The organism is Streptomyces sp. BYX5S, assembly GCF_054724165.1.
The window spans coordinates 3,966,005-4,859,694 of record NZ_CM138829.1 but is presented as its reverse complement, the minus strand read 5'-3'; the positions used below and the strand labels follow the sequence as shown (position 1 = coordinate 4,859,694).

824 protein-coding genes and 18 pseudogenes (2 of these 842 running past the window's edge) are annotated in these 893,690 nt (G+C 72.0%); 456 read left to right on the top strand and 386 right to left on the bottom strand.

Going from position 1 to position 893,690, the window contains the following annotated elements; genetic code table 11:
- From ACYBSK_RS22185 to ACYBSK_RS22175, 3 genes are all read right to left on the bottom strand, one after another.
- Positions 1–400: the 5' portion of an amino acid permease gene (locus ACYBSK_RS22185; protein ID WP_460243025.1), read on the bottom strand. It extends 1,007 nt beyond the left edge of the window; only the first 400 of its 1,407 coding nucleotides appear in the window; the start codon lies at positions 398–400; the stop codon falls past the left edge of the window.
- 135 nt (positions 401–535) lie between these two features.
- Positions 536–1,897 (bottom strand): histidinol dehydrogenase, encoded by a 1,362-nt coding sequence (gene hisD / locus ACYBSK_RS22180; protein WP_460243024.1) that lies wholly within the window; start codon positions 1,895–1,897, stop codon positions 536–538.
- Positions 1,898–1,991: 94 nt separating this feature from the next.
- A complete protein-coding gene (locus ACYBSK_RS22175) occupies positions 1,992–2,903 on the bottom strand; it encodes a LysR substrate-binding domain-containing protein (RefSeq protein WP_457478948.1) in 912 nt (303 codons plus the stop codon).
- 129 nt (positions 2,904–3,032) lie between these two features.
- Here ACYBSK_RS22175 and ACYBSK_RS22170 point away from each other — a divergent pair, with 129 nt between their 5' ends.
- Entirely contained in the window at positions 3,033–3,941 is a 909-nt protein-coding gene (locus ACYBSK_RS22170; protein ID WP_460243023.1) for a carbon-nitrogen hydrolase family protein, read from the top strand.
- 1 nt (position 3,942) lies between these two features.
- Here the strand turns inward: ACYBSK_RS22170 and ACYBSK_RS22165 are convergent, their stop codons facing one another.
- Positions 3,943–4,701, bottom strand: coding sequence for a FadR/GntR family transcriptional regulator (locus tag ACYBSK_RS22165; RefSeq protein ID WP_457478946.1), 759 nt, complete (start codon positions 4,699–4,701; stop codon positions 3,943–3,945).
- Between the two features lie 257 nt (positions 4,702–4,958).
- Here ACYBSK_RS22165 and ACYBSK_RS22160 point away from each other — a divergent pair, with 257 nt between their 5' ends.
- The 7 genes from ACYBSK_RS22160 (at position 4,959) to tkt (ending at position 13,288) form a co-directional block, all read left to right on the top strand.
- On the top strand, positions 4,959–6,344 hold the full coding sequence (locus tag ACYBSK_RS22160) for an MFS transporter (RefSeq protein WP_457478945.1): 1,386 nt from the start codon (positions 4,959–4,961) through the stop codon (positions 6,342–6,344).
- The gene (locus tag ACYBSK_RS22155) at positions 6,341–8,047 is read left to right on the top strand and encodes a dihydroxyacetone kinase family protein (RefSeq protein ID WP_460243022.1); all 1,707 of its coding nucleotides are present in this window, start codon (positions 6,341–6,343) and stop codon (positions 8,045–8,047) included. The genes ACYBSK_RS22160 and ACYBSK_RS22155 overlap by 4 nt, the downstream gene beginning before the upstream one ends.
- A gap of 126 nt (positions 8,048–8,173) precedes the next feature.
- Positions 8,174–8,635, top strand: coding sequence for a ribose-5-phosphate isomerase (locus ACYBSK_RS22150; protein ID WP_457478943.1), 462 nt, complete (start codon positions 8,174–8,176; stop codon positions 8,633–8,635).
- Positions 8,635–9,414, top strand: a complete 780-nt coding sequence (locus ACYBSK_RS22145) for a triose-phosphate isomerase (protein ID WP_460243021.1) — start codon at positions 8,635–8,637, stop codon at positions 9,412–9,414. Before ACYBSK_RS22150 ends, ACYBSK_RS22145 begins: the two co-directional genes overlap by 1 nt.
- Before the next feature lies 1 nt (position 9,415).
- A complete protein-coding gene (locus ACYBSK_RS22140; RefSeq protein WP_460243020.1) occupies positions 9,416–10,225 on the top strand; it encodes a sugar phosphate isomerase/epimerase family protein in 810 nt (269 codons plus the stop codon).
- Between the two features lie 2 nt (positions 10,226–10,227).
- Positions 10,228–11,088, top strand: coding sequence for a phosphogluconate dehydrogenase C-terminal domain-containing protein (locus ACYBSK_RS22135; protein ID WP_460243018.1), 861 nt, complete (start codon positions 10,228–10,230; stop codon positions 11,086–11,088).
- A 121-nt stretch (positions 11,089–11,209) separates the two neighbouring features.
- Positions 11,210–13,288 carry a transketolase gene (tkt, locus tag ACYBSK_RS22130; RefSeq protein WP_460243017.1) on the top strand — a complete coding sequence of 693 codons (2,079 nt, stop codon included), beginning with the start codon at positions 11,210–11,212 and terminating at the stop codon, positions 13,286–13,288.
- A gap of 31 nt (positions 13,289–13,319) precedes the next feature.
- Here tkt and ACYBSK_RS22125 read toward each other — a convergent pair whose 3' ends face one another.
- Complete coding sequence (locus ACYBSK_RS22125; RefSeq protein WP_460243016.1) at positions 13,320–14,201, bottom strand: helix-turn-helix transcriptional regulator; 882 nt, start codon at positions 14,199–14,201, stop codon at positions 13,320–13,322.
- Positions 14,202–14,284: 83 nt separating this feature from the next.
- Here ACYBSK_RS22125 and ACYBSK_RS22120 point away from each other — a divergent pair, with 83 nt between their 5' ends.
- The 6 genes from ACYBSK_RS22120 to ACYBSK_RS22095 all read left to right on the top strand — a co-directional run bounded on the left by ACYBSK_RS22120 (position 14,285) and on the right by ACYBSK_RS22095 (position 19,711).
- Positions 14,285–14,911 carry a non-oxidative hydroxyarylic acid decarboxylases subunit B gene (locus ACYBSK_RS22120; RefSeq protein WP_457478937.1) on the top strand — a complete coding sequence of 209 codons (627 nt, stop codon included), beginning with the start codon at positions 14,285–14,287 and terminating at the stop codon, positions 14,909–14,911.
- Positions 14,901–16,328 carry a non-oxidative vanillic acid decarboxylases subunit C gene (gene vdcC, locus ACYBSK_RS22115; RefSeq protein WP_460243015.1) on the top strand — a complete coding sequence of 476 codons (1,428 nt, stop codon included), beginning with the start codon at positions 14,901–14,903 and terminating at the stop codon, positions 16,326–16,328. Before ACYBSK_RS22120 ends, vdcC begins: the two co-directional genes overlap by 11 nt.
- 34 nt (positions 16,329–16,362) lie before the next feature.
- On the top strand, positions 16,363–16,611 hold the full coding sequence (locus ACYBSK_RS22110) for a non-oxidative hydroxyarylic acid decarboxylases subunit D (protein WP_457478935.1): 249 nt from the start codon (positions 16,363–16,365) through the stop codon (positions 16,609–16,611).
- Between the two features lie 94 nt (positions 16,612–16,705).
- Positions 16,706–17,389, top strand: a complete 684-nt coding sequence (locus tag ACYBSK_RS22105) for a HEAT repeat domain-containing protein (RefSeq protein ID WP_460243014.1) — start codon at positions 16,706–16,708, stop codon at positions 17,387–17,389.
- Positions 17,383–18,381: a MerR family transcriptional regulator gene (locus tag ACYBSK_RS22100; protein ID WP_460243013.1), complete on the top strand. Its 999-nt coding sequence runs from the start codon at positions 17,383–17,385 to the stop codon at positions 18,379–18,381. The genes ACYBSK_RS22105 and ACYBSK_RS22100 overlap by 7 nt, the downstream gene beginning before the upstream one ends.
- Before the next feature lie 127 nt (positions 18,382–18,508).
- Entirely contained in the window at positions 18,509–19,711 is a 1,203-nt protein-coding gene (locus ACYBSK_RS22095) for a serine hydrolase domain-containing protein (RefSeq protein ID WP_460243012.1), read from the top strand.
- A 10-nt stretch (positions 19,712–19,721) separates the two neighbouring features.
- On the opposite strand, the gene ACYBSK_RS22090 is transcribed toward ACYBSK_RS22095, so the two are convergent.
- The 3 genes from ACYBSK_RS22090 to ACYBSK_RS22080 are packed head-to-tail and all read right to left on the bottom strand — an operon-like array spanning position 19,722 to position 22,772.
- A complete protein-coding gene (locus tag ACYBSK_RS22090; protein ID WP_460243011.1) occupies positions 19,722–20,642 on the bottom strand; it encodes a glycine betaine ABC transporter substrate-binding protein in 921 nt (306 codons plus the stop codon).
- A 17-nt stretch (positions 20,643–20,659) separates the two neighbouring features.
- Positions 20,660–21,571, bottom strand: coding sequence for an ABC transporter permease (locus tag ACYBSK_RS22085; RefSeq protein WP_457478930.1), 912 nt, complete (start codon positions 21,569–21,571; stop codon positions 20,660–20,662).
- Positions 21,555–22,772 carry a quaternary amine ABC transporter ATP-binding protein gene (locus ACYBSK_RS22080; RefSeq protein ID WP_460243010.1) on the bottom strand — a complete coding sequence of 406 codons (1,218 nt, stop codon included), beginning with the start codon at positions 22,770–22,772 and terminating at the stop codon, positions 21,555–21,557. The genes ACYBSK_RS22085 and ACYBSK_RS22080 overlap by 17 nt, the downstream gene beginning before the upstream one ends.
- 205 nt (positions 22,773–22,977) lie before the next feature.
- Here ACYBSK_RS22080 and ACYBSK_RS22075 point away from each other — a divergent pair, with 205 nt between their 5' ends.
- From ACYBSK_RS22075 to ACYBSK_RS22050, 6 genes are all read left to right on the top strand, one after another.
- Positions 22,978–23,778 carry an IclR family transcriptional regulator gene (locus ACYBSK_RS22075; protein ID WP_460243009.1) on the top strand — a complete coding sequence of 267 codons (801 nt, stop codon included), beginning with the start codon at positions 22,978–22,980 and terminating at the stop codon, positions 23,776–23,778.
- A 128-nt stretch (positions 23,779–23,906) separates the two neighbouring features.
- Positions 23,907–24,689: an IclR family transcriptional regulator gene (locus ACYBSK_RS22070; protein ID WP_460243008.1), complete on the top strand. Its 783-nt coding sequence runs from the start codon at positions 23,907–23,909 to the stop codon at positions 24,687–24,689.
- Between the two features lie 141 nt (positions 24,690–24,830).
- The gene (locus ACYBSK_RS22065; RefSeq protein ID WP_460243007.1) at positions 24,831–26,900 is read left to right on the top strand and encodes an oxidoreductase; all 2,070 of its coding nucleotides are present in this window, start codon (positions 24,831–24,833) and stop codon (positions 26,898–26,900) included.
- 34 nt (positions 26,901–26,934) lie between these two features.
- A complete protein-coding gene (locus ACYBSK_RS22060; protein WP_460243006.1) occupies positions 26,935–28,263 on the top strand; it encodes an aromatic ring-hydroxylating oxygenase subunit alpha in 1,329 nt (442 codons plus the stop codon).
- Entirely contained in the window at positions 28,260–29,285 is a 1,026-nt protein-coding gene (locus tag ACYBSK_RS22055; RefSeq protein WP_460243005.1) for an FAD-binding oxidoreductase, read from the top strand. The genes ACYBSK_RS22060 and ACYBSK_RS22055 overlap by 4 nt, the downstream gene beginning before the upstream one ends.
- 53 nt (positions 29,286–29,338) lie before the next feature.
- Complete coding sequence (locus ACYBSK_RS22050; RefSeq protein ID WP_457478923.1) at positions 29,339–30,130, top strand: SDR family NAD(P)-dependent oxidoreductase; 792 nt, start codon at positions 29,339–29,341, stop codon at positions 30,128–30,130.
- Between the two features lie 62 nt (positions 30,131–30,192).
- On the opposite strand, the gene ACYBSK_RS22045 is transcribed toward ACYBSK_RS22050, so the two are convergent.
- Both ACYBSK_RS22045 and ACYBSK_RS22040 read right to left on the bottom strand, forming a co-directional pair.
- The gene (locus ACYBSK_RS22045) at positions 30,193–31,065 is read right to left on the bottom strand and encodes an isocitrate lyase/PEP mutase family protein (protein ID WP_460243004.1); all 873 of its coding nucleotides are present in this window, start codon (positions 31,063–31,065) and stop codon (positions 30,193–30,195) included.
- 50 nt (positions 31,066–31,115) lie between these two features.
- On the bottom strand, positions 31,116–31,664 hold the full coding sequence (locus ACYBSK_RS22040) for a TetR/AcrR family transcriptional regulator (RefSeq protein WP_460243003.1): 549 nt from the start codon (positions 31,662–31,664) through the stop codon (positions 31,116–31,118).
- A 63-nt stretch (positions 31,665–31,727) separates the two neighbouring features.
- On the opposite strand from ACYBSK_RS22040, the gene ACYBSK_RS22035 reads away from it, so the two are divergent.
- Together ACYBSK_RS22035 and ACYBSK_RS22030 are read left to right on the top strand one after the other, a co-directional pair.
- Complete coding sequence (locus ACYBSK_RS22035) at positions 31,728–32,711, top strand: SDR family NAD(P)-dependent oxidoreductase (protein WP_460243002.1); 984 nt, start codon at positions 31,728–31,730, stop codon at positions 32,709–32,711.
- Between the two features lie 218 nt (positions 32,712–32,929).
- The gene (locus ACYBSK_RS22030; RefSeq protein WP_460243001.1) at positions 32,930–33,634 is read left to right on the top strand and encodes a DUF4232 domain-containing protein; all 705 of its coding nucleotides are present in this window, start codon (positions 32,930–32,932) and stop codon (positions 33,632–33,634) included.
- A 342-nt stretch (positions 33,635–33,976) separates the two neighbouring features.
- Here the strand turns inward: ACYBSK_RS22030 and ACYBSK_RS22025 are convergent, their stop codons facing one another.
- Together ACYBSK_RS22025 and ACYBSK_RS22020 are read right to left on the bottom strand one after the other, a co-directional pair.
- Complete coding sequence (locus ACYBSK_RS22025) at positions 33,977–34,399, bottom strand: Hsp20/alpha crystallin family protein (protein ID WP_457478915.1); 423 nt, start codon at positions 34,397–34,399, stop codon at positions 33,977–33,979.
- 371 nt (positions 34,400–34,770) lie between these two features.
- Positions 34,771–35,118, bottom strand: coding sequence for a MerR family transcriptional regulator (locus tag ACYBSK_RS22020; RefSeq protein WP_457478911.1), 348 nt, complete (start codon positions 35,116–35,118; stop codon positions 34,771–34,773).
- 469 nt (positions 35,119–35,587) lie between these two features.
- Here ACYBSK_RS22020 and ACYBSK_RS22015 point away from each other — a divergent pair, with 469 nt between their 5' ends.
- From ACYBSK_RS22015 to ACYBSK_RS21995, 5 genes are all read left to right on the top strand, one after another.
- Positions 35,588–36,979: an RraA family protein gene (locus ACYBSK_RS22015; protein WP_457478910.1), complete on the top strand. Its 1,392-nt coding sequence runs from the start codon at positions 35,588–35,590 to the stop codon at positions 36,977–36,979.
- Positions 36,976–38,313, top strand: coding sequence for a TRAP transporter large permease subunit (locus tag ACYBSK_RS22010; protein WP_457478909.1), 1,338 nt, complete (start codon positions 36,976–36,978; stop codon positions 38,311–38,313). The genes ACYBSK_RS22015 and ACYBSK_RS22010 overlap by 4 nt, the downstream gene beginning before the upstream one ends.
- 13 nt (positions 38,314–38,326) lie before the next feature.
- Positions 38,327–38,602 carry a hypothetical protein gene (locus ACYBSK_RS22005; RefSeq protein ID WP_457478908.1) on the top strand — a complete coding sequence of 92 codons (276 nt, stop codon included), beginning with the start codon at positions 38,327–38,329 and terminating at the stop codon, positions 38,600–38,602.
- Positions 38,603–38,701: 99 nt separating this feature from the next.
- Complete coding sequence (locus tag ACYBSK_RS22000; RefSeq protein ID WP_457478907.1) at positions 38,702–39,454, top strand: IclR family transcriptional regulator; 753 nt, start codon at positions 38,702–38,704, stop codon at positions 39,452–39,454.
- Between the two features lie 14 nt (positions 39,455–39,468).
- Complete coding sequence (locus ACYBSK_RS21995) at positions 39,469–40,440, top strand: cyclase family protein (protein ID WP_460243000.1); 972 nt, start codon at positions 39,469–39,471, stop codon at positions 40,438–40,440.
- Positions 40,441–40,468: 28 nt separating this feature from the next.
- Here ACYBSK_RS21995 and ACYBSK_RS21990 read toward each other — a convergent pair whose 3' ends face one another.
- The 7 genes from ACYBSK_RS21990 to ACYBSK_RS21960 all read right to left on the bottom strand — a co-directional run bounded on the left by ACYBSK_RS21990 (position 40,469) and on the right by ACYBSK_RS21960 (position 47,440).
- Positions 40,469–41,047 (bottom strand): Dps family protein, encoded by a 579-nt coding sequence (locus ACYBSK_RS21990; protein ID WP_457478905.1) that lies wholly within the window; start codon positions 41,045–41,047, stop codon positions 40,469–40,471.
- A gap of 15 nt (positions 41,048–41,062) precedes the next feature.
- Positions 41,063–41,803 (bottom strand): alpha/beta fold hydrolase, encoded by a 741-nt coding sequence (locus tag ACYBSK_RS21985; RefSeq protein ID WP_460242999.1) that lies wholly within the window; start codon positions 41,801–41,803, stop codon positions 41,063–41,065.
- A 47-nt stretch (positions 41,804–41,850) separates the two neighbouring features.
- Positions 41,851–42,822, bottom strand: a complete 972-nt coding sequence (locus tag ACYBSK_RS21980; RefSeq protein WP_460242998.1) for an alpha/beta hydrolase — start codon at positions 42,820–42,822, stop codon at positions 41,851–41,853.
- Positions 42,823–42,953: 131 nt separating this feature from the next.
- Entirely contained in the window at positions 42,954–43,940 is a 987-nt protein-coding gene (locus ACYBSK_RS21975) for an AraC-like ligand-binding domain-containing protein (RefSeq protein ID WP_460242997.1), read from the bottom strand.
- A gap of 150 nt (positions 43,941–44,090) precedes the next feature.
- Positions 44,091–46,343, bottom strand: a complete 2,253-nt coding sequence (locus tag ACYBSK_RS21970; RefSeq protein WP_460242996.1) for an ATP-binding protein — start codon at positions 46,341–46,343, stop codon at positions 44,091–44,093.
- Positions 46,344–46,468: 125 nt separating this feature from the next.
- The gene (locus ACYBSK_RS21965; RefSeq protein WP_460242995.1) at positions 46,469–47,083 is read right to left on the bottom strand and encodes a sigma-70 family RNA polymerase sigma factor; all 615 of its coding nucleotides are present in this window, start codon (positions 47,081–47,083) and stop codon (positions 46,469–46,471) included.
- Positions 47,084–47,206: 123 nt separating this feature from the next.
- The gene (locus ACYBSK_RS21960; RefSeq protein WP_457478899.1) at positions 47,207–47,440 is read right to left on the bottom strand and encodes a hypothetical protein; all 234 of its coding nucleotides are present in this window, start codon (positions 47,438–47,440) and stop codon (positions 47,207–47,209) included.
- A 171-nt stretch (positions 47,441–47,611) separates the two neighbouring features.
- On the opposite strand from ACYBSK_RS21960, the gene ACYBSK_RS21955 reads away from it, so the two are divergent.
- Positions 47,612–48,685, top strand: a complete 1,074-nt coding sequence (locus tag ACYBSK_RS21955; protein WP_460242994.1) for a MerR family transcriptional regulator — start codon at positions 47,612–47,614, stop codon at positions 48,683–48,685.
- A 101-nt stretch (positions 48,686–48,786) separates the two neighbouring features.
- Positions 48,787–50,058, top strand: coding sequence for an NAD(P)/FAD-dependent oxidoreductase (locus ACYBSK_RS21950; protein WP_460242993.1), 1,272 nt, complete (start codon positions 48,787–48,789; stop codon positions 50,056–50,058).
- 20 nt (positions 50,059–50,078) lie between these two features.
- Here the strand turns inward: ACYBSK_RS21950 and ACYBSK_RS21945 are convergent, their stop codons facing one another.
- A complete protein-coding gene (locus ACYBSK_RS21945; protein WP_460242992.1) occupies positions 50,079–51,572 on the bottom strand; it encodes a cryptochrome/photolyase family protein in 1,494 nt (497 codons plus the stop codon).
- Between the two features lie 219 nt (positions 51,573–51,791).
- Between ACYBSK_RS21945 and ACYBSK_RS21940 the strand changes: the two genes are divergently transcribed.
- Entirely contained in the window at positions 51,792–52,352 is a 561-nt protein-coding gene (locus tag ACYBSK_RS21940) for a DUF4383 domain-containing protein (RefSeq protein WP_460242991.1), read from the top strand.
- 15 nt (positions 52,353–52,367) lie between these two features.
- On the opposite strand, the gene ACYBSK_RS21935 is transcribed toward ACYBSK_RS21940, so the two are convergent.
- Together ACYBSK_RS21935 and ACYBSK_RS21930 are read right to left on the bottom strand one after the other, a co-directional pair.
- Positions 52,368–53,039 carry a response regulator gene (locus tag ACYBSK_RS21935; protein ID WP_460242990.1) on the bottom strand — a complete coding sequence of 224 codons (672 nt, stop codon included), beginning with the start codon at positions 53,037–53,039 and terminating at the stop codon, positions 52,368–52,370.
- A complete protein-coding gene (locus ACYBSK_RS21930) occupies positions 53,036–54,736 on the bottom strand; it encodes a sensor histidine kinase (RefSeq protein WP_460242989.1) in 1,701 nt (566 codons plus the stop codon). Before ACYBSK_RS21930 ends, ACYBSK_RS21935 begins: the two co-directional genes overlap by 4 nt.
- Before the next feature lie 288 nt (positions 54,737–55,024).
- Between ACYBSK_RS21930 and ACYBSK_RS21925 the strand changes: the two genes are divergently transcribed.
- Entirely contained in the window at positions 55,025–56,425 is a 1,401-nt protein-coding gene (locus tag ACYBSK_RS21925) for a GntP family permease (RefSeq protein ID WP_460242988.1), read from the top strand.
- 20 nt (positions 56,426–56,445) lie between these two features.
- Here ACYBSK_RS21925 and ACYBSK_RS21920 read toward each other — a convergent pair whose 3' ends face one another.
- From ACYBSK_RS21920 to ACYBSK_RS21905, 4 genes are all read right to left on the bottom strand, one after another.
- A complete protein-coding gene (locus ACYBSK_RS21920; protein WP_460242987.1) occupies positions 56,446–56,724 on the bottom strand; it encodes a hypothetical protein in 279 nt (92 codons plus the stop codon).
- A 187-nt stretch (positions 56,725–56,911) separates the two neighbouring features.
- On the bottom strand, positions 56,912–57,784 hold the full coding sequence (locus ACYBSK_RS21915) for an arylamine N-acetyltransferase family protein (RefSeq protein WP_460242986.1): 873 nt from the start codon (positions 57,782–57,784) through the stop codon (positions 56,912–56,914).
- 29 nt (positions 57,785–57,813) lie between these two features.
- The gene (locus ACYBSK_RS21910) at positions 57,814–58,887 is read right to left on the bottom strand and encodes a maleylacetate reductase (protein WP_460242985.1); all 1,074 of its coding nucleotides are present in this window, start codon (positions 58,885–58,887) and stop codon (positions 57,814–57,816) included.
- Positions 58,888–58,915: 28 nt separating this feature from the next.
- A complete protein-coding gene (locus ACYBSK_RS21905; protein ID WP_460242984.1) occupies positions 58,916–59,797 on the bottom strand; it encodes a dioxygenase family protein in 882 nt (293 codons plus the stop codon).
- A gap of 115 nt (positions 59,798–59,912) precedes the next feature.
- Between ACYBSK_RS21905 and ACYBSK_RS21900 the strand changes: the two genes are divergently transcribed.
- Complete coding sequence (locus ACYBSK_RS21900; RefSeq protein ID WP_460242983.1) at positions 59,913–61,145, top strand: MFS transporter; 1,233 nt, start codon at positions 59,913–59,915, stop codon at positions 61,143–61,145.
- Positions 61,146–61,180: 35 nt separating this feature from the next.
- Here the strand turns inward: ACYBSK_RS21900 and ACYBSK_RS21895 are convergent, their stop codons facing one another.
- The 5 genes from ACYBSK_RS21895 to ACYBSK_RS21875 all read right to left on the bottom strand — a co-directional run bounded on the left by ACYBSK_RS21895 (position 61,181) and on the right by ACYBSK_RS21875 (position 71,687).
- On the bottom strand, positions 61,181–62,470 hold the full coding sequence (locus ACYBSK_RS21895) for a hypothetical protein (protein WP_460242982.1): 1,290 nt from the start codon (positions 62,468–62,470) through the stop codon (positions 61,181–61,183).
- Positions 62,467–67,584 carry a hypothetical protein gene (locus tag ACYBSK_RS21890; RefSeq protein ID WP_460242981.1) on the bottom strand — a complete coding sequence of 1,706 codons (5,118 nt, stop codon included), beginning with the start codon at positions 67,582–67,584 and terminating at the stop codon, positions 62,467–62,469. The genes ACYBSK_RS21895 and ACYBSK_RS21890 overlap by 4 nt, the downstream gene beginning before the upstream one ends.
- Positions 67,584–69,650: a CHAT domain-containing protein gene (locus ACYBSK_RS21885; RefSeq protein WP_460242980.1), complete on the bottom strand. Its 2,067-nt coding sequence runs from the start codon at positions 69,648–69,650 to the stop codon at positions 67,584–67,586. Before ACYBSK_RS21885 ends, ACYBSK_RS21890 begins: the two co-directional genes overlap by 1 nt.
- Positions 69,651–69,687: 37 nt before the next feature.
- Positions 69,688–70,548 carry a hypothetical protein gene (locus ACYBSK_RS21880; RefSeq protein ID WP_460242979.1) on the bottom strand — a complete coding sequence of 287 codons (861 nt, stop codon included), beginning with the start codon at positions 70,546–70,548 and terminating at the stop codon, positions 69,688–69,690.
- 263 nt (positions 70,549–70,811) lie between these two features.
- Positions 70,812–71,687 carry an EamA family transporter gene (locus ACYBSK_RS21875; protein WP_460242978.1) on the bottom strand — a complete coding sequence of 292 codons (876 nt, stop codon included), beginning with the start codon at positions 71,685–71,687 and terminating at the stop codon, positions 70,812–70,814.
- Positions 71,688–71,825: 138 nt separating this feature from the next.
- Between ACYBSK_RS21875 and ACYBSK_RS21870 the strand changes: the two genes are divergently transcribed.
- The 3 genes from ACYBSK_RS21870 (at position 71,826) to ACYBSK_RS21860 (ending at position 73,509) form a co-directional block, all read left to right on the top strand.
- Positions 71,826–71,888, top strand: a complete 63-nt coding sequence (locus tag ACYBSK_RS21870) for a hypothetical protein (RefSeq protein WP_460247074.1) — start codon at positions 71,826–71,828, stop codon at positions 71,886–71,888.
- Positions 71,889–71,901: 13 nt separating this feature from the next.
- On the top strand, positions 71,902–72,327 hold the full coding sequence (locus ACYBSK_RS21865; RefSeq protein WP_460242977.1) for an NUDIX domain-containing protein: 426 nt from the start codon (positions 71,902–71,904) through the stop codon (positions 72,325–72,327).
- Between the two features lie 114 nt (positions 72,328–72,441).
- Positions 72,442–73,509, top strand: coding sequence for a YncE family protein (locus ACYBSK_RS21860; RefSeq protein WP_460242975.1), 1,068 nt, complete (start codon positions 72,442–72,444; stop codon positions 73,507–73,509).
- 9 nt (positions 73,510–73,518) lie between these two features.
- Here the strand turns inward: ACYBSK_RS21860 and ACYBSK_RS21855 are convergent, their stop codons facing one another.
- The 3 genes from ACYBSK_RS21855 to ACYBSK_RS21845 all read right to left on the bottom strand — a co-directional run bounded on the left by ACYBSK_RS21855 (position 73,519) and on the right by ACYBSK_RS21845 (position 76,797).
- Positions 73,519–74,853 (bottom strand): amidohydrolase family protein, encoded by a 1,335-nt coding sequence (locus tag ACYBSK_RS21855; RefSeq protein ID WP_460242973.1) that lies wholly within the window; start codon positions 74,851–74,853, stop codon positions 73,519–73,521.
- 64 nt (positions 74,854–74,917) lie between these two features.
- Positions 74,918–75,406, bottom strand: coding sequence for a nucleoside deaminase (locus tag ACYBSK_RS21850; RefSeq protein ID WP_460242972.1), 489 nt, complete (start codon positions 75,404–75,406; stop codon positions 74,918–74,920).
- A complete protein-coding gene (locus ACYBSK_RS21845; RefSeq protein WP_460242971.1) occupies positions 75,403–76,797 on the bottom strand; it encodes a purine-cytosine permease family protein in 1,395 nt (464 codons plus the stop codon). Before ACYBSK_RS21845 ends, ACYBSK_RS21850 begins: the two co-directional genes overlap by 4 nt.
- A gap of 225 nt (positions 76,798–77,022) precedes the next feature.
- Between ACYBSK_RS21845 and ACYBSK_RS21840 the strand changes: the two genes are divergently transcribed.
- Positions 77,023–78,546: a PucR family transcriptional regulator gene (locus ACYBSK_RS21840; RefSeq protein WP_457478875.1), complete on the top strand. Its 1,524-nt coding sequence runs from the start codon at positions 77,023–77,025 to the stop codon at positions 78,544–78,546.
- Positions 78,547–78,551: 5 nt separating this feature from the next.
- On the opposite strand, the gene ACYBSK_RS21835 is transcribed toward ACYBSK_RS21840, so the two are convergent.
- On the bottom strand, positions 78,552–80,903 hold the full coding sequence (locus tag ACYBSK_RS21835) for an ATP-binding protein (protein WP_460242970.1): 2,352 nt from the start codon (positions 80,901–80,903) through the stop codon (positions 78,552–78,554).
- 168 nt (positions 80,904–81,071) lie between these two features.
- On the opposite strand from ACYBSK_RS21835, the gene ACYBSK_RS21830 reads away from it, so the two are divergent.
- Positions 81,072–81,491 (top strand): pyrophosphohydrolase domain-containing protein, encoded by a 420-nt coding sequence (locus ACYBSK_RS21830; RefSeq protein ID WP_460242969.1) that lies wholly within the window; start codon positions 81,072–81,074, stop codon positions 81,489–81,491.
- A gap of 9 nt (positions 81,492–81,500) precedes the next feature.
- A complete protein-coding gene (locus tag ACYBSK_RS21825; protein WP_457478872.1) occupies positions 81,501–81,725 on the top strand; it encodes a hypothetical protein in 225 nt (74 codons plus the stop codon).
- A 13-nt stretch (positions 81,726–81,738) separates the two neighbouring features.
- Here the strand turns inward: ACYBSK_RS21825 and thpR are convergent, their stop codons facing one another.
- The 3 genes from thpR to ACYBSK_RS21810 are packed head-to-tail and all read right to left on the bottom strand — an operon-like array spanning position 81,739 to position 85,920.
- Positions 81,739–82,338, bottom strand: a complete 600-nt coding sequence (gene thpR, locus ACYBSK_RS21820; protein WP_460242968.1) for an RNA 2',3'-cyclic phosphodiesterase — start codon at positions 82,336–82,338, stop codon at positions 81,739–81,741.
- 43 nt (positions 82,339–82,381) lie between these two features.
- Positions 82,382–84,985, bottom strand: a complete 2,604-nt coding sequence (gene rph / locus ACYBSK_RS21815) for a rifamycin-inactivating phosphotransferase (protein WP_460242967.1) — start codon at positions 84,983–84,985, stop codon at positions 82,382–82,384.
- A 41-nt stretch (positions 84,986–85,026) separates the two neighbouring features.
- On the bottom strand, positions 85,027–85,920 hold the full coding sequence (locus tag ACYBSK_RS21810) for a LysR family transcriptional regulator (RefSeq protein WP_460242966.1): 894 nt from the start codon (positions 85,918–85,920) through the stop codon (positions 85,027–85,029).
- A 107-nt stretch (positions 85,921–86,027) separates the two neighbouring features.
- Here ACYBSK_RS21810 and ACYBSK_RS21805 point away from each other — a divergent pair, with 107 nt between their 5' ends.
- Both ACYBSK_RS21805 and ACYBSK_RS21800 read left to right on the top strand, forming a co-directional pair.
- On the top strand, positions 86,028–86,789 hold the full coding sequence (locus tag ACYBSK_RS21805) for a sulfite exporter TauE/SafE family protein (RefSeq protein WP_457478868.1): 762 nt from the start codon (positions 86,028–86,030) through the stop codon (positions 86,787–86,789).
- 104 nt (positions 86,790–86,893) lie between these two features.
- On the top strand, positions 86,894–87,790 hold the full coding sequence (locus tag ACYBSK_RS21800; protein ID WP_460242965.1) for an MBL fold metallo-hydrolase: 897 nt from the start codon (positions 86,894–86,896) through the stop codon (positions 87,788–87,790).
- 36 nt (positions 87,791–87,826) lie between these two features.
- Here ACYBSK_RS21800 and ACYBSK_RS21795 read toward each other — a convergent pair whose 3' ends face one another.
- Positions 87,827–89,083 (bottom strand): oxygenase MpaB family protein, encoded by a 1,257-nt coding sequence (locus tag ACYBSK_RS21795; protein WP_460242964.1) that lies wholly within the window; start codon positions 89,081–89,083, stop codon positions 87,827–87,829.
- A 45-nt stretch (positions 89,084–89,128) separates the two neighbouring features.
- Here ACYBSK_RS21795 and ACYBSK_RS21790 point away from each other — a divergent pair, with 45 nt between their 5' ends.
- Positions 89,129–89,728: a TetR/AcrR family transcriptional regulator gene (locus tag ACYBSK_RS21790; RefSeq protein ID WP_460242963.1), complete on the top strand. Its 600-nt coding sequence runs from the start codon at positions 89,129–89,131 to the stop codon at positions 89,726–89,728.
- A 281-nt stretch (positions 89,729–90,009) separates the two neighbouring features.
- Here ACYBSK_RS21790 and ACYBSK_RS21785 read toward each other — a convergent pair whose 3' ends face one another.
- Entirely contained in the window at positions 90,010–90,453 is a 444-nt protein-coding gene (locus tag ACYBSK_RS21785; RefSeq protein WP_457481817.1) for a hypothetical protein, read from the bottom strand.
- 214 nt (positions 90,454–90,667) lie between these two features.
- Between ACYBSK_RS21785 and gdhA the strand changes: the two genes are divergently transcribed.
- The 4 genes from gdhA to ACYBSK_RS21765 all read left to right on the top strand — a co-directional run bounded on the left by gdhA (position 90,668) and on the right by ACYBSK_RS21765 (position 96,596).
- Positions 90,668–92,023, top strand: coding sequence for an NADP-specific glutamate dehydrogenase (gene gdhA, locus ACYBSK_RS21780; protein ID WP_457478864.1), 1,356 nt, complete (start codon positions 90,668–90,670; stop codon positions 92,021–92,023).
- 155 nt (positions 92,024–92,178) lie between these two features.
- Positions 92,179–92,613, top strand: coding sequence for a spore germination protein GerW family protein (locus tag ACYBSK_RS21775; protein ID WP_460242962.1), 435 nt, complete (start codon positions 92,179–92,181; stop codon positions 92,611–92,613).
- An 88-nt stretch (positions 92,614–92,701) separates the two neighbouring features.
- Positions 92,702–94,045 carry a cytochrome P450 gene (locus tag ACYBSK_RS21770; protein WP_460242961.1) on the top strand — a complete coding sequence of 448 codons (1,344 nt, stop codon included), beginning with the start codon at positions 92,702–92,704 and terminating at the stop codon, positions 94,043–94,045.
- Between the two features lie 181 nt (positions 94,046–94,226).
- Positions 94,227–96,596 (top strand): MFS transporter, encoded by a 2,370-nt coding sequence (locus ACYBSK_RS21765; RefSeq protein WP_460242960.1) that lies wholly within the window; start codon positions 94,227–94,229, stop codon positions 96,594–96,596.
- A gap of 22 nt (positions 96,597–96,618) precedes the next feature.
- Here ACYBSK_RS21765 and ACYBSK_RS21760 read toward each other — a convergent pair whose 3' ends face one another.
- Both ACYBSK_RS21760 and ACYBSK_RS21755 read right to left on the bottom strand, forming a co-directional pair.
- Positions 96,619–98,535: an ATP-binding protein gene (locus tag ACYBSK_RS21760; RefSeq protein WP_457478860.1), complete on the bottom strand. Its 1,917-nt coding sequence runs from the start codon at positions 98,533–98,535 to the stop codon at positions 96,619–96,621.
- A gap of 327 nt (positions 98,536–98,862) precedes the next feature.
- Complete coding sequence (locus ACYBSK_RS21755; RefSeq protein ID WP_457478859.1) at positions 98,863–99,507, bottom strand: carbonic anhydrase; 645 nt, start codon at positions 99,505–99,507, stop codon at positions 98,863–98,865.
- Between the two features lie 173 nt (positions 99,508–99,680).
- On the opposite strand from ACYBSK_RS21755, the gene ACYBSK_RS21750 reads away from it, so the two are divergent.
- From ACYBSK_RS21750 to ACYBSK_RS21710, 9 genes are all read left to right on the top strand, one after another.
- Positions 99,681–100,412 (top strand): haloacid dehalogenase type II, encoded by a 732-nt coding sequence (locus ACYBSK_RS21750; protein WP_457478858.1) that lies wholly within the window; start codon positions 99,681–99,683, stop codon positions 100,410–100,412.
- A gap of 275 nt (positions 100,413–100,687) precedes the next feature.
- Entirely contained in the window at positions 100,688–101,752 is a 1,065-nt protein-coding gene (locus ACYBSK_RS21745; RefSeq protein WP_460242959.1) for a LacI family DNA-binding transcriptional regulator, read from the top strand.
- A 175-nt stretch (positions 101,753–101,927) separates the two neighbouring features.
- Positions 101,928–103,616, top strand: coding sequence for an ABC transporter substrate-binding protein (locus tag ACYBSK_RS21740; protein ID WP_460242958.1), 1,689 nt, complete (start codon positions 101,928–101,930; stop codon positions 103,614–103,616).
- A gap of 4 nt (positions 103,617–103,620) precedes the next feature.
- Positions 103,621–104,694 (top strand): ABC transporter permease, encoded by a 1,074-nt coding sequence (locus ACYBSK_RS21735; RefSeq protein ID WP_457478855.1) that lies wholly within the window; start codon positions 103,621–103,623, stop codon positions 104,692–104,694.
- Positions 104,691–105,668, top strand: a complete 978-nt coding sequence (locus tag ACYBSK_RS21730; protein WP_457478854.1) for an ABC transporter permease — start codon at positions 104,691–104,693, stop codon at positions 105,666–105,668. The genes ACYBSK_RS21735 and ACYBSK_RS21730 overlap by 4 nt, the downstream gene beginning before the upstream one ends.
- Complete coding sequence (locus ACYBSK_RS21725) at positions 105,665–106,693, top strand: ABC transporter ATP-binding protein (RefSeq protein ID WP_460242957.1); 1,029 nt, start codon at positions 105,665–105,667, stop codon at positions 106,691–106,693. Before ACYBSK_RS21730 ends, ACYBSK_RS21725 begins: the two co-directional genes overlap by 4 nt.
- Positions 106,680–107,711, top strand: coding sequence for an ABC transporter ATP-binding protein (locus ACYBSK_RS21720; protein ID WP_460242955.1), 1,032 nt, complete (start codon positions 106,680–106,682; stop codon positions 107,709–107,711). The genes ACYBSK_RS21725 and ACYBSK_RS21720 overlap by 14 nt, the downstream gene beginning before the upstream one ends.
- A gap of 31 nt (positions 107,712–107,742) precedes the next feature.
- Positions 107,743–109,008: an alpha-L-fucosidase gene (locus tag ACYBSK_RS21715; RefSeq protein WP_457478851.1), complete on the top strand. Its 1,266-nt coding sequence runs from the start codon at positions 107,743–107,745 to the stop codon at positions 109,006–109,008.
- Between the two features lie 14 nt (positions 109,009–109,022).
- Positions 109,023–111,440: a glycoside hydrolase family 2 protein gene (locus ACYBSK_RS21710; RefSeq protein ID WP_460242954.1), complete on the top strand. Its 2,418-nt coding sequence runs from the start codon at positions 109,023–109,025 to the stop codon at positions 111,438–111,440.
- A 28-nt stretch (positions 111,441–111,468) separates the two neighbouring features.
- On the opposite strand, the gene ACYBSK_RS21705 is transcribed toward ACYBSK_RS21710, so the two are convergent.
- The 5 genes from ACYBSK_RS21705 to ACYBSK_RS21685 all read right to left on the bottom strand — a co-directional run bounded on the left by ACYBSK_RS21705 (position 111,469) and on the right by ACYBSK_RS21685 (position 116,998).
- Complete coding sequence (locus ACYBSK_RS21705) at positions 111,469–112,290, bottom strand: carbohydrate ABC transporter permease (RefSeq protein ID WP_457478849.1); 822 nt, start codon at positions 112,288–112,290, stop codon at positions 111,469–111,471.
- A complete protein-coding gene (locus ACYBSK_RS21700) occupies positions 112,287–113,186 on the bottom strand; it encodes a carbohydrate ABC transporter permease (RefSeq protein ID WP_460242952.1) in 900 nt (299 codons plus the stop codon). The genes ACYBSK_RS21705 and ACYBSK_RS21700 overlap by 4 nt, the downstream gene beginning before the upstream one ends.
- Positions 113,183–114,577 (bottom strand): extracellular solute-binding protein, encoded by a 1,395-nt coding sequence (locus ACYBSK_RS21695; protein ID WP_460242951.1) that lies wholly within the window; start codon positions 114,575–114,577, stop codon positions 113,183–113,185. Before ACYBSK_RS21695 ends, ACYBSK_RS21700 begins: the two co-directional genes overlap by 4 nt.
- An 8-nt stretch (positions 114,578–114,585) precedes the next feature.
- The gene (locus ACYBSK_RS21690; protein ID WP_460242950.1) at positions 114,586–115,683 is read right to left on the bottom strand and encodes a carbohydrate kinase family protein; all 1,098 of its coding nucleotides are present in this window, start codon (positions 115,681–115,683) and stop codon (positions 114,586–114,588) included.
- A 196-nt stretch (positions 115,684–115,879) separates the two neighbouring features.
- On the bottom strand, positions 115,880–116,998 hold the full coding sequence (locus ACYBSK_RS21685; protein WP_460242949.1) for an NADH:flavin oxidoreductase: 1,119 nt from the start codon (positions 116,996–116,998) through the stop codon (positions 115,880–115,882).
- Between the two features lie 282 nt (positions 116,999–117,280).
- On the opposite strand from ACYBSK_RS21685, the gene ACYBSK_RS21680 reads away from it, so the two are divergent.
- From ACYBSK_RS21680 to ACYBSK_RS21660, 5 genes are all read left to right on the top strand, one after another.
- Positions 117,281–117,916, top strand: a complete 636-nt coding sequence (locus tag ACYBSK_RS21680; RefSeq protein ID WP_460242948.1) for a GntR family transcriptional regulator — start codon at positions 117,281–117,283, stop codon at positions 117,914–117,916.
- 147 nt (positions 117,917–118,063) lie between these two features.
- The gene (locus ACYBSK_RS21675; protein ID WP_460242946.1) at positions 118,064–119,443 is read left to right on the top strand and encodes an MFS transporter; all 1,380 of its coding nucleotides are present in this window, start codon (positions 118,064–118,066) and stop codon (positions 119,441–119,443) included.
- Complete coding sequence (locus tag ACYBSK_RS21670; protein ID WP_460242945.1) at positions 119,440–120,321, top strand: transketolase; 882 nt, start codon at positions 119,440–119,442, stop codon at positions 120,319–120,321. The genes ACYBSK_RS21675 and ACYBSK_RS21670 overlap by 4 nt, the downstream gene beginning before the upstream one ends.
- Positions 120,318–121,319 (top strand): transketolase family protein, encoded by a 1,002-nt coding sequence (locus tag ACYBSK_RS21665; RefSeq protein ID WP_457478841.1) that lies wholly within the window; start codon positions 120,318–120,320, stop codon positions 121,317–121,319. Before ACYBSK_RS21670 ends, ACYBSK_RS21665 begins: the two co-directional genes overlap by 4 nt.
- 52 nt (positions 121,320–121,371) lie before the next feature.
- The gene (locus ACYBSK_RS21660; RefSeq protein ID WP_460242944.1) at positions 121,372–122,151 is read left to right on the top strand and encodes an SDR family NAD(P)-dependent oxidoreductase; all 780 of its coding nucleotides are present in this window, start codon (positions 121,372–121,374) and stop codon (positions 122,149–122,151) included.
- A 39-nt stretch (positions 122,152–122,190) separates the two neighbouring features.
- Here ACYBSK_RS21660 and ACYBSK_RS21655 read toward each other — a convergent pair whose 3' ends face one another.
- The 3 genes from ACYBSK_RS21655 to ACYBSK_RS21645 all read right to left on the bottom strand — a co-directional run bounded on the left by ACYBSK_RS21655 (position 122,191) and on the right by ACYBSK_RS21645 (position 124,073).
- On the bottom strand, positions 122,191–122,433 hold the full coding sequence (locus ACYBSK_RS21655) for a hypothetical protein (RefSeq protein WP_460247073.1): 243 nt from the start codon (positions 122,431–122,433) through the stop codon (positions 122,191–122,193).
- A gap of 128 nt (positions 122,434–122,561) precedes the next feature.
- On the bottom strand, positions 122,562–123,125 hold the full coding sequence (locus ACYBSK_RS21650; RefSeq protein ID WP_457478839.1) for a DUF6082 family protein: 564 nt from the start codon (positions 123,123–123,125) through the stop codon (positions 122,562–122,564).
- Positions 123,126–123,278: 153 nt separating this feature from the next.
- Positions 123,279–124,073, bottom strand: coding sequence for a helix-turn-helix domain-containing protein (locus ACYBSK_RS21645; RefSeq protein ID WP_457478838.1), 795 nt, complete (start codon positions 124,071–124,073; stop codon positions 123,279–123,281).
- A gap of 70 nt (positions 124,074–124,143) precedes the next feature.
- Here ACYBSK_RS21645 and ACYBSK_RS21640 point away from each other — a divergent pair, with 70 nt between their 5' ends.
- Together ACYBSK_RS21640 and ACYBSK_RS21635 are read left to right on the top strand one after the other, a co-directional pair.
- Complete coding sequence (locus tag ACYBSK_RS21640) at positions 124,144–124,962, top strand: phytanoyl-CoA dioxygenase family protein (protein ID WP_457478837.1); 819 nt, start codon at positions 124,144–124,146, stop codon at positions 124,960–124,962.
- Positions 124,959–125,228: a hypothetical protein gene (locus ACYBSK_RS21635; protein ID WP_457478836.1), complete on the top strand. Its 270-nt coding sequence runs from the start codon at positions 124,959–124,961 to the stop codon at positions 125,226–125,228. Before ACYBSK_RS21640 ends, ACYBSK_RS21635 begins: the two co-directional genes overlap by 4 nt.
- 45 nt (positions 125,229–125,273) lie before the next feature.
- On the opposite strand, the gene ACYBSK_RS21630 is transcribed toward ACYBSK_RS21635, so the two are convergent.
- Both ACYBSK_RS21630 and ACYBSK_RS21625 read right to left on the bottom strand, forming a co-directional pair.
- A complete protein-coding gene (locus tag ACYBSK_RS21630) occupies positions 125,274–125,513 on the bottom strand; it encodes a twin-arginine translocase TatA/TatE family subunit (protein WP_457478835.1) in 240 nt (79 codons plus the stop codon).
- Between the two features lie 2 nt (positions 125,514–125,515).
- Positions 125,516–126,505, bottom strand: coding sequence for a sporulation protein (locus ACYBSK_RS21625; protein WP_460242943.1), 990 nt, complete (start codon positions 126,503–126,505; stop codon positions 125,516–125,518).
- Between the two features lie 151 nt (positions 126,506–126,656).
- Between ACYBSK_RS21625 and ACYBSK_RS21620 the strand changes: the two genes are divergently transcribed.
- From ACYBSK_RS21620 to ACYBSK_RS21610, 3 genes are all read left to right on the top strand, one after another.
- Positions 126,657–127,997: a hemolysin family protein gene (locus ACYBSK_RS21620; RefSeq protein ID WP_460242942.1), complete on the top strand. Its 1,341-nt coding sequence runs from the start codon at positions 126,657–126,659 to the stop codon at positions 127,995–127,997.
- Positions 127,994–129,010, top strand: a complete 1,017-nt coding sequence (locus ACYBSK_RS21615) for a hemolysin family protein (protein WP_460242941.1) — start codon at positions 127,994–127,996, stop codon at positions 129,008–129,010. The genes ACYBSK_RS21620 and ACYBSK_RS21615 overlap by 4 nt, the downstream gene beginning before the upstream one ends.
- 106 nt (positions 129,011–129,116) lie before the next feature.
- Positions 129,117–129,572 carry a tellurite resistance TerB family protein gene (locus ACYBSK_RS21610; RefSeq protein WP_457478831.1) on the top strand — a complete coding sequence of 152 codons (456 nt, stop codon included), beginning with the start codon at positions 129,117–129,119 and terminating at the stop codon, positions 129,570–129,572.
- A 22-nt stretch (positions 129,573–129,594) separates the two neighbouring features.
- Here the strand turns inward: ACYBSK_RS21610 and ACYBSK_RS21605 are convergent, their stop codons facing one another.
- Both ACYBSK_RS21605 and ACYBSK_RS21600 read right to left on the bottom strand, forming a co-directional pair.
- Positions 129,595–130,533 carry a M56 family metallopeptidase gene (locus ACYBSK_RS21605; protein WP_457478830.1) on the bottom strand — a complete coding sequence of 313 codons (939 nt, stop codon included), beginning with the start codon at positions 130,531–130,533 and terminating at the stop codon, positions 129,595–129,597.
- Between the two features lie 4 nt (positions 130,534–130,537).
- Positions 130,538–130,972, bottom strand: a complete 435-nt coding sequence (locus tag ACYBSK_RS21600) for a BlaI/MecI/CopY family transcriptional regulator (RefSeq protein WP_460242940.1) — start codon at positions 130,970–130,972, stop codon at positions 130,538–130,540.
- 300 nt (positions 130,973–131,272) lie between these two features.
- On the opposite strand from ACYBSK_RS21600, the gene ACYBSK_RS21595 reads away from it, so the two are divergent.
- Positions 131,273–132,673 (top strand): hemolysin family protein, encoded by a 1,401-nt coding sequence (locus ACYBSK_RS21595; protein WP_460242939.1) that lies wholly within the window; start codon positions 131,273–131,275, stop codon positions 132,671–132,673.
- Positions 132,670–133,692, top strand: coding sequence for a hemolysin family protein (locus ACYBSK_RS21590; RefSeq protein WP_460242938.1), 1,023 nt, complete (start codon positions 132,670–132,672; stop codon positions 133,690–133,692). Before ACYBSK_RS21595 ends, ACYBSK_RS21590 begins: the two co-directional genes overlap by 4 nt.
- A 19-nt stretch (positions 133,693–133,711) precedes the next feature.
- On the opposite strand, the gene ACYBSK_RS21585 is transcribed toward ACYBSK_RS21590, so the two are convergent.
- Positions 133,712–135,316 carry a carboxylesterase/lipase family protein gene (locus tag ACYBSK_RS21585; RefSeq protein ID WP_460242937.1) on the bottom strand — a complete coding sequence of 535 codons (1,605 nt, stop codon included), beginning with the start codon at positions 135,314–135,316 and terminating at the stop codon, positions 133,712–133,714.
- Between the two features lie 192 nt (positions 135,317–135,508).
- On the opposite strand from ACYBSK_RS21585, the gene ACYBSK_RS21580 reads away from it, so the two are divergent.
- The 6 genes from ACYBSK_RS21580 to ACYBSK_RS21555 all read left to right on the top strand — a co-directional run bounded on the left by ACYBSK_RS21580 (position 135,509) and on the right by ACYBSK_RS21555 (position 140,423).
- Positions 135,509–135,772, top strand: a complete 264-nt coding sequence (locus ACYBSK_RS21580; protein ID WP_457478825.1) for a GlsB/YeaQ/YmgE family stress response membrane protein — start codon at positions 135,509–135,511, stop codon at positions 135,770–135,772.
- A gap of 61 nt (positions 135,773–135,833) precedes the next feature.
- Positions 135,834–137,027, top strand: a complete 1,194-nt coding sequence (locus tag ACYBSK_RS21575; protein ID WP_460242936.1) for a sensor histidine kinase — start codon at positions 135,834–135,836, stop codon at positions 137,025–137,027.
- Complete coding sequence (locus ACYBSK_RS21570; RefSeq protein ID WP_460242935.1) at positions 137,024–137,692, top strand: response regulator; 669 nt, start codon at positions 137,024–137,026, stop codon at positions 137,690–137,692. The genes ACYBSK_RS21575 and ACYBSK_RS21570 overlap by 4 nt, the downstream gene beginning before the upstream one ends.
- An 84-nt stretch (positions 137,693–137,776) precedes the next feature.
- Entirely contained in the window at positions 137,777–138,703 is a 927-nt protein-coding gene (locus tag ACYBSK_RS21565) for an ATP-binding cassette domain-containing protein (RefSeq protein WP_460242934.1), read from the top strand.
- A complete protein-coding gene (locus ACYBSK_RS21560) occupies positions 138,700–139,497 on the top strand; it encodes an ABC transporter permease subunit (protein WP_460242933.1) in 798 nt (265 codons plus the stop codon). Before ACYBSK_RS21565 ends, ACYBSK_RS21560 begins: the two co-directional genes overlap by 4 nt.
- Positions 139,498–139,598: 101 nt before the next feature.
- A complete protein-coding gene (locus tag ACYBSK_RS21555) occupies positions 139,599–140,423 on the top strand; it encodes a PaaX family transcriptional regulator (RefSeq protein ID WP_460242932.1) in 825 nt (274 codons plus the stop codon).
- A 10-nt stretch (positions 140,424–140,433) separates the two neighbouring features.
- Here ACYBSK_RS21555 and ACYBSK_RS21550 read toward each other — a convergent pair whose 3' ends face one another.
- The 3 genes from ACYBSK_RS21550 to boxC all read right to left on the bottom strand — a co-directional run bounded on the left by ACYBSK_RS21550 (position 140,434) and on the right by boxC (position 144,465).
- On the bottom strand, positions 140,434–141,291 hold the full coding sequence (locus ACYBSK_RS21550) for an amidohydrolase family protein (protein WP_457478820.1): 858 nt from the start codon (positions 141,289–141,291) through the stop codon (positions 140,434–140,436).
- Positions 141,292–141,357: 66 nt separating this feature from the next.
- Complete coding sequence (gene boxB / locus ACYBSK_RS21545) at positions 141,358–142,776, bottom strand: benzoyl-CoA 2,3-epoxidase subunit BoxB (protein ID WP_460242931.1); 1,419 nt, start codon at positions 142,774–142,776, stop codon at positions 141,358–141,360.
- A 3-nt stretch (positions 142,777–142,779) separates the two neighbouring features.
- The gene (boxC, locus tag ACYBSK_RS21540) at positions 142,780–144,465 is read right to left on the bottom strand and encodes a 2,3-epoxybenzoyl-CoA dihydrolase (RefSeq protein ID WP_460242930.1); all 1,686 of its coding nucleotides are present in this window, start codon (positions 144,463–144,465) and stop codon (positions 142,780–142,782) included.
- A 120-nt stretch (positions 144,466–144,585) separates the two neighbouring features.
- Between boxC and ACYBSK_RS21535 the strand changes: the two genes are divergently transcribed.
- Positions 144,586–145,959: an NAD-dependent succinate-semialdehyde dehydrogenase gene (locus ACYBSK_RS21535; RefSeq protein ID WP_460242929.1), complete on the top strand. Its 1,374-nt coding sequence runs from the start codon at positions 144,586–144,588 to the stop codon at positions 145,957–145,959.
- Positions 145,960–145,973: 14 nt separating this feature from the next.
- Here the strand turns inward: ACYBSK_RS21535 and ACYBSK_RS21530 are convergent.
- From ACYBSK_RS21530 to ACYBSK_RS21520, 3 genes and pseudogenes are all read right to left on the bottom strand, one after another.
- A pseudogene (locus ACYBSK_RS21530) lies at positions 145,974–146,051 on the bottom strand (VOC family protein); the annotation flags it as partial.
- 26 nt (positions 146,052–146,077) lie between these two features.
- Positions 146,078–146,206, bottom strand: coding sequence for a hypothetical protein (locus ACYBSK_RS21525; RefSeq protein ID WP_460242928.1), 129 nt, complete (start codon positions 146,204–146,206; stop codon positions 146,078–146,080).
- 58 nt (positions 146,207–146,264) lie between these two features.
- On the bottom strand, positions 146,265–147,236 hold the full coding sequence (locus ACYBSK_RS21520) for a lysylphosphatidylglycerol synthase transmembrane domain-containing protein (RefSeq protein WP_460242927.1): 972 nt from the start codon (positions 147,234–147,236) through the stop codon (positions 146,265–146,267).
- 330 nt (positions 147,237–147,566) lie between these two features.
- Between ACYBSK_RS21520 and crcB (ACYBSK_RS21515) the strand changes: the two genes are divergently transcribed.
- Positions 147,567–148,040 carry a fluoride efflux transporter CrcB gene (crcB, locus tag ACYBSK_RS21515; protein ID WP_457481815.1) on the top strand — a complete coding sequence of 158 codons (474 nt, stop codon included), beginning with the start codon at positions 147,567–147,569 and terminating at the stop codon, positions 148,038–148,040.
- Positions 148,037–148,411: a fluoride efflux transporter CrcB gene (crcB, locus tag ACYBSK_RS21510; RefSeq protein ID WP_457478814.1), complete on the top strand. Its 375-nt coding sequence runs from the start codon at positions 148,037–148,039 to the stop codon at positions 148,409–148,411. Before crcB (ACYBSK_RS21515) ends, crcB (ACYBSK_RS21510) begins: the two co-directional genes overlap by 4 nt.
- Positions 148,412–148,457: 46 nt before the next feature.
- Here the strand turns inward: crcB (ACYBSK_RS21510) and ACYBSK_RS21505 are convergent, their stop codons facing one another.
- On the bottom strand, positions 148,458–148,988 hold the full coding sequence (locus ACYBSK_RS21505; protein WP_460242926.1) for a hypothetical protein: 531 nt from the start codon (positions 148,986–148,988) through the stop codon (positions 148,458–148,460).
- Between the two features lie 121 nt (positions 148,989–149,109).
- Positions 149,110–149,301, bottom strand: a complete 192-nt coding sequence (locus ACYBSK_RS21500; RefSeq protein ID WP_460242925.1) for a DUF5999 family protein — start codon at positions 149,299–149,301, stop codon at positions 149,110–149,112.
- A 217-nt stretch (positions 149,302–149,518) separates the two neighbouring features.
- Here ACYBSK_RS21500 and ACYBSK_RS21495 point away from each other — a divergent pair, with 217 nt between their 5' ends.
- From ACYBSK_RS21495 to ACYBSK_RS21475, 5 genes are read left to right on the top strand one after another with little or no spacing between them, the layout of a single operon-like run.
- Positions 149,519–149,683: a hypothetical protein gene (locus ACYBSK_RS21495; protein ID WP_457478811.1), complete on the top strand. Its 165-nt coding sequence runs from the start codon at positions 149,519–149,521 to the stop codon at positions 149,681–149,683.
- On the top strand, positions 149,680–149,769 hold the full coding sequence (gene kdpF, locus ACYBSK_RS21490) for a K(+)-transporting ATPase subunit F (RefSeq protein ID WP_018533641.1): 90 nt from the start codon (positions 149,680–149,682) through the stop codon (positions 149,767–149,769). The genes ACYBSK_RS21495 and kdpF overlap by 4 nt, the downstream gene beginning before the upstream one ends.
- Positions 149,770–149,777: 8 nt before the next feature.
- A complete protein-coding gene (gene kdpA / locus ACYBSK_RS21485; protein ID WP_460242924.1) occupies positions 149,778–151,439 on the top strand; it encodes a potassium-transporting ATPase subunit KdpA in 1,662 nt (553 codons plus the stop codon).
- A 41-nt stretch (positions 151,440–151,480) separates the two neighbouring features.
- Complete coding sequence (gene kdpB / locus ACYBSK_RS21480; RefSeq protein WP_457478809.1) at positions 151,481–153,574, top strand: potassium-transporting ATPase subunit KdpB; 2,094 nt, start codon at positions 151,481–151,483, stop codon at positions 153,572–153,574.
- A 4-nt stretch (positions 153,575–153,578) separates the two neighbouring features.
- The gene (locus ACYBSK_RS21475; RefSeq protein ID WP_460242923.1) at positions 153,579–154,229 is read left to right on the top strand and encodes a potassium-transporting ATPase subunit C; all 651 of its coding nucleotides are present in this window, start codon (positions 153,579–153,581) and stop codon (positions 154,227–154,229) included.
- 81 nt (positions 154,230–154,310) lie between these two features.
- On the opposite strand, the gene ACYBSK_RS21470 is transcribed toward ACYBSK_RS21475, so the two are convergent.
- On the bottom strand, positions 154,311–155,762 hold the full coding sequence (locus ACYBSK_RS21470) for an SLC13 family permease (RefSeq protein ID WP_460242922.1): 1,452 nt from the start codon (positions 155,760–155,762) through the stop codon (positions 154,311–154,313).
- Positions 155,763–155,908: 146 nt separating this feature from the next.
- Positions 155,909–156,649: an IclR family transcriptional regulator gene (locus tag ACYBSK_RS21465; RefSeq protein ID WP_457478806.1), complete on the bottom strand. Its 741-nt coding sequence runs from the start codon at positions 156,647–156,649 to the stop codon at positions 155,909–155,911.
- A 164-nt stretch (positions 156,650–156,813) separates the two neighbouring features.
- On the opposite strand from ACYBSK_RS21465, the gene ACYBSK_RS21460 reads away from it, so the two are divergent.
- From ACYBSK_RS21460 to ACYBSK_RS21435, 6 genes are all read left to right on the top strand, one after another.
- Entirely contained in the window at positions 156,814–157,980 is a 1,167-nt protein-coding gene (locus ACYBSK_RS21460; RefSeq protein ID WP_460242921.1) for a pyridoxal-phosphate-dependent aminotransferase family protein, read from the top strand.
- Positions 157,977–160,877: an FAD-binding and (Fe-S)-binding domain-containing protein gene (locus ACYBSK_RS21455; RefSeq protein WP_460242920.1), complete on the top strand. Its 2,901-nt coding sequence runs from the start codon at positions 157,977–157,979 to the stop codon at positions 160,875–160,877. The genes ACYBSK_RS21460 and ACYBSK_RS21455 overlap by 4 nt, the downstream gene beginning before the upstream one ends.
- Positions 160,874–162,853: an enoyl-CoA hydratase gene (locus tag ACYBSK_RS21450; RefSeq protein WP_460242919.1), complete on the top strand. Its 1,980-nt coding sequence runs from the start codon at positions 160,874–160,876 to the stop codon at positions 162,851–162,853. Before ACYBSK_RS21455 ends, ACYBSK_RS21450 begins: the two co-directional genes overlap by 4 nt.
- A 164-nt stretch (positions 162,854–163,017) precedes the next feature.
- Positions 163,018–163,425 (top strand): SAV_915 family protein, encoded by a 408-nt coding sequence (locus tag ACYBSK_RS21445; protein WP_460242918.1) that lies wholly within the window; start codon positions 163,018–163,020, stop codon positions 163,423–163,425.
- Between the two features lie 17 nt (positions 163,426–163,442).
- Positions 163,443–164,789 (top strand): diaminopimelate decarboxylase, encoded by a 1,347-nt coding sequence (gene lysA, locus ACYBSK_RS21440; protein ID WP_460242917.1) that lies wholly within the window; start codon positions 163,443–163,445, stop codon positions 164,787–164,789.
- Positions 164,790–164,841: 52 nt separating this feature from the next.
- Entirely contained in the window at positions 164,842–165,735 is an 894-nt protein-coding gene (locus tag ACYBSK_RS21435) for an NmrA family NAD(P)-binding protein (RefSeq protein WP_460242916.1), read from the top strand.
- A gap of 100 nt (positions 165,736–165,835) precedes the next feature.
- Here ACYBSK_RS21435 and ACYBSK_RS21430 read toward each other — a convergent pair whose 3' ends face one another.
- The 3 genes from ACYBSK_RS21430 to ACYBSK_RS21420 form a co-directional block, all read right to left on the bottom strand.
- Positions 165,836–168,196, bottom strand: a complete 2,361-nt coding sequence (locus ACYBSK_RS21430; RefSeq protein WP_460242915.1) for a DHA2 family efflux MFS transporter permease subunit — start codon at positions 168,194–168,196, stop codon at positions 165,836–165,838.
- A gap of 39 nt (positions 168,197–168,235) precedes the next feature.
- Positions 168,236–168,835 carry a TetR/AcrR family transcriptional regulator gene (locus tag ACYBSK_RS21425; protein WP_457478798.1) on the bottom strand — a complete coding sequence of 200 codons (600 nt, stop codon included), beginning with the start codon at positions 168,833–168,835 and terminating at the stop codon, positions 168,236–168,238.
- A gap of 78 nt (positions 168,836–168,913) precedes the next feature.
- The gene (locus ACYBSK_RS21420) at positions 168,914–169,867 is read right to left on the bottom strand and encodes an EamA family transporter (RefSeq protein WP_460242914.1); all 954 of its coding nucleotides are present in this window, start codon (positions 169,865–169,867) and stop codon (positions 168,914–168,916) included.
- A gap of 94 nt (positions 169,868–169,961) precedes the next feature.
- On the opposite strand from ACYBSK_RS21420, the gene ACYBSK_RS21415 reads away from it, so the two are divergent.
- The 8 genes from ACYBSK_RS21415 (at position 169,962) to ACYBSK_RS21380 (ending at position 180,738) form a co-directional block, all read left to right on the top strand.
- Positions 169,962–170,864 carry a LysR family transcriptional regulator gene (locus ACYBSK_RS21415; RefSeq protein ID WP_460242913.1) on the top strand — a complete coding sequence of 301 codons (903 nt, stop codon included), beginning with the start codon at positions 169,962–169,964 and terminating at the stop codon, positions 170,862–170,864.
- Between the two features lie 196 nt (positions 170,865–171,060).
- Positions 171,061–171,987, top strand: a complete 927-nt coding sequence (gene kdgD / locus ACYBSK_RS21410; RefSeq protein WP_457478795.1) for a 5-dehydro-4-deoxyglucarate dehydratase — start codon at positions 171,061–171,063, stop codon at positions 171,985–171,987.
- A 108-nt stretch (positions 171,988–172,095) separates the two neighbouring features.
- Positions 172,096–173,445 carry a glucarate dehydratase gene (gudD, locus tag ACYBSK_RS21405; RefSeq protein ID WP_460242912.1) on the top strand — a complete coding sequence of 450 codons (1,350 nt, stop codon included), beginning with the start codon at positions 172,096–172,098 and terminating at the stop codon, positions 173,443–173,445.
- Positions 173,446–173,571: 126 nt separating this feature from the next.
- The gene (locus ACYBSK_RS21400) at positions 173,572–174,894 is read left to right on the top strand and encodes a gluconate:H+ symporter (RefSeq protein ID WP_457478793.1); all 1,323 of its coding nucleotides are present in this window, start codon (positions 173,572–173,574) and stop codon (positions 174,892–174,894) included.
- A gap of 179 nt (positions 174,895–175,073) precedes the next feature.
- Positions 175,074–176,447 (top strand): sodium/glutamate symporter, encoded by a 1,374-nt coding sequence (locus tag ACYBSK_RS21395; protein WP_460242911.1) that lies wholly within the window; start codon positions 175,074–175,076, stop codon positions 176,445–176,447.
- A 146-nt stretch (positions 176,448–176,593) separates the two neighbouring features.
- Positions 176,594–178,048 carry an Nramp family divalent metal transporter gene (locus ACYBSK_RS21390; protein WP_460242910.1) on the top strand — a complete coding sequence of 485 codons (1,455 nt, stop codon included), beginning with the start codon at positions 176,594–176,596 and terminating at the stop codon, positions 178,046–178,048.
- Between the two features lie 31 nt (positions 178,049–178,079).
- Positions 178,080–179,813, top strand: coding sequence for an IlvD/Edd family dehydratase (locus tag ACYBSK_RS21385; protein ID WP_460242909.1), 1,734 nt, complete (start codon positions 178,080–178,082; stop codon positions 179,811–179,813).
- A gap of 25 nt (positions 179,814–179,838) precedes the next feature.
- Positions 179,839–180,738 (top strand): LLM class F420-dependent oxidoreductase, encoded by a 900-nt coding sequence (locus ACYBSK_RS21380; RefSeq protein ID WP_460242908.1) that lies wholly within the window; start codon positions 179,839–179,841, stop codon positions 180,736–180,738.
- A 131-nt stretch (positions 180,739–180,869) separates the two neighbouring features.
- Here ACYBSK_RS21380 and ACYBSK_RS21375 read toward each other — a convergent pair whose 3' ends face one another.
- Positions 180,870–181,805, bottom strand: coding sequence for a fumarylacetoacetate hydrolase family protein (locus ACYBSK_RS21375; RefSeq protein WP_460242907.1), 936 nt, complete (start codon positions 181,803–181,805; stop codon positions 180,870–180,872).
- Between the two features lie 87 nt (positions 181,806–181,892).
- Between ACYBSK_RS21375 and ACYBSK_RS21370 the strand changes: the two genes are divergently transcribed.
- From ACYBSK_RS21370 to ACYBSK_RS21355, 4 genes are all read left to right on the top strand, one after another.
- Positions 181,893–183,374, top strand: a complete 1,482-nt coding sequence (locus ACYBSK_RS21370; protein ID WP_460242906.1) for an FGGY-family carbohydrate kinase — start codon at positions 181,893–181,895, stop codon at positions 183,372–183,374.
- 155 nt (positions 183,375–183,529) lie between these two features.
- A complete protein-coding gene (locus ACYBSK_RS21365; protein WP_460242905.1) occupies positions 183,530–184,177 on the top strand; it encodes a class I SAM-dependent DNA methyltransferase in 648 nt (215 codons plus the stop codon).
- A gap of 183 nt (positions 184,178–184,360) precedes the next feature.
- Entirely contained in the window at positions 184,361–185,482 is a 1,122-nt protein-coding gene (locus tag ACYBSK_RS21360; protein ID WP_460242904.1) for an FAD-dependent oxidoreductase, read from the top strand.
- A 93-nt stretch (positions 185,483–185,575) separates the two neighbouring features.
- Positions 185,576–186,751, top strand: a complete 1,176-nt coding sequence (locus ACYBSK_RS21355) for a TetR/AcrR family transcriptional regulator (RefSeq protein ID WP_460242903.1) — start codon at positions 185,576–185,578, stop codon at positions 186,749–186,751.
- Positions 186,752–186,785: 34 nt separating this feature from the next.
- On the opposite strand, the gene ACYBSK_RS21350 is transcribed toward ACYBSK_RS21355, so the two are convergent.
- Entirely contained in the window at positions 186,786–187,994 is a 1,209-nt protein-coding gene (locus ACYBSK_RS21350) for an oxygenase MpaB family protein (protein WP_460242902.1), read from the bottom strand.
- A 229-nt stretch (positions 187,995–188,223) separates the two neighbouring features.
- Between ACYBSK_RS21350 and ACYBSK_RS21345 the strand changes: the two genes are divergently transcribed.
- The 3 genes from ACYBSK_RS21345 to ACYBSK_RS21335 are packed head-to-tail and all read left to right on the top strand — an operon-like array spanning position 188,224 to position 191,425.
- Entirely contained in the window at positions 188,224–189,816 is a 1,593-nt protein-coding gene (locus tag ACYBSK_RS21345; protein ID WP_460242901.1) for a succinic semialdehyde dehydrogenase, read from the top strand.
- Positions 189,813–190,376 (top strand): DUF4334 domain-containing protein, encoded by a 564-nt coding sequence (locus ACYBSK_RS21340; RefSeq protein ID WP_460242900.1) that lies wholly within the window; start codon positions 189,813–189,815, stop codon positions 190,374–190,376. The genes ACYBSK_RS21345 and ACYBSK_RS21340 overlap by 4 nt, the downstream gene beginning before the upstream one ends.
- A complete protein-coding gene (locus ACYBSK_RS21335; protein WP_460242899.1) occupies positions 190,373–191,425 on the top strand; it encodes an NAD(P)-dependent alcohol dehydrogenase in 1,053 nt (350 codons plus the stop codon). The genes ACYBSK_RS21340 and ACYBSK_RS21335 overlap by 4 nt, the downstream gene beginning before the upstream one ends.
- A 49-nt stretch (positions 191,426–191,474) precedes the next feature.
- Here the strand turns inward: ACYBSK_RS21335 and ACYBSK_RS21330 are convergent, their stop codons facing one another.
- Entirely contained in the window at positions 191,475–192,356 is an 882-nt protein-coding gene (locus ACYBSK_RS21330; RefSeq protein WP_460247072.1) for an SDR family oxidoreductase, read from the bottom strand.
- A 95-nt stretch (positions 192,357–192,451) separates the two neighbouring features.
- Here ACYBSK_RS21330 and ACYBSK_RS21325 point away from each other — a divergent pair, with 95 nt between their 5' ends.
- Both ACYBSK_RS21325 and ACYBSK_RS21320 read left to right on the top strand, forming a co-directional pair.
- On the top strand, positions 192,452–193,033 hold the full coding sequence (locus ACYBSK_RS21325; RefSeq protein WP_460242898.1) for a TetR/AcrR family transcriptional regulator: 582 nt from the start codon (positions 192,452–192,454) through the stop codon (positions 193,031–193,033).
- Between the two features lie 85 nt (positions 193,034–193,118).
- Complete coding sequence (locus ACYBSK_RS21320) at positions 193,119–193,949, top strand: aldo/keto reductase (protein ID WP_460242897.1); 831 nt, start codon at positions 193,119–193,121, stop codon at positions 193,947–193,949.
- Between the two features lie 31 nt (positions 193,950–193,980).
- On the opposite strand, the gene ACYBSK_RS21315 is transcribed toward ACYBSK_RS21320, so the two are convergent.
- Positions 193,981–194,676 carry a type 1 glutamine amidotransferase domain-containing protein gene (locus ACYBSK_RS21315; RefSeq protein WP_460242896.1) on the bottom strand — a complete coding sequence of 232 codons (696 nt, stop codon included), beginning with the start codon at positions 194,674–194,676 and terminating at the stop codon, positions 193,981–193,983.
- Positions 194,677–194,771: 95 nt separating this feature from the next.
- Here ACYBSK_RS21315 and ACYBSK_RS21310 point away from each other — a divergent pair, with 95 nt between their 5' ends.
- The 3 genes from ACYBSK_RS21310 (at position 194,772) to ACYBSK_RS21300 (ending at position 196,339) form a co-directional block, all read left to right on the top strand.
- The gene (locus tag ACYBSK_RS21310; RefSeq protein ID WP_457478776.1) at positions 194,772–195,518 is read left to right on the top strand and encodes an IclR family transcriptional regulator; all 747 of its coding nucleotides are present in this window, start codon (positions 194,772–194,774) and stop codon (positions 195,516–195,518) included.
- Positions 195,519–195,611: 93 nt separating this feature from the next.
- Complete coding sequence (locus tag ACYBSK_RS21305) at positions 195,612–196,091, top strand: hypothetical protein (RefSeq protein WP_460242895.1); 480 nt, start codon at positions 195,612–195,614, stop codon at positions 196,089–196,091.
- Complete coding sequence (locus ACYBSK_RS21300) at positions 196,088–196,339, top strand: hypothetical protein (RefSeq protein WP_460242894.1); 252 nt, start codon at positions 196,088–196,090, stop codon at positions 196,337–196,339. Before ACYBSK_RS21305 ends, ACYBSK_RS21300 begins: the two co-directional genes overlap by 4 nt.
- 21 nt (positions 196,340–196,360) lie before the next feature.
- Here ACYBSK_RS21300 and ACYBSK_RS21295 read toward each other — a convergent pair whose 3' ends face one another.
- Positions 196,361–196,732 (bottom strand): YybH family protein, encoded by a 372-nt coding sequence (locus ACYBSK_RS21295; RefSeq protein ID WP_460242893.1) that lies wholly within the window; start codon positions 196,730–196,732, stop codon positions 196,361–196,363.
- Positions 196,733–196,859: 127 nt separating this feature from the next.
- Here ACYBSK_RS21295 and ACYBSK_RS21290 point away from each other — a divergent pair, with 127 nt between their 5' ends.
- From ACYBSK_RS21290 to ACYBSK_RS21245, 10 genes and pseudogenes are all read left to right on the top strand, one after another.
- On the top strand, positions 196,860–197,732 hold the full coding sequence (locus ACYBSK_RS21290; protein ID WP_460242892.1) for a LysR family transcriptional regulator: 873 nt from the start codon (positions 196,860–196,862) through the stop codon (positions 197,730–197,732).
- A gap of 443 nt (positions 197,733–198,175) precedes the next feature.
- Entirely contained in the window at positions 198,176–199,306 is a 1,131-nt protein-coding gene (locus tag ACYBSK_RS21285; RefSeq protein ID WP_460242891.1) for an LLM class flavin-dependent oxidoreductase, read from the top strand.
- Positions 199,303–199,686: pseudogene (locus tag ACYBSK_RS21280) on the top strand (GNAT family N-acetyltransferase); the annotation flags it as partial. The gene ACYBSK_RS21285 and the pseudogene ACYBSK_RS21280, both read left to right, overlap by 4 nt.
- Before the next feature lie 96 nt (positions 199,687–199,782).
- On the top strand, positions 199,783–200,748 hold the full coding sequence (locus tag ACYBSK_RS21275) for an amino acid ABC transporter permease (protein WP_460247071.1): 966 nt from the start codon (positions 199,783–199,785) through the stop codon (positions 200,746–200,748).
- The gene (locus ACYBSK_RS21270; RefSeq protein ID WP_460242890.1) at positions 200,745–201,737 is read left to right on the top strand and encodes an ABC transporter substrate-binding protein; all 993 of its coding nucleotides are present in this window, start codon (positions 200,745–200,747) and stop codon (positions 201,735–201,737) included. Before ACYBSK_RS21275 ends, ACYBSK_RS21270 begins: the two co-directional genes overlap by 4 nt.
- Before the next feature lie 47 nt (positions 201,738–201,784).
- Positions 201,785–202,987 carry an LLM class flavin-dependent oxidoreductase gene (locus ACYBSK_RS21265; protein WP_460242889.1) on the top strand — a complete coding sequence of 401 codons (1,203 nt, stop codon included), beginning with the start codon at positions 201,785–201,787 and terminating at the stop codon, positions 202,985–202,987.
- Between the two features lie 20 nt (positions 202,988–203,007).
- Complete coding sequence (locus ACYBSK_RS21260; protein ID WP_460242888.1) at positions 203,008–204,426, top strand: NtaA/DmoA family FMN-dependent monooxygenase; 1,419 nt, start codon at positions 203,008–203,010, stop codon at positions 204,424–204,426.
- Entirely contained in the window at positions 204,419–205,546 is a 1,128-nt protein-coding gene (locus ACYBSK_RS21255; protein WP_460242887.1) for an MsnO8 family LLM class oxidoreductase, read from the top strand. The genes ACYBSK_RS21260 and ACYBSK_RS21255 overlap by 8 nt, the downstream gene beginning before the upstream one ends.
- 60 nt (positions 205,547–205,606) lie before the next feature.
- A complete protein-coding gene (locus tag ACYBSK_RS21250; RefSeq protein WP_457478766.1) occupies positions 205,607–205,768 on the top strand; it encodes a hypothetical protein in 162 nt (53 codons plus the stop codon).
- A 125-nt stretch (positions 205,769–205,893) separates the two neighbouring features.
- Complete coding sequence (locus ACYBSK_RS21245) at positions 205,894–206,610, top strand: glutathione S-transferase C-terminal domain-containing protein (RefSeq protein ID WP_460242886.1); 717 nt, start codon at positions 205,894–205,896, stop codon at positions 206,608–206,610.
- Here ACYBSK_RS21245 and mltG read toward each other — a convergent pair.
- On the bottom strand, positions 206,589–207,395 hold the full coding sequence (gene mltG, locus ACYBSK_RS21240; RefSeq protein WP_457478764.1) for an endolytic transglycosylase MltG: 807 nt from the start codon (positions 207,393–207,395) through the stop codon (positions 206,589–206,591). The genes ACYBSK_RS21245 and mltG overlap by 22 nt on opposite strands.
- Before the next feature lie 71 nt (positions 207,396–207,466).
- Positions 207,467–208,678, bottom strand: coding sequence for a PucR family transcriptional regulator (locus tag ACYBSK_RS21235; protein WP_460242885.1), 1,212 nt, complete (start codon positions 208,676–208,678; stop codon positions 207,467–207,469).
- 124 nt (positions 208,679–208,802) lie between these two features.
- On the opposite strand from ACYBSK_RS21235, the gene ureA reads away from it, so the two are divergent.
- The 4 genes from ureA (at position 208,803) to ACYBSK_RS21215 (ending at position 214,222) form a co-directional block, all read left to right on the top strand.
- Positions 208,803–209,414: an urease subunit gamma gene (gene ureA, locus ACYBSK_RS21230; protein ID WP_460242884.1), complete on the top strand. Its 612-nt coding sequence runs from the start codon at positions 208,803–208,805 to the stop codon at positions 209,412–209,414.
- Positions 209,411–211,096, top strand: a complete 1,686-nt coding sequence (locus tag ACYBSK_RS21225; protein WP_460242883.1) for an urease subunit alpha — start codon at positions 209,411–209,413, stop codon at positions 211,094–211,096. Before ureA ends, ACYBSK_RS21225 begins: the two co-directional genes overlap by 4 nt.
- Before the next feature lie 118 nt (positions 211,097–211,214).
- On the top strand, positions 211,215–212,549 hold the full coding sequence (locus ACYBSK_RS21220) for an MFS transporter (RefSeq protein WP_460242882.1): 1,335 nt from the start codon (positions 211,215–211,217) through the stop codon (positions 212,547–212,549).
- Entirely contained in the window at positions 212,546–214,222 is a 1,677-nt protein-coding gene (locus ACYBSK_RS21215; RefSeq protein ID WP_460242881.1) for a thiamine pyrophosphate-binding protein, read from the top strand. Before ACYBSK_RS21220 ends, ACYBSK_RS21215 begins: the two co-directional genes overlap by 4 nt.
- Positions 214,223–214,241: 19 nt before the next feature.
- Here the strand turns inward: ACYBSK_RS21215 and ACYBSK_RS21210 are convergent, their stop codons facing one another.
- On the bottom strand, positions 214,242–214,766 hold the full coding sequence (locus ACYBSK_RS21210; RefSeq protein ID WP_460242880.1) for a GNAT family N-acetyltransferase: 525 nt from the start codon (positions 214,764–214,766) through the stop codon (positions 214,242–214,244).
- Positions 214,767–214,965: 199 nt separating this feature from the next.
- Here ACYBSK_RS21210 and ACYBSK_RS21205 point away from each other — a divergent pair, with 199 nt between their 5' ends.
- From ACYBSK_RS21205 to ACYBSK_RS21190, 4 genes and pseudogenes are all read left to right on the top strand, one after another.
- Positions 214,966–215,523, top strand: coding sequence for a TetR/AcrR family transcriptional regulator (locus tag ACYBSK_RS21205; protein ID WP_457478757.1), 558 nt, complete (start codon positions 214,966–214,968; stop codon positions 215,521–215,523).
- Positions 215,524–215,631: 108 nt separating this feature from the next.
- Positions 215,632–217,860: pseudogene (locus tag ACYBSK_RS21200) on the top strand (MMPL family transporter); the annotation flags it as partial.
- Positions 217,861–217,863: 3 nt separating this feature from the next.
- Positions 217,864–218,778, top strand: coding sequence for an MSCRAMM family protein (locus ACYBSK_RS21195; protein WP_460247070.1), 915 nt, complete (start codon positions 217,864–217,866; stop codon positions 218,776–218,778).
- 195 nt (positions 218,779–218,973) lie between these two features.
- Positions 218,974–220,203 (top strand): MFS transporter, encoded by a 1,230-nt coding sequence (locus tag ACYBSK_RS21190; protein WP_460242879.1) that lies wholly within the window; start codon positions 218,974–218,976, stop codon positions 220,201–220,203.
- Between the two features lie 41 nt (positions 220,204–220,244).
- Here ACYBSK_RS21190 and ACYBSK_RS21185 read toward each other — a convergent pair whose 3' ends face one another.
- Together ACYBSK_RS21185 and ACYBSK_RS21180 are read right to left on the bottom strand one after the other, a co-directional pair.
- Positions 220,245–221,174, bottom strand: coding sequence for an aldo/keto reductase (locus tag ACYBSK_RS21185; protein WP_460242878.1), 930 nt, complete (start codon positions 221,172–221,174; stop codon positions 220,245–220,247).
- 22 nt (positions 221,175–221,196) lie between these two features.
- Entirely contained in the window at positions 221,197–221,706 is a 510-nt protein-coding gene (locus ACYBSK_RS21180) for a cupin domain-containing protein (protein ID WP_460242877.1), read from the bottom strand.
- Positions 221,707–221,854: 148 nt separating this feature from the next.
- Here ACYBSK_RS21180 and ACYBSK_RS21175 point away from each other — a divergent pair, with 148 nt between their 5' ends.
- From ACYBSK_RS21175 to ACYBSK_RS21125, 11 genes are all read left to right on the top strand, one after another.
- Positions 221,855–222,301, top strand: coding sequence for an RrF2 family transcriptional regulator (locus tag ACYBSK_RS21175; protein WP_457478753.1), 447 nt, complete (start codon positions 221,855–221,857; stop codon positions 222,299–222,301).
- Complete coding sequence (locus tag ACYBSK_RS21170; protein ID WP_460242876.1) at positions 222,298–223,224, top strand: DsbA family oxidoreductase; 927 nt, start codon at positions 222,298–222,300, stop codon at positions 223,222–223,224. Before ACYBSK_RS21175 ends, ACYBSK_RS21170 begins: the two co-directional genes overlap by 4 nt.
- Before the next feature lie 485 nt (positions 223,225–223,709).
- A complete protein-coding gene (locus ACYBSK_RS21165; protein WP_460242875.1) occupies positions 223,710–225,260 on the top strand; it encodes an ABC transporter substrate-binding protein in 1,551 nt (516 codons plus the stop codon).
- A 5-nt stretch (positions 225,261–225,265) separates the two neighbouring features.
- On the top strand, positions 225,266–226,309 hold the full coding sequence (locus ACYBSK_RS21160; RefSeq protein WP_460247069.1) for an ABC transporter permease: 1,044 nt from the start codon (positions 225,266–225,268) through the stop codon (positions 226,307–226,309).
- A gap of 6 nt (positions 226,310–226,315) precedes the next feature.
- Complete coding sequence (locus tag ACYBSK_RS21155) at positions 226,316–227,203, top strand: ABC transporter permease (RefSeq protein ID WP_460242874.1); 888 nt, start codon at positions 226,316–226,318, stop codon at positions 227,201–227,203.
- Complete coding sequence (locus ACYBSK_RS21150; protein WP_460242873.1) at positions 227,200–228,087, top strand: ABC transporter ATP-binding protein; 888 nt, start codon at positions 227,200–227,202, stop codon at positions 228,085–228,087. The genes ACYBSK_RS21155 and ACYBSK_RS21150 overlap by 4 nt, the downstream gene beginning before the upstream one ends.
- On the top strand, positions 228,084–228,932 hold the full coding sequence (locus ACYBSK_RS21145) for an ABC transporter ATP-binding protein (RefSeq protein ID WP_460242872.1): 849 nt from the start codon (positions 228,084–228,086) through the stop codon (positions 228,930–228,932). Before ACYBSK_RS21150 ends, ACYBSK_RS21145 begins: the two co-directional genes overlap by 4 nt.
- Positions 228,933–228,968: 36 nt before the next feature.
- The gene (locus tag ACYBSK_RS21140; protein WP_460242871.1) at positions 228,969–230,303 is read left to right on the top strand and encodes an LLM class flavin-dependent oxidoreductase; all 1,335 of its coding nucleotides are present in this window, start codon (positions 228,969–228,971) and stop codon (positions 230,301–230,303) included.
- Entirely contained in the window at positions 230,300–231,076 is a 777-nt protein-coding gene (locus ACYBSK_RS21135; protein WP_460242870.1) for an alpha/beta hydrolase, read from the top strand. The genes ACYBSK_RS21140 and ACYBSK_RS21135 overlap by 4 nt, the downstream gene beginning before the upstream one ends.
- A gap of 60 nt (positions 231,077–231,136) precedes the next feature.
- Complete coding sequence (ssuE, locus tag ACYBSK_RS21130; RefSeq protein WP_457478745.1) at positions 231,137–231,694, top strand: NADPH-dependent FMN reductase; 558 nt, start codon at positions 231,137–231,139, stop codon at positions 231,692–231,694.
- A gap of 59 nt (positions 231,695–231,753) precedes the next feature.
- Entirely contained in the window at positions 231,754–232,311 is a 558-nt protein-coding gene (locus ACYBSK_RS21125) for a DinB family protein (protein WP_460242869.1), read from the top strand.
- A gap of 33 nt (positions 232,312–232,344) precedes the next feature.
- On the opposite strand, the gene ACYBSK_RS21120 is transcribed toward ACYBSK_RS21125, so the two are convergent.
- Genes ACYBSK_RS21120 through ACYBSK_RS21105 form a run of 4 tightly spaced genes read right to left on the bottom strand, consistent with a single transcriptional unit; the run spans position 232,345 to position 234,966 of the window.
- On the bottom strand, positions 232,345–233,199 hold the full coding sequence (locus ACYBSK_RS21120) for an ABC transporter permease (protein ID WP_460242868.1): 855 nt from the start codon (positions 233,197–233,199) through the stop codon (positions 232,345–232,347).
- On the bottom strand, positions 233,196–234,116 hold the full coding sequence (locus ACYBSK_RS21115; protein WP_460242867.1) for an ABC transporter ATP-binding protein: 921 nt from the start codon (positions 234,114–234,116) through the stop codon (positions 233,196–233,198). The genes ACYBSK_RS21120 and ACYBSK_RS21115 overlap by 4 nt, the downstream gene beginning before the upstream one ends.
- Positions 234,113–234,463 carry a transcriptional regulator gene (locus tag ACYBSK_RS21110; RefSeq protein ID WP_457478741.1) on the bottom strand — a complete coding sequence of 117 codons (351 nt, stop codon included), beginning with the start codon at positions 234,461–234,463 and terminating at the stop codon, positions 234,113–234,115. Before ACYBSK_RS21110 ends, ACYBSK_RS21115 begins: the two co-directional genes overlap by 4 nt.
- Positions 234,460–234,966, bottom strand: a complete 507-nt coding sequence (locus ACYBSK_RS21105) for a hypothetical protein (RefSeq protein WP_460242866.1) — start codon at positions 234,964–234,966, stop codon at positions 234,460–234,462. The genes ACYBSK_RS21110 and ACYBSK_RS21105 overlap by 4 nt, the downstream gene beginning before the upstream one ends.
- 246 nt (positions 234,967–235,212) lie before the next feature.
- On the opposite strand from ACYBSK_RS21105, the gene ACYBSK_RS21100 reads away from it, so the two are divergent.
- Both ACYBSK_RS21100 and ACYBSK_RS21095 read left to right on the top strand, forming a co-directional pair.
- Positions 235,213–236,427, top strand: coding sequence for a beta-ketoacyl-[acyl-carrier-protein] synthase family protein (locus ACYBSK_RS21100; protein ID WP_460242865.1), 1,215 nt, complete (start codon positions 235,213–235,215; stop codon positions 236,425–236,427).
- A gap of 103 nt (positions 236,428–236,530) precedes the next feature.
- Positions 236,531–237,199 carry a maleylpyruvate isomerase family mycothiol-dependent enzyme gene (locus tag ACYBSK_RS21095; RefSeq protein ID WP_460242864.1) on the top strand — a complete coding sequence of 223 codons (669 nt, stop codon included), beginning with the start codon at positions 236,531–236,533 and terminating at the stop codon, positions 237,197–237,199.
- Positions 237,200–237,212: 13 nt separating this feature from the next.
- Here the strand turns inward: ACYBSK_RS21095 and ACYBSK_RS21090 are convergent, their stop codons facing one another.
- The 3 genes from ACYBSK_RS21090 to ACYBSK_RS21080 form a co-directional block, all read right to left on the bottom strand.
- Positions 237,213–238,589 carry a phosphatase PAP2 family protein gene (locus ACYBSK_RS21090; protein ID WP_460242863.1) on the bottom strand — a complete coding sequence of 459 codons (1,377 nt, stop codon included), beginning with the start codon at positions 238,587–238,589 and terminating at the stop codon, positions 237,213–237,215.
- Positions 238,590–238,706: 117 nt separating this feature from the next.
- The gene (locus ACYBSK_RS21085; RefSeq protein WP_460242862.1) at positions 238,707–239,396 is read right to left on the bottom strand and encodes a GntR family transcriptional regulator; all 690 of its coding nucleotides are present in this window, start codon (positions 239,394–239,396) and stop codon (positions 238,707–238,709) included.
- Complete coding sequence (locus ACYBSK_RS21080; RefSeq protein WP_460242861.1) at positions 239,393–240,883, bottom strand: chlorohydrolase family protein; 1,491 nt, start codon at positions 240,881–240,883, stop codon at positions 239,393–239,395. The genes ACYBSK_RS21085 and ACYBSK_RS21080 overlap by 4 nt, the downstream gene beginning before the upstream one ends.
- 275 nt (positions 240,884–241,158) lie before the next feature.
- On the opposite strand from ACYBSK_RS21080, the gene ACYBSK_RS21075 reads away from it, so the two are divergent.
- From ACYBSK_RS21075 to ACYBSK_RS21050, 6 genes are all read left to right on the top strand, one after another.
- On the top strand, positions 241,159–242,196 hold the full coding sequence (locus ACYBSK_RS21075) for an ABC transporter permease (RefSeq protein ID WP_457481811.1): 1,038 nt from the start codon (positions 241,159–241,161) through the stop codon (positions 242,194–242,196).
- A gap of 25 nt (positions 242,197–242,221) precedes the next feature.
- Positions 242,222–243,964 (top strand): ABC transporter substrate-binding protein, encoded by a 1,743-nt coding sequence (locus ACYBSK_RS21070; RefSeq protein WP_460242860.1) that lies wholly within the window; start codon positions 242,222–242,224, stop codon positions 243,962–243,964.
- Positions 243,965–243,970: 6 nt separating this feature from the next.
- Complete coding sequence (locus ACYBSK_RS21065) at positions 243,971–244,972, top strand: ABC transporter permease (protein ID WP_457478733.1); 1,002 nt, start codon at positions 243,971–243,973, stop codon at positions 244,970–244,972.
- Positions 244,972–245,991: an ABC transporter ATP-binding protein gene (locus ACYBSK_RS21060; protein WP_460242859.1), complete on the top strand. Its 1,020-nt coding sequence runs from the start codon at positions 244,972–244,974 to the stop codon at positions 245,989–245,991. The genes ACYBSK_RS21065 and ACYBSK_RS21060 overlap by 1 nt, the downstream gene beginning before the upstream one ends.
- A complete protein-coding gene (locus tag ACYBSK_RS21055; protein ID WP_460242858.1) occupies positions 245,988–246,992 on the top strand; it encodes an ABC transporter ATP-binding protein in 1,005 nt (334 codons plus the stop codon). The genes ACYBSK_RS21060 and ACYBSK_RS21055 overlap by 4 nt, the downstream gene beginning before the upstream one ends.
- A gap of 90 nt (positions 246,993–247,082) precedes the next feature.
- Positions 247,083–248,297, top strand: coding sequence for an amidohydrolase (locus ACYBSK_RS21050; protein ID WP_460242857.1), 1,215 nt, complete (start codon positions 247,083–247,085; stop codon positions 248,295–248,297).
- A 54-nt stretch (positions 248,298–248,351) separates the two neighbouring features.
- On the opposite strand, the gene ACYBSK_RS21045 is transcribed toward ACYBSK_RS21050, so the two are convergent.
- On the bottom strand, positions 248,352–249,590 hold the full coding sequence (locus ACYBSK_RS21045) for a metal-dependent hydrolase family protein (protein ID WP_460242856.1): 1,239 nt from the start codon (positions 249,588–249,590) through the stop codon (positions 248,352–248,354).
- Between the two features lie 7 nt (positions 249,591–249,597).
- The gene (locus tag ACYBSK_RS21040; RefSeq protein WP_460242855.1) at positions 249,598–251,010 is read right to left on the bottom strand and encodes an MFS transporter; all 1,413 of its coding nucleotides are present in this window, start codon (positions 251,008–251,010) and stop codon (positions 249,598–249,600) included.
- A 207-nt stretch (positions 251,011–251,217) separates the two neighbouring features.
- Here ACYBSK_RS21040 and ACYBSK_RS21035 point away from each other — a divergent pair, with 207 nt between their 5' ends.
- Positions 251,218–252,081: a MurR/RpiR family transcriptional regulator gene (locus ACYBSK_RS21035; protein ID WP_457478727.1), complete on the top strand. Its 864-nt coding sequence runs from the start codon at positions 251,218–251,220 to the stop codon at positions 252,079–252,081.
- A gap of 15 nt (positions 252,082–252,096) precedes the next feature.
- Here ACYBSK_RS21035 and ACYBSK_RS21030 read toward each other — a convergent pair whose 3' ends face one another.
- Positions 252,097–252,801, bottom strand: coding sequence for an N-acyl homoserine lactonase family protein (locus ACYBSK_RS21030; protein WP_460242854.1), 705 nt, complete (start codon positions 252,799–252,801; stop codon positions 252,097–252,099).
- A gap of 111 nt (positions 252,802–252,912) precedes the next feature.
- Between ACYBSK_RS21030 and ACYBSK_RS21025 the strand changes: the two genes are divergently transcribed.
- Positions 252,913–253,089 (top strand): hypothetical protein, encoded by a 177-nt coding sequence (locus tag ACYBSK_RS21025; protein ID WP_460242853.1) that lies wholly within the window; start codon positions 252,913–252,915, stop codon positions 253,087–253,089.
- A 42-nt stretch (positions 253,090–253,131) separates the two neighbouring features.
- Here the strand turns inward: ACYBSK_RS21025 and ACYBSK_RS21020 are convergent, their stop codons facing one another.
- The gene (locus ACYBSK_RS21020) at positions 253,132–253,623 is read right to left on the bottom strand and encodes a MarR family winged helix-turn-helix transcriptional regulator (RefSeq protein ID WP_457478724.1); all 492 of its coding nucleotides are present in this window, start codon (positions 253,621–253,623) and stop codon (positions 253,132–253,134) included.
- Between the two features lie 157 nt (positions 253,624–253,780).
- On the opposite strand from ACYBSK_RS21020, the gene ACYBSK_RS21015 reads away from it, so the two are divergent.
- Positions 253,781–254,977, top strand: a complete 1,197-nt coding sequence (locus tag ACYBSK_RS21015) for an FAD-dependent monooxygenase (RefSeq protein ID WP_460242852.1) — start codon at positions 253,781–253,783, stop codon at positions 254,975–254,977.
- A 30-nt stretch (positions 254,978–255,007) separates the two neighbouring features.
- Here the strand turns inward: ACYBSK_RS21015 and ACYBSK_RS21010 are convergent, their stop codons facing one another.
- The 9 genes from ACYBSK_RS21010 to ACYBSK_RS20970 form a co-directional block, all read right to left on the bottom strand.
- Complete coding sequence (locus tag ACYBSK_RS21010; protein ID WP_460242851.1) at positions 255,008–257,977, bottom strand: glycoside hydrolase family 3 C-terminal domain-containing protein; 2,970 nt, start codon at positions 257,975–257,977, stop codon at positions 255,008–255,010.
- A gap of 45 nt (positions 257,978–258,022) precedes the next feature.
- Positions 258,023–258,847: a carbohydrate ABC transporter permease gene (locus ACYBSK_RS21005; RefSeq protein ID WP_460242850.1), complete on the bottom strand. Its 825-nt coding sequence runs from the start codon at positions 258,845–258,847 to the stop codon at positions 258,023–258,025.
- A complete protein-coding gene (locus ACYBSK_RS21000) occupies positions 258,844–259,821 on the bottom strand; it encodes a carbohydrate ABC transporter permease (protein ID WP_460242849.1) in 978 nt (325 codons plus the stop codon). Before ACYBSK_RS21000 ends, ACYBSK_RS21005 begins: the two co-directional genes overlap by 4 nt.
- Complete coding sequence (locus ACYBSK_RS20995; protein ID WP_460242848.1) at positions 259,818–261,122, bottom strand: ABC transporter substrate-binding protein; 1,305 nt, start codon at positions 261,120–261,122, stop codon at positions 259,818–259,820. Before ACYBSK_RS20995 ends, ACYBSK_RS21000 begins: the two co-directional genes overlap by 4 nt.
- 147 nt (positions 261,123–261,269) lie before the next feature.
- Positions 261,270–263,333: a glycoside hydrolase family 31 protein gene (locus ACYBSK_RS20990; protein ID WP_460247068.1), complete on the bottom strand. Its 2,064-nt coding sequence runs from the start codon at positions 263,331–263,333 to the stop codon at positions 261,270–261,272.
- A 52-nt stretch (positions 263,334–263,385) separates the two neighbouring features.
- Positions 263,386–264,213: a carbohydrate ABC transporter permease gene (locus ACYBSK_RS20985; RefSeq protein ID WP_460242847.1), complete on the bottom strand. Its 828-nt coding sequence runs from the start codon at positions 264,211–264,213 to the stop codon at positions 263,386–263,388.
- A gap of 8 nt (positions 264,214–264,221) precedes the next feature.
- A complete protein-coding gene (locus ACYBSK_RS20980; protein ID WP_460242846.1) occupies positions 264,222–265,181 on the bottom strand; it encodes a carbohydrate ABC transporter permease in 960 nt (319 codons plus the stop codon).
- A 20-nt stretch (positions 265,182–265,201) separates the two neighbouring features.
- Positions 265,202–266,428 carry a sugar ABC transporter substrate-binding protein gene (locus tag ACYBSK_RS20975; protein ID WP_460242845.1) on the bottom strand — a complete coding sequence of 409 codons (1,227 nt, stop codon included), beginning with the start codon at positions 266,426–266,428 and terminating at the stop codon, positions 265,202–265,204.
- A 112-nt stretch (positions 266,429–266,540) separates the two neighbouring features.
- Positions 266,541–267,533, bottom strand: coding sequence for a LacI family DNA-binding transcriptional regulator (locus ACYBSK_RS20970; protein WP_460242844.1), 993 nt, complete (start codon positions 267,531–267,533; stop codon positions 266,541–266,543).
- 283 nt (positions 267,534–267,816) lie between these two features.
- Here ACYBSK_RS20970 and ACYBSK_RS20965 point away from each other — a divergent pair, with 283 nt between their 5' ends.
- From ACYBSK_RS20965 to ACYBSK_RS20945, 5 genes are all read left to right on the top strand, one after another.
- The gene (locus tag ACYBSK_RS20965; RefSeq protein ID WP_457478714.1) at positions 267,817–268,632 is read left to right on the top strand and encodes an ArsR/SmtB family transcription factor; all 816 of its coding nucleotides are present in this window, start codon (positions 267,817–267,819) and stop codon (positions 268,630–268,632) included.
- 98 nt (positions 268,633–268,730) lie between these two features.
- On the top strand, positions 268,731–269,096 hold the full coding sequence (locus ACYBSK_RS20960; protein WP_457478713.1) for a hypothetical protein: 366 nt from the start codon (positions 268,731–268,733) through the stop codon (positions 269,094–269,096).
- A gap of 133 nt (positions 269,097–269,229) precedes the next feature.
- Complete coding sequence (locus ACYBSK_RS20955) at positions 269,230–269,526, top strand: WhiB family transcriptional regulator (RefSeq protein WP_460247067.1); 297 nt, start codon at positions 269,230–269,232, stop codon at positions 269,524–269,526.
- Between the two features lie 171 nt (positions 269,527–269,697).
- Positions 269,698–273,573, top strand: coding sequence for a glycoside hydrolase family 2 TIM barrel-domain containing protein (locus tag ACYBSK_RS20950; RefSeq protein ID WP_460242843.1), 3,876 nt, complete (start codon positions 269,698–269,700; stop codon positions 273,571–273,573).
- Positions 273,574–273,700: 127 nt separating this feature from the next.
- Complete coding sequence (locus ACYBSK_RS20945; protein WP_460242842.1) at positions 273,701–276,022, top strand: FdhF/YdeP family oxidoreductase; 2,322 nt, start codon at positions 273,701–273,703, stop codon at positions 276,020–276,022.
- A 33-nt stretch (positions 276,023–276,055) separates the two neighbouring features.
- Here the strand turns inward: ACYBSK_RS20945 and ACYBSK_RS20940 are convergent, their stop codons facing one another.
- Entirely contained in the window at positions 276,056–276,772 is a 717-nt protein-coding gene (locus ACYBSK_RS20940) for a class I SAM-dependent methyltransferase (protein WP_460242841.1), read from the bottom strand.
- Between the two features lie 74 nt (positions 276,773–276,846).
- On the opposite strand from ACYBSK_RS20940, the gene ilvY reads away from it, so the two are divergent.
- Together ilvY and ACYBSK_RS20930 are read left to right on the top strand one after the other, a co-directional pair.
- A complete protein-coding gene (gene ilvY, locus ACYBSK_RS20935; RefSeq protein ID WP_460242840.1) occupies positions 276,847–277,776 on the top strand; it encodes an HTH-type transcriptional activator IlvY in 930 nt (309 codons plus the stop codon).
- 37 nt (positions 277,777–277,813) lie between these two features.
- Positions 277,814–278,479 carry a class I SAM-dependent methyltransferase gene (locus tag ACYBSK_RS20930; RefSeq protein WP_460242839.1) on the top strand — a complete coding sequence of 222 codons (666 nt, stop codon included), beginning with the start codon at positions 277,814–277,816 and terminating at the stop codon, positions 278,477–278,479.
- A 24-nt stretch (positions 278,480–278,503) separates the two neighbouring features.
- On the opposite strand, the gene ACYBSK_RS20925 is transcribed toward ACYBSK_RS20930, so the two are convergent.
- From ACYBSK_RS20925 to ACYBSK_RS20910, 4 genes and pseudogenes are all read right to left on the bottom strand, one after another.
- Positions 278,504–279,109, bottom strand: a complete 606-nt coding sequence (locus ACYBSK_RS20925) for a sarcosine oxidase subunit gamma (protein WP_460242838.1) — start codon at positions 279,107–279,109, stop codon at positions 278,504–278,506.
- A pseudogene (locus ACYBSK_RS20920) lies at positions 279,099–282,214 on the bottom strand (sarcosine oxidase subunit delta family protein). The gene ACYBSK_RS20925 and the pseudogene ACYBSK_RS20920 overlap by 11 nt, the downstream one beginning before the upstream one ends.
- Positions 282,215–282,235: 21 nt before the next feature.
- Positions 282,236–283,477 (bottom strand): sarcosine oxidase subunit beta family protein, encoded by a 1,242-nt coding sequence (locus tag ACYBSK_RS20915; protein ID WP_460242837.1) that lies wholly within the window; start codon positions 283,475–283,477, stop codon positions 282,236–282,238.
- Between the two features lie 154 nt (positions 283,478–283,631).
- Positions 283,632–284,537 carry a LysR family transcriptional regulator gene (locus ACYBSK_RS20910; protein ID WP_460242836.1) on the bottom strand — a complete coding sequence of 302 codons (906 nt, stop codon included), beginning with the start codon at positions 284,535–284,537 and terminating at the stop codon, positions 283,632–283,634.
- Positions 284,538–284,703: 166 nt separating this feature from the next.
- On the opposite strand from ACYBSK_RS20910, the gene ACYBSK_RS20905 reads away from it, so the two are divergent.
- A complete protein-coding gene (locus ACYBSK_RS20905) occupies positions 284,704–287,010 on the top strand; it encodes an FdhF/YdeP family oxidoreductase (protein ID WP_460242835.1) in 2,307 nt (768 codons plus the stop codon).
- Here ACYBSK_RS20905 and ACYBSK_RS20900 read toward each other — a convergent pair.
- Positions 286,998–287,795, bottom strand: coding sequence for an IclR family transcriptional regulator (locus tag ACYBSK_RS20900; RefSeq protein ID WP_457478703.1), 798 nt, complete (start codon positions 287,793–287,795; stop codon positions 286,998–287,000). The two genes, ACYBSK_RS20905 and ACYBSK_RS20900, sit on opposite strands and share 13 nt — an antisense overlap.
- 339 nt (positions 287,796–288,134) lie before the next feature.
- On the opposite strand from ACYBSK_RS20900, the pseudogene ACYBSK_RS20895 reads away from it, so the two are divergent.
- The 6 genes and pseudogenes from ACYBSK_RS20895 to ACYBSK_RS20870 form a co-directional block, all read left to right on the top strand.
- Positions 288,135–288,383 (top strand): annotated as a pseudogene (locus ACYBSK_RS20895) (S-(hydroxymethyl)mycothiol dehydrogenase); the annotation flags it as partial.
- Between the two features lie 186 nt (positions 288,384–288,569).
- Positions 288,570–289,703 carry an aromatic ring-hydroxylating oxygenase subunit alpha gene (locus ACYBSK_RS20890; protein WP_460242834.1) on the top strand — a complete coding sequence of 378 codons (1,134 nt, stop codon included), beginning with the start codon at positions 288,570–288,572 and terminating at the stop codon, positions 289,701–289,703.
- Between the two features lie 28 nt (positions 289,704–289,731).
- Positions 289,732–290,052, top strand: a complete 321-nt coding sequence (locus tag ACYBSK_RS20885) for a bifunctional 3-phenylpropionate/cinnamic acid dioxygenase ferredoxin subunit (RefSeq protein WP_460242833.1) — start codon at positions 289,732–289,734, stop codon at positions 290,050–290,052.
- Positions 290,049–291,242: an NAD(P)/FAD-dependent oxidoreductase gene (locus ACYBSK_RS20880; RefSeq protein WP_460242832.1), complete on the top strand. Its 1,194-nt coding sequence runs from the start codon at positions 290,049–290,051 to the stop codon at positions 291,240–291,242. The genes ACYBSK_RS20885 and ACYBSK_RS20880 overlap by 4 nt, the downstream gene beginning before the upstream one ends.
- A 112-nt stretch (positions 291,243–291,354) precedes the next feature.
- Positions 291,355–292,029: a GntR family transcriptional regulator gene (locus tag ACYBSK_RS20875; protein WP_460242831.1), complete on the top strand. Its 675-nt coding sequence runs from the start codon at positions 291,355–291,357 to the stop codon at positions 292,027–292,029.
- A 95-nt stretch (positions 292,030–292,124) separates the two neighbouring features.
- A complete protein-coding gene (locus ACYBSK_RS20870; protein ID WP_460242830.1) occupies positions 292,125–294,575 on the top strand; it encodes a GcvT family protein in 2,451 nt (816 codons plus the stop codon).
- Between the two features lie 8 nt (positions 294,576–294,583).
- Here ACYBSK_RS20870 and ACYBSK_RS20865 read toward each other — a convergent pair whose 3' ends face one another.
- Positions 294,584–295,237: an alpha/beta hydrolase gene (locus ACYBSK_RS20865; protein ID WP_460242829.1), complete on the bottom strand. Its 654-nt coding sequence runs from the start codon at positions 295,235–295,237 to the stop codon at positions 294,584–294,586.
- A 166-nt stretch (positions 295,238–295,403) separates the two neighbouring features.
- Here ACYBSK_RS20865 and ACYBSK_RS20860 point away from each other — a divergent pair, with 166 nt between their 5' ends.
- Complete coding sequence (locus tag ACYBSK_RS20860; RefSeq protein ID WP_457478696.1) at positions 295,404–295,988, top strand: sigma-70 family RNA polymerase sigma factor; 585 nt, start codon at positions 295,404–295,406, stop codon at positions 295,986–295,988.
- Complete coding sequence (locus tag ACYBSK_RS20855; RefSeq protein WP_457478695.1) at positions 295,985–296,740, top strand: anti-sigma factor; 756 nt, start codon at positions 295,985–295,987, stop codon at positions 296,738–296,740. The genes ACYBSK_RS20860 and ACYBSK_RS20855 overlap by 4 nt, the downstream gene beginning before the upstream one ends.
- Positions 296,741–296,795: 55 nt before the next feature.
- Here the strand turns inward: ACYBSK_RS20855 and ACYBSK_RS20850 are convergent, their stop codons facing one another.
- From ACYBSK_RS20850 to ACYBSK_RS20825, 6 genes are all read right to left on the bottom strand, one after another.
- On the bottom strand, positions 296,796–297,596 hold the full coding sequence (locus ACYBSK_RS20850; protein WP_460242828.1) for a DUF1295 domain-containing protein: 801 nt from the start codon (positions 297,594–297,596) through the stop codon (positions 296,796–296,798).
- On the bottom strand, positions 297,593–298,882 hold the full coding sequence (locus tag ACYBSK_RS20845) for a class I SAM-dependent methyltransferase (RefSeq protein WP_460242827.1): 1,290 nt from the start codon (positions 298,880–298,882) through the stop codon (positions 297,593–297,595). Before ACYBSK_RS20845 ends, ACYBSK_RS20850 begins: the two co-directional genes overlap by 4 nt.
- On the bottom strand, positions 298,879–300,165 hold the full coding sequence (locus tag ACYBSK_RS20840; protein ID WP_460242826.1) for a class I SAM-dependent methyltransferase: 1,287 nt from the start codon (positions 300,163–300,165) through the stop codon (positions 298,879–298,881). The genes ACYBSK_RS20845 and ACYBSK_RS20840 overlap by 4 nt, the downstream gene beginning before the upstream one ends.
- Entirely contained in the window at positions 300,162–300,902 is a 741-nt protein-coding gene (locus tag ACYBSK_RS20835) for a DUF1365 domain-containing protein (protein ID WP_457478691.1), read from the bottom strand. Before ACYBSK_RS20835 ends, ACYBSK_RS20840 begins: the two co-directional genes overlap by 4 nt.
- Positions 300,899–302,200 carry an NAD(P)/FAD-dependent oxidoreductase gene (locus tag ACYBSK_RS20830; RefSeq protein WP_457481808.1) on the bottom strand — a complete coding sequence of 434 codons (1,302 nt, stop codon included), beginning with the start codon at positions 302,198–302,200 and terminating at the stop codon, positions 300,899–300,901. The genes ACYBSK_RS20835 and ACYBSK_RS20830 overlap by 4 nt, the downstream gene beginning before the upstream one ends.
- Positions 302,201–302,309: 109 nt before the next feature.
- The gene (locus tag ACYBSK_RS20825) at positions 302,310–302,954 is read right to left on the bottom strand and encodes a fasciclin domain-containing protein (RefSeq protein ID WP_457478690.1); all 645 of its coding nucleotides are present in this window, start codon (positions 302,952–302,954) and stop codon (positions 302,310–302,312) included.
- Positions 302,955–303,120: 166 nt separating this feature from the next.
- Between ACYBSK_RS20825 and ACYBSK_RS20820 the strand changes: the two genes are divergently transcribed.
- The 3 genes from ACYBSK_RS20820 (at position 303,121) to ACYBSK_RS20810 (ending at position 306,959) form a co-directional block, all read left to right on the top strand.
- Positions 303,121–304,728, top strand: a complete 1,608-nt coding sequence (locus tag ACYBSK_RS20820; RefSeq protein ID WP_460242825.1) for a sulfite oxidase — start codon at positions 303,121–303,123, stop codon at positions 304,726–304,728.
- 287 nt (positions 304,729–305,015) lie between these two features.
- Entirely contained in the window at positions 305,016–306,242 is a 1,227-nt protein-coding gene (locus ACYBSK_RS20815) for an MFS transporter (RefSeq protein ID WP_460242824.1), read from the top strand.
- Positions 306,243–306,323: 81 nt separating this feature from the next.
- The gene (locus tag ACYBSK_RS20810; RefSeq protein ID WP_460242823.1) at positions 306,324–306,959 is read left to right on the top strand and encodes a class I SAM-dependent methyltransferase; all 636 of its coding nucleotides are present in this window, start codon (positions 306,324–306,326) and stop codon (positions 306,957–306,959) included.
- On the opposite strand, the gene ACYBSK_RS20805 is transcribed toward ACYBSK_RS20810, so the two are convergent.
- Complete coding sequence (locus ACYBSK_RS20805; protein ID WP_460242822.1) at positions 306,937–307,683, bottom strand: MerR family transcriptional regulator; 747 nt, start codon at positions 307,681–307,683, stop codon at positions 306,937–306,939. The two genes, ACYBSK_RS20810 and ACYBSK_RS20805, sit on opposite strands and share 23 nt — an antisense overlap.
- A 57-nt stretch (positions 307,684–307,740) precedes the next feature.
- Between ACYBSK_RS20805 and ACYBSK_RS20800 the strand changes: the two genes are divergently transcribed.
- Complete coding sequence (locus ACYBSK_RS20800) at positions 307,741–308,181, top strand: DUF6194 family protein (RefSeq protein ID WP_460247066.1); 441 nt, start codon at positions 307,741–307,743, stop codon at positions 308,179–308,181.
- Positions 308,182–308,204: 23 nt separating this feature from the next.
- Here ACYBSK_RS20800 and ACYBSK_RS20795 read toward each other — a convergent pair whose 3' ends face one another.
- The 4 genes from ACYBSK_RS20795 to ACYBSK_RS20780 all read right to left on the bottom strand — a co-directional run bounded on the left by ACYBSK_RS20795 (position 308,205) and on the right by ACYBSK_RS20780 (position 312,689).
- Positions 308,205–309,347, bottom strand: a complete 1,143-nt coding sequence (locus tag ACYBSK_RS20795; protein ID WP_460242821.1) for an acyl-CoA dehydrogenase family protein — start codon at positions 309,345–309,347, stop codon at positions 308,205–308,207.
- Positions 309,348–309,393: 46 nt separating this feature from the next.
- Positions 309,394–310,020 carry a TetR/AcrR family transcriptional regulator gene (locus tag ACYBSK_RS20790; protein ID WP_460242820.1) on the bottom strand — a complete coding sequence of 209 codons (627 nt, stop codon included), beginning with the start codon at positions 310,018–310,020 and terminating at the stop codon, positions 309,394–309,396.
- A 7-nt stretch (positions 310,021–310,027) separates the two neighbouring features.
- The gene (locus ACYBSK_RS20785) at positions 310,028–311,905 is read right to left on the bottom strand and encodes an AMP-dependent synthetase/ligase (RefSeq protein ID WP_460242819.1); all 1,878 of its coding nucleotides are present in this window, start codon (positions 311,903–311,905) and stop codon (positions 310,028–310,030) included.
- A gap of 136 nt (positions 311,906–312,041) precedes the next feature.
- Positions 312,042–312,689: a TetR/AcrR family transcriptional regulator gene (locus ACYBSK_RS20780; protein WP_460242818.1), complete on the bottom strand. Its 648-nt coding sequence runs from the start codon at positions 312,687–312,689 to the stop codon at positions 312,042–312,044.
- 190 nt (positions 312,690–312,879) lie between these two features.
- Between ACYBSK_RS20780 and ACYBSK_RS20775 the strand changes: the two genes are divergently transcribed.
- The 5 genes from ACYBSK_RS20775 (at position 312,880) to ACYBSK_RS20755 (ending at position 318,716) form a co-directional block, all read left to right on the top strand.
- Positions 312,880–314,091 carry an oxygenase MpaB family protein gene (locus tag ACYBSK_RS20775; RefSeq protein ID WP_460242817.1) on the top strand — a complete coding sequence of 404 codons (1,212 nt, stop codon included), beginning with the start codon at positions 312,880–312,882 and terminating at the stop codon, positions 314,089–314,091.
- A gap of 16 nt (positions 314,092–314,107) precedes the next feature.
- The gene (locus tag ACYBSK_RS20770; protein WP_460242816.1) at positions 314,108–315,349 is read left to right on the top strand and encodes an oxygenase MpaB family protein; all 1,242 of its coding nucleotides are present in this window, start codon (positions 314,108–314,110) and stop codon (positions 315,347–315,349) included.
- Between the two features lie 8 nt (positions 315,350–315,357).
- On the top strand, positions 315,358–317,634 hold the full coding sequence (locus ACYBSK_RS20765; protein ID WP_460242815.1) for a molybdopterin cofactor-binding domain-containing protein: 2,277 nt from the start codon (positions 315,358–315,360) through the stop codon (positions 317,632–317,634).
- Between the two features lie 45 nt (positions 317,635–317,679).
- Complete coding sequence (locus ACYBSK_RS20760) at positions 317,680–318,156, top strand: (2Fe-2S)-binding protein (protein ID WP_457478678.1); 477 nt, start codon at positions 317,680–317,682, stop codon at positions 318,154–318,156.
- 170 nt (positions 318,157–318,326) lie between these two features.
- Complete coding sequence (locus tag ACYBSK_RS20755; RefSeq protein ID WP_460242814.1) at positions 318,327–318,716, top strand: VOC family protein; 390 nt, start codon at positions 318,327–318,329, stop codon at positions 318,714–318,716.
- A 20-nt stretch (positions 318,717–318,736) separates the two neighbouring features.
- Here ACYBSK_RS20755 and ACYBSK_RS20750 read toward each other — a convergent pair whose 3' ends face one another.
- Positions 318,737–320,317, bottom strand: a complete 1,581-nt coding sequence (locus ACYBSK_RS20750) for an AMP-binding protein (RefSeq protein ID WP_460242813.1) — start codon at positions 320,315–320,317, stop codon at positions 318,737–318,739.
- Positions 320,318–320,429: 112 nt separating this feature from the next.
- Positions 320,430–321,407 carry a helix-turn-helix domain-containing protein gene (locus ACYBSK_RS20745; RefSeq protein WP_460242812.1) on the bottom strand — a complete coding sequence of 326 codons (978 nt, stop codon included), beginning with the start codon at positions 321,405–321,407 and terminating at the stop codon, positions 320,430–320,432.
- A 70-nt stretch (positions 321,408–321,477) separates the two neighbouring features.
- Between ACYBSK_RS20745 and ACYBSK_RS20740 the strand changes: the two genes are divergently transcribed.
- Complete coding sequence (locus tag ACYBSK_RS20740; RefSeq protein ID WP_460242811.1) at positions 321,478–322,971, top strand: alpha/beta fold hydrolase; 1,494 nt, start codon at positions 321,478–321,480, stop codon at positions 322,969–322,971.
- A 53-nt stretch (positions 322,972–323,024) separates the two neighbouring features.
- Here the strand turns inward: ACYBSK_RS20740 and ACYBSK_RS20735 are convergent, their stop codons facing one another.
- Positions 323,025–323,900 (bottom strand): LysR family transcriptional regulator, encoded by an 876-nt coding sequence (locus ACYBSK_RS20735; protein WP_457478673.1) that lies wholly within the window; start codon positions 323,898–323,900, stop codon positions 323,025–323,027.
- Between the two features lie 155 nt (positions 323,901–324,055).
- On the opposite strand from ACYBSK_RS20735, the gene ACYBSK_RS20730 reads away from it, so the two are divergent.
- Entirely contained in the window at positions 324,056–324,892 is an 837-nt protein-coding gene (locus tag ACYBSK_RS20730) for an EamA family transporter (RefSeq protein WP_460247065.1), read from the top strand.
- Here the strand turns inward: ACYBSK_RS20730 and ACYBSK_RS20725 are convergent.
- Positions 324,871–326,217 (bottom strand): MFS transporter, encoded by a 1,347-nt coding sequence (locus tag ACYBSK_RS20725; RefSeq protein WP_457478672.1) that lies wholly within the window; start codon positions 326,215–326,217, stop codon positions 324,871–324,873. The genes ACYBSK_RS20730 and ACYBSK_RS20725 overlap by 22 nt on opposite strands.
- A 211-nt stretch (positions 326,218–326,428) precedes the next feature.
- On the opposite strand from ACYBSK_RS20725, the gene ACYBSK_RS20720 reads away from it, so the two are divergent.
- From ACYBSK_RS20720 to ACYBSK_RS20710, 3 genes are read left to right on the top strand one after another with little or no spacing between them, the layout of a single operon-like run.
- Entirely contained in the window at positions 326,429–327,607 is a 1,179-nt protein-coding gene (locus tag ACYBSK_RS20720; protein WP_460242810.1) for a mandelate racemase/muconate lactonizing enzyme family protein, read from the top strand.
- Between the two features lie 3 nt (positions 327,608–327,610).
- Positions 327,611–328,540: a dihydrodipicolinate synthase family protein gene (locus ACYBSK_RS20715; RefSeq protein ID WP_457478670.1), complete on the top strand. Its 930-nt coding sequence runs from the start codon at positions 327,611–327,613 to the stop codon at positions 328,538–328,540.
- Between the two features lie 60 nt (positions 328,541–328,600).
- Positions 328,601–329,383 (top strand): IclR family transcriptional regulator, encoded by a 783-nt coding sequence (locus tag ACYBSK_RS20710; RefSeq protein ID WP_457478669.1) that lies wholly within the window; start codon positions 328,601–328,603, stop codon positions 329,381–329,383.
- Between the two features lie 34 nt (positions 329,384–329,417).
- Here the strand turns inward: ACYBSK_RS20710 and ACYBSK_RS20705 are convergent, their stop codons facing one another.
- Positions 329,418–330,254 (bottom strand): helix-turn-helix transcriptional regulator, encoded by an 837-nt coding sequence (locus ACYBSK_RS20705; protein ID WP_460242809.1) that lies wholly within the window; start codon positions 330,252–330,254, stop codon positions 329,418–329,420.
- A gap of 132 nt (positions 330,255–330,386) precedes the next feature.
- Between ACYBSK_RS20705 and ACYBSK_RS20700 the strand changes: the two genes are divergently transcribed.
- Together ACYBSK_RS20700 and ACYBSK_RS20695 are read left to right on the top strand one after the other, a co-directional pair.
- Positions 330,387–331,355 carry an SDR family oxidoreductase gene (locus ACYBSK_RS20700; RefSeq protein WP_460242808.1) on the top strand — a complete coding sequence of 323 codons (969 nt, stop codon included), beginning with the start codon at positions 330,387–330,389 and terminating at the stop codon, positions 331,353–331,355.
- 67 nt (positions 331,356–331,422) lie between these two features.
- Positions 331,423–332,337, top strand: a complete 915-nt coding sequence (locus tag ACYBSK_RS20695) for a Sir2 family NAD-dependent protein deacetylase (RefSeq protein WP_460242807.1) — start codon at positions 331,423–331,425, stop codon at positions 332,335–332,337.
- Positions 332,338–332,388: 51 nt separating this feature from the next.
- Here ACYBSK_RS20695 and ACYBSK_RS20690 read toward each other — a convergent pair whose 3' ends face one another.
- Complete coding sequence (locus tag ACYBSK_RS20690) at positions 332,389–333,225, bottom strand: phosphotransferase enzyme family protein (RefSeq protein WP_460242806.1); 837 nt, start codon at positions 333,223–333,225, stop codon at positions 332,389–332,391.
- A gap of 2 nt (positions 333,226–333,227) precedes the next feature.
- A complete protein-coding gene (locus tag ACYBSK_RS20685; RefSeq protein WP_460242805.1) occupies positions 333,228–334,013 on the bottom strand; it encodes an SDR family NAD(P)-dependent oxidoreductase in 786 nt (261 codons plus the stop codon).
- Between the two features lie 124 nt (positions 334,014–334,137).
- Here ACYBSK_RS20685 and mftR point away from each other — a divergent pair, with 124 nt between their 5' ends.
- Positions 334,138–334,767 (top strand): mycofactocin system transcriptional regulator, encoded by a 630-nt coding sequence (gene mftR / locus ACYBSK_RS20680; protein WP_460242804.1) that lies wholly within the window; start codon positions 334,138–334,140, stop codon positions 334,765–334,767.
- Positions 334,768–334,773: 6 nt separating this feature from the next.
- Here mftR and ACYBSK_RS20675 read toward each other — a convergent pair whose 3' ends face one another.
- Positions 334,774–336,315, bottom strand: coding sequence for a GMC family oxidoreductase (locus tag ACYBSK_RS20675; RefSeq protein WP_460242803.1), 1,542 nt, complete (start codon positions 336,313–336,315; stop codon positions 334,774–334,776).
- Positions 336,316–336,457: 142 nt separating this feature from the next.
- Here ACYBSK_RS20675 and mftA point away from each other — a divergent pair, with 142 nt between their 5' ends.
- Genes mftA through mftF form a run of 6 tightly spaced genes read left to right on the top strand, consistent with a single transcriptional unit; the run spans position 336,458 to position 341,506 of the window.
- Positions 336,458–336,601: a mycofactocin precursor MftA gene (gene mftA / locus ACYBSK_RS20670; RefSeq protein WP_457478661.1), complete on the top strand. Its 144-nt coding sequence runs from the start codon at positions 336,458–336,460 to the stop codon at positions 336,599–336,601.
- Entirely contained in the window at positions 336,586–336,891 is a 306-nt protein-coding gene (gene mftB / locus ACYBSK_RS20665) for a mycofactocin biosynthesis chaperone MftB (protein ID WP_460242802.1), read from the top strand. The genes mftA and mftB overlap by 16 nt, the downstream gene beginning before the upstream one ends.
- A complete protein-coding gene (gene mftC, locus ACYBSK_RS20660) occupies positions 336,888–338,093 on the top strand; it encodes a mycofactocin radical SAM maturase (protein ID WP_460242801.1) in 1,206 nt (401 codons plus the stop codon). The genes mftB and mftC overlap by 4 nt, the downstream gene beginning before the upstream one ends.
- Positions 338,094–338,110: 17 nt before the next feature.
- Positions 338,111–339,295 (top strand): pre-mycofactocin synthase MftD, encoded by a 1,185-nt coding sequence (mftD, locus tag ACYBSK_RS20655; protein WP_460242800.1) that lies wholly within the window; start codon positions 338,111–338,113, stop codon positions 339,293–339,295.
- Positions 339,288–340,019, top strand: a complete 732-nt coding sequence (gene mftE / locus ACYBSK_RS20650; RefSeq protein ID WP_460242799.1) for a mycofactocin biosynthesis peptidyl-dipeptidase MftE — start codon at positions 339,288–339,290, stop codon at positions 340,017–340,019. The genes mftD and mftE overlap by 8 nt, the downstream gene beginning before the upstream one ends.
- The gene (gene mftF / locus ACYBSK_RS20645) at positions 340,016–341,506 is read left to right on the top strand and encodes a mycofactocin biosynthesis glycosyltransferase MftF (RefSeq protein WP_460242798.1); all 1,491 of its coding nucleotides are present in this window, start codon (positions 340,016–340,018) and stop codon (positions 341,504–341,506) included. The genes mftE and mftF overlap by 4 nt, the downstream gene beginning before the upstream one ends.
- Before the next feature lie 958 nt (positions 341,507–342,464).
- On the opposite strand, the gene ACYBSK_RS20640 is transcribed toward mftF, so the two are convergent.
- A complete protein-coding gene (locus ACYBSK_RS20640; RefSeq protein ID WP_460242797.1) occupies positions 342,465–343,355 on the bottom strand; it encodes an LLM class F420-dependent oxidoreductase in 891 nt (296 codons plus the stop codon).
- Positions 343,356–343,405: 50 nt separating this feature from the next.
- Complete coding sequence (locus ACYBSK_RS20635) at positions 343,406–343,858, bottom strand: MarR family winged helix-turn-helix transcriptional regulator (RefSeq protein ID WP_460242796.1); 453 nt, start codon at positions 343,856–343,858, stop codon at positions 343,406–343,408.
- Between the two features lie 139 nt (positions 343,859–343,997).
- Between ACYBSK_RS20635 and ACYBSK_RS20630 the strand changes: the two genes are divergently transcribed.
- The gene (locus ACYBSK_RS20630) at positions 343,998–345,452 is read left to right on the top strand and encodes an MFS transporter (protein WP_460242795.1); all 1,455 of its coding nucleotides are present in this window, start codon (positions 343,998–344,000) and stop codon (positions 345,450–345,452) included.
- A gap of 182 nt (positions 345,453–345,634) precedes the next feature.
- The gene (locus ACYBSK_RS20625) at positions 345,635–345,985 is read left to right on the top strand and encodes an ANTAR domain-containing protein (RefSeq protein ID WP_457478652.1); all 351 of its coding nucleotides are present in this window, start codon (positions 345,635–345,637) and stop codon (positions 345,983–345,985) included.
- A gap of 169 nt (positions 345,986–346,154) precedes the next feature.
- Here the strand turns inward: ACYBSK_RS20625 and ACYBSK_RS20620 are convergent, their stop codons facing one another.
- Positions 346,155–346,721, bottom strand: a complete 567-nt coding sequence (locus ACYBSK_RS20620; protein WP_457478651.1) for a TetR family transcriptional regulator — start codon at positions 346,719–346,721, stop codon at positions 346,155–346,157.
- A gap of 41 nt (positions 346,722–346,762) precedes the next feature.
- Here ACYBSK_RS20620 and ACYBSK_RS20615 point away from each other — a divergent pair, with 41 nt between their 5' ends.
- On the top strand, positions 346,763–348,127 hold the full coding sequence (locus ACYBSK_RS20615) for a carboxypeptidase regulatory-like domain-containing protein (RefSeq protein ID WP_460242794.1): 1,365 nt from the start codon (positions 346,763–346,765) through the stop codon (positions 348,125–348,127).
- Here the strand turns inward: ACYBSK_RS20615 and ACYBSK_RS20610 are convergent.
- The gene (locus tag ACYBSK_RS20610; RefSeq protein WP_460242793.1) at positions 348,107–349,384 is read right to left on the bottom strand and encodes an MFS transporter; all 1,278 of its coding nucleotides are present in this window, start codon (positions 349,382–349,384) and stop codon (positions 348,107–348,109) included. The two genes, ACYBSK_RS20615 and ACYBSK_RS20610, sit on opposite strands and share 21 nt — an antisense overlap.
- A gap of 127 nt (positions 349,385–349,511) precedes the next feature.
- Between ACYBSK_RS20610 and ACYBSK_RS20605 the strand changes: the two genes are divergently transcribed.
- Positions 349,512–349,871 carry an ArsR/SmtB family transcription factor gene (locus ACYBSK_RS20605; RefSeq protein ID WP_457478648.1) on the top strand — a complete coding sequence of 120 codons (360 nt, stop codon included), beginning with the start codon at positions 349,512–349,514 and terminating at the stop codon, positions 349,869–349,871.
- Between the two features lie 24 nt (positions 349,872–349,895).
- On the opposite strand, the gene ACYBSK_RS20600 is transcribed toward ACYBSK_RS20605, so the two are convergent.
- Positions 349,896–350,543 (bottom strand): class F sortase, encoded by a 648-nt coding sequence (locus ACYBSK_RS20600; protein WP_457478647.1) that lies wholly within the window; start codon positions 350,541–350,543, stop codon positions 349,896–349,898.
- Positions 350,543–351,673 carry a D-alanyl-D-alanine carboxypeptidase family protein gene (locus ACYBSK_RS20595; protein ID WP_460242792.1) on the bottom strand — a complete coding sequence of 377 codons (1,131 nt, stop codon included), beginning with the start codon at positions 351,671–351,673 and terminating at the stop codon, positions 350,543–350,545. The genes ACYBSK_RS20600 and ACYBSK_RS20595 overlap by 1 nt, the downstream gene beginning before the upstream one ends.
- A 191-nt stretch (positions 351,674–351,864) precedes the next feature.
- Here ACYBSK_RS20595 and ACYBSK_RS20590 point away from each other — a divergent pair, with 191 nt between their 5' ends.
- Both ACYBSK_RS20590 and ACYBSK_RS20585 read left to right on the top strand, forming a co-directional pair.
- A complete protein-coding gene (locus tag ACYBSK_RS20590) occupies positions 351,865–352,317 on the top strand; it encodes a cyclic nucleotide-binding domain-containing protein (RefSeq protein WP_457478645.1) in 453 nt (150 codons plus the stop codon).
- Positions 352,318–352,484: 167 nt separating this feature from the next.
- Complete coding sequence (locus tag ACYBSK_RS20585; protein WP_460242791.1) at positions 352,485–353,048, top strand: hypothetical protein; 564 nt, start codon at positions 352,485–352,487, stop codon at positions 353,046–353,048.
- A gap of 33 nt (positions 353,049–353,081) precedes the next feature.
- Here ACYBSK_RS20585 and ACYBSK_RS20580 read toward each other — a convergent pair whose 3' ends face one another.
- Both ACYBSK_RS20580 and ACYBSK_RS20575 read right to left on the bottom strand, forming a co-directional pair.
- Entirely contained in the window at positions 353,082–354,044 is a 963-nt protein-coding gene (locus ACYBSK_RS20580; RefSeq protein WP_460242790.1) for an electron transfer flavoprotein subunit alpha/FixB family protein, read from the bottom strand.
- 42 nt (positions 354,045–354,086) lie between these two features.
- Positions 354,087–354,875: an electron transfer flavoprotein subunit beta/FixA family protein gene (locus ACYBSK_RS20575; protein WP_460242789.1), complete on the bottom strand. Its 789-nt coding sequence runs from the start codon at positions 354,873–354,875 to the stop codon at positions 354,087–354,089.
- A gap of 110 nt (positions 354,876–354,985) precedes the next feature.
- Here ACYBSK_RS20575 and ACYBSK_RS20570 point away from each other — a divergent pair, with 110 nt between their 5' ends.
- Both ACYBSK_RS20570 and ACYBSK_RS20565 read left to right on the top strand, forming a co-directional pair.
- On the top strand, positions 354,986–355,708 hold the full coding sequence (locus ACYBSK_RS20570) for a TetR family transcriptional regulator (protein ID WP_460242788.1): 723 nt from the start codon (positions 354,986–354,988) through the stop codon (positions 355,706–355,708).
- A gap of 125 nt (positions 355,709–355,833) precedes the next feature.
- Complete coding sequence (locus tag ACYBSK_RS20565) at positions 355,834–356,229, top strand: Zn-ribbon domain-containing OB-fold protein (RefSeq protein ID WP_457478641.1); 396 nt, start codon at positions 355,834–355,836, stop codon at positions 356,227–356,229.
- A gap of 17 nt (positions 356,230–356,246) precedes the next feature.
- Here ACYBSK_RS20565 and ACYBSK_RS20560 read toward each other — a convergent pair whose 3' ends face one another.
- From ACYBSK_RS20560 to ACYBSK_RS20550, 3 genes are all read right to left on the bottom strand, one after another.
- Positions 356,247–356,642 carry a nuclear transport factor 2 family protein gene (locus tag ACYBSK_RS20560; protein ID WP_460242787.1) on the bottom strand — a complete coding sequence of 132 codons (396 nt, stop codon included), beginning with the start codon at positions 356,640–356,642 and terminating at the stop codon, positions 356,247–356,249.
- A 61-nt stretch (positions 356,643–356,703) separates the two neighbouring features.
- On the bottom strand, positions 356,704–357,354 hold the full coding sequence (locus tag ACYBSK_RS20555; protein ID WP_457478639.1) for a TetR/AcrR family transcriptional regulator: 651 nt from the start codon (positions 357,352–357,354) through the stop codon (positions 356,704–356,706).
- Positions 357,355–357,435: 81 nt separating this feature from the next.
- A complete protein-coding gene (locus ACYBSK_RS20550; RefSeq protein ID WP_460242786.1) occupies positions 357,436–358,377 on the bottom strand; it encodes an alpha/beta fold hydrolase in 942 nt (313 codons plus the stop codon).
- 197 nt (positions 358,378–358,574) lie between these two features.
- On the opposite strand from ACYBSK_RS20550, the gene ACYBSK_RS20545 reads away from it, so the two are divergent.
- The 9 genes from ACYBSK_RS20545 to ACYBSK_RS20505 all read left to right on the top strand — a co-directional run bounded on the left by ACYBSK_RS20545 (position 358,575) and on the right by ACYBSK_RS20505 (position 365,851).
- Positions 358,575–359,978, top strand: coding sequence for an MFS transporter (locus tag ACYBSK_RS20545; RefSeq protein ID WP_460242785.1), 1,404 nt, complete (start codon positions 358,575–358,577; stop codon positions 359,976–359,978).
- The gene (locus ACYBSK_RS20540) at positions 359,975–360,784 is read left to right on the top strand and encodes an enoyl-CoA hydratase-related protein (protein ID WP_460242784.1); all 810 of its coding nucleotides are present in this window, start codon (positions 359,975–359,977) and stop codon (positions 360,782–360,784) included. The genes ACYBSK_RS20545 and ACYBSK_RS20540 overlap by 4 nt, the downstream gene beginning before the upstream one ends.
- A 173-nt stretch (positions 360,785–360,957) precedes the next feature.
- Entirely contained in the window at positions 360,958–361,773 is an 816-nt protein-coding gene (locus ACYBSK_RS20535) for an SDR family oxidoreductase (RefSeq protein ID WP_460242783.1), read from the top strand.
- Positions 361,770–362,399, top strand: coding sequence for an HAD family hydrolase (locus ACYBSK_RS20530; protein ID WP_460242782.1), 630 nt, complete (start codon positions 361,770–361,772; stop codon positions 362,397–362,399). Before ACYBSK_RS20535 ends, ACYBSK_RS20530 begins: the two co-directional genes overlap by 4 nt.
- 86 nt (positions 362,400–362,485) lie before the next feature.
- Entirely contained in the window at positions 362,486–363,652 is a 1,167-nt protein-coding gene (locus ACYBSK_RS20525; protein WP_460247064.1) for an acyl-CoA dehydrogenase family protein, read from the top strand.
- Positions 363,649–364,410: an SDR family oxidoreductase gene (locus ACYBSK_RS20520; RefSeq protein ID WP_457478632.1), complete on the top strand. Its 762-nt coding sequence runs from the start codon at positions 363,649–363,651 to the stop codon at positions 364,408–364,410. Before ACYBSK_RS20525 ends, ACYBSK_RS20520 begins: the two co-directional genes overlap by 4 nt.
- Before the next feature lie 54 nt (positions 364,411–364,464).
- A complete protein-coding gene (locus ACYBSK_RS20515; RefSeq protein WP_460242781.1) occupies positions 364,465–364,815 on the top strand; it encodes a luciferase domain-containing protein in 351 nt (116 codons plus the stop codon).
- Between the two features lie 42 nt (positions 364,816–364,857).
- Positions 364,858–365,436: a dihydrofolate reductase family protein gene (locus ACYBSK_RS20510; RefSeq protein ID WP_460242780.1), complete on the top strand. Its 579-nt coding sequence runs from the start codon at positions 364,858–364,860 to the stop codon at positions 365,434–365,436.
- Between the two features lie 61 nt (positions 365,437–365,497).
- Positions 365,498–365,851, top strand: coding sequence for a helix-turn-helix domain-containing protein (locus ACYBSK_RS20505; protein ID WP_460242779.1), 354 nt, complete (start codon positions 365,498–365,500; stop codon positions 365,849–365,851).
- 6 nt (positions 365,852–365,857) lie between these two features.
- On the opposite strand, the gene ACYBSK_RS20500 is transcribed toward ACYBSK_RS20505, so the two are convergent.
- Entirely contained in the window at positions 365,858–366,235 is a 378-nt protein-coding gene (locus ACYBSK_RS20500) for a DUF488 domain-containing protein (RefSeq protein ID WP_460242778.1), read from the bottom strand.
- A gap of 94 nt (positions 366,236–366,329) precedes the next feature.
- Here ACYBSK_RS20500 and ACYBSK_RS20495 point away from each other — a divergent pair, with 94 nt between their 5' ends.
- Together ACYBSK_RS20495 and ACYBSK_RS20490 are read left to right on the top strand one after the other, a co-directional pair.
- The gene (locus tag ACYBSK_RS20495) at positions 366,330–368,828 is read left to right on the top strand and encodes an ATP-dependent Clp protease ATP-binding subunit (protein WP_460242777.1); all 2,499 of its coding nucleotides are present in this window, start codon (positions 366,330–366,332) and stop codon (positions 368,826–368,828) included.
- A gap of 60 nt (positions 368,829–368,888) precedes the next feature.
- Entirely contained in the window at positions 368,889–369,515 is a 627-nt protein-coding gene (locus tag ACYBSK_RS20490) for an HdeD family acid-resistance protein (protein WP_457478626.1), read from the top strand.
- A 64-nt stretch (positions 369,516–369,579) separates the two neighbouring features.
- Here the strand turns inward: ACYBSK_RS20490 and ACYBSK_RS20485 are convergent, their stop codons facing one another.
- From ACYBSK_RS20485 to ACYBSK_RS20470, 4 genes are all read right to left on the bottom strand, one after another.
- Positions 369,580–370,647: an ABC-2 transporter permease gene (locus tag ACYBSK_RS20485; RefSeq protein ID WP_460242776.1), complete on the bottom strand. Its 1,068-nt coding sequence runs from the start codon at positions 370,645–370,647 to the stop codon at positions 369,580–369,582.
- Between the two features lie 129 nt (positions 370,648–370,776).
- Positions 370,777–371,274 (bottom strand): response regulator, encoded by a 498-nt coding sequence (locus ACYBSK_RS20480; protein WP_460242775.1) that lies wholly within the window; start codon positions 371,272–371,274, stop codon positions 370,777–370,779.
- 66 nt (positions 371,275–371,340) lie between these two features.
- Positions 371,341–371,499, bottom strand: coding sequence for a hypothetical protein (locus tag ACYBSK_RS20475; RefSeq protein ID WP_457478623.1), 159 nt, complete (start codon positions 371,497–371,499; stop codon positions 371,341–371,343).
- An 86-nt stretch (positions 371,500–371,585) separates the two neighbouring features.
- Positions 371,586–371,987: a VOC family protein gene (locus tag ACYBSK_RS20470; protein ID WP_457478622.1), complete on the bottom strand. Its 402-nt coding sequence runs from the start codon at positions 371,985–371,987 to the stop codon at positions 371,586–371,588.
- 137 nt (positions 371,988–372,124) lie between these two features.
- On the opposite strand from ACYBSK_RS20470, the gene ACYBSK_RS20465 reads away from it, so the two are divergent.
- The 3 genes from ACYBSK_RS20465 to ACYBSK_RS20455 all read left to right on the top strand — a co-directional run bounded on the left by ACYBSK_RS20465 (position 372,125) and on the right by ACYBSK_RS20455 (position 376,835).
- Positions 372,125–373,927: a thiamine pyrophosphate-requiring protein gene (locus ACYBSK_RS20465; RefSeq protein WP_457478621.1), complete on the top strand. Its 1,803-nt coding sequence runs from the start codon at positions 372,125–372,127 to the stop codon at positions 373,925–373,927.
- A 98-nt stretch (positions 373,928–374,025) separates the two neighbouring features.
- Positions 374,026–375,267: an AAA family ATPase gene (locus ACYBSK_RS20460; protein WP_460242774.1), complete on the top strand. Its 1,242-nt coding sequence runs from the start codon at positions 374,026–374,028 to the stop codon at positions 375,265–375,267.
- 62 nt (positions 375,268–375,329) lie between these two features.
- Positions 375,330–376,835, top strand: a complete 1,506-nt coding sequence (locus ACYBSK_RS20455; RefSeq protein WP_460242773.1) for a VWA domain-containing protein — start codon at positions 375,330–375,332, stop codon at positions 376,833–376,835.
- Here ACYBSK_RS20455 and ACYBSK_RS20450 read toward each other — a convergent pair.
- Positions 376,792–377,778, bottom strand: a complete 987-nt coding sequence (locus tag ACYBSK_RS20450) for a cation diffusion facilitator family transporter (RefSeq protein WP_460242772.1) — start codon at positions 377,776–377,778, stop codon at positions 376,792–376,794. The genes ACYBSK_RS20455 and ACYBSK_RS20450 overlap by 44 nt on opposite strands.
- A gap of 309 nt (positions 377,779–378,087) precedes the next feature.
- On the opposite strand from ACYBSK_RS20450, the gene ACYBSK_RS20445 reads away from it, so the two are divergent.
- From ACYBSK_RS20445 to ACYBSK_RS20420, 6 genes are all read left to right on the top strand, one after another.
- On the top strand, positions 378,088–379,056 hold the full coding sequence (locus tag ACYBSK_RS20445; protein WP_460242771.1) for an LLM class F420-dependent oxidoreductase: 969 nt from the start codon (positions 378,088–378,090) through the stop codon (positions 379,054–379,056).
- A 19-nt stretch (positions 379,057–379,075) separates the two neighbouring features.
- Positions 379,076–380,209: an enolase C-terminal domain-like protein gene (locus tag ACYBSK_RS20440; protein WP_457478616.1), complete on the top strand. Its 1,134-nt coding sequence runs from the start codon at positions 379,076–379,078 to the stop codon at positions 380,207–380,209.
- An 88-nt stretch (positions 380,210–380,297) separates the two neighbouring features.
- The gene (locus ACYBSK_RS20435; protein ID WP_460242770.1) at positions 380,298–380,870 is read left to right on the top strand and encodes a hemerythrin domain-containing protein; all 573 of its coding nucleotides are present in this window, start codon (positions 380,298–380,300) and stop codon (positions 380,868–380,870) included.
- A gap of 90 nt (positions 380,871–380,960) precedes the next feature.
- The gene (locus ACYBSK_RS20430) at positions 380,961–382,154 is read left to right on the top strand and encodes a zinc-dependent alcohol dehydrogenase (RefSeq protein WP_457478614.1); all 1,194 of its coding nucleotides are present in this window, start codon (positions 380,961–380,963) and stop codon (positions 382,152–382,154) included.
- Positions 382,151–382,645, top strand: a complete 495-nt coding sequence (locus ACYBSK_RS20425; RefSeq protein WP_457478613.1) for a DUF2243 domain-containing protein — start codon at positions 382,151–382,153, stop codon at positions 382,643–382,645. Before ACYBSK_RS20430 ends, ACYBSK_RS20425 begins: the two co-directional genes overlap by 4 nt.
- On the top strand, positions 382,642–383,436 hold the full coding sequence (locus tag ACYBSK_RS20420) for a cytochrome c oxidase assembly protein (protein WP_460242769.1): 795 nt from the start codon (positions 382,642–382,644) through the stop codon (positions 383,434–383,436). The genes ACYBSK_RS20425 and ACYBSK_RS20420 overlap by 4 nt, the downstream gene beginning before the upstream one ends.
- Here ACYBSK_RS20420 and ACYBSK_RS20415 read toward each other — a convergent pair.
- The gene (locus tag ACYBSK_RS20415; RefSeq protein WP_457478611.1) at positions 383,381–383,713 is read right to left on the bottom strand and encodes a DUF3040 domain-containing protein; all 333 of its coding nucleotides are present in this window, start codon (positions 383,711–383,713) and stop codon (positions 383,381–383,383) included. The two genes, ACYBSK_RS20420 and ACYBSK_RS20415, sit on opposite strands and share 56 nt — an antisense overlap.
- A gap of 216 nt (positions 383,714–383,929) precedes the next feature.
- Here ACYBSK_RS20415 and ACYBSK_RS20410 point away from each other — a divergent pair, with 216 nt between their 5' ends.
- Positions 383,930–384,385, top strand: coding sequence for a ferredoxin (locus ACYBSK_RS20410; protein ID WP_457478610.1), 456 nt, complete (start codon positions 383,930–383,932; stop codon positions 384,383–384,385).
- 110 nt (positions 384,386–384,495) lie between these two features.
- Positions 384,496–385,674 carry an acyl-CoA dehydrogenase family protein gene (locus ACYBSK_RS20405; RefSeq protein WP_460242768.1) on the top strand — a complete coding sequence of 393 codons (1,179 nt, stop codon included), beginning with the start codon at positions 384,496–384,498 and terminating at the stop codon, positions 385,672–385,674.
- Here the strand turns inward: ACYBSK_RS20405 and ACYBSK_RS20400 are convergent.
- Positions 385,631–386,671 (bottom strand): endonuclease/exonuclease/phosphatase family protein, encoded by a 1,041-nt coding sequence (locus tag ACYBSK_RS20400; RefSeq protein WP_460242767.1) that lies wholly within the window; start codon positions 386,669–386,671, stop codon positions 385,631–385,633. The genes ACYBSK_RS20405 and ACYBSK_RS20400 overlap by 44 nt on opposite strands.
- 151 nt (positions 386,672–386,822) lie before the next feature.
- Here ACYBSK_RS20400 and ACYBSK_RS20395 point away from each other — a divergent pair, with 151 nt between their 5' ends.
- Genes ACYBSK_RS20395 through ACYBSK_RS20385 form a run of 3 tightly spaced genes read left to right on the top strand, consistent with a single transcriptional unit; the run spans position 386,823 to position 391,652 of the window.
- Positions 386,823–387,713, top strand: coding sequence for an oxygenase MpaB family protein (locus ACYBSK_RS20395; RefSeq protein ID WP_460242766.1), 891 nt, complete (start codon positions 386,823–386,825; stop codon positions 387,711–387,713).
- 18 nt (positions 387,714–387,731) lie between these two features.
- Positions 387,732–390,044, top strand: a complete 2,313-nt coding sequence (locus tag ACYBSK_RS20390) for a serine/threonine-protein kinase (protein WP_460242765.1) — start codon at positions 387,732–387,734, stop codon at positions 390,042–390,044.
- A gap of 48 nt (positions 390,045–390,092) precedes the next feature.
- Positions 390,093–391,652: a phytoene desaturase family protein gene (locus ACYBSK_RS20385; RefSeq protein ID WP_460242764.1), complete on the top strand. Its 1,560-nt coding sequence runs from the start codon at positions 390,093–390,095 to the stop codon at positions 391,650–391,652.
- 72 nt (positions 391,653–391,724) lie between these two features.
- Here ACYBSK_RS20385 and ACYBSK_RS20380 read toward each other — a convergent pair whose 3' ends face one another.
- Complete coding sequence (locus ACYBSK_RS20380) at positions 391,725–393,530, bottom strand: serine hydrolase domain-containing protein (protein WP_460242763.1); 1,806 nt, start codon at positions 393,528–393,530, stop codon at positions 391,725–391,727.
- A 169-nt stretch (positions 393,531–393,699) separates the two neighbouring features.
- Between ACYBSK_RS20380 and ACYBSK_RS20375 the strand changes: the two genes are divergently transcribed.
- Positions 393,700–394,800, top strand: coding sequence for an NAD(P)H-dependent flavin oxidoreductase (locus tag ACYBSK_RS20375; protein WP_457478603.1), 1,101 nt, complete (start codon positions 393,700–393,702; stop codon positions 394,798–394,800).
- 9 nt (positions 394,801–394,809) lie between these two features.
- Positions 394,810–396,360: an acyl-CoA synthetase gene (locus tag ACYBSK_RS20370; protein WP_460242762.1), complete on the top strand. Its 1,551-nt coding sequence runs from the start codon at positions 394,810–394,812 to the stop codon at positions 396,358–396,360.
- Positions 396,361–396,408: 48 nt separating this feature from the next.
- Here the strand turns inward: ACYBSK_RS20370 and ACYBSK_RS20365 are convergent, their stop codons facing one another.
- The gene (locus ACYBSK_RS20365) at positions 396,409–398,820 is read right to left on the bottom strand and encodes a penicillin acylase family protein (protein WP_460242761.1); all 2,412 of its coding nucleotides are present in this window, start codon (positions 398,818–398,820) and stop codon (positions 396,409–396,411) included.
- A gap of 185 nt (positions 398,821–399,005) precedes the next feature.
- On the opposite strand from ACYBSK_RS20365, the gene ACYBSK_RS20360 reads away from it, so the two are divergent.
- Positions 399,006–400,520, top strand: coding sequence for an acyl-CoA synthetase (locus tag ACYBSK_RS20360; RefSeq protein ID WP_460242760.1), 1,515 nt, complete (start codon positions 399,006–399,008; stop codon positions 400,518–400,520).
- Positions 400,521–400,542: 22 nt separating this feature from the next.
- Here the strand turns inward: ACYBSK_RS20360 and ACYBSK_RS20355 are convergent, their stop codons facing one another.
- From ACYBSK_RS20355 to ACYBSK_RS20345, 3 genes are all read right to left on the bottom strand, one after another.
- Positions 400,543–400,938, bottom strand: a complete 396-nt coding sequence (locus ACYBSK_RS20355; RefSeq protein ID WP_460242759.1) for a group I truncated hemoglobin — start codon at positions 400,936–400,938, stop codon at positions 400,543–400,545.
- Between the two features lie 91 nt (positions 400,939–401,029).
- Positions 401,030–402,331 carry a phenylacetate--CoA ligase PaaK gene (paaK, locus tag ACYBSK_RS20350; RefSeq protein ID WP_460242758.1) on the bottom strand — a complete coding sequence of 434 codons (1,302 nt, stop codon included), beginning with the start codon at positions 402,329–402,331 and terminating at the stop codon, positions 401,030–401,032.
- Between the two features lie 98 nt (positions 402,332–402,429).
- Positions 402,430–403,218, bottom strand: a complete 789-nt coding sequence (locus ACYBSK_RS20345; RefSeq protein WP_460242757.1) for a GNAT family N-acetyltransferase — start codon at positions 403,216–403,218, stop codon at positions 402,430–402,432.
- Positions 403,219–403,299: 81 nt separating this feature from the next.
- Between ACYBSK_RS20345 and ACYBSK_RS20340 the strand changes: the two genes are divergently transcribed.
- The gene (locus tag ACYBSK_RS20340) at positions 403,300–403,689 is read left to right on the top strand and encodes a VOC family protein (RefSeq protein WP_460242756.1); all 390 of its coding nucleotides are present in this window, start codon (positions 403,300–403,302) and stop codon (positions 403,687–403,689) included.
- A gap of 19 nt (positions 403,690–403,708) precedes the next feature.
- On the opposite strand, the gene ACYBSK_RS20335 is transcribed toward ACYBSK_RS20340, so the two are convergent.
- Positions 403,709–405,328, bottom strand: coding sequence for an acyl-CoA synthetase (locus ACYBSK_RS20335; RefSeq protein ID WP_460242755.1), 1,620 nt, complete (start codon positions 405,326–405,328; stop codon positions 403,709–403,711).
- 198 nt (positions 405,329–405,526) lie between these two features.
- Here ACYBSK_RS20335 and ACYBSK_RS20330 point away from each other — a divergent pair, with 198 nt between their 5' ends.
- From ACYBSK_RS20330 to ACYBSK_RS20305, 6 genes are all read left to right on the top strand, one after another.
- The gene (locus ACYBSK_RS20330) at positions 405,527–406,327 is read left to right on the top strand and encodes a crotonase/enoyl-CoA hydratase family protein (RefSeq protein ID WP_460242754.1); all 801 of its coding nucleotides are present in this window, start codon (positions 405,527–405,529) and stop codon (positions 406,325–406,327) included.
- Between the two features lie 45 nt (positions 406,328–406,372).
- Positions 406,373–407,335: a Zn-ribbon domain-containing OB-fold protein gene (locus ACYBSK_RS20325; protein ID WP_460242753.1), complete on the top strand. Its 963-nt coding sequence runs from the start codon at positions 406,373–406,375 to the stop codon at positions 407,333–407,335.
- Positions 407,335–408,396 carry a thiolase domain-containing protein gene (locus ACYBSK_RS20320; RefSeq protein ID WP_460242752.1) on the top strand — a complete coding sequence of 354 codons (1,062 nt, stop codon included), beginning with the start codon at positions 407,335–407,337 and terminating at the stop codon, positions 408,394–408,396. The genes ACYBSK_RS20325 and ACYBSK_RS20320 overlap by 1 nt, the downstream gene beginning before the upstream one ends.
- Positions 408,393–409,571: a thiolase domain-containing protein gene (locus tag ACYBSK_RS20315; RefSeq protein ID WP_460242751.1), complete on the top strand. Its 1,179-nt coding sequence runs from the start codon at positions 408,393–408,395 to the stop codon at positions 409,569–409,571. The genes ACYBSK_RS20320 and ACYBSK_RS20315 overlap by 4 nt, the downstream gene beginning before the upstream one ends.
- 83 nt (positions 409,572–409,654) lie before the next feature.
- A complete protein-coding gene (locus ACYBSK_RS20310; RefSeq protein WP_457478590.1) occupies positions 409,655–409,897 on the top strand; it encodes a DUF397 domain-containing protein in 243 nt (80 codons plus the stop codon).
- A gap of 140 nt (positions 409,898–410,037) precedes the next feature.
- Positions 410,038–410,946, top strand: coding sequence for a universal stress protein (locus ACYBSK_RS20305; protein ID WP_457478589.1), 909 nt, complete (start codon positions 410,038–410,040; stop codon positions 410,944–410,946).
- Positions 410,947–410,959: 13 nt separating this feature from the next.
- Here the strand turns inward: ACYBSK_RS20305 and ACYBSK_RS20300 are convergent, their stop codons facing one another.
- Positions 410,960–411,682, bottom strand: coding sequence for a leucine-rich repeat domain-containing protein (locus ACYBSK_RS20300; protein WP_460242750.1), 723 nt, complete (start codon positions 411,680–411,682; stop codon positions 410,960–410,962).
- Positions 411,683–411,821: 139 nt separating this feature from the next.
- Here ACYBSK_RS20300 and ACYBSK_RS20295 point away from each other — a divergent pair, with 139 nt between their 5' ends.
- Together ACYBSK_RS20295 and ACYBSK_RS20290 are read left to right on the top strand one after the other, a co-directional pair.
- Entirely contained in the window at positions 411,822–414,704 is a 2,883-nt protein-coding gene (locus tag ACYBSK_RS20295; RefSeq protein WP_460242749.1) for an ATP-binding protein, read from the top strand.
- Between the two features lie 99 nt (positions 414,705–414,803).
- Positions 414,804–415,301: a glycosyltransferase family protein gene (locus tag ACYBSK_RS20290; RefSeq protein WP_457478586.1), complete on the top strand. Its 498-nt coding sequence runs from the start codon at positions 414,804–414,806 to the stop codon at positions 415,299–415,301.
- A gap of 14 nt (positions 415,302–415,315) precedes the next feature.
- On the opposite strand, the gene ACYBSK_RS20285 is transcribed toward ACYBSK_RS20290, so the two are convergent.
- Positions 415,316–417,310: an N-acetylmuramoyl-L-alanine amidase gene (locus ACYBSK_RS20285; RefSeq protein ID WP_457478585.1), complete on the bottom strand. Its 1,995-nt coding sequence runs from the start codon at positions 417,308–417,310 to the stop codon at positions 415,316–415,318.
- A 274-nt stretch (positions 417,311–417,584) separates the two neighbouring features.
- Positions 417,585–418,739: an aminoglycoside phosphotransferase family protein gene (locus ACYBSK_RS20280; protein WP_457478584.1), complete on the bottom strand. Its 1,155-nt coding sequence runs from the start codon at positions 418,737–418,739 to the stop codon at positions 417,585–417,587.
- 234 nt (positions 418,740–418,973) lie between these two features.
- Between ACYBSK_RS20280 and ACYBSK_RS20275 the strand changes: the two genes are divergently transcribed.
- Positions 418,974–420,470 (top strand): DNA-binding protein NsdB, encoded by a 1,497-nt coding sequence (locus ACYBSK_RS20275; protein WP_460242748.1) that lies wholly within the window; start codon positions 418,974–418,976, stop codon positions 420,468–420,470.
- Between the two features lie 80 nt (positions 420,471–420,550).
- Here the strand turns inward: ACYBSK_RS20275 and ACYBSK_RS20270 are convergent, their stop codons facing one another.
- The 7 genes from ACYBSK_RS20270 to ACYBSK_RS20240 form a co-directional block, all read right to left on the bottom strand.
- Positions 420,551–421,972, bottom strand: coding sequence for a PP2C family protein-serine/threonine phosphatase (locus ACYBSK_RS20270; RefSeq protein WP_460242747.1), 1,422 nt, complete (start codon positions 421,970–421,972; stop codon positions 420,551–420,553).
- Positions 421,973–422,212: 240 nt separating this feature from the next.
- The gene (locus tag ACYBSK_RS20265; RefSeq protein ID WP_460242746.1) at positions 422,213–423,802 is read right to left on the bottom strand and encodes a glycoside hydrolase family 13 protein; all 1,590 of its coding nucleotides are present in this window, start codon (positions 423,800–423,802) and stop codon (positions 422,213–422,215) included.
- Positions 423,803–423,863: 61 nt separating this feature from the next.
- Positions 423,864–424,739: a carbohydrate ABC transporter permease gene (locus tag ACYBSK_RS20260; RefSeq protein ID WP_460247063.1), complete on the bottom strand. Its 876-nt coding sequence runs from the start codon at positions 424,737–424,739 to the stop codon at positions 423,864–423,866.
- Positions 424,740–424,787: 48 nt separating this feature from the next.
- Complete coding sequence (locus ACYBSK_RS20255; RefSeq protein ID WP_460242745.1) at positions 424,788–425,741, bottom strand: carbohydrate ABC transporter permease; 954 nt, start codon at positions 425,739–425,741, stop codon at positions 424,788–424,790.
- Between the two features lie 37 nt (positions 425,742–425,778).
- Positions 425,779–427,191: an extracellular solute-binding protein gene (locus tag ACYBSK_RS20250; RefSeq protein ID WP_460242744.1), complete on the bottom strand. Its 1,413-nt coding sequence runs from the start codon at positions 427,189–427,191 to the stop codon at positions 425,779–425,781.
- A gap of 184 nt (positions 427,192–427,375) precedes the next feature.
- On the bottom strand, positions 427,376–428,377 hold the full coding sequence (locus tag ACYBSK_RS20245) for a LacI family DNA-binding transcriptional regulator (protein WP_460242742.1): 1,002 nt from the start codon (positions 428,375–428,377) through the stop codon (positions 427,376–427,378).
- Positions 428,378–428,455: 78 nt separating this feature from the next.
- The gene (locus ACYBSK_RS20240) at positions 428,456–429,313 is read right to left on the bottom strand and encodes a universal stress protein (protein WP_457478577.1); all 858 of its coding nucleotides are present in this window, start codon (positions 429,311–429,313) and stop codon (positions 428,456–428,458) included.
- 256 nt (positions 429,314–429,569) lie between these two features.
- Between ACYBSK_RS20240 and ACYBSK_RS20235 the strand changes: the two genes are divergently transcribed.
- The 3 genes from ACYBSK_RS20235 to ACYBSK_RS20225 all read left to right on the top strand — a co-directional run bounded on the left by ACYBSK_RS20235 (position 429,570) and on the right by ACYBSK_RS20225 (position 431,749).
- Entirely contained in the window at positions 429,570–430,157 is a 588-nt protein-coding gene (locus ACYBSK_RS20235) for an Rv1733c family protein (RefSeq protein WP_457478576.1), read from the top strand.
- A gap of 295 nt (positions 430,158–430,452) precedes the next feature.
- On the top strand, positions 430,453–430,911 hold the full coding sequence (locus tag ACYBSK_RS20230) for a Crp/Fnr family transcriptional regulator (RefSeq protein WP_457478575.1): 459 nt from the start codon (positions 430,453–430,455) through the stop codon (positions 430,909–430,911).
- A 127-nt stretch (positions 430,912–431,038) separates the two neighbouring features.
- Positions 431,039–431,749 carry a response regulator gene (locus ACYBSK_RS20225; RefSeq protein WP_460242741.1) on the top strand — a complete coding sequence of 237 codons (711 nt, stop codon included), beginning with the start codon at positions 431,039–431,041 and terminating at the stop codon, positions 431,747–431,749.
- A 48-nt stretch (positions 431,750–431,797) separates the two neighbouring features.
- On the opposite strand, the gene ACYBSK_RS20220 is transcribed toward ACYBSK_RS20225, so the two are convergent.
- Positions 431,798–433,537 (bottom strand): sensor histidine kinase, encoded by a 1,740-nt coding sequence (locus tag ACYBSK_RS20220; RefSeq protein ID WP_460242740.1) that lies wholly within the window; start codon positions 433,535–433,537, stop codon positions 431,798–431,800.
- A gap of 78 nt (positions 433,538–433,615) precedes the next feature.
- Positions 433,616–435,973, bottom strand: coding sequence for a helix-turn-helix transcriptional regulator (locus ACYBSK_RS20215; protein ID WP_460242739.1), 2,358 nt, complete (start codon positions 435,971–435,973; stop codon positions 433,616–433,618).
- A gap of 302 nt (positions 435,974–436,275) precedes the next feature.
- Between ACYBSK_RS20215 and ACYBSK_RS20210 the strand changes: the two genes are divergently transcribed.
- Positions 436,276–436,998: a SpoIIE family protein phosphatase gene (locus ACYBSK_RS20210; protein WP_460242738.1), complete on the top strand. Its 723-nt coding sequence runs from the start codon at positions 436,276–436,278 to the stop codon at positions 436,996–436,998.
- 95 nt (positions 436,999–437,093) lie between these two features.
- Positions 437,094–437,357: a DUF5133 domain-containing protein gene (locus ACYBSK_RS20205; protein WP_457478570.1), complete on the top strand. Its 264-nt coding sequence runs from the start codon at positions 437,094–437,096 to the stop codon at positions 437,355–437,357.
- 13 nt (positions 437,358–437,370) lie between these two features.
- Here the strand turns inward: ACYBSK_RS20205 and ACYBSK_RS20200 are convergent, their stop codons facing one another.
- A complete protein-coding gene (locus ACYBSK_RS20200) occupies positions 437,371–437,925 on the bottom strand; it encodes a DUF4232 domain-containing protein (RefSeq protein ID WP_460242737.1) in 555 nt (184 codons plus the stop codon).
- Between the two features lie 129 nt (positions 437,926–438,054).
- Here ACYBSK_RS20200 and ACYBSK_RS20195 point away from each other — a divergent pair, with 129 nt between their 5' ends.
- Positions 438,055–438,693 (top strand): TetR/AcrR family transcriptional regulator, encoded by a 639-nt coding sequence (locus tag ACYBSK_RS20195; RefSeq protein WP_460242736.1) that lies wholly within the window; start codon positions 438,055–438,057, stop codon positions 438,691–438,693.
- Between the two features lie 187 nt (positions 438,694–438,880).
- Entirely contained in the window at positions 438,881–440,506 is a 1,626-nt protein-coding gene (locus ACYBSK_RS20190; protein WP_460242735.1) for an MDR family MFS transporter, read from the top strand.
- Positions 440,507–440,570: 64 nt separating this feature from the next.
- On the opposite strand, the gene ACYBSK_RS20185 is transcribed toward ACYBSK_RS20190, so the two are convergent.
- Together ACYBSK_RS20185 and ACYBSK_RS20180 are read right to left on the bottom strand one after the other, a co-directional pair.
- The gene (locus ACYBSK_RS20185) at positions 440,571–441,038 is read right to left on the bottom strand and encodes a pyridoxamine 5'-phosphate oxidase family protein (RefSeq protein WP_457478566.1); all 468 of its coding nucleotides are present in this window, start codon (positions 441,036–441,038) and stop codon (positions 440,571–440,573) included.
- Positions 441,035–441,619, bottom strand: a complete 585-nt coding sequence (locus ACYBSK_RS20180; RefSeq protein WP_460242734.1) for a GNAT family N-acetyltransferase — start codon at positions 441,617–441,619, stop codon at positions 441,035–441,037. The genes ACYBSK_RS20185 and ACYBSK_RS20180 overlap by 4 nt, the downstream gene beginning before the upstream one ends.
- 94 nt (positions 441,620–441,713) lie before the next feature.
- Between ACYBSK_RS20180 and ACYBSK_RS20175 the strand changes: the two genes are divergently transcribed.
- The 5 genes from ACYBSK_RS20175 (at position 441,714) to ACYBSK_RS20155 (ending at position 447,106) form a co-directional block, all read left to right on the top strand.
- Positions 441,714–442,370 (top strand): maleylpyruvate isomerase N-terminal domain-containing protein, encoded by a 657-nt coding sequence (locus ACYBSK_RS20175; RefSeq protein ID WP_457478564.1) that lies wholly within the window; start codon positions 441,714–441,716, stop codon positions 442,368–442,370.
- A gap of 141 nt (positions 442,371–442,511) precedes the next feature.
- Positions 442,512–443,828: an ABC transporter substrate-binding protein gene (locus ACYBSK_RS20170; RefSeq protein WP_457478563.1), complete on the top strand. Its 1,317-nt coding sequence runs from the start codon at positions 442,512–442,514 to the stop codon at positions 443,826–443,828.
- A gap of 8 nt (positions 443,829–443,836) precedes the next feature.
- Complete coding sequence (locus tag ACYBSK_RS20165) at positions 443,837–444,838, top strand: carbohydrate ABC transporter permease (protein WP_457478562.1); 1,002 nt, start codon at positions 443,837–443,839, stop codon at positions 444,836–444,838.
- A complete protein-coding gene (locus ACYBSK_RS20160; RefSeq protein ID WP_460242733.1) occupies positions 444,831–445,712 on the top strand; it encodes a carbohydrate ABC transporter permease in 882 nt (293 codons plus the stop codon). Before ACYBSK_RS20165 ends, ACYBSK_RS20160 begins: the two co-directional genes overlap by 8 nt.
- 29 nt (positions 445,713–445,741) lie before the next feature.
- Complete coding sequence (locus tag ACYBSK_RS20155; protein ID WP_460242732.1) at positions 445,742–447,106, top strand: GH1 family beta-glucosidase; 1,365 nt, start codon at positions 445,742–445,744, stop codon at positions 447,104–447,106.
- A 19-nt stretch (positions 447,107–447,125) separates the two neighbouring features.
- Here the strand turns inward: ACYBSK_RS20155 and ACYBSK_RS20150 are convergent, their stop codons facing one another.
- Positions 447,126–448,037, bottom strand: a complete 912-nt coding sequence (locus tag ACYBSK_RS20150; protein WP_460242731.1) for a LysR family transcriptional regulator — start codon at positions 448,035–448,037, stop codon at positions 447,126–447,128.
- A gap of 73 nt (positions 448,038–448,110) precedes the next feature.
- Here ACYBSK_RS20150 and ACYBSK_RS20145 point away from each other — a divergent pair, with 73 nt between their 5' ends.
- On the top strand, positions 448,111–449,046 hold the full coding sequence (locus ACYBSK_RS20145) for a DMT family transporter (protein WP_460242730.1): 936 nt from the start codon (positions 448,111–448,113) through the stop codon (positions 449,044–449,046).
- On the opposite strand, the gene ACYBSK_RS20140 is transcribed toward ACYBSK_RS20145, so the two are convergent.
- From ACYBSK_RS20140 to ACYBSK_RS20130, 3 genes are read right to left on the bottom strand one after another with little or no spacing between them, the layout of a single operon-like run.
- Positions 449,003–449,275 carry a metal-sensitive transcriptional regulator gene (locus ACYBSK_RS20140; protein ID WP_365500216.1) on the bottom strand — a complete coding sequence of 91 codons (273 nt, stop codon included), beginning with the start codon at positions 449,273–449,275 and terminating at the stop codon, positions 449,003–449,005. The genes ACYBSK_RS20145 and ACYBSK_RS20140 overlap by 44 nt on opposite strands.
- Positions 449,272–449,838 (bottom strand): rhodanese-like domain-containing protein, encoded by a 567-nt coding sequence (locus ACYBSK_RS20135; RefSeq protein WP_460242729.1) that lies wholly within the window; start codon positions 449,836–449,838, stop codon positions 449,272–449,274. The genes ACYBSK_RS20140 and ACYBSK_RS20135 overlap by 4 nt, the downstream gene beginning before the upstream one ends.
- A gap of 60 nt (positions 449,839–449,898) precedes the next feature.
- Positions 449,899–451,521 carry an FAD-dependent oxidoreductase gene (locus ACYBSK_RS20130; protein WP_460242728.1) on the bottom strand — a complete coding sequence of 541 codons (1,623 nt, stop codon included), beginning with the start codon at positions 451,519–451,521 and terminating at the stop codon, positions 449,899–449,901.
- A 191-nt stretch (positions 451,522–451,712) separates the two neighbouring features.
- Here ACYBSK_RS20130 and ACYBSK_RS20125 point away from each other — a divergent pair, with 191 nt between their 5' ends.
- The 3 genes from ACYBSK_RS20125 to ACYBSK_RS20115 all read left to right on the top strand — a co-directional run bounded on the left by ACYBSK_RS20125 (position 451,713) and on the right by ACYBSK_RS20115 (position 456,394).
- The gene (locus tag ACYBSK_RS20125) at positions 451,713–452,654 is read left to right on the top strand and encodes an SDR family oxidoreductase (RefSeq protein WP_460242727.1); all 942 of its coding nucleotides are present in this window, start codon (positions 451,713–451,715) and stop codon (positions 452,652–452,654) included.
- A gap of 185 nt (positions 452,655–452,839) precedes the next feature.
- Positions 452,840–454,192, top strand: a complete 1,353-nt coding sequence (locus ACYBSK_RS20120; protein WP_460242726.1) for an LCP family protein — start codon at positions 452,840–452,842, stop codon at positions 454,190–454,192.
- Positions 454,193–454,270: 78 nt separating this feature from the next.
- Positions 454,271–456,394: a hypothetical protein gene (locus tag ACYBSK_RS20115; RefSeq protein WP_460242725.1), complete on the top strand. Its 2,124-nt coding sequence runs from the start codon at positions 454,271–454,273 to the stop codon at positions 456,392–456,394.
- A gap of 48 nt (positions 456,395–456,442) precedes the next feature.
- On the opposite strand, the gene ACYBSK_RS20110 is transcribed toward ACYBSK_RS20115, so the two are convergent.
- Positions 456,443–457,273 (bottom strand): endo alpha-1,4 polygalactosaminidase, encoded by an 831-nt coding sequence (locus ACYBSK_RS20110; RefSeq protein ID WP_460242724.1) that lies wholly within the window; start codon positions 457,271–457,273, stop codon positions 456,443–456,445.
- A gap of 195 nt (positions 457,274–457,468) precedes the next feature.
- Between ACYBSK_RS20110 and ACYBSK_RS20105 the strand changes: the two genes are divergently transcribed.
- Positions 457,469–457,864 (top strand): nitroreductase/quinone reductase family protein, encoded by a 396-nt coding sequence (locus ACYBSK_RS20105; RefSeq protein ID WP_460242723.1) that lies wholly within the window; start codon positions 457,469–457,471, stop codon positions 457,862–457,864.
- A 6-nt stretch (positions 457,865–457,870) separates the two neighbouring features.
- Positions 457,871–458,569, top strand: coding sequence for a ribonuclease H family protein (locus ACYBSK_RS20100; protein ID WP_457478550.1), 699 nt, complete (start codon positions 457,871–457,873; stop codon positions 458,567–458,569).
- A 76-nt stretch (positions 458,570–458,645) separates the two neighbouring features.
- Here the strand turns inward: ACYBSK_RS20100 and ACYBSK_RS20095 are convergent, their stop codons facing one another.
- Positions 458,646–459,506, bottom strand: coding sequence for a glycoside hydrolase family 16 protein (locus tag ACYBSK_RS20095; protein WP_457478549.1), 861 nt, complete (start codon positions 459,504–459,506; stop codon positions 458,646–458,648).
- Between the two features lie 206 nt (positions 459,507–459,712).
- On the opposite strand from ACYBSK_RS20095, the gene ACYBSK_RS20090 reads away from it, so the two are divergent.
- Positions 459,713–460,669, top strand: a complete 957-nt coding sequence (locus ACYBSK_RS20090) for a D-2-hydroxyacid dehydrogenase family protein (protein WP_457481804.1) — start codon at positions 459,713–459,715, stop codon at positions 460,667–460,669.
- A gap of 34 nt (positions 460,670–460,703) precedes the next feature.
- Here ACYBSK_RS20090 and ACYBSK_RS20085 read toward each other — a convergent pair whose 3' ends face one another.
- On the bottom strand, positions 460,704–461,165 hold the full coding sequence (locus ACYBSK_RS20085; RefSeq protein WP_457478548.1) for a cupin domain-containing protein: 462 nt from the start codon (positions 461,163–461,165) through the stop codon (positions 460,704–460,706).
- Positions 461,166–461,366: 201 nt separating this feature from the next.
- Between ACYBSK_RS20085 and ACYBSK_RS20080 the strand changes: the two genes are divergently transcribed.
- Positions 461,367–462,152 carry an SAM-dependent methyltransferase gene (locus ACYBSK_RS20080; protein ID WP_457478547.1) on the top strand — a complete coding sequence of 262 codons (786 nt, stop codon included), beginning with the start codon at positions 461,367–461,369 and terminating at the stop codon, positions 462,150–462,152.
- A 2-nt stretch (positions 462,153–462,154) separates the two neighbouring features.
- On the opposite strand, the gene ACYBSK_RS20075 is transcribed toward ACYBSK_RS20080, so the two are convergent.
- Positions 462,155–462,925, bottom strand: a complete 771-nt coding sequence (locus ACYBSK_RS20075) for an IclR family transcriptional regulator (protein WP_460242722.1) — start codon at positions 462,923–462,925, stop codon at positions 462,155–462,157.
- An 81-nt stretch (positions 462,926–463,006) separates the two neighbouring features.
- Here ACYBSK_RS20075 and asnB (ACYBSK_RS20070) point away from each other — a divergent pair, with 81 nt between their 5' ends.
- The gene (gene asnB, locus ACYBSK_RS20070; protein WP_457478545.1) at positions 463,007–464,548 is read left to right on the top strand and encodes an asparagine synthase (glutamine-hydrolyzing); all 1,542 of its coding nucleotides are present in this window, start codon (positions 463,007–463,009) and stop codon (positions 464,546–464,548) included.
- A gap of 12 nt (positions 464,549–464,560) precedes the next feature.
- Here the strand turns inward: asnB (ACYBSK_RS20070) and ACYBSK_RS20065 are convergent, their stop codons facing one another.
- Positions 464,561–465,412, bottom strand: coding sequence for a fructosamine kinase family protein (locus ACYBSK_RS20065; RefSeq protein WP_460242721.1), 852 nt, complete (start codon positions 465,410–465,412; stop codon positions 464,561–464,563).
- Between the two features lie 231 nt (positions 465,413–465,643).
- The gene (locus tag ACYBSK_RS20060) at positions 465,644–466,879 is read right to left on the bottom strand and encodes a benzoate/H(+) symporter BenE family transporter (protein ID WP_460242720.1); all 1,236 of its coding nucleotides are present in this window, start codon (positions 466,877–466,879) and stop codon (positions 465,644–465,646) included.
- Between the two features lie 205 nt (positions 466,880–467,084).
- Here ACYBSK_RS20060 and ACYBSK_RS20055 point away from each other — a divergent pair, with 205 nt between their 5' ends.
- Positions 467,085–467,621 (top strand): helix-turn-helix domain-containing protein, encoded by a 537-nt coding sequence (locus tag ACYBSK_RS20055; protein WP_460242719.1) that lies wholly within the window; start codon positions 467,085–467,087, stop codon positions 467,619–467,621.
- A 23-nt stretch (positions 467,622–467,644) separates the two neighbouring features.
- Here ACYBSK_RS20055 and ACYBSK_RS20050 read toward each other — a convergent pair whose 3' ends face one another.
- The 5 genes from ACYBSK_RS20050 to ACYBSK_RS20030 form a co-directional block, all read right to left on the bottom strand.
- Complete coding sequence (locus tag ACYBSK_RS20050) at positions 467,645–468,451, bottom strand: hypothetical protein (RefSeq protein WP_460242718.1); 807 nt, start codon at positions 468,449–468,451, stop codon at positions 467,645–467,647.
- Between the two features lie 102 nt (positions 468,452–468,553).
- The gene (locus ACYBSK_RS20045; protein WP_460242717.1) at positions 468,554–470,095 is read right to left on the bottom strand and encodes a substrate-binding domain-containing protein; all 1,542 of its coding nucleotides are present in this window, start codon (positions 470,093–470,095) and stop codon (positions 468,554–468,556) included.
- An 87-nt stretch (positions 470,096–470,182) separates the two neighbouring features.
- The gene (locus ACYBSK_RS20040) at positions 470,183–470,650 is read right to left on the bottom strand and encodes a hypothetical protein (RefSeq protein WP_460242716.1); all 468 of its coding nucleotides are present in this window, start codon (positions 470,648–470,650) and stop codon (positions 470,183–470,185) included.
- A 2-nt stretch (positions 470,651–470,652) separates the two neighbouring features.
- Complete coding sequence (locus ACYBSK_RS20035) at positions 470,653–470,973, bottom strand: hypothetical protein (RefSeq protein ID WP_460242715.1); 321 nt, start codon at positions 470,971–470,973, stop codon at positions 470,653–470,655.
- A 29-nt stretch (positions 470,974–471,002) separates the two neighbouring features.
- Positions 471,003–471,674, bottom strand: coding sequence for a DJ-1/PfpI family protein (locus ACYBSK_RS20030; protein ID WP_460242714.1), 672 nt, complete (start codon positions 471,672–471,674; stop codon positions 471,003–471,005).
- Positions 471,675–471,879: 205 nt separating this feature from the next.
- On the opposite strand from ACYBSK_RS20030, the gene ACYBSK_RS20025 reads away from it, so the two are divergent.
- The 3 genes from ACYBSK_RS20025 to ACYBSK_RS20015 all read left to right on the top strand — a co-directional run bounded on the left by ACYBSK_RS20025 (position 471,880) and on the right by ACYBSK_RS20015 (position 475,908).
- Complete coding sequence (locus ACYBSK_RS20025; protein WP_460242713.1) at positions 471,880–472,818, top strand: GlxA family transcriptional regulator; 939 nt, start codon at positions 471,880–471,882, stop codon at positions 472,816–472,818.
- Positions 472,819–472,940: 122 nt separating this feature from the next.
- The gene (locus ACYBSK_RS20020) at positions 472,941–475,460 is read left to right on the top strand and encodes an ATP-dependent Clp protease ATP-binding subunit (protein ID WP_460242712.1); all 2,520 of its coding nucleotides are present in this window, start codon (positions 472,941–472,943) and stop codon (positions 475,458–475,460) included.
- Between the two features lie 61 nt (positions 475,461–475,521).
- Positions 475,522–475,908, top strand: a complete 387-nt coding sequence (locus tag ACYBSK_RS20015; RefSeq protein ID WP_457478534.1) for a hypothetical protein — start codon at positions 475,522–475,524, stop codon at positions 475,906–475,908.
- Between the two features lie 171 nt (positions 475,909–476,079).
- On the opposite strand, the gene ACYBSK_RS20010 is transcribed toward ACYBSK_RS20015, so the two are convergent.
- The 3 genes from ACYBSK_RS20010 to ACYBSK_RS20000 all read right to left on the bottom strand — a co-directional run bounded on the left by ACYBSK_RS20010 (position 476,080) and on the right by ACYBSK_RS20000 (position 480,933).
- Complete coding sequence (locus ACYBSK_RS20010) at positions 476,080–476,769, bottom strand: DUF6629 family protein (protein ID WP_460242711.1); 690 nt, start codon at positions 476,767–476,769, stop codon at positions 476,080–476,082.
- Between the two features lie 50 nt (positions 476,770–476,819).
- Entirely contained in the window at positions 476,820–478,235 is a 1,416-nt protein-coding gene (locus ACYBSK_RS20005) for an FAD-binding oxidoreductase (RefSeq protein ID WP_460242710.1), read from the bottom strand.
- A 100-nt stretch (positions 478,236–478,335) separates the two neighbouring features.
- Entirely contained in the window at positions 478,336–480,933 is a 2,598-nt protein-coding gene (locus tag ACYBSK_RS20000) for an ATP-binding protein (RefSeq protein ID WP_460242709.1), read from the bottom strand.
- A gap of 238 nt (positions 480,934–481,171) precedes the next feature.
- Here ACYBSK_RS20000 and ACYBSK_RS19995 point away from each other — a divergent pair, with 238 nt between their 5' ends.
- The 4 genes from ACYBSK_RS19995 to ACYBSK_RS19980 all read left to right on the top strand — a co-directional run bounded on the left by ACYBSK_RS19995 (position 481,172) and on the right by ACYBSK_RS19980 (position 486,518).
- Positions 481,172–481,645, top strand: a complete 474-nt coding sequence (locus ACYBSK_RS19995; protein ID WP_457478530.1) for a MarR family winged helix-turn-helix transcriptional regulator — start codon at positions 481,172–481,174, stop codon at positions 481,643–481,645.
- On the top strand, positions 481,642–484,362 hold the full coding sequence (locus ACYBSK_RS19990; RefSeq protein ID WP_460242708.1) for an FUSC family protein: 2,721 nt from the start codon (positions 481,642–481,644) through the stop codon (positions 484,360–484,362). The genes ACYBSK_RS19995 and ACYBSK_RS19990 overlap by 4 nt, the downstream gene beginning before the upstream one ends.
- A 123-nt stretch (positions 484,363–484,485) precedes the next feature.
- Positions 484,486–486,183, top strand: a complete 1,698-nt coding sequence (ctaD, locus tag ACYBSK_RS19985) for an aa3-type cytochrome oxidase subunit I (RefSeq protein ID WP_460242707.1) — start codon at positions 484,486–484,488, stop codon at positions 486,181–486,183.
- Complete coding sequence (locus ACYBSK_RS19980; protein WP_460242706.1) at positions 486,180–486,518, top strand: hypothetical protein; 339 nt, start codon at positions 486,180–486,182, stop codon at positions 486,516–486,518. Before ctaD ends, ACYBSK_RS19980 begins: the two co-directional genes overlap by 4 nt.
- Here ACYBSK_RS19980 and ACYBSK_RS19975 read toward each other — a convergent pair.
- Positions 486,428–486,973, bottom strand: a complete 546-nt coding sequence (locus ACYBSK_RS19975) for a Ser-Thr-rich GPI-anchored membrane family protein (protein ID WP_460242705.1) — start codon at positions 486,971–486,973, stop codon at positions 486,428–486,430. The two genes, ACYBSK_RS19980 and ACYBSK_RS19975, sit on opposite strands and share 91 nt — an antisense overlap.
- Before the next feature lie 273 nt (positions 486,974–487,246).
- Here ACYBSK_RS19975 and ACYBSK_RS19970 point away from each other — a divergent pair, with 273 nt between their 5' ends.
- Entirely contained in the window at positions 487,247–487,753 is a 507-nt protein-coding gene (locus ACYBSK_RS19970) for a DUF5709 domain-containing protein (RefSeq protein WP_457478525.1), read from the top strand.
- Positions 487,754–487,781: 28 nt separating this feature from the next.
- On the opposite strand, the gene ACYBSK_RS19965 is transcribed toward ACYBSK_RS19970, so the two are convergent.
- Entirely contained in the window at positions 487,782–487,952 is a 171-nt protein-coding gene (locus tag ACYBSK_RS19965; protein ID WP_457478524.1) for a hypothetical protein, read from the bottom strand.
- Between the two features lie 142 nt (positions 487,953–488,094).
- On the opposite strand from ACYBSK_RS19965, the gene ACYBSK_RS19960 reads away from it, so the two are divergent.
- Entirely contained in the window at positions 488,095–488,397 is a 303-nt protein-coding gene (locus tag ACYBSK_RS19960; RefSeq protein WP_457478523.1) for a YkvA family protein, read from the top strand.
- A gap of 25 nt (positions 488,398–488,422) precedes the next feature.
- On the opposite strand, the gene ACYBSK_RS19955 is transcribed toward ACYBSK_RS19960, so the two are convergent.
- Positions 488,423–489,781: an MFS transporter gene (locus ACYBSK_RS19955; protein WP_460242704.1), complete on the bottom strand. Its 1,359-nt coding sequence runs from the start codon at positions 489,779–489,781 to the stop codon at positions 488,423–488,425.
- A 151-nt stretch (positions 489,782–489,932) separates the two neighbouring features.
- Entirely contained in the window at positions 489,933–490,598 is a 666-nt protein-coding gene (locus ACYBSK_RS19950; RefSeq protein WP_457478521.1) for a TetR/AcrR family transcriptional regulator, read from the bottom strand.
- 139 nt (positions 490,599–490,737) lie between these two features.
- Here ACYBSK_RS19950 and ACYBSK_RS19945 point away from each other — a divergent pair, with 139 nt between their 5' ends.
- A complete protein-coding gene (locus tag ACYBSK_RS19945; protein ID WP_460242703.1) occupies positions 490,738–491,640 on the top strand; it encodes a shikimate dehydrogenase in 903 nt (300 codons plus the stop codon).
- A 138-nt stretch (positions 491,641–491,778) separates the two neighbouring features.
- On the top strand, positions 491,779–493,587 hold the full coding sequence (locus tag ACYBSK_RS19940) for a TIM barrel protein (protein WP_460242702.1): 1,809 nt from the start codon (positions 491,779–491,781) through the stop codon (positions 493,585–493,587).
- Here the strand turns inward: ACYBSK_RS19940 and ACYBSK_RS19935 are convergent.
- Entirely contained in the window at positions 493,584–494,168 is a 585-nt protein-coding gene (locus tag ACYBSK_RS19935; protein ID WP_457478518.1) for a DinB family protein, read from the bottom strand. The genes ACYBSK_RS19940 and ACYBSK_RS19935 overlap by 4 nt on opposite strands.
- Positions 494,169–494,250: 82 nt before the next feature.
- Here ACYBSK_RS19935 and glsA point away from each other — a divergent pair, with 82 nt between their 5' ends.
- Positions 494,251–496,149 carry a glutaminase A gene (gene glsA / locus ACYBSK_RS19930; RefSeq protein ID WP_460242700.1) on the top strand — a complete coding sequence of 633 codons (1,899 nt, stop codon included), beginning with the start codon at positions 494,251–494,253 and terminating at the stop codon, positions 496,147–496,149.
- A 22-nt stretch (positions 496,150–496,171) separates the two neighbouring features.
- Here glsA and ACYBSK_RS19925 read toward each other — a convergent pair whose 3' ends face one another.
- On the bottom strand, positions 496,172–496,891 hold the full coding sequence (locus ACYBSK_RS19925; RefSeq protein WP_460242699.1) for a GntR family transcriptional regulator: 720 nt from the start codon (positions 496,889–496,891) through the stop codon (positions 496,172–496,174).
- Positions 496,892–497,060: 169 nt separating this feature from the next.
- On the opposite strand from ACYBSK_RS19925, the gene ACYBSK_RS19920 reads away from it, so the two are divergent.
- From ACYBSK_RS19920 to ACYBSK_RS19885, 8 genes are all read left to right on the top strand, one after another.
- Positions 497,061–498,080, top strand: a complete 1,020-nt coding sequence (locus tag ACYBSK_RS19920; RefSeq protein WP_457478515.1) for a BMP family ABC transporter substrate-binding protein — start codon at positions 497,061–497,063, stop codon at positions 498,078–498,080.
- Entirely contained in the window at positions 498,077–499,645 is a 1,569-nt protein-coding gene (locus tag ACYBSK_RS19915; RefSeq protein WP_460242698.1) for an ABC transporter ATP-binding protein, read from the top strand. Before ACYBSK_RS19920 ends, ACYBSK_RS19915 begins: the two co-directional genes overlap by 4 nt.
- A gap of 193 nt (positions 499,646–499,838) precedes the next feature.
- A complete protein-coding gene (locus ACYBSK_RS19910; protein ID WP_460242697.1) occupies positions 499,839–500,981 on the top strand; it encodes an ABC transporter permease in 1,143 nt (380 codons plus the stop codon).
- Positions 500,978–501,901 carry an ABC transporter permease gene (locus ACYBSK_RS19905; RefSeq protein ID WP_457478512.1) on the top strand — a complete coding sequence of 308 codons (924 nt, stop codon included), beginning with the start codon at positions 500,978–500,980 and terminating at the stop codon, positions 501,899–501,901. The genes ACYBSK_RS19910 and ACYBSK_RS19905 overlap by 4 nt, the downstream gene beginning before the upstream one ends.
- A gap of 51 nt (positions 501,902–501,952) precedes the next feature.
- Entirely contained in the window at positions 501,953–502,948 is a 996-nt protein-coding gene (locus tag ACYBSK_RS19900; RefSeq protein ID WP_460242696.1) for an ornithine cyclodeaminase family protein, read from the top strand.
- Between the two features lie 42 nt (positions 502,949–502,990).
- On the top strand, positions 502,991–504,208 hold the full coding sequence (locus tag ACYBSK_RS19895) for a 4-hydroxybenzoate 3-monooxygenase (RefSeq protein ID WP_457478510.1): 1,218 nt from the start codon (positions 502,991–502,993) through the stop codon (positions 504,206–504,208).
- Positions 504,209–504,298: 90 nt separating this feature from the next.
- Positions 504,299–504,544 (top strand): hypothetical protein, encoded by a 246-nt coding sequence (locus ACYBSK_RS19890; RefSeq protein ID WP_457478509.1) that lies wholly within the window; start codon positions 504,299–504,301, stop codon positions 504,542–504,544.
- On the top strand, positions 504,541–506,082 hold the full coding sequence (locus tag ACYBSK_RS19885) for a helix-turn-helix domain-containing protein (protein WP_457478508.1): 1,542 nt from the start codon (positions 504,541–504,543) through the stop codon (positions 506,080–506,082). The genes ACYBSK_RS19890 and ACYBSK_RS19885 overlap by 4 nt, the downstream gene beginning before the upstream one ends.
- A 4-nt stretch (positions 506,083–506,086) precedes the next feature.
- On the opposite strand, the gene ACYBSK_RS19880 is transcribed toward ACYBSK_RS19885, so the two are convergent.
- Both ACYBSK_RS19880 and ACYBSK_RS19875 read right to left on the bottom strand, forming a co-directional pair.
- Entirely contained in the window at positions 506,087–506,836 is a 750-nt protein-coding gene (locus ACYBSK_RS19880; RefSeq protein ID WP_457481803.1) for a dienelactone hydrolase family protein, read from the bottom strand.
- A 90-nt stretch (positions 506,837–506,926) separates the two neighbouring features.
- Positions 506,927–507,442, bottom strand: a complete 516-nt coding sequence (locus ACYBSK_RS19875; RefSeq protein ID WP_457478507.1) for a hypothetical protein — start codon at positions 507,440–507,442, stop codon at positions 506,927–506,929.
- A 299-nt stretch (positions 507,443–507,741) separates the two neighbouring features.
- Between ACYBSK_RS19875 and ACYBSK_RS19870 the strand changes: the two genes are divergently transcribed.
- Positions 507,742–508,416 (top strand): DUF4232 domain-containing protein, encoded by a 675-nt coding sequence (locus tag ACYBSK_RS19870; protein WP_460242695.1) that lies wholly within the window; start codon positions 507,742–507,744, stop codon positions 508,414–508,416.
- A gap of 18 nt (positions 508,417–508,434) precedes the next feature.
- Here the strand turns inward: ACYBSK_RS19870 and ACYBSK_RS19865 are convergent, their stop codons facing one another.
- Positions 508,435–509,685, bottom strand: coding sequence for an MFS transporter (locus ACYBSK_RS19865; RefSeq protein ID WP_460242694.1), 1,251 nt, complete (start codon positions 509,683–509,685; stop codon positions 508,435–508,437).
- Between the two features lie 124 nt (positions 509,686–509,809).
- Between ACYBSK_RS19865 and ACYBSK_RS19860 the strand changes: the two genes are divergently transcribed.
- Positions 509,810–510,697 carry a LysR family transcriptional regulator gene (locus ACYBSK_RS19860; RefSeq protein ID WP_457478504.1) on the top strand — a complete coding sequence of 296 codons (888 nt, stop codon included), beginning with the start codon at positions 509,810–509,812 and terminating at the stop codon, positions 510,695–510,697.
- Positions 510,698–511,133: 436 nt separating this feature from the next.
- On the opposite strand, the gene ACYBSK_RS19855 is transcribed toward ACYBSK_RS19860, so the two are convergent.
- The 8 genes from ACYBSK_RS19855 to ACYBSK_RS19820 form a co-directional block, all read right to left on the bottom strand.
- Positions 511,134–512,786 carry a thiamine pyrophosphate-binding protein gene (locus ACYBSK_RS19855; RefSeq protein ID WP_460242693.1) on the bottom strand — a complete coding sequence of 551 codons (1,653 nt, stop codon included), beginning with the start codon at positions 512,784–512,786 and terminating at the stop codon, positions 511,134–511,136.
- A 2-nt stretch (positions 512,787–512,788) separates the two neighbouring features.
- Positions 512,789–513,592 (bottom strand): cyclase family protein, encoded by an 804-nt coding sequence (locus ACYBSK_RS19850; protein WP_460242692.1) that lies wholly within the window; start codon positions 513,590–513,592, stop codon positions 512,789–512,791.
- A gap of 42 nt (positions 513,593–513,634) precedes the next feature.
- A complete protein-coding gene (locus tag ACYBSK_RS19845; RefSeq protein WP_457478501.1) occupies positions 513,635–514,192 on the bottom strand; it encodes a DinB family protein in 558 nt (185 codons plus the stop codon).
- Positions 514,193–514,288: 96 nt separating this feature from the next.
- Positions 514,289–515,872, bottom strand: a complete 1,584-nt coding sequence (locus tag ACYBSK_RS19840; protein WP_460242691.1) for a PucR family transcriptional regulator — start codon at positions 515,870–515,872, stop codon at positions 514,289–514,291.
- Positions 515,869–516,981, bottom strand: coding sequence for a DUF917 domain-containing protein (locus tag ACYBSK_RS19835; protein WP_460242690.1), 1,113 nt, complete (start codon positions 516,979–516,981; stop codon positions 515,869–515,871). The genes ACYBSK_RS19840 and ACYBSK_RS19835 overlap by 4 nt, the downstream gene beginning before the upstream one ends.
- Positions 516,982–517,049: 68 nt before the next feature.
- Positions 517,050–518,156 carry a DUF917 domain-containing protein gene (locus tag ACYBSK_RS19830; protein WP_460242689.1) on the bottom strand — a complete coding sequence of 369 codons (1,107 nt, stop codon included), beginning with the start codon at positions 518,154–518,156 and terminating at the stop codon, positions 517,050–517,052.
- 36 nt (positions 518,157–518,192) lie between these two features.
- Positions 518,193–519,746, bottom strand: coding sequence for a hydantoinase/oxoprolinase N-terminal domain-containing protein (locus ACYBSK_RS19825; RefSeq protein WP_460242688.1), 1,554 nt, complete (start codon positions 519,744–519,746; stop codon positions 518,193–518,195).
- Positions 519,747–519,758: 12 nt separating this feature from the next.
- Positions 519,759–521,171, bottom strand: coding sequence for a purine-cytosine permease family protein (locus ACYBSK_RS19820; protein ID WP_460242687.1), 1,413 nt, complete (start codon positions 521,169–521,171; stop codon positions 519,759–519,761).
- Positions 521,172–521,356: 185 nt separating this feature from the next.
- Here ACYBSK_RS19820 and ACYBSK_RS19815 point away from each other — a divergent pair, with 185 nt between their 5' ends.
- The gene (locus ACYBSK_RS19815) at positions 521,357–522,166 is read left to right on the top strand and encodes an SAM-dependent methyltransferase (protein ID WP_460242686.1); all 810 of its coding nucleotides are present in this window, start codon (positions 521,357–521,359) and stop codon (positions 522,164–522,166) included.
- A gap of 17 nt (positions 522,167–522,183) precedes the next feature.
- Here the strand turns inward: ACYBSK_RS19815 and ACYBSK_RS19810 are convergent, their stop codons facing one another.
- A complete protein-coding gene (locus tag ACYBSK_RS19810; RefSeq protein ID WP_460242685.1) occupies positions 522,184–522,468 on the bottom strand; it encodes a cupin domain-containing protein in 285 nt (94 codons plus the stop codon).
- Between the two features lie 62 nt (positions 522,469–522,530).
- Positions 522,531–522,968 (bottom strand): VOC family protein, encoded by a 438-nt coding sequence (locus ACYBSK_RS19805; protein WP_460242684.1) that lies wholly within the window; start codon positions 522,966–522,968, stop codon positions 522,531–522,533.
- 159 nt (positions 522,969–523,127) lie between these two features.
- On the opposite strand from ACYBSK_RS19805, the gene ACYBSK_RS19800 reads away from it, so the two are divergent.
- The 5 genes and pseudogenes from ACYBSK_RS19800 to ACYBSK_RS19780 form a co-directional block, all read left to right on the top strand.
- A complete protein-coding gene (locus tag ACYBSK_RS19800) occupies positions 523,128–523,436 on the top strand; it encodes a hypothetical protein (protein WP_460242683.1) in 309 nt (102 codons plus the stop codon).
- 106 nt (positions 523,437–523,542) lie between these two features.
- Positions 523,543–524,988, top strand: a complete 1,446-nt coding sequence (locus ACYBSK_RS19795; RefSeq protein WP_460242682.1) for a CehA/McbA family metallohydrolase — start codon at positions 523,543–523,545, stop codon at positions 524,986–524,988.
- Positions 524,989–525,102: 114 nt separating this feature from the next.
- Positions 525,103–526,269 carry an aminotransferase class V-fold PLP-dependent enzyme gene (locus ACYBSK_RS19790; RefSeq protein ID WP_460242681.1) on the top strand — a complete coding sequence of 389 codons (1,167 nt, stop codon included), beginning with the start codon at positions 525,103–525,105 and terminating at the stop codon, positions 526,267–526,269.
- Between the two features lie 107 nt (positions 526,270–526,376).
- On the top strand, positions 526,377–527,552 hold the full coding sequence (locus ACYBSK_RS19785) for a damage-control phosphatase ARMT1 family protein (RefSeq protein WP_460242680.1): 1,176 nt from the start codon (positions 526,377–526,379) through the stop codon (positions 527,550–527,552).
- Positions 527,482–528,015, top strand: a pseudogene (locus ACYBSK_RS19780) (SUMF1/EgtB/PvdO family nonheme iron enzyme); the annotation flags it as partial. The gene ACYBSK_RS19785 and the pseudogene ACYBSK_RS19780, both read left to right, overlap by 71 nt.
- Here ACYBSK_RS19780 and ACYBSK_RS19775 read toward each other — a convergent pair.
- Positions 528,003–528,704, bottom strand: coding sequence for a B3/B4 domain-containing protein (locus tag ACYBSK_RS19775; RefSeq protein WP_457478488.1), 702 nt, complete (start codon positions 528,702–528,704; stop codon positions 528,003–528,005). The pseudogene ACYBSK_RS19780 and the gene ACYBSK_RS19775 sit on opposite strands and share 13 nt — an antisense overlap.
- 136 nt (positions 528,705–528,840) lie before the next feature.
- Between ACYBSK_RS19775 and ACYBSK_RS19770 the strand changes: the two genes are divergently transcribed.
- The 4 genes from ACYBSK_RS19770 (at position 528,841) to ACYBSK_RS19755 (ending at position 533,191) form a co-directional block, all read left to right on the top strand.
- Positions 528,841–529,413: a helix-turn-helix domain-containing protein gene (locus ACYBSK_RS19770; RefSeq protein WP_457478487.1), complete on the top strand. Its 573-nt coding sequence runs from the start codon at positions 528,841–528,843 to the stop codon at positions 529,411–529,413.
- A 135-nt stretch (positions 529,414–529,548) separates the two neighbouring features.
- The gene (gene dctA, locus ACYBSK_RS19765) at positions 529,549–530,952 is read left to right on the top strand and encodes a C4-dicarboxylate transporter DctA (protein ID WP_460242679.1); all 1,404 of its coding nucleotides are present in this window, start codon (positions 529,549–529,551) and stop codon (positions 530,950–530,952) included.
- Between the two features lie 89 nt (positions 530,953–531,041).
- The gene (locus tag ACYBSK_RS19760; protein ID WP_457478485.1) at positions 531,042–531,947 is read left to right on the top strand and encodes a LysR family transcriptional regulator; all 906 of its coding nucleotides are present in this window, start codon (positions 531,042–531,044) and stop codon (positions 531,945–531,947) included.
- Between the two features lie 149 nt (positions 531,948–532,096).
- Entirely contained in the window at positions 532,097–533,191 is a 1,095-nt protein-coding gene (locus ACYBSK_RS19755) for a tartrate dehydrogenase (RefSeq protein WP_457478484.1), read from the top strand.
- A 115-nt stretch (positions 533,192–533,306) separates the two neighbouring features.
- On the opposite strand, the pseudogene ACYBSK_RS19750 reads toward ACYBSK_RS19755, so the two are convergent.
- Positions 533,307–534,316: pseudogene (locus tag ACYBSK_RS19750) on the bottom strand (endonuclease/exonuclease/phosphatase family protein).
- An 8-nt stretch (positions 534,317–534,324) separates the two neighbouring features.
- Positions 534,325–534,993: a M15 family metallopeptidase gene (locus ACYBSK_RS19745; RefSeq protein WP_460242678.1), complete on the bottom strand. Its 669-nt coding sequence runs from the start codon at positions 534,991–534,993 to the stop codon at positions 534,325–534,327.
- Positions 534,994–535,080: 87 nt separating this feature from the next.
- On the opposite strand from ACYBSK_RS19745, the gene ACYBSK_RS19740 reads away from it, so the two are divergent.
- From ACYBSK_RS19740 to ACYBSK_RS19705, 8 genes are all read left to right on the top strand, one after another.
- Positions 535,081–535,770: a response regulator transcription factor gene (locus tag ACYBSK_RS19740; protein ID WP_460242677.1), complete on the top strand. Its 690-nt coding sequence runs from the start codon at positions 535,081–535,083 to the stop codon at positions 535,768–535,770.
- A 55-nt stretch (positions 535,771–535,825) separates the two neighbouring features.
- The gene (locus ACYBSK_RS19735; RefSeq protein WP_460247062.1) at positions 535,826–536,848 is read left to right on the top strand and encodes a sensor histidine kinase; all 1,023 of its coding nucleotides are present in this window, start codon (positions 535,826–535,828) and stop codon (positions 536,846–536,848) included.
- A 59-nt stretch (positions 536,849–536,907) separates the two neighbouring features.
- Complete coding sequence (locus ACYBSK_RS19730; protein WP_460242676.1) at positions 536,908–538,416, top strand: MFS transporter; 1,509 nt, start codon at positions 536,908–536,910, stop codon at positions 538,414–538,416.
- On the top strand, positions 538,413–538,973 hold the full coding sequence (locus tag ACYBSK_RS19725) for a TetR/AcrR family transcriptional regulator (RefSeq protein WP_460242675.1): 561 nt from the start codon (positions 538,413–538,415) through the stop codon (positions 538,971–538,973). Before ACYBSK_RS19730 ends, ACYBSK_RS19725 begins: the two co-directional genes overlap by 4 nt.
- A 130-nt stretch (positions 538,974–539,103) precedes the next feature.
- Positions 539,104–539,820 (top strand): MIP family channel protein, encoded by a 717-nt coding sequence (locus tag ACYBSK_RS19720; RefSeq protein WP_457478478.1) that lies wholly within the window; start codon positions 539,104–539,106, stop codon positions 539,818–539,820.
- 82 nt (positions 539,821–539,902) lie between these two features.
- Positions 539,903–540,499 carry a DNA polymerase ligase N-terminal domain-containing protein gene (locus ACYBSK_RS19715; RefSeq protein WP_460242674.1) on the top strand — a complete coding sequence of 199 codons (597 nt, stop codon included), beginning with the start codon at positions 539,903–539,905 and terminating at the stop codon, positions 540,497–540,499.
- Complete coding sequence (gene ligD / locus ACYBSK_RS19710) at positions 540,496–541,500, top strand: non-homologous end-joining DNA ligase (protein ID WP_460242673.1); 1,005 nt, start codon at positions 540,496–540,498, stop codon at positions 541,498–541,500. The genes ACYBSK_RS19715 and ligD overlap by 4 nt, the downstream gene beginning before the upstream one ends.
- Positions 541,501–541,502: 2 nt before the next feature.
- Positions 541,503–542,150, top strand: coding sequence for an HhH-GDP family DNA glycosylase (locus tag ACYBSK_RS19705; RefSeq protein WP_460242672.1), 648 nt, complete (start codon positions 541,503–541,505; stop codon positions 542,148–542,150).
- Between the two features lie 59 nt (positions 542,151–542,209).
- On the opposite strand, the gene ACYBSK_RS19700 is transcribed toward ACYBSK_RS19705, so the two are convergent.
- From ACYBSK_RS19700 to ACYBSK_RS19680, 5 genes are all read right to left on the bottom strand, one after another.
- Positions 542,210–543,208 (bottom strand): transketolase family protein, encoded by a 999-nt coding sequence (locus ACYBSK_RS19700; protein WP_460242671.1) that lies wholly within the window; start codon positions 543,206–543,208, stop codon positions 542,210–542,212.
- Positions 543,205–544,140 carry a transketolase gene (locus tag ACYBSK_RS19695; protein ID WP_460242670.1) on the bottom strand — a complete coding sequence of 312 codons (936 nt, stop codon included), beginning with the start codon at positions 544,138–544,140 and terminating at the stop codon, positions 543,205–543,207. Before ACYBSK_RS19695 ends, ACYBSK_RS19700 begins: the two co-directional genes overlap by 4 nt.
- Complete coding sequence (locus ACYBSK_RS19690; RefSeq protein WP_460242669.1) at positions 544,137–545,471, bottom strand: MFS transporter; 1,335 nt, start codon at positions 545,469–545,471, stop codon at positions 544,137–544,139. Before ACYBSK_RS19690 ends, ACYBSK_RS19695 begins: the two co-directional genes overlap by 4 nt.
- 63 nt (positions 545,472–545,534) lie before the next feature.
- Positions 545,535–546,410, bottom strand: coding sequence for an NAD(P)-dependent oxidoreductase (locus ACYBSK_RS19685; RefSeq protein WP_460242668.1), 876 nt, complete (start codon positions 546,408–546,410; stop codon positions 545,535–545,537).
- A gap of 31 nt (positions 546,411–546,441) precedes the next feature.
- On the bottom strand, positions 546,442–547,173 hold the full coding sequence (locus ACYBSK_RS19680; protein WP_460242667.1) for a FadR/GntR family transcriptional regulator: 732 nt from the start codon (positions 547,171–547,173) through the stop codon (positions 546,442–546,444).
- A gap of 178 nt (positions 547,174–547,351) precedes the next feature.
- On the opposite strand from ACYBSK_RS19680, the gene ACYBSK_RS19675 reads away from it, so the two are divergent.
- Entirely contained in the window at positions 547,352–548,002 is a 651-nt protein-coding gene (locus ACYBSK_RS19675) for a GntR family transcriptional regulator (RefSeq protein WP_460242666.1), read from the top strand.
- Positions 548,003–548,045: 43 nt separating this feature from the next.
- Entirely contained in the window at positions 548,046–549,314 is a 1,269-nt protein-coding gene (locus ACYBSK_RS19670; protein WP_460242665.1) for an MFS transporter, read from the top strand.
- Positions 549,315–549,332: 18 nt separating this feature from the next.
- Here ACYBSK_RS19670 and ACYBSK_RS19665 read toward each other — a convergent pair whose 3' ends face one another.
- Both ACYBSK_RS19665 and ACYBSK_RS19660 read right to left on the bottom strand, forming a co-directional pair.
- Positions 549,333–550,292 carry an Lrp/AsnC family transcriptional regulator gene (locus tag ACYBSK_RS19665; RefSeq protein ID WP_460242664.1) on the bottom strand — a complete coding sequence of 320 codons (960 nt, stop codon included), beginning with the start codon at positions 550,290–550,292 and terminating at the stop codon, positions 549,333–549,335.
- Positions 550,293–550,466: 174 nt separating this feature from the next.
- Positions 550,467–552,803: a DHA2 family efflux MFS transporter permease subunit gene (locus ACYBSK_RS19660; protein ID WP_460242663.1), complete on the bottom strand. Its 2,337-nt coding sequence runs from the start codon at positions 552,801–552,803 to the stop codon at positions 550,467–550,469.
- Positions 552,804–553,136: 333 nt separating this feature from the next.
- On the opposite strand from ACYBSK_RS19660, the gene ACYBSK_RS19655 reads away from it, so the two are divergent.
- Positions 553,137–553,883: an SAM-dependent methyltransferase gene (locus ACYBSK_RS19655; RefSeq protein ID WP_460242662.1), complete on the top strand. Its 747-nt coding sequence runs from the start codon at positions 553,137–553,139 to the stop codon at positions 553,881–553,883.
- 78 nt (positions 553,884–553,961) lie between these two features.
- Here ACYBSK_RS19655 and ACYBSK_RS19650 read toward each other — a convergent pair whose 3' ends face one another.
- The 3 genes from ACYBSK_RS19650 to ACYBSK_RS19640 all read right to left on the bottom strand — a co-directional run bounded on the left by ACYBSK_RS19650 (position 553,962) and on the right by ACYBSK_RS19640 (position 556,508).
- Entirely contained in the window at positions 553,962–554,690 is a 729-nt protein-coding gene (locus ACYBSK_RS19650) for a GntR family transcriptional regulator (protein ID WP_457478469.1), read from the bottom strand.
- A gap of 36 nt (positions 554,691–554,726) precedes the next feature.
- Positions 554,727–555,497, bottom strand: coding sequence for a maleate cis-trans isomerase family protein (locus ACYBSK_RS19645; protein WP_460242661.1), 771 nt, complete (start codon positions 555,495–555,497; stop codon positions 554,727–554,729).
- A gap of 111 nt (positions 555,498–555,608) precedes the next feature.
- Positions 555,609–556,508, bottom strand: coding sequence for a maleate cis-trans isomerase family protein (locus tag ACYBSK_RS19640; protein WP_460242660.1), 900 nt, complete (start codon positions 556,506–556,508; stop codon positions 555,609–555,611).
- Between the two features lie 365 nt (positions 556,509–556,873).
- Here ACYBSK_RS19640 and ACYBSK_RS19635 point away from each other — a divergent pair, with 365 nt between their 5' ends.
- Together ACYBSK_RS19635 and ACYBSK_RS19630 are read left to right on the top strand one after the other, a co-directional pair.
- Positions 556,874–557,881, top strand: a complete 1,008-nt coding sequence (locus ACYBSK_RS19635) for a D-2-hydroxyacid dehydrogenase (protein WP_457478466.1) — start codon at positions 556,874–556,876, stop codon at positions 557,879–557,881.
- Positions 557,878–559,341: an amidase gene (locus ACYBSK_RS19630; RefSeq protein ID WP_460242659.1), complete on the top strand. Its 1,464-nt coding sequence runs from the start codon at positions 557,878–557,880 to the stop codon at positions 559,339–559,341. The genes ACYBSK_RS19635 and ACYBSK_RS19630 overlap by 4 nt, the downstream gene beginning before the upstream one ends.
- 338 nt (positions 559,342–559,679) lie before the next feature.
- Here the strand turns inward: ACYBSK_RS19630 and ACYBSK_RS19625 are convergent, their stop codons facing one another.
- Positions 559,680–560,663 carry an alpha/beta hydrolase family protein gene (locus tag ACYBSK_RS19625; protein ID WP_460242658.1) on the bottom strand — a complete coding sequence of 328 codons (984 nt, stop codon included), beginning with the start codon at positions 560,661–560,663 and terminating at the stop codon, positions 559,680–559,682.
- A gap of 70 nt (positions 560,664–560,733) precedes the next feature.
- Between ACYBSK_RS19625 and ACYBSK_RS19620 the strand changes: the two genes are divergently transcribed.
- Both ACYBSK_RS19620 and ACYBSK_RS19615 read left to right on the top strand, forming a co-directional pair.
- On the top strand, positions 560,734–561,111 hold the full coding sequence (locus ACYBSK_RS19620) for a MerR family transcriptional regulator (RefSeq protein WP_457478463.1): 378 nt from the start codon (positions 560,734–560,736) through the stop codon (positions 561,109–561,111).
- A 9-nt stretch (positions 561,112–561,120) separates the two neighbouring features.
- Positions 561,121–561,636: a putative immunity protein gene (locus tag ACYBSK_RS19615; RefSeq protein ID WP_457478462.1), complete on the top strand. Its 516-nt coding sequence runs from the start codon at positions 561,121–561,123 to the stop codon at positions 561,634–561,636.
- Positions 561,637–561,726: 90 nt separating this feature from the next.
- On the opposite strand, the gene ACYBSK_RS19610 is transcribed toward ACYBSK_RS19615, so the two are convergent.
- Together ACYBSK_RS19610 and ACYBSK_RS19605 are read right to left on the bottom strand one after the other, a co-directional pair.
- The gene (locus ACYBSK_RS19610) at positions 561,727–562,248 is read right to left on the bottom strand and encodes a DUF3830 family protein (protein ID WP_457478461.1); all 522 of its coding nucleotides are present in this window, start codon (positions 562,246–562,248) and stop codon (positions 561,727–561,729) included.
- A 68-nt stretch (positions 562,249–562,316) separates the two neighbouring features.
- Positions 562,317–563,801 carry an NAD-dependent succinate-semialdehyde dehydrogenase gene (locus ACYBSK_RS19605; RefSeq protein ID WP_460242657.1) on the bottom strand — a complete coding sequence of 495 codons (1,485 nt, stop codon included), beginning with the start codon at positions 563,799–563,801 and terminating at the stop codon, positions 562,317–562,319.
- Positions 563,802–564,025: 224 nt separating this feature from the next.
- Here ACYBSK_RS19605 and ACYBSK_RS19600 point away from each other — a divergent pair, with 224 nt between their 5' ends.
- Positions 564,026–565,294 (top strand): aspartate aminotransferase family protein, encoded by a 1,269-nt coding sequence (locus tag ACYBSK_RS19600; protein WP_460242656.1) that lies wholly within the window; start codon positions 564,026–564,028, stop codon positions 565,292–565,294.
- Between the two features lie 126 nt (positions 565,295–565,420).
- Positions 565,421–568,369 (top strand): FAD-binding and (Fe-S)-binding domain-containing protein, encoded by a 2,949-nt coding sequence (locus ACYBSK_RS19595; RefSeq protein ID WP_460242655.1) that lies wholly within the window; start codon positions 565,421–565,423, stop codon positions 568,367–568,369.
- 30 nt (positions 568,370–568,399) lie between these two features.
- Here the strand turns inward: ACYBSK_RS19595 and ACYBSK_RS19590 are convergent, their stop codons facing one another.
- On the bottom strand, positions 568,400–568,798 hold the full coding sequence (locus ACYBSK_RS19590) for a PPOX class F420-dependent oxidoreductase (protein ID WP_460242654.1): 399 nt from the start codon (positions 568,796–568,798) through the stop codon (positions 568,400–568,402).
- Between the two features lie 135 nt (positions 568,799–568,933).
- On the opposite strand from ACYBSK_RS19590, the gene ACYBSK_RS19585 reads away from it, so the two are divergent.
- The gene (locus ACYBSK_RS19585; protein ID WP_457478456.1) at positions 568,934–569,506 is read left to right on the top strand and encodes a dihydrofolate reductase family protein; all 573 of its coding nucleotides are present in this window, start codon (positions 568,934–568,936) and stop codon (positions 569,504–569,506) included.
- Positions 569,507–569,558: 52 nt separating this feature from the next.
- Here the strand turns inward: ACYBSK_RS19585 and ACYBSK_RS19580 are convergent, their stop codons facing one another.
- Positions 569,559–570,212 (bottom strand): histidine phosphatase family protein, encoded by a 654-nt coding sequence (locus ACYBSK_RS19580; RefSeq protein ID WP_460242653.1) that lies wholly within the window; start codon positions 570,210–570,212, stop codon positions 569,559–569,561.
- A gap of 82 nt (positions 570,213–570,294) precedes the next feature.
- Positions 570,295–571,128, bottom strand: coding sequence for an oxidoreductase (locus ACYBSK_RS19575; RefSeq protein WP_460242652.1), 834 nt, complete (start codon positions 571,126–571,128; stop codon positions 570,295–570,297).
- 105 nt (positions 571,129–571,233) lie between these two features.
- Between ACYBSK_RS19575 and ACYBSK_RS19570 the strand changes: the two genes are divergently transcribed.
- The 3 genes from ACYBSK_RS19570 to ACYBSK_RS19560 are packed head-to-tail and all read left to right on the top strand — an operon-like array spanning position 571,234 to position 574,409.
- Positions 571,234–572,163, top strand: coding sequence for a LysR family transcriptional regulator (locus ACYBSK_RS19570; RefSeq protein ID WP_460242651.1), 930 nt, complete (start codon positions 571,234–571,236; stop codon positions 572,161–572,163).
- A gap of 55 nt (positions 572,164–572,218) precedes the next feature.
- On the top strand, positions 572,219–572,818 hold the full coding sequence (locus ACYBSK_RS19565; RefSeq protein ID WP_460242650.1) for a putative immunity protein: 600 nt from the start codon (positions 572,219–572,221) through the stop codon (positions 572,816–572,818).
- A gap of 10 nt (positions 572,819–572,828) precedes the next feature.
- Positions 572,829–574,409 (top strand): isocitrate lyase/phosphoenolpyruvate mutase family protein, encoded by a 1,581-nt coding sequence (locus ACYBSK_RS19560; protein ID WP_460242649.1) that lies wholly within the window; start codon positions 572,829–572,831, stop codon positions 574,407–574,409.
- Positions 574,410–574,419: 10 nt separating this feature from the next.
- Here ACYBSK_RS19560 and ACYBSK_RS19555 read toward each other — a convergent pair whose 3' ends face one another.
- Both ACYBSK_RS19555 and ACYBSK_RS19550 read right to left on the bottom strand, forming a co-directional pair.
- Positions 574,420–575,208, bottom strand: a complete 789-nt coding sequence (locus ACYBSK_RS19555) for a thioesterase family protein (RefSeq protein WP_460242648.1) — start codon at positions 575,206–575,208, stop codon at positions 574,420–574,422.
- Positions 575,209–575,292: 84 nt separating this feature from the next.
- The gene (locus ACYBSK_RS19550; protein WP_460242647.1) at positions 575,293–575,934 is read right to left on the bottom strand and encodes a TetR/AcrR family transcriptional regulator; all 642 of its coding nucleotides are present in this window, start codon (positions 575,932–575,934) and stop codon (positions 575,293–575,295) included.
- A 201-nt stretch (positions 575,935–576,135) separates the two neighbouring features.
- Between ACYBSK_RS19550 and ACYBSK_RS19545 the strand changes: the two genes are divergently transcribed.
- Positions 576,136–577,308: an acyl-CoA dehydrogenase family protein gene (locus ACYBSK_RS19545; RefSeq protein ID WP_460242646.1), complete on the top strand. Its 1,173-nt coding sequence runs from the start codon at positions 576,136–576,138 to the stop codon at positions 577,306–577,308.
- Between the two features lie 67 nt (positions 577,309–577,375).
- Positions 577,376–578,707: an MFS transporter gene (locus ACYBSK_RS19540; RefSeq protein ID WP_460242645.1), complete on the top strand. Its 1,332-nt coding sequence runs from the start codon at positions 577,376–577,378 to the stop codon at positions 578,705–578,707.
- Between the two features lie 42 nt (positions 578,708–578,749).
- Here ACYBSK_RS19540 and ACYBSK_RS19535 read toward each other — a convergent pair whose 3' ends face one another.
- The 6 genes from ACYBSK_RS19535 to ACYBSK_RS19510 are packed head-to-tail and all read right to left on the bottom strand — an operon-like array spanning position 578,750 to position 587,513.
- The gene (locus ACYBSK_RS19535) at positions 578,750–581,884 is read right to left on the bottom strand and encodes a discoidin domain-containing protein (protein ID WP_460242644.1); all 3,135 of its coding nucleotides are present in this window, start codon (positions 581,882–581,884) and stop codon (positions 578,750–578,752) included.
- A gap of 27 nt (positions 581,885–581,911) precedes the next feature.
- Positions 581,912–583,708 carry a sugar-binding domain-containing protein gene (locus tag ACYBSK_RS19530; protein WP_460242643.1) on the bottom strand — a complete coding sequence of 599 codons (1,797 nt, stop codon included), beginning with the start codon at positions 583,706–583,708 and terminating at the stop codon, positions 581,912–581,914.
- 48 nt (positions 583,709–583,756) lie between these two features.
- Complete coding sequence (locus tag ACYBSK_RS19525) at positions 583,757–584,368, bottom strand: hypothetical protein (protein WP_460242641.1); 612 nt, start codon at positions 584,366–584,368, stop codon at positions 583,757–583,759.
- A 6-nt stretch (positions 584,369–584,374) separates the two neighbouring features.
- A complete protein-coding gene (locus ACYBSK_RS19520) occupies positions 584,375–585,211 on the bottom strand; it encodes a carbohydrate ABC transporter permease (RefSeq protein ID WP_460242640.1) in 837 nt (278 codons plus the stop codon).
- Positions 585,208–586,179 carry a carbohydrate ABC transporter permease gene (locus tag ACYBSK_RS19515; RefSeq protein ID WP_460242639.1) on the bottom strand — a complete coding sequence of 324 codons (972 nt, stop codon included), beginning with the start codon at positions 586,177–586,179 and terminating at the stop codon, positions 585,208–585,210. The genes ACYBSK_RS19520 and ACYBSK_RS19515 overlap by 4 nt, the downstream gene beginning before the upstream one ends.
- Complete coding sequence (locus ACYBSK_RS19510; RefSeq protein ID WP_460242638.1) at positions 586,176–587,513, bottom strand: ABC transporter substrate-binding protein; 1,338 nt, start codon at positions 587,511–587,513, stop codon at positions 586,176–586,178. Before ACYBSK_RS19510 ends, ACYBSK_RS19515 begins: the two co-directional genes overlap by 4 nt.
- Positions 587,514–587,670: 157 nt before the next feature.
- Between ACYBSK_RS19510 and ACYBSK_RS19505 the strand changes: the two genes are divergently transcribed.
- Positions 587,671–588,714: a LacI family DNA-binding transcriptional regulator gene (locus ACYBSK_RS19505; protein ID WP_460242637.1), complete on the top strand. Its 1,044-nt coding sequence runs from the start codon at positions 587,671–587,673 to the stop codon at positions 588,712–588,714.
- A 14-nt stretch (positions 588,715–588,728) separates the two neighbouring features.
- Here ACYBSK_RS19505 and ACYBSK_RS19500 read toward each other — a convergent pair whose 3' ends face one another.
- The gene (locus tag ACYBSK_RS19500) at positions 588,729–589,406 is read right to left on the bottom strand and encodes a GntR family transcriptional regulator (protein ID WP_460242636.1); all 678 of its coding nucleotides are present in this window, start codon (positions 589,404–589,406) and stop codon (positions 588,729–588,731) included.
- Between the two features lie 257 nt (positions 589,407–589,663).
- Between ACYBSK_RS19500 and ACYBSK_RS19495 the strand changes: the two genes are divergently transcribed.
- The 4 genes from ACYBSK_RS19495 (at position 589,664) to ACYBSK_RS19480 (ending at position 595,746) form a co-directional block, all read left to right on the top strand.
- The gene (locus ACYBSK_RS19495) at positions 589,664–590,914 is read left to right on the top strand and encodes an aminotransferase family protein (protein ID WP_460242635.1); all 1,251 of its coding nucleotides are present in this window, start codon (positions 589,664–589,666) and stop codon (positions 590,912–590,914) included.
- A gap of 4 nt (positions 590,915–590,918) precedes the next feature.
- Positions 590,919–592,406, top strand: coding sequence for a purine-cytosine permease family protein (locus ACYBSK_RS19490; RefSeq protein WP_460242634.1), 1,488 nt, complete (start codon positions 590,919–590,921; stop codon positions 592,404–592,406).
- A 151-nt stretch (positions 592,407–592,557) separates the two neighbouring features.
- Complete coding sequence (locus ACYBSK_RS19485) at positions 592,558–593,907, top strand: cation:dicarboxylate symporter family transporter (RefSeq protein ID WP_460242633.1); 1,350 nt, start codon at positions 592,558–592,560, stop codon at positions 593,905–593,907.
- Positions 593,908–594,135: 228 nt separating this feature from the next.
- Entirely contained in the window at positions 594,136–595,746 is a 1,611-nt protein-coding gene (locus tag ACYBSK_RS19480) for an APC family permease (protein WP_460242632.1), read from the top strand.
- Positions 595,747–596,254: 508 nt separating this feature from the next.
- On the opposite strand, the gene ACYBSK_RS19475 is transcribed toward ACYBSK_RS19480, so the two are convergent.
- The 5 genes from ACYBSK_RS19475 to ACYBSK_RS19455 all read right to left on the bottom strand — a co-directional run bounded on the left by ACYBSK_RS19475 (position 596,255) and on the right by ACYBSK_RS19455 (position 599,737).
- Positions 596,255–596,725 (bottom strand): DUF3291 domain-containing protein, encoded by a 471-nt coding sequence (locus ACYBSK_RS19475; RefSeq protein WP_460242631.1) that lies wholly within the window; start codon positions 596,723–596,725, stop codon positions 596,255–596,257.
- An 87-nt stretch (positions 596,726–596,812) separates the two neighbouring features.
- Entirely contained in the window at positions 596,813–597,448 is a 636-nt protein-coding gene (locus ACYBSK_RS19470) for a helix-turn-helix transcriptional regulator (protein ID WP_460242630.1), read from the bottom strand.
- A 74-nt stretch (positions 597,449–597,522) separates the two neighbouring features.
- Complete coding sequence (locus tag ACYBSK_RS19465; RefSeq protein ID WP_460242629.1) at positions 597,523–598,356, bottom strand: MHYT domain-containing protein; 834 nt, start codon at positions 598,354–598,356, stop codon at positions 597,523–597,525.
- Between the two features lie 452 nt (positions 598,357–598,808).
- Positions 598,809–599,315 carry a GNAT family N-acetyltransferase gene (locus ACYBSK_RS19460; RefSeq protein ID WP_460242628.1) on the bottom strand — a complete coding sequence of 169 codons (507 nt, stop codon included), beginning with the start codon at positions 599,313–599,315 and terminating at the stop codon, positions 598,809–598,811.
- 92 nt (positions 599,316–599,407) lie between these two features.
- On the bottom strand, positions 599,408–599,737 hold the full coding sequence (locus tag ACYBSK_RS19455) for a hypothetical protein (protein ID WP_460242627.1): 330 nt from the start codon (positions 599,735–599,737) through the stop codon (positions 599,408–599,410).
- Positions 599,738–600,481: 744 nt separating this feature from the next.
- Between ACYBSK_RS19455 and ACYBSK_RS19450 the strand changes: the two genes are divergently transcribed.
- Both ACYBSK_RS19450 and ACYBSK_RS19445 read left to right on the top strand, forming a co-directional pair.
- Complete coding sequence (locus ACYBSK_RS19450) at positions 600,482–603,709, top strand: RHS repeat-associated core domain-containing protein (protein WP_460247061.1); 3,228 nt, start codon at positions 600,482–600,484, stop codon at positions 603,707–603,709.
- 78 nt (positions 603,710–603,787) lie between these two features.
- On the top strand, positions 603,788–604,006 hold the full coding sequence (locus ACYBSK_RS19445; protein WP_460242626.1) for a hypothetical protein: 219 nt from the start codon (positions 603,788–603,790) through the stop codon (positions 604,004–604,006).
- Positions 604,007–604,129: 123 nt separating this feature from the next.
- Here ACYBSK_RS19445 and ACYBSK_RS19440 read toward each other — a convergent pair whose 3' ends face one another.
- Together ACYBSK_RS19440 and ACYBSK_RS19435 are read right to left on the bottom strand one after the other, a co-directional pair.
- Entirely contained in the window at positions 604,130–604,579 is a 450-nt protein-coding gene (locus tag ACYBSK_RS19440; RefSeq protein WP_460242625.1) for a hypothetical protein, read from the bottom strand.
- Positions 604,580–605,602: 1,023 nt separating this feature from the next.
- Positions 605,603–606,181 carry a TetR/AcrR family transcriptional regulator gene (locus tag ACYBSK_RS19435; protein WP_460242624.1) on the bottom strand — a complete coding sequence of 193 codons (579 nt, stop codon included), beginning with the start codon at positions 606,179–606,181 and terminating at the stop codon, positions 605,603–605,605.
- An 81-nt stretch (positions 606,182–606,262) separates the two neighbouring features.
- On the opposite strand from ACYBSK_RS19435, the gene ACYBSK_RS19430 reads away from it, so the two are divergent.
- The 3 genes from ACYBSK_RS19430 (at position 606,263) to ACYBSK_RS19420 (ending at position 608,215) form a co-directional block, all read left to right on the top strand.
- Positions 606,263–607,036 (top strand): oxidoreductase, encoded by a 774-nt coding sequence (locus ACYBSK_RS19430; protein ID WP_460242623.1) that lies wholly within the window; start codon positions 606,263–606,265, stop codon positions 607,034–607,036.
- A 31-nt stretch (positions 607,037–607,067) separates the two neighbouring features.
- A complete protein-coding gene (locus ACYBSK_RS19425) occupies positions 607,068–607,436 on the top strand; it encodes a VOC family protein (RefSeq protein ID WP_460242622.1) in 369 nt (122 codons plus the stop codon).
- Positions 607,437–607,621: 185 nt separating this feature from the next.
- A complete protein-coding gene (locus ACYBSK_RS19420; RefSeq protein WP_460242621.1) occupies positions 607,622–608,215 on the top strand; it encodes a hypothetical protein in 594 nt (197 codons plus the stop codon).
- Positions 608,216–608,415: 200 nt separating this feature from the next.
- On the opposite strand, the gene ACYBSK_RS19415 is transcribed toward ACYBSK_RS19420, so the two are convergent.
- Together ACYBSK_RS19415 and ACYBSK_RS19410 are read right to left on the bottom strand one after the other, a co-directional pair.
- Positions 608,416–609,996 (bottom strand): aspartate:alanine exchanger family transporter, encoded by a 1,581-nt coding sequence (locus ACYBSK_RS19415; protein ID WP_457478424.1) that lies wholly within the window; start codon positions 609,994–609,996, stop codon positions 608,416–608,418.
- 347 nt (positions 609,997–610,343) lie between these two features.
- On the bottom strand, positions 610,344–611,228 hold the full coding sequence (locus ACYBSK_RS19410; RefSeq protein ID WP_460242620.1) for a helix-turn-helix transcriptional regulator: 885 nt from the start codon (positions 611,226–611,228) through the stop codon (positions 610,344–610,346).
- 220 nt (positions 611,229–611,448) lie between these two features.
- On the opposite strand from ACYBSK_RS19410, the gene ACYBSK_RS19405 reads away from it, so the two are divergent.
- From ACYBSK_RS19405 to ACYBSK_RS19395, 3 genes are all read left to right on the top strand, one after another.
- Positions 611,449–611,769: a carboxymuconolactone decarboxylase family protein gene (locus tag ACYBSK_RS19405; RefSeq protein ID WP_460242619.1), complete on the top strand. Its 321-nt coding sequence runs from the start codon at positions 611,449–611,451 to the stop codon at positions 611,767–611,769.
- A gap of 68 nt (positions 611,770–611,837) precedes the next feature.
- Positions 611,838–612,272, top strand: a complete 435-nt coding sequence (locus ACYBSK_RS19400; RefSeq protein ID WP_460242618.1) for a cupin domain-containing protein — start codon at positions 611,838–611,840, stop codon at positions 612,270–612,272.
- Complete coding sequence (locus ACYBSK_RS19395; protein WP_460242617.1) at positions 612,269–613,126, top strand: aldo/keto reductase; 858 nt, start codon at positions 612,269–612,271, stop codon at positions 613,124–613,126. The genes ACYBSK_RS19400 and ACYBSK_RS19395 overlap by 4 nt, the downstream gene beginning before the upstream one ends.
- 101 nt (positions 613,127–613,227) lie before the next feature.
- Here ACYBSK_RS19395 and ACYBSK_RS19390 read toward each other — a convergent pair whose 3' ends face one another.
- Positions 613,228–613,809 (bottom strand): helix-turn-helix domain-containing protein, encoded by a 582-nt coding sequence (locus tag ACYBSK_RS19390; RefSeq protein ID WP_460242616.1) that lies wholly within the window; start codon positions 613,807–613,809, stop codon positions 613,228–613,230.
- 35 nt (positions 613,810–613,844) lie between these two features.
- On the opposite strand from ACYBSK_RS19390, the gene ACYBSK_RS19385 reads away from it, so the two are divergent.
- The 5 genes and pseudogenes from ACYBSK_RS19385 to ACYBSK_RS19365 all read left to right on the top strand — a co-directional run.
- Complete coding sequence (locus ACYBSK_RS19385; RefSeq protein ID WP_460242614.1) at positions 613,845–615,107, top strand: alpha/beta hydrolase; 1,263 nt, start codon at positions 613,845–613,847, stop codon at positions 615,105–615,107.
- 16 nt (positions 615,108–615,123) lie between these two features.
- Positions 615,124–615,572, top strand: a pseudogene (locus ACYBSK_RS19380) (transposase); the annotation flags it as partial.
- A gap of 286 nt (positions 615,573–615,858) precedes the next feature.
- Complete coding sequence (locus ACYBSK_RS19375) at positions 615,859–616,662, top strand: MBL fold metallo-hydrolase (RefSeq protein WP_460242613.1); 804 nt, start codon at positions 615,859–615,861, stop codon at positions 616,660–616,662.
- Between the two features lie 605 nt (positions 616,663–617,267).
- Positions 617,268–617,471, top strand: coding sequence for a cold-shock protein (locus ACYBSK_RS19370; RefSeq protein WP_457478412.1), 204 nt, complete (start codon positions 617,268–617,270; stop codon positions 617,469–617,471).
- 260 nt (positions 617,472–617,731) lie between these two features.
- Positions 617,732–617,926 (top strand): annotated as a pseudogene (locus tag ACYBSK_RS19365) (hypothetical protein); the annotation flags it as partial.
- Between the two features lie 40 nt (positions 617,927–617,966).
- On the opposite strand, the gene ACYBSK_RS19360 reads toward ACYBSK_RS19365, so the two are convergent.
- Both ACYBSK_RS19360 and ACYBSK_RS19355 read right to left on the bottom strand, forming a co-directional pair.
- Positions 617,967–618,899 (bottom strand): hypothetical protein, encoded by a 933-nt coding sequence (locus tag ACYBSK_RS19360; protein WP_460242612.1) that lies wholly within the window; start codon positions 618,897–618,899, stop codon positions 617,967–617,969.
- A 235-nt stretch (positions 618,900–619,134) separates the two neighbouring features.
- Positions 619,135–619,890 carry an alpha/beta fold hydrolase gene (locus tag ACYBSK_RS19355; protein WP_460242611.1) on the bottom strand — a complete coding sequence of 252 codons (756 nt, stop codon included), beginning with the start codon at positions 619,888–619,890 and terminating at the stop codon, positions 619,135–619,137.
- 107 nt (positions 619,891–619,997) lie between these two features.
- On the opposite strand from ACYBSK_RS19355, the gene ACYBSK_RS19350 reads away from it, so the two are divergent.
- Positions 619,998–620,546, top strand: a complete 549-nt coding sequence (locus tag ACYBSK_RS19350) for a PadR family transcriptional regulator (RefSeq protein ID WP_460242610.1) — start codon at positions 619,998–620,000, stop codon at positions 620,544–620,546.
- Between the two features lie 154 nt (positions 620,547–620,700).
- Here the strand turns inward: ACYBSK_RS19350 and ACYBSK_RS19345 are convergent, their stop codons facing one another.
- The 3 genes from ACYBSK_RS19345 to ACYBSK_RS19335 all read right to left on the bottom strand — a co-directional run bounded on the left by ACYBSK_RS19345 (position 620,701) and on the right by ACYBSK_RS19335 (position 622,768).
- Positions 620,701–621,138, bottom strand: a complete 438-nt coding sequence (locus ACYBSK_RS19345) for a glutaredoxin domain-containing protein (RefSeq protein ID WP_460242609.1) — start codon at positions 621,136–621,138, stop codon at positions 620,701–620,703.
- 114 nt (positions 621,139–621,252) lie between these two features.
- Complete coding sequence (locus ACYBSK_RS19340; RefSeq protein ID WP_460242608.1) at positions 621,253–621,576, bottom strand: DUF6234 family protein; 324 nt, start codon at positions 621,574–621,576, stop codon at positions 621,253–621,255.
- A gap of 745 nt (positions 621,577–622,321) precedes the next feature.
- Positions 622,322–622,768, bottom strand: coding sequence for a TY-Chap domain-containing protein (locus tag ACYBSK_RS19335; RefSeq protein ID WP_460242607.1), 447 nt, complete (start codon positions 622,766–622,768; stop codon positions 622,322–622,324).
- A gap of 247 nt (positions 622,769–623,015) precedes the next feature.
- Between ACYBSK_RS19335 and ACYBSK_RS19330 the strand changes: the two are divergent.
- Positions 623,016–623,183: pseudogene (locus ACYBSK_RS19330) on the top strand (transposase); the annotation flags it as partial.
- Positions 623,184–623,408: 225 nt separating this feature from the next.
- Here the strand turns inward: ACYBSK_RS19330 and ACYBSK_RS19325 are convergent.
- Entirely contained in the window at positions 623,409–624,089 is a 681-nt protein-coding gene (locus tag ACYBSK_RS19325) for a response regulator (RefSeq protein ID WP_460242606.1), read from the bottom strand.
- Positions 624,090–624,548: 459 nt separating this feature from the next.
- Positions 624,549–625,712, bottom strand: a complete 1,164-nt coding sequence (locus ACYBSK_RS19320; RefSeq protein WP_460242605.1) for a sensor histidine kinase — start codon at positions 625,710–625,712, stop codon at positions 624,549–624,551.
- A gap of 402 nt (positions 625,713–626,114) precedes the next feature.
- Here ACYBSK_RS19320 and ACYBSK_RS19315 point away from each other — a divergent pair, with 402 nt between their 5' ends.
- Both ACYBSK_RS19315 and ACYBSK_RS19310 read left to right on the top strand, forming a co-directional pair.
- A complete protein-coding gene (locus ACYBSK_RS19315) occupies positions 626,115–628,310 on the top strand; it encodes an MMPL family transporter (protein ID WP_460242604.1) in 2,196 nt (731 codons plus the stop codon).
- Positions 628,311–628,388: 78 nt separating this feature from the next.
- Entirely contained in the window at positions 628,389–628,712 is a 324-nt protein-coding gene (locus ACYBSK_RS19310; protein ID WP_460242603.1) for a hypothetical protein, read from the top strand.
- 37 nt (positions 628,713–628,749) lie between these two features.
- On the opposite strand, the gene ACYBSK_RS19305 is transcribed toward ACYBSK_RS19310, so the two are convergent.
- Positions 628,750–630,081 (bottom strand): aspartate aminotransferase family protein, encoded by a 1,332-nt coding sequence (locus ACYBSK_RS19305; protein ID WP_460242602.1) that lies wholly within the window; start codon positions 630,079–630,081, stop codon positions 628,750–628,752.
- A gap of 90 nt (positions 630,082–630,171) precedes the next feature.
- Between ACYBSK_RS19305 and ACYBSK_RS19300 the strand changes: the two genes are divergently transcribed.
- Entirely contained in the window at positions 630,172–631,068 is an 897-nt protein-coding gene (locus tag ACYBSK_RS19300; RefSeq protein ID WP_460242601.1) for a LysR family transcriptional regulator, read from the top strand.
- 79 nt (positions 631,069–631,147) lie between these two features.
- Here the strand turns inward: ACYBSK_RS19300 and ACYBSK_RS19295 are convergent, their stop codons facing one another.
- From ACYBSK_RS19295 to ACYBSK_RS19285, 3 genes are all read right to left on the bottom strand, one after another.
- Complete coding sequence (locus ACYBSK_RS19295) at positions 631,148–633,040, bottom strand: S9 family peptidase (protein WP_460242600.1); 1,893 nt, start codon at positions 633,038–633,040, stop codon at positions 631,148–631,150.
- Positions 633,041–633,186: 146 nt separating this feature from the next.
- Positions 633,187–634,422: a metal-dependent hydrolase family protein gene (locus ACYBSK_RS19290; RefSeq protein WP_460242599.1), complete on the bottom strand. Its 1,236-nt coding sequence runs from the start codon at positions 634,420–634,422 to the stop codon at positions 633,187–633,189.
- A gap of 97 nt (positions 634,423–634,519) precedes the next feature.
- Positions 634,520–635,821, bottom strand: a complete 1,302-nt coding sequence (locus ACYBSK_RS19285; RefSeq protein ID WP_460242598.1) for an MFS transporter — start codon at positions 635,819–635,821, stop codon at positions 634,520–634,522.
- 87 nt (positions 635,822–635,908) lie between these two features.
- On the opposite strand from ACYBSK_RS19285, the gene ACYBSK_RS19280 reads away from it, so the two are divergent.
- Positions 635,909–636,973 carry an Lrp/AsnC family transcriptional regulator gene (locus ACYBSK_RS19280; protein WP_460242597.1) on the top strand — a complete coding sequence of 355 codons (1,065 nt, stop codon included), beginning with the start codon at positions 635,909–635,911 and terminating at the stop codon, positions 636,971–636,973.
- A 178-nt stretch (positions 636,974–637,151) separates the two neighbouring features.
- On the opposite strand, the pseudogene ACYBSK_RS19275 reads toward ACYBSK_RS19280, so the two are convergent.
- Together ACYBSK_RS19275 and ACYBSK_RS19270 are read right to left on the bottom strand one after the other, a co-directional pair.
- Positions 637,152–638,630, bottom strand: a pseudogene (locus ACYBSK_RS19275) (alpha/beta fold hydrolase); the annotation flags it as partial.
- 526 nt (positions 638,631–639,156) lie between these two features.
- Positions 639,157–639,402, bottom strand: a pseudogene (locus ACYBSK_RS19270) (ISKra4 family transposase); the annotation flags it as partial.
- Positions 639,403–639,647: 245 nt separating this feature from the next.
- Between ACYBSK_RS19270 and ACYBSK_RS19265 the strand changes: the two are divergent.
- The 3 genes from ACYBSK_RS19265 (at position 639,648) to ACYBSK_RS19255 (ending at position 642,367) form a co-directional block, all read left to right on the top strand.
- Complete coding sequence (locus ACYBSK_RS19265; RefSeq protein ID WP_460242596.1) at positions 639,648–640,577, top strand: S41 family peptidase; 930 nt, start codon at positions 639,648–639,650, stop codon at positions 640,575–640,577.
- Positions 640,578–640,951: 374 nt separating this feature from the next.
- Positions 640,952–641,371, top strand: coding sequence for a hypothetical protein (locus ACYBSK_RS19260; RefSeq protein WP_457478395.1), 420 nt, complete (start codon positions 640,952–640,954; stop codon positions 641,369–641,371).
- A gap of 300 nt (positions 641,372–641,671) precedes the next feature.
- Positions 641,672–642,367: a hypothetical protein gene (locus ACYBSK_RS19255; RefSeq protein WP_457478394.1), complete on the top strand. Its 696-nt coding sequence runs from the start codon at positions 641,672–641,674 to the stop codon at positions 642,365–642,367.
- A 649-nt stretch (positions 642,368–643,016) separates the two neighbouring features.
- Here ACYBSK_RS19255 and ACYBSK_RS19250 read toward each other — a convergent pair.
- Both ACYBSK_RS19250 and ACYBSK_RS19245 read right to left on the bottom strand, forming a co-directional pair.
- Positions 643,017–643,814 (bottom strand): SDR family NAD(P)-dependent oxidoreductase, encoded by a 798-nt coding sequence (locus ACYBSK_RS19250; protein WP_457478393.1) that lies wholly within the window; start codon positions 643,812–643,814, stop codon positions 643,017–643,019.
- Positions 643,815–643,860: 46 nt separating this feature from the next.
- Positions 643,861–644,895, bottom strand: a complete 1,035-nt coding sequence (locus ACYBSK_RS19245; RefSeq protein ID WP_460247060.1) for an FAD-binding protein — start codon at positions 644,893–644,895, stop codon at positions 643,861–643,863.
- A 497-nt stretch (positions 644,896–645,392) separates the two neighbouring features.
- Between ACYBSK_RS19245 and ACYBSK_RS19240 the strand changes: the two genes are divergently transcribed.
- Both ACYBSK_RS19240 and ACYBSK_RS19235 read left to right on the top strand, forming a co-directional pair.
- The gene (locus ACYBSK_RS19240) at positions 645,393–645,662 is read left to right on the top strand and encodes a hypothetical protein (protein ID WP_460242595.1); all 270 of its coding nucleotides are present in this window, start codon (positions 645,393–645,395) and stop codon (positions 645,660–645,662) included.
- 450 nt (positions 645,663–646,112) lie between these two features.
- Positions 646,113–646,763, top strand: coding sequence for a phosphotransferase (locus ACYBSK_RS19235; protein ID WP_460242594.1), 651 nt, complete (start codon positions 646,113–646,115; stop codon positions 646,761–646,763).
- A gap of 86 nt (positions 646,764–646,849) precedes the next feature.
- On the opposite strand, the gene ACYBSK_RS19230 is transcribed toward ACYBSK_RS19235, so the two are convergent.
- Positions 646,850–647,221: a MerR family transcriptional regulator gene (locus tag ACYBSK_RS19230; protein WP_460242593.1), complete on the bottom strand. Its 372-nt coding sequence runs from the start codon at positions 647,219–647,221 to the stop codon at positions 646,850–646,852.
- Positions 647,222–647,314: 93 nt separating this feature from the next.
- On the opposite strand from ACYBSK_RS19230, the gene ACYBSK_RS19225 reads away from it, so the two are divergent.
- Both ACYBSK_RS19225 and ACYBSK_RS19220 read left to right on the top strand, forming a co-directional pair.
- Entirely contained in the window at positions 647,315–648,124 is an 810-nt protein-coding gene (locus ACYBSK_RS19225) for an alpha/beta fold hydrolase (RefSeq protein ID WP_460242592.1), read from the top strand.
- Positions 648,125–648,657: 533 nt separating this feature from the next.
- Positions 648,658–648,873: a hypothetical protein gene (locus ACYBSK_RS19220; protein ID WP_460242591.1), complete on the top strand. Its 216-nt coding sequence runs from the start codon at positions 648,658–648,660 to the stop codon at positions 648,871–648,873.
- Between the two features lie 246 nt (positions 648,874–649,119).
- On the opposite strand, the gene ACYBSK_RS19215 is transcribed toward ACYBSK_RS19220, so the two are convergent.
- On the bottom strand, positions 649,120–649,566 hold the full coding sequence (locus tag ACYBSK_RS19215; RefSeq protein WP_460242590.1) for a hypothetical protein: 447 nt from the start codon (positions 649,564–649,566) through the stop codon (positions 649,120–649,122).
- Between the two features lie 305 nt (positions 649,567–649,871).
- Between ACYBSK_RS19215 and ACYBSK_RS19210 the strand changes: the two genes are divergently transcribed.
- Complete coding sequence (locus tag ACYBSK_RS19210) at positions 649,872–650,003, top strand: hypothetical protein (protein ID WP_460242589.1); 132 nt, start codon at positions 649,872–649,874, stop codon at positions 650,001–650,003.
- Here ACYBSK_RS19210 and ACYBSK_RS19205 read toward each other — a convergent pair.
- Positions 649,993–650,964, bottom strand: coding sequence for an SDR family NAD(P)-dependent oxidoreductase (locus ACYBSK_RS19205; RefSeq protein ID WP_460242588.1), 972 nt, complete (start codon positions 650,962–650,964; stop codon positions 649,993–649,995). The two genes, ACYBSK_RS19210 and ACYBSK_RS19205, sit on opposite strands and share 11 nt — an antisense overlap.
- Before the next feature lie 55 nt (positions 650,965–651,019).
- On the opposite strand from ACYBSK_RS19205, the gene ACYBSK_RS19200 reads away from it, so the two are divergent.
- On the top strand, positions 651,020–651,442 hold the full coding sequence (locus ACYBSK_RS19200; RefSeq protein WP_460242587.1) for a MerR family transcriptional regulator: 423 nt from the start codon (positions 651,020–651,022) through the stop codon (positions 651,440–651,442).
- Positions 651,443–651,565: 123 nt separating this feature from the next.
- Here ACYBSK_RS19200 and ACYBSK_RS19195 read toward each other — a convergent pair.
- The 8 genes from ACYBSK_RS19195 to ACYBSK_RS19160 form a co-directional block, all read right to left on the bottom strand.
- Positions 651,566–652,410, bottom strand: a protein-coding gene (locus tag ACYBSK_RS19195; protein ID WP_460242586.1) for an IS5 family transposase whose coding sequence is annotated in 2 segments (ribosomal slippage) — positions 651,566–652,080 and positions 652,080–652,410 — 846 coding nt in all. Because the reading frame shifts where the segments join, the coding sequence is not laid out codon by codon here.
- A 35-nt stretch (positions 652,411–652,445) separates the two neighbouring features.
- The gene (locus tag ACYBSK_RS19190; RefSeq protein WP_460242585.1) at positions 652,446–652,769 is read right to left on the bottom strand and encodes a hypothetical protein; all 324 of its coding nucleotides are present in this window, start codon (positions 652,767–652,769) and stop codon (positions 652,446–652,448) included.
- Positions 652,770–652,815: 46 nt separating this feature from the next.
- Positions 652,816–653,663, bottom strand: a protein-coding gene (locus ACYBSK_RS19185; RefSeq protein WP_460243150.1) for an IS5 family transposase whose coding sequence is annotated in 2 segments (ribosomal slippage) — positions 652,816–653,324 and positions 653,324–653,663 — 849 coding nt in all. Because the reading frame shifts where the segments join, the coding sequence is not laid out codon by codon here.
- Between the two features lie 1,287 nt (positions 653,664–654,950).
- On the bottom strand, positions 654,951–655,706 hold the full coding sequence (locus tag ACYBSK_RS19180) for a transposase family protein (protein WP_460242584.1): 756 nt from the start codon (positions 655,704–655,706) through the stop codon (positions 654,951–654,953).
- A 722-nt stretch (positions 655,707–656,428) separates the two neighbouring features.
- Positions 656,429–656,752: a hypothetical protein gene (locus ACYBSK_RS19175; protein ID WP_460242583.1), complete on the bottom strand. Its 324-nt coding sequence runs from the start codon at positions 656,750–656,752 to the stop codon at positions 656,429–656,431.
- A gap of 28 nt (positions 656,753–656,780) precedes the next feature.
- Positions 656,781–657,359 carry a TetR/AcrR family transcriptional regulator gene (locus tag ACYBSK_RS19170; RefSeq protein WP_457478372.1) on the bottom strand — a complete coding sequence of 193 codons (579 nt, stop codon included), beginning with the start codon at positions 657,357–657,359 and terminating at the stop codon, positions 656,781–656,783.
- A gap of 152 nt (positions 657,360–657,511) precedes the next feature.
- On the bottom strand, positions 657,512–658,903 hold the full coding sequence (locus ACYBSK_RS19165; RefSeq protein ID WP_460242582.1) for an amidase: 1,392 nt from the start codon (positions 658,901–658,903) through the stop codon (positions 657,512–657,514).
- Entirely contained in the window at positions 658,890–659,099 is a 210-nt protein-coding gene (locus ACYBSK_RS19160; protein ID WP_460242581.1) for a hypothetical protein, read from the bottom strand. The genes ACYBSK_RS19165 and ACYBSK_RS19160 overlap by 14 nt, the downstream gene beginning before the upstream one ends.
- A gap of 349 nt (positions 659,100–659,448) precedes the next feature.
- On the opposite strand from ACYBSK_RS19160, the gene ACYBSK_RS19155 reads away from it, so the two are divergent.
- Both ACYBSK_RS19155 and ACYBSK_RS19150 read left to right on the top strand, forming a co-directional pair.
- Positions 659,449–659,721, top strand: a complete 273-nt coding sequence (locus ACYBSK_RS19155; RefSeq protein ID WP_460242580.1) for a hypothetical protein — start codon at positions 659,449–659,451, stop codon at positions 659,719–659,721.
- Positions 659,722–659,743: 22 nt separating this feature from the next.
- Positions 659,744–660,646, top strand: coding sequence for an MBL fold metallo-hydrolase (locus ACYBSK_RS19150; RefSeq protein ID WP_460242579.1), 903 nt, complete (start codon positions 659,744–659,746; stop codon positions 660,644–660,646).
- Between the two features lie 153 nt (positions 660,647–660,799).
- Here ACYBSK_RS19150 and ACYBSK_RS19145 read toward each other — a convergent pair whose 3' ends face one another.
- Together ACYBSK_RS19145 and ACYBSK_RS19140 are read right to left on the bottom strand one after the other, a co-directional pair.
- Positions 660,800–661,342 carry an AAA family ATPase gene (locus tag ACYBSK_RS19145; protein WP_460242578.1) on the bottom strand — a complete coding sequence of 181 codons (543 nt, stop codon included), beginning with the start codon at positions 661,340–661,342 and terminating at the stop codon, positions 660,800–660,802.
- A gap of 1,012 nt (positions 661,343–662,354) precedes the next feature.
- Positions 662,355–663,095, bottom strand: a complete 741-nt coding sequence (locus ACYBSK_RS19140) for an alpha/beta hydrolase (protein WP_460247059.1) — start codon at positions 663,093–663,095, stop codon at positions 662,355–662,357.
- A 509-nt stretch (positions 663,096–663,604) separates the two neighbouring features.
- Here ACYBSK_RS19140 and ACYBSK_RS19135 point away from each other — a divergent pair.
- Positions 663,605–663,697: pseudogene (locus tag ACYBSK_RS19135) on the top strand (IS5/IS1182 family transposase); the annotation flags it as partial.
- A gap of 65 nt (positions 663,698–663,762) precedes the next feature.
- On the opposite strand, the gene ACYBSK_RS19130 reads toward ACYBSK_RS19135, so the two are convergent.
- The gene (locus ACYBSK_RS19130) at positions 663,763–664,407 is read right to left on the bottom strand and encodes a response regulator (protein WP_460242577.1); all 645 of its coding nucleotides are present in this window, start codon (positions 664,405–664,407) and stop codon (positions 663,763–663,765) included.
- A pseudogene (locus ACYBSK_RS19125) lies at positions 664,398–664,931 on the bottom strand (sensor histidine kinase); the annotation flags it as partial. The gene ACYBSK_RS19130 and the pseudogene ACYBSK_RS19125, both read right to left, overlap by 10 nt.
- A gap of 256 nt (positions 664,932–665,187) precedes the next feature.
- Here ACYBSK_RS19125 and ACYBSK_RS19120 point away from each other — a divergent pair.
- Positions 665,188–665,393 (top strand): annotated as a pseudogene (locus tag ACYBSK_RS19120) (hypothetical protein).
- Positions 665,394–665,447: 54 nt separating this feature from the next.
- Here ACYBSK_RS19120 and ACYBSK_RS19115 read toward each other — a convergent pair.
- From ACYBSK_RS19115 to ACYBSK_RS19080, 8 genes are all read right to left on the bottom strand, one after another.
- Positions 665,448–665,912, bottom strand: coding sequence for a hypothetical protein (locus tag ACYBSK_RS19115; RefSeq protein WP_460242576.1), 465 nt, complete (start codon positions 665,910–665,912; stop codon positions 665,448–665,450).
- Between the two features lie 57 nt (positions 665,913–665,969).
- Positions 665,970–666,155 carry a hypothetical protein gene (locus ACYBSK_RS19110; protein WP_460242575.1) on the bottom strand — a complete coding sequence of 62 codons (186 nt, stop codon included), beginning with the start codon at positions 666,153–666,155 and terminating at the stop codon, positions 665,970–665,972.
- Positions 666,156–666,682: 527 nt separating this feature from the next.
- Positions 666,683–667,240 (bottom strand): hypothetical protein, encoded by a 558-nt coding sequence (locus ACYBSK_RS19105; protein ID WP_460242574.1) that lies wholly within the window; start codon positions 667,238–667,240, stop codon positions 666,683–666,685.
- 103 nt (positions 667,241–667,343) lie between these two features.
- Positions 667,344–667,625 carry a hypothetical protein gene (locus tag ACYBSK_RS19100; RefSeq protein ID WP_460242573.1) on the bottom strand — a complete coding sequence of 94 codons (282 nt, stop codon included), beginning with the start codon at positions 667,623–667,625 and terminating at the stop codon, positions 667,344–667,346.
- A gap of 207 nt (positions 667,626–667,832) precedes the next feature.
- Positions 667,833–668,189 (bottom strand): hypothetical protein, encoded by a 357-nt coding sequence (locus ACYBSK_RS19095; RefSeq protein WP_460242572.1) that lies wholly within the window; start codon positions 668,187–668,189, stop codon positions 667,833–667,835.
- A gap of 464 nt (positions 668,190–668,653) precedes the next feature.
- Entirely contained in the window at positions 668,654–669,406 is a 753-nt protein-coding gene (locus tag ACYBSK_RS19090; RefSeq protein WP_460242571.1) for a hypothetical protein, read from the bottom strand.
- A 79-nt stretch (positions 669,407–669,485) separates the two neighbouring features.
- Complete coding sequence (locus ACYBSK_RS19085; protein WP_460242570.1) at positions 669,486–670,811, bottom strand: MFS transporter; 1,326 nt, start codon at positions 670,809–670,811, stop codon at positions 669,486–669,488.
- Positions 670,808–671,401, bottom strand: a complete 594-nt coding sequence (locus tag ACYBSK_RS19080; protein ID WP_460242569.1) for a winged helix-turn-helix domain-containing protein — start codon at positions 671,399–671,401, stop codon at positions 670,808–670,810. Before ACYBSK_RS19080 ends, ACYBSK_RS19085 begins: the two co-directional genes overlap by 4 nt.
- Positions 671,402–672,050: 649 nt before the next feature.
- Here ACYBSK_RS19080 and ACYBSK_RS19075 point away from each other — a divergent pair.
- Entirely contained in the window at positions 672,051–674,213 is a 2,163-nt protein-coding gene (locus tag ACYBSK_RS19075) for an ATP-binding protein (protein WP_460242568.1), read from the top strand.
- A 339-nt stretch (positions 674,214–674,552) separates the two neighbouring features.
- Here ACYBSK_RS19075 and ACYBSK_RS19070 read toward each other — a convergent pair whose 3' ends face one another.
- The 3 genes from ACYBSK_RS19070 to ACYBSK_RS19060 form a co-directional block, all read right to left on the bottom strand.
- The gene (locus ACYBSK_RS19070; RefSeq protein ID WP_460242567.1) at positions 674,553–675,662 is read right to left on the bottom strand and encodes a C45 family autoproteolytic acyltransferase/hydolase; all 1,110 of its coding nucleotides are present in this window, start codon (positions 675,660–675,662) and stop codon (positions 674,553–674,555) included.
- Positions 675,663–675,672: 10 nt separating this feature from the next.
- Positions 675,673–677,322: an amidohydrolase gene (locus ACYBSK_RS19065; protein WP_460242566.1), complete on the bottom strand. Its 1,650-nt coding sequence runs from the start codon at positions 677,320–677,322 to the stop codon at positions 675,673–675,675.
- A gap of 68 nt (positions 677,323–677,390) precedes the next feature.
- A complete protein-coding gene (locus ACYBSK_RS19060) occupies positions 677,391–678,866 on the bottom strand; it encodes a purine-cytosine permease family protein (RefSeq protein WP_460242565.1) in 1,476 nt (491 codons plus the stop codon).
- Positions 678,867–678,951: 85 nt separating this feature from the next.
- Here ACYBSK_RS19060 and ACYBSK_RS19055 point away from each other — a divergent pair, with 85 nt between their 5' ends.
- A complete protein-coding gene (locus ACYBSK_RS19055; protein ID WP_460242564.1) occupies positions 678,952–679,662 on the top strand; it encodes a TetR/AcrR family transcriptional regulator in 711 nt (236 codons plus the stop codon).
- Between the two features lie 72 nt (positions 679,663–679,734).
- On the top strand, positions 679,735–679,953 hold the full coding sequence (locus ACYBSK_RS19050; RefSeq protein WP_460242563.1) for a hypothetical protein: 219 nt from the start codon (positions 679,735–679,737) through the stop codon (positions 679,951–679,953).
- 40 nt (positions 679,954–679,993) lie between these two features.
- Here ACYBSK_RS19050 and ACYBSK_RS19045 read toward each other — a convergent pair.
- From ACYBSK_RS19045 to ACYBSK_RS19035, 3 genes are all read right to left on the bottom strand, one after another.
- Positions 679,994–680,784, bottom strand: a protein-coding gene (locus ACYBSK_RS19045; RefSeq protein WP_460246943.1) for an IS5 family transposase whose coding sequence is annotated in 2 segments (ribosomal slippage) — positions 679,994–680,469 and positions 680,469–680,784 — 792 coding nt in all. Because the reading frame shifts where the segments join, the coding sequence is not laid out codon by codon here.
- Positions 680,785–681,537: 753 nt separating this feature from the next.
- Positions 681,538–681,900 carry a hypothetical protein gene (locus ACYBSK_RS19040; protein WP_460242562.1) on the bottom strand — a complete coding sequence of 121 codons (363 nt, stop codon included), beginning with the start codon at positions 681,898–681,900 and terminating at the stop codon, positions 681,538–681,540.
- Positions 681,901–682,335: 435 nt separating this feature from the next.
- Positions 682,336–682,662 (bottom strand): deoxyxylulose-5-phosphate synthase, encoded by a 327-nt coding sequence (locus tag ACYBSK_RS19035; protein WP_457478332.1) that lies wholly within the window; start codon positions 682,660–682,662, stop codon positions 682,336–682,338.
- Between the two features lie 235 nt (positions 682,663–682,897).
- On the opposite strand from ACYBSK_RS19035, the gene ACYBSK_RS19030 reads away from it, so the two are divergent.
- The 3 genes from ACYBSK_RS19030 to ACYBSK_RS19020 all read left to right on the top strand — a co-directional run bounded on the left by ACYBSK_RS19030 (position 682,898) and on the right by ACYBSK_RS19020 (position 685,476).
- A complete protein-coding gene (locus tag ACYBSK_RS19030) occupies positions 682,898–683,677 on the top strand; it encodes a glycosyltransferase family 2 protein (protein ID WP_457478331.1) in 780 nt (259 codons plus the stop codon).
- Positions 683,678–683,713: 36 nt separating this feature from the next.
- Positions 683,714–683,857: a transposase gene (locus ACYBSK_RS19025; RefSeq protein WP_457478330.1), complete on the top strand. Its 144-nt coding sequence runs from the start codon at positions 683,714–683,716 to the stop codon at positions 683,855–683,857.
- A gap of 845 nt (positions 683,858–684,702) precedes the next feature.
- Positions 684,703–685,476, top strand: a complete 774-nt coding sequence (locus ACYBSK_RS19020) for a barstar family protein (protein ID WP_457478329.1) — start codon at positions 684,703–684,705, stop codon at positions 685,474–685,476.
- A gap of 48 nt (positions 685,477–685,524) precedes the next feature.
- Here the strand turns inward: ACYBSK_RS19020 and ACYBSK_RS19015 are convergent.
- Positions 685,525–686,037 (bottom strand): annotated as a pseudogene (locus ACYBSK_RS19015) (transposase); the annotation flags it as partial.
- Positions 686,038–686,054: 17 nt separating this feature from the next.
- On the opposite strand from ACYBSK_RS19015, the pseudogene ACYBSK_RS19010 reads away from it, so the two are divergent.
- Positions 686,055–686,190: pseudogene (locus ACYBSK_RS19010) on the top strand (IS21-like element helper ATPase IstB); the annotation flags it as partial.
- 17 nt (positions 686,191–686,207) lie between these two features.
- On the opposite strand, the gene ACYBSK_RS19005 reads toward ACYBSK_RS19010, so the two are convergent.
- Positions 686,208–686,582, bottom strand: coding sequence for a hypothetical protein (locus ACYBSK_RS19005; protein WP_457478328.1), 375 nt, complete (start codon positions 686,580–686,582; stop codon positions 686,208–686,210).
- A gap of 184 nt (positions 686,583–686,766) precedes the next feature.
- On the opposite strand from ACYBSK_RS19005, the gene ACYBSK_RS19000 reads away from it, so the two are divergent.
- Positions 686,767–687,042 (top strand): DUF6193 family natural product biosynthesis protein, encoded by a 276-nt coding sequence (locus tag ACYBSK_RS19000; RefSeq protein ID WP_460242561.1) that lies wholly within the window; start codon positions 686,767–686,769, stop codon positions 687,040–687,042.
- A gap of 55 nt (positions 687,043–687,097) precedes the next feature.
- Here the strand turns inward: ACYBSK_RS19000 and ACYBSK_RS18995 are convergent, their stop codons facing one another.
- Positions 687,098–687,385 (bottom strand): DUF4190 domain-containing protein, encoded by a 288-nt coding sequence (locus ACYBSK_RS18995; protein ID WP_457478326.1) that lies wholly within the window; start codon positions 687,383–687,385, stop codon positions 687,098–687,100.
- 166 nt (positions 687,386–687,551) lie between these two features.
- Between ACYBSK_RS18995 and ACYBSK_RS18990 the strand changes: the two genes are divergently transcribed.
- A protein-coding gene (locus ACYBSK_RS18990; protein ID WP_460246943.1) for an IS5 family transposase occupies positions 687,552–688,342 on the top strand; the annotation gives its coding sequence in 2 pieces (ribosomal slippage) (positions 687,552–687,867 and positions 687,867–688,342; 792 coding nt in all).
- 391 nt (positions 688,343–688,733) lie between these two features.
- Here ACYBSK_RS18990 and ACYBSK_RS18985 read toward each other — a convergent pair.
- Positions 688,734–690,503 (bottom strand): ATP-binding cassette domain-containing protein, encoded by a 1,770-nt coding sequence (locus ACYBSK_RS18985; protein ID WP_460242560.1) that lies wholly within the window; start codon positions 690,501–690,503, stop codon positions 688,734–688,736.
- 671 nt (positions 690,504–691,174) lie between these two features.
- Between ACYBSK_RS18985 and ACYBSK_RS18980 the strand changes: the two genes are divergently transcribed.
- Entirely contained in the window at positions 691,175–691,528 is a 354-nt protein-coding gene (locus tag ACYBSK_RS18980; protein WP_457478324.1) for a hypothetical protein, read from the top strand.
- 299 nt (positions 691,529–691,827) lie between these two features.
- On the opposite strand, the gene ACYBSK_RS18975 is transcribed toward ACYBSK_RS18980, so the two are convergent.
- The 3 genes from ACYBSK_RS18975 to ACYBSK_RS18965 all read right to left on the bottom strand — a co-directional run bounded on the left by ACYBSK_RS18975 (position 691,828) and on the right by ACYBSK_RS18965 (position 696,801).
- On the bottom strand, positions 691,828–695,244 hold the full coding sequence (locus ACYBSK_RS18975) for a CHAT domain-containing protein (RefSeq protein ID WP_460242559.1): 3,417 nt from the start codon (positions 695,242–695,244) through the stop codon (positions 691,828–691,830).
- Between the two features lie 125 nt (positions 695,245–695,369).
- Positions 695,370–696,395 carry a hypothetical protein gene (locus tag ACYBSK_RS18970; RefSeq protein ID WP_460242558.1) on the bottom strand — a complete coding sequence of 342 codons (1,026 nt, stop codon included), beginning with the start codon at positions 696,393–696,395 and terminating at the stop codon, positions 695,370–695,372.
- Position 696,396: 1 nt separating this feature from the next.
- Entirely contained in the window at positions 696,397–696,801 is a 405-nt protein-coding gene (locus ACYBSK_RS18965; protein WP_460242557.1) for a hypothetical protein, read from the bottom strand.
- 304 nt (positions 696,802–697,105) lie between these two features.
- On the opposite strand from ACYBSK_RS18965, the gene ACYBSK_RS18960 reads away from it, so the two are divergent.
- Positions 697,106–698,041 (top strand): hypothetical protein, encoded by a 936-nt coding sequence (locus ACYBSK_RS18960; protein ID WP_460242556.1) that lies wholly within the window; start codon positions 697,106–697,108, stop codon positions 698,039–698,041.
- A gap of 81 nt (positions 698,042–698,122) precedes the next feature.
- A complete protein-coding gene (locus ACYBSK_RS18955; protein WP_460242555.1) occupies positions 698,123–699,886 on the top strand; it encodes an ABC transporter ATP-binding protein in 1,764 nt (587 codons plus the stop codon).
- A 108-nt stretch (positions 699,887–699,994) separates the two neighbouring features.
- Here the strand turns inward: ACYBSK_RS18955 and ACYBSK_RS18950 are convergent, their stop codons facing one another.
- Positions 699,995–700,522 (bottom strand): hypothetical protein, encoded by a 528-nt coding sequence (locus ACYBSK_RS18950; RefSeq protein WP_460242554.1) that lies wholly within the window; start codon positions 700,520–700,522, stop codon positions 699,995–699,997.
- Between the two features lie 381 nt (positions 700,523–700,903).
- On the opposite strand from ACYBSK_RS18950, the gene ACYBSK_RS18945 reads away from it, so the two are divergent.
- Positions 700,904–701,935, top strand: coding sequence for an LCP family protein (locus ACYBSK_RS18945; RefSeq protein ID WP_460242553.1), 1,032 nt, complete (start codon positions 700,904–700,906; stop codon positions 701,933–701,935).
- A 42-nt stretch (positions 701,936–701,977) separates the two neighbouring features.
- Here ACYBSK_RS18945 and ACYBSK_RS18940 read toward each other — a convergent pair whose 3' ends face one another.
- A complete protein-coding gene (locus ACYBSK_RS18940) occupies positions 701,978–704,110 on the bottom strand; it encodes an ATP-binding protein (RefSeq protein WP_460242552.1) in 2,133 nt (710 codons plus the stop codon).
- Positions 704,111–704,376: 266 nt separating this feature from the next.
- On the opposite strand from ACYBSK_RS18940, the gene ACYBSK_RS18935 reads away from it, so the two are divergent.
- The 5 genes from ACYBSK_RS18935 (at position 704,377) to ACYBSK_RS18915 (ending at position 708,325) form a co-directional block, all read left to right on the top strand.
- Positions 704,377–705,144: an alpha/beta hydrolase family protein gene (locus tag ACYBSK_RS18935; RefSeq protein ID WP_460242551.1), complete on the top strand. Its 768-nt coding sequence runs from the start codon at positions 704,377–704,379 to the stop codon at positions 705,142–705,144.
- A gap of 91 nt (positions 705,145–705,235) precedes the next feature.
- Positions 705,236–705,859, top strand: coding sequence for a TetR/AcrR family transcriptional regulator (locus ACYBSK_RS18930; RefSeq protein ID WP_460242550.1), 624 nt, complete (start codon positions 705,236–705,238; stop codon positions 705,857–705,859).
- A gap of 130 nt (positions 705,860–705,989) precedes the next feature.
- Positions 705,990–706,424, top strand: a complete 435-nt coding sequence (locus ACYBSK_RS18925; RefSeq protein WP_460242549.1) for a nuclear transport factor 2 family protein — start codon at positions 705,990–705,992, stop codon at positions 706,422–706,424.
- A 208-nt stretch (positions 706,425–706,632) separates the two neighbouring features.
- Complete coding sequence (locus ACYBSK_RS18920; protein WP_460242548.1) at positions 706,633–707,433, top strand: SDR family NAD(P)-dependent oxidoreductase; 801 nt, start codon at positions 706,633–706,635, stop codon at positions 707,431–707,433.
- Between the two features lie 91 nt (positions 707,434–707,524).
- Positions 707,525–708,325 (top strand): GNAT family N-acetyltransferase, encoded by an 801-nt coding sequence (locus ACYBSK_RS18915; RefSeq protein WP_460242547.1) that lies wholly within the window; start codon positions 707,525–707,527, stop codon positions 708,323–708,325.
- 48 nt (positions 708,326–708,373) lie between these two features.
- Here the strand turns inward: ACYBSK_RS18915 and ACYBSK_RS18910 are convergent, their stop codons facing one another.
- Positions 708,374–709,393 carry an alpha/beta fold hydrolase gene (locus ACYBSK_RS18910; RefSeq protein ID WP_460242546.1) on the bottom strand — a complete coding sequence of 340 codons (1,020 nt, stop codon included), beginning with the start codon at positions 709,391–709,393 and terminating at the stop codon, positions 708,374–708,376.
- A gap of 228 nt (positions 709,394–709,621) precedes the next feature.
- Between ACYBSK_RS18910 and ACYBSK_RS18905 the strand changes: the two genes are divergently transcribed.
- A complete protein-coding gene (locus ACYBSK_RS18905) occupies positions 709,622–710,161 on the top strand; it encodes a GOLPH3/VPS74 family protein (protein WP_460242545.1) in 540 nt (179 codons plus the stop codon).
- A 129-nt stretch (positions 710,162–710,290) separates the two neighbouring features.
- Complete coding sequence (locus tag ACYBSK_RS18900; RefSeq protein WP_460242544.1) at positions 710,291–711,751, top strand: sensor histidine kinase; 1,461 nt, start codon at positions 710,291–710,293, stop codon at positions 711,749–711,751.
- On the opposite strand, the gene ACYBSK_RS18895 is transcribed toward ACYBSK_RS18900, so the two are convergent.
- Together ACYBSK_RS18895 and ACYBSK_RS18890 are read right to left on the bottom strand one after the other, a co-directional pair.
- Positions 711,734–712,075, bottom strand: coding sequence for a WhiB family transcriptional regulator (locus ACYBSK_RS18895; RefSeq protein WP_460242543.1), 342 nt, complete (start codon positions 712,073–712,075; stop codon positions 711,734–711,736). The genes ACYBSK_RS18900 and ACYBSK_RS18895 overlap by 18 nt on opposite strands.
- 62 nt (positions 712,076–712,137) lie before the next feature.
- Positions 712,138–712,608, bottom strand: a complete 471-nt coding sequence (locus ACYBSK_RS18890) for an SsgA family sporulation/cell division regulator (RefSeq protein ID WP_457478307.1) — start codon at positions 712,606–712,608, stop codon at positions 712,138–712,140.
- Between the two features lie 195 nt (positions 712,609–712,803).
- Here ACYBSK_RS18890 and ACYBSK_RS18885 point away from each other — a divergent pair, with 195 nt between their 5' ends.
- Entirely contained in the window at positions 712,804–713,463 is a 660-nt protein-coding gene (locus tag ACYBSK_RS18885; protein WP_460242542.1) for a response regulator, read from the top strand.
- Between the two features lie 51 nt (positions 713,464–713,514).
- Here the strand turns inward: ACYBSK_RS18885 and ACYBSK_RS18880 are convergent, their stop codons facing one another.
- Complete coding sequence (locus ACYBSK_RS18880) at positions 713,515–713,880, bottom strand: response regulator (RefSeq protein WP_457478305.1); 366 nt, start codon at positions 713,878–713,880, stop codon at positions 713,515–713,517.
- Between the two features lie 111 nt (positions 713,881–713,991).
- On the bottom strand, positions 713,992–714,171 hold the full coding sequence (locus tag ACYBSK_RS18875; RefSeq protein WP_460242541.1) for a hypothetical protein: 180 nt from the start codon (positions 714,169–714,171) through the stop codon (positions 713,992–713,994).
- A 184-nt stretch (positions 714,172–714,355) separates the two neighbouring features.
- Here ACYBSK_RS18875 and ACYBSK_RS18870 point away from each other — a divergent pair, with 184 nt between their 5' ends.
- Together ACYBSK_RS18870 and ACYBSK_RS18865 are read left to right on the top strand one after the other, a co-directional pair.
- Positions 714,356–717,145 carry an AAA family ATPase gene (locus ACYBSK_RS18870; protein ID WP_460242540.1) on the top strand — a complete coding sequence of 930 codons (2,790 nt, stop codon included), beginning with the start codon at positions 714,356–714,358 and terminating at the stop codon, positions 717,143–717,145.
- Positions 717,146–717,262: 117 nt separating this feature from the next.
- Positions 717,263–718,495 carry a cytochrome P450 family protein gene (locus ACYBSK_RS18865; protein ID WP_460242539.1) on the top strand — a complete coding sequence of 411 codons (1,233 nt, stop codon included), beginning with the start codon at positions 717,263–717,265 and terminating at the stop codon, positions 718,493–718,495.
- An 87-nt stretch (positions 718,496–718,582) separates the two neighbouring features.
- Here the strand turns inward: ACYBSK_RS18865 and ACYBSK_RS18860 are convergent, their stop codons facing one another.
- The 4 genes from ACYBSK_RS18860 to ACYBSK_RS18845 all read right to left on the bottom strand — a co-directional run bounded on the left by ACYBSK_RS18860 (position 718,583) and on the right by ACYBSK_RS18845 (position 722,436).
- Positions 718,583–719,182 (bottom strand): DUF308 domain-containing protein, encoded by a 600-nt coding sequence (locus ACYBSK_RS18860; RefSeq protein WP_460242538.1) that lies wholly within the window; start codon positions 719,180–719,182, stop codon positions 718,583–718,585.
- A 43-nt stretch (positions 719,183–719,225) separates the two neighbouring features.
- Positions 719,226–720,854, bottom strand: a complete 1,629-nt coding sequence (locus ACYBSK_RS18855; RefSeq protein WP_460247058.1) for a tannase/feruloyl esterase family alpha/beta hydrolase — start codon at positions 720,852–720,854, stop codon at positions 719,226–719,228.
- Positions 720,855–721,061: 207 nt separating this feature from the next.
- Positions 721,062–721,763 (bottom strand): cytochrome b/b6 domain-containing protein, encoded by a 702-nt coding sequence (locus tag ACYBSK_RS18850; RefSeq protein ID WP_457478300.1) that lies wholly within the window; start codon positions 721,761–721,763, stop codon positions 721,062–721,064.
- Entirely contained in the window at positions 721,711–722,436 is a 726-nt protein-coding gene (locus tag ACYBSK_RS18845) for a molybdopterin-dependent oxidoreductase (protein WP_460242537.1), read from the bottom strand. Before ACYBSK_RS18845 ends, ACYBSK_RS18850 begins: the two co-directional genes overlap by 53 nt.
- A gap of 236 nt (positions 722,437–722,672) precedes the next feature.
- Here ACYBSK_RS18845 and ACYBSK_RS18840 point away from each other — a divergent pair, with 236 nt between their 5' ends.
- A complete protein-coding gene (locus tag ACYBSK_RS18840; protein ID WP_460242536.1) occupies positions 722,673–723,215 on the top strand; it encodes a hypothetical protein in 543 nt (180 codons plus the stop codon).
- A 36-nt stretch (positions 723,216–723,251) separates the two neighbouring features.
- Here ACYBSK_RS18840 and ACYBSK_RS18835 read toward each other — a convergent pair whose 3' ends face one another.
- From ACYBSK_RS18835 to ACYBSK_RS18825, 3 genes are all read right to left on the bottom strand, one after another.
- Complete coding sequence (locus tag ACYBSK_RS18835) at positions 723,252–723,698, bottom strand: VOC family protein (protein ID WP_460247057.1); 447 nt, start codon at positions 723,696–723,698, stop codon at positions 723,252–723,254.
- Between the two features lie 91 nt (positions 723,699–723,789).
- Complete coding sequence (locus ACYBSK_RS18830; protein ID WP_457478297.1) at positions 723,790–723,987, bottom strand: hypothetical protein; 198 nt, start codon at positions 723,985–723,987, stop codon at positions 723,790–723,792.
- 245 nt (positions 723,988–724,232) lie between these two features.
- Positions 724,233–725,675 carry an aldehyde dehydrogenase gene (locus ACYBSK_RS18825; protein WP_460242534.1) on the bottom strand — a complete coding sequence of 481 codons (1,443 nt, stop codon included), beginning with the start codon at positions 725,673–725,675 and terminating at the stop codon, positions 724,233–724,235.
- A 212-nt stretch (positions 725,676–725,887) separates the two neighbouring features.
- Between ACYBSK_RS18825 and ACYBSK_RS18820 the strand changes: the two genes are divergently transcribed.
- From ACYBSK_RS18820 to ACYBSK_RS18810, 3 genes are all read left to right on the top strand, one after another.
- Positions 725,888–726,961: an alpha/beta fold hydrolase gene (locus tag ACYBSK_RS18820; RefSeq protein ID WP_460242533.1), complete on the top strand. Its 1,074-nt coding sequence runs from the start codon at positions 725,888–725,890 to the stop codon at positions 726,959–726,961.
- 38 nt (positions 726,962–726,999) lie between these two features.
- The gene (locus ACYBSK_RS18815) at positions 727,000–727,851 is read left to right on the top strand and encodes an alpha/beta fold hydrolase (RefSeq protein ID WP_457478294.1); all 852 of its coding nucleotides are present in this window, start codon (positions 727,000–727,002) and stop codon (positions 727,849–727,851) included.
- Positions 727,852–727,954: 103 nt separating this feature from the next.
- Positions 727,955–728,827, top strand: a complete 873-nt coding sequence (locus ACYBSK_RS18810; protein ID WP_460246933.1) for a helix-turn-helix domain-containing protein — start codon at positions 727,955–727,957, stop codon at positions 728,825–728,827.
- A gap of 41 nt (positions 728,828–728,868) precedes the next feature.
- On the opposite strand, the gene ACYBSK_RS18805 is transcribed toward ACYBSK_RS18810, so the two are convergent.
- Positions 728,869–730,344, bottom strand: coding sequence for an MDR family MFS transporter (locus ACYBSK_RS18805; RefSeq protein WP_460246932.1), 1,476 nt, complete (start codon positions 730,342–730,344; stop codon positions 728,869–728,871).
- Between the two features lie 329 nt (positions 730,345–730,673).
- Between ACYBSK_RS18805 and ACYBSK_RS18800 the strand changes: the two genes are divergently transcribed.
- A complete protein-coding gene (locus ACYBSK_RS18800) occupies positions 730,674–731,162 on the top strand; it encodes a TetR/AcrR family transcriptional regulator (RefSeq protein WP_457481791.1) in 489 nt (162 codons plus the stop codon).
- Between the two features lie 128 nt (positions 731,163–731,290).
- Positions 731,291–734,044 carry a helix-turn-helix transcriptional regulator gene (locus ACYBSK_RS18795; protein ID WP_460246931.1) on the top strand — a complete coding sequence of 918 codons (2,754 nt, stop codon included), beginning with the start codon at positions 731,291–731,293 and terminating at the stop codon, positions 734,042–734,044.
- A 24-nt stretch (positions 734,045–734,068) separates the two neighbouring features.
- Here the strand turns inward: ACYBSK_RS18795 and ACYBSK_RS18790 are convergent, their stop codons facing one another.
- Positions 734,069–734,866 carry an alpha/beta hydrolase gene (locus ACYBSK_RS18790; RefSeq protein WP_460246930.1) on the bottom strand — a complete coding sequence of 266 codons (798 nt, stop codon included), beginning with the start codon at positions 734,864–734,866 and terminating at the stop codon, positions 734,069–734,071.
- A 244-nt stretch (positions 734,867–735,110) separates the two neighbouring features.
- Between ACYBSK_RS18790 and ACYBSK_RS18785 the strand changes: the two genes are divergently transcribed.
- Positions 735,111–735,584, top strand: coding sequence for an SsgA family sporulation/cell division regulator (locus tag ACYBSK_RS18785; protein WP_457478289.1), 474 nt, complete (start codon positions 735,111–735,113; stop codon positions 735,582–735,584).
- 36 nt (positions 735,585–735,620) lie between these two features.
- On the opposite strand, the gene ACYBSK_RS18780 is transcribed toward ACYBSK_RS18785, so the two are convergent.
- The 5 genes from ACYBSK_RS18780 to ACYBSK_RS18760 form a co-directional block, all read right to left on the bottom strand.
- Positions 735,621–736,169: a CGNR zinc finger domain-containing protein gene (locus ACYBSK_RS18780; RefSeq protein WP_457478288.1), complete on the bottom strand. Its 549-nt coding sequence runs from the start codon at positions 736,167–736,169 to the stop codon at positions 735,621–735,623.
- Positions 736,170–736,253: 84 nt separating this feature from the next.
- Complete coding sequence (locus tag ACYBSK_RS18775) at positions 736,254–737,180, bottom strand: alpha/beta hydrolase (protein WP_460246929.1); 927 nt, start codon at positions 737,178–737,180, stop codon at positions 736,254–736,256.
- A 199-nt stretch (positions 737,181–737,379) separates the two neighbouring features.
- Positions 737,380–737,997, bottom strand: coding sequence for a hypothetical protein (locus tag ACYBSK_RS18770; protein ID WP_460246928.1), 618 nt, complete (start codon positions 737,995–737,997; stop codon positions 737,380–737,382).
- 113 nt (positions 737,998–738,110) lie between these two features.
- Positions 738,111–738,347, bottom strand: a complete 237-nt coding sequence (locus ACYBSK_RS18765) for a hypothetical protein (protein ID WP_457478285.1) — start codon at positions 738,345–738,347, stop codon at positions 738,111–738,113.
- 273 nt (positions 738,348–738,620) lie between these two features.
- The gene (locus ACYBSK_RS18760; RefSeq protein WP_457478284.1) at positions 738,621–738,815 is read right to left on the bottom strand and encodes a hypothetical protein; all 195 of its coding nucleotides are present in this window, start codon (positions 738,813–738,815) and stop codon (positions 738,621–738,623) included.
- Between the two features lie 192 nt (positions 738,816–739,007).
- On the opposite strand from ACYBSK_RS18760, the gene ACYBSK_RS18755 reads away from it, so the two are divergent.
- Positions 739,008–739,853, top strand: coding sequence for a prephenate dehydratase (locus ACYBSK_RS18755; protein WP_460246927.1), 846 nt, complete (start codon positions 739,008–739,010; stop codon positions 739,851–739,853).
- Positions 739,854–739,883: 30 nt separating this feature from the next.
- Here ACYBSK_RS18755 and ACYBSK_RS18750 read toward each other — a convergent pair whose 3' ends face one another.
- Both ACYBSK_RS18750 and ACYBSK_RS18745 read right to left on the bottom strand, forming a co-directional pair.
- On the bottom strand, positions 739,884–740,366 hold the full coding sequence (locus tag ACYBSK_RS18750) for a hypothetical protein (RefSeq protein ID WP_460246926.1): 483 nt from the start codon (positions 740,364–740,366) through the stop codon (positions 739,884–739,886).
- A gap of 319 nt (positions 740,367–740,685) precedes the next feature.
- Complete coding sequence (locus ACYBSK_RS18745) at positions 740,686–741,102, bottom strand: STAS domain-containing protein (protein WP_460246925.1); 417 nt, start codon at positions 741,100–741,102, stop codon at positions 740,686–740,688.
- 192 nt (positions 741,103–741,294) lie between these two features.
- On the opposite strand from ACYBSK_RS18745, the gene ACYBSK_RS18740 reads away from it, so the two are divergent.
- Together ACYBSK_RS18740 and ACYBSK_RS18735 are read left to right on the top strand one after the other, a co-directional pair.
- Positions 741,295–741,441: a hypothetical protein gene (locus ACYBSK_RS18740; protein ID WP_460246924.1), complete on the top strand. Its 147-nt coding sequence runs from the start codon at positions 741,295–741,297 to the stop codon at positions 741,439–741,441.
- Positions 741,442–741,468: 27 nt separating this feature from the next.
- The gene (locus tag ACYBSK_RS18735) at positions 741,469–741,948 is read left to right on the top strand and encodes a nucleoside deaminase (RefSeq protein ID WP_460246923.1); all 480 of its coding nucleotides are present in this window, start codon (positions 741,469–741,471) and stop codon (positions 741,946–741,948) included.
- A 96-nt stretch (positions 741,949–742,044) separates the two neighbouring features.
- On the opposite strand, the gene ACYBSK_RS18730 is transcribed toward ACYBSK_RS18735, so the two are convergent.
- Positions 742,045–743,058: an enoyl-CoA hydratase/isomerase family protein gene (locus ACYBSK_RS18730; protein WP_460246922.1), complete on the bottom strand. Its 1,014-nt coding sequence runs from the start codon at positions 743,056–743,058 to the stop codon at positions 742,045–742,047.
- Between the two features lie 169 nt (positions 743,059–743,227).
- On the opposite strand from ACYBSK_RS18730, the gene ACYBSK_RS18725 reads away from it, so the two are divergent.
- The 5 genes from ACYBSK_RS18725 to ACYBSK_RS18705 are packed head-to-tail and all read left to right on the top strand — an operon-like array spanning position 743,228 to position 749,162.
- Entirely contained in the window at positions 743,228–744,112 is an 885-nt protein-coding gene (locus ACYBSK_RS18725; RefSeq protein WP_460246921.1) for a MurR/RpiR family transcriptional regulator, read from the top strand.
- Positions 744,113–744,143: 31 nt separating this feature from the next.
- Complete coding sequence (locus ACYBSK_RS18720) at positions 744,144–745,013, top strand: NAD(P)-dependent oxidoreductase (protein ID WP_460246920.1); 870 nt, start codon at positions 744,144–744,146, stop codon at positions 745,011–745,013.
- Positions 745,014–745,026: 13 nt separating this feature from the next.
- Positions 745,027–746,583 (top strand): aldehyde dehydrogenase family protein, encoded by a 1,557-nt coding sequence (locus ACYBSK_RS18715; protein WP_460246919.1) that lies wholly within the window; start codon positions 745,027–745,029, stop codon positions 746,581–746,583.
- 10 nt (positions 746,584–746,593) lie between these two features.
- A complete protein-coding gene (locus ACYBSK_RS18710) occupies positions 746,594–747,811 on the top strand; it encodes a M20 family metallopeptidase (protein ID WP_460246918.1) in 1,218 nt (405 codons plus the stop codon).
- A 4-nt stretch (positions 747,812–747,815) separates the two neighbouring features.
- Positions 747,816–749,162: a DUF3100 domain-containing protein gene (locus tag ACYBSK_RS18705; protein ID WP_460246917.1), complete on the top strand. Its 1,347-nt coding sequence runs from the start codon at positions 747,816–747,818 to the stop codon at positions 749,160–749,162.
- Positions 749,163–749,171: 9 nt separating this feature from the next.
- Here the strand turns inward: ACYBSK_RS18705 and ACYBSK_RS18700 are convergent, their stop codons facing one another.
- From ACYBSK_RS18700 to ACYBSK_RS18690, 3 genes are all read right to left on the bottom strand, one after another.
- Positions 749,172–749,483 carry a WhiB family transcriptional regulator gene (locus ACYBSK_RS18700; RefSeq protein ID WP_457478272.1) on the bottom strand — a complete coding sequence of 104 codons (312 nt, stop codon included), beginning with the start codon at positions 749,481–749,483 and terminating at the stop codon, positions 749,172–749,174.
- A 232-nt stretch (positions 749,484–749,715) separates the two neighbouring features.
- A complete protein-coding gene (locus tag ACYBSK_RS18695; protein WP_460246916.1) occupies positions 749,716–751,434 on the bottom strand; it encodes an adenine deaminase C-terminal domain-containing protein in 1,719 nt (572 codons plus the stop codon).
- 50 nt (positions 751,435–751,484) lie between these two features.
- On the bottom strand, positions 751,485–752,846 hold the full coding sequence (locus tag ACYBSK_RS18690) for an NCS2 family permease (RefSeq protein WP_457478270.1): 1,362 nt from the start codon (positions 752,844–752,846) through the stop codon (positions 751,485–751,487).
- 252 nt (positions 752,847–753,098) lie between these two features.
- Between ACYBSK_RS18690 and ACYBSK_RS18685 the strand changes: the two genes are divergently transcribed.
- Positions 753,099–754,076: a LacI family DNA-binding transcriptional regulator gene (locus ACYBSK_RS18685; RefSeq protein ID WP_460246915.1), complete on the top strand. Its 978-nt coding sequence runs from the start codon at positions 753,099–753,101 to the stop codon at positions 754,074–754,076.
- Positions 754,077–754,153: 77 nt separating this feature from the next.
- On the opposite strand, the gene ACYBSK_RS18680 is transcribed toward ACYBSK_RS18685, so the two are convergent.
- Positions 754,154–754,960 carry an MOSC domain-containing protein gene (locus ACYBSK_RS18680; protein WP_460246914.1) on the bottom strand — a complete coding sequence of 269 codons (807 nt, stop codon included), beginning with the start codon at positions 754,958–754,960 and terminating at the stop codon, positions 754,154–754,156.
- A gap of 289 nt (positions 754,961–755,249) precedes the next feature.
- Between ACYBSK_RS18680 and ACYBSK_RS18675 the strand changes: the two genes are divergently transcribed.
- The 4 genes and pseudogenes from ACYBSK_RS18675 (at position 755,250) to ACYBSK_RS18660 (ending at position 756,773) form a co-directional block, all read left to right on the top strand.
- On the top strand, positions 755,250–755,459 hold the full coding sequence (locus ACYBSK_RS18675; RefSeq protein ID WP_457478267.1) for a DUF2180 family protein: 210 nt from the start codon (positions 755,250–755,252) through the stop codon (positions 755,457–755,459).
- On the top strand, positions 755,459–755,887 hold the full coding sequence (locus ACYBSK_RS18670) for a Fur family transcriptional regulator (protein ID WP_460246913.1): 429 nt from the start codon (positions 755,459–755,461) through the stop codon (positions 755,885–755,887). The genes ACYBSK_RS18675 and ACYBSK_RS18670 overlap by 1 nt, the downstream gene beginning before the upstream one ends.
- Positions 755,888–756,010: 123 nt before the next feature.
- Positions 756,011–756,382: pseudogene (locus ACYBSK_RS18665) on the top strand (class I SAM-dependent methyltransferase); the annotation flags it as partial.
- 169 nt (positions 756,383–756,551) lie between these two features.
- Positions 756,552–756,773, top strand: coding sequence for a hypothetical protein (locus ACYBSK_RS18660; RefSeq protein WP_460246912.1), 222 nt, complete (start codon positions 756,552–756,554; stop codon positions 756,771–756,773).
- Between the two features lie 23 nt (positions 756,774–756,796).
- Here ACYBSK_RS18660 and ACYBSK_RS18655 read toward each other — a convergent pair whose 3' ends face one another.
- From ACYBSK_RS18655 to ACYBSK_RS18645, 3 genes are all read right to left on the bottom strand, one after another.
- Positions 756,797–757,813: an MASE1 domain-containing protein gene (locus ACYBSK_RS18655; protein WP_460246911.1), complete on the bottom strand. Its 1,017-nt coding sequence runs from the start codon at positions 757,811–757,813 to the stop codon at positions 756,797–756,799.
- 52 nt (positions 757,814–757,865) lie between these two features.
- The gene (locus tag ACYBSK_RS18650; RefSeq protein WP_457478263.1) at positions 757,866–758,711 is read right to left on the bottom strand and encodes a PP2C family protein-serine/threonine phosphatase; all 846 of its coding nucleotides are present in this window, start codon (positions 758,709–758,711) and stop codon (positions 757,866–757,868) included.
- A gap of 86 nt (positions 758,712–758,797) precedes the next feature.
- Positions 758,798–759,307 (bottom strand): nucleoside deaminase, encoded by a 510-nt coding sequence (locus tag ACYBSK_RS18645; RefSeq protein WP_460246910.1) that lies wholly within the window; start codon positions 759,305–759,307, stop codon positions 758,798–758,800.
- 156 nt (positions 759,308–759,463) lie between these two features.
- Here ACYBSK_RS18645 and cynR point away from each other — a divergent pair, with 156 nt between their 5' ends.
- The 3 genes from cynR (at position 759,464) to ACYBSK_RS18630 (ending at position 761,015) form a co-directional block, all read left to right on the top strand.
- The gene (gene cynR, locus ACYBSK_RS18640) at positions 759,464–760,375 is read left to right on the top strand and encodes a transcriptional regulator CynR (protein WP_460246909.1); all 912 of its coding nucleotides are present in this window, start codon (positions 759,464–759,466) and stop codon (positions 760,373–760,375) included.
- Between the two features lie 104 nt (positions 760,376–760,479).
- On the top strand, positions 760,480–760,557 hold the full coding sequence (locus ACYBSK_RS18635; protein WP_370443954.1) for a 50S ribosomal protein bL37: 78 nt from the start codon (positions 760,480–760,482) through the stop codon (positions 760,555–760,557).
- 137 nt (positions 760,558–760,694) lie between these two features.
- Complete coding sequence (locus ACYBSK_RS18630; RefSeq protein ID WP_457478260.1) at positions 760,695–761,015, top strand: hypothetical protein; 321 nt, start codon at positions 760,695–760,697, stop codon at positions 761,013–761,015.
- Between the two features lie 9 nt (positions 761,016–761,024).
- Here ACYBSK_RS18630 and ACYBSK_RS18625 read toward each other — a convergent pair whose 3' ends face one another.
- On the bottom strand, positions 761,025–761,885 hold the full coding sequence (locus tag ACYBSK_RS18625; protein ID WP_460246908.1) for a phytanoyl-CoA dioxygenase family protein: 861 nt from the start codon (positions 761,883–761,885) through the stop codon (positions 761,025–761,027).
- 98 nt (positions 761,886–761,983) lie between these two features.
- On the opposite strand from ACYBSK_RS18625, the gene ACYBSK_RS18620 reads away from it, so the two are divergent.
- Together ACYBSK_RS18620 and ACYBSK_RS18615 are read left to right on the top strand one after the other, a co-directional pair.
- The gene (locus tag ACYBSK_RS18620) at positions 761,984–762,898 is read left to right on the top strand and encodes a helix-turn-helix domain-containing protein (RefSeq protein ID WP_460246907.1); all 915 of its coding nucleotides are present in this window, start codon (positions 761,984–761,986) and stop codon (positions 762,896–762,898) included.
- Positions 762,899–763,062: 164 nt separating this feature from the next.
- Positions 763,063–764,253 (top strand): chitinase, encoded by a 1,191-nt coding sequence (locus tag ACYBSK_RS18615; RefSeq protein WP_460246906.1) that lies wholly within the window; start codon positions 763,063–763,065, stop codon positions 764,251–764,253.
- 5 nt (positions 764,254–764,258) lie between these two features.
- Here the strand turns inward: ACYBSK_RS18615 and ACYBSK_RS18610 are convergent, their stop codons facing one another.
- From ACYBSK_RS18610 to ACYBSK_RS18595, 4 genes are read right to left on the bottom strand one after another with little or no spacing between them, the layout of a single operon-like run.
- Positions 764,259–765,638: a GH1 family beta-glucosidase gene (locus ACYBSK_RS18610; protein WP_460246905.1), complete on the bottom strand. Its 1,380-nt coding sequence runs from the start codon at positions 765,636–765,638 to the stop codon at positions 764,259–764,261.
- 8 nt (positions 765,639–765,646) lie between these two features.
- Complete coding sequence (locus tag ACYBSK_RS18605) at positions 765,647–766,477, bottom strand: carbohydrate ABC transporter permease (RefSeq protein ID WP_460246904.1); 831 nt, start codon at positions 766,475–766,477, stop codon at positions 765,647–765,649.
- Between the two features lie 5 nt (positions 766,478–766,482).
- Positions 766,483–767,433, bottom strand: a complete 951-nt coding sequence (locus ACYBSK_RS18600) for a carbohydrate ABC transporter permease (RefSeq protein WP_457478254.1) — start codon at positions 767,431–767,433, stop codon at positions 766,483–766,485.
- Positions 767,434–767,447: 14 nt separating this feature from the next.
- Positions 767,448–768,689 (bottom strand): ABC transporter substrate-binding protein, encoded by a 1,242-nt coding sequence (locus ACYBSK_RS18595; protein WP_460247056.1) that lies wholly within the window; start codon positions 768,687–768,689, stop codon positions 767,448–767,450.
- 369 nt (positions 768,690–769,058) lie between these two features.
- Between ACYBSK_RS18595 and yicI the strand changes: the two genes are divergently transcribed.
- Positions 769,059–771,281 carry an alpha-xylosidase gene (gene yicI, locus ACYBSK_RS18590; RefSeq protein ID WP_460246903.1) on the top strand — a complete coding sequence of 741 codons (2,223 nt, stop codon included), beginning with the start codon at positions 769,059–769,061 and terminating at the stop codon, positions 771,279–771,281.
- Between the two features lie 59 nt (positions 771,282–771,340).
- Here the strand turns inward: yicI and ACYBSK_RS18585 are convergent, their stop codons facing one another.
- Both ACYBSK_RS18585 and ACYBSK_RS18580 read right to left on the bottom strand, forming a co-directional pair.
- On the bottom strand, positions 771,341–772,102 hold the full coding sequence (locus tag ACYBSK_RS18585) for a sulfite exporter TauE/SafE family protein (RefSeq protein WP_457478252.1): 762 nt from the start codon (positions 772,100–772,102) through the stop codon (positions 771,341–771,343).
- A 16-nt stretch (positions 772,103–772,118) separates the two neighbouring features.
- Entirely contained in the window at positions 772,119–772,844 is a 726-nt protein-coding gene (locus ACYBSK_RS18580; RefSeq protein WP_457478251.1) for a GntR family transcriptional regulator, read from the bottom strand.
- Positions 772,845–773,211: 367 nt separating this feature from the next.
- On the opposite strand from ACYBSK_RS18580, the gene ACYBSK_RS18575 reads away from it, so the two are divergent.
- A complete protein-coding gene (locus tag ACYBSK_RS18575) occupies positions 773,212–773,919 on the top strand; it encodes a hypothetical protein (RefSeq protein WP_460246902.1) in 708 nt (235 codons plus the stop codon).
- Between the two features lie 27 nt (positions 773,920–773,946).
- On the opposite strand, the gene ACYBSK_RS18570 is transcribed toward ACYBSK_RS18575, so the two are convergent.
- From ACYBSK_RS18570 to ACYBSK_RS18560, 3 genes are read right to left on the bottom strand one after another with little or no spacing between them, the layout of a single operon-like run.
- Entirely contained in the window at positions 773,947–774,777 is an 831-nt protein-coding gene (locus ACYBSK_RS18570; protein WP_460246901.1) for an SDR family oxidoreductase, read from the bottom strand.
- 9 nt (positions 774,778–774,786) lie between these two features.
- Positions 774,787–776,046, bottom strand: coding sequence for an NADH:flavin oxidoreductase (locus tag ACYBSK_RS18565; protein ID WP_460246900.1), 1,260 nt, complete (start codon positions 776,044–776,046; stop codon positions 774,787–774,789).
- Positions 776,047–776,077: 31 nt separating this feature from the next.
- Positions 776,078–776,683: a TetR/AcrR family transcriptional regulator gene (locus ACYBSK_RS18560; RefSeq protein WP_457478247.1), complete on the bottom strand. Its 606-nt coding sequence runs from the start codon at positions 776,681–776,683 to the stop codon at positions 776,078–776,080.
- A 159-nt stretch (positions 776,684–776,842) separates the two neighbouring features.
- Between ACYBSK_RS18560 and ACYBSK_RS18555 the strand changes: the two genes are divergently transcribed.
- The 4 genes from ACYBSK_RS18555 (at position 776,843) to ACYBSK_RS18540 (ending at position 781,377) form a co-directional block, all read left to right on the top strand.
- Complete coding sequence (locus ACYBSK_RS18555; protein ID WP_460246899.1) at positions 776,843–777,811, top strand: LLM class F420-dependent oxidoreductase; 969 nt, start codon at positions 776,843–776,845, stop codon at positions 777,809–777,811.
- A 7-nt stretch (positions 777,812–777,818) separates the two neighbouring features.
- Complete coding sequence (locus tag ACYBSK_RS18550; RefSeq protein ID WP_457478245.1) at positions 777,819–778,394, top strand: cysteine hydrolase family protein; 576 nt, start codon at positions 777,819–777,821, stop codon at positions 778,392–778,394.
- A 199-nt stretch (positions 778,395–778,593) separates the two neighbouring features.
- Positions 778,594–780,207, top strand: a complete 1,614-nt coding sequence (malX, locus tag ACYBSK_RS18545; protein ID WP_460246898.1) for a maltose/glucose-specific PTS transporter subunit IIBC — start codon at positions 778,594–778,596, stop codon at positions 780,205–780,207.
- Positions 780,208–780,210: 3 nt separating this feature from the next.
- The gene (locus ACYBSK_RS18540) at positions 780,211–781,377 is read left to right on the top strand and encodes a MalY/PatB family protein (RefSeq protein ID WP_460246897.1); all 1,167 of its coding nucleotides are present in this window, start codon (positions 780,211–780,213) and stop codon (positions 781,375–781,377) included.
- A 25-nt stretch (positions 781,378–781,402) separates the two neighbouring features.
- Here ACYBSK_RS18540 and ACYBSK_RS18535 read toward each other — a convergent pair whose 3' ends face one another.
- From ACYBSK_RS18535 to msrA, 3 genes are all read right to left on the bottom strand, one after another.
- Complete coding sequence (locus ACYBSK_RS18535) at positions 781,403–781,588, bottom strand: hypothetical protein (RefSeq protein ID WP_460246896.1); 186 nt, start codon at positions 781,586–781,588, stop codon at positions 781,403–781,405.
- Between the two features lie 85 nt (positions 781,589–781,673).
- The gene (locus tag ACYBSK_RS18530; protein WP_460246895.1) at positions 781,674–783,401 is read right to left on the bottom strand and encodes an MFS transporter; all 1,728 of its coding nucleotides are present in this window, start codon (positions 783,399–783,401) and stop codon (positions 781,674–781,676) included.
- Positions 783,402–783,489: 88 nt separating this feature from the next.
- Positions 783,490–783,999 carry a peptide-methionine (S)-S-oxide reductase MsrA gene (msrA, locus tag ACYBSK_RS18525; RefSeq protein WP_460246894.1) on the bottom strand — a complete coding sequence of 170 codons (510 nt, stop codon included), beginning with the start codon at positions 783,997–783,999 and terminating at the stop codon, positions 783,490–783,492.
- A 249-nt stretch (positions 784,000–784,248) separates the two neighbouring features.
- Here msrA and ACYBSK_RS18520 point away from each other — a divergent pair, with 249 nt between their 5' ends.
- Together ACYBSK_RS18520 and ACYBSK_RS18515 are read left to right on the top strand one after the other, a co-directional pair.
- Positions 784,249–785,613: an FAD-dependent oxidoreductase gene (locus ACYBSK_RS18520; protein ID WP_457478239.1), complete on the top strand. Its 1,365-nt coding sequence runs from the start codon at positions 784,249–784,251 to the stop codon at positions 785,611–785,613.
- Between the two features lie 151 nt (positions 785,614–785,764).
- On the top strand, positions 785,765–786,220 hold the full coding sequence (locus ACYBSK_RS18515; protein WP_460246893.1) for a 5-carboxymethyl-2-hydroxymuconate Delta-isomerase: 456 nt from the start codon (positions 785,765–785,767) through the stop codon (positions 786,218–786,220).
- Here the strand turns inward: ACYBSK_RS18515 and ACYBSK_RS18510 are convergent.
- The 4 genes from ACYBSK_RS18510 to ACYBSK_RS18495 all read right to left on the bottom strand — a co-directional run bounded on the left by ACYBSK_RS18510 (position 786,165) and on the right by ACYBSK_RS18495 (position 787,774).
- Complete coding sequence (locus ACYBSK_RS18510) at positions 786,165–786,563, bottom strand: hypothetical protein (protein ID WP_460246892.1); 399 nt, start codon at positions 786,561–786,563, stop codon at positions 786,165–786,167. The two genes, ACYBSK_RS18515 and ACYBSK_RS18510, sit on opposite strands and share 56 nt — an antisense overlap.
- Complete coding sequence (locus tag ACYBSK_RS18505) at positions 786,560–786,775, bottom strand: HPr family phosphocarrier protein (RefSeq protein WP_460246891.1); 216 nt, start codon at positions 786,773–786,775, stop codon at positions 786,560–786,562. The genes ACYBSK_RS18510 and ACYBSK_RS18505 overlap by 4 nt, the downstream gene beginning before the upstream one ends.
- Before the next feature lie 120 nt (positions 786,776–786,895).
- Positions 786,896–787,360 carry an SsgA family sporulation/cell division regulator gene (locus ACYBSK_RS18500; protein ID WP_460246890.1) on the bottom strand — a complete coding sequence of 155 codons (465 nt, stop codon included), beginning with the start codon at positions 787,358–787,360 and terminating at the stop codon, positions 786,896–786,898.
- 207 nt (positions 787,361–787,567) lie between these two features.
- Positions 787,568–787,774: a hypothetical protein gene (locus ACYBSK_RS18495; RefSeq protein WP_306321985.1), complete on the bottom strand. Its 207-nt coding sequence runs from the start codon at positions 787,772–787,774 to the stop codon at positions 787,568–787,570.
- A 117-nt stretch (positions 787,775–787,891) separates the two neighbouring features.
- Between ACYBSK_RS18495 and ACYBSK_RS18490 the strand changes: the two genes are divergently transcribed.
- Positions 787,892–788,365, top strand: coding sequence for a peroxiredoxin (locus ACYBSK_RS18490; RefSeq protein WP_457478233.1), 474 nt, complete (start codon positions 787,892–787,894; stop codon positions 788,363–788,365).
- Positions 788,366–788,377: 12 nt separating this feature from the next.
- Here ACYBSK_RS18490 and ACYBSK_RS18485 read toward each other — a convergent pair whose 3' ends face one another.
- From ACYBSK_RS18485 to ACYBSK_RS18475, 3 genes are read right to left on the bottom strand one after another with little or no spacing between them, the layout of a single operon-like run.
- Entirely contained in the window at positions 788,378–790,459 is a 2,082-nt protein-coding gene (locus ACYBSK_RS18485; RefSeq protein WP_460246889.1) for an iron ABC transporter permease, read from the bottom strand.
- 4 nt (positions 790,460–790,463) lie between these two features.
- On the bottom strand, positions 790,464–791,447 hold the full coding sequence (locus tag ACYBSK_RS18480) for an ABC transporter substrate-binding protein (RefSeq protein WP_460246888.1): 984 nt from the start codon (positions 791,445–791,447) through the stop codon (positions 790,464–790,466).
- On the bottom strand, positions 791,444–792,316 hold the full coding sequence (locus ACYBSK_RS18475) for an ABC transporter ATP-binding protein (protein WP_457478230.1): 873 nt from the start codon (positions 792,314–792,316) through the stop codon (positions 791,444–791,446). The genes ACYBSK_RS18480 and ACYBSK_RS18475 overlap by 4 nt, the downstream gene beginning before the upstream one ends.
- A 174-nt stretch (positions 792,317–792,490) precedes the next feature.
- Here ACYBSK_RS18475 and ACYBSK_RS18470 point away from each other — a divergent pair, with 174 nt between their 5' ends.
- The 5 genes from ACYBSK_RS18470 to ACYBSK_RS18450 all read left to right on the top strand — a co-directional run bounded on the left by ACYBSK_RS18470 (position 792,491) and on the right by ACYBSK_RS18450 (position 797,537).
- On the top strand, positions 792,491–793,048 hold the full coding sequence (locus tag ACYBSK_RS18470; RefSeq protein WP_457478229.1) for a Dps family protein: 558 nt from the start codon (positions 792,491–792,493) through the stop codon (positions 793,046–793,048).
- A 130-nt stretch (positions 793,049–793,178) separates the two neighbouring features.
- Positions 793,179–793,343 (top strand): hypothetical protein, encoded by a 165-nt coding sequence (locus ACYBSK_RS18465; RefSeq protein WP_457478228.1) that lies wholly within the window; start codon positions 793,179–793,181, stop codon positions 793,341–793,343.
- A 139-nt stretch (positions 793,344–793,482) separates the two neighbouring features.
- Positions 793,483–793,971 carry an HPP family protein gene (locus ACYBSK_RS18460; RefSeq protein ID WP_457478227.1) on the top strand — a complete coding sequence of 163 codons (489 nt, stop codon included), beginning with the start codon at positions 793,483–793,485 and terminating at the stop codon, positions 793,969–793,971.
- Between the two features lie 213 nt (positions 793,972–794,184).
- A complete protein-coding gene (gene abc-f, locus ACYBSK_RS18455) occupies positions 794,185–795,819 on the top strand; it encodes a ribosomal protection-like ABC-F family protein (protein WP_460246887.1) in 1,635 nt (544 codons plus the stop codon).
- An 80-nt stretch (positions 795,820–795,899) separates the two neighbouring features.
- The gene (locus ACYBSK_RS18450; protein WP_460246886.1) at positions 795,900–797,537 is read left to right on the top strand and encodes an ABC-F family ATP-binding cassette domain-containing protein; all 1,638 of its coding nucleotides are present in this window, start codon (positions 795,900–795,902) and stop codon (positions 797,535–797,537) included.
- 10 nt (positions 797,538–797,547) lie between these two features.
- Here ACYBSK_RS18450 and ACYBSK_RS18445 read toward each other — a convergent pair whose 3' ends face one another.
- A complete protein-coding gene (locus ACYBSK_RS18445; protein WP_460246885.1) occupies positions 797,548–798,282 on the bottom strand; it encodes a nitroreductase family protein in 735 nt (244 codons plus the stop codon).
- 199 nt (positions 798,283–798,481) lie between these two features.
- On the opposite strand from ACYBSK_RS18445, the gene ACYBSK_RS18440 reads away from it, so the two are divergent.
- The 3 genes from ACYBSK_RS18440 (at position 798,482) to ACYBSK_RS18430 (ending at position 800,963) form a co-directional block, all read left to right on the top strand.
- Entirely contained in the window at positions 798,482–798,811 is a 330-nt protein-coding gene (locus tag ACYBSK_RS18440) for a hypothetical protein (RefSeq protein ID WP_460246884.1), read from the top strand.
- Between the two features lie 74 nt (positions 798,812–798,885).
- Positions 798,886–799,467 (top strand): carbonic anhydrase, encoded by a 582-nt coding sequence (locus ACYBSK_RS18435; protein WP_460246883.1) that lies wholly within the window; start codon positions 798,886–798,888, stop codon positions 799,465–799,467.
- A gap of 8 nt (positions 799,468–799,475) precedes the next feature.
- A complete protein-coding gene (locus ACYBSK_RS18430; protein ID WP_460246882.1) occupies positions 799,476–800,963 on the top strand; it encodes a SulP family inorganic anion transporter in 1,488 nt (495 codons plus the stop codon).
- A gap of 82 nt (positions 800,964–801,045) precedes the next feature.
- On the opposite strand, the gene ACYBSK_RS18425 is transcribed toward ACYBSK_RS18430, so the two are convergent.
- From ACYBSK_RS18425 to ACYBSK_RS18415, 3 genes are all read right to left on the bottom strand, one after another.
- On the bottom strand, positions 801,046–801,501 hold the full coding sequence (locus ACYBSK_RS18425; RefSeq protein WP_457478220.1) for a RidA family protein: 456 nt from the start codon (positions 801,499–801,501) through the stop codon (positions 801,046–801,048).
- Positions 801,502–801,517: 16 nt separating this feature from the next.
- Positions 801,518–802,843, bottom strand: coding sequence for a lipase family protein (locus ACYBSK_RS18420; protein WP_460246881.1), 1,326 nt, complete (start codon positions 802,841–802,843; stop codon positions 801,518–801,520).
- Between the two features lie 222 nt (positions 802,844–803,065).
- Positions 803,066–803,926: a Cof-type HAD-IIB family hydrolase gene (locus ACYBSK_RS18415; protein WP_460247055.1), complete on the bottom strand. Its 861-nt coding sequence runs from the start codon at positions 803,924–803,926 to the stop codon at positions 803,066–803,068.
- A 183-nt stretch (positions 803,927–804,109) separates the two neighbouring features.
- Between ACYBSK_RS18415 and ACYBSK_RS18410 the strand changes: the two genes are divergently transcribed.
- The 5 genes from ACYBSK_RS18410 (at position 804,110) to ACYBSK_RS18390 (ending at position 807,887) form a co-directional block, all read left to right on the top strand.
- A complete protein-coding gene (locus tag ACYBSK_RS18410) occupies positions 804,110–804,922 on the top strand; it encodes an alpha/beta fold hydrolase (RefSeq protein WP_460246880.1) in 813 nt (270 codons plus the stop codon).
- A gap of 7 nt (positions 804,923–804,929) precedes the next feature.
- Complete coding sequence (locus tag ACYBSK_RS18405) at positions 804,930–805,688, top strand: IclR family transcriptional regulator (RefSeq protein ID WP_460246879.1); 759 nt, start codon at positions 804,930–804,932, stop codon at positions 805,686–805,688.
- A gap of 95 nt (positions 805,689–805,783) precedes the next feature.
- A complete protein-coding gene (locus tag ACYBSK_RS18400; RefSeq protein ID WP_460246878.1) occupies positions 805,784–806,797 on the top strand; it encodes an aromatic ring-hydroxylating dioxygenase subunit alpha in 1,014 nt (337 codons plus the stop codon).
- Positions 806,794–806,958, top strand: coding sequence for a hypothetical protein (locus tag ACYBSK_RS18395; protein ID WP_460246877.1), 165 nt, complete (start codon positions 806,794–806,796; stop codon positions 806,956–806,958). The genes ACYBSK_RS18400 and ACYBSK_RS18395 overlap by 4 nt, the downstream gene beginning before the upstream one ends.
- Before the next feature lie 2 nt (positions 806,959–806,960).
- Complete coding sequence (locus ACYBSK_RS18390) at positions 806,961–807,887, top strand: PDR/VanB family oxidoreductase (RefSeq protein WP_460246876.1); 927 nt, start codon at positions 806,961–806,963, stop codon at positions 807,885–807,887.
- On the opposite strand, the gene ACYBSK_RS18385 is transcribed toward ACYBSK_RS18390, so the two are convergent.
- From ACYBSK_RS18385 to mdlC, 5 genes are all read right to left on the bottom strand, one after another.
- Positions 807,871–809,415, bottom strand: a complete 1,545-nt coding sequence (locus ACYBSK_RS18385) for an MFS transporter (protein WP_457478213.1) — start codon at positions 809,413–809,415, stop codon at positions 807,871–807,873. The genes ACYBSK_RS18390 and ACYBSK_RS18385 overlap by 17 nt on opposite strands.
- Before the next feature lie 110 nt (positions 809,416–809,525).
- Positions 809,526–810,011: a GNAT family N-acetyltransferase gene (locus ACYBSK_RS18380; protein ID WP_457478212.1), complete on the bottom strand. Its 486-nt coding sequence runs from the start codon at positions 810,009–810,011 to the stop codon at positions 809,526–809,528.
- Positions 810,012–810,055: 44 nt separating this feature from the next.
- The gene (locus ACYBSK_RS18375) at positions 810,056–811,282 is read right to left on the bottom strand and encodes an MFS transporter (RefSeq protein ID WP_457478211.1); all 1,227 of its coding nucleotides are present in this window, start codon (positions 811,280–811,282) and stop codon (positions 810,056–810,058) included.
- A 91-nt stretch (positions 811,283–811,373) separates the two neighbouring features.
- Positions 811,374–812,831 (bottom strand): aldehyde dehydrogenase family protein, encoded by a 1,458-nt coding sequence (locus tag ACYBSK_RS18370; protein WP_460246875.1) that lies wholly within the window; start codon positions 812,829–812,831, stop codon positions 811,374–811,376.
- A 2-nt stretch (positions 812,832–812,833) separates the two neighbouring features.
- Entirely contained in the window at positions 812,834–814,417 is a 1,584-nt protein-coding gene (gene mdlC / locus ACYBSK_RS18365; protein WP_460246874.1) for a benzoylformate decarboxylase, read from the bottom strand.
- 103 nt (positions 814,418–814,520) lie between these two features.
- On the opposite strand from mdlC, the gene ACYBSK_RS18360 reads away from it, so the two are divergent.
- The 3 genes from ACYBSK_RS18360 (at position 814,521) to ACYBSK_RS18350 (ending at position 817,717) form a co-directional block, all read left to right on the top strand.
- The gene (locus ACYBSK_RS18360) at positions 814,521–815,426 is read left to right on the top strand and encodes a LysR substrate-binding domain-containing protein (RefSeq protein ID WP_460246873.1); all 906 of its coding nucleotides are present in this window, start codon (positions 814,521–814,523) and stop codon (positions 815,424–815,426) included.
- Between the two features lie 76 nt (positions 815,427–815,502).
- A complete protein-coding gene (locus ACYBSK_RS18355; RefSeq protein ID WP_460246872.1) occupies positions 815,503–815,979 on the top strand; it encodes a MarR family winged helix-turn-helix transcriptional regulator in 477 nt (158 codons plus the stop codon).
- Positions 815,980–816,124: 145 nt separating this feature from the next.
- Positions 816,125–817,717 carry a DHA2 family efflux MFS transporter permease subunit gene (locus ACYBSK_RS18350; RefSeq protein WP_460246871.1) on the top strand — a complete coding sequence of 531 codons (1,593 nt, stop codon included), beginning with the start codon at positions 816,125–816,127 and terminating at the stop codon, positions 817,715–817,717.
- A 60-nt stretch (positions 817,718–817,777) separates the two neighbouring features.
- Here the strand turns inward: ACYBSK_RS18350 and ACYBSK_RS18345 are convergent, their stop codons facing one another.
- The 4 genes from ACYBSK_RS18345 to ACYBSK_RS18330 form a co-directional block, all read right to left on the bottom strand.
- The gene (locus tag ACYBSK_RS18345; protein ID WP_460246870.1) at positions 817,778–820,066 is read right to left on the bottom strand and encodes an FtsX-like permease family protein; all 2,289 of its coding nucleotides are present in this window, start codon (positions 820,064–820,066) and stop codon (positions 817,778–817,780) included.
- Positions 820,063–820,764, bottom strand: coding sequence for an ABC transporter ATP-binding protein (locus tag ACYBSK_RS18340; RefSeq protein ID WP_457478204.1), 702 nt, complete (start codon positions 820,762–820,764; stop codon positions 820,063–820,065). The genes ACYBSK_RS18345 and ACYBSK_RS18340 overlap by 4 nt, the downstream gene beginning before the upstream one ends.
- On the bottom strand, positions 820,761–821,285 hold the full coding sequence (locus ACYBSK_RS18335) for a PadR family transcriptional regulator (protein WP_460246869.1): 525 nt from the start codon (positions 821,283–821,285) through the stop codon (positions 820,761–820,763). Before ACYBSK_RS18335 ends, ACYBSK_RS18340 begins: the two co-directional genes overlap by 4 nt.
- Positions 821,286–821,369: 84 nt before the next feature.
- Positions 821,370–821,978 (bottom strand): TetR/AcrR family transcriptional regulator, encoded by a 609-nt coding sequence (locus ACYBSK_RS18330; protein WP_460246868.1) that lies wholly within the window; start codon positions 821,976–821,978, stop codon positions 821,370–821,372.
- 131 nt (positions 821,979–822,109) lie between these two features.
- Between ACYBSK_RS18330 and ACYBSK_RS18325 the strand changes: the two genes are divergently transcribed.
- Together ACYBSK_RS18325 and ACYBSK_RS18320 are read left to right on the top strand one after the other, a co-directional pair.
- Positions 822,110–822,895, top strand: a complete 786-nt coding sequence (locus ACYBSK_RS18325) for a glucose 1-dehydrogenase (protein ID WP_457478201.1) — start codon at positions 822,110–822,112, stop codon at positions 822,893–822,895.
- A 195-nt stretch (positions 822,896–823,090) separates the two neighbouring features.
- A complete protein-coding gene (locus tag ACYBSK_RS18320; RefSeq protein ID WP_460246867.1) occupies positions 823,091–823,489 on the top strand; it encodes a hypothetical protein in 399 nt (132 codons plus the stop codon).
- Positions 823,490–823,532: 43 nt separating this feature from the next.
- Here the strand turns inward: ACYBSK_RS18320 and ACYBSK_RS18315 are convergent, their stop codons facing one another.
- Complete coding sequence (locus ACYBSK_RS18315; RefSeq protein ID WP_460246866.1) at positions 823,533–825,926, bottom strand: ATP-binding cassette domain-containing protein; 2,394 nt, start codon at positions 825,924–825,926, stop codon at positions 823,533–823,535.
- A gap of 343 nt (positions 825,927–826,269) precedes the next feature.
- On the opposite strand from ACYBSK_RS18315, the gene ACYBSK_RS18310 reads away from it, so the two are divergent.
- The gene (locus ACYBSK_RS18310; RefSeq protein WP_457478198.1) at positions 826,270–827,148 is read left to right on the top strand and encodes an SGNH/GDSL hydrolase family protein; all 879 of its coding nucleotides are present in this window, start codon (positions 826,270–826,272) and stop codon (positions 827,146–827,148) included.
- Positions 827,149–827,185: 37 nt separating this feature from the next.
- Here ACYBSK_RS18310 and ACYBSK_RS18305 read toward each other — a convergent pair whose 3' ends face one another.
- A complete protein-coding gene (locus tag ACYBSK_RS18305) occupies positions 827,186–827,758 on the bottom strand; it encodes a transcriptional regulator (protein WP_460247054.1) in 573 nt (190 codons plus the stop codon).
- A gap of 121 nt (positions 827,759–827,879) precedes the next feature.
- Positions 827,880–829,151, bottom strand: a complete 1,272-nt coding sequence (locus ACYBSK_RS18300) for an alpha/beta hydrolase family protein (protein ID WP_460246865.1) — start codon at positions 829,149–829,151, stop codon at positions 827,880–827,882.
- Positions 829,152–829,416: 265 nt separating this feature from the next.
- On the opposite strand from ACYBSK_RS18300, the gene ACYBSK_RS18295 reads away from it, so the two are divergent.
- From ACYBSK_RS18295 to ACYBSK_RS18270, 6 genes are all read left to right on the top strand, one after another.
- The gene (locus tag ACYBSK_RS18295) at positions 829,417–831,615 is read left to right on the top strand and encodes an FUSC family protein (RefSeq protein WP_457481787.1); all 2,199 of its coding nucleotides are present in this window, start codon (positions 829,417–829,419) and stop codon (positions 831,613–831,615) included.
- A 38-nt stretch (positions 831,616–831,653) separates the two neighbouring features.
- Positions 831,654–832,501, top strand: a protein-coding gene (locus ACYBSK_RS18290) for an IS5 family transposase (RefSeq protein WP_460243152.1) whose coding sequence is annotated in 2 segments (ribosomal slippage) — positions 831,654–831,993 and positions 831,993–832,501 — 849 coding nt in all. Because the reading frame shifts where the segments join, the coding sequence is not laid out codon by codon here.
- Positions 832,502–832,621: 120 nt separating this feature from the next.
- Positions 832,622–833,389 carry a nucleoside phosphorylase gene (locus tag ACYBSK_RS18285; protein WP_460246864.1) on the top strand — a complete coding sequence of 256 codons (768 nt, stop codon included), beginning with the start codon at positions 832,622–832,624 and terminating at the stop codon, positions 833,387–833,389.
- The gene (locus ACYBSK_RS18280; RefSeq protein WP_460246863.1) at positions 833,386–834,678 is read left to right on the top strand and encodes an amidohydrolase; all 1,293 of its coding nucleotides are present in this window, start codon (positions 833,386–833,388) and stop codon (positions 834,676–834,678) included. Before ACYBSK_RS18285 ends, ACYBSK_RS18280 begins: the two co-directional genes overlap by 4 nt.
- Positions 834,675–835,286 (top strand): sulfite oxidase-like oxidoreductase, encoded by a 612-nt coding sequence (locus tag ACYBSK_RS18275; RefSeq protein WP_457478194.1) that lies wholly within the window; start codon positions 834,675–834,677, stop codon positions 835,284–835,286. The genes ACYBSK_RS18280 and ACYBSK_RS18275 overlap by 4 nt, the downstream gene beginning before the upstream one ends.
- Entirely contained in the window at positions 835,279–836,034 is a 756-nt protein-coding gene (locus ACYBSK_RS18270; RefSeq protein ID WP_460246862.1) for a ferredoxin reductase, read from the top strand. Before ACYBSK_RS18275 ends, ACYBSK_RS18270 begins: the two co-directional genes overlap by 8 nt.
- Positions 836,035–836,037: 3 nt before the next feature.
- Here the strand turns inward: ACYBSK_RS18270 and ACYBSK_RS18265 are convergent, their stop codons facing one another.
- Entirely contained in the window at positions 836,038–837,360 is a 1,323-nt protein-coding gene (locus tag ACYBSK_RS18265; protein ID WP_460246861.1) for a S28 family serine protease, read from the bottom strand.
- 150 nt (positions 837,361–837,510) lie between these two features.
- On the bottom strand, positions 837,511–838,002 hold the full coding sequence (locus ACYBSK_RS18260; protein ID WP_457478191.1) for a peptidylprolyl isomerase: 492 nt from the start codon (positions 838,000–838,002) through the stop codon (positions 837,511–837,513).
- Between the two features lie 243 nt (positions 838,003–838,245).
- On the opposite strand from ACYBSK_RS18260, the gene ACYBSK_RS18255 reads away from it, so the two are divergent.
- A complete protein-coding gene (locus ACYBSK_RS18255; RefSeq protein WP_460246860.1) occupies positions 838,246–838,533 on the top strand; it encodes a zinc-ribbon domain-containing protein in 288 nt (95 codons plus the stop codon).
- Between the two features lie 178 nt (positions 838,534–838,711).
- Here the strand turns inward: ACYBSK_RS18255 and trpS are convergent, their stop codons facing one another.
- The 3 genes from trpS to ACYBSK_RS18240 form a co-directional block, all read right to left on the bottom strand.
- Positions 838,712–839,791: a tryptophan--tRNA ligase gene (gene trpS, locus ACYBSK_RS18250; RefSeq protein WP_460246859.1), complete on the bottom strand. Its 1,080-nt coding sequence runs from the start codon at positions 839,789–839,791 to the stop codon at positions 838,712–838,714.
- Positions 839,792–839,984: 193 nt separating this feature from the next.
- A complete protein-coding gene (locus ACYBSK_RS18245; RefSeq protein ID WP_457478188.1) occupies positions 839,985–841,211 on the bottom strand; it encodes a cytochrome P450 in 1,227 nt (408 codons plus the stop codon).
- A gap of 87 nt (positions 841,212–841,298) precedes the next feature.
- Positions 841,299–842,339, bottom strand: coding sequence for an NAD(P)-dependent alcohol dehydrogenase (locus ACYBSK_RS18240; RefSeq protein WP_460246858.1), 1,041 nt, complete (start codon positions 842,337–842,339; stop codon positions 841,299–841,301).
- Between the two features lie 331 nt (positions 842,340–842,670).
- Between ACYBSK_RS18240 and ACYBSK_RS18235 the strand changes: the two genes are divergently transcribed.
- Both ACYBSK_RS18235 and ACYBSK_RS18230 read left to right on the top strand, forming a co-directional pair.
- On the top strand, positions 842,671–843,684 hold the full coding sequence (locus ACYBSK_RS18235; RefSeq protein ID WP_460246857.1) for a Dyp-type peroxidase: 1,014 nt from the start codon (positions 842,671–842,673) through the stop codon (positions 843,682–843,684).
- 5 nt (positions 843,685–843,689) lie between these two features.
- A complete protein-coding gene (locus tag ACYBSK_RS18230) occupies positions 843,690–844,517 on the top strand; it encodes a family 1 encapsulin nanocompartment shell protein (RefSeq protein WP_457478185.1) in 828 nt (275 codons plus the stop codon).
- A gap of 15 nt (positions 844,518–844,532) precedes the next feature.
- On the opposite strand, the gene ACYBSK_RS18225 is transcribed toward ACYBSK_RS18230, so the two are convergent.
- From ACYBSK_RS18225 to ACYBSK_RS18205, 5 genes are all read right to left on the bottom strand, one after another.
- Positions 844,533–845,033 carry an FBP domain-containing protein gene (locus ACYBSK_RS18225; protein ID WP_460246856.1) on the bottom strand — a complete coding sequence of 167 codons (501 nt, stop codon included), beginning with the start codon at positions 845,031–845,033 and terminating at the stop codon, positions 844,533–844,535.
- 41 nt (positions 845,034–845,074) lie between these two features.
- The gene (locus ACYBSK_RS18220) at positions 845,075–845,965 is read right to left on the bottom strand and encodes a universal stress protein (RefSeq protein ID WP_460246855.1); all 891 of its coding nucleotides are present in this window, start codon (positions 845,963–845,965) and stop codon (positions 845,075–845,077) included.
- Between the two features lie 61 nt (positions 845,966–846,026).
- The gene (locus ACYBSK_RS18215) at positions 846,027–847,358 is read right to left on the bottom strand and encodes a polysaccharide deacetylase family protein (protein WP_460246854.1); all 1,332 of its coding nucleotides are present in this window, start codon (positions 847,356–847,358) and stop codon (positions 846,027–846,029) included.
- A gap of 158 nt (positions 847,359–847,516) precedes the next feature.
- The gene (locus tag ACYBSK_RS18210; protein ID WP_460246853.1) at positions 847,517–848,902 is read right to left on the bottom strand and encodes an FAD-binding oxidoreductase; all 1,386 of its coding nucleotides are present in this window, start codon (positions 848,900–848,902) and stop codon (positions 847,517–847,519) included.
- 162 nt (positions 848,903–849,064) lie between these two features.
- Complete coding sequence (locus ACYBSK_RS18205; RefSeq protein ID WP_460246852.1) at positions 849,065–849,514, bottom strand: ATP-binding protein; 450 nt, start codon at positions 849,512–849,514, stop codon at positions 849,065–849,067.
- Positions 849,515–849,681: 167 nt separating this feature from the next.
- Here ACYBSK_RS18205 and ACYBSK_RS18200 point away from each other — a divergent pair, with 167 nt between their 5' ends.
- The 3 genes from ACYBSK_RS18200 to ACYBSK_RS18190 all read left to right on the top strand — a co-directional run bounded on the left by ACYBSK_RS18200 (position 849,682) and on the right by ACYBSK_RS18190 (position 854,683).
- Positions 849,682–851,643 carry a hypothetical protein gene (locus ACYBSK_RS18200; protein WP_460246851.1) on the top strand — a complete coding sequence of 654 codons (1,962 nt, stop codon included), beginning with the start codon at positions 849,682–849,684 and terminating at the stop codon, positions 851,641–851,643.
- A gap of 89 nt (positions 851,644–851,732) precedes the next feature.
- Positions 851,733–853,244 carry an SDR family oxidoreductase gene (locus ACYBSK_RS18195; RefSeq protein WP_457478178.1) on the top strand — a complete coding sequence of 504 codons (1,512 nt, stop codon included), beginning with the start codon at positions 851,733–851,735 and terminating at the stop codon, positions 853,242–853,244.
- Positions 853,245–853,318: 74 nt separating this feature from the next.
- On the top strand, positions 853,319–854,683 hold the full coding sequence (locus tag ACYBSK_RS18190; RefSeq protein WP_460246850.1) for a cryptochrome/photolyase family protein: 1,365 nt from the start codon (positions 853,319–853,321) through the stop codon (positions 854,681–854,683).
- Here ACYBSK_RS18190 and ACYBSK_RS18185 read toward each other — a convergent pair.
- A complete protein-coding gene (locus ACYBSK_RS18185) occupies positions 854,658–855,659 on the bottom strand; it encodes a MerR family transcriptional regulator (protein WP_457478176.1) in 1,002 nt (333 codons plus the stop codon). The genes ACYBSK_RS18190 and ACYBSK_RS18185 overlap by 26 nt on opposite strands.
- Positions 855,660–855,886: 227 nt before the next feature.
- On the opposite strand from ACYBSK_RS18185, the gene ACYBSK_RS18180 reads away from it, so the two are divergent.
- Positions 855,887–856,444, top strand: coding sequence for an RNA polymerase sigma factor (locus ACYBSK_RS18180; RefSeq protein WP_460246849.1), 558 nt, complete (start codon positions 855,887–855,889; stop codon positions 856,442–856,444).
- A gap of 503 nt (positions 856,445–856,947) precedes the next feature.
- On the opposite strand, the gene ACYBSK_RS18175 is transcribed toward ACYBSK_RS18180, so the two are convergent.
- The 4 genes from ACYBSK_RS18175 to ACYBSK_RS18160 form a co-directional block, all read right to left on the bottom strand.
- Entirely contained in the window at positions 856,948–857,316 is a 369-nt protein-coding gene (locus ACYBSK_RS18175) for a peptidase inhibitor family I36 protein (protein WP_457478174.1), read from the bottom strand.
- A gap of 23 nt (positions 857,317–857,339) precedes the next feature.
- Positions 857,340–857,858 (bottom strand): hypothetical protein, encoded by a 519-nt coding sequence (locus tag ACYBSK_RS18170; protein WP_460246848.1) that lies wholly within the window; start codon positions 857,856–857,858, stop codon positions 857,340–857,342.
- Between the two features lie 7 nt (positions 857,859–857,865).
- Complete coding sequence (locus tag ACYBSK_RS18165; RefSeq protein WP_460246847.1) at positions 857,866–858,243, bottom strand: hypothetical protein; 378 nt, start codon at positions 858,241–858,243, stop codon at positions 857,866–857,868.
- 95 nt (positions 858,244–858,338) lie between these two features.
- Positions 858,339–858,773 (bottom strand): hypothetical protein, encoded by a 435-nt coding sequence (locus tag ACYBSK_RS18160; protein ID WP_457478171.1) that lies wholly within the window; start codon positions 858,771–858,773, stop codon positions 858,339–858,341.
- A 264-nt stretch (positions 858,774–859,037) separates the two neighbouring features.
- On the opposite strand from ACYBSK_RS18160, the gene ACYBSK_RS18155 reads away from it, so the two are divergent.
- Positions 859,038–859,538: a mycothiol transferase gene (locus ACYBSK_RS18155; protein WP_460246846.1), complete on the top strand. Its 501-nt coding sequence runs from the start codon at positions 859,038–859,040 to the stop codon at positions 859,536–859,538.
- Between the two features lie 167 nt (positions 859,539–859,705).
- A complete protein-coding gene (locus ACYBSK_RS18150) occupies positions 859,706–861,400 on the top strand; it encodes a chitinase (protein ID WP_460246845.1) in 1,695 nt (564 codons plus the stop codon).
- A gap of 47 nt (positions 861,401–861,447) precedes the next feature.
- Here ACYBSK_RS18150 and ACYBSK_RS18145 read toward each other — a convergent pair whose 3' ends face one another.
- Entirely contained in the window at positions 861,448–861,888 is a 441-nt protein-coding gene (locus ACYBSK_RS18145) for an OsmC family protein (RefSeq protein ID WP_457478168.1), read from the bottom strand.
- A 311-nt stretch (positions 861,889–862,199) separates the two neighbouring features.
- On the bottom strand, positions 862,200–862,694 hold the full coding sequence (locus ACYBSK_RS18140; protein WP_460246844.1) for a cupin domain-containing protein: 495 nt from the start codon (positions 862,692–862,694) through the stop codon (positions 862,200–862,202).
- Between the two features lie 192 nt (positions 862,695–862,886).
- Between ACYBSK_RS18140 and ACYBSK_RS18135 the strand changes: the two genes are divergently transcribed.
- The 3 genes from ACYBSK_RS18135 to pgm all read left to right on the top strand — a co-directional run bounded on the left by ACYBSK_RS18135 (position 862,887) and on the right by pgm (position 866,450).
- Positions 862,887–863,921 (top strand): aldo/keto reductase, encoded by a 1,035-nt coding sequence (locus ACYBSK_RS18135; RefSeq protein WP_460246843.1) that lies wholly within the window; start codon positions 862,887–862,889, stop codon positions 863,919–863,921.
- 72 nt (positions 863,922–863,993) lie between these two features.
- Positions 863,994–864,737, top strand: a complete 744-nt coding sequence (locus tag ACYBSK_RS18130; RefSeq protein WP_457478165.1) for a Clp protease N-terminal domain-containing protein — start codon at positions 863,994–863,996, stop codon at positions 864,735–864,737.
- An 87-nt stretch (positions 864,738–864,824) separates the two neighbouring features.
- The gene (gene pgm / locus ACYBSK_RS18125) at positions 864,825–866,450 is read left to right on the top strand and encodes a phosphoglucomutase (alpha-D-glucose-1,6-bisphosphate-dependent) (RefSeq protein WP_460246842.1); all 1,626 of its coding nucleotides are present in this window, start codon (positions 864,825–864,827) and stop codon (positions 866,448–866,450) included.
- Here the strand turns inward: pgm and ACYBSK_RS18120 are convergent.
- Together ACYBSK_RS18120 and ACYBSK_RS18115 are read right to left on the bottom strand one after the other, a co-directional pair.
- Entirely contained in the window at positions 866,443–867,132 is a 690-nt protein-coding gene (locus tag ACYBSK_RS18120; protein ID WP_460246841.1) for a phosphonatase-like hydrolase, read from the bottom strand. The two genes, pgm and ACYBSK_RS18120, sit on opposite strands and share 8 nt — an antisense overlap.
- A complete protein-coding gene (locus tag ACYBSK_RS18115; protein WP_460246840.1) occupies positions 867,129–867,920 on the bottom strand; it encodes a GntR family transcriptional regulator in 792 nt (263 codons plus the stop codon). Before ACYBSK_RS18115 ends, ACYBSK_RS18120 begins: the two co-directional genes overlap by 4 nt.
- Before the next feature lie 127 nt (positions 867,921–868,047).
- Between ACYBSK_RS18115 and ACYBSK_RS18110 the strand changes: the two genes are divergently transcribed.
- The 3 genes from ACYBSK_RS18110 to ACYBSK_RS18100 all read left to right on the top strand — a co-directional run bounded on the left by ACYBSK_RS18110 (position 868,048) and on the right by ACYBSK_RS18100 (position 871,872).
- Complete coding sequence (locus ACYBSK_RS18110) at positions 868,048–869,232, top strand: TIGR03364 family FAD-dependent oxidoreductase (protein ID WP_460246839.1); 1,185 nt, start codon at positions 868,048–868,050, stop codon at positions 869,230–869,232.
- Between the two features lie 262 nt (positions 869,233–869,494).
- Positions 869,495–871,336, top strand: coding sequence for an asparagine synthase (glutamine-hydrolyzing) (gene asnB, locus ACYBSK_RS18105; RefSeq protein WP_460246838.1), 1,842 nt, complete (start codon positions 869,495–869,497; stop codon positions 871,334–871,336).
- Between the two features lie 146 nt (positions 871,337–871,482).
- Positions 871,483–871,872, top strand: a complete 390-nt coding sequence (locus ACYBSK_RS18100) for a VOC family protein (RefSeq protein ID WP_457478159.1) — start codon at positions 871,483–871,485, stop codon at positions 871,870–871,872.
- Between the two features lie 63 nt (positions 871,873–871,935).
- Here the strand turns inward: ACYBSK_RS18100 and ACYBSK_RS18095 are convergent, their stop codons facing one another.
- From ACYBSK_RS18095 to ACYBSK_RS18085, 3 genes are all read right to left on the bottom strand, one after another.
- Entirely contained in the window at positions 871,936–872,280 is a 345-nt protein-coding gene (locus tag ACYBSK_RS18095) for a VOC family protein (RefSeq protein ID WP_460246837.1), read from the bottom strand.
- Between the two features lie 41 nt (positions 872,281–872,321).
- Positions 872,322–872,558 (bottom strand): hypothetical protein, encoded by a 237-nt coding sequence (locus ACYBSK_RS18090; RefSeq protein WP_457478157.1) that lies wholly within the window; start codon positions 872,556–872,558, stop codon positions 872,322–872,324.
- A 95-nt stretch (positions 872,559–872,653) separates the two neighbouring features.
- Positions 872,654–873,190, bottom strand: coding sequence for an SRPBCC domain-containing protein (locus ACYBSK_RS18085; RefSeq protein ID WP_457478156.1), 537 nt, complete (start codon positions 873,188–873,190; stop codon positions 872,654–872,656).
- Between the two features lie 151 nt (positions 873,191–873,341).
- Between ACYBSK_RS18085 and ACYBSK_RS18080 the strand changes: the two genes are divergently transcribed.
- Together ACYBSK_RS18080 and ACYBSK_RS18075 are read left to right on the top strand one after the other, a co-directional pair.
- A complete protein-coding gene (locus ACYBSK_RS18080; protein ID WP_460246836.1) occupies positions 873,342–874,313 on the top strand; it encodes a glutathione S-transferase family protein in 972 nt (323 codons plus the stop codon).
- Positions 874,314–874,350: 37 nt separating this feature from the next.
- Positions 874,351–875,499: a dihydrofolate reductase family protein gene (locus tag ACYBSK_RS18075; protein ID WP_460246835.1), complete on the top strand. Its 1,149-nt coding sequence runs from the start codon at positions 874,351–874,353 to the stop codon at positions 875,497–875,499.
- On the opposite strand, the gene ACYBSK_RS18070 is transcribed toward ACYBSK_RS18075, so the two are convergent.
- Positions 875,413–876,375 (bottom strand): DMT family transporter, encoded by a 963-nt coding sequence (locus ACYBSK_RS18070; RefSeq protein WP_460246834.1) that lies wholly within the window; start codon positions 876,373–876,375, stop codon positions 875,413–875,415. The genes ACYBSK_RS18075 and ACYBSK_RS18070 overlap by 87 nt on opposite strands.
- Before the next feature lie 96 nt (positions 876,376–876,471).
- Here ACYBSK_RS18070 and ACYBSK_RS18065 point away from each other — a divergent pair, with 96 nt between their 5' ends.
- The 3 genes from ACYBSK_RS18065 to ACYBSK_RS18055 are packed head-to-tail and all read left to right on the top strand — an operon-like array spanning position 876,472 to position 878,245.
- Entirely contained in the window at positions 876,472–877,092 is a 621-nt protein-coding gene (locus ACYBSK_RS18065; RefSeq protein WP_460246833.1) for a TetR/AcrR family transcriptional regulator, read from the top strand.
- Positions 877,089–877,517, top strand: a complete 429-nt coding sequence (locus ACYBSK_RS18060) for a protein-tyrosine phosphatase family protein (protein WP_460246832.1) — start codon at positions 877,089–877,091, stop codon at positions 877,515–877,517. Before ACYBSK_RS18065 ends, ACYBSK_RS18060 begins: the two co-directional genes overlap by 4 nt.
- A 59-nt stretch (positions 877,518–877,576) precedes the next feature.
- Complete coding sequence (locus ACYBSK_RS18055; RefSeq protein ID WP_457478150.1) at positions 877,577–878,245, top strand: DUF4230 domain-containing protein; 669 nt, start codon at positions 877,577–877,579, stop codon at positions 878,243–878,245.
- Positions 878,246–878,311: 66 nt separating this feature from the next.
- Here the strand turns inward: ACYBSK_RS18055 and ACYBSK_RS18050 are convergent, their stop codons facing one another.
- From ACYBSK_RS18050 to ACYBSK_RS18030, 5 genes are all read right to left on the bottom strand, one after another.
- Positions 878,312–878,683 (bottom strand): hypothetical protein, encoded by a 372-nt coding sequence (locus tag ACYBSK_RS18050; protein WP_460246831.1) that lies wholly within the window; start codon positions 878,681–878,683, stop codon positions 878,312–878,314.
- Positions 878,684–878,785: 102 nt separating this feature from the next.
- Complete coding sequence (locus ACYBSK_RS18045; protein WP_460246830.1) at positions 878,786–879,589, bottom strand: putative protein N(5)-glutamine methyltransferase; 804 nt, start codon at positions 879,587–879,589, stop codon at positions 878,786–878,788.
- Positions 879,590–879,802: 213 nt separating this feature from the next.
- On the bottom strand, positions 879,803–881,080 hold the full coding sequence (locus ACYBSK_RS18040) for an MFS transporter (protein ID WP_460247053.1): 1,278 nt from the start codon (positions 881,078–881,080) through the stop codon (positions 879,803–879,805).
- Between the two features lie 128 nt (positions 881,081–881,208).
- Positions 881,209–881,673 (bottom strand): MarR family winged helix-turn-helix transcriptional regulator, encoded by a 465-nt coding sequence (locus tag ACYBSK_RS18035; RefSeq protein ID WP_460246829.1) that lies wholly within the window; start codon positions 881,671–881,673, stop codon positions 881,209–881,211.
- Between the two features lie 67 nt (positions 881,674–881,740).
- A complete protein-coding gene (locus tag ACYBSK_RS18030; protein WP_457478146.1) occupies positions 881,741–882,370 on the bottom strand; it encodes a TetR/AcrR family transcriptional regulator in 630 nt (209 codons plus the stop codon).
- A gap of 141 nt (positions 882,371–882,511) precedes the next feature.
- Here ACYBSK_RS18030 and ACYBSK_RS18025 point away from each other — a divergent pair, with 141 nt between their 5' ends.
- From ACYBSK_RS18025 to ACYBSK_RS18015, 3 genes are all read left to right on the top strand, one after another.
- Positions 882,512–883,954 carry a cytochrome P450 gene (locus ACYBSK_RS18025; RefSeq protein WP_460246828.1) on the top strand — a complete coding sequence of 481 codons (1,443 nt, stop codon included), beginning with the start codon at positions 882,512–882,514 and terminating at the stop codon, positions 883,952–883,954.
- Positions 883,955–883,992: 38 nt separating this feature from the next.
- On the top strand, positions 883,993–885,723 hold the full coding sequence (locus tag ACYBSK_RS18020) for an ABC transporter transmembrane domain-containing protein (protein ID WP_460246827.1): 1,731 nt from the start codon (positions 883,993–883,995) through the stop codon (positions 885,721–885,723).
- An 80-nt stretch (positions 885,724–885,803) separates the two neighbouring features.
- On the top strand, positions 885,804–887,585 hold the full coding sequence (locus tag ACYBSK_RS18015; RefSeq protein ID WP_460247052.1) for an ABC transporter ATP-binding protein: 1,782 nt from the start codon (positions 885,804–885,806) through the stop codon (positions 887,583–887,585).
- An 18-nt stretch (positions 887,586–887,603) separates the two neighbouring features.
- Here the strand turns inward: ACYBSK_RS18015 and ACYBSK_RS18010 are convergent, their stop codons facing one another.
- Positions 887,604–888,347 carry an MgtC/SapB family protein gene (locus ACYBSK_RS18010; protein ID WP_460246826.1) on the bottom strand — a complete coding sequence of 248 codons (744 nt, stop codon included), beginning with the start codon at positions 888,345–888,347 and terminating at the stop codon, positions 887,604–887,606.
- A gap of 93 nt (positions 888,348–888,440) precedes the next feature.
- Between ACYBSK_RS18010 and ACYBSK_RS18005 the strand changes: the two genes are divergently transcribed.
- The 6 genes from ACYBSK_RS18005 to ACYBSK_RS17980 all read left to right on the top strand — a co-directional run.
- Positions 888,441–888,689 carry a hypothetical protein gene (locus ACYBSK_RS18005; protein WP_460246825.1) on the top strand — a complete coding sequence of 83 codons (249 nt, stop codon included), beginning with the start codon at positions 888,441–888,443 and terminating at the stop codon, positions 888,687–888,689.
- Between the two features lie 76 nt (positions 888,690–888,765).
- A complete protein-coding gene (locus ACYBSK_RS18000) occupies positions 888,766–889,578 on the top strand; it encodes an arylamine N-acetyltransferase family protein (protein ID WP_460246824.1) in 813 nt (270 codons plus the stop codon).
- A 95-nt stretch (positions 889,579–889,673) separates the two neighbouring features.
- The gene (locus tag ACYBSK_RS17995) at positions 889,674–890,849 is read left to right on the top strand and encodes a substrate-binding domain-containing protein (RefSeq protein ID WP_460246823.1); all 1,176 of its coding nucleotides are present in this window, start codon (positions 889,674–889,676) and stop codon (positions 890,847–890,849) included.
- Positions 890,850–890,952: 103 nt separating this feature from the next.
- Positions 890,953–892,299 (top strand): ABC transporter substrate-binding protein, encoded by a 1,347-nt coding sequence (locus tag ACYBSK_RS17990; RefSeq protein ID WP_460246822.1) that lies wholly within the window; start codon positions 890,953–890,955, stop codon positions 892,297–892,299.
- A 34-nt stretch (positions 892,300–892,333) separates the two neighbouring features.
- Positions 892,334–893,317 (top strand): carbohydrate ABC transporter permease, encoded by a 984-nt coding sequence (locus tag ACYBSK_RS17985; protein WP_460246821.1) that lies wholly within the window; start codon positions 892,334–892,336, stop codon positions 893,315–893,317.
- Positions 893,314–893,690, top strand: partial view of a carbohydrate ABC transporter permease gene (locus ACYBSK_RS17980; RefSeq protein ID WP_460246820.1) — the 5' portion only. It continues 484 nt past the right edge of the window; only the first 377 of its 861 coding nucleotides appear in the window; its start codon is at positions 893,314–893,316; its stop codon lies off the right edge, out of view. Before ACYBSK_RS17985 ends, ACYBSK_RS17980 begins: the two co-directional genes overlap by 4 nt.

Below are 893,690 nucleotides of genomic sequence, written 5' to 3'. Positions count from 1 at the left end.
GGATCCAGCTCGGTATCGAGGTCAGCCCCGCGACGACCTCGCCCGCGGCGATGGCCTCGATGGGGATGACGAGAATGTAGAACCACCAGTACAGGTACCCGATCGAGAACCCGGCCCAGCGGCCGAGCGCCCGGTCCGCGTACGTGGAGAACGAGCCCGTGTCGGGGTTCGCGACGGCCATCTCGCCGAGCATCTGCATGACGAGCACCACCAGGGCGGCGGCCAGCAGGAACGAGACGATGACGGCCGGACCCGCGGTCGCCACGGCGGCCGAGGAGCCGACGAAGAGCCCGGCGCCGATGACACCACCGATGGAGATCATCGTGATCTGACGGCCCTTGAGGCCCTGGGTGAGCGTCGCGCCGGAGGCGGGGGGAGAAGCTGGGGAGGGGAGGGACATGGGAGGTTCCTTGGCTCGCGTACGAGAGGGGAGCCGCGTCGCACAGGTCCGGTGCGCAGGGTCCCGCACGAAGGGGTGGGCCGGGGACGGCCGCCGCCGTCGACGTCGTCCCCGGCCCGGCTGCGAACGGCGCGGTCAGAGCTGTTCGCGCAGCGCCTCGGGCACGGAGTCGAAGGCGCCGGAGGTCCGGCCGATCCGGTCGATGCGCAGGGTGGCGGTGGCGCCGTGGGCGGCGAGGCCCTCGAAGGCGGAGATCCGCTCGACGGCCGGGGCGAGCGCCGCCGTGCCCGCCTTCGCCGCGCGCTGGTAGGTCAGCGGCTTCAGGAAGCGGGAGACGGAGAGGCCGGCGTTGTAGCGCGCGGTCTTGCCCGTCGGCAGCACGTGATTGGTGCCGGCGATGCCCTTGTCGGAGTACGCGACGGTGGACCACGGGCCGATGAACAGCGATCCGTAGTTGGTGAGGTTCTCCAGGTAGAAGTCGTCGTCCTCGGTGTGCACCTCCAGGTGCTCCGGGGCGATGACATCGGCCACGGCGACCGCCGCGTCCCGGTCCTCGACCACGATGACCGAGCCGAAGTCCCGCCAGGCCGGTCCCGCGATGTCACGGGTGGCGAGGGTGGCGAGCTGGCGCTCCATCTCCGCCACGACGGCCCGCCCCATCTTCTCGGACGTGGTGACCAGCGCGGCGGGGGAGTTGGGGCCGTGCTCCGCCTGACCCAGCAGGTCGGCCGCCACCCACTCCGGGTCGGCGGTGTTGTCCGCGATGACCGCGACCTCCGAGGGCCCGGCGAGCAGGTCGATGCCGACCTGGCCGAACAGCTGCCGCTTGGCCTCGGTGACGAACGCGTTGCCCGCGCCGACCAGCATGTCCACCGGCGCCTCGCCCAGCAGACCGAAGGCCATCGCGCCGAGCGCCTGCACACCGCCGAGCGCGAACACCCGGTCGGCGCGGGACAGGTAGGCGCCGTACAGCACCGCCGGGTGCGCGCCGTGCTCGCCGGACGGCGGGGTGCACGCCACGACCGTCGGCACGCCCGCCGTCTTCGCGACGTTGACCGTCATGAAGGCGCTGGCGAGCAGCGGGAACCGGCCGGCCGGGAGGTAGGCGCCGACACGGGAGACCGGCACGTACCGCTGGCCGCCCCGCACGCCGGGGGCGAGTTCGATCTCGAAGTCGGTCAGGTGCTCGCGCTGCGCGGCGGCGAACCGGTGGGTGCGCTCGTAGCCCATCTCCAGGGCGGTGCGGACGTCGGCGGGCAGCGCGTCGCCCGACTTCTTCAACTCGTGGGCCGGGATCTCCAGGTCGCCGGACCAGCCGTCCAGCTCCTGGGCGTAGGCGCGGACCGCGTCCATGCCCTTGTGCTCGATCTCCTTGAGCATCTCGGAGACGCGCTCGACCACCTTCGGGTCGCGCTGGGCGGGCGGGCCGTCGACGGACGGCTTCTTGAGCCACGTGAGGGGAGGGAGGGCCTGGGCTTCGTCGTGCGTGATCTGCATGGCGAGGACGCTAGACGGAGCGCTGCCACAGGACCAGAGGGGCGAGTCCTGTCGTATCCACAGGGTTTCCCTGTGTGTCATGTGCGGGCGATGCTCACAGGCTCAGCTCGGCGCGGATCTCGCGCAGGGTGTCCTCGGCGATGCGCACGAGCTCGCGGGTGGCTCGGGACAGGGGGTGGCCCCGGCGGCGTACCAGCGCGATGGTGTCGTGGAGCGGCTCCGCGAAGGAGACGGTGTGCAGTCCCGCGGGGAAGGCGGGGCTGGCGACGACCGCGCGGCTGACGATGGTGTCCCCGACCCCGGCGGCCACCAACTTCAGTGCTGCTTCCACGTGTTCGAGCTCGATCAGCGGGTCGATGCGCACCCCGGCGAACTGGGCGCGCTCCGCGAGCTGCCGCCGCGTCGGGTCCTGCCAGCCGTAGTGGGCGTCGTACAGGACGAGAGGTGCTCGGGCGAACTCCTCGATGGTGACCGGCTCCCGGGTGCGTTCCTCGCTGGCGCTGACGTAGTACACCTCGTCGCGCAGCAGCGGTGTCACCTGGAGTTCCTCGTCGTCGATCGGCAGGACGACGAGACCCGCCTCGATGCGTCCGGCCGCCACCGCGGCCGCGGTCTCCGCCGAGTTCTGGCCCACGAGCCGGACCCGCACCGACGGGTAGCGGGCGTGGAACAGCTGGACCAGGTTGGACAGCAGGTAGTAGTCGGCGTTGCGCAGCACCCCGAACGTGGCGGTGCCACCGCCGAGCGAACCGAGGGAGTGCACCGCCCGCGTCCCGCTGTCGGCCGCGGCCACGGACTGCTGGGCGTACGGCAGGAGTTCCTGGCCCGCCGAGGTGAGGGACAGGGTGCGGCTGCCGCGCACGAACAGCTCGGCGTCCAGCTCGGCCTCGAGGCGGCGGACCAGTTCGGAGGCGGAGGCCTGGGCCATCTCCATGGCCTGCGCGGCGGCGGTGAACGACCCGAGCCGTTCCGCTTCGACGAAGGCCCTCAGTTGGGTGAGCGTCATGCGGCCACAGGGTAGCCCTGTGCTTGTCGCAGGACATGAGGGGGTTGTCCCCCGGAAGGTCCGCTGCTTGGCTCGGACGGACACCGCGCACCACCAGCCCCGACCCCGCGAGGAAGGCCCTTCCCGGCGATGACCAGCAGCCCTTTGCCGATCTGTCTCGTCCAGTCGGCCGCGTACCACCACGCCGACGGCGGCGCGCTCGACGCGTTCGCGGCGGACGTGCGCCGCGTCACCCGCGCCCACCCCGGCGCCCGGCTGCTGGTCCACCCGGAGCTGCACCTGTGCGGCCACCGGCCCGACGAGGACCCCGAAACGGTCATGACGGCGGCCGCCGAACCACTCGACGGCCCCCGCGGCACCCGCCTCGCCGCCCTCGCGCGCGAGACGGGTGTGTGGCTCGTGCCCGGCACCGTCTACGAGCGCGGCGACGACGGCCGGATCTACAACACGGCCCCGGTGTACTCGCCGCGCGGCGAGCAGATCGCCGCGTACCGCAAGGTCTTCCCGTGGCGGCCCTACGAGACCACGGCGTCCGGCACGGAGTTCGTCGTGTTCGACATGCCCGGGTACGGGCGGGTGGGCCTGTCCATCTGCTACGACGCCTGGTTCCCCGAGGTCACCCGGCACCTCGCCTGGCAGGGCGCCGACCTGGTCCTCAACCTCGTACGCACCCCCACCGTCGACCGCGCGCAGGAACTGGTCCTGGCGCGGGCCAACGCGATCGTGAACCAGGTGACCATGGTCAGCGTCAACGCCGCGCAGCCGAACGGGATCGGCCGCAGCGTCGTGGTCGACCCCGAGGGGCGGGTGCGGGCGGAGGCCGGGTCCGCCACGGAGCAACTCGTCACGGACGTCCTCGACCTCGGCGCGGCCCGCCGGGTGCGCACCCATGGGACGGCGGGCCTGACCCGCGTCTGGGACCCGTTCGCCGCGGGCCAGGAACCGCTCGAACTGCCCCTGTACGCGGGCCGGATGGACCCGCAGCGGTGGCGAGAAGGGCTCCCGGCGGAAGGGCGCCACGGCGCCGCCGCCCGCTGAACTACACCGTGCGCTGAAGGCGTTCGTTCGCGTTGTGCATGTGGTCCGCCATCGCGCGGTCCGCGCCGTCGGGGTCGTGGGAGCGGATGGCCTCGACGACCGCGGCGTGTTCGCAGAGGGTGCCGCTCACGGTGCCCTCCAGGTCGTTGACGCGCTCCATCCAGACCTGGAGCAGGGCGCGGATGGAGTGGAGTATGTCGCTGAGCACGCTGTTGCCGGCGATCCGGGCGATCTCCAGGTGGAAGGCGATGTCCGCCTCGACGAACGCCTCCGTGCCGCCGTCCTCCCCGGCGCGGCGCAGCGCCGCGTGCAGTTCGTCGAGGCGCTCGATGTCCTCGGGGCCGGAGCGCTCGGCGGCGAGCCGGGCCGACACACCCTCCATGTAGCGCCGCACCTCTACCAGGTCCTGGGTGCGGCGCTGCCCCAGCATCAGGCCCCAGTTGATCGCCTGCGGGAGGAAGTCGGACGTGCCCTCCCTGACGTAGGACCCGGAGCCGGGCCGGATCTCGATGATGCCGAGTACGTCCAGGGCCGAGAGGGCGCCGCGCACGCTGGAGCGCGCGACGTTGAGGGCCTCGGCGAGGTTGCGCTCCGCGGGCAGCCGGGTGCCGGGCTTGATGTTGCCCGCGGCGAGGTGGTCGAGCAGCCGCTTGGCGACCTCGGTCACGGTCGACTCGCGCACCACGGGGCGCAGGAGTCGGGACAGGTCGGCGGGGTCGCCCTCGAGGGCGGCGGCGGGTGGCTCGGGCGTACTGGTCACCGCGTAAGTACATCAAACGTGACGGTGGCGCGCGCAAGTACCCGTCCGGACGGGGCGGCGTATGACATCACCTGCGAAAGCGCAGGTCAAGAGGTTGCTGAAGGGCGGGAAGTGTGAGCCTCGACACGGCGGTAAATTGGTTACCAATTAACCAATGAGGGCTAACGTGAGTCGCACGAAAGGTCTTGAGGCCCACGGGAACGGGGCTGAAGGACCCCGGGCCGGACAGAGCAGTCCGGCACGAGTGAGGAGTCGCCATGGGTGCCCTGCCTTCCCTGGAGGCCGGCCAGTCAGCCGTCGAGAAGTCGGCGATCAGGAAATTCACCATCCGGATCGTGCCCTTCGTGGCGCTGATGTTCTTCGTGAACTATCTCGACCGCACCGCGGTCTCGTTCGCGGAGTCGAACGGTATGAGTCAGGATCTCGGGCTCACCGCCGCGCAGTACGGATTCGCCTCGGGCGTCTTCTTCATCGGCTACATCATTCTGGAAGTCCCCAGCAATATGGCGCTGCACCGCTTCGGCGCGCGCCGCTGGCTCGCCAGGATCATGGTGACCTGGGGCATCGTCTCGCTCCTGTTCACCTGGGTGGAGTCGACGCAGCAGCTGTACTGGCTGCGCTTCCTGCTCGGGGTGGCGGAGGCCGGATTCTTCCCCGGCGCGATCCTCTTCCTCTCCCAGTGGGTCCCCCAGCGGCACCGCACCAAGGTGCTCGGCCTCTTCTACCTGGCCCAGCCGCTCACCACCGTCTTCGGCGCCCCCCTCGCCGGCTGGCTGATCAGCCACCACGGCCTCTTCGGCCTCGAGGGCTGGCGCGTGATGTTCCTGTTCGTCTCGCTGCCCGCGATCGTCCTCGGCCTGGTCGCCTGGTTCTACCTCAAGGACAAGCCCGCCGACGCCGGCTGGCTCACCCGCGAGGAGGCCGACTGGCTGACGCGCGAACTGGAGGCCGAGAACGCCGAGAAGACCGGCCACGGCGACGCCCAGGGCACGAAGGGCGGACACGGCAAGGCCGATCTGATCGCCGCCTTCACCAACGGCCGCGTCTGGGTGCTGTCCTTCGTCTACTTCGGCTTCGTCTACGGCCTGTACGCGCTGGCCTTCTTCCTGCCGACCATCATCAGCGGCTTCGAGGAGCAGTTCGGCACCTCGTTCTCGGTGATGGACAAGGCGTGGATCACCGCCATCCCGTACCTGCCGGCCGCGATCGTCCTCTACTTCTGGTCCCGCAACGCCACCCGGCACGGCACCAAGACCTGGCACGTCGCCGCCCCGGCGATCGTCGGCGGCATCTCCATCCCCGTCGCGCTCTACATGAACTCGCCGTCGGCCACCGTCGCCGTGATCACCGTGACCGCCTGCGCGATCTTCGCCGCGCTTCCGGTGTTCTGGTCGGTGCCCTCCCGGTTCCTGACCGGCGCCGCCGCCGCGGCCGGCATCGCCCTGATCAACACGATGGGCAACGTCGCCGGGTTCGCGGCCAGCTACGTCACCGGCTGGCTGCACGACTGGACCGGCGCCTACTACGTACCCCTGTTCCTGGTCGGCGCGCTGATGCTGATGTCGGCCGCCCTGATGATCGCGCTCGCCTCCCGTGGCCGCCGCACCGGCACGGACACCGAGCTCGCGGAGGTCTCCAAGTGACCCGCATAGCCAACGACCCGGCCGAGTTCGCCCGGGAGGCGCTCGACGGTTTCGCCCTGGCCCACCGCCGCTGGGTCCGCTCCGTGCCCGGCGGAGTCGTCCGCGCCGGTGGCACCGCCCCCGGTCAGGTCGCCCTCGTCATCGGCGGCGGCTCCGGTCACTACCCGGCCTTCTCCGGACTCGTCGGCCAGGGACTCGCGCACGGCGCCGCCGTCGGCAACGTGTTCGCCTCGCCCTCCGCACGCCAGATCGCCGACGTGGCCGCCGAGGCCGACAACGGCGCCGGTGTCCTCCTCGCCTTCGGCAACTACGCGGGCGACGTGCTGCACTTCGGGCAGGCCGCCGAGCGCCTCGCGGCGGACGGCATCCCCGCCCGCACCCTCGGCGTCACCGACGACATCTCCTCCGCCTCCGCCGACGAGGCGCACAAGCGTCGCGGCATCGCAGGCGACCTCCCCGTCTTCAAGATCGCCGCCGCGGCCGCCGAGCGCGGCGCCACCCTCGACGAGGTGCACGCCACGGCCGTCCGCGCCAACGAGCGCACCCGCTCCTTCGGCGTCGCCTTCACCGGCTGCACGCTGCCCGGCGCCGACCAGCCGCTGTTCACCGTCCCCGAGGGCCGGATGGCCGTCGGACTCGGCATCCACGGCGAGCCCGGCATCGGCGAGCAGGACATCCCCGACGCCAGGACCCTCGCCGCGCTCCTCGTCGACAAGCTCCTCGACGAACTGCCGCAGGTCCGCGACAGCCGCGCCGCCGTGATCCTCAACGGCCTCGGCTCCGTCAAGTACGAGGAGCTGTTCGTCCTGTACGGGGAGGTCCACCGGCTCCTCGAAGACGCCGGTGTGGAAGCCGTCGACCCCGAGGTCGGCGAGCTGTGCACCAGCTTCGACATGGCCGGCGTCTCCCTCACCCTGACCCGGCTCGACGACGAGCTCGCCGAGCTGTGGCAGGCCCCCGCCGACGCCCCGGCCTTCCGCAAGGGCGCCGTCACCCCCACCCCGGTCCACGAGAAGTCCACCGCCCGGCAGCCGGTGACCGCGGACACCCCGCCGCCCGCCGACGCGGACTCCCGCACCGCCGCCACCCGCGTCCTCGCGGCGCTCGCCGCGACCCGCGCCACCGTCGACACCCACGTCGAGGAACTCGGCCGCATCGACGCCGTCGCCGGGGACGGCGACCACGGCATCGGCATGCGGCGCGGCTCCCGCGCCGCCCACGCCGAGGCCGAGCGCGCCGTCGCCGCGGGCGCCGGAGCCGGCACCACGCTGCGGCTCGCCGGGGACGCGTGGGCCGACGAGGCCGGCGGCACCTCCGGCGCGCTGTGGGGCGCCATGCTCCACGCCCTCGGCCGCACCCTCGGTGACACCGGGCGGCCCACCCCCGCCCGGGTCGCCGAAGGCGTCGCCGCCGCCGACCGCGCCGTACGCGAACTCGGCGGCGCGCAGGTCGGCGACAAGACCATGGTCGACGCGCTCGTCCCGTTCGCCGCCGCCCTCACGGAGGCCGCCGCCACCGGCCGCCTCGCCCCGGCCTGGGCCACCGCCGCCGCGGCCGCCGACGCCGCCGCCCGCGCCACGGCCGACCTGCTGCCCCGCATGGGCCGCGCCCGGCCCCACGCGGAGAAGGCACTCGGCACCCCGGACGCGGGCGCCCACTCCTTCGCCCTGATCACCGGGGCCGTCGCGGACGTCCTGACATGAGCCCCCGGCTATGGAGCCCCTGCGGCGATTGAGCAGCGGGGTCCGGGGCAGCGCCCCGAAGGGCCCACCCCGTACGACCGCACCCCACACACACCCGAACACCCGCCACCGTCAAGGAAGTTGGTCATGACCGACAAGCTCCGCATCGTCATCGGCTGCGACGACGCCGGCTACCAGTACAAGGAGGCCCTCAAGAAGGACCTCCAGGCCAGCGACCTGGTCGACACCGTCGTCGACGTCGGCGTGGACGCCGACGGGCACACCGCTTACCCGACCATCGCCATCGAGGCCGCCGAGCGCGTCGCCCGCGGCGAGGCCGACCGGGCGCTGCTGATCTGCGGCACCGGCCTCGGTGTCGCCATCGCCGCCAACAAGGTCAAGGGCATCCGCGCCGTCACCGCCCACGACTCCTTCTCCGTCGAGCGCGCGGTCCTCTCCAACAACGCCCAGGTCCTCACCTTCGGCCAGCGCGTCGTCGGCCTCGAACTGGCCCGCCGCCTCGCCGCCGAATGGCTCACCTACCGCTTCGACGAGCAGTCCGCGTCCGCAGCGAAGGTCCAGCTGATGTGCGACTACGAGGCCGCCTGATGAACGCCCCCGTCCTGCTCGGGGTGAGCCTGAAGATGTACTTCGGCCACCACGAGACCCTCAACTGGTCCCGCCGCATCGTGCGTCTCGCCGACCGGCACCCGGCCGTCACCAGCGGCAAGGCGCGCCTGTTCGTGCTGCCGTCGTTCCCGGCGATCGTGCCGGTGGCCGGGATCCTCGCGCGCAGCGGTGTCGACGTCGGCGCGCAGGACCTCGCCACCGAGGACGCGGGCGCCTACACGGGCGAGGTGTCGGGACCGCTCCTCAAGGAGATCGGCTGCCGCTACGCCGAGGTCGGCCACGCCGAGCGCCGCCGCCTGTACGGGGAGGGCGACACGGTCGTCGCCGCGAAGACCGCGGCCGCGCTGCGCAGTGGCCTCACCCCGGTGCTGTGCGTCGGCGAACTCGACCCGGTGGACCCGCAGGAGGCCGCGCGCCGCACCGTCGCCGAGGCCGCCCGCCTGCTGTACGGCATGCGCGGCACCGTCGTCCTCGCGTACGAGCCGCAGTGGGCCATCGGCGCGCCCGAGCCGGCCTCGCCGGAGCACATCACCACGGTGTGCGCCGCGCTGAAAGAGTGGCTGGACGCCCGCCCCCAGCACGCCGGTTCCACCGTGATCTACGGCGGCAGCGCGGGCCCCGGCCTGCTCACCCGCCTCGGCGGCGCCGTCGGCGGCCTCTTCCTGGGCCGCTTCGCACACGACCCGGAGGCCGTCGGCCGCATCCTCGACGAGATCGAGCCCGCGGACTCCGCCGACTCCCGCACGGAGGGGGCCTGACATGGCGTACGGCATCAGCACCTACGCGTACTTCTGGCGCATCTCCTCGCGCGCCCCGCAGCCGATGACCGCCCTGGACATGCTCCAGGACATCCACCGGCTCGGCGGCCAGGTCTTCCAGATCTGCGACTACGCGCCCATCGAGTCCTACGACGACGCGCGGCTGGCCGAGCTGAAGGCGGCCGCCGCCGACCTCGGGGTCGTCCTCGAACTCGGCACCCGCGGCATCGCCCCGGACCACCTGGAGCGCTACCTCCGCATCGCGGAGAAGCTCGGTGTCACCTTCGTGCGCTCCATGCTGCACACCGCCGACCACAAGCCCGGCGTCGACGAGTCGGTCGCCCTGCTGAAGCAGGCCGTCGGCCGGTACGAGGAGCAGGGCGTCACGCTCGGCCTGGAGACCTACGAGCAGGTGGCCACCGCCGACCTCGTCGAGGTCGTCCGCGCCGTCGCCAGCCCCCGCCTCGGCATCGTCGTCGACCCCGGCAACTGCGTGGCCCGTCTCGAACACCCCTCCCAGGTCGTCGAGTTGACCGCACCCTACGTGGTCAACGTGCACGTCAAGGACTTCGCGTTCAGCCGCAGGGACGGCTGGGTGGGCTTCACCTACGCGGGCGCCCCGCTCGGCACCGGCCTCCTGGACCACGCGTCCATGATCGCCGCCGTACGGGAGCACGCCCCGGACCCCGCGTCCGTCAACCAGATCGTGGAGCACTGGCTCCCGTGGCAGGACGGTGGCTACGACGTCACCGCCGCGCTCGAACACCAGTGGACCCAGCACAGCATCAGCACTCTCCTGAAGGGCGAATGAACATGGCCGCCGAGAACAACAAGACCGTTGCCGTCATCGGGGCCGCCGGCAAGATGGGCCAGCGCGTCTCCAACAACCTGGTCAAGAGCGACTTCACCGTCCTCTTCTCCGAGAACTCGCCCAAGGGCCAGGAGCTGATCCGCTCGCTCGGCCGTGAGCTGACCGAGTCCGAGGCCGCCGCCCAGCAGGCCGACGTGCTCATCCTGGCCGTGCCGGACATCGTCCTCGGCAAGGTCTCCGAGCAGCTCGTCCCGCTCCTGAAGCCGGGCGCCGTCGTCCTCACCCTCGACCCGGCGGCCGCGTACGCGGGCCTGCTGTTCGACCGTGCCGACGTGCACTACGTGTGCGCCCACCCCTGCCACCCGTCCGTCTTCCTCCAGCGCAAGACGCAGGCCGAGCTCGACGACACCTTCGGTGGCATCGCGGCCCCGCAGGAGGTCGTCGCCGCGTACGAGGGCGGCGACGCGGAGAAGCAGGCGCTCGCCGAGTCCGTCATCCGCGTCATGTACGCGCCGGTCGTCGACGTCCACTGGGTCACCGTCAAGCAGCTCGCCGTCCTGGAGCCGACGCTCGTCGAGACCATCGCGTGCATGGTCGGCGCCCTGCTGAACGAGGCGCTGCACGAGACCGTGCACACCGTCGGCGTCCCGGAGAAGGCCGCCCGCGCCATGCTCCTCGGCCACACGCAGGTCGCCCTCGCCAACACCCTCAAGGGCGACAACCCGTTCTCCGACGCGTGCCTCATCGCCATGGACTACGGCCGTTCGTCGATCGTCAAGGACGACTGGAAGAAGGTCTTCGACGACGCCGAGCTCGACAAGGTCATCACCAAGATGCTGAAGATCAAGGAGATCCGCCGCTGACGCGGTGACACTCCGGTGCCGCACGGCCCGCCGACGGGGGAGGCGGGCCACCCGGCCCGGCCTCCCGCCGCCGTACGCCCCCACTCCACCCCTCCACCCCCAGAAGGAGCCCTGAGCCAGGGTGAGCACCTCCCAGACCCCCGCAGACTTCGAGTGGACCGATGTGGACCAGCGGGCCGTGGACACCGCGCGCCTGCTGGCGGCGGACGCCGTGCAGAAGGTCGGCAACGGCCACCCGGGGACGGCGATGAGCCTGGCCCCGGCCGCGTACACCCTCTTCCAGAAGGTGCTGCGGCACGACCCGGCGGACGCCGACTGGGTCGGGCGGGACCGTTTCGTGCTGTCCGCGGGCCACTCCTCCCTGACGCTCTACATCCAGCTGTACCTGGCCGGGTTCGGCCTGGAGCTGGACGACCTCAAGGCGTTCCGCACGGCCGGGTCGAGGACGCCGGGGCACCCGGAGTACGGGCACACGGTGGGCGTGGAGACCACGACGGGCCCGCTGGGGCAGGGCATCGCGAACGCGGTGGGCATGGCGATGGCCGCCCGCTACGAGCGCGGCCTGTTCGATCCGGAGGCGCCGGCCGGTGCGTCGCCGTTCGACCACCACATCTACGCGATCGCCGGAGACGGCTGCCTCCAGGAGGGCATCGCGGCCGAGGCCTCCTCCCTGGCCGGGCACCAGAAGCTGGGCAACCTGGTCCTGCTCTGGGACGACAACCACATCTCGATCGAGGGCGACACCGAGACCGCGGTCTCGGAGGACGTGCTGAAGCGGTACGAGGCGTACGGCTGGCACGTGCAGCGCGTGGCCCCGAAGCCGGACGGCGACCTCGACCCGGCGGCGATCTTCCGCGCCGTCGAGGCCGCGAAGGCGGTGACGGACAAGCCGTCGTTCATCGCGCTGCGCTCGATCATCGCCTGGCCGGCCCCGAACGCGCGGAACACCGAGGCGTCGCACGGTTCGGCGCTGGGCGAGGACGAGGTGGCCGCCACCAAGCGCGTCCTCGGCTTCGACCCGGAGAAGTCCTTCGAGGTCACGGACGAGGTCATCGCGCACACGCGAAGGGCCCTCGACCGGGGTGCCGAGGCGCACACCGCGTGGGACAAGCGGTTCGCCGCGTGGCGGGGCGAACACCCTCAGCGGGCGGCGGAGTTCGACCGCATCCGGGAGGGCGAACTGCCTTCGGGCTGGGAGTCCGCGCTCCCGGTCTTCGAACCGGGGACGAAGGTCGCCACGCGCGCGGCCTCCGGCAAGACCCTCCAGGCCCTCGGCGGCATCGTCCCCGAACTGTGGGGCGGCTCGGCCGACTTGGCGGGCTCCAACAACACGACGATCGACGCGAACTCGTCGTTCCTCCCGTCCGGCAACCCGCTCCCGGAGGCGGACCCGTACGGCCGCACGATCCACTTCGGCATCCGTGAGCACGCGATGGCCGCGGAGATGAACGGTATCGCGCTGCACGGCAACACCCGCGTCTACGGCGGCACGTTCCTCGTGTTCTCCGACTACATGCGCAACGCGGTCCGCATGTCGGCGCTCATGTGCCTGCCGGTCACCTACGTGTGGACCCACGACTCCATCGGCCTCGGCGAGGACGGCCCGACCCACCAGCCGGTGGAGCACCTGGCCTCCTTGCGCGCCATCCCCGGCCTCAACGTGATCCGCCCGGCCGACGCCAACGAGACCGCCCTCGCCTGGCGCGAGATCCTCCGCCGCGCCACCGACCACCCGGCCCCGCACGGCCTGGCGCTCAGCCGCCAGGGCCTGCCGACGTACGAGCCCAACTCCGATGCGGCGAAGGGCGGTTACGTCCTGGCCGACTCCTCGAAGCCCACGCCGGACGTGATCCTGATCGCCACCGGCTCGGAGGTCCACCTCGCCGTCGCGGCCCGCGAGCGCCTGGAGTCGGAGGGCATCGCCGCCCGCGTCGTCTCGATGCCGTGCGTCGAATGGTTCGAGGAGCAGGACCAGTCCTACAAGGACACCGTCCTGCCCCCGTCGGTCAAGGCCCGCGTCGCGGTCGAGGCCGGCATCGCCCTGACCTGGCACCGCTACGTCGGCGACACCGGCCGCACCGTCTCCCTGGAACACTTCGGCGCCTCCGCCGACGGCGCCGCCCTCTTCGAGGAGTACGGCTTCACTGCCGACAACATCACCGCCAAGGCCCGCGAGTCGCTGGCCGCCGCCCGGCGCTGACGGGGCGGGGCGTGGGGCCGCGAGAGCCGCCTCACGCCCCCGTCCGGAACACCCCCGGTGTCACCCCCGTGCGCAGGCGGAAGAACTTCGTGAAGTCGCTCGGGTCGTCGAAGCCCAGGCGGGTGGCCACCTCCTTGGCGGGGAGGCCGCTGTGCCACAGGAGGCGTTTGGCTTGCAGGAGGACGCGGTCGTCGACGTACTGCTTGGCCGTGCGGCCCGTCGCGGTGAGGGTGGCGCGGGTCAGGGTGCGGGGGCTGTAGCCGAGGGCCGCCGCGTAGTCCTCGACGCGGCGGGTCACCGCGTGGTCGCGCTCCACGGCCGCGTGGAAGCGGTGGAACGTGCCGGACGCCGCCGCGGGGCCCGGCTCCGGGGCCCGTACCTTCGCGAGGCGCAGTACCAGTACCGACAGCAGCGATCGCAGCACCTCGACGTGTGAGCCGAGGGGCAGCGATGCCATCGCTCCGTACTCGTACGACAGGTGCGCCAGTGCCCGCCGTACCGCCTCCGCGTCCTCGCCGCGCGGCGTCAGCGGGCGCTGTTCGTACGGCGGGTCCATGTGCGCGGCCGAGACGATCGCCGGGGGCAGCAGGCCCGGCTTGAAGACGACGTCCACGCCGTCCGCCCTGCGCAGGTCCGGGCCGAAGCGCTGCACCTGGCCCGGCCGGATCCACAGCCACGAACCGGGCCGCAGCTCGTACTCGACGAAGTCCACCGCCACCCGGAGCGGACGCTCGCGCGCGCCGATCAGCTGGTGGAAGGCGGGCCGCAGCGGCGCGTACGGATCGTTGCCGTGCCGCAGCGAGCGGTCGTGGAGGTCGGCCAGCTCCTCGATCTCCACCCCGGTCGGCGCTCCGACGTTCGGCGTGTACTCGAGGTCCCTGACATCGGGGCGTTCCTGTCTGATTTTCCCCATCGTGAGTCCCGAGGGTACCGCCCCCGCCCCACTCCCGCCTCATAGCGTGAAAGCACAGGTCAGCGACGTGTGAGGAGAGTCCTGTGCGATTGGTCGTGGGAATGACCGGGGCGACGGGCGCTCCGTTCGGTGTCCGGCTCCTGGAGTGTCTGCGGGAGCTGCCGGACGTCGAGACACATCTCGTGCTGTCCCGCTGGGCGCGCACCACCATCGAGCTGGAGACCGGGCTCTCGGTCGCTCAGGTGTCCGCGCTCGCCGATGTCACCCACCACCCCGACGACCAGGGCGCCACCATCTCCTCCGGCTCGTTCCGCACCGACGGCATGGTCGTCGTGCCGTGCTCGATGAAGACCCTCGCGGGCATCAGCGCCGGATACGCCGACGGCCTCGTCGCACGCGCCGCCGATGTCGTCCTCAAGGAGCGGCGCAAGCTCGTCCTCGTCCCGCGCGAGACACCGCTCAGCGAGATCCACCTGCGCAACATGCTCGAACTCGCCCGCATGGGCGTGCAGTTGGTGCCGCCCATGCCCGCCTTCTACAACCACCCGCGCACCGTCGACGACATCGTCGACCACATCGTCGCCCGGGTCCTCGACCAGTTCGACCTGCCCGCCCCGGCCGCCGAACGCTGGGCCGGCATGCGCGCCGCCCGCGCCGCGGCCCGCGCAACCCCCGTACAGCAGCAAGGAGTTCACCACCATGCCCTATGACGATCTGCGCAGCTTCCTCGGCACCCTGGAGAAGGAGGGGCAGCTGCTCCGGATCTCCGACGAGGTGCTGCCCGAGCCCGACCTCGCGGCCGCCGCCAACGCCACCGGCCGCATCGGCGAGAACGCGCCCGCCCTGCACTTCGACAACGTCAAGGGCTTCACCGACGCCCGCATCGCCCTCAACGTGCACGGCTCCTGGGCCAACCACGCCCTCGCCCTCGGACTGCCGAAGAACACGCCGGTCAAGGAGCAGGTCGAGGAGTTCGCCCGGCGCTGGGACGCCTTCCCCGTCGCCCCCGAACGCCGCGAGGACGCACCCTGGCGCGAGAACACCCAGGAGGGCGAGGACGTCGACCTCTTCTCGGTGCTCCCGCTCTTCCGTCTCAACGACGGCGACGGCGGCTTCTACCTCGACAAGGCCGCCGTCGTCTCCCGCGACCCCGAGGACCCGGAGAACTTCGGCAAGCAGAACGTCGGCACGTACCGCATCGAGGTCATCGGCGCCAACCGCCTCGCCTTCCAGCCCGTCCCCATGCACGACGTCGCCCAGCACCTGCGCAAGGCCGAGGAGGTCGGCGAGGACCTGCCCATCGCCATCACCCTCGGCAACGACCCGGTGATGGCGATCGTCGCCGGGATGCCGATGGCGTACGACCAGAGCGAGTACGAGATGGCCGGGGCGCTGCGCGGCGCGCCCGCCCCGATCGCCACCGCGCCGCTCACCGGCTTCGACGTGCCGTGGGGCAGCGAGGTCGTCATCGAGGGTGTCATCGAGTCCCGCAAGCGGCAGATCGAGGGCCCCTTCGGCGAGTTCACCGGCCATTACTCGGGCGGCCGCCGGATGCCCGTCATCCGCGTCGACCGTGTCTCGTACCGCACGAACCCCGTCTTCGAGTCCCTCTACCTCGGCATGCCGTGGACCGAGTGCGACTACCTCGTCGGCCCCAACACGTGTGTCCCGCTGCTGAAGCAGCTGCGCTCGGAGTTCCCCGAGGTGCAGGCCGTCAACGCCATGTACACCCACGGCCTGATGGTGATCATCTCGACGAAGAAGCGGTACGGCGGCTTCGCCAAGGCCGTCGGCATGCGCGCCATGACGACCCCCCACGGGCTCGGGTACGTCGCCCAGGTCATCGTCGTCGACGAGGACGTGGACCCGTTCAACCTGCCGCAGGTCATGTGGGCGATGTCGGCGAAGGTCAACCCGAAGGACGACGTCGTCGTCATCCCGAACCTGTCGGTCCTCGAACTCGCGCCCGCCGCCCAGCCCGCCGGCATCACCAGCAAGATGATCATCGACGCGACGACCCCGGTCGCCCCCGACGTCCGCGGCAACTTCTCCACGCCCGCGAAGGACCTGCCCGAGACCGCCGAATGGGCGCAGCGCCTCCAGAACATGATCGCCGCCCGCCACTGACCCCCGCCGTACCCCTCCAGAAAGGTCAACGCCCATGAACGACAAGCTGGTTGACGGCGCCGAATGCCCCCGCTGCCCCGCCGACACCATCACCCGCCTCGCCACGTCCCCCGTTCCCGGGGTGTGGGACGTGCTCCAGTGCACCCACTGCCTCTACACCTGGCGCACCACGGAGCCCGCCCGCCGCACCCGCCGCGACGCCTACCCCGAGGCCTTCAAGCTGACGGAGGCCGACATCGAGAACGCCATCGAGGTACCGGCGGTGCCGCCGCTGCGCGTCTGACCCCGACACGTCCGGCCCTGACACGTCCGACCCCGACACGGTTGACCTTGACACGGTGACAAGGTCTTCACTGCCTGTCGAGGAGGTGGTCGCGATGATCACACGGCAGGTTACGGAGACGGACGTGGCGCGGGCGCTGCGCGGACTTGAAGACGAGCGGTCGTCGGTGCGGCTGCGGGCCGCCCTGGCGGTCGGCTCGGCGCCCGACCCGCGGTACGTGGGCAAGCTCGTCGAGCGGTGCGCGGTCGAGCCGGAGTTCTTCGTCCGCGACATGCTGACCTGGGCGCTCACCCGGCACCCGGTGTCCGGCACCCTGCCCGCGCTGCTGCGCGAGCTGGACGCGGAGTCGGCACAGGCGCGCAGCCAGGCGCTGCACACGCTCTCCAAGCTCGGCGACCGGCGGGCCTGGCCCGCGATCACGCGGGAGCTGCTGACGGACGCCGACGACGAGGTCGCCCGCAGCGCCTGGCGGACCGCCGTCGTCCTCGCCCCCGAGGCCGGACAGGGGCCGCTGGCCGACGTGCTCGTCACACAGCTCGGACGCGGCGACCGGGAGACACGGCTCAGCCTGAGCCGCGCCCTGGCCGACCTCGGCGACGCGGCGCTGTCCGCCCTGGACACCGCCGCGACGGCCGCCGACCCCGACGTACGGGCGCACGCGCTCGCCACGCAGCGCATCGTGCGCGACCCCGACACCGGTTTCGAGTTCGCCGTCGAGGAGGCCAAGCGCGTCGTGGCCCTCGACGGCGCTCCGAAGGTGGATCATCAAGTGTGCTGATCGGTGAAGTAGCGCGACGGTCCGGAGTGAGTGCCCGCATGCTCCGGCACTACGAGTCGCTGGGCCTGGTGCGGCCCTCGCAGCGGACGGGCTCCGGATACCGGGAGTACGCGGCCGAGGACATCCGGCGGATCTTCCACATCGAGAGCCTCCGCTCGCTCGGCCTGTCGCTGCGGGAGATCGGCCGGGCGCTCGACGAACCGGGCTTCGCGCCCGCGGACCTCGTCGGCGACCTGATCCGGCAGACCCGCGAACGCATCGCGGCCGAGACCGAGTTGCTGACGCGGCTCAGCCGCATCGACGCCGCGGACCCGGCCGACTGGGAGGACGTGCTCGACGTCGTCGGCCTGTTGCAGGCGTTGGGCTCCCAGAGCGCCGACGCACGGCAGCGCGCCGTCCTCGCGTCGGCGGACCGGGGCGCCCTGCCCGTGGCGGCCCTGGTCGAGGCCGTGCTCCACGAGAGCGACACGAACGTCGCCGGGGCCCTGCGCTGGGCGCTGGCACGCTCCGGCGGCGCCGACTCCCTGCCCCTGCTCGCCGACGCGCTCGACTCGCCGCTGCCCGCCGTACGGGAACGCGCCGCGCAGTGCCTCGCCGACCTGCCCGGCGCCGAGGCCGCCGGGCACCTGCGCGCGGCCCTCGCGGGCCCCGACGCCGCGGTGCGGGCGCGCGCCGCCGTGGCGCTCGGCAACCGCGGCGAGGCCGACGCGGTCCCCGAACTCCTCGACATGATCGTGGCGGGCCGCGGCGACACCGACGCGGCGGACGCCCTGAGCGTGCTCGCGGCCGACCCCGCGGCGGCGGAGCGCATCACGTCCTGCCTCGTCGACCGGCTCGACACCGAGGCCCCGGCCCGCGGCCGGCTGACCCAGGCGCTGGCCGGCCTCCCCGGCCCGGCGGCCACGCGCGCCCTCGTCGACCTCACCCACGACGAGGACCGCGCGGTGGCACTCACGGCGACGTACCTGCTGCGGCTGCGCGACGGCAGCTGACGGGCCACGCTCCACCACCGACCCGCGCCCCGCTTCCTGACGGGCCGCTTCCCGCCGAGTTGATCTGTCGGTAGGTTCCCTTCTGCGATTCCGACCAGTCGGTACGTAGTGGAGAGCCGGAGGTTCCATGGCAGAGCACGCAGCACACACCGGACAGGGCGGCGACCCGCGCGTCGACGGGTACTGCGACCCCCGCTTCGAGGGCGTCCGCGCCGCCTTCGAGGAGAACTTCCGCGAGCGGGGCGAACTGGGCGCCGCCGTCACCGTGCTGCTCGACGGCGAGCCGGTCGTCGACCTGTGGGGCGGCTGGGCCGACGCCGCGCGCAGCCGCCCGTGGCAGCGGGACACCCTCGTCAACGTGTGGTCGACGACCAAGGGCGCCACGGCACTGTGCGCGCACCTGCTGGCCGACCGGGGGCTGCTCGACCTGGACGCGCCGGTCGCCGACCACTGGCCGGAGTTCGCGGCGGCGGGCAAGGAGCGCGTCCTCGTACGGCATCTGCTGTCGCACCGCGCGGGCCTCGCCGGGCTGCGCGAACCGCACACGCTGGCCGAGCTGTACGACTGGGAGCTGACCACCGCGCGCCTCGCGGCCACCGAACCCTGGTGGGAGCCCGGTACCCGCTCCGGGTACCACGCCCTCACCTACGGCTTCCTCGTCGGCGAGGTCGTCCGCCGCATCACCGGACAGCTGCCCTCCGCGTACCTGCGGCAGGAGGTCACCGGCCCGCTCGGCATCGACTTCGCCATCCGCCTGCCGGAGAGCGAGGCGCACCGCGCCGCCGAACTGGTGCACCCGCCCGCAGCGGCGAGCAGTGAACAGGCCGCCGCCTTCCGCCAGTTGACGCCGCTCGCGCTCGCGGCCCTGGCCAATCCGCTGGCGGGCGCCGCCGAGGCGAACACCGCCGCGTGGCGGGCCGCCGAGATACCCGCCGCGGGCGGCCACGGGACCGCCCGCGGGGTCGCCGAGCTGTACGGCCTCTTCACCGGCCGCGAACGCCCCAAGGGCCACCGGGTGCTGTCGGCGCGGGCCGCCGAGCGCGTGCGCGAGGGCCAGGGCAGCTGCCGCGACCTGGTGCTCGGCGCCGGGTTCGAGCACGACACCGAGACCGGCCTCGGACTGTGGCTGAGCGGGCGCAACGGCTCGTACGGGCCCAACCCGCGGGCCTGCGGCCACGACGGCTTCGGCGGCTCCTTCGGCCTCGCCGACCCGGAGGCGGGCATCAGCGTCGGCTACGTCATGAACCACATGGGCGCGCACATCGCCGACGACCCGCGGAAGATGGCCCTCGTGGACGCCGTGTACCAGGCGCACGTGCCGCCCTCCTAGGCGGACGACGTCACTTCAGCCAGCCGTCCACCAACTCCTTGTTGTCCGCGATCCACTCCTTCGCCGCGGCCTGCTCGTTGCCCGTGCCCTTCTCCTGGAGGAGGAGTTCGAGGCTGCCGAGCTGGCTGCTGGTGAGGCGGAAGTTCTTCAGCCAGCCCGCGACCTCCGGGTTGGCCTTCGAGTAGCCCTTGGACGCGACGATCTGCACCTTGTCGGGCTTGCCGTAGGACTTCTTGGTGTCCTTGAGGACCTTCAGCGGCATCTTGGTGTACGCCCAGTGCGGCCGCCAGAGCGTGACGAGGACGGGCTTCTTGTTGTTGATCGACTTCTGGAGGGCCGAGAGCATCGCGGAGGTGCTGGACTCGGTGAGCTCGTACTCGTTCTTGAGGCCGTAGTCCGGCAGCACGTTGGAGCGGGTCAGCCGCATCAGGCCCGAGCCCGCCTCGATGCCGACGATCTTGCCGCCGAACATGTCGGCCTTCCCCTTGAGGTCGTCGATGGTGTTGACGTCCTTGACGTACTTGGGGACGGTCAGGTTCAGGTCGGCGGGCTCGTACCAGGTGGAGACCTTCTCCATCTTGGGCCCGAGCTTCTTCCAGTAGTTCTCGTGGGTGACCGGAAGCCAGGCGTCGAGGTAGAGGTCGACCTGCTTGTTGGCGACGCCCGTGTAGGTGCTCGCGACGTCGAGGTCGCGGGTCTCGACCTCGTACCCCTTGTCCTCCAGGATCTGCTTCCACAGGAAGGTCGCGGAGACCCCTTCGTCCCACCCGGCGACGTAGGCCAGCTTCACCGTCTTCGAGCCGCTGCTGTCGTCGTCGGAGCCGCCCTCGACCTTCGAGGTGTTGCCGCTGCACGCGGTGGCGAACAGGGCGAGCGAGGCGGCGGTGCAGCCGAAGAGATACGGGGTGCGCAGAAGTCGGTTGCGGGTCATGGCTGGTTCTCCTGTCTTCACGCGGAAACGGCGGCGGGTGCGGAGGTCTTGTCCGTGTCGGCCGCCGGGGCCGTCGCGGGGCGCCTGCGCCCCGGGCGGCGCAGGACGCGGGGGGTGGCGAGGGCACTGGTGAGGCGATCCAGGAAGATCGCGAGGAAGACGACGGCGAGGCCGCCCTGGAAACCGATCCCGATGTCCAGCTGGCTGATGCCGCGCACCACCACGGTGCCGAGACCGGCGGCGCCCACCATGCCGGCGATGACGACCATGGAGAGCGCCAGCATGATGACCTGGTTGATCCCGGCCATGATCGAGGGCAGCGCCAGGGGGAGCTGGACGCCGCGCAGGATCTGCCCGTGCCGGGCGCCGAAGGCGTGCGCCGCCTCCACGACCTCCGGGTCGACCTGCCGGATGCCGAGTTCGGTGAGGCGTACGGCGGGCGCGATGGCGAAGGCGATGGTGGCGACGACGCCGGGGACGAGCCCGATGCCGAAGAAGAACACGGCGGGGATGAGATAGACGAAGACCGGCAGTGTCTGGAGGAAGTCGAGGACCGGCCGCACCAGCGTGCTCACCAGCGGGCTGCGCGCCGCCCAGATCCCGATCGGGACCCCGATGACCACGGCGAAGACCGACGCGACCACGACGACGGCGAGCGTCTGCATCGCCGCCGTCCACAGGCCCATGCCCTGGATCAGCAGGAAGGCGCCCAGCGTGAAGGCGGCGAAGGCCCAACCGCGCGCGAAGTACGCGAGGGCGGTGAACACCACGATGATGACGACCATGTGAGGGGCCGTCAGTACGTACAGCACCGCGTTCACGAGCGACGTCATCACGGAGGTGACGGCGTCGAAGAGGCCGCCGAGGTTCTCGGTCAGCCAGTCGACGGCCTCACTGACCGGCGTGCCGAGGTCAACGCTGAACAGCATCGGCTGCCACCTCCTCCTGCTTACTGCCGGCGGATGCCGAACCGGCGCTGTCCTGCGGGGTGTTGGGGTCGGCGGGCGCCTCGGGCCCGGCGAGCGCGGTGAGCAGCGCCGCGCGCGGGACGACGCCGAGCAGCCGCCCGTCGTCGTCGGTCACCGCCAGCGGCACGGAATGCTTCCCGGCCGTCGCGAACAGGTCCACCAGCAGCGTGTCGGGGCCCGCCCGCCCGTACGCGTCGCTCAGACAGTCCGGGGCGTCCCGCAAGGAGGCGTGCCCCGCGTCGGCCGCCCGCGCGACGCCGTCGGCGTGCGCCACCCCCGCGACGCGTCCGGCGGCGTCGAGGACGTACACGGCGGTGGCCTCGGCGTCCGCGAGGGCGCGCAGGACGTCGCGCGGGCTGTCGTCCGGGCCGGCCGTCGTGAGCGGCGGGCGGAGCACGGAGCCCGCGGTGAGGACGCGGGAGCGGTCGACGTCGGAGACGAAGTCGCGAACGTAGGCGTCGGCGGGGGAGTCGAGGATGTCGGTCGCGGTGCCGAGCTGGACGACGCCCCCGTCGCGCATCACCATGATCCGGTCGCCGAGCCGCATCGCCTCGTTGAGGTCGTGGGTGACGAAGACGATGGTGCGGCGCAGGTCGCGTTGGAGCCCGAGCAGCAGATCCTGCATGTCCCGGCGGATCAGCGGGTCGAGGGCGCTGAACGGCTCGTCCATGAGCATGATCTCGGCGTCGGTCGCCAACGCCCGTGCCAGGCCCACGCGTTGCCGCATACCGCCGGACAGCTCGCTGGGGTACGCGTCGGCCCAGTCCGCGAGGCCGACCGTGCGCAGCGCCCAGTCGGAGCGCTCCTCCCGCTCGGCGGCGGTGGCGCCGCGCAGCCGCATCCCGTACGCGGCGTTCTCGCGGACCGTGCGGTGCGGGAAGAGCGCGAAGTGCTGGAAGATCATGTTGACCTTGCGGTTGCGCAGCTCGCGCAGTTCCGCGTGGTCCATGGCCAGCAAGTCCCGCCCGTCGACGTGGAGTTCGCCCGAGGTCGGGTCGACGAGACGGTTGAGCATCCGGAGCAGGGTGGACTTGCCGGACCCGGACAGGCCCATGACGACGAAGAGTTCGCCGGGTGCCACGGTGAAGGACACGTCGCGTACCGCGTGCACCGCGTTGTCCGCGGTCTCGAAGACCTTGTTGAGCCGTGCTGCTTCTATCACCGTGCCCCACCTCCGGGGAACCGCGCGAGGCGGTTGGAACGCATGTCCGAGCTGGTGTTTCGCATTGCGCAACAACTGTGCAGTACGGTGTGACGATGCCGTTGATCGTGACGGCGCGTCAAGGCTCTTGCGTACGGGCAACCGCGAATTAACGTCTACGGGCGATGAGTTGGGCCGTCGCCGACCGGGGCGGGAGGGTGCTGTGGTGACGACCGGCAGCCAGGGGCGGGCGCGCGATCGTGCGGTGCAGTCCGTCGACCGTGCGGTGTCCGTCCTGCAGATCCTGGCCGTGCGCGGCACGTGCGGCGTCACGGAGATCGCCGGCGAACTCGGCATCCACAAGACGACCGTCTTCCGGCTGCTCGCCACCCTGGAGGCGCGCGGTCTGGTCGAGCAGGGGGCGGGCCGCGGCCGCTACCGCATCGGCCACCCGCTCACCGAACTCGCCGCGGCGGCCGCGAAGTCCACCGACCTGTTCCTCGTCGGCCGCCCCGTCTGCCAGGAGCTGGCGCAGGCCGCCGGGGACACCGTGAGCGTGTCCGTCCGCGAGGGCCGGGACGTGGTGACGGTCGGTCAGGTGGCGGGGGAGTCGTCCATCGCCAGCGCCGACTGGGTCGGCAGGCGCACGCCGCTGCACGCCACCGCCGCGGGCAAGATATTCCTCGCCCACCCCGCCCCCGACCGGCACGGCCGCCTCCCCGCCGAGCTGCGCGGCAAACGCCTGGAGCGGTACACCCCGCACACCCTCACCCGCCGGGACCGGCTCGCCGCGGACCTCGCCGCCGTCCGCGAACGGGGCTACGCCGTCTCCTACGAGGAGCACGAGATCGGCCTGGTGTCCCTGGCGGCCCCGGTCCGCGCCCTGGACGACACGGTCGTCGCCGCCGTCACCCTCTCGGGCCCCGCCTTCCGGCTGCACCCGGACAGGCTGCCCGCGCTGGCGGGACAGGTGGTGGCGGCGGCCCGGAAGATCTCGTGGCGGCGCGGTCACGTCAAGCGGGGCTGAGCCCGGCCGGGGCGGGCGGTGGCGGTGGTCCGCCGGGTGTTGCCGCTCCTGTCCCCGGCGCACCTGGCGCGCCGCCGGCCGTTGCCCGTCACCGGTGTGCTCAGACGCTTCCTGGATAGGCTCCCCGTATGAGCAGCAAAGGTCGGGCGCGGGACACGTCGGTGCAGTCGGTGGACCGGGCGGTGTCGATCCTCCAAGTGCTGGCCGTCCAGGGGCCGTCCGGCGTCACGGAGATCGCCGACGCCCTGGGCATCCACAAGTCGACCGTGTACCGGCTGCTCGCCACGCTGGAGTCGCGGGGCCTCGTCGAGCAGGACAGCGAGCGCGGCAGCTACCGCATCGGCTACACCGTCGTCGAACTCGCGGGCGGCGCGACCAAGGGCAACGACCTGTCGCTGCTCAGCCGCCCGGTGTGCCAGGAACTCGCCGCGGCCGTCGGTGAGACGGTGAACGTGGCGATCTACGACGGCGAATCCGTCATCAGCATCGACCAGGTGCTCGGCAACGCCGCGATCACCAGCATCGACTGGGTCGGCAAGCGTACGCCCCTGCACGCCACGTCCGCGGGCAAGGTCTTCCTCGCGCACATGCCGCAGCCGGAGGCGGCCGAGATCCTGGAACAGCCGCTGGAGGAGTTCACGCCGCACACCATCACGGACTCCGCGCTCCTGAAGGAGCAGTTGCAGACCGTCCGTGAGCTGGGCTACGGGGTCATCAGCGAGGAGCTGGAGATCGGACTCGCCTCGCTGTCCGCCCCCATCAGGTCGCTGAACGGCGAGGTCATCGCCACCGTGACCGTCTCCGGTCCGACCTTCCGGATCAACGACCACACGATCTCCGGACTCGCGGAGCAGCTCGTGGCGGCCGGCGAGAAGATCTCCTGGCGCAAGGGCTCCATCCGGCGCGGCTGATTACGCAGCGGTAGGGGTTGACGACGGAACCACGCGCGCCGCACATTTGTCTCGCATCGCGTTGCTGTTTCGTATAGCGAAACAGGCCGACGTCGTTGCTCCGCGCATCCGTCACGCACACCCGCGTCCCTTGGAGCCGTCGTGCGCGCATCGACCACGAACCTGGACCCCCTGCTCCAGCCCTTCCAGCTCAAGCACCTGACCCTGCGCAACCGCGTGGTCAGCACCTCCCACGAACCCGCGTACGGCGAGGACGGTCTGCCCAAGGACCGTTACCGCGCCTACCACCTGGAGAAGGCCCGCGGCGGCGTGGGCCTGACGATGATCGGCGGCTCGGCCGTCGTCTCCCCGGACAGCCCGCCCGCCTTCGGCAACCTGCTGCTGTACCGCGACGAGATCGTGCCGTGGCTGCGCCGCCTCACCGACGACGTCCACGCGGCGGGCGCGGCCGTCATGTGCCAGGTCACCCACCTGGGCCGCCGCACCAGCAACTGCACCGGCGACTGGCTGCCCGTCGTGGCCGCCTCCCCGCTGCGCGAACCCGCGCACCGCGCGTTCCCCAAGGCCGCCGAGGAGTGGGACCTGGACCGCATCGTCGCCGACTACGCGGCAGCGGCGGCGCGCTGTCGGGAGGGCGGCCTGGACGGCATCGAGGTGCAGTCCTACGGCCACTTCTTCGACAGCTTCCTCTCCCCGGCGACCAACCACCGCGACGACGCGTACGGCGGCGACCTGGAACACCGCATGACCTTCCCGCGCCGGGTGATCCGCGCGATCCGCGAGGCCGTCGGACCGGACTTCGTCGTCGGCATCAGGATGGCCCTGGACGAGGACCTGCCGGGCGGCCTCACCTTCGCCGAAGGGCTGGCCGCGGCCGAGCGGTTCGGCGCCGACGGCATCGACTTCGTCAGCGCGATCCGCGGCACCATCGACAGCGACGCGACGCTGTCCCGGACGATCCCGTCGATGGGCACCCCGCTCGGCCCGTTCCTCGACTTCACCGGCGAGATACGACGCCGGCTCGACCTCCCCGTCATGCACGCCGCCCGCATCGCCGACCCCGCCACCGCCCGGCACGCCCTGCGCGAGGGACTCCTCGACCTGGTCGGCATGACCCGCGCGCAGATCGCCGACCCGCACCTCGTCGCGAAGATCCGCTCCGGCGCCGAGGACCGCATCCGGCCCTGCGTCGGCGCGAGTTACTGCCTCGACGCGATCTACGACTCCGGCGACAGCAAGTGCGTCCACAACCCGGCCACCGGCCGGGAACTCCAGATCCCGCATACGATCCCCGCCTCAACAGGGCCGCGCCGCAGTGCCGTTGTGGTCGGCGGCGGACCCGCGGGCCTCGAAGCGGCCCGCGTCCTCGCCGAACGCGGCCACGACGTCGTGCTGTTCGAGGCGAACGACCAGCCCGGCGGCCAGATCCGGCTCGCCGCGCAGAACCCGCGCCGCCAGGACCTGCTGGGCATCGTCGACTGGCGGGTCGCGGAGTGCAAACACCTCGGCGTGGACCTGCGCTGCGGCGCCTACGCGGAACCGGCCGACGTGCTCGCCGCCCACCCCGACCTCGTCCTCGTGGCCACCGGCGGCCTGCCCGACCGCTCCTTCCTCACCGAGGGCGCGCACCTGGTCTACGACACCTGGGACGTACTGTCCGGCTCCCTCAAGCCACGCCGGGGCAGCACGGTCCTGGTCTACGACGACCACGGCGGCCACCCGGCCATGGACGCCGCGGAACTCCTCGTCACGCACGGCTCCGACCTGGCCGGCCTGGAGTACGTGACACCGGAACGCACCCTCGCGCCCGACGTCGGCAGCATGAACTCCCCGGCCTACCTGCGGGCGTTCACCGCCCACGACGTGACCGTCACCCTCGCCCGCCGCCTGCGCTCGGTACGGCGCAACGCCGACGGCCGGCTCACCGCCACCCTCCACAGCGACTACACCGGCACCGACACCGAACGCGTCGTCGACCACGTCGTCGTCGAGCACGGCACCCTCCCCAACGACGAGCTCTACACCGGCCTGCTGCCCGGCTCCCGCAACCACGGCGAGGTCGACCACCGCGCGCTCCTCGCCCACCGCGCACAGACGGTCGTCCGCAACGAGGCGGGCCGCTACCAGCTGTTCCGCATCGGGGACGCCGTCACCAGCCGCAACATCCACGCCGCCGTGTACGACGCCCTGCGCCTGTGCCTCCCGATCTGACGCGAGCCACCGCGAGCCACTGGAGAGAACGCACATGAACGCACCACTGTCCGCCTCGGCACCGGTGTCGCCTCCCGCGCCGGCCCGAGCCCGCGCCGACGCCGACACCCCCGCCGACCTGTTCGCCCGCCGCGCCGCCGGGTACAGCCTCGAAGCCCCCTTCTACATCAGCGACGCCTTCTTCGCCCTCGACGTCGCCGCCGTCTTCGCCCGCAGCTGGATCTTCGTGGCGGCGGAGGCCGAACTCCCCGAACCCGGCGACTACGTCACGGTCACCCTCGGCCCCTACTCCGTCATCGTCGTCCGCGACGACGACGAGCGGGTCCGCGCCTTCCACAACGTGTGCCGCCACCGCGGCGCCCGCATCCTCAACGACGAACGCGGCTCGGTCGGCAACATCGTCTGCGGCTACCACCACTGGACGTACGGCGTCGACGGACGGCTGCTGCACGCCGAGTCGCAGCCCGCCGACTTCGACCGCTCGTGCTTCGGCCTCGCGTCCGTGCACGTCCGCACCCTCGCCGGGCTCGTCTTCCTGTCCCTGGCCGCCGAACCACCCGCCGACTTCGACGCGTTCGCCTCCCGCGTCGAGCCCTACCTCGCCCCGCACGGCCTCGCGCGCGCCAAGGTGGCCCGGCAGACCGACCTCGTCGAGCACGGCAACTGGAAGCTCACCATGGAGAACAACCGCGAGTGCTACCACTGCGCGGGCCACCTAGAGCTCCAGCGCTGCTACTTCCCCCTCTACAACTTCACCGAGGACGAGGTGCCGCCCGGCATGCGGGCCACCTACGAGCGCTTCCGGGCGGCGGACGCCGAGGCACGTGCCACCTACGAGTCCCTGGGCCTGCCGCACACCACCCTCGAGGAACTGGACACCCGCCCCACCGGATTCCGCATCGAACGCGAGCCCCTCGACCTCGCCGGGGAGTCCTTCACCCCCGACGGCAAGGCCGCCGTGCGCCGGCTGCTCGCCGACTTCCCCACCGCCCGGCTCGGCCACCTCGGCCTCCATGTGCAGCCCAACGCCTGGTTCCACTTCTGCGCCGACCACGCCGTACTCTTCTCGGTCCTCCCGCTCGCCGCCGACCGCACCCTGGTGCGCACCACATGGCTCGTGCACGCGGAGGCCGAGGAGGGCGTCGACTACGACCTCGACACCCTGACCGGGGTGTGGACCGCCACGAACGAGCAGGACGCCGTCTTCGTCGCCCGCGCCCACCGCGGCATCGCCAGCCCCGCGTACGCCCCCGGCCCGTACAGCCCGACGGAGTCGCAGGTCGAGTCCTTCGTGAACTGGTACGTGACCCGGCTGACAGCACATCTGGACGGACACCTCGACGCGCACCAGGAGGGACCATGACGACAGTGACGCCGACGGCCGCGGGCATCCCGGCGGCCTGGGCCGACGGACAGCTGGTGTGCAAGCAGGTCCACGACGTGACGGCCGACGTACGCACCTTCGTCCTCGCGCCCACCGAACCCCGGCTCTTCCGGCACGCCCCCGGCCAGTTCCTCACCCTCCACCTCGACATCGACGGCGCCCCCGTCGAGCGCTGCTACACCATCTCCTCCGCCCCCACCCGGCCCGACCTGGCCACCATCACCGTGAAACGCGTCCCCGGCGGCCTGGTGTCGAACTGGCTCCACGACCACCTGACACCCGGTGGCACGGTCTGGGCGCGGGGGCCGCTCGGCCGGTTCACCATCAACCACCACCCGTCGCCCAAGTACCTGTTCCTCTCGGCGGGCAGCGGCGTGACACCCCTGATGTCGATGACGCGCACGCTGTACGACCTCGCCCACCCCGTCGACGTCGTCTTCGTCCACAGCGCCCGGACCTTCGACGACATCGTCTTCCGCCGGGAACTCGACCTCATCGCCGCCACGTCCCCCCACTTCCGCGTCCGGCACGTCCTCGACGACCACGGCGAGCAGCTGGACGCACGCCTGCTCCGCCGGACCGCTCCCGATCTCGCGGAACGCGAGGTGTTCAGCTGCGGCCCCGCGGGCTACATGCGAGCCGTCCGCGACGCCCTCGTCTCCGAGGGCTTCGACATGTCCCACCACCACGAGGAGGCCTTCACGATCGAACCACCGGCATCCGCATCCGCACCCGGCACCGGCTTCAAGGTCGAACTCGCCCGCAGCGGCCGCACCGTCGCCTGCGACGCCGACACCCCCGTCCTGGCCGCCGCAGCCCGCGAGGGCATCACCCTCCCCGCGTCCTGCGCCCAGGGCATCTGCGGCACCTGCAAGGCCATCCTCCTGTCCGGCTCGGTCGACATGCGCCACGCGGGCGGCATCCGCCCCCGCGAAATCGCCGCCCACAAGATCCTCCTGTGCTGCTCGGCCCCTCGGGAGGACCTGGTGATCGACGCGTAGCCGTTCGCCCGAAAACGGCATGCCAGGACGCGTGTTCGGGTTTACTCGGTGCCATGAATGAGTCGATACGTCCAGAGCCGGGGGCGGGCCTGCTGAGGGGCAGGACCGTGATGATCACCGGCGCGTCGAGCGGGATCGGTGAGGCGGCGGCGCGGCTGTTCGCCTCGGAAGGGGCGGCCGTCGTCCTCCTGGCGCGTCGTGAGGAACGGCTCGCCCACCTCGTCGGCGAGATCGAGAAGTCCGGCGGGCGGGCGGCGTTCAGCGTCGGTGACGTCACGCGCGCCGAGGACGTGGAACGGGCCGTCGCCACCGCCGTGGAGCGCTTCGGCGGGCTCGACGGTGCCTTCAACAACGCCGGTTACGCCGGATCCGTCTTCGGCCGGACCCATGAGCTGCCGGAGGAGGACTTCGACCGGATCATGGACGTCAACGTGCGGGGGACGTGGAACTGCCTGCGCCGCCAGATCCCGGTCATGCTCGCCGCGGGCGGCGGCTCCGTCGTCAACACCGCGAGCTCGGCGGGCCTCATCGCCACCGGCGCGCCGTCCCCGTACGTCGCGGCGAAGCACGCCGTGCTGGGCCTGACCAAGGCCGCGGCCGCCGAGTACGGGGCCCAGGGCGTCCGCGTCAACTCCCTTGTCGTGGGCACCACGCGGACCGAAATGATCATGTCGGCGGTGGAGGGCAACCCCGCGCTGGAGGAGGCGTTCGTGGCGCGCCAGGTCCAGAAGCGGATGGCCGAGCCGCAGGAGGTGGCGGAGGCGGCCCTGTGGCTGCTCAGCGACCGCTCCTCGTTCGCCACCGGCAGCCACGTGGCGGTGGACGGCGGCATCCTCGCCATCTGACGGGCGCCCCGTGGACCCGCGCCGGGCCGGCCGCCGCCGACCGGCCCGCGCGCATGCCCCGGTCAGTTCCGGTCCGTGCCCTCCTTGTCGTACCGGGCCCGCAGGTCCTCCCAGAAACCGAGGCCGACGGATTCGAACAAGGCCCGCACCGGCTCCTGTCCTGCGCTGTCCAGGTCGCCCTCGGCCACGCGGGCCAGAGCGGCGCGCATCGCCGTCGCCGCGCTGCCGATGTTCACGAGCGGCGCGATGACCAGCGCGTACCCGGCCTCGCGCAACACGTCCAGGCCCACCTCGGGCGTCTTGCCGCCCGGTACGACGTTGAACAGCGCGGGCGCGCCGACCTCGGACGGCACCCGGCGCACCTCCTCGACCGACCGCGGGGCCTCGAAGAACACCAGGTCGGCGCCCGCCTCCACATACCGGTTGAGCCGCCGCACCGCCTCGTCGAAGCCGTGCGTGGCACGGGCGTCGGTGCGGGCGACGAGGACCGTGTCCGGGTCCCGCCGCGCCTCCGCCGCCGCCTCGATCTTCGCGGCGAACTCCTCGGCGTCCACCACACGCTTCTCGTCGAGGTGCCCGCAGCGCTTCGGGAACTCCTGGTCCTCCAGCTGAATCGCCGCGACCCCGGCGTCCTCGTACAGCCGCACCGTCCGGTACGTGTGCGTGAGGTCACCGAAGCCGGTGTCCGCGTCCGCGATCAGCGGGATGTCCAACAGGCCGGACAGCAGCCCGGCGTGACGGACCATGTCGGACTGCGTGGCGAGCCCGATGTCCGGCAGCCCGTTCGCGGCGGCCACGGCGGCGCCCGACATGTACGCGGCCCGGAACCCGGCCCCGGCCGTCAGCGACGCCGACAACCCGTCGTACACCCCCGGCGCGAGCACCGCCGACCGCTCCCGCAGGATCTCCCGAAGCCGACGCCGCGTGTCCGTCATGAGGTTCCCTTCGCACAGTCGATGTTGCGTACACCGTGTCACCGCATGCCTCAGCGCACCAACAGCGCGATGGCGACCCTCAGCCGGTCGAGATAGAACTCCCGTGACTCCGTTTGATGCTTGAGGCCGATGGATGTGCTGATCAGCGTCCGGGCGACGGCCACGGCGGTCTCCTCGCCCAGCCGCGCGGCGACGGCATCGGTGACCAGTCGCTCGAAGCGGCCCGGCACGGTCTCGACGAGGTCTCCGAGGAGACCGGGGTTGTCCTCGACGACCGCGCCGACGTCGTGCGCGAGCGGGCCGACGTAGCGCCCGGCCCACAGGTCGAAGGCCTCCACGAGACGCTCCCCGAGAGGACGGCCGGAGTCGGCCAGGGACTGCTCCACCGCCGTGATGTCCCGGTCGAGGGACTGGGTGACAGCGGCCCGGAACAACGTCTCCTTCGAGGAGAACAGGAAGTAGAGACCGGGGCGGGAGATGCGTGCCGCGCGCGCCACCTCCTCCATCGAGGTCTTGCGGTATCCGAAGCGCGCGAACGTCGTCATCGCCGAGTCCAGTACCTGGGAACGACGGCTTTCGGATGCGGGGCTGCTGGTCATGGTCCGAGCGTACGAGGACTGTTCCAGCTGTACAAGTTCCGTCCAGTTCGTATAGTCGCGGGCATGGACACCCATGCTTCCCGGCCGCTCATCACCACTGCCTTCACCGCTTCCAGCACCGCGGACGACGTCGTGCGCGGCGTGGACCTCACCGGGGTTCGCGCCGTCGTCACGGGCGCGTCCTCCGGGCTCGGCGCGGAGACCGCGCGGGCGCTGACCGCGGCTGGGGCGAACGTGACGCTCGCCGTGCGGAACACGGCCGCCGGTGCGGCCGTCGCCGGGCGCATCGCGCAGGAGACCGGAAGGGCCCGGCCCCGGGTCGCGCCGCTCGACCTCGCCGACAGGCGGTCCATCGCGCGCTTCGTCGAAGCGTGGGGCGGCCGCCCCTGCCATCTGCTCGTCAACAACGCGGGGTTGGTGACCGGCGGCCTCGAACGGACGCCTGAGGGCTGGGAGTTGCAGTTCGCGACGAACCACCTCGGCCACTTCGCGCTCGCCACCGGACTGCGGCGTGCCCTGGCGCGGGGAGCGGAAGAGCGCGGCGGGTCGCGGATCGTCGCCATCAGCTCCACGGCGCACATGCGGGCCGCCGTCGACTTCGACGACCTCCACTTCGAGCGGCGCCCCTACGACCCGCAGATCGCCTACGCCCGGTCCAAGACGGCGAACTCCCTCTTCGCCGTCGAGGCGAGCCGCCGCTGGGAGGGCGACGGCATCGTCGTCAACGCGGTGAACCCCGGCGGCGTCGCGACCGGGCTGCAACGCAACTTCACACGCGAGCAGCGGGACTCCCTCGACGCGGCCGAAGCCGCCGGGGTCTTCACGTACAAGACGGTCGGGCAGGGCGCCGCCACCGGCCTCGTGGCGGCCGTCGCCCCACAGTTCGCCCGCACCGGGGGCCACTACCTCGACGACGGCCGCGAGGCGTACACCGTGCCGAACGACGCCGAACTCGCGCGGCACCCGCACGGTGTCAAGGAGTGGGCGCTCGATTCCGCAGCCGCCCGACGGCTGTGGGCCCTGTCGACGGAACTGGTGGAGGGCTGAACGCGCCGGGTGCGAGGAAAGGCGTAAGAAAATGCCGTTTCCCCGCCGTCCCCCGGCGGAACGCGGAACGGCCAGTCATGGACCGGCGGTGTTACACAATCCGGACAGGTCCATGATCGGCCGAAGATGGCCTCACCCCTAAGGTCGTGGCACACGGACTTGACCGGTCCATGAAGCCGATGGGGGCCACGGGCCCCGTTCACAGGGGGAATCTCTTCATGTCCGCACGTTTCGCGAACCGCTCCGGCCGCCTCGTCCTCACCGCCGTCGCCGCGGTGTCCCTGTCGCTGGCCGCCACCGCCTGCTCGTCCGGTACGGGCAGCAGCGGAAAGCACTCCACCTCCACCGGGTCGAGGTCGGACGCGAAGAGCGGCGCGAAGACCGACAGCGACACCGACACCCAGGACGGCGCCGACGCCCAGGCCGCGTCGAAGACCGACGCCACCGGCGGTTCGGGCAGCGGCTCCGGGTCCGCCGGAAAGAGCGGACAGTCCGGAAAGTCCGCGGACAAGGGCATCGGCCAGTCCTGCGGCACCAACGACCTCGACTTCACCGTCAGCGCGCAGTCGCAGGCCGGCGGCTACTACCTGCTCACCGCGAAGGCCAAGCCGGGCATCACCTGCTACCTGGAGGGCACGACCGCCGACGTGGCCTTCGGCTCCGCGGCCGACACCCACGTGTCGCCCGCCGACCAGGCCGTCACCGACTCCATCAAGCTCTCCGGCTCGGTCAAGGCCTACGCGGGCGTCAACCCGAAGTCCGTGAACGAGAACGGCGGCAAGGAGTTCGGGCAGCTCATCGTCTCCGTCGGCGACACCGGCATCGACCCCGTCTCGCTGAAGCTCCCCGACACCGCCGAGGTCAACCGCCCCACCGCCACCAACTGGCACGCCGACCCGGCCGACGCCGTCCCCGCTGCCTGAGCGGACACCGGGCGGGGGGCCCTCACGTCGTCGTCCGGGTGTCCGTACGCGGCCGGGCCGTGCGCGGCGCCCGCACCGTCCGGCCCACCTCCGCGCGCAGCGCGACGAAATGCGGCAGCCCGCGCGTCGCGATCTGGTCTTTGCACGGTCGACGGGTCCTGGTGCGCGAGCTTCGAGGCGGCCTCGACGGCGTGTACCGCGTTGACCTGCCCAACGGCAGTGCGGCTACGGTGACCTGTTCGTCGCAGGTACATGACGGTGATCGCCACGGAGTCGGGCGAGGTCGGCCGGAGGGTGCTCCCCGCGGCCGGAAGACGCCGCGGGGAGCACGGGCGGAGTGGGTCACGTGTCGAGCTGCCTGCGGTCGGTGCCGCCCGAGATCGGGATGCGGCGGGGCTTGGCCTGCTCGGCGACGGGGATGCGCAGGGTCAGCACCCCGGCCTCGTACGAGGCGTCGATGCGGTCCGTGTCGAGTGTCTCGCCGAGGAACAGCTGGCGGCTGTACGTGCCGGCGGGACGTTCGGCGACGATCATCTCCGCACCCTCGGGGGCCGGATTGCTGCGCTCTGCGCGGACGTTGAGGACGTTGCGCTCCACGTCGAGGTCGATCGACTCGGGATCGATGCCGGGCAGATCGAAGTGGACGATGAAGTCGTCCCCTGCGCGGTAGGCGTCCATGGCCATGGCGGCGGGACGCGAGCTGGAGGCGAAGACCTGCTGGGCGAGTCGGTCGAACTCGCGGAACGGGTCGGTACGCATGAGCATCACTGGTCACTCCTCTCTTCAGGTGCTGTAGTGCGATGCCCTACGCCGACTTTGTGTAGCCCAAAGAAGGAGACCTGACAAGCCCCCCAGGGCTGGGGTGTCCGACGGGTGCGCGCCGACTGCTCCGTCATCCGCAGGGCGATACGCGACGCCGTCGTCGTCGGTGTCCCGTCCTCGGTGTCCAGGCGCTCGGCTCGGCGCCGCGCAAGAGCGGCAAGGAGGACAAGGGCGAACTGGACGTGCCGGTGACCTTCCGCGGAGTGAGACGTGCGGGGCGCGCTTCATGCGGCAGGTCCGAACCGGCGCAGGCGCTGGTGCGTCAAGGGGGTGGGCCCCACCGGTACGCCGGTGGGGCCCACCCCCTTCAGGCATCAGCCCTTCTCGACCGCGGTCGCGGAGCCCTCCGCTTCGGCGGCGCGGCGGTACTCCGCGTTGATCCGCTGGGCTTCCTCGAGCTGGTCCTCCAGGACGATGATGCGGCAGGCGGCCTCGATGGGCGTTCCTTGGTCGACGAGTTCCCGGGCGCGCGCGGCGATGCGCAACTGATAGCGCGAGAAGCGGCGATGGCCGCCTTCCGAGCGCAGCGGGGTGATGAGGCGGGCCTCGCCGATGGCGCGGAGGAAGCCCTGCGTGGTGCCGAGCATCTCGGCGGCCCGGCCCATGGTGTAGGCGGGGTAGTCGTCGTCGTCAAGACGCCCGAACGAGTCGTCTGCTGTCACTTGCACCTCTCTGTGAACACGCTCGAGGGGCCCTGGTGCCGAACGGCACCAGGGCCCCGAAGGAACTACTACACCATCTGCCGGTCCTGATACTTCGCCGGCCTTCTGTTTCCGCCTGCCCTGACGTACTGCTGCCGGGGCCGCGGGGATCGCGGTTGCTTGACCGGAGACCACCTCACTATCGATGTCCTGCGGTACCCGGACTCTGCTTTCCCGTCCGGGCGATCCTGATGGCGCTTGCTCCTCCGTTCAGCTTGTCTCTGTGGCTACGGCAGAAAGAATAGCCGGGCCGTATCGCAATGTCTACTGCGGCCGACATAGATTTTCGCGCACCTCGGAGTGAGGTGAGTCCCGGGCCGCGCCCCTTCTTTGATCGATCATTCGTCAGCTCTTGACGCGCTCGTCACGTGCAAGCAACATCCTCCTGCGCCTAGTGATAGGCATTATCACTCTATGAGAAGAGGTTCAGGTGAGGGCAGGCATCATCGGTCTGGGCGAGGCGGGAGCGCTCTACGCGGCCGGGTTCGTGGCGCAGGGCTGGCAGGTCCACGGCTTCGACCCGGTCGACGTGCCCACGCCGGAAGGCGTCGAGCGGGCCGCGACCCTGGAGGACGCCGTGCGCGGCAGCGACCTCGTGCTCGGTCTCACCGGGGCGAAGGCCGCACTCGCCGTGGCACGGGAGGCTGCCGGACATCTGTCGGCGACCGCCGTGTACGCGGACATGAACGCCGCGGCGCCGGAGCTGAAGCGGCAGATCGCCGACGTCGTCGGCGCGAGCGCGAACGCCGTGTTCGCCGATGTGTCGGTGATCGGATCCGTGCCGAAGTACCGGCACCGCACCGCCCTGATGGCCAGCGGCCCCGGCGCGCGGGCCGTCGTCGAGTACTTCGGCGCGCTGGGCGCTCCCGTCGAGGACCTCGGCGGCGACCCCGGCGCCGCCTCGGCCCGCAAACTGCTGCGCAGCCTGTTCATGAAGGGCCTCGGCGCCGTCATCGTCGAGGCCGTCGACGCGGGCCGCGCCGCCGGCGACGAACAGTGGGTGCGCCGGCAGGTCGCCGGGGAACTGGCCGACGGCGACGCGACACTGGAGCGCCTCTACCAGGGAACCGTCAAGCACGGCGAGCGACGGGCCCGCGAAGCGGCCGCCGCCGCGGACCTCGTCGGCGAACTCGGCCTCGACACGAGCCTCGCCAAGGCCATCGGCCACGTGCACACCCTCGCCGCCCGCCCCGAAGGGCTGCGGGACACCACCCGGGTCACCGCCGAACTCCTCGCCGGCTACGAAGGGCTGGCGACGGCGAACATCGGCGACGCGACCGAACGCCTCGGCCTCCTCGACTCCGGCATCAGCGCCCTGTGGCCCGGCGCGCGGGCCGTCGGCCGGGCCCTCACCGTGTGGACCCGCGCCGGTGACAACCAGGCGCTGCACCAGGCCATCAAGATCGCCCAGCCCGGTGACATCATGGTCGTCAACGGGGAGGGAGACGTCTCCCGAGCCCTGGTCGGAGAGCTGATCGCCGAGCGCGCCCGAGCCCGCGGCGTGATCGGCATGGTCCTCGACGGCGCCGCGCGCGACGTCGAGGTGCTCGCCGAGATGGGCTTCCCCGTCTGGGCGCGCGCGGTCACTCCGGCCGGTCCCTACAAGTTCGGTCCCGGCCACGTCGGGGTCCCGGTCGCCGTGGGCGGAGTCGTCTGCGCGCCCGGCGACCTCGTCGCGGCCGACGGCGACGGCGTGGCCGTCGTCCCCGCCGAGCGCGCCCAGGCCGTCCTGGCCGCGGCCCGCGAGGTGGAGGCCGAAGAGGCGCGACGGCGCACCGACATCCGGGCCGCGGCCGCGGCCACGCCGGGAGGAACATCATGATCGCCGTCTGGGCGCTGGGCTGCTACATCGCGGCCATCATCGTGTGGAACGCCGTCCTCAAGAGGAACATCGGCGAGGCACTCATCGTCGGCTTCCTCGTCACCGGCCTCTTCGCCGGTGGTGACATCGCGCATGTCATGTGGTCGGGGCTGGTCGAGGCGATGCAGGAGGAAGTCACCTTCGCCGCACTCGCCTTCGTCCTCATGAGCTACCTGCTCGCCCGCACCCCCGTCCTCGACCACCTCCTCGGCATCCTCAACTCGGTCCTCGGCAGGCTGCGCGGCGGCCCGGTCTACACCTCGACCGTCGCGGCCGGTCTGTTCGGAGCCATCGCGCACGTCGGGGCGGCGGTGACCGCCGCGGTCGGATCGGTCACCATCCCGTGGATGAAGCGGTCCAACGTGAGCGGCGAACTCGCGGCCACCGTCGCCGCGGGCGGCGCCGGCATGGGCGTCACCTTCCCGTTCAGCTCCACCATGTTCATCCTCATGGGCTCCGCGGGCGTCGCCTCCCTGGCCACCACCGACGACATCGTGCTGCCGCTGGCCATCGGTGGCCTGTGGTGTCTCGGCTACCGGCTCGTCGCCGCCTTCGTCATGGTGCGCCGCCACAAGGTGCAGCCCATCGACCGCGCCGACCTGTTGCCCCTGCGGGCCAGCCTGGGCGCCGGCTGGACCAGCCTGTTCCTGTTCGTTGCCATCGCCGTGCCGCTCGTCCTGACCAAGGGGCCCGTCGGGGCCGCCCTCGACGACCGCGTCGGCCTCGAACTGTCCGACGCGATCAGCCTCATCACCTGGATCCCCGTCCTGCTGATCGCCACCGTGCTGATCCTCGGGCGGCGCCACCTGCCCCGCTCCGGCGGCGAGTGGTGGAAGGTGCTCGGCGGCGCGGCCCCGCACTTCGGTGTCATCGGTGTCACCATCGTCGCCGCGTTCTCCGCCTCCAACGTGCTGGGCGAGCTCGGGCTGCCGCAGCAGCTGACCGATCTGCTGGCCGGGGTCGACGCGCCGAAGTGGGTGATGGCCCTGATCGTGGGTGTCCTCGTCGTCGGCGTGGCCATTCCCCTCACCGCCTCCGCGACGATGGCCGCCATCGGACCGGTCGCCGTCACCTCCCTCGTCGGGGCGGGCGTGCCCCCGGCGACCGCGTGCGTCGCGGTCCTCATCTTCGCGTCCACCGAAGGAGCCTCACCCCCGTCCGGCGCGCCCATCTACGTCGCCAGCGGCATCGCCGGCATCGACCCGGCGCGCACCTTCCTGCCCCTGGCCACGTACTACTGCGTTCCCATCCTGCTCGTGGGCGCCGCCGTCGCCACCGGCGTCCTCCCCGTCTGAACCGGAGACCCTCATGACCCGACGACTCCTGCACGTGCTCTTCCGGCTGAGCATCGTCGCCTTCCTCATCGGCGGTACCGTGACCGTCCTCGGCCAGGCCCTCGGCATCGTCCTGGGCGACGCCGCCTGGGTGGAGACCGTGGCCGCGGACGCCGGACCGGCCACCTGCGTCGCGGCGAGCATCTGCGGCATGCTCTCGTTCGTCCTCTCGTACGGGAAGCAGGACGGCGCCGACGAGACGGCCGAGGCCCACGCGCCCCGGCCGGTGGCCTCGGCCGCCACCCACTGACCGCGGTCCGCCGGAGGTCCTGACGCACGGTCCGCACGCGCGGACTGATAAGTCTTATCGAGTCCTCGAGTGCCGACCGACGATCCAGGAGCCATCCCCATGCCCGCTGAGTCCGCCTCCACCATGCGCTCCCTCGACCGGGCCTTCGACGTCCTGGGCGTACTGGAGGACAGCCGCCAGCCCCTGCGGCTGAGCGAGGTGGCCCGCCGCGCCGGACTGCACGTCGCCACCGCGCAGCGGATCCTCAACGTGCTCGTCGACCGCGGCTACGCGGCCAAGGAGGACACCGGCTACACCGCCGGAGCGGCGGCTCTCGCCACCGCCCACGCGTTCCTGGTCACCAACCGGCTCAGCCAGGTCGCCCTCCCCGTCCTCCAGGAACTCGCCGCCACCACCCACCTGGCGGCCAGCCTGTACGTACGTGTCGGCTCGGCGCGCGTGCTGATCGCACGCGTCGAGGGACGCAACCCGCTGCGCTACCAACTCCCCATCGGCGAAAAGCTCCCGCTCCACCTCGGCGCGGGAAAGGCGCTGGCCGCGTGGCTCCCGGAGCCGGAGCTCGACACCTTCGTCAAAGAGGTCACCCCGTTCACCCGGGTCGCGGGAGAGCAGGTCACCGCGGACGGACTCGCCGCGGAACTGCGCGGCGTCCGGGAAGACGGCTACGCCCTCTCGCTGAACGAACGAGCCCTGGGAGTCGCGGCCGTCAGCGCCCCCATCCGCACCCCCGAACAACTGCTGGGCGCGCTCAGCGTCACCGGATCCAGCACCGAACTCGCCCCCGAAGACCACCCCCGCCTCATCGGCGAGGTACGCCGGGCAGCCGACGCCATCGCCGCCCGCTGCCCCTGACAGAAAGCCCGGCCGTGCCACTGCCCACGTACCAGGAACTCTCCGAACGCACCGACGCCCCCGCCGGCTCCAGCTGGCACCTGTTCCCCACGACGCCGGAACGCGGCATGGCCAACTTCGCGGGCCCGCACCAGATCCGCCGCGCGAGCGACTGCGTCACCCGCGGCAGTGCCTTCAACCTCGACCACGCCCTGAACGCCTTCGACCCGCCCATGTCGAAGGCCCGCGGCGTGCCGCGCCACCGCATCACCGCCAAGCACGACCAGGCGCGCGACGACTCCCTCGACGGCTTCCACCTCCAGGCCACCACCCAGATCGACGGCCTGCGCCACCGCCGGGCATCCGGCCACGGCTTCTACAACGGGGTGCCGGACGCCGACATCGCGGTCGGAACACCGGCCCTGGGCGTGCAGGCGTGGGCCGAGCACCCCCTGGTCGGACGGGGCCTCGTCATCGACGTCGAGGGACTGCTGCGCGACCGCGGCACACCGCTGGACCACCGTGAGGGCCCGGCCCTGTCCACCGCCCTGCTCGACGAGGCACTGGCGGCGCAGGGCTGCGCGGTCGAACCCGGCGACCTGGTCCTCGTCCACACCGGCTGGGCCGAGTGGTACCTGACCACGGACCCCGATCAGCGCGCCGCCACGCGCGAGAACCGCCGCGCCACCGGCTTCGCGCAGCGCCGCGACTTCGCCGCGTGGTGCTGGGATCATCGCGTCGCTCTCCTGGCCACCGACACCTTCGCGGTCGAGGTCCTCCCGGTCACGGCCGACAGCGACTTCCACGCGAGCGCACCCGAGGACGCCGGGATGATGCACCAGGAGCTCATCGCCAAGCTCGGCCTGCCCCTCGGTGAACTGTGGAACCTCACCGCCCTGACGCACGACAGCCGCCAACACGGGCAGTGGGACTGCCTGTTGACGGTCAAGCCGCTGAACCTCACGGGCGGTGTGGGGTCGCCTGCCAACGCGACCGCGCTGCGATAGCGGACGCGGTGGCGGGCGACCCCCGCCCTCAGACGCGCACCAGCGGTGTGTCCACCAGGTGCTCCGCCACGAACCACGCCTGGAGCTCACCGGTCCTGATCACCTGCGACACGAGCAGGTCGTTGGTGCCGTCGTCGCCGAGTCCAGCGGCGCGGACCGACGCCTCGTGGGCGGCGACGAGCACCGACTCGTGCGCCTCCAGGAGGCGCGACAGCATCGCCGGGACCTGCTCCACGCCGTCCGGCGGCCGCGGGATCGAGGTGATCTCCGCGACGTGCCGGGGGTCGCCGACCGCGACCCCGCCGAGCGTCTGGACCCGCTCGGCGAGCGTGTCCACCAGTTCCAGCTGTTCCCCCGCGTGCTTGTCGAGCACGAGATGCAGCTGGTAGAAGGTGGCGCCGCGCATCAGCCAGTGGTGCTTCTTGTAGAGGCCGTACAGGATCTGCGTGTCGGCCAGGATCCGGTTCAGGTCCTGGCACGAGGACATCCGTGTCTCGTACGAGAGGCCCAGCGGGAACTGCTTGACGGTCCCGAACTCCTGGATCACCTCGCCCTTTTGGTGCAGCCACGGCTGACTGCCGCTGTTGCCCGGGGAAGCGGTGCTCATCGTTCCCATCCCCGTTCAGCTCGTCGCGCGCACGGCGTCGAGGATCAGCTGGGCGACCTCCTTGGGTCGCGACACCGCGACCGCGTGCGAGGCGCCCGCCAGCTCCACGACCGTCGCCCCGGCGCGCTCGGCACCGAACCGCTGCACGTCCGGGTTGATGGCCCGGTCCGCGTCCGCCACCAGCGCCCACGACGGCTTCGAGTGCCAGGCGGCGACCGCCGCCCGCTCCTCGAACACGGCCGCCGCCAGCGGGCGTTGGGCCGCGGCGAGCACCTTGGTGACATCGGCGGGGACGTCGGCGGCGAAGATGCCGGGGAAGGCGTCCGCGGCGATGGTGACCTCGACGGCCGGCTCGCCGCCCGGCGCCGGGTAGGTCGCCTCCTTGAGGTTGCTCACCAGCGGCGACAGCGGGTAGCGGCCCTGGAGTTCACCCAGGCTCTCACCCTCCTCGGGAACGTACGCGGCGACATAGACGAGCCCGACGACGTTCTCCTCGGCACCCGCCACGGTGATCAGCGCGCCGCCGTACGAGTGACCGACCAGGATCACCGGGCCCTCGACCTGGGCCGCGACCGAGGCGACGTACGCGGCGTCGGAGGCCACCGAACGCAGCGGGTTGGACACCGCCACGACCGGGACGTCGTGAGCCTGGAGTTCGGCGATGACACCGGACCAGCTCCCGCCGTCGGCGAAGGCGCCGTGCACCAGGAGGACGGTCGGCGTGCTGCCGGTCGGTTCGGAGGTGGGTGTGGACATGGGGATACTCCTCAAGAAGGTTTGGGGCAGGCGGGCGTGACGCGCCGTCAGGCGTTGTGCAGCGCCGAGCGCAGCGTGCTCACGGCCAGGCCGATGGCGGCCTCCGCGGCGTGCGTCTCGCGCAGGGCGTTGAGCATCACGAAGTCGTGGATGACACCCTGGAACCGGACCGCGGTGACCGCGACACCGGCCGCACGCAGCTTGTTGGCGTACGCCTCGCCCTCGTCGCGCAGCACGTCCGCCTCACCGGTGATCACCAGCGCCGGCGGCAGTCCCGTGAGCTGCTCGGTGCTCGCGCGCAGCGGCGACGCGGTGATCTGCGCGCGCTCGTCCTCGTCGGTCGTGTACTGGTCCCAGAACCACTGCATCCCGTCGCGGCGCAGGAAGTAACCGGTGGCGAACTGGTGGTACGACGGGGTGTCGAAGCTCGCGTCGGTGACCGGGTAGAACAGCACCTGGTGCAGCGGCGTCACATCGCCGCGCTCCTTGGCCATCAGGGTCAGCGCCGCCGTCATGTTGCCGCCGACCGAGTCACCGGCCACCGCGAGCCGCGCGCCGTCGAGCCCGTGCCCCGCGCCCTCGGCGACGACCCACCGGGCCACCGCGTAGTTCTGCTCGATGGCGACGGGGTAGCGGGCCTCGGGGGAGAGGTCGTACTCGGGGAAGACGACCGCCGCGCCGGCGCCGACGGCCAGCTCGCGGACCAGCCGGTCGTGCGTGTGGGCGTTGCCGAAGACCCAGCCGGCGCCGTGGATGTAGAGGACGACCGGCAGGGTGCCCTCGACGCCCGCGGGGCGCACGATCCGCGCCCGGACCGAACCGGTGGGGCCGCCCTCGACGGTCACCCACTCCTCGTCCACGGCGGGCAGCTCGACGTCGCCCGACTGCACCTCGTCCACGGCCTTGCGGCCCTCGGCGGGGGCGAGGTCGAACAGGAACGGCGGGGTGGCCGTGGCCTCGGCGAACGCGGCGGCCGCGGGTTCGAGGACCGGGCGGACGGGCTCAAGACCGTCGGACATGGTGAACTCCTGATGTGTTTCCGGGCGTTCCGGTCGGTCCGGTACGCACACCCCGAAACTAGGCGCGAGCGGACGAGGGAAATGCTCCGAGAGCGCACGGGTTCCGTTCCGTCTGCGCACGGACGCGCAGGTCACGCCGTCGCCGCGCGGGCCCGCCACTCGCGCGGAGACACCCCGTACGCCGCCCGGAACACCCGGCTGAAGTGGGCCGGGTTGACGAAGCCCCAGCGCTGCGCCACCGCCGCCACCGTGGGGGCCGCCCGGCCGGGGCGGCCCAGCTCGTGGGCGCAGCGCTCCAGGCGGCGGCGCTGGACGAGGCGGTTGACCGTGATGCCCTCGTCCTGGAACAGCCGGTGCAGGTAGCGCACCGAGATGTGATGGGCGCGCGCGACGCTCTCCGGGGACAGGCCCGGGTCCGCGAGCTCCCGCTCGATGTGCTCGCGGATCCGCGCGACGAGCGGGGCCCGCTTGTCCTCGGCCGCCGCGCCGGGCCTGCCGCCCGCCTCGGTCAGCAGCGCCGCGAACAGGTCGACGACCCCCGCGGCGAGCCGGTTCGCGACGGCCGGCGAGCAGGCCCGCGCCGAATCGACCAGGTTCGACACGAACCCCGCGAGCACGGCGCCGAACCCCTCCGCGCCGTCGATCGCACCGCCCGTCGCCCGCTCCACCTCGTCGTCCGCGAGACCGAGAACATGCCGGGGGACGTGCACGACGCGGGTGGCGGCACGGTCCGCGAAGGACAGCGAGTACGGGCGCGCCGTGTCGTACACCAGCAGATCGCCCCGCCCCGCGACGGTCCGCCGGCCGCCCTGTTCCAGGGTCGCCGTGCCCGCCAGCTGCACGCTGACCCCGACGAACTCCTCGGCCGCGCCCGAGATGTGCCGCGCGGTGCGCTCCGCCCGGTGCGCGTCGGCCTCCACCGCGGCGACCCGCAGCCGCCCCACCCGCCCGGCCTCGACGCGCCCCGCGAAGGGAGCCGCGCCCCGCGCTCCCGCGCGCGCCGGGCCGGACGCGACCGGACCGACGCGGACGGGCACCAGGGCCCGCCCCAGCGCCTCGCTCCAATAAGCGAGTCGGTCCCCGTCGGTGACCGTGTCCGTCGAGAGCACCAGGCTCATCGGTACGTCCCCCCTCGTTCTCCGCGGGCGGGTGCGTACGGCGCATGCCCGGCGTCCTGGGGCAAGCCAACCAGTGCGCCTGCGACGGCTCCAGGCAGGAAGCAGGCAGAAACGGCAGGAACGGGATGCCGCCCGCCGCCTGCCCGGACCTCACGCGTCGAGCCGCGCCAGCCGCTCCCGGGCCTCGGCGACCTGCCGCGGATCGGCGTCGGCGCCCAGCGCCACCAGGCGCGCGAACGTCTCGCGCGCCTGTGCAGGGTGCCCCGCCGACAACAGGGCGTCGCCCAGCGGAACGAGATAGATGCTCTCCAGGGACTCGTTGTCGTCGGCCCGGCACATCGTGACCGCCGTACGCAGGTGCCGGACGGCCTGGTCCCACTCGCGGACGGACGCGTGCACCTTGCCCATCGTGGAGTGCAGGCCGATCCGGGTGACCATGGCGATGTGCGGCTCGACGTGGTCGGCGACCCGGGCGAGGAAGGCCAGGGCGTCGACGCAGGCGGCCAGCGCCTCGCGCGGCTGGTCCTGGAGGGCCAGCAGCGGGCCCATGGTGTGCCGGGCCTGGAGGCTGCCGTGCACCTCACCCGCTTCCTCGAACAGGGCGGCGGCCTGCCGGGTGTGGACCATCCCCTCCCGCCAGTCGCCGGTGTTGCGCAGCGCCCACGACTGGTAGTAGTGCGCCCAGCCCTGCTGCGCCGTGTCGCCCGCGCGCTCGGCGGCCTCGAGGGCGCGCGCCGAATACTTCAGGCTGTCCTCGATCCGGCCCTCGCACATCAACAGCGCCCACGCGTGGTAGTTGAGGTGCGTCGCCTCCAGCAGCGGATCGCCCAGGGCCTGCGCCGCCTCCGCCGCCAGGCCGAACACCTCGGGCCAGTGCCCCCAGAAGATCCACAGGTCGGAGAACCAGTGCAGGGCCTCCGCCACCTCCACGACCCGGCCGTGCTCACCCGCCGCGGCGGCCGCGCGCAGGGCGGCCAGCCAGTTGGCGGCCTCGGCCTGGAGCCACTGCCGGGCCCGCTCGTCCGACGACAGGTCGACCGTGCCCGTCCACGACGCGGGCGGCGCCCCGTGGCCCGGCTCGTACCAACGGCCCGCCACCACCGTCGTGTCGAGCAGCCACGTGTCCAGCGCACGCCGTACCCGCCGTGCCGCCTCGGCGTCCTCCTCGTCCGCCAGCCGTCCGCGCGCGTACAGGCGCAGCAGATCGTGCAGCCGGTAGCGGTCGCCCTGCGAACCCAGCAGACCCGCCTCGACCAGCTCCTCCAGCGTGTCCTCGGCGTCGAACACCGGCTGCCCGGTGAGCGCCGCGGCCCCGGCGGCGGCGACGTCGGGGCCCGGCACCAGCGAGAGCCGCCGCAGCAGCCGGGCCGCCGGGGGAGTGAGCTGCTGGTACGACAGGTCGAAGGCCGCGGACACCCGGACGTCGCCCGCGCTCAGTGCGTCAAGACGCCGCTCATCGCGGGCGAGCCGCTCGGCGAGCCGGGCCACCGGCCAACCGGTCCGCGTGGCCAGCAGGTTGCCCGCCACCCGTAGCGCCAGCGGCAGGTGTCCGCAGCGGCGGGCGACCTCCGCGAGGGCCTCCGGCTCGGCCGCCGTGCGCTCGGCGCCGACCAGCGAGCCGAGCAGCGCCGTCGCCTCCGCGGGACTCAGCTCGCCCAGCGGCAGCCGCTCCACACTGTCCAGACCGGTCAGCATCCGGCGGCTGGTCACCAGCACCAGCGCCGCACCCGACCCCGGCAGCAGGGGGCGCACCTGCGCCTCGTCGCGCGCGTTGTCGAGGACCAGCAGGCAGCGCCGTTCGGCGAGCAGGTGCCGGTACAGCTCCGCGTGCCCGTCCGCCCCGGCCTTCGACAGCTCGCGGTCGGCGACCCGGAGTGCCTTGAGCACACCGAGCATCAATTCGCCGGGCGCGGGCGGCTCCTCGTCCATCCCGCGCAGGTCGACCATCAACTGCCCGTCCGGGAAGCGGTCGGCCAGCTCGCGCGCGGTGTGCAGCGCCAGCGTCGTCTTGCCCGCGCCCGGCGGCCCGGACACCGCGACCACCACCGGCTGCCGCCCCTCGGACACCTCCGCGAGCGCCGCCAGGCGCTCCAACTCGGGCCGTCTGCCCACGAAGTCGTCCACCCCGCGCGGAAACGCCCGGACGCCGACCGGGCTGTAGTCGACGTCGCGTCCGGCGCGCGCCGTGGTCAGCAGCCGCTCCCGGTCGTCCTCGCCGAGCCCGAGCCCGTCCGCGAGCGCGGCGACGGTGCGCCGCTGCGGCGCGGCCCGCCGCCCGCGCTCCAGATCCCCGATGCCGCGCACGCTGACGCCGGACGCCTCGGCCAGACCTTCGATGGTGAGCGACGCCGCCCGGCGCAACTCCCGCAGCACGACCCCGAAGGCCGCCTCTTCCCCGGACACTGTCCCCCTCCGGCCGGCGTGTGCCGGCGCAAACCCCTCACTCATGATCAATTCAGATTCTAGAGGGGGAGAAAGGGCCTATCTGTTAAAGAAAGAGGAAAGTCCGAAACGATGCGCGCCCGCTCTCACACCCCTTCGGTGCGCACGAGCTGGTCCCGCAGCCGCAGCATTCCGCGCCGCGCGTGGCTTTTCACCGTGCCGAGCGGCCAACCCGTGAGCTCCGCGATCTGGGTCTGGGTCAGGTCGTCGTAGAACGTCAACTCCAGGACCCGGCGCTGCGCCGCGGGCAGCTGCTCCAGTTCGTGGGTGACCACGACCTGGTCGAGCACCCGCTGGGCGTCGTGTTCCTGCACGTGCTGATGGACCGCCAGCTCGGCCCCCGCGGCGCCCAGCAGCTCCGTGCGGCGGGTGCGCGCGCTCAGGGCGTCGGCCACCTTGCGGCGGGTGATGCCGACGAGCCAGCCGGCCAGCCGGCCGCGCTGGGGGTCGAAGTTCCGCCGCCCGCGCCACGCCGCGAGGAAGACCTGCTGGGTCACGTCCTCCGCCTCGCGTGCGTCGCCCAGTGAGCGGTACGCCAGCGTGTGCACCAGCGTCGCCCAGCGGCGGTAGACGCCTTCGAGTCCTGCCTCGTTGCCGCGCAGGAGCTCCGCGGCGAGTTCGTCGTCGGAAAGCTCCACGGATCGCTCTCCGGATGCCGCGCCCGGCGCTGCGGCTTCCGTCGTGGTCAGTAGGACAGACATGGCCCGGTCCTTTCGCCGTCGGCTGCCGGACTCACTGTCCAGGCAAAAGAGGCCGGGTTCGACTTGCACCGTAGTTGCATCGATATGGCCGCCCGACGCCTCGGCCGAGACGCCGGACAAGCCCTACAACCTGCGACGAATCGCCTGCCAGGTCGACGGCGGGGGTTCGGTCGGTGCGGCGGGCCCCGATCTCGCGGCGCGCGCCACGCGCGCCAGCAGGCCGAGCGTCGACAGGCAGGTGCGGCACCCGAGCACGTGCTCGGTGTCGAGGGGCCCCGCATCCTGGTTCAGCGCCACCAGCGCGAGTTCCTCGACCGGTGGATGCCGGTCACAGGGCGGCGTGGACGTGGTAGGCATGGCGCACCTCGCGCTTTCGTCGGGCGTGGGGTCCGGGGCGGGCGGCGCTGTCCCGCAACTCTCACTCCTAGTTCCGTGCGAAACGCGTGGTTGGATGCGTGCATGCGCGGGCAAAGGAGCCGCCAGGTGGAGAGCGATGGCGCATTGCTCTTGCAACGATAAGGTGCATGTATGGACCAGCAGGCGTACGGCGAGCGGGTGGACACCGTCGACGGCGCGGCCGACGAGACGGTCGGTGGCGCGGTGGTCGACGCCTCGTTCGACGCGGCGACGGAAGGTTTGCCCGACGGCGCCGGGCTCACCTCCGGAACCGTCGCCCGGCGCCTCGGCGTGTCGCCCACCACCCTTCGCTCCTGGGACCGGCGCTACGGTCTGGGGCCCGCCCGCAGGAGCGAGGGCCGGCACCGCCGGTGGTCCCCGGAGGACGTCGCCATGCTGGAGGCGATGTGCCGGCTGACCTCGCAAGGGGTGCCTCCCGGTGAGGCCGCGCGCCTCGCCAAGAGCGGGACGCATTCCGCCGCGGCGTCCCCCTTCGACGAGGCCGCGCCCGGCCACGGCACGGAGGGCGGCGGCAGCGCGGCGGGCGCCGACCACGCCGGTCTCGCCCTCGGGATGGTGCGCCCCGAGTGCCGCGGACTGGCCCGCGCCGCCGTGCGCCTCGACGCCGACACCGTCGAGGACCGTCTGCACGCGTTCCTGCGCGCCCACGGCGTCGTCGCCGCCTGGGAGGAACTCATGATGCCGACGCTGCACGCCGTCGGCCGCAAGTGGGAGACCGCCGGAGACCGCTACGTGGAGGTGGAGCACTTCCTGTCCTGGCACGTGTCCACGGCCCTGCGCTGCGCGCCCTTCCTCGACCGCCGCCCGGTCCGCCGCGAGGGCCCGCCCGTCCTCCTCGCCTGCACCCCCGGCGAGCAGCACACCCTCCCGCTGGAAGCGATGCACGCGGCCCTCGCCGTGGAAGGCCGCCCGGTACGGATGCTCGGCGCCGCCGTCCCCGCCGACGCCCTCGCCGAGGCCGTGCAGCGCACCGGCCCCACGGCCGTGATGCTCTGGGCCCAGACACGCTCCTCCGCCGGCTCGCCGCTCGCCGAGCACCTCATGCGCGTGGGCTGGGGACTCAAGGGCGCGCGCCAGAAGCCCGTCATCCAGCTCGCGGGCCCCGGCTGGCGGGGCACGACCGTCCCCGGCGCCTCGTATCCGTCCACCCTCGGCGACGCGCTGGCAGCCCTGCGGGGACGGTGACACGGGGCCGTCCGAGTGCGGGCGCATCCGTCGGCGGACCTCGCGCGGAACCTTCTGGGACGGCCGGAACAGCCGCGCCGACGGACGGAAGAGGTGCTCGCATGTCCGCTCCCGGCACACCCGGAGGCCGCGCGTCCGCAGCCCAGGACCGTGCGGACGTGCTCGTCATCGGGGCCGGCGTCGCCGGACTCGCCTGCGCGCGGGACCTGGCGGCGGCCGGTGTCGACGTGCAGGTCCTCGAAGCGGGCGACGACGTGGGCGGCAGGATGCGCTCGGACGAGGTCGACGGATTCGTGATCGACCGCGGCTTCCAGGTCTGCAACACGTCCTACCCGCAGCTCCGGCGCAGACTGCCCCTGCGCAGCCTGCGCCTGCGGCCCTTCACCCCCGGCGTCCTCGTCCACGGGCCCGCCGGACGGCTCCGGTTCAGCGACCCCACCCGCCGCCCGCGCAGCCTGCCCGACCTGCTGCCGGGCCGCTTCGCCGGGCCCCGCGACCTCGCCGCGCTCGGTGCGCTGTCCGCCCGCGACATGCTGGCGCCTCCCCGGCGCCTGAAGCGGTCCACCGACACCACCACGCGGACCGCGCTGGCGGACGCCGGGATCTCGGACGAACTCGTCGAGCGGTTCTTCCGGCCGTTCCTGTCCGGGGTCTTCCTGGAGGACGAGCTGGAGACGTCCTCCCGGTTCTTCCACCTGGTGTGGCGGAGCATGCTGCGCGGCACGCTGTGTCTGCCCACCGGGGGCGTCGGCGCGCTCCCGCGGGCCCTCGCGGCCGCCCTGCCCCCGTACGTCGTACGGCTGGAGTCACCCGTCGCCGGGCTCACCGACGCCGGAGTGCTGACCGCCGAGGGCGACGAGATCCCCGCGCGGGCCGTCGTCGTGGCCACCGGACCGGGCGCCGTCGCCGGGCTGCTGCCCGACGTCGCCACGCCGGAGACCCGCGTGGTGACGACGTACTACCACGTCGCCCCGCGGTCCCCGCTCGGCGAGCCGACCCTGCTCGTCGACAGTCGGCGCCGCTTCCTCAACACATGTGTGCTCAGCGACGTCGTGCCCGAGTACGCGCCGCCCGGCCTCGCCCTCGTCGCCACCTCGGTGCTCGGCCGGAACACGGCGGGCCGGGAGCGCGCGGTCCGGGCCGCGGCGGGGGAGGCGTACGGCACCGGCACCGACGGCTGGGACCTGCTCACCCACCGCACCGTCGAGGACGCGCTGCCCGCCATGACACCCCCGCAGCCGCTGACCCGCACCACGCGCGTGACACCGGGCCGGTACGTGTGCGGCGACCACCGGGCCACCGGCTCGGTCCAGGGCGCGCTGGCCTCCGGCGCCCGCGCCGCCCGCGAGGTGCTGCACGACCTGCGGCACTGAGCCGCAGGCCGTGCAGCGGGTCACGGAGCCGCGTCGCCGCGCTCCCGCTCGTCGCGCAGCAGCTCGTCCAGGTCGGCCAGCCGGTCAAGCCCGCGGACCGGCTGCGCCATCCTCGGATTGTGCTCAAGACGGGCCCGGTGGCGGTGCAGGAACGCCCAGTACCCGGCGGTGAACGGGCAGGCCCGGTCGCCCGTGCGGTCACCGGGCCGGTACGTGCACCCCTTGCACAGATCGCTCATCCGGTTCACGTAGGCGCCGCCCGACGTGTACGGCTTCGTCGTCATGCGGCCGCCGTCGGCGTACTGGGACATGCCGACGACATTGGGCACCATCACCCAGTCGTAGCCGTCGACGAAGCAGCGGTGGAACCAGTCCGTGACCGCCTCCGGGTCCCAGCCCCGCTGGAGCGCGTGGCTGCCCAGCAGCATCAGGCGCGGGATGTGGTGGGTCCAGCCGGTGTCCCGGACCTGCGCGAGCGTCGTGGCCAGACAGCGTGCCCGTACGGCGTCGGCGTCCAGCTCCAGGAACCACTCGGGCAGCGGTTCGTGGTGCCGCAGCGCGTTGCGGTGGCGGTAGTCCTCGCCGAAGTGCCAGTACAGCTGCCACACGTACTCGCGCCAGCCCGCGACCTGCCGCACGAAGCCCTCGACGCTGTTGATGGGGGCGTCGCCCGCCCGCCAGGCCTCCTCCGCGCGCTCCACGCACTCCGCCGGGTCGAGCAGGCCGAGGTTGAGCGAGGACGACAGGAGGCTGTGGCTCAGCACCGGATCCTCGGCCAGCATCGCGTCCTCGTGCGGCCCGAACCCGGAGAGCCGGTGCTCCACGAACCGGCGCAGCGCGGACAGCGCCTCACGCCGCGAGGCGGGGAACCGGCGCGGCCCGTCCCGGCCGACGAACTTCACGTCACCGTCGCGCTCCCACCGGTCGAGGTCCCGGCGCACCTCCTCGTCGATCTCGTCCTCGCGCGGCCGGTACGGCGCGGGGGCGCCCAGGGTGCGGGCCCCCTTCGGCGGGGGCTCGCGGTTGTCGTGGTCGTGGTTCCAGCGCCCGCCGGCCGGCTGGTCGCCGTCCATCAGCAGCTCGTGCGAGCGCCGCACCCACCGGTAGAAGTCCTCCTGCCGCAGCTGGCGTCCGCCGTGACCGTCCGCCCACGCGCGGAATTCGTCGTGCGGCACGAGGAAGCCCCGCGCGGGCAGCACCCGCACCGATTCCAGCGACTTCACCAGCCGCAGCGCCGCGTACGAGGTCGGATGGCTCACGGTCACCGGACCGCCGTCCGGCACCGCCTCCCGCAACCCCTCCGCGTACGTCTCGGCCCGCACGTACCGGACCCGGTCGCCGAGCTCCGCGGCGCGGTGCCGCATCGCGGACAGCACCAGGTGTGCCTTGGCCCGGTGGAAGCGGCGACGGCGGAACACCGAACGCGCCTCGATCATCACCACGGGCACATCGCCCAGGCCGCTGAGGTGGTGCGGCCCCAGCTGGTCGCCGAAGAGCCAGTGGGGGTCCGTCATGCGGGTGTCTCCTCGCTCGCCGGTCCCGGGGTGTGTTCCGCCGGGATGCCACCCATGTTTCGCGACGGCGCCGGGCGCCGGATGCGGTGACACGGCCGGTCAAGCCATTTGGATCTCGGTGCAACCGTTCGGCCGCCGTCCCCGGAAGAGGTGTCACCAGCGGACGGAGTACGCACTTCGTCGCGGGAGGGGCGCTTCCGGCACGGCTAAGGACACGTCATGAAGCTCAGCGAGGAACTTCCCGTCGATCACACGCTCGCCCGCGTCTACCGCTACGGCGCCGGGTTGTGCGGAGTCATCCTGCTCGTCTTCGGCTGCCTCGGGTTCGCCGATCAGCTCAGCCCCTTCAACACGGACGGCACCCAGATCGCCGGGATGTCCACCAACGGCGTGCTCAGCCTGATCTCGGTCGTCGTGGGCCTCGTCCTCATCGGTGGCGCCGTCGTCGGCGGCAACGTCGCATCGACGCTCAACATGGTGGTCGGCGGCCTGTTCGTCCTGAGCGGCTTCTACCACCTCTTCGTCCTGGACCGCCCCGCCAACTTCCTGGGCTTCGGCATGTCGAACGTCGTGTTCAGCTTCGTCATGGGCCTGCTGGTGGCCTGCTTCGGCATGTACGGCCGGGTGTCGGCCGGCCTCCCGCACGACAACCCGTACTGGCGCCGCCGCCACCCCCGTCAGGCCGCCCGCGAGTCCCTGGCCCGCCGCCACGGCCCGACCCCGGGCGCGCTGGCCCGCGCCGGTTCCTCGGCCCGCGCGGTCACGTCCACCGAACGCTGAGGCGCCGGGCGCGGTTCAGCCGGCCGGGCGGTACTCCTGCTCCGGCCGGCCCGTCGCCCCGTACCGCAGCCGCATCCGCAGCAGCCCCTCCGTGCACAGCCCCGCGAGGTGGCGCTGCGCCGTGGCGCGGGAGATGCCGATGGCGAGGCCGACCTCCGCCGCGGACCGGGCCTCCCCGGCCTCCCGCACGGTGGCCAGGACCAGGTGACGCGTCGCGGCGTGCGCGCCCGTGGGGCGGTCGCGGCGCGGTGGCGGGGCCGAGAGCGCGGCCACCGCGTCGTCGATCGCGTCCTGGTCGACGTGCGGGGACTCCAGCGCCCGGCGGAACCGGGCGTAGCCGCGCAGCCGGTCGATCAGGCGCTGCGGGGGAAACGGCTTGGCGAGGTACGCCAGCGCGCCCGCCGACAGCGCCGCACGCACCGTCCGCCCCTCCGTCGCCGCGCTCAACACGAAGCTGTCGCACGGCAGTTCACGCACCAGGTCCACCCCGGACCCGTCCGGCAGATACACGTCCACCAGTGCCAGATCGACGTGCCGCTCCCGCACGATGTCGCGGGCCCGCCCGGCCGACTGCGCGGTGGCCACCACTCTGAAGCCGGTGGCCTGGGCCGCGTGGGAGGCGTGCAGGTCCGCCACGTGGAAGTCGTCGTCCACCACCAGCACCGACAACGTGGATCGTTCGCTCACCGTGCCTCCTCCAGTACGTCCGGCAGCCTCGCCACGAACACGGCTCCGCACGGGTCGTCGCCCGGTGCCACCAGCTCGACCTCGCCGCCCCGGCCGCGCGCGATCTGCCGCACCAGCGCCAGGCCGACACCCCGGCCGCCGGGCACCGGGCCGTCCTCCTTGGTGGAGAAGCCCTCCTCGAAGACGGCCTCGGCGCGGTCCGCGGGCACCCCGTCGCCGCTGTCCGCCACGGTGATCACCAGCGTCGTGTCCTGGGCCATCAGCTCCACCTCGACCTGACGTGCCGAGCGCCCGCCCTCGCCCGCGGCGTGCACCGCGTTGTCCAGCAGATTGCCGAGGACCGTGGTGACATCCACGGGCTCGGTGACGGGGGAGTCGACCCAGGTGCCCTCGCCGAGCACCAGCTCCACGCCCTTCTCCCGCGCCTGCGCGGCCTTCGCGCGCAGGAAGGTGCGCAGGTAGGCGTCGTCCACCGCGTCCAGGCCCGGCAGGGACACCGACGCCGAGCCCGCGCCGGTCAGCTCCTCCAGGTAGCGCGCCGCCTGCGTCAGGTGTCCACCGTGCACCAGGCCCGCCACCACGTGCAGCCGGTTGCTGAACTCGTGGCGCTGGGCGCGCAGCGCCGAACTCATCGCCTGCACCGCGTCCAGCTGCCGGGTCAGCGACTCGACGTCCGTACGGTCCTGGACAGTGACGAGCGTGCCCAGGTCGCGGTCGGCCCTGCGCACCCGCCGCGCCGTCACCACGAGCAGCCGGTCACCCGCCGCGGTCACCACCGGCTCGCCGCCTCCGCCGTCCGCCCGCGCGGCGCGGGCCACCGCCAACACCCGTGGGTTCAGGCCCCAGCCGGACACCGGGGCGCCGAGCTGGCCGTCCACCCCGAGCAGCCGCCGCGCCTCGTCGTTGACGACCGTCACCCGCTCCCGCGCGTCCAGGGCGAGCACACCCTCGCCGATCCCGTGCAGTACCGCTTCCTGCTCCTGCACCAGACCCACCAGCTCCTCCGGTTCCAGGCCGAGCGTGAGCCGCCGCCACCGCCGGGCGAGACCGGCGGACGCCAGCACCCCCACGAGCAGCGCCACCGCCAGGCAGGCCAGACCGCCGAGCAGGACCCGGACCACCTGGTCGTGCACATGGCTCGCCGCGACACCGGCATTGGCCTCGCCCACCACGCGACGGCTGCCCGGGGCGTAGACCGGGACCTTCGCCACGATCTCCTCGCCGAGGTGCGCGTGGTCGTGGTCCAGCACCTCGTGCCCGGACAGCGCGCGGGACGGGTCGGTGCTCACCATGCGGCCGATCTCGCTCTTCTGCGGGTGTGCGAGCCGGACGCCGCGGTCGTCCGTCACGACGACGAACAGCGAGTCCGTACGTGCTCGGGCGGCCTGCGCCAGCGCCTGCACCGGTCCCGCGGCGAGGGCGTCGACGTCGTCCTCCGCGCGGGCCGCCCGGCGCCCGTCGGGTGACACCGAGTAGCGGGCCGCCTGGGCACGCACCACCGGATTCGCGGCGACGGTGCGGGCCACGCCCAGCGCGCGCAACTGGTACTCGCGCTCCACGTGCCGGTCGTTGACGTATGCGAACGCTCCGAAAGCGGCGGTGAGGGCCAGCGCGACGACCGCGCTCTGCATCAGCAGCACCTGGGTGCGCAGCCGCAGGCGCCGCTCGCGCCACCGCACCGACCTGGAGAACTTCACGCCGCGACGTTATCCGCCGCCCCCGACGGTGCCGTCGGGGGCCCCGTCCTCGCGTGCGCTCAATGAGCAGAACCCGCACAAGGCGGGTTTCGCGGCTTGCGCACGCAACCTGTTCGGCGCGGATCGGCGCGGGATACGTTCGCCCGGCCCGTACGCCGGGCCCTCCCTCGGCCCCTCGCGTGGCCGTCCTGCCAGAGCCGCATCCGTATCGACCAGGAGTTCCACCATGACGCCATCGACCGCCGAGGCCCGGGACGGCCTGCGCGACCGCACGCGGGGAGGACGCCGGTGACCGCGCACACCTGGGGCCTGCTGGCCATCCTCGTGCTGTCCATCGTCGCGCTGATCGCACTGATCAACTCGCGGCTGCGGCTGCACCCCTTCCTCGCCCTCACCCTGGTCTCGCTCGCCGCGGCCGTCGCCGCCGGTGAGCCCGCGCAGAAGATCGCCGAATCGCTGGAGACGGGCGCCGGGTCCATCCTCGGCGACGTCGGTGTCACCCTCGCCTTCGGCGCGATGCTGGGCCGGCTGCTGTCCGACTCCGGCGCCACCGACCGCATCGCCCGCCTCATCGTCGAACGGGCCGGACGCCGGTCGCTGCCCTGGTGCATGGCCGGCGCCGCGTTCGTCATCGGCATCCCGATGTTCTTCGAGGTCGGCCTGATCGTCCTGCTGCCGCTGATCTTCAGCGTGGCCCAGCGGCTGCGCGACGACCACGGCATCAAGGGCTCCCCCTACGTGCACCTCGCGGCCCCGGCCATCGCCGCCCTGTGCACCCTGCACGGCATGGTGCCCCCGCACCCCGGACCGCTGATCGGGGTGAACGGACTGCACGCCAACCTCGGCCTGACCATCGGCGTCGGCCTGGTGTGCGCGATCCCCACGGTGATCCTGGCGGGACCGGTCTACGGCCGGTGGATCGCGCCGCGCCTGGACGTCCCGCCCGACCGTGCGCTCGTCGCCCAGTTCACCGGCGCGCGATCCGACGACGACACCGCCACGGAGACCGACCGGCCGCGCCGGAGCGTGCCCACCGGGTGGGCGGTCGCCGCGGTCCTCGTACCCGTCGTGCTGATGCTGCTGAACACCATCGCCGACCTCGTGCCCGCACTGCCCGCCGGGCTGCGGCACGCCCTCGCCCTGACCGGTTCGCCGGTCGTCGCGATGTTCTTCGGGCTGCTCTTCGCGCTGTTCGTCGTGGCGCTGCCCAGCGGAGTCGGCGGCGAGGCGATCCGGGACTCGCTCGGCGAGAGCCTGCGCTCCGTGGCCGGCATCCTGCTGATCATCGCGGGCGGCGGCGCCTTCAACCAGGTCCTGGAGGACTCCGGCATCGGCAAGGCGGTGGAGTCGGCCGCCTCCGGAGCCCACCTCAACGTACTCGTCCTGGGCTGGCTGCTGGCGCTGCTGCTGTCGTTCTCGACGGGCTCGGCGACGGTCGGCATCGTCGCGGCCACCGGAGTCCTCGCCCCGCTGGCCGCCACGGAGTCACCCCTGGCCACCTCGCTGCTCGTGGTCGCCATCGGCGCCGGGTCCGTGGGCCTCAACTACGTGAACCACGCGGGGTTCTGGCTGGTCAAGGAGTCCTTCGGCATGACACTCGGCCAGGCCACCAAGTCCCACACCGTCATCCAGACGCTGGTGAGTGTCTGCGGACTGGTGATGACGCTGCTGCTGTCGACACTGGCCTGACCGTGCGGGCGCAAGCGCCGTCAGACGTCGGACACCGGGGCCGCCGGGGGAGTCGCCCGGCGCGCGCCGCGCCGCAGATGCGTCAGCAGGCCCAGGAATCCCGCGAGGAAACCGCTGATCAGCCCGGACACGGCGTGGTTGACGGCGTTGGCCGCCGCGCTCGCGGGGACGCCGACGATCAGGTAGTTGGCGAGGGCGCTCATCACCGCGCCGATGAGGGCCCCGATGACTCCGCTGACGACGGACATGCGGACTGCCGAAGGCTCGGTGCGGTTCCGGGTGACTCTGGAAGCAGCCATGGCGGGGTCCTCTCCGAAGGGTGACATGCCGGTCCGTGGCTGAGGCACGCGGCCCGCCGACGTACCCGCAACTGTGCTGATGGCGCGCCCGGTTGGGAATCCTCCGGGTCATCGCGACCGCTGATGCCGCCGATCCACGGCGTGGATGCCCCGGCGGCGGCCGCGTGCCGTCAGTGGTTGCCCACGGTCACGCGCCCGCTCGCCGCCGCGCCTCCAGCTCCGCCAGCCGGGTCACCAGGAGGTCCGCCTCCTGAGGGTCCACGCGGATGTCGAAGACGTCGTCGAGGAGCCCCGGTACCTCGTGCGGGCGGACGGACTCCTCCACGGGGGCGGCCCCGCCCGGCCGCTGTGTCGTCCAGACCAGCGCGTCGAGCGTGTCGTACCGGTCCGTGCGGAGCCGCTGGACGTACGGGCGGGTGACGAACGGGGAGCGTTCCTGCGTGGCCACGAAGTGGTTGCCGACCGCGTAGTCGACGGCGTACTGCGGGGTCTCGGTGAAGACCTGCCGCACCGTCCAGCCGTCCGGCCCCTCCGGCCCGTCGCCGAGCTGATGCACCGCCCAGCCCGGCGCACCGTGGGTGATGACCTGCCTGCGCAGCAGGTACGGCCACGGCCCGCCGTCGCTGCGCGCGCCGTCGACGAGCTCGATGGGCTCCAGCGGACTCGCCCCGAACCCGACGTCGGTCAGCAGGCGCCTGTCGTCCACATCCACGATCAGCATCGCGTGGGTCGCGGGGCGCGGCGTGGTGGAGTCCGCACCGAGCTGTACCCGCCCCGACACGGCCGTGAAACGGAAACCCAGCTTCTCCAGCACGGCGGCGAACAGCGCCGTGTGCTCGTAGCAGTACCCGCCCCGGCCCCTGCGGACCAGCTTGTCCTGGACCGACGGCAGATCGATCCGCACCTCCCGGTACAGAAAACTGTCGAGCGTGTCCCACCGCAGCCCCAGCACATGCGCACGCTGCAACGCCCGCAACGTCTCCGGCGTCGGGGCGCGATCGCCCTCGTACCCCACGCGGGCGAGGTAGGCATCCAGATCGAGTCGCTCACTGCTCCACATACGAGGGGCAACCCCCGGGCAGCCTGTGGCTATTCCGGACCGATGTCGCCCGGATCCGCGCCCTCCCACGCCGCCCGCAGCAACCGTCGCATCGCGGATTCGGTGACCTTGCGCGGGTTGGTCGGCGGGGCGGTGGCCGCGATGGCCGTCGCGGCGGTGTCGATGGCGTGGGTGCCGTCGAGGCCCAGGGCGCGCAGGGAGGTCGGTGCGGCCACCGTGCGGTGCAGGTGTTGCAGGCCGGCCAGGGCGGAGTCCGTGCCGAAGGCCGACGCGAGACGGTGTGCGGCCGACGGGGCGGCCGGGGCGTTGAAGGCGAGGACGTACGGCAGGACCACCGCGTGGGTCTCGGCGTGCGGCAATCCGAACGAGCCGCCCAGCACATGGCAGATCTTGTGGTGCAGGCCGGACCCGGCGGAGGAGAACGCCACCGCCGACAGGTGTGCCCCGTACAGCGTCCGCTCGCGTCCGTCGAGACCGGCCGGGTCGGCCGCGACCTTCGGCAGTCCGTCGGCGAGCGCGCGGACGCCCTCGCTCGCGAGCGCCTGGTCGATCGGGTCCGTGCGCGGCGCCCACATCGAGTCGACGCAGTGGGCGAGCGCGTTGAGGCCGGAGGCGACGCTCGTGGCGACGGGGAGGGAGCGCGTCAGTTCGGCGTCGTACACGACCGCGCGCGGGAGTACCCGCGGATCGACGCCGGTCGTCTTGCGCGCCCCCTCCGTCAGACCCCAGGTGCTCGTGGCCTCCGACCCCGCGTACGTCGTGGGGACGGCGACGATCGGCACCCCGGAGGTCAGCGCGATCGCCTTGGCGAGGCCCGTGGCGGAGCCGCCGCCGACGGTGACCACCAGGTCCACGCCGTGGGCCGCCGCCACCACCCGCGCCCGCTCCGCCGCCTCGACCGGCACGTGCATCACGACCTCGTCGTGGCGCACGGCCACCGGGACGTCCCCGGTGAGGGCCGCGGCGCGCTCGGACTCGCGCGGCGACGCGATCACCATCACGTGCGAGCCGCCGCACCGTTCCACCTCCGCGCGCACGACCGCCCGCGCCTCACCCGTGGCGAAGTGGACGCGCTGCGCGAGGGTCTCGTGTACGAACCGCATGGCGGGGGTGCTCCTGTGACTCGGTGGGTCAGGCGTGGGAGAGGACGATGTCGAAGCGCACCCGCGACCAGGCGCGGCCGTCCAGGTCCCGGCCGCCGGGGGCCGGCGTGCCCGCCGCCTGCCGGGCGAACTTCTTGACGAGCGACTCCTTCACCCCGAACACGGCGTCGGAGCCGAGCAGTTCGTCGCCCTCGACGAAGATGTGCGTGGTCAGCGTACGCAGACCGGGTGCCGTCACCATGAAGTGCAGATGGGAGGCGCGCAGCGGCGTCCGCCCGGTCCGCTGGAGCAACCGCCCGACGGGGCCGTCGTGCGGGACCGGATACGGCGTCGGGGTGAGCCCCCAGAAGGCGTACGCGCCGTGCTCGTCGGTGAACAGATGCCCGCGCGCCGCGGTGCGCTCCTCCGCGTACTGCACGTCGTACAGTCCGTCGTCGTCCGCCTCCCAGACGTCAAGTCGCGCGCCCGCCACGGGATGTCCGTCCGTGTCGGTGACCGTCCCCTCCACCCAGCAGGGCTCCCCGGGCGCCGCCCCCGCCAGGTCCCCGCCGAGCGGGATCTCGGGGGACCCCGCCACGAAGAACGGCCCCAGCACGGTGGCCTCGGTCGCACCCGCGGAGGCCTCGTGGTTGACGTTGATGATCTGCATCGAGGCGCCCAGCACGTCGGACAGCAGCACGAACTCCTGGCGTTTGTCGCTGGTGATGTGCCCGGCGGCGGTGAGAAAGTCGACGGCGTGCCGCCATTCGTCCTCCGTCGGCCGGACCTCCCGGATGAACCCGTGCAGGTGCCGGACCAGCGACCGCATCACGTCCCGCAGGCGCGGATCGGCGGTGTCCTGGAACGAGGCCAGCACCGTGCGCACGAGCTCGTCCTCGACGGTGGAATCCTGCGTCGTCTTCTCGGTCACGGGACGGTGCCTCCTCGCTCGCGTGGGTCGGCGTCGGCGGCCACGTCGCTTCCGTACCGAGAGCCGCGGGCCGACACAGTGAACGGTAGAACGGACAACGGGAGCGGGTGAACGTGTGAGGCGCTTCGAACGTCATGTCGCGGGTTCGGAACGCCGGATGGCGCCCGGACTCGCCCTGGCCGTCGTCGCGGCCGGCACCTTGCTGTCCATGAGCGTGTGGTTCTCGGCCTCGTTCGTGCTGCCGCAACTGCGCCGGGAGTGGGGCCTCGACGCGGGGTCCGGGGCGCTGCTGACCGTCGCGGTGCAGATCGGGTTCGTCGTGGGGGCCGTCGCCTCGGCTCTGTCGGGGCTCGCCGACCGCGTCGCGAACCGGTTCCTGATGTGCGGGGGCGCGCTCGGCGCGGCCGCGGCCAACCTCGGCGTGCTGGCCGCCGACGGGCTCGGGGCCGCCGTCGTCCTGCGGCTCGTCACCGGCTTCTTCCTCGCCGCCGTGTACCCGCCCGCGCTCAAGGAGACGGCCACCTGGTTCCGCGCGGGGCGGGGCAAGGCGCTGGGCGTGATGATCGGGGCGCTCACCGTCGGGTCCGCGCTGCCGCACGCCGTCAACGCCGCCGGGGGCGTTGACTGGCGCCTCGTCATCGCGGTGACCTCGCTCATGGGGGCCTGCGGCGGCCTGCTCGCCCTGACGTTGAGAACGCCCGGACTGTTCCCGTTCCCGCGCCGCCGGGTGACGGTCGGCGGAGCCCTGCGCTCCCTGCGCAACCGCGACGTCGTGCTGGCCGATCTCGGATACGTGGGCCACATGTGGGAGCTGTACGCGATGTGGGGCACGGTGGCGGCGCTGCTCGCGAGCGTCCCGGCGGTCGAGGACGCCGATCGTACGGACGTGGTGGCCTCGGCGATCGCCTTCGTGTGCATCGGCGTCGGGGCGGTGGGGTGTCTCGTCGGGGGCGTGCTCAGCGACCGGTGGGGGCGGGCCCCGGCCGCGCGGATGTGTCTGCTGTGCTCCGGGAGCGCCGCGCTCGTTCTCGCCCTGGGCCTCGACGTCCTGCCGTCGTCGGTGATCGTCGCGCTATGCGTCTTCTGGGGGTTCTGGGTGGTCGCCGACTCCGCGCAGTTCTCGGCGCTGGTCAGTGAGCGGGCCGACCCCGAGTACGTGGGCGGCGCCCTGTCGTTGCAGCTCGCGCTCGGGTACACGACCACCGTGCTCACGCTGTGGGGCGTGCCCGTGCTCGTCGAGCGGACGTCGTGGCGGGTGGCGCTGCTGATGCTCGTGCTGGGGCCGGTGGTGGGCGTGATCGCGATGAGCCGCTCGATCGTCAGGGACCGGCACCGGCCCTCGCCCTGAGCCCCGGCGCCGCCCCCCCTTGCGAGCCGTGTGCGTCAGCCGCCGCGCAACGCCCGCAGCAGCTCCGCCCCCGCCTCGCCGTCCCGCGCACGGCCCGTCCCGCCGCCCTCGGGAGCGCCGCGCGGGCCCTGCGGGCGCAGCGCCAGCGCCTCCGCGACGGCGCGGTCGCCCACCCGCCGGGACCGGTACTCCGCCGGGTCCGTGAGGAACGCGAGGGCCGCGGCCGCCAGGACACCGGGGACCCGGGACAGTCCCGACGGCATCCCGGCCAGGAGGCGCTCCGCGTGCAGCGGGGTGACGGGCGTCGCGGGAAGCAGGTCCGCGAGGCGCCGCCCGGCCAGCCGCGGATAGCCGGCGTCCAGGAGGGCTGCCGCCACCCCGGCCACGTCCGGGGAAGGGCCGTCCGCCAGCGCCTGGGCGATCGGCGCCGGCCACGTCCTCGGCCGCACCCGGTCGGCCGCGTCGAGGGCCGCCAGACACACCCGTAGCCGCGTGGCCGGTGGCGGGTGCGGGCTCAATTCCGGTGCCGTGTCGTCCGGTTCGGCGGTCAGCGTCGCCAGGACGTCCGCCAGCACCGCCGGGTACGCCACCCCGCAGGCCAGACTCGCGCACACATCGGCGAACACCTCCCCGGCCCACGCCGTCGGCAACGCGGTGGGCGCGAGACGCGCGTGGATCTCCGGCGTCAGACCGAAGTCGTCCTCGATGTGGTGGCCGACCTCGTGCGCGACGGTGAGGACGGCCGGGAGATGGGAGCCGTAGTACCAGGGCACGTCGATCACGGGGAACGGCAGGCTGCGCACCAGCCGGACGCCCGCGCGCGTATGGACGCCGCCGCGCGGCAGCAGGTCGCGGTACTGGCCGCCGCGCCGGTGCGCGCGCGGCGCCGGGTCCCGGCTGAAGGAGACCAGCGGCGGCTCCTTCGTGCGGGCGGCGCCGGACTCCAGGGCCGCCGCCAGCGGGGGTTCGTAGCAGGCCCACGCCAGTTCGTCCGCGGCGTCGAGGTAGCCGCGGTACTCCTCCAGCCTGCGCAGCGCGAACTTCGAGCGGAAGTAGTCCCAGACGTGGTGCAGGTCCAGGACCGTCACCGGCAGGGCCGTCGCGTCGTCACCGGCCGCGAGGTGGGCGCGCGCCGCGACCAGGCCGTCCGTCAGCAGCGTCTCCACGGCCGCGAGTTGACTGCGGTGCTTCTCCAGCGGGGCGCGCTCGCCGTACGCGAGCCCGCGCCACGCCGCGAGTTCGTCGGTCAGCCCGTCGATCAGCTGCTCAAGGCCCGCCGTCCTGCGCGCCGGACCGGACGGCGACGGGGCGGCCGACGACGTCACGACTGCCCCATCGGGCGGCGCAGCAGCGCGGAGGACGCCGCGTACAGCGCCGTCGCCCGCAACGCGTCCTCGTCGTTCTCGAAGGTCGTGCCCCTGTCCTCGCCCCCGGGGCCGCGCCCCCGCAGCCGCCGCACGGCGTGCGCCAGCGGATCCTGTTCGGACAAAGCCTGGTAGAAGGTGATCACGTGTTCCAGGCCGCCCTCGGGGAACAGGCCCGTGCACACGACCGCCGGACAGAAACCGATCCGGAACAGGTGCGCCGCGAAGAGATTGCGCAGGGCCAGCTGGACATGGATGTCCACCTCCGAACCCGGGCACGGCGGATCCAGCACGACCAGCGGCGTGGTCCCCGGCTCGAACTCGGCCAGCCAGCGCGAGAGTTGACCCGGGAAGAGATCGGAGCCGCGCGCCTTGCTCTCCAGGCGGCGGGCGTGACCGGGCGGTGAGAAGTCCAGGTACGGCATGCCGTCGCGCTGACGCAGCGGCGCCGCGATGTGCAGCACGTCGGCGCCCTCCGGGGCGGCGGAAAGCCGCCCGCCGATGTCGGTGACCGAGTCCACGACGACCAGCCGGACCGGGAACTCCCGCCGCTTGGGCAGCCGCCCGCGCTGCCAGTACGACAGCGGCACCAGCCGCTCGTCCTGCTTCGTGCCGAACACCAGCACCTTGCGCGGACCCGGCTGCCGCGCCTCGAGGCGTTGCAGCGTGCGCCGGGTGTCCGGCGTGACGATCGGCCACCCCGCGGTGGTGTCCCCGGGCTGGACGCGGCTCAGCGCCGCGCGCGTGTCGGGGCCCAGCAGGCCGTCGAGGTCGAGATGCTCGTCCAACTGCCGGTTCAGGGACAGTTGCAGCCAGCGGACGTCGATGTGCCGGGCCGCCGTCGGCAGCGCCCGGTACATGACCGGCTGCTCGTCGCAGCCCGCCGCGTCCAGGGTGTGCTGGAGCGTCATCTCCCACGGCAGCGCGTGCGCCGTGGCGTCGTCCGATTCGAGGCGCGCGTACCGGAGCCGGCGCAGCGTCGGCTTGCTGAGGGCGGCCCGCAGCAGCCACTCGTCGGCGTGCCAGGCCGCGAGCTTCGCCGGATGCGGCGAGGCCTCGTCGTCGACCGGATCGATGTCCGGGTGCCGGCGCAGCGCCAGCGCCCGCTCCCCGGGCCAGTCCTGGAACAGCCGCAGATCCTCCTGGACGTCCGCGTCGCGCAGCACCGGCCAGCTCAGGCTGCGCAGCAGTTCGTCGATCCGCTGCGGCACCCCGTCGACCTGGACGCGGCGCGCGCACTCGGTCAGCGTCACCAGAAGGCTCGGCTGCACCAGGCCGGTGTGCGAGGCCAGCGCCACGGCCCGGTTGAACGCCACCACCGCCTCCTCGTGGTCCGGCTCGATCCCGGCGAGCAGCAGCAGCGCGGCGAGCGCGAGCCGGGCGTGCGGAACGCGCGGCGCGCCGTTCGGCACGGGGCGGGGCCGCTCCCACGGCACCCGGCGCAGCAGCTCGACGGCGAGGTCGCGGTGGCCGAGCCGGGCGGCGATGCGACCGCACCGCCACACGATGAGCCGGTTGTCCCCGGCGCCCTCGACGAGGCTGTCGACCGCGCGCCGCAGCCGGACCGCGTCGCCGTTGCCGCCGACCTGCGCGATCAGCAGCCGGGCCAGCGCCCGGTCGGGGTTGTCGCAGTCCTCCGTCATCTCGTAGAAGGGGCGCAGCAGCGGCCACGGTACACGGTGTTCGAGGGCCGGGTTGTCCACGAGGTCGCGCAGTGTCGCCAGCCGCGCCTGGGCGGGGCGTACCTCGTCGAGCGCCCGCGTGAGGTGTGTCAGCTGCTCGTCGGCCGACTGGTCCTCGGTGAGCCCGGCGATCCGGCACAGCACCTGCAAGGGGCGGACGAGCGCGGGCAGTTCCCCGTACGGCACGGGCATGCCCTCGACGGACGTCACGCCGTGCGTGCGTTTCGCCCACTCGCGGGCGAGGAGGTGCAGCCGCAGCGCGAACTCCGGTTCCTGGCCCGGGGATTCCTTCGGTTCGAGGAGGCGGTGGGCGGAGGTGAAGTCCATGCTGTCGCGCAGCAGGAACCGGGCGAACAGGTAGTGGCACTCGGGTTCGCCCGTCAGATAGCCGAGTTCGGACCACAGGCCGGTCGCGCTGATGAAGCAGTCGTTGGCGTCCGGGATCTCCTGGAGCTCACCGAGGGCGACGCCCCGCAGCTGGGCGTTCTGCGCCAAGTGCCGGTAGCGCTCGGCTCCTTGGAGCTGTCCGGCGGCCGTGTCGGCGCGGCGGATCGCGGTGAGCGCCGGTTCCTCCCGGCCGAGCAGCAACTGCGCCTTGGCCTGCAACCGCGCCCGGTCCGCGTGCTCCGCCGGGGTGTCGACCCGTACCCCTTCGAGTACGTCCAGGGCCTGCTGCGGGCGGCGGCACCGCAGCAGCAGCCCGGCCTGCTGGGCGACGGCCGGGAACGTGGGCCGCCCGGCCCGCTCGCACACCTCGGCGGCCTGCGCGTACAGCTCGATGGCCCGGCCCACGTCACCCATCAGCCGCCGCTGCGCGGCCTCGGCCGCCGCGGCGCTCGCGGCGACCCCCAGCTCGCCGATGTCGTGCGCGAAGACGAGGACCTCGTGGTACGCGGCGGCGGTGTCCTGGGAGCGCAGCAGTCGCAGCTGCGCGGCGCGGATGCTCAAGCCCCACAGCCGTTCCAGGACGGGCAGCTCCGCACGGGACAGGACGTGCGCGTCCAGCAGCCGCACCGCGTCCCCGGCGTTCCCGCCCAGGCCCAGCATCGCGGCCCGCACGACGTCCTCACGCACCGAGTGCGGCCGCTCCTCGGGGCCGACGCCGCCCCGCTCGAACAGCTCCTGCGCGCGCGTCAGATGGAGTTCGACCTCGGCCCACACATGGTCGTGGACCTCGGAGGGCGTGCCCTCCGTCATGGCCTCGCGGAACTGGGCGTAGGCGATGTTCAGATGTGCCTCGGCCATCAGCGAGAACGTGATGACGGTGCCGTCGCGGACCTGGCGCGGGGCCTCCCGGTCCACGTACTCGTCGCCGAGTATCTCCTCGGCGAGGCCCCGGAGCTGGTCGGTGTTGCCGTCCGCCCAGGCGCGCTCCATCGCGTCGCGCCAGCGTTGCGGCGCCTGCGGATCACGCATCTGGAAGCGGTGGTACAGGGCCTCGCGCAGATACCAGGCCCAGCTCTCCGCGTCGGACCCGGCGGCCGCCTCGGCCCTCTCCTCGAAGCGCACGGCGAAGTCGCGGTGCAGCTCGGTGAAGACACTCTTGTCGGAGATCAGGTCGCGCATCGGGCCGAGGACCACGCTGTGGAAGACGACGGACTCCTCGTCCCCCGCGACCTCGCTGATCCACGAGGATCCCCCGGCGTACTGGAGCAGCTTCTCCCAGGCGTCGTCGAGACGCTCCCGGTCCGGCGGCGGCACCGGTGGGAACACCTCCTTCTTGTCGTGCAGGTGGTGCGCGTCGGTCAGCGGGTCGTCCACCACCGCGCCGGCGGTCATCCGCTTCTCCAGGTGCGGCCGCAGGATGTCGTGGACGTGCTCGCGGCGCAGCCTGCGCGGGATCACCCCGTAGCGCACCAGCCACAGCACGACCGGGTCCTCTATGCGGCGCAGGACCCGCTTGACGAGGTAGCGGATCAGCGGGTCGCGCAGGCTCGCCAGCTCCTGCGCGGTGATGTCCGGGTTCTTGTCGGTGACGTCGGCGAACAGCGCGAGGTGGAAGGGCATCCCGGCGCTGCGGCTCACGATGATCTCCCGCAGCTCCGGGTGCCGGACGTCGCGTATCTCGCGCAGATAGCGGTCCGCCTCGGCCGCGGAGAACTGCCGTACCTGGACGTTCTCGTAGTCGCCGAGCGAGGCGAGGGCCTGGCCGTGGCGGATGCTCAGATCGGGGCGGCCGGAGAGGATGAGGCGCAGCGCGGGACAGGCGCGCACCGTCTCGCCGAGCAGCCGCAGCAGGCCGTCCGTGCGCGACGCGCTGCGCAGGACGACCTCCTCCAGCGTGTCCACCACGAGCAGGACCGGCTGGGGCCGCTCCGCGCCGAAGCTCTTGTTGAACCGGGACGTGAACGCCTCGACGACCTCGCGGCCGATCCGGCTCTCGTCCTGCGAACGGATGCCGCGGGCGGCCTCGGCGGCCGAGCGCGAGGTGGGGCGGCGCAGCAGCGAACGGTACGCCGCGTACTTGTCGAGACCGGTGAACACCCTTTGCGGCAGCCGCTGTTCGAGCTGCTCGGCCGCCTCCAACAGCAGCAGCCACGGCCAGTGCGCCGCGTTGAGCGGGTCGACGACGTCGAAGTCGATGCGGGCGCAGTTGATGTCCGGGTCGGCGGTGACCGCCCGCCGCGACACCAGCCAGCGCAGCTGCATGGTCTTGCCGGTGCCGCCCGTGCCGTGCATCTGCCACACCCGCGGCCCCTGTGGGGAAAGGAGCCGCTTGGCCCGCTCCCACAGCCCGTCGGGTTCGAGGAACTGCGCGCACCGGGCGTAGTCCGCCGCCCAGTACGTGCGGGCCCGCAGGTATCCGGCCCGGTCCTCGGCCAGTTTGAGCAGCGGGCGCGGGGCGATCGTGGCCCGGTCGGGGTCCGCCAGGACGTCGACGAGGTCCTGGCACCGGGTGAAGTCGCGCTTCGCGTCGCTGGCCAGGAACAGTTCGGTGAAGAGCGCGGCGGCGGCCTGCGGGTCGGCGAGCATCAGGTGCCGCAGCCTCTCGTTCGGCCTGCCCCGCGCCCCCCAGTGCTCGCTCAGGCGCCGCTCCAGCTCCGGGAGCCGGGCGGGGTCCGGGGGAGCGCTGTTCTCCTCCAGCCACGGCAGCAGATACGCGGGCCGGTGGGTGTCCGGGACCTGGTAGCTCAGCCGCTGTCCGGCGACCTCCTCCACGGCGCCGCGCTGGAGCAGCGCGGTGAGGCTGGGCCGTGTCACGCCCAGGAAGGGCTGGATGACCTCGCGGTACGTCTCCTCGTCGAAGAACCGGGCGACCGCTGCGGCCTGGAGGACTTCCGTCCACTCCCCGGGCAGCAGGGCGCGCCGGATGTCGTCCAGGGCCTCGCCCTGGCCGAGCCGGTCCACGAGTTCGGCGAAGGCGGCTTCGAGACGGTCGTCGGATTCGGACATCAGCCCGCCTCCTTCAGTGCGCCGAGGCCGCTGAGCTTCAGCCAGGTGTCCAGGGCCTCCTGGTAGTCCCAGACGTGGAAGGTCTGCTGGTTGCCCTTGAGCCGGTCCAGTATTTCCTCGAAGCGCGCGAAGCTCTGCCGCCGCAGCACCTGGTTCTCGTGCACGTTGCGCTCCCAGAACTCCCTGGCCAGACGCTTGTAGTCGTGCAGCTGGAAGTCGGTCAGGACGACGGGGGCGCCCGGCATGAACTCCTGGAGGTGCTTGAACCCGGGCCAGCTCTGCGGCGCCACGGCCAGGATGCGCAGCGGGAAGTCGCCTTCGGCCTCCTGCACGGGCCCGAGCAGCAGCGGCAGCAGCGCGGTGCGGAACTCGGACTCCATGATGCGCTGGGCGCTGTCGATGGCCAGCAGATGCGGGCGGCGCCGGGCCACCGCCCGCCTGCGCAGGGTGTCCCGGAACTCCTGGAAGATCTCGGCCCGGCGCGCCTCCGCGTGCCGGTCGGCGTCCACCGCGAACGAGTGCCCGAGGTCCACCTCCGACGACGGCATCCGCTCCGCCCACTGCCGGCCGCCCTGCGCGGCGAGGTTGAGGACCTGGTTGAACCGGTTGAAGTCCGCGGCGTTCATGGAGTCGGGCTGCCGCTTGTCCGTGCACGCCTCGCGCAGCGCCCGCAGCACGGCGAGCCAGTCCAGCGTCACCGGTTCGTCGCCGTCGCCCCGGCCCGTGTAGTCGGCGAGGTCGATGTACGTGACGTCCTCGCCGCGCAGCATGCAGGTCAGCAGGCACCACTTGGCGAGCCACGTCTTGCCGGACCTCTGCTGCGCGGAGGTGATGGCGAGCAGCCGGTCGGGCGGGGCGGCGCCCTCGCACTGTTCCCACCAGCCCGTACGGCGTTCCCTGTCCCGCCCGAGGAACATCGCCAGCTCGGCAAACGGCCAACTGCGGTTCAGCCGCGTCAGCTCGGGCTCCACATGACCGAACTCCACGCGCACCACGTCGCCGGGGTCCTTCACCCCGCACTGGAGGACGGGCAGCGCCCACGAGGCGCCGTTCGGCTCGTCGATGTGCAGATGCTTGCGGGCCGCGGTGATGGCGGCGTCGATCGAGCGGGCGCGGGCCAGGTCCTGGTACAGCGCGTAGGAGAACTGGGCGGCGGCCGGTGACTCGATGTCGGCCTGCATGGCGACGACGGCGGCCGAGCCCCGCTCCAGACACGTGTCGATCAGGTCGGCGAACTCGGCCGCCGGGGCGTGTGCCTGCCGGCAGGCGTTGAGTACGACGAGCCGCGGCGTCCACGAGTCGTAGAGGTGGTCCATCTGTTCCGGGCCGAGCGTCCAGGTCTCCTCCGCCGTCGGCCACCGCGGGTCGGGGGAGCCGGTCTCGGGCTGCGCGGCGTTGAAGTGCAGCCCGCCCGCGTCACCGGCGACGGCGCGCATGCCGTGCCCGATGAAGTGCAGGACGTGCGGGCGCACATGGGCGACTTCGGCGATGAGCTCCCGCAGGCTCGGGCCGTCGACCACCTCGGTGTGCACCCGGCCGGGCAGCTGGGTGAGGGCGGCGCCGATCATCGCCAGCTCCTGGTCGGCCAGGAGGTGACGGTCGCGCGGATTGCACACCACCAGCAGCACCCGCAGCGGGCCGCGGGTGATCTCGTGCGGGCTCTTCACCGAGGTGACGACCCGTCCACGGCGCATCAGCAGCCTGCCGTTGCGCCACCACGCCTGGCGCTTGTCGCGCATCAGCTCCCAGGGCAACCGGCTCAGCTCCCGGCACTCGATGTCGACCCGGACCCGCAGCGGCTCCCGCTCGGACGCCTCGTTCAGGAGCCCCGGCCACAGCCCGGCGGGCGCCGCGTCGAACACGCCCTGGCACAGCCGCAGTCCGACGTCGGCCCGTTGCTGCGGTGTCGCACCGAACTCCAGTGCCCCGGTGAACTCCAGGGCCTTGGTGCCCGAAGGGTCGCGCGCGACCTGCACCAGCTCGTCGCCCAGTGCCCATGCGGACTCGCCGGTGTTCGTATGCAGTCGGACCAGGTCTTCCGTGATGCGAAGAACTACGTCGGTCATTGCCGGACCCCCGAGGAACTAGTGCTGTGCTGTGCGCTCACGCGCCGCCGGTCGCCTCCGGCGCGTGATCCTTCTGCTCGACCTGCTCGACCTGCTCGATGTGATCGGCCTGCGCCACGTGCTCGATCACGGACCGCGCTGCCTCGTGGGCCTCGTCCAGCAGGACCGGGGGCACGGGGCCCGCGGCGAGACCACGACCGGGCTGCGGGGTGCCGTACTCCTCCTTGACGCGCCTCCACCAGGTCCGCCGCACCCGGACGACCCGGTAGCAGGGGGTGAGGCCGGTGCCCGTCCAGGTCAGGCCGACCCGGCTCGTCGCGCTGAAGGCGGCCCGGCCCGCGAGGTCGACGAGTTGCAACGGGGCGGACCCGACCGCCCCGCTCAGCTTCAACTCGGCGCTGGCGCCCGCCTGTTCGGCGATGAGTACGGTACCCGCGCGGGCGCTGACGACATCGGTCACGACGAGCAGGGCCGGGTCCCAGTCGCCGCGCCACAGCCGCCGTACCAAGGTGTCGGCCAGCCGCGCCAGATCCGCGAGGCCCGACTGTTCGAGGCCCGTGTACACGATGAGGGCGCTGTGCTCGTCCCGGAACTCCACCAGCGCGCCGGCGTCGGCCGCCGCCACCGAGGAGAAGCCCTGCGCGGCGGCCCCCGCCGCCTTGAAGCGGACGGCGACGGTGCCTCCGGCGTCGTAGGTGAGGTCACCCGGAGCGCCCGCGGGGCCCGGCTCGGCCTCGATGCCGCGCTCCGCGAGGGTGCCCGCGGTGGCCGAACCGCCACGGTGCAGTGCCCGCACATCCCCGACGCGCACCGTCTGGGTCAGCGGCCAGGTGAACCACCAGCCGCGGTAGACGTCGCTGAGCGCTTTCCGGTATGCCTCGAACGAACCATTGGACATAGCCGCTCCTCCTCTGCCCCCGTGAGAACGCGGCACCTTTTTGGAGGCTAGCAGCGCTTCGGCCCCTCGGAGCCGGGCCGGACGGTACCTGCTGCGAGCCGTTCGGACCCCCTGTGACCAGGGCACTCCCGTTCCGAACACGCAGTCGCATCAGGAGTGCCACCGGGTCGCACGTGTCCCGCGGATCGAACCTCTTACGAAGACGGTGGTAGGGGACGGGGACGAAAACGCGTACACCCCTCGGTGGCCGTCACCACCCCGCGTCAGTCCGGTGATGCGGCCGACGCGCTCCGCACCGACCACACACCCGCGAGCACGATCAGCGCCCCGGCCGCGAGCTGCCGCCATGTCAACTGCTCGCCCAGCACGGCGAATCCGACCCCGGCGGCCACGGCGGGACTGAGCGCCAGCAGCACGCCGAAGGTGCGCGCGTCGACGCGCCGCAGCACGGTCATGTCCAGCGAGTACGGGATCAGGGAGGACAGCAGCGCCACGAGGAGGCCGACGACAAGGACGGCGGGGTGGTCCGCCACCCGGCCGCCGTCGGTCACGGCGGTCACCGGCGTCAGCACACAGGCGCCGACGGCCAGCGCGAGCGTCAGCCCCGTCCAGTCGGGGAACAGTCGCCCGACCCGCTGGCTCAGCACCACGTACGCGGCGCGGCACACCGCGGCGCCGCCGCCCAGCAGCAGCCCGGTGGTGGCGAGTTCGGCGCCCGGCGCCGCGAGGAGCAGCACCCCGGCGAGGGCCAGCAGCGCCACCAGGAAGTGCGCGAGCCGGCGGGACAGCGCGATCGACAGGGCGAGCGGCCCGAGCAGTTCCACGGTGGCCGCCACCCCGATCGGCAGGTGGCCGATGGCCTGGAAGTACGCCACGTTCATGCCCGCGAGGACCAGGCCGAGCGCCACGGCCGCCCGCCACCGGACGGCGCCGACACCCCGCAGCCGGGGCCGGACCAGCAGCCAGAGGATCGCGGCGGAGAAGAACAGCCGCATCCCGGCGAGCGCCGTGGGGCTCACGGACCCGTACGCCTCCTTGGCGACCGCCGCACCCACTTGCAGGCTCGCGATCTGCGTCAGCATCAGCGCCGGGGCGGCGACGCGAGGGCTCTTCGGGGCCGTTCCTGCTGCCGTGCGCATGCGATTCCTCCGGGTGGTCGCCGCGTCCGCCCGCGTTCCGGAGCGGCTTCGGTGCCCACGGTGCTGTAATGGCCTTGTGCACTTCAACCATTACGGGGGAGAGGCCGCTCCCGGGGCGGCCGCCGGACGTACTGCTCGGTGCGGTGCGCGAACAACGACGCGGTGGCGCGCCATCGCGAGCGGCACAGACCGACACCGTGAAGGGGACGACACCATGAAGGACACCTCGGGCGCGCGACCCGCCCGCGTGCGCACCGCCGCCTACGTCACCCGTGACGCTCCCGGCGGCCGGGAACTGCTCGTGTTCGACCACCGGGACCAGCCCGACGCCGGCACCCAGGTACCGGCGGGCGGCGTCGGGCCCGGTGAACCGCTCACCGAGGCCGCGCTCAGGGAGATCACGGAGGAGACCGGCGCCGCCGTCACCCTGGGCGCCGCCCTGGCCGTGCAGCAGCGCCCGCACCCGCACACCGGGGAACCTCGCGTCACGGTGTTCTTCCACGCCCGCACCACCGACAGCCGCGACGCCTGGACGCACACCGTCACGGGAGGCGAGGGGGACGCCGACCGAGGCATGGTGTTCCGCTGCTTCTTCGTCCCGCTCCTTGAGCGGTCGGGGGCCACGGTCACGCCTTCCTGACCGGCCCCGCCCGCGAAGCGGGGTGGCGGGCCGACGGTTGCCCGACACATTGCGAGCGCATTAGGTTAGCCTTACCTAATATTTACCGATGGATCGGCAGAGAGACCGCACCCCATGCCTTCGCTCCACAGACGTGTCCACCGCGCCGCGGCAAGCGCCGTCGCCCTCGTGGCCTGCACCGCGTTCACGCTGACGCAACCGGCGCTCGCGGCCGCCGGCGCCGCCCCGGCCGGCTCGACGCTCACGTCCGCGCCGCTGGCCCCCGGCCTGTACCAGTCCGCGTACTCCGAGCGGAACGACACGCTCTGGGCGACCAGTTCGGTGGGGCAGCCGCCCGCGCCGGTCACGAGCTCACGGCTGGTGCGGCTGGACCCGGACACACTTGAGGTGGAGGCGACGTACCCGACACCCCGCGACGACACCGACGGCACCATCGAGGCCGCCTACGGCATCGACGTGGACGACGAGCACAACACGGTGTGGGTCACCAACACCCGCAACGACAGCCTCGCCGTGTACAGCCAGCGGACCGGCCGCCACCTCGCGACCGTGCGCGGCGTCGCGCACGCCCGCGAGATCGTCGTCGACGAGAAGCGCGACACCGTGTGGGCCACCGCCTTCGGCACCGGCGACGTCGTCGCCTTCAACACCCGTACGTACAAGGAGACTCGGCGCGTCACCGTCGAGGGTGCGGGCCCGACAGGGCTCGCGGTGGACGAGCGGACCGGGACCGTGCTCGCCGCCGACTTCACCCACGACCGCATCATCCGGATCGTCCCGGGCTCCGACACACCGCGCCTCGTCCCGACCGGGGACGGCCCCCTGTCCATCGCCCTGTCCGCGAACGGCCGCACCGCCTACACCGCCGACCAGGGCGCAGGCGGGGTCTCCGTCGTGGACCTGCGCACGGGTGAGGTCGTCCGGTCCGTCCCCACCGGCGAGGGTGCCAAGTCCCTTGCCACCGTGGGACGTTCGGCGCGCGTACTGGTCGTCAACCGGCTCGCCGACAGCGTGTCCCTCGTCGACACCCGCACCGGGACCGTCGAGGAGGCCATCGACACCCGCGCCCTCCCCAACCACGTCCACCTGGCCGACACCGACACCGCCTACGTACTGGACAAGTCGGCCACCGGCCCGAACGGCGAGGACCACGTCACCCGCATCGACGTGGCCACCCGCTGACCCCGGCCGTCACCCCTGCGCCAGCGCGGCCCGGCGCCGGAACAGCTCCTCCGCCGCGGCCTGCGCCCGCAGCCGCACCGTCTCCGTGTCCACGCTCAGCACCTTCCCTCCGGACACCTTCAGCTCGCCGTCGACCCACACATGGTCGACGTCGGCGGCCGACGCGGAGAACACCAGGTGCGGGACGGCGTTGAAGTCCTCGCCGTGCAGGAGCGGCGTGGTGTGCAGGCGGCGCAGGTCCACGGTCACCACGTCGGCGCGCCTGCCCGGCACCAGCGAGCCCGTGACATCGTCCAGGCCGAGGGCGCGAGCACCGTCGCGGGTGGCCATGTCGAGGATGTCCCACGGGTCGCCCGTCGTCGGATCGAGCGACGTCACCTTCTGGAGGAGCGAGGCGAACTTCATCTCCTCCAGAAGGTCCAGGTTGTTGTTCTCCTTCTCGCCGTCGCTGCCGAGCCCGACGGCGATGCCGCGACGGCGCATGTCGGCGACGCGGGCCGGACCCGACGACAGCTTCATGTTGGAGCACGGGCAGTGGGCGACGCTCGTCCCGGTCTCCGCGAGCAGGTCCAGCTCCCGGTCGTCGAGCCACACACAGTGGGCCACGACGGTACGTGGCCCGAGGATCCCGCGGTGGTGGAACTCCTCGACGGGGCGCCGCCCGAACCGCCGCACGGACTCCTCCACCTCCCACGTCGTCTCCGAGGAGTGGGTGTGCAGCCCGGTGTCGTACTCCTCGGCCAGCTCCGCCGCCGCCCGGAACGCGTCCTCGCTGCAGTAGAAGAGGTGCTCCAGGCCCACCCACGAACGCACCCGGCCGCCCGCGTACGTGCGGTAGTCCTTCAGCAGCCGCCGGTTGGTCTCCAGCGTCTCGAAGTAGTCGTAACCCGGCAGGTCCGCGACGTACGGGACGAGCGTCGCGCGGATGCCGACCCGCTCCGCCGCGTGCGCCGAGCCCTCCATGTGGCGCCACATGTCCATCACGGACGTGGTGCCCGCGCGCAGCGACTCCGTGTAGCACAGCAGCGACGCGGCCTCGGCGATCTCGGGGGTGAGCGCCTTGTGGGCCGGGTCCACGTAGTCGCGCAGCCAGTCCCACAGCGACTTGGACTCGGCGGTGCCGCGCAACAGGCCCGAGTGCAGGTGGGTGTTGTGCAGGCCGGGCAGGACGGCGTGCCCGGAGGCGTCGATCACCTCGGCGTCCGTGGTGGCGAAGGCCTCGGGGCGGTCCACGGCGACGATACGGTCGCCCTCCAGGAGGACGGAACCGGGGTCCAGGACGGCGCGCGTGCCGTCGCAGGGGATGACGATGCCGCGGTGGATCAGGGTGCGACGGGATGACATGGTGTGCTCCTCGAACAGGGGGCCGGGGCACGGGAAGTGCCGCCGGCCCGGGTACGGGTACGGCTCAGTTCCAGAAGCCCGCGTGGACGGCCGCCGCCTCCTCGCGCAGGCACGGCCCGACCACCCGCACCGTGCGCTGCCCGCGGTCCAGCACCTCCCGGCAGGGCAGCGCCATCGTCGGGTTCTCCGGGTTCGCCCCGGTCAGCGCGAGGAGTTCGTCCTCGCCGAGGGCGTACGCGATCCGTCCGATGCCGCTCCAGTAGACGGCGCCCGTGCACATCGCGCACGGCTCCGTGGAGGTGTAGAGCGTCGCGCGGGCCAGCGTCGCGGCGTCGTACGCGCGCGTGGCGAGACGGACGAGATTGGTCTCCGCGTGGCCGGTGGCGTCCCGCTCGGTGACGACGGTGTTCCCGGCCTCCAGGACCTGCTGCCCGTCCAGGACGAGCAGCGCCCCGAAGGGATGGTTGCCGCCCGCGCGGGACTTCGCCGCGACGGCGACGGCCGTGCGCAGGAACGCCTCGTCCTGGGCGGTGGGCGCGGTGGTGATGGTCATGCGTCACTCCTCGACTTCTCGTACGGTGCGGGTGTTCCGGTCGGTTGGGGCGTGCGGGGGCGTGGGCACAGCACGGAGTACGCGGCCCCCGCCACCGCGAACCCGACGAACAGGCCGAGCGAGCCGAGCACCGGATGCGCCTCGGCCAACGGCCCCGTGTACAGGGACTGGTTCATGAACGGCAGCTCCGCCGCGACCGCGAGCAGCACGCAGGGCAGACCCCACCCGAAGCGGTGCCCCGGGTCGTACGGATCGGCGAGCACGTGCCGCCCCCGACCCCAGTACGCGACGATCATCACCGCGCCCCACGGCGCCAGCCAGTACCCCGTCATCAGCAGGAAGTCGTTCAGCTGCGCCGCGAAGTCACCGTGCCCCGCGTACCAGGACAGCGCCGTGCCGAGGCCGCCGACGACGAGCACCGACACCCAGCGCGGGATGCGGAACCCGGCGACCAGCGCCGCCATCGCGCCCGAGTACAGGTCGATGACCGTGGAGGCCAGCGTCGACAGCAGCAGACACAGCAGCACCACCGCGGCGAGCGCGTCCGGCAGCAGACCACTGACCATCCCGCTCGGATCGTCGAGCGCGCCGACCGTGCCGAGCGCCGCGCCCAGCGAACCGATCCACACCCCGGCGACCGCGCTCCCGCCGCCCGCCGCGAGGAACACCCGGCCCGGCCGGCTCTGCCGCGGCAGATAGCGGCTGTAGTCGGAGGCGTACGCGGACCAGCCGAGCACCCGGGCCGCGGTGACGGCGACGACCAGCAGGAACGCCGCCACCGAACCGTCGACCGGAGGGACGGGCGCGCCCGCGCGGGCCTCCCCGAACCCGTACACCGACATCACCGCGAACACGGCGACGAGCACCACTGCCAGCACCCGCTCCACCGTGTGGATCAGGCGGTAGCCGACGACCGCGATGCCCAGCTGCGCCAGCGCCATCAGGGCGAGCGCCGGGGCGAAGCCCATACCCGTCAGATCACGCAGGATGAAGATGCCGAGCAGCGAGTCGACCACACACCAGCCGACCCCGTTGACGACGGTGAACGCGGCGGACGGCAGATTCCCGAGCCGCCCGAACGGGCCCCGCGACTGGATGAGTTGCAGCACCCCGGTCAGCGGCCCGCGCGTCGAGAACAGGCCGACCAGCGCCGAGCTGAGCAGCGTCCCCACGACGATCGCCGCCACCGCGGGCAGCAGATCGAGACCGAACACCGACGTCGACAAAGCGCCCACGCTGAGCGTCGCGAACTGCACGTTCGCGCCGAACCACAGCGTGAACAGCGACCAGGGACGGCCGTGCCGACGCGTAAGCGGCACGGGCTCGGCGCCCAACCGCTCGATGGAGGCCGGCCGTTCGGCGGCGGAGGGACGTTCGGGATCGGCGCGCATGGCGGGGCTCCTCACGACGAGAGGACAAGGGGTGGACATGCGGCTCGTTGCGTCCCTCAGTGAACCCGCGGCGCGGCCCGCCCGGGATTGAGCGTCTCTCCAGACGAGCGGCCCTTTTCGCGCGATGCGCCCGTACTATGCTCCAAACCCCGTGCACGCCGGTGTGCATCGCCTGTAACACGAGCCACCCGCCCACCCCGTGGACGGCGCCCAGGAGGCCGACCGGTGCAGCTCACCGAACTTCTCGCCATGCCCCGCCTGGGACTGCGCCCCGTCGTCGGCCCCGCCCCCGACGCCCCGCGCATCCGTGGCGTCTACACCACCGACCTGTCCGACCCCGGCCGCTACCTCGACGGCGGCGAACTCGTCCTGACCAGCACCACCTGGTACCACGAGCCCGCCGACGCCGAGGTGTTCGTCGCCGCGCTGTCCGGGGCCGGGGCCACCGCCCTCGTCGCCGGGACCGCCGACGTCGGCGCGCTGCCCGAGCCGCTGGCCGAGGCCTGCGCTCGGCACGGGCTGACGCTGCTCACCGTCGACGACGACGTGTCGTTCGCCGCGCTCACCGAGACCGTGCTCGCCGCGCTCGGCGGCGCCCACCGGCGCGCCCCCTCCGTCAACCTGCACCGCGGCCTGGTCGCCAGCATGGCCGCGGGGGAGGGCGCCGAAGGACTCGTCGACGTGTTCGCGCGGGCCACCGGCGTCTGGTGCGCCGTGCTCTCCGCGACCGGGGCGCCGCGCGCCGGAGGAGTGCCCTCGGTCAGCGAGCGGCAACTCGCCCGCGCCCACCACGACGCGCTCGGCGCGGGCGGCTTCCCCGCCGTCCGTACCGTCCCCGGCTGCGGCGAACTCACCCTGTTCCCCGTCCAGTCACCCGCCGCGCGCCGCCCGCCCGCCGGGTACCTCGCCGCCTCCGGCGACTACCGGACGTGGGCGCCGGGCGTCGCCGACGCCGCGTGGGAGGTGTGCGCGCTGCTCGCGCTCGACGGCGCCGCCGTCCAGGAACGCCGCCGTATCGAGGCACGCTTCCTGCGCGAGGCCGTCGACCTGCTCACGGGCGGCCACGAGGAGGAGGCCGCGGCCCGCCTCGCCAGCCTCGGCCTGCCCCTCGACACCCCCCTGAGCGCCGTGTACGTACGCACCACCGGCACCCCGTACGGGACCGAACTCGCCGCCACCGTCCTGGAGGACGTCGCCGACCGCCGCCCCGGCTGCTCGGTGCCGATCCCCGCCGAGGGCGGCGCCCACCTCATGCTCGTACCGGACCGCGACCACGAGACGCCCGCCGCCGCCGAACGGCTCGCCCCGCTCCTCGCGGACGGCCACGCGGCCATCGGCACGGGCGGACCCGCCACCGGCGCGGCCGGGCTGCGCCGCGCCCTGGAGGAGGCCCGCAACGCGCTCCGCGTCGCCGCCCTCGGCACGGGCACCGTCCGCACGGCCGACAGCGGCGCCCTGTCCTCGTACCAACTCCTGCTCGCCGCCGTCCCCGACGACGTGCGCCGCTTCTACCGCGACCGCCTCATCGGTGTCGTCGAGCGCTACGACGCCGAGCACGGCAGCGAACTCGTGCCGACCCTCACCGCGTTCCTCGACGCGTCCGGCTCCTGGCAGCGCTGCGCCGACCAACTCCACGTCCACGTCAACACATTGCGCTACCGGCTCCAGCGCGTGGAGCAGCTCACCGGCCACAGCCTCGCCACCCTGCGCGACCGCGTCGACTTCTGCCTTGCCCTGAGCATCACCTGAACCGGCTACGCGCCGTACTCGCCGCGCCCCGCCGTCGCCAGCTTCACCGCGATCCGGTTGCGGGAGGCGATGCCGAGCTTGGACAGGATCCGCTCCATGTGCGCGTCGACGGTGCGCCGGGAGATGAACAGCCGCTCGGCGATCTCCCGGTTCGACAGGCCACCCGCGGCCAGGCGCGCCACCTCGTGCTCGCGGCGGGTGAGCGACTCGCCGCGGCCCGTGCGGCGCTGGCGCGGCACCTCCGGCTGGTCGAGGACCAGATCGGCGGCGCCGCTCAGCGCCGCGGCGAACAGGGCCTCGCGGGGTGCGGTCGCGCCCAGCTGCCACAACTGCTCGTAGAGGTCCCCGCCCAGCTCCGAACGCGTCGCCTCCGCCGCCGACCGGTGGTTCTCCACGGAGACCGGAGCCCCGCTCAGCAGCTCGCCGCCGGTCGACTGCCACAGCGCGTCCGAGCCGCCGAACAGCCAGGCCGCACGCCGGTGCCGGCCGTCGCGCGCCGCCGTCCACGCCATGATCTCCACCGCGTACCCGCAGCCGATGACGTCGCCCAGCGCCGCCTTGAGCGGCAGCGCCTCCTTCAGCGCCGCCTCGCTCGCGCCCGGGTCCCCCTTCGCGTAGTGGCTGAGCCCCGCGACGGTGTGCACGAAGCCGCGCAGCCAGCACTCCCCGGAACCCGCGCCGAGCCGGGCGAGCCCCTGCCCGGCTCGCTCCAGAGCGAGGTCGTCGTGCCCCGACAAGTGGTACTGGTACCCGGCCTGCACATCGAGGGAGACCAGGCCGATCAGGTCGCCGAGCGCCGCCAGCCGCTCCTGGGCGGCCACCCCCGCCCGCTCGGCCCGCTCGAAGTCGCAGGCGAACGTGTACGCGCAGTGCAGATACAGCCAGCCGCGCGCCCGGATCAGGGACTCGCCCAGCCGGTCGGCGATCTCGATGCCTTCGTTGATCTGCGCCACGGCGCCCGCCGGGTCGCCCTGGAACGTCCGGATGTATCCGCCGACGATCAGCGCCCAGGCCCGCTCGGGCGTCGCCCCGGGGAACGCCGCGGCGGCCTTCTGCTGCCAGTACCGGCCCTCCGTCAGCAGCCCCGTGATCTGCCAGTACCCCCACAGCGCCCCGGCGAGCCCGGCCCCCTTGCGCTTCCGGTCGCCGCGCACCAGCGCGTACTCCAACGCGAGCCGGATGTCCGGGTGTTCACGGCGCAGCGCCTGGCAGCGGGGCAACTGGTCGTCGTCGATGAAGTGCCGGTCGAACTCGTCGGCCGCCTTGACGTAGCGGGCCAGATGCCGGTCGCGGGCGGCGGTCTCCTCGCCCGACGCGGCGAGCTTCTCCGCCCCGTACTCGCGCAGCGTGTCGAGCATCCGGTAGCGCGTCGCCCCGTCGGCGCCGGAGCCGGGGCCGAACTCGTCCACCCGCTGCACCACCGACTTGTCGACGAGGTCGATGAGCACCTCCATCACCTCGTCCGAGCCCAACTCGCCGAAGCCGCACACCTCTTCGGCCGCCGCGAGGTCGAAGACGTCCCCGAAGACCGACAGCCGCGCCCACAGCCGCCGCTCGCGCGCGTCGCACAGGTCGTGGCTCCAGTCGATGGTCGTCCGCAGCGTCTGGTGGCGCGGCAGCGAGGTCCTGCGGCCGCCCGTAAGGAGACGGAAACGATCCTCCAGACGGTCGAGCAGCTGGTTCAGCGGCACCGCCCGCAGCCGCACCGTGGCCAGTTCGATGGCGAGCGGCATGCCGTCGAGGCGACGGCACAGCCGCACCACGGCCTCCCGGCTCGCGTCGGTCACCTCGAACCCGGGGACGACCGCCGCGGCCCGCTGCTCGAACAGGGCGACCGCCTCCCCGCCGCCGTCCGACACACCGAGCGGCGACAGCGGGAAGGTGTGCTCGCCAGGGACGTCGAGCGGCTGCCGACTGGTGGCCAGCACGCGTACGCCGTCGGTCTCGCGCAGCAGCACGTCCACCAGCTCGGCGCAGGCGTCCACCAGGTGCTCGCAGGTGTCGAGGACGATCAGCGCCGGATGCTCCCGCAAGTGTTCCAGCACCACGTCGAGCTGCGGCCGCCCGGACTGCTCGGGCAGGTCGAGGCAGGCGGCCAGGGTGTGCGGCAGCAGGCTCGGATCGTGCAGCGCCGACAGCTCCACCAGACACACCGGCACCTCCGTACCGCCGGTCCGCCCCGCCAGCGCGCGCAGCGCCAGCCGCGTCTTGCCGACACCACCGGGACCCACCACGGTGACACAGCGCTGCGTCCCCAACGCGGCGTCCAACTGCGTCAGTTCCGGGGCCCGGCCGATGAAACCGGTGAGTTCACGGGGGAGTTCGCCGGGGCGGCGACGCACAATGCCGAACGTCATGCAGCGGATTGTGCCCGCCGTCGCCCGAGCGGGACGCGAGCTGCGCCAACCTCCACACGACAGAGTGACCCACCTTGTAGAATCCGCGGATCCGCGAACAATGTCCCGTTCGAACGCCATGGGACGCGGCGCGGCGTTCCCGATCCCGCTGACGCGTAGGGTCACCGCATGGACCACGAACCGATGCGCCGCGTCGCCGAGTTCCGCGAGTCGTTCGACGGACCGGCCGGCGCGGCACGCCCCGAACTGGCCGAGCACCGGCGGACCTTGCTGACCGAGGAGGCCGGAGAGGCCGCGGAAGCGCTCGCCGATCTCGCGGAGGCGCTGCGGGCCGGGGGCGATCCGGTCGCCGCGTACCGGGCGGTGGCCAAGGAGCTGGCCGACGTCCTCTACGTCACGTACGGGGCCGCCGACGCGCTCGGGATCGACCTGCCGGCGGTGTTCACGGAGGTCCACCGGTCCAACATGAGCAAGGTCGCCGCGGACGGGCGCGTGCTGCGCAGGGACGACGGCAAGGTGCTCAAGGGGCCCCACTACCGGCCGCCGCGTCTCGACGAGATCGTCGTGCGGCCCGGGGCCCCCTCCTAGACTGGCCGGGTGACGGACAAGAACTGCACCCACTGCGGCACCGGCGGCCTGGAAGACGGATTCATCGAGGACGCGGGCGAGCACTCGCGCGGCTATGCGCGCTGGGTCGAAGGCGCCCTGGAACGCGGCATCTTCGGCGGCGCCAAGCGCCTCGGCCGCCCCCGCCGCCGCATCCAGGCGCTGCGCTGCCCGAAGTGCGGCCACCTCGAACTCTTCGCCGTCGAGCAGGCCTGACCCGGGCGACGGGTCACGCCCCGCGCGGCCCCGGTTCCCCCGCCAGGGTCCACGCGGCGATGTCCTGGTAGCGCCTCGGGGCGGGCCCGTTGCCGAGGGTGCTGCCCACCAGGTGCAGGCGGTGCGGATGCCAGCGGCGGCCCGCGAAGCCGGTGAGCGTGGTGGCCGCCTCAGGGACGGACGTGGTGTCGTGGCGGCGAGCGCGGGCCAGGGTCAGATGCGGGCGGAAGCGGCGTTCGGGCAGCTCGACCCCGTCGGCCCTGACCTGCCCCTGGACCGCCTCCGCCAGCCGGTGCAGGCCCGCCAGGTCGCCCTCCAGGCCGCTCCACAGCACCCGTTCGTCGAAGTGCCCCGCGCCGCGCAGCGCCAGCTCGGGGGAGGGGTGGACGGCCGCGAGGGCGGCGAGCGCCGGACGGAGCCGGTGCACCGCGCACAGCGACATCTCGCCCAGGAACGCCAGCGTGATGTGCCAGTCCTCGATCCGGTTCCAGCGCAGCCCGGCGTGAGCGGCGTACGCCGGGCGGAGCGCGTCCTTAAGTTCCTGCTTCGCCGCGTCGGGCGGCGCGAGCGCGACGAACGCACGCAGGGTGGCGGGCTTGGGGAGGTCGGTCACGGGTGCCTTCGCGTCGTGGGTGGCGGTGGGTCGGGGCAGTCGGTCAGTCCAGGATCTCGACGTGGCCGTCCGTCCCGTGCACCCGGACGCGTTGGCCGTCGCGGATCAGCCGGGTGGCCCGGTCCACGCCGACGACGGCCGGCAGACCGTACTCGCGGGCGATCACCGCGCCGTGCGTCATGAGACCGCCGACCTCCGTGACCAGCCCCGCGATCCCGACGAACAGCGGCGACCAACTGGGATCCGTGTACGCCGTGACGAGGATGTCACCCGCCTCCAGATCGGCGTCCGCCATGTCCAGGACGACACGGGCCCGGCCCTCCACGGTCCCGGCGGACACCGCGAGACCGACCAGGGCGCCCGCCGGCACGCCCGCTCGGCGTGCGTACGACCCGCTGACCGCCTCGCCGTCGGAGGTCAGGACACGGGGCGGGGTGAGCGCTTCGTACGTACGGAAGTCCTCCCTGCGGCGCCGCAACAGCCCGGGGTCCGGGGCCCGGTTCGTGCGGGACACCTCGTGGAACTCTTCGAACGTGAGGTGGAAGACGTCCTCCGCGGCGGCGAGCACACCCGCCCGCGCGAGGCGCTCGGCCTCCCGCAGCAGCGCCTGCTTGTACAGGAAGTAGCGGCTGATGAGGGCGTACTTGGGGTACTCCCGGTAGCCGATGAAGGTGCGGACCCGCTCGATCATGCGCCGGGTCTCCTCGGCCCTGGCGTCCCCGTCCTCCGGCAGCGCCCGCAGGCGCGCCAGCACGTCCGCCTCCTTCTCCCGCGCTGTGCGCGCACCCTCCTCGAACCGCCGCGCCGCGGCACCCGGTTCGAAGTTGCGCACGTTGTCGAGGATCACCGGCACGAGGGTGGTCGGGCGCTCGCGCCAGCGGGGCCTGGTGATGTCGATCTCGCCGACGCAGCGCATGCCGTACCGGTCCAGGTACTCCTCAAAAGCCGCGCGGGCCTCGGTCCCGCCGGGACGCTTCGCCAGCTCGTCCAGGAAGTCCGCGTCCGACACCCGCCCGATGTTCCGCAGGAATTCCACCACCTCGGGATGCGGCCGGATCGCGTCCGCGACGTCGAGGAGCGCGAGGCCCATCTCCGAGGTGACGTTGCCCGGCGCGGACAGGGTGAGGGTGTCGGCGGCGTTCTTCTCGCCCAGCCACTCCTGGAGGTTGTCGTTGAGCCACCACGTGGCCTGCATCCCGGCCATGACCGCCTGCATGCTGAGCGGATCGGCGAGTGCCTTCTTGTGCTCCACGAAGGCCTCGTCGAGGAGGAAGTCGAAGAGCGCGGGGCCGGTCTTCGTCACGATCGCGCGCTCCAGCGCGGCGACGGACTCCCGGCTCCGCTCGATCAGACCGGTGACGACGGCGGGATCCGTCTCGACGGGTGTGTCCCGCGGCCCGCCCGCCGGAGGGCCGCTCGGGGCCGGGTCCGGGTCCGGGAGAGTCGGTACGAAGTCCCCGCGGTCGAGGACGGTTTCGAGGGCGTCCCTGATGAGCGGATCGCCCCGGCCGACGATGTCCAGGAGGGCCGCGCGGCTGGTGGGAGCGGCCAGCCGCCGGGTGGCGTCGACGAACAGCCGCCCGCCGGCCGTGAGCATCGGCGCCATGGCCGTCAGCTGCCACACCGAGATGCCCAGCGGCTTCATCGCGTCGGTCATCATCTGCTGATGGCCCACGGACAGGTAGACGTGAGGGTCATCGTCGCCGGTCTCGGGGACGGGGAACAGGGTCGTGATCGGGCGGCTCTGCACGATGTGGAACGCGTCGCCGGCCAGACACCACTCGATGTCCTGCGGCCGTCCGAAGCCCGCTTCGATGCGGCGGCCGAGCCGCACGAGGCGCTGGACCTGCTCGTCGGTCAGCGACGGCCGCTCCCGCCCCCGCTCGTCGACCGACACGATCGACCGGTCGACGACCTCGCCGCCCCGCACCCGGAACACATCCGGGTTCACCAGACCGGAGACCAGCTTCTCGCCGAGGCCGAACACGGAGTCGACGGTGGCGGCCTTCCGGTCGCCCGTGACCGGGTCGGCCGTGAACAGCACACCGGCCGCGTCGGGGTGCACCATGCGCTGCACGACCACGGCCATGTCGACCGTCCGGTGGTCGATGCCGGCGCGCTGCCGGTAGGCCACCGCCCGCTCGGAGAACAGCGACGCCCAGCACCGGCCGATGTGCCGGAGCACCGCCTGCGGACCCACGACGTCCAGGTACGTGTCCTGCTGTCCGGCGAAGGAGGCCGTCGGCAGGTCCTCGGCCGTGGCGCTGGAACGGACGGCGTACGCGGCCCCGTGGTCGCCGAGCCGGGAGCCGGTAAGCCGGGGGTCGGCGAGCGCGCCGGTGACCGCCGTCGTGAGCTCCGTCGGCACGGCGGCGTTCTCCACGGCCGCGCGGATCTCCGCGGCGAGCGCCCGGATCGCCTCCCGGTCGTCCGGGTCCGTGCGCGCCAGCCGGTCGAGGCGGTCGCCGAGCGCGGGCGCGGCCCCGGCCATGACCTGCCGGAACGCGTCCGTCGTCACGCAGAAGCCCGGCGGCACCCGGACCCCCTCGATCCGCGTCAGGGCGCCGAGGTGCGCGCCCTTGCCGCCGACGAGTCCGGCCCGGGTCTCGTCGACCTCGTGCAGACCCACCACGTACTGCTTGCTCACTGAGTCTCCTCGTCGCCGGATGTCGTTCGACTGTCGGTGGTTCACGACTCCAGGGCCGCCCGTCGCAGATGTTCGGCGAGCGCCGCGGTCGCCGTCGATGCCCCGTCGTCCGTGACGCCCCAGGCCAGCAGATGACGGCGGTGCGCCCACGCGTCCGTCAACGCGCAGACGTCCAGCGCCTGTTGGGAGTGGAGCGAGCGTCGCGGCACCACGGCGAGACCGGCGCCCGCGGCGGCCAGGGAGACGACGGCGTTCAGATCGGCGACCGTCGTGCGGTGGCGCACCACCGGGGCGTGCGGCCCGAGCCGCTGCTCGATCCAGCGGCGCAGCGAGGAGTCGGCGTCGAGCCCGACGAGAGGGTGCTCGGCCACCTCGCTGTACGTCAGCGAGGCCCGGCCGTCGAGGACCCCGCCCGCCTGACCGACCACGACGAGCGAGTCGTCGCCGAGCGGTTCCATGCGCAGCCCGCTGTCGGCGGCCTCGTCCTCGATGACGACACCCAGGTCCGCCTCGCCGTCGGCGAGCCTGCGCACCGTCAGCGGCGTGCGGCACTCGGACACGGTCACATCGGTGTCCGGATACGCGCGCAGGAACGGGATCAGGGCCTGCGGTACCAGCCTGTGCATCGCGGATCCGCCGCCCAGCAGGGTCAGCCGGGCGGTCGGGGACCGGGTGTAGCTCGCGACGGCGCTCTCCAAGCGGGCGGTCCGGTCGAGCACGTCCCGTGCGTGCCGGGCGAGCGTCGTCCCGGCCGGAGTGGGCCGCACGCCCCGGCGGCCGCGGATCAACAGCGGCACCCCCGCGTGGTGTTCCAGGGCGCGCACCCGGGCGCTGGCCGAGGGAAGACTGAGGTGCATGCGCCGGGCGCCCGCCGTGATGGAGCCCTCCGTCACGATGTGGAGGTAGAGACGGAGATCGTCCAGGTCGTAGCGCACCGAAACAGCCTAGGCCACGACCCGCGCCCGAGCCTTAGGCGGAGCCGAAGTCTGGGAACGTCGATTCCGCATTGTGGAGTCGTTCATCCGCGGGCGAAGCTCGGCGGATGAAGGAGATGCTGCTCGTCCTGCCGGCCGGAGTCGCCGCCGGAGCCCTGAACGCCATCGGCGGCGGAGGCACCTTCGTGGCGCTGCCCGCACTGGTGGCCGTCGGCCTGCCGCCCGTCGTGGCGAACGCGGTGTCACGGGTCGCCCTCGTCCCCGGCGCGGTCACCAGCGCGTGGGTGTACCGCCGCGAACTCGCCCCCGTGGGAACCGCGTCGACGAAGGCGCTGACCGCGGCCAGTGTGCTGGGCGGGCTCGTCGGCGCGGCGCTGCTGCTGGTGCTGCCCGCGTCGTCCTTCGAGGCCGCCGCGCCCTGGCTGCTCGCCTTCGCCACGGTGGTGCTCGCCTTCGGCCGCCACGTCTCCTCGGCGCTGACCAGGGCGCTGGGCCGCCCGGTCGGCATGAGTGCGCGCGCCGTCCTGATCGGTCAGTTCCTCCTCGCCGTGTACGGCGGATACTTCGGCGGGGCCGTAGGCATCCTGATGCTGGCGCTGTGGAGCATCGGCCTCGGCCTCGACGCCGCCGCGGGCAACCCGATGCGCGTCACCCAGCTCGCCGCCGTCTTCCTCAGCGCGACCGTGCTGTTCCTCTTCGCCTCCGACGCGCTGCGCGCCCCGCTGATCCTCGTCACCATGCTGGTCGGCGCCGTGCTCGGCGGCTTCGCGGGAGCCCACCTGGGCCGTCGGCTGCCCGCCCGGCTGCTGCGGGCCGTCCTGCTGACGACCGCCGTGGTCACCACCGCCCTGTACTTCCTGCGCGGCTGACCGCGCCACGCCCCGGCGCCGTTCGTGGTCAACTCCTGTGTACCCAACGGGATGTGGAAGCCGGGCCGAACGGGCCCGGCCGGAGGAACGAGAAACGGAAAGCCATGGAACCCCGCACCACCGGATACACCCCCGTCCGCTTCGGCGCGGTCGACGTGCTCGTCGGCGACGGCAAGGGCGCCTACCCGTACGGCAATTCACTGCTCGTGCGCGGCACGGACGCCACGCTGGTCGTCGACCCGTCGCTCTCCCTCGTCGGTGACGCGCCGCCCGCGGACCTGGTCCTCGTGAGCCACGGCCACGAGGACCACATCGCCGGCCTCGGCGGCTACGACGTGCCGGTGCACGTCCACCACGGCGACCTGGACGCGCTGCGCTCGCGCGCGTCGCTGGTCGCCGCGCTCGACCTGCCGCCCGGGGACGTCGCCGCGGTCGACCGGGCGATGCGCGAGGAGTTCCACGTCGAAGGGCGCCCGGACGCGCAAGGGTTCGAGGACGGCGCGGTGTTCGACCTCGGGGGCCGCACCGTCACCGTGGTCCATCTGCCGGGCCACACCGCGGGCCACTGCGGATTCCTGATCGAGCCCGACGGCTTCCTGTTCGTCGCGGACATCGACCTCACCTCCTTCGGCCCGTACTACGGCGACGTGGGCAGCGACCTCGACGCCTTCGAGGCGTCGATGCGGCGCTGCGCGGGCATCGAGGCGCGCTGGTACGGCACCGCCCACCAGAAGGGCGTGATCGAGGGCGCGGCCGAGTTCCGCCGCCGCCTCGACGCCTACGCCGCCGTGGTGGAGAAGCGGGACGCGGAACTGCTCGCCTTCCTGAACGCCCCGCACACGCTCGACGAGATCGCCGACCACCGCCTGGTGTACCGGCCGCACGTGCAAGGCGCGCACGTCCGGCCCGTGGAACTGCGCACCGCACGGCGGCACTTGGGCCGGTTGGTGGCTCAGGGGCGAGTCGTCGACCTGGGGGAGGGCCGCTACCGCGCCGCGTAGGTGGAATAGGGCGCGGGCCTCACGTGGCTCGGGTGCTCAGCCGTCGGCCCCCGGCAGCCGGCCCACCGCCGCGGTCCCCTCCGGGAACATCGACGCCAGCATCCGGTCCTGCACCCGCGCCCCGTACGCCTCCAGCCGACGCCGACCGCCGGGCAGGACGCCCAGCACGCGGTACCGGACGGTGTTGACCGCGAGCGAGAGCACCAGTGCCCAGGGCAGCCGACGGCGCAGCCCCAGGTCCCGCATGCCGTCCCTGCCCATGAACACACCGAGCAGACTCGTCTGGCGGGCCCGCTCGTAGCGTCCGTGCAGCCGCTCGACGAGCGGGTTGCGGTGTCCGAAGCGGCGCTCGGCCTGCGCGTCCAGGGCGTGGCGGGCCAGGTCCCGCCCGGCCTGCGTCTGCCCGGCGGAGGCCAGCAGGATGTGGTGGTTCCAGTGGTGCCGTACGTTCTCGTCGTCGGTCAGCCACTGCGGCGCCACGCCCATCAACCACCCGACGTAAGCCCACATGTGCATCATGTCGGCGCGCTGGTCCCTCGTGAGCCGCACACCGAGCGCGAGGCTGCCGACGATCACCGTCGAGTCGAAGAGCCCGAGCGTGCCCGCCTGGTCGGCCTGGTTCACCGGGAGCCCCCAGCGCGCGGTGTCCCAGCGCGGCTCGAAGCGGGCGTTGACCAGCGCGTGCATGGCGCGCACATGCACCGTCAGACGCCAGCCCTCGGCGCCCGGCCGCAGTCCGCCCGCACGGGTCACGGCGTTCGCCCACTTCGTCGTCTCGCCCAGCCGCCGCAGCGTCGTCCCGCCGGTCAGCCCGCCCGTCAGGACGAGGAGATCGGGCGGGCCGCCGAAGCGGTATCCGCCGATGAGCGACAGGAGGGTGAGTACGTCGCCGGAGTTGCGGCCCAGGTAGCGGTGCGCGGCGGCGCCCCGCTCCACCCGCTCCCAGTCCACCCACTCGGGCACGGTCCGCGCGTGGTCGAGCAGGGCCCGCAGCGCGGGCGGCGCGTCCGCGGGCAGATCGGCGGGCGCCGCGGACAGCGCGCGGCCGAGTTGCGCGTGGGTCACCCGGTCCGGGTCCCCGGCGGGAAGCCGCGTCGCGTCGGCGAGGCGGGCGCCCAGTTCGTCGCGTTCGAGGAGCGCGTCGCCCACCCGCTCCATCAGCGTCTCGTCGATGTCCTTGTCGATGTCGGCGAAGAGGAAGATCCCGCGGGCGATCCTGCGCCCGCGCTCCTCGGCCTCCCGGTAGCGGCTCGGGAAGCGGGTGGTGCCACGGACCTCGCTGATCTGTGTCATGCGTTCCGTTGTAACGCGAATATTTATTCGCATACAATTCGCGTTATGCGCAAGGAGCCCCGACAGGAGCGTTCCCGCCGGATGGTGGAGCGGATCGTCGCGGCAGGGCGCGCGGTGCTCGCGCGCGACGGCTACGCGCGCTTCGTGACGACGCGGGTCGCGGACGAGGCGGGCGTCAGCCCCGGCTCGCTCTACCAGTACTTCCGCGACAAGGACGAGTTGCTGACGGTCCTCATGGAGCGCTTCTGGGCGGAGACCGGCGACCGGGTCACGGCCTCGCTCGCCGACCGGCTGACCGACCCGCCGCAGCGGCTGATCCCCAACGCGGTCGAGGCGCTGCTGTCCGCGCTCGAACACGACTCGCAACTGCTTCGCGTTGTGACCGAGGAGGTCCCGCCCCGCTACAGCGAGGTCCATCTGCACGCCCTGCGCCGCCGCATCCAGGACCTCGGCTCCGCGTACCTCGCGGGCCGGGCGCCGGGGGAGCGCAGCGGGGCGACGCGCTCGTGGGTGATCGTGGCCGCGATGGAGGCGCTGAGTGTCCGCTGGGTCCTGGAGCGGCCCGCGATCGGCCGCGAGGAAATGGTCGAGGAACTGACGGTGCTCGTGACCAACTACATGGGCGGCACCGCCACGGCGCGCTGAGCGCGGATGACGTCGCCGCATCCGACGTGCCCGTCCCGTGAAGGCGACCAGAAAATTGGGTGCACGTCGTCAATCCGCCGCCGCGTGGCGGAACATGGCGGTTCGCGGCTCGTTGCATCCACCGAGACCGGCTGCGGTTCCTGTCGCGCGATGAGCGTACGGGGGAGTGCACACCCCGCAGCCGGCCTCATCCCCTCGCGCCGGCCCCGCTTCCTCGAATCAGCGGGGCCGGCGCCATGGCGTTCCGGGGGCGGGCGCGGCCGGTGCGCCGGTTCCGCGCGTCAGGTCGTATACGGTTCGTCGCCCAGCGCGCTTCGGGGCGCGGGCGCCGCGTACACGGTGCGGTAGGCGGCGCGGGCGTGGGTGACGCGGGCGATCATCGTGCCGAAGAGGGCCGCGGCCAGGAGGCAGGTCAGCCAGAGGGGGTCGCGGTGGGCGATCCAGTCCCAGGTGCCCGCGGGCGGTATCGCGAAGCCGTTGAGGAACAGCCAGCACAGCAGCGCGGTGCCGGGGGCCGCGGTGAAGCGGGCCCAGAAGCCCAGGGCCGTGGCCAGCAGGGCCAGCGCGGTGAGGGCGAGCCAGGGTCGGCCCGGCCCCAGGAGGACGTTGACGAGCGCCGCGAGGAGCAGCGCCGTGGTGCCCGCCGCCGCCCACACGAGCGGCGTGGCCACGGGCCGGGGGACGGGACGAGGACCGGTGCTCCGCAGGGACACCCACTTGATCACGCTCACGATTCCCTCCGGATTCCGGCACCAGTGCGGCATTGTCCCACCGCACCTCCACCCCGCGGTCGCGAACCCCCCTGGCCAAGACGTTTACCTGCGCGTAACACTTACCTGGTCCCGCGCACGGCAACGGCGCCGCGCGCTCATCGAACGACCGGACCCGAGCGAGCCGCACCCGCAACGGCACGGCGCTGCCGAGCCCGAAAGGCTTTCTGTGACGACGCGAACCAACACGCAGGACATCCTCGGCGACCTCCTTGCCGAGATCGAACAGCGCAACCCCGCCCAGCCCGAGTTCCACCAGGCCGTGCACGAGGTCCTCGAAACCCTCGCCCCGGTGCTGAAGGCCCGCCCCGAGTACGCCGAGGCCGGGCTCGTCGAGCGGCTGTGCGAGCCCGAACGGCAGATCATGTTCCGGGTGCCGTGGCAGGACGACCGCGGCCGGGTGCACGTCAACCGCGGCTTCCGCGTCGAGTTCAACAGCGCGCTCGGCCCGTACAAGGGCGGTCTGCGCTTCCACTCCTCGGTCAACCTCGGAGTCATCAAGTTCCTCGGCTTCGAGCAGATCTTCAAGAACGCGCTGACCGGCCTCGGCATCGGCGGCGGCAAGGGCGGCAGCGACTTCGACCCGCACGGGCGCAGCGACGCCGAGGTCATGCGGTTCTGCCAGTCGTTCATGACCGAGCTGCACCGGCACATCGGCGAGCACACCGACGTACCGGCCGGGGACATCGGCGTCGGCGGCCGCGAGATCGGCTACCTCTTCGGCCAGTACCGCCGCATCACCAACCGCTGGGAGTCCGTCCTCACCGGAAAGGGCCAGGGCTGGGGCGGCTCCCTCGTCCGCCCGGAGGCCACCGGCTACGGAAACGTGCTGTTCGCCGAGGCCATGCTGCGCGAGCGCGGCGAGGACCTGGAGGGGCAGACGGCCGTGGTCTCCGGCTCCGGCAACGTCGCGATCTACACCATCGAGAAGCTGCACGCCCTCGGCGCGAACCCGGTGACCTGCTCGGACTCCTCCGGCTACGTCGTGGACGACAAGGGCATCGACCTCGAACTGCTCAAGCAGATCAAGGAGGTCGAGCGGGGCCGCGTCGGCTCCTACGCCGAACGCCGCGGCGCCTCCGCCCGGTTCGTGCCCGGCGGCCGCGTCTGGGAGGTGCCCGGCGACGTCGCGCTGCCGTCCGCCACCCAGAACGAACTGACCGCGAGCGACGCCTCGGCCCTGATCCAGGGCGGCGTCAAGGCGGTCTCCGAGGGCGCGAACATGCCCACGACCCCCGAGGCCGTGGACCTGTTCCAGAAGGCGGGCGTCGCCTTCGGACCCGGCAAGGCGGCGAACGCGGGCGGCGTCGCCGTCAGCGCGCTGGAGATGGCCCAGAACCACTCCCGCACGTCGTGGTCGGCGCAGCGGGTCGAGGACGAACTCGCGCACATCATGAAGGACATCCACGACACCTGCCACGAGACCGCCGAACGGTACGGCGCTCCCGGCGACTACGTGGCGGGCGCGAACATCGCGGGCTTCGAGCGGGTCGCGGACGCGATGCTGGCGCAGGGCGTCATCTAGGGAACCGGTACGGACAGCGGGAGGCGCCCGGCTCCGGGTGCCTCCCGCAACCGCGTTTCCGGTCAAGGGAGTTGGGCGCACCCGACGGTGGCGGAGGCCCCACCTCCGGCCTAGCGTGAGGTGCCCTGCCACGAAGGCACCTCAGGGAGGCACCCATGACCCGCACCGACGGACCCGCCGCCCCCGGCGCGCCGGCCGAACTCACCGCCGCCAACGCGTCCGCCGCCCTCCTGGAGCGGCTGGCCGAGAAGCTCGGCGGACGCGCCTCCGTCGCCGCGGTCTTCGGCGACCCGGTCTTCCGGGAGGGCATCACCGTCGTCCCCGTAGCCCGCGTCGGCTTCGGATTCGGCGGCGGCGCCGGGCGCGAGGCGGCCGGGGACAAGGACGGGGAGGGCGGCGGCGGAGGCGGCGGCGCGGGCGCCAAGCCCCTCGGCTTCATCGAGATCAAGGACGGGAACGCCACGTACAAACCGATCCGAGACCCGTGGGTGGACGTCGTCCTGCCGATCGCGACGCTCCTCATCGGCGTCCTCAGCACCCGGGTGCTGAAGGCGCTGATGAAGAACTCCCCTTCCACGTCGCCCCGTTGACTTGTCACGCCCCCTGACCCACCTTGTGCGTAGCCAAAGCGCAGCCAGAAGCACAGCCGACGCCAGCGCACTGTGAGGTGAGGATCGCATGACGGCCGAGGGGCTCGAGGTGCGGGCCGTTCCGGCCCAGCGACGCGACGACCGGGGGCTGCCCTGGATAGGGCAGCTCTTCGAGTACGCGAAGGATCCGGTGGCCCTGTACCGGCGCGGCTATGAACGGTACGGCCCGGTCGCCCCCTTCCACGTGCTGGGCAAGACCTCGGTGATGCTGCTGGGGCCCGACGCCTGCGGCGAGGCACTGCTGAACAAGGACAAGGCGTTCGCCAACGAGCCCGCGTGGGCCCGGCTCGTCGGCCCCTTCTTCCACCGGGGGCTCATGCTCATCGACTTCGACGAGCACAAGGCGCACCGCCGGATCATGCAACAGGCCTTCACACGCGAGCGGTTGGCCGCCTACACCCGCGGCATGCACCCGGCCATCGAGCAGGGCATGGCGGGCTGGACGGAGGACGCCGCCTTCCCCTCGTACTGGAAGCTGAAGCAGCTCACCCTCGACATCGCCGCGGACCTCTTCATGGGCGGCGCGAAGGACACCGGCCAGGCGGAGATGGACCGGGTCAACCAGGCGTTCATCGCCTGCGTCCAGGCCGCCGCCGGAGTGGTCCGCGCCGATGTGCCGTTCACCCGGTGGGGACGCGCGTACCGGGGGCGCAGGGTGCTGGAGGAGTTCCTGCGGCACTACCTCCCGGCGAAGCGCGCCGAACAGACCGACGACATCTTCTCGGTTCTCTGCCACATCGAGACGGAGGACGGCGAGCGGTTCACCGACGAGGACGTCGTCAACCACATGATCTTCCTCATGATGGCGGCGCACGACACCTCCACCATCACCACCGCCACGATCCTCGAGCACCTCGGCCGGCATCCGCAGTGGCAGGATCGCTGCCGCGCCGAGGCCCTCGCGCTCGGCCCCGAGCCGACGATGGCCGAACTGGAGGGGCTGGAGTCGATCGACCTGGTGATGCGCGAGGCGCTGCGGCTGCGGGCTCCGGTGCCGACCCTGGTCCGGTACGCGGTCAAGGACACCCAGGTCCAGGGCGTCCGCATCCCCGCCGGCACGGACGTCCTGGTCGGCGTCCAGTTCACCCACTTCATGGAGGAGTACTGGACGAACCCGACGGCGTTCGACCCCGACCGGTTCGGCCCCGAGCGCCGCGAGGACCGCTCGCACCGGTACGCGTGGGAGCCGTTCGGCGGCGGTGTGCACAAGTGCATCGGCCTGTACTTCGCCGGGCTCGAGATCAAGGCGATCATGCACCGCCTGCTGCGCACCCACGAGTGGACCGTCGCCCCCGGCTACACCCCGCCGATGGACTACCACTCGCTCCCGTTCCCGAAGGACGGACTGCCGATCTCCCTGCGCAGGCGCTGAGGCGCTGAGGCGTTGAGGCGCTGGGGTGCTGAAGCGCTGACCTGGGACCCCTTCCGATTACATCCGTGATGTCTGTAAAGTTCCTTTAGGGACTTTCGGTCCTTACGTCGGTCATATGTGATCCGCGACGCTTGTCCCTGGAGGACTGTGCGGAAGGGGGGTCCACCAGGGAGGTCAGTACATGCTCGGCACCGGTGTGTCCGGCGGCGGCGCCACAGCCGTCGCCGCGTACCCGGCGGACGACGGACGGGGATCGACGCGTGTGGTCGGGCTGCTGCTCGCCGCCGTCGCCGCCCTCTACGTGGTGGCTCCCGCCGTGAACTCGGCGGCCGTCCCTCTCGTCCACGCCGAACTCGGCCTGGGGGTGGGCCACGAAGTGGTCGCCCGGGTCGTCGGCTCCTCGCTGGCCCTGTTCACGCTGGTCGTCGCCGGACGGGCCGGTGATCTGCGGGGGCGGCGCTCCGTGCTGCTCGTCTCCCTGGGCGGCCTCGCCGCCGGGTGCGCGCTGCTCGGCGTCGCGTTCGACGGCTGGTCCTACGTGCTCGGGCGGATCGTCGTCGCGGTGGCCCTCGCCGCCGTCTTCGTCAGCTGCCTCGCCTTCCTGCCGACCGTGTTCCTGCCCGGCCGGCTCCGCAAGGTCATGGGCGGCTGGCTGGCCGCCATGTCCCTGGGCTTCGTGATCGCCGTGAACGTGGCGCCGCGGGCCGCGTCCATCAGCGGATGGCGGCTCGCGATGGTCGCCATGACCCTCGCGGCCCTGGCCGCGCTGTTACTGGTCCACCGCTACGTCCCCGAACCCGCCGCCACGACCCGGCTCCCGCTGCCGGACCGCACCCGCGCGGGCAGCCTCATCGTCTTCGGCGTCCTCGCCCCCGCAGCGCTCCAGCTCGCCCCCGTGTGGGGCTGGTCGGACCCGCGCGTGGGCCTGCTGCTGCTCACCGCCACGGTCGCGCTGGTCCTCGCGCGGCTGCGCTGCCGGGGCCTGTCGATGGCCTCGCGGGGCCGCCCCGCGCTGCTGCCGGAATCGGTGCGGGCCGGTGCTCTCGTCGCGGGCCTCGCCCTCGGCTTCACCCAGGTCGTCCTCGCGATGGGGCTCCCGGCGCTCGCCGCGGAGAAGGGCAGCGGCCCCGAGTCCGCCGGTTTCGTCCTGTCGGCCTTCGGCGTCGGCGGCGCCGCGAGCTGCCTGCTGGTGCGCCGCCGCCCCGTCGCGCCGGTGACGGGTTCCTCGCTCGGACTGCCGCTGGCCGCGCTCGGCCTGGTCCTGCTGCACGCCGGGCTCGGCGAGCACGCCTACCCGGTCGCCGCCGACTACGCCGTCGTGGCGCTCATCGGGTTCGGCATCATGCTGGCCGCCGCCCCGCAGATGGCGCGCTACCTCGCCGCGATCCCGCGCACTCACCTCGGCACCAGCGCGGCCCTGCTGCCCGGCTCCATCCTGCTGGGCACCGCCGCCGCGCAGTCCCTGCCCTACACCTCCGCCGTCGACAGCGTCCCCCTGCCCGCCGAGGCGCGGCAGCTGCTGCGCCTCGGCACGATCGTGCTCGCCGTGGCCGCGCTGCTGCTCGGCCGGGTCGCCGTGTCCGTGGCGGTGGCCTGCGCCGCCGGGCTCCAGTACCTGCTGTCCCGCACCGGCATCGGTGACTCCGGCACCCTGATCGTCGCGCTCGGCTTCGGGGCGGCGGCCGGAGCCGTCGTCTGGTCGCGGCGGGAGCAGTCCGACCGGCTGGCCCGGATGAGCCAGACCGCGAGCACCCTCCAGCACGCCGTCCTGCACCCCATACCCAGGCGCCTGGGCCGTCTGCGCCTCGCGAGTCTGTACCGGCCCGCCACCGCCGACACCGGCATCGGCGGCGACTTCATCGAGGCCCTGCACACCCCGTACGGCACCCGCATCCTCATCGGCGACGTGCGCGGCAAGGGGCTCCAGGCGGTGCAGACCGTCACCGACCTCCTGGGGTGCTTCCGCAGCCAGGCCCACGAGACGGAGGAGCTCGGGGAGCTCGCCGCGCGCCTGGACCGGCAGGTGATGCGCGCCGCCGCCACGCGCGGGGACGACGAGCTGTTCGCGACGGCCCTGCTGGTGCAGCACGACGGCCCGGCGCAGGACCCGCGGGACCTGAACCTCGTCAACTGCGGCCATCTGACCCCACTGGAGGTCACCTCGGCCGGGGTCACGGAGATCGACGTCCCGACGCTGCTCCCGCTGGGCTTCGGCACACTCGGCTCCGGGGCCGCGCCCACCCCGCACACCGTGCGCCTCGACCCCGCCGCGACGCTCGTGGCGCACACCGACGGCCTGAGCGAGGCCCGCAACTCGACCGGCGAGTTCTACCCCCTCACCGAACGCCTGACCCGCGCCCCGTACGGCACCCCCGACCACCTCGTCGGCCACCTCGACGACGGCGTACGCGACTGGACCCACCACCTGGCCGACGACATCGCCATCATCGCCCTGTGCCCCGCCGAGCCCTCGCTGACCACGGCGGAAGTGCACGCCCCGCGCGACGGCGCGGTGCGACAGTCCGAGACCCGGTTCGACGGGGCGGTGTGAGACGCCGCGGCGCGCCCGCACGTCACCCGGAGAGTCCCGGGACGAGCGGGTCCGGAGGCGACTGCGGGGCCGACCGGCCGCCGCGCGGCCCGGACAGCAGGGCCTGGAGGGCGGCGTGGGCCTGGGGAGCGCAGGTGGCGGAGTCCGCGTCGGTCACGGCCCGGTGGGCGCCGCTCCAGGACCGGGAGGGGCGTCCGTTGCGCTGGTCGACGACGGCCAGCGCGTAGCGGGCCCGCATGCGGGACCAGACGTCCTCGCGCAGTCCGGGCTGGGCGAGGGCGGCGACGGCCGCGCGGTGGGCGGCGCGGGGCTCGGTGTCGCGGCGGGCGAAGGCGAGGGCGGCCAGGTAGACGGCGCGGCCGGGGCCGCCGGTGGCGTGGTCGGGGGTGAGGACGCAGGCCTGCTCGAAGTGGCCGGCGGCCTGCACCGGGTCGCCGACCGCGAGGGCGAGGAGGCCGTGCACATGGGCGATGCGGGCCAGCAGGACGTCGTCGCCGTCGAGGACGGCCCCCGGCCAGATCCGGTCGAGCAGGGTTCGGGCCGTGCCGGGGTCGGTGCGCGCCGCGAGCCAGGCCGCGAGCCAGGTCGCGGCCGCCACCGACGGGTGGTCCTCGGGGCAGCGGGCGAGGAGCTGGAGCAGGAACCGCAGCCCGATCGCGGAGTGCCCCGTGACCCACCAGAACCACAGCCGGGTCGCGGTCTCCAGGGCGGTGCCCGCGGCCTTTGGGTCCGGGTCGCTCAGCGCATGGCGCAGCAGGGCGTGCAGGTTGTACTGCTCGTCGGCCAGCAGCCGTACCGCCCGGGTCTGGTGCCCGTGGTCCCACAGGTGCTCCGCGAGCCGGGCGATCGTGAGGCAGTGCGCGGACCGGCGCTCCACGGCGATGCCGAGTTCCCCCGCCTCCGCGAGCCGGCACTCGCCGTACTCGCGCACGGCGGCGGGCATGCGGTAGCGCGGTTCGGCGGGGCCCTGCGGGTCGTTCTCGTGCTGGAGCAGGCCGAGCGCGGCCAGCCGCGTCAGCAGTCCCGGCACCTGCCGCGCGCCGACCTCGCCGCCCGCGCACAGCACGACGGCCGCACTCTCGCCGAACGTTCCGGCCAGCACGCTGGCGCGGCTCCACACCATCCGCATCCACGGGCTGCACAGGGCGTGCACGGCGCCGATCGCCTCCTCGACGGAGCGGTGCCGCCGATGGCGCTGACGCGGGTCAGCGAGCCAGGACTGCCCGTGCTCCACGAGTTCGGCCAGGTCGTGCGGAGAGTACGAGGACAGTTGTGCGGCGGCGAGCTCGATCGCCAGCGGCAGCCCGTCGAGCGCCCGGCAGAGGGACTCGACGTGTTCGAGGGTGGGCGCGTCCCGGCGCCGCAGCGCGTCACCGGCCCGGTCCAGGAAGAGCCGTACGGCGGGGGAGGGGCCGCCGTCGGCGCCGGGTTCCGTGGCCAGTGGTCCGAGCCGCAGCACGGCCTCGTCCCCGAGGCCCAGGGGGTGGCGCGCGGTGACCAGGATCCGCAGCGAGGGGTGTGCGAGCAGCTGGCGCTGGACCACTCCGACGCACTCGGCGTGGACGGGGTCGACGTCGTCCAGGAACAGCAGCACGCGCGGGGCCGACCGTCGGGGGCGGCCCGAGGCGTCGCCGCGGGCGCGGAGCGGGGCGGGCAGCGCCTGCCCCACGGCCTCCCGGAAGGCCCCCGGCCGGCCGGCCGCCTCGGGCCACGACACCCGTACCAGTTCCTGCCGACCGGCCCGCGCGTCCCGCACGGTGACGTCGCACAGCAGGCTCTTGCCGACGCCGACCGGCCCGGTGACGGTGACGAGTCGTCGGCTGTCCAACAGGCCGCGCAGCGCGTCACGTTGCTCCTCACGGCCCACGAGCGCGTCGTGCGCCCTGCTGTCCGCCACCAGCCGGAGAAGCGTGCCGACCTCGTCGACTTCCTCGTGCACCTTGTGTCCTTTGCCGCCTGAGCGAATGGAAGCGAGTGGGGTCGGCGGCAGCCGCGCAGAATCGTTACTGTCGCCCATTCCCGGCATCTTCAACGTCGGCGGTACGCGCCGGTAGTGCACCGGGGCGCAGCGGTACCCGTGGGGCCGGTCTTTCGGATGCACCCGATGACGGACTTCGCGGAAAATCCCCGGATCGGGCGTATCTGCTTCACATCGACCATCCGTGCTTCACACGGAGGTGCGCCGTGCGCGACGGGTGGGTGTCGCGTGCGGCGAGCGCGGCACCACGCTCCCGGCGCCCGGGGCCGTGGTGCCGCGCAGGCGTGGTCAGCCGGTGGGGGCGACCGTCTCGCTCAGGCCGCGGGAGGCCACCAGGCGGGCGGTGCCGTCGGCCAGCTGGTAGGCCATGCCGACCACGGCCGTACGCCCGGACGCCACGCCCTCGGCGATCGCCTGGGAGCGGTCGACGAGCAGGTCCACGGTGTACCGGATGTGCTCGTGCAGGATCTCGTCGGCGCTGGTGCGGCCGGCGGCGCGCGCGGAGAGGACGCTCGGGGTGACCCGCTCCACGACGTCACGGACGAAGCCCGTGGGCGCCGCCCCCTCCTCCACCGCGGCGCGCGCGGCGGCGACTGCCCCGCAGGAGTCGTGGCCGAGGACCACGACGAGCGGGGCGCCGAGCACGCTCACGCCGTACTCGATGCTGCCCAGCACCTCGTTGCCGAGGACGTGGCCCGCGGTGCGCACGACGAACAGGTCGCCGAGCCCCCGGTCGAAGATGATCTCGGCGGCGAGGCGGGAGTCGGCGCAGCCGAACATCACGGCGAAGGGGCTCTGCGACGGGGCCGTCTCGGCGCGGCGCGCGGCGTCCTGGTTGGGGTGGTCGGGGGTTCCCGTCACGAAGCGCTGGTTGCCGGTCACCAGCATGCGGAAGGCTTCGTCGGGGCTGGGGTGTACGAGGGCATCGGTCATGGCGGAAAGCCTACGATCCGCGTTCCGGCGCGCAACACTCGGATGGCACTCAGTGCCACGAAGGTGGGGTCCGCATCCTCCGTCCGCCGGGAATCGCGGTCGCCGCCGGCCGCGTTGCACCAGGCGTCAGCAGTCCCCGCCGTGCCCCCCGCCACGCCCAGGAGACCGATCCCATGCCGGAGCAACGGCCCAAGACGCAGCCGCAGCCCGAGATCGACGCCCTCGTGTTCGACGTCCTCGGCACGCTCGTCGACGAACCCTCCGGCATCCGCGCCGGAATCCGCCGACTCGCCCCCGCGCTCGACGAGACGGCGACCGAACGGCTCCTGTCGCTGTGGCAGCGGCACATCGAGCGCGCACAGCAGCGTGTCGTCGACGGCCTGCGCCCCTACGCCGACAGCGGCACCCTCGACCTGGAGGCCGCCCTCCTCGTGGCCGAGGACGCCGGGGTCGACGACGCGACCGCCGTGGCCGAGCTGGCCCGCGCGGGCCGGGGGCTGCCGCCGTGGCCCGACACCGTCGCGGGGCTCGCCCGGCTCGCCGAACGGTTTCCGTTGCTCGGGCTCTCCAACGCGAGCCGGACGGCGCTGCTCGATCTCAACGCGCACGCCGGGCTGCGCTGGCACCAGGCCCTCTCCGCCGAGGACGCCCGCACGTACAAGCCGGATCCGGCGGTGTACCGGCTGGCGGTGGAGGTCTCCGGGCGGCCTCCGGAGCGGCTCCTGATGGTGGCCACGCACGCCTGGGACCTGCGCGCGGCGCGGGCCGCCGGCCTGCGCACCGCCTACGTCGCCCGCCCCGTCGGCGACCCTCCCACCGCCTCGGACGCCTTCGACCTGTACGCCCGCGATCTGACGGACCTGGCCGGGCAGCTCGACCGCGCGCCCGCTGGTCACGGGCGGTAGCGGCCTCCCCGCCGCTCGATTCTCGCTGTTCATTCTTCGGCATGGGATGGCAGGGCATTGCGGCCCTCGTCGCTCCAAATCGTCCTTCGTGGGCGCCACTTCATGTTTCGCGCACCTCAAATGCGTGTCACCGGACGTCAATTGCTGCGCAACCTGTTGCTCCAGGAGCTCAAGCGCTTTAGCGTTCTCGCACTCAACCGCTTGAGTTCAGGGCAGTTGGGGCTCGGGCCGTCCCGTTCGGGGTGGCTTGCCGGCATGCGCGGCAGGAGAAGTCCATGCGCCGTACTCCCACCAGACGCTCCACTCTGAAAGACATCGCCCAAGAGGCGCGCGTGTCCGAGTCCGCCGTGTCCCTCGCGCTCAACGGGCGGCCCGGTGTCTCCCCGTCCACCCGGCAGCGCGTACGGGAGGTCGCCGACCGCCTCGGGTGGCAACCGAGCGCCGCGGCGCGGGCGTTGAGCGGGGAGAGCACCGCCACGGTGGGGCTCGTGCTGGCCCGTCCGGCGCACGCGCTGGGCGCCGAGTTCTTCTTCCTGCAACTGGTGTCGGGCATCCAGCAGGCGTTCGCCGAGCGGAGCATCGGACTGCTGTTCCTGGTGGTCCCCGACCTGGATGCCGAGTGCGCGGCCTACCGCCGCTGGTGGGCCGAGCGCCGCGTCGACGGCGTGCTGGTCGTCGACCCCCGGGACGGCGACGGGGACCCGCGCCCGGCGCTGCTCGACGAACTCGGCCTGCCCGCCGTGTTCGTCGGCGCGGTGCCCGGAGCCGAGGGCGGTCCGGCGCACCCGGGCATCTCCAGCGTGTGGGCCTCGGACTCCCGGGCCATGGCGGGCATCGTTCAGCATCTGCACGGCCTCGGGCACCGCCGCATCGTGCACGTCGCGGGGCTGCCCCACCTCGCCCACACCCAGAAACGGATCCGTTCCCTGCGGGCCGAGGCGGAGCGGCTCGGCCTCGACCCCGCCGACGTGCGCAGCGTCCCCACCGACTACTCGCGGCAGCAGGGCGTCGACGCCACCCGGCAGGCGCTCGAAGGCGACGCGCCGCGGCCCACCGCGATCGTCTACGACACCGATGTGCTGGCCGTGGCGGGCCTGGGCGTCGCGGCCTCGCTCGGCATCGCGGTGCCGGGGGAGCTGACGCTCGTGGCCTGGGACGAGTCCGTGCTCACCGGCTCCACCCACCCCCCGCTGTCCGCCCTCGTCCGGGACACCCCGGCCTTCGGGCGGCGCACCGCCGAGGAACTGCTCGCGCTGCTCGACGGCGGACCCGCCCGCACCGTCGAGGACGCGACCCCGCGGCTCGTCCCCCGCGGCAGCAGCGGCCCCGCCCCCGGCTGACCTCTCCATCCCGCCCCCGAAGACGCGTGGTCGGAAATCCCGCACCGACGCGCTATGACAACGATGTCCAACCGCTGCCGACCCGATGCGCCGTTCTCGCCATCCACCCGCCAGTGACCTGCCACCCCCCACGCGCGATGTCCCCCGTCCCCAACACCCCTCGGGAGAGCCCCCGATGAACCCGAAGCACCGCGTGAACCCGCAGTCCCGCCCCGCCGCCCTCCGCACCGGCGCCCGCGTCGCCGCGGTCGGCGCCGTCGTCCTCTCGTTCGTCCTGTCCGGCTGTTCGGCCGCGCCCACCCCGGCGGGCGGTTCCGCCGGTGACGGCGCGCTCACCGCCAACCTCGGCTTCGCGGGCACCACCATCAACCGCAACTTCAACCCGTTCGCCCTCAAGGCCACGCAGGGTACGTTCGGCTTCCAGTACGAGGCGCTCTTCGACTTCAACATCCTGGAGGGCGGCAAGTTCACGCCCTGGCTGGCGACGAAGTACGAGTGGGCCGACGGCGGCAAGAAGATCACCGTCCACCTCGACGAGCGGGCCAACTGGAGCGACGGCTCGAAGCTCACCGCCGACGACGTGGTGTTCACCCTGAACTACGTGAAGAAGAACGAACTGCCGCCCACCTGGGCGTTCGACTTCTCCAAGGCCTCCGCGCCGGACGAGCACACCGTCGAGATCATCTTCGACGCACCCGCCTACTCCAAGATCGACAGCATCGGCGGGGTCACCCCGGTGCCGGAGAAGATCTGGAAGAAGAAGGACGGCGCGAAGGACACCAACCCGAACCCGGTCGGCTCGGGTCCGTACAAGCTCAAGCAGTTCACCCCGCAGCAGCTCACGTTCGAGGCCCGCGACGACTACTGGAAGCAGAAGAACGTCCCGGTCAAGATCGTCAAGGCGCCCATCGTCACACAGGCCTCCGAGGTGCCCAAGCTGCTCAGCGGGGAGCTCGACTGGAGCGGCGCGGTCGTGCCGGACGTCAAGAAGCAGTACATCGACAAGGACCCGAAGAACCACCACGCCTGGTACCCCACCTACGGCGGGCAGTTCATGTTCTTCAACCACACCAGGAAGCCGTTCGACGACGTCCACGTCCGCAAGGCGCTCTCGCTGGCCGTCGACCGCAGCCAGCTCCTGAACGTCACCAACCCGGGCATGTTCAACACCCTCAACCTCACCGGCCTCGACTCCAGGACCCAGGGCAAGTGGATCGCCGACGAGTACCGGGACGCCGAGCAGCCGAACGCCGAACTGGCCAAGGCGATGGCCGAGTTCAAGAAGGCCGGGTACACGAAGAAGAACGGCAGGCTGGTCGACGACAGCGGCAAGCCGCTCAGCTTCTCCATCATGGAGGTGCAGGAGTGGGGCGACGCCGTCCAGTTCGACAAGGTCGTCGCCTCTCAGCTGAAGAAGGCGGGCGTCGACGTCGACGTGAAGCCCATCGCCGCCGCGCAGATCGACGCCAAGCGCAAGTCCGGTGACTTCGACGTCACGATCGGCGGCGGGATCTACTACTCGACCCCCTACAACTTCTTCAAGGACATGCTCTACAGCCGCAACGGCGGCATCTGGACCAACTACGGCCACTACGAGAGCAAGAAGGCCGACGACCTGCTCAAGGAGATGGCGAGCGCGCACGACGCGGCGAGCGTCAAGAAGTACTCCGCCAAGTTCCAGAAGATCATGGTCGACGAGGTTCCGGCCGCCCCGCTCATCACCATCGGTGTCTCCTCCGAGTACAACAGCAAGAACTGGACCGGCTGGCCGGACGAGAAGAAGCCCTACGCCCAGCCCGCCCCGTGGGCCGGCGGCGTCGACGCCATGAGCATCCTGCTCAACCTGCGCCCGGCGAAGGGCTGATCCCATGACCGCCCCCGTCCTCACCCCCGCCGTCCCCGAGACCACGCCACCCGTGGCGCGGCGCTCGGTGGCCGCACGGTTCGGCGCCGCCCGCTACTTCCTGCGCCGCCTGGGCTTCTACCTCGGCGCCGCCGCCGTCGCCATCACCCTCAACTTCCTGATCCCGCGCCTGATGCCGGGCGACCCCGCCTCCGCGCTCATCTCCCAGATGCAGCAGAAGCAGAACCTGTCCGCCGACCAGGTCACCAGCATCTACCGGCTGTTCGGCGCGCCCGGCGCACCCCTGTGGGACCAGTACGTCACCTACCTCGGCCAGATCGCCCACTTCGACTTCGGCGCGTCGGTCGCCTACTACCCGACGCCCGTGTGGGAGGTCATCCGCTCCGGTCTGCCCTGGACCATCGGGCTGGTCGGCCTGACCGCCGTGCTCGCCTTCGTCATCGGCACCTCGATGGGCGTCCTCGCGGGCTCCCGCGTCGGCTCGCGCTTCGACTCCTTCATCACGCCCGCCTCCATGTTCCTCGGCGCGCTGCCGTTCTTCTGGGTCGCGCTGCTGCTCGTCATGGCGTTCGGCGTGCAGCTCAACTGGCTTCCGATCAGCGGCGCGTACGACGGTGACATGGCGGTCGCGTTCAACGGGCCGTTCCTGGCGAGCGTCCTGGAGCACGGCATCCTGCCCGCCGTCACCATGGTCGTCGCCTCGTTCGGCGGCTGGCTCGTCGGCATGCGCAACATGATGGTGACGACCGTCTCCGAGGACTACGTGCTCCTCGCCCGCGCCAAGGGCCTGTCCAAGGCCCGCGTGATGTTCCAGTACGCGGCGCGCAACGCGGTCCTGCCGAGCGTCGCCGGGTTCGCCCTCACCATCGGCTCCGCCGTCAGCGGCCAGATCCTCGTGGAGATCGTCTTCTCGTACCCCGGGGTCGGCTACCTGCTCTACCAGGCCGTCTCCAGCGTCGACTACCCGCTGATGCAGGCCCTGTTCCTCATCGTCTCGCTCACCGTGCTCGCCGCGAACTTCGTCGCGGACTCGGTGTACGGACTGATCGACCCGCGCGCGAGGGAGACCCGCTCATGACCGAACCGGTACGCGCCCGGCGGCGGCGCACAGCGCTCCGGCCGCCGGCCAACCTCAAGGTCCGCGCGGGCATCGTCATCATCGCCTTCTTCGCGCTGCTCGCCCTCTTCGGCCCGTTCGTCGTCGAGAACCTGATGGGGCTCTCGCCGACCGACGTCGACACCAGCGCCTCCATGCAGCCGCCCTCCGGAGCCCATCCGCTCGGCACCACGGCCAACGGCGAGGACGTCTTCGCGCAGCTCGTCGTCGGCAGCCGCGTCTCCCTGCTCGTCGGGCTCGTCGCGGGCGTCGTCACCACCGTGCTGTCGGTCCTCGTCGGCGTCGCGGGCGGCTACCTCGGCGGGCGCGCGGACTCGCTCCTGACCGTCGCCACCAACATCTTCCTCGTCATCCCCGGCATGCCACTGCTCATCATCGTGGCGAGCTACGTGCAGGGGCGCGGCGGCTGGCTCACCGTGGCCCTCGTCATCGGCCTCACGGCGTGGCCGTGGGCGGCGCGGCAGAAGCGGGCGCAGACCCTGTCGCTGCGCCACCGCGACTTCGTGGCGGCGGCCGAGATGACCGGCGAGAGCCGCTGGGGCGTCATCACCCGCGAACTCGTCCCGTCGCTCGCGCCGCTGATCTCCGTCAGCTTCCTCGGCGCGGTCGTCGGCTCGATGTTCGCGGACGCGGGCCTGTCCTTCATGGGCCTCGGCAACATCAACACCACCAGCTGGGGCTCGATGCTCTACTGGGCGCAGAACGGGTCCGCGCTGACCCGCGGCGCCTGGTGGTGGTTCGTCCCGCCGGGCGCCTGCATCGCCCTGGTCGGCGTCGCCGCCGGACTCATCAACTTCGGCATCGACGAGGTGTCCAATCCGCGGCTGCGCAAGCCCTCCAAGCAGGTACGCCTGCGGGCCCGCGCCGCCCGCCTCGGCGCGGCCGAGGCCGCGGCCCCCGTCCAGCCCGCGTCCGTGAAGGAGGCCACCTCATGAGCACGCCGTTGCTCACCGTCCGCGATCTGCACGTCGACTACTTCGACCAGGAGGACCCGGTGCACGCCGTCCGCGGCGTCGACCTGACGCTGCGCCGCGGCGAGACCCTCGGCATCGTCGGCGAGAGCGGCTGCGGAAAGTCCACCCTCGTCACCGCCATGACCCGGCTGGAGCGGCCCCCGGCCGTGACCACGGCGGGCTCCGTCGTCCTGCACGGCCGGGACGGCGCCGGGAACGTCGACATCCTGCGCCTGACCGAGCGTCAACTCGCTGCGCTGCGCTGGGAGAAGATGGCGATCGTTTTCCAGAGCGCGATGAACGCCCTCAACCCGGTGCTGCGCCTCGGCACCCAGTTCGCCGACGTCCTGCGCAGGCACCGCGGCCTGTCGAAGAAGGCGGCCTGGGAGCGGGCGGGCGAACTGCTCGGCATGGTGGGCATCCCCGCCGACCGGCTGCGCTCCTACGCCCACGAACTGTCCGGCGGCATGCGCCAGCGCGCCACCATCGCCCTCGCGCTCGCCTGCGAACCCGACCTCGTCGTCATGGACGAGCCGACCACCGCCGTCGACGTCGTCATGCAGCGCCAGATCCTGCGCCAAGTGGCACGGCTGAAGCGCGAGTTGGGCTTCTCGGTCGTCTTCATCACCCACGACCTGTCGCTGCTCATCGAGATCGCCGACCGCATCGCCGTGATGTACGCGGGCAGGATCGTCGAGACGGGACCGCCGCGCCGCCTCTACGAGGACCCGCGCCACCCCTACACGACGGCCCTGCGCGGCGCCTTCCCCCCGCTGCACGGCGAACGCCGCGAGATCACCGGCATCCCCGGCTCCCCGCCCGGCCTGCGCACCCCGCCGCCCGGCTGCTCCTTCCACCCGCGCTGCGCCCAGCGGCTCGACGCCTGCGACCGCGAGGAACCGGCCCTGCTCCAGCTCGGCGGCGCGGCCGGAGACGTCGCCTGCCATCTCCATCGGAGCCCCGCCACGACGACCCCGGAAGCCGAGGACCGCCATGCCCGTACCTGACACCACCCTCCCCGCCCCGGTCCTGGAGGCCCGCGAGGTCGTCAAGCGTTTCCCGGTGCAGGGGCCCGGCGGCCACGGCAAGGAGGTCAAGGCCGTCGAGCCGACCTCGCTCGCCCTCCACAAGGGCCGCATCACCGCGCTCGTCGGCGAGTCCGGCAGCGGGAAGTCCACGCTCGCCCGGATGCTCGCCCTCGCCTACCCGCCCACCGAGGGCGAGATCCTGCTCGACGGCGACGTCGTCCGGAAGGCCCGCACGGCGAAGGCGAAGCGCGCGTACTACCGCCAGGTCCAGATGATCTTCCAGGACCCGTTCTCGTCCCTCAGCCCGGTCCACAGGATCCGCTACATCCTCAGCCGCCCCCTGAAACTGCACGGCCTCGCGTCCGGCGCCGAGGACACGGAACGCCAGATCCTCCAGCTCCTCGAACGCGTCAACCTCACCCCGGCCGACCAGTTCATCGACAAGTTCCCCTACGAGCTGTCCGGCGGCCAGCGCCAGCGCATCGCCATCGCCCGCGCGCTCGCCGCCCGCCCGAAGGTGCTTCTCGGCGACGAACCGATCTCCATGCTGGACGTCTCCATCCGCCTGGACATCCTCAACCTGCTCGGCAGACTCCGCGACGACGAGGGCCTGGCGATCCTCTACATCACCCACGACATCGCCAGCGCCCGCTACTTCGCCGACGAGATCAAGGTCCTGTACGCGGGACAACTCGTGGAGTCCGGCCCCGGCGACGCCCTCGTCGCCAACCCCCAACACCCCTACACAAGACTGCTGTTGGAATCCGCGCCGGACCCCGACCGCGGCGGCTTCCTCGACGAACGGGACGGTGATTCCGTCGAGGACGAGGAGACCCTCGGCGAACCCCCGAGCCTGGTCGACCCGCCCTCCGGCTGCCGCTTCCGCACCCGCTGCCCGCTCGCCCGGCCCGTCTGCGCCACCGCCTTCCCCGCCCGCACCCAGGTCGCCGACGACCACTGGGTGCACTGCTGGGCGCAGGACGAGCAGCCCGCCTGAGCCCTTCCCGTACCACCCGAGAGGACACGCGTTGCGATCCGACGCCCCCATCGCCCCCACACCCCACCAACTCGCCTGGCAGCGCAGCGGCATCGGCGCCTTCTTCCACTTCGGCATCAACACCTTCCACGGCCAGGAGTGGAGCGACGGCACCCTCCCGGCGTCGTCGTTCGACCCGGACGGCCTCGACGCCGAGCAGTGGGTCGCCACAGCCGTCGCGGCCGGCGCCCGCTACGCGATCATCACCGCGAAACACCACGACGGCTTCTGCCTGTGGCCGACGAGGACCACCGACTACTCCGTCGCCTCCTCGCCCTGGAAGGACGGACACGGCGACGTCGTCGGGGAGTTGGCGCGAGCCTGCCGGGCGGCCGGCATCGGCCTCGGCGTCTACCTCTCGCCGTGGGACCGCCACGCGCCCGAGTACGCCGACCCGGCCGCGTACACGAAGCTCTACGCCGAGCAGCTGCGCGAGCTGTGCACCTGGTACGGGCCGCTCACGGAGCTGTGGTTCGACGGCGCCGGATCGGAAGGGTACGCGTACGACTGGACCGCCATCATGGCGGTCGCCCGGCTGCACCAGCCGGACGCCATGGTGTTCAACATGGGCGATCCGACGATCCGCTGGGTGGGCAACGAGGACGGGCTCGCGGCCGACCCCGTCGAGTACGTCGTCGACCACACGCAGATGAGTCAGTACACCGTCGTGACCGCCGAGTTCGCCGAGGCGCTGTACCTGCCGCCGGAGTGCGACGTGTCGATCCGGCGCGGCTGGTTCTGGCACCCGGACGACGAGGCCAAGTCCCTGGAGCACCTGCTCGCCATCTACTACCGCTCCGTCGGCCTCGGCGCGAACCTCCTGCTCAACCTGCCGCCCGACACCCGCGGCCGGATCCCGGACGCCGACGCCGCGCGCGTCACGGAGTTCGGTGCGGAGGTCGCCCGGCGCTTCGGCGCTCCCGCGGCGACGGCCCGGCTCGGCCGCGGGGACGTGTGGACCGCCTCGTTCGAGAGGCCGGTCACCTTCGACCACGTGCGGCTGCGCGAGGACCTCAGCGGCGGGCAGCGCGTCGGGCGGCACGTGGTGCGGGCCGGTGAACGCGTCCTGGCCGAGGGGCTGACCGTGGGCGCCGGACGCGTCCACCTCACCGCACCCGTGACGGCGAGCGAGCTGACCATCGAAGTCGAAGGCGCGGAAGCCGAGTTGGAGTCGGTCGAGGTCTTCGAGACCGGTGTGCGGGAGCTGCCGCGGATCCCCGACGGATACCGCGCGCCGACCGACCGGCCGGACGCATGAGAGGGCACGGACACGTGGAACTGACAGGGGAGAACTGGACGCTGCGGTCCGTCGACGGCACCGGAGCGCGCGGCGACATCGAGGTGCCCGCGGTGGTGCCGGGGTGCGCGCACACCGACCTGATGCGGGCCGGGGTGATCCCGGACCCGTTCCTCGGCACGAACGAGGCCGACGTGCAGTGGGTCGGGCTGGCCGACTGGGAGTACAGCAGACGCTTCGACCTCGCGGCCCGGCCCGACGGCGCCCGCGTCCACCTCGTCCTCGACGGACTCCAGACGGTCGCGACGGTCCTCGTGAACGGCACCGAGGTCGGCAACACCCGCAACATGCACCGCCGTTACCGCTTCGACGTGACCGATGCCGTACGGCCCGGAGCCAACGACCTGACCGTGCGCTTCGCGTCGTCGGCGCGGGCCATGCTGGAGGCGGCAGGCGACGACCCGCTCCCGTACGACTGGTCGTACCCCTACAACGAGCTGCGCACCATGGCCTGCGAGGGCGGCTGGGACTGGGGGCCGACGCTGGTCACGGCCGGGATCTGGCGGGACGTACGCCTTGAGGTGTGGCGGACGGCCCGCGCCGACGTCGACGTGACCACGACCCTCGACGAGGACCTGCGGCGCGGCACGCTCCGGGTCCGGCTCGACGTGGCGGGCGGCCCGTGCACGGCCGTGGTCGACGTCGCGGGACGCACCGAACGGTTCACCCTCGCCACAACAGGGCCGCACGAGCTGACAGTTGATGTGGCCGACCCCGAGCCCTGGTGGCCGCGGGGCTACGGCGAACCCGCACTCCACGACACCACCGTCCGCCTCCTCGACGCGACGGGCACGGTGCTCCAGGAGACCCACCACCGCGTCGGCTTCCGGCACATCGCCGTGGACACGGCGCCGGACGAGCACGGTCGCGCGTTCACCCTGCGCGTCAACGGCCGCCCGGTGTTCTGCAAGGGCGCCAACTGGATCCCCGACGACCTGTTCGTCTCCCGTATCACCCCCACCCGCTACGCGACCCGCGTCGACCAGGCGTGCGCCGCGAACATGAACACCCTGCGGGTGTGGGGCGGCGGCATCTACGAGGACGAGTCCTTCTACGCGGCGTGCGACGAACGCGGCGTCCTGATCTGGCAGGACTTCGCCTTCGCCTGCGCCGCCTACCCCGAGGAGGAACCGCTGCGCTCGGAGGTCGTCGCGGAGGCCGACGACGTCGTACGCCGCCTCGCCGCCCACCCCAGTGTCGTGGTGTGGAACGGCGCCAACGAATGCCTGCTCGGCCACGAGGACTGGGGCTGGCGCGCCACCATCCGGGACCGGACCTGGGGCGAGGGCTACTACCGCCAGCTGCTCCCGGCCGCCGTCGAGACCCACGCGCCCGGCGCCGTGTACGTCGTGAACAGCCCCACGGCGAGCGAACCCGGAGTCCACCCACAGGTCCCGGGCGACGGCCCGACGCACCTGTGGGACACCTGGAACCTGTTCGACTACGCGCACTACCGCGACCAGATCCCCCGCTTCGCCGCCGAGTTCGGCTGGCAGGCCCCGGCGACCCGGGCCACACTCACCGAGGCCCTCGGCGCCCTGCCGGACAGCCCCGACGACCCCGCCGTCCTCGCGCGGCAGAAGCAGCCCGGTGGCGAACGCCACCTGGTGGACCGCCTCAAGGGCCGCTTTCCCGACCCGCAGCGCATCGCCACGGACACCGGCCGCTGGCACCTGGCCACGAGCCTCAACCAGGCACACGCCCTGCGCACCGCCGTCGAACACTTCCGGTCGTGGTGGCCTCGGACGGCGGGCGCCCTGATCTGGCAGCTCAACGACGTCTGGCCGGCCCTGTCCTGGTCCCTGATCGACCACGGCGGCCGCCCCAAGCCCGCCTGGTACGCGGTGCGCCGCGCCTTCGCCGACCGCCTCGTCACGCTCCAGCCGAGGGAAGCGAGCCTCAGCGCCGTCCTCGTCAACGACACCGACGCACCGTGGACGGGTCACCTCTCGGTGCGCCGCGTCCACGTCACGGACGGCGAAGCAGCATGCGTGCAAAGGGAGTTCACCGTCCCGGCCCGATCGGTGCTCACCCTCCCCACCGGCCCGGAGATCACCCAAGCGGGCCGCCGCCGCGAGGAACTGGTGGTCGCCGAGGCCCCGGGAGCCGACCGCGCCGTGCACACCTTCGTACGCGACGACGGCGTCCGCTGGCCCGCACCCGACGTCAAGTACGCCGTCGAGCGCCGAGAGGACCACGCGCTCGTCCACCTCACCGCGACAGCCGCGCACGGCGACCTGACCGTCGAGGCACCGGGTCTGCGCGCGGACACAGCACTCCTCACGCTGCTGCCGGGCGAGAGCACGACCGTCGTGCTGCGCCCGGAGCGTACCGACGACCCACTGCCCGACGCGATCGAAGTCTCGGTGCGCACCCGCAACGAGCTCTTCTGAGCAGACGGCGACGGCGTCCGGCTCCCTCCTACTCCTTCACCGCCCCGCTCAACATCCCCTCGATGAACTTCCGCTGCAAGGCCACGTACACGACCACCACCGGGAGCGCGATCAGCACGGACGCCGCCGCCAGCAGCGTCGTGTCCGCGCTCTGCTGGCCCTGGAAGAAGGCCAGGCCGAGCGGGACCGTGCGCAGGGACTCGTCGCTGATCATCACGAGGGCCATCAGGAACTCGTTCCACGTCCACATGAACGTGATCACGATCAGCGTGGTGATGGCGGGGCGGCCCATCGGGACGAGGATCCGCCACAGCGTGGTCCACGTGCTCGCGCCATCGACGCGGGCCGCCTCGATGACCGAGCGGGTGCTGTTCCTGAAGTACGTGCGCATCCAGAACACGCCGAACGCGAGGGACTGCGCGGTCTGCGGCAGGATCAACGCCCAGTAGGTGTCGGTGAGTTCGAAGTACCGCAGGTCGAAGTAGAGCGGCACGACCAGGGCCTCCTGGGGGAGGGTGAGGCCCAGGACGAACAGGTAGAACAGCAGTGTCGAGCCGGGGAAGCGCATCGTGCCGAAGGCGTACGCGGCCAGCACGGACAGCACCGTCGACGCCGTCACCACGGCCACCGTCACCAGCGCCGAGTTCCCGAGATACGTGCCGAAACGGCCGCGCTGCCAGGCCTGTTGGAAGTTGGACCAGTGGAGCGTGTCCGGGAGCGCGAAGCCGCCGCCCACCGCCTCGGGGGAGGAGAAGGCCGACGACAGGATGCCGATGACCGGGGTCAGCGCAAGCACCGCGAAGAGCGCCAGGATCGCGTACGTCGCGGTGCGTTCGATGCGGGAGGTCATGCGTGGCGCCCTTCGACGAGACGGGAGACCGTGACGGTCAGGGCGAAGATGAGGAGCGTGAGGGCCACGCCGATGGCGGCCGCCGAGCCGACCTCGTTCAGTTCGAAGGCCCGGTGGTAGACCTCGTAGGCCGGTACGGAGGTAGCGTTGCCGGGGCCGCCGCCGGTGGTGATGTAGATCAGGTCGAAGTTGCGCAGCCCCGCGATGATCGTGAGGGTCAGCGCCACCGAGACCTCGCCCCGCAGGGCGGGCAGGGTCACCGCGAAGAACTCCCGGACCGCGCCCGCTCCGTCGAGCCGCGCCGCCTCGTACAGTTCGCGCGGGACGCGCTGGGCTCCGGCGAGGAAGAGGACCATGCACAGGCCCGTCATCACCCACGTGCCGACGACGCCCACGGCGGGCAGCGCCCACGCGTCGTCGCCCAGCCACGGGCGGGCCAGGCCGTCGAGGCCGACGCCGCGCAGCACGTCGTTGAGCAGGCCGTCCGGGGCCAGGATCGAACGCCAGGCGACACCCACGACCACCATGGCCAGCACCTGCGGCAGGAACAGGACCGTACGGAAGAAGGTCATGCCCCGGATCCGGATGCGGGACATCGCCGCCGCGAGCAGCAGCCCGATGGCCACCGGCAGCGCCGCGTAGAAGACCAGCAGCACCAGCGCGTGGCCGAACGGGGCGCGCAGGCTCGGGTCCGTGAACAGAGCCGTGTAGTTGTCCAGGCCGGCCGACGTGGCACGGGTCAGGCCGTCCCAGTGCAGGAACGACAGGCCCACCGCCTGCCCGAACGGGTAGAGCAGGAACAGGCCGTAGACCACGAGCGCGGGCAGCACGTAGAGGTAGCCGATGGAGCGGGGTTCGCCGGGTGCCCGGCCCGTCGCCCGCAAGCGCTTGGTCACGAGCCCGACGCTCCCCGCTGCTTCTTCAGGAACGCGCCGTAGTCGCTCTGGAGCGTGCGGGCGAACGCCGACGGCCGTGTCTTGCCCGCGATGAGCTCCTGGAGGGCCGCGGAGGTCGTGTCGTAGAAGGTGGGCGTGGCGTAGTCCAGGTACGGGACGAGGCCGTCGGCCGCCGTCAACTCCCGCCAGGCCGCGATCATCCGGCCGTCGGGGGAGCGGGGATCGAGCGCGGCGGCCGCCTTGCCGGGGACGGCCGGAAGCACGCCGTTCTCCGTCATGACGTCGGCCGCGTGCGCGCTGGTGAGGAAGTCGAGGTAGGCGGCGGCCACGTCGGGGTGCGCGGAGCGCGAGGTGACCGACCAGGCGAGGCCCTGGCCGCCGGTCGTGGTGGGTTTGCCGCCTGCCGTGGCCGGGGGCGGCGGCATGACGCCGAGGTCGTCACCGAGCCGTTTCTGGAAGTCGGCCTGCATCCAGGTGCCGGTGATCGTGTACGCGCCCTGCCCGGCCATGAACTTCTTGTTGGCGTCGTCGTAGCCCAGCCCGTTGGTGTCCTTCGGCAGATAGCCGCGGTCCATCCACTCGGTGAGGACGGTCGCCGCCCGCGTCGTGCGGGAGGTGCCGAAGCCGTCGCCGCGGCCGAGGACGGTGTCCCGGGCGGGCTCGGTGCCCTGCTGGTCCTGGAGCACGCCGAAGGTGTGGATCGCGGGCCACTTGTCGAGGTTGCCGAACTGGATCGGCAGCTCTCCCGCCTTCTTGAGCGTGGCGAGGCTGTCGGTGAACTCCGCCCAGGTGCGCGGCGGTTGGAGCCCGGCCTTCTTCAGTACGGCCTTGTTGTAGTAGAGCCCCACGAACTCGCCGGTCTGCGAGATCCCGTAGAGGCGGCCGGTACCGAAGCGGCGGGACGTGCCCGCCTTCTTCACCGACACCCGGTTGAGGTTGAGGAGCGTCGCCGGGTAGCGGGTGTTCCACTCGTAGATGCCCGCGTAGGTGTCCAGCGGGGTCAGCAGGCCCGCCTCGACGAACGCGACCATGTCCGGGTAGCCCTGGTTGGCCTGCACGACGTCCGGCGGATTGTTGCCCGACAGGGCCAGCTTGAGCGTCGTCTTGAGGTCGTCGAAGCTCCGGGACACCCGCCGGATCGTGACGTTCGGGTACTTCTCCTGGAACTCCTTGTTGAGCTGCTCGATCTCGGCGTTCGTGCCGCCGCGCGTCTCCTGGTCCCAGACGCGCAGCGTCACGTTCCCGGCCTTCGCCGGGTCCGGTACGCCGTTCCCCGCGGGGGCGGCGTCGCCGGTCACGGCGCCGGAGCCGTCGGTGCCCGGGGTGCAGCCCGCGGCGCCGACGGCGAGCGCCGCGGCGAGGACCGATCTCCGGGTGAGGGCTGAGGTCATGGTGGCTCCTACGCGGCCCGGAAGCCGAGGGTCGGTGTGGCCCGGTGGCGGGCCACCTCGTGCAAGCGGGCGGGGACGAGGTCGTGCAGGAAGCCGTAGCGCCGCGCCAGCTCCTCACAGGCGGCGTCGCCCGACGCGGCGCGCGCGGTCAACTCGCCCCACCAGGAAGCAACTTCGACCCAGCCCGGCGCCGACAGGGACCCGCCGAAGTGCTGCACGGACAGCGCCGCCGTCAGATTGGCGAAGGCGAGCCGGTCGGCGAGCGGCCACCCGGCGAGCGTGCCGGTCACGAACCCGGCCATGAACACGTCCCCCGCCCCGGTCGGATCGAGCGCCTCCACCCGCAGTCCGGGTACGTCGGCGTGCTCCCCGGTGAGCGAGTCGACGGCGACCGCGCCCTGCGGCCCCTTCGTGACCACGGCGATGGGCACCAGCTCCGCCAGCGCGGCCACCGCGTCCCGCGGGGTGTCGGTGCGCGTGTAGTGCAGCGCCTCCGTGGCGTTGGGCAGGAAGGCGTGCGCGTATGGGAGCCCGGTCAGCGTCGCGGTGTCCCAGCGCCCCGACTCGTCCCAGCCGACGTCGGCGAAGATCCGGGTGCCCTGCTCGTGCGCCTGCCGCAGCCAGGCGTCCTCGCGGCCGGGCTCCAGGGAAGCCACGCCCGCACGGGCGCGCGGCACCGTGTACTCCAGCGGGGGAGCGGCGTGCTCGTGCGTCACCATGGTGCGCTCGCCCTCGTACGCCATGGAGACGGTCACCGGCGAGTGCCAGCCGGGCAGCCGCTTCGAATGGGTGAGGTCGACGCGTTCCACGTCGGCGAGGGACTCCCAGCAGTAGTCGCCGTACAGGTCGGTGCCGAAGCCGGCCGCGAGCGTGGTGCGCAGGCCGAGGCGGGCGAGCGCGGTCGCCATGTTGGCGATGCCGCCGGGGCTCGACCCCATGCCGCGGGCCCAGTTCTCGGTGCCGAGCCGCGGCGCGCCGTCGAGCCCGGTGAAGACCAGGTCCATGAAGACGGTCCCCGTGAGGAACACGTCGTGTTCGGGGTCGCCCTGGGCGCGCACCGCCGCCAGCGGATCGATGCAGTCGCACACGGCCCTGCTCGGACTCACCGTCGTACCCTCCCTGTTCGCGGACGTCGGCCGATTCAGCGCAACGATGATCGATACCATGCACTTCCGGCCAGACAGTTGCAAGAAGTTGCTTGCCTTTGTGCGAGTACCCCCGCTGCGTACGACGAAGGGGCGTCCGCCCTCCGGCCGTGTGGCGGGAGGACGAACGCCCCTTCGTCGGGCGTCGCGCGTCGGTCTAGCTCAGCGTGCGCAGCGCCGCCGCGTCGTACGGCTTCAGCTCGTCGAAGCGACCGGCGAGCACCTTCTGTGCCCACTGCGGGTCCTGGAGCAGGGCGCGGCCGACCGCGATCATGTCGAACTCGTCGCGCTCCAGGCTGTCGAGAAGGTCGTCGATGCCCTTGACGGGGGAGCCCTCGCCCGCGAAGCCGCGGATGAAGTCGCCGTCGAGACCGACGGAGCCGACGGTGATGGTGGGCTTGCCGGTGAGCTTCTTGGTCCAGCCCGCCAGGTTCAGGTCCGAGCCGTCGAACTCCGGACGCCAGTAGCGGCGGGTGGAGGCGTGGAAGACATCGACGCCGGCCGCCGAGAGCGGAGCGAGGATCGACTCCAGCTCCTCCGGGGTCTCCGCGAGCCGCGCCTTGTACGCCTCCTGCTTCCACTGCGAGTACCGGAAGATGACCGGGAACTCGGCGGAGACGCGCTCGCGGATCGCGGCCACGACCTCGGCGGCGAACTTCGTACGGGCCACCGCGTCGCCGCCGTAGGCGTCGCTGCGGCGGTTGGTCCCCGACCACAGGAACTGGTCCAGCAGATAGCCGTGCGCGCCGTGCACCTCGACACCGTCGAAGCCGATGCGCTCGGCGTCCGCCGCGGCCTGCGCGAACGCGCCGATGACGTCGTCCAGGTCGGCCCGCGTCATCGCCCGGCCCGCACCCTCGGTGCCGTCCACGCGGACACCGGAGGGGCCGACCGGCTGGGCGTCGGCGAACGGCGGCTGACCCGCCTTGCGCACCATGCCGATGTGCCACAGCTGCGGAACGATCGTGCCGCCCGCCGCGTGCACGTCCTCGGCCACCCGCGCCCACCCGGCCAGCTGCTCCTCGCCGTGGAAGCGCGGCACCCGGTCGCTGTCACCGGCCGAGTCGTGGCCCACGTAGGTGCCCTCGGTGACGATCAGCCCGACACCCGCGCCCGCGCGCCGCGCGTAGTACGAGCGCACGTCCTCACCGGGAACACCGTCCGGCGAGAACATACGGGTCATGGGCGCCATCGCGATGCGGTTCGGCACGGTCAGGCCGTTCAGCGTGACGGGGCGGGAGAGTATCTCGGCGGCGCGGGACGTGGGGTCGGCCACGGGTGCTCCTCAGAAGTACGGGCATACGGGACATCGGTACCGGTCGGCCGTGCGCCGCCGCACAGCGGCGATCTTCACGGCGATCTCCTGAGGCAACCGCTCCGCCTTGTGCGCGCATTCCGTGAGCTGCCCGCGCCGCGCTGTGATCCCGGCCACGGCCCGGGGTGCGCGGGCCGGCCGTGCGCGGCGCGATCCGTCGCCGCACGGGTGTTGACAGTCGCCAGTTAGGATGTCGACACCCCGGAGGGAGTTGTTGTCTTGTCTATTGAGCCCTTGCCCGTAATGGACCGGAGCACGCTGCGGGAGCGGGTGCTTCAGGCGTTGCGCTCCGCCATCACGGCGGGAGCGTACCGGCCCGGTGACCACCTGGGAGAGGTGGAACTGGCCGGCCGGCTCGGCGTGAGCCGGGGGACGGTCCGTGAGGCGCTGCGCCATCTCCAGCAGGAAGGGCTCGTGCGCGCCGGAGCGCGCGGCATGCTGCGGGTCAACTCGCTGTCCGCGGAGGAGATCCGCGGCATGTTCCGGGTCCGCGCGGCGCTCGAAGGGCTCGCCGTCACCGAGATCATCGCCCGCTCCGACCGGGCGGAGGCCGTCGCGGCGCTGCGGGGCGCGGCGGGTGAACTGGACGCCGCGGGCGCGGACTTCGCCGCCCGCGTCGAGGCCGACCTCGGCTTCCACGTGCGGCTGTGCCAGCTGTCCGGCAACTCGATGCTGGTCGAGTCCTGGCGCCACCTGGAGGGCCGGATCCGCGTGACCATCATGTCGCGCGACCAGGACGAGGCACCCGCGATGATGACCCGTGACCGGCACGCCGCCATCATCGACGCCATCGAGGCGGGCGATGTCGCCGGGGCGGTCGCGGTGGTCGAGGAACACATGGCGGTGGCCGCCGAGCACTTCGCCGTGGTCGACGGCTGAGCGATTTTCTGCTGAACGGGCATTGACACCCGGGCGACTGGCCTGGATGGTTTCTTCATGCCTGCCGAGTGTTAACAGTCAACACTCGACTGTCGGGCACATGGCTTCCCCGAAGCCGCACCGACGTTGGATCAATGGAGATCACCCATGTCCGCACACCAACTGGCCGCCGTGAAAGGCACACCCGCGCGGCGCCGCGTCGCCATCGGCTCATCGATCGGGGCGACGATCGAGACGTACGACTTCATCGGGTTCGGCACCGCCGCGGCCCTGTACTTCAACGACGTGTTCTTCCCGTCCGAAGACCCCCTGTCCGGCACCCTGCTCTCCTTCGCCACGCTGGGCGTCGGCTTCGCGGTCCGCCCGATCGGCGGGATCATCGGCGGCCACCTCGGCGACCGCATCGGCCGCAAGCCCGTCCTGGTGGGATCGCTGCTGCTGATGGGCGTCTGCACGGTGCTGATCGGCGTACTGCCGACCTACCAGATGGTGGGCGCGTGGGCCGGCGTCATGCTGGTACTGGTCCGGGTGGTCCAGGGCCTCGCCTTCGGGGCCGAGTGGGGCGGCGCCATCCTGATGACCTTCGAGCACGCGCCCTGGCGCAAACGAGGGCTCTACACCGGCATCACACAGGCCGGCTTCCCCGTCGGGCTGCTCCTGGCCAACGCCGCGTTCCTGCTCAGCGTGCCGCTCGGGGAGCAGTGGGCGTGGCGCGTCCCGTTCCTGTGCAGCGCCGTGCTGATCGTCGTCGGCATCCTCATCCGCCTCAAGGTCGAGGAGTCCCCGGAGTTCGAGGCGCTGAAGTCCGAGGGCGAGGTCGCCGCCAACCCGCTCATGGAGGTGCTGCGCACCGACTGGCGGAGCGTCCTGCGGGCGTTCTGCCTGCGCAGCACGGAGACCGCCGGCTACGCCGTGTCCGTCACCTTCGTCATGTCCTACCTGGAGAGCGAGGAACTCGCCGACCGCTCCACCACCCTCTTCGGGCTGATGCTCGCCTCCGCGCTCGGCATCGCCGCCACCGTGCTGTGGGGCGCGCTCACCGACCGCGTCGGCCGACGCCCGGTCTACCTCTTCGGCACGGCGTTCACGCTGGCCTGGGGAGTGCCGCTGTTCCTGCTCCTCAACACCGGTACCGCGGCCGCCGTCGTGCTCGCGTTCGTCGTGAGCTACGCCGTGTGCCAGAACGGTCTGGCCGGGGTGCAGGGCGCGTGGTTCTCCGAGCTCTTCCAGGCCCGGACCCGCACCAGTGGCGCCTCGCTCGCCTACCAACTCTCCGCCGTGGTCTCCGGGTTCACCCCGCTCATCGCCACCGCCCTGTTCTCCGCCACCGGTTGGGCCGGCCCGGCCGTGCTGTTCAGCGCCTACGGCCTGCTGGGGCTCGTCGCCACGCTGCTGACCCGGGAGACGTGGGGGCCCGCCGAGCGGGCCGAGGTCGCCGCGCTGGAGCGCGCGCACCCGTCCGCCACGGAGACCGCGGAGCCCGACCACCCCCACATCCCCGTACGACAAGGAGGTACGCACCGATGACATCGGTGACGACACACCAGGCCCCGGCTCCGGCGACGGAGCGGGACCGCAGGATCGCCCGCCTGCGGGAGGCCGCCACCCGCATCCGCTGTCACGCCCTGACCATGGGCGAGGTCCAGGGGCAGGGATACATCGGGCAGGCGCTCGGCGTCGCCGACGTCCTGGCCATGTTCTACGCCCGCGAGGACGGCGAGCTGCGGCTGCGCCCCGAGGACCCGCAGTGGCCGGGCCGGGACCGGTTCCTGCTGTCCATCGGCCACTACGCCATCGCCTTCTACGCCGCGCTGGCCGAGGCCGGCACGATCCCCGTCGCCGAACTGGACACGTACGGCACGGACGGCTCCCGTCTGCCGATGTCCGGCATGGCGAGCTACACGCCCGGCATGGAGATCTCCGGCGGCTCCCTCGGCCACGGACTCGGCGTCGCCTGCGGCATGGCGCTCGGACTGCGTCAACTCGGCAACGACGCGCGGGTGTTCAACCTCCTGTCCGACGGCGAGCTCGACGAGGGCTCGACGTGGGAGGCCGCGATGGCCTGCGCCCACCACGGACTGGACAACGTCGTCGCCGTCGTCGACGTCAACGGGCTCCAGGCCGACGGCCCCACCCCCGGCGTGCTGCGCACCGAACCCGTCACCGAGAAGTGGCAGGCCTTCGGCTGGAACGCCGTACGCGTCGACGGCAACGACATCCCCGCCCTGCTCACCGCGCTCGACGGCATCCGGGAGCACACCGGCAGCCCGTCCGTACTGATTTGCGACACCCGCACCGGCCGTGGTGTGCCGTTCCTGGAGACGCGGGAGAAGGCCCACTTCATGCCCGTCGCCGACCACGAGTGGCAGGCCGCCCGCGACCACCTCGAAGGAGCCGACAAGTGAGCACTGCCGCGCAACAGGCCCCCCGCAAGCGCCTCACCACCTCGGCGATGATCGCGTCGTTCGCCGACCCCGGGCAGCGCACCGCGCCCGCCCCGTTCGGCCACGCGCTCAACCGGCTCGCCGAGGAACGCCCCGAGATCGTCGGCCTCTCCGCCGACCTCGCCAAGTACACCGACATGCACGTCTTCCGCGACGCGAACCCGGACCGCTTCTACCAGATGGGCATGGCGGAACAGGTCATGCTCGGCGCCGCGGCCGGCCTCGCGGAGGTGGGCCTGGTCCCGTTCGCCTCGACGTACTCCGTGTTCGCGACCCGCCGCGCCTACGACTTCCTCTGCCTCGACATCGCCGAGCCCGGCCTCAACGTCAACGTGGTCGGCGCGCTGCCCGGCCTCACCACCGGCTACGGGCCGAGCCACCAGGCCACCGAGGACCTCGCGATCCTGCGGGCCTGCCCCAACCTGACCATCGTCGACCCCTGCGACTCGGTCGACATCGAGCAGGCCGTGCCCGCGCTCGCCGCGCACCCGGGACCCACGTACATGCGCCTGCTGCGCGGGAAGGTCCCCACCGTCCTCGACGAGTACGGCTACCGCTTCGAACTCGGCAAGGCGGCCGAACTGCGCGGCGGACGCGACGTGTTGTTCATCTCGACCGGCCTGATGACGATGCGCGCGCTGCAAGCGGCCCAGCGTCTGGAGGCGGACCACGTTGACGCGGCGGTCCTGCACGTGCCGACCATCAAGCCCCTCGACACCGAGACGATCCTGCGCCAACTCCAGGGCGACCGGCTGGTGATCACCTGCGAGAACCACACGGTGGTCGGCGGCCTGTCCGAGGCCGTCGCGGCGACCGCCGGATACGCGGGCACCTCCGCCCGGATCCTCCCGGCGGCGCTCCCCGACGAATTCCTGGCGGCGGGCGCCCTGCCCACCCTCCACGACCGCTACGGCCTGTCGACGGACGCGCTGTGCGCACGCGTCAAGTCGGCGCTCTAGCACGGCATTTCACACCACACGCCCAATGAACCACCAAGGAGCAGCCCTCCCCATGAACACGCACACGCACACGAACGTCAACGACCTGACCGCGATCGTCACCGGCGCCGCCTCGTTCCGCGGCATCGGCCGGGCCACCGCCCACGCGCTCGCCGCGGCGGGCTGGAACATCGCCGTCCTCGACCTCGACGAGGCCGCCGCGAAGGAGGCCGCCGACGAGATCGCCGAGCGGCACGGTGTCCGAGCCGTGGGCCTGGCCTGCGACGTCACCGACGAGAACGCCGTGGCCGGCGCCGTCGACGCCCTCGCCGCGGACGCGCCCCCGATCGGCGCCCTCGTCAACAACGCGGGCATCACCTCTCCCACGCCGTTCCTCGACGTCGAGGGCGGCGAATGGGACCGCATCTTCGCCGTCAACGTCCGCGGCGCCTTCAACATCACCCGCGCCGTCGCCCCCGGCATGGCCGAACGCGGCTTCGGCCGCGTCGTGTTCCTCTCCTCGGTATCCGCCGAACGCGGCGGCGGCGTCTTCGGCGGCGTCGCCTACTCCGCCGCCAAGGCCGCCCAACTCGGCTTCGCCCGCGCCCTGGCCCGCGAGCTCGGCCCCCGCGGTGTGACCGTCAACAGCGTCGCCCCCGGCCTCATCGACACCGACATCACCGGAGGCGCCCTCGAAGGCGACCGCAAAACCGCCCTCATCTCCGGCATCCCGGTCGGCCGCAACGGCCGCGTCGAGGACGTCGCCGACCTGATCACCTACCTGTGCCGGGCGGAGTCGGGCTACATCAGCGGGGCCACGTACGACGTGAATGGCGGGTCGCACATTCACTGACACACGTGCGGGCCCCGCTCCCTCCCGCCTTGGTCCGCGTCAGCCCTCCAACGCCAGAATGTCCGTCCGCGCACGCAGCAGTGTCTCGCGGGTGATGACGACGATGCGTTCGTGGTCCGCGCGGGCAGCGTCGGTCGGGAGGTGGTCGTCGAGCTGGTCGGTGCGGTCCGTTCCGATGATCGCGAAGCTGCCGTCGGCCAGCTCGAAGATGTCGGGGCACGCCTGGCCCCCGACGCTTCCGCGCTCGGCGGGGGACACGCCGATTCGGCGGACAATGTGCAGGTCAGAACGGTCATCACCGTGAAGGGAGTTCGCCACGGCGGACAACCTAGCGTGCGTACGTCGCGGGGCACCAATCTCCTTGAGTGGTCCCTGGAGTGCGTTGGGGCGCGGTCGAACTCCCGTTCCTGCTAAGGGGGCGGCTCCGGGGGCCGGCCGACGACCCACCAGTCCTCCTCGTCGTTGTCGTCGAGGTCCGTGACGAGCGCGTCCACCATGCGGCCCAGGCGGGCCTCGTCGGACCGGTGGGGGAGGCTGGCGCGGTGGTGGCGGGTCGCCTGCCAGTAGTCGCGCATGGAGCGGCTCTGGAAGATGTACCGCAGGTGACCGTGGAGCTCGGTGAGGGTCAGGATGCCGACGTGGTAGCCGTGCAGGGCGTGCTGGTACAGCTCGTTGGCGTAGAGGTGGCGCCTTTGCAGGTCGTCCGGCAGCTCCTCTTCGTAGGCGTCGAGCACGGGGAGCAGGGAGGGGTCCGCCGTGGCGCGGGCGACGAGCCGCTGGTGGTCCCGCCGGTACTCCGTGAGGGCCTTGCGGTGCTGCTCCTGTGCCGCCGCGGCTTCGAGCCGGCGCAGGGCGACATGGATCCGGTAGACGGCGATCAGGACTCCCGCGGCGTGCACGCCGGCCGCGACGTACTTCACCTGAATGGAGCGGTGGTCCCTGCCGTCTGTGCCCCCTGTTTTGACTGTGATCATGAGATTCCCCGCCTCGGTGTCGTCGACCCGCGCGAACGACGGGGGCGGACGACACAATTCGGTGTCCACATTGTCGTGTTGATCGGACCACCCGGAAGCGCGGACCAGCGGCTCACGACGGCATCGCCCGTACGGTGCCCGCGCCCGCCGTGCCTACCGTGAGCCCCTCGTGCGCCCCCGCACCTGCCGCGGCGACGCCCCCAGCTCCCGGCGGCACGTCTTGTTGAAGGCCTGAAGGTCCGGGATGCCGACCGTGGCGGCGATCGCCGTGATCGGGAGGGTGGAGGAGCGCAGGAGGTGGCGGGCGCGCTCCATGCGACGGCGGCGGATCCAGGCCACCACGGTGTCTCCCGTGGCCGCGCGGAAGAGCCGGGTCAGATGGCCGGGGGAGACACCCGCGGCGGCGGCGATCACCGGGACCGTCAGCGGGGCCGCGAGGTGCCGCTCGATGTGTTCGGTGGCCGTGGCCAGGGCGGGGTGCGCACTGCCGTGCCGTTCCGTACGGGAGCCGAGGTGTGTCGCGTGCCAGAGCACCGTCCACACCTCCGCCGCCGCCCGCGCCCGCGCCGTCGGCATCGCGGCCACCGCGTTCCCGAGGAGCGTGCCCAGCAGCGCCGCCTCCGCCCCCGCGTCCTGCATCACCGGCACCCGGCGCAGCCCCCGTGGGTCCCGCCCCGGCAGCCGGAAGTGCGCGTACAGGTGCTCGCTGCGCCGTGACACGTACCGGAAGTGGGCCTCGGTGTCCGGGCGGATCAGGCTGAGGTGGCCGGGCCGGATGGGGTGGCGGTGCCCGTCGACCGTCAGCTCGCCCGCGTAGGCGTAGAGGTGCAGCTGCCACAGGTCGGGCAGCCGGAACGACTCGCTCAACGCCTGCCCGCCGTGCACACCGACACCCGCGCTCACCACCTCCGGTGGCTGGTCCAGCTGCACCACCGCGCCGTCGGCCATGCCGGAAAACTACCAGCACAGGCCCGATAGAGCCCACGACGAACGGGCCCCGAGTGCCTACGTTTGCCCCATGCCAACCAGTGAGCAACTGCTGAGCTCCGTACAGCTGGCGCGCTTCGTCGCCCACGGATCGCTCCGCCTCGACGCAGTCGTCCCACCGGAGATGAACGAGCAGGCCGTCGCCGTGTTCGAGGCCGGAATCCCCGCCGCGCCGTACGGCACGCCCGTCCCCCAGGCCTACCCCGAAGGGTCCTTCGCCCGCCGGCTCCTCGAACTGCCCGCTGTCGCGGGCGCGTTGCGGAGCCTGGTCGGGCCGGACCCGACCGTCGACCACCACGCCGTCCATGTGCGCGAGGCCCGCGAAGGCACCGCGCAACCCCTGCACGGCGACGCCATCATCGACGTACGCCCCGACGCCTTCGACGTCCAACTCATGTACTACCCGCAGGACGTGACGCTGGAGATGGGCGGCACCCTCAGCGTCCCCGGCAGTCACCTGCGGCGCACCAACGAGACCGACACCGGCCGCTACCAGAACCTGCGCGGCCAGAGCCGCCTGACCTGCCCGGCGGGCACGGTGCTGTTCATGCACCACGGCATCTGGCACGGCGGCCGCCGCAACGACAGCGACATCCGGCGCTACATGTTCAAGGTCCGCTTCAACCCGACCGTGCCGCAGGTGCGCCTGTGGGACACCTCCGACCTCGGCGACCCGGCGGTCCTCGACGAACTCCGCCAGGTCTTCCCGTGGTACGAACCCGCCACCGGGCGCCTGGAGTTCTACAACCGGGTCCGCCTGTGGCGGTCACTCACCGGCGACGACACCTTCGACCTGGACCACTGGGTGACCCGGGTCTCCAACCGTCCCACCCTCGGGAGCCACGCATGAGGCAGCAGGTACTCGTCCTCTACCTGGCCAACTCGGCCCTGGACGCGAAAGTGGTCGGCTGGTCCCGGTACGACGGCACCGCAACCACCGACCACACCACCGGCGACAGCGACGAACCCCCCTACGAGACGGGGCTCGAAGCGCTCCGTGACGGCTGGCGCCTGTTCCAGGCGGCGCAGCTCCTCCCGCCGTACCCGGGGCACGAGTACGACACCTCGTACCTGAAGCACGAGTTCTTCTTCGAGAAGCTGCAACCCACCCCGTAGCCACAACCCGCCCCGTAGCCTCAACCCGCCCCGCAGGGAGGGCCGTTACTGCTTCGGTGGCTCCTGCTCCGGCGTCCGCGGCGGCGGAGTCACCGTCTCGCCCTGGATGACGTGCGGCTCGCGCCGCGCGTCGTCCGGCTGATCCTGCTCCTTCAAGGCGCGGGCCTCCGCCTTGAGGATGCGCGCCGACTTGCCCGCGCTGCGCGTCAGCTCCGGCAGCTTCTTGATGCCGACCACGACGGCTATGACGATCAGGACGATCGCCAGCTCACTGAGTCCGAACATGGTCAGTCCTCGCCGCCCTCGTCCTCGTCGTCACCCTCGAAGAAGTCCCCGACCTCGTCGACGACCTCGGCCGCGACCATGCCGCCGACCACCCCGACCGCGAGGCCCGCCGCGCCCGCCGCCACCGCCGTGCCCACGCCGGGACCGGAGCGGTGCCCGCCGCCGAAGCCGTGCTCGTGCCCCTCGCCGTGACCGTAGGAGGCGTGGCTGCCGTACGCGGAGCGGTGCTCGACCAGCTCCCGCACCCAGCCCTCCACCACCGCGTTCCAGTCCTGCCGGCCGGCGTCCTCGTGGGCCACGCCGAAGCGGGTGAGCGCGTCGTGCCCGCCGGAGAGGAGGCCGCCGCGCTTGTCGGCCTCCAGGATCACCTCGACGCCGCCCGGCGCCGCGAGGAACGTCAGCTCGATCTCGTTCACCGCGTGCGCGTACTGCGGGGACGGCGTCAGCTCGATCTCCTGGTAGAAGGGCAGCTGCTGGCCGGTGCCGCCGATGTGCCCGTACTCCAGGTCCGCCGACCTGAACCCGAAGCCCAGCTGCCCGAACGCCTCCAGGACCGCCTCCTGCACGGGCATCGGCCCGACGGCGAGCTGATCGAGGTCGCCCTTGTCCTTGGCGCCGGCGACGGCGAGTTCGGTGCGGACGCCGAGGACGATGCCGAGCTGCTGCCCGTACAGCTCGGTGATCGGCGTCTCCCACGGCAGCGTCACCGTGAACGGCACGCTGTGCTCGGCGCCCGCGACGAGGCGGAAACCGCCGCCGACCACGAAGCGGTCGAAGGCCACGGTGCCGTGGCTCTCCCCGTCCTCGTGCTCGGCCTCGACGCGGGCGACGAGTTCGAGGGTGATGTGCTCGATCTCGAAGTCGCCGCTGCCGCCCTTGAGATGGACCTGGCCGGACACGGTGCCGCCGGGCGCACTCGCCCCCGGGACGAGGACGGTGTCGACGGTGGGGCCGCCCACGCCGAGCGAACCGAGCAGTCGTTTGAACACCATCGAGGCGTTCACTCCCTTACGTGCGGAGAGGATGAGGGGGTATGCGGGCACCGGGAACATCAGGGGCGGCGACCGCGTTCTACAGGCGTGTAGAAGTATAGGGGGCGCTGTCGTCCTCCGAGTCCCGTCCGAGAAGGAGTCACAACCCGCGATGACCGAGGTGCTGTTGCTGGCGCTCGCACTGCTGCTCACGCTGGCCTGCGCCGTGTTCGTGGCCGCCGAGTTCTCCCTGACCACGGTGGAGCGCGCCGATCTGGAGCGGGCCGCGGAGGCGGGGGAGCGCGGCGCGTCCGGCGCGCTCAAGGCCGTCCGCCGCCTGACCTTCCAGCTGTCCGGCGCCCAACTGGGCATCACCGTCACCTCCCTGGTGATCGGCATGCTCGCCGAACCGTCGCTCGCGGCCCTGCTGCGGGGACCGCTGGAGGCGGCCGGGCTCGGCGGGGCGGCCTCGTCGGTCGCCTCCGTGCTCGGCGTGGCCCTGTCCACGGTCGTCCTCATGGTGGTCGGCGAACTCGTGCCGAAGAACTGGGCGATCTCCCGGCCGGTCACGGTGGCGAAGGTGGTGGCCGGTCCGCAACGCGGATTCACCGCCGCCTTCGGGCCGTTCATCCGGCATCTCAACAACACGGCGAACCGGGCCGTGCGGCGCTTCGGCCTGGAACCCGCCGAGGAACTGGCCTCCGCCCGCAGCCCGGAGGAGCTGGTCGCGCTCGCCCGGCACTCCGCCGCCGAAGGCGCACTGGAGCCCGACTCGGCCGAACTGTTCGTGCGCACGCTGCACTTGAGCGAACTGACCGCCGAGAACGTCATGACGCCCCGCGTCGACGTACAGGCCCTGGAGACGCACGCGACGGCCGCCGACGCCGCCCACCTGACCCACGCCACCGGCCTGTCCCGCTTCCCGGTCTACCGCGACAGCCTCGACGAGGTCGTCGGCACGCTCCACATCCGTGACGTCCTCGCCCTGCCACCTCAGAAGCGCCCCTCGACGCCCGTCACCGAGCTGGCCACCGCGCCGCTCCTCGTCCCCGACAGCCTGCCCGCCGACCGGCTCCTGGAGCGGCTGCGGGAGACCCGCACGATGGCCGTCGTCATCGACGAGTACGGCGGCACGGCCGGCGTGGCGACCGTCGAGGACATCGTCGAGGAGGTCGTCGGCGAGGTGCGCGACGAGCACGACCCCGTCGAGACGCCCGACCTCCAGCCCGTCTCCGAGGGCCCGGGGGAGAACCGGGTCTGGGAGGCCGACGGCGGCGTCCGCGTCGACCAGCTCGCCTCGATCGGGCTCGGCGTCCCCGAGGGGCCGTACGAGACCGTGGCCGGGCTCGTCGCGACCCGGCTCGCCCGGATCCCCGTCCAGGGCGACGTCGTCGGCCTCGACGGCTGGGAGGTCGCCGTGCTCGACGTCGAGCACCACCGGGCCGACCGGGTCCGGATCACGGTCACCGAACCGGACGCCGCGGGCGCCGCGTTGATGGAGGATGTCCGATGACCGCGCTGCAACTCGCCATCGGGGTACTCACCCTGCTCACCAACGCGTTCTTCGTCGGCGCGGAGTTCTCGCTGATCTCCGTGCGGCGCAGCCAGATCGAGCCCCGGGCCGAGGAGGGCAGCAAGCGGGCCCGCTCCACGCTGTGGGCGCTGGAGCACATCTCCGCGATGCTGGCCACGGCGCAACTGGGCATCACCGTCTCGTCGTTGGTGCTCGGCGCCGTCGCCGAACCGGCCATCGCCCACCTCCTGGAGCCGGCCTTCGAGGCCGTGCACGTGCCGCACGCGCTCGTGCACCCCGTCTCGTTCGTCATCGCGCTGACCGCGGCGACCTACGCCCACATGCTGTTCGGCGAGATGGTGCCGAAGAACATCGCGCTCGCCGCGCCGGTCCGCACCGCCCTGCTGCTCGGCCCGGCCCTGGTGGGGCTGACGAAGGCGGTCAAGCCGATCGTGTTCGGCATCAACGCCTTCGCCAACGCGCTGCTGCGGCTGCTGAAGGTCGAGCCGAAGGACGAGGTCGAGTCCGTCTTCACCGACGACCAGCTCGCCCGCATGGTCCTCGACTCCAGCGAGGCCGGGCTGCTGTCGGCGCAGGACGGCGAACGGCTGCGCGACGCCCTGGAGCTGGGCACGCGCCCGGTCGGCGAGATCGTGGTGCCCGCGCAGCAGATGCGTACGGTGCCGGACACGACGACGCCCGCCGAACTGGAACGGGCCGCGGCCGGTGCCGGGTTCTCCCGCTTCCCGGTGACCGCGGCGAACGGCACGGCGCTGCTCGGCTATCTGCACATCAAGGACACGCTCGGGATCGCCGAGCGCGACCGGCCCTTCCCGCGCGCCACCGTGCACCCGCTGACCCGGGTGCGTATCGACACCCCGCTCGACGACACGCTCACCGCGCTGCGGGCGCAGGGCAGCCACCTCGCGGCCGTCACCGGCGACAAGGGCACGGTCATCGGGTTCGTGACGATGGAGGACGTACTGACCGAGCTGGTCGGTCCCGCCGCGTGACGGAACTTTCGCCGATCCCCGTTAGTTTCTACAGAGCTGTAGAACAATGATCCGGCAAGACATCTCAGCCCAAGGCTGAGCCCCGAGCACAACCCGAGGAGTACCCGTGGCCCTGTGGGACCGCATCAAGGAATCCGCGTCGACCATGCAGACGCAGCTGGTGGCGAAGAAGAACGACCTGAAGTCCGGGGCGTTCCGCGACGCCTCCATGGCGATGTGCGCCCTGGTGGCCGCGGCCGACGGCACCATCGACGCCTCGGAGCGGCGCCGCGTCGCGCAGCTCATCATGAGCAACGAGGTGTTGCAGAACTTCGACGCCACCGACCTCCAGAAGCGCTTCGAGGCCAACCTCGACAAGCTGACGGCCGACTTCGACTTCGGCAAGGTCAGCGTGTTGCAGGAGGTCTCCAAGGCGAAGAAGAAGGAGGCCGAGGCGCGCGCCGTGATCCAGATCGGCATCGTCATCGGCGGCGCCGACGGCGACTTCGACAAGACGGAGCAGGGCGTCGTGCGGGAGGCCTGCCAGATGCTCGGCCTGCCGCCGCACGAGTTCGACCTGTAGGAGAGCGGGAGAGGCGGCCTTGTCAGAGGGGCGTCGCGGCGTGCAGCGTGGCCGCCAGCGTGAACGCGGAGTTGGCGGACGACATCGCGGAGGCCGCCGCGCCGAACCCGGCGGTCCACGTCGCGAGCCCCACCGTCGTGAACACCGTGACCCGGCCCGGCGCGCCCGGCGGCGGCGCGAGCAGCGCGGCCACGCGGCGCGGCACCGGGCCGGGCGCGGCGAGCGCCGCGAACACCGGCTCGCCCGCCCCGCCCGACGACAGGGCCGCCTTGCCGATGGCCCGCGCGACCACCGTGCGGTCGCCCACCCGGGCGGCCGCCGCCTCGTCGGCCCACCGCTCCGCCGTGTACGCCACGGCCGAACTCAGCGGGCGCAGGAACGGATTGGCGCGGGCCGCGAGGCGCACGGTCAGCAGGTGGCGGTGGTGCCGGGCCGTCAGATGCGTGCGCTCATGGGCGAACAGGGCCCGCCGCTCCGCGGCCGTGAGCCGGTCGAGCAGCGCCGTGCTGACGACGATCCGGCCGTCGCCGCCCCCGCCGCCGGGCAGCGCGTACGCGTACGGCTGGGCGTCCGGCAACACCGCGACCTGCGTGGCGGGCAGCCCGGCGAGCGCCGCGTGGGCACGACGGCGCAGCGCGAAGTGCCGCCACACCGTGCGCGCGCACACGGCGACGACGGCGATCAGCGCCGGGATGGCGGCCTTGCCCGCGATCTCGTCCTGCGGCACGGCGGCCCGCACCTCGGGGTCCGACCAGCCGTCGGGGAGCGGATTGCCCGGCAGCTGGGCGGTGCCGACCACCATCAGCAGTCCGAGGCACACCGTGCTGCACACCGCCATCACGGCGGCGACGCAGGTCAGCAGGCGGGTCGCGGTGCGCGGATGCAGCCGCTGCGCCGCCAGCCGGGCGACCGGCCAGGCCGTCAGCGGCAGCACCAGCGGCAGAAAGACGAAAATCCCCACGCGCTCAGCCTGCGCCTTCCTCGGCACCGACCCCGGCCCCGCCCGGCCCGTTGTCCCCGTCGCCCGCCTCCGCCCTGCGCAGCAGATCCCGCAGCAGCCGCTCGTCGCCCTCGGGCAGGGAGGTCACGAAGCTGGCGAGGACCGCTTCCCGGTCCGGCTCGGCGTCGAGGACCTTGCGCATCTTGAACGCCGCGAGCCCCGCCTCGTCCGCCACCGGCGTCCACACGAAGGAGCGTCCTTCACGGCGCCGGGTGACCGCGTCCTTGGCCTGCAACCGCGCCAGGATCGTCACCACCGTGGTGTACGCGAGATCGCCGCCCACCTGGTCGCGCACCCACCCGGCGCTCACGGGGGCGTCGGCCGTGCGCAGCGCGGCCAGGACCTGCGCCTCCAGCTCGCCCTGGGCGCGTCGTGGGGTCCTGTGGCGTGACTTCGTCACCGGCTCCTCCTGGTGGCTCGGTTCGTGGCGCCCGGTCGGCGGCCCGACGCGCGGCCCGCCCATCATCCCTGTTCGTACCCTCAGGCCGTGCGGGAGGCGCGGTGGCGCGGTGGACACCACCGAAGGAAAGTGGTCGGGAACAACGGTGACACCCCGACCGTTGTCGGGATGAAGGCAAAGAGAAAGTAAAGCGCGAAGGAGCAGCCGGTTGTCCGCCAGACCGACGGACCCTCCGGGGCACAGTCCCCGACCACCCCGCCCCTTGAACGGTGAGCACGGCACGCGGCGAGGTGGTGGAGCATGCTGAGTGCCGTGCTCGGTCTCCTCGCGGTCCTCGTCCTGACCGCGGGAACCGGCTACTTCGTCGCCCAGGAATTCGCCTACGTCGCCGCGGACCGGCTGGCGCTCGCCCGCGAGGCGGAGGCCGGGGACAAGAAGGCCGCCAAGGCCCTCAAGGTCCTGGAGCGGCTGTCCTTCATGCTGTCGGGTGCCCAGCTCGGCATCACCGTCACCGGCCTCGTCGTCGGCTTCCTCGCCGAACCCTCCGTCTCGGCGCTGCTGCGCCCCGCCCTGGAGGGCATCGGCATCCCGGCCGCCGCGGTCACCGGTATCTCGGTGGTCCTGGCGTTCGTGCTGGCCACGGTCGTGCAGATGGTGCTGGGCGAGCTGGCGCCGAAGAACCTCGCGCTCGCCGTCCCGGAGCGCCTGGCCAAGGCCCTCGCCCCGTCCACGCTCGTGTACCTGAAGGTCGTCGGCCCCGTCGTGCACCTCTTCGACAGCGCCGCGAACAAGCTGCTGCGCAAGGTCGGCATCGAACCGGTCGAGGAGCTGCACCACGGCGCCACCCTGGAGGAGCTCAGCCATCTGATCGGCGAGTCCCACCAGCAGGGCGAGCTGCCCCAGGAGACCGCCACCCTCCTCGACCACGCCCTGGAGTTCAACGAGCGGACCCTGGACCAGGTGATGGTGCCGCGCGCGGACGCCGTCTTCGCCCGCAAGGAGGCCACGGCCGCCGACGCCGTCGAGCTCATCGCCAAGTACGGCCACTCCACCTATCCGGTCATGGGCGACCACCCCGACGACGTCACGGGCGTCGTCGGCGTCCGTGAACTGATGCGGCTGCCGCAGTCCGCGTACGCCGGCGCGACGGCCGGGTCCCTGGCCCGCCGCCCCCTGCTGCTGCCGGACACCCTCCAGCTGCCCGTCGCCGTCGACCGGATGCGGGAGGCCGACGACGAGTTCGCGGTGGTCCTCGACGAGCACGGCGGCGTCGCCGGCATCGTCACCTACGAGGACATCGCCGAGGAACTCGTCGGTGACATCGCCGACGAGACCGACCGCGAGACCCAGCTGGCGGTCCCCGACCCGGGCGGCACCGGCTGGCAGATCGACGCGGGCCGCCGCCTCGACGAGATCGCCGAGGCCACCGGCATCGAGCTGCCGCAGGACGAGGGCTACGACACCGTGGCCGGGCTGATCGTGGACCGCCTCGGCCGCTTCCCCGCGGTCCGCGACGAGGTCACGATCGACCTGGACGACGAGGGCACGCGGGCCGTGCTCGACGTCCGCACGCTCGACCGGCACGTGGCCGAGCTGGTCGGCCTGACCCTGCGCGCCCCCGACACCGCCCGCACCACCGACACCACCGACACCACCGACACCTCCGACACCTCCGGCACCGAGGAGGGGCCCCGCTCATGAGCTTCCCCATGGCCGTCTTCAGCACGGTCCTCCTGCTCATCGGCAGCGGCTTCTTCGTGGCCGCCGAGTTCGCCCTCGTCGCCGCCAAGCGGCACCGCATGGAACAGGCCGTCGCGTCCGGCGCACGCGGCGCCAAGGCCGCCCTCGCGGGGATGCGGGAGCTGTCCCTGATGCTCGCCGGCGCCCAGCTCGGCATCACGATCTGCACCCTGGGGCTCGGCTCGATCTCCAAGCCGGCCATCTCCCACGAGCTGGACCCGCTGCTGCACGGCTGGGGCCTGCCCAGCGGTCTCAGCTACGGCGTCTCCTTCGCCTTCGCGATGATCGTCGTGGTCTTCCTGCACATGGTCGTCGGTGAGATGGCGCCCAAGTCCTGGGCGATCGCGCACCCCGAGCGCTCGGCGATGCTGCTCGCCCCGCCGTTCCGCGCGGTGGTCAAGGTCGTCCGCCCGCTGATCTGGGTCCTCAACAGGGTCAGCAACGCGCTGGTGCGGATGTGCCGGGTCACCCCGCGCGACGAACTGGCCGAGGTGCACAACCGGGAGCAGCTCACCCACCTCGTCGTGGAGTCCGAGCGGCTCGGCCTGATCAGCAAGGACGACTCGGAGCTGATCACCAGCTCGCTCGTCGAACCCCTCACGCCGGTCGGCGAGCTCCAGACCCCCGCCGCACGGATCACTTCCGTACCGGCGGACGCGGACCTCGACGCGGTCCTCGCCACGGCCGCGGCCCGCGACCGCAGCCGCCTGCTGGTGCGCGAGGGCGACCGGTTCATCGGCTCCGTGCACGCCCGTGACGCCCTGATCGCCCGCAGCCGGGGCCGCGCCACCACCGCGGGTGAGCTGGCCCGCCCGGTCCCGGAGCTGCTCGCGGGCGACACGGTCGGCCAGGCCATCGAGCGGCTCCGCCAGCGCCGCGCCTCGCTCGCCGTGGTCCGTGACGACACGGGCCGCCTGACCGGCCTCGTCGCCCTCGACGACCTGCTGGCCCGGCTCACCCACCCGCAGGCGGCGGCCTGAGCGGACCCGCGCGGCCCGCTCAGCCCAGGGACTTCCAGAAGGTGTCGTGGTGCGCCTTGGCGAAGTCGACGGGCCGGATGCCGCCCGGCCCCGAGGCCAGCGCCTGGGCGTTGAGGACGGCGGGCGTGCCGGTCTGCCACGGGGCCTTGCCGGTGCGGGCGAAGCCGGCCCAGATGTCGATCATCGCGTCGGACAGGCCCCGCTGTCGCTCGTCGAGCGGCTGATATGCGGAAATCTCGAAGAGGTAGGGCAGTTCGAAGGTGTGCATGGCCCCGGCCGGGAAGGACGGCTCGGGGTAGGCGGGGTCGGCGTACCAGGGCGTGTCCTCCTCGGCGAACTCGTAGGTGTACGTGGGGACGTGGCGGGACAGCGCCTGCCCGGTCGCCACGGTGGCGCGCCCGTGGTCGCCGTCGGTGAGCGCCGCCCCGAGGGCGAGCGCCACGGATCCGTCGTGGTCCTCGGCGGGGTACTCGGCGGCGACCGCCGGAGCCTTCGCCGCCCCGAAGGCGGCTTCCAGCTGGGTGCGGTAGTCGCTCTCGTCGAGGGTGGCCTCCGGGTCGCCGGTGGCCTGCCGCTTCATCAGCTCCATGCTGTAGACCATGCCGAGGTTCTCGTCGCGGGTGATTCCCTGGAGCACGGGCACCTTCGCGAACGTCCCCGAGGCGAAGGCCTGTTGGGGTGTGCGCGGCAGCAGCTTCCCGCCGTAGACGGGCCCGTAGTGCGGACCGGCGCCGAAGGGGTGCACGAGCTGCGCGGGCGCCGCCTCCCGCCAGTCGTCCACCCCGTTCGCCTCGATGTCCTTCGCGGCCTTCTCGCCCTGCCGCAGCGCCTCGGCACGGTCCGTCGTCGCGTCGGACCGGGTGCACGCGCCGCTCTGGAGGATCACCCGGTCGAACAGCCCCGCCGAGCCGGGCGCGACGAGGTGGGCGCAGGCGCTGGTGGCTCCCGCGGACTGCCCGAAGAGGGTCACGTTGCCGGGATCACCGCCGAACGCGGCTGCGTTGCGCCGCACCCAGCGCAGGGCGGCCCGCTGGTCGAGGAACCCGTAGTTGCCCGACTCGACGCCCTTCTTCTCCAGGTCCGGGTGGGCGAGGTAACCGAGCGCCCCCAGACGGTAGTTGACCGTCACCACCACGACATCGCCCCGGGCGGCGAGCCGCGCCGCACCGTTCATGGCGCCCGCCCCGTCGGTGTGGTCGCCGCCGTGCAGATGGACCATGACGGGGCGCGGCTTCGCCGAACCGGCCGCGGGGGCGGTCACGTTGACGGTCAGGCAGTCCTCGGAGTCGGAGAAGGGGCCCACCGGCGGCAGGAGCCCGGTCTGCGGACAGGCCGGGCCGGGCCGGGTGGCGTCCCGGACGCCGCGCCATGGTTGCGCGGGCGCGGTCGGCGCCCATCTGAGCGCGCCCACCGGCGGCGCCGCGTACGGGACGCCCTCGAAAGTACGCACCGCACCGTCGACCGCGCCGCGCACGACTCCCTTGTCGGTCCGCACGGTGGTGGGGGCGGCCGTGCCCGAGGTGGTGCCGGAGAGGGGTGTGGCGCCGGAGGCCGTTCCGGCGACCGCGAGGGCGCCCGAGGCGAGGGAGACGACGAGGGCCGCGTGTGCTGTCCGCTTCAACATGGCCATGAACGTACGGAGTCGAGGGTGCCCCCAGTAGCCGGACAGCCCCCGCCGCCCTGCGGGGGGCAACCCCCGCATCGAGACTCAACCGGTGTCGGTGGGACTGCGTCCCCCAAGCCGGGGAACACGTAAATCGACATTCGACAGCCGTGTCGAAACGTCGAAGTCTCGGATCAAGGAGAGGCAATTGGCATGGAGATCTCAGGCATCTTCACCGCGATCGTCATCGGCATAGTGATCGGCATACTGGGCCGCCTGGCCATCCCCGGCCGTCAGCGCATCGGCATCGTGTGGACGCTCCTGGTCGGTATCGCCGCCGCGCTCATCGGCACGGCCCTCGCGGGCGCCTTCGACGTCGCCGAGACCGACGGCATCGACTGGATCGAGCTGGCCATGCAGATCGGCCTCGCCGCGCTCGGCGTGGTGGGCGTGGAGCGCCTCAAGGGGCGCCGCTGAAGCAGCGGGGCTACTCCCACGGGCGTATGCGCGGCCGAGGGGCGGCGCCTAACGTGAGAACGTGACGACCTTCGACCAGCTGTCGGCCCGGGTGCGGGTGCTTCCGCCCCGGTGGCCCGATCTGCTGGTCGTGGCCGTCGTGGGCGGGCTCACCGCGGCCGACCTGGCGGTCAGCGAACCGGGCTACCGGCAGGGGGACCGGTTCTCGTGGGCGCTGTACGCACTGTCCCTGGGCGCGCTGACGCTGCGCGCGAGGTGGCCGGTCGCCGTGGCCGCGGTGACCGGCGCCGTGTGCGCGGCCTGGGCGCTGTACGGACACATCGGCGAGCTGCTGAACCTGCCGGTGATCGTGGCGCTCTACACCGTCGCGGTCCGGGGCGGCCGCCGCCGCACCGCCTGGGCGGCGGTGATCGCCGCCGGGGCGTCGGGGGCGGTCGCCCTGCTCGTAGGCAAGGACGTGGTCAACCCGCAGGGGCTGCCGGTCCTGGAGATGGTGTGGCCGCTGATCCCGCTGCTGCTGGGCGAAGTGGTGCGTACGCGCCGGGAGTTGCTGGCCGCCTACGCGGCGCGGGCCGAGCGCGCGGAGGCCGACCGGGAGCGCGAGGCGGCGCGCCGCGTGCACGAGGAGCGGACCCGGATCGCCCGCGAACTCCACGACGTGGTGGCGCACACCGTGGCCGCCATGACCGTGCAGGCGGGCGTCGCCCTGGACGCCCTCGACCGCAGACCCGACGTCGCGCGCGACGCGATGCGCACGGTGCGCGCAGCGGGCAAGGAGGCCGTACGGGAACTGCGGGCCACCGTCACCGTGCTGCGCGCACCGGACGGCGCGAGCACCGCGCCCGCGCCGGGGCTCGACCGGCTCCCCGAGCTGGTGACCACGTACACGGGCGGCGCCCTCGACGTCACCCTGCGCCAGGACGTCCCGGACCCGGACGCGGCCTCGCGCATGGTCCACCTCGCCGCCTACCGCATCGTGCAGGAAGCCCTCACCAACGTGGTCAAGCACGCCGACGCCCGGCACGCGGCCGTGGCCGTCGGCGTCGAGCGGCGACACCTGTCCGTCGAGGTCGTCGACGACGGCAGGGGCCCCGGCGACGCCGCCCGCGAGCCGGGCTTCGGCCTGATCGGCATGCGCGAGCGGGCCTGCGCGGTCGGCGGCGGCATCGAGCACGGGCCGCTGCCCGGCGGCGGCTTCCGGGTGCGGGCATGGCTGCCCCTCGACGCGGCACCCGGCGAGGGGGAGCGACCATGACCGTGCGCGTGGTGCTCGCGGACGACCAGACCGTCGTACGGGCCGGCTTCCGCGCCCTGCTCGACCTGACCGACGACCTGGTCGTGGTCGCCGAGGCGGCGGACGGCGAGCAGGCCGTCGCAGCGGTCCGCACCACCCGCCCCGACGTGGTCCTCATGGACATCCGCATGCCCGGCGTCGACGGCATCGAGGCCACCCGCAGGATCGCCGCCGACCCCACCCTCGACGACGTCCGCGTCGTCATGCTCACCACGTACCGCGTCGACGCGTACGTCTTCGAGGCGCTGCGGCACGGTGCGGCGGGCTTCCTGCTGAAGGACCTGGAGCCGGACGAACTGCGCGCGGCGATCCGTACGGTCGCCGCCGGGCAGAGCCTGCTGGCACCTGCGGTGACCCGCTCCGTGGTCGAGGAGTTCGCCCGCCTCCAGGCTCCCGCGGCGGCCGGGGCCGAGCGGCTCGCGCCCCTCACGGACCGGGAGCGCGAGGTCATGGCACTGGTCGCGGCCGGGCTCACCAACGACGAGATCGGCAAGGAGCTGATCATGAGCCCGCTGACCGCGAAGACGCACGTCAGCCGCGCGATGACCAAGCTCGCCGCCCGCGACCGCGCCCAACTGGTCGTCCTGGCCTACGAGACCGGCCTGGTGCGCCCCGGAGAGCGCTAGGGCCTGCTCACTGCTCCCACGGGAGTACCCGCCGACTCCGTGCGGCGGATGTCCCGAACGGCCGTCGTTCGTAGCGTCGCAGACATGATCGAAGCAACGGAACTGACCAAGCGGTACGGCGCGCGGACCGCCGTCGACACGCTGTCCTTCACCGTCCGCCCCGGCCGTGTGACCGGCTTCCTCGGCCCCAACGGCGCGGGCAAGTCCACCACCATGCGGCTCGTCCTCGGCCTGGACACCCCGACCCGCGGCCGCGTCACCGTCGCCGGCCGCCCGTACGGGGAACTGCGCGCGCCCCTGCGCACCGTCGGCTCCCTGCTGGACGCGAAGGGTGTGCACGGCGGCCGCACCGCCCACCAGCATCTGGCGGGGCTCGCCGCGAGCAACGGGCTGCCGCGGCGCCGTGTCGACGAGGTCCTGGAACTCGTCGGCCTGCCACCGGCCGCCGCGCGCAAACGCACCAAGGGGTTCTCGCTCGGCATGGGGCAACGCCTCGGCATCGCCGCCGCGTTGCTCGGCGACCCGGAGATCCTCCTCCTCGACGAACCGGTCAACGGCCTCGACACCGAGGGCATCCGCTGGATCCGCGACCTGATGAAGTCCCTGGCCGCGCAGGGCCGCACGGTGTTCCTCTCCAGCCACCTGATGAGCGAGATGGAACTCACCGCCGACCACCTCGTCGTCATCGGCAGGGGGCGCCTCCTCGCGGACACCACCGTCCACGACTTCATCGCCACCCACTCCCGCGCCCACACCTACGTACGTGCCCCCGAGGCCGAGAGGCTGCGGGCGCTGCTGGAGGCCAAGGGCGCCGTCGTACGGCTCGATCCGCGCGGTGGCTGGCGAGTCGAGGGACCGGACGCGACCACCATCGGCGACCTGGCCCGCGACCACGGGATCGCCGTGCACGAACTCGCGCCCGCGCGCTCCTCGTTGGAGGACGTCTACACCGAACTCGCCCGCACCGCGGCCGAGTACACCACCCCGGCGACCGAGGAGGTCCCGCGATGAGCGCTCCCACCGACGACCTCTTCCTCGAAGCCGCGCCCCGCACCCCGCGCGCCGCCCTGCCGGAACAGATCGCGTACGAGTGGATCAAGTTCCGCAGCGTGCGCTCCACGGTGTGGACGACGGTGGCCACCGCCCTGGTGCCCGTCCTGGGCGCCGTGTTCGTGGCCGCGAGCGGCAGCCTCCAGGCCGACGACACCGTGCTCGGCGGCAGCCTCACCCTCACCGTCGTCGCGCAGATGCTGGCGGCCGTGACCGGCGCCCTCGTGATCACCGGCGAGTACAGCAGCGGCACGGTCCGCACCACACTGGCCGCGAACCCCCGGCGCGGCACCGTGCTCGCCGCCAAGGGAGCGGTCCTCACGCTCCTCACGTACGGGCTCGCCCTGCTGTCCTGCACCCTCGCCCACGCCCTCGGCGGCGCGCTGCTCCCCAGCGGCAAGTACGCGCAGGGCGAGCCCTGGCCCGCGCTGTTCGGCATCGCCGCGTCCCTCTCGGTGGCGGCGCTGCTCGGACTCGCGATCGGCACGCTGGTGCGGCACTCGGCGGGCGCCGTCACCACCGTGATCGGCGTCCTGCTGCTGCCCTCCCTCGTCGGCCCGCTGTTCGGCGACGCCCAGCGGTGGATCGCCGGGCTCTCCCCGACCGCCGCGCTGGAGAAGCTCACCCAGACCTCGGACGCGAGCGCGGACGCCGTCGGCAGCCTCGCCCCCTGGCCCTCGCTCGCCCTGGTCACCGGGTACACCGCGGCCTTGCTGCTGCTCGCCGCCGCGGCGTTCCGGCGGCGCGACGCGTGACACCGAGGACGGCCCGAAGGTCTACGCGAGCCGTACGCGACGACGGCTCTCCGTAGTGCGACTCGGCTACCCTGGCACAACGTCCAGCGAAGGAGCCCGGATTGACCACCCCGCCCCGCCCGCCCGGACCGGGCAGCGCGCGCTCGCTGCTGCTCACGGTGCTGGGGGAGTACGTCCTGCCGAGCGGCGCCCCGGTGTGGACCTCGACGCTGCTGCGGGTGCTGGCGGGGCTCGGCGTCGAGGAGAAGGCGGCCCGGCAGGCGTTGAACCGGCTCGCGGCGAGCGGACTCGTCAGCGCCGAGCGGTCCGGGCGGCGGGTGCGCTGGGCGCTGACCGAGCGGGGCCGGACGCTGCTCACCGAGGGCGCCGAGCGCATCTACTCGTTCGGCCGGGCGCGGCCGGGCTGGGACGGCCGCTGGCTGGTGCTCCTGGTCAGCGTCCCGGAGACGCGGCGCGAACTGCGCCATCGGCTGCGGACCCGGCTCACCTGGGCCGGCCTCGGCAGCCCCGCGCCCGGCATGTGGGTGTCGCCCCACGCCTCCCGGGAGGCGGAGGCCAAGCAGGTGGTGGAAGGGCTGGGGCTCGGGTCCGAGGTGTCGTCGTTCTGCGGCCCGTTCGCCGGGATCGGCTCCGAGCGGGACATGGTGCAACAGGCATGGCGGCTCGGTGATCTGGCGGCGGCGTACGAGGAGTTCCTCGCCCGGTTCGCAGGGGCGCGGACCGATCCCGGTACGCAGACGCTGCTCGCCCAGATCCAACTCGTCGACGCGTGGCGGCGCTTCCCGGCCCTCGACCCGCAACTGCCGCCGGAGCTGCTGCCACCGCACTGGATCGGCGCCCGCGCCGCGCGCGTGTTCACCGAGCTCCACGAGCGCCGGCACCCCGCCGCCCAGCAGGAGTGGAACCGGCTGACCGCCGACGGCTGACCGCCCCCGCTCACCCGGCCGGCTTCAGCCGGTACACCTGCGCCGCGTTGCCCGCGAGGACGAGCCCCGTCGTCGTCTCGTCCGGGCACAGCGCCGCCACGGCGCGCGCGTTCCGCGCGATGCCCGGCACGCCCGGCCAGTCCGTACCGAAGATCATGCGGCGGGTGAGCCGGGACCAGTCGTGCCTTCCGTAGTAGGTGCGCAGCCGCGACGGCGGCAGGCCCGACAGCTCGATCCACACCCGCTCGTTGGACAGCGCCATGAACGCCGCCGCGTCGTACCACCAGCCCCGCCCGCCGTGCGCGAGCGCCACGTCGAGGCGCCGGAAGTCGCGCAGCACGTCGTCCAGGAACAGCGGATCCGCGTACTTGTTGAGCGCTCCGGGGAAGGTGCTCGTGCCGCAGTGCACGACGAGCGGGATGCCGGCCGACTGGCACAGCTCGTACGCGGGATACAGGCGCCGGTCGTTGGCGGCGACGCCCGCGTGCACCGGGTGCAGCTTGCAGGCGACCGCGCCGAGGTCGAGCTGGCGCTGGAGCTCGTCCTCGATGGGGTAGTGGAGGTGCGGGTTGACGTTGGCGATCGCCTTGGCCCTCGACGGCTCGTAGGCGGTGAGCGGCAGCAGGTCCTCCACCGGCTGGATGCCGGTCGACCGCGGGCTGTACTCCGACAGCAGCAGCGCGACGTCCACGCCCTCGGAGACGAGATAGCGGTGGAACGCCTCCGGGTCGACCGTGTCGCCGTCGTAGATCCGGGCGAGCAGATCGTGGTCGGCGATGCCCTGTGTCCACTCCTCGTAGGTGGGTTTCAGGGTCGACAGGCGCGCCGGGTGGAGATGGACGTCGATCAGGGGGTGGCCGTCCAGCATCAGGTCGTCTCCTGGGTAGGGGCCGGGTCGGCGCTCGCGCGCGCCCGGGGCTCCACGGATGGCTCGTCAGGCCAGGTGCACGTACGCGTAGTCGAACGGTTTGCCGTTGATGCCCTGGCTCGGCGGGGCGATCCAGGAGGCGATCCGGCCCGGCTCGCGCACGGGGCGCATCAGGGAGCGTATGTACGTCCGGTCCACCTCGGTCGGCAGCCAGACGGCCTTCCCTTCGGCCCACGCGTCGGCGCCGCGGACCGTCCCGTCCGGTGCCGCCTCGATCCCGGCGAAGGCGCCGACCCGCCGGTTGAACGCGACGTGCGGCAGATACAGCCGCCGGTCGATCCCGGCCTCCTCCAGGAGCCGGTTCCAGCGGCCCAGACCGGTGTGGCAGTCGCGGATGTACGCGCGCCGCAGATCGGTGTTGAGCCCGACGAGCGCCGCCACCTCGCGCTGCCCGAACTCCCCGTCGACCAGCGCGTCCACGAGGTACGCGTCGTCGGTGAGGGTGTGGTCGTCGGTGCGGCGCTCCTCGCCCCAGCGGCCCTTCAGACCGGAGGTGTAGTAGGTGGCGACGTTCGTGGACGTCTCCGAGCCGAAGAGGTCGAGCGAGACCGAGTAGTGGAAGTTGATGTACTTCTGGATCACGTCCAGCGGGATGCCGCCGCAGCCGGTGAGGTCGTCCGTGTCGTGCTCGCGCATCAGCTCGGCCGTGCGCCGCACCACCCGGTCGATGCCGGTGGTGCCGACGAACATGTGGTGCGCCTCCTCCTTCAGCATGAACTCGGCTGTGCGCGACAGCGGGTCGAAGCCCGACTCCTTGAGCGTGCCCAACTGGTACTTGCCGTCGCGGTCGGTGAAGTACGTGAACATGAAGAAGGACAGCCAGTCCGGCGTCTCCTCGTTGAACGCGCCCAGGATGCGCGGCGACTCCTCGCTCCCGGAGTTGCGCCGCAGCAGCTCGTCCGCCTCCTCGCGTCCCTCCCGGCCGAAGTGGGCGTGCAGCAGATAGACCATCGCCCACAGGTGCCGCCCCTCCTCCACGTTCACCTGGAACAGATTGCGCAGGTCGTAGAGGCTGGGCGCGGTCGCCCCCAGGTTGCGCTGCTGCTCTACGCTGGCCGCTTCGGTGTCGCCCTGGATCACGATGAGGCGCTGGAGGTCCGCCCGGTACTCGCCGGGCACCCGCTGCCAGGCCGGTTCGCCGCGGTGCGCGCCGAAGGCGATCCGGCGGTCGGGCTTCGGTTCGGCGAGGAAGACACCCCACCGGTAGTCCCGCATCGCGACGTGCCCGAAGCGCGCCCAGCCGTCGCGCCCGACGTCGACCGCGGTCCGCAGGTACACGTCGTCGGTGGGCAGGGCGGGGCCCATGGAGTCCCACCAGGAGAGGAAGTCGGGCTGCCAGGACTCCAGGGCGCGCCGCAGGCGGCGGTCCTCGTGCAGGTCCACGTTGTTGGGGATCTTGTCGGTGTAGTCGGCGGTGAGCGCCATCGGTCACACCCGCTTCCGGTCGAATTCCGGGCGCTGTCCGGTGCCGTACCTGCGCAGGGCGCCGTCGGGGCCGGACGCGTTGGGACGGTTGAAGATCCAGTTCTGCCAGGCGGTGAGGCGGCCGAAGACCTTCGTCTCCAGGGTCTCGGGCCCCACGAAGCGCAGATTCGCCTCCAGGCCCGTGAGGGCGTCCGGGCTGAACCCGGACCGCTCCTCCAGACAGATCCGCACCTCCTCGTCCCAGTCGATGTCGTCGGGGGCGAAGGTGACCAGGCCGAGCCGCTCGGCGTCCGCCGCGTCGAGGGCCCGGCCCCGGGCGGCGCGGGCGGCCGTCAGGGACTCCTCGTCGCGGCAGAACCGGGTCGCCAGCCGGCTCAGCCCGTTGCTCATCGGCAGGGCACCGAGGTTCATCGGGCCGACGGTGACCGTGGCCGGTGCGGCGTCCGGGTCCACCTCCTCGAAGACACCCGAGAGGTGGAAGGAGCGGTCGGCGGCGAGCACGACCTCCAGGAGCGTCCCGGCGAAGCAACTGCCGGGCTCGATCAGGGCGATGAGGCTGCGGCTGCTCAGGTCGAGCCGCTTCAGCGTCCGCTTGAGGTACAGGGTGATCTCGCGGGCGAGGCAGTCGTCGCCGTGGTCCAGGAGCAGGGAGTCGTGGGCGAGGACGCGGTCGGCGTCGCCCCGGCTGCGCAGCACCCAGGTGCCCAACTCCGTTTCGTTGGTGCGCAGATCGAGGACGAGGTCGTCCAGTTCGCGGGCGAGCGCGAGCGGCCAGGAGGCGTCCCCCTGCCGGTGCAGCCCGGCGAGTCCGGCCGGGGCGTCGGACGTCGGCCCGTCGAGCGTGATCTCCACGACGCGCCGGTCCCGGTCGAGGGCCGCGCGCACGTACCGGTACGCGACGCCCTCCTCGGTTCGCGTCTTCTCCAGCGGCGTCAGCCGGATCCCGGCCCGACCTTCCGCCGGACCTCCCGCCGGGCCGCCCGTCGGCCGGTCGGAGCGCGCGGCGGCCTCGGCCGCACGCGCGGCGACCGTACGCTCCCACGCGCCGCGCGGCACCGCCTCGTCCACCAGCCGCCACCGGACGGCCCGAGCGCCGCCCACGCCCTCCGGCCGCGTGGCGAAGTGGTCGGCGAGGTCCCGGCGCACGCCCCGCTTGTCGACGAGCCGGGTGAGGCCGCCGGTGCCCGGCAGCACCCCGAGCAGCGGCAGCTCCGGCAGCGACACCGTCGACGAGCGGTCGTCGACCAGCAGGATCCGCTCGCAGGCCAGCGCCAGCTCGTACCCGCCGCCCGACGCCGTGCCGTTGACCGCGGCGAGGTAGGTCTGGCCGGAGTGCGCGGAGGCGTCCTCGATGCCGGCGCGGGTCTCGTTGGTGAACTTGCAGAAGGAGACCTTCCACGCGTGACTCGACGCCGCCAGCATCCGGATGTTCGCGCCCGCGCTGAACACCTTGTCCCTGCCGCTGGTCACCACGACCGCCCGCACCTCGGGGTGCTCGAAGCGCAGCCGTTGCACGGCGTCGTACAGCTCGATGTCGACGCCCAGGTCGTAGGAGTTGAGTTTCAGCGCGTAGCCGGGGACGAGCCCGCCCTGTTCGGACACGTCCAGGGTGAGCGTGGCGACGGGTCCTTCGGTCTTCAGCGACCAGTGGCGGTAGTGCGTCGGGGCGGTCCGGAACTCGACGCGCATGGCGCTCCCCTTGTCCTCGGATCCCTCAACACTCCACGCCCGACCGCAGGAGCGTCAATATCCCGTAGCACGTTTGTGTGCCATCGCGACGGTCCGGACACGAAAGGTATGGTCGCGGGCATGACGGCCTACAAAACGGTGAACCCCGCGACCGGCGAGACCCTCAAGGAATTCCCCGAGGCGACCGCGAAGCAGATCGAGACCGCACTGGCCGACTCCCACGCCGCGTACCAGAGTTGGCGCACCTCGGACGTCGAGACCCGCTCGGCGGTGCTGCGCCGCGTCGGGGAGATCTACCAGGAGCGCAAGGACGAGCTCGCCCGCATCATCAGCCTGGAGATGGGCAAGCCCCTCGCCCAGGCCAAGGGCGAGATCGACATCGTCACGAGCATCTACGAGTACTACGCCACCGAGGGCCCCGGCTTCCTCGCCGACGAGGAGCTCTCGGTCAGCGGCGGCGGCACCGCCACCGTGCGCACCGCGCCCCTCGGGTCCTTGCTCGGGATCATGCCGTGGAACTACCCGTACTACCAGGTCGCCCGGTTCGCCGCGCCGAACCTGATGCTCGGCAACACGATCCTGCTCAAGCACGCCCCGAGCTGCCCGCAGGCGGCGCTCGCGATGGAGCAGATCTTCACGGACGCCGGGCTGCCGGCCGGCGCCTACCTCAACGTCTTCGCCACCAACGACCAGGTCGCCGACATCATCGCCGACCCGCGCAACCAGGGTGTCTCGCTCACCGGCAGCGAGCGGGCCGGGTCGGCCGTCGCCGAGATCGCCGGCCGCAACCTGAAGAAGTGCGTCCTGGAGCTGGGCGGCTCCGACGCGTTCATCCTCCTCGACACCGACGACGTGGCGAAGACCGCCCGCAAGGCGGCGGGCGGCCGGCTCGGCAACGCCGGACAGGCCTGCAACTCGCCCAAGCGCTTCCTCGTCCAGGAGGGCCTGTACGAGGACTTCGTGCGCGAGCTGACCGCGAACGTCGGCGCCGTGGAGGCGGGCGACCCGCTGGAGCCCGGCACGAAGTTCGGCCCGCTGTCCTCGCGCGCCGCCGCCGACCAGCTGCTGGAGCAGATCAAGGACGCCGTCGACAAGGGCGCCACGCTGCACACCGGCGGCGGCCGCGGCGAGGGCCCCGGCGCGTACGTCCAGCCGACCGTGCTGACCGGCATCACGCCGGAGATGCGCGCCTACACCGAGGAGCTGTTCGGCCCCGTCGCCGTCGTCTACTCGGTGTCCGACGAGGACGCCGCCGTGGAGCTGGCCAACAGCTCGCCGTACGGCCTCGGCGGCGCCGTGTGGAGCGGTGACGTGGAGCGCGCCAAGCGTGTCGCCGACCGCCTCGACACCGGCATGGTGTGGATCAACGGCTTCGCCGGCACCCAGGCCGACCTGCCCTTCGGCGGCGTGAAGCGCTCGGGCATCGGCCGTGAGCTGGGCAAGTACGGCATGGCGGAGTTCGCGAACAAGAAGCTGATCCGCGTCCAGGGCTGACCGCCGACGCGACGGGCCCCGCGCCCGCCGAACAGGTCGTTCACCCGGCCGGGTTCGGTGTGCGCGGGGCCCCCGCAGTACGTCACCCCGAGCCTTGGTCCGCCTCGGCGGGCGAAAGCTATTTGCGGCGGCGGAAGAACAGCCACAGGCGGGCGGCCATGAGGCCGAGGACCACCACGCCGGCCGCGATCTGCAACCAGCGCGGGACCGCGCCCAGCTCGGGCAGGAACACGGCGAGCGGTGTCACGGGACCACGCCTCCTCAAGTGCGGCAGAGCGGCTCTCCGAACGCGAACCTACCAAGCGTCAGATCACCTTGCGCCGCACCAGCGTGGCCAGCACCAGCGCGCCCGGCAGCAGCGGCAGCCACACCGTGAGCAAGCGGAAGCCGATGACCGCCGAGGTCGCCTCGACGACCGGCGTGCCCGCGCCCACCAGCGCGATGCCCAGCGCCGCCTCCACGGAACCGATCCCGCCCGGCGTCGGAACGACCCCCGCCACGGCCGTGGCCGCCAGATACGCGAGCGCGATGTCGAGCGCCGGCACCGGCACGTCCAGGGCCCGCGTCACCGCGACCATCACGGTGGCCTGCAACGCCGGGAAGCCGATCGCCCCGCACCACAGGGCCAGCACCCGGGCGGGCCGCGCGTGCAGGGCGCGCACGTCGCTGAGCGCCGTGCCCAGGAAGTTCCGGACGGCCCCGCGCAGCGGCCGCACCGACCACAGCGCCGCGGCGACGGCCGCGGCCGCCGCGACCAGCAGCAGCACCGCGAGGCCGCCGCGCTCGACCGGCAGCAGACCGCCGAGCGGCAGCGTGTCCGGGGACGCCGCCATCAGGGTGAGCAACAGGGCGTACTTGCCGACGGGCTGGGCCAGCGAGTACAGCGCGAGCGCCGCGCAGGCCCGATGCGTCTCGATCCCGCACGAGCGCATGAACCGCAGCGTCACGACGTGCGCGCCGAGCCCGGCGGGCAGCAGATGGTTGGCGGAGCCCGCCGCGACCTGCGAGGCGAACAGCCGCCGCGCGGGCAGCGGTTCGAGCACCGCGCCCTGCCGCAGCAGACACACCGGCAGCCAGCACGCGACGGTGGCCGTCGCGGCGGCCAGCAGCCAGCCGGGGTCGGCGCCCCGCAGCCGGACCAGCCCGGAGACGAACACCGGCCAGTTCCAGGCCACCCACCCGGCGACCAGGACGAGCGGAACCAGCGCGATCCACTTCCGGGCTCTCTTGCGTACGGGCAGGCGGCGGCGCAGGACAGGGGGAGACGATGTGGCCACGCTTGAGCCGTCCTTTCAGGGCGCGCACAGCGCAGGGCAGGGGGCGGGGAGCGGGGGAGGACCACTACGGTTCTGCCCGCTTTCGGGGCCGCCGTAGTGTCGTGCGTGCGTCAATCTGCGGAACGGTCCCGGCCAACGGCCCCGGGCGGTGCGCCGACGCGCCCGGAGGTACGCTCTTCGCGGCGGTGCAGGCGATCACCCCGCGGCGGTGGGGCCCGCCGTACTCCAACTGCGGCAAGGACGCCGCCAACGGTCCCTACTTGCGACGACGCGCACCCGTACCCTGTGCCCGGCGAGTAGGAGATCCACGTGGGAGAGGCCCGCACCCCGATGCTGAACGAATCCGTCGACCCGGAAGCGGACCCGCACGTACCGGTCCGGCGCACGCCCCCGTGGCGGGGACAGGGGCCCGTGATCGCCGCGGTCTCGCTCGGCGGCGCCGTCGGCGCCTCCGCCCGCTACGGTGCGTCGCTGCTGTGGCCCACGGCCTCCGGCGCCTTCCCCTGGACGACGCTCGTCGTCAACGCGGTCGGCTGCGCGCTCATGGGCGTCCTCATGGTCGTGATCACGCACGTGTGGACCGCCCAGCGCCTGGTCAAGCCGTTCCTCGGCACCGGTGTCCTCGGCGGTTTCACGACCTTCTCCACGTACGCCGTCGACATCCGCGTCCTGGCCGACGGCGGCCATCCGCGCACCGCCCTCGCCTATCTGGCGCTGACGGTGTGCGTGGCGCTCGCGGCCGTGTGGACGGCGGCGCACCTGACCCGCCGCGTCATCGCGCGGCCCGAAGGGGGCACGGCATGAACTGGCTGCTGGTGATCGCGGGCGCGATGGTCGGCGCCCCGCTGCGCTACCTCACCGACCGCGCCGTCCAGTCCCGGCACGACACGGTGTTCCCGTGGGGCACCTTCGCCGTCAACGTCCTCGGCTCCTTCGTCCTCGGCCTGGTCACCGGCGCCGTCGTGGCGGGCGGCGCCTCCACCCAGGTGCAGTTGCTGGTCGGCACCGGACTGTGCGGGGCGCTGACGACGTACTCCACGTTCTCGTACGAGACGCTGCGGCTCGCCGAGCACGGGGCAGGCTTCCACGCCGCGGCCAACGTCGTCGGCAGCGTCGTCGCGGGACTCGGCTCCGCCTTCACCGGCGCCGCGCTCGCCGCCGCCGTCTGGGGGTGAGCGGCCGGGGGCGGGGACCGGCCACCGGCCTCGCGGGCCCGGCGCCTCAGCGCAGCCCCGACACCTGGAACACCGTCCGCGCCAGCTCCTCGTCCACCCGCTGCGCCAGCGCGCGCAGCGCCGTCCCGCCGCACAGCAGCAGTCCGCGCCGCTGCGACACCCGGGCGGCGTCGTCGAGCAGCCGCCACAGCGGGGGATTGGCGACGAGGACCCGCGGATCGATCTCGACCCGGCCGCCCGCCTCGTCCCGCAGCACCAACCGCCCGGCGACACCGTTCACGCAGCGCACCGACACCAGCCGGTCGGTCCGCACGGTGTGCTCGCGCCACAGCCCGCGCGTGCTCAGCCGGTCCGCCGTGGCGGTCACCCGGACGGGCAGCAGGATCACCGTCAGCGCGACGCTCAGGCCGCACCACAACACGCAGCGCCCGGGCGCGAGGTGGCCCGCCATGACGTCGATCGCGAGCAGCAGCGCGCACAGCGTCGTACCGCACCCCACGGCGCCGCGCGCCTGGCCGTCCCACCGCTCGTCCCGTGCGCTCGCGCCGTCCGCCGCTGCCCTGAAGGTGTCTGCCATGGCGCCGACGGTAGGGACCTCGGCCCCGCCCTGTCCGCGTCCTTGACGCCGTCCGTACGGATCTCGACACACCGTCTTGACGCGCGCGCCCGGCTTCTCCGGGGTGGCGGCCCGGGTGTGCTCAGGCCGCGACGGCCAGCCGGTCGGGCGTGACCGGGTAGGAGCGGTGCGGGGCGACGACGGCGCCGTCGGGGTGGAGCTCGCCCGTGTCGTCGAAGACGATCGTGCCGTCGCACCGCAGGCTCCAGCCCTGCTCGGGGTGGGCCGCGACGACGTGCTCGGGGTTCGGGCACGCGGGGTGGTGGAAACACATGGCGAACCTCCGGGGGCCGTCGGTGGGGGCGGTCCGGGAGGGCCGTCCTCGTACTTCGACGATGCGCCCGCCCGCCCCCGCGGGCCAGAGCCGGACGCCGAATGTGACAGCTCCCGGACACTCCCGGAACCGTTCCACGACGGCGTGGGCCGGGAGCGGTCCGGCGCCGCGTAAGAGAGCCGTCAAGGGCGTGCGCCGTGGCGTAAGGGAGGTGTCAATGAGACTCGAATCGGCCCCTGACCGGGGGTTTCCTCTGATTGTCAGTTCCGATCCAAGACATTCACTCAGGGAGCTCACGATGGCCGACGTGGCCTTCGTCGTCACCACGGTCGCGGTCTTCGCGCTGGTGGCACTCGTCGCCAAGGGGGTGACCAAGCTGTGACCGCCGAGAACATCGTCGGCCTCGTCGTGGCCGTCGCCCTCCTGGGCTATCTCGTCCTCGCCCTCATCTATCCGGAGAGGTTCTGAGCACAGATATGAGCCCCGTACTCGCCGGAGTGCTCCAGCTGCTGGCGCTCATCGCCGCGCTGGCACTGGCCTACCGGCCCCTCGGCGACCACATGGCCCGGGTCTACTCCTCCACCAGGCACCTCAGGGTGGAGAAGTGGATCTACAAGGGCATCGGCGCCAACCCCGACACCGAGATGCGCTGGACCGCGTACCTGCGCGGAGTCCTCGCGTTCTCGGCCGTGAGCGTCCTCTTCCTGTACCTGATGCAGCGCGTCCAGGGCAGCCTGCCGGGCTCGCTGGGCTTCTCGTCGATCGACCCGGACCAGGCGTTCAACACGGCCGCGTCCTTCGTCGCCAACACCAACTGGCAGTCGTACTACGGCGAGCAGGCCATGGGCCACGTCGTGCAGACGGCCGGACTCGCCGTGCAGAACTTCGTCTCGGCGGCCGTCGGCATCGCCGTGGCCGTCGCCCTGGTGCGCGGCTTCGCCCGCTCCCGCACCGGCGAACTCGGCAACTTCTGGTCCGACCTGGTGCGCGGCGTCGTCCGGATCCTGATCCCGATCTCGGTCGTCGGCGCGCTCGTCCTCGTCGCCTGTGGCGTCATCCAGAACTTCTCCGGCATCCACTCCGTCGGCCAGTTCATGGGCGGCAGCCAGCAGTGGAACGGCGGCGCGGTCGCCTCCCAGGAGGTCATCAAGGAGCTGGGCACCAACGGCGGCGGCTACTTCAACGCCAACTCCGCCCACCCCTTCGAGAACCCCAGCGGCTTCTCGAACCTCTTCGAGGTCTTCCTGATCCTGGTCATCCCGTTCGCGCTGACCCGCACGTTCGGCAGAATGGTCGGCTCCCTCAAGCAGGGCTACGCGATCCTCGCCACGATGGCCACCATCTGGATCGGCTTCGTCGCCCTGATGATGTGGACCGAGTTCGCCCACCACGGACCGGCGTTCGACGCCGCGGGCGGTGCGATGGAGGGCAAGGAGACCCGCTTCGGCATCGCCGCCTCGGCGATCTTCTCGGTCTCCACGACGCTCACCTCCACCGGCGCCGTGAACTCCTTCCACTCCTCCAACACCGGCCTCGGCGGCGGCCTCGACCTGCTCGGCATGCAGCTCGGCGAGATCGCCCCCGGCGGTACCGGCTCCGGCCTCTACGGCATGCTGATCATGGCGATCATCGCCGTGTTCATCGCCGGACTGATGGTCGGGCGCACGCCCGAGTACCTCGGCAAGAAGATCGGCACCCGCGAGATCAAGTTCGCGGCCCTCTACATCCTCATCACGCCGGCCCTCGTGCTGATCTTCACCGCCGCCTCCCTCGCCCTGCCGACCCCGCCGAACTCCATGCTCAACCCCGGCGCGCACGGCTTCTCCGAGATCCTGTACGCGTACACGTCCGGCGCCAACAACAACGGCTCCGCCTTCGCGGGCCTGTCCGCCGACACCCAGTGGTTCAACACCACGATCGGCCTCGCGATGCTGCTCGGCCGCTTCCTGCCGATGGTGTTCGTGCTGGCGCTCGCCGGTTCGCTGGCCGAGCAGACGCCGGTCCCGGCCACCGCGGGCACCCTGCGCACCAACAAGCCCCTGTTCACCGGCCTGCTGGTCGGCACCCTGCTCATCGTCACGGGGCTCACGTACTTCCCGGCGCTCGCCCTCGGCCCGCTCGCGGAAGGGCTCGCGTGATGACCGTACGCACCGAACGTTCAGAGAATTCCGAGGACGCGATGTTGTCCACCGCCACAGATGTCCCACCCGCCGTACCCACCGGGCACGAGCCCCGCGGCGGCAAGGTCGGCGGGGGCCTGTTCGACCCCCGGCAGCTGCTGAAGTCGCTGCCGGACGCCTGCCGCAAGCTCGACCCGCGCGTCATGGTCAAGTCGCCGGTGATGTTCGTGGTCCTCATCGGGTCCGTCCTGACGACGGTGTTCTCCTTCTCGGACCCGACCGACTGGTTCGGCTGGGCGATCAGCGCCTGGCTGTGGCTGACGGTGATCTTCGCGAACCTGGCGGAGGCCGTCGCCGAGGGCCGGGGCAAGGCGCAGGCCGACACGCTGCGCAAGGCGAAGACCGACACCGTGGCGCGGCGGCTGACGGGCGAACGCGAGGAGGCGGTCGCCGGTACCGAGCTGCGGGTGGGCGACCTCGTCGTCTGCGAGGCCGGCGACATCATCCCCGGCGACGGTGACGTCGTCGAGGGTGTCGCGTCCGTCGACGAATCCGCCATCACCGGCGAATCCGCCCCGGTCATCCGGGAGTCCGGCGGCGACCGGTGCGCGGTCACCGGAGGCACCAAGGTGCTCTCCGACCGCATCGTCGTCAGGATCACCACGAAGCCCGGCGAGACCTTCATCGACCGCATGATCAACCTGGTCGAGGGCGCCGCCCGGCAGAAGACGCCGAACGAGATCGCGCTGAACATCCTGCTCGCCTCGCTCACCGTCGTCTTCCTGCTCGCGGTCGCCACGCTGCCGCCGTTCGCCGACTACGCGGGCAAGCACCTGTCCATGGTCGTGCTCGTGGCCCTGCTGGTCTGCCTGATACCCACCACCATCGGCGCGCTGCTCTCCGCGATCGGCATCGCGGGCATGGACCGGCTCGTGCAGCGCAACGTCCTGGCCATGTCCGGCAGGGCCGTCGAGGCCGCGGGCGACGTCTCCACCCTGCTGCTCGACAAGACGGGCACCATCACCCTCGGCAACCGTCAGGCCGCCGAGTTCGTGCCGGTGCGCGGCACCACCGAGGCCGAGGTCGCCGACGCGGCGCAGCTCTCCTCGCTGGCCGACGAGACCCCGGAGGGCCGCTCCGTCGTCGTCCTCGCCAAGGAGAAGTACGGGCTGCGCGAGCGGCACCAGGGCGAGCTGACCGGGGCGACCTGGATCGAGTTCACCGCCCAGACCAGGATGTCCGGTGTCGACGTGGCCGGGCGCAAGATCCGCAAGGGCGCGGCCGGTTCGGTCGTCGCCTGGGTCGAGGAGCAGGGCGGCCGCGTCGCCGAGGACGCCGACTCCGTCGTGAAGCGGATCTCCGAGGCCGGTGGTACGCCGCTGCTCGTGGCGGTCGAGGACGCTGACGGTGCCCGCGTCCTGGGCGTCGTCCACCTCAAGGACGTCGTGAAGGACGGCATGCGCGAGCGGTTCGTCGAACTGCGCCGCATGGGCATCAAGACCGTCATGATCACGGGCGACAACCCGCTGACGGCCAAGGCGATCGCCGAGGAGGCGGGCGTCGACGACTTCCTCGCGGAGGCCACCCCCGAGGACAAGATGGCCCTCATCAAGCGGGAGCAGGCGGGCGGCAAGCTCGTCGCGATGACCGGCGACGGCACCAACGACGCCCCGGCCCTCGCCCAGGCGGACGTCGGTGTCGCGATGAACACCGGTACGTCTGCCGCGAAGGAGGCCGGCAACATGGTCGACCTCGACTCGAACCCGACCAAGCTCATCGAGATCGTCGAGATCGGCAAGCAACTCCTCATCACCCGGGGCGCGTTGACGACCTTCTCGATCGCCAACGACGTCGCGAAGTACTTCGCGATCATCCCGGCGCTGTTCGCGGCGGTCTACCCCGGCCTGGACAAGCTCAACATCATGCGGCTGTCCAGCCCGGACTCCGCGATCCTCTCCGCGGTGATCTTCAACGCGATCATCATCATCGCGCTGGTGCCGCTCGCCCTGAAGGGAGTCCAGTACCGGCCGGTGAGCGCCGACAAGCTGCTCCGCCGCAACCTCGGGATCTACGGCCTGGGCGGTCTGGTCGCGCCCTTCATCGGCATCAAGCTCATCGACCTCCTCCTCTCCCTCATCCCCGGAATCGGTTAAGGCCATGAACAACTCCGTAGCGAACACAGGCCGGTTGCTGTGGGCCGGGCTGCGCGCCCTGATCGTCCTGACCGTGGTGTGCGGCGTGCTCTACCCGCTCGCGGTCACCGGTGTCGCGCAGGTCGCCTTCCATGATCGGGCCAATGGATCCGAGATCGAGTCCGAGGGCAAGGTCGTCGGCTCCTCCCTCATCGGGCAGACGTACCTCACGAAGGACGGCGAGCCCGACCTGAACTGGTTCCAGCCGCGCCCGTCGAACGGGCTCGGCGAGAACAGTGTCAACACCCAGTACCAACTGATCCTCTCCGGTGCCACCAACCTCGCCGGTGACAACAAGGAACTGGTCAAGCAGGTCGAGAAGGCCAAGGCCGCCGTCGTCGCGGACAACTCCACGGCGACGTACCGGGTGAAGCCCTCCGACGTCCCGGCCGACGCGGTCACCTCCTCCGGCTCCGGCCTGGACCCGGCGATCTCGCCCGAGTACGCCGACCTCCAGGTGCACCGGATCGCCGAGCGCCACCACCTCTCCGTCGACCGGGTCAAGAAGCTCGTCGACGCGCACACGGACGGGCGGCAGCTCGGGTTCATGGGTGAGCCGACGGTCAACGTCCTCGAACTCAACGTCGCGCTCCAGGAGTTGACCGCGAAGGGCTGACCCGGACCGAAGCCCGAAGCCTGAGGGCCGAGGCCCGTCGACCGCAGCCGTGCAGGCGCGGACGGCGGGCCTCGCCGGATGTCAGAGCTGGCCCGGAATGATGAAGATCAGCCAGGTCGCGAGCGGGGCGATGACCGTCATGCTCAGACCCCATGTCATCAAGCGCCGGAAGACGGTGTCCCGCATGTCCTCCGGCGCGCCCGCCACGGTCAGGGCGCCACTGGTGGAGAACGGCGACGAGTCCACCACCGACGACGAGATCGCCAGCGCGCTGATCATGCCGATCGCGCCGATCTCGCCGCCCGCCAGGAACGGCACGGCCAGCGGGATGAGGGCGCCGAGGATCCCGGTCGTGGAGGCGAACGCGGACACCACGCCGCCGATCACGCAGATCAGCAGCGCGGACACCTGGGGCGTGCCGAGGTCGCTGACGCTCTCCCCGGCCCACTTGATGGTGCCCATCTCGTCCATGAGGCTGACGTACATCACGATGCCGCAGACCAGCAGCACCGTCGGCCAGGCGCAGCGCTCGACGGCTCCCTTCGCGGAGGCGGGGGAGACCAGGCACAGGACGGTCGAGACCACGAAGGCCATCAGGCCCACGTCGAGGTCGAAGGCGAGCGAGCCCACGGCGAGGCTGATGACGCCGAGAACGGTGAGGGAGCGGGCGAGGTCGAGGCGGACGACCTCCTCCTCGGGTTCACGCTCTTCGGGTGCACTTTCCACGGGGGCGGGTGCGGGTTGCGGTGGCACGGCCGGGACGGGGGCCGGTGTGTCGGGGGCCGTGGCCCGACCGCCCGCGGGGGCCGGAACACGCGTCCCGGCGGGGGCGGGGGCTACGCCACCAGGTGACGCTTCGGCGGCGGTCGGCGCCGGGGTCGGCGCACCGCCGCCGGCCGGCTTTCCGGTCACGGTATCCGCCCGTCGGCCCAGCAGCTTGCGGCCGCCGAACAGGAAGAAGACGACGACGCTGAGCGCCAGGTTGAAGAGGAAGGAGCTGAGGAAGAGCATCCCTTCGCTGCCCGGGAGGTCCTCCCTCTGCACCACACCGTTGGTGATGGTGCCGAAGATGCTGATCGGCGAGAAGCCGCCGGCGCTGGCGCCGTTGATGATGAGCAGGCCCATCAGGACCGGGTTGATGCGGTGGCGGACGGCGAAGCCCATGCCGATGGGCGCCATGATGCCCACCGCGCCGGGCACCACCGCACCGGAGGCCGTCAGCGCCCCCGTGATGAGGAACATGACCCACGGGATGAGCGCGATCCGGCCGCGCACGGCACGGGTCGAGGCCTGCACGAGCCAGTCCACGGTGCCGTTGTTCTTGGCGATCGCGAACAGCAGTGTGACGCCGACGAGCACCACGAAGAGATCGCCGGGGAACCCGGCGAAAATCTCGTCCGCCGTCTCACCTGCGACGGCTGTACCGACGATGAACGCGGCGACAACGGCGATGACGCCCATGTGCACTTTGGTGAAGGTTGCGATCACGAACACGAGCACCAAGCCGATGATGGAGATGACTTGATCTGACACGAGGCTTCCTCGCCTTCGGTCGGTGGTCACCACACATTCAGGACATTCCGGGATCCGGAATCTGCGTTTCGGGTTGGGGCGAGAGTATGGAAGGGGTCTGATGGCGCGTCAAGACATGTCACGCGTCGGGAGCGTGTCAGGGAGCCTCAGGAGATGCGGGCGCTGATCGTCCGGGCGGCCTTGCGGACCAGTTCCCCGAAGGCCGCCGTCGCCTCCGGTGTCATCCGGCTCGTCGGAACATTGACACTGACGCTGGCCACCGGAAGTCCCTCCGCCCCGAGCACCGCGGAGGCCACCGCCGAGACGTCCGTGCGCCACTCGCCGCCGTTCGTCGCGTAGCCGCACGCCCGGATCTCCCGTACCTCCGCGAGGAGTTGCTCCCGGTCGGTGACGGTCGTGTCGGTGTAGCGCGGCAGTCCCTCGTCGAGGTAGCGCCGCACCGCGTCGTCCGGGTCGGCGGCGAGCACGGCCTTGCCGTTCGCCGAGGCGTGCATCGGCAGGTCCTGGCCGAGCGGAAGGATGATGCGCACGGCCTTCGTCGTCTGGAGCCGCTCGACCAGCAGCACCTTCGCGCCCTCGCGCACCGCCAGGTGCACCGTCTCGTCGGTCTGCCGGCGCAGCTCCTCCATCACCGGCAGCGCGGCGTCGCGCAGCCCCAGCTCGTCGGTGGCGTGCCGACCGACGTGCAGCGCCTTCGCGGTGACCACCCAGCGGGTGGGGGTGCCTCCGGCGGGACGGATCCAGCCCGTGGCGTGCAGCGTGACGAGCGAGCGCTGCACGGAACTCTTCGGCAGCTCCAGCGCCCTGGCAAGGTCGGCGACGCCGACCGGCTGGAGTTCGGCCACCTGCTCCAGCGCCCGCAGGGTGTTGGCCACGTTCTGCATCATCGCGAGTCCTCACGCGTTCGGTGATCGCATCCACGGGGTCCGGCGCAACCGCCTTTCACCGCATGGCCGTTGACGCGTCGGCGAGACGAAGCCTACGCTCCACGTGCCGCTCAACGGTACGGCGTGCCACCTCACGGCACAACACCCTTGAGGAGTCGAACCGCATGACGCTCCGCACCGGCCGCCACTTCCTCCAGATCCCCGGCCCCACCAACGTCCCCGACCGGGTGCTGCGCGCCATGTCGGCGCCCACCATCGACCACCGCGGACCCGAGTTCGCCGAGCTGACACGGCGTCTGCTCGCCGCGCTGGGCCCGGTGTTCGGCACGACGGGACCCGTCGTCGTCTACCCGGCCTCCGGCACCGGCGCCTGGGAGGCCGCGCTGGTCAACACGCTCAGCCCCGGCGACCGGGTGCTGTCCTTCGAGACCGGGCACTTCGCGGTGCTGTGGCGCGAGATGGCCCGAACACTCGGCCTGGACGCCGACACCGACGCCCTCCCCGGCGACTGGCGGCACGGCGCCGACCCGGACGCCCTCGCCGAGCGGCTCGCCGCGGACACCGAGCACCGCATCAAGGCGGTGTGCGTGGTCCACAACGAGACCTCGACCGGTGTCACCAGCCGCGTCCCCGAGCTGCGCGCGGCCATCGACGCCGCCGGGCACCCGGCGCTGCTGTTCGTCGACACCATCTCCTCGCTCGGCTCCATCGACTACCGGCACGACGAGTGGGGCGTCGACGTCACCGTCGCCGGTTCCCAGAAGGGGCTGATGCTGCCGCCGGGCCTCAGCTTCAACGCCGTCAGCGACAAGGCCCTCGCCGCGTCCCGGACCGCCCGGCTGCCCAAGTCCTTCTGGAGCTGGGGCCCCGTCATCGACGCCAACGTCAAGGGCGCCTTCCCGTACACCCCCGCCACGAACCTCCTCTACGGCCTGGACGAGGCGCTGCGGATGCTCGCCGAGGAGGGGCTGCCGAACGTGTTCGCCCGGCACGCCCGGCACGCCGCCGCCACCCGGGCCGCCGTGCGCGGCTGGGGCCTTGAGGTGCTGTGCGCCGACGAGCGCGAGCACTCCGGGTCGCTCACCGCCGTGCTGATGCCCGAGGGGCACGACGCCGACGCGTTCCGCAAGGTCGTCCTGGAGCGCTTCGACATGTCCCTCGGCTCCGGCCTCGGCAGGCTCGCCGGGCGGGTCTTCCGCATCGGGCACCTCGGCCACTTCAACGACCTGACCCTCGCGGGCACCCTCTCCGGCGTCCAGATGGGCCTGGAGCTGGCCGGTGTGCCAATCCAACGCGGCGGTGTCCAGGAGGCGTTGGACGTGCTGCGATGACGGCCCCCGGCGAGGCCCGCGCCGCCGCCCGCGACCTGGAGGCCGCCCTGAGCCGCGACCTCGACGGCGAGGTCGCCTTCGACGACTACACCCGGCACCTGTTCTCCCGCGACGCCAGCATGTACGCCATCGAACCGCGGGGCGTCGTCTTCCCGCGCCACGCCGACGACATCCGGGCCGCCGTCGCCGCGGCCGCCGAGCACGGGGTGCCGGTGGTGCCCCGCGGCGCCGGCACCAGCCTGGCCGGGCAGACCGTGGGCCCCGGCCTCGTCCTCGACCTGTCCCGGCACCTGCACCGCATCGTCGAGCTCGACCCCGAGGCCCGCACCGCGCTCGTCGAACCCGGCGTCGTCCAGGACCAGTTGAACCGTGCCGCCGCCCCGCACGGCCTGATGTTCGGCCCCGACACCTCCACCAGCAACCGGGCCACCATCGGCGGCATGGCGGGCAACAACTCCGCGGGCAGCGGCTCGCTCCGCTACGGCATGACCATCGACCACGTACGGGAACTCGACGTCGTCCTCTCCGACGCGTCCACCGCCCGCCTCGCCCCCGTCGACGAGGCCGAGCGGGCCCGCCGCGCCGGAGCCGGCACCCTGGAGGGGCGGCTGTACCGGGAGCTGCCGCGGATCCTCAAGGAGCACTCCGCGTCCATCGCGACGGACTTCCCCGCGTACTGGCGGCGCTCCGGCGGCTACCGCCTCGACCGGCTCGCCGACCCCGAAACCCCCTTCGACCTCGCGAAGTTCGTCGTCGGCTCGGAAGGCACCCTCGTCCTCGCCACCCGCGCCCTCGTCGACCTCGTCCCCAAGCCCGCCCGCACGGTGATCGCCGTCGGCCACTTCACCTCCGTCGCCGGCGCGATCGAGGCGACCGAGGACGCCCTCGGCCTCGACCCGGCGGCCGTCGAGATGATGGACCGCACGATCCTCGACCTGTCCCGGCAGAAGATCGAGTACGCCTCGCTCGGCAGCATCCTCGAAGGCGACCCGGAAGCCCTCCTCTTCGTCAGCTTCACCGGCGACGACGAGGCCGAACTCATCGGCAGGCTCCAGACGTTGACCGCCCTGTGGAAGCGGCACGGGCACGGCTACCACACCCTCGAAGCCGTCACCCCCGCCCAGCAGTCCGGCCTGCTCAAGGTCCGCAAGTCCAGCCTCGGCCTGCTCATGGCCGCCAGCGAGGGCACCCGCCGCCCGCTGGCGTTCATCGAGGACACCGCCGTCGACCCCCGGCACCTCGCCGCGTACACCCGCCGCTTCCGGCAGATCCTCGACCGGCACGGACTCAACGCCGGTTTCTACGGCCACTGTTCGGTCGGCTGCCTGCACATCCGGCCCTTCGTCGACGTCGCCGACCCCGCCCAGGTGCGCACGATGCGCGCCGTCGCCGAGGAGATCAAGGAGCTGGTACGCGAGTACGGCGGCGTCAACTCCAGCGAGCACGGCGACGGCCTGGCCCGCAGCGAGTTCAACCGCGCGCTCTACGGAGACGACCTCTACGAGGCGATGCGCGAGGTCAAGGGCCTCTTCGACCCGGAGAACCGGCTCAACCCCGGCAAGATCGTCGACGCCCCGGCCATGACCGAGCACCTCCGCGACGCCGCCCTGCCGCCCGCGCCGCCCCTGCGCACCCACCTCGACTTCGAGGTCCTCGGACAGGGCGGCGGCATGCGCGGCGCCGCCGACCGCTGCATGAACATCGGGCTGTGCCGCAAGAGCGAAGCGGGCGCCATGTGCCCCTCGTACATGGTCACCAAGCACGAGCCCGACTCCACCCGCGGCCGGGCGAACGCACTGGTCAAGGCGCTCTCCGAACCCGACCCCAAGGCGGCGCTCGGCGACGAGGGGCTGCACGAGGTGCTCGACCTGTGCCTCATGTGCAAGGCCTGCAAGAGCGAATGCCCGCTCGGCGTCGACATGGCCACCCTCAAGGCCGAGACCCTCGCCCACCACCACGAACAGCACGGCACACCGCTGCGCTCCCGCGTGTTCGGCGCCATCCGGCGCCTCAACCGGCTGGGCTCGGCGACCGCCCCGCTCTCCAACCTGCCGCTGCCGAGGCGGCTGTTGGAGCGCGGCCTCGGTATCGCCCGTGCCCGGCCGCTGCCGGTGTTCGCCCGCCGCAACCTCGTGTCGTGGTTCCGCCGCAGGCCGGGCACGGTGGCCGGAGCGCAGGGCACCGTCACCCTCCTCGCCGACTCCTTCACCACGTACACCGACCCAGCGGTGGGACGGGCCGCCGTCGAGCTCCTCGAACGGGCGGGCTGGAACGTTCAGTTGGAGAGCGGTGGCTGCTGCGGTCGCGCCGCCTTCTCCAAGGGCCTGCTCGACCAGGCCAAGGACCAGGCGCGCGGACTCGTGCACCGGCTCGCAAAGACCGGGGACGGCCCCATCGTCGGCTGCGAACCCTCCTGCCTGCTCACCCTGCGCGACGAACACCGCGCCCTGCTCCCCGGCGACCCGGCGGTCGCCGACGTCTCCGGCCGGGTGAAACAGCTGGAGGAACTGCTCACCGAAGCCATCGACGACGGCCGGCTCCGGCTGCGCGAGGACGCCTGGCCCGCGGGCCGCCGCATCCTCTTCCACGGCCACTGCCACCAGAAGGCCGAGGTCGGCACCGCGGCCACCGTCGCGCTCCTGAACCGGATCCCCGGCGCCGACGTCGTCGAACTCGACGCGGGCTGCTGCGGAATGGCCGGCTCGTTCGGTTTCGAGGCCGAGCACTACGACACGTCGATGGCCGTCGGCGAGGACCGCCTCTTCCCCGCGGTGCGCGCCGAACCCGACGACACCGTGGTCGCCGCCACCGGTGTCTCCTGCCGCCAGCAGATCCACCACGGCACCGGCCGCGGCGCGCTCCACCCGCTCCAGCTCGTACGGGAGGCCCTGCGATGACACCCTCCGACGCGCGGGGCGCCCTCACCGGTGTCCGCGTCCTCGACCTCACCCAGGTGATGGCGGGCCCGTACTGCACGATGCTCCTCGCCGACCTCGGCGCCGATGTCATCAAGGTCGAGCAGCCGAACGGCGGCGACCAGACCCGGCACTCCATGGGCACACCCGGACCCGGCGGCGACACCCCCGCCTTCCACGCCCTCAACCGCAACAAGCGCAGTGTCACCCTCGACCTGCGCACCGACGCCGACCGCGCCGAGTTCCTGCGGCTCGCCGCCGACGCGGACGTCGTCGTGGAGAACTTCCGGCCCGGCGTCGCCGACCGCCTCGGCGTCGGCTACGAGGCGGTCCGCGCCGTGCGCCCCGACGTGGTCTACGCGTCGATCTCCGGCTTCGGCCAGTACGGCCCGTACGCCGACCGGCCCGGCTACGACCTCATCGCCCAGGGCATGGCGGGCGCGGTCAGTGTCACCGGCGACCCCGACGGCCCGCCCGTCAAGTGCGGACTGCCGGTCGGCGACCTCGGCGCGGGCATGCTGTGCGCGCTGAGCATCGCCGCCGCACACGTCCACCGGCTGCGCACGGGGGAGGGGCAGTACCTCGAAACCTCCCTCTACGAAGCCGTGCTGGCGATGTCGGTGTGGGAGTCGGTCGAGTACTTCTCCGGCGGCGCACCACCCGAGCGGCTCGGCTCGGCCCACCGCATGTCCGCGCCCTACCAGGTCGTGCGCACCAAGGACGGCCACGCCACCGTCGCCGCCAACAACCAGCGCCTGTGGCTGCGGCTGTGCGAGGCGCTGGACCTCCAGCACCTCGCGGACGACGAACGCTTCGCCACCAACACCGAACGGATGCGCCACCGCGCCGAGTTGATCGCCCTCCTCGAAGGACGGCTCGCGGCGAGCAGCACCGAGGAGTGCGTGGCGCGGCTCCTGGACGCGGGCGTCCCCGCGGGCCCGATCCTCGACTACGGGCAGATCCTCGACCACGACCCGCACGCCCGCGCCCGCGGCATGGTCGAGGAGTACGACCACCCGGTCGACGGCCGCGGCCGCGTCGTCGGCTTCCCGGTGAAACTCGCCCGCACCCCCGCGCGGCTGCGCCGCCACCCACCGGCACTCGGCGAGCACAACGACGAACTCCTGCGCAAGGAGCCACAGGTGACACCTGCCGACGACGACGGCGCGGGCTCCGTCACCTGGACCCGCCGCCCCGTTCCCGGAACCACCGTCCACGCCGCCCACCTCACCCTCGCCAACCCGGACCGCCGCAACGCCCTGACCCTGCGCATGTACGACCAGCTGGAACGGGCCTGCCAGGAGATCGACGCCGACCCCGGCATCCGGCTGACGGTCCTGCGCGGAGCGGGCGGCCGGGCGTTCGCCGCCGGTACGGACATCCGCGAGTTCCGCGACTTCAGCGGCGGCGGGGACGGCGTCGCGTACGAGTCGCGGGTGGCGCGCGCCGTCGACCGCCTCGCCGCCCTGCGGATGCCGGTCGTCGCCGCGGTGGAGGGCCCGGCGGTCGGCGCGGGCAGCGCGCTCGCGAGCGTGTGCGACATCGTGCTGTGCACCCCCGACGCGGTGTTCGGCGCCCCCATCGGCCGCACCCTCGGCAACTGCCTTTCCCCCGCCGTGATCTCCCGCCTCTACGCGGGCCTCGGCCGCGCCCGCACCCTGCGCGCCGTCCTCACCGCCCGCCTCGTCACCGCGGCGGAGGCCTACGAGGCGGGGTTCGTGGCGGAGATCGTCGAACCGGCCGACCTGGACACCCGCCTCACGGACCTCGCGGCGGACATCGCCCGCTGCGCCCCGCTCACCCTCGCCGCCCTCAAGGAGGCGGACCGCCGTGTCCTGGCCGCCGCGGACCCGGGCCACGCCGAGGACCTGTACACCCAGGTCTACGGCAGCCGGGACTTCGCGGAGGGCGTGACGGCCTTCCTGGAGAAGCGGAAGCCGGTCTGGCGGGGCCGCTGACCTCGGCCCCGCGGCGCGGGCCTGCGTCGTGCGGTGTCCGTCACCAGCGCGTCAGCATCACGGCGAACGGCGTCAGCGTCGCGTCAGGACGGTGCCCGGGGCAGGGGAGGGCGGCATAGCGTCCCTGGTGATCCCACACCCCCGGATCCTCCAGGAGGCACCCCATGGCAGAAACGCTGAGCGCCGAAGACCCCGAACCCTCCGAACGGTTCCCGGCCGGACCCCTGTACGTACCGGTCCGGCCGGGCCCGTTCGGGCACGCCGCCCGCCTGTTCCGCACCCCGCTCGGCGACCGCACCGCGGTCGGCTTCACCTCCGCGCGGGCCCTGACCACCACGCTCGGCCCGGACCAGCCGTGGATCCGGCTGGCCGAGCCCGCGCTGCGCGCCATGACCGCCCCGCTCGGCGCCGCCCCGGTCACCGTCGACCCGCAACTGTGCGCCCCCGCAACGGGGTTGGGTAGAAGTACAGGACGACCGCGGCGCGGCGGCCGCATCCCGGAGACGGCCGGCGCCCGCCGGGTCACCGCGGCCGCCGTCCTCGTGACGGCGCTGTCGTACTGGATCGGCTGAGGAAGGGCGACGACACGATGACCACGTTGCACGAACCCGCCGCCCCGGCCACGGACGCCTGCGCACCCGAGCACCGCTCCGTGTGGCCCGCCTCCACCGCCGAGCCGCACCCCGGCCACCCCGCCGTCGGCGGTGTGTCGCTCGCGGAGGTCGCGGGCCGCTACGGCACCCCGGTGTACGTCCTCGACGAGGGCGAGGTCCGCCGCCGCTGCCGCACCTACCGGGACACCTTCCCGGAGGCCGAGGTCCACTACGCGGCCAAGGCGTTCCTGTGCCGCGCCATGGCGAACTGGGTGGCCGACGAGGGCCTCGGCCTCGACGTCTGCTCCGCCGGAGAGCTGGAACTCGCGGTCGCCGCGGGCTTCCCCGCGGACCGGATCGTCCTCCACGGCAACGCCAAGACACCCCACGACCTCAAGCGCGCGCTCTGGTACGGCGTCGGACGCATCGTCATCGACAGCCCTTCCGAGATCGCCCGGATCGCCGCCGCGGTCGGCCCCGGCGGCCACCAGAAGGTGATGGTCCGCGTCGTCCCCGGGATCAGCGCGGGCGGCCACGACAAGATCCGTACCGGCACCGACGACCAGAAGTTCGGCATGTCCATCGGCGACGGCTACGCCCAGCACGCCATCACCCGCATCCTCGACCAGCCGCAGCTCGAACTCACGGGCCTGCACTGTCACTTGGGCTCGCAGATCACCGACGTCAAACCGTATCTGTCGGCGGTGCGCCGCATGGTGGGACTGATGGCCCGCCTGCACCATCAACACGGCCTCGTGCTGCCCGAGTTGGACCTCGGCGGCGGGCACGGCATCGCCTACCGCCCCGGCGAGCCGGCCATGGACCTCACCCGGCTCGCCAGCAAGGTCCGCGCCGAGCTGACGGAGGCGTGCGCGGTGGCCGGACTCGCCGTGCCACGCCTGATCATCGAGCCCGGCCGGGCCGTCGTGGGCCCCGCCGGAGTCGCCCTGTACCGCGTCGTGTCGGTCAAGCGCACCGCGGGCCGCACCTTCGTCGCCGTCGACGGCGGCATGAGCGACAACCCGCGCCCCGCCCTGTACGGGGTGCGCTACGAGCCCCGGCTGGTCGGCCGCGCGGGCAGCGACGACCTCGCCCCGGTCACCGTCGTCGGCCGGCACTGCGAGGCCGGTGACGTGCTCGCCGCCGACGCCCGGCTCCCCGCCGACGTGCGGGCGGGCGACCTGATCGCCGTACCGGTGGCGGGCGCGTACCAGGTGTCGATGGCCTCCGGCTACAACGCGGTCGGCCGCCCACCCGTGGTCGCCGTGCGGGACGGCCGCGCCCGACTCCTCGTCCGACGCGAGTCGTGGGACGACATCCGCAGCCGGGACGTGGGCCTGTAGGCGCCCTAAAGAGTAAAAAACGTAACTCGGTTACGTTATTGTGGTCTTCGTGATGAGCGAAGCGCGACAGGCGCACAACGGACAAGACGACTCGCGACCCGTCCTCGTGACGGGAGCGACCGGCCGTATCGGGCGCGCGGTGGTCGGTGAACTCCTGGCCGCCGGTGTGCCCGTGCGGGCGCTCACACGCGACCCCGGGGCCGCCGGACTCCCGGACGGGGTCGAGGTGGTGGCGGGCGACTTCACCGACCCCGCCTCCCTCGACCCCGCCCTGTGCGGCGTGCGCTCGGTGTTCCTCCTGTGGACCGCGCCGCCCGCCACGGTCGAGGCGGTCGTCGAACGGATCGCGGCGCACACGCGGCGGGTCGTGTTCCTGTCCTCGCCGCACCGCACACCGCACCCGTTCTTCCAGCAGCCCAACCCGATGGCCGGCCTGCACGCCGGGATCGAGCGCCGCATCGACGCCGCCGGACTCGACCGGACGTTCCTCAGGCCCGGCATGTTCGCCTCGAACGCCCGGCTGTGGTGGGAGCCCGCGATCAGCGCGGGCGAGCCCGTGCGATGGCCGTACGCCGACGTGGCGACGGCACCGGTCGACGAACGCGACCTCGCCGCCGTCGCCGCCCGCACGCTGTACGAGAGCGGGCGGCACAGCGGCGGCGACTACGTGCTGACCGGGCCCGAAGCGCTCGGTCACGCCGACCAGGTGCGCGTGATCGGCGAGGTGATCGGCCGGTCGATCCCCTTCGAGGAACTCTCACCCGACGCGTTCCGGCGCGCGACCGAAGGTGTCTGGCCGCGGCCGGTCGTCGAGATGCTGCTCGACGCGTGGGGCGCGAGCGCCGGGCACCCGGCGTACGTGACGACGACGGTGGCCGATGTTCTCGGCGTACCGGCGCGCACGTTCCGCGACTGGGTCACCGATCACTGGAGGACGCCGCGGTAGGCGCGGCGCGGGCGGGCTCCCGCAACCGCCACGGGCGGGGCAGACACGGTCTGCCCCGCCCGTGGCGGTGGTGTTCGGCGTACGGCCGCCGGAAAGAGCGTCAGTCGCCGTGGCTCAGGGACACGTCGAGGTCGCTCGGGTCACCGGCGCCGGCCACGGTGACCGCCTTCGACGCCGGCGGGTAGCCGCTGGCGATGACGGTGTACGAGGCGCCGGCCAGGCCGGCGAACGCGTAGGCGCCGTCGGAACCGGTGGTGTGGACCGCGACCACGTTGCCCGCCTGGTCGAGGAGGGTGACGCGGGCGTCGTTCACCGGGGTGCCGTCGGAGCCCCGCACCGTGCCGGTCAGCATCGCCGCGGAACGCAGCACGGCGTCCTGGCGGGTGGCCGTGCCACCGGCGACCTGGGCCAGACCCGCGTACGGCTGGAAGCCCTCCGCGCTGGCGGTGAATGTGTAGGCGCCGGGCGTCAGTTGCGGCAGCGAGTAGCCGCCGTCCGTGTCGGTGAGCGCCGAGCCCACGGTCTCGCCGCGCTCGTCCGTGGTGATGACGAGCGCGCCCGCGACCGGGGCCTGGTCGGCCTCGGCCCGCACGGTGCCGTAGAGGCCGCCGTCGCCGCTGAGGACCAGGTCGAAGGAGACCGGGCCGTCCGCGCGCAGCGCCAGCGTGGCGACGCGCGGGTCCCGGCCGGGCGCCGAGCCGACGAGGACGTAGCCCTCGCCCTCGGCGGACGGCGCCGACACCGCGTACGTGCCGTCGACGGCGGCGGCGCCGCGGCCGATCTGCGCTCCGGCGCGGTCGATCAGGGTGACGACGGCGCCGGACAGGGGCGCGCCCTGTCCGTCGAGGATCCGGCCCCGGACGCCGGGCCCCTCCACCGCGGACGCGGTGACGGGAGCGGTGACGGCCGTGGTCGCGGGAGCCGCCTCGGCGGTCGCCCCGGCCTCGGACGCCTCGGTGACCTTCGCCTGCGGCTGCGCGTGCGGACGGCCCGCGCGGTACAGCAGGAGCGAGACGACCAGACCGGCGACGAAGAACCCGGCGGCCCACCAGTACGCGGTCGCGTAGCTGTGCACGGCGGCCTCGGCCTGGCTGGCCTTGGAGACACCGTGGTCGGCGATGTAGTTCGAGGCGGCCGTCGCGGCCATGGTGCTGAACAGCGCCGTACCGATCGAACCACCGACCTGCTGCATGGTGTTCACGGTCGCCGCGGCGACACCCTGGTCCTTCGGGTCGACCCCGAGGGTGGCCAGGCTCATCGCGGGCGGCATCACGAGACCGATACCGACACCGATCATGATCAGCGGCGGCAGCACGTGCGCGGCGTAGGTGCTGTTCACGTCGAGCGCCGTGAGCCAGGCCAGACCGCCCGCGGTGAGACCCATGCCGACCGGGACGACCGGCTTGGGGCCGAGCTTCGGGATGAACCACATGGTGGCGAGCTGCGCCGTCACCATCAGCGACAGGATCATCGGCAGGAACGCGACGCCCGTCTCCATGGGGCTCTTGCCGAGGATCGTCTGGAGGTAGTACGTCAGGAACAGGAAGATCCCGAACATGCCGGCGCCGGTGATGAACACGCTCACGTAGGACGCGGCACGGTTGCGGTCGGCCAGGACGCGCAGCGGCAGCAGCGGGTGCTTCGCCCGCGTCTGCCACACGATGAACAGCGCGAGCAGGACGACGCCCGCGGCGAGGAACACCCAGCACATCCAGTTGCCCCAGCTGTGCGTCTCGGCGTTGGAGAAGCCGAAGACGACGCTGAAGAGACCGGCCGCGACCAGCAGGGTGCCCAGCAGGTCGAGCTTGGGGCGCGCGGTGGGCGCGGGCTTACGGATGAAGACGAGCGCGCCGACCACCGCGAACGCGGCGATGACCAGGTTGACGTAGAGCGTCCAGCGCCAGTCGAGGTGCTCGGTGAGGAAGCCGCCGAGCAGCATGCCGATGGCACCACCGGAACCGGCGATCGCACCGAAGATGCCGAAGGCGCGAGCGCGCTCCTTGGGTTCGGTGAAGGTCGTCGTGAGCAGCGCCATCGCGGTCGGCGCGAGGATCGCGCCGAACACACCTTGCAGGGCGCGGCCCGCGACGAGCATCGAGAAGCCGGTGGCGGCACCGGCGAGGGCGGACGAGCCCGCGAACCCTATGAGGCCGATGAGCAGCGTCGCCTTGCGTCCGAAGAGGTCGGACAGCTTGCCGCCGAGCAGCAGCAGGCTGCCGAAGGCGAGGGAGTAGGCGGTGACGACCCACTGGCGGCCGTCGTCGGAGAAGCCGAGGTCCGCCTGGGCGGACGGCAGGGCGATGTTCACGATGGTGGCGTCGAGCACCACCATCAGCTGGGCGAGGCCGATCACGGCCAGCACCCACCAGCGGTGCGGCACGTGGTGCGCGGCCGGGGCGCCCGGCGGCTGTGCGGCGGAGGCCGCGGCCGGACGCTCGCGCGCGTCGAGCGGGGAGGGCATTGCGTGGTCCTTCGAGGTGTGTGGGGGGCCGGACGTCGGTCAGGCGTTCAGCAGCAGAGGGAGGACGACGGTGTCCACATAACGCTGGAGGTAGTCGGTGTCGGCCGCCCGCCGCTCGAGGAGCGGGCGGGAGAAGACGGAGCCGACGAACATGTGCGGAAGGAAGTCGCAGGCGGGCGCGGTCCGATCGATCTCGCCGCGGTCCGCGGCGCGCGACAGCATCGCCTCGAACAGGTCGAGCTCGGGCTGGACGAGCGCCTCGTGCACGGCGTCCGCGAGCTCCGCGTCCTTACGGATGGCCAGCGAGATGCCCCGTACGAGGTCGATGTCCTTGTGCGCCTCGCCGACCCGCCGCGCGAGGGCGTGCAGGTCGTCCCGCAACGACCCGGTGTCCAGGTCGTCGAGGGAGAAGGGCCGCAGTTCGCGCAGGGCCTCGGACACCAGCCGGGGCTTGCTGCCCCACTGCCGGTAGAGCGTGGCCTTGCTGCACCGCGACTGCGCGGCGACGGCGTCGAGCGTCATCGTCTCGTAGCCGACGTCGCGAACGAGGTCGAGGGTGCGGCTGTACAGCTCGCGCTCCCGCTCGGGGGTGAGGCGGGTGCGCCGCTTTCTGCGCGTGAGGGGTTCGGGCAGCCCCATGGATTCCTTGCCTGACGGTGGTACGCGGATCCGCTCGTGGTGTCGTGCGGATAAGCGAACCGAAACGGTTTCGTACCGCTAAAAGGTACGCCCTTCACTCATCGAAACGCAAACGTTTCGCTCGGGCGGGGCCTGCTCCGGGACCGGGCGGGCGCCCGCGCGGGTGGCACCGATCCCGGCGGCCACCACGAAGGCCACGCCGATCGCGGGCGCCAGTCCGGGGGTCTGGCCCAGCACCAGCAGGCCGGCGAGGAGCGCGATGGCCGGCTCCAGGCTCATCAGCGTGCCGAACGCGGAGGTCGTCAGGCGGCGCAGCGCCAGGAACTCCAGGGCGAACGGCAGAACGGCGCTCAGGGCCGCCAGGCCCAGCATGGCCGCGAGCAGCCCCCAGGTGACGTGCGCCAGATCGGAGGGCGCCGCCACCAGCAGGCCGATGACACCGGCGACGGGCATGGACACGGCCAGCCCGCCGAGCCCCGTCACCGAGTCACCCACCCGCTGCGTCAGCAGGATGTACGCCGCCCAGCACGCCGCGGCGGTCAGGGCGAAACCCGCGCCGAGCAGGTCGATGCCCCCGTGCCAGGGCTCGGTCAGCGCCACGACACCGACGGCGGCCAGGACGGTCCAGCGGACGCGGCCGCGACCCGGCCCGCACAGGGACACCGCCAGCGGGCCGAGGAATTCCAGCGCGCTCGCCGTGCCGAGCGGCAGCCGTGTCACGGCGAGCATGAAGAACACCATCATTCCCGCGCTGACGGCGCCGAGCGCGACGCACGCCCGCAGGTCCCGCCCGGTGAAGTCGCGCAGCCGCGGCCGCACCAGAAGCAGCAGAAGCACCCCGGCCCATGCCAGCCGCAGCCCCGTCGTGCCCAGCGCGCCGAGCCGGTCGACCAGCGGGACCGACAGCGCGAGACCGAGCTGCACGGTCGACATCGAGGCCACCGCCATCAGGGCTCCGGTGGCGGACGCGGGCAGACGGCTCAGGTGCGCGAAGGGCGGGCGCGGGCCCGTGCGCTGGTTCGGCAGGCTCATGGACCCGAGTAGACGTCCCACGGACCGTTCGTGTCCACGTGCCGATCATCAACGATCCGTTCATGAAACCTGGACGATGACCGACAATGGGCGGATGGAGACACGACGACTGCGGATGCTGCTCGAACTGTCCCGGCTGGGATCCATGCGCGCGGTGGCCGACATGCTGGGCACCACCACCTCGACGGTCTCCCAGCAGATCACCGCCCTCGCCGACGACATGGGCACCGCCCTGACCGAACCGCACGGACGGCGGGTCCGGCTGACCCCCGCGGGCCGCCGCCTCGCCGAGCACGCGGTCACGATCCTGTCCGCCGTCGAGACGGCACGCCACGACCTCGCGCCCGGCAGCGAGCCGAACGGCACCCTGCGCATCGCGGGCTTCGCCACCGCCATCCGCCACCTGCTGCCCCTCGTCACCGACCTCGCCGCGAGCCACCCCCGCCTCCGCGTCCTGGTCCGCGAGCACGAACCCGCCGAGGCGCTCCAGCTGCTGGCCGAGGACGCGACGGACCTCGCCCTGACCTACGACTACAACCTGGCGCCCGCCCCCGCCGACCCCGTGGTGCACACCACCGCCCTGTGGACCGCGCGCTGGGGCCTCGGCGTCCCCGCGCACGCCGGCCGCCACGAGGGGACGACGCTGGAGGTGTTCGCCGGGCTCGCCGGAGCGGACTGGATCGTCAACTCCCGCAACACGGCCGACGAGACGGTCATCCGCACCCTCGCCTCCATGGCGGGCTTCACCCCGCGGATCACCCACCAGGCCGACAGCCTCGACCTCGTCCAGGGCATGATCACCGCCGGGCTCGGCGTGGGCCTGCTGCCCGTCGGCACGGACACCCTCCCCGGCGTGCGCCTCGCGCAGCTCGACGGCCCCCACGTCGAGCTGCGCGCCTACGCCGTCGCCCGGCACGGCCGCCTGGACTGGCCCGCCCTGGCCCTCGTCACCGACCGCCTCGTCCAGAGGTCCGCGACCCGCCCCCGAAGCCGGTAGCGCCGCGACCCCTAGCAGATTCCGACCCCGGCATACCCCGGTCATGCTCAACGAGCATCGCAAGATGCGAAATCGGTGTTGGACGTGCATCAGCGGCAGCTCATAGCGTCACGCCAGACCAGTGACGCGGGCCACGCGGGAGACGGCCCGCCTCCGGTCCGTCTGTTGCACACCTCAGTTCGGGAGCACCACCGCTATGACCGCCTACACCCCTGCCGACCTCGGTCGACGGCTCGGCTCGGGCCTGCTGTCCTTCCCCGTGACACACTTCCGCGGCGAGGACGACGGCTACTCCTTCGACGAGGAGTCCTACCGGGAGCACATCACCCGGCTCGGCGCGTACGAAGTCGCCGGACTGTTCGCGGCCGGCGGCACCGGCGAGTTCTTCTCGCTGACCGTCCCCGAGGTCGAGCGCATCGTCGCCGTCGCCGCGGACGCCGCCCCCGAGGGCACCCCGATCCTCGCCCCGGTCGGCTACGGCACCGCCACCGCCGTCGAGATGGCCAGGGCCGCCGAGCGCGCGGGCGCCGACGGCATCCTGCTCTTCCCGCCCTACCTCACCGAGGCGCCGCAGGACGGACTCGCCGCACACGTCGAGGCGGTGTGCCGCGCGACGAACCTCGGTGTCATCGTCTACAGCCGCGCCAACGCCGTGTACGGCGCCGACGCCGTGGCCCGGATCGCGGAGTCCTGCCCCAACCTCATCGGCTTCAAGGACGGCGTCGGCGACATCGATGCCATGACCCGCCTCTACGCGAAGCTCGGCGACCGCCTCACCTACATCGGCGGACTGCCGACCGCCGAGACCTTCGCCCTGCCGTACCTCGAACTCGGTGTCTCCACCTACTCCTCGGCCATCTTCAACTTCGTCCCCGAGTTCGCGCTCTCCTTCTACGCGGACGTCCGCGCCCGCCGCCACGACGAAGTGCTGCGCAAGCTCGCCGAGTTCGTCCTGCCGTACACCGAGATCCGCAACCGCAAGAACGGCTACGCCGTCAGCATCGTCAAGGCCGGCCTCACCGCCACCGGCCACCACGCGGGCCCGGTCCGGCCGCCCCTCACCGATCTCCAGCCGGCCGAACTCGACGCGCTCACCGCACTGATCAAAGGCATCACCCTCTGAAGCGCTGAGCCGTCCCGCCCCCAGGTGTTTCGCGCACGACCCCTCATGTTCCGCCCTCCCGTAGGCCCCTGAGCCGCCTGCGAGCCGCACGTGAAAGGCCCAACGTCCATGAGCACCAAGGCCGTTCCCCCCACCCCGACCCCCGTCGTCGCCTCGATGCGGGTCGTCCCGGTCGCAGGCCAGGACAGCATGCTGCTGAACCTGAGCGGCGCCCACGCCCCGTACTTCACCCGCAACCTGGTGATCCTGACCGACTCCGACGGCCGTACGGGCGTGGGCGAGGTGCCCGGCGGCGAGGGCATCCGCCGCACCCTCGACGAGGCCGTCGATCTCGTCGTTGGGCAGCCGGTCGGCGACCCGCAGGCCGTGCTGCGCGCGATACGCGAACGGTTCGGCGACCGGGACTCCGGCGGGCGCGGCGCGCAGACCTTCGACCTGCGGATCACCGTGCACGCGGTCACCGCCGTCGAGGCGGCGCTGCTCGACCTCCTCGGCCAGTACCTGAACGTGCCGGTCGCCGCGCTGCTGGGGGAGGGCGTCCAGCGCACCTCCGTCCCCGTCCTCGGCTACCTCTTCTACGTCGGTGACCGCCGCCGCACCGACCTCGCGTACCGCGACGAGTCCGACGCCAAGGACGCCTGGGAGCGGCTGCGCAACGAGGAGGCCCTCACCCCCGAGGCGGTCGTCGCGCTCGCCGAGGCGGCCCAGGAGCGGTACGGGTTCCAGGACTTCAAGCTCAAGGGCGGCGTCCTCGACGGCCGCGCCGAGGCCGAGGCCGTCACCGCGCTCGCCGAACGGTTCCCCGAGGCCCGCATCACCCTCGACCCCAACGGCGGCTGGCTGCTCGACGACGCCATCGAGATCGGCCGCTCGCTGCGGGACGTCCTCGCGTACGCCGAGGACCCGTGCGGCGCCGAGGGCGGCTACTCGGGCCGTGAGGTGATGGCCGAGTTCCGGCGCGCCACCGGTCTGCGGACCGCCACGAACATGATCGCCACGGACTGGCGGCAGATGGGCCACGCGATCAAGGCCGACGCCGTCGACATCCCGCTCGCCGACCCGCACTTCTGGACCATGAACGGTTCGGTGCGCGTCGCGCAGCTCTGCGACGCCTGGGGCCTGACCTGGGGCTCGCACTCCAACAACCACTTCGACGTGTCGCTCGCCATGTTCACCCACGTCGCGGCCGCCGCGCCCGGTGACATCACCGCCATCGACACGCACTGGATCTGGCAGGACGGCCAGCGGCTGACCCATGAGCCGCTGCCCATCGAGGGCGGCGCCATCGCGCTGCCCGAGCGCCCCGGCCTGGGCGTCGAGCTGGACATGGAGCAGGTCGAGGCCGCCCACCAGCTCTATCTTTCCCTCGGCCTCGGCGGCCGGGACGACGCCGCCGGCATGCAGTACCTCGTGCCCGGCTGGACCTTCGACGCCAAGCGCCCCGCGCTGGTGCGCTGACCCCCTCTTCACCCCTTTTTCGACCGCCGTTGCGGCGTCGTGTCCCGCTCGGACGACGCCGCACCGAGCCCTCGCATGCCCTGACAACCGAACGTGCACCTCCGTCACTTCGAAGGAGAAGTGATCATGCCAATGCTCGTCGTGGCGCTCAGTGTTGTGGCGCTGTTGTTCCTGATGACCAAGGTGAAGCTCAACGGCTTCATCGCCCTGCTCCTCGTCGCGGTCGTCGTCGCGATGGTCCAGGGGATCAGCCTGCCGGAGATCTCCGACGTCCTGGAAACCGGTATCGGCGACCAGCTCTCCGGCACGCTGCCGGTGATCGGACTCGGCGCGATGGTCGGCCGGGTGATGGGCGACGCCGGCGCCGCCCAGCGCATCGCCACCAAACTGACCAAGGCCTTCGGTGACCGCTGGGTGCAGGTGGCGATGGTCGTCACCGCGATGCTCATCGGCGTCACCATGTTCTACGAGGTCGCCTTCGTCATCATCGTCCCGGTGGCCTTCACCCTGGTCCGCGTCACCCGGCAGAACCTGCTGTGGATCGGCCTGCCGATGTCCATCGCGCTGTCCACGATGCACAGCTTCCTGCCGCCGCACCCCGGCCCCACCGCCGTCGCCGAGATGTTCGACGCCTCCGTCGGCAAGACCCTCTTCGTCGGCCTGTTCATCGCCGTCCCGGCCGGCGCCCTGATCGCCCTCGCCTGGCCCCGGCTGCCGTTCGTGCGCCGGATGAACCCGTCGATCCCCAAGGGCCTGGTCACCGAGCGCGTCTTCGACGAGGACGAGATGCCCGCCCTCGGCTGGTCGCTCGCGGTCGCGCTGCTCCCCGTCGTCCTCATCGCGGGCGCCGCCATCGCCGAGATGACCCTCGACGACCACGCGCCCGGCATGGGTGTCATCAAGTTCATCGGTTCCCCCGAGTTCGCGCTGCTCCTGACCCTGCTGCTCGCCATGTACGTGTTCGGCCCGCGCATCGGCCGCTCGCTGAAGGACCTGGCGACCTCCTGCGGGGACGCCGCCAAGTCCATGGCCATGATCATGCTGGTGATCGCGGCCGGCGGCGCGTACAAGAACGTCCTCGTCGAGGGCGGCATCTCGGACTACATCAAGGACACCACCGAGCACTGGTCGATCTCCCCGCTGATCCTCGCCTGGCTGATCGCGGCGATCCTGCGCATCGCCCTCGGCTCGGCCACCGTCGCCGTCTCCACGGCGGCGGGCATCGTGGCCCCGATGGTGGCGGGCAGCGGGACGTCCGCCGAGCTGATGGTCCTCGCGGTCTCCTGCGGCTCCATCGCGTTCTCGCACGTCAACGACCCGGGCTTCTGGATGTTCAAGGAGTACTTCAACCTGTCGGTCCTCGACGCGATCAAGGCCCGGACGACCTATACGACGGTGCTGGCGGTGCTGGGCCTCGGCGGGGTGCTCGCGCTGAACGCCGTGATGTAGCGCGGAGGTTGACAGCTGCGGGCGGTGCCACGGGAGGTCGGGGGCACCGCCCGCCGGCGTTCCGGGGCTGCGGTGGCACCCCGCACGGGTTTCCCTTTGCTGTTTCTTTACTGATAGAAAACTCCGGATCACCCGCACGTCCCGCACTGACAGAGGTGCCTGCCCCACCCGGAGTCTCTGTGTCCTACTCACCGTGGTCGCTGCTCAGCGACGCCGGTCTCATAGCCGCGCTGCTGCTCGTCGGTACGCTGCTGCGGGCCCGCGTCCGGCTGTTCCAGCGGCTGATGCTGCCGTCCAGCGTCATGGCCGGTTTCCTCGGGCTCGCGCTCGGTCCCGAAGGGGTGGGCCTGCTGCCGTTCTCCGATCAGCTCGGCACGTACGCGTCCGTACTGATCGTCGTCGTCTTCGCCTGCCTCGCCCTCACCGACGGCCTCGGCCTGAAGGGCTTCGGCAAGGCGGCCGGCTCCTTCGGCTCGTACGGGGTCGCCGCCTACGCCCTCCAGGTGGGCCTCGGCGTCGTCCTCGGCCTGGTGCTGCTCCAGCCGGTGTGGGACGTGCCCGACGCGTTCGGGGCGCTGCTCTTCGCGGGCTGGGCCGGCGGCTTCGGCACGGCCGCCGCGCTCGGCACCGCCTTCGAGGCGAACGGCTGGGAGGGCGCCAGCTCGCTCGGCTTCACCTCGGCCACCGTCGGCATGCTCGTCGGTGTCGTCGGCGGCATCATCCTGTGCAACTGGGGCGCGCGGCGCGGCCACACCAGCAGCGTCGGCCGCTTCGAGACGCTCCCCGAGGAGCTGCGCACCGGCCTCGTGCGCGACGAGGAGGAGCGCCACCCGACCGGCCGGGCCACCACCTCGCCCGCCTCGATCGAGCCGCTCGGTTTCCAGGTCGCCGTCGTCGCCGCGCTCGCCGCCGCCGCGTACGGGGTCTCCGAGTGGATCACCGGGATGTTCCCCTCGCTGATGCTCCCGGTCTTCGCGCTCGCCTTCATCCTCGGCCTGGTCCTGCGCGCCGTCGTCGCCCGCACCAAGGCCTGGGACTACGTCGACGGGGACTCGCTGAAGTCGCTCTCGGGCACCGCCACCGACGTGCTCATCACCTGCGGCATCGCCGCGATCGTGCCCAGCTTCGTCGCCGACTACTGGCTGCCGCTGGCGCTCATGTTCGTCCTCGGGCTCGCGCTCGTCCTCTTCCTGTTCCTCTTCGTCGCGCCCCGCCTCTTCGAGGGCAACTGGTTCGAGAAGGCCCTCGTGACCTGGGGCTGGACGACCGGCGCGGCCGCCACGGCGATCGCCCTGCTGCGCATGGTCGACCCGAAGCTCAAGAGCGGCACGCTGGAGGAGTTCGGCGTCGCCTACATCCCCGTCGCCCCCATCGAGACCGCGACCGTGACCTTCGTACCGGTCCTGCTGTCGGCCGGAGCCGCCTGGGCGATCGGCGGCGCGTGGGCGGCGGTCGGCGTGCTCGCGCTCGTCCTGCCGTGGCTCGCCGGATGGGCGCCGCGCCGCGCAACGAAGGAGTCGGCCGCGCCGGTGAAGGAGAGCGCCGGACTCTGACACCGCGCACCCTCCGCGACGCCCCGGGCCACCCGCCCGGGGCGTTCTCGTGCGCACCTCTGGACGGGCGCCGGGGAATCATCCGATGATTGCTGGGCATCGCAAGCGCTCCACATCCGCCCCAACGGCCCCCGGAGACGCCCCGGATGACCGACATCGGAAGAGCCGCGAACTCCCCCTCCCCGCCGCCCGCCCCCTTCCCCCTGCGCACCAGGATCCTGCCGCCGCCCGCCGTCCGGGAACTGCCCGCGCCACCCGCGAAGACGTGGCGGATCATCGGCCCCGGCATCGTCGCCGCGGGCGTCGGGGTGTCCTCCGGCGAGTTCATCCTGTGGCCCTACATCGCCACACAGGCCGGACTGGTCTTCCTGTGGGGCGCCGTGGTGGGTGTCGTCACGCAGTGGTTCCTCAACATGGAGATCGAGCGCTACACCCTCGCCACCGGCGAGACCGCCGTGACCGGGTTCAACCGCTACTGGCGGCACTGGGGCCTGGTCATGGTCGTGTTCACGTACGCGGCCAACCTCTGGCCCGGCTGGGCCACCAGCTCGGCGACCATGCTCAGCTACGTCTTCGGCGGGAGACCCGCCTACATCGGCATCGGACTCCTCGTCCTCATCGGCCTGATCCTCACCCTGGCGCCCGTCGTCTACAACGCGCTGGAGAAGCTGCTCGGCGTCAAGATCCTCGTCATCGGCGGCTTCTTCGTCCTCGCCCTGATCCTCGCCGTCACCGCCACCACCGTGGGCGACCTGCCGACCGCCGTCACCGACGCCACGTTCCCCTCCGAGCTGGGCGTCGCCGTCCTCATGGGCGCCCTCGCCTACGCGGGCGCGGGCGGCGGGCAGAACCTGGTGCAGAGCAACTGGATCCGCGACAAGGGCTTCGGCATGGGCCACTACGTGCCCCGGCTGGTCAGCCCCGTCACCGGCAAGGAGGAGGCCGCGGGACCCGTCGTCGGCTACGTCTTCGAGCTCAACGAGACGAACATGGCCCGCTGGCGCCGCTGGTGGCGCTTCGCCAACGCCGAGCAGGCCCTCACCTTCGTGCTGGTCACCGTCGTCACCATCGTCATGTCGTCGCTCCTCGCGCACTCGACGCTCCACGGCACCGGCGGGCTGGAGAACAACGTCGCCTTCATCGAGAAGGAGGGCCAGGTCCTCCAGGACCGGGTCGGCGACTGGTTCGGCGTGTTCTTCTGGCTGGTCGGGGCGTTCTCGCTGTTCAGCGCCGCCACCGGGATCATCGACTACACCAGCCGGATGGCCGCCGACGTCCTCAAGTCCACGTATCTGCGCGGGAGCCGGACCAGCGAGTCGCGGATGTACGCGCGCCTGGTGTGGGGCGTCGTCGCGGTCGGCGCGATCGTGCTGCTCTCCGGGCTCGACCAGCCGCTCGTGCTGCTCGTCATCTCGGCCTGCGTGTCCGGGCTGATGATGTTCGTCTACTCGATCCTCCTCCTCGTCATGAACCGCACCGCCCTGCCGGGGCCCCTCAAGGTGCGCGGCTATCGGGTGGCCGCGCTGGTGTGGGCGGTGCTGCTCTTCGGTGTGCTGTCCGTGCTGACGGCCCGCCAGCAGCTCATGGACCTGTTCGGCTGAACACCCCCACACACGTACAGGAGTGGCACACATGACGGATGGTCACGCGGCCCGTCGCAGCCAGGCATGGTTCGGCGCCGCCGGACGCGGCGGCATGCTGTACCGGTCGTGGATGCGCAACCAGGGCTTCGGGCCCGAGGTGTTCGACGGCCGGCCGGTGATCGGCATCGCCGTCTCCGCCTCCGAACTCGCGCCCTGCAACGCCCACTTGACGCGCGTCGCCGAGGCGGTGAAGCGCGGCGTGTGGCAGGCGGGCGGCTTCCCGCTGGAATTCCCCACCATGGCGACCGGCGAGACCCTGATGCGGCCCACGGCCATGCTGTACCGCAACCTCATGGCCATGGAGGTCGAGGAGCTGATCCGCGCCAACCCACTGGACGGCGTGGTCCTCCTGTCGGGCTGCGACAAGACGACCCCGGCCATGCTCATGGGCGCGGCCAGCGTCGACCTGCCCGCCGTGATGGTGACCGGCGGCCCCATGCTCAACGGCAAGTTCCAGGGCCGCGACGTCGGCTCGGGCACGGCGGTGTGGCAGATGGAGGCCGAGGTCAAGGCCGGAAGGATGACCGAGGAGGAGTGCTTCTTCGCGGAGGGCTGCATGGCCCGATCCAACGGCCACTGCATGACGATGGGCACCGCCTCCACCATGGCCTGCATGGCGGAGACCCTCGGCATGCAGCTGCCGGGCTCCGCCACCTGGCCCGCCGTCGACATGCGCCGCTACGAGACCGGGCAGGCGGCCGGGCGCCGCATCGTGGACATGGTGGAGGAGGACCTGCGCCCCTCCCGCATCCTCACCCGCGAGGCCTTCGAGAACGCGATCCGCACCAACGCCGCGATCGGCGGCTCCACCAACGCCATCATCCATCTGACCGCGCTCGCCGGCCGGGTCGGCGTCCGCCTCGACACCGAGGACTTCGACCAACTGGCCCGCGACGTCCCGACGTTGCTTAACCTGATGCCCTCAGGCCGCTACCTCATGGAGGACTTCTGCTACGCGGGCGGGCTCCCGGCCGTCCACCACGAGCTGGTGCGTGCCGGACTCCTGGACGGCGAACAGCTCACCGTCACCGGACGCAGCATCGCCGAGAACGTGGCCGACGCGGAACGCGTCGGCGACGAGGTGATCACCCCAGTGGTGGCCCCGTTCCAGCCCGCGGGCACGGGCACGGCCGTCCTGCGCGGCAACCTCTGCCCCGACGGCGCGGTCATCAAGCAGTCCGCGGCCTCGCCCCACCTCCTCACGCACACCGGTGTCGCCCGCGTCTTCGACTCCCCGGAGGCCTACCACGCGGTGTGCGACGACCCGGACCTGGACGTCGACGAGAACACGGTGCTCGTCATCCGCGGCGCGGGTCCCAAGGGCTACCCCGGCATGCCCGAGGTCTCGAACGTGCCGCTGCCCACCAAGCTGCTGAAGGCGGGCGTCACCGACATCGTGCGCGTCTGCGACGGCCGCATGAGCGGCACCGGATACGGCACCGTCGTCCTGCACGTGGCACCGGAAGCGGCGGTCGGCGGCCCGCTGGCCCTCGTACGCGACGGGGACACCATCACGCTGGACGTCCCGAAACGGTCGCTGCAACTGGACGTGGGGGAGGAGGAGTTGGCGCGCCGTCGCGCGGCCTGGCGGGCGCCCGAGCCACGCCACACCAGTGGCTACGCGTGGCTGTACACGCAGCACGTCGAGGGCGCCGACCGGGGCGCGGACTTCGACTTCCTGCGCGGCTGTCGCGGCAGCGCCGTGCCGCGCGACTCGCACTGAGGCGGGTGTGGGTAGCCTCGGGGGCATGGCCAACATCAATTTCAGTTCTCGTGTCGGCGTCTGGTGGACCAGTGACCGGTGGCCGATCAACGACGTCGTCGCCCGAGCCCGTGAGATCGAGAACCTCGGCTATGCGTCGCTGTTCTACGGCGAGGCCGGAGGCAAGGAGACCTTCACGCAGGCCGCCGCCCTGCTCGGCGGCACCGAACGCCTGGTGGTCGGCACCGGCATCGCCAACATCCACGCCCGCAGCGCCCCGGCGAGCGAAGCGGGCGCCCGGACGCTCGGCGCGCTGCACCCGGGCCGGTTCGTGCTCGGCCTCGGCGTCAGCCACGCCCCGCTGGTGGAGCACAGCTACGCCGGTTCCTACAGCAAGCCGCTGGCCACCATGCGGGAGTACCTGCGGACCATGGACGCGGTCCCGGACGCGGTCGAGCCCGACGGTCAGCGCCCGGCGCGGCTCCTCGCCGCCCTGGGCCCGAAGATGATCGAGCTGTCCGGCAAGGCGGCCGACGGGGCGCACCCGTACCTGGTGACGCCGGAGCAGACCGCGTCCACCCGTGAGCAGCTGGGACCGGACAAGTGGGTGGTCAGCGAGCAGGGCGTCGCGCTCACCACGGACCGCGAGACCGGCCTGCGGCGCGCGCACCAGCATCTGCACATGTACTCGCAGCTCCCCAACTACCGCAATTCCTGGCTGCGTCAGGGCTTCGACGAGTCCGACGTGGTCGTCGGAGGCTCGGACAAGCTGGCCGAGGCCATGGTGGCCATGGGTGACGCGGAGGCGGTCGCCGCGCGCGTACAGGCGCACCTGGACGCGGGCGCCGACCAGGTCGTCGTGCAGATCCTCGGCGACGACCCCTCCGCCGACCCGCTTCCCGCCCTGCGCGAGCTCGCCCCGGCCCTCGGTCTGCCCAGCGCCTGAGCGGCGGGTCGGTCCCGGTGCGCCGTGGTCGCGAGCCGGACGAACGAGCGGGCCGACGGCTCGGTTCGCCCTCGTTCCGGGCCGCGACCACGCGGCTCGGGGGAATGTCGGTCAGGGGCGGAAGCGACACCTCAGGCGCGCCCGGCCCCGGGCCGGCGGACGGTGCGGCGGATGAGCGGGTGGTCCAACGCCTCGACCAGCCAGTCGAGTTCGGACCGGCCGAAACGCACAGGGTTGGTGAGTGTGCCCACCCCGTCGATCGCCGTCTCGACCAGGTCGCCCGCGTGCAGGGTGAAGTCGATCTCCGGCACGATACCGGTCCCGGTGGACAGGACCGCGCCGTCCGGGAACGGTTGGCACCGCCACAGGTACTCCGCCAGCTCCTCGGGCGAGCGGTGGAACGCGGCCGTCGAGACCTCTCCTTGGAAGGCGGCGGCTCCCTCACGCCACACGGTCATCGAGATCTTCAGCGCCTGCGGGGCGTCCACCTCCCACACCGGAACGATCCCGCAGGACACGGCGGCGCTGCCCGCGTAGATCTTCGCCTGCGGCAGGTACAGCGGGTTCTCGCCCTCGATGGAGCGTGAGCTGACGTCGTCCACGACCACGTAACCGGCCGTGTGTCCAGCGCTGTTGAGGACGACTCCCAGTTCCGGTTCCGGCACGTTCAGCGCGGAGTCGTCCCGTACCGCGATCGGCTCGCCGTCGGTGACCAGCCGCCACGGCAAAGCCTTGAAGAACAGCTCCGGCCGGTCGGCGTCGTAGACCCGCTCGTACACCGACTGCTCCGTGCTCTCCTCGACACGGGCCTCGCGCGAGCGCTCGTACGTGACACCGGCGGCCCACAGCTCCATCAGCCCGTCCAGGGGTGGCAGCAGCAGGACATCGGCCGGATCGGCCGGGTGCGCGGCGGTCGCCTCGACCAGTTCCCGCAGCGCGTCGACCGACAGCCGCAGCAGGTCGGCGACGCGCGGCGCTCCCTCGAAGGGCCGGACCGCGCCGGAGTCGTCGGCGATCCCTGTCCGTACGGTCCCGGTGGCGTCGGCGAAACGGACGATGCGCGTCATACGGGGTCCTTCCCTCGGGCTTCGGGCGGTGTGCGAATCCTGATGTCCCGAGTATGGGGCGCCGGTCGACGGGGAAGGGCGCCCCGTATGCCTCAATCAGCAGTCATCGGCGTGGACATCGGCACCTCCAGCAGCAAGGGCGTCCTGGTCGCCCTCGACGGCACCGTCCTGCACACGGCCGTCCGCGACCACACCGTCGACCGGCCCGCCCCCGGCCACGTGGAGATGCCGGGGCACGTGTGGTGGGACGAGTTCGTCTCCCTCGCCCGCGAGCTGACCTCGGCGCACGACACGCGGGTCGTCGCCGTCGGCGTCAGCGGCATGGGCCCCTGCGTGCTGCTCACCGACGCCGACGACACCCCGCTGCGGCCCGCGATCCTGTACGGCGTCGACACCCGCTCCGTCGCCCAGATCGCGCGCCTGGAGCGGGAGTTGGGCGCCGACGAGATCGTCCGCCGGTGCGGCTCACGGCTCACGTCGCAGGCGGCGGGCGCCAAGGTGGCGTGGGTCGCCGACGAGGAACCGGAGGTCCTCGCCCGCGCCCGCCGCCTCTACATGCCCAGTTCATGGCTGGCCCGCAGGCTCACCGGCGCCTACGTCCTCGACCACCACTCGGCCAGCCAGTGCACCCCGCTCTACGACACCCTGGCCCGCTACTGGTACCCGCCGTGGGCCGAGCGGATCGCCCCCGGCGTCGAACTCCCGCCGCTGCGCTGGTCCGGCGAGGCGGCGGGCACCGTCACCGCCGACGCGGCCCGCGCCACCGGCCTGCCCCAGGGGATCCCGGTCACCACCGGCACCGTCGACGCCTGGGCCGAGGCGCTGAGCGTCGGCGCGCACGGCGTCGGCGACCTGATGCTCATGTACGGCACCACCATGTTCCTGGTGCACACCGTGCCCGAGCTGCTGCGCGACCCCGCGCTGTGGAGCACGGTCGGCGCCCTGCCCGACACCCGCAACCTCGCGGGCGGCATGGCCACGTCCGGCGCCGTCACCGGCTGGCTGCGCGACCTGTTCGGCGACACCGACTACCCCGAACTCCTGCGTCTCGCCGAGAAGTCGGGCCCCGGCGCGAACGGCCTGCTGATGCTGCCGTACTTCGCCGGGGAGCGCACCCCCGTCGACGACCCGCGCGCCCGAGGTGTCATCGCCGGACTGACCCTCGGCCACACCCGCGGCGACCTGTACCGGGCCGCGCTGGAGGCCACCGCGTTCGGCGTGCGGCACAACATCGAGGCGCTGGAGGCGGCCGGGGGCGACATCCGCCGCGTCGTCGCCGTCGGCGGCGGCACGCAGGGGCGGCTGTGGACGCAGCTCGTCTCCGACGTCACCGGCCGGGCGCAGGAGGTCCGCACGACCTCCGTCGGAGCGTGTTACGGCGGTGCGCTGCTCGCCGCGGGACTCGTCACCGGCGGAGCCCGCATCGACGACTGGAACCCCGTCGCCGAACGGATCGCGCCCCGCCCCGGGACCACGGCCCGCTACGACGAGCTGTACGCGCTGTACCGCGACCTCTACCCGGCGTCGGCGGACGTCGTGCACGCCCTCGCCGACCGCCAGACCCGCTGAGCCGCGCCCGCCCCCCACTGGCCGTAACCCGTCGGCCGACACGCCGCGCATGTTCGATTCCGCGCTTTCCGGGTAGCGGCGTCCCCGTCGCCCCCGGCAGGGACGCTATGGGCCCTTCCGGGGGCGACGACTGTCCGACAACAAGGGAGACTTGGGTGTCAGAGAGCCAGGATCGGATCAAGCGGGCACACCACCTCGAAGGAAAACCCGACCGTCTCGACTCGTACTACGGCGACTGGGCCGCCTCGTACGACGAGGATCTGCGCATCACCGACTACCGGGGCCCGGACGAGCTCGGCGCACTGTTCGACACCATGGCGGACGACCACCCGGCGGCCATCGGAACCGGGTCCGTGGTCCTCGACGCGGGCTGCGGAACCGGTCTCGTCGGCGCCGTGCTGAAGCGGCGCGGCGTCAGCGTCATCGACGGCTTCGACCTCAGCGAAGGCATGGTGGCCGAGGCCCGCAAGACCGGCATCTACCGCGCGCTCACCGCGGGCGTGGACATGAACCGGGGCCTTAAGGAGTTCGCGGACGACACCTACGACGTCACCGTGTGCTGCGGCGTCTTCACCCTGGGGCACGTGCCTCCGACCGGGGTGCGGGGGCTGCTGCGGGTCACCAAGCCCGGCGGACTCGTCCTGATGAGCACCTTCTCGAAGTACCTCCAGGGCACCGACTTCACCGAGTACGTGCAGCGGCAGGCGGACGACGGCGCCCTCAAGGTCGTCGAGCGGCGCCGTGACGTGCCCTACACGGCCGAGGGCCCGGCCGACTACTGGGCGTTCGAAGTACTGCGCTGACGCGGTGGCCGGGCGGGGCCCGGCCGGTGGGACCGCTGTCGCCGGGCTGTAGGCGGCTGTCGGCGCCCTGTCGACGACCTGTCGTCGGCCGCGGGGAGATTGACCCGGTCGGCGCCGCACCACGGCGGCGCCGACCGCGGGCGGTACGCCCCGCGGCCACGCACGATCAGGAGGGCCCCACCCATGGCCACGCACGACAAGCACGTCACGATCATCGGCGCCGGTCTCGGCGGCCTCACCCTCGCCCGCGTCCTGCACCTCCACGGCATACCGGCCACCGTGTACGAGGCGGAGACCTCGCCGAGCGCACGCGCCCAGGGCGGACTGCTCGACATCCACGACGACAGCGGCCAACTCGCCGTCGAGGCGGCGGGTCTGACGGACGCCTTCCGCGGGCTCGTCCTGGCGGGGCACGAGGCCGTGCGGGTGCTCGCCCCGGACGGCACCCTGCTGTTCGAGAAGGACGACGACGGCACGGGCGGCCGCCCCGAGGTCTACCGCGGCGAGCTGCGGCAGATCCTCCTCGACTCCCTCCCGGCCGGCGCCGTCCGGTGGGGGCACAAGGTCACCGGCGTCCGCGCCGTCGGCGGGGGCCGCCACGAGGTGATGTTCGCGCACGGCCGCCACGTCGTCGCGGACCTGCTGGTCGGCGCGGACGGCGCCTGGTCCCGGGTCCGCCCGCTGCTCTCCCCGGCCGTGCCCGAGTACACCGGCACGTCGGTCGTCGAGACCTACCTGTACGACGCCGACCAGCGGCACCCGGCCACGGCGAAGGCGGTCGGCGCCGGAATGATGATCTCGCTCAAGCCGGGCCGGGAACTCTTCGCCCACCGCGAGCGGGGTGGCACCCTGCACGCCTACGTGAATCTCGACGAGCCGCAGGAGTGGTTCGACGCCGTCGACTTCACCGACGCAGCCAGGGCCACCGCTCGGATCGCCCACGAGTACCGGGACTGGGCGCCGGAGCTGACCGCGCTGATCGGCGAGGCCGACGGCACGCCGACCCTGCGCCGCCTGCACACACTGCCGGCCGACCACCGCTGGGACCGTGTCCCGGGGGTCACCCTGCTGGGCGACGCCGCCCACCTCGCGCCGCCGAACGGCGAGGGCGCCAACCTCGCGATGCTCGACGGCGCCGAACTCGGCAGGGTCCTGGCCGAGCACCCCGACGACACCGAGGCCGCGCTGAGCGTGTTCGAGCAGGCCATGTTCGCCCGCACCTCCCGGGCCCAGGGCGCCGACGCCGACGGCCACGACCTCCACGAGCTCTACGAGGAGCTGGCCCGTCAGCAGCAGGCGGGCTGAGCCGGACAACGCGGAAGCCCGCGGCGGGGCTTGTGATTGACTGGGCCGCATGGCCCCGTCCGCGTCCGTGTCCCCGCTCCCGTCGGCCCGTTCATGACCACGGAGCCGATGGCGGCCACCCGCCCCCGCAACCGCAGGCAGCTCATCGTCGAGGCCGCGGGCCGGCTGTTCAGTGAGCGCGGCTACCACGCGGCGTCCATGGAGGACATCGCCGCGGCCGTCGGCATCACCGCGGCGGCCCTGTACCGGCACTTCCCCAACAAGTACGCGCTGTTCTCCGAGTGCGCGCACGCCATGGTGGACGGGCTCGTCGCCCTCCTCGACGAACTGCCGCCCGAGGCGGACACGGCCGAGGTGCTCTCCGCCCTCGTCCGGATCACCGTCAAGCGGCGCGCGGAGGGCGGCGTGTACCGGTGGGAGGCCCGCTACCTCAACCGGGAGGACCGGGGACTGCTGCGCGGCAAGTTCGCGCGCGTCGTCGGCCGGGTGACGGAGTCGGTCCGCCGCGAACACCCGGCCGGTGGTGAGGAGTTGCGGGTCGTGGCGGCGCTCGGCGCGATCGGCTCCATCACGATGCACCGCACGTCCATCGCCCAACGCCGCGTCGAGGAGCTGCTGTTGACGTGCGCGCTGCGCGTCATCGCGGACGGCCCGGACAGGGCCGCACCGAACGCCGGAGGAAGCGGGCGCCCCGTCGAGCTCCCCGCGCTCCCGGTGGCGCGCTCGCGGCGCGCGGAGATCCTCGCGGCCGCCGTCCCGCTGTTCGCCCGCGACGGCTTCGCCAACGTCACGAACGGCCAGATCGCCGAGGCCGTGGGGCTCGCCCCGTCCGCGCTCTACCGGCACTACCCGGGCAAGGTCGACATCCTCGCCGCGGCCTGTCTCCAGGCGGCGGGACTGCTGGCACAGGCCGTCGACCAGAACCTGCGCGAGGTCACCGACCCGCACGAGGCGGTGGCGGCGCTCGCCGCCACGTACGTCGCGTACAGCTTCGAGCACACCGAGCTCACGAGCGTCGCCGAGGCCGAGTTCGTGGGCCTGCCGGCCGAGTTGCAGCGCCCGCTGGTGCTGGCGCAGCGCGAGCACATCGCCGTATGGGAACAGCAGTTGAGGCTGGCCCGCCCCGAGCTGGACCCGCGGCAGGCGCGTGTCCTCGTGCACGCCGGGTTCGGTGTCGTCGTCGAGGCCGGGCGGAGCATGCGGTGGCGGGACGGCGCCGAGCAGCGCGCCACCGTGGCCGGTCTGGTGGTGACGGCGCTGGGGCTCTGAGCGGTGAGCCCCAGCGCCTTCTCACCGTGGTGTGTCAGTCCTGCCGGTTGTGCGTCGGGATCACGATCGGCGTGGTCTGCCCCGAGGCGCCCTTGTTCAGGAACGCCATCGCCAGCGCGCGGATGAACTGGTCGAACATGTAGAAGGAGCCGGGCGCGACCGGGTTCAGGCCCTCACGGAACAGGATGAAGGCCGGCCACACGGTGCGGATCAGGGCGGCCGCCGCGTAGTCGCGCTTGAGCCCCAGCCAGTCGCCGATCTCGTTGCTGAGGACGTAGCGCACGAATTCGTTGAGGAACCCGCGCGTGACACCGAGGTCGATCTGTGCGGTCAGCCCGAGGAGGTCCTCGGCCAGCGCGATGCCCTCGGTGGTGGGGGAGAGGATCGGCGTGAGCACCTGCGCGGACTGCTTGTCCGCCTCGTCCCACGTCTTGGGGATGTACTCGTCGTGCACGCCGAGCAGGTGCAGGGCGACCTGCCAGCTGTGCAGGAAGGCGTCCTGGTCCTGCGCCGAGAACGGGACCTTCCAGTCGAGCAGCTTCCTGCGCACGAACGTGCCGAGGCTGTGGAAGGTGACGAGGATGTCGGCGTTGCTGATCGGGATCTTCTGGTCCGACACCGCCGACCAGTGCGGGGACTGCGGCAGCATGTGCCGCACCGCGGCGTGCACCATGCGGGTCTTGTTGGCCGTGACGATGAACTGGCCCTCGGGCTCGAAGCCCTTGAGCTGCGCCAGGTCGTAGCCGAACGTAAAGGTCTTCGCCGCGCGGTCCTGCATGTCGGCGCCGCCCGCCGACCAGTAGACGCTCTTCGCCTCCCGCGGGATCACGGTGCTCATGATCCCGCTGCCGAGGCCGTAGAGCATGAAGAGGTAGGTGTCCTTGCGCCGGTTGAAGTCGGCGGCACGGGCCAGCTTGGTCATGTCCGCCCAGTCGGGCAGCTTGTTGACCCCGCGCAGGTACGTGGCGACCTCGGTCGGCATGCCGCTCGGCAGCGGGTCGTTGTTGTTCACCCACGACTCGAACGCCTTGTTGACCGCCGGGACCTGGCCGCTGGTGATGACCTTCGCCATCAGCGGGTCGATCGCGTCGTCCCACACGTACTCCGGGTCGGTGCCCGCGCCGGCGCCGGCGACCGAGCCGGTGGGCGACCACGCCCACGCGCTGGTCGCCGTGCCCGTCGAGCCCACGAGTCCCAGCGCGGCGCCGAGCGACAGGACGTTTCTGCGGCTCAGATTAGTCATTGACTTACTCGCTTTCCTGGTAGTCCTGGCGGTTCAACAAGCCCGGAAGTGCAAGGTGTTGGGGTTGCAGCCGCGCTTCAAATCTTGTTCCAGGATGTGATTTCCGATTAACATAGCGAGGCGCGCAGTCATCGACAAGAGAGTCGACGAGAGTGTCGTCACGGTGTCGATGTGACCGATGCGAACCGGCCGCGGACGCGGTCCGGTCCCGTACGAGCGAGGAGCCCGCATGACCACGGAGCAGGCCCGACCGGCGTGGGTGACACAGGAGTTGACCGCGCGCTGGTGCGGGTGGGTGCGCCGGGACGCGAAACGCGCCGAGGGCGAGTCGCCCGCGCCGCTGTCCGCGGTGGCCCCCTTCGACCTGTCGCCGACCGCGACCGTGCCGACGTGCACGCCGGACGACGTGGCGGAGGCGGTTTCCGGAGCCCGTGCCGCCCAGGCGCAGTGGGCGGGGACGCCGCTGAAGCGCCGCGGCGACGTCCTCCTCGCCTTCCACGACCTGCTGCTGGCACGGCAGAGCGAGGCGCTCGACCTCATCCAGTGGGAGACCGGCAAGGCCCGCTATCACGCCTGGATGGAGGTGGCGCAGGTCGCGACGATCGCCCGCCACTACGCGCGCCGCTCCCGGCACTACCTCGCCCCGCACCGCGCACGCGGCATGGTGCCGGGCGCGACGAGGGTCAGGGAGGTGCGGGTGCCGAAGGGCGTGATCGGCATCATCTCCCCCTGGAACTACCCCCTCTACCTCGGCGTCGGCGATGTCCTGCCCGCCCTCATGGCGGGCAACGCCGTGGTGTCCAAGGCGGATTCGCAGACCGCGCTGACCCTGCTGTGGACGCGCGCCCTCATGGCGGAGGCCGGGCTGCCGACCGACCTGTGGCAGATCGTGACCGGCCCCGGCTCCGTGGTCGGTACCGCCCTCATCGACGCCGTCGACTACATCGGCTTCACCGGTTCCACCGCCACCGGCCGCGCCGTCGGGGAACGCGCAGCCCGCCGCCTCATCGGCGCCTCCCTCGAACTCGGCGGCAAGAACCCGCTGATCGTGCGCGCGGACGCCGACATCGCCGCCGCGGCGGCCGGGACGGTGACGGCGGCCTTCGCCAATACCGGACAGATGTGCATCCACATCGAGCGCGTCTACGTCCACGAGAACGTCTACGCCGCCTTCCGCGACGAACTGGTCCGCGCCACCGCGGCGTTGCGCCTCGGCCGGCCCTACGACTACACCGCCGACATCGGTTCCCTCACGTCCGAGGCCCAGCTGGCGGCGGTGGGCGCCCACGTCGACGACGCGGTGGCCAAGGGGGCGACCGTCCTCGCGGGCGGCAGGGCGCGCCCCGACATCGGCCCGCTCTTCTACGAGCCCACGGTCCTCGAAGGCGTCACCCGGGAGATGCCGGTGTGCGCCGAGGAGACCTTCGGCCCGGTCGTCTCGCTCTACCCGTACGCGTCGGACGACGAGGCGGTGGCCCTCGCCAACGAGGGCGGCTACGGCCTCTCGGCGTCGATCTGGTCCAAGGACACCCGCACCGCCGCCCGCCTCGCGAGCCGCGTCCGCGCCGGCTCGGTCAACATCAACGACGGCGCCGCGGCCGCCGCGGGCAGCATGGAGGCCGGGATGGGCGGCATGGGCGAGAGCGGACTCGGCAGGCGGCACGGCGCCGAGGGCATCCGCAAGTACACCGAGAGCCAGACGCAGGCCACGCAGCGCTTCCTGCCGCTCGGCCCGACGAAGCTGGAGGAGAACGCGGTGAAGACCTTCATCCGCCGTACGAACGGCCAACTGGCCCTGATGCGCAAGCTGGGAGTGCGATGAGCAGCGAGGTGAGCGGAGAGGTGAGCGGCGCGGTGAACGAGGTGCGTGAACGCTGGGCGGAGCTGCGCGCGGCGCAGGGCCCGCTGGACCCGGCCGCACTCGACGCCCTGTGGGCGGAACTGGAGCCCGTCGACGCGGCGTCGCTCCTCGGCTCCTGGAGCGGTTTCGCCTTCCTCACCGGCCACCCCATCGAGAAGGTGCTGGCCGCCAGCAGCTGGCACGGCAAGCGGTTCGACGCCCTCGACGACGCCAAGCCACTGATCTGCCGCGCCGAGGACGGCGGCCTCTACTCCGACACCACGGCGGGGCGCGGCGAGGCCAGCCTCTGGAACGTCGAGTTCCGGGGCGAGGTGACCGCCACGATGGTCTACGACGGGATGCCGGTGTTCGACCACTTCAAGCGGGTCGACGAGAACACGCTCATGGGCGTGATGAACGGCAAGCCGGACGTGGTGCTCGCGCAGGGGCGGCACTTCTACTTCGGCCTGGAACGCGAGGCGCCGGACGCCGAGACACCGGACGCCGAGGCCGCGGATCGCCGGGCTCCGGGGCGCCGATGAAGGCCTCGGTGCTGCTCTCCCGGGGCTCCGGGCCCGTCGACCTGGTCGAGGCCGAGCTGGACGATCCGCGGCCGCACGAGGTGGCGGTGCGGATCGAGGCGGTCGGCGTGTGCCACACGGACCTCGTCACGCGCAGGGCGCTCGGCGACCGCCCGGCGGTGCTCGGCCACGAGGGCTGCGGCGTCGTCGAGCGGCTCGGACCGGAGGTCGACACCCTCGCCGTGGGGGACCGGGTCGTGATCTCCTTCGCGTCCTGCGGCCGCTGCGGCCAGTGCCGCTCCGGCCACCCGGCGTACTGCGCCCTGGCGACACCGCTGAACAACGCGGGCCGCCGCCCCGACGGGACGCCGACGATCCGGGTCGGCGGGACCCCGGTGTTCGGCGCCTTCTTCGGGCAGTCCTCGTTCGCCACGACCGCGCTGGCCGACGCCCGCTCCTGCGTCCCGGTCGGCGACGCGCCGCCCGCGGTGGCCGCCCCGCTGGGCTGCGGATTCCTCACCGGGGCGGGCGCCGTCCTCAACGTCCTGCGACCGGGCCCCGGCGACCGGCTCCTCGTGATCGGCGGCGGCGCGGTCGGCAGCGCGGCCATGCTGACGGCGCTGTCCGAAGGCGTCGACGTGGTCGTGGCGGAACCGGTCGCCGCGCGCCGCGCCCTGGCGATCCGCTTCGGCGCGCACGCGGTCCCCTCGCTCGACGACCCGATGCCCACGGTGACCCACGCCCTGGACACCACGGGCCGCCCGGACCTGCTGACCCGGGCCCTCGCCCTGCTCGAACCGCGCGGCACGCTCGCGGTGGTGGGCCTCGGTCCCGCCACGGCCGGCATCGACGTCCGCGACCTGATGCTGCGCGGCCTGAACCTGCGGGGCTGCGTCGAGGGCGACGCGCAACCCGCCCTCCTGATCCCCGAACTGCTGACCCGCCACGAGAAGGGCGTCCTGCCCCTCGACGCGCTGGTGGCGACGTACCCCCTGGCCGACTTCGACCGCGCGGTCGCGGAGCAACGGGCGGGGGAGGTGGTGAAACCGGTACTGATACCCGGGCGTTGAGGGGCGGGTGGGGAGCGGGAGACTCAACGGGGCTGTCGGCGCGGACGCCTCACGGCTGAACCCTCTCCAGGTCCTCCAGCAGACTCGGACGGGTCGGCTGCCAGCCGAGCGTGGCGCGGGTGTGGGCGCTGCTCGACGGCTGGTCCGTCGCGAAGACCGGGCCGAGCGGGCCGAAGTCCTCCTCCGGTACGGATGAGGTGGGGAGGCCGAGACGGCGGCCGATGACCGCGGCGATGTCCCGAACGGCGTCGCCCTCGTCGGCGACGGCGTGCCAGGCCGTCCCGGCGGGCGCCTTCTCCAGGGCGAGACGGAACAGGACGGCGGCGTCCAGGGCGTGGACGGCGGGCCAGCGCTGGGCGCCGTCGCCGGGGAAGCCGGAGACGCCCGTGCGGCGGGCGATGTCGGTGAGGAGTCCGGCGAAGCCGCCGGTGCCCTCGTTGTGGACGGTGCGGGGCAGGCGGACGGCCGAGGCGCGTACGCCGCGCGAGGCGAGTTCCAGGGCGCGGTTCACGGTCACGCCGCGCCCGCCGACCGGCCCGTCCGTGGGCAGCGGGTCCTCCTCGGTGGAGGCCCGTCCCGGCACCCAGGGCGTGCCCGAGACGGTGACGAGCGGCCGGTCCGTGCCGACGAGGACCTCGCCGAGCGCGCTCAGTGCCGCCCCCTCCTCGGCGATCCCGCGCGCGAGCGCTTCGGGGGAGCTGAAGTCGTTGCTGAAGGCGAGATGGACGACGCCGTCCGACGCGCGGGCGGCGTCGCGCAGCACGTCGAGGTCGGCGAGACCACCGCGGACCACGTCCGCGCCGGCGGCTGTGGCGCTCTGCGCGGAGGCGTCGGAGCGGGCGAGGGCGGTGACCGAGTGGCCCGCGGAGAGTAGTTCGGCGACGACGGCCGAGCCGACCAGGCCGGTGCCGCCGGTGACGAAGACGCGCATGGCGAACTCCAGGGTGTGAGTGAAGTGATGCGACAGCTGTCGCATCACCGTACACCCCCTGATGCGACAGGTGTCGCATCACTTAGGATGGGCGTATGCCGAGATGGAAGCCGGATGCCCGGCAGCGCCTGGTCGTGGAGGCGCTGCGGCTGTTCGCGGAGCAGGGGTACGACAACACGACGGTCGCCCAGATCGCCGAGCGCGCCGGGCTGACGCGCAGCACGTTCCACCGGCACTTCGCCGACAAGCGGGAGATCCTCACGGCGGGGCAGAAGACCCTCAGCCGGCTCCTCGCCGAGGGCATCGAGAGCGCTCCCGCCGACGCGAGCCCGGTGGCGGCCGTCGCGGCAGGTCTGGAGCGGGCGTCGGGCGAGATGACCTCGTTCAACCGCGAGCTCAGCCCGCTGCTGCACGCCGCGATCGAGGCCAACCAGGAACTCCAGGAACGCAACGCCCTCAAGAGCGTCGGCCTCGCCGCGGCGATGGTCGACGCGCTCCGGCGACGCGACGTCCCACCGGCCACGGCCCAGGTGGCCGCGGAACTCGGCGTTCTCGCCTTCAAGCTCGGCTTCGCCACCTGGGCCGCCCCCGACCGCGACGCCGACCCCGGCGAACTGGCCCCCCTCGTCCTGACCGCCCTCGACGAACTGCGCGAAGCGGCGGCCGGGTTGCGCTAGTCCGCCCGGGGTGGTGGCGCCCGGCGCACCCCGTAGGTTTGGACGTGACACACGTCTTGACGCACCACGTAAGGACACACGAGTCATGAGCACCACCCCCGAGGTCACCCTCAACAACGGCGTCACCATGCCGCAGCTCGGTTTCGGCGTCTTCCAGGTACCCGACGACGAGGCGCACGCCGCGGTCACGGCCGCCCTGGAGAGCGGCTACCGCAGCATCGACACCGCCGCCCTGTACGAGAACGAGAAGGGCACCGGCCGGGCCGTCGCCGACTCGGGGCTGGCCCGCGAGGACGTCTTCGTCACCACCAAGCTGTGGAACACCGAGCAGGGCCGGGACGCCGCGCTGCGCGCCTTCGACGCGTCCCTGGACCGGCTCGGCATGGACTACGTGGACCTCTACCTCATCCACTGGCCCGTACCGGCCCTCGACAAGTACGTCGAGACGTGGCGGGCCCTGGAGGAGATCCTCGCCGACGGCCGGGCCCGCGCCATCGGAGTCTCCAACTTCCTCCCCGAGCACCTGGACCGGCTCGCCGCCGAGACCTCCACGGTCCCCGCGCTCAACCAGATCGAGCTGCACCCGCGTCTTTCGCAGGACACCCTGCGCGCGTACGGCGCCGAGCACGGCATCGCGACCGAGGCCTGGTCACCGCTGGGCCGCGGCAACGGCGTCCTCGACGACGCGACCGTCACCGGCCTCGCCCGCAAGCACGACCGCAGCCCCGCGCAGATCGTGCTGCGCTGGCACCTCCAGCTCGGCAACGTCGTCATCCCGAAGTCGGTGACCCCGGCCCGGATCCGCGAGAACATCGCCGTCTTCGACTTCGAGCTGGACGCCGACGACATGGCCGCGCTCGCCGGCCTGGAGACCGGCGAGCGCGTGGGCCCCGACCCGGCGGTGTTCGGGAGCTGAGTCCTGAGCCCGCGGTCCGGTCCGACAGGCCCTAGCCGAGCCGTTCGAGGAGCCGCTCGGCGAGCGGACCGGACGAGGCCGGGTTCTGGCCGGTCACCAGGTTGCGGTCGACGACCACGTGCGGCGCCCACGGCGCACCGACCCGCACGTTGATCCCGGCCTCGGTGAGCCGGTCCTGGAGCAGCCACCGCGCCTTGTCGGCGAAACCGGCCTGCGCCTCCTCGTCGTTGGTGAACGCGGCGACCTCGTACCCCGCGAAGGCGTTGCCACCGTCGGGCTTCGTGGCGGCCAGCATCGCGGCCGGGCCGTGGCAGACGACGCCGAGCGGCTTGCCGGACTCCAGGGCGCGGGTGAGGAGCCTGCCGGAGTCGGCGTTGACGGCGAGGTCCTCCATCGGGCCGTGACCGCCGGGGTAGAAGACGGCGGCGTAGTCGTCCAGGTCCACCTCCTCCAGCTTGATCGGGGAGTGCAGCTCCGCGTTCTCGGCCACGGCGGCGGCCATCCGGTCGGCGTTCTCCTGGCCGTCGTTGAACTCGGGCGCCAGACTGCCCTGGTCGACGGTGGGGACGACACCGCCCGGCGTCGCCACGACGATCTCGTGGCCCGCCCCCTTGAGGACGTCGTAGGGGGCGATGGCCTCCTCCGCCCAGAACCCGGTGGGGTGCCGGGTCCCGTCGGCCAGAGTCCAGTGGTCGGAGCCGGTCAGTACGAAAAGGATCTTCGACATGGGGCGCTCATCTCCGCGGTGGGGGTCGGTGAAACCTCGTTCTCGACGGTAGGCCCGGGGAGCCGGACGGACCAACGGTGGGCTACCGTGCCCGCGTGGCAGAGCGGATCCAGTCGGTGGAGCGGGCGGCGCTGGTCCTCCGGCTGCTCGCGTCCGGGACCGGCCAGTTCGGGACGGTCGAGCTGGCCCGCGCGATGGGGCTGTCCGAGGGAGCCCTGCACGGGATCCTCGACACGCTGGTCGCGGCGGGCCTGGTGGCCCGCGACCCGGACACCGGCAAGTACCGCATCGGCGCGTCCCTGCTCCACCTGAGCAACCGCGACCTCGACGGCAACGAGCTGCGCGCCCGCTCGCTGCACAGCGCCGACACCCTCGCGGCCCGCAGCGGGGAATCGGTGTGGATCGCCACGCCGCACGAGGGCCGCGCCCTCGTCGTCCACCACGTCTTCCGCCCCGACGACAGCACGCAGGTCCTGCGCCTGGGCGAGCACCTGCCGCTGCACGCCTCGGCCGTGGGCAAGACGCTGCTCGCCTTCGACCGTGACCTCGACGTCCCCGGGAAACTGCCGCCCTTCACCGACCGCACGCTCACCGAACGCGCCGCGCTGGCGGCCGAGTTGTACGAGATCCGCCGGCGCGGCTGGGCGGCGTCCGTCGACGAGCACGTCACGGACCGGACCGCCATCGGCGCCCCGCTCCGCGACGGTTCGGGGCGCACGGTCGGCGCCATCAGCGTCGCGGGACGCACCCACCGCCTGACCGCGGCGGGGCAGGCGCGCGCGGATCTCGCGGCGCACGTCACGGACGCCGCGCGGGAGATCAGCGACGCACTGGCCCGCTGAACCGGTCGTACAACCTTTGAACGATCTTGCTGGTCATGTGTGCGACAACTCCGTGCCGCGAACGGCGCGGAGGCCCGCACCGAGAGAGGCACCATGCGTTCCACCGCTGCCCGCCGTACCGTCCTGGCCGTGTCCGCCGCCACCTGCTCGCTCGCCCTCACCGCCTGCGGTGCGGGCCAGGACGGCGGTGACGGGGCGGACGCGAAGGCCGCTGCCTCGCCGTCGGCGCCGGTGAAGGCGCTGACCGCCGCCCAGTTGGGCAAGGCGGCGCTCGCCGAGGGCGATGTGAAGGGGCAGAAGATCACCGAGCCGGGCAAGAAGGACGTCATCGGAGCCGGCACCGTCTCCGTCGACAAGGCGGCCTGCGACCCCGTCGGCCAGGTCCTGTCGGGGCTGCCCTCGGTCGACCCCGAGACGAGCGTGCAGCGCCTCGTCGTGCACGAGTCCGCCAAGGCCAAGAAGGGCATGCCCTCGATGGACGAACTCGCGGACATGACCGAGAAGGAGGCCGAGGAGGCGACGATCGACTCGCTCGACATCACCAGGACGACGGCCTCCCTCTGGTCTCCATGACGGTCGAGGGCGACAAGCAGCAGGTCACCGCGGTCAAGAGCGAGAAGCTCGCGGTCGGCGACGACGCGGTCGCCTGGACCGTCGGGACGAAGCAGGACGGTACGCCCGCCGACACCAAGGTCGTCGTCGTACGCGTCGGCGGCACGCTCGCCGGGTTCTCGTCGTTCAACATCGCGGCCGTCACCCGCGGCGAGGCGTACGAGCAGCCGACCGCCGTCATCGAGAAGCAGACGGCCAAGCTGGGCTGACCCCGACGCTGCACCCCGTCTCTACGGGGCGGGCGGCGCGAACTCGGGCTGGTCCAGGATGCGCAGCCAGCTCCCGTCGGGCTGGCGGCGCACGACCTGGGCGCGGGCCCCGGTGCCGTCCTTCGGCGGGGTCGAGGTGAGGGCGATGTCGCCGTTGACCAGGGTCGGCAGCGGCTGCTCCGGCTCGAAGCGGGGGCGGCCCGCCAGCACCTTTTCCCACAGCACGCGGATCGCCTCCCGCCCCACGGTCACCTGGCCGGGCGGGTAGGCGAGGACCGCGTCCTCGGCGTAGAGCGCGGCGACTCCCGCCGCGTCGCCCGCGTTCGAGCGCTCGACGAAGAGTCGGGTGATGTCCTCGGGGCGCATGGCCTTCTCGTGCGCCTGCTCCTGCATGGGTTCCTCCCGTGGGTGTGCTCTGTAGCCGTACTCCTGCGCTTCGTTTTCCAGCCTCGGCCCGGCCTCTCCAGAAGTCCAACAGATGGTTCTGCTGGAAACTAGAATCTGGAGTCATGGAGGCGTCATGGAGATGAGGCAGCTCGAGTACTTCGTCGCGGTGGCCGAGGAGCGCAACTTCACGCGGGCCGCCGAGCGGGTGCACATCAGCCAGTCCGGTGTCAGCGCGCAGATCCGCGGGCTGGAGCGGGAACTCGGGGCCGAGCTGTTCGACCGCTCGGCCCGCACCATCACGCTCACGGTCGCGGGCAAGGCCGCCCTGGAACACGCCCGCGCCGCGCTCGCCGCGGCCGCGGCCATCGGGCCGGCCGTGGCCGAGGTGACCGAGCTGATCCGGGGGCGGCTCACCGTCGGCATGGTCATCGGCTGCACCATCACCCCGCTGTTCGACGCCCTCGCCGCGTTCCACGAGGCACATCCCGGCGTCGAGCTTGCGCTGCTGGAGGACGGCTCGGACCGGCTCGTCGAGGGAGTGCGCGCGGGCGACATCGACCTCGCCCTCATCGGCGCCGCGCACTCCACCCCCGACGGCCTCGACGCACTGACGCTCATCGACGAACGCCTCGTCGTGGCGGTACGGCCCGATCACCCCCTGGCGCGGCAACGGAGCGTCGAGCTGCGGGATGTGATGGCCCACCAGGTCATCTGCATGCCACCCGGCACCGGCCTGCGCGCCGTCTTCGACCGGGCGTGCGCAGCGCAGGGCCTGCGCCCCACCATCGCGCTGGAGGCAAGCGCCGCCGACTCGATCGCCGCCCTCGCCGACCGCGGGCTCGGCGTGGCCATCCTCAGCGAGTCGATGGCCGCGGCCTACCGCGACCGGCTCACCGCCCGCACCCTCGACGACGTCGACACACCGGCACTGCTCGCCCTCGTCTGGAAGCGGGCCCACAACCCGGCACTGCGCGAACTGCTCGCGCACGCCAGGGGAGCGTTCTGACGTTCCCCTGCGCTCCGGCAGGACCGGCCCTGCCAGGACAGGAGCGGCAAGTCCGCGTACCGGCACGCCCGGTGAAGGTCCGGTATGCGGTCGTCACTTGACGAACACCCGCATGAACTGGTCAATTGGTCCCATGACTGCCCAGCCGCACTTGGTCTCGCGCGACCACATCGACTTCGGTCGGGTGTGGTCGGCGGCGTGTTGCGCCTGAATCGGCAGCGGGCCCTCTGACCGGCCCTTTTCTCTCTCGGTGACCCGTTCGTGGGCCGAGCTCTGATGTCTCCCGCGCGCTGCCGCCGCATCGCATTCCCCTCTCCTGACGCCGCCCGTCGTCGTCGCCCACGTATCGGCCCGACCGCCTGACGGGCCGTCATCCACGCCTGCGTGCACGGCAGTTCCGGCCTGCCTCCGTGCGCGCGGCGCCGCCTCCGAAAGGCCACCTCATGCCCGTGGAATTCCTCGGCATCGCCGCCACCAACGACGGCTCCGAAACCACCGCCCGCTCCGGCGCCTCCTTCGACAAGGACTACACGCTCCGGCTCGCCCGCGCCCACGAGGAGCACGGCTGGGACCGGGTGCTGTTCGCCTACGGCTCCGGCTCGCCGGACCCCGCACCGGCCGCCGCCTACCTCGCGAGCCACCTGGAGCGGCTGAAGATCCTGCTCGCCCACCGCCCCAACGTGTCGTACCCGACCTTCGCCGCCAAGACGTTCGCCACCCTCGACCAAATCAGCGACGGCCGGCTGACCGTCCACTTCATCACCGGCGGCAACGACCACGAGCAGGGCCGCGAGGGCGACACCCTCACGAAGGACGAGCGCTACGCCCGCACCCGCGAGTACATCCGCGTCGTCAAGAAGATCTGGACCACCCGCGAGCCCTTCGACCACGAGGGCGAGCACTACCGCTTCCACGACTTCGTCAGCGATGTCTTCCCCGTCCAACAGCCGCGCCCCGCCGTCTCGTTCGGCGGCTCGTCGCCCGCCGCGTACGCCGCCGGCGGTGCCGAGGCCGACATCTACTGCCTCTGGGGCGAACCCCTCGCGAAGACCGCCGAACAGATCGAGACGGTGAAGACCGCGGCCAGGGCGGCGGGCCGCACCGACGTGCCCCGCATCCAGGTCGCCTTCCGGCCCATCATCGCCCCGACCGAGGAACTGGCCTGGGAGAAGGCCCACCGCACGGTCGGCGCCATCCGCGAGCGCCGCGAGGCCGGACTCGTACGGCACCACCGCGGCGGCGCCCCGCAGAACACCGGATCGCAGCGCCTCCTCGCCATCGCCGAGGCGGGCGAGCGCTACGACCGCGCCCTGTGGACCCCGACCGCCGCCGCCACCGGCGGCGCGGGCAACTCCAACGCCCTCGTCGGCACGCCCGAAACCGTCGCCCAGGCCCTCCTCGACTACTGCGACCTCGGTGTCGACATCCTCTCCGCGCGCGGCTACGACCTGCTGGACGACGCCATCGACTTCGGCCGGTACGTGATCCCGATCGTGCGCGAAGAGGTCGCCAAGCGCGACGCCGAGCGCGCCGGACGCCACAGCGGCGAAGCACCCGCGGTGGTGGGCGCATGACGTCCGTCGCCCCTCAACCAGGCGCCGATGTACACGACCTGACGGTTGTTCACGTCCCCGTCTCCGACCCCCGCGTCCAGCCGCTGCTGCGTGAACTCGGCCACGAGTACGCGACCCGCTACGGAAAGGACGCGCACGCCGAGATCGCCCGCTACCCGGACGAGGAGTTCACCCCCGACCACGGAGGGCTGCTGCTCCTGATCCTCGAAGACGGCGAACCCGTCGCGGGCGGCGCCTTCCGCCGCCACGACGCGACGACCGCCGAGCTGAAGCGCATCTGGACGCACTCGGCGCACCGGCGGCGCGGGCTCGCCCGCCGCGTCGTCGCCGAACTGGAGCGGGAGGCGGGCCGGCGCGGCTACCGGCGCGTGTACCTCACCACCGGACCGCGTCAGCCCGAGGCCCGCGGCCTCTACCTGGCGACCGGATACACGCCGCTCTTCGACACCTCGGCCGACCCCGAGACGATCGGCCCGCTGCCCTTCGAAAAACACCTTCCCGCCCAGACGCGGGCCGTCGGGGGAGTGGCCCCGGACGGCCTCAAGGTCGTCCCCGTCCGTCACTACGCCCGCTGGGTGGCGGCCACCGCCGTCCTCGTGCTCGTCGCCCAGTTCGCGCACGGCCTGCTCACCAACCCCGTGTGGGAATGGCACGTCTTCCGTGACTACGTCCTGTCCGAGACGATCGTGCGGGCCGTCTGGGTGACCCTCCAACTCACCGCCTACGCGACGGTGCTGGGGTTCCTCCTCGGAACCGTCATCGCGTTCATGCGGATGTCCCGCAGCCCGGTGCTCCAGACCGTCGCCTGGACGTACATCTGGGTCTTCCGCTCCATCCCGATGATCGTCCAGCTGGTCTTCTGGTTCAATCTCAGCGCCCTCTACCAGGAGTTGGGCGTCGGCATCCCCTTCGGCCCGGTCCTCTGGTCCGTCGACAGCAACAGCCTCATCGGCACCATCGGCGCCGCGATCATCGGCCTGACCCTGCACCAGGCCGCGTACGCCGCCGAGATCGTCCGCGGCGGCGTGCTCTCCGTCGACCCGGGACAGTCGCAGGCCGCGGCCGCGCTCGGCATCCCGCGCCTGCGGCAGATCCGCCGCATCGTGCTGCCGCAGGCCATGCGCGCCATCCTGCCCACCGCGGGCAACGAGATCATCGGCCTGCTCAAGGGCACCTCGGTCGTCTACGTGATGTCCATCGGCGAGCTCTTCTACCAGGCGCAGGTCATCTACGGCCGCAACGGCCGGGTCATCCCGCTGCTGCTCGTCGCCACCGCCTGGTACGTCGTGCTGACCTCGCTGCTCTCCATCGCCCAGTACTACGTCGAACGCCGCTACGCCCGGGGCACCGACCGCACCTCGCCGCCCACCCCGCTCCAGCGCCTGCGCCGCCTCGCCCGCACCCCGCTCCGAGCGCCCCGCACCCAAGGAGAACGACCGTGACCGCCACCTTCCTCCTGCGCCGCCGCACCACCGCGACCGCCGCGCTCGGACTCGCCTCCGCCCTGCTCCTCGCCGCGTGCGGCAACCCCTCCGACGGCGGCACGACCGAGGTCGCGGACGGATCCGGGGCCAAGGCGAAGATCAACCTCAGCCCCGACCAGGACCGCGTCACCACCGGCAAGGTCGACGCGATAGCCGCCGAGGTGCCCGAGCGGATCCGCGACAGAGGCACCCTTGAGGTCATCGGCTCCTCCGGCTCCGCCGCGCCGCTCGGCTTCCACGCCACCGACAACAAGACCGTCATCGGCGTCGAGCCCGACCTCGCCCACCTCGTGGCCGACGTCCTCGGCCTCAAGGTGCACCGCACCAGCGCCTCCTGGGAGAACATCTTCGTCGGCCTCGACAGCGGCAAGTACGACGTGGGCCTGAGCAACATCACGGTCACCGAGGAACGCAAGGAGAAGTACGACTTCGCCACCTACCGGGAGGACAACCTGGGGTTCGAGGCGAAGAAGGGCAGCGGCCTGAAGGTCACCGGACCCGAGGACGTGGCCGGGAAGACCGTCGCCGTCAGCAGCGGAACCAACCAGGAGAAGCTGCTCATCGAGTGGAGCGAGGACAACGTGAAGGCCGGCCGGAAGCCGGTCGACATCAAGTACTACCAGAACGACAGCGACACCTACCTCGCCCTCCAGTCCGGCCGCATCGACCTCTACCTCGGCCCCAACCCCACCGCCGCCTACCACGCGGCCAGCACCGGCAGGACCGAGGTCGTCGGCACCTACTCCGGTGCGGGCGCCCGGCTCCAGGGGCTCATCGCCGCCACCACCAAGAAGGACAACGGCCTGGTCAAGGCGCTCGCCGACGCCCTCAACCACGTGATCGACGACGGGAGTTACGCGAAGGTCCTGAAGCGCTGGGGACTGTCCGACGAGGCCGTGAAGACGTCGCGGATCAACCCGCCGGGCCTGCCCCGGAACGCCACGTGACCGACCGGCCGCCCCGCCCCGCACCCACCTCCAGGAAGGCACCCGTCGTGACATCCCCTCCTCCGCTCCACCTCGCCGTCGCCCTCGACGGCACCGGCTGGCACCCCGCCTCGTGGCGCGAGCCGGCCGCCCGCCCGCACGACCTGTTCACCGCCGCGTACTGGGCGGACCTCGTCGCCGAGGCCGAGCGCGGACTGCTCGACTTCGTCACCATCGAGGACGGCCTCGGCCCCCAGTCCTCGCACTTCCTCGACCCGGACGAGCGCACCGACCAGGTGCGCGGCCGCCTCGACGCCGTCCTGATCGCCTCCCGCGTCGCCCCGCTGACCCGGCGCATCGGCCTCGTCCCGACCGCCGTGGTCACCCACACCGAACCGTTCCACCTCTCCAAGGCCATCGCCACCCTCGACTACGTCAGCTCCGGCCGCGCCGGGGTGCGCGTGCAGATCACCGCCCGGCCGAACGAGGCCGCCCACTTCGGCCGCCGCACCGTCCCCCGCATCGACGCCTACGACAGCCCGGACGCCGCCGAGTCGGTGACCGAACTCTTCGACGAGGCCGCCGACTACGTGGAGGTCCTGCGGCGGCTGTGGGACAGCTGGGAGGACGACGCCGAGATCCGGGACGCCGCCACGGGCCGCTTCATCGACCGCGACAAGCTGCACTACATCGACTTCCAGGGGCCGCGCTTCCGCGTCCGCGGCCCCTCCATCACACCCCGCCCGCCCCAGGGCCAGCCACCCGTCACCGCCCTCGCCCACGACACGATCCCGTACGGGCTCGTGGGCCGCGCCGCCGACATCGGGTACGTCACCCCGCACGACGCCGAACAGGCCCGCGACATCGTCGGCCGGATCCGCGCCGCGCAGGACACGGCGGGACGGGCGGAGCAGCCCCTGCACGTCTTCGGCGACCTGGTGGTCTTCCTCGACGAGGAGCCCGGCGCCGCCCTCGCCCGCAGGGACCGGCTCGACGCGCTCGCGGGAGAGCCCTGGACGAGCGACGCCCGGATCTTCGCCGGGACACCCGCACAACTCGCAGACCTGCTAGTGGAGTTGGGGGCCGCGGGGCTCACCGGGTTCCGGCTGCGGCCCGCCGTCGTGGGCCACGACCTCCCGGCGATCACCCGGGGCCTCGTCCCCGAACTCCAGCGCCGCGACGCCTTCCGCCGCGCCTACGAGGCCGACACCCTGCGCGGCCACCTGGGCCTCGCCCGCCCCGCCAACCGCTACGCGACCGCGACCGCCTGAGCGGGAGAGGAGACACCACCGTGCCCCAGCAGCCAGACAAGACCCCGAACGACACCACGGGCAAGCCACTGAAGCAGATCCACCTCGCCGCCCACTTCCCCGGCGTCAACAACACCACCGTGTGGAGCGACCCGCAGGCCGGCAGCCACATAGAGTTCAGCTCCTTCGCGCACTTCGCGCGCACCGCCGAACGCGCCAAGTTCGACTTCCTGTTCCTCGCCGAAGGACTGCGCCTGCGCGAACAGGGCGGCCACCTCTACGACCTGGACGTCGTCGGCCGCCCCGACACCTTCACCGTCCTCGCCGCGCTCGCCGCCGTCACCGACCGCCTCGGACTGACCGGCACCATCAACTCCACGTTCAACGAGCCCTACGAGGTGGCCCGCCAGTTCGCGAGCCTCGACCACCTCTCCGGCGGCCGCTCCGCCTGGAACGTCGTCACGTCCTGGGACGCCTTCACCGGCGAGAACTTCCGGCGCGGCGGCTTCCTCCCGCAGCGCGAACGCTACTCGCGCGCACGGGAGTTCCTCGCCACCACCAACGAACTCCTCGACTCCTGGCACGGCGACGAGATCCTCGCCGACCAGGAGACCGGCGCCTTCCTGCGCGACGCCAAGGCCGGCTCCTTCGTGCACACCGGCCAACACTTCGACATCCACGGCCAGTTCAACGTCCCCCGCTCCCCGCAGGGCCGCCCCGTCGTCTTCCAGGCCGGCGACTCCGAGGAGGGCCGCGAGTTCGCCGCCGCCGAGGCCGACGCCATCTTCAGCCGGCACGGCACCCTCGACGCGGGCCGCGCCTTCTACGCGGACGTCAAGGCGCGCCTCGCCCCGTACGGCCGCCGCCACGACCAGCTGCTCATCCTGCCCGCCGCCACCTTCGCCCTCGCCGACACCGACGCGGAGGCCGAGGAACTCGCCCGCGAGGTGCGCCGCCGCCAGGTCAGCGGCGCCACCGCCCTCAAGCACCTGGAGTTCGTCTGGAACCGGGACCTGTCCGCCTACGACCCGGACGGGCCGCTGCCCGACATCGACCCGGACGTCGGTGACACCCACATCGCCGAGGGCCGCGCCCAGGTCCGCATGTACCGGGACCCGCTCGCCACCGCCCGCGCATGGCGGGAACTCGCCGCCGCCAACCAGTGGTCCATCCGCGACCTCGTCATCCACACCGGCAACCGGCAGAACTTCGTCGGCTCCCCGGCCACCATCGCCCGGACGATCAACGCGTACGTCCAGGCCGACGCCGCCGACGGCTTCATCCTCGTCCCGCACCTCACCCCCGGCGGCCTCGACGGCTTCGCCGATCGCGTGGTGCCGCTCCTCCAAGAACAGGGCGTCTTCCGTACGGAGTACGAGGGCACCACCCTGCGCGACCACCTCGGCCTCGCCCACCCCGACGACGTCCCCCTGCCGACCCAGGAGCCCACCCATGTCTGACATCCCCCTCGCCGTACTGGACCTCGTCCCGATCCCCAGCGGCGCGACGGCGGCCGACGCGCTGCGCAACTCCATCGACCTCGCCCAGCACGCCGAGCGCCTCGGCTACGCCCGCCACTGGTTCGCCGAACACCACCTCAACCCCGGCGTCGCGGGCACCTCGCCCGCCGTCGTCCTCGCCCTGACCGCGGCCGCCACCGAGACCATCCGGCTCGGCTCCGGCGCCGTCCAGCTCGGGCACCGCACCGCCCTGTCCACGGTGGAGGAGTTCGGGCTGCTCGACGCCCTGCACCCGGGCCGGATCGACCTGGGCCTCGGCCGCTCCGGCGGCCGCCCGCCCGCACAGCCGTCGGCCCCCGTGGCGACGGCGACACCTGTCGTCGACGGCGCGGCCCCCAACGGGCTGGTGATCCCGCCGCGCTTCTCCTTCGAACACCTCCTCGGCTCGCCCCGCGTCGCACTGCAACGCAGGCTGCTTCAGCAGCCCGGCGCGCAGGCGCAGGACTACGCCGAGCAGATCGACGACATCCTCGCCCTGCTCGCCGGTGACTACCGCTCGCCGGAGGGCGTCGAGGCACACGTCGTCCCGGGGGAGGGCGCCGACGTCGAGGTGTGGATCCTCGGCAGCAGCGGCGGCGAGAGCGCCGAGGCCGCGGGCGCGCGCGGGCTGCCGTTCGCCGCGAACTACCACGTCAGCCCCGCCACGGTCCTGGAGGCGGTGGAGGGCTACCGGTCCTTCTTCCGGCCCTCCGACACCCTCGACAAGCCGTACGTCAGCGTCTCCGCCGACGTCGTCGTCGCCGAGGACGACGCCACCGCCCGCGAACTCGCCACCGGCTACGGCCTGTGGGTGCGCAGCATCCGCACCGCCGAGGGCGCCATCGACTTCCCCACGCCGGAGGAGGCACGAAAGCACGCGTGGACCGAGGCCGACCGGGCTCTCGTGCAGGACCGGCTCGACACGCAGTTCGTCGGCTCGCCGACCACGGTGGTCCGCCGCCTCCAGCAGCTCCAGGAGGCCACCGGCGCCGACGAACTGCTCATCACGACCATCACCCACGACCACGCCGACCGGGTCCGCTCCTACGAGCTGCTGGCCGAGGAGTGGAACCGCTCTTGACGCGGCGTCGGCCCGGCCACACACTCCTCTATGGGAATCCTAGTGAAACGGTAGGGAATCATGGGCGGTGTGGCGCGCGACCTCGGCCGAGCGGCCGTCCGTGCCGCCGTCGGGGCACTGCCCCGGCTCACGTCCCGCCGGCACATCGACCTCGCGCGGGTGTGCAGCGCGGCGAGTTCCCCGCGCACGCCACGCGTCGGCCGGCTCGCCGCGCCCGCCTGACACCCCCGCGCCCCCACCCCGTCCCGGCCGTGCCGAAGCCGCCGCGTGCCGTCGTCCCCGTATGCCTGAACGTGTGTCCGTACGCATGCCCCCATGCCCGTGATCGAGCACCCCCAGGGAGACGCATGTCCGCCACCGCCCCCTCCGCCGCGCCGTCGTCCATCCGGAGCCGGATCGGCTGCGACGCGCGCAGCGGCTACTACGCCGCGCCGCACCGCTACCGCCTCCACCTGTCACCCGCCTGTCCGTGCTGCCTCCAGATCGCCGTCACCCACAGCCTGCTCGGTCTCGACGACACCCTCCCGGTCACCCTGCTGCCCGCCGCCCCCGACGCACCCGGCGGCGGGCACCGGTCGCTGGTACCGCTGTACGAGGCCACCTCCCACCAGCACCCCGGCCCGGCCCTCGCGCCGGTGCTCAGCGACGACTGGTCCGGGCGGATCGTCAGCACCCACGCCGGTGACATCCTGCGCGACCTGGCACGCCATTTCGGCGGCGAGGGCGGCACCGCACTCCTCCCGCGCGGCGGGGAGGCGGAGGTCGAGGCGGTGGGCCGGCTGTGCGAGCGGGGCATCACCGGGCCCGCTCGGCGGGGCGACGACACCGGCACCGCCACCGTGTCGCGCGCCCTGGGCGTCCTCGAACGGCGCCTCGCGGGCCGCGAGTACATCCTGTTCGACCGGCTCACCCTCGCCGACGTGCGGCTGTGGTCGGCGCTGGTCCGCCCCGACGTCGCGCACCGGACGACGGTCCACCCGCGCCTGTCCGCCTACGTACGCCGGCTGTCCGAGCACCCCGCCTTCGCGCCGCACCTCGCGCGCTACTCCTTGGCGCTCGCCTGACGCGAGTTGAACTCCTCGACGTTCTTCTTCTGTTCCTCGTAGTCGTCCGTGAACCGGGTGTCGCCCGGCGCGACCGTCACGAAGTACAGCCAGTCGCCCTCGGGCGGATCGATGGCCGCGTCGAGGGCGTCCTGCCCCGGATTGCCGATGGGCGTCGGCGGCAGCCCCTTGTGCCGGTACGTGTTGTACGGGCTGTCGGTTCTCGTGTCGTCGTGGGTGGTGTCGAGGGTCGAGCGGTCCAGGGCGTAGTTGATGGTGGAGTCCATCTGGAGCGGCATGCCGCGGTCGAGCCGGTTGTAGACGACGCGGGCCACCTTGCCCATGTCGTCGTGGGTGTCGGCCTCCGCCTGCACGATGCTGGCGATGATCACCGTCTCGTAGACCGTGACGGCGTTGGCGTCCGCGCCCCGCGTGACCCGGTCCGCCTTCAGCCGCTGGTCGGCGGTGTTGGTCATGTACGACAGCAGGGACGCGGAGGTGGTGTCCTTGTCGACCGGATAGGTGGCCGGGAAGAGGTACCCCTCCGGGTTGCCACCCGCGTCGCGCGGCAGATTGAGGTCCGCCTTCGCGACGGCCTTCTGCGTGGTCCCGCCGTCGACGTCGAGCGCCTTGTCCACGGCCTCGTACACCTGACTCGCACGATAGCCCTCCGGGATCACGACCTTCTCGGCCCGCGAGGGACCCTCCTGACGGAGCATCACGACCAGCCCCACCACCACGAGAGCGGCAACCACCACCCCCACGACGCCGACCACGACCCACGTGCGCTTCTTGTCACCAACCACACGCAAACGCTAACCAATACGGACGCCGACGACGATTCGGCCCCTCAAGCCCCGCCGGCGGCCCGCCCACCTCACCGCACACGCAACGCCACCGCCAACAACGCCGCGTCGTCCGGCCTCCGCACATCCCGCCCCGTCAGCTCGTGGAACCGGTTGAACCGGTACTGCACGGTGTTCCGATGGCAGTACAACGCCTCGGCCGTGTCCGCGATCGACCCCGACCCCGCCAAATGGGTCCGCACGGTCTCCAGCAACCGCTCCGCCTCCGCCGCCGGGACCCCCGGCCCCCACAACGCCCCCAGCACATCCGCCGCCAGCTCACGCCCGAAGTCCCCGGCCCGGTGCGCGAGCACGTCCAGCCAGCTGTCCTCCAGCAGCCGCGGCGCGCACGCCTGCGCGGGCAGCACCTGCGCCGTCGCGATCGCCAGCTTCGTGGCGCGCGGCACCGCGGCGAGCCCGGCGGCCGGCGTGGCTATCCCGCAGGGCGACCCCTGGAGCAGCTCCAGTACGTGCGACCGCGTGGTGCGCCCGCTGAGCCGTACGACGAGCACCGCGTCGCCGCCCACCATCTGCTGCTGCACCGCCGCCCCCGCGGCCCGCAGCGCGGCGGCCGCCCGCCGCAGCCCCGGCCCGTCCGCCGCCGACGACGCCGCGCACAGGAACCGCCCGTCGTCGGCGAACCCGAGCGCGAGCCCCGCGTCGCGCACCACGGTCGGATTGCGCCCCTCGCTCTCCAGCAGCCGCGCGAACCACATCCGCCGCTCGTCCTCCTCGCGGCGCCCCATCTCCAGGACCGTGCGCTGGTACGCGGTCATGATCCCAGTGACGTGCCGCTCCACGGCCTCCCACACGTGGTACGCCGAGCCCGCCAGGTCGGCCATGTCCTCCGGCTCGGCCCGGTTCACGAGCGCCTGCCACACCACCCGGAAGTCCAGGCGCGCCGCCTCCAGGAGCGCGTCCAGCGGCACCCCCTGCCGGGCCCGCTCCTCGCCCACCCGCTGCGACACCCCCGCGACCTGCGGCGGCACCGGCAGATGCGCGACCGTGCGCAGCAGCAGCTCGAAGGCCTGCCAGGCCGAGTCACGGAACTGCGCGTCCGGCACCTGCGTCGCGTACGAGGTGCGCACCGGTTCGACCATCTCCAGCCAGTCGCCGATCAGGTCGTCGACCGTGTCGAGGCACTGCCCGGCGAGCTCCGCGATCCGCGGCGACGCCGGCGGGAGCGGCTGGAGCGGCGTCCGGGGCTGCGGCAGACCGGCGCCCCGGTCCTGGGAATTGTGCATGTGACCAATTCTCCGTGGCGCGGCGGCGATGTTTCAACGTTGGTTTCGTGCGCGCTGCCAAGGATCCTGGTGCGATCCCTGGACGCAGTGTCCGGGGCCCGCCGACCAGGAGGGCCGTTCGACCGTGCACCTGACCCCTCGCGAACAGGAACGGCTCCAGCTGTTCACCGTCGCCGAACTCGCCCGCAGACGCCGTGCCCGCGGCCGCCGCCTCAACGCCCCCGAGGCGATCGCCCTGATCTGCGACGAGATCCTGGAGGCCGCCTGGGACGGTCTGGGCCTCGACGAGGTGATCGAGGTGGCGGAGCGGGTGCTCACCGTGGACGACGTGCTGGACGGTGTCGCCGACATGGTGACGACCGTGCAGGTGGAGGCGCTGTTCCCGAGCGGTACGTCGCTGGTCGCGGTGGACCGGCCGATCGGTCCCGCCAGTGCCGAGGGGCCGGGAGCCGTCCGCACCGCCGACGCGCCACCCGTCGAGATCAACGTGGGCCGCCCGCGCTCCGCCCTCACCATCCACAACACCGGCGACCGCGTCGTCTACCTCTCCTCGCACTACCCGCTGCACGAGGCGAACCAGGCGCTCGAACTCGACCGGGAGACGGCGCGCGGCCTGCGCCTCGACATCCCCGCGGGCACCGCCCTCGCCTTCGAACCCGGTGAACGGCGCGAGGTCGTCGTCATCCCCGCCAGCCACCGAGACCGTACGCCCCGTTCGCCCGAGGAGCGCGCATGACCAGCGTCGACCGCCGCACGTACCACGCCCTGTACGGGCCCACGACCGGCGACCGGATCCGGCTCGGCGACACCTGCCTGTGGGTGGAGGTCGAGGCCGACGACGGCACCCCGGGCGACGAACTCCTCGGCGGCTGCGGCAAGACGGTCCGCGACGGGCTCCTCGCCTCACCGCGCTCCGACCGGGAGTCGGCGCTCGACATGGTGGTCGCCGGGGTCGTCCTCATGGACCCGGTGCTCGGCGTGCGCAAGACCGACATCGGCATCAAGGACGGCCGGATCGTCTCCGTCGGCGGCGTCGGCAACCCGGACGTGATGGACGTCGAGTACGCCATCGACTCGCACACCTCCGTGGTGCCGGGGGAGGGGCTCATCGCCACGCCCGGCGTCGTCGACAGCCACGTCCACCTGTCCTCGCCGGAGGTCGCGCCCGCCGCGCTGTCCGCCGGAGTCACCACGCTCGTCGGCATGGGCCTCGGCGGCGTGTGGGAGATCGGCTGCAACCCGACGCACAACCTGCACACGCTGATGAGCGCCTGGCAGGGCACCCCCCTCAACATCGCCTTTCTGGCCCGCGGTTCGTCCAGTTCACGGGCCCTGCTCGACGAGATCACCCTCGCCGGAGCCGGCGGCTTCAAGATCCACGAGGACTTCGGGGCGACGCCGCGCATCATCGACACCTGCCTCGACACCGCGGAACAGGCCGACCTGCCGGTCGCGCTGCACACCGACTCCATGAACGAGTCCGGATATCTGAGGGACACCCTCGGCGCCACCCGCGGCCGCACCGTGCACGCCTACCACGTGGAGGGCGGCGGCGGTCACCCCGACCTCCTGGAGATCCTCTCCGAGCCGAACATCCTGCCCTCGTCGACGACGCCCACCGTCCCGTACACCCCGAACACGGTCGGCGAGCTGTTCCCGATGACGATGACCGTGCACCGGCAGAACCACGCCTCCGCGAGCGACGTCGCGATCTCGAAGGGGCGGATCCGTGAGCACGCCATCGCCGCCGAGAACGCCCTGCACGACCTCGGCGCGATCTCCATCGTCAACTCCGACTCCATGGGCATGGGCCGGATCGCGGAGACCGTCCGCAGGACCTGGCAGCTCGCCCATGTGCAGGCGCTCGCGAACGGCGGCGGGGGAGTGGAACGCCCCGACAACGCGCGGGTGCTGCGCTACCTCGCGAAGATCACCCTCAACCCGGCGCTCGCGCACGGGCTCGCCCACGAGGTCGGCACCGTGCAGGCCGGGCGGATGGCCGACCTGGTGCTGTGGGACCCCAAGTGGTTCGGCGCCAAGCCCGAGCTGGTCATCAAGTCCGGCTTCGTCGCCTGGGGCAACACGGGCTCCGGCTCCGGTTCGACGCGGCTCACCCAACCCCGCGTCTACAAGCCGTACTTCGGTGCGCTGGGCGCCGCCCCCGCCCGGCTCGCCAAGGTCTTCGTCGCCGAGGCCGCGCTCACCGACCGGGCCGCGCGGGCGGCCCTGCCGAGCGGACTCACGTACGCGCCGATCCGCGACAGCCGCGGGCTGACCCGCGCCGACATGCTGCACAACACGGCGACGCCCCGCGTGGTGGTGCCGCGCGAGCCCGCCCCCGTCCTCGTCGACGGCGTCGAGACGGGCACGCCGGCCGCGAGGGAGGTGCCGCTCGCGCAACTGCACCACTTCGCCTGATCCCCGAGGGGTACGGGGCCGGGCGGTCCACGCTCGCCCCCGTACCCGCACCCGCACCCGCACGCTCCGGTCCCCCTTCCGCTCCGGCCGTCCAGGCCGCCCCTCCCCAGGAGACCCCGTGAGCACGACATCCCAGCCGCACCTCAAGGACGTCAGAAGGCTGTTGTTCGCCGCGTTCAGCGGCACCGCCCTGGAGTGGTACGACTACTTCCTCTACGGCACCGCCGCCGCGCTCGTCTTCAACAAGCTGTTCTTCACCGACCTGAACGCGACCGCGGGCACCCTCGCCTCCTTCGGCACGTTCGCCGTCGGCTTCGTGGCCCGCCCCATCGGCGCCGCGCTCTTCGGCCACATCGGCGACCGCTACGGACGCAAGGTCTCGCTCATCATCACCGTCGTCATGATGGGCGCCACCACCGGCTGCATCGGCCTGCTGCCCGGTTACGACGCCATCGGCATCTGGGCGCCCGCTCTGCTCACCGCGCTGCGCTTCCTCCAGGGCATCTCCGTGGGCGGCGAGTGGTCGGGCGCGATGCTGCTCACCCTGGAACACACGCCGAAGGAGAAGCACGGCAGCTACTCGTCCGTGCCTCAACTCGGCTCCCCGGTCGGCACGTTGATGTCCAGCGGCGCCTTCGCGCTCGTCGGGATGCTGCCCGACGACGCCTTCTACTCCTGGGGCTGGCGGCTGCCGTTCCTCGCCGCGTTCCCGCTGCTCGGCTTCGCGCTCTACTTCCGCGTACGCATCGAGGAGTCCCCGGTCTTCCGTGCCATGCAGGAGGACGCCGAGCGCGACGGACCGCCGCCCGCGCCGCTCGTCGAGGCGTTCCGGCGTACCTGGGGCCGCATGATCGTCGGTGTCGGTGCCGCGCTCCTCGGCGTCGGCGGCTTCTTCCTGATGACCACCTTCGTCATCAGCTACGGCACCGGCGAACTCGGCATCGACAAACAGACGATGCTCAACGCCACCGTGGTCGGCGCCGTCGTCGAGGTCGTCGTCATCGTCCTCGGCGGGCGCCTCGCCGACCGCATCGGCGCGTGGAAGGTGTGCGCCATCGGCGCCGCCGTCACCATGCTGGCCGCGTTCCCCGCCTTCTGGCTCGTCGACACCCGGCAGACCCCGCTGGTGTACCTCGGCGTCGCGCTCGGCATCGGCGCGCTCTCCATCCCGTACGGCCCGATCGGCGCGGTCGTCGCCTCCCTCTTCCCCGACGAGTTCCGCTACAGCGCCGTCGCCATGTCCTACAACCTCGCCGGTGTCGTCGGCGGCTTCATCCCGCTGATCGCGGCGTCGGTCACCGGCGCCGCGGGCGGCGCCTCGTGGGGAGCCGCGCTGCTCCTCGTCGGCGTGGCCGCCTGCACGGTCGCCGGCTCCGTCGCGGCCGGTACCGTGCTGCGCCGTCACGGTTCCCTGCCCACCAGCGCCACCCTGAACGCAAAGGTTCCCGCATGACCGAGCAGCACCCCGCCCGCACCGGCGGCCAGGTCCTCGTCGACCAGCTCCGGGCCCACGGCATCGACACCGTCTACGGCGTGCCCGGCGAGAGCTACCTCGCCGTCCTCGACGCCCTGTACGACTCACCGGTCCGCATGGTGGTGTGCCGCCACGAGGGCGGCGCCGGATACATGGCGGAGGCGTACGGAAAGCTCACCGGACGCCCCGGCGTGTGCCTCACGACGCGCGGGCCCGGCGCCACCAACGCGCTGGTCGCCCTGGGCACCGCCCACCAGGACGCCACCCCGCTGGTCCTCTTCGTCGGCCTCGTCCCGCGCGACCACACCGACCGGCACGCCTTCCAGGAGCTGGACCTCAAGGGCACGTTCGGCACCCACGCCAAGCTCGTCGAGACCGTCCAGGACGCGGCCCGCATCCCCGAGTACGTGGCCCGTGCCTTCGCCGTCGCGAGCAGCGGGCGCCCGGGACCGGTGGTCGTCGGACTCCCCGAGGACATGCTCACGGACGTCGTCGAGGTCGTGGACGCGACGCCGCTGCCGGTCCCCGCGGGCGGCGTCAGCGCCGAGGAACTCGCCGCGCTGGAAGCCATGTTGCACACCGCAGAGCGCCCGCTGCTCCTCCTCGGCGGCAGCCGCTGGACGGACCGGGCGCGCGCGGACGTACGGGCCTGGGCGGAGTCCTGGTCACTGCCCGTGGCGGTCGACTTCCGCTGCCAGGACCTGCTGGACAACGAGGCCGAGGTCTACGTCGGCAACCTCGGCTACGGGCGCGCCACGTCGCTCGCCGCTCGGGTGCGGGAGGCGGACCTGCTGATCAGCGTCGGCGGGGCGCCGGGCGACGTGGCGAGCGACGGATACCGGCTGCTGCCGACCGTCGGAAGCGACGGGGCGGGCCCGCGCGTGGTCCAGGTGCTCCCCGAGGCCCAGCCGCCGGGCGTGGTGCACCGGGCCGAACTCACCCTGGTCGCCGCCCCCGAGGCCTTCGGCGCGGCGATAGGCGCCCTGCGGCCCGCCGGGCCGGTGCCGTGGACGGAGCGCACCAAGGGGGACCGGGCGGCCTACCTCGCCTGGCACACCCCGGAACCGGAGGACGACGCGCTCGACCTCGGAGCGGTCTTCACCACGCTCGACGCACGGCTGCCCGCCGACGCCATCGTCACCTTCGGCGCGGGCAACCACGCCATCTGGGCGCAGCGCTTCCTCACGTACCGCGAGGGCATGCGCCAACTCGGCCCGCGCAACGGGTCGATGGGCTACGGCGTGCCCGCCGCGGTGTCCGCCGCCCTCCTGCACCCGGACCGGCGCGTGGTCTCCGTCGCGGGCGACGGCTGCTTCCTGATGAACGGTCAGGAACTGGCGACCGCCGTGGCCGAGGGCGCGACCCCGCTGATCCTCGTCCTCGACAACGCCCAGTACGGCACGATCCGCGTGCACCAGGAGCGCGAGTATCCCGGCCGGGTCAGTGGCACGGCCCTCGGCAACCCCGACTTCGCCCTGTACGCCCAGGCGTTCGGTGCCCACGGCGAAACCGTCACCACCACCGAGGAGTTCGCCCCGGCGCTGGACCGTGCCCTGGCCAGTGGCCGCGCCGCGATCATCCGACTCAAGGTGACCGAGGGGCGGCTGGCTCCCGGCGTGACCGTCTCCTCGCTGCGCGGCGACCGCGTCTGACGGCGCCCCGCCGGGCGGCTCACAGGCGTTTGCGGTACCAACGCTCCGCGTACGCCGCCCGGTTGTGGGGCGCGGCGCGCGCGTAGCCGCTGCGCTCGTACAGCGACCACGCCTCCGTGAGGTCGCCGCGGGTGTCCAGCAGCACGACGGCGGCGCCGAGCTCGCGCGCCGCGTCCTCGGCGGCGGCCAGGAGGGCCGGGCCGCCGCCGGTGCCGCGTACGTCCTTGCGCACGAAGACACGGGTGAGCTCGGCGGCCGGGCCGTCGGCGTCGGCGTGGCCTTCGAGGAGCCGCACCCCGGCGGTGCCGGCGGGCTCACCCGCGTACCGGCCGAGCAGGAACACCCCGAGCGGCGGGGTCAAGGTGGCGCGGTCGTCCGCCGCGCCGACCTCGCGCTCCAGTTCCTCGGCCGGGGTGTCACGTCCCTCGTGCAGCTGGAACCAGCGGTCGCTCACCTCGGTGTAGTACGCGCGCCACAGGGCGAGCGCGGCGGGGGAGTCGGCGGGCTCGGGCGAGACGGTCCAGGCACGGGTCATGCCGGTCATTGTCGGACAGCGTCCACCGGTACCCTGATCCGCCCTCCCCATGGCGTGACTCGGGCCACGTACGAAACGGTTTCGTTTCATCCGGGCGAGGGGATAGTCTGCCGCCGTACGAAACCGTTTCGTTCGGCAAAGAAGCCGGGCGCGCGAGATGTGGACGTGATGCCGCTTGTCCGAGGCCGGCGCCGGACGGCGCAGACGCATGACAGCGGAGCGCGAGGCCGAGCTGTACGAGGCCGTGCTCGCGTTGCTGCGTGAAGTCGGCTACGACGCGCTGACCATGGACGCCGTGGCGGCACGCACCCGTTCCAGCAAGGCGACGCTCTACCGCCAGTGGGGCGGGAAGGCCGCGCTCGTCGTCAAGGCGATGCGGCACCACAAGCCCGTGGACATCGCCGAGATCGACACCGGCACTCTGCGCGGCGACCTCCACACGCTGGCCCGTCGCCACGACGACGGCGCCGTGGAGGACTCGACCGCGCTGATGCGGGGACTCGCGAGGGCGATGCACAGCGATCCCCATCTGCTGCACGCGTTCCGCGAGTTGCTGATCGACCCCGAACTGGAGGAACTCGACCATGTCCTTCAGCGCGCCGTCGCCCGCGGCGAGATCCGCCGGGACAACCCGGCGATGGACTACACGCTGCACCTCATGGTCGCGGCGATGGCGACCCGCGACATGATCGACGAACAGCCCCCCACCCAGGAGTACCTCATCTCATACATCGACGCAGTGGTTCTCCCCGCCCTCTGCGCCTGATCCCCCCACCACCGACAACCCCCACGCACCTGACGCCTCCGCTCACCGTCGTCGGGCCGAAGTCCCCTGCCCAGCACCACCTCACGACCTGACCGGGAGTACGCCCTCGTGGCTCGATTCCTCTACACCATGGGCCGATTCGCCTTCCGGCGACGGTACGTCGTCGCCCTGTTCTGGGTGGCGGTCCTCGCCGCCGTCGGAGTCGGCGCCTCGCAGGCGCCCACGGCCGCATCCTCCTCCTTCTCGATTCCTGGCACCGAAGCCCAGAAGGCCTTCGACCTGCTGGAACAGCGGTTCCCCGGCGCCAGCGCCGACGGCGCCACCGCCCGCGTCGTGTTCAAGGCACCGGACGGCGAGAAGATCACCTCCGCCGCCCACCGCGACGCCGTGCGCGACACCGTCAAGGAACTCGGCGGCGGCTCCGAAGTGCAGAGCGCCACCGACCCCTATCGGACCAAGTCCGTCAGCCGCGACGGCACCATCGCCTACACGCAGGTGTCGTACAAGGTCTCCGGCATGGAGCTGGAGGAGTCCTCGCGCGACGCGCTGGAGGACGCCGCACAGGAGGCCCGCGACACCGGCCTGACCGTCGAGGTCGGCGGTGACGCGCTCCAGACCGTGCCCGAGACCGGCTCGACCGAGGTCATCGGTGTCGTGGTCGCCGCCGTCGTCCTCGTCATCACCCTCGGCTCGCTGATCGCGGCCGGACTCCCGCTGGTGTCCGCCCTGTTCGGCGTCGGCATCGGCGTCTCCGCCATCACCGTGCTCGCCAAGCCCCTCGACCTGGACTCCACCACGTCGACCCTCGCCATGATGATCGGCCTCGCCGTCGGCATCGACTACGCGCTGTTCATCGTGTCCCGGTACCGGGCCGAACTCGCCGAGGGCCGCGAACGCGAGGAGGCCGCCGGGCGCGCCGCGGGCACCGCCGGTTCGGCCGTCGTCTTCGCCGGGCTCACCGTCGTCATCGCCCTCGTCGGCCTCGCCGTCGTGAACATCCCGATGCTGACGAAGATGGGCTTCGCCGCCGCCGGCACCGTCGTCGTCGCCGTCCTCGTCGCGCTCACCCTCATCCCCGCGCTGCTCGGCATCGCCCGGCGCCGGGTGCGCCCCGCCGGAGCCAAGAGCGCCCGCAAGGAGCGCAAGGCCGAGAGCGCGGGGCGGGAAGCGGGCCACGCGCACGGCGAGCACGCCGAACCCAAGCCCGCCCTCGGCACCCGCTGGGCGCGCCTCGTCGTGAAGCACCCGGTCGCCGTGCTGCTGGTCGGCGTCGTCGCCCTGGGCGCGGCCGCCGTGCCCGCCATGGACCTCGAACTCGGCCTGCCCGACGACGGTTCGCAGCCCACCGACACCACCCAGCGCAAGGCCTACGACCTGCTGTCGGACGGCTTCGGGCCCGGTTTCAACGGGCCGCTGATGGTCGTCGTCGACGCCAAGGACAGTCAGGCGCCGAAGTCGGCCGTCGGCGAGGTCACCAAGACCGTCAAGGGACTCGACGACGTCGCCGTGGTGACCCCGGCCAGCTTCAACAAGTCCGGCGACACCGCCATGCTCAGCGTCGTCCCGAAGTCGAAGCCGACCTCGACGGACACCGAGGACCTGGTGCAGAACATCCGCGACGCGGGGGACGGCATCAAGGCCGACACCGGCGCCGAACTGATGGTCACCGGCACCACCGCCATGAACATCGACGTCTCGGAGAAGCTCAACGACGCGCTCCTGCCGTACCTCGCGCTCGTCGTCGGCCTCGCCTTCCTGCTCCTGATCGTCGTCTTCCGCTCGATCCTGGTGCCGCTGAAGGCCGCGCTCGGCTTCCTGCTGTCCGTCCTCGCCGCGCTCGGCGCCGTCGTCGCCGTCTTCCAGTGGGGCTGGCTCGCCGACCTCATGGGCGTCGAGGAGACCGGGCCCGTGATGTCGATGATGCCGATCTTCATGGTGGGTGTCGTCTTCGGTCTCGCCATGGACTACGAGGTCTTCCTCGTGACGCGGATGCGCGAGGCCTACGTCCACGGGGAGACGGCCAAGGAGGCGATCGTCACCGGGTTCCGGTACAGCGCCCGCGTGGTCACGGCGGCTGCGGTCATCATGATGGCCGTGTTCGCGGGCTTCATCGGCTCCACCGAATCCATGATCAAGATGATCGGCTTCGGACTCGCCGTCGCCGTCTTCTTCGACGCGTTCGTCGTCCGTATGGCGATCGTGCCCGCGGTGCTCGCGCTCATCGGGCGCGGCGCCTGGTGGCTGCCGAAGTGGCTCGACCGCGCGCTGCCGAACGTCGACGTCGAGGGCGAGGGCCTGCGCGACCTGGACGCGACCGGCGCGGCGCGGCCCGCCGACGCGGTGCCGGGCGGCGCCGTCCCGCACCCCGCCGAGCCGGAGCGCGAACTCGTCACGGCCTCGGTCGGAGCCGGGGGCGCCGCGCAGCCGCACCAGCACCTCGCGACCGCGTCCGCCGCGGAGACCGGCGGAGCGGCCCGGTCGTTCACCCCGACCGGCGACGGCGTCCTCGGCACCGTCCGCACGGGCGGCGGCGACGCCGTGGCCCGCGCCGCGATCACTCTGATCTCGACCGGCGGCCGGCAGATCAGCCGCAGCGTCACCGACGCGGGCGGCGCCTACAGCCTCGACGTGCCCGGCGCGGGAACCTACGTGCTGATCGTCGCGGCCGACGGCCACCAGCCGCAGGCCTCCACGGTCACCGTCGACGGCGAACTGCTGTCGCACGACATCCTGCTGACCGGAACCGGCGGCCTCGCCGGTCTGGTGCGCGAGCCCGGCGGCCGGCCGGTGCCCGAGGCGATGGTCGTGGTCACCGACGTCCGCGGCGAGGTCGTGGCCACCGCCCGCACCGGCCTGCGCGGCGACTTCGCCTGCGGCGGACTGGTCAACGGGCTCTTCACCCTCGCCGTCAACGCGCCCGGCTTCCGGCCCACGGCGCAGCAGGTCGAGACGGGCGCGCAGGGCGTCACCCGGGTCGAGATCGTGCTCGCGGCGGGGCAGCGCCTCCAGGGCGTGGTGCGCGCGGGCGCGGACGACGGCCCGCTGGCCGACGCCCGGGTCACGCTGGTCGACGCGGCGGGCAACGTCATCGCCACCTCGACGACCGGCCCGGACGGCGTCTACGCCTTCACCGACCTCGACGCGGGCGACTACTCGGTCATCGCGACGGGGTACCCGCCGGCGGCGCGGACCCTGCGCGTCGGTGACGCCGAGCCGGACGACCTCGACATCCGGCTGCGGCACCCGGAGGAGTGACCGACCGCGTCACGCAGTCGTAGGGGCGGCGCCCGCCGGGACCGGTGGGCGCCGCCCCTACTGACGCGCGGTACAGGAGTACCGGCCCGCCCGCTGCCCGGATGTGAAAGCGTGGCGATGATCCTTTTCCCGATCTCCCCGCGTTCCTGACCTCCCCGCATTCCCGATCTCCCCGCACGAGAGAGTACGTTGGCGATGGACCTGGCTACCCGCCGTAGACGGACGGCGCTCTTCCTCTTCTTCCTGATACCCGGCCTGTCGATGTCGTCCTGGGTGACGCGCACCCCCGACGTGCGCGACCAACTCGGCGCCTCGACCGCGCAGATGGGGCTCGTCCTCTTCGGCCTCTCGGTCGGCTCGATGACCGGCATCCTGTGCTCCGGCACCCTCGTCACCCGGTACGGCACCCGGCCGGTCATGGCCGTGGGCACCCTGCTGATCACGTTCAGCATGGCGGTCGTCGCCGTCGGCGCGATGCTGTCCTCCGCACCCGTCGTCACCGCAGGACTCGTGCTCTTCGGTGCGGGGATGGGCGGCGGCGAGGTCGCCATCAACATCGACGGCGCGGAGGTGGAACGGATCACCGCGCGTACGGTCCTCCCCACGCTGCACGGCTTCTTCAGCCTCGGGACGGTCGTGGGAGCGGCGATCGGCATCCTGTGCACGGCGGCCGGATTCCCGGTGCTGTGGCACCTGCTCGTCGTCGCCGTCGTCACCACCGCCATGTTCGGGTACGCGATCCGGGCGATCCCCGCGGGCGTGGGCAGGGCGCCCGCCGGGTCCACCCCCGCCGAGTCCACGCAGGCGGCGTCGAAGGCGAAGGTGTGGCGGGACCGCCAACTGCTGCTCCTCGGCGGCATCATCCTCGCGATGGCTCTCGCGGAGGGCGCCGCGAACGACTGGCTGCCGCTCCTCATGGTCGACGGCCACGCCATGGATCCCGCGCTCGGCTCGGCCGTCTACACCGGCTTCGCCGCCGCCATGACCATCGGCCGGTTCGCCGGCGGATTCTTCATCGCCCGGCTCGGCCGCAAGCCGGTGGTGCGGGCGAGCGCGGTCTCGGCGACGCTCGGCATCGCCCTCGTCGTCTTCTCGGACTCCGCCGCCCTCGCCAGCGCGGCCGTCCTGTTCTGGGGACTCGGCGCCTCGCTCGGCTTCCCCGTCGCGCTGTCCGCGGCCGGCGACTCGGGCGAGAACCCTGCGGCGCGGGTCAGCCTCGTGGCGATGATCGGCTACGTGGCGTTCCTCGTCGGACCGCCGTGCCTCGGTTTCCTCGGCGACCACTACGGGCTGCGGACGGCCATGGTGGTCGTGCTCGCGTTCACCACCGTGGCCGTCTTCCTGGCCCCGGCCGTCGGGGCGCGCTCCTCGGCGACGGTGGCCGCACGGCCGGACGGGGAGCGCTCGCCGCAGCGCTGCGAGTGACCCCGGGTGGGCCCCACCGTGGTGGTGGGGCCCCAGGCGCCTTACGGCAGGGTGTGACCGGCCGCGCGGAACAGGCGGTACCACTCCTCGCGGGTCAGCGGGATCTCGGAGCCCGCCGCCGACTCGGCTACCCGCCCCGGGTTGGTGGTGCCGAGCACGACCTGCATGTCGGCCGGGTGCCGGGTGATCCAGGCGACCGCGATGCCGGTCGGTGTCACCTCGTACTTGGCGGCCAACTCGTCGAGGGCCGTGTTCAGTTCGGCGTAGTTCTCCCTGTCGCCGATGAAGACGCCGTCGAAGAAGCCCTTCTGGAACGGCGACCACGCCTGCAAGGTCATCCCGTGCAGCCGCGAGTAGTCAAGGAGTCCGTTGTCCCGGCTCAGCGACTGGTCGAGGCCCGCCATGTTCGCGGCGACCCCCTGGGCGATCAACGGGGCGTGCGTGATGCTCAGTTGGACCTGGTTGGCGACCAGCGGCTGGTTCACCGCCCTCTTCAGCAGCTCCACCTGGCCGGGCGTGTGGTTGGAGACACCGAAGTTCACGACCTTGCCCGCGGCGTGCAGCTCGTCGAAGGCCGCCGCGACCTCCTCCGGCTCCACGAGGGTGTCGGGGCGGTGCAGCAGGAGCACGTCGAGGTAGTCGGTGCGCAGGGCCGCGAGGGACTCGTCGACGGTGCGCAGGATGTGCTCACGCGAGAAGTCGAAGAAACCGGACCGGATGCCGACCTTGCTCTGGATGACGATCGACGCGCGCTCCGCCGCGCTCAGCGTGACCGCCTGCCCGAAGCGCTCCTCGCACGCGTGCCGGGTCGGCCCGTAGATGTCGGCGTGGTCGAACGTGTTGACCCCGGCCTCGCGGGCGCTGTCGTAGAGGGTGCGGACATCGTTGTCGCCGAGCTCGGCGATGCGCATCAGGCCCAGGACGACGTTGGAGGACGGCGTCCTGGCACCGGGGAAGGAGATCGATTTCATGGGGCCATCCTCGCAGAGCCGGTCAGGACGCGTCGGGATCCGAGAGCGCGTACAGCTTCGGCAGGTTGACCACGATGGCCTCCTGCGTGCTGCGGGCGATGACGACCACGGCCTCGTCGGCCGGGTCCGGGTTCTCCTCGCGGTGCGGCACGTACGGCGGTACGAAGATGTAGTCGCCGGGGGAGGTGCGCAGCCTGACCTCCTCCTCGCCGGTGCCCGAGTCGTCGAGGAACACGAACTCGGGGTGTCCGCTCACCACGTAGATCGCGGTCTCGGACTCGCCGTGGTGATGGTCGGAGGACGCGGTCGACGGGGCCACGTGCGTCTGGCCCATCCACAGCTTCTCCGACCCCACCGTGTTCCCGCTGACGGCCGCGAAGCGGCGCATGCCACCGCTCTGCGCGGTGTCCCCGTCGAGGGCGTCCGCACGGATGTGGTGCAGCCGTGAACGCAGGGGAGCGGACGAGGAGTTCGGGGCGTCGTGGAGATGGGGGTGGAAGCCCTCACCGGGCGTGGTCAACGGCTCGCTCATGAGGGGACGCTAGAGCGGCGCCGGAAAAGATGTCAAGAGGTGTCCATTGCCTCTCACCTGCGGCAATGTTCCCGCAATGTTCGCGCCCGGCAGGTCGGCGGGGCGGCGCGGACCTTGCCGCGAGGTGGGCGTCGGGCATCATGTGGGCATGCATATCTCCGCGAAGGCGGACTACGCCACGCGCGCGCTCCTGGAGCTTGCCCGCGCCCCCGAACAACCGCTCACCTGCGAGGCCATCGCCGACGCCCAGGGGATTCCGTTCCGGTTCCTCAAATCGGTGGTGGGCGAGCTGCGCAGAGCCGGACTCGTCCGCAGCCAGCGCGGCTGCGTGGGCGGGTACTGGCTCGGTGTGCCGGCCGACGCCATCACGCTGCTCGATGTCACCCGCGCCGTCGACGGTGAACTGATCACCCTGCGCGGCGAGCCCTTGTCCGGGCTCGGCTACGCGGGCGCGGCCCGCGGGCTGCCGGAGGTGTGGCGGCGGATCGAGGCGGACGCCGCCGCGGTCCTGGGCGGGGTCACCGTGGCGGCGCTCCTCGCGGAGGCCGAGGCGGGGGACGGGGCGCGGCCGGTTCCCGCCCGAGGTGTCGCGTGAGCGGCGACCCGACGGACCCGCGGCTCGAAGTCGTCGAGTACACCGACCCGTTGTGCCCCTGGGCCTGGGGATCCGAGCCGACGTTCCGCAGGCTGCGGCAGGCGCTGGAGGGTCGGGCCCGCTGGCGCCGCGTGTACTGCGTCCTCTTCGACGACGACGATGACCCGGCGCCCGACCCCGCCGCCGAGACCGCCTGGTACGCCCGTTACGTCGAGCGGATCAGCGCCCACACGGGCGCCCCGCGCGCCGCCCGCCTGAGCCGCGTCGCGGCCAGCTCCTGGCCGGCGTCCCTGGTGGCGAAGGCGGCGGAGGTCCAGGGCGCGGAGGTGGCCGAGCGGGTGCTGCGCAGGCTGCGCGAGACGGTCTTCGTCCTGGGCGAGCCCGCCGACACCCTCGACCTCGCCCTGGCCGCCGCGCGGGGTGTCCCCGGCCTCGACGCGGCGCGCCTGCGCTCCGATGCCGCATCAGAAACCGTGCGCGACAAGGTGCGTGCCGACCGTGCGGAGGCCCGGCGGCCCGTGGCGGACGTGGTGACGCTCCCACCGTGCGACTCCCCGCACCCCGGCGCCGCCAAGGAGACCGACGACGGCGAAGGGCTCCGGTACGCCCTGCCCACGGTGCTGGTGCGCGGCGCCGCGGGACATCGGGCGGTGCCGGGCTGGCGGCCGTACGGCGCGTACCTGGCGGCCGTGGAGGAGTTGAGCCCCGGGCTGGTGGCGCGGGACGCCCGAGCGCTGCCCGCCGACGAGGCGCTGCGCCGTCACCGCACCCTCACCGGACCCGAGCGGAGGGCGCTGACGCGCGGGCCGTGGCCGCCCCCGGAAGCGGTGCGCGTCGACACCGCGAACGGCCCGCTGTGGCTCTGCGCGGACGAGGCGGAAGCGCACCCGGCGACCCGCGGCGCGCCAACGTCCACCCCCTGAAAGGGCGTTGACCAGCGACGTCGATCCGTCCCGCTCCATGAGACACCAATTGGTGTCCATTGACAGGCGCGGACGGCGCGGGTCAGGATGTGCAGCATGCTGACGACGCACCCCAGCGTGGTGTGCCGCTACGTGGACCTGCGGCGCACCTGTAGCGCACTCTGTCGCTGACAGCCCTCACCTCCACGTATCCTGCGCGTGCCTGAACCGTCCTGACGGTCCCGTCCGGGACATCGGAGCCCTCTGAGACATCAGAGCTCTCCAGGACATCCGGGTTCTCCACAGCGTCCCGGTCCTCCGGGACACCCGGATCCCGCAGGCACTCTCTCTCCTTCCCTGACGGTCGGGTTCCTTGGACCCGCGCACCGTCATGCCTCCCTCACCGCCTTCCGCCCGTGCGGCCGGGTGTGCCCGCACGCACTCCGCCCCGCCGCGCGGCGCGGACCCGTGCCGGTGCCCCCTCCTTCCCTCGCAGAGAGACACACATGTCCGGACGCCTCATGCCCCGATCGCGCCGACGAGCCCAGAACACAGCCGCCCCGGCCGCCGCAGTCACCCTCCTCCTCGTCCCCACCCTCAGCGGCTGCGGCGGCGGCGATGCCTCGGCGGCGGGCGGCACGGACACGCTGAAGTGGACCTCCACCTACTTCCCGACCCACTGGGACCCGGTGGTCGGCGGCAGCGGCGCCCAGTTCCGTGAACTGTCCATGGTGTACGCCTCGTTGACCCGCACCGACGAGAAAGGCGACGCGGTCCCCGACCTCGCCGAGAGCTGGGACTACAACAAGCGCGGCGACGAGATCACCTTCCACCTGCGGCCCGGCCAGAAGTTCAGCGACGGCGAACCCGTCGACGGCGCCGCCGTCAAGGCGGCCGTCGAGCGGGCCAAGAAGCAGAAGAACTCCGCACTGTTCGGCGACCTCACCTCCATCGAATCGGTACGCGCCAAGGGCCTCGACGCCATCGTCGAACTGAACCAAGTCGACTACCAGATACCCCAGTTGCTCGGCCAGCGCGTCCTCCAGATCGCCAGCCCCAAGGCCGCCGAGTCACCCGCGAAGCTCGACCAGAACCCCGTCGGCGCGGGCCCCTTCACCGTCACCCAGCTCATCCCCGGCACCAAGGCCGTCCTCAAGAAGAACCCGGACTACTGGGACGCCGACAACATCCACATCGACCGCGTCGAACTCACCTCCGCGCCCGACGCCTCCACCGTCGTCTCCGGCCTCCAGACCGGCGTCTACAACTTCGCCGACATAGAACCCAGCCAGGCCGACGCCGCCAAGAAGGCCGGCCTCGACGTCTTCGTCCAGCCCGGCTTCAACGCCTCCAACATCAGCCTGAACATCAACAAGAAACCGTTCGACAACGACAAGGTCGTGGACGCCGTCCGGCACGCGATAGACCGTCAGGAGTTCGTCGACAAGCTGACGTTCGGATACGGCGAGACCACCGACCAGCCGTTCCCCAAGGGCTACGTCGCCTACGACCCGGAGTCGGAGAACGCCTATCCGTACGACCCCGCGAAGTCGAAGAAGCTGCTCGCCGAGGCCGGGTACCGGGTCGGAGACATCACGCTCGACCTCGTCATCCCGGAGGAACAGCCCGAGGCCGAGATCGTGCAGTCGCAGCTCGCCAAGGTCGGCATCAAGGTCACCATCAAGATCGACAAGAACTGGGCGACACCGTTCTTCGCCAAGGACCTGACGTTCTCCCTGTACGCGACGACCGGACGCGACTCCGCCGCCCAGACCCTCACCGCGCACTTCGGCCCCGACGGCCCCCTCAACCTCAGCACCCCGTACCAGCCCAAGGGGTTCAAGGACGCCATCGCCAAGGTCCGCGAGACCCGCATCGACGACCCCGACTACCCAAAGGTCCTCCAGGCGGCGACCCGGGCGGGCCTGAAGAGCAGGGCGCTGGTCTTCACCTACTCGCAGCCGAACGTCATGGCGAAGAGCAAGACGGTCTCCGGCCTCCCGAAGAACCCGGCCCACATCGACTGGACCGGCGTCACCATCAAGCCCGGGGCGTGAGCGGCATGCCCCTCACCCGCCTCGCGCGCACCGAGCCGGTCGCCGACACCGCGCACACCGCAGGCACCTCGCGCAACAGGACCGCCCACGTGCTCGGCCGGATCCTGGCCGTCGTCGGCCGCTCCGTGGCCCTCTTCGTCCCCGTCTTCGTCGTGGCGACGTTCGTGACGTTCGCGCTGCGCTCCCTGAGCGGACTCAGCCCCGCCCGCATCCAGCTGGGCGAGGAGGCGACGCCGGAGGCCATCGCCCGCGTCGAGGCACAGTGGGGCCTCGACCGGCCCTTCCTCGCCCAGTACGGCGACTGGTTCAACGGCATCCTGCACGGGCAGCTCGGCACCAGCTGGACCAACGGCTCCGACATCGCCACCCTCATCGGCACCGGCCTCGGCGTGAGCCTGTCCGTGGCGAGCGCCGCCCTCGTCATCGGCGTGGTCGTGGGCTTCGTCCTCGGCACCGTCGCGGCGCTGCGCCGCACCACCTGGATCGACCGGGCCGTCACCGGCTTCGTCACCGTGATCTCCGTGATGCCCGCGTTCGTCGTCGGCATCGTCCTGGTCACCGTGTTCGCCGTCGGCCTCGGCTGGTTCCCGTCCGCCGGATACGTACCGCTGACGCAGGGGTTCTGGCCGTGGTCCCTGCACATCCTGCTGCCCGCCCTGGCCCTCAGCTGCGACGTCGTCGCCGACGTCGCACGCCAGCTGCGGGCCGGCCTCATCGCCGCCTCCCGCGAGAACTACGTCACCGGGGCCGTGGTCCGCGGCCTCGGCCCGCGCCGCGTCTTCCTCGGCCATGTGCTGCGCAACGCCCTCGGACCGACGCTCGCGACGCTCGGCCTCAAGTTCCCCGCCCTCGTGGGCGCCTCCGTCGTCACGGAGTGGATCTTCGGTCTCCAGGGCTTCGGCCGGTTCGCCAACGACGCCGCCCAGGCCGGCGACGTACCCGCCGTCCAGGGAGTCCTCGTGGTGTCCATCGTCCTCGTCGTCGGCTTCAACCTCGTCGTCAACCTGCTGCTGGCCCGCGTCACGCCGGCCGCCCAGCGAGGGGTGTGAGCGCCCATGATCCGTCGCGTACTCGCCCTCACCACCGGCCGCATCGCCGTCGTCGTCCTCACCGTCGTCGCGCTGCTCGCCCTGCTCGGACCCCTGCTCGCCCCCGACGACCCGCTCGCCACCAGCGCCGACACCCTCGCGGCCGCCTCCGGCGACCACTGGCTCGGCACCGACTACCTCGGCCGCGACGTCCTCAGCCGGCTCCTGGACGGCTCCCGCGTCAGCGTCCTCGGCGCGCTCGAAGTCGCCCTGACCGCACTGGTCGTGGGATCCGTCCCCGGCATCCTGTCGGTGTACCTCGGCCGGGTCTTCGAATGGCTGACGCTGCGCCTCGCCGACACCCTCGTCGCCCTGCCGTTCCTGCTGTTCGCCGTCGCGGTGATCGCGCTGCTCGGCAACGGCATCACCCAGGCCATGCTCGTCACCGGAGTGCTGGTGTCACCGCTGTTCTACCGGGTGTCCCGCGCCGCCACCCTGTCCGTGGCCCGGTCACCGTACGTGGAGGCCGCGTTGATCTCCGGTGCCTCCATCGGCTGGATCGTGCGGCGCCATGTGTGGACCAAGGTGCTGCCGCCGCTCGCGGTCGCCCTCGCGCAGACCATCGGCACCGGCTTCGTGATCGTCTCCAGCCTGACCTTCCTCGGCATCGGCGTCCAGCCACCCGAACCCACCTGGGGCGGACTGCTCGCCTCCGACCTCGGCTACCTCGGCCAGCAGCCCTGGGCGCCGCTCCCGCCCGCCCTCCTGATCATGGCCACCGTCTGGGCCGCGAACCTGCTCGCCGACGCCATCCGCGACGTGTCCGGCGCTCCGTCGCACCGGGCCCCGACCGACGGCGGACAGCGCCGCGAGCCCCGCACCGACCAGGCCGCACCCGCCGGAGGAACCCCATGACCACGTCCCCCGACCTCGCCCCCGCCCGGAAGAAGCACGACGACGCGCCCGCCGCCCCCGTGCTGTCGCTGCGCGGCGTACGCATCACGGACACCGCCGCCGACCGGGAGATCGTGCACGGCGTCGGCTTCGACCTCGCCCCCGGCACCACCGTCGGCATCGTCGGCGAGTCCGGCAGCGGCAAGACCCTCACCTGCCGCGCCGCGCTCGGCATCCTGCCACCGCACTTCGACGTCACCGGCGGACACATCGCACTCGACGGCACGGACACCGCCACCCTCACCACCCAGCAGTGGACCGCGCTGCGCGGCACCACCATCGCCGCCGTGTTCCAGGACCCCGCCTCCTACCTCAACCCCTCGATCCGCGTGGGCAAGCAGCTCGCCGAGGTGCTCCGCGTGAAGAAGGGCCTGCGCAGGCGCGAAGCGCGCGAGCAGGCCGTCGAGCTGCTGCGCACCGTGCACCTGCGCGACCCGGAACTCAGCTACGGCCAGTACCCGCACGAACTCTCCGGCGGCATGCTGCAACGCGTCCTCATCGCCACCGCGATCGCCGCGGAACCGCGCGTCCTCATCGCCGACGAGGCCACGACCGCCCTCGACGTCACCGTCCAGGCGGAGATCCTCGACCTCCTCGCGGACCTGCGCGACCGCCGCGGCCTGGCCCTCGTCGTCGTCTCCCACGACCTGGCCGTGGTGGCCCAGCTCTGCGACGAGGTACTGGTCATGCGCCAGGGCACCGTCGTCGAACAGGGCCCCACGCGCGACGTGCTGCACGCGCCCCGGCACGCGTACACGCGGCTGCTCATCGCCGAACACGAACAGTACGGCCTGGAACGGTTCCGCACGGCCCCGTCGGCCGCCCCGTCGAAGGAGTCCGCGTGAGCGACAACACCCCGCAGGAGACCGGAAGTCCGGTGCTGGAGATCGCCGGTCTCGACGTCCACTACGGACCACGCAGACGCCGCCGCAAGGCTCTGCACGGCGTCTCCCTCAGCGTCGCCCCCGGCGAGACACTCGGGCTGATCGGCGAGACCGGCTCCGGCAAGTCCACGCTCGCCCGCGCCGTCCTCGGCCTCGTCCCCACCACATCCGGCACCATCACCCTCGGGGGAGCGGACGTCACCGCGTACGGCCGCCGCCAATGGCGCGCCCTGCGCCGCCGGGGCGTCGTCCAGTACGTCTTCCAGGACCCGCTGCGCAGCCTCGACCCGGACCTGACCGTCGAGGAATCCCTGAGTGAGCCCCTGCGCGTCGGCGCGGTGGCACGCGCGGAGGCGGACCGGCGCGTCCGCGCGTACCTGGAGCGGGTCCGCCTCAGCGAGGAACTGCTGCACCGCCTGCCCGGCGAACTCTCCGGCGGGCAGCGTCAACGCGTCGCCGTGGCACGGGCGTTGGTGACCCGGCCGCGCCTCGTCATCCTCGACGAACCCGTCAGCGCCCTCGACTCCGCCAACCGCGTCCAGATCCTGGAGATCCTCAAGGAACTGCGCGCCGACGGCACCGCCCTCGTCTTCATCTCCCACGACCTCGGCTCCGTCGCCGGCGTCGCCGACCGCACCGCCGTCCTCCACCGGGGCGAACTGGTCGAGGTCGACGCCACGCACACCGTCGTCAACGAGCCGCGCCACCCCTACACCCGGCTGCTGCTCGGCTCCGCACCCACCCTGCACGGCGCCCCGGCCGACCGGGCCGAACGCGCCGCGCTGCGCGCCCTGCTGCCCGCCTGAGCCACCCGTCGCCCGCTCCCACAGAGAGGCAATCCCATGCCCCGCAAGAAGCTCCACCTCGCGCTGCATCCCTACGGCGTCGGCGGCCCCGGCCAGCACGGCCTGTGGAAGGACCCGCGCGTCGCCAGCAACGCCAGCATCGACATCAACTACTACATACGGCAGGCGCAGGCCGCCGAACACGCCCTGTTCGACGCCCTGTTCGTCGTCGACAGCCAGTTCATCAACGCCACCTACCCCTCCCACTACCTCAACCGCCTCGAACCGCTCACCCTGCTGTCCGCCGTGGCCACGCACACCCGGCGCATCGGACTCGTCGGCACGGCCAGCTCGACGTACAACTCCCCGTTCAACCTGGCCCGCCGGTTCGCCTCCCTCGACCACATCAGCGGCGGCCGGGCCGGGTGGAACGTCGTCACCAGCTTCGACACCGGCACCTCCCGCAACTACGGGCTCGACGAACACCTCGACTACGCGACCCGCTACGGCAGGGCCCTGGAGTTCGTCGAGGTCGCCCGCGGCCTGTGGGACTCCTACGAGGACGACGCGTTCCCCGCCGACGTCGAGCGGGGGGTCTTCCTCGACCCGGCGAAACTGCACGCACTCAACCACGAGGGCCAGCACTTCAAGGTCGCGGGCCCGCTCAACCTCTCCCGCTCCCCGCAGGGCCAGCCCGTCATCTTCCAGGCCGGGGTCTCCGAGGAGGGCCGCGACCTCGCCGCCCGCGTCGCCGAGGGCATCTACGCGCCCGGCGGCTCCCTGAAGCAGGCCCAGGAGTACTACGCGGACATCAAGCGCCGCACCGCCGCCCACGGCCGCGACCCCGAACACATCAAGGTCTTCATCCACGGCGGCCCGGTCGTCGCCGCCACCGACGAGGCCGCGCACCGCCGCGAGCGCGAGATCTTCGAGGAGGACAACGACTTCGACCGCCACCTCGCCCTGCTCGGCCGCTCCTTCGGTGCCTACGACTTCAGCGTCCACGACCTCGACGCCCCCTTCCCGGACGTCGCCCACCTCGCCGAGAAGGGCGGCAGGACCGGCGCCGCGAAGATCGTCGAACGGGCCCGGACCGAGAAGCTGACGCTCCGCCAAGTCGCGCAGTCAATTGCCGAGTTCCGGCGCTCGCCGTTCGTCGGAGCGCCCGAGACCGTGGCCGACCGCATCGAGGAGTGGTTCGACGCCGGCACCTTCGACGGCATCAACCTCGCCTTCCGCACCGAGGAGGAACTCGGCCTGTTCGTCGACGGCGTCGTCCCCATCCTCCAGAAGCGTGACCTGTTCCGCACCGCGTACGAGGCCGACACCCTGCGCGGCAACCTCGGCCTGCCGATCCCGGCCAACCGACACACCACGGGAGTTCCGCGATGACCCGCACGTACGCCGACCACTTCGCGCCCGAGGGCGTCCTGACCCGCGGCACCGTCCTCGTGGTGCCGGGACGCGGCGAGACGCCGGGCGTGTACGAGCGCTTCGGCAGGCGGCTGGCCGCCGACGCCTACCGCGTACGGGTCGTGGAGAGCCCGGAGCTGGGCGGCGACGACCTCGACGCGATTCTCGACGCGCTCGTCGACCGGCTCGCCGACGCGGCCTCGGACACGGCGCCCGAACCCGGCGGCGCGCCTGTCTCCCCGCTGGTCCTGGTGGGTGCCGACAGCGGCGCCGCGGCCGTCGCCGCCCTGGTCGCCGACCCGGCGCGCGGCCGACGGCTGGGTGCGGACGCCGTGGTCCTCGCGGGCCTGCCGGGCCGGGCGGCCGCCACCGCCGAGGCGTGGGACGACGAACTCGACGTCCGCACCGCCTGCCCCACCCACCGCGGCGTGCTCACCGACGACACGGACCTCGGTCGCGGGGCCCTCAACACACCTGTTCCGGTGCCGGTGTTGGAGCTCGCCCACGGCAGCGCGGCCGACCTTGCGCACCTGCTCCTCGTGGGCGACGCCGACCCGCTGGCGGACCGCGACGCCCTCGCCCTCACCGCGCGGAAGCTGCCCTCGGCGCGCCTGGCCGTCGTGCACGGCGCCCACCACGACGTGCTCAACGACAAGCAGCACCGCTCGGTGTCCGCGGAGGTCGTCACGTTCCTCGAAGCGCTGCGCGAGGGGCTGACCCCGGCCGTCACGGTCGAGTCGAGCGCATGGTGACGGTCGCCCCTGTCCGGTGACCGCCCGATCCTCCTTCCCGCCCTCACGAAAGGTCCCACCATGGCCGCCATCCTCTCCGTCTCCGGTAGCCCCTCCGCCACGTCCCGCACCGCACGGCTCCTGGAACATCTCGACGACCGGCTGCGCGGGCAGGGGCACGAGGTGACCTCGCTCCAGGTGCGGTCCCTGCCCGCCGACGCGCTGCTCGGCGCCGACTTCGGGCACCCGGCCGTCGTCGAAGCCGTCGCCCGGTTCGAGCGGGCCGACGGCATCGTCATCGGCACCCCCGTCTACAAGGCCGCCTACTCCGGGCTGCTGAAGTCGCTCCTCGACCTGCTGCCGCAGTACGCGCTCGCCGGGAAGACCGTGCTGCCGCTGGCCACGGGCGGATCCACGGCACACGTCCTGGCCCTCGACTACGCCCTGCGCCCCGTCCTCAACTCGATGGGCCCGCACCACATCCTGCCCGGCTGGTTCACCCTCGACCGGGACCTCACGGTCGGCGAGAACGGTGAGCTGTCCGTCGCCGCCCCGGCCGCCGAGGCGCTCACCGAGGTCACCGACCGGTTCTCCGCCGCCCTGGGCGGCCGGACGGTGACGCTGGCCCGGACGGGGTGACCGGCACCCGGCCCAATATCGGTGGCGGACCCGGCCCGCCACCGACCACCATGCATCCCATGACCGACGAACCCGCGCGCTGGACCAAGGCCACCGTCTACCCCGACATGTGGACCGACCCCGACGACGACCCGCGCGACAACGACGACCTCGTCGAAGGCGAACTCGCCACCCTTCAGGACTTCCTGACGAACTATCGGCACACCCTCCGCATGAAGTGCGAGGGCCTCACACCCGAGCAGCTCGCCCGCCGGTCCGTCCCGCCGTCGACGATGTCCCTGCTCGGCCTCGTCCGGCACCTCGCCGAGGTGGAGCGCGACTGGCACAACTGGATCACCGAGGGCGAACCGCTGCCCCGGCTGTACGGGAAGAAGGACACGGACTTCGAGGGCGCCGTCGCCGACCGGGCCGTGGTGGACGCCGCGTACGCGGACCTGGAACGCGAGCAGGCCTCGACCGACGCCGCGCTGGCCGAGCACGCGGATCTCGGCGCACGGATCGGCCGCGAGCGGATCGCCGTACGGGAGCTGATGGTGCACCGCATCGACGAGTACGCCCGCCACTGCGGCCACGCCGACCTGCTGCGGGAGTGCGTCGACGGGCGGGTGGGGCAGTAGCGGGGCGGCCGGCGCCGTCGGGTCCGGGCTCGGTCAGCGCGTCGCGGCCGCCTTGCGGTGGCGTTCCGTGAGCCGGGAGCCGGACTCGCGGCGGGCGGCACGGCGCAGCAGCGGGACCGCCAGTGCGAAACCGAGGACGGCCCACGCGGTCAGGACCAGCGCGACCGTGGGCAGTTCCCAGGCGCCGGCCGGCTCCGCGGCCCGCGCCGAGTCCGGCAGCAGGGCCGAACGCAGGCCCTGCGCCATCCACTTGAGCGGGAAGACGGACGCCACCTGCTGCACCGGCACGGGCAGCACGGTCAGCGGGAACACCGCCCCGGAGGTGAGCAGCAGCCCCATCACCGGCAGCATGATCAGGGCCAGCGCCTCCCGGGGATTGGGCAGGACCGCGCCGATGGCCGCGCCCAGCGGCACCACGGCGAGCAGCCCGAGCGCGGTCACCCACAGCAGCGTCACCCAGCCGCCGGGCCCCTGCGGCACCGGACCGTCGGCCAGCAGCGCGGCGGCCGCCAGCAGCAGCGCCAGGGTGACGGCCGAGACCACCACGATCAGCAGGCACTTGGCGACCAGGTACGCCGGGATGCCGCCGGGTGTCGCCCGCAGCCGCAGCAGGGCGCCCTCCTCCCGCTCGGTCACGAGGATCTGCGGGAGCGTGACCAGGCCGATCTGGAACAGCAGATACGCGGCGAAGCCCGCCACCACCAAGTGCGCCATCGGGGTACTGGTGCCCGGTACGTCGCTGCTGATCCAACCGGCGACGAGGAGCGCGACGACGACATTGGTGACGTGCCCGGACAACTCCTTGCCGTTGCGGAGCAGATGCCGCAGCTCGATGCCGCCGCGCTGCACGCCGGCCCGCCAACTGACGCTCAGGGAAGTCCCGTTCACGCGACGCGCACCTCCTCGTTCTCGTCCTCGTCGCGGCCCGGTGCGGCGCCGTCGGCCTCCCGCACCATGTGCAGATACGTGTCCTCGAGCGTGGGTCTGCGCACCTCCAGGCCGGGGATCGGCCCGGTCGCCTGCCGGTGCAGGTCCCACACGAGCCGCGAGGGGTCCGACGTGCGTGCGCGGCGGGGTGTTCCGTCGTCGTCGGTCCAGCGGACCTCGGCGCGGGCGGCGGCCCGGCGGGCCAGTTCCGCGGGTGTGCCGTGGGCCCGGATCCGGCCGCCGACCAGCATGGCGATCCGGTCGGCGAGCCGCTCGGCCTCCACGAGGTCGTGCGTGGTGAGCAGGATGGTGACTCCCTCGTCGCGGGCCAGCCGCTCGACCAGGGCATGGAACTCGTACCGCGCCTCGGGGTCGAAACCGGTCGTCGGCTCGTCCAGGAACAGCAGCCGGGGGCGGCCCACGATGCCGAGCGCGACGTCGAGGCGCCGCCGCTGCCCGCCGGACAGCCGCGCCACCTGCCGGTCCGCCTGACCGGTGAGGCCCACGAGGGCCAGCAGCTCGGCCGGGTCGCGCGGATCGGGGTAGTACATGGCGAAGTGCGTCAGCAGCTCGGCGACCCGCCACCGGCCGTGGTCCCGCCAGGACTGGAGGACGAGCCCGATCCGGGCCCGCCACGCGTCGTCGCCCCGCTCCGGATCCGTACCGAGCACCCTCACCTCGCCCGCGGAGCGCCGCCGGAAGCCCTCCAGGATCTCGACGGTGGTCGTCTTGCCCGCCCCGTTGGGGCCGAGCAGCGCGAACACCTCGCCGCGGTGGATGTCGAGGTCGACGCCGTGCAGGACATCGACGTCCCCGTACGTCATCGTCACGTCGCGGGCGTGGACGACGGGCGCGTCGGAGCCGGGCCGCGGCGTCATCGCCCCGCCTCCGAGTGCTGTCGCTCGCTCTCTGCCGCGACCGGTGGCGCGGTTGCGGCGCCCTCGACGATCGCCCGGAGCGCCGCGACGTGCCCCGCGAAGGCGGTGCGTCCCCGGTCCGTCAGCCGCACCCGGGTGCGCCGCTTGCGACCGGCGCCCTCCTTGCGGAGCTCCAGATACCCGGCCTCCTCAAGGGTGTGCAACTGCTTGGAGAGCGCGGAGTCGCTGAGGGAGAGGCTGTCGCGGACGAAGGAGAACTCCGCCCACTCCGTCGCGGCGAGCAGGGACACCACCGACAGCCGGGTGGCGGGATGGATCAGCTCGTCGAAACCGGCGGGAACACTCATCGTCCGGCCTCCGCGCCCTGGGCACGGACCGCACGGTCCCGCGCGGACCGGGCCGCCCACCGGCTCGTCGGCCCCACGAACAGGACGAACACCGCCGCCGAGACCGTGGCCTGGATCAGGGCGCCGGTCAGCGGCTCCAGCGGGTCGACCAGGCGACCGGACAGCAGAACCGTCGCACCGGTCACCACGGCCCCCGCCACGAAGGTGCCGAACATCCTCGGCGTGCAGCGCGTGTGGTGCAGGACCACCCGGCTGCGGCGCTGATGCCGCACGGCGAGGCCGCCCAGCAGCGCGACGTACGCGGCCATGGCCACGGCCACACCCCAGCCGGGCAGGTCGAGGCCGACGCCGACGAGGAACAGCCACATGAGGACCGCCGTGCCCCACGGGCTCGCCGAGCCGGTCGCGGCGGACCGCTCGACCTCGTCGTACACGCGCTCCTGGGGTACGCGGATGCGTTGCAGATCTCTCCATGCCTGTTCGGCGTCGACGGGTGTGCTCATGCCTCTGGCTCCTGTCCCCGATTACTTTCCCATCGGGAAAGTTACCTTTGACTTTCCTTCTGGGCAAGTGAAGCGTCAGGGTGAGGCCCTCGCCGAGGGTGGGGCACGCCACCTTGTGGAGTGTCCACAAGGTGGCGTGCCCGAATCGGTCGGCTCCTGTCCTGATCGAAGCAGAGATCGCTGACATGATCGCCGGGGGAGCAGGTAACCCGCTCTGTAGCATCTGAACAACACAGGGAGGCTCGCATGGCCGGGAACGGTCGGGTACTGGTGACAGGCGTCGGCGCGATGACACCGCTGGGGGCCGACGCTCCGTCGTCGTGGAAGGGGCTGTTGGACGGCATGTCCGGGGTGCGGTTCCTGGAGGAGGAGTGGGCGGCGCGGCTGCCCGTGCACGTCGCGGCGGGGCTCACCGTGGACCCCGCCTCGCTGCTGCCGCGGCCCGAGGCGCGCAAGTTGGACCGCGGCGAGCAGATGGCACTGCTGAGCGCGCGCGAGGCCTGGCAGGACGCCGGTGCCCCGCAGGTCGAGCCGGAGCGCGTCGCCGTCGTCATCGGCACCGGCACCGGGGGTGTCCTCACCACGCTGGGGCAGGACGACGTCTTCGAACGCGACGGCGTCCGACGGCTGTCCCCGTTCGCCGTCCCGATGCTGATGCCGAACGGGCCCGCGGCCTGGGTGAGCATGGACCTCGGGGCGAAGGGCGGCGCCAGGACCCCGGTCAGCGCGTGCGCCTCCGGGGCCGAGGCGCTCGCCCTCGGGCAGGACCTGATCCGCAGCGGGCGCGTCGACGTGGTCGTGGCGGGCGGCGTGGAGGCGTGCCTGCACCCCTTCACCCTCGCGGCGTTCGCCCAGATGAAGGCGTTGTCGACGCGGTCCGAGGACCCGGAGGCCGTCTCCCGCCCCTTCGACGTCGACCGGTCCGGGTTCGTCATGGGCGAGGGCGTGGGCATCATGGTGCTCGAACGCCCCGAGTTCGCCGAGGCCCGCGGCGCCCGCGCCCACGGGACGCTGGCCGGCAGCTCCGTGACGTCGAGCGCCGACCACATCACGGCCTCCGACGCCGACGGCCAGACCTTCGCCATGGAACTGGCCCTGCGCGACGCCGACGTGGCCCCGGCCGACATCGGCGTCGTGCACGCCCACGCCACGTCCACGGAGTCCGGTGACGTCGCGGAGGCCGAGGCGATCGGCCGGGCCGTCGGCCGGCACGCGGCGGTGACCGCCACGAAGTCGATGACCGGTCACATGCTGGGCGCGTCCGGAACCGTGGGTGCCCTGGCCACCCTGCTCGCGCTCAGGGACGGGACGCTGCCGCCCACCCGCAACCTCGACGCACTCGACCCGCGCGTGGACCTGGACGTGGTGCACGGCGACCGGCGCCGCGGACGGTGGTCCGCCGGGCTCGCCAACTCGTTCGGGTTCGGCGGGCACAACGTCAGCCTCGTCTTCACCGCCTGACCTCCAAGAAGCGGCGCGCGCCGCGAACGGCGTCCGGAAAGCGATGACTTCGCCGAGGTGGGGGAGTCAACCCCGCACCCACCGGAGTCAGGAGACACCCCCGATGACCAGTTCGCGACGGACGACCCGCCCCGGCCCGAAGGCCGGCCTCTGGCCGCTCGTGCACGCCGAGCGCGCCGCGCTCGCGGCCGACCTCGAAGGCCTGACGGACGCGCGATGGGCGACGCCGTCGCTGTGCGCCGGGCTCACGGTGCGCGACGTGCTGGCACACATCACCGCGGGCGCGAGCCTCAACGCCGTGCGGTGGCTGGCGGGTGTGATCCGCTGCCGCTTCGACTTCGACCGGCAGGTGGGCGTCCGGCTCGCCGAGCAACTGGGCGCGAGCACGGCGGAGACCCTGGAACGGTTCCGCGGCGTCGTCACGAGCCGGACGAAGCCGCCGCTGCCGGTCGTCGCGATGCTCGGCGAGACGATCGTGCACGGCGAGGACATCCGGCGCCCGCTGGGCATCCGCCGCGCCCACCCGGTCGAGGCGGTGACACGCGTCGCCGAGTACTACGCGGGCACCGACCAGGTCGTCGTCGGCAAGGGGCGCATCGGCGGCCTGCGCCTCGTCGCCGACGACGGCCCCTTCGCGACCGGCTCCGGGGCCCTGGTCACCGGCAGCACGCTGGCGCTGGTGATGGCGATGACCGGGCGCGCCGCCCCCTGCGACGACCTGACCGGCGACGGCGTCGCGACGCTGCGCGGCCGCTGCGGGCCGACGCCGTGAACCGCCCCGGGCGTCACGCCGGTTCGGGCTGGGGGTCCGGGGAGCCCTGCTTCGGCGTCCTGGGGCGCGGCGGCGTCGGCCTCGGGTCCCACTGCCTGACGGTCCGTACGTAGAGCAGGACCACGGAACCCGCGAGGAGCAGGAGCAGCGGGCCGAACGCCCAGGGGTGCGCCGCCATGTGGCTCGGCAGGTAGCGGTACGACACCAGCAGCGCGGTGAGGACCGCCGACCCGTACCCCACCATCAGCGTGGCCGAGCGGTCCCAGCCGCGGGCGAAGGCGCGCATCGCCGTCTCGATGGACAGCGCGAACACCGCCCCGGCGAGCAGGTCCACGCCGTAGTGGTAGCCGAACCCGAGCGTCGCCGTGAGCGTGCCGACCAGCCAGAACGTGCCCGCCCAGCGCATCGCGCGGGAGCCCTCACGGGTGTGGATGAAGAGGCTGATCGCCCATGCGGTGTGCAGGCTCGGCATGCAGTTGCGCGGGGTGATCCCGTCGAACGGGATCGGGTGCGGGGCGGCGATCGACGGCAGGGTGTCCGGCCAGATGTTGGCCACCGCCCACTGGCCGCCGTCGGCCCCGTAGGCGTACAGCGGGCCGACGACCGGGAAGATCATGTAGATGGCCGGGCCGAGCAGACCGATGGCCAGGAAGGTGCGCACCAGGTGGTGCGCCGGGAAGCGCCGCTCGGCCGCGACGTGCCGGAGCTGGTACAGGCCCACGAGGGCGGCGGCGAGCGGGAGTTGGCCGTAGACCGCGCCGAGGACCGCGCCGCTGACCGGCGACGTCGCCTCGACGAGCTGGCCGACCAGCCACGACGGGTTGGCGAGCGCGTGGTCGGCGGCGGCCACGTACGGATCGAGCACCGTCGGCCGGGTCTTGGACGTGATCAGCAGCCACGTGTCGCCCGTCTTGTGGCCGAAGACCAGCAACAGGCCGAGCCCCGAACCCTTCAGAAAGAGCGCCCGCTCCCGGCCGGTGCGGCGCACGAGGCCGAGGACCGCGACGCCGAGGATCACCCACAGCGCGCCGTTGCCGAAGTTCATGTCGGCGCCGACGATCAGCCGTACCAGCCAGAAGGCGACGTCGATGCCGACCGCCGCGCACGCCGCGATCAACCTCTGCCGCCAGGTGAGCACCACCATCGTCAGCGCCAGACCGCCGTACAGCAGCGGGCCCGAATGCGGTGCGAAGACGATCTCTTGGGCCTCGACGGTGATCGGCCCCGGCTGCCCGTAGCGGCGCGCCACGAACTCCAGGGCGATGTGGAATCCGAGGATCGCCAGGCCGGCCGCGATCCACAGAAGGGTGCGCGGCTGCCGCCAGGCGGGCGGCCGGGGCTCGGCGCCCCGCTGGCCGGGCAGGGAAAGGGAAGGTGGTGTGGTCTTCAATTGTCCGACTTGGTGGTTTCGTTCCGGCTGCGGGTGCACTGACCACGATCTGGGTGATCGTTCCAGTTCGAACATGCTAACGGCGGGCCGGTTCCGTAGGTAGGGGCACGTCAGGGGCTACTCGCGGGGCAGCACCTCGGCCAGCGTCCGCAGCACCGGCTCCCGTCTGATCTCGATGTGCGCGTACGTGAGCGCCTCGGCGAGGCCGGGGCGGCCCTCGCCGATCGCCCGGCAGATCCGCTCGTGCTCCGCGCGGTGGAGCTCCGCGCCGTCCTCGGTGGCGGTCAGCCGGAACAGCCAGTGCATCAGGCCCAGCGAGCGCTGGAACGAGGAGTGGAGCAGCCGGTTGCCCGTCATGGTGATCAGCTCGGCGTGGAAGGCCGTGTTCGCCGCCGCGATCCCGGCCGCGTCCGCGCTCCGCGTCGCCGCCTCCGCCTCGTCCATCACCCGCCGCAGCGGCTCGTGACCGCCGCCGCCCGCGACGATCTCGGCGGCCCGGCGCGCCGCGAACACCTCCAGGCTGAGCCGCAGATCGAAGAGTTCCTCCACGTCGCGCAGCGTGAGACGGCGCACGCGCGCCCCCCGGCGCGGCTCCAGCTCGACGAGCCCCTCGGCCGCCAGCCGCATCAGCGCCTCGCGCACCGGCACCCGCGAGACCCCGAGCGCCTCCGCCAACTCCCGCTCCCGCAGCCGGGAACCGGGCTGGTGGGCCCCGGCGTGGATACCGGCCCGGACCAGCTCCACCGTGCGCTCCACCTGGGAGGCGGCGCCCGCGGGGACGCCCGTGTGTTCCGTCGTGAGGGTCACGCGCGCCGCTCTTCCCCGGCCGCGCGGAACGCGGGGAACGTCGGCGGGAACAGTGCGGCGGTGTCGCGGCGTTCGGTGTCGCGTTCGCTGTACGCCGCGCGCATCTTTTCGAACAGCGCCTGGGCCTCCCGTGCCAGGCGCGGCAGGTCGACGCCGGGCAGCGCGCCGTCCACCAGCACCGGCCGGCCCGCCACCACGGAGTGGGTGGCCTGCCGTGCGGTGCCGTTGAGCAGGAACGTACGCACCGGGTCGTCGAGCACCCCGTCGCGGACGTCGTCGAGGGAGAAGGCCACCAGGTCGGCCTGCGCGCCGACCGCGATGCGCCCGAGGTCCTCGCGGCCGAGGGCGCGGGCGCCGCCCAGCGTGGCCGCCTCGACGTAGTGCTCGGCGGGCGCCGCGTCCGAGCGGCCCGAGGCGATCTTCGCCAGGTGGACGCCGACGTCCATGCCGCGGACCAGGTCCGGGGGGAACGAGTCGGTGCCCAGGCACAGGTTGACCCCGGCCTCCCGGTAGGCGCGGAACGAGTGCAGCATCTCGCCGTAGCGCAGCGAGGTCTGCGGGCAGTGGACGACCGAGACGCCGCTGCGGGCCAGCAGCGCCAGATCGCCGCGGTCCTCGCCGTGCACGGCAGGGTGGCGGTCGAGCAGCACCGTGTGCGGGATGAGCAGGTTCGGTCCCAACAGGCCGTGTTTGTCGAGCAGTTCGAGGGGCGTCAGGCCGACGTGCCGCCGCCGCACGATCTCGCGCTCGGCCAGCCCTTGCAGCGCGTGCAGCCGGATCAGGACGCCGCGCTCGCGCCCGATCCGGGCCGTCTCGCCGAGCAGTTCCTCGGTGAGCGTCTCGATGCGGCAGGGGAGGAGCACGCCGGTGAGCAGCGGGTCGGCGAGCGCGTCGAGGTGGTCGAGGAAGCGGACCGCGTCGCGCAGGCCCGCCCGGCCCTCCTCCTCGTCGAACGCCACGTCCCGGGTGCCGTCCGGGCGGACGACGTTGACGCCGGAGCGGTAGGCCGGGCCGAGGTAGCCGCGCAGGCCGATGCGGCGGGCGATCGCCGCCATGTCGACCAGCTCCTCGTACGGCTCCGCCCAGCGGCTGTGCACCTCGGACGCGATCGGCATGAAGGTGGTGATGCCGTGCAGGGCGAGCTGGGCGAGCGCGTACTCGCGGACGGTGGCCCGCTCCCGCGGCGTGAACACGTCGTGGCGGCGGTGCGCGAAGTAGTCCAGCGACCACTGGAGCCCCTTGCCCCGCTCGGGACCGGCCCACGAGTCCAGGACGAGGTGGTCGACGTCGGTGAGCGCGTCGAGGTCGATCAGGCCCGGCATCAGCAGGGACTCGCCCAGGTCGCGCTCCTCGTCGACCCCGCCCTCGTAGCGCGGTCCGACGTACACCACGGTGTCGTCCTCCCACACCACCTCGCCGTCCCGCAGCAGCGCGTGGCCGCCGTCCTGGTGGGCGAGGACGTGTCGGGCACGCCAGCGGGTGCGCATAGGGGCCTCCTGGGGGGTGGGCTGTCGCGGACGACGCCGATCGTACGGCTTGGTATACCGGATGGGGAAGGTGGTCCTCGCGGGTGAGGCCATCCGGTGTGTGAGTGGTGGCGGCGTGTACCGATATGACGTCCAATACGGCTTAGTTGGCGATGCTGGTATACCGAAATCCGGCCACCCCTATCGCTGCCCGCCAGAGTTGGTATACCGTCCCGCCAATCTTCCCCGCTTCCCTCCTTGCGCCGAATGGATCACGCGACGTGACGGATTCCCCAGTGCTGCCCGCTCGGCCGCCCTCCGACGCCGAAGGCGCCGCCGCGCCCAACTCCCCGCCAGGCGCGCCGACTTCGGCCCCGCCCGCGGTCGCCGCCCGCTCTCTCGTCGGCACCGCCTGGCTGCGCATCCGCCGCAGCCGGATCGCCCTCGCCGCGCTCGCCGTCGTGGTGCTCATGATCCTTTTCGCGGTGCTCGCCCCGCTGCTCACCGCGATCGAGGGCCAGGACGCGTACACCACCCGCACCAGCCCCGACGTCCTCGACGACTACGGCACCCCCGGGCTCCCGCTGCCCTACTACCGCTACCCGTCGGGCGAGCACTGGCTCGGCCTCGAACCGGGCCTGGGCCGCGACATCTTCGCGCGCATGGCCCACGGCGCCCAGGTGTCGCTGGTCATCGCGCTGCTCGCGACCGCGGTCTCCGTCGTCCTCGGCACCGTCCTCGGCGCCGCCGCCGGCTACTTCGGCGGCAAGGTCGACATGGTGATCAGCCGGATCATGGACCTCTTCCTGGCCTTCCCGCACCTGCTGCTCGTGCTGTCGCTGACACCGATCCTGCAATCCCGGCTCGGCGACACGGCACTCGGCGACGGGAGCCTGCTGCCGATCGCCTCACTCGTGATCATCCTCGGCTTCTTCGGTTGGGCCTATCTCGCCCGCGTCGTGCGCGGACAGGTCCTGTCCCTGCGCGAGCAGGAGTTCGTCGAGGCCGCCCGCTCCTACGGGGCCTCGCACCGCTCGATCATCCTCAAGCAGATCGTGCCCAACGTGATGGGCGTCGTCCTCGTCTACGCCACGATGATGATCCCCACCAACATCACCGCCGAGGCCGCGCTGTCGTTCCTCGGCGTCGGCGTCAAGGACCCCACCCCGTCCTGGGGCCAGATGCTCAACGCCGCGCAGGCCGGCAACTGGTATCTGACCGATCCCTGGTTCCTCGCCGTACCCGCGGGCGCCCTCGTCATCACGGTGCTCGCCTTCAACCTGCTCGGCGACGCCGTCCGCGACGCCCTCGACCCCAAGTCCTCCCGTGGCTGACCGCAGCGCGACAACAGGAGCAGCAGTGAATCGACGCACCACCGCGGTGCTCGCCCTGATGGCGGCGGCCGCACTGACCCTCACCGCCTGCGGCGGCGCCAAGCCCCCGCCCGGCTCGGGCTCCCGCGCCCCCGCCGACGCCTTCGACCCGGTGAAGGTCGGCGACGGCGACACCAGCAGGGGCGGCAACGTCAACGTCCTGATGTCCACCGACTTCCAGACCCTCGACCCCGGCAACAGCAACTACGTCCAGACCGCCAACGTCGGACAGCTCTACTACCGCACCCTCACCATGGCGAAGGAGGAGGCCGGCAAGCCGCCGACCATCGTCCCCGACCTCGCCACCGACCTCGGCAAGGTCTCCAAGGACGGCCTCACCTGGACGTACACCCTGAAGGCCGGGCTGAAGTTCGAGGACGGCACCCCCGTCACGGCGAAGGACGTCAAGTACGGCGTCGAGCGCACCTACGCCCGCGACGTCTACACCCAGGCCCCGCAGGAACTCAACGCCGCGCTCTCCGACGACGGCTACAAGGGCCCGTACGCCAAGGGCGCGGCCGGCGACTTCAAGGGCATCGAGACCCCCGACGACCGCACCGTCGTCTTCAAGCTCAAGCAGCCCTTCGCCGAGTTCCCCGCCCTGGTCTCCCGCTCCAACACCGCGCCGGTGCCGCGCGCCAAGGACACCAAGCTCGACTACACCAACCACCCGGTGTCCACGGGCCCGTACAAGATCGAGTCGTACCAGCGCGGGCGCGCCATGAAGCTTGTCCGCAACAAGCACTGGGACCCGGCCACCGACCCCCACCGCAGCGCCCTGCCGGACACCTTCAGCTTCAGCCTGTCCACCGCGCAGGCCACCATCAGTCAGCAGCTCATCGCCGACTCCGACCCCACCGCCCTCACCCTCGACAGCGCGGGCGGACTCCAGGCCTCGGACGCCGCCAAGCTCGACCGGCCCGGCGTCGCCCGGCGCACCGCCTCCGGCATCATCGGCTGCACCGACGTCCTCGACTTCAACACCGAGACCATCAAGGACCCCGTCGTCCGCAAGGCCCTCGCGCTCGCCATCGACCGCAAGGCCATCCACCTCCAGTACGGCGGCGCCCGCTTCGGCAAACTCACCCAGTCATACATCAACCCCCAGCAGCGGGGCTACGTCGAGCAGCACACCGACCTCGACCCGACCGGCCAGCCCCAACTGGACGAGGCGAAGCGGCTGCTCAAGGGCCGCGACTACCCGAAGAAGCTGGTCTACGGCTACGCCGACGCCACACCCCGCTTCAAGAACATGGGCACCTCGCTCCAGGAGAACCTCCGCCACCTCGGCATCGACCTCGAACTGCGCCCCATCCCCGCCGCGAACTACTTCACGACCCTCGCCGGTGAGAACATGCCCGACCTCGCCCGCAGCGGCTGGTGCGGCGGCGCCGACAGCGGCTCGGTACGCACCACCATCGACCCCAACCTGGGCCCCAGCGTCGACGGCAAGACGTTCGGCTTCTCCAACATCCCCCGCTACCACGACCCGGAGATCGCAACGGCCATGTACGCGCTGCGCGGTGAGAACGGCACGAGCGAGGAACTGGGCCGCAAGTGGTCGCGGCTCTTCGACCGCGCCATGCAGGACTACCCGCTCGTCCCGCTGATCAGGAACGTCACGCGCAGCGTCGTCGGCTCCGACATCCGGGGCGCGCAGATCGGCTACTTCTTCGGCGGCATCGACCTGTCGACGGTCTCCGTCGCCACCGGCCAGAGGAAGGGGTGATCCGACATGCTCGCCTTTCTGACCCGGCGTCTCGCCGCCACCGTCGTCCTGCTCGTCGTCATCAGCTTCGTCACCTTCACCCTCTTCCAGTTCGGGCCCGCCGACCCGGCGGCCGCCGCCTGCGGCCAGGAGTGCACCCCCGCACGCGTCGCCGAGGCACGGGTCGCGCTCGGCATGGACAAGCCGTTCCTCACCCAGTACCTGAACTACATGTCGGGCCTGTTCCACAGCCGGCCCATCGGCGCGCCCGGCGCCGAGACGATCTGCCAGTGGCCCTGCCTCGGCAAGTCCTTCCAGACCAACGAGGACGTCGCCGCCGTCCTGGAACGCGCCCTGCCCTACACCGTGTCGGTCGGCGTCGGCGCCGTCGTGCTGTGGACCGTCGCCGGAGTCACCCTCGGCACGCTCGCCGCGCTGCGCAGGAACAAGTTCACCGACAAGCTCATCGTGGGCGCCGCGTCCGTCGGTGTGTCGCTGCCGATCCCGGTCACCGGACTGCTCCTGCTGCTCGTCTTCGTCTCCACCTTCGACGTGCTGCCGTTCACCACGAACGCCATCACCTCACCCTTCGGCCCCGCCGGGTTCGACGGCTGGTTCCTCAACTACCTGCTGCCGTGGGTCGCGCTCGCGGTGCTGTTCAGCGCCCAGTACATCCGCGTCACCCGCAGCTCCATGCTGGAGACCTTCGGCGAGGACTTCATGCGCACCGCCCGCTCCAAGGGCCTGTCCAAGGCCACCATGGTCGTCCGGCACGGCGCCCGCGCCGGACTCACCCCCGTCGTCACCATGCTCGGCCTGGACATCGGCCTGCTGCTCGGCGGTGCCGTCCTCACCGAGCAGATCTTCTCCGTGCCCGGCATCGGCTTCACCGCCGTCCGCGCCGCACAGTCCGGCGACCTGCCGGTGACCATGGCGATCACCCTGCTCGCCGCCTTCTTCATCATCATCGCCAACGTCGTCGTCGACGCCGTCTACGCCGTCATCGACCCGCGAGTGAGGGCCGCCTGATGACCGATACGTTCGAGGAACCGCTGCTGCGGATCCGGGACCTGCACGTCGCGTTCCCCACCGACGACGGGCTCGTGCACGCCGTCAACGGCATGGACCTCACGCTGAACCGGGGCGAGACCGTCGGCCTCGTCGGCGAGTCCGGCTCCGGCAAGACGGTCACCAGCCAGGCCCTCATGGGCCTGCTCAAGGAGACCCGCGCCCAGGTCACCGGCGAGATCCTGCTCGACGGCACCGACCTCAACACCCTCACCGAGGACCGGATGCGGGCCTGGCGCGGCAAGAAGATCGCCATGATCTTCCAGGACCCGCTCTCCGCGATGCACCCCTTCCACACCGTCGGCGACCAGATCGCCGAGGCCTACCGGGTGCACAACAAGGTGTCGAGGAAGGCCGCGCTCGCGGTCGCCGTCGACATGCTCGGCCGCGTCGGCATCCCCGACCCGAAGCGCCGGGCCCGCGCCCACCCGCACGAGTTCTCCGGCGGCATGCGCCAGCGCGCCATGATCGCCATGGCCCTGGTGTGCGAGCCCGAACTCCTCATCGCCGACGAACCGACCACCGCCCTCGACGTCACCGTCCAGGCGCAGATCCTCGACCTGCTCGGCGAACTCCAGCAGGAGACCGGCACCGCCGTCGTCATGGTCACCCACGACCTCGGCGTCGTCGCCGAGGTCTGCCACCACGTCGCCGTCATGTACGGCGGCCAGTGCGTGGAGCGGGGGAGTGTGCGCGAGCTGTTCCGGGACCCCCGGCACCCGTACACGCAGGGCCTGCTCGCCTCCATGCCGACGCTCGGCGACGACGGCGAACGGCTCCGCCCCATCCCCGGATTCCCGCCCTCGCTCACCGCGCTGCCCACCGGCTGCCTGTTCGCGGACCGCTGCCCGCAGACCCACCGCGTACCCGACGGCCTGTGCCACCGCGAGCGTCCCGCGTTCCTCGCGAGCACCGGCGCCGACCACCCCTCCCGGTGCCACCAGGAGAATCTCGCCACCGCCGAGGAGGCCGCACGATGACATCGACCCCCTTGCTGGAAGCCGAAGGGCTGACCAAGCACTTCCCGGGACGCGGCGGCCTCTTCGGCCGGGGCGGCGCGCCCGTCAAGGCCGTCGACGGCGTCAGCTTCTCCGTCGGCGCCGGGCAAACGCTCGGCCTGGTCGGCGAGTCCGGCTGCGGCAAATCCACCACCGGCCGCCTCCTGATGCGGCTGCTCGACCCCACGGCCGGAACGATCCGGCTCGACGGCCAGGACCTCGGCGCCATGAACCGGTCCGAGGCGCAGGCCTACCGCCGCCAGGTCCAGATGGTCTTCCAGAACCCGTCCTCCTCCCTCAACCCCCGCCAGTCCGTGGGCTCCGCCATCGCCGCCCCGCTGCACGCCCAGGGCATCGAACCGCCCGGCGGCGTCAAGAACCGGGTGCGCGAGCTGATGGACCGCGTCGGCCTGCGCCCCGACCACTACAACCGGTTCCCGCACGAGTTCTCCGGCGGCCAGAAGCAGCGCGTCGGCATCGCCCGCGCGCTCGCCCTCGAACCCCGCCTCATCATCTGCGACGAACCCGTCTCGGCGCTCGACGTCTCCGTGCAGGCGCAGGTGGTCAACCTGCTCCAGGACATCCAGACCGACACCGGGGTGTCGTACGTCTTCATCGCCCACGACCTGTCCGTCATGCGCCACTTCGCCGAGCGGGTCGCCGTGATGTACTTGGGCCGGATCATGGAGAGCGGAACCACGCGCGAGGTCTTCGACGACCCCCGCCACCCGTACACGCGGGCCCTGCTCTCCGCCGTGCCGCAGCCGGACCCCGACGCGGACCGCGGACGCCGGATCCGGCTCAGCGGCGACCTGCCCACACCCGCGAACCCGCCCTCGGGATGCGTGTTCCGCACGAGGTGCCCGCTGCGGCCGACGCTCGACGAGGCCGAACGGGCGCGCTGCGCGGACGTGTTGCCGCCGGTCGCGGGCGCGGAGGGCCCCGCGTGCCACTTCGCGGACAGGGCCCTCGCGGCACACTGACCCACCGACACACCAACAAGCCACCGCACACCAACACCCCTCTCGCACACCAACACCCCCCACACATCAACACGAAGGAAGTCGCACCACATGCTCATCCGTGACGTCCGCCCCTGGGGCGGCGAGCGCAGTGACGTACAGCTCGACGGCGCCCGCATCGCCGCGATCCGCCCGCACGACCCGCAGAGCGAACCCGTCGGGGACGTCGTCGAGGGCCGCGGCCGGCTCCTCCTCCCCTCCTTCAGCGACGTCCACGTCCACCTGGACTCCACCCGCATCGGCCTGCCGTTCCGCCCGCACACCGGCGGGCCCGGCGTGTGGACGATGATGATGAACGACCGCGAGAACTGGCGCGACGCCGAGGTGCCGCTGCCGGAGCGGGTCGCCGGAACGCTGGAGCGCATGATCGCGCGCGGCACGACGCGCGTGCGCACCTACGCGCAGGTCGACGTGGACTGCAAGCTGGAGAAGTTCGAGGCGGTCGTCGCCGCCAAGGAGAAGCACGGGCACCGCGCCGACGTCCAGATCATGACGTTCCCGCAGGCCGGCATCCTGCGCGAGCCGGGGACCGAGCAGTACCTGGAGGCCTCCCTCAAGGCGGGCGCCGACGTCATGGGCGGCATCGACCCGTGCACCCTGGACCGCGACCCCAAGGGCCACCTCGACGTCGTCTTCGGGCTCGCCGAGAAGTACCAGGTCGAGGTCGACATCCATCTGCACGAGCCGGGCGAGCTCGGTGTCTTCTCGACCGACCTCGTCCTGGAGCGGGTCCGCGCCCTCGGCATGCAGGGCAAGGTGACCATGTCGCACGCGTACGAACTCGGCTCCGTGAACGAGTCCACCAGCCGCCGCCTCATCGAGGAGTTCGCCGAGCTGGACATCGCCATGGCGACCGTCGCCCCCGCCGCCCGCAACCAGCTCTCCCTCGTCGAACTCACCGAGGCCGGCGTGCGCGTCGGCCTCGGCGAGGACGGCCAGCGCGACTACTGGAGCCCGTACGGCAACTGCGATCTGCTCGACCGCACCTGGCAGTTGGCGTTCACCAACAACTTCCGCCGCGACGACCACATCGAGATGTCCCTCGCCGTGGCCACCATGGGCGGCGCCTCCATCATGAGCCACGAGGTGCCGCGCCTCGCCGGTGTCACCGACCGCCCCGGTCTCGCCGTGGGCGACCGCGCGGACCTGGTCCTGGTCGACGGCGAGACCCCGGCCAGCGCGGTCATGGACCGGGGCAGGGACCGCACCGTGCTGCACGACGGGCGGGTCGTGGCGGAGGGCCTGGAGCTGGTCGCCGGGGTGTGACCGCAGGCGGTGGCGCGGGGGCTGCTCCAGGTGGCGGCCCCCGCACCGCACGTCTCAGTGACGCACCACGCACCCGCCCTGCACGACCGCCACCTGGTGCCGCGCGGGCTCGGCCAGCGCCGCGATGTCGGCCAGCGGGTCGCTGTCGAGGACCAGCAGGTCGGCGCGCGCCCCGGCGGCGAGCGTCCCGATCTCCCCGCTCATCCCGAGGAGTTCGGCCGCCACCGACGTTGCGGAACGGATCACGTCGAGCGGCTTCTGCACCTCGGAGCGGATCCTGAACTCCTCGTTCTGATGCCGGTGCATCCCGCCGAGCAGATCGGAGCCGTACGCGATCCGGGCCGCTCCCCGCGCCGCGCGTTCGACGGCGCCGAGGCCCGCGCCGAGCACCTCGTCCACCTTGCGCCAGCTGTCCTCGGAGAGCCCGAACTCCCGGCCCTCCTTCTTGAGCGCCCAGTACGTGACCAGCGTCGGCACGAGGAACGCGCCGCGCTCCACGAGGAGTTCGACGCTGCGGTCGTCGATCAGGTTGCCGTGCTCGACCGACCGGACGCCCGCCTCCAGGGCCCGGTTGACCGCGCGCGCGGTGTAGGCGTGCGCGGCGACGTACCGGTTCGCGGCCTCGGCCTCCTCGACGGCGGCGCGCAGTTCGGCGGGGGAGTACTGGGTGGAGTCGATGCGGTCGGTCGGTGACGCGACGCCGCCGGAGGCCATCACCTTGATGTGGTGGGCGCCCTTGCGCAGCTCGTCGCGGGCGGCGAGCCGCACCGCGTCGGTGCCGTCCGCGATCCGGCCGACGGCGGCGCAGCACGGGTGGTCGTCGTGGAGCAGCGTGCCCGCGCCCCGGTTGTCGCCGTGCCCGCCGGTCTGGCTCAGCGCCTTCCCGCCGAACGCCAGCCGGGGCCCGCGCACCAGCCCCTCCTCCTGGGCGCGGGCCAGCCCGAAGTCGGCGCCCGCCATGTCGCGGACCGTGGTGAAGCCCCGGTCGAGCATCGCGCCCATGATGCGGGCCGCCTGCGCGGTGACGTACGACGGCGGGGTGTCGCCCAGGGCGCCGAGCCCGGCGGTGAACGCGGTGACGTGGACGTGCGCGTCGATCAGGCCCGGCAGCACGAACCCGCCCCGCACGTCGAGGACCCGCGCGTCGGCGGGGCGGTCGGACCCGTCCTCGGCGATGCGGCCGTCCACGCACACGAGGTCGCCCTCGCGCCAGGTTCCGGCTTCCTGGTCGAGGAGGTGGGCGTTGCGCAGGACGAGGACGGAACCGTTGGGCGGTGCGGCGCTGGTGGTCATGGAGAGGTCACTCCTTGGTCGCGGTGGTGGGCAGGGGAGAGGGGGCCGGGGAGACGACGGGGGCGCCGATGTCCTCCAGCGAACGGTTGGCCGTGGACAGGCCGAAGGCGAGCGTGACCACGACACCGACCGCGAGCACGGCCGTCGTCATGCCGAAGACACCGGCGAACCCCGCCCCGGCGGCCATCAGGCCGATCACGGTGGGCGCGATGATCGAGCCGATCCGGCCGAACGCGCTGGCCAGGCCGCTGCCGGTGGCGCGGATCCACGTCGGGAACACCTCGGGCGTATAGGCGTACAGACCGGCGTACGTACCGTTCAGGAAGAACGACAGCACCGCGCCCGACACCGTGATGGCCACCGGTGTCGAGGTCTGGCTCAGCCAGTACGCGGCGACGGCGGAGCCCGTGAGGTAGAGCGCGATGGTGTGCTTGCGGTCGAGGCGTTCGCTCAGCCACGCGGCGGAGAAGTAACCGGGCACCTGGGCCGCGTAGATGATGATCGAGAACGAGAAGCTCTGCGTGACGGTGATGCCGCGCTGCACGAGCAGCGTCGGGATCCACGAGAAGAACCCGTAGTACGAGAACGTGATGACGAACCACATCACCCAGGTGACGGCCGTACGCCGGGCCATCCGGCGCGACCAGAGGAAACGCAGACCGGTCCGGACGCTGGGCGGCGCGGTCTCCTTGGGTGCGGCGGCGGGTCCTGCCGCGTCGTGCGGAACCGGCGGCAGTGGCTCTCCGGTGGATTTCTCGACGCGGCGCTCCAGTTCCGCGACGACCTGCTCGGCCTCCGCGTACCGGCCGCGTTCCAGCAGGTAGCGCGGCGATTCCGGCAGGGCGCGGCGCCACCACAGCAGCATCACGATGGGGACGGCCGTGACGACCTGGGCCCAGCGCCAGCCGTCCGCGCCGAGCGGCACCACGAACCGGCCGATCAGCGCGGCGGCCAGGAAACCGAAGGAGAAGAACCCGGCGAGCGCCCCCACGAACCAGCCGCGCCGCTTGGACGGCACGAACTCCGACAGGAACGGCGCGATGATCGCGCTCTCCGCGCCGGTGCCCGCCCCCGCGAGGACGCGGGCGCCGAGGAAGACGGGGAAGTTCGGGGCCACGGCGGCGACCAGGGTGAAGACCACGTAGAACGCGAGGGCGTACATCATCACGCGCTTGCGGCCGATGCGGTCGCCGAGGATGCCGGCGATCGCGGCACCGAAGAGATAACCGAACGGCGAGGCCGAACCGATCAGGCCGAGCGCGCCGTTGTCCAGGCTCCACAGATCCTGGACGCTCGGCAGCAGGAACGCGACCACGGCCGCGTCCATACCGTCGAAGGTGTAGCCGAGCCCGCCGATCAGCAGCAGGACGTGATGGGGTCTGGACAGGGGGAGTCTGTCCAGGCGAGCGGGAAGAGACATGGGGCGGATCCTCGAGACGGTCGGGGACGCGGGGAGGCGGGAACGGAGGAACGGGGTGCGTGGAAGCGCGGTGACGTTCGCCGCACACGCAACGTAGATTGCGTCCCGCCGAATGCGCAACGATCATTGCGTTACATTCTGGGAACGTAGAGTCTGGTGGGGCGCCCCGCTCGAAGGCGCCGACGGTCCCCTACCGCGGAGTTGTGTGTGCACGGCGAACTGGCAACCTGGCTGCGCGATGCCGCGCCCGCCCGCGGACTGCGGCCGAAGGCCGCCGCGATCGTGGACTTCCTCGCCTCCCAGCCGCAGCAGGCGGCCTACGCCTCCGTGGCCGACGTGGCGCGCCGCGTCGGCGCCAACCCCGCGACCGTGACCCGCACCGCCCAGACGCTCGGCTACGACGGATGGCCCGATCTGCAAAGGGAGTTGCGGGCGCGCTACCTCTCCCACCTCAGCGCCGCGCAGGTGAACGCCGCGCACCGGGAGGAGGGCGGCACCTCGTGGGCCGGTTCCCTCAGCCGCGACCAGGAGAACCTCGCCCAACTCGCGGCGTACGCCGACGACGCGGCGGTCGCGCGCATCGCCGAGGCCATCGCCGGGGCCCGCCGCACCCTCGTGGTCGCCGCGGGCAGCTACGCCTCCGCGGGCACCGCCCTCGCCCACAACGCACGCCTCGCCGGATACGACGTGCGGCTGGAGGCCACGGGCGGCGCGGACCTGGTCAACTCCGTCGCGGCGCTGGGCCCGGAGGACCTGCTCGTCGCCATCTCCTTCTGGCGGCTCTACCAGAGCACGGTGACGGCGGCGGAGGACGCGAGCGAGCGCGGCACGCGGGTCTTCGTCATCACCGACGCGGCGAGCCCGCCGCTGGCCGCCGCCGCGGAGGACGTGCTGCTGGCACCCGCCGAAGGCACGTCCTTCTTCCCGTCCCTGACGGCGGGCCTGGCCCTGTGCCAGTCCATCGTCGCCCAACTCGCCGCCCTCGACCCGGACCGGACGGCCGCGTCGGTCGCGGCGGCGGAGGAGCGCTGGGTGCGGTACGGGGTGCTGCACCGCGCGGCGGACCTCTAGGGCCTGTCGTTTGGATCAGGCGGCCGGCGGCTCCCACGCCGCGCTGTCGTGGGCGAACACCACCCTGCGCGGATCAAATTCGAGAAGCCGTCCCAGCCATGGCCGAGGCGTGGGGCGAGGCGGTTCGAGTCCGTCGAGCTCGGCGCGCCGGGCGGCGTGGTCCGAGGCGAAGTGCCAGGCGAAATCGTGCGCTTGGCCCGCCAGGATCACGGTGCCGTCGGGCTGCTGGACCACCAGTGACTGATGGCCGTCCGTGTGGCCCGGGGTGGGCACGACCCGGACGCCGGGCCAGAGTTCGGCCTCGCCGGAGATCTCCAGGTAGTCGGCGCCGGGGAAGTCGACCAGTTCGTCGATGGTGTAATCGCCCCGCCTGGCGGTGGCCAGCTCCGCTGCCTGCACCACGATGGGCCGGTCGCGGAACAGCGGGTTGCCGCCGCAGTGGTCGAAGTGCAGATGGCAGTTGACCACCAGGGTGATCTCCGCGGCGCTCACCCCCGCGGAGGCCAGTGCCGCCTCTAGGGGCCTGCGCCGCGGGCGGTAGTGCGACTCCGTGCCGGCGTCGGCGGCTCCGATGCCCGTGTCGAAGAGGACGAGGCCCCGCTCGTGCCGCGCCAGATAGGCGAACACCGGCTCCACGCGCGGCTGGTCGGTGCCCGTTTCCGTGGCCGGGCGGACGATGTGGCCGAGGTCGAGGCGCCGTACCTCCGTGTGCTGCGTCATCGGCTCATCGTGGCAGCGGAGGCGGTTGCACGTGCGGAGTGTGTCGTATGGCACGTCCGACCGGGCGGAAATGGTGTGCTCGATGTCAGTGGCGGGCACTAGTCTCTTCACATGATCCCCACACCCAAGCATGGTTCCGCACGGTCTGCCGACGAACTCAACGAGCAGATCCGCGCCCTCATGCTGTGTTCCGGTGGGAGGTTGAGCGCCGAGCAGCGCCGCGAGTACCAGGTGCTGGTCGCGGCGTGGGCGGAAGCCGTCAGTGACGCAATGGTGAAGGCGGCGTGAGCGCGGTCGGCCGGTAGGCGTCGGCGCCGTGCGGGCGGCGAGTCACCCGTGGGTCGTCGGTTCCGTGCCGTCCGCCGCGTAGGTGGTCATGACGGTGCGGATCTCGCCGAGGAAGCGGGTGAAGGCGGTCAGCACCTCGGGCGGGTAGGTGTCCGCGACGGCTGACAGGCGGTCGGCCAGAGGATTGAAGAACGCGTGGACCAGGTCTTCCACGCCGTCCGTGGCGTGGAGGGTCACCAGGCGGCGGTCTGCGCTGTTGCGCATGCGCCGGATGTGCCCCGCTCCCTCCAGGCGGTTGAGGAGCGAGGAGGTCGCCGGGGTCGACAGGCCGATGCGCCGGCCGAGTTGCGACTGGGTCAGCGGCCGACCGCTGTCCTGCGCCTCCAGGATCTCCACCAGGGCCTTCGCGTCGGTGACGTGGAGCCCCGTGTGCGCGCCGAAGCGGCGCCCGAGTTCGCCGAACGCCATGCCGTGCGCGCGCAGCCCCTCCAGGAGTTGGTGGTGACGCGGGTGCTCATCGGTCGGGGTGTCCACGGTGTCCTTCCTGCATGTGCTCGACGTGCTGATGCTATGCCCGGCGAACAGTTCCGCGAAGGAACCATTGCGTCCTCTTGTAGTTTCACGGTGATACTGTTCCATCATGGAAGCACATGAACGGGCAGTCATGCGCCCGCAACGTCCGGAGCACCCCTTGCGCACCCCCAGCATCCTCATCTCCGGCAGCAGCGTCGCCGGCCCCACCCTGGCCCACTGGCTCAACGCCGCCGGCTGGCACACCACCGTCGTCGAACGCTTCGCCCAACTGCGCGACTCCGGCCAGAACATCGACATCCGCGGGGCGGCCCGCGACGTCGTACGCCGGATGGGCATCGACGACACCCTCCGCCGCCACACCACCGGCGAGGAAGGCACCCAGTTCCTCGACCGCACCGGACGCGTCGTCGGCGCCTGGCCGCGCAGCGAAACGGGCGCCGACGGGGCCACCGCGGAACTGGAGATCCTGCGCGGCGAACTCTCCCGCATCATCCACGCCACCACCGAACCGCACACGGAGTACCTCTTCGACGACCAGATCACCGGCCTCGACGACACCGGTGACCGCGTGGACGTCACGTTCCGCCGCGCACCGGCGCGCTCCTTCGACCTCGTCGTCATCGCGGAAGGCCTGACCTCCCGCACCCGCCGGATGGTCTTCCCCGACGCCCGCATCACCGACCTGGGCCTCTACACGGCCTACCTGACCATCCCCCGCACCGGCGAGGACAACGACTGGTGGCGCTGGTACCACGCCGACCGGCAACGGCAGATCACGCTGCGCCCCGACAACCTCGGCACCATCCGCGCCGTGCTCTCCTTCATGACCGACGTCCGCGGACTGGACCAACTCGACCGCCCCGCACAGACATCCGTCCTGCGCCGCACCTTCGCCGGATCGGGCCCGGCCGCCGCACGCGTCCTCGACCAACTCGACTCCGCGCCCTACTACTTCGACGCCGTCGGCCAGATCCGCCTGCCCTCCTGGCACCGCGGCCGCATCGCCCTCGTCGGGGACGCCGCCTACTGCGCCTCGCCACTGAGCGGCATGGGCACCAGCCTCGCCCTCGTCGGTGCGTACGTACTCGCCACCGAACTCGCCCGGTCCTGCGACCACGAGACCGCCTACCAGCGGTACGAAACCCGCATGAGGCCCTACGTCACCAAGGCCCAGAAACTCCCGCCGGGTGTGCCCCGCCTCGCCTTCCCCAGGACACGAACCGGCGTCCGCGCCCTGCACACAGCCATCGGACTGGCCACCACCCCTCTGCTCCAACGCCTCTCCCGGACCAGCCGCTTCACCTCACCTCCCGCCGACAACATCACCCTCCCCGACTTCCCCGCGCCCACCTAGGGGTGAGCCCGGGGCCGGAGACCTCAGGCGTCAGTCGCGACGCAGCGTGAAAGTCGACAGGCGCAGGCCCTTGGACAGGCACAGGTACAGCGCGGCGCGGCCCCCGGGAAGGTCGCGCAAGCGTGTCGTGACCGAGGCGTAGTCGTAGACCGAGTCCGTTCCGGCGAACGGGACCGAGCCGAGGACGCGGCCCTTCGGGCTGCCGACGCGGATCCGTACCCGCCCCGCCGCGCCCGACAGGCGGGCCGTGAACGTGGCGGTTCCGCTGGGCAGGCGCGCATCCGCGTACGACACCCACGCGTCGTCGGACGTCGCCGACACCACCGTCCCGCGGGCCTTCGACTCGTCCGCGAGGCGGATCGCGGTGTAGTCGTCGAAGTTCTCGGCGCGTGTGGTGCGCGCGAGGTCGCGCGGCGGGATGGTCTCGCCCGACACCTTCCACGTCGTCCGGGCGCGGATGTCCGTGGAGGAGGCGCCGACCAGGATGTCGTACGTGGCGGACTCCACGACCCACTGGTCGCGGGTGACGTCCCAGTGCGCCAGATCGCGCCTGGTCAGCGGAAGGCGCACCGTCTTCGTCTCGCCCGGCTGCAACGACACCCGGGCGAAGGACCGCAGCCGAAGCAGCGGCTGGGCGTCCCGCGAGGTGCGCTGGTGGACGTACAGCTGGACCACCTCGTCCCCGGCGCGCCGCCCCGTGTTCGTGACGGTGACCGCGCACCCGCCGTCGAAGCGCTTCACTTCCCCGTACGCGAACGACGTGTACGACAGGCCGTGTCCGAAGGGGTAGAGCGGCTTGCCCCGGAAGTACCAGTAGGTGCGCTCGTGCTTGATGATGTCGTATTCGAGGATGGACGGCAGGTCGTCCTCGGAGCGGTACCAGGTCTGGGTGAGGCGCCCCGCCGGGTTCGCGTCGCCGAAGAGGAGCGCGGCGAGCGCGTTGCCGGTCTCCTGGCCCGCGTGCGAGGTCCACAGCAACGCCGGTACCTTCGCGGCGAGTTCACCCAGCGCCGTCGGGTAGCTGTTCTCCACGACCACCACCGTGCGGGGATTGGCGGCAGCCACCGCCGCCACCAGTGCCGCCTGCGCCGGGGCGATGTCCAGGCTCGTGCGGTCGTGGTTCTCGCGCCCGTTGATCGCGGGCATCGAACCGATGACGACGATCGCGGCGTCCTTCCCGGTGGCCGCCGCCACGGCCTCCTCGGCGCCGGAGCGCACCACCTCGCGCGCGTACCGGGCCGCCGACGCCTTCTCCACCAGGCCCAGCTTCCCGTCCGCGCCCGTCGGGCCGAGATACACCGGCGAGGTCCACCAGGAGTCCGCCGTCTCGTACCCCGCGTACTTCAACAGGTACGTGTCACCGTCCGGCTGCTCCTCCAGCGTGAACTGCTGCTGCACGTACCAACCGTTCGGCTGCGCCTGGTCGTTGACGAACCCGGCATCGCCGCGCCCCACGTACAGTCCGTTCGCCACGGCCCGCAGCGTGACGATCCCCGCGCCCCAGTCGAAGACGTCGAAGTGGGCCGTCGCGTCCGACGCGGCGGCGTCGCTCTCCCGCAACGGCGCCCCCGCCGCCCCCGCACCGGCCGTGACCCGCAGCCCCGTCGAGGCATTGCGCAGCGCGATCCGGTCCACGCCCTCGCTGCTCTCCACCGCCGCCTCGCCCAGCTTCGCCGCGACACCGTCCCGAGGTGTCACCGCGTACGGGAGCGTGCCCGCGTACCAGTCCGTGTAGAGGGTGTCGGCGAGCGGACCGACGACGGCGACGCGCGCGGTGCGGTCCGCGTCGAGGGGGAGTGTGCCGCCCTTGTTCTTCAACAGGACGACCGCCTTCGTCGCGGCCTGGCGGGCGAGCGCCCGGTGCGCCGGGGAGTCGATCACGTCCTTGCCGATCGCCCCGTACCGGCCGCCGTCCGGATCGAACTCGCCGAGCCGCACACGGATCGCGAGGACATGACCGGCCGCCCGGTCGATGTCCGACTCCTCCAACAGGCCGTCCGCCAGCGCCTTCTTGAGGGCTGTCGTCGTCGGCGCGGAATTGGTGTCGTCCGTCGTGTAGCTGTCGATGCCCGCCTTGAGCGCCGCCGCGTCCGCCTCCGCGAGCGTCGGGTAGTAGTCCTGCACACCCACGCCTGACACCAGGTTGTTCGGCGCCCACGCGTCGGTGACGTTCAGCAGAGCGCGGTCGGTCCACGACCGCACGGCGTCGTCGAGGTCCGGATTCACCGTGCAGGGGCGGCCGTTGACCAGGTTGTACGCCGCCATCACCCCGGTCACCGCGTCCGCCTCGACCGCCGGGCGGAACGCCGCCTCGTCGTACTCGTGCAGCACCCGCGGCCGCAGATCGCTCGACGTCGCCGCGCGGTCCACCTCGTTGTTGTTGGCGAGGTAGTGCTTGATGGTCGGCGCCGTCTTCAGATGGTCCGGATCGCCGCCGGTGAGCCCCTTGCCGTACGCCGTCGAGAGCGCACCGGACAGGTACGGGTCCTCCGAGTAGCCCTCCTCGTTGCGGCCCCAGCGTGGATCGCGCAGCAGGTTCACCACCGGCGCCCACAGGTTGAGGCCCCATCCGGCGGGTCGCTCCTGCTGGAAGCCGCGCGCCTCGTCGCCGACCGCCGCCCCGACCCGTTCGAGGAGTGCGGTGTCCCACGTCGAGGCCAGCCCGATGGCCTGCGGGAACACGGTCGCTTTTCCGAGCCACGCCACCCCGTGGAGGGCTTCGGTGCCGGTGCGGAAGGAGCGGATGCCGAGCCGGTCGATCGCCGGCTGGTACTGGTGCAGCAGCGAGACCTTCTCGTCCAGCGTCAGCCGGCCGAGGAGGTCCTTCACCCGCGCCCCGACCGAGTGCGACGGATCGCGGAACGGGTACGTGGCGGAGGCCACCGAGGGCGCCGCGGCGGCGATCGTCGCGCCGGGCACGGCCAGCGCCGCGGTCGCGGCGGCGAGGAGCGTACGTCTGCTGATGCCGGATCCGGCGGGTCTTGCGCGGTCGTCGTGCACGGCTGACTCCTTACGCTGGGAGACGCAACAACGGTGCGTGTGCGGTTACTTGACGGCCCCGACCGCGATGCCGCGGGTCAGTGTCCGCTGGAAGACGAGGAAGAACACGATCGCCGGCAGCACACCGAGCAGCGCCGCCGCGTTGGTCATCGTCGCGTCCATCAGCCGCTGCCCCTGAAGCACGCCGAGGGCCACCGACACCGTCTGGTTGGCGTTGGACAGCAGCATGACGAGCGGCAGCAGGAACTCGTTCCACGTCCAGATGAAGAAGAAGACGAGCAGCACCCCGATCGTCGGCCGGTTCATCGGTACGACGATCCGCCACAGGATCTGCCACTTCCCGGCCCCGTCGATCCGCGCCGCCTCCACCACCTCGCGCGGAAACCGCCCGAGCACGGAGGCCAGCAGATAGGTGCCGAACGCTGACTGGATCACCGTGAACACGATGATCACGCTGAGCCGGGTGTCGTACAGGTCGACCTTCTTCGCCAGGAAGTAGATCGGGTACACCAGGGACTCCTGCGGCAGCATGTTCGCGAGGACGAAGAACGCAAGCACCCAGGTGCGGCCCTTCACCCGGCCGATCCCGATGGCGTACGCGGTGAGGATCGACAGCAGCACGGCGAGGACCGCCACGGACCCGCTGATCAGCACCGAGTTCCACAGCTTCTCGCCGAAGTCGACCCGCTCCCAAAAATTGGTGATGCCGTCCGTGTACAGCCCCTCCGGGAGGGCCAGTGGCCCGTTGCTGGAGTACTCCTCGGGCGACTTGAAGGCGTTGAGGACGACGATGCCGAACGGCGCGACCATGAACAGGGCCGCGATGACGAGCGCGACGAGCACCGGATGGCGACGCACGGCGGCGTTCACGCGGAACCCCCTTCCTCGGCGTCCTCGGACCGGGTCTGAAGGCGCAGCCCGACGAGCGCGAGGACCAGGATGATGACGGTCAGGACGGTGGAGATCGCCGCTCCGTAGCCGACCTGGGTCTGCTCGAAGAACGTCGTGTACGAGAAGTAGGACGGCACGTTCGTCGCGCCGCCCGGCCCGCCCTTCGTCAGGACGTAGATCGCCCCGAACACCTTCAGTGCGGCGATCGTGCACCACAGCAGCACGACGTAGATCTCGGCCCGGATCTGCGGCAGTGTCACGTGCCACAGTCGGCGCCACCATCCGGCCCCGTCCAGCTCCGCGGCCTCGTACAGCTGCGGGTCGACGTGCTGGAGTCCGGCCATGAAGACGACGAGCGGGAAGCCGATCTGCACCCACACCATCACGCCCATGACGGACCACAGCGCGAGGTCCGGGTCGCCGAGCCAGTCCTGCTGCCACGACCCGAGCCCGACGGCCTTCAGCGCGGCGTTCAGCGCCCCGTCGTCCGGCGCGAGCACCCAGCTCCACACGATGCCCGCGACCGCGATCGGCAGCACCTGCGGCAGATAGAAGCAGGCGCGCAGCACGGCGGCGAGGCGGCTGCCGTAGTGCTTGCCGACGAAGTCGAAGAGCGCGGCGGCGAGGACGAGACCGACGACGGTCGGCACGAGCGACATCGAAAGCACCATGAACAGGCTGTGCCGGAAGGACGCCCAGAACTCCGAATCCGCCAGCAGTTCACGGTAGTTGGCGAGCCCCGACCATGCGATCGGGCCCGACCCCTGCCAGTCGGCGAAGCTCCACGCGGTGTTCATCACGAACGGGGCGACGATCACGGCGAGGAACGCGAGCGCCCCCGGCAGCAGGAACAGGGCGTACGAGTCACGGCGCCGACGGCCGCGCGGCGGAAGAGCGGTCCCGCCGCGCCGGTCGTGGTCCGCCTTCTCCTTGCGAGGGGCGGTCAGGCTCATCCCTTGGACGCGCCCTTGTCGTAGGCCGCCTGGAGCGCGTCGAGGTACTCATCGGGTGAAGCGCTTCCGGTCATGAGCTTCTGCGTCTGCGAGACGAGCGTCTCGTAGAAGCCGGCCACCGGCCAGTCCGAGTAGTAGGCGAGGCCGTTCTTCTCCGAGAGCGTGTTGAAGTCCTTGATGAGCGCCTGCGACTTCGGGTCCTTGGCCGCCGAGGCGTCCGCGGCCACCGGCACGCCGCCCTTGTCGCCGAGCAGGTTCTGGATCTTCTTCGACATGGTGATGTCGATGAAGTCGTAGGCGAGTTCCTTGTTCTTGGACTTGGCGGGCACGACCCACAGATTGCCGCCGGAACCGGGCGTCAGCTGCGCGCCCGGGAAGATCCCGGAGGACCACTCGAACTTCGCCTCGTCCGCGAAGCGGCCGAACCACCAGGTGCCCGAGAAGATGATCGGCGTCTTCTGCTGGAGCCAGGAGACACCCGCCTTCTCCGCGGTGGCGCTGGTGGTGTTCTTGGCGATGTACCCCTTCTTCACCCAGTCGGAGAAGGTCTCGGCCGCGTACGTCCACGCCTCGTCGTGGAAGTCCGCCTTGCCGTTCAGCTCGTAGTCGTCGACCCAGGCGCGGTCGGCCTTGGTCAGGGCGAGCTGGTACACGTACTGGTGGGCCAGGTACTCGGCGCCGGAGTTGGCGAGCGGTGTGACGCCGCGCTTCTTGAACTCGGCCAGCGCGTCGGTGAGTTCGTCGAAGGTCGTCGGCACCTTCACGTCGTACTTCTTGAAAAGGTCCGTGTTGTAGTACGCCTGGAGGAACTCGCCGTAGTTCGGCACGCCGTACCACTTGCCCGAGCCCATCTCACCGGCGGGCGAGTAGCGGCTCGTGGTGGTCACGGACGGCGAGAGCGATTTGTCCCAGCCGCGCTTCTTCACCTCGGCGGACAGGTCGGTGAGCAGTCCCTGCTTGGACAGCAGTCCCGCCGTCGCATTCCCCTTGTTGTACTCCATGAGGTCCGGGCCGTCGTCCGAACCGAGCACCATGGACGCCGTCTTCTGGATCTGGTCGAAGCTCTTCTCCTCGAACTTGACCTTCACGCCCGGGTGTTGGGCCTCGAATTCCTTGATCGCCGCGTTCCAGGCGACACCCATCGCGCTGTTCTGCGCCTCGTAGTGCCACAGCCGCAGCGTCTTTCCGTCACCGCCACCGCTGTCGTCGTCGCCGCTCCCGCACGAGGTGAGTGCGAGCACGCAGGTCAGGGCGGCACCGGCGGCGCCGAGGGCGCGACGGTGCCGCCTCGGCCCGCGCATGCTGTTCCGTCTCGTCAACATCGTCACCATCCGCAGGCTCCCTCAGAGCTCGGCACGGGTATGTCGAAGCGCTTCGACGCGTGACGGTATGGGGCGCGGAGCGGGTGGTCAATGGGTTGAACGCATCGACTGCGCGCCGGGCGCGCGTCAGGCGCCCGTCCGCCCCGCCACCGGCAGCACCGCCTCGTCCCGCAGCAGCAGCGGGATCCGGTCCAGCGGCGCGTCCAGGGTGTGGTGCGACCCGCCCTCGTACGCGGCGCCCGTCCAGGCGCAGCGCCAGCGGGCGCCGGCCGGCAGATAGACCTCGCGGCTGGTGGCACCCGCCTCGGTGACCGGGGCGACCAGCAGGTCCGGGCCGAGGAGGAACTGGTCGGCGACGGTCCACGCCGCGGGGTCGTCGGGGAATTCGAGGAACAGCGGCCGCATCGGCGGCAGGCCCTCGCGCGCGGCCGTGGCCATCTGCTCGGCCACGTACGGACGCAGCCGCTCGCGCAGCTCCAGATACCCGCGCATGATCGCGTACGCCTCCTCGCCGTACGACCAGACCTCGTTGGGCCCGCCCGTCATCTCGCCGCCGAGGGGGAGCCACGGCAGCCGGAAGCCGTGCAGACGGAAGATCGGGCACAGCGCGCCGAACTGGAACCAGCGGACCAGCACCTCCCGGTACGCCGGATCGTCCGGGTCGCCGCCGTGGAAGCCGCCGATATCGGTCGTCCACCAGGGGATGCCCGACAGGCCGATGTTGAGGCCCGCCGCGATCTGCGCGCGCAGCGCGGGGAAGTCGGTGCCGATGTCGCCGGACCACACCGCCGTGCCGAAGCGCTGGCTGCCCGCCCAGGCGGAGCGGGAGAAGGACATGCCGTCGGTGTTCCCGGAGTCGGCCATGCCCTCGTGGAAGATGCGGGCGTTCTCGCGCGGGTACAGATTGGCGACCTCGGAGCCGTGGCCCGCGTGATAGCGCAGGTTGGCGGGGTGGCCCGGCTTCATCTCGGGCTCGCAGGCGTCCAGCCACCACAGGTTGATGCCGAGCGACTGGTAGTTCTCCCGCACCTTCGACCACACGTAGTCACGGGTCTCGGGGTTGGTGGGGTCCCAGAAGGACACCATCACGCGGTGGTCGGCGCCCTTGTCGATCCACGTGGCGTGCGCGGCCGTCCCGTACTCCGTCGCGGCGAGCAGACCGCGGCGCTCCATCTCGTCGTAGTTCTCGGAGGACCGGTTCACCGACGGCCACACCGACACCATCAACTTGACGCCCAGTTCGTCGAGTTCACGGACCATCGCGGCCGGGTCGGGCCACTCCTCGGGGTCGAACCGCCAGTCGCCGAGCCGTGTCCAGTGGAAGAAGTCCGCGACGACCACCGACATGGGCAGCCCGCGCCGCTTGTGCTCGCGGACCACACCGAGCAGTTCGGCCTGCGTCCGGTAGCGCAGCTTGCACTGCCAGAAGCCGGTGGCCCAGTCGGGGAACGCCGGCGCGTGTCCGGTGGCGTCCGCGTACGCGCGCAGGATGTCGGCGGGCCGCTCGCCCGCGGTGATCCAGTAGTCGATCTGGCGGGCGCTGTCGGCGACCCACCGGGTGTGCGTGCCGACGAACTCCGAACGCCCGACGGCCGGGCTGTTCCACAGGAAGCCGTAGCCCCGGCTGGACAGGGCGAACGGGATGGTGATCTCCGTGTTGCGCTGCACCAGGTCCAGGACGGTGCCCTTCTGGTCGAGCAGCCCGTGCTGGCGCTGCCCGAGCCCGTACACCCGCTCGTCCTCGTAGGCCTCGAACCGCTGCTCAAGGCGGTGGTAGCCGTGCCCGAGCGGGGTGTACGCGCGGCTGCCCGGCCACCAGAAGTGCGCGGGGCGCTCCGCCAGCAGTTCACGGCCGTCGGCGGTGCGGACGAAGCGCAGCAGTCCGTCGACGGTGAGCTCGACGGTGATCCGGCCGTTCACCAGGCGGGCCGGCGGCACCGGGTCGGTGGGGGAGCCCAGGCCGTTCTTGAAGACCGTCAGACCGGTCAGATCGGGGATCGTGATCTCGGCCCCGGTGGCGGGGCGGTCGAGGAGCGCGCCGGGGATGTCGTCGCGCGGCGGCATGAGCGCGGCGCGCACCCGAACGGAGTGCTCGCCCCAGGGCTCGACGCGCAGCGTCTCGTGCCCGCCGTGCCACTCCAGGCCGCCGTCGTGTTCCCGGAAGGTGTTCAACGTGCTTCTCCAGTAGATGAGTTGAGGATGTCTGGGGCGCGGCGAGGCTCTCGTGCCGCGTGCGTACGGGTCAGTCCTTGACCGAGCCGCCGGTCACGCCGACGGCGATGTACCGCTGCGCGACGATCAGCAGGACCGCCGCCGGGATCGAGGCGAGCACGGCGGAGGCCATCAGCGCGTTCCAGTCGGTGGCGTTGGCCCCCATGAACCGGTAGATGCCGACCGTGACCGGCGTGACCGCCTCCCGGGACGTGAGGGTGATCGCGAAGAGGAAGTCGGCCCAGGAGAACAGGAACGCGAACAGCCCCGCGGTGATCAGCCCGTTGCGGCTCATCGGCAGTACGACCCGCAGGAACGTGCGCCAGTGCCCCGCCCCGTCCAGCGCCGCCGCCTCGACGACCTCGCCGGGGATGTCCCGCAGCTGCGCCCGCAGCAGCACCGCGGCGAACGGCACGGACAGGGTGGACTGGGCGAGCATCAGCCCGATCGTGTTGTTCAGCAGCCCGAGCTGGCTGTAGAGCGTGAAGAACGAGTTGGCCTTCACGATGCCCGGCACCATCTGCACGATCAGCAGCGCGAACAGCATCAGCGCGGCCCAGCGCAGCCGGAACTTCGCGAGCGCCCAGGCGAGCGGCGCCGCGAGCGCCAGCGTGAGGACGACGTTGCCGCACGCCACGAAGAGGCTGATGACCAGATGACGGCCCTGAGTGTCGAAGGCGGCCCGGTAGCCGTCCCAGGTGGGGTCCGTGGGGAACCACTTGGGCGGAATGCTCAGCAGGGCCTGCCCCGGCTGGAGCGAGGCGTTGACCATCCAGTACAGCGGGAACAGGAAGGCGCAGACGAGCACCAGGGCGAAGACGGTGTGCGCCCAGCGGCGCACGGCGGTGGTGGTGGGCATCTCGGTCCTCACCTTTCGGACTGCTCGGCGCGCACGGCCCGCAGGTACACGAGGGCGAAGACCATGGCGATGACGATGAGGACGTTGCTGACGGCGGCTCCCTGACCGAACTCCAGGTTGGTGAAGGAGAGCTGGTACGACCACGTGGACAGCAGCTGCGTCGCGTCGGCCGGTCCGCCCTGCGTCAGCACCATGACGACGTCGAAGGCCTTCACGGTGTAGATGAGTCCGAGCATCAGCACGACCGCCGTGACCGGGCGCAGCAGCGGCCAGGTGACGTGCCGGAACTTGTGCCAGGCCCCGGCGCCGTCCAGCGACGCGGCCTCGTACAGCTGCGGCGGGATGGACTGGAGTCCGCCGTACAGGATCACCATGTTGAAGGGGATGCCGATCCAGACGTTGGCGATGACGACGGCCGCCATCGCGTGGTCGGGGCTGACCAGCCACGGCACCGGATCGCTGACCACGCCGAGACCCATCAGCACCTGGTTGACGACCCCGTAGTCCTGGTCGAGCAGCCAGCGGAACACGGTCCCCGACACCAGCAGCGGCAGCAGCCACGGCAGCAGGAGCAGGGCGCGCAGCACCGACCCGAGCGGGAAACGGCGGCGGAAGTACAGGGCGAGCGCCAGACCGATCGCGAACTGGGCGGCGAGCGAGGCGACCGTGAAGACGGCCGTGTGCCACAGCGACGCGCTGAACAGCTGGTCGGTGAGGATCGCCGTGTAGTTGTCGAGCCCGTTGAAGGGGGCGCCGCCGTCGTAGAACGACGTGACCGTGTAGTCCTGGAAGGACATGACGACGTTCGCGGCGATCGGGTAGCCGAAGAAGAGCAGCAGATAGAGGACGGACGGAACGTAGAAACTCATCCGGGCCAGGCGTGTGCGGCGGGCGGCCGCGCGGGCGTCCGGGGACGGCGGTGTCGGGCGCGCGGCCAATGCGGCGGGCCGTTCGGCAACGGTGGTCATGAGTGCGGCACCTCGCCTGGTCAGTGGTCGTAGACGGCCGCGCGGGCGTCGCGCTGCGCGGCCTTCAGGGCGCGGGCAGGGTCGAGCGTTCCCGTCACGGAGTGGTGGAGCGCGGTGCGCAGCGCCTCGGACACAGCCGGGTAGGCGGTGCCGAGTTCGGTGGTGCGCGCCCGCGCGGAGGGCACGCCCGCGACGAACGGCGCGAGGTCCGGTTGGCGCTTCACCAGGCGTTTCGCCACGTCGGGGCGGGCGGGTACGTCGGCGCGCAGCCGCGCCCAGTCGTCCATGTTGTCCGGCCGCAGCACACAGTCGAGCACCTCGGTGGCCTTGTCCTGCCGCTCACCCTTGGGCACGGCCCACACCTCGCCGCCGAGCGGGGTGACGGGGGCGTCGCCGCGCTCCGGCACCGGCAGCGGCACGACGCCGTAGTCCAGGCCCTTCTGCGCGTCGAGCGCGGCCAACTGCCACGACCCGTTGACCATCATCGCCGCGTGCCCGCCGATGAACTGCTCGGCGACGTCGGACTGTTGCCAGTTGAGCGCCGACTTCGACACCGATCCGTCGCGGAACAGCCCCGACCAGTACGTCAGCGTGTCGACGGAAGCCGTCGAATCGAGCCTGTCCAGGTCGGCGCCGCCGCTCCACAGGAACGGCTCGTACTGCCAGCTGGCTTCTTCCGTGCCGACGGCGGACAGGGCGAGCCCGTAGCGGTTGCCCCGCGTCAACTCGGCGGCGCTGTCCTTCAGTTCCTTCCACGTGGTCGGCGGCTCCAGACCGGCCTTCTCGAAGACGGCCTTGTCGTAGAAGAGCGCCAGCCCGTTGACGCCGGGCGCGACACCGTAGAGCTCACCGTCGTACGTGCCCGCTTCGAGGACGCTCCGGTAGAAGCCCGAGGTGTCCGTGCGCCCTTCGAGCGGCAGCAGCGCGCCGGTCGAGGCGAGCTTCGGCAGGTCCGGATTGTCACTGAGGACGAGGTCGGGGAGGGTGCGGGCGGCGCCGTCCCGGAGCAGCTTGGGCACCAGCTGGGCGCGCGGCATCACCTCGCGGACCACGTTCACCCCGGTCGCGCGGCCGCACGTCTCCAGGATCTCGGTGAGCGCGGTGTTGCCCGGCTCGGCGGTGTAGTAGTCCGCGACGGTGAGCGTGTTCGGCGGGGTGTCTGCGGTGATCAGACCACAGCCGCCGAGCGTCGCACTGAGCGCGAACGCGGCGCAGGCGGCGGTGGCTGCGCGGATACGGGTGGACACGAAGGTTCCTTCTGGAGGTCGGGGGAGAGAGGGGGGACGGTCCGGGGGTTCGGGGCGCACGGAGCCGGGGCATGCCGCACCGGAGGCATGCCGATGGGACGTGCGGGCGGGGTCAGCGAGGAGGTGGCGGGGGAGCGGTGCTCGCGCGGACGGTGAGCCGCGGCTCCAGGAGTACGGGGACCGGTTCGGCGGCGCCGCTCAGGCGGTCGATGCGCGCGATGAGCAACTCCACGGCACGCTCTGCGAGTTGGGCGGCCGGGACGGCGATGGAGGTGAGGGCGGGCGCGCCGGCGGTGGCCACCGCGTCCGAGCCGAGCACCACGAGCGACATGTCCTCGGGCACGGCCCGTCCGAGGCTGCGCAGCAGCGGCGCGAGGTGCGGGGTCGCCGCCTCGTTCTGGACGATCAGCGCGGTGGCGTCCGGACGTTCCTGGAGCGCACGGGTGAGCGTGCCCGCCGTGCTGTCCCAGTCGCCGTCGACCGCGCGGTGGGTGAGCCTCAGGCCGCGGGCCCCGGCGCGCTCGATGGCGCCCGCGACGGTGCGCACGGCGAAACCGGCGCGCCGCCGGTAGGCCGCCTCCGGCGCCCCCAGGAAGACCGCCTCGCGGTGCCCGAGGTCGGCGAGGTGGTCCACGCACGCCGTCCCCGCCGCGTGGAAGTCGAGGTCGACGCAGGCGAGCCCGGCCGGATCGCGCGGCAGCCCGATGAGCACGGCGGGCACATCCAGCTCGCGCACCGTCTCCAGGCGCGGATCGTGGATGCCGATGTCCATGAGGACGAGCCCGTCCAGCAGCGCCGCGTCCAGCACACCGTGCTCGGCGTGGTCGGTCAGCAGCAGGACGTTGCAGTTCCGGCCGCGCGCCGCCACGCTCGCCGCCAGCATGAACTCGGCGAGCAGCGGCCGGTGCGCCCCGTCGTTGACCCGCACGGCGAGCCCGATGGTGCGGGACCGCGCGGCGGCCGGGGGCCGGTACCCGAGCGCCGTCATGGCGTCGAGGACGCGGCGCCGGGTCGGCGCCGAGATCGGCCGCTTCCCACTGATCACGTACGAGACCGTGCTGGCGGCGACGCCCGCCTGCCTGGCCACGTCCGTGATGCCGACCATGGTGTGCCGCCCCTCGTGTGCGTCTGTGTCCGGTGGCTCGCGTCGAATGCTTTCGACGAGGGCGCGGCGCGCCGTGATCGCGGCGCCTGCCCGAATGGAACGACCGTGACACTAGGTCGGCGGTGCGGGGGCGTCCATAGCCGGGCGGTCGCTTCGACGGTTTTCGACGATGCGAGGTCGGCCGCAGGCGGCGGCCCCACGATTGACATGCAGTCGAACGGCTGCCTATCGTCGAAAGTGCAGCCGATCGGCTGCATGTCGAGCGGAGAAAGGTCCCACGCCGGTGGACGCGATATTCAAGGCGCTGGCCGACCCCGGGCGCCGGCGGCTGCTCGACCGCCTCAACGAGCGCGGCGGGCAGAGCCTCGGCGAACTCTGCGGCGAGCTGGACATGGCCCGGCAGTCGGTCAGCAAACACCTCGCCGTGCTGGAGGCCGCGGGCCTGGTCACGACCGTGCGGCGGGGCCGCGAAAAGCTGCACTACCTCGACGCCGCACCCCTCAACGCCGTCGCCGACCGCTGGCTCAGCCGCTACGACCGGCACCGCGCCGCCGCACTCGACGACCTGCGTACCGCACTGGAAGAGGAGACCCTCATGAGCAACGCCACCCCCGCCGCCGTGGGGCCCTTCGTGCACACCAGCTACGTCCGCACCACGCCCGAGCGGCTGTGGGAGGCGCTCACGTCTCCCGCGTTCACCCGCCGCTACTGGGGTGTGACCTTCGAGACCGACTGGAAGCCCGGCTCGCCCATGGTGTGGGTGGAGGGCGAGAACCGCACCGAGGACCCCGAACAGGTCGTCCTGGAAGCCGACCCGCCCCGCCGCCTCGCCTACACCTGGCACACCTTCACGCCCGCGTGGGCACGCGCCGTCGGCGTCGACGAGGAACTCCGGCAGCGCATCGCGCGCGAGAAGCGGTCCAAGGTGACCTTCGACCTGGAGGCGACGGGCGAGACCGTCAAACTCACCGTCGTCCACGACGGGTTCGAGCCCGACAGCACCGTCCGGGGCATGATCGGCGACGGCTGGCCCGCGCTGCTCTCCAGCCTCAAGACGCTTCTGGAGACCGGGGAGCCGCTGCCGGAGCCGCAGAGCTGAGCCGCGGGTGGCGCGTGCCCGCCGGGAGGGCGCACCGCCACGGCGGGGCGCCTATCCTGGAGGCCACCGCGTGGTGTTCCGGGGGGAAGGGGCGGTAGATGAACTGGATTTGGGCGATCCTCATCCTGTTCTGGACGGGAGCGTTCGCCTGGGCGGCGGACACCGGCCGCACCGCACTGCGCAACCGGCACGAGCGCAGAATGGAACGCATCGAGGCCGCGAAACAGGCCCGGCTCGCGGTCGAGGCGGCGAACAAACCGCCGGAGCCGATCTGCGGCTGCACCCACCACCTCGCCAAGCACGACAAGACGGGCCGCTGCCACGAGCGCGTCGAGGTCCCCACCGCCTGGGACGAGAACAAGAAGCCGGTCCACTACGAGGCGGGGCGGTGCAACTGCCAGCAGTACGTGGGCCCGCAACCGCTGTCGCAGGTCTACGCGGAAGAACTGACGGACCGGATCTAGCCCCGGCGGGCGCCGGTCACTCCCCGTCCAACTCCTGGTCATGGGCTGCTTGTTGAGAATCGATGGCGTACGGTCGCCATTCGCACCTGAGACGACCGAATGTGCCAGGAGCAAGGAGCGAAAAGTGTCGGACATCTTCAACTCGTGGTGGGACAAGGCGGCCTGCCGGGCCACCGACCCGGAGGAACTGTTCGTGGAGGGCGCGGCGCAGTCCCACGCCAAGCGGTTCTGCGACACGTGCGAAGTGCGGACCGAGTGCCTGGCGCACGCCCTGGACGAGCGCATCGAGTACGGCGTGTGGGGCGGCGCCACCGAACGCGAACGGCGTGCCCTGCTGCGCCGCCGCCCCACCGTCACGTCCTGGCGCCGCCTCCTGGAGGCCGCCCGCGACGAACACTGGCAGGAGACGGCCGGGCGCGCCGCGGGCTGAGGGCGGCGGTGGCCGGGCGTTCCATGGCGGCGCCCGGGGCGTTCTCAAGAACCAACAAAGTCCTACGCCCTCATTGTATTGGTTGTGTTGCCTTCTTAGGGTGGTGCCGGCTCAACAGGCGTTCCGCGCCACACGCGTTGCACGTGTCCCCACCCGCAGAAGGGCACAGCCATGCCGTATCCGCACGCCCGCCCGCTCAGCCGACGCCGCCTCCTCCAGGCGGGCGCGGCCGTCGCCGGGGCGCTCAGCCTCCCCCTCGCCCTGCCCGCCGCGCGGGCCGGCGCCGCCGACGGCGACGAGTGGAACGGGCGCATCGACCTGTTCCGCCTCGGCACCGAACCGCCGCACACCACCCTCATGCCGTACGCGGACCTGACGGAGGCCCTGGCCGGCGACCGCACCCGCTCCCCGTACCGCCAAAGCCTCGACGGGGAGTGGAAGTTCGCCTACGTCGACCGGCCCTCGGAGCGCGACGAGGACTTCCACCGCACCGACCTCGACGACAGCGACTGGGGCACCCTCCCGGTGCCCGCCGTCTGGCAGCTGCACGGCCACGACTTCCCGATCTACACCAACATCACCTACCCGTGGTGGGGCGCCAACGGCCTCGGCGAGAACGCCCAGCCGCCCGCGTCGCCGACCCGCTACAACCCCGTCGGCCAGTACAGACGCACCTTCACCGTGCCCAGGGGGTGGTCCGGCAGGCGGGTCTTCCTGCACTTCGAAGGCGTGAAGTCGGCGCACTACGTGTGGGTGAACGGCACGCTCGTCGGCTATCACGAGGACTCCTTCACCCCCGCCGAGTACGACATCACACCCCACCTCACCGAAGGCACCAACCAACTCGCCGTCGAGGTCTACCGCTTCTCCGACGGGGACTGGCTGGAAGACCAGGACATGATCCGGCTGAGCGGCATCTTCCGCTCGGTGTACCTGTACTCGACGCCCGGCGCGCACCTGCGCGACTTCAAGCTCGACACCCCGCTCGGCGGCGGGTACACCACCGCCGAACTGGCCGTCACCGCCACCGTGCGGGACTACACCGGTGACTCCGCGGGCGCGTACACCGTCGAGACGCAGCTCTACGACTCCGGCGGGCACCCCGTGTGGGCGCGCCCCCTCACCCAGAAGGCCGCCCTCACCGACTCCGAGGTGACGGTGAAGGCCGCCAAGTCCGTTCCCTCGCCGCGCCTTTGGTCTGCCGAAAGCCCGTACCTCTACACCGCCGTACTCCGCCTGCGCGACCCCGCGGGCAAGGTGATCGAGACACTCTCGCACCGTGTCGGACTGCGCGAGTTCGCCCTGAAGGACGGACTGATGCGCATCAACGGCCGCCCGGTGTCCTTCCGCGGCACCAACCGGCACGAGATGCACCCCGACCGCGGCACCGCGCTCACCCGCGCCGACATGGTCGAGGACATCGAAATCATCAAGCGGATGAACATCAACACGGTCCGCACCTCGCACTACCCCAACAACCCGATCTGGTACGAACTCGCCGACGAGTACGGCCTCTACCTCGTCGACGAGACCAACCTGGAGACCCACGGGGTCCGCGACGAATTCCCCGCGAGCAAGGCCGACTGGACGAAGGCCTGCGTCGCCCGCGCCCAGAACATGGTCCACCGCGACAAGAACCACGCCAGCGTCGTCATCTGGTCGCTCGGCAACGAGGCGGGCGCGGGCAGCACCTTCACCGCCATGCACGACTGGATCCGCTCCTACGACACCACCCGCGTCATCCAGTACGAGGGCGACGACAGCCCCGGCGTCAGCGACATCCGCTCCGAGATGTACCCGTCGACGAGCCACGTCGAGGCGAAGGCCAAGGACACCGCCGACACCCGCCCGTACGTGCTCATCGAGTACTGCCACGCCATGGGCAACTCCAACGGCAACTTCAAGGAGTACTGGGACCTGATCCGCCGCTACGACGTCCTCCAGGGCGGCTGGATCTGGGACTTCGTCGACCAGTCGCTGCGCTGGCCGACCCCGACGCGAACCCTGTTCACCGAGACCGGACCCGTCGGCCTGAAGGGCGAACTCCTCAACCCTGCGGGCGCGTTCAGCAGGAGCAAGGGACTGAGCGGCGCCACCGTCTTCGGCCGCGACGACCGCCTCGACCTCACCGGCTCGCTCACCCTCGAAGCCTGGGTGACCCCGCACGTCACCGGCTACCACCAGCCGATCGTCGCCAAGGGCGACACCCACTACGCCCTCAAGCAGAGCGACAGGACCCTGGAGTTCTTCATCTACTCCGGCGGCCAGTGGATCACCGCGAGCTGGACCACCCCGGCCGACGGCTGGACCGGCAGCGAACACCACATCGCCGGTGTCTTCGACGAAACCGCCGGCACCCTCACCCTGTACGTCGACGGCACGGCGAAGGCCACCAAGGCGACGACCCGCAAGCCGACCGCCAACACCGCGCCGCTCGCCCTCGGCGTGGACGTCGACAACATGACCCGCGAGTTCAGCGGCACCATCCGCCGCGCCCGCGTGTACGCCCGCGCCCTGAGCGCCACCGAACTCGCCGACGACGGGCGCGGCCCCGGCGACGACGGCGTGCGCTTCTGGTTCGACGCCAAGACGGTCAGGGTCGAGGAGAAGCGGCCGCGCGACAAGACGTTCTTCGCGTACGGCGGCGACTGGGGCGACAACCCCAACGACGGCAACTTCGTTGCCGACGGCATCATCACCGCCGACCGCGGGCACACCGGCAAGGCCGCCGAGGTCAAGCGCGTCTACCAGGCGGTCCAGGTGGTGCCCAAGGAGGGCGGGGGAGCGGGCGACGTCACCGTCACCAACGAATTCCTGTTCACCAACCTCCGCGCGTACGAGGGGCGTTGGGAGCTGTCCCGGGATGGCGAGGTGATCCAGAAGGGCAGCCTGAGCCGCGCCCAGCTCGACGTTCCCCCGCTCTCCCGAAAGGACATCACCGTCCCGCTGAAACTGCCCGGCACGCCCGCGCCCGGCACCGAGTACTTCCTCCACCTGTCGTTCCGGCTCAAGGACGACACGGTGTGGGCCGACGCCGGTTTCGAGGTGGCGCGCGCCCAGCTCCCCCTCGACGCGGGCAGTCCGAAGGTGACACCCGTACCCCTCAAGAACGTCCTCGCACTGCGCCACGAGAACGGTGACGCGACCGTCTCGGTCACCGGCGACGGCTTCACCCTCGCCGTCGACAAGGCCACCGGCGTCATCACCTCCTACGAGGCCGGCGGCGTCCGGCTCGTCGAGGCGGGCCCCGTCCCGAACTTCTGGCGCGCCCCCACCGACAACGACCACGGCAACGGCCAGCACACCCGCAACCAGACCTGGCGGGACGCGGGCGCGCGCCGGAAGGTGACCGGGGTCGATGTCGCCGACCTCGACGGCCGCGCGGTACGCATCGAGGTCAAGGGCACCCTGCCGACCACCACCGAGTCCACGTACACCACCACGTACACGGTCTTCGGCAACGGCGCCGTCAAGGTCGACCACACCCTGCACCCCGGCGCCGCCACCCTCCCCTACCTCCCGGAGGTCGGCACGATCCTGCGCCTGCCCGCGGCGCTCGAACGGCTGCACTACTACGGCCGCGGCCCCGAGGAGAACCACTGGGACCGCCACGACGGCACCGACGTGGGGCGCTGGTCCTCCACCGTGACCGAGCAGTGGACCCCGTACATCCGGCCGCAGGAGAACGGCAACAGGACCGACGTGCGGTGGGCGGCCCTCACCGACCGGCGCGGGCGCGGTCTGCTGGTGGCGGGGGACCCGATCGCCGAGCACCCGTTCCTCGAACTGACCGCCTCCCACCTGACCCCGGAGGACCTGTCCGTCGGCGTCCGCCACGACTACCAGCTCGACCCCCGCGACGAGGTCGTCCTGCGCGTCAACCACCGCCAGATGGGTGTCGGCGGCGACGACAGCTGGGGCGCCCACACCCATGCCCCGTACAAACTGCTCGCCGACCGGGACTACGCCTACACGTACTGGCTGCGGCCCCTCACGGACGTCCGGGAGGCGACGGCGCTGGCCCGGCGGCCGGTGGCGGCGGAGTAGGCCCCGGCGCGACCCCGCATCCGGTGCGCCCCGGACCGCTCGCCGAGCGGGCCGGGGCGCACCCGCGTACGTTCGAAACGTAGCCATGCCGGAGGGGGAGGGCGAGGAGCGAAGGGTTCGTACGACGATGACCTCCCAAGCTGACACGGACGGCGGCACGCCCGCGGGCGGCTACGGACCCACCCGCGGCGAACCCGAGCGCAGCCCCTACCACCACCCCACGGCCGGCTGGGGCGCCGCGAAATCCGTCGGCAAGGTGCTCGCCAGGGCGAAGGAGCCGGTCAACGGCGTCCGGCTGATGGCCGTCATGAACCACGAGGACGGCGGCTACGACTGCCCCGGCTGCGCCTGGCCCGACGACCTGCACGGACTCAAGCTCGACCTGTGCGAGAACGGCATCAAGCACGCCACCTGGGAGATGACACCCAAGCGCGCCGGCAAGGAGTTCTTCGCCGCGCACACGGTCACCGAACTGTCCACCTGGCCGGACTACGACCTGGAGGACCAGGGACGCCTCGTCGGACCGCTCTCCTACGACCCGGACAGCGACCGCTACGTGCCCGTGTCCTGGGAGGACGCCTTCACCCTCGTCGGCGACACCCTGCGCGGACTCGACTCCCCGGACCAGGCGCTCTTCTACACGTCGGGCAGGCTCAGCAACGAGGCCACCTTCCTGTACCAGCTCCTCGCCCGCGAGTACGGCACGAACAACCTGCCCGACTGCTCCAACATGTGCCACGAGGCCAGCGGCCGGGCGCTGACCGCCGCGCTCGGCACCGGCAAGGGCACCGTCGACCTCAATGACATCGACCAGGCCGACGCCCTCTTCGTCATGGGGGTGAACGCCGCGTCGAACGTCCCCCGCATGATCACCGCCCTCGCCGACGCCTACCGCCGCGGCGCGCGGATCGTGCACGTCAACCCGCTGGTGGAGGCGGCGGCCGGGCGCACCATCGTGCCCCACGAGTTCACCGCGATGGCCACCTTCAGGTCCACCCGCACCGGCACCATGAACCTCCAGCCCCGCATCGGCGGCGACCTGGCCCTGCTGCGCGGCATCGCCAAGCACGTCCTGGAGGCGGCCGAGAAGGACCCGAAGGCGATCGACGAGGAGTTCCTCGACCGGCACACCGAAGGCTTCGAGGCCTACCGCGACCTGTGCGCCGCGACCCCCTGGGAGGACCTCGTCGCGGCGAGCGGACTGACCGAACGGGAGATCCGCGCGGCGGGCGACGTGTACCTCGACTCGGCGCGTACGGTCATCAGTTGGTGCCTCGGCATCACACAGCAGGAGCACGGCGTCGACACCGTCCGCGAGATCGTCAACGTCCTGCTGCTACGCGGCAACCTCGGCCGCGAGGGCGCGGGTCCCTGCCCCATCCGCGGCCACAGCAACGTCCAGGGCAACCGCACCTGCGGCATCGACCACCGCCCCAAGCCCGCGTTCCTCGACCGGCTCGCGCAGGCCTGCGGCATCGACCCGCCCCGCGAACCCGGCCTCGACACCGTGCGCGGCATCGCGGCGATGGCGAACGGCGAGGCCAAGGTCTTCGTCGGCATGGGCGGCAACTTCGTCCGCGCCGCGCCCGACACCGAATACACCGAACAGGCGCTGCGAAACTGTGAGTTGACGGTGCAGGTGTCGACGAAGCTGAACCGCTCGCACCTCGTCCACGGCCGCCGCGCCCTCATCCTCCCGTGCCTCGGCCGCACCGAGAAGGACGTGCAGAAGGGTGGCCCGCAGGCGGTGTCCGTCGAGGACTCGATGAGCATGGTGCACCTCTCGCGCGGCATGAAACGCCCCGCCTCTCGGCACCTGCTCTCCGAACCCGCGATCATCGCCGGGATGGCCCGCGCCACCCTCCCCGACTCCGCGACTCCCTGGGAGGCGTACGTCGAGGACTACGACCGCATCCGCGACACCATGGAGCACGCCCTGGAGGGCTTCGACAACTTCAACCGCCGCGTCCGCGGCCCGCACGGCTTCCGGCTGCGCCAGCCGGCCCGCGAACGGGTCTTCCTGACCCCTTCCGAGCGCGCCGAGTTCGGCTTCGCGGCGCTCCCCGACCCCAACCCCGGCGCGGGCCTGCTCACCCTCGCCACGGTCCGCTCCCACGACCAGTGGAACACCACGATCTACTCCTCCGACGACCGCTACCGCGGCGTACGCAACCTGCGCACCCTCGTCTTCCTCAACGCCGCCGACATGCGCGAGCGCGGCCTGTCCGACATGGACCGGGTCGACATCACGAGCATCGCCAAGGACGGCACACGCCGCTCGGTCCACGGCTACCGGGCGCTCACGTACGACGTGCCGCCCGGCTGCGCCATCGGCTACATGCCGGAACTCAACTCGCTGTGCGCACTCGGGGACTTCAGCCCCCAGAGCGACCAGCCCCTGATGAAGCACCTGACGGTGGAGGTCGCCCCGTCGGGGACGGCGCGGTAGCGGCCGGTCGGATCCGGTCCGGGCGGCGGCGTGCTATCGGCGCAGGCAGTGGAAGGCCGCGTGGGTGGGCCGGGGAGTGGTGCTGGAGACGATGTCGAATCCTGCTCTGTCCAGCATGCCTTCCATGATCCATGTGTAGGTGGAGAACTCCTCGCGGACATGAGCCTCGAAGTCCGCGCGCGTGAAGCCTTCCCCCGCGGGGCGTCCGGCGGTGTCGATCCATCGCTGCACGTGTGCAGGGGCAGTGGCGGGCTCGAAGCTGAAGACGACGTCCCAGAGGTAGAAGGTGCCGCCGCGACGCAGCATGCCGGCGGCGTTGAGGAGCGCCTGCTGCTTGAAGAAGTCGGGGAGCTGGTGCAGGGCCGCCTTGCTGGTGACCACGTCGGCGGGCTCGGCGCGGTGGTCGTAGTCCAGGAAGCCGGCACGGTGCCACTGCGGCGTGACACCGAAGCCTTCGGCGCGGGTCCGGGCAAAGGCCAGCATCTCCTCGGAGACATCGACGCCGTGCGCCTGTGCGCCGCGTCGCGCCGCCTGGACGATCAGCGAACCGGTTCCGCAGGCCAGATCCACCAGCCGGGTTCCCCGGCCCACCTCGAGGCGGTCCAGGAGAGCGTCGTCGGCGTCGGGGTCGGTGCCCTGATTGCGGTCGTAGGCGGCGACCGCTGCCTTGCTGCCCAAGTCGATGCCGACCGGTGTGTACTCGGGAAACAACCAGGCGGGCCGGGGCCTCGTGCTGTGGCTCGGTGACATGCCATGTTTGTAGGCTCCCGGAGCGATGTGCGGCAACAGCAACTTGCGTACTGCGGCGTTACGGAAGGTGAAACATGCAGGACCACGACCGGTATCGGCTCTTCCTCCACCTCGCACGGACCCTGAGCTTCACCCGTACCGCCGCCGACTGCCACGTCAGCACGGCCACCTTGTCCCGCACGGTGCAGCGGCTGGAAAGCGAGGCCGGGCACCGGCTGCTGGACCGGGGCCCGCACGGCGTGGCCCTGACCGGACACGGCCGCCGGTTCCTTCGTTATGCCGCCCAAGCCCTGGAGCTGTGGGACCGCTACCACGGCCAGGACGGCGCAGACGACGAACTCAGCGGGCATCTGCGGGTGTTCGCGTCCGTCACCGCCTGCCAGAGTCTGCTGCCCGACCTGCTCTCCCCGATCCGCAGCGCGCATCCCCGCGTGCGCATCTCCGTGCGGACCGGCGACGCCGCCTCCGCCCTCGCCCTCCTCGACGACGGCGAAGCCGAACTCGCGGTGGCCGCCCTCCCCGCCCGTATCCCCTCCACCCTGCTGACCCGACAGATCGCACGCACCCCGCTCGTTCTTGTCCAGAACGACGCCGCCCCACCACCTGGCCAACTGCCCGGCCCCGAACAGCCCTTCGTCCTTCCACGGCAGGGCCCCGTCCGCGCGGCTGCTGACCGCTGGTTCAGAAAACTTGGCCACACCCCCCGCATCGCCGCTGAACCCGACGGCCACGAAGCCCTGCTCACTCTGGTCGCGCTGGGGTACGGCGTCGGCATCATTCCCGGGCTCGTGCTCCAGCACAGCAGCATTCGCTCCCGGCTCCGCCAATTGCCCAGTCCCTCAGCCCCCGGCGACCTCTCCATCGGCGTGTGCGTCCGCCGCACGGCCCTGCACCGTCCTCTGGTCGCCGCCGCCTGGGCCGCAGCGCACCCACCACGCTCACCGCACAGCGACGACGGGCTCTGTTGCCCTCCTGCGGATCGGCGTACCTTGTCGGATCATTGACCGTTGCCTGGGCAGCACCGTCAGGGGGACAACCGCCGTGCCGAACCCGGACCGTCAGATTCCCTACTGGAACGCCGCCGCGACCACGAAGACGTTCACGCACCCGCTCCACCTGCCCTGGCTGGACGGGATCGACAGGGGTGCGGCCGTTCTCGACTACGGCTGCGGTTACGGTCGCACCCTGCACGATCTCGCCGGGCAGGGCTTCGGCGACCTCACCGGCGTGGACACGGCGCCAGGAATGATCGAACGGGCGCGTGTGCTGAACCCCGCCCTGCGTTTCACCGTCCTGGACGAGCCACCGCTGTCGCCCTTCCCGGACGCGACGTTCGACATGGCCGTGCTCTTCGCCGTGCTGACCTGCGTCCCCGACGAAGAAGCTCAGCGCGGGCTGATCACCGAGCTGTACCGGGTCCTCGCACCCGGCGGGACCCTGTACGTCAGCGACTATCCGTTGCAGGACGACGCACGCAACCGCGGCCGCTACGAGCGCTGCGCCGACCGGTACGACCACTACGGAGTGTTCGACACCGCCGACGGCGCGACCTTCCGCCACCACCCCCGCTCGTGGTTTCCCGCCCTGCTCTCGGACTTCGAGGTCGTCGACTCCCGTGACATCGCCGTCCGCACCATGAGCGGACACGAGTCGACGGGGATCCAGTTCCTCGTCCGCAAGCCGCTCGCACGGTCGCAGGGGAGCTGAACGGGTCGACGACGATGATGGCCGTCACGCGCTCCCGGCGTGCGCGGGACCTCCGGTGTACTCCGTGCAGGCATCGTCGAGCCACGCCGCCAGGTAACCGGCGAAGGACGAGCGGACGAGCAGCCACGCCGCGTGCGGGCCCGCCTCGCGCACCACGAGCGTGACCCCGGCCTGCGCGAGCAGCGTGGTGTGACAGGTGCCCGCGGTGGCCCGGCCCGGCGCGAGGTCCAGGGCGCAGCCCTGCGACAGGATCTCCGGGAGCAGCGGACCCGCGAGGGCGAGGACGGTGCGCTGCGCGGAGGTGTCGGTGACGGTGGCGAACTCCTCGCCGATGGCCGCCCGCAACCCGGCCGCCAGCTGCTCGGCCCGGCCGTCGGGCGCCACCAGGAGCCATTCGTCGGGGCCCAGCCACAACGCCTCGACCTCCGCGCCGAGTCGGGCGGAGCAGGCGCCCGGCAGGGCGTACCCGAGGAAGCGCTCGACGGCGTCCGCCGCCGCGCTGCCCGGTGTCACCCGCAGCGTGAGCTGGGTCAGGAACGGCACTTCGCGGGCGTCGAGCCCGGACGGGAGCCGCGGGTGCCAGTCGGCGAGCGGACTGATCCGTACGGGGGCGGGGGTGTCAGCCGTCACGGCGGGCTCCCTCCTTGTCGAAGAGGACGGGTTCGGCGACGGTCACCGGCACGGTGGAGCCGTCGAGCGGAACGTAGAGGGTCTCGCCGACGCGCTCGGCGCCGGAACGGACGAGCGCGAGGGCGAAGGTGCGTCGCAGGGCGTCGCTGCGGTAGCTGGAGGTGACATGGCCGAGCATCGGCACGGGCGGCTCGGGGACCGTCCCGGTGGCGATGATCTGCGCGCCCTCCGGGAGCAGGGTGTGCTCGTCGGCGGGCACCAGCGCGACCAGCTGTTTGCGGTCGGGGCGCCGGTTCTCCGGCCGGGCGAAGGACCGCTTGCCGACGAAGTCCGGCTTCTTCTTGGAGATCACCCACTGCATACCGAGGTCCTGCGGGGTGACCGTGCCGTCGGTGTCCTGCCCGATGATCGGGTACGCCTTCTCGGCGCGCAGCACATGCATGGTCTCGGTGCCGTACGGGGTGAGGCCGAGCGGCTGCCCGGCGTCGTACAGCGCCTGCCAGACGTGCGTCCCGTACCAGGACGGCACGTTGACCTCGTAGGCCAGCTCGCCGGAGAAGCTGATCCGGCACACCCGCGCCGCGACACCTGCCACGACGGTGTCGCGCCAACTCATGAACGGGAAGCCCTCGTTGGAGACGTCCAGATCACGGGTGACGGCGTCCAGCACCTCGCGCGAGCGCGGTCCGACGAGCGGGATCGTGGCCCAGTGCTCGGTCACCGACGTGAGGTGGACGCGCAGCTCGGACCACTCGGTCTGGAGCCACTCCTCCATCCACTCCAGGACCTTGGCGGCGTTGCCGGTGGTGGTCGTCACGAGGAACTCGTCGTCCGACACACGGATGACCGTGCCGTCGTCGATCACCATGCCGTCGACACCGCACAGCACGCCGTAACGGACGCGGCCCGGCTTCAGGTTGCCCATCATGTTCGTGTAGAGCCGGTCGAGCAGTTCGCCCGCGTCGGGGCCCCGGACACTGATCTTGCCGAGCGTCGAGCCGTCCATCATGGCCACGCCGCCCCGCGCCGCCCGGCACTCCCGCCGCACCGCGTCGTCCATGGTCTCGCCGGGCAGTGGGTAGTACCAGGGCCGCTTCCACTGGCCGACGTCCTCGAACAGCGCGCCGTGCCGCTCGTGCCAGCCGTGCAGCGCGGTCACCCGCACCGGGTCGAACAGCTCACCCCGGTTGCGCCCGGCGAACGCCGCGAAGGCGACGGGCTGCACGGGCGGCCGGAAACTCGTCGTGCCGAGGTCAGCGATGTCCGTACCGAGCGCCTCCGCGACGATGCCCGAGGTGAGGACCCCGGAGGTGCGGCCCTGGTCGTGGGCGGTGCCGATGGTCGTGTACCGCTTCACGTGCTCGACCGAGCGCAGCCCGGCGCGGACCGCCCGGAACACGTCGCTCGCGAGCGCGTCCCGTTGCAGGTCGACGAATTGCGCCGACCCGTCCGTGCCCTCCTGCGGACTCGGTACGCGCCACAACGCCGTTGCGGGGGAGGGCAGTTCGGTGGCGGCCGCCGGAACACCGACCGGCGGCGGCGTCAGCCCCAGGGCCTCCAGCGCCGCGGCGCTCGCGGCGACGCCCGCGCCCAGGCACTCGCCGAGCGTCCGCAGGCCGTCCGCCGCACCCGCCGTCCGCACAGTCCCAGGCGCCCCCGCGGGGACGAAGGCGGCGAGTTCCGCGTCGTAGCGCAGGGCTCCGCGCGCCTGGCTGAACAGCGCCACGGCCGGGTTCCAGCCACCGGAGACCAGCAGCACGTCGCAGTCGACCCCGTGACGCCGCGCCCCGCCCTTCGACCGCTCGGCGATGTGCACCCGCGACAGGTGCTCGACGCCGCTGGTCCCCGTGACGACATGGCCGACGCGCAGGGGGATGCCCCGGTCGGCGAGCGCCCCGCGAAGCCGCTCCGGGACGCCCGGCCGGGCGTCGACCACGGCCGCGAACTCCAGCCCTGCGTCGGCGAGTTCGAGCACGGCGTCGTACGCCGAGTCGTTCGTCGTGAAGACGGCGGCGCGGCGGCCGACGAGGACGCCGTACCGGTTGAGGTACGTACGGGCCGCCGAGGCCAGCATGGTGCCGGGGCGGTCGTTGTCGTCGAAGGCGATCGGCCGCTCCGTGGCGCCGGTCGCGTGCACGACCTGCTTCGCCCGGATGCGCCACACCCGCTGGCGGGACACATGACCCGGGGCGGCGGCGCCGAGATGGTCGGTGCGCTTCTCCAGGGCGAGGACGAGGTTGTCGTCGTAGTGCCCGAAGGCGGTGGTGCGGGTCAGGACGGTCACGTGCTCCGACGCGGCGAGCCGCCGCGTCGCCGTGTCCACCCACTCCTGCGCGGGCCGGCCGTCGATCGTCTCGCGGGTGCCGAGCAGGCTCCCGCCGAGCTTCGGCGCGCTGTCGACGAGGACGACCCGGACGCCCGCCCCGGACGCGGCGAGCGCGGCGGCCAGACCGGCCGGGCCCGCGCCGACGACCAGCAGTTCGGCGTGCAGGTGCCGGGCGTCGTAGCGGGCCGGGTCCGGTGCGGAGGCGAGCTGCCCCTGTCCGCCCAGTCCGCGTGCCACCAGACCGTCGTACAGCTCGACGGTCGTCGCGGTCAGCATCGGCTCCGGGAACGGCGCCTCGATCTGCACCAGCGCGTTCGGCTCCTCGACTCCGGCGGCCAGGATGCCGCGCGGCCGGCCGTACGTGATGCTCGTGGCGACGCGGTGCACACCGTTCGCGAGGAGCGCCGAGGCGAGGGTGTCACCGGTGTGCCCGGTGTAGTCCGTGCCGTCGAACGTGAAGTTCAGCGTGGTGGCGCGGTCGACGCGGCCGTACGCGTCCGAGGTGGTGCGGAAGTCGGTGGTCATCAGGTCGCCTCCACGGACAGGAACTCGTAACTCACCGTGTCGCGCACGGCGTTGAACCAGCGGCGGCAGCCCGCCGTGTGCGCCCACCGCTCGGCGAAGGGCCCCTTGGGGTTGTCGCGGAAGAAGACGTACTGGGCCCACTGCTCGTCGTCGAGCGCGTGCGGGTCCTCGGGGTGCGCGATGTGGGCCTGGCCGCCGTAGTGGAACTCGGTCTCCTCGCGCGGTCCGCACCAGGGGCAGGGGATGAGCTGCATGGATCTCTCCTGGGAAGGGGCTCAGTGGGCGACGGCCGCGGCGCCGTGCTCGTCGACGAGGGCGCCGGTCGTGAACCGTTCGAGGGTGAAAGGGGCGTTGGTGTCGTGCGGTGCGCCGGTCGCGATGGTGTGCGCGTACGCCCAGCCGACTCCGGGCGTCGCCTTGAACCCGCCGGTGCCCCAGCCGCAGTTGAGGTACAGCTCCTCGACCGGGGTGACCCCGACGATGGGGGAGGCGTCCGGGGTGGTGTCGACGATGCCTCCCCAGGTGCGCAGCATGTGGGCGCGCGCGAACACCGGGAAGAGTTCCAGGGCCGCCGCCATCTGCCGCTCGATGATGTGGAAGGCACCGCGCTGCCCGTACCCGTTGTAGCTGTCGATGCCCGCGCCCATGACGAGTTCGCCCTTGTGGGCCTGCGAGACGTACACGTGCACCGCGTTGGACATCACGACGGTCGGGTGCACGGGTTCGAGCAGCTCCGACACGAGCGCCTGCAACGGGTGGCTCTGGAGCGGTAGCCGCAGGCCGACCATCGCCGCGAGCACGGAGGTGTGTCCGGCGGCGGCGAGCGCCACCTTCCCGGCGCCGATCCGGCCCCGCGTGGTCCGCACCCCGGTGACCCGCCCCCCGCTCACCTCGATCCCGGTGACCTCGCAGTTCTGGACGAGGTCGATGCCGTACGCGTCGCAGCGACGGGCGAAGCCCCACGCCACGTAGTCGTGCTTGGCGATGCCCGCGCGCGGCTGGTAGGTGGCGCCGTGCACCGGGTAGCGCACATCGGGGCTGGTGTTGACGATCGGGCACACCTTGGCGACCTCGTCGGGCTCCAGCCACTCGGCGTCGATGCCATTGAGCCGGTTCGCGTACACGCGGCGCTTGCTGTCGCGGACGTCCTGGAGGTTGTGCGCGAGATTGAGGACACCGCGCTGGCTGAACAGGATCGGGTAGTCGAGGTCCTGCTCCAGCGTCTCCCACAGCTTGAGAGAGCTCTCGTAGATGCCGGAGCTCTCGTCCCACAGGTAGTTGGAGCGGATGATGGTGGTGTTCCGGGCCATGTTCCCGCCCGCCAGCCATCCCTTCTCCAGGACCGCGATGTTCGTGATGCCGTGGTTCTTCGCGAGGTAGTACGCGGTCGCGAGCCCGTGCCCGCCGCCGCCCACGATCACGACGTCGTAGGACTTCTTCGGTTCCGTGTTCCGCCACAGGAAGTCGGGGTGGTCGGGCAGGGGCGCGGTGGGGGCGGCCGGGTGTTCGCTCGTCATGCGGACTCCTTGGAAACCGGCTGATGGCGCTCTGATATATCAGCGGTGGGCGGTCGTCACCGTAGCCAGCCGCCGGGGCGCGCGTCAATGGTGTCCGCGTCAGCGTCCGCGGGAGACAGAGCGGCGGCAACCGGCGCCCGTGGGCGCCCAGTTGTCAGCCCGGCAGCACGTCCAGAACGGTCTGCATCCGCGAGGCCCTGGCCAGGTCGGCGAGCGCCTGCTCCATCACCGACAGCGGATCGCGCGGCGGCAGCAGCAGCCCGATCCGCGCACTGCGCCGCGGGCCGTGCAGCGGCACCGCCTCCATCTGGGCGGGGATGCCGAAGACGTGCAGCCAGGTGTGCGGAATGATGCTCGACCACTGGCCCGTGCGCACATGCGCGATCAGCGAGGCGATGGAGTCGGTCTCCACGCGCGGCGCCACCGACAGGGACAGCTCGGCGAACACGTCGTCCAGGACCCGGCGCCCCAGCATCCGCGGATGCAACAGACACAGCGGCAGCGCCGCCGCCTCGGCCCAGCTGATCTCCCGCGCCCGCCGGTCCGGATCCTCCTGGGTGAGCACCACGTAGCGCTCCCGGTACAGCGGCACGAACGGCAGATCCAGGCTCCGGGAGTGGTACGACACCGCGCCGTGCAGCTCGAAGGCGCGCAGCCGGCGCACGATGTCGTCGCCCTGGAGGTCCGCCTGCACGTTCACCGTGGTGTGCGGATTCGCCGCCACGAACGGCTGGGTGAGCAGGGCGACCGCGCCGACCGCCGTGGGCACGGCGCCGAGCCGCAGCTCCCCGCTCAGCCCCTCGCGCAGCGCCGCGAGCCCCGCCCGCATGGCGTCGCGGTCCGCGAGCATCCGCCGCGCCCACAGCACGACCTGCTCGCCCTCCGCCGTCAGCCCCTCGAAGCGCCTGCCGCGGCGCACCAGCGGCACACCGAGCTCCGTCTCCAGCTTCCGGATGCCCTCGGAGAGCGTGGGCTGGGACACGAAGCACTGCTCGGCGGCCTTCGCGAAGTGACCGGTGCCGGTGAGGGCCACGAGATATTCGAGCTGGCGCAGGAGCACGCTCCACCCCTTTCCCGGCCGACGTCGGCGGACCACGCGCACCCGTGATCGTAGCTGCCTATCAACGATCGGACTTTCCGCTTTGACCGCGGGCCGCGCGCCGACGAATGCTGGGCGGCGGGGGCGTGTCGGCTCCCGGGACACGACAGACGCAGAGGTGATGGGCGTGCGCGCCATCGAAGAGCCCGATGAGGAACTCTCCCTGAGCAAGCCCAAGACCTGGGCCACCGGAGCGCCCGCCGTGGCCCACGCCCTCCAGTACGCCCTGAGCCAGACCTCCCCGAAGCGCACCGCCCTCACCCTGCTCAACATCAACCAGGACGGCGGCATCGACTGCCCCGGCTGCGCCTGGCCCGAGGGCGCGCCCGACAAGCGGCACCGCAACGAGTACTGCGAGAACGGCGCCAAGCACATCGCCGACGAGGCCACCACGCGCCGCGTCACCCGCGACTTCTTCGCCGAGCACCCGGTGAGCGAGCTGGCACAGCGGTCCGACTACTGGCTCAACCAGCAGGGCCGGCTCACCGAGCCCATGGTCAAGTACCCGGGCAGCGACCACTACGAGCCGATCGGCTGGGACGGCGCGCTCGGACTGCTCGCCGACGAGCTCAACGGCCTCGACGATCCCGACGAGGCGCTCTTCTACACCTCGGGGCGGCTCGCCAATGAGCCCGCGTTCCTGCTCCAGCTGTTCGCGCGCGCCTTCGGCACCAACAACCTGCCCGACTGCTCCAACCTGTGCCACGAGTCCAGCGGATCCGCGCTGAACGAGACACTCGGCATCGGCAAGGGCAGCGTGAGCCTCGACGACCTGCACAACAGCGACCTGGTCTTCGTCGTCGGCCAGAACCCCGGCACCAACCACCCCCGCATGCTGACCGCCCTGGAGGAGACCAAGCGGCGCGGCGGGCGGATCGTCGCCGTCAACCCGCTGCCCGAGGCGGGGCTGCTGCGCTTCAAGCACCCGCAGAAGGCGCGCGGTGTCATCGGCCGCGGCACCGAGATCGCCGACCAGTTCCTCCAGATCCGCCCCGGCGGCGACCTCGCCCTCTTCCAGGCGCTGAACCTGCTGCTCCTGGAGGCCGAGGACCGGGCACCCGGCACCGTCCTCGACCGCGAGTTCATCGACGCCCACACCTGCGGCTACGAAGTCTTCACCGACAACATCCGCGGACTCGACTGGGCGGAGGTCCGCCGGGCCACGGGCCTCACCCGCCAGGAGATCGAGGAGGTCCACCGCAAGGTCCTCGCCTCCAAGAGCGTCATCGTGTGCTGGGCCATGGGCCTCACCCAGCACAAGCACGGCGTCCCCACCATCCGCGAAGTCGTCAATTTCCTTCTGCTGCGCGGAAACATCGGCCGCCCCGGCGCCGGTGTCTGCCCGGTGCGCGGCCACAGCAATGTGCAGGGCGACCGCACCATGGGCGTGTGGGAGCGCATGCCCCAGTCGTTCCTCGACGCCCTGGAGAAGGAATTCGGCTTCGCCCCGCCCACCCGGCACGGCGTCGACGCCGTCGACGCGATCCGGGCCATGCGCGACGGCCGGGGCAAGGTGTTCGTCGGCGTCGCCGGCAATTTCGTCCGGGCCACCCCCGACAGCGACGTCACCGAACAGGCCCTGCGCAATTGCCGGTTGACGGCGCACATCTCCACCAAGCTGAATCGCTCGCACACCGTCTGCGGCGACACCGCGCTGATCCTGCCCACCCTCGGGCGCAGCGACCGGGACGTCCAGGCCGGCGGCGAGCAGTTCATGACGGTCGAGGACTCCATGAGCGATGTGCACGCCACCCGGGGCCGCCTCACGCCCGCCTCACCGGCGCTGCTCAGCGAGGTGTCCATCATCAGCCGCCTCGCCCGCAGGACCCTCGGCGACCGGTACGGCATCCCCTGGCGGGAGTTCGAGGACGACTACGACACCGTGCGCGAGCGCATCGCCCGCGTCGTGCCGGGCTTCGACGACTTCAACCGGCGGGTGCGCGCACCGGGCGGCTTCAACCTGCCCAACCCCGTCAACAAGCGCGTCTTCCAGACCGCGAGCGGCACCGCCGTCTTCACCGCCAACACCTTCACCGGCCTCACCGCGCCGCCCGGCCACCTGATCCTCCAGACCCTGCGCTCGCACGACCAGTGGAACACCGTTCCGTACGCGATGGACGACCGGTACCGGGGCGTCAAGGGCGCGCGGCGCGTCGTCCTGGCCAACGCGGACGACCTCGACGAACTCGGTATCGCGGACGGCAGCCTGGTCGACCTCGTCGGCGTCTGGACCGACGGCACCGAACGCCGGGCGCCCGCGTTCCGCGTCGTGGGCTATCCGACGCCGCGCGGCTCGGCCGCCGCCTACTACCCGGAGACGAACGTCCTCGTCCCGCTGGACAGCGTCGCCGACCAGAGCAACACCCCCACGTCCAAGGCGGTCGTCGTACGGCTGGAACCGGCCGGAGCCGCGGGCGCCGGTCAGTCCAGGTAGCCCATCTTCCGGCTGATGTCCTGCGCGCTCCTCAGGAGCGTGGGGGACAGCTCGTGCATCCGCTCCTCGGTGAACCGGTAGGCGGGACCCGAGGCGCTGATCGCGGCGATCACCTCGCCCTGCGCGTTCCTGATGGGCGCCGCCATTCCGTGCAGCCCGAGTTCCAATTCCTCCAGTGTCACCGCATATCCGCGCTCGCGCGACAGCGCCAGATCCTTTTCCAGTTTGGTTCTGGCCGTCAGGGTGTGCGGTGTCATTCTTTTCATGTGGGAGGCCGCGAGCATTTCCGCGCGCTCTTCCTCCGGAACATGGGCGAGAAGTATCTTTCCGCTCGATGTGGCATGCATCGGGGTGAGTTGACCGACCCAATTGTGCGTGCTGACCGCCATCGGTCCGCGGACCTGGAGGACATTCACCGCGTAATGTTCCTGGAGGATCGCGATGTTGACGGCCTCGCCGAACTCCTCGGCCAACTGCTCGCAGAACGGGCGGGCCTGCTGCGTCACGTCGATGTTGTCGGTGACGGAGCTGGCCAGGCGCACGATGCCGAACCCGATGCGGTACTTGCCCCGGTCGCCCGACTGCACGACGAGGTCGCGTGCCTCCAGCGCGCCCAGCAGACGGAAGGCCGTCGACTTGTGCACGTCGATTTCCGCGGCGATCTCACTGACGCCCGCTTCCCCGCGCCGGGCGAGAATCTCCAGAACGCTCACCGCGCGGTCGACGGACTGCACTCCGGTACCCGACGATCCCGTTCCCTCACTGTCCGCGTCACGCTTTCTCATGGCGCCGACTATAGGTGCTGGCCGTCGGCGGACGGCAGGGCGATGCGGAAGCGCTTCTTCGGCTCCGTGCGCATGGTCGTCCTCATCACGTGACGCCTCCTGAATTCGGGCCCACACCACCCGTATTGCCACTCCCGTACCCCGGGGGCACGGGCTGCTGCTACCCGGGGTCACGGGAGTCATGCGCCCACGGGCCGGTTCTCGCCGTCGGCGTCCCGGAACCCCCTTGACAGTCGCCGTCGGCGAAGCCCACAGTTTGGGCGTTGCGCAGAACGCGTCAAGGTTCTTCATGCGCAACAGAGTTCGGCTCGCTCGAACGACTCCTCAAGGAGCTCAACCGTGACTCACGAGGTACGCGCAGTGGTCGCCCCCAAGCGGGGCGCCCCCGTCGCCGTGGAGACGACCCTGGTCCCGGAGCCCGCCCCCGGGGAGGCGCTGGTACGGGTGCGGGCCTGCGGGGTCTGCCACGGTTGCCGGGCCTGCCGGCGCGGCCGCCCCTGGTACTGCTCCGACACCCGCAACGCCGCGCGGCCCATGACCCTCCTCGACGGCACCGTGCTCTCGCCCGCGCTCGGCATCGGCGCCTTCGTCACCGCGGAGATCGGCCTCGACGAGGTGGAATCCGCCTTCAAGGCCATGCGCCGCGGGGACGTCCCGCGCTCAGTGGTGACGCTCTGAGCCCGGGGGCCCCGCGCGTCCCCTCCCGCACCGCACCTCTCGCATCGCTTCGGCACCTGCCGCATGTCCGCACGACATCCACCGAGGTGACATCTGATGAGTATCACGCGCCTGCCCCCGAGCCTGATCTCCACGCTGCCCGGCGACTACTACACCGACCCGCGGATCTTCGCGCGGGAGCAGGAGCACGTCTTCGAGACCATGTGGTTCTGCGTGACCCGGTCGGCGGACCTCGCGAAGCCCGGCAGCTTCCGCACCCATCAGGTGGGCCGGGAGAGCGTCCTCGTCTCCCGCTCGCGCGACGGCTCCGTGCGCGCCTTCCTCAACATCTGCCGGCACCGCGGCGCCACGCTCTGCACCCAGGAGTCCGGCGAGGTCAGGCGCACCTTCCAGTGCCCGTACCACGCCTGGACCTACGGGCTCGACGGCAAGCTGGTCGCCGCCCCCAACCTGACCTCGATGCCGGACATCGACCGCACCGAGTACGGCCTCGTCACGGTGCACGTGCGCGAATGGCTCGGCTACGTGTGGGTGTGCCTCGCCGAGAACCCGGCGCCCTTCGAGGACGAGGTGATCGGCGCGGTCACCGATCGGCTCGGCGCCGCCGAGGCCATCGGCAACTACACCATCGACGACCTCCACCTCGGCCGGCGCATCAGGTACGACGTGCGGGCCAACTGGAAACTCATCATCGAGAACTTCATGGAGTGCTATCACTGCGCCACCATCCACCCCGAACTCACAGAGGTCCTGCCCGAGTTCAAGGACGGCCTGGCGGCCCAGTACTTCGTCGGGCACGGCGCCGAGTTCGCGGAGGAGGCCAGGGGCTTCACCGTCGACGGCTCCGAGGGCCTCGACCGCATCCCCTCGGTCGGCGCTGACCAGGACCGCCGCTACTACGCGATCACCGTCCGCCCCCAGGTGTTCATCAACCTGGTCCCGGACCACGTGATCCTGCACCGCATGTACCCCCTCGCCCACGACCGCACCGTCGTCGAGTGCGACTGGCTGTACCTGCCGCACGTCGTCGACGCCGGAGCCGACGTCGAGCGCTCGGTCGAACTGTTCCACCGCGTCAACCAGCAGGACTTCGACGCCTGCGAACGCACCCAGCCCGCCATGGGCTCGCGCGCCTACTCCAAGGGCGGCGTCCTCGTCCCCAGCGAACACCACATCGGAGAGTTCCACGCCTGGCTCCAGGCGCGGCTCGGCACACAGCACGACCACTGACCACCCCTCGTTCCAGCGGAGGTTCCCCATGATCCCGGTGTGCCGCATCGAAGACCTGCCCCCCGGCGAGTCCGTCCGCGTGACCCGGGGCGTACCCGTCCCCGTCTCGCTGTTCAACGCCGACGGCATCGTGTACGCCATCGACGACACCTGCACCCACCAGGACGCCTCGCTCGCCGACGGCTTCCTGGAGGGTTGCTACGTCGAATGCCCGTTGCACGAGGCGTGGTTCGACCTGCGCGACGGCCGGCCCACCTGCCCGCCCGCGAAGACGCCCGTCCGTACCCACCGGGTCACCGTCGAGGACGGCCAGATCCTGCTGCACGTCACCGTAGGGGAGCCCGCATGAAGCACATCACCGTCGTCGGAGCCTCGCTCGCCGGCCTCAGCGCCGTCCGGTCACTGCGCGCCGAAGGATACGAGGGCGGCATCACCGTCGTGGGGGAGGAGCCGCACCGGCCCTACGACCGCCCGCCGCTGTCCAAGGCCTACCTCAAGGGCGACGTCACGGCCGAGGACCTCGCGCTCGGTGACGCCGACGAGTACGAAAGCCTGGGCGTGCAGTGGGAGTTGGGGGAGCGCGCCGTGCACCTCGACTGCTCCGCGACCTCGGTCGTCCTCGGAGGCGGCCGCCGCATCGACACCGACGGCGTCGTGGTCGCCACCGGCTCCACCGCCCGCCGCCTGCCCGGCACGGACGGCATCGCCGGGGTGCACACGCTGCGCACACTCGACGATGCCCGCGCCCTGCGCGCCGAGCTGGTCAGCGGTCTGTCCCGGATGGTCGTCATCGGCGCCGGGTTCATCGGCGCCGAAGTCGCCTCCACCGCCCACCACTTGGGCCTCGACGTCACCGTGGTCGAGGCGCTCGCCACGCCGCTTGAGCGGCAGCTGGGCGCCGAGATGGGCCGGCTGTGCGCCGCCCTGCACACCGACCACGGCGTCCGGCTGCTGTGCGGGACCGGGGTGGCGGGCCTGGAGAGCGGCGGCGGCCGGGTCACCGGGGTGCGGCTCACGGACGGGCGGCTGCTGCCCGCGGACCTCGTGCTCGTCGGGGTGGGGGCGCGGCCGGTCGACGACTGGCTCGCCGCCTCCGGCGTGTGGGTGGACAACGGTGTGGTGTGCGACGCGGGCGGTGCCTCCAGCGTCCCGAACGTCGTGGCCGTCGGCGACGTCGCCCGCCGCCCGCACCCCTTCACCGGTCGGCACGCCCGCATCGAGCACTGGTCCCACGCCGCGGAGTCCGCCGCCACCGCGGCCCGCACCCTCCTCACCGGCGCGTCCGCCGTGCCCCGCGCCACCCCGCCTTCCTTCTGGTCCGACCAGTACGACGTCCGGATCCAACTCGCGGGCAGCGTGAGCCCGGACGCCGTGGTCGAACTCGTCGACGGCTCCTACGAGGACCGGTCCTTCGCCGCCCTCTACCGGGAGGGCGGGGCGCCGGTCGCGGTCCTCGCCATGAACCGGGCGAAGACCTTCAACCGCCTGCGCCGGACGCTGGTCCCGGCCGTCGACAGGGTCGCGCCCGCCGCCGTATGACGCCCTTGCCCGGCGACGCCGCCCTGCCCCCACCGTGCCGCACCCCTGATATATCAATGAGCGAGTGCGGTACGGTGAGGCCCCATCGCGGACACGTCAAGGGAGGGGCGAGATGGCCGCTGTGCCTGCCGCCGGAGGCCCGTCGCAGGGAGCGACCCTGGCCGACCAGGCGTACCAGGAGATCACGGACCGGCTCGTCACCCTCCAGATCCGCCCCGGCGAACCCGTGCACGACGCACGTCTCGCCGCCGAACTCGGCCTCGGTCGCACCCCCGTCCGCGAGGCCCTCAAGCGCCTGGAGACCGAGCGGCTCATCGTCGCCTACCCCCGGCGCGGCACCTTCGCCACCGAAGTGCAGATCGCCGACCTGGGACACATCTCCGAGGTGCGCCAGGAACTCGAACCCCTCGCCGCCGCGCGCGCCAGCAAGCGGTCCACCGCGGCGGACCGGGAACGGCTGCACGCGCTGCTCACGCGCGTGGAGGAGGAGTCGAGGACGGCCTCGGCGCACGGCGAGATCGCTCTGCTCCGCCTCGACATGGCGGTGCACCGCGCCGTCTACGCGGTCACGTACAACCCCTACCTCGAAGCCACCCTCGTCACCTACGACAACCTCGCCACCCGTATCTGGTGCCTGTTCATCGAGCGTCTGGCCGGGCTGGAGCAACACGTCCACGAACACGGCCAGTTGCTGCGGGCCGTCATCGAGGGCGACGACGCCAAGGCGGCGGCGGTGGCCGCGGAGCACGTGGAGAACTTCGAGCGCGCGATCCGCTCGATCATCTGACCCCGCGGACGGCCTCCTCCTCCCCGCTCCGGCGCGCGCCCCCCGGTCCGCTCTCCCGGCACCTTCGCGCACCCTTGAACTCCCGGAGGAATCCCATGACTTCGCAGCCCAAGGTGGTCATCATCGGAGCCGGTATCGTCGGCTGCTCCCTCAGCGACGAACTGACCGCGCTCGGTTGGCGGGACGTCACCGTCCTCGAACAGGGCCCCCTCTTCGCGACCGGCGGCTCCAGCTCGCACGCCCCCGGCCTGGTCTTCCAGACCAGCCCCTCGAAGACCATGACCGAGTTCGCGCGCTACACCGTCGAGAAGGCCGGCGCCCTCGATCTCGACGGCGAGTGGTGCTACCGGCAGGTCGGCGGACTGGAGATCGCCACCACCCCCGAGCGGCTGGCCGAACTGGAGCGCCGCCACGGCTGGCTCACCTCGTGGGGCGTGGAGAGCCACCTGCTGACCGCCGAGGAATCCGCGAAACTCCACCCGCTGCTCGACCCCGACGCCATCCTCGGCGGCTACCACATACCCAGCGACGGCCTCGCCAAGGCGCTGCGCATCGGCGAGGCCCAGGCCCGCCGCGCCGCCGCCCGCGGCGCCACCTTCCTCGGCCACCACACCGTCACCGGCATCGAGACGTCCGGCGGCGCCGTCAGCGCCGTCGTCACCGACCACGGCACCTTCCCCGCCGACCTCGTGGTGTCCTGCGCCGGATTCTGGGGCCCCCGCATCGGCCGCATGGTGGGCCAGGACGTCCCGCTCGTCCCGATGGGCCACCAGTACGCGACCACCACACCGCTCACCGAACTCAAGGGCCGCAACAGCGTGTCGGCCGAGGCCAACCTGCCCATCCTGCGCCACCAGGACGCGGGCCTCTACTACCGCGAGCTCGTCGACCGCATCGGCATCGGCAGTTACGCCCACCGCCCCATGCCGCTCTCGCCCGACGACGTCGTGCACCCCGCCGACAGCCCGGACCAGCCCTCCAAACTGGACTTCACGCAGGCCGACTTCGAGGGCGCGTGGGCCGACACCCGCAGGCTGCTGCCCGCCCTGAGGGACGCGGAGATCGCCGACGGTTTCAACGGCCTGTTCTCCTTCACGGTCGACGGGATGCCGCTGATCGGCGAGTCCCCGACGGTGTCCGGCTTCTGGCTCGCCGAGGCGGTCTGGGTGACGCACTCGGCGGGCGTCGCGCGGGCCGTCGCGCGGTGGATGGTCGAGGGCCGGCCCGGCATCGACGTGCACGGCTGCGACATCAACCGCTTCGAGGACGTCCAGCTCGCCCCCGCCTACGTACAGGAGCGCAGCTGTCAGAGCTTCTCCGAGGTCTACGACATCATCCACCCGCTCCAGCCGCCGAACCGTCCCCGCCCGCTGCGGGTGAGCCCCTTCCACGTCCGCCAGCGCGAACTCGGCGCCGTGTTCCTGGAGAGCGGCGGCTGGGAGCGCCCGCACTGGTACGAGGCGAACGCGGACCTGCCCGAGGTGGCACGGATCGCCCCGCGCGGCGACTGGGCCTCCCGCTTCTGGTCACCCGTCGCGGGCGCCGAGGCACTCGTCACACGCGAACGGGTCGCGCTGTACGACATGACCCCGCTCAAGCGCCTGGAGGTCACGGGACCGAACGCCCTCGCGTACCTCCAGGGCCTCACGACGAACCAGCTCGACAAGCCCGTCGGCGCGGTGACGTACACCCTCCTGCTCGACGAGGCGGGCGGCGTGCTCAGCGACCTCACCGTCGCCCGGCTCGCCGAGGACCGCTTCCAGGTCGGCGCCAACAGCAACCTCGACCTCGTGCGGCTGCGCCGCCACCTGCCCGCCGACGGTACCGTGCAGGTCCGCGACATCACCTCGGGCACCGCGTGCGTCGGCGTGTGGGGGCCGCGCGCCCGCGACCTCGTCCAGCCGCTGACCGACGCCGACTTCTCGCACGAGGGCTTCGGCTACTTCAAGGCCAAGCACGCCTTCGTCGGGGACGTTCCGGTGACCGCGATGCGGCTGTCGTACGTCGGTGAACTCGGCTGGGAGCTCTACACCACCGCCGATCTCGGCCTGCGCCTGTGGGACGTGCTGTGGCAGGCGGGGCAGGAGCACGGAGTGATCGCGGCGGGCCGCAGCGCCTTCAACTCCCTGCGCCTGGAGAAGGGGTACCGCGCCTGGGGCCACGACATGACCAGCGAGCACAACCCCTACGAGGCCGGTGTCGGCTTCGCCGTCCGCAAGAAGAAGGGCGACTTCACCGGCCGCGGGGCCATCCTCGACGTCACCAAGGACACCGTCACCCGCCGCCTCACCGCCCTCCTCGTCGAGGACGACCACGCGGTGGTCATGGGCCACGAACCGGTCTTCGTCTCCGGCCGCCCCCGCGGCTACGTGACCAGCGCCGCGTACGGCTACACCCTCGGCCGCTCCCTCGCCTACGCCTGGCTCCCCGCCGAGCACGCCGAGCCCGGCACCCGCGTGGAGATCGGCTACTTCGGCGAGCGCGTGGCCGCGGTCACGGCCGCCGAGCCGCTGTTCGACCCGGGGATGACGCGCATCCGGCGATGACCCGAGCCTCACGGGCGCAGGAGATCCACCACCGCGGAGGCGGCCGCCCGGTGCCAGCGCGCGCTGTCGCGCAGCATCGCGTGGTCGCCGCCCGGGACGAGCGACACCCCGGCCCGCGCCCCGACCCCGACCGCCCGCCGGACCAACGCCACCGACGCCTGCGGATCGGTGACGCGGTCCCGGTCGCCGTGGAGCACGACGACGTCCTTGCCGCGCAACTGCTCGACGGGTTCGTCCTCGGGACACCAGGGCGCCAGCGCCACCACGCCCCGGACCTGCGGGGACCGCGCGGCCCGCAGCGCCGCGCGACCGCCCATGGAGTGACCCACGAGCACCACCGGTACGTCGCCGACGAGCCGCGGCAGCTCGCCCAGCGCCCGCTCGGCGTCGCGCAGGGCGTCGGCGTCCGCCCCGTTCCAGCCCCGCACCCGGTAGCGCACCTCCGCCAGCGCCACCGGGTCCTCGCCCAGGGCCGACGCGACCGCCCGCACGAACGGCCGCATGCGCAGCGCCGCCAGATGCCAGCGCTTCGACGCGGACCGGCTGTCCGCACGGCCGCCGTGCAGGAACACCACCGCTGCCCGCGCCCCGGGCGGCGTACGTCGCGGAATCAGCGCCCCGCCCTCGCCCACGACCGCTGCTCGTCGCTCAGAACTGGTCACTCGGTCCCCTCACTTCTTCACTCCACACGCGTGAAACGCCCCGCAATGATCATTCGATACCCGGCCCGCCGTGGTTTGGTCTACTGGATCATTTGCCGACCCGACCAATCCACGGCCTTGCGGGGTCCGGATTACGACTGGACATTCCCCGACCACGGAGGGCCCCGTGAAAGAAGCCGTGCACATCGGCAGAAACCCGTCAGCCGAACCGGACCTGGAGACGCTGGTGGGACGCGTCGCCCTCGGCGACGAGGCTGCGTTCGCCTCGGTGTACGACATGGTGATGGGCTCTGTCCTCGGCACCGTACGCGCCGTCCTGCGTGATCTCGCGCAGTCGGAGGAGGTCGCGCAGGAGATCCTCGTGGAGGTCTGGCGCACCGCTCCCCGCTACCGCAGCGACCGGGGCACGGCGATCAACTGGATCCTCACCCTCGCGCACCGCCGCGCGATCGACCGGGTGCGCTCCGTCGAGGCCGCCACGGCCCGCGACCGCAAGGCCGCGCTCCTCGACCACATGCCCGAGTTCGACCATGTGACCGAGCAGGTGGAGGCCCGCCTGGAGCGCGAGCAGGTGCGGCGCTGTCTGCGCACCCTCACCGAGATCCAGCGCCAGGCCGTCACCCTCGCCTACTATCGCGGCCTGACCTACCGTCAGGTGGCCGAGGCGCTCACCGTTCCACTGGGCACCGTGAAGACCCGGCTGCGCGACGGGCTCATCCGACTCCGCGACTGCCTGGGGGTGACCGCGTGACCACCGCCGACCTGCACACCCTGACCGGTGCCTACGCGCTGCACGCGCTCTCCGACGAGGAACGCGCCGACTTCGAGCGACACCTCGCCGACTGCGAGGCCTGCACCCAGGAAGCCGCCGAACTGACCGCGACCGCCACCCGGCTGGGCCTGGCCGCCACCGTCACACCCCGCCCCGAGATGCGCGACCAGGTGCTGCGCCGCATCACCACGGTCCGCCAGGAATCGCCCCGCGACCCGGGCCTGACCCGCGCCGGACGGACGGCCGCCACCCGGCGCCGGGCGCTGTCGCGGTGGGCGCTCGCCGCCTGCTTCGCCGCCGCCGCGGCGCTCGGCGGCACCACGGTGTGGCAGCACCAGCGCGCGCAGGACGCCCAGGAACAGGCCCGACAGGCCGAGCAGGGCAACGACCGGATCGCCGCCGTGCTCGCGGCGCCGGACGCCAAGACCGGTTCGGCGGACCTCGGTGACGGCGCCAGCGGCACCGTGGTCGTCTCCAAGAGCCAGGACCGCGCCGTGTTCATCGCCGCGGGGATGGAGCATCCGCCGCAGGGCAAGGTCTACCAACTGTGGTTCAACGACGCGGGAACCATGCGCTCGGCCGGAGTCATGGACGCCGACCGCAGCGACCAGGCCGTGCTGCTGGCCGGCGGCATCGACGGCGCGTCCGGCATGGGCGTCACCGTCGAACCCACCGGGGGCTCGGAGCATCCGACGTCCGACCCCGTGGCACTGATGCCGTTCCCCGCCTGAGCGGACCTGTTGAGCGCGGAAGGGCCCGCCGTACGGCGGGCCCTTCCGCGCTCTCTCAGCGACGCGGCGGCAGCGGGAAGAAGCCGCTGGTGCGGGCCGCGTACTCGGCGTAACCGGGACGCTCGGCCATGTGGTTCTCCAGCAGCCGCTTCCCGCTGCCCTTGGTGAGCAGCAGGCTCATCACCAGCGGCGAGACCACGGAGACGGCCGCGGCGGGCAGCGAGTCGCACGTGATCAGGAACAACCCCCACCAGACACAGAAGTCCCCGAAGTAGTTCGGGTGCCGGGTGTAGCGCCACAGCCCCTGGTCCATGATCCGGCCCTTGTGCGCCGGGTCCGCCTTGAACCGGGCGAGTTGCGCGTCGCCCACCGCCTCGAAGCCCACACCGACCGCCCACAGCGCGGTGCCGATCCAGGCCACGGCGGACATCGGCCCGGTCACGTACTGCGCGGCCTGCACCGGCAGCGACACCAGCCAGACGAGCGCGCCCTGGAGGAGGTACACCATGCGCAGGGCGTACAGGTTCCGGCTGCCGGGCGCCTTGGCCAGCATCCGTTCGTAGCGCGGATCCTCGCCGTGGCCCCGGCCGCGCCGCGCGATGTGCACGGCGAGCCGCAGCCCCCACACCGCCGTCAGCACGCTCACCAGCACGCGCCGCGCCGGATCCCCGATCCCCGCCGACGCCACGAGGCTCGCGACGGCGACGGCCGTGAAACCGAGCCCCCACGCCACGTCGACGATCCGGTGCACCCCCTTGCGCACCGCCACGGCGAACGTACCGAGCAGCACGGCGAACGCCGCGACGGCCGACCAGCCGAGACCCGCGCCGAACCCGCCCCAGTCGAAGCCGCTCACAGCCGCTCCAGCCCGAGGTACCAGTCGCGCGACGTCGCCGGCATCCCGCTCCGTCCCGACCTCGTCGGCCGCACGGAGAGGAACTGGTCGACGCCCATCCGCCCTTCCTCGAAGGCGAGCGCGCCGCCGACCAGGTACAGCCGCCACACCCGCGCGGTCTCCTCGCCGACGAGCGCCACGAACTCGGACCAGCGGTCCTCCAGCGTGCGGTGCCATGCGGCCACCGTGCGCACGTAGTGCTCCCGCATCGATTCCACCGACCGCACCTCCAGACCGGCCGACTCCAGCAGGCCGACCGTCTCGCCCGCCGGGCGCATGTGCATGTCCGGCGCGATGTACGCCTCGATGAACGCACCGCCGCCCGGCGCCGTGCCGCCCCGCGACATCTGCTGCACCAGCACCCGGCCGCCCGGCCGGACCATGCGGTGCAGCGCGGCCGCGAACGCCGGGTACTCGGCGTCGCCGACGTGCTCGCCCATCTCGACCGTGGCCACCGCGTCGAAGTCCGCGCCGCTGATGTCCCGGTAGTCCTGGCACACCACGTCCACCCGGTCGTCGAGGCCCCGCTCGCGCACCTGCTCGCGCACGTACGCCGCCTGCTCCCGCGCCAGTGTCACCGCCGTGACCCGCGCCTTGTGGTGCTCGGCCGCGTACAGCGTCAGCGATCCCCAGCCGCAGCCGATGTCGAGCAGCCGGTCGCCGGGCGTCAGGCCGAGCTTGCGGCAGATCAGCTCCAGCTTGGCGCGCTGCGCGTCGGCCGCGGTGAACTCGGGCCCGTCGCCCGCCCAGTAGCCGCACGAGTACGCCATCGTGTCGTCGAGGAGCAGCCGGTAGAAGGCGTTGGACAGGTCGTAGTGGTGGCTGATGGCGGCGCGGTCGCGGGACCTGCTGTGCAGCGCCCCGCGCAACCGGGCCTGCGAAGCGGGCGGCGCCGGAGGCGGACCCACGACGCCCAGCCGCGCGGCGGCGCCCGCCGCGCGGGCCCGGTCGGCGACGGAGAGCCGCGGCGCGTGCAGACCTCCCTCCCGGGCCGACGACCACATGGCGCGCAGCCCGGCTGCCAGGTCTCCCTCCACGTCCAGCTCCCCGGTCACGTACGCCTGCGCGAGCCCCAACTCGCCCGGCTGCCACAGCAGTCGGCGCAGGGCACGGCGGGACCGCACGACGACGACGGGGCCTTCGGCCGGACCCGCTTCCGCGCCGTCCCAGGTGCGCAGGCGGACCGGGAGGGGTCCGCCGAGCGCTGTCTCTGCGAGGGCGGCCAGACGGTGGGCGGCACCGGTCATCGGGTGATCTCCTCCTTGGTGAACAGGTACTGCTGTACGTCGAGATAGCCGGAGCGGAAACCGGCCTCCGAATAGGCGAGGTAGAACGTCCACATGCGGCGGAACGTCTCGTCGAACTCCAGCCCCGCGACCGCGTCGGCCCGCTCGGTGAACCGCTCCCGCCACAGCCGCAGCGTCTCCGCGTAGTGCGCGCCGTAGCCGTCGCGGCGGGCGATGGTGAGGCCCGTGTGCTCGCGCACGGTCTCGGCGACCGCCTCCACGGAGGGCAGCAGCCCGCCGGGGAAGATGTACTTCTGGATCCACGTGTACGTGGAGCGGCTGGCGAGCATCCGGTCGTGCGGCATCGTGATGGCCTGCAACGCGGCCCGGCCGCCCGGTGCCAGGCGGGCGTCGAGGGTGCGGAAGTAGACGGGCCAGAACTCGGCGCCGACCGCCTCGATCATCTCGACGCTCACGACGGCGTCGTAACTGCCGCGCGCCTCGCGGTAGTCGCACAGTTCGACGCCGACCCGGTCGTGCAGACCGGCCGCGGCGACGCGTTCGAGGGCCAGCTCGCGCTGTTCGCGGGAGAGCGTGAGCGAGGTGACCCGCGCGCCGCGCGCGGCGGCTCGGATCGCCAACTCGCCCCAGCCGGTGCCGATTTCGAGCACCCGGCTGCCCTCCCGCACCTCGGCGAGGTCGAGCAACCGGTCGATCTTGCGGCGCTGGGCGTCCGCCAGCAGGTCCCATGTCGCGGGGAAGCCGCGGAAGACGGCCGACGAATAGCTGAGGGTCTCGTCGAGGAAGAGCGCGAACAGGTCGTTGGACAGGTCGTAGTGGTGGCTGATGTTCGCCCGCGAACCCGTCGGGGTGTTGCGCCGCGCCGACGGCTGCCGCAGCGCCCACAGCCCGCGCAGCCTCTGCAAGGGGGCGGGCACCAGTTCCGAGGCGTGGGCCGCGAGGACCGTGAGGGCGGCCACCAGGTCGGGGGCGTCCCACTCGCCCGCCATGTACGACTCACCGAAACCGATGAGGCCGTGGCGGCCTATCCGGGCGTGGAAGGCGTCGGGTCGCCTGATGTCGAGGACGGGGCCGCCCTTGCCCAGCTCGGTGCCGTCGGCGAACCGTACGCGCAGGGGCAGTTGCCGCAGGGCGCGGCGGACGACGGCCGCGGCGACGGCGGTCCGGGGCGGGAACGCGGCCGGGACGGCGGCGACGTCGGGCCAGCGCTCCGGGTCCACGGGGAAGGTGACCGCCGGGGTGGCGGCGGAGGCCGCAAGGCAGTCGGGGTCGCCGGTTCTCATGAAACGTTCTCCGGGGTCGGGTGCTCGGATCGGTCGGGACGGGGCTGGACGGGAAGGCCGCGCAGGTACAGCCGGACGCCGTGCAGGCGGATGGCCAGGGACACGGCGAGCGTGGACCAAGGGCGACGCAGGGCGAGTCCGAGCAGGGTCCGCGCACGTGCTTCGCGCCGGACGCCCCGCACGGTTGCGGTGAAGGGCCTGCCGCCCTCCCGCTCCAGGTGCACGGTGAGGTCGAGCCGGTCACCGGGTTCGGGCAGCCGCATGCGGTAGCGGCCGTCGACGGGGAAGAACGGCGAGACGTAGAACTCCTTGCCGGTCACCGCCCGCCCCGAGGCATCGGTGCGCAGCAGATAACTGTGGCGCCCGCCGTACGTGTTGTGCACCTCGGCGACGACACACCGCGGCGTGCCGTCGGGGTCGTGACACCAGTACACGGTGAGCGGGTTGAACACGTATCCGAGGACGCGGGCGTGGGTGAGCATCACCACCGGCCCGCCCTTCAGGTCCACTCCGTGTTCGGCGAGGAAGGCGTCGAGCCCCGCGCGGATCGACGGCCGGTCGCCGCCGAAGTGGTCACGGGTGTCGAAACGCGCCAACGGGCGTATGGGAAGCGGGAGTTCAGGGGGATGGTCCGGGTCCACGAGCCACATGTACGTGCGGTGCCGCAGCGCGTACCGCCACGGCGCGGTCCGCACGTGGGCGACCGTGACGCGGTACAGGCCCGGGGCGGCGCTCACCAGCGCACCCCCAGGGCCGCGGCGGCCGCGACGCCGGAGCGGCAGCCGTCCTCGTGGAAACCCCAGCCGTGGTACGCGCCGGCGAACGCCGTTGTGGCGGTGGCCAGTTCGGGCAGCCGGCGCTGGGCCGCGACCGACTCCGGGGTGTACATCGGGTGCTCGTACACCATCCGGGCCCGCACCCGCGCCGGATCGACGCGGTCCTCGCCGCCCAGGGTGACGACGTACGTCTCCGGCGCGTCGAAGCGCTGGAGCCGGTTCATGTCGTAGCTGACCCGCACCCGGTCGGCGCCCGCACCGCACGACGGCATCAGGTAGTTCCACGACGCGCGGGCGCCGCGGGCCGTCGGCAGCACACCGGTGTCGGTGTGCAGCAGCGTGGTGTTGCGCGAGTACCGGAACGCGCCGAGCACCTCCTTCTCCGAAGGCGTGGCGTCGGCCAGCAGCTTCAGGGCCTGGTCCGGGTGCGTGGCGACGACCACGGCGTCGTACGCGTGCGTGGAGCCGTCGGCGAGGGTCAGGTCCGCGCCGTCCGGGTGCCGCCGCACGGCGCGGACCGGGGCCCCGAGCCGCACCTCGTCCAGGCCCTCCGCGACCCGGTCGACATAGCTGCGCGAGCCGCCCGTCACGGTGCGCCACGTCGGCGAGCCACCCACCGACAGCATCCGGTGGTGCTCCAGGAACCGGAACAGGTACGCGGCCGGATAGCGCAGCGCCGTGGCCGCGTCGCAGGACCACACCGCGGACACGACGGGTGTCATGAAGTGCGTACGGAAGTACGGGGTGAAGCCCTCACGGTCGAGGAACTCGCCCAGCGTGAGCTCGCTCTCGGCGTCCCGGGCGAGCAGTCGCCGCGCGGCCCGGTGGAAGGCCGGTACCTGCGCGAGCAGCCGCAGGTACCGCGGACGCAGGGCGTTGCGGGGGCGGGCGAAGAGCCCCGCGGGACCTCGCGCGCCCGCGTACTCCAGACCGCACCCCTCGCACCGTACCGACATGCTCATCTCCGACTCCTGCGTGGCGACGCCGAGTTCGGAGAACAGCCGCAGCAGGTTCGGGTACGTGTGACGGTTGTGCACGATGAAGCCCGAGTCGACGCGGTGACTCGACCCGTCCGACGCGGCCAGCTCGTGGGTGTGCGCGTGCCCACCGAGCCGGTCGTCCGCTTCGTACAGGGTGACGTGGTGGGCGCGGGCGAGGACGTGCGCGGCGGTGAGCCCGGCGACGCCGCTGCCGATCACGGCGGTGCGCCGCCGCCCCACCTCCCGCGCGTTCTGTCCGCAGCCGCCCCCGGGCGTCATCGGCATCGCCTCTCCTCTCACCCGCGTGAATACGCTGTCTCACGAGTAATCCGGAGCCGATCAAGGAACGGATTGGGGGAGAGGAGAACGGGCGGCGCCGACCTCAGGTTCAGCTCTTGGGCATCAGGACGCTGTCGATGATGTAGACGTTGGCGTTGGCCGTCTTGACGTTGCCGCACACCACGTTGGCGGTGTCGTTGACCTTGTACTTCTCGCCGGAGCCCGAGGTCGTCAGCTTCGACTTCTCCAGCGTCTCGAACGAACCCTTCTCCAGGTCCTGCGGCGTGAGCTTCTGGCCGACCACGTGGTACGTGAGGATCTTGGTGAGCTGCTCCTTGTCGCTGAGGACCTTGTTCAGGTCCGCCTTCGGGATCTTGGCGAAGGCGTCGTTGGTCGGGGCGAACACCGTGATGTCCTTGGCGTTGTTCAGCGTGTCCACCAGGCCCGCCTTCTTCACCGCGGTCACCAGGGTGGACAGGGCCGGGTTGTTCGACGCGGCGGTGGCGACCGGGTCCTTCGCCATCCCGTCGAAGGAGCCCGCGCCGTCCTTGGGCACCGACGAACAGGCCGAGCCGAACGGCTCGGTCATGGATCCGGTGTCCGCGGAGGACTCGGCCTTGCCGGTCTCCTTCGACGTGGAGGCGCTGTCGGACGCCGTGTCCTTGCTGTCGCTGTCGGAGCAGGCCGTCAGTGCCAGCGGAAGCATGGCGGCAGCGGCGACGACGACGGCGGTGCGGCGGATTCGAGTCTGCATGACAATCCCTCATCGGTCGGATCCGTGGAAGCCCTTTGCGCTCCCATCACCCGTAATCCGGGGTGGACGGCGGGACGGATTGGTCGATTCCTCAAACGAGTGAATGTCGGTACTCGGATGACGGCAGCGACCAATCCGTCGCGCGCGCGAGCACGTATTCCGGGACATGGATGACGACGTGACACACCACGGGCCCCAGGGCATCAAGCGGCTCTCCCTCGGCGCGCTGAGCGGTCTGCTCGCCGGATACGCGGCGATCGCGACCGCGGAACTGGTCTCCGCCGCGGTGCGCCCCGAGGCGGGCCCCGTCGTCGCGGTCGGCGGAGCGGCCGTCGACCGGACCCCGGCCTCCGTGAAGGACTGGGCGATCCGCCAGTTCGGCACCAACGACAAACTGGTGCTGCAACTCGGCATCCTCGCCGTTCTGACGGTTCTCGCGCTGGCCCTGGGCATGCTCGCGACCCGGCTGCGGCTCGCCGGTTCGCTCGGTGTGCTGGCCTTCGGTGTCATCGGCGCCGTCGCGGCGACCGGGCGCCCCGACTCGACGAGCGCGGCCGACGCGCTGCCGTCCGTGGTGGGCGCGGTGACCGGGGCCGCCCTGCTGTACTGGCTGGCCGGACGGCTCGGACGCCCTGGCGCGCCCACGCGGGCGGCGGACACGCAGGACACGGCGGACGAGCCCGGCTGGGACCGGCGCGGGTTCGTCCTCGCCGCCACCGCGGCGGCGGCCGCCTCGACGGGCGTGGGTCTCGCGGGCCGGGCGCTGAACGGCTCGCAGGGACAGAACGCCGTCGCCTCCCGTCGGAAGGTGACACTCCCCGCGCCCGCCTCGAAGGCCGCCCCCACCCCGCGCGGCGCCGCCCTGCGCATCCCCGGCATCACCCCGTACGTGACACCCAACGCCGACTTCTACCGCGTCGACACCGCGCTCGTCGTCCCCAAGGTCGACGCCACGACCTGGCGACTGCGCATCCACGGCACGGGAGTGCGACGCGAACTCACCCTGTCCTACGACGACTTGCTGGCCATGCCGCTCATCGAACGGACCATCACCCTGACCTGCGTGTCCAACGAGGTCGGCGGCCCCTACGCGGGCAACGCCCGCTGGATCGGCGTCCGCCTCGCCGACCTGCTGCGACGCTGCGGAGTGAAGCCGCCGTCCCAGGGCGGCCCCGCCGACCAGCTGGTGGCGCGGTCCGTCGACGGCATGACCATCGGCAGCCCCGTCGAGGACGTCATGGACGGCCGCGACGCGATGCTCGCCATCGGCATGAACGGCGAACCGCTGCCCTTCGACCACGGCTTCCCGGTCCGCATGCTGGTGCCCGGCCTGTACGGCTACGTGTCCGCCTGCAAATGGATCCGCGACATCGAACTGACGACGTTCGACGCCTACGACCCGTACTGGGTGCGGCGGGACTGGGCCCGCCGCGCGCCCATCAAGACGCAGTCCCGCATCGACACCCCGAAGCCCTTCGCCCGCCCCGCGGCCGGCACCGTCATGGTCGCCGGGGTCGCCTGGGCCCAGCACCGGGGCATCGAAAAGGTCGAGGTCCGCGTCGACGACGGCCCGTGGCGAGAGGCCCGCCTCGCCGCGGAGGACACCCGGGACACCTGGCGCCAGTGGTCCTACGAGTGGCGGGCCACCAAGGGCAGCCACACCCTGACCGTCCGCGCCACGGACCGTACCGGCGACACCCAGACCGAGAAGCGCACCCCGACCATCCCCGACGGCGCGTCCGGGTGGCACTCCGTGGTCGTCACCGTGGACTGAGACCGGGCACGCCGGGCAGGGCGAGGGCCGGGCACGAGCACAAACACACGTGTGAAAGACTTTCACCCTGCCGGTGCGAGCACGGCCTCGTCGAAGGCCGTCGACGCCACCGTCCCTCTTTTCCCGTTCTCCGGACGCCGCGACCGCTCACCCGGTCCCACCGTGTCCGGACGCACGTATGAGCGGACGGGGCAGGACGCCCGCCTCGGCGCCTGCCCAGCCCACCTCGCGCGACGGAACGACGAAAAACCTTGCCCAAGACACAACTGGATGCGCCGGCAGCGGCCGTGGCATCGGCGGACAGCGGCGACGACAAGCCCAGCCGCTACGCGAAGAAGGCCGTGTTCGCCTCGTCCCTCGGCTACGCGATGGACGGCTTCGACCTGCTGATCCTGAGCTTCGCCCTGTCGGCCATCTCGGTCGACCTCGGCCTGGACAAGACGCAGAGCGGTTCGCTCGCCACCGTCACGCTCATCGGCGCGGTGGTCGGCGGACTCGGTTTCGGGATGCTCGCCGACCGCATCGGGCGCGTGAAGGTCCTCACCTACTCGGTGATCTTCTTCGCCGTCTTCACCGGCCTCTCGGCGCTCGCCACGTCCTACGGCGAGCTGTCCGCGTTCCGGTTCCTCGCCGGAGTGGGCATCGGCGGCGAGTTCGGCATCGGCATGACGCTGGCCGCGGAGGCGTGGCCCAGCACGAAGCGGGCGCGCGCCACGTCCCTGGTCGCGCTCGGCTTCCAGGCGGGCGTCCTGGCGGCGGCCCTGATCTCGGCGCCGGTGCTGTCGATGTGGGGTTGGCAGGGGCTGTTCGTCATCGGCGCCGTGCCCGCCGTCGTCGCCATCGCGCTGCGCTCGCGGCTGCACGAGCCCGAACAGTTCACCCGCACCCGCGGCGAGGGCACCGGCCCGTCCACGCTCGCCTCCCTGAGACTGCTGGTCAAGGACGGCCCCACGGCCCGCGCCAGCGTCGGCGTCCTGGTCCTGACCTCGGTCCAGAACTTCGGCTACTACGGCATCATGACGTGGTTGCCGACCTACCTGAGCGAACGGTTCGGCTACAGCCTCACGAAGTCCTCGGGCTGGACCGCCGTCACCGTCGTCGGCATGGCGCTCGGCATCGTGCTGTTCGGTGAGCTCGCCGACCGCCTCGGCCGCCGCAAGGCGTTCTGGTTCTTCCAGGTGGGCGCCGCCCTGTCGGTCCTCGCGTACAGCCAGCTCGTCTCGCCGTGGGCGCTGCTCGTCGGCGGCGCCGTGATGGGCCTCTTCGCCAACGGCATGACCGGCGGCTACGGCGCGCTGATGGCCGAGCTGTACCCGACGCGGGTGCGTGCCACCGCGCAGAACACCCTGTTCAACATCGGCCGCGCGGTCGGCGGCTTCGCGCCCGTCGTCGTGGCCCTGTGCGCCGACCGCTGGGGCTTCGCCGTCGCCATCGGCCTGCTGTCCGCGATCTACGTCGCCGACATCCTCGCCATGTTCGTCATCCCGGAACGCAAGGGCGAGCGGCTGGACTGAACCCGGTCCCACCGGGTGCTCGCCTTCGGCGCGGCACGGTCGCATGCTGGGAACAGCGCCCGCGCCGAAGGGGAGGCCGCCGTGACCGCACACGATCAGGACCAGCGAACCCGTCGGATCTGGGCCCGCGACGCGCCCCACTACGACGCCTGGATGCGCTGCTTCGACCGCTCCATGCTGCGCGACGGCCGGGCCTGGCTGGGCGGCCGGGCACGCGGCCGGGTCCTGGAGGTCGCCGTCGGCACCGGCCTGAACCTGCCGCACTATCCCAAGGGCACCGACCTCACCGGCGTCGACCTCTCCCCGGACATGCTGGCCCGCGCCCGCGAACGCGTCGCCGACCTCGGCATCGACGTCACCCTCAGCGAGGCGTCCGCCACCCGCCTGCCGTTCCCCGACGCCTCCTTCGACACGGTCGTCTGCGGACTCGCCCTGTGCTGCATCCCGGACGACCGCGCCGCCGTCGCCGAGATGCGCCGCGTCCTCGTACCGGGCGGCACGCTGCTCCTGATCGACCACGTCGCCAGCCACCGGTTCGCCGTACGGACCGTGCAGCGCGTCATCCAGCCGCTGATGACGAGGCTCGCCGACGACCACCAGCTGCGGCGCCCGCTGCACCTCGTGCGCGAGGCCGGCTTCACCGTCGTCGAGCGCGAGCGCTACAGCCTCGGCGTGATCGAACGGCTCGCGGCTCTCAAGCCGGAGGCGGGGGAGTGACGGCCTCGACGACGGCGGCGAGATCCGCTCCCGCGCGCAGCAGCGCCACGGAGCGCGCGGCGATCTGTTCGAGGCGCTGATCCAGCAGGCGCCGGGCCCGCTCGGGACCGCCGTCCCCGCGCAGGGAGTGCAGCGAGTCGACGATGTCGCGCACCGCCGGGATGCCGTGGCCGCCGCCGCGCAGCGCCGTCACGATCCGGGCCGCCCCGATCGCGGCCGGCCCGTAGCGGCGCGCCCGCCGCGAGGTCACGCGTTCCGGCGTGATGAGGCCCTCCCGCTCCCAGAACCGCAGGGTCGAGGTGCGCACGCCGAGCGCGGCGGCCAGTTCGGTGACGGTCATGGTGTCGGCGCCGTCCACGCCGTCGTGACGCTGCTCGGACTCGATCGCCCACAACGCCTCCTGCGCGCGCAGCGCCTCGTCCCGCTCGCGCGCGAGACCCACGTGCACGGCGTTCACCGCGGCGGCCGCCTCCGCGACCGTCCCCGTCCACAGGCCCGCCATCAGCTCCCGGGCGGCCACGGCCCCGACGGCTCCGGCGAGCCCCCGATAGGCGCGCAGGGCCCGCACGTGCACGGGGGAGTAGGCCCGGTAGCCGTTGCTCGCCCGCGCGGCGGCGGGCACCACCCCGAGCCGCTCCAGGTCGCGCACCTGCTGCACGGAGTACCCCGACTCCCGCGCCACGTCGACAGTCCGCAGCACGGCAGCCGCGCCCGCCTGTTCCATCTCAACCCCACACAAGCACTTCAAGGTGATGCTTGAACCATGACCAGCACCTTGAGTATGGAACAGATCCTCACGACCGTGCGCGGCTGGGACGGCGCCCTCGTGCTCGCCCCGCAGCCGGGAGGCGACTTCCCGGAGATCGCGTGGGGTGACGCGTTCTTCTACTACGCCCCGGACGGGGCGGTCCCGGGCGCCTCGCAGCCGTACGCGACGGTCGTCACCAAGAACCAGCCCGGCGACACGCTCTCCGGCCTGGACGCCCCCGACCGCCTGCGGGTGAACGTCCAGGTGGCCCGGGACACCTTCCAGGACCTCACCGGAGAGGGCCCGCACGACCCCGCGCGCACCGACACGGTGCTGCCCCATCCCGTGTACGGCGCCCAGCACTGGATCTGCGTCGTCAACCCTGGCGAACGCACCCGCGACACGGTCCTGCGTCTCCTGCGCGACGCCCACGACGCGGCACGCGCGCGCCACGAGCGCCGCCGGGAGGTGTGACCGGCGAGCCGTCCGCCGGCCGGCTACAGGCCGTACGTCTTGCCGATGATGTCCCGTTGGATCTCGCTGGTGCCGCCGTACACCGTCGACACCACCGTCGCCCGCAGCAGCGCCTCCATGCCGTACTCGGTGGCGTAGCCGTAGCCGCCCAGCATCTGCATGCCCTCCAGGGTGACGTGCTTGGCCAGCTCCGTGCACTTGAGCTTCGCCATCGACGCCTCCCGCGCGAGGACCTTGCCGGGCTCGGCGTCGATCGCCGCGGCCACGTCGTCGAGGAGGAGCTGGGCGCACTCCAGCTCCGTCGCCATGTCCGCGATGCGGTGCTTGAGCGCCTGGAAGGAGCCGATGGGACGGCCGAACTGCTCGCGCTGGCGGACGTAGGCCAAGGTGTCGTCGAAGGCCCGGCGCGCCACGCCCATCATCATCGCGGCGAGGATCATCCGCTCCAGGTTGAGGCCCGCCATCAGCTGCCGCCAGGCGTGCCCCGGCGTGCCCACCACCGCGGAGTCCGGCACGAAACAGTCCGTGAAGTAGAGGTCGTTGACCTCCTTGCCGCCCATCGTGTCGATGCCGCGGATGGTCAGCCCCTCGGCGTTCGTCGGCACCATGAACTGGGTGAGGCCCTCGTGCTTCGACGAGCCCTGTTCCGTACGGGCGATCAGCAGGATGTGGTCGGCGAAATGGGCGTTGGAGCACCACGTCTTCTGCCCGTTGACCAGGTAACCGCCCGTGGTGCGCTCCGCCTTGCAGGCCAGCGCGCCGACGTCCGAACCGGCCCCCGGCTCGGACATCGAGACCGACTCGACCCGGCCGTTGACCACGCCTTCGAGCACGGTCCGCTTCTGCTCCTCGGAGCCGAACTTCTCGTACGCGGCGGCCGTGATGATCGTCGTGCCGAAGCCGCTGATGGGGGCCCGGCCGTAGGACGTCTCCTGGAGGAAGAGGGAGAGATCCACCATGCCGCGGCCCGCGCCGCCGTACTCCTCGGGGACGGCGATGCCGAGCCAGCCGAGCTTCGCCATCTTCTCGTACAGCTGCTGGTTGTGGTGTTCCAGACCGTTGGACGTCAGCTTGTCGCGCTGCTCCTTCGTGCCGCACTCGCGGTTGCAGAAGTCGGCGATGGCCTTGACCAGGTCACGGCGTTCGTCGGAGAGGACTCGGGGCATGGTGTGTCTCCTCGCGTGTCTGAAGAGGAAGAAGGGAGAGGTGTCTTTAGTCGGTGCGCACCGCGGGGAACACCGTCTGCAACAGGTGGACCACGGTGCGCGTGAGGATCACCTGGAGGTCCTCGCGCGTGAGCGTGCCGCGCTCCAGCCACTCGCGGGACGCGGACTTGAGCATGGCGCTGTGGGCGCGGATCATCGCGCGGAGTTTCTCGCGGCCCGCGTCCTCGGTGACGTCCGTCATCATGGCCGCTTCGAGGATCCGGTCGGTGGCGATCTCGTCGCCCTCCAGCATGATCCGGTCGACCTCCGGGTCGCCGAGCGAGTCCATGCTGATGGCGGCGAGCCACATGTCCCGGTTCCGCTCGACCACTTCGAGCCAGCGGTCGACGCACACCGCGAGGCGTTCCTCGGCCGTGGTCCGCGGCAGCCGTTCGGACACCGAGGCGGGGATGACCATCATCTGCCGTACGACTTCCAGGTACAGCTGCCGCTTGTCGCCGAAGTAATGGTTGACCAGGGCGCGCGCCACGCCCGCCTCCGCCGCGATGTCCGAGACGGACACCGAGGCGTAGGCGGTGGTACCGAACCGTCGGCGGGCGACGGCGAGGATCTCGGCGCGGCGCGCGTCCGGTTCCATGCGGCGGCGCCGGGTGGCCTGGTGCTGGGCTCCCATGAACGCCTTACTCCTCCTCGGCCTTGACGGCCCGGTCGGTGTCGGCGGGCCTGCCGGCGCCGACCGGCTCCGCGTACAGCGACTCGATGGTCTCCGCGTGCAGATCGTCGATGGCGCGGCGGCGCAGGCTCAGCTTCGGCGTCAGCTCGCCCGTCTCCGCCGTCCACGGACCCGCGACGACCCGGTACCGCTTGACCTGCTCGACGCGCGACAGCACCGCGTTGGTCTCCTCGACCGCGCCGTCCATCGCCGCCAACACCTCGGGGTGGACGGCGAGTTTGTCGAGGTCGGTCGTGGTGATGCCGTGGGCGCGCGCCCAGTGCGGCGCCGCCTCCTCGTCGAGGACCAGCAGCGCCGTGATGTAGCGGCGCCCGTCGCCGATCGCGACGGCCTGGCCGATCAGCGGGTGGGCGCGCAGCAGGGACTCGATCCTCGTCGGGGCGATGTTCTTGCCGCCGGTGGTGATGATGAGTTCCTTCTTGCGGTCCGTGACCTTGACGATGCCGCGCGAGTCGACCGTGCCCACGTCACCGGTGGGCAGCCAGCCCTCGGCGTCCGTGCCGGAGGCCACACTGCCGTCCGCCTGGAGGTACCCGGCGAAGACGACCGGGCCCCGGACGAACAGCTCACCGTCCGCCGCCTCCTTGACCTCGATGCCGGGCCCCGGGCGGCCGACCGAACCGAGTGCGAACACATCGGGCGTGCTGACCGTGGCCGCGCCCGTGGACTCGCTCAGGCCCCACACCTCGTACACCGGCAGGCCGACGCTCGCCAGGAACTCCAGTACGGCGGTGGGGATCGGGGCGGCGCCGCTGAACGCCCGCAGGCAGTCGTCGAAGCCGATCGCGGCGCGCAGCGGACGCAGCGCCGCCTCGTCCAACGTGGCGAACTGCGCCGCGAGTTCGGCCGGTACCTCTTTGTCGTCCGAGCGCAGCCGGAACACTTCGAGGGCCGTCTTCTGGGCCTGCGCCAACGCCGTCGCCTGCTGTTCGGGGAGCGCCGCGAGCTGGGCGCGCAGCCCCGTCGCCAGCTTCTCCCACACCCGGGGCACCCCGAAGAAGCCGTGCGGGCGCACCTGTTGGAGCGCGGGCAGGAGCTTGTCGGGGGAGGGGCAGATGGTGACGTGGCCCGCGCTGCAGATCGGCATGTAGATGCCGAGGACCCGCTCCGCGATGTGCGCCATCGGCAGGTACGCGACCGAGCGCGGGTGCGTCGGCAGCGGCACCAACTGCTCCTGCATCACGGACTCGTGGATGACGTTGCGGTGCGAGAGCACCACGCCCTTCGGGTCGCCGGTGGTGCCCGAGGTGTAGACGAGGGCCAGCGGCTGGTCCGTCGTCACGGCGTCGGTGAGCGCCTCGAAGGCGGCCTCGTCCGGCGGCAGCGCGCCCCGCACGGCCGGATAGCTGACGAAGCGCGGGTCGTCGGCCGGCGCGGCCGACCAGTCGAGCACGACGACGGCACGCAGGTGCGGCAGGTCGTCGAGGACGGGTGCCCAGCGCCGCACCTGCTCCTCGCCCTCAAGGACGATCACGGTGGCGGCGCTGTGCCGCGCGATCACGCCGATCTGCTCGGTGCTGAGCGTGTCGTACGTGCTGCACGGCAGCGCCCCGATGTGGGCCGCCGCCAGGTCGGTGACCCAGTGCTCGGCCCGTTTCGACATCGCGATGAGGAGCCGGTCGCCCCGCTCGAGGCCGAGCTGGGCGAGGCCGCGGGTGAGTGCGGCGACCTCGGCGCGCAGTTGGTTCCAGGTCAGGGTGCCCGCGTCCGGCCCGATTCCGGTGGTGAGCGCGGGGCGGTCCCCGTGCTCCTGGGCGTTGCGGCGCAAGAGTGTGGTGATCGTCAGCCCGTCAACTGACTGGTGCAACGGCTCTGTTGGCGTCACGGCGGCTCCCGAGAACGTACGACGTTGAACGTGCGGGGTGTGCGGTCTGTGCGTGAGCGATGCCTACCGTGGACCGTTGTTGGCGCTGTGTCAATAAGTCGCGTCGCAGGTGATGGGAAGCGGGTGCGGACAGGCGTCACGCCGGCGGGCCCAGCATCGGCACCAGGAACTGCCGGGCCACCTGGCGCATGCGCTCGTCGTCGTCCAGGTCGATGACATGGCTCGGCACCACGAGGAACGACGTGCACACCCGCACCATCATTTCGGCCACCACGTCCACGTCGACCTCCTCGGCCACATGTCCCGCCCGCTGCTCCTGGCGCAGCCGCGCGGCGACGAACTGCTGCACCACGTACTGCGTGCGGCCCCCGTCGGCGGTCAGCGACGGCACCACCGTGTCCGGCTCGACCTCCATCAGGCCGCCGATGAGCCGGTTGTGGCGGATGGCGCGCAGCGAGCCGACGAAGCCCACCACGACCCGCTCGGCGACCGTGTCCGCGCCCCGGATCTCGGCCGTGAACTGATCGAAGTAGCGCCGGAATTCACGCCGGACGACCTGCTCGACCAGCGCCTCCTTGGTGGCGAACCGGCGGTAGACGGTGATCCGGGAGACCCCGGCGATCCGCGCCACGTCCGCCATCGTCGAGCGCTTGATGCCCATGCGGCAGAACTGCTCGTAGGCGGCGTCCAGCAGACGGACCGTCACCTCGTCGTCGGGGGTGGTGCCGGAGTCGGTTCCGGTGGCGGAGTCGCTGAAGGCCAGCTCGAGCACGTTGGGTTCCACAGGTGCCTCCCTGATTCCGTGAAGCCTCTGGCGTTCACGCCGCGTCTGTGCTCCCCTGTGGTACAGGGATGCTCAACGTGTTTCATCGTACCAAGGCAACCGCCGGGCGGGCAGGGCCTGTTGGCGGTCGTACGCGTTCACGGAACTCAAGGAGGAGTTCGGAGCAATGGATGGCTTGAGCAGGCGGAACATGTTGCTCGCCGGAGGAGCCCTCGGTGCGCTGGGCGCGCTGGGCGCGGCCTCCCCGGCGAACGCCCGGTCCCTGTGGACCTGGTCGCCGGGCGACTCGGTCGCCGGGACCGGCGCGGGGGTGGACCCCGAGTGGGTCTGGGACGACGAGGTGGACCGGCTCGTCGCCTCGGTCATCGACCGCGGTGACGTGCCGAAGGTGAACGAACAGCTGCGCCTGTGGAAGCGCAACGACCAGGCGCCGCCCGCCGGACTCCCCAAGGATGTACGGGAGTTCATGGACAAGGCGCGGCAACTGCCCTCGTGGGCCGACCGGGGCATGCTGGAGACCGCGGCCGAGTTCAACAAGACGCGCGGCTTCTACCTCGATGTGCTCAACGGGGTCGGCGGCGGCATGCTCAGCACCGCCATCCCCAGGGAGGCGCGCTCGGTGTACTACTCCAAAGGCGGCGCCGACATGGAGGACCGCGTCGCCAAGACCAGCATGCTGGGCTTCGCCGTCGGCGACCTCAACGCCTACCGCGCCGACGGCGACTGCATCGTGCAGGCCGTCAAGACACGGATGGTGCACGCGGCGGTGCGGCATCTGCTGCCGCGGTCCCCGGCGTGGAACCAGGTCAACGGCGGCCAGAAGATCCCCATCAGCCAGGCCGACATCCTCGTCACCTGGCACAGCCTCGCCACGTACGCGATGGGCAAGCTGCTGGAGTGGAAGGTGCCGGTCAGCCCGGCCGAATCGGCGGCCTATCTGCACGTGTGGCAGGTGACCGTGCACATGCTCGGCGTCCAGGACCAGTACATCCCCAAGACGTGGGACGCCGCCAACGCCCAGTCCAAGCAGGTCCTCGACCCGATCCTCGCCTCCACGAAGGAGGGGATCGAGCTGACCGACATCCTGCTCGGCCAGCTCGCGGAGCAGACCAGCCCCGGCGGCCTGGACCGGCCGCTGTGCAACGCGCTCGCGCGCTACCTCGTGGGCGACCGGGTGGCGGACATGGACCGGATCCCGGAGGAGCCGTTCTGGGAGAAGACCATCGCGGCGGTGTGGCCGAAGCTCGTCGCCTTCCGGGAAGGGCTGCTGCCACTGCCGCTGGTGCCGCCGCTCGCCTGGACGGTCGACGAGGCGGCACGCCAGTACATCCTCGCCTTCCTCACCAAGGGGAAGGGCACAGCCATCGAGATTCCCGACACCAACCGGCCCAGCGGCAGTTGAGGAGGCGAGCACCACGATGCACGGACACGACGGAAAGAACGGGCTCAGCAGGCGGAACATGCTGCTGGCGGGCGGCGCGTTAGGCGCCTTCGGGGCGATCGGCCTGGCGTCACCGGCGAGCGCCCGGTCCCTGTGGACCTGGTCGCCGACCACCTCGATCGCCGGTTCCGGCGCCGGCGTCGACCCCGAGTGGGTCTGGGACGAGCAGGCCGACCCCGTGATCGCGGGCGTCCTCCAGTGCGGCGAGGTCGCCAAGGTCAACGAGCTGCTCGCGCAGTGGAAGCGCAACGACCAGCCGCTGCCCGACGGACTGCCGGAGGATCTGCGGGAGTTCATGGAGGAGGCCCGCAGACTGCCGTCCTGGGCGGACAAGGCGCAGCTCGACCGGGGCTCCAAGTTCAGCAGGACCAAGGGCATCTACGTGGGCGCGCTGTACGGACTCGGCAGCGGCATGCTGAGCACCGCCATCCCCCGTGAGTCCCGCGCCGTGTACTACTCCAAGGGCGGCGCGGACATGAAGGACCGCATCGCCAAGACCGCCAAACTCGGCTACGACATCGGCGATCTGGACGCGTACAAGCCCGAGGGCTCCATGATCGTCACCGCGGTCAAGACGCGGATGGTGCACGCGGCGGTGCGGCATCTGCTGCCGCAGTCCCCGGCGTGGAATCAGGTCAGCGGCGGCCAGAAGATCCCGATCAGCCAGGCCGACATCCTCGTGACGTGGCACAGCCTCGCCACGTTTGTCATGCGCAAGCTGAAAGAGTGGGGGGTGCGGGTCAGCGACGCCGACGCCTCGGCGTATCTGCATGTGTGGCAGGTGAGCGCGGCCATGCTGGGCGTCCAGGACGAGTACATCCCCGCCACGTGGGACGCCGCGAACGCGCAGTCGAAGCAGGTCCTCGACCCGATCCTCGCGCACACCGACGAGGGCGAGGCCCTGGCCGACGTCCTCCTCGGCATCGTCGCCGAACTCGACCTCGGCCTGACCCGCCCCCTGATCAGCGCGTTCACCCGGTACACCCTCGGCGACCGGGTCGGCGACATGATCGGCCTGTCCAAGGAACCCGTCCTCAAGCCGCTGATCGCGGGCGCCTGGCCATTGCTTGTCGCCTTCCGTGAAGGGATCATTCCGATCCCCGGAGTGCCGGCGGTCATGTGGACGCTGGAGGAGGCGATCAGACAGTTCGTGCTCCTCTTCCTGTCCGAGGCACGGCCCATCGCCATCAACCTGCCGGACATGAACCGGCCGGAGTGAGAGGAAGCATGCGCAGACGACAGTTCCTCGGCTACGTACTGGCCGCACCGACGCTGGTGACCGCGGCCGAACTCGCACCCGCGCGGGCCGCCTCGGCCCAGGAGGCAGCCGGCGCCCCCGTCCCGTCCCTGGACATCACGGAGGTCGTCGACCTCAACGACGCCCTGACCCTGGCGGCGGCGCCCACCTCCGCGCTCATCACCGTCCAGGTCCATCAGGACGGCACGGTGTCGTTCGCACTGCCGCGCGCGGAGGTCGGCCAGGGCATCACCACATCGACGGCCATGCTGATCGCCGAGGAGCTGGACGTCCCGCTCGACCGGGTGCGCGTCACGCTCGCCGACGCCCGCCCGGAGCTCCTGTTCAACCAGCTCACCGGCGCCTCCAACACGACGATCGCCACCTACACCCCGGTGCGGGTGGCGGCCGCCATCGCGCGCGGCCGGCTCCTGGACGCGGCAGCGCTCGAACTGGGCGCCCTCGTCACCGAGCTGAAGGTCAAGGCGGGTGTCGTCCTGGGGCCCGCCGGTCAGGCCATCGGCTTCGGTGAACTCGCGGAGAAGGCCGCGGCGGCGACGACGGAGCGGGCGACGGCTCGGCTCAAGTCCGCCGAGCAGTTCACCGTCATCGGCACCGCGCAGAGCCGCCTCGACGCCCGCGCCGCCGTCACCGGCCGCAAGAAGTTCGCCATGGACCTCGACGTCCCGGGCGCCCTGCCCACGATGGTGTGCCGCCCGCCCACCATCAACGGCAAGGTCGGCTCGGTGGCCAACCTCGACACGGTGCGCACCATGCCGGGCGTCACCGACGTCGAAACCGTCTCCACCGGCGTCGCCGTACGGGCCCGTACCTTCGGCCAGTGCATCGACGCGGTCCGCGCCCTGGAGGTGACATGGCGGGGCGGCACGGCGGAGGGCAAGTCCGACGACAGTGTCCTCAAGGAACTGAAGCGCGCCGAAATCCCCCTCGGACTGCCGCCGTTGACCCCCACCGTCGAAGCCGCCTTCACCTTCCACTTCCGGGGCAACAGCGCCCTGGAGCCCAACTGCGCCATCGCCGACGTACGGCCGGGCCGCGCGGAGATCTGGTCGGGCCTCAAGTCCCCCATCGTCGCCAAGCAGACCATCGCGGCCAGGCTCGGCCTCCCGGTCGGCGCCGTCACCGTGCATGTCACGGAGAGCGGTGGCTCCTTCGGCCGCAAGCTGTTCTTCGACGCGGCCCTCGAAGCCGCGGAGGTCTCCCAGAAGATGGGCAAGCCCGTCCGCCTCATGTGGCACCGCGCCGACGACGCCCGCCAGGGCCGCGCCCACCCCATGGCGACCTCCCGGGTCCGCGTCGCCCACGCGGGCGACAAGGTGCTCAGCTACAAGCAGCGCCACACCAGCATCGCCACCGACCTCAGCATGGGCTTCGGCGAGGCACTCACGGCCGTGGCCGCGAAGCTCCCGGTCGCCGACCTCGCCTTCTCCGAGACCTTCTTCCAGCTGTCCCAGTCCATGCCCTACGACGTCGGCGTCCAGAGCCGGCTCCTCAACGAGACCGACAAGGGCTTCAACACCGGCAGCATGCGCAACGTCTACTCGCCCGACGTGACCTGCGCCCGCGAGCTCGTCATCGACCGCCTCGCCGAGAAGCTGGGCAAGGACCCCCTCGCGCTCCGCCGCGACCTCCTGCGCGACGAGCGGGCCCGCGCGGTCCTCGACAAGGTCGCGGAGGCCGGCCGGTGGGGCAGGGAGCTGCCGGACGGCGTCGCGCAGGGCATCGCCGTGCACACCGAGTACCACGCCGCCAACGCCGTCCTCGTCGAGATCGACTGCCGCCCGGAAACGGTGAACCGGCCGGTCCGCGACGGTGTCACGGGCCCCCGGGTCACCAAGGCGGTGTGCGCGGTCGACGTGGGCCTCGCCGTCAATCCGCGCGGTCTGGAGGCCCAGATGATGGGCTGCCTCATGGACGGCATCGCGCAGACCCTCACCTCCAGCCTGCACCTCAAGGACGGCCACTTCCTGGAGGCGAGCTGGGACAACTACTTCTACACACGCCAGTGGAACACCCCGCCCGAACTCGACATCATCATCATGCCGAACACGAGCGAGAAGCCCGGTGGCGCGGGCGAGTTGGGGGTCGCCGCGTCGATGGCCGCCGTCGCCTGCGCCTACGGACGGGCCACCGGCACCATGCCGACCACCTTCCCGATCAACCACGCCACCCTCTCCTTCACCCCCAAGCCCACCGTCCCGCCCGTCCCGCAGTCGCCGACCGACGGCCGCAGCCACGCCATCTGACCCACGCCATCCGACCCACCGCACAACCAGGGAGACGAGAACCCCGTGCCCGAGCACACTTTCCGCGTCAACGGCGAGCAGGTGACGGTCCAGGTCGAGGACGACGTACGCCTGCTGTGGGTGCTGCGCGACATCCTGGGCGTCACAGGACCGAAGTACGGCTGCGGCATCAACGTCTGCAAGGCCTGCACCAGCCACCTCAACGGCAAGGCCGTCAACCCGTGCGCCATCCCCGTCAAGGAGCTGAAGCCCGACGACGAGGTGACGACCATCGAGGGCCTCGCCGACACCGTCGACGCGGACCTCCACCCCATGCAGCAGGCCTGGCTCGACCAGGACGTCGCCCAGTGCGGCTACTGCCAGCCCGGCCAGATCATGGCCGCGGTCGCGGTGGTCCGCCGCGCCAAGGAGGAGGGCCGCGCCCTCACCGACGCCGACCTCGACGGCATCCGGAACGTGTGCCGGTGCGGCACGTACTTCCGGATCCGCGAGGCCATCCGGGACGGAGCGGCGAAGATGTGACGCCGCCGCGCCGCCGCGCCGCCGAACCGGACCCGCACCCGGAGCGGGACACGCTCGCTGGGCGTTCGGTGGGGGCCCTCGCGGTGGCGCGGACGGTACGTTCGGTGCGGGCCGTCGCGACAGGCGCCACCGACAGCCGCCGTTTTCCACGTCCCCCTGGAGGTCACCCCATGGCCGGAGCATCCGTGCGGATCACCGCCCTCGTCGTCGACGCCGAGGACCCCGAGCGGCTGGCCGCGTTCTGGTCGGAGCTGCTGGACCGGCCCATCGACAGCCGTACGGGCCCGTACATCTGGCTGCGCCGCACCGACGGCCTCGTGTTCGGATTCCAGCGCAACCCGCGCCCCACGCCCGGCAAGGACCGGATGCACATCGACGTGACCTCGCCCGACCTGGCGGCCGAGCAGCGGCGCGTCGAGGCGCTCGGCGGACGGCGGCTGGAGGAGTACGACAAGGGCGGGTTCCTGGTGATGGCGGACCCGGAGGGCAACGAGTTCTGCATCCTGCCCGAGGGCTCCGTCGGTCTCGACGACGAGGGGCGCGCCCACTATCTCGACTGAACCCGCCCCGGGGGAGCCGGTCAATTGATGCGCCGCGCCGCACCCGCCCACGCCTTGTCCCGCAGCACGTACTTCTGGATCTTCCCGGTGGACGTCTTCGGCAGCTCGCCGAACGTCACCGTCTTCGGCGCCTTGAAGCGCGCGAGACGGCCCCGCACGTGCTCGATGATCTCCGCACCGGTCGCCGCCGCGCCCTCCCGCAGGGTGATGTACGCGGCCGGGACCTCGCCCCAGCGCTCGTCGGGCACCGCGATCACCGCCGCCTCCAGGACCGCCGGGTGATCCATGATGGCCTGCTCGACCTCGACCGACGCGATGTTCTCGCCGCCGGAGACGATGACGTCCTTGGAACGGTCCCGCAGCTCGACGTAGCCGTCGGGGTGCACGACGCCGATGTCGCCGGTGCGGAACCAGCCGTCGGGGGCGGCCGCCGCCGTGGCCTGCGGGTCGTCGAGATAGCCGAGCATGACGTTGTTGCCGCGCAGAGCGATCTGGCCGGTGGTCGTGCCGTCCGGCGGGACGTCGGTGCCGTCGTCGGCGATCACGCGGGCGGTGCAGGAGATCATGTTGCCGACGCCCTGGCGGGCCTTCAGGCGGGCCTGCGCGTCGCCGTCCAGCGAGTCCCACTCGGGGCGCCAGTCGCACAGCATCGCCGGACCGTACGTCTCCGTCAGCCCGTACAGGTGCGTGACGTCGAAGCCCAGCTCGCCCATGCGGCGCAGGATCGCCGGGGAGGGCGGGGCGCCTCCGGTGGCCATACGGAGGGTGCGCCCCTCGGGCAGCGGGGCCGCTTCGCGCGCGTACGCGATCATCGACAGGACCGTCGGCGCGCCGTTCAAGTGCGTCACGCCCTCCTCGCGGATCAGCCGCCACACCTCGGCCGGGTCGAGTTTCGGCAGGCACACGTGGGTGGCCGCCGCCGCGGTCACCGCCCAGGGGAAGCACCAGCCGTTGCAGTGGAACATCGGCAGCGTCCACAGGTGCACGGCCGACGGCGTCAGACCGGTGTGCGCGGCCATCGCCACCGCTTGCAGATAGGCGCCGCGGTGGTGGTACATCACCCCCTTGGGGCGGCCCGTCGTGCCGGACGTGTAGTTGACCGCCAGGAGGGACCGCTCGTCGGTGGGCGTGCGGTGCAGCGGCCGTGCACCCGACAGCAGCGACTCGTACTCCGCGCCCGCCCGGATCCTGCACGGCGGCGCGGCGAGACGGGCCAGCGCGTCGTCGACCAGGACGTCGAACGCCGGGTCGTGGATCAGCACGGCGGCCTTCGAGTGCTCCAGGATGTACGCCACTTCGGCCGCCGCGAGCCGCGTGTTCACCGCCACGAGCGGCACGCCCGCCCACGGCACCCCGAAGTGCGCCTCCAGCAGGACGTGCGTATTGGGCGCGAGCACCGCCACCGGCCGCCCGTCGGCCAGCGGCGCCAGGACGCCCGCGAGGCGCACGCAGCGCTCCCGCAACTCGGCGTACGTCCACCGCCGTTCACCGTCGACGACCCCGATCCGGTCGCCGTGGGCGGCGGCCGCGCGGTCCAGGTACGCGGTGGGGGTCAGCGGCTCGTACGACAGTCCGTCGAGGGCGGCGACGGTTTCCGGCATGGCGTCCTCCTGGGGGAGAAGCGGGGTCCCGAAGCCGCTCTACCCCACCCGGCTCCGGCCGAGTCGTGCGACGGCGGATGCCGTGCGTTCCCGTCCGCCGCGGGACCGTCGGTCAGCCCGCCTTGCCCGCCACCTCGCCTTCCAGCGCCGCGAGCAGCCAGTCGTGGGCCGCGCCCGGCGTCGGCTCCGGCGGCGTGTCGCCCGCCGCGGTCAGCTCCGCCACCAGGTCCCAGTAGTGGTCGAGCCGCGGATCCGCCGCCAGTCGACCGGCGAGGCCGCGGCGGAAGTCCGGGGTGTCGCGGTGGCCGGCCACGTTCGCGTAGGTCGTGACGAAACAGTCGAGGGCCTCGCCCGGAGCAGGGGCGGCGCCCACCCGCATGCGGCGTGCCGCCAGGTCGTAGGACTCGGCCAACCCCGCGTACAGCACGGCGGATTCACGCCCGCCCGCCGCCCGGTGTGCGGCCGGCTGCGTGGGCTCTCCCGTGGGCGGGCAGGGCCGGGACACGAGCGCGCACAGCCGGGCGAAGGCCAAAACCTGCGCCGGGGTCGGTTCCCGCGGAGGGTCCGGAACAGCCGCGTCCAGGAACGCCGTTCGGGACGCCGCCGGCATCCGCGGCGGCAGCCAGGCCCGCCAGAACCTGGCCAGCGGCGCCGTGCTCGGCGGCGCGTCCAGCGATCCCACCAGCCGCAGCCGGTCCGCCCGCTCGCCCGGCGGGCACTCCTGGACCAGGCGCAGCGCCGCCTCCTGCCAGCGCAGCGCGCTCATCCGGGAGCCCAGCGTCCGCAGCCGGCCCGCGACCGCGTCCTCCAACGCCCCCGCCGCGCCCGCCCGTTCGTCCACGACGCGGCGCACCTCGGGGACCGGCAGGCCGAGGCCGCGCAGCGAGCGGATCAACCGGAGCCGGTCCAGGGCGTCGGAGCCGTACCGGCGGTGTCCGCCCGTGCTGCGCGAGCGCTCCGGCAGCAGGCCGTTGTCGGAGTAGAAGCGGACGGTCTTGACCGTGGTGCCCGCGCGCTCGGCGAGCTCACCGATGCTCCACGGCCCGTCGGACGCTTCGGTCGGGTCGGTCGGGTCGGTCGACAGTGACACTTGAACCTCCCTCAGGGGGAGTTCCTAACGTACCCGCCAGGACGGACAACCCCCTGAGGAGGATGCGGAGATGACGGAGTTCGTACTGGTGCCCGGCCTGTTCACGGGCGCGGACGCATGGCGGGAGACGACCCGGGAACTGACGGCCGGGGGCGCGCGGGTGCACGTGGCGGACCTCGGCGCCGCCACCGACCTGGAGGCGCACATCGCGCGCGTGGTCGAGATCGTCGACACGATCGGGCCGGGCGACGAGGTCGTCCTCGTGGGGCACGACTACGGTGCCTGCGCGGCGGTGGGCGCGGCAGACCGGCGGGCGGACCGGATCGCCCGCATCGTGTACCTCGACACCGGGCCGGTGCAGGACGGCGCCGTGGGCCTCGCGACGGTCCTCGACCAGCAACTGCGCGAGCGGATCGCCGAAACCGGGGACGCCGAGGGGACGCTCGCCGTACCGCAGCCACAGGAGTGGCGGCGGTACGGCAGCACGGCGGGCCTGTCCGACGCCGCGCTGGACCGGCTCACCGCGCACGCCGCGCCGCAGCCGCTCGGCACGCTGCTGCGACCGCTGCGCCTGACCGGTGCGGCGGCGCGGCTTCCGTCCACCGGGGTGCTGTGCGCGGAGAGCGGCGCGACCATCGACACCGTACGGATGCTGCTGAGCTTCGGCGACCCGGTGATCCAGGCACTCGTCCGCCCGGACGTGACCTTCTTCGAACTGCCCACCGGGCACTGGCCGATGCTGTCGAGCCCGGAGCGGCTCGCCGACGTGCTGCTGCGCGCGGCGGCCGGCGAAGGCACCCGCCTGGAACCGGGAACGCAGAAGGAGACGGCCGACTCCGGATACCTCCGGCCGTTCCTCCTGGACGTACCGGAGATCCCCCGCGAACGGCACGGCGCCATCGACCTGTACGTCCCCGAGGGCGCGGATCCGGCGCGGCCCCGGCCCGCGGTCGTGTTCGTGCACGGCGGCCCCGTGCCCGCGCAGGCGCGACCGACGCCGCGGGACTGGCCCGCCCTGATCGGCTACGCCCGCCTCGCCGCGTCCTGCGGCGCCGTCGGCGTCACCTTCGACCACCGGCTGCACGCGGTCACGGCGTACCCGGAGGCGGCCGAGGACGTGGTGGCCGCGGTGGCGAAGGTGCGGGCCGATCCACGGGTCGACGAGGACCGGATCGCGCTGTGGTTCCTGTCCGGCGCCGGACCGCTCACGGCGCCCTGGCTGAGCGAGGCACCGCCGTGGCTGCGGTGCCTGGCGGCGAACTACCCGATCATGGCGCCGCTGCCCGGCTGGGGCGTGAACGATCCCCGGTTCCGGCCCGCCGACGTGGTGGCCAAGGGCGGGACGCCGCCGTTCGTCCTGGTCCGGGTGGGGCGCGAGGCCCCCGCGGTCGCGGCGACGGTGGCCGAGTTCGTCGAGGCCGCCGAAGCCGGCGGCGCCCCGGTCGAGGTCATCGACGTCCCCGGCGCGCCCCACGCCTTCGAGGGCCTCGACCACACCGACGTGGCGAAGGACGCGGTGCGCGAGGCGATGGGGCGGGTGCTGGGGCGGCTCGGGCTGGGCTGACGGACCGGGCTGACGGACCGGGCTGACGGACCGGGCTGACGGGCCGGGCGCTCTCAGGGGCCGTACAGCTCGCAGAGCAGCGCGATGGCCGCGTGCGTACTGGGGTGCGGGTCCCGCTCGTCCCAGACGACCCGCACCGGCACGGGATCGGCGCCCGACACCGGGCGGTAGACGACACCCTCGCGCCGGTACTGGGCGAGGGTGGCCTGCGGGGTGACGCCGACGCAGCGGCCGGAAGCGATGGCGGCGAGCCAGTCGTCGACGTCGGCCGTGTACTCGATGGAGCCGTGCGGGTCGCCGGGCCACAGGTCGGCGGTGGTGGTGCCGGTGCGCCGGTCCACCGCCACCGTGCGCTCACGGATGTCCGCGAGGGGGATGCGGCGCCGCCGCGCCCAGGGGTCGTCGGCGGCCATGACGACGTAGCGGGGTTCGTGGCCGACGACCGCGGAGCCGTAGCGGCGGCGCAGATCCGTGCGGTGGCGTACGACGGCCAGGTCGCAGACCGCCTCGGCGAGTCCACCGGTCGGGCTGTTGTGTCGGACCAGCAGCAGTTCGACGTCGGGGTGGCTCTGGTGCCAGCGGCGCTGGAACTCGGTGGTGTGCCGCCCGAACGCGCCCCAGGCGTGCCCGATCCGCAACCGCGCGTGCCCCGTCGTCGCCTCCCGCACCAGGTTCTCGGCCTCGGCGAGCAATTGCCGCGCGCGGTGCACGACGCGGACACCCGTCGTGGTGGGGGTCACGGCGCGGCTGGTGCGGTGCAGGAGCCGGACGCCGAGCACCGTCTCCAGCCCGTGCAGGGTGCGGGACACCGAGGCTTGGGAGACGCCCAGTTGGATCGCGGCGTCGGTGAAGGTGCCCGTGTCGACGATCGCGACCAGACACCGCAGATGCCGCAGTTCCAGACCGGCGAGCCCGCTTCCCTCATCCATACGCTCAGCGTATGCGAGAAGCGTGGCATGCATTTTGCGTATGCGGCGCGCGGGTCGAACCTCCCACCATGGCGAGCACAACCCCTTCCCCGCATCAGCCCCTCACGGCCACGGCTCCCCGACGTACGCCCTCGCGCGCGAGCGGTGTCGCGTTGATGCTCGGCAGCGGCCTGTCGAACCAGGTCGGCGCGTCACTGGGCGCCCTGGCCTTCCCCGTACTCGGCCCCGTGGGCGTCGTGTCCGTACGCCAATGGGTCGCGGCCGCCGCCCTGCTGACGGTGGGCCGGCCGCGGGTACGGGCCTTCACCGCGGCGCAGTGGCGGCTTGTCCTGGCCCTGGCCGTGGTGTTCGGCACGATGAACCTCACGCTGTACCTGGCCATCGACCGGATCGGCCTGGGCCTCGCGGTGACCCTCGAATTCCTCGGGCCGCTCACCGTCGCCCTCGCCGTAACGCGCCGCCGCCTCGACCTGCTGTGCGCGCTCGCCGCGGCGGCGGCCGTCGTCGTGCTCACCCGGCCCCGGCCGAGCACGGACTACCTGGGCATCGCGCTCGCCGTGGTCGCCGCGGTGTGCTGGGGCTGCTACATCCTGCTCAACCGGGCGATCGGCCACCGGCTGCCAGGACTTGAGGGCTCGGCGGCGGCCGCCGCAGCCTCCGGCCTCCTCTACCTGCCGGTCGGCCTCACGGTCCTGTGGCTGAACCCGCCGACCCCCGCCGCGCTGCTGGGCGCGCTGGCGGCGGGGGTGCTCTCCTCGGCGGTGCCGCTGCTGTCCGACCTCCTGGCGCTGCGCCGGGTCCCGGCCCGTTTCTTCGGCGTCTTCATGAGCGTCAACCCGGTGTTCGCCGCACTCGTCGGCCTCCTCGTCCTCGACCAGCACCTCGACCACCTGGCCTGGACCGCCGTCGCGGTCATCGTCGCGGCCAACGCCGTCGCGGTGGGCACCGCCGGTTCTCGTACGAAGGTGCCTCAGCGCTCGACCGACTGCTGAACGCGCGGGCCGGCCGTCTCGCGTACGCCCAGGACGACCGTGACGAGCGTGATGAGGCCGGCGAGCATCAAGTAGAAGGAGGGCGCCAGGTCGTAGCCCGTGGAGCTGACCAGCCAGGTGGCGATGTAGGGCGCCGTGCCGCCGAACAGGCTGACGGAGATGTTGTACGGGATGGCGATGGCGCCGGTGCGGATCCGGGCCGGGAACAGTTCGGCCATGCTGGCGTTGGCCGCGCCGTCGTACGCGGCGATCGGCAGGCCGAGGACCACCATCGCGACGACCGCGAGCGCCGCGTTCTCGTACGACATCAGCAGCAGGCAGGGCCAGGCGAGCAGGATCAGGCCGAGGGCACCGGCGATGAGCAGCGGCTTGCGGCCGACGCGGTCGGAGAGCAGTCCGGCGCAGGGGATGAGGACGGCGACGGCACCCATGCAGATCGTCGAGGCGGCGAAGGACTGGGCCTGGCTGAAGTGCATGGTGTCCGTGAGGTAGCTGACCATGAAGGTCTGCAGGGTCCAGTGGGCGACGCCCTTCAGGACGATGACCCCGGCGAGGATCAGCATCGGCCGACGGCTGGTGCGGAACGTCTCCTTGATGGGCGAGTCCGCGACCTCACCGCTCTCCTCCAGACGCCGGAACTCCGGGGTGTCGTCCAGCTTGAGCCGCAGGTACAGGCCCGCGACGCCCAGCGGCAGCGCCAGCAGGAACGGGATGCGCCAGGCGTAGGACGACATCTGGTCGTCTCCGAACACGAGGGAGAGGACGAGCGCCATCCCGGCTCCGCACACGAAGGCGACGAAGCCGAGGGCGGCGCCGTAACTCGTGTAGTAGCCGCGGCGATTGCGCGGCGCGTACTCGAACAGCAGGCTCACCGCGCTGGACGTCTCGCCGCCGGCGGCGAATCCCTGCACCAGGCGGGCCAGCACCAGCAGCAGGGGAGCGGCGACGCCGATGCTCGCGTACGTGGGCAGGACTCCGATGGCGAACGTCGACAGGGACGTGACGAGCACGGTGACGGCGAGGACCCGGTTGCGTCCGACACGGTCCGCCAGGGGGCCGAAGTAGAGCGCGCCGATCGGCCTGATGGCGAAGCCCACGGCGAAGATGGCGAACGTCGACAGGAGCGCCGACGTCCGGTCGCCGTGCGCGAAGAAGTTGCCCGCGATGACGGACGACAGCGTGCCGTAGATGCCGATGTCGAACCACTCGACGAAGTTACCGATGCTTCCGGCGACGAGGACCCGCTTCGAGGGCGTCGGGTCGGCGGGCGGCGCACCGGCGGGCTCGGTGCCGGGGCCACAGGGCGCGGCGGTCTGCTCGGGCATGGGGACCTCGCATACGGATGAGTGCACAGACGCGTCGGGCACGGATGAGCCGACACGGGTGGGCCGGACACAGGTGAGTCCGGCGACGCGGCAGCCGGGCGTATTGCCTCAGCATTGAGCGTTCATGGCCACGATGTTAACCATGCTTGCTCTATTTACAACAGCTATGCAGAATGTGGATTGCTCACGCAAGGCGATGGAGGGAAGTCGCATGGCCCGTATCACCGAGGTGCTCACCCACGTGCTGAAGCTGGAGGGACCACGGGCCTACCTGGGGCGTCTGGACGACGGGCAGGAGCTCACCGCGGACCGCGGCTACGTCGTGCGCGCGCCCTGGCGCAGCCTGTACTCGGGACGCTTCGAGACCCTCCTCGTGGAGATCCGCACCGACGAGGGCGCCACCGGCTGGGGCGAGGCGCTCGCGCCGGTCGGCCCCGAGATCCCGGCCGCCGTCGTGGACCGCCTCCTGGCCGGCAGCCTCGTCGGCCAGGACCCCGCGCGGGTGCGCCCGCTGTGGCACCGCATGCGCGAACTGATGCGGGAGCGCGGCCACTTGACCGGGCACCAGGCCGACGCCATGGCCGCCGTGGACATCGCGCTGTGGGACCTGCATGGCAGGCTGACCGGTCTCCCGGTCGCCGAACTGCTCGGCGGCGCCCACCGCGACCGCGTCCCCGCCTACGTCTCCGGGCTGCCCGAGCCGACCGACGAGGAGCGCGCCGCGCTGGCCGCCTCGTACGCGAAGCAGGGCGCCACCATGATCAAGCTGGCGCTCGGCAAGGGCGTCGAGACGGACCTGGCCACCTACGACGCCGTGGCCGCCGCGGCCCCCGGCGTCCGGCTCGCGGTGGACGCCCACTGGGCGTACTCGATCGGTGAGGCGCTGGCCCTCGGCCGGGAGCTCGACCGGCGCGGCGCGCTGTTCCTGGAGGCACCGCTGGCGCCGGAGGACGTCGAGGGGCACCGGGAGCTGGCGGGCCGCATCACCACTCCGGTCGCCGTCGGAGAGGCGATGCGCAACCGGTACGAGTTCGCCGACTGGATCGGCCGGCGCGCGCTGCGCCTGGCCCAGCCCGACGTCGCCCGCACCGGTATCACCGAGGCGCAGTCCATCGCCGAACTCGCCGCGGCCGCGCACCTGCCCGTGGCCTGCCACCACTCGGTCGGGCTGGGAGTCGCCCTGGCCGCCGGGATCCAGCTGAGCGCGGCCGTCGAGAACTCCCCGTACTTCGAGTTCCAGGCCGACTCCCTGTCCGTCGCGCAGAGCATCCTGCGCACCCCGATCGACGCCCGTCCCGACGGGTACGCCCTGCCCGCGGGGCCGGGCCTCGGTGTCGAGGTCGACGCCGAGAAGGTCCGTGAACTCGCCGAACTCGCCAAGGAGAGCTGAACCGTGCCCGCACTGCCCCGAGGCCTGATGCCGATCCTCGCCACCCCCTTCACCGACAGCGGCGAGCTGGACATACCCTCGCTGCGCTCGCTCGTCGAGTTCCAGCTCGCCTGCGGCGTCGACGGACTCGCCGTCTTCGGCATGGCCAGCGAGGGCTTCGCCCTCACGGAGGCCGAACGCGCCACGATCCTGCGCGAGGTCCGCGCGGTCGCCGGGCCGGAGCTGCCGCTGGTCGCCGGCGTCAACGGAACGAGCACCGTCACCTCCCGCGAACTGGCGCTGCGGGCGGTCGAGGGCGGCGCCGACCACCTGATGGTCCTGCCGCCGTTCCTCACCAAGCCGTCCCCGCCGCAGGTCCTCGAATTCTTCGCCGAGGTGGCCGCCGCCACCGAGGCCTCCGTCATGATCCAGGACGCGCCGGGCGTCACCGGGGTGTCGATGGGCGTCGAGCAGATCGTCGCCCTCGCGGCCGAGCCGGGCATCACGTCGGTGAAGGTGGAGGTGCCCTCGCCGCCCGCCAAGGTGGCCGCCGTCGCGGCCGCGACCGGCGCCGACTTCGCCGTACTCGGCGGCCAGAACGCCCAGTTCCTCCTCGACGAGCACGCGAACGGGGCGATCGGCACCATGCCGGCCTGCGAGTTCTCCGACGTGCTGCGCGGCGTCCTCGACGCCCTCGACCAGGGGGACCGGCCGCGGGCGCGGGCCCTGTTCGCGCACGTGCGTCCCCTCGTCCACCTCGGGGTGCGCGCGGGGCAGGCCTGGGCGGTCCACAAGGAGGTCCTGGTACGGCGCGGGGTGATCGCGTCCGCCAGGGTGCGGCTGCCCGCCGCGCCCCTGGACGCCGTCACGCGCGGGGCGCTCGACGAGGTCCTGGAGGACATGGTGTGGCCGCACCGGGACGCCCGCGTGCCGGCCGCCTCCGTCGTGCGCTGAAGGGCCTCAGCCGCGGGATGTCCGGGGTGGCCCGGCGCGCGAGGATGTAGCATCCACGATATGGATGCTACATCTCGTGCCGCCGGGATCGGGACCCAGAGCGTGGAACGCGCCCTCTCGCTCCTCACCTACTTCACCGAGGAGCAGCCCGAGCGCCGGATCGCGGAACTCGTCGAACTCTCCGGACTCGGCCAGTCGACGGTCTCCCGCCTCGTCGGCGCGCTCGAATCGCTCGGCTATCTGGCCCGCGACGAACGCACCGGCCTGCACCGGCTCGGCCCCCGCCTCGTCGGCCTCGCCGGGATCGCCCTCAACCAGTCCCCGGTGTTCCGGGCGTCACGGCAGGTCGCGCAGAACTTCGCCCACGAGACCGGTCTCGGCGCCAATGTCGCGGAGCGGCAGGGCGACCAGATGTTCTACCTCTGCCACTTCGAGGGCCCGCGCACCCAGCGCTCCTTCACCCTCACCGGCCGACTGGCACCCCTGCACTCCACCGCCATGGGCAAGGTCCTCCTGTCCGGCCTCAAGGGCGACGAGGTCGAGGCGCTGATCGGCGCCGCGTACCCCGCGTACACCCCGCACACGCTCACCGCCCTGAAGCCCCTCCTCAAGGACCTCGACGAGGTCCGCGCCCGCGGCTACGCCACGGAGGTGGAGGAACTCGCCCTCGGCCGCGCCTGCCTCGCGGTCCCGGTCCGCGACCGCTCCGGCGACGTGGTGGCCGCTCTCTCGGTCTCGGGCTCCCTCTCCGCCCTCGACCTGTCGACCCGCGAACGCGAACTCGCGGCACGCGCCATCGAATACGCGGACCAGATCTCCTCGGCCCTCGGCTACCTGCACTGAAGCCTGCCCCGTGCCCCGCGCGTCCCCGGCCGGCTCACCGCAAGGACTGCGTCCCTATCACCGACAGCAGGCGCAGCTTCTCGTGGCTGTCCGTGCCGGGAGCGGCCGTGTAGACGAGGAGCAGGTGTGACTGGGTGGGGTCGAGGAGGGTCTGGCAGGTCAGTTCCAGGGGGCCGACCTCGGGGTGGACGAAGCGCTTCACCTCGTGCGGGCGGATGCCGACCTCGTGGTCGTGCCACACCTGGCGGAACTCCTCGCTCTCGGCGAGCAGCAGGTCGGCGTAGTGGGCGGCGCGGGATCCGGGGCCCCTCAGCGTCGCCACCCCGCGCAGGCCCGACACGAACATCCGGGTGAGGAAGGCGTGGTCCTCGGGAGCGTAGAACTGCCGCGTCGCGGGGTCGGTGAACCAGCGGTAACCGATGCTGCGGGCCGGGCCCGTGTGGACCGTCTGGTCGCCGGTGAGGGCGACGCCGAGCGGGGTCTGGCGCAATGTCTCGCCCAGTTCCGTGACGATCTCCGCGGGTGTGTCGTGGAGGCGGTCGAGGACGCGCAGCAGGCCGGGCGCGATGTGCTCGCTGTCCGCGCCGCGCGGCGGCGGGGTGTGTCCGCAGAGCCGGAACAAGTGGTCGCGCTCGTCGAGGGAGAGGTGCAGGCCCTGCGCGATGGAGGCGGCCATCTGCTCCGACGGGTGCGGCCCCCGCTCGCGCTCAAGACGCGCGTAGTAGTCCGCCGACATGTGGCACAGCAGGGCCACCTCCTCGCGGCGCAGACCGCTGGTCCTGCGCCGCCGACCGCGCGGCAGACCCACGTCCTCGGGCTGCAACGACTCCCGGCGGCGCCGCAGGAACTCCGCCAGTCCCGTCCGGTCCATCACCCGTGCCTCCGTCGCCGTACGTGTCTCGTCCGATGCCCCTTTCTACCGTCCGCGCACCGCGGCAACCACGGACTGACGATCCCCCCTTCACCGGTTGCCGCCGCCGCGGCGCCGTTCGAAGCTCTGGTCATGCCACGCACACCCATCGACATCACCGTCCCCGACCTGACCGGCACCCGCGCCGTCGTCACCGGCGCCAGCGACGGCATCGGGCTCGGCATCGCCGGACGGCTCGCCGCGGCCGGCGCCGAGGTGCTCCTGCCCGTCCGCAACCCGAGCAAGGGCGAGGCCGCGCTCACCACGATCCGCCGCGCGACCCCGCGGGCCGACGTGTCCCTGCGCGCCCTCGACCTGTCCTCGCTCGACTCCGTCGCGGCCCTCGGCGAGACCCTCCGGCAGGAGGACCGCCCGATCCACCTCCTCGTCAACAACGCGGGCGTCATGACCCCGCCCGACCGGCAGACCACCGCCGACGGACACGAGCTGCAATTCGGCACCAACCACCTCGGCCACGTCGCCCTCGTGGCCCACCTGCTGCCCCTGCTGCGCGCCGGACAGGCACGGGTCACCTCGCAGATCAGCGTCGCGGCGAACCAGAACGCCATCAACTGGGACGACCTGAACTGGGAACGCTCGTACGACGGCATGAAGGCCTACAGCCAGTCGAAGATCGCGTTCGGTCTCTTCGGCCTCGAACTCGACCGCCGCAGCCGCGCGCACGGCTGGGGCATCACCAGCAACCTCTCCCATCCCGGCGTCGCCCCCACGAACCTGCTCGCCGCCCGTCCCGAGGTCGGCCGCGCCAAGGACACCCTGGGCGTACGCGTCATCCGGGCGCTGTCCGCCCGCGGCATCGTCGTCGGCACGGTCCACACCGCCCAGCTTCCCGCGCTCTACGCGGCGACCTCCCCGGCCGCCGAGCCCGGCCGCCTCTACGGGCCGCGCGGCCTCGGGCACATGGGCGGCCCGCCCGCGCAGCAGAAGCTCTACTCGCGCCTGACCAGCGAGGAGGAGGCGCGGCGGGTGTGGGAGGTCTCCGAGGAACTCGCCGCGGTGCGTTTCCCGAGCGGGCCGCACGCACCGAGCTCCCACCCGTGAGCCCACGCGTGAGCGCACCCACCCGTTCCGGACGTGCGGACGACGCCGGGTGCGTAAGCTGGCCGATATGCGTACCCGACCCACCCTGACCTGGGAACCCTCCGGGGACCTGCCGCCCGCCACCACCGACCTGCGGCCCGTCGTCGAGGCCGTGCGCGCCGGAGGCGTCGTCGTGCTCAGCGGGGCCGGTCTGTCGACGGAGTCGGGGATTCCGGACTACCGCGGGGAGCACGGTTCGCTGCGGCGCCGGCACATCCCGATGACGTACCAGGAGTTCACCGGGGGTCAGGAGGCCCGGCAGCGGTACTGGGCGCGCAGTCAGCTCGGGTGGCGGGCGATGCTCCGGGCCCGGCCCAACGCCGGGCACCTGGCCGTGGCCGAGCTCGCGGACGCCGGGCTGGTCAGCGGTGTGATCACGCAGAACGTCGACGGGTTGCAGCAGGCCGCGGGCGTCGCGGACGTCGTCGAGCTGCACGGCAGCCTCAGCCGGGTGGTGTGTCTGAGCTGCGGCGCGTTCACCACCCGCGCGGAGGTCGACCGGCGGCTGCGCGAGGCCAACCCGTGGTTCGAGGCCGAGGCCGAGCGGCACCGCAGCGCGCGGGTCAACCCGGACGGCGACGTGGAACTCCCCGAGGAGGCCGTACGCGAGTTCGTCACGGTGCCGTGTGCCGTCTGCGGCACCGGCGTGCTCAAGCCGGACGTCGTGTTCTTCGGCGAGAACGTGCCGCCCGAGCGGGTCGCCGCCTGCCGCCGCCTCGTCGCCGACGCGGACACGCTCCTGGTGCTGGGTTCCTCCCTCACCGTGATGTCCGGGCTGCGCTTCGTGCGCCAGGCCTCGGACGCCGGTGTCCCGGTCCTGATCGTCAACAACCAGCCCACCCGCGGCGACCGCTGGGCCACCCGCATCGAGCTGCCGTTGGGCGACGCGCTGGAGGAGGTCGTGACGCGGGTACGGGCGTCCGAACCGCCGCGAACCCCGTAGGCGTCACCACAAGTACCGCTCGGGCGCGGCCCGTTGATTGCGGAGCCGTACTCAGCCGGTCGTCGCGGTCCGCAGCCGGCCCAGCCACTCACGCCCCATCTCGCGACCGCGCGGGTACCGGTCGTCGCGGTCCCAGCGCCACGTCGTGACGACGGCCAGGACGAGGATCCGGCACGCCCGCAGCAGATCCTGGTCGACGCCCGGGTACTGCGCGGCGACGTCCTCGGGGACATGGGCGAGGTCGAACTCGACGGGGCCGCGGCAGCAGGTCTCGAGGTCGACGAACAGCAGCGCGTCGTGGTGTGTGCTGAGCACGTTCCCGGGATGCGGCTCCCCGTGCAGCAACTGCTCGGCGCCGCCGCCCCGTTCACCGATCGCGCGGGTGGTCCCGTGCAGCGTGTCGAGGAGCAACGCCCGGTCGGAGTCGCCGAGTTCGGGAGTGCGCCCACGGTCGGCCAGCAGCCGCCGCGCGTGGGCGACGCGCTCCGTGAAGTGCGGCACCGGCATGTCGACCGTGCGCATACCGGCATGCAGACGTCCGAGCGCGTGGGCGTACCGCGCCGGTGCGATGCGCTCGGGCGCCACGGACTCGTAGTAGGTCCACAGCGTGATCACGAACCCGTCCCGCTCGTACGCGCGCGGCGCCACCCGCGGGTCGAGCGCGGCCACGGGGCACCCCGTCGCACCGAGCCGCCGCGCCAGCTCCACCTCGAACTCCGCGACCTGGTCGTCGACCGGCGCCACCCGGGCCAGCACGTCGCACGGCAGCAGCCGCAGCGTCAGCTTGTTGGAGTCGTGCAGCACGGTCGCCCGGTCGGCGGCCAGCCCGAGCGACTCCGCGAGGGCCCTGGTCACGGCCACCGCGCGGGAGCCCTCCGTGTTCCGCATCGTCACACGGTATAGCCGCCGTCGACCGACAGGTGCTGCCCGGTGATGAACCCGGCCCGGTCCGACGCCAGGAACGCCACGGCCTCCGCGATGTCCTGCGCGCTGCCGAAGCGGCGCAGCGGGATGTTGCGGCGGGTGACCCGGAGCGCGGCGTCGTCGAGTTCGCCGTCCGCGATGAGGCGGGCGGCGATGCCGTCGGTGAGCATGCCGGGGCCCACGCAGTTGAGGCGCACGCCGTAGCGGCCCTCCTCGGCAGCGAGCGCCCGCACCACCGCCTCCACGGCGCCCTTCGTCCCGGAGGAGAGGCCGTCGCGGACCGGGTAGCGGCGGGTGGCCGCGGTGGTGACCGCCACCACGTTGCCGCAGCTCTCGCGGAGGGGTTCGATGGCCGGGTGGACCAGGTTGTAGAAGGCCTGGGCGTCGGTGTCGAGCTGGCGGCGGTACTGGGACGGCGGGACCCGGCTCAGGTGCACCATCGGCACGTGCGGGCCCGCCGCGTACACGAGCGTGTGCAGCGCGCCGAACCGGTCCACCGCCGCGCGGATCGCGGACGCCGCCTCGTCCTCGTCCGACAAGTCCGACCGTACGGACTCCACCTGGGCGCCCTCGGCGTGGAGTTCGGTGGTGAGTGTCTCGGCGGCCTTCTCGCTGGAGCGGTACGTGAACAGGACCGCGCTGCCGCGCCGGGCCAGCGTGCGCACGACGGCGGCGCCGATGCCGCCGGTGCCGCCCGCCACCAGAGCGGCACCCCCGCGCCCGCCGAAGTCGTCGTTGCCGGTGTCCGTCACGTCGTCCACTCCCTGCGCGGCCGGGCCATCGGGTCCGCGCCTGTATAGCCGCAACCGCCGAAGAGTTGAAGAGCCTCGTTCGCGTGAGGCGGCGGTATCTTGGCCACCGGACGAAGGAGCGGATGTGGAGTCGCCGACGAGGAGCGTGGCCGGACCGGCCGTCCGTTCGCCCAAGGGCGGCCGCCCGCGCGCCACCACCCGGCCCGAGCTCGAACGGATCGGCTTCGAACTCTTCGCGCGGCAGGGCTTCGACGCCACGACCGTCGACGACATCGCGGGCGCCGCCGGTATCGCCCGGCGGACCTTCTTCCGTTACTTCGCGTCGAAGAACGACCTCGTGTGGGGCGACTTCGAGCAACAACTCGCGGGATTCCGGACCCTGTTGAATGGCACCGATCCGAGCGTGGCGACCATGACGGCGCTGCGCGCGGCCGTCGTCGACTTCAACCGGTTCGACGCCACCGTCGTCCCCTGGCACCGCCAGCGCATGCGGCTCATCCTGAGCGTCCCCACGCTCCAGGCCGACGCCACCCTGCGCTACGCGTCGTGGCGCGCCATCGTCACGGACTTCGCCGCGCGGCGCCTCGGCCTCGCCCCGACCGACGCGCTGCCGCGCCTCTTCGGCCACACCGTGCTCGCCGCGGCCGTCACGGCGTACGAGCACTGGCTCACAGTACCGGAGGCGGAGCTGAGCGAGCTGCTGGACACGGCGATCCGGCGCCTGGAGGACGGGCTCGGCGACACGCCCCACTGACGGCCCTCAGGGCAGCTCGCGCCGCATCGCGTCGGCGACCAGCTCACCGATCAGCACGGCGGTCGCCGCCGGGCCCCGGTGCGGGGTGTCCGGCAGCACGGACGTGTCCGCCACCCGCAGCCCGCGTACCCCGTGCACCCGTCCGAACTGGTCGACGGCCGGGCCCAACGGCACGGTTCCGCACGTGTGTTGAGCCGTGCCGAGGTGGTCGCGAACCCACGCGTCGAGCGCCCGGTCGTCGTCGAGGACCTCGCGCCCCGGGTCGAGCAGGCCGCCGGAGAGCTTGGCGAACGCGGCTGTCGCCAGCAGCTCGGCGGTGACCCGGACGGCCGCGCGCAGCCGACGCGGCACCTCGCTGTCGCGCAGGTAGTCGTAGTCGACGGACGGTGGCACCTCCGGGTCCCCGGAGCGCAGTCGCAGCCTCCCCGTGGGGTGAGGTGTCTGCACGGAGGCGAGGAACGCCAGCGGCGCACCGGGCACCCCTACCGTCCCGGAGGCCAGCCCGGCCATCGGCGTCAGCGACTGGAGAATCTCGATGTCGCCGGGGCGATCCTGCGCACCGGCGCGGGAGTTCAGGTGCAGGCAGCCGCCGAGCCAGCTCGTCGGCGGCGGTGCGAGGTCCTCGCGCGGCCGCCAGTCCAGCACGAGTTGCGGATGATCGGAGAGGCGGGCGCCGACCGCGGGCGCGTCCCGGACCACCGGCACCGCGGCCCGCTCCAGATCCGCACGCGGACCGATGCCGGAGAGCAGCAGCAGATGCGGCGTGACGAGCGCCCCCGCGCTCAGCACCACGCACCCGGCGCCGAACGTCTCCCGCACCCCGCCCCGCTCGACCTCGACGCCCGTGGCCCGACCCCGCTCGACGACCACCCGGCGCACCGGACAGCCGCCCAGCACCGTGAGGTTGGGCCGCCGGCGCACCGAAGGGGGGAGGTAGGCGAGCCCTGTGTTCCGCCGCACCCCGTCGACGGCGTTCGAGGGCACCGGGCCGAAACCCGGCGGGCCCAGGCCGTTCTTGTCGGCCTCCGCCGGAAACCCCAACTCCCGTGCGGCGTCACGGAACGCCGCGGCTGCGGGATGCGTGAGGGGGCCGCGTGCGACACGCATCGGCCCGTCGCCGCCGTGCACCTCCCCGGGGCCGAAGTCGAGGTCGTTCTCCATCCGGCGCAACAGCGGCAGCACCCGCTCGGGCGCCCAGGCCGGATGCCCCGCCCCGGCCCACCGGTCGAAGTCCTCCCGCGGGGCCCGCACGAAGTAGCCGCCGTTGACCGTGGTGGACCCGCCGAGGACGCGGCCGCGCGGTACGGCCCACGGGCGTCGCGGCGTGAGGCGTACGGCGTGGGAGACGACGGCGGGGTGTCCCGGCCGGGCTCCCGGCACGAGCCGGGCGTCCAGCAGTTCCGGATCGAGGGCCGCGGCCACCGGACCGGCCTCCAGCAGCAGCACGTTCCGGTCGGCGTCCTCGCTCAGTCGCGCCGCCAGCACGGCACCGGACCCGCCCGCGCCGACGACCAGCACATCGGGGCGCACGCGTGCGGTCGGGACCATGCGACCGGATCCAACCGTGCCGCGCCGACGCCGCGCAAGCCCCCGGCGCCGTCCGCCCCCTTCCTTTTTGGCATCGCATGCCAATACTCTCGATTCCGTTCGCGCACACCCTCAACCACCCACAGGTATCAGGGAGTTCCGCATGAACGAACAGCTGGAAGCGGCCACCGGCCCCGCCCCCGAGGCGACCACCGCACCCGCGATCCCCGCCGCCGACGAACCTCTCGTCGAGGCCGACGACCTGGTCGAGGAAGTCTCCATCGACGGCATGTGCGGCGTGTACTGACCGTGGCCGCCCCCGCGCTCGACCTGGACCGCGCCTGGGACGTGCACCCCCAGGTGTCGGTCCGGCCCGAACCCTTCGGCGCGCTGCTGTACCACTTCGGCACGCGCAAACTGTCCTTCCTCAAGGACCGGGGACTGCTCGCCGTCGTCCAGGCGCTGCCGACGTCCCCCACCGCACGCGCGGCCTGCGCGAGCGCGGGCGCGGACGACGCGGACACCGCCCGCTACGCGCGCGCCCTCGCCGTCCTGGCCCGCTCGTCGATGCTGGTCGAAAGGAGCCCGACACCGTGACCTCACCTCCCATGGCCGCCAAGCCCGGTGAACGTTTGGTGGACCTCTTCGAGTACGGTCTCGACGCGCCGATCTGCCTCACCTGGGAACTCACCTACGCCTGCAACCTGTCCTGCGCCCACTGCCTGTCCAGCTCGGGCCGCCGCGATCCGCGCGAGCTGACCACGGCCGAGGCCAAGGCCGTCATCGACGAACTCGAGGCGATGCAGGTCTTCTACGTCAACATCGGCGGCGGCGAGCCGACCGTCCGCCCCGACTTCTTCGAACTCCTCGACTACGCCACCGCCCACCACGTCGGCGTCAAGTTCTCCACCAACGGCGTGCGCATCACCCCGGACGTGGCCCGCGGGCTCGCCGCCAACGACTACGTCGACGTACAGATCTCCCTCGACGGCGCCACCGCCGACGTCAACGACGCCGTGCGCGGCCCCGGTTCGTACGACACCGCGCTGCGCGCGATGCGCCATCTGTCGGACGCGGGCATGAAGAACTTCAAGCTGTCCGTCGTCTGCACCCGGCACAACATCGGGCAGATGGACGACTTCAAGGCGCTCGCCGACCGGTACGGCGCCCAGTTGCGGCTGACGCGGCTGCGTCCCTCCGGGCGCGGCGCCGACGTGTGGGACGAGCTGCATCCGCTGCCCGCGCAGCAACGGCAGCTGTACGACTGGCTGGTGGCGCACGACGGCGAGGTCCTGACCGGTGACTCGTTCTTCCACCTGTCCGCCTACGGGCAGGCGCTGTCCGGCCTGAACCTGTGCGGAGCGGGCCGCGTGGTGTGTCTCATCGACCCCGTCGGCGACGTGTACGCCTGCCCGTTCGCCATCCACGACGAGTTCCTCGCGGGCAGTGTGCGGGACGAGGGCGGCTTCGCGGGGGTGTGGCGGCAGTCGGAGCTGTTCCGGCGGCTGCGCGAGCCGCAGCACGGCGGAGCCTGCGCGTCCTGCGCCTTCTACGACACCTGCAAGGGCGGCTGCATGGCCGCGAAGTTCTTCACCGGGTTGCCGCTCGACGGACCCGACCCGGAGTGCGTCCAGGGCCACGGGGAGCAGCTCCTCGCCGCGCGCGACGGCAGCACCGTGCCGAAGCCGTCCGGCGACCACTCCCACCGCACGGGCCCGGTCACCGTGCCCCTCCTGCGGCGGCCACCCGTGTCCGACTGCGACGAGAACCCCGTGGCCGGACTCGGTGCCACGACCTGACGAGGAGACAGCCGCCGATGGCGAGAAACCCCTGGTTCGAAACGGTCGCCGAGGCCCAGCGGCGCGCCAAGAAGTACCTTCCCAGCAGCGTCTACGGCGCGCTCGTCGCCGGTTCCGAACGCGGCCGCACCCTCAGTGACAACACCGGGGCGTTCGCCGAACTCGGCTTCGCCCCACGGGTGGTGGGCCACCACGCCCAGCGGAACCTGGCGACGACCGTGCTCGGCGTGGAGTCCGCGTTCCCGGTGCTGATCTCGCCCACCGGTGTGCAGGCCGTCCACCCCGAGGGCGAGGTGGCCGTCGCCCGCGCCGCCGCCAACCGGGGCGTCATCATGGGGCTCAGCTCGTTCGCGAGCCGTCCCGTGGAGGAGGTCGCCGAAGCCAATCCGAACACCTTCTACCAGATGTACTGGATGGGCAGCCGCGACTCCATGGTGCGGCGCATGGAGCGCGCCAGGGCCGCCGGGGCGAAGGCGCTCATCGCCACCCTGGACTGGTCGTTCTCAGGCGGCCGCGACTGGGGCAGCCCGGCGATCCCCGAACGCATCGACCTGCGCACGGCCGTGAGATTCGCGCCCGACGTGCTGCCCCACCCGCGCTGGCTCCTCGCCTTCGCCAGGTCCCGCCGCATCCCCGACCTCACCGCACCCAACCTCCAGGACCCCGGCGGCCCGGCACCCACCTTCTTCGGCGCGTACGGCGAGTGGATGCAGACGACCCCGCCGACCTGGGAGGACGTGGAGTGGATGCGCAAGGAGTGGGGCGGCCCGTTCCTGCTGAAGGGCGTCAGCCGCGTCGACGACGCCAAGCGGGCCGTCGACGCGGGCGTCGCCGGCATCTCCGTCTCCAACCACGGCGGCAACAACCTCGACACCACGCCCGCCACCATCCGGCTCCTGCCGGCCATCGCCGAAGCCGTCGGCGACGACATCGAGGTGCTGCTCGACGGCGGAGTGCGGCGCGGCGGCGACGTCGCCAAGGCCCTCGCGCTCGGCGCCCGCGCCGTCCTCATCGGCCGCGCCTACCTGTGGGGCCTCGCAGCGAACGGGCAGGCGGGCGTGGAGAACGTCCTCGACATCCTGCGCGGCGGCCTCGACTCCGCCGTCCTCGGCCTCGGCCACGCGAGCGTCGACGAACTGGGCCCCGACGACCTGGTGATCCCGGACGGCTTCACCCGCACCCTCGGGGTCCCGCGTGCCTGAACCCGTGGAGCTGGCGCGCGCGACCTGGCCCACGGTGCCGGATGGCGCCCTGGTCCTCGTCCCCGTCGGCTCCACCGAACAGCACGGCCCGCACCTGCCGTTCCACACCGACAGCGTGATCGCCCAGGCGGTCGCCCGCGCAACGGCCCACCGACTCCCTTACGAGAACGTGGTCCTCGCGCCCACCCTCATGTACGGCGCGAGCGGCGAGCACGCCGGATTCCCCGGCACCCTCTCCATCGGGCACGAGGCCCTGCGCGCCGTCCTCGTCGAAACGGTGCGCTCCCTGTCCCTGTGGGCAGGCCGCGCCGTTTTCGTCAACGGCCACGGCGGCAACGTCACCACCCTCGACGCCGCCTGCGCCCAGCTGCGCCACGAGCGGCACGACGTGGCATGGCTCGGCTGCGTCCCGCCCGGCGCCGACGCCCACGCGGGCCGCGCCGAGACCTCCGTGATGCTCCACCTCGCCCCGCACGACGTACGCCTGGCGGAAGCGGCCCCCGGCGACACCCGCCCCCTGCCCGAGCTCCTGCCGCGCCTCATGGCCCACGGCGTCCGCGACGTCTCCCCGAACGGTGTCCTCGGTGACCCGGCCGGAGCGAGCGCGCGGGAAGGGCGGGCGCTGGTCGAGGCGATGGTGTCGACCGCCGTACGCCTCGTCACCGAGGGCCACGCGGACCCGCGCGGCCGCCTGACGACGGCCGCACCCCAAGGAGTCGCATGACCCTGCCGCACGGATTCGTCGTCGCCCTCGACCGGCACACCCGCGTCCTCGACGGCGGGCGCGCGCTGCTCGGCGGCCACCCGACGCGGTTGCTGCGGCTGACACCACGCGCCCGCGGACTGCTCACCGGCCGCACCCTGCGCGTGTCCGACCGGGCGGGCGCGCTGCTCGCCGACCGGCTCCTCGCCACGGGCCTCGCCCACCCGGTGGTCGACGCGCTCCCGGCCGCCCGAGCGCGCGATGTCACCTACGTCGTTCCCGTACGCGACCGCGCCGACCGGCTCGACCGCCTCCTGGGCAGCATCCGCGCCACCACTGACGCCCCGGTGATCGTCGTCGACGACGCCTCCCACGCACCGGCCCCCGTCGCCGAGGTCGCCGCCCGCCACCAGGCGCGCCTGCTCCCGCTCACCGTCAACGTCGGCCCTGGTGGCGCCCGCAACGCCGGACTGCGCCACGTCGGCACGCCGTACGTGGTGTTCGTGGACTCGGACATCCTCCTCGCGCCGGACACCATCGGCACACTGCTGCGGCACTTCGCCGACCCGGCCGTCGTCATGGCCGTGCCCCGCATCAGCGCCCTGCCCGGTGCCGACGCCGAGCGCTGGCTGGGCCGCTACGAAGGCGCTCGCTCCTCCCTCGACCTGGGCCGCCACCCGGCCGCCGTACGCACCGGCACCCCCGTCTCCTGGGTCCCCAGCGCCTGCATGCTCGCACGCGTCGACGCGCTCACGAAGGCAGGCGGCTTCGACGCGGCGATGCGGGTGGGGGAGGACGTCGACCTGTGCTGGCGGCTGACCGCGGACGGCGGCCGCATCCGCTACGAACCCGCCGTCCTGGCCGCGCACGAACACCGGGTCGACCTCGCCGACTGGTTCCGCCGCAAGGCCGTCTACGGCACCGGCGCCCACCCCCTCGCCCGGCGCCACCCCGACAACATCGCCCCCGCGGTCCTCGCCCCGTGGAGCGCCGCGATGCTCCTCGCCCTGCTCGCGCAGCGGCGCTGGTCGCTGCCCGCGGCGGGCGCCCTCGCGGCCGTCGCCACCGTCCGCAACGCCGGGAAACTGCGCGGCGTCGAGCGGCCGTTGGGGCACGCCGCCCGCCTCACCGCGCTCGGCTCGGCCGCGGCGTTCATGCAGGGCACGGCGCTGCTCACCCGCCACTGGTGGCCGCTCACCGCGGCCGGCTGTCTGGTCTCGCGCCGCGTGCGCCGGGCCACGGCCGTCGCGGCGGTCACCGACGTCGCCCTCGAAACCCTCGGGCGCAACGCCTCGCCGACCGGCCTCGACCCCGTCCGCTACGCCGTCGCCCGCCGCCTCGACGACCTCGCGTACGGCACCGGGGTGTGGCTGTCCGCGCTCAGGGGCCGCTCGACGGCCGCGCTGCGTCCCCGGATCGTGCGGACGCACCGGAGCCGCTCTCCGCTTCCTCACGAGCCCGCAGGTCCCGGTGCAGCCGCGCGACCCCGCCGCACACCAGCGGCATGACCAGCGGCGGCAACGCGAGCAGCGCCAGCCCGGTGGGCAGGACCTTCATCAGCACGCCGGTCATCCACACGTTGTCGTCGCTCACCCACAGCATGCCGAGCCCGGCGTAGTGGTTCAGCGGACCGGCCGCGTACAGGACCACGGTGAAGGCGGCCACGGCCGCCGCGCAGCACAGCAGGCCCAGGCCGAACGCGCGCAGGCGTGCGCGGCGCGTCAGCACCCAGGACCGGTACACCGCCACGAACGGGTTCCGGCGCTCCAGCACCGTCTCCGCGGTCGCCCCCGACAGCCGGAACCAGAGCACCGGGCCGAGCGCCCAGATGGCGATCGGCAGCACCCAACCCACCAGTGTGTACTGCCAGGACGCGGTCTCGCCGAGGGGCGTGGGCTCGACGCCGGGGACCTTGTGCGTGTCGACCATGGCGAACAGGTACAGGCCCGCGAACACCACCACGGCCACGAAGAGGCCGGTCAGGAAATTGGTGACGACGGCGGCGAACAGCCGCGGCCGGACGCGCCGCCACACCTCGCCGACGGACAGCGGCCCGCCGTCGCGCCGGGCGTGCGCGCTGCCGACCGCGTACCCGCTGTGGAGCACGGAGACGACGATCAGGGCCAGGACGAGGAACAGCGGCGCCACGACGGCGCCCACGGACCGCAACGGATCCAGGCCGCCGTCCGCGTACGCGTAATAGGAGTCCTCGTTGGCTATGTTGCGGTCCGCGTACTCCCTGACGTTCTCGAAACCGTCCCACGCCGCCGCGAAGGCCCCGGCGAGCAGAGCGAGACCGGCCACGGCGGTCACCACGGACACGCAGAGGGTGAACCGGTACAGCGTGCCCCTGTAGGGCCTGACGTCGTGTGCCATGGGCGTGCTCCGCTCCTCCGTGCGCCGTGCGGGGTGACGAGGATCAGGACGTCACGCACGCCACAGGAGGTTCCGCCGCTCGCGCCCCGGTCAGCCCGCGTACGTCGTGCCGAACTCCTCCAGGAACTCCAGGGTGGCAGCCGCCGAGCGGTGGGGACAGGACACGGCCACCCAGGTCACCCCGGCCTTCTCCAGCGCGGCGAACGCCTCCGCGTCCCGGCCCGGCTCCGCGAGCCCGTCCTCGCGGTACGAGTGCAGTACGTCGACGTGGGCGCCGCGCCCGGCCGCCACCGAGGCCTCGCGCAACTCCTCGATCGCGCCCGCCAGTTCGGACAGCGGGCCGAGCGTCGGCGTGCGGGCCGTCGTGGCCAGCTCCGGCCCCCCGGACATCGGCATCCAGCCCTGCGCCCGCTCGGCGGCCCGGCGCCTGCTCAGCCGCGAGTTGCCGCCGATCCACACGGGTATCGGCCGCTGGGCCGGCCGCGGCAGGGCCCGTGCGTCGCGGACACCGAAGTGCCGGCCCGCGTAGCTGAACGGCTCGCCGCTCCAGTGCAGCGGCAGGACGTCGAGCACCTCGTCGAAGAGCGCGTTGCGTTCCTCGAAGTCGACGCCCAGAGCGTGGAATTCGCCCTTCAGGTACCCGGCGCCCAGGCCGAGGATCAGCCGTCCCCCGGAGAGCCGGTCGAGGGTCGCCGCCTGCTTGGCCAGCAGCAGCGGGTTGCGGTACGGGGCGACCGCCAGATACGTCAGCAGTCGCAGCCGGGTCGTCACCGCCGCCGCGTGGGAGAGCGCGATGAACGGGTCGAGCGTCTGGTGCCCGCCGTGGTCGAGCCAGCGTGCCCCGGGCGCGGGGTGTTCGCTGAAGGAGAGCCCGGAGAACCCGAACTCCTCGGCCGCGCGGGCCACGTCCGGCACGGGCCCGGCGTCGAGCAGGTCGCCGTCCGGTCCGTGCGCCTCCGGGTAGTGGAACAGGAATCGCATCGTCAGCCGTCCTCCGGTGTCGCGGGCAACCGGATTATTCTGACGGTGTTTCAGGAACGGGGCCAGGGCTGGCCGCTGAGCCGTTCGATGCTCGTGTTGAAGCGCTGCAAGTACTGGGCGAAGGTCTCGACGTCGTCCGCCGACCAGTCCTCGAAGACCTTGTCCAGTTCCTGGATGTGCGTCGCCCGCTCGTGGTCGAGGCGCTGCTCGCCCTCCTCGGTGAGCCGGAACTTGCGGGCCATGCCGCCGTCCGGGTCGGGGATCCGCTCCAGGAGGCCGGCCCGCACAGCGCTGGCCGTCTGCCGGTTGAGTGTGGAGGCGTCGAGCATCAACGCCTCGCTGAGCTGCCCGATCGACATCGGTCCCTGGACCCGGATCCGGCTCAGCAGAATGTACGCGCTGCGCTCCATGCGCTCTGCCTCACGGCGGCGCTTCTCACTGCCGAGCTGATGGCGGCCGAGCACCATGTGCTCGAACTCGACCAGGTGCGATGGCTTGTCCATGTACGTGCGTCCTCCCGGGTCGACCGTATCGCAGAGCGTTATATGCATCACGCACTCGATATGCACGATACATATTCTGTGTATGATGCACAGCGCTGCACATGCTGCTGCACACGCTGAACAGATTGAGGAGTCCTTCATGGATGCGCCCCAGTCGAGCGGTCGGTCGGGCGCCATCGTCGCCACCCTCGCGCTCGCCGGTACCGTCGCCGCGATCATGCAGACGCTGGTGACACCGCTCATCGCGGAACTGCCGCGAATCCTGGACACGTCGTCCTCGAACGCGGCATGGGTGATCACGGTGACCCTGCTCGTGTCCGGTGTGTGCGTGCCCGTGTCGGGCCGCCTCGGTGACCTCATCGGCAAGCGCCGCATGATGCTGATCTGCGCCGTGCCGCTGATCATCGGCTCCGTCGTGTGCGCCCTGTCCTCGTCCGTCGTCCCGATGATCGTCGGCCGCGGGCTCCAGGGCATGGGCATGGGCATGGTGCCGCTCGGCATCGCACTGCTGCGCGACGTCGTCCCGGCCGAGAAGCTCAGCGGATCCATCGCGCTCGTCAGCGCGTCCATGGGCATCGGCGGCGCCATCGGCCTGCCGATCGCCGCGGCCGTCGCGCAGTACGCGAACTGGCGCGTGCTGTTCTGGGGCTCCGCCGTCCTCGCGCTCGCCATCGGCGCGATGATCTACGCGATCGTCCCCGATGTCCCGGCCGCCGCGAAGGGCCAGCGCTTCGACGCCCCCGGCGCCGTCGGCCTCGCCATCGGACTCGTGTCGCTGCTGCTCGCCATCTCCAAGGGCGCCGACTGGGGCTGGAGCTCGGGCACCACCCTCGGCCTGTTCGCCGTCGCCGTCGTCGCGCTCCTGGTGTGGGGCCGCTACGAACTGCGCACCCGCGACCCGCTGGTCGATCTGCGCACCACCGCCCGGCCCCGGGTGCTGTTCACCAACGCCGCCTCGATCCTCATCGGCGTCGGCATGTACTCCTTCATGCTGATCGCGCCGCAGCTCCTCCAGTTCCCCGAGGCCACCGGCTTCGGGCTCGGCCAGTCGATGCTCGCGGCCGGTCTGTGGATCGCGCCCGGCGGCGTCATGATGATGCTGATCTCGCCGCTCGGCGGAAAGCTGATCAACGCCCGCGGCCCGAAGACCGCGCTGATCTGCGGCGCCCTCGTGATCGCCCTCGGATACGGCGCCGCGCTCCCGCTGATGGGGACGGCCTGGGGCATCATGCTCGCGGGCATCATCATCAACAGCGGTGTCGCCCTCGCCTACGGCTCCATGCCCGCGCTGATCATGAGCTCGGTGCCGCTGGCCGAGACGGCCGCGGCCAACGGGTTCAACACCCTGATGCGCTCGCTCGGCACCACGATCGGCTCCGCCGTGATCGGTGTCGTCCTCGCCCAGATGACCGTCTCCCTGGGCGGCTTCTCGATCCCGTCCGAGGGCGGGTTCCGCACCGGCCTGTTGATCGGCTGCGGCGTGGCTCTGCTGTCCGCCGCCGTCGCGACCCTCATCCCCGCGCTGAAGCAGGGCGAGGACGAGGCGGCCGGAGCGGAGAAGGCCCCGGCCGACGAGACCCCGGCGCGCGCCTGACCACGCACGCCCCGCGCGGCGCCCCCCGGCCGGAACCCGGCCGGGGGGCGCCGCGCACGTATGCCGGCCAGCGACCGTTCCCCTACGCTCAGTTGGAGGGTTGTCGCACGGGACCCCGGGCAGGAGTGGTAGAAGCTCCCTCGGGTTCCTTTTCAAGGTACGGCACTTGGAGGTGCACCGTGATGCTCCCGGCTCGCCGACGCGCAGCGGACGCTGCCCGTGACGGGGCGGTACGAGTCGCCGAACTCGAACTGCGCGTAGAGCAGTTGGAGGAGGCCGTGACCTCGCACGCCGAGGTCGATCAGGCCATCGGTGTCGTGATCACGGTGGGCGGCCTGCCGCCCGCCGAGGCGTGGGACGTGCTGAGGGAGATCTCGATGCGGAGCAACACCAAGCTCCGCGTGGTCGCCCGGCAGCTCGTCGACTGGCCGCGCACCCAGGCACTCGATCCGGTGATCCGCGCCGAGCTGGAGCGTCAGCTCGGCCTGCGGCGCGCGGAGGCCGAGAGAGACGTCTCGCCTGAGCCACAGTGAAGACCCGCTTCCCGGCGCACGCGCCGGGAAGCGGGGGCGGGCTCACTGCCGAACCCGCCACCCTCAGCATCGACGGCTCCAGCTCTTGGAGTAACACGAGGGCGCGCACCCTAACGCAAACGTGCCCGGAATCTTCACGCCGACAGCAGTGCGTCGTCACCCGGGACCGCTAACCGGCTCCCACGGCCGCGTCGACGAGCCGGTGCGCCGCCGCGTCCGTGCGGGCCGCGTCACCGGTCACGAGCCGGTCCTGACACAGCCCGCGCAGCCCCGACACGAGCAGCGTCGCGCGCTCGCGAGCGGCGGGGCCTTCGTGACCGAGCCGGACGTACGCGTCCGCGATCGGGTCGACCATGAACGCGACGGTCTCCCGGGCGAGCGCGCCGTACTGCTCCGGATCGGTCGCTGCCAGGCTGAGCAGCTGGAGCAGCATCCGGATCGGTCCGGCCTGCTCGCCGACCGTGATCGCCCGCCACAGCGCGTGGGCCGAGCGCCGCAGCGCCTCGACGTCGTCGACCGGGTCGAACAGCGCGTGGGCGTCGGGGCGGCTCGCGGCGATGGCGCGGGCGATCAGCCGCTCGCGACTGCCGAAGTAGTAGAGCAGCATCCGCTTCGTCGTGCCGATCTCCTCGGCGAGCGGGGCCAGCGACAACTGGGCGAGCCCGTGGCGCTGCACGTAGTCGACCACCTGGGCGAGCAGTTCGGCGCGCTTCTCGGTGTTCACGGTTCGGGACACCCTTGGAACGTACCGGACGGTACATGTATCGTCCATTCATCATGGATTCCTGTTCCGACCGGTACAAGAACAAGCGGCCTCTGCGCGCGGCGGCCATCGCGCTCGCCGAAGCCGCCTGGTTCCCCGCCGTCCTCTTCCTCGGCGTGCTCTGCTTCTTCGCTCCGGCCCTGCACGCGCCGAAACCGCACCACGTCGAGGTGGCCGTGGCGGGCTCGGCCGACCGCGTGGCGGACGAACTGGACGAGCGCTATCCCGACGGCTTCGACGTCGTCGCCGTCGACTCCGCCCGCGCGGCTCGCCAGGCGGTCCTCGACCGCGACGCCTGGGCCGGATACGCCACGGGGGCCCGCCCCGCGCTGTACGTCGCCAAGGGCAACGGCGCCTCCCTGGAACAGGCCCTGACCAGCGCCTTCGGTGCTCTCACCACGAGCCCGCCGACCGTGCACGAAGTGGCGCCGACGACCGGCAAGGACGCGCTCGGCTCGACGGTCCTCTACTTCGGCATCGCCTGGAACATCCCCGCCTACATCCTCGCCACGACCCTCCTGCGCGCCGTCACCCTGGACCGTCGCCGCAAGGTCCTCGCCATCGCCCTGGTCGCCGCCGTCTTCAGCGCCGTCGGATACGGGGTGGGGGCCGGGCTCGGCTACTTCGACGCCCACCCCGGCGTGCTGGGCGTCGCCTTCCTGCTCACCACGGCGGTCGCCACCGTGGCCTCCGGACTCGCGCCGTTCACCCGGCAGTTCCTGCCCGCGGTCGGCATGACCCTGTTCATCGTGATGTCGATCCCGACCAGCGGGGGAGCGGTGCCCGCCCCGCTGCTGCCCGAGTTCTACCAGCACGTGCACGCCGTGATGCCGCTCGCGAACGCCGTCGACGCGCTGCGCGGCGTCCTCTACTTCGGCGGGGCGGGCGTGCTGAAGCCGCTCCTTGTACTGTGCGGCTGGATCACAGCGGGCCTCGCGCTGCTCGGCCTCGACTGGCTGCGGCACCGCGACACCACGGAGCCCGGGGCGCCGCCGCTCGACGACCCGGCCGCCGAGACCCCCGTCCCCACGGCACTGTCCACGCAAGCCCACCACTTCGGCGAACCGGAACCCGCCCTCACCGGCACGGTCACGGGCGAGGGGCCGAAGCCGCTGCGCGGCGCGGCCGTCGTCGTCCTCGACGGCCGCGGACGCCAACTCCTCTCCACGTTCACCGACGACCAGGGCCGCTACGCGGTCGCGGGCCTGCCGGAGGGCCACCTCAGCCTCGTGGCCTCGGCCCCCGGCAGGCACCCCGACGCGCAGCGCATCCTCGTACGCCCCGGGGCCCCGGCCGTCGCCGACTTCAGCCTGCGCGCCCGCGAGGACGCCGTGCTCATGCCGCGAGCGTCGGCCAGATCAAGCCCCTCCGGCGATTGAGGAGCGGGGTCCGGGGCGGAGCCCCGTGGCGTCGCTCACGGACCGCCGCACCGACCCACCCGGCCAAAGCCTCGCGCCGGCGCCCCCCGCCCCCACCGCGACCATTCCCAACCCACCCACCGCCGCCCCGAGCCCACCCCACACCCCCAGCCACCCCGCCAGCGGATACGCCACCAGCCAACACGCATGCGACAGCGAGAACTGCGCCGCGAACGCGGCCCCCCGCATCCCCGCCGGCACCCCCCACCGCACCACCCGCCCCACCGGCGTGAGCACCATCGAGCACGCCCCACCGAACGCCACCCACACCACGAGCAGCGCCGGGACCCGCCAACTCCCGCTCCCCACCGCCGTGATGAGCCCCAGCCCGGCGAACACCCCACCGAGCGACAGCGCCCCGCGCACCATCACCGCCCGCTCACCCACCCGCTCCACCACCCGCGGCACGACGAGCGCCACCACCATCGACCCGGCCCCGTACGCCCCCAGCGCCACCGGCACCGCCCCCGCCGCCAGCCCGAGGAAGTCCCGTACGTACACAACGGAGTTGACCGTCACCATCGCGCTCGCCGCCGCCACCGCGAGGTTCAACGCCAGCAACCCCCGCAGCGACGGCACCGCCAAGAACAACCGCATCCCCGCCGTGGCCTTCGCGAACACCCCGCCCACCCGCGCGGGTGCCGCCGGACGCTCCGGCAGCGCCGTCGAGGCGACGAGCCCGGCCGAGGCGAGAAAGCCGACGACCGTCCCCGTGAACAGGTGGTGGTACGACACCACGGACAGCAGCGCCGCGGCGAGCGCCGGGCTGAACAGGCTCTCCAGGTCGTACGCGAGCCGGGCCAGCGACAACGCACGCGTGTAGTCGCGCTCGTCCGGCAGCACATCGGGAATCAGCGCCTGGAACGTGGGCGTGAAGAGCGCCGACGCGGACTGGAGCGCGAACACCAGGACGTAGACCTGCCACACCTGCGTCACGAACGGCAGCGCCAGCGCGACGGCGGCCCGCAGCAGATCGGAGCCCACCATGAGCGCGCGCCGCGGCAGCCGCTCGGTGAACGCGCCGACGACCGGCGCGACCAGCACGTACGCCGTCATCTTGATCGCGAGCGCCGTACCGAGCACCGCCCCCGCCTCCGCGCCCGCCACGTCGTACGCCAGCAGCCCGAGCGCGACCGTCGCCAGACCGGTTCCGACGAGGGCGACGACCTGCGCGCCGAACAGCCGGCGATAGGCGCGGTGGCGCAGAACCGTGAGCATGCGGCCCCTCCCGAAGACGCGCCTCGCGGCGACTCGTCATGTGCGCACCTGCGCACATGACGAGTATGTTGCCGCCGATCGCGCCCTGCGCACAAGGGCTCCCGCGCAGGGGCTCTAGGCTGGGCGCATGCCCGCAAGCGATCCGACCCCGACCAGGGCCGCCGCCCACCCGCGCGAACCCGACGCCGCCCGACTCGCCGAGGCGACCCGGGTGTTCGCCCTGCTGTCGGACGCGACCCGGCTGCACGTGCTGTGGCTGCTGGCGCTGGAGGAGTCGGACGTGGGCTCGCTGGCCGACCGGGTCGCGGCCTCCCGCACGGCCGTCAGCCAGCACCTGGCGAAGCTCCGTCTCGCGGGCCTGGTCGAGGCCCGCCGCGAGGGCCGGCACATGCACTACCGCCTCACCGACGGACACCTGCGCCGCCTGGTGACCGAGGCGCTCAGCCACGCGGACCACCGGGTGACCGGCGAGGCCCCGCACGACTGAGCCGACCCGTGGACCGGCCCGGTGTCACGTCCGGTCGCGCACCGAGGTCAGCAGGCCGTAGAGGACGACGTTGCCCGCGTAGCCGGTCTTCTTGCTGTACGTGCCGCCGCAGGTGATGACCCGGAGTTCGGGCAGTCCCGTCCCGCCGTAGACGCGGCGGGACGGGAAGCGCTTCTTCTCGACGACGTCGATGCCGTGGATCTCGAACACGGCGGTCGTGCCGTCCGCCCGGTCGACCTCGATGTGCTCGCCCTTGTCGAGCGACCCGAGCCCGTAGAAGACGGCGCGGCCCTCGGCGTTGTCGACGTGCCCGTCGATCACCGCCGTGCCGCGCTCGCCCGGTGTCACCGCGCCCGTGTACCAGCCCGCCAGATTCGCCTTCTCCGGCGGCGGCGCGTCCAGCCAGCCCTCCGCGTCCCGTCCGACCCGGGTCAGCGGCGCGTCCACGCCGATCTCCGGGATCCGGATGCGCTCGGGCACGGCCGCCGGCAACGGGTCGGCGGGCGGCGTGTTCGTGCCCAGCTCGGCGGCGCCCGCCTCGGGCTGCGGCGGACCGTCCCCGGACACCCCGTGGTGCACGAGCAGCACCCCAGCGAGCAGCGTCGCCGCGAGCAACGACCACGTGGGGCGGCGCCGCGGCACCGGAGGCGCGGCCTCGGCTATCGCAGGCATCAGCGGCTCCCTTGACGCCGACGCCGGGTACGCAGCCGCTTGCCCACCAGCAGCGGTACGCATGCCAGCGCGAACAGACCCGCCGCCGCGCCGAGGTGCCGGGACAGCCCGCCCGACGACTCGGCCACCTCGGCCCGCGCGGGCAACTGGGGCGCCGCCGCCTGCGGCGCGGCGGCCGCCAGCCGCTGCGGAGCCGACGGGCCCCGCGACGCCGCGACCCGCCGGTCGTGCAACGGCGCCGCGACCGCGCCCCAGTCGAGCAGCGCGCGGCTCTCCTCGTACACCGCGTTGAAGTCCTCGGCCCGCGGGTTCATGACGGTCACGAGGAGGGTGCGCCCGTTGTGCGTCGCGGCGGAGACGAGGGTGCAGCCCGCCTTGGACGTGTAGCCGTTCTTGACGCCGATCAGGCCGGGATACGCCTCGACGCCGTGCGAGCCCACGAGGAGCCGGTTGGTGTTCTCGATGCCGAACGCCCCCGGCCCGCCGGACGCGGGGAAGCGGGCCCACTTCGTGCTCATGTAGCGCCGGAAGTCGGGATTCTTCAGGCCCTCACGGGCGATCAGCGCCAGATCGTGCGCCGACGAGTACTGGCCACGCGCGTCGTAGCCGTCGGGGGAGCGGACCTGGGTGTCGCGCGCGCCGATCCGGCGGGCCGTCGCCTGCATCTGCGCCACGGTGCGGGAGACGCCGCCGTTCATGTGGGCGAGGGTGTGCACGGCGTCGTTGCCCGAGCTGAGGAAGACGCCGCGCCACAGGTCGGCGACGGTGTACCGGTTCCCCTGGTCGACGCCGACGAGGCTGCTGCCCTCGGCGACGTCCGCCAGGTCCCGGTACGTCGCCCGGTGCACCTCGTCCTGGTCCAGCTTCGGCAGCACGGTCAGCGCGAACAGGGTCTTGAGCGTGCTCGCGGGCGGCAGCCTGCGGTGCGGCGCCTTCGCCGCGAGGACATCGCCCGAGCGCGCGTCCATCACCTCCCACGACAGCGCCGAGACGGACGGCGGGGCGGGCGGGTCCGGCGTGGGCGGGTCGGCACTGGCGGAGCCGGCGGCGGTGCCCGCGGTCACGAGCGCGCACACGCACGGCACGGCTGCCCTGCGCAGGGCAGGGCGGAAGCGAAGGAAAGGCGCCATGCCGGAAACGTAGATCCGGCTCCGCCCGGCCGCGCTCCACGTACGCCATACGGCCTCCGCACACGGGGCACGACCGCTCCGGGTGCGGTGCATATCGCCGCGAATTAGGCTGTTCGAGCGACAGGCCCCCTGCGGGGACGCCGCCGTGACGTACGTACGCTGGAATGACACGACGGTGGAGGTGGTCCGCCATGACGGCCCAGACGCGACTGTTGAACCGGCTCTCGCACGCGGACCGGGACCGGCTGATGCCGCTGGCCCGCGAGGTCTCGTTCCCGCAGGACAGCAGAATCTTCGAGGAGGGGGACCGGGCGGACCGGTTCTGGATCATCCGGACCGGGATGGTCACCCTCGACGTCCGTGTCTCCGACCGCGCCGTCCTGCCCATCGACCCGCTCGGCCCCGGCGACCTGCTGGGCTGGTCGTGGCTGTTCCAGCCGTACGAATGGGACTTCGGCGCGGAGGCGTTCAGCCCGGTGCGGGCCTACGAGTTCGACGGCGCGGACGTCCGCGCGCTGTGCGAGCAGGAGCCGAGGCTGGGCATGGCGGTGCTGCACGCGGTGGCCGAGGTGATGGCGCACCGGCTGGAGGCGGCGCGGATGAAGCTGGCCGAGGCGCACCGGATGCACCACGGTCACATCTGAGACTGCGGCACACGGCTGCTTCTCAGCTCCTCCGATCAGCTCCTCCGAGCCGCCGGGGTCACCCGACTCGACGCCTCGACAGGCGCTCGGCGCGCCCACGCGGTGGGATCGGTGGCGGAACACCCGCACACCGGGGCCCGGCAACCGGGCCCGCCGAGAGGATCCGCATGGGCCGCACCGCCTCGACCGCCGCCGTCGCCGCGGCGACCCTCGCCCTCGGGGGCCTGCTGTGCCCCGCGGCGCGGGCCGCGGACGACGTGCCCGCCTGGGACACCGACACCGCGTGGACCGACAGCCCGCCGGCGAGCGACGCGACCGGACGGCTGGAACTGGTGCCCGCCGACCCGCGGCCCGGCGTGAACGTCACGGCGAGCACCACCGCCTGCGAGGACGACCTGGTCGCCACGGGGGACGCGGAGAGCCTCGGCGCGGGCGAGTTCCCCCTGGAGACCGCGACCCAACACGGCTCCGTCACCGGCCAGTTCAAGGTGCCGTCCGGAGCCAGGACCGGCACCTTCCCCATCACCGTGATCTGCGAGAACGGCACCGAGGTACGCCGGACCATCACCGTGTCCGGGCAGGGCGGCACCCAACTGGGCGGCGTCAAGGCCGGGGACGGCGGCTCGCTCGGCACGCTCAGCGTCACCCAACTCGCCCTGGGCGGCGCCCTCATCGCCGGGGCACTCGTCGCGGCGGGCCACTACGCACGCCGCCGCGCCCAGGAGGCGTGAGGATCCTGGACGCGGCGGCAGCTTCGAACTCCCTTAGCCCTTGCGGTTCTTGACCTCTTCGGTCAGGGCGGGGACGACGTCGAAGAGGTCGCCGACGACGCCGTAGTCGACGAGGTCGAAGATGGGCGCCTCGGCGTCCTTGTTGATCGCGACGATCGTCTTCGAGGTCTGCATGCCCGCCCGGTGCTGGATCGCACCGGAGATGCCGGAGGCGATGTACAGCTGCGGCGACACGCTCTTGCCGGTCTGGCCGACCTGGTTGGAGTGCGGGTACCAGCCCGCGTCCACCGCGGCACGCGAGGCGCCGACGGCCGCACCCAGGGAGTCGGCGAGCGCCTCGATGACCGAGAAGTTCTCGGCCCCGTTCACGCCGCGGCCACCGGAGACCACGATCGCGGCCTCGGTCAGGTCCGGACGGCCCGTCGACTCGCGCGGCGTCCGGCTGGTGACCTTGGTGCCGGTGGCGGCGTCCGAGAAGGACACGGTCAGCGCCTCGACCGTGCCGGCGGCCGGGGCGGCCTCCACGGCGGCGGAGTTGGGCTTGACGGTGATCACCGGGGTGCCGGTCGTCACGGTGGACTTGGTGGTGTAGGACGCGGCGAACACCGACTGGGTGGCCACCGGGGCGCCGTCGCCGGCCTCCAGGTCCACGGCGTCGGTGATGATGCCCGACGTGATGCGCAGCGCCAGGCGCGCGGCGATCTCCTTGCCCTCGGCGGAGGACGGCACCAGCACCGCGGCCGGCGACACGGCCTCGTAGGCGGCCTGGAGGGCGTCCACCTTCGGCACGACCAGGTAGTCGGCGTACTCGGCGGCCTCGTGGGTGAGCACCTTCACCGCGCCGTGCTCGGCCAGCGCCGCGGCGGTGTCGGCGGCACCGTTGCCCAGCGCGACCGCGACCGGGTCGCCGATGCGGCGGGCCAGCGTCAGCAGTTCCAGGGTGGGCTTGCGGACGGCGCCGTCCACGTGGTCGACAAAGACCAGAACTTCAGCCATGACTGTTCCTCAACTTCCGATGTCTCAGACGCATTTCTGGTCTCAGATGAACTTCTGGCCCGCGAGGAACTCGGCGAGCTGCTTGCCGCCCTCGCCCTCGTCCTTGACGATCGTGCCCGCGGTGCGCGCCGGACGCTCGTCCGCGGAGGCGACCTTCGTCCAGGCACCCTCCAGACCCACCTGCTCGGCCTCCAGGTCCAGGTCCTCCAGGTCCCACGCCTCGACCGGCTTCTTCTTCGCCGCCATGATCCCCTTGAACGAGGGGTAACGCGCCTCACCGGACTGGTCGGTCACCGACACCACCGCCGGAAGCGCCGCCTCCAGCTGCTCGGAGGCGGTGTCCCCGTCACGACGGCCCGTGACCTTGCCACCTTCGACCGCAACCTCGGACAGCAGCGTCACCTGCGGCACCCCCAGCCGCTCGGCCACCAGCGCCGGCACGATGCCCGCGGTGCCGTCCGTGGAGGCCATACCGGAGACGACCAGGTCGTAGCCGGCCTTCTCGATCGCCTTCGCCAGCACCAGCGAGGTGCCGATCGCGTCGGTGCCGTGCAGGTCGTCGTCCTCCACGTGGATCGCCTTGTCCGCGCCCATCGACAGCGCCTTGCGCAGCGCGTCCTTGGCGTCCTCCGGACCCACCGTCAACACGGTGATCTCCACGTCGTCGTCCGAGTTCTCGGAAATCTGGAGCGCCTGCTCCACCGCGTACTCGTCCAGCTCCGACAGCAGACCGTCGACATCGTCACGGTCCACGGTCAGGTCATCGGCGAAACCCCGGTCGCCCGTGGCGTCCGGCGCGTACTTCACGGTGACAACGATCCTCAAGCTCACGCCGACTCCCTACTGCAATCGTCCACTACTGCCCGCCAACCTATGGCGCTCAGTTCCCTCTGTAAAGGTACGTAGTGCCAAGGGTGGCCGCTCGGTGTTACGTTCCCGGCATGAGCGAGGCGCGCGAGGGCACCGGGTCGGCCGGGGCACAGAAGAAGGCACCCATGCGTGAGGTGCTGGCCGAGGCCGCGTTCCAGCTGTTCCTGGAGCGTGGCTACGAGCGGACGACGGTGGACGACATCGTGGCGCGGGCCGGCGTCGGCCGCCGGTCCTTCTTCCGGTACTTCCCGTCCAAGGAGGACGCGGTCTTCCCGGACCACGAGAGCTGCTTCGCCGAGATGGCGGCGTTCCTGGCCGCCGCGAGCGACGAGAGCGACGCCGTGGACGTGGTGTGCGACGCCACCTGTCTGGTGCTGCGCATCTACTCCATGAACCCCGAATTCTCCGTGCAGCGCTACAAGTTGACCCGAGAGGTGCCGGGGTTGCGGACCTACGAGCTGTCGGTCGTGCGGCGCTACGAGCGCATGCTCGCCGGGTATCTGCGCCGGCGCTGGGCGGACGCGGCGGACGGCGCGCTGCGGGCCGAGGTGGTGGCCGCCTCCGTGGTCGCCGCGCACAACAACGGCCTGCGCTCCTGGCTGCGTTCGGGCGGCGAGGGGGACGCCGAGGAGAAGGTGCACCACGCCCTCGGACTCGTCCGCCGCACCTGGGGAGAGGGTGCCGACGGCGCGGCCGTGCCCCAACAGGAGGACGTGGTCGTGATGGTGGCGACCAAGGGCGCCCCGATGTGGCGGGTGATCCAGCGCGTGGAGTCGGCACTGCGGGACGGCTGAGAACGACGCCTCAAGCAACTTTATGGTACTCAGTGTCTTTACCGGCTGGCACTCAGTGTCATACGCTGACAGGGCGTCGAGGCACTGCCGCCCGGCGCGCGCCGGCGAGTGCGGGAGGCCGAAGGATGTCAGTGATCTCAGTGCCGAAGGGCACCGAACACCCCGTGGACACCGACGCGGGCTTCGCCTACCAGCGCTGTCGCTGGTGCCGCACCCCGTCGTTCCGGCGGCTGTTGTGCCCGGTCTGCGCGTCGAGCGAGCTCACGACCGAGTACAGCGCGGGCCCCGGCGTCGTCGTCCAGTCCCGCGTCGTGCACCGCGGCACCGGAGTCGCGCGCAACGAGGCGCTGGTCCGCTTCCCCGAGGACTTCATCGTGCCCTGCCGCATCGTGGGCACGGCGCCGCACATGGTGTGGCTCGGCGCCACCGTGCGGCCGGTGGCCAACGCGGCCGCGAACTCCGGTGAAGTCCTCTTCGAGCTCGAAGAGGACTTCACCGTCGACTACGACCACCTGCGCTGACCTCGGCAGCGCGGGCCTCAGTCGGCCTGCGCCGCCTCTTCGGCGATCCGGTCGAACTGCTCGCCCATCGCGGCGGCCAGTGCCTGCGCGCCGGACAGCGGACGCACCATCACCATGAAGTCGTCGATGAGGCCCGCCTCGTCGAAGTGCAGGAAGTCGCAGCCGGTTATCTTCCGGTCGCCGACCCGCGCCTCGAAGACGAGCAAGTGGTCCCTTCCGCCGGGTTCGCCGATCTCCCGCACGTAGTGGAAGTCCTCGAAGACACGGGTGACACCGCGCAGGATCGCCGCGGTGATCGCCTTGCCCGGATAGGGCTTGAAGACGACCGGACTCCTGAAGACCACGTCGTCGGCCAGCATGGCCTCGACGGCCGCGAGATCACCCTTCTCCACGGCGGTGCGGAACGGATGCATGGGGATGCCACCTCGGTTCTCGTAGATGCGTGCCGGGTCGACCGAGGGTTTCCCGCTCGGCTCAGGCCCCGGGTTCCTTGAGCTGAAGCCCGTTCTCCCAGATCTTGTTGAGAGTCGTCACGAGCTTCTCGTACGGGATGCGCTGACCCAGCACGAACACCATGTACGCCATGCGGCTCACCATCACCGACAGGGCGTGCGCGGTGACCAGGGGGTCCAGGGCCGGATCGGCGAGGCCGTCGTCCTGGAGGGAGCGGATCAGCTTCGCGTTGCGCCGCGCGAACGCGTTGCCCCGCTCGATCCGCAGTTGCTTGAAGGTCTCGTCCACCTGCGCGACCTGCTCGAAGAGGGCCATCAGGCGGGCGTTCTTCTTGTAGGCGCGCAAGTACTCGCGGTTCGACGCGTCGATCATCTCGCGCGGATCCGTGATGCCGGTGCGCTCGCGCAGGTGCGGGTGGAGCATCTCCTCCTGCACCTGCGCGACCAGCGCCTGGAAGATCTCTTCCTTGCTGTTGAAGTAGGTGTAGAAGGAGCCAGAGGCGACATGTGCGGCCTTGGAGATGTCCGTGATCCGCGCGTCGAGGTACCCGTCGCGCTCGAACACCTCGCGCGCGGCGGCGACCAGCGCGTTGCGCGTGCGGACGCCGCGGGCGCTGCGGGGTGTGATGGGTTGCTTCTGGCCGCCGTCTGCGGCTGGCGCCTGGGCAGCCAACGCGGGTCCCTTCGTTCGTGTTTCCCCCGGTGGACGCGCGTACCCGGGAGGGTGTGCGCGCACCGGTGGCTGCGGATGTTATCAGCCGACCGTCCCGAGGAATTCGAGGAGAGCGGCGCTGACCTCGTCGGCCCGCTCCTGCTGGATCCAGTGCCCCGCCCCGTCGAGCACGACGCGTCCGCGCAGATCGGTCAGCACCTCCTCCAGCCGGTCGTCGGGCATGAACCGGCCCACGGGGTCCTTGGATCCGGTCACGAACAGCGAGGGACAGTCGATGGTGCGCCCCACGAGATGCGCGGTCAGCTCCCAGGTGCGGTCCATGTTGCGGTAGTAGTTCAGGCCGCCGGTGAAGCCCGTGCGCTCGAACTCCCCCACGTAATAGGCGAGTTCCTCCTCGCTGAGCCAGGGCGGCGGCGGGAACGCCTCGTCCGGGCGCTCGGCCCACGCCGCCGACCAGATCTCCCGCGTCACCAGCGTCCTGCGCACGTTGTGCGCGAGCGCGCGGTCGGCGACCCCCGGCTCCTGGAACCAGACCATGTAGAAGTCCTCACCGAGCCGCCGACGCTGCACCGGCAGCGGGGCCACGGGGGAGCGCGGCGCCACCGGGACACTCATCCCGACCACGCCCCGCACCCGCTCCGGATGCTCCCACGCCATGGTCCACACGACCTGCGAACCCCAGTCGTGCCCCACGAACACCGCGTCGTCGGCCCCCACGGCGTCCAGCAGACCGACGAGGTCCGCGCAGACGGTGAGCGTGTCGTACGCCTCAGGGGCCGCGGGCCGGGAGCTGCCGCCGAAGCCGCGCAGGTCCGGGGCGAGCACCCGATACCCCGCCGCGCCGAGCGCGAGCACCTGGTGGCGCCACGAGAACGCCAGCTCGGGAAAGCCGTGGCAGAGCACCACCAGCGGCTTGTCGGAGTCCGCCGGGCCGTGCTCGAAGACACGCAGCGAGATCCCGTTCGTCTCGACCTGGCGCGACGACACGCGCTTCCACTCGGCCACGCTGGCGGGGGCAGTCATCGGGGCAGCTCCTCGGTCTCGGTGTACAGGGGCCTCGGTGTACGGGGTCTCGGCGTACTGGGGAGGGTGTCACCTCGAACAGGCGCAGTTCAAGGGCGTGTTCAAGGTATTGAAGTTGACGTTGGGTTCAAATATACAGGGGGCGGCCGCAGGGCCCAGCGGTCGTGACATGTCCGGACGACGGAGGAGCCCCGCACGTGAATCCGCCCACCGCACACCCCCGTAAAGGCGCCGGGCAGGCCGCCGTCGGCGCGCCTCGCGCCTCCGGCAAACTCCTCGCCGCGGGTCTCATCGGCAGTTCCATCGAGTGGTACGACTTCTTCCTCTACGGGACGGCCGCCGCGCTGGTCTTCCCCCAGGTCTTCTTCCCCGAGTCCTCGGCACTGACCGGCACCCTGCTGTCGTTCAGCACCTTCTGGGCGGGCTTCCTTGCCCGCCCCATCGGCGGCGTCGTCGCAGGTCATCTCGGTGACCGGCACGGCCGCAAGGCCATGGTCGTGATCTCCATGGCGCTCATGGGCGTCTGCACGTTCCTCATCGGGTGCCTGCCGGGCGCCGGAGTCCTGGGCGCGGCCGCGCCGCTGCTCCTGGTGCTGCTGCGCTTCGTGCAGGGACTCGCCTGCGGCGCGCAGTGGGGCGGCATCGCGCTGCTGCTCACCGAGTCCGCGTCCCCGAAACGCAAGGGGTACGCGGGCACCTTCGGGCAGATGGGTGTCTCGCTCGGTGTCTTCCTCGGCAACGGGGCCTTCCTCCTCGCGAGCGCGGTCACCTCCGACGAGGCGTTCATGAGCTGGGGCTGGCGCGTCCCGTTCCTGGCGAGCGCCGTGCTGCTGCCCGTCGTGATGTACGTACAGAACAAGGTCGAGGACTCGCCGGAGTTCCGGCGGCTGTCCGAGGAGGCGGCCGCCAAGAGTGAGCGGGAGAAGGTGGCGCGGGCGCCGATCGTCGAGGTGATCCGCACCAAGTGGCGGACCGTGCTCCTCGCGGCCGGACTGCTCGCCGGCACCAACTGCCTCTTCTACATCAGTATCGCGGGCGTCGTCAGCTACGCCGCGGAACACCTCGGCCTCGACAAGGACGCCATCCTGCTGGTCGCGTTGCCGACGACGGCGGTCGGCGCACTGTTCGTCCTGTGGGCGGGACAGCTCTCCGACCGGGTCGGGCGGCGCCCGACCGTGCTCGTGGGCGCGGCGCTCATTGTGCTGTGGGCGTTCCCGTACTTCTGGCTCGTCAACACCGGCTCGCTGCTGTGGCTCGGCGTCGCCGTACTGATCGGCGGGTTCGGCCAGTCGCTCACGTACGGGCCGCTCGCCGCCTACATCGGTGAACTGTTCGAGCCGCGCGTGCGCTACTCCGGTGCCTCGCTCGCGTACCAGATCGCCGCGCTCACCATCAGTGGCGGCACCCCGCTCATCATGACCGCGATCATCGGCGGCACCGGCGGCACCACGTGGGTGTCGGTGTTCGTCGCGGTGATGGGGCTGCTCACCTTCGGCAGCGCGTGGGTGCTGCGCGAGACCAACCCGCGCGAGGTGCGCGAGGACCCGACAGCGGTGCCGGGCGCTCCGGCCGCCGCGGAAGCGCAAGGAGTGCGCACGTGACGACGGACGACAAGGATCTGGCGTACGCGGAGCGGCGGGGCGCCGTGACCGTGGTGACGCTCAACCGGCCCGACCGGCTCAATGCCTGGACCAACGAGCTGGAGGACCGCTACTTCGCGCTCCTCGACGAGGCCGAGGCGGACCCCGAGGTCCGGGCGATCGTGGTGACCGGCGCGGGGCGGGGGTTCTGCGCGGGCGCCGACATGGCGGAGTTGCAACGGATCGGCTCCGCGGACGCGTCCCGTGAGGAGCGGCCGAAGCGGGAGCGGCCCCGGTGGTTCCCGCTGAGTCTGCGCAAGCCGCTGATCGGGGCGATCAACGGGGCGGCGGCCGGGCTCGGGTTCGTGGAGGCGCTCTACTTCGACGTGCGGTTCAGCACGCCCGAGGCCAAGTTCACGACGTCCTTCGCGCGGCGTGGGCTGATCGCGGAGTACGGGGTGGCGTGGCTGCTGCCGCGGATCGTCGGCCCCGGGAGGGCGGCGGACCTGCTGCTGTCGGGGCGGGTCGTGCGGGGGACCGAGGCGTACGCGATGGGGTTGGTGAACCGGGTCGTCGAGCGGGAGTCGTTGCTGGACGAGGCCGTCGCGTACGCGCAGGAGCTGGCCACGTGGTGCTCGCCGACGTCGATGAGCGTGATGAAGGGGCAGCTCGCGGCGGCGTTCGACGTGGACTTCGAGACGGCGGCGCGGGAGGCGGAGGGGTTGATGGAGGAGTCGTTCGGGCGGGCCGATGCGGGGGAGGGGGTGGCGAGTTATCTGGAGGGGCGGGAGCCGGAGTTCCGGGCGTTGGGGCGGGGGTCGTCCTGACCGGGGTGCGGTTACCCGGCGCGCGGTCGCGGGGCGCTGCCCCGGGCCCCGCTCCTCAATCGCCGGAGGGGCTCGATGGGGTCGAGTGCCTCTCTAGAACTTGACGTCGGATTCAAGTACGGTGTGTCTCGCGCACTCGGCCGGACGGTGGAAGCGAAGGAGCGGACAGCGGGATGTTGATCAACGACAGGGTCGCGATCGTGACCGGAGCCGCGGGAGGGATCGGCGCCGCCGTGGCCCAGCGCCTCCTGGAGGCCGACGCCCGTGGCGTGCTCCTCACCGACCTCGACGCCACCCGGCTCGACGCGACCGTGAAGCGGCTCGGCGACACCCATGGAGAGCGTGTCGCCGGGCGGGCCGGGGACGCGGGGGCCAGTGACCACCTGCGTGCGCTGATCGCGACGGCCGAGGAGCGGTTCGGGCGGGGCGTGGACCTGTACTTCGCCAACGCCGGGATCAGCGGCGCCGCGGGACTCGACGCGAGCGAGGAGGAGTGGGGGCGGGCGCTCGACATCAACGTCATGGCGCACGTGCGCGCGGCCAAGCTGCTCGTGCCGGGCTGGGTGGAGCGGGGCGAGGGGTACTTCTTCTCCACCGCGTCCGCCGCCGGCCTGCTCACGCAGATCGGGTCCGCCACCTACGCCGTGAGCAAGCACGCCGCCGTCGCCTTCTCCGAATGGCTCTCGGTCACGTACGGGAACCAGGGGGTGCGCGTCAGCTGCCTGTGCCCGCAGGGCGTCGAGACCGAGCTGCTGATGGCGGGCACCCGCTCCGCCGACCCGACCGAACAGGCCGCCGCCCGCGCCGTGCTGGACGCCGGGAACCTGCTCCAGCCGCTCGACGTCGCCGACGAAGTGGTCGCGGCCGTCGGCGACGAGCGGTTCCTGGTGCTGCCGCACCCGCAGGTGCTCGACTTCTACCGCCACAAGGGCAGCGACTACGACCGCTGGCTGCGCGGCATGCGGCGCTACCAGGACTCCGTGCGATGACGTCACGCAGCGCCGTCCTGTTCGACTTCGGCGGGGTGCTCACCACCAGCCTCGTCGAGGCCTTCGAGGAACTGGGGCGCCAACTCACGGGCGAGCCGGGCCTGTTGCTGCGCCTGCTCACGCACGACGAGGAGAGCAGCGCGCTGCTCGTCGCGCACGAGAAGGGCCTCATCGGCCAGGCCGAGTTCGAGGAGGGCTTCGCCGCCCGGCTGCGTGCCCACGGCGCCGACGTCGAGGCCGCCGGACTCGTCACCCGCATGCAGGCCGACCTGCGGCCCGACCCGGACACCGTCGCCCTCGTCGCGAAGCTGCGCGCCGACGGACACCGCGTCGGACTGCTCTCCAACTCCCTCGGCGACGACTGCTACGCGGGATTCGACCTGCCCGCCCTCTTCGACGCCGTCACCATCTCCGGCGAGATCGGCGTCCGCAAACCCTCGCGGCGCGCCTACGCCATCGCCTGCGAACGCCTCGGCGTCGCGCCCGAACAGACCGTCATGGTCGACGACCTCGAACAGAACATCACGTCCGCGGCCCGCATCGGCATCGCCGGGGTCGTGCACCGCGACGCCGCCACGACCGCCGCCGAACTCGACCGCCTGCTGGGCTCGTCGGGCCGCGTGTGACACCGTACGAACAGACTTGGGAGGAACCACCCGTGTACGAACAGACCGCCAGGGGCAAGGAATACCAGGAGAAGCTGCTCGCCTTCATGGACGAGCACATCTACCCCGCCGAGGCCGTCTACGCGGCGCAGATGGCCGAGTCCGGCGACCCGCACTTCCACCCGCCGGTCATCGAGGAGCTGAAGACCGAGGCGAAGAAGCGCGGCCTGTGGAACCTCTTCCACCCGCACCCCGAGTGGGGCCCCGGACTCACCAACCTCGAGTACGCGCCGCTCGCCGAGATCATGGGCCGCAGCGCCGGTCTCGCCCCCGAGGCCACGAACTGCAACGCGCCGGACACCGGCAACATGGAGGTCCTCACCCTCTTCGGGACCGAGGAGCACAAGGAAAAGTGGCTCAAGCCGCTGCTCAACGGTGAGATCGCCTCCGCCTTCGCCATGACCGAGCCCGCCGTGGCCAGTTCGGACGCCAGCAACATCCAGATGCGGATGGAGCGCGACGGCGACGACTACGTCCTCAACGGCCGCAAGTGGTGGACCTCCAACGCCCTGCACCCGAACTGCAAGGTCCTCATCGTCATGGGCAAGACGGACCCCGAAGGGCCCGCCTTCCGCCAGCAGTCGATGATGGTCGTGCCGATCGACGCCCCCGGCGTCACCATCGTGCGCGGTCTGCCCGTCTTCGGCTACCAGGACCGCGAGGGCCACGCCGAGGTCCTCTTCGAGAACGTACGGGTCCCGGCCACCGACCTGCTCTCCGGCGAGGGCGACGGCTTCATGATCAGCCAGGCCCGCCTCGGCCCCGGCCGCATCCACCACTGCATGCGCTCCATCGGCATGGCCGAGCGCGCCCTCGACCTGATGATCGACCGCGCCCAGTCCCGGACGACCTTCGGCTCCCCGGTCGCCGACCGCGGCAACATCCAGGACTGGATCGCCGAGGCCCGTATCGAGATCGACATGGCGCGCCTGCTCACGCTCAAGGCCGCGTACCTGATGGACACCGTCGGCAACAAGGAGGCGCGCACCGAGATCGCCGCGATCAAGGTGGCCGCGCCGAACGTCGCGCTGAAGGTCGTCGACCGCGCCATCCAGGTGCACGGCGGCGGCGGTGTCTCCGACGACTTCCCGCTCGCCAGCATGTACGCGCACCTGCGCACCCTGCGCCTGGCCGACGGGCCCGACGAGGTGCACAAGCGGACGATCGCCCGGCGAGAACTGCGCCGCAGGGACAAGGCACGGGGTGAGAAGTGACCTCTTCGGAGGCCGCTCTGGACGGGCGGGTCGCGCTCGTCACCGGCGCGTCGCGGGGCATCGGCCTCGCGGCCGCCGGCGCCCTGCGCGCCCGCGGCGCCCGCGTCGTGGTGACCTCCCGCGACGCGGACCGCGCGCAGGAGGCGGCGCGGGGACTCGGTGACGGAGTCGAGGGGTACGGCGCGCACGCCACCGACGAGGACGCCGCCCGCGCCTGCGTCGAGCACGTCGTCGCGACGTACGGACGCCTCGACATCCTCGTCAACAACGCCGGTACGAACCCGGCGTACGGTCCGATCGTCGACCAGGACCACGCGCGCTTCGCCAAGACCATGGACGTCAACCTGTGGGCGCCGATCCTGTGGACGTCGCTCGCGGTCAAGGCCTGGATGGGCGAGCACGGCGGCGCGGTCGTCAACACCGCCTCCATCGGCGGACTTTCGGTCGCCAAGGACGTCGGGATCTACCACGTCTCCAAGGCCGCGCTCATCCACCTCACCAAGCACCTCGCCCTCGAACTCGCCCCGAAGGTACGGGTCAACGCCCTCGCGCCCGGCGTCGTGCGCACCCGCCTCGCCGAAGCCCTCTGGCAGGACAACGAGGCCGCGGTCGCGGGCGCGACCCCGCTCGGGCGGATCGGTGAACCCGAGGACATCGGCGAGGCGGTCGCCTTCCTCGCCGGCGACGGCGCCCGGTGGATCACCGGAGAGACGCTCGTCGTCGACGGCGGACAGCTCGTCGGCCCCGGCCCGCTGTGACGCGGTGGTGGAGGGGGGTGGTCCTCCAGGTGAAGCGTGAGCGAGGATGGAGGCATGACCGCGGCCCAGCGCGCCATGACCGAACTCGGAACATGGCCGAACCTGGTAAGTGGCCCGCCCCAGTGCTCGGTTGGGCACGCCTTCCGCGCGGCGGGCCACGACCTCGTGCACTTCCACGCAGACGACTGCGCCGATCTGTACCTCACCTCGTCGGCCGTGCAGCGGCTGCTGCCCCAGCTCCGCCACAACAGCGCCATCCGGGTGCAGCCGGGAGCCTCCTGGATCACCGTGCTCCTCGAATGCGACACGGATGTGCAGTTGTTGCTGAGCCTCGTGAGCGTCGCCCTCAAAGAACACGACGCACACGCCTCCCCATCGCCCCCTTGTGACTGGGAGCGCGGCTAGGGTCTCCTTTCTACGGATCCCGGCGGCGAGAGGCGAACCTCAATGCGCAAGATCGTTTTCATGATGGGCATCTCCCTCGACGGCTACATGGAGGGCCCGGCCCGCGACATCGGCTGGCACCGCGTCGACGAGGAACTGCACCAGCACATGAACGAGGTGTGCCGCACCTTCGGCGGCTTCCTCAGCGGACGCGTCACCCACGAGCTCATGACCGACTACTGGCCCACGGCCGACCAGGATCCCGAGGCCTCGCCCGCCACCGCCGACTTCGCGCGGCTGTGGCGCGAGATGCCGAAGATCGTGTTCTCCCGGACGCTGAAGCCGGGGCCGGCCGAGTGGCACACCACCGTCATGTCCGAGGTGGTGCCGGAGGCGATCCGCGCGCTGAAGGAGCAGCCCGGCGGCGACCTGGTCATCGACGGCGCGAACATGGCGACGACGTTCCTGGAGCACGACCTCGTGGACGAGTTCCGCACCTACGTCCACCCGGTCCTGATCGGCACGGGCACCCCGATGTTCCACCCCGCCAAGGCCTTCGGCGAGCGGCCGCTGCGCCTCGCGGAGACCCACACGTTCGGCAACGGCGTCGTCCTGCTGCGGCACGAGCGGGACCGGGGCTGAGCGATATCGCCCTGGGCGAAGTGCCGGACGGGCCCGCCGTTCACGGCCGTACGGTGGACCGATGAGCATCCAGGAGAGCCGCCGCCCTCGCCCCGCTCCGGCCCAGGAGCCCCTGTGGCGCCACGTCGTGGGTGACGTGCTGCGGCGGCGCAGGCGGGCGCAGGGGCGGACGCTGCGGGACGTGGCGGACGTCGCCGGGATCTCGATGCCCTACCTGTCGGAGGTCGAGCGCGGCCGCAAGGAGGCCTCCTCGGAGATGCTGGCCGCCGTGGCGGGCGCGCTCGGCCTCGGGCTCGTCGATGTACTGGCGCTGGCGCAGCGGGAGTTGGGGCGGGAGCGGCCGGTCGTCCGCACCGTCTCCGTCACCACGTCCGCCGCGCGGGGCTCGCGCGGAACGGTCTGCCTCGCGGCCTGAGCCGACTCAGCCCGCTTCGAGGTGGCGCACGAGGACCGGGACGTGGCTGTGCTCGATGTCCTTCACCGACGTCACCAGCGTCACCCGCCCCTGCTCCGCCAGCGCGCGGACCCGGTCCACGAGCGCGGCGCGGGCCGGTTCGGCCAGCTCCGCCGCGTAGGACTCGGCGAACGCGTCGTACCGGCCCGCCTTGTCCTCGTGGTACCAGGAACGCAGCTCCTTCGACGGCGCGATGTCCTTCAGCCACTCGTCGACGTCGGCGCGCTCCTTGGAGACGCCGCGCGGCCAGAGCCGGTCGACGAGCAGGCGGGTGCCGTCGGCGGGGGCGGGCGGGTCGTACACGCGGCGGACGGCGAAGGGGCCGGAGCCCGGATTTGCGCTCATGCACCCATTGTGCTGCTTTCCCCCGCTTTGCGTAATGCGAGAGGTGTTGCTTCAGTGAGGGGTGTTGCCGTGACGTCCACCGGGAGTCCCCGCCATGTCGATGTCCTTCGGATCCCCCTTCGGCTCGCCCGACCCCTTCGGAGAGCTCCTCAACCGATTCTTCGGCATGTCGCCGGGGTCCGCGCCGCCCCAGGTGCAGCGGGTGCCGATCGGACGGCTGCTGACCGACTCGGCGCGCGAACTCATCGGCCGGGCCACCAACAAGGCCGCGCAGGACGGCAGTTCGGACCTCGACACCGAGCATCTGCTGTGGGCGGCGACCCAGGTCGACCCGGCCCGCACCCTGCTCGCGCAGGCCGGCGCCGACCCCGACGCGCTCGCCGCCGCCCTCGACAAGGTCCTGCCGGGGGAGAGCGGCGAACCCTCGTCCCAGCCCGGACTCACCCCGGCCGCCAAGCGCACCCTCACCGCCGCCCACGCCCGCTCCCAGGCGACGGGGGTCTCGTACATCGGGCCCGAGCACATCCTGGGCGCCCTCCTCGACGACCCGGACGCGGGCGCCGCGCGGTTGCTGCGCGCCCAGGGCACGGACGTCGACGGGCTGCGCGGCGCCGCGGACGGCGCGGCGCGGGCGGACGGGGTGCCGGCCGCGTCCGGCGGGACGGGTGGCGCCGGCGGCACGACGACGCTCGACGAGTTCGGCCGGGACCTCACCGAGGAGGCCAGGGCGGGCAGGCTGGATCCGGTCGTGGGCCGCGCCGAGGAGATCGAGCAGACCGTGGAGATCCTCTCGCGGCGCTCCAAGAACAACCCCGTGCTCATCGGCGAGCCCGGCGTCGGCAAGACGGCCATCGTCGAGGGCCTCGCCCAGCGCGTCGTGGCGGGCGAGGTGCCCGACACCCTCAAGGGCAAGCGGGTCGTCGCGCTCGACCTGTCCGGGATGGTGGCGGGGGCGCAGTACCGCGGCCAGTTCGAGGAGCGCCTGAAGAAGGTCATCGAGGACGTCCAGAACGCGGGCGGCGACATCATCCTCTTCATCGACGAGCTGCACACCGTCGTCGGCGCGGGCGCCACCGGCGAGGGCGCCATGGACGCCGGCAACATGCTCAAACCGGCGCTGGCACGCGGCGAGCTGCACGTCGTGGGCGCCACCACCATCGACGAGTACCGCACGTACGTGGAGAAGGACCCGGCCCTGGAACGCCGCTTCCAGCCGGTGACGATCCCCGAGCCGAGCGTCGAGGAGACCGTGCAGATCCTGGAGGGGCTGCGCGACGCCTACGAGGCCCACCACCAGGTCCGCTTCGGGGACGGCGCGCTGGCGGCCGCCGCCGAACTCTCCGACCGCTACATCAGCGACCGGTTCCTGCCCGACAAGGCCATCGACGTGATGGACCAGGCCGGGGCGCGGGTCCGGCTGCGCAGCACCGGGCGCTCCACCGAGGTCGTCAGCCGCGAGGACAGCATCGCGAAACTGCGGCGGGAGAAGGACCAGGCCGTCGCCGCCGAGGACTTCGACAAGGCGTCCGAGCTGAAGCGGCGGATCGGCGAGGTGGAGGGCGAACTCGCCGGGATCGAGGAGCGCCGCGAGGGCGTCGTCGAGGTGACGGCCGCCGACATCGCCGACGTCGTATCGCGCCGCACCGGCATCCCCGTCTCGCAGCTCACCGCCACCGAGAAGGAGAAGCTCCTCAAGCTGGAGGACGCCCTGCACGACCGGGTCGTCGGCCAGGACGAGGCCGTCACCGCCGTCTCTGAGGCCGTGCGCCGCAACCGCGCGGGCATGGGCGACCCGAACCGGCCCGTCGGCTCCTTCCTCTTCCTCGGCCCGACCGGCGTCGGCAAGACCGAACTCGCCAAGGCGCTCGCGGAGCTGCTCTTCGGCGACGAGGGGAGCATGGTCCGCTTCGACATGAGCGAGTTCCAGGAGAAGCACACCGTGTCCCGGCTCGTCGGGGCGCCGCCCGGATACGTCGGCCACGAGGAGGCCGGGCAACTCACCGAGAAGGTCCGTCGCCGCCCCTACAGCGTGCTGCTCTTCGACGAGGTCGAGAAGGCCCACCCCGACGTCTTCAACACGCTGCTCCAGGTCCTCGACGACGGCCGTCTCACCGACTCCCGGGGCCGCACCGTCGACTTCCGCAACTGCGTCGTCATCATGACGTCCAACATCGGGGCGCAGCGGATCCTCGCGCACCAGGGGGACGTGTCGGAGATCAAGGACGACCTGATGGAGGATCTGCGGGGACGCTTCCTGCCCGAGTTCCTCAACCGCATCGACGACATCATCCTGTTCCACGGCCTCACCCAGGACGACCTCGGCGAGATCGTCGACCACCTCCTCGACCGGAGCAAACGCCGGGTGCACGCCCAGGGCCTCACCCTGGAGGTCACCGACGCGGCGAAGAAGCTGCTCGTCGCGCACGGCCACCAGCCCGAGTTCGGGGCGCGCCCGCTGCGCCGCACCATCCAGGCCGAACTCGACAACCGGCTCGCCTCGCTCATGCTGAGCGGCGAGGCCGACAAGGGCGACACGATCGTCGCCGACGTGCAGGGCGACGCGCTCGTGTGCTCGGTACGCTCCGCCGCCTGACGTCACCCGTTCGGCGCACCCCGGCTGGCCGCCGGGGCGCCGCGATGCGAACAGTCGAGCATGACCCAAGCACCGTACGACCCCCAGACCCCCCACCGGACCTCCGGCGACGGCCCCGCGCAGGATCAGGGACCGCTCGGCAGACTCGCGCAATCCGCCTGGCAGGCCGTGCTGCTCATGGGCGTCGCCTCGGTGATCCTCGGCGCGCTCGTGCTGATCTGGCCGGGTGTCTCGCTCCGCGTGGCCGGCATCCTGTTCGGCGTGTACCTGCTGGTGAGCGGCGTCTTCCAGCTCGTCGCCGCGTTCGGCGCGCACGCCACGGCCGGGATGCGCGTCATCGGCTTCATCAGCGGCGCCCTGTCGGTGCTGCTCGGCCTGTTCTGCTTCCGCGGGGCGATGGAGTCGACACTGCTCCTCGCGCTGTGGATCGGCATCGGCTGGCTTTTCCGGGGCATCACCCAGACCGTCGCCGCGGCCTCCGACCCGGCGATGCCCGCCCGCGGCTGGCAGGGCTTCCTCGGCGTCGTCACCGCGCTCGCCGGTGTCGTCCTGATCGTGTCGCCGTTCGGCACGCTGGCGGTGCTCGCGCTCGTCACCGGTATCTGGCTGATCGTGGTCGGTGTCGTCGAGGTCGTCACGGCGTTCGCGGTCCGCAAGCACGCGAAGGGCATCCCTGCCGGGGTGTGACCGGCGCCGATACGCGCACAGGAGCGGGCCCCACCGCATCGGTGGGGCCCGCTCCTTTGCCGGGTCAAACGCCCACGGCCTCCTCCAGCTCCTCCTCCAGCTCCTGGTCGTGCACCGCGCCCCGCTTGTGCTTGTGCGCGGCGGGCGGCTCCGGGGAGGCGGTGGCGGCGGCGCGGCGGCGTTCGTAGAGGCCCGCGACCGTGACCATGGCGGCGCCGACGAGCAGCCACGCCACCAGCGTCCAGATGTTCCGCGCCAGGTCGTGCTGTCCGAAGTACAGCAGGCTGCGGGCGCCCTCGACGTATCCGGCGCCGTTCCAGAAGGCGTGCAGGCCGCCGAAGAAACCGTTCTGGAGCTCGGGCCGGAAGATCCCGCCGGAGCTGGTGAAGTTCAGCATCACGAACAGCACCATCACGCCGAGCGTCGTCCACTTCTTCAGGAACGTGTGCAGCCCCACGCCGATCAGCAGCACACCCGCCGAGTACAGCCACGTCATGCCCCACAGGCCCCACAGGTGGCTGTGCGCGAGGTGGAAGACGGGGCCCGCGAAAGCCGCGCCGATCAGGCTGACCACACCGGACGCGCCCACCACGAGCAGCGCGCGGGTGCGCATCCGCAGCGCGCCGCCCGCCCCGCCGATCACCGCGACCGAGGCGTAGGAGCCGATGCTGACCGCCACGAGCAGGAAGAACAGGCCCTGGCCGGTGGGGTCGTCGGACACCAGGGGCGCCACGTCGGTCACCTTCAGCGGCGCGCCCTGCTCGGCGGCGACCGGCGTGAAGATCTTCTGGACGACGGAGACGGTGGTGTCGGACCCCGCCGAGGCCACGACGAGCTCCGGCTCGTCGCCCAGCACGTAGGCGCCGTCGATGTCCCGCGTCCGGAGCTGGTCGACCGCGGTGGAGCGGGATGCGAGCGTCCGTACGTCGAGTGCGTCGCCCGCCTTGTCCTTCATCGTCTGCGCGAAGACCTTCGCCTGTGGACCCGAGCCGACGACGGCGACCGGCAGATGGTGCGGCTCGGGCGAGGCGAAGGCGCCGAGATAGGCGAGCCCCATGCCGACGCACATCAGGAGCGGGGTGAGCAGATGCGTCAGGACGTGGCGCAGCGCGGGTTCGCGCGTGCCGCTCATGGGCAGGACCTCCACGGTTCGAGTCGGTTGGCTTATACAACTCTTGGTGCAGTTGTACTCTACAACCGTGTGGGGGTCATTCGTCCCGCGGCGGATGTGACCATGGCCACCCGCGCGTGAAGGCGCAGGTCAGGCAGGGCGGGGGAGCGGGTGCCCGGAGGCGGCGTGCGCCGGTGGCGCGGGGTTGCCGTCGCCTCCGTTCTCGTACGCACGAAGTCGGTCGCGCAGAGCCTGGATGCGTAGGCTCGTCTCGTACAGATAGCGGACCTTCGTCCGCATCATCCATGGCTCGATCGGCTTGACCACGTAGTCGGCGACGCCGAGTTCGAAGGCCTTGGACGCGAGTGCGGGGTCCTGGCCGGCGCCGGTGATCATCATGATCGGTATGTCCTGCGTCTGCTCCAGGCGCCGCATGTAGTGCGCGACCTCGAAGCCGCTGACGTCGGGCATCAGCACGTCGAGCAGGACCAGTCCGACGCCGCCGCGCAGAACGGTCTTCAGGGCGTCGTCGCCGGTGGCGGCGCGGACGACCGGGTAGCCCAGCGGGGCCAGCGCGCTCTCCATGGCGAAAAGCGTGTCGTCACGGTCGTCGACAACGAGGATCTTCGGATGTGTACCTAGGGACATCGCCCAACGCCTCCCCTCGTCGGCACCGCCAGCATATGCCGGAATCAACGGGAGGGAAGAGGCGTGTCAGTCCTCTCCGCGCACCAGATTCCAGTCACTGTCCCGGTCGCTGTCGAGGCCGGAGGGCTCGCGTCCGTCCGGCAGGGCCGGGCGGCACGTCCGGATCCTGCCCTTGACCTCGCGCTTGGTCTCGGCGGGGTGGGGGGCGCGCTCCTTTGTGTTCATGATCGGGTCCTTCTCCGACCGGATTCCGAAGGAAATCGGTCGGGCTCGGTAGTAGACGGATTTGTAGACGCTTCTGTGACGGACGCTCAGCCGGTCTTCGGCGCCGGCTGCTTCGCGCAGTGCGTCGCGAACGGGTGGCCGGCCGGGTCGGCGTACAGCCGTGTCTCGTTCGGGCCGCGCGCGCCACGGGTCTCCAGCGGACGGGCGCCCAGGCCGATCAGACGGCGCTCGACCTCGTCCAGGTCCTCCTGGTCGACGAGGAAGTCGAGGTGGGCCTGCTGGGAGTCGTCGGGACGCGGCCAGCTGGACGGGGTGATGTTCAGATCGCGGCGGAAGGCCATCCGCATGCCCTGCGGGCCGACCAGTTCGATGCGGTTGCTCCCCGGCGACGCCTGGATCTCACCGTCCAGCAACGCCCGGTAGAACTCGGCCAGTTCCTCGGGCTCCGCGCAGTCCAGGACGAGCACCCCCGCCTGCACCAGACTCATGGTTTCCCTCCTCCGTCACACCCCACGGCGCTCATCGCCCGGCGAGTACCCCGCGGGAGCGGAGCCAACCGGGTTTCCCCGGCCACCCGCTGGTCACCCGGCCTCTGCCAACGTTCCCCGAACCGAAAGGTCCCGGCATGAGCACCAAGGTCGCCGATCACATCCTCGACCGGCTGCGCGCCTGGGGCGTGGAGCAGGTCTTCGGCTACCCGGGCGACGGCATCAACGGCCTCCTCGCCGCCTGGGGACGCGCCGACAACCAGCCCGAGTTCGTCCAGGCACGGCACGAGGAGATGGCCGCCTTCGAAGCGGTCGGCTACGCCAAGTTCAGCGGCCGCGTCGGCGTGTGCGTCGCCACGTCGGGCCCCGGCGCCATCCACCTGCTCAACGGCCTGTACGACGCCAAGCTCGACCACGTCCCCGTCGTCGCCCTCGTCGGCCAGACCGCCCGCAGCGCCATGGGCGGCTCCTACCAGCAGGAGGTCGACCTGCACACGCTGTACAAGGACGTCGCTTCCGCGTTCGTGGAGACCGTCACCGTCCCCGAACAGCTGCCCAACGTCCTCGACCGCGCCATCCGCACCGCCACCGCGCGCCGCGCCCCCACCGCCGTGATCATCCCCGGCGACGTGCAGGAACTCGACTACAACCCGCCCCCGCACGCCTTCAAGATGGTGCCCTCCAGCCTCGACCGCAGCTCGTGGACCGCCGAACCCGCGCAGGAGGCGGTCGAGCGGGCCGCCGAGGTGCTCAACGCGGGAGACAAGGTGGCCGTCCTCGTCGGCCAGGGCGCGGCCGGCGCCAAGGACGAGGTGTGCGAGGTCGCCGAACTCCTCGGCGCCGGCGTCGCCAAGGCGCTGCTCGGCAAGGACGTCCTGTCCGACGAACTCCCGTACGTGACGGGCGCGACCGGCCTGCTCGGCACCCGCCCCTCCTACGAACTGATGCGGGACTGCGACACCCTGCTCACCATCGGCTCCAGCTTCCCGTACTCGCAGTTCCTGCCCGACTACGGCACGGCGCGCGGCGTGCAGATCGACATCGACCCGCACATGATCGGCATGCGCTATCCGTACGAGGTGAACCTCGTCGGCGACGCCCGCGCCACGCTGCGCAAACTGCTGCCGCTGCTGCGCCGCAACGAAGGACGCGACTGGTTCGACGAGACCTGCGCGAGCGTCCGGCGCTGGCACGAGGTCATGGACCGGCGCGCCGAGCTGAGCGCCGACCCGATCAACCCGGAACACGTCACCCGCGCCCTCGACCCGCTGCTCCCGGACGACGTGATCCTCACCTCGGACTCCGGCTCCGCCGCCAACTGGTACGCCCGGCACATCACCATGCGCGGCACGATGCGCGGCTCCCTGTCCGGCACGCTCGCCACCATGGGCTGCGGCGTCCCGTACGCGATCGGCGCCAAGTACGCGCACCCCGACCGGCCCGTCGTGGCGCTCGTCGGGGACGGCGCGATGCAGATGAACGGGCTCACCGAACTCATCACCGCCGCCAAGTACCGGCACCGCTGGAGCGACCAGCGGCTCGTCGTCGGCGTCTTCAACAACAGGGACCTCAACCAGGTGACCTGGGAGCTGCGCGCCATGGGCGGCTCGCCGTCCTTCGTGCCCTCGCAGGAGCTGCCCGACGTCGACTACGCGGCGTTCGCACGGCAGTTGGGGCTGGGCGGCATCCGCGTGGAGAAGCCCGGCGACGTCTCCGAGGCCTGGCGCGCGGCGCTCGCCGCGGACGTGCCCACCGTCGTCGACTTCCGTACCGACCCGTCCGTGCCGCCGATCCCGCCGCACGCGACGTGGGAGCAGATGGAGTCCACCGCCGAGGCGATCCTCAAGGGCGACCCGCAGAGCACCGACATGGTCAAGCAGGGCTTCAAGGCGAAGGTGCAGGAGTTCATGCCCGGCGTCGGGCGGCGCGGCAGCCACTGACACACCGCGGCCGCCACTGACGTAGTTTGGGCCCCTGCGTGACACGAGTCGCGTGACACGAGTGTGATCGGCGAGGCCTTGCGGCAGGGGGAACGGGCGTGGACGCGCGGGACGCGTTGGGGGAGCGGGACGGCGAACGGGACGACGAGCGACAGGGCGACACGGCCGCGCGCTTGCGCGCGATCCGCGACGAGCTGTCCGAGCGTTTCTACGAACGCGCCGACGTCGTACGGACGTTGATGACGGCGCTGCTCGCCGGGCAGCACTCGCTGGTCCTCGGGCCGCCCGGCACCGCGAAGTCCGAGCTGGCCCGCGAGCTCACCGGCCGGGTCGAGGGGGCGGCGTACTGGGAGATCCTGCTCTCCAAGTTCACCGCCCCCACCCGCATGTTCGGCCCCATCGACGTCGCCGCGCTCGCCCGCGGCGAGTACCGGCAGGTGTACGACGGGCGCGCCACGACCGCGCACATCGCGTTCATCGACGAGATCTTCAAGTGCTCCACCGCGGCGCTCAACGAGACGCTCGGCTACCTCAACGAGCGGCTCTACCACCCCGAGAACGGCGGCGCCCCGATCCACTGCCCGCTGATCGGCGCCATCACGGCCAGCAACGAACTCCCCGAGGGCGAGGACTCCGCCGCCATCTACGACCGGCTCCTGGTACGGATCGAGGTCGGCTACCTGGAGGACCCAGCCAACTTCGCCGCCCTCGTCCGCTCCGCCGTCACCGGCCGCGCCGCACGACCGGCCCGCACCACGGTCCAACTGGCCGATCTGCAACGGGCCGTGGCCGAGGAGGTCCCGGCCGTGGCGGTGCCCGACACGATCGTCGACGCGGTGTGCACGCTCAGGGCCGCGCTGCGCCGCAAGGAACTCGTCGCCTCCGACCGGCGCTGGCGGCAGGCGGTCGGCCTGCTCCAGGCCTCCGCGTACCTCGACGGACGGCCCGAGGTCACCGACACCGACCTCTCCGTCCTCACCCACGTCCTGTGGGACTCGCCCGCCCAGCGGCCGACCGTCGAGCGCGAGGTGCTGCACCTCGTCAACCCCGACGCCAAGGAGGCGCTCGACCTCGCCGACACCATCGAGGAACTGGAGGTCCAGCTCGACGCCATGGCCGGGCAGTCCCGCGAGGCGCTGAGCGACTGGGTCATCAAGAAGGCCCACAACCAGCTCGCCCTCGCCGGGCAGCGCCTCGACAAGCTGCGCGAGGAGGCGGCGAGCGCGGGCCGCTCCACCGCCGCCATCGACCGGGTCACCGGCCGCCAGCGCGCCGTGCGCGCCCGCGTCCTCACCGAGGCGCTCGGCGTGGACGCGAGCATGGTCCGGACGCAGCCCTGAACGCCGGGACAGGGCGGAACGGGCCCGCCCGCGCGGCCGTGGTCGCGGACCGCTTCGACCGCATGACATGGCGCGACACGTACGAACAGGCCGCCGGACTGCGGGAGTTGGCGGCGGCTCTGACCGCGCGCCATCCGGCGGCCGAGGACCTCCTCACCGATGTGTTCCTGGCCGCGTTCAAGGTGCGGGTGCAGGTGCGCGAGCGCGCGGAGATGGCTCCGGCGCGGCGCCTCAACCGTGACTTCGTCGCGGAGCTGGTCGAGTCGCCCGACTTCGCGGACATCCGCCGCGACACCGCGGGCGACCCCTACGCCGCCGCCCTCGCGCTCCTCGCGCAGGGGCCCGCACTCCGCGGCCTGCTGGAACGGGACCGGGCGGCACGGGAGCGGGGGACCGGGGACGGCGGGGCAGGGCAGGACCCCGCCGAGCGGCCTGCCGCGACGGACCCGAGCCCGCATGCCCCGTCAGGGGAGGATCCGGCCACCTCGGACGCCCACCCGCAGCTCTCCGGCGCCCCGGACGCCGCCGATCCGGACGCCGCCGTGCCGGGGCCCGCACCCCGAGACCACGCCGCCGCCGCGGCGGCCTCCGCCTCCGCGGCGCCCGGTGCCCCCGGGGTCCGGGCCGCCGCGCGCGGCGCCGCCGCGAAAGCCGCCGACGCCGTGCGGCGGGAGGCCTCGCTGATGCGGGCCTGGGGCGTGGGGGCCGGGGAACTGGAGCGGATGTCGTACCAGCGGCGGGCGCTGCTCGCCGAGCGGCTGCGTGGCGGGCGGCTCGCCGAATGGGCCGAACTCATCGGCCGGTTCCGGCAGATGGCCGCCGGGGAACGCGCCCGCAAGGTGGAGCACGCCGGCGGGGAACTCGTCGGTGTCACGATGGGCGACGACCTGTCACGCCTCGTGCCCTCCGAACTCGCCGGGCTCGGCGTGCCCGCCCTGCGCGCGGTGTTCGCCGCCCGCTACGCCGCCGGTGAGCTGATGCTCTACGACAGCCGGGGCGAGCAGACGACCGGGCGCGGCGCCGTCATCGCGTGCGTGGACACCTCGCACTCCATGTACGAGGCGGGCCCCGGCGGGGTCACGCGGGAGGCCTGGGCGAAAGCGTGCGCGCTCGCGCTGCTCGACCAGGCCCGCGCGGGCGGCCGCGACTTCGTCGGGATCCTGTTCTCCGCCGCCGACAAGGTGCGCGTCCACCGGTTCCCCGCCGACCGGTCGCCCGGCCTCGACGCGACCCTGGAGTTCGCGGAGGCGTTCCTCGGCGGCGGCACCAGCTACCAGGCACCGCTCGACGCCGCCCGCGACATCCTGGAGCGGGAGTACGACGACACCGGCCGCGCCCGCGGCGACATCGTGCTGCTCACCGACGACGACTGCGGGGTCACCGAGGAGTGGATGCGCGGCTGGAACGCGGCCAAGCGGCGGCTGGACTTCCGGGTCTTCGGCGTGGCCGTCGGCGCCCCGCGCGCCGCCGCGGCCGACTCCGTGCTGGACGCCCTGTGCGACAACCTGCGCTGCGTGGAGGACTTCACCGACGCGCACACGGCTGCCGACCTGTTCCGCGTGATCTGAGCACGCTCACCCCCTCGCGTACCGCCTTCGGCGCGTCCACCACGTCCAGGAACACCTGGTCCGCCTCCGGCCAGCGCTCCCGAACGGTCCGCTTGATGCGTTCGAGGACCAGCTCCAGGCGTTCGCTCTCGATGCCGGGCGCCAGGTCGACGCGCGCCGCGACGAGCGTCGAGTCGAGGCCCAGCCGCATCGTGTGCAGCGCCGCCACGTAGTCGATCTCGGGCTGCGCGGCGAGGAGTTCGCTGATGCCGCGGTGCAGATCCGGGTCGCCCGCCTCGCCGATCAACTGGTCACGGGCGTCCCTGCCGAGCCGGTACGCCACGTACACGAGCAGCAGGCCGATGCACAGCGACGCGGCGCCCTCCCACTCGATGCGGCCCGTCACCATGTGCAGCACCATTCCGCCCGCCGCGATGAGCACGCCGACCACCGCCGTGCCGTCCTCCGCGAGGACCGTGCGCAGCGCCGGGTCGGAGCCGATGCCGTCGCCGGGCTGCTTGCGGACCTGGTGCACGGCGCGGGCCAGCGAACTGCCCTCGGCCACGAATGCCACGCCGAGGACGACGAGCCCGGCGACGTATCCGCTGTGCGACTCCTGCTGGCCCTCGGAGGTGAACGCCTCGAACGCCTGGAAGAAGGAGAAGCAGCCGCCCATCACGAAGATCCCGACGGCGGCCAGCAGCGACCAGAAGAACCGCTCCTTGCCGTAGCCGAACGGATGGCGGTGGTCGGCCGGCCGGCGGCTGCGGTGCAGCGCGGCCAGCAGGAACACCTCGTTGAGGCTGTCCGCCACCGAGTGCGCCGCCTCCGACAGCAGCGCCGGTGAGGCGGAGATCAGCCCGCCCACCGCCTTCGCCAGGGCGATCACCAGATTGGCGACGAGGGCCACCAGCACGGTGATCCGGGTCTTGCGGTCCTCGTCCTTGGAATCCTTCGCTGTCACATCAACTCTCTATGGGTGAGTACGGGCACATCTCTCGGGAACCACTGTTTCTTTTCGGCGCTGGATTCGCCGTGAAACTTCTGTGGGCGGGCCATTGCCGTACTCGTGGTGCGGCCGCTCGGATGCGTGATGCGTGGGACGAGTGCGACGGGAACGAGGAGCCGCCGGTACCCGTGGTGGGTAACCCGGCCCGTTGTCGATAAACCCGCACGCGAAACCGGCGAGTCGCGGTCTGACCGGGGGGTTTCCGGAAAGGGGGCCGGGATACCCGGAGGGCCCCCGCACGACCCGCAAATCCAGGAGGACGGCATGGCCGAGTACGGCTATTCTCTGGCGTCGGAGGCATCGGGTCCGCGTGAGCTCGTGGAGCAGGCCCGGATGGCAGAACAGGCGGGGTTCGACTGCCTGTGGATCTCCGACCACTACCACCCGTGGAACGACGCCCAGGGCCAGAGCCCCTTCGTGTGGAACGTCATCGGCGCCCTCGCCGAGGCCGTGTCGCTGCCCGTCGAGACCGCGGTCACCTGCCCCACCGTCCGGATCCACCCCGCTGTCCTCGCCCAGGCCGTCGCGACCAGCGCGGTGCAGCTCGAAGGCCGCTTCCGGTTCGGCGTCGGCACCGGTGAAGCGCTCAACGAGCACATCCTCGGCGGCCCCTGGCCCTCCGCGCCCGTGCGCATGGAGATGCTCGAGGAGGCCGTCGCGATCATCCGCAAGCTCCTCGACGGCGGTGAGGTCACCCACCGCGGCGAGCACTACACGGTCGAGAACGCGCGCGTCTACACGCTGCCCGAGAACCCGGTGCCCATCGACATCTCCGGCTTCGGACCGCAGGCCACCGCGCTCGCCGCCCGCGTCGGCGACGGCTACATCACGATGAGCCCCGACGAGGAGCTGGTCACCCAGTTCCGCAAGGGCGGAGGCGGCGCCAAGCCCGTCGCCGGCGGCCTCAAGGTCTGCTACGGACCCGACCGCGAGGCGGCCGTACGCCGCGTGCACGGCCTGTGGGCCAACCAGCTGCTGCCCGGCGAACTCGGCCAAGTACTGCCCACGCCCCGCCACTTCGAGCAGGCCGAGACCCTCGTCACCGAGCAGATGGTCGACGACGCGATGCCCTGCGGCCCCGACGTCGACGAACACCTCAGGGCCCTGTCGGCCTTCGCCGACGTCGGCTTCGACCGCGTCTACGTCAACCAGATCGGCCCGGACCAGCAGGAGTTCTTCGACTTCTACCGGACCAAGGTGCTGCCGCAGCTCAGGAACGGCTCGGCAGGGTGAGGCGCGGCGGCCGACCGTCATGACGGACATCCTGAAGCCCCCGGCCACCACCGTCTGCCTCCCCGTGGAACGCCTCGACGTCAGCGCCTACACGGTCCCCACCGACGCGCCCGAGGCCGACGCCACCCTCGCCTGGGACGCGACGACCATCGTCTTCGTCGAGGCCCGGTCCAGCGGGGTCACCGGCACCGGCTGGACCTACGCGCCCCCGGCCGCCGCCGACGTCGTCCGCCACCAACTCGCCCCGCTCGTCGAGGGACGCGACGCCTTCGACGTCCCCGCCGCGCACGTCGCCCAGTGCCAGGGCATCCGCAACGCGGGCCGCCCCGGCATCGCGTCCTGCGCGATCTCCGCCGTCGACCTCGCCCTGTGGGACCTCAAGGCCCGCCTCATGGACCTCCCCCTCCTCAGACTCCTCGGCGCGGCCCGGGACACCGTCCCCGTCTACGGCAGCGGCGGCTTCACCACGTACCACGACAGCCACCTGGCGGCCCAGCTCAGCGGCTGGGTGCACGGCCAGCACATCCCGCAGGTGAAGATCAGGATCGGGGAGGCCTGCGGCCGGGCCGTCCCGCGCGACCTGCAACGCGTCCGGCGGGCCCGCCAGGTCGTCGGCGAGGACGCCGAGCTGTACGTCGACGCGGGCGGCGGCTACAACCGCAAACAGGCCGTCCGTGTCGGCGACGCGCTCGGCACCCTCGGCGTCGGCTGGTTCGAGGAACCGGTCTCCTCCGACGACCTCACCGGCCTGCGCCTCGTCCGCGACGCCGTGCCGTGCGACGTGACGGCCGGCGAGTACGGCTACGACCTCCCGTACTTCGCCCGCATGATCGCCGCGGGCGCCGTCGACTGCCTCCAGGTCGACGTCACCCGCTGCGGCGGCATCACGGAGTTCCTGCGCGCCGCCGCCCTCGCCCAGGCCCACGGTCTGGAGGTCTCGGCCCACGGCGCCCCGCACGCCCACGCCGACGTCGCGGCCGCCGTACCGAACCTGCGCCACGTCGAGTGGTTCCACGACCACGTCCGCCTGGAGTCCATGTTCTTCGCGGGAGTCCTGGACCCGTCCGGCGGCGCGGTCCACCCGGGGCGGAACGGACCGGGCAACGGGCTGGTCCTCAGGAGCGAGGAAGTCGAGGAGTACAGGGTGGCCTGAAGTGGCTCGAACCGGTCACGCGTAGCGGTCGGCCGCCCGGGTACCCGGCACGCTCCGCACCCGAGACCAAGGACTCGAAGGACACGACATGCCCCAGATCAAGGGCACGAAGGACCCCAACGACGTGGTGCAGCTGTTGCTCCAGCAGCACGTCAGGATCCGCACCCTGTTCGAGGAGGTGGCCAACAGCAAGGGAGAAGAGCGCAAGGAGTACTTCCACGAGCTGGTGAGGCTGCTCGCGGTGCACGAGACCGCCGAGGAGGAGGTGGTGCACCCCTTCGCGAGCAAGAACATCGACGGCGGCGAACAGGTCGTCAAGGACCGGATCGACGAGGAGGAGAAGGCCAAGAAGGTCCTCTCCAAGCTCGACGAGATGGATCCGGACTCGCCGCAGTTCCTCGACAGGTTCACCGCTCTGCGCGAGGACGTCCTCGCGCACGCGGACGCCGAGGAACGCTACGAGTTCGCCCACTTCAACGAGGTCGCCGACCGCTCGAAGCTCCAGCAGCTCGGCCGCGCCGTGAAGGCCGCCGAGGCGGTCGCGCCCACGCGCCCGCACCCCGGCACGGACACCGCGGCCAAGAACCTCGCGGCGGGCCCCGTCGCCGCGGTCGTCGACCGCACCCGGGACGCCATCCGCAAGGTGACCGGCAGCACCTGACCGATCGCGTACGAGGAGGGGTGCGGGGCGGGACCCAAGACGCCCCGCACCCCTTTCGTCCGCACGCACGACACGTACAGGGAGAACGCGATGAAGGCAGTGACCTGGCAGGGCCGGCGCGATGTGCGGGTGGACACCGTTCCCGACCCACGGATCGAGCAGCCCACCGACGCGATCATCCGCATCACCTCCAGCGGCCTGTGCGGCTCGGACCTGCACCTGTACGAGGTGCTCACCCCGTTCATGAACCCCGGTGACATCCTCGGCCACGAGCCCATGGGCATCGTCGAGGAGGTCGGCGACGCGGTGCCCGACCTGCGCCCCGGCGAACGGGTCGTCGTACCGTTCCAGATCGCCTGCGGGCACTGCTGGATGTGCGACGCGGGCCTGCCCACCCAGTGCGAGACGACGCAGGTCACCGAGCAGGGCACCGGCGCCGCGCTGTTCGGCTACACCTCGCTCTACGGGGCGGTGCCGGGCGCGCAGGCAGAGTACCTGCGCGTGCCGCAGGCCCAGTTCGGGCCCATCAAGGTGCCGCACGGCCCGCCCGACGACCGCTACGTCTACCTCTCCGACGTGCTGCCCACCGCCTGGCAGGCCGTCCGCTACGCCGACGTCCCGAAGGGCGGCACCGTCGCCGTGCTCGGCCTCGGCCCCATCGGCGACATGGCCTGCCGCGTCGCCCTGCACGAGGGCGCCGGCCGGGTCTTCGGCGTCGACCTGGTGACCGAGCGGCTGGACCGGGCGCGGGCCAGGGGAGTGGAGACGTACGACCTGCGCGACCACGACAAGGCGGAGGACCTCGTCGAGGCGATCAAGGACAGGACGAAGGGCCGCGGCCCGGACGCCGTGATCGACGCGGTCGGCACCGAGGCGCACGGCAGCCCGCTGGGCCGCACCGCGCAGACCGCCGCGGGACTGCTCCCGCACTCCTGGTCCGCGAAGCTCGCCGAACGCACCGGAGGCGCCGACCGGCTGGCGGCGCTGCGGCTCGCCATCCAGCTCGTCCGGCGCGGCGGCACCGTCTCGCTCAGCGGCGTCTACGGCGGCATGGCCTCGCCGCTGCCGCTGATGACGATGTTCGACAAGCAGCTCCAGCTCCGCATGGGCCAGGCCAATGTGCGCCGCTGGTCCGGGGAGATCCTGCCGCTGCTCACCGAGGACGACCCGCTCGGCGTCGACGACTTCGCCACCCACCACGTCCCGCTCGGCGAGGCCCCGCACGCGTACGAGATGTTCCAGAAGAAGCAGGAGGGCGCGGTCAAGGTGCTGATGCGTCCGTGAGGGACATCAAGGAACCCGGAACGCGGTGGCGGGTGCGCGGCTCGGCGGCGTCCGGGCCGGCCGCGCACCTGTGGTCCGGCTCCGTGACGGGCGGCGTCCTGACCGGAGTCGGCATCGCCGCGTTCGTCGACGAGACCGTCTTCCACCAACTCCTGCACTGGCACCACTTCTACGACCGCTCCACCACCGGCGCCGGTCTCGTCTCCGACGGCCTCTTCCACGCCTTCGGCTGGTTCGCGATCGTGGCGGGCCTCTTCGTGTACGCGGGGCTGCGCCGCAGGTCGGGTCCGCTGCGCCCGGCGTGGTGGGGCGGCGCCTGCGCGGGGCTCGGGGCGTTCCAGCTCTACGACGGCACGGTCCAGCACAAGCTGATGGGCCTGCACCAGATCCGCTACCACGTCGACACCGCGCCCTACGACTGGACGTGGAACGTGATCGCGGTGCTGTTCCTCGTGGCCGCCGCCCTGCTGCTCGTCCGGTCGCGCCGGTGACCGCGGCCGTCGTCGCGGCGGCCCTGAGCGCGGCGTGGCTGTACGCGGCGGCGGCCCGGACGCTGCGCGGGCGCGGCGACCGGTGGCCGGTGCGCCGCGACGCCCTGTTCTGCCTCGGCGCGGCGGGGCTGTGCGCGGCCGTCGCCCAGCCGTGGCCGGGCGGCCCGTTCACCGTGCACATGGCCGGGCACCTGGTCACCGGGATGGTGGCGCCACTGCTGATCGCATGCGCCCGCCCGGTGACCCTGGCGCTGCGAGCCCTGCCGACGCCGCCGCGCCGGGCCCTGAAGTCCTGCGTGCGCACCCGCCTCGCGCGGGCCGCGACCTGGCCGCCGCTCGCCGCGGTCCTCGACGTCGGCGGCCTGTGGCTGCTCTACCGCACCCCGCTGTTCGCGGCGGCACACCACCGGCCCTGGCTCGACGCCCTCGTGCACGTCCATGTCTTCGCGGCGGGCCTGCTGTTCAGCGTGAGCGTCCTCGCGCTCGACCCCGTGCACGGGGCGGGCCGCCGCGTCTGCCTGCGCGCCGCCACGCTGGTGCTCGCCTCCGCCGCGCACAACATCCTCGCCAAGTCGCTCTATGCGCACGGGGTTTCAGGCGAGACCGTGTTCGCCGCGCACGACGTGCGGGCCGGGTCGCTGCTCATGTACTACGGCGGCGACGCGGTCGAGATCGCCCTCGCGCTCGTCGTCGGCCTCCAGTGGCTGCGGGCGACCGGCCGCGCCCACGCACGCCTCACGGCTCCTCCGCCGACCACCGGCACACCAGTCGGAACGCCAGGTACGCGGTGAGCGGCCAGGTCACGGCGAACGCCCGGATCACGGCGGGCTGTTGAGTCCTCGCGCCCACCAGGAGCAGTGCGATCGACACGCCGCCGAGCGCGGCCACCACCACGGGGTGCGGCGCCCGCACCGCCTCGGGCACGACGGCGGCCACCCGCGCGCGCACCCGCTCACGCAGGGTCGGGCGCAGCAGGCGCCGCAGCTCGCGGTCGGCGCTCAGCCCTGTCTCGATCTCGCCGAGCAGCCTGCGCTCGTACGCCGAGAGCCGGAAGTCGTCCACAGTCACCACCTCTCCCCCCGAATGCCCGGTGCGGGCGTTCCGTAACGGCCCGCGGCCGCCGACAGGTCGGGGCTCGCGGGCACCGGGGCGGTTTGGTGGCCGCCGATGCGGCTACTCGCACCACAGTCGTACCTCCCCTGGAAAGGAGCCGGGCCGGTGACCTCCCTGGCGAAGCAATCGCAACTCCACGCCGAGGATTCCACGGGCGCCGACCGTGCCCTGATGACCGAACCACCCAAGGACGACCTCGTCCGCTTCCTCGAGGACCGATTCGCCTGCGCGCAGTCCTGCACCGAATGCGCCCGCGCCTGCGCGCTGTTGGTGAGCTCCACCGACATGGGCCCCGTCGCCCAGCAGGTGCACGGTCCCGCGCGCGCGGTGCCGCCCGAGGGCTCCGCGCAACCCGACGGCCCTCAGGGCGACGACAAGGCCGACGCGCCGCAGGACCTGCGGCGCGCGCTGCTGCTCAGTGTCGAGGTGTGCGACGCGACCTGCCGGCTGCTGTCGGAGGAGGCGCACCAGGACGAGTACGGGCTGCGGCTCCAGGTCGAGTGGTGCAGGGCCGTCACCCTGGAGGCCGCGCACGCCTGCGACCGCGCGCGCGACGCGGCCGACTGCGCCGAGCTGTGCCGGGCCTGCGCGCGGGCCTGCACGGACTTCCTCGCCACCCTCGGCTGACACCGCGTCAGGTCCCACGGTCCCGGGCATTCCCTATTTCTGGAACGGGTTCTACTGTGTGCGCCGTCAAGTCCGCGCCGGAACCACGCAGTGGAACGCCAGGAGGGGCCGTGCACCTCGAATACACGCCCGAGCAGCAGCAGTTGCGCACCGAGCTGCGCGCCTACTTCGCCGAACTCGTGCCCGAGAACGCGTACGCGCGCTACGAGGACCCGGCCGCGCAGAAGCGCTTCTACCGCGAGACGGTCCGCCGGCTCGGCGGCGACGGCTGGCTCGGCGTGGGCTGGCCGAAGGAGTACGGCGGCCGGGGGCTCACCCCCATGGAACAGTTCATCTTCTTCGACGAGGCCGCGCAGGCGGGCGTGCCGCTGCCACTGATGGCGCTGAACACGGTCGGCCCGACCATCATGCAGTTCGGCACCGACGAACAGAAGGAGTACTTCCTCCCGAGGATCCTCTCCGGCGAGCTCGACTTCGCCATCGGCTACAGCGAACCCGACGCGGGCACCGACCTCGCGGCGCTGAAGACACGCGCGGTGCGCGAGGGCGACGAGTACCTCGTGAACGGCCAGAAGATCTGGACGACCAACGGCGACACGGCCGACTGGGTCTGGCTCGCCGTCCGCACGGACCCGGACGCGCCCGCGCACAAGGGCATCACGATGCTGCTCGTGCCGACGTCCGACCCCGGCTACTCCTGCACCCTCATCAACACCCTCGCCTCACACGACACCACGGCGAGCTACTACGAGAACATCCGCGTCCCCGTCTCCCGCCGCGTCGGCGACGAGAACAAGGGCTGGCGCCTCATCACCAACCAGCTCAACCACGAACGCGTCACCCTCGCCGCCCACGGCACCATGGCGATCCGTGCCCTGCACGACGTGCAGCGCTGGGCCATGGACACCAAGCTCGCCGACGGCCGCCGCGTCATCGACCTCGGCTGGGTCAGGAAGCGCCTCGCCCAGACCCACACCCGACTCGACGCGATGAAGCTCCTCAACTGGCAGATGGTGAACGCCGTCCAGCACGGCACCCTCCTCCCGCAGGACGCCTCCGCCGTCAAGGTCTACGGCTCCGAGGCCCGCCGCGACGCGTACGCCTGGCTCATGGAAGTGGTCGGCGCGGCCGGCGCCCTGAAGGAGGGCAGTGCCGGGACGGTCCTCCACGGCGAACTGGAACGCGGCTACCGCTCGGCCGTCATCTTCACGTTCGGCGGCGGCAACAACGAGATCCAGCGCGAGATCATCTCGTGGATCGGGCTCGGGATGCCGAGGGTGCGGCGCTGACCGGATCGTCCAGCGTGATCCGCGCGAGCACCGGAAGGTGGTCGCTGTCGGTGGCGGCGAGGGTGCGGATGCCGACCACGCGTGCCGAGCGGGCCAGGACCTGGTCGATGCGGGCCACCGGGAACGCGGTGGGGTAGCTGAAGGCGACGCCGCGTTCGGGGGTGTTCAGGTGCCCGGTCAGTGGGTCGAGGCCGCGGTCGTCGACGGTGGCGTTGAGGTCGCCGAGGACGAGCACGGCCGGCGTCCGCTCGGCGGCGACCTCCGCCCCGAGCCGCCGGGCGCTCTCGTCCCGCCACTGGGAGGCGAAACCGCTCGCGCCGAGCCGGATCGACGGCAGGTGGGCGACGTACACCGCGACCTCGCCCCACGGCGTCCCCGCCACCGCCCGCAGGCCCCGGTTCCACGGCTCGGTGATCCCGGCGGGCTTGATGTCCGCCGCGCGGACGCCGGTGAGCGGATGCTTCGACCAGAGCCCGACCGTGCCGACCACCGCGTGGTGCGGATAACCCGCTTTGAGCGCGCGTTCGTACGCGGGGCGGGCCTTCGGCAGCAGCTCCTCCAGGGCGATGAGATCCGGCTCGTTCAGGGCGAGGGCGCGCGCCGTGCCGCTCGGGTCCGGGTTCTCGTCGCTGACGTTGTGCTGCGCCACGACCAGGTGGTGCGGGCCGGGGGCGGGCAGCAACGGTCCGCCGAACTGGTACGTCCACGCCGCGACCGGAAGCACCAGGGCCAGCAGCGCGAGCCGGGAGCGGCGCACCAGCCCCAGTACCAGCAGGGCCGCCACCGAGACCATGCCGAACCACGGCAGGAACGACTCCAGCAGGCTCCCCAGCCGCCCCGGCGTGTTCGGCACCTGCCGGTGGAAGAGCAGGACGAGCGCGGACAGGACGGCGAGCGCCGTGAGCACCCGGCCACGCCGCCGGGGCGAGCGGGCACGGACCTCCGCGGTGTCCGCGCTGCCCGCCGTGGCCGTCCCGTCGCTCGTCCGCTCGCTCATGCCGCCCTGTCCGCCCGCCCCGTGTCCTTGACCATCAGGACGATCGGCGTGGTGATCGGGTTCCGTGCCCTCCGCCTCCGCTTCTGCCTTTGCCTCCGGAGCCGTCCGCCGAGCGCGCACGGGTGCGTACCCTGCGACCAGGAGGTGCGACATGAGCGAGGCGGACCCCGGACTGTTCGGCCCGGACTCGGTGACCTGGCAGCTGCACGCCGACCCCATGATGTGGATCGCGGGCGTGCGCGCCCTGTACTTCCAGGCCCTGCACCCGCGGGCCGTGCGCGGCGTCATGCAGAACTCCGACTTCCGGCGCGACGCGTGGGGGCGCCTCATGCGCACCGCGGGCTTCGTCGGCACCACCACGTACGGGACCACTGAGGCCGCCGAGAAGGCGGGTGCGCGGGTGCGGGGCATCCACCGGCGGCTGTCCGCCGTCGACCCGGACACGGGGGAGCGGTACGGCGTCGACGAGCCCGGACTGCTGCTGTGGGTGCACTGCGCCGAGATCGACTCCTATCTGCACGTCGCACGCCGCTCCGGGTTCCGGCTCACCGAGGCGCAGGCCGACCGGTACGTCGCCGAGCACCGCACCAGCGCCCGGCTCGTCGGGCTCGCCGCCGCGGACGTACCGCGCAGCCAGGCCGAGTTGGCGGAGTACTTCGCGCGGGTGCGGCCCGAGCTGGCCGCCGGGCCCGAAGCCCGCGACGTCGACGACTTCCTGCAACGGCCGCCCGCCCACCCGCTGTTGATCCCGGCGCGCGAGGCGCTCTGGCGGCGCGTCGCCAACCTGGCGTACGCCGCCCTGCCGCCGTACGCCCACGAGCTGTACGGCAGACGGGCCCCCGAACCGGCGGTCGTGACACGCCGGTTGCGTGCCACGGGTACCGCGCTGCGCCTGATCCCGGACCGCGTGCGCTGGCAACTGCCGCCGAAGCACATCCTGCGGGCGATGGGGAGACTCGGTGCCGACACCCGTCCCGCCCCGTACAAAGTCGACAGATGGGAAGCCATACTTGAACGGTCCGGGGAGGGCGGAGCGAGCTGACGGGGGCGACGTCGGAAGATGCCAGAGGCGGGGGAGACGCGGGACGTCAGGCTGATCCACGGGCGGTACCGGCTGCTCGACCTGATCGGTCGCGGCGGCATGGGCGAGGTCTGGCGGGCGCGCGACGAGTCGCTCGGGCGGCACGTCGCCGTGAAGTGCCTCAAGCCGCTCGGGCCGCAGCGCGACCAGTCCTTCACCCGCATCCTGCGGGAGCGCTTCCGCAGGGAGGCGCGGGTCGCCGCCGCGCTCCAGCACCGCGGCATCACCGTCGTCCACGACTTCGGCGAGTACGAGGGCATCCTGTACCTGGTGATGGAGCTGCTGGAGGGCAAGAACCTCAGCCAGCTCCTCGACGACAACCGGCACGACCCGCTGCCCGTCGACGAGATCGTCGACCTGGCCGAGCAGGTCTCCGCCGCCCTCGCCTACACCCACGAACAGGGCGTCGTGCACCGCGACCTGAAGCCCGCCAACATCATGCGGCTCGGCGACGGAACCGCGAAGATCTGCGACTTCGGCATCGCCCGCCTCGGCCACGACATCGGCTTCACCGCCCGGCTCACCGGCACCGGCATCGCCATGGGCACGCCGCACTACATGTCGCCCGAGCAGATCGGCGGCGACCACGTCGACGAGCGCAGCGACCTCTACTCGCTGGGCTGCGTGCTGTACGAAGTGGCCACCGGGGCACCGCCGTTCGACCTCGCGGACGCGTGGGCCGTTCTCGTCGGCCACCGCGACACCGTGCCCGAGGCGCCACGCGACCGCCGCCCCGACCTGCCCGGTTACCTCGACCGGATCATCCGGGACCTGCTCGCCAAGGACCCCGACGACCGCCCGCGCGACGCCCGCGAACTGGGGCGGAGAATCACGCAGGGCGCCCGCGCGGGCCGGGGGACGTACGTGCCGACGGTGCGGACCCTGCCGGTCCTGCCGCGTGCCGAGTCCCCGGTGCGCGAGCGGCAGGCGCCCGAGCGGTCCGCGCACGGGTCGTCCGCGCCCGAGCCCCGCGAGCCGCGACTGCCGTCCTGGACCCGCGGCATGACCACCGGCCACAAGGCCACCGGCAGCCCCGGCCCGCGCGTCACGCCCCCGGACTCCGCGGCGGGGCTCGCTGGCGAGTGGATCCCGCGCGACACCGACCCCACCGCCACCCCGCAGGAGACCGAACAACGCCCGGCCCCCGCACCGGAGTTGCTCGCAGCCCTCGTCTCCCGGCACAACGCGGGTCTCAGTCTCGGCCGGCTCGGACGCTGGGCCGAGGCGGGCGAGGTGCACCGCGGCGTCGCCGCCGAGCGGGAGCACGCCCTCGGCCCCGACCACCCCGACACCCTCGCCAGCCGCTACGAGGTCGCCTTCACGCTCAGCCGCACGGGCCGCGCCGCGGACGCGCTGCGCGAGTACCGCGGCGTCGTCGAAGGACGCGAGCGGATCCTCGGACCCGACCACCCCGACACGCTCGGCGCACGCCAGGAAGTCGCCTACGTGCTGGGGAAGTTGGGGCGGCACTTCGAGGCGCACCAGGCGTACACCGCGGTGCTGGCCGCCCGCGAGCGCGCCATGGGGCCCGAGCACCCGGACACGCTGCGCTGCCGCCACAACCTCGCCTTCAATCTCAGCCGCCTCGGCCGCCTGGAGGACTCCTACCGGATGGCGAGCGAGGTCGCCGACGCCCGCGCCCGCGTCCTCGGCGACGACCACCCCGACACGCTCGTCACCCGCTGCGAAGTCGGCTACACGCTCGGCCAGTTGGGGCGGTGGACCGAGGCCCTGCGCACCTATCAGGAGGTCGCCCGCTCGCGGACCCGCGCCCTCGGCCCCGACCACCCGGACACCCTCGCCGTCCGCTACGAGATGGGCATCAGCCTCGGCCGCCTCGGCCGCAGCGCGGACGCCCTGACCCTGTACCGCGGCCTGATCGACGACCGTACGCGGGTCAGCGGGCCCGACCACCCCGAGACGCTGCGCGCCCGGCACGGGCTCGGGGTGAACCTCGGCCGGATGGCCCGCTGGGAGGAGGCCCTCGCGGAGGCCCGCGACGTGTGCGCGATCCGGCAGCGGATCCTCGGCGCCGACCACCCGGACACGCTGGTCAGCCGCCGCGAGGTCGCGGTCGGCCTCGGCTGGCTGGGGCGCTGGCGGGACGCCCTCGCCGAGTACCGCGCGGTGGCCGCCGCCCGCGAGCGCGTCCTCGGCGCGTCCCACCCCAGCACCCTCGCCAGCCGCAACGACGAGGCGCACTGCCTGGAGCAGCTCGGCCGCACGGCCGACGCGGTGGCCCTGTACCGCCGGGTAGCGGCGCTGCGCCAGCAGAGCGCGCACCACGGCTGACCGGCCCGACCTCTGGTCCGTCGCCCGGAGCGCGTGCTACCAAGGGCCATGACCGCACACGATCTCCGCGACCGCTACGACACGGTCGTCGTCGGCGGCGGCCACAACGGCCTGGTGGCCGCCGCCTACCTCGCCCGCGCCGGACGGTCCGTCGCCGTCCTCGAACGGCTCGGCACCACCGGCGGCGCCGCCGTCTCCACCCGCCCGTTCCCCGGCGTCGACGCCCGGCTGTCCCGGTACTCGTACCTCGTCAGCCTGCTGCCGAAGAAGATCGTGGCCGATCTGGGGCTCGACTTCGCCGTACGCAAGCGCGACGTGTCCTCCTACACCCCGACCGTCCGCGACGGCCGGCCGGCCGGGCTGCTCGTCGGCGGCGGGGAGGCGCGCACCCGCGACGCGTTCCGCCGCCTCACGGGCGGCGAGCGGGAGTACGCGTCCTGGTCCCGCTTCTACGACACGACCCGCCGCGTCGCCGAACGCGTCTTCCCGACGCTCACCGAGCCGCTTCCGACACGCGAGGCGTTGCGGTCCCGCGTGGCCGACGAGGACGCCTGGCGGCTGCTGTTCGAGGACCCCATCGGCGTCGGCATCGAGCGGTACTTCACCGACGACCTGGTGCGCGGCGTCGTCCTCACGGACGCCCTGATCGGCACGTTCGCCGACGCCCACGACGCCTCCCTCGCCCAGAACCGCTGCTTCCTCTACCACGTGATCGGGGGCGGCACGGGTGACTGGGACGTCCCCGTCGGCGGCATGGGAGCCCTCACCGACGCGCTCGCCGCCGCGGCGCGCTCGGCCGGCGCCGACCTGGTCACCGGGCACGAGGTGACCCGTATCGCGTCGGACGGCGCGCACGCCGAGGTCACGTACCGGACCGCCGACACCGAGGGCACGGTCGCCGCGCGGCACGTCCTCGTCAACGCCTCGCCGCAGGAACTCGCCCGGCTGACCGGTGACGCCCCGCCGGCTCCCGCGGAGGGCGCCCAGCTCAAGGTCAACATGCTCCTGAAGCGGCTGCCGAGGCTGAAGGACACCGCCGTCGATCCCCGGGAGGCGTTCGCCGGGACGTTCCATGTGGCCGAAGGGTACGGCCAGTTGGCGGCCGCGTACGCCGAGGCGGCCTCCGGCGCCCTGCCGAGCGCGCCGCCCTCGGAGATCTACTGCCACTCGCTGACCGACCCCACGATCCTCGCCCCGGAGCTGGTCGAACGCGGCTATCAGACGCTCACGCTGTTCGGGCTGCACACGCCCGCGCGGCTCTTCGAGGAGGACAACGAGCGGGTGCGCGACGAACTGCTCGCGTCGACGCTCGCCCAGCTCGACGCGTGTCTCGACGAGCCGATCGAGGAGTGTCTCGCCCAGGACGCGGAGGGACGGCCGTGCATCGAGGCGAAGACACCGCTCGATCTGGAGCGGGAGCTGCGGTTGCCCGGCGGGAACATCTTCCACCGAGAGCTGTCGTTTCCGTACGGGGCCGAGGACGGCGGACGGTGGGGTGTGGAGACCGGGTACGCGAACGTGTGGGTGTGCGGGGCGGGGGCCGTGCGGGGCGGCGGGGTCAGCGGGGTTCCGGGGCACAACGCCGCGATGGCCGTGCTCGGCCGCTGACCGGCCGCGGGGCTCCGCCCCGGACCCCGCTCCTCAATCGCGGAAGGGGCTTGAATTGGGCCGGGCCCCGCTTCAGTCCCGTGACGCCGTCCAGCCCTTCGCCTCGATGCGGGACGAGTCCGCCGGGCGCGCATCGTCGAAGACCACCGTGGCGCCGTCGAGGACGCGGATGCCGTCGACGTAGGCGCCCCGGCCCACGTACAGCTGATCCGTCGCGTAGCGCCAGCGCAGGCGGAGCGGCGCGGAGGCGTAGGGGGCGAGGTCGGCGGTGAGGCGGTGCCAGGTGCGGTCGGCGTAGCCGTCGACCGCGCCGGAGGGGTGGGCGCCGGAGCGGTCCGTGGTGAACGGCAGCGGCTGCCACGCCGAGCCCCCGTCCGTGGACGCCTCCAGGAACAGGAAGTCGGAGTGCGGCTCGGTGTCCCACCACAGGTCGCAGGAGAGCCGCGCCCGAGGGGACGCCAGGCGCAGGTCCGGCAGGGTCAGCGTCGCCGACGTGGCGCTGGCCATGCCCGAGAACCAGGCGGTGCGCCCCGCCCGCGGCCGCACGGCGACCGCGCGCGCCATGTTGGTGCCCGCGGCGACCCGGGGAGCGGAACCGGATCGCCATGTGCGCACGGGGTGCACGGAGTTGCCGAGGACGATGAGGAAGGAGTCGGTCGTGGGGTCGAGGACGAGCGAGGTGCCGGTGAACCCGGTGTGGCCCGCCGAGCGCGGCGTCGCCATCGCGCCCATGTACCAGTGCTGGTAGAGCTCGAAGCCGAGACCGTGCTCGTCGCCGGGGAAGTCGGTGTTGAAGTTGGTGAACATCAGGTCCACCGACTTCCGCGACAGGATCCGGGCCTTGCCGTAGACGCCGCCGTTGAGGAGCGCCCGGCCGAGCACCGCCATGTCCCACGCGCAGGAGAACACGCCCGCGTGCCCCGCGACGCCCCCGAACGCGTACGCGTTCTCGTCGTGCACCTCGCCCCACACCAGACCCCGGTCGAGCCCCGACCACGGCGCGCGGGCGTCCTCGGTCGCCGCGACCTTCGGCTTCCAGGAGGCGGGCGGGTTGTAGCGGGTGCGGGTCATGCCGAGCGGCCGCGTGATCCGCTCGGCCAGCAGCACGTCCAGGGTCTTCCCGGTGAGCTTCTCGACGACCAGTTGCAGCGTGATCAGGTTGAGGTCCGAGTAGAGGTACGTGGTGCCCGCCGGATTGAGCAGCGCCTCCTTCCACAGCAGGGCGAGACGCGCGTCCTGTCCAGGCTCCTTGTAGAACGCGATGAAGGGCCGGAACCCGGAGGTGTGGGTGAGGAGTTGGCGGACCGTGACGTCCTGCTTGCCGCCGCCGGTGAACTCCGGCAGGTACGAGACGACCTTCGCCTCCAGCTCCAGCGTCCCGCGCTCGATCTCCTGGACGGCGAGGATCGATGTGAACAGCTTGGAGATCGAGGCCAGGTCGAAGACCGTGTCGTCGGCCATGTCGATCTGTTGCTCGGCCGGGAACTCGATGCCCGTGTCCGTCGTGTCGTCGTAGTGCGAGTACCGGACCGCCTTGCCGATCGGCTGGTGCAGCGCGACCGTGCCGCCGCGGCCCGCGAGCAGCACCGCGCCCGCGTACCAGGGGTGCTTGGGGCCGCCGGGGAAGGTGCCGAGGTACTTCTCCGCGTCGGCGACGAGCTGGCGCAGATGGCCCGCGAGCAGACCGGCGCGCTCGGGGGAGCCGCGCCGCAGGGTGGGGCGGGCCGGAGCGGCCGCCGCCGCGGGGCCCGCGGGGAAGGGGGCGAGGGCCAGGGCGCCGCCCAACGCGAGGCCCGCCGCGCCCACTTGGCGCCGGGTGGGGCCGGACACCGCCGCGCCCGCGTCCGGTCTGTCCGCTGCTTCGCGTGCTCCGCTCATGGACGAGGCCCTCCTGAAAAATTCTTTCGGGATCTACCGAGTCGGATGAAACTTCTCTGTCAGCGGTGCCTCGTGTCAACACCCGTGCGGCATGACCGCGCCGTGAAGAATCTGACGCTGCATCAGAAAACCCCTTCCGTCGTCCGGCGCGCTGCGGCATCCTGCGCGCATGCAGACGGAGCTGAGCAAGAAACTGGGGATCGAGCACGCCGTCTTCGGCTTCACGCCGTTCCCTGCGGTGGCCGCGGCCATCAGCAGGGCCGGAGGCTTCGGCGTGCTCGGCGCGGTCCGCTACACGGCACCCGACGAACTCAAACGCGACCTCGACTGGCTGCACGCGCACGCCGACGGCAGGCCCTACGGTCTCGACGTCGTAATGCCCGCCAAGAAGGTCGAAGGCGTCACCGAGGCCGACATCGAGGCGATGATCCCGGAGAGCCACCGGCAGTTCGTCCGGGACACCCTCGCCAAGTACGGCGTCCCGGAACTCGCCGAGGGTGAGGCGTCCGGCTGGCGCATCACCGGCTGGATGGAACAGGTCGCCCGCAGCCAGCTCGACGTCGCCTTCGACTACCCGATCAGACTGCTCGCCAACGCGCTCGGTTCGCCGCCCGCCGACGTCATCGCACGCGCCCACGAGCACGACGTCCTCGTCGCCGCGCTCGCGGGCAGCGCCCGGCACGCCCGCAAGCACGCCGACGCGGGCATCGACATCGTCGTCGCGCAGGGCTACGAGGCTGGCGGCCACACCGGCGAGATCGCCTCCATGGTGCTCACCCCGGAGGCCGTCGAGGCCGTCGACCCGCTGCCGGTCCTCGCCGCGGGCGGCATCGGCAGCGGCCAGCAGATCGCGGCCGCGCTCGCACTCGGCGCGCAGGGCGTGTGGCTGGGCTCGGTGTGGCTGACGACGACCGAGGCCGACATGCACTCGCCCGCGGTCACCCGCAAGCTGCTCGCGGCCGGCTCCGGCGACACGGTGCGCTCGCGCGCGCTGACCGGGAAGCCCGCGCGTCAGCTGCGTACCGAGTGGACCGACGCCTGGGACGACCCGGCGGGCCCCGGACCGCTGCCGATGCCGTTGCAGGGCCTCCTCGTCGCCGAGGCCGTGTCCCGGATCCAGAAGTACGAGGTGGAGCCGCTGCTCGGCACGCCCGTGGGACAGATCGTGGGGCGGATGAACGAGGAGCGCAGCGTCCAGGCGGTCTTCGACGACCTGACGCGCGGCTTCGAGAAGGCGATCGACCGCATCAACAAGATCGCAGGACGGTGAGTGACGACCATGAGCACACCCCCCAACGGTTTCTGGGCGCAGGCCGCCGCCGACCCCGACCGCACGGTCCTGACCGCCCCTGACGGCGAGCCGTGGACGGCTGGTCGCCTGCACGCAAGCGCCAACAGGATGGTCCACGGCCTGCGCGCCGCGGGTCTGGAGCGGGGCGACGCCTTCGCCGTCGTCCTCCCCAACGGCGTCGAGTTCTTCACCGCCTACCTCGCCGCCTCGCAGGCCGGCTTCTACCTCGTCCCGGTCAACCACCACCTCGTGGGCCCCGAGATCGCCTGGATCGTCTCCGACTCCGGCGCCAAGGTGCTGATCGCGCACGAGCGGTTCGCCGACGCGGCCCGCTCCGCCGCCGACGAGGCGGGCCTGCCCGACAGCCACCGGTACGCGGTCGGCGACGTCGCGAGCTTCCGCCCGTACGCCGAACTCCTCGACGGCCAGGACGAGTCAGCGCCCGCGGACCGCACCCTCGGCTGGGTCATGAACTACACGTCGGGCACCACGGGCCGCCCCCGCGGCATCCGCCGCCCGCTCCAGGGCAAACTCCCCGAAGAGGCCTACCTCGGCGGCTTCCTCGGCATCTTCGGCATCAAGCCGTTCGACGGCAACGTGGCCCTCGTGTGCTCACCGCTGTACCACACGGCGGTCCTTCAGTTCGCGGGCGCGGCCCTGAACATCGGGCACCCCGTCGTCCTGATGGACAAGTGGACACCCGAGGAGATGCTGCGCCTCATCGACACCCACCAGTGCACCCACACGCACATGGTGCCCACCCAGTTCCACCGCCTGCTCGCGCTCCCGCAGGAGGTCAAGGACCGCTACGACGTCACCTCAATGCGGCACGCGATCCACGGCGCCGCCCCCTGCCCCGACCATGTGAAACGCGGAATGATCGACTGGTGGGGGACCTGCGTCGAGGAGTACTACGCGGCGAGCGAGGGCGGCGGCGCGTTCGCCACCGCCGAGGACTGGCTGAAGAAGCCGGGCACGGTCGGCAAGGCCTGGCCCATCAGCGAGCTGGCGATCTACGACGACGACGGCAACCCGCTGCCCGCCGGCGAACTCGGCACCGTGTACATGAAGATGAAGACGGGCGGATTCTCGTACCACAAGGACGAGGGCAAGACGAAGAAGAACCGCATCGGGGACTTCTTCACCGTCGGCGACCTGGGCCTCCTCGACGAGGACGGCTATCTGTTCCTGCGCGACCGCAAGATCGACATGATCATCTCGGGCGGCGTCAACATCTACCCCGCCGAGATCGAGTCCGCGCTCCTCACCCACCCCGCCGTCGCCGACGCCGCCGCGTTCGGCATCCCGCACGACGACTGGGGCGAGGAGGTCAAGGCGGTCGTCGAGGTCGCGGAGGGCCGCGAGGCGGGCGACGCGCTCGCCGCCGAGATCCTCGCCCACTGCGAGACCCAACTCGCGGGCTACAAGCGGCCGAAGAGCGTCGACTTCATCGAGACGATGCCCCGCGACCCCAACGGCAAGCTCTACAAGCGGCGCCTTCGCGACCCGTACTGGGAGGGCCGGACCAGGGCGGTCTGAGGCCGGGCCGGGGCGCCCCGGGATCGGGACCGCCCCGGCCCGCGCGGGTCAGCTGCGCACCCGCACCACCTTCAGCGAGGGCGACGCGAGGATGTCGCTCTCGCAGAAGCGCTCCTTGACCCACTTCTTCTGCGAGTAGAGCCGGGTCTGGTCGCTGAAGTGCGCGGAATTCGGGTTCGAGGACTGGGAGTACGTCAGGAGGGTGTGCGCCACCGGGCAGCGCCCGCCGTCCCAGCCGACCGCCTGGATGTAGCTCGACCCGGTCGTGACGTCGGTGTAGCCGCCGCCCGCCGCGTTCCACACCGGCTCCACCTTGTTCCACACGCCGAGCGACTCCGTGCCGCCGTGCACCGGGATGCGCTCGCCGCCGCGCGTCACGAACTGGTGGTCGCCGAGCTTCGCGTCCAACGGGATGTTCGCGGCGCGCAGTTCGGCCACCGTGTCGGCGAGCGCCGTCGCGAAGCCGGGCGCCTGCGTGTTCAGCGTGTTCGGCGTGCGCACCGGGTCGGCCGCCGAGAACGGCACCTTCCACAGCTGCGCCACGGGCACGGCCGCCGTCAGCTTCCGCCAGAACCGGTCGAAGAGCAGGGCGCCCCGGCTGTCGGTGTCCATGGTGCGGTCCCACGCGCCGATCACGCCGCAGGCCTTCGACACGTCAACGGCCCGGCCGTCGCTGCCCGTTGCGGTACCGCCCGGCAGCGCGGCGCACGCCTTCGCGGTGTCCGCCGCCGTCAGGTCACCGGCCGGCGCGCGGTTCGCGAACTGCTGCTTCTGAAGGTCCGCGACCGTCAGACGGCCCTTGTCCGCCATCGCGGCGACGTCCTCGAGTGCGCCGCGCGTACGCATCGAACGCTGCGTGCCGATGGTCCCGAAGACCCGCTCGTAGCCGGTGAGCGGCCGGTCCGCGTTGGCGAGCCAGGCGCTGTCGTTGGAGTTCTCCGCGTACGGCGCGTCCTTGAGCACCGGCATCCGCGACGGCCCGAAGATGCCCGCCTGCACGGCGTCCTTGTCCCTGCCGAGCGCGCAGTCACCCCGCGCACCGTCGAGGACCGCCACGCCCGACGACGGGTACGTCACCTTGCCGAGCGGCGTCGAGCAGCGCGCCGCGAGGTCGTCGGTGATGCGGGGCAGCACCTGCGACTGCGTGAACAGCGAGTGACCCCGCGAGTCCGCGGCGATCGTGTTCACCCACGGCAGGCCCTGCGTGCGGCGCAGCGCCGCGAGGACGCCGTCCGTCGACCGCGCCTTGCTGAAGCCCAGTGCCGTGTCGGCGGCGCGCAGGTTGACCGCGTTCGGGTCGCCGAGGGCGTACGCCGTGGTGGCGGTCCAGGGCAGGGGCAGCTGCGCCCCGAGGTTCGTCACGACCGGGCCGTAGCGGGTCCACCACTGGCTGCGGGTGACGTCGGGGCCGCCCTTGACGGGAACGGTCACGGACCGCTCGGTCATCCTCTCCTTCTTCCCGTCGACGAGGTACGTCGTCGGGTCGGAGGGGTCGAGGGTCAGCTGGTGCAGATTGAGCGTGACACCCGTCGCGACCGTGTGGCTCCACGCGATGTGCGCGTTGTGGCCGATGGAGATGCCGGTGGTGCCGAGCAACGAGCCTCCCATGACGTTCAGTTCACCGGGGATCGTCTGCTGCGACTGCCAGAACCGGCGGCCTCCCTGCCACGGATAGTGCGGATTGCCGAGCAGCAGCCCTCGCTTGTTCGCCGTCACCGCGCCGCTGAACGCCACCGCGTTCGACCCCATGTCGGAGGAGTCCTGGGCGAACAACTCGCGTGCGGCGTCGGCCGTGTCAGCCTTGTCGGGCTGCTTCTGCGCCGTTCCCGGGGCGGGCGGCTGCGCGGCCGCGATGCCCTCGATGCCGCGTCCCTGCCCGCCGAGCACCGCGAGCGCGAACCCGCGCGTCGCCACGTCCAGCTCCGTCACGGGCCTCACCCAGTCGGCGCCCTTGCACGCCGGGTCGGTGATCCGGTTCTGCTTCAGCCACGCGTTGTACCCGGCGGCCCAGCCGCGCATCGCGTCCTTCGACGCCCGGCTCGGACCCGCGGGCGCGGCGACGGTGAGCAGCTTCTCCACGGTGCGCGCCTCGCGGACACCCCGGAAGTACTGGTCGCTCGACAGGTTCTTGGTGGCCGACGACAACGAGCCGTCCGGCGCCGCGTCGGGACCGAAGAACCGCGACCGGTCCCCGCGCAGGGTCACGAACCCGTCGGCGAGCGCGCACACCTGATCGGCGGCCTGCGCCCACCCCGTGCCGAAGCCGAGGTTCGTGTAGTCCTTGGCGACGATGTGCGGGATCCCGTACTCGGTGTACCGAATGGTGGCGGACAGCCCGCCGCCGCGCGGATGCTCCCCGCGCTCGGCCGCGGCGGACGACACCGAGGCCGTCCCGGTGAGCGCGGTCAACAGGGCGACCCCGAGGGCCGCGAGGCGTCTGTGTCCCGGACGTGTGCGCATCGTGCTCCCAACTGCGGTGCGGGCAGAGTCGGTTGAGCGGGAAGAGGCGCCGTTGAGCGTATCAACAGCAGTGGGGCGAGGCAGGCGCTGTCCCGCGCCCCGCCTCCGGCGCGGAGCACGGCACACCACGGAACACCCCGCACCACCACCTTGACCCCGCGCCCGCCACCGCACAGGATCACGCCATGACGAGGTCACCGGCCGCCCATGCCGCCAGCAGCACCGTCGACGGAGTCCTGCGCCGCAGCGCCCGCCGCACCCCGGCACGCGTCGCCCTGCGGTACGGGGCGCGCTCGTGGACGTACGAGGAACTCGACGACGCCGTGTCCCGCGCGGCCGGGGTGCTGCGCGCCGAAGGGCTCGCGGCCGGTGACCGCGTAGGGGCCTACGGGCACAACTCGGACGCGTATCTGATCGGGTTCCTCGCCTGCGCCCGCGCGGGCCTCGTGCACGTCCCCGTCAACCAGAACCTCACCGGGGACGACCTCGCGTACATCGTGCGGCAGTCCGGCGCCGCCCTCGTTCTCGCCGACCCGGACCTCGCGGACCGGCTCCCGGGCGACGTGCGCGTCATGGCGCTGCGCGACGCCGACGACTCGCTGCTCGCGCGGCTCCCGGCCGGTGCGCCCCACGACGGGGAGGTGCCGGGCGCCGACGACCTCGCGCAGCTGCTCTACACCTCCGGAACCACGGCGCTGCCCAAAGGCGCCCGGATGACGCACCGCGCGCTCGTCCACGAGTACGTGAGCGCCATCCACGCGCTCGACCTCAAGGAGACGGACCGCCCGGTGCACGCGCTGCCGCTGTACCACTCGGCGCAGATGCACGTCTTCCTGCTGCCGTACCTGGCGGTGGGCGCCACGAACACGATCCTCGACGCGCCGGCCGCCGACCCGGTGTTCGACCTGGTGGAGGCGGGGGAGGCCGACAGCCTGTTCGCTCCGCCCACGGTGTGGATCGGGCTCTCCCAGCACCCCGCCTTCGCCGCCCGCGACCTGAGCGGACTGCGCAAGGCGTACTACGGCGCGTCGATCATGCCGGTCCCGGTCCTCCAACGGTTGCGCGACCGGCTGCCCGGTCTCGCCTTCTACAACTGCTTCGGACAGAGCGAGATCGGACCGCTCGCCACCGTCCTCGGCCCCGACGAGCACGAGGGGCGGATGGACTCGTGCGGGCGGCCCGTGCTGTTCGTCGAGGCGAAGATCGTCGACGACGAGGGCAAGGACGTGCCCGACGGCACGCCCGGCGAGGTCGTCTACCGCTCGCCGCAGCTCTGCGACGGCTACTGGGACAAGCCGGAGGAGACCGCACAGGCCTTCCGCGACGGCTGGTTCCGCTCCGGCGACCTCGCGGTGCGGGACGCCGAGGGCTACTTCACGGTCGTCGACCGGGTGAAGGACGTCATCAACTCCGGTGGCGTGCTCGTCGCCTCGCGCCAGGTGGAGGACGCCCTCTACACCCACCCGGCCGTCGCCGAGACGGCCGTGGTCGGGCTGCCCGACGAGCGGTGGATCGAGGCGGTCACGGCGTTCGTGGTGCGGGGCGCGGACACCAGCGCCACCGAGGACGAACTCCTCGCCCACGCACGCGAGAAGCTCGCCCACTTCAAGGCGCCGAAGCGCATCGTGTTCGTGGACGAGCTCCCGCGCAACGCCTCCGGCAAGATCCTCAAACGGGAGCTGCGCGACCGCTTCGCCTGATCCCCTCCCGCGCGAGCGGGGATCAGGCGGTGACGATGTCCTTGCGTAAGGGACCCAGCGCTCCGGCGATCGTGCCGATCGTCTCCTCGTCGACCCCGGCGTCGGAGAGTGCGGCCCCGAGGTGCTCGACGACCCGGTCGAAGGCGTCGTCCGTGACGCCCAGATGGGCATGGGCCTGGGCCAGGGCGCGGCCCGTGTACGGCTCGGCGGAGCCCAACGCCTGTCCGATGAAGAGGCGCTGATGGTCCTTCAGGCCCTCGATGCCGATGTCCGTGAAGTAGTGCGACAGCCGGGGGTCGGCGAGGACCTTGTCGTAGAACAGGTCCACGACCACTCTGACCGCCTTGGCGCCGCCGATCTGCTCGAAAAGGCTCGAACCGCCTTCGTTCATGGGCGAGTTGGATGAAGGTTCAGTCATGTTGCTGAGCGTAAGTGGCCGTGGCCACCGGGTCACCGGATACGTACGAACATCCGTGTGAACCTTCATACGGCGTGTGGTGTAGGCCGGATCAACGCTTCCGCTCGTCCACGATCCGCTTGATCTTGCCCACCGACCGCTCCAGCGATTCCGGTTCGACGATCTCGACGGCCACCGAGACCCCCACGCCGTCCTTCATCCCGGCCGCGATCGCCCGCGCCGCCGCGTCCCGCTCCCGCGGCGTCGCGTCCGGCCGGGCCTCGGCCCGCACGGTGAGCGCGTCCATCCGGCCCTCGCGGGTGAGGCGAAGCTGGAAGTGCGGGGCGACGCCCGGCGTGCGCAGCACGATCTCCTCCACTTGCGTGGGGAACAGGTTCACGCCCCGCAGGATCACCATGTCGTCGCTGCGCCCGGTGATCTTCTCCATGCGCCGGAAGGCGGGCCGCGCCGTCCCCGGCAGCAGCCGCGTCAGGTCCCGCGTGCGGTAGCGGACGATCGGCAGCGCCTGCTTCGTCAGCGACGTGAACACCAGCTCGCCGTGCTCGCCCTCCGGCAGCACCTCGCCCGTGACCGGGTCGACGACCTCCGGGTAGAAGTGGTCCTCCCAGATGTGCAGCCCGTCCTTGGTCTCCACGCACTCCTGGGCCACGCCCGGCCCCATCACCTCGGACAGGCCGTAGATGTCGACCGCGTCGATCCCGGCCCGCTCCTCGATCTCGCGCCGCATCTCCTCGGTCCACGGCTCCGCGCCGAAGATGCCGACCTTCAGGGAGGTGGCGCGCGAATCGACACCCTGCCGCTCGAACTCGTCGAGCAGGGTCAGCATGTACGAGGGCGTCACCATGATGATCTCGGGTTCGAGGTCCACGATCAGCCGGACCTGCCGCGACGTCATGCCGCCGGACGCCGGAATGACCGTGCAGCCGAGCCGCTCCGCCCCGTAGTGCGCGCCGAGCCCGCCGGTGAACAGGCCGTACCCGTACGCCACATGGACCTTGTGCCCCGGCCGTCCGCCCGCCGCGCGGATCGCCCGCGCCACCATGTCCGACCACATCGACAGATCGGCCTCGGTGTACCCGACGACGGTGGGTGTGCCCGTCGTCCCGCTCGACGCGTGCAGCCGGCGCACCTCGGACTGCTCCACGGCGAACATCCCGAAGGGGTAGGTGTCCCGCAGGTCCGCCTTGGTCGTGAACGGGAAGCGCGCCAGGTCCGCCAGGCTCCCGCAGTCCTCGGGCCGGACGCCCGCCTTGTCGAACGCCTCGCGGTAGAACGGCACCCGCTCGTAGACCCGGTGGAGCGTCCGGCGCAGCCGATCCCGTTGCAGCGCGCGCAGCTCCTTTGCGCCCAGCCGCTCGCCCTCGTCCCGCCAGTCCGTCGCCATCGACGCCATCGCACGCACTCCCGACCGATCATTCGGTTGCCCTGCTGGTGATCAGTAATTCAAGGAGGGCCCGCACTCGTCAAGACGTACGACGCGACGGCCCGGCGTCAGCGGACCACAGGGGGTGCCCAGACGTACGGCGTGGTGGTGCCGAGCGCCGTGAACCCCAGCCGTTCCAGGATCGGCCGGCTGTACGGCGAGGCGTCCGTCTGTACGTACGGGAAGCCGCGCTCTGCGGCGATGCGGACGCGGAAGGCGACGAGTGAGCGGTAGATGCCCCGGCCCCGCCACTCGGGCACCGTGCCGCCGCCCCACAGGCTCGCGAACGCCGTCCCCGGATGCAGCTCCATCCGGGCCGCGCTCACCGGTTCGTCGCCGTGCAGCGCCACGACGGCGGGCACGGTGGCCGGGTCCTGGGCCAGCTGGGCGCGCACCTGGTGGCCGATGACCGAGCGGCCGCCGTCGAAGGCCCGCTCGTGCACCCGCTCGACCAGCTCCACATGCGCCTCGTCGGTGACGGGCAGCAGCCGGACGCCCTCCGGGGGCGCTGCGTCGACGGGCAGCGCGGCGGTCTCCGCGACGAGCAGGGTCTCCGGCTCCTCCGCCTCGAACCCGGCCGCCTTCAGCCGGTCGGGCAGGTCGGCGGGCCGGTCGTGCCCGTACGTCTTCCACTCGAAGGCCCGGCCCAGCCCGCCGAAGAACCGCACCTGCCCGGCGATCGCCGCGTCGGCCGTCCCCTCGTCGAGGTCCGACCACAGCACCCCGTTCCAGCCCTCCGCCGGTCCGATGTGCCGCAGGACGGCGCCGTCCCGCTCCACCCGCGCCCCGGGCTCGTCGGGGCCGGCCTCGCGCCGCATCTGCCGGTCGAACAGGTCTCGTACCGCCGTGATGTCCATCCGGGCACTTCAGCAGCGCGGCGGTCCCCGGGCAACCGAAATTCCGGCGACGCGCCGGAACTCCCTTGCTAGGGTGCGCCGATGACAACGATCAAGAAGGTCCAGATCACCTTCGACTGCGCGGAGCCCGTGCGGGTCGCGCGCTTCTGGTGCGAGGTGCTCGGCTACGTCATGCCGCCCGGGGCCGACGAGGACGAGTCCTGGTCCGCCGCCGCCGACCCCAAGGGCGAGGGGCCCCGCCTGTACTTCCAGCGCGTCCCCGAGGGGAAGGTCGCCAAAAACCGGGTGCACGTCGACGTGCGGGCCGGGATCGGGCTCGTCGGCGACGAGCGGCTCGCGGTGCTCGAAGCCGAGGCCGCGCGCCTGGTCGCCCTCGGCGCGACCCACGACAAGACGCTGTACGCCGACGAGGAGAACGAGTCGTGCATCAACATGCGCGACGTCGAGGGCAACGAGTTCTGCCTCGACTGAGCAGGCCGGGGAAGGTGGCTCAGCCCTTCCCCGCCGCGGCCACCTGTCGCGCCCACCGGTAGTCCGCCTTGCCGCTGGGCGAGCGCTGGATCCGGTCGGTCACCACCAGCTGCCGGGGGATCTTGTACCCGGCGAGGTGGGTACGGCAGTGGGACTGCACGGCAGCCAGGTCCAGTTCGGGCGCGCCCTCGGCGAGTTGCACGACCGCCGCCACGTGGTTGCCCCACTTCTCGTCGGGCACCCCGGCCACCAGCGCGTCGTAGATGCCCGGGTGCGACTTGAGGGCCTGCTCGACCTCCTCCGGGTACACCTTCTCGCCACCCGTGTTGATGCACTGCGAGCCGCGCCCCAGGACGGTGACGATGCCGTCGGCGTCGACCGTCGCCATGTCACCGAGCAGCACCCACCGCTCGTCGCCCTTCCGGAAGAAGGTCTCGGCCGTCTTCCGCGCGTCGTTGTAGTAGCCGAGCGGGACGTGCCCGCGCTGCGCGATCCGCCCGATCTCGCCGACCTCCACAGGCTCGAACGTCGCCGGATCCACCACCTGCGTACGGGAGTTGACCTGGATGTGGAAGCCGGAGCCCGCCCCGGAGTCGGCGGTCGCGGTGCCGTTGAAGCCGGACTCGGACGAGCCGAAGTTGTTGAGCAGCATGGTGTTCGGCACCAGCTCCTGGAACTGCGCGCGCACCGTGTCCGACATGATCGCGCCGGACGACGAGACGCTGAACAGCGACGAGCAGTCCGTGCCCTTCAACGGTCCCTTGAGTGCGTCGATGAGCGGGCGCAGCATGGCGTCACCCACCAGGGAGACGCTGGTCACCTGCTCCTTCTCGATGGTGCGCAGCACCTCCTCCGGCGCGAACTTGCGGTGGATGACGACGCGTTGGCCGAAGTTGAAGCCGATGAACGCCGTCAGTGTCGATGTGCCGTGCATCAGCGGGGGAGTGGGGAAGAACGTGATGCCGTCGCCGCCCGCGGCCACCCGCTCGGCGAGCTCCTCGGGCCGTGACACCGGCTCGCCGGTCGGCGCGCCGCCGCCGAGACCCGCGAAGAACAGGTCCTCCTGACGCCACATCACGCCCTTGGGCATGCCCGTCGTGCCACCGGTGTAGATGATGAACTGGTCGTCCGCGGACCGCTGCGCGAACCCGCGCTCCGGCGAGGACTGCGCGGTCGCCTCCTCGAAGTCCACCGCCTTCAGCGGCGGCGCGTCCGCCTCCGGGGTGCCCACTCGCACCAGGTGCCGCAGCTTCTCCACGCGCGGCAGCGCCGCCGTCACGCGTGGCGTGAACTCCGCGTCGAAGGCCAGCGCCACGAGGTCGGCGTCCTGGTAGAGGTAGGTCAACTCCTCCTCGACGTAACGGTAGTTGACGTTCACGGGGACGACGCGGGCCTTCAGGCAGCCGAGCGCCGTCTGGAGGTACTCGATGCCGTTGTAGAGGTGCAGCCCCAGGTGTTCGCCGGGGCGTATCCCCGCGTCGATCAGATGGTGTGCGACGCGGTTCGCCGCCGCGTCGAGCTCCGCGTACGTGAGCCGGCGCTCCGCGCCCGTACCCGGGTGGTCCACGTAGACGAGCGCCTCGCGGTCCGGGACCACGTCGACGACCGACTCGAACAGGTCGGCAAGGTTGTACTCCACCGCGCTCCTCCTGATCCAGGGTGTTCCGGGCCGGATGTCTCCCGCGTGTCTCGTGGCGTCATCAGAACAGAACGGGGAGTAAGGGGGAAGGGTCCTCGCACAACAAAACTGACTGAGTGTCAGAAAACTCTTGAACTGGCACGTGCCCTCCTGCAACCTGTTCCAGGTCCGAGGCCCCGGCTGACTGGAGGACCCGTCATGGGTGGCACCGAACATCTCGACGTGCGCCGTGAGGGCGCCACGCTCGTACTGACGCTCAACCGGCCCGAGGCCAAGAACGCGCTGTCCCTGCCGATGCTCGTCGGCCTCCACGACGGATGGCTGGAGGCCGACGCGGACGACTCGATCCGTTCCGTCGTGCTCACCGGGGCCGGTGGGGTGTTCTGTGCCGGGATGGACCTCAAGGCCCTCGCGGGCAAGGGCATGGAGGGCGAGCAGTACCGGGACCGGCTCAAGGCCGACCCCGACCTGCACTGGAAGGCGATGCTGCGCCACCACCGCCCGCGCAAGCCCGTCATCGCCGCCGTCGAGGGGCACTGCGTCGCGGGCGGCACCGAGATCCTCCAGGGCACGGACATCCGGGTGGCGGGGGAGTCGGCGACGTTCGGGCTCTTCGAGGTCAAGCGCGGACTGTTCCCCATCGGCGGCTCGACCGTCCGGCTGCCGCGCCAGGTGGCGCGCACCCATGCTCTGGAGATGCTGCTGACCGGACGCCCCTACCCGGCGCCGGAGGCGGCCGCGATCGGGCTCGTCGGACGGGTCGTGCCCGACGGCGCCGCGCTCGACACGGCGCTGGAGATCGCCGAACAGATCAACGCCTGCGGCCCGCTGGCCGTCGAGGCGGTCAAGGCCTCCGTCTACGAGACCGCCGAGATGACCGAAACCGACGGTCTCGCCTCGGAGTTGAAGCGCGGCTGGCCCATCTTCGACACCGCCGACGCGAAGGAAGGCGCCCGCGCGTTCGCCGAGAAGCGGCCCCCGGAGTTCCGTCGCGCGTGAGCGACCGCACGCCCAGTCCGTCCGACCGCACACCCTGGAGGCCTCATGACATCCACCGCCCAACCGGAGGTACTGCGCGCGCCGTTGGTCGTGGAGTTCCCCTTCACCCGCTCCCTCGGCCCCGTTCAGTCCGCCTTCCTCAGCGGCCTGCGCGACCGCGTCGTCCTCGGGGTGCGGACCGGCGACGGCCGGGTCATGGTCCCGCCCGTCGAGTACGACCCCGTGACCGCCGAGGAGATCCGCGACCTCGTCGAGGTCTCGGCCACCGGAACCGTCACCACCTGGGCCTGGAACCCCGAGCCCCGGCGCGGCCAGCCCCTCGACACCCCGTTCGCCTGGGTCCTCGTCCGGCTGGACGGCGCCGACACCGCCCTCCTGCACGCCCTCGATACGACAGGTCCCGACGCCGTGCACACCGGACAGCGCGTCCGGATCCGCTGGGCCGCGGAACGCGAGGGGGCCATCACGGACATCGCGTGCTTCGAACCGGACGAGGCGGGTGAGGCCGGCGCTCAAGTGCGCCCGCACAACGGAGAGTTCGAGAATCCCGTGACCGGCATCGTCGCCGAGGCCCGCCTCGACTACACCTACAGCCCCGGCGGCGCCCAGACCCGCTACATCAACGCCCTCGCCGAGCGCCGCACCGTCGGCGAACGCTGCCCCTCCTGCCGCAAGGTCTACATCCCGCCCCGCGGCGCCTGCCCCACCTGCGGCGTCGCCACCACGGACCAGGTCGAGGTCGGACCCGCCGGCACCGTCACCACGTACTGCATCGTCAACATCAAGGCGAAGAACCTCGACATCGAAGTCCCGTACGTCTACGCCCACATCGCCCTCGACGGCGCCGACCTCGCCCTGCACGGCCGCATCGCCGGCATCCCGTACGACCAGGTGCGCATGGGGCTGCGCGTCGAACCCGTGTGGACCGAAGGCGGGCGCTACCCGGACCACTACCGGCCCACCGGTGAACCCGACGCCGATTACGAGACGTACAAGGAGCTGATCTGATGCGGCCGCCGATCCGGGACATCGCCGTCGTCGCCTTCGGGCAGACCGACCACACGCGTACCTCCGACGAACAGTCGGAGGTCGAGATGCTGATGCCCGTCCTGCACCAGGTCCTCGCCAGCACCGGCCTGAAGACCAGCGACATCGGGTTCACCTGCTCGGGATCGAGCGACTACCTCGCGGGACGCGCCTTCTCCTTCACCATGGCGCTCGACGGCGTCGGCGCCTGGCCGCCGATCTCCGAGTCGCACGTCGAGATGGACGGCGCGTGGGCGCTGTACGAGGCGTGGACGAAGCTGCTGACCGGCGAGGCCGACACCGCGCTCGTCTACTCCTACGGCAAGTCCTCACCCGGCTCCGTGCGCGACGTGCTGACCCGCCAGCTCGACCCGTACTACGTCGCCCCGCTGTGGCCCGACTCCGTCGCCCTCGCCGCCCTCCAGGCACAGGCGCTCATCGACGCGGGGCACACCGACGAACCCGCGCTCGCCGGGGTCGCCGCCCGCAGCCGCGCGTCCGCCACGGGCAATCCGCACGCCCAGCTGCGCGGCAGCGTCCCGCACGGCGATTACGTCGTAAATCCGCTGCGCGCCGGCGACTGCCCGCCCATCGGCGACGGCGTCGCCGCCGTGATCCTCGCCGCGGGCGACCGCGCGCGGGACCTGTGCGAGCGGCCCGCGTGGATCCGCGGCATCGACCACCGCATCGAGGCGCACAGCCTCGGCGTGCGCGACCTCACCGACTCGCCCTCCGCCCGGCTCGCCGCCCGGAACGCCGGAGCCTTCGAACGGCCCGTGGACACCGCCGAGTTGCACGCCCCGTTCACCTCGCAGGAGATCGTCCTGCGCCGCGCCCTGGAACTCGGCGACGAGGTCGACGTCAACCCGTCCGGTGGCGCGCTCGCCGCGAACCCGGTGATGGCCGCAGGGCTCATCCGTATCGGCGAGGCCGCCGCCCGCATCCACGCGGGACAGTCCCGGCGCGCCCTCGCCCACGCCACCTCCGGGCCCTGCCTCCAGCAGAACCTGGTCGCCGTACTCGAAGGGGAGGACCAGCGATGAGCAACGCCTCAGCCAAGGAGCCGGTGGCGGTCGTCGGCATCGGCCAGACCAAGCACGTCGCCGCCCGCCGCGACGTGTCGATCGCGGGCCTCGTCCGTGAAGCCGCCCAACAGGCCCTTCAAGATGCCGAGTTGACCTGGGCCGACATCGACGCCGTCGTCATCGGCAAGGCGCCCGACTTCTTCGAGGGCGTCATGATGCCGGAGCTCTACCTCGCCGACGCGCTCGGCGCGGTCGGCAAGCCGATGCTGCGCGTGCACACCGCGGGCTCGGTGGGCGGCTCGACGGCGCTCGTTGCCGCCAACCTCGTCGCGGCCCGCGTCCACGGCACCGTCCTCACTCTCGCCTTCGAAAAACAGTCCGAGTCGAACGCCATGTGGGGCCTGTCCCTGCCCATCCCCTTCCAGCAGCCGCTGCTCGCCGGGGCCGGCGGCTTCTTCGCCCCGCACGTGCGCGCCTACATGCGCCGCACCGGCGCCCCCGAAGCCGTCGGCTCCCTCGTCGCCTACAAGGACCGCCGCAACGCGCTCAAGAACCCGTACGCGCACCTCCACGAGCACGACATCACCCTGGAGAAGGTCCAGGCCTCGCCCATGCTCTGGGACCCCATCCGCTACTCCGAGACCTGCCCCTCCTCCGACGGCGCCTGCGCGATGATCCTCACCGACCGGGCGGGCGCGGAGCGCTCGCCGAAGCCGGCGGCCTGGATGCACGGCGGGGCCATGCGCAGCGAGCCGACCCTGTTCGCGGGCAAGGACTTCGTGTCCCCGCAGGCCGGCAAGGACTGCGCCGCCGACGTCTACCGCCAGGCCGGGATCGCCGACCCGCGCCGCGAGATCGACGCCGTCGAGATGTACGTGCCGTTCTCCTGGTACGAGCCGATGTGGCTGGAGAACCTCGGGTTCGCCGACGAGGGCGAGGGCTGGAAACTCACCGAATCGGGCGTCACGGAACTCGACGGGGACCTCCCCGTCAACATGTCGGGTGGCGTCCTGTCCACCAATCCCATCGGCGCCTCCGGCATGATCCGCTTCGCGGAGGCCGCCCTCCAGGTGCGGGGCCAGGCCGGAGAACACCAGGTGGACGGCGCGCGCAAGGTCCTCGGGCACGCCTACGGAGGCGGCTCGCAGTTCTTCGCCATGTGGCTCGTCGGCAGCGAGCCGCCCACGCGGTGACCTTCGTCCCCGTCGCGGCCTGTGCGCGGCACGGGCCGATCGCTAGGCTGGCGCACGGACGACGAACCGGGAGGAGCACGGACGTGGCCGAGAGCACCATCGACCAGCACCCGCTCATGGGGTGGGAGAAGCCGGACCTGGACCTCAGCAAGGCCGACTGGCGGTCCAGCAGCAGGGGCCTGGGCGACGTCCAGATCGCCTTCGTCGAGGGCTTCATCGCGATGCGCAACGGCGGAAGCCCCCAGAGCCCCTCCCTGATCTTCACTCCGGCCGAGTGGGGCGCGTTCGTGAGCGGGGCGCGCGAGGGCGAGTTCGACCTGACGTAGCGCCCCGCCGGACCACCGCCCGACATCCGACACGGGACCAACGGCCCTGTCCTGTGGCCTCCGCTTTTGCGAGCCTGGTCACAGGAACAGCCGCTCAATGAAGGCGCGGCGACGCGCCCAGTGTCGGAGGCGAACAGATCATGTCCAGCCCGCACCACCTGCCCGTCCTCGCCGCGGTCGACGGATCCGACGACAGCCTCCGCGCCCTGGAATGGGCGCTCGCCGAGGCGACCCGGCGCGGCGCCGAGCTGCGCGTCGTGCACGTGCGGCAGTACGCCCCGTACGTGCGGGCCGAGATCCTCGCGGCGGGCCTGGTGGAGGAGCCCGAGAACGACACCGTCCTCGCCCAGCTGCGCAAGGACCTGGAGGGGCGCGACGGGCTGCCGCCACTGGAGTTCATCAGCCGCACCGGCCTGCCGGCCGTGGTCCTGCCCGAGATGACGGGCGACGCGCAGCTCCTCGTGCTCGGCTCCCGCGGCCGCGGCGGCTTCGCCAGCCTGCTGCTCGGCTCGAACGGTGTGGCGGCCGCGCGCGACGCGGTCTGCCCGGTCGTCGTGGTGCCGAGGCCGGACCGCGAGGTGGACGGCGACGTGCCCGTGCCCGAGGGGCCGCGCGTCGTGGTCGGCCTCCAGCCGGAGGACCCGGACCGGGCCACGCTCGACTTCGCCTTCGCGCACGCGGAGCGCACGGGAGCCCGGGTGCACGTCGTCGCCGCGTACCCGTGGCCGGTCCTGGCCTGGACGGCGTACGGGGACTTCACGCCGACGGCCGTCGACCAGGAGGCGGCCGAGCACGACACGCTTCGAGTGGCCGATGAGACTCTCGCCGGACTCCGCGAGTCTCACCCTAAAGTCGAGGTTGAGGTTTCGGTGCTGCCGGGCGACGCCGCGGGCCACCTCGTCCAGCGTTCGCGCGAGGCCGACCTGGTCGTCGTCGGCCGCCACCGCCGCCGCTTCACCCGCCCCGCACCGATGCTCGGCTCGGTGACCCACGCGGTCCTGCTGCACGCCGCGAGCCCCGTCGCCGTGGTGCCGCCGGGGACCGACTGAGGCGGCGCCCGGCTCAGCGCAGCACGACGCACCCGCGCCCGGTCAGCTCGTCGAGCAGGCCGGGCGCGAGGCGCACGTCGTTCCAGCGCAGGTCGAGCTTCTCCAGGCCGGGCAGCTCCGCGACCCACCCCGGCACCTCCCGCAGCCGATTGCTCCGCAGGTCGATCCGGCGCAGCCGGGGCAGCCCGCGCAACGCCCCGGGCAGCGTCTCGAACCCGTTGTCCCGCAGCTCCACCTCCCGCAGCTCCGACAGCTCCCGCACGGATCCGGGCAGCGCGGTCAGCCGATTGCCCCGCAACCACAGCTCCCGCAGCGCCGACAGCCCGCCGATGCTCTCCGGCAGCGCTTCGAGCCGGTTGCGCTGGGCCCGCAGCTCCACCAGACCGGCCATCGAGCCGAGAGTGGAGTGCAGCGCCGCCAGCCGGTTCTCGCCCACGTTCAGATACGCGAGCCGCCCGAGGCGGCCGAGCGACTCCGGCAGCTCGGTGAGCCGGTTGTCGTGCAGATACAGGAAACGGGTCAGGCCGGCGAGGTCACCGAGCTCCCAGGGAACAGTGGTGAGCCGGTTGTGGCCGAGGTCGAGCGTGTGCAGACGGGACAGCGTGCCGATGTGCGCCGGGACGTGCGTGAGCCGGTTGTCGGGAAGCAGCAGCACCTCGAGGCCGGGGTGGCCCCAGACGTCCTCCGGTACGACGTCCAGACCGTCCCGCCAGTAGTTGAGCACCGTCCCTGTCACGGGCCCGTACCCTATCCGCCCGCCCCGGCACCGGAATTCGTACCGAGAACTCCGCATCACGCTCCGGCCGGGGCGCCCCGGCGTACGCTGAGGTCCCTGGAACCGCGGTGCACGACCGCGCCGTGGGTGGGGGTGTGCCATGGTGCGGAGCGAGGGCCGGGGCCGGCGGACGCTGTTCGAGCGCGACAGTGAACTCGCAGCCGTGGACGCGGTGTTGAACGAGCTGGCCGGGCTGCCGCAGAGCGGTGCGGAGCCCCCGGACCGGCCGCACGGCGCGCTGCTCGCCGTCGCCGCCCCCGCCGGACTCGGCAAGACCACCCTCCTCGCCGAAGTACGCCGCAGGGCCGCCGCCAAGGGCTGCACCGTCCTGTACGCACGCGGCGGCGACCAGGAGCAGGGCGTCGCCTTCCACGTCGCCCGCCAGCTCCTCCAGCCCCGCCTCGCGGGCGCCTCCGCCGCCGAGCTCCACGCCTCCCTGGGCAGTTGGTACGCCATCGTCGGTCCCGCCCTCGGCCTGTGCGCCCCCACCGAAGGCGCGCCGCCCGACCCGCAGGGCCTGCGCGACGGCCTCGACTGGGTCCTCACCCACCTCGCCGTGCAACAGGCCCCCATGGTGGTCGTCCTCGACGACGCGCACTGGGCCGACCCCGAATCCCTCGGCTGGCTCGCCGCGTTCGCCCCGCGCGCCGAGGAACTGCCCCTCCTGCTCGTCGTCGCCTACCGCCCCGAGGAACTCCCCGACCACGCCGAGGCGCTGCGCGGACTCCCCGGCCGCTCGGGCCGCCGCGCCCTCGGACTCGAACCGCTCAGCGCCCCCGCCATCGCCGGACTCGTCCGCGAATCCCTCGGCGGCCACGCCGACGACGCGTTCTGCCGCGAGTGCTGGGCCGTCACCGCCGGCAACCCCTTCGAAGCCGTCGAACTCACCGCGAAGGTCCGCGACCGCGGCCTGCACCCCACCGAGAACGGCGCCCACCTCCTGCGCGACCTCGCCGCGACCGCCAAGGGCAGCGGCCTCGTCGCCCGCATCGAACGGCTCGGCGCCGCCACCGTCCGCTTCGCCTGGGCCTGCGCCGTCCTCGGCACCGAGATCGCCCCCGAACTCGCTGCCAACGTCGCCGGGCTCGGCCCCGAGGACGCCGCCGACGCCGTCGACCGACTGCGCATGGCCCGCGTCCTCAAGGGCGTGGACCCGCTCGAATTCGTCCACCCGCTCATCGCCACCGCCGTCTACCGCGCCATCCCCGGCGCCGTCCGCGTCGGCCTGCACGGACAGGCCGCCTGGACCGTCCTCGACGCGGGCCTCGGCCCGTGCGCCGCCGCCCGGCACCTCCTGGAGACCCACCCCGAGGGCGACCCGTGGGTCGTACGGCAACTGCGCGCCGCCGCCGCCGAGACCGTCCGCGCCGGAGCCCCCGACGCCGCCCGCCGCTACCTCGCCCGCGCCCTGCGCGAACCCCCGGCCTTCGACGACCGGGCCGCCGTCCTCTACGAACTCGGCAGCGCCTCACTGCTCACCGAACCCGCCACCACCGTCAACCACCTGCGCGCCGCCCTCGAAGAGCCCATCCAGGACCCCGCCCTGCGGCACGGCATCGTCTACCGCCTCTCCCAAGTCCTCGCCCACAGCGACCGCCTCGCCGAGGCCTCCGAACTCCTCGCCCGCGAGATCCGCGTCACCGACGACCCCCGCGTCCGCCTGCGCATGCAGGCCGAACAGTTCATGTGGGACGCCTTCCGCGCCGACGAACCCGACTCCCCGGCCCGCTCCCGCCGCCTCGCCAGACTCGCCGACCGGCTCACCGGCCGCGACCTCACCGAGCGCTACCTCATCGGCCTGCGCACCTGGGACGCCACCCTGCGCGGCGAACCCGCCGACGACGTGATCCGGCACGCCGAACGCGCCCTCGCAGGCGGCCTGCGCTGGGCCGCCGACGAGGACCGCGGCTTCGAGGTCCCCGTCCTCGTCGCCATGGCCTTCCTCTACGCCGACCGGCCGGGCCGCACCGAGGAACTCTTCGTCGAGGGCATCGCCGACTTCGAGCACGCGGGCTGGCGCGGCGGCCACCTCTCCTTCGCGTACACCCTCCTCGGCTACGTCCGCTACCGGCGCGGCCGGCTCGCCGAGGCCGAGGACTTCGTCCGCGCGGGCCTGCGCCTCGCCGAGCGCGTCGGCCCCGGCACGCCCGCCCACTGGTACGCCGTCGGCAGCCTCGTCGAGGTGCTGCTCGCGCGCGGCCGGGTCGCCGAGGCCAAGGAGATCGCCGACGCGCACTCCTTCGGACAGCCGTTCCCCGCCGCTGTCGTCTTCCCCGACGCGCAGACCGTGTACGGCGAACTCCTCCTCGCGCTCGGCCGCACCGAGGAGGCCGCCGAGGAACTGGCCGCCGCCGGCCGCCGCCTCGACCCGCGCGGCATGCGCAACCCCGCCTGGTGCCCCTGGCAGCTGCACCTCGCCCGCGCCGAGGCCCCCGACGCCCCGGAGCGGGCGCGGGCCCTCGCCGAGGAGGCCGTCGAGCGGGCCCGGCACTTCGGGGCGCCGTCCGCCGTGGGCCAGGCGCTGCGCACCGCGGCCGAGGTCGCCCCCGGTACCGAGCGCGCCAAGCTCCTGGAGGAGTCCGTCGCCCACCTCGAACGGTCACCCGCGGGCTACGAGCTGGCCTGCTCGCTCGTCGCCCTCGGCGCGGAGCTGCGCCGAAAGGGGCGCGCCAGGGAGGCCGCCGAGCACCTCTACCGGGGGCTCGACGCGGCGGTCGGCTGCGGGGCGGACGGGCTGGTGCAGCACGCCCGCGAGGAGCTGGCCGCCGCGGGACTGCGACCGCGCCCCCTGCACGGCCCGGTCACGGACACGCTCACCGCGCGTGAGCGGGCGGCGGCGGAGTCCGCGGTACGGGGCCTGTGCGCCGCGGAGACCGCCCGTGAGCTGCACCTGGACGAGCCGACGACGATCCGGCTGCTCTCCTCGGCGTACCGGAAACTGGGCACGGACGCGAAGGGCCTCGCGGCGGCACTGGGCGAGTAGACCCGGCCGGCGGCACCGGGGTGGCGTGGGGGCCGACCGCGGCGATCGAGCAAAACCCCGGCGCGGGTCGACGCCCTCAGCCGACGTACTATGGGCCGCATGTCCTTCCTCCGCCGCCGCGCAGCGACCCCCGCGGGTCCCGAGTTCGACGTCCTGGCCATGGACCCGGGTGACTGGCCCGGCAACCTCGGTGCCGGCCTGCTGCCCGCCCCCGACGGAACCTGCCAGGGTGTCTTCCTGCGCTACGACCTCTTCGGCGGCCGCGGCCCCGCGATGGTCATCGGCAACCTCCCCGAGGGCTCCCCGGCCCGCGAGGTCGGCGACGGCGAGATCCCCTTCGAGGTCGCCCAGCTCCTGGTGGCGCTCGAGAACGACGAGGAAGTCACCGTCACCGACGTGGAGGACGTCCCGGTGATGCAGGGCGACAACCTCCTCGTGGTGCGCCGCCTGAAGCTGTCCGAGACGCGGATCTCCTGCGTGCAGTTCGACCGCAGCGACAACGTCCTGGTGACCATCGCGTCCTGGGACCGTCCGATCACGGACGACCTGTACGCGCTGCTCAAGCCGCTGCCGGCGGAGCTGTTCCAGCAGGGCTGAGCAGCGCGGGGGCCCTACGAGACCGGCGAAGGCAGCACCTGTACGTCCGCCGCGCGCACATACGCGACGCGGTGCCCGAACTGGATCTCGTAGTACACGTCCTTGCCCTTGACCACCTGGTGCGTCGAGGTGTCGAACGTGGGGGAGTAGAAGTACTCACCCGTGGTCGTCCCGCCCGTCACATAGCGCTGGCCCGACAGCAGCTTGTACGGCAGCGGTGAGACCGCCTGCGGTGTGATGCCCGACGGGTAGGCCTCCTTCTCCGGGTAGGCCCGCCCGTACACCGGCACCTCGCTCGCGCCCGGCTTCGGTGTCACCACACGTCCCGTGGCGCCCACGGCGGTCGGCTGCTTCGACGGGTTCTTGAACCACGCCTTCTGGCCCAGGTACCAGATGGCCGTCCAGTCGCCCGAGCGCTCCGCCACCGCGTACTTCTGGCCCGCCGAGACCCGCGACCCCATGTCGTTGACGTCGATCGTCGAGGGATCACCGTTCGGGCGCAGCCCGATGTCCTTGATCAGCGCGGCGTCCTCGCTGGGCTCCGCGTACAGCCGCACCGCGCTCGACCCGTGCGGCGCGCACGGCTCGCCCGCCTTCTCGCAGCCCGTGAACTCCGGCCGGTTCTCGGCGAATTCGGGGGCGATGGTGACGACACCGCTGTTCGGCCCGGCCGTGCGGTGGAACGGCTTGCCCATCAGCGCGAAGTAGTGCGACCAGTCCCAGTACGGGCCCGGGTCCGTGTGCATCGACTTGATGTTCGCCGTCGTGGGGCCCGGCACCGTGTCGTGCCCGAGGATGTGCTGCCGGTCCAGCGGGATGTCGTACTTCTTGGCGAGGTACTTCACCAGGCGCGACGACGACCGGTACATCTCCTCCGTGTACCAGGCGTCCGGCTGCGCGAGGAAACCCTCGTGCTCCAGGCCGATCGACTTCGCGTTGACGTACCAGTTGCCCGCGTGCCAGCCGACGTCCTTGTTCTTGATGGACTGCACGATGTGCCCGTCCGTCGAGCGCAGCGAATAGTGCCACGCCAGATACGTCTTGTCCTGCACCAGCTTCAGCGTCTGCTCCCACGTCGCCTCCGTGTCGTGGACGACGATGTAGTCGATGCTCTGGTCCTTCGGCCGGTCCGCGAGATCGTGGTTGCCGTAGTCGCCGTCGCCGAACTCCTCGTACGGCGCCGGGATCCACTCGCACGACACCGTCCGCGGACACTCGGTCCCGCTCGCGTCCGCCCTGCGCAGGCCCATCGCCTCGATCTGCGCGGCCCGCGGTTCGGCGTCCGGCCGGGCGCGGAGGGTGACCTCCTGGCCGGCGTCCGTGGTGCGCCGCTCGCCGTCACGGATCACCGCGAACACGTCGTTGGCGTACGTGCCCGCCGTCGCGGCGTCGTCCGCTCCGGAGAACGCGGCGACCGCCCCGTACCAGTCGGAGGGCCGGTCGCTGAGCTCCTTGCCGAGCTTCTTCTGGGCCGCCGCGAGCAGCGCCGCGCCACCCCGCACGTTCGCCGCCGGATCGGTGCGCAGCTCCTCGGCCGACAGCCCGGTGAGCTGCGCCGCCCGCGGCAACGTGCGCAGCCGCGCCGGGAGTTGGCCGCTCGGCGGGACGGCCTCCGAAGCCTTCAACGGGGCCCGCGAGTCGTCGCCGCGCGCGTCACCCTCGGCGTGATCGTGGGCCACCACCTCGGCCAGCGCGGCGCGGGCGTCCGTCAGATGCATGGGGCCGTAGCCACCGGTGACACTCGGCGCGCCACCGTGCGCGTCCCACCGCGACTGAAGGTACGACACACCCAGCAGCACGCTCCCCGGCACCTGGTACTCGGCCGCCGCCGCGGCGAACGCCTCCTGCAACCGGGCCGAGGGCTTGACGGCCGAAGCGCCGGGCGGGGCCGCACCGAGCAGCGGCAGCAACAGCGCGGCGACACCGACCGTGCCGACCGCCGCCCGAGCGCCCGCGCGGGAACGTCTGTCGGCACGACGGCCATTGAGGGAACGGGTTGACCGATGCACGGGACCTCCTGGGAAAGGCGGGACAGGGATGCTGCGCGGTGCCCGCGGGCCGATGGTGGCTCAGTGTTATCGGCTCGCCGACGATCCGTCAATCATGCGCCGCACAGGGGTGATTCCCCCGGATTTCCCAAGTCAGCGGGCGTGTGCGGGACTTTCGCGAGCGGTGGTGGAACCGCCTGCGACGCGTCAGTGGTGTGAACCAATGAGCCCCGGACACACAAAGATCCGCGGGACGCCCTGAACGTACCGGGCGTCCCGCGGATCCCCGTCCCCGTCAGCGAGTGCCGACTGCCGCTCGCACCGCCTTGCGGGCCATATTGCAGTCGTCGTGCAGGCGGCGCAGCAACAGCCGCTGCTCCTCACCGGACGGCGCAGCACCGGGATGGGCCTGAACCGCCGGTGCCGCCGGGGTCTCCTCGCGCAGGGAACGCTGCACGGCCGTCTCGTACGTACGGATCTCCCGTGTCAGTACGAGCATCAGGTTGACGAGGAACGCGTCGCGGGAGGCCGGGCCGCCGGACTGCGCGAGCTGACTGATCTGACGGCGCGCCACCGGCGCGTCACCGAGCACGGACCAGAGCGTCGCCAGGTCGTAGCCCGGCAGGTACCAGCCCGCCTGTTCCCAGTCCACGAGCACGGGGCCGGTCGGCGCCAGCAGCACGTTGGACAGCAGGGCGTCTCCGTGGCAGAACTGGCCCATGCCGCCGCGGCCCGAGGTGTGCGCGATCCCGTGCAACAGCTTCTGGAGGTCGCCCATGTCCCGGTCGGTGAGCAGACCCAGCTCGTGGAAGCGGTTGATCCGGGCCGCGTAGTCCAGGGGCGCGTCGAAGGTGCCCGCCGGGGGCCGCCACTGGTTCAGGCGGCAGATCGCGCCGAGCGCGGCGCGGACGTCCGCCCGCGGCGGTGCCTCGGCCGGGTGGCGCTGCAGGGCCGCCACCCGGCCGGGCATCCGCTCGATCACCAGCGTGCCGTTGTCGGGGTCCGCGGCGATGAGCCGGGGCACCCGCACCGGAGGCCGGTGCCGGACGAATGAGCGGTATGCGGCTATCTCGTGCCGGATGCGCGCGGTGAAGACGGGCGCGTGGTCCAGTAAACACTTCGCGACGGCGGTGCTGCGTCCTGTCGTGCCGACGAGGAGCACGGAGCGCGGGGAACGGCGCAGCACCTGCACCGGATGGAACTCCGGACAGATCCGGTGCACCGACGCGATCGCCGTGCGCAGCTGGGCGCCCTGAGGGCCGGACAAGTCGAGTCTCCCGCTGAGCGGTTGCGTACCGATCCCCGGGGCGCGACGCGGACGGGCGATGCCGTTCAGCGTGCCGGCCGCGGGCCGCGCGGGGTCGAGGTACGGGCCGCTCCCGCCGACCGCCGGACGGGCGGGGCGCAGCGGCCGGGGCGGGGCGGACACGGAGGACGATGCTGCGTACATGGGCGAAACAGATCCCTTCGTGTGCCAGTGAGTTGCCTGCGCCGGCCCGGCCCGGCCGATTCGGTACACCCTGGGGAATGCCCTGTGGCGACCGGGTCGGGGTGGCGCACTTCTACCTGACACCAGGTGTCGATGAGCACAACAGCTGGCGCACCCTGGCGAACCCTGGCGAATAGTCGCCCTGCAACTGACAGGGGGCTACTGTCAATTTCAGCCGAGAACCTGGGGGCTCACGTGAACGGACAACCCAACACCCGCCTCAACGACCTGTTCGGCCTGGCCGGCTGGTCCAAGGGCGAGCTCGCGAGGCTGGTCAACCGGCAGGCGGCGGCCATGGGCCACGCGCAGCTGGCGACCGACACCTCGCGGGTGCGGCGTTGGATCGACATGGGAGAGATCCCGCGCGATCCGGTGCCGCGGGTGCTGGCGGCGCTGTTCACCGAGCGACTCGGCCGTGTCGTGACCATCGAGGACCTCGGTCTCGTCCGACACGGGCGCGTAGGGAAACGGCAGGGCGGCGGCCTGGAGGAACAGGGCCCCGATGGCGTGCCGTGGGCGCCCGAGCGGACAGCTGCGGTCCTCACCGAATTCACGGGAATGGACCTCATGCTCAACCGACGCGGCTTGGTGGGCGCGGGTGCCGCGCTCGCCGCAGGCTCCGCACTCAGCAGCGCCATGCACGACTGGCTGCACACCGACCCGGCCCTCGTGGCCGACGCACCCAGGACCGACGATCCGCTGTCGTCGGCGGGCGCCGACCAGGCCGGGTTCGACCGTTACGAGGCCGCCCCCATCGGATCACAGGAGATCGAGGAGCTGGAGCGCTCGGTCGAGGTGTTCCGGGCCTGGGACGCCTCCCGCGGCGGCGGGTTGCAGCGCAAGGCGGTCGTGGGCCAGCTCAACGAAGTCGGCGGGATGCTCTCCTACCGCCACCCCGACCATCTGCAGCGGCGCCTGTGGGGCGTCGCCGCCAACCTCGCGGTCCTCGCGGGCTGGATGTCGCACGACGTCGGCCTGGAGCCCACGGCGCAGAAGTACTTCGTCATCGCCGCGCACGCCGCGCGCGAGGGCGGGGACCGGCCGCGGGCCGGGGAGGCGCTGTCGCGGGCCGCCCGGCAGAAGATCCATCTGGGCGCGCCCGACGAGGCGCTGGACCTGATGAAGCTCGCCAAGTCCGGCTCCGGCGACCAGGTGCTGCCGCGGACGAAGGCCATGCTGCACACCATCGAGGCCTGGGCCCAGGCGTCCATGGGCAAGGGCCAGGCGATGCGCCGCACGCTCGGCCTCGCCGAGGACCTGTTCGTCTCCGACAAGGGCGATGTGCCGCCCCCGAGCTGGATGCAGATGTTCGACGAGGCGGACCTGCACGGTATGCAGGCCCTCGCCTACCGCACCCTCGCCGAGCACGAGCCGTCCGCCGCCGTCATCGCACAGCGGCACGCCCAGGAGGCCCTGGCGCTGCGCGCCGGCGGCCGGGACCGCTCGAAGATCTTCGACCATCTCTCCATGGCCTCGGCCTGCTTCATCGCCGACGACCCCGAACAGGCGGACCGGTACGCGCGGTTGGCGCTCTCCTCGATGGGCTCCAACTCCTCGCACCGCACCTGGGACCGGCTGCGCGAGATGTACCGGCTCACCGGTCAGTACGCGGACTACCCGAAGATCGACGACCTGCGTCAGGAGATCAAGCTGGCGCTGCCGCGAGCGTCGGGGAAGCGGGCTCAGGCGTGAGCGCGTGGGCTCTGCCCACGCGCTGACCTACGGGTGACCCACGGGGGTCTTCACGTACACCGTCAGGAACCGATACGCCGTCAGGAACCGATCCTGGCGACGAGAACACAGGCGTCGTCCTCACGCTCGCCCCGGCCGAACTCCTCCCGGAGCACGCGCACGCAGTCCTGCGCGTCCCTGGCGTCGGACAGTGGCCCGGCCAGCGCGAGCAGCCGGCCCGTGGACGCGGTCGAGCCGCGCCGTGGCACCAGCCCGTCCGTGTGCAGGAGCAGCAGGTCTCCGGCGCGCAGCGGCTCTTCGGCCTGCTCGTAGGCCGCGCCGGAGGTGGCGCCGAGGAGGACGCCTTCGGGTGGCGTGAGCGCACGCCCCGTCCCGTCCCGGAACAGCAGCGGGGCGGGGTGTCCCGCCTGCGCCCACGCCAGTGTGCGGGCCGCCGGGTCGTACCGGCAGCACAGCGCGCTGCCCAGCGCGGGTTGTGCGGAGGAGTCGAGGAGGTGGTTGAGCGAGCCGAGCAGTTCGCCGGGGGCCGAGCCGCACATCGCCATGCCGCGGATCGCGCCGAGCAGCATCGCCATGCCGGAGGTGACGGCCACGCCGTGCCCGGTGAGGTCGCCGACGGTCAACAGGGTCTGCCCGCCCGGCAGTTCGAGCGCGTCGTACCAGTTGCCGCCGATCGGGCTGCCCGCGGAGGAGGGGAAGTAGTGGGCGGTGAGATCGAGGCCCCCTGGACCGCTGTGCGGGAGCCGCAGGGAGCCACGCCACGGCGGTAGCACGGCTTCCTGCAGCTCGACCGCGAGCCGGTGCTCGGTCTGCGCGATGTGCCGCTGGCGCTGGAGCGAGTCACGGGTCTCGCTCACCGTGCGCTGGCTGCGGCGCAGTTCACTGACGTCACGTACGACCGCCCACATCGAGGCGGTGGCACCGCCGGCGTCGAGCACGGGCTCGCCCATCATGTGCACCGTGCGCACGGAGCCGTCCGTGCGCACGACGCGGAACTCCCCGTCGATCGGCTTGCCGTCGATCAGGCAGTCGGTGACCATCGAGGTGAGCTTCGGCTGGTCGTCGGCGTGCACCAGGGCGGGCAGCTCGTCGAGGGTGAGGGCCGGGGCCTCGGGGTCCCTGCCGAGGATCTGGAAGAGCTCCTCGGACCACGTCGCCTCATCGGTCAGCAGGTTCCACTCCGCGCTGCCGACCCGGCTCAGCAGGGAGCCCGGCCCCGGCTCGGGGGCGGACGGCCGCTGGGACGGCAGGCCCGGCAGCCGGTCCGGACCCTCCCGCAGCTGCGCCAAGTGCCGGTCGAGGTCGCTGAGTTGATGCACCGCCAGCTCGTACAGGGCGCGCTGCCAGCGGGACTCGGCGTCTGCCTCGTCCGTCATCGCCGACTCGCGGCGTACCGCGTCGACGTCGCCGAGCAGACGGCGCGTCTGCGAGATCAGCGCGTCGACCGTGCCACGCTCCGGCGGTGGGCCGGCGGGGCGGTCCGCGAAGGCATGGGGCGGCATGAAGACTCCGATGCAGGCAGGTGCTGCCATGGCTGACGGAAGGACCGCTAACGACTCTGGCACAGGCCGCCGTGCCCCGTAAGGGATTTGGCCATACACGATGCGGTGGTGCTTATGGCATATGCCGCTGTCCTCCAAGCGGACCCGTTCGTGACCGACCGTCGAACGGATGGGCGGGTACGGCGTATGCCGCGTTCATACGTACGGCGACAACTGCCCGGTCGAACGGCGTAGCGAAACCTACGTACGCAGCCACACCGCCGTGTCGGACGGCAGCCGTCCCTCGCCGTCCAGGGGTGAGCTGCTGAGCAGCACCGTGCGGTGGGGCGGCAGCGGGGCCGGCTCCGCCCCGAGGTTCACGGCGCACACGAGGCCCTGACCGCGGGCGAACGCGAATACCCCCTCCGGCGCGGGCAGCCAGGTCAACCCGTCGCTCCGAAAGCCCGGTTGGTGTGCGCGCAGGTGCAGCGCGTCCCGGTAGAGCGCGAGCATCGAGCCCGGGTCGTCCTCCTGGCGTTCGGCGGCGTAACGCCCCCAGTCCGGCGGCTGCGGCAGCCATGCCTCGACGGCGCCCGGGTCCCCGAAGCCGTACGTCGGCCCGCTCGCGGTCCACGGCAGGGGGACGCGGCAGCCGTCGCGCCCCGGGTCGATGCCGCCCGAGCGTGCGTGCATCGGGTCCTGGATGTGCGCGCGGTCCACCTCCACCTCGGGCAGCCCCAGCTCCTCGCCCTGGTACAGGTAGACGGAGCCGGGCAGGGCGAGCGAGAGCAGCGCCGCCGCGCGGGCCCGGCGCAGCCCGAGTCGGAGGTCGGTGGGGGTGCCGAACCGTTTGGCGGCGAAGTCGAAGCGGGTGTCGGCGCGGCCGTAGCGGGTGACGGTGCGGGTCACGTCGTGGTTGCACAGCACCCAGGTCGCGGGCGCGCCCGCGGGGGCGTGGTGGGCGAGCGTGTCGTCGATGGAGGCGCGCAGTTCGGCGGCGTCCCAGGGGCGGGCAAGGAAGTCGAAGTTGAAGGCGGTGTGCAGTTCGTCGGGGCGCAGGTAGCGGGCGAAGCGCTCGGGGTCCGGGACCCACAGCTCGCCGATGAGGACGCCGCCGTAGGCGTCGGCGACGGCCCGCCAGGAGCGGTACACGTCGTGCAGTTCGTCGCGGTCGACGTAGCCGCTGGTGTCGTCGCCGATCGCGTCGGCGAGCGCCGGGTCCTTGGCCAGCAGCGCCGCCGAGTCCACGCGCACGCCCGCGGCGCCCCGCTCGAACCAGAAGCGCAGCACGTCCTCGTGCTCCTGGCGCACCACCGGATGTGCCCAGTTGAGGTCCGGCTGCTCGGGGGTGAACAGGTGCAGGTACCACTCCCCGTCCGGCACCCGGGTCCAGGTGTCGCCCGCGAACTGTGACGGCCAGTTGTTCGGCGGCAGTTCACCGCGCGCGCCGCGCCCCGGCCGGAAGTGGAAGAGGGCGCGCTCCGGACTGCCGGGGCCCGCCGTCAACGCGGCCCGGAACCAGGGGTGTTGGTCGGACACGTGGTTCGGCACGATGTCGACGATCACGCGGATGCCGAGGTCCCGCGCCTCCGCGATCAGCTTCTCGGCCTCGGCGAGGGTGCCGAACGCCGGGTCGATGGCCCGGTAGTCGGCGACGTCGTAGCCGCCGTCCGCGAGCGGGGAGCGGTACCAGGGCGTGAACCAGATGGCGTCGATGCCGAGCCGGGCCAGATACGGCAGCCGGGCCCGGACACCGGCGAGGTCGCCCGTGCCGTCGCCGTCGCCGTCGGCGAAGCTGCGGACGTACACCTGGTAGATGGCAGCACTGCGCCACCAGTCGTCGGCCACCACGAAGGGTTCCTTTCGCGCGGGGGTCACAAGGATTCGTCTCGAGAAGGGGCGAGCGGGCGGGTCAGCCCTTGAGGCCGCCGGCGGTCAGGCCGCTCATGATGTTCCGCTGGAAGAGCAGGAACAGGATCAGCGTCGGTACGGACGCGATGGTGAGCGCGGCGATCAGCTGGTTCTGCGGGACACCGTTGGACAGTGAGTAGATGCCGACGTTCAGCGTCTGCTTCGCCGGGTCGGGCAGCGTCAGCATCGGCCAGAGGAAGTCCTTCCACACGCCGACCACCGCGAAGATGGAGACGACGCCGAGGATCGGCCGGGAGATCGGCAGCACCACGGAGCGCAGCGTGCGCAGCGCGGAGGCGCCGTCGATGGACGCCGCGTCGAGCAGTTCCTGCGGGATCGAGTCGAAGAACCGCTTGAGCAGGAAGATGTTGAAGGCGTTCGTGACCGACGGCAGCCAGATCGCCCACGGGCTGTTGAGCAGGTTCCGCTCGAAGATCGGCACGTCGAGGACCGTCAGGTACTGCGGGACCACGAGTACCGTCGCCGGGATCATCAGCGTCGCCAGCATCATGCCGAGGATCACGTTGCCGAACAGGGGGCGGAGCTTGGACAGCGAGTACGCGGCGGCGACATCGAGGACCAGTTGGAAGGCGAGCGCGCCGAAGGCGTAGTAGAGGGTGTTGAACAGGAGCCTGGCGAGGTCCATGACCTCCCAGGCGGACCGGTAGTTGTCGGGGTGCACGCTGTCGGGCACCAGGGTGGGCGGGGACTGGACGATCTCCGCCGTGGTCTTGAGGCCGCCGGTCACCATCCAGTACAGCGGGCCGAGGAAGACCAGTGTGAACAGGGTCATGGTGAGGCCGAAGACCGTCCAGTACAGGATTCGTCCGCGGCGCCGGCCGAGCTGGGCGGGGGAGATCAGGGTGCGGGGGCGCATCGTTTCGGTGGCCATGAGAGCCGACTCCCTTTGTTCGCGTGGTGTGCGTCAGTCGTCCTGGGAGCGGCTGAGTCGTACGTACACCGCGGAGAAGGCGGCGAGCAGGACGAGCAGGACGAGGCCCAGGGCTGCCGCGCCGCCGTAGTTGTTGAAGTTGAAGGCGTACTGGTAGATCAGGTAGACGACGGTGGTGGTCGAGCCCTCGGGGCCCGCGCCGTTGGTCAGCAGGAACGGCTCGGTGAAGACCTGCATCGTCGCGATGATCTGCATCAGGAACATCAGCGACAGGATCAGCCGCGTCTGCGGGATCGTCACGTGCCAGATCTTGCGCCACAGCCCGGCGCCGTCCAGCTCCGCGGCCTCGTACAGCTCGCCGGGGATGCCCTGGAGCGACGCCAGGTAGATGAGGGTCGCCCCGCCCATGTTCATCCACGTCGCCGCGATGACGACGGACAGCATCGCGGTGTCGGTGGACTGGAGCCACTGCTGTTCCGGTATGCCGAAGACGCCGAGGACCCGGTTGAACAGGCCGTAGCCGGGGTCGTAGAAGTACTTGAACAGGAGCACGGAGGCCACCGGCGGCAGCATCACCGGGAGGTAGACCAGCATCCTCAAGTAGCCCTGGCCGTGCCGGAACTCGTTGAGCAGGACCGCCACGAGGAACGGCACGGCGAAGCCGAGGAGCAGGGCCAGGGCGGTGAACAGGAGGGTGTTGCGCCAGGCCTGCCAGAAGGCCGGGTCGTTGAAGACGTAGGTGAGATTGGACCAGCCGGCCCAGGTGGTGCGGCCGTCCTTCGTCTTCTGGAAGGCCAGGAGGAACTCCCGGACCATCGGATACCAGGAGAAGAAGGAGAAGCAGAGCACCGCGCCGATCAGGAAGCCGTGGGCGGAGAGGTTGCGCTTCACGCCGCGTGCCAACGAACCCTCGGAGCGTGCGAGTTGGTGCTTGCGTGCGGGCGGTGCGGATGGCCGGGGCTTCGCGGGCAGCGTCGGGGCCGACATGGTCACTCCTCGGTTCACAGGCGGCGGCGGGGGCGGCTCACTGGTTGGCCAGCACCTGGTTGACCTGCTGCTCGGCGGTGGACAGCAGCTTGTCGACGTCGGCGTCCTTGTTGGTCAGGACGCCCGACATGACGTTGTCGAGGACCTTGTAGACCTCCTGTGCCTTGGGCGGCTCGGCCTTGCCGCGCACGGGGTTCGCCATGAACGGTTCGAAGTTGGCCACGGGCATGGTGGCGTTGTCCGTCCGGGACTTGAGGTCCTTCGCCTTCACTGTGCCCGTGAAGAAGTTGGGCTGCGGCAGGCCGACCGGGAGCTTGTCGCCCTTGGTCCTGGCCCAGTCGAACTGGCCCTTGCCCGGGGTGAGCGTCTTGAAGTTCAGCCAGGCGATCGCGGCCTTGATCTGGTCGGGCGACGAGCCCTTCTTGATCATGTAGTCGTTGCCGCCGAACAGTGTCGCCTTGCCGCCGGGGATCGGCCCCATCCCGAAGTTGTCGTAGTCGGCGCCGAGTTGCTGCACCATGTACGTGACGTCGTCGGGCGCGGCCAGGAACATGCCGAGCTTGTCGGAGGCGATCTGCTTCTGGAGGTCGCCCCACTTCAGCAGCTGCGTCCTGCCCATGCTGTTGTCCTTCCAGCGCATGTCGTGCAGCTGCCGGGTGATCCGCTTGCCGGTGGCGTTGTTGAACGCGGCCTTCTTGCCGTCCGGGGAGACGACGTCGCCGCCGAGCCCGTACATCGCCGCCGTGAAGTGCCAGCCGCCGGTGTTCTCCGCGCTGTACTCGCCGTAGCCCGAGATGCCGCCGCCGAGACCGGCGATCCTCTTCGCGGCCGCGCGGACCCCGGCCCACGTCGTCGGCGGCTCGTCCGGGTCGAGGCCGGCCTTCTTGAACAGCTTGCGGTTGATGAGCAGGCCCATCGTGTAGTTGCTGGTGGGCAGGCCGTAGAGCTTGTTGTCCTTCTTCAGCGCGCCCAGCACGTTCGGGTCGATCGAGTCGAGCGCGGGGACCGTCTTCTTGGTGACGTACGCCGTGATGTCCTCGGCGCCGTCGTGGTCGAGCACCTGCTGAAGGTCGGTGAAGTACGTGTAGAAGACGTCGGGTTGGGACTTCGCCTTGAGCGCGGCGGTGAACCGGGCGGGCTCCTCGCACTGGCCCGCGGTCGACTTCCCGTTGATCGTGACGTTCGGATACTTCTCGTTGAACGTCCTGACGTCCTCGATCCACTGCCGCCGCTCGGCCGCCTTCGCCTTCGGCGGCATGCAGTCGATGGTCAGCGAGACCTTCGTCTTCGGGTCGAGCGGGGCGCCGACATCGGCCTTCGACCCGGCGTTCGCCCGGCCGTCGTCGTCGGAGCTGCTGGTGCCGCAGGCCGCGAGCGAGCCCAGGGCCAGGGCCGTGGCGATCGCCGCGGCGGACGTACGGAGGGCAGGGCGCGGCCAGGTGCTTCTCATCGGTGGGTCCCCTTCGGGCCTGAGCCTGTGCAGGCAGGAACGTGGTGGCCCGCGGCGCCGCGGTCGGCGAGACCGGGGTGCCGGGGCGAGCCACACTCAAGCACCGCCACCAAGGGGGCGCAAGATGTCGCGCGTATTCCGCAAAAAATGAACAGGGTGGCGGCGTGGGGGAGCCGAGGCGTCGTTACGCGGCCGGGGCCGGCGGTGCCGTCGAGCCGCGCACCACCAGCTCGGGCTCGAACAGCAGCTCACCCGGCGGCACCGAACCGCCCTGGATCTGCGCCACGAGCATCTCGACGGCGGCCCGCCCCATCGCCTCGATCGGCTGGCGCACCGTGGTCAGCGGCGGCTCCGTGCAGTTCATGAACGCCGAGTCGTCGTAGCCGACCACCGAGACGTCGCCCGGCACGGAGAGCCCCGCGCGGCGCGCGGCCCGCACCGCGCCGAGGGCGAGGGGGTCGCTCGCGCAGATGACGCCGGTGATGCCCCGGCCGATGAGCCGCGCCGCCGCGGCATGCCCGCCCTCCAGGGAGAACATCGCCCGCTCGACCGCCGAGCCCGGGAGCCTGCCCTCCAGGGCGCGCGCCGCGGCGAGTTTGCGCTGCGAAGGAATGTGGTCGTCGGGGCCGAGCACCAGACCGATGCGCTCATGGCCCAGCGACGACAGGTGCCGCCATGCCTGCTCGACGGCGACCGCGTCGTCGCACGCCACGCACGGGAAGCCGAGCCGCTCGATGGCCGCGTTCACCAGCACCACCGGCACCTGGCGTTCGGCGAGCCGCTGGTAGTGGCCGTGCTCGGCGTCCCCCTGCGCGAACAGTCCGCCCGCGAACACCACGCCCGACACCTGCTGTTGCAGCAGCAGCTCCACGTAGTCGGCCTCCGACACGCCGCCCTTGGTCTGGGTGCACAGCACCGGGGTGAGGCCCTGCTGGGCGAGAGCGCCACCGATCACTTCCGCGAACGCGGGGAAGATCGGGTTCTGCAGTTCGGGCAGGACCAGGCCGACGAGCCGGGCCCGCTCGCCGCGCAGTTGGGTCGGCCGCTCGTAGCCCAACACGTCGAGTGCGGTCAGCACCGACTGGCGCGTCGCCTCCGACACCCCGGGCTTGTTGTTGAGCACCCGGCTGACCGTGGCCTCGCTGACCCCGACCTTCTTCGCCACCTGAGCAAGTCTGCGCGTCATGGAGCGCAAGATTAGCGCAAAAACTTGCGTTCCGTTTGCGTGATGGCGACATTCGACGGGGTCGAGGACGGCACCCGGTCAGCAGTGCGGGACGACCGCGACCGGGCTGGTCACGTGGTGCACGACCGAGTGCGCGGTGCAGCCCAGATGGGACGCGTCGGTGCGCCGCCCCACGACCGTCAGGCTCGCGTTCGTGGCCGCCTTGAGGAGATGGTGGCCCGCCTGCCCGTACAGCAGCCGCTCCTCGACCCGTACCTCCGGATACTTCGTCCGCCACGTCCCCACGGCCTCCGCGAGCGACCTGCGCAGCCGCCCCTCCCGGCGCGCCGCGTCGCCCGGCAGCGCGCCACCGTGCTGCTCGGTGCGCAGCGGCGGCAGCGTCCAGGCGTGCAGCACGTGCAGCGGGGCGTCGCGCAGGGCCGCCGCCTCGAACGCGTAACTGAGGACCTCGTCGGAGGGCTCCGTGACGTCGATCCCCACGACGACCGGCCGGTAGTCGGCCCCCTCGCGCTCGTCCTCCGGCAGCCCACCGGCCCGTACGAGGATCACCGGACGCAGCGAGCGCGCCGTGACCGCCAGGGCGACCGAGCCGACCAGGAACCCGGAGTAGCCGGTGAAGCCCCGGGAACCGAGCACCAGCGTCTCCGACTCCGCGGCCGCCTCCAGCAGCGCGGTCACCGGTTGCTGCGGGCGGCGCCGCGCGATGATCTCGAGCGCGGGATGCGCGTACGACAGCCGCAGCGCGACCAGATCGAGCACGCCGCGGTCCGGCAGGTCGACGTCCGGCAGCCGCGGCGCGGGCCGCTCGGTGTCCGCGGCCTGCACCAGCCGCAGCGGCAGACCGCGGCGCAGTGCCTCGCGGGCCGCCCAGTCCGCTGCGTGCACGCTCTCGCGGGAGGCGTCCGTCCCGACGCTCAGGACGCGGGTACTGGTCATGGCGGGAACCTCTCCATGGCGGTGACGCGGAAGATGTCTTCGTCCGGCGCGGGTTCCACGCACGGCGGTGGTCACTCGTGTGGAGCACCGAAGGATCGGGCGCTCTCGGGCGGCCCTGCTCTGGTGTCCCGGGACCGTCTCACCGTCCCGACCTGCGCAGGGAGAGGCGAACCGGCCCTCGGCGAGGGGCCGTTCGGCCCCTGTGCCGAACCGGGTGCGGGCGCGAGCGTGGCCTTACGCTGGCAGGGAGGTGACGATGACGACCTGCAAGAAGCTCAGGCAAGCCAAGGGCAACCCCCTGCGGCGCAGGTCGGACGCGGTCGAGGGGTGGGCGGCGCTGCTGCTCGGACTGCTCGCCTTCCTGGTGGCGCCCGCCGCGGGAGCCGCGGCCGGCTGGGCCGCCCACGCCGACGCCGCCGAGCACGCCCGCGCCCAGGTGGCGCAGCGCCAGCGGGTACGGGCGGAGCTCGTCGAGGACGCCCCCGACTACGTGCCGTCGTCCAGCGGGGTGCAGAACACGGTGACGTACCCGGTCAAGGTCCGCTGGACCGACGACGGCCGGCGCACCGTCGTGGCGACCGCGCCCGTCTCCGCCGGGCTCGACCGGGGCGATCCGGCCACCGTCTGGCTCGACGCGCGCGGCCGGGTCACCACCGCGCCCTGGGGCTCCGACGCCGTCTGGGCCCGCGCCCTCACCACCGCGTTCCTGGTCACCGCGACCACCGCGACCCTCGCCCTGCTGACCCGCTGCGCCCTCCGCCGCGCCCTGGACCGCCGCAGGCTCGCGGCCTGGGAACGCGAGTGGAACCGCGTCGGCCCCGAGTGGAGTCGGCGCCCCGCTTAGGGCGCACGCCCGCGCACGGGCCCGAGTGGCCCCCTCGCCCGCCGCGCGGAGGGCCAAGCGCCTGCTCAGGGGGCCGACGGGCCCCGTGGCAGAGCCGACAGGGCCCGGCGCCGGAGCCGTTCGGCCCCTGGGCGGGTCGCGGCCCGACCGGCATGGTCGAGGTATCGCAAGGACGGCGGACCACCCGACGCGACGACGCCGCCGGAGCCCCGCTCCGCCGACAGCCGGGCCCCGGCGGCGCCCCACAGGGAACGCGCCCGCGGCCGCCGTCCGAGCCACCCGAAGGAGGCCGCCCATGACCACCACCGCACCGCGCATCACGCAGACCCTGCCCGAGGAGTACCGCGGCCGGCTGATGCGCTTCGCGCGCGACGTGACCTTCCTGGAAGGCGCCCGGCTGTTCGACGAGGGCTCGCGCGCCGACCGCTTCTGGATCGTGCGCAGCGGCAGTGTCTCCCTCGACATGCGGGTGCCGGGACGGCGCGCCCCCGTCGTCGAGTACCTCGGCCACGGGGACCTCATCGGCTGGTCGTGGCTGTTCCCGCCCTACGTGTGGCAGCTCGGCGCGCAGGCCGAGACCCGGGTCAAGGCCCACGAGTTCGACGCCTTCACCGTCCGTCTGTTGTGCGCCTCCGACCCCGGGCTCGGCTCGTTCGTGGCCCAGTGGGTGGGCGGCGTGCTCGCCCACCGGCTCAGCGTCACCCGCACCCGGCTGCTCGACCTGTACGCGCCGTACGGAACGGACGCGGCGTAGCGCGGAACACGGACCGGCAGGGTCCGTGAACGGTACCGTTCGGCCCTGGCGGATCAGTCCGTCCGGCCCCAGGATCTAGACGGGTTCGCATCCACCCGTCTGGGAACACCACAGCCGAGGGGGCCGTATGTCACAGCCACGTACTTTCTCAGCGGACCGGCCCATACGCATCCTGCTGCTCGACGACCACGAAGTGGTGCGCCGCGGCCTGCGCGACCTCCTCGGGGCCGAACCCGACATGACCGTCGTCGGGGAGGCCGCCACCGCGGCGCAGGCCATCGCCAGGGGACCCGCGCTCCGCCCCGACGTGGCCGTGCTCGACGTACGGCTCCCGGACGGCGACGGCATCACGATCTGCCGTGAACTGCGTGTGCTCATCCCGGACTTGAGCTGCCTCATGCTCACCTCCTTCGACGACGACGACGCGCTGCTCGACGCCATCATGGCCGGCGCCGGCGGTTACGTCCTCAAACAGATCAAGGGCTCCGACCTGGTCTCCGCCGTACGCACCGTCGCCGCCGGGCAGTCGATGCTCGACCCGGCCACGACGGCCCGGCTGATGCGCAGCCTGCGCGGACCCGAGCAGGGCGAGCAGCCCGTCCCGGACGCCGCGGGGGCGCCGACGGCCGAGGGCGTCGAACTCACCGACCGGGAGCGGGACATCCTCGCGCTGGTGGGGGAGGGGCTCACCAACCGGCAGATCGGCCGTCGCCTGTTCCTCTCGGAGAAGACGGTGAAGAACAACATCTCCCGGCTGCTCGCCAAGCTGGGCGTGGAACGCCGGATCCAGGCCGCGGTGATCGCGACGAAATTGCCGCAGGACAGGAACCGCCCCTGAGAGCCCCTGGCCCGGCCCTGCGGCCGAGTCCCGGCGGCCGAGACCGTGTCAGTCGTCGTGCGAATCCGGCTCGATCGGCACCGTCCACTCCAGGAGGGTGCCGCCCCCGGCGCGCGCCGTGGTGTTCAGCTCGCCGCCGCGGCCCACCGCGCGGGCCGTCAGGTTGGCGAGCCCGCTGCGGTGCGCGTCGGACACCGAGGCGATCCCCACACCGTCGTCCGCCACGATCAGCGTCAGGGAGCCGCCGCGCACCACCAGGGCGACGTCGGCGGACGAGGCGCGGGCGTGCCGGGCCACGTTCGTCAACGCCTCGCCGAGCACGGCCAGCGTGTCGTCGGCGACCGGCCCCGGCACCTCCGCGTCGATCAGGCCCTCCATGCGCAACGACGGGGTGAAGCCGAGGACCTGGGCCGCGTCCTCCACCGCCCGTACGATCCGCACCCGGAGGCCGGAGCCGGTCGGCGGGGCGTCGCGCTCGCGCAGCCCGAAGATCGTCGACCGAATGATCTTGATGGTGGTGTCCAGGTCGTCCACGGCCCGCAGCAGCCGCTCCGCCGCCTCCGGATGCTGCACGAACCGCTGCGCGCTCTGCAACGTCATCCCGGTCGCGAACAGCCGCTGGATCGCCAGGTCGTGGAGGTCGCGGGCGATCCGGTCGCGGTCCTCCAGCAGGCTCATCTGCTCCGCGTCCCGCCGCCGGTCCGCGAGTTCGAGAGCGAGCGCCGCCTGCCCCGCGAAACCGCTGAGCGGGATCAACTCGGCCGCGGAGAAGGGGGAGTGGTCGGCGCGGCGCGCCAGCATCAGCACCCCTCGGACCCCCTCGGACGTGCCGATCGGGACCGCCACCGCGGGCCCGAGGCCCTCCCAGCGGTCCGGCTGGTAGGTGATCCGCGGGTCCTTGCGGATGTCGTCCGAGGTGACCAGCGCCTTCGAGGAGAGGGCCGCCCCGGCGAAGGTGCCCTCGCGCGGCAGCGTCACGTCGCTGTGCGCCTGCGCCCGCTCGCCGAGTGCCAGCTTCTCGTGCAGCAGGTTGTCGCCGGGCCCGATCAGCGCCACCACACCGAGGTCCGCCGCGGTGATCTCCCGCGCCCGGTCCACCATGAGGCGCAGCACCTGGTCCTCGTCGGCGCCGGACAGCAGGCTGCCGGTGAAGTCGGCGCTCAACTGGAGCCAGCGCTCCCGCAGTCGGACCTCCTCGTACAGGCGCGCGTTCTCGATCGCGACGCCCGCCGCGGCGCCCAGCGTCTGGAGCACCGCCACGTCCTCGTCGTCGAACTCGCCGCCGCCGCGCTTCTGCGTCAGATACAGATTCCCGAACACGTCGTCGCGCACCCGGATCGGCGTGCCGACGAACGAGTGCATCGGCGGATGGTGCGGCGGGAAGCCCGCGGAGGCGTGGTGGTCGGCGAGCTCCGAGAGCCGCAGCGGCGCCGGGTGCCGGATCAGCTCGCCCAGCAGCCCGTGCCCCGAGGGCAGCTCCCCGATCTCGGCGCGCAGGTCGTCGCTGATGCCGACCGGCAGGAACTGCGACAGCTTGCGGCGGTCCTCACCGATCACCCCCAGCGCCCCGTACTCGGCGTCCACCAGGACCACGGCGGCCTCCACGATCCGGCGCAGCACTTGGGAGAGGTTCAGCTCCTGGCCCACCGACAGGACCGCCTCGAGGAGTCCCTGAAGGCGGTCGCGGGTACGGCGGACCGTGCCGATGCGTACCTGGAGTTCTTCGAGCAGTTCGTCGAGCCGCAACCTCGGCAGAGGGCCCGATCCCCGTGCACCGTCCTCGGCCATCCGGCCTCCGTGGGGCCTCGGTGAGGTGTTCTTTCCCTCTCACGGTAGCGGCTGTCGGCGCCGCGATGACCTGCTTCGTCACACCTCGGAGGGTGGAACCACGGACTCCGCCGAGCCGTCCGCGTGCAGGGCCGCGACCTGGGAACGGGAGGTGAAACCGAGCTTGGTGAGAATGTGCTCCACGTGGGAGTCGATCGTCCGCTTCGACACCACGAGCTTCGCCGCGATCTCCCGGTTGGTGTGCCCCTCGCCGACCAGTGCGGCCACCTGACGCTCCCGTGGCGTGAGCCCGTCCGTGGGTCCCGAGCGCTGCGGCGGCACGTCGGGCGACGGCACCGAGTCGTCGGTCAGCGCCAGGTCGACGACGGCGTCGAGCGGCATCGCCGTGCCCTCCTCGAACGAGTGGTGGTACCCGTCGGCGCCGAGCACCGTCCGCGCCGAGTCCGCCGCCTGCGTGTGCAGTTCGTGCAGCACCGGGATGCCGAACCGGGCCTCCTTCGCGGCCCTGCGCCACAGCGCGTCGGCCGCGCCTTGCAACACCGCGACCCGCTCGAAGCGCCGCAACTGCGCCGCGTGCCAGGCGAGCCCCTCCATGAAGTGGGCCAGCCCCATCAGATCATGCAGCGCCGCCTTGGTGCGCATGCCCTCACGGGCGCACTCCACCGACGCCTCGTGCTCGCCCTTGAGCCACAGGCCGACGCTCTTGACCCACAGCGCCCAGCCGCGCGCCCACTGCTCGCCCGGATGCGCGGCGCCCCGCGCCAGCGAGTCGTCGCACCAGGCGATGCCCTTCCCGGGATCGCCGGCGAGGATCAGCATGAACCCGGCGTAGAAGCCCAGCATGAGCAGGCCCGTGTCGTCACCGAGCGCCGTCATCCGGGCGCGGGCCTCGTCGAAGTCGTCGGCGCAGCCGTCCATCTGGCCGAGGAAGTACCGGCGGTGCGCCTGGAAGGCGAGCGTCCAAGCGGCCCCCACCTGGTCGTTGATCCGGGCGGCGATCTGCTCGGCCTCCTTCAACAGCGCCTCGTTCTTGCCCCGTTCGCCCTGGAGGTCCATGTACCAGCTCATCAGCCACAGCGCCTTGACGCGCTGCGGCGTCTCGTCCCGGCAGCCGTCCAGCGCGCGCCGCAGCCAGTAACGGCCCTCGGTGAGCAGCCCGGTGGCGTGCCAGTAGCCCCACAGCGCCGTCGCCATCTCCAGGCCACGGCAGTTCAGTTCCCGCACGGCGACGCAAGTCTCCAGGGCCACCCGCACGTTGGCCTGGTCGCGCACCAGGGCCCGCAGCAGGGGCACTTGCGCGTCGCCCGTCCACTCCTCGTCGAAGGCGCGGGCCGCGTCGAGGAAGTACATGAGGTGGCGGTGCCGGGTGCGCTCGTCGCCGCCGAGCGAGACGAGCTGCTCCAGGCCGAACTCGCGAATGGTGTCGAGCATGCGGTACCGCGTGCCCTCCGGCGTCTCCACCCGCACCACGACCGACTTCTCCACGAGGCCGATCAGCGAGGTCAGCACGTCGTCGACGGGCAGCACCTCGTCGTCGGAGCACACCGACTCGGCCGCCTGGAGGCTCAATTCGCCCGCGAACACGGACAGCCGGGCCCACAGCAGCCGCTCCGCCGCCGTCGACAGCTCGTGGCTCCAGCCGATCGCCGTACGCAGCGTCTGATGGCGCGGCACCGACGTGCGACGCCCGCCGGTGAGGAGCCGGAACCGGTCGTCGAGGCGGGCCAGCATCTCGTCGAGGGACAGCACCCGCAGCCGGGACACCGCGAGTTCGATGGCGAGCGGGATCCCGTCGAGCCGGCGGCACAGGGCGAGCACGTCGGCGCGGTTGTCCTCGCCCACCGTGAACCCCGGCACCGCCGCCGACGCCCGGTCGGCGAACAGCGCCAGCGCGTCGTCGCACTCCCGCCCCGCGGTGTGGTCCGCCGGATCCGGCATGCGCAGCGGCCCGATCGCCAGGACGTGCTCCCCGGGCACGTCGAGCGGCTGCCGGCTGGTCGCGACGATCCGCAACCCGGGTGCGGCGCGCAGCAGTTCGTCGCAGAGCATCGCGCACGCGTCGACCAGGTGCTCGCAGGTGTCGAGCAGCAGCAGGAGCCCGCGGTCCTCCAGGTGATCGGCGATCACCTCCAGCGCCGGCCGTGCCGTCTGCTCCGGCAGGTCGAGGGCGGCCGCCACGGCGTTCGCGAGCAGCGCCGGGTCGCGCAGCGCGGACAGCTCCACGAGCCGCACCCCGTCGGTGAACGTGCCCCGCAGGTCGCGGGCCGCCCGCACCGCCGTGCGGGTCTTGCCGACGCCGCCGGGCCCGGTCAGCGTCACCAGCCGCGCCCGCGACAGCACCTCCGTGATCTGGCCCAACTCCCTCCGCCTGCCGACGAAAATGGTGGTCTCGGCGGGGAGTTCTCCCGGCGTGCGCCGGGCTGGGCTCGGGTTCATGCGGGGGCTCACCTCGTGCGGTACGGATGGTGGCGACTGCCGCCGCCAGGCTAGGCCGAAACGGGGACGGGCGAACCCTCTTCACACCGTGACCACTCGAACGGGAAGTCCTCGGAAAGAAGGTCCCCCGGGGAACAGTTCGCACAGGATCCGGGGATTCCGGGCGCACTTCAGGGAAACCGTCACACGGCGCGCCCGGTTGACTACACTTCCGGGAACGCCGCGGCTGCCGCGCCGAACCTGCCGCGTGCCGTCGTCACGGCCGGATCCGATGCGTCCGGTGCCCCCTGCGGAAGGCCTTCATGACCACCCGTTCGTCATCGATCACCTCTCTGCCCGAGACGTTCGGCACGCTCGGCGTCAGCGCCCGTCGACTGACAGCGGGCACGGCGCCGAAGAGGCCGGGCAGCGATCTCCACGGAGTCGTGGACACGCCGTACGGGACCCGGCTGCTCATCGGGCACGTCTCGGCCGAGGGCTCCGCACCGGCCGAGGCCGCCGACGACCTGCTGCGGACCTGGCGGCGGCTCGCCCGCGTGCAGCGGACGCTGGAGGTGCTCGCGGTGCGCCTGCACTCGACGGTCGCGCACTCCGACGAGGCCGGCCGGTCCGTCGCCGCCACACTGGTCACGGTCGCCCCCGACGGCTCCGCCGAGTACGTCTGCTGCGGGCATCCGGCGCCGCTGCTGATCCGCGACAGGTCCGCGGTACCGGCCGCCGTGCCCGCCCCGGCGCCGCCGCTCGGCCGGCTCGACCTCGCGCACGGCTGGTGCGGAGCCCAGCAGATATCCGCGAGCGCCTGGGACCGCATGCTGCTGCACACCGAGGGAGCCGCCGAGGTCCGCGACGCGGACGGCGGCCCCTACCCCCTCGCCGACCGCGCCGCCGAGCTGAGCGCCCTGCCGCTCGCCCCGTTCACGGCCGCGCTCTCGGCCGACCTGCTCCACCACGCCGGAGGCCGCCTGGACGCGGACGCCTCGCTGCTCGCGGTGGAGGCGACCTCCCCGGGCCGCGCCCCGGACTGAAATCCATGGCCCGAGCCTGTTTTCGTCCGGCTGTGACAGGACAACCGGGAGTCGAGTCCCGTGACAGCTGATGACCATGGAAGGAGGGGCAGCCCATGCTCCTCGCCCACCCCGCCCTGCTGAACGACCTCGTCCGCGAGTACGAGACGCTCAGCGCGCTCGACGCCGACGAGGGAGGCCCCGCCGCGCGACGGCGGCTCGACGACATCGGCTACAGCCTCTGCGTGGCCACCGGGACGAGCGATGTGGACGCCGCGCTGGTCGCGGCCCGGCACCGGCTCCCGGGCGCCCGCGTCCACGACGACTCGGTGATCACCGCGCGCCGGCACCGGAGGTCGACGGCGCAGCGCATGGGCTGAGGAGCGGGGCGGCTCAGACCGCGAGCGTGCCGCGGCCCGTGGTCTGTTCCTCCAGCACCCGCTCGGCCCCCGCGGACGTCGACTGCCACAGGGTGGTGACCGGCTCCCACACCCGTACCCCCGTCGGTGAGCCGAGGGTCAGTGCCTGGAAGGTGCGGCCCTCCTGGTCGGGCAGCGCCGTGACCGTCACGTACATGACGGCGGGCGCCCGGTCCTCGGCGTCGTCGGAGTCGGAGACCGACAGCACCGCCGCGTACGCCGTGTCGTGCGCGGCGAGGGTGCGTCCGGAGTGCGGCACGGCGGGCAGCGGGAGCGCCGCGCCGTCCAGGTCCCCGTACGTGACCGTCGGGACGCGGTCGACGAGGCAGGCCTTCGAGGAGTCGTTGCGCACGCTCAGCTTGAGGATGTCGGCGCTGTCGTCGGAGGGCTCGGCGCGCACCGTCAGATCGTTCTCGCCGCAGCGCGCGAGCACGGCGGGCGCGGAGAGCGCGGGCGGCGCGGCGAGCGCGGTCAGAGCGAGGGCGGCGGTGACGGCGGCCGCTGCCGCCGTGGCGTGACGAGCGCTCATCGGGAGTCCTCAGTCCATATCCGGCAAATGCAGACATACGACATTAGCGCGAAAGTGTGACGCGGGGCACTCCCTGCGGGTGGGGGTGCAGCGCGCGCAAGGTTTGCACGGTGTGCAAGAATCTCGGCCGTGACCGTCACCGAGCCGCAGCCGAGCGCCCCCGCCGAGGGGCTCCGCGCGCGCAGGCGCCGCGAGACGCGCACCGAGCTGCACGCGGCGACCGTCCGGCTCGCCCGCGAGCACGGATTCGGCCAGGTCACGGTCGAGATGATCAGCAAGGAGGCCGGCGTCTCACCGCGGACCTTCTTCAACTACTTCCCCAGCAAGGAAGCCGCCCTCTTCGCCTTTCCCGGCGCCGTGCCACCCGCGCTCGCGGACCGGTTCGCCGAAGGGGAGGGGCGGGACACCGACGCGGTGCTGCGCGACCTCGGCGACGTGCTCGCCGACCACCTCCAGGAAGCGGCGCCCGAGCCGCGGGAGCTGGAGGACTCGCTGCGCATCGCGGAAGGCGTGCCCTCGGTCCTGGCCGCGTTCCTCGCCCAGTGCGAGGCGGTCGAACGGGACCTCGCCGGCCTCATCGCCCGGCGCACCGGCACCCCTCCCGACGGCGAGAGCGCCGAACTGCTCGCGGGTGTCGCCATGTCGACCGTACGCAGCGGCATGAAGCGGTGGTCGCAGTCGAACGACCACAGCGAAGGGCCCGCCGAGCGCGTACGGGAGTCCTTCGCGGCGCTGCGCGCGCTGCTCGGGCCGGCCGCCGTGAAGTAGGCACCCCACCCGGGTGACCGACTCCCCCTCGCGGTCACCCACGCATCCGGCACCGAGGACCCGGGGCGCTGCCCCGGACCCCGCTCCCCGGGCGCCGGAGGAATCCGGAACGCGGCAGCCGCTCCCACGCCGCGGATCCCACCCCGAACCCCTTCCACTCGCACACACCACATCGGAGAACACCGCAATGACGCACGCCCCCGCACCCGAGGGCATCGACTCCGGCCCCGACCCGGTGGCCGACGTAGCCGCAGGGGCCGCCGAGAGCATCGCCAAGCCGCACAACTTCGGCCTGATCTTCGCCGCGCTGATGCTGACCATGCTGCTCGGCGCGCTCGACCAGACCATCGTCTCGACCGCCCTGCCGACCATCGTCGGCGAGCTCAACGGCATCGAGCACATGGCCTGGATCACCACGGCGTACATCCTCGCCGCCACCATCGGCATGCCGGTCTACGGCAAGCTCGGTGACCTCATGGGCCGCAAGAACATCTTCCTCGCGGGCATAGCCCTGTTCCTGGTGGGCTCGGTGGTCTGCGGACTCGCCCAGAACATGGGCACGTTGATCGCCGGACGCGCCCTCCAGGGCCTCGGCGGCGGTGGCCTCATGATCACCTCGCAGGCGATCATCGCCGACCTGGTGCCGCCGCGTGAACGTGCCAAGTACATGGCCCCGATGGGCGCCGTCTTCGGCCTGTCGTCCGTCGTCGGCCCGCTGCTCGGCGGCTGGTTCACCGACGCGCACTCCTGGCGCTGGGCGTTCTGGGGCAACCTGCCGCTCGGCATCCTCGCGTTCGTCGTCGCCGCCGTCGCGATCAAGCTGCCGCGCAAGACCGTCCAGGTCACCCTCGACTACCTCGGCACCGCGCTGATGGCCGCGGCCGTCACCTGCACCGTGCTCTTCGCGAGCTGGGGCGGCACCCAGTACGAGTGGTCCGACCCGCTGGTCATCGGCCTGGGCATCGGCGCCGTCGTCGCCTGGGTGCTGTTCTTCGTCGCGGAGAAGCACGCCAAGGAACCGGTCATCCCGCTGCACCTGTTCCGCTCGCCGATCTTCAACGTGGCGACCCTGCTCGGCATGATCGTCATCGGCCTCGGCATGTTCGCGATCGTCGGCTACATGCCCACCTACCTCCAGATGGTGTACGGCAAGACGGCCACCGAGTCCGGACTGCTGCTCATCCCCATGGTCGTCGGCATCATGGGCACCGCCCTGCCGTCCGGCGCGATCATGTCCAAGACCGGCAAGTACAAGATCTATCCGATCGCCGGCACGCTCATCATCATGCTCACCGCCTACCTGATGTCGACGCTCGACGTGTCCGACCCGGTCTGGCTGGTCTGCGTGTACGTCGGCCTCGCGGGCGCGGGCGTCGGCCTGATGATGCAGACCCTCGTGCTCGCCGTGCAGAACGACTTCCCGGGCTCGGAGGTCGGCACCGCCACCTCCGCGAACAACTTCTTCCGGGAGATCGGCGCGACGCTCGGCGTGGCCGTCGTCGGCGCCGTGTTCGCCAGCCGCCTCACCGACCAGCTGGCCACTCGCATCCCGGCCGAGGCCGCGGCCAAGATCGGTGACAGCGACTCGCTGACGCCCGCGCTGGTCCGCGCGCTGCCGGCCGATCTGCGGGACGCGGTCGTCGGCTCGTACCAGGAGGCGCTCGTCCCGATCTTCCTGTACCTGCTGCCCGTCTTCGCCGTCGGCCTGGTCCTCGCCTTCGTCCTGAAGGAGAAGCCGCTCGCCGACAACGCCGACTGGCACGCGCAGAACGCGGGTCCGGCGGCGGACAAGGAGCCGGAGCCGGTGGCCTGAACCCTCGCACGGGACAGGTCCGGTGCCCCCGTCGCGCTCTCGGCGCGGCGGGGGCACCGCCGTGTCAGTCGACGTCCAGCCACACCCCGTCCCGCATCAGGTCACGGCCCGCCAGCTCGTTCGCCTCCCGCCAGGCCTGAACGCGCACGGGCCGGATCCGGACGTACACGTACGGGCCGTCGGCGGCCCGCGGATCGAACCCGGCGCTCGCCGCGAACGCGTCCGCGAACTCCTCGGTGACCTCGGCCGCGGGCACCGCCTCGCAGGTCCCGGCGATGTGCACGACATCGCGCGTCGGCCCGATCGCCAGGTGCACCAGCCCCGTCGCCAGCAGATTGCGGGCCACCGGATTGGTGGCCCGCGTCGACACGTACAGGCACGCGTCCCGCCACAGGAACGACAGCGGCATCATGTACGGCGCACCGCGCTCGGGGTCGGCCGTCGCGACCCACGCGTCCACCTCCCGCTCCAGCCGGTCGAGGGTGTCCTGCTTGCGCTGCTTCGCGGAACGGGCGGGTGCGGGCTCGGTCATGCGGTTCTCCTCGGAAGCGGCCGGGGGCGACGGCGCGGTCCCGGCGCGCCGCCGTCACCGGGCGGGGCGTCGGACGCGTCGGGTGCCGCATAGCATCGTACGGTCACCAACCGGCCGTTCCCCCAGACCTGTTGGGCCCGCGCGAGGAACGTCCAGCCGAGCCGTTCGTAGAGGGCGATCGCGGCGGCGTCCGTGTCGACCACGTCCAGCACGGCCCGCATCCCGTGCTCGGCGGCCGAGGCCACGGCCCGGTCGAGCAGGGCGGCGCCGAGCCCGTGGCCGCGCGCCGCCGGGGCCACGAAGAGGCGGGCCACGACGCCGACCGCCGAACCCGCCGGTACGAGGCCGGGCGCCACGTCGCCCCCGTCGGGCCGCGCCAGCAGCACGTGCCCCACGACCCGGCCGTCCAGCACCGCCACCCACGCGCCGAGGGGATCGACGCCGCGGATCCAACCGGGGGCGTCCTCGGGCCAGGTGACCGGATAGCCGTCCGCGTGGTGCACGGCGCGCAGCGCCTCGGCGCAGGCCGTCAGGTCCGGGTCCCGGCGCGGCCTGACCCACGCGTCATCGTTGCCGTACACCCGTCACCTCTTTGTCGCCCGAACCGTCCGTGGCATCGAATCACACGCCCGGAACGCGCTTGTCCGGTCCTGCGGTCCGGATTAGCGTGCCGACGTGGATCTCTTCTCGCGGTCATGGTCCGCGCTGCGCGCGGCGGTCGCCGATCTGCCCGAGCAGGCGTACGGGCAGCCCTCCGGCTGCACCGGCTGGCTGGTGCGCGACCTGGTGTGCCACCTGGTCATCGACGCGCAGGACGTGCTGATCACGCTCGTCACCCCGGTGGCCGGGGAGCCGACCGTCGACGCGGCGACGTACTGGCACGTGGCGCACGAGCCGCCGACCGGCGAGGACCCGCTCGACGCGCTGACCGTCCGGCTCGCCGCCGCCTACCAGGACCCGGCGCTGCTCGCGTTCCACCTCGACGACGTCGGCTCCGCGGCGGGCCGCGCCGCCGAACTCGCCGACCCCCGCGCCCGTGTGAGCACGCAGGAGCAGATCCTCACGGTGGCCGACTACCTCACCGCGTACGTCCTGGAGTGGACCCTGCACCACCTCGATCTGACCGCCCGTCTCCCGGACGTGCCGGGGCCGCCGGGGGAGGGCCTCGCCCGCTCGCGCGCTCTGCTGGAGCGGATCGCGGGCGCCTGTTTCCCCGCCGACTGGTCCGACACAGACGCCCTGCTCGTCGGGACGGGCCGAAGGGCGGCGACGCCGACGGAACGTGCCCAACTCGGCGACCTGGTACGGAAGGTGCCGCTCGTCATCGGCTGAGCGGACCCGGCGCACCGCCTTGCGTCCAAGCTCTTGACGCGCACACTCGGCCCCGCTTAACTCACGTCCTAAATTAAGGTCTGACCGCATTCAAGTCCTGAACGCGTCGGACCATCCTCCGGACAAGGGACGCCTGGAGCCATGAGCAGAATCCGCGCCGCCTGTGCCTGTGCCGTCACCCTCTCGTTTGCCTTCGCGGCCACCGCCTGCGGTGGTGGTTCGCCGACCGGCGGCGGGTCGGACGACTCCCCGAAGACGTTGACGTACTGGGCCTCCAACCAGGGCGCCAGCGTCGAGGTCGACAAGAAGGTCCTCCAGCCGGAGCTCGACAAGTTCGAGAAGCAGACCGGCATCAAGGTCAAGCTGGAGGTCGTGCCCTGGTCCAGCCTGCTCGACCGGATCCTCACCGCGACCACCTCCGGCCAGGGCCCGGACGTCCTCAACATCGGCAACACCTGGAGCGCCTCGTTGCAGGCGAGCGGCGCCCTGCTGCCGTGGGACGCGAAGAACTTCGCGAAGATCGGCGGCAAGGACCGGTTCGTGGCGTCCGCGCTCGGCTCGGCGGGCGCCGAGGGCAAGGACCCGGCCGCCGTGCCGCTGTACTCGATGGCGTACGCGCTCTACTACAACAAGCAGATGTTCAAGGACGCCGGGATAGCGAAGCCCCCGGCCACCTGGGACGAGGTCGTCGCCGCCGGGAAGAAGATCTCCAAGGGCGGCAAGTGGGGCATCGGCGCCGAGGGCTCGAACCTCTCCAACAACATCCACCAGGTCTTCGTCCTCGCCAAACAGTACGGCGCCGACTGGTTCACGGCCGACGGCAAACCCGACTTCACCTCGGACGGCGCCGTCGCGGGCGTCAAGCAGTACGTCGACCTGATGGCCAAGGACAAGATCATCGCGCCGGGCAACGCCGAGTACGCGCAGAACCAGTCCCTGAGCGACTTCTCGAAGAACAAGACGGCGATGGTGCTGTGGCAGACCGCCTCCGCCACCTTCAAGACGCAGGGCATGGACGAGGACGAGTGGGGCGTCGTGCCCGCCCCCGTGCAGTCGGGCGCGCCGGGCCAGGGCCGGAACGTCAACTCGATGGTCGCCGGCATCAACATGGCCGTCTTCAAGGACACCGACAACCTCGGCGGCGCCACGAAATTCGTGAAGTTCATGACCAGCGACGCCGAGCAGAAGATCCTCAACAAGGCCTACGGATCGATCCCGCCGGTCAAGTCCGCCCAGGAGGACCCGGCGTTCAACGTACCGGCCGTCGCCACGCTCAAGGAGACCATCGCCAAGAGCGCCGCCCCGCTGCCCCAGGTCGCCGACGAGTCGCAGTTCGAGACCGCCGTCGGCACGGCCGTGAAGGAACTCTTCGCGGACGCCGCAGCGGGCCGCCCCGTCACCACCGCCACCGTCAAGGCCAAGCTCGCCAAGGCCCAGCAGCAGATGCCCACCAAGTGAGCGTACGGATGACGACGACCACCACCGCCGAGCGGCCCGCCGAGACGGTCGCCGGCACCAAGACCCCCGGGGCGGCGGACGGTCAGGGCCGCCGCCCCGGGCGGCTCCGCCGGATCGGCCTGCCGTACCTGCTGCTCCTGCCCGCGCTGATCCTCGAACTCCTCGTCCACCTCGTGCCCATGGCCATGGGCATCCTGATGAGCTTCAAACAGCTCACCCGCCTCTTCCTGCGCGACTGGACCGCCGCCCCCTGGAGCGGCCTCGACAACTTCAAGGTCGCCGTCGACTTCGACGGCGCCATCGGCGGGGCGCTCCTGTCGTCCTTCGTCACGACCTGCCTGTTCACCGTCGCCTCGGTCGCGCTGTGCTGGGCGATCGGCACGGCGGCCGCGGTCTTCATGCAGGAGACGTTCAAGGGGCGCGGCATCCTGCGCGCCCTGTTCCTGGTCCCGTACGCGCTGCCCGTGTACGCCGCCGTCATCACCTGGGTGTTCATGTTCCAGCACGACAACGGCCTGGTGAACCACGTGCTGCACGACCAGCTCGGCCTCACCGACAAGCCGTCGTTCTGGCTCATCGGCGACAACAGCTTCGTCGCGCTGCTCACCGTCTCCGTGTGGAAGGGCTGGCCGTTCGCCTTCCTCATCGTGATGGCCGGCCTCCAGAACATCCCGAAGGACCTCTACGAGGCCGCCGCCCTCGACGGCGCCGGACTGTGGCAGCAGCTGCGCCGCATCACGCTGCCGTCCCTGCGCCCCGTCAACCAGGTGCTCGTCCTCGTCCTGTTCCTGTGGACGTTCAACGACTTCAACACGCCCTACGTGATGTTCGGCAAGGCGGCGCCCGAGGCCGCGGACCTGATCTCGGTCCACATCTACCAGGCCTCGTTCGTCACCTGGGACTTCGGCACCGGCTCCGCGATGTCCGTCCTGCTGCTGCTGTTCCTGCTCGTCGTGACGGGCGTGTACCTGGCGCTCACGTCCAGGGGGAGGAAGACCGCCGATGTCTGACACGCCGATGCCGCGCGCCCGCTTCAGGTCGCCGACCGCGCCCCCGCCGTCGTTCCTGTGGGCCCGCCGGATCTTTCTCACCCTGCTCACCGGCTTCGTGCTGCTGCCCGTCTACGTGATGGTGTCCAGCTCGCTCAAGCCGCTCCAGGACGTCCAGGGCGCGTTCCGCTGGATCCCCAGCGGACTGACGCTGCGCCCCTACATCGACATCTGGTCGACCGTCCCGCTCGCCCGCTACTTCGTGAACTCGCTCGTCGTGGCGGGCGCGGCGACGGTCTGCTCGGTGATCGTCGCCGTCTTCGCGGCCTACGCCGTCAGCCGCTACCGCTTCCGCGGCAAGCGGGTCTTCACGGTGACGGTCCTGTCGACGCAGATGTTCCCCGGCATCCTCTTCCTGCTGCCGCTGTTCCTGATCTACGTCAACATCGGCAACGCCACCGGCATCGCCCTGTTCGGCTCGCGCGGCGGGCTGATCCTCACGTACATGACGTTCACGCTCCCGTTCTCGATCTGGATGCTCATCGGGTACTTCGAGTCGGTGCCGCGCGACCTCGACGAGGCCGCCCTCGTCGACGGCTGCGGTCCGATCGGCGCGCTCTTCCGGATCATCGTGCCCGCCGCGATCCCCGGCATCGTCGCCGTCGCCGTGTACGCCTTCATGACCGCGTGGGGCGAGGTCCTCTTCGCCTCGGTGATGACCAACGACACCACCCGCACGCTCTCCGTCGGCCTCGGCGCCTACGCCAACCTCAACGACGTGTACTGGAACCAGATCATGGCCGCCTCGCTCGTGGTGAGCGTGCCCGTCGTCGCCGGCTTCCTGCTGCTCCAGCGCTATCTCGTGACCGGACTGACCGCGGGCGCCGTCAAGTGACCCGAACTGATCGAACTGAAGGGAACTTCGTGTCCGACCCCCTCGACCTCGCCGCCTTCCCGCACGACTTCCTGTGGGGCACGGCCACCTCCGCGTACCAGATCGAGGGAGCCGTCGCCGCGGACGGCCGCTCGCCCTCGATCTGGGACACGTTCTCGCACACCCCCGGGAAGGTCGACAACGGCGATCACGGCGACGAGGCCTGCGACCACTACCACCGGTGGCGCGAGGACATCGAGCTGATGCGGCGACTCGGCACCAACGCCTACCGGTTGTCCGTGGCCTGGCCGCGCGTCGTGCCGGGCGGCGACGGGCCGGTGAACCCCAAGGGCCTCGCGTTCTACGACGAGTTGACCGACGCGCTGCTCGACGCGGGCATCACCCCGTCGGTCACCCTCTACCACTGGGACCTGCCGCAGGCGCTCCAGGACCGCGGCGGCTGGCCGGAGCGGGATACGGCCGAGCACTTCGCCGCGTACGCCGCCGTGGTCGCGGAGCGGCTCGGGGACCGGGTGAAGCACTGGACACCGCTGAACGAACCGCTGTGCTCGGCGTGGATCGGCCACCTGGAGGGGCGAATGGCCCCGGGCCTGACCGATCTGACCGCCGCCGTGCGCGCCTCGTACCACCTGCTCCTCGGTCACGGCCTCGCCACGCGGGCGATCCGCGCCGCCGTGCCGGGCGCGGAGATCGGCGTCGTCAACAACCTCGCCCACGTCGTACCCGCCACCGACCGCCCCGAGGACGTCGCCGCCGCCCGCCGCATGGACGGCCACGCCAACCGCTGGTGGCTCGACCCCGTGCACGGGCGCGGCTTCCCGGCCGACATGCGGGAGGTGTACGGAGTCGAACTGCCCGAGCGTGCGGGCGACTTGGCGGCCATCGCCGAACCCCTCGACTGGCTCGGCCTGAACTACTACTTCTCCTCCGCCGTCGCCGACGACCCCACGGGCCCCGCCCCGGGCGCCGTCGCCGTGGACCGCCCCGGCCTCCCGCGCACCGGCATGGACTGGGAGATCGACGCCCACGGCATCGAGGCACTGCTGCTCCGCCTCACCGACGACTACGGCGCCCGCAAGCTGTACGTCACCGAGAACGGCTCCGCGTACCCCGACGTCGTCCGTCCCGACGGAACCGTCGACGACCCCGAACGCGAGGCGTACCTCGTGGAACACCTCGCCGCCTGCGCCCGCGCGACCCGCCGGGGCGCCCCGCTCGCCGGGTACTTCGCCTGGTCGCTGCTCGACAACTTCGAGTGGGCGTACGGCTACGACAAGCGCTTCGGCCTCGTCCACGTCGACTACGCGACACAGAAACGCACCATCAAGGGCAGCGGCCACCGCTACGCGGACCTCGTCCGCCGCCACGGCACGCTGGCGCGCCGGGCCGCCTGACGCCCACCGGCTCACCGGCTCAGCGGGCCAGCCCGGAAGCGGCCTCGCTGAGCCGGTCCAGCACGTACGCGACATCGGGGTGCCCTCCCGTGCCCGCCCGGTACACGGCCCGGACCGTGCGCAGCACGGGGGAGCGCAGCGGGTGCAGGGAGACGCCCTCCAGGTGTGCGGGCAGGGCGAGCCGAGGGACCAGGGCCACCCCCGCGTCGCGGGCCACCAGCGCCATCAGGACCCCGAAGTCGCCCGCCCGTGCCACCGCGTCCGGCACGAACCCGGCGGCCCCGCAGGCCCGTTGGGTCATCTCGTGGCAGGCGGTGTCGGTACCGGGCAGCAGCCACGCCTCCCGCGCGAACGCGGCCAGGTCCGCCTCGTCGCCCGGCGCGAGGCCGTACCGGGCCGCCCTCCCGGGATGCAGCGCCAGCTCCACCGGCTCGTCGAAGAGCAGCCGCTGCTCGCAGCCCGGCGGCAGCGGCCGGGGGAGCAGGCTGTACGTGTGGGTGACCGCGACGTCGACCGTCCGCTGCCGCAGCGCCTCGTCCGCGGCGTCCGGCTCGTGCTCGACGAGGTGCAGCCGGGGCGCCTGCGTGCCGGGCTCCGGCCACACCGCGGGCAGCAGCACCCGCGCCGCCGACGGGAACGCGGCGATGCGCACCGCGCCCGGACGGCCCTGCCGCAGCGCCGCCACATCGGCCTCGGCCGCCGCCAGGCCGGAGAGCACCACCTGCGCGTGCTCCACGAGCAGCCGCCCCGCGCCGGTGAGCCGCAGTGCCCGGCCGTGCTTCTCCAGGAGCGTGAGACCTGTCTCCTTCTCCAGCGCCGCCAACTGCTGCGAGACCGCCGGCCCCGTCAGATGCAGGGCCTCGGCGGTCGCCGCCACCGTGCCGTGCGTGGCGAACTCCGCGAGCAGCCGTAGCCGCCGCACCTCCAACACTAAAGCTCACCTTCTCAATGAGGAAAGAAAGAGTAACTGGACCTTTCCAATTCTACGGAGCAGGGTCGGGAGGGTGAAGTCCTTGAAACTCGACAAGACGTTCCTCGCCCTCGCGGCCACCGTGCTGCTGTGGGCCTCCGCGTTCCCGGCCATCCGCGTGGCCCTCGACGGGTACGGGCCCGCCGGGCTCTCGTTCGTGCGGCTCGCCTCCGCGTCGCTCGTGCTGCTCGCCGTGGCGCCGTTCCTGGGTGTGCGCAGGCCGCGCAGGGCCGACCTGCCGCGCATCCTCGTCGTCGGGGCGTGCGGCATGAGCGCGTACCAGCTCTTGCTCAACTGGGGCGAGACGCGGGTGCCCGCCGGAACCGCGAGCCTGATCGTCGCGTCGGTGCCCGCCATCAGCGCGCTGCTCGCCGTCGCGTTCCTCGGGGAGCGGCTGACCTGGCGCACCGTCGCGGGGTCCGGCACGGCGCTCGCCGGCTGCGCGCTGATCGCCCTCGCGGGCGGGGAGAACGGTTACACGGCCGCCGCCTGGGCCGTCCTGGGCGCGGCCGTCGTGCAGGCCGTCTACCACTTCGCCATCAAGCCGCTGCTGCGGCACTGCACCGGTCTCGAGGTCGCCTGCTACGCGATGTGGGCGGGCACGGTGCTGCTGCTTCCGCTCGCTCCGGGCGCGCTCGGGGAGCTGGTGCGGGCGCCGGCCGACGCGACCGTCGCGGCGCTCTACCTCGGCCTGCTGCCGTCCGCCGCCGGATTCGTGGTGTGGGGGTACGCGGTGGCCCGGCTGACGGTGACGGCGGCGACCTCCGCGCTGTACCTGGTGCCGGCGGTGGCCCTGGTGGTCGCGTACCTGTGGCTGGGGGAGACACCGACGCTCGTCGAGGTGATCGGCGGACTCGTGACGCTCGCGGGCGTCGTGCTGCTCGGGCGCGCCGCACCGAAGAAGCGCGGCGCGCCCGAGGCTCCCGTCACGCCAGCGACAGGAACAGCTTCTCCAGCTCGTCCTCGCTGAGCGGCGGCTGCTCGCCGTCCGCCGCGTTCATGCAGTCCCGCATGCCGGAGGCGATGATCTTGAATCCGGCCCGGTCCAACGCCCGCGACACGGCGGCCAGTTGGGTGACCACGTCCTTGCAGTCGCGGCCCGCCTCGATCATCGCGATGACACCCGCCAGCTGCCCCTGCGCCCGGCGCAGCCGCTTCAGGACGGCGTCCATCGCCTCCGGGTTCCCGGTGCCGCTCATGAGCGCAGCGCCGCGCGGGCCGTGTCGAGGGCGCCCGGCTCGGGACGGTTGAACGGCAGCTTGCCGAGCATCGCCGCCATGCCGCACGTGTTGCTCACGCCCGAGTAGACGAGGCCGGAGGCGACGCCCGCGGCGAGCAGCCGGGCCTTCGGGGCGCGGCGGCCCAGCGCGAGGCCCAGCAGGACCAGCGAACCGGCGGCGAAGCGCACCTGGCGGTCCATGGCCCAGGCGCTGCGCTCGGGGCGGGCCGCGGTGTCGACGGGAAGCCCCTCCGCGGTCCAGGCACGGGTCCCGCCCGCGAGGCCGACGGCCTCGACACCGGCGTCTTCGAGCTTCGCGCAGGCGGCGGCGGAGCGCTGCCCGGCCGCGCACACGACGACGATCCGGCGCCGCTCGGCCGCGTCCCGCAGCTCGGGCAGCAGCTCGTCGATGAGGTCCGCGGGCACGTTCAGCGCGCCGGGCACGTGTCCCGACGCGTACTCGGCGGGGGCGCGCACATCGAGGACGAGGGTGCCGTCGGCGGGCCGCTCGCGCAGCTCGGCGGGGGCGAGGGTGGTGCTCATGTTTCTCCTGTTCCAGTGTTCGTGCGGGGGTGGGTGGGGGGTTTCAGGTGCGGGGCCGGGTCATGCGGCCTGTCCCGCGGCCCACGTGGCGTAGCCGCCGTCCAGGTTGGCGGCGTCGCGGCCGAGCCCCTTGAGGAGCCGCAGTGCCGTGTGCCCGCGCAGGCCGACCTGGCAGTGCACGACGAGCCGGCCGTCCGGCAGCTCGGCGGACCGCTCGCGCAGCTCGTCGAGCGGAATGTTGACCGCGCCGGGGATCGCGCCCCGCGCGTGCTCGGCCGCCGAGCGTACGTCGACGAGGCTCGCGCCCGCGGCCCGCGCGTCCGCCAGCTCGTGCCACTGCACCGTGCGGTCCGTGCCGGTGACCAGGTTCTCGGCGATCATTCCCGCCATGTTCACCGGGTCCTTCGCGGAGCCGTACGGCGGCGCGTAGGCCAGCTCCAGGTCCGCGAGCTCGGGTGCGGTCAGGCCGCCCGCCATCGCGGTGGCGACGACGTCGATCCGCTTGTCGACGCCGTCCGCGCCGACGGCCTGCGCGCCCAGGATCCGCAGGTCCGCCGGGTCGAACAGGACCTTCAGCGCGATCGGCGAGGCGCCCGGGTAGTAGCCGGCGTGCGAACCGGGGTGCAGGTGGACGGCCTGGTAGGTGCGGCCCGCGGCGCGCAGCCGCTTCTCGTTCCACCCGGTCGCCGCCGCCGTCAGGCCGAAGACCTGGACGACCGCGGTGCCGGTCGCCGCCCGCGCCGACACCGGGCGCCCGGCGATCGCGTCGGCGACCAGCCTGCCGTGCCGATTCGCCAGGTTCGCCAGCGGTACGAGGGTGCTCTCGCCGGTCAGCCGGTCGCGCTTCTCCGCCGCGTCGCCCACCGCGTACACGGCGGGATCGCTGGTGCGCCCCGCCTCGTCGACCGCGATGCCGCCGCGCTCGCCGATCGTGAGCCCGGCGGCGCGGGCCAGCTCGACATCGGGCCGGACACCGATGGCCATCAGGACGAGGTCGGCGGGGACGGTCCGGCCGTCGTCGAGGAGGACCTCGCGCTCGCGCACCTCCTTGAGCTGTGTGCCGAGCGCCAGGCGCACGCCGCCCGCGCGCAGTTCGTCGGCGAGCGGCGCCGCCATCTCCGGGTCGAGCGGGGGCAGCACCTGGTCCGCGAGCTCGACGAGCGTCACGTCGAGTCCCCGGTGCCGCAGGTTCTCCGCCGCCTCAACGCCGATGAACCCGGCGCCGACGACCACCGCCGAGCGGGCCCCGGAGTCGAGGGCGGCCGCGATCCGGTCGGTGTCCGTGACGTCCCGCAGCGTGTGCGCCCGCTCCACGCCCGGCAGCGGCGGGACGAACGGCCGGGCACCCGGACTGAGCACCAGCCGGTCGTACGACTCCACGTACTCGGCCCCGCTCGTCAGGTCCCGCACCCGGACCGTGCGCCCGGCCGCGTCGACGGACACCGCCTCGGTGCGGACCCGGACGTCGAGCCGGAACCGGGCGTGCAGCGCCTCGGGCGTCTGCACCAGCAGCGCGTCGCGCTCCTCGATGACACCGCCGAGGAAGTACGGCAGTCCGCAGTTGGCGTAGCTGACGTGGGCGCCGCGTTCGAGGACGACGATCTCCGCCCGCTCTTCGAGCCGCCGCAGCCGCGTGGCGGCGGACATGCCGCCCGCTACGCCTCCGATGATGACGACCTTCACGGGAACCTCCTGGTGACACAGACGACTCTATACCCCCTAGGGTATCAGCTATACCCAGGGGGGTATCCGGACGGCGGGTCGGTCGAAGTCGGCCCGAAAGCAGGACAGAGGGTGTCGGGATTGCGGGTCATGCTCCTGAGAGCGAGACCTGAGAGCGAGACCTTCACACAGGAAGCGACGGGAGAGCCCCCATGCCCGACCACCCCAGCAGCACGCCGCACGCACAGCCCCTGCACGGCAAGGTCGCCCTCGTGGCGGGCGCCACCCGCGGCGCGGGCCGCGGCATCGCCGTCGAACTCGGCGCGGCCGGCGCCACCGTCTACGTCACCGGCCGCAGCACCCGCGCCCGCCGCTGCGAGTACGACCGCCCCGAGGTGATCGAGGACACCGCGGACCTCGTCACCGCCGCGGGCGGCCACGGCATCGCCGTCCCCACGGACCACCTCGAACAGGACCAGGTGCGCGCCCTCGTCGAACGCGTCGACCGCGAACAGGGCCGACTGGACGTGCTGGTGAACGACATCTGGGGCGGCGAGAAGCTCTTCGCATGGGACGCGCCGGTCTGGGAGCACGACCTCGACAAAGGGCTCAGGCTGCACCGCCTGGCCGTCGAAACGCACGCCATCACCAGCCACTTCGCGCTGCCGCTCCTGCTGCGCCGGCCGGGCGGCCTCGTCGTCGAGATGACGGACGGCACCGCCGAGTACAACAGTGCGAACTACCGCGTCTCCTTCTTCTACGACCTCGCCAAGAGCGCCGTCCTGCGCATGGCCTTCTCCCTCGGCCACGAACTCGGTCCCCGTGGCGCCACGGCCCTGGCGCTGACGCCGGGCTGGATGCGCTCGGAGATCATGCTCGACACGTTCGGTGTCACCGAGGAGACCTGGCGCGACGCGCTCGACGCGCAGCCGCACTTCGCGATCTCCGAGACGCCCCGCTACACGGGCCGCGCCGTCGCCGCGCTCGCCGCCGACCCCGACGTCGCCCGGTTCAACGGCACGTCCCAGTCCAGCGGCGGCCTCGCCAAGGTCTACGGCTTCACCGACCTCGACGGCAGCAGCCCCGACGCCTGGCGCTACCTCGTGGAGGTCCAGGACACGGGCAAGCCCGCCGACGTCACCGGCTACCGCTGACGCCGGGCGCGCGACCGCCCTTGGTGCCCATGGGGGGTGTACGGGTGCATGACGGTGAATCGGGCGCGGCGATGCGGACGAACGCGATGAAACGGGGTAAAGGGGGTTGAGTCGCACTCGCCCGGACGGTCACGGCCTTCCGGCGGGACGTCCGCCCCGACCGTCCGCTCGACGGAGGTACCTGCATGGCCGCGCCCGACCCCCGTTCCCGTCCGCGCCCCCGCTTCCGTCGACGGCACGCCGTGGCCGCCGCCGCGCTGCTCATCACCACGCTCGCGGGGGCCGGTCCCGTCCCGGCGGCCTCCGCGAAGGACCCGGCCGACCCCGCGAAGAACAAGGCCAAGGGGACCAACCTGCTCGTCGCCGGGCTCGACCGGCGCAGCGGCATGTCCCGCGAGGAGATCCAGCGACTGCACGTCGGCGGCCAGGAGTGCGGCTGCACCGACGTCCTGATGCTCGTGCACCTCACCGCCGACGGCCGCCGCCTCAGTGTCGTCTCGCTGCCCCGCGACTCGTTCGTCCCGTTCGCCCGGCACCGGCACCCCGACCACAGCGGAAAGATCAACGGGGCGTACGCGCACGGCGGCCGGGGTCTGACCGTCCGTACCGTCGAACGTGCCACCGGGCTGGACATCGACCACTACCTGGAGGCCGACTTCCGCGGGTTCGTGGCGGCCGTCGACGACCTGGGCGGCGCCGAGGTGTGCACCGACAAGCCGCTCCGGGACGAGAACTCGGGGCTGCGGCTCGCCCCCGGCACCCACGACATCGACGGCACGCACGCGCTGCGGTACGTCCGCGCCCGCCACGTCGACCCGCCCGGCGACCTCGGGCGGGTGCGGCGCCAGCAGAAGCTCCTGCTGGGAATGCTGGCGCGGCTCTCCGACGCGAAGGTCTTCCAGGACCCGAAAGCCACGGCCCGTACGGCCCGCGCCCTGCTGAAGCACGTCCGCACCGACGACGGAACCGACCTGCGCACGCTCCTCTCGCTGGCGTGGCGGATGCGTGAACTCACCCCGCGACAGACGGAGTTCGCCACCGTGCCCATCAAGAACTTCGACTACCGCGACCCCCAGTGGGGCTCGTCACTGCTGTGGGACGACAAGCGGGCCAAGAGCATGTTCGAGGCGCTGCGCGCGGACAAGCCGCTGGCGTCCGGCCGCAAGTCCGCCGGGCCGGTCCCGGTCGGCATGCCGCCGAAGGACACCAAGGTCGAGGTGGACGATCCGCTCGTCGCCAAGGAACTGCGGGCGAGCGGCTTCGACGTGACCCTGGCCCCGGGCCCCGACCGTCGGCCCAGCGGCCCCACCGTCGTCACGTACGACCCCGAACGCGCCCGCTACGCCCCCTCCTTGGCGGCCGCCCTGCCCGGCGCGGAACTGCGGCCCGTGGCCGGATTCGGTCCCGTCTTCCGGGTCGCCGTCGGCGCGGAGGACCGGGGTGTGACGCAAGTGACGTACGACCGCAGCATGGTGGAGGGGGCGCCCGTGACCGGGGACCGGCTCCGCTGTGCGCATCCTTCGGGTAAAAAGGGCTGAAAACCTACCGGCTCGGGGCCACTTGGGGATCCGTGACGGCAGCAGGACGCTCCGTGTTGCGGTTACCGTTCTGCTGTGGTGATCAACGCGCAAGGCAACAACGAGGCACACATCCCCGAGTCGGGCACGGCGCTGCTGCTCGCGGCCGCCCCCGCCGGCAAGGGGTGCCTCATCGACGCGGCTTCCGTGCTGCCCACGCTCGCGGCGGTGCCGCCGAGTGTGCTCACCGGCACGGCGGCGGCGACCGTGGTCGAACTCGCCGACCCGCTCGACCCGCAGGCCGTCCTCACCCGGCTGCGCACGATCGCCGCGCAGCCGGGACCGCTCCACGTGTACGTCGCCGGGCAGCTCCACCTCGACCAGCGCCAGCGGCTGCTGCACCTCGCGCTCGCGCGCACCACCCCGTCGACGCTGCGGTACACGGCGCTGCCCTGGCACTGGCTCACCGGTGAACTCACGCGGCGGCGCCAGCACACCACGACCGTCGTGGTGGACCTCGTCGCCGACGCGGAGGCCTGGCGGCACGTCAGCGCGGGCGGCCTCGGCCTCGGCCACGGCACGGCCCTCTTCGGCCGCGTCGCCCCGGCCCCGCCCCGCCGCGCCGTCCACACCCCCACCTACCTGCGCGCCTACGCCGACATCTGGCGCACCGGCTCCCGCCCCACCCCACCCCAACTCCACGACCTGGCCGCCAGCCACGCGGGCCCCCCACAAGCGCTCTTCGTCTCCTTGCCCTCGGGCCACACCCCACCACCGTCTGCGGGCACGCCTTCCGGCGAGGCGGCATCCGACGGTGGGCCGTCGCCGTCGCCGTCGCCGTCGCCGTCGCCGTCGCCGGGGCCGGTGTCGGCCGCGGGGCCGGACTGGGTGGTTTCCGGTCCGGTGCCGGGGGAGGGGGCGGGCCCGGTTGCTGAGACGACGGCGGGACCGGTGCCGAGTTCGTCCCCAGGGCCGGTGTCGAGTTCTGGGTCGGTGTCGGGTTCGGCCGCGAGTCCGGTGTCGGGTTCGGTGTCCGGTTCGGTTCCGTCTCCGGCCTCGTCTCCGGTTCTGACCAAGGGGCCGGCTGCGGTTCCGGCCGTGGGGGCGAGCCCAGCCCCGGCTCCGGTTGCGGGCACGACCCCGGTCTCCGGCCCAGCCGTGGGTTCGGCCTCGGCTCCGGCTCCGGGCGTGGGCTCGATCCCGGCCCCTCCTCCGGGCGTGGGCTCCACGTCCGCCGTTGCCTCCGTGGCCGCGCCGATATCGGTGGCGTACCCGGCCCCGGCGTCGGACCCGGCAGCAGGGGAGAGGCCGGCGCCCACCGCCGACTCGGACCGGGAGGCGAACCGCCCAGCACCCCTGCCCCGAGCCGCCACCCCGGTCACCGCTGTCCGTCACGCGGAGCCGACAGCGCCCACCGAACTCCCCACCCCGACGCGGCCCGCCGCCGAACCCGGAACGCCCCCTGCTCCCGCCCAGCCCGCCGCACCCGCACTCGCCCCGTCGAGCACCGCCTCCGCCGCCCCTTCCGCCCCGGCGAACTCGCCCGCCACCACGCCCGCACCACCCGCCGCACCGTCTGCCCCGGCTAAGCCTGCCCCCGAACCTGTGGCGCCCGCCGCAGCGCCTCCGGTTGCCGCCGGCCAGGTGCCGCCCACGGAACCGACCGCTCACGAGAACCGCACGGCCACCGTGCCCGCACCCCCCGCCGCGCCCCCGGCCCCACCGCACCCCGCCCCGGCACGCCGAGCCGAAGCCGCGATCCCCGCACGCCCCACCACACCCCCGGGCGGAGCCGATCCGCATGCGGTGATCCTGGCGGCCGTGCGGGAGGGGAGGCACGGCGAGGCCGCCGATCTCGCGGCCACCTGGGAGAGCCAGGCGTTGCGGGCCCACGGAATGCGGTCGGCGGAGGTCGTGCACTGGATGGAGGTGCGCGCCGACCTCGCCCGGCTCGCCGACGAGCCGGGCCGCAGCTGCGAGTTGTGGATCGGCGTGGCGCACGCGCGGATCGCGCGCGGCGAGTCCCCGTCGGACGAGGACGTGGAAGCTGCGGTCGACCGCGCCCACCACCAGTGGGAGCAGGTCGACGACCCGGCCCGAGCCCGCGGGCACGCCGCCGCGCTGGTCGCCCTGCGTGAACAGGTACCGGGCCGCCGCCCCGGCGCCCTCGACGCGATCAAGCGCCGCCTCGACGCGTTGAGCGCCACCCCGCCGAGGCGCTGACGCCCACCGGACCTCGCCCGCTGGGCGGGGCCGCGCGCCGACGCCCCCTCAGCAGACCCGCCGGACGTACCCTTCCGTACCAGCAGGCCGCACGTCCATGTCGCGCAGCACGATCGACAGACGCTCGCCCCAGGCCCGGCAAGCCCGCTCGAAGTCGGCCTTGCGGTATTCGACGGCGAAGACCCGGTCGTCGTACGCCGAGGCGTACCCCCGGCACTCGTCGTACGCCTGGCACTCCTCCGCCACGGCGAAGTCGAAGCCGATGGAGCGGCGCTCGGGCAGCAGTTCCGCGGTGTTCTTCTGGCCGATGGCGAGCCCCGCGTCATGCGCCCGCTCCGTGAGGAGACGGGCGAACGCGACCGCGTCCTTGGTGTCGAGAAGGTCGTCGGAGCGCTCGAAGGAGTCGAGGTTGTCCGGTTCGACGGCCTCGTAGCCGTCGTCCGCGCACCCGTCGATCCAGTCGCCGACGATCGAGGCGAGACGGGAGCGCTTCGACGGCGTCGAGATGTCGAAGAGGGCCTCGTCCCACTCCTCGTCGATCACCAACTGCCCCGCGTCGTCCCGCAGCAGCAGGTCCGCGTGCCGACGCTGCCACCAGTCGAGCGCGTCCGGCTGCGCCTGGAACGCGTTGACGTAACAGACGTTGTACAGGCCGCGCGCCGGCGCGTCGCCACGATCCCGTGAGACCGCCCGCACCCCGGAGGGCGGCTTGTACGCGCCCCCGAGCTGGTAGTCGAAGTCCACGCCGGGGGAGGGGAGTTCGACCTTGGGGGTGTCCGTTCCGGATCCCTCCGACGTGCAACCGGAGAGGGTGAGCGCCGTCAGCAGCGCGACGCAGACAGCCGCCGTCCGGCGACGGGAGGGAACCGTGGTGATCATCGTGGCAGCTTATGTGTCCGTCGCCCCCTCGGGGTACCGCCGCTCGGCCCGCCCACTCCGCCACCTTCCGTGACACACCTCACTTTCCGACGGGAACCACCTCATCTCCCCGCGCGTTGACCCCACCGTGAAGACCCCGGCCGTGGTCCCCCGTCGCGGCCGGGATCTTCCGTGCCGGGCGGCTAGAGTGCCGGCATGACGCGCGCCCACGACCGCAAGCACCGGCTCGTCACCACCTTTCAGCGGTACGTCGCGAACCCCGTGACGCGCCGCCTCCCGGGCCAGGTGCTCCTGGAGACGACGGGGCGCACGTCGGGGCTCGCGCGCCGCACCCCGGTCGGCGGGCGCCGGATCGGCGGGGCCTTCTGGCTGGTGTCCGAATTCGGGTACGCGTCGCAGTACGTGCGCAACATCCAGGCCGATCCCACGGTCCGCGTCCGGCTGCGCGGCCGCTGGCACACCGGCACCGCGCACCTGCTGCCGGAGGACGATCCCCGCGCCCGCCTCAAGGCGTTGCCGCGCCTCAACAGCGCCGCCGTCCGCGGCTTCGGCGTCGGCCTGCTGACCGTACGCGTCGATCTCGACGACTGACCTGGCATGATCGGGGGCATGGCAGAACGTGTGATCGCCGCGTGTGACGGCGCGTCGAAAGGTAACCCCGGACCCGCGGCCTGGGCGTGGGTCGTCGCCGACGGCGACGAGAAGCCCGTGCGGTGGGAGGCCGGCGCGCTCGGCACGGCGACGAACAACGTCGCCGAACTCACCGCCCTGGAGCGGCTGTTGAGCACGGTCGACGCGAACGTGCCGCTCGAGGTGCGGATGGACTCGCAGTACGCGATGAAGGCGGTCACGACGTGGCTGCCCGGCTGGAAGCGCAAGGGCTGGAAGACGGCGGCCGGCAAGCCCGTCGCCAACCAGGAACTGGTGCAGCGGATCGACGCGCTCCTGGAGGGCCGCGCCGTCGAGTTCAAGTACGTGCCCGCCCACCAGGTCGACGGCGACCCGCTCAACGACTTCGCGGACCGCGCCGCCAGCCAGGCCGCCGTGGCCCAGCAGGACGCGGGCAGCGCGCTCGGCTCGCCGGAGCCGCCGCCGTCCAGCCCGTCCTCCGCGAAGCCCCCGCGCGCGAAGGCGGCGCCCCGCAAGCGCACCGCCTCCGGCTCGTCCTCGCGCACCCTGAAGGCGAAGTTCCCCGGCCGCTGCCGCTGCGGCCGCTCCTACGCCGCCGGTGAGGACATCGCCAAGAACCCCGACGGCTGGGGCCACCCGGACTGTCGCACCACCGCCGACGCGTAGGCGACGCAAGAGCAGAGACGCGGGAGGGGCCGGGCACGCTTCGGGCGCGCCCGGCCCCTCGCGCTTCATCGTCCGCTCACGTGCTGACGCGCACGTAGTCCACGACCAGCTGCTGGGGGAACTGTGTGCTGGAGTCCGGATCGCCCGGCCAGTACCCGCCCACGGCGAGGTTGAGGATCAGGAAGAACGGCTTCTCGAACACCCACTGGTTGCCGCCGACATCGGCGGGGGTGCGGGTCTGGTAGACGGTGCCGTCCACCGACCAGGTGATCTTGTTCGGCGTCCAGTCCACCGCGAACGTGTGGAAGTCGTCCGCGAAGGCCGCGCCGCCCGGCAGCGAGTAGCCCGCGCCGATCCCGCCCGAGCCGGAGTAGCCGGGGCCGTGGATCGTGCCGTGGACCGTCGACGGTTCGAAGCCGACGTTCTCCATGATGTCGATCTCGCCGCAGTTCGGCCAGCCGGCCGAGCCGATGTCGCTGCCCAGCATCCAGAACGCGGGCCAGATGCCCTGGCCGCGCGGGATCTTCATCCGGGCCTCGACGTGACCGTGCGTCGTCTCGAACTTGCCCGCCGTGTTGAGGCGCGCCGAGGTGTACTCGCACGTCCCGTACCAGCACTGGTAGTTGGCCGGGTTCTCGCGTTTCGCGGTGATGACCAGGTTGCCCTGGCCGTCGAGCGCGGCGTTGTTCGTGCCCGCCGTGTAGTACTGCCGCTCGTGGTTGCTGACGTTGTCTCCCGTCTCGGTCTGCCACTTCGAGCCGTCGACCGCCGCGCCCGCGGGCCCGTCGAAGTCGTCGGAGAAGGTGACCGCCGCGGTGCTCGCGTCGCCGCCGGTCTCCGCGGCGTTCGCCGTGGGGACGAACGCCGCCGCGACGCACAGCAGGGCTGCCGCGCCCAGCGGAAGTCTGCGGCTCAGCGGACGGAGTGAACTGCGCATGGGGCATCACATCACTTCGGGTAGGGGGGCCGTGCCGTCCCGCGGCACGCCAGAAAGTGAAGGCAAGCAAGGTGCGCTTGATGTGTTCCGTTCAAGAGTTGATTTAAGGGGTGGGGTGAAAGGGCGTCAAGGGACTGGACGAAAGTCCGTACCAACGGACCCGGTTAAGGTTTTCGGACGATCATCGAACCGGGAGTGATGTGAGCATGCTGCGGTGCGCCGTACTCGACGACTACCAGGGCGTCGCCCCTCGACTGGCCGACTGGGACCGCCTCTCGGACCGTGTCGACGTCAGGTTCCTGAATCGGTATGTCGATACGCACGATGAACTCGTCGCGCTGCTCGGCGACTGCGAGATCGTCGTCGTGATGCGCGAACGCACCCCGTTCCCGGCCGAGTTGATCGCCCGGCTGCCGAAGCTGCGGCTGCTCGTCACCTCCGGCATGCGCAACGCGTCCATCGACCTCGCCGCGGCCGCCGAGCGCGGCGTCACCGTCTGCGGCACCGCGAGCAACCCCGAACCGCCGGTCGAACTCACCTGGGCCCTCATCCTCGGCCTCGCCCGCGGCGTCCTCACCGAAGGCGGCAACCTGCGCGACGGCGGCCCCTGGCAGACCACCCTCGGCGCCGACCTGCACGGCCGTCGGCTCGGCCTGCTCGGGCTCGGCAAGATCGGCGCGCGGGTCGCCCGGGTCGGCGCGGCCTTCGGCATGGACGTCACGGCATGGAGCGCGAACCTCACCGCCGAGCGGGCCGCCGAGGCGGGCGCCACCCTCGCCGCGTCCAAGGAGGAACTCCTCGACACCAGCGACTTCGTCTCCGTGCACCTGGTCCTGAGCGAGCGCACCCGCGGCCTGCTCGGCGCCGACGAACTGCGCCGCATGCGCCGCACCGCCTACCTGGTCAACACCTCGCGCGCCGCGATCGTCGACCAGGAGGCGCTGCTGCGGGCGCTGCGCGAGGGCTGGATCGCCGGGGCGGGCAGCGACGTCTTCGACACCGAACCGCTCCCCGCCGACCACCCCCTGCGCACGGCCCCGAACTTCCTCGGCCTGCCGCACCTCGGCTATGTCACCCGCCGCAACTACGAGGGCTTCTACGAAGGCGCCGTGGAGGACATCGAGGCGTACCTCGCGGACGCGCCCGTGCGGACACTCGGCTGACGAGCCCGCGCGCGGCGAGGCCGGCCGCGCCGCGTCAGCGCACGAACTCCCGCAGCTCGTCGGCGAGATGAGGGAACTCCTCCAGTACGGCGCCGGTCGCGAACTCGTGGTCCGCGTAGTCGAACCCCGGGGTGACGACCTCCGCCACCAGGCCGTGGCGGGCATCGCCGGTCAGCCGGGACGCCTTCCACCAGCCGCCCGGCACCAGCAGGAACCGCTCGTCGTCCGGGCCGAGGACCGTGCGCCGCAGCGTCCCGTCCGGGTTCACGGTCACGTACTCCAGGGGGCCGCCGTCGAGCAGGAAGTGCAGGATGTCGCTGCGGTTGCGGTGCAGCAGGCCGCTCGGGCTGCGCTCGTCGAGCAGGTAGTGGATCGACGTGGCCGAGGGGCGCGGCCCGTGGGGTGTGTCGAGGGTGTGCGGGCTCGTGTAGAGGCGGCGGAAGTGGCCGCCCTCGCCGTGCGGCTCCAGGTCGAGCTCCGACTGCCAGTCACGCACGGCGGCTCCTCCGGGTGGATCATGTATGGGTGACCCAGGGTAGGGCGTGAGCGCGGGCGCGGCCGGTCGGCGAGTACCGTGCGCTGTTGCCCGCGCACCCGCCGTGACCTGCAACTCCGTGATGATGGACGGGAGTTGGCATGAAAGACTGCGGGCAGGTCGTACACCTCGTTCCGCCCCTCTGCGACGTTGGAGAGTCACATGACGGCACCCGCACCCCGGCCCCGCATCGACACCAGCCAGGCACACCCCGCGCGGGTCTACGACTGGCTGCTCGGCGGGAAGGACAACTACCCCGTCGACGAGGCCGTCGGTGAGCAGTTGCCGCCCGAGGCGCGGGACGCGGCCCGGCAGAACCGCGAGTTCATGCAGCGGGCCGCCGCCTGGCTCGCGGGGCAGGGCGTCGACCAGTACCTCGACATCGGCACCGGCATCCCCACCGCGCCGAACCTCCACCAGATCGTGCAGCGCGTGGTGCCCGCGGCCAAGGTCGTCTACACGGACAACGACCCGATCGTGCTGCGGCATGCCCAGGCGCTGCTCGTGAGCAGCCCCGAGGGGGTCACCGACTACATCGAGGGCGACGTCCGCCAGCCGGCCGCGATCCTCGAACACGCCCGCACCATCCTGGACTTCGACCGGCCGATCGCCCTGTCGCTGATCGCGCTGATGCACTTCATCCCGGACGACGAGGAGGCGTACGGCATCGTCTCCCGGCTCGTGTCCGAGCTGCCGTCCGGCAGCCACCTCGTCCTGTCCAATGCCTCGTCCGACCTCTTCCCCGAACTGTCCGAGCAGGTCACGCGGCAGTACGCGAAGGCCGGTATGCGGCTCGGCTTCCGCACCCGCGAGGGTGTCGCCCGGTTCTTCGACGGGCTGGAGACCGTGGAGCCCGGTCTGGTCACCGCCACGGAGTGGTTCCGCGACGAGGCCGCCCCCGAGTCCGAGGACTGCGGCATCTACGCGGCGGTGGCCCGCATTCCCTGAGGTCACGCGGGCGGCGGCGCCCCGTTGAGCCGGGCCGACAGCTGGTGCGCCGCCGCGACCACCGCCTCCGCCACCTGGGGCAGTGCCTCGGCCGGCAGCCGGAACACCGGGGCCGACACGTTGACCGCCGCCACCACGTCGCCCCGGTGGTCGTGCACCGGGGCGGCGACCGCGGTCAGGCCCGGCTCCATCTCCTCCACGGCGACCGCGCAGCCCCGCGTCCGCTCCGCCCGCAGCCGCTCCAGGACCGCCGCGACATCGCGCGGCGCCGCGTCCGTGCCCGGCAGCGACGCGCCCTCCTCCGTCGTCAGGAGCGCCGCGACCTGGTCGTCGGGCAGCGCGAACAGCAGGGCGCGCCCCGCGGACGTGCAGTTCAGCGGCGAGGTGCGGCCGATCCACTCGTGCGCCTGAAGCCCGCGCGAGGTGCGCTCGGTCAGCACGGTCACCGCGCCGTGCCCCGACAGCACCGTCAGATACGCCGGTTCCCCGAGCCGGTGCACCAGCTCCCGCAGCACCGGCGGCGCCTCCCCGTACAGCCGTTCCTCGCCCGCCGACGAGGCCAGCGCGAGCAGCTGCCAGCCGATGCGGTAGCGCAGCGTGCGCGGATCCCGCTCCAGGAAGCCCTCCTGTGCGAGCACCTTCAGCGTCCGTGACACCTGCGTCTTCTCCCGGCCCACCGCCAGGGCCACTTCCTGTACGCCCATCGGGCCCCGCGCGAGTGCGCGCAGCACGTCGAGGGCGCGATGCACGCTGCTCAGGTTCTCCGCTGCCATGGGACAAGCCTGCCACAGCGGCGTGCGTATACAGCAACTCGCATTGTTCCCTTCGCACGGACCGCTCTAGGGTCGATCGACATGTGCGGAATCGCAGCCATCCACAGCCATCACGGACGTCCCGACACCGAGTGCGCCGACGCGGGCGCGGAGGCCATGCTCGACCGGCTCGCCCACCGCGGCCCCGACGACAGCGGGTCCAGAGCGGTCGGCGGCCACACCTGGCTCGGCCATCGCCGCCTGTCCATCGTCGACCTCGACGGCGGACACCAGCCCCTCGGCGGCGCCCACGGTGACAGCGACTGGTCGCTCGTGTGCAACGGCGAGATCTACAACCACGAAGCCCTGCGCGCAGGACTGCCCGCCGAGGCGTTCGGCTCCTCCTCCGACTCGGCGGCGGCGCTCGCCGTGCTGCGCACCGAAGGCCCCGAGGGGCTCGGCCGTCTGCGGGGCATGTGGGCGCTGTGCGCGGCCACCCCGGGCGGCCGGTTCGTCGCCGCCCGTGACGCCCTCGGCATCAAGCCCCTGTACTGGGCGCGCACCGGCTCTGCCGTGCACTTCGCCTCCGAACTACGCGCGTTCCACCCCGACGTCCAGCCCGCCGCGGAGATCTTCCCGCCCGGTTGCTGGTGGACGCCGCGGGACGGGCTGCGGCGGTTCGCGGAGCCGGTGCCGGAGGCGGCCGATTCCTGGGACGGGGTGCCGGAGCAGGTGGTCGAGAAGGCGACCTTCGAGGCCGTGTCCGATTCGATCCGGCGGCATCTGATGGCCGACGTCGAGGTCGGCGTGTTCCTCTCCGGCGGGCTCGACTCCAGCCTCGTCGCGGCTGTCGCCGCCGACGCGTACGCCCGGCAGGGGCGCCGCCTCAAGACCTTCGCCGTCGGCACGGAGGACTCCCCGGACCTGCTCGCCGCGCGGGACGCCGCCGCGTTCCTGGGCACCGAGCACCACGAGGCGGTGCTCGACGCCGGGGCCGCGGCGCGGGCGCTCGACGAGGTGGTCGGGTGCGTGGAGTCCTTCGACGCCAGCCTCATCCGCAGCGCCGTCCCCAACTGGTTCCTGTCCGAACTCGCCTCCCGGCACGTCAAGGCGGTCCTCACCGGAGAGGGCGCCGACGAACTCTTCGCCGGATACGGCTACTACCACGAACAGCACGCCGCGCCGGACGCCCTGGACGCCGAACTGCGCCGCACGGTCGGCCAGTTGCACGGCCTCAACCTCCAGCGCTGCGACCGCGTCACCATGGCCCACGGCCTGGAGGCACGTGTCCCGTTCCTCGACCGGGACGTCATCGCGCACGCCATGTCACTGCCCGCGCACCTCAAGGCCCTTGAGGCCGACGGCATGGAGAAGGGGCACCTGCGCCGCGCCTTCGCCGGATGGCTCCCGGAACGTCTGCTGTGGCGCCGCAAGGAGCAGTTCGGCACGGGCAGCGGCGCCGAGGGCGTCCTGAGCCCGCTGTGGGACACCCGCATCACGGACGCGGAGTACGCGGCGGCGGCCGCCGAGCCCGGCGCGCCCGAGCTGCGCAGCAAGGAGGAGCTGGGCTACTACCGCACGTTCCGGGCCGCGCTGCCGGGCGTACGCCCACAGGCGGTGCTCACACGGTTCGCGACGGCGTAAGTCCCATCCGGATCAACCCAGTTGGGAGCGCGCCGCGGCGAGGGCCTGCTCGGCGTAGCCGCGGCCGAAGAGCACCGCGTGCACCAGGAGCGGGAACAGCTGGTGCAGGGCGATCCGGTCGCGCCAGCCGTCGGCGAGCGGAGCCACTTCCTCGTACCCGACGAGGATCCGGTCCAGGTGCGGCGCGCCGAAGAGGTGCAGCATCGCCAGATCGGTCTCGCGGTGCCCGCCGTGCGCGGCCGGGTCGATGAGATGGGCCGCGCCGTCGGCGCCCCACAACAGGTTGCCGTTCCACAGGTCGCCGTGGAGACGGGCGGGCGGCTCGGCGGGGCCCGCGAGGTCCGGCAGCCGCTCGCAGACCCGCTCGACGGGTTGCGCCTCGGCGGGGGAGAGGGTGCCTTCGTCGACGGCGCGGCGCAGGTACGGCAGCACGCGGTGGTCGGCGTACCAGCGCGGCCAGTCGTCGCCCGGCACATTGCGCATGGGCGCGAGCCCGATGTACGCCTCCGTCGGCCCGCCGGGCGGCGCCGCGCCGAACGCGCCGGCGCCCGCGCCGTGCAGCCGGGCGAGACCCCGGCCGAACTCCGCCGCGCCGTCCGCCGTCGGCGGCCCCTCCGCGACCCGGTCGACGACCAGGCACCGCTCGTCGTACCCGTGCACGGTGGGAACCGCCACCGCGCCGGCATCCGCCAGCCACGTCAGCCCGGCCGCCTCCGCCCGCACCGCCGCCGGCTCGTCGGCGCCCTTCACCATGACCACCCGTCCGTCGTCGAGCGTCGCCTCCCCAAGGTGCGCCGACAGCCGCCGCTCGGCGGTGACGGCTCGGCCGGTGAGACGGGCGACGGCCCTTGCGAGATCGGACATGCCTTCACCCTAGGACGACAAAGCGCCGCTCGACGCGCCCCACCCAGAGCAAGCCGCCCCGCGGAGCGGCGGCGCAGCCGCCTGCGTCAGGGGCGCGGGGAACTGCGCGCGCAACGTGCACGGAGGTGACACCCGCGCGAGGCCTCACGGTCAGGGGCGCGGGGAACTGCGCGCGCAACGCCCACTGACGTGACACCCGCGCGAGGCACGCTCACGGCTCCCCGGGGACCGTCACGCGGAGGCCCGCTCACGCACCGACGCCTCCGCCCGCCCAGGCGCGCTCGTGGACCCGCGCCGCGCCACCGTCGTGACGACACTCGTGAGCACACCCGCGAGCAGCCCCCAGAACGCCGACCCGATGCCCAGCAGCGTCACACCGGAGGCCGTGGCGAGGAAGGTGACGACGGCCGCCTCCCTCGACCGGGGCTCCGACAACGCCCCGGCCAGCGCGGACTCGATCGTGGCGAGCATGCCCACCCCGGCGACCGCCAGGACGAGCGCGTGCGGCATCGCGGTGAGCAGCGACGCGACGGTCGCGCCGAGCAGCCCCACGCAGAGGTAGAACACCCCCGCCCACACGGCCGCGAGGTAGCGCCGCTCACGGTCGGGGTGCGCCTCCTCGCCGGTGCAGATCGCGGCGGTCAGCGCGGCGAGGTTGAGGCCGAAGGCGCCGAACGGCGCGAGGACCGCCTGCGCGACACCGGTCCACGTCAGCACGGGCGAGATCGGCACCTCGTACCCGGACGTGCGCAGCACCGCGACACCCGGCAGGTTCTGCGAGGCCATGGTGACCACGAACAGTGGCACGCCGACGCTGACGAGCACCTTCCAGTCGAGCTCCGGAGCGGTGAACACCGGCTGCGCGAGGGACAGTTGGACGCGCTCCAGGTGCCAGCCGCCGGTGAGGACGGAGGCCACGACACCTCCGGCGAGCGCGACCACCACGGCGTAGCGCGGCAGCAGCCGACGGGCGAGGAGGTACAGAGCGAACACCGGGAACGCGATCCCGAAGTGCCCGCCCATCTGCGCGAAGAGGCCCGTTCCGAAGTGCAGGAGCACCCCGGCGAGCAGCGCGGAGACGAGCGGCACCGGGATCCGGTCCATGAGCCGCGCGAACCACCCCGTCAGACCGCTCACCACGGTGAGCGCGGCGCTGAACAGGAACGCGCCCACCGCTTTTTCCATCGACACCCCGCTCAGACTCGTCGCGAGGAGCGCGGCCCCCGGCGTCGACCAGGAGGTCAGTACGGGCGCCTTGTTGCGCAGCGACAGGCCCACCGTGGTCACGGCGATCCCGACGCCCAGCGCCAGCATCCACGACGACACCTCACGCGCGTCCGCCCCGGCCGTCCGCGCCGCGGTGAACACGATGGCCGCGGCGCTTGTGACACCGACGACCGTGGCGATGAGCCCCGCCGCCACGGCCGAGGGCGGTGCGAGGGCGCGTATGCGGGCGAGCGAGGACATGCGGGCGTCACTTCCGAACGTACGGGGAGAAGGGCAGGCGGACAGGTACAGGACCGGAGCGGCAGCGACCGAGCGGAGCCGTCCACCTCGAACGGAATCAGCAGATCCGGGCGTTCCATGAACGGAACGTTCTGTTTGTGGAACACTAAGGACGCGGGTGGCGACACGTCAACACGCGCCGACGGACGGGAGAGGGGACCGGGCGATGGGCCTTGGCGACGAGGTGGGGCGCAGGCTGAAACGGCTGCGCGAGGACGACGGCCTGTCCCTGTCCGAGCTGGCGCGCCGCTCGGGCGTCGGCAAGGGCACGCTCTCCGAACTGGAGACAGGCCGCCGCAATCCCACCCTCGAAACCCTCTACGCCCTGACCACCGCGCTCGGCCGCCCCCTCAGTGCGGTCCTCGACGCCCCGCCGGGCGGAGGCGCGGGCGCGGAAGGTGTCTCGGGCAGCGCGGTCACCGCCGTGCTCGTCGAACGGTACGAGGACGCGGACGCGGCCACCGACGTCTTCCGTGTCACCATCGCGGAGGGTGCGACGCAGGAGTCGTCGGCCCACGTGCCGCGCACCACCGAGAGCCTGATGGTGCTCTCCGGGACGGCCGTGGTCGGCCCTCCCGACGCGCCGCTGACGGCGGGGCCCGGCGGCTACGCCCACTGGAGGGCCGACCGCCCGCACCTCTACAGCGCGCCCGACGGCGAGGTGCAGGGCGTCCTCTTCGTGCGCTACCCGAAGGGCGGCTGACCTGGGCAGCCGCCCATGGCGGCTCAGGCGTTCGGCGTCTGCGTCGGGCCGGTGCCCAGCAGCTCCGAGATGTCGACCGACTCGTCCGCCGACGGCGTGCTGTCCGGTACGGGCTCGTCGTAGTCGGTGAACGTCATCGACAGGGACGCGTCCGGGCCCTTCTCCGTCGCGCGCACCAGCCGGTGCGGCTCGTCCACGGTGACGTAGAGGGTGGTGCGCTCCTTGCCGTCGCGGGCGGTGAGCGGCACGACCTCGGTGTCCGCGACCTTCTTCGGGTCGCCCTTGGTGAGCTCGTCCTTCGTGGCCCGGTCCGAACCGTCCTTCAGGCGCTCGCGGAGGGAGTCGAGGTCGCAGACGCCGGCGAGCCCGTCGAGCATCGGGTCGTCGGTCGTGCCGTGCACGTACTTGCCGCCGAACAGCTCGGCGGCCAACTCGCCTTTGTTGCCCGGTACTTGCGTCTTCCAGAAGGTCGCGTCCGGCTTCATCCACACCTCGTCGCCGCGCTTGGCGAGTTCGACGCCGCCGCCCTTCGCGCCGCCGGTTCCCATACGGAGCTTGCCCGTGCAGTTGCCGTCCTCGTCGAGCCGGAGGTCGAAGGCGGCCGGGGCGCGGGTGTCCCGGTCGTCCGCGCTGTTGCGCAGGGTCAGATGCAGGGACTTCGCGTCGAGGATCTCCTTCTTCGCCGCGTCGGCCAGCTGCCGCGCGCTCATGTCCGCCGCGTCGTCGTCGGCCACGGCGGGCCCCGCCGCGAACAGGCCCGCACACACCAGCGCCGCGGCGGCGGACGTGCGCGCGGCCCGGTGCGGCGCGGTCGAGGTCGCTCCGCTCATGACGTCACCTCGTCTCCCCGGACGCGCCGAGCGCCCGAAATGCACATAAATTGTACGTTCCGTGGGGTGCGGGCGTCGTGCGGGCAGGGGAGCCGCTCGACCTCAGTCGTCCTTGCCGCACACGCGCAGGCCCACCGGTGTCCCGCACGGCAGGTGACCGTGGGTGGCGACGACCCCCTTGCCGGTGCCGTTGTCGATGGCGTACGCGAGGAAACTGGAGGCCAGCGAGTCCGCGGGGGGACGTCCGTAGGTGTACGCGTACTCGATCTCGCGGTACGGGTAGCCGCCCGCGTCGAGACGGTCGGGATCCGGGGCGCGGCCGTCGAGGGTCAGCCGGTGCAGTCCCTTGGGGGCGTCCGGCGGGGACGCGGCGCGCAGCTCGCTGTAGCCGAGGGCGCCCGGCGTACGGGCCACGGTGTCCAGGACCTGCCCGGTGGAGTCCAGCTCGCAGCGCAGTACGCGGTCGGACGCGCGGGCCGTGCGGTTGACGCAGTCGTCGGAGGTGGCCGGCGGTTCGTCGGCGCCCGCGAGCACCCGCGCGGTCAGCGCGGACCGGGTGCCCGAACCGGAGGTGCGGCTGACGAGGACGACCGGCAGCTCGGGCCCGCCCAGCTGCGACCAGTCGCGGATCTCGCCCCGGTACAGGCGCCGGACCTCGGCCACCGACAGATCCGCGAGCCGGACACTGTCGTGCGCGACCAGCGTGAACAGGGACACCGCGATCCGGCTCTCGCTGAGCCGCGTGTAGCTCGCGGGGCGGGGCCCGTCGGAGAACGCGATGACCCGCGCCGCACTCCCCGACTCCGCGCCGGACAGGGCGAGTTCACGCACACCCGTGCGGCTGCCCCGGGCGGCGACCGTGATCCGCGGCCCGCCCCCGCAGTGCTCGCGGTACTTCGCCGCCAGCTCCTCCATGACGGGGGCGAACGCCGTGGACCCGGTCAGCCGGAGCCGGCCCGACTCGCAGTCGTCCGGCAGCGGAGACGGCGTGAACAGCGGAAGCGTCGCCGCCGCGATCAGCGCCACGCCGAGCGTCACCGTCGTCCAGCGGGCCCGGCCGCTGAACACCGGGGGTTTCTCGTCCGGCGTCAGGCTGTGGTTCTCGTGCAGCTTGCCGTCCTTGATGTCACCGGTGACGACGACCTTGTCACCCTCGCTGCCGCCCGTGAGCAGCACCAGGATCTTGTAGTACGCGCCCGGCTTCAGCGGCACCCTCGGAATGCGCAGGGTGCCGGGAGCGGAGATGAACGAGTCCGGAAAACGCTCGAAGTAGCTGAGCAGAGCGCTGTGTTCGTCGGGGACGGTGACATCCATCGCCTTGACGACACGACCCGGGAACTCGGCGGTGAGCCCGTGGGCCGACGCGCCGAGGTAGTCCTCCTGGTCGACGTGGCGCGAGCCGTCGTTCTCGACGCGCAGCAGCACGAGGGTGGCGTCACGCATCGCGGGCAGCCCGTTGAAGAGACCGAACCGCGGATCGCCCGCGCCGGGCGAGCCGTTGTGCCCTATGGCGATGTCCATCTGCTTGCGAAAGCCCACGCGTTTGCTGCGCCGCGCCCTGCGGTCGGCGGCGAACGGCGTGACGATCGACACCACGCCGATCAGCAGCCCCACGGCGGTGAAGGCGATCTCGAGCCATCCCATGCGCGCGACGGTACGGACCCGCCGCGCCGGGCGGCAGGCCCGGTGACCCGGCTTCGCCAAGTGTTCGTCGTGCGTTCAACGTCCGCGTCAGGCACCCGTCGTGGAACCCGGCCGGACGATCATCAGCACGGTCACGGTGGCCCACAGCAGATTGAACATGCCCGTCACCATGGCCAGTTGGGCGGGATCCCGGTGCGGCGTCGCGCCCTCCGGCTGCGCGACCGCGTCGAGCGCCGTCTCCTGTCCCGGCAGGACGAGCACGACCAGGACCGCGGCGGCCGCCACCGTCAGCACGATCGAGGCGATCAGCCACGCGTTGCCGAGGACGCCCATGCTGCTCGCGGTCGCGAACCCGAAGAGCGGCACGGCGATGCCGACGCCCGCGTAGACCCGGCAGATACGGTGCAGCGTGCGCAGTGTCGTCAGCGACTCGGCGCTGCCCGGTGAACCGGCCGCCGCCCGCAGGGTTCTGGGAAACATACTGGCGGCGACGGTCACCGGCCCGACGGTCAGTACGGCGGCCAGGACGTGCAGGGTGAGCAGGAACTTCGACATGGTCAGCGGCCCTCGCCCGCCCGCTCGTTTCGCCGCGTCCCGACCACCTTCGACGCGGGGAGCCGCCCGGCGCGGGAGGTACCGGCGAGGGTGTCGCCGTCGACCGTGACGGCGAAGTCCAGGTTCAGGCGCATCGGCCTGGTGACGGCCTGCTTCCAGGTGACGCGGTCGCCGGACACCGTCAGCTCCCGCAGGGGGACCTCCTCGCCCGCCCCCTGCGCGACCCCGGTCAGGGCCTCGCCCTCCTCGCGGAGCACGACCACGGCAGCGATTGTGCCGAGGGGTGTGGAGATGGACAGGTCCCAGGTTCCTTCGACGGGCATGGGGTGGTGCTTCCTTTCGTGCGGGTGGTTCAGAAGGGGACGGGCTCCGGGCCCCGCGCCCGCCAGACCGTGCCGCGACGCTCGTACGCGAACAACTCCTCGACGGCGTGCGCGATTCGGGGCCCGGCCTCCCGCTCCAGCAGGTGCAGGGCCAGATCGAGTCCCGAGGTGACTCCGGCGCCGGTGACGAGATCGCCGTCGTCCACGACGCGCGCCCGCACGGCCCGCGCCCCGGTGGCGTCGAGGAGATCGAGACCGAGGTGGTGACCGGTGGCGGGACGCCCTTCGAGGAGTCCGGCGAGCGCCAGAACGAGCGAGCCGCCGCAGACCGTGGCGACCGTCGTCCGCGGGTCGGCCATCGCGGTGGCGAGGAGGCCGGGCAGTCCCGTGGCGAGGGTACGGCCGATCAGTACGGGGATCGTCGGCTCCGCCGCGTCCTCGTCCGGCGGGGCGCCGGGATCGCCGATCGGCCCGGAGGCACCGGGCACCACCACGATGTCCGCCCGCGCCGGATCGAGCGCCGCCGTGGCCCGCAGGGCGAGCCCGCCGGTCCCGCCGACCACCTCGCGCGGTCCTTCCGCGGAGACCAGCTCCACGTCGAGTGCTCCGCCGGAGGCGACGGCCCCGGCGTGCAGCACCTCGAACGGGGCGACGACGTCGAGCGGATCGAAGCCGTCGAAGAGGACGATCTGGATGAGCATGGGGCGCGGTCCTTCGCGTGCGGGGCAAGCGGGAAGCCCGGTCCGGCCGGGATCTCGTCGACGCTAATCACCGCCGGTCCGCTCTCCCAGTGGCAGGAACGACAACTGTCAACGGGATGCCGCCAGGCCCTGGAACCCGACCGACACTCGGCAGGTACCTGTGGAGCAGGGTGGCGCGAACCAGGTGATGAGCTACATTCACGCCATGCACACCGTCGCCGTCCTCGCTCTCGACCAGGTGATCCCCTTCGACCTGGCGACACCCATCGAGGTGTTCAGCCGCACCCGGCTCCCCGACGGCCGCCCCGGCTACCAGGTCCGGGTATGCGGCGAGGGGGAGGACGTCGACGCGGGTACGTTCACGATCCGCGCGCCCCGCGGCCTCGACGGGCTGAAGGGCGCCGACACGGTCGTCGTACCCGGCACCGCCGACCCCACCGCCCCCCTCGCGCCCGCGGTCCGCGACGCGCTGCGGGCCGCCGCCGCGGACGGCACCCGTATCGCCTCGATCTGTTCGGGCACCTTCCCGCTCGCCGCCACCGGACTCCTCGACGGACTGCGCGCCACCACCCACTGGCTCGCCGCCGACCTGCTCGCCGCCACCCATCCGGCGATCGAGGTCGACCCCGACGTGCTCTACGTCGACAACGGGCAGATCCTCACCTCGGCCGGTGCCGCCGCCGGACTCGACCTGTGCCTGCACATGGTCCGCCGCGACTACGGCTCGGCGGTCGCCGCGGACGCGGCCCGGCTCTCCGTCATGCCGCTCGAACGGGAAGGAGGGCAGGCGCAGTTCATCGTCCACGACCACGTGCCGACACCGCAGGGCTCGGCCTTCGAACCCCTCCTGACCTGGCTGCGGGAGAACCTGGAGCGCGACCTCAGCCTCGCCGACATCGCCGCGCACGCCGGTGTCAGCACCCGCACACTGATGCGCCGCTTCCGCGAACAGACCGGCAGCACCCCGTTGCAGTGGCTGCACCGCGCCCGCATCCGACAGGCCCAGCACCTCCTGGAGACCACGCCCCATCCCGTGGAGCGGATCGCCGCGCAGGTCGGCTTCGGATCGCCCACCGCGTTCCGCGACCGCTTCAAGCGCACCACGGGCGTGAGCCCCCAGACGTACCGCCGCACCTTCGCCTGACCCACGAGTCCCCTCGGGTCCGTCACGTTTATCCACGCCGCAGTGGGCTACGCGCCCCGCAGACGGAAGTCGACGAGGCAGCGCGGTCGGACACCGGCGGTGGCTGCCGGAACGGATGGGGCATGACCAGCGGATTCACCGGGTCCGACGGCTTCGGACAGGACCCTCTCGGCGACTTCTTCGCGGAGTTCCTCGGCGGCGGCAGGCGGCAGATCGACATCGGGCGGCTGATGAGCGGTCCCGCCCGGCACCTCGTCGCCACCGCCGCGAACTACGCCGGCGAACACGGCCGCGGCGACCTCGACACCGGCCACCTCCTGTGGGCGGCGCTCTCCCTCGAACCCACCCGCACGCTCGTGACCCGGGCCGGCGCCGATCCCGACCGGCTCGCCGAGGAGATCGACCGGCACGCGGGCAGCGGCGAGCCGAACCGCACCCCGCAGTCCCTCGCGGTGACACCCGCGGTCAAGCGGGCCCTGCTGGACGCGCACGCGATAGCGCGGGAGTCGGGCGTCGCCTACATCGGCCCCGACCACATCGTCCTGGCGCTCGCCGCCAACCCCGACTCGGCGGCCGGACACCTCCTCAACCAGGCCCGCTTCACCCCCGGCCCGGCCCCGCAGCCACCGCCCCAGGGGCCCGCCGAGCCCCGGCCCGGCCAGTCGGCGAAGGCCACGACACCCACCCCGAACCTGGACCGCTTCGGCGAGGACCTCACCGACCGCGCCCGCCAGGGCCGCCTCGACCCGGTCATCGGCCGCGACGAGGAGATCGAGCAGACCGTCGAGGTCCTGTCCCGCCGGGGCAAGAACAACCCCGTGCTCATCGGCGACGCGGGCGTCGGCAAGACCGCGATCGTCGAGGGCCTCGCGCAGCGCATCGCCGACGGCGACGTGCCCGAGACGCTGTGCGGGCGCCGCCTCGTCTCGCTCGACCTGTCGGGCGTCGTCGCGGGCACCCGCTACCGGGGCGACTTCGAGGAACGCCTCAACGGCATCATCGACGAGGTGCGCGCCCACGCCGACGAACTCCTCGTCTTCATCGACGAGTTGCACACCGTCGTCGGCGCCGGCGGGGGCGGCGGCTCCGAAGGCGGCTCCATGGACGCCGGCAACATGCTCAAACCCGCCCTGGCGCGCGGCGAGTTGCACGTCATCGGCGCCACCACCCTGGAGGAGTACCGGCGGCACATCGAGAAGGACGCCGCGCTCGCCCGCCGCTTCCAGCCGATCCTGGTGCCCGAGCCCACGACGGCGGACGCCGTGGAGATCCTGCGCGGCCTGCGCGACCGCTACGAGGCCCACCACCAGATCCGCTACGCCGACGAGGCGTTGCTCGCCGCCGTCGACCTCTCCGACCGCTACCTCACCGACCGTTTCCTGCCCGACAAGGCCATCGACCTGATGGACCAGGCGGGCGCCCGCGTCCGCCTGCGCGACCGCACCAAGACCACCGACGTACGCGCCCTGGAACGCGAGGTCGACGACCTCGGCCGCGACAAGGACGCGGCGGTCGCCGCTGAACAGTACGAACGTGCCACCGAACTGCGCGACCGTATCGCCGAGTTGACCCGCCGGATCGACGGCGCCCGCGAGCCCGACCCCGGCGACGGACACATCGTCGAGGTGACAGCCGAGGACATCGCCGACATCGTGTCCCGGCAGACCGGCATCCCCGTCAGCAGCCTCACCCAGGAGGAGAAGGAGCGCCTGCTCCGCCTCGAACAGCACCTGCACGAGCGCGTCATCGGCCAGGACGAGGCCGTCACCGCCGTCTCCGAGGCCGTGCTGCGCTCCCGCGCCGGGCTCGCCAGCCCCGACCGGCCCATCGGCAGCTTCCTCTTCCTCGGCCCCACCGGCGTCGGCAAGACGGAACTGGCCCGCGCCCTCGCCGAGGCGCTCTTCGGCAGCCAGGAACGTATGGTGCGGCTCGACATGAGCGAGTTCCAGGAGAAGCACACCGTCTCCCGGCTGGTCGGCGCGCCGCCCGGCTACGTCGGCCACGAGGAGGCCGGACAGCTCACCGAGGCCGTGCGCCGCCACCCGTACTCGCTGATCCTGCTCGACGAGGTGGAGAAGGCCCACCCCGACGTCTTCCACACACTGCTCCAGGTCCTCGACGACGGCCGCCTCACCGACGCCCAGGGCCGCACGGTGAACTTCACCAACACCGTCATCGTCATGACCAGCAACCTCGGCTCCGAGGCCATCGCGGGACGCGGCGCCGCGCTCGGCTTCCGCACCGACGACTCCACCGACGAGACCGCACGCCGCGAACAGGTGCTGCGTCCTTTGCGCGAACACTTCCGCCCGGAGTTCCTCAACCGCGTCGACGAGATCGTCATCTTCCGGCGGCTCAGCACCGAGCAACTGGCCCGCATCACCGACCTCCTCCTCGACGAGACCCGGCGCCGCCTGCGCGCCCAGGACATCGACGTCGAGTTCACCCCGGACGCCGTGGACTGGCTGGCCCGGCGCGGCCACCAGCCCGAGTACGGGGCGCGCCCGCTGCGCCGCACCATTCAGCGCGAGCTCGACAACCGGCTCTCGCGGATGCTCCTCGACGGCGAGATCGCGGCGGGCGGCGCGCTCCTCGTCGACGTCGCCGACGGGGACCTCACCGTCCGGGCCAAGCGCACGTAACCCCTGGTCCCGTACGGCGTTGATCCGCGCGCCAGGTCGTACGAGAGCACAGGGAGCACCCATGCGCGCCACCTACCAGAAGATCGTCTCCTCCGCCGCCGCGGCCGTCGCCGCCCTCGGCTGCGTCATCGCCGCGGGGCAGCCGGCCGCGGCCGACGGCAAGTGGTGCAACAACTCCGTGTGCATCGAGACGTACGACACCGGGACGTACCTGGGGCGGGTCGAGGTGTCCGTCGTCAACACGAACCAACCGAACCGGATCCGGGCGCGGGTGTGGACGACGGACGGGTGGTCGGCCAACACGAAGGTGGAGGACGTCGCCGCGTTCCGCACCTACCGGGACCAGGCCTACCCCCAGCGCCACTTCGCGCCCGGGACGCGGCTGTGCGCGGAGGGCTTCCGCGGCGACACCAGCGTCGGCCTCCCCTGCGTCACCATCACCGACTGACCCCCGGCCAGCCCTCTCCGGCTCCGCGCGCCCCCTCCTCAGCTCTCCGTCGCTGGACGCGCCCATTCCAGCCCCTCCGGCGTTTGAGGAGCGGGGGCCGGGGCGGAGCCCCGAGGCCGTGCCCACGCCTCCCGCCACCCGCTCCTGGGGCTCTGCCCCAGACCCCGCTCCTCAATCGCCGGAGGGGCTGGATGTCGTGCCGGAGGGGCTGGATGTCGTGCCGGAGGGGCTGGAAACGGAGGGGCCGGATGGGGCCGGGCGGAGCCAGGCGTAGAGGACCAAAGAGCACAGCGCAGCGGCCGCGCACCACGTCGAGATGAACTCCCACCGCCACAACCCCGCACACACCCCCGCCGCCCCCGCCACGAGCCCGCCGAGCAGCACCAGCCCCCGCTCGCCGGACAGCAGCAGCGCGCCGATCGTCGCCAGAAGGTATCCCGCCAGGAGCCACCCGGCGCCCGGGAGGCCGATCGAGTAGCCCATGGTGTGCCCGCGCACATCGGCGGTGACCGTACGCGTCGCCAGCACGTACCCGAGCACCCCCGCCGTCCCCACGCCCGCCACGAGCGGCACCACCAGCCGACGGCGGGCCCGCGGCGCCACCGCGCACCACACACCCACCGGCACCCACAACGGCAGCAGCGGCAGGGCGATCACCGCCCACGCGTCGACGGCGGCCCCGGTGCCACCCCCGTCGTTCCAGATCACCGCCTCGATGATCTGGTGCGCCCCGAGGAGCAGCGGCAGCGCCGCGATCAGCACCGCCCGCGGCCGGGTCCGCGCCGCCCGCGCCACGCACCCCACGCCCACGGCGGCGATCGCGCCACCCGCCACCAGATCGGCCGTCGCACTCCAGCACATGCGACCACGCTACGGTTCCGGGGGCCGGGCGGCGCGTCGTGGGCCGGTTCCTACGGCCGGACGTTGTCGCGGGCGGACGGGTCCGGTTCGATGTTCTGGTTGTTGCGGAACACGTTGTCCGGGTCGAGGGCCGCCTTCACGCGGGCCAGGCGCGCGTAGTTGCCGCGGTAGCTCGCCCGCACCCGCTCCTGCCCCTCGTCCATCATCATGTTCACGTACGCGCCGCCCGCCGAGTACGGGTGGAGGGCCTCGAAGTAGTCGACCGTCCAGCGGCGCAGCAGATCGGCGGCGCCGGGGTCCGGGTCCACGCCCGCGAACACGCTGGCCCAGCGCGCGTCCCGGTAGCTGAACGCGGTGTCGGACGGCCCGACGTCGTGGGCGGCGCCGTCGATCGGGTACAGGTGCATCGTCGACTGCATGGACGGTGTCTGCGGCCCGAACTTGGCGTGCAACCGCACCGCGTCGTCCGGGATCTCGCGGACGAAGTCGGCCCGCCAGTACCACTGGTGGCCCGGCGGGTACAGGCCGTCGAACATGGACTGCATCACCGGGTGCGGCATCGGTGCCACCGCGTGCAGCAGCGGCGCGGGCAGCTCGCCGAGGAGCGGCGCCATGGCCCGCTCCGCCGCCTCCGCGTCGCCGGAGGTGTGACACCACACGACGCCGCACACCTTGCGCAGATGCAGTTCTTCGGGGAACGGCGGCGCGGGCGGCACGGCCCCGTACAGGAAGAAGCCGTTGACGTCGCGGGGTACGGACGGCAGGAACTCCCGGTAGGCGGCGAGGACTTCGGCGCCCTGCTCGGCCGCCCAGAACGTCGGCCCGGCCACCACGGTGCTCACGTCGTGCAGTCGGAACGTGAAGTCGGTGACGACGCCGAAGTTGCCGCCGCCGCCCCTGATCGCCCAGTAGAGGTCCGTGTTGGTGTCGGCGTCCGCGCGGACGAGGCTGCCGTCCGCGAGGACCACCTCCGCCGCGACGATGTTGTCGACGGTCAGTCCGCAGCGCCGGGTGAGGTGGCCGAGGCCGCCGCCGAGTGCCAGGCCGCCGACGCCGGTGGTGGAGATGATGCCGCTGGGCGTGGCCATGCCGTGCTCGTGCGTCGCCGCGTCGACCAGGCCCCAGGTGGCGCCGCCGCCGACCCGCACGGTGCGGGCCGCCGCGTCGACCTGCACGGCGTTCATGGCCGACAGGTCGGCGACCACGCCGCCCTCGCAGGTGCCGAGGCCCGCGCCGTGGTGGCCGCCGCCGCGCACCGCGAGCGGCAGTGCCTGACGGCGGGCGAAGGCGATCACCTTCGCCACGTCGGCGGCGTCGGCGCAGCGGGCCACGAGCGCGGGACGCCGGTCGATCATGGCGTTGTAGACGGCGCGCGCCTCCTCGTAGCCGGAGTCCGCGGGGCCGGTCAAGGACCCCTGGAATCCGGTCAGTTCACGGCGTGCGGCCTGTGCGGGTGTGGTGCTCATGCGATCCCCCGAGTCGAGTGGATGTCGTCCGCCCCGTTCTACGGGCGTCGCGCGCGGCCGGGCATGCGTGGCCGTCACCCACCTCGGGCCGGTCGGGTACCTACGTTTCGCCGGCCGCCGTGAGCCCGATCTCCACCGCCCGCTGCACCGCGCGCCGCCGGCTCGGCGCGTCCAGCTTCTCCAGGACGGCGCGCACATGGTTGTCGACGGTCCGCACGGAGACGACGAGGCGCCCGGCGATCTCCGCGTTGGTCAGACCCTCCATCAGGAGCCGCAGCACCTGGAGTTGACGGTTAGTCAGGCCCGCCGGGTTGCCGCGCGCCGCCGCGTACGGGCCGCGGGGCACGCGTCGCACCCCGAGTTCACGGAGCTCTGCGCGGACCAGACGGGCCAGTGGCGCGGCGCCCAGCGCGTCCAGGGTGGTGAGCGCGGTCAGCTTCACGGCCGGGTCGGGACTCTGCGCGAGCGCCGCCGCCTCCTCGTACGGGCAGCCCGCCGCGCGCCACAGCTCCGCGGCCTTGTCCCACTGGCCGCAGGCCTGGAGCGCGTAAGGGTGGGTCGCGCCGTCCGCCGGGACGGACCGGCCCGCCCGCGCCAGCCAGTAGCCGAGCTCGTAGCGCTGCGGCGCGGCGAGCCGGCGGGCCCGCTCGTGCACCCGCTCGGCGGCCGCGAGCACCCCCGCCCGGTCGCCGCGCAGCCACGCCGCCTCCGCGCGGGCCGCCGCGACCGGGCCCAAGCGTTGCAGCTCGCGGGTCCCGACGGCGATCCGCCAGGCGCGGTCGAGGAGGTCGTCGCCGCCGGGGGTGCCGCGCCGTACCCGGACGCGGGCCAGGACGGTGAGGGCGGGGCAGCGCGCGGGCGGGAAGACGTCGGCGCCGAGCCGCGCGTACCGCTCCGCCTCCGTCCAGTCGCCCGCCGCGAACCTCCGCAGCGCCAGCTCCACTTGGAGGTAGGTCAGGAAGCCGACGTGCTCGGCGCGGTCCGCGAGGTCGATCGCGGGGGAGAGGTGCCGGTCCGCCTCCGTGAACCGCAGGTCGTCCAGGAGCGACCAGACGATGTTGGCGTAGGCGCGGCACGCGTGCTCCACCTCGCCGGAGTCGAGCGCCACCGCGAGGCTCTCCTCCAACTGCCGCTGCCCGAGCGGGTCCCCGTCCCGCCAGCGCGCCGAGCCGACGTTGTTCAGCGCGTGCGCGAGGATCGCCGGGTCGCCCGCCCTGCGGGCCAGCGCGATGGCCCGCTCGCCGTACTCGACGGCCTGCGTGTAGGAGTCCGACAGCATCCGCAGCTGCGCCGTGTTGCTCAGCGCGAGCGCCAACAGTTGGTCGTCACCGGCTCGTTCGAGCACGGCGAGCGCCTCGCGCGCCGCGGTCTCCGCGGCCTCCGCGTCCCCCGCCCACCAGTGGATCCGCGACAGCCAGCGCAGATCGGCGCCGAGCGCCCGCGGCTCGCCGAGCCCGCGCCGCAGCTCCACGGCGTCGCGCTGCGCGGCGACGGCGGCGTCCGAGTCCCCGATGGTGTAGCTCTCGACCGCGAACTGCTCCAGAAGGTGGGCCAGGTCGGCGGGGCCGTAGCGCTCGCGTCGGCGCAGGACCAGGCGCAGATGCGCGGCGGCCTCCCGGTGCGCGCCCGCCCGCGCCGCGTCCCGGGCGGCCCGCGGCCCGTACCGGGCCACGGCGTCGAGGTCACCGGCCGCCGCCGCGTGGTGCACGATCCGGGACCGGTCGGCGTCCGGGCTCGCCACCAGCGCGGCCAGCACCGCCCGGTCCAGCGCGATGCGGCGCGCCGCGGGCAGCGAGTCGGCGACCGCGCGGCGGATGATCTCGTGCCGGAACGCCACCCGCTCCGGCGCCACCGTCAGCAGCCCCACCTGCTCGGCCGCCGCGAGCGCCCCGCAGCCGCCCGGCACGAGCGCGTCCACCAGCGGCCGCTCCACGGCCGAGGGCACCACGGCCAGCTGCTCCAGCGCGTCCCGCGCCGCGTCGTCGAGGCCCCGCAGCCGGGCCAGGACCGCGTCCACCACGGTCGGCGGGACCACGCCGGTGCCGCCCGCCGCCAGCACCTCCGCCACGAAGAACGGGTTGCCCGATGTCACCCCGTACACCTGAGCCGGATCGAGCGCCGCCGCCGCGCAGAGCCGGCCCACGGCGCGGCGCGACAGCGGGGCGAGCGGCAGCCGGTGCACGCGGGCCGCGCCGGAGACCTGGCCGAGCAGCTGGCGCAGCGGGTGGCCGCGGCCCAGCTCGTCGTCGCGGTAGGTGAGCACGAGCACGGCGGGCAGCCGCTCGATGCGGCGCACCAAATAGCGCAGCGCGTCCAGGGACGCCTCGTCCGCCCAGTGCACGTCCTCCACGACCAGCACCGCGGGATGCGGTGCGCCGGACAGCTCGGCGCTCAGCGCCTCGTAGATGCGGTGGCGGTCGCCGGCGTCCCGGACGGCGCGGGCCAGGTCGGCGCCGACGCTGCCGACGAGGTCGCGCAGCGGTCCGAGGGGGCGGCCCGTGGCCAGGTCGTCGCAGTGACCGACGAGGAGGCGGGCGGTGGCCGGCAGGACGGAGGGCAGAGCGCGGACCAGGCTCGATTTGCCGATGCCGGCCTCGCCGAGGACGAGCGCGACGCAGCCGGCCCCGCGCGCGGCGCTCCGCGCGGCGTCGGCCAGTCGTGCCAGTTCGAGGTCCCGTTCGAGGATCCCCCCGTCCACGCCCTGAGTTTTTCACCGGGTGGGGGTGGGCGGGAGTGGGGCGCGGGCCGGATACGTCTATCGCCGGAGGGTGGGGTGCGGCCTTGCGGGGGCGCGGTCTCGGGGCGCTGGCCCGGAGCCCGCTGCTCAATCGCCGCAGGGGCACTCATGGCGCACCCGTCGCCGAGAGCGATGCGCCGGGCGTCCGGCCGGCTGACCCGCGCGCAGCTCATGTATGTGCCATGTATATTCTTTCCATATGCATCTATCTCCGGGGTCCGTCGACGTCGCCGAGGCCCGGCGCATCGAAGGTGCCGCCCGCGGCCTGTTGCGGGGGATCGCGCAGCTCGGTCAAACCCTGTTCAGGGAAGGCGAGTTCGGGCTCACGCGGAGCCAGGTGGCGTTGCTCGACGCACTGGAGGGCGGGCCGTGCCGGGTCACCGGGCTCGCCGCCCGGACCGGGATGGCGCAGCCGCGCGTCACCGTGCTCCTGCAGAAGCTGGGGGACGCCGGGCTCGTCGAGCGGCGGCGCTGCGAGGACGACCGGCGCGCCGTCGAGACCTCGCTCACACCCGCCGGGCACGCCCTGCTGGAAGCGGGGCGGCAGCGCATGGCCGCCGCCCTGCTCACCGCCCTCGAAGGCGGCGCCGTCGACGACCCGGAGCGCGCGGTGTCCACCGCGCGGGACGCGCTGAACACCCTGTTGAACGCCATGGAATCGGAGGCCAGTTGACCACCCCGGGCACCCTGCCGGACCAGCACACCGCCGCGAGCGACGCCCCACCAGGAGCGGACCTCGCACCCCACCGCGTCGCCGGACCCCGCAGATGGTGGGACTGGGTCCTCGCGGCCGACCCCGGACTCGGTCAGCTCCAGACCGGCTGGCGCACCCTCGTCGCCATGGTGACCGCGCTCGTCGTCGGCTACGCGATGGCCGAGGCGCTCGGCATCCCCGACATGATCGGCATGATGGTCGCCGGGATGATGGGCCTGATGAGCGCCTTCGCGGTCGCCGAGAACACCTGGGACCGCCTCGCCCGCGCCATCCTGTGGATGCCGTTCCCGTACACCGCCGCGCTGTGGCTGTGCGCGAACCTCAACGGCGAGCGCGTACCGCAGATTGTGCTCATGGTCGTGGCTCTCGCCGGCACCTTCCTGCTCGCCAGGTTCGGGGCGATCCCGCTGGTCACCGGGATGATGCTCTTCAACGGCATGATGGTCGGCATGCTCGCGGGCATCCCCGTCGCGCTCGTCGGCAAGGCGTTCGCGGTCGCCCTGGTGTCCGCCGCCGCCGTCCTCGTGACGCGGCTGCTGCTCTGCTACCCGATGCCCCGCGAGGACCTGCTGCGCACCCAGCGCGCCTTCGTGGTCGAGGCCCGCCGCGTCGCCGACGCCGCCGTGGACGCCGTCGACCCCGACGCCGACCAGGAGCGGGCCGTGCGCCGCATGAGCCGCTCCCTGCGCCGCCTCAACATCACCACCGTCACCATCGACGCCCGCCTCGCCCAGCCCGAGGTCGCCGCCGACCCCGACGCCGCCGAACTCCTCCACCGGCACCTCTTCGACGCCGAACTCGCGCTGCGCGGCATCGGCCAGGCCGTCCAGGAGCTGACCCGGCTCCCGGTCCCCGGGCAGCTGCGCGAGGCGCTCGCCGTCGGGCTCGTGCTCGCCCGCGACACGCCGATACGGGAGGCCGAGGGCCTCCAGCCCGCCGCCGCCCACATCCAGGAGCGCGCCGAGGCGGTCCTCGCCGACCCGGCCGCCCCCGCCGACGACGTCGAGGCCGCGGTGCTCGCCCGCCGCGTCGGCCACCTCCTCGACTCCCTCGCCCGCGCCCTGCACAACTGGCTCGCGCTCGGCCGGGGCGTGGCCGCCGCCAAGGCCGAGGTGCCGTTCAAGCCGACCGTCGCGCTGGAGAACAACCGGCTGCCCGGCTCGGCGGGCCCCACCCGGCGCGCGCTCGCGGGCGCCACCGAGTCCGGCTGGCGCCGCGCCATCCCGTACATCCGGGTCCCCGCGCACGCGGCCGTGGCCGCGGCCATCGTCGTGCCGATCTCCGACGCCATCGACCCGCACCGCTTCTACTGGGGCCTGGTCGGCGTGATGATCACGCTGTTCGGCACCAACACCACCCACGAGCGGCTGCGCAAGTTCGGGCACCGCATGGTCGGCACCGTGATCGGCGCCGTCCTCGGCATCGTCCTCGTCCACCTCATCGGCCGCGACCACGTTTACTGGACGCTCGCCGTCATCGTCGCCGGACTCACCTTCGGCGCCTGGGGCATGGCCCGCGCCTACGCCTGCTGGGTCGTCGGCCTCGTCGTCGCCCTGTGCCAGCTGTACGCGCTGACCACGCCCGAGAGCGGCATGGACCACCTGCTGGGGGAGCGGCTCCTGGACAACGGCATCGGCGTCCTCGTCGCCACCGCCTGCGCCGCCCTGATCTTCCCGCTCGCCCGCCGCACCGTCGTCCAGGAGGCCGAGCGCGGCTACGTCGACGTCCTCGCGCAGGTCGTCGCCCAGGTCGAGCAGCGCTGGACGCGGCCCGACACCCCGGTGCGGCTGCGCGGCGCCGCCCGCGCCGTGGACGCCGCGCTGCTCCAGGTGCAGAGCGTCGCCAAGCCGCTGGTGCGGATGCCGGTCGGCGTGAGCGGTCCCGCCGCCGAGCACCGCGTCGCCCTGCTGGCCTCCGCCACCGGCCACGCCCGCGCCCTGGCCTCGGCCGCCGACATGGACGTGGACCTCGCGCCCCGCCTCGCCGAACGCGCCCGCCTCATCACCACCACGCTCACCGCGTCCCTCAAGGAACTCGACCGGTTCTTCGCGACCGGCGAGCCCGAGGGCACGTACCGCAGGGTGAGCCCGCTCGTCCGCGAACTGCGCGCCGAACTCGCCCCGGCCGGATCCGGGCCACGCGCCCAGCGCCTGCACACGGCCCTGCGCGAACTCGACGCCCTCGACGAGACCCTGGCCGCGTACGCCGAACAGGCGGGCCTGCCTGTCGCCACCGGCGGCCGCACGGCGCAGCAGCCCGCCTCGCCGATGCAGCGCCGCACCCGCGCCGTGATGGCCGCCTGGAGCGAGCCGCAGCCGCAGGAGCGGGCGGTGGAGCGGCCCGCCGCCGCGCCGCAGCCGCAGGAGCGGGCCCCGCAGCAGCGCCGCGACACCACCCGCCGCGACCCGGCCCCCGTGGGCCGCGCCCGCGTCACCGGCCGGGTGGAGTGCGCCGAGCACCCCGAGGGCTGCCCCGCGTGGATCACCGTGATCAGCGCCCGCGGCAAGCGCCTCGCCAAGGCCGCGGTGAGCCAGGGGAGTTACACCGTGGAGGGGCTGCCGGCCGGCACCCACACCCTGGTCGTCTCCGCGTCGCAGCACACCCCGCGCGCCGAACTGGTCGGCGTGGAGGACGCGTTGGGCGTCGTACGGCACGACATCCGGTTGGCGCGCTGACGGCCCGCTGCTGCATTCGAGGGAACCGGGGACGCGCGGGTGCGCGTGTCCCCGCATCCCGCCCCGGCGTCCGCTAGTCGTGGTCGTGTCCTGTATTGCAACGGCCAAGGAAGCGACTACCTGATGACGTCCACGCAGAGCGCGGCGGCGAGCGCCGAGGCACCGGATTCGGAAGCCGCGCACGCGCGGCGGCCCGGTGCGGTGGTGGTGAAGTGGCTCACCACCACCGACCACAAGACGATCGGCTCGCTGTATCTGATCACCTCGTTCGCGTTCTTCTGCGTCGGCGGCATCATGGCGCTCTTCATGCGCGCCGAACTGGCCCGCCCCGGCTCGCAGATCCTGTCGAACGAGCAGTTCAACCAGGCCTTCACCATGCACGGCCTGATCATGCTCCTGATGTTCGCGACCCCGTTGTTCTCCGGCTTCGCGAACTGGATCATGCCGCTCCAGATCGGCGCCCCCGACGTCGCGTTCCCGCGACTGAACATGTTCGCCTACTGGCTGTACCTGCTCGGCTCGCTGATCGCGGCGGGCGCGCTGCTCACCCCGCAGGGCGGGCCCGACTTCGGCTGGTTCATGTACGCGCCGCTGTCGGACGCGATCCACACCCCCGGCATCGGCGCCGACATGGGCATCATGGGCCTGGCCTTCTCCGGCTTCGGCACCATCCTCGGCTCGGTCAACTTCATCACGACCATCATCTGCATGCGCATGCCGGGCATGACGATGTTCCGCATGCCGATCTTCACGTGGAACGTGCTGCTGACCGGTGTCCTGGTGCTGCTGGCCTTCCCGGTGCTGGCCGCCGCGCTGTTCGCCCTGGAGGCGGACCGCAAGTTCGGCGCCCACGTCTTCGACGCCGCCAACGGGGGCGCGCTGCTGTGGCAGCACCTCTTCTGGTTCTTCGGCCACCCGGAGGTGTACATCATCGCGCTGCCGTTCTTCGGCATCGTCTCCGAGGTCATCCCGGTCTTCTCCCGCAAGCCGATCTTCGGCTACTCCGGCCTCGTCGGCGCCACCATCGCCATCGCCGGCCTCTCCATCACGGTGTGGGCGCACCACATGTACGTGACCGGCGGTGTGCTGCTGCCGTTCTTCTCCTTCATGACGTTCCTCATCGCCGTACCGACCGGTGTGAAGTTCTTCAACTGGATCGGCACGATGTGGAAGGGCTCGCTGTCCTTCGAGACACCGATGCTGTGGTCCATCGGCTTCCTCGTGACCTTCCTCTTCGGTGGTCTCACCGGTGTGATCCTGGCGGCGCCGCCGCTGGACTTCCACATCTCCGACTCGTACTTCGTGGTGGCGCACTTCCACTACGTGGTGTTCGGCACCGTCGTCTTCGCGATGTTCGCCGGATTCCACTTCTGGTGGCCCAAGTTCACCGGGAAGATGCTCGACGAGCGGCTCGGGAAGATCACCTTCTGGACGCTGTTCGTCGGCTTCCACGGCACGTTCCTGGTGCAGCACTGGCTGGGCGTCGAGGGCATGCCGCGGCGCTACGCGGACTACCTCGCGGCCGACGGCTTCACCGCGCTGAACACCATCTCGACGATCTCCGCGTTCCTGCTCGGCATGTCGCTGCTGCCGTTCTTCTACAACATCTGGAAGACCGCCAAGTACGGCAAGAAGATCGAGGTCGACGACCCGTGGGGCTACGGCCGCTCCCTGGAGTGGGCCACCTCCTGCCCGCCGCCGCGCCACAACTTCGTCACGCTGCCGCGGGTCCGTTCCGAGTCCCCGGCGTTCGACCTGCACCACCCGGGCGTCGCGGCCCTCGACCATGCGGAGAACTCGCACGAGGGCGCGTCCGCATGAGCAGCACCGAGCAGGACGTGAACGCGGGGATCCAGCAGATGGAGGGCTATCTGCTGTGGAACTCGAAGGTCACCGAGGCCCACGCGCAGGCCGAGGCGTTCACCGATCGGCTCGACTGGCTCACCGGAGCGCAGCGCGAGGAGGTGCAGCGCGTCTTCGTCGAGGAACGCCTCGTCTTCCACAAGGCCGCGCTCGGCCAGATCGTGGCGCGTGCCGCGCAACTGCGCGGCGAGTACGAGGAGCGCTACGAGCGGCTCAAGGCGCGCTGCGTGGGGCTCTGCGGGGCCGTCCTCGTGGGGCTCATGGGCCTCGCGTCACTGATCGCCCTGAAGTGACGCACGTCTTCAGGTGACGTACACCGAGCCCGGTCCGCCGCACCCGGCGGGCCGGGCTCGCTGCTTGCGCGCTGGGCCGCTCCGCCGGCGGGCTTCGCGGTGGGTCCGACGGAGAACGAGGGGCTGTAGCCGCGGGCGTCGCCGTCGCGGCTCACCAGCTCGATCGAGTAGCCCGTGCCGTCGGGCACGTTCGGCAGCACGGTGGACGTCTCGCTGCGCGCAGCCGACGTCAGTCGGGACGCGAGCTGTGCCACGCGGGCCGAGCCGTCGCGCACGAGCCACATGTCCAGCTTCTTGCCGCTGGGGTTCTGCCAGGTCACGAACATGCTGCTGCCCGAGGCGTGCACGGAGCCCGCGACGGGCTCGGTGACGGTCAGTGCCTGGTCGGGCCCGGCCGTGGGGGCGAAGGCCAGGAGCGGGGCGGCGGCGAGGGAGAGGAATCCGGTGCGGCGCATGCGACGACCTCGTTCCGTTCGGTGGATGGACCGGGGGTGTGTGAAAGGACAGGGGTTCCCTTCCCGCGGAAGGGGCCCGACCCGTGGGTTTCGGGCCCGGCCCCACCCCACGGGGGACGCTTCTGTCCCCTCACCGGTGGTGTCGGCAAGACGTACCCGGGCACCCCGGCGCACCATCGCGCACGCGCGCGTGGACCCCCTTGAGCGGCCGGGCGGCGGGTACTGGTGCAGGCTGGACAGGAGACACGTAACTCGGATGCGAGGTGACGCGGGATGACCGAGCGCGGCGACGATTCGGCCATGGGCGACGAGGTGTATCAGCCCTCGGGCCCCGAGGTGGGGGACGACGAGGGCATCCTCGACCCCGAGGACACCCTGAACGACCGGGGTGTCGACCCCTACGACGAGGGGTGGTCGCCCCCGGAGCGCCCCCTGGGCGTCGAGCACACCGGCAACACGGCCGCGGAGCAGCAGGCGGGCGAGACGCTCGACGAGCGCCTCGCGGAGGAGCGGCCCGACCCGGTCATCGAGGCCTACGAGGAGCTGGAGTCCGGCGAGGAGGACGAGGACGGCGACGGCGTCGGCGACCTGCGCGACGGTGACGGCGAGCCGCTGGACGCGGAGGTCGGCGAGTGGCGCGCGGGCCGGCTGATCGCGCCGGACGAGGGCGCCCACGAGGACGCCGAGAAGGACATGCTGGCCATGGACGCCGGTTACGCCGGGGGAGCGGCGTCGGCGGAGGAGGCCGCCGTGCACGTGGTGGACGACGAAGAGCCCTGAGGGCACCCGGACGGGCCGGGGCCCCGGGTCACTGACCCAGGGCCATCGCCGTCAGCAGCAGCGCGGCGGACGCGAACGCCGTGGCCAGGGCGAGGAGCGGCGGGCCGAGCGCCACGTCGCCGGTCACCATCCGCCGCGCCGTGATGCCGATGCACACCACACCGATCCCACCGAGGACCATGGCCACGAAGATCAACACCGCTTGCCCCTCCGCCTCATGACGACCGCTTGCGTGTTCGGACCTCATCCTCGCCCGACGGGCCGCACGCCGCACGCGGGGGAAATCCCGTCCGCACCGTCTAGCCTGGGACGTCTCGTACGTACGCCTCAGGGGGACCGGGATGGACAGCACCGCGTGGATCGTTCTCGCCGGGATCGCGGCAGTCGTCATGCTGGTGGTGGCGGCCGTGCTCCTGGTCCGGGTGTTCAAGGCGCGCAAGCTGCTCGTCGACGCCGGCATCCCGCTGCACAACAAGGCGCTGTTCTGGGCAGCGGTCGCCTACACGATCTCGCCGGTCGACCTGCTGCCCGACCCGATCTACCTCGACGACATCGGGGTGCTGCTGGTGGCCCTCAAGATGCTGCACGGGGCGGCGCACAAGGCGGGCATCGGCACGGGCGAGCGCCGGACCCCCGCTCCGTGAGGTCCGGCGCTCGGCGTGCGCGGAGTCAGACCGCCGCGCCCGGCGCCTCCTTCACCACCGCGGAGTTCCGGCCGTGCTCGCCGAGCTGCGCGGTCGGCACCTTGGCCGTCTCGCGGGCCGTCAGCCCCGCGATCACCGGAGGCACGCACAGCGCCGCCGTGAAGATGGCCACCGCGATCCAGTTGTCGCCGTCCGGGCCCGCGATCTGCGCCGCGAACGTCACCGCGAAACCGGAGATCGCGAAGCCGATCTGGGTACCGATGGCCAGCCCCGACAGCCTTACGCGGGTGGGGAACATCTCGCCGTAGAAGGCGGGCCACACCGCGTTGGCCGCGCTGTAGACGACACCGAACGCCAGGATGCCGAGCACGAACGTCAGGGCGTACGAGCCCGTGGAGATCGCCCACAGGTAGCCGAACATCAGCAGCGCGCTGCCCGCGGCGCCCGTGAGGAAGACGGGGCGGCGGCCGATGCGGTCGGCGAGGCTCGCCCACAGCGGGATCGTGCCGAGCGCCACGAGGTTGGCGAGTGCGCCCACCCACAGCATGGCCGAGCGATCCATGCCGACCGCGTCGCTCGTCGCGTACGACAGCGCCCACACGGTGAAGATCGTGCTGACGGAGGCGACCAGCGCGCCGCCGATCACGCGCAGCACGTCCACCCAGTGGTCGCGCAGCAGCACCGCGAGCGGCAGCTTCGCCACGTCGCCGGACTCGGCCTTGGCCGCGAACTCGGGGGTCTCGTCCAGGGAACGGCGGATCACGTAGCCGACCACGGCGACGCCGAGGCTCAGCCAGAACGGGATGCGCCAGCCCCAGGAGAGGAGCTGCTCCTCGGGCATGGCCGCGATCGGCAGGAAGACGACGGTGGCGAGGAGCTGGCCCGCCTGGGTGCCGTTGAGGGTGAAACTGGTGAAGTACGCGCGCCGGTGTTCCGGCGCGTGTTCCAAGGTCATCGAACCGGCGCTGGACTGCTCGCCCGCCGCCGAGATGCCCTGCATGATCCGGCACAGCACGAGCAGCAGCGGCGCGAGTCCGCCGACCTGTTCGCGTGTGGGCAGACAGCCGATCAGGAACGTCGACAGGCCCATCAGCATCACGGTGAACACCATGATCTTGCGGCGCCCGAGACGGTCGCCGATGTGGCCGAGGAAGAACGCGCCGACGGGCCGCGCGGCGTACGCGACACCGAACGTGGCGAGCGAGAGCAGGGTGGCGTCGGCCGGGTCGGACTCGTCGAAGAAGACCTTCGGGAAGACGAGCGCGGCGGCGCTGCCGTAGATGAAGAAGTCGTAGTACTCGAGGGCGCTGCCGCTCCAGGCGGCGATGGCCGCCTTGCGGGGCTGGCCCTGTGGTGCGCGCGGAGGTTCTGCGGGGACGGACACGCGGGCTCCTTGAGGGCTGGGCTGAGGTACCCGGCGGACCCTCGGTCGGCCGGGTTAATTAACCCACTGGGTAGTTAGTAGCGGATGGCCAGCGATGTTGCGCCCGTGTTACCCGCCTGTCAAGGGGTCTCGACGAGGACGTTTCCGTCGGCTAGCGTTCGCCGCCGGCTGTCGTGAGGTACGCGATCACCATGTCGCCCAGCATCGTCCGGTAGTGCTCGCGGCGGTCCCGCGCCGTCAGATCGCGGCCGAACAGGGCGCCGAACGTGTGCCGGTTGGAGACGCGGAAGAAGCAGAACGAACTGATCATCGCGTGCAGGTCGACCGCGTCCACGTCCGCCGTGAACACGCCGTCGGCGCGGCCCGCCTCCAGGATCCGGCGGATCACGTCGATCGCGGGCGAGTTGAGCGAGCCGATCGTCTCGGACGCGGTGATGTGCTCGGCGTCGTGGATGTTCTCGATGCTCACGAGCCGGATGAAGTCCGGGTGCTGCTCGTGGTGGTCGAAGGTCAGCTCGGCGAGCCGGCGGATCGCGGCGACCGGGTCGAGATGCTCGACGTCCAGGTCGCGCTCGGCGTGCCGGATCACGGCGTAGGCGCTCTCCAGGACGGCCGTGAACAGCTGCTCCTTGCCGCCGAAGTAGTAGTAGATCATCCGCTTCGTGGTGCGGGTGCGGGCCGCGATCTCGTCCACCCGGGCGCCCGTGTACCCGGCACGCGCGAACTCCTCCGTGGCGACCTTGAGGATCTCGGCCTTGGTGCGGGCCGCGTCGCGGATGCGTCCCGCGCGGCGCGCCGGCTCTTCGACAGTGGTCATCTGGATCCTTCGGGCAAGGCGGGAAGGGGCGAGTGCTGCCTGCGATTGTAGGAGCCAGGGGTTCCCAGGGGAGCGTCCGGCTTGATATGAGTAACGAACCAGTTCGTACATTAGGTTTGCGCTCGGCCAGGAGGACCCCGTGCCCCAGGACTCTTATCTCGTCGGTCTGATCGGCGAGGGCATCGGGCCCTCGCTCTCCCCGGCCCTGCACGAGCGGGAGGCCGACCGGCAGGGGCTGCGGTACCTGTACCGGCGCCTGGACATCGCCGAACTCGGCGTACCGGCCGAGAACGTCGGGGAGTTGCTGCGGGCCGCCCGCACCGTCGGCTTCGACGGGCTGAACATCACGCACCCCTGCAAACAGCTCGTCATCGAGCACCTCGACGAGCTGTCGCCGCAGGCCGCCGCCCTCGGCGCGGTCAACACCGTGGTGTTCCGCGACGGCCGGACCACCGGGCACAACACCGACGTCACCGGGTTCGCCGCCTCCTTCGCGCGCGGGCTGCCCGAGGCCCGTATGGAGCGCGTCGTCCAGCTCGGCGCCGGGGGAGCGGGCGCCGCCGTCGCGCACGCCGTGCTCACGCTCGGGGCGGGCCGGATCGTCCTCGTCGACGCGCTGCCCGAGCGCGCCGCCGACCTCGCGGCCTCCCTCAACCGGCACTTCGGCGCGGACCGCGCCCTGCCCGCGGGCCCCGAACAGCTCGCCGCGCACCTGGCCGGAGCCGACGGTATCGTGCACGCCACCCCCACCGGCATGGCCGCCCACCCCGGCCTCCCGTTCCCCGCCGAGCTGCTGCACCCCGGCCTGTGGGTCGCCGAGGTCGTCTACCGGCCGCTGGAGACCGAACTCGTGCGCACCGCCCGCGACCTGGGCTGCGCCGTCCTCGACGGCGGCGGCATGGCCGTCTTCCAGGCCGTCGACGCGTTCCGCCTCTTCACCGGGCGCGAGCCGGACGCCACCCGGATGCTCGCCCACTTCGCCGAACTGGCGGGCGCGGAGGAGGCGCTTCGAGCAGCAACATCGAGCCCCGGCACCGATTGAACAGATCAAGCCCCTGCGGCGATTGAGCAGCCGTATGAAGCCCCTGCGGCGATTGAGCAGCGGGGTACGGGGCAGAGCCCCGATCCTTTCAACCCCCGCCGCCGGCCCCGCCAACCCGCCCCCTCCGGAAGGAGCACCGTGCGCACCTCCATCGCCACCGTCTCGCTCAGTGGATCACTCACCGAGAAGCTCACCGCCGCCGCCCGCGCGGGCTTCGACGGCGTCGAGATCTTCGAGAACGACCTCCTCGCCAGCCCCCTGAGCCCCGAGGAGATCCGCGACCGCTGCGCCGACCTCGGCCTGAGCATCGACCTGTACCAGCCGATGCGCGACATGGAAGCCGTCCTCGAGGACGTCTTCGCCCAGAACCTGCGGCGCGCCGAGCACAAGTTCCGGCTGATGCGCCGCCTCGGCACCGACACCGTGCTCGTCTGCTCCAGCGTCTCGCCGCTCTCCGTCGGCGACGACGCCCTCGCCGCCGACCAGCTGCGCCGACTCGCCGAGCGGGCGGACGACTTCGGGGTCCGCGTCGCCTACGAGGCGCTGGCCTGGGGGCGGCACGTCAACACCTACGACCACGCCTGGCGCCTCGTCGAGGCCGCCGACCACCCGGCGCTCGGCACCTGCCTCGACAGCTTCCACATCCTCGCCCGGGGCACCGAGGGCAAGGACCTCGAAGGCATCGAGGACATTCCCGGCGACAAGATCTTCTTCCTCCAGCTCGCCGACGCCCCGCTCCTCGACATGGACGTCCTGCGGTGGAGCCGCCACTACCGGTGCTTCCCCGGCCAGGGCGACCTCGACGTCGCCGGTCTGCTGCGGCACGTCCTGCGCGCCGGATACCGGGGACCGCTCTCCCTGGAGATCTTCAACGACGTGTTCCGGCAGGCCGAGGCCGGCCCCGCCGCCGTCGACGCGCTGCGTTCACTGCTCGCCCTCCAGGAGACGGTCGGCCTGAAGGACGTGGCGGCCGACGGCGGACTGCCCGCCCCCGTCGTCCCCACGGGCGTCGCCTTCACCGAACTCGTCACCCCCGACGTCGCCCCGGCCGCCGCCCTCCTCGCCGCACTCGGCTTCACCCGCACCGGCCGCCACCGCGGAAAGCCCGTCGACCTGTGGGAACAGGGCGAGGCCCGCGTGCTGCTCAACACCGGACCCGCCGCCCGCCGCGACGGCACCGTCCTCGCCGCCGTCGGCCTGGAGTCCCCCGGCCCGGCCGCCGCCGCCCGCCGCGCCGAGGCGCTGCTCGCCCCCGTCCTGCCGCGCCGCCGCGGCACCGGCGACGTCCTCCTGGACGCGGTCGCCGCGCCCGACGGCACGGAACTCTTCTTCTGCGCCACCGACCGCCCCGAACTCCCCAGCTGGATCCGGGACTTCGAGCCGACGGGGGAGCGGCCCGCCGAGACCGACGTCCGGGGCGTGGACCACCTCCAGCTCACCCAGCCCTGGCACCAGTTCGACGAGGCCGCCCTGTTCCACCGCAGCGTCCTCGGCCTCCAGCCGCAGGCCAGCATCGACGTCGCCGACCCGTACGGCCTGCTGCGCAGCCGCGCCGTCTCCACCGCCGACGGCGCCGTACGCATCGCGCTCGGCGCGGGCCCCGGCCCCGGCGAGGACCAGGACAGGGCCCAGCACATCGCCCTCGCCACCGACGACGTCGTCGCGGCCGCGCGCCGCTTCCGCGCGGCGGGCGGCGAACTGCTGCCGATGCCGGGCAACTACTACGACGATCTCGCCGCGCGCTTCGCGTTCGAACCCGGCGAGCTGGAGACGTACCAGGAACTCGGCATCCTCTACGACCGCGACGCCCACGGCACCTTCCGCCACTGCTACACCCGCACCGTGGGCCGCGTCTTCTTCGAACTCGCCCAGCGCGAGAACGGCTACCAGGGGTACGGGGCGCAGAACGCGCCGGTGCGACTGGCCGCGCAGCACGCCCCGAGCTAGGGCCGGTCCCTGGTCCCGAGGGCGATCTCCTCCAGACGGGCGTGGTGCCGCTCCCACTGAAGGTCCGGCAGGCTGTCGTTGTCCTGCCGGTAGCCCACCAGGCCGTCCAGGCCCTCGCGCAGGATGTCGGCCTGGCCCGCGTGCCGCTGCGTGTCCGACAGGACGCGTACGAGGACGTGGTGGAGGGTGACCTCGGCCCGCTCCTCGGGCCACCACGGCACCCTGCCGACCGTGTCCAGGGACAGCTCCCGCACCGACGCGTCGGTCAGCGCCCACGCCCGGCGGTAGCGCTCGACGATCTCCTCGCGGGACTCGTCGGCGGCCGCGTACATGTCGGCGTTCTCGTCCTCGCCGTCCTTGAAGTCGGGCAGCGGCTCCCCGTGCTCCCGCCCGAAGGTGTCGCAGAGATAGCCCAGCTCCACACCCGCCAGGTGCTTGAGCAGACCCAGCAGATTGGTTCCCGTAGGTGTGAGCGGGCGCCGCGCGTCGTACTCGGAGAGTCCGTCGAGCTTCCACAGCAGGGCGTCTCGGGCGTCCTGGAGGTATCGCAGGAGATCGTTCTTGTGATCGGTTTCGGTCATGCGGTCACTCTGCTGCCTCGGAAGGGCGCGGACCAGAGGTTTCGACGAGCAGCCACCTGACCGATGGGTTTCGATGGACACGATGAGCGACATGGACGAGACGGCGCACAGGCCGGGCGCGCGCGGCGGGCCGGACCTGTGGTTCGCGCAGGAAGCGCGCGACTTCGGGGAAGCGCGGGAGGACGGGGCCGCCCCGAGACCCGGGGCGGATCCGCTGACCGCGCTCCTCGACGGGGTACGGCTGCGGCTGCGCGACCTCACCGACGGGGAGCCCGCCTCCTACATCCCCGAACTCGGACGCGTCGACCCGAGGCTGTTCGGGCTCAGCCTGTGCACCCTCGACGGGCAGGTGTACGGCAGCGGGGACACGGCCGTGCCGTTCACCGCGCAGTCCGTGTCCAAGCCGTTCGTGTTCGCGCTCGCGCTCGCCGACCACGGCCTGGAGAACGTCCTGGCGCGGGTCGGCGCCGAGCCGAGCGGGGAGGCGTTCAACTCCATCCGCCTGGACCCCGGCACGGGCCGCCCGCCCAACCCCATGGTCAACGCCGGTGCCATCGTGACCAGTTCACTCGTCGCGGGCGACACCCCGCAGGACCGCTTCGGGCGCATCCTCGACGGGCTCGGCGCGTTCGCCGGCCGCCGGCTCGACGTCGACGAGGCCGTGTACGCCTCCGAGTGCGCCACCGGCGACCGCAACCGCGCCCTCGCCTACCTCATGCACAACGCGGGCTCCCTCACCGGCGACGTCGAAGCCGAACTCGCCGTCTACTTCCGCCAGTGCTCCGTCCTCGTCACCTGCGACGACCTCGCCGTGATGCACGCGACCCTCGCGGGCGGCGGCATCAACCCCGTCACCGGGGAACGCGTCGTCGCCACCCGGCACGCCCAGCACGTCCTCGCCGTCATGGCCACCTGCGGCATGTACGACGCGTCGGGGCAGTGGATGCTGCGGGTCGGGATGCCCGCCAAGAGCGGGGTGTCCGGCGCGATCGGCGTCGCCCTGCCGGGCCAGTTCGGCATCGGCGTGTTCAGCCCGCCGCTGGAGGAGAAGGGCAACAGCGTGCGCGGTATCGCCGCCTGCCACCTGATCTCCGACCAGTTCGGCCTGCACCTGATGCGCGCCACGTCCCCCGAGCGCCGCCCGCTGCCGCCCCGCTCCCTGCACTCCACCCCGCTGCGCTCCCTGCGGCACCGCACCCGCGCCCAGCGGGCCGCCCTCGACGAGCGCCAGGAGCGGATCCGCGTGCACGTCCTCCAGGGCGACCTCGACTTCGCGACCGCCGAGCAGACCCTGCGCGCCGCGCTCGAACTCCCGGACGCCGTCGGCTGGTTCGTGCTCGACCTCACCCGCGTCGGCCGCATCGAACCCGTCGCCGCCGACCTGTTGCGCGGCCTCGCCGACGAACTGCGCTCGCGCGACCTGCGGATGGTGCTCGCCGACCCGGACGAACGCCAGGCGATGACCCGCGCCACCGACGAGTTCCCCGACCTCGGCCGCGCCCTGGAGGCCTGCGAGGACGAACTCCTCACCGGCCTCGGCCTCGACCCGGAGCGCCCCGTGCCGCTCGCCGACTGCGACCTGTTCGGCACCGCCGACCCCGGGCTGCGCGCCGCCCTCTCCGACGCCTTCGACACCCTCGACCTCGCGGCCGGCGAGTCCGTGGAGCCGCCGCGCGCCCGCCCCCTCGACCGCATCGTCCTGTGGTACGTGGAGTCGGGCCGCCTCGCCGTGTGCGCCGACGCCGCCGACACGGTGACGACGAGCCGTACCTGGTCGGCGGGGCCCGGCGCGGCCCTCACGCCCGCCGACTTCCCGCCCCGCCGCACGCGCAAGGTCCTCGCCGAACGCGACACCCGCTGCCGCACCCTCACCGCCGCCGGCCTCCGCCGCCTGCGCCACCGCGTCCCCGAAGCGGTGGCCTTCCTGGAGCGGGCGCCCCTGGAGGGCGCGGAGACGGTGGACCGCGGGGACGCCGGCTAGAACTTATGCGGGGCAGCGGACGTTACGAACCGCGGCGCCGCCTGCGCGCCGCGACCGCCTGGGGGTCGATCTCCGGGTGGGACCAGCGTTCGGCGAGGGCGAGGGACTCGGCGCGGCCGTCGGAGACGTGATCGAGCGCCAGGGCCGCCGCACGGTCCGCGTCGCCGGACGCGATCGCCGCGTACAGCTCCTCGTGCTCGGCGCACTGCCGCGCCGGATCGCGCTGCGCGGTGAGCCGGAACAGCCAGTGCGTGCGCGCCTCCAAGGGCCGCATCATGCTGGTGAGGAGCGGGTTCGCCGCCAACTCCACGATGTCCGTGTGGAATCCGGCGTTCGCCGCGGCGATCGACGCCCGGTCCCGCTCCCGCGTCGCGGCCCGCGCGGCGTCCAGGCGCGCCCGCAACCGCGCCAGCCCGGCCGCGTCCGACCGCTCGGCCGCGAGCCGCGCCGCCAGTGACTCCAGGGATTCCCGTACGTCGAACAGATCGCGTACGTCGGCCGGGGTGAACGGCGCCACCAGCGCGCCCCGGTGCGGCACGAGCAGCACCAGGCCGTCCGCCTCCAGACGGCGCAGCGCCTCGCGCAGGGGGATGCGGGAGACGTCCAGCTCCGCCGCGAGGTCGCGCTCCACCAGCCGCTGGCCGGGCTGGAGTTCGGCCTCCAGGATCCGCCGCCGCAACGTGTCGTACGCACGCTCGCGCAGCGAACCGCGTCCCGCGCCCGCCGGCTGTGCCGCTGTCACCAAGGGTTTCCTCCGCTCCGATGCCGCTCTCACAGTAAGCGGAGGCGCGGCGCGCGTGCTTACTGCTAACCGGGCGCTAACACGCGGGCAACACACGGCTCCCAGACTGAGGGCGCGTAACGGTATACCACTAACGGGCTCGCGGGCCCCTCCCTCTGGAGGCATCTCAGTGGCACTCACCCACCCACGTCGTACGGGCGCCGTCGCCGCCGGTCTCGGTCTCGTCCTGCTCACCGGCTGCGGCGGTGCCTCGTCCGCGCAAGGCGGCGGCGCGGGCTCCGGTTCCGGCTCGGGCGACCTGAAGGTCGGCGTCCTGTTCCCGGGCTCGCTGTCCGACGACGGGTTCATGGAGTCCGCGTACCGCGGCTATCAGCGCGCCGCGAAGCAGCACAAGGGAAAGGTGGCGTTCAGCAAGGTCGAGCAGGTGCAGGCCGCCGACTACGAGCAGGCGCTGGTCCGCTTCGCCACCACCTCCGACCTCGTCATCTCGCTCGGCGGCCAGACCGACGCCGACGTGCGCAAGGTCGCCGCCCGCTTCCCGAAGGTGAAGTTCGCCGAGATCGGCGGCCCCGCCGACGGCAAGCCCACGGCGAACCTCGCCCTGTACGACCCGCAGCAGGCGGAGGCGGCCTACCTGTCCGGCGCCGCCGCCGCGCTGCTGTCGAAGAAGCAGAAGGTCGGCTTCGTCGGCGGCGCCGAACTGCCCGCCATCGTCAACGCGGCCAAGGAGTTCGAGAATGGCGCCAAGGCCGCCGACCCCGACGTGAAGATCCTCGCGCCGCAGTACGTCGGCGACTTCAACGACGCCGCCAAGGCCAAGCAGACCGCCCTCGCGAACTACGGCGCGGGCGCCGACGTCCTCGGCCAGGTCCTCAACCTCGGCCACAAGGGCCTCGCCCAGGCCGCGAAGAGCCGCGGCACCACCCTCATCGGCGGCCCCGTCGCCCACGAGTGCGGCGCCGACACGGCGTACGCCGGATACGTCGAGACCGACATCGGCGCCGAGATAGAGTACGCCACCGACCAGTTGGTGGCGGGGAGTTGGAAGGCGAAAGCCGTCCACTTCGGCCTCACCTTCGACGAGCCGCACAACGACATCGTGCTGTGCGGCGACACCGACCCGGCCGTCACGAAGAAGCTCGACGACCTGAAGTCGAAGATCACGTCCGGAAAGATCACCACCCGATGACCGCGGCACCCGCACTGGAGATCACCGGCCTCACCAAGTCCTACGGCGGCATGCGGGCACTGGACGACGTCGACCTCGTCGTCGAGGCCGGAACCGTGCACTGCGTCCTCGGCGAGAACGGCGCCGGCAAGTCCACCCTGTGCCACGCCGTCGGCGGCTCACTCACCCCCGACACCGGCCTGATCCGCCTGTACGGGCAGGAGTACGCGCCGCGCCGCCCCGCCGACGCCCTCGCCGCCGGCGTCGCGATGGTGCACCAGCACTTCAGCCTCGTGGCGACCCTCACCGTCGGGGAGAACCTGCGGCTGCTGCGGCTGCCCGACCTCGACCGGCGCCTCGCCCGGGTCCGGGACGAGTACGGACTCCACCTCGAACTCGACGCGGTGGTCGCGGAGCTGCCCGTGGGCGTGCGCCAGCGCGTCGAGATCGTGAAGGCGCTGCTGCGCGAGCCCCGGCTGCTCGTCCTCGACGAACCGACCGGCGTCCTCGGCCCCGCCGAGACCGACGCGCTGCTCGCCACGTGCCGCCGCATCGCCGACGCCGGACACGCCGTCGTCCTCGTCACGCACAAACTCGGCGAGGCCGCACGGGCGGGCGACGCCGCGACGGTGCTGCGCGGCGGCCGCGTCGCGGGCGGCGGGCGCCTCGCCGAACTCCCGGCCGAACGCCTCGTCCCGCTGATGATCGGCCGCGCCGCCGAAACCCTCGACGCGTCGCTCGCGGGCGCCGTCGGCCTCGGCGCCCCGACCCCCGGCACCCCGGACGAGCGCGCCACGGCACCGGCCGGCTCGGCCCTGCGCCTGCGCGACGTCACGGTGCGCCGCCCCGACGGCACCCACGCCCTCGACGGCGTCGACCTCGACATCGGGCTCGGCGAGATCGTCGGCATCGCCGGGGTCGAGGGCAACGGACAGAGCGAACTCATGGCCGTCCTCGGCGGCTCGCGCACTCCGGAACGGGGCCGCGTGGAGATCGGCGGCCGTGACCTCACCGGGGCCGGGCCCGCGCCCCGTACCCGCGCCGGACTCGGCGTCGTCCCGGAGGACCGGCACCACGAGGGCTGCGTCCCGCGGCTGTCCGTCGCGGAGAACCTGCACCTCGGACGCCTGCACCGATTCCGCAAGTACCGCGTCCTCCTGGACCGGCAGGCCCTGGCCCGGGACACGGCCGCCACCCTCGCCGAGCACTCCGTGCGCGCCGACGGACCGCACGCGCCGATGGCGTCCCTGTCCGGCGGAAACCAGCAAAAGGTCGTCCTCGCCCGGGAGTTGGCGCTCGACCCGCTCGTCTGCCTCGCCGCGGCGCAGCCCACGCGCGGCCTCGACATCGGCGCCGTCGACGCCGTGCACACCCGCATCCGCGCCGCTGCCACGCGCGGCGCCGGAGTCCTCGTCGTCTCCGCCGAACTCGACGAACTCCTCGCCCTGTGCGACCGCGTCCTCGTCGCCTACCGGGGCCGTCTGCTCGGCCCCGTCGACCCGCGCGAGCCCGCGGCCAGGGAGCGGATCGGCGAGCTGATGGTGGGTGCGGACGCGAGGAGCGTGGGCGTGGGCGCGGGGGCCTGACACCGCCGCGCGCCGTCCCGGGGGTCGCCGGGCCTCGCCCGGCCGGACGTGATCCCCGTACCGCCTCCGGCGTGCCGCCGTCGCGGTCTCCCGACGGCCCGCGCGTCCCGCACCGCCAGACCCGCACCGCCCCCTTACAGCGCCACACCCGCACCCTCCACCCCTCCGGACCCCGACCCGCACAAGGACCGCCATGCCCGTGCCCCTCACCACCACCTCCCCGCCCCCGGCGGCCCCGCCGCCCTCCGCCGTCCAAGCCCGGCCCGACCGCCCGGCGGCCCGGTTGCGGGCCCTGACCCGGCACCCCGTCTCCGTCGCCGCGCTCGCCGGACTCCTCGCGCTCGGCGTGGGTCTGCTGCTCGTCGTGGGCGCGGGCGCCGACCCGGCCGTCGCCTGGTCCGCCCTCCAGGAAGGCATGTTCGGCTCGTCGTACGCCATCGGCAGCTCCCTCAACTCCGCCGCCGTGCTCGCGCTCATCGCCACCGGGTTCACCGTCGCCCACCGCGCGGGACTCGTGAACGTCGGCGGGGAGGGGCAGTTGTGCGCGGGCGGGGCCGCGGCCGCCGCCACCGGGCTCGCCCTCCCGGCGGGGACACCGGGCGCCCTCGGTGTGCCGCTGGTCCTCGTCGCCGGGTTCCTCGGCGGCGCCGCCTGGGCGGGCATCGCCGCCTGGCTCAAGGTGCGGCGCGGCACCAGCGAGGTGATCACCACACTGCTGCTGAACTTCGTCGGCATCGGCCTGGTCTCCGTCGCCGTCCACGAGGAGGCCCTGCTGCGCCAGCCCGTCACCTCGTCGGAGACGCTGCCCCAGTCCGCTCCGCTGCCCGCGGGCGCCCAACTGCCCCTGATCGGCGGGACCGAGTCACCCGCCACGGCCGTCGTGATCGTCGCCGCCGTCCTCGCCGTGGCCACGGCCGTCGTGCTGCGGCACACGGCGGTGGGCCTGCGCCTCACCGCCGTGGGACACTCGCCCGCCGCGTCGGCCCGCCTCGGCCTGCCCGTGGGCCGCCTCGAAGGCGGCGGACTCGCCTACGCCGGAGGGCTCGCGGGCGTCGCCGGCGCCTGTCTCGTCGCCACCGCCCCGTACGTCCTCGCCGAACACTTCTCCTCCGGCTACGGGTTCTCGGGGCTCGTCGTCGGCCTCCTCGCCCGCGGCTCCTTCGTCGCCGTCGCCGCCGCGAGCCTCCTCTTCGGCTTCCTCACCAGCGGCGGCATCAACCTCCAACTCGCTGCGCAGGTACCGGCGTCGACCGTGCAGATCGTGCAGAGCGTGCTCGTCCTGTTCACCGCCGCCGCCATGCTCGTCACCCACCGCCGCACCAGGAGCACCTCATGAGCGCCGTCGTCGACGAACTCGCCTCCGGTGGCGTCCGGATGGCGCTGCCGCTGCTGCTCGCCTCCGCCGGAGAACTCCTCAGCGAACGCGCCGGCGTCCTGAACCTCTCCGTCGAAGGCATGATGCTCACCGGAGCCTTCGCGGGCGCCGCCGGAGCGTACGCCTCCGGCAGCGCGGGCGTCGGCGTGCTGACCGCGCTCGTCGCGGGCCTGCTCTTCGCCGCGCTCCAGGCCCTGCTCAGCGTCACCCTGCGCGCCGACCAGATCGTCACCGGCATCACCGCCAACGCGCTCGCCCTCGGCGCCACCACGTACGGCGCCCGGCTGCTGTTCGGCGACGGACGGCAGGGCGCCCTGCCCGGCTTCGAGCCGCTGCCCGTCCCCGGCCTGCACGCCATCCCCGTCCTCGGCCCCGCCCTCTTCGAACAGACGCTCCTCGGCTACGCGGCCCTCGCCGTCACCGCCGTCCTCGCCGTCGCCCTCAGTCGCCGCACGACGTGGGGGCTCGCCGTCGACGCGGTGGGGGAGGACGCCGCGACCGCGGACCGCTGCGGGCTGCCCGTCCGCACGATCCGGTACGCGACCGTGCTGCTCACCGGCGTCACCTCCGGTCTCGCCGGTGCCCACCTGGCCCTCGCCGAGGTGCACGCCTTCAGCGACAACATCACCGGAGGCATCGGCTATCTCGCGGTCGTCGCCGTGATCGCCGGACGCTGGCGGGCCTGGCCGACGCTGCTCGCCTGCCTCGCCTTCGGCCTCGCCCAGTCCCTCCAGTTCGCGGCCCCCGCCCTCGGCCTGCACTTGTCCGCGCCGCTGCTCACCACCCTTCCGTACGTGTTCGCGCTCCTCGCGGTGAGCGGACTCGTGGGCCGCAGCCGCGCCCCCTCGGGCCTCACCACCCCGTTCGTACGCGGCGCTTGACCGCCCGGCACCCGCATCCGTGCCCGCACCCCACCCAGGAGAACCCGCACCATGACCCTGATTCTCACCCGCTCCACCATCCGCACCCTGCTGGCCGACCGGGTCGACGCGGTGGAGACGGCCGTGGCGCGCGCCCACAGCGACCTCGCGCTGCGCCGCGCCGCACTGCCCGCGCCGCCCGCCATGCGACTGCCCGGCGGCGAGGGGGCGTTCGTGGCGATGGCGGCCCTCTCCGCGACGGACCGGCTCGCCACCGTGAAACTCCTCGCCGACCTCCCCGGCAACCGCGCCGCCGGCCTGCCCGTGCAGCGCTCGGCCGTCCTCGCCGTCGACGCGGACACCGGCGCCTGCGCGGCCCTCCTCGACGGCGCCGAACTCACCCGCGTCCGCACCGCCGCCGCCACCGCCGTCGCCACCCGCGCCCTGGCCCGGGACGACGTGCGCACCCTCGGTCTCATCGGCACCGGCCCCCTCGCCCGCGCGCACGCCCGCGCCCTGCTGCCCGGACGCCCCTACGAGCACGTCGCCTTGTGGGGGCGCACCCCCGAGCGCGCCCACGCCCTCGCCGCCTGGATCACCGCCGAACTCGACGTCCCCGCAAAGGTGTTGGACGACCCGCGCGCCGTGACGGAGGCCGCCGACGTGCTGTGCACCCTCACCCCGTCCCGCGAACCCGTGGTCCGCGGTGCCTGGCTGCGGCCGGGCCAGCACATCAACGCCGTCGGCGCCCCGCCCCGGCCCGACCACCGCGAACTCGACACCGAGGCCGTCGTCCGCAGCCGTGTCGTCGTCGACGCCTACGACACGGCCCGCGCCAAGTCGGGCGAGGTCCTCCTCCCGCTCGCCGAAGGCGCCCTGGGCGAGGACGACTTCCGCACCGAACTGGGCGACGTCCTCACCGGCCGGGCCCCGGGCCGCACCGCCGACACCGACCTGACCCTGTTCAACTCCGTGGGCGTGGGCCTCCAGGACCTGGCCGTCGCGCGCATGCTCATCGACCTGGCGACACAGCGGGGGCTGGGCGTCCCGGTCGACCTCGGCGCCTGACCCGTCGCGGCCCGCGCCGTCCCGCGCGCCATAATGAGCCGCATGACGGAGATGCCGCCTCTCAACACCCTTGCGCAGCAACGGACTTCGGTGGTGATCGTCGGTGCGGGCCCCGCCGGTCTCACCGTCGCCACCGTCCTGCGGGACGCCGGGGTCGACTGCGTGGTCCTGGAGTGCGAGACCCGCACCTTCATCGAGCGGCGACCGCGCGCCGGGGTCATCGAGGAGTGGGCGGTGCGCGCCCTGGACCGGCGCGGACTCGCCGCCAACCTGCTGGGGCGTGCGGAGCGGCACACGGCGTGCGAGTTCCGCTTCGAGGGCGAGCGGCACCGCTTCCGCTACACCGAGCTGACCGGGCACCACCACTTCGTCTACCCGCAGCCGCTGCTCGTCACCGACCTGGTGCGCGAGTACGCGGACGTACGCGGCGGCGACATCCGCTTCGCCGTCGAGGACGTACGCCTCCACGACCTGGAGACCGAGTCCCCCTCGGTCTCGTACACCTGTGGGGAGACCGGTCAGCGGCACGTGCTGCGCTGCGCGTTCGTCGCCGGGTGCGACGGGGCCCGCGGGGTGACGCGGGACGCGCTGCCGGCCGACCGGGTCCGGGTCGCTCGGCACGACTACGGCATCGGCTGGCTGGCCCTGCTCGCCGAGGCCCCGCCGTCCGCGGACTGCGTGCTGTTCGGCATGCATGCGGAGGGGTTCGCCGGGCAGATGCCCCGCAGCCCCGACGTCACCCGCTACTACCTCCAGTGCCCGCCCGGCGACGACCCGGAGGCCTGGTCGCACGAGCGCGTGTGGACACAGCTGCGCCGCCGTCTCGGCGCGGCGGGCGCCGCACCGCTCGTCGAGGGCGAGCTGATCGAGAAGCGCGTCCTCGACATGCACGACTACGTCACCGAACCCATGACCTACGGCCGCCTCTTCCTCGCCGGGGACGCCGCCCATCTCGTCGCGCCCATCGCGGCCAAAGGGCTCAACCTCGCGCTGCACGACGCGTTCCTCCTCGCGGACGCGCTCGTGAAGGGGCAGGCGGGCGACCGGCGGGGGCTGGAGGAGTACGGGGCGGCGTGCCTGCGGCGCGTGTGGGACTACCAGGAGTTCTCGCAGTGGCTGTCGGAGGTGTACCACGGCGCGTCGTTCGGCGATCCCTTCCGTACGGGCACGACCCTCGCCCGGCTGCGCCGCCTGTTCACGTCGGGGGCGGCGGCGACCGCGTTCGCGGAGCAGTACCTCGGGGCCGCCGAGCGGTACTGAACGGCGGCCCGTAAGCAGAACGCGCGACACGCCGGATTCGGTGACGGTCACGGAATCCGTGCCCGGTGCCGAACATGGCACAATCGCGGGGTGTCGGATCAGGATGTCGAGCGTGAACTCGCCGAAGCGGTGGCCGCTCTGCGAACCGCGGAGGAGCGCGTCGTGGCGGCGTTGCGTGTGTATCTGAGCCGGGACCCGGTCACCGGCCGACCCGTGCACGGCCGCATCGGTCGGGCGGCCCGGCTCACCGGATGGGGCGAGCAGCGGGTCAAGGAGGCCGCCGTCCCGGCCCTCGCCGAGCGGCGCCGCGCCAAGCGGAAGGCGAACGGCGCATGAGCGACTTCGACGCCATCGACTCCCTGCTGGCCTCCGTCACCCCCGAGGCCGAACTCCCCGCCCCGGACGTCCGGCGCGAGCTGCGCGAGTCGGCCCGCCTGACGAAGACGCAGGTGGCACGGGCGCTCGGGGTGAACCCGTCGACGCTCGCCGGCTGGGAGGCCGGGCGCGACCCGGCGGGGGAGACCCGCGCCAAGTACGCGTACTTCCTCGACGGCCTCGCCGCCAGACTCGCGGAGCACGAGGACGCGGAGCGGCAGGACGCGGCCGCCGCTCCCGAGACCGGCACGGAGCCCGACGCCACGCCGGACACCGCCGCCCCGCAGGGCGAGGACGACGTGGAGGCGCTCGCCGCGCCCGAGCCGTGCGTGCTGTGCGGCGAACCCGCCCGCCAGCGCGTCGCGGGCTTCGCCCAGCACCTCGACCCGACGGAGTGCGGCGCGGCGCCCCCCGCACCGCAACCGGCGTCCGCACCGGAGCCCGCGCCCGTACGGGAGTCGACCCCGGCGCCGCCGCCCCGCGCCGCCGCATCCGAACGTTCCCGCCCCCAGCGCCGCACCACCCCCACCCGCCGCGCCTTCCAGTCGGCGAGCGAGCCGTCCGACACCATCGGCCGGACGGTGCGCGCCGTGCTCGCCGAGCACGAGGGCGACGTGGACGCGGCGACCGCAGCGCTGATCAAGCGCGCCATCCCGGACGCCATGGCGCTCCTCGACGAGACCCGCAAGGGCGCCCGCTACGACGTCGTCGCCTACCCGTGGATGCCGGACATCCTGAAGAAGCGGACCGCCCGCGGCGCGGACGAGATCTGGGAGGCCCGCCCGAAGTGGACGCGGTCCGAACTGCCGCCCGGTGAGCACGAGGTGACCGCGCTCGACATCAACGGCGCCTACCTGTCGGCCCTCAAGACGCATCTGCCGATCGGACAGCTGGAGCACTCCACGGGCTTCGGCCACGACCGGCGCCGCGCCGGCGTCCACCTGATCACGCCGCCGCACTGGGACCACGGGGCGGACCTGCCGAACCCCATCGGACAGCGCGACGAACCGGGCCCGCTGTGGGTGACCGAGCCGACACTGCGGCTGCTGCAACGCCTGTCGGGCCCCAAGTACGGACTGTGCGAGCCGCCCGAGATCCACGAGTCGTACACCTCGGGCGCGACGGAGAACCTTCTGGAGAAGTTCCGCACGGCGCTCAAGGACGCACGGGACGCGGCCATCGCCGACGAGGACGAGGTGACCCTGGAGTACGTGAAGGCCATGTACTCCAAGTTCGTCGCCACCATGGGGGAGTCGAACTACAACCGGGACCTGTACCGCCCCGACTGGATGCACCTCATTCGCTCGCAGGCCTTCGCCAACCTGTGGATGAAGGCGCTCAAGGCCCACGAGGAGGGCCTCACGGTCGTCCGCGCGATGGGCACGGACGAGCTCCACGTCATCGGGGACTGGCGGCGGGTCTTCCCCGAGGGGCGCGGCGTCACCGAGGTCAAGGTCAAGGACGTCTACTCGGCGGGCGCCGCGCCGGACGGGGAGTAGCGGCTCAGCCGGCCCGCAGGGCGGCGTCGAGGAGCGGCAGCAGCCGGTCCCAGTGCCGCTTCAGGCCCTCCGCGTCGAAGGCGCTGGTGTCGGCCATGGTGAAACCGTGGACCGTACCGGCGTACAGCTCGATGTCGTGCTCGACGCCCGCCGACGCGAAGGACGCGTTCAGTTCGGCGACGGCCTCCGGCGTCAGGTCGCCCTCGGCGAGACCGAGGTGGACGCGGGCGGCGACCCGGCCTGCGCTGCGGTGCGCGCTGTCGGGGGCGTCGGTCACCAGCATGCCGGGGTGGAATCCGGCGACGGCCGCGACCTTGTCGGGGTGGGCGGCGGCGGTGCGCAGCGCCAGCGCGGCGCCCATGCAGTAGCCGGTCACCCCGATGGGGCCGTCGGCGACCTCGGGCTGGGCGGTGAGGAAGTCGACGTAGGCGGCGGCGTCGCGCAGGGCCCGCTCGGAGGTGTGCTCCTCGAGCAGCGGCATCAGCCTGGCGAAGATCTCCGGCCGGTTCTCGGCGCCGATGTGCTCGGGGAGTTCGACGACGGGTGTGGCGCCGCGCCGGTAGTAGACGTTGGGGACGAGCACGTAGTAGCCGTGCCCGGCCAGTTCCCGGGCCAGCTCCTCGATCACGGGGCGCACACCGAAGGCGTCCATGTAGAGGAGTACGCCGGGATGCCGGTCGCCGTCGTCGGGAAACGCGGCGAAGGCGTCCGCCCGGCCGTCCGGGGTGGGAATGTGCACGGTCTTGCTGGCGATGACGGATCACCCTTCCTGGGCCGACTGATACTGGTGCACAGTACAGTTACCGGCCGTCGCGGTCGCCGTCGCGGTCGCCTGTGCGGGCCTTCAGTTGCTGTGCCGCTTGCTCGCCCAGAAGACGGCGCGGGCCGCTCTTATCCGCTCGGCCTGGCGGGCGGGGTCGAGAGCCGACCGCAGGGCGGCGCGCAGGAGTTCGGGATCGGCGAGCCTGCCGCTGCCGTCCGGCGGTGTGCGCCACAGGAACGAGTGGTGGCGCACACCCGTGATGGCGTCGGCGTCCGGGGAGGGCATGGCCAGGTCCTCGCCGGCGGTGAGCATCCGGACGTCCTCGGTCTCCGGCCAGGCCGGTGCGGGCGCCACCGCGTCGGCGCGGGCCAGGATGTAGAAGACCGGGCGCGGCTTGGCGTGCTCCTCCAGCACCGGCACGGCCGCCGCCTCCTCGCCCAGCTCCCACAGCACCGTCAGACCGAGCGGCTGTTGCACGCGCAACGCGTCCCAGGTGCGGCCGGCGGGAAGCCTCGCCAGGAACGGCGACTGCTCCCACGCGGCATATGCCTCGCTCGGCTGTCGATGGCAGGAGGCCAACCACTGCGCTCCGTCCATTGGGCGACCATACGTCAACTCGCGTGTCTGGTCAGCGGATTCGTCAATCCTGGGTGACTCGCCGGTAGAGGTTCGGTCGAGACCGCCGTGACGGGCCCGGACTTTCCGCCTGGCACATGCCGGGGTGTGCCCCCGGGAACATCCGCGTTCGCAGGGGGCCGACGGAAGGAGGGCGCCGGGCAACGGGCAAGTGATGAAGGGGTGTTGAGGGGAACGGGATCTGTGTTTCGGGCATCCCAGTGAGGAACGAGCGACCGGATCAGTGAGCAACCGGATCAGTGAGTGATCGGAGAGGTCTCATGCGCGTTCGGAAACTGTCCTTCATCGCCGTCGCTCTGTCCGCGGGGCTTTCGCTGACCGCCTGTCAGGGTGCTGCCGGACCGGACGGCACCGCGGGCGACGCGGCGCCTTCAAAGGAGCGGAGCTCCGCGCCCGCGAGCCCGGACCGGGAGACGTCCGCGGCCGCCGCGAGCTCCGACCCCGCCCCCGACCCCGGAGCCGACGGCGACGGCGCGACCGCATCCGCCGAGCCCGCCGCCACACGGCCGACCGGCGGTCCCGTCAGCGCCAAGGGCGGCGGCACCGCCACCTGTACGACCGCCTGGCTCGGCATCAGCAGCTCGCACGGCATGGGCGAAGGCGTCCTCAACGTGAACCTCAAGAACAACGGGTCCGAGCCCTGCGCCCTCAAGGGCTTCGCGGGCGTCGACCTGACGGGCGCGGACGGCACCGTCAGCGCCGACCGCAAACCGATCGCCCCGCGACTGGTGACCGTACAGCAGGGCGAGGAGACGCACTTCGCGCTGTACTACCCGTTCAAGGGTTCGGGCGGCAGCGGTGTGACGTACACGACGATGGTCGTCACGCCGCCCAACGAGACGCACTCCAAGAGGCTGTCGGTGGTCGTCGACGTCCCGGTCACCGACGGGTCGGGGCCGGGTGTCCGGATCGACCCCGTCGGCTACGGGAAGTGATCCCGGCGCCCCGCATGGTCAACGCCCGCCGTGCGAGCGGCGATTGAGGACGGCGACGGCGCCCAGCAGGGCGAGCAGGGCCACGGCGAACCAGGTCATCGCCGTGGTCGCCGGGAGGAAGAGCGTGGCGACGCCGAGGGCGACGGCCGGGCCGCTCAGCCCCAGATAGGCGATCAGGAACAGGCCCGCGAGCGCCTCGCCGCGCCGCGCGGGCGCCGCCATGGCGACCACCGCGCCGACCGCCGACTTGAACAGCAGCCCCGCCCCGACGCCTGCCACCGCGCCGCCCACCAGGAACGTGGCGAGGTCGGCGGTGTGCATCCCGATGACGAGCGTGCCGAAACCGACGGCCTCCGCGAGCAGCCCCAGCGTCGACTTCGTCCGCGGCGCGAGCCGGTTGGTGAGGATCTGCGCGAGCGCCGCGCCCCCGAACACCAGGAACGAGATCGCCCCGGCCAGCAGGTGCGACGGGTGGTGCAGGGTGTGCGCGACGAACCCGGCGGCGATCGACGAGAACAGCCCGAACACCGCGAAGGAGGCGAACCCGGCCGCCGCGGCGGCCAGGTACCCGGCCCTGTCGCCGTGGTCGGCGCTCACCCGCTGCGGCCGGTAGCGCGGCCGCACCGGCAGCTCCCGCACCGTCTCCGGCACGAAGGCGAGGGCCGCCGCGACGCCCGCGAGGAGCACCGCGAACACCAGGTACGGCAGCCGCAGCGGGGCCGTCACGTACTGCGCGAGGAAACCGGAGACCAGCGGGCCGAGCCCGAGGCCCCCGATGTTGGCGGCCGTCGAGATCGTCTCGAAGCGCTGCGACGAGGCCGCGGGACGGTGCGCGCCGTGCAGTTCGGCCAGATGCGCGGTTGCCGTGGCGCTGAGCATGCCGATGCCGAGACCGCTGACGAACCGGGCGACGAGCAGCACCGGCAACGCGGGGCTCGACAGGAACAGCAGGGCCGCGACAAACTCCAGGGCGAGTGCCGCAGCGAGGATCTTCTTGCGCCCCACCCAGTCGGACACGTGCCCCGCCAGCAGCAGGCTGACCACGACCCCCACCGCGTACACCGCGAACACCACGGTGACCATGAAGGTCGAGAAGCCGTCGCGCTGCGAGTACAGCGGATACAGCGGGGTGGGCACCGTCGAGAACGCCATCGACGTGAGGAAGGCGAGCGCCACGATCCAGAAGCCGACGCCGTGCCGGCGCGAACCGGCGGCCGGCGGGGCGAGGGTGCGCGCAGGGGTGGGGAGAACGCGGGTGGGCGTGGCCATGGCAGGTTCCGTTCCGTACCGGGAGTGGGCACGTCCCACTCTCCGTCCGTCCAGCCATCACGTCCAACGAATCTTCTCGCTGGCAACGATCGCGAATCGCGATGATTGCTGGGATAGTCGACGAGTGGAGCTACGCCATCTCGAGTACTTCGTCGCCGTCGCGGAAGAGCAGAACTTCACCCGCGCGGCGGCCCGTCTGCACATCGTGCAGTCCGCCGTCTCCGCCGCCGTGAAAACGCTGGAGCGGGAACTGGACGCGCGGCTTCTGGACCGCAACTCCAAGCGGGTGCTGCTGACCGACGCGGGCAGCGCGCTGCTGCCGCGCGCCCGGATCGTCCTCGACGCCGCGCGGGACGCCGCCGACGCCGTCGCCGAGGTGCGCGGCGCGCTGCGGGGGACGCTGCGGCTCGGCACCCTCACCTCGATCCGGCTGATCGACCTGCCGCGCCTGCTGGGCGAGTTCCACCGCAGGCACCCGGGCGTCCAGGTGCGGATCACCGTCGCCCCCACCGGCTCCCAGGGGCATCTCACGGCGCTCGCCGAACGCCGCCTCGACCTGGCCCTCGTCTCCCTGCCGGGGGCGCGGCCCGCCGAGTTCGAGCTCACGCCCCTGGCCAGTTCGACCCTCGACCTGGTGGTGCCCGGTGACCATCCGCTCGCCGGGCGCGACAGTGTGCGGCTGAGCGAACTGGCCGGGCTGCCGTTCATCGACTGCCCGGTCGGCTACGGCAACCGGGCGGTCGCCGACCGGGCCTTCGCCGCGGCCGGGATGCCGCGCCAGGTCACCATCGAGATCACCGACATCGCGACCAGCGCCGACTACGTCAGGGCGGGCCTGGGCGTCGCGCTGATCCCGCGTTTCCTCGCCGACACCGCCCACGGACTGGCGGTCCTGCCCGTCACGGACGCGGATCTGGACTGGCCGCTCTATCTCGCGGGCCCCGCCGACCGTCCGCCGAGCGCGGCGGCCCGCGCGCTCACGGCGCTGCTGCGGGACGCCGCCGCGTCGTGAGGTACGTGTGTCCATGAATCGGACATGCGTCCGGAACCTGTGCGGTCGTACACGGCTGCCCCAACAGAAATATGCACGTGCCGTTGGCCCATGCGAATTCGGTCGGTCCCGGCGCAAACGGGACCTTGAGCCGCCACTGGCATGTGCCATAAGTTTGGAGGCGCGAAAGAGGGTTACCCTCTTCAACGCCCCTGGACCCCGGGCAACTTGGCTGTAGACGCCACAGTCGCATCGCCGACAACGCGACTGTGGTCTCCGTCCGAGGTGCACCGACAGGGGCTTCCTCCCGCGGCCCCGCGGTGACACCGGACGGAACCGACGAGGAAGCGCGCGAAGGGGAGCCGTGCTTCCTCGTGGGCGGCCCCCGCCGATGTTCGGAAGCGATTTCCGGCGGGGGCCGCCACCGGTCCCGGCGCCGACGGTCCGCACGCGGCCGTCAGTGGCCGAACGCCTCCTGGAGCCACCAGGAACCCTCGTCGCGCGTCGTCTTCGCGTCGATCACCAGAGGGCCGTCCGGCGTGGCGAGCCAGTCGGCGAGCGGCGCCAGGTCCTCCGGCGCGGTCACCGTCAGCGCCGCGCAGCCGTGGCCGCGGGCGAGGGCGGCGATGTCCGTCTCGGGGAAGACGACCGTCGACAGGTCGGTTCCCCCACCCGGATCGCCGAAGTGGTGGACCTCCGCGCCGTACATGGCGTCGTTGTAGACCACCACCAGGAGCGGCAGGCCGAGGCGCACGGCCGTCTCCAACTCCGATACGCCCATGAGGAATCCGCCGTCCCCGCAGGCCGCCACCGGCAGCCGGTCGGGACGGGCGAGCGCCGCGCCGATCCCCGTCGACAGGCCCAGGCCGATCGACTGGAAGGCCTGCGTGAAGCACAGCCCGTACTGGTCGGGCACGTCGAGGTACATGCTCGGACAGCCCATGAAGTTGCCCGAGTCGACGGCGACCGTGCGCGCGGCCGGGAGCATCCGGTTCAGGGCGATGGTCAGCGTCCGCGGGTCGATCCGGCCGTCACCCGTGCCGTCCTCGTAGGGAACCTGGGGCCAACTGCCCTCCACCGAGAGGCGCTTGGCGACGTCCGGCGTGCGGTAGCCGGTCGGGCGCGGCGCCGCCGGAAGCAGCGCCAGGACCTCGTTCGCCGTCTCCGTGACGCCGCCCCACAGGCCCAGGTCGATGTCGCGCGTGCGGCCCAGGGCGTCACGGTCGACGTCCACCTGGACCACCGCGGCGGTGTCGGCGATGAGCCGCCCGTGCCGCATGGTCCACATGTTGAGGGAGCAGCCCCAGCCCACGATCAGGTCGGCGCCCGTGATCAGTTCCGCCGCCAGCGGCGTGGCGAAACCGCCCGCCACGTCCACGCACCACTCCGCGCCCGGCCGCCCGTTGAACAAACCGCGGGCCACCGCCGACGTGGCGAGCAGCGCCCCGGTGCGGGAGGCGAGCGCGGCGATCGCCTCGCCCGCCTCCGCCGAGCGGGCGCCGCGCCCCGCGACGAACACCGGGCGCTGCGCGCGCCGCAGCAGCTCCGCGAACGCCTCGGCGTCCGCCGCCGCCGGGCGCGGCAGGCCGGGAGCGGGGCGGCGCCGAGGCGCCACCGCGTCGTCGGGCAGCGGCTCGTCCTGTACGTCGAGGGGGACGTTGAGGACCACCGTGCGGCGCTCCTCGGCGCACAGCCGGAACGCGCGCGTCACGTCGTCCAGCGCGGTACGGGCCGAGCGGACCCGCGCCGACACGGCTCCGACGGCCTCGGCGAGGGCCGGCTGGTCGACGTGGAAGTTCGAGGTGCGCTCGGTCGCCTCCGCCGTCACGACGAGCAGCGGCGTCCGGCTCTTCGCCGCCTCGGTCACCCCCGTGAGCGCGTTGGTGTAGCCGCAGCCCTGGTGCACCGAGAGGACAGTGACCTCCCCGCTGGTCCGGGCGTGGGCGTCGGCCATGACCGCGGCGCCGCCCTCGTGCCGCGCCGCGACGAAGCGGGCGCCCGCCGCCACGAGCGCGTTCGTGACGTGGAAGTTGCCGCTGCCCACCACACCGAACGCGGTGCGCACGCCCAGCCGATGCAGCTCCCGGCCGATGGCTTCGCGCACGCGCATGCTCACGTGCCCTCCGTGACGGGGGCCAGCGCGAGGACGCGCGCGGGGCTGCCGGAGCCGCCGACGATGCGCAGCGGCGCGACCACGAGGACCGCCCCGACGGGCGGCAGTTCGCCGACGTTGCGCAGCTGCGTCACGCCGTACTTGCCGTTGCCGAGCATGAAGTGGTGGACGGGGAAGGGCGGTTCGAAGCGGAAGGCCTGCCCGGCGTCCGTGCCGACCGTCTCCACGCCGATGCCGGCGACGCCCGTCTCCTCGGCCAGATAACGGGCGCACTCCGCGGTGAGACCCGGGGTGTGCGGGCCGCTGTCGTCGGCGTTGAGGAACTGGGCCTCGTCGTCCGAGCGGGTGTCCCAGCCGGTGCGGTACAGCAGCCAGCCGCCCTCCGGCAGCGCGCCGTGCTCCCGCTCCCACGCCTTCAACTCGTCCAGACTCAACAGATGGTCGGGGTCCTTGGCGCACTCCGCGGACGTGTCGACGACCACGGCGGGACCCACCAGCCGCGCCGCCGGCACACTGCCCACGTCCTCCAGGTCACGACCGGAGGACCAGTGCACCGGGGCGTCGAAGTGGGTGCCCACGTGCTCGCCGGTGTGGATGTGGTTCTGGAAGGAGATCTCGCCGGGATCGTCCCAGTCCGCGATCCGCTCCAGCTCGAACCGCGGTATCGGGCGCATCGGTTCGGGCAGCGGAAGGACCGGTGTCCCCGAGGACAGCGGGGCGGTGAGGTCCACGACCCGCACGCCCCCGTCGGCGAGAGAGGCGATCAGGTCCGCGGTGACCAGGCTGTTCGCACGTGATGTCATGGCCGACATCATCAGTCCTCGGGACGCCGGTGGGCCAGGGTCCTAGCCCATGCTCTTGGCGCCGTCCAGGGACTCGCGGATGATGTCGGCGTGCCCCGCGTGCTGCGCCGTCTCCGCCACGAGGTGCATCAGCACCCTGCGCACCGACCACGCGGCGCCGGGCTCGTTCCACGGCGCCTCCGGCAGCGGCCATGTACGGTCCAGGTCCGGCACCGACACCACCAGCTCGTCCGTGGCCCGCGCGGCCTTCGCGTAGTCGGCCAGCACGCCGGCCAGTGTCTCGTGGGGCAGCAGCCGGAAGGTGTCCGCGCGGGCGGCGAAGTCGTCCGGCGTCATCGCCTTGAAGTCCGGCATGGCGGACGGGCCTTCGAGGATGAAGGCCGCCCAGCCGCGCTCCACATCCGTGACGTGCTTGACGAGACCACCGAGACACAGCTCGCTCGCCGTGGTGCGCTGCCGCGCCTGGTCGTCCGTCAGATCACGGGTGGGGAAGGTCAGGAAGTGCCGCTGCTTGGCCAGCGACTCCAGAATGTCGGCCCGTTCGCCCGTGACGGCGGGGGTGCCGGTCTGCTCGGGGGTGGTCTGCCCGCTGGTGGTCATCGTGTGCGCCTCTCGCGTCGGTGTGCCCGCTTGGTGCTCGGTACGGACACGTTAGAGAGCAAGTAGGTCGGATCCTGTCCTACTTGCCGCCTGCCCTCACACGTCGGGCCCGGCACTCGCTCCGAATCCTCCTCCGTCCACGGCCGTCCGGCACGCCAAGTGCAGCGCCAGACGTTCGTCCGGATCCGCCAGGTCCACGCTGAGCAGCTGCTGTACGCGGGCGATGCGCGCCGCGACCGTGTTGCGGTGCACGCCGAGCACCGCCGCGGTCTCTGCCGTCGAGGACTCCGCGTCGAGGTACGCCGTGAGGGTGCGCACCAGGTCGCCGGGCTCGCCGGACAGCGGTTTCAGCAGGGAACGCGCCGCGGGCTGGAAGGTGTCCGTGCGCGTCCACGCCAGCAGCAACTGGGCGAGACCGAGGCGGTCCACGTGGAAGAAGCGGCCGCTCGCCTCCCGGCCCTGCGCGAGCCGCGCCGCGTCCGCCGCCTCGCCGAGGCTGCGGGCGATGCCGGTGGGACCCGGGTGCGCGCGGCCCACCCCCACGTACGCGTGCAGCACCTCCGGCAGGCGGCGCTGGACGCGGCGGACGGCGGCGGCGTGCCGTTCGATGTCGCTGGTCGACGGCTCCTGGTCGGTGCTGGTCCACGCGGACCAGCCGTCGCCCTGCTCGACGACGTGCGCGGGCAGCCGCTCGGCCGCGAACGCGTCGGTGACCTCGGCGCGCAGGCCCGCCACGTCGACGTCGGGCCCGGTGCCGATGCGGACGCCGGTGTGCCAGCCGTCGAGCCGCCAGCCGAACTCGACCGCGTGCCGACGCACCGCGTCCGGGATCTCGCCGCCCGCCGGGCGCAGCAACTCGCCCAGCAGGGAGGTACGGTGACGGGCGCTGCGCTCCAGGTCGAGGCGGCGCAGCGCGAGCCGCTCGTGCACGGCGCCGGACGCGACCTCCAGCGCCGCCGCCACCGCGTCGCCCTCCGGGGCGAGCCGGGCCGGCAGGCGGACGGCGAGGCACGGGCGGGCGCGCTCGCTGCCGACGGGGTGGGTGAGGAGGCGGACGCCACCGGGGAGGTCGATCGGGCGGGGGAGCGGCGGACCCGTCAACTGCCGTGCCACCGTGTCCTGTTCGGCCGCCGCCACGGTCGCCGGGTCGCCCGCCAGGTGCCGCGCGTCCGCGGTGAGCAGGGCGACCGGCCGGTGCAGCAGCGCACCCAGGTCGGCGAGGAGCGCGTCCACGGACTCGTCGGCGGACGCGCACACCCGCGCCGTGCGCACCGCCGACTCGGCGCGCAACAGGGCCGGTTCGGCGGTCATCCGTTCCAGGGCGAGGTACGCGGCGAGCGGGTCGGGGGAGCCGAGGACGGGCAGCCGCAGCCGATTGGCCAGGAGCACCGACGACGTGCGCAACCCCGACACCCCCGGCACCAGCAGCGCGGCGACACCGGCGCCGTGGGCGCGGCGCAGCAGGGCGTCGAGCCGCCAGTCGCCGCGCTCCGCGCCACCCAGGAGGACGAGGAGCCGGCCGTCCGGCTCCGCGGGCAGCGGATGCGCCAAGTCCTGTGCCGCCACGGGGGCGTTGACGGTACGGGTGTCCTCGGGGCCGGCGAGGAGGGTGACGTCGTGCCACGTGGGATGCGCGAGCATCGCGGCGAGCGGGACACCACCGGAGGCCTCGCGGGTCACGGCGCGACCGTCGCGTCCACATCGTGCGCGACGGTGCGCGCGGCCTCCTCGAAGCCGACGACCTCCGCGTCCAGGCCGAAGGCGCGGGGCGACACGTACGGCTCGGTGTCCGGCTGCCGCCAGAACTCCGGGCCCGGCAGGGTCGCCGCGACGACCTCCTGGCCGGGGCGGATCCGGTCGATGGCCACCGGATGCGCCGTGCGCCGGTCCAGGAGGCAGATGACGTCCGGGGCGGTCGCGGCGACCTCGCCGTCGCGCAGGGCCAGCACGATCTCGTTCTCCGTCTCCAGGCGGACCACGGCGCCGGACGCCGCGTCCGTCACCGTGACGCTGCCCCGGCCGAAGCCCGGCCCTTCGCTCCGTGCCACCTCCTGGATCCGGCCCGCCGCGAGCACCCGGCAGCCGAGGGCCGCCTCCACGTCGTCCCTCGCCGGACGGTGCGGGAGGGCGGCGTGCGCGCGGCCGAGGGCGAGGGAGCGGGTGAGGGAGCCGTGCACGCAGGCGTCGCGCACCGCGCTCAGCCGGACGGGCGCCAGGGCGAGCGCCGCCCAGCCGCCCGCCGCCGTGAGGAAACCGCGCACCGTGCGCTCCAGGCCGTGGGCGTCCGTGCGGTCCACGACGAGGATCTGGCCGCCCGGTTCGGCCAGCGCGCACGGGGTGACCGGGAGGCCGCGCACCGCCCAGCTGAGCTGGTCCAGGCGGGGCAGGGCGCGGCCCATCAGGTCGACGTCGACCACCGGCAGGTGGAGGTCCAGCGCGGCGAGCAGCACCGTGAGGGCGTTCGGGCCACCGGCCTCCACCGCCATCAGGGCGTCGGGGGCGGGGGTGTCGGTCCAGCGGGTGATCGCGGTCAGGGCGTCCCGGAACTCCTGACCGTTCGGGAGCTTCTCGCTGAGGACGTTGACCGCGCCGACGACGCCGACGGGGACGACCACCGGGTCGAGGGCGGGGTCGGTGTCGGCGTCGTGCCAGGAGACCGTGCCGGGGCCGGTGAGGGCGTGGCGGAGCATCGACGCGAAGGCGGAGGCGTCGCCGCCTCCGCCGCAGCCCAGAATGTTCACGCCTGTGACCAGGGCGGGGACGTCCGCGGCGGTGATCGTGTGGTCCACGCTGCCGATTCTCGCAGCGTGAGCCGCGCCCGGCGCCCCGGGGCTCCGCTGCTCAAGCGCCGCAGGGGCTACCCAAGCAGCGGCAGGCGGTCCTCCACCGGGACGAAGGGGTACGGCAGGCCGAAGCAGGACGGGCCGAAGACGTCCAGGGCCTCCGGAGTGCGCATGATCTCGGGGGCCGCGATGCCGATCACCGTGACGCGCTGGCCGTAGCGGAGCGCCTCCGTGGTGATGGGTTCGCCCGTGTCCGCCTCCAGGACGCACACCAGGTCCGGGACCACACAGATCGGCTCGCCGTCGCGCAGGGCCGCCAAGTGCTCGTTCTGGAAGCGCAGTTCGAGGGACGAGTCGCCCTCGAAGGCCGCGAACGCGGCGCGGCCGCGCGCGAAGCCGCCCTCGGTGCGGCGCTCCACGTCGGTCACCTTGCCGCGGAAGAGGACCCGCAGGTGGCCGTAGATCGTGCCGCCGACCGCCTCGCCGAGCGCCTCCACCGGGTCGCGGTGCGCCTCGCGCGCCTCCCGGACCGCCCGGCCGAGGGAGAGCGCGAGGGAGAGGGTCCGCGGCACCGCGGTGCGCTTGAGCTGCTCGCCGGTCATCGAGTACTCGGCGATCGCCGCGCCGCCCCCGAGACCGACCGTGACGCGGCGCGCCAGGTCCTCCAGGCGCTTGGTGTCCTTGCCGGTGTCGAAGACACAGGTCTCGCCGTGCTCGCCGGCCATCGCCAGCGGCGACGCCGGGACGCCGTACACGTGGAAGGTCTCCATCTGGAGCTCGGGGAAGGCACGCCCCATGCCGTCCGCGTCGACGACGGGGAGGCCGGTGCGGGCGGCGACGATCAGCGGGATCATCGAGTTGCCGCCGCCGCACTCTATGGGCATCGTCGCGTCCGCCGTGCGGCCCGTGAACGTCTCCAGGGCACGCAGCGCGGCCACCGGCTCGTCGGCGCCGGGCAGCTTCTCCACCATCACGGTGGGCGCGCCCATGTTCGCGACCGGGATGACGAACGCGTCGTCGGCCACCTCGTCCGGGTCGAGGACGGTCACCGGACCGTGCTCGCGCATCGCCTCCCGCACCAGCAGCCGGCCGATCGTGGGATCGCCGCCGCCTCCGGTGCCGAGGATCGCGGCGCCGCGCGCCAGGTCGTCCAGCTGCTCGGGGCCCAGGGTCCAGCTCATGTGCTCGTGCTCTCCTTACGGGGGTGGGGGCGGGGCTCAGTCGACCTGTTGCAGGTCGCCCACGGCCTTGCAGCGGATGCGGGTGGCGTTGCCCGGCAGGTACGGGACGGGGACCTCGTCGAACTCGACGATGCGCACCCCCGACGGGTTGGCCCCGGCGGCGACGGCCCGGTCGACCGCCTCCTGCCGCGCCTCGTCGAGCACGGACTCGCGGCGCCCCGCGTCGATCGCGTAGACCCGGTCGACCTCGCCGCCGACCTGCGCGATGGCCGCGCCGATGGCGTTGGCGACCGCGAAGTGGTCGGGGCGGTGCACCACGCCGGAGCCCGGCAGGGTGTCGGGCAGGAGGACCGAACCGCCGCCCACCGCGACCACCGGCAGCGGTTCCGGCGACGTCCGCATCGACTCGACCGCGCGCGCCACGTCGGCGGCGATCGTGTCGAGCGCCTCCTTGACCAGCCCCGCGTCGAGGTGGGCGACGGCCGAGCGGTCACCGATGTCGGTGAGCCCCGCCGCGACCGCGACATCGGTGGCGGTCAGCGTCGAGCCGCCGAACACCAGGGCGTCCTCCGTGAGCCGGTAGCCGACCGACCGCGGGCCGACCGCGACCCGTTCGCCGCCGGCGACGACCAGCGAGCCGCCGCCGATGCCGATGCTGTGCACGTCCGGCATCCGGAAGTTGGTGCGCACCCCGGCCACGTCCACGGCCGTGCCCGCCTCGCGCGGAAAGCCCTGCGTGAGGACGCCGACGTCGCTGGTCGTGCCGCCGACGTCGACGACCGCACAGGTCTCCAGGCCGGACAGCACGGCCGCGCCGCGCATCGAGTTGGTGGGACCGGAGGCGAACGTGGCGACCGGGTAGCGGCGCGCGTACTCCAGGTCCATCAGCGTGCCGTCGTTCTGGCTCAGGTACAGCGGCGCCGTGATGCCGAACCCGGCGACCGCACCGGCGAGCCCGTCGACGATGCCGGCGGCCAGCTCCCGCAGCGCCGCGTTCACGGCCGTCGCGTTCTCCCGCTCCAGCAGGCCGATGCGGCCGATCTCGTGGGACAGCGAGAGGGCCACGTCCGGGCCCAGCTCGGCGCGCAGGACCTCCGCCGCGCGCACCTCGAACTCGTCGCTGACCGGCGAGAACACGGACGAGATCGCGACCGACCTGATGCCGTGCGCGGCCATGTCGGCGGCGTGCCGGCGCAGCTCGTCCTCGTCGAGGTCGGCGATCTTCCGGCCGTCGAACTCGTGCCCGCCGTGCGCCAGGTACGGCCGCCCGGCCACGGCCTTCGTCAGCCGCTCCGGCCAGTCCACGAACGGAGGCAGCGCCGACGTCGCGGGCAGGCCGAGGCGCAGCGCCGCCGTCGGGGCGAGATTGCGCGCCTCGACGAGCGCGTTGAGGAAGTGGGTGGTGCCGATCATCACGGCGCCGACCGCCGCCGGGTCGAAGGGGTGCTGCGCACGCAGCGCCTCCAGGGCCGACACGATGCCGGACGTGACGTCCTGGCTCGTCGCGGACTTGGTGGTGGCGAGCACCCGCGGTCCTTCGAGCAGGACCGCGTCGGTGTTGGTGCCGCCGACATCGATTCCGATACGCACGGAACTGGCTCCTTAGCGGGAGGCGCCGCTGGGAGCGGCGGGAACGTGAGGGGTCGGGGAGGCGGGGGAGTCGCCGTCGGTGACGGTGCCGGTCCCATCGGACACCGCGGCACCGGCTCCCATGTCGCGGGACACACCGACGCCGCGCACCAGGCCGAGCCTGCCCAGGACGACGTACGCGACGAACGCGAAGACGACCGAGTTGATGCTGGGCAGCCCCCAGTCGACGAACTCGCCGACGCAGAAGGCGAGCACCCACACGACGATGGTCGCCGGAACCCAGGTCGGCGCCGTCGCGGGCAGGGTGTTCGAGGCACGCGAGGACTCCAGCTCGCCGCGCCACCGCTTGACCACGAAGTACTCGGCGATCATCACGCCGGCGATCGGCGGGAAGGCGACACCGAGCAGCGTCAGGAAGTCGGCGAACCGGTCGAGGATGCCGACCGCCGCGAGCAGACTGCCCGCGACACCGAGGACGACGGTGACGGTGGCGCGGCCCACCTTGCGGCCGAAGACCGACTCGATGAAGTTCACGACGCCGAGGCCGGAGCTGTACAGATTCCAGTCGTTGATCTTCAGCGCGCCCATGATGACGACGAGGGTGCCGACCCAGCCGACCGAGGACACGGCGATCGCGGTCACGTCGGCGGACCGGGTGGCGTGCGCGAGCAGCACCCCCGCGAGCCCGACGACGTACTCACCGAGCGAGATGCCCACCACGGTCTGCTTGACGACGTCGGCGGTGGTGCGGTTGAAGCGCGTCATGTCGGGCGTGATGATCGCGCCCGCGATGGCGCCGCCCGCCACGAGCGTCGTGCCCTGCACGAGGGACAGGCTCGGCCCCGGCGGCGCGGAGGCGACGAGGTGCCCGATGTCGTAGCGCATCAGCTCGTGCACCGTGGACCAGCCCACGAGCAGCAGGAAGGCGGGCACCGTGACGTACGCGGCCCAGTTCATGGAGCCGAAGCCCCACAGCACGACCGCCGTCACGCCGAGCCCGAACAGGACCGACCACACGGGAGCGGGGAACACCCCGATCAGCCCGGCGAGCGCGTCGGCCGAGATCGCGGACTGGATGCCGAACCAGCCGATGAGGCTGAGCGCGATGGCGAGCCCGATCAGCGAGGACCCGATCCGGCCGAAGCCCGTCCAGCGCGCGAGCACCGACGTCGGAAGCCCCTCGCGGACGCCGATGATCCCCACGAAGATCGAGAGCACCTCGACGATCACGGAGCCGAGGGTGAGCGCCCAGAACGCCGTCCAGAAGTCCATGCCGAAGCCGAGCGTCGCGCCGAGCACGAACTGGCTGAGCCCGGAGATCTGCCCGAAACGCTGAAGGGCTACGGACCACCAGCTGTACCGTGCGGTGGTGGGCACTCTGGTCAGGGCGTGATCGTCCACCCCGACGGCGCGTGCGGCTGCCATCGAACCTCCAAGCGACTGCGGTTGCCCGCACGCTACGGCGGCCCGGAACGGGGCGGGACGGGCACAGTGCCCGGTGGGACCGAGGTGACTGTGCAGTGTGCACGGTGGAGGTTCGGGGTGTGCCCGAGGCGGGTGCCTTTCCCACTCGCCGGATTTTCGGCACCCCCGTGTGTGAAGCTGTGACCATGGCTGACACGCACGGTGATATCCGGGACAGGTTGCAGACCGATCGCCCGCACTCCGCCCGGGTGTGGAACTACCTGCTGGGCGGCAAGGACAACTACCCCGTCGACAGCGAGGTCGGTGAAGCCATCCTCGCCACGTTCCCCGAGTTCGCCACCGTGGCGCGGCTGCAACGGCAGTTCCTCGTGCGCGCGGTGCGCTTCCTGGCCGCGGACGCCGGCATCCGGCAGTTCCTCGACATCGGCACCGGGCTGCCCACGGCCGACAACACGCACGAGGTCGCCCAGCGCATCGCCCCGGACAGCCGGATCGTGTACGTCGACAACGACCCGCTGGTGCTCACCCACGCGCGGGCCCTGCTCACCAGCACCCCCGAGGGCGCCTGCGCCTATCTGGACGCCGACGTACGGGACCCGGAGCGGATCCTGGCGCAGGCGCGCGACACCCTCGACTTCGACCGGCCGATCGGGCTGACGCTGCTCAGCATCATGGGCCAGCTCTCCGACGAGGACCGTCCCGGGGAGGTGGTGGCCACGCTGCTCGACGCGCTTCCGCCCGGCAGCTACCTGGCCCTCACCGACGGCACGGACAACAACGACGCGCTGAACAGGGCGGTCGCCGGGTACAACGAGCAGTCCGTGCACACCTACCACCTGCGGCCGCCGGAGCGCATCGCCGCCTTCTTCGACGGTCTCGACCTCGTCGAACCGGGTGTCGTCCCCACCTCGGCGTGGCGCCCGGACCCCGACGCCCCGCGGCCCGAGGCGTCGGCGGTCGAGGCGGCGGTGTGCGGGGTGGGACGCAAGGCGTGACCGCGCGGCGGCGGAAGCTACTTCCGCTCGACCTCGACGAAGGAGAGCGGCGCCGAGCCCGCGTTGACGACCTCGTGCTCCTGCCCCGCCGAACGCGCATAGGAGCGGCCCGCACGGAGTTCGTTGCGCGTGACGGCGCCGTCAGGGGTGATGACGTCCGTCTCGCCGTCGGTGACCGGGACGACGACGTAGTCGTACGCGTGCACGTGCCGGCCGGTGCTCTGCCCCGGCTCGAAGTCCCAGCGGGTGACCCGGGTCCGGTCGTCCTCGTGCTGCACGGTGGCGCGGGCGGTGGTGGTCATGTTCGCGTTCGCTCTCCTCGGCTGTCACGGCGGGGATCGCCGCAGGCCGCAGGGTACGTGGCTCAGACCGCGAAGAGCTGGTCGAGGTCGGCGAAGGCCTTGAACTCCAGGGCGTTGCCCGCCGGATCGAGGAAGAACATGGTCCACTGCTCGCCCGGTTCGCCCTGGAAGCGGACGTAGGGCTCGATCACGAAGTCCGTACCGGCGGACGTGAGGCGCTCGGCGAGACGTTGGAACTCGGGCACCGGCAGCACCAGCCCGAAGTGCGGCACCGGGACCTCGTGACCGTCGACCGGATTCGTGACCGCCACGGCCTCCCGCCCGGCGCGCGGCGCGCCGTCGCCGACCTGGTGGGTGACCACCTGGTGACCGCCGAAGTTCCAGTCGATCCACCGGTCGTCCGAACGGCCCTCGGCGAAACCGAGCACCTTGCCGTAGAAGTCCCGGGCGGCCGCGAGGTCGTCGACGGGGATCGCGAGGTGGAACGGAGCGAGGGACATCGTGAACTCCTTGCGCACTCGGCGAATCGGGAACCCTCCCATCCCTGTCCCGGCCGGGCCGCCGGTATGCGCGCCGGGGCTTGACCTCAAGTCCGGTTGACCTTCTACGTTCGGGTGCGATGAGAACGACGAGCGCGAGACGCACGCGAGGAGAACACCATGAGGACGCTGGTGCTGGGAAGGACGCCCGCCCGGGTGACGGAGGTACTGGGCACGCTGCACGCGGACGGCTTCGACGCGGCGGGGGTGAGCACGGACGAGGAGGCCCGGAGCCTGCTGGAAACAGGGGAGTTCGCGGTCCTGATCATCGGCGGTGGCGTGGAGCCCGACTCCAGGACCGCGATGAAGGACCTCGCGGCGGCGCACGGGGTGCGGCGGATGATCGACGGGGCGCTGACGGCTCCCTTCGACGCGTATGTGCGCCGCGAGTTCGAGCCGCGGATCCGGGAGGTCGCGGAGCGCCCGTAGCCGGTGGATGGCGAGCGGGCCAACGCGCTCGCTGGCGCCCCGCGGCGCCCCGTGCTCAACTGGGCGCCTGTCCTTGCAACTTGGCGAACGAGTCCGAGGAGTCCGGGTGGCCGGTCGTCGCGTCCTGCGGGAGAACCGCACCATCGACCCCGCGTCCACCACGGAGCACTACCTGGACCGCACCCTCACCCTCCCCGAGGAGGTCGGCGCGCTCCGCGTGGAGCTGGACTTCGACAAGGTCACCGACCGCTTCCAGCTCTACGCGGCGGCCCTCGACCCCGACGGCTTCCTCCGCGGCCACGTGCAGTGCCCCGGCGACCCCGGCCCCAGGCGGCTGACGTTCGAGGTGGGGGAGGGGTACGCCGGTCCCGGATGCCACGCGGGACCGCTGCCCGGCGGCGAGTGGACCATCCGCATCGACCTCGACCGGTTCACCCAGGGCGGCACGTACGAGCTGCGCGTGTACGTGGACGACGCGCGGCCCGCCCCCGCGCCACCGGCCCACCGCACGCGGGCCGAGCCCGCCGCCGCGGTCGGATCGGCGCCCCCGGCCTGGCTGCGCGGCGAGCTCCACTCGCACTCGCTGCACAGCGACGGCTCCGCCGATCTGCCCACCCTGCTCGACGCCGCGCGCACCGCCGGACTCGACTTCCTCGCGGTCAGCGACCACTACACGTCGAGCCACTGGGCGGAACTCGACCGCCTGGAGGAGCGGGGCGCCGCCGACGGCCTCGTCCTCCTCCGCTCCATCGAGCTGACCTCCCACTTCGGTCACGCGAACCTGCACGGCCTGTCCCGGTGGCCGGGCACCTACGTCGACGCGGCGGGCTGGGACTTCGCCGACGCCGCCCGCGACGTCCACGGCCAAGGCGGACTCGTGGGCGTCAACCACCCCTTCAGCGGCCGCCAGGCCTGGCGCAGGGACGACCACACCTGGGACGACGTCGACCTCCTGGAGATCGACAACTTCGGGCAGGGCGCCAACAACGACGCCGCGATCGGCCTGTGGGACCGGCTGCTCGGCGCGGGACACCGCATCACGGCGGTGGCCGGCACCGACTGCCACCACCCCCAGAAACCCGAGCACCGGCTCGGCCAGGTCACCACCGTCGTCCGCGCCGAACGCAGCCGCCACGGGATCCTCGCCGCACTCCGGGCGGGCGAGGCGTACGTGTCGCGCGGCGCCGCGCTCCGGCTGTCCGCGCGCACCGACGGCGGCGGGCACTGCGGGATGGGCGGCAGCGTGCCGCTCGCCGGGGCCCTCCACCTCGACGTGGAGATCGACACCCCGCGGCCCGCCGTGCTGTTCGTGCTGCGGGGCGGCCTGCTGTGGCACATGGAACCCGTGGACACCGAGGGCCCGGCGCGCGTCCGCGTCACGGACCCGCGCCCCCTGCCCGGCCCCTACCGCGCCGAACTGCACGCCGCCAGCGACGACCCCTTCTTCTGGGCCTCGTGCAACCGCTCGTACGCCTCCTCGCTCGCCGTCTCCAACCCGGTGTGGACCACCCCGGCCGCGGCGCCGCCCCGCGAGCAGCCGCGCCCCTCGTAGCAGCGCCCTGCGCCGCCGCTCCCCGGGGCCCCCTGTTCCTCGCGCGGCTCACCGCTTACGGTCCTGCGGGAACCACCCCATCGGACACCGTCATCGGACGACTCGCGGAGCGACATGTCTACCCACCCCCTCGACGCCTGGGCCCTCGACCCCGCCGTACGCCACCTCAACCACGGCTCCTTCGGCGCCGTGCCCCGCGTCACCCTCGACGAACTGCGCGCGCTGCGCACCGAGATGGAGGCCAACCCCTGTCGATGGTTCCGTGAACTCAACGGGCGCGTGGCGAAGGCCCGCACCGAGATCGCGCGGTACCTGCGCGTCGCCCCCGACGACCTCGCGCTCGTCCCCAACGCCAGTTCCGGAGTCAGTACCGTCCTGGGCGCCCTCGAACTCCCCGAAGGCAGCGAGGTGCTGCTGACGGACCACTCCTACGGCGCCGTCACCATGGCCGTGGAACGGGTGGCCCGGCGGGCGGGCGTGCGCGTACGGACCCTGCACCTCCCGCTGGATGCGAGCCCCGAGGACATCACCGACCGCTTCGCCGACGCCCTCGGCGGCGGCGGGGCGCCGGTCTCCCTCGTGGTCGTCGACCAGATCACGTCGGCGACGGCCCGCCTCTTCCCCGTCGCCGACATCGTGGCGCACGCGCACGCGGCGGGCGCCCTCGTGCTCGTCGACGGGGCGCACGCGCCGGGGCAGCTCGCCGACCCGCTCGGGGACGCGGGCGAGGCCGACTTCTGGGTGGGCAACCTGCACAAGTGGCCCTGCGCGCCGCGCGGCACGGCGGCCCTCGTGGCACGCGGCGAGCACGCGCAGCGGCTGTACCCACTGACGGACTCCTGGGGCGCGCCCGACCCGTTCCCGTACCGCTTCGACCAGCAGGGCACGGTGGACCTCGCGCCCTGGCTCGCGGCGCCGCGCTCCCTCGACTTCGTCGAGGAACGGTTCGGGTGGGACGCCGCGCGCCGCCGCATGTCCGAACTGGCCGGCCAGGCGCAGAAGGTGCTCGCCGACGCACTGGCCGTGGACACCGCGGGGGTCGACGGCAGCCCGGCCCCCGCCATGCGCCTCGTCCCGCTCCCCGACGGGACGGCGAAGGACCAGAACGCCGCGCACGCGCTGCAACACCACCTCGCGAGCACCCTCGGCTGCGAGACCGCCGTGACCACATGGAACGGCCGCGGCTTCCTGCGCCTGTCGGCACACCTCTACAACGACCTGGAGGACTACACCCACCTCGCCGACCGCCTGCCCTCGGCACTGGCCACGAGCGGCGTGTAGCAGGGGGCCCGCGCGGCGAACTCGGACACCTCCTCCCGCGCCGCGCGCCCGTCCCGCACCCTTGCGGCTAGGGTCGATATCCGCCCCACCCCAAAGGACCCGCACCCATGCCCGACACCCCGACCGCCCCCGTCGTCACCGGCGCCGTCCCGGGCTCCTTCGCCCGGGGCGTCCTCGCCGAGCGGCACCCCGCGCTCATCGAGAAGGTGCGCGCCGCCTTCCCGTACGGACCCGCGCAGCACCGCGCCCTGGACGCCCTGCTGCGCGACACCGCCGACGGCCCGATGGAGCCGCTCGACGACACGGCGCACGACCGGGGGCGCTGGGAGGCGTGGGGCGGCGAATGGCTCGGGCGGCCATGGTCCGACGCGCCGTTCCTGTGGGCGGAGAGCTACTTCTACCGCCGTCTCCTCGACGCCGTGGGGTACTTCGGCGAAGGGCCCTGGCAGGGCATCGACCCCTTCCGGCCGTTCAAGCTCGCCGAACTCGACACCCCCGAGACCGACGCCGAGCTGGCCGCGGTCGACCGGCTGGCCGCCCTCCCCGCCGCCGATCGCGAGCGCGGGCTGCTCCTCGGCGCGCTCTGGGGCAACCGCGCCGACCTCGGCTTCCGCGTCACCGCCGACAGCGCCGAACCGGGCGCGGACACCCGCCTCGTCGCCGACGACTCGGACGCGTTCTGGGCCGCGCTGCCGCCCGGCGGCGGGGCCACGGTCAGCTTCGTCGCGGACAACGCGGGGCGCGAACTCCTCGCCGACCTCCTGCTCGTCGACCACCTGCTGACCCACGGACGGGCCTCCCGCGTGGAGTTGCAGGTCAAGCCGTACCCGTACTACGTCTCCGACGCCATGACCGCCGACGTCGTCGACTGCGTCCGCCGGCTCAGGCGCGCGGCAGGCGCGGCCGCGGGGGCCGGGGAGCGGTTGTGGGCGGCGCTCGGGGACGGGCGGATCACGGTACGCGCCCATCCCTTCTCCTGCGCGCCGCTGCCGTACGCCGACATGCCGGACGACCTGCGCGCCGAGTTCGCCGCGACGACCCTCACCGTGCTCAAGGGCGACCTCAACTACCGCCGCCTGGTGGGCGATCGGTACTGGGAGCCCACCACGCCGTTCGCCGCGCGCACCGCGTACTGGCCGACGGCCGTGGTCGCGCTGCGCACCCTGAAGTGCGACGTGATCACGGGCCTCGCGCCGGACGTCCTGAACGCGCTGGACGCCGCCGAACCGGACGGGAAGTGGCGGGTCAGCGGCGCCCACGCACTCGTACAGGCCAGGCTCTGAAGACTCCGGACGGTCCGCCCGGACCACCGCCCGCTTCGCCGCGTTCGTCGAGGCGACCGGACACCGCACCGAGGCCGAATGGGAGTACGCGGCGCGCGGCGGCCTCGACGGGGCCCGTTACCCCTGGGGTGACGAACTGACCCCCGACGGCGCCCACATGTGCAACATCTGGCAGGGCGCCTTCCCCACGAAGAACACCGCCGAGGACGGCTACGCGGGCACCGCCCCGGTGCACGCCTTCCGCCCCAACGGCTACGGCCTGTACAACGTCGCCGGCAACGTGTGGGAGTGGAACACCGACCCGTGGCTGCCGGGCGGGGACCCGGACACCCGTGTCATGCGCGGCGGCTCGTACCTGTGCCACCACTCGTACTGCAACCGCTACCGCGTCGCCGCCCGCACGTCCAACACGGCGGACAGCACCTCGGGCAACACCGGGTTCCGGGTGGCCTACTCGGCCTGAGCCCCGGCGACGTACTCCACGGTGACCTGCTCGGCGTGCGGCGCGAGCAGGTCGCGCAGTTCCTCGGCCGCCGACTTCAGCAGATGCCCGTCGCGGTCGGCGCGCACGGTCTCCATGAGGAACGCGACACGGGTCGAGTCCTCGGTGACACACGTGCGGTGGGCGTCGCGGTGGTTCCAGTGCCGGGTCAGCACGCCCGTGGAGTCGACGTAGACGATCTCGCCGGGCTTCGGGTGCTCGACGGTGTCCGGCTCGCCGAGCGGGGTGAACTCCTCGCTGCCGTCCGCGTGCCGGATCTCGACGACGTCGCCCGTGACCCGGTCGAGGTCGAAGGCCCCGGCGGGCAGGGCGTTGCGCACGGAGACGACGTTGTACGAGTCGACCGCCGGGTTGATGCGCGGCAGCGAGCCCTTCTTGGCCATGCGGCGGCCGAGCGCGTCGACGCTGGGGCGGATGCGGCGCGGATTGGTGCCGAAGGCGCGGTACGCGGTGTGCCACGCCTCGATGCGGGGATCGGTCTCGTCGGCGGGCGCCCAGGACCCGTCGGCGAGGCGCCGCTCCAGGTCGTCGAGGGCCGCGACGGTGTCCGGCCAGTCCTCGTGACCGCGCAGTCCGGTGGCCGTGACGACGGCGACGAGCGTGTCGGGGAAGGCGTCCGCGACGGCGGGTGCGAGCTGGAAGGTGGGCATCGGGTGGCTCCGCTCCGTCGGCGACAGTTCAATGGAATGACTGCACCGTACAGTGGAACGACCAGGGGAAGCCAATCGATCGACCGGACGGTACATTCCACTGATCGGCCGGGTGGGGAACACGGAAGGTGGTCAGGTGACCGAGACAGAGGCAGCCCTGCGCACGCTCGCGCACAACGTCCGGGCGGCCCGCACCCGCGCGGGCCTCTCCCTGGAAGAACTCGGCCGCCGGGCCAAGGTCAGCAAGGGCGCGCTGGTCGGCCTGGAGAAGGCGCAGGGGAACCCGAACTTCGGCACGCTCGTCCGGCTCGCCGACACCCTCGGCGTCTCCGTGTCCGCCCTGCTCGAAGGGTCCGCCGAAGGCCGCGTCCGCGTCGTCTCGGCGGACGAGGTCGCGCCGCTGTGGACGGGGGAGAAGGGCGGCGAGGCCCGCCTCGTGCTGACCACCGCCGGACCCTCCCCGGTCGAGGTGTGGCGCTGGCGGCTCGAACCCGGCGAGGAGTACCCGAGCCACCCCCACCAGGCCGGAGTGGTGGAGACCGTGAACGTGATCGCGGGCCGGATGACGCTCGTCGTCAACGGCACCGAACACTCCGTGGCCGCCGGTCAGACCGCGACCTTCGACGGCGACGCCGCGCACACCTACCGGGGCGCGGGCGACGCGACCTGCGAACTGATCATGACCGTGCAGGTGCCGTCGGGGTCATAGGCACGGCCTATCCGGGGCATCGATTTTTGGTCGTGGACCTCCCCGCACGCAAACCGCTTCACTGACGCGGTAGTTGGGGCGGCGCCGGACGGGCCCGGGGCCGCGCACCCCAGCCGTGCCCGGATGGAGGTTGCAATGACGCATGCCCCGGACGCCGCCGCAGGCGCCACCCATGTGGTGAAGGCCAAGCCGTGGTACCGGCAGCTGTACGTACAGGTGCTGGCGGCGATCGTCGTCGGCATCGTGCTCGGCTGGCGGTGGCCCGACCTCGGCACGGCGATGGAACCGGTCGGCACCACCTTCGTCACGGCGATGAAGATGCTCATCGGCCCGATCGTCTTCCTCACCATCATCGCGGGCATCGCGGGCGTCGCCGACCTCAAGAAGGTGGGTCGCACCGGCGTCAAGGCGCTCGTCTACTTCCAGGTCGGCACGGTCGTCGCACTCGGCTTCGGCCTCCTCGCCATCAACCTGTTCCCCCTCGGCGAGGGGGTGCACGCGGACGTCGGCGGCCTCGAGACGTCGGGCGAGGCGAGCGAGTACGTCAAGCAGGGCGAACACCAGCACTGGTGGGAGTTCATCACCCACCTCGTCCCGGACAGCTTCTTCGGCGCGTTCGTCGAAGGAGACATCCTGCAAGTCATCTTCCTCGCGGTGATCTTCGGCATCGCCCTGAAAATGGTCGGCCCGGTCGGCGAACCGATCATCGCCTCCGTCAACCGCCTCACCGAGGTCGTGTTCAAGGTCCTGTCCTTCGTGATGAAGGCGGCCCCGCTGGGCGCCTTCGGCGCGATGGCCTTCGCGATCGGCAAGTTCGGCCTGTCCACACTGACCAGCCTCGGCTCCCTGATCCTGCTCTTCTACGCCACGTCCCTCGTGTTCGTCGTCGTGGTCCTCGGCGCCGTCCTCTCCCTGTACGTGAAGCTCAACCTCTTCCACCTGCTGCGCCACTTCAAGGAAGAGCTGCTCCTCGTCCTCGGCACCTCGACCGCCGAGCCCGCGCTGCCCGGCCTCATGCGCAAGCTGCAGTTCATGGGCGTCGACCGCCCGACGGTCGGCCTCGTGGTGCCGACCGGCTACAGCTTCAACCTCGACGGCGCCGCGATCTACCTCTCGCTCGCCTCGCTCTACATCGCCCAGGCCACCGACACCACCCTCTCCCTCGGCCAGCAACTCGGCCTGCTCGCCGTCATGCTGCTGACCTCCAAGGGAGCGGCCGGAGTCGCGGGCGGGGGCTTCATCGCGCTCACCGCGACCCTCTCGACGGTCGGCCACGTGCCCGCCGCCGGCATCATGCTGATCTTCGGCATCGACAAGTTCATGTCCGAGTGCCGGGCGCTGGTGAACTTCTGCGGCAACGCCGTCGCCACCCTCGTCGTCGCCCGCTGGGAGAACGCCCTGGACCTGGACCGGGCCCGCCGCGTCCTCGCCGGCAAGGAGGCCGAGGCCGCCCCCGCCCTCGACGGTGCTGCCGAGCCCGTGGCCCACGTACCGGAGCCCCGGCAGCAGCCCGCACCGGAAGCCGCGCGGCCCGCCTGACGCCGGGCGCCCGCACTCCGCCTCCCCGCCGGGGCGACCTGTCGACCTGTCGATAGGTTGCCCTTGTGGCAGCAGGTGGAGGAGGCAGGATGGACGCGCGGCAACTGCAGTACTTTCTCGCCATCGTGGAGCACGGCGGCTTCAGCAGGGCCGCCGCCGCGCTCCACGTGGCGCAGCCCTCGTTGTCCCAGGCCATGGCCAACCTGGAGGCCGACCTCGGGGTCTCGCTCTTCCACCGGATGGGCCGCGGCGTCGTCCTGAGCGAGGCAGGCGCCGAACTCCTCGAACCGAGCCGCCGCGTGCTGCGCGACCTCGCCGCCGTACGCGAGCGGGCCGCGGCCCTCGCCGGACTCGGCAGCGGCACCGTGGAGGTGGCCGCCATGCCGTCGCCCGGCATCGAACCCATGACCACGCTGATCCACCGGTTCGCCGAGCTCCACCCGGATGTCACGATCACCACTCGCGCCGCCTTCACCCCCGAGGAGACCGTCGAACTCGTCCGCAGCGGCGCCTGCGAGCTGGGGCTGCTCGGCGCCGACAAACCGGTGACCGCACCCGGCATCGACGTCCTGCCGGTCGAGGAGCAGCCGTTCGTCGTCGTGGGCGCCGCCGACGGGCCCTTCGCCGACGCCGCCGTGCTGCACCCGCAGGACCTCGCGGGCCACAAGCTGATCGCGTCCCGGCCCGGCAGCCTCATGCGCAGCATCGTCGACGACATCACCGCCCGCGGCGGGGACACCGAGATCGTCGCCGTCGTCGACCACCGCACGTCCATCCTGCCGCTCGTCCTCACAGGCGTCGGCGTCGCCGTGCTGCCCGCCGCATGGACCCGCCTCGCCCGCCGCTGCGGCCTCGCGGTCGCCTCGCTCGTCCCCACCGCGCACCTGCATGTCGCGATGATCAGCCTGCCCGCCCATCTGACGCCCGGCGCGCACGCCTTCCTCGAACTGACCCGGTCCCTCGCCGAGCGCAGGGCCCGCACCGCGACGGCGTGAGGCGGGTGCCGCCGGACCCATCGGCCGTTCCTATGTGTCGCATCGGAAGCATGTCTTGGACGCTCCGCGCACCGGCCTGTTGACTCGGGATCACATCAACCACCGCCCGGCCGCGCCGCGTTGAGCACGGGCGTTTTCCGCATCCCGCAATGGAGGCCCTCGTGTCCGAGCCCCGCACCTTCCGCATCGCCGCCATCCCCGCCGACGGTGTCGGCACCGAGGTCGTCGCGGCGGGGCGCGCCGTCCTCGACGCCCTCGCGGAGTCCTGCGACGGGGCGTTCGCCTTCGACTGGCAGGAGTTCGACTGGGGGTGTGAGTACTACGCCCGCACCGGCAAGATGATGGCCGACGACGGTCTGGAGCAGCTCAAGGACTTCGACGCCATCTACTTCGGCGCAGTCGGCTGGCCCACCGTCCCTGACGACGTCAGCCTGTGGGGCCTGCGCCTGAAGATCTGCCAGAACTTCGACCAGTGGGCCAACGTCCGCCCCGTGCACTTCCTGCCCGGCGTGGTCAGTCCGCTGCGCAAGGCCGACGACACCGAACTCGACTGGGTCGTCGTCCGCGAGAACAGCGAGGGCGAGTACGCGGGTCTCGGCGGCCGCAACCTGTCCGGGCGCGGCCCCGGCGGTGAAGTGGCCGTCCAGTCCTCGCTGTTCACCGAGGTGGGCTGCGAGCGCATCATCCGCTTCGCCTTCGACCTGGCCCGCACCCGCACCCGCCGCAAGGTCTCCTCGGTCACCAAGTCCAACGCCCAGCAGTACGGGATGGTGCTGTGGGACGACGTGTTCAAGCGGGTGGCCGCCGAGTACCCGGACGTGGAGACGGAGAGCGTGCTCGTCGACGCCATGTCGGCGAAGTTCGTGCTCAAGCCGGAGGACCTGTCGGTCGTCGTCGCCTCCAACCTCAACGCCGACATCCTCTCCGACCTCGGCAGCGCCCTCGCGGGCAGCCTCGGCCTGGCCGCCAGCGCCAACCTCAACCCCGAGCGGCGCTTCCCGAGCATGTTCGAGCCGGTGCACGGCTCCGCGCCCGACATCGCGGGGCAGGGCCTCGCCAACCCGATCGGCGCGGTCGGCAGCGCCGCGCTGATGCTGGACCACTTCGGCCTGCCCGACCAGGCGGCCCGCCTCAACAAGGCCATCGAGACCGTCACCGGTGCGGGGATCCTGACCCGCGACGTCGGCGGGACCGCCACCACCGAGGACGTCACCAAGGCGCTGGTCGACGCGCTGACCGACTGACCGCACCGCCCCCGCGCTCCCGGCCGGGACCCGATGTCGCGCCGACCGGCCGGGCCCGCCGCTCCGAAGCGGCCGACCGGGTGCCGGGCCCACCCCGCGTGGGCCCGGCACCCGGTCACCAGCTCAGCCCGGCAGCCACCGGACGGTGGTCGCTGCCCGTGGCGGGCAGGACCCACGAGCTGTCCGCCGTGACACCCCGGAGGAGGATCTGGTCGATCCGCACCACCGGGAAGTCCGCCGGATAACTGAACCCGAAGCCGTCGCCCGCCTCCTCCTGCGCCGACGTCAACTGCGCGCCGAGACCCGCGAACGCGCGGTCGTCCATCGTGCCGTTGAGGTCGCCGAGCAGCACCACCCGGCGGCTGCCCTCGGCGGCGATCGCCTCGGCGAGGGCCCGCGCGTTGCGGTCCCGGCCGTCCGTCCAGAAGCCGGTCCTGGGCATCACGCGCACGGAACCCAGGTGCGCCACGTACACCGCCACCGGGCCCCGGTCCGTGGTGACCGTGGCGCGCAGCGCCCGGTTGGACGGCAGTTTCTCGGCGGCCGACTTGGTGTCACCGAGCGGCCCCACGTCCTGCTGCACGTCGACCGTGCGGGTGTCCGACAGCGGCAGCCTGCTCCACAGCCCGACCGTGCCCCGCACCGCGTGGTGCGGGTACGCCTCGGCCAGCTCCTTCTCGTACTGCCGCGGGCCTGCGCCGTGATCTCCTCCAGGGCGAGGACGTCCGCCCCGGTGGCCGCCAGCGTGCGGGCCGTGCCCGCCGGATCGCGATTCGCGGCGCCTACGTTGTGACTGACGACGGTGAGGTCGCTGTCGGCGGCCTCGGCCTTGTCGCCGAGCATCCCGCCGAACAGGCCCGTCCACGCCACGGCCGGCAGCAGCAGCGCCGCCACCGCGGAGGCCGAGCGGCGCCACAGCGCGGCGGCCAGCAGCACCGGAACGAGCAGCCCGAGCCACGGCAGGAACGACTCGACGAGGCTGCCGACCCCGCCCCGGTCCGTGATCGACGCGTGCAGCAGCAGGACCAGACCGAGTCCCAGCGCGAGCGCCGTGAGCACCCGGCCCCGCCTCCAGGGCTCCGGCCGGGACAGGGCGCGCACCGCCGCCACTGTGTGTCGTCGCATTCCGTTCATCACTTCCGCATCCTCGGGTCCTCGGTGGGATCGGCGTACGGCGCCGGACAGCCGTGACCGACGGCTTCCGGGCGCAGTTCGTAGTGCCAGGGTTCGTTGCCGTAGATCCGGCACAGCCCGTACGCGGCGCCGTGCTCGGACAGCCACGCCGTCGCGTCGGAGCGCCCGATGTCGACGGCGTCGCCGGACACGTGCGGGGACGTGTCGGCGGTGGCCACCCACCGCGCCGCCTTCTCCTCGGAGCCGTACTTCGCGACCGCCTCGGCGAGCAGCTGGTCCTGGTAGGCGGCGGAGCGCCAGCCGCTGTTGACGTAGAGCGTGACGCCGTCGTCCGAGGCGTCCTCCGCCGCCCGGCGCAGCATCCCCAGCAGCTCCGCGTCGAGTTCGGTGACGGCCGGGGTCGTGTCGTCCAGGACGGTCACCCCGTCGGGCACGACACCGTCGGCCTCGCCGAGCACCTGCCGCCGCTCGCGGGGGCGCGAGTCCATGAGGGAGGGGGCGGACGAGACCGAGGGGAACGGCGAAGCCTTCGCCGGCGGCGAGGCCGACGTCGGTTCGGGTGATCGCAGACCGACGTACGCGGCGATCACCGCGGCGAGGGCGAGGGCGAGCAGGGCGCACAGCAGGATCAGCCGGTGCTTCCGGTGGGCCGCAGGGTTTCGCGTCATGCCGCCAGTCAAGGCAGCGCGATGTTGCCACAACGTCTGCGCTTTTCGATATGCCGACGATATGCGCCGCCTCGTAGCGTGAGGGGCATGCGTGTGCTGATTGTCGAGGACGAGCGGTATCTGGCGGAGGCCGTGCGCGACGGGCTGCGCCTGGAGGCGATCGCCGCCGATATCGCGGGGGACGGGGACACCGCCTGGGAGCTGCTGAGCGTCAACCGTTACGACATCGCCGTCCTCGACCGCGACATCCCCGGGCCCTCCGGCGACGAGATCGCGAAACGCATCGTGGCCTCCGGCAGCGGCATGCCGATCCTCATGCTGACGGCGGCCGACCGCATCGACGACAAGACCTCCGGCTTCGAACTCGGCGCCGACGACTACCTCACGAAACCGTTCGAGCTCCAGGAACTCGTGCTCCGGCTCCGGGCCCTGGACCGCAGACGCGCCCACAGCCGCCCGCCGGTGCGGGAGATCGCGGGCCTGCGCCTCGACCCGTTCCGCAGGGAGGTCTACCGCGACGGCCGCTACGTCGCCCTGACCAGGAAGCAGTTCGCCGTGCTCGACGTGCTCGTGGCCGCCGAGGGCGGCGTCGTCAGCGCGGAGGAACTCCTGGAACGGGCCTGGGACGCGCACGCCAACCCGTTCACCAACGCCGTCCGCATCACCGTCTCCGCGCTGCGCAAGCGGCTCGGCGAACCCTGGATCATCGCCACGGTGTCGGGCGTCGGCTACCGCATCGAGGTGCGGCCGGAGGATCAGGACCAGGGTCGTGCCTAGGGAGCGCGGGCCGAGCGTCCGCCTCAGGCTCGCCCTGAGCTACGCCGGATTCCTCATGGTCGCCGGTGGCCTGCTGCTCGCCGCCGTGGGGTTCTTCCTCTTCCAGCAGGGGTGGTTGCTGACCAATGAGGCGGGGGCGTGGCGGGCCACTCCGGGCACCACCTTCGTGCGCGGGTTCGCCCCGCTGGCGGCCGGGGTCATGGTGTTCCTGCTGGTGTTCGGCCTCCTCGGCGGCTGGCTCCTCGCCGGCCGGATGCTCGCACCCCTCGACCGCATCACCCACGCCACCCGCGCCGCCGCGAACGGATCGCTGTCCCACCGGATCCGGCTGCCGGGCCACGAGGACGAGTTCCGCGAACTCGCCGACGCCTTCGACACGATGCTCGCGCGACTCGAAGCGCACGTGGCGGAGCAGCGGCGCTTCGCCGCCAACGCCTCCCACGAACTGCGCACGCCGCTCGCCGTCTCCAAGTCGCTCCTCGACGTCGCCCGCGCCGACCCCGACCGCGACATCGCCGAGGTCCTCGACCGGCTCAGCACCGTCAACACCCGCGCGATCGACCTCACCGAGGCGCTGCTCCTGCTCAGCCGCGCCGAGCAGCGCGCCTTCACCCACGAGGACGTCGACCTCTCCCTCCTGGCGGAGGAGGCCACCGAGACCCTGCTCCCGCTCGCGGAGCGGCGCGGCGTCACCGTCGAGACCGACGGCGTCATCGCCCGCACCTCCGGCTCGGGCGCCCTGCTGCTGCAACTCACCACGAACCTCGTGCACAACGCGATCGTCCACAACCTCCCCGAGCACGGCACGGTACGCGTCACCACCGGCGTCACCCCCGGCCGTGCGGCGACGCTCACCGTGGAGAACACCGGCGAGGTCGTGGCGCCGGACCTGCTCGCCACCCTCACCGAACCGTTCCAGCGGGGCACCGAACGCATCCGCGCGGACCACGCCGGCGTCGGCCTGGGCCTCGCTATCGTCCAGTCCATCACCCGCGCCCACGACGGCACCCTCGCCCTCGACGCCCGCCCCGGCGGCGGCCTGCGCATCACCGTGGAACTCCCCGCCACCGCCGTGTGAGGTCGACCACCGAAAGCCTCCCAAGGAGCAGGAACCCCAGGTCACCGTGTCATCATGCGATGACATCGCTTGATGACATGAACGGGAAGACCTTGCAGCCCTCCATACCGACGCCCGCGCCCGCCCCTGCCCCGCTCCGCCACCCCCGCGCGCTCGTGCCGGTCCTGGTCAGCCTGGGCATGCTCGTCGCCGTCGTCAGCAGCCTCGGCGCGCCGCTCATCCCGACCATCGCCGCCGTGGACCACGTCGCCGTCTCCACCGCGCAGTGGGCGCTGACGGTCACCATGCTGGTCGGCGCCATCGCCACCCCCGTCATGGGACGGCTCGGCGACGGGCCGCACCGCAAGCGCGTCATCCTCGGCGGGCTCGCCGCCGTCCTCGTCGGCAGCCTCCTCGCGGCCCTGCCCGCCGGTTTCGCCTGCCTCCTCGTGGGCCGGGCGCTCCAGGGCGTCGGCATGGGGCTCGTCCCGCTCGCCATCGCCACCGCACGCGACGCGCTGCCGCCCGAGAAGGCGCGGAGCGCGGTGACGACGCTGTCGCTCACCACCGCGGCGGGCATCGGCCTCGGCTACCCCCTCACCGGACTGTTCGCGGAGTACCTCGGCATGTACGCCGGGTTCTGGTTCGCGCTCGCCACGGCCGCCGCCGCGTTCGTCGCCACCCTGATCGTGGTGCCCGAGCCGCCGCACCGGCCCAGCACCCCGATGGACGTGCCCGGCGCGCTGCTGCTCGCCGGCGGCATGTCGGCGCTGCTCCTCGCGCTCGCCGAGGGGGAGCGGTGGGGCTGGGGCTCCGCGCGCCTGCTGGCGCTCGCCGTCGTGGCGGTCGTCCTCCTCGGCGGCTGGATCGCGCACTCCGCGCGCTCCACCCACCCCCTCGTACGCGTCCGCCTCGTCAAGGACCGCGGCGTACTCGTCGCCAACCTCACCACCATGGTCGGCGGCGTCGGCACCTACCTGCTCATCTCCCTCGTGACGCGCTACGTCCAGAGCCCCGAGTCCGGCGGCTACGGCTTCGGCGCGTCCATCGTCGTCACCGGGCTGCTGCTCGTGCCGTTCTCCGCGGCCAGCCTCGTCACCGGGCGCCTGGTGCGGGCCATGGGCCGGGCCGCGACACCCGGGCGGATGCTGCCGCTCGGCTGCCTGCTCTCCCTCGGCTCGCTCGTCTGCTTCCTGCTGGCCCGCTCCAGCATGTGGGGCATCGGCGCGATGATGGCGCTCGCCGGGCTCGGCGTCGGCGTCACCTTCGCCGTCACCCCCGGCCTCATCGTCGGCGGGGTGCCCGCGGCGGAGACGGGCAGCGCGATGAGTTTCAATCAGGTCGTGAAGTACATCGGATACTCGACCGGCAGCGCGCTCAGCGCCGTCGTCCTCCAGGCCTCCACCGCCCCCGGCGCGACGCTGCCCACCGACGACGGCTACCGCGACGCGGGCCTCGTCGGCTGCGCCGCGTTCCTCGCCACCTGCGTCATCGCCGTCGTACTCACCCGCACGGGCACCCGCCCGCGCCCCTCCCTCGTCGCGGCGGGCGCCACCGCCGAGGCCCGCACCGAACCGAGCCGCACATGACCGCCGGGCCCGCCCCCGACCGGCGCCGCAACAGCGCCCGCAGCCGCGAGGCCCTGCTGCGGGCCGCCACCGAACTGTTCTCCGAGCGCGGCTACGACCGGACCACCATCCGCGAGATCGGCGAACGCGCCGGCGTCGACGCCGCCCTCATCTCCCGCTACTTCGGCAGCAAGGCCCTGCTCTACGTCGAGGTGCTGCGCGCCGAACACGGCGACACCGTCCCCGAGGACCTGCTCACCGAACCCCGGCTGCGCGAGGTCGCCCGGCGCGCGGAGCGCCGCGGCCCCGTACCGCTGCTGCGGGTCGCCGTGCAGCCCGAGCACGACCGCGCGGCGCAGGACGCCGCCCGCGCCGCCCTCCAGGACCGGCTGGTCGCGCCACTGCGCGCCCGGTTCACCCGCGACGGCCGGGACCGGCCGGGACTGCGCGCCGACGTCCTGGTCGCCTCGGTCGCAGGAGTGCTGCTCGCCCGCCACTCCGGAGCCTTCGACGACCTGGCCGCCGCCGACCTCGACGACGTCGTCGACGTCCTCCTGGAGGCGTGGGCGCAGGACTGATCGACCCGCGCTCCGAGGAATCCGGGAAACCTGTCACTCGAACGGCGGTATCCAAACCCCCTCGCTCTGCGCAGCCGCGCCGGGAGCGTGAGCCTCGCAAGTACCTGACCATACGTTCGAGGTGGTGGAGATGCAGACGAGAGCTCTGATTTCGGAATTTCTCGGCACGTTGCTGCTGGTGTTCTTCGCTGTCGGATCAGCGGTCCTGGGCGCCCAGTTCATCGGCACCCTCGGCATCGCCCTCGCGTTCGGCTTCACGCTGCTCGCCCTGGCCTACGCCCTCGGCCCGATCTCCGGCTGCCACGTCAACCCGGCCGTCACCCTCGGCATGCTCTGCGCCCGCCGTATCGACATCCAGACCGCCGTCCGCTACTGGATCGCCCAGTTCGTCGGCGGCATCGTCGGCGCCGCCCTGCTGTTCCTCCTCGCCAAGCAGATCCCGGGCCTCCAGACGAAGGGGGCCTTCGGCTCCAACGGCTACGGCGACCGCTCCGACGTGCACATCAACGTGGGCGGCGCCTTCCTCGCCGAGGTCGTCCTGACGTTCCTGCTCGTCTTCGTGGTCCTCGCCGTCACCCACCGCGTCGCCGTGGTCGGCTTCGACGGCCTGCCCATCGGCATCGCCCTCGCCGTCATCCACCTCGTCGGCATCCCCCTCACCGGTACGTCGGTCAACCCCGCGCGCAGCCTCGGCCCGGCCCTGTTCGCCGGGGGAGACGCCCTGTCCCAGGTGTGGCTGTTCATCGTGGCGCCGCTGGTCGGCGGCGTCATCGCGGCCCTCGTCCACCAGCTCACCCACCCCTCCGGCGAGGAGCGCACCATCGCCGACGAGGCCTCGGCCGCCTGACCGGTCACGTCCGGCGTGTGCCCGTGACGATCACGGGTACCCGCCGTCGGCGAAACAGCGGCCCCGACCGAAGGGAGCTGTCGTGAGCGGAAAGGACAAGCTGCGCGCCTACCGCGGCAAGCGGCACTTCGACGCCACCGCCGAACCGTCCGGCGACGCCACCGCGGCGCACGGCGGCGAGGAGCCCGTGTTCGTGGTGCAGATCCACGACGCGAGCACCCTGCACTTCGACTTCCGCCTGGAGGTCGACGGCGTACTGAAGTCCTGGTCCGTCCCCAAGGGGCCCTCCACCGACCCGGGCGACAAGCGGCTCGCCGTCCCCACCGAGGACCACCCCCTCGACTACCGCGACTTCGAGGGCGTGATCCCCGAGGCCGAGTACGGCGGCGGCACCGTCATCGTCTGGGACCGGGGCACGTACGAGCCCGAGGGCGAGGACTTCGCGAAGGCCCTCGAAGACGGCCACGCCACCTTCGACCTGCACGGTGAGAAACTGCGCGGCCGGTACGCGCTCACCCGCTTCAAGGCCAGCGAAGCGAAACCCCAGTGGCTGCTGGTGCGTACCGGACACGGCAACGCCAAGGGCGGCACCCCCGACCCCCGGCGCGCCCGCTCGGCGCTCAGCGGCCGCACCCTGCACCAGGTCGAGGGAGAGTCCGAGGGCGGTGACCGCGCGTGACAGGGCTCCTCGACACCCTCCCGCCGGACCTGGAAAAGCGCGTCCGCGACGCACCGTCCGGCATCGAACTCGCCGCGTCCCCGATGCTGGCCACGCTGAGCGACCGCCGCGACTTCCCGCAGGGCTGGATCTTCGAGCGGAAGCTCGACGGCATCCGCGTCCTCGCCGTCCGCGAGAACGGACGCACCACGATCCGCTCCCGCTCCGGACGCCGCCTCGACGCCACGTACCCCGAGATCGTCGAGGCGCTCGACGCCCAGGAGGGTGCGGACTTCACCGTCGACGGCGAGATCGTCGCGTACGCGCACGGCCGCACCGACTTCGCCCGCCTCCAGCAGCGCATGGGACTGACCAGGCCCCGCGACGTCGCGGCGAGCGACGTCGCCGTGAAGTACTACGTCTTCGACCTGCTGCGCGTCGACGGCGCGGACGTCCGCCGGCTGCCGCTGCGCACCCGCAAGTCCCTGCTGCGCAGAACCCTCACCTTCGCCGACCCCCTGCGCTTGAGCACCCACCGCAACGAAGGCGGCGCCGACCTCCTCGCCGACGCCTGCCGGCGCGGCTGGGAGGGCCTCATCGCCAAGCGCGCCGACAGCACGTACCAGCCGCGCCGCTCCGGCGACTGGCTGAAGCTGAAGTGCGCCCACGGCCAGGAGTTCGTGGTCGGCGGCTTCACCGAACCCACCGGCAGCAGGGAGGGCATCGGCGCGCTGCTGCTCGGCTACTACGAGGACGACCGGCTGCGCTACGCGGGCAAGGTCGGCACCGGATTCGACCGCCGCACCCTGCGCGCCCTGCGCGCACGGCTCGACGAACTGCACGCGCCCCGCTCGCCGTTCACCGACCGCGTCGCCGAACGCGCCGCGCACTGGGCGCGGCCGGAGCTCGTCGCGCAGATCGAGTTCTCCGAATGGACCCGCGACGGCATGCTGCGCCACCCGAGATTCCAGGGCCTGCGGGACGACAAGGAACCGACCGACGTCGTCAGGGAGCACACCTGACCATGACCGACGACAAGAAGCTGATGCGAGCACTCCTCGACCGTGAGGGGACGACCTACGCCGCCGAAGCCGGCATCCGCCTGAAGAACACCCCGCAACCCCTCTACCGCACCCTCGTCCTCGCGAGCCTCCTCAGCGCCCGCATCCGCGCCTCCATCGCGGTGACCACCAGCCGCGCCCTGTACGACGCGGGCCTGCGCACCCCGCGCGCCATGGCCGACGCGACCTGGCAGCAGCGCGTGGACGCGCTCGGTGAGGGCGGCTACCGCCGCTACGACGAGCGCACCGCCACCCAACTCGGCGACGGCGCAAGGCTGTTGCTCGACACCTGGGGCGGCGACCTGCGCCGGATGCGCGAGCGTGCCGACGGCGACGTCGGCACGCTGCGCTCCCTGCTCCGCGAGGCCCCCGGCCTCGGCCCGACCGGAGCCGACATCTTCCTGCGCGAGGTCCAGGACGTCTGGCCGGAGTACGCCCCCTTCCTCGACACCAAAACCCTCCAGGGCGCGAAACGCCTCGGCCTCCCCCAGAACCCCGCCACCCTGACCCGCCTCGCCGGAGACACCCCCCGAGCGGAACTGTCGGCGGCCCTGGTGCGGGCGGCGCTCGACAAGCGTGTGGTGGAGGAGTGTTTGGAGCGGGCCGCCTGAGACGACCGTGGGGTGCCCGGCCTGTGCCGGGCACCCCACGGACGCGCACGTGTGACGGGTCAGAGCGCGGCGAGCACCTTCTCCACCACGCGGTCGGCGGCGAGGCCGTACCGGTCGTGCAGGGTCGGCAGCGCGCCCGCGTCGATGAACTCGTCCGGCAGCGCGATCGGCAGCACCTGCTTGCCGAGCCCCGTCCGCACCGCGGCCGAAGCCACCGTCTCGAAGAGACCGCCGACGACGGTGTGGTTCTCCAGCGTCACGGCGAGCCGGTCACCGGCCAGCTCACGCAGCACCGTCCCCTCGTCGAACGGCTTGAGCGTGGGGGAGTGCACGACCGCCACGTCGACGTTGTGCGCGGCCAGCTTCTCCGCCGCCTGGAGCGCCCGCATCGTCATCAGACCGCTGGAGACGAACACGACGTCGCGCCCGTCCCGCACGACCTTCGCCTTGCCCAGCTCGAAGGTGTAGTCGTACTCGTCGAGCACCATCGGCACCTTGCCGCGCAGCAGCCGCAGATACGTCGGGCCCTTGTGCGCGGCGAGCTGGGGGACGGCCTGCTCGATGTCGAGGGTGTCGCAGGGGTCGACGATCGTGAGGTTCGGCATCCCGCGGAAGATCGCCACGTCCTCGGTCGCCTGGTGACTCGGGCCGTAGCCGGTGGTCAGGCCGGGCAGCCCGCCGACCACGTTGACGTTCAGGTTCGGCTCGGCGATGTCCAGGCAGATGAAGTCGTACGCGCGCCGCGCCGCGAACACCGAGTACGTCGAGGCGAACGGCACCAGACCCGTCTCGGCCATCCCGGCCGCGGCGCCGAACAGCAGCTGCTCGGCCATGCCCATCTGGAAGAACCGCTCCGGGTGCGCCTGCGCGAACACATGCATGTCGGTGTACTTGCCGAGGTCCGCGGTCAGACCCACGATGCGCCGGTCCTGCTCCGCGGCTGCGGCCAGCGCCTTGCCGAACGGGGCGGGCGACGTGCGCTGACCGGGGTCCGCGAAGGACGCGATCATCGCCGATGTGGTGAGGCGCTTCGCCGGGGTGGGGGTGGTCGTGCTCATCGTGCCGCTTCCGTTTCCTTGTCGTCGCCCGCCGCGGAGTCCGCCGGGGCGCCCGCCTGGTGTCCCGCCGTCAACTGCTCGCGGCACACCGCCCATTCGTGCTCGTCGATCCGCATGAAGTGCGCCTTCTCGCGCGTCTCCAGGAGCGGCACACCGCGCCCGATACGGGTGTCGCACAGGATCACCGACGGCTTGCCCTCGGCGGCCGAGGCCGCACCGGCCGCGTCGAAGGCCCGCAGCAGCGCCTCGATGTCGTTGCCGTCCACGCGCTGCGTGAACCAGCCGCAGGCCTGCCACTTCTCCTCGGCGGGCTCGATGGAGAGCACCGAGTCGGTGGCGCCGTCGGCCTGGAGGGCGTTCATGTCGACGAGCGCGGTGATGTTGCCGAGGCGGTGGTGGTGCGCGCCCATCGCGGCCTCCCACGTGGAGCCCTCGTCGAGCTCACCGTCGGAGAGGAAGTTGAAGACTCGGGCGTTGTTGCCCTGGAGGCGCAGGCCGAGCGCCATCCCGACGGCGACGGTCAGACCGTGGCCCAGCGAGCCGCCGGAGATCTCCATGCCGGGCGTGTACGAGGCCATCCCGGACATCGGCAGGCGCGAGCCGTCGGTGCCGTACGTGGACAGCTCCTCGACGGGGACGGTTCCGGCCTCCGCGAGCGCGGCGTACAGGCCGATCGCGTAGTGGCCAGTGGAGAGCAGGAACCGGTCGCGGTCCGCCCACTCCGGCTCGTCGGCGCGCAGCCGCAGCTGGTCGACGTACACGGCGGCGAGCATCTCGGCGACGCCGAGAGCCTGGCCCACGTAGCCCTGTCCCTGGCCCTCGCCCATGGTCAGGACGTGGTGGCGCATGCGGTACGCGGCCTCGTGGACGCGGGCGACGCGCTCGGGGAATGCGGCCCGCGCGGGGGCCTCGGTCACGGATATCGCTGTCATGAGACTTTCTCGGTGGTGTGGGGTGCGGAAGAGGTGGCGGCGGCGTCCCGGGTCCTGGCCGGGGCGGTCTCCGGGGTGACCAGCGCGGCGGCCACGGAGACGACACCCAGCAGACAGAACAGGACGGCGGGCCCGACCCAGCCGATCCAGCCGTACAGGGCGGTCGCCGCGAACGGCAGCAGACCGGCGACGAGGGACGCCAGGTTGTAGCCGAGCGAGATGCCGGAGGAACGGACCTCGCGGGGGAACTGCTCGGAGAACCAGGAGGACTCCACGGCGAAGATCGGATCGTGGCTCAGCACGAGCCCGAGCACGACGGCGATCACGATGAACGCGGTCACCCCGGTGTTGACCAGCAGGAACATCGGGAAGCCGAACGCGATGGTGAACACGGCGCCGATGAGGAACACCGGCTTGCGGCCGATCCGGTCGGACAGCGCCCCGAAGAACAGATGGCTGCCCAGGCCGATCACCGAACCGACGATGGTGCCGACCAGGACGTCGTTGCTGGTGCCCAGGTCGGCGAGGCCCACGTACGACAGGACGAAGCTGGTCGTGACGTAGTAGCCGCCGGTCTCCGCGAGCCGCAGCATCGTGATCTTGAGAATGACGCGCCAGTCGCGGCGCAGCACGTCCAGGGCGGGCGCCTTGCGGATCTCGCCCTTCTCCTTCATCTGCGTGAACTCGGGCGACTCCTTGATCCGCAACCGGATGAAGAGGCCGACGGCGACCATCACGATCGAGAAGAGGAACGGTGCCCGCCACACCCAGGTGCCGGTGAACAGGTGCTCGCTGACGAGGAACGTGCCGTTGGCGAGAAGCAGTCCGGCGGGGATGCCGATCTGCGGTACGGCCCCGTACCGGCCCCGCCGGTGCGGCGGAGCGTGCTCGACGGACATCAGGACGGCGCCGCCCCACTCCGCCCCGAACCCGATGCCCTGAAGGACACGCAGCAGGATCAGCAGCAACGGGGCGACGACGCCGACCTGTTGGAAGGTGGGCAGCGCGCCGACCAGGACGGTCGCGATGCCCATCAGCATCAGCGAGGCGTTCAGGACGGTCTTGCGTCCGATGCGGTCACCGAAGTGGCCCGCGAGATAGCCGCCGAGGGGGCGGAAGAGGAAGCCGACGGCAAGGGTGGCGAAGGAGGCGAGGACGCCGACGAGCTGGTTGTCGGTGTGAAAGAACTCGGCTCCGAAGTAGGCGGCGGAAGCGGTGCCGTAGATGAAGAAGTCGTAGCTCTCCACCGCGGATCCCACCATGGAGGCCACGGAGACCTTGGCGGCGTTGTCGCGGCGGGGCGCGTCGGCGGCTCTGCTGACGGCGCTCATGGGGCGGCTCCTTGTTCGGCCGTGCGGAGGGGCGGGATCGGCGCCGCGCCCCTCCGCACGGGGTCAGGGGGTCTGGTACGTCTCGATGACGCGGGAGTCGTCGCGCGCCGCGAGACCGCGGTCGGCGGCGGCCAGATAGCGGTCGCGGGCGAGATCGAGCAGGGGAGTGGGGGCCTCGGCGGAGCGCGCCGCGTCGGCGACCAGACCGCTGTCCTTGACGAAGATGGAGACGGCGCTGGTGACCTCGACGTCGGTGCCGCCGAGCATGCGCGGCCCGCGGTCGGAGAGCATGAACGACCCGGCGGCGCCGGTCTCGACCAGGCCGAGGACCTGCTCGGCGTCGAGGCCGAGCGAGGTGGCCAGGTTCAGCGCCTCGGCCGCGGCCACGATGTGTACCGAGCAGAGGTGTTGGTTGACCACCTTGATGGCCTGCCCGTCGCCCGCCCCCTCGCCCACCGTGCGGACCGTGCCGCAGGCGCTCAGGAGGGGGGTCACGGCCGCCACGTCGGCGGCGGCGCCGGCCGCGAAGATCGTCAACTCGCCGGTGAGCGCACGTGCCACGCCACCGGTCACCGGTGCGTCGACCACCCGGGCGCCCGCCGCGGCGAGCCGCTCGCCCTGGGAGCGCACGGCCTCCGGGCCGACCGTGCTCATGACGACCCAGCGCCGGCCGCTCTGGTCGGGGCGGGCCGCGAGCGCGTCGTCCACGAGCGCGGCGAGCTGGTCGGGCGTGGCCACCATGACGAGTGTCGTGGTGGCGTCGTCGGGCGCCTCACCGATCGCGGTGACGGCGGCGGCGAGCCCGGCCTCCTGCGCGCGCTCGGCGGCGGTGGGCGCCGGGTCGACGCCGGTGACGGTGTGTCCCGCGGCGGCGATGCGCGCGGCCATCGGCAGACCGATGGCGCCGATGCCGACGAAGACGAGGGGGGAGGAATTCATGTGCTCTGGTTCCTTGATGCTGTTCGGTGGATCAGCGGTCGAGCGGAGCGGCGTCGCTGTCGTGGTGGGCCGAGGCGTCGGTGAACGAGGACCACACCTCGAAGTGGCGGCGCATCGCCGCGCGGGCGCCTTCGCCGTCCCGCCCGTCGATGGCCTCGACGATGCCGTAGTGCACGGTGTCGATGACCAGACTGCGACCGGGCGGCAGCGGCACTTCGGTGGCGAGCTCGCGCCGCTCCACCAGTTCGCTGCGCAGTGTGTGGCTGAGCGCGTCGTGCATGAGGTCGAACACCGGGTTGCCGACGATCTGGCACAACCGCCGGTGGAAGTCGAGGTCCGCCTCCAGGGCGACGGCCGACTCGCCCGCCGCGGTGGCGCGCACCATCTCGTCGACCAGGGAGCGCAGTTCGTCGACGTCGTCGGCGGTGGCGCGGCGCGCGGCGGCTTCCGCGAGCGCGGTCTCCAGGATCTCGCGCGCCGAGCGGAACTGCGGCTGCGTCAGGTGCCCGAGCTGCCCCGCCATGTCGAAGTAGAGCTGGAGGAAGCCCGCGTCGGGGGCGGTGAGGAAGGAGCCGCGGCCCTGCGTGCGGTCGAGGAACCCGAGGTGCTCCAGGATCGACAACTGCTCGCGCAGCGCCCCCCTGCTGATCTCGAGCCGGGACACCAGCTCCCGCTCGGTGGGCAGCCGCAGCCGCCCGCCCTCGGTGTCCGGCACGCTCAGCTCGGAGAGCGCGCGGACCAACTGCGGCAGGTCAAGCGCCACGGCGGCCTCCTGGAATGACGTCTCGTACGACGGTCGACCAACTTTGGTTCGACCAATGTGGCGAGACTAGAACGGCCAGAATAAGCAGGTCAATGCTTTGATCGGACCAATGTTGAGACCTTTCCTGAGACGAGGGGCATAGATACAAGCTTGTATCCATGCCTGCTACGCTCCCGTCATGCCTCAGCCCCAGCAGTCGAAGCCCGCATCCGCGGCCACCACGGTCTACGCCGTCACCAAGGAACTGATCCTCACCGGCGAGCTCCCCGGCGGCAGCCTCATCAGCGAAGGTGAGATCGCCGAGCGCGTGCAGGTGAGCCGGACGCCCGTACGGGAGGCGTTCCTGCGGCTGGAGTCCGAGGAACTGCTGACGCTGCACCCCAAGCGCGGCGCCGTCGTCGTGCCCGTGCCGCCCGGGGAGGCGGCGGACGTGCTGGAGATGCGGCAGGCCGTGGAGCAGTCCGCGGCCGAACGCATCGCCCGCGAGGGCCTCGCTCCCGAGCACGAGGAGCGGCTGCGTGAACTCATCGCTCGCCAGCGGGAGCTGGCGCGAGCGGCGGACGTGCGCGCCTTCGCCGTCGCCGACGAGGCGTTCCACCGGGGCGTCGTGGAAGCCTCCGGCAACGCCATCGCCGCCCGCTTCTACGCGACCCTCGGCGACCGCCAACGCCGCATGAGCGTCTCCGCGCTCGGCCACCGCCCCGAGCGGCTGCCCGGCCTCGCCGACGAGCACGAGACGCTGCTCGGCCACCTCGGCGCCCGGGACGGCGCCGCGTTCGCCGAGACCCTGCGCACCCACCTCGCCGCGACACACGGCCACCAGCACTGAACACACCCCCGCACCCCACCCCCGAAAGAGCCCTGCCCTCACGATGCTCGACACGCACACCACCCACCGGCCCGCCGAACCGGCGGCCGGTCCCGTCCGCCCCGGTCAGTGGCGCACCGTCGCCGCCGCGATGTTCGTCTGCGGCTGGGGCGGCAACCAGTTCACACCGCTGCTGCTCATGTACCGCGAGCTGGGCGGCTACTCGACCCTCAGCGTCGACGCGTTCCTCGGCGCCTACGTCGTCGGTCTCGTCCCCGGACTGCTCCTCGCCGGACCCGTGTCGGACCAGCGGGGACGCCGCCCCGTGATGATCGCCGGAGCCGTCGGCTCCATCCTCGCCAGCCTCGTCCTGTGCTTCGGCGAACACAGCGCCTGGCCCATCTACGTGGGCCGCCTCATGACCGGCGTCGCCGTCGGCATCGCCATGGCCGTGGGCAGCAGCTGGGTCAAGGAACTGTCGACCGGGGCGGACAGCGGCGCCGCCGCGCGCCGCGCCTCCCTGTGCCAGACCGCCGGCTTCGGTCTCGGCGCGGGCGTCGCGGGCGCCCTGGCCCAGTGGGGCCCGTGGCCGATGGTGACGCCGTACGTGGTCCACATCGTGCTCACCGCCGCCGTCCCGGTCCTGCTGTTGCGCGTCCCCGAGACCCGTACCGCCGTCCGCTCCTCGGGCGGGCTGCTGCGTGACATCGCCGCCGACCTGCGCATCCCCGCAGCCGCCCGGCGCCGCTTCCGCTGGGTCGTGCTGCCGATGGCGCCGTGGGTGTTCGGCGCGGCCGGGCTCGCGTACGCCGTCATGCCGCAGCTCGTCGACAACCGGGTCGGGCACTGGGGTCTCGCCTACGCGACCGCGCTCACGGTGCTGACCCTGGGCACCGGCGCCGCCGTGCAGCCCCTCGCCAAGAAGCTCGACGGCGGCACCGGGTCCCGCGGCGGGCGGGCGCCGGTCGCGGCCATGTCGGTGATGCTGCTCGGCACCGTGCTGTGCGCCGTCAACGCCGCCGTCCTGTCGCCGTGGCTGGCCGCCGCGGCCGCCGTCGCGCTCGGCGCCGGCTACGGCATCGCCGTCGTCTCCGGGCTCCTGGAGATCCAGCGGATGGCGGGCCCCGACGACCTCGCCGGGCTGACCGGGATCTACTACACGCTCGCCTACGCCGGATTCCTGCTGCCCACCGTCCTGGCCACCCTGTCCACGTGGCTGCCGTACTCGGTGATGCTGGGCGCGATCGCCGTGGTCGCCCTCGCCTGCCTCGTCCTCGTCACCGTCGGCGGACGGGTGCGCGTGGCCGCCGCGCAGGCCGCGGAGAGCAACTGACGCTCGCGGAAGGGCGGTTCAGCGGCCGGGCTCGTACATCAGCTGCTTGACCTGCCGCACGAACAGGGCGCTCTCGACGGACCGGACACCGTCGAGGGCGCCGATCCCGTCGCTCAGATACTGGTACAGCTCCCGGGTGTCACGGTGCACGGTCGCCGCGAACACTCCGGCCACCCCGGTCACCGCCGCCGCGAACCGGACCTCCGGATGGCGCGCGAGGGACTCGCCCACCGAGGCGAGCGCGGAGGGGGAGACCGTCAGCCACAGCGCGGCCATCACCGAACGGCCCAGCTGTTCATGGGTGTGCTGCACGTCGAAGTACAGGACCCCACTGGACCGCAGCCGGTCCAGGCGGCGCCGCACGACCGACTCCGACTGGCCGGTGGCCGCCTGGAGTTCGGTGAGCGCGACCCGGCCGTCCCGGCGCAGCAGCGCGAGCAGCGTGTCGTCCACGTCGTCGAGGACCGGGGGAGCGGCCGACGGTTCGGCCGTCGGCACCCGCAGCGCCGCCTCCTGCTCCGCGTCCAGCGCGTTGATCTTGTTGAGCCAGCCGACCGGGCCGCCGTAGAACGCGTGCAGGAAGCAGTGCGCGGTCGCCGAAGTGACCAGGGGCGTGCGCTGGAGCCGGGCGAGCAGCGGCTCCTCCTCGGCACCGCCACGGGGCTTGATCGAGCACAGCACTTCGGTGCCGCCCGAGAGCAGCCCCACGTACGACGTGTCGGGGCGCCGCGCGAGGGCGCCCGCCAACTGCTCCGCGCCGTCCGGCGCGCAGCGCAGCCGGACCAGCCAGCTGTTGCGCCCGAGCAGCGACTCGTCGGTGACGCCGAGCACCCGCAGGCCCACGCTGCCGCGCAGCCTGCGGAAACGGCGCGCGACGGTCTGGTCGGAGACGCCGAGCACGGCCGCGATCCGGCTGAACGGCGCGCGCCCGTCGAGCTGCAGGGCCTGCAACACCTGCAGGTCGAGTGCGTCGAGCACGGGCGCTCCGGTGGGCGTGGTTCCGACTTCTGGGTCTCAGCGTGATCGTAAAGGAGCCGGGCCGGTCACCAGGCGGCGGTGTCCGCACGGCCGCGCCGGTCCGCGCGCCGCGAGAGCGCGGAAACGGCGGAGCCCGGGGCCGCCGGACGCGGTCCCGGGCTCGTCGGCGTGGTGTCAGCCGTGCGGGTGCGCCAGGTCGAGGTCGAGACCCTCCACCGCGCGTCCGTCCACGGACACCGACCGGGCCGACGCCGGATAGCCGCCGGCCACCAGCGCGTACTCGCCCGCGTCCAGATCACCGAAGGCGTACGCCCCGTCCGCACCGGTGGTCGACGTGCCCACCACGTTCCCCGCGGCGTCCAGCAGCGTCACGCGCGCGTCGGACAGCGGCCGCAGCCCCGTCTTCGTCCGCACCTGCCCCTGAACGCGGACGCCGGGCCGGAGCGTGATGTCCGGCCGCACCGTCGCGGAACTGGCCGCCGTCGCGGCGACGGCGGTGGGCCGGAACCCCTCGGCGGTCACCGAGATCGTGATGTCGCCCTCCGCCACGTCACCGAACGCGTAGCCGCCCGAGGCGTCCGTGGCGCCGCTCGCCAGCACGTCGCCGCGCGGGTCCGTCACCATGACGACCGCGTGGGCGACGGGCAGGCCGTCGCCGTCGACGACCCGGCCGGTGAGGCTGCCCGCACCGGACAGGACGACGTCGTGCGTGCTCGGCCCGTCGCCGAGGACGAGGTTCGACGCGTGCGGGTGGTAGCCGTCCGCCGTCGTGATCAGCACGTGCGCGCCGGGCCCCGGAACGGTGACGCGGTAGTGGCCCTCGGCGTCGGCGACGGCCCGGTCGAGCTGATGGCCCGCCGGGGAGATGAGGGTGAGCACGGCCCCGGCGAGACCTGTACCCGACGCGTCGGCCACGGTCCCCGTCAGCGCGGGGCCGGCCGCCGCGGCCCGCTCGGGTTCGCTCGCGGGCTCCGGGCGCGGCGCCGGCTTCGGACGGCGCAGCAGCACCGCCCCGACGAGCGCCGCGAGCACGGCGAGGCACCCGGCCACGACGAGGCACAGCCGCATCCCGTCGAGGAACGACTCCGACAGCGCGCCGAGCGCCCGGCCCCGGTCCGCCCCGAGGTCCAGCTGGGCGACCGCCCCGAGCCCCTGCGCCCGCGCGGCATCCACGATCCGCTCCGCCGCGGAGCCGGTGACCCCGGCATCGGCCAGGTGCCCGGCCAGGTTCCCCGTGGACCGCGACGTGAGCAGCGCTCCGAGTATCGCGGGACCGAGCGCACCACCCACCTGCCGCAGCGCGTTGTTCCCCGCCGCCGCCATGCCCGCCAGGTGGTGCGGCACCGAGGACACGGCCGTCGCCGTCATCGGGGTGACGACCAGCCCCATACCGAGCCCGAGCAGCGCGAGCCGCCAGGCCATCGGGCCGAACGAGGTGTCGGCGGACAGCGACGTCAGCGAGAACATCGAGCCCGCCGCGCACAGCAGACCGACGGTGATCAGCAGCCGCGGCGAGATCCGGTGCATCACGCGCCCCGCGAGCGGACCGACGAAAAAGCACACCCCGGTCACCATCAGCAGCCGGTACCCGGCCTCCAGCGTGCCGAGCTGCTGCACCATGCCGAAGTAGAGGCTGAGCACGAAGAAGAACCCGATGAGCCCCATGAACGTGATCATCGCGATCAGCGTCGTCGCGCTGAACCCGGCGCTGCGGAACAGCTTCAGATCGAGCATCGGACTGGCGCTGCGCCGCTCGAAGACGACGAAGGACACCAGACCCGCCACGGCGAGCGCCAGCGCCACGAGCACCCGCGTGTCCGAGAACGACCCGGCGCCGCCCTCGATCACCCCGTACACGAGCGCCGTGACGGCGACCGTGGCGGTGATCTGCCCCGGCCAGTCGAGGGCGCGGGCGTGCGGGGCACGCGACTCCTTCACCAGCACGGCGGCGACCACCATGGCCAGCAGCGCCACGGGCACCGACGGCAGATAGATCCACCGCCATCCCGCGTGCTCCAGGATGACGCCCGAGATCAGCGGACCCACCGCCAGCGCCGCCATCAGCGACGACGCCCACAGGCCGACGAACTTGCCGCGCTCCCGCGGATCCGGCACCGCCTGGCTGATCATCGCCAGCGTCGTCGGCAGCAGCGCCGCAGCCCCGATCCCGGCCAACGCCTGACCGGCCCACACCACCTCGACCGACCGCGCGCACAGCGCCGTCGCCGCGCCGACCGCGGTGAACGCCAGGCCCGCCTGGAACACCTTCTTGCGCCCGTGCACATCACCGAAGACACCCGCCGTCAGGATGAGCGCCGCCATCGGCAGGACGAACGCGTCCGACACCCAGGACAGCTCCGAGGTGGACGCGCCCAGCGCGCGCTGGATCGCCGGAAGACTCACCGACACGGAGGTCACCGGCAGATAGGCGACGAACACCCCGACACAGGCCATGACGAGGGTGACGGCCCGCCGCTCCTGTGTTCCGTTCGCCGTTGTCGCCACGTTCACGAAAACTCTCTCCTGCGGCGCCCCGCGCCGCGCTCGACTCATCGACCTGGAGAACCCTCCTTCCTCGGGAGCCGTCGAGGCCAGCCAGGACCGTCGAAGCACGGAAAACCGATGCCGCGGCGCCCCGATTCCCGGATTTCCGACAGCGGGGAGAAATACAGCGGGGAGAAATTCGGTGGAGCCACCGACGGGAAAGGTCTACGTTGGCGGAGTTGAAGATCCGCACACTCCTTCACGAGGTATGCCTGATGACGGTCCGCGCAACGGTTGTCGACTTCGGTCGGCCGCCGTCCCAGAACTCCCTGACCTCATCGAACGCAAGGAACACCCCTCGTGGATCTGCCACGCATCTTCACCATTCGCGAAAGTAGCCACCGCATCCACAACCCGTTCACCCCAGGCAAGTTCGCCGCCCTGGGCGCGGCGTTGCGCATGCCGCCCGGCGCCCGTGTGCTCGACCTCGCCAGCGGCTCGGGCGAAATGCTGTGCACCTGGGCCCGCGACCACCGCATCACCGGGACCGGCGTGGACATCAGCACGATGTTCACCGAGCAGGCCCGCGCCCGCGCCGCCGAACTCGGCGTCGCCGACCGCGTCACCTTCGTGCACGACGACGCGGCCGGACACGTCGCCGACGAGCCGGTCGACGTCGCCGCCTGCGTCGGCGCCACCTGGATCGGCAACGGCGTGGCCGGAACCGTCGAGCTGCTGGCCAAGAGCCTGCGCCCCGGCGGCCTGATGCTGATCGGCGAGCCGTTCTGGCGCCAGGACGTACCGGACGACGAGACCGCGCGGGCCTGCGGCGCCGGCGGGAAGGACGACTTCTTGTCGCTGCCGGGACTCGTCGGGCAGTTCGGCGACCTCGGGTACGACGTCGTCGAGATGATGCTCGCCGACCAGGACAGCTGGGACCGCTACCAGGCGGCGCAGTGGCTCACCATGCGCCGCTGGCTCGACGCCCACCCGGACGACGAGATGGCCGCGGAGGTACGAGCCGAGCTCACCGCCGAACCCGTGCGCTACACGCGCTACCAGCGCGAGTACCTCGGCTGGGGAGTCTTCGCCCTGATGCGGCGCTGACATCCCGCAACCACGAGCGCGGGCCCGGACAGCACGACGCTGTCCGGGCCCGCGCCCTCGTTGGTCCCCGGCCCCCGATCAGCCGGCCGCCGCGTTCGGCTCCACCACCACGGGCGCGACCGACGGCCCGGCCGCCTGATCCGACGCGCCGTCGCCGGTCAGCCGCTGCACCGCGTCCTGCATGTGCGCGTCGAGGAGCGTGAGCAGCCGCTCCTCGTCCTCGTCGCGCATCGCCTCGATCAGCTCCGCGTGCTCCTCGACCAGCGCGTCCGGGTCGGGGTGGTCGTCGGTGAGGACCGACAGACACATCCGCGTCTCCACGAAAAGCGTCTGCGCAATGCGCTGGAGGCGCGGACTGCCGGACTCCTCGACGAGCACCTGGTGGAACTCCATGTCGGCGGCGCTCAGCGCCGCGTCGTTGCCGCGCCGCGCCGCCGACTCCATCCGGCGCAGCGGCTTCTCCAGGTGGTTCGCCGTGCGCTGCGGGTCCTGCTCCAGCACCAGGCGGCAGGCCGCGGACTCCATGGCCGTGCGCGCCAGGTAGATGTCGCGCACGTCGTCCTCGTCGAGGCGGGTCACGAAGACGCCGCGATGCGGTGCGCTGACGGCGATGCCCTGCTGCACGAGACGTTGCAGCGCCTCCCGCAGCGGACCCCGGCTCACGCCGAGCTGGCCCGCCAGCTCGGCCTCGCCCAGCTGGGTGCCGGGAGCCAGGGTGCCGTCCATGATCGCTTCGGTGAGCCGGGCGGCGATGACGGTCGCCGCGGGTTCACGCTTGACCGGTCGCAGCGTTTTCGCAGTGGCCATATTCAGTTCGTTCCTCTGATCGGCGCGGCCGGCGCTTCAGACGGCCGCGGGGGCGGGGGAATGGGGAGTTCTGGTGAGGCGGAACAGCGAGCCGAGCCCGTCGCGCGGCGCCTCGTCGCCTGCGAGCCGCAGGCCTTCCCAGGCGGTGACCTGATTGGCGGTCAGCACGGGCTTGCCGACGGCCTCCTCCAGGTCGTCGAGCCAGGCGGCGCTGTGCAGCGCGGTGTCGGGCAGCAGGATCGCCTCGGCGTCCGGGTGGTCGTTGTTCCGCGCCAGTTCGAGCACCTGCTCGCGGCCCAGCGTGCCGACCTCGGCGGCGGTGATGATGCCCTGCCCGGAGACGGAGACGACCTCCGCGCCGTGGTGCTCCAGGAACCGTACGAAGTAGCCCGCGACGTCGTCCGGGTATGTCGCGGCGATCGCCAGGCGGCGCACCCCGAGCGCCCGCACCGCGTGCGCGAAGGCGAACGACGTGGAGGAGGTCCGCTCGACCGGGAGGCCCGCGGCGTCGGCGAGCTCGGCGACCTGCTGGCGGGCGCCCTCGGGGCCGAAGATGAAGCTGGCGCTCGTGCACGCCCAGACGACCACGTCCTGCGGCTCGGCGAGCAGCTCGCCGAGCGCCGCCTTGAGACGGTGCGTGGAGCCCATCTCCAGGAGGTCGTCCACCCGGTGCGCGTCCACGCCGATGTCCGTGTGGACGAGCGTCAGCCGGGCGCCGCCGCCGAGCATCCGCTCAAGGCGCGGATAGTCGTCCTCGGCGGAGTACCCGGGGTAGAGGAACCCGACGCGGGTGGTCTTCTCGCTCATGCTTCGATCGTCCTTTCGTGCAGGCAGTGTACCGGGGATCCGGTCAAATGTAGATTGTTGACAGTCGGAAGAACGGCAGCGCCACAGGTGTGGCGCCGCCCGCCGGCGGGTTCAGCCGAGGTCGAAGTCCGCGGTCGGCTCGTCCGGGGGAGCCGCAGCCGAGGAGTCGGGCGCGCCGAGCTGTTCCCACTCGGCGGCCTCCGCCGCGACGGCCGCCGCGGCCACGGGCGGCGGGGCGATGCCGCGACCCTGCTGGGGCGCGAGCGCGGCCCGCGCCGCCGGATCGATCAGCGACTGGTAGTCACCCGCCGCCTTGGCGCCCGCGTGGCGCAGCGCCGACCACATCGTGACCTGGTTCGCCGAGATCACCGGGATCCGCAGCTCTGCCTCCAACTGCGGGATCACGTCGTACGTGGCCAGGTTCGTGCAGCTGATGAACAGGCAGTCCGCGTGCGTCAGGTCGGCGGAGCGGGCCAGCTCGACCACGTTGCGGTACCCGACCTTCCAGATCTCCCCGGTCAGGCCCATGTACTGGCGGCTGACGACCTCCACGCCCGCCTCGCCCATGTAGTCGGCCAGCGCGTCCGTGAGCGAGGCCGTGTACGGCGTGATCACGCTGACCCGCCGCGCACCCAGCTCCGCGACGGCCTCCAACAGCGCGCCCGACGTGGTCACGGACGGCACGTCGCGGCCCGCGCCGCTCATGGACGCGCACATCGCCCGCTCGTGCGCCGTACCGCCGACGAAACTGCCGGACGTGCACGCGTAGGCGAACGACACGGGGCGTACGGCGTCGAGCGCCATCACCGCGTTGTGCAGGGTCTCGTGCTCGCTGATCAGGCGAGCCATGTCCACGCTGACCTCCACGGGGACGTACGGGGTGCGCGTCAGATGGAGGGAGATCTCCTCGGGGGTCCAGCGCCACAGTTCACGATCGAGCGCGAAGTCGAACGGGGCGACTACGCCGATGCCGAGCTGCGGTACGGGTCCGCCGAAGGTCGTGATGTCCAATGCAGGGCCCCTTCATGGCTGCATGCGCGCGGTTTGCCGGTCCGTGCGCCTGAGGTGGACGTGAAGAAAGGTGGTGCGGAGGGGTGTTTTGCCGGGCGGGCTCTGGGTAACAGAGAGTGTCCGCGGGTCGCATGTAGATTGTTGACAACGTAAAGATCGGCTGCTTAGCGTGTCAATCCCCTACAAGGGGCGGCTCGTTCGTCGCGATGAAAGCCTCGGTAAAGAGCCGGGGAACGCATGCCAGGGGAAGCTGCTTCCCTGGCCCTCCCGGGGCTTCGTCCCTCCATGGTCAACCCTCGTCCCGCACCTCGCATACCGTCCGCACCAACCGTCGCCGCGCCCGTCGCGCGACCCTAAGGACCGCCGTGCCGAAGACCGAGAAATCCCGCGTTCTGGTGCTCGCCGACCACCGGCCGAACGGCCTGGAGGAGGTGGCCGACCACGCCGAACTCGTCTGCATCCCCGAGGATCGGCTGGCCGCCGAACTTCCCGACGCCGATGCGCTGTTGGTGTGGGAGTTCGGCACCGAGGCGCTGCCCGCCGCCTGGCCCGAGCGGGGCGGCCCGCGCTGGGTGCACACCGCGAGCGCCGGTGTGGACCGGCTGATGTTCCCCGCCCTGCGCGAATCCGACGCGATCCTCACGAACTCCCGAGGCGTCTTCGAACAGCCGATCGCCGAGTACGTCGCGGGGCAGATCATCGCCCTCGCCAAGGACTTCGCCGGCACCTACGACCGCCAGCGCCAGAAGGTCTGGCAGCACCGCGTCACCCAGCGCGTCTGGGGCACCCGCGCCGTCGTGCTCGGCGGCGGCCCCATCGGCCGGGCCGTCGTGCGCACCCTGCGCGCGCTCGGCATCGACACCGAGCTGGTCGGCCGCACCCGCAGGGACGACGACCCCGAGATCGGCACCGTGCACGCCTTCGACGCGCTCGACGAGCTGCTCGCGCGCGCCGACTGGGTGGTCTGCGCGGCGCCACTGACCGAACAGACACAGGATTTGTTCGACGCCACCACATTCGGCCGAATGAAGCGCGGCGCGCGTTTCGTCAACGTCGGCCGCGGCCCGATGGTCGTCGAGAAGGACCTGCTCTCCGCCCTGGAGGAGGGCCAGTTGGGTGGCGCCGCGCTCGACGTGTTCCGGCAGGAGCCGCTGCCCGCCGACCACCCGCTGTGGGACGCGCCGAACCTGCTCGTCTCCCCGCACATGTCGGCCGACACCGACACCTGGCTCGACGACCTCGCCGAGGTCTTCGCCGACAACTTCGCGCGCTGGCGCGCGGGCCGTCCACTGCGCAATGTCGTGGACAAGGAACTGGGTTACGTACCGGTCGCGGACGCCTCGCGGGCCGCGGGCAAGGAGGGCTCCCGATGACCAGCACCACCACCAGCGTCCCCACCACACCCAGCGCCCCGCGCGAACCGTACGCGCTGACCGCCACCGAACTCCTCGCCGTGTACGACAGCGGCGAGCTGTCGCCGGTCGAGGCGACGACCTCCGTGCTCGACCGCATCGAGGCGGCGGACGGCAGGTTCAACGCGTTCTGCCTCGTCGACCGGGACGGGGCGCTCGCCCAGGCGCGCGCGAGCGAGGAGCGCCGTCGGCGCGGCGAGAGCCTCGGTCTCCTCGACGGCGTGCCGACGTCGATCAAGGACCTGATGCTCACCAAGGGACACCCCACCCTGCGCGGTTCCCTCAGCGTTTCCCCCGACCGCGACTGGGACGAGGACGCGCCCTGCGTCGCCCGCATGCGGCAGCAGGGCGCCGTGTTCGTCGGCAAGACGACGACGCCGGAGTTCGGCTGGAAGGGCGTCACCGACAACCCGCTGACCGGCATCACCCGCAACCCTTGGGACCCCTCGACCACGGCGGGCGGCTCCTCGGGCGGCAGCTCCGCGGCCGTCGCCGCGGGGATGGCCCCGCTGTCCGTGGGCACCGACGGCGGCGGCTCGGTCCGTATCCCGGCCGCGTTCTGCGGCATCTTCGGCATGAAGCCCACGTACGGGCGGATCCCGCTCTACCCGGCCAGCCCGTTCGGCACTCTCGCGCACGCGGGCCCGATGACCCGCACCGTCGAGGACGCGGCCCTTCTCATGGACGTCCTGACCGGCTTCGACAGCCGCGACTGGTCGGCCCTCGACGCGCCGCGCGGCAGCTACCGCGGCGCCGTCGCCGAGGCCGTCGCCGAGGGCTCGCTGCGCGGCCTGCGCATCGCCTACGCGCCGACCCTCGCGGGCGCCCCCGTGGACCCGCAGGTCGCGGAGCGCGTCGCCGCCGTCGCCCGGCTCCTCGCCAACCTCGGCGCGGACGTCGAGGAGGCGGACCCCGGCTTCAGCGACCCCGTGGAGGCGTACCACACGCTGTGGTTCTCCGGCGCCGCGAAGGTCGTCGAGCACCTGAGCGCCGAGCAGTTCGCGCGGCTGGACCCCGGGCTCCAGGAGGTGTGCCGCGAGGGCGCCGCGAAGAGCGCCCTCGACTACCTGGGCGCCGTCGACACGCGCATGGCGCTGGGCGTGCGCATGGGGCGCTTCCACGAGACGTACGACCTGCTGCTCACGCCCGCCGTACCGATCACCGCGTTCGAGGCGGGCGCCGAGGTGCCGGCCGGGAGCGGCCACCGGCGCTGGACGGGCTGGACCCCGTTCACCTACCCCTTCAACCTCACCCAGCAGCCCGCCTCCACCGTCCCCTGCGGCCTGACCGACGCGGGCCTCCCGGTGGGCGCCCAACTCGTCGCCGCCCGCCACGCCGACGAACTGGTACTCCGCGCCTCAGCCCTCCTCCACGCGGCCCTGCGCGCCTCGGGGGCGGCCACCACGACCCCGGTCGGCTGACCCGCCCGAGCCCCGGCGCCGGCCGAGCCATTCCGTCTCCGGCGGCGATGGAGCCGATCCAGTCCCGGCGCCGGCCGAGCCATTCCGGCCCCGACGGCGGTGGGGCCGATTCAATCCCGCGGTGTCCGACCGGATCCAGTCCCGGCGCCGGTCCAGCCAATCCGGCCCCGGCGCCGGTTGAACCAATCCAGCCCTGGCGCCGGTCCAGCCATTTAAGCCCCTGCGGCGATTGAGCAGCGGGGTCCGGGGCAGAGCCCCGAGACGTCCACCCGGGCGCACGGGCTGGGTGCCCCACACCGTGCTCACCAGGCGCGGCCCCGCCTGACCTCAACCACCGGTCACCACCGGCCCCGGGCCGCGCCTTTGGACTCGATCCGGCCCAACGGGTTCTCGCCGCCCGCGAGTTCGTCCCGTACCACCTCCCAGTCGACGCCACCGAGCCCCAGCGCACGCCGCAGATACGCCGTGGTGACCCGCTGCACGAGCGCGACGTGCGCCGGATACTCGTCGGTCGTCTCCGCGACTTCGTAGCCCGAGATCCCACCGAGGAAGTGCTCGGCTCCGAAGAGCGTGAGCAGACTCTTGTCGCCGGGGCTGAGCTCGTACGGATCCCTCGTCCAGTCCGCACCCCGCACGGTCAGCGGCAGCACGTCCTTGTCCCCGGAGACGACCAGCGCAGGCGCGGTCATCCCCGAGAAGTCGGGATCCCGCAGCCAGGGCAGGTTCTCGGCGGCGTACGGGGTCAGGGAGTCGCCGCCCGCGCCGGCCGTGGCCAGCAGCACGCCGGCCGTGGCCAGCAGCACGCCGGCCGTGACCCGCGGATCGGACAGGTCCGGCGCCGCCCCCGTCTCCGGATCGCGCACCCGCAACCCCAGCAGCACCCCGGCCGTCTGGCCGCCGAACGAGTGCCCGGCGGCGGCGATCCGGCCGCGGTCCGTACGGCCCGGCAGCCCGGGAACGGCCGCTTCGAGCGCGTCGAGGTGGTCGAGGACCACCCTCATGTCCTCGACCCGGTACCGCCACAGCGCGGGCCTGCGCGGATCGTCCTCGGCGAGACCGAGCGTCCGGGAGTCGAGATGCGTCGGCTGCACGACGACGAACCCGTGCGCCGCCCAGTGGTCGGCCAGCGGCCCGTACCCCTCCAACGAGGAACCGAAGCCGTGCGCGAGGAGCACGATCGGCAGCCCGTGCCCGCTCACGGGCGCCGTCACGCGCACCCGCAGGCCTCCGTCGTGATGGGGCGCGGGCAGCACGACCGGCTTGACCGAGACGATGGGAGCGGGGGACGGCACAGAGACCGATGCGGTGTTCAGCGTGTTCATGCGCGCTACGCTAAAACCTGACGTCGACGTCAGAGGCAAGGGGCGCGGCCCGACCGGCAAGGAGGCGCACGTGCGCATCGGTGAACTCGCCGCCAGGACGGGCGTCAGCGTCCGGGCGCTGCGCTACTACGAACAGCACGACCTGCTGGCCGCGGACCGCAGCCCCAGCGGCCAGCGCCTCTACCCGGACCAGGCCGTCGACCGGGTCCTGCTGATCCAACAGCTCTACGCCGCCGGGCTGTCGAGCCGCACCATCGTCGAACTCCTGCCGTGCGTCGTGGACGGCGACGCCACCCCCGAACTGCTGGAGCGGCTGGCCGCGGAGCGGGACCGCATCGACCTCAAGATCGCCGACCTTGCCGAAACGCGGGGCCGGCTCGACGCCGTCATCGCGGGCGCCACGACGAACCTGCGCACCGGCCGCTCCTGCCGCGCCCCCGCGCCGTAGGGTGGCCCGGTGATTCTGCCCGCGATCCGCGACCCCCGCTTCATCACGCTGCGCCGCGGCGGCACGCTCACCGACGACCACCACCACCTGCTGGCGCTGTGGGCGGCCACGTGCGCCGAACACGTCCTTCCGCTCTTCGAGTCGGTCCGGCCCGACGACATCCGCCCCCGCACGGCCATCGAGCAGGTGCGCGCGTGGACGCGCGGCGAGATCCGGATGTCCGACTCCCGCGCCGCGGGCGGCCACGCCATGGCCGCGGCCCGCGTGCTCGACGGCGCGGCGCGCCACGCGGCCTTCGCGGCGGGGCAGGCGGCGGTGGTCGCGCATGTCGCCGCCCACGAACTGGGCGCCGCGGCGTACGCGATCAAGGCCGTCCGCGCGGCGGCCCCGAAGGCCGAGGCCGAGCGTGCGGGCCGGGCCGAGTGCGCCTGGCAGCGCGCCCAACTCCCGGACGCCGTCCGGGCCCTGGTGCTGGACGACCAGCGCCTGCGCAACGACATCTGCTGGTCCGTCTTCGACTGCTGACAGCCGGCCCGGAACTCGCCGTGGCGGAGGGGGCGGCGCCCGAAGGGGCGGGCCGGTCGCCCGGCCCGCCCCGCGCACACCCCTACGCGCTCACTCCGCGCGCTGGAACCTCAGCGACTCGCCGATCGCGCCCGCCCGCCACAGGTCCTGGCACGCCTCGGCGAGCCGGTCCAGGCCCTCGACGACCGAGCCCCAGACGATGCCGGGCACCCAGCCCTGGTCGCCGTTGATCAGCAGGTTGTTGCGCTCGTAGAACAGCGCGAGGTCGACGACGATGTCGCGCTCCGCGTGCGCGGCCTGGTTGCCCTGCTGCTCGGCCGCGGCCTCGTACCCGTACGAGGCCGTGCTCATCTGGGTGTTGGAGAACGTGAAGTAGCACAGATCCCCGGGGATCGGCGTGATCGTCGGGTTCTCCAGCGGGGGCTCCTGCGGGGCGAAGGCCGGGACGAGGGTGTAGATCTCGTTGCGCGCGTACTTGGCGTGGTAGACGTCGCTGCCCAGCGGCAGGGCGTTCCAGATCGCCTCGCAGGTGATCGGGGCACGGTCGTCGAGCAGCTTCGCGGTGGCGGTGACGCCGCGCTTGGGCAGGGAGACCTCGATGAAACGGTCCATGGATGCAGTCGCTCCGGTCTGGTCGATGATCAACGTACGGGGAAGGTAGGCCGGTTGACGCCCGGCTGTCAGCCGAGCGGCATCGCCAGGTAGCGCGTCTCCAGGAATTCGTCGATGCCGACGCGGCCGCCCTCACGGCCGAGCCCGGAGGCCTTCACGCCGCCGAACGGGGCCGCCGGGTTCGACACGACACCCTTGTTGAGGCCGACCATGCCGGTCTCCAGCCGCTCGGAGAGCCGGAACGCACGCTCCAGGTTCTCCGTGAACAGGTACGAGACCAGCCCGTACTCGGTGTCGTTGGCCGCCGCGACGACCTCGTCCTCGTCGGTGAACGTGAGGATAGGGGCCACGGGGCCGAAGATCTCCTGGCTCATCAGGGCGGACTCGGGGGAGACGTCGGTGAGGACGGTCGGCGTGTAGAAGTAGCCGTCGCCCTCCGCGCGTTCGCCTCCCGTGAGGATCTTGGCGCCGCGCTCGACGGCGTCGGCGACCAGTTCCTCGACCTTGCCGCGGCCCGCCTCGTCGATCAGCGGGCCGACCGTCACGCCGTCCTCGGTGCCGCGGCCCACGCCGAGCGCCGCCATCCGCGCGGCGAGCCGCTCCGCGAACTCGCCCGCCACCGACTCGTGGACGTACATCCGGTTCGCGGCCGTGCACGCCTCGCCGATGTTGCGCATCTTGGCGGCCATCGCGCCCTCGACGGCCTTGTCCAGGTCGGCGTCCTCGCACACGATGAACGGCGCGTTGCCCCCCAGCTCCAGCGAGACCCGCAGTACCTGCTCCGCGCTCTGCTCGATGAGCAGCCGGCCCACCGCGGTGGAACCGGTGAAGGACAGCTTGCGCACGACCCCGCCGCGCAGCAAGGGCTCGACGACCTCACCGGGACGCGACGTCGTCAGTACGTTCAGGACACCCGCGGGGACGCCCGCCTCGGTCATGATCTCGGCGAGCTTCAGCATCGTCAGCGGCGTCTGCTCCGCGGGCTTCACGATCATCGTGCAGCCCGCCGCGATCGCCGGACCGATCTTCCGGGTGCCCATCGCGAGCGGGAAGTTCCACGGCGTGATCAGCAGCACCGGGCCCACCGGGCGCTTCATCACGACGAAGCGGTCCTTGCCGTCGGGGGAGGCCTGGTAGCCGCCCTCGATACGCACGGCCTCCTCGGCGAACCAGCGGAAGAACTCGGCGGCGTACGCCACTTCACCGCGCGCCTCCGCCAGCGGCTTGCCCATCTCCAGCGTCATCAGGAGCGCCAGCTCGTCCTGGCGCTCCATCAGGAGTTCGTAGCCGCGGCGCAGGATCTCGCTGCGCTCGCGCGGCGCCGTGGCCGCCCAGGACTCCTGCGCGGCGCCCGCCGCCTCGGCCGCAGCGTGCGCGTCCTCGACGCCCGCGTCGGCCACCGTGCGCAGCTCACGGGCGACCGAGGGGTCCTCGACGCCGAAGGTCGCGCCGGAGGCCGCGGGGCGCCAGCTACCGCCGATGAACAGTCCGTCGGGCACGGAGGCGACGACGGCCCGCTCGCGCTGTGTCTGCTGTTCGGTCACTGCACTCACTTCGACTCCCGTGGTTTTGGAACTCCCGGCCCGGCTCACTCGTGGACAGCCGCCGAATTGCATGCTTGCATGAGTGTAGGTTGTTGACAATCCTACGACGCGGCCCGATGTTGATCTCGGTAGCAGGTCAGCGCAAGGGCAGCAGAGCAAGTCCGTAGAAGGTCCGTGCAGATCCGTGCAGATCCGTCCGTGAAACACCGCGGTCACCGAGCGAGGAGCCGTCCATGAGTGCCTTGTCCCCCGTCCTCAAGCAGGCCACCCCCGTCCTGGCCGAACGCGGCGAGGGTGTTTACCTCTACGACGAGTCCGGCCGCGCCCACCTGGACTTCACCGCCGGCATCGGCGTCACGTCCACGGGGCACTGCCACCCGAAGGTGGTCGCCGCGGCGCAGGAGCAGGTCGGCAAGCTCATCCACGGCCAGTACACGACCGTGATGCACAAGCCGCTGCGCACCCTCAGCGAGCGCCTGGGAGAGGTACTTCCCAGCGGTCTCGACTCACTCTTCTTCGTGAATTCCGGATCGGAGGCCGTCGAGGCCGCGATGCGGCTCGCGAAGCAGGCCACCGGCCGCCCCAACATCGTCGCCTTCCAGGGCGGCTTCCACGGCCGCACACTCGCCGCCGCGTCGATGACCACGTCGGCCACCAAGTTCCGCTCCGGGTACGGGCCGCTGATGTCGGGCGTCGCGCTCGCGCCGTTCCCCGCCGCGTTCTACTACGGCTGGGACGAGGAGACCGCGACGAAGTTCGCGCTGCGCGAGCTGGACCAGCTGCTCGCCACCGTCACCGCGCCCGCCGACACCGCCGCGTTCATCGTCGAACCGGTCCTCGGCGAGGGCGGCTACGTGCCCGCCAACACGGCCTTCCTGCGCGGCCTGCGCGAGCGCGCGGACCGGCACGGCATCCTGCTGATCATCGACGAGGTGCAGACCGGGTTCGGCCGCACCGGCAAGTTCTGGGGCCACGACCACTTCGACGGCAAGCCCGACATCATCGTCACCGCCAAGGGCCTCGCCAGCGGCTTCCCGCTGTCCGCCATCGCGGCGCCCAAGGAACTCATGGCGCGTGCCTGGCCGGGCTCGCAGGGCGGCACGTACGGGGGCAACGCGGTGGCGTGCGCCGCCGCCATCGCCACGCTCGACGTCGTCCAGGAGGAGAAGCTCGTCGAGAACGCCCGCGAGCGCGGCGAGCAGCTCTTCGCCGGCCTGCGCGAGGTCGCCGAGTCCTACCCGGTCGGCGACAAGGGCGGCATCGGCGACGTCCGCGGCCTCGGCCTGATGGCGGGCACCGAGTTCGTCACCGCCGACGGCGAGCCGGACGGGGCCACCGCCGCCCGCGTCCACGCGGCCGCCGCCGAGCGAGGGCTTCTCCTGCTCACCTGCGGGACGCAGGGCCAGGTCGTCCGGATGATCCCGCCGCTCGTCGTCAACGGCGAACAGATCGACGAGGGCCTGCGCCTGTGGCGCGAGTCCGTGACGTCGGTCCTCGGCTGACGCCACGGCCGAACCCGTCGCCCTGCGAGTGATCGGGCCGCCCCTCTCCGGGGCGGCCCCGGTGCGGGCGGCGGTTCCGCACCACCCGTGCCCACCCGTCCCCGACACCACGCCCGAAGGAGCCCCATGTCCGCCCCCGCCGCCCCCTCCGCAACCGCCGCGCCGCGCCCCGACGCCCCCGACCCGGCGACGCTGCGCAGGCTGGAGGAGGCGCTGCGGGCGGCCGTCCCGCGGGGCGAGGTCGCCTTCGGTACGCGCCGGCGCGCCGAGTACGCGCAGGACGCCTCCGTCTACCGGCAGGTGCCCGCGGCCGTCGTCCTGCCCGCCGACACCGACGAGTTGGCCGCCGCGCTCGCCGCCTGCCACAGCCTCGATGTGGCGGTCACCCTGCGCGGCGCCGGCACCTCCATCGCGGGCCAGGCCGTCGGCGACGGCGTCGTCATCGACACCTCCCGCTCACTGAACCGCATCCTCCACATCGACGCCGAGGCCCGCACCGCACGCGTCGAACCCGGCGTCGTCCTCGACCGCCTCCAGGACGCCTGCAAGCCGCACGGCCTGCGCTTCGGCCCCGACCCCTCCACCCACGCCCGCTGCACCATCGGCGGCATGATCGGCAACAACGCCTGCGGCACCCACTCCGTCGCCTGGGGCCGCACCGCCGACAACATCGTCGAACTCGACGTCCTCACCTACGACGGCGAACGCATCCGCCTGCGCTCCCTCGACGCCGACGCACTCCAGCAGGTCATAGAAGCAGGCGGGCGCACCGGCGAGATCCACGCCCGCCTGCGGGACCTGCGCGACCGGCATCTGGCCATGCTGCGCACCGAGTTCGGCCGCTTCCGCCGCCAGGTCTCCGGCTACAGCCTCGAACACCTCCTGCCCGAGAAGGGCTTCGACCTCGCCGCGGCGATGGTCGGCACCGAGGGCACCTGCGCGGTCGTCGTCTCGGCCACCGTCAAGCTCGTCGACCTCCCCGCCCGCCGCACCCTCGTGGCCCTCGGCTTCGCCGACCTCCCGGCCGCCGGGGACGCCGCCCGCCACGTCCTGCGCCACGACCCCATCGCCTGCGAGGGCCTCGGCGGCGACCAGGTCGCGGCGCTGCGCCGCAACGTGCCCGACGCCCGCCCCGAGGAGATGCTCCCCGAAGGCGCGGGCTGGCTGCTGTGCGAGTTCGGCCACGCGGACGCGACCCCCGACCCGGACGCCGAACAGGCCCGCGCGGACGCCCTGGTGAAGGACACCGGCGCCGTCGACGTCCGCCTCGTACAGGACCCCCGGGATCAGGCCGCCCTGTGGCGCATCCGTGAGGACAGCTCCGGCCTCGCCACCCGCGCCCCCGACGGCTCCGAGGCCTGGCCCGGCTGGGAGGACTCCGCCGTCCCCGTCGAACACCTCGGCGACTACCTGCGCGACCTGGCGGACCTCCTGGACAGCCACGGCCTCCAGGGCACCCCCTACGGTCACTTCGGCGAAGGCTGCGTACACATCCGCATCGACTTCGACCACGGCACCGCCGAGGGCGTACGCGTCTTCCGGGCGTTCATGAAGGACGCCGCCGAACTCGTCGCCGAGCACGGCGGCACGCTCTCCGGCGAGCACGGCGACGGCCAGGCCCGCGCCGAGTTCCTGCCGCTCGTCTACAGCGAGCAGGCCATCACCGCGTTCGGCGAGTTCAAGGCGGTCTGGGACCCGGATAACCGGCTCAACCCCGGCATCCTCGTCCACCCCCGCCCCGCCGACGAACGCCTGCGCATCACCGCGGGCCACCGCCCCACCCTCGCCCTCACCACCACGCTCGCCCTCGCCGAGGACGACGGCGACCTCACGAAGGCGCTGCGCCGCTGCGTCGGCGTCGCCAAGTGCCGCACCGCGTCCGGCGGCGTGATGTGCCCCAGCTACCGGGCCACCGGCGACGAGAAGGACTCCACGCGCGGGCGCGCACGCGTGCTCTACGAAATGGTGCAGGGCGACGTCATCACCGACGGCTGGCAGTCCGAGGAGGCCGCGGAGGCCCTCGACCTGTGCCTGTCCTGCAAGGGCTGCAAGAGCGACTGCCCCGTCGGCGTCGACATGGCGTCCTACAAGGCGGAGTTCCTGCACCACCACTACCAGGGAAAGCGCCGCCCCGCCTCCCACTACGCCCTCGGCTGGCTGCCGCTGTGGTCCCACCTCGCGGGCCTCGCGCCGGGCCTCGTCAACACGCTGACGGGCAACAAGAAGGCGGCCTCACTCCTCAAGAAGGCGGGCGGCATCGCCCCGGAGCGCCCCGTCCCGCCGTTCGCCGCGCGCCGCTTCCGTACGAGCTTCAAGAAGCGCCCCAGCACGCCCGCGCCCGGCAGCCGCGGCAAGGTCCTCCTCTGGCCCGACACCTTCACGGAGTTCATGTCGCCCGAGGTCGGCCGCGCCGCCGTCCTGGTCCTCGAACACGCGGGCTTCGAGGTGGTCCTCCCGCCCGACCGCCTGTGCTGCGGCCTGACCTGGCACACGACGGGCCAACTCGACATGGCGAAGCGGGTGCTGGAACGCACCCTGAAGGCCGTTGACCCCTACCTCCGGGAAGGCATGCCGCTCATCGGTCTGGAGCCCAGCTGCACATCGCTGTTCCGCACCGACGCCACGGAACTGTTCCCCGGCGACCCGCGCGCGGAGCGCCTCGCCGCGCAGACCATGACGCTCGCCGAACTCCTCGACCAGCGCGCCCCCGACGTCGACTTCGGCCGCCTTGACGACGTCACCACCCTCACGCAGACCCACTGCCACCAGCACGCCACACTCGGCAGCAAGGCCGACGACCGGGTCCTCGCCCGCGTCGGCGTCGACAGCGGCCGCCTCGACTCCGGCTGCTGCGGCCTCGCCGGCAACTTCGGCTTCGAGGACGGCCATTACGACGTGTCGGTCGCCGTCGGCGAACAAGCGCTGCTGCCCGCCCTGCGCGAGGCCCCCGACGACACCGTGGTCCTCGCTGACGGCTACAGCTGCCGCACCCAGATCACCCAGCTCTCCGAACGGCGCCCGCGCCACCTCGCGGAACTGCTGAGGCAGGCGCTGACGTCGCGGCGCGGCGACTGACCGGGGCGGCGGGGCCGGGCGCCCGGACGGTCAGAAAGTGATCTCCAGGCCGATGACGGGGTGCCTGCGGTGGCGTCCGGTCGCCGCCGAGTACCAGTCACCGATCCGGGCCATCACGTACTTCTTGCGCAACAGGGCGCCCGCCTTCTTCGTCCCCTCCTCGTCCAGCACCCGCCCCTGCCCCTCGGCACGGGCGGCGCCGGGCGCGACGCGGCCGCGCAGATCGCAGACGACGACCTCGGCCCGCGGGTCGCGGCGCAGCCGCTTCACCTTCCAGGCCGCGGCCGCACTGCGCACATACAGCCGGTCCCCGTCCACCGCGTGCCAGACCGGGGTGGCCACCGGGGTGCCGTTCTTGCGGTACGTGATGAGGCTGACGTAACGGGCGCGGCGCAGCGCCGCCAGTGTGTCGGGATCGAGTGAGGTCACGAGGCGGACGCTACACGCCGCCCCGCGTGCGTGCCCCGCCGTATTTCGATGAGTTCTGCCGCGCCCGCCGGTCCATGAGTGTGAGATGGGTGCAGAGCCGACCACCGAACGGTGCAGATTCAGGGGAGTCCCGCCATGCGTACGTTGATCAGCACAGCCTTCGTGTCCCTCGACGGTGTCATGGAAGCGCCGGGCGGCGAGCCCGGATACCGCAATTCCGGATGGACCTTCAAGGGCATCGACTTCCTCCCGGAGGCCTTCGAGATCAAGGGCCGGGAGCAGACCGAGGCCACCGCGATGCTCCTCGGCCGCGTCAGCTACGAGGCGTTCAGCCCGGTGTGGCCTGGCATGGAGGAGTTCGCCGAGTACAAGACGATGCCCAAGTACGTGGTGTCCACCACCCTCAAGTCCGGTGACCTGGTCTCCGACTGGGGCGAGACCACGATCCTGCGCTCCCTCGACGAGGTGGCGGCCCTGAAGGAGACCGAGGGCGGCCCGATCATCGTGCACGGCAGCGCCACCCTCAACCAGAACCTCTCCGACGCCGGCCTCATCGACCGCTACCACCTGCTGGTCTTCCCGCTGCTCCTCGGTGCGGGCAAGCGCCTGTTCAGCGCCACCGACAAGGACAGCCAGCACCTGAGGCTCGTCGAGCACGAGGCGTACGCGAACGGCCTTCAGAAGAACGTGTTCGACGTCGTACGGTGACGGCGCCGCGCCGGTGATTCCCGGCGCGGCACCCGCCCGCCGCGCCGGCCGCTCAGACGGCCGCGCCGGTCGGGTCCTCCGGGCCGGGGGTCGTCGGAACGGGGCCCAGCGAGCTGCCCTCCCACACCAGCACCCGCCAGCCCTCGTCGGGGGAGCCCGACAGGACGACGATGCCGGTGTTGGCCAGGGGGTGCCGCGCGATGAAGTCCGCGTCGATGTTGTCGGCCCGCGCCGCCGACCACATACGGATGGCCGCGCCGTGGCTGACCATCGCCACCGTCGCGGCCCCCGTGCCCGCCGCCTCGGCGACGACGGAGTCGAAGCGGCTCAGCGCCTGCGCCCCGGTCTCACCGCCGGGCATGGAACGCTCGACGTCGCCCGAGGCCCAGGCCAGCGCCGTGTTCAGATACGTCGCGACCGCCTCGTCGTCGCCGCGCATCTCCAGGTCACCGGCCTTCAGCTCACGGATGCCGTCCCGCACCCGGACCTCCAGGCCGCGCGCGGCGGCCAGCGGCGCCGCCGTCAGCTGCGTGCGCACCAGCGTCGAGGCGTAGAGCGCGTCGATCGGCTCGGAGGCGAGGGCGTCGGGCAGCGCCGCGGCCTGCTCCTCGCCGAGGGCGGTGAGACCCGGGCCCGGCTCGTCCGTGTCCAGGAGGTGCTTGAGGTTGGACGGGGTCTGACCGTGCCGAACGAGCAGCAGACGCATGCGGGGAGAACCTCCACGAGATCGACGAGTGGACCTCCACTGTGCCACCCGCCCCACAGGTCCAGGTCAGCGGCGCGGGATCTCAGTCGTCGAAGTCGGTGGAGCGGGCGAGCTTCTCCCAGGCGGCGAGCTCCGCGCGGGAACGCTCCAGGTGGTCGCCGATCGCGTCGACGGCGTCGTTGCCGAGCGGCAGCCGCAGCGGCGGCTCGTCGGCGTCCACGGCGGTGAGGAGCGCGGCCGCGGCCTTCGCCGGGTCACCGGGCTCCCGGCCGCTGCCGCCCGGCAGCCCGGACAGCACGGGCCCCACCGTCTCCCGGTAGGCATCCACGCCAGTGCCGGGCGGCAGCGCGGCGGCGCCCGCGAAGCCCGTACGGAACGCGCCCGGCTCGACGATCAGCACGCGGATGCCGAGCGGCGCCACCTCGGCGGCCAGCGCCTCGGAGAGCCCCTCCAGGGCGAACTTGGAGGCGCAGTACGCACCGACCCCCGCGAAGGCGAACCGGCCGCCCATGCTGGTGAGTTGGACGATGGTGCCCGAGCCCCGGCCGCGCATGTGCGGCAGCACGGCCCGGGTCAGCGCGGCCGGACCGAAGAAGTGCAGGTCCATCAGGTCCCGCAACTCCGCGTCCGAGGCCTCCTCCACCGCGCCCACACTGCCCCGCCCCGCATTGTTGACCAGCACGTCGATCCGGCCGTGCCGGGCCACCACACCGTCGACCGCCGCCCGCACGTCCCCGACGGCGGTCACGTCCAGCGTCAGCGCCTCGACCTGGTCCGGGTGCGCGGCGACCAGATCGTCGAGCGGAGCGGTACGGCGCGCGGCGGCCACCACGACATCGCCCGCGGCCACCGCCGCCTCGGTGATCGCCCGGCCGAACCCGCTGCTCGCGCCGGTGACCAGCCAAACCCTGTTCATGGTGTGCTCCTCGACCTGGGAGGGGGCCGCCGCTCTCGGCGGCCCGTCTGTGAAACACCTTGCGGTGCAAGGCAGTTGCCCGTCCAAGACCTGCCGTGATAGCCGATGGTCATGGACGTTCACGGACGGGACCTGAGGTACTTCGCCGCAGTGGCCGAGGAACTGCACTTCACGCGTGCCGCCGAGCGGCTGTACGTCTCCCAGCCCGGCTTGAGCAAGCAGATCAGGATGCTGGAGAAGCAGCTGGGGGTCGCGCTGTTCGAACGGGACCGCCGCGACGTGCGGCTCACCGAGGTCGGCGCCGCCCTGCTGCCGCATGCCCAGCGCGTCGTCGCCGAGTGGGAGGCGGCGCAGAAGACGGTCGCCAGGCTGGTCGCGGACCGGGCCGCCGCACTGGTGGTGGGGATGAGCACCAGCCCCGGGCGCGGCGGCGTGCTCCCCGCGATCCGTTCCCGCTTCACGGCCGCCCACCCCGAGGCGCGACTCAGGGTCCGCCAGGTCACCTGGGACGATCCGACCGCGGGCCTCGCGGACGGCACCAGCGACGTCGCGTTCGTCTGGCTGCCGCTGCCCGAACAGGAGCGCTACCGGTGGGTGCCGGTCGCCGAGGAACCCCGTCTCGTCGCCCTGGCCGAGACACACCCCCTCGCCGCCCACGAGACCGTCGACTTCGCCGACCTCCTCGACGAGCCGTTCCTCGCCCTGCCCGAGAGCGCCGGCCCCCTGCGCGACTACTGGCTCGCCACCGAAGCGCGCCGCGGGCGCCCCGCGGTGGTCGGCGCGGAGGTCGCCAGCACCGAGGAGACGTACGAAGCGCTCGTCGCGGAACTCGGCGTCGTCCTGCTGGCGGTCGGCAACGCGCCCCTCGTCACCCTCGGCGGTGTGGTCACCCGCCCCGTCCACGGCATCGCGCCGAGCCGCTTCGTCCTGGCCCGACGCGCCGACGACCGCCGCCTCCTGGTGCACGCGTACGTCCGCGCCTGCGAGGAGGCGACGGGAACGGGCGGGGCGGCCGAGGCCGTGGGCGCGCCCTGAGACCAGCCGAGCGCGAGCCAGGCGCGGCGCTCCGGGCCGGTGCGAGAATCGCGGCATGGCGACGACCACCGTGACCGGCGACTTCGACCTGACCATGGACGAGCTGCGGGCCGTCGCCCGGTACGCCGCGCGGAGCGCCGAGCTCGTCCTCCCCGTGTTCGAGGCGGCCGTCCCCGACGACCCGAGGCCCCGCGCGGCCGTCGACGCAGCGTGGGAGTTCGTGCGCGGCGCGAAGCGGTCCCGGCTCCAGCGCGACACCGCGCTCGACGCGCACCGGTCCGCCAAGGAGGCCGACTCCGAAGCCGTACGCCTCGCCGCGCGGGCCGCGGGCGACGCCGCCTCCGCCGCGTACCTGCACCCCCTCGCCAAGGCCACCCAGGTCGGCCACATCCTGCGCGCCGCCGCCTGCGCGGCACGGGTGGCGGAGCTGGCCGAGGGCGGCGACCCGGACGCGGGGGAGCGGGCCGTGGCCGAGGCCCGCCGCCGCGCCACGCCGCTCGTCGTCGAGGTACTGCGCCGGTATCCGGCCGCGCCGCGGGGGAAGGGCCGGGTGGCACATCTGATGAGCGCGCTCGATGCGTCCTTGCGCGGCGGCGCGGCCTCAGCGGCCGGTGGCGGCGACGGTTCGGCCGGTGCCGAAGGATCGCGCGCATAACGTCGACCGCATGAACCGAACCGTGCACGAGGTGCACCGTGACGAGGACGCGCGCGCGGCGCTCGCCGACCCGGACCTGGTGCCCGAGCTGCCGCCCGCCGCCGAGGGCCGGACGGGCGCGTCGATGGCCTGGCTGCGGGCGACCGTTCCCCGGTTCGCCTCCGGCGGGCCCCACGCCCGCCGCCGGGCGCTGGTCGAGGCCGAGCTGGCCCGCGTGGACGTGTCGCAGCTGCGCAGCGCCGCTTCCCGTCGGCCCGGAGCGACCGCCCACGACGTGGCCCACCTCCTCGCCGAAGCACTGGGCTGCCCCCGGCCGGACGCCGTGGCGGAGGCGGTCACGACCGTGGCGGGCGCCTACTTCGGTGGCGAGGATCCGGAGGCCGACGTGGCGGTGGCACGGCTGGTGGAGCTGCTGACGCCGACCGGCAGCGGGCAACGCCCCGACGGCGCGTACGACGGGGAGACGGTCGCCGCCCGGATCTGCCTCCTCGTCCAGGCCTGCGACGCCACCGCCGGCCTCGTGCGCAACGCCCGCGGCGCGGCCGGCACCCGGGCTGCTCCGCCCGGCCGGGACGTCCGGGAACTGCTCCTCGCGACCTTGCGCGACGACCCGCCCGTCCGCATTTTGCGCCGCGTCGCCGCCCGCGACACCACCGTGGCGGGAACGCGGATCGCGGCCGGGGACCTGGTCCTCCTGGACACCACCGCCACGGCCACCGAGGGCGCGCACGCCGAGGAACCCCTCGCCTTCGGCGCACCCCCACGCCTCTGCCCCGGACGCCACCACGCCCTCGCCCTCGCCGAAGGAGCCCTCATGAACCGCCACCCCCTCACCACTCCCTTCGCCCGCCTGCACCGTGGCCCCGCGCCGCTGCTGCTGCCGAACGCCTGGGACGCCGCCTCGGCCGCCGCGCTCGCCGCCGAAGGATTCGAGGCCATCGGCACCACCAGCCTCGGTGTGGCCGCCGCGGCCGGGCTGCCCGACGGCGCGGGCGTCACCGCCGACGCCACCCTCGCTCTGGCCCGCCAACTGGGCCGCGGCACCGCCCTGTTCACCGTCGACATGGAGGGCGGCTTCAGCGACGACCCGAAGGAAGTGGCGGCACTCGCGCGGGAGTTGAGCCAGGCCGGAGCCGCCGGGATCAACCTGGAGGACGGGCGCGCCGACGGCAGCCTCACCCCGGCCGAGCGGCACGCCGAGAAGATCGCCGCGGTCAAGGCCGCCGTCCCCGACCTCTTCGTCAACGCCCGCACGGACACGTACTGGCTGGGAGTCGACCACGACGCGACCGAGCAACGCCTGACCGCCTATCAGGAGGCGGGCGCCGACGGGTTGTTCGTGCCGGGTCTCGGCGAACCCGAGCGGATTCGCGCCGTGGCGTCGCGCTTCGACCTGCCGCTCAACGTCCTGTACGCACCGACGGGGCCCACCCTCGACGAACTGGCCGCACTCGGTGTCCGCCGGGTCAGTCTCGGCTCGCTGCTCTACCGAAGGGCGCTCGGTGAGGCCGTGGCCACCGCGCGCGCCGTCCGCGACGGACGACGGCCCGCCGGTGACACGCTCTCGTACCAGGACGTACAGGATCTCTGACCGACTGGCCTCAGCGGTCCGGTGCCCGGTTCGCGAGCGCCGTCGTGGCGCAGTAGCCGATCGGGCCCGCCGCGTCGTACAGGGTGCAGTGGCCGACCGCGATGCCGTCCTCCGCCGTGTGCCCGGTGGCCTCCAGGCCGATCTCGGCGCTGAGCGGGAGCCGGCTGAGGACCAGGGTGTAGTCGGAGTTGATGTAGCGCAGGCCGTCGTCGCCCGCGTGGGCGAGCGGGCTGGCGGTGTCGGCGGCCAGTGCGGCGCGCACCAGCGGGGAGAGCGCCTCACCGCCGACCAGCGGGCGGGCGTCGCGCATCCACGCCCTGCGCCGTTGTTCGCCGCGCCATTCGCGCACCGGCCGGAGGTCCTCGTCGAAGCGCAGGAACTGGGTGCGCCCGTTCGGCTTCAGCATGTCGTCCGGCGCGGGCGCGTCCCACGGCCCGGCGGACGGGATGTGGCCGGGCGGGGGAGCGCTGGTGCGCAGCAGCACCGCGCTCGCCCGCGCCAGTGGCTGCCCGTCGCTGTGCACGATCGCGTCGGCCACCCGGATCCGCCGGCCGTCGCGGACCCGCTCCGTGGTGACACCGACCGGGGCGAAGGGCGCGCTGCGGAACAGGTCGACGGTGAGCCGGGCGAAGTGCAGCCCTTCCTCGGCGTGTTCACGCTCCAGCGCCCGCGCGGCGAGCCCGCCCAGGAGCCGGCCGTGCACCGTGCCGGGCGCCCACCAGCCGCGGGCGTGCGACTCGGGTACGAACGTGTCGCCGCGCAGCGTGAAGTAGGGCGCCTCTTCTTCGGTCTGTGCCACCTGTGTTCCCTTCGGTTCGTGCGGTCGTACGGGTCGTGCGTGCGTGCACCCGAAACAGTGCGCGCGGTCAGGCGGTGCGCGCGGTCAGGGTGAGCGCAGGGGATCGATGCTCAGCGGATCCAGCCGGCGGATGAGCGCGACCGTGGCGTGACAGATCGCGTCCGCGTCCCGCTTGCGCGCACACGTGCCGATCTCCCGGCCCGCCTCGCCGATCACCGAGGTCAGCACCCCGACCACGAGCCGGTCCACGGGCTCGCCGCCGGCCTCCAGCAGCACCGAGTTCTGCCGGATCCACTCCCGGCCGCGCGCCCGGCGCATCACCTCGAAACCGGGCGGGGCGTCCCCGTCCATCCACAGCCTGACGAGGTCCCGCTGCCGCCAGCACCCCTCCAGGAAGCTGCGCGTGCCGACGAGGAACAGCTCCAGCGGATCCGACTCGCCCGCCGCCCGTGCCGCGGCGACCGCCTGGGCGGCCTCGCGTTCACGGGCGTTCTCGTAGTCCTCCCACAGTGCGACGAACAGCTCCGTCTTGCCGCCGAAGTGGTGGTACAGACTGCCGACGCTGGAGCCCGCCCGGCGCACCACCGCGACGATCGCCGTGTCCGTGAAGCCCTGCTCGCAGAAGACCTCGCGGGCGGCATCCAGGAGGGTGCGCCGGGTCTGCTCCGTGCGGCTCCACTGCCAGGCGTTGTCCCTGACCGCGGTCCGCGCCGCCTTGCGTGTCATCCGGCCGTCACCCCCCGGGCCCCGGTTGTCGTACCGAACCGAATTTTAGAATCAGCCAATTCCGTGCGCCAGAAGCCCGGTTGAAGTCTTTGCCGACCTCTTGACCCGCCGCCCGGCCGCGGGCAACTTGAATGCGTTCCTAGATTCCCGTTCCAGGATTCCCGGGCCGTGCCGCCTTCCGGGAGTAAGGGGAGCTCTGCCATGGTCGACTTCTCGCTGTCCACCGAGGAACGCCAGATCCGGGACACGGTGCGCGCGTTCATCACCAAGGAAGTGATGCCGCTGGAGCAGGACGTGCTCCGCAACGAGCGGGCCGGGCAGCCCGGCGTCGACGCCTCGGTCATCACCGAACTGCGGGCCAAGGCGCGCACCGCCGGCTTCTGGGGCGTGAACACCCCGGAGGAGTACGGCGGGATGAACCTCGGCGCCGTGATGTCCGCGATCATCGCGATGGAGACCGGCCGGACCTTCGTCCCCTTCTCCTTCGGCGGCGGCGCCGACAACATCCTCTACGCCTGCGACGAGGAGCAGAAGCGGCAGTACCTGCTGCCGACCATCGAGGGGGAGCGCCGCTCCTGCTTCGCCATCACCGAACCCGGCGCGGGCTCCGACGCCCGCAACATCCGCAGCCGCGCCGTGCGCGACGGCGACGACTGGCTGATCACCGGCGAGAAGACGTTCATCACGGGCGGCAACGAGGCCGACTTCGTGATGGTGTTCGCGGTCACCGACCCCGACAAGGGCGCCGACGGCGGTGTCACCTGCTTCCTCGTCGACCGCGACATGGGCTGGAAGTCCGAGCCGATCGAGACGATGGGCCAGTGGGGCCCCGCCTCCCTCGTCTTCGACGAGGTCCGCGTCCCCGCACGCAATGTCCTCGGCGAGGTCGGCAAGGGCTTCCAGCTCGCCATGGAGTGGATCGGCCAGGGCCGCTACCTCATCCCGGCACGCGCCATCGGCTCCGCCGAGCGCATGCTCCAGATGGGCGTCGACTACGCCCGCCAGCGGCACTCCATGGGCCGCCCCATCGCCGACTACCAGGCCATCCAGTGGCACATCGCCGACTCGCAGGTGGAGATCGAGTCCGCGAAGTGGCTCACCCTGTACGCCGCCTGGCGCGCCCAGCAGGGCATGGACGCCCGGCACGCCTCGTCCATCGCGAAGCTCAACGGCGCGGTGATGGCCAACCAGGTCGTCGACCGGATCCTCCAGATCCACGGCGGCATGGGCTACACCAAGGAACTCCCCATCGAACGCTGGTACCGGGAGCTGCGCCTGCTGCGCATCTTCGAGGGCACCGACGAGATCCAGAAGCGCACCATCGCCCGCAACCTCATCAAGGGACACGTACGGCTCGGCGGCATCGGCGAGTGACGGGGGCGAGGCCCCCGGGAACTCTCCGCGCCCGGAACCCTCCCCACGACCGAAGGCGGGTGGAGCAATGAGGCTCTTCCACGTGCGCGAACTCGACCACTACCCGAGCGCCCGGCAGCGGATGCGCATCCTGTCGATGGCGGTCCTCGCCGTCCTCATCGCCTCCTACGAGGGGCAGATCGCGCCGGTCGTGCCGCTGCTCCTCGACGACCTCGACATGTCGCTGACGACGTACGGGGCCGTCTCCGCCACCGCGCTCGTCGCCGGAGCGATCGCGTCGATGGTCGGCGGGCGCCTCACCGACACCGTCGGCCGGGTGCGGCTCATCGTGCCGCTGCTGATGCTGACGGCGGGCTGCTGCTTCCTCATGACGACCGTCCACTCGGCCGGTCAACTCCTCGCCGTCAGGGCGGTGCTGTCGGTCGTCGACGGCATGGCGATGGCGGGCACCGCGCCGCTCGTGCGGGACTTCTCGCCGCGCATGGGACGGGCGCAGGCCTTCGGGTTCTGGACGTGGGGCCCGGTCGGGGCGAGCTTCCTGGCCGCCACGGTCGCCAGCCTCACGCTGCCGCTGTTCGACGACTCGTGGCGCTCGCAGTTCGTCATCATGGGGTCGGTGTCCCTCGTCCTGTCCGTGGTGATCGCCTTCAACATCGCGGATCTGTCACCCGAACTGCGCGCCCGGATCGTGCAGTCCGAACGGGAGACCCTCGCGCGCGCCGACCACACCAAGCCGCCCCGCGTCCTCGACCTGTTCCGCCACCGCGCCGTCTGGGCACACGTCACGGGCATCGCGTGCTGGCTGGTGCTGTACCTGACGCTCAACGTATACGGGCAGACGATGCTCGCCGAGAGCTTCGACCTGACGGCCGCGCGGGCCTCGCAGATCATGGCGGCGTTCTGGACCCTGAACATCCTCACCCTGGTCCTGTCCGGCCGGCTCTCCGACCGCCTGCAACTGCGCAAGCCGTTCTGCGTGGCCGGCACCGTGGCCGGGGTCGTCCTCACCGTGTACCTGGCGTCCCTCGTCGGCCGCGACGACGTGTCGCACCTGCACGTCGCCCTCACCGGCGCGCTCCTCGGCGGCGTCCTGGGCTGCGCCTACGGCCCGTGGATGGCGAACTTCTCGGAGAACGCCGAGGACGTCGATCCGCGCCTGCAGGGCACCGCCTGGGGTGTGTTCACGTTCCTGACCAAGGCGATGGCCGTGGTGGTCCTCATCGCCGTGCCGCGCGTGGTCGAGTCCGGCGGCTGGCGCCCCTGGCTGATCGTCTCGGCCTGCTGCATGGCCGTGTTCGTCCCGGCCTCCCTGCTCTTCCGCGGCCCGTGGCGCCGCCCGAGCACGGCACCGGTCACCCCCTCCCAGGACACCCCCACCACCGCCCCCGCGGGCGACTGACCGGCTCGGAGCCGGCCACCCGCGGGGTTGGCGGTACGCGGGTCAGCGCACGGACAGCCGGACCAGCCGCGCGTCCGGGGCCCGCTCGCCGGTCACCCTGACGGCGACGTAACGAGCGCGGGTGCCGGCGGGGCCGAGCCCGAGCGTCCGCTCGGGCCCCTTCCCGTCGAGGCGCCCCGCGCCCCGGTACTCGATGCCGTCCACACTCAGCTCGACCTCCGCGGCGGGCGCGCCACCCACCGTCCACGCGACCTGCACGGTGCGGACGGCCGTCGGCGCGCCGAGGTCGACGACCATGCGCCCGCCGGGCCCGGGACGCCACGAGGTCGCCCGGTCCCCGTCCACCGCGGCGGCCGGGTCGGACATGCCCTCGGGCAGCGGACTCGTCGGGAAGACGGTCCGGCCGAGCGCGAGGTCGTCCACCGGGAAGGCGGTCGCACCGTGGAGGTGCAGCGTCGTCTCCCGCGCCCGCGTTACCGTCGCCACCGCGCCGCGGCCCTGCGCCGCCACCCGGACCCGGCAGGCCGCACCGGACAGGCGAAGGGTGGCACCGTCCACGACCCGTACCCGCAGCCCGCTCGGCAGCCGGTCGCCGGAGAGCGGCGTCAGTGTGAACCGTGGCGGGAGCAACAGCGCCTGCGCGGCGCCGAGTTCGGCGCGGTACGCGAGGCCGTCGTCGGTGACGGTCTGGTCGCCTTCGAAGACGGGACGGCTCGCGCCGGACAGTGGCACGTCCACCGTGGTGGCGACCTGTTCGCCCGACAGGTTGAAGAGGGCCACGTGGCCATCGGTGAGCGCCACGCGGATGCTGTCCGACGCGGCGGTCGGCGCGGGCTTCCGGGCGAGGGCGCGCAGGGCGGCCGCCGAGGTGTCCGCGTAACCCTCCACCAGGACCGGCGCCGCCGGGCCGTCCGCTGCCACGACCGTGTCGCCGTACACCGCGATCGGATGCCCGCCGCCCCGCACGACGAGCCCGGCCCGCCCGTCGATGTCGAGCCAGCCGCCCCGGCTGCTCACGTCCGGCTTCGGCCAGACGGCCAGGTCCTCCCACCGCTCGCCGTCGGCCGAGCCCTGCACGCGGTAGGCGCGCCCGGCGGCTGCCTCCCAGCGCAGCGTCACCCGGTCGATGTCGTGCGCGGCACCGAGGTCGACCGCCAGCCAGGAGTCGGCGCGCGTCCGTTCGGCGCGGGACACCGCCCACCGTGTGCCCGGGTCGCCGTCCACGGCGAGACCGGCTCCCTTGCCCGTGTCGCTGGACGACGCGGTCGCCGTCCCACCGCGCGCCAGATCCGCCCCGTCGGCGCCGTCCCGCACCTCCAGGGCGTACAGCGAATACCCGTACGTGGGATCGGGGCGCACCCCGAGCATCCGGATGTGCCGCACCGAGGTACGTGGCACGTCGACTTGGTCGACGCGCGCCCCCGGCTCGGGGGCGTCGTCCCGCGCGGGCACGGAGACGCTGTCCTCCTCGAACCGGTAGGTGCGGGCTCCGTCGAGCCCCGCCATGCCCGGCATCGTGAGGTTGTGCACCTCCAGGTGGCCCTCGCCCGCGCCGGTTCCGGTGCTCGCGTAGACGACCGAACCCGTCGGCAGCGTCGCGAACCCCGCGTAGCCGCCGCCGAGTCGGAACACGCTCGCGCTGCCGTCGAAGCCGTCGCGCACGGAGGCGTACACCCGCACCGAGCGCGCCTCGACCGTGCCCGCGGAGGAGGGCAGGAACATCGGCGTCGGGCCGCTCAGCCGGAACAGCCAGTCGTCGTGCCCCGGCTGCCAGGCGAACTTCACGAATCCGGGCTTGCTGACGGCGCCCGCCCACGCGGCCCGCGTCTGGTGCGACACGAGCCCCGGCCCGGCACCGAAGTCCGTGACACCAGCGGCGCGCGCGAACACCTCCTGGCGCGTGTACGGGTGCACCCGCTCCTCGCCCCGCTCGGCCGCCCACTCGTGCAGCAGATAGCTGATGGCCAGCTCGGCGCGGGCCTCCGGCTCGTACTTGGGCTCGCCCGAGAACTTCGCGAGGCGGTACTGCGGCGGATACGACTGATACGCCTCCAGCCGCTCGGCCAGGGCCCGTTCGGCCCATGCCGCCGACCGGTCGCCCGTCACCTGCGCCAGGAACGCGAGCGGGACGACATCACGGCCGTACAGGTGCTCGCGGTCGGCGACCATCGGCATCAGCGGTTCACCGGCGTCGCTCATGACACCGAGGAGGGTGCGCCACAACGGCGCGGCGTTCGGCTGCCGTGTCAGCACCTCGGGCAGCGGCCGCCCGGCCGCCAGGAAGTGTGCCGCGTTCCGCCCGGAGGTGCGCCACAGCTCCTCCTGGTAGTGCGGGCCGAAGGAGCCGTGGTTCTCGACGATGAACGTGTCGTACAGGTTCCGCGCGGTGTTGCGGGAGACACGGACGCCGTCCACGAGCGCCGGGTTGGCCAGGTCGGCGGGCGGCAGCCCGGCCTCGTTGCGCGACCAGGTGCCGTAGCCGGCCTCCCAGTCGGGGCGGCGCGGGTCGTCGGGGGCCCAGGCGAGAGCGGGCGCCAGGGTCTGCGCGTACAGCCCCATCTCCTCCAGCTTGGTGTCACCGACATGACCGCCCTTGAGGCCGTTCGGCGTCCAGTCGCCGGAGTCCGGGTCGTCACCCGTCCCCAACGACGTGGTGTACGCGGCCTGTTCACGGGTGATGGTGTCGACGCGGTCGCGCGTCGCCGCGTCGAGGTCGTCCCACAGGAGCCGCGCGGCCAGCACGAAGTACGACTGGAAGGTGGTGTCGAAGAACAGCTTGCGGCCCCACTCGGTGCCGCCCGTGAGCCGGTTCGACGCCGCGAAGTGCCGGATGGTGGCGAGCGTGCGCGCCTTGAGGGTGTCCCGGTCCACCCCGGCCCGCTCACTGTCGTACGTACCGCGCGTCAGCAGCACCGCGTGGCCGAGGACGACGGCGAAACCGAAGTCCTTGGCGGTGTAGTGACCGGCCGAGCCGTCCCATTGGGTCTCCGACCAGCGGGTGTGGTGCAGCAGGACCCGGTGGTACGTGGCCGCCGTGTCGTCCGGGGGAGTGTCCGAACCGGCCGCCGCGCGGGCAGCGTCGGCTCCGGTGACGGCGGGCAAGGCGCTCGTCGCGGCGGTCAGGGCGGCGGCTTGCAGGAATCTGCGGCGGCGGAGCGCCGGAAGGTGGTGCGGCATGTGCGGGGCCTCTTTCGGTCGCGGGTTTCAGTCGCGGGTGCGCGTGAGGATCGCGCGGAGCTCGGGTACGGGCAGCTTGGGTTCGCGGTCCGCGGTCAGCAGACCATTGACCTCCTGCTCGGTGTCGGTGAACTGCGTGTAGCAGAATCCGGCGAGCCCCGAGTCGACGGCCGCCCCCACCAGCGAGTCGAGCCGCTCGGCGAACTCCCGCACCGTGGCCACGGTGTCGTAGCCGAACCACTCGGCGCCCTCGGCCGGTTCGAAGGTGGCGCCGCCGAACTCGCTGAGCACGACCGGCTGCCCCGTGTGGCGCACCCCGTCGAGGGTGAGGCGCCGCACACCGGGCCACTGCTCGGTGAACTCGTCGCGGCGCAGCGCCGGTTGACCGTAGCGCTCGCGCAGCACGTCCGCGGACTGCGTGTAATCGTGCACGCCCCACAGGTCACCCGCGGAGACCTCCCAGCCGTCGTTGGAGACGGCGGGACGCGACGGGTCGAGGGCCTTGGTGAGGTGGTACAGGGCGTCCATGAAGTGGCGCTGCTCCGGGACCAGCGCCGGATTCGGCACACCCCAGGACTCGTTGAGGGGGATCCAGGCGACGATGCTGGGGTGGCTCAGGTCCCGTGAGACGGCCGCCGTCCACTCGGCGGTGATCCGCTCGACGGTGGTCGTACCGAACGCGTACGCGGACGGCATCTCCTCCCACAGCACCAGACCCAGCCGGTCGGCCCAGTACAGGAACCTCGGGTCCTCGATCTTCTGGTGGATGCGCAGCCCGTTGAGGCCGATCTCCTTGGCGAGCTCCGCCTCCCTGCGCAGCTCGTGCGCCGACGCGGCGAGGTGCGAGCCCGGCCAGTAGCCCTGCTGGAGCGCCAGCCGCAGGAAGTACGGCTTGTGGTTGAGGAGGAACAGGCCGTCGTCCCAGCCGATGTCACGCAGGCCGAGGTACGACGCGACACGGTCGACGGGTGTGCCGTCCGCCGCGTCCGTCACCTCGACCGACGCGTCCACGAGGTGCGGGTGCTCCGGCGTCCACAGCAGGTCCTCCAGGTCCTGGGCGTGCCGCAGCGCCGGGACGGCGATGTCGAAGGTCGTGTCTTGCCCGTCGGCGAGGCTGCGCTGGTCGGCGAGGACCCGACCGCCCAGGGTGAGCCGGACCGACACGTGCACGGGCGCCTGCGGCCACCGGCTGAGCCGGATCCGGCAGCGTACGCGGGCGCCCGCGACGTCGGGCGTCCAGTGCAGCGTCGTCACGTGCTGCTCGGGGACCTCTTCCAGCCACACGGGCTGCCAGATCCCCGACGTGCGGTGGTACCAGATGACGTGCGGGTCGCGCCGCCAGTCCTGCTTGCCGCGCGGCTGCGTCACGTCGAGCGGCTGGTCTTCCGCGCGCACCACGACGACCTGCTCGCCGTCCCCGTCGACCGCCTCGGTGATGTCACAGGTGAACCCGGTGTGGCCGCCCTCGTGGCGGCCGACCGGGCGCCCGTTGACCCAGACCTCCGCCCGGTGGTCGACGGCGCCGAAGTGCAGCAGCAGGCGGCGGCCCGCGGCGGGCCGGGCGGCGTCGACGGTGCGGCGGTACCAGAGCACCGGGTGGAAGCCCGTGTCGTGCACCCCGGACGCAGCGGACTCCGGCGGGTAGGGCACGGTCACGTCGCCGGTGAACGGCGCGGTGACGTCCGGATCCATCCAGCGCTCCGTACGGCCGCGGTCGGCGTCGTCGTGGGTGAACCGCCACGTCCCGCCGAGGTCGCGCCAGGCGGGGTCCCGGACGAGCTGCGGCCGGGGGTGGCCCTCGACGTCGAGATGGGTGTGAGACAAGGAGAACTCCGTTGGTGTGGTGCGCCGTTGAGGGCGGGAAGCGGGGTGTCAGGGAGCGGGGGAGCGCAGGTCGACGGCCGTGGCGGCGAACGCAAGCGGTCCGGGCAGCAGCGGGACCAGGACCGGCATCGCCCACGCGAGCAGCGCCGCGAGGAGCACGGCGCCCGCCAGCAGCAGGCTGCCGCGCGGATCGGCGAGCGAGCGCTCGAGGCCCGCGCGCGCCGTTAGCCGCCGCGGACCGTCGAGCGCCGTGGCCCGCAGCCCGGCGACGGCGGCGCCCAGTACGAGCAGGAACAGGGCGGGCGTCAGCACCGCGGCTCCCGGCAGCCCGGATCCGAGCAGGGCGGTGTCGAGCAGGACGACGAGCGCGAGCACCGGCGGCACCAGCCCGCCCAGCAGCGCCCGCCCGGTCACCCGTGCCCGCAACTCACCGGCGTACGTGCGGAGTCCGACGTGCCCGCCGCCGCGCAGTGTGCCGCGCAGGACCGCCGACGCCGCCGCGAAGGCGGCCGGTGCCGTGACCACCGGGAGACAGGCGACGGCAGTCAGCAGGCCGACGAGCAGCACGTCGGCGAACAGGGTGAAGCCGCCGCCGAACACCTCGCCGGGCTCACGGCGCTCGGCCCGCGCGGGGCGGGGTGCGGTGGGTGTGTGGGTCATGGCGGCTCAGCCCTTCAGCCCGGACGTGGCCATTCCCTGCACGAGGTAGCGCTGGAAGACGAAGAAGAACAGCACGATCGGCAGGACCGAGATCACCGACATCGCGAACATCGGCCCGTACGCGGACGTGCTGCCCTGGTCGACGAAGCTGCGCAGGGCGAGCGTGATGGTGAACTTCTCCGGCGCGAACAGATAGATCATCTGCGTGAAGAAGTCGTTCCACGTCCAGATGAACGTGAAGATGGCCGTCGTGATCAGCGCCGGACGGCTCAACGGCAGCGTGATCGCCCAGTACGTGCGGAACGGTCCGCAGCCGTCGATCCGCGCCGACTCCTCCAGCTCCCTCGGCAGCCCGCGCATGAACTGCACGATCAGGAACACGAAGAACGCCTCGGTGGCCAGGAACTTCGGCAGGATCAGCGGCCAGAACGTGTCCACCAGGCCGAGCCGGTTGAAGATGATGTACTGCGGGATCAGCACGACGTGGTGCGGCAGCATCAGCGTCGCCACCATGAAGCCGAACATCGGCCCGCGCATCCGGAACCGCAGCCGCGCGAAGGCGTACGCGGCCAGCGAGCACGACAGCACGTTGCCGACGACGGCGCCCCCGGAGATCAGCAGCGTGTTGCCGAGCAGCCGGCTCACCGGTACACCCGACACCCCGTCCAGCGCCGTCGTGTAGTTCGACCACTCCAGCCGGCTCGGCCACAGGTGCAGGCTGGCGATGACCTCGTCGGCGGGCTTCAGCGACGTCGCGAGCAGCCAGGCCAGCGGATACAGCAGGACCAGCAGACCCACGGCGGCGATCGTGTGCGGTATCCACCGCTTCGCGGCGAGGTTCATCGGGCTGCCCCTTCAGTGTCGTCCGCGTAGAAGACCCAGGACCGGGACGTGCGGAACAGGATCAGGGTGATCACGCCGACCGCGATCAGCAGCAGCCAGGCCATCGCGGAGGCGTAGCCCATGTGGGAGGCGGTGAAGCCGCGTTCGTACAGGTACAGCGTGTAGAACAGCGTGGAGTCGGCGGGACCGCCCTCGCCGCCGCTGACGGCGTAGGCCGGGGTGAACACCTGGAAGGAGTTGATGACTTCCAGGACCAGGTTGAAGAAGACGACCGGGGACAGCATCGGCACGGTCACCGACACGAACTGCCGCCAGCGGCCCGCCCCGTCGAGCGCCGCCGCCTCGTACAGGTCCGGCGAGATCTGTTGCAGTCCCGCCAGGAAGATCACCATGGGCGCGCCGAACTGCCACACCGTCAGCAGCACGATCACGAACACCGCGAGATCCGCGTTGCCGACCCAGCCGCCCGTGTGGATGCCGATGGAGCCGAGGGCTCCGGCGACGGTGCCGCCGTCGTTGAACAGCGCCCGCCACACCAGCGCGATGGACATGCTCGCGCCGAGCAGTGACGGCGCGTAGAAGGCGGAACGGTAGAAGGCCCGGCCCCGGCCGAGGTTCTTCAGCAGCATCGCCGCGCCCAGCGCGAGCCCCAGCTTCAGCGGCACCGCCACGACGACGTACAGCATCGTCGTCCCCACCGACCGCCAGTAACGCGGGTCGTCGGTGAGCATGTCGACGTAATTGCGCAGCCCGATCCACTTCGGCGGGTCGAACAGGTTGTAGTCCGTGAAGGACAGGTACAGCGACACCGCCATCGGTACGAGGGTCAGCACGACCGCGCCGATCATCCACGGCGACAGGAACACGTAGGCGGGCCATTGCTGTTCGCGCGGGCGGCGGCGCCGGTCCGGCGGCGGCTCGGCGGGACGGCTCGCGGGAGCGGGCGCCCTGGTGGTGACTGCGCTCATGACCTCAGCTCCTTGTTCGCCTCGCCGATGAGTTCCCGGGCCGCCTGCCGGGGCGTCGCCCTGCCGTACATCACGCGCTGGTACACACGGTTGAAGGCGGGCTGGATCGCCAGGTCACCGGGTGGCGGAGCGGTCGGCGGCGCGTCGAGGCCGTACTCCTCCATCGTCCGCGCGTACCGGAAGATCTCCAGCTCGGCGCCTTCGAGCGTGCCGCCGACGCGGGCGGCGATCGTCCGGTTGGGCGGCGTGGAGCGGGAGAACCCGAGGATGTCGCCCGCCCTGGGGTCGTTGAGCAGGAAGTCCACCAACTGGGCGGCCTCCTTGGGGTGCGCGGAGTGCGCGCCGATGCCGATGAGCATGCTCGGCTTGAAGTACGCGCCCCGCCTGCCGTCGGTCGTGGGCACGGGCGCGTAGTGGACGTGGTCGCCCAGCAGGTCGACATAGCCGGGGAACGGCGCGTCCCAAGTGAAGTCGGAGGCCGCGAGACGACGGCCCATGGGGGACATCTCGGTGTTGGTGGCCTGCACGCTGTCCTTGGGCTCGGCGACGGCTCCGGCTCTGCGCAGGCGGTCGCAGAACGTCCAGAACTCGGTCAGGTCGTCCTCGGTGAAGGCGAGTTCCCTCTGGCTGCGGTACAGCCTGCCGCCGCGGCCGCGCAGCCAGTCCTCGAAGATGTCCTCGTTTCCGCCGCCGTCGTTGGCGCCGCGCACCGGACGGCCGTCGGGGGACCTGAGGCCGAGTTCGGTGATGCGTCTGTTGTCCCGCGCCCACTCCTCCCAGGTCCGGTCCGGGCGGGGCGCCCGGAGCCCGGCCTTGTCGAACATCGCGGAGTCGTAGGCGTAACCGGTGATGCCCCGCCCCATCGGCAGGGCGTACTGGCCGCCCCGGTACGTGCCGGTGCGCAGGAAGTCGTGGTCCATGTCGGAGGTGTCGATGGTGCCGCGCCCGATGGCGGCGTCCAGCGGCATCAGCGCGTGTCCACCGGCGTACTGGGACACCTGCCGGTAGTCCAGCTGGACCACGTCGGGGATGCCGCCACCGGCGGCCTGCGTCGCCAACTTCTGCAAATACGCGCCGAATTCGCCGTTCGACGTGCGGACGGTGACGCCGGGGTGCTCCTTCTCGAAGAGGCGCACCGCCTTCTCCGTGCGCGCGGCACGGTCGTCGTTGCCCCACCAGGAGAACCTGAGGGTGACACCGCGCGATGTGCCGCCGCTCGCGGTGGAACAGCCGGACAGCGTGCCGGCCAGCGCGGCGCCGGTACCGGCGGCCGCCGTGGTCAGGACGGCCCGGCGGCTGGGGCGGCGCCGCGGACCGCTTCGGGGTTCGGGCATGGGAGCCTTCCGTGGAGGGGTGGGGTTCCAACGTTGTAACCAGTGGGTGTCATCAAGGTCAACCCTCCGGTCGCAATCACCGAAACCGGCTCCCGGTGCTGTCAACAGCCGCTGGCACGTGCATAATCGGGGCAGGCAATGCGAGGGGAGCCGGTCAGTGGCAGCAGTGACACTCAAGGACGTCGCCGAACGCGCGGGGGTGTCGATCAAAACGGTGTCCAACGTTGTACGCGACGCGCCCAAGGTCTCCGAGGCCACACGGACGCGCGTCATGAGCGCCGTGCGCGAACTGGGCTACCGGCCGAACCCCTCCGCTCGGAGACTGCGCACGGGACGCAGCGGGCTGATCGCCCTCGCCGTCCCCGACCTCGCGACGCCCTACTTCGCGGAACTGGCCCACCATGTGCGCCGGGAGGCCGCCGCCCTCGGGTTCACCGTCCTCATCGAGGAGACCCTCGGCGACACCAAAGAGGAGCTGCGCCTCGCGACCGGCGTCGGCGCCTCGCTCCTCGACGGTGTCATCCTCTCCCCGCTGCGCGTCTCCCCGGACGAACTCGCGCCTGTCACCGACCAGTTCCCCCTCGTCCTCCTCGGCGAACGCAGCTACGAGGGCGACCGCGTGGTCGCCGACCACGTCCTCATCGACAACGTGGCCGCCGCCCGCGAGGCGACCGCCCACCTCGCGGGCCTCGGCCGCACCCGCATCGCCGCCATCGGCGTCGACAAGGCGGGCTCCGCTACCAGCCGCCAGCGCCTGGAAGGTTTCCAACAGGCCCTCCACGAAGCCGGGTTGACGTACGACCCCCGCCTGGCACCCCAGATCACGGACTTCGACCGCCGCAACGGCCTCCAGGCCATGCGCGCGCTCGTCGAACTCCCCGAGGACCGGCGCCCCGACGCCGTCTTCTGCTTCAGTGACCTCCTCGCCGTCGGCGCCCGCCGCGCCCTGCACGAGGCGGACCTCACGATCCCCGGCGACGTGGCCCTCGTCGGCGTCGACGGCTCGGAGGAGGCCCGCTACGCGACACCGTCCCTGACCTCGGTCGTCCCCGACAAGGCCGCCATCGCCTCCCTGGCCGTGAAGTGCCTGGCCGACCGGATCCGCGCCGAGGAGCCCCCGCCGTTCGAGCTGCACATGGCCCCGCACTGGCTGGAGGTACGGGAGTCCACGGGCGGGGAGCGGGGGCGGCTGACGCCGTAAGGGGGCGGGGTGTCTCACCCGTCGCCGCGGGCCGCCAGGATCTCCTGCACCCGCGCCGCGTTCGACGCGACGTGATGCCGGGCCTCCCGCTGCGCCCGCGCGGCGTCCCCCGCACGGATCGCGGCCATCAGCGGTTCGTGCTCGCCCACGAGCCTGCGCGGGTTCTCGTTCTCGCGCTCGTGGGCGGACAATGCCATGAGATAGAACCGCAGTTCACGCGTGAGCCCCGCGTAGAACACGTCGATGCGCGCGTTGCCCAGCGTCCCCACGACGGCGCCGTGGAACGCGAGGTCCGCCGCCACGATGTCGGAGCGGCTGCGTGACTGCGTCACCGCGACCAGATGCGCGTACGCCGCCTCGACCACCGCCAGTCGGTCCGTGTCGAGGGGCGCCGCGAGCGCCGCCGCCTCCAAGTGCTCGCGCGCGGCGTACAACTCGGCCACGCTCTCCGGCGTGGGGGAGATGACCACGGCGCCGCGGTTGGCCTGGAAGCGGATCAGCCCGCCGTGCTCCAGCAGCCGCACCGCCTCCCGAACCGTGTTGCGGGCAATGCCCAGTTCGGCCGCGATGGCGCTCTCGCGCAGCCGCTCGCCCGGACGGAAGGCCCCGCCGAGAATCCGCTCCGACAGACCGTCGGCGATCTGCTGCGCGGTCGTGGTCCGCTGGGCCACCAGGCCTTCGAGTGCCGTCATGGCGTCATCGTAGCCACCCGGGAACCTCTGGTGCCGAACAGTAGAACTGCTCTACAGTTGCGCACTGCATCGACCGCTCCCGGCCCGTCGTCCCCCCCCACGTGACTCCCTGTCCGATGCGCCCCGCACTCGCGGGCACCTCCACGCCCGGATGATCACCCTGGGCGCCACCCGCACCCTCGTACGGTCCCGGCGCACGATCCCACCCCCGCTCCCCGCAAACGGAGATCCTCATGCCCCAGGAGAATTCGCCCGTCTTGACCGGACCCGCCCTGTGGAGCGCGCAGGCCCACCTCCCGTCCGTCCTCGGACGGCAGCTGACCATCGAACGCGCCGAAGGCTGCTACCTGTTCAGCACCGACGGCCGCCGCCTCTTCGACGGCACGGCCGGACTGTGGCACGCCAACGTCGGGCACGCCCGCCCCGAACTCGCCGACGCCGCGCACGACCAGATGCGTCGCCTGGAGACGTACCACGTCTTCGGCCGCTACCTGAACGACCGCGCGGTCGCCCTCGGTGAACGCCTCGCCGCCATGTCACCCGTCGACGACCCCAAGGTCATCCTCAACAGCGGTGGCAGCGACGCCATCGACGTCGCCTGCAAGCTCGCGCGCAGGCACTGGCAGCGCGCGGGCCGCACGAGCAAGACAGTGATCCTCAGTCGCGAGTTCGCCTACCACGGCCTGCACGCCTACGGCACGAGCATCGCGGGTCTCGACTTCAACCGCGCCGGCTACGGCACCGACTCCCTCGTCCCGGAGACGGCGCGGGTGTCCACGGACGACATCGACGCCGTCGACCGCACCGTCCGGGAGATCGGCCCGGAGCACATCGCAGCCCTCGTCGCCGAACCCGTCCAGGGCACCGGCGGTGTCATCCCGCCCGCTCCCGGCTACCTCGAAGGCCTGCAACGCATCTGCCGCGAGAACGACATCCTGCTGGTCGTCGACGAGGTCATCACCGGCTTCGGCCGCACGGGCCACATGTTCGCGACCCAGCGCTACGGCCTGGACCCCGACCTCGTCACCTTCGCCAAGGGAGTCACCTCCGGCTACGCACCGCTCGGCGGCGTCCTCGTGGCACCGCACATCTGGCAGCCGTTCTACCGCGACGCCGACGACACCCCGATGTTCCGGCACGGAGCCACCTACTCGGGGCACGCCACGGCGTGCGCCGTCGCCCTGCGCAATCTCGACATCCTCGACGAGGAGAAGCTGGTGCCGCGCGTCGCCGAGCTCGAACGCGTCCTCGTCGACGCGCTGCGAAACCTGGAGGGGCGGGAGTCCGTCGTCGAGACCCGGGTCGCCGGGCTGCTCGGCGGCGTCGCCCTCGTCGACGAGCTCAGCGCGGAGGCGGTCACGGACGACCTCGTGGACCTCGGCTTCGTCACCCGCCCGCTGCGCGGCAACACGGTGCAGATCAGCCCGCCGTTCATCACCACCGACGACGAACTGCGCCGACTCGTCGGCGCGATCGGCACGGTGCTCGCGACGCACGAGGGCAGGTGACCCGATGACGATTGAGCAGCAACACACAGCGGGGGAGCGGCCCGGCGGCCTCGTCGAGTCCCGCTCCATCGACGTCGTGCCGGACGCGGAGCGGCACGGCACCGCGTTCAGCCAGTTCACGCTGTGGGTGGGCGCGAACCTCCAGATCACGGCCGTGGTCACCGGGGCGCTCGCGGTGGTCCTCGGCGCCACCGCGTTCTGGGCGGTCGTCGGACTCCTCGTCGGGAACCTGCTCGGCGGCGCGGTGATGGCCCTGCACTCGGCGCAGGGCCCCCGGCTGGGCCTGCCGCAGATGATCTCCTCGCGTGCCCAGTTCGGGGTCCGGGGCGCGGTGGTGCCGCTCGTCCTCGCGGTCTTCATGTTCATCGGCTGCACCGCGAGCGGCACCGTCCTCGCGGGTGAGGCCGTCGGCGAACTCACCCACCTGGGGCCCGTGGCGGGCATCCTCCTCTTCACGGCGGTCACCGCGGTGGCCGCCGCCGTCGGCTACCGCCTGATCCACTTCCTGGGCCGGCTCGCCGGGGTGGTGTGCGGCGTGGCGTTCGTCTACCTCGGCGTCCGCCTCCTCCAGCACGACGACATCGGGGCCGTCCTCGCCGACCGCGCCTTCGCCCTGCCGGCGTTCCTGCTCGCGGTGTCCCTCTCGGCGTCCTGGCAACTCTCCTTCGGCCCGTACGTGGCCGACTACTCGCGCTACCTCCCGCGTTCCACGTCGGCGCGGGCGACGTTCGGCTGGACGCTGGCCGGTACCGCGCTCGGCGCCCAGTGGTCGATGGCCTTCGGGGCGCTGTCCGCGGCGGCCGCGGGCGAGGCGTTCGTCGGCCACGAGGTGAGCTACGTCGTCTCGCTCGGCGGGACGGGCCTGATGGCGGCCGCGCTCTACTTCGTCATCGCACTCGGCAAGCTGACCGTCACGGTCCTCAACACGTACGGCGCGTTCATGTCGTCCGTGACGAGTGTGACGGGGATGCGGCGGCGCGGCGCCGTGCCCCACCGGCTGTCGCCGCGCGGGCGGATCGGGTACATCGCCGCGATCATCGTGGTGGGCGCCGGGCTCGCGCTGGCGGGCCGCGGCGACTTCCTCACCACGTTCTCGACGTTCCTCCTCATCGTCCTGGCCTTCTTCACGCCGTGGAGCGCGGTCAACCTCGCCGACTACTACCTGGTCGCGAAGGAGCGCTACGACATCCCGGCCCTCAACGACCCCGACGGCCGCTACGGTTCCTGGCGGATGCCCGCGCTGGTGTCGTACGGGGTGGGGCTGGTGGTCCAACTCCCGTTTATGGCAACGGATCTGTTCACCGGACCGTTCGTCCACGCCCTCGGCGGCGCCGACATCTCGTGGATCGTCGGTCTCACACTGCCGGGGCTCCTGTACTGGCTCCTCGCCCGGCGCGAACGCCACCGGATCCCGGACCGGATGATCTATCCGCAGGACCTCACACCGGATTCCGCTCCCGAGCGGGAACAAGCCGTGCGTCACCCTGCGTGAGCGTGGCCGAGGTGTCGTCTGGAGCAATCTCCAAGATCTCATGTGGAGTTGCTACGGGGTCTTCCGTGGCGGATGAGTGTCAACGATAGTGATGCATCGCGGAATTGATCTTCCGTAATGCAGAAAGTATCCGCCCATGTAGGAGTGCCCCATGGCGCACGCCAACGGAAACATCGCACGCCGCGCAGGCCGTCTCCTGCGCACCAGTCTCTTCGCCCAATTACTGCTCGCCCTGCTCCTCGGCGCCCTCGTCGGACGCCTGTGGCCCGACGCGGGATCGGCCCTGCAACCCCTCGGCGACGGCTTCGTCCGGCTCATCAAGGCGATGATCGCGCCCTTGGTGTTCTGCGTCGTCGTCGCGGGCATCACCAAGGCCGGCGACCTGAAGGCCTTCGGCCGGATCGGCGTCAAGGCCCTGATCTGGTTCGAGGTAGCCACCACCGTCGCCCTGGTCATCGGACTGCTCGCGGGCAACGTCCTGGCGCCCGGCGCCGGCATGAACGTCGACCCCGCCACCCTCGACAAGGACGCCGTCGACGAGCAGACCGGCGGCGGCCACCTGCCGTCCACCGCCCAGTTCATCCTGGAGTCGCTGCCGGACAGCGCCGTCGGCGCCTTCGCCGAGAACTCCCTGCTCCAAGTCCTCGTCCTGGCCTGCCTCGTGGGCGCCGCGCTGCTCCACCTCGGCCAGCGCAAGGTGCCCCAGATCCTGCCGTTCATCGAGCAGGCCCAGGACGTCGTGTTCACCATCGTCGGCTACATCATGAAGCTCGCCCCGCTCGCGGTCTTCGGAGCCACCGCCCACCTCGTCGGCGAATACGGCGTGGGCGCGATGTCGACGTACGGAAAGCTGATCGCCGTCTGTTACGGCGTCGCCCTGCTCTTCCTCGCGCTGCTCGCCCTCGCCCTCAAGGCCGTCACCGGGCTCAGCCTGTGGAAGTTCGTCCGCTACACCCGCGAGGAACTGCTGCTCGCGCTCGGCACCGGATCCAGCGAGACCGTGATGCCGCGCATGATGCAGAAGCTGCGCGCGGCGGGCTGCCGGGACGACGCGGTCGGGCTCGTCCTGCCGACCGGGTACTCGTTCAACCTCGACGGCGCCTCCATCTACCTCTCCATCGGCACCCTCTTCATCGCCCAGGCCGTCGGCGTCGACCTCACCCTCGGACAGCAGGTCACGGTCGTCCTCGTGCTCATGCTGACCAGCAAGGGCATGGCGGGCGTACCGGGTTCGGCATTCCTCGCGCTGTCCGCGACCGCCTCCGCCCTCGGCGTCATCCCGGCCGCCGCGGTCGCGCTGCTGCTCGGCGTCGACCGGATCATGGACTCGATGCGCGTCGCCACCAACCTCCTCGGCAACTGCGTGGCGGTGTTCGCCGTGTCCCGCTGGGAGGGCGCCCTCGACCGGGTCACCGCCAAGCGCGTCATGAACGGCGAGGAACCGGCGGCCGCACCCGCACCCCAGACGCAGGAAGTCACTACCACCACCAAGGAAGGCTGACGCCCCGGCCATCACCGCATCCGCCAACGCCCGCGGCACGTACATGATTTGGCAAAACAAGATTCATACTGCATGGATCTTCGTGCCTCGGGCAGACGGCCGCCCAGAACAGATCAAGCGAGCGACCTCGAAAGAGTGGGCCGCAGATCAGGGACGGATGTGGTGATGGCCACGCTTACTGAGTCTTCGGGGCAGGCCCCGGAGCAACGCACAGCACTACGCAGAGACATGGGTCGCATCAGCCTGCTCTTCGCCGGCGTGGGATCCATCATCGGGTCCGGCTGGCTCTTCGGCGCGCTGAACGCCGCGAAGATCGCCGGACCCGCGTCCATCTTCTCCTGGGCGATCGCCGCCGTGATGATCCTCCTCATCGGACTGTGCTTCGCCGAACTGGGCACCATGTTCCCGGTGTCCGGGGGAGTGGTGCGCTTCCCGCACCTCTCCTTCGGCTCCTTCGCCAGCTACACCATGGGCTGGATCACCTGGATCGCCGCCGCGACGGTGGCCCCCATCGAGGTCGAGGGCGCCCTCCAGTACGCCACCAAGTGGGCGCACTTCACCGACTTCCACGCGGCGAACGGCGCCTACACCCTGACCACGCTCGGCTATGCGGTCGCGGTCGTCGCCATGGCCTTCTTCGTGCTCCTCAACTACTACGGCATCCGCTGGTTCGCCCGCGTCAACAACGTCCTGGTGTGGTGGAAACTGCTGGCCATCGCCCTGGTCATCGTGGCGTTCCTCGTCACCGCCTTCCACGGGCACAACCTCGGAGCCAGTGAGTACGGAGGGTTCGCCCCCGGCGGCACCAAGGGTGTCTTCACGGCCATCTCCACCGCCGGCATCACCTTCTCCTTCCTCGGCTTCCGCCAAGGAGTGGAACTCGCGGGCGAGACCGACAACCCGCGGCGCAACGTCCCGTTCGCCGTCATCGGCTCCGTCCTGCTCACCGGCCTGATCTACGTACTCCTCGAAGTGGCCTTCCTCGGCGCGGTACCGAAGAGCGACCTCCAGCACTCGCACGGCTGGCTCAACCTCGCCTTCGCCAACGACTTCGGCCCGCTCGCCGCCATCTCCAGCGCCATCGGCCTGGGCTGGCTGGCGTACGTCCTCTACGTGGACGCGGTCATCTCACCGGCCGACACCGGCCTGATCTACACCACGGTCACGGCCCGCATCTCCTACGCGATGGCCCGCAACCGCAACGCACCCGCGGCCCTGGCCAAGACCACACCCAAGGGCGCGCCACTGGTCAGCCTCGTGGTCACCTTCGTGCTCGGGCTCATCGTCTTCCTGCCCTTCCCCAGCTGGCAGGAGCTGGTCGGGTTCATCACCTCGGCCACCGTCCTGTCCTTCGGCTCGGGGCCACTCGTCCTCGCGGTAATGCGCCGTCAGATCCCGGACCACGAACGGCCCTACCGCATCCCTGGGGGAGACATCATCCCGTTCCTCGGGCTCTACTCGGCGAACCTCATCGTGTACTGGGCCGGCTGGAACACCAACTTCAAACTCTTCCTCACCATCCTCATCGGCTTCGTCCTCCTCGCCGTCTTCCAGGCCCTCGACAAGGGCGACGCCCCGACGATGGACTGGCGGTCCGGCGCGAGCTGGGTGCTGCCGTGGCTGATCGGCCTCGCCGTCATCAGCTGGGCCGGCGACTACGACGGCGGCCGCGGCTGGATCGGCCTCGGCTGGGGTTTCGTCGCCAACCTCGTCCTCACCGCGGTCGTCTACCTGCTGGCACTGCGCGTCCGACTGCCGCGCGAACGGGTGCTGCAGGGCATCGAGGACGCGCGCGAGGAGTCCCGCATGGAGGGTGCGGAACTCGGCGGAGCGCACTGACGCTCCATCAGTTCACGTGGTCCGCCTGCCAGTCGGGCGGGCGGGCCGCGCGGGTCGGTGTCCGGTGTCGCGCCGTGCTCGTACCTGTAGGTGCCTGTACGTGCCTGTACGTGAAATCGGCACGGATCGCGATATCAACGGCAATCCGCAGCGTTACGGAATCATCACATCATCACGGCCATGGAGGTCCTCGCGCAGGGCAGGCGAAAAGTGAGAAGTCGAGGACAGGGAGCCATCGATGGTGATCGTGGCGCTTTTGCTCCTGCCGACCATGGGACTGCTCTTGCTCGGCATGGACCGTATAGAGGACCGAATGCTCGGAGAGCCGCGCTCGACCGGCGGCCGCCATCGATCGCGCCACCTCAGACTGATCCACGGCGAAGGACCCGGCGGCGCGCACCGACACACCACCACTAGGTCGGAGCGCGAGGCTGCCTGACACGCTGTGGCGACGGCCCCGCTCTCTGCCCCCCTTCCGCGCCCGACCTGCTGGCTCATCTTCACCTCCCTATCCGTTGACCGTCGCGGCGGGTGCGGCATGAGGGGTACGGAAATCGAACGCATGCGGGCCGGGGCCGTGCGCACGGATGTGGGCGACGCGCTCCATGGCCTCGGCGATGGTGGGGCGATGGCCTATGGGGACCCACCACATTGCTTGGTGCGCTTCGCTGAGACGGTGGAACCATTCGCGCCGCCGCCCCAGAAGCCGCAGGTGGTCAGTGCGGTAGGTGAAGTCCCGCAGGGCGTCGACCGACTCCCAGACGGAGCAGTTGATGATCAGCAGGTCGTCGTGGTCGTCGGGCCGGAACCCGGTGGCGTCCGCGCCGCCGTCGTCGACCATGCGCCAGACGAACCCCGGGCTGTCGTCGGCCAGGGCGTTGATCTCGGGTAACTGTGCGACGAAGTCGGCGAGTTCGGGCTCGGTGAGCGGTGTGACGGTGCGTCCGATGTTGACCTGTGCCAGGTGAAAGCCAGTCATGGGGTCAGCATGGCCAACCCCATTTCTAAAGTCAACGGTCATTATTTTTAGAACGCTCGCCGATCCGGTACTCGCGACGAAGAAACGTCAGTGAGCAGCGCGCTTCAGGGCCACGCAACACCCATCGGGGCACGGATCCATGGCGGGCGACCAGGCGTCGGGAGTCAATCCCTCCAGCAGAGCGAGGTTCATGCCGCAGATGAGCGCGGGGAAATCCTCGGCCAACGCATGGAAGGGGCAGTTGCCGAGGCGCAGCGTGTCCTCGTCCCAGTAGGGCTCGTAGCCGCGCTCGCGCAGCACCGCCACGAGATCGTCGGCGCGGGCGTCGCGGTCGGCGGCACCCGCGGCGCGCGCCGCCTTCTGCAACTCACGGTCCAGGCCCGCGTCCTCCGCGAGCCCGGCGAGGAGGTGGCCGGCGGTGTCGTAGGCGCGGGGCGGCAAGGACACGGAGTGCTCGTCGCGGACCCTGCGATAGACCTTCGCCGGACGCCCGGCGCCGGGCCCGGTGCGCCCGGACAGCCGCTTGGAGGAAGCCTGAAGCAGCCCGGCCTCGACGAGCTTGTCCAGGTGGAAGGCGGCGAGCGACCGGGAGATCCCGACGGCCTCGGCGGCGGCGTCGCGCCCGATGTCGTCGTGCTGGGCGGCCACGTGTTGGTAGAGGCGACGGCGGACGGGGTCGGCGAGGGCGCCGAGCGCGGTGAAGGTGGAGTCGTCACTGGTCACATGCCGAGTCTATGACCAACGGAAACGTTCGATAGAGAGCTGCGCCGCGCCCGGTCCCGTGCAAGAGCTCCCGATCAGGGAGACGCGTGCTCCGCTCCGCCGTGCTCGAAGGTGGCCGGTTCGGACCGCTGGTGGGTCACGTTGGCCGCCCGAGCCGCGGGCTGCCGGCCGTCGCCGAGGATCAGGATCGGATCGAACATGACGATGACGGCTGCCAGCACGAAGAAGATCACGGGACCGATGAGCACGGGCAGGAGCAGCGACACCGCGGTGTGCCCGGCAGTCGTCTGACCGCCGCCACTGTGCAGATGGACGCTGATGGCCGCCATGCCCGTGTAATGCATCCCCGAGACGGCGACACCCATGATGAGGCTGGCACCCAGGGACACGAGAAACCCGCGAATGCTGACGGCGGCCCACAGCGCGGCGGTCGCGGCGACGACAGCGATCACCACGGACAGCGCCACGAGAGTCGTGTCGTAATGCAGTTCGCCGTCCATGTGCATCGCCGCCATGCCGATGTAGTGCATGGCGGCGACGCCGAGACCGGTCAGTACGCCCGCGGTGACGAGGACCCCGGGCGTCGCGCCCCGGTAACCCACGAAGAACACGCCCGCACTGACCACGACGATGGCGACGAGCAGGCTCAACAGGGTCAGGGGAAGGTTGTACGTGATGGGGACCTGGGCCACGCGGAATCCCATCATGGCCACGAAGTGCATCGTCCAGATCCCGACGCCGAGACACGCGGCACCGAGCGCGAGCCACGGTGCCTTGCGGCCCGCCGCTCCGTGGAAAACGGTCCGGGCCGTGCACCGCAACCCCAACGCCGAACCAAGACAAGCCATCACGTAGGCCGCCACGGGCGTCAGTAACCCGTAGCTGAAACCGTCCACCGTGCCTCTCATGCGCTGCGTCCCCCTGGTCGCTTTTCCGGCGCTGTGCGCGCTGTGGGCTGAAACGTTATATCGAGGACTCCCTTCCGTGTGGACGCGTCAGCTCCACACAGTTGAACGTTGCGTGATTGTTGTGCGTTTTCCGTTGGGTGGGCGAGGGGCGGTTGCGGAGCGAGTCAACTCACTTGTGAGGAAAGGGTTTTGATCAAGAGAAGGGGAGGCCGCAGCGAGCCTCCGGCGGCCAGGACCGGCGTCTGCGGCGCTGCGTCACCGCCTGTCCGGCGCATTGTGTGAAGACGTGCTTCCGGTTGGGTCTTCTGGTCGGCCCGTTGCCGAGGGCGTACCGGCTGCGTTTGTCGATCACCGCGCGATCGACCTGAAGCCCAACTGCGCCGAAGGCGCGAGGCGTGCGTACCGCACCGTGTCGCGGGTGCCCTACGACGCCGGGGGCTTGAGGCGGCACGTCAGGAGGGGGTGCGGCGGTACAGCTGTCTCGAGCCGCCTTCCGGGCCCGGCGCCGCCATTTCTGCGGGTGTGAACCCCAGACGTGCGTAGAAGATGCGGGCGCCGCTCAGGGCGGACCCGGGGTGGTCGGCGCCGAAGGTGATGACTTCGACCGTCACAGGTTCCGGGGCGAAGCGCTGGGTCGCGGCCGACATGAGTGCGCGGCCCACTCCGCCGACGCGTGCTTCTTGCGAGACAACCAGCCAGTCCACGTGGTGGACCGGACCGTGGTTGTCGTAGAGCAGCCCTCCCAGCAGAGGGCCGCTTTCTGGTCCGCCGCTGGTGAGCGGTGTCGACGGATCACGCTCGGCGGGGCGGGCCACCAATGCGGTGCCACGCCGCAGGTGCGTACGGAGGGCCTCGTGGAATCCCTCCTCCTCGACCATGGGCCCGAACCATTCCTCCACCTGGCCCGCGAGCTGAAGCAGGCCGCTGAAGTCGGTGTCGACCGCCACCTTGATGATCATCACGTCAGTCTGCCACGTCCGGTGCCTTCGCCACCGGCTCGGTCGCGCAATAACCTTGGGAGTGGGGGCAGTTGATGCGGGCACGTGCGGTGTCAGGCAGCGGTGTTGTAGTCCTCCGTGCCGGGGCAGGGCACGTCCTGGTCCGGGGTTTGCCGGGCGAGTTGCTGCCGGCGTTTCTCGTGATGGCGGGCCACGGCCCAGGCAACGGCGGTGATGGGACTCGCCAGCCAAAGGGTGGCCCACACGCTGGACCACCACGTGGGCAAGTGCGCGGCCGCGATGGCGTCGAGTGCGGTGGTGGTCATGGCGGCGGCGACGCTCCAGCACAGGAGTCGGCCGGCGACGCGGGCGGCACGGGCGGCGGGGGTGGCGCTGTGATCGCCGGCGTTGTCGTGTCCGCCCGCGGTGTGATGGGTGTGCATGCGTGCTCCGGTTTGTTCGGCGCGGCTGGGGAGTTGATACGTCTGGCGGGTGGGGCACGCGCAGCCGGAACCTGCGTGGGGGCAGGGGAGTACTGGTGACGCAGCGAGGTGCGAGGTGAGCGAGGCCAGTGTGTGGGGCCGGTGGGGCTTCGCCCAGGGCCGGTACCCGGCGGACCGGATCCGCTCGCCAATTTTTCCCACTACCCACACAGCGTCAAAAAGCGACAAAACATGCGACTATCTCGGGCTTATGACGCGTTCGATCGGTCTATACCTGGCCTGATCTCGACGCCGAGGCGGCCCGTCCGGCGTCCCCATCGCCTCGATCGAACATTTTCAGCCACGTTTTAGCACTCAAATACGCATGCGACGCCTGCTATTTGTTGCCCTGGGGCAACAAACGCGCGGCTCGGGCAGCCGAAGTGCCCCTGTCGCAGGGAGGCTTGTTACCGCCCGTATGGTGCGCGTGTTCGAGGGCAGCGCGGCGGGCTTGTGTGGTTTGTGTGACAGGTTGTGGGCGCCTCGTGACCACTGGGGTCGGTGAGGTCTGTCTTCCTGTGGGGGGAAGCCTTGAAGCAACGCACCCATGGTGCGCGACTCTCGCGTGCCCGGAAGAAGCTGAGATCGGCCACGCTCGCGGTGCTGGCCTCCAGCGCGGTGACCCTGTCACTGCTGCCGGCGTCCGGCGCGGCCGCGGCGGACGATCCGACATCCGCGTGGGGCAAGGACGCCCCGTCGTTCTCGATGCCCGAGGTGAAGGTCGGTACGAACAAGCCGACCGTGTCGCGCGCCGAGCGCGCCCCGGGCAAGGACGTTGCCGATTGGCGCGCATCGCAGAAGAAGCGTGCACAGCAGGGCGCGAGCGCGGCTGCGGCCCGCACGTCCGATGCCCGCACGTCCGATGTCGGGACGACGACCTACGTGCCCGAGGGGCAGGGCAAGGTGCCCTGGCACCGGTACAGCGACTTCGCCATCACCGACGCCCTGTCCGCGCACGTCGACTACTCGACCGGCAATCTCATGCTGACGGCGACGGACTTCTCGATCGCCGGCGTCGGCCGGAAGCTCACCCTGGCGCGCACCTACAACTCGCTCGACGCGCCCTGGGGCAAGGTGTCCCAGCGGTGGTGGCAGCAGTACGAGCGCTACGTGAACGTCTTCGACAGCGAGATCGTTCTCTACGATGCCTCCGGCGACACCGTCCGCTTCACCAAGAACAGCGACGGAACGTTCACGACGCCGTCGGGCTATTCGAAGGACCTGAAGAAGAACGCGGACGGCACGTTCACCGTCACCGACTGGAAGTCGGGCGCGAAGGACACCTACGACGCGAACGGCACCCTGACCAAGGTCACCGACCGCAACAAGGGCACCATCACCGTCACCCAGCACGACGAGGGCAGCGAGCACAAGGGCTTCAAGCTCACCGAGACCCGCTCCGGGCGCTGGATCGACCTTCTCAAGACGGACGCCTCGCAGTGGCAGGCCAAGGACCACACCGGCCGTTCCGCGGTCTTCGACCTCGATGGCGAGGGCAACCTGGCCCGCACCACGGACCCCGAGGGCAAGACCACGACGTTCGGCTACGACTCCTCCCGCCGCCTCACGAAGATCACGACGGCGGAGGGCCGGGTCACCGTCTTCACCTACGACGACGCCAACCGCGTCACGTCGATGCTGCGGGCCACGGATTTCAACGGCTCCGGCCACACCGGGCCGACCTGGACGTACGCGTACAGCGCGTCGAGCCCGACAGCGGCAGGGACGACGAAGGTCACCGACCCCGAGCAGCACGCGACGACGTACAAGCACGACGGCGACGGACAGGTCACCGACGTGACCGACGCGCTGGGCCGCAACCGCTCGACGAAGTTCGACGCGAACCACAACATCGACACCTCCACCGACGCCATGGGCACCGGCACGGACGGCACCGGCGGCAACGTCATGGACTACGGGTTCAACACCCGCAACAACCTCGCCACTGTCAAGTCCCCCACCGGCGGCCAGTCGGTGACGAACTGGCAGACCATCGCCGGCGGCGACGTCCCCAAGGACACGACGAACGCCGACGGCGAGAAGACGACCTACGGCTACGACACGGCGGGCAACACCATGTCGGTCGCCCAGACCGGCACCGGCGGCGGCAACGTCGCCCTGACCCGCAACAAGACCACCCCCACCTGCGGCGGCTTCGAGGGCCAGGTCTGCGCGCAGGAGACGAAGATGTCGTCGTCGAAGACGGTGACGACCTCCTTCACCTACGACGACAAGGGCAACCTCAAGACGGCCAAGCCCCCGGCCCCGCTGGGAGAAGTCACCTACACCTACGACAGCCTGGGCCGTACCGAGACGCTGACGGACGGCCGTGGCATCAAGAAGGTGTTCGCCTACGACAACCTGGACCGCATCAAGACGGTCTCCACCACGAACGACACGGTCCGTTACTACTACGACGGTGACGGGAACCTGCGCCAGCGCGACGACTCCACCGGCACGGTGAAGTACCAGTTCGACCCGCTGCAGCGCGAGACGGTCCGCACGCTCCAGGACGGCTCCCAGACCCTGCTGGCCTACACCCCGGCGGGCAACGTCGACTTCTACCAGGACCCGGCCGGGAAGATCGACTACACCTGGAACGAGGTCAACACCCTCTCCAGCCTCAAGGAACCGCAGGGCCGCACGACGACGTTCGAGTACAACCGCAACGACAAGCGCACGGTCACCAAGTACCCCGGCGGCACCACCCAGACGTTCGGCCTGGACAAGTCGATGCGCCCGGAGACGGTCAGGACGACGAGCCCGAAGGGCACGCTGGTCGACCTGACCTACACCTACGGCTACGGCACCGACGCCGGCACCGACGGCGACAAGATCCGCACGAGGACCGACAAGGTAGCGGGCACGAAGACGACCTACACCTACGACGGTGCGGGCCGCTTCTCCTACGCCGCGGAGAACAAGGGCACCACCCTGAACGAGGCCTGGCAGTACTGCTACGACCTCGCCGGCAACCTCACCAGCCAGGGCGTCACCGAAGGCTGCCCGCGCGGCACCACCTACACGATCAACGACGCCCAGCAGATCACCGCGAAGAACGGCTCGTCGACGAACTGGTCCTACGACAAGGCGGGCAACGAAACAGCCGGCGCCTCCACCCCCGACGGCACCCGAACCGCAGAGAAGTGGACCGACCACAGCCAGCTGATCTCCCTGACCACCGGCGGCAAGACCTACACCGGCCAGTACGGCTCCACCGACCAGAGCGAACGCATCCGCCTGGGGGACACCTACTTCCACAACGGCCCCATCGGCCTCGCGGGCGCTTCGACCGGCGGCGTCGATACGGGATTCGTCCGCGAACCCGGGGGCACAGTCAACTCCATGACCCGCAGCGGCAAGGCGTACTACTACCTCACCGACGCCATCGGCTCCGTCATCGGCGTCACCGACGAGTCCGGCACGAAGGTCAACACGTACGCCTACAGCCCCCGCGGCGTCATCCGGGCGGCGAGCACCGAGACCGTCGCCCAGCCCTACGGCTTCGCCGGCGGCTACGCGGACACCACCGGCCTGATCCACTATCAGGCCCGCTACTACGACCCCAACATCGGCCGCTTCACCCAGCCCGACCCCTCCGGCCAGGAACAGAACCCCTACCTCTACGCCGAAGGCGACCCGGTCAACCGTATCGACCCGGACGGAACCCTGAGTTTGAGCGGGATCGCTGACGCCCTCGGGCCGGCGGGCGACCTCGTAACAGGTGGCATACACCTGGCTCAAGGAGACACCGAAGCGCTCTGGGGTGACGTCGCGGGTGTCGTAGCCGGTGGTCTCGCCGGAGGGGGCTGCCTGGCGGTTGCGGCAGCACTCGCACCGGAAACGGCGGGGGTGTCGCTCGGCGGCTCGTTGAAGTGCGCGGCCATCGGCTGGAGCGCTGGGCAGATAGCTTCCAACGCAGTCGGGGGATAGGGGGGAGCAGGTCTGACCGGATCGTCCTTCAGCCCTGAATGCGGCAGTTCGAGAGTGAGAGAGAAAGAAGGAGAAAACGTGCCACGCGTAGGCTGGAGTCTCGAGCAGCGTGCGGTAGTGAAGCGCTACATGGCCTTCGCCACGGTCTTTGCCGTCGTGGGTGTCCTGCTCGGTGTGTTTCTCATCGTTTCCGGCAACTCCGGCGGCTGGACCTTCCTGGGCCTCATCGTAGTGATCTACGCAGGCGTCGCGATCTTCCTGAACAACATGAGGAAGAAGCAGCCAGGAAAACAATGAGTGCTGCTGTCGACAGTGCGTGATCGGGGCGGCCGCGCGGCCGCCCCGATCACGTCCTCCACGGGCCCCAGCTGGGGACGGGCGGTCTCGTACGGCGTGACCGCCCGCCTCGGCGTCACTGGTTCAGGACCGCGAAGAGTCGAGCAGGTGCTCAGTCTTCGAGCCCTCGGCCGTTGCCGCTTGCGAGCCATCCGTGCGACGCGGGGCGAACGCCAGGCACGCCGCGGCGGCCACGACGAGAATGACCCCCACGACGGCCATGGCGTCGGTGAAGCCGGTCATGAACGCCTGGCGTACTTCGTTGGCAAGCCGGAGTCCGTCGGCCCCCATACGGGTGGCGACCTCCAGGCCGCCGGCGGCCGAGTGGCGCACTGATTCCGCGGCCTCAGCCGGGAGTTGACCGAGACTGTCCGGGAGCGCGGAGCGGTACTGGCCGGCGAAGACCGAACCCATCAGGGCGATGCCGATGGCGGAGCCGACCTCGCGGGTGGTGTCGTTCATCGCCGAGGCCACTCCCTGGCTGTCGGGCCCCAGGGAGTCGACGATGGCGCTGGTCCCGGTCGAGCTGCTCAACCCCATGCCGATGCCGGCGAGAACCAGGCCGCCGACGAAAGGCAGATATCCGCTGTCGGTGTCGAGTTGGCTCGTCCCGTACCCGGGAGGGCGTGGTGGCGCAGAACGAATGACTGCGCGAACTGCTGCCGGCCGGGCCTTTGTGTCACGGCGACGGCGTTGCCCGCTGAGTATCACGCCGGGCCCGGCCAATCTGCTTGCCCGCGAACGCCCCGGCCGCGACTGTTCCGAGGAGAGGAAGAACCGGAATCAGCATCCACGTACCCCACGCAACGAAGCCCGTTCCCACAGGCTCGTAGCTGCCCCACGGCTTCCGCGCAGCTCGAACGACTTCCCCCTGGTGGCCTTCGTACCGGAGTTTCACGGTGTGCGTCTTGGAGTCCATCCGAGGGCCACTGCACACCGAGTGGCTCCCTGCGCGCCCACCGCCCTCTTGATGGCACTCTGCGATCCGAACCTGAACAGAATCGCCCAGCAACCCCAGCCGAGCGAGGCCTGTCATCACAGTCCATGCCGTGACCGCGGCACAGACAAGGGTGAGCACGCTGTAGCCGCCGATCGCGCGCCGCCGCCCCCTAGCCATGGGCACAGGATGCCGGAAGCGTGATCCACGCGGTAGCCATGTGCGGCACTCGGCGACAGGTCAAACGAGGAACGCCCGGACCGTCCTGATCCGGAGGCGTTCCCTTCGTGTGGTTGCGGAAGTCTGCCCGTACTCGTCGCCGCCCTTGCCGCTAAGCCAGGACGAATAGCCGAAACAGCCCCCGCACGACGCACGCCCAGCCGGTCAGTTGGACTGTCTCCGCCAGGAGCGGATGCAAGCCCAACGCGACGAAGACCCAACCGGTCAGCCGGACAGGTCCGCCGTACCGTAGCTCCGCTGCTGCAGAAGGTGGCCCTGCCAGCCCCACGCAGGGGATAGCGAGGGTGAGGGAGATGAGCCAGTCCACGTTCGCACGATAGGCGCGAGTCGATCGATGGATCCAGAGGGGCGTGCCCCCAACCGGCCGCGCGGTCCCCGACTCAAAGTGCCTCCGCGGCACCGTGCCGCAGGCCGTCGAAGAGGAGGGCGGTGATCTGCCGGGCCTCCACCAGCCACCCCTCCGTGGCGCGCATCCCGCAGATTCCGCCCAGGGCACGCAACAGAGTTGAGCCCGTGACGTCGTCGCGGACGGTGCCCGCCGCGCTGCCGGCTTCGAGGAGCAGGGAGAGGGCGTCGGCCATGCGGGTGCGTGCGTCGTCGAAGACCGGCGAGTCCGTCGCCATGATGCTCTCCAGCACGCTGGACATCCCCTTGCCCACCGCCGCGTGGTCCACGAGGAGCAGCAGGAACCGCCGCAGCGCCTCCTCGGGGGCATTTTGGCCCAGCAGGGCGCCGGGCGCGGCGCACAGGTCGTCCACCTCTTTCCGGTAGACCTCCTCGATCAGCGCTTCGCGCGTTTCGAAGTGGCGGTACAGCGTTCCGACGGCGACACCGGCGCTGCGGGCGATGTCCTCGACGTGAGCGTCGGTGTCGCCGCCGAGGAACGCCTGGCGGGCCGCGGACAGCAGTGCCTCGCGGTTGCGTCGCGCGTCGGCGCGCAGCGGGCGTGATGCCGGCAAGAGAACCTCCGTAAGGTGAGTCTGGTTCCGTTTACGTGTACCGTTTCCGGAGTCGGGTTCATCTTACGGAGGGGAGACCCCATGGCCATCATCGACAACAGCCTCGACGGCCTGCGCGTACTGGTCACCGGCGGCAGCCGAGGCCTGGGCGCGGCGACCGTGCGCCGCTTCGTCGCGGCGGGCGCGACCGTGCTGACGGCCTCGCGCAGCCGACCCGAGAAGGACAGCGGTGCCACCTTCCTCGCGGCGGACCTCTCCACGCACCAGGGTGTGGCCGAACTCGGCCGCCGGGTCGTCGACCAGGTGGGCGGTGTGGACGTGCTCGTGAACAACGCGGGCGCGGCGAGCGCCCCGGCGCCGACCCTGAGCCGGTCGGACGCATCCTGGCAGGCGGATCTGGAGATGAACCTCCTCAGCGCCGTGCGCCTGGACCGGGCCCTGGTGCCGGGAATGGTTGAGCGGGGCTCCGGCGTCGTCGTGCACGTCTCCTCGATCGCCAGCCAACTGCCTCAGCGCACCGAGGCGTCCTACGCCGCCGCCAAGGCCGCGCTCAACACCTACAGCCGTGAACTGGCCACTGAGGTCGGCGAGCACGGCGTGCGCGTGGTCTGCGTCCTCCCCGGCTTCGTCGTCACCGACGGCGCCACCACCCACCTGAAGCACATGGCCGAGAAGCAGGGCATGACCACCGAAGAGGTCACCCAGCGGATCGTTGACCACCTGAACGTCCCCATGGGCCGCCCCGGAGACCCCGAGGATGTCGCGGAGATGATCGCCTTCCTCGCCTCCGGCCGCGCGAAATGGCTCACCGGGGCGCAGTTCCGCGTCGACGGCGGCATCATCCCGACCGTCTGAGCAACCACCGACCGTACGAACAGGACACCCCATGCCCCTCACCCTGAGCTCCGTGATCATCGACGCCGCCGACATCGAGAAGGAAAGCTCCTTCTGGCACCGGCTGCTCGGCGGCTCCCTCACCCCCACACCGACCCACCACTTCATCCAGGCCCCCGGCCTCCCGGTGATCGTCGTCCAGTCCGCCCCCGGGCACACCACCCCGAACTGGCCGGACGGCACCTCCCAGCAGATGCACCTCGACTTCGGCGTCGACGACCTCGCCACCGCCGACCGCACGGCCACCGACGCCGGCGCCACCCGACTGCGCCCCACCGACAAGACCACCCCGGAAACCCGCACCGGTAGCCGCGTCTACGCCAGCCCGGCCGGACACCCTTTCTGCCTGCGTACGGCCTGAGAACCAGCGGCCAACCGAATTGGTGCGAGCCGAGCTGGATGGTGACACCTGGGCTGAGACCGAGCGGCGCATGATTCGAGTGCCCGGACGGGGGGCATGAGCTGCGGTCGTGGGCGCGATCTGCTCAACTGAGGCCATCGTGCAACTCCTGCCACCGCCAGGAGACCGTGGTCCAGAATCAACGCATGGACGTCCCCGGGCTACTGGAAGCCGCCTCCCTCCTGGTCCCCGCAGCGATCGCCACGGAGAACGACATCACGATCGACGACGTCTGGAACCACCTCGCCCACGATGAGTGGGAAGTGGCCCTCGGAGTCCTGGAGGAACTCGGCGACGGCCACCCGCTTCCACGCGACTTCTGGGAAAGCCTCGCCACGGCCGCCGAGCAGATGCGGATGGAGCGAAGCGCGGCCTGGTGCCATTGGCGCTGCTACGAGGCCCGCAACGGGATGATCCGCGCCGACCTCACGCTTCGGCCGGCCAGCGAGAACCGACGGCAGACACACTTCTCCGGAGCCGGTGTCCTGCGGCCGATGTGGAACATCGGACATCACACTCCAACCGGTGAGGAGGAGCTCAACATCGCACGCCTGTGGGTCGAGTTCACCCCCACACTGGGGCCCGGCGAGCGTTCCTCGGTGCGACTTGCACCCCTTGACCCCTCGCAATGGCGGCACCTCCAGCCCGGCCAAACGATCACGATGCACGAGGACCGAACCATCGGAGGTACGGCCGTCATCCTGGAAGTCCAGGGGCCCACGGCCGAGTTCGCCCCATAGGACCTGTCGCCCCTGGCGTCTGCCTTTGGTGCGGAGAAGGGCAATTGGCCCGCTCTCTGCACGACTCGCCTGTCGACGGGCAGGCAGAGGCCGTACGTTCCACCCGCCGCTTCGCCTGATCGTCGCCCAGTCCGGGCCGCCGTCGCACGCGAGAGGTACCCCCGTGCCGGCATGGCGACGGGGCGGCGGGCCGGCGCGGCTCAAAGACCGACGATGAGCTGGATACAGACGATCTTCACGAGGATGGCGAGGGCGAAGAGGGTGGAGTAGCCGGCGTTGATGCGGCTGTCGGTGGCCCGACCGTTTGCGTAGGCGAGGATCGCGGGGTTGCCCACGTAACCGGCGAGGAGCCCCATGGTGCGCTCGCGGCTCTGCCCGAGGAGACGAGCGATCAGGACCATCAGCGCGTAGCTGACGACGGCGCCGATGACGAGGACCACGAGGAGCTTGAGCCCGAAGACGGAGAACGCGTTCTGCCGGAACGAGTAGCCGGAGGTGAGGCCGACGACGGCGAGGAAGAGCAGGAGGCCGATCTGGCGGAGGGTGAGGTTGGCGCGGGTGGGAAGCGTCCACACAAGGGGGCCGGTGCGCCGCCGCCAGCCGAGGAACATGCCCATCACCAGCGGGCCTGCACCCGTTCCCAGGGCCAGGGTGGTGCTGCCGAGGGTCAGCGAGGGGATACCGATGAGGAAACCCAGGGCGAGGCCCAGACCGAGGCTGACTGCGCTGACCTCACTGACCTTGGTCTCGGTGTCGCCGAGGTAGGTGCTGACCGCCGTGGTCTGCTCGCGGGGCATGACGATCCTGAGCCGGTCGTCGAGCTGAAGGACGAGATCGTCGTGGGCCAGCATGTCGAAGTCCCCCCGCCGCACACGGCTGACGAGGGCACCGTAGCGCTCATTGAGACCCAGTTCGGCGACGGTGTGGCCCGCGAGGGCCGGATTGGTGAGCAGGATACGGCGGTAGTCCACCGTGTGCCGGTCCTCCAGGAGGTCCTGGGAGGCGGGCACCCCGAGACAGTCGAGAGCGGCCTGGAGGTCCCGCTCGCCGCCGACGAGGACCACCCGGTCCCCGGGAGCCAACCGATCGAGCGTGTGCGCGACAACAGGCACACCGCCTGCCGGGCGGAACTCGCTGGCCATCACCCGCCGCTCGGCCACGCCCGGCACATCGGCCCAGCGAACCGAGCGGGTCACCTCCACGGTCCGGGCCACCAGCTTCGACGGGAGACCGGAGTCGGGATCACGGCGCGCCGTCCACGTGTGGCGGGCCGCGATCACCGCGATGAACACAATGGTGATGACCACGGCAAGCGGATAGCCGATGGCGTAGCCGACCGCCGGCTGGGCGGGATCATCGGAGGCGGCCTGGGCGGCGGCGAGACCAGGAGTGGTGGTCCCGATTCCGGCGTAACCGCCGGCGAGGAAGGGGCCGCTGATCCCGAACCACCGGTGCCCGACGAGCCCGACCGCCACCGCGGTCAGGGCAAGCGCCACCATCGCGCCGGCCATCACCGGAAGCTGACCGCGCAGTTCCCGGAAGAACGCCGGACCTGACTCGAGCCCGACCGTGTAGACGTACAGCGCGAGCCCGAGAGCGGAGACACCGGCAGGGACGGCCGGCCCGATGTCCGCGTCGAGCGCGCCCACGAACAGCCCCACGAACAGGACCCCCGCCGCTCCCAGCTTCACCGGCCCGAACCGCACCATGCCCAGCAGCGCGCCTGCCGTGATCACGACGAAGACGGTGACCCACGGATTGTCCGCGAAGAACTGCCACACGGCCGAGCCCTTCCCCTGCTGTCAGGTACGACTGCCTGATGCTGTCAAGTACGACTGCCTGACCGTCATGATCTTCCAGGGCGGCAGGGCCCGCCATCCGGGCGTGCGGCGCGCCAGCGGCCGGTGCCCCCGTGCGGGGTGCGGACGATGCGTGCGCCGAGCCCGTCTGCGGCTACCGCAGATGCCCCCCCCACCACACGATGTTCCTCGCGCAGAGGCGCGCCACCGTCAGGGTGGGCACGAGCCCGATCATCACTTCCAGCTGTCCGAGGTCGCTGCGTCGCCGTCGCAGTGCGATGGAGCAGGACGTCGGAGCTTGGCAGGACGTCGGCGCTTGACGGGTCTGCTCAGGGGCGGGATGCGTCGTGGCGGGCTTGGTCGGAGCTGGTTGCGGCCCAGGACGCAAGCAGTATGAGGGCGTCGTGTTCGGGGGTGCCGGGTTCGGCGCTGTAGGCGGTGAGGGTCAGGCCCGCGTCGCCCGGCAGCTGCATGGCGTCGAAGTCGAGGGTGATCTCGCCGATGGCCGGGTGGCGGAAGTGCTTGCGGCCGGTGTGGTGCAGGCGCACGTTGTGCTTGGCCCAGGCGGTGCGGAATTCGTCGCTGCGGGTGACGAGTTCGCCGATGAGGCCGGTGAGTTCGGTATCGCCCGGGGCTCGGCCGGCTTCGGTGCGCAGCAGGGAGACGGTGGTGTTGACGGAGGCGTCCCAGTCGGGGAAGAAGCTGCGGCTGGTCGGGTCGAGGAACTGGAAGCGGGCGATGTTGACCGGGCGGGCCGCTGCGGTGAACAGGGGTGCGTACAGGGCGCGGCCGAGTTCGTTGACGGCGAGGATGTCGAGGCGGCCGTTGCGGATGAAGGCCGGTGAGCCGGTCATGGACTCCAGGACCCGCTTGAGGCTGGCGGGAACGGGGTCCTTGGTCCGGCGAGCGGCGCGGCGGGCCGGGCGCCGGCGCTGGGCGGCGGCCAGGTCGTGCAGGTGGGCGCGTTCGGCGTCATCGAGCTGGAGGGCGCGGCAGAGCGCGTCGAGGACTTCCTCGGAGGCACCGGCGAGCTGGCCGCGTTCCAGGCGGACGTAGTAGTCGATGCTGACACCGGCGAGCAGGGCGACTTCCTCGCGGCGCAAGCCGGGAACCCTGCGCTTGCCGTTCCCGAAGGCGGGCAGGCCGGCCTGCTCCGGGGTGATCTTGGCGCGGCGGGTGGCGAGGAACTCTCGGATCTCGCGGCTGGTGTCCATGTTGTCCAGGTTAGGAGGCGTGGGGGGCGGCTGGGAGGTTCTGCCAATACCTGGAACGGCAGAGCCTTCCGGACGCCTGTGAGCTGCGGTTTCCTCGATGGTGTCAGCGAATGCGGCCCCGCCCGAAAGGCGGGCCCCCTTACGGGATGCCTGCCGACCCGGGGCGGCCGACAGTGGCAGTGCCGCATCCTCCCGTCCGACCATTACAAGGAGTCACGTCATGGCGAAGCAGCCCGCGCCCCAGGAGCTCGCCGGCATCGCGCCGAAGCTGGTCGAGGTCACCAACGAGGTCCTGTTCCAGGACGTGTGGGAGCGCCCCGGGCTCTCCCCTCGGGACCGCAGCCTGGTCACGGTCAGCGTGCTGGCCGCCCTCTACCGCAGCGAGCAGCTGCCGTACCACCTGGGTGTGGCGCTGGACAACGGGCTCACGGTCGAGGAGCTGTCCGAGGCGATCACGCACCTGGCGTTCTACGCCGGATGGCCCAACGCCATGACCGCGATCACCCTGCTGAAGAAGCTCGCGGACGAACGCTCCGCCTGACCCCCGGCGCGAGCAACAAACCCGCCCCGCACCTTCAGCGGGGCACAGCGAACCGGAAGAGGAACAAGATGGACGGCAACGGATTCGACCAGATCTTCCCGCTCGGCGAGAAGAACGACGCCTACGCGCAATACTTCACCGGCCAGAGCTACCTGGCTCCACTCGCCTCCGGCACCGTCCCGGTCAGCAACGTCTCCTTCGAGCCGAGCTGCCGCAACAACTGGCACATCCACCACGGGACGAACGGCGGCGGAGACCAGATCCTGCTGTGCACGGCCGGCAGCGGCTGGTACCAGGCTGAGGGCGAGGAGCCCGTCAGCATGGAGCCGGGCACCGTGATCCGCGTCCCGGCCGGCACCAAGCACTGGCATGGCGCGAAGGCCGACGCGTGGTTCTCCCACCTCGCCTTCATCACCCCGGGTGAAGACGTCAGCAACGAATGGCTCGAGCCCGTCACCGACGAGGTGTACGGCAAGCTGCCCAAGAACGGAGCGAACGCATGACCATCCTCAACGAGACCTACACGCTGTCCAACGGCGTCGAGATCCCCAAGCTCGGGCTCGGCACCTGGTTCATCGACGACGACAAGGTGGCCGAGGCGGTCCGCGCGGCCGTGAAGATCGGCTACCGCAACATCGACACCGCCCAGGCCTACGGCAACGAACGCGGCGTCGGCGAGGGCGTCCGCGGTGCCGGCGTACCTCGCGAGAACCTGTTCGTCTCGACGAAACTCGCAGCGGAGATCAAGGACTACGACGGCGCGGTCGACGCGATCGACGGATCGCTGGACAAGCTCGGCATCGAGTACATCGACCTGATGCTCATCCACAGCCCGCAGCCGTGGAACGACTTCCGCGGCGGCGACTACGCTCAGGGCAACCGCGAAGCATGGCGCGCGCTCGAAGAGACCCACCAGGCCGGGAAGATCCGGGCCATCGGCGTCTCCAACTTCCAGCAGCACGACCTGGAGAATATCCTCCAGAGCGCGAACGTCGTCCCGCACGTGAACCAGCTGCTCGTCCACGCCGGAAACACCCCCGCCGAGCTCATGGCCTACTGCGCGAGCAAGCAGATCCTCGTCGAGGCGTACTCACCGATCGCCCACGGCGCGATCCTGAAGAACGCCGAAGTCCAGGCGATGGCCGAGAAGTACGGTGTGTCCGTCCCCCAGCTCTGCATCCGCTACACCCTCCAGATGGGCGCGGTGTCACTGCCCAAGACGGCGAACCCCGAGCACATGCGCTCCAACGCCGAGGTCGACTTCGAGATCTCCGACGCGGACATGGACGCTCTGCGGGGCCTGCGCGATGTGGACTACGGCGACCACAGCGCCTTCCCCGTCTACAGCGGCAAGTGACGCCGGACGAGGGCCGACCCGCGCTGGCACGGATCGGCCACGACGCACCGAGCCCGACGGCCCATCGAGGTAAGTGAAACGGCTAGGGGCTGTCTGGCCGATCATGTTTCTGTCTCCTGCTCGGCTTCTGTCGTGGGCCGCTCGGGTTCCGCCTGAGGAGCTTCTATCGGGAAGTGGATGGGACTGAGCAGGTATTGCGCTCGTTCGGGACTCGGCTGGTTGGCAAGTTTCGGAGCGATGGCCGCGCGCAGATCGACGATCAGTTCCTCCAGTTCCGCCGGGCTGAGCCAGAGTGCATGCTGCCGGTAACCCACCCGATCGGCCACAGGATCAGCTCTGTCGCGGTCGAGATAGGCGGTGAACTCGGCCAGCAGGGCGGTCATTGCGGTGGCGAAAGCCTGCCGATGGTCCTCGGCGGTGAGTGTGCGGACCGCCTCGGAGCTGATCACAGCCCGGTCCTGTCGCAGCCGGTAGTGCCGTTCCACCGCGCCGCGCACCCTGTGCTCCTCGGCCACCTCCAGGACCCCGCCGACCACCAGCAGATCGATGTGCCGGTAGACGGTGGCTTTGGAGGCTTCTGGGATGCGTGCACAGAGCTGTGCGGTGGTCAGCAGCCTTCCACCGCCCATCGCATGCACGATCCGTAGCCGGATGGGGTGGGCGAGCAGATCCAGGGAGTTCATGCCCAACTTTCTCACGACTGCTACCTTTCTCAAATATGAGAATGGACGAGGGTGGGGTGCTGGAGGCAGCGCGAGGCGTCGCCGCGCTGCTGCGGGCGGAGCGGTTCGGCGAACTCGTGGGGCTGTTCGCGCCCCCGCTGAGGGCCGCGGTCTCCGCCGAGGCGCTGCGGCTTGCATGGACGGCCGAGGCTGCCGGACTGGGCGGGGTCAAAGTGATTGAGGAGCCGGTGACCGAGGTGGGCGAGGCCGGCCTGGTGCGCGTACGCATCCCGGTGAGCTGCGCCGATGGCAGCTTCACCGTGGTCATGTCGGTCGGCGACGACGGTCTGCTGCACGGGTTGAGACTCGATCCGCACGGTGGCGCCGAGTGGCAGCCGCCGCACTACGCGGATACGGACCGGTTCACCGAGCGGGACGTCCTGCTCGGTACCGGGCCGCTCGCGGTCCCCGGCACGCTCAGCCTGCCCACCGGCTCCGGACCGTGGCCCGCCGTGGTGCTGCTCAGCGGTGGTGGCGCGTTCGACCGGGACGAAAGCAGCGGCCCGAACAAGCCGCTGAAGGACCTCGCCTGGGGGCTCGCCTCCCGACAGGTGGCCGTGCTGCGCTTCGACAAGGTGACCTTCGCGCACCCGGACCGTCTGCCACCGGACTTCACCATGGCCGACGAGTACCTGCCCCACGCTCTCGCTGCCGTCCGGCTGCTCCGGCAGCAGCCCGAGGTGGCACCGGAGCGGATCCACCTGCTCGGGCACAGCATGGGCGGCAAGGTGGCGCCCCGGATCGCCGCCGCCGACGCATCGATCGCGGGCCTGGTGCTGCTCGCCGCGGACACGCAGCCGATGCACGAGGCGGCCGTCCGGGTCGCCCGCTACCTCGCGGAGCTCGCCCCCGGCCCGAGCACGGAGGAGGCGGTGTCGGCACTGGTCCAGCAGGCCGCGTCGGTGGCGGACCCGGCGCTAACGCCTGACACGCCGTCAAGCCTGCTGCCGCTCGGCCTCTCCGCCGCCTACTGGCTCGACCTGCGCGCCTACGACCCGGTGGCAACGGCAGCCGAACTGGACTGTCCGATGCTGATCCTTCAGGGCGGGCGGGACTACCAAGTGACCGTCGCCGACGACCTGACAGGCTGGCAGCGTGCCCTGGCGCACCGGCCCGAGGTGACCATCAGGATCCACGAGGAGGCCAACCACCTCTTCTTTCCCGGCAGCGGCCGACCCACGCCGGCCGAGTACGCGCAACCAGGACATGTCGATCCTGCGGTTGTGGACGAGGTAGCGACCTGGCTTGCGCGACGGTAAGGCGAGCGCACGCCCTATGGGCCGGCGCGATCGCGGCGATCTCACGGATGTCGAGTGGGAGAACACCGCAGGCCGCACCTGCCGGTGAGCAACAGGCGGTGCGGGCGCTGGCGAGATCATCGACAGGTGATCGACGCGATCCTTCACCGGGTGCGGACCGGGGTGCCATGACGTGATCTGCCCGAGCGGTACGGACCGTGGAAGACGATCTGTGAGCGGCACCGGTTATGGTCCGCGGACGGCACCGGGGAACGCTTGCTGCAGCACGTGCAGGCCATGGCCGATGCGGTGGGCGAGATCGACTGGGACGTATCGGTGGACTCCACGACCGTGCGCGCCCACCAGCACGCGCCTGACAGCGTCGCGGCGGACAAGGCTTACAGCAACGGCCTCTGCCGCCAGTACCTGCGACAACGAAGCATCCGGCACACGATCCCGGAGAAGACCGACAGCAAGGCCGCTCGCCTGCCCGCCCCGGCTACTACGACACTTCAGAGGAAGACACCCCAGAGGAAGCGGCGGCGCGCCCCCTCCGCGCCGTCCTGAGCCACGGCAGCGGATAGAGACCGCTCCGGTGACGGCCACCTGTAACCAGCGCCTCTCCGCGGGCCCAGATGATCTATGAGTCCGAGGGGCGTCCCGCTGGAGGGCAGGACCGGTGTGGTCGATGCCTGTGTGTCGAGCCCTTCGACGACGGCCAGGACACGAGAATTCCTCAAACTCTGCGGATCGCGTGTCCTAGGATCCCGGGATGGTTGATGACCGTCCACGCTTTACAGTTCTGGGATCCGCGACGCCGTATCCGAGCGTGGACAATCCGTGCTCGGGGTATCTGGTGTCGAGAGGCGACACCCGGATCTGGGTGGACGCGGGGAGCGGGACGCTCGGCCCGCTGCAGCAGCACGTGCGGCTGGACGAACTCGACGCGATCTGGATCTCCCACCTGCACGCCGATCACAGTGCGGACCTGCTCACCGCGTACTACGCCGCCCTGTACGCGGACATCCGCCTGGCAGCGCCGATACCTCTCTTCGGGCCTCCGGGGATCGCCGACCGGCTGGCCGGATTCCTCACCAACACATCGACCCGGAGTCCGATCGAATCCGCCTTCTCCGTCACCGAGTTGCACGACGGGCACCGGGTGGCCATCGGCTCGCTACGTCTGACCAGCCGGGCGGTGACGCACGACATCCCGGCGTTCGCGCTGCGCATCGAGGCGGCCGGCAGGTCGCTGGTGTACTCCGGGGACACGGCGCCGTGCCCGAGCCTCACACAGCTGGCCGAGGGGTGCGACGTGCTGCTGTGCGAGGCCGAGAGCGCACAGGCCCCGGACCACGGCGACCAGGTGCACCACACCCCCGAAGACGCCGGCGACACCGCCCGCTCGGCCCGTGCGGACCGGCTGATCGTCACGCATGTCGGCCGCTTCCTCACTCCCCAGCAGGCGGTGGCCCGCGCCTCGGCCCGCTTCGGCGGTCCTGTCGACTACGCCGCCCCCGGTGCCACCTTCACTGTCGGCCAGGCCACGACTGGCGCAGTGCGCTCGACGAGCTGACCGCGGTCGAAGCGGCCCGCGTGGACGAGGGCGACGAGGTCTCAGTGTTCGCTGCGTGACGCCTGGTGGTGCGGAGGCAGCTGCGTACCCGCTCCGTTTCGCGTACGGGCTCGCTGGTCGCCCCTGGCAGTCGGTGTCATCGGGGACGGTGGCGACCACCGGTCTGTGGCTCGCTTCGGGTGGGGCCGGTACCGGCCGCGTGGTCGATCCACAGTGCCAAAGCGATGCGCAAGCTGACGCCCGCGGCACCAACATCCGTACGCGCGGCTGGCGCCGCCGGTGCATGGGTCCGCACGGTGGCGGCGACCTGTTGACCGTGCCCCCGTTCGGCTGCTGTCACGTTGTCCTCGGCCGCAGCGGCGTGGACGGCTGGTGGATAGGCCCCGACACGGCCGCCGGTAGCTCGACGGACTCAAGCGGCAACACGAGGAACATGCCGGCAGACGGGGACGGGGGCCCACTACGTGAGCTGCTTCCTTTCCCGCACGGGACTGATCAGAAGCGGCGGGTGTGGGGCAGGATGTGCGTGAGGCAGCCCGCGGTGGGCTGCTCGTGGACGCCGGGCCCGCGCTGTCGCGGGCTCGGGTGATGTGAAGGACTGTCGTATGGCCAGCGGTACCGTGAAGTGGTTCAACAGTGAGAAGGGCTTCGGCTTCATCCAGCAGGACGGGGGAGGCCCCGACGTCTTCGCCCACTACTCCAACATCGCCGGCAACGGCTACCGGGAGCTCGTCGAGGGGGAGCCCGTCACCTTCGACGTGGCCCAGGGCCAGAAGGGCCCGCAGGCGGAGAACATCGTCCGCGGCTGACCCCTCGCCTTCGCCCCGGCCGCCGAGTTGCCCCGGACCACGCCCGGGGTAGCGCCGTTTCCGCGTCGTCGCAGGCCTGGTCAGCGGTTGGTGGGGCATTGATGGGTGTACCCGGGCGGGCCTGGTCCTCGAACTCCAGGGCCGCCCGGCGCTGCAGATCACCGGGGCAAGGTGGTGGTGGGGGCTGGGTGGCGCTGACGCCGTCCTCGAGCTCCGGGCGGTGAAGGACAGCATTGACCTCGGCGCCTCCGTCGCCTTCCCAGTCGCTTTCCAGCGGCCAACTCACCCAGGAGGACAGGAGGACAGAACTACAGGAGTACGGCTTCACCGGCCTGGACGGCTCACGCCCCGGCTGCTGGCGCCACCTGGTCGAGGTCGACGACGCCGACAATCCGGCGGACGCAACTGCATACCGGTGGGGGCATCGCGCATCGCGCGCGGGGCTCTTCCGGTGACTGTCCGACGTGCCCGCCGCCCCTCCTACGGAGTCGTACGTCAGCCCACCCGCTCATAGGTGAGGACGGTCTTCGGGTGGTTGCCGATCGTGCGCAGGCGCAGCGGGCCGTCCGAGGACTTCACGTCGAAGTCGTACTTGAGCTCCGCCGGCGGGCAGTTGACGGTCCTGGTGCCCTGATCGAGCTTGAAGTTGCTCATGGACAGGTCGTACTGGTTGATGCCGGAGACAATGGCGCTGCCCTTGCATCGCGGGCCGGTGCGGGACTCGATGACCATGCGTGCCCATTTGCCAGGCTCGACCTGATTGATGGTCAGCTGCTGGCTGCCGTCCGTGGCTCGCCACCGGCCCACGAACCAGCGGTGGATGGGCTTGTACGCCGTGGCCACCTTGGCGAATCCGGAGCCTTTGCGCCAGGTCAGCGTGGTGGTGAACAGCATGCTGGGATGGACGAAGTCCACTCGGGCGCCACCGTCGCTGATGCGGGCCTTCGGCCAGGGGATGGTGTTCTTGGTCGGGTCGGTGGTCCAGGAGGAGAGGTCCCCGGTGGCGACGGCCGCGATCACTTCCTGCGGTTCGTCGCCGTCTCTGCAGTACTGGCCGAAGCCCGCCGCGAGCCACACGGTGTCCCGGTACGCCTTTGCCCTGATGCCGCCGCACGGTCTGGTGCCGGTCTCATAGACCGTTTTCCGGGCGGACCAGGCGTCGTCAGAGGCGTCGCGATGCTGTGCCTCCAGGCCGCGGCGAGTGAAGCGGAGGGATACCTGCCGGCCGTCGGACAGTTCGAGGACGGTGTGGTCGTCGTCGTGCTCGACGACCCGTGCATCAGGCTTGTTCTCGGGTTCGCGGTGGGACTTCGTCTGCTTCGCGCTGCTGCCGGACTGTTCCTGGTCCGATTGCTCGGCGCAGCCGCCGGCGGCTGCGCCGAGCAACAGCATCGCTACCACCCACGCCGCTGCGCTCTTCGTTCTCATGCCGTGTCAGCTCCCCTGGACGCCGCGCCGCGATGCCCGGGCCGGTGGGTGGCACGAACTCGGCGATGATAGTCGGTGGGCGGCCCACCCCGCCCCGCCCCGCTCGGCCACCGGCACGGTGCGGCCCCGGCGACGAGTACACCCGGCCCAGGCCGCCGCCTCCGGCGCGCCCCTCCGCCCCCCGTCGGCGTCGTGCGCCGGCGCTGCCCCTGACATCCAGTGGCGGTCGGTTCTTCTACACCTGTTCCACAGCCCGTACGAACGCATCTGGGTTGTCGAACATGATGTTGTGGCCTGCCGACGGGACCGTCCTGACCTCAACACCTGCGGCCTCCAGGCGTGTTCGCCCGGGGAGGTCGCCGCTGCGTTCGCCCTGGAGGTAGAGGCGCTCCATCGGTGCGTCCTCAAGCATCTCGCGCATGACCGGGACGGTGCCGCGGACCAGGTGGGTAGCGGAGCGGTGCAGGGCAAGGGGGTCGGTGAGGCGCATCGTGGCCGCCCAGTCCGGACCCGCGTGTTCCAGTACGCGGGCGAAGCCACCGCCTCGTACGAACTCTTCCTCCGTGTACGAGGCGATAGCGCTGCTGCCCGCCGTTGGTCCCGGGTGCGGGTCGAGGTTCCCTTCGGTGACGATCAGCCGTGTCACCAGATCGGGGCGGCGGTGTGCCAGCACGATGGCGACCGAGCCGCCCATGCTGTGGCCCGCGACCACGGCATGGCGCACACCGGCTTCGTCGAGCGCGGCGGCGAGCGCCTCCGCGTGATCCTCTAGGGTGTAGGCGAAGTCGTCGGGCCTGTCGCTGATGCCATGCCCCGGCAGGTCGACGAAGAGAACTCTGCGGGCCGCGAGTTCGGGCCGCGCCGCGATATGGGCGTGGTAGACGGTCGAAGCGGCGCCGAGCCCGTGCACGAACACCGTCGCCGGTCCGTCGCCGGGCGCCTCCACCCAACGGATCTTGCTGCCGCGCGCGTCGAATGATGCCTGTCGCATGTCCTCGGTTCCCCCAGCTTCCCTCGTCCTCGGTGCGCGCGGCACGATACTACGTCAGCGTAGTATCACGTCAACGATGTATCACGGTGCGGAGGGAGCATGCGCGCATGCTGGAGCTATCGATCCTCGGTTTCCTGTACGAGGCCCCGCTGCACGGCTACGCGCTGCGCAAACGCATCACCGCGCTCACCGGCCACGTACGCCCGGTCGGCGAATCCACGCTCTACCCGGCGATCAAACGGCTGGAAAGGGCCGGACTGCTCGTGCGTACAACCGAGCAGGGAACATCGGCGGCACCACGCCACACGCTCAGTCTCACCGCGTCCGGCCGAGCGGAACTCCTGCGCCGGCTCGCCGAGGCCGAAGGACCGGATGTCACCGACGAGAACCGATGGTTCACGCTGCTCACCTTCCTGCGTCACCTCGACGACCCGGGCGCCCAGATGACGGTGCTTCTTCGCAGGCTGACCTTCCTGGAGGAGCCGGCCAGCTTCTACTACGACGCTGAACGACCATTGCGCGTGGAAGAGTTGGACGATCCCTTCCGGCGCGGAGTGCTGACGGTGGCCCGCGCCACCACCGCAGCCGAGCTGGCCTGGCTTCGAACAACGCTGGAGGAGTTGCGGAGCCGCCGCTCGGCATCGACCCGCACGTGAACGGTTCTTGGCGGGGCGCCTTCGGCTCGCAGCGCGGCAGGCACCACCGGCGTCGGCCCGTCCCGTGAAGTGCTGGCATGCCCGTTCAACGGCTGGTTCCTGCCTGCTGCCTGCTGGACGTTCCGGGGTCTGTTGGGTGGAGGGTGGTTGCTGATCAGGCGGAAGGGGAGGACTGTGCGCGTACCCATGCGGGATCGGGGTTGGTGTGCGGCAGGCCCGCCACGAGGACGGTCGGCACGGTCTCATTGCCGTCGTTGGCTGCTCGCACCGCGGCGGCTCCTGCCGGGTCGTGCCAGATGTTGACCCAGTGCACCTGACGCGCGCTGCGGCCCAGTCGGATGCGCAGTCGTATGCAGTACGTGCAGCCCGGCCGCCAGAAGACAACCGGTCGGCCGTCGACCGCGCTGCGGTGTTGTGCCTCCCGCGCGCCGATCGACCTCGGGAAGATCATCGGTGAGTTCACGCCGGCGAGTACCAGGAACGCCAGCAGGAGTGCCGCGGCGATGCCGGGGCTTCCCGTGCGCATCACCCCTGCCGCGAGGGCTGAGCCGCTGAGCACAAGCAGTACCGGCAGGTTCCAGGTGCGCATCATGGTGACGCAGGCTATCCATCATTCGATGGCTCACGCACCGGCGCCCGGTGGCCGGTTCACGGCGTCGGCATGCCTGACCCACCTCCGCGCAGCCCCGACCGCATCGGCGGGCGCTCACGGTCCACGGACAGCCACATAGGCAAGCAGCCCTGCTCCGACTCCCAGGACAACCAGTTGGATGACGCCAGGGACACGCCATCCCAGAACGAGGAGACCACCGCCGGTGACGACTGCGCCGCCCAGCAGGAACCCCATTCCCCGCAACGCCTCCCGGGGCGCATCAGGCGGATTGAGGCTGTCATAGGCATCAGCCCAGCCCGTCATCCCGTAGCGGAGAAACAGCAGATAGGCGATGACCATCAGATCGATGACGAGAAGCGCCACGCTGACCCCGACCTGCTCGCCGGTCGACGGCTCACCCCCAGGTCTCGGACTCATCACCCTCCGATCGCTGGCGGCGTCCCGTCAATCGCATACCGTCCAGCATGCTGATCCAGCAGGCACTGCACATGAGCACAGCTACTCAGTTGGGTCGACGGACCCGAGCTGCACAGAGGTGAGGGCGGGCAGGTCACTCCATGCCGGAGCCTTCGCGGCACTCGGTCACCAGGCGATCAAAGGGGCGTTCATCCGGCTGGGTATGGTCACCGTTGCCGGGACCGGCTCCGGCCCCGCCCCCTCTCGAACCGAGCTCGCCTCGTCACTCGGCGCGTGACGATCGGAGCTCCGGCCCCGCCCCCTCTCGAACCGAGCTCGCCTCGTCACTCGGCGCGTGACGATCGGCTCAGGGGCCGCCAGGCCGAGGTCCAGGCCGCGTCCCGGGTGACCGGACCGGTCACCCCAGCAGCACCACAGCGAGCAGCGGACAGAGCGCCCCAATGGATCTGGGCCCACCATTCGCGCGACCGATGTGGCCAGGCGTGTTCAAGCGTCACTCCCTGAGATGACGTGACGTTCCGGCACTCGACGGCGGCGAGGATACCGGCGGTAGTGACGGACAGCCCACCCCAACCCCGTCGACGGCCCGTCCCCGATGGCCTGACAATCGGGTATACGCAGGCCGCCCTGCCGAAGGCGTCGCCACAGTTCACCGCGCCAAGGGGGTCTTCTCGAGCGGCACAGGTGATCCTCTCTTCTGGTCAGCGATGCGGTCCAGAAGGAACTCCCCACTCGCTCCGGCCGTTCACACCGGCGGGTCCTTCCGCCAGGTCCACTGCCCGTCGGGCGGCTCCTCGCCCAGTACGCGCAGCGCGTCGGTGGAGATCTGGGCGAGGCGGTCGACCTCGTCGAGGCCGAACCACATCTCGTGGTTCTCCGAGCGCCCGCTACGCGGTTTGTGGGTGTCCGGATCGGACCAGCCGAGCGCCAGGAGCCGCTGCTTCTGTGTCTCGGTGGTCTTCCGGTACGCCGACGAGACGCATTCGGCGCCGAATCCGTCGTCCCACCTCATGAACTGAACGTAACGCCCGGTCTCCCGCCGGGGCTTGGGGCGCCGTTGCCACCAGTGCCGGCCCGAGGAGTCGGGTTCCGGCATGGGGTCGGGCTCGGAGACCACCAGGGTGTCCCTCTCGCGCATACTGGCCACCTCCTCCCGCAGCCGGTCACGGAACTCGCTCCACGCCTGGTCCATCAGGCCAACATACCGGCAATGACCGGGGCGACGGCCCACCAGCACACACCGGCTGGAGCCCCCGCGGCGTACCCGGTGGGAGTGCGGCAGCTCTCCAACGGGGGCCCTGCGGCTTTGGGGGAGCGGCCCAACCTTTGGTCCCGTACCGGAGTTGGACGTGCCCGAGCGACTACGGCGGACAGGTGGGTGCTTCCGAATGGGCGTCGCGGAACACCAGGCGTACGGCACGAGGGCGGCGGTCGCGCTGTCGGCCTGCCTGCTGGACTCCCAGACCATCAAGACCTCCGCCAACGTGTACCGCGCCGACCAGGGCGCCGACGCCGGTGAACGGATCACCGGCCGCAAACGGCACCTGGGCTGTGACACCCTCGGCCTGCTGCTGACCGTGCTGGTCACCGCCGCCAGCGTCTCCGACACCGGGCGATCTGGAGCAGGAGGACCGTCTCGCCGGTGGACGGTAGCTGGTAATGGGCCAGTGCGTGGTGGCTGATCTCCCACATCTCTTCGATGCGGTCGGCCGGGCGGCTTCGGTCTCATCGGACTGAACAAGCGCGTCGAGGCCGCCCTCGCCAGAGCATTCAGGACCGGCTCTACAGGCGACGGCCGGTGGGAGGTCCACGTCGGCCCCCGCGCACCGCGGCTATCCCCGCCCGCCCCGAGAGCAGACCACTCCGTTCTCCCACGCCCAGGCCGCGATCTCGACCCGGTTGCGGACGCCGGTCTTGGCCTGGATCCGGCCCAGATACGTCTTGACCGACGACAGTGACAAGAACAGCGCATCGGCGACCTCCTGATTGGTCCGGCCCACGGCCACCAGCCGCATGATCTCCGTCTCCCGACTGCTCAGCCCGGCAGCCTCCCGCTGCCCCGCATCCGCCGGGCCACCCTGCAAGGTGCGCAGGAGCCGTACGGTCACCGAAGGCGAGACCAGCGCGTCCCCGCGCGCCGCCGCCCGCACCGCCTCCACCAGCAGCGCCGGCGGCGCGTCCTTGAGCAGAAAGCCGCAGGCGCCGTACCGCACGGCATCGCGCACATAGTCGTCCTGATCGAACGTGGTGATCACGACGACGTTCGGCGCATGCCCGGAACCCCCCTCCCGCACGAGAACGCGCGTCACCTCCAAGCCGTCCATCCTGGGCATACGAATGTCGGCCAGCACCACCTGGGGTTCGAGCCGCCGGGCCAGTTCGACACACTCCACGCCGTCCCGCGCCACACCCACCACCCGGATCCCCGGTTCGGCCTCCAGGATCATCTGGAAACCCGTCCGCACCAACTCCTGATCGTCCGCGATCACCACGTCGATCGGTTCCTCGGCCACCTTCGCTCTTCCTTCCGGCCGGATGAGACATCTCCCGCGTTCAGGGACGCACACGGCGGCCCCGCAGCCTGAGCCCCGGCGGCACAGACCTCCCGACTGCACCCCAATGGCACCACCAGGGCTTCACATCGAACAGCCAGCAAGCTGGCTGCATGCGGGACTGCACGCCGAGCAGCGCTGCGCTCCCTATCACCCCAAGCGCGAGAACGAGGCAGCGGCCCCCCTCCGGTCTCCCGTGGCAAGGTGTCGGCTCTGGTCCACCTCCTCCTGAGGGGGACCGTCCATGCGCACGCGGGTCGTACTGCGGGGCAGCGGGGAGGGAGCGTCCCAGCGCTCTCGTGCGTTGCGTCCACCGGGTTGCTCACCTCATTCTCGCGGGCGCCGAGGCAGTGTCCGGCGGATCTTGGGGCTGTAGGGCCTGACTGCGACGCACTGGCGCGGGCGTGGGAGAACGGGTGGTCACTTCGCGGGGCGGGCCGCAGTAGCGGTGGTGCGCGGGAGGTCGGCGGAGACTTCCCACCTGCCATCGCCTGTGGGGCCGACCCTGAACGTTCCGTCGAGGGCCTCGACACGTTCCTTCAGGCCGATGAGGCCGAAGCCGCTCCGGCCGCCTGCGGGAGAGCCCGCGCGGCGCGGTCCGAGGCCGTTGGTGACCGTGACGTACAGCCATTGCGGGTCCGCGTCGAGGCGAACGGTCACGCGCTCGCCAGGGGCGTGCCGGTGCACATTGGTGAGTGCCTCTTGCACCACCCGGTGCACGGAGGTTTCGACCTCCGGGCTGTACCGGCTGGTGCGGGCAGCCGCCGTGGCCTCGAAGCGGGCCGCCGGGGCGTGCGGCTGCTGTCGTGAGAACGCGGCGAGGAGTTCGGCGATCTCGGCGAGCAGGTCGCCAGGGCGCAGGACCTGGTGATCTTCTTCGCGCAGGACGCGTACCAGGCGGCGCATCGACTCCAGGGTCTCGGTGCCGGCGCGGGCGATGGCCTCCAGGGCGGGTTCCACCTTCTGCGGTGCCGTCGTGTGGACGGCTCGTGCCGCATTGGCCTGCACGATGATGCCGGTCATGTGGTGGGCGATCAGGTCGTGCAGATCCCGCGCCAGCGCGAGCCGCTCCGCCTGGCGCACGTCGTGCACGGCACGCTGCCGTCGGCTCTCGAGCGCGCGGATGGCGCAGCCGGTCGCGATGCCCAGGGAGAAGATGGTGGTCAGCAGGTAGCTGCCTGAGACGAAGGTGTCCAGGGTCCGGCTGCGCAGGGGCATCATCAGCGCGGCGGCGGTCAGGAGGGCGCACGATGGTGCGGCGGTGCGGGCGGCCTGTGTCTGGGCGAGAACGCGCACGACCAGGAACAGCAGCGCGAACGCCTCCAGGAAGCCGAAGTCCGTGCCTGTCTGCGGGACGGCAAGGCAGACACAGGTCAAGGCGATGGAGATGCCGGCCGCAGTCATGGCACGTACCGGCAGCGCCGGCGAGAAGCGGGTGCTGGGGAGCGCGGTCGTCAGCAGCGGGCCGGTGACGAACACGGGCAGCCAGTCCGTGACGGCCCGGGGCGCAGGAAGCGTACGCAGCACGGTGATGTCGGCCAGCCACATCAGGCTCAGGGTCATCACCACGGCGATGATGACCATGCGTCGCACCGCCGAGGAAAGCGGAAGGTTCCAATCCACGAGGTCAGCCTAGGAACCCGACCGGCTGTTGCGCTGTCAGCCGGATGACCGACACGCCACGTCCCGGCCCGTACCCAGGGCTGACGCGACAGTCGCAGGTCCTCGCCCAGCATGGAGTCGGGGCACGGGCGACCTCCCACCGGCGCCGGTGCCCCGCACAGTGCGGGGTGCGGCGGGGATGTGGTTCCGGCCTGTGCCGGCCGCACGTCCTGTCCGACCACGGCACGCGGAGCTCGATCAGCTACTGCTCGTCATCCGTGGTGCCGCAAGCCGCGGTGCGTCGGACACCGACGCCCGACGTCGCGCGGGCGCCGCGCCGCTGCTCCTTGTCCACGTCATTCACTTACGGAGTCTGTCTTTCTCATGGCTACTTTCCTGCACCGGGTCGGTCGCGGCGCGTTCCATCGCCGCTGGCTGACCTTGCTGCTCTGGGCGATCGTGCTGGGTGTCGCGGGCGCCGCCGCGGCGGTCGGCAGCGGCAGCGCGAACTCCAGCATCACCCTGCCGGGCATCGAGGCGCAGAAGGCCTACGACGTGCTCGGTCAGAAGTTCCCCGCCGCCAATGCCGACGGGGCGAGCGCCCGTGTCGTGGTACGGGCGCCGCAGGGCCACGTCTTGAGCGAGCGTGGCCCGCGGTCCGACGTCACCGCGCTGCTGGAGAAGGTGAAGACGTCCTCGCCGCGCATCGCCTCGGTCACCGACCCGTTCCAGGGCAGGACCATCAGCGCCGACGGCACCACCGGCTACGCCCAGGTCACCTATCGCGCCAAGCCCGCCGACCTGACGGACGCCGATCACCGGCATCTCGAGGAGGCCCTCGACGAGGGGCGCGACGACGATCTGAAGGTCGAGGCGTCCGGCACCGCGCTGGCTCCCGCCGAGGCTGCCGCCTCCTCGGAGGCCATCGGGTTCCTGCTCGCGGCGGTGATCCTCGTCCTGACCTTCGGTTCGCTGACCGCGGCCGGAATGCCCCTGCTGACCGCGCTGGCCGGGATCGGCGTGACGGCGAGCGCGATCACGGCGCTCACGGCAGCCTTCGACCTCAACAGCAGTACGCCCGCCCTCGCCACCATGCTGGGCATCGCGGTGGGGATCGACTACGCCCTGTTCATCGTCTCGCGCTACCGCGCCGAACGAGCGGCGGGACACGACGCCCGCGAGGCCGCGGGGCGCGCCAACGGCACCGCGGGATCCGCTGTGGTCTTCGCCGGTCTGACCGTGGTCATCGCGCTGGCCGGCCTGGCCGTGGTGAACCTGCCGATCCTCACCGCGATGGGCATGGCCGCCGCCGGAGCCGTGGTGGTCGCCGTGCTGGTCGCCATCACCCTGGTCCCGGCGCTCCTGAGCTTCGCCCCCGAACGCGTCCTGGGCCGCACGGCACGCAAGCAGGATGCGCGCGGCAGGACGCCGCTGGCGGAACGCTGGGCCCGTTTCATCCTGCGCCGCCCGTGGAAGGTCCTGCTCTTCGCCGTCGCGGCTCTCGGCTTGATCGCGCTGCCCGCGGCCAAGCTGCAACTGGGCCTGCCGGACGACTCCTCCAAGCCGACCTCGGCCACCGAGCGCAGGGCCTACGACATGCTGGCCGCGTCCTTCGGCCCCGGCTTCAACGGCCCGCTCACCCTCGTCGTCACCGACACCGACCCGTCGGCGACTCGGACGGCCGCCGATCGACTCAAAGGTCATGTCGAGTCGCTGCGGGACGTCGCGGCCGTCGCCCCGGCCACCTACAACCCGGCCGGCGACACCGCGATGATCACTGTCGTGCCCAGGAGCGCGCCCGCGAGCGAAGCGACCGAGCACCTCGTCCACGACATCCGTGACCAGGCCAAGGGCGTGAGCGCCGCCACCGGGACCGAGGCGTTGGTGAGCGGCACCACCGCTTTGAACATCGACGTCGCCGCCAAGTTCTCCAGCGCGATCGCCCCCTACCTGGCGGTCGTCGTCGGTCTGGCCTTCTTGGTCCTCATCCTTGTCTTCCGCTCGATCCTGGTGCCGCTGAAGGCCGCCCTCGGCTTCCTGCTGTCCATCCTGGCCTCCTTCGGCGCGGTGGTCGCGGTCTTCCAGTGGGGCTGGCTCATGGAACTGCTCGGCCTGGAGACCACCGGTCCGATCATGAGCCTCATGCCGATCCTTCTGGTCGGCATCGTGTTCGGCCTCGCCATGGACTATCAGGTCTTCCTCGTGACCCGGATCCGTGAGGCGTACGTGCACGGCGCCGATCCCCGCCAGGCGATCGTCGAAGGCTTCCGCCACAGCGGCCAGGTCGTGATCGCGGCAGCGCTCATCATGACGGGCGTCTTCGGCGGTTTCATCGGCGGCGACGATCCCATGATCAAGGCACTCGGCTTCGGTCTGGCCGCCGCGGTCCTCTTCGACGCGTTCGTGGTCCGCATGACCATCGTCCCCGCCGTCCTGGCGCTCCTCGGCCGCCGAGCCTGGTCACTGCCCCACTGGCTGGACCGCAGGCTGCCGCACGTCGACATCGAAGGAGAGAAGCTGGCGGCCCCTCCCGCCGGTGACGCCGTCACCCGACCAGTCGATCTCAGCAGCACCCGCTGACCTCGGTGATGCGCCCGCGCAGCTGCGCGGGCGCATCACCGCTCGTCCACACCGACCGCGACTTACCCTGGGACACGCATGCGAAAAGGCCCCACCGTCCTCGCCCTCGCAGCCATCGTCGCCCTGCTCGCCCTCTCCCAGCACGGTCGTCAACAGACAGCTCGACTCCCCGACTTGCGCGGTATGACACTGGCCGGAGCCCAACAAGCCGCTCGCGCAGCCGGATTCAACCGATTGGCAGGTCAGGACGCCCTCCCGGACCATCGCATGACGCTGCGCGGCAGCAACTGGACGGTGTGCACCCAGCAACCTCCGCCCGGACGCCATGCCGTCACCACGGCTGTCACGGTGCGCGCCGTGAAGGAGGGCGAGCACTGCCCGGGCCCATCGGCCGAGCGCTGAAGTGGCCGCGACCGCCGCGGGGGCGGTCGCCGAGCCGTCAGACCAGCTCTCCCAAGGCACTGTCCAGAATCGACAACCCGAGCGCCAGCTCCTCCTCGGTCGCCGTGAGCGGGGGCGCGATGCGGAAGACGCCGCCCATGCCGGGAAGCTGGACGATGTTCATGTGCAGGCCGAGTTCGAGGCAGCGGCGCGTGACCTGGGCGCCCATCTCGTCCGAGCTCTGCTTCGAGTCGCGGTGGGTGACGAGTTCCAGGCCCATCAGCAGTCCGCGTCCGCGGATGTCGCCGATGACGTCGTGGCGGACGGCCAGATCCTTGAGACCGGCGCGCAGGAATGCGCCGAGTGCGTGCGCTCGCTCGTCGAGACGGTCCTCGCTCAGGACGTCCAGGACGGTGTTGCCGACGGCGGCCACCAGCGGGTCGGAGACATGGGTGGTGAAGAAGAGAAAGCCCCGCTCGTACGCCGTCTGCTCGATCTCTGCGCTGGTGACGACGGCCGCCAGCGGCAGTCCGGCACCGAGGGTCTTGGAGAGGGTGAGGATGTCGGGGACCACGCCGTCGCGTTCGAAGGCGTACCAGGTTCCGGTGCGGCACAGGCCTGTCTGGGCCTCGTCGAGGATGAGGAGCATGCCGCGCTCGCGGCACTTGTGCTGAAGGGCCGCGAAGTAGCCGGGCGGTGGTTCGATGATGCCGCCGGAGCTGAGGATCGGCTCTACGAGGCAGGCGGCGAGGCTGCCGGTGGACTGCGCGTCGATCAGGTCGAAGGCGAAGTCGAGTTGGCGGCGCCAGTCGAGGTCTCCGTCGGGCGTGGTGAAGTCGGGGCGGTAGACGTTGGGCACCGGGATGGCGAAGTTGCCGGGGGCGGACGGACCGTACCCTTTGCGGCCCGCGCTGTAGGTGGCGGAGGCGGCAGCCTGGGTCATGCCGTGCCAGGACCGGGCGAACGACACGATCTCGTGCTTGCCGGTGACCAGCTTGGCCATTCTGATCGCGGCCTCGTTCGACTCGGCGCCCGTGGTCAGGAGCAGCGCCTTCTCCAGGGGCGCCGGCAGTGTCTCGGCGAGGCGCCGGGCCAGCTCGACGACCGGGCGGCTGAGCATGCCGCTGTACAGGTGGTCCAGGCGGGCGACCTGGCGCTGGACGGTCTCCACGATGGCCGGGTGCGCGTGCCCGAGGATCGCGCTCATCTGACCGGATGTGAAGTCGAGGATCTTCCTGCCGTCCGCCGTGTACACGAAGCTTCCGGCGGCTCGCTCGATGATCTCTCGGGTGAAGCCTCCGCCGTAGCGGACGAGGTGCCGGTCCGCATCGGCCCAGAACGTGGACTCGGAGGCCGCGAGGGGAGAGGACGGAGCAGGCGCAGTAGTCATGTCCTCGACGGTAGGGCGGCGTTGAGCGTCGCGTCCATCACACAGTTCCGCTCTTGCTGTTCGGGAAAACCGCACAACAATGGAACGGTGATGAACCCCCTGAGGCTGAGGCTGCTGACCCAGTTGGAGGCCCTGGGCACCGTCCGGGCGGTCGCCGCGGCGGCCCATCTCAGCCCGTCGAGCGTGTCCCAACAGCTCGCGGTGCTGGAGAAGGAGACAGGCACTCACCTGATCGAACGCACGGGGCGGCGGATACGCCTGACGTCCGCGGGGCTGATCCTGGCGCAGCGTGCACGCATGATCCTCGACCACATGAATGCCGTGGAGGCGGAGCTGCGAGGGCTCGGCGAGGAGCCCTCGGGCCTGGTGCGGCTCGGAGCGTTCCAGAGCGTGGTGCACACCATGGCCGTACCGGCGATGACGCGTCTGGCCCGCACGTACCCCCATCTCTCCATCGAACTGCTGGAGTTGGAGCCGCACCACAGCGTGCCCGCGCTCCGGGCGGGCGAGGCCGACATCGTGATCACGACCACCGACTTCGGCGAGCAGCAGCTCGGCCCCGACCTCGACCTCGTGCCCCTGGCGGCGGACCCGATCCTGTTGGTGCTGCCGCCCGATCACCCGGCTGCCGGGCGGGGGCCCGCGGACCTGGCCGCCTTCGCCGAGGAGTCCTGGGCCCTCGACATCCCTCAGTCGTACATGGCGAATCTCGCGCTACGACTGTGCAGGCAGGCGCAGTTCGAGCCTCGGGTGGTGGGCCGGTTCAGCAACTACATGCTGGCACTGGAACTCGTCGAGGCCGGGCATGCAGTCACGCTCCTGCCGGGCCTCGCCGTGCAAGCCGGGCGCTATCGCGTCGCCACCCGAGAACTGGCCGGCCCCATGACGCGGACGATCACCGCGGCGACCCGCAGAGGTATGCCGCCTCGCGCATCGGTGCGTGTGGTGCTCGACACTCTGAGACTGAGGGCCGCAGGCGAGGGGTGACCGGCCCGCCGGGCCCAGGCGTCCGAGGTGACGGGCGCCCTGCCCGGCGCCTGATGCGACCGGTGGGCGCTGCCCGCGGCTACTTCCCGGCTTGGCGGCCGCCCAGGTGGCGGGCGAGGAAGCCTTCCATCCTGTGGTGGATCTCGATGAGGTTCTCCGGGTTCTGAAAGCGGTGTCCCTCGTCCGCCTGCACCAGATAGTCGACCTCCACCCCGCGAACGCGCAGCGCCTCCACCATGAGGTCGGACTCCTCCTGCACGACCCGCACGTCATTGGCCCCCTGAATGACCAGCAGCGGGGTTCTGATCCGGTCCACGCGCGTGATCGGCGAGCGGGCCAGCATGTCGGCCTCCTGCTCGGGGACGTCCGGGTCACCCACGTACGTCAGGAAGTTGTTGCCGATCAGGCTCCGCGCGAAGTCGGGCAGAGTGCGGATGAAGTTCGCCAGGTTGGAGATTCCGCAGAGGTCCACCGCGGCGGCGAAGACGTCCGGGGTGAAGGCGGTGCCGACGAGCGCCGAGTAACCGCCGTAGGAGCTGCCGCAGACGGCGACGCGGTCCGGATCGGCGTACCCCCGTTCCACGGCCCAGTCGACGGCATCGATGAGGTCGTCGTGCATCCGGCCGGCGAACTCTCCGATGGCCGCCCGGGTGAAGGCCTTGCCGTAGCCGGACGAGCCGCGCATGTTGATTTGGAGCACGGCGTACCCGCGGTTGGCGAGCAGTTGGACGCGCGGCTCGTACCCGTAGCTGTCGCGGAACCACGGGCCGCCGTGCACATGCAGCACCAGCGGAAGTGGCGTCGGGTCGGCGCCCACTGGCAGGGTCAGATAGCCGTGCACCGTCAGCCCGTCGCGTGTGGGGACGGCGACGGGCAGCTTCTCGGCGAGCGTCGCCGGGACGAGGTGCGGGTACGGGCGGAAGAGTTCACGGCTCTCGCCCGTTGCGTGGTCGTAGTAGTACGTGACTCCGGGCTCGGTGTCGTGTGTGAAGCTCACCACCCAGCGGCGCTCGTTCCGGTCGCAGGTGACGGTGGCGAGATCGCCGTCGGACAGCCTGGACAGTCGCTCGTGCACCTCTGTGAAGTGCGCGTCGAGCAGGTGAAGGACCTGTCGCTCTCCCAGATAGCGGACGGCGAGGATCTCGCCGGTGCGCGGACTGAGGATGAGCGGTCCCGGATGGGCCGGGTTGACGCCGCTGCGCGTGTCGAGTTCGTGGTCGGGGTGGCTGTCGATGACGCTCTCTCGGCCGGTGGCGACGTCGAGCCGGGCCAGGCGGAGGAGGTCGCCCTCGCCGTGGGAACCGATCCAGATACCGGTGCCGTCGGGGGTGACGGTGGTCGGTGTGAGGCCCATGGGCAGATCGGCCCCGTCGTAGGCGGTGATCAGCCGCATGGTCGCGCTGCCGGTGTCCCAGGCATGCAGCTCGTGGCCACCGGTGGGCGGGATCACCGTGGCGAACAACTCGCCCCGGGGGCCGCACAGCCACTCGCTGACGTGGCCGGGGTTCTGCGCCACCAAGGTGATCCGCCCCGTGGCGATGTCGATGTGGTGGACGTCGAACTGGTCGAGGCGGCGCTGATTGAGCACCGCGACTACGATGCCGGGCAGACCGGCGGGTTGCCAGAAGTCCGCCAGCCTCACGCCGGGGAACGGGGTGAGATCGACCGACGGGACGTCCGGCCGGTCGAGGTCGACACGAAAGAGGTGCCAGTTCTCGTCGCCATCGCCGTCCTGCGTATAGAGCAGCCAGCGGGGGTCGTCGGTCCAGTGACAGCTGTGCACGTTGCGTCGGCGGTCGTGCGTCACGCACACGGAGTCGTCCGTGTCGACGTCCCGGAGCCAGACGTTCAGCCGTCCCTGCTCGGGTGCCAGATACGCGATCCTCGTTCCGTCCGGGGAGATCGATCCGGCAGTGGCGACCGGGCTTGTGAAGAAGTCCTCAAGGGGAATGAGAGGGGCGGCCGATGTCATGAAGGTTCCTTTGTGCGGTCGGGTCGGGTCGGGTCGGTGGCGTGGCGGAGAGACCGGCTGCCCGCGCGCAGGCAACCGGGGCGTGGGGTGAATGTCCCGCCGTCCGTCCACGGGACACGGGACGGGCGGGACCCTCGGCGCGTGCCCTACGGCAGGTCGCTGAGGACGACTTCTCCGCCACGCATCACGAGGTCGATCCCCGCTCCGTCGTCAGCCAGGAGGGACAAGTCGTGCAGCGGATCGCCGGACACGAGAAGGAGATCCGCGAGGGCGCCGGGAGCGATCCGGCCCAACTCGTGCGCGTGGCCGAGGAGTTCGGCGTTCACGATGGTGGCCGACCGCAGGACGTCGAGCGGGGACTGGATCTCCGCCCTGAGCAGGAATTCACGGCTCTGCGCCGGGTGCGACTCGCCGAGCAGGTCGGTGCCGAAGCCCACCCGCACCCCGGCGTCCAGCGCGACCGAGATCGCCTCGGCTCCCGAGGTCAGCACGGCCCGGACCTTGTCCAGGCTCTCCGCCGGGTATCCCCAGCGTCGGCCGACGTCGGCCAGTTGCTCCACGACCACCAAAGTGGGCACGAGGAAGGCACCGTGCTCGGCCATGACCTGTGCGGACGCGGCGTCCAGCAGCAGGCCGTGCTCGATCGACCTCACTCCGGCGGTGACGGCCTGCACGATCGCGTCCGGCGCGAAGGCGTGGGCCATGACGTAACTGCCGCGCGCCGCGGCCTCGGTCGTCGCGGCCCGTATCTCCTCAGGCGTGTACTGGACCATGTCGACGGGGTCGGTCGGCGAGGACAGCCCGCCACTCGCCATGATCTTGATCTGATGGGCGCCGCCCTTGAGCTCCTCGCGGACGGCGCGGCGCACGGCGTCGGATCCGTCGGCGACATGGGCGAACCAGGTGCTGCTGATGTGGCAGGCGCACAGGTGCGGATCGTTGGACGCGGGGTCGAAGTCTCCGTGACCGCCGGTCTGACTGATGACACGGCCCGAGCGGAACACCCTCGGTCCATTGAACAGCCCGGCGTCCAGGGCGTCCGTGACGCCCCGGTCGAGCCCACCGGCGTCACGGACGGTCGTGAACCCCCGCCGGAGCATGGCCTCGAGCAGTCCAGCGGCCTGGATGCCGATGTGGGTGGCCGGTCGTCGCGCCATGACCGGCATGTCGAGGGTGGAGACGGCCGCGTGCACATGGGCGTCGATCAGCCCCGGCATCAAGGTACGGCCACCCGCGTCGAGGACCGGCGCGTCACCGGTGAGACGGCGTCCCGGCGCCACCTCCACGATCCGCTCGCCCGACACACGGACCGACGACGCGGGCTGCGACTCGCCCGACTCCATGTCGAGCAGGACGGCGTTGCGGACGATCAGCTCGCTCATGCGGCACCGCCCAGAAGCGCGGCAGGGCGGACGGAAGCGAGTGCCGCAGCGCGCCGGTCCCGGCGGAGTCCGCAGAGCACGGGGTGATCGGTGCGCGTCATGACGGTTCCCTTTCAGTCGTGAGGGAGGCCGGGCCGGAGGAGAGCCGGGTGGCGGCGCTGATGCGGTCGTCTGCCGTGGCGAGGAAGGCATCGGTGTCCTGGGGGGTGAGGCACGCCCCGGCCGCGGCGATCAGCGCCCCGAGCGCGAGGAAGGCGAAGGCCGCGTGGAAGGAGAAGGCGTCGGCGAGCACGCCCATCACGGCGGGCGCGGCCACGCCCGCGAGTTGGCCGCCGAAGACCATGATTCCGCTGGCCACACCGATGTGCTGGGCGGACAGGCTGCGGATCGGCACGGCCATGATCGGCATGTAGCACAGGGCCGCCGAGAAGACCGCCACCGTACCGAGCACGATGAACAGGGCGACGCTGGACGCGTACGCCATGACCGGCAGGGTCACGGCGGCCACCGCCATCGCGGGCACGACGATCCGCCGGTGCCGACCGCCCGTCCTGTCCACCATCCGGCCGCCGACAACCGTCGCCAGCGCCGCGACGAGTGCCGGGATCGCCATCAGCGCGCCTGCCGCACCGAGGTCGACTCCGCGCTCGTCCTTCAAATACGTCGGGACCCAGGTGCTCAGCCCCCAGATGATCACGCTGTAGCCGAACATCATCGCGGCGAAACGCCACAGCACCCCCCACTTCAGCAGCGTCGTCGTGTCGCCGCCTGCGGTGTCCGACGGCAGGCTCCGCGCGTCGGCGAACGGGGCCGGCAGACGCCGTCGCATCGCGGTGTGGACGAAGACCCCGAGGGCCGCGATGGAGATGTAGGCCGAACGCCAGCCGAAGGCCGCGACCACAGGCGCCATGACCAGCGGCGTGATGACCGCCGCGAGCGAATTGGAGCTCAGGATCAGGCCGTTCGCCCGCATCCGCTCCTCGGGCCGCGACCGCTCGACGAGGATCTTCGTGGCGGCGGGCGGGAAAACGCCCTGGGCAAGGCCGAACAGCGCCCGCATCACGAGGAGCGCGGCGAACGACCAGGCCAGACCGGTGAGCGCGGTGAACAACGTCCACACGGCAAGTGCCCACAGAGCCATGCGGCGGCCGCCGATCCGGTCGGCGAGCACCCCGCCGGGTATCTGGCACACGGCGTACGCCAGGAAGAACACGGAAACGACGAGGCCCTGTTGGCTGTGGCTCAGCTGGAAGTCGTCGCCGATGGACGGCAGGACGAAATTGATCACGAGTCGGTCGGCGTAGTCGATGAACCAGGCCGCGAACAGCAGGATCACCGTGGTGCGGGTGGGCCCGCTCAGCGGTACGGATCCTGTGGTGCGAGAAAGCGGAGGGGCCATCTGGCACTCCTTACCTGCAGTGGCCGATACTCGACCATGGCGGGGAACGCCCATATCGTCCGACTCCTATGCGCAAGGACCGCGAACTTGCAGGAAAGCAGCAGCAGTCACGCCCCCGTACTGGATGACAGCGTGGGCTTCTCCGAGGTGGATCTGGCACTGGTCGATGCCCTGCAGTCCGCACCGCGCGCCACGTGGACGCAGCTGGGTCGGGCCCTGGACATCGACGCCACGACGGCTGCCCGGCACTGGGACAGGCTCCGCTCGGGGGGTCTTGCGTGGGTCACCGCGCACGAGACGCCCCGCACGGCCACCATCGCCTTCGTCGAAGTCCGTTGCGGGCCACGGCGGTTCGACGCGGTCAGCAGCGCGCTCACGCGGCTCCCGTGGGTGATCAGCGTTGAGGAGATGACAGGCGACTTCGATCTGTTCCTGACGGTCACCGCCGCCGACCTGCACTCGCTGGGACGGGCCGTGCACGGCACCATCGGCGGTTTGCGAGGCGTCCGGTCCACGCGCACCAGCCTCGGCCTGACCGTCTTCGGGGAGGGCGGTGACTGGCGCACCCGGGCCATCCCTCCGACGAGCCGCGCCCTCCTGCCGGAGGGCGCGGCCAGGGGCCGTGATTCCTACAGCGCCCGGACCCGTACCAGGGACGCGCCGCACGACGACGCTCTGCGCACCGCGCTCGGCCGGGACGGCCGCATGGGATACAAGGAACTGGGCGCGATGATCGGTGTCAGCGAGTTCACCGCCCGTCGGCGCCTGCTGCGCATGCTCCGCGACCAGGAGATCACTCTGCGCTGCGATCTGGCCCACCCGCTGGCCGGGTACCGCGCCGTCGCCCTCTATCGCGCCGGTGTTCCCCATCAGCTCCTCGAGCACACCGGCGCGGCCCTGGCGCGCATGGAACAGGTCCGGCTGTCCGTGTCCGTCAGCGGCTCCCACAACCTTCTGGTCATGGTCTGGCTCCGCGACCTCAGCGGCATCGGCCCGTTCGAATCCCTCCTCGCCGAGCGGCTTCCCCAGCTCGACGTGGCGGACCGCACGATAGCCCTGCACACGCCCAAACGCATGGGCTGGCTTCTGGACTCCCATGGGCGCGCCACACAGTACGTTCCGCTCGCTCTGCCGGCCGACGGCCGTTCATGAGCCCTCCAGGTCGTCTACGACCTGGCCATGTGCCCGCGACGGTCACCGTCAGCGTCGTGGCCGCGGTGGGACTGGAGGCGAACGGCTGCGTATCGGGGCGACAGCCGGCACCGTCCGCCACCTCGACATCGATCAGATACCGCGCTGCCAGCCGGTCCATGCACCTGCTCTGCAGGAGAGTGCCCCCGTGCCCCCAGCCTTCGAGGGTCACCACGCGCCCGTCGGGGAACCTATCGGCGAACGGCCGGGTGAACCGGTAGGGGGTCGCCGGGTCGTAGCGGGTGCCGACCACCATGACCGGCACGGTGGCCTTCTGCTGCCAACTCCCGAAGTACGCGTCGTGATCCTCGTTGCCGATCTTCGTGCAGGACAATCCCTGCCAGGTCCGGTAGCGGCCGAAGTGCGGGGCCTTCGCCTCCTCCTCCGCCGCGAGGGCCGGGAAGTCTCTCGGCCTGAGCGTGTTGAGCGTGTCGTCGCACAGGTTCGCCAGAGTCCCTCCGATCGACGCGTAGTCCTCACCCTGCAAGGTCCGCTGAGTCAGCAGATACGCAGCGACTTCGGGCGAAGGCCGCTCCAGGTCCGCGTTGCCCGCGGCAGCCACCGCCGCGAAGGTCTGAGCGAGAGTGGTCCAGTTCCGTGGCGAGTACAGGCCGTTGAAGAGGGTCTCGACCGCGAAGGGGTAGGTGACCTCGACGGGAGTTCCGTGCCCAGGGTCGATGGTCACCGGTCGTGTCTTTAGGCGCGCGAGTGTGCGCTCGACGACCTCGCGCGGGTCGCCCAGCCCGGCCAGTGCGCACCGGGCGGGGCCGGCCGCACCGCACAGCCGCAGGAACTCGTCCAGAGCGCGGCTGGCCGCCGGCCCCTGACCGGTGCGCACGGTCACCGGACGCGAATCGCCGTTCCGCCCTGTGTAGTTGTCCGGCTCGACGGTACCGTCAAGCATCAGGGCGCGAACGTTGCGGGGGAACAGTTTGGCGTACGTGGCTCCCAGGAAGGTGCCGTACGAGTACCCCGCGTAGGTGAGCTTCGCGTCGCCGACCGCTTGGCGAAGCAGGTCCATGTCCCGGGCCACGTTGGCCGTCGAGGCGTGCTCGATGCGCTCGCGCGAGCGCCGCAGGCACCCTTCGGCGACCCTCGGCGCCTCGCGGAGGTACGAGCGCTCCTCCTCCGGCGTGACCGGGAACACGGGGAGGGCGGCCATCGCGGCCCCCTCTTCCTCTGCGTCGGCGAAACAGGTGACCGGATCCGAACCGGCCACGCCCCGCGGATCGAACCCGATGATGTCGAAGCGCGCACGCACGCTCGGGTCGTACGCGATCGGGCCGGCGGTCTGCACGAACTGGACTCCGGAGCCGCCGGGCCCGCCGGGGTTGGTGAACAGGGAGCCGATGCGGCGGGCGGGGTCGGTCGCGGGGAGTCTGGTCAGTGCGATGGTGGTGGTGGCGCCCCGCGGGTCGTCGTAGTCGGTCGGGACTTCTGCGGTCGCGCACTGGAACGCGGCCAACTCCGGCTTGCCGCACGATGTCCAGTCGATGTGCGGGATCGGATTCGTGCCTGGGGCGGCAATCGTGGTGCTCGCGAGCCCGACCACGGCGGCGAAACTCAGAGCGAGCGTGGTGGTGTGTCGTCCCACGGCTAGGACAGGTATCCGGACCATGATGTGCGCCTTCCTTGATGAGTGCACGTACGCGGAAGCGCCGCTGAGCGGCCTTGCTGCATACCTGCGATGCGGCGAATGCGCCGGACCCTCAGTGCGCTCTCGACTCCTCGCAGGGAAGTCCATATCGTCCGGCTCGCATGTCGCAGAGCCCGGAATCCGCAGGAAAGCAGCACCGCCAGCGACCCACGCCGTGCCGACTGGAAAAGCAGGTGGGCCGAACGGCGCAGGACGTGTTCCGCGTCGCGGATGGGCGGCGCGAGGACGAACGCCGTTAGGAGCCGGCCGAGTTCGTCCGGGCAAGGCGTCCGCCGCCGAGCAGGTGCCGGGGCCCACCCGACGGTTCGGCGCTGCGGCGCCGTAGCCGTTGTTGGGTGGCGCCACACGCGGTCGGTGTCGGCGTCGTGGCGAAGCGCGATGCGTGCGGATCCTTTGAAGTGGCGGAAGTGAACAGGTCGACACCGTTGCTGGTGTGCAGGTCCCAGTCACGAAGAAGCAGGACGGCCTCGGCTCCTTCGAGTCCTCAGTGGTTTCCGGTGATGTCAAGTCGGTCAGCGACCAGGTGAAGGCCGGCACCTTCGACGACACCGGTAGCGATCGGCCAGCCCGCCGCGAGGGCGGCGTCGTAATGGAGTTGGTCGAGGTGGACGGTGAGGCAGCGGGCGCAGATGGCGACGGCGTCGCGGCGGGCCGAGGACAGCCGTTCCGCGTACGCCTGCGCGGTCATCTCGGCAGCGGCTCGGGCAGCGTGACCGGCGAGGATCGCAGTGAGGCACGATCTGTCTGGCCTGCAAAGGGGCCTGGTGCATCGGCGATGACCTCCATGATGTCCCGGTACACATCCGGCAGTACCGCTGTGCCCAGTCCCTGGCGCCATGGCCGCACCACCAGCACCTCGCCACGGTAGAAGCACAACGGCGCCGTTGAAGGCACGGTTGATGCTGCCAGTGGTGCTCCGGTGCCGGAGGTATATGAATCCTGCGACGCTTGGGCGAGGGTGGTGTTGTACTTCCTGCCATGACGACTTCGACGGAACTTGCGGCGGCCTCTGTCATCGACGGGACGGTCCGGCTGCTGATCGAGCACTACGTGTTTCCCGAGGTGGCCGAGCAACTTGGCGGGCTGTTGCGACGGCGCCTTGCCGAGGGGGCCTACGACGTCGACGACGCCGGCGAACTCGCCCGTCTGGTCACTGCCGACCTGCAGTCCGTCAACGGCGACCGGCACCTGAGGCTGAAGCACCACGGCGAGCCGGTCCCCGCGGAGCAGGGGGAGGCGACGTTGCACGCCATGCGCCGGGACTTCGACACCTCGCTGGGTGGCGCGCCCAGGGTGCAGCTGCTCGATGGAGGCGTTGCTGTGGTGGAGCTGGCACCGATGCTGTTTCCGCTGGACTGGTCGGCCGAACCGCTGGGTGCGGTGCTGTCGTTGGCCTCTCGTGCTCGGGCGCTGATCGTGGACCTGCGCGGCAACCGGGGCGGTGACCCGGACGCGGTGGCCTTCGTGTGCAGCTATCTGCTCGACGAGCGTACCCACCTCAACACCATGTACTGGCGCGAGGGGGAGCGCCATGAGCAGTCCTGGAGCCTGCCGTACGTGCCCGGTTCGCGGTTCGGCGGCAGCAAGCCGCTGTACGTGCTGTGCAGCGGCAACACCTTCTCCGCCGCTGAGGAGCTGGCCTACAACCTCCAGCAGCTCGGCCGGGCCGTGGTCGTCGGCGAGTCCACCCGTGGCGGTGCGCACCCGTGCAACGGCTGGACGGTGCACCCGCACCTGGAGGCCACGGTCCCTGTCGGCCGTGCCATCAATCCCGTCTCCGGCACGAACTGGGAGGGCACCGGTGTGCGGCCGGACCTCCCCTGTGCCGCTGCCGACGCCCTCGACCGCGCTCACGCGCAGGCCCTTGCCCGGCTGGAGAGATCAGAGTCTGAGGCTCAGCTTCCCTGAGTCACTTGCGGATCACTGGCGTGGGACGGGTACGTGGGTGCGGCTCGGGCTGAGGGAGATCGTCATCACGCTCCGAGTCGGCGGGCCCGCTGCTCGGCGTGGGGACAGAGACGTTTTCTCCCCTGGACGGTGTGTCAGGTCCAGCACTCCGGAAGGTTTCCGTTGGCGTCGACGGCGCGGAGAGGAAGGACGCTTTCGGCGCGGGGGACGCTCCATCTGCTGCTCGAGCTTGTTCACGTCCCGTTCGTCCCCGTGCCCTTCCGTGAGGTTGGGGAACCTGGTCGCTTACTTTTTGAGCGTGTTCAAATTATGCTGTCGTGTGGTGGATCTGCTGCTGGATCGCACCGAAGGGGCTGGATGCATGGGGGAGCACCGTGAGGATCACAGGCACACGCAAGGGCCGGTTCTGCGTGCTCGGCGCCGCCGTGGCGGTGTTCGCATCCGGGTGTGTGGCGATCGGTGCGGTCGAGGTCGACCCCGCAGGTGTGCCCGGGATCTACCGCAGCGAGGAGACGGGCGGAGAGATCCGTCTGCACGACAGTGGCCGCTTTTCCGTCGCGGGCATCTCGGGCAGCGATCTGTGGTGGAACGGGACCGCCGAGTCGGTTTCCTTCAGCGGCAGTTGGACTGCCGGCTCAGATGCGAACTTCGTGTATCTGGAGGCAGATGACACCAGCGGCGGCCGGGACGTGGGAGACATCCAGCTCTACACGGCAAGTACGAGCGAGGTGTTCTTGCAGCCGGACCCGGATGGACCGGTAACCCTGAAGCTGGACAAGGCCGCCAGTTCCTGACCCGCAGGGGACGGCCTTTCTATCCGCTTGCTTCGCCGCCTTCACTGCCGGTGAACACTTCGACAGCCAGCTGGCCCCGCCCAGCGTCAGGACGGTGGAGCTCCGTGCAGGCCAGGACGGGCCTGGCCGTGAAGGCTGCGTGCGCTGCCGTAGGTGAACCGATCTGACGACCCACCACCGCTGTGCGGAGGTCGGCGTCGTCCCCGTCTGCGGACCGCGCCGCGGGCATTGCCGGATGCTTCGGCCGGGTGCAGCATGCGCGTACGACGGGACCGCTGGTGGATGACCGGGAGGGCCGCTGTGGAATCCGATACCGAGTTGGGGATGCGCCGCTTCAAACTGGACCAGCGCGTCGCCGCCGCCGGGGGCACCCGGCTCCCCGGCGACCTGCACGCCGAGTCGCACTTCTCCGCACTGCTCGACGAGTGCACGGCGTTGCTCGGCCACATCGAGTTCGTCGAGATGCACGACGGGCTGACGGCCGCCGCCACGGTCGGCAAGAATTCCCGGGTCACCTACGACCCGGCGTTCTGTGCAGGCCGGCCGTACACGGACGACGGCCCGTGGCGCACCGCCTCGCTTCTGCACGAGATCATGCACGTCAGCACGTACGAGCAGTATGTGAAGCCCACTGATCCGCAGGTGCTGCATGACTGGCTGCAGGCCACCTTCGACTATTCGGACCAGGCTGGCTGCCAGCCGAAGGACCAACTGACGGCGGTCGAGGCCAATCTGACGTCGCTGCACAACCGCGCCCTCGCCGACAAGGAACTGGACGACGCCCTGCGCGCGCACGTGACCTGGCGCTTCGAGTACGCCATGGTCTCGTCGCTGGTGCACTACGACGCTGTCCTGCTCGACCTACTGGTCTATCTGCGGCTGAAGGGGCACACCCGGAAGAAGAACCCGTTCTACGCCTACGTGACGAGGCTGTCGGAGGAGGCCCGTGAGCGTCGCATCAACCCGGGCAACAAGGCCGTCGAGATCATTTCCTGAGCTTCGAGGCTGTGCCTCGACCTGGCCGGAGTCGATGACGTCACTGGGGCAACCACAACGACGCCCCCGGCCCCAGGATGGCACTGGCAGACCGGGATTCCTCACGCGCTTCCCTGCTCCTCGCCCGCCAGGCCGTCTTCATCGTTGAGGCCGTACAGCACGCATAGATCTGTAACTCTCCGAACGTCCCCATGACGGTCACCTCTGGGCCATGAACCACATCGCCGGACTCGCCAACCCTGCGATCGCCGGACTCGAACGACACGGAGGCACCCGCTTGTACGTCTCCCGGCGGCCCGGCTGCGTGGGGTCTGCCCACCCGGGTCGGGGCTCCACCAGGCGTGGCGAGCGCCGGGAACGGTGGGTGAGCGGGCAGCAGTCGGCCTGCCGGATCGGCGATGACCTACGACGCCGAGCCGGGCTCGTCGGGCGTGACGGTGCCGACCGGTTGGGAGCTGCGGGGGAGTCGCGCGCCGACCGGTGAGCGGTCGGCGCGGTTCGGTCTGCCGGTTCGCGGCTTCGTGAGAGGTGATCCGGTTCGTGCGGCCGACCGCGGGGCCCACCGTGTTGCGCACCGAGAGGCCCGGGGCACCAGGGGCGAGCAACACCTGATCCTTCGTGCCGGAGAAGGCGCGACGACTCGGCAGGGTCAGGCGGTGTTGCGTCCGCCGCTGAGGTCGAGGTGCTGGCCGGTCATGTAGGTGGCTTCGGGGGAGAGGAGCCAGGTGGAGAGCGCGGCGAATTCGGAGGGTTCTCCGATGCGGCCGATGGGGACGCGGGCGAGGAGTCGCGCGTTGCGCTCTGGGCTGAGGGCGTTGATGAGCGGGGTACGCATCATGGAGGGTCCGATGCAGTTGATGGTGACTCCGTCGCGGGCGGCTTCCTTCCCGGCCGTCTTGACGAGGGCCACGAGGGCGGCTTTCGAGGCGGAGTAGGCGGCCTGGTGGGGGTTGCCCTCGCGGGCGGAGATGGAGGAGAGGACGGCGACCCGTCCATAGCCTTGTGCCTGGAGCCTGGGCAGCAGGGCTGCCAGTCCGTGGAAGCAGCCGTCGAGGTTGACGGCCATGGTGGTGGCCCACCCGTCGTAGGGCATGTCCGGGATGGACGTTTCGGGCCCCTGGATGCCGTGGGAGAAGAGCGCGCCGTCGATACGGCCGTGGGTGGTGATGGTGTGGTCGATGATGCGGTCCCATTGGCCGCGTTCGGTGACGTCGAAGGCGAGGCAGTCGTCGGGGCTGGAACCGTCCGCGGCGCCACCGGAGCGGATGTCGGTGCACATGACGTGTGCGCCTTCTCGGGTGAGGCGCCGTGCGGTGGCGGATCCGAGGCCGCCGGCGGCCCCGGTCACCAGGAAGACCTGTCCGGTGAAGCGGTTGGGCCAGAACGCTTCGGTGGGCAGCACGGGGTGCGTGCCGAGGGTGTCAGGTGTCATGGTCGGGTCGGGCATGGTGCGGGTACTCACTTTCCGTGGGGAACATGCGTCGCGTACGTCGTCATCCGTGCACCGACTCCTTGGGATCGCTGACGTCGGCGAGGTGTTCGCCGGCTATCCACCCGAAGGTCATGGCCGGTCCCAGGTTGATGCCGCCGGCGGGGTAGTGGCCGGCCATCACGCTCGCCTGGTCGTTGCCGACGGCGTAGAGACCCTGGATCGGCTCGTTCTCGTCGTCCAGGACCCGGGCGTGCGCGTCGGTGGCCAGCCCGGCGAAGGTTCCGAAGCTGCCGGGCACGATGCGTACGGCGTAGAACGGGCCCTTCTCCACGGGAGCGAGCGACGGGTTCGGCGTCACGGTGGCGTCGCCTCCGTAGCGGTTGAAGGGTGTTGACCCTCGGTGGAAGGCGGGGTCCTCGCCGTGGCGCGCCGAAGCGTTGAACTCCCGGACGGTCGCGGCCAGTTGGGTCGGGTCGATTCCGCACGCGCGGGCGAGTTCCTCGATGGTGCGGCCGCGACGCAGGTAGCCGCTGCGAAGGTAGGGGAGCAGGGGGACGGGGCGGGGTTTGGCCATCCCGAGCGGGTAGCGGCGCACGAAGCGGGCGTCGGCGATCTGCCAGGCCTCGACCGGCTCGCCGTCCGGGGTCGCCGCGATCATCGCCGCGACGTAGTCGTAGTAGCCGTTGGCCTCGTTGACGAACCGTCGTCCGTCGCGCAGTACGCCGATGCTGCCCGGCTTGGCGCGGTCCATGATGTGCGGGAAGACGCCGGTGCGGCCGTTGCGATAGGGCACCAGGGAGACCGGGCACCAGGCGGCGGGGGAGGCCATGTCGGTGCGCAGGCGGCCGCCGACCGACTCGCCCAGGGTGGCGCCCGCGCCGTCGGCCTCCTGCGGGGCGAGCGACCAGTGCCGTTCGCCACCAGCACCGACCGGCGGCCCTCGGCCGCACCGAGTGCGGCGAGCACTTCTGCGGTGAGTTCCAGAGGCGCGGGACCCCTCACCAGTCCGCGGCCCGCGGCGATGTGGTGGTAGCGCCCAGCGATCTCCTTGACCACGTGGATGTCGCCATAGGCGTCCAGACGCCGCCCGTCCCAGCGCACGGACTGTTCACGCCGCCACCGGCGCGGTCGTTCACGCTGCTCACCAGGAAGGTCCCGACAGCGCCCAGGGCAACGCCCACCAGCGGAAGTATCTGTCCCGAAAGACTCACACATGCTCAGATCTCGTCGTCAAGCGGTTCCCCATTCTCCCGACCAGGCCCGGCAAAGTCGGGGATACCGCAGCCCACAGTCACGAGTGGTTCGTCAGGCACGCACGTGGTTCGGCGGTTCTGCGGCCGTCGTTGCGTTGGCGGCGATCCGGGGCCCTGATCGTGTGGGCTTGCTGTGTGGTTCAGAATGCGGGTGTGGGCGGCCAGGGTGGGGACTCGGTGGGTGTGGCGAGTGGGTGGGACGGCTCGCGTTGCGGGCTGTGTGATCCCGACTGTTGTGTGTGCCAAAGCGGTCTGCGGTTGGGTGGGGTGGGTTTCCACTCCGGGTGGGGAGGCGGCGCGGTCGGCCGGCCTGTGGTCGGGGCTGGCTGTCGGTGTCGCGTTGTTCTTCTGGTGGGTGATCCTCAGGGTCCGGCTGGAAGTCGGCCCTGCCGGAATCGTGGCGGTCAACCCGTGGGGGACCCAACGCCTGGCGCTGGCGGAGGCGGTTTCGGTGCGGCTGGGCGCGTGGGGCGCGGAGTTCCATCACCAGGACGGCTTCAAGACCACGGCCTATGCGCTGAGCGAACTGGCCGCGGGAACCTCACAGGACCGACGCTTCGCGGAGCTACTGGCCAATCTGACGATGGACGCCCATTCCTCGTCACGGTGACTTCCGGAAAGGGGCGGCCGCCACGGTGAGCCGCTCCTCGGTTGCCCTCGGCGTCTCGGGGCGCGCTCACCATTCCTCCCGCGAGCAACGGACGATCAGTTCCGGTACGTCGATCTCGCGCCGGGGCATCTGTCCGGAGAGCGCTGCGAGGCAACCGTGATTGTCGCCGTGTACGGAAGGGTGGCGTACAAGGACATGCCGCTGTGGGGCTGGATCGTGGTCTTCGTGGCGTTTGCCGTGATGTTTGTCGCGATGACCCGGCGGCACTGAGCCGGCACACCGGGCGGCGCTCAGACCTTTACGACGGATGGGATGCGCGGCATCCGTCGGCGTGAGCATCCCGTGGCAGTGGTGGTCGAGCGCGGGCCACCGCAGTTCGAACGGTGGCGCCGATTGTGTTAGGCGAACGAGGTAGTGGCCAAGGGACTGGCGCTGGCAGACTCCGCTGCCATGGAGCTGATCGGGCGGGGGCGTGAGGCGGATGTGTACGCGCTGGACGAGACCTGTGTGCTGCGCCGGTTCCGGAACGGCAGACCGGCGAAGGACGAGGCGGCGCTCATGCGGTGGCTGGCCGCGCGGGGCTATCCGGTACCCGTCGTGCACGAAGCAGACGGCTCGGACATGGTTCTGGAGCGGCTGCACGGTCCGACGATGAGCGAGGCGCTGCGCCGCCGCCCCTGGCGAGCCCCGGCGTACGGCGCGATGCTGGGGCGACTGCACCGGCAGTTGCACGGACTGCCTGATCCTGGCTGGCTGCCCCGCCTCCCGGGCCGCAACGGTGAAGCCCGGGTGCTGCACCTGGATCTGCATCCGGAAAACATCATGATCAGGGACGGCGGTCCGAGGGTGATTGACTGGGGCAACGCTCGCGTCGGTGCACCCGAGGTCGATGTCGCCATGACGGTCGTCATCCTCCGCGGCATTGTGCTCCGGCCGCACGAGCGGCTGTTGGTGCGTGGCTTCCTGCGCGCCATGGACCTCACCTGCGGAACCGACCGACGGGCCGGCATGCCCGCCGCTACCGAGCGACGGCTGGCGGACCCCAACCTCACGGACGCCGAAGCCGGTCTGGTCCGACGCCTGCAACGCCGTACCGGCTGATCCGCTGGCTTCTGCGGTGAAATGTGAGCAACTTGAGCAGACGTTCCCCTTCAGCTTGCTCCGGCAGTTGTGCTCGTAGCGATGGGCTACGGTGTGCCGGCGCCTGCTGTCGGTGCAGCGGTGATGATGGTGTCGAGGATCGCTCGTGATGCCTGAAGGTCCTCGATGGCACGTGTGATGCGTTCGCCCTCCTGGCGAAGTTGGCCGAGCAGGTCCGGGCACGTGGGCACGAGGCGCTCGTCCTCGGCTCGGATGCACGGCAGGACCTGGGCGATCAGAGCGGTCGGAAGGCCTGCCGCCAGCAGACAGCGGATGCGGCGTACCGTCTCGACATCCGACTCGCCGTAGACGCGGTAGCCGCTGGGCAGCCGGGCGGGGCTCAGGAGCCCTTGCTGTTCGTAGTAGCGCAGCAACCGCTCGTGGACTCCGGTACGACGCACCATCTCCTTCATGCGCATGCCGTTCGCCGCTCCCCTTCTCGCTCCCGCCCCAGCCCGGCCGCACGCGACGACTTGACTCTGACACTGATGTCGGAGTTTAGCGTCGGCTCCATGATCACTGATCGCGCAACTCCCAGCTCGCACCTCGACGTTGTCGTGCAGGGTGGCGGTCCAGCGCTGCTGCTCGCGCACGGTGCGGGCGGCGGCATCACGGAGAATTTCGGCCTCGTCCGTGATGACCTCGCCCGCGACCACACCCTCGTCGGCCCGCACTACCCCGGAGCAGGTGGCTCTCCCGTGGCCATCGAGCCCTTGGACTTGGACGACCTCGCCGATCGGCTGGTCGCGGCCGCCGTTGAGGCCGGCCAGGATTCGTTCGCCGTTCTCGGGGAGTCCCTCGGCAGCGCCGTGGCAGTCCGGATCGCCACGCGGCATCCCGAGCGCGTCCGGGCCCTCGTCCTCACCGCCGGCTTCGCTGTCGCCGACCCTGTCCTGGCGCTCGCCGCCCAGCTGATCAAGTCCCTTGCAGCCGCGGGCCAGTGGCAGGACGTGGCGCGGCTCGCCCTGCTGTCCTGCATGTCCCCGGCGGACCTGGCGGACCTCGAACCGGCCGACCTCGACGAACCCGTCGCCCAGACCCTGGCCGGCATGCCGCCGGGCATGCTGGACCACTTCGACCTCGTGTCCCGCGTGGACGTCCGGGCCGACCTGGCGAAGGTGTCCGCCCCGACCCTGGTGGTCGTGCCCACCGGCGACCGGCTCGTGCTGCCCGCAAGCTCGCACCGCCTCGCAGACGGCATCCCCGGAGCCCAACTGGTCGAACTGCCCGGCGCCGCCGACATTCTGAGCCCGTCCGACCGGGAGACCTGGCTGGGCCACGTGCGCGACTTCCTCGCCACGCTCCCTACGCTGTCGGCATGAGCGCCAAGCGTGCGCCCAACGAGGAAGTGCCATGCGTGCAGGACCTGACCCGGGACCCGCGCGCACTCGCCGCCGTACACGAGTGGACCCCAGCGGCCGACGGGGCCACAGCCACCGCCGCCGGGATCCACTGCACCCATTTCCTCGGCAGCCTTCTCGACGACGACGCACCCCTCGCCCCTGCCTGGCCGAGTTCACCTTCCTCACCCCGCTCAGGAGCCTGGAGGCGACCGAAGGCCGTGTCGGGGCGGGGCGCGGTCAGACCCGGTAGATCCGTCCCGTCCGCAGTCCCTCCACCGATGGGCTGCTGGGCGAGGATCCCGGTGATCACTGTGAAGGAGCCGCGCTCGCAGACGTATGCGAGGCCCTGGCGGACGAGTTCGACCTGGGAGAGGACCGTGCCGGTGAATGCGTACTGCTACGCGTGGGGGCCGAGTTCGGGCAGCCGCGTGTGCGGGACGTTGCCTGCCGCGTTGACGACGGCGTGTCGAGTGGGCCGATCGTGCCGGCGGCCTCGTACAGGGAGGTGATCTGTGCCGGGTGTCTGGGCCCCGGACCCGATCCTGCGCGAGGCCCTGGACGTCGACGTCGCCTGGTACGCCAGCATGCGTACCTCCCTCGACACGATCACGTCGACGCCGACCAAGCAGGTCGCCGTCCTCGGCTTCCCGGCCTTCGGGCGCACTCACCGTGCCGCGCGCACTTCGGTGCGGTGTACGTCCTTGCGCGAGGCGGAGCACCGCTCATAGGCCTCGCCAAGCAGTCCGCGAGGACGCCGACCGCAAGGTCGGCGACGGCCCGGGGGGTGCGGAGCAGTCCTTCGTAGTTGGCCGTGGCCCTGCAAGGCGTGGTCAAGGCTGCGTCGGCCTCGGACTCGGAGCTACCACCCCGGCGACTGTAATGCCGGGATGGTGGCGTCTCCTCCGCAACTTAGGCAACGCCGTCCGCTCTCGATAATCCGACTGCGCGAAGGGCACGGGATCTGGGTCGGATCATTACTTCTTCATCTGTCCAGGCCGCTCGAAATAGAAGCCCCTTGGACCCTGCGGTTCGCTGTTCTCTTCGGGCGGCGATGCAGCTGCAACCTCCTCGACCAGCGAGCTGCCGTTGAGGACGCGCTTGCCGTCGAACCGGTGGCCGGTGAAGCCGAACAGGTGGGTTCCCCGGCCCAGGCGCTGCAGCCCCAACGTGATCTGCGTCGCCGAGACCAGCGTGCCGCCAGATGCCAGCGGGATGGACAGGAAGAGGTTCTTTTTCTCGCGCGCTGCGGGACCGGTCCACAGCGCAACAGTCACTCGTGGTTCTTCCAGATCCGGGATGCACCCGCGCACGTAGTACGGCCTTGTGACGGGGGTGCTGGTGTAGTGCCACAGCGCGGCTGCGATGGCGCACTGGGTACGGCACAGCACAACTGAGGGGATGGCCGCTAGTTGTTGACCCATGACGGGCACTCCTGCACCCCTCTGCAATAGGCGGTGATCACACCGGTCCTCCCCTTCGTGCCGGGGGCGGTGTGGCGGCCGTCGTCGGTCTTCTTGGCATAGCACACCTTGACCACGAAGTCGACCTGACGCCCATTATGAATGGCCGAGCCCCCAGTACTCGAGGTTGCGCTGCCGGTCGGACTTCATGTCCGGTTTGCCGTTGAGAGCAGCCTTGATGAGCTTGCACGACGTGATGTTGTGCGGCCGGGAGAAATGGACCCACCCCAGCCCGGAGTTGCCATGGTCTCAACACCGTGTTCGTCGTGGCTCCCACCGCATCCGACGCCCGCCTGGCCACGATCTGCGCGCAGGGCAGCGGCATGATCTACGCCACCGCCACCGCCACCGCCGCGGCACGCAGCGCAACATGTGCAGAGCGCGGGTTCATCGGGTGATCGGCGTGGCGCCGGTCACGGCGACGGACAGGTCCCAGAGCCGGGCGGCCTCCTCAGGATCGATGGCGTAGGCGCGGACGCCGCCGTCATCCATGGGGGTGCCGGGAGCGGAAACGCGGGCGACATCGCAGTCCTCCAGGTAGAGCCCGCCGCGGCCTTCGAGGAGCGGGGCCGTAGCCGCCCACAGGCCGGTGGCTGCCCCCTGAGAGGGGGTCTTGAAGTCCGCGCCCACCACATTGCCGTGCTCATCCACCCACCCGCGGTCGATCTGCTCCTGGAGCGTCATCTCCCGCTGGAGACCAGTGATGATCTTGCCGGGGTGGAGGCTGAACGCCCGGACCCCGTCGCCTTGCCCGAGGGCATCGAGGCGCACGGCGAACAGGGCGTTGGCCGTCTTGGCCTGGCCGTAGGCCAGCCACTGGTCGTAGCCGGTGCGGAAGTGCGGATCGTGCCAGCGGATGCCGGTCAGCGTGTGCCCGGCGGAGCTGTTGACCACGACGCGCGCGCCGCCCGCGGCGGCCAGGGCCGGGTAGAGTTCACAGGCGAGGGCGAAGTGGCCGAAGTGGTTGGCGGTGAGCTGGCCTTCCCAGCCGGGCCCGACGCGCCGCTCCGGGGTAGCCATGACGCCGGCGACGGCCATCAGGAGGTCGAGCCGGTCGACACGGCCGCTGATGTGCGCAGCAGCTGAGTGGACGCTGTCGAGGTCGGCCAGGTCCATGGGGATGACCTCGCTGCCCGTCACCCCCTTCAAAGCAGCACGGGCGACGTCAGGGCGGCGTGCCGGAACGATGACCCGGGCCCCGGCGGCCGTCAGAGCCCGGGTGGTTTCCAGGCCGAGCCCGGAGTAGCCCCCGGTCACCACAGCGGTCATGCCGGAAAGGTCATGGCCGGCCACGATGTCCTCGGCGGTGGTGGCAGCGGAGAAGGGCGAGCCGAGCGGCTGTTGGTCAGTAACGGTCATGCCGCGGACGCTACGATCTAGAGCGAGGTCTAGATCAAGTCCAGGAGTGAGCCGCATGCCCCCCACCGAAGCTGCCACGCAGTCGCTGAGCATCGGCGAGGTGGCCGAACGGACCAGACTGAGCGTGCACGCCCTGCGCTTCTACGAACGCGAGGGCCTGCTCGTCGGCCCGGTCCAGCGCACATCGGGCGGCCGACGGCGCTACACCTCCTTCGATGTCGACTGGCTGCTGATCTGCGTCAAGCTCCGCGAATCCGGTATGCCGCTCGCCGACCTCAAGCACTTCGCCGAACTGGTGCGCCACGGACCGGGCAACGAGGAAGAACGACTGCGTCTGCTCGACGCTCATCGACAGCGCGTTGACGCACAGATCCAGGCGCTTGAGGAGTGCCGATCCGTCATCGCTTGGAAGGTCGGCGTCTACGCCGAACACCTCGCCAGGGGCGAAGCCGGCGGGCTCTGGGACCCGACAGCCTGAGGCAAGCGCGGACAGCCGCGTCGTGGCTCCTGCTCCAGCAACGGCTCCGCGACCTCAAGCGTCTGCCTTGCCGAAACCGTCAACAACGTCCTGCCCCGCAACACCTAGGCGGTTTCGTTTGGATCACCTGGCTGACCAGAGGAAGATGCTCGCAACGAGGAGTCCGGCCAGGTAGATGGCTGCTGCCTTCTCGTAGCGGGTGGCGATGCCTCGCCACTGTTTCAAGCGGTTGATGCAGCGTTCGACCGTGTTGCGCTGCCTGTAGGTCTCGCGGTCGAAGGCGGGTGGTCGGCCGCCCCGGCTGCCGCGTCTCAGGCGGTGGCCGCGTTGATCAGCCGGCACGGGTATAACCGCCCGGATGCCGCGCCGTCTGAGGTGTTCACGGATGGCGCGTGACGAATACGCCTTGTCTGCGAGGACTGCCTCTGGCCGGGTTCGGGGCCGTCCACGTCGCCGGGGAACACGCAGCCGGGCCATCACGTCAGCGAAGGCGGGCGCGTCACCGGCCTGTCCGGCGGTGAGATGGAAGGCCAGGGGCCGGCAGTTGCCATCGGCTGCGAGATGGATCTTCGTGGTTAGTCCGCCGCGAGACCGGCCGATGGCGTGGTCGTCCGGCTCGCCGGCCGGGGCCCCTTTCTGCGGGCTCCGGCCGCGTGCTGGTGGGCTCGCACGATCGTAGAGTCCACCGAGACGACCCAGTTCAGCTCCCCGTCGGCGTCGGCCTGTGCCACAAGCGCGGTGAACACCCGCTCCCATGTGCCGTCGGCGGACCACATCCGCAGCCGGTTGTAGACGCCCCGCCAGTTTCCGTACTTCTCCGGCAGTTGCACCCACTGTGCCCCGGTCTGAAACTTCCAGGCGATGGCGTCGATCACCTCTCGGTGGTCCCGCCATCGGCCACCCCGCTTCGGTGTCCGGTCCGGCAGTAACGGCTCGATCCGCGCCCACTGCGCGTCAGTCAACGACACACCCGGACAACGAGCAGACGATCCGGAGGGAGCGACTACACGCAGCCGGTGCCATCGGTCTCGACGGCAACTGTCCACCAGGAGGTCACTTTGGCAGCCATCTCTTCCGGCTCTGACGGAAGAGGGGTGAGACCGAAGTGATCTACCAGCTCATGCCGCAGGAACTCGCCGATCTCCGCTTGGTCGGCGCCACGCCGGAGCCGCCGCAGGAGAGGGACGAGCATGCAGTCGTACTCGTCTTGCACCTCGTCAGCGACGCCGATCGGGTCCCACTCATTGAGCAGATGCCGCAGGCCGTTCTCGGTGACGTCGGTTCCGGGTCGCATCGCTCCAGAATGCCGCTCCGGAACCGCCGTCATCGCTCACCCCCACCTTGATCCAAACGAAACCGCCTAGGTCGTGTCTTCAAAGTGGTCGGAGCCAGAGCAGTGTGGCGGCGAGGGTGATGACGGCTTCGAATGAGGTAGCGGTCTTGTCGTAGCGGGTGGCGATGGCGCGGTAGTGCTTGAGCCGGTTGAAGCAGCGTTCGACGACGTTGCGGCGCCGGTAGTGGGCTTTGTCGAAGCCGCAGGGACGTTCGCCGCGCCTGATCCGTCCGTTGAGCTGGTCGATGCGCTCGGGAATGGTGTGCTTGATACCGCGTCTGCGCAGGTAGGCGCGGATCGAGCGGGAGGAGTAGCCCTTGTCGGCGACCACACGCGCGGGGCGGGTGCGTGGCCGTCCCGGGCCGGGGCCTGCGACGCGGATGCGGGCCATGACCTGCTCGAACTGCGTGCAGTCATTGCGGTTGCCGCCGGTCAGGACGAACGCGAGGGGACGGCCTCGGCCGTCGCAGGCCAGGTGGAGCTTGGTGGTTAATCCTCCGCGGGATCGACCGAGGGCGTGATCTGCCGGTTCGTCCCCCGCCCGGCCCCCTTTTTCGCGCCGGCGGCATGCTGGTGGGCACGGACGAGTGTCGAGTCGACCGCGACGAGCCAGTCCACGTCCGCCCTCGCCTGCCGGTCAGCCTGAACCGCGGCGAGCATCCGGGTGAAGGTGCCGTCCAGGGCCCATCTGCGAAAGCGGGTATAGAGCGACTGCCAGGCCCCGTACCGGGCCGGCACGTCCCGCCAGGCGGCACCGGCCCGAATCTTCCACACGATTCCGTTCAGCACCGTTCGGTCATCCGCACGCGGGCGACCGAACGACCCGGCCGGAAGGAGCGGGCACAACAACTCCCACTCCTCATCCGTCAGTTCATAGCGACGACTCACCGACCCATGGTCTCGCAAACCCACTTTGAAGACACGACCTAGGGCCTCAAGGCCCCGGGCGCACACCTCGTCGACGAATGCGCCCTCGTCCAGGCCATGCTGAGCAGCTGCGCTCCTCATGTCCTGGCGGGTCAGCGACTCAAGCGACATCAACGCCACCTGGCCTGCTTCCGGCCACAGCTCGCGCAGTCCGCTCTCCAGCCTTTCGGGCCAGCGAGTGGTGCGACAGGTGATCCTCAGGCGCAGCCCCTCGCGCTGTGCCTGCGACAGCGCCCGCAGCTGCTTCACGAGGACGTTGTCGAGACCGGGGATGTCGCTCAGGCCTTCGTCGAGCCCGTCCAACAGCACATGCCGTGGTCCGCCTCCGGCTTGGTGCAGGTGGTGTTGCAGGGTGCTGGCGGCCGAGGCCGTGTCGGTGACGTCTCGGCCGAGGTGCACTAGGGCCGTCGTCTGTCCCTGTTTCGCAAGAAGGGCGTACTCCTGCTCGAGCGCCACGGACTTGCCCGCACCCCGCTCCCCCAGCAGCACGAGGACCGGAACGTCACGCGTTCCGTCCAGCGTGACCGGACGGCCCGCAGCCCTACCGCTGTCTGGCGAACCACGCCCGCCGCTGGCATCGGCTGTCAGAGGACGCAACGACCTTTGCCACGCGTATTGCATCAGCCCATTCTCACCGCCTGCGTCGGCGGCGCCAGCAAGTCCTGTGCTCTCAGGCAACGGAGCCGGTATGCACGACGTACTCGTGGGCGCCGGATGGGGGTAACTCGGCCGGCAGGAGAACATTGCCTTCGCCTCTGCACTGCCCGTCCCACCTGTGAAGCCACGTCCTCCAGCTCTCCCGCCTTATATGGCGGGAGCCCGTCGGCGAACGTCGCCGGCATCACCCACGCCCCGTGCACACGCACCGCTTCCATCACGAAACTCTCTACGCGCAAGTCCTGCCCACGCTCAACACACGGCTGAACCACATCCTCATCCAGCAGGGCGTCACCATAGAACTGGCAGGACCGTGCAGAACGCGCGCGGAAGCGAGGAGCCGGACTGTCAGTGCTGCGCGACAGACTGCGCGCGTCATGACGTCAACTCCCCTTCGCCTCAGGACGGCAGGCCAGCAGACCTCCTACCTGCGAGCGGCTGAGCGATCCGAAGACTGCGCATCCGGTGCCGGGCTGCCCTTGGATGCCCCGATCCTCACGCCACCGGCTGGAGGCCCAACGGCGACATCGCCATCGGTGATGCGTTGATCGACCCCCGCGGCGGCCAGTCCAGAGTGAGCTCTTTCCAACCTCACGTTGACGCGTGGTGAAGGGCGAGGACGGCCTTCACGATGTTGGTGATGCGGTTGGTGCTGCAGCGAAGTTTCCGCAGAAGCCGCCAGCCCTTGAGGGTGGCCATGGCCTGTTCACCGACACAGCGGATGTTGGCGTGGGTGGTGTTGTGGCGGCGCTTCCATCGCTTGAGGTGGCGGCCCCGGAACGGGACGCGGACGGGTCTGCCGGCTCCTTGATACGCCTTGTCCGCCGAGCATTTGAGGCCCGCTGCGGCGAGGGCGTCGATGATCCCGTGCTGCCGAGCGGCGGTGAGGTCGTGGGTCGAGCCGGGCAGAGCCGGTGACGCCCAGAGCAGCCGTCCGAACGGATCAGTGAGGACCTGAACGTTCATGCCGTGGCGTTTGTGTTTCCCGGAGTAGTACGGGGTGTCGGCGGCGATGCGGTCGATGGGCAGCAGGGTGCCGTCGAGGATGACGAACGCCTTCGTCCGGATGGTCTCCATTGCCTCGGTCAGGGTCGGGGCGATGGCGGCCAGGACCTCGATGGCCTCGCGGACGTAGCGGTAGACGGTGGCGATCCCGATGCCGAACCCGGCGGCGAGCCTGGCGTAGGTGTCACCGCACCGCAGGTGGGCCAGGACGAGCAGGGCCTGACGTGCCACGGGAAGCCTTCGCCACCGCGTCCCGATGTCCCGACGCCGGGCCGTCAGTTGTCCAGCCAGGAACCGCAGAGTGCGGGTGGACAAGTCGATCGAGGACGGGTAGACAAGCACGCGAAGCTCCTGGCGGACACGGGTGATCTTGGTCGAGAACCCGTCTACCAGGAGCTTCGTCGTTGCGCAGGACTGTCCAACTCGCGGTCAACACCGCCAGCTTGGAAGAGGCTCAGTGGTGGCCGGAATACGCGAAACCCTGCGCACTGCACATCGACAGGACAAGAATGGGAAAGCTGCCCGCCGTGCGGATGCCAGCCCGGCTCCCTCTGGCGCGCACGCGCGCTGGCCTCAGCTTCACAGCACCGCACAAGCGACTCCAGCGGCACGCATTTCGAGAGCGGCGCAACCCGCCCCGGCCACCTCGCGATGATCGACCTCCTGCCCCACCACATCACTGGCGAAGTCGTCGGCGCCACTGCGGCTGATAAGCCACACCTCATGATCATGGGACATGCAGGTCGAACAAATTGCCCGTCGGAGCGAGTTCCTCTCGGTCGACAGCAAGAAGACAGAACTCCCTGGCCGTTCAGAGATTACGAGCCGAACCGACCAGTACCAAGAGGCCGCCCCGTTCCCATACGCGCCGCCACCCTCGATCACCCAACCTAGACTCCTGTTCGACGCACATCCCTCAAGATCGGAACAACAACAGCTTCTAACCGGGCCTCTCGCACGTCTCCATAAGTGTCTGTTTGGCTACCTCCGGGGCGGACGAGTCCGGTCCCGGGAACGGCCTCGGGGCACATCGGTACAGCGGTTGGCGCTGAGAACGATCATGGTCAGGGTGTGAGCGCGCTGATCCGGTTCTCGTACTCGCGACGAGCCTTGCGCTGTGCCGGGACGGCGGAGAGACCCTGGCCGCCGTCGAGCGGCTGGCACCGGGCGAGGAGCTGGTGGTGCATCGCGGGTACGGCGCTGACGCGCAGGGTGTAGCCCTGGCCGCGCCGTACGGTCGTCCCCTGGTCGAGCGCGGCCTGCTCGGCGGGCTCCAGCTCGGTGGTGCGGAGGTAGTCGGCGGCCTTGCCCGGCATGTCGCTCCGCAGGGTCTCGCAGAACTCGCACAGATGACCATTTGTGAGAATGGCGGCCGTCGACGCCGGCATGTACCCGGCTTCCTCGTGCTACGCGGGATCATGGGAGGGGGTGTTCTTCGCCCGCGTCGAGGAGCTCGGTCACGAGCCGACGGGCGTACGCGGCGTCGAGTCCGGCCGGGCGGAAGAGGATGCGGTACATCATGGGGGCGACCACGCGATCCATCGCCGTCTCGACGTCGGGAGTTTTCTCCTCGCGGCCGATCGCGCGGGCGAGCATGACGTCGACCTGTTCGGCCGCGTAGGCCGAGCACTGACCGGCGTTGCTGCCGTCCCGGTCGCCGAGCAGAGCGTCACGGATGTAGGCGCGGCCGGAGGGGGACGACATCTCGTCGAGGAACTGTTCGGCCCAGGCCGTCAGGTCGGACAGCAGGTCGCCGTGGTTCTCCGGCACTGTGTCTGGCCGCAGGCGCTCCACCGCGACGTCCGACAGCAGCCCCTGAAGGTCGCCCCAGCGGCGATAGATCGTCGAGGGGGTGACTCCGGCGCGCTGGGCGACCAGCGGGACAGTCACCGCGTCGCGGCCCTGCTCCGACAGGATTTCGCGGACAGCGGTGTGCACCGAAGCCTGGACCCGTGCACTGCGCCCGCCGGGGCGCGCCGTCGGCTTACTACTCATGACTCCACCTTAAAGCGCGGATATTGCGTTTAGGAGGAGCATGCCCGGCTCGACGGCGGCGCCAGGGCCCTCTTGCCGGTCTCCTCGCTGCGGGCATCCGGTCCTGATCCCAACCGGAGCCGGACGGTTCCGGCCCGGCCCATATACCGTTCTCAGGCGGTCGGCGCGAGCGGTCGGGCGGACTGCGTCCGCTCGTAGGCGTGGCCCACCCGCAGCAGCTGCCGCTCGCCGAAGGGCCGTCCGAGCAGCTGCATGCCGATCGGCATGCCCGCCGTGTCGTGCGCCACCGGGACGGACAGAGCGGGCACTCCGGTGATGTTGGCCGGAGAGGATAGACGCACGTAGGCGTCGGAAACGGCCTCGGTCGATCCGTCGGACCAGGTGACACTCTCCTGACCGGCCTTCACCGCGGTCATCGGGACCGCCGGGGCGGCGATCACGTCGACCTTCTCCAGAATGCGGCCCCATTCCTCCTGTATGAGCGTCCGGGAGCGCTGGGCACGCAGATAGTCGCCCGCGCCCATCAGCTCACCGGCCTCCAGGAGGAGGCGGACGTCCGCCTGGTACAGCTCTGGGACCGTACGCAGCGTGCCCTCGTGGTAGGCGGTGGCCTCCGGTACCATCAGCCCCCACTGGGTGGCCTGGATGTACCGGGTCATCGGGATGTCGATCTCGACGAGATGGGCGCCGAGCGTCTCCAGCTGCGCGATGCCCTGGCGGACGGTGGTCTCCACCTCCGCGTCGACATGGTCGAAGTAGTAATTGCGAGGCACCCCGACGCGTACGCCCGCCAGGTCCGGCTCCCGTCCCGGCCGGTAGTCGACGGCGGGGGTGTCCAGCGAGGCGGGGTCGCGCGGGTCGTGCCCGGCGAGGACGGCCAGGACCAGGGCTGCGTCCTCGACGGTGCGGGTGACCGGGCCGACGTGGTCCAGTGACCAGGACAGCGATGTTACGCCGTGGCGTGGCACCAGTCCGTAGGTCGGCTTGAAGCCGACGACCCCGTTCAGCGCGGCGGGAACCCGGATCGACCCGCCGGTGTCGGTGCCGAGGGCGAAGGTCGCCGCCCCGGCCGCCACCGCGACGGCGGACCCGCCGCTGGAGCCTCCCGCGACCCGGTCGCGGTCCCAGGCGTTGCCGGTCTGCGGGGTGGTCAGGCCGTAGGCGAACTCGTGGGTGTGGGTCTTGCCGACCAGGACGGAGCCTGCGGCCCGCAGCCGGGCGACGACCGTGCTGTCGGCGGCGGCGCGGTGGCCGGCCCGGACCCGGGAACTGGCGCTGGTGGCCGAACCGGCTACGTCGATCAGGTCCTTGAGCCCGACCGGGACGCCGTGGAGCGGCCCCCGGAACACACCGCGGGCCGCTTCCTGCTCGGCCTGCCGCGCCGCGCCGCGGGCCTGCTCAGCGGTGACCGCGACGTACGCCTCGACGTGCGGGTCCACCTGGTCGATGCGGTCGAGGACCGAGTCCACCAGCTCGACGGGGGACAGCCGACGGGCCCGGATCTGCTGCGCGGCGTCGGCCAGGGTCAGCTCATACGGCTGCATCGTGCTTCTCCTTTCCCGCGCGGTAGGCGCTGGCGGGCGGGGTGCCCCCGAAGTCCAGCTCACGCAGGACCGCGACGACGGAGTGGATGTGGTTGGCGGTGGCGGCGACCGCGGCGTGGCGGTCATCGGGCAGGGGAAGTCCGGCACGGGCGGCCCAGCGGGCAGCCTCGGGCGGCGTGAGTTCAGCGGAGGGCACGTGGTTTCTCCTGATCAGGGGGCGCGGCAACGAAGCACCCGCACTAAAAGCCAACGGTTTGCTTTAGTTCGACCGTAGGGCCTACGGTCGAACTAAAGCAAACTCTTAGCGTTTACGGAAGGAGTCCCATGTCCGGCGTCAAATCCGGCGCGCCCGCGATCTCCGACGCAGCCGCGCACGTCGCTCACCAGGCCACCCGCACCCGTACGAAAAGGCGCACGCGCACGGCTTCTTTCGCCCTCAACGTGTCGATACTCGCGGCCCTCCTGGCCGCGTCCAGCTCGTCTCCACCCTGCTCGTCCGTATCGCCCCCGCCCCCACCGTCACCGTCTACGTACTGCTGGCGGCGTTGCTCCTCGCCCAAGCGACCGCGGCCACCTTCACCACGGAGACGGCCCAGCGCCAGGCGGGAGCGCTGCGGTCGCTGCGCCCGCGGGTCAGCGTCCCGCCCCCGGCCCGCTGGACCCTGCTGGCCGCAGGCGCCGCTACCCAGCAATACGGGCTGGGGACCACCTCACACGCCTACGCCATCACCGCCGCTCTCCTCGCCCTGGCGGCCCTGGCGGCGCTCACCGCGTCACGACGCGGGGCGGCCCGCCCCGAAGCCGACCGCTCCCACTGAAGAGAACAAAGGAAACGACACAATGCACACCTCCCCCGCCGCCACCCCCATTCCCTCCTGGACCGTGAGCGGCGTCACCGTCCACCGCGTCGACGAAGTCGCCCTGCCGCCCGCGACCGGACCCTGGCTGCTGCCCGACGCCACCCCTGCGGTGGTGACCGCCCAGAACTGGCTGCACCCCCACTTCGCCGACCGGGACGGGATTCTGCACATCAACAGCCACAGCTTCGCGTTCGTCGTGAACGGGCTGCGCGTTCTCGTCGACACCGGCATCGGCAACGGCAAGGAGCGGGCCAACCCGGCCTGGCACAACCTGCGGACCGACTTCCTGGAGCGCCTCACCGCTGCCGGTTTCCCCCCGGACTCCGTCGACCTGGTGATCCTCACTCACCTGCACGCCGATCACGTCGGCTGGAACACACGGCAGGTGAACGGCGAATGGGTCCCCACCTTCCCCAACGCCCGCTACCTCACCTCCCGCGCCGAGCGGGAGTTCTGGGCCACGTACGACATGGAGGAAGCACGCGAACAGATGTTCCGCGACTCGGTGATCCCGGTCGAACAGGCGGGCCTGCTGAGCACGGTCGACGTCCCGCGCAAGGGGGCCGAGATCACCCCCGGCCTGCGCTTGATCCCGACACCCGGCCACACCCCCGGCCACGTCGCGGTGGAAGTGACCAGCCAGGGGGAGACGGCGCTGATCTCCGGCGACTGCGTCCATCACCCCGTCCAGCTCGCCCACCCCGCCATCGGTGCCTGCGTCGACATCGACCCGCGGCAGTCCGAGGCCACCCGCCGCAAGCTGCTCGGCTCCCTCGTCGGCACGGACACCCTCCTCCTCGGCACCCACTTCGCACAGCCCACCGCCGGCCGCGTGGTCGCCCATGAGGACGCCTACCGGCTGGAGCCCGTCCCCGCTTCCTGATGCCGTTGCCACGTTGTCTCGGTCACCGCAGGCATGGCCCAGCCCCTCAGACCCCACCAGGGCCGCTCCTCTCGAACACAAGCTCGCCCGCGCTCGCCCTCGGTCTCCGCGAAGCCCTCCATCAGCCTGCTCCCCTCCTGCTGTGACGGTCTCTTAGCGGTCGATCGGGAGTACCCGGCTCAGGCCGCTCTCGATCAGAATCTGGTGGACCGTGTCGTCCAGGGTGCTGGATGCGTCGATGACGGTCTCCAGTTCGTCGGGCAGCAGGTCCTTGTCCCGGTACCAGTCGCGCAGGTGGGCCTCGTTGACCTGCGCCAGATATTCGGCATCGGGCTTCGAGGCGTGCCGGAGCAGGGTCTCCTCGAGGGGAACGTGGAGGTAGTAGCACCGGGTGACGCCCCGGTGGGCGCGCACCAGGTCCTGCAGCATCGCGCCGTAGCGGTCGGCGTACAGGATGCCTTCGACGATGACGTGGAAGCCGTTGTCCAGGGCGTAGCGGGCGGTGAGGTCGATCAGGCCGATGTTCGCGCCGCCGGGCCGGTCGCGTTCGCGCAGGACGATCCGGCGGAGGTTGTCCTGGGCGACGATCGCGAGGTTGCGGCCGAATGTCGCGCGTAGGCCGGCGGCGACGGAGGACTTGCCGCTGGCGCTGTTGCCACGGATCACGATCAGGCGCGTTTCTTCGGTTCCCACCACGCCCGCACCCTACTGGCGGGCACTGACACGCTGCCGTGGGATCGCGTCGGCACCGGGACCGTACGCCCGGCGAGGACGGCGATACTCTCGTGGTCGCCGTCCTCGATGGCCCGGAGGCCAGCCCTGCTGCTCGGCGGTGAGCACCTCCCCCGGCTTCACGGGGATGCTCCGTACGTTCGTGCAGCTCGCGGCCACCAGCTCCGTCTTGCGCTGCTCGGCGCACTTCTCGCTGTACGCGCACGCCGATGCGTGGGCCTTCCCGTCAGGATCGGTCCACTTCAGTGCGAAGTTCTCCGTGGTGATCGTTATGGAGAACATCATCACCGGGACCCCTGACAACGGAGCTCACGGACCGCCGCCTGATCGGCTCCACCGCGCCGACCTGGCGGTTCGAGGTCACTGGCGGCGGAGCAAGCCCAGGGCGAGCGTCAACGCGGATACGGCGGCCGCGGAGGCCGCCGGGACCTGAGCCACGAGAACCAGCTCCGCGTACACCGCCGTCGCACCCAGGGCCGCCACGAACTGGCTGCACCCCCCTTGACGTTGTTGTGCTCGGGGCTCGGCCGTCGGGCGGCTGCCCACCTTCACGAGGCGGGGCGGCCACCGGGTTCACGGTGCCCGCCCCTGCGCCGTGCTGGCCGCTAGTTGTTGCGGGTCAGTACGTTGGTGACGGCGCATAGTGGCAGGCGAGGTCCGTGGCGAGGCCGCCGAGGTGAGCTCTGGCTTCGGCGGGGCCGTGAACAGTGATGGTGCTCCCGAAGGGCAACAGCGTTCGCACGTCCTGCACGATGCCGGCTGCCTCCACAGGAAATGCGCCAGAGCCCGAGAACCGCTTCGCCTGGGGGTTCGGGTCCGCCGGGTCGATCAGGTGGGCTTGCGGCAGCGTGGGCCCCTGCCGAGAGTTCAGCAGGGGCCCACGTCGTAAACGGTTGGGCAGGGCCGGGACCTGTCCTCGATGAGCAACAGGCCGCCGGCATCAGCTACCTTCTGCTGCCGGTCTAACGGCCCGGCCTCATTTCAGGTGCCGTGTGAAGAACTGGGCAGCGGCGTCTCCCTCGAACTGCGGCACGCCGGTGTGACCGCCCATATTGGCGTGCAGGGACTTCTCCTTGGAGCCGAAGGCGTCGAACAGGTCCAGGGACGCCTGCCGGTCGTTACCTTCGTCGTCCCACTGCAGCAGGACATGCAGCGGAATAGTGACCTGCCGGGCTTCCTCGAACATGGCGCGAGGTACAAGACTTCCCGCGAACAGACCGGCGGCCACGATGCGCGGCTCGACCACCGCCAGCCGGATGCCGATAGAGATCACTCCCCCCGAGTACCCGACCGGACCGCCGATCTCGGGCAGTGACAGGAAGGCGTCCAGCGCGGCCTGCCATTCCGGGACCGCCTTGTCGACCAGCGGAAGGATGAGGGCGTCGACGATCCCGTCGCTGACTGGCTCGCCAGCCTGCATCGCCCGGAGCAGGCCGGCGCGGGCCTGGTCGAGGGCGGGCCAACTGGGCCGGTCGCCGCTTCCGGGGAGCTCGATGGTGGCCGTGGCGAAGCCCTCCGCCGCGGAGTGCCGGGCCCGGGCCACCAGTCGGGGGTACATCTTGCGCAACCCGAGCGCCGGGTGGCCGAGCAGGATCAAAGGCACCGGTGCGGAAGCGGATGCGGCTGCGGGCGTCCACAGGATGCCGGGGATCTCACCGAAGGTGAATTCGCGTTCGAGGACGCCGTCGTCGAGGCGTTGCTCGGAAGTGAAATGCATGGTCATGCCTTTCGGGAGTGCACTACAACGGCGCTCCCGGACGACCTGCCTAACGCCCGACCGTGACCCCTGAGGGGAGCACCCATGTCAATACTGGTTCACGGGTACCACCTCCTCGCTCTCTCGCACGGCCTCCGGAAATGTAGCGGTGGTCGGCCCTCGTCCGTCAAACGGTTTTTGCGGAGGCTCCATGGCCTGGCTTCACGGAGACGTTGCGCAGAGCTGCTGGGGTCTCGTCGCGGGTTTCCCGAGTGGTGGCTACGCGACGGCGGGGTGCATTGGTGCTGTCGTTCCTCACGAACATCGAACACGTCGCACCCCGACGCCTCCCCAACTCGTGTACAGGTGCTGTTCGTTCTCGGGCGCTGGCCCATTTCCTGTGGAACCAGCCGTCATCGTGGCTCGCGCGGTAGCCGCAACCCGGATGAGGTGCAGGTCGGTGGCCACTGCTGGAACGGCGCAGACGCGCTTCGGCCTTGCTCCAAGAATTGGACCAGAGCCGGTTCTTCTTGACAGACCCCCTCGGCCGACTGCCGTGGGCCTCACCCGCGCCGCCCGGCGCGGTGCACGACATCCGGGCGGCCCGGACCCACGGCCTCCTGGCCGTCGGGCCAGTGACGACGACGTGCCGGGCGACGGGGCGACCCGAAGCCCGGCACGTCGCGCGTCAGGACTCCAGGTACCGCAGCACGGCCAGGATCCGGCGGTTGTAGCCGGTGGCGTGCGCGAGTTCGAGCTTGTCGAAGATCATGTTGAGGTTCTTCTCGACGGTGCTCATGGAGATGTGCAGCTTCTCCGAGATCGCCGCGTTGGTGTGCCCCTGCGCCAGCGTCTCCAGGACACTGCGCTCGCGGGGGGTCAGCCGGGCCAGCGGGTCGCTGTGCGTCGTGCGGATCACCAGTTGCCGTACGACCTCCGGGTCGATGGCGGCGCCGCCCGCCTGGATCCGTTCCAGCGCGTCGAGGAACTCCTCCACCTGGGCGACCCGGTCCTTGAGCAGGTAGCCGACCCGCTCCGCGTTCGACGTGAGCAGCTGCGCCGCGTAGTTGCGCTCTAAGTGCTGGGACAGGACAAGCACCCCGACGCCGGGCCACCGCTTGCGGATCTCCAGCGCCGCCCGCAGTCCCTCGTCCGTGTGGGTGGGAGGCATCCGGATGTCCACGACGACCATGTCCGGCCGCAGCTGCTCGATCTCCCTCAAGAGGGCGACGGCGTCGCCCACCGCGGCCAGGACCTCGTGCCCTTCCTCGCTGAGGAGGCGGACCAACCCCTCCCGCAGCAGGGTCGAGTCCTCGGCCAGCATTACGCGCATGGCAGCTCCGCGGTGATCGTGGTGGGCCCCCCTGCGGGGCTGTGGATGTGCAGCCGGCCGTCCAGAGCGCCAACCCGGCTGTGCAGCCCGGTCAGCCCGCTGCCCTCCGGCCTGGCACCGCCGACGCCGTCGTCCTCGACCTGGATGACGAGGACCGGTCCGTACTTGCGGACGCTCACCTGGATCTCGCTGGCGGCCGAGTGCTTGGCGGCGTTGGTCACCGACTCCGACACGACGAAGTACGCGGCGGTCTCCACCGAGGCCGGCAGCGGCTCGGCGAGCGCGAAGTCGGTCCGGATGGGGATGCTGCAGCGCTCCGACACCCCGGCGAGCGCCTCTTGCAACCCCAGGTTGTCCAGCGCTGTCGGGTACACCCGCCAGGCCACTTCCCGCAGTTCCGTCAGGACTTCCTGGGATTCCTTGTGGGCCTGCTCCAGCAGGTTGCGTGCCTGCTCGGGCGTGCGGCCGCCGCGCCGGGCCCGCCCCAGGAGCATGGCCAGCGCGACCAGACGCTGCTGCACGCCCGAGGCGGTCGGCCACGTACGGCTCCATCGCGGCGTAGGCCCGCTCGTACTCGGCCTTGGTGAGGATGCGCAGGTGGTCGGGGAGCTGCGGCAGGATCGTAATTGGTTGTCCTCGGGGCGGTGGTGACGGCAGGTTGGTTCCCGGCCAGCTTGTAGGGATGGTATGGCCAGCCCAACACCGCACACCATAACGGCGAGCACTGACAGCGGGACGCGCGCAGTCGCCGGGCCCGGCAGGGAGGCGCACCCTGGAGGCATGGGCAGCGCACCGGTAGTCGTCCACCCGCCGCTCGGCACTGGCGGCCGGCGGCGCGCGGGCAGATCCTCGGCCTCGCGCACTCGGATGCGGACGTGATCGAGTTCCTGCGCCGGGCCGGGCTGGAGGACGCGGAGCGCCTCCTCGATGACCCGGCGTGGGTGAAATGGCGGGGCGGACGCGCGCACCACTACGAGGCAGCGTGACCCTGTCGGCCATGTACTGGGGGCGACCAGGGCGCTACGCAGGCCGCGCGAGCATTACGGTCTGTACGTAACCCCCAGGTCGGCCCGAGCCTGCTCGTGGTACCGGTTCATGAATTCGATGAGCTGTTGCCCTTGAGCCGGGGCTGAGTCTGCGGCACGGGCCGCCATCAACTCCTGCCACAGGACCGCATTCACCTCGTGTGCCGCCGCGACCGCCCCGGACGACGCCAGCAGAACAAGCGTCTCGAACAGCACGCTCCGCCTCAGCTCGGCCGCCTCCATCGCTGTGATGAACTCCCGCTGTTCATCCGTTCCTTCGGCTGCCAGACGGGCACGCTTGGCCGTGCTGGCTATCTCCTTCACGCACGCCGCGTACTCGATGTACGTGTCCAGCTTGCGCTCGTCCCAGCGTGTCGCCATAGCCCGTTGATACCGGGTGCGCTCGGCCATAGTCGTCGCGAGGAATGAGGTCAGGGCACCGACGAGGACGCCGATGAGCGTCACTATCTGAGCGATCATGAAGTCAGACTTTGGCCCTCGTGGTGCTGCTGCGGCAAGAGCACGTGTTACCAGTTACTAGCGTGATGGCACCCGGCTGGCGATGTTCCCGAGCAGGTGGTGCGCGACTGCGGCGTTCGGCTCGTTCCCGTCGCGCACGTCCGCCAGGAGCCCCATCAGTTCGTGCACGTCGTCGAGGTTGAGCACGGGGAGCAGCGAGGCGGGCGGCGGGGGCACGTAGGTCACGTCGTCGTCGATGTCCACGGCCCGGTAACGCGGACAGGGACCGCAACATCACGCGAGAGCCCGTCGCCGCGGCGCGGCGACGGGTCCGCTGCGTCAGGCGGCGCGCGCTCGCAGCCCGGCGACAAGCGCTTCACGGCTCAGGGCGAAGACGTGCCGACAGGCGCCGAAGGTGAGCCGGTCCCCGTCGGCCGTCAACGTGATCGCGCGTGAGCGCCGCGCGCAGGAGGGACAGATGGGCAGCAGCGCCCCCGGGGCGCTCTGCTGTGCGTCGATCACAGCGAACAGGGACGCGGTGCGTGCAGGAGTGAGAGTGAACATCGCGACGGCCTTTCAAGTAGAGAGCACAGGAGTGCTCAGCAGCCGGCGCAGGCGAGGCGCACAGTACTCGCATGGCGCCCGGGTGTCTACGATCTCCAGTTCGGTCCGCGCAGTGCGGGCGGGATGCTGCTCGCCGGCTTCGCTTCCTGACTACGGCAAGATCACGTTGAGGTGGACGGGCAGCGGGATGTGGCGACCGGTTCGTGCCGCTTCGCGGGGTCGAATTGCTAGACGTCGAAGTAGTTCGGGTCGTATCCGAGCTTCTCCCAGGAGTATTTGATATTGCGGCGAACGAACTCGATCTGGTGGCTATCTTCCACTCTGGGGAGCCCCAGGTCCTCGCGCGCTGAGTTCAATAAGTCGAATTCGAGCAGAAACATGCCCAGCGCCCAAGGGCCACCCAGTACGTACCGTTCGCCGTTTCGCCTGATGGATAATGTTGTCCCCTGTACGGCTCGGCAGCGGTCGAGGATCCGCACGGTTCGTGGGCCAGCCAACAGCGTGATCGTCCGGTACGCCTCATTGAGCGCGCGTTTCTCATCGCTGGGCCAGTCCGTACGGGCGTGATACTCGCTGTCCCATGCTTGAACTTGCCCGATGAAAGCTGTCGAAGTGCGCGAGAACTCTTGGATGGCTTCGGCCATCATTTTCCAACGCTCGGGACTCGTCTCGCTAGACCCATGGGAATCGTTGATGGTGAGGTGCCCCACGCTTCCCGCCTGCACCAGGGATCCGTGGATCTCATTTGATCGAGCAGCGTTCTGGATGTTCTCGAAATCCCCCATTATTCGAGATTAGGTCTGTGGCCGCATTGAGGGAAGTGGAGCCAGGGCGTATTCGACATGGTCGGGCCAGGCGTGCGTAGCGAGGTTGTCCCGGACGCATCGGTCAGAGGGCGGGCTGCTCCTGCACGTCGAGCGCCTGGATCGTCGAGCACGGCGCCAGGACGCTCGCTTCGCCGAGGTTCGAGCAGTGCGCGCACACTCCATCCTCGTCGACGTGCAGGGCCCGTACTCGCGCGACGGCGGCTTCGGCCCGCGCGACCCTGCGCGCAAGGCCGATCACGGTCTCGTTCTGCTCGCCGACGGCCTCCTCGTAGCGGTCGAGATCGTCGAACAGGGCGTCGAGTTGGTCGCGGGTCAGCTGGTCCAGCGGGATCCGGTCCGTCATGGGGCGCGCCTGTGGGGGCATTGGGAAGGGCATCGAGCTGTCGAGCTGGAAGGGGTGACGATGTTGTTCGCACTGGTCGAGGCACAGCGTGATCGTCCGGAGCTGCCGGTATGGGGTGAGGTGATCCTCGTCATCGTGTGGGCGATCGCTGGTGCGTGGATCATCTGGAAGCTCCGGCAGCGGAGGCGGCGCGGATAACGGCGGCTGTCATGCGGCGTTGCTCCTCGTCGTGCGGGTCGGACATGTCGGCTCGTGCCGGGTGCCGCGGGTGACGAACGCTTCGGGGCAGCATGCGGTGTACAGCTCGGCGACGGGGTCGGGCGGTCGGGTGCAGTCGGTGCCGTGGACGTAGCCGCGTGAGTGGTAGTCGAGGCGGCAGTACGGCGCGTTGTCGGGCTGCTTGCCGACCGCGGCCTGTCGGCCGTGCTCGCACTCGTCGACGACCGCACGATGCGCGGCGTACGAGTACCGGGCGCACCAGAGGAGGACTGCGGCGAGGGCCAGGTCGGGCAGCGACAGCCAGGGGGATTCGGTGGCGACGACGTAGACGGCGCCGGCGGCCATGGCGGCCGCGGTGAGGAGGCAGCCGCGGGCGGTGCGGAGGGCGGGGGGCCACAGGAGGTCCCTCTCAGCGGGATGTCGGTGATGTGGGCGTCGGGCGGGATGCCTTGGCCACGGAGGTCGTTGGGGAGGCCGGGGTCGGTGTCGTATTCGTTGTCGTTCCAGTGGGGTTGGCAGTCGAGGGCGAGCTGCTCGGTGGTCATGACGGGTCCTGTCGACGGTGATCACCGAGCGGGCGTGCCGGGGTCCAGTCATCGCGCGGGTGCTGGCGGCGTGGGCGTAGCAGTGGAGGCAGAGCCAGCGCCGCCACCATTGTGGTGTCCAGGTGTGGGGGCCGGTCAGGGTCTCGCTGGTGGGCACGGGTTGCTCCTTGCTGGAGAGGAGGGCGCGCCCTGCCCACCGGATGGTGAGCAGGAGCGCGGAGGCGACAGGCCACACGAGCAGCGCGACGCCGAGGGGGTTGCTGGTCACGCGGTCTCGTCGTGCTCGGCCTCGTTGGCATGTTGGGTGTTGGTCCGCATGCCGGTTGCGGCGCTGGTGATGAGGGCGACGGCGAGGACGAACACGAGGGCGGAGAGGCTGGCTTGGAGGCTGACGGCGAGGACTGCGCGGTCGATGACGGTGGTGCCGAGGCCGGCGAGGTCGTGGATCACGTGGGCTGCTCCTCGGCTGGCGTGGCTGTCCGTCTGCCCGGATGGAGGGAGGGAGTTGGGGTTCTGCTTGGTGGTCTTCTTGCGGTTGGTCTTCTTATGCGGCGGGTCTGCCTGCGCTGGGCAGGCCTGCACAGGGAAACCCGACTTAGGTTCTGACCAGGTGCTTTGATCCGGCTCGGCCTGAGGCGGGTTTTCCGGTTCAGGTTCCGACCTGCGCGAATGTGCGCCTGCCGCCGGAGGGCCGGACGTGCCCCACGGGGCCTGCGCGATGATCTCTGCTCCCTGCGGCATGTCGGTCAGGTAGTAGCGGGTCTCCTCCAGCCGGCCCCTCGCGTCCCGCTGGCGCTCGCGGTGCAGGTAGCCGTGCGTCTCCAGTTCGCGCGGGGCGCTCAGCGCGTCTTTCCCCTCGGTGCCGGCCTTGACGAGCATGGCCAGTGAGATGCCGTAGCCATCGCGGTGGCCGAGCAGCTCCACCAGCAGGCCGCGGGCCCGGCGCGACAGTTGTCGGTCGCGCTCCGCCTGGTTGAAGACGGTGGTGTAGTGGGCGCCGAGCACATCGGCGGCCATGGGGCCGCGCTCGATCAGCCCCCCGCAACGGGTCGGCATCTGCCTGTCCCCGTGGCCCTCCTGGAGGTGCGCGGCGCGCTCAACGGCCTTCGTCGCGCGGTGGTGTGCGGGTGGTGGCGGCGATGCCGCTCTCCCCTGCCGCCGCGGTCCGGCCGTCGCTCCTGAACGCGGCCGCCCGGGACGTACGGGTGCCGGGCAGCAGGTTCATCGCGAGGAAGCCCGCCGCCAGGATCAGGGCGACCTGGACGTTCAGGGCGGCGAGGGTCCCGATCACGCCGCTGAGCAGACCGGCCGCGAGCATGCCGAGGGCCTGCAGGCCCTCGGAGAGGCCGAGTACGGAGGCCATGACCCGGCCGCGGACGGCCAGGGGCGCGGACTCCTGGATGAGGGAGAGCCAGGCCGCGGCGAGCCACACCGCCGGGACACCCGCGGCGGTGAACAGCGCCACGTAGACGCCGAGTCCGAGCGAGGTCACCGACAGGTTCCAGGTGAGGGCGCTGACCGCGCCGAACACGAGGACGCCGACGCTGAGCAGACGGGGTGCGCCGAGGCGCCGGGTCAGCAGTCCGGCGGTCGCGGTCCCGGCGAAGCCGCCCACCGCCTGCACGCCTCGCAGCAGGCCGGCCTGCGCGTCGCCGCCGCCGATCAGATCGGTGACGAAGAGAAGGAAGAGCACCACGAACATGCCCTGGGCCACGGCCAGGAGCGCGATACACACAAACGTCCCCCGCAAGGTGGGCACGTCGCGCAGGGTGCGCAGCCCCTCGCCGATGCCGCGCCAGAAGAGGGTGCCCGTACCGCTCGTGCGGCGCACGGTGTCGCTCGACGGGATCGTCGAGGCCAGGGCGGCGGCGACGAGGAAGGCGCCCGAGCCGAAGGCGAGGACGTAGGGCAGCCCCGCCGTGCTGAGCAGCAGGCCGCCGAGAGGACTGCCGATCAGCCGGCCGAGCGACACGTTGAGACCGATCGCGGCGTTGGCGCTGACCAGCTGCTCCTCGGCCACGATGGTCGACAGGGCCACGTTCTTCACCGACTCGAAGGCGACGGTGAGGGCCGCCTCGGCCCCGGTGACCAGGTACACCAGCCACAGGTCGCCGCGGTTGTCGATCAGCAGCAACAACGGCAGCAGGGCGGCCTGCGCCAAGCCCACCAGGACCAGGAAGCGGCGCTGGTCCCAGCGGTCGACGAGTGCGCCGACCACCGGAGCGACGACCAGGCTCGGCAGCAGCCCCAGCATGGCGACGACCGACGTGATCAGGGCCGAACGCGTCAGTTGCAGCACGTAGAGCGGCAGTGCCAGCTGAAGCACCCACTTGCCGGTCTCGGTCAGCAGACCGGAGACCCACAGCCGGGCGAACGCCGGGTCCCGTAACGGGTGCCGCGCAGCCGTCCCCCGGCCGGTCACTTGCTTCGCCCCGCCGCGTCCAGCCGCGGGAAGAGCCGCACTCCCGTGTAGGTCAGCGCGGCTTCCTCCGGAGGATCCTCCCGCACAGTCGCCAGGTAGGGCCTAAGCAGGTCGTCGATCTTTCCGGCCAGCTCCCGGGCCTCCTGCGGGGTGGCCCTCAGGACGTAGTTGTCCAGCCGGGCCGCGGCGAGCCACTCGGGGTCGAGCGTGTCGCGCCGGGCCAGGAAACGCCGGGTGAGCTGGTCCTCCTCCGCGAGCCCCGCGGCTATCAGGGCGTCCTGTTCAGCCATGGTCGCGGGGTCCGCGCTCATCTCACCGAAGTCGAGGCCGACCTGGGCCGCCCGCCAGGGGCGCTCACGCTGATCGGTGGCCTCCACCGGCTCCACCAGGCCGTACTGGGCGAGATGCCGCAGATGCCAGCTGATGTTCGAGGCGCTCGACACGACCTCGGCCGCGCACTCACTCGCCGTGCGCGGCCCGACGGCCATCAGGTACTGCAGCAACGCCAGCCGGAGCGGGTGTGCCAGGGCCCGCAGCTGCCGGGAGTCCTTTATCCGCCGCCGCGGCGGTGGCGCCTGTCCGTCAGCCATCTGAAAGACTCCTTTCGAAAGAGTCATTTCATTGTTGCGCACGGGACCCCACGTGTCCATCACTGCGAGCGCGGCCCGCGAGCGAGGGCAGCCACTTGCGCATATATGCAGCGCCCTGTCGCGGGTGTGAGCTGGTACGCGGACAGCGACGCCGAACGTGGCCTGCTTGCCCCGCCCCTCCCCCAAGGCGACCACCGTGGCAATGGGCTGCCCCGCCACCTCGCCGACGGCGCCCCAGGTCAGCTCCAGGGCATTCTTCTCCTGCCTGCCGAACCGGTTCAACCACCACTACGACTGCGTCGACGGCCCGGCACGGCGGAGCGGCCCGTAAAGGGGCGGCGCTTGAGACTGCGCCGTCCGCCTGTCCGAAGCGGTGAGCAGTTCGCGAGCGCTCCCGGCGGTTCCAGGGCCTTTGCGGGTGCCGTGCCGGACGGCACGGCACCGAGTCCGTCCTGCGTCAACGCGCCTGCACGGCACACGGATCCGGCGGTGCGGCCGCGGTGGCGGGAACGCGGCCGCACCGAGCCCTGCCCATTCCCCCGTGTCGTCCGTTCGGGTGACAGGGGGTGGCCGGGTGTGGAACGCTCCGTGTCTGGAAAACGGTGGACCAGTACAGCCTCCGGTGTCCCGCCGGGAGGGGGGATCTCGCGTGATAGCCGCGCACAGCGACAGGCCGCAGCACGGCAATCTGCCCGTCGATACCACCCGGTTCATCGGCAGGGCACGGCAGTTGGGTGACGTGCTCGACGCGCTCGACAGTTCACGGCTGGTCACCCTGACCGGGCCCGGCGGCATCGGCAAGACCCGCATCGCCCTGCGGGCCGCCGCTCACGCCGCTGACCGTTTCGGCCACGGCGTCTGGTTCGTCGAACTGTCCCCCGTCCTCTCCCCCGACCTCCTCGAGCACGCGCTCGCGGGCGTCCTGGGCGTCGCCGACCAGACGAATCAGCCGCTGATCGACGTCCTCACGGAGTATCTGCGCGAGCGCGAACTGCTGCTCGTCCTGGACACCTGCGAGCACCTGGTCGAGGCGTGCGCCCGGCTCGCCAGGACGCTGCTCGCCCAGGCGCCCGGTCTGCGGATCCTGGCCACCAGCAGGCAGGCCCTCGACATCCCGTACGAGCATCGTGTCGACGTCGGCCCCATGGACACCGGGCCCGAGGGCGAGGCGCTCGAACTGCTGCGTGCCCGCGCCTGGCCCGACGAGGAGCCACCCGAGCAGGTGACCGCGGAGGAACTCGCGCGGCTGTGCGGCCTGTTGGACGGGGTGCCGCTCGCCATCGAGCTCGCCTCGGGACTGCTGCGCGCCACGTCCGTCGACTATCTCGCGCAACGCCTGGGTCAGCGGATGGCCGTCCTGTCGTCGAACGCGGGGACCGAACCGCCGGATACGGCGGCCGAGTTCGGCGCCGCGGACGGGATACCGGGCGCCACACCTCCACGGCGCCCCACGCGGCACAGCGCGCTGCGCACCACCATCGGCTGGAGCCACGAGTGGTGCACTCCCAAGGAGCGGCTGCTGTGGGCCCGGCTCTCCGTCTTCCCGGGCAGCTTCGACCGTCGGGCCGTCGACTTCGTGTGCGGCACGGGACCCCTCGCCGACCCCGATCTCACCGAGGTACTGGACGGGCTGCTCGCCAAGTCCGTCGTCCTGGCCGAGGAAGCCGAGGACAGCGCCGCGGAGCCCCGCTACCGGCTGCTCGACACCGTGCGCGAGTACGGCGCCGAATGGCTCGAACGGCTCGGTGAGTCGGACCGGGTGCGGCTGCGCCACCGCGACCACTACCGCGACTTCGCCCAACGCGGCGATAAGGAGTGGATCGGGCCCGACCAGGCGCGCTGGCAGACTGACACCCGCACCGAACTGCCCAATCTGCGCGCCGCCCTCGACACCTGTCTGCGCACGGACCGGGATGCCGCCCTGGAGATGGCGAGCGACCTGCTCTACTTCTGGTTCTGCTGCGGTCATCTGCGCGAGGGACGGCACTACACCGAAGCGGCCCTCGCCCTCGCCCCCGACCGCCCGCGCGCCGCGGCGCGGGCCCTGTGGTCGTGCGGCTACGTCGCCCTCGGCCAGGGCGATCTGGACACCACGGCCCGCCGGGCGGCGGAGGCCCGCATCCTCGCCGAGAAGTACGACGACCAGCTCGCCCTGGCCGGGGCGATGCTGATCCAGGCCGCCGCGATGACCCTGCAGGGCTCGCCCGCCGAGTCCCTGCCGCTGTACGCGGACGCACACGAACTGGCCGCCCGCACCGGCCCGCCCATGGTCGAGCTGTCCGCCCTGCCCACCTGGGGCTACGCGCACATGATGCTCGGCGACGCGGACGGGGTACGGGACCGCGTGAACCGGCTGCGGGAACTGACCGACCCCCTCGGCGAGATCTGGATCCGCTCCTACGCCGACTACGTCTGGGGCAACCACTGCATCGCCCAGGGCAATCCAGCCGAGGCGATCCCCTCCCTCCTGTCGTCGCTCAAGGCCAAGTGGCACCTGGACGACCTCTACGGGATGGCCATCACTCTCGACTCGCTGGCCGTCGCGGCCACCGCCGATCAGCGCCCCGATCTGACGGCGCGCCTCTTCGGCCTCGTCGACCGGGCCTGGGACATCCTCGGCACCCCGCACCTGGGTTCCCCCGAGATGACCGAGCACCGGCGCACCTGCGAGACCGCGGTCCGCGCCGCCCTCGGCCCGGACGGATACCACGAGCAGTACGCGAGCGGGGCGGACGTGTCCTCGGTCCAGGCGGGGGTGCTGGAGGTCCTGCGCAGCGTCTCCCCTGAGTCAGAGCAACCGGAGTCCGGCTGAACTTCCCGGGCCGGTCCGGCCCCATGCAAACCGGAAACCGCACCCGCGCAGGCCGCCCTGGCCAGGGCGTATCCGTCCGGCATCCGGCATGATCACGGCTTCATGGTCACTACTCACCCATTTCCGCCCCGTCGCCAACGCGGCATCGATCCTGAGAAGCACGCGGACCACGCAGCGGTGCTGCCCTCGCCTGGATGCGGCACCACCGAGGCGGCCCGCACCGGGGGCGACGGAACTCGGGGCCCTGGTGGTGCTAGGTGGTGCTGGGTGGTGCTGTTCGTCGTGATGCGGGCCCTGGCCAGCTGAGCCGCCCAGGGCCCGGGGCTCACACGCCGGGGTTCACGATCCGGCGGTCAGGGTCCGCCACGGCGTCGTGTCCATGTCGGCGGGGGTGCCGTCCAGGACGCTGGCGGTGCGGGTGGCCGGGTCCAGGGTGACCGTGGCGAGGCTGGCCCAGCGCTGGCCCAGCGACCTGGCCGGGTCGGGGACGCAGGTGACGGCGGGCTCGTTCGCGCCGGTGACCAGCAGGCGGGCCAAGTCGGCCGTGTTGGTGGGGAGTTCGTGGGCCTGGGCGAGGCGGGCGGTCATGAAGTCGCGGCGCTGGGAGGAGTCGGGCTGGTAGAGCCAGGACTTCTCCTCGGCGCTCAGCGCCGGGGTCAGGAAGTGGTTCGTGCGCAGCAGCGTGCCGCGCGCGTCCGGCCGGATCTCGTGGATGCCGGCCGGGCTGATGTCCAGGAGCACTGCGTCGCCCGCCGCGTCGAACAGCGCGAACGAGCCGGACGAGGCGATGGGTGCCGAGCGGACCAGCTCCACCGCCTCCGCGACACCGCCCGCCTCGCCGAGCACGATCGCGGCGAGGACGTGCATCGGGACGCCGCCGACACCGTCGCGCAGATGCCCGAGGATGTTGAAGTGCAGGGCCATGCCTGCGCTGTTGAGCCCGATCTTGCCCAGGATGCCGTGCTCGGTCAGGCCGACGACGGTGTGCCGGGTGCCGCGCGACTGAAGCGTGTGCCAGTACGCGGACAGTTCGACGTGCCAGTCCCAGGTCTGCACGCCGATACCGTTGGCGACGACGGTGGTGCACTCGCCGGGCGGCACCGCGGTGGAGCGGGCCAGGATCTCCGTACGAGCGTTGAGGACACCGGCCTGCCACTCCTCGACCCCGGCGCCCCGCGCGATGCCGGCGATCTCTGCGCGGGCCTCGGGGCGGAAGCCGCCGATGACGTCGAGCGCGTGGGCCGCCTCGTCGCGGGCGCCGTCCAGGGAGATGCCGCCGAGCGCGAAGAGGCGGGCGTAGACGTCGAGGGCGGCCGGGATACCCTCGCGCAATTGCTCGCCCCGCGCGACGCCGCGCGCGTACGGGTCGGGGCAGTCGACCGTGACGTGCGGGCGATGGGCGGGGCGGGGGATGGGGGTGCCGGGGGTGGGCTCGGTGATCTTGGTCATCGCAACGGCCTTACGCAGTACGGGTGTTCGGGGTGTGGAGTTGGACGTCGCCGGCGACGACGGTGGCGAGGACCGGGTTGGCGGCCTGCTCCTCGGGGGTGAGTGCGAGCGGGTCGGCGGCGAGGACGGTCAGGTCGGCCAGGTAGCCGGGGGCTATCCGGCCCTGCTCGTGCTCCGTGCCCGCGGTTCGCGCGGCGGCCCAGGTCATGCCGGTGTACGCCTCGCGCGCGGTGAGCGCCTGGCTCGGCTGGACCGGCGCGGTGTCCGGCGCCTCGACGGGGCGGCGCAGCTGGCAGTCGGCGAGGGCGGTGCGCGGGTCGCCGGGGCCGATCGGCCAGTCCGAGCCGAGTGCGACGACGGCGCCGTGGTCGAGCAGGTCGCGGGTGCGCCAGCCGCGCGCGGCCCGGTCGGGGCCGATCCGCCGCGACCAGTTGTCGGTGCCGTCGGCGCGGGTGTGCCGGGTGCCGTGCACGGGCTGGAGGCTGGCGACGACGCCGAGCTTCGCGAACCGGTCGAGGAGGTCGTCCGGCAGCGACTCGATGTGCTCGATGCGGTGCGGGGCGCGGCCCGCGGGCCCGGCCTCCGCCAGGACGTCCAGGGCGTGCCGCACGGCCCGGTCGCCGATGGCGTGGGTGGCGGTGGGGATGCCGCGGGCGGTGAAGAAGCGGACGGCGGCGCGGTAGGCGTCCAGGTCGCGCCAGAGCGGCTCGCGGTTCTCGCCGTGGCAGTCGGGGTCGTCGAACCAGGCGGTGCCGTTGTCGGCGGTGCCGTCGAGCATGAACTTGGCGCCCTCGACATGCCAGCGGCGCCCCCCGATGCCCTGCTGGTCGGCGATCTCCTGCCACACCTCGGGCGCCGAGTCGGCCGGTACCAGCGGGGAGCAGCGGATGCGCAGCGGCAGTTCGCCGTGTGCCTCGATGTGCCGGTAGACGTCCTCGGACGGGTCGGTGAAGTCCAGGGCGTGCAGTCCGGTGAGCCCGCCGGCGGCGAGGATCTCCAGTTGCGTGCGGACGTACGCGGCGGCCTGGGCCACCGGCAGCTGCGGATAGTGCGCGAAGATCAGGTCCATCGCCTGGAGTTCGAGGATGTAGCCGGTGGGGCAGCCGTCCGGGCCGGTGACGACCGAGGAGGCGTCGGTGAACGTCTCGCGGCCGGTGAGTCCGGCCAGCTCGACGGCGCGCGGGCTGATGACGAGGGCGTGCGCGTCCTGCGTCATGAGGGAGACCGGGCGGCCGGGGAGGTGATCGCCGAACACGGCGCCGCACGGCTCGCCGCCGCGCTGCGTGAACACGTTCACGTCCAGGTCGTAGCCGGTGATCCAGGCGTCGGCCGGGGACCCGGCGGACGCCTCGGTGAGCCGGGCCAGGACCGTGTCGAGGGTCTTCGCGGCGGACAGGTCGACGCCGCGGCCGATCTCGATCGAGCCCCACACCGGGTGGGCGTGGACGTCGACGAGGCCGGGCAGCACGGTCGCGCCGGGGAAGTCGTGGACGACGGTGGCGGGGCCGCGCAGGGCGGCGATCTCCGCGGCGGGCCCGACCGCGGCGAGCCGGGCGCCGGTGAGGGCGAGGGCGACGTCGCCGTCGGCGGCGGGCCGGTCCTCGGGGACGGGACCGAGGGCCGCGACGCGGGCGGCCGTCACGATGACGTCGGCGTGCACAGGGGCACCTTTCGTAGTGGGGGTGGCGTCGGGGAGAGCGGCGGGGTCCGGGTCCGCGGGGGCGCGGGTCATGGGGTGCCGCCGCCCGTCTCGTGACCCTGCGCGGCGAGGGGGCGCGCCGGGTGGTGGGGCTCGGGCAGGGGCTGCGGCACCGGCCCGAGGGTGCCCAGGGCGCGGGCGAGTCCCCCGTACACGAGCGCGGCGACGATCATGCCCGCCGGGATCGAGAGGTCGATGCCGCCGATCGCGGTCGCGGCCGGGCCGGTCCAGAACGTGGTGCCGACGAACAGCAGGCCCGCGAGCCCACCCCCGAGGATCGCGGCGATGCCGGGCCAGTGGACGCCGCCGCGATACCAGAACGGGCCGCCGCGCTCCTGCCGCAGCAACTCCTCGCCGTGGTAGCGGTTGCGCCGCAGGACCAGGTCGGTGACGGCGACCGCCATCGCCGGGCCGGTGATCACGACGACCAGTTGGAGCATCATGTTCACGCTGGTCAGGAAGTCGAAAACGAGGATCGCGTAGAGCGTCATCGCGGTGCCGAGGGCGCCGATCACGAGCACCGCCGGGATGCGGGCGAGCCGGACACCGACGGACTGGATGGACAGGCTCGCGCTGTACGCGGTCATGCCGTTGTTGGCGACCGTGTTGAGGACGACGGCGATCACGAAGACCGGCACGAACCAGCCGGGCAGCACTCTCTCCAGGGCCGCCTGCGGGTCGGCCATGTCGAGGGTGGTGGCGGCCAGCGCGCCGACCGTGGTGAAGACGACGCTGGGCAGGAACGCGCCGAAGGCCGTCCAGCCTGCGATGGCTTTCACCGAGCTGGAGCGCGGCAGATAGCGGGCGAGGTCGGGGCTGTTGCTGTACGACAGGGCCGTCGAGCCGATGATCGTGAACCCGGCGCCGAGCGCGGCCGCCAGCGCGGCGCCGTGCAGGGGCGTGGCCGGGGTGTACGACCAGTCGACGGATCCGAGCACGTACCCGGTCACGACGACGAAGACGACGGTGAGCAGGACGCTGAGCGCCGAGTACAGGCGCACGATCGTCGCGTATCCGTAGATCGCGACGAGCAGAGTGACGGCCGCGATCAGACAGATGACCGCCGCGTCCACGGCGGTCGAGCCGGGCAGCCCCCACTGCTGGGCCAGGCCGATACCGGCGACGGAGGCGGCCGACCAGTTCAGGGCCAGATAGGCGGAGGCGATGAGCCAGCCGGTGACGATCAGGACGGCCTTGTTGCCTACCACCCCGTAGAACGCCCGGGAGATCACCGAGCCGCTGGTGCCGGCCGCCGGACCGCTCGCGGCGACGACGCCGGTGCAGATCCACAGCAGGTTCCCGGCCAGGATCACGCCGATGGCCTGCGGCAGCGAGAGCCCCATCAGGATCAGCGAGGCGCCGACCGCGAAGCTCAGATAGCTCACGTTCGGGGCGGCCCAGACGGCGAAGAGCTGGCGGGGACGGCCGATGCGCTCCTCGTCGGATACCAGGTCGATGCCTCTGGTTTCCGGCTGACCGGCGCGTTCTGTTGCGGGTGTGGTCATCGTTGACCTCTCGGGTGGCTGCGGATCCATATTATTGGTCGCGCGTCCAATAGTTGTTGGACGCTCATCCAATAGACTTCGCGGTATGACGTCAAGACCTCCGCAGGGGCCATCGCAGGCGACGACGGAGCCACCGCAACGGCAGAAGCGGACCCGGAAGGCACCGGAGGAGCGTCGCGCGGAGATCATCCGCACCGCTGCGCGGATCGCGCTCGAGCACGGGCTCGAACCGGTCACGCTGCGCCGCGTCGCGGACGAGCTGGGGGTGCGGCCCGGACTGATCGGCCACTACTTCCCGGCCTCCGACGACCTCGTCGCCGAGGCGTTCGGCTACGCCGCGACCCAGGAACGCAACTCGCTGCTACCCGCGGCCGAGACGGACCTGCCGCCGGCCGACCGGCTCGCGCTCTTCCTCGTACGGATCACCGGCGGCGCCTACGCGGACCTGAGCCGCCTGTGGCTGAACGCCCGCCACCTCAGCCGCTTCAAGGAGTCGCTGCGCCGGGCGGTCGACGCCCAGGAGGCCGTCACCCGGGGCGAGTTCGTCGAGCTGATCGAGGCGGGCGAGCGGGACGGGTCCCTCACCCCCCGGGGCGGTGCACTCCGGGCGGCGCTGCACATCCTGATCGCCGTCGACGGTATGGGCGCGTACGCCAACGCCCACACCGAAGGCGCCGACCCGCTCCCCGAAGGGCTCGGCCTGGACCACCTCGTCATCGAGACGGCCGAGACCCAACTGGGGCTGCCGGCCGGGGCGTTGCGGAAGCGGGCGCGGGACGCCGGGGCGACGGACTGAAGCCGTGGCGCCCGAGCCGGTCGGGGCGCCCGGGACGGGCCGTCAGTTTGGCGTCGGGGCAGCACTTACCCGATGCCACGGTGCACCCGCGACGAAATCCGCGAGGCGTCCGACGCGGCCCGGAAGATCCACGACGACATCCGCTGCGGCCGAGTCCTCATCCATGCCCCCGACGGCCACACCAGCACCACCGTCGTCGGCACCTACCTCGACCACCACCGCCCGCCCATCCAGACCACCATCCCCTGGCGCAAACCAGCAAAACAGAACCAACCGCGTACTCAGGGATAAAACAACGGAGGAAAACGACCCCTTAGAGCTCGTAACGCGATCATGCTCCGGCCTTCTTGAGGCGGCGCCAGCAGATCAGGCCGCAGGCCAACGAGATGAAGGCGTCGTGGAGATCGAGGCGTCGTTCCCAACGGACGGCGAGGCGTTTGAACTGATGGAGCAGGGCGAAGGTCTGCTCGACGACGTAGCGGAGCTTGCCCAGACCCTTGATATTCGGGGCGCCCTTGCGGGAGATGACGGGCATGATCCGGCGTTTGCGCAGTTCACGGCGGACGGCTTTCGAGTCGTACGCCTTGTCGCCGAGCAGAGCCTCGGGGCGTCGGCGGGGACGGCCGGGCCGTCCCGCGACCGGTGGGATGCCGTCGATCAGGTTGAGGGTCTGGGTGATGTCGTTGACGTTCGCCGCGGTGGTGAGGGCATGGAGTGGGGTGCCCTTCCCGTCGCAGATCAGGTGGTGCTTGCTGCCCGTTTTCCGGCGGTCGACCGGCGACGGACCGGTCGCGGCTCCCCCCTTTTTGCGCGGACGTGGGAGCCGTCCACGCACGCGCGAGTCCAGTCGAGTTCGCCGGCCGCGTTCAGCTTCGCGAGCAGGATCTTGTGCAGCTGCTCGAAGACCCCCGCCTGCTGCCAGCGGTCCAGGCGCCGCCAGCAGGTCTGCCCGGAGCCGAACCCCAGCTCCAGAGGCAGGAGTTGCCAGGCGATGTCCTGGTGCAGGACGTACAGGATGCCCTGCAGGCACAGCCGGTCCGGCACCGGTTTCGGGCCCGGCGACCGCTTCGGCCAGGGCGGCAGCAGCGGCGCGATCAGCGCCCACAAGTCGTCGTCCACGATCCACGGCCGAGTCGTCACACCCACCCGAACGGTCGGATCGTCACATCAGTCACGCCCGACCAGGGCACTACAGCAAGATCCTGTTATGAGCTCTTAGGGCTACCCGCCAGGTTTCCCGTTCACTCCATAACTTCGCCACGAAAAAAATCCGCAAGAGAATTACGATGCCGACAACGAGGACGCAGGGAAGGTTGTCCACGCGAGGACTGCCGTCTGTCCGGAGCTGCTGTAGAGACCCGATCGCACGTTTACGTACCAATCGTTACTTCGCCAAAGGCGAGTGCGATCCGCCGTCAGCCTCGCTACCGGAACCGTGGCGCTCCGAGCCGCTTATCCCGCGCCCTCCGCGGCACGCGCGTACGCCAGGGTGGGCGAAAAGGCGCGATTTCAGAAGTGGAGGACAGCATCATCCAGATCTAACGAACGATTCATCGCCGCCGGCGCTTGCGCGACCCGTCACCATAACTGGTCGACCTAACCCACCATTTGATTACCAAACACAATGTCACGGCGACGGCTAGGGCTACAACCAGGAAGGTGTTCACTGAATCCTCATTCCGTCTCGTACGCGCCTTATGTGCAATGCGATATTCGCGACTCACGGGAGAGGTGCGGCTAGAGCACCAGAAGAACCAAGTAAGGGAACCGCGGTCTGCAGCCAAAGCCACCAAGATCCTGACGGGGCGATCCCTCGAAGGTCCCGAGCGGGTTTCGGTCGATGTCTCAGACGGCTGTGCGCGGCACCGGGCGGTGTCACCTCTGAGTGGCTTCCTGGTGGCAGGAGCACACGCATCGGGCGTCGCAGAACTTGCAGCGGCCAGGTCGCTTCTCGCCCTGGTATCCGGTCATGGACTGACAGTAATGGTGCTGGTTGTGCAGGCACCCCGTCGACAGATACTCATGACCGGTCCTGCCACCGCTCACCCCAGAACTGAGCGCACGCACCTGTAGGTAGGTCAGCAGCGCCGCGACGCCGAGAGTGCTGAGCGCCATGAAGAACCACACGAGACGCATCAGCTGATCGTCCCGCTGCCACACGACGGGGATGAGACCAACGGCCAGCAGGCCGACCAGCCACAGAACTGCCAGCGGCGCGTAGTGTCTGATCTTTCCCACAGGTGCACCTCCACAACGCGCCCCGTCACTGGTGCGCATCGTCTAAGCCTGCTCAGTTTCCCGCTGCCTCATGTGCGAACGGTCCAGATCGGCGACCGCCGGTCGGCTCACTCAACTCGCGGGCATTGTCAGGGGGTTGGCGCGCACACTTCCTTCGCCGCGCGGCACGCGCGAGAGCGGGGGCTCACCCTCCGTCGATGGTGATCCGACGGCGTCGTCCGTCGACCATCGGATGCGATCCTTTCGCTGCTGAATCGTCTGTGTGTCCATCGACTGCAAGCGGCGGAGCAGAGGCCTGCCGCGGCCGGTCGCCGCTCATCGGCAGAGGCGCATCGGGGCAGTTTTGCTTCTGGTTGGTCGGCTCACTGTGACCCACCGTGCGGAGCTGACAAGTCAGGTGCTCGGACAGGTATCGGTGTGCCGCGCCGCCGGCTATTACAGCTCGCGGCGCACCAACGCTTGCGCGAACGGCTCACCGGTCCTTCGCGCATACGCCATCCGCTCGCGCACCTCGCTGAGCGTGCGCGGACGGTAGCCCGGACCCCCACAGCAACTCTTGTGAAAGCGGACACCGGCGCGCAAAAGCACCGTCAGGGTTCGCCAGGCAGCAGTGTCGCGCCGCCGCGGCGGCGCGAAGGCGGAACCCGCATGGATCAACGGCTCGGCGCAGCGCGGGCAGAGCCGCTCGTGGTCGCCAAGGTAGGGCTGCTTGTAAGAGGCCCGGCAGGGCAGACAGACATAGGAAGTCTTCGCGTGGGCCATGCAGACCAGACTACGACCCGCCCTCAACCAAGTTCGAGCCGATTTCCGTTAGAAGCAGCGTGTTTCACGGCGGTTGCCTGACGCTCAATGCACGTTGATCCGCGGAGAGCAGGCTTCGAATCGTCCCGCATCGCCTCGGAGGTCGCGAGCCGCGGCCCATGGGGGCAGTAGCAGAAGCCGGGCGGATCGCTGCTTGAATGTGTTGTCGTCCCGCCAGCCCATCGAGGAGAAGTGCGTGCCTCTTGTTTCCGTCGTGATGCCCGTCTACAACGCGGCGGCCACGCTCGGTGCGTCGGTCAGGTCGGTTCTCACACAAACCCACAGCGACCTGGAATTGCTGGTCACTGACGACCAGTCCACAGACGGCTCCATGGACTTGCTGCGCGAACTGGCCCAGCAGGACAATCGCGTGTTGCCAGAAGCGGCACCCACTCAGGGCGGCGCCGGCCGGGCCCGCAACCTGGCGATGACGCGCGCCCGGGGCGACTACATCGCCTTCCTCGACAGCGACGACCTGTGGTTGCCGCAGAAGGTCGAGAAGCAGCTCGCGTTCGCGGCCCAAGACGGTGCGCGGGCACCGTTGACGTTCACGTCGTACTTCAAGGTGGACGCCGGTTTCACGGGCGAGAGCGTGAATTTCGCGCCGAACGGTCGGATCGTCCGCGCTCGCGAGCGGGTGGACTACCAGGCGATGCTGGTTCGCGACTACATCGGGGCGCTCACCGCGATGTACGACCGCAGGGTGCTGGGCACGCGGCTGATGCCCGAGATGCGTAAGCGGCAGGACTACGCCCTGTGGCTGAGCATCCTGCGAGACGGCTTCCAAGCGCGGGGACTGGCCGAGCCGTTGGCACTGTACCGAGCCCACCAGGCGGGCTCGCTGTCCTCCAACAAGCTGGGCCTGGTCCGCTACAACTGGTCCCTGTACCGCCAGCACGAGCAGTTGTCGGTGGCGCGGTCGACGCGGGCGCTGGCCGGCGCCGTGTACCAGTCGCTGCGCAACTCGCGGATCTAGGGGGTTCGTTCAGCTCATCCGATCGGTCGTCCGGGTGTGTCGTCGACTGATGTGCAGTGGGCGCGGATCGAGCCGTTGCTCCCGAAGCGGGCACCGAAGCGGGACGGCCGGTGGCGAGACCATCGCGAGGTGATCGACGCTATCGCCTTCGAGTTCCAGACCCGCACCCCGTGGATGTGACTGTCGGAGCGATACGGCAACTGGCGAGGTGTCTACAACCGGCTGCGGATGGGGGCCGTCGATGGCACACGGTAAAAGGCACGTGGGAACGAGTCTTCACCGCACTGATGCCGCAGGCCGACGCCGACGAGGACCTCAACCGGGCCGTCTCTGCGGACTCCACGATCATGCGGGCCCACCAGCACGGGCCCGGTGCGGACCGGTGGGCGCCGTCCGGTGCTCCTGCTCCGTCCTGCGCCATGGGGAACACTGCGCATCGGTGCGAGGCCTCCCTTTCCGCTTGCGCGAATGAACATGCCTCACCCGAAACGAAAGAGCCGATCGCGCGATTGCGTGAACACGTCGCAGCTCACCTGCTGTTGCGGGTCGAAGAGCACAACGTCATGGCCGACCGACGCTCGTCCGCCGTGCGTGCGCCCGCAGCGGCCGACGGCCCTCGCCGAAGCGCCGACGGACTGGAGCCCGTGAGGGGGCCACGCTACGCCGTCGGCCACGGCCCGAAGAACCGAACCCTCCCTGCGGCGGCCGACCACTCGGCACGCACCCGCCCGAGGCGGCTTTCCCCCTACACGCGGCCGAGCCGCTCGACACCAGCCCCCAGCCCGACGGCCATAGGGGGGCCGCACGCACCCATCGCGCGCCGCTGGCCACAACACCGACGGCCCTCCGCGGACCCGTCTTTCCTCCCGTCAACCGCCTGTCACGGTGGCACGTTCACGTGATCATGTTCGTAGGCCGGACTACCTCTCACACAGCCGCCCGTCGGTGACACCGTCCGTGGGATCCTCCGCGCAGGAGGTGTCGTGGAATCAGTGGGTGGGGCTGACAAAGGGTGGAAGTACGCCTTGCACAGCGACGAGGACGAAGATGAGTTCTGGGGGTTTGTGCAGGATGCCAGAGGGCTGTTCGATCCTCAGGAAGACGGCCTTCGGCGGGTTGAACTGCTGGGGTGCTCGCCGCAGGGAAAGTTTCTGACCGGTCTCAACCATCTGAGGAGTCGGCGAGCGACGGTAGGTGGGGCCCATCTGGCGTTTCTCGATGCTGAAGGCATGGAAATGGGTTCCTACTTTGTCAGTGGGTTGACCGCGATGGCCGCGAGGCCGTCCGTGCACGGTGATGGCCTGTTCGATGTCGAAGTGCGGCTGTGGTGTGACGAACTGCTCCCGGCGGCCGCAGACATCTGGGACCTGCTCCGGAGAAGGAATATCGACCGCAAGGGCATATGGCAGGACCTCGACGCGGCAGGCCGGAAGGCATGGTTGTCCATCGCGCTCTGGTCTCGTGAGTACCAGCCTCGCGGACACTCCGAAGATGCCGCACCGGGGCAGGTGTTCATCATGGACGGCCGGCAGGTCACCGATATCAACAGCATCTACTGCGCGCTGGGAGAGGCCATCAATGGTCCGGGCGGATACTTCGGGTGGAATCTCGCTGCCGTGGACGACTGTCTGCGCGGAGGCTTTGGCGCCAAGCCCCCATTCACGGTGGAATGGCTGCACTCGAGCACCGTGGGATCAGACCTGATCGACCATCCTGTGGCGGGCCGCGAATCCGCGGCCGACCTCCAGGTTCTCCTTGAGATTTTCGCCGACCGCGGCGTCACCGTCCTCATGCGGTGAACAGGACAACGCCATCTCGTGCCGCGACCGGCACTCACCTGTCAAACGGCTTGCAGTGGAATTTGTGGGCGGGGCACGGCCGCGTCCGGCTGAGGGCGCGGGCCGGCCGAGCCGGCAGGTCATGCGTGTGATCGCGGAAATGGTGAGCATCGCCTCGGCGTGCTCGGGCAGCGCCTCGTAGTCGCGGACGTCGCGGCAGGCATGGAGCCACAACGCCAGGCTGCGCTCCACCACCCAGCGGACAGCAAGATGCAGCCCCTGGCGGACTTGGGGCGGCTCACTGTCCTGATCATGAGGCCGCGGAACGACTTGGCCCAGCGACGAGGGCGCCCGCGTAGATCGGGTCGGCCCAGACCGCCGTGATCAGCGATGCATGAGGCGCAGGCGCAGGGAAACTTCGCGGGCGGCGACGCTGTCGTGAACGTTGCCGGGCGTCACCATCACGAACAGCAGCAGGCCTCGCGTGCCGACCACGATGTGCGGCAGGGCCCTGAACTTGCAGCCGGTGTCGACGACGTGGCGGATCGCGTCGACGATGTCGCGGCGCGGCCGCTTCTCCGGGATGATGACCGCCGGTTGAGACCCTCACCGACCCCAGGCTTTGCGCCGCCATCGTCGACCGCCTCATCCTCGGCGGCAACCTGATCGACCGGCATCGACTCCTACCGCCTCGCCTCCACCCCAGCACGCGCCGCACAACAGCCGGTGAGCTGAGCGAGGCCGGCGAGCACTCACTCACCGAACAGCACCGCAGACCCGAAGACGCGAGCGACCCAGCGGCCCATCAGGGTCTCGAAGTCCGCCGCTGAGGCGATGCCCGAAGCCGGGAGGGAACCCGCGTCGCCGAGGTCAGCAATGAAGTCCACGTCGGCCCAGCCACCCCGGAACAGCACAACCGACAGTTCGGCATCGCCCGGCCCGCAGAGGGTCACGCCAACCGAGTCAGGGTCATGAACCCGGGCCCTGTCGGTCTCCAGAGGCTGGGGCCACGGCGCCTCGGCATCCCTCCAGGTCACCTGGCCCACTTCGAGGCCTGCCGATCTCCAGCCCACCGTGCGGCCGGCCAGAACCGCAGCCGCCTCATCAAGATCAACCACCCTGTCCATGAAGTGATCATCCCTCCTGGACGAATCCGCCAGGCATCATGGGGCCGTGCACTGGAATACATCGGGCGAGGCCGTCGTGGAAGCGGGCTGGCAGGCCGTAAGGGACGACGGGCGCGTACCCACCGAGCTCCTCGAAGCGGCCTACGCGTAGCCGCGCCTGCCGCAGTTGTTCCCCTGGACGGGAATGGGCGAGCTGCACTTCAGCCGTTGTACCGAGAAGCGATGGACCTGGGACATTCCCTATGTCCAGCCCGCCGCCGAAGGCGCCTACCGGGTTTTGGGCCCCGCACGTAACGAGTCCGTGGGCCCGGCGGCCACAGCGCAGGAGGCCATCGCCATGGTGGTCGAACGCCTGCCGGCGCCCTGTGGCCCCGCATTCCTCGGTACGCCAGAGGAACTCGCCGCTCACGAAACCGCAGCCCGGAAGCCGTGGGCGAGCCGAAATCAAATACCAAGCTGAGAGATGGAAAAGGGCTCTCCGCACGTAGCTGCGGAGAGCCCTTTTCGGGCTGGTGTCAGCCGCCTACGTACCAGCTGAAGCCGCCATTGGAGGCAGCCACGATCATCAGCACCACGAAGAGCAGCACGTCGAGGATTCCGAGTGCGAGAGCGGCCTTCGCCATGCCCGCGCCGCCCTTGACCCCGGACTGTCGAATCGCGACGGCGCCGAAGATGATGGCCAGCGGGCCGAGCACGATGTTCAGGATGAAGATGCCGACGATGCCGCATACGAGGCCGGCGATGGCGAGGCCGTTGGTACGGGATCCTTTGGCGGCGGTCGCGCGGTTACTGAAGTCTGTCATCGCTGTCTCCCAGGTTCGGCTTCCTGTGCTGTGTGCTCCCGCATGCCCTGGGTTTCCGTAAACAGACAACTATGAGCTCATAACAGGATCTTGCTGTAGTGCCCTGGTCGGGCGTGACTGATGTGACGATCCGACCGTTCGGGTGGGTGTGACGACTCGGCCGTGGATCGTGGACGACGACTTGTGGGCGCTGATCGCGCCGCTGCTGCCGCCCTGGCCGAAGCGGTCGCCGGGCCCGAAACCGGTGCCGGACCGGCTGTGCCTGCAGGGCATCCTGTACGTCCTGCACCAGGACATCGCCTGGCAACTCCTGCCTCTGGAGCTGGGGTTCGGCTCCGGGCAGACCTGCTGGCGGCGCCTGGACCGCTGGCAGCAGGCGGGGGTCTTCGAGCAGCTGCACAAGATCCTGCTCGCGAAGCTGAACGCGGCCGGCGAACTCGACTGGACTCGCGCGTGCGTGGACGGCTCCCACGTCCGCGCAAAAAGGGGGGAGCCGCGACCGGTCCGTCGCCGGTCGACCGCCGGAAAACGGGCAGCAAGCACCACCTGATCTGCGACGGGAAGGGCACCCCACTCCATGCCCTCACCACCGCGGCGAACGTCAACGACATCACCCAGACCCTCAACCTGATCGACGGCATCCCACCGGTCGCGGGACGGCCCGGCCGTCCCCGCCGACGCCCCGAGGCTCTGCTCGGCGACAAGGCGTACGACTCGAAAGCCGTCCGCCGTGAACTGCGCAAACGCCGGATCATGCCCGTCATCTCCCGCAAGGGCGCCCCGAATATCAAGGGTCTGGGCAAGCTCCGCTACGTCGTCGAGCAGACCTTCGCCCTGCTCCATCAGTTCAAACGCCTCGCCGTCCGTTGGGAACGACGCCTCGATCTCCACGACGCCTTCATCTCGTTGGCCTGCGGCCTGATCTGCTGGCGCCGCCTCAAGAAGGCCGGAGCATGATCGCGTTACGAGCTCTATGCGCCCAGTGAACTTAGTTGAGAGATTCAATTCCGTTTTGTACGGGTGAAAGCTCGAGGAACTCGAACACCGCGCCGATCTTCAACTTGTCTTCTCACCTCGGCGTGAGACGAGGCGGGCGAGTGAGTGAGTGAGTGAGCGCCCGATGGGCGCCGTCGAGGATGCCGTCGCAGCCGATCAGGGGCGGAGGGGCAGGGGGCGGATGGCGTCGTCGAGGTCCGCCCCCTGTCCGTACCTGTCGCCGGGCAGCGCGGCCCCGGGCGACACCGCCGCGTCCCGCTGCCGGTGCACGTGGTCGTTGTTGCCGGGATCGCGTTGCTGCTGCTGGTTCCGTGGTGCCGATGTCGCGGTCGCCCGGAGTGACGGCCCGCGGTCAGCGGTCCTGTGCGAGGGCGACGAGGTCGGCGAAGCGGCCGCCGGCGTGGACGAGGTCTTCGTACGTTCCGTGTTCGACGACGCGGCCCTGGTCCATGACGAGCACGCGGTCGGCGAGCCGGGTGTTCTCGAGCTGGTGGGTGACCACGATCGTCATGCGCTCGGCCGCCAGGCGTTTGATCTGCATGAAGATGGCGTGTTCGCCGCGGGCGTCCATCTGGGAGGTCGGTTCGTCCAGCACGATGAGTGGGGTGCGCCGGTACAGGGCGCGGGCGCACACGAGGCGTTGCCATTGCCCGCCGGACAGTTCGGCGCCGCCCCACAGTTCCCGGGCGAGGAGGGTGTCGAGACGGGCGGGGAGCTTGTCGATCGCCTCGCGCATGCCGACGGCGTCCACGACGTCCCACACGGGGCCGTCGTCGAGGGTGCGGGGCTGGCCGAGCGTGATGTTCTCCCGGACCCGCAGGGGCCAGCACGCGAACTGCTGGGGCACCAGCGCGGTGCGGCTCCAGACGGAGTCGGGGGCCGCCTGGGCGAGGTCGATGCCGTCCCACAGCACGCGTCCCTTGTCCGCGAGCAGGATGCCGGTGATGGCTTTGACCAGGGTGGATTTGCCTGAGCCGTTCTCGCCGACGACGGCGAGGATCTCGCCGCGCCGCAGGGTGAGCGACACGCGGTCGATGGCGGGTTCGGCTTTGCCGGGGTACTGGTAGACGACTTCGTCCAGGCGGATCTCATCGACGCGTTCGGGGATGGTCTGCTCGCCGCGCCGCGGGCTGCGTTCGGCGGCCATGTCGAGGAAGGAGCGCATGTCGGCCAGGTAGAGCGAGGTGTGGAAGAGGGCGGCGCCGTGGATGACGAACTGCGACAAGGCGGCGAGTGTGGTCTGCACGGCGACCACGGCGGTGGCGGCGACCGGGAGGGGCATGCGGCCGGTGGTGGCGAGCCAGGCGAGGGTGGCCCAGGTGTCGAGCAGGAAGACCCCGCCCAGGGCGCTGGTGGACAAGGTGATGCGCAGCATTCGGGGTGCGGCGGTGAGGGTGCGCTGGTCGATGCGTTCGGACAGGGCGCGGTACCAGTAGGTGAGGTAGCCGGTCATGCCGTTGGCGCGTACTTCGTCGCCGTAGCGGGAGTAGGTCGCCACCCAGCGCATCATCGAACGGACGTTGCGGTCGCCGACGTTCAGGTAGTGCGTCTCGTAGTCCACCCGTGCGGACAGCACGGCTCCGGCGCCGGCGGGGACGACGGCGAGCAGGAGCAGTGGCAGCAGCAGCGGGTGCAGTGCGGTGATGACGCTGCTGGCGGCGATCATGCGGACGAGGGCGGACATGAACCGCTGGGCGTCCTGCACCATGAGCCGGGTTCGGGTGACGCCGACCTCCGCGGCTTCCTGCCGGTCGGCGAAGCCGTCCTCGGCGTACACGGACGACTCCACCCGGCAGACGGCTTCGACCAGGGCGGCGTCGGCCTCGGTCAGCAGGACCGGTGTGATCCGTGCGTCCGCGTAGGAGGCCAGGGCGCCGCTGACCCGGCCGGTGATCGCGGCAGCGGTCACGACGGCCAGCGCGGGCAGGGCGCCGTGCAGGCGTTCGCTGACGTCGCCGGCTCCGAGGATGTGGGTCATCGCCCTGGCGGTGGACGTCAGCAGCACGGCGGCCGCGACCCCGGTGAGCAGCTGGCAGGCCAGGAGCAGGGCGACGCCGGTTCTGTCGACGGCCCAGGCCATGCGGGCGCTCTGGGCGAGGACAGTGGGCAGGCGCCGGCACATGGACCCGAAACTGGCATCGGCCAGGGGGTTCTTGCCGTGCTTGCCCTCGAAGGTGATGGGGGCGGGTGGTGGAGGGTGCGGTGTTTGGGGGGTTGGTGCGGTGGCGTCGGGTGCTGTCACGCGCGTTTCTCCTCGGCTCGGTTCCGGCCCTGGACGGCTCGGCGGTGCTGGGCATAACGACGGCTCGCCGGAATCGAACGCGCACGATTCCGGACTTGGTTGGTGCCGTGTGCCGGCGGGGGCCGGGGGTGGGCAGCCTGCGGGGAGGCGGTGCGTACGGCGCGCAGATTGGCCGAATCGCCGGTTCCAGAACTTGCGACAGAACTTGGGGCAGCCAGGCCGCTTTCGCCCTGGCATCCGGTCATGGACCGACAGCAGCAGGCGTGCTGATTGTGCAGGCACCCGTCGAAAGGGCGGCGTCTTGGATGCCCGCGCGGGCCGGGGTGGCCGACACGTCGGGCCGGACGTTTTCGGCGACAGCGACAGAGTGCGCCGCGGCCCACCGCCGCCCTCCAGGACGCCCGGAAGCACGTCCTCGAATTCTGAAAGCGCCCCCTCCCGCTTGCCGAATCCTTTCGCTGACGGACAGTGAAGCCGGGCGTAGTTTTGGGCTGGTTTGGGGGCGGCAGAGTGAGGCAAAGAAGTCGTCCGATCTCACAGAAAGAAACACGTTGAAGAACAGCAAGAAGGCCGGCGTCGCCAGGCGCGCCGCCCTCGCCGTGTCCGCAGCATTCGCCCTCGCTCTGTCCGTCGCGGCGCCCGCCGCAATGGCCGCCCCCGCCGCGGACCCGCACGGACTCTCGTGCGAAAAGGGCAAGCACAACATCGACGACTACACCGGCTGGGCGCTGTGCACCAACGTCGGGGACGAACCCATCACCTTCTGGGTCCACCTGATCTGCGGCTGGTCGCCCGACGCGGACGGTGAACAGATCCGCCTCGAACCGGGCGACTCCGGCCAGTCGACCGCGCACTGCTCAAGCCTTGGCTCGGGGATCGGCGAGATCCAGATTTACTCATCCTGACAGCAGGCGCCAAAGAAGGCGTTTCCCCGGGCTGCTCCCCGGGGGAACGCCTTCTGGCGCTGCGCGTGGTGGCCGACGCCGACGGGCACCGTGCGGTCGACCGGTGTGCGGTGGAAGGCGTGCAGGGCGCCGCCGTGGACGACGCACTGCGAAGCGCTGGAACACCGCCACGCGGCGACCACCCGGCCCCAGCGGCGCACGTTCAACGTGCCGACAGCCCAGCCCTGTTACAGCCCAGCCCTGTTGACGGGGGACGCTCGACCTCGGACTGGTTCAGGGGTGGAACTCCCCCCGGTTCGTCACGCCCCGGAGTGGACATAGCCGGCCCACAACGTGGGAGTCCTCGGATACGCGGAGCGTTCCTGCCGGACCGCGTGGTTGAGGGCCCGCGACGAGAGCGACGTGTCCAGTCCACGCGGCGTCGTCCGCAGCGCCGCGAAGAACGCCTCACCGACCGCGCCGGTGTGGTGGTCGTCGACCGGCCACAGCGTCGCGACGACGTGTCGGAAACCGGCGTGCTGCATCGCGCCGGAAAGATGGACCGACTCGTCCGGGACGCGCAGGCCGCTGATGTGGCTGGTGCGGCACGCCGAGAGGAACGCCAGCTCCGCTTCCGGCATGTGGTGGGCCGTCAGGTGCCGCACCGTGAGGGAGTCCGGATCGCCGCCGAGAAGGAGACGGCTTCTCCACGGGTTAGCGGGATCGCTCACGGCGTGGCAGGCGAAGTGGACCACGGCGCTGCGTACGAGCTCCGTGACCACCTCCGGGACATGGAGTCGCGGGGTGTCGGGGGTGGTCACCAGGATGTTCGCGTCCTCGAAGAGCCGTGCCAGCCGTTCGGTTTGCTCGGCTGCGCGCGGCAGCGGTGCGGCGCCCGCCGTGTACGGCATGGCTACGCCCAGGAACCGCTGGGGCTTCCCGTCGACCGGGCGGCTCCGGGCCGCGATCAGCGCCTGAGCCGACGGCGTGTACGAGGAGACGACCTTGTCCATGGCGGCCTCGCCCTCGGCGTGGGAGTGCTGTCCGCTCCGGCGTCCGGCGGCATGCAACGGCAGCAGTCCGAGCAGACTGCCCGGTGACCACCAAAGGTGGCCGCCCTTTTCGGGCGACGTCGACGACACAAGCCCCAGAGTGTCGAGGACCGGTCCGACGCCGACGTCCCACAGCCATTCGAGCACCTCGGAGACACACCTCTCGGCCTCCAGCCGGGCCGAACGGTCGAGCGTCACGTCGCGGCTCGCATCGGCGGCGGCGTGCAATCGAGCGGCCTGCGCGGTGACCGCTGTGTCGGTCAGCGCGGGCAGACGGCGATGCAGGACACCGTTGGTGGTGGCGATCAGGGCGTGGCCCGTGTCGGAGGCCGCGGCCAGTGTCACGACGGGGCCCGACTCGGCGGCACGGGTGAGCAGTTCGCGGTGTGGCGGGCGCAGGAAGGACTCGAATCCCGGCAGGGAACGCACGGTGGCGACGGCGGTCTCCAGGCGGTGGACGACGGCGCGGCGCTGTTCGATGTCGAGCCGCGCGTCGTACGGAAGCGGTGCTGTGGGCGTTGTCGGCCGTCCGGGTGCGGCTCCGGTCGGAGCAACCAGGCGGCGGTGCAGGTCCAGCAGTTCGCCGGCCAGCTGGGGATGCCCCTGGCGGAGCGCAGAGAGGTCGGTGCGCAGGTTCAGTGCCTGACGCATCAGCACTTCGCGGCCCGTCTCCAGGAGTCGTAACGCCTCGGTGGGCGCCCCGGGCGACGGGCTGCCTCCGGTCGTCGGTTCGGCGGACCCGAGGACGTGGGCGGCGGCCTCGGTGGCCAGGCCGGCGAAGCGGGAGAGTGTCTTGAGGCGGTCGCTCCCGGCAAGCCAGAGCGGCGCCGCTGCGGCGAGCCGTTCCACGGCCTCTGTCAGGAGGCGACCGGCCAACTCGCGGTCGTCCGGCCCTGCGAGACGCGCGGCCGTACGGGCGGCTTCGATGCGGTCGGCCGGAGGAGACGCCACGCAGGCGTACGCCTCCAGGAGGGCGGCGAGGGCGTCGGAGCGCGCGGCGTCAGGGCTCTCCAGCAGGATCTGGCCGAGTGTCTGGAGGCAGTTCGCCCGGATCGGAGAGCCGACAGGGAGACTGTCGACGGCTTGGTGCGCGTATCGGCGCGCTTCGGCCATCAGCTGCGGCGAGCGGGTGGCACGGTAGGTGTGCAGCAGGGCCACGGCCAGTTCGGAGCAGGCCCAGACGTGGTCGTTGTGCTGTGGATCGGCGTGGCGCAGCGCCGCCCGGCAGATCTCCACGGCGTCCCGTAGATCGCGAGCGGCGGGGTCCGGGGCGGGGCGGCTCGAATGACGTTGGATCAGCGCGCGGCTCAGCGCCGCGCTGCGGCCGGTGTGCTGCTCATGACTCGTGGGGGTGAGCTCGACAGCCCGGTGCAGGACCAGTACGGCCTCGTCGAGGTCGCGCACGTCCGCGGGGTCCATCGTGCGTCCGCTGGGTCCCGGAACGTCCGAGGCACCCATGAGCAGGGCCCGGCCCAGCAGCGTCAGCATCATCGCGTGTTCGTCGTGTGTGGACGGCGTCAGGGCGACACACACCCGGAGGGCCTCGACTGCCTCGTGCAGATCACCCAGGCTGCCCGTCATCTCGGCGCGCGCGGACAGTGCCCCGCTGAGGTTTGCCAACGGCAGCGTGAGCACGGCGCTGCCTTCGGGAACGCTCTGGACCGTGGCCCGCAGGATGTCGACGGCCTCGTGCAGGTCCGCCTCCGAGAACGTGCGCTGACCGCGTACCAACAGTGAGTGCGCCCAGTTGGTGCGCGCGGGCACGAGGCCTGGATGACCGGGTGGAGTCAACTCGGCGGCTCGACGGGCGAGTTCGATCTGCTGTCTCTCGTCCTCGACGACGGAGAACCGCTCCGCGCGCATGCGCAGTGCATTGCTGAGCACCGTCAGCCGCCCCGGCAGGGCGGGGTCCGAGGCGGTGGTCGCGTCCACGCACTCCTGCGCGGCGTCGACGGCCCGGTCCAGTTCCGCGCGGTCGCCGGTGCTCTCGAACCGCGCGAGGAGCAGCGCCGTCAAGTTGTTGTTGTACAGAGCGCGCGCCGGTCCGCGAGGGACCAGAGCGAGGGCCGCCGTCATGCGTCGCACGGCTTCGTCCCGATCGGCGGGCGATCCGGTGAGCCGGTGGCGCAGGTAGAGCACGGATCCGAGACCGTTCAGAACGGCTGCCCGATCCGTCGCCGCTGGGGCGGGCGCATCTGCGGAATCCTGCGACGACAGGGCGACGGCCTCACGGAACGCTGTCACCGCCCCGTCGAGATCCCGCGCGTCGCGTCGGTTCTCATAGCGGGACATCAACGCGTTGCCCATGGCCGAGAGGACCGTGAAGCGGCCCGGATGTCCCGGCGGCAGCAGATGCGACGCACGACGGGCCTGCTCGACGGCTTCGTGGAGGTCGTCCATGCGGCCGGTCCGGTCGCCGCGCATGCGCAGCGCCACGCTGAGTTCCACGCGGAAGGGCACCTGGTCCATGTGGTTCGGAGCCAGGCGCTCCACGGCTTCGGCGGCGGCAGCGACCGCGTCGTGGAAGTGGCGCATCTCCCCGGACTCCTCGGCGAGACGCAGCAGCGCCTGCGCGGTACGGAAGGCGAGCAGGGGGGTCGTTGGATCGTCTGCGGACACCCGACCGCGCAGGTCCTGGAAGGTCGTCACGATCTCTTGGAGTTCCTCGGGAGAGGACACGGCCATCGCGCGCTCCCCCAGCGTGTCCACCGTCGCCCGCAGGGGCGGTACGGGGGACGCGGCACGGCCGCCTCGCACCGCACGGCCCAGCGCGTCAGTGAACCTGCGCAAGGAAGCCCGGTGGTCGCTCATCAGGTGGAGTCCTGTGGCGTCGGGGTGGTCAAGGGCCTTGTTCCGGTGTCGGGTTGAGGCTCCGTCAGCTTCAGCAGGTGGCTCCTGCCCTGGAGTCGACAAGTGAGGTCCCAGCCCAACTCGGCGTCGAGCGGGCCCTGGTGGTCGATGCCGAGCTGCCGGGCGACATCGATGGTGTAGAGCCGGACCGCGGCCTCCACGAACTGGGCGTACGCGTCGGTGGCCGCTCTCCCACGCCGCCGCGCGGTGTTCCCCAGCACAAGTCCTACGACGCCGGCCGGCCACCAGAGCGCCGCCACCGCGACGTACAGCAGCGCCCAACCGCCCAGCACAGCAGCCCGGTTGAGGGCCGCGCGGGCGTCACCCAGATCGGAGCGGGCCGAATCGGGAAGCGTCAGCCACAGGGCGGGCCACAGCGTGGGCAGGTCGAGCAGGTACTCGGACTCGGTGCGCTGCCCGACGGCCGCGACGCGGTCCCCGATCCAGGTGGGCCGGTCCGGCATTTCCGCTGAGATGCGCAGGAGTTGCACTTCGGTCAGGCTCAACCGGTCGCGAGCCCTGGCCTCCACGGTGTCGGTCTGCGGACCGGACGCCCTGGTGGCACGCCCGACGATCTGCTGCACCTGATGTGTGGCTTCGGCATGGGCCGCCTCGGCGCGTGCCCAGCGTCGGCGCCGCGCCTCGACCCGGCGGTGTGCGGCCCTGCGCAGCGGCGCCGGCCACGCACGCCAGTCCTCTGCCAGCCACAGCCGTTCCACTACGGCGCCCGTGCTCTGCGCGGCGATGCCCGCCACCACCGCGCCGAACAGCAGCGCGGCGACGGCGACGACGACGTCGGCCACGGACGTACGCGGCGACGCCCAGCCCTGAAGACGCTCCATCAGCCTGTCGGGGCTCAGCGCGTGCTCCTGCCCGAGCACGCGGGCCGTCACCGTCACCGCCACGTACAACAGGCCGGGCAGGGCGAGTGCCGAGATCCACCGTTCAGCGAGCCGCTTCCCGATCTCATTCAGGAGTCCGCCCACGTCACACCCGTCTCCACTGCAGCGCCGTTCCGTGGTCCTCGCACACCCGTGGGACGGTGTTGTCCGCGCCGGGGGTCCAGATACGGTCGCAGCTCTCCTCGGGGCAGAAGATCACGATGATGGCACGTCGCACGGAGCCGAACCCGCTGCCGTTCAACGGCCGCTGCTGCTCGGCGCGGTTGTCGCCGAACAGCCCCACACTGTCGCCGGCCTCCTGGAGCGCCCGGTGCAGCGCGAGCACGGCCTCGTTGACGCCGTGTCCCGCGTCCACGGCCTCCAAGAGGCGGTCCACCGCCGCCCGCCCGTCGGGAGTGCCCTCCCTCGCCAGGAAGGCGCGGATCCCGTCGATGTCATCGAGCGCCCGCTCGAGTGCGACGGCTTCCGATGACCTCTCGCGATCCGTCACCGGCCACCCCCATGATGTTGCTGCCGTGCGAGGCCGCTCGCCTGTCGAACCATGATGCAGGCGGTCATCACAGCGGTGAAGTTGAAGGTTCACGTCACCGCGCATCGGACGACGAGGGCCTACAGCCGCTGTACGAGATTCCGGGCCCGTCGGCTACGGCAGGTCACCGCAGCGAGCGGTCGGGGGACCATCCCCGTCTAGTGTGTGGACCCGCTCCCCCGGGCCTCAGGGACATACGGGAGTCGAGTCCCAGCGGGGAGTCCCCAGCACACAGATGTGACCTGCACGCGCGGGAGGCACGCCAGTGACGCTCGAACAGTTCCTGCAGCTCTACGAATCGGCGGAGCACGAAGGCTCGTGGTGGGTGTCCGAGTCCGACACGAACACCTTGCTGCGGCGTATCCATTCCCAGCTGGACCCTGCCGAGGACGTCGTCCACCTCATCCGCTTCGAGATGGAGGACGGGCTGGCGATCAGCCTCCACCCGCACAAGAATTACACCCCCGCCATACTGGTCATCACGTCCCGGCGGCTGCTCCTGTTCGCCCGCACCCAACTCCTCCAGAGGGCCGTGGCGAAAATCAAGGCCGCCACGTCCGGAGGCGGGCCGCAGGAGGCCTTCCATCTCTCGGAAGTGTTCCTGAGCGATCTCGCGGGAACCTCCGGAATCCGCAACCCCACGTCGTTCGGCCTGACCCGGAACGTGGTCCTGCACCAGGCCGACGGACGCATGGTGAAGATCGCAGGCATGAGCGCGAAGGCCAGCGAACGAACGGAGGCCGCTCTGCGGTCGGCCCTGGAGTCCACGCCGACCCGGGGCCAGGGTGCGCGAGCGGCCATCGAGGCGTGTGTGCGCCGTGGCAACACCGAACTGGCAGGAGGGTCGCAGGGCACACCGGTCGACGAGGTCCTGGACCTCCTGGTCGACCACCTGGACGGCGAGGCGCCCGTTCACGTGGCGGCCTTCCAGGACGCGGGGCGCCAACGCCACCCCTGGTCGGTACTGACGCTCTCGCCCACACGCCTCATCTACCAACTGCGTGTCGGCGACGAGGAACTCGTCGACATCGTGCACCTGGGCGCAGTCTCGAACCCGCGGTGGGGCAAGCGGCGCTTCATGCCCGCGTACCTCAAACTCCAGCACCACGAACGGGGTGAGGTCACCTTCTACTCGTTTCAGAAGCAGGTGGTGGCGGACTTGGGGACCGCGATACAGGGACGACTCACTGAGCTCGCCTGAGGGCGCAGAGGCCACGCTCACCTTCACCGCTCTTTTCGGAAAGCGCTTTCCCTCCGGCTCGGGATGCGATGGGATCACTCCATGCAGCAACCCGTCCCCGACCACCTGGACCACCGCTACAGCGGTGAACACCCGATCCGTACCCTCGGCCACGTCTTCCGCCCCGACCGGCACCGTCTCGTGCTGGCCGCCCTCGTCTTCGTCGTCAAGCACAGCCCGATCTGGCTGCTGCCCCTGATCACCGCCACCGTGCTGGACGTGGTCGTCCAGCACGGTCCGCAGGCACGGTTGTGGCAGGCCACGGGCCTGCTCCTGTTCATCCTCGTCATCAACTACCCCCTGCACCAGTGGTACGTACGCCTGCTCGGCGGCAGCATCCGCCGCATGGGCACCACCCTGCGCTCGGCCCTGTGCCGCCGGATGCAGCAGCTGTCGATCGGCTATCACGCCCGGGTCAGCTCCAGCGTCCTGCAGGCGAAGGTCGTCCGGGACGTGGAGGCCGTCGAGCAGATGGTGCAGCAGAGCTCCGACATGGGGCTGGGCGCCGTCGTCACACTCGTCGGCGGTCTGGTCGTCATCGGTGTGCGCACCCCCGAGTTCCTGCCCGTCTTCCTCCTCGTGGTACCCGCCGCCGGGTACCTGGTGATGCGGCTGCGCCGCCGACTGCGCCACCACAACGAGGACTTCAGGCGCGAGGTCGAGCACCTGTCGTCCCGGGTCGGCGAGATGACCACCCTCATCCCGATCACCCGCGCCCACGGCCTGGAGCGCACCGCACTGGGCCGCGTCGACGGGTCACTGCGCCAGGTGTTCGCCGCCGGGCTGCGCCTGGACACGATGAACGGCCGGTTCAACTCGGCTGCCTGGGTGCTGCTCAACCTCCTCGGCGTGCTCTGTCTGACCGGTTCGGCCCTGGTCGCCTATCACGGCTGGCTGCCCATCACACCCGGCGACGTCGTCATGCTCAGCGCCTTCTTCACCGTCCTGACCACCTCGACGACGACCCTGCTCGGCCTGGCCCCCGTGATCGCCAAGGGACTGGAGTCGGTCCGCTCGGCCGGCGAGGTACTGCAAGCGCCCGACCTGGAGAACAACGCCGGCAAACGGCCCGTGCAGCAGGTTCGCGGCCTCATCGACTTCGACCGCGTCACCTTCGCCTACGACAACGGGGACACGGCCGTCGAGGACTTCACCCTCTCGGCACGGCCCGGCGAAACGATCGCCCTGGTCGGCGCGTCCGGCGCGGGCAAGTCCACGGTCCTGAACCTCCTGATCGGCTTCATCCGCCCCACTGCCGGCCGGATCCTGCTCGACGGCACCGACATGGCCGACCTCGACCTGCGCAGCTACCGCCGCTTCGTGTCGGTCGTACCCCAGGAATCGATCCTGTTCGAGGGCACCATCCGCGACAACGTCACCTACGGCCTCGCCGGCACCAGCGAGGACACACTGCTGCGCGCCCTGCGCGACTCCAACGCCCTGCAATTCGTCGAGCAACTGCCCGACGGCCTGGACACCATGGTCGGCGAACGCGGCGCACGCCTGTCGGGCGGGCAGAAGCAACGCCTCGCCATCGCCCGCGCACTCATCCGCGACCCCCGCGTACTCATCCTCGACGAGGCGACCTCCGCCCTCGACAACCACTCCGAAGCCCTCGTCCAGCAGGCCCTCGCCCGGCTCGTCAACGGCCGCACCGTGTTCGTCGTCGCCCACCGCCTCACCACCATCCGCAACGCCGACCGCATCGTGGTGATGGACCACGGCCGCATCCTGGAGTCCGGCACCCACACCGAACTCCTCGCACGGGGCCGGGCCTACGCCGGCCTGCAACCCACACACCCCTGACCACACACCTGCGCCAGCCGCGGCCGGCGGCCGACAGCTCGTTCGCCGTCGGCCGCCACGCACCACCCGCACACCCAGCGACCACGGCACGCCCTGTCCGGGTGCGGACTACTTGATGTGGTCGTAGCGATACGGCAGATAGGCGTTGTTGTGGCCGTAGTAGGGATACGGGAGCGTGTGCCGCTGCACACTCGGGGGCGTCTGCTCATAGGCGACGTAACGTGTCCTCTGCTGGTCTGCCCACCCCGCGAACACCACGACGTGCTCCTCCGGGTTGAGCAGTACGTCGCCCGGCCTGAGCTCGTCCTTGGTGATGCGGTGGCTGACCGAGGGCAGGCTGTGGGTGGTCAGGCTCTGCGGCAGCCGCCAGACCATCGACGCGTAACCGCTGGAATCAGTGCGGTACCGCACACCTTGCGGATCCGCGCTGGAACGCGCCTGGCTGTACGGCACGGCTCTGTCGAACCAGAAGTCCGCTCGCTGGAGAACCTCAGCGCGAGCGAGGCCGGCCGCCCCGGCCCTCTGCGCGGTGGACTGCTCGACAGTAGGCGCCGTCGCTTCGGCGGACGACAGAGGCAGCACCGCTGTCGCCGCGAACGCCAGGGCGGCCAGGACGGTGGAGTGACGGGAGAACAAGAGGGGGGCCTTTCACGACAGCAACAGGACCCGGGCCGCCAGCGCCGCCCGAGCGGACAAGGTCGTTCCTACCGGATTGCACCGCATTGACCACCGAGACACACGAATCGCGATGACGCCCGTCGAAGTCATCCCACCGGACAGTCGGTCCGGCCGACGAGCGCGAACCGCCGACACACGCCGGATCCGGCCGTGAGTGCCGCCACGGAGCCGTACGAGCGTCGTCGGCGCGTTGAAAGGGTGGCTCTGCCCTCCCGTCGCGCGCGCCTTGCGGCATGAAGAGCTGATCTTCCTACTCTGCGTGCACCTGCCCCTCTGCACTGGAGAGTCTCGATGAGGAATGTCTTTGGTCGTGCCGCACGAAGAGGGGTGACTCTCGGGGTGCTGGCTGCCGGGCTCGTGGCGGTCTCCGGCACCGTGATCGGGCAGGCGGTCCCCACGGCGGCGCAACAGGCCGATGTTCTCCCGGGAGTTCACGGGCGACCTCAGGACGGCAACGGCACCAACATCCTCCTGCTGGGCACCGACGGCCGCGACACCATCACCCCCGCGGAGAAGAAGAAGTTCTACGCCGGTGGCACCGCCTGCAACTGCAGCGACTCCATGATGCTGATCCACCTCTCGCAGCGCCGCGACCGGCTCAGCGTCGTGGGCCTGCCCCGGGACTCCTACGCGCAGATCCCCGAACTCGCCGAGGACGGGACCGTACGGAACACACACCCCGCGAAGATCAACGCCGCGTACGCTCAGGGCGGCCCGGCCCTCGCGGTGCGTACGGTCGAGTCCGCGACCGGGGTGCGCATCGACCACTTCCTGCAGATCGACTTCCGCCGCTTCATCGACAGCGTCAACGCCGTCGACGGAGTGACGGTGTGCACCGAGCGCAGTCTCTCGGACCGCACCACGAAGCTGAACCTGGCCCCCGGACAGCACCGCCTCAAGGGCGGAGGCGCCCTGCAATACGTACGCTCCCGCCACCTCGACGCCAGCGCCGACCTCGGACGGATCCAGCGTCAGCAGCGCTTCCTGGTCAACGCCCTGCGCGGCACCGGCACGCGGGACCTCCTCTCCCAACCGCTCAAAGCAGCGGGCCTGGCACGCACCGTGCTCGGACCCGACACGGTCGAGCAAGGGATCGGCGTGAAGGACCTCGTGTCCCTCGCACACGACCTCCGGGGCATTCCCCTGAAGCAGACCGAGTTCACCACCGTGCCGGCCAGCGGATTCAACCCCCTCATCCCCGACGTCGGCTCCACACTGCGCTGGGACCAGGACAAAACCGAGGAACTCTTCACCCGCCTCCGCCAGGACCAGCCCCTGACCCGTCCCGGAACCAACACCGCGCTCATGGACCCGCCGAAGATGAGCGCCCCGACGGTCGTCCCCGGCAGCAAACTGGCCTGCTCCCCCTGACACCCAGCCGCCTCATTCGACCCGAACACGAAGTGTTCGCGCTCATCCGGTCCCGTGTCGGCCCAGCACCGCATCCAGCAGCGCCTCCGGCTCCAAGGAGACGGCGCGGCTCAGCCGCGCCTCGTACTCCTCGGTCCCGAGGCGCTGCCGGGTCCGGACACGGGTCCGTTCGCACAGGGGCAGCACCTCGGGTGTCCCCCGGCGCAGGAGGCCGACCGCGTGCCAGAAGCGGTTGCCTGCCGCGATCGCCGCGACGGTGCCGTCGGGGTCGTCCTGGGCCGACAGGCTCGCGGCCAGCAGATCGAGACCCATCGCGATGCCGAACTGGTCGCCGATGCGCCGCTTCGCGTCCAGCATGTCGCGTGCGTGCGAGGCCGCCTGCTCGGGGCGGTCCTCGCACAGAGCGATCAAGGTGAGCTGATAGTCGAGATAGGAGCGGGTCCAGTACTCCCCCAGCCGCACACACACGTCGCGGTGTGCCTCCGCCTCCTGCCGAGCCTCCTTCAAGCGCCCGGCACCGGTCAGTGCGAACACGCGCACCAGCCGGAGCAGGCTCTCCCCCGCCGTGCCCCGCTCCGGAGGCATGGCGTCCGGTACGTCGCCGACGCCTGACGCCGGCACGCCGCCGATCCCTCGCCCGTCCAGGGCCTCCTCAGCCCGGCGCAGCGCCACTGCCGGTTCCCCGTCCAGCAGCGCGACCAAACCCAGCAGGTAGGCCGCCAGGCGCATGCCTTCGACATCGCCGGCAGCGGCGGCCGCGCGCAGGCTCTGGGCCGCGAGGCCGCGTCCCTGCGCGTGTTCGCCTTGAAGGATCCGCGCCAGAGCGAACGACCACAGTCCCCGGACCCGCCGCGGGTCCGGGTCCGGTGTCCCGACCAGGGCGAGCTGCGCGAAATGCGCGACATCGTGCAGGTGACCGGAGCAGACCCAGAAGAAGGCCACGTTTCCCAGGAGTTCGAGCGCGGTCCCGTGGCGCGAGCGCAGCAGGAACTCCATCGCGGCGCACACATCGTGGTGCAGATCCCGCATCCGCGCGTACCAGTGCTGCTGTTCCGGGCCGAGCCACTCCTCCCTCGCACGGCCGGTGACCTGGAGCATCACCACCGCATGGGCCTCGGCCAGAGCCGTCTCCTCGTCGAGTTCCCGCAGCCACATCCGGCCGTAGTCCCGCACCGAATCCAGCATGCGATAGCCCCCGTTCGCGGGAGTGACCACCGATTTGCGGACGAGTCCGGCCAGCGCAGCCCGTAGCTCGCGCGCGGTCAGCGGGCCACCGGAACACACCTGAGCCGCCAGCTCGGCGTCGAACACCCCCGGGAACACCGACAATCGCGCCCACAGCAAACGCTCGACCGGTCGGCACAACTCATGGCTCCACCCCACCGCCGTACGCAGTCCTCCATGCCGCACCGGACACACCCCCGCCCCGTCCGGCCCCACCCCCAACCAGTCCGAGGACGCCCGCAACGGGCCGGCGGACCTACCCAATCCGCCCGGCAGATCCATCCTCCGCTCAGCCAGCTCCCAGATCTCCCCGACCGTCCGGCGTCGCAACAGCCCCGCCGCCAGCTCCAGCGCCAGCGGAACCCCCTCCAGGTGATCGCACAGGCGCTCCGCCACCATGCGATCCGTCGGGTCGTCCAGAGGTCGGCCCGCGGCGGCGGCGCGAGCCCCGAACAGCGCCACCCCCTCCGCCGCCGGATCCAACGGGCGCAGGCCCAGCACCCGCTCACCCGGCACGCCCAGAACCTCCCTGCTCGTGACGAGCACCGTCAGAAAAGGGCAGACCGCCACGAGGTCGGTGACCAGGTCCGCGGCCGACTCCACGAGATGCTCGCAGGAGTCAAAAGCCAGCAGGACCCGCCGGTCGCCGATCCACTCGCGCAGCACCTCGGTGAGGGAGCGCGCCGTATGGTCCGACAGGTGCAGCGCGTCCGCCACGGAAGCCGCCAGCAACTCACCCCCGCGCAGCGGCGACAGATCCGTCCAGCACACGGCGCTGAAACCCGTCCACTCCCGGTCCCGAACCGCCCGCAGTGCCAGACGCGACTTGCCCACGCCCGCACCGCCGGTCACCGTCACCACACCAGGCGCGTCGAGCATCGCGGCGAGTTCGGCGAGCTCGGTGGCTCGCCCGACAAAACACGTGGACTCGTCCGGCAGGTTCGTCAGCACAGAGGGAGTCTTCAGCAACGCTCGGCCACCCGTGGGCACATCAGCCGATATTCACCCCCAGCGCATCAGGCCGCCGTGCCGGTCCCCGGCCCGCACGGCGTCCCGCCGGGGTCGGCGGCCTCGGCCCGTCGAAAACGGCGTCCCGCTCATGACATGCTGCTCGTCGGCTCGCGACGACATCCGCCCGGCGCCCGTGCGATGGACGGCGGACGGTGTCGCGCGCGTGCCGCGTCCCCGATCGGTCCCTGCCTAGGTGAGCACCACAGATGAAAGAACGCGTCAGATTCCCCAGCACCGTCGGCCCCGAACTGGCCGGGGTGATCGACCTGCCGGAAGGCGAGGTCCGCGGGTGGGCGCTCTTCGCCCACGGCTTCACCCTTGGCAAGGACTCGCCGGCCGCCTCCCGCGTCAGCAAGCAGCTGGCCCGCGAAGGCATCGGCACGCTGCGTTTCGACAACCTCGGCATCGGCGACTCCGACGGCGACTGGGGTGACGGTTCCTTCACCGTCAAGACTCAGGACACGATCCGCGCCGCCGCGTTCATGGCCGAACGCGGCACGCCCGTCGACCTTCTCGTCGGGCACTCCTGGGGAGGCGCCGCGGCCCTCGCCGCCGCCCGACACATTGCCGGGCTGCGGGCCCTCGCGACCATCGCCGCGCCCGTCGATCCGAGCCACGTCGAGCGGCAGTACGACTCCGTGCTGGACCGTGTGCTCAGCGACGGTTCCCATCAGTGGTTCGTCGGCGGGCGCACTCTCGTCCTCAAGCGTGCCTTCGTCGAGGACGTCCGCAAGGCGCACCTGCGCGAGACCATCGGGGAGCTCAACCTTCCGCTCCTCGTCGCGCACTCCCCCACCGACTCGACCGTCGACATCGACAACGCCGCGGAGATCTTCCAAGAAGCCCGCCACCCCCGCAGCTTCATCTCCCTGGAGGGCGCCGATCATCTGCTGACCGCGCGCGGGCAGGCCCAACGTGCCGCGCACATCATCAGTGCCTGGGCCGACCAGTACCTCGACGAGCCCCGCCCCTGAATCCCGGGCCCGCGCCGGCCTGACGGGACCCGGCCGCGCGCCCCGTATCGCCGAACCGGCCCTGGTGGCACGCCGCCGTATGATCGTCCTCATGAGTGCCGCATCTCCCGCCCGCAAGCGCGACGGCGCGGCGACACGCGAGGCCATCCTGAACGCTGCGGTCGTCGAGTTCACCGAGGTCGGGTACGCGCGGGCCGGGGTGCGGCAGATCGCCGAGCGCGCGGGCGTCACGGCGATGATGATCAACCGTTACTTCGGCTCGAAGGAACGGCTGTTCGCCCAGGCCGTGGACCGCGCGTTCGCTCCGTCGACGGTCATCGGCGACGAACTCCCCGGCGCGGCGCACTCCATCGCGCGTGCGCTCGCCGAGCGCACGGCGCCCGATGCCGAACAGCTCGACCCGTTCCTGCTGTTGCTCCGCTCGGCGTCGGATCCGGCGGCGGCGGACATCATCCGGCAGGGCGTCGAGAACCACGTGGGCGCCCGGCTGGCCGGGCTGCTCGACGGGCCCGACGCGGACGTGCGCGCTCAGCTCGGGCTCGCGCTGGTCGCCGGTACGTGGCTGCTGCGCAGCGTCGTCGGCACCACGGCCCTCGCCACGGCCGACAACGAACGCCTCGCCGATCTCCTTGCCGAGATGCTCCGCCCTGTCACCGGTGATGCGGGTTCGGCGCCCGCGCCCGACGGCGGCCAGGCCCGTACCGACGGCAGCTAGCAGGCTGTCAGCGGTCGCCGGTGCCGGGCGGTGCCGGCCCGGTGGCCTTGGGGACCGGCTCGATCGTCGACCGCACCGCGTACAGCAATGTGACCCGAGGAAATCCGACCTGAGGAAGGGGCCGCTCGCCATGGACGCAGCCGTCGCCGTTCGCGCCGTCGAGAACCTGATCGCCACGTATGCCGAGCTGGTCGACACCGGGGATCTCGCCGGTGCGGGCCGGCTCTTCACCGAAGGGGTCTTCGTCGGGAGCGACGGAACCGAATTCGTGGGGAGCGAGGCCGTCGAGGGGATGCTCCGGGACCGCGTGATCGTCTACGGCGACGGCACACCGCGCACCCATCATGTGACCACCAACATCAACGTCGAGGTCGACGAGCGGGACCGCGTGGCCGCCGCGCGGTCCTACGTCACCATCTTCCAGGCCGTTCCTGGGCTGCCTCTTCAGCCCATCGCGGCGGGCCGATACCGGGACCGCTTCGTCGAGCGGGACGGCGAGTGGCGGTTCGCGGAGCGCCGGATCGGCATTCACCTGGTGGGCGACATCAGCTTTCACATGCGCTGAGGCACGCCCTCGCGCGCGATTCGCCGGCCAGACGATGTCTGGCCCAGCTCCTCGGCATCTCGACGTTCTTGACATGAACATGACCTTCTCGTCCTGGGGTGGACGCCTCTCGGCGCGCCGAGACGTCTACAGCTGTATACTTGTCGGTGATGACACACTTCCGCGGCCGTGAGAACCCCCGGGGAACCCGAGAGAGGGACGCAGGGACATGAACCTGAATCTGAACGGAAAGCGTGCGCTCGTCACCGGTTCGAGCTCCGGGCTCGGTGAGGCCACCGCGAAGCTGCTGGCCGCCGAGGGGGCCGCCGTCGTGGTGCACGGCAGAAACCAGGAGCGTGCGGACAAGGTCGCGCGGGAGATCCGCGAGGCGGGCGGCAGCGCCACCACGGCAGTGGGCGATCTCGCCGACGACGCGGCCGCCGCCGACGTCGCACGGGCGGCGAGCGCGGACGGCCCCGTCGACATCCTCGTCAACAACGCCGGCTTCTACCGGCACCTGTCGTGGACCGAGGCGAGCCCCGAGGAGTGGCGGGACACCTACAACGTCAACGTGGTCTCGGGCGTCCGGATGATCCAGCACCTGGTCCCGGCCATGCGGGAGCGCGGCTGGGGGCGGGTCGTCACCATCGGTGGAGGCCTCGCCTCCCAGCCGATGAACACCCACCCGCAGTACAACGCCACCCTGGCGGCCCGGCACAACCTCGCCGTGTCGCTGGCCCGTGAGCTGAAGGGCACCGGCGTCACCTCCAACGTCGTCTCCCCCGGAGCCGTCCTCGTCGAGGCCACCAAGGAACTCGTCACCGGGATCGGGCCCGCTCGCGGCTGGGGAACCACGTGGGAGGAGATCCGGCCCAACGCCGTCGAGGCGCTCATCCCCAACGATCAGGAGCGTTTCGGTGAGCCGGACGAGATCGCGGCGGCGGTCGCGTACCTGTGCAGCGGCTACGCCCAGTACGTCAGCGGAGCCACCCTGCGCGTCGACGGCGGGCTCATCCGCTCCGCCTTCTGAACCCGGGCCACACCTGGTGAACCTTCACACGTCCGGCGTCGTTCACAGGGAGCGGGAGCCTCCCGCACACCCGACGACCTGAGGGGTTCTGGTGCACGATCTCGCGGACTCGACCGAATCGATGGAGCAGCTCGCCGTGGCCTGGCGGGCCATGGTGCTCGACCGGGACCCGGACGCGGACGTCCGCGATCTGCCGGGGATCGCCGTCCGCTGGGCGGACTGCCGCTTCGCCTTCTGGAACTGCCTGACGCTGACGGAGACCGGTGTGGATTCCGCTCTCGCGCGACAGCGTCTCGGCGAGGCGGCCGGCATCATGCGGTCGAAGAAGCACCCCGGGTTCCTGTGGGTCTTCGACGGTCTGCTCGCCGAGGACGCCCGCGCCGAGCTCGACGCGGAAGCCGCGCGAGCGGGCCTCGAACTCGCCTTCCCCGGCACGGGCATGGCGGGCGACTTCCTGCCCGTCCCCGAACCGGCCCACCCCGAGCTGACCTTCGTACGGGTGACGACCGAGGCACATCTGCTGGCGTACGCGGACATCAACGCACGTGCCTACGGGTTCCCCGTCGAGGACGGCCGGGACGGGCTCGAAGGCTCCGTGATGTGGCGGGACCGGGTGCACGCCTATCTGGGGTTGCGGGACGGTGTGCCGGTGACCTGCGCCGGGGCGGTCGAGGCCGACGGGCGGCTGTTCGTCGTGCTGGTGGCCACGGATCCGGGCTGGGAGCGCCGCGGCTACGGCGAGGCGGTCACCCGCAAGGCGCTGTACGAGGGGGCGCGCGCCACCGGGCTGACGCGGGCGACGCTGCACGCGACCGCCGCCGGGGCGCCGGTGTACCCGCGGATCGGGTTCGAGCCGAACTCGCCGATCCGCTTCTACGCGCTGAAGGACTGACGCCGGGCGGTCGGCGTCGGGAGGATCGCCCCGTCGCCGTCGGCGTCATCAGCGCAGTTCGTGGGCTTCCTGGACCGCGGAGACGAAGGCTTCCGGGCGCTCCTGGGGGAGGTTGTGGCCCGCGCCGGGGATCACGTGGTGCACCCAGCGGCCGGGGTAGTGCGGCGCGTAGGCGCTGCCGTCCGTCCACGGCGTGACGCCGTCGGCGTCTCCGTCGAGTGTGACGGTGGGCGCGGTGATCGTCGGCTGGTCCAGGAGCTTGCGCTCCAGTTGCGCGTAGCGGGGTGCGCCGGGGGTGGCGCCGAGTCGGTGGCGGTAGCTGTGCAGTACGACCTCGACGTAGTCGGGGTTGGTCCACAACCGGGCGGCCTGCGCGAACTCCGCCTCGGTGAACTGCCATGCCGGCGAGTTGCGGTGCCAGACGACGCGGGCCAGGCCTTCCCTGTCGCGCTCCAGGCCCTTCGCTCCGCGGTCGGTGAGGAAGTAGAAGAAGTACCAGAGCCCCGATTCGACGGAGGGCGCCAGTGGCTCGTCGGTGACCGCGAGGTTCTGGATGAGGTAGCCGTTCACGGACACCAGGCCCGCGCAGCGGTGGGGCCACAGGGCCGCGGCCACGTTGGCGGCGCGCCCGCCCCAGTCGTATCCGGCGTAGAGGGCGCGCCGGATGCCGAGCGCGTCCATGAAGTCGATCAGGTCCGCGCCCAGCGCGGCCTGTTGGCCGGAGCGGAAGGTCCCGGCGCGGCGGAAGGTGGTCCCGCCGTGGCCGCGCAGGTAGGGGACGTAGCAGCGGAAGCCGCGCGCGGCGAGGGCGGGCGCCACCTCGCCGTAGGAGCCGGCCGGACTGAAGGGCCAGCCGTGCAGCAGGATCACGGGTACGCCGTCGGCGGGGCCCACGTCGTGGTAGGCGATGTCCAGGACGTCGGTGCGCACGTGGCGCAACGGCCCGAGTCCTCGGTAGGCCCGCGAGGTGGCTTCCTTCGGGGTCGCGGAAGCCCGGCCCGCCCCGGAGAGACCGGCGGCGCCCGCCGCCACCGCCTTGGTCCGCGCCACTCCGCGTCTGCTGATCACGTCGTTCCTCTCGTCCGCTGGACGGCACACGCGCAACACATACATGCACACGCATCACCGCATTGAATGGTGATTACCTTCCTCCTCCTCAGTCATACGTGTCAAGGAGGGAAAGTCCGCGACGCAGGACACTTTCGTGGTCCGAGGGGAATTGCGCGGCGTTCCGGCCGTTCGGTTGTCACAATCATGTGGGTTCACCGCTCACACCCGACCGACAGGGAGTCACCCATGAACACCGCACGCGAGCTCGCGACCCTCGCTCTGTACACCAAGGACCGCCCGGTGGAGCAAGGGGAGATGTCGCTGGCGCTCGCCGGCGCCGAACTCCTCGACCTCGTCGCGGCTCGGGCCCTCACGGTGGAGGACGACCGCATCGTGCCGGGTGAGCCGCCCGCCACCGGTGACCGCCTGCTGGACGAGTCCGCCGCTCAGCTCCAGCGGCAGGAGCCGTACGAGTCGGTCGAGGACTGGTTGTGGCGTCGGGGCAACGGCCTCTTCGCTCGCTACACCGACGAGGTGGAGCGGACCGGGCGGGCCGGACATCTGCCGGGCACAGGACAGGCGTCGGACGGAACGGCGGCCCTGACGGCCCTGGCCACACTCTCCGGGATCCAGGGGGACCCGGACAGTGGCATCGCGGACCCCGGCGACGACGTGACGGCGACGGTGCTGGTCGCCGTCGGGAACGCGGTGTCGGAACTGGGGGCCGTGCGCCGGAAGCGGTCGATCGAGAACGCCGCGTTCGACAACATCTGGCGCGCCCCCTGACAGCTGGCCACTTGGCCGCCGCGCGGAGTTGAACGCCGTGGGACATGTTCTTGTCGGTTTCTCCTCTGCTCGCGACCGACACATTGCACACTCTTACCTGTCTCGATCCTTTTCATCGGCAGGCGGAGTATGCGCGCACCACAGGAGTACAGCGGCCGACGGCCGGGGCTGACGAGTCTCACGATCGCGGCGAGCGGCCTGCTGGCGCTGCTCATAGGTGTGGCGTTCGCCGTCCTGCTGTGGGCGATATCGGACGCGAACAACTCCGTTTCCGCCAGGCGGGCTTCGCGGACGGCCCTGGTCGAAGCGGGCAGCATGCAGCAGCTGCTCCTCGATCTGGAGACCGGGCAGCGCGGCTTCGTCATCACGGAGCGGGAGGAGTTCCTGGAGCCGTGGCAGGAGGCGAGCGACGAGCTCGCCGCCACGTCGCGGCGGTTCACCCGGAGCGCCACCTCGGCGGCGCAGCGCCAGGCCGCCGAACGGATCGCCAAGGATGTCAGGGCGTTCCTGAACGACTACTCGGTTCCGCTGGTCACGATGGTCCGGCTGGACGATCCCGCCGCGTCCGGACCGGAGATGGCCCGCGACGGCAAGAAGCGTGTCGACGCGTTGCGGGCCGAGTTCCGCGCGTACATGGGGGACGAGCGCGCCCAGTTGGCGGAGCGTACGGACGCCGCCGGGGCCAACAGTCACCAGGCGGTCCTGGCCGCGGCGACGGGGCTCGCGGCGTCGACCGCCCTCGTGTTCGTGTTCACGGTGCTCCAGCACCGCGCCGTCGTACGGCCGGTGCGCGGGGCGGCGGCCGCGGCGCAGCAGCTCGCGGGCGGTGACCTGAGCGTACGGGTGGCGCCGAGCAGGGTGCCGGAGATCGGGGCGCTGGGCACCTCGTTCAACACCATGGCGGCCTCGCTGCAGGACACCCGTCGGCGCATCATGGAGAGCACCGAGGCCGTGCACCGGCGTACGGCGCGCGACCTGCACGACGGGGCGCAGCAGCGGCTGGTGAGCCTGATGATCGGGCTGCGGCTGGCGCGGGAGCTGGTCCCCGACACGGAGAGCGCCGCGATCGATCTGCTGGACCAGTCCGCGGACAACGCGCAGACGGCGATCAACGAGCTGCGGGAGCTGGCGTCGGGGATCTACCCGCTCGTGCTGACCGTGAAGGGGCTGGTGGCGGCCGTGAAGGACCTGGCGGCCCGTTGCCCCGTGCCCGTGGTCGTCGAGAGCGTGGACGAGCGGCGGATCTCGCCGACCGTCGAGTCGAACGCGTACTTCGTCGTGGCCGAGGCCGTGACGAACGCGGTCAAGCACGCCCGCGCGTCCCGGATCGATGTCTCGCTCGTCTTCGGGGACATGCTGCGGATCACGGTCGTCGACGACGGTGTCGGCGGCATGGACAAGGCCACCGCGGGGAGTGGGATGACCGGGCTCGCGGACCGGGTCGCGGCCTTCGACGGAAAGCTGGCGATCGAGTCGCCGCCCGGCGAGGGCACCACCCTCCTGATCCAGATCCCGGCCGAACCGGTGGAGACGTCCGATCCCCGGACCCTGCCCGGTCAATCACGAGGCGTGTCAACGGGCCGCTTCTGAGGGCTTCTTCGTTCCCGCGCCCACCGGCGCTCCGGACCGCTTCGCCGTCTTTCGCCCGGCCCCTGCCCGTATTCCGTCCCGGCGTTCGTCGCCCGTCAGCCCGCCCCAGACGCCGTAGGTCTCCCCGTGGGCCAGGGCCGTGGCCGCGCAGGTGTCGGCGACTTCGCAGTGCCCGCAGATGCGGCGGGCGCTTTCCTCGCGTTCGCGGCGGGCCCGGCCGCGTTCCCCCGACGGGGAGAAGAAGGTGGCACTGTTCATGCCGCGGCAGGCGGCGCGCTGCTGCCACTCCCAGTCGCTGAGCAGGGGGCGCGGTTCGTTTCCCATGGGGGTCCTTCCTGTTCTCTCTTCCCGCTTCCCGTTTCCCTCTTTCGCTCGCGCACTCCTGCTCATTCGACCGGCTGGAGCAGCTCGTCCCAGTCCACGTCGTCGAGTTCGCTCCCGCGTGGCACCAACGCGTAGGTCTGGGCAAGCCAGTTGGCGACCGGCTCGGCGTCGAACTCGATGAGCGCGGTGTGGGCGCTTCCCAGCTGGACGCAGAACGAGGTGAGAGCGCCCTCGTGGTCGTGGACCGGCCAGAGCCGTACGTCCCCCTCCCCCACGCCCTCCACCGTGCCGTCGGCCAGCCCCTCGGCCAGCAGGTCACGGGAGAAGGACCAGCGCACCGACTTCCCACCGCCGGTCGCGAAGACCAGGGTGACGGCCAGCGGGTCGGCGCTGTCGTACGACACCTCGCAGGGGCGCGGCAGCGCGAGGTCCGCGAACACCCAGTGGGTGATCCGCAGGGAGAGGTGGCACTTCTTCATGGTGACCTCCTGGAGGTTCGGCCGGTGGGTCGACATCAGAACGTGGTGGTGCACCGCGGCACGTCCTCGTCGCGTCCGGTCCGGGCCCGGATTCATGTGCCCAGTCTGCGAGTTGGGCGCTTCCGGGTCTGTCGTGTGCCCCCTCGCTCGCCCTGGGGGTTCCCCCGGGCGGTTGTGGGGTCTGCCCCACTGTCGCGGGCGTCGCTTCTCGGCATATGTGTGCGCCCCGGCCTCCCGTAGGATGCCGCCATGAGTCAACCACTGCGGGCGGTGCTCGGCGAGGATCAGCCGATCGTGCGCGAAGGAATCGCCACCATCCTGCGCAGGGCCGGCATCGACGTGGTCGCGGCGGTCGACGACGCGGTGGACCTGGTCGCCGCGGCGGAGGCGCACCGGCCCGATGTGGTGATCACCGACATCCGGATGCCGCCGGACCTGGCGGACGACGGGCTGCGCGCCGGGCAGAAGATCCGGGCGTCGCACCCGCGGACCGCTGTCATCGTCCTGTCCCAGTACCTCGACGCGTCGTACGCGCTGGACCTGGTCGGGGACGATCCGAGCGGTGTCGGCTATCTGTTGAAGGAGAAGGTGGCCAGCCCGCAGATCCTCATCGACGCCGTCGAGCGGGTCGTGGCCCGTGACTCCGCGCTGGACCCGGATGTCATCGCGGCGCTGCTCGGCCGCAAGCGTCCGGAGGATCCGCTGGCGGCGCTGACGCCGAAGGAGCGGGAGGTCCTGGCGCTGATGGCCGAGGGCCACTCCAACAAGGGCATCTCCGAGAAGCTGTTCGTGAGCGTCGCAGCCGTGGAGCGGCATGTGACGGGCATCTTCCTGAAGTTGGGGCTCAGTCAGACGGCCACGGGGCAGCACCGGCGCGTGCTGGCGGTGCTGCGCTACCTCGGGCAGTAGGGCGTCAGCGGCCCGGCCGGTCCCCTGCGGGCCGGGGTCTGCGGGCCGTCCTCACGGCGTGGCGGGGCCGAACAGGCCGCGCAGGTCCGCGTCGAACAGTTTGTCCTTGGCGACGAAGGACTCGATGCCGGCTCTCTCCAGTTCCTCGTGCGACCAGAACGACTTGTCGGTGGACGTCAGCACGATGCGCGGCGGGTTGTCCTCCTCCGTGACCTGGCGGGCCACGGTCAGTCCGTCCGTGTCCGGCAGATGGAGATCGAGCAGCAGCCCGTCGGGGCGGTGCGTGCGCACCGCGGCCAGGGCCGACGCGCCGTCCCGGGACTCCGCCACGACACGCAGGCCCCGTGCCGTGAGCAGCGTCGTGGCCATGCGGCGGAACCCGGGGTCGTCGTCGACGACGACGATGTTGATGCACATGCTCTCAGCATGCACAACGCTCCGGCGAGGGGACCATAGGGGGAGCCCTACGGTTTGTGTATGACTCACGCAGCCTCGGAGTCCGCTCCCGGGCCGCGCGGGACGGCGGCCCTACAGCACGGCACTGAGGAACGTGACGGCCGTCAACCGGCGGACGCTTTGCGCGTATTCCTCCGCCTCCCGGTTCGGCTCCCGCCGGTCGTTGCAGTTGATCCGGCTGAGGAGTTCCGCCATGGCCCGCTGTTCCTTGCTGGGGCGGCCGGGCGGGAGGGAGGGCTGGTTGCTGTGCATGGTGTGCTCCTGTCGACGGCGCGTACATGTGGGCCGCGCTCCTGTTTGCAGTGTGCACCCAAAACGCGTCACCTATCAAGACGGTGATGTATGTTGGTTCCCGTCCTCCCCGCGCCGGCCGGGCGCCGGTGCCCGCGGCGGAGGGGATCGCCCGCGGACCGGGCTCGAGCGAAGGTGGTGGGTCGTGGTTCCGGCCGATTCCCAACAGAGCCGCACCGGGGACCGGTTGGTCGGGCGCGAGCGGGACCTGGACCGCGTGTTCGGGGTGTCCGGACCGCGCGGGGGCGACGCGCTCCTGCTGACCGGGGACCCCGGTGTCGGCAAGTCCGCGGTCCTCGACGCCGTCGCCGCGGCCGCCGAGGGAGGCGGGGTCCGGGTGCTGCGCGCGGCCGGTGCCGAGTTCGAGGCGGACGTCGGCTACGCGGCGTTGAACCAGATCCTGCTGCCGCTGCACGGTGACCTCGACCGGCTGGACACCCCCGTACGGGAGGCCATGACGGTCGCGCTGGGGTTCGGCGCGGGCCCTGCTCCGGAGCGTCTGGTGGTCTGCAACGCCACGCTGACGCTGTTGCGGTCGGTGGCCGAGGAAAGGCCCGTGCTGCTGATCGTGGACGACCTGCCCTGGGTAGACCGGGCGAGCGCCGCCGTCCTCGGCTTCCTCGCCCGGCGGTTGTCCGGCGGGCGGATCCGGTTCCTTGCGGCCTCCCGTACCGGCGTGGACAGCTTCTTCGACGGCGGTGGCCTGCCCGCGTACGAACTGCCCGCCCTGGACGAGGCGTCCGCCGCACGCCTCGTCGACCTGCGCTTCCCCGACCTGGCGCCCCCGGTGCGGCGGCGGCTCCTGGCTGCCGCGCAGGGCAATCCGCTGGCGCTGCTCGAACTGCCCGACGCGCTGCGCGCCGACCAGCGCCGCGCCCGTGAAGTGCTGCCCGCCGTCCTGCCGTTGGGCGAACGGCTTCAGTCCCTGTTCACCTCCCGCGTGCGTACGCTGCCCGCCGCGACCCGCGATCTGCTGCTGCTCGCCACCCTCGACGGCACGGGTGACCTGGGGGTGCTGGCGGCGGCGGCGCGGGAGACGGGCGCGCCCGCGGACCTGCGGGGCCTCGACGCCGCCGAGCGGGACGGGCTCGTACGGGTGGAGGAGTCACCGCGGCGGCTGGTGTTCCGGCATCCGCTGATCATGTCCGCCGCGGTCGCCGCGGCCACCAGCAGTGCCCGCCGCGCGGCACACCGGGCGCTGGCGCGGGTACTCACCGACAAGCCGGAGCAGCGCGCCTGGCACCTGGGCGAGGCGACGCTCCAGCCCGACGAGGAGGTCGCCCTCCTGCTGGAGCGCACGGCGCGGCGCATCCTGGACCGCGGCGACGCCGTGGCCGCGATCGCCGCACTCACCCGGGCGGCCGACCTCAGCCCACGGGGCGGCGACCGCGCACGACGGCTGTCGGAGGCCGCGTACGTGGGGGCCGAGGCGATCGGGGCGCTGAGCAGCGCGTCGGCGCTCCTCGAGGACGCGCGGCGGGCGGATCCCGGGCACGGCGCGTCCCTGACGTCCGCCCACGCGGCGGTGCAGCTCGTGCTGAACAGCGACGGAGACCTCGACACCGCCCACCGCCTGCTGGTCGGCGCCATCGAGGAGGGCGATCACGGCTACGACGCCGAGGACCCGGCCCTCATCGACGCGCTGCACTTCCTGGCACTGCTGTGCAACTACGGGGCCCGCGAGGAGTTGTGGGCGCCGTACTGGTCGGCCGTCGCCCGGCTGCGGCCCGCTCCCCCGCCGCTGCTGCTCGTCGCCGCGCGGGTGTGGGGCGACCCGGCCCACGCCGACGCGGCGACGCTGCGCGAGCTGGACGAGATCATCGACGGCGCGCTGCGGGAGACCGACCCGGCCCGGATCGTGCGGGTGGGGACCGCCGCGCTCTACCCGGACCGCCTGTCGGCGGTGCGGGAGGCGGCCTGGCGGCTCGTGCGCCACGGCCGCGAGGGCGGTCCGGTGCGCCGGCACATCGGCGCACTGCTGCACCTGTGCCTGGACGACTACCACCGGGGCGAGTGGAACGAGGTCCTGGAGCTCTCCCAGGAGGGGCTGACACTCTGCGAGGAGTCCGGGTACGCCGTCTGCACCTGGTTCTCGCAGTACACCAAGGGTCTCGTGACCGCCTCCCGGGGCGACACCGCGACCGCGCACGCGCTCGCCGACGCGATGGTCAACTGGGCCTCGCCGCGCGGCATCCGCGAGGCCGTGCACTGCGCGCTGCACGTCCACGCCCTCGCGGACATCGCCGACGGCGACTTCGACGCGGCGTTCGGCCGCGTCACCTCCATCGGCCCGGCGGGCAGCTTCCCCCCGTACGTCGCGCACGCCTCGTGGGTGTTCTACGAGCTCGTCGAGTCCGCGGTGCGCACCGGACGGCGCGCGCAGGCGGTGGCGCATGTACGGGCGCTGCGGGAGACGAACGTCGCCGGGCTCTCGTCACGGCTCGCGCTGCTGGCCGGCGGCGCCGAGGCCCTCGTCGCGGACGACGACACCGACGCGGCCCGCCTGTTCGAAAAGGCGCTCGCCGTACCGGACGCGGAGCGGTGGCCCTTCGAGCTGGCGCGCGTCCGGCTGGCGTACGGGGAACGGCTGCGCCGGTCGCGGGCGTTGACCGAGGCGAAGGGGCCGCTGGCGGCAGCGCTGAGCACGTTCGAGCGGCTGGAGTCCACGGCCTGGGCGGAGCGTGCGCGCAAGGAGTTGCGGGCCGCGGGGCGGAGTGTGCCGCTCCCGGGCGGTCCGGCCGGTGCGGCCCTGACCGCGCAGGAGCGCGAGATCGCGGAGCTCGCCGCGTCCGGGCTCACCAACAAGCAGATCGCCGAGCGTCTGTTCATCTCGCACCGCACCGTCGGCGCGCACCTCTACCAGATCTACCCGAAGCTCGGGATCGCCTCCCGGGTGGCGCTGCGGGACGCACTGGGTCCGCGCGAGCGGCACTGACGGTACGGCAGGCCGCTGCGGCCACCGGATCCGTACGCGGGCCGCGCGCCGAACCCGCGTCGGGTCCGGCGCGTTGTCACGGCGTCGGCCGAACCCCACGAAGGGAAGACACCTGTCATGAGCCTCCATCAGGAATGCCCCTACCAGGACGGCCGGGTGGTCATCGATCCCGCTTTCAAGGCCGACGCCCCCGCCCGGTACGCCCGGCTGCGCAGGCTCGGCCCCATCCACCCGGCCGAGTTCCACCTCGGTCTCAAGGGCTGGGTGGTGGTCGGCTACGACCTGGCGCGGGAGGCGCTGGCCCATCCCGCGCTGCTCAAGGACGCGACGCCCGCGGCCGACGCGCTGGCCGCGGCCGGCTACGTCCTGCACAAGCCCTCCGTCGGGCTCGGCGCACAGATGATGGAGGCGGACCCTCCCGAGCACACCCGGCTGCGCTGCCTCGCGTCAGCCGCCTTCACACCGCGCCGCACGGCCGGACTGGCGCCGCGCATCGAGGAGATCGCCCACGGTCTCCTCGACGCGCTGCCGCGCGCGGGCGAGGTCGACCTCGTCGAGGCGTTCAACGCGCCGCTGCCCGCCACGGTCATCGCGGAACTCCTCGGCATTCCGCGGGAGCACCATCTGGACTTCCGCCGCTGGTCGGCGCTGGCGCTCCAGGTGGCGTCGCCGGACCACCGCGCGGCGCTGGCCGGGCTGCACGGCCTCCTGGCGGGCCTGATCGCGGACAAGCGGCGCGCTCCGCAGGACGACCTGCTGTCCGCGCTGGTCGCCGTGCGCGACGAGGAGGACGGCCGGCTCAGCGAGGAGGAACTGGTGGGCACGGCGATGATGCTGGTCGTCGCCGGCCACGAGAGCAGCGTGAATCTGCTGGGCAACGCCGTGCTGTCGCTGCTGCGCCACCCCGAGCAGCTGCGGCTGCTGCGCGAGCGGCCCGAGCTGATGCCCGGCGCGGTGGAGGAGTTCCTGCGCCACGACACCTCGGTCGAGCGTTCCACCAACCGTTACGCCGCCGAGGACATCGAGTTGGGCGGGGTGTCGATCCCGCGGGGCGGCATGGTCGTCGTCGCGCTCGGTGCGGCCGGCCGTGACGCGCCGCAGGCCGACGGCGGCGTCCCGGACGCGCTCGACGTGGCCAGGCCGGGCGCCCGCCATCTGGCCTTCGGGCACGGCATCCACTACTGCCTGGGCGCGCCGCTGGCCCGTCTGGAGACCACCGTCGCGCTGCGGACCCTGCTCGCGCGGATCCCCGAACTCGAACTCGCCGTACCCGTCGGTTCGTTGGAGTGGATCGGCTCCGGCATCATCCGCGGGGTGCTGTCCCTGCCGGTGCGCTACCGCGTCGGCTGACCCTCCGCACGACGTGCGCGTACGCCGCGGCCCGCGCCTTTTCGAGGCGCGGGCCGCGGCGTTCCGGACGGCTGATGGGTACGGCCGTCAGTCGGCGGTACGGGTGCGGAGTTGGCGGGACTTCCAGCCAAGGAGCAGTGCCTGAAGGATGAACCAGACCCCGCCGCCGGTGGCGTACACCGAGAGCACGTCGAGCGAGGGGTGGTCGCCGGCGGCCTGGATGTTGTAGGTGATGCCGACGAGGAAGGACAGTCCGCCGGAGATCAGTGTCGGCCACTGCCCGCCCAGTTCGGGACCGCGCCGCCGCACTCCGACGAGCACCTGGGCGGCGCCGGAGACGAGGGCCCAGACGCCGAACACGTGGAGCACCGGTGCCGCGCCGCCGACACCGGCGACACCGAGGGCGACGGCGGCCAGCGTGCTGAGCGCTCCGTTGAACGCGATGACCCGGCGCTCGGCGTCGTTGAGGGTGGCGCGGTGGTCGAGCAGTGAGGACACCGCGTCGATCAGCGGGTACGCGACCAGCAGCGCGACCGTCACCGCGTCGACGTTCTCGTGGGCTTGGGCGAACACCAGGGCCCACGCCATGGCGAGGATGCCTCGGGTCAGGTACAGCCTCAGCAGGGAGGCACGTTCGTCCGTGGCGGCCCGGCCGGTCGGTGTCGGGGTCGCGGTCTGGGTGCTCATGGTGGGTCGGCCTCTCTCGGGTCGGAAGGGGTGGGCGGCCCGGTCAGTGCCGGGAGGGGGCGACGCAGCGGAAGCCGGCGGCGCTGGACGTTTCGTCGTGGCCCTGGTAGCGGGACACCTTGGGGTAGGCGCACAGGTCGCGGGTGACCTTCTCGCCGTCGGCGTTGATCAGGGTGGCGGGCAGCGTCTTCGGCGCCTTGCCGTGCTCGACCCAGGAGGACAGGGCCGCGAGGCCGTCGGTCGAGCCGTCGGAGCCGTTGAGGCCGCAGTGGTCGGTGCCCGGGGCGAGGAAGAGACGGTAGAAGTCGTCGACCCGCTTCGAGCCGCCCAGCTGCCGCTCGACCTGCTTGCGGTACTCCACGGTGCCCTGCGTGGGGATGTACTGGTCGGCGGCGCCGTGCCAGGTCAGCAGCTTGCCGCCGGACTTGCGGAACTCCGACAGGTCCGGGTCGTCGGTGCCGATGACGTGGTCGTACTCGGCCTGGGACTGCTGGAACAGGCGGGTGAACTCGCTGTAGGTGATGGTCGTGAGGTCGAAGTCCGGGTTCTTCTTCAAAAAGAGCTGAACCCAGAGGGCGGGCACCTGGAAGGGGTCGCCCTTGACGGTGCCGTCGGCGTCGGTCACGGAGTGCGCGAGGCCGTTGAGGTCGGCGCCGACCGGGACACCGGACCACAGCTTCTTGCCGGAGGGGGTGCGGGGGCCGTCCCAGATCTTGCGGACCACGGCCGCGTCGGCGGCCGTGATGGTCAGTTCCTCGCCCTTGCAGTCGACCTTGGTGCCGATCAGCCGGCGCGGGTCGAAGTCGCAGCGGGACGGGTCGTTGACCAGGCCGTCCCGGGCACCGTCGAGCTTGTCGCAGGCCTTGACGGCGGCGGCGGTGAAGGCGTTCAGCTCACAGTCGCTCGGGAAGGTCTTCTCGTTGTTCATGACGACCTGGGGCCACAGGGTGGCGACCTCGTACTCGTCCCAGTTGATGGCGGGCGCGTCCGCGAGGATGCCGTCGTAGTCGTCGGGGTACGCCTGCGCCTCCATGTAGCCCTGGCGTCCGCCGGTGGAGCAGCCGGTGAAGTAGGAGTAGGCGGCGCGCTGTCCGTAGACGCCGCCCACGACCGCCTTGCCGACGTTCGCGGCCTCGTGCTGGGAGCGGGAGGCGAAGTTCTTCAGCGCCGTACGGTTGACCTTGCCCTGGGCGTCGAGGACCCAGCTGGTGTCGAGGACATCGCCGACTCCGGCGTCCGTCGTGGTCACCGCGTAGCCGTTCTTGACCGCGGCGCCGAGGCCGACACCGTTGTCACCGGCGCTGAAGGCGCTGCCGCCGATGGCCTGGAAGCGGCCGTTCCAGTTCTCCAGGGGCAGCCAGGTCCGTACCGTGGCGTGGTCGTCCTCTCCCGGGTGGGTGAGCGTGACCGTCACCTCGCAGAAGGCCGGGACTCCGGAGATCTCGCCGCCGAGGATTCCGGTGCCGTGGATGGTGCCTCCGGCCCGGCGGTCCGCGGTCACGGACTCGACTGCGGTGCCGGCCGGGGCCCGCACGGTCGGCGCCGCGCAGGTGGCGGGGGTCGAGGTGGCGGTGGCGGTGTTCCGGGTCTCGTCCGCCGAGGCGGGCGGCAGGTACACGGCCGCCGCGACGAGCGGCACGCCTGCCGCGAGTACCGTCAGAGCCTTCTTCATTGCTGTCCCGTCCAAGTGTGAGGAGTGTGTGTGTAAGCAGGTGTGTGTGCCCGTCCATGACGGCACATGTACGTGTCGCACGCAGGGCGCGCTGGGAACCGATCCGTCGGTGGGGCCCGTGTCGCGGCCCTGGGTCAACTCTGTCCCGCGAACGCTCGGTGGGGCGACAGTCAATCGACGGTGCGTGCACAGGAGTTGAGGCCTACGTCATTCGACGGTGCTGTGCTCACCGTCGCGCGTCGCGGTCTCAGCGGGCGCCTCTCGTAGCCAGTTCGCGTGGTGACGCCGCGCCCAGGCCCGGCTGACGTATCCGGTACGCATGCCGAGGAGGGCCTCCGGGTCCTGGCGGGCCTTGCGCATGTGTGCGAGGACGGCGAGGGTGATCGCCCAGGCCATGAGGTCGTGGACGAAGATGGCGCTGGTGCGTGAGATGAAGGGCAACAGCCCCATGAACCACATCAGCAGGCCCGTGAACATCATCACCAGGACGGCGCCGGCGATCCACCCCGCGTACAGCTTCTGCCCCGCGTTGAACTTGCCGGCCGGGCGGGCCGCGGGCGAGGTGAGGCGCCTGCGGGCGGCGCGCAGCCACTGCCGGTCGTACGCCGCGAAGCGGTTGAGCCTGCGCAGGTCGGCGCGGAATGCACGGGAGAGGAGACCCACCAGGAACGGCAGCGGCAGGCTGATGCCGGACCATTCGTGGAGGGTGACCATCAGGTGGCGTCGGCCGACGAGTTGGGCCAGCGGTGCGACGTACAGGCAGGCCGCGGTGAGCAGGCACACCAGCATCAGGGAGCCGGTCGTGCGGTGGATCCAGCGTTCGGCGGTGCTGAACCGGCGGATCCTGTCGTGCGGTTCAGGCCGCGTCGCTGTGCCGGTCGGCGCCGTCGAGCCAGCCGTCGACCGCATATCCGCGTTCCTCCCAGTAGCCGGGGACGACCGTGTCGGTGACCGAGATCCCGGACAGCCACTTGGCCGATTTGTAGAAGTACATGGGGGCCACGTAGAGGCGGACGGGGCCGCCGTGCTCGTGGGTGAGGGGCTTGTCCTGCATGGTCAGCGCGATCAGGACGTCGGAGCGGCGGGCCTGTTCCAGGGTGAGGCTCTCGCTGTAGGCGCCGTCGAAGCAGGTGAAGCGGATCGCCGCGCCGCCGGAGCGCACCCCGGCGTCGTCGAGGAGGTCCGCGAGTCTCACCCCACCGAACGGTGTCTTCTCCACGCGCCAGCCGTCGGTGCACACGACGTCGTGGACGACTCTGGTCTGCGGCAGCGCGCGCAGCTGGTCCAGGGTGTAACTCGCCGGCCGGTCGACGAGTCCGGTGACCCGCAGCCGGTAGTTGGTCTCATCCTTGTGCGGTACCGAGCCGACGATGCTGTAGTAGCGGAATCCGCCGGGGTTGGGCAGCAGTCCGGTCGCTCCGGTGGGGTCCAGTTGGGAGGCCGCACCGAGGAATCCCTCCCAGCCGCGCTGAAGATGGGGTGCGGCGGCGAGACCCGCGGCCCCGGCGGCCAGTACGCCCAGCATCGCGCGCCGCCCGACGGGAGTGCCCTCGGCGCCCTCCCGTTTCGGCTTTCCTGTCATGAAGAGTGCTCCTTGAAGGCGTTTCGGCGGTCACACGTGACGCGTGCTGCCGCTGCGTCGTGGACGCACATGTTGGTCGAGGAAGTGTCGGTCTTCGCCGCGTGCACCGGCACATGAGCGCTTATCGTGAGGAGCACACATGCCTGGCGAGGCGTCCGGCGTCGACACTTGTCTGCGTGGGGCCCCTGACGTGGGTAGCATGCGCAGCGTCATCCATATCGAGGGAGTGAACGGTTGTGACCAGCCAGTCGGCCGACGCGCTCCGATCGCGGTACGTCGAGCAAGCCGCATCGGACCTGGCGGAGAACCGCCGCCTGCAGCAGGAGCTGAAGGAGAGGATCTCGATGCTGAAGCAGGAGGAGTCCCTCCTGAGCGACATCATCAGCCTCGCCGAGCGGTACGAGGGCTTCGCCGACGCGTCCCGCCTTCCCGAGCAGTCGCAGGACGAGCCCGCCGCCGCGAAACCGAAGCGGGGCGCGGCCGGGGCCACTTCGCGGCGTTCGGCACCGGCGAAGTCCGCGTCGGCGCCCGCTCCCACGAAGACCCGCGCGCAGGGGAAGCCGCGTCAGGCCCTGCTGGGGGACCTGCTGATGAAGCTCCTCGGCAAGTACGACGAGCCGCGCCTGGCGAAGGAGCTGCGGGACGAGCTCCTGAAGAAGTACCCGGATCGCAACCCCACACCTCAGGTGGTGCGGAACACCTTGGAGTCACTGGTCGCCAAGGGGCGTATCCAGCGGCACAAGCAGCAGCGTTCCGTCATGTACACCCTCGTGAAGTAGGGCGGACGATCCCGCCGGCTCCGCCGGGGGCGGGTCTCAGCGGCCGGGGGCCCGCTCGGAGACCTCCTGGAGGAACCACTCGTTGCCGTCGGGGTCCGCGAAGGCCGCGAAGGTGCCGTAGCTGGCCCGCTCGGGGTGCGGTCCGGGGATCCGGTGGGCGTCACCGGCGTGGTGGAAGGCGCCGGTCGCGTCGCGGAACGGGCCGGAGACCGCAACTCCGCGGGAGGCCAGTTCCTCCTGGGCCTTGAGGATGTCCGTGACGGTCAGCTGCAGCCCGTGGAGCGTGCCCGCCTCTTGCTGGGTGAGGCCCTCGCCGAAGATGATCGAGCACTCCGATCCGGGCGGGGTGACCTGCACGATCCGGTAGCCGTCGTTGATGGGGAAGTCGGCGTCCAGGCGCCAGCCGAGGCGGTCCGCGTAGAACTCCTTGGCGCGGTCCACGTCGGAGACGGGCAGGATGACGACTTCGAGCTTCATGTCCATGGTCGTGGTCTCGCTTTCGATGGTCCCGTGAGGGGACAAGTCTTGGGTGTGCATGCCGACTTCCCCGGTTCGGGCAGTCGCCGAAGAGCGGTCACAGGAAGTCGGCAGCCGTCGGGCCGTATCCGAACAGCACCGCGCCCTGCGTCCAGTTCCACAGCTGAACGTCCGTCGGCCGGGCGTGGTCCGTGGGCCTCGCCGCGCTCCGCGGCTGCGGCTGGACCGGGGCGTCTTCCGCAGCGGGGCGGCGGCGCCGGGCGATCCGTATGTGTGCGTACGCGTGAGAGGCCATGTTCTGCGCTCGCTCCCCGTCCAGGTCAACAAGTCTTCGGTCGCCTCATCGAGGGGCGCTTTTCGCATCACCGTTTGAAGCGGTGTCGCCATCATGTCGCCGTCTCGCGTCACCTGTCAAGACGGTTACGCGCTTCAGTGGTGGCCGCAGCGGGGCCCTGAGAACCGCCGATGGCAGCAGACGGTCGGGCCGTCTGCCGCCATCGGCGGTTGTCCTGCGTTCGGGTTCCGTCACGCACGCCGGGGTCAGACGGTGACGGTCTTGTACTCGGTGTACGTACCGAGGCCCACCGCGCCGTACTCGCGGCCGATGCCGCTGGCCTTGAAGCCGCCGAACGGGCCGTCGAAGGCGACGGGGGCGCCGTTGACCGTGACGGTGCCGGTGCGGATGCGGCGGGCGACCGCCAGCGCGTGCTCCTCGTCGGCGGACCAGACTCCGCCGGACAGGCCGTACTCGGAGTCGTTGGCGATACGGACGGCGTCGTCCTCGTCGTCGTAGGCGATGACGACCAGGACCGGGCCGAAGATCTCCTCCTGTGCGATGCGCATGGAGTTGTCGACGTCGGCGAAGACGGTGGGCGTGACGTAGTTGCCCTTCTCCAGGCCCTCGGGGACGTGCGGGCCGCCGACGACCAGGCGGGCGCCCTCCTCGATGCCGAGCTGGATGTAGTCGCGCACCCGCTGCTGCTGGTCGGGGCGGATCATCGGGCCGATGAAGGTGTCGGGGTCGGCCGGGTCGCCGACCTTGAGCGAGCCGACCAGGTCCTTCAGGGCCGCGACGACCTCTTCGTACGTCTCGCGCGGGGCCAGGATGCGGGTCTGGGCGATGCAGGACTCGCCGTTGTTGAGCAGGGAGGCGAACTTCAGGCCCGCGACGGCCTTCTCGATGTCGGCGTCGGGGAGGATGACGGCGGCCGACTTGCCGCCGAGCTCCAGGCTGACGCGCTTGAGCTGCTCGCCCGCGAGGGAGGCGATGCGGCGGCCGGCCCGTGTCGAGCCGGTGAAGGCGATCTTGTCGACGTCCGGGTGCGACACCAGGTACTCACTGGTCTCGCGGTCGGCCGAGAGGACGCTGACGACGCCCTCGGGCAGGCCCGACCGCTCCAGCAGTTCGGCGAGGAAGCCCATGCTCAGCGAGTTCTCCGGAGACACCTTGAGGACCACGGAGTTGCCCGCCAGCAGAGCGGGGATGATCTTCGAAGTGGCCGAGGAGAACGGCGAGTTCCACGGGATCACCGCGGCCACGACGCCGACCGCTTCACGCCGCACCACACTGCGCACCGGGGACGACGGGTCCGAGGGCGCGAGGGTCTCCTCCCAGCCGAACTCCTCGGCCGCCTTCAGGTAGGCGTTCGCCTGCCGGGTCAGGCCGGGCTGTCCGGCGCGGGTGAACCAGCCGGCCGAGCCGTTCTCCAGGGAGATCAGGTCGGCGGCCCGCTCCGCGTTCTCCTCGCGCAGCGCGTTGAAGCGGCGCAGCAGCGCGATCCGCTCCGCCGGCGGGGTCAGCCGCCACTCGCCCGCGTCGAACGACGCGCGGGCCGCGGCCACCGCCCGGTCGATGTCCGCGGGGCGCGCCTGGGCCGCACGGCCGATCAGCGACTGGTCGTGCGGCGAGGCGATGTCGAGCAGTTCGGGTTCGCTCGGCTCGGTCCAGGAGCCGCCGATGAAAAGCCGGTCGTAGGTGATCATGCGTTTTCTCTCTTCCCGTGCCCATCGATTTCTAACTGTCACTGCAATGTAGCAGTTCTGATGACTAGTTGCACACACTAGTGGCCGCACACGCCTGATGGCATCCACTCGCCGCGAGATACGTATTCCCTCAGTCGGATGACTGAGGTGTGCCGTTTCGCGACCGGGAAGAGTACGTGCCGGCTCACCGTCACCGCACGAAAGGGTTTGACATGATCAACAGGCGCACCTTCAGCAAGGCCGTCGGACTGGGCACCGGCGCGGCCGCGGTCGCACTGACCGGTCTGCAAGGCACCTCGTCCGCCGCGTCCGCCGCGGCCGGGCACGACGGGGGCGGCCTGGCCGCCCCCGTCGTGCCGACCGTCACCCCCGGCACCCACACCGGATTCGAGACGCTCAAGCACGTCAAGGCGGGTGTCCTGGACGTCGGTTACGCCGAGACCGGTCCCGCCCACGGCCCGGTCGTCCTGCTGCTGCACGGCTGGCCGTACGACATCCACAGCTACGTCGACGTCGCCCCGCTCCTGGCCGAACAGGGCTACCGGGTGCTCGTTCCCTACCTGCGCGGCCACGGAAGCACCCGCTTCCTGTCCGGCCGCACCCCGCGCACCGCCGAACAGTCGGCCGTCGCGCTCGACATCATCGCGTTCATGGACGCCCTGAAGATCCCGAAGGCGACGCTCGCGGGCTTCGACTGGGGCTCGCGCACGGCGGACATCATCGCCGCGCTGTGGCCCGAGCGGGTCACGTCCCTGGTGTCCACCAGCGGTTACCTGATCACCAACGTCAAGGCGCAGCTGGAGCCCGCCGCCCCGGCCGTCGAGCACAACTGGTGGTACCAGTGGTACTTCGCCAGTGAGCGCGGCAAGAAGGCGATGGAGAACGAGGACGAGCGCATCGCGCTGTGCCGCTACGTATGGACGCTGGTCTCCCCGAACTGGAACTTCTCGGACGCCGTCTACCAACGCACCGCCGAGGCCTTCAAGAACCCCGACTACGCCGCCGTCGTGCTCTTCAACTACCGCTGGCGCATCGGCCTCGTCGAGACCGAACCGCGCTACGCCCGCTACGAGAAGCAGCTCGCGGCCCAGCCCTCGATCCACGTGCCGACGGTGACCCTGGACGCCGCCCTCGACCCCTTCACCGCGCCGGGCGACGGGTCCGCCTACCGGGATCACTTCACCGGCCCCTACCTGCACCGCACGATCGCGGACATCGGGCACAACCTGCCGCAGGAGGCGCCCACCGTGTTCGCCCAGGCCGTCGTCGACGCCGACCACCTGTGATGCACGAGACCGACACCACCATCTGCGAGGGAGCTGACATGAAGAGCATCAAGGGTGGCCGCAAGCGGCCGACCACCACCGTGATCGCGGCGGCGACGGCGGGACTCGCGCTCGGCGCGTTCGCCCTCGGCGGCACCGCCAGCGGCGCACCCCACACCGCCGACTCCGGCCGGCACACCAGGCCGACCGTCGTCCTGGAGCACGGCGCCTTCGCGGACGCCTCCAGCTGGAACGGTGTCATCGCCGACCTGCGCGCGGACGGCTACCCGGTCGTCGCCGCCGCCAACCCGCTGCGCGGTCCGTCCTCCGACGCGGCCGCCCTGAAGACCGTGCTCGACCACGTCAAGGGCCCGAAGATCCTCGTCGGCCACTCCTACGGCGGCAACGTCATCAGCCAGGCCGCCACCGGTGACCCCGACGTGAAGGCCCTGGTCTACGTCGCCGCCTTCCTGCCCGCCCCCGGCGAGAGCGCTCTGGAGCTCACCAACAAGTACCCGGGCTCCACGCTCCCCGACGCCCTCGACCCGGTCACGTACCAGCAGGCCGACGGCTCCACCGCCACCGACCTGTACATCCAACAAGCAGCTTTCAGGCACCAGTTCGCCGCCGACGTGCCCGCGAAGCAGGCCGCCCTGATGGCCGCGGGCCAGCGGCCGATCGCGCAGGCGGCTCTGGAGGAGAAGGCCACCACGGCGGCCTGGAAGACCAAGCCCAGCTGGGCCGTCGTCACCAAGGACGACCTGAACATCCCCGTCGCCGTCCAGCGGTTCATGACCGAACGCGCCCACGCGCACACCACGGAGGTCGCCGCTTCCCACTCGGTCGCCGTCTCCCACCCCCGTCTGGTGGCCGACGTGATCGAGCGGGCCGCGCGCGCCACCGTCCGCTGACCCCGGAGGGCGGCGGGGCATGAGGTCCCGCCGCCCTCGGTCGGCACCGCCCCCATCACCCGGCACACCTCAAGGGTGTGCGGACCACGGGAGAACGAACGCCATGAACGCACACTCCGACACCCGCACGCTCGGCGCGTTCCTCAAGGCCCGCCGCGCCGAACTCGACCCGCGCGCGTGCGGCCTGCCCGTCACGGACTCCGCGCGCCGGGTCGCCGGGCTGCGCCGCGAGGAGGTCGCCTCGCTCGCCGCGATCAGCGTGGATTACTACACCCGGCTCGAACAGGGCCGCGTCCGCGCCTCCGCGGCCGTCCTCGACACCCTGTCCCGCGCCCTGCGCCTCGACGAGGACCAGCAGAGCTATCTGTACGAGGTGGCCGGGCGCACGGACGACCGGCCGCGCCCCGCACGCCGCCCCGCCCAGCAGGTTCGGCCCGCCATGCGGCGGCTGCTGGCCCAGCTCACCGAGACACCCGCGCTTGTCCTCGGCCGGCGCCTGGACGTCCTGGCGTGGAACCGTTCCGCCGTCGCGCTGTACACCGACTTCGCCGCGATCCCGGCGGAGCGCCGCAACTACCTGCGGCTGATGTTCACCGACCCGGTGATCCGCGGTCTGCACCGGGAGTGGGAACACGACGCCCGCGACGCGGTCGCCGCGCTGCGCATGGAGGCCGGGGCCGACCCCGACGACCCCGAACTCGCGCGGCTGGTCGGCGATCTGACGCTCCAGGACGCCGACTTCAGCACCTGGTGGGCCGAACACCGCGTCACCAGCGCGACGTACGGCACCAAGCAGTACCGCCACCCCCTGGTCGGCGACCTCACCCTGGACTGCGACACCTGGTCCGGGTCCGACGCCTCCGGTCAGCGTCTGATGGTGCTGACCGCCGAGACCGGCAGTCCTTCGCACGACGCTCTGCGCATCCTCACGGCCTGGACCGCGGACCGGGCGGGTGCGGCGGAGCAGGTGACGTAGCGGACGGGTCGGTTTCCACGCAGGCCGCGAGGCCCGGAGCGTCAGGCGGCCGGTACCGCTTTCCTGGCGTCGTCGGCCGTACCGCTCACCTCGTCGGTCTTGCGGACCGGCTTGAGGAAGAGGGCGAGGACGAGCCCGGCGGCGAGGGTGGGGGCGATCCAGAGGTACCCCGTGGCCGTGGCGTGCGCGAAGGCGTCCAGTGCCGTGTCGCGCAGAGCGGCCGGCAGGTGGCCGATGGTGTCGGGGCGGGCTGCGTCGAAGCCCGTGGCGGTCGGCAACTGACGGGTGCGGTCGGCGAAACCGGCGTTGAGCAGGGCGCCGAAGACGGCGACTCCGAAGGCCGCGCCGATGGAGCGCGCGAAGGTGACGACGGCGCTCGCGGCGCCCAGATCGGCGGCGGGCACGCTGTTCTGCACGGTGGTCAGTACGACCATGGGGACCATGCCGATGCCGACACCGGTGATCAGGAAGTAGACGCTCAGCACCAGGGTGTTGGTCGCGGCGCCGATGGTGCCCAGCAGGAGCAGCCCGGCGAGGTTGGCGGCGAGGCCCGCGAGCAGGATCGTCCGCAGCCGCTCGACGTGTGCGGCCCAGCGACCGGCCAGTGACTGGCTGAGGACCAGCCCGGCGACCAGCGGCAGCATGAACACGCCGGACAGGGTGGCCGACACTCCGTGGACGACCTGGAGGTAGGTCGGCAGGTAGACCAGGACGGCGAACATCGCGGCGTTGGCGAAGAAGCCGATCAGCGAGGAGAGGACGACCGTCCGGGAGCCGAGCATGGCCGGCGGCAGGACCGGGGCGGCGGCGCGCCGCTCGACCGGGACCAGCAGGGCGCCGAGGCCGACCGTGGCGACGATCAGGCCGACGATGGCCGGCGAGCCCCAGCCCCAGCGCTCCCCGAAGGATGTGATCAGGACCAGTCCGGTGGCGAGCGCGGCCAGGACGGTCGCGCCGAGGACGTCGATACGGGCCGTGGCACCGCGGGCGGCGGCGGGCAGCGCACGGGCGGCGATGGCCAGGGCGACGACGCCGACGGGCAGGTTGATCAGGAAGGCCCACCGCCAGGACAGCTGGTCGGTGAAGACGCCGCCCAGCAGGGGGCCGACGATGCTGGCGACTCCGTAGACCGAGCCGAACATGCCCTGGTAGCGGCCGCGTTCGCTGGGCGCGACGATGTCGCCGACGAGGGCGAAGGTCAGCACGATCATGCCGCCGCCGCCCACGCCCTGGAGGACGCGGGCGCCGATCAGCTCGGGCAGGTTCTGCGCCAGGCCGCAGGCCACCGAGGCGGCCAGGAAGATCGAGGTGGCCGTCAGGTAGAGCGGCTTGCGGCCGAACATGTCGCCGAGCTTGCCCCACAGCGGGGTGACCGCCGTGGAGGCGAGGAGGTAGGCGGCGCTGACCCAGGCGATGTCGTCGAACCCGTTCAGGTCCTGCGCTATCCGGGGCAGCGCGGTGGAGACGATCGTCTGGTCCAGGGCGGCCAGGAGGACCGCGAGGATCAGCGCGCTCATGGCCGCGGCCGCACCACCTGCCCCGGACGCTGTGGATGCTACGGGTGCCGCTGTCTGCTGTGCCTTCGACATCAGGACGTGCCTTTCAGGAAGTGGTGCACGTGGGCGGAGTGGTGCGGGGCGGTGGCCTGCCGACCGCACCCCGCGACGAGACCCGTTGAGCTGACACTAAATAGCTCAACTGTCACTTTAATGTAGCACTTACGGTCGATGGAGCTACCCGTGAGAGGCGCTAAGGGTGCTAGGCTTCACATTCCGCCGCTAGACTCGGTGCGGTGAGAGCCGACGCAGCACGTAACCTTGAAGCCGTTCTGACGACCGGGGCGCGCATGCTCGCCGCCGATCCCGGCGCCAGCATCGCGAGCATCGCCACCGAGGCGGGAGTGGACCGGCGCACCGTCTACCGGCGCTTCGCCTCCCGCGAGGAGCTCCTCGCCGCCATCCACACATCACGCCTGGACGCCATCGAGCAGGCCATCACCGACGCCCGGCTGCGCGAGGCCCCCGTCGCCGTCGCCCTGCACCGCTACGTCGAGAACATCATCACCGTCAACCGCACCTGGCCCGTCGACCTCACGCGCATGCTCGCCGACGACGCCGTCCGCCGACGCCGCGACGCCTGCGTCGCCGAGGTCGACACCTTCCTCACCCGCGCCACCGACGAGGGCCTGCTGCGCCCCGGTCTGCCGGAAGGGTGGGCCGGAGCCCTGCTCCCGCAGCTGATGCATCTCGTGGCCCGGGAACGGCCCGAGCTGAGTGCCGCGCAGGCTGCGGACATCGTCGTCGACACCCTGCTGCACGGCCTCGGCACGTCCTGACGGGCCGAGCCCCGACGCACACCTGTCCGTTCGACATGACGAAATTTCCGTGGAGACCTATTCTGCTGCTTGCAGCGGGGCGGGCTGGACACCGGTCAGTACGGTGACGGGAAGGATGTGGGGGGAACGTGGAGTCGATCGTGGGGGCACTGGTCGGCAGGGAGAGCGAGCAGGCGGTGCTGTCGGCGTTCCTGGCAGACAGCGGTGGCCGGTCCCTCGTGCTGCGCGGCGACACGGGGGTGGGCAAGAGCGCGCTGCTGGAACACGTGGCGGAGGCCGCTGCTGCCCACACGTATGAAGTCGTCCGGGCAGCCGGGGTCGAGGCGGAATCGGAGCTGCCGTTCGCCGGTCTGCACCAGTTCCTGTATCCGCTGTTGTCCTTCATCGACCGGCTGGACGACGTGCACCGCAAGGTCTTCGACGTCGTCTTCGGCCGGAGCGAGGGGGCTCCGCCGTCGGTGATGACGCTCGGCATCGCCGTGCTCGATCTCCTCTCCCTCGCGGCGTCCCAGAAGCCCCTGCTGCTCGTGCTCGACGACGGCCAGTGGCTGGACACCGCCAGTACCGAGGTGTGCGGGTTCGTGGGGCGTCGGCTGACCGGCAGTTCGGTCAAACTCGTCGTCGTCCTGCGCTCCGAACTGTCCTCGGGCTTCGACACCGCCGCGCTGCCGGAGCTGCCGGTGACAACGCTGTCGGAGAAGGCGTCCGAGGAACTGCTCGACCTGCGGCACCCGGGGCTGGCCCCGCGCATCCGCCGGCTGGTGCTCGACGAGGCCCAGGGCAACCCGCTGGCGCTGCTCGAACTGCCGCCGTACGTACGGCGGGCGGGCCGCACCCCCGAGGAACTGCTCGGCTACACCGGCCTCCCGCTGCCCGTGCGGTTGCAGCACGTGTACGGCGACCGGATCGAGGCCCTCGACGACGGTGTACGTGCGGAACTGCTGCGCGGCGCTCTGGACGGCGCGGGCGCCACCGCCGGCAGCCCGCGCGGCATGCGCTACCGCATGACCGGGGCCGAACAGGCCGCGGACTGCGGCCTGTTGGACATCGACCCGCTCACCGGCGACTTCGTCTTCCGCCACCCCTTGGTGCGCTCGACCGTCGTGCAGAAGGCGACGCCCAACGAACGCCGGGCGGCCCACGCCCTGCTCGCGCAGGTGCACCGCGACGACCTGGAACGCCGCGCCACCCACCTGGCGGCCTCGACGGTCGACCCGGACGAGGAGGTCGCGGCCGTGCTGGAGGCGGCCGCCGACTCCGCGACGGTGCGGGGCGGTGCGCTGGCCGCCGTGGCCTGGCTGACCCGGGCCGCGGAGCTGAGCGAGAGCCACGGGGAGCGGTCCAGGCGGCTGGGCAGCGCGGCGTACATCGCCGGGCACTCGGGGCAGTTGGACCAGGCCCGGCAGCTGATCCGCTCCGGCACGGGAGTCGGCCACGGCGAATCACCGAGCTCGGTGCTGACGTCGGGCTACGTCGCGCTCTTCGAGGACGGCGACGTGCGGTCCTCGCACCGGCAGGTCCTCGCGGCGATCGAGGGTCTGCGCGACGCGGGGGTACGGGAGCCGGACGAGAACCTCACCCGCCTCGTCGACCTGCTGCTGGCCATCAGCCAGTACGCGAGCGACGCGGCCGCCTGGGAGCGCACGCACGAACTGCTCGACTCGATGGGCGACGTGGTGTCCGCGCAGTCCCGCATCTACCAGGACGCGTGGGGCGATGTGGTGCGGCGCGGTGCCGGGGTGCGCGAGCGCGTGGAGCGCGCCTTCGTCGGCCTCACCGACCGGGAGCCGTGGGACGTCACCCGGCTGGGAGTCGCCGCGTACCACGTGGACGCCCTCGGCCCGTACCGGCCGCATTTGCAGCGGATCGTGGACCGCGAGACGGAGACGGGGGCGCTGGCCACCGCCATGACCATGCTGCATCTGATCATGCTCGACCAGATGGCGGTCGGCGAGTGGGCCGAGGCCGAGCGCACCGGGGAGCGCTGTCTGGAGCTGACGACGGCGCACCAGCACGAGCTGTTCACCCATCACACGCAGGCCTACCTGGGGCAGTTGGCCGCGCTGCGGGGCGACGGCGACCGCGCCCGCGCGTTGCAGGCCATGGTCGACACGTGGGCCCGACCGCGCGGCATCGGTTTCCTCACCCAGATCACGGACGCCATCGGCACGACCACCGCGCTCACCGAAGGTGACTACGAGGCCGCCTACCTGCACGCCATCGGCATCACACCTTCCGGTTCCTTCCACCCCTACGCCCATCAGGCGGCCCGCACCCTCCTCGACCTCGTCGAAGCGGCTCTGCACACCGGCCGCGCCGAGCAGGCCCGCACGCACGCCCTCGCCGCCCAGCGGGCGGGCCTGCCCGACATCTCCCACCGTCTCGCCCTCACCACGTACGGCGCGCTCGCGATGACCGCCACGGACCCCGCCGAAGCCGAGGACCTCTACCGCCGCGCCGAGACCCACCCGCACGGCGCCCACCATCCCTTCGAGCTCGCGCGGATCCGCCTCGCCCACGGCATCCGTCTGCGCCACACCCAGGGGCGCAAGGCCGCACGTCCTCCGCTCACCCTCGCCGCGGAGACCTTCGAACGGCTCGGCACGCCCGCGTGGACCGAGCGCGCCCGCGCGGAACTCCGCGCCACCGGTGCCTCCGCGCTCGCCCCCGACGCCCATCTCGGGGCGCTCACCTGGCAGGAGCGCCGGATCGCGGACCTGGCGGCGAGCGGGCTCACCAACAAGGAGATCGGCCAGCGCATGCACCTGTCGCCGCGCACCGTCAGCTCCCACCTGTACCGGGTCTTCCCCAAGCTCGGCATCACGTCCCGCGCGGCGCTCCGCGACGCCCTGGCCAAGGTCCCGGACGACCGGAACGTGTGACCGCCGCGCTCAACCCTCCCCCGCCTACGCCCTGATGCCCTGGTCGTCGAGCCAGCCGAGCACATGGTCGGCGACGGCGCGCCATCCGTGGTCCACGACGAGGCAGTGGGCGCGGTCCGCGAACTGCTTGAGGTCCGTCACGGCCGTGGAGTCGCCGTAGGCCTTGTACGCGGCGCGGGTCGCGGAGTCCGGGACGACCAAGTCCTCCTGACCGGAGATCAGCAGCAGCGGGCCCCGGCCGGTGTTGCCGGTGTCCGCCCCGGCGTACGGACTGCGGGCCGCGCCCGTCCGGTCCAGGTCGGCGAGGAGGCGGCGCGGGGCGGGCACGACGTAGCGTTCGAGGAGTCGCTGGGCCTCCCCCGCGTCGAGGGTGTTCGCGAAGACCTCCCGGAACCGCCCCGGGGACAGCGTCACCAGGGGGTCGGTACCGTCCCGGTCCGGGTGCCACAGGGCGGGCGGGGCGCCGGACACCTGGACGCCGGTGATCGGGGCGGGCGCGATGGCCACCGCGGCCCGGCCCGCGTCGACGCCGATGAGGTGCTGGGCGATGAGCCCGCCGACCGCGTGGCCGACGATGACCGGCGGCGTGTCGAAGGAGCGCACGAGGCGCGCGTAGTGGTCCGTCAGGGCGTCCAGGCCGAGGTCACCGAAGCGTTCGGGGGCCTGACGTGTCTCCCGTACGGTCGGTGCCTCTCCCGGCCAGCCGGGTGTGAGGGCGAGGAACCCCCGGACGGCGAAGCGCTCGGCCCACGCCTCCCAGGAGAGCGCGTGCAGCCACTCACCGTGGATGAAGACGACGGGGGTGCGGTTCTCGGTTGGCACGGTGGGCTCCTCCGGGCATGACGACCAGCATTCGGCTCCGGCGCGCGGGCGACCGTGTCAGGATCGTGCAGGCGCGGGCCGGGGGCGACAGTCGAATGACTGAATGTCGGCGGTCCGGGGGCCGGACGGGAGGTGCCGTGTCGAAGTCGGCGCGGATGGACGGTCAAGTTACCTATGTACGACGGTTCCTCGACGGTGAGAGTGGGTCGGGTCGGCTTCCGCCCCAGAGAAGGGTCTCCTCGTCATGTGCGGCAACCATCCCGGTGTACGGACTCGAGGGACGGCGCCGCGCGACAGCCCCGGTCTGGTCCTTGACGTCGAGCGGATCCTGGACGTCTCGGCGCGGCAGGCCGTCAGGGCGGAGTTCCGGTTCGAGCCGGCGTCCCCGCTGGTCGTGCGCGTGGAGTTCCTCGTGGAGGGCGGCCCCCGCGTGGTGTGGCGGATCGGCCGCGATCTGCTCCGGGAGGGGCTGTACGCGGTGAGCGGTCCCGGTGACGTCCGGGTCCGGCCGGCGTACTCGGCGGCAGGCGGGGCCGTCGTCCGGCTGCAACTGGCCTCCGGCGACGTGGCCGCGCTGTTCGACCTGCCCGCGGAGCCGCTGGCGCGGTGGCTGGAGCACACGTACGGACTCGTGCCCGCCGGGCAGGAACTCGCGGGTGTGGACTGGGACGTGGCGACGGCCGATCTGCTCCGGGATCCCGCGGCGCCGACGGATTGAGGTCACGCGCGGCGGTGGTGGTTCGGCGTCGGGTTCTCAGGCGCCCGCGGTGCTCTTGCGGGCGCGGTACGCCGCGGCCTTGACCCGGTTTCCGCAGGTGCGCATGGCACACCACTCGCGGCGGTGGCCGCGCGAGCGGTCGAGGTAGACCTGGGTGCACTCGGGGCGGGCGCACTCGCGCAGCAGTGCCGCCTCGTCGCCGCCGAGGATCTCGACCGTCGCGCGGGCGAGGGTCGCCAGACCCTGGGAGACGGAACCGGTGTGCCGCACTCCGTCGGGGCCGAGCTGCACCTTCACGGGCAGCCCGGCGGCGCACCGGTTCACCTCGGCGACGTCGGCGGCGGGCAGGGCCTCGCCCGCGAGGCGCGCCGCCACCAGCTGGTAGATCGCTTCGCGCAGGTCGATCGCGGTCTCCAGATCGACCTCGTCCGCGTGGGGCGGCCCGTCGAGCATCTCCGACTCGACGAACCAGTCGTCGAGCAGTTCGGGCGTCGCGAGCTTCTCGGTCGGCTCCTCGTTGCGCCGCGCGCGCAGAGTGCCGACGAAGTCGAGTGGGAGCGTCCCGCAGGGAAAGGCATGGTTCACGTCACCATGTTGACAGGTGACTGGTGAATGTGCAATGCCTCGTCCGGGCGCCCCGCCCCACCCCCGGCGCCCGTGCCGAGCGGGTCACACCTGCGTGCCGAGGTGCGTGGTGAAGAACGCGGCGAGCTTGTCGACGGCCGGGTCGACGGCTTCCTTCTTGTCGTAGAGGTCGACGTGGCTGGCGCCGTCGATCCAGTGGAGTTGCTTCGGGCCGGTGGCCCGCTGGTGGACGTCCACGGCCATCCAGGAGGTGACGGCGCGGGTGCCGACGATCTGGAGCAGAGGGCGCGGGCCGATCAGCGGGACGGCGTGGAAGGCGTCGAAGAAGGCGAGCTTGTCGAGGCTCTCCCAGGCGAGGAACTTCGCCGAGCGTTCGTGCTCGCCGCGCGGGGTGCAGTAGTACTCGTAGCCCTCCACCCCGTGCTCGCCGCCGAGTTCGCCCGCCTGTCGCGCGGTCTCGGGGAACATGGTCAGCACTCCGGCGTCCGCGCCGCGCGCCGCGGCGGTGCGGGCCCGAGCGGCGGCGTCCAGCAGCCCCTGGAAGACAGCCGGGTCCTGTGTGCCGTCGGCGCCGAGCCGGAACTGGCGGGCGACATCGACACCGCTGACGGTGGCGACGGCCCGGACACGGTGGTCGCCGCCGGTGGCGGACAGCGCATAGCCGCCCGACGCGCAGATGCCCAGCAGGCCGATGCGGTCGGCGTCGACGTCGTCGCGGGTGGTCAGGTAGGAGACGGCGGCCTTGAAGTCCTCCACGCGCTGCGCGGGGTCCTCCAGGCCGCGGGGCAGTCCCCCGGACTCGCCCTGGTGGGCGGCGTCGAAGGCGAGGGCGACGAATCCGCGCTCCGCCATCCGCCGCGCGTAGGTGCCGGACGTCTGCTCCTTGACGCCGGTGCCGGGGTGGCCGACGACGAGGGCCGGGCGGGGGCCGCCTGCCGGGGTGTCGGGGGTGTACAGGTGCGCGGCGATCCGGATGCCGGCGCTGTCGAAGCTGACGCTGGTCTGGGACATGGAGGTCTCCTCGGAGGGTCCGTGGGGTGTGGAGCGTTCTGGGGAACGGCTCCACGATCGCCCCGGATCCGACGAGCGAAAAGAGACAGGTTTCTGCCGGGGAAGGAACCTTCCCCCTCACACGTGTCCCGGCCGAGAACGCAGAAGGAGGGGCCGGCCCTCGACGGGCCGGCCCCTCACCTCGCGTCGCTCCGGGCGCCTACAGCGACGGCAGCGTCTCCGCCGGGGACACGCCCGGCAGCGCCGGCAGCTTGGGCAGCCCCTCCAGGTCCGGGGCCGGCAGGTCACCGCCGAGGACGATCGCGACGACCACGTTGACCGTGCCCGTGAGCGTCGCCTGGAGCGCGGCGGCGGTGGCCTTCGCGTCACCCGCGGAGGAGGCCTTGATCAGGGCGTCCACCTTGGTCTGGAGGTCCGCCGCCGCCTTCGCGACGAGCTCGGGGCCGGGGGCCTGCACGTCGCTGCCGGACGTACCGGCGGCCTTGTCGGTCGTGGCCTTCGCGTCCGCCGTGAGGCCGTCGAGGGCCTCCTTGACGTCGGCCGCGTGCTCGGTGGCGTCCTCCTGGGGCAGCTTCCCGTCCGGCGCCTTGAGGACATCGGCGACAAGGTCGGTCACCGGCTCCAGGACGTCACCCGCTCCCGCGAGCGCGTCGTTCTGCTTCGTGAGCGCGTCCGCGCCCGGGACCGGGGCGGCGGCGGATGCGCTGTGGGCCGGCGAGTCCGTCACCGAGGAGAAGGCCGGGCCCGCCGTGCCGAGTGCGAGGGCTCCGCACAGGGTGGTGGAGGCGAGGAGGCCGGCTTTCCGGGAAATACGCATGATCTACCTTTTCGCGGTTGTCGAGTGGTGCTCTCCGCAACCCTGCGAGCAGCACACACCACGCGCAACCGGAGCAATACGCACAGTGACAACCGGCCCCGGTCCGGCCTCGATCAGGCGTGGCTCTCGGCGGCTTCCTCCTGGGCCCGCAGCATCTGCGCCATGGCCTCCAGGCTCTGCGCCGCGGCGGCGCCACCGCCGCACGTCAGCGAAGCGATGAGGCCGCCGAGCAGGCCGGACCGGTCGGCGACGATCCGGACCTGGCCGACCTCGACGACGAGGCCCAGGAGGTCGAGGCGCAGTCCCTGCGGAATGTCGAGGACGACACAGTCCGGTGCAGGTGTTGTCATGTCAGGTGCCCCCTCTGGAAGGTTCGTTGGAAAGAGCTGGCTCTTCCCGGTACCCCTGACATGCGGGCCGTACCTGTCGGCCGCGCGGCACCTGCGCCGGATCACGGCCCCCTGCGCCCGCCCTCTGGGACCCTTCACCGCGTCGCGGCGGAATGCGCCGGTCAGCGCGGTGAGGGCCGAACGGGTGACCGGCCGGGGTGGGCCCGCGACCGCAGGCCCGCGTCCCGCGCCTGCGGGAGGCGGGCTACGCGGAGCGGCAGACGGCGCCCCTGTTCACAGACCGAGGTCCAGGGCCAGGCACGAGTACTGGTTCCAGGCCCCTTCCGGGTTGAACGCGTGGTGGGTCCGGGTGTCGGGGGCGGACTCCACCTCCGTGGTCATGTCCTCGAAACGGATCCGCTCGGGGAGCGTGCCGTAGTGCGCGTGCCGGGCCTGAGCCGCGGCGTCCGGCGTGGCTTCGTCGTACATGGTCCGCCTCCACATCCACTTCAGGGCTTGGTCGAGCCTGGTGCGGCTGGACGACTCCCAGCCTGACCCCTGGGGAGTAACCTGTCAAGACGGTGACGCGGTCACATGTGGGCGTGCACGGGACCTCATGAGACGATGCCGGGCGTGCCGGGCGCCCGCCCTCAGCAGCTCCGTTCAGCAGGAAGGCAAGCAGTGACGACCGCCGCATATCAGGGTGAACCCGGGTCCAACTCGGCGGCCGCCACCCAGCGCCTCTACCCCGGCAGCGCGGAGGTGCCCTGCACCAGCTTCGAGCAGGCGCTGGACGCGGTGACCCTCGGCACCGCCGACCTGGCGGTCATCCCGGTCGACAACTCGGCGGCCGGACGCGTCGCCGACGTGCACCACCTGCTGCCGGAATCCGGGCTGTTCGTGATCGGCGAGTACTTCCACGCCATCCACTTCGACCTGATGGGCGTTCCCGGCGCGACACTCGACGACGTCGAGTGCGTCCGCAGCCATGTGCACGCACTCGGGCAGTGCCGCAAGCTGCTGCGCGAGGGCGGCTGGCGTACGCGCGTCAGCGACGACACGGCGGGCGCGGCCCGCGAGGTGGCCGAGCTGGGCGACGTACGGCACGCGGCGCTCGCACCGCCCGCCGCGGCCGGGCACTACGGTCTCGAGGTGCTGCGGGCGGGCGTGGAGGACGACCCGGACAACACCACGCGGTTCGTCGTCCTGTCCCGGGACGCGGTGATCGGTCCCGTCACGGACGAGCCGACGATGACGAGCCTGTTCTTCGCCGTGCGGAACATCCCCAGCGCCCTGTACAAGGCGCTCGGCGGCTTCGCCAGCAACGCCGTGAACCTCACCAAGATCGAGAGCTATCAGCTGGGCGCCGGTGTGCACCCCAGCTGCTTCTACGTCGAGATCGAGGGGCACCCCGACCAGCCCCATGTCGACCTGGCCCTCCAGGAGTTGCGCTTCTTCTCCTCCGAGGTGCGCCTGCTCGGCGTCTACCCCGCGCACCCCCACCGCCTGGGGCAGCGCAACGGCTGACCCGGCTCCCTGACCGGAACCTTTCCCCCGTCAACGGCTCGTGCGGGCGGGCCGTTCCGCCTCCAGTGCCAGCCGGGACACCACGGCGGCCGCCACGGTCGCGGCCGCGTCCTCGCCCAGCCGCGCCTGCCGTACCCGTTCCCGCACCCGCTCGCCCACGACGTCGAGTTGTTCCGCGCACAGGGGCGGAACGTACGCCGGTGGGCGGGGCGGGCGGCGGAACGGGGCGAGCAGCCGCACGAACGGGGCCGGCCGCCTCGCGCGCCGAGGGGACGCAGGGCCCGCGCTGCCGACCGCCTCGGTCACCGCCGTCCACACCACCGGCGTGAGCGGTCCCGTCACATCGACGTCTCCCGGTCGCCGCGGCCCGCCGTCACCGCCGTCGGCCCGCCGCGCGAAAAGGCGCGTCACCTGCGTCTCGTCCAGGGCCGCCAGCCGGTCGAGCGGCAGCACCTCGTCCGGCGCCACGTCGACGATGACGTCCCGCACCACGTCCCGAACCCTGGCGCTCACGACAACCCTCCCCTGCGCGTCACCGGTCCACGGTGCACCGCGCCGTCCGGCCGCGTCAGCGTCAGATCACGCCGTTTCACCGCGCGCCGGGGCACGTCGACCACGCCTGTCCGGCCTGAGCCAAACGGCAGGCTCTAGGGCCCTTCTGACGGATCTTGCTGGAGTCGCGGGCCCTGGCACGCACATCTGCTGCGTTGTCGTCGGTTGCCAACGCTCCGCGTTGTCGCCCTCCTCCGCCTTGCAGCTGCACGCACCAGACCCCGCTCGCGGAGCCGAACGATGCGGCCTCCCGGGCCCAGCCTGATCCGTCAGAAGGGCCCTAGCGCAGAGCGGAACCCGAGCCCGCGTCGGCGCCGCTGTCCCCGAATCCGTCCCGCGCCCAGCGCGACACCACGTCGACGGCGGCGGCCGCGTCCTCGTGGACGCCGAGCGGCAGCCGGTCCGACCCCGCGGAGAGCAGCACCGCCCGCACGGTCGCGTCCGCCGCGACCGCGAGCGCGCCGCCGCGCGCCGTCATGTCCACGCCCGCCCCGACGAACGTCCGCGCCCCGTCGGCCGCGCAGTCCTCGACGTCGTGGAAGTCGACCACGAGGCCGGACTCGCCGGTGGCGTCCAAGCGGCCCATCAGTCCGGCCAGCTCCGTCGCGGCCTCGGCGTCGAACCGGCCCACGACCTGGACGACCAGGACGCCCCCGTCCTCCCAGCGCACCGGGAACCGCACCCGAGACTGCCCCATGTCCGTCCCTTCAGCCAACGGCGCGCATTTCACGTCCAGCGCCCCGGGCGCGCGCCTACCCCCTCCGCACCACTCCACTCCTGCCGATCGTCCCTCGCGGTGATCCACCAGCGCCGCCGGACGCGCTGACCAGCGCGCTACCTTTCGGGGCAGAACTTTCACGCCGTCAAGAAGTCGCTGGTGTCGGCGTGCGTGGCACTGCTGTTCACGAATCTGCCGGGGCAGTTCGTCGGGCCGCTCGGCGGGGTCGCGGGCGGCACGGACGTCTCGCTCCCGGTCGGCCTCGCGCTCGCCGCGGTGATGTACCTCGCTGGCGCTGACAGGATGGCCGGGAGTTGATTTCCGTACGGAGAGTGGGAGAGGTCGTTGGTGGAGGAACGGGAGCTGGAGCATCTGCGCCGGTGCGTAGAGCTGGCGGAGGAGGCGCTGGACGCGGGGGACGAGCCGTTCGGCTCCGTGCTGGTGGACGCGGCGGGGAAGGTGCGCGCGGAGGACCGCAATCGCGTCGCCGGTGGGGACCGGACACGGCATCCCGAGTTCGAGCTCGCGCGGTGGGCGGCAGAGCGGCTGACGCCCGAGGAGCGGGCGGGAGCCACGGTCTACACGTCCGGTGAGCACTGTCCGATGTGTGCGGCGGCGCACGCGTGGGTGGGGCTCGGGCGGATCGTCTACGTGGCGTCGTCGGCGCAGTTGGTCGGGTGGCTGGCCGAGTGGGGGCGGCCGGGGGCGCCGGTGGCGGCGCTGCCCGTGGCGGAGGTGGCGCCCTCCGTGCGGGTGGAGGGGCCGGTGGACGCGCTCGTCCCCGCGGTGCGGGAGCTGCACCGGCGCCTGGCGCAGGGTTCCTGACACACCTTCCCAGGGGCTCCGCCCCCCGGACCCCCGCTCCTCAATCGCCGGAGGGGCTCCATTTGGAGCCCCTCCGGCGATTGAGGAGACCCGAGGTCAGAAGTAGCGGGCCACGTCCTGCGGGGTGACCTCGGGGAGGGTCCGTGGGGACCAGTGGGGGGTGCGGTCCTTGTCGATGATCTGGGCGCGGATGCCCTCGGGCAGGTCGTGGGTGTGCAGCGCCGCACAGATCACGCGGTACTCCTGCTCCAGCGCCTGCTCCAACGTGTCGAGCCGCGCCGCCCGCCGCAACGTCTCCAGCGTGGCCTTCACCGCCATGGGCGACCGCGACAGAATCGTCTCCGCGGCCTCCTTCGCCGCGGTCTCCCCCGTCGCGAAGAGCCGCTCGACGATCTCCTCGGCCGTGTCGGCGGCGTAGCACGTGTCGATCCAGGAGCGCTGCTCGGCGAGCACGCCGGGCGGGGCCTGTGCCGTGTGCCGCGCGGCGGCCTCCTCCGGCGCCGACTCGGCCAGCTCGTCGAGGAGTTGGGGCAGCGCGTCCGACGGGACAAAGTGGTCGGCGAGGCCGCACAGGACGGCGTCGGCGGCGCCGACGGCCACGCCCGTGAGTGCGAGATGGGTGCCGAGGTGACCGGGCGCGCGGGTGAACAGGTAGGTGCCGCCGACGTCGGGGACCAGACCGATGCCGACCTCGGGCATCGCGACCTTCGAGCGCTCGGTGACGACACGGATGCCGCCGTGCGCGGAGAGGCCGACACCGCCGCCCATGACGATGCCGTCCATGACGGCGACGTACGGCTTCGGGTAGTGCGCGATCCGGGAGTTGAGCCGGTACTCGTCGCGCAGGAACGCCTGCGAGGCATGGTGGTCACCGCTGCGCGCGTCGTCGTGGAAGAGCCGGATGTCGGCGCCCGCGCACAGGCCCCGCTCCCCCGCGCCGCGCAGGACGACGGTGTGGACGTCGGGGTCGTCCTCCCAGGTGTCGAGCGCCTGCGCGACGGACCGCAGCATCGCGTGGGTGAGGGAGTTCAGGGCCCGGGGCCGGTTCAGGGTGAGGTACGCGGCGCGTCCCTCACGGGACAGCAGGACGGGGGCTGCGTCGGAGCTCAACGGGGATCCCTTCCGGTGAAGATCACGGCTGGACCATCTCTATCACTTGCGCCGTGATCCGCCCTCCAGGTGTCTCACCTGCAAAGAAGGGGTTCACGCAATTCAAATTGCGAGGTACGGTTCTGCAATCGCACTTGCAGATTGCTCGTTCTCCCAGGAAGCAACGCCCGTGCCCACACCTCGCGACACCCCCCAGTCCCAGGACCCGTCCCCCGACCGGCACTGGCTGGGCGACGCCCTGCCCGACGTGCCCCTGTCCAAGGCGCAGACCCGCGTCGCCGACGTCATCGTGCGCAACCCGCAGCTCGCCTCGTACGCCGAGATCGCGCAGATCGCGGAGCGCGCCGACGTGAACAGCTCCACGGTCGTCCGGACCGCGCAGTCCCTGGGCTATCAGGGCTGGCCCGACCTGCAACGGGAGCTGCGGGCACGCTACCTCGTGCACATCTCCACCGAGGACACCCTCGTCGAGCACGGGGAGCACCGCAGCCCGCTGCACGACGCGCTCACCCGCGATCTCGACAACTTGCGCCAGACCCTGGAGAGCAACTCCGCGACCGAGGCCGAGGCCACGATCGCGGCGCTCGCCGAGGCCCGCTCGATCCTCGTGATCGGTCTCGGGTCGTTCGCCGGTCCCGCCGCGGTGATGGCCCACCTCGGTTCCACGATGGGCTACCCGATCACGCTGGAGAACCGGGCGGGCGTGCACCTGGCCTCGGCCGTGAACAGCGTCGGCCCCGGCGATGTCCTCGTCGTCGTCAACATGTGGCGCTCGACGAAGCACATCATCGCCGCCGCGGAGGCCGCCCACGAGGCCGGAGCCACCGTCGTCGCGATCACCGACATGCGGCGCGGCCGGCTCGCCACCTCGATCGCCGACCACCTGCTGATCGTGCCGTCCGAAGGCATCTCGTTCTTCCAGTCCGTCACCGCCACCACCTCGGTCGTCTACGGGCTGCTCGCCGGGATGCAGGAGGCGCGGCCGGAGCGCAGCCGTGCGGCGATCCGCCGCACCCAGCAGCTCTGGCGCGACCTCGACATCTATCTCGACTGAGACCTGGACCGAGCCCCCTCAAGGAGCACAGATGAGTAAGCAGATCGCCGTCGTCGGCCTCGGGTCGATGGGTGGCGCCATGGCCACGGCGCTGGTGACGGCCGGCTGGCGGGTCCGCGGGTTCGATCCCTCCGCCGAGGCGCGGGCCGCCGCCCTGGAGGCGGGGGTGGACGCCGTCGACTCGCTGGAGGAGGTGGCCGGGACGCCGTACGTGGTGCTGTCGCTGCCGTCGGCGAAGGTCGTGGAGGCGAGCCTGCCCGTGCTGCTGGGCAAGCCCGGCACGGTGGCCGTGGTCGACACCACGACGTCGGAGCCCGACACCTCCGCGGCGTGCGCCGCCCTCGCCGCGCGGCAGGGTGTGTCGTTCGTCGACGCGCCCGTGTCCGGTGGCCGCACCGGCGCCGTGGCCGGTCGCCTCACCGCGTTCGTCGGCGCCGAGGCGGACGCCCTGGACGCGGCGCGGCCCGTCCTCGACGCCCTCACCGGCGGCCAGTACCGGCACCTCGGCGGGCCGGGCTCGGGCAACGTGGTGAAGCTGCTCAACAACATGCTGGCCGCGGTCAACCTCGTCGCGGTCGGCGAGGCCCTCGCCGTCGCCAAGGCCTTCGGCGTCGACCCGGCCGCCTCCGCCGCGGGCATCAGCGGCGCGTCCGGCGCCAGCAGGGCCTCCGCCGCGATGTACCCGGACTGGGTGCTCAGCGGCACCTACGACTCGGGGTTCTCGCTCGGCCTGATGGCGCGCGACGCCGCCCTCGCGGTCGAGACCGCCGAGCAGCGCGGCGAGTCGCCCCGGCTGCTGGCCGCCGCGAGCGAGCGGTGGCAGGAGGCGCTGGCCGACCTGGGGCCGGCCGCCGACTTCTCCGAGATCGCCCGTACCGTCGCACCGTCCCTCACGGCTTAAGGACCGACGCACCATGAACAGCACGACCTTCTCGATCGCCTCGGCCACGTCCGGTGCCGCCACGGCCCGCGCGGCCCTCGACGCCCACTTCCCGCGGGGCCTCGGTTCGTTCGTCGACGGCCAGGTCCTCCCGGGCCGCGGCGAGGCCGTCCGCCTCACGTCCGCCGCCACGTCGGAGTGGGTGGTCGACTACGCCGACGCCGGCACGGAGGGCGCCGAGGCCGTCCTCGCGAGCGCGGTGCGCGGCGCCGAGGTGTGGGCCGCCACGGATCCCTTCGAGCGGGCGGCGATCCTGCGCGAGGTGTCCCGCACGGTCGCCCAGCACGTCGAGGAGCTGGCGGCGCTGGAGTCCGCCACCACGGGCAAGCCGATCCGTGACACGCGCGTCGAGGCGGCGAAGGTCGCCGAGATGTTCGGCTACTACGCGGGCTGGGCGGACAAGCTGCTCGGGCACACCATCCCGGTGCCGGGCAACTGGCACACGTACACCGAGCGGGTCCCGTGGGGTGTCGTCGTGGCGATCACGCCGTGGAACGCGCCGCTGTTCACCGGGGGCTGGAACTCGGCGGCGCCGCTCGCCGCGGGCAACGCGGTGATCGTCAAGCCCAGCGAGTTCACGCCCGCCTCCACGCTGCGCCTCGCGGAGCTGGCGCACCGGGCGGGGCTGCCGGACGGTGTGTTCAACGTCGCCACGGGGCTCGGCTCCACCGTCGGCGCGACGCTCACCACCGACAAGCGCGTGGGCAAGGTGTCGTTCATCGGCTCGGTCGGCACGGGGCGGCGGGTCGCCGTCGCGGCGGCGGGCGCGGGCATTCCGACCGTGCTCGAACTCGGCGGCAAGAGCGCCAACATCGTGTTCGCCGACGCGGACCTGGACCGGGCCGCGGACGGCGCGGTGTCCGCGATCTTCTCGGGCGCCGGGCAGTCGTGCGTGGCGGGTTCGCGGCTGCTGGTGGAGCGGTCGGTGCACGCCGAGTTCGTGGCGCGCGTCGCCGAGCGGGCGGCCCGGCTGCGGGTCGGCGACCCCCTCGACCCGGGCACCGAGGTCGGCCCCATCATCACAGAGGCGCAGTTCGCCACCGTCAACCGGCTCGTCGAAGCGGGCATCGAGGACGGAGCGCGGCGCGCCACGGGGACGAGCCTGCCGGACGGGGTCGCCAACTCGGCGCTCGCGGACGGGCGTTGGGTGCTGCCGACGGTGCTGGACGGGGTGAGCCCGGCCAACGTCCTGGAGACGACCGAGGTGTTCGGCCCGGTGGTCGGCGCCGACACCTTCTTCACCGAGGCCGAGGCCATCGCCCGCGCCAACGCCACCGACTTCGGCCTGGCGGGCGCGGTGTGGACGCAGGACGTGGCGCGCGCCCACCACGTGGCCCGCGCCGTGAAGGCCGGCACCTTCTGGATCAACTCGTACAAGACCATTCACGTCGCCGTGCCCTTCGGCGGGTTCGGCGACTCGGGGCACGGGCGCTCCTCGGGGCCCGGCGTGCTGGACGAGTACACGCAGACCAAGGCCGTGTGGACCCCTACGCGGGCCGCCGGTTCCCCGTTCCCGTCGCTGAGCTACTGAGGAGTCCCCGATGAGCCAGAGCACCGTCGCCGTGGAAGGCGACCGACTCAAGAAGGACACCTCCGAGGGTGTCTCCCGGTGGGAGGGGCAGGTGCTGGCGCTGGCGCGCGGCCTGCACGCCCGCCCCGAACTCTCCTTCGCGGAGACCGAGTCCGCTGCCGCGGTCACCGCGCTGCTCGCCAAGGGCGGGTTCACCGTCGAGCACGGCACGGGCGGTCTGCCCACCGCGTTCACGGCGAGCGTGGGCAGCGGCGACCTGACCGTGGCGCTGTGCGTCGAGTACGACGCGCTGCCCGACGTGGGCCACGCCTGCGGGCACAATCTGATCGCGGGCGCGTCGGTGGCGGCGGCGCTCGCCCTGGCGCCGCACGTCGACGAACTGGGCATCACGCTGAAGGCGATCGGCACGCCCGCCGAGGAGCACGGCGGCGGCAAGTCGCTGCTGCTGGAGGCGGGCGCGTTCGACGGCGTGGGTCTCGCGCTGATGGTGCACCCGGTGCAGGACGGTGTCTCGTACAACCCGGCGGGCACGACGGCGCAGGCGGTCGGCCGCTACCGGGCCGTGTTCTCCGGGCATGCCGCGCATGCGGCGGCCGCGCCGCACCAGGGCGTCAACGCCGCCGACGGCGCGACGCTCGCCCAGGTCGCCGTCGGGCTGCTGCGCCAGCAGATCCCCGGTGACCACCGGGTGGCGCTGTTCGTGTCCGAGGGCGGCGTGGCCACCAACATCATCCCGGAGCGGGCGGTCGTCGACTTCGAGTGCCGGGCGTTCACGCTGCCCGAGTACGAGGCGCTCCTCGCCCGGGTGCGGCGCTGCTTCGAGGGCGCCGCCCTCGCGAGCGGCACCGAGGTGGTCATCGAGGCGACCGAGCCGCTGTACGAGCCGCTCGTGCAGGACGACGCGCTGGCCGGGTACTGGACGGCGGCGATGGAGTCGTTCGGCCGGGACACCTCCTCCAGCGGCCGGCTCGGCGGCGGGTCGACGGACATGGGCAACGTCAGCCAGGTCATCCCGAGCCTGCATCCCTGGCTGAGCATCCCGGGGGCCGAGGTACCGATCCACTCCCACGGGTTCGCGGCCGTCGCCGACACCGACGCGGCGTACGAACTGATGCTGGAGGCGGCGCGTGCGCTCGCCTGGACCGTCGTCGACGCGGCGGGCGATCCGGAGCAGCGTGCCCGGTTCGTCGACGCCGCCTACCACCGTGACATCAGAAGGGCCGGGTGACGGCATGACCACCCTCCTCAAGCGGAGCGACCGCGACAGCAGGACGCGGCAGACTCTCCCCATCGCCGGACTCGCCCTGGTCATCGCGCTGGTCGTGCAGTTCATCGGGGAACTCGACATCGACCTGGGCATCGGCTCGATCATCATCTTCCCGATGGTGTGGGGCCTGCTGCTGGGCCTGCTGGTGTCGATCCAGAAGTTCCGGCCGCTCGGCATCGACCTCCAGAAGGTGGCGTCGGCGCTCGTCGGCGTGGCCGTGATGATCCTGGTCGCCCGGCTGGCGTTCAACATCGGGCCGAGCCTGCCGACGCTCGCCGACGCCGGTCCGGCGCTGCTGCTCCAGGAGATCGGGCATCTGCTCGGCACGGTCGCCATCGCGCTGCCGCTCGCCGTGCTGCTGCGCATGGGCAAGGCGACGGTGGGTGCCACGTTCTCGCTGGACCGGGAGCCGTCGTTCGCGATGGTGTCGGAGAAGTACGGGCCGGACTCGGACCAGTACCGCGGCGTCCTCGCCATGTACGTGTTCGGCACGATGTTCGGCGCCGTGTTCATCACGCTGCTGACGTCGCTGGTGTCGAACTGGAACATCTTCGACCCGCTGGCTCTCGCGATGGGCGCCGGTGTCGGCTCCGGGTCGATGATGGCGGCGTCCTCGGCGAGCATCGTGGCCGCCTACCCCGGTGACGAGCAGGCGATCCTCGGCATGGCCGCGGTGTCCAACCTGATCACGACGATCCTCGGCGTGTACGTCGGCATCTATGTGGCGCTGCCGCTGGCCGACCGGTTCTACCGGTTCCTGACGCGGCGTTGGCGCGCGGACGCCGCCGATGCCTGCGAGGAGGAGGCGGTCGTGGACGAGCGCAGCGCGGCGGAGAACCGGGCGTTCCGTGAGCAGGTGGCGTCGGCGGCCGGTGAGATCAAGCTGCCGCTGTGGCTCTCGCTCGGTGTGCTGACGGTGCTGGGCATCGGCACCGCGTCCGTCGCGGCCGGGCACCTGAGCCTCGACATCATCGGCGGTTACGCGGTGCTGCTGGCGCTGGTCGTGGTCGGTCTCGTGCTGGCCAGGGTCAGCCGGAAGATCTCGGCGATCGTGTGGATCACCACCGTCGGCGCGTACGTCTCCAGTCCGTGGTTCTTCGCCTCGGACACGCTGAACCGGCTGGTGTCGTCGGTGGACTTCCTGTCCATCGCCACGATCATGCTGACGCTCGCCGGGCTCTCGCTCGGCAAGGATCTTCCGCTGCTGCGCCGCATCGGCTGGAAGATCGTCCCCGTCGGGCTCGTCGCCATCAGCGCGTCGTTCCTGCTGTCGGTGGTCATCGCCGAGTTCACGCTGGGGGCGTGGGGCTGAGCGGCCCCCTCACGACACCCGTGCGTGTTCCCTGCCGAGAGGCCGCTCGTGCTCCGCGCGGGCGGCCTCCAGCAGTCGCCGCCACGAGGTGACGGTCGGCCGGCGGCGCAGCAGCGCGCGGCGCTCGCGCTCGGTCATGCCGCCCCACACCCCGTGCTGGATCCGCTGGTCCAGCGCGTGGGCCAGGCACTCGGTCTTGATCACGCAGCCCGCGCAGATGCGCTTGGCGCTGCTCTGCGCGGCACCCTCGACGAACAACTCGTCGGGGTCCGTCGTGCGGCATTCCGCCCGTTCCCACCAGGAAACCTGCTCGTCGCGCACTTCTCCCGCCCCCTTTTCCCGTGTCGCCTCTCAGCGTAGTCGAGTCGTCACTTTAGGCCATACGTGCAGCTCGCGCACCCCACCCCTCTTGAACACACGGTCAATTGCGGCTTGGAAACGGACAAAAGCCGTGCGGTTGCGGGCGGTTGCCCGCGGTTGCACAACGAAAAAGCGCCGTGACGGCCTCCTTGAGGTCGTCACGGCGCTTGCGCGCGAACCGTGGTGGAGCAGGTCAGTTCGCCGCCGTCGCCCCCACCGGTTCGCGGCGTACGACGTCGATCAGGGACCGGTCGGTGATCTTGAGGGCGGGTGACACGGCGAGGGTCAGGGTCGACACGCTCATGAACGGGTTGAGGTGGCGCCAGCCCCAGTCCTCCAACGCCGCCCGTACGGCGGCCGCCTGGTCGGCGACGTCACCGGCCGGGAGGGCGGAGAGCACGCCGCCCACGGGCAGCGGCATGCGGGCCGCGACCGTGCCGCCCGCCGCGCCGCGTACCACCGCCACGCCTCCCCCGTCCGCGACGACCGTGCTCGCGGCGGCGGCCATGGCGGCGCGGGAGGTGCCGATGGTCAGGAGGTTGTGGCTGTCGTGGGCGTACGTCGAGGCGACGGCGCCCTCGGCCAGGTCGCGGCCGAGCAGGGGCGCGAAGACCGCCCCGTCGCGCCCGTAGCGGTTGCGGACGCGGACGACGGTGGCGCGGCCCTCCCAGCAGACCTCGCCGCCCTGGACCGGGAGTTGGATCTCCGCCGCTTCGGTGTAGGTGTCCCGTTCGTTGACCCGCATGGCGCGGAAGGTGTGCGCGCCGTCGGGCAGGTCGACGTGCCAGCGGAAGGTGTCGGCGTCCTGGGGCTCGACGTCGACGTGGCTGTCGAGGGGGACGAGGGCCGTGGCGTCGGGTGTCGTCGCCGAGCGGGCGGGCGCCCCGTTCTCGCCGACCACGCGGCCGCCGGAGAGCACCAGCGCCGGGTCGAACGCGGCGAGTTCGCCGCGCAGCAGCACCAGGTCGGCGCGCTTGCCCGGCGAGACGACGCCCCGGTCGTGCAGGCGCAGCCGCTGGGCCGGGGTCCAGGTCAGCGCCTTGAGGACGACGTGCGGCGGGAATCCGGCGGCGACGGCCACGCGGGCGATGTGGTCGAGGTGGCCCCGGTCGACGATGTGGTCGGCGGCGAGGTCGTCGGTCACCAGGCACAGCGGCGGGAGCTGGGGCAGGGCGAGGAGCGCCGCGGCGACCTCCTCGTTCAGGCACTTCTCCTGGAGCATCATCGTCATGCCGAGGCGGGCCTTCTCCAGGACCACTTCGGTGCGGTTCTTGGTGTGGTCGGAGTCGACGCCGGTGGCGAGGTAGGCGCTGAGTTCGGCGCCGGTGAGGTTCGGGCAGTGGCCGTCCAGGACGACGTCCTGCGCGCGGGCCGCGGCTGTGATCTCGTGCATGCGGCGGTCGCCCGCGACGACGGCCCGGTAGTCCATGACCTCGCCGAGCGCGACGACCCCGGGCCAGCGCAGCATCTCCGCGATGTCGTCGGCGGACAGCGCGGCGCCCGCGTGCTCCAGGCCCTCCAGGGCGGGCACGCAGGAGGGCACGCCCCACAGTTGGGTCTGGGCGGTCTCCCGGCCGGCGTCGATCATCCAGCGCATGGCGTCCCGCCCGGCGACGTTGACGATCTCGTGCGGGTCGGCGAGGACGGTCGTGGTGCCGCGCGCCAGGGTGACGGCGGCGAACTCCTGCGGCGTCAGGAACGCGCTCTCGATGTGCATGTGCGCGTCGACGAAGCCGGGGACGACCAGCATGCCGGTCGCGTCGATCTCCTCGCGGGCGTCGGCCGGGGTGCCCGGGGGCAGCACGGCGCTGATCGTGTCGCCGCGCACGAGGACGTCCGCGGCGAACTCCTCGCCGGTGAAGGTGGACACCACGCGCCCGCCGCTGATCCGGAGGTCGTGCTGCTCACTCATGGGGTCGTGCTCCTTCAGGAAGGGGGTCGTCACAGAGGGCGCGGCGGCCGTCACGGGACGAGGGTGTAGAAGTAGTAGCCCAGCGGGATCATGACGATCCACAGCGGCCAGGGCACCTCGCGGACGCGGCCGCTGACGGTCTTGACGAGGACGTGGGCGGCGAGACCGGTCGCGATGCCGGTGCCGAAGTTGCCGAAGAACAAAGTGGTGGCGACCGTCAGCGCGGCGGGGATCGCGTTGGTCGGGTCCTTGAAGTCGACGTTCTTCAGGGCGCCCAGCATGTTCAGACCGATGTAGATCAGCACGGGCGCGGTGGCGGCGGAGGGGATCAGCGTCGCGAACGGCGTGACGAGCAGCAGCAGCGCGAAGCCGCACGCCGCCCACACCGACGCGAGACCGGTCTTGCCGCCCGCGTCGGCGCCCGCCGAGGACTCCAGGTACGCCGTCATCGAGGGCGCTCCGACGGCCGAGCCGCCCATCACCGACACCGAGTCGACGAGGAAGGGGCGGCGGGAGCCGGGGATGTTGCCGTCCTTGTCGAGCAGCCCGGCGCGGCCGGAGACGGCGAGGAGGGTGCCGGTCATGGAGAAGAACTCGGAGACGAAGAACGCGAAGATGTACGGGAAGTACTCCGGCTTGAGCGCGCCGATGATGTCGATGTCGAACAGCAGCGGGCCGGGCGAGTCGGGTGCGGAGAACAGGCTGTCGGGGACGTCCGTGACACCGAGGGGGATGCCGACGACCGTGACCGCCGCGATGGTGATGAGGAACGCGCCGGGCACCTTGCGCGAGGCCAGCGCGGTGAGCAGCAGCAGGCCGCCGAGGGCGAGCAGTCCGGCGGGCTTCGACAGGTCGCCGACGGCGAGGGCGGCCTTGTCGGCGTTGCCGACGACGAGGTCGGCGTCGCGGAAGCCGATGAGGGCGATGTAGAGGCCGAGGCCGCCGCTGATGGCGTACTTGAGGTTCATCGGCATCAGGCGGGTGACGAGGTCACGGATGCCGAGCAGGGTCAGGACGAGGAAGGCGACGCCGGACCAGAACACCATCCCGAGGGCGGTGTCCCAGGGGACGTGGTCCTGGCCGACGATGGTGAAGGCGACCAGCGCGACGCCGCCGAGGCCGGGGGCGACGACGAACGGCAGGTTGGCGACGACGCCCATGGCCAGCGTCGCCAGGGCGATGGCGATGATGACGGCGGTGGTCGCGGCGCCGTGCGGCACTCCGGCGTTCGCGAGCTGGCCGGGGACCACGACGACGGCGTAGGCGGCGGCCATGAACATGGAGGCGCCGGCGACGAGTTCGGTGCGGTGGTTGCTGCCGCGGCCGCGGACGCGGAAGAGCCGTTCGACGAGCGACGCGGGCGCGGGGGTGGCGTCGGTCTGCTCGCCGGACGGCGGAGCGGTGGTGGACATCGGGACCTCGGCGGGATGAGGGGTGGGCAGGACGGACCGCGGCGACGTCGGCGCGAAAGAGGGCGCGGGGCGTGCGGGGCTCCCGCCTGGGTACGGTCTCTGCAACCGAGTTTTGCAACCGGTTGCAGAGACCGGTTGCAGGTATCATGACACGGCATAAAGCGAAAGTGAACAGTGGCCCGGACGGTTCCTCGCGACAGCGGGTGTCCCGGGCTCTGCGACAGGCGTGGGACCGGCGGGCAGGGGGCAGCAGTGGCGACGCTCATGGACGTGGCGCGGGCGGCGGGGGTGTCGAAGGCCACCGCCTCGCGGGCGTTGCAGCGGCCGGACATGGTCGCGGAGGGCACCCGGTCGCGGGTGCGGGAGGCGGCGGACCGGCTCGGCTTCCAGCCCAACGCGGCGGCCCGCGCGCTGACCACGGGGCGCACGGGGCTCGTCGGCCTGATCGTGCCGACGCTGTCGAATCCGTTCTTCGCGCCGCTGGTCATCGGGGCGCAGCAGGCGGCGGAGGACACCGAGAGCCATCTGCTCATCGCCGTGTCCGAGTACGACGCGGAGCGCGAGGCCGCGCTCGCGGACCGGCTCTCCGAGCAGGCGGACGGGCTGATCATGGTGACGCCGGTGGGCTCGGACGCGGCGCTGCGCGAGCGGTTCCGGCGCCGCCCGCTGGTGCTGGTCGACCGTCAGGTGGGGCGGCTGCCCGCGGTGGTGGCCGACACCGCGGCGGGCCTCGCCGAGCTGCTGGAGCACCTGCTGGAGCTGGGGCACCGGGAGATCGCCTACGTCTCCGGTCCGGCCGGTTCCTGGGCGGACGAGCAGCGCCGCACGGCGCTCACCGCGCAGGCCGCGCGGGCCGGTGCCCGGATCGATGTGCTGGGTCCGCTGCCGCCCACGTTCGACGCCGGCATCGAGGCCTCGCGGGAGCTGCCGGACGGCGCCACGGCCGTCCTCGCGTACAACAGCTACCTGGCGCTGGGCCTGCTGCACGGGCTCGGGGTGGCCGGACGGCGCGTCCCCGACGACATCAGCCTGGCGGCGGCGGACGACCTGAGCACACTCGGCGCGACGACCCCTCCGGTGACCGCGCTCGACGTCCCCCTGCGCCAGGTCGGCACCCTCGCCGTCACCCGCCTCCACGAGCTGGTCGACGGGCAGCGGCGCACGGTGACGTCACGGGTGCCGGCGGCGCCGGTGCTCAGGGCGTCGACGGCGCCGCCGCGCCAGGGGTGAAGCGGGCGGCCGTATACGGGTGTCAGCGTGCACGGGTGTGCTCACACCCGTGCACGTACCTGCGCCGGTACCGGCCCTCACACCGTCACCGTCGCCTCCACCGGCGTCAGCGCGTCGCCGAGGCGGATGCGGCCCGGGGTGAGGACGTCGGCGTAGACGCCGAACAGGACGCCGCGGCCGAGGTCGCTGTCGCCGAGGCCCCGATAGCGCTTGATGAGGGACAGGGCCCGTACTCCCCCGGAGCCGTCGACCGGGTCGCGGTTGACGGCGCCGCAGCGTTTCACCGGGCCCTCGACGCGCAGGACCGCCTCGCCGACGCGCAGGGTCCGGCCCTCCCAGGTGTCCTCGGCGTGCGGTTCGGCGCCCGAGAAGCCGAGCGTCATGCGGAAGCGGCGCGCGTCCACGGCGTCGAGGCCGGATCGCCGGGCCAGTTCGGCGACGGAGGCGTCGCCGAGGAGGGTGACGGGGCGCAGGTCCACGCCGCCGTTGTCGGCGTCGGGCCGCATCAGGCGCACCGGTTGCCCCAGGCGGTCCGAGAAGACCCGCGCCCACGGTCCTTCGACCAGCCGCCCCGGCACCTTGTGGTGGCGGAAGAAGTCGACCTCCAGCGCGTCACCGAGGCGTACCTCGTCGGTGACCGTTGTGCCGTCCGGGCAGGTCACCGCGAGGACGCCCGACTCCGCCTCGTAGTGCGCGGTGAACCCGGCCCAGGCACCCGTGCGGGTCATGGAGATCAGGTTGCCCTCGGCGTCGACCATGAGGAACGCCCGGTCCCCCGCCACGCCCGTACGCGTCAGCTCGACTTCGTCGCGGCGCACCACCCCGAGTCCCTTGACCGCGGTGGTCGTGAGCGAGGTGACATGGGCTGCGGGAAAGGGTGTCATGGGCCTACGCTCCCCCGATCCGGGTCCGGCATGCCTGCGGGCGGCCCGGGGCCCCGCCGTGACGGGGACTACTTCGCGTACGCCTTCCGCCAGGAGTCGACCTCGCCGCTCTTGTGCGGCGCCGCTAGATTGGACTCGTTCAAAACTACGGCGTACCGTGGGAGGCACCGAGGCCACCACCAGCGCAGTCAGTGACGCCTGCCACCTCGGGCGGTCGCTCCCCCACCCGCGGAAGCGGCCGGCACGTCCCACGGCGCACCCCGCCGTCCTTTCCCACACGAGGCACCACATGACTTGCTACGACTGCGCCCAGGAGAACCGCCCCGAGGCGACCGGCATCGGCATCTGCACCCGCTGCGGCCTGGCCACCTGCCACGACCACTCCCGCGTGCTCGCCACGCACGTGCAGCGGGCCAACGGCATGAACCGCTCGACCAGCCGCCTCGCCGGTCGGCGCGTCGTCTGCCACACCTGCCACGCCGCGGAGGCCGCGTACTGATGGACGAGAACGCGGGCGACCTGCTCCGGCGCAAGGGACTGCGCAGCACGGCCCAGCGGCGGGCCGTGCTCGCCGCGCTCCAGGGGCGGCCGCACTCGACCGCCGCCGAGCTGGAGGAGCGCATCGAGGACGGCCGCCTGTCCCGGCAGGGGCTCTACAACGTTCTCGACGACCTCACGCGGGCGCGTCTGATCCGCTGCGTCGAGCCCGCCGGCTCCCCCGCCCGCTTCGAGCTGCGCGTCGGGGACAACCACCACCACCTGGTCTGCCGCGTCTGCGGGCGGATCGAGGACGTGGACTGCGCGGTCGGCGCGGCCCCCTGCCTCGACCCGATCGCGGACCGCGGCTTCACCGTCGACGAGGCCGAGGTCACCTGGTGGGGCCGGTGCGCCGACTGCCGGAGCGCCGCGGTGGACCGCGACGCCTGACCCGCGGGGCTCGTACGCGCGGCCCAGTCCGCGCCCGGATCTTTGTGGCTCCTGCCAGTCGGCCCCGGCGGCGGCGCGCGAGAAGCTGCTCCCGGACATCACCGAACCCTTGCGGGAGGCAGCGTGAGCACCAGCGCGGAGCAGCAGTACGACCGGATCGGCGAGGCGTTCGAGGGCTTCAAGGCCCTCACCCTGGCCCGTTACGTCGAGGTACCGAGCTTCCTGGAGTCCGTCGGCGACGTGACGGGCAGATCCGTCGTCGACCTGGCGTGCGGCACCGGCTTCTACACCCGCCTGTTCAAGCGGCGCGGCGCCACCGACGTGTTCGGGGTCGACGTGTCCGGCGAGATGGTCGACGTCGCCCGCCGCATCGAGAAGGCCGAGCCGCTCGGTGTGCGCTACGCCGTCGGCGACGTCGCCACCACGGACGCGCTCGGCGGGCGGCGCTACGCCATCGCGACCGCCGCGAACCTGCTCAACTACGCCGACACGGTCGACACCATGACCGCGATGTGCCGCACCATCCACGCGGCGCTGGAGCCCGACGGCCGCTTCCACGCCCTCAACCAGAGCCCCGACTACGACTTCGACGGGCCCAGTCCCCGCCCGTACGGCTTCCACAGCGAGCTGGAGGGCAGCCACGTCGAGGTAGGTGGGCCCGCGGGTGCGGATCACGGCGTTCCTGGAGCCGGAGCCGGTCTCGTTCGTCGCCAACCTGCCGCGCCGCGAGGTCTACGCCCAGGCCCTCGCCCGCGCCGGATTCACCGACGTCACCTGGTCCCCGCTGGCGGTGTCGGCCGAGGGCCGCGCGGCGCACCCGGAGGACTTCTGGGACGACTACGCGGCCAACCCGCCCTTCGAGTTGCTGAGCGCCCGGCGTGCCTGACCGCGCTGCCCGTTTCCGGCCCGTCAGCGTTCGTCGGGGCGGCGGTCCGGCGGTTCTCCCTGGTTCTCGCCCGCCGCGAGGTGTTCGAGCAGTTCGGCGAGTTCGTTGCAGGCGCGGCGCACCGAGCGGCGGGTGGCGCGCTGCTCGGTGACGAGCGCGGACAGCAGCAGGGCGGTGAGCGCGGCGGCCCCGTTGAAGGCCTGCAACTTGACCAGCGCGTCGATGTTGGAGAGGTCGTAGAACGAGCCCCGCTCGCCGTGCGCCACGTACGTGGTGAGCACCGAGGCGAACAGCGCGCACAGCATGCTCCCCGCCAGCTCGAACCGGAGCGCGGCCCAGATCAGCAGCGGGAAGACGAGGAACAGCATGCTCGGCGAGCTGAACACGGCGTACGGGACGACCAGGGCGGCGGCGAGCGCCAGGCACGCGGCCTCGACCCAGCGTTCGACGGGGACGCGGGCCACCGTCCCCCGGCGGATCGCGCGGGCGCCGCGTCGCAGGACGAGGAGGGACGGGGTGACGAGGAGGACGCCCATGGTGTCGCCGACCCACCAGGCCAGCCACACCGCCCAGAACTCCCCCGTGTCCAGATCACCGGTCCACAGCTGCGGCGCGACGCCCGTCGTCGCGCTGATCAGCATGGCGCCGAACCCGCCGAGGAAGACCAGGCTGGTGCCGTCGCGCAGCCGCGAGATGTCCGTACGGAATCCGGCCCAGCGCAGCAGCAGGCAGGCGCACAGCGGGCCCACGGTGTTGCCCGTCACCGTGATCAGCGAGGTGAGGGTGGGGGTGGTGAGGGAGGTGATGACGAGCAGGGAGCCGAGGGCGATGCCCGGCAGGACCCACGCGCCGAACACCAGCAGGGCGGCGACGGCGAGGCCGGTCGGCGGCCAGATGGGGGTCACCACCACGCCCTCGACGCCGACCTGCCCGAGCAGGCCGAGGCGGCCTGCTCCGTAGTAGCAGGCGGCCACGACGAGGACCTTCAGGACCATTTCCATGGCCGACCGGAACCGCCGAGAGACCACCACAGCAGCCATGAGACACCGGATGGATCTTCTCGGCCATACGAGGGCCCCCGCCCGCGCCTGTTCAGCCGCGCGGCGGGCGCCGCTCCACGGTGCCGACGTCGTGGCCGACGACGAGCACCGCCGCGTCGTCCTCGTGGCCCACCGAGTCGGCCAGCTTCATCACGCCACTGGCGAGGGTGTCCACGCCCAGACCCGCCCCCGCGGTGATCTCGGCGAGCCGCCGTACCTGGCGCAGCCCGTCGTCGAGGTCGAGGGAGGGCCCTTCGACGACGCCGTCGGTCGGCAGGACGAAGACGCCGCCCGTGGCGAGCCGGTGGCGTGCGACGGGGAAGACGGCGCCTTCGAGGACACCGAGCGGCGGGCCGCCCTCCTCGTCGTCGACGCCGGAGCGGCCGTCGGCGGTGGCCCAGATGTGCGGGATGTGGCCGGCGCGCGCGCACTCCAGGGTGCCGGTGGCCGGGTCGAGCCGCAGGAACGTGCAGGTGGCGAAGAGGTCCGTGTCCAGGGAGATCAGGAGGTCGTTGGTGCGGCCGAGCAGTTCCCCGGGGTCGGCGGTGACGGAGGCGAGCGCGCGCAGCACCACGCGGACCTGGCCCATGAAGGCGGCGGCCTGGATGTTGTGGCCCTGGACGTCGCCGATGGACAGACCGATGCGGCCGTCGGCCATGGTGAACGCGTCGTACCAGTCGCCGCCGACGTTGAGGCCGTGGTTGGCGGGCATGTAGCCGACGGCGAGGCGGACGCCCTCCGGGTGCGGGAGGTCGCGGGGCAGCATGCCGCGCTGGAGCGCCACCGCCAGCTCGACGCGCGAGCGCTGCATCTGCGCCAGCTCCTGCGCGCGGGCGGTCAGCGCGCCGAGCTTGGCCAGCAGTTCCTGCCCGTCCTCGGCGGACTCGCTGCGGAACATCGTTCGCCCCGTTCCGAGAGATTTCCTCCTTACTCTGCCCGCGGAGCGTGCCGGTCGCACGTGGGCGGGCCGGTCACCGGTGGGTGTCAGGCGGTGGTGGGGGCACCGGGGACGCGGCGCTCGCCGCCGTTGCGCCGCTGCCACTCGCGGTAGACGTCGACGGCGCCGGGGTGCGGCTCGTAGGTCATCGGCAGCCTGCGCTCGTCCCAGTCCTTGGCGAACTCGCCGTAGAACGTGTCGAGCTCGAAGTACTTGCGGTCGTCGGCGTAGTGCGGGGCGTACTCCTCGCGGGTGGTGACGAAGACGACCTCGGCGGGGCTGCAGTAGTAGACCGCGGCCAGGCACATCGGGCAGGGGTGGGCGAGGACGTAGATCGTGGCGTCGGTGAGGTGCTCGGTGCCCAGCTTGGTGCAGGCGTCCCGGATGGCGAGGATCTCGGCGTGCGCGGTGGGGTCGTTGGTCTGGGCGACCCGGTTGGGGCTCTCCGCGATGATCTCGCCGCCTTGGACGATGACGGTGGCGAAGGGGCGGCCGCCCTCCTCGACGTTGGTGCGGGCGATGTCGATCGTGCGCCGGGCGAAGTCCTGGTCGGCCATGGCGAGCTCCTTTTCGTGCGGTGTCGCGGGGTCGGCCGTCGCTACGGCGGCGGCCGTCCGATGGATTCACCGTGCATCAACTGGATCTATAGCGTCAAAGACTCGATGGGCATGAGTGGTATTGGTGTTCTCTATACCTGCCTCTACGCTGCTGGTATGTCCGTCGAACTGCGTCAGGTGCGCTATTTCATGGCCGTGGTCGAGCACGCCGGTTTCACGCGGGCCGCGGAGGCGCTGCGGATCTCGCAGCCGACGCTGTCGCAGCAGGTGCGGCAGCTGGAGCGGAACCTGGGCGCCCAGCTACTCGACCGCGGCGGGCGCACCGTGCGGCCCACCGACGCGGGGCGCGCGTACCTGGAGCACGCGCGGCGCGCCCTGCGGGACCTGGCGGCCGGGGAGCGCGCGATCCACGACGTGACGGATCTGTCGCGCGGGCATCTGCGCCTGGGAGTGACGCCGACGTTCACGGCCTACCTGGTCGGACCGTTGGTGGCGGCGCTGCGCGAGAGCAGGCCGGGCATCACGGTCGCGGTGCGGGAGCTGACGCAGGACCGGCTGGAGGCGGAGCTGCTGGCGGACGAGTGCGACCTGGGCATCGCGTTCCGGGGCGAGCAGGCGCCGGGGATCGCCGTGGAGCCCCTGTTCACGGAGAGCCTGAGCCTCGTCGTGGGAGACGGGCGGGAGACCGCTCGGCCGTGGCCGGCCGGGGACCTCGGGCGGCTCCATCTCGCCCTGCTGAGCCGGGACTTCGCCACGCGCGGCCGGATCGACGCCTACTTCGCCGAGCACGGGGTCCATCCCCGGATCGCGCTGGAGGCCGATTCCTTGCAGACCCTCGTCGACATCGTGCGGCGCACGGACCTGGCGACGGTGCTCCCGGACCCCGTCACCCACGGCCACCCGCACCTGACGCCGCTCCCCGTCGACCCTCCCCTGCCCACGCGTACGGCCGCGCTCCTCAGCCGCGCGGACGGGTACCGGAGCGCGGCGGCCGAGGCTTTCGCCCGGATCGTCCGGGAGTACGTGGCGGATCGCCCGCTCCTGCCACCGGAACACACGTACGCGTGACGGGGCTCACACCATAGGCGCGCATGATCCCGGGTATGAGCACGCACGCTGCCTGGACAGATCCAGGGAGAACGACAGGAAACACCACACCCTGGGAGGTATCGATGTCCTCGAAGCGACGCCGTAAGAAGAAGGCACGCCGCAAGAACGGCGCCAACCACGGCAGCCGTCCGCAGTCCTGAGGACTGACGGCAGCGCAACGGACGGGGCGGCAGAGCACTTCTGCCGCCCCGTTCGCGTGAACGCGACCCCAGCGCCGTACGTATCCCCCGGCGACGCGGGACCACGCTGTGTGGCGTCGCGAGGGAGGAGTGCGCAGATGTCGGAATCCGGCCCATCACCGTTGCACGCGTTGCCGGACGGGGAGGCGGAACTCGCCGTCGTCCTACGGCTGACGTGGGAGGACGTCGCGACCCTCGGCCAGGAGGCGAGTCGGCTCGCCGCGCGGGCGCAGCGGACCGTGACGCTCGACGAGGCGGTCAGCCACCGGCTGCGCTCGCGTCCGCCCGCCTCGCACGCCAAGCCGCCGCAGGCCGTCGTGGCCGCTCCCGTCCCGGCCTCCAATGGCCGTTCCACGGGCGAGCAGGCCCGTCAGGCTCTTGAGAAGAGCGCCGGACGGCCGAGCCCGGAGTCCGGCTGAGGGCGGCGGTCAGTGCGGGGCGGGGGCGAACTCGTTGCCGCACGGGCCGCCGCCGGTGCTCTCCGCCACCTCGACCGCCTGCCCGTCCATCGTCCACAGGTCGTAGTAACGGGCGATGCGTTCGGCGGAGCGGCCGACGTAGTGGCAGATGAACGAGCGGCGGAAGCGGTCCGCCGTGCGGTTCGGTCCGGAGCCGTGGACGAGGGTGCCGTTGAAGAACAGCACGTCGCCGGGGTCCATGTCGACGGGCTCGGCAGCGAGGCCCTCCGGCGGCGGCACGTACTCGCGCGCGAACGACAGGCTCGCGTCCGCCTCCTCCGGGCAGAACAGGTCCATGAGGTGGGTGCCGGGGACCACTTCGAGGCCGCCGTTCTCGCGGTCGATGCGGTCGAGGGCGACCCACGCCGCGACGCAGGTGCCCGGTTCGACGCGCAGATAGAAGTTGTCCTGGTGCAGGGCCTGGCCGCGCGCGCCGGGCGGCTTGAAATAGAACATGCTCTGCGCGGCGAGTGGTTCCTCACCGAGGAGGGCCGTCAGGACGCGCGCGAACCGGGGGTCCAGGAGGCGGCGCCGCGCCAGGTCGTTGAAGCGGTGCGGGTGCATCACGCGGGGGTACGCGAGGAGGGGGTCGGGCGGCCCGTCGGCCGGCTGTGGCGCGGGCTCGAAGTGCCCCGGCACCGGGCCCGCGGCCCGCAACCGCATGAACTCGTCCGTCAGTTCACTGGTTTCGGCCGGGTCGAGGAGGCCGCGGGCGAGCGCGTAGCCGCGGGTGCGGAACTGTTCCTGGAGGTCGAGCGGGGCGGGCGTCCCGCAGGCTGGGGTCTCGAACTCGTCGGTCTGCACCGGGTGTTCCTCTCGGCCGTCGGACATCTGTTGAGCACGCGGACCGTGTGCTGGACTGCTGCGCGCACGCGGGTCCGCTCGCGGGCGGACTGATCCGAACCTACGGCCGGGGCGGCGGACACCGAATGACGAGCACGCGCGCGCACCTGCCGGAAACTGCTGCCGACACCCCGTCGCCGCCACCGCAGTTGCTCATCTCCGCGCGGTTCTCGGAGCCCGCCGACTACCAGGTGACGCGGGCCGCGGGCGCCGCCAACTGGCTGCTGCTGTGGACCGCCGAGGGGCGCGGGCAGGTGCGCGGGGACGGCCCCTGGGTCGTGCAGCGTCCCGGCGATCTCGCGGTGCTGCCGGCCCATCACCAGCACGCGTACCGCACCGACCCCGCCGTGCGGTCCTGGGGCGGCTGGTGGGTGCACTTCCAGCCGCGCGCGGCGTGGCCGGCCTGGCTGCGCGACCACGGGCGGGACGGCGGTGTGCACTGTGTCGCCGGGGTGCCGGGCGCCGCGCACGGCCGGATCGACGCGGCGTTCCGGCGGCTGCACGCCGACGCGCGCTGGACCGACGGCGAGGCCCCGCCCGGCCAGGACCCGACGGGCATCGCCGTCGCCTCCGCGGGGCCCGGCCGCGAACTGGCGCTCGGCGCGATCGAGGAGGTGCTGCTCCTGACCACCGGGTCCCTCGCCGCCGCGGGGCGTGCGGCGGCGGCCCGGCGCGATCCGCGGCTGATCCGGGCGGACGCGCTCGTCGCCGCGGACCCCGGCGCCCCGCACACGGTCCGCTCACTGGCCCGGCACGTCGCCCTGTCCCCGTCCCGGTTCGCGCACCTCTACGCCGAACAGAGCGGCCGTACGCCGATGCAGGCCGTCCGCGCGGCGCGCCTGAGCCATGCGCAACAACTGCTGGACGCCACGGACCTGGACATCGGCCAGATCGCCCGCGCGTCGGGGTTCGCGAGCCCGTTCCACTTCAGCCGGGCGTTCCGGGAGCGCTTCGGGGTGCCGCCGAGTGTGTACCGGGCGGGGGCGTCCGAGGGTCCGTAGGAATCCGCCCGCACACCCGGAAATGCCGACACATCACCCATGCCGACCAGCAAATTCCCGGTGCCGCGGGCCGAGTTGTGCCCGCCGGGCACCGGGCGGACACACAGCGCGCACAGGGCCTACGATGTGCGGCCGTGCCCCGCACCCGATCGTGAAGGACCCGCATGGCGCCCCCGTCCCGACCCCCCTCCGGAAAGCGGCGCAGGCCGCGCACCCCACTGGCCGTTCCGGCCGGGCGGGGGCCGCGCGCGCTCCTGGCGGGCGGTGCCGTCGTGGTGGCGGCCGCGGTCGGCGGGACGCTGCTGGCCTCGGGCGGCGAGGACCCGGCCGGGCACACCGGCGCGCACGCCTCGCCGTCACCGAAGCCGTCCCGCTCCACGCCCGGGACGCACACCTCGAAGCCGGAGCCGACACGGAAGCCGACGCGCGCCCCGGCCCCGGCCCCGCCCCGCCCGGTCGCGTTCGCCCCGTACGTCGACACCTCGCTCTCCCCCGCCTTCGACCTGGCCGGGGCCGCCCGCGACACCGGGGTGAAGACCTACACGCTCGCCTTCGTGAAGCCGAAGGGCGACTGCACGCCGCAGTGGGGCAGGTCGACGCTCGACAGCAACCCGGTCGCCGCGCAGATCGGCGCGCTGCGCTCCGCGGGCGGCGACGTACGGATCTCGTTCGGCGGGCAGAGCGGCAACGAACTCGCCCGCACCTGCACGTCGACGTCCCGGCTCACGTCCGCGTACGAAAGGGTCATCGACCGCTACCGGCTCACCAAGGTCGACTTCGACATCGAGGGCGACGCCCTGACCGACCGGGCGAGCGTGGACCGGCGCAGCCGCGTCGTCGCCGCGCTCCAGAAGCGGCATCCCGGCCTGGATGTGTCGTTCACGCTGCCCGCGCTGCCCCGCGGCCTCACCGCGGACGGGCTGGCACTGCTGCGGAGCGCAAAGAAGCACGGCGTCGACATCGGTTCCGTGAACGCCATGGCCATGAACTTCGGCTCCTCCCCCGCGCCCCGCCCCAAGGGCCGCATGGGCGAGTACGCCATCGACACCGCCGAGGCCACCCACGCCCAGCTCAAGGGCATCGTCGGCGGCTCGGACCGGTCGGTGTGGAACCGGGTCGCCGTGACGCCGATGATCGGCGTCAACGACATCGAGGAGGAGGTCTTCACCCTCTCCGACGCCGCCGAACTCGGCGCGTTCGCCAAGGCCAGGGGCATGGCCTGGGTGTCCCTGTGGTCGGCGACCCGCGACCGGGCCTGCCCCGGCGGTCGGGGCGGCCCGGCGGCGGCGACGTGCAGCGGTGTGGACCAGTCGGCCGACGCCTTCATGAAGACGTTCCTGTCACACACGCGCTGAGGACATCACCCGCGGTGCGCCGCGATCAGCTTCCGGTACCAGTGGTAGCTGTCCTTGGGCGTGCGCTCCAGGGTGTCGTAGTCGACGCGGACGACGCCGAACCGCTTCGCGTAGCCGAGGGCCCACTCGAAGTTGTCGAGCAGGGACCACACGTAGTAGCCGCGCACGTCGACGCCCGCGTCCATCGCCGCGCGCAGCGCCGTGAGGTGGTCGTGCAGGTAGGTGACGCGGTCGGTGTCGTGGACGGCGCCGTCGGCGGCGACCTCGTCGTACTCCGCGGTGCCGTTCTCCGTGATGTGGATCGGGGGCAGCGCGTCGCCGTAGCGCTCCTTGAGACCGGTGAGGAGTTGAGTGAACGTCTCGGGGACGACCGGCCAGTTCATGGAGTTGCGGCGCACGTCGGGCCAGGGGCGCTCCGCGTACCGGTTGTCGGTGGCCACACGGAGCGCGGGGTCGGGCTCCCGGTGCGGGGCGTCCGCGACGAGGGTGGGCCGGTAGTAGTTGACGCCGAGGAAGTCCAGCGGCTGCCCGATGAGGTCCAGGTCGCCCTCGCGGCGGAAGTCCTGGCGGGTGATCAGCTCACCCCAGGTGTCCTCCTCCGACGCGGGGTAGTGGCCCGCGAGGATCGGGTCGGTCCACACCAGGTTGTGCTGGGTGTCGGCGCGCAGCGCGGCGGCGCGGTCGGCGGCCGTGTCGGTGGCGGGGACGTTGAAGTCGGGGTTCAGGGTGATGCCGACCTCGCGCACCCCGGCCGCGCGCAGCGCCTTGACGGCGAGGCCGTGGCCGACGAGGAGGTGGTGGGCGGCGGCGAGGGCGGGCGTGCCTTCCTGCGCGCCGGGCGCGTGGCGGCCCACCGAGTAGCCGAGGAAGGCGCTGCACCACGGCTCGTTGAGGGTGATCCAGCGCGGGACGCGGTCGGCGAGGTGCTCAGCGACGATCGCCGTGTACTCGCCGAAGCGTTCCGCGGTCTCGCGCACCCGCCAGCCGCCGCGGTCCTCCAGGGCCTGCGGGAGGTCCCAGTGGTAGAGGGTGGCGGCCGGTTCGATGCCCGCTCCGAGGAGTGCGTCGACGAGCCGCGAGTAGAAGTCGAGGCCCTTGGTGTTGGCCGGGCCGGACCCGGTGGGCTGGATGCGCGGCCAGGCGATCGAGAAGCGGTACGAGTCGACGCCGAGGTCGCGCAGCAGTGCCACGTCCTCGGGGTAGCGGCGGTAGTGGTCGCAGGCCACGTCGCCGGTGTCGCCCTCGTGGGTGCGGCCGGGGGTGTGGCTGTAGGTGTCCCAGATGGAGGGGCCGCGGCCGTCCTCGGTGACGGCTCCCTCGATCTGGTACGAGGCGGTGGCGGCGCCGAAGACGAAGCCCTGGGGGAAGGTGGGCGACTCGGTCATGGAGAACCTCACTTGATGGATCCGCCGGTGATGCCGGCGGCGATGTACTTCTGGGCGAGGACGAGCAGCACGGCCGCCGGGATCGCCGACAGCACGGACGCGGCCATGACCGATCCCCAGTCACCGACGTGGGCGCCGATGTACTGGTAGATGCCGAGCGTGACCGGCTTGACGTCGTCGGTGGTGTTGAGCGTGAGGGCGAACATGAAGTCGCTCCACGCGTACAGGAAGGAGAAGAGCCCCGCCGTGATGAGGGAGTTGCGGCTCATCGGGAGCACGACCTGGAGGAAGGTGCGCAGCTTGCCCGCGCCGTCGGCCTCGGCCGCCTCGATGACCTCCTTGGGGATCGCCACCATGAACGAGCGCATCAGCACGATGGCGAACGGGATGCCGAGCGAGGCGTCGGCGAGCATCAGGCCGAAGTAGGAGTTGACCAGGCCCAGATCGACGTACGCGCTGTAGAGGGCGTTGGCGATGACGATGCCCGGCACCATCTGTGTGATGAGGGTGCCGAAGACGATGGTGCGGCTGCCGGGCAGCCGGAACTGGGCGAGGCCGTAGGCGGCGGGCGCGGCGATCGCGAGGCAGATGGCGACGGCGCCGAGCGCGACGGCGAGCGAGGTCAGCAGGTTGCCGCCCTGCTCGCTGATCGCGGAGGTGAAGCCGGACAGGTCCAGGGAGCCGGGCACCGGCGCGACTTCCAGGAGGCCCGACTCGGGCTGGAGCGCCGTGTTGACCATCCAGTACAGCGGGAACAGCATCACGCCGAGGACGAGCACCCCGGCCACGGTGGCGCCCCAGCGGCGCCCGGACTTGGCGGTGGCGGTGGTGGTGGCCATGCCGGTCACTTCCCCTCGGAGCGGTTGGCCCGCAGGTAGAACACCGCGAAGACGGCGGAGATCAGGATGAGGACGTTGCCGACGACGGCGCCCGCGCCGAAGTCGAGCTGGACGAAGGAGTTCTGGTACGTGAGGGTGCCGAGGGTCTGCGTGGAGTCGGCGGGGCCGCCGTCGGTGAGGGCGAGGATCAGGTCGAGGATCTTGACCGTCGACATGAAGCCGAGGACGAGGACGACCGTGACGACGGGCTTGAGCAGCGGCAGCGTGATCGAGCGGAAGGTGCGCCAGGCGGACGCGCCGTCCAGCGAAGAGGCCTCGTACAGCTCCTTCGGGATCTCCTGGAGTCCGCCGTAGAGGATCACCATGTTGAACGGGATGCCGATCCAGATGTTCACCATGATCACGGAGAAGAGCGCCATGCCGGGGCTGGTCAGCCAGGGGGTGTGGCCGCCGAGGCCGATGAGTTCGGCGAAGGAGTTGAGGACGCCGGTGTCCTGGTCGAGGATGCGGCGCCACACGATGCCGGAGACGACCATCGGGACGAGCCACGGCAGCAGGATCAGCGACCGCAGGAAGCCGTTGAGCGGGAACTTCTTGGTGAAGAAGACGGCGAGGGCGAGACCGATGCCGAACTGGCCGAGCAGGGAGCCGACGGTGAAGACGATGGTGTGCCACAGCGCCTTGCCGAAGAGGTCGTCGTGGAAGACCTTGCTCCAGTTGTCGGTGCCGTTGAAGGGGGACTTGCCGTCGAAGAACGTGGACGGCGAGAAGTCCTGGAAGCTCATCACGACGTTGCGGACGAGCGGGTAGCCGAAGAACAGCAGCATGAAGACGACGGCGGGGGCGATGAACCCCCACTGGGAGAGTCTGCGGCGGCGCCGGACGCGCCCCGGATCGATCGTCTTCGCGGGAGCGGCGGGCGTGCGCGCGGGCGCCGAAGCGGTGGTGGTCGACATGTCCGTGTGTCCCCTCAGTTCCCGCTCGTGGCGCGGGCCTGCGCCTTCTTCAGCGCGGCCGCGCTGTCCTGACCGGTGAGCGCGGACTGGAACGCGCTCTGGAGGGCCAGCGACACGGACGACCAGCCGGCTCCGACCTTCGCGGTGCGGGAGCGGGCGGTGGCCACCTGGTCGGCGAGGGCGTCGAGTTCGGGCACCTCCTTGCGCCAGGTCTCGGCGGCCTTCGCGTTGGCCGGGACCATCCAGCTGTTGCGCGCGTAGGTGATCTGCTCCTGCTCGGAGGACATGCACTCGATGATCTTCGCGGCGGTCTTCTCGCGGGCCGTGTCACCGGTGTTGGGGACGGTGAGGATGGCGCCGCCGAGCGGGCCGACCGACTTGTCGCCGGTCTTCGGGACGGGGATCTGGGCGATGCCCCAGTCCAGGTTCTTCTTGGTGTTGAGCGTCTCCACCTGCCACGGACCGTTGATCATCATGGCGGCGTTGCCGGCCATGAACTGGTCGTTGACGTCGGCCTGCGTCCAGTTGACGGTCGACTTGGACAGGGAGCCGTCCTTGATGAGGCCCTTCCAGTAGTCGAGCGCCCCGGCGACGTTCTTGGTGTCCAGCTGCGTCTCGTCACCGCCGTTGGACCACATGAACGGCGTGAACTGGAAGACGCCGTCCTCGGCGCCGCCCGCGCTCAGCGCGATGCCGTACTGGCCGCCCCGCGTCAGCTTCTTCGCGGTGTCGCGCATCTCGTCCCAGGTGGTGGGGACGTCGAGCCCGGCCTTCTTCAGGATGTCCTTGTTGTAGAAGAGGGCGAGGGTGTTCACCGTGCGCGCGGCCCCGTAGTACGTGCCCTTGTACGAGCCGAAGTCGACGATGCCCTCGGGGACGTCCTGGGTGGACAGGCCCAGGGAGCGCAGGTCCACCAGGCCGCCCGCCTCGGCGAACGTCGGCATCTCGGAGGCGTCGAACTGGATGACGTCCGGGAGCGACTTCGACGAGGCCATGCGCAGCGACTTCTGCATGACCTGCGCGGCGGGGACGCTCTGCTGCTCGATGGTGAGGCCGAGCTTCTTGCTGCACCTCTTGAGCGTGGCGGCGTCCCAGCCGTGGTACGAGGCGTCGGTCGAGGAGTTGAGGACGGTGAAGACCGAGGGGTCGCTCTGCTGCGCGCACCCCGTCAGCGCCGCCCCTGCGACGAGTGCGGAGCAGACGGAGAGTGCCGCGGTGGTGCTTCGGCCGCGGTGGCCGCGCCGACGGCGCGGCACGCCCGGTGGAAGTGCTGCTGTCACGGTGGATGCCCAAGCCTTGAAGGGGTGGCCGGACCCGGCGGAACTCCCGTGTCCCGGCGGGTTGCTCGCGTGGCGCGCTACGGCTCCGGCCTGCGCCGCATGCGCAGAGCGAGTTTGTTTCCCGCCATGACTAATACGTCACGAAGCGCTTCGACACCAGACCCCTGCGATCTTTTTCTTCATCACGTATACGTCCAGCTACGGGACGTGGTGACGCCATCGAAGCGCTTCGATGATTCTTCGTCGAACCCTCTTGATCTTTCGATTCGCATGAGCTCAAATGCGGTCTACAGGCATACGGCACCCGCACGCCTCCCCCGCACGTTGCCCACCCCGAGGAAGATGATGAAGTTCACCGACGGCTTCTGGATGATGCGCGACGGGGTCGAGGCCTCGTACGCCACCGAGGTGCGAGACCTCCGCGTCGACGCGGACCGTTTCACCGCGTTCGCCTCGGTCAAGCGGGTCGAGCGGCGCGGCGACACCCTCAACTCCCCGCTGCTGACCGTCGACTGCTTCGCGCCCGCCGAGGGCGTCATCGGCGTCCGCGTCACCCACCTCGCGGGCAAGCGGCACACGGGTCCCGACTTCGGGCTGCCGGGTGCCGACTCGGGAGCCGGCGCGGTGCGCCGCGAGGGCACGCGCGTCGAACTGTCGAGCGGTCCGCTCTCCGTGTGCCTCGACGAGGCGGAGCCCTGGCAGCTGTCGTTCCGGGACCACCAGGGCCGCGAGGTCACCTCTGCGGGCCGCAAGGGCACCGCGTTCTTCCGGACCGGCGACGGCGCGCACCACATGGCGGCGCAGCTGTCCCTCGGCGTCGGCGAGCAGGTCTACGGGCTCGGCGAGCGCTTCACTCCGTTCGTCAAGAACGGCCAGGTCGTCGACATGTGGCAGGCCGACGGCGGCACGAGCAGCGAACAGGCGTACAAGAACGTGCCGTTCAGCCTGCACGTCTCCCCCGCGGGCGCGTACGGCGTGTTCGTCGCGCACCCCGGCCGGGTGAGCTACGAGATCGGCTCGGAGTCGGTCGGCGCGATGCAGTTCAGCGTCGAGGACCAGTCCCTCGAGTACTACGTGGTCGCGGGCCCCACCCCGAAGGACGTGCTGCGCCGCTACACCGCGCTCTCCGGGCGCCCGGCGCTGCCGCCGGCGTGGTCCTTCGGCCTGTGGCTGACGACGTCGTTCACCACGCGGTACGACGAGGAGACGGTCACCTCGTTCGTCGACGGGATGGCGGAGCGCGACATCCCGCTGAGCGTCTTCCACTTCGACTGCTTCTGGATGCGCGAGTACCAGTGGTCGGACTTCCAGTGGGACCCGGAGGTCTTCCCCGACCCGGAGGGGATGCTGGCCCGCCTCAAGGAGCGCGGCCTGCGCATCTCCGTGTGGATCAACCCGTACATCGCGCAGAAGTCCTCGCTGTTCGACGAGGCCGCCGCGCACGGCTACCTGGTGAAGCGCGCGAACGGCGACATCTGGCAGTGGGACCTGTGGCAGGCGGGCATGGCGCTCGTCGACTTCACGAACCCCGAGGCCTGCGCCTGGTTCCAGGCCAAGCTCAAGGTACTGCTCGACCAGGGGGTCGACTGCTTCAAGACGGACTTCGGCGAGCGCATCCCCACGGACGTCGTGTGGCACGACGGCTCCGACCCGGAGCGCATGCACAACTACTACACGCACCTGTACAACCAGGTCGTCTTCGACCTCCTGGAGAAGGAGCGGGGCCGCGGCGAGTCGGTGCTCTTCGCCCGTTCGGCGACGGCCGGCGGACAGCAGTTCCCGGTGCACTGGGGCGGTGACTGCTGGTCCTCGTTCGGCGCGATGGCGGAGTCGCTGCGCGGTGGACTGTCCCTGTCGCTGTCGGGGTTCGGCTTCTGGTCGCACGACATCGGCGGCTTCGAGGGCACCCCGGACGCCGATGTCTTCAAGCGCTGGCTCGCCTTCGGCCTGCTGTCCTCGCACAGCCGCCTGCACGGCTCGTCCTCGTACCGGGTGCCGTGGGAGTTCGGCGACGAGGCGGTCGACGTGGCACGGCGGTTCACCCGGCTCAAGCACCGCCTGATGCCGTACCTGTACGGCGCGGCGGTCGAGGCGCACACGACGGGCGTGCCCCTGATGCGCCCGATGCTGCTCGACTTCCCCGACGACCCCACGGCGCGCGCCCTGGACCGCCAGTACATGCTCGGCCCCGACCTGCTGGTGGCGCCGGTGTTCTCCGCGGACGGCGACGTCGAGTACTACCTGCCCGAGGGCACGTGGACGCATCTGCTCACCGGTGAGCGGGTGGAGGGCCCGGTGTGGCGTCACGAGCGCCACGGCTTCGACAGCCTGCCGCTGTACGTGCGTCCGGGCGCGGTCCTGCCGATGAGCGCGGACGAGTCCCGCCCGGACGGCGACTGGCTCGACGGCCTCACGCTGCTCGTCGCCCCGGAGGCCGAGGACGTCACGGTGACGGTGCCGGACCCGCACGGGTCCGTCGCGGCGACGTGCCGGGTGGTGCGGGACGCGGCGAGCGGAGCGGTGGCGGTCGAGGAGAACGCCACGGGCGTCACCCTCCGGGAACTCTGACCCCCACCTTCCGCGGAGGGCGGCCTCGGCTCCCCAGGGCCTGATCCGAACGACAGACGCTAGTGCAGCGCCAGGAACGGCGCCGAGGCCAGCAGTACCGCCACCATCGCGTACTTCAGGCGGTGGGTCGGCAGGGCGTGGGCGATGCGCCAGCCCACGAGGACGCCGATCAGTTCCGGGACACCCACCACGGCGGCGAGCGCCCAGTCGACGTCGCCGTGGAGCACGTACGCCACCGTGCCGACGCCCGCGATCACGATCGACTGGGCCTGCGCCGCGGCGAGCGCGGACAGCACCGGCAGCCCGGCCACGACGAGCAGCGGCACGCTCAGCATGGGTCCGCCGAGGCCGAAGAGGCCCGCCACCAGCGCCACCACGGCACCGATGAGGAGGGTCCGGGCGAGGGGAAGGCCGGTGCGCTCGGGGGCGTCAGCCGCACGGTGGTCGCGCACCCACACCAGGATGCCCGTGACGGCGACGGCGCAGGCCAGCAGGGCGCCGAACCCGCCGCCCGCGACAAGCGTGTTGCAGAGCACGCCCAGTGGCGCACCCACCAGGGCCGCGCCCGCGAGGGCCGTCGCGCAGCGCCGGGTGCCGGGAGCGCGGAGCTGGCCGGAGCGCACGTACGCCGCCGTGCCGAGCAGGCCCGTGGCGACGTGGGTGACGATCGCGGTGCCGGCGACGCCCGACGGTGTCAGGCCGGAGAAGAGGAACAGGCCGATGGTGGGGAGCACTCCGCCGGGGCCGAGCGCGGTAATGCCGATGCCGCCGAGCAGTCCGGCCACCGCCAGCAGCACGAGGTGGGGCGTGTCGAGGGTCATGTCGGGTGTCGTCTCCTCAGTCCCTCGGCAGGACGGCGCGCAGGGCGAAGCGGTCCGCGCGCACCCGCAGTGACTCGGCGTCGACGGGCCGGCCGTCCGCGAGCCGGGTCAGCCGGTCGATGGTGAAGAGCGCGGCGCCCTCCGCCACGCCCAGCAGGCGGGCGGTGTCCCGGTCGGCGGTGACGGCGTGCACGGTCACCTCCGCGCTGCCGAGCCGGATGCCGGCACTCTCCTCGATGAGCGCGAACAGGTCGCGCCCGGCCAGGTGCAGGTCGAGCAGTGGCAGGCCGATGTCGGGGGCGAGCCAGGTGGAGTCGAGCGAGAGCGGCGTGTCGTCGAGGTGTCGCAGGCGCTCGATGTGGACGGCCTCGGAACGCTCCGGCAGGTCGAGCCGGTCCGTGATGGCGGGTGGGGCGTGCGGGACGACACGTGCCTCGCGCACCTCATTGGTGATGGTGCCGTAGGCGGTCAACTCCTCGGCGAGGCCGACCAGTCGGCCGAGTCCGTGCCGCGCCTTGTGGCCGGTCACGAGCGTACCGATGCCGCGCCGTCGTGTCACCACGCCCTCGTCCCGCAGGCGGTTCAGCGCCTCGCGCACGGCGTTGCGGGTGGCGCCGAGGGAACGGCCGAGGGCACGTTCGTCCGGCAGCACTCCCCCGTACGCACCGTCGACGATCCGCTGCCGCAGCACGTCGGCGACGCGCCGGGCGCGGTCGGCCCGCGTTCCCTCGCCGTGTTCCATTCCGGTCCCCTCTCGGTGTGACGGCAGACCGTACGCCCTCCCGTGTTTCGCGGGAGTTACGCCACCCCGCCCGACCTGCGCAAACGCCTGACCTGCGCGGCGGCGCCCGGTGCCGGTGGCAACGCCGGGCGCCCGGTCACCCACCCACCGGTCCAGCGGCGAACTCAACGGCCCCGCACGCCGCTTCGGTGGCACCGGCCAAGGGATTCGCGGGCGTCAACTTGCCAACTGCCCTACCGTAAAAGGAGACCGATCTGTGCTGACGGGCCACCAAACCGGCGACCGTGTGAGTACCATCCGGCCCTACAGCACATGTGCGCACTCGCACACACCGACAGCTCACTCCTTGCCACGAAAGCGAGACATCATGTCGGACACCACGCCGCAGACCGAGCTCAAGGCCCGCTACGCCGACCGCATCTCGGACGACCTCGCGCACAACGAGAGCGAGTTGAAGCGGATCAGCGAGGAAATCACGACGCTGCAGGACCAGTTGGGCACGCTGGAGGAGAACCGCACGCTCCTGGAGAACATGTTGCAGTCGCTGGGCCGGGGCGAGCTGCCCCCGTCGCCCGCGCCCGCCGCCGAGAAAGCGGTCGGCAAGGCGGCGGGCAAGGTGCCCCGCCAGCAGACCCGGGAGAAGGCGGCGCCCAAGCCCCCGCAGCAGAAGAAGGCCCGCGAGACCCCGGCGGCGCCCGCCAAGGCAGCGAAGGCCGCCAAGTCCCCCGCGCCCGCCACCGCCGCGAAGAAGCCCAAGCCGCAGGGCGGCACGCTGGTCGAGCTCATCGTGTCCCAGCTGGGCGCCGAGACCAGCCCGCGTTCGGCCGCCGAGATCACCTCGACGCTCCAGAAGAAGCACCCCAAGCGCGAGTTCAACATCAAGGTCGTCCGCAACACGCTGGAGGCCCTGGTCGCCAAGGCCCGCGCCGAGCGCACCCGGCAGAAGCGTTCGGTGTTCTACGTCGCCTCGTCCGGCGCCGCCGCCCCCGCGAAGGAGGCCGCGGCCACCAAGGCGGGCGAGGACAAGGCCGCACAGGACAAGGCGTCGGACGCCAAGGCCGCGCAGAAGGCCTGACACCCCGCTCGTCGCCCCGGCGTCGGGTCACGCACGGTGTGACGGTTCGGTTCCGCCCTCCGGCAGCCACACGCGGGGCCAGTCACCGCCCCGCAGGTGCGCGTCGAGGCCGCCGTCGCAGTACATCAACGTCCCCACGCAGTACGAGGACCGGGGCGACAGCAGGAACAGGACGAGTTCCGTCACCTCCTCCGGGCGGCCCGCGCGGCCGGCCGGGACGGAGGCGAGGAACGCCTCGATGCCCGCGGCGATCCCGGGGTCGGTGCGGCCCGCCCGGGTCATGGGGGTGTCGATGAAGCCGGGTGCGACGGCGTTGAGACGGATGCCGTCACGCACATGGTCGGCGGCCCGGGTGCGGGCGTAGTGGGCGAGGGCCGCCTTGGTGGCCGGGTAGGTGAGCACGGCGCCCGGGTCGCCGAGGGAGTCGGCGAGAGCGCGCGCCGCCTCCTCGTCGCCCGCGAGGCACGCCTCGGCCAGCTTCGGCGACCAACCCGGCTGGGTCGTCGTGGAGTTGGAGGAGGCGAGCACCACGGACGCGTTCCCGGACGCGGCCAGCAGGGGACGCAACCCCTCCAACAGGCCGATCGATCCGTAGTAGTTGACGGCGACGAGCAGGCTCGGGGCCCGGCCCGCCCCCGGGGAGAGTCCGGCGAAGGGGACGAGGCCGTCGAGGCGGCCCCCGGACAGCCGGGTGATCGCCGCCACCGCCGCCGCCCGCCCTTCGGGGGTGCCCAGGTCCGCCGTCACTTCGGCGTCGTGCAGGTCGACACCGATGACGCGGTGTCCCTCCTCGACGAGGCGGTCGGCGAGGCACTTGCCGATCCCGGAGGCGGCTCCGGTGACGGCGATGGTTCCCATGATTGCTCCTCAGCGGCTGCGGGGGTGGAAGGGGTCCGGTTCGACGAGGACGCAGCGCGTCCCGGTGTAGATGGTGGGCATGCAGCGGTTGCAGTGGATGCACAGCGAGTGGGTGGCGCGGCCCGCGGCCCGGTCCGCGGCGAAGCGGTTGATCAGGTCGGGTTCGCGCAGCAGCGCCCGGCCCATCGCGACGAACTCGAAGCCCTCGCCCATGGCGGCTTCGGCGGTCGCGCGGTCGGCGATGCCGCCGAGCAGGATCAGCGGGAGTTTCAGCGCGGCACGGAACTGGCGCGCCGCGGGCAGCAGGAAGGCCTCTTCGTAGGGGTACGCGCGGATGAACCGCTTGCCGACGCGTTCGATGCCGAAGCGCTGGGGCTGCGGGAACGTCGCGGCGAACTGCCGCACGGGGGCGGCGCCGCGGAACAGGTACATGGGGTTCAGCAGGGAACTGCCCGCGGTCAGTTCGAGGGCGTCGACGCTGCCGTCGGCCTCCAGCCACGCGGCGGTGCGCAGGCTCTCGTCGAGCCAGATGCCGCCGGACACACCGTCCTCCATGTTGAGTTTGGCGGTGACGGCGATCGCGTCGCCGACCTCGTCGCGCACCGCGCGGGCCACGCCGCGGGCGACCTTGGCCCGGTTGGCGAGGGTGCCGCCGTACTCGTCCTTGCGCTTGTTGAGTCTCGGGCTGAGGAACGAGCTGGCGAAGTAGTTGTGCCCGAGGTGGATCTCGACCGCGTCGAAGCCCGCCTCGACGGCCGTGCGGGCGGCGCGGGCGTGGGCGCGGGTGACACGGGCGATGTCGTCGCGGGTGGCGGGGCGGGCGAAGCGGAAGGACTGGAGGTTCAGAAAGCGGCTGGGCGCGAGCGCGGGCAGCCCGTTGGAGACCGGGTCGGCGACGGGTCCGGCGTGGCCGATCTGCGCCGAGACCGCGGCGCCCTGCGCGTGCACGGCATCGGTGAGGCGGCGCAGTCCCGGCACCGCTTCGGGCCGCATGTGGATCTGGTCGCGTTCGGTACGTCCCTCGGGGGCGACGGCGCAGTACGCGACGGTCGTCATGCCGACGCCGCCGGCCGCGGGTCGCCGGTGGTACTCGATGAGCTCGTCGCTGACCAGGGCGCCGGGCGTGACACCTTCGAAGGTGGCGGCCTTGATGACCCGGTTGCGCAGGGTGAGCGGGCCGAGGCGGGCGGGGGCGAGGAGGTCGGGAGCGCTTCGCTCGCCGGGGGTCGTGCCGGTGGTGCCGTGATCGGTGGAGTCGGCTGTGCTCATGGCGGTGCAACTCCTCAACTGTCGGGTCACGTCAACTGTGCGGTGCAGCAGGGGCGTTGAGTCCCGCCGCTACGAAAGCGATCACCGTGTCCACCGGCGGGCGGGGGGTGCCGCCGAGCTCCGCGGTGGCCGACTGCGGCTCCCCGTACAGCTGGAGCAGCAGGTCGAAGGTCATGCGCAGGCGGTACGCGGCCTCGGCGCCGGTGAGGTCGGGGCGCGCGGCGCGCAGCAGTTCGCGCCACGAGTGGTACGCGAACCACCGCTCGTCGAAGGGGAGTTCACGGCGGCGCAGCACGACACGGGCGAGCAGGTGCAGCAGCAGCCGTCCGTGCGGCGTGCCGGTGAGCTCGTCGAGGGGCCGCACAAGGACGGCGACGAACTCCTCGACGCGCGGGGCGCTCCCCTCGGCCGCCCGCCGTTCCACCTCCGCGAGCGGTGCGGCCCACAGCGGACCGAGGCGGCTCTGGAGCAGGGCGGCGACCAGGTCCTCCTTGGTGCCGAAGTGGTAGTGGACGGCTGCCGGATTCATGCCCGCCGCCGCGTTCACCGCGCGGACCGAGACCTGCTCGTACCCCCTCGTCAGGAAGAGGTGTTCGGCGGCGTCGAGCAGGGCCGCGCGGGTGGCGTCGGTGGGCATGCGGACAGGACAGCACGGCGCGGCACACTTTTCAATCAGTGATGGAAAACTCGCGCGGAAGCTTCCGAAGACACCGGCACGGAGCGTTTCCGGCGGTCGGCAATGCCGTACACCTCGCCGGAGCTGTTAGACCTCGCGAAGATCGGGGACGCGTCTTTCATGGACATCGGATACACGTTGATGACCGAGCAGGCAGGCCCCCGCGAGCTGGTGGGGCACGCGGTCGGGGCCGAGGAGACGGGCTTCGACTTCTCGGTGACCAGCGACCACTACTTCCCCTGGCTGCGCTCCCAGGGCCACTCCCCGTACGCCTGGAGCGTGCTCGGCGCGGTCGCGCAGGCGACGTCGCGGCTGCCGCTGATGACGTACGTGACCTGCCCGACCTTCCGCTACCACCCGGCCGTGGTGGCGCAGAAGGCCGCCACCCTGCAACTGCTGTCCGAAGGCCGCTTCCGGCTCGGGCTCGGTTCCGGCGAGAACCTCAACGAGCACGTGGTGGGTAGCGGCTGGCCGGCGGTGGATGTGCGGCACGAGATGTTCGAGGAGGCCGTGACCATCATCCGGGCCCTGTTCGAGGGCGGGCACGTCACGCACCACGGCAAGCACTACGACGTCGACTCGGCCCGGCTGTGGGACCTGCCGGAGACGGCCCCGCCGATCGGCGTCGCCGTGTCCGGGGAGCAGTCCTGCGAGCTCGCGGGGCGCCTCGCCGACCTGGTGATCGCCACCGAGCCGAAGGCGGAGCTGCTGTCGGCCTTCGACCGGCACGGCGGCGCGGGCAAACCGCGCATCGGGCAGCTGCCCGTCGCCTACGACCCCGACCGTGGGGCCGCCGTCGCCCGCGCGCACGACCAGTTCCGCTGGTTCGCGGGCGGCTGGAAGGTCAACGCCGAGCTTCCGCACCCGGACTCGTTCGCGGCCGCCACCCAGTTCGTGCGGCCCGAGGACGTCGCGGAGTCGATCCCCTGCGGCGACGACGTGGACGCGTTCGTGGAGGCGGCGCGGCCCTTCGCGGACGCCGGGTTCACGGGGCTCGCCCTGGTGCAGATCGGCGGCGACCACCAGGACGAGTTCCTCCAGTGGTCCGGCAAGACGCTGCTGCCCGCCCTGCGCGACGCCTTCGGGTGAGGCGGCGATGACGGAGCGGACGCCCGCGGCCTCGTCGGCGAGCACGGCGCTCGTCGTGATCGACATGATCAACACGTACGACCACGACGACGCGGAGCTGCTCCTGCCCGCGTCCCGCGAGATCGTCCCGGTGGTGGTCGGCCTGCTGGACCGGGCGCGGAAGGCCGGGGTCCCGGTGATCTACGTCAACGACAACTTCGGCGAATGGCGCTCGCACCACGGCGAACTGGTGGACACGGCGCTGTCGGGCCCGCACGCCGAACTCGTGGAGCCGCTGCGGCCGGACGAGAACTCCCTGTTCGTCGTCAAGGCCCGGCATTCGATCTTCTACGAGACGCCCCTCACGTATCTGCTGTGGGAACTGGGCGTCGACCGTGTGGTGCTGTGCGGGCAGGTCACCGAGCAGTGCGTGCTCTATTCGGCTCTCGACGCGCACATCCGTCATCTGCGGACCACGGTGCCGCACGACGCGGTGGCCGCCATCCATCCGGAGCTGGCGCACGCCGCTTTGGAGATGATGCGGCGGAACATGGGCGCGGAGGTCGTGGCGGCGTCGGAGGTGACGTTCGAGGACGTCGGCTGAGCGGCTTCGCGGTTACCCGTGGACACGGCCCGACCTGCTGTGATCTCATCCGTTGCGGCGGATCGGACACCCTCGACGCCGCTCGACGGGCGATCCCTGTGCGCGGCGCGTGACCGGGCCGCCCCGGTCGGCTCGTGACCTGAGTGTGGCCGGCCCTCGCACGCCGCCCGTTTCAGGTCCGAAGGACGACACACCCCCCATGCAGAAGACCAAGGCCGCGCTCTGGGAGTTCCTCCAGAGCCTCGGCAAGACATTCATGCTCCCCGTGGCGCTGCTCGCGTTCTGCGGCATCATGCTCGGCATCGGCTCCTCGCTGTCCAGCGACGCCGTCACCGGCAATCTGACCTTCCTTCAGGGCCAGGGCTTCCACCTGGTCTTCACGTGGATGGCCAACACCGGACAGGTCGCCTTCGCGTTCCTGCCCGTGCTGTTCGCGATGGCCATTCCGCTCGGGCTCGCCCGTGAGGACAAGGGCGTCGCCGCGTTCTCCGGTTTCGTGGGCTTCGCCGCGATGAACCTCGCCGTGAACTTCTTCCTCACCGCCAAGGGCGTGGACTTCGAGGACGAGAAGGCGATCGCCCACTACGGCATCGCGGAGGTCATCGGCATCCAGTCCATCGATACGGGACTCCTCGGCGCCGTCGCCGTTGGCATCGTTGTCAGCCTGCTTCACCAGCGGTTTCGTACTCAGCGGATGCCGGATGCGCTGGCCTTCTTCGGTGGTCTGCGCTTCGTTCCGATCGTCTCGGCGCTGACCCTGAGCGTGCTCGGTCTGCTCATCCCGCTGGTGTGGCCGACGTTCAACGGCTGGATCACGGACCTGGGCCGCGCGATAGGTCACGCGGGCGTCTTCGGACCGTTCTTCTTCGGGATGGGCGAGGTGCTGCTGCGCCCGGTGGGCCTGCACCACATCCTCGTCGCCATGTTCCGCTTCACCGACGTCGGCGGCTCCGGGGCGGTGTGCGGGGACCATGTCTCCGGCGCCCTGAACATGTTCTACGCCCAGCTCAACTGCTCCCGGCCGCCCACGGCCGCCGTCACCGACGCCACCCACTTCCTCTCCCAGGGCAAGATGGCGGCCTACCTCGGCGGGCTGCCGGGCGCGGCGCTCGCGATCTACCACTGCGCCCGCAGGAACATGCGCCCCGAGATCAAGGCGCTCCTTGTGTCCGGTGTCGTGGCGTGCGTCGTCGGTGGCATCACGGAGCCGCTGGAGTTCCTGTTCCTGTTCATCGCGCCGTGGCTGTACTTCCTCCACGCCGTCCTCGTCGGCCTGGGCTTCCTGGCTGCCGCCGTGCTCGGCGTGTTCATCGGCAACACCGACGGCAATGTCATCGACTGGCTCGTCTTCGGTGTCCTCCAGGGCACGACCACCAAGTGGTACCTGGTGCCGGTGATCGCCGCGGTGTGGTTCGCGGTCTACTACTTCCTGTTCCGCTGGGCCATCGTGCGCTTCGACCTCAAGACGCCGGGCCGCGAGGATCCCGCGGCCGAGGAGGAGCCCGAGGCGGCGGAGGAGTCCGGGGCGGCGGATGCCCGGGACGAGGCTCCGCGTGAGCTGGTCGCCGGGAAGTACGACGCCGTGGCGATTCTCGCGGCGATCGGCGGCGCGGAGAACATCACCTCGCTCGACAACTGCATCACCCGGCTGCGGCTGACGGTCGAGGACGCGGAGCGCGTGGACGAGCCGCGTCTGAAGAAGCTGGGCGCCGTCGGAGTCGTGAAGCTGGACGCGCACACCGTGCAGGTGGTCATCGGCCCGCAGGTGCAGTCCGTGAAGGACGCCATCAGCACGATGATCCCGGTGGGCTGAACCGTGCGACACCCCTCCCCCGCTTACGACTTCGACACCACGGTCGACCGGCACGGCACCTGGTGCACGCAGTGGGACTACGTCGAGGACCGCTTCGGTGTGCCGGACCTGCTGCCGTTCACGATCTCCGACATGGACTTCGAGACGGCGCCTCAGGTCCTCGCCGCGCTGCGTTCCCGGCTCGACCACGGCGTGCTCGGCTACTCGCGCTGGCGCCACGACGACTTCCTGTCCGCGATCGTCGACTGGTACGGCGCCCGGCACGGCACCCCCGTGGATCCGCGGTCGATCGTCTACGGCCCTTCGGTCGTGTACCAGATCGGGCAGTTGCTGCGTCTGTGGTCGCGTCCGGGCGACGGCGTGGTGACGCACACGCCGGCCTACGACGCGTTCCCGAAGACGGTCACCGCGCACGAACGGCGGCTGCTCACCTGCCCGTTGGGCGACTGGAGCGAGCTGGAACGGCTGCTGGCGCTGCCGGACACGTCGGTGCTGCTGCTGTGCTCGCCGCACAATCCGACCGGGCACGCGTGGAGCGCGGCGGAGCTCGACCGGATGGCCGCGCTGTGCGCGCGGCACGGCGTGGCGGTCATCAGCGACGAGATCCACTCGGACCTCGCGCACCCGCCGGCCGTGCACCGGCCGTGGGCCCTGCACGCGGGTCGCGGCACCCGCTGGGCGGTCGTCACCTCCGCGTCGAAGTCGTTCAACATCCCGGCGCTGACGGGGAGTTACGGCATCGTCGGCGATCCGGAGTCCCGCGACGCGTATCTGCGCCGCCTGAAGGAGGCCGACGGCCTGTCGTCCCCGGCGGTGCTCTCGCTGGTCGCCCACATCGCGGCGTACCGGGAGGGCGGCGGCTGGCTGGACGCGCTGGGCGGCTACCTGCGCGGCAACCTCGCCTACGTGGCGGAGCGCCTCGCCCAGGCCTTCCCGGAGCTCGACTGGACGCCGCCGGAGGCCGGTTACCTCGCCTGGATCGACCTGCGCCCCCTCGGCGTGGACGAGGAGGAGCTCCAGCGGGAACTGGTCGAGCGGCAGCGGGTGGCCATCATGCCCGGCACGGCGTACGGGGCGGCCGGGCATGTGCGGCTGAACGTGGGCTGTCCTCGCACGAAGGTCGAGCGCGGGGTCTCGGCGCTCGTCGAAGGCGTCCGGGCCGTGCGCTGACGTCCGGACGAGCCGGGGGCCGGGTTCAGCGCAGGAGCGGGTACCCGAGCCACGCGAGGAGGAACAGCACCACGAACCCTGTCATGATCGCGGTGCCGTTCCCCGGCTCCGTCGAGCGTTCCCGCTCGAACTCCTTCTCCTTGAGGAAGGCCTTCGCGTCGGCGTCGGTGCGGGTGCGCACCCAGTGGCCGTTCTGGCCGGGATTCAGCATCCCCGGGCACCTCCCTGTCGTCGCCTGACCCCCTCCTAACCGATCGGGGCCCGGACAAACGTGCGCCCACCGCGAGGCGTTGGGGTCAGGCCCCCGCGCCGCGCAGTTCGGCGAGTGCCGCCGCGGTCAGCCGGCGCGGCGCGGCGTCCTCGGAGGTGTCCACGAGGACGACCGCGCAGGCGCAGGCATGGGTGAGCGCCGTCGTGAAGCTGCCGTCGGCGAACTGGGCGAGCGGGCCGCGCGGCGAGTGCCCGACGGCCACGACGCGGGCGCCGACGTCCGCGGCGTGCCGGGCGAGCGCGCGGCCCGCGGCGGCGTGGTCCCCGACGCTGCCGAGGACCTGCCCGGTGGCGCTGACGCCCTGCCCGGCGAGCCGGTCGAGGTGGGCGGTGACGGCGGCGCGGGCCTGGGCCAAGTCCTCGGTTTCGGCGGCCTGTTCGTCGACCACGGCGGTCCGCTGGACGTGCACGACCTCCAGCGGGCTGCCGGTGTCGCGGGCGAGGCGGGCGGCGGCGTCGACGATGGCGGGTGCCCGGTCGTGGTCGCCGACGGCCACGACGACGCGCGGTGCGGCGCTCCGGGGTGCGGCGCCGACCCGGGTGAACGACGGCCGCACCGGCTCCTCCTGGCCGGTGCCCGCCTCGGCCCGGCGCAGCAGCCGGTGTCCGCCGGCCAGGACCGGGATGGCGAGGAGGAAGGTGGCGGCGCCGAGGTAGAAGGGCACGCCGAGGTCGGTGGCGTCGGCCAGCCTGCCCGCCACGTACGGCGCGAGGCCGCCGCCGATGAACCGCAGGAACCCGTACGCGGAGGAGGCGACGGGGCGTTCCACCGGCGAGACCAGCATGACGGCCTGTGTGGTGAGCGTGTTGTTGATGCCGATGAAGGCGCCGCTGACGACGACCGCGACGATCACCACGGTCGGCGTCGAGACACCGGCGGCGATGACCGCCATCACGACGCCGAGGCAGAACAGGTTCGCGTACAGGACGGCCGCGGTGCCGAAGCGGGCCTGGAGGCGAGGGGCGAAGAACACGCTGAACAGGGCGACGAGGAGGCCCCAGCCGGTGAAGACGAGGCCGAGTTCGTGGGCGTCGAGCTCCATGGGGTACGGGGCGTAGCCGAGCATGGTGAAGAAGCCCCAGTTGTACAGCAGCGCCATGATGCCCATGGTCAGCAGGCCGCGGTGGCGCAGCGCCCTGAGCGGCGCCAGCGGTGACGTGACCTTCCTGGGGCTGGGCAGATCGGGGACGAAGACGATCGTGGCGACGAGCGCGATCGCCATCAGGGCGGCGACGCCGAAGAACGGCCCGCGCCAGCTGATCGCCCCCAACTCGCCGCCCAGCAGCGGCCCGACGGCGATGCCGAGGCCGAGCGCGGTCTCGTACAGGATGATCGCGCCGCCGAATCCGCCGCTGGCCGAGGCGACGATGACGGCGAGGGAGGTGGCGATGAAGAGTGCGTTGCCCAGTCCCCAGCCGGCCCGGAAGCCGACGATGCCGTTGATGGAGTCGGTGGCCCCGGCGAGCGCCGAGAAGACGACGATGACGGACAGGCCGGTGACGAGGGTGCGCTTGGCGCCGAAGCGGCTGGAGAACCAGCCGACGACGAGCATGGCGACCGCCGTCACGATGAGGTAGCTGCTGAACAGCAGGGACACCTGGCTGGGCGTGGCGTGCAGGCTGTCGGCGAGGGCGGGCAGGATCGGGTCGACGAGACCGATGCCCATGAAGGAGATGACGCAGGCGAACGCGACGGCCCAGACGGCCCTGGGCTGCTTGAAGGGGCTCGTGGTCTTCGAATCCCGCTGATGCATGCAGCCATCATGTATTTACGTGTACACGGAAACAAGATGCCTGCGGGCGCCACTCCTTGCGAGGAGTGGCGCCCGCACGGCGTCGCCTTTAGGCGGCCCGCTTCGGCAGTTTCCAGTTCGGCCGCGGGAAGTGGCAGGTGTAGCCGTCCGGGTAGCGCTCCAGGTAGTCCTGGTGCTCCGGCTCCGCCTCCCAGAAGTCGCCCACCGGCTCGACCTCGGTCACGACCTTGCCGGGCCACAGCCCGCTCGCGTCGACGTCCGCGATGGTGTCGAGCGCGACCTGGCGCTGCGCGTCGTCCGCGTAGTAGATCGCGGAGCGGTAGCTGCGCCCCAGGTCGTTGCCCTGGCGGTCCTTCGTGGTCGGGTCGTGGACCTGGAAGAAGAACTCCAGCAGATCCCGGTAGCCGATCACCGAGGGGTCGTACACGATCTCGATGGCCTCGGCGTGGTCGCCGTGGTTGCGGTACGTCGCGTTCGGCGTGTCACCACCGGAGTAGCCCACGCGCGTCGACAGCACGCCCGGCAGCTTGCGGATCAGGTCCTGCATGCCCCAGAAACAGCCACCCGCCAGCACGGCCTTCTCGGTTACCTCCGACATACGTCACTCCCTGCGCTACATGACACGACGAGCAGTTCCACCGGGTACAACACACCGGGGCCCATGGATCTTCCAGCTTAGGCCGATCCCTGCAAGCGAAGCTGTGGACCCCCATAAGGCAGCCTTATGTGCCCATAGAACGGACCCGCCTACTTTCTAAGGCTTGCCTTACTTTAGGCTTCCCTTCAAGCACTCGTGGCCCAACCTGCAGTGACGGACCACGGGAACCACTCGAAGGGAACCTGAACCATGCCTCGCCCCCTGAGGGTCGCCATCGTCGGGGCCGGCCCCGCCGGTATCTACGCCGCCGACGCCTTGCTGAAGTCCGAAGCGGCCTCCGAGCCGGGGGTGTCGATCGACCTCTTCGAGCGCATGCCGGCCCCGTTCGGCCTGATCCGGTACGGCGTCGCGCCGGACCACCCGCGCATCAAGGGCATCGTGAAGGCCCTTCACCAGGTTCTCGACAAGCCGCAGATCCGCCTCTTCGGCAACGTCGACTACCCGGGCGACATCGACCTCGACGACCTGCACGCCTTCTACGACGCCGTGGTCTTCTCCACCGGCGCCACGGCGGACCGGGCGCTCGACATCCCGGGCATCGAGCTGGAGGGCTCCTACGGCGCCGCCGACTTCGTCTCCTGGTACGACGGCCACCCCGACGTTCCGCGCACCTGGCCGCTGGAGGCCGAGAAGGTCGCGGTGCTCGGCGTCGGCAACGTGGCGCTCGACGTCGCGCGCGTGCTGGCGAAGACCGCGGACGAGCTGCTGCCGACGGAGATCCCGGCCAATGTCTACGAGGGCCTGAAGGCGAACAAGGCACTCGAGGTCCACGTCTTCGGCCGCCGCGGCCCCGCGCAGGCCAAGTTCAGCCCCATGGAGCTGCGCGAGCTCGACCACTCGCCGTCCATCGAGGTCATCGTCAACCCCGAGGACATCGACTACGACGAGGGCTCGATCGCCGCCCGCCGCAGCGAGAAGCAGACCGACATGGTCGCCAAGACGCTGGAGAACTGGGCGATCCGCGACCAGGGCGACCGCCCGCACAAGCTGTTCCTGCACTTCTTCGAGTCGCCGACCGAGATCCTCGGCGAGGACGGCCGCGTCGTCGGCCTGCGCACCGAGCGCACCGAGCTGGACGGCACCGGCAACGTCAAGGGCACCGGACAGTTCACGGACTGGGACCTCGGCGCGGTCTACCGCGCGGTGGGCTACCTCTCCGACGAGCTGCCCAAGCTGCCCTGGGACGTCAAGTCCGGCACCGTCCCGGACGAGGGCGGCCGGGTCATCCAGGAGAGCGGCGAGCACCTTCAGTCCACGTACGTCACCGGGTGGATCCGGCGCGGTCCGGTGGGCCTCATCGGGCACACCAAGGGCGACGCCAACGAGACGGTCTCGAACCTGCTCGCCGACCACGCCGAGGGCCGTCTGCACACGCCGGTGCAGCCCGCGCCGGAGGCCGTCGAGGAGTTCCTCGTCGAGCGCGGCGTCCGGTTCACGACGTGGGACGGCTGGTACAAGCTCGACGCCGCCGAGAAGGCGCTGGGCGAGCCGCACGGCCGTGAGCGCGTCAAGATCGTCGAGCGCGACGCGATGCTCGACGCCAGCGAGGCGTGATCCGGCGGGGCGACCGGCCTGAGGCGCGGCCGGCCGCCCCGCTCCGCCTCCGCGAGGTGTCTGCCCGCGCGTACGGGGCGGCGCCGCGCAGGGGATAAAGTGGCGGCAGGTAGATGTAAACCCCACTCACCTTGCCCGCAGCGGAGACGCCTTGCCCCAGATCACCGTCGACTACTCGCCCCGGCTCGGCGACACCCTGGACCGGGCCGCCCTCGCCACCGCGCTGCACGCCCTCGTGGTGGAGGGCTCCGGGTCGCACGGCACCTGCAAGACGTTCTTCCGCGCCGCCACCGAGACGTACGTCGTGGGCGGCGAGCACGAGGACGTGCCGGTCGTGCACGTCGAGGTGGCGCTGCTGCCGGGGCGCAGCGAGCGCACCATGCACCGGCTCTCGCAGCGCATCCTGGCGCTGCTGATCGAGCGGGTGGGCGACGACGGGGTGGTGTGCTCGGTCGAGGTGCGGCCCCTGGCGGCGTACAGCCTGCATCCGACGCGGCGCGCGTGCGCCGCGACGACGGGGTCCTGCGGCCGGCCCGCGGCGCCGTCCTCGCTCAGCCGGTCCGCTCCTTCAGGCGGGCCACGTTGGCGCGTACGTCACCGCGGGTGAGGTCGCTGCCGATACTGACGGAGAACGCCCCCGCGGCGAGCCACGCGTCGGCGTCGTCCACGCTCACGCCGCCGGTCGCCATGATGCGCGCGCCGGGCAGCACCGAGAGCACCGACTTCAGGTAGGCGATACCGCCGACGTGGGCGGGGAACAGCTTCGCCACGCCCCCCCGGCCGCGGAACTCGAAGGCGGTGAGACCGCAGTCCACGAGGGTGCGGGCGACGGCGTCGGCGGTGTCCGCGTCGGCCTCGCGGACGGTCGGGGTGACGCGCGCGGCGCGCAGCGCGTCGATGACGTCGGCGTACAGGGTGGGCTCCGGTGGGGTGGTGGCGGTGTCGGTCATGCGGGGGCCGCGATCTCGGCGAGGGCGTCCAGGGTCGACTCGGCGTCGGCTCCGCTGGCGCGCAGCACGATGGCGTCGCCGCAGCGGATGTTGAGCGTCATGAGGGACAGGACGCTGCGGGCGGGGACCTCGTGGCCGTCGTCGCGGGAGACGGTCACCTCGGCGCTGCTGCGGGCGGCGGTCTGGGCGAAGGCGGCGGGGCGGGTGTGCATGCCGGCCTCCTTGATGGCGTACGCCGTTGTGTCGAAGGCAGAGAGGCACGCGGGGCGGCGACCGGTTGCGGCCGGGGACGGGGACCACACGAAGGGCGCAGTCCTCGGACGGTCACGCCCTCACGCCGCCCTCCCCGAGCCGGGTTCCCCCTTCAGCATCAGCTCCAACTCCCGGTCCATCGCGCCCTGATCGGCCTCCGCGCCGAACGGCACGAGGGCGTGGCTGCGCTCCAGATAGGTGAGCAGCGCCCGGTGTCCCATCACGAAGCGGGCCGACTCGCCCGCCCGCGCGCCGCGCACCTCTATCTCCACGGCGAGCGGCTCGCCCACCTGCGCCACGGGCCGCACGGTGACATCACCGATGCCCGCCGCCCCGGACAGCCCCGCGGAGAGCAGGTCCCGGGACAGTGCCCAACTCCCGCCGCGCGCACCGGACTCGGCCACCCGGAAATGGACGACCAGCGGGTCGTCCGCGGTGTAGCGCAACCGGATCTCGCACAGGAAACTCACGCCGTCCGGGTAGGCGAGGACTCCCGTCGCGAGCGCCTCCAGGCTCCCGTACCCGTGTCTTTCGTCAGGGCCCACCCCGACCCACCCCATCACTGCTGCCGTCGGACCGTGCTGTCGTGTCACCTTCGAACAAAGGCGACATGACCACCTTAGGCAATGGGGCATACATCATCTGGCATATGCGCGCACAGCACGACAGCCTTCACCGTCAGTTCGAAACGGTTCGAAACGGGCCCCCGGCACCGAAGAGACGTTCGAACCAGCGCGCTCCCCCGACGCCGGTCAGACGTCGTCCTCCGCACCGGGCAGGTGGGTGTCACCGTCCGACCAGTGGTTGATCCAGCCGCAGGCACCGCACGCGTAGCGGCCGTTGATTCCCGCCACCACGGTTCCGCAGCCACCGCACTGCTTCTCGGTGACCTGCTGTCCGGAGAGGAAGGCGGCGGCGGCCACCGCCGTCTCCACGTTCTGGTCATGCGACACGTCCATGAGGGCGCCCCTACCCAGCCGCCGCCGACTCAACATCCCTGGGGCACTTTCTGTTCGAGCGTGCGTCGTTCGATATACCTGAGCAGCACACACATGCAGCACTCCTGGAGGCCAGCCATGTCCGCGTCCGCCCGCATCCAAGTCGGCTCCGTCGTCGAGGACTTCACCCTGCCCGACGAGACGGGGACGCCCACGGCGCTGTCCGCGCTGCTCTCCGAGGGCCCGGTGGTGCTCTTCTTCTACCCGGCCGCGCTGACCCCCGGCTGCACCGCCGAGGCCTGCCACTTCCGGGACCTGGCGGCGGAGTTCGCCGAGGTCGGCGCGCGCCCGGTGGGGATCAGCTCCGACGCCGTGGAGCGGCAGCGGGAGTTCACGCAGCGGCACACGCTCGGGTTCACGCTGCTGTCGGACCCGGAGGGCGAGGTGCGCGGCCGGTTCGGGGTGGCGCGCGGATTCGGCCCGCTGCCGACCAAGCGCGCCACGTTCGTGATCGGCACCGACCGGCGCGTACTCGAAGTGGTCCGCAGCGAGTTCAGGATGAGCGCGCACGCGGACAAGGCGCTGGAGGCGCTGCGCTCGGCCGCGGGCTGAGCGCAGCGCCCCTCACCGCCGTCCGCGCACCAGCAGGTACACGAAGTACGGCGTGCCGACGACGGCCGTCATCAGTCCCGCGCCCAGCTGGGCCGGGGCGATCACCGTGCGGCCCAACAGGTCCGCGACGCAGACGAGGGCCGCGCCGAGCAGCATCGCGACGGGGACGACGCGCACGTGCTTGCGCCCCACCAGGGCGCGGGCCGCGTGCGGCGCCACCAGTCCGACGAAGCCGATCGTGCCCGCGGCGGCGACGGCCGTGGCGCTGAGCAGCACGCTCAGCACCAGGAAGCCGAGGCGGCCGCGCGCGAGGTCCATGCCGAGCAGCCGGGGCGTGTCCGCGTCGAGGGAGACGAGGTCGAGCTCCTTGCGCCGGACGATCGCGACGACCGTGCCGATCACCAGGACGGCGGCGACGGGCAGCGCGTCGGTGAACGAGCGCCCGTACGTCGAACCCGACAGCCAGATCAGCGCCTTGGTGGCGCTGAACCGGTCCGTGAGCACGATCAGGAGGCTGATCAGAGCCGCCGTTCCCGACGCCGTGCCGATGCCGACGAGGACGAGGCGGCTCTGCTGGAACCCGCCCTTGGCGGAGAGCCCGAACACGACGGCGGCGGTGACGCCCGCGCCCGCGAAGGCCGCCGCGGCGATGGTCCACGACCCCGCGCCGGGCACCGTGGTGACCAGCAGGACGGCGCCGAGCGCCGCGCCACCGGACACGCCGAGGACGCCGGGTTCGGCGAGCGGGTTGCGGGTCACGGACTGCACGAGGGTGCCGGACAGGGCGAGCGCCGCGCCCGCGCACAACGCCGCGACGACGCGCGGCACGCGGGTGTCGAGGACGAAGGTGATGGCCTGACCGGCCTGTCCGCCGGCCCAGTTGACGACGTCGCCGAGCAGCAGCGCGCTGTCGCCGAGCAGGACGCCCGCGATGGTCACGCCGACCAGCACGGCCGCCAGCACCGCGACGGTGACCGCGAAGACCTTGCGGCTCGGGATGCGCATCCGGTCCGGTGGCGCGGCGGCGTCCCCGTCGCGCATCCGCAGCGCCATCACCACGAGGAACACCGCGCCGACGACGCTGGTGATCACGCCGGTGGGCACGGTCGCCGCGACCTGCGCGGAGGTGACGGCCCGCAGCAGCACGTCGGAGCCGAGCACGAGCGCGGCGCCGACGAGACCGGCGGCGGGGATCCGCACCCGGTGCCGTACGAGGGAGCGCACCCGGCGGGCGAGCGGCCTGATCAGCGCCGGGGCGCACAGTCCGACGAAGCCGATCGGTCCGGCCAGGGTGACCGCGGCCGCCGAGAGCAGCGCCGCGAGCACGACCGCGGTGACCCGTGTGCCGCGCACCGGGATGCCGAGGCCGCGCGCCGCGTCGTCGCCGAGGGCGAGCGCGTCGACGCGGCGGGCGAGCAGCACCAGACCGGCGAGCGCGGCGAGCACGAACGGCGCCATGCGGACGACGCCCGCGAACCCGTTCTGGCCGATGCTGCCCTGGCCCCACTGGTAGAGGCCGTCGGTCTGTTCGGGGAAGAGGAGCAGCAGCGCCTCGGTGAGGGCGTTGAGGCCGAGGGCGAGGGCGCTGCCCGCGAGGACCAGGCGGACCGTGGTGGCGGCGCCTCCGGCGACGGCGAGCACGACGGCGGCCGCCGCGAGTCCGCCGACGAACGCGACCGCGGAGGACGCGAACACCGACGTCGCCGCGCCGCTGGCCGTGAACACGCCGAGCGCGAGGTAGGAACCGGCGTTGACGGCGAGGGTGTCGGGCGAGGCGAGCACATTGCGGCTGACCGCCTGGAGCACGGCGCCCGCGGCGCCGAGCGCGACGCCGACGAGCAGTCCGGCCACCATGCGGGGCAGCCGGGAGGCGACGACCACGGAGGCGTCGCCCGGTTCGGCCTGCCCGGTGAGGGCCTGCCACACCTGGCGGGCGCCGACGTCCGCGGTGCCGTAGGTGATGTCGACGACCGCGAGCACGGCGACGAGCAGCACGAGTCCGGCCGTCACCGCCACGGCCCCCGACGGGGACGCGGCGGTGGGCCGCGGCGCGGGCCCGGCGGTGCGGGGCGGCGGAGGGGCGGTGACGGCCACGGACCTACTTCTTCGTCAGGGCGGCGACGACGCCGTCGATGTACTGCTCCATGGACTTCGGGCCGCCGAACAGCCAGGTTCCGTCGGGCAGTCGATGCACGTCACCGGCCTTCACGAAGGGCAGCGACTTCCACACGGAGTTGTCGGCGAGGTCCTTGGCGAAGACGTCGGAGCCGCCCGCCTTCTTGTTGCCGATGTACGCGAACTGCGTGTCGTCGTCGAGCTTGGTGAGGCCCTCGACGTCGGTGGTGGCCAGGCCGTAGTCCTTGTCGCCCTTGACCGTCCAGGCGTTCTTCAGACCGAGTTCCTCGTTGACCGCGCCGAGCAGCGAGTTGCTGGTGTAGGCGCGCACGGAGACCTGGTTGGAGGCCGCGTAGCCGTCGGCCATCGCGAACCGCGTGCCGTCGGCGCCGGCGTCCTTGAGCGCCTTCTTGCCCTCGGTGACCTTGGCCTCGTACGCCTTCTTGGCGGCCTTGGCCTCGTCCTCCTTGCCGGTGGCCTTGGCGATGGTGTCGAGGGTTTCGAACATCGTGCCGATCTGGTCGGCGCCGTCGGCCGACTCGACCTGGAGGACCGGGGCGATCTTCTTCATCTGCTTGACCGCGGAGGCCGAGAGGTCGGTCGTCGCGACGATCAGGTCGGGGGTGATGCCCGCGATGCTGTCCATGCTGGGCTCGCCCCGGGTGCCGATGTCCTTGGGCGAGTTGGTGAGCGGCGCGGCGGTGTCCCAGGCCTTGTAGCCCTTCACGTCGGCGACGCCCGCCGGGTCGACGCCGAGCGTGACGAGGGACTCGACGACGTTCCACTCGGTGCCGACGACCTTGGTGGCCGGGCCGTCCAGGGTGACCTTCGAGCCGTTCGCCCCGGTGAGGGTGATCTTCTCGGACGTGGTGTCGGAGCCGGCCTTGGCGGGCTCCGAGGAGCCGCAGGCGGACAGGACGAGGGCCGCGGCGGCAGCGCTCGCCGCGATGATCAGGGGGCGTCTCATGAGGTGCTCTGGAGCCTTTCGCTTCTGCTGTGGTGACGGCCTATCGCGCGGGTGCGCAGCCGCCCGGTGAAGGGGTCGGTGTCGACGTCGACACGGATGCCGTACGTCTCGGTGAGGCGCTCGGAGCGCAGTACGTCCTCGGGGGCGCCGTCGGCGATGACGCGGCCCGCGCTGAGCAGCGCGATCCGGTCGGCGACGGCCGCCGCCTGGTCGAGGTCGTGCAGGACGACGCCGACGGCGATGCCGCCGTCGTCCGCGAGGTCCCGCATGAGGTCGAGGAGTTCGATCTGGTAGCGCAGGTCGAGGTAGGTGGTCGGCTCGTCGAGGAGCAGCACACCGGTCTGCTGGGCGAGGCAGCTCGCGAGCCACACGCGCTGCAACTGGCCGCCGGAGAGCTGGTCGACGCCCCGGTCCGCGAGCGACTCCACGCCGGTCTGCGCCAGGACCCGGTCGACGACCTCGGGGCCTTCGGCGTCCGCCTGCCCCCACCGGCCCCGGTACGGGTAGCGGCCGAACTCGACGACGTCACGCACCGTCAGGCCGCCCGGCGTCGGCCGGCTCTGCGTCAGCAGGGCGACGCGGCGGGCGAACTGACGGGCGGTGAGGTCGAAGCCGTCGGCGGCGTCGGACGTTCCCGCGTCGAGGGTCAGGGTGCCGTGCCGGGGGCTCTGCAGCCGGGCGAGGGTCCGCAGCAGCGTGGACTTGCCGCTGCCGTTCGGACCGACGAGCGCGGTCACCCGGCCGGGTTCGAGGACGAGGGCCGCGTCGTGCACGACGTCGACGCCGTCATAGGACACGGTTACGTGCTCGGCCGACAGTTCGTGACCGCGCGGACGTGGGGCGCTACCTGCGCGTTCACCAGATCTCACGAGCCGAAGGTTAGCCTAACCTTATCTTCCGGGGAACCCCGGGGGTTGATCATCTCGACCCCTCGATCAGGAATGGATCCGGCGCACCGGGTTAACCGTCAGTGCAGCTCGTCCTGTACGACGACCGGCCCGACATCCGATGCGACGCCGGATCCGACCGAAGGGAGAAACCCCATGGCTCTGCGCAGCAACCCCAAGTACACCGTTCCCGGCCTCAAGGTCGACGAGGCGGGCGAACTGATCGAGATCCTGCAGATGCGGCTGCACGCCCTCAACGATCTGCACCTCACGCTGAAGCACATCCACTGGAACGTGGTCGGCCCCCATTTCATCGCCGTGCACGAGATGATCGACCCGCAGGTCGACAAGGTCCGCGCGATGGCGGACGACGTCGCGGAGCGCGCGGCGGCCCTCGGCGGCGTCAGCTGCGGCACCCCCGGCGAGCTGGTCGCCGCGCGGTCGTGGGAGGACTACAGCGTCGGCCGGGCCGACGCGATCGCCCACCTCGGCGCCCTCGACGTCGTCTACACCGGCGTCATCGAGGACGTCCGCAAGGCGGTCGACCGGACCGGCGAGATCGACCTGGCCACCCAGGACCTGCTCATCGGGCAGCTGCGCGAGCTGGAGCAGTTCCAGTGGTTCGTCCGCGCCCACCTGGAGACGGCGGGCGGCTCGCTGCGCACCGGCGACGCCGACACCGAGACGGAGGCGGCGCAGCAGGCCGTTCGGTGACGCCCGCGGGCCCGAACGTGTGACTGCGCCCCGCCGGTCCCCCACCGGCGCCGCGCTCCGGACCTACCGTGGGGGTTCGTCAACCGTGAGTCGAGGTGACACGACGTCACGTCGACCGTGAGGAGCTCTCATGTCCGACGAAGAGCCGCAGCGCACGAAGAAGTTGGGCGTCGAGATGCGGCGGGTGTCGCTGGACGACGGCAGCGTGATGACGATCGTGTGCGACGCGGGCCTGTCCGAGCAGGACGTGCGCTCGCGGGCGACGCGCATCGCGGAGCAGAACCGGCGACAGTAGACCCGCCGCCGCACCCGCCGGCCCCACGTGACCCCTGTCACGTGGGGCTTTGCCCGTGAGGCAAGCGATATGCCTCGACTTCAACAATCTGTTTATGATCACCGGGCCCCGCCACCCCCTGCCCGGAGTTCCCTTTCGCATGACCACGCCCCCGTCCGCCGCTTCCCGACCGCACCCGCTGCACGTCCTGCGCGCCACGTCCTTCGCGATCGGTGCCCTGCTCGTACTCGTCGGCGTCGGCGTGCTGCTGAAGCAGCCGCTTCTGATCCCCCCGCTCGCGGCGAGCGCCGCCCTGGTGCACGGGGCGCCGGGACTCCCGATCTCCCAGCCGCGCAATCTCGTCGGCGGTCAGCTGCTCTCCGCCGTCGTCGGGTTCGGGACGCTCGCGGTGACGGGGAGCAACGGCTGGGGCGCCGCGGTCGCCGCCGGGCTCTCGCTCGGGGCCATGATGCTCACCCACCTCTCGCACTCCCCCGCCGCCGCGACGGCCGCGATCGTCGTGCTCCAGGCCCCGCACCCGCTGCCCTTCCTGCCCCTCCTCGCGCTCGCCGCCGTGCTGCTGGTCGCGGTCGGGCTGCTGCCGGGGCGGATCGGCGGACACCCGGTCCGCTACCCGTTGAACTGGTGACCGAGGCGCGTAACCTGTTAGTGTTCTTGGACCTTTCGTAGATCGAGGAGAACGAACATGGCGGTGGACGACGACATCTCCGGGTGATACCCGGCTCCGTCAGGCCAGCGGCCGGTGCGTGGAAGCACCGCCTCGGTGGCCTCTCAGTCGTCCCCTTTTCCTGTTCCGGGCAGCCGCACCGGTCTGCCCGTCTCTCACGTGAGGTCCCCTTCCGTGTCCGACGCCTTCGTCGTCTGCTCGAACCTGTCCTTCTCCTGGCCCGACGACACCCCGGTGTTCGACGGCCTGTCCTTCTCCGTGCCGTCCGGCCGCACCGGGCTCGTCGCCCCGAACGGCGCGGGCAAGAGCACGCTGCTCAAGCTCGTCGCCGGTGACCTGAAGCCCACCGGCGGCTCCGTGACCGTGCAGGGCGTGCTCGGCCACCTCCCCCAGAACCTGCCGCTGGCGGGCTCGCTCACCGTGGCCGAGGTGCTCGGCGTCGCCGACGTCATCAAGGCCCTGGACGCCGTCGAGTCCGGCGACGTGAGCGAGGAGCACTTCACCGTCATCGGCGACGACTGGGACATCGAGGAGCGCACCCGCGCCCAGCTCGACGGTCTCGGTCTCGGCTCCCTCGACCTCGACCGGCGCCTCGACACACTCAGCGGTGGCCAGATCGTCTCGCTCGGCCTCGCCGCCCAGCTGCTGCGCCGCCCCGACGTGCTGCTCCTCGACGAGCCCACCAACAATCTCGACCTCGACGCCCGGCGCCACCTCTACGACGTGCTGGAACGGTGGAACGGCTGCCTGCTGCTGGTCAGCCACGACCGTGCGCTGCTCGACCGCATGGAGCGGATCGCCGAGCTGCACCACGGGGAGCTGCGCTGGTACGGCGGCAACTTCACCGCCTACGAGGAGGCGGTGAAGGCCGAGCAGGAGGTCGCCGAGAAGAACGTCCGCAACGCCGAGCAGGAAGTGAAGCGCGAGAAGCGGGAGATGCAGCAGGCCCGCGAGCGCGCCGAGCGCCGCGCGAGCAACGCCGCGCGCAACCTGAAGAGCGCCGGCCTGCCGAAGATCTTCGCCGGGAACATGAAGCGGGGCGCCCAGGAGTCCGCCGGCCGTGCCGGTCAGACGCACGCCGCGCGGGTCGGCGAGGCGAAGGCGCGCCTGGACGAGGCGGAGCGCGCCGTGCGCGACGATCCGCGCCTCGTCCTGGATCTGCCCGACACCAAGGTGCCCGCGGGGCGCACCCTCGTCACCGCCGAGCACGCGCAGGTCCGCCGCGGCGAGCGGGACCTCTTCGCCGCCGAGGGCATCGACTTCACGGTGCGCGGACCCGAGCGGATCGCACTGACCGGCCCCAACGGGGCGGGGAAGACCACCCTGATGCGGCTCGTGAGCGGTGACCTCCAGCCGAGCGGCGGCAGCGTCAAGCGGGGCGACGGCCGGGTCGCCTATCTGTCGCAGCGCCTCGACCTGCTCGACCCCGAGCGCACCGTCGCCGAGAACTTCGCCGCGTTCGCGCCGGGACGCCCCGAGGCGGAGCGGATGAATCTGCTGGCCCGGTTCCTGTTCCGCGGCCCGCGCGCACACCTTCCGGTCGGGGTGCTGTCGGGCGGGGAGCTGCTGCGGGCCACGCTGGCGTGCGTGCTGTGCGCCGAACCGGCGCCGCAGCTGCTGCTCCTCGACGAGCCGACGAACAACCTGGACCTGGTCGGCGTCGGTCAGCTGGAGAGCGCGCTCGGCTCGTACCAGGGCGCGTTCATCGTGGTCAGCCACGACGAGCGGTTCCTGGCAAGGATCGGGGTGGAGCGCCAACTGCGGCTCGCAGACGGCGTGTTGACCGACGTGGGGGCGCCCGAGATGTGACCCGCGGGCGTGACGACCCGGCCCGCCCCGAGGCACCCGCCCGGCGGGCCACCGACCTCACGTCGAACGGAACACCTCTCATGGCTGAACCCGCCCTTGTCGCCCACGATCTGATCCGCACCCTCGGCGACCGCCGCGTCCTGGACGGGGTGTCGCTCACCGCCTCCCCCGGCCGCCGCATCGGCCTGATCGGGGAGAACGGAGTCGGCAAGTCCACTCTGCTGCGGCTGCTCGCCGGCGCCGACACCCCCGACTCCGGCAGCGTCGTGCGACCGCCCGACCTCGGTTTCCTCCAGCAGGAGGCGCCCTACGACGCCTCCGCCACCCTCGCGGACGTGCTGGACGACGCGCTGCGCGAGACCCGCGCCCAACTCGCCGAGCTGGACCGGCTCGGCGAGGAACTCGCCCGCGCCCCCGAAGGCACCCCCGCGTACGACGAACTGCTCAGCACCTACGGGCAGTTGCTGGAGAGCGCGCGGGAGCGCGAGGCGTGGGACGCGGACCGGCGCGCCGCCCTCACCCTCGCCGGTGTCGGTCTCGGCGGGTTCGCGCCCACCCGCACCCTGGGCTCGCTCTCCGGAGGGCAGCGCGGCCGGCTCGCGCTGGCCGCGCTGCTGGTGCGCCGCCCCACGGCGCTCCTGCTGGACGAGCCGACGAACCATCTCGACGACGACGCCGCGCTGTTCGTGGAGGAGCAGGTGCGGGCGCTGCCGGGCGCGGTCGTCCTCGCCAGTCACGACCGCGCGTTCCTCGACGCCGTCTGCACCGATCTCGTCGACCTCGATCCGGCGGTGGACGGGCCGGTGCGGTTCGGCGGCAACTACACCGCGTACCGCGCGCAGAAGCGGGCCGACCGGGAGCGCTGGGAGCGACGTTTCACCGAGGAGCAGGAGGAGTTGGCGGCGCTGCGGCAGTCGGCCGGTGTCACGGCGCGCCGCGTCGCCCCCGACCGCGGGCCGCGCGACAACGAGAAGATGGGCTACGGCGTCCGCGCGAACCGGGTGCAGAGCCAGATCGCACGCCGGGTCCGCAACGCCACACGGCGTCTGGAGGACCTGGAGCGCACCCAGGTCGCCGCGCCTCCGCCGCCGCTGCGCTTCCACCCCCGGCACCTGGCGGGAACGGACCCCGACGCGGCCGACGAGCCGCTCGTGTCGCTGCGCGCGGTCCGTGTCCCCGGGCGGCTGTCGCTGGACCGCCTCGACGTGACACCCACGGACCGGCTGCTCGTCACGGGCGCCAACGGCACCGGGAAATCAACGCTGTTGGCGGTGCTCGCCGGGCACCTCGCGGCGCGGGGCGAGACGCTGCGCCGCGAGGGTCTGACGGTGGGACTGCTGGCCCAGGACACGGTGTTCGCGCGACCGGAGCGCACCGCACGGGAGGTGTACGTACGGGAGTTGGGGTTCCGGCGGGCCGAGGCGGTGCCGCTCGGTGACCTCGGGCTGCTGCGCCCCGCCGACCTCGGCAAGCCCGTCGGCCGGTTGTCGGTGGGGCAGCGCCGCCGGCTCGCCCTGGCCCTGCTGGTGGCGGACCCGCCCGAGCTGCTGCTGCTCGACGAGCCGACGAACCATCTGTCCCCGACGCTGTGCGACGAGTTGGAGGACGCGATGGGCGCCGGGCCGGGGGCGATCGTCGTCGCGACCCACGACCGCTGGCTGCGCGTCCGCTGGCAGGGCCGTGAACTGAGGCTCGGGCAGGGCGCGGACGGCGCCTGACGGCCGCGGGCTACCAGCGGTCGCGGTGCACCACGTCCGCGACCGGCCTGCGGCGCACCGGGCCGAACCGGCCGAGCGGCCAGCCGACCGGGACGGCGGCGAACGTCCGCATGTCGTCGGGAATGCCGAGCGCGGCCTTCCACTCGTCCTCCAGCATCAGGTGCCAGATGGTGATGTTGGCGGCGAGTCCGAGGCCGCGCGCGGCGAGCAGCAGGTTCTGTACGCCGGGGTAGACGCAGGAGCCCTCCGCGAGCGCGGCGAAGCGCTCCTGCGTGCTCGCCATGGTGGCGGTCGCGGCGGGTCCGAGCGCGGCGACCGAGGCCAGCAACCCCTCTTCGTCCAGGCGTGGTTGAGGGAACTGGTAGCAGGGAATGACGAGGGCCGGTGTGTCGGCGAAGTGGTCGCGCTGGTACTCGATGGCGGCGACCATCCGCCCGTACGCCGCGTCGTCCATGCCCTCGGGCGCGTACTTGCCGGTGGTCGCCAAGTAGGCGTCCACACAACGCCTCCACAACGGTTCCAGTTCCGCCATGACACCGCGATCGGTGACCACGACGTACTCATAGCGCTGCATGTTGCCCCCGCTGGGACCCCACACAGCGGCCTGTATCAGCCGTTCCAGCAGCTCGTCGGGGACGGGATCGGGACGCAGTCGGCGCATGGCGCGCATCGTGGCCATGGTGTCGAACAGGCTTGGTTCGTCGGCGACTTGAGGTGTCTCGGCGGGCGTGAACGCTTCAGTCATGATCGCGAGTGTAGGGGGCTTTCACGCCAAACCACCCTCCGCTTTCACCCATCCTTCGAGCCGAAACGCCGAGTTAACCCACGGGCCACCTTTGCACAGTTAACCTGTCTCTTGACCTTCAGTTGACCGTACGTTGACGAGTTCTTGGCCAGAGAGGCGTGGGAAAAACATGTCCCGAGGTGGGCGGAAGCGCTCGGCGATGGCATATGTCATCGCCCTGCTGCTCGCGCTCCCGCTGCTCGCGTCCGCACATTCGTTCGCGCCCGCACACACCTCGATCGCCGCTCCGGCCGATGCGAACGCCTGCCACGGCGAGGCCTCGGCACCCCAGGGACCGGCGGAAGCGGTACGTACGCGCGACCGCCGGCAGGCGGCGCCGGGCGCGTCCCGGCTCCCCGGCCCCTGCGACCGGACACCCGCGCCGCACCACGCCGTCGCGCCGGCCACCTTGCCCGACGCCTCGCACGTCCGTCCGGACAGATGCGTCGACGAACGGTCGGCGGCGTCACTGCAGGTCTTCCGCTGCTGATCCAAGACAGCTGACCCCACCCTGTCCTGCCCGTCCGACGCGCCTCGAAGGCGCGCCAGGAGGAATCACCACACATGCAGCCCCTCATCGACAACGCCCGCACCTTCGGCTCGCGCCCTGAGGAGTTCGCCAGTCACGCCGACGGCCAGTCCCCACAGGTCCTCTTCATCACCTGCTCCGACTCTCGCGTCGTGCCGGCCCTGATCACGGGCGCCCGCCCCGGTGAGCTGTTCGAGCTCCGCACCGCGGGCAACATCGTGCCCCCGTACGCCGGAGGCACCCCCACCGGGGAGACCGCCACCATCGAGTACGCCGTGGAGGTCCTCGGCGTCAAGGACATCGTCGTGTGCGGACACTCGCACTGCGGGGCGATCGGCGCGCTGGTGCGCGGCGACGACCTCGCCGGTGTGCCCGCCGTGCGGGACTGGCTCGCGCACGCCGCGGACGAGCCCGGCACGTGCGACCCGGCCGATGTCACGGTCGCCCCTGCCGTTCAACAGCACGTCCTCGCCCAGTTGCTCAGGCTGCGCTCCTACCCGTGTGTGGAGAGTCGGCTCGCCGACGGCCGCATCACGCTGCGCGGCTGGTACTACGAGGTCCACACCGGCTGCGTGCGCGAGCACCGCGTCGACACCGACGCGTTCGAGACTCTGTGAGCGTCACCATGACCGACACCACCCCCCACACCTCTCCCCCCACCTCCAAGTTCCCGCATCTCAAGGCGGACTTCACCGCGTCGCTCGTGGTGTTCCTGGTCGCGCTGCCGCTGTGCGTCGGCGTGGCCGTCGCCTCCGGCGTACCCGCCGAGATCGGCCTCATCACCGGCATCGTCGGCGGCATCGTCACCGGCCTGATGCGGGGCAGCAGCCTCCAAGTGTCCGGCCCCGCGGCCGGGTTGACCGTTCTCGTGTACGAGGCGGTGCAGGAGTTCGGGCTGCCCGTGCTCGGCGTCATCGTGCTGGTGACGGGTCTGCTCCAGATCGCCATGGGCGCGCTGAAGGTGGGCCGCTACTTCCGGGCCATCTCGGTCTCCGTGGTCGAGGGCATGCTCGCCGGCATCGGCCTGGTCCTGATCGCGGGCCAGCTGTACTCGGTGCTCGACGCCAAGGCCCCCGAATCGGGGCTCGGCAAGATAGCGGGGCTTCCGGGGGCGTTCGTCGACGCGCTCGGCAGCACCCGGGCGCTGACATCGCTCGCCCTGGGCGCCGGGACCGTCGCGGTCCTGGTGCTGTGGAAGTACATGCCCAGGAAGGCCCGCGTCGTTCCGGGTCCGCTCGCCGCGGTGGGTCTCGCGATGCTGGTCGCGTTCCTGTTCGACGCGCCGGTCGCCATGGTCGAGGTCAACGGCCTGATCGGCTCGATCCAGCCGCCGCCCCTCGACGCGTTCGGTGAACTCGCCACCGTCGGACTGCTCGGCACGATCGTGGCGTTCACGCTCATCGCGTCCGCCGAGTCCCTGTTCAGCGCGGCGGCCGTGGACCGGATGCACGACGGTCCGCGCACCGAGTACAACAAGGAACTCCTCGCGCAGGGCGCGGGCAACGCGGTGTGCGGTGTGCTCGGCGCTCTGCCGATGACCGCGGTGATCGTGCGCAGCTCGGCCAATGTGCAGGCCGGGGCCAGGACGACGGCCTCCCGGGTCATGCACGGTGTGTGGCTGCTGCTGTTCGCCGCGCTGCTGCCTGCACTGCTCGCGTACATCCCGATCCCGGCCCTCGCGGGTGTGCTGGTGCACGCCGGGGCGAAGCTGGTGCCCGTGCGGGCGCTGGCGAAGCTCTGGCGCGAGCACCGCGGCGAAGCGGTGATCCTGGTCGTGACCGCGGTGTCGATCGTGGCGATCAGCATGTTCGAGGGCGTGCTCATCGGTCTGGCCCTGTCGGTCGTGAAGACCGCCTGGGACTCCTCGCACGTCAAGCTGGAGGTCATAGACAAGGGCGCGGGTCCGGTGCAGGCGCACCTGTCCGGCAACGCGACGTTCCTGCGGCTTCCGAAAATCCTCGACAGCCTGGAGGCGCTTCCGCAGAATCGTCCCGTCGAGCTGAACCTGTCGGGTCTCCACCACCTGGACCATGCGTGCCGCACGGCCCTGGAGAGCTGGGCCGAGCGGCACAGTTCGGCGGAGACGGAACCGGTCAAGGTGACGTCCGGCTGACGGTCGCTTCCCCCGAAGGCCCCGGTTCCCGTGCGCGGCACGGGAACCGGGGCCTTCGGGCGTGTGTCGATACGGGCGTGTGTCAGTCGACGACGGCCGCGACGGCCTCCACCTCGACGAGCTGGTCGGCGTAGCCGAGCACGGTGACACCCATCAAGGTGCTGGGCACGTCGTGGTCCCCGAAGGTGTCGCGTACCACCTCCCAGGCCGTGACCAGGTCCTCCTGCCGTGTGGAGGCCACGAGGACGCGCGTGTTGATGACGTCCTCCAGGGTGGCTCCGGCCGCGTCGAGGGCGAGGCGCAGGTTCGCGAGGCACTGCGCGGCCTGACCCGCGTAGTCGCCGACGGCGACGGTGGAGCCGTCCTTCGCCAGCGGACAGGAACCGGCGAGGAAGACGAGCCGTGCCTCGGCCGGGGCCGTGGCCGCGTAGGCGTACTGGGCGATGTCGGAGAGGTTGTCGGATCGGATCAGGGTGACGGCGCGGGCCACGGGGTTCCCTTCGGGCGGATGCGGTGGGACGTCATCGTGCCACGGCATCCGCCCGCCCGGACCGTCAGCGCCGCGCGGGCAGTTCGGCGCACGTGGAGGCCGCCGGCTTGCCCGAGAGGCGGTCGGAGAGCCAGTCGATCGCGGGGCCCTGGTCGGTGAGCAGCGGCGCGAAGTGGTTGATCAGCGCGCGGCCGACGTCGGGGAGGTCGACCCCCTTGTACGTGACCTGGGCGCCGCGCCCGCACCAGTCGACGGCGAGCTGACGCGCCTGGCCGTGCGGGACGAGGTTGTCGCTGATGCCGGTGGCGACGCGGACCGGGCTCTGCGGTTCGATGGTGCCGATCCGCTGCTGGGCGAGGAACTCCTGGAGGCGCGGTTCGGCCTTGATGATCTCTTCGAGGGTCTTGCCGTCCTTGGTCCAGGCCGAGCTCTTCTTCGACGAGTAGCCGAGGATCGCGTCGCCGACGCACGCCGTGGACAGGTCCTTCAGGGCGGCCCGGCCCTTGTCGTTGAGGTACTTGTCGGCGATCTGCCGCAACTCCGGTTCGGACTGCAGGAATCCGTTGAGCGACCAGCCGAGCGCGCCGACGAGGTCGGTGCCGTCGATGGCCGCGGTCGTCGCGGTCAGATCGGCGGGCGGCGCCCCTGCGTACGTGCCGGAGAGCGTGACGTCGGGCGCATAGGTCGGCTGGAGTTCGGCGGCGGCCGCGGTGGCGCCGCCGCCCTGGCTGTAGCCGAAGAGGCCGACGCGCGAGTCGGTGGTGACGGTCGCGTTCTTCAGGGCGCGGGCGGCGCGCACGGCGTCGAGCACGGCGTGCGCCTCGTCGACCCGGTTCACGTAGGTGTGCAGCCGGTCGGTGGCGCCGAGGCCGATGTAGTCGGTGACGACGACGGCGACGCCCTTGGCGAGGAGGCGGTAGATCGCCAGGTCCTCGTAACCGGCCACCAGCGTCTGGCCGTTGAACACGATCGGGTGCTCCAGGCCCATCGACGCTGCGCACTGGTCGCCCTGCCCCTGGGTGCCGGGCGCGAGGGCGACGAGCGGGCGGGGTCCGGAGCCGCGCCACTTGGCGGTGGGCTCGATGTACGCGCCCGTGGCCGCCGCGGGCCGCCCGTTCGAGTCGGTGGTCCGGTACATGATGCGGGTCGCCTTGCCGGGCAGCGGGCCGTTCAGGCCGGGCAGGGTGAGGGCGAGCGGGAGCGGCTCGTCGCGGATCAACGTGCCGTTGGCGCCCGGCAGTTCGGCGGGCGGGTTGTAGAACGCGGGGATCGTGACACCGCGCGAGACCTCGTTCTCCGAACCGGTGGCGGCTGCGGCGGGTACCGCCTGGGCGCCGACGCATGCGGCCACGGTGACGGCGGCGGCCAGCAGACGGGTGGGTGCGGGCATGGCGAACCTCCGGTGTACGGGCGGGGGCCCAGCCCCCGACGGGCGGCAGTCGGCCGGAAATCCGGGCAGGCCGACGACGCGTCGCGGCCGGTCGTCCCACCGTCCTCACGCGCCTTGCGGGACGCTATCCACACAGGCGTTACCGCGGGTAGCACCGGGAAGGTTACGGTTCAGTAATGCAGGTTCGCGGCAGCTGCCGCACGCGTCACCGGGCGGCCGCGCTCACGCCTGCTCGGCGTCGAGCCCGAGGACGTCGCGGACGGTGCGGACGACACCGTTGTCGGTGTTCGCGGGGGCACGCAGGCGGGCACGGGCCAGGACGTCGGGGTGCGCGTTGGCCATGGCGTAGGACCAGTCGGCGGCGTCCAGCATCTCCAGGTCGTTGCGGTAGTCGCCGAAGACCATGGTCTGGGCCGGGGTGACGCCCAGGGCGTCCTGGAGCCTGCGGACGGCGACGCCCTTGTTGGCGGCCGGGTTCATCACGTCGATCCAGTGCCGGCTGGAGACGACGACCTGGTGGGTGTCGCGCAGGGGCGCGAGGACCGGGGCGGTGGTCTCCTGCGCCTCGCCGAAGTCGAAGAGCGCGACCTTGACGAACTCGTCCTCCACGGCGGTGGCGTCCGTGACGATCTCGTGGGCGGCGTAGTACGTGCGGACCTGCTCCATGAACGCCTCGTCGGAGCGCTCGACGTACGCGGACCGCTTGCCGCAGACGACGACGCCCGCGTCGGCCCCGCCTTCGTCGACGAGTTGGCGCACCGACTTCACGATCCACTCGACGACACCGGGCTCCAGGGTGTCGGAGCTGACCTCGGCGCCGTCGCGCAGGACGTACGCGCCGTTCTCCGCGACGTAGACCATGCCGCCGTCGTCGACGGCCGCGAACTGCGCGGCGAGCGTGGCGTACTGGCGGCCGCTGGCGGGGCAGAAGGCGATGCCGCGCTCGTTCAGTTCCGTCAGGAGCGGCCAGAGGGACGCGGGTATGTTCCCGTCGCCGTCGAGGAGCGTGCCGTCCATGTCGGTGACGATCAGACGGATGTCGGCGGGGGTGACGGCGGACGGCCGGTGGTGCTCGATGCTCACGAAGAGGTCCTGGTTCGGTGGTGCGGTGTGCCTGGCCACGGGCGTGCGCGCGGCTCCTTCAGTCTAGATCCGGTCCCGCTCCGGCCGGGCCGGGCTCTTGATCATGCCCACGTGTGCGCCGTACGGTTCCGGCACCCGCCCCGCCGCATCCCCGCGTACGACCGAGCCACCCAGGAGCGCGTCATGCCCCGATTCATACTGGACGGCACCGTTCTGCGGTACGACGACCTCGGTCCGGCCGAGGGCGTCGCGGTCGTGCTGATCCACGGACACCCCTTCAACCGGACCCTGTGGGCCGCGCAGGCCGAGGCGCTGGCGGCCGCCGGGTACCGGGTGCTCCTGCCCGATCTGCGCGGGTACGGCGAGAGCGGGGTGACGCCGGGGCAGGTGCTGCTGTCGCGGTTCGCGGACGACGTCGCCGCGCTTTTGGACGAGGTGGGCCTCCAGGCAGCCGTGGTGGGCGGGGTCTCCATGGGCGGTCAGATCTCGATGGAGTTCCAGCTGCGCCACCCCGACCGCGTCCGCGCCCTCGTCCTGTCGGACACCTCCGCGCCCGCCGAGACGCCCGAGGGCAAGGAGCGCCGGAACCGGCTCGCGGTGCGGCTGCTCGCCGAGGGCATGGGGGCGTACGCGGACGAAGTGATCGACAAGATGCTCGCGCGGTACAACGTGGCGGCGCTGCCGGAGGTCGCCGCGCACGTCCTCGGCATGATGCAGGTCACCGATCCGCGCGGGGCCGCGGCGGCGCTGCGCGGGCGGGCCGAGCGCCCCGACTACCGGGAGACGCTCGCCGCGGCGAAGGTGCCGGCGTTGGTGGTCGTCGGCGCGGACGACGTGTACACGCCGGTCGCGGACTCCGAGGAGATCGTGGAGCTGATGCCGGACGCGGCGCTGCGGGTGATCGACGGGGCCGGGCATTTGCCGGGCGTCGAGCAGCCCGAGCTGTTCAACGCGGTGCTCCTGGACTTCCTCCGCGACCGCTGCCCGACTGGCTAGCCGGGCCGTGACCCGTTCCGCGAGCGACCGGTTGCTCGACGCGCTCGGCGCCTTCGACCAGGACCACCCGTCCCTCACGCTGACCCGAATCGCTGAGCGCGCCGATCTGCCGCTGCCCACGGCGCACCGGCTCGTCGGCGCCCTCTCCCGCTGGGGCGCCCTGGAGCGCGACGAGGCGGGCCACTACCACGTGGGGCTGCGGCTGTGGGAGATCGCGGCGCTGGCCCCGCGCGGGCTCGGCCTGCGGCAAGCGGCGCTGCCGTTCCTGGAGGACCTGTACGAGGCGACGCACGAGAACGTGCACCTCGCCGTGCGGGACGGTGAGGAGGTCGTCTACATCGAGCGCCTGTCCGGCCGTTCGGCGGTGGGCGTGCACTCGCGGGTCGGCGCGCGCTGGCCGCTGCACGCGACGGGCGTGGGCCTGGTGCTGCTCGCGCACGGCGGCCCCGACCTCCAGGACCGTTGTGCGCGCGGCGAGTTGCGGGCGTTCACCCCGTACACCGTGACCGACCCGGGGCGGCTGCGCCGGATGCTGGCCGACGTGCGACGCGCCGGCGTGGCGGTGAGTGACCGTCAGATCACCGACGACGCGCTGTCGGTGGCGGCGCCGGTGCGCGGTCCGCGCGGGGACGTGGTCGCCGCGGTCTCCGTCGTCGTACCGGTCGACGGCGCGCGGACACCCGCGCTGATTCCGGCGGTGCAGCTGGCCGGGCGGGGCATCTCGCGCGCCCTGGGCTGGCAACCCGCACCCGCGGCTTCCGTCTGACGGAAGTGCCGTTGTGGGCGCCTGGCGCGGGTCACCAGGGTGGGCGGTGACGCGCGGCGACGGTGCCGCGCGCGGTGACCGGAGGGACGCCCGTCATGACCGCCTGCTCGGCCTTCGCCCGCAACCAGTGGTACGTCGCCGCCTGGTCCCACGAGGTGGGCCGGGAGCTGCTCGGCCGCACCGTCCTCGGTGAGCCGATCGCCTTCTACCGCACCGGGGCCGGGGAGCCGGTCGCGCTCGCGGACCGCTGTGTGCACCGCCGCTACCCGCTGTCGGCGAGCGGGCTCGACGGGGACCGGGTGGTGTGCGGGTACCACGGGTTCACCTACGACACGACGGGGACCTGCGTGTTCGTGCCGGGGCAGAAGCGGGTGCCACGGACGGCACGGGTCGGCTCGTACCCGGTGGCCGAGGTCGACGGCATGGTGTGGGTGTGGATCGGCGATCCGGAGCGGGCGGACCCGACGACGATCCCGCGCGCCCTGCACCTGGTCGCGGACGGCTTCGTGACGGTGGAGGGCATGGAGCCGATCGACGCGGACTACATGCTCCTCGTCGACAACCTCATGGACCTCTCCCACGAGACGTATCTGCACGGCGGCTACATCGGCACCCCGGAGGTCGCCGAGACACCCATCACGACCGAGGTCGACGAGGAATCCGGCGTCGTGCGGGTGTCCCGGCACATGAAGGACGCCGAGTGCCCGCCGTTCTACGCCCGTTCGACCGGCATCGAGGGCCGCATCGACCGCCGCCAGGACATCGAGTACCACGCGCCGTGCCTGTATCTGCTGCACAGCACCATCACCCCGTCGGGGCAGGACTCCCCCGTGTTCCGTACGGAGATCACGTACGCGATCACGCCGTCCTCGCCCGGCACGGTGTACGACTTCTGGGCGGTGTCGCGGAATTTCGCGACCGAGGACGACGACGTGACCGCGTTCCTGCGGGACTTCAACCACACGGTCGTGATGCAGGACGTCGACGCGCTCAATCTGCTCCAGCGCACCCTGGACACCGAGCCGGAGGGCTACCAGGAGCTCAGTATCAACATCGACACGGGCGGTCTGGCCGCGCGCCGCATCCTCGCCAAGCAGGCCGCCGGATGACCCGGCCCGTCTTCCGCATCGACTGGCTGCCGGGAACCGACCTCCTCGACGGCCACTGCTTCTGCGGGGCGCGGCACACGAGCCAGGACCCGGTCGCCATGTGGGAGTGGATGCTCGCCCACCCCGACCACCCCACCACCGCCGAGGACAAGGACCGTTGAACGTGAGTGACACGCTCGACCTCGTCGTCGCCGGACGCCGCCGCGAGGCCGCCGACGTCGTCTCCCTGCTGCTGCGCCGCCCCGACGGCGCGCCCCTGCCCGCGTGGGAGGCGGGCGCCCACATCGACCTGCTGCTCGACGGCGCGGAGGGTCGCGAACGGCAGTACTCGCTGTGCGGCGGGGACGACCGCTCCTGGCGGATCGCCGTGCTGCGCGAGCCGAACGGGCGGGGCGGCTCGGCGCGGGTGCACGACGCGCTGCCGGAAGGCGCGGCGGTACGTGTCCGGGGGCCGCGCAACCACTTCCGGCTCGAACCGGCGCCCGCCTACCGGTTCGTCGCGGGCGGCATCGGGATCACGCCGATCCTGCCGATGCTGGCCGCGGCGGCCGGCCGGGGCGCCGAATGGGCCCTGTTCTACGGGGGCCGCTCGCGCGACACCATGGCGTTCGCGGACGAGCTGACCACGGGGCATCCCGGCGGGCGGATCGAACTCGTCGAGGGGCTGCTCGACCTGCGGGCCGCGCTCGCCGGTCTCCGCCCCGGGGAACTCGTCTACGCCTGCGGCCCCGAGCCCCTGCTCGCGGCCGTGGAGGACGTGGTGCCGGCCGGGGCGCTGCGCACGGAGCGCTTCACCCCGGTGGCGGCCGACACGAGCGGCGACACGGCCTTCGAGGTCGAACTCGCCGCGCGCGGAGGGTCGGTGCGGGTTCCGGCGGACCGCACGGTCCTCGACGCGTTGCAAGAGGCCGGGGTCGAGGTCCTCTACTCCTGCACCGAGGGCACCTGCGGCACCTGCGAGACGGAGGTGCTCGCCGGGGAGGTCGACCACCGTGACAGCGTGCTCACGGCCGCCGAACGGGACGCGAACGAGACGATGATGGTGTGCGTGTCACGGGCGAAGGGGGCTCGGCTCACGCTGGATCTGTGACCGCCCGGCCCTCGACCGACTCCGGTCGTGCCGCGTGCTCCGCGCGGCGCAGCAGCACGGCCGCCACCAGGCCGCCCGTCAGCACGGCGGCCGCGCCGACGAGTTGGCCGGTCTCCAGGGCCGAGCTGAACGAGCGCGTCACCGCGTCGCGTTCGGCGCCCGATCCGGCCGCGGCGAGGGCGGCCGGGAGGGAGGCCGCGGTCACCGGGACGAGAGCGGAGAAGCGGGCGCTGAGCACGGCGCCGAGGACGGCGACACCGAGGCCGCTGCCGAACTCGGTGACCGTGCCGTTGATTCCGGCGCCCGCGCCCGCCTTCTCGCGCGGGATGGCGCTCATCACGGCGACGGCCATCGCCGGGTTGGCGAACGCACAGCCGACGCCCATGAGGACGAGGCCGACGAGCAGGCCCCCGTAGCCGTCCACGACCCGCCCCGCGAGCGCGACGGCGGCGAGCCCGCAGGCGAGGAGTGTCATGCCGACGGCCACGGAGCCCGGGATGCCGAGGCGCTTGCTCAGCCGGGCGGACAGGCCGCTGAAGTTGAGCAGGACCACCGTGAGCGCGAACGGCGCCGTGCGCAGCCCCGCCTCCAACGGGCCGTAGCCCAGGACGAACTGGAGCTGCTGCGTGAGCAGGAACAGCGCGCCGCCGCTGCCGAAGGTGATCAGCACGGCGCCGATGACGGCGCCCGTGAAGGTGCGGTTGCGGAAGAAGCTGACGTCGAGCATCGGGGCGGGGACGCGCCGCTCCCACAGGACGAAGGCGGTGAGCGCGCACACGCCGAGCCCGGCACCCGCGAGCACGTACGGCGAGGTCCAGCCGTGGTCGGGCCCGGAGACGACGGCGTAGACCAGCGAGGTCATGGCGACCGTGGACAGGAGCGCGCCGAGGAGGTCCGGCCGGTGGCTCTGCTCGACCTTGCTCTCCGGCACGAGGACGCTGACGGCGCACAGGCCGAGCAGGACCACGGGGAGATTGACGAGGAAGAGGGAGCCCCACCAGAAGTGGTCGAGGAGGAGGCCGCCCACGAGCGGCCCGGCGGCGAAGCCGAGGGCGTTGACGGCGGCCCAGATGCCGATGGCGCGCACGCGTTCGTCGTCGTCGAAGATCTGCATGGCGACGGCGAGGGTGGTCGTCAGCAGCAGGGCGCCGCCGACGCCCATGCCGGCGCGCGCGGCGATCAACTGGCCGGTGCTCTGGGCGATTCCGGCGGCGAGGGAGCCCGCGCCGAACAGGACGAGGCCGCTCAGGAGCAGCTTCTTGCGGCCGTAGCGGTCGGCGGCGGCCCCGGCCGCGAGCAGCAGACCCGCCTGCACCAGCACGTACGCGTTGATGACCCACTGGACGTCGGCGGTGTTCGCGCCGAGTTCGGCGGTGAGGGTGGGGACGGCGACGTTGAGGATCGTGTTGTCGATGATGACGACGAGTTGCGCGAGGCAGATCACGCCGAGGATGAGCCAGCGGCGCGGGTCCCTCGGCCGGTCCGGCGCGGGGGCGGTGGGCTGCTCGGCGGCGGGCGTCGCCGTCATGCGGGCTCCTTGTGGGCAGGCTGGGCAGGCGGAGAACACGGGGACCACCCCGCTGGTTAGGCAACCCTAACTCAATGGGGTGGCCGCGTCCGCCCCGCCTCCCGGAGCCCTCAGAGCACCCGGTGCATGACGTGCAGTCCGACACGGCCGTGCCGCGGGTGGTCGAACGCCTCGGGCACGGTGCCGAGGATCGTGAAACCGAGCGAACTCCACAGCCGTACGGCCGGGTTGGTCTCGACGACGGCGTTGAAGACCATGGCGCGGTAGCCGTCCGCCTTCGCCGTCTCCAGGACGTGCTCGGCGAGCGCGCGGCCGTGGCCGTGGCCGCCGTGGTCGGGGTCGACCATGAATCCGGCGTTGGCGATGTCCCGCGCCGGGCCGCTGTAGTTGGGCTTCACGTACGCGGTGGCGACGACGTCGCCCGCGTCGTTCTCCAGCACGAGGACGCGCTTGCCCGCGCCCTCGGTCCACAGGGCGCGGGCCACGGGCTCGCTGGTGTCGGTGTCCCAGGCGTAGGTCTCGCCCGCGCGCACGATCCGCTGCCAGAACGGCCAGATCCGCTCCCAGTCGCCTTCCCGCATGTCTCTGATCTTCATGGGGGCGAGTCTGGCACGGGGGCGGGCCGCCCCGTCGTGGGTGCTCAGCTGGTGAACGCCGCGCTCGGGGCCCGGGTCCGGTCGGCCGTCGGCGGGGCCAGCAGCAGCATCGCGCCGAGCCCGAGCGCCGCGACCCCCGCGAAGAACCAGAAGCCCCACGGGTGGGCGATGCCCGCCGTGACCAGGGCGCCGGTGACGAAGGGGCCGGTGATGGAGCCGAGCCGGCCCACCGCGGAGGCGAGACCGAGCGCGGTGCCGCGGGTACGGGCCGGGAAGACGTGGGCCACGTACCCGTAGATGAGGACCTGCGCGGAGAACACGAAGACGCCGGTGAGCAGGACCAGCGCGTTGAGCAGCAGGCTGCTCTCGATCCGCAGGCTCAGCACGGCGAGCAGCACGGCGCCCGCCGCGAACCAGATGCGGGCCACGCGCCGGATGCCGTACCTGTCGGCGACGAGCCCCGCGACGACGAGGCCGATGACCGCGCCGATGTTCAGGACCAGCAGCAGCGCGATGGAGCGGGAGATGGGGTAGCCCGCGCTGCGCATGAGCTGGGGCAGCCAGGTGTTGAGCCCGTAGACGAGCAGCAGGCCCATGAAGGAGCCGCCCCAGACGGCGAGGGTGGTGCGGCGCACGCGCGGGCCGAGCAGGTCGCGCATGCCGATGCGGTCGGCCTCCGGCTGCTGTTTGGCGGCGAGGTACGCGGCGGACTCCGGCAGCTTCCACCACATCAGCGGGACGACGAGCAGGCCCGCGACTCCCCCGCCGTAGAACAGCCAGTGCCAGTCGTCGGCGACGGCGAGCGCGAGGACGGAGGTGAGTACGGCGCCCACGTGGTAGCCGGTCATGGTGAAGGTGCTGGCGCTGGCGCGGCGGCGTTCGGGGAGGTTCTCCGACATGACGGTCAGGGCGACCGGCATGCACGCGCCGAGGCCGAGACCGGCGAGGAAGCGCAGCGCGCCGAACACGGCGACGTTCGGAGCGAGGGGTGTCACCAGCGTGAACGCCGAGAACAGCAGCACCGAGCCGATGAGCATGCCGCGCCGCCCGAACCGGTCGGTGAGCGGGCCGAGCCCCGCGGCGCCGACCGCGACCCCGACGAGGGACACGGTGGCGACGGCGGTGGCGTCGGCGGCGGTGAATCCGAGGTGGTGCGTCTTGAGCAGGGTGGGGATGGTGGCACCGAGCGCCACCAGGTCGTATCCCTCCAGCAGGACGGTCAGCCAGCACAGCACCGCTGTGGTGGCCGACCGCGTGGGAGACGTCGTCATTGCCGTACTCCTTGCCGAGCGAGCGGACGGGGACGGGGGTACGCGCTGTTCCTCGGGGACGGGGGAAGGGGGACGGGGGCGTGGCGCGGGATCAGAAGGGGTACGGCGCGATCTGCGGGCGCACGGTCACCCACTGCGTCTCGGTGAACGCCTCGATGTTGGCCTGCGCGCCGCCGAACCGGGAGCCGTTGCCGGAGTCGCCGACGCCGCCGAAGGGCGCGCCGGGCTCGTCCATGACGGTCTGCTCGTTGATGTGCACCTTCCCGGAGTGGATGCGGTCGGCGAGCGTCATCGCGGTGCCGACGTCGCCGAGGATGCCGACGGACAGGCCGTACGGGGAGGCGTTCACGATGCGGGCGGCCTCGTCGAGGTCGCGGTAGGTGCGCACGGGCGCGACGGGTCCGAAGATCTCCTCGCGCCAGGCCGGGGTGTCGTCGTCGAGGCCGGTGAGGACGGTCGCCGGGTAGTACGGGGCGTCGGCCTCGCCACCGGCGGCGACCTGCGCGCCCGCCGCGACGCTGTCCGCCACCACCCGTTCGATGTGGGCGAGTTGGCGTCCGTCGATGATGGGGCCGAGCGCGACGTCGCCCGCGGCCGGGTCGCCGACGGGCAGCGCCTTCGCCTTCTCGGCGAGCAGCGCCACGTACTCCTCGGCCTGCGACTCGTGGACGAGGTGGCGTCCGGTCGCCATGCAGATCTGGCCCTGGTGGAGGTACGAGCCGAACGCGCCGGCGGAGGCGGCGGCCGGGAGGTCGGCGCCGGGCAGGACGACGAGCGCGTTGTTGCCGCCGAGTTCGAGGTGGACCTTCTTGAGGTTCCGGGCGGCGGCCTCACCGACCTTGCGCCCCGCGGCGGTCGAGCCGGTGAAGGAGACGACGGAGACCTCGGGTGCCTCGACGACGGCGGCGCCGACGCTCGCGTCGCCGGGCAGCAGGTGGAGCAGCCCCTCCGGCAGCCCCGCCTCCTCGAAGACGCGGACGATGGTGACACCGCCGCACACCGCGGTGCGCGGGTCCGGCTTGAGGAGTACGGCGTTGCCGAGGGCGAGCGCGGGCGCGACGGAGCGGATGGCGAGGATCAGCGGGAAGTTGAACGGGGCGATCACGGAGACGACGCCCGCGGGGACGCGGCGCGCGAAGGACCAGCGGGGCTCGCCGCTGCTGAGCACGTCGCCGAGCGGGTGCGCGGGCAGGGCCGCGTCCTCGTAACACTCGGCGGCGGCGAAGTCGGTCTCGACGGCTGCCTTGGGACGGGTGGATCCGGCCTCGCGGACGATCCAGTCCTTGATCTCCTCGGCGTGCTCGGCGAACAGGTCGCCGGCCCGGCGCAGTACGGCGGCCCGTTCGGCGGGCGGGGTGCGGGCCCACTCCCGCTGCGCCTCGGCTGCGCGGGCGGCCGCGCGGGTGACGTCGTCGGCGGTGGCGCTGCCGATGGCGCCGAGCCGCTGCCCGGTGGCGGGTTCGACGACGGGAGTGGTTCCGCCGCCGCCCGCGGTCCAGCCGTCGAGGTGGATGCGCTCGTGCCATACGGGGTTGTCGAGGAGAGCCATGTTCACTCCGGTGTGGTGGGGTGGGTGTCGACCTGGATGAGCCGGGGCCCGTCGGTCGCGGGTGTCTTCAACCGCTCGCGCAGTTCCGCGGGTTCGGTGACGGTGGTGGCGGGCACCCCGTATCCCGCGGCGAGCGCGGTGAAGTCGATGCCGGGGATCTCGGTGCCCGGCACGTCCGGGGTGTCGAGCAGCGTCCCGAACCAGCGCAGCGCGCCGTACGTGCCGTTGCGCAGGATCAGGAAGGTGACCGGTACCCGGTAGTGGGCGGCGCTCCACAGCGCCGTGATGCCGTAGTTGGCGGAGCCGTCGCCGACGACCGCGACGACCGGGCGGTGCGGGTCGCCCATCGCGGCGCCGACGGCTGCGGGGAGTCCGAAGCCGAGTCCGCCGGACGCCGGGAAGAAGTAGGAGCCGGGGCGGCGCAGGTCCATCTGGCGCCACCAGGCGGAGTTGGTGGAGGTGGACTCGACGACGTAGCGGGTGTCGGGCGGTTGGGTGTCGCGGAGGGCGGCGAAGACCTCCTCGGGGTGGAGTGCGGGCCCGGGGGCGGTGGCGGGCTCGGGCGGGACCGTGAACTCCCGTGGTCCGGAGGGGCGTTGCGGCAGCCGGGTGAGCAGGGCCGTGAGGACGGGGCCGGGGTCGGCGACCAGCGCCTCCCCCATCGGGGCGCGGGCCGCGGCGCCCGGGTCGTCGGTGACCTGGATCAGGCGGGCGCCTTCGGGCAGGTACGGGCCGGGCACGTGCTGGTGGTAGCGGAAGACGGGCGCGCCGAGGACGAGCACGAGGTCGTGACCGGCCAGCGCGGACGACACCGAGCCGATTCCGGCGGGCAGCACGCCGCGCAGGAGGGGGTGCCGGTTCGGGAACGGCAGGCGGTGCAGCGAGGGCGCCACCCACACCGGCACGTCGAGGTGTTCGGCGCAGGCCACGGCCCGGTCGAAGAGCCCGTCGGCGTCGATGTCACCGCCGAGTATCAGCACGGGGTTGCGGGCGCGTCCCATCTCCCGTACGAGCGCGTCGAGTTGCTCCTCGTCCGGGGCGAGTCCGCGCCGGACCCGCCGCTCCAGGACACCGCAGGCGTGGTCGTCGACGTCCGCGTCCCAGTCGTCGTAGGGCACGGAGAGGTAGCTGGGCCTGCGCTGGAGTTTGGCCTCGAAGACGGTCTGGGCGAGGGAGCGGGGGACGTCGGCGGCGCAGGCGGGTTCGGCGGAGAAGCCGACGAGGGGACGCATCAGGTGCGGGGCGTCGACGTTGGCGAGCATCGCCTCCAGGCCGACGGCGGAGCGCACCTGCTGGCCGGCCGTGAGCACCAGCGGCGAGCGCGCGTACACGGCGTTGGTGAGCGCGCCCATGGCGTTGCCGGATCCGGCGGCGGCGTGCAGGTTCACCAGTGCGGGGCGGCCGGTGACCTGGGAGTATCCGTCGGCCATGCCGACGACGACGCCTTCGTGCAGACCGAGGACGTAGCGGAAGGTGTCGGGGAGCCCCGCCAGGAAGGGCAGTTCGTTCGAGCCCGGGTTCCCGAAGATCGTCGTCAGGCCCTGGCGCTCGAGGAAGGCGTGGGCGACACGGCGTGCGGTCGGCATGCGCGGAGTCCTCCTTGACCGGCGGTGATGTGGTTGAGCCTAGAAATAAAGCCGACCGTGCTCCAATCAATGTTGCCTACCCGCTTCATAGACAGGATCGATAATGCGGGACTTCGACCTCAACCTCGTCCGGACCTTCGTGCTGCTCTACGAGACCCGCAGCGTGACGGCGACCGCCGAGGCCCTGCACGTCACCCAGCCGACCGTGAGCTACGGGTTGCAGAAGCTGCGCCGCCGTTTCGACGACGAGCTGTTCCGGCGCACGGGCGCGGGGCTCGCCCCGACGACCACGGCCCGCGCCCTCTACGAACCGCTGCGCGGCGCCCTCTCGGAGATCGAGAAGTCGGTCAGCGGCGCCCACTCCTTCGACCCGGCCACGGCGCGCGCCGCGTTCACGGTCTGCCTGTCGGACCTCGGCGAGGTCGCGCTGCTGCCGCGGCTCATGGCCGAACTGCCGCGCCAGGCACCGGGCACCACGCTCACGGTGCGTCCGCTCGACATCAGCGGCGCCGCCGACCAGTTGGGCCGCGGGGAGATCGACGCGTTCATCGCCTCGACACCGCTCGGCTCGCCGCGGGTGGAGCGGGTCCCGCTGTTCTCCGAGGGGTACGTCGCGGTGGTGGCCCGCGACCATCCGCGGCTGCGCGGCCGCTCCGTGGACCTGGCCGCGCTCGGCGCCGAACAGCATGTGACGGTGTCGGGGCCCGCCGGGCACGAGGGGCCGCGCCGCGCCCTGGAGGCGCACGGCCTGCTGCACCGCGTGGTGCTCGACGTGACCCGGTTCGCGGGGCTGCCGTACCTCATCCAGGACAGCGAACTGGTGGCGGTGGCGCCCCGGCTCGTGGCCCGCATGTTCGCCGCCGACCACCGGGTGCGGATGCTGGAACTGCCGATCGACATCGAACCGGCGCAGGTCGCGGTCTACGCCCGGCACGCGCACGCCCGCACTCCGGCGCAGCACTGGCTGGTGGACTTCATGCGGGACACCCTGACGACCAGCCTGCCGTGACACCCCCCTGTGTGACGCGCCACCCCTCGGCATACCTTTTTTGACATACCTATTCCGGCAGACTTATTTTCTCCTCATGCCCGATTCCCTCAGCCCTGAGCAGGACGTCGAGCGAGTGGCCACCGCCCTCGCCGCGTCCCTGCCCGCGCTGAGCCGGGCGCTCGACCGGCGGGTCGGGCAGGACTTCGCACGGCCGAAGCCGACGGAGGGCCAGATCGCGCTGCTGCGGTACGTCACGCAGCAGGAGGGCGCCACCGTGCGCGAGGCCGCGGACGCGCTGCTGATGCGGCCGAACAATGTGAGTGCGATCGTCTCGCAACTCACCCACCAGGGACTCCTGGAGCGCAGGCAGGACCGCACCGACAAGCGGATCGCGCACCTGTACCCGACGGCCCGCGCCCGGCGTGAAGTCGCCGAGGTGCGCGGCCTCGAGGGCAGGCACCTCGCGCAGGCCCTCGAATCGCTCAACGACGGCGAGCTGGACGCGCTCGGCTCGGCGCTCGGCGCGCTGGAGTCCCTGACGCGGGCTCTGCGCCCGTCGCCGCAGGTCTAGCACCCACCCGCCGCTTCCCGCAGAGCCCTTTCCACTCCCCCGTGCCGGCCGTCGCGCCGCCGGGGGCGGCTTCTGTTGTCACCCCATTCCGTCTGTCACCTCATTCCGTCCTTTCCGTCTTCGCACCAGACAAGGCAGTCCCTTCATGTCATCCACCGACGTGGGTCGCTCACGCATGCCCTCGCACGCCGCCCCGGCCACCAAGGCCGCTCCCGGCGGCCGGCGTGCCAACCCCTGGCTCACGCTCATCGCCGTCGCGTTCGGGCTCTTCATGGTCCAGCTCGACGCCTCCGTCGTGGCGATCGCCAACCCGGAGATCGGCCGCGCCCTGGGCGCGTCCACCGCCGATCTGCAATGGGTCACCAACGCCTACCTCCTCGCCCTCGCGGCCTCCCTGATCCTCGGCGGAAAGCTCGGCGACCGGTTCGGGCGGCGCACCTTCTACCTGGTGGGTGTCACCGGGTTCGTCCTCGCCTCCGTCGCCATCGGCCTGTCCGGGTCGATCACCGGCGTCATCGTGTTCCGCGCCGTGCAGGGCTTCTTCGGCGGTCTGCTGATGCCGAACACCCTCGGCCTGCTGCGCGCGACGTTCCCGCCGCGCAAGTTCGGCATGGCCGTGGGGATCTGGGCGATGGTCTCCGCCGTGTCCACGGCGCTCGGCCCCATCGTGGGCGGCCTGCTCGTCGAGCACGTCACCTGGGAGTCCGTCTTCTACATCAACGCCCCCATCGGCGTCGTCGCGCTGATCGTGAGCGCGGCCGTCCTGCCCCGGAGCAAGGCGTCGGCGGCCGAGCAGCGCTTCGACGTGCTCGGGGTCGTGCTGCTCGCGTTCGGCCTGCTGTGCGTCGTGTTCGGTGTCGTCAAGGGCGAGACGTGGGGCTGGGCCTCCGCGGGCACGCTCGGCTCGATCGCCGTCGGTGTGCTGGTCCTCGTGGCCTTCGGACTCCACGAGAACCGGCTCGCGCACCCGCTGCTGCCGATGCGGCTGTTCCGCAGCCGCGCCCTGACCATCGGTACGGTCATCACCGCGCTCAACTTCTTCGTGATGCTCGGCGTGATCTTCTTCGTGATGCTGTACCTCCAGAACGTGCGCGGCTTCACGCCCGTCGAGGCGGGTGTGCGCACGCTGCCGCTGAGCCTCGCCTCGCTGGTGGCGTCGCCGCTCGGCGCGGCGCTGACGCAGAAGTACGGGGCGCGCCTCACGATGCCGCTCGGCATGCTGCTCCAGGCCGCCGCCACATTCGGGATGCTGACATGGGACACGGGTTCGTCGTACGTGACGATGTGGCCGCCGTTCATCGCGCTCGGCCTCGGTGTCGGCATGGTGCTGGCCGCCTCGTCGGACGCGATCGTGGGCCAGGCTCCGGTCGCGGACGGCGGTGTGGCGGGCGGACTTCAGGCCACGTCGCTGCAGATCGGCGGTGCGCTCGGCACCTCCGTCCTGATGTCCCTGATCAGCAGCCGGGTCGGTTCCTCGCTGGTCGGCGAACTGACGTCGGCGGGGGTCCCGGACCGGGTCGCGCAGGGTCTCACCGAGGCGCGGGACGCCGTGTCCATGGGGGTGGCGCCGGTCTCCGGTGACATGCCGGAGCGGCTGCGGGCCGCCGTGGTGGAGGGCAGTGGGCAGGCCTTCATGAACGGTGTCCACACCGCGCTCACCGTCACCGGTGTGCTGTGTGTGCTCGGCGCCGTCCTCGCCGCGGCCGGACTGCGCGGGACCGGCCCTGCGCGGCACTGACAGCGCGGTCGGCGTCCACCCTGCGCACGGGTGGACGCCGACCGCCGTGCTGTGGGTGGCTCAGTCGCCGCGCGCCGACTCCGGCCCCGTGATCCGCCGCAGCAGCGGCAGCGTGGAGGCGATGACGGCGAGCGAGACGACGATCCCGGCGAGGGTCAGCCCGACGTACCCCGCCCCCGGCGCGCGTACCGAGTAGTCGAACTGCGCCTGGAGGAACAGCTGCGCGGTCAGGAACCCCATGCCGATGGCAAGCGCCGCGACGAGCAGCAGCGGCGCGGCGCTCTCCAGCAGCACCACCCGGCGCAGCGTGCGCAGCGGCACTCCGCTGAGCCGCAACAGGGCGAAGGGGCGCCTGCGTTCGTTGAGTCCTCCGGCCACGGCGACCGCGAGGCTGCATCCGGCGATCGGGAAGCTGATCGCGACGACGACGGTGGCCAGTTGCCGGTACTGCCCGACGCCGCTCCACCGCTGCGCGTAGTCCTCGGCGACCGTGTACGGCGCCAGTTCGTCCGGGTACGCCGTGGTGAGCAGCGTACGGACCCGCTCGACCGCGGCGGTGGACCCGTCCGTCGTCACCATGATCCCGGTGACCGGCAGGGACTCCAGGCGCCGCGGGTCGATCGCCGCCTCGGGCCACACGGCGGGCCGGGCCCGGTCCTCCCGCATGCCGAGGCGCGAGAAGTCCGGCGGGACGGCGGCGGCCTCGGCTCCGGCCGGGCAGGTGTGGTGCTCGGGCATCCGCGCCAGTTCGGCGCAGGAGACCAGGCCCGCCAGGATCGCCCGCTGCCCCTTCGGCGGCGCGGGTTCGGCCGGGTCCGGGATGCCGAGCGGATTCGTGCGGATCACCATGACCCGGTGGACGCCGGGCACGGATTCCAGCTCCGCGCGGGTCGCGGCGGGGAGCGCTGCCGGGGGTTCGCGCGTCGGCTTCTCGTCGAACTGCCGGTCGTAGTGGCCGACCACGGTGCTGCCGAACGCCGCCCGCTCCTCGGGCACACCGCTCTCGGCGACGACCGACGTGATGATCCCGACCGCCGTGCTGGTGACGCACAGGGCGAGTACGAGGCCGCTGACCGCGCGGAATCCGGCCTTCGGGTCGTCGGCGAGGCGCCGCCCCGCGACGAGCAGCGCCGGCCTGCGGGTGCAGCGGACCAGCAGCCGCGCTCCGGCCATCGTCAGCCAGGGCCCCGCGAACACGATGCCGGCCAGGATCAGGAGCATGGCCGGGACGAACGCGAGGATCTGACCGCCGGTGGACTCGGGGACCCGGCCGATGACCCACCACAGCTGTCCGAGGCCGAGCGCCAGCGGGACCAGCCGCCAGGCCCGCGGCGGGCGGGGCGTCGTCCGCCGGGTCACGCCGAGCGGCGACACCCGTACCCGGCGCAGCGCCACGCGCGCCGCGACGGCCGCCGCCAGCGGCACCCCGACCGCGACCAGCAGGGCCTCGCCGATGCCGAGGGTGAGGTCGGCGGTGAAGAAGGGGGTGCCGGTCAGGTCGGCGCGGGCGACCAGGGGTCGCAGCGCGTACCAGAGGCCGAAACCCACCGCCGTGCCGGCGAGGGCGGCGACCGCGGACTCGATCGTGGCGATCAGCGACACCTGGCCCGGTGTCGCGCCGACCAGCCGCATGGCGGCGAAGCGCTGCTCGCGGCGGGCGGCGGCGAGGCGGCTGGCCGTGCCGGTGAGGATCAGCACGGGGAAGATCAGGGCCACGGCGACCACGGAGAGGATGAGCGCCATGCCGTCGGCGTCGATACCGGCGGCGACCTCACAGTTCGGGCCGCTGCACCGGCTTGGCGAGCGGGTCTCGATGGTGGTGACGCTGCGGGCGCCCTCCTCCCCGGTGAGTTCGCCGGGGCGGTGCCCGACCACGACGAGCAGCGAGTCGGGTCCCGGCAGCGCGGCGTCGCCGATCGTGCCCGCGCGGCGGCCCGGGTACCGGTCGGCCAGCTCGGCGGCGGGCGTGGCGCGCAGCAGCTCGGCGAGGGCCGGGGACACGTAGTACTCGCCGGGCCCCGGGAGACGGGGCAGGCCCGGCGGCACCGGCGAGTCGGGCCCGGTCGCCGCCACGTCGACACGGCCGATGAGCGCCCCGTCGTAGTGGTCGGCCCGCAAGCGCCACCACAGCGGGTCGGCGCCGACGGCCCGCGCGTCGCGGCTGTGGGTGAAATCGGCGCCGGTGTTGAGCCACGCGTTGCGGTCGTTCTGGGCGCGGGTGGCCTGGACGGCGGCGAGCGTGGACAGCAGCAGCGCCACTCCCACCGCGACGGCGGCGGCGATCACGGCCAGCCGGATCAGGGCCTCCCGGCCGCCCGCGACGGTGAGGCGGAGCCCGAGGCGGATCACGGGACGATCCGCGCGAGGGAGAGCGGTGTCACCCGGCCGTCGCGGACGACGACCTCCCGGTCGGCGAAGGCGGCGACGCGCGGCTCGTGGGTGACGAGGACGACGGTGGTGCCCTCCTCGCGGGCGGTACCGACCATCAGGTCCATCACCTGTTCGCCGGTGAGGGAGTCGAGGGCGCCGGTGGGCTCGTCGGCGAAGAGCACGCGGGGCCTGGCGACCAACGCCCGTGCCAGTGCCACCCGTTGGGCTTGTCCGCCGGACAACTCGCCGGACCTGCGGTTCTCCAGGCCGTCCAGTCCGAGCCGGCCGAACCAGGCGCGGGCCTCGCGCAGGGCGGAGCCGCGGCGGCCGCGCGCGAGGAGCAGTGGCAGGGCCACGTTCTCCTCGGCGGTCAACTCGGGGACGAGCTGGCCGAATTGGAAGACGAAGCCGAACCTGTCGCGGCGCAGCGCGCTGCGTTCGGCCTCCTTCAGGGTGTCGATGCGCCGCCCTTCGTAGTGGATCTCGCCGCTGTCCGGGACCAGGATGCCCGCGAGGCAGTGCAGCAGCGTCGACTTCCCGGAGCCGCTCGGCCCGGTCACGGCGACGATCTCGCCCTGCGCGACGCAGAGTTCGGCGCCCCGCAGCGCGGGCGTGCTGCCGAACGACAGCACGGCGTCCCGCGCCTCGACCACGTACGGTGTCGCGCTCGCGCTCATGACCCCACCTCCGCAGCCAGGACGTCGAGCCGGGACACGGTCATGTCGATCCACCGCAGGTCGGCCTCCAGGTGGAACAGCCCGTGGTCGGCCAGGAGCCGGTCGACGAGGCCGCCCGTGCGGCGCATCTCGGTCAGCTCGCGCATCCGGTGCATGTGCGCGGCGCGCTGCGTGTCGAGGTAGGTCTGGGCGTCGCGCTCCAGGAGCAGGGCGAGGACGACCTTGGTGAACAGCACGGTCTGAAGGTGCTGTTCGGGGGTGACCGGCTCGACGAGCCAGGCCTCGACCTCGGTGACGCCGCTGTCGGTGATGACGTACCGCTTGCGGTCGGGCCCCTCCCCCGGCTCCGACTCGCCGACGGCCACCTTCCCGTCGCGGGCCAGGCGGCGCAGGGTCGAGTACACCTGTCCGTAGGGCAGCGGCTTTCCGCGCCCGAAGTACGTGTCGTAGTTCCGCTTGAGGTCGTACCCGTGGCTCGACTCACGTTCGAGGAGCCCAAGAAGCGCCAGTGGAACGGTCATACCCCGATGTATACGCCGGGTGTATACCCCCGGTCAATAATCCCGAGCGGCAACCGGGAGCCTCCAACAGGCCCCGCTACGCGCCTAGTTGATCACTCGGTCGGCACGGTTCAGATACGGCAGCGCGTCCACCAGGCCCGACACGTCGGCCGCGGTCGGCTCGCTCTCCAGGAACACCACCCGGTACAGCCCGTAGCCGAGCCAGCCGTCGATGACCGCCGGGGCGTCCAGGTCGGCGGGCAGCTCGCCGCGCTCGACGCCGCGGCGCAGCAGCGCGGCGCCCGGTTCGCTCCAGGCGACCAGGAGGTCCCGCAGCTCGGCGCGCCCCGCCTCGCCGCGCTCGACGAGCGCCCCCGCGACGACGCTCGGGTCGCCGAGCAGAGTCAGGGTGCGCACGAGGTCGGCGACGTAGGCCAGCGCGTCCTCGCGCACGGAGCCGGTGTCCGGCTGCGGGCCGGGGGTCAGCTGGTCGGCGACGGCCTCGGTGACGACGGCGGCCTTGTTCGGCCACCACCGGTAGAGGGTCATCCTGGCGACACCGGCACGGACGGCGATCCGCTCCATCGTGACCTTGTGGTAGCCGAGCTCGGCCACGAGGTCCCGCGTCGCGGCCAGCACGGCGGCGTGCGCCTGCGGATCCCGGTAGCGCCCACGCCTCGGACGGGGAGTGGACGCCTCACCCTTCTCGCTCATGAAGCCCTCCGGCCTTCTCTTCCCCAGCACGGGGTGTGCGGGAATTTCTAGACAGTACGTATCGTCTAAGAATAGTGAAAGGCCCGTCGATCGGCGGCGGACCGGGAGACTGGGCAAGCAGGAGGTCCGCAATGAACGACAGGTTCGACGGCAAGGTCGTCCTCATCACGGGTGGCGGTTCGGGTCTGGGGCAGGCCGCGGCGGAGCGCGTGGCCGCCGAGGGCGCGAAGCTGGCGCTCGTCGACGTGAACGCCGAAGGGCTCGCGAAGAGCGCCGCCGCGATCGAGAAGGCCGTGCCGGGCGCCGAGGTCCTGACGATCACCGCCGACGTCAGCGACGAGGCGTCGGTCGAGCGGTACGTGGCGCAGACCACGAAGGCGTACGGCCGGATCGACGCCTTCTTCAACAACGCGGGCATCGAGGGCAAGCAGAACCTGACCGAGGAGTTCGGCAGCGACGAGTTCCAGCGCGTCGTCGACATCAACCTGCGGGGCGTCTTCCTCGGCCTCAAGCACGTCCTCGCGGTCATGCGGGCGCAGGGCGGCGGCACCGTCGTGAACACGGCGTCCGTCGGCGGCATCCGCGGCGTGGGCAACCAGTCCGGTTACGCGGCCGCCAAGCACGGTGTCGTGGGCCTGACCCGGAACTCGGGCGTGGAGTACGGACAGTTCGGCATCACCGTGAAGGCCATCGCGCCCGGCGCGATCATGACGCCGATGGTCGAGGGCTCGCTCAAGCAGCTCGACCCGGTGAACTGGGAGGAGGCCGGCCGCCAGTTCGTCAGCGTGAACCCGATGAAGCGCTTCGGCCGCCCCGAGGAGGTCGCGAACCTCGTCGCCTTCCTCCTCTCGGACGAGTCCTCCTTCATCAACGCCACGGTCGTGGCGATCGACGGCGGCCAGTCCGAGCAGTACTGATCCTCGACCCCGACGGCCCCGCGCGTCGGCACGCCCCCTGGAGCGGCCGAGGCGCGGGGCCGTACATACCGGTCGTCACACCTGATGGATCATCAACCGCACCCCGGCTGTACCCCCGCCGTCCGGCCGACGTAGGGTCCCCTTTTGTTCACCCGCAGGGTGTCCTCAGGACCTCGACGACCAGGAGCTCTTCCCGTGCCCGCACCGTCCACCGCCCCGGCGCCCATCTACGACCGACTCGTCGACGAGCACGGCGATGTGCTCGCCGGCGCACGCGAGGCCGCGCAGGAGGCCGAGCGCACCGCGGAGGGCGTGCTCGACTTCGGGCACGCGGAGGCACCGCAGGGCGCCCCGGCTCCGTCGGCGCCCCAGGGAGCCCAGGGGCCTCAGGCGCCCCAGGGGTCTCGACCGCCTCAGGGCCAGTCCGCGCAGGTGCCTCCGATAGCGCAGGCCCCGGGGGCTCCCCAGGCCCACCAGGCCCCGCAGCACGCTCAGGGTGCGCACGGGCCGCAGGCCGGGCAGGGGCCGCTGGAGTCGCAGGAGCCGCCGTTCTCCAGCGCTTCTCCCTTCGACGCGCCCTCGCAGGAGGGCTGACCGGACGCCGGTCGGCCCTCCCGGTCGGTCGACCGGCTCCCGGTCAGGCGCCCACGTACTGCGCGAGGTGCTCGCCGGTGAGGGTGGAGCGGTCGGCGACGAGGTCCGAGGGGGTGCCCTCGAAGACGACCTTGCCGCCGTCGTACCCCGCCCCGGGGCCCAGGTCGATGATCCAGTCGGCGTGCGCCATCACCGCCTGGTGGTGCTCGATGACGATGACCGACTTGCCGGAGTCCACGAGCCGGTCGAGCAGCCCCAGCAGCTGCTCCACGTCGGCCAGGTGCAGGCCCGTGGTCGGCTCGTCCAGGACGTAGACCCCGCCCTTGTCGGCCATGTGCACGGCGAGCTTGAGCCGCTGCCGCTCGCCGCCGGAGAGCGTGGTCAGCGGCTGGCCGAGCGTGAGATAGCCGAGCCCGACGTCCTCCAGCCGCTCCAGGATCCGGTGCGCGGCCGGGGTGCGTGCCTGACCCGCGCCGAAGAACTCCACCGCCTCGGACACCGGCATCGCGAGCACCTCGCTGATGTCCTTGCCCCCGAACCGGTAGTCGAGCACCGACGCCTCGAAGCGCTTGCCGTCGCACTCCTCGCAGGTGGCCGCGGCCGTGGCCATGATGCCGAGGTCGGTGTAGACGACCCCCGCCCCGTTGCACGTCGGGCAGGCGCCCTCCGAGTTGGCGCTGAACAGGGCCGGCTTCACCCCGTTGGCCTTCGCGAACGCCTTGCGGATCGGCTCCAGCAGCCCCGTGTACGTCGCCGGGTTGCTGCGCCGCGAGCCGCGGATCGGCGTCTGGTCGACCGCCACCACGCCGTCGTCGGCCGGGATGGAGCCGTGCACGAGCGAGCTCTTGCCGGAGCCCGCCACACCGGTGACGACCGTGAGCACCCCGAGCGGGATGTCGACGTCCACGTCCCGCAGGTTGTGCGCGTTCGCGCCGCGGATCGCGAGCTTGCCGGTCGGCGTGCGCACGGTGTCCTTGAGCGCGGCCCTGTCGTCCAGGTGGCGTCCGGTGACGGTGTCACTGGCGCGCAGGCCGTCCACGGTCCCCTCGAAGCAGACGCTGCCGCCGCCCGCGCCCGCGCCGGGGCCGAGGTCCACGACGTGGTCGGCGATGGCGATGGCCTCCGGCTTGTGCTCGACGACGAGCACCGTGTTGCCCTTGTCGCGCAGGCGCAGCAGCAGGTTGTTCATCCGCTGGATGTCGTGCGGGTGCAGGCCGATGGTGGGTTCGTCGAAGACGTACGTGACGTCGGTGAGCGAGGACCCGAGGTGGCGGATCATCTTGACGCGCTGCGCCTCGCCGCCGGAGAGCGTGCCCGCCGCGCGGTCGAGGGAGAGATAGCCGAGGCCGATCTCCTCGAACGACTCCAGGGTGTGCAGGAGCTTGGCGAGCAGCGGCGCGACCGACGGCTCCTTCAGCCCGCGCACCCACTCCGCGAGGTCCCTGATCTCCATCGCGCACAGATCGGCGATGCACTTGCGCTTGATCTTCGAGGAGCGGGCCAGCTCGCTGAGGCGTGAGCCCGCGCAGTCGGGACAGGTCTGGAAGGTGACCGCCCGGTCCACGAAGGCCCTGATGTGCGGCTGCATCGACTCGCGGTCCTTCGACAGGAAGGACTTCTGGATCTTCGGGATGAGGCCCTCGTAGGTGAGGTTCACCCCGTTGATCTTGACCTTGGTGGGCTCCCGGTAGAGGAAGTCGTGCCGCTCCTTCTTGGTGTACTTGCGGATCGGCTTGTCCGGGTCGAAGAAGCCCGACTCCCTGATCACCCGCACCACCCAGCCGTCCCCGGTGTAGGTGGGGATCGTGAACGGGTCCTCGTTGAGGGACTTGGAGTCGTCGAAGAGCTGGGCGAAGTCCATGTCGGAGACCGTGCCCCGGCCCTCGCAGTGCGTGCACATGCCGCCGGTGCGGCTGAACGACACCTTCTCGACCTTGGACTTGTCGGCCCCGCGGTCGACGGTGAAACCGCCCTGGGCCGACACCGACGCGACATTGAACGAGTAGGCGCCGGGGCCGCCGATGTGCGGCTTGGCCAGCCGGCTGAACAGGATGCGCAGCATGGCGCTGGCGTCGGTGGCGGTGCCGACCGTGGAGCGCGGGTCGGTGCCCATGCGCTGCTGGTCGACGGTGATCGCGGTGGTCAGGCCGTCCAGCACGTCGACCTCGGGCCGCGCGAGCGTCGGCATGAAGCCCTGGAGGAACGCGCTGTACGTCTCGTTGATCATCCGCTGCGACTCGGCGGCGATCGTGTCGAAGACGAGCGAGCTCTTGCCCGACCCGGAGACCCCGGTGAACACCGTCAGGCGCCGCTTGGGGAGCTCGATGCTGACGTCCTTCAGGTTGTTCTCCCGCGCCCCGTGCACGCGGATCAGGTCGTGGCTGTCGGCGGGGTGCGACGTGGACGACGGTGTCCCCGCCTTCGCGACCTTGCTCATCATGTCTCCATCGGGTGTCCGCGGCCGCCGGCGGAACATCCGCGGCGTCGCACGTCTCGAATCGGTGTGTTCGATTGTCGCCGCCGGCGGCGCCCGCGCCACCGCAATCGGTGAACACGCCGGGGCGGCCTGCCGACGGTCCTGCCCTGCACCTGTGAGGCTAGCCAGCACCACTGACAATCCGGCTCGCCGCGACTCTCCCCTGGTCACGACCATGTGCACGCCTATTGACTCGTATTCAAACTCGTCGGTAGCTTCAACTACCAGCGCGCTGAACCCCCTTGCCTCATACGGCACTTGGCCATGAGCCGGCCCGGTTTCGAAGCTTCCTAAGGAGCATCAGATGGCGATCCGCGCGTTCAGCGTCAGACTCACGGCCGTCGCGGCCACGACCGGCGCCGCTCTCGTCACCCTCGCGGCACCGGCCCACGCAGCCCCCGAGCCCCTCGACTACGTCGCCCTCGGTGACAGCTACAGCGCCGCTTCCGGCGTGCTGCCGCTCGACCCGACGGCGAGCCCGCTGTGCGCCCGCTCCACGGCCAACTACCCGCACGTCATCGCCAAGCGGACCGGAGCCACCCTCAAGGACGTCACGTGCGGCGCCGCGCAGACGAAGGACTTCACCGGTTCGCAGTACCCCGGTGTGGCGCCGCAGCTCGACGCGCTCAGCCAGGACACCGACCTGGTCACCCTCACCATCGGCGGCAACGACAACAACACGTTCATCAGCACGATCCTGTCCTGCGCCACCGCCGGCCTCGCCTCCGCCGGCCAGGGCAACCCGTGCCAGTCCCAGTACGGCGACAAGTTCAGCGACGACATCGACACCAAGACGTATCCGGCGCTGAAGTCCGCGCTCCAGGCGGTCAAGAACAAGGCGCCGAACGCCCGGGTCGCCGTGCTCGGCTACCCCTGGATCATGCCGGCGACCGCGCAGAAGGGCTGCTTCCTGAAGATGCCCATCGCCACCGGTGACGTGCCGTACGTCCGTGACATCCAGACCCACCTCAACAGCGCGGTGCAGCGTGCCGCGAGCGAGACCGGCGCCACCTACGTGGACTTCTCCCGCTCCTCCGAGGGCCACGACGCCTGCAAGCCGATCGGCACACGCTGGGTCGAGCCCGCCCTCTTCGGCACCAACTTCGTCCCCGTCCACCCCAACGCCCTGGGCGAGTCCGCGATGGCCGACGCCACGATGGGCGCCCTGGGGCTCGGCTCCTAGCCGAGCACGCGCCGGGGCCGGGGCGCCCGGTGGCCGCTCAGGCGGCGAATCCCACGTTGGTGACGAACTCGTAGGCGCCCCACTGCGAGCCCAGGTCCACGATCTGTTCCACCCACGCGTCGTCGAGGGCGCGGTCGTCGCCGGTCGCCCACGCGTTGACGACCGCGTCCCAGTGCCGCACGTTCAGCGAGCGGAACTCGACGACGCGCTGGTGGGGCCGAGGGACCTGGGACTGGTTGAGGGGATGGATCTCCACGCGCGTGCCCCGGCCCGAGCGGTTGAGCCGGCCCAGCAGGTGCCGGGCGACGTTCTGACGGCGGACCTTTCGGTACGCCGTCTCGACGCGCTCCAGGTTCTTCGCGGTGGGGCGGCGCCGCTCCGCGAGCCACGCGTCGAGGGTCCGGTCGGTGACGGTCAGACCGGCGGCGCGGGCCGCGGCGCGGGCGTGGTCGCTGCGCGTCAGATAGTTCAGCCGGGCCAGCAGCCCGCGGCGCGCGGTGACCGGCGTGACGACGAATCCGGCGAGCCGGTCGAGCTGCCGGGCGACGGCCTCGTGGCCTCGGACACCCTGGGCGCCCAGCTTCCCGAACTCGATGTTCCGCTCCGGCACCGAGCCTCCCGATCCAGTGTCTGACACGTCCTCACCACGCTGCCCCGCGTGGCGGTTCGAGGCTACCGGATCACCGGGAGGGCCGCCGGTCAGCGGCGTCCCGGTGCCTTGCGCAAGGACTTCAGACTAAGTCCACGTCGGGGTGGTCCGGCGAGGGCGCGTCGAGCAGTGTGCCGTCCCCGCCGCGCAGCCAGCGGTCGAAGAAGGCCGCGAGGTACTCCCGTTGGGCCGCGACCGCGCGGTGCGCGGGTACCGTCCCGACCCAGTCCTTCAGCGTGTCGCCCGGCACATCGAGACGGGCCGCCACCTGGGGAAGGAGGCTCGTCGCGTCCGTGTAGGTGGCGTGCCGGGCGCCGCGCAGGGTGAGGTTCCGCCGCCAGCCGTCGCTGTGCCGCCACAGCTCCCGCCAGGAGGGGACGGTCGTCCGGTCGTTGCCCTCGCTGCCCATCAGCAGCACCGGCCGGTGAACGCCCTCGGCCGCCACGGTGGACAGCCCGCCCTCGTCGTGGTCGTCCTGGACGTACGCGAGCACGCCGTCGAGGTTCGCCGCGGCGGCGAGGCGCTCGTCGTCGTGCAGGGTCTGGAGCGCCGCGAAGCCGCCCGCGGACTGGCCGAACATGCCGATGGGCGCCCGGCGCAACCGCCCCGCGTCGAAGGCCCGCTCCACCGTGTCGAGCACGAAGCGGGTGTCGGCGACCCGGACCCCCGCCGTCCTGCGCAGCAGCGCCGTCACCCCGGCAGGCCCCTCCTGTTGCGCCTTCTCGAACTCCTCCGGGAGGCGGGACAGCGCCACGCGCCCGTCGGGGAACTCCACGGCCGACACGTCGTAGGGGTGGTCGATCGCGATCACGACATACCCCCTCGACGCCAGGTCGTCCGTGAGCGTCGTGCCCCAGGAGCGCGGGTCGAGGACGCCCGGCGAGTGCAGCACCACGGGGTGGCTCGCGCGGCGGTCCATGGGCGCGGCGGTGTGGGCGAAGGTGGGTGTCGCCGCCCAGTCGACGCGGCCCGCGGGCAGTCCCCCGAAGTTGTTGAGCCGGTCGAAGCCCGCCGCCTCCCGCGCCGTCATCTGCGGCGCCCGCCGGTGCCCGGCCACCGTGCGCGCCGGGTACCGCACGTCCACCAGCAGGGCGCGGGCGGGCGCGCCCGTCCAGGGGTCGCGGCGGGAGCGGTCCTCCAGGCGCAGGGTGACCCTGCCGACCGGGTACGGGCCGGTCGGTGCGGGCAGCCCGAGCCGCGGGCGCCGGGGCGCGGCGGGTGCGGCCGATGCCCGTGCCGGTGTCGCGCCCAGGGCCAGCAGCGCCGTGCCCGCCGCGAGCAGGCCGCGCCGCGACGTCCCGCCCCTCGGGGCCGTGCCGGATGCGTGCGTGTCCGTCGTGCCGTGATCGTCCATGGCCCGAGATTCGCGGGTCCACGCCCGGCGCACCATCCGGCTGTCCCCCGCCCCGCGTTGGGGGAAATCCCCCAGAAACCACCATGTGCCCAGGTCGGGGGCAGTCCACCTGTCGATACTCGCGTCGGGACCGCGCCCACCTCCTCGTATGCTCGGGGGCGACGCCGACGACTTGATCTTGGAGTGAGCACTGGTGGCGCGACGGCCGAGCCGCAGGGATACCTGGGACCGTTTCATCGCTTCCGATCCCGGACTGCTGCGCCTGATGGCCGGGCTGCGGATCGTCGCGGCGATCGGTCTCTCACTGGCCGTGCTCGCGCTGCTCGGCACGGACGTGACGCACATGGTCGCGGGCGCGATGGCCGCGATGGTGAGCACGTTCGCGATCCGCGAGAAGAACAGACGCGGGCAGGCGATCACGCTCGCCTGCGGATTCCCGGTGGCGCTCGCCGCCATGACGCTCGGTGCGCTGCTGCACAACAAGGTTGTCGCGGGTGATCTGTTCTTCATCGCGCTGATCTTCGGCGCGGTCTACTCGCGCCGGTTCGGCGACCGGGGCACGGCGCTCGGCCTCATGGGTTTCCAGGTCTACTTCGTGTCGCTGTTCGTGAACGCGACCGTCGACCAACTGCCGATCCTGGCGGGTACGTTGGCGGTGGCGTTCGCGTGCAGCGCGGTCGCCCGGTTCGCTCTGGTGCCGGAGACTCCGCAGCGGGTGCTCGGGCGGCTGCGGGGGGCGTTCCGGGCGCGGCTCGCGCAGTTGGTGACGGCGCAGACCCGGCTGCTCGACGCGGCCCCGGAGGACCTGGACGACGTACTGGACGATCTGCGGCATCACACGGCGCGGCTGCACGAGACGGCGCTGATGATCCAGGGGCGTCTGGAGGACGGGGCGGGGGACGCGACGACGGCGTCGCTGATCCAGCGCCGTGTGGCCGACGCGGAGGTCGCGGCCGAGCGGCTCGGCATGCTGCTGCTGACCGCGCGCAGCTCCGAGCGCGCCGACACCCTCACCCTGCATCTGCCGCACGCGCCCGCGCCCGCGATCGGCAAGCTGCTGCGCCGCGAGGACGAGGCGACGGCCACGCTGCGCCGGGATCTCGGCGCGCTGCACCTCATGGTGGCGCGGCCCGCCGAGGACAACCGGGGCACGGCCGTCGCCCAGATCCGCAACCGGCTGCTCGGCTACCGCGACGAGGAGCGCATCCCGCCCGGTGCCACGCTCGCCGTGCAGGACGTGTTCCGCGGCATCGGTGAGGCGGCCCGCGCGGTGATGGGTCTGCGGATCGCGCTCGACGGACCGCAGGACGAGTCGGACGACTCCCCCGCCACGACGCGTTCGCGTGAGGAGCTCGAGGCGGAGGACATGTCCATCACGGGCACCGTCGCCCTGACGAGCACGGACAAGGAGAGCGACGAGGCGGCGGAGGACGACCGCTCGGGCCTCGACCGGCCCACCACCCGCGCCGCCTTCCAGGTGGCCGTCGGTTCCGGTCTCGCGATCGTCGGCGGCGAGTTCCTGTCCAGCCAGCGCTGGTACTGGGCCGTGCTGACCTGCTGGGTCGTCTTCCTCAACACGGCGTCCACGGGCGAGATCGTCATCAAGGGCTACCGCCGGGTCCTCGGCACGGTCCTCGGTGTGCTCGCCGGTGTGCTGCTCGCGGGAGCGGTCGGCAATCACACGTGGGTGGCGTTCGTCCTGGTCCTGCTGTGCGTGTTCGCGGCGTTCTTCACCGCGCCGTTGTCGTACGCGCTGATGTCGTTCTTCGTGACGGCGATGCTGGGCCTGCTCTACACGCTCCTGAACACCTACAGCCTCGACGTGCTGGTGCTGCGCATCGAGGAGACGGCGCTCGGCGCGGCGTGCGGCATCATCGCGGCGATGCTGGTGCTGCCGGTACGTACCGACAGCCGCACCGACGAGCTGCTGGCCACGGTGCTGGAGCGGCTCGGCGATGTGGTGGCGGGCGCGGTGGAGCAGCTGAGCGGTGGCCCGGCCGCGGACCTGCTGGACCGTGCGCGGGACCTCGACACCGCTCTGGACGACCTGCGCGCGTCCACGCAGCCGCTCACCCACGCGATCGCGCCGCAGCGCGAGCGGCGGCAGACCGTGCGCTATCTGGTGGCGTTGTTGGAGACGTCCGCGTACCACGCGCGTTCCCTGGCGGCGACCGCCGAGCTCGTCCCGTACAGCAAGCACGTGGCGGCCGATCCGCGGCTCGGGCGGGCGGCGCGGCGCATCGCGCACAACATCGACGTGCTGGTGGCGCAGGTGAAGGACGAGGACACCACGGGGACCGTGGAGTCGGGTGCGAGCATCGCGGCGATGCTGGAGACGGACGGTCTGGGCGTCCCCGCGGCGAACACCGTGACGTTCCGTGTGCTGCGTCACCTTCAGCGGCTCGACGAGGGCATCTCCGGTCTGGCCCGCCCGCTCGACGTTCCCGTGGGGCCGCGCACCTAGGTCGTGTCTTCAAAGTGGGTTTGCGAGACCATGGGTCGGTGAGTCGTCGCTATGAACTGACGGATGAGGAGTGGGAGTTGTTGTGCCCGCTCCTTCCGGCCGGGTCGTTCGGTCGCCCGCGTGCGGATGACCGAACGGTGCTGAACGGAATCGTGTGGAAGATTCGGGCCGGTGCCGCCTGGCGGGACGTGCCGGCCCGGTACGGGGCCTGGCAGTCGCTCTATACCCGCTTTCGCAGATGGGCCCTGGACGGCACCTTCACCCGGATGCTCGCCGCGGTTCAGGCTGACCGGCAGGCGAGGGCGGACGTGGACTGGCTCGTCGCGGTCGACTCGACACTCGTCCATGCCCACCAGCATGCCGCCGGCGCGAAAAAGGGGGCCGGGCGGGGGACGAACCGGCAGATCACGCCCTCGGTCGATCCCGCGGAGGATTAACCACCAAGCTCCACCTGGCCTGCGACGGCCGAGGCCGTCCCCTCGCGTTCGTCCTGACCGGCGGCAACCGCAATGACTGCACGCAGTTCGAGCAGGTCATGGCCCGCATCCGCGTCGCAGGCCCCGGCCCGGGACGGCCACGCACCCGCCCCGCGCGTGTGGTCGCCGACAAGGGCTACTCCTCCCGCTCGATCCGCGCCTACCTGCGCAGACGCGGTATCAAGCACACCATTCCCGAGCGCATCGACCAGCTCAACGGACGGATCAGGCGCGGCGAACGTCCCTGCGGCTTCGACAAAGCCCACTACCGGCGCCGCAACGTCGTCGAACGCTGCTTCAACCGGCTCAAGCACTACCGCGCCATCGCCACCCGCTACGACAAGACCGCTACCTCATTCGAAGCCGTCATCACCCTCGCCGCCACACTGCTCTGGCTCCGACCACTTTGAAGACACGACCTAGGGCACGGCCCGCCTTCAGAACCCGTCCCACCTGGGGATACGATCTTCGGATCCCCGCGACACCCATGCCGACACGATGACGCGCTGTCGTACGACTGGAGTCACCCCGTGAGTGCCCCCGCACCCGATCCACACGCCCTGCTCCCGCTGTCCCGCGTACCGCGCACGGGGCTGCCGCCACGCGCCGTCGTCGTCGGCGACCCGGCCCGCGCCGCGGCCGTCGCCGCGCTCCTCGACGACGCCGAGGAGGTGTCGTACCACCGGGAGTACCGGACGTTCCGCGGCACGTGGCGCGGGGTGCCGGTGGTCGTCGCCTCCCACGGCATCGGCGGGCCGGGGGCGATCCTGCTCTTCCAGGAGCTGGCCGACGCGGGCGTGCGGACGTTCGTGCGGTTCGGTACGGCGGGTGCGATGCGGCCGGGGATCGACGACGGGGACCTGGTCGTGGCCGAGGCCGCGGTCCGCGACGACGGCGTGACCGGGCAGCTGGTCCCCGCCGAGTACCCCGCGGTGTCGTCGCCGGAGGCCGTGTTCGCGCTGACGCGCGCGGCCCGCGCGGCGGGCGCCCCGCACCACCGGGGAATCGTATGGACGCGGGCGGCGTTCCAACCAGGGCTGATCCCTCTGAACCAGTACGACGGCGCGGGCCTCGCGGCGATCGAGATGGAGGTCTCCGCCCTGTTCGTCATGGCGTCGCTGCGCGGGCTCGTCGCCGGCGCCGTGCTCGTCGTCGACGGTGTCAACGCGGACGAGCTGGTGGACCAGGAGAGCACCGGCGGTTACGACCCGCACCGCGACGTCGTCGCGGAGGGCGTCGCGCGCGGCAGCGTCGTGGCGCTCGAAGCCCTGCGCACACTCACCGAGGAGCAACTGTGACCGAGTCCGTCGATCTGCTGGTCCATGGCGGCACCGTCCTCACCGTCGACGACGCCTCCAGCGTCGTCGAGGACGGCGCGGTCGCCGTGCGCGACGGCGCGATCGTCGCGGTCGGGCCCGGCGACGAGCTGCGCGCCCGGTACACCGCGGCCGAGACCCTCGACGCCTCCGGCGCGCTGGTCCTGCCCGGCCTGATCAACACGCACACCCACCTCGCGATGACGCTGCTGCGCGGCACCGCCGACGACGTGACGCTCCAGGAGTTCCTGGGCCGTGTGGTGCCCGCCGAGGCGCGCCTCCTCGACCCGGACACCGTGGCCTCGGCCGTCCGTGTCGCCGTCGCGGAGAGCGTCCGGGCGGGTGTCACGTCGGCGCTCGACATGTACTGGTTCCACGAGGCCGCCGAAGCGGCGGCGCGGGACGCCGGGTGGCGGCTGCACACCGGTCCGCTGTTCATGGACGTCCCCGAGCCGCCGGACGGGCGGCCGTACAAGGAGCGCATGGACTGGGCGCGCCGGGACCTCGAAGCCCGCGCCGGCGGCGGCCGTCCCGTCGTCTTCGCGCACTCCACGTACACGCTCTCCCCCGAGCAGCTCGTCGAGTGCTTCGGCCTCGCCCGCGAGTTCGGGGCGCTGATCCACCTGCACGCGGCGGAGAACGCGGCGGAGGTGGCGAACGTGGAGGTGGCGCACGGCCGTCGCCCCGTCGAACTCCTGGACTCGCTCGACCTGCTGGGCCCCGACGTGGTGCTCGCCCACGCCGTCGACCTGACCGGCGGCGAGATCGCGGCGCTCGCCCGCGCGGGCGCCTCGGTGGCCCACTGCCCGGTGTCGAACCTGAAGCTGGGCTGTGGCATCGCCCCGGTGCCGCGGCTGCTGAGCGCGGGGGTCACCGTCGGTCTCGGCACGGACGGCGCGGTCAGCTCGAACACGCTCGACGTGCTGGGCGCGGTGCGGCAGGCGGCCCTGGTGCACAAGGCGGACGGCGACCCGACGGCGGTCGGCGCCGAGCAGGCCGTACGCATGGCCACCATCGAGGGCGCCCGCGCGCTGGGCCTCGGCGACGCACTGGGCTCGCTGGAGGTCGGCAAGCGCGCGGACCTGATCGTCCTCGACCTGAACCGTCCGCATCTCACCCCGCGCCACGACCCGTACGCGATGCTCGCCTACGCGGCGCACTCCTCCGACGTGCGGGACACCGTCGTCGACGGGAAGGTCCTGATGCGCGACCGTACGCTCACGACGCTCGACGAGGGCGCGGTCCTCGCCGATCTGGAGGCCCTCGCATGACCGGCCACGCGACCCGCGGCTTCGTCGGCCGCCCCCGCGTCCACAACCCGGGCCTGCCGCCCGGCCAGTACGACACGGGCGACGACTGGCCCGTGCTGTCCGCCGAGGTGACACCGCAACTCGACCGCCAGGACTGGACGTTCACCGTCGACGGCCTGGTGGCGGAGCCCCGCACGTGGGCGTGGGACGAGGCACGGGCGCTGCCTCCGGCGTCGTACAGCGGGGACATCCACTGCGTGACGACGTGGTCGAAGTTCGGGGTGCGCTTCGGTGGTGTCTCGCTCGACACGTTCCTCGACGCGGTGCGCCCCTCCCCCGCCGCGACGCACATCGTGGCGTACTCGCACACCGGGTACACGGCGAACCTGCCGCTCGCCGACGTGACGGGCGGGAGGGCGTGGCTCGCGTTCACCTACGAGGACGAGCCGCTGACGGCCGAACACGGCGGCCCCGCCCGCCTGTTGGTGCCGCACCTGTACTTCTGGAAGAGCGTGAAGTGGGTCGCGGGCCTGCGGCTCCTCGATCACGACGAGCCCGGTTTCTGGGAGCAGAACGGGTACCACGCACGGGGCAACCCCTGGGAAGAACAGCGATACGCAGGTGACTGAGACCGTGCCGCACACCACCCCCTTCACTCCCCCGACCCGCCTCGCCGTACCCGGCCGGATCGCCGCAGGTCAGGGCGGAGCGCTCTGGCAGCGTGCCGTGATCGCGGAGATCCGCCGGGAGACGGCGAACGCGTCGACGTTCCGTTTCGCGGTGCCCGGCTGGCAGGGGCATCTGCCCGGTCAGCACCTGATGCTGCGGCTGACCGCCGAGGACGGGTACACGGCCCAGCGCCACTACTCGCTGGCGTCGGCGCCCGACGACTCGGGGCACATCGAGCTGACGCTCGACCACGTGGCGGACGGCGAGGTGTCCGGCTTCCTGCACACCGGGGCGCGGGTCGGCGACGAGGTGGAGGTACGCGGTCCGCTCAGCGGCTTCTTCGCATGGCCGGGCGACCGGCCCGCGCTGCTGCTCGGCGCGGGGTCCGGCGTCGTGCCGCTGATGTCGATGATCCGCCACCACCGGCAGCGCCGACTGGACGTGCCGCTGCGCCTGTTCGTGTCGGCGCGCACGCGTGCGGACCTGATCTACGCCGACGAGTACGGGGCCGAGACGACGCCGGTGCTCACCCGTGAGGGCGAGCGCCGGCGCCTGTCCGCGGACCATCTCGCGCCGTGCTTCAGCGCGGCCGCGCCGCGCTGGGAGGCGTACGTGTGCGGCTCCAACTCGTTCGCGGAACACGCCTCGCGGCTCCTCGTCGGCCTCGGTCAGCCCGTGGACCGGATCCGCATCGAGCGCTTCGGGTGAGGGCTAGCGGACTCCGGCCCACCGCTTGATCGTGGCGGTCGCCGCGTCCCGTTCGTTCGCGGGCAGCGCGGAGATCCGGGCGCCGTGGTTGGAGTTCGGCACGACGTACTTGTACGAGTCGCGCCTGCTGGGCGTGAACTGCTCCGCGCTCCACGGGTCGTTCTGCCCGTAGACGAACAGCATCCGCTCGGACTTCGTGCGCACCCAGCGGTCGACGTCCTTGATGACGGCGCCGTCGTAGGTGGTGCGCATGCCGGCGGGCAGCACCGAGTTGGGCTGGTAGATGTCCGGGTAGTTGCGCACTCCCTTGAGGTTCTTGAACTTCAGGTCGGCCCAGCCGAGTTGGGCGGCGGCCTGCCGGTAGTAGGGGCCCGAGCTGTTGGCGCCGAGCGTGGAGTCCTCGTAGACGGACAGGCCGTGGTCGAGGGACCACGTGTAGAGCTCGTCGTCGGAGACGGTCTTCGCGTCGGGCACGGTGGGGCAGTTGTCGACGGTGCCGGACTGCCAGAAGTTCCACACCTGGTCGAGGACGGCGAACTCGTAGGCCCGGTCGGTGGTTCCGAGGGTGTTGGTGAAGGTGTAGCCCTCGTCCTTCGCCGTCTTCTCGAACTTCGGCAGCAGGGTGTCGCGGCGCACCAGCATCTCGCGCTGCACGGCGGCGAGCGCGTCGCGGCACTCCTCGGTGCCGACCCGCTTGAAGAAGGTCTCGTAGCCGCTGTCGTCGTTGTTGTTGGCGTCGTTCGGGGCGACGTAGGCGACGACGCCGTCGTAGTCCTCCGGGTAGAAGCGGTAGTGGTACGTGGCCGTCATGCCACCCTTGGAGCCGCCGGTCGCGAGCCACTTGGACGTCTTCTCGTACAGCGGCCGCACCGCCCGCACGATGCCGTGCTCGTCGGCCGCCTCCTGCTGCACCGTCATCTTGTTCCAGGGGGTGCCGCCCGCCGGTACGGACTTCTCGAAGAAGCGGTGTTCGACGCTGAGCTGGTTGGCGTCGAGGAGGGTGGTGGGCTCGCGGGTCGAGGAGGACAGGCCGTAGCCGCCGGTGTAGACGACGACGGGCTTGGCCGTCGACTTGTGCCAGAGCGTGAAGCGCTGCTGGAACGTGCCGAGGCCGGGTCTGGCGTGGTCGACCGGCTGCGTGATCGACAGGGAGTAGAGCGGGAAGCCCTCCTTGTCGGTGACGCCGGTGACGGTCACGCCGGGCAGGGACCGCAGCCGGTCCTCGAACGACGTGGGGGCGGCGGCCGCCGGTGCCGCGGTGGCGGCGAGGACGCCCGCCGTGAGGGCGGCGGACAGCAGCAGCGTGGGTATGGTGCGCGGACGCAACGGTGCTCCTCGGGTCGAGGGAACGGTGAGGCGGATCGGTGATCCGCCGACCGAGACCTTAACGCGCTCCGGGCGCCCGGGAGTTGAACCCCGCCGGACATGCCTGGAGCCGGGACCCCGTCGTGGGGTCCCGGCTCCAGGAGGGGTGGATCAGAGCTGGCCGGACTCGGCGATCGTGATCTTCGCCGAGGTGGCACCGCTGCGCGAGCCGAGGGCCTCGATCTTCTTCACGAGGTCCATGCCGTCCTCGACCTCGCCGAAGACGACGTGCTTGCCGTCCAGCCAGTCGGTGACGATGGTGGTGATGAAGAACTGCGAGCCGTTGGTGTTCGGGCCCGCGTTGGCCATCGAGAGCTGGCCCGGCTTGGTGTGCTTGAGCTGGAAGTTCTCGTCGGCGAACTTCTCGCCGTAGATGCTCTTGCCGCCCGTGCCGTTGCCGTTGGTGAAGTCGCCGCCCTGCAGCATGAACTGCGGGATGACGCGGTGGAAGGACGAGCCGGCGTAGCCGAAGCCCTTCTCGCCCGTGCACAGGGCGCGGAAGTTCTCCGCGGTCTTCGGGACGACGTCCTCGAAGAGGTTGAACGTGATCCGCCCGGCGGGCTCGTCGTTGATCGTGATGTCGAAGTAGGTCTTGATTGCCATGGGCGCAATCCTTTCATCACGAGCCCCGGATTGCCGATTCGGCCCGTCGTGATGGCCGTTTTCCTCCACCATTCGCACGCTCCGTGACACTTCACGTGCGGGGCGCGAGCATTCGGGCCGCGAGCCGGTCCTACGTCTGCACGCCCCCGCCCGGCTACGGCTTGTGAGGCTCAGGGGGCCGCCGCATACGATGACGGTGGCAGCCGGACGCTCTGCGGCGGCCACACCAACGGGAGGGACCCAATGATCATCTTCGGCACGCGGGGCTACGCGTTCCAGCTCGCGATTCTCACCTTCGTCTGCGGCAACTGCGGCAACCCCGCGGCGCACACGCTGCGCAAGTTCGTCACGAAGTTCACGCTGTTCTTCATCCCGCTGTTCCCGGTCTCGACCAAGTACCAGGCGCAGTGCACGTTCTGCGGCGCCGCCCACCAGGTCCCCAAGGAGCACGTGGACGCGATGGTGGCGCAGGCCGCCGCCGATCCGCAGGCCGGGGCTCCGCAGCAGCAACAGCAGCACTACCAGGGCTAGTTCTTCGCCAGAAGAAGGCGGCCCTGTCGCCTCCCAGGGGGGAGAGGGGGCGACAGGGCCACAGGCTCGAGCGCCCGGGGGGGGTGGGCTGCAAGAGCGTCTGTTCTCCTGCTGCCCGGGATCGGGGAGAGCATGCACACCGATCGCAGAATCGTCCCGGCGGCTGTGCGGACCCCCGTCAGTACGCGGCGTTCATGGCGGCCCGCACCTCCCTCAGCGTCGCGTCGGCGATCGCTCCGGCCCGCTCGTTCCCGGCCCGCAGCACCTCTCTCACCAGGGCGCGGTCCTGTGCGTACAGCGCGCGGCGCGCCCGGACCGGCGCCAGGTACGTGTTCACGGCCTCGGTGACGCGCCGCTTGAGCGCGGCGCCGCCGCCGTCGCCGATCTCCTCCGCCACCGTCCGCGGATCGGCGTCCTCGCACAAGGCGGCGAGCAGGACGAGCGAGGAGACCTCGGGGCGGCTCGCCGGGTCGTACGTGATGCGGCGTTCGGCGTCCGTCCGGGCGCCGCGGATCAGGCGCGCGGTCTCGTCGGCGGTGGCGGACAGGGCGATGGCGTTGCCGCGGGACTTGCTCATCTTGGTGCCGTCCGTGCCGAGCAGCAGCGGCGCCGTGGACAGCAGGGCGTCGGGCTGCGGGAAGACCGGGCCGTAGCGGTCGTTGAAGCGGCGGGCGACGGTGCGGGTGACCTCCAGGTGCGGCAGCTGGTCCTGGCCGACGGGCACGAGGTTGGCCTTGCAGAAGAGGATGTCGGCGGCCTGGTGCACGGGATACGTGAACATCAGCCCGCTCACCGCGGACTGCCGGGAGTGGGCGATCTCGTCCTTCACGGTCGGGTTGCGGCTCAGCTCGGCGACGGAGACGAGGCTGAGGAACGGCAGCAGCAACTGGTTCAGCGCGGGCAGCGCGCTGTGCGTGAAGACCGTGGAGCGCTCGGGGTCGATGCCGACCGCCAGATGGTCGAGGACCAGTTCCTCCACGTACGCCGTGAGGTCGTCGGCGACGTCGCGGTCGGTGAGGACCTGGTAGTCGGCGATCAGGACGAAGGTCTCGACGCCGAGGTTCTGGAGCCGTACGCGGTTGTGCAGGGTCCCGAAGTAGTGCCCGAGGTGCAGCCGTCCGGTGGGCCGGTCCCCGGTGAGGATCCGGAACCGCCCGGGATCCGCGCGCACCAGTTGTTCGAGTTCGGCGCTACGGGTCCGGGCGGCGGAGGTGCCGAGGTCGCCGGTGGCGCCGAGGACGGCGGTGGTGCTGCTCATGGTGGTCTCTCCCCTGGAGTCACGGGCGCCCTCGGGACGGCGTGACCTCCGGCTGGGGAGGCAGCGAAAAAGGGCCGTCCAGGGACGGCCCTTGTACGTGCTTGGCTGTGCGGCCGCCTCTAAGTGAGGCGCCACCAGTTGAGACACGTAGAACGATGCATGACGCAATCGTACACGCGTCGGGGCGGCCCAGTCAGCCCGCGACCGGCGTGAACCGCACCGGCAGCGCCTCGGGACCGCGGGTGAAGACGCCCCGCTCGACCGGCGCGAACCCTTCGGCGAGCCGTATGTCGGGCATCGCGTCGAGCAGGTGGTTCACGGCCGTCTCCACCTCGGCCTTGGCGAGCAGCGCGCCGACGCAGAAGTGCCGGCCGAGGGCGAAGGCGAGGTGGTCGGCGGCGGCCGAGAAGGCGGTGGTCCCGGTCAGGTCCTCGCGGAACAGGTCGAAGCGGTCCGCGTCCTTGTACCGGTCCCCGTCGCGGTTGGCCGCGCCGATGAGCAGCGTGACCGTGGCTCCGGCGGGCACCGTGCCGCCGGTCAGCTCCACGTCGACGGCCGACTGGCGCATGATCATGTGCACGGGCGGGGTGAGCCGCAGCGTCTCGGCGAAGGCCCGCGGCACGAGGGAGCGGTCGGCGCGCACGGCCGCCAACTGGTCGGGGTTCGCGAGGAGGTTGGCGAACAGGGAGGCGATGGCCTTGTCGGTGGTCTCGCCACCGGCCGCGAGCAGCAGGCTGCAGAACGCCTTGATGTCCTCGTCGCTCATCTGCACCCCGTCGACCTCCGCGGCGCAGAGCGCGGAGAGCAGGTCGTCGCCCGGGTTCTCGCGGCGCTCCTGGATGATCGGGATCATGTACTCGGCGAACTCGACCCGGGTCCGCTCCCCCGCCGCGGCGACCTCCGGGTCGCCCGCCAGGTTGGAGAGGAAGGCGACGACGGCGGTGTACCAGCCGTGGAAGCGGGCGTGGTCGGCCTTGTCGAGGCCGAGCATGTCGGCGATGACGTCGACGGGGAAGCGGGTGGCGTAGTCGGCGACGAGGTCGGCGGAGCCGGATTCCCTGAACCGGTCGATGAGTTCACGGGAGTTGCGCTCGATGACGGGCAGGAACTTGTCCTGCAGTTCGCTGCCGCGGAAGGCGGGGGCGACCAGCGCGCGGCGCACCGAGTGCTCGCGCCCGCTCATTTGCAGGATGGTCCTGCCGCCGTGCACGGGTTCGAGCTGCCAGTCGTAGTTGTCGGTGGTGAACTGCGCCTGTTTGTCCTTGAAGATGCGCTCCACGTCGGCGTACCGCGAAACGATCCAGCTCTGCGTGGCCTCGTGCCACAGCAGCGGGGCGGACTCGCGCATCGCGCGGTAGGCGGGGTAGGGGTCTGCGGCGAACTCCGGCGAGAGGATGTCGGGGACCTGCGCGGTGGACATGGGGCTCCCTGTGACGGTGCAACGGGCGGTCCGGCTGAGCCTATTGACCGCCCGTCAGCACGTACACCCCTCCCCGGTTCCCCGGTGTCAGCCGTTCGGAAGGATCACCGCACGCCCGTTGATCTTGCCGTCGTGCAGCAGCTCGTACGCCTTGGGGGCGTCGTCGAGCGAGAAGGTCTCGGTGTGCACGGAGACGGCTCCGGCGCGCGCCAGGTCGAGCACCTCGACGAGCTCACCGCGGCTGCCCCAGTACGGGGCGGTGACGCTGACCTCGAAGTTCGTGGCGCCGAAGCCGACGGGCAGGGTGCCGCCGCCGATGCCGACGATCGTGACGTCGCCCTCCACGGCGGCGACCGCGCCGGCCGTCTGGACGGTGGGCTGGACTCCGACGAAGTCGAAGACGGCCTCGGCGCCGCGCCCGCCGGTCAGCTCCTTGACCTTCCCCGCGGCCTGCGCGTCGGACAGGATCGCCTCGTGCGCGCCGACGGTCCTGGCGAGGGCGAGCTTGTCCTCGGACACGTCGAGGGCGATGACACGGGCGGCGGTCATGGCGCACAGCAGCTGGATGGCCACGTGGCCGAGGCCGCCGGTGCCGATGACGACGGCGGTCGAGCCGGGCACCAGCTTGGGCAGCGAGCGCTTGATCGCGTGGTACGGCGTGAGGCCCGCGTCGGTGAGCGGCACGGTCGCGACGGGGTCGAGGCCGTCGATCGGCACGAGGTGGCGCGGGTCGTCGACGATCATGTACTCGGCCATGGAGCCGGGGGAACCGAGTCCGGGCGGGTTGATGCCCAGCTCGGCGGCGCGCAGGCAGTAGTTCTCCTTGCCCTCGGCGCACTTGGCGCAGGTGCCGCAGCCCCACGGTCCGTAGACGGCGACGGAGTCGCCCTCCTCGAACCCGCTCACTCCGGCGCCGAGCGCGGCGACGGTGCCGACGCCCTCGTGCCCGAGGGTCAGCGGCAGTTCATAGGGAAAGCCCTCGGCGGGCCAGCTCATCACGGCGATGTCGGAGTGGCACACTCCGGCGGCGGTGACCTTCAGCAGGACTTGTCCGGGGCCGGGCTCGGGGTCCGGGACGGTGACGACCTCGGGCGCTGCCCCTACGGTCCGGTACTGAAGTGCCTTCATGACTTCTCGACTCCTTCGTCGCTCTCGCGGCCCCCGCGCCTCCCACGATAACTCGCTCGCGTCCCAATGGGACATGTGTCCCGGCGGGACATGCAAAAAAGCACAAAAAAGGACCCCGACCGTACGGGGGAGAACGGTCGGGGCCTGGTTCAAAGTTTAACAGCATCCGGCCGGTGGTGAACGCCGGTTCGACGGGCGGAAGAACGTGAGGTCGGACACATCCGTTCATCTGCCCTTTAGAACGCCCATTCCGGGCGCGAGTGCCGCCCGCCATAACTGCCCATATGGTGACAAAAGCCAGAAGCCGCCTTTCGTCGCGATCGGAGCACTCGTGGCCGAACCCCAGCCCGTCCTTCTCTACCCGCCCGCGAAGGCCGCGGTCTTCTTGGTCGTCACCGTCGCCCCGGGCGGCGAGAGCACGGTCCGCGACACGCTTGAGGAGCTGTCGGGGCTGAGCCGCTCGGTCGGCTTCCGGGACCGGGACGCCGCGCTCAGCTGCATCGCCGGCATCGGTTCGACCGCCTGGGACCGCCTGTTCAGCGGCCCGAGGCCCCGCGAGCTGCACCCGTTCCAGGCGCTCGCGGGCCCCCGCCACCTCGCCCCCGCGACCCCCGGCGACCTGCTGTTCCATCTGCGCTCGCGCCGGATGGACCTCTGCTTCGAGCTGGCCCGCGTGATCATCGGCAGGCTCGGCTCCGCCGTCACCGTCGTCGACGAGGTGCACGGCTTCAAGTACTTCGACGACCGCGATCTGCTCGGCTTCGTGGACGGCAGCGAGAACCCGACCGGGCGGGCCGCCACGGACGCCGTCTTCGTCGGTGACGAGGACCCGGACTTCCAGGGCGGCTCCTACGTCGTCGTGCAGAAGTACGTGCACGACATGGCGGCCTGGGAGGCGCTGCCCGCCGGTGAGCAGGAGAAGGTCATCGGCCGCACGAAGACCGACAACATCGAGCTGGACGACGACGTGAAGCCCGCCGACTCGCACGTCGCGCTCAACACGATCGTGGACGAGGACGGCACGGAGCGGCAGATCCTGCGCGAGAACATGCCGTTCGGCAGCGTCGGCCAGGGCGAGTTCGGCACGTACTTCATCGGCTACGCGAGCACCCCCGACGTCACCGAGCGGATGCTGCGCAACATGTTCCTCGGCGATCCGCCCGGCAGCCACGACCGGATCCTCGACTTCTCGACGGCGGTCACCGGCTGCCTGTTCCACGTCCCGAGCGCCGACTTCCTCGACGACCTGCCCGAACCGCCGTCCGGCGGCGCCGTCCCGGCCGACACAGCCGTCGGCTCCCTCGGCATCGGCAGCCTCGGCATCGGCAGCCTCAAAGGAGCCTGAACACCATGAGCACCGACCCGAACCCCACCCCGAGCAACAACCTGCACCGCGAACTCGCCCCGATCACGCCCGCCGCCTGGGCCGAGATCGAGGAGGAGGCCGTGCGCACCTTCCGGCGCCATGTGGCGGGCCGCCGCGTCGTCGACGTCACGGGCCCGGACGGCGCCGAACTGTCGGCCGTCGGTACCGGCCACCTCGACGAGATCGCGCCGCCCGCGCCGGGCGTGACGGCGCGGCTGCGCGGCGCGCAGCGGCTCGTCGAGCTGCGGGTGCCGTTCACGGTGAGCCGGGAGGCCGTGGACGACGTGGAGCGCGGCTCCAAGGACTCCGACTGGCAGCCGGTCAAGGACGCCGCGCGCGCCATGGCGTACGCAGAGGACCAGGCGATCTTCGACGGGTACGCGGCGGCCGGCATCGACGGGCTGCGCGAGCGCACCTCGAACCCGGTCCTGAGCCTGCCGGCCGAGGCCCGCGACTACCCGGACACGATCAGCCGGGCGCTCACCGCGCTGCGCCTCGCCGGGGTGGCGGGCCCGTACGCGCTGCTGCTGGGCGCCGACGCGTACACGGCGGTCAGCGAGACCTCCGACCACGGCTATCCGATCGCGAACCACCTCGCCCGGATCCTGGCGGACGGGGAGCTGATCTGGGCGCCGGCGCTGAACGGGGCGTTCGTGCTGTCGACCCGCGGCGGCGACTTCGAGCTGCGGCTCGGCCAGGACCTGGCGATCGGCTACAGCGCGCACGACGCGCACAGCATCGAGCTGTACTTCCACGAGACGCTGACGTTCCTGCCCTACACGGACGAGGCCGTCGTCGCGCTCAAGGCGTGAGCGCGCCCGCGCGGGTCAGCCGGTGACCCGCGCGACGAAGGCGTCGAGGTTGGCCAGCGCCCGGTCCACCCGCTCGTCGAGCGTCAGCGACTCCTCGTAGCGGCCGGCCCGCAGCTTCGGCTGCTTCTTGCCGCGCAGGTACAGGGAGCAGGCCAGGTCGGCGCAGACGTACAGGCCCACGGTGTTGCCCTCGCGGCCGCGGGCCCCGGCGAGCGGGGCGGCCAGCAGCGAGACGCCCGAGGAGGCGTGGCCGGTGAGGCAGATCTGGCACATGCTCGACTTCACGGCGCTGGTCCGTCCGCTCTGCGGGACGCGCAGCGCGATGCCGAGCGGGCCGTCGGCGGTCGGGCGCACGATGTGGGCGCGCAGCGGCGCGCCGGGGTCCACCCAGCCGAGGAAGTCCAGGTCCTGCCAGGGCAGCTCGGCGAAGTCGAGCGGCAGCCGCATGCGGGACGCCTCGCCCTTGGTGCAGTTCACGAACGACGAGCGGATCTGTTTGTCACTGAGTGGTTCCACACCCTGGACCCTACAAAGCCGCCCGTCGATCATGCATCCGGTTATTCGGCCGCCGGTCCGGGATGGGGGACCACCGCCACCGGACACGGCGCGTGGTGCAGCACCGCGTGCGCGACCGAGCCGATGCGGGAGCCGATCGCGGTGCGGCGGGCGCGGCGGCCGACGACGAGCAACTGGGCCTCGGAGGCGACCGAGAGCAGCACCTGGCCCGCGCTGCCGATCTCGACGTGCTCGCGGACCCGCACGTCGGGGTAGCGGTCGCGCCAGGGGGCGAGGGCCGCGGCCAGCGCCTTCCTCTCGTACGGTTCGATGCCGCCCGCGTCGTCGAGGAGTTGGAGGGAGCCGGGGCTGTAGGCGAAGACCGGCGGCAGGCTCCACGCGCGCACCGCCCGCACGGCGACGCCGCGGGCCCGCGCGGTGCTGAAGGCGAACTCCATCGCGGCGGCGCTGTCCTCCGGATCGCCCTCCTGCCCGACGACCACGTCCCGCCCGCTCGCGTCGGCCGACGCCTCGTCGCCCGCGCGTACGAGGACGACGGGGCTGTCGGCCCTGGCGATCACCTGCTGGCCGACCGAGCCGAGGAGGAAGCCGACGAGCACACCGTGTCCGCGCGAGCCGAGCACGAGACAGTCCGCGTCGCGCGCGGCGCCCAGCAGGGACTCGGCGGGCCCGTCGCCGTCGAGGACGTCGGTGGTGACGGCGAGTCCCGGGTGGCGTTCGGCGATCTCCTGCTCGGTGTCGGCGAGCAGATCGCCCGCCCACTGCGCGAGCGCGGAGTCGTCGGCGCCGAGCGCCAGGGCGTCGGGTGCGGGCTCGCCCACGTGCACCAGACGCAGCGGCAGTCCGCGCCGCTCCGCCTCGCGCGCCGCCCAGGCGGCGGCCGCCGCGCTCTCGGGGGATCCGTCCACGCCCGCGGTGATGGGCCGGGTCATCGCACCGCCTCCTGATAGGTCCGGTCTCGTCCAGTGGGCTGTCTGTCCTGCGGCTCCATTTTTACTCGTCTTTACTCGTCGCCTTCGGGTTCGCCGGATTCTTCGACACTCGCAGATACCGGTTCCAGCCGCCCGTCGGCCGCTCCCCCACCTGCAGACCGCGGAGTCTGGCGAGGACGGCCGGGTCCTGCGCGTCGAGCCAGTCGACGAACTGCTTGAAGGACACCAGGCGTACGTCGCCGCCCTCGGCCTTGTCGGCGATCCGCTTGAGCGCCTCCTCGACGGCGTCCATGTAGATGCCGCCGTTCCACTCCTCGAAGTGGTTGCCGATGAAGAAGGGCGCGCGATTCGACTCGTAGGCGCGCAGGAACCCCGTCATGTAGGCCTGCGTGGCCTGGGTGCGCCAGGCGGGGTAGTTGTGCGCGGGGGCGCGGGTGGAGTTCTTCGACTGGTTGGCGAGGATGTTGTAGTCCATCGACAGGACCTCGAAGCTGTGCCCGGGGAACGGGATGCCCTGCAAGGGCAGGTCCCAGATGCCGTGCCGCTTCTCGGGCCAGCGCTGCAACCCGCCGGGCGAGGACGCGTCGTAGCGCCAGCCGAGGTCACGGGCGACGGGCAGCAGGTTCTCCTGGCCGAGCAGGCAGGGCGTGCGGCCGCCGATGAGTTCCTGGTCGTAGTCGAAGGGCAGCGCGGGCTGGTCGTGCCAACCGGTGTGCGTGCGCCAGGACGTGACGAAGGTGCGGGCCTGTTCGATCTCGTCGCGCCACTGCTGGGAGCTCCAGTGGGCGACGGAGCCCGCGCCGCCGCAGAAGTGCCCGTTGAAGTGGGTGCCGATCTCGTGCCCGTCGAGCCAGGCCTGATGGACGTACTTCAGGGTCTCCTTGACGTGCGGGTCGGTGAGATACCCGATGTCGGAGGCGCCGACGGGGTTGCCCGGCGGCCGGTAGCGGCGCTTTTGCGCCTCGGGCAGCAGGTAGAGCCCGGACAGGAAGAAGGTCATCCGGGCGTCGTGCTGCCGGGCCAGTTCGAGGAAGCGCGGGAAGAGGCCGTTGCCGACCTCGCCCGCGCCGTCCCAGGAGAAGACGACGAACTGCGGTGGCGTCTGGCCGGGTTCGAGCCGAACGGGCGCGGCGGGCTGCTTCGGCTGCCTGCCCGTGTACGAGGTCGAGCCGTCGCCGATGAGGCGGGGCAGGGCCTTCTTGGCGGGGCGTTCGGGGTGGCGCGCCGGACCGGCCGGGGGCGTGCTCTTCGGCTCGCCGCCCGTGCCGCAGCCGGCGAGCGCACCGGCCGCGGCGCCGAGACCGACGCCGAGGCCGAGGCCCGCCACGCGTCTGCGGCTGATGCCGCCTGCCGCTTTCGGCTCGTTGGACTCGCTGGACCGACTGGACTCCATGGGCAACCCAATCCGCGCCCCGCGCGGGGGCGTTGTACGTCCCCCCTCACGGACACCGACCCCCGCACCGTAGGGCCGATAAACGGACAATTGCCTCATTTAGTGCGGCGTGCCGCACAAAGAGGTGCCGTGGAGGGGCGCTGCCCGGAGCCGGAGTCTCAGTCCTCGCCGACGACCTTGCCGGGGTTGAACAGGTCGAGCGGGTCCAGGGTCTGCTTCACGGCGCGCTGCAACGCGCAGACGGCCGGGCCCAGTTCGCTGCGCATGCCGCCACGCTTGAGCAGACCGACGCCGTGCTCGCCGGTGACGGTGCCGCCCGCGGCGATCGCGGCCTGGAGAAGTTCCTCGAAGGCGGCCTGCGCGGCGATCCGCTCCGCCTCGTCGCCGGGCTCGGTGATCAGCAGCGGGTGCAGATTGCCGTCGCCCGCGTGCGCGATGGTCGCGATCCGCACGCCGTGGCGGCGCCCGATCTTTTCGATGGTGGCGAGCATCTGCGGCACCGCGGACCGCGGCACGCACAGGTCCTCCGTGAGCACCGGACCGAGCCGTTCGAGCGCCGGATACGCCAGGCGCCGTACGTCGAACAGGGCTTCGGCCTCGACGGCGTCGGTGGACTGCTCCGCCCACAGTGCGCCGGCCTCGCGGAATGCGTCGGCGATCGCGCTCGCCTCGGCCTCGCCCGCGTCCCCGGGGGCGTCGACACGTGCCAGCAGCATCGCCTCGGCGCCGGGCTCGATGCCGAGGTGCTTCCAGTTCTCGACGGCCTCCATGCAGGCGCGGTCGAGGAGTTCGAGGGCGGCGGGCGCGAGACCCCGGCTCGTGACGAGGGCGACGGCGGCGCCCGCAGCGACGAGGCTGTCGAAGTTGCCGACGACGGTGCGCGGCTCGGCGGCGGGCGCCGGACGCAGCTTCAGCGTGATCTCGGTGATGACGCCGAAGGTGCCCTCGGAGCCCACGAACAGGCTGGTCAGGTCATAGCCCGCGACGCCCTTGGTGGTGCGCCGGCCGAGCCGGACCCGGCTGCCGTACTCCCCCGCGGGACCGCCCATGACGACTTCGAGGCCGAGGACGTAGTCACGGGTGACGCCGTACTTGAGGCAGCACAGGCCGCCCGCGTTCGTGGAGACGTTGCCGCCGATGGTCGACCAGGGGGCGCTGGCCGGGTCCGGCGGGTACCACAGGCCGTGTTCGGCGACGGCGGCCTTGAGGTCGTTGTTGACGACGCCGGGCTGGACGACGGCGATCAGGTTCTCGGTGTCGATCTCGAGGATGCGGTTCATCTTGGACACGTCGAGCACGAGGCAGCCGTCGACGGCGTTCGCCCCGCCGGAGAGTCCGGTGCCCGCGCCCCGCGTGACGACGGGGATTCTCCGGGCCGCGCAGGCCCGCACCACGGACTCGACCTCCTCGGCGGACGTGGCGCGCACCGCGGCGAGCGGGCGGCCCATCGGCGCCCACTCGGCGTCGTCGTGGTCGAGGGACGCGAGGACGTCCGGGTCGGTGACGAGGGTGCTGTCCGGGAGCGCGGCGGCGAGTTCGCTCACCGTGCCGGTCGTGGCTGGGGTGTTGATGTCGTGCCTCCGATACGTGTCCGCCTGGCCGGGGGGGTCCGTGGACGCCCGCCGGTTCCATCATGGAACACGCCTTCGAGACACCGGACGGCGACCTGTGCCCGCGGCGACCGCCTGGGCCAGGGGCCGAATCGTTCAGGCCGACAGGGTGAGGACGGCGCGGACGAGCTTGCCGACCGGCACCCGCTCCACGCTCACGTCGGCGAGCGCGTGCACTATCTCCAGGCCGTGCCCGCCGATCCGGCCCGGATCGCGCGGGTAGCGCAGCGGCACCCGGGCGCTGCTGTCGTACACGGTGACGGCGATGTACCCGTGCGTCCCCTCCAGCTCCAGGACGTACGGGCCCAGGCTGTGCCGGTCGGCGTTGGTGACCAGCTCACTGACGACGAGGAGCGCTTCGCCCGCGGTCACCCGGTCCAGGGCGACGCACCACTCCTGGGTGAGCTGTGCCAGGAAGGTCTCCGCGAACTCACGGGCCTGCGCGATGCATCCCGGTTCGCCGGAATAGTGCGTCACCCGTCGCAGTGGCTCGACGGTCGTGTCGTAGCCGCCGGGGATCACCGCCCCGTCCAAGTACTCGGTCATACGTGTCTCTCTCGCCTGTCCGCCTCAAGGGGGTGAGGCTCCCGCAGCCTGCTGATACCCCACATACGGCCGCGCAGTCCTGCCGGAATCAACGGGGTGACCGACGCACCGGCCACTCGTTTGAAGGAAACACAGCGTTCCTTCGAGCTTCCGGGAGAGGTCCCGTCATGCCCATGCTCCGCCGCGACACCAGTATCCCCCGTGCCCGGATAGCCACCGACCAGGCCGAGACCGCGCTGCTCGAGGAGTACACCGGCCTCGTACGCCTGGCTTATCTCACGCTCCCCGCCACGTTCACCCGGCACCGACGGGTGCTGCTCGCCCACACCGCCGTACAGCGCGCCCTGCCGGGACGCCGCCGCACGGCCGTGCCTGGGCCCCGCGTCCCGGACGGCGCCGAACCCGCCCGGGACGCCCTGCGGGTCCGTATCCTCTCGGCCGTCCTGGCCACCGCCCACCGCCCCGCCGGCTGGCCCGCCACCCTGCCTCCGCCCCGCGCCCTGATGCCCCGGCTCCCCGTGGTATGGGGACTGCGGCTGTTCCCGCGGGCCGGGGGCGCGGAGGAGGAGGCGCTCGTCGGTGCCCTCGCGGACGCCTCGGCCCCGGCGCGCGCCGCGTTCGTGCTCCGGCACGTCGACGGCATGAGCACGGCCCGCACGACGGCGCTGCTGACCGCCGCCGGGGTGGCGGAACCCGAGACGGCCGTGCGCGAGTCCACCGACCTCGACGCCCAGGCAGGGCCCGCCGCGGCTGCGTTGCTGCGCTCCCGCGAGTTCGACGCCTGTTCGGTACAGACCCGGCCCACCGACCTGCTGCGCCGGGCGCGGCGGACCCGGGCCGCGGTCGTCGTCGTGGCCGTCGGCGTCGTCGCGGGCGCCGTGCTGCTCGCCCCCGACACCGCGCCGCCCCAGGAGGCGGCGGGCGCGGGCGACCCGGTGCGGACCTCGTCCGCGTCCGGCGAACTCACCCGCGCCGGTCGCGACACCTGGGCCGACACCTCCCGGGTCGACTTCACGGCCTGGCCCGCGCGCGGCGACCGCACCGACGACGCGTCCCTGCTGGCCCGCGCGCAGGCCGCGTGGACCCGGCCCACCACCGCCCTCCAGGTCAGCCGGACCTCGACCACCCCGGCCGACGCCCCGCCACGGGCCCCACAGCTGTTGTTCGCGGGCGACGTGGACGGCGACGCCGTGGTCCTGCTCAGCGACGGCGAGCGGCTGGCCCGCTACACGGAGACGGACGGCGGGGACGGCGCCGCGCGGCTCGCGCTGGCCCGCGTCGACGACGCCGACGTGACCACGGCGGCGGCCGTCGTCCTGCGCCGCGGCGACGGCTCCGCGCGCTACCTGATGGCGCCGTGGATCACCGAGGTGACCACCAGGGACCTGCTGCGCCCGGACACCGCGGGACGGCCCCTGGACGTGTCCGACGACGGAGTGACGGCCTCCTTCCCCGTCGCCCCCGCGGGCGGCTGCGAACGGCGGCCGGTGCTCCAACTGCGGTCCTCGTCACGCATCGTGGAGGACCACTCGTTCCTCCTCGCCGACCTCGGCGGACTCTCGCCGGTGCACCTCACGTACACGCCGCTGCCCGGTCACGGCACGCCGCCGGCGCGGCAGCCGCGGGAGGCCACCGGCCCCCAGGGGCTGCTCGCGTGGGCCCGTACGGCCTGCCGACTGGAGCCCTGGCGGGGCGGCGAGGTCCGTGCCGTGAACGCCTGGGACTTCGCCGAGCAGCGGTTGCCGGAGGGCGCGGGTCGCGCGGTGTGGTCCTGCGTGCGCGCCACCACGTGGCGCGGTCCCGGCGATGTGGCGCTGCTGCTGCGCGCGCCGGCCTCCTCCCCCACGGAACCGGCCCAGCTCGCGGGGCAGGCCCGGTCCACGGCCGCGTGCAGCCGGTTCGGTCAGCACGTGGTGGCGGGCGTGCGGTGGAAGTCGCCGAAGGGGCACTGGTATCTCCTCGCCGCGGGCAGTCGCGCGGTCACCCGGATCGAGACGAGCGGTGAGGTGACCGAGTCCAGCAAGGGCCACACCCTGGCCGTGCGCGCGCCCGAGCACGGCACGGTGCGCACGACGGCACGCCTCGACACCGGTGAGCGGCTGACGGAGGTGGCGCCCGAGCGTCCCTGACCGCCGGGGATCGCTGCATCCGGGTGCCCTGGTGGTGCGGAAGTCGTTCATGGGGTTGACGGTGAAAGGGGGGCGAGCGAGGGAGGCCCATGAACGCGGACCATTCCGGGCAGCGCTGTCTGGTGACCGGCGCGAGCGGCTACATCGGCGGCCGGCTCGTGCCGGAGCTGCTCGCGGTCGGCCACCGCGTGCGCTGCCTGGCCCGCACCCCCGGCAAACTCCGGGACCATCCCTGGTCCGGTGACGTCGAGGTGGTGCGCGGCGACGTCACGGACCGGGAGTCGGTCGCCGACGCGCTGAACGGCATCGACGTCGCGTACTACCTGGTGCACGCGCTCGGCACCGGCGACGACTTCGAGCGCACCGACCGCGAGGCGGCGAGGATCTTCGCGGAGGAGGCGCACCGGGCGGGCGTGCGCCGGATCGTCTACCTGGGCGGTCTCACGCCGCAGGGCGTGCCCGAGCGGGAGCTGTCGCCGCACTTGCGGTCGCGGGCCGAGGTCGGGCACATCCTGCTGGACTCCGGCGTACCGACGACGGTGCTGCGCGCGGCCGTGATCATCGGTTCGGGTTCCGCGTCGTTCGAGATGCTGCGCTATCTGACCGAGCGGCTGCCGGTGATGGTGACACCGAGCTGGGTGCACACCCGGATCCAGCCGATCGCGGTGCGCGACGTGCTGCGCTGCCTCGTGGGCAGCGCGGCGATGCCGCCGGAGGTCTCCCGTGCCTTCGACGTCGGCGGGCCGGACGTGCTCACGTACCGCGACATGATGCTCCGGTACGCGGCGGTGGCGCGGCTGCGGCGGCGGGTCGTGGTCGGGGTGCCGATGCTCAGCCCCGGTCTGTCCAGCCACTGGGTCGGCCTGGTGACGCCCGTGCCCGCCTCGATCGCCCGCCCGCTCACCGAGTCGCTGCGCCACGAGGTCGTCTGCCACGAGCACGACATCGAGGAGTGGGCGGCGTATCCGCCGGGTTCGCCGATCGGGTTCGACGAGGCGGTGCGGCTGGCGCTGCGCCGCATCCAGGACGCGCAGGTCACCACCCGCTGGTCGTCCGCCTCGCTGCCCGGCGCGCCCAGCGACCCGCTGCCCACCGACCCGGACTGGGCGGGCGGCAGCCTCTACGAGGACGAGCGGGAGCGGCTCGTCGACGCCTCGCCCGAACGGCTGTGGGACGTGGTCGAGGGCATCGGCGGCGAGCACGGCTGGTACTCGCTGCCGCTGGCGTGGGCGGTGCGCGGGTGGCTCGACCGGTTCGTGGGCGGGGTGGGGCTGCGGCGCGGGCGGCGGGACGCGGCGCGGCTGCGGGTCGGCGACTCACTGGACTTCTGGCGCGTGGAGGAGATCGAGCCGGGCAAGCTGCTGCGGCTGCGGGCCGAGATGCGGCTGCCGGGCCTGGCCTGGCTGGAGCTGTCCGTGGAAGCCGTGGACGGGGGGCGGTCCCGGTACCACCAGCGGGCGCTGTTCCATCCGCACGGTCTTGCGGGGCAGGCGTACTGGTGGAGCGTGGCGCCGTTCCACTCCGTGGTGTTCGGCGGGATGGCCCGCAACATCGCGGCGGCCGCGGAGCGCGGCCCGGACGGGGGCGCCCCGTCCGGGTGATCGTGCATCCGTGCGGTCCTTCGACCGGGAAGGGCTGACACAGCTCGCTTTCCTCTCCCACCAGGAGCCACTTCGTGCGTGTCCACGTCGTCCTGTTCACCTCCGACCTCCGGGTCCACGACCACCCGCCGCTGCGGGCGGCGCTGACCGCGGCGGACGCCGTGGTGCCGTTGTTCGTCCGGGACTCCGGGGTGGGCGATTTCCTCGTGCCGAACCGGGAGGCGTTCCTCGCCGACTGTCTGCGGGACCTGGACGCGGAGCTGCGGGACCGCGGCGGGCGGCTCGTGGTGCGTTCGGGCGACGTCGTCGACGAGGTCGCGAAGGTGGTCACCGAGACGGACGCGTGCGCCGTGCACGTGTCCGGCGGGGTGTCGAAGTACGCGCGGCGCCGGGAGGACCGGTTGCAGGACACGCTGCACCGCCTCGGCTGCGATCTGGTGGCGCACGACGGGGTCGTCACCTGTGTGCCGCCGGGCGCCGTCACGCCGAGCGGCGGCCGGGACCACTTCGCGGTGTTCACGCCGTACCACCGGCAGTGGTCCCAGCAAGGGCTGCGGGCCGTCGTGCGGGCGCCGCGTGCGGTGCACGTGCCCGACGGTGTGGGCTCCGAGGCGCTGCCCGAGCGGTCGAAGGTGACAGGGGCGTCGCCGGGGCTCGCCGAGGGCGGTGAGCGGGCGGGCCGCTCGCTGCTGACCAACTGGCTGCGCTCGGGCATCTCCTCCTACGAGGACCGCCACGACGACCTGGCGGGCGACGCCACCTCCCGGCTCTCGCCGCATCTGCACTTCGGCACGATCGGCGCCGTGGAGGCCGTGCACCGGGCCGCCGCGGCGGGCGGGCCGGGCGCGGAGGCGTTCGTACGGCAGATGGCGTGGCGGGACTTCCACCACCAGGTGCTGGCCGCGCGGCCCGACGCCTCGGGGACCGACTACCGGGCGCAGCACGACCGTTGGCGCCGGGCGCCGAAGGAGGTCGAGGCGTGGCAGGAGGGGCGTACGGGCTACCCGATCGTCGACGCGGCCATGCGGCAGTTGCAGCACGAGGGGTGGATGCACAACCGGGGCCGGCTGCTCACGGCGTCCTTCCTCACCAAGACGCTGTACGTGGACTGGCGGGTCGGCGCCCGCCATTTCCTCAGCCTCCTGGTGGACGGTGACATCGCGAACAACCAGCTGAACTGGCAGTGGATGGCGGGCACCGGCACGGACAGCCGCCCGAACCGAGTACTCAATCCGGTGACCCAGGCCAAGCGCTACGACCCGGACGGTGAGTACGTGCGGCGCTGGGTGCCGGAGCTGGCGGATGTCGAAGGGGCCGCGGTGCACACGCCGTGGGAGGCGGCCGGCCTGGACCGCGCCGCCTTCGACGACTACCCCGACCCGATCGTGGACCTGTCGGACGGGCTCGCCCGGTTCAAGAGGGCTCGGGGACTCGATTGACCTCCGGGTAGTGCCGCGTGATCTGTTCGAGCGCCTGCGGCAGCGTCGCCGGGTGCAGCGCCCCGCGTACGCCCCGCCCCGCCCAGCCGGGTCCGGCGAGCATCACCGCCGGCTTGCCGCGGGCGCCGCGCACCCCCCAGCGGGTCTCGGCGAGATGCCGGGCCAGCGGCAGGCTCGCCGTGGACCGGGCCTGCGCCCAGAGCACGATGACGCGCGGCCCGATCCGGCGCACGGCGGCGCCGACCGCCTCGACGGGGACGGCCGCCCCGAACATCCGCTGCGGTACGCCGAGTTGGCTCAGCCCCGCGCTGAGCGCCTCCAGCGCCAGCACGTGCTGCTCGGCCGGTACGCAGGCGAGGACCAGCGGCGGCAGGGTCAGCACCGACTCGGCGGGCGCGGCGGACCGGTGCAGGGTCCGCGAGACGTGCCAGGACAGCAGGTGCTCGACCTCGACGTACCGGTCGCCCGCCTCCTCCCACTTGCGGCCGACGGCGTGCAGCACCGGCGCCATGACCTCCTGCCAGGCGGTGACCAGTCCGTGCCGGTCCACCGCTTCGGTGAGCAGCTTCTGCACGACCGGTGAGTCCATGCGGGTCGCGGCCCGGGAGATGCCCCGGCACTGGCGCTCCAGCGTGGCCGCCGAGGCGGGCGCCGGCACGGCGGGCGGGGGGACCCGGAGCGGCAGCCCGGCGGGCTCGACCTCCAGTCTCTTGCCGGCGAGCCGGGCGGCCTCGGCGGGCGGCAGGCCCGTCGTGGTCAGCCGGCACATCTCCTCGACGACCGCGACGTCCTCCGCGGTCCAGCGCCGGTGGTGCCCCGTCGACCGCTTGGCGGGCCCCAGCCCGTAGCGGCGGTCCCAGCTGCGCAGGGTCGTCGGTGACACCCCGAGCCGCCTGGCGAGGGCACCGGTGGTGACCCCGATCTCCGACGGCGCCCCGTCCGACACGGCCACCTCCGGCGGTGCCACTTTCGACATGGCTACTTTCGACACCGCCTCGTCCGACGGTGCCGCTGTCCGTACGTCTCGCCCCTCGTCCATCGCTTCACGATACGACGCACAACCGATGCGAGTGGCCGCCTGTCGCCACCGGTTCCAGGATGACCGGGCCGTGCCGTGAGTAGGCAAGTTCACGACCGTTTCGAGGAGTTGACTGGGCATTGATGGGCACAGGGCTGCTGGCGCGGGGAGTCGACCCACGCGAGGTGTCGGACTCCGTTCTGGCGAACGGGCTCGCCGAAGGTGACGTGGCCTGCCTCGCCGAGGTGTACCGGAGGTGGTCCCCGCTGGTGCGGGGCCTGGCCCAGCGGGCGCTCGGCGACCGCTTCGAGGCGGAGGACGTGATGCAGCAGGTCTTCCTCTCCGCCTGGCGCGGCCGCGGCAACTACCGGCCCCAACTCGGCCCGCCCGCCGCATGGTTGACGGGCATCACCCGGCACCGGGTCGCCGACGTGCTCGCCGACCGCACCCGACGCGCGGCGCTGTTCGAGGCCGCGGTCGCCCGGCAGGGCATCACGGTCGAGCACGGCGGCGCGGGCGGCGACAGCATCGACGCGGTCGTCGAACGGGTGGTGCTGTCACAGGAGTTGGCCCGCCTGCCGAGCACGCAGCGCACGGTGCTGCGGCTGACGTTCTACGAGGACCTGACACAACCGCAGATCGCCGAGCGCACCGGCTGGCCGCTGGGCACGGTCAAGAGCCATGTCCGGCGCGGCATGCGGCGCCTCGGGGGCCGGCTGCGCGGCGAGACCGAGCCGGGGTGAACGGCGGGCGCGGCCCCGCGTGAGATTCCCCGGACCCCGGTGCATCCGCGCAGCGGCCCCGCCGCGAACCCCCCATGTGCCGCACTCCCCCCAGAGCGGCACGGAACCGGGTGGCCCAGACCCCGCCACCCGTCCGCCTCAGTGGAGTCGGCGCCGCTGAGGCTCTGACCGCCGTGGGCGGCGTCGGACGCGACGCCGTCCACGGCTCTGCCGAGGGGCCGGAGCGGGTGAGGCGCGACTACCGTCGATGATCACGAACACTCGTTCCGTCACCCTCCGGGACGCGCCCGAGTCCCGTTCGAGCGCGCTCTGGCCCTCGCCCATCGCGTCTTCCACGAGTCCCCCGACGACGAGCGGCGGGGCAGTAAGGGGAGTTGCTGTCCGACTGTCTGCGCGGCGCGGCGTCGATGTTCGACGCCGCGCCGCGCACGGGCGACACGCTGTGAGCCCGTCGCGTCAGCGGACGCGGCGGGTCAGTGAACGCGGCGCGTGTGCGGGTGTGGTCAGCAGCCCATCTTCCAGGTGTGGGAGTCGCCGCTGTCGTTGCCCCAGTCGTCGTTCGCGATCTCCTGGCCGGGGGCCAGGCACACGGTGCCGAGCCCGATGAGGCCCGGGTTCTCGTACACCTGGACGTGGTCCTTGATGCCGGGACCCGAGATGCCGTGGTTGGCCCAGGAGGAGTCCTCGTCCTGGATGCCCTCTTCCCAGTCGTGGTCGTCGCCGGACCAGTTCCAGCGCATTCCGGTGTAGTTGGCGTCGGTCCAGGCGCAGAACTCGCCGCTGGGGCACTGCGCGGCGTACGCGCTGGTGGTGACGGCGGCGCCGCCGAGGGCGAGGACGGCGGCCGTGACCAGGGCGAGTGGGTGTCGCATGATGTCTGTTTCTCCTTGTCGGTTCAGCGGTTGGGGGTTCGCAGCACCCGGGCGGACGCGTCGAGCGCGTGCTCCCTGAGGCGCTGCCAGTCGGTGAGTTCGGCGCGGTGCCGCGCGCGTACGGAGGCGAGGCTGAGCTCGCGGTGGGCGGCCTCGGGTTTGAGGTTGTTGACCACGGTGGACACCCGGAACCAGCGTTTCTGGTCGCCGTAGAGGGTGCGTTGGGCCTCGGCGAGGCAGCCGTCGGTGTGGGCGCGCACGGCGATGCCGGTCGCGAGGGTGAGGGAGAGTTCGGCGGGCGGGCGGCCGAAGAGGGCCGCCGCGACGCGTTGTTCCTCCGCCCGGTCCGTCGCCGGCCGGTCCGGCCGGGGCGGGGTGAGGCCCTGGCGGGTCAGGCAGCGGTCGGTGAGGGATCGGGTCGCGGCCCGGATGGTGTCGTCGGGGGTGAGGGCGGGCCGCTCGGGGCGTTCCTGGGAGCAGCCCGCGAGCGGGAGCAGCAGGAGGCAGCCGAGAGCGGAGAGAGCGCGGTTCGTGCGGTTCATGGCGCGCTCAGCCCGGCTCGCACCCCATGGTGGTGTCGGAGACGCCGTCCAGTTTTCCGGCCCACTCCCAGTTCTCGGAGTAGTCGTCGCGCCGGATCTCCCGGTAGAGGCAGCCGGTGTTGGTGTAGCTGATGGCGTAGACGGTCCCCTGGACGCGGGAGTCGAAGGAGACGGCGTGCCGCGCCGTCCCGTTCTCCGCGTCGGCGTAGCCGGGCGGCCCGTAGCACCAGGCCTGGCCGTGCATGCCGATCTCGGTCCAGAAGCAGACCTGGCCGGGTGGCACGGCGGCCGGGGCGGCGGTGGCGGTCGGCGCGAGCGCGGTCGTGGCGCCGGCGAGGAGCGGGAGGGCGAGGGCGAGGGCGAGAAGCGTGGATCTGTGCTTCATGAAGGGTTTCATCACATGGACCCCGAGTGATCGTTCTTACTGTGCGTGATCACACTCCCCACGTAGCCACCCGATCAAGCGCGATGTCACCCGTGTCAGTGACTGCTGGTGACCGGCGTGCGACGTCGGGGGCCGCGGCCGCGGGGCTGGGTGCGCGCCATGCGCAGGGCGTCGACGGACTCGGCGAGGAGTTCGTACTCGGTGGTCTCGTCGCGGGTCGCGATCCTGACGAGCCGGCCCGAGGCCAGTTCCTCGGCGACCTGCTCCTGCTGCCCGGGGTCGGCGCACCACGCGCGCAGCCGTCCCGGCACGTCGGGGCTGTCGTCACCCACAGGGGTGAGCGCCCCTTCGGGTACGTACTCCAGGCCGGGGCGGGGGTCGAGGCGCTCGGCGATCCAGGTGGCGCGGTCGCGCAGCCACCACAGGGCGAGCGGCAGGGTGGGGGCGCGGTACGTGCCGAGCGGAACACCCACGCGCCGTCCGCCGCAGATTCCGTACGCGGTGACGTGGCACAGGAATTCGTCGTGCACGGTGTCCCCCATAGGCCCATTGCCTGGCGGCCGGCAGCATTGACTGTCCGCATTACGATCAACGATGACGATCGGCGATCCACCGCAACGGCGAGAATTCAGGGGTCAATTGGCCCGTGTCACGCCGCCATGGAGCAACGTTCAACCGTTCCTTGGTCAAGTATCGGCACTGGGAAAGCGGAGTCACCATTCTTTTACGCCAGTCTCCGGGCATATTCACGGCGCTCGTTGGCTGAAATCCTCCGCGTCGGAGAGACTGCCCGCATGCGCTCACACGACGTACTCAAGGACGGTTATCAACGCATTCGGGAAGAGGTGCACGCGGCCGCCGAGGGCCTTTCCGTCGATGAACTGCACGAGCGTCCCGATGACGCGGCGAATTCCATCGCCTGGCTGGTGTGGCATCTCACCCGGGTGCAGGACGACCATGTCGCCGATGCCGCGGACCAGGAGCAGGTGTGGATCTCCGACGGCTGGGCGGAGCGGTTCGATCTGCCGCTCGCGGAGTCGGACACCGGATACGGGCACACGCCGAAGCAGGTGGGTCAGGTGCGGGTCGCGTCGGGCGATCTCCTGACGGGCTACTACGACGCGGTGCACGAGCGGACGGTCCGCTTCCTCGACGGTCTCGAGGACGCCGATCTCGACCGTGTCGTCGACGAGGCGTGGGATCCGCCGGTGACGCTGGGGGTGCGGCTCGTCAGCGTGCTGTCGGACGACCTCCAGCACGTGGGGCAGGCCGCGTACCTGCGCGGACTGCGCTGAATCCGTCGGTCGTTCGCGGGGCGGGACGGCGCCGGGCCTCTGGTCCGGCGCCGTTCGTGTGTGCGCCAGAGGTCTTGACAACTCGATTGGTCTGAACCAACTTTGGCGCTCATAGCGGTGGCCACCGTTCACATCCGCTTCCCCACCTCTCCCCAGGAGGCATCCCCGTGGACCGTGCACGCCCTCGCAGACTCAGACCCCACCTCGTGCTCGCCGCCGTGGCGGCCGCGGCGCTCGGCGTCCCGGCGCTCGCCGCACCCGCGCAGGCCGCCGACGTCAACGTCGCCAAGAACGCCGGCTTCGAGTCGGACCTCAGCAACTGGACGTGCACCGCGGGCAGCGGTTCGGTCGTGTCCTCGCCGGTGCACGGCGGCGCGAAGGCCCTCAAGGCCACGCCGTCGGGCCAGGACAACGCCAAGTGCAGCCAGACGGTCGCGGTGAAACCCAACTCGACGTACACGCTCAGCAGTTGGGTGCAGGGCTCCTACGCCTACCTGGGTGCGAGCGGTACCGGCACCACCGACGTGTCGACGTGGACGCCGGGTGGCTCCTCCTGGCAGCAGCTGACGACCAGCTTCAAGACGGGCGCGAACACCACTTCCGTGACGATCTACACGCACGGCTGGTACGGGCAGAGCGCGTACTACGTCGACGACGTGAACGTCTTCGGGCCCGACGCGGGCGGCGGTTCCGACCCGGTCGTGATCCCGGCCGCGCCCACCGGACTCGCGGCGGGCACGGCCACCTCCTCGTCGATCGCCCTGTCGTGGACCCCGGTCTCGAACGCCACCGGCTACAACGTGTACCGGAACGGCACGAAGGTGGCCGCGGTGACGGGCGCCTCGACGAATGTCACCGGGCTCACGGCGGACACGGCGTACAGCTTCCAGGTCACGGCGACGAACGCGGCGGGCGAGTCGCCGAAGTCGGCGACGGTGTCCGCGAAGACGGCGACGTCCGGCAACCCCGGCGGCGGCACCGTGCCGAAGCACGCGCTGACCGGCTACTGGCAGAACTTCGACAACGGCGCCACCGTGCAGAAGCTGCGCGACGTGCAGGCGCAGTACGACATCATCGCCGTGTCCTTCGCCGATGCCACGAGCACACCCGGGCAGCTGACGTTCAACCTCGACCCGGCCGTCGGCTACGCCTCGACCGCCGACTTCAAGGCGGACATCGCCGCCAAGCAGGCCGCGGGCAAGTCCGTGATCCTCTCGGTGGGCGGCGAGAAGGGCTCCGTCTCGGTCAACAGCGACGCCTCGGCGACGGCGTTCGCGGACAGCGCCTACGCGCTCATGCGGGAGTACGGCTTCGACGGCGTCGACATCGACCTGGAGAACGGCCTCAACTCGACGTACATGACCAAGGCGCTGCGCCAGCTGTCGGCGAAGGCGGGCGGCGACCTGGTGCTCACGATGGCGCCGCAGACCATCGACATGCAGTCGACGTCCGGCGAGTACTTCAAGACGGCGCTGAACGTGAAGGACATCCTCACGGTCGTCAACATGCAGTACTACAACAGCGGTTCGATGCTGGGCTGCGACGGCAAGGTCTACAGCCAGGGCTCCGTCGACTTCCTGACGGCGCTGGCCTGCATCCAGCTGGAGGGCGGCCTGGACGCCTCGCAGGTCGGGCTCGGCGTGCCGGCGTCGACGCGCGGCGCGGGCAGCGGCTACGTGGACCCGTCGGTGGTCAACAACGCGCTCGACTGCCTGGCGCGCGGCACCGGCTGCGGGTCGTTCAAGCCCGCGAAGACCTATCCGGGGCTGCGCGGCGCGATGACCTGGTCCACGAACTGGGACGCGACGGCGGGCAACGCCTGGTCGAACGCGGTGGGGCCGAAGGTGCACGCGCTGCCGTAGCGCGCGTGCGGCGGGCCGGTGGCCGGCGGCCACCGGCTCCGCCGCGGTCAGCCGCCCATGAAGAGCATCGTGCCGTCGGGGCCCAGCGCCTCGACGCGCGCGCCGTGCTCGACGGTGCGGCTGACCGTGCAGTACTTCTCGTGGGTGAGGCGGATGCCGCGTTCGAGCGCCTCGGCGGCGTCCGTGTCCCCTTCCGGCAGCTCGATCTCGTACGAGACGCGGACCGCCCCGACGCGCCCGTCGTCCTCCGGGCGGGACACGGAGGCGACGGTGATGCGCAGGTCGTCGTGCGGCACGGTGCGGGCCGTGCGGTCGACGACGAGTCCACCGCAGCCGCCGAGCGCGGCGAGGAGCAGTTCGACGGGGGTGAAGGACGGCTGGGCGCCGGGGCTGTCGGCGGGGGCGATGCGGACCTCGGCGCCGCGGTCGTTGCGCGCGGTCCAGTCGCGGTCGCCGTTGCGTACGGTCTCAATGCGGTAGTCGGCCATGCCGGAACCGTAACCAGGCACGGGATGCGCGCCGCGCAGCGTCGGCGGGGTGTCGGGGCGGGGAGTCCGCGCGCCCCACGCCCGCGGACTCCCCGATGGTGCTCCCTCCCCTGGCGGCCCCTGCCCGAGTGCCCGGCCGCCGTGCCGCCGAGTCTGCCGGGGCCGGGCCAGGACTTCATCCCGTACCCCCGGATTTCGGTAACTTCACGTATTGAATCAGTGGCGAGAAGTGACGGTGGCGGGACCTCGGTTCCCGTTCGCACGGCGGGCGCCGTGGTACGGGCCGCAACGGCTGGCGTGATCCGTTCGCCTCAAGGACGACCGGATTCCGATGCCTCCAGGCGTGTGCCGCAGCGGGCGCAGTACAGCGCCCCGGCGTCGTCGGCGGCCCGCCCGCAGGAGGCGCACACGCGCGGGAGCAGGCAGGGCGCCTCGCCGCCCTCGGCCGTCAGGCGCGGGGCGCTGCGGATGGTCATGCCGGGGCGCCTGCGGTGCGCCGTGAGGTAGACGAGCCCGTCGGCCCCGGCGCGGACCGCGCGCCGTTCGCCGCGCGGCACGAAGACGAGCGTGCCGGGCGCCAACTCCTCGTCCACGCCCGCCCGGTGGAGCGTCCCGTGCCCCTCGACGACCACGAGGAGCACGTCGAGCTCCGTCTCCTCGTACGCGCCCCCTCCCCCGCCGGGCCGCAGACGGACGACGTTCGCGTCGAGCTGGCGGGCCGCGCCGTCCAGCCGCCAGAGGGCGCCGGCGGCGTCCGGCGCGGCGGCGCTCAGGACGTCGGCGAGGGTGACGTGGGCTGCGGGCATCGCTCGGGTTCCCCTGACGTGGTGCGGCGGGAGCTGTCTGTTCGATTCTCTCGCACCGCACCTCTCGCTGTTCGAGGAGCGGTCTCGCCAGCCAACCCGCCTAAGGGAACCCCGGTTCCATTACCGCTCGATCCCTGCTACTTTTGCGGCACGACTTAACGGGTCTCGCGACCCATTAGCCAGGAGGCCGTCATGGAGTACCGACAGTTGGGGACGTCCGGGCTCAAGGTGCCCGCGTTGAGTTTCGGAGCCGGGACCTTCGGCGGGCGGGGGCCGCTGTTCTCCGCCTGGGGCAGCGCCGGGGTCGAGGAGGCGCGGCGCATGGTGGACCTGAGCCTGGAGCGCGGCGTCACGCTGTTCGACACCGCCGACGTCTACTCGGACGGCGCCTCGGAGGAAGTCCTCGGCGCGGCACTCAAGGGACGACGCGACCGGGCACTGATCTCCACCAAGGCCGCACTGCCCACGGGCGACGGCCCGTACGACGCCGGGGTGTCGCGATCGCGCCTGATCGCCTCCGTGGACGCGGCCCTGCGACGGCTCGACACCGACCGCATCGACCTGTTCCAACTGCACGCCTACGACGCGAGCACACCGGTCGAGGAGGTGCTGGCCACGCTGGACGACCTGGTACGGGCGGGCAAGATCCGTTACACGGGGGTCTCCAACTACGCGGGCTGGCAGCTGATGAAGGGGCTCGACACGGCGGAGCGGCACGGGTGGCCGCGGTTCGCCGCGCACCAGGTCTACTACTCGCTCGCCGGCCGCGACTACGAGTGGGAGCTGATGCCGCTCGCCAAGGAGGAGGGCGTCGGCGCCGTGGTGTGGAGCCCGCTGGGATGGGGGCGGCTCACCGGCAGGATCCGGCGCGGGCAGCCGCTGCCCGCGGAGAGCAGGCTGCACCGGACGGCACAGTTCGGGCCGCCCATCGAGGACGAGCACCTCTACCGGGTCATGGACGCGCTCGACGAGATCGCCGAGGAGACCGGGAGGGCCGTCCCTCAGATCGCCATCAACTGGCTGCTGCGCCGACCCACCGTGTCCACGGTCCTGATCGGCGCCCGCAACGAGGAGCAGCTGACGCAGAACCTGGGAGCCATCGGCTGGGAACTCACACCGGAGCAGGTGGCGAAGCTCGACGCGGCGAGCGAGACGCAGGCGCCGTACCCGTACTACCCGTACCGGACCCAGGACGGTTTCCGGCTGCTGAACCCGCCGACGGTGTGAGCGAGCGAAACGCGCCCGCCGCACTGTCAACTTCGGGTTGACGCCCGCTTACTGTCAACCTACGGTTGCCCCATGACGAATTCAGGCGGCAGCTCGCCCCACGTTCGCCTCGACGACCTCATCGAGGCCATCAAGAAGTCCAACACCGACGCACTCGACCAGCTCCAGAACGCCGTCATCGCGGCGGACCACCTCGGTGACGTCGCCGACCACCTGATCGGCCACTTCGTCGACCAGGCCCGCCGCTCCGGCGCCTCCTGGACGGAGATCGGCAAGAGCATGGGCGTCACCCGGCAGGCCGCCCAGAAGCGCTTCGTGCCCAAGGGCTCCGAGAACGACCTGGACCCCAGTCAGGGCTTCAACCGCTACACCGAGCGGGCCCGCAACGTGATCGTCTCCGCGCAGAACGAGGCCCGCGCCGCGAGCAACGCCACCATCACCCCCGCCCACCTGGTGCTCGGCCTGCTCCACGAGCCGGAGGGCCTCGCCGCCAGGGCGATCGTCGCGCAGGACGTGCTCCTGGACACCGTCCGGCAGGCGGCCACGGCCCAACTGCCGGACGCGTCCGACGACATGCCGGCCCTGGTGCCGTTCGACGCCGACGCCAAGAAGTCGCTGGAGCTGACGTTCCGCGAGGCGCTGCGCCTCGGCCACAACTACGTCGGCACCGAGCACATCCTGCTCGCGCTCCTGGAGCACGAGAACGGCGCGGGTCTGCTGCACGGCCTCGGCATCGACAAGGAGAAGGCCGAGTCGCAGGTCCTCGCGACCCTCGCGGAGATCGTGAAGAACCAGCAGGAGTCCCAGGAGGACTGAGCCTGAGCCGCACATTCCGTCCTCCCTGCCCGTCTCCCACCTGTGCCGCCCACTTTTCTTCATAGGCGCAGGTGGGAGACTGCTGCCATGACTGCTGAGCGCTCAGGAACCCCCGCCCTGCCGGCCGACCTCATCGACGTCGACGCGCTGGTCGACGCCTATTACACGAGGCAGCCCGACGTCACGCGCCCCGAGCAGCGCGTCGTCTTCGGCACCAGTGGCCACCGCGGCTCCAGCCTCGACGGGGCCTTCAACGAGAAGCACATCGCCGCGATCACCCAGGCGATCGTCGAGCACCGCACCGCCGAGGGCATCACCGGCCCCCTCTTCATCGGCCCCGACACCCACGCCCTGTCGAAGCCGGCCCTGGGGACCGCGCTCGGCGTCCTCGCGGCGCACGGGGTGCGGGTGCTGGCCGACGCGCACGAGGACTTCGTGCCGACGCCCGCGCTCAGCCACGCGATCCTGCGCTGGAACCGCGAGGAACCGGCCGACCGCGCCGACGGCATCGTCATCACGCCCAGCCACAACCCGCCCCGCGACGGCGGCTTCAAGTACAACCCGCCGCACGGCGGCCCCGCAGACTCCGCCACGACGTCGTGGATCGCCGACCGCGCCAACGCGCTTCTCGAGGACGCCAGTTGGGAGCCGCGCACGGCCGACCAGGCCGCCTGGGAGCCGTACGACTTCCGTGAGCGGTACGTCGAGGACCTGGTGAACATCGTCGACATCGACGCCATCCGCGCCTCCGGCGTCCGGGTCGGCGCCGATCCCCTGGGCGGCGCCAGCGTGCACTACTGGGCGCGGATCGCGGAGCTGTACGGGCTCGACCTGACCGTGGTGAACCCGGAGACCGACCCGACCTGGCGCTTCATGACGCTCGACTGGGACGGCAAGATCCGGATGGACCCGTCGTCGGCACCCGCGATGGCCTCGGTGCTCGCCCGCCGCGCCGACTTCGACCTGCTGACCGGCAACGACGCCGACGCCGACCGGCACGGCATCGTCACCCCCGACGCGGGTCTGATGAACCCGAACCACTACCTGGCCGTCGCCATCCACTACCTGTTCAGCCACCGGCCCCAGTGGTCGGCGTCGGCGGCCGTCGGCAAGACGCTCGTGTCGTCCGCCGTCATCGACCGGATCGCCGCCTCGCTCGGCCGCGAACTCGTCGAGGTGCCGGTCGGGTTCAAGTGGTTCGTGCCGGGGCTGGTCGACGGTTCGGTCGCGTTCGGCGGCGAGGAGAGCGCCGGGGCGAGCTTCGTCCGCAAGGACGGCGGCGTGTGGACCACCGACAAGGACGGCATCCTGCTGGCGTTGCTCGCCGCCGAGATCACCGCCGTCACCGGCAGGACACCGTCCGCGTACTACGCCGAACTCGCCGCCGAGCACGGGGCGTCGGGCGCCGCGTACGCCCGGATCGACGCCAAGGCCACGAAGGAGCAGAAGGCCCGGCTCGCCAAGCTGACCGGCGACGCGATCACCGCCGACACCCTCGCGGGCGAGCCCATCACGGCCCGGCTGTCCGAGGCGCCGGGCAACGGCGCGGCGATCGGCGGCCTCAAGGTCACCACCGAGAACGCGTGGTTCGCGGCGCGGCCCAGCGGCACGGAGGACGTCTACAAGATCTACGCGGAGTCCTTCCTCGGCGCCGAACACCTCGCCCGGGTGCAGAGCGAGGCGCAGGCGATCGTGGACGCGGCGCTCAGCTGACGGCGGTGGCCTCCGGGAGGCCGGGGACGTCGGCGACGCTGTCCAGCACGTAGGTGTGCGGGTGGGCTGCGAGCTGCTCACGGGTGAGCTGTCCCGTGAGCACGCCGGCCACGACACCGGCGCCGGCGTTGCACCCGGCCTCCAGGTCGACGACCGTGTCGCCGGCCACGAGGACCGTACGGACGTCGACGACCCCGGTCTTCTCCATGGCGCGCTGGATCATGTACGGGGCCGGGCGGCCGCGCGGCACCTCGTCGGAGGTGACGACCGCGTCGAGGTTGCCGCCCTCCCCGGTGGACCAGCCGAGCGAGTCCAGCAGGGGCAGCGCCACGTCGGCGCTGAAACCGGTGGTGAGGGCGACCTTGATGCCGCGGGCGCGCAGCTCCTCAAGTGCCTTGTCGGCGTGGGCGATCGGCTCCGGCGGACGCTCGGCGTAGCGCTCGCGCAGGTACGTACGGAACACCGCGTACTGCCGCTCGACCAAGTCCGCGTCGGGGGTGCCGCCGCCGATGCGGACGAGCGCGGCGATGGCCTCACGCTTGTCGGTGCCCATCCACGTCTGCAGATCGGCCGGGTCGACCTCGACGCCGGTGGTCTCGACGGCATGCCGCAGCGCCTCGTAGACGGCTCCGTACTCGTCGATGGTGGTGCCTGCCATGTCGAAGACGGCGAGTGCGATCACTGGGCTTCCTCACTGGGGGTGCGGGTGGTGTCCGGGGTGCCGCCGCGGGCCGCGACGGTGCGGCCGCCCATGGTGTTCTCGATGGTGAAGGTGGCCATGGACGGCAGATAGCGGTCGTCCGCGTACTCGACGGGCCTGCCGTCGCCGGTGTACGCCAACCTCCGCACGCGGAGCAGGGGTTGTCCGGCCTCGACGTCGAGGAGTTCGGCGTCCTGCGGGCCCGCCGCGACGGCGTCGATGGTGTGACGGGCGTGGTGCAGATCGACGCCGCGCGCGGTGAGCGCGCCGTAGACGGAGCCGTCGTCGGGGTCGAAGGCGAACAGGTGCGCGCCGACGTCGAGGACGAACGTGGACCGCTCGACCATCGCGGGCACCCCGTCGAGGTGGCGGACGCGGATCAGGTCGACCGCCCGCGCGCCCTCGTCCAGGCCGAGGCGCGCGACGGCCTCGGGGCTCGCGCGGCGCCGGGCCACCTCCACGGTGTGCTGGCCGGGCGTCCGGCCGATCGACTCGGCCCACTGCGTGAACGACATCAGCGAGGCGAACGGCTGGGACGGGGTGACCCGGCGGGCGACGGGCGGTCTGCCGCGCCCGCCGACCAGGTGTCCGTCGGCCCGCAGCTGTGCGAGCGCCTGGCGCACGGGGCCGCGGGAGGTCCCGAACTCCTCGCAGAGCTGCGCCTCGCTCGGCACGGGCGCCCCCTCGGGCCACTCCCCCGCCTCGATACGTCGCCGGAACTCGGCACCGAGCCGCTGGTGCAGCGGCCCCTCCTCGCTACTTGTCTTCACAAGTCGAGTGTGACAGTCCTGCGACGAGCAGGGCAAGGTCGGCCACGACGCACAGCTGGTAAACATCGAGAAAACTTGTATAGACAATACTTGCGGGTGGCGTCGACCGGTCCGCAGGCTGGGCGCCATGAACAACGCATCCGCACCCTCCCCCTCCCTTCCCACCGGCCACAGCGACGTCGTCGTGGTCGGCGCCGGCATCGTCGGCCTCGCCCACGCCTTCGAGGCGGTCCGGCGCGGCCTGCGCGTCACGGTGGTCGAGCGGGACCGGCGGCCGGTGGGCGCCTCCGTGCGCAACTTCGGCCACTGCTGCGTGACGGCGCAGCGCGGCGAACTCCTCGACCTCGCGCTGCGCTCGCGCTCCGGCTGGCTGGACGCCGCGAAGTCGGCCGGGCTGTGGGCGCCGGAGGCGGGCGCGCTCGTGGTCGCCCGGTCGGCGACCGAACTCGTCGTGCTGGAGGAGCTGCGCGACGAGCGGGGCGCGGACGCGGTACGGCTGCGCACCCGCGACGAGGTGGGCGAGGCGCTCGGCCGGACCGCGGAGGGCCGCGCGGACCTGGTCGGCGGCGCCCTGCTCCCCGCCGATCTGCGCGTCGACCCGCGCGAGGCGGCGCCGCGGCTCGCGGACTGGCTGGCGCGGCAGCCCGGCGCGACGATCGCCTGGGGCACCAACGTGCTCGGGGCGGAGTCCGGCACGGTGCACACCAGCCGCGGACCGGTGCACGGCGACCGGATCCTGCTCTGCGTGGGCCACGACCTCGACCGCCTCCACCCGGACCCGGCCGAGGCGCACGGTATCGAGCGCTGCCGTCTGTCGATGGCCCGGGTGACCGCGCCCGAGGCCTTCCGCACGGACGCGGCGGTCCTCACCGCGACGTCGATGCTGCGCTACGACGGCTTCACGGCGATGCCCTCGGCCGCCCGGCTGCGTACCGAAGTGGCAGGGCACAGCCCCGAGTTGCTGGACGTCGGCGCCAACGTGATGTTCACGCGGCTGCCCGACGGCACGGTGCTGGTCGGCGACTCGCACGCGTACGACGCGACGGAGATCCCGTTCCAGGACGAGGCGACGACGGATCTGCTGCTGCGCGAGGCGGCCCGCGTCCTCGGCGTCCCGTCGGTCCGCGTCACCGAACGCTGGCAGGGCGTCTACGCGAGCAGCCCCCGCGGCCCGCTGCTCGTCCGCGAGGTGGCGCCGGGCGTGCGGGCGCTCTCGGTGACGTCGGGGATCGGGATGACGCTGTCGTTCGGCCTGGCGGCGGCGACTTTTGACGGAACGTTGACCGACTCGGCCATCCTTGCCGAGGATTGATCAAGTCTTTGCCCGTGGCCGGATCGTTCTGGTCGCCTGAGGCAACCGAAATCATCAGGCCCACGTTGTCGGGCATTTGCGAAGGGGATCACTCCGTTTCGCGACCACGGCGGGGGCTGAAAACGCTCGCTCCGCCACCTCCCGCACGTTACGGGCACATTGACCGCCCCCACCGCCGTGTCACACGCTCGACACATAGATGTCGTGTACAACTTGTTGTTCCGGTTGGCCACGGCCGTACGGCGAGCAGGAGGAAGCGTTTATGTGTGGCATCACCGGCTGGGTTTCCTTCGACCGTGACCTGCGGGCCTCGGCCGACACATTGGATGCGATGACCCGGACCATGGAGTGCCGCGGTCCGGACGACCGCGGCACCTGGATCGAGGGCCCCGCCGCCCTCGGTCACCGCAGGCTCGCCATCATCGACCTGCCGGGCGGCCGACAGCCCATGACCGTCGAGACGCCCGACGGCAACGTCGCCCTGGTGTACTCCGGGGAGACGTACAACTACACCGAGCTGCGGGAGCAACTGACCGCGCGGGGGCACCGGTTCACGACCGACTCGGACACCGAGGTCGTGCTGCGCGGCTACCTGGAGTGGGGCGAGCGGCTGCCGGAGCGGCTCAACGGCATGTACGCCTTCGCCGTCTGGGACGGCCGCGTCGGCAAGCTCCTGATGATCCGCGACCGCATGGGCATCAAGCCCTTCTACTTCTACGAGACCCCGGACGGCGTGCTGTTCGGCTCCGAACCCAAGGCCATCCTCGCCAACCCGCTCGCCACGCCGCGCGTCGCCCTCGACGGGCTGCGGGAGCTCTTCACGTTCGTGAAGACTCCGGGGCACGCCGTGTGGGACGGCATGCACGAGGTCGAGCCGGGCACCGTCGTCACCGTCGACCGCGCCGGGCTGCGGCAGCGCGCGTACTGGACGCTGGAGACGAAGCCGCACACCGACGACCGGGACACCACCATCGCGCATGTGCGCGAGCTGCTGGACGACATCGTGCGCCGCCAGCTCGTCTCCGACGTGCCGCGCTGCACGCTGCTCTCCGGCGGCCTCGACTCCTCCGCGATGACGGCGATCGCGGCCCAGCAGCTCGGCGCGCGGGGCGAGACGGTGCGCAGCTTCGCGGTCGACTTCCTCGGGCAGGCGGAGAACTTCGTCGCCGACGAGCTGCGCGGCACCCCCGACACCCCGTTCGTGCACGACGTGGCCCGCTCCTCCGGCACCTCCCACCAGGACATCGTGCTCGACTCCAACGCCCTGGCCGACCCCGATGTGCGCGCCCGGGTGATCCGGGCCCGGGACATCCCGGCCGGCTTCGGCGACATGGACGCCTCGCTGTACCTGCTGTTCAAGGCGATCCGCGAGCACTCGACGGTCGCCCTGTCCGGGGAGTCCGCCGACGAGGTGTTCGGCGGCTACCGGCACTTCTTCGACGAGGAGTCCCGCACCGCCGACACGTTCCCGTGGCTGGTGCAGTTCGGCAAGCACTTCGGCGACGACGCGGACGTGCTCCGCCCCGACCTCGGCAAACGTCTCGACCTCACCGGATACGTCGCCGACAGCTACGCGGGCGCGGTGGGCGGCATCCAACGGCTCGACGGCGAGAGCGACTTCGAGTACCGGATGCGCCGCATCTGCCATCTGCACCTGACGCGCTTCGTGCGGGTGCTGCTCGACCGCAAGGACCGGGCCAGCATGGCGGTCGGCCTGGAGGTGCGCGTGCCGTTCTGCGACCACCGGCTCGTCGAGTACGTGTACAACACCCCGTGGGCGCTCAAGTCCTTCGACGGCCGGGAGAAGTCGCTGCTGCGCGAGGCGACCGCGGACGTGCTGCCGACGTCGGTGTACGAGCGGGTCAAGAGCCCGTATCCGTCGACGCAGGACCCGAAGTACGCGGTGGCGCTCCAGGAGCACGCGAAGGACCTGCTCTCGCGGCCCTCGCACCGCGTCTTCGACCTGCTGGACCGTGACCGCGTGGCCCAGGCAGCGCACCGGGAGACCCCGCAGATCACGCAGGCCTCGCGCCGGGGTCTGGAGCGGGCGCTGGACCTGGCGCTCTGGCTCGACCTCTACAACCCGGAGCTCGTCCTGGACTGACACCGCGGGAACGGGGCCGGCTCCGCGGGAAAAGGGGCTGGCCCCGCGCGCCGCTCTGTGTCTATGATCCCGGCCAGCATCGCGTGTCGGTCACCGTCCGGGTGAGACATGGAGGTGCCGGAGTTGCCTTCTGGAGGCAATTCACCATGGCAGTTCAGCTCAATCACACCATCGTGCACGCCCGGGACAACCGGGAGTCCGCCGAGTTCCTCGCCCGCGTCCTGGGGCTCGAAGCCGGCCCCGCGTGGGGCCCGTTCGTCCCGCTCGATCTGAGCAACGGCGTCACGCTGGACTTCGCGACGATCCCCGCCGAGTCCATCGTCACGCAGCACTACGCCTTCCTCGTCACCGAGGAGGAGTTCGACGGCATCTTCCAGCGCATCAAGGACGCCGGGCTCACGTACTACGCCGATCCGCACGGCAAGCAGCCGGGCGAGATCAACCACAACGACGGAGGTCGTGGCGTGTACTTCATGGACCCGTCGAACCACGGCATGGAAGTGATCACCCGCCCCTACGGGAGCGGTGCCGAGTAACCCCGGGATCCGGTGGGGCCGTGGCCTGCGGGCCCGGCCCCACGTCCCGCGGCACGGGGCCGGTCAGCCGTCCTGGAGTACCCCGAACACATTGCCGTCGGCGTCCTTCAGCGAGGCGATCCGGCGGCCGGGGCCGACCTGCGTGACCTCCTGCACGACCTCGGCGCCGGAGTCGACGAGGGACGCGACCATGGCGTCGATGTCGTCGACGGTCCAGTAGCCGACGGGGCCGCTCATGCCCTGCTGATGGCCCGCAGGGTTCAGCCCGAAGTGCTGTCCGGCCACGTCGTAGCCCACGTAGTACGCCTCGTCCGACGACGGCTCCACGCCCAGCAGCTTCGTGTAGACGGCCTTGGCCGCGGCGAGGTCGCGGACCGGGGTGATGATCGTGTGCTGACCGCTGGTCATGCAGTACTCCTTCATTCGGTGCGCGCCGGACGGGCGGCGGCTCAGCCGAAGTTCGTCACGTCCAGGAACAGGAACACCGTTCCGACGACGAACGAAGCGATGCCGAGCGCCCCCAGGGCGAGCGCCGTCCGTCTGGCCGGGCGGCAGGCCGCCTCGGCTTCCTCCTGCCGGACCGTAGCTCCACAGGGAAGCGCCGCGAGACCGTAGGTCACCAGTCCTGCGGTACCGACCGTGAGGCCGAGTCCGAGCCACGTCACACTCGCGGACATAAAGGACATGCGTCCGATTTTGCGCCCATTCGTGCGATCGCGCTATTCGGACGGTGACCGCCCGCACACGGTGCGAGTCCCGGCCCGGCGGGGCCGGGTCCGGCTCAGCCCGCCTCGTCCAGGCCCGGCACCGGCGCTCCGGAGGGGAACCCGGCCGCCGTGTAGGCGTCGTAGAGCTCCTTCCAGGGCGGCACCGCCCCCGCGCGCTCCCCGGACAGGGGCTCGCCGCGGTCCGCCGCGTCGAGGGCGAGCAGGCAGGCCTCCCAGCCCGCCGCGTTGCGCGCCGCCGCGTCCGCGCTCTCCAGCACGTTGGTCAGCGTCAGGTGGGTGCCGCCGTCGCCGCGCTCCTCCAGGTCGTACTGCAACTCGTCGCCACCCCACGTGAAGGAGAACTGGCGCGGGGGTTCCGCGGCGACGACCGTGCCCACCGACTCCGGCATGTTCGGGTCGTCGAAGAACCGGATCCGCGCGCCGGGGCGCAGTTCCCCGACCTCGAACGCGGAGGGGAACCAGTGCGCGAGGTCGGCCGGATCCGTCACGTACCGCCACACCCGCTCCATCGGCCGGTCGAACGTGCGGGTGAACCGGACGCCGGGCCTGCCGTCGTCCAGGGTGAGGTAGCTGCCCGTGGTGGTGGTCATGCCTGCGCCTTCCTTGCCGTCACGGTTGGTGCCCACCTCCGAGCCTCTCACCGGCCACTGACAGCCGCCTCCGCCACGGTGGTGCGGCGCGCGTTCCTCGGGCAGGCTCGATGCGCACGGAACGTGTCCGACGTCGACAAGGGAGACCCACGTGCCCGGCAACGCCTCGTACGGCAAGAAGGCCTTCAAGCGGTCCCGCAGCCACTTCGCGGACCGGATCACCGCCGACGGCCGCGACGGCTGGCCGGTGGAGGCGGGCCGCTACCGGCTCGTCGTGAGCAGGGCCTGCCCGTGGGCGAGCCGCGCGCTCGTGGTGCGGCGGCTGCTCGGCCTGGAGGACGCGCTGTCGCTGGCGGTCGCCGACCCGATCCAGGACGACCGCAGCTGGCGCTTCACGCTCGATCCGGACGGCCGCGACCCGGTGCTCAGCATCCGGTATCTGAGCGAGGCGTACGACGCGCGCGAGACGGGGTATCCGGGCGGCGTGAGCGTGCCCGCGATCGTCGACGTGCCGTCGGGGAAGCTCGTCACGAACGACTACCAGCAGCTGACGCTCGACCTGGAGACGGAGTGGACGGCGCTGCACCGGCCCGGCGCGCCCGACCTGTATCCCGAGGCGCTGCGCGACGAGATCGACGAGGTGATGGAGGGCATCTACCAGGACGTCAACAACGGGGTGTACCGCGCCGGTTTCGCCAACTCGCAGGAGACGTACGAGGAGGCCTACCGGGACGTGTTCGCGCGGCTCGACACGGTGTCCCGGCGGCTGGCCGGGCAGCGCTATCTCGTCGGCGACACCATCACCGAGGCGGACGTCCGGCTGTTCACGACGCTGGTCCGCTTCGACGCCGTCTACCACGGCCACTTCAAGTGCAACCGCAACAAGCTGACCGAGGATCCGGTGCTGTGGGCGTACGCGCGCGACCTGTACCAGACACCCGGCTTCGGGGACACGGTCGACTTCGACCACATCAAGCGGCACTACTACCAGGTGCACACCGGCATCAACCCCACGGCCATCGTCCCCGTCGGCCCCGACCCGTCCGGCTGGATCACCCCGCACGGCCGGGACAAGCTCGGCGGGCGCCCCTTCGGCGACGGCACACCGCCCGCGTCTCGGTAGGGTCGGGGCGTACGCCCCGCCTGGTCACGGAGTCGCCATGTCCCGCCCGCACGTGTTGTTGTCCGCCGCCGTGTCGCTCGACGGATGCCTCGACGACACGGGGCCCGAGCGGCTGCTGCTGTCCGGCGCCGAGGACTTCGACCGGGTGGACGCGGTGCGCGCGGCGAGCGACGCGATCCTCGTCGGGGCGGGAACACTGCGCGCGGACCGGCCCAGGCTGCTGGTCAACTCCGCCCGGCGGCGCGCGGAGCGGGTCGACGACGGGCGGCCCGCGTACCCGCTGAAGGTGGCGGTCACGGCCTCGGGCGAGCTGGATCCGGGGGACCCGTTCTGGACGACGGGCGGTGAGCGGCTCGTCTACACCACCGCGACCGGCGCCGCGCGCGCCCGCACGCGCGTGGGTGGCGCGGCCGACGTGGTGGACCTCGGTCCGCGCCTCGACTGGGCGGCGCTCCTCGACGACCTCGGCCGGCGCGGTGTGCGGCGGCTGCTCGTCGAGGGCGGGGCGCGCGTCCACACGCAGCTGCTGCAACTCGGTCTCGCGGACGAACTGCGGCTCGCCGTCGCCCCGTTGGTGGTCGGCGAGCCGGACGCGCCGCGGCTGTTCGGGCCCGGCTCCTACCCCGGCGGACCGCGCAGCCGGATGCGGGTGCTCGGCACGGAGCGGGTCGGGGACGTGATCGTGACCCGGTACGCGCCGACCGTCCCCGGCACCGGCGGGACGGCCACCGCGGCGGACCGGCACTGGCTGCGGCTGGCCTGCGAACTCGCCGCGGACTGCCCGCCGTCGCGGACCGCGTTCAGCGTGGGCGCCGTGGTCGTCGCCGAGGACGGCACGGAGCTGGCCCGCGGTCACTCGCGGGAGGGCGGGGACCCGGTGGTGCACGCCGAGGAGGCCGCGCTGGCCAAACTGGCCGGCGACGACCCGCGCCTCGCCGCGGCCACCGTCTACAGCAGCCTGGAGCCGTGCGCCCGCCGCGCCTCGCGCCCGAAGCCGTGTGCCCGCCTCATCGTCGAGGCGGGGGTGCGCCGGGTGGTGACGGCGTGGCGGGAGCCCGACACGTTCGTGCCGGGCGCCGACGGGATCGGGGTGCTCGCCTCAGCGGGCGTCGCCGTGGTGGAGGTGCCGGAGCTGGCCGACGCCGCGGTGCTCCCCAACCGGCACCTCGTCCCGGCGGCTCCGTAGCCGGTACGCGCGCGTGCCGCCGAGCCGGACGACCACGACGGCCGCGAGACCGAGGACGAGTCCGATGGCTGTGCGCACACCGAAGGGCTCGCCGAACATCAGCGCGCCCCACACGGCGGTCACCGGCGCCATCAGGAACATCAGCGTGTTGACCTGGGTGACGCCGCCCCTGCGCAGCACGATCCAGTACAGGCCGTAGCCGCCGAACGTCGACAGGCCGACGAGCCAGGCGATGGCGAGCCAGAAGGACGGCTCTGCGGGCGGCGCGGCCTCGCCGAACGCGACGGCGAGCCCGGTGAAGACGACGGCGCTGGTGGCGCAGTGCACGGTCAGCGCGACCATCGGCTCGACGCGGCTGCGCGAGCGGCTCTCCACGAACGTCGCCGCGACCAGGGACAGCATCCCGAGGAACGGGACGCCGTACGCCCACCACGGCACGCCCGTGGCGGCGCCCGCGTCGGCGGTCGTGACGACCAGGACGCCGGCCACGCCCAGGCACAGGCCGAGCCACTGCCGGGCGGTGACGTACTGGCGCAGCAGCGGTCCCGCGAGGGCGCCCGCGACCAGGGGCTGGGTGCCGTCGATGAGGGCGGTGGTGCCGCTGGAGACGCCGAGCTGGATGGCGTAGTAGACGGTCAGCAGGTAGCCGCTCTGCGACAGGGCGCCGATGACGACCTGCCGGCCGAGGGCGCGCCGGCCGAGCCCGCGCCATCGGTCCCTGCCGACCAGCACGGCGACGGCGCCGAGGACCAGCGCCAGCGGCAGGAACCGCCACATCAGGGTGGTCACGGCGCTCGCGTCACCGGCGCCGAGCTTGGCTCCGATGAAGCCGGAGCTCCAGGTCAGGACGAATCCGACGGACAGAAGGACGTTCATGGCGCGGCCACCGCCTCGCGTGATCGGGTTCAGATGCCAGAGGTATACAGATCGGTCTACCTGGCTCCACTATACAGATCGGTATAGCCTGGAGGCATGGCTACGACGACGACCCCCGCCCCGCCGACCGTCGACCCGGACCGCCCCGACCTCACGCCGGCCGCGCGCAGGGTCCTGGAGACCGCCTCCCGGCTGTTCTACGAACGCGGCATCCACGCCGTGGGCGTCGACCTGATCGCGGCGGAGGCGGGCGTCACGAAGAAGACGCTCTACGACCGCTTCGGCTCGAAGGAGCAGATCGTCGTCGACTACCTGGCGACCCGCGACGCCCGCTGGCGCGCCTACCTCGCCCGGCACCACGAGAACGCCGAACTCTCCCCCACCGACCGGGTGCTGGCCGTGTTCGACGCCTCCGAGGAGTGGATGCGCGCCAACAGCGGCAAGGGGTGCAGCATGGTCAACGCCCACGCGGAGATCAGCGACCCCGCGCACCCCGCGTACGCGGTGATCACGGGCCAGAAGAGCTGGATGCTCGACCTGTTCACGCGGCTGGCGCGGGACGTGGCGCCGGACGCGGCACGGGAGTTGGGGCGTTCGCTGATGCTGCTGCACGAGGGCGCGCTGGTCTCGGACGGCCTGGACGTGTTCCCGGACGCCTTCGGGCGGGCCCGCCGGATGGCGGCGTTCCTGCTGTCGGCGGCGAAGGACGCACGGTGACCTGGGAGGTCGGCGCACCTGGCGTGCTGCGGCTGCCGTCGGGGCGACTGGTGCGGGGCCGGGGGCTGCGCGCGCCGCTGCCGCCCGGTCCGTTGCCGACGTACGGCGTGTACCTGCTGGGCGGCCGACCTCCGCCCATGGAGTGGGAGTCGACGTGGCTGCGCTGGCCCGACTTCCGGCTGCCGGCCGACCCCGCGCACGCGCGTGCCGTGCTCACCGAGGCATGGGAGCGCTGTGCGCGGGAGCGGGTGGAGGTGGCGTGCGGGGGCGGGCGCGGGCGTACGGGGACGGCTCTCGCGTGTCTGGCGGTCCTGGACGGCGTACCGGCGCGCGAGGCGGTCGCCCACGTACGTGCGCACTACGCGCGTGGGGCGGTCGAGACGCCTTGGCAGAAGCGGTACGTGCGGCGGTTCTCCGTCGTGTGAAAGAGGCGTGATCAACGCATCCGGTGGCATGCGGTAGTCATGAGAAGGAGGTCGACCTCATGACGCCGAGGACCTCACTGCCCCGGTACGCGAAGGCAGCGCGGTTGCCGCGCTGGACGAAGGCGGTGGTCGCGCTGGCCGTCGTACTCGCGGTCCTGTTCACCGGATTGACCCTGGTGAACAGGCTCGACGACGTGTTCGGGACGGAGACGCACGACAGGACCGGGCCCGCGCTGCTCAAGTCCGTGCGGGACCTGAGCCGTTACGACGCCGCGTCCGGGAACTTCCAGGTGGTGGTGGATCTGGAGAAGGACTCCAAGTACCTGCCGGACGCCGTCCAGGGCACCCGCACGCTGTACGTGGGCGCGGGCTCCGTGGACGCCTACGTGGACATGGGGAAGGTCGGCTCGGGTGACGTACGGGTCAACGACGACCGTACGGCGGCGACCCTGAAGCTGCCGCACGCCCGGCTCGACGCGCCCGCGCTGGACGAGGACCGCAGCTACGCCGTGGCCAAGCAGCGGGGTCTGCTCGACCGACTGGGAGACGTGTTCTCCGACAACCCCAACGACGAGCGGGCCGTGCGCAAGCTCGCGGCCCGGCACATCGGTGAGGCGGCGAAGGACAGCCATCTCACGGAGCGGGCCGAGAAGAACACCACGGAGATGCTGCGCGGCCTGTTGCGCTCGCTCGGGTTCCGGGACGTGAAGGTCACGTACGGGACCTGACTCCGGCACGACCGAGGGACGGCGCCGCCCCGCGCCGTCCCTCACCCGTGCTTCCCTTGCTGCTGCTCAGTGGTGCGTCATCAGACGCAGGTGCAGTTCCTCCTCCTGATCGCCGGAGGCCGCGGTCGCCTCGGAGAGGGTGTACGCCTTCATCAGCGCCGCCCGCACCCGGTCGAGGGCCTCGTGGTTGCCCTGGATGTCCGCCGTGACCGGCCCGGACAGCGGCTCGGCCGGGCACGGCTCCGGGAGCGACGCGGCGTCCAGCGTGGTGAGCCAGACGGTCGCGCCGTCCTCCGGGCGTTCGCCGGACTTCCGGTCCGAGGGGAAGGCCGTGCACAGGACCCGCAGCACCGCGTCCGCGTCCTGGGGCGTGCAGTCGCTGAGGGCCACGCCCACCGTGCTGGAGGCGAACCCGTGGACGGGAGGTGTGTCGGTCATGGGGATGCTCCCTTCGCTCCCTGTACGTCACCGTTTCCGCGTACGTCACCGTTTCCGCTCGGTCACGGGTACCGGCGGCGCGCCCCGCGAAACCCCCGGCCCTCACGCCACGCGCGTACCGATGACGATCGTGGCGTACAGGTCGTCGTTCGCGACCACGCGCGCGTGCAGGCCCGCCGCGCGCACCGCCGCCTCCGCCGCGGCGGCCTGCCGCTCGCTCGTCTCGACGAAGAGGTGTCCGCCCGGCGCGAGCCACCGCGGGGCCTCGCCGGCCACCCTGCGCAGCACGTCGAGGCCGTCGTGCCCGCCGTCGAGGGCGATGCGCCGCTCGTGCTCGCGGGCCTCCGGCGGCAGCAGCGGAACGTCGCCGGTGGGCACGTAGGGGCCGTTGGCGACGAGCGTGTCGACGCGGCCCCCGAGGTCGGCGGGCAGCGGCGCGAACAGGTCGCCCTCGTGCACCTCGCCGCCGAGCGGGCAGAGGTTGCGGCGGGCGCAGCGTACGGCCGCGGGGTCGAGGTCGGCCGCGTGCAGCCGCGCGGGGCGGCGCTGGGCGAGGACTGCGGCGACGGCGCCCGTGCCGCAGCACAGATCGACGACGACGGCGCCCGGCCGCGTGCGGGCGAGGGCCTCTCGGGCCAGGAACTCGGTGCGGCGGCGCGGCACGAACACATGCGGTTCGACGGCGATCCGCAGCCCGCAGAACTCGGCCCAGCCGACGACGTGCTCCAGCGGCAGTCCGCTCGCCCGCCGCTCGACCATGGCGGCCAGGGCGGCGGCGTCGCGGGCGGTGGAGAGCAGGACGCGTGCCTCGTCCTCGGCGAAGACGCAGCCCGCGGCGCGCAGGGCCGCGACGACGGAGACGGAGTCGAGTGGAAGGGGTGAGCCGGGCGGTGAAGAAAGCGACATGAAGGGTGGGGCCTCTCGGGATACCGAGGGGGCTCCCGGTCACCGGACGGCCGCGGCCTCGCTCAGCGTGAGCGGGCGGGGCGCACGGCGGGGGCAGGGAGCTCCCGACCTGACACAACGGTGATCGGACCCACCTCCTCGTTCCCTCGCGGCGCTGATCGGCCCGGCCACACTACCGCACCGGACACGCGTCCGACGGGCGCCGGCCGGGGCTCAACTCCGGCGCAGCGCGCGGTCCGTGACGGTCAGCGCCACGAGGAGCAGGCCCAGGACGACGGAGACGCCCGCCATCAGGTGCAGACCGCTGTCGGTGGCGCGCTGTCCGTAGGCGAGGGCGATCAGGCTCGACGCCGTGATGGCGCCTATGTACTGCGCGGTGCGCTGGAGTCCGGCCGCCGAGCCGATGTCGGCGGCCGGAGCGTGCTCCTGGACGGCCGCCTGGTTGCAGGTTCCGACGAAGCCCTGCGGGATGCCGAAGCAGGCGCCCGCGAGCAGGAGCAGCGCCAGTGGTGTGTCGCCGTCGAGGAAGGCGAGGAGTCCGGCGCCCGCGGTCAGCAGGACGCCCGCGGTGACGAGCGGGGCGCGGATGCCCTTGGTGCGGGCGCCGAGCAGCGAGCAGACCAGTGCCGTGAGGGACATCGGCAGCATGAGCAGTCCGGTGTGTCCGGAGGAGTAGCCGCGCGCCTCCTCCAGCCACTGCGTGAAGCCGTACATCACGCAGTAGATGAGCAGATAGCTCAGGCCGTGGCGGAGGTAGGTGCGGGCCAGCGGTGCGTTCCCGGCGAGCATGCGGACGTCGATGAACGGCGTCTTGGCGCGCAACTGCCACCACACCAGCACCCCGGCGAGCGCGAAGAAGGGCGCGAGCAGCCACCACACGGGGTCGGAGAGGTCGAGCAGGAAGAAGACGAGCACGGTCAGGGCCGTGGTGAACAGGCTGATGCCGAGCGGGTCGAGGGCGGGCCGCGGTGCCGGTGCGCCGGCTCGGGCGCGCGCCGGGTCCCGGGGGATCCACAGCAGGGCGCAGCCGAACGCGATCGCCGCGACGGGCACGTTGACGGCGAAGATGCCGCGCCAGCCGACGACCATGACGAGAAGTCCGCCGAGCGTCGGGCCGACGGCCGCGCTGCCGAGCGCGGCGAAGGAGAGCCGGGCCATGACGGGGCGCGGCGGGCGGCGGCCGACCCGGTGGCCCTCGTCGCGCAGCACCGCCATCGCGGCGGGGTAGGCGGCGGAGGTGCCGATGCCGAGGAGCAGCCGGGAGACGATCAGCCAGCCGAAGGCGGGGGCGAGGGCGCCGACGATCCCGGAGACGCACACGACGACGAGGCCGGTGAGGAAGACGCGGCGCGGGCCGAGCGTGTCGGCGAGCTTGCCGAGGACGGGCTGGGCGACGGCGCTGGCGAGATAGAGGACGGAGATCAGCCAGGCCGTGTCGGCGGCGCCGATCCCGAAGTCGTGCCCGATCGCCACCAGGGCGGTGGAGATCATCGTGGTGTTGAGGGGGTTGAGCACCGAGCCGAGGAGGAGGGGCGCGGTGAGCCGGGCCCGGAAGCCCTGCCGGCGCGCGGGGGACTCGCCGCTGTCGGTGGCGACCGCCTGGCCTCCCACGCCCTGGGTCACTTGCGCACCAGCCGTTCGAGCAGCGCGGTGGCCTCGGCGAGGGCCCGGCGCTCGGCGGGGTCCAGTTCCTCGGCGAGCGCCCGGGTGAGCCAGCCGTGCTTGGCGGCGCGGACGGCGTCGAGGGTGGCGCGGCCGCTGCCGGTGATCGACACGACGGACTGCCGCCCGTCGTTCGGGTCCGGGGCGCGCGACACGAAGCCCTGCTCCTCCAGCGCGGCCAGGGTGAGCCGCATGGACTGGGGGCGCACGTACTCGGAGCGGGCGAGCGCGGCCGTGGTGGCGGGGCCCTCCCCTTCGAGGCGCACGAGGACGGTGCGCTGGGTGGGGGTGAGCAGGCTGTCCGGCGACGCGGTGCGCAGCCGGCGCGAGAGGCGGCCGACGACGGTGGCGAGGTCGGTGGCGATCCGCTCGGTGGGCGGCTCTTCCTGCTCTTCGGCTGCGGGCCCTTGCGTTCCTGACATGCCGCCCACCGTACGAGGTAGACAGGAAGCCTTGCAAGTTACCCTTGCAAAAGACCCGGGGCGGGCGCTACGGGAGCCCGATCGCGCCGAGCAGCGCCCGCGCGCACAGGTCCCTGACCTGCTCGCGCGTGAGCTCGCCCGCGTCGAGCCAGTCCAGACAGACGGCCACGAGGAACGCGAGCCAGCCGCGCACGGCGAGGCGCAGCGCGGCCGGCTCGGGCAGCCGGCCGGCGATGCGCGGGTCCGCCGCGAGGGCGGCCATGATCTGCTCCTCGTGCGCGGCGAGCCCTTCGCGGTACACGGCGCGCACGGCCGGGTCGCCCGCGGCCTCGGCGCGATGGAAGGCGCGGAAGCCGTGGGCGTGCGTGGCGACGTATTCGAGGAAGGTGTCGAGGCCCGTGCCGAGCTGCTCGCGGACGGGGACGCCGGGCACGGCGGCGGTCAGCCGCAGCATCCGCTGGCTCTCGCGCTGCACGACGGCGGCGAAGAAGTCCTTTTTGTTCGGGAAGTAGTGGTACAGCAGCCCGCGGGAGACCCCGGCGATCTCCGCGACCTCCTCGATCCACACGTCGCCGTACGGGGCTCCAGCGAACAACTTGGAGCCCACGGACAGCAGTTGCTCGCGGCGCTCCTGCGTGCTGAGCCTGCGCCGGGCGCGCTCCCCCGGTGCCGACGCTCCCGCTTGCTCCCTGGTCATGGCCGCACCCTACTCGACACGTCACTCCTTACTTGACGTGAGTTCAATAACAGGCCCAGACTGTGGCGCGTTGTTGAATCCACGTCCAACAGTGTGGTCCGGGTGACCCAACACGGCACCCGTGCAAGGGAGATGGGCACGATGGCGCAGGTGACACAGGCCGCGGGGACCCCGCTGCCGCGAGGGTTCCGCAGTGCCGAGCAGGGGTGGCCGCGCCTGGACCGCATCCCCCACCCCGCACGCCGGGTGCCGGTGATCGGCGACGTGGTCGGCGCCAATGTCCGCACTCCCTTGCAGGACTCGATGAAGCTCGCCGCCGAACTCGGGCCGATCTTCCGGCGCAAGGGGTTCGGCAAGGAGATCGTGTTCGTGTGGGGCGCCGAACTCGCGGCCGAGCTGGCCGACGAGTCACGGTTCGCCAAGCACGTCGGACTCGGCGTCGCCAATCTGCGCCCCGTCGCGGGCGACGGCCTGTTCACCGCGTACAACCACGAGCCCAACTGGCAGCTGGCGCACGACATTCTGGCGCCGGGCTTCAGCCGTGACGCGATGGCGGGCTACCACCCGCTGATGCTGGACGTGGCCGGGCAGTTGATGGCCTCCTGGGACGTCAGCGAGGCCGCGGGCCGGACGGTGGACGTGCCCGCCGACATGACCAAGCTGACCCTGGAGACGATCTCGCGCACCGGGTTCGGGCACGACTTCGGATCGTTCGAGCGGGAGCGGCCGCATCCGTTCGTGACCGCAATGGTCGGCGCGCTGACGTTCGCGCAGCGCCGCAACGTCGTCCCGCCCCTGCTGTCCGTGCTGCTGCGCGGCGCCGAGAAGCGCAACGCCGCGGACCGCGCGTATCTGAACCGCACCGTCGACGAGGTGGTCGCGGCGCGCCGGGCCGCGGGCGGCGGGCCCGGCGACCTGCTCGACCGGATGCTGGAGGTGACGCACCCGGAGACGGGCGAGCGGCTCACGCCGGAGAACATCCGCCGCCAGGTGATCACGTTCCTGGTCGCCGGGCACGAGACGACCTCGGGTGCGCTGTCGTTCGCACTGCACTACCTGGCGCAGCACCCGGAGGTGCTCGCCAAGGCGCGGGAGGAGGTCGACCGGGTGTGGGGCGACGCCGAGGTGCCCGCGTACGAGCAGGTCGCCAAGTTGCGCTATCTGCGGCGGGTGCTGGACGAGTCGCTGCGGCTGTGGCCGACCGCGCCCGCGTTCGCCCGCGAGGCCGTCGCGGACACCACGCTGGGCGGGACGCACCCGATGCGGCGCGGCGCCTGGGCGCTGGTCCTGACGACGATGCTGCACCGCGATCCGGCCGCGTGGGGCGACGCCCCGGAAGCCTTCGACCCGGAACGCTTCACGCCGCAGGCGGTCCGCTCCCGCCCCGGCCACGTCTTCAAACCGTTCGGCACGGGCGCCCGCGCCTGCATCGGTCGGCAGTTCGCCCTCCACGAGGCCACGCTGGTCCTCGGCCTGCTGCTGCGCCGCTACGACCTGCTCCCCGAGCCCGGCTACCGGCTCGCGATCACGGAGCGGCTGACCCTGATGCCGCGCGGCCTGCGGCTGCACCTGAACCGCAGGTGAGCCGACCCGGGGTGCGGGGCTGCGCATAGGGTGCGGCCATGAGCGACTCCGGCGCGGACGTGCGCGACAGACCCGGCGGCAGCGACCCCGGAATACCGGAACTGCACGGTCCACTGCGGTACTTGGGGTGGCTCGTCGCCCGCCAGCGCGGTCGCGTCGCGGCCGCCTCGCTCTACGGCAGCCTGTGGATGCTGGGGCTCACGTTCCCGCCGTACCTGCTGTCGCGGGCCGTCGACGACGGGCTGCGGGGCGACGACTCCGGGGCCCTGTACGGATGGTGCGGGGCGCTGCTCGCGCTCGGGGCGGTCACCGCGTGGCTCGCGATCATGCGGCACCGCACGATGACCCGGGTCCGCCTCGACGCCACCTTCCGTACGACACGGCTCGTCACGCGGCACGCCACGGTGCTCGGGGCGGCGCTGCCGCGGCGCGTCGCGGCCGGCGAGGTCGTCACCATCGGCGTCGGCGACGTGCGGCGCATCAGCCAGACGCTGACGATCGCCGGTCCCGGCGTCGGCGCGGTCGTCGCGTACGCGGTGGTGGCCGGGCTGCTGCTGTCGATCTCGGGGCTGCTCGCGGCGGTGATCCTGCTCGGTGTGCCGCTGCTCGCGGTGGCGCTCGGGCCGCTGCTCACCCGGCTCCAGGGCGCCGAGTCGGGGTACCGGGAGCGCCAGGGGGCGCTGGCGGCACGGCTCGCGGATCTCGTGGGCGGCCTCGGTGTGCTGGCCGGGCTCGGCGGCAAGGACGTGTACGCGCGCCGCCTGCGCCAGGACACGGCGCGGCTGCGCGCTGAGGGCTACCGGGTGGCGCGTGTCATCAGCTGGATCCAGGCACTGGCGGTCGGCCTGCCCGCCGTCTTCCTCGCCGTGGTGACCTGGCTGGCCGCGCGGATGGCCGCGCAAGGACAGCTCTCCATCGGCGAGTTGGTGGCCGTCTACGGGTACGTGGCGATGCTGGTCGTGCCGGTCGAGGCCTTCATCGAGGGCGGGTACGACCTGGGGCGCGGGCTCGTCGCGGCGCGGCGGGTGCTGCGCTTCCTCAGCCTGGAGCCGGAGACGGCCGACCGCCGCTCCCCCGTGCCCGGCCCGGCGGAGCACTCCGCGCTGCACGACCCGGTGTCCGGGGTGACCATCGCGCCGCGGCGGCTCACGGCGCTGGTGTCGGCGGGCCCCGGTGCGGCGGCCGCCGTGGCCGACCGGCTCGCCCGGTTCGCGCCGACGGCGGTGACGTGGGGCGGCGTGGCGCTCGACACGGTGGACCTGACGGAGGTGCGGCGCCGGATCCTGCTGGCCTCCCCCGAGGCGGATCTCTTCGCGGGGACGGTACGGGAGGCCGTGGCGGGGCGGCACGCGCCCGACGACGCGGCGGTCGCGGGAGCGCTGCACGCGGCGGCGGCCGACGACCTGCCCGGCGGCAGGGACGCCGCACTTCTCGCGCAGGGCCGGAACCTGTCCGGCGGGCAGCGGCAACGGGTGCGCCTGGCGCGCGCGTTGTACGCGGACCCCGAGGTGCTGCTCGCCGTGGAACCGACCTCCGCCCTCGACGCCCACACGGAGGCCCGCGCCGCGGACCGGCTGCGGGCGGCGCGGCGCGGCCGGACGACCGTGGTCACGGGCACCTCCCCGCTGCTGCTCGACCGGGCGGACGAGGTGTGCTTCCTGCGGGACGGCGTGGTGCGCGCCACGGGCAGCCACCGCGAACTGCTGGCACGGGACCGGGAGTACCGGGAGCTGGTGGGGCGGGGGACGGCCGCGGAGGGCGAAGGATAGCCGGAGCGGGGCCGACTTCGTGCGGGAGGCGGTGAAGCGTGAGCACGTCCAGTGAGCCCACGGCATCCCAGGCGTCCGAGGTGTCCCGCGGCGTCCTGCCCGTCGCCGACCGGCGTACGGTCCGGCGCGCGGCCCTCGCCATGGTCCGCGCCGATCGCCGTGCCTTCCTGTGGACGCTGGTGCTCAACTGCCTCGCCGCCGGCGCCGGGCTCGTCGCGCCCTGGCTGCTCGGGCGGATCGTCGACGACGTGCGGGGCGGCACGAGCGTGGGGCACGTGGACCGGGCGGCGCTGACGATCCTGTGCTGCGCCGTGGCCCAACTCCTGCTGCTGCGCTGGGCGCGGCTCGTGGGTCACCGGTTCGGCGAGCGGACCGTGGCCCGGGTGACGGACCGGTTCGTGGACCGGGCGCTCGGGCTGCCCGCCTCGGTGGTCGACCGGGTGGGCCCCGGCGACCTCACCAACCGCGGCACCAACGATGTGGCGGCGGTCGCGATGGCGCTGCGCGACGCGGGGCCCGACGTGTTCGTGTCGTCCGTGCAGGTGCTGTTCCTCGCGGCCGCCGTGGTCGTGGTCGAGCCGGTGCTCGGCGCGGTCTCGCTGCTCTGCCTGGCCGGCATTCCGGTGGTGGTGCGCTGGTACCTGCGGCGGGCCCGCACCGCGTACCTGGAGCAGGGCGAGGCCGATTCGCGGCTCGCGGAGCAGCTCGCCGCGACGGCCGCGGGCGCTCGCACGGTCGAGGCGTTCGGGCTCCAGGAGCAGCGCCTGGAGGCCTGCGAAGAAGCGATCCGGCACAGCTACCGCACGCGGATGCGCACCCTGGCGCTGCGGACCGTGCTGTTCCCGTCGGTCGACGTCTCGTACGTCCTGCCGGTGGCCGCCGTCCTCCTGGTGGGCGGCGCCCTGCACGCGCAGGGCGGCATCGCCCTGGGCGCGATCGTGACGTGCGCCCTCTATGTGCGTCAGTTGTCGGGACCGTGCACCACGATCCTGCTGTGGGTGGAGCAATTGCAAAGCAGCGGCGCCTCCTTCGCCCGCGTCGAGGGTGTGGGCAACACCGAGGAGTCCAGGCGCTTGGGGAAGAACGCTTCCCCGCGCGCGTACGACGAGTTCGGGCAGCCCGCGCCGCGCGGTGACACCGTCGAACTGCGCTCGGTGCGCTACGCGTACGAGGGCGGCGGCGATGTCGTGCGCGGGGTGGACCTGACCGTCCGGGCGGGCGAACGGCTGGCCCTGGTCGGCCCGTCCGGGGCGGGCAAGACCACGCTGGGCAAGCTCCTCGCCGCGATCCACGCGCCCCGCACCGGCTCGGTCACCGTCGGCGGCGTCCCGGTCACGGCGCTCGCGCCGGACGAACTGCGCCGCCACATCGTGCTGGTCACGCAGGAGCACCACGTGTTCCTCGGCTCGGTCCGCGACAACCTGCGCATCGCCGCGCCCGACGCCGACGACGCCCGGCTGCGCGCGGCCCTCGACGCGGTCGGAGCCGACTGGGTGCAGGGGCTCCCGCGGGGACTGGACACGGAACTCGGCGGCGCCGCGCTGCGCCTCGAAGGCCCGCAGGCGCAACAGCTCGCCCTCGCGCGCGTGGTGCTGGCGGACCCGCACACCGTGGTGCTCGACGAGGCGACGGCCCTGCTCGATCCGACCACGGCCCGCCACACCGAACGCGCTCTCGCGGCGGTGCTCCGCGGCCGCACCGTCATCGCCGTCGCCCACCGCCTGTCCACGGCGCACGACGCGGACCGCGTCGCGGTCATGGAGGACGGGCGGCTGACCGAACTGGGACCGCACGCGGAACTGGTGGCCGCGGACGGCGCGTACGCGGCGCTGTGGCGGTCGTGGCACGGAACGGACGCGTAGCCGGTCCCGCGTCCGGGATCAGTCGTCCGGCGCCGACGCCAGCGACGCCACATCGAGGACCCCGTCCAACTCCGCCAGCACCGCGACGAGTTCCGGCACGTCGGCCGCGCCCTCGATCTCCATGCGGACGGCCATGGTGCGCACGCGGCCCCCGTCGGGGTCCCAGTCGGCACTGTCGTTGCGGAGTTCGACGACGCGGAAGCCCCGGCTCGTGCACTCCTCCAGGACGCGGGTGAGGACGCTGGAGCCGACCCGGTAGGCGAGGTGCAGGCCGGTGCGCCGCTCCGTGGCGAGGGCGGGGATCCGGCGGGTCAGCCAGGGGTAGCCGCGTACGACGAGGAAGTGGCAGGCGGTCGCGGCGATGGCCAGCAGCGGGAGGCCGCCGCCGCACGCCATGCCGATCGCGCACGTCAGCCACACGGTCGCCGCGGTGGTCAGGCCGCGCACCGCGTCACGGCGCACGAAGATGAGGCCGCCGCCGATGAAGCCGATGCCGGAGACGATCTGCGCGGCGACCCGCGACGGGTCGAAGGACACACCGTCCAGGCCGAGCACGGAGTTGAACCCGTGCTGCGACACCTCCATGAACAGCGCGCTCCCCACACCGACGAGCGTGTGCGTGCGCAGCCCCGCGCTCTTCTGCTGGACGGCGCGCTCGGCGCCGATGAGCGTGGAGAGCACCAGGGCGAGCCCCAACTCGGCCAGTTGCCGGAGCCCTTGCCCGGCGGACGGGTCGAACAGGGGGAACGCGGACGACGGCACGGGCGGGGCCCTCCTCTGCGGTGGTGGATCTTCCCGAGGGTAGCCCCGCGCCGTTCGGGCCGGATTGTCAGACCCATGCGCAAGAGTGGACCCATGAACGGGACGAGGAACCACGGACAGCAGACGAAGAACCCCGAGTTGGCGGCGGCGCAGGCCTGCCTGCGTCTCATGCACACGGCGCGGGCCGCGCTCTCCGGCTCCGAGCCGCCCACCACGGCGGCGGTGCTCACGGTGCCGATCGCGGAGGCCGACGAGGCGCTGCGCACGGCCGGACTGGCGGGCAACGAGGCGTGGTTGCTCGAGCGGATCTACGGTCTGGGCCTGGACGGCGAGTCGCCCTAGCGCCCGGTGTCACGCTCCCGGCCCGCGCCGCGCGTCCCGGCTCACGCCCAGCGCCCGGTCCTGGGAGACTGAGGCGATGGACCCTCGCCGTACCGACGCCTATCTCCGCCGCATCGGCGCCGCGCGCCCCGTGGCGCCGACCGCGGACGCGTTGCGCGCGCTGCATCTGGCGCATCTGCGCGCCGTGCCGTTCGAGAACCTCTCCGTGCATCTGGGCGAGGAGATCGTTCTCGACGGGCAGGCGCTCGCCGCGAAGCTGGTCGACCGCGGCCGCGGCGGCTTCTGCTACGAGCTCAACGGGGCGTTCGGCGCGCTGCTGGAGGCCCTGGGCTTCGAGGTGACGCGGCACCAGGCACGGGTCGCGGGCGAGGACGGCCGGTTCGGCATCCCGTACGACCACATGGCGTTGCGCGTGCGCGCGGCCGACGGGACGACGTGGCTCGCGGACATCGGGTTCGGCACGCACACCCACTACCCCCTGGTGTACGACGAGCGGGGCGACCAGCGGGATCCGGGCGGCGTGTTCCGGATCGCGGACGCCACCACGGACACGTTCGAGGGCGGCGCGGAGGGCGATCTCCTGGTGCTGCGGGACGGGCGCCCCCAGTATCTTCTCGACCAACGGCCGCGCGCGTTGCGGGACTTCGAGGCCGGTGCCTGGTACCACCGCACCTCCCCCGCCTCCCACTTCACCCGCTCCCTGGTCTGTTCGCTGCTCACCGGGGACGGCCGGATCACCCTCAGCGGTCATACGCTCACCACCACCGTCGACGGCGAGCGCACCGTCACCGAACTCCCCACCGACGCCGCCGTCCTCACGGCCTACGACCAGCACTTCGGCATCGTTCTCGCGCACGTACCGCCGGAGCCGAATCCGACGGAGGGCTGACAGCCGTCCCCACCCGCTGGTTATGCTGCGCCGGAGCGTTCACCGAAACGCTCAAACGAACAGCGGTACCAGCGGGTCATGAGGGGGCCACCAGCATGCGCGAACCGGTCGATCTCCGGCGGCAGCGGATCCTCGCCGCCGTCCAGGCGCGCGGCGCGACGCGGGTCAGTGATCTGGCCACGGAGCTCGCGGTGTCGGTGGTGACGCTCCGCCGCGACGTCGAGGAACTGGCGCGCGCGGGCAAGCTCCGCCGCGGCCACGGCACCGTCCGCCCGCTCCTTCCGGAGCCGGACGAGCGCCGGGACCGGAGCCCCGCGCGCGCGACCGGGCCGGTACCGGCGCTGGAGGCGGGCCCGGACGGCGGCCCCGTCGCGGTCGTCGTCCCCGAACGCCACGCGTATCTGTACGAGATGCTGCACGGCGCCCGCACCGCGTTCGAGGAGGCCGGGGTCCGGATCGCCCTGCACATCGCGCCCGCCGCGCCGGGCGCCGAACAGCCCATGGTGGAGCGGGCGCTGGCGGACGGCGCGCGCGGTCTGCTGATCGCCCCGCGCTGGCGCAGCCGGGTCACCGAGGAGAGCGACTACGCCTGGCTCGCCGAGGTCGACGTGCCCATGGTCGTGATGGAGCGCAGGCCGCGCCGGGGCAGCGCGCTGCACGGCGTGGACACGGTGTGCACCGACCACTGGTACGGCGTGCACCTCGCCGTGGAGCACCTCACGGGTCTCGGTCACCGCCGAATCGTGCTCGCGGCGCGCGACGACAGCCCGACGGCGCGCGCGGTGCGCGCCGCGTTCGCCGAGATCGCGGCGGAGCACCCGCGGGTCGACACGTGGGCCGTCGCCCTCAGCTCCCCCAACGCCGTCCCCGACCTTCAGGCCCGGCCCGCCGAGCCGGCGCTCGACCTGCCGTCGCTGGTGGGCGAGTTGGGCGCGACCGGCGCGCTGCTGCACGGAGACGTCGACGCGCTGATGCTCGTCCAGTCGCTGCGCGACGCCGGGCTGCGCGTCCCGGAGGACTGCTCCGCCATCGCGTACGACGACGTGGTCGCGGGCCTCGGCAGCACGCCCCTGACGGCCGTGTCCCCGCCGAAGACGGAGGTGGGACGGGCGGCGGCGGAGCTGCTGCTGCGGCGCCTCGCCCGGTGTGCGGCGGGCGACCCGGTCGGTCCGGCGCACCGGGTGGAGCTGCTGCCGACGCTCAAGGTGCGCGGTTCCACCCGTTCCGCCCCGTATCGCGATCCGGTGACCTCAACTCCCGCCGCACAGTGAGCGTTTGATCGATTCATTTTCTTCTGATCGATCTATTGACCGTCTCTCGTGAACCGATCAGGATTCCCGTGACTCGAACACGCAGGAGCCGCGGGAGGCGCCCATGCCTGGTCGACAGAGCCGTCGATCGGTGCTCGCCGCGATCACCGCGCTACCCCTGACGGGCGCCCTGAGCGCCTGCAGCGGGAACGACAGCGCGGCGTCGGCAAGCTCAAGCTCAAGCAGTGGAAAAGGCACGACCACCATCACCTTCTGGTCCGCCCTGCGCGGCAGCCAGGAAGTGGTGGACGCGTTCAACCGGACGCACGACCACATCCAGGTCGACTTCGAGCAGATACCCTCCGGCACGCAGGGCGGGTACATGAAGCTCAGCAACGCGGCGCGCGCGGGCAACGCCCCGGACGTCGCCACCATCGAGTACCCCCAGCTGCCGGGCTTCGCCATCGACGGCGTCACGCGCGACATCACGGAGATGATCAGCGACGACCTCAGGGCCAAGCTGCTGCCGCAGTCGCTCGCGCAGACGACGTTCGAGGAGCACACGCACGCGGTGCCGCTCGACATCGAGCCGATGGTCCTGCACTACCGCAAGGACCTCTTCGACCGGTTCGGCCTCGACGTGCCCACCACCTGGGACGAGTTCGCGGAGCTCGCCCGCAAGGTGAAGCGCACCGGTGGCGGCCGCCGGGTCGCCGTGTTCCCCACGGACGGCTTCTCGCAGTTCGCCGCGTGGTCCTGGCAGGCCGGCGCCCAGTGGTTCGACACCTCCAAGGGCGCCTGGAACGTGTCCATGGCGGACGCCCCGACCAGGAAGGTCGCCGCGTACTGGCAGCGCCTCATCGACGAGGAACTCGTCTACGTCAACTCCTCCACCGCCCGCCTCTACGACGCGCAGATCGGCAACGGCCTGGTCCTGACGCGGCTCAGCGGGGCGTGGGACGCGGGCGCGCAGATGAACGCGCGCCCCGAGCAGAAGGGCAAGTGGCGGATCGCCCCGCTGCCGCAGTGGGACACCGCCCGGCCGTCGCTCGGCACCCACGGCGGTTCGACCTTCGCCGTGACGAAGGACAGCCGGCAGCCGGAGGCCGCCCTGGAGTTCATCGCGTGGCAGGTCGCGCACCCCGCCGCCCTCAAGGCACGCCTGTCCAGCGGCGCGAGCAGCCAGTACCCGGCCGCGACGGACCTCGTCCCGGTGGGCCGCAAGGCGTTCGACGAGGCGTACTACGGCGGCCAGGACATCTACCGCCTCTTCGACGAGGAGGCCCGCAAGATCAGCGGCAACTGGGTCTGGGGTCCGCGCATGACCGCCACCGGCACCGTCATGCAGGACGCCTTCGCCCGCGCGGGCGCCGGTTCGGGCACGGTCCTGTCCTCGGTGCGCGCCGCGCAGGAGGGCACGATGCCCGACCTGAAGGCCCTCGGCCTCACCACCACCCAGCGCTCCACGTGACCGCCCCCGCTCCCCGAAAGGCAGGTGACCCCTCATGACCGCGACCACGCACGCCCCCACGGCCCCCGCTCCCCCGCGACAGGCCGACGAACAGTCCGGGCGCAAGGCACAGCGGGCAGCCAGGCGCCGCCGCAGCGGTGCGGCGGGCGTCCTGATGACCCCGTTCTTCGTCCTCCTCGGCCTGATCTTCCTGGCCCCGGTGGCGACGGCGGTCTGGCTGAGCCTGTTCAGCGACGACCAGCCGGGCCTCGGCTTCGGCGCCGAACGCACGGTCTTCGTGGGCCTGCGCAGTTACGCCGCGGTGCTCAGCGACCCGACGTTCCTGTCCGGTCTGGGCACGGTCGCGTTGTACTGCGTGATCTACATCCCCCTGATGGTGATCGGTTCGCTGGCGCTCGCGCTGCTGCTCGACTCCGGTGTCGTACGGCTGCGTTCCTGGGCCCAGTTGGGCCTGTTCCTGCCGCACGCGGTGCCCGGCATCATCGCCGCCCTGATCTGGCTGTACCTCTACACGCCCGGCATCAGCCCGGTCATCGAGGCGCTCGGCAAGGCCGACATCACGGTCGACTTCCTCGGCCTGCACACCACGCTGCCGTCGATCGTGAACATCGCCCTGTGGTCCAACCTCGGCTACAACATGGTGGTCTTCTACGCGGCGCTGCAAGCGGTGCCGCGCGAGGTCCTGGAGGCCTCGGTGGTCGACGGCGCGGGCCCGGTGCGCACGGCGCTCCAGGTGAAGGCGCCGCTGGTGCGCTCGTCCATCGTCATGGTGGCGATGTTCACGCTGATCTGGGCGCTGCAACTGTTCACCGAGCCGATGCTGCTGCACCAGTCCTCGCAGATGATCAACTCGCGTTTCTCGCCGAGCATGTACATCTACGACGCGGCGTTCAGCCGCAACAACTACTCGCTCGCCGCGGCCGCGTCGGTGGTCCTGCTGGTCATCACCATCGCCGTCTCCTACGGGGTCACCCGCTGGACCAACCGCGTCAACTCGGCCGAGGAGGACGCCCGATGAGCGCCCACTCCACCCTGCTGCGTCCCCGTCTGCTGGGCCGGGCGACGGTGAACGTCGTCGTCGCGGTCTCCGTCCTGTACACGCTGCTGCCGGTCCTGTGGCTGGTCCTCGCGGCGTCCAAGTCCCGCGACGCCCTGTTCAGCAGCAGCATCCTGTCCCTCAGCGACTTCTCGTTCGTGCAGAACCTGAAGGACGTGTTCGCGATGGACGGCGGCCTGTACGCGCGCTGGTACGGCAACAGCCTGCTGTACGCGGTCCTCGGCGCGGCGATCGGCGCGCTGATCAGCGTCGCCTGCGGGTACGCCTTCGACAAGTACCACTTCCGGCACAAGGAGAAGCTGTTCGGCCTGGTGCTGGCGGCTGTCATGGTGCC

What these genes read in the sequence shown, in the direction of transcription:
- hisD (WP_460243024.1), bottom strand. Translation starts at nt 1,897, where the DNA reads ATGCAGATCACGCACGACGAAGCCCAGGCCCTCCCTCCCCTCACGTGG.
- ACYBSK_RS22175 (WP_457478948.1), bottom strand. Translation starts at nt 2,903, where the DNA reads ATGACGCTCACCCAACTGAGGGCCTTCGTCGAAGCGGAACGGCTCGGG.
- ACYBSK_RS22170 (WP_460243023.1), top strand. Translation starts at nt 3,033, where the DNA reads ATGACCAGCAGCCCTTTGCCGATCTGTCTCGTCCAGTCGGCCGCGTAC.
- ACYBSK_RS22160 (WP_457478945.1), top strand. Translation starts at nt 4,959, where the DNA reads ATGGGTGCCCTGCCTTCCCTGGAGGCCGGCCAGTCAGCCGTCGAGAAG.
- ACYBSK_RS22150 (WP_457478943.1), top strand. Translation starts at nt 8,174, where the DNA reads ATGACCGACAAGCTCCGCATCGTCATCGGCTGCGACGACGCCGGCTAC.
- ACYBSK_RS22145 (WP_460243021.1), top strand. Translation starts at nt 8,635, where the DNA reads ATGAACGCCCCCGTCCTGCTCGGGGTGAGCCTGAAGATGTACTTCGGC.
- ACYBSK_RS22140 (WP_460243020.1), top strand. Translation starts at nt 9,416, where the DNA reads ATGGCGTACGGCATCAGCACCTACGCGTACTTCTGGCGCATCTCCTCG.
- ACYBSK_RS22135 (WP_460243018.1), top strand. Translation starts at nt 10,228, where the DNA reads ATGGCCGCCGAGAACAACAAGACCGTTGCCGTCATCGGGGCCGCCGGC.
- ACYBSK_RS22125 (WP_460243016.1), bottom strand. Translation starts at nt 14,201, where the DNA reads ATGGGGAAAATCAGACAGGAACGCCCCGATGTCAGGGACCTCGAGTAC.
- vdcC (WP_460243015.1), top strand. Translation starts at nt 14,901, where the DNA reads ATGCCCTATGACGATCTGCGCAGCTTCCTCGGCACCCTGGAGAAGGAG.
- ACYBSK_RS22110 (WP_457478935.1), top strand. Translation starts at nt 16,363, where the DNA reads ATGAACGACAAGCTGGTTGACGGCGCCGAATGCCCCCGCTGCCCCGCC.
- ACYBSK_RS22105 (WP_460243014.1), top strand. Translation starts at nt 16,706, where the DNA reads ATGATCACACGGCAGGTTACGGAGACGGACGTGGCGCGGGCGCTGCGC.
- ACYBSK_RS22095 (WP_460243012.1), top strand. Translation starts at nt 18,509, where the DNA reads ATGGCAGAGCACGCAGCACACACCGGACAGGGCGGCGACCCGCGCGTC.
- ACYBSK_RS22090 (WP_460243011.1), bottom strand. Translation starts at nt 20,642, where the DNA reads ATGACCCGCAACCGACTTCTGCGCACCCCGTATCTCTTCGGCTGCACC.
- ACYBSK_RS22085 (WP_457478930.1), bottom strand. Translation starts at nt 21,571, where the DNA reads ATGCTGTTCAGCGTTGACCTCGGCACGCCGGTCAGTGAGGCCGTCGAC.
- ACYBSK_RS22070 (WP_460243008.1), top strand. Translation starts at nt 23,907, where the DNA reads ATGAGCAGCAAAGGTCGGGCGCGGGACACGTCGGTGCAGTCGGTGGAC.
- ACYBSK_RS22060 (WP_460243006.1), top strand. Translation starts at nt 26,935, where the DNA reads ATGAACGCACCACTGTCCGCCTCGGCACCGGTGTCGCCTCCCGCGCCG.
- ACYBSK_RS22055 (WP_460243005.1), top strand. Translation starts at nt 28,260, where the DNA reads ATGACGACAGTGACGCCGACGGCCGCGGGCATCCCGGCGGCCTGGGCC.
- ACYBSK_RS22050 (WP_457478923.1), top strand. Translation starts at nt 29,339, where the DNA reads ATGAATGAGTCGATACGTCCAGAGCCGGGGGCGGGCCTGCTGAGGGGC.
- ACYBSK_RS22045 (WP_460243004.1), bottom strand. Translation starts at nt 31,065, where the DNA reads ATGACGGACACGCGGCGTCGGCTTCGGGAGATCCTGCGGGAGCGGTCG.
- ACYBSK_RS22040 (WP_460243003.1), bottom strand. Translation starts at nt 31,664, where the DNA reads ATGACCAGCAGCCCCGCATCCGAAAGCCGTCGTTCCCAGGTACTGGAC.
- ACYBSK_RS22035 (WP_460243002.1), top strand. Translation starts at nt 31,728, where the DNA reads ATGGACACCCATGCTTCCCGGCCGCTCATCACCACTGCCTTCACCGCT.
- ACYBSK_RS22030 (WP_460243001.1), top strand. Translation starts at nt 32,930, where the DNA reads ATGTCCGCACGTTTCGCGAACCGCTCCGGCCGCCTCGTCCTCACCGCC.
- ACYBSK_RS22025 (WP_457478915.1), bottom strand. Translation starts at nt 34,399, where the DNA reads ATGCTCATGCGTACCGACCCGTTCCGCGAGTTCGACCGACTCGCCCAG.
- ACYBSK_RS22010 (WP_457478909.1), top strand. Translation starts at nt 36,976, where the DNA reads ATGATCGCCGTCTGGGCGCTGGGCTGCTACATCGCGGCCATCATCGTG.
- ACYBSK_RS22005 (WP_457478908.1), top strand. Translation starts at nt 38,327, where the DNA reads ATGACCCGACGACTCCTGCACGTGCTCTTCCGGCTGAGCATCGTCGCC.
- ACYBSK_RS22000 (WP_457478907.1), top strand. Translation starts at nt 38,702, where the DNA reads ATGCCCGCTGAGTCCGCCTCCACCATGCGCTCCCTCGACCGGGCCTTC.
- ACYBSK_RS21990 (WP_457478905.1), bottom strand. Translation starts at nt 41,047, where the DNA reads ATGAGCACCGCTTCCCCGGGCAACAGCGGCAGTCAGCCGTGGCTGCAC.
- ACYBSK_RS21985 (WP_460242999.1), bottom strand. Translation starts at nt 41,803, where the DNA reads ATGTCCACACCCACCTCCGAACCGACCGGCAGCACGCCGACCGTCCTC.
- ACYBSK_RS21980 (WP_460242998.1), bottom strand. Translation starts at nt 42,822, where the DNA reads ATGTCCGACGGTCTTGAGCCCGTCCGCCCGGTCCTCGAACCCGCGGCC.
- ACYBSK_RS21975 (WP_460242997.1), bottom strand. Translation starts at nt 43,940, where the DNA reads ATGAGCCTGGTGCTCTCGACGGACACGGTCACCGACGGGGACCGACTC.
- ACYBSK_RS21965 (WP_460242995.1), bottom strand. Translation starts at nt 47,083, where the DNA reads ATGTCTGTCCTACTGACCACGACGGAAGCCGCAGCGCCGGGCGCGGCA.
- ACYBSK_RS21960 (WP_457478899.1), bottom strand. Translation starts at nt 47,440, where the DNA reads ATGCCTACCACGTCCACGCCGCCCTGTGACCGGCATCCACCGGTCGAG.
- ACYBSK_RS21955 (WP_460242994.1), top strand. Translation starts at nt 47,612, where the DNA reads ATGGACCAGCAGGCGTACGGCGAGCGGGTGGACACCGTCGACGGCGCG.
- ACYBSK_RS21950 (WP_460242993.1), top strand. Translation starts at nt 48,787, where the DNA reads ATGTCCGCTCCCGGCACACCCGGAGGCCGCGCGTCCGCAGCCCAGGAC.
- ACYBSK_RS21945 (WP_460242992.1), bottom strand. Translation starts at nt 51,572, where the DNA reads ATGACGGACCCCCACTGGCTCTTCGGCGACCAGCTGGGGCCGCACCAC.
- ACYBSK_RS21940 (WP_460242991.1), top strand. Translation starts at nt 51,792, where the DNA reads ATGAAGCTCAGCGAGGAACTTCCCGTCGATCACACGCTCGCCCGCGTC.
- ACYBSK_RS21920 (WP_460242987.1), bottom strand. Translation starts at nt 56,724, where the DNA reads ATGGCTGCTTCCAGAGTCACCCGGAACCGCACCGAGCCTTCGGCAGTC.
- ACYBSK_RS21915 (WP_460242986.1), bottom strand. Translation starts at nt 57,784, where the DNA reads ATGTGGAGCAGTGAGCGACTCGATCTGGATGCCTACCTCGCCCGCGTG.
- ACYBSK_RS21910 (WP_460242985.1), bottom strand. Translation starts at nt 58,887, where the DNA reads ATGCGGTTCGTACACGAGACCCTCGCGCAGCGCGTCCACTTCGCCACG.
- ACYBSK_RS21890 (WP_460242981.1), bottom strand. Translation starts at nt 67,584, where the DNA reads ATGTCCGAATCCGACGACCGTCTCGAAGCCGCCTTCGCCGAACTCGTG.
- ACYBSK_RS21885 (WP_460242980.1), bottom strand. Translation starts at nt 69,650, where the DNA reads ATGACCGACGTAGTTCTTCGCATCACGGAAGACCTGGTCCGACTGCAT.
- ACYBSK_RS21880 (WP_460242979.1), bottom strand. Translation starts at nt 70,548, where the DNA reads ATGTCCAATGGTTCGTTCGAGGCATACCGGAAAGCGCTCAGCGACGTC.
- ACYBSK_RS21875 (WP_460242978.1), bottom strand. Translation starts at nt 71,687, where the DNA reads ATGCGCACGGCAGCAGGAACGGCCCCGAAGAGCCCTCGCGTCGCCGCC.
- ACYBSK_RS21865 (WP_460242977.1), top strand. Translation starts at nt 71,902, where the DNA reads ATGAAGGACACCTCGGGCGCGCGACCCGCCCGCGTGCGCACCGCCGCC.
- ACYBSK_RS21860 (WP_460242975.1), top strand. Translation starts at nt 72,442, where the DNA reads ATGCCTTCGCTCCACAGACGTGTCCACCGCGCCGCGGCAAGCGCCGTC.
- ACYBSK_RS21855 (WP_460242973.1), bottom strand. Translation starts at nt 74,853, where the DNA reads ATGTCATCCCGTCGCACCCTGATCCACCGCGGCATCGTCATCCCCTGC.
- ACYBSK_RS21850 (WP_460242972.1), bottom strand. Translation starts at nt 75,406, where the DNA reads ATGACCATCACCACCGCGCCCACCGCCCAGGACGAGGCGTTCCTGCGC.
- ACYBSK_RS21845 (WP_460242971.1), bottom strand. Translation starts at nt 76,797, where the DNA reads ATGCGCGCCGATCCCGAACGTCCCTCCGCCGCCGAACGGCCGGCCTCC.
- ACYBSK_RS21835 (WP_460242970.1), bottom strand. Translation starts at nt 80,903, where the DNA reads ATGACGTTCGGCATTGTGCGTCGCCGCCCCGGCGAACTCCCCCGTGAA.
- ACYBSK_RS21830 (WP_460242969.1), top strand. Translation starts at nt 81,072, where the DNA reads ATGGACCACGAACCGATGCGCCGCGTCGCCGAGTTCCGCGAGTCGTTC.
- ACYBSK_RS21805 (WP_457478868.1), top strand. Translation starts at nt 86,028, where the DNA reads ATGAAGGAGATGCTGCTCGTCCTGCCGGCCGGAGTCGCCGCCGGAGCC.
- ACYBSK_RS21800 (WP_460242965.1), top strand. Translation starts at nt 86,894, where the DNA reads ATGGAACCCCGCACCACCGGATACACCCCCGTCCGCTTCGGCGCGGTC.
- ACYBSK_RS21795 (WP_460242964.1), bottom strand. Translation starts at nt 89,083, where the DNA reads ATGACACAGATCAGCGAGGTCCGTGGCACCACCCGCTTCCCGAGCCGC.
- ACYBSK_RS21790 (WP_460242963.1), top strand. Translation starts at nt 89,129, where the DNA reads ATGCGCAAGGAGCCCCGACAGGAGCGTTCCCGCCGGATGGTGGAGCGG.
- ACYBSK_RS21775 (WP_460242962.1), top strand. Translation starts at nt 92,179, where the DNA reads ATGACCCGCACCGACGGACCCGCCGCCCCCGGCGCGCCGGCCGAACTC.
- ACYBSK_RS21770 (WP_460242961.1), top strand. Translation starts at nt 92,702, where the DNA reads ATGACGGCCGAGGGGCTCGAGGTGCGGGCCGTTCCGGCCCAGCGACGC.
- ACYBSK_RS21765 (WP_460242960.1), top strand. Translation starts at nt 94,227, where the DNA reads ATGCTCGGCACCGGTGTGTCCGGCGGCGGCGCCACAGCCGTCGCCGCG.
- ACYBSK_RS21755 (WP_457478859.1), bottom strand. Translation starts at nt 99,507, where the DNA reads ATGACCGATGCCCTCGTACACCCCAGCCCCGACGAAGCCTTCCGCATG.
- ACYBSK_RS21750 (WP_457478858.1), top strand. Translation starts at nt 99,681, where the DNA reads ATGCCGGAGCAACGGCCCAAGACGCAGCCGCAGCCCGAGATCGACGCC.
- ACYBSK_RS21745 (WP_460242959.1), top strand. Translation starts at nt 100,688, where the DNA reads ATGCGCCGTACTCCCACCAGACGCTCCACTCTGAAAGACATCGCCCAA.
- ACYBSK_RS21740 (WP_460242958.1), top strand. Translation starts at nt 101,928, where the DNA reads ATGAACCCGAAGCACCGCGTGAACCCGCAGTCCCGCCCCGCCGCCCTC.
- ACYBSK_RS21735 (WP_457478855.1), top strand. Translation starts at nt 103,621, where the DNA reads ATGACCGCCCCCGTCCTCACCCCCGCCGTCCCCGAGACCACGCCACCC.
- ACYBSK_RS21730 (WP_457478854.1), top strand. Translation starts at nt 104,691, where the DNA reads ATGACCGAACCGGTACGCGCCCGGCGGCGGCGCACAGCGCTCCGGCCG.
- ACYBSK_RS21725 (WP_460242957.1), top strand. Translation starts at nt 105,665, where the DNA reads ATGAGCACGCCGTTGCTCACCGTCCGCGATCTGCACGTCGACTACTTC.
- ACYBSK_RS21720 (WP_460242955.1), top strand. Translation starts at nt 106,680, where the DNA reads ATGCCCGTACCTGACACCACCCTCCCCGCCCCGGTCCTGGAGGCCCGC.
- ACYBSK_RS21705 (WP_457478849.1), bottom strand. Translation starts at nt 112,290, where the DNA reads ATGACCTCCCGCATCGAACGCACCGCGACGTACGCGATCCTGGCGCTC.
- ACYBSK_RS21695 (WP_460242951.1), bottom strand. Translation starts at nt 114,577, where the DNA reads ATGACCTCAGCCCTCACCCGGAGATCGGTCCTCGCCGCGGCGCTCGCC.
- ACYBSK_RS21680 (WP_460242948.1), top strand. Translation starts at nt 117,281, where the DNA reads ATGGACCGGAGCACGCTGCGGGAGCGGGTGCTTCAGGCGTTGCGCTCC.
- ACYBSK_RS21675 (WP_460242946.1), top strand. Translation starts at nt 118,064, where the DNA reads ATGTCCGCACACCAACTGGCCGCCGTGAAAGGCACACCCGCGCGGCGC.
- ACYBSK_RS21670 (WP_460242945.1), top strand. Translation starts at nt 119,440, where the DNA reads ATGACATCGGTGACGACACACCAGGCCCCGGCTCCGGCGACGGAGCGG.
- ACYBSK_RS21660 (WP_460242944.1), top strand. Translation starts at nt 121,372, where the DNA reads ATGAACACGCACACGCACACGAACGTCAACGACCTGACCGCGATCGTC.
- ACYBSK_RS21650 (WP_457478839.1), bottom strand. Translation starts at nt 123,125, where the DNA reads ATGATCACAGTCAAAACAGGGGGCACAGACGGCAGGGACCACCGCTCC.
- ACYBSK_RS21645 (WP_457478838.1), bottom strand. Translation starts at nt 124,073, where the DNA reads ATGGCCGACGGCGCGGTGGTGCAGCTGGACCAGCCACCGGAGGTGGTG.
- ACYBSK_RS21640 (WP_457478837.1), top strand. Translation starts at nt 124,144, where the DNA reads ATGCCAACCAGTGAGCAACTGCTGAGCTCCGTACAGCTGGCGCGCTTC.
- ACYBSK_RS21635 (WP_457478836.1), top strand. Translation starts at nt 124,959, where the DNA reads ATGAGGCAGCAGGTACTCGTCCTCTACCTGGCCAACTCGGCCCTGGAC.
- ACYBSK_RS21630 (WP_457478835.1), bottom strand. Translation starts at nt 125,513, where the DNA reads ATGTTCGGACTCAGTGAGCTGGCGATCGTCCTGATCGTCATAGCCGTC.
- ACYBSK_RS21625 (WP_460242943.1), bottom strand. Translation starts at nt 126,505, where the DNA reads ATGGTGTTCAAACGACTGCTCGGTTCGCTCGGCGTGGGCGGCCCCACC.
- ACYBSK_RS21620 (WP_460242942.1), top strand. Translation starts at nt 126,657, where the DNA reads ATGACCGAGGTGCTGTTGCTGGCGCTCGCACTGCTGCTCACGCTGGCC.
- ACYBSK_RS21615 (WP_460242941.1), top strand. Translation starts at nt 127,994, where the DNA reads ATGACCGCGCTGCAACTCGCCATCGGGGTACTCACCCTGCTCACCAAC.
- ACYBSK_RS21595 (WP_460242939.1), top strand. Translation starts at nt 131,273, where the DNA reads ATGCTGAGTGCCGTGCTCGGTCTCCTCGCGGTCCTCGTCCTGACCGCG.
- ACYBSK_RS21590 (WP_460242938.1), top strand. Translation starts at nt 132,670, where the DNA reads ATGAGCTTCCCCATGGCCGTCTTCAGCACGGTCCTCCTGCTCATCGGC.
- ACYBSK_RS21585 (WP_460242937.1), bottom strand. Translation starts at nt 135,316, where the DNA reads ATGTTGAAGCGGACAGCACACGCGGCCCTCGTCGTCTCCCTCGCCTCG.
- ACYBSK_RS21580 (WP_457478825.1), top strand. Translation starts at nt 135,509, where the DNA reads ATGGAGATCTCAGGCATCTTCACCGCGATCGTCATCGGCATAGTGATC.
- ACYBSK_RS21570 (WP_460242935.1), top strand. Translation starts at nt 137,024, where the DNA reads ATGACCGTGCGCGTGGTGCTCGCGGACGACCAGACCGTCGTACGGGCC.
- ACYBSK_RS21565 (WP_460242934.1), top strand. Translation starts at nt 137,777, where the DNA reads ATGATCGAAGCAACGGAACTGACCAAGCGGTACGGCGCGCGGACCGCC.
- ACYBSK_RS21560 (WP_460242933.1), top strand. Translation starts at nt 138,700, where the DNA reads ATGAGCGCTCCCACCGACGACCTCTTCCTCGAAGCCGCGCCCCGCACC.
- ACYBSK_RS21550 (WP_457478820.1), bottom strand. Translation starts at nt 141,291, where the DNA reads ATGCTGGACGGCCACCCCCTGATCGACGTCCATCTCCACCCGGCGCGC.
- boxB (WP_460242931.1), bottom strand. Translation starts at nt 142,776, where the DNA reads ATGGCGCTCACCGCCGACTACACCGACAAGATCCCCAACAACGTGGAC.
- boxC (WP_460242930.1), bottom strand. Translation starts at nt 144,465, where the DNA reads ATGCGCGTCGAGTTCCGGACCGCCCCGACGCACTACCGCCACTGGTCG.
- ACYBSK_RS21535 (WP_460242929.1), top strand. Translation starts at nt 144,586, where the DNA reads ATGACGGCCTACAAAACGGTGAACCCCGCGACCGGCGAGACCCTCAAG.
- crcB (WP_457481815.1), top strand. Translation starts at nt 147,567, where the DNA reads ATGCTGAACGAATCCGTCGACCCGGAAGCGGACCCGCACGTACCGGTC.
- crcB (WP_457478814.1), top strand. Translation starts at nt 148,037, where the DNA reads ATGAACTGGCTGCTGGTGATCGCGGGCGCGATGGTCGGCGCCCCGCTG.
- ACYBSK_RS21505 (WP_460242926.1), bottom strand. Translation starts at nt 148,988, where the DNA reads ATGGCAGACACCTTCAGGGCAGCGGCGGACGGCGCGAGCGCACGGGAC.
- ACYBSK_RS21500 (WP_460242925.1), bottom strand. Translation starts at nt 149,301, where the DNA reads ATGTGTTTCCACCACCCCGCGTGCCCGAACCCCGAGCACGTCGTCGCG.
- ACYBSK_RS21495 (WP_457478811.1), top strand. Translation starts at nt 149,519, where the DNA reads ATGAGACTCGAATCGGCCCCTGACCGGGGGTTTCCTCTGATTGTCAGT.
- kdpA (WP_460242924.1), top strand. Translation starts at nt 149,778, where the DNA reads ATGAGCCCCGTACTCGCCGGAGTGCTCCAGCTGCTGGCGCTCATCGCC.
- kdpB (WP_457478809.1), top strand. Translation starts at nt 151,481, where the DNA reads ATGTTGTCCACCGCCACAGATGTCCCACCCGCCGTACCCACCGGGCAC.
- ACYBSK_RS21475 (WP_460242923.1), top strand. Translation starts at nt 153,579, where the DNA reads ATGAACAACTCCGTAGCGAACACAGGCCGGTTGCTGTGGGCCGGGCTG.
- ACYBSK_RS21465 (WP_457478806.1), bottom strand. Translation starts at nt 156,649, where the DNA reads ATGATGCAGAACGTGGCCAACACCCTGCGGGCGCTGGAGCAGGTGGCC.
- ACYBSK_RS21460 (WP_460242921.1), top strand. Translation starts at nt 156,814, where the DNA reads ATGACGCTCCGCACCGGCCGCCACTTCCTCCAGATCCCCGGCCCCACC.
- ACYBSK_RS21455 (WP_460242920.1), top strand. Translation starts at nt 157,977, where the DNA reads ATGACGGCCCCCGGCGAGGCCCGCGCCGCCGCCCGCGACCTGGAGGCC.
- ACYBSK_RS21450 (WP_460242919.1), top strand. Translation starts at nt 160,874, where the DNA reads ATGACACCCTCCGACGCGCGGGGCGCCCTCACCGGTGTCCGCGTCCTC.
- ACYBSK_RS21445 (WP_460242918.1), top strand. Translation starts at nt 163,018, where the DNA reads ATGGCAGAAACGCTGAGCGCCGAAGACCCCGAACCCTCCGAACGGTTC.
- lysA (WP_460242917.1), top strand. Translation starts at nt 163,443, where the DNA reads ATGACCACGTTGCACGAACCCGCCGCCCCGGCCACGGACGCCTGCGCA.
- ACYBSK_RS21435 (WP_460242916.1), top strand. Translation starts at nt 164,842, where the DNA reads ATGAGCGAAGCGCGACAGGCGCACAACGGACAAGACGACTCGCGACCC.
- ACYBSK_RS21430 (WP_460242915.1), bottom strand. Translation starts at nt 168,196, where the DNA reads ATGCCCTCCCCGCTCGACGCGCGCGAGCGTCCGGCCGCGGCCTCCGCC.
- ACYBSK_RS21425 (WP_457478798.1), bottom strand. Translation starts at nt 168,835, where the DNA reads ATGGGGCTGCCCGAACCCCTCACGCGCAGAAAGCGGCGCACCCGCCTC.
- ACYBSK_RS21420 (WP_460242914.1), bottom strand. Translation starts at nt 169,867, where the DNA reads ATGAGCCTGCCGAACCAGCGCACGGGCCCGCGCCCGCCCTTCGCGCAC.
- ACYBSK_RS21415 (WP_460242913.1), top strand. Translation starts at nt 169,962, where the DNA reads ATGGAGACACGACGACTGCGGATGCTGCTCGAACTGTCCCGGCTGGGA.
- kdgD (WP_457478795.1), top strand. Translation starts at nt 171,061, where the DNA reads ATGACCGCCTACACCCCTGCCGACCTCGGTCGACGGCTCGGCTCGGGC.
- gudD (WP_460242912.1), top strand. Translation starts at nt 172,096, where the DNA reads ATGAGCACCAAGGCCGTTCCCCCCACCCCGACCCCCGTCGTCGCCTCG.
- ACYBSK_RS21400 (WP_457478793.1), top strand. Translation starts at nt 173,572, where the DNA reads ATGCCAATGCTCGTCGTGGCGCTCAGTGTTGTGGCGCTGTTGTTCCTG.
- ACYBSK_RS21390 (WP_460242910.1), top strand. Translation starts at nt 176,594, where the DNA reads ATGACCGACATCGGAAGAGCCGCGAACTCCCCCTCCCCGCCGCCCGCC.
- ACYBSK_RS21385 (WP_460242909.1), top strand. Translation starts at nt 178,080, where the DNA reads ATGACGGATGGTCACGCGGCCCGTCGCAGCCAGGCATGGTTCGGCGCC.
- ACYBSK_RS21380 (WP_460242908.1), top strand. Translation starts at nt 179,839, where the DNA reads ATGGCCAACATCAATTTCAGTTCTCGTGTCGGCGTCTGGTGGACCAGT.
- ACYBSK_RS21375 (WP_460242907.1), bottom strand. Translation starts at nt 181,805, where the DNA reads ATGACGCGCATCGTCCGTTTCGCCGACGCCACCGGGACCGTACGGACA.
- ACYBSK_RS21370 (WP_460242906.1), top strand. Translation starts at nt 181,893, where the DNA reads ATGCCTCAATCAGCAGTCATCGGCGTGGACATCGGCACCTCCAGCAGC.
- ACYBSK_RS21360 (WP_460242904.1), top strand. Translation starts at nt 184,361, where the DNA reads ATGGCCACGCACGACAAGCACGTCACGATCATCGGCGCCGGTCTCGGC.
- ACYBSK_RS21355 (WP_460242903.1), top strand. Translation starts at nt 185,576, where the DNA reads ATGACCACGGAGCCGATGGCGGCCACCCGCCCCCGCAACCGCAGGCAG.
- ACYBSK_RS21350 (WP_460242902.1), bottom strand. Translation starts at nt 187,994, where the DNA reads ATGACTAATCTGAGCCGCAGAAACGTCCTGTCGCTCGGCGCCGCGCTG.
- ACYBSK_RS21345 (WP_460242901.1), top strand. Translation starts at nt 188,224, where the DNA reads ATGACCACGGAGCAGGCCCGACCGGCGTGGGTGACACAGGAGTTGACC.
- ACYBSK_RS21340 (WP_460242900.1), top strand. Translation starts at nt 189,813, where the DNA reads ATGAGCAGCGAGGTGAGCGGAGAGGTGAGCGGCGCGGTGAACGAGGTG.
- ACYBSK_RS21335 (WP_460242899.1), top strand. Translation starts at nt 190,373, where the DNA reads ATGAAGGCCTCGGTGCTGCTCTCCCGGGGCTCCGGGCCCGTCGACCTG.
- ACYBSK_RS21330 (WP_460247072.1), bottom strand. Translation starts at nt 192,356, where the DNA reads ATGCGCGTCTTCGTCACCGGCGGCACCGGCCTGGTCGGCTCGGCCGTC.
- ACYBSK_RS21325 (WP_460242898.1), top strand. Translation starts at nt 192,452, where the DNA reads ATGCCGAGATGGAAGCCGGATGCCCGGCAGCGCCTGGTCGTGGAGGCG.
- ACYBSK_RS21320 (WP_460242897.1), top strand. Translation starts at nt 193,119, where the DNA reads ATGAGCACCACCCCCGAGGTCACCCTCAACAACGGCGTCACCATGCCG.
- ACYBSK_RS21315 (WP_460242896.1), bottom strand. Translation starts at nt 194,676, where the DNA reads ATGTCGAAGATCCTTTTCGTACTGACCGGCTCCGACCACTGGACTCTG.
- ACYBSK_RS21305 (WP_460242895.1), top strand. Translation starts at nt 195,612, where the DNA reads ATGCGTTCCACCGCTGCCCGCCGTACCGTCCTGGCCGTGTCCGCCGCC.
- ACYBSK_RS21300 (WP_460242894.1), top strand. Translation starts at nt 196,088, where the DNA reads ATGACGGTCGAGGGCGACAAGCAGCAGGTCACCGCGGTCAAGAGCGAG.
- ACYBSK_RS21295 (WP_460242893.1), bottom strand. Translation starts at nt 196,732, where the DNA reads ATGCAGGAGCAGGCGCACGAGAAGGCCATGCGCCCCGAGGACATCACC.
- ACYBSK_RS21290 (WP_460242892.1), top strand. Translation starts at nt 196,860, where the DNA reads ATGGAGATGAGGCAGCTCGAGTACTTCGTCGCGGTGGCCGAGGAGCGC.
- ACYBSK_RS21285 (WP_460242891.1), top strand. Translation starts at nt 198,176, where the DNA reads ATGCCCGTGGAATTCCTCGGCATCGCCGCCACCAACGACGGCTCCGAA.
- ACYBSK_RS21255 (WP_460242887.1), top strand. Translation starts at nt 204,419, where the DNA reads ATGTCTGACATCCCCCTCGCCGTACTGGACCTCGTCCCGATCCCCAGC.
- ACYBSK_RS21250 (WP_457478766.1), top strand. Translation starts at nt 205,607, where the DNA reads ATGGGCGGTGTGGCGCGCGACCTCGGCCGAGCGGCCGTCCGTGCCGCC.
- ACYBSK_RS21245 (WP_460242886.1), top strand. Translation starts at nt 205,894, where the DNA reads ATGTCCGCCACCGCCCCCTCCGCCGCGCCGTCGTCCATCCGGAGCCGG.
- ACYBSK_RS21235 (WP_460242885.1), bottom strand. Translation starts at nt 208,678, where the DNA reads ATGCACAATTCCCAGGACCGGGGCGCCGGTCTGCCGCAGCCCCGGACG.
- ACYBSK_RS21225 (WP_460242883.1), top strand. Translation starts at nt 209,411, where the DNA reads ATGACCAGCGTCGACCGCCGCACGTACCACGCCCTGTACGGGCCCACG.
- ACYBSK_RS21215 (WP_460242881.1), top strand. Translation starts at nt 212,546, where the DNA reads ATGACCGAGCAGCACCCCGCCCGCACCGGCGGCCAGGTCCTCGTCGAC.
- ACYBSK_RS21210 (WP_460242880.1), bottom strand. Translation starts at nt 214,766, where the DNA reads ATGACCGGCATGACCCGTGCCTGGACCGTCTCGCCCGAGCCCGCCGAC.
- ACYBSK_RS21205 (WP_457478757.1), top strand. Translation starts at nt 214,966, where the DNA reads ATGACAGCGGAGCGCGAGGCCGAGCTGTACGAGGCCGTGCTCGCGTTG.
- ACYBSK_RS21190 (WP_460242879.1), top strand. Translation starts at nt 218,974, where the DNA reads ATGGACCTGGCTACCCGCCGTAGACGGACGGCGCTCTTCCTCTTCTTC.
- ACYBSK_RS21185 (WP_460242878.1), bottom strand. Translation starts at nt 221,174, where the DNA reads ATGAAATCGATCTCCTTCCCCGGTGCCAGGACGCCGTCCTCCAACGTC.
- ACYBSK_RS21180 (WP_460242877.1), bottom strand. Translation starts at nt 221,706, where the DNA reads ATGAGCGAGCCGTTGACCACGCCCGGTGAGGGCTTCCACCCCCATCTC.
- ACYBSK_RS21175 (WP_457478753.1), top strand. Translation starts at nt 221,855, where the DNA reads ATGCATATCTCCGCGAAGGCGGACTACGCCACGCGCGCGCTCCTGGAG.
- ACYBSK_RS21165 (WP_460242875.1), top strand. Translation starts at nt 223,710, where the DNA reads ATGTCCGGACGCCTCATGCCCCGATCGCGCCGACGAGCCCAGAACACA.
- ACYBSK_RS21160 (WP_460247069.1), top strand. Translation starts at nt 225,266, where the DNA reads ATGCCCCTCACCCGCCTCGCGCGCACCGAGCCGGTCGCCGACACCGCG.
- ACYBSK_RS21155 (WP_460242874.1), top strand. Translation starts at nt 226,316, where the DNA reads ATGATCCGTCGCGTACTCGCCCTCACCACCGGCCGCATCGCCGTCGTC.
- ACYBSK_RS21150 (WP_460242873.1), top strand. Translation starts at nt 227,200, where the DNA reads ATGACCACGTCCCCCGACCTCGCCCCCGCCCGGAAGAAGCACGACGAC.
- ACYBSK_RS21140 (WP_460242871.1), top strand. Translation starts at nt 228,969, where the DNA reads ATGCCCCGCAAGAAGCTCCACCTCGCGCTGCATCCCTACGGCGTCGGC.
- ACYBSK_RS21135 (WP_460242870.1), top strand. Translation starts at nt 230,300, where the DNA reads ATGACCCGCACGTACGCCGACCACTTCGCGCCCGAGGGCGTCCTGACC.
- ssuE (WP_457478745.1), top strand. Translation starts at nt 231,137, where the DNA reads ATGGCCGCCATCCTCTCCGTCTCCGGTAGCCCCTCCGCCACGTCCCGC.
- ACYBSK_RS21125 (WP_460242869.1), top strand. Translation starts at nt 231,754, where the DNA reads ATGACCGACGAACCCGCGCGCTGGACCAAGGCCACCGTCTACCCCGAC.
- ACYBSK_RS21115 (WP_460242867.1), bottom strand. Translation starts at nt 234,116, where the DNA reads ATGACGCCGCGGCCCGGCTCCGACGCGCCCGTCGTCCACGCCCGCGAC.
- ACYBSK_RS21110 (WP_457478741.1), bottom strand. Translation starts at nt 234,463, where the DNA reads ATGAGTGTTCCCGCCGGTTTCGACGAGCTGATCCATCCCGCCACCCGG.
- ACYBSK_RS21105 (WP_460242866.1), bottom strand. Translation starts at nt 234,966, where the DNA reads ATGAGCACACCCGTCGACGCCGAACAGGCATGGAGAGATCTGCAACGC.
- ACYBSK_RS21100 (WP_460242865.1), top strand. Translation starts at nt 235,213, where the DNA reads ATGGCCGGGAACGGTCGGGTACTGGTGACAGGCGTCGGCGCGATGACA.
- ACYBSK_RS21095 (WP_460242864.1), top strand. Translation starts at nt 236,531, where the DNA reads ATGACCAGTTCGCGACGGACGACCCGCCCCGGCCCGAAGGCCGGCCTC.
- ACYBSK_RS21080 (WP_460242861.1), bottom strand. Translation starts at nt 240,883, where the DNA reads ATGCGCACCCGCTGGCGTGCCCGACACGTCCTCGCCCACCAGGACGGC.
- ACYBSK_RS21065 (WP_457478733.1), top strand. Translation starts at nt 243,971, where the DNA reads ATGCTCGCCTTTCTGACCCGGCGTCTCGCCGCCACCGTCGTCCTGCTC.
- ACYBSK_RS21060 (WP_460242859.1), top strand. Translation starts at nt 244,972, where the DNA reads ATGACCGATACGTTCGAGGAACCGCTGCTGCGGATCCGGGACCTGCAC.
- ACYBSK_RS21055 (WP_460242858.1), top strand. Translation starts at nt 245,988, where the DNA reads ATGACATCGACCCCCTTGCTGGAAGCCGAAGGGCTGACCAAGCACTTC.
- ACYBSK_RS21050 (WP_460242857.1), top strand. Translation starts at nt 247,083, where the DNA reads ATGCTCATCCGTGACGTCCGCCCCTGGGGCGGCGAGCGCAGTGACGTA.
- ACYBSK_RS21045 (WP_460242856.1), bottom strand. Translation starts at nt 249,590, where the DNA reads ATGACCACCAGCGCCGCACCGCCCAACGGTTCCGTCCTCGTCCTGCGC.
- ACYBSK_RS21040 (WP_460242855.1), bottom strand. Translation starts at nt 251,010, where the DNA reads ATGTCTCTTCCCGCTCGCCTGGACAGACTCCCCCTGTCCAGACCCCAT.
- ACYBSK_RS21030 (WP_460242854.1), bottom strand. Translation starts at nt 252,801, where the DNA reads ATGACGCAGCACACGGAGGTACGGCGCCTCGACCTCGGCCACATCGTC.
- ACYBSK_RS21025 (WP_460242853.1), top strand. Translation starts at nt 252,913, where the DNA reads ATGATCCCCACACCCAAGCATGGTTCCGCACGGTCTGCCGACGAACTC.
- ACYBSK_RS21000 (WP_460242849.1), bottom strand. Translation starts at nt 259,821, where the DNA reads ATGAGCCTGACCGCCCCTCGCAAGGAGAAGGCGGACCACGACCGGCGC.
- ACYBSK_RS20995 (WP_460242848.1), bottom strand. Translation starts at nt 261,122, where the DNA reads ATGCGCGGGCCGAGGCGGCACCGTCGCGCCCTCGGCGCCGCCGGTGCC.
- ACYBSK_RS20985 (WP_460242847.1), bottom strand. Translation starts at nt 264,213, where the DNA reads ATGCCCACCACCACCGCCGTGCGCCGCTGGGCGCACACCGTCTTCGCC.
- ACYBSK_RS20980 (WP_460242846.1), bottom strand. Translation starts at nt 265,181, where the DNA reads ATGACCACCGTTGCCGAACGGCCCGCCGCATTGGCCGCGCGCCCGACA.
- ACYBSK_RS20970 (WP_460242844.1), bottom strand. Translation starts at nt 267,533, where the DNA reads ATGGTCGGCATCACGGACGTGGCCAGGCAGGCGGGCGTCGCCGCCAGC.
- ACYBSK_RS20960 (WP_457478713.1), top strand. Translation starts at nt 268,731, where the DNA reads ATGAACTGGATTTGGGCGATCCTCATCCTGTTCTGGACGGGAGCGTTC.
- ACYBSK_RS20950 (WP_460242843.1), top strand. Translation starts at nt 269,698, where the DNA reads ATGCCGTATCCGCACGCCCGCCCGCTCAGCCGACGCCGCCTCCTCCAG.
- ACYBSK_RS20945 (WP_460242842.1), top strand. Translation starts at nt 273,701, where the DNA reads ATGACCTCCCAAGCTGACACGGACGGCGGCACGCCCGCGGGCGGCTAC.
- ACYBSK_RS20940 (WP_460242841.1), bottom strand. Translation starts at nt 276,772, where the DNA reads ATGTCACCGAGCCACAGCACGAGGCCCCGGCCCGCCTGGTTGTTTCCC.
- ilvY (WP_460242840.1), top strand. Translation starts at nt 276,847, where the DNA reads ATGCAGGACCACGACCGGTATCGGCTCTTCCTCCACCTCGCACGGACC.
- ACYBSK_RS20915 (WP_460242837.1), bottom strand. Translation starts at nt 283,477, where the DNA reads ATGACGAGCGAACACCCGGCCGCCCCCACCGCGCCCCTGCCCGACCAC.
- ACYBSK_RS20900 (WP_457478703.1), bottom strand. Translation starts at nt 287,795, where the DNA reads ATGAGAAAGCGTGACGCGGACAGTGAGGGAACGGGATCGTCGGGTACC.
- ACYBSK_RS20890 (WP_460242834.1), top strand. Translation starts at nt 288,570, where the DNA reads ATGAGTATCACGCGCCTGCCCCCGAGCCTGATCTCCACGCTGCCCGGC.
- ACYBSK_RS20885 (WP_460242833.1), top strand. Translation starts at nt 289,732, where the DNA reads ATGATCCCGGTGTGCCGCATCGAAGACCTGCCCCCCGGCGAGTCCGTC.
- ACYBSK_RS20880 (WP_460242832.1), top strand. Translation starts at nt 290,049, where the DNA reads ATGAAGCACATCACCGTCGTCGGAGCCTCGCTCGCCGGCCTCAGCGCC.
- ACYBSK_RS20875 (WP_460242831.1), top strand. Translation starts at nt 291,355, where the DNA reads ATGGCCGCTGTGCCTGCCGCCGGAGGCCCGTCGCAGGGAGCGACCCTG.
- ACYBSK_RS20870 (WP_460242830.1), top strand. Translation starts at nt 292,125, where the DNA reads ATGACTTCGCAGCCCAAGGTGGTCATCATCGGAGCCGGTATCGTCGGC.
- ACYBSK_RS20845 (WP_460242827.1), bottom strand. Translation starts at nt 298,882, where the DNA reads ATGACCGGTGCCGCCCACCGTCTGGCCGCCCTCGCAGAGACAGCGCTC.
- ACYBSK_RS20840 (WP_460242826.1), bottom strand. Translation starts at nt 300,165, where the DNA reads ATGAGAACCGGCGACCCCGACTGCCTTGCGGCCTCCGCCGCCACCCCG.
- ACYBSK_RS20830 (WP_457481808.1), bottom strand. Translation starts at nt 302,200, where the DNA reads ATGACGCCCGGGGGCGGCTGCGGACAGAACGCGCGGGAGGTGGGGCGG.
- ACYBSK_RS20825 (WP_457478690.1), bottom strand. Translation starts at nt 302,954, where the DNA reads ATGCAGACTCGAATCCGCCGCACCGCCGTCGTCGTCGCCGCTGCCGCC.
- ACYBSK_RS20820 (WP_460242825.1), top strand. Translation starts at nt 303,121, where the DNA reads ATGGATGACGACGTGACACACCACGGGCCCCAGGGCATCAAGCGGCTC.
- ACYBSK_RS20805 (WP_460242822.1), bottom strand. Translation starts at nt 307,683, where the DNA reads ATGGAACAGGCGGGCGCGGCTGCCGTGCTGCGGACTGTCGACGTGGCG.
- ACYBSK_RS20800 (WP_460247066.1), top strand. Translation starts at nt 307,741, where the DNA reads ATGGAACAGATCCTCACGACCGTGCGCGGCTGGGACGGCGCCCTCGTG.
- ACYBSK_RS20795 (WP_460242821.1), bottom strand. Translation starts at nt 309,347, where the DNA reads ATGCCCCGAGTCCTCTCCGACGAACGCCGTGACCTGGTCAAGGCCATC.
- ACYBSK_RS20790 (WP_460242820.1), bottom strand. Translation starts at nt 310,020, where the DNA reads ATGGGAGCCCAGCACCAGGCCACCCGGCGCCGCCGCATGGAACCGGAC.
- ACYBSK_RS20775 (WP_460242817.1), top strand. Translation starts at nt 312,880, where the DNA reads ATGTTGCTCGCCGGAGGAGCCCTCGGTGCGCTGGGCGCGCTGGGCGCG.
- ACYBSK_RS20770 (WP_460242816.1), top strand. Translation starts at nt 314,108, where the DNA reads ATGCACGGACACGACGGAAAGAACGGGCTCAGCAGGCGGAACATGCTG.
- ACYBSK_RS20765 (WP_460242815.1), top strand. Translation starts at nt 315,358, where the DNA reads ATGCGCAGACGACAGTTCCTCGGCTACGTACTGGCCGCACCGACGCTG.
- ACYBSK_RS20755 (WP_460242814.1), top strand. Translation starts at nt 318,327, where the DNA reads ATGGCCGGAGCATCCGTGCGGATCACCGCCCTCGTCGTCGACGCCGAG.
- ACYBSK_RS20750 (WP_460242813.1), bottom strand. Translation starts at nt 320,317, where the DNA reads ATGCCGGAAACCGTCGCCGCCCTCGACGGACTGTCGTACGAGCCGCTG.
- ACYBSK_RS20740 (WP_460242811.1), top strand. Translation starts at nt 321,478, where the DNA reads ATGACGGAGTTCGTACTGGTGCCCGGCCTGTTCACGGGCGCGGACGCA.
- ACYBSK_RS20735 (WP_457478673.1), bottom strand. Translation starts at nt 323,900, where the DNA reads ATGGATGAGGGAAGCGGGCTCGCCGGTCTGGAACTGCGGCATCTGCGG.
- ACYBSK_RS20730 (WP_460247065.1), top strand. Translation starts at nt 324,056, where the DNA reads ATGCTCGGCAGCGGCCTGTCGAACCAGGTCGGCGCGTCACTGGGCGCC.
- ACYBSK_RS20725 (WP_457478672.1), bottom strand. Translation starts at nt 326,217, where the DNA reads ATGCCCGAGCAGACCGCCGCGCCCTGTGGCCCCGGCACCGAGCCCGCC.
- ACYBSK_RS20720 (WP_460242810.1), top strand. Translation starts at nt 326,429, where the DNA reads ATGGCCCGTATCACCGAGGTGCTCACCCACGTGCTGAAGCTGGAGGGA.
- ACYBSK_RS20710 (WP_457478669.1), top strand. Translation starts at nt 328,601, where the DNA reads ATGGATGCTACATCTCGTGCCGCCGGGATCGGGACCCAGAGCGTGGAA.
- ACYBSK_RS20705 (WP_460242809.1), bottom strand. Translation starts at nt 330,254, where the DNA reads ATGGACCGGACGGGACTGGCGGAGTTCCTGCGGCGCCGCCGGGAGTCG.
- ACYBSK_RS20700 (WP_460242808.1), top strand. Translation starts at nt 330,387, where the DNA reads ATGCCACGCACACCCATCGACATCACCGTCCCCGACCTGACCGGCACC.
- ACYBSK_RS20695 (WP_460242807.1), top strand. Translation starts at nt 331,423, where the DNA reads ATGCGTACCCGACCCACCCTGACCTGGGAACCCTCCGGGGACCTGCCG.
- ACYBSK_RS20690 (WP_460242806.1), bottom strand. Translation starts at nt 333,225, where the DNA reads ATGCGGAACACGGAGGGCTCCCGCGCGGTGGCCGTGACCAGGGCCCTC.
- ACYBSK_RS20675 (WP_460242803.1), bottom strand. Translation starts at nt 336,315, where the DNA reads ATGGTCCCGACCGCACGCGTGCGCCCCGATGTGCTGGTCGTCGGCGCG.
- mftA (WP_457478661.1), top strand. Translation starts at nt 336,458, where the DNA reads ATGAACGAACAGCTGGAAGCGGCCACCGGCCCCGCCCCCGAGGCGACC.
- mftD (WP_460242800.1), top strand. Translation starts at nt 338,111, where the DNA reads ATGGCGAGAAACCCCTGGTTCGAAACGGTCGCCGAGGCCCAGCGGCGC.
- mftF (WP_460242798.1), top strand. Translation starts at nt 340,016, where the DNA reads ATGACCCTGCCGCACGGATTCGTCGTCGCCCTCGACCGGCACACCCGC.
- ACYBSK_RS20640 (WP_460242797.1), bottom strand. Translation starts at nt 343,355, where the DNA reads ATGCGATTCCTGTTCCACTACCCGGAGGCGCACGGACCGGACGGCGAC.
- ACYBSK_RS20635 (WP_460242796.1), bottom strand. Translation starts at nt 343,858, where the DNA reads ATGGACAAGCCATCGCACCTGGTCGAGTTCGAGCACATGGTGCTCGGC.
- ACYBSK_RS20630 (WP_460242795.1), top strand. Translation starts at nt 343,998, where the DNA reads ATGGATGCGCCCCAGTCGAGCGGTCGGTCGGGCGCCATCGTCGCCACC.
- ACYBSK_RS20625 (WP_457478652.1), top strand. Translation starts at nt 345,635, where the DNA reads ATGCTCCCGGCTCGCCGACGCGCAGCGGACGCTGCCCGTGACGGGGCG.
- ACYBSK_RS20615 (WP_460242794.1), top strand. Translation starts at nt 346,763, where the DNA reads ATGGATTCCTGTTCCGACCGGTACAAGAACAAGCGGCCTCTGCGCGCG.
- ACYBSK_RS20610 (WP_460242793.1), bottom strand. Translation starts at nt 349,384, where the DNA reads ATGCTCACGGTTCTGCGCCACCGCGCCTATCGCCGGCTGTTCGGCGCG.
- ACYBSK_RS20605 (WP_457478648.1), top strand. Translation starts at nt 349,512, where the DNA reads ATGCCCGCAAGCGATCCGACCCCGACCAGGGCCGCCGCCCACCCGCGC.
- ACYBSK_RS20600 (WP_457478647.1), bottom strand. Translation starts at nt 350,543, where the DNA reads ATGCCTGCGATAGCCGAGGCCGCGCCTCCGGTGCCGCGGCGCCGCCCC.
- ACYBSK_RS20595 (WP_460242792.1), bottom strand. Translation starts at nt 351,673, where the DNA reads ATGGCGCCTTTCCTTCGCTTCCGCCCTGCCCTGCGCAGGGCAGCCGTG.
- ACYBSK_RS20590 (WP_457478645.1), top strand. Translation starts at nt 351,865, where the DNA reads ATGACGGCCCAGACGCGACTGTTGAACCGGCTCTCGCACGCGGACCGG.
- ACYBSK_RS20585 (WP_460242791.1), top strand. Translation starts at nt 352,485, where the DNA reads ATGGGCCGCACCGCCTCGACCGCCGCCGTCGCCGCGGCGACCCTCGCC.
- ACYBSK_RS20580 (WP_460242790.1), bottom strand. Translation starts at nt 354,044, where the DNA reads ATGGCTGAAGTTCTGGTCTTTGTCGACCACGTGGACGGCGCCGTCCGC.
- ACYBSK_RS20570 (WP_460242788.1), top strand. Translation starts at nt 354,986, where the DNA reads ATGAGCGAGGCGCGCGAGGGCACCGGGTCGGCCGGGGCACAGAAGAAG.
- ACYBSK_RS20565 (WP_457478641.1), top strand. Translation starts at nt 355,834, where the DNA reads ATGTCAGTGATCTCAGTGCCGAAGGGCACCGAACACCCCGTGGACACC.
- ACYBSK_RS20560 (WP_460242787.1), bottom strand. Translation starts at nt 356,642, where the DNA reads ATGCATCCGTTCCGCACCGCCGTGGAGAAGGGTGATCTCGCGGCCGTC.
- ACYBSK_RS20550 (WP_460242786.1), bottom strand. Translation starts at nt 358,377, where the DNA reads ATGACTGCCCCCGCCAGCGTGGCCGAGTGGAAGCGCGTGTCGTCGCGC.
- ACYBSK_RS20535 (WP_460242783.1), top strand. Translation starts at nt 360,958, where the DNA reads ATGTTGATCAACGACAGGGTCGCGATCGTGACCGGAGCCGCGGGAGGG.
- ACYBSK_RS20530 (WP_460242782.1), top strand. Translation starts at nt 361,770, where the DNA reads ATGACGTCACGCAGCGCCGTCCTGTTCGACTTCGGCGGGGTGCTCACC.
- ACYBSK_RS20525 (WP_460247064.1), top strand. Translation starts at nt 362,486, where the DNA reads ATGGACGAGCACATCTACCCCGCCGAGGCCGTCTACGCGGCGCAGATG.
- ACYBSK_RS20515 (WP_460242781.1), top strand. Translation starts at nt 364,465, where the DNA reads ATGACCGCGGCCCAGCGCGCCATGACCGAACTCGGAACATGGCCGAAC.
- ACYBSK_RS20510 (WP_460242780.1), top strand. Translation starts at nt 364,858, where the DNA reads ATGCGCAAGATCGTTTTCATGATGGGCATCTCCCTCGACGGCTACATG.
- ACYBSK_RS20505 (WP_460242779.1), top strand. Translation starts at nt 365,498, where the DNA reads ATGAGCATCCAGGAGAGCCGCCGCCCTCGCCCCGCTCCGGCCCAGGAG.
- ACYBSK_RS20500 (WP_460242778.1), bottom strand. Translation starts at nt 366,235, where the DNA reads ATGAGCGCAAATCCGGGCTCCGGCCCCTTCGCCGTCCGCCGCGTGTAC.
- ACYBSK_RS20495 (WP_460242777.1), top strand. Translation starts at nt 366,330, where the DNA reads ATGTCGATGTCCTTCGGATCCCCCTTCGGCTCGCCCGACCCCTTCGGA.
- ACYBSK_RS20490 (WP_457478626.1), top strand. Translation starts at nt 368,889, where the DNA reads ATGACCCAAGCACCGTACGACCCCCAGACCCCCCACCGGACCTCCGGC.
- ACYBSK_RS20485 (WP_460242776.1), bottom strand. Translation starts at nt 370,647, where the DNA reads ATGAGCGGCACGCGCGAACCCGCGCTGCGCCACGTCCTGACGCATCTG.
- ACYBSK_RS20480 (WP_460242775.1), bottom strand. Translation starts at nt 371,274, where the DNA reads ATGTCCCTAGGTACACATCCGAAGATCCTCGTTGTCGACGACCGTGAC.
- ACYBSK_RS20475 (WP_457478623.1), bottom strand. Translation starts at nt 371,499, where the DNA reads ATGAACACAAAGGAGCGCGCCCCCCACCCCGCCGAGACCAAGCGCGAG.
- ACYBSK_RS20470 (WP_457478622.1), bottom strand. Translation starts at nt 371,987, where the DNA reads ATGAGTCTGGTGCAGGCGGGGGTGCTCGTCCTGGACTGCGCGGAGCCC.
- ACYBSK_RS20465 (WP_457478621.1), top strand. Translation starts at nt 372,125, where the DNA reads ATGAGCACCAAGGTCGCCGATCACATCCTCGACCGGCTGCGCGCCTGG.
- ACYBSK_RS20455 (WP_460242773.1), top strand. Translation starts at nt 375,330, where the DNA reads ATGACATGGCGCGACACGTACGAACAGGCCGCCGGACTGCGGGAGTTG.
- ACYBSK_RS20445 (WP_460242771.1), top strand. Translation starts at nt 378,088, where the DNA reads ATGGCCGAGTACGGCTATTCTCTGGCGTCGGAGGCATCGGGTCCGCGT.
- ACYBSK_RS20440 (WP_457478616.1), top strand. Translation starts at nt 379,076, where the DNA reads ATGACGGACATCCTGAAGCCCCCGGCCACCACCGTCTGCCTCCCCGTG.
- ACYBSK_RS20435 (WP_460242770.1), top strand. Translation starts at nt 380,298, where the DNA reads ATGCCCCAGATCAAGGGCACGAAGGACCCCAACGACGTGGTGCAGCTG.
- ACYBSK_RS20430 (WP_457478614.1), top strand. Translation starts at nt 380,961, where the DNA reads ATGAAGGCAGTGACCTGGCAGGGCCGGCGCGATGTGCGGGTGGACACC.
- ACYBSK_RS20410 (WP_457478610.1), top strand. Translation starts at nt 383,930, where the DNA reads ATGACCGAACCACCCAAGGACGACCTCGTCCGCTTCCTCGAGGACCGA.
- ACYBSK_RS20400 (WP_460242767.1), bottom strand. Translation starts at nt 386,671, where the DNA reads ATGAGCGAGCGGACGAGCGACGGGACGGCCACGGCGGGCAGCGCGGAC.
- ACYBSK_RS20395 (WP_460242766.1), top strand. Translation starts at nt 386,823, where the DNA reads ATGAGCGAGGCGGACCCCGGACTGTTCGGCCCGGACTCGGTGACCTGG.
- ACYBSK_RS20390 (WP_460242765.1), top strand. Translation starts at nt 387,732, where the DNA reads ATGCCAGAGGCGGGGGAGACGCGGGACGTCAGGCTGATCCACGGGCGG.
- ACYBSK_RS20385 (WP_460242764.1), top strand. Translation starts at nt 390,093, where the DNA reads ATGACCGCACACGATCTCCGCGACCGCTACGACACGGTCGTCGTCGGC.
- ACYBSK_RS20380 (WP_460242763.1), bottom strand. Translation starts at nt 393,530, where the DNA reads ATGAGCGGAGCACGCGAAGCAGCGGACAGACCGGACGCGGGCGCGGCG.
- ACYBSK_RS20375 (WP_457478603.1), top strand. Translation starts at nt 393,700, where the DNA reads ATGCAGACGGAGCTGAGCAAGAAACTGGGGATCGAGCACGCCGTCTTC.
- ACYBSK_RS20370 (WP_460242762.1), top strand. Translation starts at nt 394,810, where the DNA reads ATGAGCACACCCCCCAACGGTTTCTGGGCGCAGGCCGCCGCCGACCCC.
- ACYBSK_RS20365 (WP_460242761.1), bottom strand. Translation starts at nt 398,820, where the DNA reads ATGCGCACACGTCCGGGACACAGACGCCTCGCGGCCCTCGGGGTCGCC.
- ACYBSK_RS20360 (WP_460242760.1), top strand. Translation starts at nt 399,006, where the DNA reads ATGACGAGGTCACCGGCCGCCCATGCCGCCAGCAGCACCGTCGACGGA.
- ACYBSK_RS20355 (WP_460242759.1), bottom strand. Translation starts at nt 400,938, where the DNA reads ATGACTGAACCTTCATCCAACTCGCCCATGAACGAAGGCGGTTCGAGC.
- paaK (WP_460242758.1), bottom strand. Translation starts at nt 402,331, where the DNA reads ATGGCGTCGATGGCGACGGACTGGCGGGACGAGGGCGAGCGGCTGGGC.
- ACYBSK_RS20345 (WP_460242757.1), bottom strand. Translation starts at nt 403,218, where the DNA reads ATGGACATCACGGCGGTACGAGACCTGTTCGACCGGCAGATGCGGCGC.
- ACYBSK_RS20340 (WP_460242756.1), top strand. Translation starts at nt 403,300, where the DNA reads ATGACAACGATCAAGAAGGTCCAGATCACCTTCGACTGCGCGGAGCCC.
- ACYBSK_RS20330 (WP_460242754.1), top strand. Translation starts at nt 405,527, where the DNA reads ATGGGTGGCACCGAACATCTCGACGTGCGCCGTGAGGGCGCCACGCTC.
- ACYBSK_RS20325 (WP_460242753.1), top strand. Translation starts at nt 406,373, where the DNA reads ATGACATCCACCGCCCAACCGGAGGTACTGCGCGCGCCGTTGGTCGTG.
- ACYBSK_RS20320 (WP_460242752.1), top strand. Translation starts at nt 407,335, where the DNA reads ATGCGGCCGCCGATCCGGGACATCGCCGTCGTCGCCTTCGGGCAGACC.
- ACYBSK_RS20315 (WP_460242751.1), top strand. Translation starts at nt 408,393, where the DNA reads ATGAGCAACGCCTCAGCCAAGGAGCCGGTGGCGGTCGTCGGCATCGGC.
- ACYBSK_RS20305 (WP_457478589.1), top strand. Translation starts at nt 410,038, where the DNA reads ATGTCCAGCCCGCACCACCTGCCCGTCCTCGCCGCGGTCGACGGATCC.
- ACYBSK_RS20295 (WP_460242749.1), top strand. Translation starts at nt 411,822, where the DNA reads ATGGTGCGGAGCGAGGGCCGGGGCCGGCGGACGCTGTTCGAGCGCGAC.
- ACYBSK_RS20290 (WP_457478586.1), top strand. Translation starts at nt 414,804, where the DNA reads ATGTCCTTCCTCCGCCGCCGCGCAGCGACCCCCGCGGGTCCCGAGTTC.
- ACYBSK_RS20280 (WP_457478584.1), bottom strand. Translation starts at nt 418,739, where the DNA reads ATGTACGCAGCATCGTCCTCCGTGTCCGCCCCGCCCCGGCCGCTGCGC.
- ACYBSK_RS20270 (WP_460242747.1), bottom strand. Translation starts at nt 421,972, where the DNA reads ATGCCGCCCCATGCCTTCGCGGACCGCCCCGCCGGCCCACCGCCGGAG.
- ACYBSK_RS20260 (WP_460247063.1), bottom strand. Translation starts at nt 424,739, where the DNA reads ATGCGCCCCCGCACCCTGATCTCCCCCGCCCAGCTCGGCCGGCGCCGC.
- ACYBSK_RS20255 (WP_460242745.1), bottom strand. Translation starts at nt 425,741, where the DNA reads ATGTCGGCCCCGACGCTGCCCGCGAAGCCCCGGCCATCCGCACCGCCC.
- ACYBSK_RS20250 (WP_460242744.1), bottom strand. Translation starts at nt 427,191, where the DNA reads ATGAGAAGCACCTGGCCGCGCCCTGCCCTCCGTACGTCCGCCGCGGCG.
- ACYBSK_RS20245 (WP_460242742.1), bottom strand. Translation starts at nt 428,377, where the DNA reads ATGACGCGCAGACTTGCTCAGGTGGCGAAGAAGGTCGGGGTCAGCGAG.
- ACYBSK_RS20240 (WP_457478577.1), bottom strand. Translation starts at nt 429,313, where the DNA reads ATGACCAGTACCCGCGTCCTGAGCGTCGGGACGGACGCCTCCCGCGAG.
- ACYBSK_RS20235 (WP_457478576.1), top strand. Translation starts at nt 429,570, where the DNA reads ATGACGACCTGCAAGAAGCTCAGGCAAGCCAAGGGCAACCCCCTGCGG.
- ACYBSK_RS20230 (WP_457478575.1), top strand. Translation starts at nt 430,453, where the DNA reads ATGACCACCACCGCACCGCGCATCACGCAGACCCTGCCCGAGGAGTAC.
- ACYBSK_RS20225 (WP_460242741.1), top strand. Translation starts at nt 431,039, where the DNA reads ATGTCACAGCCACGTACTTTCTCAGCGGACCGGCCCATACGCATCCTG.
- ACYBSK_RS20220 (WP_460242740.1), bottom strand. Translation starts at nt 433,537, where the DNA reads ATGGCCGAGGACGGTGCACGGGGATCGGGCCCTCTGCCGAGGTTGCGG.
- ACYBSK_RS20215 (WP_460242739.1), bottom strand. Translation starts at nt 435,973, where the DNA reads ATGAACCCGAGCCCAGCCCGGCGCACGCCGGGAGAACTCCCCGCCGAG.
- ACYBSK_RS20210 (WP_460242738.1), top strand. Translation starts at nt 436,276, where the DNA reads ATGACCACCCGTTCGTCATCGATCACCTCTCTGCCCGAGACGTTCGGC.
- ACYBSK_RS20205 (WP_457478570.1), top strand. Translation starts at nt 437,094, where the DNA reads ATGCTCCTCGCCCACCCCGCCCTGCTGAACGACCTCGTCCGCGAGTAC.
- ACYBSK_RS20200 (WP_460242737.1), bottom strand. Translation starts at nt 437,925, where the DNA reads ATGAGCGCTCGTCACGCCACGGCGGCAGCGGCCGCCGTCACCGCCGCC.
- ACYBSK_RS20190 (WP_460242735.1), top strand. Translation starts at nt 438,881, where the DNA reads ATGACGCACGCCCCCGCACCCGAGGGCATCGACTCCGGCCCCGACCCG.
- ACYBSK_RS20185 (WP_457478566.1), bottom strand. Translation starts at nt 441,038, where the DNA reads ATGACCGAGCCCGCACCCGCCCGTTCCGCGAAGCAGCGCAAGCAGGAC.
- ACYBSK_RS20170 (WP_457478563.1), top strand. Translation starts at nt 442,512, where the DNA reads ATGAGCAGAATCCGCGCCGCCTGTGCCTGTGCCGTCACCCTCTCGTTT.
- ACYBSK_RS20165 (WP_457478562.1), top strand. Translation starts at nt 443,837, where the DNA reads ATGACGACGACCACCACCGCCGAGCGGCCCGCCGAGACGGTCGCCGGC.
- ACYBSK_RS20160 (WP_460242733.1), top strand. Translation starts at nt 444,831, where the DNA reads ATGTCTGACACGCCGATGCCGCGCGCCCGCTTCAGGTCGCCGACCGCG.
- ACYBSK_RS20140 (WP_365500216.1), bottom strand. Translation starts at nt 449,275, where the DNA reads ATGAGCGGCACCGGGAACCCGGAGGCGATGGACGCCGTCCTGAAGCGG.
- ACYBSK_RS20135 (WP_460242729.1), bottom strand. Translation starts at nt 449,838, where the DNA reads ATGAGCACCACCCTCGCCCCCGCCGAGCTGCGCGAGCGGCCCGCCGAC.
- ACYBSK_RS20125 (WP_460242727.1), top strand. Translation starts at nt 451,713, where the DNA reads ATGCCCGACCACCCCAGCAGCACGCCGCACGCACAGCCCCTGCACGGC.
- ACYBSK_RS20120 (WP_460242726.1), top strand. Translation starts at nt 452,840, where the DNA reads ATGGCCGCGCCCGACCCCCGTTCCCGTCCGCGCCCCCGCTTCCGTCGA.
- ACYBSK_RS20110 (WP_460242724.1), bottom strand. Translation starts at nt 457,273, where the DNA reads ATGATCACCACGGTTCCCTCCCGTCGCCGGACGGCGGCTGTCTGCGTC.
- ACYBSK_RS20105 (WP_460242723.1), top strand. Translation starts at nt 457,469, where the DNA reads ATGACGCGCGCCCACGACCGCAAGCACCGGCTCGTCACCACCTTTCAG.
- ACYBSK_RS20100 (WP_457478550.1), top strand. Translation starts at nt 457,871, where the DNA reads ATGATCGGGGGCATGGCAGAACGTGTGATCGCCGCGTGTGACGGCGCG.
- ACYBSK_RS20095 (WP_457478549.1), bottom strand. Translation starts at nt 459,506, where the DNA reads ATGCGCAGTTCACTCCGTCCGCTGAGCCGCAGACTTCCGCTGGGCGCG.
- ACYBSK_RS20090 (WP_457481804.1), top strand. Translation starts at nt 459,713, where the DNA reads ATGCTGCGGTGCGCCGTACTCGACGACTACCAGGGCGTCGCCCCTCGA.
- ACYBSK_RS20080 (WP_457478547.1), top strand. Translation starts at nt 461,367, where the DNA reads ATGACGGCACCCGCACCCCGGCCCCGCATCGACACCAGCCAGGCACAC.
- ACYBSK_RS20075 (WP_460242722.1), bottom strand. Translation starts at nt 462,925, where the DNA reads ATGGCAGCGGAGAACCTGAGCAGCGTGCATCGCGCCCTCGACGTGCTG.
- asnB (WP_457478545.1), top strand. Translation starts at nt 463,007, where the DNA reads ATGTGCGGAATCGCAGCCATCCACAGCCATCACGGACGTCCCGACACC.
- ACYBSK_RS20065 (WP_460242721.1), bottom strand. Translation starts at nt 465,412, where the DNA reads ATGTCCGATCTCGCAAGGGCCGTCGCCCGTCTCACCGGCCGAGCCGTC.
- ACYBSK_RS20060 (WP_460242720.1), bottom strand. Translation starts at nt 466,879, where the DNA reads ATGTCCTCGCTCGCCCGCATACGCGCCCTCGCACCGCCCTCGGCCGTG.
- ACYBSK_RS20055 (WP_460242719.1), top strand. Translation starts at nt 467,085, where the DNA reads ATGGGCCTTGGCGACGAGGTGGGGCGCAGGCTGAAACGGCTGCGCGAG.
- ACYBSK_RS20050 (WP_460242718.1), bottom strand. Translation starts at nt 468,451, where the DNA reads ATGAGCGGAGCGACCTCGACCGCGCCGCACCGGGCCGCGCGCACGTCC.
- ACYBSK_RS20045 (WP_460242717.1), bottom strand. Translation starts at nt 470,095, where the DNA reads ATGGGATGGCTCGAGATCGCCTTCACCGCCGTGGGGCTGCTGATCGGC.
- ACYBSK_RS20040 (WP_460242716.1), bottom strand. Translation starts at nt 470,650, where the DNA reads ATGTCGAAGTTCCTGCTCACCCTGCACGTCCTGGCCGCCGTACTGACC.
- ACYBSK_RS20035 (WP_460242715.1), bottom strand. Translation starts at nt 470,973, where the DNA reads ATGCCCGTCGAAGGAACCTGGGACCTGTCCATCTCCACACCCCTCGGC.
- ACYBSK_RS20030 (WP_460242714.1), bottom strand. Translation starts at nt 471,674, where the DNA reads ATGCTCATCCAGATCGTCCTCTTCGACGGCTTCGATCCGCTCGACGTC.
- ACYBSK_RS20025 (WP_460242713.1), top strand. Translation starts at nt 471,880, where the DNA reads ATGCACACCGTCGCCGTCCTCGCTCTCGACCAGGTGATCCCCTTCGAC.
- ACYBSK_RS20020 (WP_460242712.1), top strand. Translation starts at nt 472,941, where the DNA reads ATGACCAGCGGATTCACCGGGTCCGACGGCTTCGGACAGGACCCTCTC.
- ACYBSK_RS20015 (WP_457478534.1), top strand. Translation starts at nt 475,522, where the DNA reads ATGCGCGCCACCTACCAGAAGATCGTCTCCTCCGCCGCCGCGGCCGTC.
- ACYBSK_RS20010 (WP_460242711.1), bottom strand. Translation starts at nt 476,769, where the DNA reads ATGTGCTGGAGTGCGACGGCCGATCTGGTGGCGGGTGGCGCGATCGCC.
- ACYBSK_RS20005 (WP_460242710.1), bottom strand. Translation starts at nt 478,235, where the DNA reads ATGAGCACCACACCCGCACAGGCCGCACGCCGTGAACTGACCGGATTC.
- ACYBSK_RS19995 (WP_457478530.1), top strand. Translation starts at nt 481,172, where the DNA reads ATGCATCTATCTCCGGGGTCCGTCGACGTCGCCGAGGCCCGGCGCATC.
- ctaD (WP_460242707.1), top strand. Translation starts at nt 484,486, where the DNA reads ATGACGTCCACGCAGAGCGCGGCGGCGAGCGCCGAGGCACCGGATTCG.
- ACYBSK_RS19980 (WP_460242706.1), top strand. Translation starts at nt 486,180, where the DNA reads ATGAGCAGCACCGAGCAGGACGTGAACGCGGGGATCCAGCAGATGGAG.
- ACYBSK_RS19975 (WP_460242705.1), bottom strand. Translation starts at nt 486,973, where the DNA reads ATGCGCCGCACCGGATTCCTCTCCCTCGCCGCCGCCCCGCTCCTGGCC.
- ACYBSK_RS19970 (WP_457478525.1), top strand. Translation starts at nt 487,247, where the DNA reads ATGACCGAGCGCGGCGACGATTCGGCCATGGGCGACGAGGTGTATCAG.
- ACYBSK_RS19960 (WP_457478523.1), top strand. Translation starts at nt 488,095, where the DNA reads ATGGACAGCACCGCGTGGATCGTTCTCGCCGGGATCGCGGCAGTCGTC.
- ACYBSK_RS19950 (WP_457478521.1), bottom strand. Translation starts at nt 490,598, where the DNA reads ATGACCACTGTCGAAGAGCCGGCGCGCCGCGCGGGACGCATCCGCGAC.
- ACYBSK_RS19935 (WP_457478518.1), bottom strand. Translation starts at nt 494,168, where the DNA reads ATGACCGAAACCGATCACAAGAACGATCTCCTGCGATACCTCCAGGAC.
- glsA (WP_460242700.1), top strand. Translation starts at nt 494,251, where the DNA reads ATGAGCGACATGGACGAGACGGCGCACAGGCCGGGCGCGCGCGGCGGG.
- ACYBSK_RS19915 (WP_460242698.1), top strand. Translation starts at nt 498,077, where the DNA reads ATGACCGCGGCACCCGCACTGGAGATCACCGGCCTCACCAAGTCCTAC.
- ACYBSK_RS19910 (WP_460242697.1), top strand. Translation starts at nt 499,839, where the DNA reads ATGCCCGTGCCCCTCACCACCACCTCCCCGCCCCCGGCGGCCCCGCCG.
- ACYBSK_RS19905 (WP_457478512.1), top strand. Translation starts at nt 500,978, where the DNA reads ATGAGCGCCGTCGTCGACGAACTCGCCTCCGGTGGCGTCCGGATGGCG.
- ACYBSK_RS19900 (WP_460242696.1), top strand. Translation starts at nt 501,953, where the DNA reads ATGACCCTGATTCTCACCCGCTCCACCATCCGCACCCTGCTGGCCGAC.
- ACYBSK_RS19895 (WP_457478510.1), top strand. Translation starts at nt 502,991, where the DNA reads ATGACGGAGATGCCGCCTCTCAACACCCTTGCGCAGCAACGGACTTCG.
- ACYBSK_RS19885 (WP_457478508.1), top strand. Translation starts at nt 504,541, where the DNA reads ATGAGCGACTTCGACGCCATCGACTCCCTGCTGGCCTCCGTCACCCCC.
- ACYBSK_RS19875 (WP_457478507.1), bottom strand. Translation starts at nt 507,442, where the DNA reads ATGGACGGAGCGCAGTGGTTGGCCTCCTGCCATCGACAGCCGAGCGAG.
- ACYBSK_RS19870 (WP_460242695.1), top strand. Translation starts at nt 507,742, where the DNA reads ATGCGCGTTCGGAAACTGTCCTTCATCGCCGTCGCTCTGTCCGCGGGG.
- ACYBSK_RS19865 (WP_460242694.1), bottom strand. Translation starts at nt 509,685, where the DNA reads ATGGCCACGCCCACCCGCGTTCTCCCCACCCCTGCGCGCACCCTCGCC.
- ACYBSK_RS19855 (WP_460242693.1), bottom strand. Translation starts at nt 512,786, where the DNA reads ATGCGCGTGCGCGAAGCCATCGGCCGGGAGCTGCATCGGCTGGGCGTG.
- ACYBSK_RS19850 (WP_460242692.1), bottom strand. Translation starts at nt 513,592, where the DNA reads ATGACATCACGTGCGAACAGCCTGGTCACCGCGGACCTGATCGCCTCT.
- ACYBSK_RS19845 (WP_457478501.1), bottom strand. Translation starts at nt 514,192, where the DNA reads ATGACCACCAGCGGGCAGACCACCCCCGAGCAGACCGGCACCCCCGCC.
- ACYBSK_RS19830 (WP_460242689.1), bottom strand. Translation starts at nt 518,156, where the DNA reads ATGAGCTGGACCCTGGGCCCCGAGCAGCTGGACGACCTGGCGCGCGGC.
- ACYBSK_RS19820 (WP_460242687.1), bottom strand. Translation starts at nt 521,171, where the DNA reads ATGGCAGCCGCACGCGCCGTCGGGGTGGACGATCACGCCCTGACCAGA.
- ACYBSK_RS19815 (WP_460242686.1), top strand. Translation starts at nt 521,357, where the DNA reads ATGGCTGACACGCACGGTGATATCCGGGACAGGTTGCAGACCGATCGC.
- ACYBSK_RS19810 (WP_460242685.1), bottom strand. Translation starts at nt 522,468, where the DNA reads ATGACCACCACCGCCCGCGCCACCGTGCAGCACGAGGACGACCGGACC.
- ACYBSK_RS19805 (WP_460242684.1), bottom strand. Translation starts at nt 522,968, where the DNA reads ATGTCCCTCGCTCCGTTCCACCTCGCGATCCCCGTCGACGACCTCGCG.
- ACYBSK_RS19800 (WP_460242683.1), top strand. Translation starts at nt 523,128, where the DNA reads ATGAGGACGCTGGTGCTGGGAAGGACGCCCGCCCGGGTGACGGAGGTA.
- ACYBSK_RS19790 (WP_460242681.1), top strand. Translation starts at nt 525,103, where the DNA reads ATGTCTACCCACCCCCTCGACGCCTGGGCCCTCGACCCCGCCGTACGC.
- ACYBSK_RS19785 (WP_460242680.1), top strand. Translation starts at nt 526,377, where the DNA reads ATGCCCGACACCCCGACCGCCCCCGTCGTCACCGGCGCCGTCCCGGGC.
- ACYBSK_RS19775 (WP_457478488.1), bottom strand. Translation starts at nt 528,704, where the DNA reads ATGCCCACCTTCCAGCTCGCACCCGCCGTCGCGGACGCCTTCCCCGAC.
- dctA (WP_460242679.1), top strand. Translation starts at nt 529,549, where the DNA reads ATGACGCATGCCCCGGACGCCGCCGCAGGCGCCACCCATGTGGTGAAG.
- ACYBSK_RS19760 (WP_457478485.1), top strand. Translation starts at nt 531,042, where the DNA reads ATGGACGCGCGGCAACTGCAGTACTTTCTCGCCATCGTGGAGCACGGC.
- ACYBSK_RS19755 (WP_457478484.1), top strand. Translation starts at nt 532,097, where the DNA reads ATGGAGGCCCTCGTGTCCGAGCCCCGCACCTTCCGCATCGCCGCCATC.
- ACYBSK_RS19745 (WP_460242678.1), bottom strand. Translation starts at nt 534,993, where the DNA reads ATGACGCGAAACCCTGCGGCCCACCGGAAGCACCGGCTGATCCTGCTG.
- ACYBSK_RS19740 (WP_460242677.1), top strand. Translation starts at nt 535,081, where the DNA reads ATGCGTGTGCTGATTGTCGAGGACGAGCGGTATCTGGCGGAGGCCGTG.
- ACYBSK_RS19735 (WP_460247062.1), top strand. Translation starts at nt 535,826, where the DNA reads ATGGTCGCCGGTGGCCTGCTGCTCGCCGCCGTGGGGTTCTTCCTCTTC.
- ACYBSK_RS19730 (WP_460242676.1), top strand. Translation starts at nt 536,908, where the DNA reads ATGACATCGCTTGATGACATGAACGGGAAGACCTTGCAGCCCTCCATA.
- ACYBSK_RS19725 (WP_460242675.1), top strand. Translation starts at nt 538,413, where the DNA reads ATGACCGCCGGGCCCGCCCCCGACCGGCGCCGCAACAGCGCCCGCAGC.
- ACYBSK_RS19720 (WP_457478478.1), top strand. Translation starts at nt 539,104, where the DNA reads ATGCAGACGAGAGCTCTGATTTCGGAATTTCTCGGCACGTTGCTGCTG.
- ACYBSK_RS19705 (WP_460242672.1), top strand. Translation starts at nt 541,503, where the DNA reads ATGACCGACGACAAGAAGCTGATGCGAGCACTCCTCGACCGTGAGGGG.
- ACYBSK_RS19700 (WP_460242671.1), bottom strand. Translation starts at nt 543,208, where the DNA reads ATGAGCACGACCACCCCCACCCCGGCGAAGCGCCTCACCACATCGGCG.
- ACYBSK_RS19695 (WP_460242670.1), bottom strand. Translation starts at nt 544,140, where the DNA reads ATGACAGCGATATCCGTGACCGAGGCCCCCGCGCGGGCCGCATTCCCC.
- ACYBSK_RS19690 (WP_460242669.1), bottom strand. Translation starts at nt 545,471, where the DNA reads ATGAGCGCCGTCAGCAGAGCCGCCGACGCGCCCCGCCGCGACAACGCC.
- ACYBSK_RS19685 (WP_460242668.1), bottom strand. Translation starts at nt 546,410, where the DNA reads ATGAATTCCTCCCCCCTCGTCTTCGTCGGCATCGGCGCCATCGGTCTG.
- ACYBSK_RS19675 (WP_460242666.1), top strand. Translation starts at nt 547,352, where the DNA reads ATGCCTCAGCCCCAGCAGTCGAAGCCCGCATCCGCGGCCACCACGGTC.
- ACYBSK_RS19670 (WP_460242665.1), top strand. Translation starts at nt 548,046, where the DNA reads ATGCTCGACACGCACACCACCCACCGGCCCGCCGAACCGGCGGCCGGT.
- ACYBSK_RS19650 (WP_457478469.1), bottom strand. Translation starts at nt 554,690, where the DNA reads ATGGCCACTGCGAAAACGCTGCGACCGGTCAAGCGTGAACCCGCGGCG.
- ACYBSK_RS19645 (WP_460242661.1), bottom strand. Translation starts at nt 555,497, where the DNA reads ATGAGCGAGAAGACCACCCGCGTCGGGTTCCTCTACCCCGGGTACTCC.
- ACYBSK_RS19630 (WP_460242659.1), top strand. Translation starts at nt 557,878, where the DNA reads ATGACCAGCACCACCACCAGCGTCCCCACCACACCCAGCGCCCCGCGC.
- ACYBSK_RS19625 (WP_460242658.1), bottom strand. Translation starts at nt 560,663, where the DNA reads ATGAACACGCTGAACACCGCATCGGTCTCTGTGCCGTCCCCCGCTCCC.
- ACYBSK_RS19610 (WP_457478461.1), bottom strand. Translation starts at nt 562,248, where the DNA reads ATGGACCGTTTCATCGAGGTCTCCCTGCCCAAGCGCGGCGTCACCGCC.
- ACYBSK_RS19600 (WP_460242656.1), top strand. Translation starts at nt 564,026, where the DNA reads ATGAGTGCCTTGTCCCCCGTCCTCAAGCAGGCCACCCCCGTCCTGGCC.
- ACYBSK_RS19595 (WP_460242655.1), top strand. Translation starts at nt 565,421, where the DNA reads ATGTCCGCCCCCGCCGCCCCCTCCGCAACCGCCGCGCCGCGCCCCGAC.
- ACYBSK_RS19585 (WP_457478456.1), top strand. Translation starts at nt 568,934, where the DNA reads ATGCGTACGTTGATCAGCACAGCCTTCGTGTCCCTCGACGGTGTCATG.
- ACYBSK_RS19580 (WP_460242653.1), bottom strand. Translation starts at nt 570,212, where the DNA reads ATGCGTCTGCTGCTCGTTCGGCACGGTCAGACCCCGTCCAACCTCAAG.
- ACYBSK_RS19575 (WP_460242652.1), bottom strand. Translation starts at nt 571,128, where the DNA reads ATGAACAGGGTTTGGCTGGTCACCGGCGCGAGCAGCGGGTTCGGCCGG.
- ACYBSK_RS19570 (WP_460242651.1), top strand. Translation starts at nt 571,234, where the DNA reads ATGGTCATGGACGTTCACGGACGGGACCTGAGGTACTTCGCCGCAGTG.
- ACYBSK_RS19565 (WP_460242650.1), top strand. Translation starts at nt 572,219, where the DNA reads ATGGCGACGACCACCGTGACCGGCGACTTCGACCTGACCATGGACGAG.
- ACYBSK_RS19560 (WP_460242649.1), top strand. Translation starts at nt 572,829, where the DNA reads ATGAACCGAACCGTGCACGAGGTGCACCGTGACGAGGACGCGCGCGCG.
- ACYBSK_RS19550 (WP_460242647.1), bottom strand. Translation starts at nt 575,934, where the DNA reads ATGACACGCAAGGCGGCGCGGACCGCGGTCAGGGACAACGCCTGGCAG.
- ACYBSK_RS19545 (WP_460242646.1), top strand. Translation starts at nt 576,136, where the DNA reads ATGGTCGACTTCTCGCTGTCCACCGAGGAACGCCAGATCCGGGACACG.
- ACYBSK_RS19540 (WP_460242645.1), top strand. Translation starts at nt 577,376, where the DNA reads ATGAGGCTCTTCCACGTGCGCGAACTCGACCACTACCCGAGCGCCCGG.
- ACYBSK_RS19535 (WP_460242644.1), bottom strand. Translation starts at nt 581,884, where the DNA reads ATGCCGCACCACCTTCCGGCGCTCCGCCGCCGCAGATTCCTGCAAGCC.
- ACYBSK_RS19525 (WP_460242641.1), bottom strand. Translation starts at nt 584,368, where the DNA reads ATGACCCACACACCCACCGCACCCCGCCCCGCGCGGGCCGAGCGCCGT.
- ACYBSK_RS19520 (WP_460242640.1), bottom strand. Translation starts at nt 585,211, where the DNA reads ATGAACCTCGCCGCGAAGCGGTGGATACCGCACACGATCGCCGCCGTG.
- ACYBSK_RS19515 (WP_460242639.1), bottom strand. Translation starts at nt 586,179, where the DNA reads ATGAGCGCAGTCACCACCAGGGCGCCCGCTCCCGCGAGCCGTCCCGCC.
- ACYBSK_RS19510 (WP_460242638.1), bottom strand. Translation starts at nt 587,513, where the DNA reads ATGCCCGAACCCCGAAGCGGTCCGCGGCGCCGCCCCAGCCGCCGGGCC.
- ACYBSK_RS19500 (WP_460242636.1), bottom strand. Translation starts at nt 589,406, where the DNA reads ATGACGGCACTCGAAGGCCTGGTGGCCCAGCGGACCACGACCGCGCAG.
- ACYBSK_RS19490 (WP_460242634.1), top strand. Translation starts at nt 590,919, where the DNA reads ATGACGATTGAGCAGCAACACACAGCGGGGGAGCGGCCCGGCGGCCTC.
- ACYBSK_RS19485 (WP_460242633.1), top strand. Translation starts at nt 592,558, where the DNA reads ATGGCGCACGCCAACGGAAACATCGCACGCCGCGCAGGCCGTCTCCTG.
- ACYBSK_RS19480 (WP_460242632.1), top strand. Translation starts at nt 594,136, where the DNA reads ATGGGTCGCATCAGCCTGCTCTTCGCCGGCGTGGGATCCATCATCGGG.
- ACYBSK_RS19475 (WP_460242631.1), bottom strand. Translation starts at nt 596,725, where the DNA reads ATGACTGGCTTTCACCTGGCACAGGTCAACATCGGACGCACCGTCACA.
- ACYBSK_RS19465 (WP_460242629.1), bottom strand. Translation starts at nt 598,356, where the DNA reads ATGAGAGGCACGGTGGACGGTTTCAGCTACGGGTTACTGACGCCCGTG.
- ACYBSK_RS19460 (WP_460242628.1), bottom strand. Translation starts at nt 599,315, where the DNA reads ATGATCATCAAGGTGGCGGTCGACACCGACTTCAGCGGCCTGCTTCAG.
- ACYBSK_RS19455 (WP_460242627.1), bottom strand. Translation starts at nt 599,737, where the DNA reads ATGCACACCCATCACACCGCGGGCGGACACGACAACGCCGGCGATCAC.
- ACYBSK_RS19450 (WP_460247061.1), top strand. Translation starts at nt 600,482, where the DNA reads ATGCCCGAGGTGAAGGTCGGTACGAACAAGCCGACCGTGTCGCGCGCC.
- ACYBSK_RS19430 (WP_460242623.1), top strand. Translation starts at nt 606,263, where the DNA reads ATGGCCATCATCGACAACAGCCTCGACGGCCTGCGCGTACTGGTCACC.
- ACYBSK_RS19425 (WP_460242622.1), top strand. Translation starts at nt 607,068, where the DNA reads ATGCCCCTCACCCTGAGCTCCGTGATCATCGACGCCGCCGACATCGAG.
- ACYBSK_RS19420 (WP_460242621.1), top strand. Translation starts at nt 607,622, where the DNA reads ATGGACGTCCCCGGGCTACTGGAAGCCGCCTCCCTCCTGGTCCCCGCA.
- ACYBSK_RS19410 (WP_460242620.1), bottom strand. Translation starts at nt 611,228, where the DNA reads ATGGACACCAGCCGCGAGATCCGAGAGTTCCTCGCCACCCGCCGCGCC.
- ACYBSK_RS19405 (WP_460242619.1), top strand. Translation starts at nt 611,449, where the DNA reads ATGGCGAAGCAGCCCGCGCCCCAGGAGCTCGCCGGCATCGCGCCGAAG.
- ACYBSK_RS19400 (WP_460242618.1), top strand. Translation starts at nt 611,838, where the DNA reads ATGGACGGCAACGGATTCGACCAGATCTTCCCGCTCGGCGAGAAGAAC.
- ACYBSK_RS19395 (WP_460242617.1), top strand. Translation starts at nt 612,269, where the DNA reads ATGACCATCCTCAACGAGACCTACACGCTGTCCAACGGCGTCGAGATC.
- ACYBSK_RS19390 (WP_460242616.1), bottom strand. Translation starts at nt 613,809, where the DNA reads ATGAACTCCCTGGATCTGCTCGCCCACCCCATCCGGCTACGGATCGTG.
- ACYBSK_RS19385 (WP_460242614.1), top strand. Translation starts at nt 613,845, where the DNA reads ATGAGAATGGACGAGGGTGGGGTGCTGGAGGCAGCGCGAGGCGTCGCC.
- ACYBSK_RS19375 (WP_460242613.1), top strand. Translation starts at nt 615,859, where the DNA reads ATGGTTGATGACCGTCCACGCTTTACAGTTCTGGGATCCGCGACGCCG.
- ACYBSK_RS19370 (WP_457478412.1), top strand. Translation starts at nt 617,268, where the DNA reads ATGGCCAGCGGTACCGTGAAGTGGTTCAACAGTGAGAAGGGCTTCGGC.
- ACYBSK_RS19360 (WP_460242612.1), bottom strand. Translation starts at nt 618,899, where the DNA reads ATGAGAACGAAGAGCGCAGCGGCGTGGGTGGTAGCGATGCTGTTGCTC.
- ACYBSK_RS19355 (WP_460242611.1), bottom strand. Translation starts at nt 619,890, where the DNA reads ATGCGACAGGCATCATTCGACGCGCGCGGCAGCAAGATCCGTTGGGTG.
- ACYBSK_RS19350 (WP_460242610.1), top strand. Translation starts at nt 619,998, where the DNA reads ATGCTGGAGCTATCGATCCTCGGTTTCCTGTACGAGGCCCCGCTGCAC.
- ACYBSK_RS19345 (WP_460242609.1), bottom strand. Translation starts at nt 621,138, where the DNA reads ATGATGCGCACCTGGAACCTGCCGGTACTGCTTGTGCTCAGCGGCTCA.
- ACYBSK_RS19340 (WP_460242608.1), bottom strand. Translation starts at nt 621,576, where the DNA reads ATGAGTCCGAGACCTGGGGGTGAGCCGTCGACCGGCGAGCAGGTCGGG.
- ACYBSK_RS19335 (WP_460242607.1), bottom strand. Translation starts at nt 622,768, where the DNA reads ATGGACCAGGCGTGGAGCGAGTTCCGTGACCGGCTGCGGGAGGAGGTG.
- ACYBSK_RS19320 (WP_460242605.1), bottom strand. Translation starts at nt 625,712, where the DNA reads ATGGTCATCATCGCCGTGGTGATGACCCTGAGCCTGATGTGGCTGGCC.
- ACYBSK_RS19315 (WP_460242604.1), top strand. Translation starts at nt 626,115, where the DNA reads ATGGCTACTTTCCTGCACCGGGTCGGTCGCGGCGCGTTCCATCGCCGC.
- ACYBSK_RS19310 (WP_460242603.1), top strand. Translation starts at nt 628,389, where the DNA reads ATGCGAAAAGGCCCCACCGTCCTCGCCCTCGCAGCCATCGTCGCCCTG.
- ACYBSK_RS19305 (WP_460242602.1), bottom strand. Translation starts at nt 630,081, where the DNA reads ATGACTACTGCGCCTGCTCCGTCCTCTCCCCTCGCGGCCTCCGAGTCC.
- ACYBSK_RS19300 (WP_460242601.1), top strand. Translation starts at nt 630,172, where the DNA reads ATGAACCCCCTGAGGCTGAGGCTGCTGACCCAGTTGGAGGCCCTGGGC.
- ACYBSK_RS19295 (WP_460242600.1), bottom strand. Translation starts at nt 633,040, where the DNA reads ATGACATCGGCCGCCCCTCTCATTCCCCTTGAGGACTTCTTCACAAGC.
- ACYBSK_RS19290 (WP_460242599.1), bottom strand. Translation starts at nt 634,422, where the DNA reads ATGAGCGAGCTGATCGTCCGCAACGCCGTCCTGCTCGACATGGAGTCG.
- ACYBSK_RS19285 (WP_460242598.1), bottom strand. Translation starts at nt 635,821, where the DNA reads ATGGCCCCTCCGCTTTCTCGCACCACAGGATCCGTACCGCTGAGCGGG.
- ACYBSK_RS19265 (WP_460242596.1), top strand. Translation starts at nt 639,648, where the DNA reads ATGACGACTTCGACGGAACTTGCGGCGGCCTCTGTCATCGACGGGACG.
- ACYBSK_RS19250 (WP_457478393.1), bottom strand. Translation starts at nt 643,814, where the DNA reads ATGCCCGACCCGACCATGACACCTGACACCCTCGGCACGCACCCCGTG.
- ACYBSK_RS19235 (WP_460242594.1), top strand. Translation starts at nt 646,113, where the DNA reads ATGGAGCTGATCGGGCGGGGGCGTGAGGCGGATGTGTACGCGCTGGAC.
- ACYBSK_RS19230 (WP_460242593.1), bottom strand. Translation starts at nt 647,221, where the DNA reads ATGCGCATGAAGGAGATGGTGCGTCGTACCGGAGTCCACGAGCGGTTG.
- ACYBSK_RS19225 (WP_460242592.1), top strand. Translation starts at nt 647,315, where the DNA reads ATGATCACTGATCGCGCAACTCCCAGCTCGCACCTCGACGTTGTCGTG.
- ACYBSK_RS19215 (WP_460242590.1), bottom strand. Translation starts at nt 649,566, where the DNA reads ATGGGTCAACAACTAGCGGCCATCCCCTCAGTTGTGCTGTGCCGTACC.
- ACYBSK_RS19205 (WP_460242588.1), bottom strand. Translation starts at nt 650,964, where the DNA reads ATGACCGTTACTGACCAACAGCCGCTCGGCTCGCCCTTCTCCGCTGCC.
- ACYBSK_RS19200 (WP_460242587.1), top strand. Translation starts at nt 651,020, where the DNA reads ATGCCCCCCACCGAAGCTGCCACGCAGTCGCTGAGCATCGGCGAGGTG.
- ACYBSK_RS19190 (WP_460242585.1), bottom strand. Translation starts at nt 652,769, where the DNA reads ATGACGGCGGTTCCGGAGCGGCATTCTGGAGCGATGCGACCCGGAACC.
- ACYBSK_RS19175 (WP_460242583.1), bottom strand. Translation starts at nt 656,752, where the DNA reads ATGCCGGCGTCGACGGCCGCCATTCTCACAAATGGTCATCTGTGCGAG.
- ACYBSK_RS19170 (WP_457478372.1), bottom strand. Translation starts at nt 657,359, where the DNA reads ATGAGTAGTAAGCCGACGGCGCGCCCCGGCGGGCGCAGTGCACGGGTC.
- ACYBSK_RS19165 (WP_460242582.1), bottom strand. Translation starts at nt 658,903, where the DNA reads ATGCAGCCGTATGAGCTGACCCTGGCCGACGCCGCGCAGCAGATCCGG.
- ACYBSK_RS19150 (WP_460242579.1), top strand. Translation starts at nt 659,744, where the DNA reads ATGCACACCTCCCCCGCCGCCACCCCCATTCCCTCCTGGACCGTGAGC.
- ACYBSK_RS19140 (WP_460247059.1), bottom strand. Translation starts at nt 663,095, where the DNA reads ATGCATTTCACTTCCGAGCAACGCCTCGACGACGGCGTCCTCGAACGC.
- ACYBSK_RS19130 (WP_460242577.1), bottom strand. Translation starts at nt 664,407, where the DNA reads ATGCGCGTAATGCTGGCCGAGGACTCGACCCTGCTGCGGGAGGGGTTG.
- ACYBSK_RS19115 (WP_460242576.1), bottom strand. Translation starts at nt 665,912, where the DNA reads ATGATCGCTCAGATAGTGACGCTCATCGGCGTCCTCGTCGGTGCCCTG.
- ACYBSK_RS19105 (WP_460242574.1), bottom strand. Translation starts at nt 667,240, where the DNA reads ATGGGGGATTTCGAGAACATCCAGAACGCTGCTCGATCAAATGAGATC.
- ACYBSK_RS19100 (WP_460242573.1), bottom strand. Translation starts at nt 667,625, where the DNA reads ATGACGGACCGGATCCCGCTGGACCAGCTGACCCGCGACCAACTCGAC.
- ACYBSK_RS19095 (WP_460242572.1), bottom strand. Translation starts at nt 668,189, where the DNA reads ATGGCCGCCGGCGCCGTCTACGTCGTCGCCACCGAATCCCCCTGGCTG.
- ACYBSK_RS19090 (WP_460242571.1), bottom strand. Translation starts at nt 669,406, where the DNA reads ATGGCCGCCGATGTGCTCGGCGCCCACTACACCACCGTCTTCAACCAG.
- ACYBSK_RS19080 (WP_460242569.1), bottom strand. Translation starts at nt 671,401, where the DNA reads ATGGCTGACGGACAGGCGCCACCGCCGCGGCGGCGGATAAAGGACTCC.
- ACYBSK_RS19070 (WP_460242567.1), bottom strand. Translation starts at nt 675,662, where the DNA reads ATGACCAAGATCACCGAGCCCACCCCCGGCACCCCCATCCCCCGCCCC.
- ACYBSK_RS19060 (WP_460242565.1), bottom strand. Translation starts at nt 678,866, where the DNA reads ATGACCACACCCGCAACAGAACGCGCCGGTCAGCCGGAAACCAGAGGC.
- ACYBSK_RS19055 (WP_460242564.1), top strand. Translation starts at nt 678,952, where the DNA reads ATGACGTCAAGACCTCCGCAGGGGCCATCGCAGGCGACGACGGAGCCA.
- ACYBSK_RS19050 (WP_460242563.1), top strand. Translation starts at nt 679,735, where the DNA reads ATGCCACGGTGCACCCGCGACGAAATCCGCGAGGCGTCCGACGCGGCC.
- ACYBSK_RS19035 (WP_457478332.1), bottom strand. Translation starts at nt 682,662, where the DNA reads ATGGCCCACGCGAAGACTTCCTATGTCTGTCTGCCCTGCCGGGCCTCT.
- ACYBSK_RS19005 (WP_457478328.1), bottom strand. Translation starts at nt 686,582, where the DNA reads ATGGACAGGGTGGTTGATCTTGATGAGGCGGCTGCGGTTCTGGCCGGC.
- ACYBSK_RS19000 (WP_460242561.1), top strand. Translation starts at nt 686,767, where the DNA reads ATGGGCGAGCTGCACTTCAGCCGTTGTACCGAGAAGCGATGGACCTGG.
- ACYBSK_RS18995 (WP_457478326.1), bottom strand. Translation starts at nt 687,385, where the DNA reads ATGACAGACTTCAGTAACCGCGCGACCGCCGCCAAAGGATCCCGTACC.
- ACYBSK_RS18985 (WP_460242560.1), bottom strand. Translation starts at nt 690,503, where the DNA reads ATGTGCCGGCGCCTGCCCACTGTCCTCGCCCAGAGCGCCCGCATGGCC.
- ACYBSK_RS18975 (WP_460242559.1), bottom strand. Translation starts at nt 695,244, where the DNA reads ATGGCCGTGTCCTCTCCCGAGGAACTCCAAGAGATCGTGACGACCTTC.
- ACYBSK_RS18955 (WP_460242555.1), top strand. Translation starts at nt 698,123, where the DNA reads ATGCAGCAACCCGTCCCCGACCACCTGGACCACCGCTACAGCGGTGAA.
- ACYBSK_RS18935 (WP_460242551.1), top strand. Translation starts at nt 704,377, where the DNA reads ATGAAAGAACGCGTCAGATTCCCCAGCACCGTCGGCCCCGAACTGGCC.
- ACYBSK_RS18930 (WP_460242550.1), top strand. Translation starts at nt 705,236, where the DNA reads ATGAGTGCCGCATCTCCCGCCCGCAAGCGCGACGGCGCGGCGACACGC.
- ACYBSK_RS18925 (WP_460242549.1), top strand. Translation starts at nt 705,990, where the DNA reads ATGGACGCAGCCGTCGCCGTTCGCGCCGTCGAGAACCTGATCGCCACG.
- ACYBSK_RS18920 (WP_460242548.1), top strand. Translation starts at nt 706,633, where the DNA reads ATGAACCTGAATCTGAACGGAAAGCGTGCGCTCGTCACCGGTTCGAGC.
- ACYBSK_RS18905 (WP_460242545.1), top strand. Translation starts at nt 709,622, where the DNA reads ATGAACACCGCACGCGAGCTCGCGACCCTCGCTCTGTACACCAAGGAC.
- ACYBSK_RS18900 (WP_460242544.1), top strand. Translation starts at nt 710,291, where the DNA reads ATGCGCGCACCACAGGAGTACAGCGGCCGACGGCCGGGGCTGACGAGT.
- ACYBSK_RS18895 (WP_460242543.1), bottom strand. Translation starts at nt 712,075, where the DNA reads ATGGGAAACGAACCGCGCCCCCTGCTCAGCGACTGGGAGTGGCAGCAG.
- ACYBSK_RS18885 (WP_460242542.1), top strand. Translation starts at nt 712,804, where the DNA reads ATGAGTCAACCACTGCGGGCGGTGCTCGGCGAGGATCAGCCGATCGTG.
- ACYBSK_RS18880 (WP_457478305.1), bottom strand. Translation starts at nt 713,880, where the DNA reads ATGTGCATCAACATCGTCGTCGTCGACGACGACCCCGGGTTCCGCCGC.
- ACYBSK_RS18875 (WP_460242541.1), bottom strand. Translation starts at nt 714,171, where the DNA reads ATGCACAGCAACCAGCCCTCCCTCCCGCCCGGCCGCCCCAGCAAGGAA.
- ACYBSK_RS18865 (WP_460242539.1), top strand. Translation starts at nt 717,263, where the DNA reads ATGAGCCTCCATCAGGAATGCCCCTACCAGGACGGCCGGGTGGTCATC.
- ACYBSK_RS18860 (WP_460242538.1), bottom strand. Translation starts at nt 719,182, where the DNA reads ATGAGCACCCAGACCGCGACCCCGACACCGACCGGCCGGGCCGCCACG.
- ACYBSK_RS18855 (WP_460247058.1), bottom strand. Translation starts at nt 720,854, where the DNA reads ATGAAGAAGGCTCTGACGGTACTCGCGGCAGGCGTGCCGCTCGTCGCG.
- ACYBSK_RS18850 (WP_457478300.1), bottom strand. Translation starts at nt 721,763, where the DNA reads ATGCGGTCGACGGCTGGCTCGACGGCGCCGACCGGCACAGCGACGCGG.
- ACYBSK_RS18845 (WP_460242537.1), bottom strand. Translation starts at nt 722,436, where the DNA reads ATGACAGGAAAGCCGAAACGGGAGGGCGCCGAGGGCACTCCCGTCGGG.
- ACYBSK_RS18835 (WP_460247057.1), bottom strand. Translation starts at nt 723,698, where the DNA reads ATGGACATGAAGCTCGAAGTCGTCATCCTGCCCGTCTCCGACGTGGAC.
- ACYBSK_RS18830 (WP_457478297.1), bottom strand. Translation starts at nt 723,987, where the DNA reads ATGGCCTCTCACGCGTACGCACACATACGGATCGCCCGGCGCCGCCGC.
- ACYBSK_RS18825 (WP_460242534.1), bottom strand. Translation starts at nt 725,675, where the DNA reads ATGATCACCTACGACCGGCTTTTCATCGGCGGCTCCTGGACCGAGCCG.
- ACYBSK_RS18820 (WP_460242533.1), top strand. Translation starts at nt 725,888, where the DNA reads ATGATCAACAGGCGCACCTTCAGCAAGGCCGTCGGACTGGGCACCGGC.
- ACYBSK_RS18815 (WP_457478294.1), top strand. Translation starts at nt 727,000, where the DNA reads ATGAAGAGCATCAAGGGTGGCCGCAAGCGGCCGACCACCACCGTGATC.
- ACYBSK_RS18810 (WP_460246933.1), top strand. Translation starts at nt 727,955, where the DNA reads ATGAACGCACACTCCGACACCCGCACGCTCGGCGCGTTCCTCAAGGCC.
- ACYBSK_RS18805 (WP_460246932.1), bottom strand. Translation starts at nt 730,344, where the DNA reads ATGAGCGCGCTGATCCTCGCGGTCCTCCTGGCCGCCCTGGACCAGACG.
- ACYBSK_RS18800 (WP_457481791.1), top strand. Translation starts at nt 730,674, where the DNA reads ATGCTCGCCGCCGATCCCGGCGCCAGCATCGCGAGCATCGCCACCGAG.
- ACYBSK_RS18785 (WP_457478289.1), top strand. Translation starts at nt 735,111, where the DNA reads ATGTGCGGCAACCATCCCGGTGTACGGACTCGAGGGACGGCGCCGCGC.
- ACYBSK_RS18775 (WP_460246929.1), bottom strand. Translation starts at nt 737,180, where the DNA reads ATGTCCCAGACCAGCGTCAGCTTCGACAGCGCCGGCATCCGGATCGCC.
- ACYBSK_RS18770 (WP_460246928.1), bottom strand. Translation starts at nt 737,997, where the DNA reads ATGCGTATTTCCCGGAAAGCCGGCCTCCTCGCCTCCACCACCCTGTGC.
- ACYBSK_RS18765 (WP_457478285.1), bottom strand. Translation starts at nt 738,347, where the DNA reads ATGACAACACCTGCACCGGACTGTGTCGTCCTCGACATTCCGCAGGGA.
- ACYBSK_RS18760 (WP_457478284.1), bottom strand. Translation starts at nt 738,815, where the DNA reads ATGTACGACGAAGCCACGCCGGACGCCGCGGCTCAGGCCCGGCACGCG.
- ACYBSK_RS18745 (WP_460246925.1), bottom strand. Translation starts at nt 741,102, where the DNA reads ATGGGGCAGTCTCGGGTGCGGTTCCCGGTGCGCTGGGAGGACGGGGGC.
- ACYBSK_RS18720 (WP_460246920.1), top strand. Translation starts at nt 744,144, where the DNA reads ATGAGTAAGCAGATCGCCGTCGTCGGCCTCGGGTCGATGGGTGGCGCC.
- ACYBSK_RS18715 (WP_460246919.1), top strand. Translation starts at nt 745,027, where the DNA reads ATGAACAGCACGACCTTCTCGATCGCCTCGGCCACGTCCGGTGCCGCC.
- ACYBSK_RS18710 (WP_460246918.1), top strand. Translation starts at nt 746,594, where the DNA reads ATGAGCCAGAGCACCGTCGCCGTGGAAGGCGACCGACTCAAGAAGGAC.
- ACYBSK_RS18705 (WP_460246917.1), top strand. Translation starts at nt 747,816, where the DNA reads ATGACCACCCTCCTCAAGCGGAGCGACCGCGACAGCAGGACGCGGCAG.
- ACYBSK_RS18695 (WP_460246916.1), bottom strand. Translation starts at nt 751,434, where the DNA reads ATGAGTGAGCAGCACGACCTCCGGATCAGCGGCGGGCGCGTGGTGTCC.
- ACYBSK_RS18690 (WP_457478270.1), bottom strand. Translation starts at nt 752,846, where the DNA reads ATGTCCACCACCGCTCCGCCGTCCGGCGAGCAGACCGACGCCACCCCC.
- ACYBSK_RS18680 (WP_460246914.1), bottom strand. Translation starts at nt 754,960, where the DNA reads ATGACACCCTTTCCCGCAGCCCATGTCACCTCGCTCACGACCACCGCG.
- ACYBSK_RS18675 (WP_457478267.1), top strand. Translation starts at nt 755,250, where the DNA reads ATGACTTGCTACGACTGCGCCCAGGAGAACCGCCCCGAGGCGACCGGC.
- ACYBSK_RS18670 (WP_460246913.1), top strand. Translation starts at nt 755,459, where the DNA reads ATGGACGAGAACGCGGGCGACCTGCTCCGGCGCAAGGGACTGCGCAGC.
- ACYBSK_RS18655 (WP_460246911.1), bottom strand. Translation starts at nt 757,813, where the DNA reads ATGGCTGCTGTGGTGGTCTCTCGGCGGTTCCGGTCGGCCATGGAAATG.
- ACYBSK_RS18650 (WP_457478263.1), bottom strand. Translation starts at nt 758,711, where the DNA reads ATGTTCCGCAGCGAGTCCGCCGAGGACGGGCAGGAACTGCTGGCCAAG.
- ACYBSK_RS18645 (WP_460246910.1), bottom strand. Translation starts at nt 759,307, where the DNA reads ATGGCCGACCAGGACTTCGCCCGGCGCACGATCGACATCGCCCGCACC.
- cynR (WP_460246909.1), top strand. Translation starts at nt 759,464, where the DNA reads ATGTCCGTCGAACTGCGTCAGGTGCGCTATTTCATGGCCGTGGTCGAG.
- ACYBSK_RS18635 (WP_370443954.1), top strand. Translation starts at nt 760,480, where the DNA reads ATGTCCTCGAAGCGACGCCGTAAGAAGAAGGCACGCCGCAAGAACGGC.
- ACYBSK_RS18630 (WP_457478260.1), top strand. Translation starts at nt 760,695, where the DNA reads ATGTCGGAATCCGGCCCATCACCGTTGCACGCGTTGCCGGACGGGGAG.
- ACYBSK_RS18625 (WP_460246908.1), bottom strand. Translation starts at nt 761,885, where the DNA reads ATGTCCGACGGCCGAGAGGAACACCCGGTGCAGACCGACGAGTTCGAG.
- ACYBSK_RS18620 (WP_460246907.1), top strand. Translation starts at nt 761,984, where the DNA reads ATGACGAGCACGCGCGCGCACCTGCCGGAAACTGCTGCCGACACCCCG.
- ACYBSK_RS18615 (WP_460246906.1), top strand. Translation starts at nt 763,063, where the DNA reads ATGGCGCCCCCGTCCCGACCCCCCTCCGGAAAGCGGCGCAGGCCGCGC.
- ACYBSK_RS18610 (WP_460246905.1), bottom strand. Translation starts at nt 765,638, where the DNA reads ATGACCGAGTCGCCCACCTTCCCCCAGGGCTTCGTCTTCGGCGCCGCC.
- ACYBSK_RS18605 (WP_460246904.1), bottom strand. Translation starts at nt 766,477, where the DNA reads ATGGCCACCACCACCGCCACCGCCAAGTCCGGGCGCCGCTGGGGCGCC.
- ACYBSK_RS18600 (WP_457478254.1), bottom strand. Translation starts at nt 767,433, where the DNA reads ATGTCGACCACCACCGCTTCGGCGCCCGCGCGCACGCCCGCCGCTCCC.
- yicI (WP_460246903.1), top strand. Translation starts at nt 769,059, where the DNA reads ATGAAGTTCACCGACGGCTTCTGGATGATGCGCGACGGGGTCGAGGCC.
- ACYBSK_RS18585 (WP_457478252.1), bottom strand. Translation starts at nt 772,102, where the DNA reads ATGACCCTCGACACGCCCCACCTCGTGCTGCTGGCGGTGGCCGGACTG.
- ACYBSK_RS18580 (WP_457478251.1), bottom strand. Translation starts at nt 772,844, where the DNA reads ATGGAACACGGCGAGGGAACGCGGGCCGACCGCGCCCGGCGCGTCGCC.
- ACYBSK_RS18575 (WP_460246902.1), top strand. Translation starts at nt 773,212, where the DNA reads ATGTCGGACACCACGCCGCAGACCGAGCTCAAGGCCCGCTACGCCGAC.
- ACYBSK_RS18570 (WP_460246901.1), bottom strand. Translation starts at nt 774,777, where the DNA reads ATGGGAACCATCGCCGTCACCGGAGCCGCCTCCGGGATCGGCAAGTGC.
- ACYBSK_RS18565 (WP_460246900.1), bottom strand. Translation starts at nt 776,046, where the DNA reads ATGAGCACAGCCGACTCCACCGATCACGGCACCACCGGCACGACCCCC.
- ACYBSK_RS18560 (WP_457478247.1), bottom strand. Translation starts at nt 776,683, where the DNA reads ATGCCCACCGACGCCACCCGCGCGGCCCTGCTCGACGCCGCCGAACAC.
- ACYBSK_RS18555 (WP_460246899.1), top strand. Translation starts at nt 776,843, where the DNA reads ATGGACATCGGATACACGTTGATGACCGAGCAGGCAGGCCCCCGCGAG.
- ACYBSK_RS18550 (WP_457478245.1), top strand. Translation starts at nt 777,819, where the DNA reads ATGACGGAGCGGACGCCCGCGGCCTCGTCGGCGAGCACGGCGCTCGTC.
- malX (WP_460246898.1), top strand. Translation starts at nt 778,594, where the DNA reads ATGCAGAAGACCAAGGCCGCGCTCTGGGAGTTCCTCCAGAGCCTCGGC.
- ACYBSK_RS18535 (WP_460246896.1), bottom strand. Translation starts at nt 781,588, where the DNA reads ATGCTGAATCCCGGCCAGAACGGCCACTGGGTGCGCACCCGCACCGAC.
- ACYBSK_RS18530 (WP_460246895.1), bottom strand. Translation starts at nt 783,401, where the DNA reads ATGCATCAGCGGGATTCGAAGACCACGAGCCCCTTCAAGCAGCCCAGG.
- msrA (WP_460246894.1), bottom strand. Translation starts at nt 783,999, where the DNA reads ATGTCGGAGGTAACCGAGAAGGCCGTGCTGGCGGGTGGCTGTTTCTGG.
- ACYBSK_RS18520 (WP_457478239.1), top strand. Translation starts at nt 784,249, where the DNA reads ATGCCTCGCCCCCTGAGGGTCGCCATCGTCGGGGCCGGCCCCGCCGGT.
- ACYBSK_RS18510 (WP_460246892.1), bottom strand. Translation starts at nt 786,563, where the DNA reads ATGACCGACACCGCCACCACCCCACCGGAGCCCACCCTGTACGCCGAC.
- ACYBSK_RS18505 (WP_460246891.1), bottom strand. Translation starts at nt 786,775, where the DNA reads ATGCACACCCGCCCCGCCGCCTTCGCCCAGACCGCCGCCCGCAGCAGC.
- ACYBSK_RS18495 (WP_306321985.1), bottom strand. Translation starts at nt 787,774, where the DNA reads ATGGACGTGTCGCATGACCAGAACGTGGAGACGGCGGTGGCCGCCGCC.
- ACYBSK_RS18490 (WP_457478233.1), top strand. Translation starts at nt 787,892, where the DNA reads ATGTCCGCGTCCGCCCGCATCCAAGTCGGCTCCGTCGTCGAGGACTTC.
- ACYBSK_RS18480 (WP_460246888.1), bottom strand. Translation starts at nt 791,447, where the DNA reads ATGAGACGCCCCCTGATCATCGCGGCGAGCGCTGCCGCCGCGGCCCTC.
- ACYBSK_RS18470 (WP_457478229.1), top strand. Translation starts at nt 792,491, where the DNA reads ATGGCTCTGCGCAGCAACCCCAAGTACACCGTTCCCGGCCTCAAGGTC.
- ACYBSK_RS18465 (WP_457478228.1), top strand. Translation starts at nt 793,179, where the DNA reads ATGTCCGACGAAGAGCCGCAGCGCACGAAGAAGTTGGGCGTCGAGATG.
- ACYBSK_RS18460 (WP_457478227.1), top strand. Translation starts at nt 793,483, where the DNA reads ATGACCACGCCCCCGTCCGCCGCTTCCCGACCGCACCCGCTGCACGTC.
- ACYBSK_RS18450 (WP_460246886.1), top strand. Translation starts at nt 795,900, where the DNA reads ATGGCTGAACCCGCCCTTGTCGCCCACGATCTGATCCGCACCCTCGGC.
- ACYBSK_RS18445 (WP_460246885.1), bottom strand. Translation starts at nt 798,282, where the DNA reads ATGACTGAAGCGTTCACGCCCGCCGAGACACCTCAAGTCGCCGACGAA.
- ACYBSK_RS18440 (WP_460246884.1), top strand. Translation starts at nt 798,482, where the DNA reads ATGGCATATGTCATCGCCCTGCTGCTCGCGCTCCCGCTGCTCGCGTCC.
- ACYBSK_RS18435 (WP_460246883.1), top strand. Translation starts at nt 798,886, where the DNA reads ATGCAGCCCCTCATCGACAACGCCCGCACCTTCGGCTCGCGCCCTGAG.
- ACYBSK_RS18430 (WP_460246882.1), top strand. Translation starts at nt 799,476, where the DNA reads ATGACCGACACCACCCCCCACACCTCTCCCCCCACCTCCAAGTTCCCG.
- ACYBSK_RS18425 (WP_457478220.1), bottom strand. Translation starts at nt 801,501, where the DNA reads ATGCCGTGGCACGATGACGTCCCACCGCATCCGCCCGAAGGGAACCCC.
- ACYBSK_RS18420 (WP_460246881.1), bottom strand. Translation starts at nt 802,843, where the DNA reads ATGCCCGCACCCACCCGTCTGCTGGCCGCCGCCGTCACCGTGGCCGCA.
- ACYBSK_RS18410 (WP_460246880.1), top strand. Translation starts at nt 804,110, where the DNA reads ATGCCCCGATTCATACTGGACGGCACCGTTCTGCGGTACGACGACCTC.
- ACYBSK_RS18400 (WP_460246878.1), top strand. Translation starts at nt 805,784, where the DNA reads ATGACCGCCTGCTCGGCCTTCGCCCGCAACCAGTGGTACGTCGCCGCC.
- ACYBSK_RS18395 (WP_460246877.1), top strand. Translation starts at nt 806,794, where the DNA reads ATGACCCGGCCCGTCTTCCGCATCGACTGGCTGCCGGGAACCGACCTC.
- ACYBSK_RS18385 (WP_457478213.1), bottom strand. Translation starts at nt 809,415, where the DNA reads ATGACGGCGACGCCCGCCGCCGAGCAGCCCACCGCCCCCGCGCCGGAC.
- ACYBSK_RS18380 (WP_457478212.1), bottom strand. Translation starts at nt 810,011, where the DNA reads ATGAAGATCAGAGACATGCGGGAAGGCGACTGGGAGCGGATCTGGCCG.
- ACYBSK_RS18375 (WP_457478211.1), bottom strand. Translation starts at nt 811,282, where the DNA reads ATGACGACGTCTCCCACGCGGTCGGCCACCACAGCGGTGCTGTGCTGG.
- ACYBSK_RS18370 (WP_460246875.1), bottom strand. Translation starts at nt 812,831, where the DNA reads ATGGCTCTCCTCGACAACCCCGTATGGCACGAGCGCATCCACCTCGAC.
- mdlC (WP_460246874.1), bottom strand. Translation starts at nt 814,417, where the DNA reads ATGCCGACCGCACGCCGTGTCGCCCACGCCTTCCTCGAGCGCCAGGGC.
- ACYBSK_RS18360 (WP_460246873.1), top strand. Translation starts at nt 814,521, where the DNA reads ATGCGGGACTTCGACCTCAACCTCGTCCGGACCTTCGTGCTGCTCTAC.
- ACYBSK_RS18355 (WP_460246872.1), top strand. Translation starts at nt 815,503, where the DNA reads ATGCCCGATTCCCTCAGCCCTGAGCAGGACGTCGAGCGAGTGGCCACC.
- ACYBSK_RS18350 (WP_460246871.1), top strand. Translation starts at nt 816,125, where the DNA reads ATGTCATCCACCGACGTGGGTCGCTCACGCATGCCCTCGCACGCCGCC.
- ACYBSK_RS18340 (WP_457478204.1), bottom strand. Translation starts at nt 820,764, where the DNA reads ATGAGCGCGAGCGCGACACCGTACGTGGTCGAGGCGCGGGACGCCGTG.
- ACYBSK_RS18335 (WP_460246869.1), bottom strand. Translation starts at nt 821,285, where the DNA reads ATGACCGTTCCACTGGCGCTTCTTGGGCTCCTCGAACGTGAGTCGAGC.
- ACYBSK_RS18330 (WP_460246868.1), bottom strand. Translation starts at nt 821,978, where the DNA reads ATGAGCGAGAAGGGTGAGGCGTCCACTCCCCGTCCGAGGCGTGGGCGC.
- ACYBSK_RS18325 (WP_457478201.1), top strand. Translation starts at nt 822,110, where the DNA reads ATGAACGACAGGTTCGACGGCAAGGTCGTCCTCATCACGGGTGGCGGT.
- ACYBSK_RS18315 (WP_460246866.1), bottom strand. Translation starts at nt 825,926, where the DNA reads ATGAGCAAGGTCGCGAAGGCGGGGACACCGTCGTCCACGTCGCACCCC.
- ACYBSK_RS18310 (WP_457478198.1), top strand. Translation starts at nt 826,270, where the DNA reads ATGGCGATCCGCGCGTTCAGCGTCAGACTCACGGCCGTCGCGGCCACG.
- ACYBSK_RS18300 (WP_460246865.1), bottom strand. Translation starts at nt 829,151, where the DNA reads ATGGACGATCACGGCACGACGGACACGCACGCATCCGGCACGGCCCCG.
- ACYBSK_RS18295 (WP_457481787.1), top strand. Translation starts at nt 829,417, where the DNA reads ATGGCCGGGCTGCGGATCGTCGCGGCGATCGGTCTCTCACTGGCCGTG.
- ACYBSK_RS18275 (WP_457478194.1), top strand. Translation starts at nt 834,675, where the DNA reads ATGACCGGCCACGCGACCCGCGGCTTCGTCGGCCGCCCCCGCGTCCAC.
- ACYBSK_RS18260 (WP_457478191.1), bottom strand. Translation starts at nt 838,002, where the DNA reads ATGGCAATCAAGACCTACTTCGACATCACGATCAACGACGAGCCCGCC.
- ACYBSK_RS18255 (WP_460246860.1), top strand. Translation starts at nt 838,246, where the DNA reads ATGATCATCTTCGGCACGCGGGGCTACGCGTTCCAGCTCGCGATTCTC.
- trpS (WP_460246859.1), bottom strand. Translation starts at nt 839,791, where the DNA reads ATGAGCAGCACCACCGCCGTCCTCGGCGCCACCGGCGACCTCGGCACC.
- ACYBSK_RS18245 (WP_457478188.1), bottom strand. Translation starts at nt 841,211, where the DNA reads ATGTCCACCGCGCAGGTCCCCGACATCCTCTCGCCGGAGTTCGCCGCA.
- ACYBSK_RS18240 (WP_460246858.1), bottom strand. Translation starts at nt 842,339, where the DNA reads ATGAAGGCACTTCAGTACCGGACCGTAGGGGCAGCGCCCGAGGTCGTC.
- ACYBSK_RS18230 (WP_457478185.1), top strand. Translation starts at nt 843,690, where the DNA reads ATGAGCACCGACCCGAACCCCACCCCGAGCAACAACCTGCACCGCGAA.
- ACYBSK_RS18220 (WP_460246855.1), bottom strand. Translation starts at nt 845,965, where the DNA reads ATGACCCGGCCCATCACCGCGGGCGTGGACGGATCCCCCGAGAGCGCG.
- ACYBSK_RS18215 (WP_460246854.1), bottom strand. Translation starts at nt 847,358, where the DNA reads ATGGAGTCCAGTCGGTCCAGCGAGTCCAACGAGCCGAAAGCGGCAGGC.
- ACYBSK_RS18205 (WP_460246852.1), bottom strand. Translation starts at nt 849,514, where the DNA reads ATGACCGAGTACTTGGACGGGGCGGTGATCCCCGGCGGCTACGACACG.
- ACYBSK_RS18200 (WP_460246851.1), top strand. Translation starts at nt 849,682, where the DNA reads ATGCCCATGCTCCGCCGCGACACCAGTATCCCCCGTGCCCGGATAGCC.
- ACYBSK_RS18195 (WP_457478178.1), top strand. Translation starts at nt 851,733, where the DNA reads ATGAACGCGGACCATTCCGGGCAGCGCTGTCTGGTGACCGGCGCGAGC.
- ACYBSK_RS18185 (WP_457478176.1), bottom strand. Translation starts at nt 855,659, where the DNA reads ATGTCGAAAGTGGCACCGCCGGAGGTGGCCGTGTCGGACGGGGCGCCG.
- ACYBSK_RS18175 (WP_457478174.1), bottom strand. Translation starts at nt 857,316, where the DNA reads ATGCGACACCCACTCGCCCTGGTCACGGCCGCCGTCCTCGCCCTCGGC.
- ACYBSK_RS18170 (WP_460246848.1), bottom strand. Translation starts at nt 857,858, where the DNA reads ATGAACCGCACGAACCGCGCTCTCTCCGCTCTCGGCTGCCTCCTGCTG.
- ACYBSK_RS18165 (WP_460246847.1), bottom strand. Translation starts at nt 858,243, where the DNA reads ATGAAGCACAGATCCACGCTTCTCGCCCTCGCCCTCGCCCTCCCGCTC.
- ACYBSK_RS18155 (WP_460246846.1), top strand. Translation starts at nt 859,038, where the DNA reads ATGCGCTCACACGACGTACTCAAGGACGGTTATCAACGCATTCGGGAA.
- ACYBSK_RS18145 (WP_457478168.1), bottom strand. Translation starts at nt 861,888, where the DNA reads ATGGCCGACTACCGCATTGAGACCGTACGCAACGGCGACCGCGACTGG.
- ACYBSK_RS18140 (WP_460246844.1), bottom strand. Translation starts at nt 862,694, where the DNA reads ATGCCCGCAGCCCACGTCACCCTCGCCGACGTCCTGAGCGCCGCCGCG.
- ACYBSK_RS18135 (WP_460246843.1), top strand. Translation starts at nt 862,887, where the DNA reads ATGGAGTACCGACAGTTGGGGACGTCCGGGCTCAAGGTGCCCGCGTTG.
- ACYBSK_RS18130 (WP_457478165.1), top strand. Translation starts at nt 863,994, where the DNA reads ATGACGAATTCAGGCGGCAGCTCGCCCCACGTTCGCCTCGACGACCTC.
- pgm (WP_460246842.1), top strand. Translation starts at nt 864,825, where the DNA reads ATGACTGCTGAGCGCTCAGGAACCCCCGCCCTGCCGGCCGACCTCATC.
- ACYBSK_RS18110 (WP_460246839.1), top strand. Translation starts at nt 868,048, where the DNA reads ATGAACAACGCATCCGCACCCTCCCCCTCCCTTCCCACCGGCCACAGC.
- asnB (WP_460246838.1), top strand. Translation starts at nt 869,495, where the DNA reads ATGTGTGGCATCACCGGCTGGGTTTCCTTCGACCGTGACCTGCGGGCC.
- ACYBSK_RS18100 (WP_457478159.1), top strand. Translation starts at nt 871,483, where the DNA reads ATGGCAGTTCAGCTCAATCACACCATCGTGCACGCCCGGGACAACCGG.
- ACYBSK_RS18095 (WP_460246837.1), bottom strand. Translation starts at nt 872,280, where the DNA reads ATGACCAGCGGTCAGCACACGATCATCACCCCGGTCCGCGACCTCGCC.
- ACYBSK_RS18090 (WP_457478157.1), bottom strand. Translation starts at nt 872,558, where the DNA reads ATGTCCTTTATGTCCGCGAGTGTGACGTGGCTCGGACTCGGCCTCACG.
- ACYBSK_RS18085 (WP_457478156.1), bottom strand. Translation starts at nt 873,190, where the DNA reads ATGACCACCACCACGGGCAGCTACCTCACCCTGGACGACGGCAGGCCC.
- ACYBSK_RS18075 (WP_460246835.1), top strand. Translation starts at nt 874,351, where the DNA reads ATGTCCCGCCCGCACGTGTTGTTGTCCGCCGCCGTGTCGCTCGACGGA.
- ACYBSK_RS18070 (WP_460246834.1), bottom strand. Translation starts at nt 876,375, where the DNA reads ATGAACGTCCTTCTGTCCGTCGGATTCGTCCTGACCTGGAGCTCCGGC.
- ACYBSK_RS18065 (WP_460246833.1), top strand. Translation starts at nt 876,472, where the DNA reads ATGGCTACGACGACGACCCCCGCCCCGCCGACCGTCGACCCGGACCGC.
- ACYBSK_RS18055 (WP_457478150.1), top strand. Translation starts at nt 877,577, where the DNA reads ATGACGCCGAGGACCTCACTGCCCCGGTACGCGAAGGCAGCGCGGTTG.
- ACYBSK_RS18050 (WP_460246831.1), bottom strand. Translation starts at nt 878,683, where the DNA reads ATGACCGACACACCTCCCGTCCACGGGTTCGCCTCCAGCACGGTGGGC.
- ACYBSK_RS18045 (WP_460246830.1), bottom strand. Translation starts at nt 879,589, where the DNA reads ATGTCGCTTTCTTCACCGCCCGGCTCACCCCTTCCACTCGACTCCGTC.
- ACYBSK_RS18040 (WP_460247053.1), bottom strand. Translation starts at nt 881,080, where the DNA reads ATGATCTCCACCGCCCTGGTGGCGATCGGGCACGACTTCGGGATCGGC.
- ACYBSK_RS18035 (WP_460246829.1), bottom strand. Translation starts at nt 881,673, where the DNA reads ATGTCAGGAACGCAAGGGCCCGCAGCCGAAGAGCAGGAAGAGCCGCCC.
- ACYBSK_RS18030 (WP_457478146.1), bottom strand. Translation starts at nt 882,370, where the DNA reads ATGACCAGGGAGCAAGCGGGAGCGTCGGCACCGGGGGAGCGCGCCCGG.
- ACYBSK_RS18025 (WP_460246828.1), top strand. Translation starts at nt 882,512, where the DNA reads ATGGCGCAGGTGACACAGGCCGCGGGGACCCCGCTGCCGCGAGGGTTC.
- ACYBSK_RS18020 (WP_460246827.1), top strand. Translation starts at nt 883,993, where the DNA reads ATGAGCGACTCCGGCGCGGACGTGCGCGACAGACCCGGCGGCAGCGAC.
- ACYBSK_RS18005 (WP_460246825.1), top strand. Translation starts at nt 888,441, where the DNA reads ATGAACGGGACGAGGAACCACGGACAGCAGACGAAGAACCCCGAGTTG.
- ACYBSK_RS18000 (WP_460246824.1), top strand. Translation starts at nt 888,766, where the DNA reads ATGGACCCTCGCCGTACCGACGCCTATCTCCGCCGCATCGGCGCCGCG.
- ACYBSK_RS17995 (WP_460246823.1), top strand. Translation starts at nt 889,674, where the DNA reads ATGCGCGAACCGGTCGATCTCCGGCGGCAGCGGATCCTCGCCGCCGTC.
- ACYBSK_RS17990 (WP_460246822.1), top strand. Translation starts at nt 890,953, where the DNA reads ATGCCTGGTCGACAGAGCCGTCGATCGGTGCTCGCCGCGATCACCGCG.
- ACYBSK_RS17985 (WP_460246821.1), top strand. Translation starts at nt 892,334, where the DNA reads ATGACCGCGACCACGCACGCCCCCACGGCCCCCGCTCCCCCGCGACAG.